This is a genomic window from Mesorhizobium maamorense (assembly GCF_044998965.1).
Taxonomy (GTDB): Bacteria; Pseudomonadota; Alphaproteobacteria; order Rhizobiales; family Rhizobiaceae; genus Mesorhizobium.
The window spans coordinates 4830001-5729066 of sequence record NZ_CP173356.1 but is presented as its reverse complement, the minus strand read 5'-3'; the positions used below and the strand labels follow the sequence as shown (position 1 = coordinate 5729066).

Here is an 899066-nt window from a genome sequence, read left to right as displayed (position 1 = left end):
AAGACGGCGATATGCCAGCGGAACGGTCTTTTCGGTCTGATATCTGCGGCCATGAGTTCGGTCCCCACCGATCAGGTCTGGGAAAATGCTTTCGACAACAGCGGTGCCCCTCATCCTTACCCTCTCCCGGTGAAGAACGGAGAGAGGAGGTCGCCAGCGTTGCGGCAACTCCCTTTCTCACCGTCACTGTACGGGGAGAAGGTGCCGGCAGGCGGATAAGGGGCGGCGCCGTCCTTCGCAGTCGATGCTATCGAAAAACGCTGGGCCGTCCACTTGGAACGGCCCAGTTCATTGCCCGAGCCTTACTTGGCGGGCTTGTACCAGCTGTCGAGGCCGTCCTGCAGCTTCTTGGCAGCGGCTTCCGGCGTATCGGTGCCGTTGATGACATTGGCCGATTCGACCCAGGTCTCGTTCTCGAGGTTCGGCGTGCCGCGCGACAGGATCTGGTAGGTCGAGCGGATCGTCGACTTGCACTTGCCGCGCCAGGAGACGAACTCCTGCGCCAGCGGGTCTTCCATCTTCACCGGCGAGGAGTTCAGGCTGAAGAAGCCCGGCAGCGCGTTGGCGTAGATGGTGGCGAAATCCGGCGAGGCCACCCAGGACAAGAAGGTCTTGGCCGCATCCGCATGCTTGGAGCCCGCATTCAGGCCCATGCCGATATCGGTATGGTCGGAGATGTAGCAGGTATCGCCGGCCTTCTCGACCGGCGGCGGGAAGGCACCCATCTTGAACTGGGCCTGGGTGTTGAACAGGCCGATTTCCCACGAGCCGGCCGGGTAGATGGCGGCGCGGCCGAGCGTGAACAGGTTCTGGCTGTCCGGATAGGTCTGCGCCTCGAAGCCGTCGCCGAGATAGGGCTTCCACTTGGCCAGTTCCTCATAGGGCGCGACCCAGTCCTTGTCGGTCAGCTTCTGCTCGCCCTTGATGAGGGCCGCGCGGCCTTCCTCGCCCTTCCAGTAGTTGGGGCCGATGTTCTGGTAGCCCATGGTCGCGGCTTCCCAGAGATCCTTGGTGCCCATCGCCATCGGGATGTAAGTGCCGTCGGCCTTGATCTTGTCGAGCGCGGCGAAGAACTCATCGCGGGTCGCCGGCACCTTGATGCCGAGCTTGTCGAAGGCGTCCTTGTTGTAGATGAAGCCATGGATGACGGACGCCATCGGCACGCAGAAGGTCGCCTTGCCGTCGTCGGTCTGCCAGGCGGACTTGGCCACCGGCGAGAAGTTGTCCATGCCGGGCAGCGAGGAGAGGTCGGCGAGATTGCCCTTCTTGAACAGCTCGAGCGACTTGTCGAACGGGCGGCAGGTGATCAGGTCGCCCGCCGAACCGGCGGCGAGCTTGGCGCCGAGAGCCGCGTCATATTCGGTCGGCGCCGAGGGCGCGAACACCACCTTGATGCCGGGGTTCTTGGCTTCGAAAGCCGGGATCAGCTTGTCCTTCCAGATGGCAAGGTCGTCGCCGCGCCAGCTTTCGATGTTGAGCGTTACGTCCTCGGCGTAAGCCACCCCGGCGGAGCCGAGAATGCTGGTGCCCAGAAGCAGTGCCGTCAGTAGTTTCGTTGTCATGCTCAGTCTCCCTGTTGACCTTTTTCAGGTTCGGTTTTGATGAGAACAGAGGCGTTGCGCCCCTTGCTCCCCTCGCAAGCCTGCTTCACCCCGATGGACACCGGGATGAAACAGGCTCTATTTCTTTGTTCGAGCATGATCTTTTCCGAGAAGCGGTCTCCACTTTTCGGGATCATGCCCCAGCGCGGAAAGGGCCGGCCGCAGCTTCTGGCCGGCCTCTTCCAGTATCTTCTGCGCCGTGTCGGCGCTGTCGGCGCCGGCGGCAAGCAGAATGGCGGTCTTGACCGCACCGCCGCTCTTTTCGAGCAAACGGGCCGCGTCGTCGCGGCTGCCGCCGCTGATGGCCGCGACGATCCGCGCCGCGCGGTCGCGCAGCTTGCTGTTGTCGGCCATGAGATTGACCATGTAGCCGTCATGGACATGGCCGAGATGGATAGCGGCGAGCGTCGACAGCATGTTGAGGGCGATCTTCTGGGCCGTGCCGGCGCCCATGCGCGTCGAGCCGGCGATCACTTCCGGCGGCGTTTCGAGCAGGATGGCGGTTCCAGACAGACGCAGCAGAGCCGAGTCCCGGTTGTTGGCGATGCCGATGGTGGCCGCACCGCGACGGGCGGCTTCCTCGATCGCCCGCAGCGCATAGGGCGTCGTGCCACTGGCCGAGATTGCGATCAGGCAGTCGCCCTTGCCGATGCCGGCGTTGGCGACCGCCGTCGCGGCCTCCCCGGTGTCGTCTTCGGGGCCGCCGGCCAGCGTTCTGAAGGCCTCATCGCCGCCGGCGATCAGGATGGCGATGCGGTCGCGCTGAATGCCGAAGGTGCCAGGCAGTTCCAGCGCATCGGCAAGCGCCATCAGGCCGGAGCTGCCGGCCGCGGCATAGGCGAGCTTGCCGCCGCCCTTCAGGCTGCCGGCGATGATCTCGGCCGCTTTGGCGATGAAGGGAATGGCGTTGCGCACGGTCTTCGCCGCCTCGACCTGCGCATCGGCCAGCGAAGCAAGGATGGCTTCGGGAGCCTGGATATCCAGCCCCTCGGCGTTCCTGTGCAGCGCTTCGGTGCGCGTTTCGGCCATCCCAATTCCTCCAATTCGGAAACAATACCAAAAAATACCACTTGTCCACACGCATTAACGAATTCGCGGTCTCGAAATCGCTGGCGCGGGTAAATGACCAAGTTTTTCAATAAAACGGCTCTAATCTTTTTGCAGCGGAAATTAACCCTTGGCTATTGGTATTTTATTGGTATTATCGGCCTGGAGGAGAAATCACGTGAAATTCGTGCTTGGCATCGATGGCGGCGGCACCAGCTGCAGGGCGGCCCTGGCAATGGCGGACGGCACGGTGCTCGGCCGCGCCAAAAGCGGCGCCGCCAACATCCGCACCGACCTGACCGGCGCCCGGTCGAACATCGTCGAGGCGGCGCGGCAAGCCTTTGTCGCGGCTGGCCAGGATCCGGACCTGATCCCGCAAACACCGGCCATTCTCGGCCTCGCCGGCGCCAATGTCGGCACCTACCGGCAGCAGCTCGAGGCGATCCTGCCGTTCAGCACCAGCCGCGTCGAAACCGATGCCGAAATCGCGCTGGAAGGCGCGGTCGGTTCCGGCGACGGCGCCATGGCGATCCTCGGCACCGGCACCGCCTACATGGCGCGCAAGAACGGCAAGTCGCGTGCCATCGGCGGCTGGGGCTTCCAGGTCGGCGACCAGGGCAGCGGCGCCCGCATCGGCCGCGACCTGCTCGAACAGACCCTGCTTGCCCATGATGGCGTGCGCGCGCGTTCGGCGCTGACCGATAGCATGATGGCCGTGTTCCGCGACAATCCGGAGGATGTGGTCGAATTCACCACCAATGCCAAGCCCGGCGATTTCGGCGGCTTCGCCCCCAAAGTGTTCGAACATGCCGAAAAAGGCGACGCGGTCGCCAACTGGATCCTCGACAAGGCAGTCGCCGATGTCGAGGCCTCGCTCGGCGCGCTGGAGTTGGCGGACGACGCGCCGCTCTGCCTGCTCGGCGGGCTGGCGCCGCTCTACGCGCCGCGCCTGTCGGCACGCTACCGGGCGCTGCTTCGGGAGCCGCTCGACGATGCGCTCGGCGGCGCCGTGCAGATGGCGGTCCGCCTGTTCGCGCCGAGGGGAGCGGCTCGATGAGCGACGCCGCCGACCAGATCTTCGCCGCGCTGAAACAGTCCTCGCAAAGCGGTGCGCCGCTCTACCTGCAACTGCGCAAAAGCATTGAGGATGCCGTCAATCGCGGCCTGATCGGGCCCGGCGACGCGCTGCCTTCCGAGCGCGACATCGCCATCAAGGCCGATATTTCGCGTGTCACCGTGCGTAAGGCGGTGCAGGACCTCGTCAAGGGCGGCATCCTGGTCCAGCGCCACGGCTCCGGCACCTTCGTGGCGCCGCGCATGGAGCGGGTCGAGCAGTCGCTGTCGCGGCTGACCTCCTTCACCGAGGACATGGCGCGGCGCGGCATGGTTGTGCGCTCGGCCTGGCTCGACCGCGGCCTTTACGCGCCCTCGCCCGACGAGATGATGGTGCTTGGCCTGTCGTCGAACGAATTGGTGGCGCGCGTGGCGCGCCTGCGCATAGCCAACGACACGCCGCTGGCGATCGAGCGCGCCTCGCTGTCGGCCAGCGTGCTGCCGGACCCCGCTGGAATTGGCTCCTCGCTCTACGCAGCCCTGGAATTGACCGGCAACAGGCCGGTGCGCGCGGTGCAGCGCATCTCGGCCGCCAATCTCGGCGACGGCGACGCGCGCCTGCTCGAAGTGCCGCCGGGCATTGCCGGCCTGCACATCGAGCGTATTTCCTATCTGGCGAGCGGCAAGGTGATCGAGTTCACCCGCTCCATCTACAGGGGCGACGCTTATGATTTCGTCGCCGAACTGCGGCTGACAGGGCCGAGCGAAGAGGGCCGACCATGACGACCGAGCCGAACAAATCGACGGAGCCGACCCATATGCGGCGCGAGATCGAGGAGATCCCGCAAGCCGTCGCCCGCCTGCTCGACGGTTCCGGTGCCGTACTTTCCGAAGCCGGCCGCGGCATTCGCGAGCGCGACCCGCATTTCGTCGTCACCGTGGCGCGCGGCTCGTCCGACCATGCCGCTACTTTTATGAAGTACGCGGTCGAACTCACCGCCGGTCTTGCGGTGGCTTCGGTCGGCCCTTCCATCGCTTCGATCTATGGCCGCAAGCTCAGGCTCGGCGGCTCCGCGTGCCTGGCCATCTCGCAGTCGGGCAAGAGCCCCGACATCGTCGCCATGGCCGAAACCGCACGGGCAGGTGGCGCGCTGACCATCGCCGTCACCAACACCGCCGATTCACCGCTGGCGCGCGCCTCGGACCATGCGATCGACATCCTGGCCGGGCCCGAGCGCAGCGTCGCGGCGACCAAGACCTTCGTCAATTCCGCCGTCGCCGGCCTTGCTCTGATGGCGCATTCCACCGGCGACGAAGCGCTTCTCAAGGCGCTTGCCCGCTTGCCCGAGCATTTCGGCAAGGCGATCGCCTGCGACTGGATGAGCGTGCTCGTCGAAACGATCGAAAAGCAGAAGTCGCTGTTCATCCTCGGCCGCGGCCCATCCGCGGCGATGGCTAACGAAGCGGCGCTGAAATTCAAGGAAACCTGCGGCATGCATGCCGAGGCCTACAGTGCTGCCGAAGTCATGCATGGCCCGCTGGCGCTGATCGGCCCCGATTTTCCGGTGCTGGCCCTGGCCGCGCGCGACGCATCCGAACCGTCCGTGGCCGAAGCCGCCGACAGCCTGGCGGCCAAGGGGGCGCCGGTCTTCGTCACCTCGATGCTGGCGAACAAGGCCACACGCCTGCTGCATGTCGCCACCGGCCATCCACTGACCGATCCGCTGACGCTGATCGTCTCCTTCTACGTGTTCGTCGAGGCCCTTGCGCGCCACCGCGGCCTCGATCCGGACACGCCGCGCAACCTTCGCAAGGTGACGGAGACCGTATGAGCGACCGTTTCGCCCTGACTGGCGCCCGTATCTTCGACGGCGACGACTGGCATGACGGTCATGCCCTCGTCGTGCGCGACGGTCTGGTCGAGGCCATCCTGCCCACCGGCGCGCTTGCCGCGGATATGCGCCGCGTCGACACCGGCGGCGGCATGCTGACGCCGGGCTTCGTCGATATCCAGGTCAATGGCGGCGGCGGCGTCATGCTCAACGATCATCCCGATGTCGCCTCGATCGAGACCATCTGCCGGGCGCATGCGCCGTTCGGCACCACGGCGCTGCTGCCGACGCTGATCACCGATACAGCTGATATCACCGCCGCGGCGATTGCCGCCGGCGAGGCGTCGGCACTGCGGAAAGTGCCGGGGTTCCTCGGACTGCATCTGGAAGGTCCACATCTCTCGATCGCCCGCAAGGGCGCGCATGACCCGGCGCTGATCCGGCCGATGACGGACAAGGACGAGGCGATGCTGATCGCGGCGAGAGCCAAGCTCCCGGTGCTGCTCACCACGATCGCGCCCGAATCCGTCGAGGCGACCCGCGTGACGGCCTTGGCCAAGGCCGGCATCATCGTCAGCCTCGGCCATTCCGACAGCGGCTACGCCACGGCCAAAGCATTCAGCGAGGCCGGCGCCAGCGTGGTCACGCATCTGTTCAACGCCATGAGCCAGATCGGCAACCGGGAGCCGGGACTGGCGGGCGCCGCCATCGACATCGGCGGCCTGTCCGCGGGACTGATCGCCGACGGCATCCATGTCGATCCCGCCACCATCGCAATAGCGCTGCGGGCCAAAGAGGGGCCGGGCAGGATCGTGCTGGTCACCGACGCCATGGCGACGATCGGCACCGACATGACCTCCTTCACGCTCAACGGCCGCACCATCTACCGCAAGAACGGCAGCCTGCGGCTTGCCGATGGAACGCTGGCCGGCGCGGATCTCGACATGATCTCGGCTGTGCGCTTCACTCACCGCAGTGTGGGCGTGGAGCTTTCCGAGGCCTTGCGCATGGCCTCTCTTTATCCGGCGCAGGCGGTCGGCCAGTCGCACCGGCTCGGCCGCTTCGCCAAGGGCACCGCCGCCGACATCGTTGCGCTTTCGGACGATCTCGACATCAAAAGGGTCTGGATCGGCGGCGACAAGGTTTTTTCGACCAGCGCCGGCGGGCAACGGTGAAAGCCGGCAATGCCTGACGTCGATTGCGTCGTCGCCGGAGCCGGCGTCGTCGGGCTCGCCATCGCCAGGGCGCTCGCCCTGTCGGGCCGCGAAGTGCTGGTGGTCGAAAAGGCCGCTTCGATCGGCACCGTCACCAGTTCGCGCAATTCGGAAGTCGTTCATGCCGGGCTCTATTACGCGCCCGGAAGCCTGAAGGCGCGTTTCTGCGTCGAAGGACGCGAACGGCTCTATACCTATTGCCGCGAGCGCGGCATCGGCCATCGACGCACCGGCAAGCTGATCGTCGCCGTCGAACCGGGCCAGCTGCCTCGGCTCAATGCAATCCGGGCCAATGCGGAACAATGCGGCGTCGACGACCTCGATTTGCTGACCGCCGCGCAAGCAGAAAGCCTCGAACCGGCGCTGAGCTGCGCCGGGGCGCTGCTGTCGCCGTCGACGGGCATCGTCGACAGCCGGGGGCTGATGCTGTCGCTGCGCGGCGACGCGGAGGCGGCCGGTGCGTCGTTCGCCTTCCTGACCGCCGTCGCAGCGGCGACGGTCGAGGCCGACGGGATTCGTATCACCACGCGCGATGGCGACGGCGAGACGTTCGCGTTGAAAGCCGGCGCTTTCGTAAATGCCGCAGGGCTCGACGCGCAGGCGCTGGCCGGTAGCATCGAAGGGTTCCCGCCAGAGCTCGTGCCGCCGCTCTGGCTGGCGCGCGGCAACTACTTTTCGCTTTCGGACCGCTCGCCATTCTCGCGGCTGATCTATCCAGTGCCGGTCAATGGCGGCCTGGGCGTGCACCTGACCCTCGACCTCGGCGGCAGCGCGCGCTTCGGCCCCGACGTCGAATGGATCGGCCAGGCGGACTATACGGTCGATCCCGGCCGCAGCACGGTCTTCTATGACGAGATCCGGCGCTATTGGCCGGATCTGAGGGACGGCGCCCTGCTGCCGGCCTATGCCGGGATCAGGCCGAAACTGTCGGGCCCGAACCAGCCGGCGGCCGACTTCATGATGCAGGGGCCGGCCGACCACGGCGCGGGCCGGATCGTCAACCTGTTCGGCATAGAGAGCCCGGGCCTGACGGCAAGCCTGGCGCTGGCCGAGCATGTCGTCGGTCTCTTGTTCCCCCGATAGTGCCCAGGCGACCGCACGAAACTGTCGCGATGCCTCCCGTCCAAACAAGCGGGATGAGGTATCCTTGCCTGGATCGACTTAGCTGGCGGGACTGCTTATGGAAAAAAGGTCCTTGTAGGTATCGCGCAGCAGGTTCTTCTGCACCTTGCCCATGGTGTTGCGCGGCAATTCGTCGACGAAGACCACGCGCTTGGGATGCTTGTATTTCGCTACGCGCGCGGCAATGGCATTGAGTATCTCAGCAGCGGTGACGGTCGAAGCCGGCAAGCGAACCACGACGGCCGTTACGCCTTCGCCGAAATCGGGATGGGCAACGCCGATGACGGCACTTTCCAGGACGCCGTCAAGCGCGTCGATCTCGCTCTCGAGCTCCTTGGGATAGATGTTGTAGCCGCCCGAGATGATCAGGTCCTTGCCGCGGCCGACGATGTGGACATAACCGTCGGGGTCGATCATGCCGAGATCGCCTGTGATGAAGAAGCCGTCGGCGCGGAATTCCGCTTTGGTCTTTTCCGGCATGCGCCAGTAGCCGGAGAAGACATTCGGCCCCTTGACCTCGATCATGCCGACCTCGCTTTGGGCAAGCGGCCTGCCAGTGTCAGGGTCGGCGATGCGCAACGACACGCCGGGCAAGGGAAAGCCGACGGTGCCGGCGCGGCGCTCGCCATCATAGGGGTTCGAGGTGTTCATGTTGGTCTCGGTCATGCCGTAGCGCTCGAGAATGGCGTGGCCTGTGCGCTCGCGCCAGGCCCTGTGCGTCTCGGCCAGCAGCGGCGCGGAGCCGGAAACGAACAGGCGGATGTTTCTTGCCGCCTCGCGGGTCAACCCGTCCTGCTGCAAGAGCCGGACATAGAAGGTCGGCACGCCCATCAGCGCCGTGGCGTCCGGCAAGAGCGCGACGATGCGCCCTGCGTCGAATTTCTGCTCGAACAGCATCGAGGCGCCGGCCATCAGGATGACGTTGGTGGCGACGAACAGCCCATGGGTGTGGAAGATGGGCAGTGCGTGGATCAGCACATCGTCCGATGTGAAGCGCCAATAGTCGACCAGCACGCGCGCATTCGAGGCGAGGTTCTCGTGGCTGAGCATGGCGCCTTTCGAGCGGCCGGTCGTTCCCGACGTGTAGAGGATCGCCGCAAGATCGTCGGGACCGCGCGCGACGTCGTGGAAGTCGGGCGATTGCCGCGACGCCTGGTCCGCCAGCGATCCTTCGCCCTTGCCGTCGAGGGTGACGGCAAGAGCTCCGCATTTTTGCGCCAGGGCGTCGATGTCGGCTACCCGTGCCGGATCGCAGACGACCAGCCGGGGCTCGGCGTCGCCGAAGAAATAGGCGAGTTCGGCCAGCGTATAGGCGGTGTTGAGCGGCAGGAAGACGGCGCCGGCGCGCAGGCAGGCGAGGTACAACAGCATAGCTTCCGGGCTCTTCTCGACCTGCACCGCGACCCGGTCGCCGGGCTCGACGCCAAGTTGCAAAAGCGCATGCGCCAGTTGCGCCGAGCGCGCCAGCATGTCGCCATAGGTCAGCACGCGGCCGTCATCCGTCCGCATCAACAGGCGTCCGGGCTTCGGCATCCGGGACCGGAAAATGTCGAACAGATGATTGCTCATGAGGTCTTCCTGCGTCTGGCGGCCAAAGGCATGCATCCGACGGAGCCGGGCCTGTCTTCCGGTTCGGCCGCTTGCACGGCGCCAGACTGTTGGTGGTTCTTGCCGACCCGTCAAGCCCGCAAGGGCTGCTCCACGCGGCCGCCATGATCATGTCGCCGGCGAAAAGCGGAAGGCCTCGGCGGTGGGGGGCAAAGGCTTGAGGCGCGATGCGGCGCTACCGTGGGGTGCGCTCGGCCCTGGCGCTGGCCGGCTCTGATGCTTCGACCTGCTTGAAGCGCTCCATGCACATGGCTGCCGTCAGGCGATAGTGATTGAGCAGGGCTTCGACCGCGGCGTCGGCATTACCGTCCAGCGCATTTTCCGCGATCAGGCGGTGCTCTGCAAAATCGTCGCGCTGGACGCCTTCGCCGTTACTGGCCATTCGCCGGTAGCGGTAGGCGTGATCGGAAAGCTGGTCGCAAAACCCCACCAGCCATCGCGACCGGCAGGCCGAGATCAGCGCACGGTGGAAAGTGCGGTGCAGTCTCTCCCAGTCCGGATTGAGCGACGACAGATCCGTTGGCATGAGACGTGAGGTGCGCCCCAACCGATGCAACGCCAGAACCAGCTGTTCTTCCCATTCGGCGGTGCGGTGGGCGATGGATTCGCGAAGCGCCCGTTCCTCGAGCCAGCAACGGGTACGTGTCAATTCCTCGAGCTCTGCCGCGCTGACCGGCATGATGAAGAAGCCTCGCTGGTCATGCCGACCGAGAAGCCCTTCCGAAGCCAGGCGATTGAGAGCCTCACGAACCGGGGAAGCGCCGGCGCCATATTTGGAAACAACCCACTCAACCCGCAGCTTGCTCTCGGTTTCAAAGGCGCCCCGCAGAAGATCGGCACGGAGTTGATGATAGACAGTGCTGGCGAGCGTACTCTTCGAGCCTGTGCCGTCGTCATTCAGATTGGCAGCTGCGTATGTCAAGATCGGCTCCTTGTCCCCAAATCTTGTCCTGGGCAATTCGAGTCCGAGAAACAGTTCCCTTTCCGTACACGTACCCTACCGCGCACGCTTCGACGCGCTCAAGCGGGAGATCGCGTCATTGTACTTTAGAACAAAGAAATATGCACGATCCTATATCCGGTCGAACGAAATCATGTTCGGCTACAATCGGCGGAAATTTAACGTGTTTTATATGCAGGATCACTTGTTCTTCCGTGCGCCCGCGCGAACCTCTTTTCCGTCGCGCGCAAAAGACACCGAACAGTGGGGACCGAATCGGGCCTTTTATCCTGCCCATCGCTTTTGTCGCGGGGCCAGCCGCAGCGAAGCGCGCAGTGCAGGTCCCCAGGATTGACCCGTGGGTATCGTGGCCTCCGGCCCATAGGCTCCCTGTGCGGTGCTTTTAGCCGGCTGCCTTGTCGGCCGCCGTCCTGATCGCCTCGATATTAGCCCGGTAGGCTTCCACGCTGCCGCCCTTGAAGATGGCGGCGCCGGCCACTAGCACATCGGCGCCGGCGGCGGTCACCAGCGGCGCGGTTTCGGGCGACACGCCGCCGTCGATCTCGATGCGGATCGGCCGGCCGCCGATCAGCGCCTTGACCCGCCTCACCTTATCGACGATTGCCGGAATGAAGGCCTGGCCCCCGAAACCCGGGTTGACGGTCATGATCAGGATCAGGTCGAGCCTGTCGAGCACGTATTCGATCGCACTTTCCGGCGTTGCCGGATTGAGCGAAACGCCGGCCTTCTTGCCGAGATTCCTGATCGTCTGCAACGAGCGGTCGAGATGCGGCCCGGCCTCGGCATGCACCGTCATGCCGTCGCAACCGGCCTCGGCGAAGGCTGCCAGGTAGGGATCGGCCGGCGCAATCATCAAGTGGCAGTCGAAGAAAGCCTTGGTGCGATCGCGGATCGCCTTGATCACCGGCGGACCGAAGGTGATGTTGGGGACGAAATGGCCGTCCATCACATCGAGATGGATCCAGTCGGCGCCGGCTGCCGCGACGGCCTCGACCTCGTCGCCCAGCTTCGAAAAGTCCGAAGCCAGCACCGAAGGTGCGATCAAGGTTTTTTTCGTCATGATGACGGGGCCTTTCCGAGCGCCTTTTTCATCTGATCACTGCCTAAAGCGCAGCCGCTGACTTGTCGAGGGTGCGAGCTTGGCGGTTCCACAGCTGGGGTAGTGCGGCGTCCTCTTCGTGTTGCAGCTTCAGCCTGCCCGGCCACGAAGAACCCCGCCGGATTGCTCCGGCGGGGTTTCCGATGTCCCTTCAGGCGATGGTTACTGCTGCTGGAGATTCAGGATTCTGTTTGGAGCCGTATCCTGCTGCTGTTCGGACTGCGGCCTGCGCCGTGGCAGAACCTGCTGCAGCAGCAGTCCCGGGTTGAGTTCCAGCGAGGGCTGCCCGCGCACCGGCCTGCAGTTTGGATAACGGCCGATCATGCCTTCCGGGCAACGCCGCCTGAAGATCGGCTGGCACTGGCCGTTGACCATTTGCGAGCCCGGCGCGCATTCGCTCTCTTGCCTGGACCGGCGGCATGCGCCGTCGATCACCTGGGTTCCACGCGGACAGACACACTCGCCGCGCTTGTTGTGGATCTGGCCGCGAATGTCGCACTGCTCCACATCGGGCTGCTTGCGCCGGCACACTCCATTGCGCAGCTCGGTCCCCCTCGGGCAGACGCAGTCGCCATTGGCGTCGTGGACCTGGCCGCGGATGGTGCATTGCTCAGGCTCCGGCTGGAGAGCCCGGCAGGCTCCCTTGCGCAGTTCGGTCCCTCGTGGGCAGACGCATTCGCCTTCCGCGCCGTGGACCTGGCCACGGATGGTGCATTGCTCGGGCTTCGGCCTGTCGCGCACGCAGGCGTTGGCATCCCGGTCGAGATGCGTGCCCCTGGGACAGGTGCAGCCATGGCCGTTCGATGTCGGCACCGAGCCCGGTATCGTGCAGCCCGGCCTGGATATCGTAACGCAGGCGCCATTCTCCAACTCGGTCCCGCGCGGACAGACGCAGCGTCCGTCCTCTGTGCGGAACTGGCCCTTGAGCAGCACGCAACGCTTTGGCTCCTTCGGCGGGATGATGACGCCGCCGGACGAGCACTGGCCGTTGCGATAGGTGGTGCCTTGCGGGCAGACGCACCGGCCGGCGTCGTTCATGACGAAGCCTGCCGAGCATTCCTTCTTCGTCTCATGCCTGATGGCGAAGGGATGGCAGGCATAGGCCTTGTCGCGATTGCCCTGGGTATTGGCCTGGTCGCGGGAAAGCACATCTCCGCCGCCCTGCACCCGCGTGTCGGGAGAGAGCACGCCGACGCAGTTCTGGCCGTTGACGCTGCCTTGCAGATTGGCCAGGCGGCCGTCGTCGGGGATGACCACGGTGACGTGGTGGACGCGGCTTTCGCCAGCGCCAAGCGTCAGGTCTGCGATGCAGGACGCAGGCAAGGCCGCCGGTTCCGGCGAGCAGCCGAAGGGCGGCTCGATCGAGGTGATCGCGACGCCTTCCAGCCGGCCGAGGCCTTCGACGCCGATCGCATCGCCGATGCGGACAGGGCCGGAAAATTCCGCCGGGCCGTCGTTGGTGATGGTGATCTCGAACGAGCAGGGTTCTCCGAGCCGGCACTCGCGGTCGCCGGTCTTCTCGACGCGGATGGACGAGACCCCGCCGCCCTTGGCGCAGGCCCGGCCGACCGGATGGACGACGTCCTCGCCCTGCGCCGGGTCGTAGGAGCCTCGCGCGCAATTCTCGAACTCGCCGTTGGCCGAAACCGTCACGTCGAAGTGCCTGCTGGTTCCGGGTGTCATGACGGCGCCTGGAATCTGGCACGCCAGCGTGTCGGCCGGAACCGGCCCGCATGCCCATTCCGCGCCGTCTGATGTGACGGTCTGGATCTGGACGGGCGCGCCGCCCGACACCAAAGTGGCGGCATCGTTGACCCGCACCGGACCGGTGGGGGCAGCCGTGCCGGCATTGCTGACGGTGATGCGGCAGGAGACGAAAGCGGCACCCGCCAGCGAACCGCCGCATGTCTTGGTGATACGCAGGACAGGCTGGCCGCCATTGGGACGAGGGATGCGTTGCTTGGCGCAGGCCCGGTTATTGGTGAGGTCGGTTTCGCCGGGGATCGGTTTCACCTCGGCGCAATTCTCGACCGTGTCCGACCGGTAGCCGGCCGGCACCACCGCCTTGACGACGATCGCCGTCAAAGCGCCCGGCGGCAGCGAGATGCCGGCATTGTCGCAACGGAACTGGCCGGGGCCGTTCGGACCGCATGTCCAGGGTGGGCTCGGGCCAAAGGTCGAGGAGGCCGGCGCGCCCCCGGGATAGGTGTCGATCACGGTCAGCGGCCCGTTATAGGTCGAGGTGCCGTTGTTGATGATGTCGATGACGAAGCTGCACACGCCATCGGCGGTGCAGGCTTCCGCGCGCGCACGCTTTTTCAGGATCAGGTCGGCCTTCTTCTCGACCGGCGGCCGGCAGTCGCGATCGCGATCGCCACGCCGGCAGATCGGGATCGAGGCGCAGCCACGGTCGTTGGCCTGGCTGCCGAACAGCGGCTTGCCGGCGGCGGCATAGTTATAGGCGGCACAGTTGCGCAAGCTGCTGCCTTGCCAGCCGCCAGCCGGCTTGAAGCCGAGCTCCAGGTCGATGAAAGCCCCCGGATTGAGCGTGGTCACCGGATGGGTGCACGTCATCGGGGTGGCGCCGGGCACACAGATCCAGGGCGGATTTGGCCCTGAATCGAGCGTCGAGCCGGCCGGCAACGTCACCTCGTCAAGCACGATCTTGCCGTTATAGGGCGCGTCGCCGACATTGGTGACCCGGATGCTGAAGTCGCAGCCGCCGCCCATCGTGCAGCGCGTGACATCGGCGCGTTTCTCGACCTTCAGGTCCGGTTCCCTGTCCTTGGGCGGACATCTCTGGTCGCGCGGGATGACGATGTCGATGGTTTGCGTGCAGCACAGCCCCCAACCCTCTTTCGGCCCGGCATAGGTCTCGATGCCGGTGACGACGAGGTGGATGACGTCGCCGGGCGAGGCGCCGACGATCTTCCAGTTCAGCACACCGCCGCCGGCCGGCACCTTCTGTGTGTCGGGGACGATGGTGATGCCTGGCGTGGCGGTCGAAAGCTGCACCCACCTGCCGCCCATCTCGGGACCGACAGGCATATGGTAGATGAACGCGCCGCCGCCGGGCACGCAGTCGACCGTGCTGCGCTCCACCTTGAAGCATTCCTTGCCCGGAGGCGGCGGTGGCGGCGGATTGCACTTGGTCAGGTCGATCCGGATCGAGGTCTTTTCGCCGGTGAGAAAATTGCCGTCGTCCGGCTTGCCCGGATCCTGTGAGGGAATGATGGTTCCCGTGCCGGTGCCGACGGTGACTTTGATCAGGCCCTGATTGTCGACCGTCGCCGGCGCGGGGAACGCCGCGTGGTCGATCCGGGCGGTGATGCGGAAAGTGATGACGCGTTCGCCCGGTGCGCCCGAGCCGTCGAGATCGGAAGCGGAAATCCGGAAATCCGAAACCGTTGCCGTGTCGTTGGGGCCGGCCGAATTGCTGATGACGGCGCCAGGCAGAGGTCCGCCCGACGCATCGGTGCCGTCACCGGAGACCTGCATGTCGACGATCTGCAAGCCATGCGGGAGCTGGTCCTTGAAGTCGAGCCGGGCCCTCTGCAGCGAAGCCGACAGCCCCGGACTGGAGAAGGCTTGCGGGGCGCCGCGCAGGCCGAAGCTCAACGTGTAGAAGACATAGTCGCAGCTTCGCTGGCCGCCGGTCTTGGTGAAGAACGGCACGGCCCGTCCGGCCTCCGGATTGATGATGTGCGGATTGTCGAGCTTGAATTCCATATCCGGGCCGGCGGCCTGGACGGTCCTGGCCGGAGCCGTGTCTTCGGCAAGTGCCGGCAGTGCAGGCACCATGGCGACCGCGATACCGGCCGCCATCAGCCAGCGCGCGCCGCGCCTAGCAAAAGACAGGGGCCTCGTGCTCATGACCGTTGCCTTGTCGGCGACGCCAAGCAGGGAGAGTGCGAGATTGTTCATCGTCCCCTCCTCAGCGTTCGCAGCTGACGGCTGGCGTTCTGAGCGGCAAGGTCATCTTGCAGCAAGGGTAGTAGCCGCCCTTGTCCTTGTCGGACTTCCTGTAGAAGCAGAGCTCGACATCGACCGTGTCGCCCGGATCGTGGCCGGTGATGCCGATCGTGTATGGCTTGCCAGGCACATGCGACATGGGCGAGGTCACCCCGACGCCTGGCGTCCTGGACTGGGCCTTGATCGAATCGCCGCCGAAGCCGGCATGGTCATGAAGGTAGAGGTCCGCCTCGAGCCCGCGCGGCGTGCAGAAATACCTGACATCGTCGACATCGAGACAGGAGGGCAGGTTGCCGGGCGGCGGGAAGTCCGGCGGATAGAAGGGTGGCAGATAGCCGCCCGGGATTTCCTCATAATAGCCGGCGCGGCCCTCGCAGGGATGCCAGACGGCGACGTCGCCGACATGGGCTTCCACTTCCGGGTCCTCGAAATAGCCGTCGAAGTCGACGAACCAGGAGCCGAAAGGCGGCACATTGGCCGGCTTGACCAGTTCCCTGGGCGTGATCTGCACGCCATGCACGGCGAGCGGCCCGCCAGCGGCGAGCCGCTCGGCAAGAGCCGGATTGTCGCGCAATTTGTCGCCGGTGTTGACCAGCGTCCGGGTGCAGGCCGACGTGTCGAGATCGCCCTCGGCGTCGTAGCCATATTGCAGGTCCAGCCCGCCGACCGACTGCCTGAAACCTTGCGGGAAGCCGACGGCATATTCCTGCGGCGCTTCCACCCAGACCGATTCCGTTGCCGGATCGTCCGGGTTTTCGCTGAAGTAGCGGATGACCTCGCCCTTGCCGGAATCGGCGAGCTGGCTGTAGTCGTAGCGGTTCTCGACCGGGCCGCGCTGGGCCAGGTACATGAAGCCGCTATCGTCGAAGGCGATGTCGGTGACGGCGTAGTCCTTGTCGGCCTTGACCGTCAGCTCCCAACGGGGATCGCCGGCGAAGCGGCCGTCGCGGGCAATGCCCACCGACCAGATCTCGGCCTTCTCGCCGACGGAATAATAGAGCCGGCCGCCATGATAGGCGACGGCCCAGACACGGCGCTCATCCTGGGTGTAGCCCCAGGTCTCGGGGTCTTCCGTGTCGAAGGCCGCGCCCTGTATGTCCATGACGGCGCCATCGTCGGCGACCGGAGCCAGGCCATGCGCCGGGCGCCCGGCGACGCCATGGTCGAACGTGTCGACCAGCGCGCCATTGGCGGCGATGCGATGGATCAGACCGGTATCGAGGTCGGAGGCGAAGACCTGGTGGTGGATGGGGTCGAAGGTGAGATTTCCGATGCCGGGCCCGCTGTTGGTGTCGATGTCGGCGAATTTGGCGACCTGGCCGGTGATGCCGTCGACCTTCCAGATGGTGCCCGGCCCGCCGCCGTTCTCGGTGCCGAACTGGCCCTCCATGAAGGCAGCGCCTGCCATGCCGCGGCGCTGCCGCTCCGGACGGCCGTCATCGTCGGCGTCAGGCGTGACGATGCGGATGCCGTGCAGCGAGGTGGCGCCGGCATAGAGATTGGGAATGCCTGACGGGACGCCATCGCGCATGCCGTCATCATAGGTGAGGCCGAACACCTGGCCGATCTGGCCTGATGTCACCTCGAAAGGCGGTGGCGTGTAGACGAGCTGGCCGGAGGCCGGCCTGCCCAGCCTTGAAACGTCGAAAACGCGCAAGGCGGGGCGCGCCGTGTCGATGAAGGTTTCGTCGACCGGATCGACGCCGGGCGGCAGGCCCCCTTTTCGGAATCTGAAGAGTCGAAATCGGGAATGACGGTGCCGGAAAATCCGGTGACCGCCATCGAGCCGGGATAGATGATCCGGGTTTCCTGCGCCCGCGCGGGGCCGCCAAGCCATAGGCCGGCGGTCAGCGCCAGGACAAGAAAGGCGCTGGCGGCCTTCGCCACGCCGCCCAAACCGCCGGCACGAGAGGGCGCGAACCGGCGGTGATCGCGAGACATGGAACTCCCCCGAAGTCTAAGGGAGAACCAACCAATCCTGCCGCGCAAACCAGCGCAAGGCGCGGCGTTCCGGCACGTTCGTCCCCGATCGAATTGTCTGCTTTCCTCATAATTACGATACGCCTGCTCCTGTGCAGGGTCAACGGAACCGGCGGAAAGCCAAGCGCATCGACCCTGTCGCGAAGATGATGGTCGCGCCGAGCTCCTGTTGGTCGGGGAGGCCATGGCGTCCCTGGGGTGCTGGTCATGGTGGCTCCCTTTCCCGTGGCCGCATCATGCGGCGCCTGAGCGTCAGTCGCACGCGGAGGCGGAAAGGTTCACCGTGGGGTCTGATTATTCTTTCCAGACCGCAGCGAGGCGGAACGGGCGCAAATGCCTCAGGCGCAGGCGTAATTGCGCCGTTTCGCCATCCGCTGGCGAGGATGGTGGAAGCCTTGCGCAGAATGCTTGCGCCCGATGCTGCCTGTTCTTATATACGCGCCAAGCCGTCCAGCGCCGCAACAGCGGTTGCCGAACGGGATTTCTTGTGAACAGGGGCTTTCGTCGGAACGCCTTACGGGTCCTGAGAGCCTGCTTAGCGGAGAGACTAGAAAAATGGCAAAAGTAATCGGTATCGATCTCGGCACCACCAACTCCTGCATCGCCATCATGGACGGCAAGGAGCCGAAGGTGATCGAGAATGCGGAAGGCGCGCGCACGACGCCTTCCATCGTCGCCATCTCGGGCGACGGCGAACGTCTCGTCGGCCAGCCGGCCAAGCGCCAGGCGGTCACCAATCCTGAAAACACCATCTTCGCGGTCAAGCGCCTGATCGGCCGCCGCTATGACGATCCGGTGACGGAAAAGGACAAGAAGCTTGTCCCCTACAAGATCGTCAAGGGCGACAATGGCGATGCCTGGGTCGAGGCCGGCGGCAAGAAGCAGTCGCCCAGCCAGATCTCGGCCATGATCCTGCAGAAGATGAAGGAAACGGCGGAAGCCTATCTCGGCGAGAAGGTCGAGAAGGCGGTCATCACCGTTCCGGCCTATTTCAATGACGCCCAGCGCCAGGCGACCAAGGACGCCGGCAAGATCGCCGGCCTCGAAGTGCTGCGCATCATCAACGAGCCGACCGCGGCTGCCCTCGCCTACGGCCTCGACAAGAAGGACGGCAAGACCATCGCCGTCTATGACCTTGGCGGCGGCACGTTCGACATTTCGGTGCTCGAGATCGGTGACGGCGTGTTCGAGGTGAAGTCGACCAATGGCGACACCTTCCTCGGCGGCGAGGATTTCGACATGCGCCTCGTCGAATATCTGGCGGCCGAGTTCAAGAAGGAACAGGGCATCGACCTGAAGAACGACAAGCTTGCCTTGCAGCGCCTCAAGGAGGCTGCCGAGAAGGCCAAGATCGAGCTGTCGTCGACGACGCAGACCGAGATCAACCTGCCGTTCATCACCGCCGACGCCACCGGGCCCAAGCACCTGACGCTGAAGCTGACGCGCGCCAAGTTCGAAAGCCTGGTCGAAGACCTCGTCCAGCGCACCATCGATCCGTGCAAGGCGGCGCTCAAGGATGCCGGCCTGAAGGCGGGCGAGATCGACGAAGTGGTGCTGGTCGGCGGCATGACCCGCATGCCCAAGATCCAGGAAATCGTGAAGCAGTTCTTCGGCAAGGAGCCGCACAAGGGCGTCAACCCCGATGAGGTCGTCGCACTCGGCGCCGCCATCCAGGCCGGCGTGCTGCAGGGCGATGTCAAGGACGTGCTGCTGCTCGACGTGACCCCGCTGTCGCTCGGCATCGAGACGCTGGGCGGCGTGTTCACCCGGCTGATCGAGCGCAACACGACGATCCCGACGAAGAAGAGCCAGGTGTTCTCGACGGCTGAGGATTCGCAGTCGGCCGTGACCATCCGGGTCTTCCAGGGCGAGCGCGAAATGGCCGCCGACAACAAGGCGCTCGGCCAGTTCGACCTGGTCGGCATTCCGCCGGCCCCGCGCGGCGTGCCGCAGATCGAGGTCACCTTCGACATCGACGCCAACGGCATCGTCAATGTTTCGGCCAAGGACAAGGGCACCGGCAAGGAGCACCAGATCCGCATCCAGGCCTCGGGTGGCCTTTCGGACGCCGACATCGAGAAGATGGTGAAGGATGCCGAAGCCAATGCCGACGCCGACAAGAAGCGGCGCGCGCTGGTCGAGGCCCGCAACCAGGCCGAGGCGCTGGTGCATTCCTCGGAGAAGTCGCTGAAGGAATATGGCGACAAGGTCTCGGAAGCCGACCGCACGGCGATATCGGACGCGATCGCGGCGCTGAAGACCGCTACCGAGGGTGACGACGCAGCGGAAATCGAAGCCAAGAGCCAAGCGCTCGCGGAGGCTTCGATGAAGCTCGGCCAGGCCATGTACGAGGCCTCGCAGAAGGAAGCGGCGGAAGCCGATGCCAAGGCGGACGCCGCCAAGGACTCGGATGTGGTCGATGCCGATTTCGAGGAAATCGACGAGGACGACGACAAGAAGAAGTCGGCCTGAACCGGCTGACGGCAAGATAAAGCGGAAAGCCCGGCGCAAAGCCGGGCTTTTTTGCAACCCTGGCAGAAAAAGTGCGGAAAAAATCGTCGAAAAACACGAACAGCTCCGCACCGGCCCTAGCATCCGGGCTGCGCCGATCCTAAATCGTGGCAACGTGCCGGCAAACGACGCAACACTGCATGAAGACGTTGAGCATCCGGACAGCGGGAAAAAATGAAAGCTGATTTCTACGAAACGCTGGGCGTGCACAAGGGTGCCGACGACAAGGAACTGAAGAGCGCTTTCCGCAAGCTCGCCATGCAGTTCCACCCCGACCGCAATCCGGGCGACCATGCCTGCGAGCACAAATTCAAGGAAATCAACGAAGCCTACGAGACGCTGAAGGATCCGCAGAAGCGCGCGGCCTATGACCGTTTCGGTCACGCGGCCTTCGAGCAGGGCGGCATGAACGGCGGCGCACACGGCTTCGGCGCCGGCGGCTTCGCCGACATTTTCGAGGACATTTTCGGCGACATGATGGGTGGCCGCCAGCGCCGCTCTTCCGGCGGCCGCGAGCGCGGCGCCGACCTGCGCTACAACATGGAAATCTCACTGGAAGAGGCCTTTGCCGGCAAGACCGCGCAGATCCGCGTGCCGGCCTCGATCTCCTGTTCGGAATGCTCGGGAACCGGCGCCAAGCCCGGAACCCAGCCGGTCACGTGCTCGATGTGCAACGGCCACGGCAAGGTGCGCGCCACGCAAGGCTTCTTCTCCATCGAGCGCACCTGCCCGCAATGCCAGGGCCGCGGCCAGACGATCAAGGATCCGTGCCCGAAATGCGCCGGCCAGGGCCGCGTCACCGAGGAGCGGTCGCTGTCGGTCAACATCCCAGCCGGCATCGAGGACGGCACCCGCATCCGGCTTGCCAATGAGGGCGAAGCCGGCTTGCGCGGCGGACCGTCGGGCGACCTCTACATTTTCCTGGCGGTCAAGCCGCACGAATTCTTCCAGCGCGACGGCGCCGACCTCTACTGCAAGGTGCCGATCTCGATGACGACGGCCGCCCTTGGCGGCTCGTTCGAGGTGACGACGCTGGACGGAACGCAGACCAAGGTGAAGGTGCCGGAGGGCACCCAGAACGGCCGCCAGTTCCGCCTCAAGGGCAAGGGCATGCCGGTGCTGCGCCAGCCCAATGTCGGCGACCTCTACATCCAGACGGCGGTCGAGACGCCGCAGAATCTGTCGCGCCGCCAACGCGAGTTGCTGGAGGAGTTCGAACAGCTCTCCTCACAGGACAATTCCCCCCAATCGAGCGGCTTTTTCGCCCGCATGAAGGACTTTTTCGAGTCGTTCGGCGAGCGTTGATCGACGGCCTGTGCGCATATGGCTTGCCTTGCCGATGTCGGCGCTGCCCCTCACCTGCCGGGCGGCCAACATGCGCCGTGAAAACCGCAGTAGGCGCGCATTTTTAGACGCGACGAAAACTATCTTATCCACGACATTGGCATAACCCTGCCTTGCCTTGGGCGGCTTAGGTGTTAAGTAGCTCTCAGGGGAGCGCTGAGGAGAGCTTGCATGACACGTGGTCCGGGACTGCGGAAGGCGCTTGCCGAAAAGTTCGATGACGAGCTGAAGTTCTTCAAGGGCTGGATCGACAAGCCGAAGACGGTCGGCTCGATCGTGCCGACCAGTTCCATCACCGCCCGCAAGATGGCCTCGATCGTCGACCCGAAGTCCGGCCTGCCGGTGCTCGAGGTCGGGCCCGGCACCGGCGTCATCACCCGAGCCATCCTGGCCCAGGGCGTGAAGCCTGAAAACCTCTACGCGGTCGAATATTCCACCGATTTCGTGCGCCATCTGCGCCGGCTCTACCCCGGCGTCAACGTCATTGAGGGCGACGCCTTCAATCTCAACGCCACGCTTGGCGCCAAGAGCGGGATGATGTTCGATTCGGTGGTCTCGGGCGTGCCGCTGCTCAACTTCCCGGTCGCCCAGCGCATCGCCTATATCGAAAGCCTGCTTGACCGCATTCCGGCCGGCCGGCCGATCGTGCAGCTGACCTACGGCCCGATGTCGCCGATCCCGCCCGGCCGCGGCGACTATACGGTCAAGCATTTCGACTTCATCATCCGCAACATCCCGCCGACGCAGCTGTGGATCTACCGGCGCGAGGCGCATTAGGGATTGCGAAGCCGACCGCGAATGTCTTCGAAAGTCGTCATCCTGCGGCTTGTCCCGAGGATCTGCCGCATAGCGGTATCAGATGCGGTGGGCATTGGGACGAAAATGTCTGACTTGGATGCGTTGGCAGATCCTCGGGGCAAGCCCGAGGATGACGCTTTGCCTGATCTGCATTGATTTGAGCGGGCTCTGGCTGTACCTGTCCGGGAACAAGGTTGGCCAATGGCAGTGATCCCAAAAATCCTCGTCTTTGCCGGCTCGGTCCGGGCCGGGGCCTTCAGTGGCAGGACCGCCGACGTGGCGCAGAAGGAACTTGCGGTGCAAGGCGCCGAGGTCACTCGCATCTCGCTTGGCGACTATCCCTTGCCGATCATGGATGAGGATCTGGAGAAGGAAAAAGGCGTCCCCGAAAACGCCCTGAAACTTGCCCGGATGATCATTGCCCATGACGGGCTGCTGATCGCCACGCCCGAATATAACGGCTCCATTCCGCCGCTGCTGAAGAACACGATCGACTGGGTGAGCCGGGTGCGCAAGGATGGCGGCCGTGCGGTGAGGCCGTTTGCCGGCAAGGTCGCCGGCCTCAGTTCGTCTTCCAGCGGACACTTCGCCGGGATACGCTGCATCAACCATCTGCGCGCCGTGCTGGTGCGTTGCCAGATGGAGGTGGTGACGCCGGAATGCTCGGTGCCGGAAGGCGGCAACGCCTTCGACGAGGACGGGCGTTTCAAGGACGAACGACTGCACCGAACCATGGAGCACCTATGCCGCACGCTGATCGAAACCTCGCGCATGCTGTCGACCCGGGTCGAGCCGTGATCGCCAACGCCATGCAGACCGACACAATGCGCGAAAGGCTGATCGTCGGCCTCGACGTGCCGAGCTTGAAAGAGGCCGAGAAGGCGGTCTGCGAACTCGACGGCGTCGTCTCCTTCTACAAGATCGGCTACCAGCTCGCCTTCGCCGGCGGGCTCGATTTCGCAAAGGAGCTCGCCAGCGGGGGCAAGAAGATCTTTCTCGACATGAAGCTGCTCGACATCGACAACACGGTGGCCAAGGGGGTCGAGAACATCGTCAAGATGGGCATGACTATGCTGACGCTGCATGCCTATCCAAAGACGATGCGGGCGGCGGTGGAGGCGGCGAGAGGCAGCGAGCTTTGCCTGCTTGCCGTCACCGTGCTGACCTCGATGGACGAACAGGACGTGATCGACGCGGGCTATGAATACGACCCGCACACGCTGGTGCTGCGGCGCGCGGAACAGGCGCTGCATGCAGGCATGGGCGGCATCGTCTGCTCGGCCGCGGAAACAGAGGCGGTGCGCCGCATCGTCGGGCCCGACATGGCGGTGGTGACGCCAGGCATACGCCCCGCCGGCAGCGACCATGGCGACCAGAAGCGCGTGATGACGCCGGCGGATGCCATCCGCAGCGGCTCCAGCCATCTGGTCGTCGGGCGCCCGATCGTCGCCGCGGCGGACAGACGCGCGGCGGCTGAAGCCATCCTCGACGAAATGCGCTCGGCATAATTTCCAACGAACGGCTTCGGAGAAGAAGGATGCCCAAGGGATACTGGATCGCCCGCGTCGATGTGCGCGACGCGGAAGGCTACAAGGATTATGTCGCCGCCGCCAAGCCGGCCTTCGAGCGCTTCGGCGCGAAGTTCCTGGCGCGCGGCGGCGCGCATGAAAAGACCGAGGGGGCCGGGCGCGCGCGCAACGTCGTCATCGAGTTCGAGACGCTTGCCGCCGCGCATGACTGCTACCACTCGCCGGAATACCAGCGCGCCGCCGCCATTCGCCAGAAGGTCGCCGACGGCGAGATCGTGCTGGTCGAAGGCGTCTGAAGTCTATCGCGGCCGGCATCAGTGCCGGCCGCGGCCTTTGCACGAGTTCCTGAGCTTCACATCCCGTAGCCTGGCCCAGCAGGCGGCGCCCCGACCGGCTATATCTGAGCGATAACCGGCGCAGTCGTTCGACAACGGCCGCGGCATGGCCGGCGCACAACGCATTCAGCAATCGACGCTCGAACAGCCCTTAGCGCGGGTAGTTGCGATGTCGCTGATCACCAGTTGACATGCAGGTATTTACCTGCATATTATGGCTTCATATCAGAGTGAACCCGATGGACGCGGACAAGGTTTTCAAGGCGCTGGGCGACCCGACACGCAGAAGGCTGCTTGACCTTCTGTGCGAGAAGAACGGGCAGACGCTGGGCCAGCTTTGCGAACATCTCGATATGGCCAGGCAATCCGCCACCCAGCACATCGACCTGCTGGAGGCGGCCAATCTGGTGAGCACGGTCAAACGCGGCCGCGAGAAGCTGCATTTCATCAATCCCGTGCCGCTGCACGAGGTCTACGAGCGCTGGGTGCGCAAATTCGAACGCCAGCGGCTCAGCCTGCTGCATGACCTGAAACAGGAACTCGAAGGAGAAGACAAATGACCGCAGAGACGACCAGCTTTGTCTACGTGACCTACATCCGCTCGACGCCGCAAAAAGTGTTCGAGGCCATAACCAGGCCCGACATCGCACGGCGTTACTGGGGCCACGAGAACGTCTCGGACTGGAAGGCGGGATCGAAATGGGAACATATCCGCGCCAATGACGAGCGCACCGTCGAACTGGTCGGCAAGGTCGTCGAGATCTCGCCGCCGACCCGTCTCGTGATGACCTGGGCAAACGCTTCGCAGGCCGACGATCCGTCGAAACACAGCCGGGTGACGTTCGCCATCGAGGAATACGACACGATGGTGCGGCTGACCGTCAGCCATGACGAACTCGAAGCCGGCAGCGGCATGGCGAAGGGCGTCAGCCAGGGATGGCCGGCGGTGCTGTCCAGCATGAAATCCTTCCTGGAGACCGGCAGCGGCATCGATATTTTCGCCAAGCCGAAATCGGCCTGACCAGCAAATCCGACTGCAGGAAAACGACAATGACCAAACGCTACACCGGCGGATGCGCATGCGGTGCGATCCGCTATGAAACGAGCAGCGAACCCATCTTTCAAAACCACTGCCAATGCCACGAGTGCCAGAAGCGAAGCGGCACGGGCCACAGCTCCTATCTGACCTTCCCCCGGCGAGCCGATGTGACGATCACGGGCGAAGCGAGCACCTGGCGGGTGGCGGGCGACAGCGGCAACGAAAAGATCCACGCCTTCTGCCCGACCTGTGGAACGCCGGTCTACCTGACGCAGGTCGCAAGGCCGGACCTGATAGCGGTTCACGCGACCAGCCTTGACGATCCCGGCCAGTTCAATCCGCAGGTGGTCACATATGCCATCCGCGGCCGTGCCTGGGACAGGATAGATCCTTCCTTGCAGACATTCGAGCGAATGCCTTTGGGATAGCGTACGGCAGGCAATCTTGCCGCGCGCTAACGGGTCATCCGGTTCGCGGCGGTTTCGGCCATGGCGTCGGCGAGCTCCAGGTTCCATTGCGACCGGCAATAGGCGCGGAAATCGAAGCAGGGCAGGCCGGGGCAGACTTCGAATTCTATGAGGTGAACGGTGTCGTCGGGCTCGATGCGGAGATCGATGGAGAACACGTCGCGCAGGCCGAGCCCGCTCATCAGCCGTTCGGCGATCGCGCGGACTTTTGCATCGGCGACCGGCTGGCTTTCGGCGACCGGAAGCAGAAGCGGCTCGGCGTATTTGCCCGCCGCCTTCGCCGCCTCGCCGGTCTCGCCGTAAAGCGCCAGGCTGTCTTCCATGGTCTGGAAATCGCCGCCGGACTCGACGAAGGCGACGCCGAGCGCTTCGACGCCGGTGTCCGGCCTCAGGCCGAGGAAACTGGCGCGCGCATTGCGGCCGCCGACATAGGGCTGGACGACGGCGTCGTCGCGATAGGCGGCGAAAACACGCCGGCTAAGCTCCAGCGCGTGGCCGAGATCGCCGCAGCGCGAATCCGGCCAGATGCCGATCTTGGCGCCGAGCCGGTTCGGCTTGACGAACCAGCCGGCGGCGGAAACCGGCGGCTCGACCAGCCATTGTCCGTTGCGCGCCAGGCCGGCCTGCGGCACAGGCAGGCCGAGCGCGCCGAGCACGGCGCCGGAGCGAAACTTGTCCTGGCAGAGCGCGAACAGCGAGTCCTCGGCGCCGATCGTCTTCAGGCCGTTCAGCCTGGCAAGCGCGGGCGCCGTGCCGCCCCGGAAATAGGCGATGCCGTCGGTCAGCGTCCAGACCAGCGTGGCCGCCGGATCGGCCTTGGCGAGCATATCGGCGGCATCGTCCAGCTCCACCGCTGCGAAGCCGAGATCGCGCCGTTTGAAGGCAGAAGCGAGCGCGTCGAACTCATGCGCGAGATCGGTCGATTGCGCCAGGTAAGAAGCGATTTCGGCGGCACGCTCCGGCGCGTGGCCTTCGGCGAGGAGCCGCTCGAGGCAGGCCTTTTCCGGCTCATGGACGAGGATCAGCCTGGGGCTGGACATGACATGATTCCCAATGGTGCAATTCCACACCATCGCATGGCGAAGACGCCAGGCTTTCGCGAAACCGACGCGGGCCGGACGCCTGCGTGACAGCCGGCCGAATGATCCCGTCAGACGCGGTGCATCGGGGTACCGAGACTCGCGTCAGGCCGAGCCGAAAAGGCCGGCATCACCTGAGGTGCCCTAGGCGATCAGCACGCGGGGCTCGAACCGGCCATTGACCTCGATGTCGAGGAGGAAGGTCATGCCGGCCTGAGGGTCGAGCTGACGCTGCTTGTCGTCCTTGCCGTGCCAGGCCGATGTAACCGCCAGCCGGCTGGCGTTCTTGCCGACAAAGGCCGGGCAGGAAGGCTGCGTCACCGGCATGGCGATCGTGCGCACCAGCTTGCCGTCCGGGGCGTAGCCCTTAACCACCTTGCCGCCCCAGACGGCATTCCACAGGATGCCGTCGCGGTCGAGCACGGAGCCGTCGACGAAGCCCTTGGCCGACCGGTGATCAACGAACACTTTCGGCTCGCCCGCCGGCAGGCCGGTCGCCGGATCGCAAGCGACGCGCATCAACAGGCCGGTCGAGGTGTCGGTGTAATAAGCGAGCGCGCCGTCCGCGGAAAAACAGATCGAGTTCGACACGGTGATGTCGGAGAACAGCTTGCGCAATTCGCCCTTGAAGAACCAGTAGATCGCGCCGGCGCCCTTCTCCTCGCCCTTGCCCATCGTGCCGGTCCAAAGGGCGCCGCAGGGATGGACGCGGGAATCGTTGGAACGGGTGACCGGATTGTCGGCCTCGACAGGTGTGTGCAGCGTCATCCTGCCGGTGGCGACGTCGCGGACAAAAAGCCCGGTTTCGGTGGCGATCAGCTGGCGCTTGTCGTCGATGATGGCGATAGCGCTGGCCATCCGGCCAAGCTCGTGCACCTGGGCCGCGCCGCCGGACAGGCGCTTTTCCAGGAGATGGCCCTTGACTATGTCGAACCAGTAGAGCGTGTCTGTGGCGGGGTCGTAGCTCGGCCCCTCGCCGAGCTGGCAGACATGGTCGGAAAAAACCGAAACGATCGCTTCGCTCATCCTGCGTCTCCGCCGAACACCGCGTCCCAGGCCGTCACCGCCGCCTGGGCCCGCGCGGCCACGTCTTCGACGCTCATGCCCGGCTTGAACAGGCTGGAACCAAGCCCGAAAACCGTGACGCCGGCCGCCTTGTAGCCGGCAAAGTCCTTCTCTGAGACGCCGCCGACCGCGCCGACCAATGTCGAAGCCGGCAGCACCGCGCGGATGGCGGAAATGCCCGACGCGCCGAGCACGCTGGCCGGGAAGAATTTCAGCGCCGAGGCGCCGAGCCGGATCGCCAGGAAGGCCTCCGTGGGCGTGAACACGCCGGGCATGGTGACCATGCCGTATTGCATGGCGCGTTCCATCACCTCGGCATCGATATTGGGACTGACCAGCAGCCGGCCGCCGGCTTCGTGCAAGCCATCGACATCGGCCGGCGTCAGCACCGTGCCGGCGCCGACCAGCGCGGCCGGCGGCAGCGCCTTGAGGATGGCGGCGATGGACGCGAACGGATCGGGTGAATTGAGCGGCACCTCGATCGCCTCGATGCCGGCATCGAAGACCGCCTGGCCGATCGCCACCGCCTCGGCAGGCTTGAGGCCGCGCAGGATGGCGACCAGCCCGCGCTTGAGCTTCGGGAACGCAGCGGTCTGGTTCATCAGGCAACTCCGGTTCTGGCGATCATGCCGTTTTCGCGCGCCGCCTCGACCAGGCCGGCACGCACCGCCTCATCCGCGTCGACGGTCCGCACGCCAAGCCCGGCAAGGCCGAGCGCCTGCCGATAAAGCGCCGCAAGCGCGCCGGAGGCAATCAGCACCACCGATGTGGCGCCCGCGGCCTGGCGGCGCCTCGCCGAGGCGATCTCGCCGCCGATCAGCAGGCCCGACAGGCAGGCCGCGGCATCGTCGGCCTTCATGTCCTGGAGCAGACCGGCGGCGCGGATCGAGAACAGTTTTGCGGTGACGTCGCCACCTTGGTTCAACGCCGCACCACACCAGCGGCGGAAGAAAGGGTTCTGCGGGTCGACCGGCTTGGGATGCTCGCCGAGCGAATGGCGCAGGATCGAATGCGCGGCCAGCACCGAGAACAGCTCGCCGGTCGGCCAGGTGCCGAAACCGGCAACGGCGCCGTCCTCGACCAGAACCCATTTCGAATGTGTGCCCGGCATGCAGACGATTTCACGTCCCTTTGCCGGCAACCCGGCGCCGGCAAGCTGCGTCTCCTCGCCGCGCATGACATCGGGCGCATCGGCCAGGCGCTGGGCAAGGCCGGGCACGATGCGAATGTCGCGGCTCTCCCCGGGATGCGGGCCGCGCCGGCCAGGATGGCGCCGATCGGCGCTGGGACGTCGACATAGGGCGCTTCGAGCCAGCCCTGGCGCGAGCCTGCCATGCCGCAGATGATGACGGGCAGCGTTTCGGGCGCGCCCATGGCGGCGAGATGACCCTCGAGAACCCGGGAAAAGCCCTTCTCGCGCGCGGTGATCAGTCCGTCGTCGCCGCGACGCTCGGCAAGCACCTTGCCGCCGCCGTCGATCAGCCAGGCACGGAGCCGGGTCGTGCCCCAATCGAGCGCCGCGACCGCCGGCACATTGCCGGCAAATCGAGGGCTGGCAAAGCCGGGGCTCACAGGAAACCTCCGTCGACGATCAGCATTTGCGCGGTCAGCATGCGCGAGGCATCCGAGGCCAGGAACAGCACGGTGCCGACCAAATCGTCCGGCCGCATGACGTCCTTGATGCACTGCTTGGCGACATGGGCGGCAAGCGCCTGCTCCGTGACCCAGCGTTCCTGCTGCCGTTCCGTGATGACCCAGCCGGGCGCGACGGCGTTGACGCGGATACGGTCGGGCCCGAGCTTGCCGGCCAAACCCTTGGTGAGGCCGAGTATGCCCGCCTTGGCGGCGGTGTAGGCCGGCATGTCGGGATGGTTGATCAGGTAGGACGTCGAGGTGAAATTGATGATCGAGCCACCGCCGGCCCGCTTCATGCCCGGCGCCACCGCCTGCGCGGTGAAGAAATGCGGTCTGAGGTTGATCGCCTGGTTGTTGTCCCAGAACTCCACCGTCACGTCTTCGACGGCGTGGCGTTCGTCCCAGGCGGCATTGTTGACCAGCACGGTGACGTCGCCATGCGCTTCGGCCGCCTTCGCGGCAGACGCCCGCAGCGCTTCGATGTCGCGCAGATCGGACTTGAGGTAGAGCGGCCGGCGGCCGAGCTCTTTCTCGATGCGGTCGGCAAGCGCGGTGCTGGGCTTGTCGGCGATGTCGACGAAGGCGACCTTGGCGCCCTGGCGCATGAAACCCTCGGTCAATGCCGCGCCGATGCCGGAGCCGCCGCCGGTGATCAGCACCGAAGCGCGTTCGAGGTCGGCAAAACGTGCCGATGGCATCATGGTTTTCGTCTCCCGGGTTGACCGGCGCGCATCCTAGCCAGACCGGTCCGGCGGGCAAGGGCGAAAAGACGGATTTTCCGGCTTATGTCTGACAAAAAGCCTGGAGGTCGCGCGCAGGCACGGCACGGCCTCGATCGAACGGGCCAATCGCCCGTTCAGATCGCCTTGGCGCGCAGGGCGCCGCGGAAGGAATCGCGGAGATAGCCGAGCGTGGCGTCGGCATCGGCCGGCTTGCCGAACAGATAGCCCTGCCCACCGGCGCAGCCGAACTGGACGAGCCGGTCGGCCTGCGCCTCTTCCTCGATGCCTTCGGCGACGACATCCATGCCGAGCCCTTCGCACATTGCGAGAATGGCGCGGATGATGTGCTCCGACGGGCGGTCATCGAGAATGGAGGAGACGAAGGCGCGGTCGATCTTGAGCTTGTCGAAATGGAACTCGCGCAGCCGCCCGAGCGAGGACTGGCCGGTGCCGAAATCGTCAAGCGAGACGCGGATGCCGACGCGGCGCAGGTCCTCGACGATCTGCGCGGCCGAGGCCGGATCGTTCATCAGGCCGGTCTCGGTAATCTCGATCTCCAGCCGGCGCGGATCGAAGCCGGTGCGATCGAGGATCGCCAATATGTGCAGGCCGGTGTTCTGGTCGACGAGCTGCGAGGGCGACAGGTTGAAGGACAGGAACAGGTCCTTCGGCCAACTCCTCGCCGCCTCGGTCGCCTTGCGCAGCACCAGTTGCGACAGCGGGCCGATGATGCCGCGCTCCTCGGCGATCGGAATGAAGACGGTCGGCGGCACCGAGCCGAGATCGCGGTCGGTCCAGCGCGCCAGCGTCTCGAAGCCGATGGTGCGGCGCGTGGTGAGGTCGACGATCGGCTGGAAGTGCGGCTCCACCTCGCCGGCCGAGACGGCGCGGCGCAGCGCCTGCTCGATGCGGGTGACGCGCTTGGCCGCCTCTTCCATTTCGCGGGTGTAAACGACGACCCGGCCGCGGCCGGACCGCTTGGCATGGTAAAGCGCCGTTTCGGCCTTGTTGATGAGGATCTCGGTGGTCTCGTCGCCGGAATAGAACAGCGAACAACCGACGGAGGCCGACAGCCTCGCGGTGCGTTCGCCGACATCGTAAGGGGCCGACAGGATTTCGATCAGCATGCGCGACTTTTCGGCCGCCGCCTCCTCGCTGAACACCAGGGGATAGAGGAAGGCGAATTCGTCGGCGCCGATGCGGCAGACGGTGGAATGACCGTCCATCGAGGCGCGCAGCCGCATCGCCACCTGGATCAGGATGTCGTCGCCGGCCTTGTGGCCGAACAGATCGTTGATCGGCTTGAAGCCATCAAGGTCGAGAATGCCGACGGTGAAGGGCGCGGGATCGTCGGCACGGTCGCTGATCAGGCGATCGACCTTGTCGAAGAAGCGGCGATGGTTGCCAAGCCCGGTCAACGGATCGGTGAATGCCAGATCCGTGCTCTCCCTGTTTGCCTGACCGGTGCCAAACGAAGTTTGCATCGGTGTCCCTGTTTCTCGAAGTCGGAATTTATTCCCGAGACTGGCAGCAAACCCTTTAGGAAACGTATCGGGAAAATCGATTTTTCACCGCTAAAGCGCGTTGCCCTCCGCAAAGCCGTCCGAGCTCAAGGGCGTCGTCGCTCACGCGGATTCTCAACCGGCGGGGCGAACGCGATAGAGCTCCAGCGGCGTGCCCCGGGTCTCCGCCACCGGTTCCAGCCAATCCGGCACGCTGCCATGCATCAGCCCGGCCAGAAAGCCGTCAGGCGCCTTGGTTGCGAGAAGCCTGGTTTCAGGATTGCCGCGGCAGAGCGCGACAATCCCGACGCGATGGTTTGCCACGACGGCTTTCGCGTCAGTGGCCGAGCCCAGCAAGGCATCGAATACGAGCAGGTTTCCGGCGACGTTGCGGTGGTAGGGCCCAGCGAGCGCGCGATGACCGGTAAAGGCCAGGATCGGCGAGCCGAGATTGGAGATGGCCAGCACCGTGGTGTCAGGCATGCGGGCGAGCGCGGCGAACGAGGCCTTGCTGTTGCAAGGTGCATCGATGCCGGCATCGGTGACGGCCGCACCGGTCTGGAAGGCGCTCGATGCCGCCTCGGCAGCGCTGGACCAAACCGCATTGACCGAGATCAGCCAGGCCGCGGCCATACGGAGCACGGAGCCGCCGGACGGACTGTTTTCGGCGCGCTGCCGCCATTTGGCGATCCAGCCGGATAGCGGGATCACCGCGAAGGCGATGGAGAAGGTCGAGCCGCGGACCTCCCAGGCACTGACCAGGAAAGCCACCACCAGCAGCGCGCCGACGAGACTGTCCTGCCGCCGCCAGCCGCCCTTGCCGAGGCGCAGCGCCATCAGGACGATCGCCACCAGCGGCGTCGCGAAGCGCGCCACCGCTCTGGCCGGATCAGCCGCGACGAGCTGGAATATCGACTGCGCTTCGTCGATATGACCGAGCCACATCTGCTGGAGGCGCGGGTCGAGGCCGGCATAGGGGGCAGCCAGGCATTGCGGGAACAGAAACATCACGACAACGACAAGCACGAACGCCAGCAGGCCGAGCGAGACCAGGCGACGGCCGTACGTCGCATTGGCGGCGCCCCATGAGGCAATGACCGCAAGGCCGGCGCCGGCAAGCGCGGCAACCACGAACTGCACGGTCGAGAAGGTGTCGCACTGGGTCTGTCCCCATGCCGACGCCGGTATGGTGGTGATGAAAACAAGGGCCGAGACGGCGGTGACGCCCAAGCCAAAATCCCTGGCGATCAGCCTTTCGCCGCCACCGCTGACGAGGAACAGCAGGGCGACGATGGCGCCCAGGGTTCCAGCATAGGGGGCGCTTTCCATGCCGATCGCCAATGCCAGCGTGGCGCACGCGCCGGCAAACAGGGCGGCGGGCCGGTGGCGAGGTGCTTCGAGCAGCAAAGCCAGGCCGGCCAAGGTCAGCATCAGCTGGACATTGTGGTGATCGAGTGCGCCGGGCGAGAAGATTCCGAGATAATACAAAGCCGCTCCGCCGACCACCGCAGCGGGCAGGACCGCGTGCTCGCCGGCGAAAGCGCGCGCGGCGCGCATGATGGAGAACAGCGCGAGCCAGAATTGCAGGAGAGGCCAAAGCACCTGCACGACCTGCTCGCCCAAAGCGGCACTGCCCGTCAGGGCCGACAGGGCAAGCATGCCGAGCGCCAGCGGCGCGTCGAGCAGCCGCGACCAGTGCATGACGAAGCCACCCTCCAGCCCCATCCTGTACTGGTGCAGGTCGAACCAGCCCTGGCCGGCCAGGAGGTCGCGAACCTCCACCAGTTGCAGCAGGCTGTCATTGTCGCCGGCCGGGTTGGCCAGTCGCGGGAATCCGGCATAGAGATCGAGCGCCAGCAGCAGCAAGGCGGCAAGCAACGCAAACGCTATGTCGGCCTTCCAGGTGGAAGCGCCGTTGCTGGCTGTGCTCATCCCCATCGCCTCTGGCAGGAATGCCGGGCTTTTTCGGCCAATCGACACTCGTAAAGTCGGCCTTAAACCTAGCCTTAACGGCTTCAATAAATAGTAAAACCGCCTGAATGCGCCTGACTTTCGGCGCGAACCGCGCGTGGCGGCGAGGCACCCGGAGAGGAAAATGCCGCAAGAGCTTCGCTACGAACCCGCCATCGCCGTGCTGCTGCCTTGCTACAACGAGGAATTGACGATCGCCGAGGTGGTGCGGCGCTTCCGCGAGACGCTGCCTTTGGCGACGATCTATGTCTACGACAACAATTCGCGCGACCTGACCGCGCTCAGGGCCCGCGCGGCCGGCGCCATAGTGGTGCGCGAACCGCGCCAGGGCAAGGGCAATGTGGTGCGGCGCATGTTCGCCGACATCGACGCCGACATTTACCTGATGGCCGACGGCGACGGCACCTATGCGCCGGAAGACGCGCCGCAATTGATCAACACGCTTCTGACCGAGCGCTCCGACATGGCGGTGGGCACCCGGCGCGGCGTCACCGACGATGCCGGCAGGACCGGCCATGCCTTCGGCAACCGCGTCTTCAACAGCCTCTATAAAGGGCTGTTCGGCAGCGATTTCACCGACATCTTCTCGGGCTACCGGGTCTTCACCCGGCGCTTCGTCAAGAGCTTCCCGGCCGTCTCCGGCGGCTTCGAGATCGAGACCGAAATGTCGGTGCACGCCTCGCAGCTCAAATTGCCCGTCAGCGAGATCGCGCTCGATTACGGCAAGCGGCCGGACGGCTCGTCATCGAAGCTTTCGACCTTTCGCGACGGCGCCAGGATCCTGTGGATGTTCGCCATGCTGATGAAGGAAACGCAACCGCTGCGTTTCTTCGGCGCCTTCGCCCTGGTCTTCCTGGTGTCGAGCTTGTTCCTGATGGCGCCGGTGCTGGTCGAATTCGCCGAGACCGGGCTGGTGCCGCGCATGCCGACATGGGTGCTGTCGGTCGGCCTGCTCTTGCTCTCGATGCTGGCTGGTGTGACTGGGGTGATCCTCGATTCGGTGTCGCGCGGCCGCGCCGAACAGAAGCGCATCTTCTACCTGTCGATGCCTTCGGGCCGCATAGAGCGGCGCGAGCGCGCCAGCGAGCCGACTGCCGCGAAGGCCGGCCCAGGCAAGACGCCTCGCGCCGCATGAAGCGGTGAGCCGTCTCGTCCGCTTCGTCTTTGCCGGCGGCATCGGCTTCGTCGCCGACGCGGCCGCCCTCTGGTTGCTGCTTGCGGTCACGCCGCTCGGCCCTTTCAGCGCCCGCATGCTGTCCATCGGCTTTGCACTCTGTGTCACCTGGCAGACAAACCGGCATCTGACCTTCTCGCCGTCGAGCCGCGGCTTGGTGCGGGAAGGCGCGTGCTATGGCAGCGTCGGCATCGCCACCAGCATCGCCAACTATCTGGTCTACTGCGCCATCCTTGTCGTCCTGCCGACAACCCCGCCATTGGCCGCCCTTGCTTTCGCTTCGCTGGCCGCCATGGGGCTGTCCTTTCTCGGCTATTCCAGGCTGGTCTTCGACCGCTAGCGGCGTGGCCCGATTGGCAGAAGGCGCCGGGACCCCTATATCGCTCTCTCATCGACCGTGCTGGGGACCTGCCATGAAGCTGAAAATCGCCGTCCAGATGGACCACATCTCCACCGTGTCGATCGCCGGAGACACTTCGTTCGCGCTGTCGCTGGAGGCGCAGCGGCGCGGCCATCAGCTCTACCACTACACGCCCGACCGGCTGTCGCTGCGCGACGGCAAGGTTTTCGCCCGCATCGAGGAGATGCAGGTACGCGACGAGAAGGGCAGCCACTATTCGCTGGGCGAGAAAATGCGCACCGACCTGTCGGAGATGGATGTGGTCCTGCTGAGACAGGATCCGCCCTTCGACATGAACTACATCACCACCACGCACATACTGGAGCGCATCCACCCCGGGACGCTGGTGGTCAACGACCCCGCCTGGGTGCGCAACAGCCCGGAAAAGATCTTCGTCACCGAGTTTTCCGACCTGATGCCGGAAACGCTGATCACCAAGGATCCCCAGGAGGTCGCCGCCTTCCGCAAGGAATTCGGCGACATCATCGTCAAGCCGCTCTACGGCAATGGCGGCGCGGGCATCTTCCACCTGCTGGAGGCCGACCGCAACCTCGCCTCGCTGCTCGAAATGTTCGGCCAGTTGTTCCGTGAGCCCTACATCGTGCAGCGCTACCTGAAGGACGTGCGCAAGGGCGACAAGCGCATCATCCTGATCGACGGCGAACCGGTCGGGGCCATCAACCGGGTGCCGGCCGAGCACGATTCCCGCTCCAACATGCATGTCGGCGGCCGCGCCGAGAAGACCAAGCTGACCGAGCGCGAGCGCGAGATCTGCGCCCGCATCGGGCCGGCACTGAGGGAACGCGGCTTCATCCTCGTCGGCATCGACGTCATCGGCGACTACATGACCGAGATCAACGTGACCTCGCCGACCGGCGTGCGCGAAGTCAAACGCTTCGGCGGCGCCGACATCGCCAGCCTGTTCTGGGACGCGGTGGAGGCCAAGCGGAAATAGCCGTTTTCATTTTGTATTTCCGTTTTTGCAACCGGAACAATCGCGCCGCAACTTAAGCGATTGCGTGTTCCTGTAATGTTCTTGATTTAGCCGAGGAACTGTGATTGTCTCCGGCCCAGGCCCTTCGCGGCCTGATTGCAAAAGGCTTGGGGCAAGCCCAGATCCGGGGGCAAGACATGGTGGCGCGGGTTCGCACGGTTGCTTTCCAGGGCATCGAGGCCGTGCCGGTCGACGTGCAGGTGATGATCGCGCCCGGCAAGGTCAACATGCACATCGTTGGCCTGGCCGACAAAGCGGTGGCCGAAAGCCGCGAACGGGTGCAGGCGGCACTGCATGCTTCCGGCCTGTCGATGCCGTCCAAGAAGGTCACTGTCAACCTGGCGCCCGCCGACCTGCCCAAGGAGGGCAGCCACTACGATTTGCCGATCGCGCTCGGCCTGATGGCGGCGCTTGGCGCCATTCCGGGCGACATGCTGGCCGGCTATGTCGTGCTTGGCGAACTATCGCTCGACGGCACTATCGCCGCCGTCGCCGGCGCCTTGCCGGCCGCGATTGGGGCCAATTCTGAAGGCAAGGGCCTGATCTGCCCCTTCGCCTGCGGCCCGGAAGCCGCCTGGGCCGGCAAGGACTTTGACATACTCGCGCCGCGCAGCCTGATCGCCATCGCCAATCATTTCCGCGGCACGCAGGTGCTGTCTCGCCCCGAGGCCGGTATCCACGCCGCGGCGCGCGACCTGCCCGATCTTGCCGATATCAAGGGCCAGGAAACCGCCAAACGAGCGCTGGAGGTGGCGGCGGCCGGTGGGCACAACCTGCTGATGGTCGGCCCGCCCGGATCGGGAAAATCGATGCTGGCGCAGCGGCTGCCGTCGATCCTGCCGCCGCTGGCGCCGAAGGAATTGCTCGAAGTGTCGATGATCGCCTCCGTCGCCGGCGAGCTCGGCGAAGGCAAGCTGACCGACCGGCGGCCGTTCCGCGCGCCGCACCATTCGGCCTCGATGGCGGCGATGGTCGGCGGCGGCATCCGGGCGCGGCCGGGCGAAGTGTCGCTTGCGCACCACGGCGTGCTGTTCCTCGACGAATTTCCCGAATTCACGCCGCAGACGCTCGACGCGTTGCGCCAGCCGCTGGAGACCGGCGACTGCATGATCGCGCGCGCCAATCACCGCGTCACCTATCCGGCGCGCATCCAGCTTGTGGCGGCGATGAACCCGTGCCGATGCGGCATGGCCGGCGAACCCGGCTATCGCTGCCTGCGCGGCGATCGCTGCCGCACCGACTACCAGGCGCGCATCTCGGGCCCGCTGCTCGACCGCATCGACCTCAGGATCGAGGTGCCGGCGGTCTCGGCCAGCGACCTGATCCGGCCCGACCGGGCGGAGAAGAGCGCCGACGTGGCGCTGCGCGTGGCGCGTGCCCGCGCCCTCCAGCGCGAGCGCTTCGAACGGCTCGGCGTCACCAGCGCCACCACAAACGCGCATTGCGCGCCCGCGGTCATCGAGGAGATCGCCATGCCCGACGCATCGGGCCTGTCGCTGCTCAAGGACGCCAGCGAGAAGCTCGGCTTCTCGGCGCGGGCCTATCACCGCGTGCTGAAGGTGGCGAGAACACTCGCCGATCTCGACGCCAGCGAAACCGTCGGCCGCATTCATCTCGCCGAAGCGATTTCCTACCGGATGAGTTCGGAGCGGGTGGCGCAGGCGGCGTAGCGCGCTCTCGCTCGATAGGAGGGGAACGGAACGCCGGCGGCTCCAAACCTCCGGTTCAGGCCGCTCCCTTCGCCTTCAGTTCCAGCCTCCGCGCGTGCAGCACCGGCTCGGTGTAGCCGTTGGGCTGGATGCGGCCCTTGAAGACGAGGTCGCAGGCGGCCTGGAAGGCGACGGAGCCGTCGAAATCGGCGGCCATCGGCCGGTAGAGCGGGTCGCCTTGGTTCTGCTGGTCGACGATATCAGCCATGCGCCTCATCGTTTCCATCACCTGGTCGGCCGTGCAGACGCCATGGTGCAGCCAGTTGGCGATGTGCTGCGAAGAGATGCGCAGCGTGGCGCGGTCCTCCATCAGGCCGACATCGTTGATGTCGGGCACTTTCGAGCAGCCGACGCCCTGGTCGATCCAGCGCACGACATAGCCCAGAATGCCTTGCGCGTTGTTGTCGAGCTCCGCCTGGATGTCGGCCGGCGACCAGTTGGGCCGCACCGCGACCGGCACCGACAGGATGTCGTCGAGCTTGGCCTTCGGCCGGCTCTTCAGCGCCGCCTGGACAGCGTGGACATCGACCTTGTGATAATGAGTGGCGTGCAGCGTCGCCGCGGTCGGCGAAGGCACCCAGGCGGTGTTGGCGCCGGCCCTGGGGTGGGCGATCTTCTCGGTGAGCATCGCCGCCATCAAATCCGGCATCGCCCACATGCCCTTGCCGATCTGGGCATGGCCGGCAAGCCCGCATTCCAGCCCGGTGTCGACATTCCAGGCCTCGTAGGCGGAAATCCACGCGGCCTGCTTCATGTCGCCCTTGCGGATCATCGGGCCGGCTTCCATCGAGGTGTGGATCTCGTCGCCGGTGCGGTCGAGGAAGCCTGTGTTGATGAACACGACGCGCTCCTTCGCCGCGCGGATCGCCTCCTTGAGGTTGACGGTGGTGCGCCGCTCCTCGTCCATGATGCCCATCTTGATGGTATTTTTGGCCATGCCGAGCAGGGCCTCGACGCGATCGAAGATCTCGACGGCGAAGGCGACTTCCTCGGGCCCGTGCATCTTGGGTTTCACGACATACATCGAGCCGGCGCGGGAATTGGCGCGGCGGCCGTTCGGCCCGATATCGTGCAGCGCGATCAGCGCGGTCAGCGCGGTGTCCATGATGCCTTCCGGCACCTCGTTGCCGTCTCGGTCCGTTATCGCCGGATTGGTCATGAGGTGGCCGACATTCCTGACCAGCATCAGCGAGCGGCCGGGCAGCGTCACCGTGCCGCCATTTGGCGAGGTGTAGGACCGATCGGGGTTGAGCTTGCGGACGAAGGTCCGGCCGCCCTTGGTGATCTCTTCGGCCAGGTCGCCCTTCATCAGGCCGAGCCAGTTGCGGTAGACGACGACCTTGTCCTGCGCATCCACCGCCGCGACCGAATCCTCGCAGTCCTGGATGGTGGTCAGCGCCGATTCCAGGATGATGTCGGCGATGCCGGCCGGATCGGTGCGGCCGATCTGGTTGTCGCGGTCGATCAATATCTCGATATGCAGGCCGTTGCTGACCAGCAGCACGGCTTGCGGGTTGGCGGCATCGCCGCGATAGGCGACGAACTGCCTGACATCGGCAAGGGTGGTCGAGCCGGCGCCGGCGCTGAGCCGCAGCGCGCCATTGGCCAGCGAAAGGCCGTTGACGCCGGCCCATTTGCCCGATGTGAGCGACACCGACTGGTCGAGGAAGTCCTTCGCCCAGGCGACGACTTTCCCACCACGCGCGGGGTTGAAGCCCTTGCCCTTCCCGGCGCCGTCTGTCTCGGGAATTGCGTCGGTGCCGTAAAGCGCATCATAGAGCGAGCCCCAGCGGGCATTGGCGGCGTTGAGCGCATAGCGCGCATTCATCACCGGCACCACAAGCTGCGGCCCGGCGACGACGGCGATCTCGGGATCGACCTTTTCGGTGGTCACCGAGAAGGCCGGGCCTTCGGCGACGAGATAGCCGATCTCCTTCAGGAAGGTTTTGTAGGCTTCCATGTCGACCGGCGCGCCATTGGCGCGATACCAGTCATCGAGCTTTTCCTGGATAGCGTCGCGCTTTGCCAACAGTGCCCGGTTCTTCGGAGCGAGGTCGTGGACGATGGCCGAAAAGCCGTTCCAGAATTTATCCGGATCGATGCCGGTGCCCGGAGCGGCCTCGTTGACAACGAAGTCATGAAGTTCGCGGGCGATCCGCAATCCGGCGATTTCGACGCGATCGGTCATCAGGCTGCTCCAGATGAAAGGCTTTCGCGGGCCTTTGGCATGTTGGGAGTGCAGGGTCAATTCAGCTTAGGGTGAAGGCAAGGCAGGTAGGCGCGGTTTTTAGGCTTGGTGCCGGCGGCGACGCTGCCAATCTCCCCCAAGTGGGGGAGATGCCCGGCAGGGCAGAGGGGGGCGCGAAGGAATGCCGACCTCGGCAAGTTTCGGTATTTCGTGCAGTCGGTCGACGTCGAGTATGAGCGGGCGCTGCTCCGAGACGCTGGCGGGACAGCGCCCCCCTCTGGCCTGCCGGCCATCTCCCCCACAAGGGGGAGATTACACCCTCCATCACACCGCGATCCGTGGCCTGCCCGAAGCCACCGCCACCACATGTGCCTCGATGAACATACGCTGGGCTTCGACGGTGGAGACGCGGAATTTGGTCGCGACATCGATCTCGGCGCTGTCAGTGCCGGCGTCCCTGGCGCGCTCCGCGACGATGGCGCGCACATCGGCCTCGGCCGCCGCGATCGCCGCCGCCTCGTCGAGGAAATCGCGTACGGTCTCGCCCGAGGCAAGACGGAACAGACCTTCCTTGGGCTGGCTGACGCGCGCCTCCGCCGATACCCGGACCTGGCCGACCACGGCGCCGAGCGCGTTGGCGACATCCGTATCATCAGGCACCACGCAGTCATTGCCGACCAATGGCGGCAGTCCGGCATAGTGCAGCGGCGCGGAGGCGCCGAGGCCGATCACCGGCCGGTCGAGCGCGACGCTCAGGCGCGCAATGCCGGGATGCGCGTCGACGGCGCGCTGCACCAGCGCATGCGCAACGGTGGCCGCGCCGTCGAGCCCGTCCTCGGCGAAGGCGGTTTGAAGGATATATTCGGCCGACCAGCGCGTCAGCGCGGCCAGCACGCGCTCCGAAATCGCCTCGGGAGAGGCCGCGATCGCCTGGCCGCGGCCGTCGCGCTTGCGGGCAAACAGCTCTGCGCCGAGGCGGGCGGCCGCGGCATCCCAGTTCGCCTGCTTGCCAAGCACATGCGCCGCATCCGACGGGGTGAAACCTGAAATGTGCACCAGCCCGCGCGACACCAGGCGGTTCAGGGTAGCGTTCTGGGCATTCGAGGTCAAAAGCCTGTCGAGGGGCAAGGGCATTGCGCCGATCGCTTCATAGAGCCTTGCTTCCGGAGCGGTCAGCCCGGCGGCAAGACGGTCGGGCACGCCGGTGCGCACCGCGAAACGGCCGTCCATGCGGCCGGTGTTCGGCGCGCGCAGCTGGCGCTCGAGTTCCGCCAGAACCGCCTCGCGATGCACCATGCCGGCCAGCGCCAGCGGCACCAGCCGGCGCGGTCCAAGCAGGAGCCTGGGGTTGAGAGCGCCGTCTTCCAACGCCACTTCGGAATCGCCGCCGAGGCCGAAGGTGCGCATGGCGACCGCTTCGACCATGGTGCGAAAGCCGCCAACGGTGGCGCCTTCCGGATCGAGCCGCGGCCGGCCCTTGTCGAGCACGGCAACGTCGGTGGTGGTGCCGCCGATGTCGGAAACCACCGCGTTTTCCAATCCGGTCATGTGGTGCGCGCCGACCAGGCTGGCGGCGGGGCCGGAGAGAATGGTCTCGATCGGCCGCTGGCGGGCGAACGCCGCCGACACCAGCGCACCGTCGCCGCGTACCACCATCAGGGGCGCCGCGATGCCGCGCGCCTCGAGAAAGCCTTCGGTCGCCGCCACCAGCCGGTCGATCATCGAGATCAGCCGGGCGTTGAGCAGCGTCGTCAGCGCTCGGCGCGGACCGCCTAGCTTGGCCGACAATTCATGGCTCGCGGTGACCGGCAGGCCGGTTTTCTCCCGGATCAGCTCGCGGGCGGCGATCTCGTGCGCCGGGTTGCGGGTGGCGAAATAGGCGCAGACGGCAAAGCCCGAGACCGAGCCGCCGAGTTCGGACAGCGCCGCCTCAAGGCCGGACAGGTCGAGCTTGGCGGTATTGCCGTGCACATCGTGGCCGCCGGGGCAGAACACGACCGGATCGGTGCCCAATGCCGCCTTCAGCCCATCGCGGGCAAGGTCCGCCTCGGAAAAGCCGATCATCACCAGCGCGACGCGGCCACCCTGGCCCTCGACCAGCGCGTTGGTGGCAAGCGTCGTCGACATGGAGACAAGCTTGATGGCGGCCGGATCGGTGACCGCTTTTTCCAGAACCGCGTCGACGGCGCCGGAAATGCCAACGGCGAGATCGTGCCTGGTGGTCAGAGCCTTGGCCTTGGCCAGCACCTTTCCCTTGTTCGGCCCGCTCTGCGGGCCTTCGGTTTCGGACCACAGCACGGCATCGGTGTAGGTGCCGCCGGTGTCGATGCCGAGGAAAAGAGGTTTTGGCTTGGTCTTGGTCATGTCTGATGATGGCCCGAGCAGATAGGAAAATGCTTCTCGCCCTTAACCTATAGCGGCCGGACGATAAAGCTGAGAGCGCTGGGCCACGGGAGGAGTTCGATCTCCCCCACGAGGGGGGAGATTGGCAGCTTCAATGGCAGGGTCAACCTACCCCACGAACCCAACCTTTTTATGCGACCCATCGCAATACGGCTTGTTCGCCGAATGGCCGCAGCGGCACAGGAAGGCGCGTTGCGTGCGGTCGACCGTGTGGCCGGTGCCGGTGACGATTTCGACATTGCCTTCGAGCTTGAGCGGCCCGTCTTTCGTCGGCGTAACCTTGAGTGGCCCGTCGCGCGCGTCCAGCGCCGGCGTGTCCTTCAGCGCCGGCTCGCCGGTGGCGGCAAACCCTGATTTGTTGTGGCTGCCGTCGCAGAACGGCTTGTTCTGCGACGCGCCGCAGCGGCAGAGCGTGGCGCGGTGTAACGTCTCGCCGTCGAGCATAATCTCGGCGTGGACGGCCAGCGGGCCGTTTTCCCTGATGCGCACGGTGTTGACCACCGGCGGCCTTTCCTGCGGCCCGCCATCCTTCCTGACATAGGTAATGGCGCCTGACGGGCAGCTTTCGGCAATGGCGACGATCTTCTCGACGGTGGCCGCGTCGGGATGGATCCACTCTCCCGGCGCGTTCGGCACGAAGACATGCGGATCGCCCAGCACGCAATTGCGCGAATGGATGCAGCGCCGGCCGGCAAAGCCGACGTTCATCTTCTCGCCCTCGACCGGACCTGCCATCGCCTTGCTCCTGTTGCCTGACGCACGCCGCCTGGATGCGGCGTGCTTTGGGTGCTGTTCTTGCAGGCTATGCCCCAGGCAGGAAAAGCGTCAAGCTGGCAAGCCGGTCAGGGAACCAGTTCGATCTCCTCGGTCTCGCCGCCGCTGCAGGTATAGCAGCAATCGTCGCATTTTTCCTTGTCGCCGGGGCCGACGCCCCAATAGGTGCCTTCGTCGCCGTCGACCCAGGCGCCGTAGCAGATCGATTCGCCCTCGTCGCAAGAGACCGGCAGTTGCCTGGTCTCGCCGTCATCGAGGTAGAAATCCTTGCCGTTGCCCGGCCACACATAGTCGCGGTCCTGGCTGTAGAGCTCGAGGCGCATGGCATTGGGATGGCTGTTCTTGATGGCGAAGGTGACGTCGCCGGCATGGGCCGACGGCACCAGCAGCATGGCAAGAGACAGCGCGGCCAGCGAGCGGCGCGCATAGGCGTAGAACATGATATCCCCCAAAAATAAACGGCCCACCCGGCCGCCTTGCGGGCATTGCACGGGGCGAGCGATCGCTAAAGGGGTCGACCGCGACAATCCCGGACTAATTTTGGGGAGATTGGCGCTACTCGACCAGGTCGACGGTCTCGGTCGAATGGTCCACGCAGATGAAACAGCAATCGTCGCAGGGCCGGTCGTTGTCCGGCCCGACGCCGGCCGAGATGGCGTCATTGCCGTTGACCCACGCGCCGTAGCAGATGCGTTCGCCCTCATTGCACGAAATCGGCACCGATTTGCGTGAGCCGGGATCGATCAGGAACACCTTGTCGTCGCCCGGCCAGACCGTTTCGCGGTCGCGGCTGAACAGTTCGACCGCAACGGCCTGCCCGCGCTGGTTCTTGACGAAGAAAGCCATGTCGGCAGCCCCGGCCGAGGTGGTGAAGACCAATGCCGCGAGTGTGGCCGTGCGAAAGAGCGTCACGATTGGACCTTTCGAATCATGCCGGCAGACTCGCATGGCCGCCGCGAACTAGGAAGCCGCCTCCGCCGCGATCTGGCGTCCCAGCCGCAGCGTTTCCCGCACCAGCAGGTGAAGATCGTCGCGCCGGGTCCGGTGGTTGGTGATCGCCACGCGCAGGCAATGCTGGCCTTGCACCGTCGTGTCCGACAGTGCCGCAATGCCTTGTTCCTGCAAACGCAGCATGATCTCCGTGTTGAACCGCTTAAGCTCCTCGCCGGACGCCCCGGCAAGCCGATGCCGGAAGCAGACGATGTTGATCGTGGTCGGCGCCATCAGCACCAGCGACGGCTCGGCCCCGATCAGTCCGGCGAGATAGGCCGCTTGCGCGATGTTCTGGTCGATCAGGCGGCCGAATTTGTCGACGCCATGCTCCTTCAGCGCCATCCATACTTTGAGCGCGCGAAAGCCGCGCGACGTCTGCAAACCATAGTCGTGCAGCCATTCGCCGGAGGCGAGACCACGCGGCGTCGATTCCAGATATTCGGGGGTCACGGCGAAGGTACGGCGATGCGCGAGGGCGTCCCTGACCAGGGCGCAGCCGGCCTCGAACGGCGCGTGCAGCCATTTGTGCGGATCGAGCGCGATCGAATCGGCCCATTCGATGCCGGCGACGCGATGGGCGTTCTGCGGAGCGATGGCGACCAGGGCGCCGATGCAGCCATCGACATGGAACCAGAGGTCTTCCTCATGCGCCAGCTTGGCAAGCGCCCGCAAGTCGTCGATCGCTCCGGTGTTGACGGTGCCGGCATTGCCGATGACGCAGGCCGGTTTGAAGCCCGCCTGGCGGTCCTCGGCAATTGCCGCCCGCAAGGCAGCGATGTCGATGCGCAGCCCGGCATCGGTCGGTATTCGCCGCAAGGCCCGGTTGCCGAGGCCGAGCGCCTCCATGGCCTTGCGGTGACAGGAATGGAGCTGGTCCGAGCCATAATAGCGCAGGGGCTTCTCGATGGCGGCAACGCCGTGCTCGCGCACGTCGATGCCGGCCTTGACGTTACGCGCCACCGTCAGCCCGATCATGTTGGCCATCGAACCGCCGCTGACCAGCGTGCCGCTGGCCGAGACGGGAAACCCCAGCATTTGCTTGCACCAGTTGACGACCTGGCAGTCCATCAGCCCGGCGGCATGGTTGCCGCCGCCGAGGTTGGAACCCTGGATCGCCGCCAGGAAATCGCCGAGCGCGCCGGTGAAGTTGCTCGAGCCCATGTACCAGGCCCAGAAGCGAGGATGGATGTTGCCCATCGGGTATGACATCACGGTGCGGGAGACCTCGCCATAGACGGCGGCCAGCCGCGCCGGCGTTCGCGGCAGGGGTGCGGCGAAGACCTCCCTCACGTCAGCCGGCACCTCCCGCCAGACCGGACGGTCGCGCACGTCGCGCAGATAGTCGACGGCATCGTCGATGACCCGGTGCGACAGGGCCTGCACATCGGCCCAGTCCAGGGGGTCAAGCGTCTCCTCGGCCACAGTGCCAGGGGTTTCCTGCGCGACGTCCATGACAGCCTCCCGTCAAGTCGCCGGGAACTGGCAGCCGGGCGTCGAGCGCGACAGCGCCGTCTCGTCGGCGTCCATCTCGGCATCGATGCCGTCGAACAGCGGCGTCGTCATGTAGCGTTCGCCGGTGTCGGGCAGCATGCACAGGATCACCGATCCGGCCGGCGCCTCCTCGGCGACCTGCCGCGCCACGGCGAAGGTGGCGCCGCCGGAAATGCCGGTGAAGATGCCTTCCTTCTGCGCCAGCGCCTTGGCCCATTTGATGCCCTCGGGCCCGGCGATCGGCATCACCTCGTCATAGAGGCCGGCATCGACCGCTTCCTGCAGCACGTTGGGGATGAAATCAGGCGTCCAGCCCTGGATCGGATGCGGCTCGAAGGCCGGGTGGCTGGCGGCGGGCGCCCCGTCGGCACCGCGCTGCTGCGCCTTGCCGCTGCCGATGAGCTGGGCGTTGGCCGGCTCGGACAGGATGATACGGACATCCGGCCGCTCACGGCGCAGCACGCGCGCCACGCCGACGACGGTGCCGCCAGTGCCGTAGCCGGTGACGAAGCAATCGAGCCGCGAGCCGGCGAAATCATTGATGATCTCGCGCGCCGTCGTCGTCTCGTGGATGGCGGCGTTGGCCCTGGTTTCGAACTGTCGCGCCAGGAACCAGCCATTGGCCTCGGCCAGCTCCACGGCCTTCTTGTACATGCCGAACCCCTTTTCGGCGCGCGGCGTCAGCACCACCTTGGCACCCAGCATGCGCATCAGCTTGCGGCGCTCGACGGAAAAACTGTCGGCCATGGTGACGACCAGCGGATAGGCTTTCTGCGCGCAGACCATGGCGAGCCCGATGCCGGTGTTGCCGCTGGTGGCCTCGACGATGGTCTGGCCCGGCTTCAACGCGCCGCTGCGCTCGCCCTCCTCGATGATGTTGAGCGCCAGCCGGTCCTTCACCGAGGCAGCCGGGTTGAAGAACTCGGCCTTGACGTAGATCGTCGCGTGGGCCGGGCCAAGATTGTTGATGCGGACGACCGGCGTGTCGCCGACCGTGTCCAAAATGCTGTCGAACAGGCGGCCGCGGCCGGCCGTGGTTCTGATTCTTGCTTGCTGCAACATATCTGTCTCCTCGTCTGTGTTGGTACCTTGCGGTCACGGGCCGGTTACAAACCGGCGGCTTGGGCGGCGAGGTTTCGAGACCTTGCCGCGCTAGGGTCGCTCGACGTGCCGGCAATGCGGCTGCCCGCATCCCGGCGCGCAACTCGCAACCGGGTGCGTTCATGCCGTGTTCGGTGATAAACGAGGGCCGACCGGCCAACGTGGGAGGAAGCGTGGGAGCAAGCGTGGAAATGCACGTGGAATCCGCTCGACCGAGCCTGGATCGCGGCAAGCCCGCTCTTGCCGTGCGCCTGCTCGGGCCGTTTGCGGTCGTGCGCGATGGCGTGCGGGCCGAATTGCCGGCATCGCGCAAGCTGCGCGCGCTGCTTGCCTATCTGGCGCTGGCGCCGCATCCGGTGGGACGCGCTCGGCTGTGCGAGCTCTTGTGGGATGTTCCGAACGATCCCAGGGGCGAGTTGCGTTGGTGCCTCAGCAAGCTTCGCGCCGTCCTCGACGAGCCGGGGCACCGTCGGGTCGAGACACAGGACGACACGGTCGCATTGCGCCTCGACGGCTGTTTCGTCGACGCGCTGGAGGTTAGCGCCGCCGCCGCGCAAGGGATCGCCTCCCTCGACGCGGAGCGCCTGCGATCGCTGTCGGAGCTGTTCGCCGGCGACTTTCTCGACGGTCTGGAGCTCGACCGCAGTCCGTTTTTCGAGAGTTGGCTGATCGCGCAGCGCCGCCGCTTCCAGTCGTCTCACGCCGCCGTGCTGGAGCACCTTGTCGCGGCGGTTCCGCCCGGTTCGGAGGCGGCAGCAGCCGGTCTTGACCGATGGGTGGAGCTGGCGCCGTTCGACGGCCGCGCGCATCTGGCGCTGCTCACGCATCTGGCCGGGCGCGGCGCCATCGGCGCGGCCGAGCAGCACCTGACGGCGACGGCGCAATTGTTCCAATCGGAAGGGCTCGACTTCGGACCGGTGCGCGCGGCCTGGCAGGCGCTGCGCGACAAGCCAGCGGAAGATCGGCCAGCGGAAGATCGGCCGTCGGATCGGCCGTCGGTAGATCGGCCGGCGGTAGATCGGCTTGCGGCGCAGCCCGCCGGCATCGCGGCATCGCCGCCGTCGCCCGCTCCGGCGGGCGTGGAGCCCAGCCACGCCTCGCTGGCGGTGATGCCGTTCGTCGAGACTGCCGGCCCTTGCGGCACGCGCGGCGGGATCGCCGACGGCCTGACCCATGACATCATCACGCGTCTGGCCAAGCTCAGGGATTTCTTCGTCATCGCGCGCGGCTCGGTCTTCGCGCTCGCCGAGAAAAACATCGCGCCGCAGGAAGCGGGGCGGCAGCTGAATGTGGACTATGTCGCCACCGGCACGGTGGGCACCGTGGCCGGCCGCGTCATCATCGCCGTCGAGCTCATCGAGGTTCGCACGGCCAGGATCGTCTGGGCCGAGAGCTTCGAGCGCCGGGCCGACGACCTCTTCGGCGTGCTCGACGATATCGGCAACGCAATCGTCTCGTCTATCTCGGCCGAGATCGAGACGGTCGAGCGCAACCGCGCCATGCTGAAGGCGCCCAACTCGCTCAACGCCTGGGAGGCCTATCACCGCGGCCTCTGGCACATGTATCGCTTCACCCAGCCGGAAAACGAGTTGGCGCAGCATTTCTTCGGCGTGGCGACGGCGCTCGACCCGACCTTCGCCCGCGCCCATGCCGGCCTGTCCTTCACCCATTGGCAAAGCGCTTTCCAGCGCTGGGGCGACCGCGACCACGAAAGCGCGCTCGCCTACGAGACAGCGGGGCACAGTCTCCTGGTTGACGAACAGAACCCTGCCGCGCACTGGGCGATGGGCCGGGCGCTGTGGCTGCGCGGCGAACAGGACGGATCGCTCTTCGAATTGGAACGGGCAGTGGAGCTCAGCCCCAATTTCGCGCTCGGCCACTATGCGCTGTCCTTCGTCCACTCGCAGTCAGGCGATCCGCAGTCGGCGATCGGCTCCTCCGACCATTCGCGCCATCTCAGCCCTTTCGACCCGCTGCTGTTCGGCATGCTGGGCGCGCGCGCCATGTCGCATGTGCGGCTCGGCCAGTTCGAGGAAGCGGCAGAATGGGCGCTAAAGGCGGCGGCGCGGCCCAATGCCCACGCCATCATCCTCGCGATCGCAGCACACTGCCTGGCGCTGGCCGGGCGGCTCGACGAGGCACGCAATTTCGCCGCCGCCCTCCGCAAGGCGCTGCCGGACTACCGCGCCGACGATTTCATCGGCACGTTCCGTTTCGAGGCGGACGCGGAGGCATTGTTCCGGCAAGGCGCAAAGCGGATCGGATTGAACTGAGCCAGCGCAATTCCCGCCGGTTAACGATTTCGGAAGTGGTTGTTTAACCGTTCGTCGCTATGTCAGCGCCCGGGAGGGGCATGACAGAGAGTGTATGATGAGCGACAGCCCTGACAAGCGCAATGAATGGCGCGCCATTCTTTACGTGCAAGCCCGCGTGGCGGTCCTGTTCGTCCCGGTCGTCGCCAGCCTGCTGATCATCGCCGCACTTGCCGGCAACGACCGCAAATCCGTTCCCGCCATCGACCGGACGGTGACAGGCTCCGTGCGATAAATGGCCTGAACCGGGTTTCTCCGACTCCCCGAAGCGCTCAATAAAACCGGGGACCGGTGAGATTTCAAACTTGCCTTCTGGCAGTCAGGCTCGCTTAGGCGCCGGCTTCTAGAAAACCTCGCGCCAACAGGGCGGGCCGCAACTCGGCAAGGCTGTTAATTGGCAGGCCGAGCAGAAAGAGGTTTCGCGCCCGGGTCAGCGCGACGTAGCCAATTCGACCGTCTTCCGTCGCAACGCCGGCCAGCATTTCCGCCGTATGAGGCTTGCTCGCCACATATAGGACCGCGTCAATACTCTCGCCTTTGACCTGGTGAACGGTTTCCGTTCGTAGAGCGACGACGTCCGGCGCTGCCAGATCAGGGGTTTGAAATAGGCCCGCATGAGGAAGAGCGGCTTTCTTGAGGCGCTGGCCGATGGTGTCGCAAGGCTCGAGCCCATACCGGCTCTTCAAATCCGCAAGCAGCGCCTTCACGTTCTTGACCAGTTTGGGATGCCACTCCGTATCGGCTAGAAGCGCCCCGTGTGGCAAGCCGTTTTCGGTATCCCGAACAAATGACCAGATTGTTCGCCGCAATCCGGCCACTTCCGCGCCGCCCCGTGTTATCTTGGAAGTAACATCCCCATGCGCGTCAGCCAGCAGGGCGACAATACAGCGAAGTACGATCTTGAACGCCTCTGGATGTTTTCCCAACTGGTCCCGAGCGATGGTAGCCTCGACCAGGCTGCGCACGACCCCTTGGCCGACAGCCTCATCCGCGCCGCCGAACCGCTTTACCAAGCTTGCCGACCTGCAAACGACCGCCGCATCGCTATCCTTCAGCCCGGCAGTGGCGATCATGTTGCGGAATGTCTCTATCAGCTTTGCCGGCTCGTTCTGCGCGTACCCTGCAAAGAAAGCACCGTTCAATTCCGCAGGGGCGGCGCGTGCCCACGTGTCGTTCCTTGCCGTCAGTGCGTTGGCGACCGCCACGATGCGCGGCACCGATCGAAAGTTGACTGTCAGACCGCGGGAAGTCACCCCCGCACGTTTTCCGTATCGCGCGAGGAACTCGCCCGTCGCGCCGACGAACTCGAAGATAGCCTGGTTCGCGTCACCAATCATCGACAGTTGCGAGCCAGCCTGAATCAATAGGTCGAAAATGGCTTCCTGGGTCGAGACTACATCCTGAGCCTCGTCAATCAGGATGAACGGATAGCGTCGCGACAATGCCTGCGTTAGCTCCGGAGTTTCCACGAGCGTCCGGTAGGCCCAGTAACGACCCAGATCATGGGTGTAAGCTCCGGTTTTGCCTAACCTGTTGACGGCCTTGATCGCCTCGGCGGTAGCAACATCCGTCATGGCATAGCCATTACGGAACCTAAACCGATCAAGGCCGCCCTCGCGGGCATGGGTCAGCAGTTTAACCGGCTGGTTCCGGGCGCCGTCGTAGAAGTTGAAACCGCCAAGAAACGGTTCAGTCCCCGTGACAAGAAAGGCGCAGCGCGGCGACTGCATCGTGCGATGGGCATGCGGCCGAAGAACAAGACTCGTGATGAACGAGTCGACTGTATCTATCTCCACGAGCGGCATAGCCGCTGCTGCGGGGTGCTCTTCCAGTAGCCGCTGATAATCTTCGCGAAAGGTGTCGACCGCAGCGTTGGAAAAAGACAAGAGGGCAAGCCGGGCGCGGCTCCCCACTTGGTTGATCCGCATGTCTGCCAGACGGCGAACGGTGGTGCGCGTCTTGCCACTGCCAGCGCAGGCCATCACACTGAGCGGACCGTGATCATCACATATGGAGATTTGCTCAGGCGAGAGCTCGACCATCAGTGCTCCGCGCACACGTGTTTGATCGCGTCGATCACGTATTGTGGTACCTGAAATGGCTTGGCCTCGTCGATGATTTGCGCGGCAAGGGCCTGTGCAAAGCGTCCCTTCTGAACATTGCTATGCTTGCGCTCGAACATGCCGCTGAACAGAGCACGCGCTTTGGCGCCGCCGCCTACCGCGGCGTTAACTGTCCCTTCGACCTCAGCGCCAATTCCCGGGTGGATATCCTTCAGCGCGCCGATCATAGTCGGCAGGTTCATTTCAATCAGCGCGAGATCGTATTCAAAGGTCTTCTGACCGTGAAACACCTTGATCCACGCATCTTCCTTAGCTTTCATCAATTTGGTGTTAGCTGAAACAATCATTGCGTCTTGTGCCGCGGGATATGGATCGGCTGGCGGATCAGCATCGGTAATTACGGCCACCGGAATCTTAATCGCGTCCTTACCAAAGAGGGGCAGGAAGGAATCGAAATTCAGGCCTTCGACGCTGATGACGCTTACCCCATGCTGGCGCAGATTGTAGCCTGTCTTTTCGGCAAGCGCGCTGACCAGCAGAAGTTCGGCGGCCCCTTCCACGAAGATCACCCGCCGGGCGAAAAACAGCTCGGCGCGGGTCGCGTCGAGGTAGCGTTCAAGTTTCTCTTTTTTCCCTTTTTCGAATTTGACCGTGCGGGGGAAGAAGCATTCAATCTTGCCGCCTGAATCCACAAGGCAGCCCACGCTATCCAGTCTGGCGATGCTCGCGAAGTTCGGTGAGTGGCTGGTGACAAACACCTGAACGGGCTTCTCGCCTTCCTTGGCGTGAAAACTTGCGAGGTAGCGGAGCAACACAGCCTGCAACTGAGGGTGAAGATGCGCCTCGGGCTCTTCAACTATCAGACTGCGATATGCAGCATCAGGATTCTTCGCCAGTTCGCTGAGCACCACCGCCATAAAAATCAGGTTGTTGAAGCCAAGGCCATTCTGCTCGATCTCATAGAGATCGACCTGCATCGAGAGCCGCGCCGCAAAACGCTGGAAATCCGTCGGACTTAGGCCGATCTGCAGCGCCTGGGCCAATTGGAGGCCGAGCATTTCCTGATGGCGACCCAGAATAGCGGTCTGAGTATCAGTTATGGGCGCGAGCTTCTTAAGGTCTTCGTCCAGAACCTTGAGGAGGGCCATGGTCCCTTCCCGGCCGGCATCATCCGAAAGAAGATTGAGAAGGCGCGACAGCTGGCTAGTACGGCTTGGTTTGAGGCTCTGCACCGCATCCCGTAGTGGCGGCAAATAGACGTTGCGCAGATTCTCCATGATATCGGAAGTGAGCGGAATATCATCATGCTCCCCGCACCAGCGCTTCGCGCGAAGGCGCCCCCCTTGTCAGGGTCCGCGTAGCGCACCCCAATGATCGCTGCGAATTTTCCACCTCCGATCGGCTTCAGGGCTGTGACGAAATCCGCCTCGTCGTCATGAGTCAGCCCATGAAACTCATATTCGAACGAAATCGCGCCTGCAGGCTTTCCGCCTTTCGGGCAGTGAATGTCGTCGGACGAAAATCGGGGATATGGATCATCCGCCCCGGCGAGGATGCCACGAAGCGCGTCCACGACTGCCGTCTTACCGACATTATTCGGACCCACGAGCACGTTGAGACCAGGCTGAAACGTTAGAATGGAATTTTCGAGTTTTCGGAAATTTTTGATCGTTAATCTTGCCAGATACATGATGATTCCCCGACCGAAGTATAGCAGAAGCCACCTTGAATTTGAAACGTACCGCAACATAGGCGTTGCAGCACAAAGAGCCGTGGCTTCGTGCCGCATTCGCAAGTATCCGCTTGAGTTCGCATATGATTGGGCTTTTGCTCAGCAAGCCTGGTGCACACGTCGCCGCGGCTGAGAAACGAGCAAAGAAAAGCCCGGACGAGCCGGGCTTTTCTTTGAGTCTCTGAACCGTCGGCCGGTTCGAAACGGGAATTTGGTGCCCAGAAGAGGACTCGAACCTCCACTCCTTGCGGAACACGGACCTGAACCGTGCGCGTCTACCAATTCCGCCATCTGGGCTGGTGCGGGCTCAATAAGCGGGCAAGCGGTGCGTGTCAACGCGGTTTTTGGACCATGATCCCGAAAGGTGGAACCGGCTTTCGCAAAAGGCCATGCCCGGCAAGAGCCGCAGCCTCCGACTGCCGGCTCCGGAGCGGTCAGCCCTCCAGCACTTCCTTCGACGCCACGGTGGAATCGGCGTTGAGCGTGTAGATAACCGGCACGCCGGTGCCGAGCTCCAGCTTGACGATCTCCTCGCCCGACTTGCCGTCCAGCGCCATGATCAGCGCGCGCAGCGAATTTCCGTGGGCGGCGACCAGGACCGTGCCGCCGCGCAGCACATGCGGCTGGAGGTCGTGCAGGTAATAAGGCCAGACGCGGGCGCCGGTGTCCTTCAGGCTTTCGCCACCGGGGGCGGCACGTCGTAGGAGCGGCGCCAGACATGCACCTGCTCCTCGCCCCATTTCTTGCGCGCGTCGTCCTTGTTGAGGCCGGAGAGGTCGCCATAGTCGCGCTCGTTCAGCGCCTGGTCGCGGATGGTTTCCAGGTCGCTCTGGCCGACGGCGTCGAGAATGTGCTGGCAGGTTTTTTGCGCCCGGATCAGCGCCGAGGTGAAGGCGATGTCGAACTTCAGGCCGCGTGACTTGAGCTTCCGGCCGGCTGCCTTGGCCTCGGCGTGGCCCTGTTCGGTCAGGTCGACGTCACGCCAGCCGGTGAACAGGTTCTTCAAATTCCATTCGCTCTGGCCGTGGCGCACGAGCACGAGGGTTCTCGACATTTTTGCTCCTCTGGGATCTGAGCAATTCCAGCAGAAGTGGGAAGCGGTTTTCTGTCCGGAATTGCATGGGATGAAAACGGTCCAGGATCGTTTCAGGCAAGCCCGAGCACGTCCCGCATCGAGTAAAGGCCGGGCTTCCTGCCATGCGCCCACAGGGCTGCCTTGACGGCGCCGCGGGCGAAGATGGTGCGGTCCTCGGCATGATGGGCCAGCGTGATGCGTTCGCCGGTGCCGGCCAGGATGACGCTGTGGTCGCCGACCACCGAGCCGCCGCGCAGGGTTGCGAAGCCTATCGAACCCGGCTTGCGCACGCCGGTGTGGCCGTCGCGGACGCGCACATCGTTGCCGGCAAGCGGCACGCCACGCCCCGCGGCGGCGGCTTCGCCCAGCAGCAGAGCGGTGCCGGACGGCGCGTCGACCTTGTGCCTGTGATGCATTTCGAGGATCTCGATGTCGAAATCCCCGGCGTCGAGGGCGCGCGCGGCCTGTTCGACCAGCACCGCCAGGAGATTGACGCCGAGGCTCATATTGCCCGACTTGACGATCGTGGCATGGCGCGCCGCGGCGGCGATTCTGGCATCATCGTCGGCCGAGCAGCCGGTCGTGCCGATGACATGGACGATGCGCGCCTGCGCCGCATAGCCGGCGAATTCGACGGTTGCAGCCGGCGCGGTGAAATCGAGCACGCCGTCCGCCCCGGCGAAGGCCGGCAGCGGATCGTCCGATATCGGCACATTGATGATGCCGATGCCGGCAAGCTCGCCTGCATCCTTGCCGAGATAGGGCGATCCCTGCCGCTCGATCGCGCCGGCGACGCGTGCGCCCGGCATTGTGTGGATGGCGCGGATCAGCGTCTGGCCCATGCGGCCGGCGGCGCCCACCACCACCAGGCCCATATCGCCCGCGGGTCTGTCGGCTGTCGGCGTTTCACTCATCTCGCGCTCCCGGCGATGCCCTGCGTCTCGATAGGTTGCGTCGGCCCTGGCGCCGGAGTTTGGGGTGGCGCGCCGTCATCGACAAGCCCCAGGCCCTTCCTGCCCTGCACCCGGTGGAAGCGGGAATAGACGCTGTGCGGGTCGGCCATCAGCGAGGCATGGGTGCCCTGTTCGACCAGATGACCCTGTTCCAGCACGATGATGTGGTCGGCATTGACCACCGTCGACAGCCGGTGGGCGATGACGATGGTGGTGCGCCCCTCCATGACGTGGGTCAGCGCTTCCTGGACCTTGGCTTCCGCCTCATTGTCGAGCGCCGAGGTCGCCTCGTCGAGCAGCAGGATCGGCGCCTGGCGGACGATGGCGCGGGCGATCGACACACGCTGGCGCTGGCCGCCCGACAGCGACGCGCCGTTTTCGCCGACGGGCGTGTCGTAGCCCAGCGGCTGCTGGCGGATGAAGCCGTCGGCCTGGGCCAGTCGCGCGGCCTGCTCGATCTCGGCGTCTGTGGCGGAGAGCCGGCCATAGCGGATGTTGTCGCGTATGGTGCCTTCGAACAGATAGGGCTGCTGCGAAACATAGGCGATGGAGCTGCGCAGCGACTGCTTGGTGATCTTCGAAATGTCCTGGCCGTCGATCTCGATCGTACCCGACTCGACGTCGTAGAAGCGCTGCAGCAGCGCCACCAGCGTCGTCTTGCCGGCGCCGGAGGCGCCGACGATGGCGGTCATCTTGCCGGCGGCGGCGACGAAGCTGAGGTCCTGCAGGACCGGTGCCTCCTCGACATAGCGGAAGCTCACATTGTTGAACCGCACTTCGCCCGTGGTGAAATTGGCCTCGGCGGCTCCCGGCGCATCGCCCTGCTGCGGCTCGAGATCGAGGATTTCGTAGATCATGCGCGCATTGACCAACGCGCGCTCCATGCCGACCTGCATGCGCGCCAGCCGCCTTGCCGGGTCGTAGGCCAGCATCAGCGCGGTGATGAAGGAGAAGACGGCGCCCGGCGGCTGCCCGAGGACGAGCGCACGATAGCCGGAGTAGGCGATGACGCCGGTGACGGCGAGACCGGCCAGCATGTCGGAAATCGGCGACAGCCGTTCCGAAACCCGGGCGATCTTGTTGCCGCGGTGCTCGGCGCTGTTGGCGAGTTGGCCGATGCGCCGCGACAGCTCGTCCTCCATGGTGAAGGCCTTGACGATGGCGATGCCTTGCGTGGCTTCCTGCATGGCGCCGATCAGCCGCGAGTTGATCTGCACCGATTCGCGGGTGATGCGGCGCACCCGGCGCATCAGGTAGACAACGGTGTAGATGAGCGGCGGCCCGATCACCAGCGAGCTGAGCGACAGGACCGGATCCTGGTAGATCATGACGCCGAGCAGCCCGAACAGCGTCACCCCGTCGCGCGCGATCGACGTCAGCGTCATCGACAGCAGGTCGCGAATGCCGTTGACGTTCTCGTTGACCTGCGCTGCCAGCCGGCCCGATCTCGTGTCGTTGAAGAAACCGACGCCGAGCTTCATCAGGTGATCGAAGATGCGGCGCTGGTAGCGCGCAACCAGATTGTTGCCGACGGTCGCCAGCGTCACCGCCTGGCCGTAGCCGGCGAAACCGCGCACGAGAAAGGCGCCCATGACGCCGGCGCAAATCCACACGATCAGATCGCCGCGCCGCTCGTAGAAGATCTGGTTGACGACAGGGCTCATGATCCAGGCGGTGAAAGCGGTCGTGGCGGATACCGCCAGCAGGCAGGCGCCGGCAAAGATGTAGGACCAAAGGTAGTCGCGGCCGTTCTCGGCGATGATACGGCGCAGCACCGCCCAGACCTCGCCGGGAGTGGCTTTCTGCTTATGTGGAGCTTGGAGTGTCAAATCGGGAGCGCTTCGTGGTTTCCGCTTGGCAAGACCGGGCTGCACACAGCATCCCTTCTGGCGCCCCTCTTAGCGCCAAGCGGCCGGCTTGCCTATGCCTGCGGCTGATTAACTTCGTCGCGGGGACCGGACGGACGCCTGGTCCGTCATGCGGCCCAGCCTAGGCCTGCCAGCGGCGGCCGGCGGTCTGCACACCGAACAGCGAAGGGTTCCTGGCGTAGGCGGCGAGGCCCAGAAGTGCCGCCAGCGGATGGGTGATGACATAGACGGGCATGGTGCGCATCAATTCGCTATGCGGGGCCTTGTCCTCGAAGGCGGCGCGGAAATTGCCCTGTTTCAGCGCCGGCACGATCTTCTGCGCGATGCCGCCGGTGAGAAAGACGCCGCCGCGGCTCATGAACACCAAGGCGAGATCGCCGGCGGTGCGCCCAAGGCAGGTGACGAAGATCTCCAGCGCTTCCTGCGCGACCGGATCGGTCCTGGCAAGTGCCGCTGCGGTGATCTCGGCCGGCGTGGTGAAGGGCGATGGTTTGCCGTCCGCCTTGGCCACCGCCCGGTAGACGTTGACCAGGCCGCGTCCGCACAGGATCTGCTCGCCCGAAATGCGGCCCTCGATCTTCTCGATATGCGGGAAGACCTCGAAATCCCTGCTAGAACGCGGGCCGATGTCCATGTGGCCGCCCTCGCCGGGCACCGGGATCCAGTGGCGCAGCGCGTGCACCAGCCCGGCGACGCCGAGCCCGGTTCCGGGACCGAGCACCACGCGGCCTGCATTGGGCTCCGGCGCGCCGCCGCCGATCTTTTCCATGTGCTCTTCGCCGAGCGCCACGACGGCCAGCGCCTGCGCCTCGAAATCGTTGAGCACGACGATGTCGCTGAGGCCGAGGCTGGCGAACATCTGCCGGGGCTTGACGATCCACGGGCAATTGGTGAGCTCGATCTCGTCGCCGTCGACCGGGCCGGCCACCGCCAGCACCGCCGAATTGGGGCGAACCGAGGAGCGGTCGAGCACCGCCGCCTGGATCGCCTCGTCGATGGTGTTGTAACTGGCGGTCTGGACGATCGCCGGCTCGCCGGCTTCCGAATTGGCGTCGAGCACGACCGAGAAGCGCGCATTGGTGCCGCCGATGTCGCCGATCAGGATCGGAAACCGCAGCGCCGTGTCGTCGTCGCCTGTGTTTGGCATGCTTTCTCGTCCGTCCCCGGCGCCCGACGGCCCATTGCCGTTCTCCCGTTGACTAGCGCATGAGTTTGAAAAGGGAAACGGTTTTCGAAACCGATGGTGCGCACGACCGATTTATGAGGTCGAATGGCCGCGACTAGGCTGCCGCCTTGTGCTCCTCGCGGGCAGCGGACCAGACCTCGCGGGCCGCATCGGCGTTCATGGCGGCAATTCCCAGGCCGACAATCAGGTCGGGCCACGCGGAATGCCAGATCACGGCGGTGAGAAGGCCCGCGGCGATTATAGCGACGTTGGCAAAGGCGTCGTTCCGCGCGGAGAGGAACGCGGCCTTTGTCAGGCTGCCGCTGTGATGGCGGAAGCGCGCCAGCATGAACGCGCAAGACAGGTTCACGGCCAAGGCCCCGGCGCCCGCAAGCGACAGCGGCAGCGGCGACGGCGCGACCGGCAGGTTGAACTTGACCCAAGCCGTCCAGAGCGTTGCCAAGGCAGGCACCAGAAGAATCGCCGCCAGAGCCATGCCGACCCTTGCGCGGCTGCGTGCGCCCCAGCCAAGGGCAACGAGAATAAGCAAATTGAGCGAGGCATCTTCCAGGAAATCGACGCTGTCCGCGAACAGCGACACGGAGCCGATCGCAGATGCCACGGCGAACTCGACGATGAAGTAGCCCAGGTTCAGAAGGGCCACCCACCAGACGACGCGGCGAAGGCCTATATCCTGCGTTCGCAATGCCGGCCCTCCTGCTCACGGGGTGACGAATGAACGGCGGCGAAGCGCCGGGGCGTCAAATCACGCGGTCAGTTTCCCGGCCGTGGCCGCGGCACCGGTACGCCGATCTCGGGCGTCGCGGTGAAGGCGTTCACCATGCCCGGCAGGCCGGCCGTGCCGCTGGCCGCGGTCGCGGGCAGCGACGGCGCCTCGGGTTCGGGCGCGGCGACCGCGACCGGCACGGCGCCGCCATGGTAGGTGGCTGCCTCGACCGAGGCCGGCCCGGGCGCGTCGAGCACGGCGCGGCATTCTCTCGGCAGGTTCGCCATGGTCATCAGGTCGCGCGCCTTGGGCGCATCCGGGTTCTTGTTGGGCCGCCACGGTTCCTGCGTGAACCACCAGGCCAGCGGCTTGCCGCAGCCGTCGTCGGCCGGGGTCGCTTCCTGCGCCTTGCAGTTGGGCGAGCCCGGCTGGCAGCCGATGCGCATGTGGAAATGATAGTCGTGGCCCCAGAACGGCCTGATCTTGCGCAGCCAGGAGCGGTCGCCCCTGACGGTGTCGCAGAGCTTCTTCTTGATGCCGGGATTGACCAGGATGCGCTCGACCTCGGGATAGCTCGCCGCGCGCTTCAAAAGCCGCGTATGCGCCGACGTCCACAGCGCGTCCTTCACCAGATGCGTCTTTTCGTCGACCATCAAGGTGGCGCTCATCGTCTCGCGCCGCGCCATCGACAACGGACGGCTGGGCATCGGCGTCAGCCAGATGTCGGCATCGAGCCCGATCTGGTGCGAGGCATGGCCGGTCAGCATCGGGCCGCCGCGCGGCTGCGCGATGTCGCCGATCAAAAGGCCCGGCCAGCCGTCGGCGACGGCATCGCGCGACAGTTTCTCGACCAGCGCGATCATCGCCGGATGGCCCCAGCGGCGATTGCGCGACGGCCGCATCACCTGCCAGGTCGGGCCGTCCATGGGGATGGCGACGCCGCCGGCAAAGCAGCCCTTGGAGTAGAAGCCGAAGGATTGCGGGGCGGTCGCCGCCGGCAGTTTCTCGGCGCCGAAGAGGTCCTTGGCGCGTTCCTCGGCCATTGCCGGCGGCGCGGCGAGACTTGTGAGGGCGAGCAGGCCAAAAGCCGCCGCCAGCTGTGAACGCTTGCCGAGCCGCATCGCTGTCTCCATGAACCCCCGCCACAAACCCAAGCCCGAATCATAGCACGCAATGGACGTTGCTTCGATCGCCGGAGCGGTTCCGTTTTTCACAAACCGGTCAACCGCCCTGTTTTCTTTTCCGAGGCATTCCGACCGAACCGTGTCACGTGCTTCCCGGCATGCGTCAGCGCTTCATCGGGCTGCGCGGCGCGCCGTCGCGCCAGTCGCCGCTTGCCCACATATGGTCGAAGGCGGCGCGGTAGTCCGGGAAGCGGAACCGGTAGCCCGCCGCCTTAAGCGCCGCGTTGGCGACGCGCTTGTTCTCGCCATAGAAGGACCGCGCCATGGGCGAAAGTTGGGCGGCCTCGAAGGGAATTTCGGGCGGCGGTGTGATGCCCATCAGCGCGGCGGCGTAGGCCACGACGTCCTGCGGCGGCGCCGGCTCATCGTCGGTGACGTTGAAGATGCCGCCCGTATCATCCCCGATGAGATGCCACAGCGCGCCGGCTATGTCGTCGCAGTGGATGCGGTTGAACACCTGACCGGGCTTGACCAGCCGCCGCGCGGTGCCGTTTTCCAGGTTGACCAGGGCGTTGCGGCCGGGGCCGTAGATGCCGGAGAGCCGCAGCACCGCCACCGGCCGGCCGATCTCGCGGCCAAGCCGCAGCCAATCCTGCTCGGCCGCCACCCGCATCGCCGAGCGTTTCGACACCGGCCGGCATTGCGCCGTCTCGTCGACCCAGGCGCCGCCATGGTCGCCATAGACGCCGACGGTGGAGAGATAGCCGATCCATTCGAGCGCAGGCATCCGCACGACCGCCTCGCGGGCGGCATTCAGCACGGGATCGCCGGCCTCCTCAGGCGCGATCGAGATCACCAGATGGGTTGTTGTTGCGAGCGCATCGCCGATTTCGCCGGTCAGCGCGCCATCGAACAGCAGCGGCGCGATGCCGGCCTGGCGGAGCGCCTCGAATTTTTCCGCGGAGCGCGTCGTGCCGCCGACCGTCCTGGCAGGCTCCCGGTTGGCGCGCGCAAAAGCCTTGCCCGAATAGCCGGCGCCGAAGATGAATATCCGCTTTTCGCTCATGCAGGCGCCCTGGCTGGAACCGGCCGCGCCCATTCCTCGCGCACGGCCGCGTCGCTCTCGGTTTTCAGGCCGGCTGCGGCGCGTTCGCAATATTCGGCCTCCGGCACCAGCCGCGCCAGCGCCCATATTGCCGCGCCCCGCACCAGCGGCGAGGCGTCTGCCAGCAAGGCGCGCACGGCGCCGGCAAGCCCGGCATCGCCGGAATTGCCGGCGGCGATCAGCACGTTGCGGACAAAGCGGTCGCGGCCGATGCGCTTGACCGGCGAACCGGAAAAGAAGGCGCGAAACGCCGTGTCGTCCAGCCGCAGGAGATCGGCCAGCGCCGGCTCGCGTAGATCGTCGCGCGCGGCGAGCTTGGCCTCGGACGCCACCTTGGCGAACTTGTTCCATGGGCAGGCGGCGAGACAGTCGTCGCAGCCATAGATGCGGTTGCCGATCGCCTCGCGGAATTCATGCGGGATCGGCTCCTTGTTCTCGATGGTGAGATAGGAGATGCAGCGCCGCGCATCGAGCCGATAGGGCGCCGGGAAGGCATCGGTCGGGCAGGCGTCGAGGCAGGCGCGGCAGGAGCCGCAATGGTCCTCCTCCGGCATGTCGGGGACCAGTTCGGCGGTCGTGAAAATGGTGCCGAGGAACAGCCAGGAACCGTGCTGCCGGCTGACCAGGTTGGTGTGCTTGCCTTGCCAGCCGAGCCCGGCGGCCTCGGCCAGCGGCTTTTCCATGACGGGCGCGGTATCGACGAAGACTTTGACGTCGCCTCCCGCCCGCGCCACGATCTTGCCGGCGATTTCCTTCAGCCGGCCCTTCATCACATCGTGATAGTCGCGGTTTTGCGCATAGACCGAGATCGCGCCCCGGTCGCGCCTGGCCAACAGGTCACGCGGATCGTGGTCCGGCCCGTAGTTCATCGCCAGCACGACGATCGAACGCACCTGCGGCCACAGGCTTGACGGCTCGCTGCGGCGTTGCAGCGTCTCGGCGATCCAGCCCATGGAGCCATGGAACCCGTCCGCGACGAAGGCGGCGAGCCGGGCCGGCGCCAGCGGGATCGCATCGGGCGTGGTGACGGCGACCGCCTCGAAACCGGCGCGTCGCGCCTGCGCGTCGATCAGCGCGCGCAGTTTTGCGGCGTCAGAAGTCGAGGTCCGCATAATGCGACACCGGCGACAGGCCGCGCACCCGGTCGGTCAACAGCGGCCGGAACGAAGGCCGCGACTTGACCCGCGTGTACCATTCGCGCGCGGCGGTGTGCTCGCGCCAGTCGATCTCGCCGAGATAGTCGAGCACAGAAAGGGTGGCGGCGGCGGCGAGGTCGGCATAGGTGACCCTCGAGCCGGCCAGCCAGTGGCGGGTGCCGGCGAGCCAGTTGGTGTATTTCATGTGCTGGCGGATGTTGGCCCGCGCCGCGCGGATGGCGGCCGAATCGGGCGAGCCGCCGCCGGCGGTTTCCGGCATGACCGGCTTCAGCACGCGCTCGCGCACCAGATGCCGGGTGACCTCGCTCTCGGCCTTGTGGAGATACCAGTCGGTCAGCCGGCGGATCTCGGCGCGCTGCATCGGGTCCTCGGCGAACAGGCGCTTGTCGCGCTTCAGGACGCCGCGCGTCTCGTCGAGATATTCCGAGATGACCGTGGCGCCGACGATCGGCACGTCGCCCTCGGCCAAAAGGATCGGCAGCGTGCCGGCCGGGTTCAGCGCCAAGAACTCCTTGCGCCGCGTCCACGGCTTCTCCTCGATCAGCGCCAGCTCCTCGCCATACTCGCCGAAAGCGAGGCGCACGAACCGGCAGGAGGCGAACATGGGATGATGGAAAAGCGTCAGCATGGTTCCGCGATGATAAAGCGTACTGGTGGTTTGGATTTGAAGTTCCTGTCCCCTCAACGGCATCCGCGTTCAGGAACTTCAAATTCAAACCACACCAGAACTTGAAGTTGGCAGTGTGGCTCAGAATCCGGAATTCGCGCATCGCGCTCCTCCCAGCTGTGGCGAATTCCGGATTGCCACACTGGCGAATCGACCGGCGCACCGGTAAGTCTTGGCCGCCCGATAAGCGGGCCGTCAGGGTGTTGCGACCTATAGGGGGAGTTCGGCGCCATGACAAGCAAGCCCTGTCAGCCCATCCAGCGAATGCCGAGGTAGCCAATGGAAAGCCAGACAATCGTCGAAGCCCTGCTGCTCGGTCTGCTGGAGGGATTGACCGAGTTCATTCCGGTGTCCTCGACCGGGCATATCCTGCTCGCCGGCCACTTTCTCGGCTTCCACTCGACGGGCAAGGCCTTCGAGATCCTGATCCAGCTCGGCGCCATCCTGGCCATTCTGAGCGTCTATTTCCGGCGCTTGTGGCAGATGCTGCTCGACCTGCCGCATGACCGGCTGACGCGGCATTTCGTCATAGGCATCCTCATCGCCTTCCTGCCGGCGGCCATCATCGGAGCGCTGGCGCATGATTTCATCAAGACCATCCTGTTCGAATCGCCGCGGCTGATCTGCATCATGCTGATCATCGGCGGCGTGGTGCTGCTCGCCGTAGACCGCATGAAGCTGAAGCCTATGTACCGCGACGTCGAACGCTTCCCGACCCGGCTCTATTTGCAGATCGGGCTGTTCCAGTGCCTGTCGCTGATCCCCGGCACCTCGCGCTCGGGATCGACCATCGTCGGCGCGCTGCTGCTTGGCGTCGACAAGCGGGCGGCGGCGGAATTTTCTTTCTTCCTCGCCATCCCCACCATGGTCGGCGCCTTCGCCTTCGACCTGTTCAAGAACCGCAACGTGCTGACGTCGGCCGACCTGCCGATCATCGCCGTCGGCTTCGTCGCCGCCTTCGTCACCGCGCTGCTGGTGGTACGCCTGCTGCTCGATTACGTCTCGCGCAAGGGCTATGCGCTGTTCGGCTGGTGGCGGCTGGTGGTCGGCATCGTCGGGCTCGCCGCGCTGATGATCTGGGGGTGACCTCGTCATCCACGGGCGAAGCAAGGAGCGCAGCGACGCCGCGCAGACCCGAGGATCCATGCCGTGACGTGAACCTAAGAGCGCTGCGGTCGAAAATGGCCATCGCCAAGCTCGCCATCGCCAGCGAAAAGTCTTCCACGTTCTGCACCGCAGAAGCGCCCAGAGGTCATGGCATGGATCCTCGGGTCTCCGCGACGTCGCTCCGCTCCTGCTCCGCCCGTGGATGACGAAGTGAAGGCCTTCGCGCGCCCCCTTCATGCGAACCTCCCTGCGGAGCAGCGCACAAGTCCTGCGGATTCCAGAACACTCCGCCGCGTAAGCTCGCCCTATCATCCCTCAGGCAATGGCGTCCGGCGAGCCGCATTCGCCCCCGCGCACGCGGTCGGCCGGGCGCCCAACAAGAGGGAACGACGATGAAATTCATGCTGACCGGCAGGAAATTGCACCCGAAAGCCAAACCCGTCGCCGAGGATTTCAGGAGCGGCGCCATCAACCGGCGCGAATATTTTGCGCTGATGGCCGGGCTCGGCGTCAGCGCCGCCGGCGCTTTTGCCCTGGGCGGGCTGGCGCCCACGCCCGCCCGCGCGGCGGAGCCCAAGAAGGGCGGCGTGCTGCGCGTCGCCATGAACGTCAAGGGTTTCAAGGATCCGCGCACCTTCGACGGCGTCGAAATGTCCAACGTCGCGCGCCACTGCAACGAATATCTGGTGCGCTGGAACACCGATTTCTCGTTCGAGCCCTGGCTGCTCGAAAAATGGGAGATGAGCGACGACGCCAAGACGCTCACGCTGCATGTGCGCAAGGGCATCACCTGGTCGAACGGCGATGCCTTCAACGCCGACGATGTCGTCCACAACCTCACTCGCTGGTGCGAGGCGGGCGTTGCCGGCAATTCGGTCGCCGCGCGCATGGGCGCGCTGGTCAATGCCGACACCAAGAAGGTGGTCGATGGCGGCATCGAGAAGGTCGACGACCACACCATCAAGCTCAACCTGCCCAAGCCCGACATTTCGCTGATCGCCGGCATGGCCGACTATCCCGCGCTGATCATGCACCGCTCTTATGAGGGCGACGGCGATCCGCTGAAGGCGCTTTCGATCACCACCGGCCCTTGCGAGCTGGTGAAGTGGGATGCCGAGACGGGAGCCGAGGTGAAGCGCAAGGACAAGCCCTGGTGGAAGGGCGAATTCCACCTGGATGGCATCCAGTGGATCGACTACGGCTCCGATCCCAACGCCATGCTGTCGGCGTTCGAATCCGGCGAGATCGACACCGACCACGAGACCGCCTCCGATGCCGTCTCGCAAACCGAGCAGATGGGCCTGAAGAATTCCGAGATCGCCACCGGCTCCACCATCGTCGCCCGCTTCAACGTCGCCAACGCGCCCTATGACGATGTGAAGGTGCGCCGCGCCGCCCAGCTCGCCGTCGACAACTCGGCCGTGCTGGCGCTCGGCCTCGGCGGCCGCGGCAAGCCCGCCGACAACCACCATGTCGGCCCCATGCACCCCGAATATGCCGATATCGGCCCGGCCAAGCGCGACGTCGAGGCGGCCAAGAAGCTGCTGGCCGAGTCCGGCAAGGCGGACCATGAATACGACCTCATCTCGGTCGACGTCGAATGGCAGAAGAGCACCGGGGACGCGATCGCCGCGCAGATGCGCGAGGCCGGCCTCAAGATCAAGCGCACCGTGCTGCCCGCCGCCACCTTCTGGAACGACTGGAGCAAATATCCCTTCTCCTGCACCGAATGGCTGGGCCGCCCGCTCGGCGTCCAGGTGCTGGCGCTGGCCTACAAATCGGGCGCCGCCTGGAACGAAAGCGCCTACGCCAACAAGGAGTTCGACGAGCTGCTCGACAAGGCGCTCGCCACCCCCGACGCCGCCCAGCGCAAGGAGATCATGGCCGGCATCGAAAAAAATCTGCGCGATTCCGGCATCATCATCCAACCCTACTGGCGCTCGGTCTACCGAACGTACCGCAAAGGGGTGGAAGGGTGCGAGCAGCACCAGGCGCTGGAGCAGCATTTCGAGAAGGTTTGGCTGGAGGGGTGAGGCGAGCGCTCACCTGATTTCCTCGCCCCCACGAAAGTGGGGAGAGGTGGCCCGGCGAAGCCGGCACGGAGAGGGGGACGCCCTCCGCGAAGCCAAAACCGGGTCAGGATTGAGAGCTGGCTGGCATGAAAGAAAATCCTCTCAGGAACCCCTGAAACAACCTCCCAGCGCCGCGCAGACCCCTCTCCGTCCCGGCTTCGCCGGGCCACCTCTCCCCACTGCGTAGGGCGAGGAACCAGCGCCATCCTGCCGCCCCATCAGCATCTCCAGCGCCAGCCGCTCGACCGTCAGGCAAGGCGGCGCCAACGCTGGTCCTTCCTTCTCCCCTTGTGGGGTCCGAAGGACGGGGCGAGACCCGTGGCTCGCCCCGAAGCGAGGTCGGATGAGGGGTGTTCCAGCTTGGGGCCACGTCAACAGCCACTGAACCAAACCAGAAAATCCCAACGCCTCACTCCGTCACGCACCCCTCAACCGTCTCGGCGCTGCGCGCCGATCCACCTTCTCCCACAAGGGGAGAAGGCAAGCTGGCCGCAACGCCGGCTTCATCCCTGCAACGCTGGCGATTGGCGAAAGCGGTGACAACAGCGTCCTTCTCCCCGTTTTACGGGGAGAAGATGGCGGCAGCCAGATGAGGGGCGGCGCCGACGCCTGAAATTAAAGCGCGCTCAAAGCGCGATGAGCCGCATCCAGAGCGCGAAGTGCTGGGCTCGCTGACCATGACGAGCTCCGCTGCCCAAGCGAGATGCCGCCGAGACAGGAGGGCACGCAGGCCCTCAGCCTCGCCGCATCGCCGGCCATGAGTAGGTCTCACCGGCAGAAGGTTAGAAACCCAGCCGCCCACTCAATCATTGTCAGCCGCGTATAATTTATCGCCAGCAGTGAGCCGCCATCAGGAGCCTAGCCCCGTCGATCAGCCAAAGCGTTTTCGCGCAGCGGGTTGCTGGCGACGAAGGTACCGACGATACCGAAAGCGCCGCCGATCGTAAGGCCGATCGCGGCGACGGTGTCCGAAGTGGGCCGCATTTGACGTCTCCCCAGGTGGGGAGACGATACTCCATGGCGAGACGTTCTGAAATGGCCAGCCACCGTTCTGGCTTTGCAGTTGCGATCGACCGCCAAACAGCAATTTACAGAAGACACGTGAATGAATGTCATGCAACCCGCCTTCCACATCAATTGCTCGGTAATCGCTTGACTTGCCCATCGCGATACAAATAGCGTCGGCAAAACTGAGGCTGTGTGCACGTGTCGGTATTTAACAAATTACGAAAAGTCGCAGCTGCACAGGCGATTGATAAAGCGGCACGAGCGGCAGAAGAATTCGACGTTTTCCTCGCAGGACCATATATCGTTACCGTTGATGCGGCCGATACTGCAATTAACGATGCAACCGATGCAAGTCGGCTGAGATATTTTCTCTTTCACTCGCTCGTAGCGAGGGGGCATACAATTTATTTAGGCGAAGACAATGAGCTGCGGGAAACTGGGAAAGCCGAGTATGGGCCGTTGAATAACGCGGTGTTATACGAGCGTCATTACATCTTAAATCATTCGGATGCACTAATCGCGCTACCATCAAGCCCCGGATCTTTCTGTGAAATTGGCGATTGGGTTTCACAGAGAGACCTATGTGAAGATATGCTCATAGTCGTGGATAAAAAATATGAGGGAGAGCTTAATTACATCAATGACGGCGTCATTAAGTTTGCACGAACAAATCACGCAACGGTGCACTATCATCCCTATGTGGATAAAGACGGCGTCCTAGAAATTTGTGACACATTTATGGAGACGATAGCCGCAAAGATTCGAATAGAGAAGCTCTATGGCCGAGCGTGAACTTTCTGCCTCCGAACTATATTTGGTGGCGCTGCGAATTATTCAACCTGCGCGAGTGCAGGACATTTTGAAAGCGTATACGGAAATCTGGGGTATTGAGGTGACGGATAGCGTCCGAACTATCGTTGCCACAGTCCATGAAAAAATGAGGAGAGATGGCCTCCTTGTTGACGTCAGGAAGGGCACTTTCGTGCTGGATGCGAAAGGTATGGGAATAGTTGCGCGACTTGTAAACGAAAGAACTTTGGACAACGCGAGATTATTCTTGATGAAGACGCAACGCAAACAATATCATCGATTCGCGGGGCGGCACTAGATAGGACACTGAATCAGTGTCCTGGCTTTCAGGTCTTGCGTGTAAAAAGGCGTGCTTTGTAAGAGCCGCTCGAGAATGGCTGCATTGCAGCCACGAGCGGAGTTCTCGAGCGCCTCTTACAAAGCACGCACTAAGCAATCTCAGGATTGGTGTTGTCGAATGCCGCCCCGTTCTTACTATAATTCGCCACGAATTGACGACTACCTAGCGTTTGCGCGAGCCTCTTTCCCTGAGGAAAGTGAGGCCGCAGGCGCGTTCGCGAACCGGACTGGTAGACCATACCTGGAGAACGAAATTCATCTAGCGTCTTATCTCGGAATTTCCCCTTCCATAATACGGCAAATACTGCATAGGCCTCGATTTCATTACCGAACGTTTATTTTAAAGAAAGCCGATGGAACCAACCGAATTATACGAACGCCAAAGACATATCTCAAGGTCATGCAGTGGTGGATTAATGACAATATCCTAATAACAAAAGAAATGGCGGAAGCAGTTCACGGCTTTCGCAAAGGCCGAAGCTACATTACCAACGCGGCGGCGCATGCCGGAGCTAAGCATTTGCTGAACCTCGACATATCGAGATTCTTTCCCAGTATTACGGCGCAGATGATAGTAGGTGTTTTCCGCAATCTTGGTTACAGCGCCGCTGGCTCAGACTTTCTTGCGAGGCTAACGTCTCTGGACGACGAAGCTCCGACCGGCGCGCCCACGAGTCCACTGATCGGAAATCTCATTCTTGATAATTTCGACCAAACTGTCTCAGAACTCTCCGCGGCGAGGAACATCACATACACTAGATATGCGGACGACCTTACTTTTTCGGCTCGGACCCGTATTGATAATGAATTTCTTAAAGAGGTAACTGCATTTGTCGAGAGCAGCGGTTTTGAGCTGAACCCTAAGAAAACGCGATTCTTGGGCAAAGGCGACAGAATGGATGTCACAGGGGTAGTGATCAATGAGGGTCTTAATCTTCCCGTCGAGTGGCGTAATTGGGCTCGCGGATACCTTCAGCGAGCGATCAGGAACCCTGTCGAGTTTGTGCAGCATCACCCGGCAATTGCTGGCATTTTCGGGGTCTTGAAGTCGATCGATCCCGATGAACAGCGGCACCTTACTCAGAAAGCGAAATCTGCGTTGACCGCGATTAGAAGTGCTGGCGCCTGAACTCCTCGGGATGAGGTATACCGCTGCACATAGATTTCCCCAGTCTAGCTTCCGTTAGAGACGTTGCGCATTAGGCAGGAAGCGAGATAAGGCCCCCCTCAATCCCCCATCTTCAGCGCCTGGATAAACGCCTCCTGCGGGATATCCACCTTCCCGAACTGGCGCATCCGCTTCTTGCCTTCTTTCTGCTTGTCCAAGAGCTTGCGCTTGCGGCTCACGTCGCCGCCGTAGCACTTTGCGGTCACGTCCTTGCGGAGGGCGGAGATGGTTTCGCGGGCGATGACCTTGCCGCCGATCGCGGCCTGGATCGGGATCTTGAACAGATGGTGCGGGATCAGCTCCTTGAGCTTCTCGCACATCTGGCGGCCGCGCTTTTCCGCCGCCGTGCGGTGCACCAGCATGGAGAGTGCGTCGACCGGTTCCTCATTGACCAGGATCGACATCTTCACCAGATCCCCCTCGCGGTAGTCGGTGAGATGATAATCGAACGAGGCGTAGCCCTTGGAGATCGACTTCAGCCGGTCATAGAAATCGAAGACGACTTCGTTGAGCGGCAGGTCGTAGGTCAGCATGGCGCGTTTTCCCACATAGGAGAGGTCGGCCTGGATGCCGCGCCGGTCCTGGCAGAGTTTCAGGATGCCGCCGAGATAATCGTCGGGGGTGAGAATCGTGGCGCGGATCCACGGCTCCTCGATGGCCGAGATCTTGACCACGTCGGGCATGTCGGCCGGGTTGTGCAATTCCTTCACCGAGCCGTCATTGAGGAGCAGCCGGTAGACGACCGATGGCGCGGTGGCGATCAGGTCGAGGTTGAACTCGCGCTCCAGCCGCTCCTGGATGATTTCCAGATGCAGCAGGCCAAGGAAGCCGCAGCGATAGCCGAAGCCGAGCGCGGCACTGGTTTCCATTTCATAGGAGAAGGAGGCGTCGTTGAGGCGCAATTTGCCGACCGCGGCGCGCAGGTCCTCGAAATCGGCGGCGTCGACCGGGAACAGGCCGCAGAACACCACCGGCTGCGCCGGCTTGAAGCCGGGGAGCGCATGTGCGGTCTGGCGCTTGTCCTCGGTGATGGTGTCGCCGACGCGGGTGTCGGCCACTTCCTTGATCGAGCCGGTGAAGAAGCCGAACTCGCCGGGGCCGAGCTCCTCGACATTGATGCGGGCGGGCGTGAACACGCCGGTGCGCTCGACCAGATATTTGGCGCCGGTGCCCATCATGCGGATGGTCTGGCCCTTTTTCAGCACGCCGTCGATGACGCGCACCAAAACGATGACGCCGAGATAGGCGTCGTACCAGCTGTCGACCAGCATCGCCTTCAAGGGCGCGGTCGCGTCGCCCTCGCGCGGCGGCGGCAATTGGTGGACGATGGCTTCGAGCACATCGGGAATGCCAAGGCCGGTCTTGGCCGAGATCAGCACGGCGTTGGAAGCGTCGATGCCGATCACCTCCTCGACCTGCTCGCGGATGCGCTCGGGCTCGGCGGCCGGCAGGTCGACCTTGTTCAGCACCACGACGATCTCATGGTTGTTGTCGATGGCCTGGTAGACGTTGGCCAGCGTCTGCGCCTCGACGCCCTGAGAGGCATCGACCACCAGCAGCGAGCCCTCGCAGGCGGCGAGCGAGCGCGACACTTCATAGGCGAAGTCGACATGGCCGGGCGTGTCGATGAGGTTGAGGATATAGTCCTCGCCGTTGTTGGCGCGGTACTTCAATCGCACCGTCTGCGCCTTGATGGTGATGCCGCGCTCGCGCTCGATGTCCATCGAGTCCAGCACCTGCTCCTTCATGTCGCGCAGCTCCAGGCCGCCGGTCAGCTGGATCAGGCGGTCGGCAAGGGTGGATTTGCCATGGTCGATATGGGCGACGATGGAGAAATTCCTGATGTGGTCGAGGGGCGTGCTCATGCCGCGCGCTTTAGCAGGGGCGGCTTGCTGCGGCAAGGCTTGCGGCGCAAGGCGCCCCCCGGTCATCACAAAGCGGTGAGCCGGGCGGAAAAGCCCGAAACGGCCGGCGGGCACGGCCGGATGCTTAAACTTTGAACGATCCTCTTAGACCCCGGTTTGCCGGCGCATGTTAGTTCCCCCGCAGGTAACCGTTTTTTGGGGTAAGAAAAATGCTGGGGCTTGCAGGAAAGTTCGCCCGCTCTCGCGGCGGCTCGATGATGCCGCTGTTCTTCATCAGCCTGGTGCCGCTGGTCACCGTCGTCGGCTTCTCGGTCGATTATACGTCGGCCGTCCAGACCCGGTCCAACATGCAGCAAGCGCTCGACGCGGCGACGCTGGCCATCACCACGCTGCCGAAGACGACGACGCTGGCGACCCGCCAACAGATGCTTCGGGACACCTTTGCCGCCAATGGCGGGCAAGGCACCGCCACGCTGGTGAGCTTCACCATCGCGGCCAACGGCACCGCCACGGCGCAGGCCTCGGCGAGCTTCGCCATGCCGACCGACTTCATGCAGATCGCCAGGATCGACACCGTGCCGGTCGGCGTCACCTCGGCGGTCAACAAGGCGGCGGCCCTGGTGCAGACCACCTTCAAGATCGAGAAGGCGTCGGGCTGGTGGGACAAGACGATGTATCTCTACGGCACGCGATTTGGATCGACCACGAAGCAGAAGCTGATGCAGATCAGCTATGTCTACAACAAGGGCGGCGATCCCAAGGGCTATGGCACCACCACCGTCTCCACCGTCAGCGGCACCACGCTTACCCAGGTGCAGCAGCAGGTGTGCAACACCACGACGGTCGCCAATTTCGACAACACGCCCTCCGGCGCCATCACCAGCACCGACGGCAACGGCGTCATGCGGCAGACCGTCTGCACCACCACGCCGGCCAACAGCGCCGGCGCGGTCATCGACGTCAGTCAGATGGACCAGCTCTATCTGGAGATGGACGTGCCTTCCGCCGCGACGGCCAAACCGGCCCAGCCGACCACGCTCAGGTCGAACGACCCGAACACCTCGAACCGGCTCTATATCGGCGCCAGCCCGACCGACATGCCCGAAATCGCCACGGGCCAGACCGTCGATATCTTCACCGCCGTGCCGTGCGGCCAGACAGGCTACCAGGCCTGGGAAGACGGCGGCTCGGCCGTGCCGGCGCCTGTCGTCAACGCCGACTTCTTCTACACCGTGATGGGCAAATGCGATTTCAACCAGCGCCCCTCGCAAACGGTGCTGACGCAATAGGGTCTGAAGTTACCGATCTCCCCCTTGTGGGGGAGATGGCCGGCAGGCCAGAGGGGGCGCTGCCCCGCCGGCCTTGCCAAGGTCCACGGAACTCGTCCTCCACTTTCCCGATCTGCCGCCTACTCTCTGCCGTCGCGACAATGACTGTCGAACCGCGTCCAGGTAGGTGCTCTACGACGCCCCCTCTGTCCTGCCGGACATCTCCCCCACGAGGGGGGAGATCGGCTGTCGCGACGGCCTTTGCCAATCTCCGGCCTCTTGGAGCCCGACCAACCTTCATCACAAACCGGTGAGCGCTGTAACGAAGCGATAGTTGGCAACGAAGTGGGGGCATGAGCGGCGCATCGCGGCGCCGTCGCCCACGGAGCAATCCCATGTCGCAAGCCAAACGCAGCAGGTTCCTCGCAGTGTCCAGCCTGGGCGCGCTTGCGCTCGCGGCGTCGCTCGGTGCGGCCGCGGCGCAGCCGCTTACCGTTGTCGAGCTGTTCACCAGCCAGGGCTGTTCGTCCTGCCCGCCGGCCAATGCCAATCTGATCAAGGTCAAGGACCAGCCTGGCGTGCTGGCGCTGTCCTTCAACGTCACCTACTGGGACTATCTCGGCTGGAAGGACATTTTCGGCCGGCAGGAGTTCACGCAACGCCAGGTGAGCTACGAGCCGCCGCTCGGCCGTGACGGGCCGTTCACGCCGCAGGTGGTGGTCAACGGCCATGCCGACGCGGTCGGCGCCGCGCCCGGCGAGATCGAGCGGCTGATTGCGGCGAGCGGCCGCATCAAGGGACCGTCGCTGTCGCTCGATAGCGGCAAGGCCAGCATCGGCGCGGGGAGCGTGCCGGGCGGCAAGGCCGACATCTGGTTGGTGCGCTATGCCAGGGGCGTCGTCGAGGTGCCCGTGGCGCGCGGCGAGAACACCGGCCGCACCTTGCCGCACGGCAATGTCGTGCATGCGCTGAAAAAGCTCGGCAGCTGGACCGGAGAGGCCACGACGCTCGACGTGCCGGCGGCCGCCGATGGCCTCAGCACCGCCGTGCTGGTGCAGTCGCCCGGCGGCGGGCCGATCCTGGCCGCCGCCGCCGATTAGCTTACCTCCGGGAACTTCCCGTTTGCGGGGAGAGACCATCAGAAATTGCGCAACGCCGCGCCTGCGGCGCCGCAACAGCCGGCCGCCGCGAGGGCGCGCCACCCAACCAAGGAGACCATCATGACCGTTCTTTCCCGCCTGACGCTGCCGGCGCTTGCGCTCGCTTTGTGCTCGACGGCATTGCTGGCCGGCGGCATCGCCCGTGCCGACGAGGCCACCAACGCCATGAAACCCGCCGCCGACGCGATGAAACCGGCAACCGATGCGATGAAGCCGGCCGACCCGATGGCCACCAATGCCATGAAGCCCGCCGCCGATGCTATGAAACCGGCGGACGCCATGAAGCCGGCGGTCGACGCGATGAAGCCGGCGACGGATGCGATGAAGCCTGCCAACTAGGTCAAGCCGCGGCGGAGAGTTAGGCACCCGCTGGGGCCGCACGAGAATGTGAGCCTCCGCCGCAACTCGCGCATCGCGCCGGCTCCGCTAATTCAATAGACTGGACCCTATGCAAGCCATGAGGAGTGCAACCATGACCGACATCAAGAACCGTTCGAGCGGCCTCGTCCGCGGCGCGCTCGCGGCCCTCGCGCTCGCCGTGGCGGGCGCCGCCTTCTGGCTCACCCCAGCGGTTTCGGCGGAAGATGCCGTGGTGATCCCGCCACCGGCGCTGGATGAAAAGGCCGCGGGCGGCAGCGAGACGGCAGTGTTCGCCGGCGGCTGCTTCTGGGGCGTGCAGGGCGTGTTCCAGCACGTCAAGGGCGTCACCAAGGCGGTCTCGGGCTATACCGGCGGCGCCAAGGACGACGCCGTCTACGAGACGGTCGGCACCGGCCGCACCGGCCATGCCGAATCCGTCGAGATCACCTACGACCCCTCCAAAGTCACCTATGGCCAGCTGCTGCAGGTGTATTTCTCGGTCGCCCACAATCCGACCCAGCTCAACTATCAGGGGCCCGACTCCGGCACGCAGTACCGCTCGACGATCTTCGCCGAGAACGACGCGCAGAAGAAGATCGCGCAGAGCTACATCGCCCAGCTCGACCAGGCCAAGCTGTTTTCCAAGCCCATCGTCACCACGATCGAAACCGGCAAGACCTTCTACCCGGCCGAGGAGTACCACCAGGACTTCCTGACGCTCAACCCGACCTATCCCTACATCGTCTACAACGACCTGCCCAAGGTGGCGAATTTGAAGACGCTGTTCCCGCAGCTTTACAGCGACAAGCCGGTGCTGGTGCTGTCGGCGAGCAATTGAGGTTCAGAACTGGAGGCGCCGGCGGGAAGCGCCTCTCCTGCTGCCCTGCCGGCCAGAGGGGGCGCGAGGGATCGCGGCCTCTCCTGCGAAGAAGGTTACACCCTCTTCCGCCACGGCAGGCTCCAGCGCGCCTTCTCCAGCGAGGCCTTGGCTTCGACCGTGGCCGGGGCGGCCTGGGCTTCGCGGTACTGCACCGAGCCCGGCGGCGGATAGGGCAGGCTGTCGTTGAGCTCCAGCCTGTCGAGCTGGCTGAAATCGGGGAAAGGCAGTTTTTCCTCCTCGCGCCAGGCGCTGACCCGCTTTTCCGCGGCGATGCGCTTTTCCTGGTCGAGCGGCAGGTCGGCGGCGCTGTATTCCAACTGCGCCGGGAAGGCGAACTGGGCGCCGGCCTCGTCCATCACCGCGATCATCGACAGCAATATGTCCTCGCGGATGGCGAGAAACTCCGAGCCATCCGCGGTCGTGATGTAGGTGAAGACCTCGATGTCGAGTGAATAGGGGCCGAAGCCGACGAAGCGCACGCGGCACGGGTCGTCGATGACGCGCGGATGAGCGATCAGGAGCTTGCGCAGCGCCGCCAGCGTGTAGCGCAGCTGGTCGGGCGTCGTCTCGTAGCGCAATTGCAGCGTGGTGGCGAAGCGGGTGCGGTCGCGATGGGCGTAGTTCTCGATCTGCATGCCGGCGAAGTCGGAATTGGGCACCGAGATCACCGTGCGGTCGACCGAGCGGATGCGGGTCGAGCGCATGCCGATATGCTCGATGGTGCCGGACTGGTTGCCGAACTTGCAGAAGTCACCGACGCTGACCGGCCGGTCGGCATAGAGCGTCAGGCCGGAAAGAAAATTCTGCAGCGTCGGCTGCGCCGCCAGCGCCACCGCCAGGCCGCCAATGCCGAGGCCGGCCAGCACGCCCTGATAGGGGATCGCCAGCACCTCCGCCAGGAGCAGGAAGGCGACCACCAGGGCGGCGATGCGCGCCACGCCGGTCAGCAGCGAGATCAGCGTCTCGTGGTAGCCGGGCACGTTGAAGGTGGCGCGGTAGCGCTCGGCGATCTTGCCGATCAGGTGCCAGACGACGGGAACCGCGCCGATCAGGATCAGGCTCCAGGCCGCCGCCTTGGCGGATGCCGCGATCACCTGCGGCAAGCCGAGCGGCCGCAGCGCAAACAGCAGGAATAGGCCGAGGAAGATCGAGCGCACCGCCCATTCGACGACCCGGAAGAAGCCGGCCCGCCCGGAACTCCTGCCGCGGCGGGCGAAGAACACGATCACCGCGTTGGCAAGGAAGCCGAAGGCGATGCCGGCAAGCCCGGCAATGCCGAGCCCCAGCCATTGCCAGCGTTCGATCGGCCCGGCGCGGGTCAAAAGGGCAGGGCTGATCTCACGGGCAAGGCCCCTGGTGGCGAAGAAGGGATCGTTGCTGGCGAAGGCGGTGAATTCCGGCGCCACCGGCGCATCCTCGATATCGGCATAGAGCGTGCGGATGTTGGCCAGCGTTTCCGGCGTGAATTTCCACAGCTTGCCGCCTTTCTCAGTCCCCACCGGAGCGACGACGATGTTGCCGGCCGGGTGCTCGAAATACACATAGGGCGTGTTGCTTTGGGGATCGTCGGGAATTTCCTGCCAGTAGACGTAGCCGATGCGGTCGATGACTTTCTTGAGATAGCTCTCGAGCAGAACCGCCTCGTCGGACCGCACCGCCGGATTGTAACCGCGCATGTCGAGCGCCGTTTGCGTCGAACCGCCATTCTGGTCGGCGATGCCGCCGAGCAGCATCTTGAACGTGTCGCGCGGCGAGGCGAGCTTGGCCGGATCGTCGACCATGTCGGGGGCTTCGCCACGCGCCGCCTGGAACTCGGCGAGCTTGGCCTGCAGCACGGCGAGCTGCGGCCCGACGATGAACCATTCGCCGGCCTTGCGGCGGAAGGTGACGTCGAAGAAAACCTTGCTGCCATATTGCAGCAGCCTGGCTGTCACCTCGTCGCCGGGGATCGCATCATGCGGCAGGTTCCACAGGCGCAAGGTGGCGTTGTCGATCACCGAAAACAGGAGCTTGGTGTAATCGGGCATGTTGAGGCCGCCGCGATCGGCCTCCGTGACGTCGACGAGGCCGGCCGCCAGCGCGGCAAGGCCCATGCCGCCGCCGGTGGCGCGCGGCACATTGTCGGCGCCGCTCTCGTTCATGGTCTGCAGGAATGAGCGCATCGTCGTCATCGGGCTGGTCTGGTCGACCTTGAGGGTCTCGGCGGCGTCGACGCGCACGCCCGTCCACCATTCGGCGGTGGCGGATTCGAAACGGCCCATGAAGCTCGCGCCGTCCGGCGCCATGACGAAGCTGAACTCGCCCTGGCGACTGCCCTCGAACCAACGGCCGAACAGCTTTTCGCCTTCGGCCTTGGCTTCGATGCGGCCGCCATACAGGGGATAGACGCCCTTCACCTCGGCGCCGTCCTGCTCGAAGGTGATCTGGGCGCCGCCGCCGCGCCATTTGGTGTCCCAGACACCGGCCCAGTTGGCCGTCTGCTGGGCATAAGCGGGCTGAATGACAGGCAGCAGGCCGGCCAGCACAAGCGCGGCGATCAGCGTGACCAGGCGGATCAGGACCAGAGCAACCCCAGGAAAGCGGCGTAGCGGTTTTCCCGGGAAAAGCGCGTAGCGCTGCCGCGCCTGCGGATCGTGTTCTATCGAGGCAACCGGGACACCGCGCATTGCATTGCCCTTCTTCTCGGACCGCTGCCATCAGGCCGCAGCATGTCGCGGAAGGTTATTCCGCGTGAAGATGAATATTGTCTTTCCGGCAGGCGACAGGCGGCAGGCGGAGGCGATGATTTCGCGCCGTCGCCTGGCCCTTCAATCGTAGGTCAGGTCCCTCGCCTTGCCGCCGAACACGCGGTAGGCATAGAAGGAATAGACGATGATGATCGGCAGCACGACCACGGTGCCGGCCAGGATGATGGCCAGGCTTTCGGGTGCGGAAGCCGCCTGCCAGATGGTCAGCCTGTCGGGCACCACGAACGGATAGAACGACCAGGCGAGCCCGGCGAAGCCCAGCGCGAATATGGCTGCCAAGGTCAGGAACGGCGTCAGCGAATGGCGGTCGTCGGGCCTGGGCAGATGAGAGGTCTGCCGCCACAGCCCCAGGAACAGCAGCGCCGACACGATCGGCAGCGGCGACAGATAGAGCATTTCGGGCAGGACGAACCATTTGGCGAAGATGCGCGGGCTGGCGAAGGGCGTGGCCAGCGACACGGCAGCCATGCCGAGCGCGGTCAGCACCAATGTGGTGCGCAGCCAGCGCACCGCCTTCTTCTGCAAGTCGCCTTCGGCCTTGTAGATGACCCAGGCCGCCCCCATCGCGGCGTAGGCCGCCGCCAGGCAGAACGCCACCAGCACGCCGAACGCCATGCCCCCCAGGCCGAAGTCGAGGCCAAGCACATAGACGCCCAGCATATAGCCTTGCGCCAGTGAGGCGATGAGCGAGCCGAGAAAGAAGATGCGGTTCCAGCGATGCTTGCGCTCCGTCGCCACCTTGGCGCGGAAGTCGAAGGCCACGCCGCGCAGGATGAGGCCGACCAGAAGCACGAACACCGGGATATAGAGCGCGCTGAGGATGACGCCATGCGCCATCGGAAAGGCGACCAGCAGAAGGCCGACGGCCAGCACCAGCCAGGTCTCGTTGGCATCCCAGAACGGGCCGATGGCGGCGATCATGGTGTCCTGCTCGGCGTCCTCGGCCGCCGCGAACAGGATGCCGATGCCGAGATCGAAGCCGTCGAGAATGACGTAGATCAGGATGGCGAGGCCCATCAGGCCGGCGAAGATGAGGGGGAGCAGGGTCGGCCAGTCATAGGTCATTTCTCTCTCTCCTACTCGCCAGCCGCGGGCTGCGACATCGGCTTGTTGAGCACGCCCGGCAGCGGCGAGGTGTCGCCGTCCTTGGCCGCCTTCAGCGCCAGGTGGACCAGAACGCCGAGATAGGCGATCAGCAACAGCACGTAGAGAGCGAGATAGACGGCCAGCGTCAGCGCCACATGGCTGCCGGTCACCGGGCCGACGGCGTCGGCGGTCCTCAGCACGCCCGTCACCAGCCAGGGCTGGCGGCCGATCTCCGTCGTATACCAGCCGGCGAGCGTCGCCACCCAACCGGAGATGGTCATCGGCACCATGAGCAGCGCCAGCGGCCTCGGCAAGCCATGACGGCGCTTGAGGAAGAAGGCGGCCGACCAGGAGACGGCGAGCATCAACAGGCCCGTGCCGACCATGACGCGAAAACCCCAGAACACCGGGAAGACGGGCGGATGATTGCCGGGATAGTCGTTGAGTCCCGGTACCACGCCCCTGGCACTGTGCCGCAGGATCCAGCTCGCCCCGTCGGGAATGGTCACCTCGAACCTGTTTTCCCTGGCCGCTTCATCCGGAATGGCAAACAGCACCAGCGGCACGTTGGGGCCGGTGTTCCAGTTGGCCTCCATGGCGGCGATCTTCTGCGGCTGGTGCTCGAGCGTGTTCAGGCCGTGCTGGTCGCCGGCAAGGATCTGGATGGGGATGAGGATGGCGGCGGTGAAGACGCCGGTGCGCAACGCCTTCCACATCGATTCCGAGCGGTCGCCCTTGAGGTAGCGCAGCGCCGACAGGCCGGCGATGAGGAACGATACCGTAAGCCCGGAGGCGAGCAGCATATGGACGAGACGGTAGGGCATGGAGGGGTTGAAGAGGATCGCCCACCAGTCGACGGCGTGGGCGACGCCGTCGCGCATCTCGAAGCCGACCGGCGTCTGCATCCACGAGTTCAGCGCGATGATCCAGAAGGCCGACACGGTGGTGCCGCCGGCGACCAGCACGGTCGCCAGCGTGTGGATGCGGTTGGAAACGCGGCGGAAGCCGAACAGCATGATGCCGAGGAAGGCCGCCTCGAGGAAGAAGGCGGTGAGGATTTCGTAGGCCAGCAGCGGCCCGGCGATGTTGCCGACCGTTTCCATGTAGCCCGGCCAGTTGGTGCCGAACTGGAAGCTCATGGTGACGCCGGAAACCACGCCCATGGCGAAGGACAGCGCGAACACCTTCACCCAGGTGAAATAGGCTCGCATCCAGGCCGAATCATTGGTCGCGTTGTAGCGCAGCTTGAAGAAAAGCAGCACCCAGCCGAGTGCGATGGTGATGGCTGGAAACAGAATATGAAACGAAATATTCGCACCGAACTGGATGCGCGAAAGGATGAGCGGGTCCATGGCGGGCTCCGGCTGCTTCTAATAAGCGGAGAATAGGCTTGTAGGGCCGGCCGGTCAAAGCGGCGTCCCGCCGCGAGGCGGAACGCCGCAGCGCCATGCGGCGGCAATGTCGAGAACTGTCAGCAACGGCATTGACTTGCGGTTGCATGCGGCGACATTCGTCCTATATCTGGGGTCCTCTTTCAAGCAGCCGTTTTCAGCCATGCAGCCTGTCATCTCCATTTCCGGGGTCACCAAGACCTACGCCACCGGCTTCAAGGCGCTGAAGGAAATCAATCTCGATATCGAGCGCGGCGAGATCTTCGCGCTGCTTGGCCCCAACGGCGCCGGCAAGACGACGCTGATTTCGATCGTCTGCGGCATCGTCAACCGTTCGTCGGGCAGCGTCACGGTGGACGGCCACGACATCACTAAGGACTATCGCGCCGCGCGCGGCCTGATCGGGCTAGTGCCGCAGGAGCTGACCATCGACGCCTTCGAGAGCGTCTGGGCGACGGTCAACTACAGCCGCGGCCTGTTCGGCAAGCCGGCAAACCATGCCTTTGTCGAGAAGGTGCTGCGCGACCTGTCGCTGTGGGACAAGAAGGACGCCAAGGCGATCACGCTTTCGGGCGGCATGAAGCGGCGGCTGATGATCGCCAAGGCGCTGTCGCATGAACCGCGCGTGCTGTTCCTCGACGAGCCGACGGCCGGCGTCGACGTCGAACTGCGCCAGGACATGTGGGCGATGGTGCGGCGGCTGCGCGAGGACGGCGTCACCATCATCCTCACCACCCACTATATCGAGGAAGCCGAGGCGATGGCCGACCGCGTCGGCGTCATCAACCGCGGCGAGATCATCCTGGTCGAGGGCAAGGCCGAACTGATGCGCAAGCTCGGCCGCAAGCGCCTGGTGATGGAACTGCGCAGCCCGCTCGGCGCCATTCCGGACGCCTTCTCGCACTACGCCCTGGAATTGTCGCCGGATGGCGGGCAGATCACCTACACCTATGACAACCAGAGCGACCGGCCCGGTGTGGCGTCGCTGATCCGCGATCTCGAGGCCGCCGACATCCAGTTCCGCGACCTGGACACGCAGAACAGTTCGCTGGAGGAGATCTTCGTCAATCTTCTGAGGCAAGAGCCATGAACCTGCGCGCGGTATGGGCGATCTACCGGGTGGAGATGGCGCGCGCGCTGCGCACCGTCTTGCAGAGCATCGTCTCGCCCGTGCTGTCGACGTCGCTGTATTTCGTCGTCTTCGGCTCGGCCATCGGCTCGCGCATCACCGAGATCGACGGCATCAGCTACGGCGCCTTCATCGTGCCCGGGCTGATCATGCTGTCGCTTTTGACGCAGTCGATCTCCAACGCCTCCTTCGCCATCTACTTCCCGAAATTCGTCGGCTCGATCTACGAGCTGTTGTCGGCTCCGGTCTCCTATCTCGAGATCGTCCTCGCCTATGTCGGGGGCGCCGCCACCAAGTCGATCATCCTCGGCCTGATCATTCTGGCGACGGCCTCGCTGTTCGTGCCGCTCTCGATCCAGCATCCGTTCTGGATGCTGGCCTTCCTGGTGCTGACGGCGGTGACCTTCAGCCTGTTCGGCTTCATCATCGGAATCTGGGCCAGGAGCTTCGAGCAGTTGCAACTGGTGCCGCTGCTGATCATCACGCCGCTGACCTTCCTCGGTGGCAGCTTCTATTCCATCAACATGCTGCCGGGCGCCTGGCGCACGGTGACGCTGTTCAATCCGGTCGTCTATCTGATCAGCGGCTTCCGCTGGAGCTTTTTCGGAAAATCGGACGTTTCGGTCGGCATCAGCCTCGGCATGACCGTGGTTTTTCTGCTGATCTGCGTGGCGACCGTCGCCTGGATATTCAGGACCGGCTACCGGCTGAGGAATTGAGGGGCGAAGCCACGCTGAGCCGCGGTCAGAGCTAGATCGCCTTCACCAGCCGCAGCAGGCCCAGCATCTCGACATAGGTTCCCTTGCGGAAGGCGACGTAGACCGGCTCCTCGATGCCGTGGAAACGGCGCTTGAACGCCGCCTGCCCCTGCAGGTTGAAGCGGCGGCGGTTGACCCAGGGCGAATCATAGGCGCGCTGGAAGGCGTTGCGCCAGAAATCGCTTTCGGCGAATCCGCTGGGGCCGACGTCGACCAGCGGCGACAGCCCGAGCGTGACGACCGAAATGCCTTCCTCGCGAAAGCGGTCGACGGCGAATTTGGTCAGGCCGACCTCGGCATGCGGCGAGGCGTCGATGTGCTTGCGCTTGAAGGCTGTGGTGTAGCCGATGACCTTGCCGCCGCGAAACAGCGGATCGAAGTCGAGCAGGGCGACCAGTTCGCCATCGGGGCCGTGCAGCACGAAGCGGCGCATGTCGAGGCCCACATGATCGGCGAAGTGCCGGTTGAGGAAGCCCATTTCCCAACGCTTGACGATGCGGTCGCCGCGCCAGTTCGCCGAAAGCCGGGAGATCTCGTCGAGAAAGATCGTCCGCTTGTCCTCGGCGAACGAAAAGCCCTTCTTCAACAGCCAGCGCTCGGAGTAGCGCACGGTTTCGTTGCGCTTGCCGGAAAAATCGTGTTCGGGCAGCGGCAGACGGGTGTCGATGCCCAGCCGGTTGACCTTGTAGCCGAGCCCGGCCAGCACCCGCGCCGACTGTTCGCCGATCTGCACGAACCAGGGGCTGCCGGCGGTCTCGACGAAGCGCCTGATGTAGTCGGCCCGATGGGCCGGATCGGCGACCGGGTCACCGAGCGCGAAATGATGCTTCATCTTGGTGCCGAAAGCGATGTAGCCGTCGGCGTCGCCGAAATAGGAGAGCCTGCCTTGCACGGCGGAGGAGTAGGCGAGCGAGAAGTCGCCGTGGCGGCGCACCAGCGCCAGCCGTTCGGCATGGGTGAACGCCTGGCGCTCGACCTTTGGCGAGGCACGCTCGAGGATTTTGTCGAGATAGATCCGCAAGGAGGGCATGGGTCGAGATTCCGCGTGCATCTGCGGCGCGCACCCGGGTACGCTATACGCCGTGGCGCCTTGATTTTGCACAGGAAGCCGAAAAAAGCGTTTCGAGGACTTCGGATTCCTGTACCGGTAACAGAGATCCGCCAGCCCCCGGATCTCGAATCAATCACATTGCCGCGACCTGATTATCGCCGATCTCGCGTATATGCCATATAGGACGCAACCGCGGTGCGGCGCATGGCCTCGAAATCCGGGGCCGATCTGCTGTATGGATCATGCGCGGGAGGGCGTTCTGCCGGTGTCGGCGGAAGCGCCACAAGGTGGAATGGGGTTCGTGAGCGAATGGCAGATACGACAATCAGACCGGCAGCGCACCAGACGGTAACCATCGAACCGGCGATCGTCATCGGCGCCGGCGCCGCCGGTCTCGCGGCAGCGCAGGCGCTGGTCAAGGCCGGCGTGGCGACGGCGATCCTGGAAAAGGAGAGCCGGTTGGCCGAGCCATGGCATCGGCGTCACCAGCAGCTGCGCCTCAATACTCACCGCGACCTTTCGGCACTTCCCGGCCTTGCCTATCCGAAGGGCACGCTCGCCTTCCCCCACAGAACCGCCGTCATCCGCTATCTGAACGATTTCAGCGAGGCGAACCGGCTGCCGGTGGAGCTCGGCGTCGCCGTCGAGGCGGTCCTGTTCAGGGGCGACCACTGGGCGATAGAGACCAGCGCCGGGATGCGCCTAGCGCGCCACGTCGTGATCGCCACCGGCCGCGACAGACAGCCGTTCATCCCCGACTGGAAAGGAATGCGGGATTTCGCCGGCCGCATCATCCATTCGGCGGATTTCGGCGACGCGAAGGACTATGCCGGCAAGAAGGTGCTGGTCGTCGGCGCCGGCAACTCGGGTATAGACGCGCTCAACCACCTGGCGCAGGCAAGCACCGCCTCGCTGTGGCTGTCGGCCCGCAACGGTCCGTCGGTCCTGCCCAAGCGCATCGGCAAGATTGCCGTGCACCGGCTGTCGCCGCTGATGGCGCGGTTGCCTTTGCGGGTCGCCGATGCGGTGATCGCCTTGACGCAGCGCCTGGTTTTCGGCGACCTGACGAAATTCGGCGTGCCGCCGGCACCGGTGGGCGGCGCCAGCCGCCTGACCACCGACTACACAGCGATCGCCGCCGACGAGGGCGCGATCGACGCCATCCGCTCGGGCAGGATCACCGTCGTGCCGGGGGTGCGAGAATTCACCCGCGACGGCGTCATCCTGGCCAACGGCAGCCTGATCGATCCCGACATCGTCATTGCCGCGACGGGCTACCGCACCGGGCTTGAGCAGATGGTCGGCAATCTCGGCGTGCTCGACGGCAAGGGCGTTCCGGTCTTCAACGGCGGCGATGCGGATCCGAAACTGCCTGGCCTCTGGTTCACCGGCATGCGGCCGAGCATCCGCGGCTGCTTCGCCAATGCCGCCATCCAGGCCAAGGCGATCGCCGAGCGGATTGCCCGGCGGATGGCCAATTCGGGCCCCTGAACCGGGCTGGAGGTTCGTTTTACGCGTCGGACGGAACCCCACTTTCCTGGAATTGCCCTCTAAATCGCGATCTTGCCGCCGCCTTGCCTGGTAATGGCGACGACCGCCGGCCGCACCGGCATGTCCGGCTTGAAATCGGGCCAGCGCGTCGACGGATCCTCATAATAGGACGGGCGGCCGAACGCCTCCCAATCCTCGCCGCCGTCGCCTGGATGCTGGACGGCGACGAAGGCGGTCTGATCGTCGGGCGCAAACAGCGGCCCGCACATTTCAGCGCCGATCGGCACGCGGAAAAACAGTTTTGACGTCGCGCGCGCCGGCCCTTCGGTGTCGACCGCCCACAGGCCGTCAGTGCGGCCGGTGGCCTTCGGCCCTTGGCCGTCGGTGGCGACCCACAGGCGCCCGGCCGAATCGACCGCGCAACTATCGGGCATGCCGAACCAGCCATTGGCCGTGGTGGCGGTGGAGAAGGTGGCGCCGACATCGGCAACCGCCGGATCGCCGCATTTCAGGAGCACTTCCCATTTGCCCCTGGTGCCGGCGAAATCGCCGCCATCTTCCGATATCTCGATGATGTGGCCGAAAGCGTTGTCGGCGCGCGGGTTGGCGGCGTCGACCTGGTCGGCCTTGCGCTTGGAATTGTTGGTCAGCATGACATAGACCTTGCCGTTGACACGATTGGGCTGGATGTCCTCGGGACGGTCCATCTTGGTGGCGCCGAGCAGGTCGGCCGCACGCCGCGTCTCGATCAACACGTCGGCCTGGCCGGCAAAGCCGTTCTCGGCCGTCAGCGGGCCCTGGCCGAAGACGATCGGCAGCCATTCCACCGTACCGTCCGCGGCGAATTTGGCGACATGCAGCGTGCCGTCGTCGAGCAGGTTCATGTTGGCGGCGCGGTCGTCCGGATCGAAACGGCCCGCGGTGACGAATTTGTAGACGTACTCGAAGCGCTCGTCGTCGCCGAGATAGAAGACGACGCGGCCATCCTTGGCGACGATCGATTCGGCGCCTTCATGCTTGAAGCGGCCCATTGCGGTGCGCTTCCTCGGCGTGGATGTCGGATCGTTGACGTCGACCTCGACGATCCAGCCGAAACGGTTGGGCTCGTTCGGCTCCTTGGCGAGGTCGAAACGATCGTAATGCGCGCCCCATTCATAGGCGCCTTCCGGAATGCCGAGGCGCTTGTAGTTGGCGGCTTCCTTATGGCCTGCCGGCAGTTCACCGGAGAAATAGCCGTGGATGTTCTCCTCGGCCATGACATAGGTGCCCCAAGGCGTGACGCCGCCGGCGCAGTTGTTGAATGTGCCGATGACCTTGGTGCCGGAGGGGTCGGCATTGGTCTTGGCGCGGCCATGGCCGGCGACCGGGCCCGACAGCGCCATTTCGGTGTTGGAGGTGATGCGGCGGTTCAACTTGCCGTCGCGCACCACCTGCCACTTGCCGCCTTCCTTGCGGATCTCGACGATGGTGCCGCCATGCGCCGCCATCTCGACATCGACCTGCTCCTTCGAGAGCGGCGCGAGTTCGGCCGCCTTCTTGCCATCCTTCTCGACGATCTTGACGATGCCCGGGAACATCAGATGCGGATTGGTGTATTCGTGGTTGACGACCAGCAGGCCATGATCGGCGGAGCCATCGATCCCGATATAGCCGACATAGTCATTGTTGTAGCCGAATTGTCTTGCCTGGGCATCAGCCGACTGCCTGACCGGGTCGAACTCCGGCGAATCGGCAAACAGCGGATCGCCCCAGCGCAACAGCACGTCGGCATCGTAGCCCGGCGCGACATGGTGCTTGTCGTCGATACCGGCTTCGAGTTCGTCGAACGAGAAAGCCGAACCCTCGGCGGCACGCGCATCGTCGGCGGCCACGAGCGCCAGCGGGCTGACGGTGGCGGCGATGGCCGAGACGGCCAGCGAGCCCTTGAGGAAGGCGCGGCGGGAGAACCGCTCGGCAATGATTTCGCCCATGGTGCTGTTTTCGGTGGGGTTGGTCGCCGGACCGTCGTTTTCCTCAAGCAGGCTGGTGCGGAATCGGGCGTCGGGCGAGCGATGGTCGGTCATGGTCTGCCTCTGGCTGGATGGCTGGAACGTGTCACGCGTTTCGACCCCTTATAGACGATCGGTCACACTTTCGTGACATTCGTGCACCCGCCAGCTTGACCGCGAACCTCGCGCCACATCCGGTTTGAAACTCGGACCAAGGTCCTAAACCGATCGGGGCGAAGGTCCGGATTGCCGCGGCATCGGTCGTGGGCCACTTACACGAACACGCCATGTCGCCGATGGTCGCGTACCTGCACGAGATGGCCTCTGAATTTTGCCGGTCCGATCAAGTGAGGGACTGATGCGCAGCTCGATCATGGCTCATTGTTGCTGGCTGGCCCTGAGAGCAGTGCCGGCACTGGCGCTGACCATAGCCCCCTATCACCTCGATTTTCACGGTTCCGCCGCAGGCATTGTCGCGTCCAGCGCCCAAGCCAAGCCTGGTGGGAACAGCGGCAATGGCGGTGGTGGCGGCAATGGCGGCAATGGCGGCAATGGAAATAACGGCGGCGGCAACAATGGCAACGCCGGAGGCAACAATGGCAACGCCGGAGGCAACAATGGCAACGCTGGCGGCAACGGGAACAATGGCGGCGGCAACAGTGGCAAGGGGAAGGGTGCCAACAGCTCCGGCAAGCATGTGAACGCAACAACCGGCGATCGTGTCGAAATAGACGACAACAAGATCGTGGTGCAGCACCCTAACGGCTTCGGGGAAGAGATCGAGAAGGGTCGCTTCAAAATGACCGACGCTCTGGGCCGCACGATCGTCGAGCGCCCTGCGACGGCGGCGGATATAAGCCGCCTCAAGGGGTTGTAGAGCGGGCAATAGGCATCGCCCGCTTTACGTGTCACCTCCGCCGCCCCCCGGCGGAGGTGACCTTGTCGCTCCGGCCCCGTATAGGGGCCGTCTTTTTTTGCCCTGGAGCGTCCGCTGCACCGCGCTTCAGGTTTTCATTTATGCGTGTCGTTATCCCAAACCGGGGATCCCTTGCGGGCGACCAGGATTAGCTGCCGGCCCGATCCCGCGCTTCGCGCATCAGCAGCGCCGCCTCGGTGCGATTGCGGACGTTGAGCTTGGACAGCACACCGGTCATGTGATGCTTGACCGTTTTTTCCTGCAGTGCCAGCCGCAGCGCCACTTCCTTGTTGCTCAGCCCTTCCGCCACCAGCTGCAGGATCTCGGCCTCGCGTCCGGTGAGCTGACGCAGGCGATCCGTCCTGCCGTTGGCCGGCTGCAGCGATTGCAGGTCCGAAAGCAGGCGGGCCGACAGGGTCGGCGACACATAGGTCTCGCCGGCCGCGACACCATGCAGGATTTCGGCCAGCATGCGCGAGCCGACCCCCTTCAGCACATAGCCGCGCACACCGGCGTTCAGCGCCCGCGCCACGTCGGCATTGGCCTCCGAGACCGTCAGCATGACGATCTTCTGTCCGGGATTGGCACCCAGTATGCCGGCCACCGACGCAAGGCCGTCACCCGGCATGCTGATGTCGAGCAGCAGTATGTCGGGCTGCAAAGTCGAGGCGATGCGTTCGGCATCCTGCGCAGTGGCGCCCTGGGCCACCATTTCGAAGCCGCCGATCTCCGACAGGCTGCGGGTAACGCCTTCGCGAAACAGCGGGTGGTCGTCGACAATGGCGACACGGATGGTACCGATCATGGTTGATCCTCGACGGCTAGCGTAATCATCAATCGTGTTCCCTGCGGCCCGGTCGTGGTCTCGAACTGGCCACCAATGCTTTCGATACGTTCCCTGATGCCGGCGAGCCCCAGGCCCTCGGCTCGCCTCGGGTCGAATCCGGGCCCGCCATCCGACACTTCAACGAAGAACTTGCCGCCTGTCATCCCGGCCTTCACCTCCTGATCCTTGCCCTGCCCATGACGATAGGCGTTGTTCAGCCCCTCCTGGACGAAGCGATAGATGCTGATCTTCTCCGAAGCGCCCAGTTCGGGCAACTGCCTGGATAGGGTCAGCGCCACGGAACTGCGGGTCCTGCGTTGATGCTCGTCGACGGCAAGACGCAGAATGTCGCCGGTCGCGGCCGTTTCTATCTGCGGCAGGACGAGGCCGTTGCAGATGCCGCGGATTTCACGCATCGCGTCGTCCAGCGCCATGCGGATCATGGCGATCTCGGCGTTGCGGCTGTCGCTGGAGGCACCCTCGCCGGAAATGGCGGGGCTGTCCACACGCAGCGCCGCCAGCGCGACGAGCTGAGCCGGCCCGTCATGAAGGTCGGCACCGATGCGACGCAGGTATCGTTCATTGAGCGCCGTGGCACGGCGCGACGCCTGCTGGACGCGCAGGCGCAGCGCCCGGTTTTGCGAGACCAGCGCCTGCAGCTCGGAGACCTGGCCCTGCAGAACGCCGCGCTGCTTGTCGATGGTGCGGCTGCCACGTATGACGATCCCCGACAACAGCAGCAGCGCCGTCAGCGTGGCGCCGGCCACGATCAGCCAGCTCGACAGCAAGGCGGAAGCCAGAGCCGCCTGGAAATCGTCGGCGATCTCGTAGAATTCGGTGACGGCGACCACCTCGCCCGACCAGGGTTCGCGGACTGGATTGTAGATTTCCAGCAGCGGCACGCCCGCGGCCCTCTCCTCCTTGTCGTCCTCGTCGCCTAGCTCGTTGAACTCGGCGACGACATTACCGGCGAAGGCGGCACGCAGGTTGGCGCTCGGGCCGAACTGCCGGCCGATCAAGGCCGTGTCCTTCGAATACAGCACCGTGCCGTCCCGACGCCACAACTTGAAGGAAAACAGCCGTTTGCCGAGCGCGCCTTGGCCGAGGGTCTCGTCAAGCGCCCGTTTGACGGCGTCATCGAGCTGATGGTTCGTGCGCAGATCGGGGAGCAGCGGAGCGATCACGCTGTCGACATAAAGGGCAGTCGTGGCCGCCGAATTGTGGAGCACGCTTTCGCGGATTTGCGCGGTGACCCAGAAGCCGACCACCAGCATCACCGCAAGCAGCCCGAAGCCGCCGGCAATGATGAACTGCAGCGCCAGCGTAAGCCCGTTCCAGCGCCGCGACAAGGTTTCGAGAAATCGCACGCCACGCTCCTCGCCCCCACCCGCAGGGGCAGGGTAGTGGCCGCGACTTTGGCGCTTCGGTCCTGCCGACACAAGAGCCTGGTCCCACGGCAGCTGCTTGACGTCCCGACGCGCTTGCGAAACAAGGCACGGACGACCGGCATCAATATCGAGGGCAGGGTGAGTTTTTCGGGGTTACTTCAGCTCGGTCTTTCGACCGTGATCTTTCTGCTGGCGGCGGCGGCCGCCAAGCAATGGGGGATGGCGCCCAGCCTGGGCAAGATCGTGCTGACGCTTGCGCTCTATTCGCTGGGCAACCTGATCATGCTGCGGCTGATTCGCGAGTTCGGCATGTCGGTGTCGTTCAGCCTGTCGGCCGTCATCCAGCTGGTATCGGTCAATCTGGTGGCGCTGATATTCTTCGGCGAGCGCATCAATACGCTCCAGGCGGCCGGCATCGTGCTGGCGATTGCCGCCGTGGCGCTGATCACGCTCGGGCCCTATGTGCAAGGGCGATGACCGGCAAACCATGGTTGCGAAACGAGGTTCGATGAAGACTGCGGCAAAGGCTCTGCTGAGCCGGGTCGAATTCCCGGTGCTGCTGGCCGGCCTTGTCGTCGCCGCCGGCCTGTGGGGCTTCGTGGAGTTGGTGGAGGTGGCACGGGCCACCACGCCGCACGCCTTCGACGCTGAAATCATGCTTGCCTTCCGCCAGGCCGGCCAACCCGGTATCCCGATCGGCCCGCCATGGATGGAAAGGGCGATGCGCGACATCACCAGCCTCGGCAGCACCAGCGTGCTGGTGCTGATCACGGCGGCGACGATCATCTATCTGCTGTTGATCCGCAGGCCCGGGACCGCGCTTCTCATCTTCGTCGCCGTGGCGGGCGGCCAGATGCTGTCGAGCCTGCTGAAGCTCGGCGTCGACCGGCCGCGGCCCGAGCTCGTCTCGCATCTGGTCAACGAGACCTCGCTTTCCTTCCCGAGCGGCCACGCGATGCTTTCGGCGGTGACCTATCTCACATTGGGCTCGCTTGCGGCGCGCTTCCTGCAGGGCCGGACGACGAAGATCTATGTTCTGGCGCTCGCCGTGCTGACGACGGTGCTGGTCGGCATCAGCCGCATCTATCTCGGCGTCCACTGGCCGTCGGACGTGCTGGCCGGCTGGTGCGCGGGCTTTGCCTGGGCCATGCTGTGCTGGTTGGCGGCAAGGGTCCTGCAACGGCGCAGGGTGGTGCGTGACGACGTCTGACGACGCTCGACCGGGAAGCGGTCAGATCAGCCGGTTGATCAAGTGTCCGCAGCCCGTTAGCAGAAGGACCGCCGATACCAGGCATGCCGATGTCGTCAATGTCTTGAAAATGGTCAACCACGTTATCCCCTGCCCCAGATGGAACACCATAGCTCTCAATGCTCGGGAAGTATCCGAAAAATGCTCGATAGCGATGATGATCAAGGCTCAAGCGTACATCCTGATGCTTGAAACATCATAATGATCGTATTATACATCATATCCGCAGACTCAGACGGGGATCCCGGCCGATGATCACTGCCGCGCAGATGCGCGCCGCGAGGGCGCTGGCCGGCATCGATCAGAAGACGCTCGCCGAGCGCGCCGGCGTTTCGCTTCCCACCATCCAGCGCATGGAAGCGAGCGACGGCGTGGTCAGGGGTGTGGTCGATACGCTGATGAAGGTCATCCAGGCCCTCGACGAGGCCGGGGTGGAGCTGATCGGCGAGAATCAACCCAGTGAGCGCGGCGGCCGGGGCGTGCGCCTCAAGCCTGCCGTGCCGCCCAATCCGAAAGCTGAGCCGGCATAAGTCGCGACGGCGACCGCCGACAGTCCTGCCGACGATCCCGCCGCCTTTCAGGTGCGGAAGCAGTCCATGGACGAGATCGGGCAGACACTCAACGAAACCGCGCGCAAACCGACCCATGGGCCGGCAAAGCCGACTTTTTCCGAACTGTTCACTCCGAAACTGGTGACGGTCTGGCGCGAAGGCTACAGGCTCGAACATCTCAGGGCCGATGCCATTGCCGGGCTGACCGTCGCCATCGTCGCCTTGCCGCTGTCGATGGCAATCGCCATCGCATCAGGGGTGACGCCGGGGCGCGGGCTCTACACATCGATCATCGGCGGCTTCATCATCTCGGCGTTCGGCGGCAGCCGTTTCCAGATCGGCGGCCCCGCGGGCGCCTTCATCGTGCTGGTGGCGGCGACGGTCGCGCGGGTCGGCGTGGACGGGCTGTTGCTGGCGACGATGATGGCCGGCATCTTTCTCATCGCCATCGGGTACCTGCGGCTCGGCACCTACATAAAGTTCATTCCCTATCCGGTGACGGTCGGCTTTACCGCCGGTATCGCCGTCATCATCTTCTCGGGCCAGATCGTCGAACTGTTCGGGCTGAAGCTCGCCGGCAAGGAGCCAGGCCCGCTGGTGCCGAAGCTGACGGCGATCGGCGAGGCGGCCGGCACGATCAATCTCGCGGCGACCTTCGTGGCGGTGCTGACAATCGCAACCATCGCTTTCCTGAAGCGCTGGCGGCCGAAATGGCCGGCGATGTTGATCGCCATCGGTCTGGCGTCGCTCGCGGTGGCGCTGTTTGCGCTGCCGGCCGAGACGATCGGCACGCGCTTTGGCGGGATCCCGCGCAGCCTGCAATGGCCGGCGCTTCCCCCGTCAGCCTCGACAGGATGATCGACGTGCTGCCGGACGCCATCGCCTTCGCGTTGCTGGGCGCCATCGAATCCTTGCTGTCGGCCGTCGTCGCCGACGGCATGACCGGCCGCCGGCACCGTTCCAACTGCGAACTGGTGGCGCAAGGCTTCGCCAACATCGCCTCGGCCCTGTTCGGCGGCATCTGCACCACCGGCACCATTGCCCGTACCGCCACCAATGTGCGGGCCGGCGCGCACGGGCCGGTGTCGGGCATGATCCACTCCATGATCCTGCTCGTCCTGATGCTGGCGGCAGCGCCGCTCGCCAGCTACATCCCGCTCTCCGCCCTCGCCGGCGTGCTGGCGGTGGTGTGCTGGAACATGTTCGAGAAGCAGGCTTTCGCCACGCTGCTGCGCGCCTCGCGCGGCGATGCGCTGGTGCTGATGGCCACCTTCCTGATCGTGGTCTTCCGCGACTTGACCGAAGGCATCGTTGTCGGCTTCGCGCTGGGCTCGATCCTGTTCATCGACCGCATGGCGAAATCCATCGCCGTCGAGGCCGACCAGACGCTGGTGCCTGAGGACGTCGCCGACCGCGAGAGCGTCTATGATTCCAGGGACGCGACCGACGCCGACACCGTCGTCTACCGCATCTCCGGCGCATTCTTCTTCGGCGCCGCTTCGACCGTCGGCGCGGTGCTCGACCGCATCGCCGACCAGCGCAAGAACTTCATCCTCGACTGCTCGGCGGTGCCGTTCTTCGATTCGACCGCGGCCAATGTCATCGAGGGTGCGGCGCACAAGGCCAGGCGCGCCGGCGTGCGCTTTGTCATATCTGGCGCTTCGCCGCAGACAAGGCGCACGCTGATCAACCACGGCCTCAAGCGCCCGCTGGTGACCTACGCCGCCTCGATCCGGGCAGCGCAGGCGCAGTTGGAGGGGAAGAGGGCAGCGCAGTAGCTTGCATTCTTCTTCCTTTCAACGCGCCGGGAAGCACCTCTCATGGGTTGAGCGATCGTGAACCGCTGACAAACGGACTTCCCCGGACGTAAAATCGCAGCAGGCGGTCGGCATCCTTCGAAATGCCGATCCGAACGCTCTGCCCGATTTCGCCGGGGTCGCGGCCATCGCTTGCAAGCCATAGAGGGCCTTCCCGGCAAAGATCGAGCCCGTCGAGCGAACGGTCGATCCGCAACGCCATGGCGAGCCTTCCCGGTCCTCGCGCCAGGTCACGCAGGCGCTCGATGCCGCGATTGAGCCGCATGATCGGAATGCCGTCGAGCGGCTCGAGTGCCCTGATCAGGACGCCGGTTCCGATGCCGGGCATCTCGCTCGAGACATTCAGCATGTATGAGATGCCGTAGGCGAGATAGACATAGGCATGCCCGCGCTCGAGGAACAGCGAGCGATTGCGCGGGGTCATTCCCCTGAAGCCGTGCCCGGCAGCATCGCCGGCGACATACGCCTCGGTCTCGACGATGCGACCGCTGGCAATGCCTTCGGGCAATTCCCGGACCACGATCTTGCCGATGAGATAGCGCGCGAGAGCGGCCGTATCGTGCGGCAGGTCCGAGCGGGCGAGCGGGCGGCGGACGACCATCCTCATGGCGGCTGGTTTTAGATCCGCCCGGCCCATGTGGCAAAGACTCTCGTGAGTCCGCTCGGGATATCTGGCTTCTCAATCGAGCTTCAGCGCCGCGACTTCGCCCTCGTTCATCAGGGGGGCATAGAGGATCGACTTGCCGTCGGTGCGGATGTCGGTGCGCGAATGGAGGGTCAGCCCCTCCCGGCGAGCCATACACGGCCAATGCCGGCATGACCGGCGATGAATGCCGTTGCGTCACCTCGCCGCCAATTCCTCCGCGGGCGGAGCGCCGGCAAGATCGTCGCGCGCCTTGCGGGCCAGCTTCTTCGTCGAGCGCCTGGGACTGTCGCCGAACAGTTCGGCCGCCTCGGCAAGGCAGGACTTCCTCAGGCTCTTTTCGGAATGCTTCAGGAGTTTGCCAAGGAGTTTCGTATCCCCGGGCGGCCCAAGCGGCTCGCCGCCGGCCTCCAGCATCGCGCGCATGACGAAGACGTCGTGCAGTTCGCCGAGTTGCTCTGCGAGCTTGTCGACCGCCTTGCGACGAGCCTTGATTGGCGTCGGCCACAGGCGGCCGAGCAGCGACAGATGCATGCTGTGGGTCTTGGCCGCCTTGCGCAGGTCGTGGAAATCCTCGGCCCCGGCGCTCGAGGCCGCCTTGTCCAGTGCTTTGCGCGCGCGCCGCAATGTGGCGCGGGCGCCCTCCGCCAGAATGTCGGCGGCCTGCTCCGGCTGGTCCGGCAAGGACAGCCTGTCGACGCGTTCGAGGCCCTCCTGGCAGGCGGCGATGGCAGCTTTTATGGCCGCATCGAGACCGGCGCCGGCATGAAGCGCGTGCTGGCGCATCACCAGGCGATCGCGGGCGGGGCCAAGGCCGTCACCGGCGCTTTGCCCCGGAAAGGCGCCGGCCAGACGGTCGATCGTCTCGATCAAGGCGGTCGCCTCGCGCGGTCCGGCGAGCAGTGCCGAAACCTGCCTGTAACACTCATTCTCCGTGCGGCAGAACGTTTCGTCACCGGAACGGACCAGACGCAACAACGCGCGCACGCTCTTCAGTCGTTTGCGGCATTTGTGCAGTCCCTGCTCCGGCCTGTCACGCGCCGTGTCGAGATGAGCAAGCGCCTTGCCGATTTCCTCGGCCAGGATACGCCTGACCTCGCCGGTCAGCGGCAGGCGCGGATCGATGCGAAAGCTCATGCGGCGATCTCCGGAATCCCCCGAGGGCGAGCGACGCGTTGTAGAATTTCTGTTCGCCAGTCACTTCGCGGCCGAGCCAGTCTGGCAGCAGTTCATCCGGAACATCGTCCGGCGTCTCGAGTTCGGCCATCACAAGCCCCGCCAGCGCGCCGCCGAAGACATCGACTTCATAGAGATAGCCGCCATGCCTAACATGATGACGTGTCTTCTCGATGACACGCCCGATGGCGAAGCCGAGCATCTCCACGGCGTCGGCCAGCGGAATGGGATATTCGAATTCGTCGCGCTCGCGCGCCTTGCTGCCGAATTTGAGCGTCAGCCTGGCCGAGGCGCCGTCACTGATGCGCACGCGCACCGTGCGTCCCGGCGCGGCGGCGAGATAGAACTGGAGAATGCGGATGTCCGCCTCGACCAGATCCCGCCATGCCGTGCCGGAGACCAGGAACTTGCGCTCGACTTCCTTGCCCATGGCCGCGCACTAAAGCCCGCGCGGGCCGGCATGGCAAGCCATGTCCGGGATCGGATTTGACTTTAATCAATCGATTGATTAAAGTGTGCCGCATGATCAAGCCGCCCGAAGCCCGAACTCCTCGCCGCGAGCCGCCCGCCGCGGAGATGACACGTGAAGCCCTGGTCCGCGCGGCGCTCAAGCTGTTCGGACGACAAGGCTTCGACGGCACCTCCACGCGCGAGATCGCGGCGGAGGCCAAGGCCAATATCGGTTCCATCGCCTATCACTTCGGCAGCAAGGAGGGGCTGCGCCTCGCCGCCGCCGACCATATCGTGGAGACTATACAGTCTGTCGCCGGCCAGGCACTCGGCGAGGCGCGGGCGCCGGCAATCGCGAACCCCGAGACGGCGCGGGCACAGCTGTTCGCGGCGCTGGAGCGGATGGTGGCATTCGTCGTGGCCCAGCCGCAAGCCGGTGAGATCGTGCAGTTCGTGCTGCGCGAGCTCTCGCATCCGACCGCGGCGCTCGACCGCATCTATGACGGCGTGTTCGAGCCGACGCATCGGCGCCTGTGCCTGCTCTGGGAACAGGCGACCGGCGAGGCGGCCGAGAGCGAGGCGACCCGGCTCACCGTGTTCACGCTGATCGGACAGGTCATCTATTTCCGCATCGGCCGCGAGGCGGTCATGCGCCGCATGGGCTGGCGCGAGATCGGCGCCGCCGAGGCCGCCAAGGTGGCGGCCGTCACATCGGACAACCTCAGCGCCATACTGGCCGCCCGGAAGGGATCGAGACGATGAGCTTTCTTTGTTCGCTGCCGCTTGCCGCTCAACTCTTCGGCGCCTGCGCACCGGCTTCTCCGCTGGCCGTCGGCTATGTCGAAGGCGACTATGTGCTGCTGGCGCCGATCGAGGTGGCGCAGGTCGAGACCGTCGCGGTCAAGCGCGGCGATCGCGTCACATCGGGCACCACGATCGTGACGCTGGAAAACGCCGACGCGAAAATCGCGGTCGCACAGGCCACGGCAAGTCTCGCCCAGGCGCGGGCGCAGCTTGCCGATCTGCAGGTGGGCAAGCGGCCGGAAGAAATCGCCGCCCTCAAGGCCCAGGTCGACATGGCCAAGGCGCAGGCTGACGATGCCAGACGCAAATACGACCGCGCTGCCGACCTCTTCAAGCGCGGCACCGGCACGCAGGCCGACTACGACACCGCCTCGGCCACGCTGGAGACGGCCAACGCGCAGGTCGGACAGGCGCAGGCCAATCTCGCCGCCGGCGGCCTGCCGGCGCGTCCCGAGACGATCAAGGCCGCCGAAAGTCAGGTCAAGCAGGCACAGGCCGCGCTCGACCAAGCGGCGTGGCGGCTATCCAAGCGCACCCTGGCGGCCCCTTCTCCGGGCCGCGTCAGCGACGTCATTCGCAATCCGGGCGACACGGCAGGGCCGACCGCGCCCGTCATCTCCGTGCTGCCCGACGGCGCGGTGAAGCTCAGCGTCTATATACCCGAAGCCGCCTTCTCCTCGGTCAAGGTCGGCACTTTGCTCCGCGTCCATTGCGACGGTTGCGGCCCGGATGTGAAGGCGCGCGTCAGCTATGTCTCGCCCGATCCGGAATTCACTCCGCCGGTGATCTATTCGCTGGAGAACCGGCAGAAGCTGGTCTACCTCGTCGAGGCGCGGCCGGAGGGCGGCGCCGGCGCCTTGCAGCCGGGCCAGATCGTCGACGTCGAGCTGGCGGTTTCAGGAAAATGAACGTCATCGACGTGCACGGCCTGGTCAAGCGCTTCGGCGACAAAACCGTCGTCGACCATGTCACGATGACGGTGGCGGAAGGCGAGATCGTCGGCTTCCTCGGCCCCAACGGCTCGGGCAAGACCACCACCATCCGCATCATGTGCGGCCTGCTGACCCCGGACGAGGGCGAAGGCACGGTGCTGGGTTTCGACATCCTCACCGACAGCCTGCGCATCAAGCGCGAGGTCGGCTACATGACGCAGAAATTCTCGTTCTACGAGGATCTGACGATCGGCGAGAACCTCGAATTCGTGGCGCGGCTCTACCGGCTGAAGCCGGTCGAGGAGCATGTCGCCAGGACCCTGGAGGAGCTCGGCCTGACGACACGCCGCAACCAGCTCGCCGGTACGCTATCGGGCGGCTGGAAGCAGCGGCTGGCGCTGGCCGCCTGCATCATGCACAAGCCCAAGCTGCTTCTGCTCGACGAGCCGACGGCCGGCGTCGACCCCAAGGCGCGGCGCGAGTTCTGGGACGAGATCCACCGGCTGGCGAGCGGCGGGCTGACCGTGCTGGTCTCCACCCACTACATGGACGAGGCCGAGCGCTGCCATCGCATCAGCTATATCTCCTACGGCAAGATGCTGGCGACGGGCACCGTCGCCGAGGTGGTCAGGAATGCCGGCCTGACCACTTTCGTCCTGCAGGGCCCGCGCCTCGACCAGGTGGCGCAAGCGCTCGAAGGCCGGCCGGGCGTCGACCAGGTGGCGCCGTTCGGCGCGACGCTGCATGTCGTGGGAGCCGACAGGAAGAAGCTGGAGACGGCGCTGGCCGATGTCGAGAAGGAACACAAGGGCGTGACGGTTGCGCCGGGCGAAACCAGCCTCGAGGACGTCTTCATTCAGTTCATGTCCGGCTCGAAGGACAACATGGCATGAACGCGGTCTTCTCCTTAGCCCGGCTCGGCGCGCTGCTGATCAAGGAGTTCATCCAGATGCGCCGCGACCGCATCACCTTCGCCATGATGCTGGGCGTGCCGCTGATCCAGCTGGTGCTGTTCGGCTACGCCATCAACAACGACCCGAAGAGCCTGCCGGCGGCACTCGTGGCGACGAGCAGCGATCCCTATACGCGCGCCATGGTCTCGGCGCTGCAGACCACCGGCTACTACCGTTTCGACCATGTGGCGCAAAGTGCCGAGGAGGCCGAATTCCTGATGGCGCGCGGCGACGTCGCCTTCGTCGTCACCATTCCGGCCGATTTCGCGCGGCGGGTGGAGCGCGGCGACAATCCGCAGATCCTGATCGAGGCCGACGCCACCGACCCGGCGGTTGCCAGCGGCGCCATCTCGACGCTCAGCACCGTCGCCGGCCAGGCGCTGCTCAGAGCGCAAGGCATGCAGGAGGCCGCCGCCGAGGCCGCCCGGGGCCAGCTCGATGTGGTCGTGCACCGGCGCTACAATCCGGAGGGCATCTCGCAATACAACATCGTCCCCGGCCTGCTCGGCGTCATCCTGCAGATGACGATGGTGATGATGACCTCGATCGCGCTGACGCGCGAGACAGAGCGCGGCACGATGGAGAACCTGCTCGCCATGCCGTCCAGCCCGCTCGAGATCATGCTGGGCAAGGTGCTGCCCTATCTGGCGGTCGGCGCGGTGCAGGTCGTGGTGGTGCTGGCGGCGTCGAAGCTTCTGTTCGCCATCCCCTTCACGGGGTCGATGACGCTGCTCTTGTCGGCGGTGCTGGTGTTCGTGCTGTCCCTGGTGCTGCTCGGCTACACGATCTCGACCGTCGCGCGCACGCAGATGCAGGCCTTGCAGCTCACCTTCTTCTTCTTCCTGCCGTCGATCATGCTTTCGGGTTTCATGTTTCCCTATCGCGGCATGCCGGGCTGGGCGCAGATCTTTGGCGAGATCTTTCCCCTGACGCATTTCCTGCGCATTACCCGTGCCGTCATGCTGAAGGGCGCGCAGCTGCCGGCGGTGGCCGTGGAGATCGGCTGGCTGATGGTGTTCGTGGCGCTGTTTGCCGGCGTCGCCCTGATCCGCTTCCGCCGCACGCTGGACTGAAAACAGCCGCTGGGGCGGTCCAGGGTTCCATCGAGCCCTGGACCCTCCCGTTGGAACCATGCTTCTGCCCCGGCGTTGTCGATCAGCCTCGCCGCTGCCACTTGCGGGCCAAGACGGCCCCCTCAGTGCAAGCGAAGCCTTTGGCATCTCGAGTCCGGCCGCATCATCTGGCGGGGTGCGGAATGCCACCAAAACAACGAGATAGAGCCGAGACTTGCAACTGTATTGCGCTCTATCGACCAGCAATGGAGGCAATGATGAGACTGTATCTTTCCGCCACCGCGGCCGGGCTTCTGCTAGCCGCCGGCATCGGTGCCGCCGCTGCTCAGGACGTGATCATCGAGCCGCAGCAGGAGACCGTCATCCGCGAATATGTGCACAAGAAGCCGATCGCCTCGGTCGACCTGCTGGGCGTCCAGCTGGCCATCGGCTCGACCTTGCCGGACACTGTTGAGCTGCATGCGATCGATGTTCCTGATGTGCAGTACCGCTATGTCGTCGTCAACGGTCAGACCGTCCTCGTCGATCCCGGAACCCGTCGCATCGTGAAAGTCATCGACTGACGTCACCGTCATCAGCTGACGGGCACTGGGCAATTCCAGGAAAAGTGCGCAGCGGTTTCCATCCGGAATTGCGAAACAAGGCTGCCCGCCCTGCCATGCAGGGCGGGCGTCAAGCGGCAGCAGCCATGATCTTGGCATAGGCGTCGAAATCGACATTGCCGCCAGACAGCACCACGGCCACGCATTTGTCGGCCAAGTCGATCCTGCCCGACGAGAGCGCGGCGAGCCCGACGCAGCCGCCGGGCTCCACGACGAGCTTGAGATGGGCCATGGCGTCGCGCATGGCCTGCTTCGTCGCCTCCTCCGAGACGGCAATCCCGCCGGCCAGCGTCCTGCGATTGATCTCGAAAGTGAGCGCGCCCGGCTCGGCGACGAGAAGTGAATCGCAGATCGAGGTGTGGCCGGGCTCATTCGCTACCCTGGTGCCCTTGGCCAGCGACCGGCTGGTGTCGTCGAAAAATTCCGGCTCTGCCGCCCAGACGGCGGTGGCGGGCGAACCGTCCTTGACCGCGATCGAAATCCCGCTGCTCAGCCCGCCGCCGCCACAGGGAACGATGACGGCGTCGAGGCTCACGCCAAGCGCCTTGGCCTGACGCAGCAGTTCGAGGCCGATCGTGCCCTGGCCGGCGATGATGGCGGGATCGTCATAGGGCGGCACCAGGACCATGCCCTTCTCCACGTAAGGCCGCACCACGGCCACGCGGTCTTCGCGGACGCGATCGAAGGCGACCACTTCGGCGCCCATCTTGCGGACATTGCCGATCTTCATGGCCGGTGCGTCCGACGGCATGGCGATGACCGCCCTGACGCCGAACATGGCGGCGGAAGCGGCAACGCCTTGCGCATGATTGCCCGAGGAAAAGGCGACCACGCCGCGGCCACGCTCCTCGGCCGATAGCGAGGACAGCTTGTTGTAGGCGCCGCGGAACTTGAACGAGCCGGTACGCTGCAGCGTTTCCGGCTTGAACAGGATGCGGCCGCCGAAGCGGCTGTTGAGCTCGGGCGATTCGATCAGCGGCGTCTCGACGATAAGGCCGGAGAGCCGGGCGGCGGCGGCGTGGATATCGGCGATGCCGGGAGGCGTGGTCATGGCGGGTCCTGTAAGATGTGGTCCGGCCATGGTGCACGCAAAGGGCCGCGCGAGGCCAACAAAAAAATGTAACCGTCACAAGGTTTGGGATCACGACGGCCGGCAGTGCTGGCAGTCACCTGCCTGCCGGTCCGTCCAGTTCAACCCTCACCCCAACAACGTCCGCTGCCGCTTGTTGCCGCCGGCCTTGCGCCAGGCGTTGAAGCGATGGGTGGCGGCGGCAAAGGAAATCTTCATCTGCTGGGAGACCGAATAGCGCGACTTGCCTTCGTCGAACATGCGGTAGCAGCACTCGACGCCTTCCTCGGTCAGCTTGCCGTCGAGGGTCTTGTTGTGCGGGTTGGCGGGATCGAACTTCTCGATCTGCTGCTCGACCAGACCTTTCAGGCGCTGCAGATCGGCCTCGATGCTGGCTATGAGGTCGAGGACGGGTTTCGGGTCGAAGTGATGGGCGTCCGGCTTTGCAGTCATCGGCGGCTTCCTCGGTTGTTGGCTTGAGTTTGGTCATATAAGTGAACATTTGCCGATAATGAAGAGGCGGCGCCGAATGGCGGCTTCAACAAATCTTGACCACTGCCCAGGCGCACGATTGACCGATGCGGCAGCAAACTTTAGTTTAGAACAATTCTAAACTAGGGTGATTTCCTCATGCTTTCCCGTGTTTTCGGCTTCGGCCGCCGCTCCTTCGATTCGCTCTCCGAACAGGAGATCCTGGCGCTTGCCATCTCGTCGGAAGAAGACGACGGGCGCATCTATCGCGCCTATGCGGATGGGCTGGCGGAGGATTTTCCGCAATCGGCCAAGATGTTCGAGGACATGGCCGAGGAGGAGGACGGTCATCGCGACGCGCTGATCGAGCTTTTCCGCAGGCGTTTCGGGGAGCGCATTCCGCTGATCCGGCGCGAGCATGTGAAGGGCTATTACGAGCGCAAGCCCGACTGGCTGGTCAAGCCGCTCGGCATCGAGCAGGTACGCCGCCAGGCCGAGGCGATGGAGCGGCAGGCCTATCTGTTCTATGTCGAGGCGGCCAGGCGCACCACCGATGCCTCGACCAGAAAGCTGCTCGACGAACTGGCGGCGGCGGAACAGAGCCATGAGAGCATGGCGCAGCGGCTGGAGCAGCAGCACGTGCCGGGCACCGTGAAGGTCGAGGAGGCGACGGCCGAGCAGCGCCAGTTCATCCTCACCTATGTGCAGCCGGGACTGGCCGGACTGATGGACGGTTCGGTATCGACGCTGGCGCCGATCTTCGCCGCCGCCTTTGCCACGCACGACACCTGGCAGACGCTTCTCGTCGGCCTCGCCGCCTCGATCGGCGCCGGCATCTCGATGGGCTTCACCGAGGTCGCCTCCGACGACGGCAAGCTGTCGGGCCGCGGTTCGCCGGTCAAGCGCGGCCTGACCGTGGGCATCATGACGACGCTCGGCGGCCTCGGCCATGCGCTGCCCTACCTAATCCCGCATTTCTGGACGGCGACCGCGGTTGCCGCCGTGGTGGTGTTCTTCGAACTCTGGGCGATCGCCTTCGTCCAGAACCGCTACATGCAGACACCCTTCCTGCGCGCCGCCTTCCAGGTGGTGCTCGGCGGCGCGCTGGTGTTCGCGGCAGGCGTGCTGATCGGGAACGCATAGGGTTCATCCCTTCTCCCCTTTTTGGGAGAAGGAAGGACCTGCCGATTACCCGTTCACCGCCCGGCTATCCACCGGCGCCTGTTGCCTTTCACTCAAGCCATAATCGCGCACGACGTGCGCGATGCGCAGGCGGTAACCGGCAAAGATGCCGCCGCGCCCGGCCTGCTGGGCCTGCCGGTGTTCTTGCGTGTTGCGCCAGGCCTTCACCGCTTCCTCGTCGCGCCAGAACGATAGTGACAGGATGCGGTCCGGATTGGCGAGGCTCTGGAAGCGCTCGACCGAGATGAAGCCATCGATGCTTTCAAGCAGCGGCCGCAACTGCGCGGCGATGTCCAGATAGGCATCGCGCCTGCCCGCGGCCGGCTCGACCTCGAAGATGACGGCGATCACGGCAGCACCAGCTTCGCGTGCGGGCCGGACGCCAGTTTCAGGAACATGCGGTCCTCCTTGAGGATGAATTTTTCCCGGCGGGCGAATTCGTAGTTTGCCTTGCCGGCCGGGTCGGCGGCAAGCCGGGCCCTATAGGCTTCATAGGCAGCCAGGCTTTCTATGTTGTAGGCCGCATAGGCGGTCGTGGCCGAGCCTTCATGCGGCGCGTAGTAGCCGATCAGGTCGGCGCCACAGCGCGGAATGGCCTGGCCCCAGTTACGGGCATATTCCTCGAACGCGGCCTTGCCGAACGGATCGATCTTGTAGCGGATGAAGCAGGTGATGGTCATTCCGGTCTCCCTGGATTTGTCGCATCGATAATTCGATCTCTGTCGAAACGGCGCCCACGCCGGTGTGCTAAGCAGTTTCCTGTCAGGAGCATCATCAGCGCTCCTTGAGCTCAGCGAAGGATAGTGATTATCTGGCGAGAATGCTTCGATAGGGATGAAACTATGCGCGAAGGACCCGACATTGCCCGCATCGCCAGCCTGATCGGCGACCCGGCCCGCGCCAACATGCTCAACGCACTGATGGGCGGCACGGCGCTGACGGCAAGCGAACTGGCGCTTGAGGCCGGCGTCTCGATGCCGACCGCCTCCTCGCATCTGTCGAAACTGATGGAAGGCGGGCTGCTGACCGTGGCAAGCCAGGGCCGGCATCGCTATTACGGGCTCGCCGGGCCGCAGGTGGCTGAAATGATCGAAGCCATCGCCGGCGTCGCCGAAACCATCGGCCCCAGGCGCGTGCGGCCGGGCCCGCGCGACGGGGCGATGCGCGTGGCGCGCGTCTGCTACGATCATCTTGCCGGCGAGCAGGCGGTGGCGATGCTCGACCGCCTCATCGACCGGAGACTGCTGCTGCGAGACCACGGCGAAATCCGCTTGGCGCCTTCGGCCGCCTCGCATTTCGCGGCGCTAGGGATCGATGTGGAGGCGAAGGCCCGGCGGCCGGTGTGCCGCGCCTGCCTCGACTGGAGCGTACGGCGCTCGCATCTCGCCGGCACGCTGGGCGCCGCCATCCTCGACAAGATCCTCACCGAGAAATGGGCGCGCCGGGAGAAGGACAGCCGCGCCGTGATTTTTTTCGCCGCCCGGCAAACAGGCGTTCGAGAAGGTGTTTTTGGCTTGAGCTATCGGCGCTGTTGCCAGCATCGATTCGTCGGCGGGACAGGCGCGAAGGATCGCCGCGCTGCAAATGCGGGCAGGATTACCCCCGCTTCAACACCTTCCCCTTCTTGAAGAAATCCTTCCACGGATCGGCTTCCGCGAGTTGCTTCAGCGTCGTCTTGTCGCCGATGGGGAATGCGTTCGGCGGCAGGCCGGCCTCGATCTCGGCCCAGGTCACCGGCATCGACACCGTGGCACCCTTCTTGGCCCGCGACGAGTACGGCGCGACCGTGGTCGCGCCGCTGCCATTGCGCAGATAGTCGACGAATATCTTGCCGGTGCGCGCCTTCTTCGACAGCGTCGCGGTGTAGCGGTCGGGCGCGCCCTGTTCCAGCGCGCGCGCGAAATCATGGGCGAAGCCTTTCACCTCCTCCCAGTTGGCCGACGGTTTCAGCGGCACGACGACATGAAAGCCCTTGCCACCCGACGTCTTGACGAAATTGGGCAGCGACAGCTCGTCTAGCTTGCCTCTTATGTCGAGTGCCGCCGCCCGCACCGCCTTCACATCGACGCCTTCATCGGGGTCGAGATCGAAGACGATCTGGTCGGGACGTTCGAGCTCGTCGATGGTGCAACCCCAGATGTGGATCTCGACCACGCCGAGCTGGACAAGTGCCGCGACGCCATCGAAGTCACGGATAAACAGGATTTCCTCGCCATCCGTGGGATCCCTCGTTTTCTCGATCTTGTCATGCATGCCTGGCGAGGCATGCTTCTGGAAGAAGCGCTGGCCGCCGACACCGTCGGGGGCCCTGACCAGGCTGAGCGGGCGGTTGACCACGAATTGTTTCATGCGCGGCCACACCAGCGCGTAATGATCGAGCAGCCCCTGCTTGGATATCTTTTCGTCGGGCCACAGCAGCTTTTCTGGGTGGGACAGCTTCACCGTGGTGGTTGCCGTCCTTGCCGGCGTTGCGCCGCTTGACGCCGGCTTGGCCCGGGCCGTGCTTTTGCCTGTCGGTGTCTTCGGCTTTTCCTGCACGACTTCCTCCGCCGGCTTGTCCTCGCGCAGCCCCTGGAACGAGGCGTGGCGTACTATATGGTCGGAGGTCCAACTGCGGAACTCCACTTCGCCGACAAGCTCCGGCTTCACCCAGACCAGGCCCTTGCCCCTCGGCACGGCCTTGTCGAAGGGCGACGACTTCGTTTGCAGCGCATCGAGCTTCTTCTTCAGGGCATTGGCGCCGCCGGTCGAGAAGCCGGTGCCGACGCGGCCGGCATAGTGCAGCTTGCCGGCCTCGAAATACCCGAGCAGCAGCGAACGCAGCCCGCGCCCGGTCTTGTCGGACGGCAGGTAGCCGGCGATGACGAACTCCTGTCGCAGCGTGCATTTCGACTTCACCCAGGACGGCCCGCGCCCGCTGCGGTAGACCGCGTCGGCGCGCTTGGATACGACGCCCTCCAGTCCCATGCGGCAGGCATGCTCGAGCATCACCTTGCCGGGCTCGGCGAAATGGTCGCTGAAGCGGACCGCCGAATCCTCCGGCTGGCCGGCCAGCAATTCCTGCAAGGCCTGCTTGCGCTCGACCAGCGGCTCGCGACGCAGGTCCCGCCCATTCAGCCGCATCAGGTCGAAGACGTAGTAGATGAAGCGGTCCGTGCGCTTCGCCGACAGGTCGGCCTGCAAAAGCGCGAAGGAAGAGACGCCGCTGTCGGCCAGCACCACGATCTCGCCGTCGATGATGGCGTCGCTGCATTTCAATCCGGCGAGCTCGGCGACGATCGCGTCGCCGAATTTCTTCGTCCAGTCGAGGCCGGTGCGGGTGAGCAGCCGCACGTCCGTGCCGGCGATCTGCGTCTGCATGCGATAGCCGTCGAACTTCACCTCATGCAGCCAGTCCTCGCCCGGCGGCGCTTCCCGCTCGAGCGTGGCCAGTTGCGGCTCGATGAAGTCGAGGCGCTTTGCGTGTCCGGCCTTGGCTTGGGCGGCGGCCGGTTTGTTGGAGTGCCAGACCTTCGCCTTCTCCCCTTTCGCGGCCTTGCCCGCCCCGACCTCCTCGATCGTCAGGCCCGACTTCACCGATTTCGGCGCTTCCTCCAGAATATCCTCGCCTGGCCGGGCCGCGCCATCATCCGACTTGATCAGCAGCCAGTTGTCGCGCTTCTCGCCGGGGCGCGGTCTCAACCGCACCAAGTGCCAGCGGCCGTGTAGCTTGTGGCCGTTGAGCTCGAAATTGATATGGCCCTTCTTCATCGCCTTGGCCGGATCGCCCTCGGGCACCCATGTGCCCTCGTCCCAGACGATGACCGAGCCGGCGCCATATTCGCCCTTGGGAATGGTGCCCTCGAACGGCGCATAGTCGATCGGATGGTCCTCGACATGCACGGCGAGCCGTTTCTCGTGCGGATCGAGGCTGGGCCCGCGCGTCACCGCCCAACTCCACAGCACACCGGCATGTTCGAGGCGCAGGTCGTAATGCAGCCTGGTCGCGGCGTGCTTGTGGATGACGAAGATGCCGCCTGCCTCGCTCTTCTTGCCGCGGGCGACCTTGCCGGGGGGTTCGGCGGTTTTCCTGAAATCGCGCTTGGCGTGATATTGTTCGAGGCTAGCCATCCCTTGATGTCCTCACGCCGATTTGCGCTTGGGCGCGGCTTCTTTCGGCTTGCCGCGTTTGACCGCCGGTTTGGCTTTCGCGGAGGCCTTGCCGCGGCGTTCGCCCGATCCGCCGTCCGACGAAAGGCTCTTCTTCAGAGCGTCGAAAAGATTGACGACGTTGGACGGCTTGGGCGCCGCCTTGGCCTTCGGCGCCTTGCGGCCCGCCTTCTTGGCGCGGATCAGTTCGAGCAGCGCATCCTCATACTTGTCCTCGAATTTCGAGGGATCGAACTTCGCCTTCTTCTTGTCGATGATGAGCTCGGCCAGATCGGTCATCTCCTGATCCATCTTCACCGATTCGATGTCGCCGAAGACGGTGTCCGGCTGGCGCACCGTGTTGTCGTAGCGCAACGTCGTCAGCACCATGCCCTTGCCAAGCGGTTCGATGACCACGGGACGTTCGCGCCGATAGAGCACGATGCGCGCCAGACCCGCCATCTTCTTGCCGGCCATCGCGTCGCGGATGACGGCGAAAGCGTCCTGCGAGACCTTGTCGGCCGGCGCGACGTAATAGGGCGTATCGAGATAGATCTGCTCGATGGAGGATTTGTCGACGAAGCCGTCGAGGCTCATCGTGTGCGAGGACTCGATCTGGATGGCCTCGATCTCGTCCTCTTCGATGTGGATGAACTTGCCATCGTCGTCCTCGTAGCCCTTTATCTCGTCGCCATCCTCAAGCGGCTTGCCGGTTTCGGCGTCGACATAGATCCGCTTCACCGTGTTGCCGGTCTCGCGGTTGAGGATGCGAAAAGAGACCTTCTCGGCATGGGTGACGACATTGGTCAGTTCGATGGCGCAGGTGACCAGCGAAAGCTTCAGATAGCCTCTCCAGGCGGGACGCGGCGCCATGATGATTTCCTGAGAAAGACCTGGCTGGAACGGACGACGACCCCAACGGTTCCAATCCGGTCGAGCCAAGGCCGGCGCGATTGCCACCGGCCCCGGCTCTTTCAGCCCCTATTCGGCGGCCTGCAGGTTGATCTTGCTTTCCGCTATTTCGGTCAGCTTGCGATCCGTCGCCTGCTCTTCCTTGAGGTTCTTGGCCAGCACGTTGGCGCAGTCGCTGCGGCCAAGCTGCTTGGCCCAGGCGATCAAGGTGCCATAGCGGGTCATCTCATAGTGCTCGACCGCTTGCGCCGAGGCGATCAGCGCCGCGTCCAGCACCTCCTTGTCGTCGACGTCGCCGCTGACGTCGTCGGCTTCCTCGAGGATGCCGTCTATGGCCGGGCAGTTGACCTCCTTGGCCTTGACGCCGTGCAGTTCGAACACCTGCTCGACGCGCTCGACATGGCCCCTGGTCTGCTCGAGATGTTTCTCGAAGCCGGCCTTCAGCTGAGGATCCGTCGCCTTGTCGATCATCTTCGGCAATGCCTTCTCGATCTGCTTTTCGGCATAATAGATGTCGCGCAGCGTGTGCACGAAGAGGTCGTCCAGGGTTTTGATGTCCTTCGAAAAGAAGCCCATGATTGCGGCCCTTCCTTTGCTCTTGCGGTTGCGGGTTAGCGTGGGGCCGCAGGTCGGCGGCCCCATGGGCCGGCCATGCCGGCTCGAAGAATCAACGTCTCGTCCCAGGCCGGGTTCCGGACTTGCGGCGGCGAGCAAGGAAAATTCTCCCGCCAGGGCGAAAGCTGAAACGCAACCGCACCCAGGCGACATCCAAACGAAACATATGTGATGCAAAAGTCACACACGCCGAAATGGCGACAAAAGGCGTGGAAAGACCCCGAATCAGCCGCATTCCGGCCATGAAGCGACGGGTTTTCGACCAGAAATTAACATCGCGTTCACCGACTATTCACGCCTCGACGCTATGATTTCCGCAATTCGGAAGGGACATCCGAAAGTCGGGACAGGGACAGGTAAAATGAACTTCCTCACGCACCTCATCGGCTATGCCGCAGCCATCCGCGAATTCGTCGCGCCGACCTATCGGCCCGAGCGCTATTACATGCGCGGACCAGGCCCGGCCTGCGCTCGTCGCGGCACCTCGCTGGGCGCGCACTGACCATGACTTTCGAGAGCCGACACAACAGCCGCATCTTGCAGGCCGGACGCCGAGTCGCGCGCCACCACCTATCGCGCCGAGCGCCCGACCTTCGCCGATCGGCGGCGTGCGACATCGCCGCGGCTTTGAGACCGCCTTCGCCGGCTTAATGTCTCAAGACACAGGCCGCCGAGGCCCGCGTGAGCGACCTTCTCCAGTCCAGTCGGGTCCAGTCCAAGCCGTCCTTCTGAATACCCTTCGATGCAAGCCATCCGCTGACCGTCTTCGACAGCGTTTGCTCCAGCCGGGATGATCGTGCGCTACCGCGGCAGGCTCGTGCCGTCCGGAGCACACGGCTCCAGCACAATCGTGCCGCCGGCCACCTTGCCGAGTTCTCGGCAACCCTGATCTGTGCACAGTGTCCAACCATCACCGGTCGCGCCGGAGGCGCCGAGCGCGAGGCTTCGCTGCGGCCCGACCTTCGGAGCATAGGCCCACCAGCCGTCTCGCAGCACCGCGCCCTCCGGTGGTTCCATGCCGGCGCCCGAGCCCTTTATGCGCGCCTCGGTGACTTGCAGGCCGGAAGGCATTACCTGCCAGTGCTCCTCCCAGCGCGTGCGCTCCACCGAATGCGTCCAGGACAGGGTGAAGGCGGCGGCCGCCAGCGTCACCGTCTTGCCGGCGGCAAGGATACACAGGCTCATGCTTTGGCCGTCACCCGCGCGCGCCAGAAATGCCAGCCGATCCAGGCGAACGACAGTGCCCAGCCCGTCTCGTCGGTGAGCGGGATCGCCGCGACCAGCAGCACGCCGGCACAGAAGGCGACGAGCCGTTCCCACCACGCCATGCGCCTGGCAAGGAAGCCGACGGCGGCGGCGCCCCACAGCACGATGCCCATGCACGCCTTGACGACGATGTAGGCGACTTCGACCGGATAGCCGAACTGGGCGGCGATCGGGCCGGGATCCTGCAGCATGAGCGCCGGCGTATAGACGGCCATGAACGGCACGACGAAGCCGGCGATAGCAAGCTTGGTCGCCTGGATGCCGATCTTGAGGCCGCTTTCCCTGGCCATCGGGGCGGCCGCGAAGGCGGCCAGAGCCACCGGCGGCGTGAGATCGGCCATGATGCCGAAGTAGAAGACGAACATATGGCTGACCACCAGCGGCACGCCGAGCGACAGCAGCGCCGGGCCGGCCAGCGAGGAGGTGATGATGTAGTTGGGAATGGTCGGGATGCCCATGCCGAGCACCAGGCAGGTGAGCATGGTCAGCACCAGCGACAGGAACAGATTGTCCTGGCCGATGGAGATGATCCAGCCGATGAAGGTGGAGGCGATGCCGGTGAGCGTCAGCGTGCCGATGACGATGCCGACGATGGCGCAGGCGATGCCGACCGGCAGCGCGTTCTTGGCCCCTTCGGCGAGTGAATCCACGCAGATCCGCAGCGTTTCGCGCCCGCCCTTGAAGGCGAAGCAGGCGACGACGAGCGCGGCGATGACGAGGCCGAGTATGTTGACGCCGAAGCGCATGAACGAGGCGGCGGCGAGCCCGAGCGCCAGCCAGAAGACGACGCGGAAGGCGAGCGGTCCGATCAGGGCCGCCAGTGGCGTGCCGAGGATGAGCACGATGGTCAGCGCCAGCCCCATCGTGCCGGCGAAGATCGGTGTGTAGCCGGCAAACAGGAGATAGATGAGGGCCGCCAGCGGCAGCACCAGCGGCCAGTGCTGGCGCACGGCATCCCAGGGATTGGGCAGTTCGGCCTTGGCCATGCCGTGCAGGCCGGCCTTGCCGGCTTCCAGATGCACCTGCCAGAAACAGGCGCCGAAATAGAGCAGCGCCGGGATGATCGCCGCCTTGACCACTTCGGCATAGGGGATGTTCAGCGTCTCGGCCATGATGAAGGCAACCGCGCCCATCACCGGCGGCATGATCTGGCCGCCCATCGAGGAGGTCGCCTCGACGGCGCCGGCGAAGGCCGAGCGGAAGCCGAAGCGCTTCATCAGCGGGATGGTGAACTGGCCGCTGGCCACGACATTGGCAACGCCGGAGCCGGAGATGGTGCCCATCAGCGCCGAGGACAAAACGCAGACCTGCGCCGGGCCGCCGCGCCACGAGCCGACCAGGCCGAGCGCGAAATCGTTGAACAGCGCGATCATGCCGGCGCGTTCGAGGAAGGCGGCGAAGACGACGAAGATGAAGATATAGGCGGCCGAGACATAGACCGGCGTGCCGTATATGCCTTCGGTGCCGTAGGCGAAAGTGTCGACGAGCTGGGCGAAATCGTAGCCGCGATGGATGAAGGGCGGCGGCAGATGGTTGCCGACGAAACAATAGGCGAGAAAGATGAAAGCGATGATCGCCAGCGGCAGTCCCATCAGCCGCCGGGCCGCCTCGAAGACCAGCACCACCAGCACCGCGCCGACGACAAGATCCGGCGTGGTGAGGAAACCGGAGCGGCGGATGAGGTCGGTGTAGAACACCCAATTGTAGAGACCGGTGCCGAAGCCGAGCACGCCGAACGCCCAGAACACGGCCTTGGCCGGCAGGCTTCGGGCGCGCAGGTTGCCGATCAGGCCAAAGCCGAGCAGCAGCAGGAAACCGACATGCATGGCCCGCACCACCTGGCTCGGGATGCTGCCATAGGCGGCGACGTAGATCTGGAACACGGAAAAGGCGACGGCGATGAGGAAGGCAGCCTTGCCGGCGATGCCGTCGCCAAAGCCCGGCGGCAAGCCTTCGACCTGCTCTTCGGCGACGGGGAGATGGAAGGTGGAGGATTTGCCGTCGGCTGCTTCGCTCATCCGACGCACTCCAAAATGAGCGAATGACAGTGCGAAGACATCTCAGATAGTCCTCGCCTACTTCAGCAGCCCCTTCTCCTTGTAGTACCGCTCAGCGCCCGGATGCAGCGGCACCGGCATGCCGTCGAGCGCCTTGGCAGGATCGATCGCCTTGGCGGCGGCGTGGGCGGCGGCTAGTTGGTCGAGATGCTCGAACATCAGCTTGGTCATCTGATAGGCCGTCTCGTCGGAAACATCGGCGCGGGTGACGAGGAAATTGCCGACGGCCGCGGTCGCGACGTCCTCGGCCTGGCCCTCATAGGTGCCCTTGGGGATAACCACCGACAGATAGGGGGCGCCGATCTTGGCGACATCCTCGGCCGGCACGGCGACGACGTTGATCGGCACCGAGGTGGCGAGATCGCGGATCGAGGCGACCCCGAGGCCGGCCGACTGCAGCGTGGCATCGAGCTGGCGGTTCTTGATCAGCTCGACCGATTCGGCGAAGGGCAGGTATTCGACCCGGCCGAGATCCTCGTATTTCAGGCCGGCGGCGGCAAAGATGGCACGCGCGTTGAGCTCGGTGCCGGAGGCCGGCGCGCCGACCGACAGGCTCTTGCCCTTGAGGTCGGCCAGCGTCTTGATGCCGGATTCCTGGCTGGCGACGATCTGGATGTAGTTGGGGTAGATGGCGGCGATGCCGCGCAATTTGTCGAGCTTGCCGGGGAAGCCGGCCTCGGCATTGCCTTCGGCGGCCATCTTGACGGAATCGCCGAGCGCGAAGGCGATCTCGCCCTTGCCCTGCTGCAGCAGATTGAGGTTCTCGACCGAAGCCTTGGTGGCCTGCACCTGGGTGCGGGCGCCTGCGATGCCCTTGCTGTAGATTTCCGACAGCGCCACGCCGAGCGGGTAGTAGACGCCCGACGTGCCCCCGGTCAGCACGTTGATGAATTCCTGTGCCCTGGCCGAGGCAATGCCGAGTCCAAGCGAAAGCGCCATTGCGACGGCTGCAACGAACTTCGTTCTGAAATGGAACATCCGGTTTCCTCCCTGAAATATTGGCTGCCGCACCACCTCCTCGATGCGAACCGGCCGAGTTTAGACGGCGGGCCGCAAATGCCAACCCGCAATTGCATTCATTAGACGAACGGTTGAATGGATGCGGAAACAGCTCCCGGCTTGCGCGGGACGCGACCGTGGCCGAAAGATTTTTTCCGGCACCTGTCGAAATCGGCCCTTGCCGCGCGACATATGTCCGGCTCGCAAGGACGCGGCCTACGAAACCACGGAAGAAGACCCATGCGATACATGCTTTTGATCAACAACGACGAAGCCGCACTGGCGAACACGCCGATCGAAAAGGCTCAACAGATGAGCGCGGCCTATGGCGCCTATACCGAAGCGTTGAAGAAATCCGGCGCGTGGCTGGCCGGAGAAAGGCTGCGCCCGACTCAGGCAACCACCTCGGTGCGGATCACCGACGGCAAGACCAACGTGATCGACGGCCCCTATGCCGACACCAAGGAGCAGCTTGCCGGCTTCTACATGATCGAAGCGGCCGACATCGATACCGCCATCGAATGGGCGGCGCGCTGCCCGGCGGCCAGCACAGGCACGGTCGAGTTGCGGCCGATTTGGGAAATGGCCGAATACATGCCCAAGAAATGACGATGTGATGGACAGCAGCTCGCAGATTGCCCGGGCAGCCGCCGAGGCCGCCGCCCGGCAAAGCTACGGCAAGCTGGTCGCCTGGCTCGCGGCGCGCACGCGCGATGTGGCCGCCGCCGAGGACGCGCTGGCCGACGCCTTTGCCGCGGCGCTCGAACGCTGGCCGGAGACCGGCGTGCCGGAAAAGCCGGAAGCCTGGCTGCTTGCCGTGGCAAGGCGGCGGCGTGTCGACGCGGTGCGGCGGCGGCTCACCAGCGAAGCCGGCCGCGACCATCTCAAGCTGATTGCCGAGGAGGCGGAGGCGTGCATGACCGACCAGGACCTGCCCGACGAGCGGCTGCGGCTGATGTTCGCCTGCGCGCATCCGGCGATCGAACCTGGCGTGCGCGCGCCGCTGATCCTGCAGGCCGTGCTTGGTTTCGACGCCGCGACGATCGCCTCCGCCTTCCTGGTCCCGCCGGCGACAATGGGCCAGCGCCTGGTGCGGGCCAAGGCCCGCATCCGTGAAGCCGGCATTCCGTTCCGCGTACCGAAGCGAGCCGAACTCGGCGAGCGCCTGGATACCGTGCTGGAGGCCATATACGCGACCTTCGCCGAGGGCTGGTCCGACCCGGCGGGCACAGAGACGCGGCGCCGGAACCTGGCCACAGAAGGGATCTGGCTCGGCAGGCTGGTGGCCTCGCTGCTGCCGGACGAACCGGAGGCGCTGGGCCTGCTTGCGCTGATGCTGTTCGCCGAGGCGCGCCGTACCGCGCGCCGCGATGGGTCCGGAGATTATGTGCCGCTCGCCGAGCAGGATCATGCGCTGTGGGATCATGCCTTGATCGACGAGGCGGAAACCCTGCTCGGCCGCGCCGCCTCCATGGGCGTGATCGGCCGCTACCAGCTCGAGGCGGCCGTGCAGTCCGTTCACGCGGCGCGGCGGCTGAGCGGCGAGACCGACTGGGTGGCGATCCGCGAATTCTACGACGCGTTGCTTTCGATCGCACGATCGCCCGTGGTGGCGATCAACCGCGCGGTGGCGATCGCCGAAGCCGAGGGCGCCGTGGCGGGGCTGGCGGCGCTGTACGTGCTTGGCGACGACAAGCGGCTCAATGATTACCAGCCCTATTGGGCAGCGCGCGCCGGCCTTCTGGCCAGGCTCGGCCAGGTGCCGCAGGCGGTCGAAGCCTATGACCGTGCGATCGGCCTCGAAAGCGATCCGGCGGTACGCCGCTTCCTGCAGGAAAACGCGCGACGCTCAGGCATTGAAATGCCTGAGCGCGGTGCTTTGCCGATGAATTGTTCAGCCCGGCCACATTTCGTGCGATGCGTTGAGCGTTTTCATCAGCGGGTGCTCGCGAAGCCTGGCCCACAGGCGTTCGATGTCGGGCCAGGCAGTGCGTGCCTTGCCGCTGTCGGGATGCCAGGCCACCAGCATGGCCAAATAGATATCGGCCACCGACATCGCCTCGCCTGCCAGCCAGTCGCGGCCGCGCAAGGCGGCATCGACGACGGCAAAGCCGCGGTCCATCTCGGCCACGGCCGCCTGCTTGACGGCCTTGGCGCCGTCGGCGTCGGCCGTGTAGCGCGGCGCGTAGTAGAAACGCAGCACCGCCGGATAGAGGGCGGACGACATGAACGCCATCCAGCGCAGGAAGTCGGCGCGGGCCGGTTCATCGGCCGCCGGCGCCAGCCCGGCCCGCGGATGGCGTTCGGCGAGCAGGATGCAGATGGCCGCCGATTCGGTCAGCGAGCGGCCGTCCGGCAAGGTCAGCACCGGCACCTGGTTCAGCGGGCTGATGTGGAGGAAAGCGGGATCGGGCCGATCGGATTTCGGTACGTCGATCTGCTCGAACGGCGCCTTGGCCAGCGCCAGGGCCGCCTCGACAACGAAGCCGCCGCTGCCGGGACGGGTGTAGAGCTTGTACATGAGGTCCTCCGCCGGCCCTGCGGGGGCCGGGGGCGATATGAACCGGAAGCAGGGCGCTGCTCAAGCCCGTGGCATCCGCCACGGCGGGTTTTTTCAGCGGGCCAGGCTAAGCACCTTTGTGTTAGGCGCTCGGCAGGGGGCGTGTCGAAACTTGACAGGCGACGCGTCGTATCGCTTCGCCCAACGAAGACCCTAAGCGCCCAGCCCTTCGAACAGGATCGTCGACAAATAGCGCTCGGCGAAGGACGGGATGATCACCACCAGGTTCTTGCCCTTGTTCTCCGGCCGCGAGCCGACGACGATCGCCGCCTGCAAAGCGGCGCCCGAGGAGATGCCGACCGGCACGCCTTCCAGCCGGGCGACGAGGCGGGCATTGGCGACCGAATCCTCGTTCGAGACCGTGACGATTTCGTCATAGATGGTGGTGTCGAGGATTTTTGGCGCGAAGCCGGCGCCGATGCCCTGGATCTTGTGCGGGCCAGGCTGGCCGCCCGACAGCACCGGCGAGGTTTCCGGTTCGACCGCGACGACATGCAGCGAAGGCTTGCGCTTCTTCAGCACCTGGCCGACGCCGGTGATGGTGCCGCCGGTGCCGATGCCGGAGACGATGATGTCGACCTCGCCATGGGTGTCGTTCCAGATCTCCTCGGCAGTCGTCGTGCGATGGATCTCGGGATTGGCCGGGTTCTCGAACTGCTGCGGGATGATGGCGTTGGGGATGGTGGCCGCCAGTTCGTCGGCCTTGGCGATGGCGCCCTTCATGCCTTTCGGCCCTTCGGTCAGCACCAGTTCGGCGCCGAGCAGCGCCAGCATCTTGCGGCGCTCGACCGACATGGTCTCGGGCATAGTGAGGATCAGCTTGTAGCCCTTGGCGGCGGCGGCGAAGGCAAGCGCTATGCCGGTATTGCCCGAAGTCGGCTCGATCAGCGTCGTCTTGCCGGGAGCGATCTTGCCCGATGCCTCGAGCGCCTCGATCATCGCCACGCCGATACGGTCCTTGACCGAGGCGATCGGGTTGAAGAATTCGAGCTTGGCAAGGAGATGGGCAACGATGCCCTTCTCCTTGGCGAATTTGTCGAGCCGCACCAGTGGCGTGTCGCCGATCGTATCGGTGATGGAATTGTAGATGCGGCCACGGCCGGGAACACGGGCGGAGGCGGCGGACTTGTTCATTGGTTTGGCTCCCAGAATGTCAGGCGGATGGAACTGATCTCAGACGGATGGCCGCCAAGATAGGCCTTCCACGGACGCAAGATAGACCGTCGCCCGAAAATATCCGAGTGGGGCCCGTGTCTAAAACGCCTCGGCCTCGGAAAAGCGTTCCCGCAAAAGCCAGTCCGGCGGAATGCCTTGGCAAAAATGGCCCTATTGGCGGGCGGCGATCGCCGCCGCCGCGCCGACCATGAAACCGGCCGCGGTGCGGTTCAGCGCCTTCAGGGCGCGCGGCGAGCGCAGGAACCAGCGCGCCTTGGCCGCCAGCGCCAGATAAGGCACCAGCACCACGAACAGGACGAGGACGGTGAGTGCGGCGAGGATGCCGTAGTCGGCCAGCGTGATGGTCTTGAGGTCGACGATGGTCGGCGTGATGGCGAGATAGAAGATCATCGTCTTCGGATTGCCGAGCGTCACCGTCAGGCCGGCGAGGAAGCTCGACGCCAGCCCGCCCTTGCCTTTCCTGGCCTCGACCGTCTCGGGCGTGATGCCGGCGGTCCAGAAGCGCCAGCCGAGGAAGGCGAGATAGGCGACGCCGGCCCATTTGACGGCGAGGAACACCAGGCCGAAGGTCTGCGCGACAAAGGCAAGCCCAAGCACCACGGCGGTGAGATAAAGGAGGTCGCCGAGCATCAGGCCGAAGGACATGGCCAGCGACGAGCGGAAGCCGGAACCGAGCGCGCGCGCCACAAGCGCGGTGACGCCGGGGCCGGGAATGGCCGCGGCCAAGCCGAGGGCGGCGCTGTAGGCGAGGAAGCCGGTGAGGGTCATGGATCGAGCCTTGCGTCCGCGAAACTGCTGGGACGGCGCCTTGTCGCACAGAGTTTCGCGGGCGGGAATTGCCTGGAGCCGGATTTGGTTGCACCAGGCATGCCCCGTGCCCGGGACCTCCCAAGCGGATCAGGACCGCCCGTCGCCGTAGGTCACGCGCCAGATGGTGCCGTTGCCGTCCTCGGTGACGATCAGCGCGCCGTCGCTCGCCACCGCCACGCCGACGGGCCGGCCCCAGACCTCGCCGCCGGAGGTGAGGAAGCCGGTCATGAAGTCCTCATATTCGCCGGTCGGCTTGCCGTCCTTGAACTTGAGCCGCACCACCTTGTAGCCGGTCCTGTTGCCGCGGTTCCACGAACCGTGCAGGGCGACGAAGGCGTCGCCCCTGTATTCGGCCGGAAAACCGGATCCCGCGCGGACATTCCTGCCGTCGTAGAAGGCGATGTTGAGCGGCGCCGAATGCGCCTGCATCAGAATGTCGGGGACGGTGACCTTGCCGGCAAGGTCGGGACGCGCGCCCTTGTGGCGCGGATCCTCATTGTCGCCGATATAGTACCAGGGCCAGCCGTAGAAGGCGCCTTCCTTCACTTCGGTCGCATATTCGAACGGCACGTTGTCGCCGAGCGCGTCGCGCTCGTTGACCACGCACCACAGCGCGCCCGCCGCCGGCTGCATGGCCATGCCCGAACAATTGCGCAAGCCGGTGGCAACGATGCGGCCATTCCTACCGTCCGGGTCGAAAGCCCTGACGTCGGCGCGGCCTTCCTCCGCGCCCCAGGTGGCGCCGAGCGGCTTCGACCTGGCCCAGGCGTCGAGCCCGCCCCGCGGTTTTTTTGCCATGTCCTGGGCGGCGTTCGAACCGGAGCCGACCGAGAGATACAGCGTCTTGCCGTCCGGCGAGAACGCGACGTCGCGGGTCCAGTGATGAGTGGCCGGAATATCGCGGACGACGGTTTCCGGCTCGCCGGAGGCCTTCAGGTCGCCATCGCGGTAGGGAAAGCGCACGATGCTGTCGCTGTTGGCGACATAGATCCACTGCGGGCTGTCCCCTGGCGGATAGAAGGCGATGCCGTAGGGCCGGTTGAGATTGCGGGCGAAGATGCCGTCCCTGACAGGTTTCGCGCTGCCCTCGCCGAGACGGTAGACGCGGATCTGGTTGGCCTCGCTGTCGGCGACGAACAGGTCGCCATTGGGCGCGACACGCACGACGCGCGGATTATCGATGCCCGACGCGATCAGTTCCGCCGAAAAACCCGCCGGCAGCCGCGGCTCGGCGCCTCGAGGCCTTTGCACCGGACCGGCGCTGTTCGAAGCGGATCTGGTGACATAGGGCCGGGGCTGGTCTTGCGGCCTGATCAGCCGGCGCACGCCCGGCTCGTCGGCACGCCAGTCACCGAATGCGGCCGCGCCCTTCAGCACCGGCTCTGCCTGCTGGGCCAATGCCGTCGCGGCGAAGAGCAAGGCAGCAGGGAGCGCCACCGCGCCGGCAAGTCGGATCATCCCAGTCTCCAGCTTCTCGCTTCTTCATGCATGTCGTTGTCCCAAGACCGAGGTCACATGCACCAAGGGAACGGGCGGGCTCGGCAGTCGTTCCGGACGACACGGGGAGTTGAAGGAATTCGGGTCAGGTATCCGCGTCGAGATCGGCGTCGAGGTTCCTTTCCAGTTCGACGAGGTCGGCCGGCAGCGGCATGCCCATGGCGCGGATTTCGCGCAGCTTCTCGCGCAATTGCTCCTGCACTTCGCGCACATCCTCAGGCTGGTTGACCATCTCCTCCAGCAGCAGGCTGATCTGGGCCTTGAACGATTCCAGCGCCATCTTTTCTCTCCTCGGCCGGCTGGATCGATCCCAGCTCTCAGCGCAGCATGCGCGATATCAGCTGCGCCGTATAGTCGACCATCGGGACAATGCGGGCATAGTTGAGCCGGGTCGGGCCGATGACTCCGAGCGCGCCGACGACGCGGGCGTCCTTGTCGCGGTAAGGCGCCACGACCAGCGACGAGCCGGAGAGCGAGAAAAGCTTGTTTTCCGAGCCGATGAAGATGCGCACGCCCGGTCCCGCCTCGGCGAGGTCGAGCAGCTGGATCAGCCCGTCCTGCGTCTCCATGTCCTCGAACAGGTGGCGCAGGAGTTCGATGTCGGCCTGGGCGGTGACGTTTTCGAGCAGATTGGCGCGGCCGCGCACGATCAGGCGCGCCGGCAGGCCGCTTTCCGCGCCGGCCCACACCGCCAGCCCTTTCTCCACCAGGTCCTGCGACAGCGTGTCGAGCGCTGCCCTTGTCTCTTCCTTGATACGCTCGACCTCCGCCCGCGCCTCGGCCAGCGTACGGCCGCGAATATGGGCGTTGAGGAAATTCGAGGCCTCGTGCAATTGCGAGACGGTGATGCCGGCCGGCAGATCGATGACCCGGTTCTCGACGTCGCCGTTCTGCGACACCATCACGGTCAGCGCCTTGGTCGGTTCGAGCTGGATGAACTCGATGTGCTTAAGGGCCACCTCGTTCTTGGCGGCCAGCACCAGGCCGGCGCCGCGCGACATGCCCGACAGCATCTGGCTGGCCTCGGTCAGCATGTGTTCCAGGGTAGCGCCCGAGCCGGAGGCTCGCACCTGCGCCTCGATGCTGCGCCGCTCCTCGTCGGAGAGGTCGCCCAGTTCCATAAAGGCGTCGACGAAGAAGCGCAGGCCGGCCTGCGTCGGCAGACGGCCGGCCGAGATGTGCGGCGCGTAGATCAGGCCGAGATGTTCGAGGTCGCTCATCACGTTGCGGATGGTGGCGGGCGACAGCGAGGACGGCAGGATGCGCGACAGGCTGCGCGATCCCACGGGCTCGCCGTCCCTCAGATAGGAATCGACGATGCGCCGGAAGATGTCGCGCGAACGCATGTCGAGCGCCTGAAGTGCCGGCGTGTGAAGAGCGAGCGACTGCGAAGCGGGATCGACTGCCTTGGTCATTGCGGCCATAACCTCCGGTTCAAGGATATAGACTTCGCGGCGCTGCGCGCAACCCGGTGTCGTGTTGCGCGATCACCCCGGTGTCGCCGCGTTTGCGGCCGCCGGTCCATTTTCCTTTACGCCGTGCCCCGCATGCGTCTAAAAGCCGGCCAAGATTCAAAAAAGCTGACAAGAAAGCAGGCCGAATGCGCCCCTCCAAACGCCAGTTCGACGAAATGCGCGCCATCTCCTTCGAGCGCGGCATCTCCAAACATGCCGAAGGCTCGTGCCTGGTGAAGTTCGGCGACACGCATGTCTTGTGCACGGCAAGCCTGGAAGAAAAGGTGCCGGGCTGGATGCGCAATTCCGGGAAAGGCTGGGTGACGGCCGAATATGGCATGCTGCCGCGCTCGACAGGCGAGCGCATGCGCCGCGAGGCCTCCGCCGGCAAGCAGGGCGGGCGCACGCTGGAGATCCAGAGGCTGATCGGCCGCTCGCTGCGCGCCGTGGTCGACCTGCAGGCGCTGGGCGAGCAGCAGATCACCGTCGACTGCGACGTCATCCAGGCCGATGGCGGCACCCGCACCGCCTCGATCACCGGCGGCTGGGTGGCGCTCTACGATTGCCTGCGCTGGATGGAGGCCCGGCAGATGGTGAGCGTCGCCAAGGTGCTGAAGGACCATGTCGCGGCGATTTCCTGCGGCATCCATGACGGCCAGCCGGTCATCGACCTCGACTATATCGAGGATTCCTCCGCCGGCACCGACGCCAATTTCGTGATGACCGGCAAGGGCGGCATCGTCGAGATCCAGGGCACGGCCGAGGGCGAGCCCTTTTCGGAAGGGCAGTTCGCCGAGCTGATGGGCCTGGCCAAGAAAGGCATCCAGAGGCTGGTGAGTTTGCAGCAGATGGCGGTGGCGTAGTTTATTCATGCGGAGCTTGGGCACCCCCCTCTGCCCTGCCGGGCATCTCCCCCGCAAAGGGGGAGATCGGCTGTTGTCTAGAACTTCGCCAATAATCAGCATAGAACATCATGAGCCGGCGCTCACGCCGCCCATCTCCCCCTTGCGGGGGAGATGGCCGGCAGGCCAGGGGGGTGCCTCGTGATCCCCTCTGCCATTCTTGAATCCGCTCTTTATGTCAAAGACCTCGCCGCTGCCGAAGCCTTCTACACCGACATCCTCGGCCTCACTCCTCTCGGCAAGATCGAGGGCCGCCATCTCTTCTTCCGTTGCGGAGCCGGCGTGCTGCTGATCTTCAACGCCGAGGCGACCAAGGTCCCGCCCGCGCCCGACGCGAGGCTGAAAGTGCCGCCGCACGGCACATCAGGCGAAGGCCATCTCTGCTTTGCGGCGACCGCCGATGAAATCAGCCGCTGGAAATCCCATCTGAAGGCGAAGAACATCGCCATCGAAAGCGAATTCGAATGGCCGCAAGGCGGCCGCTCGCTTTATATCCGCGATCCTTCCGGCAATTCGATCGAATTCGCCGAGCCGAGAATCTGGGGACTTTGATGCATTCTCTCGATGGAAAAAAGATCGTCGTCGCCAGCCACAATGAAGGCAAGCTGCGCGAATTCGCCGATCTGATGGCGCCATTCGGATTCGAGGCGAAATCGGCGAAGGACTATGGCTTGCCCGAACCCGAAGAGACCGGCACCACCTTCCAGGAGAATGCCTATATCAAGGCCTTCGCCGCGGCCAAGGCGACGGGCCTGCCGGCGCTGTCGGACGATTCGGGCCTGTGCGTCGACGCGCTTGACGGCGCGCCCGGCGTCTACACCGCCAACTGGGCCGAAACGCCTGATGGCAGCAGGGATTTCGGCATCGCCATGCAGCGCACCGAAGTGGCGCTGCAGGAAGTCGGCGCCGCCTCGGCCGAGCAGCGCAAGGGTCGCTTCGTCGCCGTCATCTGCCTCGCCTTTCCCGATGGCGAGGCCGAATATTACCGCGGCGAGGCCGAAGGCACGCTGGTCTGGCCGCCGCGCGGCGAGCTCGGATTCGGCTACGACCCGGTGTTCCTGCCCGACGGCTTCAAAAAGACCTTCGGCGAGATGAGTGCCGAGGAAAAACACGGCTGGAAACCCGGCCAGGCCACGGCGCTGTCGCACCGCGCCCGCGCCTTCCAGAAATTCGCCCAAGCCCGATTGGGTCTGGCCAGGTCAGGTTCGGCATGATCAGGCCCGGCGCCACCATGCCGCTCGACCGCAGCCCCGGTTTCGGCGTCTATGTGCATTGGCCGTTCTGCGCGGCCAAATGCCCCTATTGCGACTTCAACAGCCATGTCCGCCACCAGCCGGTCGACCAGGAGCGCTTTGCCGCCGCCTTCGAGGCGGAACTGGCGACGATGCGCCAGCGCACCGGCCCACGCGAGGTGACCAGCATCTTTCTCGGCGGCGGCACGCCGTCGTTGATGAAGCCGGAAACGGTGGCCAGGGTCCTGGACGCCGTGGCGAAGAACTGGACGGTGCCCGACGGCATCGAGGTGACGCTGGAGGCCAATCCCTCCTCGGTCGAAGCCGAACGCTTTCGCGGCTATCGCGCGGCGGGCGTCAACCGGGTCTCGCTCGGCGTGCAGGCGCTGAACGACAAGGATCTGCGCTTCCTTGGCCGGCTGCACAATGTGGACGAGGCGCTGCACGCGATCGGGCTCGCGCGGGAGATATTCCCAAGGCTCTCCTTCGACCTGATCTACGCACGGCCAGGCCAGACGCCGGAGGCCTGGGCATCGGAGCTCGAACAGGCGATCGGCCACGCCGCCGACCATCTGTCGCTCTATCAGCTGACCATCGAGGAAGGCACGCCGTTCCACGCGCTGCACGCGGCGAAGAAATTCATCATCCCCGACAACGACCACGCCGCCGACCTTTATGCGCTGACGCAAGAGGTGACATCAGCCCATAGTTTGCCGGCGTATGAGATCTCAAACCACGCCCGGCCGGGTGCCGAAAGCCGGCACAATCTGACCTACTGGCGCTATGGCGAATATGTCGGCGTCGGCCCCGGCGCGCATGGCCGCTTCGTCGAGAACGGCCACCGCGTCGTGACCATCGCGGAGAGGATGCCGGAAACCTGGGCCAATCTGGTCGAGGCCAAGGGCCATGGCGTCACCGGCGGCGAGACCCTGACGCGCTCCGAAGAGGCTGACGAGTTCCTGCTGATGGGACTGAGGCTGGCGGAAGGCATCGACCTGTCGCGTTACGAAGCGTTTTCCGGGCGCGGCCTGTCGAGCGCGCGGCTGTCGGTGCTGCAGGGCGAAGGGCTGGTGGCGCCGATCGGCAACGCCCGCCTGCGCGCCACGCCCGCCGGCATGATCGTGCTCGACGCCGTGGTGGCCGATCTGGCGCGGTAGGCGGGGATGCTGCTCCCAATCTCGAAGCCAAGATTACGCTTCTGGAGGCAGCTGTTTCGCGGTATCTGAGTTGAGACCCGACCGGTGAGGCTATCCGAATGAACCTGACGCTTTCCTGGCAATTCTGGGCGCTGTTGTCGGCGACTTTCGCGGCACTGACGGCGATCTTTGCCAAGGTCGGCATCGAGACCATCAATTCCGATTTCGCCACCCTCATCCGGACAGCCATCATCCTGGTCGTGCTTGCGGCGATCCTCGCCGCCAGCGGCCAATTCCAATCGTGGGCCTCGATCTCCGGGAAGACCTGGCTTTTCCTCGGCCTGTCGGGACTGGCGACCGGAGCCTCGTGGCTCTGCTATTTCCGCGCGCTGAAAATCGGCAATGCGGCGCAGGTGGCGCCCATCGACAAGCTAAGCGTCGTGCTTGTGGCGGTGTTTGGCACGGTCTTTCTCGGCGAGCGGCTCACCGGTGCGAACTGGCTTGGCGTCGCCCTTATCGCGGCGGGCGCGGTGCTGGTCGCTTATCGAGGGTAGTGCTGCGCCGTGGCGGGCGTTCTTGGTTTCGAGACGGGTGATGAAAATATCGAAGCGATTGGGCATCGTCCGGTCAGTGCTCCGTCGTGCTGTCGGGTTCGTTGTCGGGTAGCTTGATCTCTGGTGGCGGGCGGCGCGCGGGCCCCTGCTTGCCGTCCGTGGTGGCGGGCGGCTTCCCGTCTCCTTGCGCGGCAAAGCGCTTGCGGCCTGCATAGTAGGGCTCGAAAGCGTCCTGTATGGTCAGTCTGTCCATCCTGTCCTCCCGGGGGAATCAGGGGCTAAATCTGCGAAAGACGGTTTCGTTCCCTACTGTGGCGAAGGAATGGCGCTCGCCTTGCATTACAGCGGCTTTTGCAACCCGGCGCGGGCCGTGCCAAACAGGGCGGATGATTTCGGAACGTCCTTCGCGGCTCCATCTGGACGCGGGCGCGCCGCTGACGGAGAAGGCACCGGTGACTGGCGAGACGGGAAAGCGCAGCTATGTGATCGGGCAGACCGAGATCGCGGCCCGGCCGCTCGAACCCGCGCTCTATCTGGTGGCGACGCCGATCGGCAATCTCGCCGACATCACGCTGCGCGCGCTTGAGACGCTGGCCGCCGCCGACATGGTCGCCTGCGAGGACACGCGCGTGTCGCGCGTGCTGCTCGACCGCTACGGCATCCGCCGCCGCACCACGGCCTATCACGAGCACAATGCCGGCGAGGCCGGGCCAAAATTGATAGCGGCGCTCCAGTCGGGGCAGAGCGTGGCGCTGATCTCGGATGCCGGCACGCCGCTGGTTTCCGATCCCGGCTACCGGCTGGTCGGCGAGGCGCTCGACCAGGGCATTCGCGTCGTGCCCATCCCCGGTCCGTCCGCGCCGCTTGCCGCGCTCACCGCATCCGGCTTGCCTTCGGATGCCTTCCTGTTCTCCGGCTTCCTGCCGGTCAAGGCGGGGCAGCGGCTGGCGCGGCTGGACGCGCTTAAAGCGGTGCCGGCGACGCTGATCTTCTTCGAATCGCCGCGCCGGCTGGCCGAGTCTCTCGGCGCGATGGCCGAAGCGCTTGGCGGCGAGCGCAAGGCAGCGATCGGCAGGGAATTGACCAAGACCTTCGAGGAGATGCGCACCGGCACGCTGCGGGCGCTGGCCGACCACTATGCGGCGGCCGATACGCCGAAGGGCGAGATCGTGGTGTGCGTCGGTCCGGCCGAAGCCAGGGCGGACGAGCCGGCCGATATCGACCGGATGCTGTTGTCGCTCGCCGCCGAAATGCCGGCTTCGAAGGCGGCGGCGGAAGCGGCGAAGATGACCGGCGGCCAGAAGCAGGCGCTCTACCGGCGGCTGCTGGAACTCAGGGATGCCTCTGGAGAGGGCCGTGGCTAGGCTCCCGAGCGTCAGCCGTCAAAAGGCCTACCGGCGCGGCCATCGCGGCGAGTGGCTGGCGGCGGCGGCGCTGGTGCTGAAGGGCTACCGGATCCTGGCGCGCCGCCATCGCACCCGTTTCGGCGAGATCGACCTGATCGCAAGGCGCGGCGACCTGGTGCTGTTCGTCGAGGTCAAGGCCCGCCGCACGCTGATGGAGGCAATGGAGGCGATCGCCCATGAATCGGAGCGCCGCATCGAAGGCGCCGCCGACATCTGGCTGTCGCGCCAGCCGGATTACGGCAGGCTGTCGATACGGTTCGACATGATCGCCGTGCTGCCATGGCGCTGGCCGGTGCATGTCCCGAACGCGTTTTACGGGCGCAATTGAGGGCTGCGTCGCTCGGGTTCAGTGTTCGACGGGCCATTCGCCCGCGCCAAGTGCCGCGATCGCCGCGATCGCCGCGATTATGCGCCGGAACGCCTCGGCGGCAGCCGGCACGGTGGTGCGGGCGCGCAGGAAACTGTGCACGAGGCGCTTCTCCTCGTGCCAGCTCGCTTTGCCGCCGGCGGCCAGGATGCGGTCGCGATAGGCCTCGCCGTCCGACGACAGCGGGTCGCATTCGGCGGTAACGACAATGGTGGGCGGCAGGCCGGAGAAGTCGGCGGCGCGCAGCGGCGAGAAGGTCGGATCGTCCGGCGCCTGTCTCTTGGCCGAGCGGACGTGGCGGTAGAAAGCGACGTCGCCGGTCGACAGAAGCGGCGCCTCGGCATGCTCGATGTAGGAGCGGGCAGTCTCGTCGCCGCCGAGGCCGGGATAGATCAGCACCTGGCCGGTCGGCCTCTTCGCGCGAGCGCGCGTCGCGTGACTGACCGCCGCCGCCAGATTGCCGCCGGCGCTCTCGCCGGACAGCAGCAGTGGCCCGTTCGCTCTAGCCGCCGCCCATTCGAAGGCGGCCAGAGCGTCGTCGAAGGCGGCGGGGTGGAGATGTTCGGGCGCCAGCCGATAGTCGACCGAGAGCACGGCAAAGCCGGTGCCGGCGCAGATCTCGGCGCAGATGTCGTCATGGCTGTCGAGCCCGCCCAGGATGAAGCCGCCGCCATGGTAATAAAGCACCGTGGCCCGCGCGGCCGTGCCTGCCATCCCGTAGTGCCGCACCGCGATGTTCCGGCCGGGGGCGGCGATGAGGTCGTCGCTCGCCGTCACCCCCGGCGGATAGGGCTGGCGAAGCGCCCGGCACATCCTGTCATAGATCGCACGCTGCTTGGCGATCGGCAGGTCGATCGTCTCGGGCGGATACCAGGCGTTGATGCCGTCTATATAGGCCCACAGCGCAGGGTCGAGCCGCGTCGCGTATTTGCTGCGACCGGTCATTTCAGTGCTGCCCACGGTTTCGGAAGGCATTGCCTCAAAGCTCGCTGTAAAGCCTGGCCGCGTTTTCAAAGCTGAAGCGCAGCGGCACCGAGCCCTCGACCTGCCAGACGGCGACGCTCTCGCCAGCCAGCAGCAGGCAGGCGCCGTCGGTGTCGGTGACGGCGCCGCCATAGAGCCGGTTGGCGAGGTTTAGGATTGCGGTCTGGTGCATGGCGGCACTGCCGCTGCCGCAGGCGTCCTTGACCAGCAGCACGCGAAAGCCGCGCGCCACGGCGTCCTTCACGGTGGCATCGATGCAGGCCTCGGTCCACACGCCAGATATGACCAGCCATTCGACGCCGGAAGCCTTGAGCCGATCGGCGGCCGGTCCCGCGCGGAAGGCGCTGGCCTCGGCCTTGATCAGCAGCGCCTCGCCATCAGCAGGCGCCACCTCACGGCAGATCTCGGTCAGCGGATCGCTCTTGTCGGAGAAGGCCGACTTGCCGTCGGTTCCAACAGGGTGAAAGGGCCGCTCCTGCTTGTCGAGATCGACAATGTAGGCCCAGTGATAGAGCGGCACATTGTTCTGCCGCGCCGCCGCCTGCAGCCGCTGGACGTTGGCGAGAATCTTGTCAAAACCCTCGACCAGGTAGCGCGGGTCCTGCCGGTGCTCTTCCTGCAGGTCGATGAAGACAGCGGCCACGGTGCCGCGCTTGACGGAGATAGGGCTTTTCATGCGGATGCGCCTGGCCCCCAAGATACTTCCAAACGCTGGAGGGACAGAGGGGGGCGCCAAGGAATGAGGCGCTCGTTCTTCAGCTGCGGTACGTCAACTAAACCGGCCGCTGGCATCAAACCTGCTTCTCCAGAAACTCATCCTCATAGGGAAAGCGCGACAGGAGCTCGGTGCCGGTCTCGGTGATCAGGATTTCGTCCTCCAGCTTGACGCCCTCGCGGCCGCCCTTCTCGCCAATATAGCTTTCCACGCTCACCACCATGCCTGGCACGATATGGCCGTCGCGACCATAGGTTTCGTAGTCCATGGCGTGCGCGATGAAGGGCGTCTCGCCATGCATGCCGACGCCGTGCATGACCGAGGTGTAGCGCTGGTCGACGAAGCGGTCGGGGATCTTCCAAGCCTTTTCGGCGATCTCGCGGAAAGCCATGCCGGGCTTCACGATCGAGATATTGTGCTGAACCTGGTCGTGCGCCATGCGGTAGAGCGATTTCTGATAGGGGGTCGGCTTGCCGGGCCCGCAGCGGAAGGTGCGCGAGAAATCCGAATAATAGCCATAGCAGCCGATCGTGTCGGTATCGAGCGCCAGCAACTCGCCCGGCCGGATTTTTCGCCCGCTGGCCTCGTTGAACCAGGGATTGGTGCGCTGGCCCGACGTCAAGAGCCGCGTCTCGATGAACTCGCCGCCCTGGCGGATGACCTCGCCATACATGATGGCGAACAGCTCGTTCTCGGAAACGCCGGGCTTGATCGCCTCGCGCACGGCATAGACGGCGGCTTCCGCGCCGGCCATCGACACCTGCAGGCATTTCACTTCCTCCGGCGTCTTGACCGCGCGCACCGCCAGGATCTCGCCCTGGCAATCCCGGACCTCGCAACCGCGCTTTTCCAGCGCCAGCGCCTGCAGATGGCTGCAACGGTCGAGCCCGAGTTTCATCGAGCCGCCGCCATGCTGCTTCAGGAGTTCGGCGATCTCGTCGGCGAAGGGACCGGCGGTCTCGTCGTCGCGGCCCGATACCGACGACCAGACGAGCTTGGAAGGACGCGCCTCGTCGATCGTGTCGAGCACCATCGAGACATGGTAGCTCTGCGGATATTCGAACAGCACGATCGGCCCTTCGGTCGGAATGAAGAAATAACGGGTCGAGTTGCGCAGAAAATAGCCGAACATGTTGCGCGAGCCGGTGGCGTAGCGCTGGTTGTACGGGTCGAACAGCACCACGCCGCCATAGCCGGCCTCGCGCATCCAGCCGCGCAGCTTGGCCAGCCGGCCTTTTCGAAGGGCGTCGGCATCGATGAAGGACGGCTCGGTGTCGGACAGCCACATGCCGCCCGCCGAATCGGCCGCCGCGGGGTGGCGCATGCGGTCCTTGAAGTCGACGTCTTCAGTGCTGTCGGGGTCGAATACGACGATGCTCATGGGGGCTGACCTTGGGTGGTTTGCAAGATCAGACCATGGCGCAGGCGGTAACGAGGGATTGTGCGGAAAACCGCGCTTGTTGTGCGAGATGCCGCTAGGGTAATAAGAGATGCAGGTGCCAAGCGCCCCCCTCTGCCCTGCCGGGCATCTCCCCCTCAAGTGGGGAGATTGGCAGCTTTGACCTCGTCGCTTCTTCGGTGAAAATTGGCGAAAGCTGTTGTGACGTTCGATCTCCCCCTTGAGGGACCCTCGTATGGGAGATGGCCGGCAGGACAGAGGGGGGCGCTGTCCCGCCAACATCTCTCAGCGCCAGCAAGACCTCTAATGCCGTCGCGCCAGCTTCGGAGGATGGCCATGCTCCTCCCGAAAAGCCCGGGCGAAGCTCGACATCGAGGCAAAGCCGCAGGCGAGCGCCACGTCGCGCACGGCGAGGGTCGAGTGCGCCAGGAGATCGGCGGCGCGTTTCAGCCTGAGCCGCCGATAGTAGCCATTGGGCGAGATGGCGAGTTCGGAGCGGAAGGAGCGTTCGAGCTTATCGGACGACACGCCGAGCCGCGCAGTGAGCTCCGCCATGCCGAGCCGCTCCTCGACCGCGTCCTCCATGATGGCGATGGCCGACAGCACCAGCTCGTTCCGCACGCCGGTACGGAGGCGCAGCGGCATCAGCTTGCGGTCGACGCTGGAGCGCAGCTGGCTGTGCACGAACCATTCGGCGACGCCGGCCGCAAGCTCGGCGCCGTAGTCGCGGGTGATGATCTCCAGCATCATGTCGAGGCTGCCGACGCCGCCCGCCGAGGTGAAACGCTTGCGGTCGATGACGTAGAGGTCGCGCCTCAGCTCGACGTTGGGAAAGGCCTCGGTGAAGGCGGCCTGGCTGGTCCAGTGCAAGGTGCAGGCATGGCCGTCGAGCAGGCCGGCGCGGGCGAGGAAGAAGGCGGCATCCGCCACCGCGCCGATATGGGCGCCATTGCGCAAGCTGCGGCGGATCCAGCTTGCCGCGTCCTCGGCGACGAGATGATCGGCATCGCCGCCCGAGCAGACGACGATGCGGTCGACCTTCGGCGCATCCTCGGCGTAGAAGCGCGGCTGGATGACGACGCCGTTCGAGGCCTCGACCACGCCCTGGGTAGCGCCGACGATGATCCAGCGATAGCATTCCCGCTTCGCCAGCACATTGGTCGCGCGCAGCGGCTCGATGACCGAGCTGAACGCCATCATCGGAAAGCCGGGGAAGACCAGCACCGCGAAAGTGAGGGGAGCGTCTGGAGATGTGTCGCGCGTGGCCATAGGCGCTACATCTCGGGCAGATGGGGTTTGGGGTCAACGGGGTTGTGGCTGGCTTTCTGCGAAGTTGGCGCTGCCCCTCATCCGCCTGCCGGCACCTTCTCTCCGTATGGTGACGGGGAGAAGGGAGATACCGCAACCCCGGCTCCCTCTTGCCGCCGTTGATAATTGGCGCAAATCGAGACACAGCGCCCCTCTCCCCGTCACTATACGGGAGAGGATGCCGGCAGGCAGGTAAGGGGCAGCGCTGGCTTGGAGACTGGCTCGTCTCAGCGGGAGCGCCGCCGCTCAGCCCCCCAGCGCCTGCTCCAGATCGGCGATCAGATCGTCGCCATCCTCGATGCCCGCCGACAGCCGCACCAGCGAATCCGATATGCCGATCTCTTCGCGCTTTTCCGCCGGGATCGATCCATGCGTCATCAGCGCCGGATGCTCGATCAGGCTCTCCACGCCGCCGAGGCTTTCGGCCAGCGTGAACAATTGCGTGCGTTCGAGGAAGCGTTTCGTGCCGGCGAGGTCGCGGTCGAGCACGGCTGATATCATGCCGCCGAACGCATGCATCTGCTGGACGGCAACGGCATGCTGCGGATGGCTGGCCAGACCGGGATAGATGACCCGGCGCACATCCTTGCGGGCTTCCAGCCACTGCGCGATCTTGAGGCCGTTCGCCGAGTGCCGCTCCATCCTCAGCGCCAATGTCTTGAGGCCGCGCAGGGCGAGAAAACTGTCGAACGGGCCCGAAATGGCGCCGATGGCGTTCTGCAGGAATTTCAGGCGATCGGCCAGATCCTTGTTGTCGCCGACAACAGCCACGCCGCCGACCATGTCGGAATGGCCGTTGAGGTACTTCGTCGTCGAATGCACCACGACGTCGATGCCGAGCTCCAGCGGCCGCTGCAAATAGGGGCTGCAGAATGTGTTGTCGGCGACCGAGAGGATGCCCTTGCGCCTTGCAAGGGCTGCGACGCCTTCGAGATCGACGATGCGCAGCAGCGGGTTGGTCGGCGTCTCGACCCAGAGCATTTTCGTCTCCGGGCGGATTGCCGCCTCTATAACCGCAAGGTCGGTGCAGTCGACGAAGCTCACCTTGAGATCGGCGGAGCGCTTGCGCACACGCTCCATCAGGCGGAAGGAGCCGCCATAGATGTCGTCGGTGGCGACGATGTGGGCGCCGGAATCGAGCAGTTCCAGCACGGTGGCGATCGCCGCCAGCCCGGAGGCGAAGGCGAAGGCAGCCGAGCCGCTTTCGAGATCGGCCACCGCGCGCTCGAAGGCAAAGCGCGTCGGATTCTGGCTCCGGGCATATTCAAAGCCCTTGTGCACGCCGGGCGACTGCTGGCCATAGGTCGAGGTGGCGTAAATCGGCACCATCACCGCTCCGGTCAGGGGATCGTGGCTCTGGCCGCCATGGATGGTGCGGGTGGAGAAGGCCAGGCGGTTCTTTCCGGATGCGGTCATCGTGCACGGCGCCTCAAATGGTTGATCAGGTCGATGCGGGTTATCAGGCCGACGAACTCGTCGCCGTCGAAGATGATGGCGACCTCGTTGCGGTCGAATACCGGCAGCAGCGCGTCCAGCGTCTGGCTGGCCTGCAAAGTATGCAGATTGGAGGTCATCGCCGTGCGTACCGGCGCGTTGAAGCGCTCCCAGCGGCCCTCATAGGGGCCGTCGACCTTGGCCAGAATGTCGCTTTCGTCGACGATGCCGACCAGCTTGCCGTCGTCGAGCACCGGCAGCTGCGAGACATCGGAGCGGCGCATGCGGCCATAGGCGTTGAGCAGGCTTTCGTCCGGACCGACATAGACGGTGTCGCCGGTGCGGTGGGTGCGCATCACCAGGTCGCGCAGGTCGCCATGCTGCTCGTGCTCGGCCAGCCCCTGCTCGGCCAGCCAGAAATCATCGAAGACTTTCGACAGATATTTGTTGCCGCTGTCGCAGACGAAGGTGACGACGCGCTTGGGCGACGTCTGCTCGCGGCAATAGCGCAAGGCGGCCGACAGCAGCGTGCCCGAAGACGAGCCGGCCAGGATGCCTTCCCGGGACAGGAGATCGCGCACCGCCAGCATGCTCTGCTTGTCCGATATGGAATAGGCCTTCTTGACCAGCGACAGCTCGGCATTGGGCGGCACGAAGTCCTCGCCGATGCCTTCCACAGTCCAGCTGCCGGCCTCCACCATCTTGCCGGTCTTGATCAGCGGCGCCAGCACCGAGCCGACCGGATCGGCCAGCACCATTTCCGTCTTCGGCGATGCCTTGGCGAAGAACCGGCCAAGGCCGGTCAGCGTGCCGCCTGAGCCGACGCCGACCACCACCGCGTCGACATCGCCGTCGAGCTGCGAAAAGATTTCCGGACCCGTGGTGGTTTCATGCGCCTCAGGGTTGGCCGGATTGGCGAACTGGTTGGCGTAGAAGGCGCCGGGCAGCTCGGCCGCGATTTTTTCGGCCATGTCCTGATAATATTCGGGGTGGCCCTTGCCGACATCGGAGCGCGTCATGCGCACTTCCGCGCCCAGTGCGCGCAGGTGCTGGATCTTCTCGCGCGACATCTTGTCGGGCACGACCAGGATGATGCGGTAGCCCTTGGGGATGCCGACCTGGGCCAGCCCCAGGCCCGTATTGCCGGCCGTCGCCTCGACAATCGTGCCGCCTGGCTTCAGCCTGCCCTCCTTCTCGGCCGCCGCGATCATCGACAGCGCGATACGGTCCTTGATCGAGCCGCCGGGATTCTGGCTTTCGAGCTTGATGAACAGCCGGCACTTGCCGGTGTCGAATTGGGTCAGCTCGACCACGGGGGTCTGGCCGATCAGGTCGAGCACCGATCCGTAAGGCGGCCGCAGGCGCGACGTTGCGTTTTCCGAAGCGGCGCTTTCCAAAGGGGCGCTATCCGAGGGCGCGATCTTGTGCCTGCTCATATCGATGCTCCATGATCAAGCGGCCGCCTCGTGCAGGGGCGGCAGCGTACCCTCTTTTCCAGCCCTTTGCAGTGGGAAAGAAGATAGATCGTGCCAATCGACCGGCCAGATGGAGAATGAAATTCCGGGTTGCGACGCGCAATGGCTGCAGGACTGTGCGGCACGCCCCCTCTGGCCTGCCGTAGAGCGCCGACGTCAACACTTTACCCCAGCAGCTGCTTGCTCAGCCTCGCACACTGGACGCGAATATCCGGGATGGCGTCGATCTCGAAGAAGGTGCCTCTGGTCAGCGGGCCGACGGCGAGGATTTTCCTGGACACCGTGCCGTCGCCGGCGATGATCTCGCAATTGGCCGTCACGTCGAGGCCGATGCGCAGCGGATCCGGCCGCGCCAGCCCGCGGTCGACCAGCGAGCGCACGACGCTGTTCGACGAGGCCGAGATGTCCCTGACGATACCGGAGCAATCATAGATGCGGGCGACCTCGAACCTCTCCAGCCGCTTGGTGTGGCGCGACTGGACCTGGACCGTGAACTCGCCGCCCGCCGCGATGTCGACGACACGGCCGGCGACGAGGCGGATGCGGCCGGACTGCACGGCTTGCGTGACGCGGGCATGGACCTCGGGCGCCATGCGGTGGCGGTGGATGTCCCACCACGCCTTGGTGTGCTCGACGAAACGACGCTTGGCGGAGGCCGGCCAGTTCTGCCAGATCTTCTGGTTGAACGGGCGAAGGCCGTCGACGACGTCGCGCCAGTCGATGCCGGCCTTCTGGTTTTCCCGGATCAAATCGCGGAACCAGCCGACGAAATAGGAAAGCTGGGTGCCGAGCGGGATATCGGCGACGTCGAGCTTGATCGGATTGCCCTTGCGGTGCGGCGAGGGCAGCAGGCCGCGCCGCGACACCGCGACGATCTCGGCGCGGTGGCCGCGCTGTTCGAGGGCGAGGAACGCGTCGACCATGCTGAGGCCCGTTCCCAGCACCATGACGCTCCGGTCGGGATCGAGCGCGGTGTCGGCCTCAGACCCCATCCGAACCGCATGGCCTTGCCCCATGGCCGGCACCTCGTCATGGCCGGTGGCGAGCACCGCCAGATGGGCGACGACGCTGGTACCGTTGGCGAGCGCCACTTCGACCCCCGAGGCCGTGGGCGAGATCGACAGGCTCTCCTCATGGATCAGCCGAAGCCGTCCGGTCTCCCTCTCGCGCGCCTTGAGATCGTCCAGCAATTCGCCGAGATAACGGGCATAGATGCTGCGCGGCGCGTAGACCGGCGCCTGCTCGGGCGTTGCCAGGCCGCGTTCCACCAGCCAGCGCCAGAAATTGCCGGGATCGTCGGCATAGGCGCTCATGCCGGCGGCGCTGACGTTCAGCACATGCGCGGAGAGCAATGTGGAGTAGGCGATGCCCTGGCCGAAATGCGGGCGCTTCTCGATCAGCGTGACGCGAAGGTCGGGATTGGGCTGTCTCAGCAGATGCGCGGCGAGCACGACCCCGCTGGCGCCGCCGCCGACGATGATGATCGAGTTGCCGCGGCCGCTCATGCCAGCCCCGTGCGACGCGCCGGCGTCAGGCCTTCACCGCAACCGGCAGATCGTCGCTCGCGACCGAGAGGTCGTCGAGGCCCCTTGCGACCCCAAGGTCGTCGAGGCCGATGTCGCGCATCTCGGCGAGGCTGCGCTGGTCGAGCACCTCGGCGATCGCTTGCCGGACTTCCAGCATCAGATGTCGAACCTGGCATGTCGCCTCGTTACAGTCTTCGCAGCGCTGGTATTGGGTACGGCTGGCGCAAGGGATCGGCGCCAGCGGGCCGTCGAGCACACGCACGACATGGCCGACCCTGATTTCCTCCGGTGGCCGCGCCAGGCGATAGCCGCCATCCTTGCCTTTGCGGCTCTGCACGAAACCGGCATTGCGCAATTCGCCCAGGATGGCGTCGAGAAACTTCTTCGGGATGCTGTTGCCGGTCGCGATGTCGTTGACGAAGGCAAGCTGCCCGGCCGGCATCCGCGCCAGATGGACGAGCGCCTTGAGGCCGTACTTGCCTTTCTTGGTGAGCATGATCCGAACGTTTCTCTGTCATGCGATGGCTCGAGGCCATCCTTTGCGAAACGCCTGGCGTGCCTCCCGCCGCGCTCAAGCATCCATGACGCATAAATTCTACCAACATGATATACAAGCCAATCGCGATTGATCTTGCTTGATTTCAAGCCATTGCGGCCATTTTGGACCTGACTTGTGACTCCGGGGACACAAACCGTGGCCCGACGGCCTGAGACTGATGCCGCCGGCGATCGCCGCGATATGGGTGGGTATGACCTCTCATCGCCGCCTCCAGGTTCTATGTCGATAAGTTTACTATACTTAAACGCGAACAGGCGGAACATGTTTTTAAATTCCCATCCGTCTGAAGCATGGATTTGCCTTTCAAGCGGCTGCAGTGTGAATTCTCGTTCTCGATCGGTGGCCGGTAGCGGGGCCGAGCTTCCCGAACGTGATGACGTCGCCACTCTTGAAGCGCCATAGCCGCCAAATCCGCTTGGGGACCTCGGCACCGGCAGCTTTTTCCAACAAATCCAGCCCCGCTAGAAGAATTTAACTCTACAAGAACCATAGAATTAGCGAACTATCATGAAGCAATCCGGTTTTCCCCTGTTTCATGGAGCCCTTGATGTCCACCACCATTTCGCGACGCATCCTTCTCCTGTCTACGGCCGCACTTGCCGGCGCCGCCTTCCTCGGCCCGGCTTTTGCCGACGACCTCAAGATCACCATCGGCTACCAGACGGTGGTCGAACCCTCCAAGGTGCCGCAGGCCGATGGTGCCTATGAAAAGGCCACCAAGGCCGCCATCGACTGGCGCAAATTCGATTCCGGCGCCGATGTCATCGCCGCGGTCGCATCCGGCTCGGTCGACATCGGCTATGTCGGTTCGAGCCCGCTGGCGGCGGCGGCGAGCCGCGAATTGCCGGTCCAGACAATCTTCGTCGTCGGCCTGATCGGGCCATCCGAGGCCCTGGTCGCACGCAACGGCGCCGGCATCGAGAAGGTCACCGACCTCGCCGGCAAGAAGGTGGCCGTGCCCTTCGTCTCGACGACGCATTACAGCCTGCTTGCCGCGCTGAAACATGAGAATGTCGACCCGAAATCGGTCGAGATCCTCAATCTCAGGCCGCCGGAAATCGCCGCTGCCTTTTCGCGCGGCGATATCGATGCGGCTTATGTCTGGGATCCGGCGCTCGGCCAGATCAAGACATCAGGCAAGGTGGTGCTGGATTCCTCCCAGGTCGCCGCCTGGGGCGCGCCGACCTTCGACGCCTGGATCGTGCGCACCGACTTTGCCGAAAAGAACCCGGAAGCGGTGCGCGACTTCGTCAAGGTGACGGGTGCGGCCTATGCCGAGTACCTGGTCAAGCCCGATGCCTGGTCGGCAGCGTCGCCGCAGGCGGCCGAGATCGCCAAGCTGACCGGCGCCAAGGTCGAGGAAGTGCCTGAACTGCTCAAGGGCTATGTCTTCCCGACACTCGAAGAACAAGCCTCCGACAAGTTCCTCGGCGGCGGCACGGTCAAGGCGATCGCGGCCGCGTCCGCCTTCCTCAAGGAGCAGGGCAAGGTAGACGCCGTGCTGCCGGACTATTCGAAATATGTGACATCGAAATACGTCACCGAGGCGCTGGCCTCGAACTGACCCGAGCGTTGGAGCGCCCCATGCCACGACGGGCAGGTGGCGCCCCGATGAGACGCGCGCGGCTTTCCTGACGCCGCGTGTCGTCTATCCCGGAGCCGCTGACGAGGCTCTGCTTCGGGCAGGCGGACTTCAACGAACTCCTGCGAGGGCTCATGTCGCATCTCGTGCTCGACAGAATCTCGATCCACTATGACGGCCAGCCCGCACCCGCCGTCGAGCGGGTATCGATCGACGTCGCCAGCGATGACTTCGTCGTCCTTGTCGGCCGTTCCGGCTGCGGCAAGACCTCGCTGCTCAATGTAGCCGCCGGCTTTGTCGCGCCGGCACGCGGCACGGCCGCGATCGACGGCCGGCCGATCGCAGCACCCGGTTCGGACCGTGCGGTGGTGTTCCAGAACGACGCGCTGTTTCCTTGGCTGACGGCGCGCGAGAACGTCGCCTTCGCGCTCAGGCTGCGCGGTGTCGGGCCATCCGAGCGGGCGCGCCGCGCCGACGAATTGCTCGGCCTGGTCAAGCTCACCGATGCCGGCGACAAGCGCATCTGGGAGCTGTCCGGCGGCATGCGCCAGCGCGTCGGCCTTGCCCGGGCGCTGGCTGCCGAGCCGCAATTCCTGCTGCTCGACGAGCCGCTCGGCGCGCTCGATGCGCTGACGCGCGAGCGCATGCAGACGACGCTGCTCGACCTGTGGACAACAAGCAATGTCGGCGTGCTGATGGTCACGCACGGCATCGACGAGGCGCTCGTGCTCGCCACCCGCATCGTCGTCCTGGCGCCCGGGCCGGGCCGGGTGGTGCGGATCTTGGAGCCGGGCTTCTCCAGGCGCTACGCAGCGGGCGAGGCCATCCGCGCCATCAAGGCCGATCCTGGCTTCGCCGCGGCGCGCGGCGAACTGACCGACGCGATCTTCGAGGGAGAGGCGGCATGACCATTTTCTCCTCCTACACCGAACGCTCCGGCTCCAGGACCGAAGAGGCCGACGGCCTGTCGGTGCCATGGTCGCGCCCGGTCCCGAAGCGCAAGGGCGTTTCGGCGCGCATGGTCAGCGCGGCCACCATTCTTCTGGTGCTGGCGCTTTGGACGCTGTCGGCCCGCCTGCAACTGGTGTCGCCGGTATTCCTGCCCTCGCCTGTCGCGGTGTGGAACAAATTCATCATCGTCGCCCGCGATGGCTTTGTCGACGCAACGCTCGTCCAGCATATCGCCGCCAGCCTGGGGCGGGTGTTCGCCGCGCTCATCGCGGCGCTCCTCGTCGGCGTGCCGGTTGGCCTCGCCATCGGCATCAGCACCGTCGGCCGCGGCATTTTCGATCCGCTGCTGGAATTCCTGCGGCCGATCCCGCCGCTCGCCTATCTGCCGCTGGTCATCATCTGGTTCGGCATCGGCGAGCCGTCCAAGGTCCTGGTGATAGCCATCGCCATGCTGGCGCCGGTGGCCTTGTCGACCGCGTCCGGCGTCCGCGGCGTCTCGCAGGAGCGCATCAACGCCGCGCGTTCGCTTGGCGCGACGAGGCGCCAGGTGGTCCGCCACGTGATCCTGCCCAGCGCGCTGCCGTCGATCCTGACCGGACTGCGCATCGCGCTCGGCGCCGGGTGGTCCACGCTGGTCGCCGCCGAACTGGTGGCGGCGACGCGCGGGCTTGGCTTCATGATCCAGTCGGCGGCGCAGTTCCTGGTCACCGACGTGGTGGTCATGGGCATTTTGGTGATCGCGGCCATCGCCTTCGTGCTCGAATTCGCCATCCGCAGGATCGAGCGCGCGCTCGTGCCGTGGGCGGGACGCGAATGATCGGGAAACGGAGATGACGATGACCCATTCCACCGCCATGCTGTTCGCCCATTTCGGCACCTGGCTGCTGGGCCTGACATCCGATGGCAAGGCGATAGAGGAGGACAAGGCGACAAGGGAGGACGGTCCGCGCTCGCCGGCGCCCGTCCGACTCCCGGCCGGGCGTGACCGCCTGCCGCCGCGAGACGAAAGCTTCTACTGGGCCTGGCAGTACTGGTCGCAGTGAGAGCGGCTCAACCGCGCGAACGGTTCGCCCACACGAGCTCGGCGAGACCGACCAGCATGACGATGATGCCGATGGTGAGCCATTGCGACTGGCCGGTCATGAAGCTGCCGCCGATCGCGCCGATGCCTTGCAGCGACCACAGCGCGCCGACCGCCAGCACAATCAATGCCAGCAGATTTTTGATCAGTCTCATTGCCGGATTCTCCTTCCGAAGTTGATCGGTCGCGTCGTCGCCACCGCGATGAAAGAAGCAAAGGAATCGGTTCGGCAGCAGCATCTTCTACTTGGATGTTGCCGCTCGATCTTGTCAAACAAGACATGGATATCCGCTGGAACATCATCGTGAGTTGATCGCCGACCGTCGGGAAATCACTGACAGACTGTTACCGGGCGACTCTAAACGTGTGCCGATGCCATGGAACTGCCGGATGATTGCCGCATTTCGTGCCTTATTGTCTCCGTAACGGCTGGGGCCTGTCAAAAACGGAGCCTTCCCCCAAATATGAATAACAACAACCGGACCGCGCTTGCCGCGGTGACGATCGCTGCTGGCCTGATGGTCGGCGCCTCCGCCACTCCAGCCGCCTCCGCCGCCGGCCAATGCGGCCGCGCTTCCTGGTACGCCCTGCACTCCAGGACCGCGTCGGGTGAACGAATGAACCCTTCGGCCTTGACCGCCGCCCACCGCACGCTGCCTTTCGGCACCAAGCTGCGGGTCACCAACCAGAACAATGGCCGCAGCGTCGTGGTGCGCATCAACGATCGCGGACCGTTCATCCGGGGACGCGTGCTCGACCTGTCGAAGGGTGCCGCCGGCCAGCTCGGCTTCATCGGTTCGGGCCACACCGCGGTCTGCATGGCGCGCGTCTGACCACCACTGCCCGGCCCGAGGGCCGGGCCGCCTGGCCTTCGCACCTGCACAATGAGCCGGCTTGTACCGTCCAAGGCTGATTTCCAACGCTTTGGACCAAGAATGCGTATAGATCACGCCACGTGACGTATTGCATCGCAGCAATTAGTTGTTAACTTCCCCGCGAGACAGTTAGGGCCAGGCACTGCTCGCCGCCCCTTCGGTCGCAGGCCGCAGCGGGGTAAACGGATGTTCTACCAGCTCTATGAAATGAACCACGCCGCCCTGCAGCCGGCCCGTCTCTATGCCGATGCGGTGCGGCTGTTCTATTCCAACCCGCTCAATCCGTTCTCGCACACGTCCTGGGGCCGCTCGATCGCGGCGGGCGCCGAGTTGTTCGAGCGCACCACGCGCCGCTACGGCAAGCCGCAATTCGGCCTCGACAAGACGGTGGTCGACTGGAAGAGCGTGGCAGTGACCGAGAAGATCGTCTGGTCACGACCGTTCTGCAACCTGGTGCGTTTCGAGCGCGCCGTGCCCGCCGGGCGGCGGCGCGATCCGAAGCTTCTGATCGTGGCGCCGATGTCGGGCCACTATGCGACGCTGCTGCGCGGCACGGTCGAAGCCATGCTGCCCCATGCCGACGTGCACATCACCGACTGGATCGACGCCCGCATGGTGCCGACGGCCGACGGCCAATTCGATCTCGACGACTATATCGACTATGTCGTCGACATGCTGCATGTGCTGGGCCCCGACACGCATGTGATGGCTGTTTGCCAGCCTTCCGTGCCGGTGCTGGCGGCCGTGGCGCTGATGGAAACGCGCGGCGACCCCTTCGTTCCTGCGACGATGACCCTGATGGGCGGGCCGATCGACACGCGCCGCAACCCGACCGCGGTCAACCTTCTGGCCGAGGAGAAGGGCATAGACTGGTTCCGCGACAATGTCGTGATGCGCGCGCCCTGGCCGGTGCCGGGCTTCGGCCGCGAGGTCTATCCCGGCTTCCTGCAGCTTTCGGGCTTCATGAGCATGAACCTCGACCGCCACATCATCGCCCACAAGGACTTCTTCATGCACCTTGTGAAGCATGATGGCGACAGCGCCGAGAAGCACCGCGACTTCTACGACGAATATCTGGCGGTGATGGACCTGACGGCTGAGTTCTACCTGCAGACGGTCGACACGGTGTTTGTCCGGCATGCCTTGCCCAAGGGCGAGATGACGCATCGCGGCACGCCCATCGATCCCTCGGCCATCCGCAATGTCGCGCTGTTCACGGTGGAGGGCGAGAACGACGACATTTCCGGCCTTGGCCAGACGCGGGCGGCGCACGATCTGTGCGTCAACATTCCCGCCGACAGGAAGGCGCATTACATGCAGCCCGCGGTCGGGCACTACGGCGTCTTCAACGGGTCGCGCTTCCGCGCCGAGATCGTGCCGCGCATCGTCGACTTCATCACCAGCTATGGCCGCCAGAACCGGGTCGCCGTGAAACCGAAGCTGGTCCGCACCGCCAAAAGATAGGCAGCCTGCATTGCCGGCCCGATAGCGCCGGACAGGCCGGGCAGGCCTGTCGCACGGGTGCCGCTGCCATGCGTCTCGCGGGTAACCATGTCGCAAATCACCCAATCGTGGTAATTGACACGGACTGTAGATCGCCCTTAACCTTTCATTAATAACAAGGGCGAGCGGGGACAATGAATTCCTCACCAATGGCGCGAGCGCTTCGTGCGTGCGCAGTAGCCGGACTGGCGGCAATGATGGGAGGCTGGGTGGCACCGGCCCTGGCGGCCGGAGCGATGACGACCGGCGGCGTCGCGTCGCAACCGATCGGCCATTATGATTTCTGCAGGCTCAATGCCCGCGAATGCGCAATCCGTCCCAGCAATCTGGCGCCGGCCGCGATGACGGACAGGTTGTGGCGCAAGCTGGCCAAGGTCACCGCCAGGGTGAATGCCGCCGTCAAGCCGATGAGCGACATGGACATCTATGGCAAGGACGAGGTCTGGGCCTATCCCGCCAAGGGCGTCGGCGACTGCGAGGACTATGTGCTGGAGAAACGGCGCCTGCTGTCCCGAATGGGTATATCGCTTGCCGATCTTCTCATCACCGTGGTGCGCAAACCCGACGGCGAAGGGCACTCGGTGCTGACGGTGCGCACCGACAGGGGCGACTATGTGCTCGACAATCTGACCGACAAGGTCAAGGCCTGGGACGACACCGGCTACCATTTCCTCAAGCGCCAGGCGATCGACAACACCGGCCGCTGGGTCTCGATCCGCGGCGGCCAGCAGGTGCTGGTGGGGTCCGTGGAGTAGGGACTGCGGCGGGCGGCGCGCCCAACCGCCGGATGTCGGCCCCGCCCCTCATTGCCCTGCCGGGCATTTCTCCCCGTATAGTGACGGGGAGAAAGAGGCTGTCATCGACGATTTCCCCAATTGCCGACGTCGCAAGAAATACGCCAAGGGCGCGGCTGTCTCCCTTCTCCCCGTGCTATACGGGGAGAAGGTGCCGGCAGGCGGATCAGGGGCGGCGCCGACGTTGCAGTCACGCGCCTCGCGCACTCCCCAAAAAATTCCCACACCCTCCATGAACCATTTCGGCCCGGCCGGCGACACACAGCCGTGAACCGAAACCAACCATGGAGACTTCAAATGACTGCTTTCCTGCGTAACACCCTTCTCGCCGCCGTCGCGGTGTCGGGCATGGCCGGATCCGCTCTGGCCGATCAGACCATTCGAAGCTGCGCCAACACCAATCTCAACGACCTGTGGAGCGGCCGCTGTTGCGGCGCCGCCGGCGCATCGGACTGCCTTGGCGGCGGCAATGGTGGCCGCGGCCATGGTGATCACGGCCGCAGTGGCAATGGCGGCAGCACGGCCGGCAAGAACTGATCTCATCAAGGCGGCCCGCCGGCTGCTGCTGGCGGGCACCGTTTCGCGATCGGGAGCTCAGCCGCCGCGAGAGCCGGGCAAACCCGGCCTACCGCCGCCGCCCCAGCGCCGCGCGGATAGAGGCGGTTATGCGGCGCAGTTCCTCCTCGTCGAGCTTTTCGATGTTCTCAGCCAGGAGGTTGGCAAGCTCGGTCGCGGCCGGGCTCAGGCCCGACGTGTCGAGCCTGACGCGCGGATGCGAGCCTTCGGCCAGTCGCGCCAGTTCCTCGGCGTCGTCCCAGATGATGTTGAAATAGCCGATGATCTTCTGGATAAGCGTCCAGGTCGGCGCGCCGCGCCTTCCATGCTCGAGCGCCGACAGATAGGCGGCGCTGACGCCGATGGCGGCGGCCATGTCCTTCTGGGTGACGCCGCGCTCGGCCCTCAGCGCCCGCAGCCTCTCGCCGAACGGGGTCACGACCCCATCCTCACGACCGGACCCGCCGCAGCCTGACATAGAGCGCGCCCGAGCCGCCATGGTTGCGCGCGGCATGGTCGTGACTGGAGACCAGCGGCCGGAACGCCGGCGTCGACAGCCAGGCCGGCACCGCGCGGCGCAGCACGCCGTCGCCGCCCGACGACGAGCCCTTGCCGGTGATGACCAGGACGTAACGGATGCCGCCGGCATGCGCGCGGCGCAGGAAGGAGAACAGCAGCGAATAGGCTTCGTCCTGCGTCATGCCGTGCAGGTCGACGCGGCCTTCGATGGGCAGCCGGCCTTTCGACAGTTTGTCCAACGTCGGCTCGTCGAGCGCATGGGAGACATGCTGGGCCTTCGGCTTCGCCGCGCCTGCCGGACCGGCAACGGGCCGGGCTTGTTGCGCCGGCGCCGGTTTCGCCTCGATGCCGAAATCCGGGACAGGCACGGCGGCCTTGCCCTTCAGCGGCTTGGCCGTGCGCGCCACCAGGTTCCACAGCACCCGGTCGTCCTCGCTCAACCTGTCGCTGCGGCGGGTCATGGCTTCGACCCCGAGACGAGCGGGCGCGGCACCAGTGCGTAGAAATCGGCCGGATTGCGCACCACGCCGGCGATCTCGCCGGCGGCGTCGCCCGACCCGGCGAAGAGATCTCCGCGCGCCGGCCCAGTGATGGCGGAGCCGGTGTCCTGCGCGATCATCAGGCACCGGAACGGTTTTGCCTCGAAAGCCGTCAGCGATGGCGCGTCGATGTAGAAGGGCGTGCCGAATGTGTGCAGCAGCCGGTCGACGGCGATCGAGCGGCCCGGCGTCAACGGCACCTTGGCGGCGGCGATCGGCCCGAGCGTTGCGTCCTCGACCGCGGCCTCGCGGAAGAAGATATAGGAACGGTTCCGCCACAGGATCTCGTCGACGCGGCCGGGATGCGCCCTGAACCAGGCGCGGATCGACTGCATCGTCACGTTTTCCAGCGGGATCTCGCCGAGCTCGCTCAACACCTTGCCGGGTCCGGTGAAGCGCTGGCCGGACTTGGCCGCATAGGTGACGCGGCACAGCCTGCCGTCGGTCATGAGAAGCCGCGCCGCGCCCTGCACATGGATGAAGAATGCATCGACCCTGTCGGCCAGCCAGGCGATCTCCAGTCCCTTGCCGGCGAGCGCGCCGCGCTCGATCGCGCCACGGTCGAAATATTCGGCCGGCCCGTCCGGCGTCCGGCGCGCGAAAGCGAGATAGGGGTCCATTCCGTCGGGCCGGTTGGCGTCGTCGATGTCGACGAGATCGGCGGGACGCGACAGCAGCGGCACGGCAAAACGCTCCGTGCGCACCGGCGAGGCCTCGACCTCCGGTTCGTAGAAGCCGGTGACGAGGCCGGCGCCGGTCTCTGGACGCACCTGCATGGGGACGAAATGACGCTCGAAGAAGGCGCGGGCCTCCGACCGGCTGGCAGGAGGGGCCGCGCGCGCCTCGGCATAGGCACCGGCAAAGGCGTCAAAGTCGACGCCGAGCGCGCCGCTGCGATAGGGCTTGGCCAGGACATGGAAGGCGGAGCGGCGAAAGGCCTCGAAGGCCGCCAGATGGTCGTCGTCATCCCAGCCGGGCAGAGCGCCGAAGGATCTTTCGCTGAATGCCTGATGGAAGGACACGACAGGCCCGCCGCGGTCAGGGATTCAATCTTCTTCTTCGGTGGCGACGAGCTTCCAGTTCGGGTCGCGCGAGCGCGTGTCGCGGGCGAAGGTCCAGACGTCCTTGACCTCGGCGACGGTTTCGGGGTCGCCGTCGATGACCGCACCGGCCTTGTCGCGCGTCGCCGAAATCAGCTCGCTGATGATGCGCAGCGTGACATGCGCCTCGCCGCCCTTCATCTCGGCCGAGACGATGTCGGCCTTGTCGATGCCGACGAAGGAAGACTGGATCTTTTCCGACCGCGCCTCGCGCTCGCCGATCGCGGCGACGAAACCGTCATAGACATCGCGCGACAGAAGGTTCTTCAGCGTTTTGCGATCGCCGTCGGCATAGGCCATGACGATCATCTCGTAAGCCATCTTGGCGCCGTCGACGAAACCCTTCGGGTCGAAGGACGGATCGTTGTCCTTGATCGTGCGCAGGCCCTTGTTGAGGTCGGTTCCGGGCTTGGCAAAGGCGTCGATGGCCGCATAGACCTCGCCGGCCGGCTCGCCGGGCTGACGCTTGCGCGGCAGCGACACTACATTCTCGGATTTCTGCGCATCCTTGTCGCCGGTGCGGGCGGCGGTATAGGGATCGAAAGGCGGCCGTTCGCTGCCGGTACGACGGCCCAGCACATTGCGCAGCTGGAAAAAGATCACAACTGCCGCAATCAGAAAGAAAATCGTGCCGAAGTCGAAGAAACCCATATCTTCCGCCAATCAATCCTGCCCTCGGCCGGACCGCCCGGCCAACAGGGCAGCGGTCGCATAGCGTTCAACATGCAAACCATATAGAACGCAAGGCGCAATCATTCAAATCAAAGGCAGCCATACCTATCTAACAGCCTCGGCGCCAGCGGCCGGCGGCCGCTGGCGGGCAAAGCAGACCAACGCCAGAACGATCGGAAGGATCGGCAAGACTTGCGCATTTCGTTATTTCCCGTTTTTCTTCTGGCGCTTCCGCTGCTGGAGATCGCCGGCTTCGTCATAGTCGGGCGCCAGATCGGCGCGCTGGCGACGGTCGGCCTGGTGCTCGCGTCGAGCATCGCCGGGGCGCTGCTGCTCAGGCATCAGGGTTTTGGCGTCATGAGCCGCATCAGCACCGAGATGGGCGCCGGCCGCGATCCGAGCCGCCAGCTCGCGCACGGCGCCATGATCGTGCTCGCCGCGATCCTGCTGATCATCCCGGGCTTCATATCGGACATTTTCGGCATTCTCCTGTTCCTGCCGCCGGTGCGCGATCTTGCCTGGCGCAGGCTCAAGGGCCGCATCGTGGTGGCGACGAATTTCTCGGCCGGCGGCTTCCGCGGCCGGCCGCGCGACAAGGTCATCGACCTCGACGACGGCGATTATTCGCGCGAAGACGATTTCAAGCGCGGGCCGGACCACAATTCGCCATGGCGCCGCCTGAAGGACGACTGAGGCTATTGATCAGGTGATGCCGGCCTGACCTGAATCTCGACACAGACGAGGCCATTCCCGTCGCAGGGCGGCAAACCTTGTCTTGTCATGCCGGCCATGGTAGCGAACGCCCGATTTCAATTCGGTCAGCAATGCTGCCCAGGCAAAAGGACACAAGGCTCATGGCCAGCAAAGATGACGCGCCGGTCGGCGCCAACGGAAACGGCAATACGGCGCAGCCCTCGCTCAACGTCCTTGCCCAGTATGTGAAGGACCTTTCCTTCGAAAGCCCCGGCGCGCCGAACTCGCTGCGCGGCCGCGACAAGGCGCCCGGCATCGCCATCAACGTCAACGTCAACGCCAATCCGCTCTCCGACAAGCAGTTCGACGTCAACCTGACGCTGAACGCCAAGGCGTCCTTCGACCAGGAAGTGCTGTTCAATGTCGAGCTGGTCTATGGCGGCGTTTTCGCCATCAGCGGCTTCCCGCAGGAACACATGCTGCCGATCCTGTTCATCGAATGCCCGCGGCTGCTGTTCCCGTTCGCCCGGCAGATCATCGCCGAGGCGACGCGCAATGGCGGCTTCCCGCCGCTGATGCTCGACCCGATCGATTTCGCGCAGATGTTCCAGCAGAAGCTGGCGGAGGACCAGGCAGCGTCGAAGGTCCAGGTGAGCTGATTCCGGCTCGTACGAATATTGCAGAAAGACCCGGCCTCGCGCCGGGTTTTTCGTTTTAGAGGCTGGTGTGGCCGGTTTGGCCGCAGAGCCCCCGACCTCGTCATCCTAGGGTCTCCGCGACGTCGCTTCGCTCCTGCTCCGCCGTAGGATGACGAAGGCGAGGAGAACGACGCGTCTTAGGCGCCCATCACCTTCAGCCACAGCGCCTTCTCGCCAAGCGTGGCGACCATGCCGGCATGCGCCGCGCGCTCGGCTTCGCTCAGGCGCGGTGGCAGGGCGATCGGCCGCGCGCCGACCGAGATATCGATGTCTGCCACTTCGCCCGCGCCGTTCATCTGCACGGCAACGGTGTCCAGGATCAGAGCCGTCTGCTTGCCGCCAATCAGCTCGATATAGACTTCGGCCAACAGCTCCGAATCCAGCAAGGCGCCGTGCTTGGTGCGCCGCGCATTGTCGATGCCGTAGCGCCGGCAGAGCGCGTCGAGCGAATTGGGACCCATCGGATGCCTGCGCCGCGCCAGCGCCAGCGTGTCGACGACGCGCCCGATGTCGACGGCCGGATGGCCGAGCCGGCCGAACTCGACATTGAGGAAGCCGATGTCGAAGGTGGCATTGTGGGCGACCAGCTTGGCGCCGTCGGTGAAGGCGATCCACTCCTCGACGATCTCGGCGAAGGACGGCTTGCCTTGCAGGTCCGCCATGCTGATGCCGTGCACGGCCTGCGCCTCGGCGTGGATCGAGCGGCCCTGCGGGTTGATGTAGTGGTGGAAAGTCTTGCCGGTCGGAAAGCGGTTGACCAGCTCGACGCCGCCAAGCTCGATGATGCGGTCGTCGCGCATGTCGAGGCCGGTGGTTTCCGTATCGAAAATGATCTCACGCATCGAATCAGTCGCTCCTGGCAAGCAGAATCGTGAGAGCGGAACAAAATGGCAATGGGCAATGACTTTTTTCCTTCTCCCCTGTGGGAGAAGGAAAAGAGGCGCCGATCTAACCTCTCAAATCCGCGATGATAGCTTTGACCTCAGCCCGCGCGGCATCCAGGCCCTGGCTGGTATCGATGACGAAGTCGGCCTGGCGGCGCTTTTGCGCATCCGGCACCTGGCTGGCCAGGATGGAGGCGAGTTTCTCTTCGCTCATGCCGGGCCGCGCCAGCACGCGCTGGCGCTGGACTTCGGCCGGCGCGGTGACGACGACGACCTTGTCGACGCGGTCGCGGCCGCCGGTTTCGAACAGGAGCGGAATGTCGAGGACGGCAAGCGGCGCGCCGGCGGCGCGGTTGCGCGCCAGGAACGCGTCGGCGTCGGCGCGCACCAGCGGATGGATGATCGCTTCCAGCCTTTTCAGCGCGGCCGCATCGCCAAGCACCCGAGCGCCGAGCTTTGCCCGGTCGACGCCTCCGGCGCCGGCGGTTCCTGGAAACGCGGCCTCGACCAGGGGGGCTGCCTTGCCGGCATAGAGGCGATGCACCGTCTCGTCGGAATCGTGGACCGGGATGCCGGCCTCGGCAAACATTTTCGCGGTGGTCGACTTGCCCATGCCGATCGAACCGGTGAGGCCGAGCACGATCATGGTTTTGGCGCCAGATCGGCTTCGACGAGCGCGCGCAATTCGGGTGTGACCTGGGGCCGCACGCCGAACCAGCGCTCGAAACCCGGCGCCGCCTGGTTGAGCAGCATGCCGAGGCCGTCCACCGTCTTCAGCTTGCGCGCGCTTGCCGCCGCAAGCAGCGGCGTCTCGAGCGGCACATAGACGATATCGGTGACGATCGCGTGGTCCGGCAAAAGGGCCGGGTCGGCGGCCAGACCCTCATTGCCTTGCATGCCGAGCGCCGTGGTGTTGATGAGCAGGCCGGCATCGGCAAGCAGTTCACCGGTCGCCGCCATGCCATGCGCCGAGACACCGGCGCCGAACCGATCGCGCAATTCCACCGCCCGGGCAAGCGTGCGGTTGACGATGCGGATGTCGCTCATGCCGCGCTGCTTCAGCGCGTGGATGACGGCGCGCGAGGCCCCGCCGGCGCCGAGCACCACCGCCGGGCCATTGATTGCCCAACCCGGCGCATGATCGTCGAGATTGGCGGCGAAGCCATGGCTGTCGGTGTTGCCGCCCCACAATTGGCCGCCCTCCAGCCACAGCGTGTTGACGGCGCCGATCTGCTGGGCTGCCTCATCACGGCGCTCGACCAGGGCGAACGCCGCCTCCTTGTGCGGGATGGTGACGTTGCCGCCGAGATAGCCGTTCGCTTGAAATGTGCTCAGGAATTCGGCGAAATCCTGCGGCGCGACATCGATCGCCTGGTAGCTGCCGTCGATGCCGTATCTGGCCAGCCAGTGGCCGTGGATCTTCGGCGAGCGCGAATGCTTGATCGGGTGACCGGTGACGAAGGCCTTTTTGGTCGCCTCAGCCATCGATCGCTCCCAGCGTGCGCAGTTCGGCCAGCAGCGGCAGCAGCGGCAGGCCGACAATGGTAAAGTGGTCGCCCTCGATCTTCTCGAAGAGCTGGATGCCTTCGCCTTCGACCTGGTAGGCGCCGACGCTCGACAGCGCCCTTGAGCCGACGCGCGCCAGATGGCGGCCGATGAAGGCCGGATCGAGCTTGCGCATGGTGAGGCTGGCGATGCCGACATGGCGCCACAGCACCTCGCCGTCGCGGACCAGGACCGCGGCGCTGTTGAGCTGATGGGTCCTTCCCGACAGCGCCAGCAGATGGCGGCGCGCACCTTCCATGTCGCCCGGCTTGTGGAACACCTCGTCGCCGAGCGACAGCGTCTGGTCGCAGCCGAGCACCAACGCGCCGGGCCTGCGCTCGCTTACTTCGGTGGCCTTGGCTTCGGCCAGCACCAGCGCGACATCCTCGGGCGAGGCGCCGCTGCCTTGCAGGGGCGCCTCGAGCGCGCGCTCGTCGACATCAGGCGCAACCGCCTCGACGTCGATGCCGGCACCGAGGAGCATCGCCTTGCGGAACGCACTGCCGGAGGCGAGGATGATTTTTTCGGTCATGCTGGTTCACCCAGGGTTGGCGTTCCGTCGCGCACCCCTCACTTATCTCATCTGCACCTACCGCGTCTTCCCCCGCAGGGCAACGATTGCCGCCGCCGTCTCCTCGATCGAGCGGCGGCTGACGTCGATCATCGGCCAGCCATGGCGGGTACAGATCTGGCGGGCATAGGCGAGCTCCTCATTGATGGCGGCGCGGTCGACATAGTCGCCTGGCACATAGGCGCTGCTGTTGCCGAGGATGCGGTTCTGGCGGACATGCGAGATGCGTTCGGCGGTGGCGACAAGGCCGACGATCAGCGGCGTCCTGGCGTTGACCAGGCTTTCGGGCACCGGCACGCCGAGCACGATCGGAATGTTGGCGGTCTTGATGCCCCTGTTGGCGAGATAGATGCTGGTCGGCGTCTTGGACGTGCGCGAAATGCCGACCAGCACGATGTCGGCATCGTCCATATTGGCCGGCAACTGGCCGTCATCATGTTCCATGGTGAAGTTGAGTGCGTCGATGCGGCGGAAATATTCGGCATCGAGGACGTGCTGGGCGCCGACGCGGCGGCCGGCCGGCGTGCCCAGATAGGACTGGAAGACGGTGAGCACCGGCTCCAGCACGGAGACGCAGGGCAGGCCCATGGCGGCGCAGCGCTCGTCGATGCCGCGCGCCAGCTTCTGGTCGACGACGGTGTAGAGGATGATGCCCGGCTCCTCCTCGATGTCCTCGAACACTTTGGCCACCTGTTTTTCGGTCCGGATGAGCGGGTAGATGTGCTCGATGGCGCGCGCATCCTTGTATTGCGCCGAAGCCGCGCGGCCGGCCGCGAGCAGCGTTTCGCCGGTGGCGTCGGAGATCAGGTGCAGGTGGAAGAAGCTCTGGGGTTTGTTCACAGGGTTTTACCTAGGGCTGTGGGCGGATGTGGATAAAGCAGGGTTCGGAAAACCCGCCGGCCGGAGCGACTGTATCAGATGCCGGTTTGTCCACAATTCGATGCGCTGTAGGCTTCGTCGGGCGGCTGGGGACAAGTCCGTGGACGAAGATTTCTGCCTTTTGTCTGTCCACAGGACGTACCTGCAGGATCGCTGCTCTAGCGTGTTGAGTCCAATGGAAGATTCCGGCTCGTCCCCAGAACCATGCAAGGGGCGATTGGAAATGCGCGACAATATGCTTGCTGGTGTTTTGACGGCCAAAGCGGGACAGGTGACAACCACCACAACCAACAGACTCTTAGAATCAGAAGATTCTTTAAAATAAGATATTTGATTAAAGGGAAGCCGGGAGAGGCGAGCGCTCTATGCCTGCAAGACGGATCATGCTGGACGTGCTGAAGGGTGAGACGGTGTTTCCGCCGCCGCTCTGGATGATGCGCCAGGCCGGGCGCTATCTACCGGAATACCGCGAGACGCGCCGACGCGCAGGTTCATTCCTCGACCTCTGCTATGATCCCGACCTTGCCTTCGAGGTGACCATGCAGCCGATCGAGCGCTTCGGCTTCGACGCCTCGATCCTGTTCTCCGACATCCTTGTCGTTCCGCATGCGCTTGGCCGCGACGTGCGCTTCGAAGAGGGGCGAGGGCCGCTGCTGACGCCGATCACGGCGGCTGAAATCGCGCCCCTGGACAGCACGGTGTTTCACGTGAATCTCGAACCGGTCTACGAGACGGTTCGCCGGTTGCGGGCGAAACTGCCCGATGAAACCACCTTGATCGGCTTCTGCGGCGCGCCGTGGACGGTGGCGACCTACATGATCGCCGGGCACGGCACGCCGGACCAGGCGCCGGCGCGGCTGTTCGCCTATCGCGAGCCGGCGGCGTTTCGTCAGCTGCTCAAGGTGCTGGCCGATCATTCGGCCGCCTATCTCATCAGGCAGATCGAGGCTGGCGCCGATGTGGTGCAGATATTCGATTCCTGGTCCGGCGTGCTCGACGATGCTTGTTTCGAGCTGTTCTGCGTCGAGCCGGTGGCCGAGATCGTGAGGCAGGTTCGGGCGGTCCATCCCGATGTGCCGATCATCGGTTTTCCCAAAGGCGCCGGCGCGCGCTACCGGAGCTATCGCGAGAAGACCGGCGTCACGGGGCTGGGGATCGACTGGACGGTGCCGCTGGAGACAGCGAAGGCGTTGCAGCGGGAAGGGGCCGTCCAGGGCAATCTCGATCCGCTGCGGCTGGTCGCCGGCGGCAAGGCGCTGGCCGACGGCGTCAGCGCGATCCTGGAGAGCCTGGGAAGCGGACCGTTGATCTTCAATCTCGGCCACGGCATTACCCCGGAAACGCCGATTGCGCATGTCGAGGCCATGGTGAAACTGGTGAGGAGCGCGACACGCTGATGGCCGGGATGAGCAACACCAACAGCACGGGCCAGGCGATGATGCGCATGGTGATCGGCATCGCGGCCCTGGTCGTGCTCACCGCGCTGCTGTTTCTGGCGGCGCCAGACGGCTTCTATCTCTGGGCCAAGGCGATCCACGTTCTTGCCGTCATTTCGTGGATGGCGGGCATGCTCTATCTGCCGCGGCTGCTGGTCTATCACGCCGATGCCGAGAAGGGTTCGGTGCAGTCGGAGACTTTCAAGGTGATGGAGCGCCGGCTTCTGCGCGGCATCATCAACCCGGCGATGATCGTCACCTGGGTGTTCGGCCTGTGGCTGGCCTGGAAAGGTTTTGGTTTCCAGGGTGGCTGGTTGCATGGCAAGATGGCGCTGGTGCTGGTTCTGTCAGGCATCCACGGCTATCTGGCCGGCGCTGTGCGAAAATTCGCCGAGGACCGCAATGAAAAGCCCGCGAGGCACTGGCGAATCGTCAACGAGATCCCCACATTGCTGATGATCGCTATTGTGATCCTGGTCGTCGTCAAGCCGTTCTGAACGTTCGGACCTCTCTCACGACCTGCTAAAAGGCGGCTTGCTCTTTCAGCCGGCCGACGATAAAAGACGGGTCTTCCTTCCCGTCATGCGCCGCCCTTCATTGCTTTTGGCCGCGCCCGGCATTTATCGCATCCCGCCGATTTCCTCCCAAAAGCCTACCCAGAGTCTATCCTAATGCAAGAAATGAAACTCACCGAGTTCAAGAACAAGAAACCGCCAGAGCTGATCGCCTATGCCGAATCGCTCGAGGTGGAGAACGCCAGCGTCATGCGCAAGCAGGAGCTGATGTTCGCAATCCTCAAGAAGCTGGCCGCCCAGGACATCGAAATCATCGGCGACGGCGTGGTCGAAGTGCTCCAGGACGGTTTCGGTTTCCTGCGCTCGGCCAACGCCAATTATCTGCCGGGTCCCGACGACATCTATATCTCGCCCTCGCAGATCCGGCGCTTTTCGCTCAAGACCGGCGATACGGTCGAAGGGCCGATCCGCAGTCCGAAAGAGGGCGAGCGCTATTTCGCGCTGCTCAAGGTCAACACGATCAATTTCGACGATCCCGAAAAGATCCGCCACAAGATCCACTTCGACAATCTGACGCCGCTCTATCCGACCAAGCGGCTGAAGATGGAGATCGACAACCCGATCTCCAAAGATATCTCGCCGCGCGTGATCGACCTGGTGGCGCCGATCGGCAAGGGCCAACGCGCGTTGATCAACGCGCAGCCGCGTACCGGCAAGACGGTTCTCATGCAGAACATCGCCCACTCGATCACCGCCAACCATCCGGAATGCTACCTGATCGTGCTTCTGATCGACGAGCGGCCGGAGGAAGTGACCGACATGCAGCGCTCGGTGAAGGGCGAGGTGATCTCCTCGACTTTCGACGAGCCGGCTGTGCGCCACGTGCAGGTCGCCGAAATGGTCATCGAGAAAGCCAAGCGGCTGGTCGAGCATGGCCGTGACGTCGTCATCCTGCTCGATTCGATCACCCGCCTCGGGCGCGCCTACAACACCGTGGTGCCGTCTTCCGGCAAGGTGCTGACCGGCGGCGTCGACGCCAATGCGCTGCAAAGGCCGAAGCGTTTCTTCGGCGCCGCCCGCAACATCGAGGAAGGCGGTTCGCTGACCATCATTGCCACCGCGCTGATCGACACCGGCAGCCGCATGGACGAAGTCATCTTCGAAGAGTTCAAGGGCACCGGCAACTGCGAAATCCAGCTCGACCGCAAGGTCGCCGACAAGCGCATCTACCCGGCCATGGACATTCTGAAGTCGGGTACCCGCAAGGAAGACCTGCTCGTGCCGCGCGCTGACCTGCAGAAGATCTTCGTGCTGCGCCGCATCCTGGCGCCGATGGGAACAACCGACGCGATCGAGTTCCTCATCGACAAACTGAAGCAGACCAAGACCAATGCGGACTTCTTCGATTCAATGAATACGTAGTTCGCAGAGCGAGCTCCACTTCTTCGTCATCCTCGGGCTTGACCCGAGGATCCATGCCATGGCCTCTCCCAAAGAGCGCGGCGGACTGGATCTCCACCTGTTGCAGCGCTCGAAAGTCACGGCATGGATCCTAGGGTCTCCGCGACGGAGCTTCGCTCCTGCTTCGCCCTAGGATGACGAACTCTATGGTCTTCGTCGCAACAACCCTTCCAATTCATCCGGATCGCTCACCGCCGGCAAGCACACCCGCCCCGTGCACAGCCACGCGCCCGGCCTGTCGGCGGGAGGCAGAATCCCGCTTGGCAACAGCGGTCGATTCGCCTGCGTACCGACTGACACGACGATATCCACCCGACGCGGATCGGGATTGCGATTCGCTACCGGAACGAGCGTTGGATTTGTCAAATCGTCCACAAGCACCAGCTTTAGCGGCTCTATGGCGAGCGCCGAGGCGTTGACGATGCCGGCCTGGCCATAGGCCTGGTGCGCCGCGCGGCCGGCGGCATGTTCGGCGACTTTCGTCGCTTTCTCCTGCAGGTCGAGATCGCCGGTCAGCGCGGCGAGCCGGACCAGCGCCTCGATGACCTGACCGGTGGCCGACGCAATAGCCTCGTCGACATCGCCCCTGATGCGGATCGGCACGTCGGTGCTGTCGGATGCCGTGAGATAATAGCCGGTGCCGTCGGCATCGGCGTGCCAGCGGTCGAGCTGCTCGACGAATTGCCGGGCCCGATCGGCGTAGCTCCAGTCGCCGGTGGCTTCGAACAGGGCGATCGCCGCATTGGTCATCGACGCATAGTCGCTCGACAGCGCCGGGAACAGTTTCTTGGCGCCGAGCATGGAATGCGGCAGCCGTCCGCCCTCGGCGGAGGAGGCGATATGGTCGAATGCGGCCATGGCCGCGTCTATCCAGTCTTGCCGCGCCAGCGAGCGGCCGGCCTCGGCGAGTGCTGCGATCATCTGGCCGTTCCAGTCGGCGAGGACCTTGCCGTCGCGGCCGGGCCTGACGCGCCGTTCACGGACCGCCAGCAGCCTTGCCTTGAGAGCGGTCAGAAGCGGTTGCTCGGCAATGCCTTGCTCCTGCTGGGCCGGCGTCTGGTGGACAACGGGCTTGCCTTCCCAGCCGGGTGGGCTGGAGAGTGTGAAGTGATTGAAAAACAACGGTGAATCGTCGCCGAGCGCGGCCTCGATCTCTTCCCGGCTCCAGGTGTAGAAAAGGCCCTCCTCGCCCTCGCTGTCGGCATCCAGACTGGCGGCGAAGGCGCCGCCATCGACGCGCATCTCACGCAGCAGCCAGTCGACGGTCTCCTCGATTCGGACCCGGAACAAATCCTTTCCGCCCGCGGCATGGGCCCAGTTGCAAAAACGGATGAGTTGCGCGTTGTCGTAGAGCATCTTTTCGAAATGCGGCACCAGCCATTGCGCGTCCGTGGAATAGCGGCTGAGACCGCCGCCGACGTGATCGTAGATGCCGCCGGCCAGCATCCGTTCGAGGCTCAGGAGGACATCGTCGCGGTGACCGGCATTGCCGTCGCGCAGCCACGACAGCCACAGTGTCTGCATGAATGGCGCATTGGGGAATTTCGGTGCGCCGCGCAGGCCGCCGAGATCCTTGTCGATCATGCCGTCTATGCCTCTGGCGAGCGCGGCAAGCGTGTCGCGGTCGAGCGCGGTGCGGGCATGCGCGCCGGCGAGCCGGGTCTCGACATGCGAAGTCAGCCCGTCGGCGCTCTGGTTCAGGCTGCCTCTTTTCTCGCGCCAGGCTTTGTCGATCGCCTCCATCACCTGGATGAAGCCCGGGCGGCCATAGCGCGGCTCGCGCGGGAAATAGGTGCCGCCCCAGAACGGCTTGCCGTCCGGCGTCAGGAACATGGTCAGCGGCCAGCCGCCCTGCTCGCCCATCGAGGACAGCGCCGCCATGTAGATCTGGTCGATGTCGGGACGCTCCTCACGGTCGACCTTGATATTGACGAACAGACGGTTCATGACGGCGGCGACGTCATCGTTCTCGAAGCTTTCATGGGCCATGACGTGGCACCAGTGGCAGGCGGCATAGCCGATCGACAGCAGGATCGGCCGATCCAGCGCCCTCGCCTCGTCAAGCGACGCCGGCGACCAGGCCCGCCAATGCACCGGATTGCCGCTGTGCTGCTGCAAATAGGGGCTGGCTTCGTCGGCAAGCAGATTTTGCGCAGGCAGTGTCACGATGAGCGGTCCGGCGAACAGGGGTTGGATAGTGAAGCTAGGGCGGTCCAACAAGGCGGGCAAATGATTTCGGCCGACACCATCGTCGCGCTTTCCAGCGGGCGCCTGCCCGCCGGCGTCGCCGTCATTCGCATTTCGGGGCCAAAGACTCGATTCGTTATCGAAACGATTGCGGGCGGCATGGTTAAGAGCCGCGTGGCCAGCCTGCGCAGGCTGCGGGCGCCCGATGAAGGCGTGCTCGACAGCGGCCTGGTGATCTTTTTCCCGGGCCCCGGCAGCTTCACCGGCGAGGACGTGGCGGAATTCCAGGTGCATGGCGGCCGCGCCGTGGTGGCGAGGCTGTTGGAGACAATCGCCGGCTTCGAAGGCGTCAGGCACGCCGAAGCGGGCGAGTTCACGCGCCGGGCCTTCCTCAATGGCAAGGTCGATCTGGTGAGGACGGAAGCGCTGGCCGATCTGGTCAACGCCGAGACCGAGGCGCAGCGGCGCTTCGCGGTGCAGAATGCCGAGGGCGCGCAAGCCGAGCTTTATCTGAGCTGGCGGCGGCGGCTGATCCATGCGCGCGCCATGATCGAGGCCGAGATCGACTTTGCCGACGAAGACGACATTCCCGGTTCCGTTTCGGATACGGTCTGGTCTGATGTTTCGGCGATGATCGGGGAGATCGAGCGCCACATTGCCGGGTTTCGTGCCGGCGAAATCATCCGCGACGGGTTCGAGGTCGTTATCCTCGGCGCGCCGAACGCCGGCAAGTCGAGCCTGTTCAACGCTTTGGCGCGGCGCGATGCAGCTATTGTAACGGATGAACCGGGCACGACGCGGGACCTGCTCGAGATCGTGCTTGACCTCGAAGGCCTGCGGGTCAGGCTGACCGATACCGCAGGCCTGCGCGATGCCGCCGGCAAGGTGGAAGCGATCGGTATCGAGAAGGCGCGCGCCAAGGCGCATGGCGCCGACCTCTTGCTCATCCTCGAGGATATGGCCGACCCCCGTCCCGTTGCTCTTCAACGCGAGGGGATCGCGACTTTGCGCGTGGGCACCAAGCTCGATCTGGTGCAGGAAAGAGCCCCCGCCGGGCTTACAGGTGGTTATGATCGCGTCATTTCGACCAAGAACGGGACGGGCGTGACGGAACTGCTGGCCGAAATCGCCAGGCTCGCGGCCGCGCAGGTCGGCGAAGCGGGCGACATCCTGCCCTCACGGCTTCGCCATGTCGAGTTGCTAGGCGAAGCCAATCGCTTCCTGCTGCGCGCGGCCGAGAGCCCGGACGCCGGCCAGGAACTGCGCGCCGAGGATCTGCGGCTGGCCGCCGGCCGGCTTGGCCGGATCGTCGGCGCCGTCGATGTCGAGGACATGCTGGATGTGATTTTCTCGCAGTTCTGCGTCGGGAAATGATTCACGTGGAACATTGTCGGGGTGCGGACGCCGTCAAGCCTCCCTTCTCCCCGTCACTACGGGGAGAAGGTGCCGGCAGGCGGATGAGGGGCAGCGCTGACCTCGGCTTCTATCACGACGGGCCCGGCCGATGACTCACGTGAAACAGAAGGGCTCTCCGACCGACGTTGTTTCACGTGAAACGGCTGCGCCGGGGTCAATCGCCAGCGTCGGCGCTACCCCGCACTTGCCTGCCGGCATTCTCTTATCCGGCATTCTCTTATAAGGACGGGGAGAGGGCGCTGTTATTTCCAGTTTCGGCAATTATCAGCCTTGTAAATGAAGGTGCCGGCTTTGCGGTCAGCGCTGTCTCCCTGTGCCAGGAAGAAGTGCCGACACGGCGCCGGGGGGCGGCGCCGGCGGTCGATACACGTGACTCACGTGAAACACTACAATGAGGCTCGCCGTCCTGTTTCACGTGAAACTCCCGCGAAGTTTCTTGACACCGTCCCGCTGCGGGGACATCTCTCCACCAAACTTCGAATCCAGGGCGTTTTGAAATGACCGATCACTATGATGTGGTTGTGGTGGGTGGCGGCCATGCGGGCAGCGAGGCGGCCAGCGCGGCTGCGCGTGCGGGCGCCAGGGCAGCGCTGGTGACGCTGCGTTTCGACACGATCGGCGTGATGTCCTGCAATCCAGCCATTGGCGGGCTCGGCAAGGGCCATCTGGTGCGCGAGATCGACGCCATGGACGGGCTGATGGGCCGGGTGGCGGACGTCGCCGGCATCCAGTTTCGCCTGCTCAACCGACGCAAGGGGCCGGCCGTGCGCGGCCCGCGCACCCAGGCCGACCGGAAACTTTACCGGCTCGCCATGCAGGGAGCGGTCAGGCAGCAGGACGGTCTCGATGTGGTCGAGGGCGAGGTGCTCGACTTCGACATCGACGATTCGGGGCGCCTGCGTGCCGTTCTCCTGGCGGACGGCAGACGTCTTGCCTGCGGCGCGGCGGTCCTGACCACCGGAACCTTCCTGCGCGGGTTGATCCATATCGGCGAGAAGAAGATCGTCGCCGGCCGCATGAACGAACAGGCAAGCCTTGGACTGTCGGGGACTATGAGCCGCGCGGGCTTCAAGCTCGGCCGGCTGAAGACCGGCACGCCGCCGCGCCTCGACGGGCGCACCATTGGCTGGGCGTCGTTGGAGAGCCAGGCGGCGGATGACGAACCGGTGCCGTTCTCGCTGATGACCGACCGCATCGAGACGCCGCAGATCGAATGCGGCATCACGCGCACGACCGCGGCCACGCATGAACTGATCCGCGCCAATCTCGGGCGCTCGGCCATGTATTCGGGCTCGATCGAAGGCGTCGGGCCGCGCTACTGTCCGTCGATCGAAGACAAGATCGTCAAGTTCGGCGACCGCGAAGGTCACCAGATTTTTCTCGAGCCGGAAGGCCTGGACGACGACACGGTCTATCCCAACGGGATCTCGACCTCGCTGCCGGAGGACGTCCAGCTCGAAATCTTGAAGACTATCCCGGGGCTGGAGCGCGCGGTGATGCTGCAGCCCGGTTATGCCATCGAATACGACCATGTCGACCCGCGCGAGCTCCATCCGACCTTGGAGACGAAGCGCGTCGGGGGCCTGTTTCTAGCCGGGCAGATCAACGGCACGACCGGCTATGAGGAGGCCGCCGCGCAAGGTCTGCTGGCGGGCCTCAATGCCGCAAGGCGGGCGTCGGGCAGCGAGCAGGTCGTGCTCAGCCGCACCGAAGCCTATATCGGCGTGATGATCGATGATCTGACCAGCCGCGGCATCAGCGAGCCTTACCGCATGTTCACCTCGCGCGCCGAATTCCGGCTTTCGCTGCGCGCCGACAATGCCGACGAGCGGCTGACGCCGCTGGCTGCAAGGCTGGGTATAGCGTCAGCCCAGCGGATGCGGCGGTTTGGCGAGGTGGAGCAGCGCCTCGACGAAGCGCGCCGGCTGGCGCTCGGCGTCAAGCTGACACCCAACGAGGCGGCGCGCCACGGGCTGGAGGTCAATCGCGACGGCGTGCGCAGATCCGCCTATGAACTGCTCGCCTATCCCGGCGTCGACGTGGCCTGGCTGGCCCGAATCGATGGGAATTTCGGGACGATCGACGCCAGGATGGCGGAGCGCCTCGAAACGGAAGCGAAATATTCAGTCTATCTCGATCGCCAGAAGAGCGACGTCGCCCAGATCCGGCACGAGGAAAGCCGGCTCATCCCCGAGACGCTCGACTTCGCCGAGGTGCCGGGACTGTCGAACGAGCTGAAGCAGAAGATGCATGCGCGGCGGCCGCGTTCAATTGCCGACGCGCAGCGCATGGAGGGTATGACGCCGGCGGCGCTGGCTATCATCGTCGCTCATATCAGGCATTCCGAGAGCGCCGGCACGCAAAGGGACGTCGCGTGAGCGCTGCCTCCTGGGAGAGCCTGCGCAACGCCGCCGGTCCGGTTTCACGTGAAACATTCGATCGCCTCGTGGTATTCGAAGAGATGTTCCAGAAATGGAACCGCAGCATCAATCTCGTCGCGCAGTCGACGTCCGGCGATGTCTGGCATCGCCACATACTGGACAGCGCGCAGCTCTGGCGAATCGAGGACAAAGCGCGGCGATGGGTCGATATCGGCTCGGGCGGCGGATTTCCGGGACTGGTCCTGGCGTTCCTGCTTGCCGAGCGTGACGGCGCCAGCATCGACCTGGTCGAAAGCAATCGCAAGAAAGCGGGATTCCTGCAAGCCGTCGTCGGCCAGTTCGGCCTGCCGGCGCGTGTCGTGGCGCGCCGCATCGATGACAGCCATGCGCTTGTTTTGGCACCGGAAATCGTCACGGCGCGGGCGCTGGCGCCGCTTTCGAGTTTGCTTGAGCTGGCGGGGCCGTGGCTGACATCAGGCGCGCGTGGGCTGTTCCACAAAGGCCGGGATTACCGCGCCGAAGTGCAAGAAAGCGTTAACCGCTGGAGCTTCGATCTGGTAGAACATCCAAGCATGACCGACCCTGGCGGCGTCATCCTTGAACTGTCCAATGTGCGACCTGTCTGAACAAAGACCTGTCCGAATCCGTGTTGGCGACCCAAAATGAATTCCTGGCATAGACCCATGATGAAGAACGGCCCTCGAATCATCACCGTAGCCAACCAGAAGGGCGGTGTCGGCAAGACCACCACTGCCATCAACCTGGCCACCGCGCTGGCGGCGATCGGCGAGAAGGTGCTGATCGTCGACCTCGATCCGCAAGGCAATGCCAGCACCGGCCTCGGCATCGACCGCAAGGACCGCACGGTGTCGTCCTATGACGTGCTGACCGGCGAGCTGGAGCTTGAGGAGGCGGCGATCCCAACGGCGGTGCCCGGCCTGTCTATCGTGCCATCGACCCTCGATTTGCTCGGCATCGAGATGGAGATCGCCTCGGCGCCGGACCGGGTGCTGCGGCTGCGCAACGCCCTGCGCGCCGCGTCGGCGCGTTCGGCTGGTTTCGGTTATGTGCTGATCGACTGTCCGCCGTCGCTCAATCTCTTGACCTTGAATTCGATGGCGGCGGCCGATTCCGTTCTGGTGCCGCTGCAATGCGAGTTCTTCGCGCTGGAAGGTCTCAGCCAGCTGCTCGAAACCGTCGAGCAGGTGCGCCGCTCAATCAACCCGGATCTCACCATCCAGGGCATCGTGCTGACCATGTATGACGGCCGCAACAACCTCGCCAACCAGGTGGTGCAGGACGTGCGCGAGCATATGGGGGACAAGGTCTACGAGACCATCATTCCGCGCAATGTGCGGGTGTCGGAAGCGCCGTCCTACGGCAAGCCGGCGATCCTCTACGACCTCAAATGCTCCGGCAGCCAGGCTTATCTGCAGCTTGCGTCGGAAGTGATCCGCCGCGAGCGTAAATTGCGCGCCGCTTAACAACGGCCACGCATGGAGCAAAGCCGATTCGACACCGAAACAATCTGGAACCGAAATGAGCGAAGACCTTTCGAGAAAGAGACTGGGCCGCGGGCTGGCGGCGCTGATCGGCGAGATCGACCGTCCGAGCGCGCCGGAGAAGCCTGGGATGAGTGCCGACGGCAAGGTACCGATCGAGTTCCTGACGCCCAATCCGAAAAACCCGCGCCGGCATTTCGGCGACGCCGAGTTGACCGACCTGGCGCAATCGATCCGCGAGCATGGGGTGGTGCAGCCGGTGGTGGCGCGGCCTTCGCCGTCGCAGGCCGGGCGCTACGAGATCATCGCCGGCGAGCGGCGCTGGCGTGCCGCGCAACGCGCCGGATTGACCGAGATCCCGGTCATCGTGCGCGAGGTCAACGACCGCACGGCGCTGGAACTGGCAATCATCGAGAACGTCCAGCGCGCCGACCTCAACCCGGTCGAGGAAGCGCTCGGCTATCAGCAGCTCATCGACGATCACGGCTACACCCAGGCCGATCTCGGCCAGGTCATCGGCAAAAGCCGCAGCCATGTCGCCAACACGCTGCGGCTGCTGAAACTGCCCGACGTGATCCGCGACATGCTGGTCGACGGGGCCTTGTCGGCGGGCCATGCCCGCACGCTGGTGACGGCGGAGGACCCGGCAGGGCTTGCCAAGCGCATCGTCGAGGAAGGGCTCTCGGTGCGCCAGGCCGAAGCGCTGGCGCAGATGCCGGCCGGTCCGACCCCGGCGAAGCCGAAGCAGGCGAAAAGCGCGCCGGAAAAAGACGCCGACACGCTGGCGCTGGAAAAGCTGATGACCGGCACGCTCGGCATGATCGTGACCATCGACCACACGAACAAAGGCGGCGAGATTCGCGTGGCGTACCGGACGCTGGAGCAGCTTGACGAGCTGTGTCGGAGATTGAAACAAGAGCGGTAGTTAGCCGGCGAACTTCAACAAAGCGGACAACGCAGGGAAAACGAGGGCTGGCTGTCCGCCAGCCCTTTCGTTTGAAGCGCTGGCGATTGGCGAAAAAGCAGCGCCATCGGCATCCGTCGCCAGCCGCGCTCGCGGCTTGACAGTGCCCGGCAACGGCGTAACCTCTATTAGACAAGGCTTAAATTAATTGCCCTAGCGTGCCGGTCAGTCGCGGCGAGGGCTGTCTGCCATTCCTGCAACAGGCGTGAAATGGCACCGCCTCGCCAAAGCAATATGCCGACGCGCGCCTGACGCAAATGGGAGGTGCAAATGGCAGTCCGTTGGCAATTGTCCGGAAGTTACTTCGAAAACTGTAGCTGCGATGTCGTGTGTCCTTGCCTGCTGTCCACCAACGCACAGCTGACATCAAGGCCGACGAAAGGCTTTTGCGACGTCGGTCTGGTCTTTCATATCGATACGGGCAGTTACGGCGATGTTCGGTTGGATGGGCTCAGCGTCGCCATGGTTGCCCACACGCCGGGTCCGATGGCAGACGGCAATTGGACGGCCGCCGCCTATATCGACGAACGGGCTGATGACAGGCAGACAGAGGCGCTAGGCGCCATCTTCACTGGCGTCGCGGGCGGCCCCATGGCGGTGCTGGCACCCTTGATCGGCACGAATCTCGGCGCCAAGAAGGTGCCGATAAGCTACCGGATAGACGGCAAGAAGCGGTCGGCGGAGATTGCCGGCGTCATGCGGATGGCGGTCGAGCCGCTGCCGACGATGCGCGAGGACGGGCAGATGTGGGCGGCCACCGGCCATCCCGTCAATCCCGACTGGCTCGCCTTGGCGATGGGGGCGGAAGGCAGTACATTCAGCGACCATGGCATGAGCTGGGACAATTCCCGCCGAAACGGACACTACGCCCCGATCAACTGGTCTGGCCAGCAGTAGTCGTTGGCCGCATGGTACGGGACGTACTTCGTCCATGGTGCAGACGTTGCAGCGATACATCATTCTCGCGCTGCTGATCGCTATCGCGGCGGCGGCATGGACCTTGCTCATCCGGCAGCAGGCGGGCATGGGCGCGGACATGCGCATGGAAATGTACTCGCTCACCATGGGCATGAAGGCGCCGCTGTTTCTTGCCGTCTGGATGATCATGATGATTGCCATGATGTTTCCGACGGCCGCACCCATGATCCTGACATTTCACCGGGTCCAGGCGGGCAAACGGGGCCGGGGCGAGACCTTTGTCTCGAGCTGGGTGTTCGTGGCCGGGTACATGCTGGTCTGGGGCGTGATGGGCGTTATCGCCTTTGCCGGCGCGGCGGGTGCGGAGATGCTCGCCGGGCATGTGGGATTGTCCACGGCGACGGCCGCGCGTTTCGGCGGCGCGCTGCTGATGCTTGGGGGCGCCTACCAACTTTCCCCACTGAAGGATCTGTGTCTGGCCAAATGCCGCACGCCGATCGGCTTCATCCTGACCTCATGGCGCGATGGTTACTGGGGCGCGGTTCGCATGGGCCTGGAGCATGGACTTTTCTGCCTGGGCTGCTGCTGGCTTCTGTTTCTCGCCCTCTTTCCTCTCGGGATCATGAACGTTGCCGCAATGGCCGTGGTCACCTTGCTGATATTCGCGGAAAAGACCCTGCCGTCTGGAAATGGGATCGCGAAGCTGTCGGGGATCGCTCTGCTGCTCTATGGCGCGGCGGTGCTGGTCTTTCCACAGGCGCTGCCGACCTTTGAGCCGGTAGGCGCCATGACAATGAATTGACCAACGGAGGGAATTGACCAACGGAGGCAGGCGCCCGGTGCCGAAAGGGCCTAACGCTGTGCCAGCCTCGCGCTTTCCACCGCGATGCCGAGCAGCGCCTGCCTTGCCAGCGCCACCGACAGGTCCGGCCTTCGCCGCGTCTGCAGCACGGCGGTCTGCAGCCGGGTCAGCGCGCGGCCGAGCGCCTCGACGCTCCAGCGTTCCAGCGCCTTCTCCACCAGCTTGCGGCGCGAGAAGAAAACCGGCGGGCGCGCCGCCGCCACCACCGACGCGGCATTGCGGCCGCCGGCCTCCATCTGGCCGCGCATGGACTGCATCGCCTGAAACTGCCGCATCGCCGAGGACAGCACCAGGAAGGGTTGGCCGCCTGCCTGGCAATGGCGGGTGAAGGCGGTGTCGAACTCGCCGACCTTGCCTTCGAGAAGCGCGTCGACGGCATCGTCGAAGGACGCGCCGGAAACGTCGCCGGACATCGCCCTGACGTCGTCGAGGCCGATTTCCTTCTGGCCATGGACATAAAGCAGCAGCTTGTCGATCTCGCCGCGCGAGGCCAGCCGGTCGCCGCCGAGATTGCGGCGCAGCGCCTGTCTTGCCTCAAGCGTCATCGTCGCGCCGGTCTTGCGCAGCTCGTCGTCGATCACGGCATCGATGTCCCTGGCCTCGTCGGCATAGCAGGGCAGCGCCATGGCGTTGTCGGCCGCCTCGACGACGGCGCGCAGCCCGACGCCCTTCTTGAGATCGCCGGCCTCGATGAGGATGATCGCGTCCCGCACGGGCTCCGCCGTCAGCGCCTTGACGTCGTCGGCCAGCGCCTTCTGGCCGCCGGCATTGCGCACCCACAGCAGGCGGCGGTCGGAAAACATCGGCACGGTGCGCGCCTCGTCGAGCAGCCGGCCCTCGTCGCGCTCGACTTCGGAGCCGTCGAGCCTGACCACCGAGAAGGGGTCGTCGAGCGGCAGGCCGGTCGCGGCGGCAAAAGCCTTGGCGCGCTCCGAGACAAGGCCGCGATCGGGGCCATAAAGCAGGACGATCGCCATGCGCGGGTCCGGCTTCGCGAGCCAGGAATCCACCTCGTATGCTTTCTTCTGTGCCATCGAGGGTGGTTAGCATGATGTTGGGGCGGAGTGAACGTCTTCCAGTTCAACTCCGAAGGACTGCTTCGAGGGAAGATCGACCCCCACTCCGTCGAGCTGCGCTCGACACCTCTCCCCCGATCGACGGGGGAGAGGAAGGGCGCGAGTTCGCCAAGGTTGGCGCCTTTCCTCTCCCTCCGGAGGGGGAGAGGTGGCCCGGCGCAGCCGGGACGGAGTGGGGGAAGCCGTTTGCCAAACGCGCCGCCGCCGCAAGACACGCGCAACCCCGGCGAGGAAGAAAACCCAGGCAATCAGGCGGAGCATCGCTTCGATGAAAGGTCGACCCCCACTCCGTCGAGCTGCGCTCGACACCTCTCCCCGATCGACGGGGGAGAGGAAGGGCGCGGGTTCGCCAAGCTTGGCGCCTTTCCTCTCCCTCCGGAGGGGGAGAGGTGGCCCGGCGCAGCCGGGACGGAGTGGGGGAAGCCGTTTGCCAAACGCGCCGCCGCCGCAAAGATTGGTACAACCATGGCGAGGAAGAAAACTTGGGCACGGCTACCAGGTGGAAGCAATGCTTCGAGGGAAGGTCGACCCCCACTCCGTCGAGCTGCGCTCGACACCTCTCCCCCGATCGACGGGGAGAGAAAGGGCGCCACGTTTGGCGGACCCGCGATTCTCCTCTCCTTCCGCAGGCGTGAAAGTGGGCGCGGCAGCCAAGCTTGCCAAGCAATCACCTTATCTGGCGACAAACCTCACGCGACCTTGCGCCTAATTGCGCGGCGCCGCCCAACATCGACAAGAAATTACGCGGACATATCTTCATCTTGGTGTGCAGGAGGCTGGATCGGCCGGCGCGGCTGGCCCGTCGAGCGAAAGGGCCGGGGAATTCGCACTGGTCTGGCGGCGCGGATATGCAAATATCGGTGCCGGGCGACATGGAGGACGAAGGTCATGGCCGATGCTGGGATGTTGCGCTTCCATGTTCCGGAGCCCGAGGTGCGGCCGGGCGGCACGCCTGATTTCTCCAACGTGACCATTGCCGCGGCCGGCTCGGTGCCGCGCCCCGAAATCGATGTCGATCCGCGCATCATCCGCGACATGGCCTTCTCGATCATCCGCGTGCTGAACCGCAATGGCGAAGCCGTCGGGCCGTGGGCGGGGCTGCTCTCCGACGAGGAACTGCTCGAAGGCCTGCGCCACATGATGACGCTCAGGACCTTCGATGCGCGCATGCAGATGGCGCAGCGGCAGGGCAAGACCTCCTTCTACATGCAGCATCTGGGCGAAGAGGCGGTGAGCTGCGCCTTCCGCAAGGCGCTCGCCCCCGGCGACATGAATTTCCCGACCTATCGGCAGGCCGGGCTGCTCATCGCCGACGGCTACCCGATGGTCACGATGATGAACCAGATCTATTCCAACGAGGCCGACCCGCTGAAGGGCCGGCAATTGCCCATCATGTATTCGTCGAAGGAGCACGGCTTCTTCTCGATCTCGGGCAATCTGGCGACGCAGTATATCCAGGCGGTCGGCTGGGCGATGGCCTCGGCGATCTCGAACGACTCAAGGATCGCCGCGGCCTGGATCGGCGACGGCTCGACCGCGGAATCCGACTTCCATTCGGCGCTGGTATTCGCCTCCACCTACAAGGCGCCCGTGGTGCTCAATGTCGTCAACAACCAGTGGGCAATCTCGACGTTTCAAGGCATAGCGCGCGGCGGCGCGGGCACTTTCGCCGCGCGCGGGCTGGGTTTCGGCATCCCGGCGCTGCGCGTCGACGGCAATGACTATCTCGCCGTCCATGCGGTGGCGAAATGGGCGGCCGAGCGCGCGCGCAGCAACCTGGGGCCGACGCTGGTCGAATATGTCACCTACCGCGCCGGCGCCCATTCGAGCTCGGACGATCCCTCGGCCTACCGGCCGAAGACCGAATCCGATGCCTGGCCGCTTGGCGACCCGGTGGTGCGGCTGAAGAACCATCTCATCCGGCTCGGCGTCTGGTCGGAGGAGCGGCACAAGCAGGCCGAAGCGGAAATCCTCGATACGGTGATCGCGGCGCAGAAGGAGGCCGAAAGCCACGGCACGCTGCACGCCGGCGGCAAGCCGTCGACGCGCGACATGTTCGAGGGGCTCTATGCCGAGATGCCGTCGCATCTCAGGCGCCAGCGCCAGCAGGCGGGGGTCTGAGCCATGCCGAGGCGGACCATGATCGAGGCCATTCGCGACGCCATGGACGTGTCGATGGAGCGCGACGAGAAAGTGGTGGTGTTCGGCGAGGATGTCGGCTTTTTCGGCGGCGTGTTCCGCTGCACGCAAGGCCTGCAGGCGAAATACGGCAAGAGCCGCTGCTTCGACGCACCGATCAATGAATCCGGCATTGTCGGCTCGGCCATCGGCATGGCCGCCTATGGTCTGAAGCCGTGCGTGGAGATCCAGTTTGCCGACTACATGTACCCGGCCTACGACCAGCTGACCCAGGAAGCCGCGAGGCTGCGCTACCGTTCCAACGGCGACTTCACCTGCCCGATCGTGGTGCGCATGCCGACCGGCGGCGGCATATTCGGCGGCCAGACGCACAGCCAGAGCCCGGAAGCGTTGTTCACCCATGTGTCGGGGCTGAAGACCGTCGTGCCCTCGAACCCGCATGACGCCAAGGGACTGCTGATCGCGGCGATCGAGGATCCCGACCCGGTCATCTTCCTCGAGCCGAAGCGGCTCTACAACGGTCCGTTCGACGGCCATCACGACCGTCCGGTGACGCCGTGGTCGAAGCACGAGCTGGGCGAGGTCGCCGACGGCCACTACATCGTGCCGCTCGGCAAGGCCGCGATCCGCCGGGCCGGCTCCGCCGTCACGGTGCTGGCGTACGGCACAATGGTCTATGTCGCGCAGGCGGCGGCCGAGGAGACCGGCATCGATGCCGAGATCATCGATCTCAGGACGCTGTTGCCGCTCGACCTCGACACCATCGTGGCGTCGGTGAAGAAGACCGGACGCTGCGTCGTGGTGCACGAGGCGACGCTGACCTCCGGCTTCGGAGCGGAGCTGGTCGCGCTTGTGCAGGAAAACTGCTTCTACCATCTGGAGGCACCGGTGGCCCGCGTCGCCGGCTGGGACACGCCCTATCCGCATGCGCAGGAATGGGACTATTTCCCCGGTCCGGTCCGCGTCGGCCGGGCGCTTACGGAAACATTGGAAGCCTAGAACGGGGAGGCCCGACATGGGCGAACACATCATCAAGCTGCCCGATGTCGGCGAGGGCGTCGCCGAGGCGGAACTCGTCGAATGGCATGTCAAGGTCGGCGACATCGTGCGCGAGGACATGATGCTTGCCGCCGTGATGACCGACAAGGCCACGGTCGAAATCCCTTCCCCCGTCGATGGCGAGATCCTGTGGCTGGGTGCCGAGATCGGCGACACGGTGGCGATCGGCTCGCCCATCGTGCGGCTGAAGGTGGCCGGCGAGGGCAATGTCGTTGGCGGTGCGATGCCGGCGGAAGTGACGGCTGAAAGTACCTCCGATGATACGGGGGCTCGCCCGGTCTCGGGCCTGAATCCGTCATCACCCAATCTGGCGCCGTCGTCCTCGGGTTTGTCCCAAGGATCCGCCGTCCCACACGGATATGACGCGACCAGTTCCGGAAGGTCGGTAGATCGTCGGGACAAGCCCGAGGATGACGGCGCCAGGTCCAAGGTCAACAGCGCGCCGCGTGCGCAAGGTGAAAGGCCGCTGGCGTCGCCGGCCGTGCGGCTGCGTGCGAAGGAGTCGGGCATTGACCTCAGGCAGGTCCAGGGAAGCGGCCCGGCCGGTCGCATCGGCCATGAGGACATCGAGGCGTTCCTGGCGCGCGGGCCGCACATGGCCAAGGCATCCGGCCTCGCCCGCAACGATGCCGTCGAGGACATCAAGGTGGCGGGCCTGCGGCGCAAGATCGCCGAGAAGATGACGCTGGCGGCGTCGCGCATCCCGCACATCACCTATGTCGAGGAGGTCGACGTTACCGCGCTCGAGGATCTGCGCGCCGCGCTCAACAAGGAGAAGCGGGCGGCCAAGGGGGTAGAAAGGCCAAAGCTGACGCTGCTGCCGTTCCTGATGCGCGCGATGGTCAGGGCGATCGCGGACCAGCCCAACCTCAATGCGCTGTTCGACGACGAGGCCGGCATCATCCACCAGCATGGCGGCATTCATATCGGCATCGCCGCGCAGACGCCGTCGGGACTGGTCGTGCCCGTCGTCAAGCACGCCGAGGCGCTGGACATCTGGGAATGCGGCGCGGAGGTCGCCAGGCTGGCCGAGGCGGCCAAGTCGGGAACCGCGACGCGCGACGAGCTCTCCGGTTCGACCATAACCATCACCTCGCTCGGCGCCATGGGCGGCGTGGCGACGACTCCGGTCATCAACCACCCGGAAGTCGCGATCCTCGGCGTTAACAAGATGATGGTGCGGCCGGTATGGGACGGCACCCAGTTCATCCCGCGCAAGATGATGAACCTGTCGTCGAGCTTCGACCATCGCGTCATCGACGGCTGGGACGCGGCGGTGTTCATCCAGCGCATCAAGACGCTCCTGGAAACGCCGGCGCTGATTTTCGTGGATTGAGGGTGGATCATTCGAGATGATGGCGGGAGAGCGCCCCCTCTGCCTTGCCAGGCATCTCCCCCACAAGGGGGAGATCAGATGTCACGCCGGCTTTCGCCAATCACCAGCGCTGCGGGATTGAGCGAGGCGCCGAAGCCTCCAATCTCCCCCCTCGTGGGGGAGATGTCCGGCAGGACAGAGGGGGGCGCGAAGAATCTCGACGGAGCGTTTCCTCGGATCGAAGGGTCACGTCATGAAAGAAATCTCCTGCAAGCTGCTGGTCATCGGCGCGGGGCCGGGCGGCTATGTCTGCGCTATTCGTGCCGGGCAGCTCGGCGTCGATACCGTCATCGTCGAGGCCGGCAAGCCGGGCGGCACCTGTCTCAATGTTGGCTGCATTCCTTCCAAGGCACTGATCCATGCAGCGGAGGAGTTCGAGAAGGTCGCGCAGATGGCGGGCGGCAACAGCCCGCTCGGCATTTCGGTGGCCGCGCCGGCGCTGGATCTGGGCAAGACGGTCGCCTGGAAGGACGGCATCGTTAGTCGGCTTAACAGCGGTGTCGCCGGCCTGCTCAAGAAGGCCGGGGTGAAGACCGTGCACGGCTGGGCGACGTTTCGAGACGGCAAGACCGTCGCGGTCGAGACCGAGACGGGAAGCCAGGTGATCCGCGCCGAAGCGGTGGTGATCGCCACCGGCTCGGCGCCGGTCGAGTTGCCGTTCCTGCCGTTCGGCGGGCCGGTGATCTCGTCGACGGAAGCGCTGGCGCTGAAGGAGGTGCCGCGGCGGCTGGCGGTGGTCGGCGGCGGCTATATCGGCCTGGAGCTCGGCACTGTCTTCGCCAAGATGGGCGCGGCGGTGACCGTGGTCGAGGCCTTGCCGCGCGTGCTGGCGCAGTATGACGCCGAACTGACGCGGCCGGTGGTCAAGCGGCTGGCGGCACTCGGCGTCGAGGTTATCACGGGGGCCAAGGCCAAGGGCCTGTCGACGAAGGGCGACGCGCTGCTGGTCGAGACCCCGGACGGCAAGGATGCGAGGATCGCCGCCGACAAGATCCTGGTCACGGTCGGCCGCAAGCCGGTGACGGAAGGGTGGGGGCTCGACCAGATCGACCTCGACATGGCGGGGCGATTCATCCGCATCGACGAGCAGTGCCGCACCTCCATGCGCGGCATCTTCGCCATTGGCGACGTCACCGGCGAGCCGATGCTAGCGCACCGGGCGATGGCGCAAGGCGAGATGGTCGCCGAAATCGTCGCCGGCCATAAGCGGAGCTGGGACAAGCGGGCTATCCCCGCCGTCTGCTTCACCGATCCGGAGCTGGTCACCGTCGGCCTGTCGCCCGAAGAGGCCAAGGCGCTCGGTGGGGAAATCAAGGTCGGGATGTTTCCCTTCGCCGCCAATGGCCGCGCTATGACCAGGATTGGCGAGGACGGCTTTGTCCGCGTCGTCGCCCGCGCGGACAATCATCTGGTGCTGGGCATCCAGGCGGTCGGCCAAAGCGTGTCGGAACTGTCGACGGCCTTCGGCCTGGCGCTCGAAATGGACGCGCGGCTGGAGGACATCGCCGGCACCATCCACGCCCACCCGACGCAGGGCGAAGGCTTCCAGGAAGCGGCCCTGAAGGCGCTGGGACACGCGCTGCATATCTAATTCGGGACGGCGGAAAGCACCCCCCTCTGTCCTGCCGGACATCTCCCGCTCAAGGGGGGAGATTGGCAGCTTAGGCGCCCCGCACATCCCGCCTACGATGCGCAATTCGGAGTTAATTCGGCGCGCTCATCGCCTTGTCGAGCGCTGCCTTCACGTCCGCCGGCCAGGTCTTCACCGGGGGCTTGGCGTCCGGCTGGCCGTTCTCGCCGCGGCGGGCGAAATAGAGCTTGTGCTGGCCCGGGTCGACCGCCATGAAGCCGTCATTGCCGCCGCAATCGTGCGGCACGCAGCCGCTGGCGTAGAAGGCGCCGGACGCGGTCTTTTCTGTGCCGCCGCCGACCAGCAGGCTGGTCGCCATGTCGGGCATCTCCTTGCCGAGCAGCGCCTCGGCCGCCTTGTAGACGGCCTCATTGTGGAAGGCGTCGATGATGTTGTCGTATTTCGACGGATCGATGTCCTTCCAGTCGGTGCCGGGTTCGGAAATGTAGGTCAGATTGCCGGAGATCGTCAGCCCCGATGTCGGCGACCACTGCAATGCCGGTTTCGAATCGCCGGGCAGGAGATAGGGCACGAAATAGATGGCGCTGTCGGAGACGGCCGTAGGCGGCGCGCCGCACTCGTCCTGCTCGACGGTGGTGCTCTGGATCTCCGCGCCTTCCGGTTTCCAGACGATCACCGTCGCCGGCCCGCACTGATTGCCGCCGTCGCCGACGTCGAACAGCGCCACCTTGACGCCGCCGACCTCGACGATCTTGTCGAAGAAGACGTCGTAATTGCTGGCCAGTTGCTTGCCGTCATAGGCAAGCACCTTGTCGCCATACTGTTCCTGCTGGGTGATGGTGAACTGGCCGCCCTCGAACGGCACCGGCGCCTGTTTGTCGTCGTCGGAAACGTCGGCGGCTCCCTGATCCGTGGCCGGCGTCTCGCTTGCCGCCGGTGGCTGCGCCTCTGGCGTCTCGGCCTGCGCATGCGCGCCGGCCAGCGCCGCCACGGTCATGGCCAGGGCGCAGGCGCTGGCAAGAAGCGGGCGTGTCATGACTGTTCCTCCTTCAGCCGCCGCAAGACCGGCCAGCGACGGCCGGGCCGATATCGTCAGCCGCGCCGTTCAGGCCCAGGGGCGCAGCTCGGCGTTCTTCTTCTCGAACGAAGCGATGGCGCCGGCTTTTTCCATGGTCAGGCCGATATCGTCGAGGCCGTTCAGCAGGCAATGACGCTTGAAGTCATCGAGGTCGAACTTGACCACGCCGCCGTCGGGCCCGCGGATCTCCTTGGCCTCGAGGTCGATCGACAGAGTGGCGTTGGAGCCGCGCGAAGCGTCGTCCATCAGCTTGTCGAGATCCTCGGGGCTGACGGTTATGGGCAGCACGCCGTTCTTGAAGCAGTTGTTGTAGAAGATGTCGGCGAAGGAGGTCGAGATGACGCAGCGTATGCCGAAATCGAGCAGCGCCCACGGCGCGTGCTCGCGCGAGGAGCCGCAGCCGAAATTGTCGCCGGCGACGAGGATCTGCGCCTTGCGGTAGGCCGGCTTGTTGAGCACGAAATCCGGATTCTCCGAACCGTCGTCCTTGTAGCGCATCTCGGCGAACAGGCCGCTGCCGAGCCCGGTGCGCTTGATCGTCTTGAGATAATCCTTGGGGATGATCATGTCGGTGTCGACATTGACGATCGGCATGGGCGCGGCGACGCCGGTGAGCTTGGTGAATTTTTCCATGGTCTTTGCCCGTCTTCCTGGCATTGCGGGGGATTGCTGGCGCCCGGTTTACACAAAGCCGGCGACAAATAAAAGGCAGGTGTTCGCGCGCGTCGGCACGGGGTGCCCACAAACGGCTTCGAATTCGCGGCCCGATGGTGCAGTCTGGCTGTGATGGCTGAAAAAATCCTCTATGCCCGCGAACCCGCGCTCAACGTCGCCGAATTCCGCCGCGTGCTGGTGGACTCCGGCCTTGGCGAGATCCGTCCCGTCGATGATGCCGACAGGCTGCGGGCGATGCTGTCGGGCGCCAATCTGGTGCTGACCGCGCGGCTGGATACCGAAGGCAAGCCGCTGGTCGGCGTCATCAGGGCCGTGACGGACTTCTCCTGGGTCTGCTACATCTCCGATCTCGCCGTTTCCGGATCGGCGCAGGGGCTCGGCATCGGCAAGGGACTGATGGACGAGGCGCGGCGGCAGCTCGGCCCGTCCGTCGCCATCAGCCTGGTTTCCGTGCCCGACGCCGCCGGCTTCTACGAACGCATCGGCATGATGCGCATGGCCGACGCCTTCTGGTTCTCCCGCACGCGCTGACATTTTTCTCCTGTGGCCGGATCCAGCAGCCGTTGGCATGACATGTCGCCTTGACATGCAACCAAATGGTTGCATATTAGAGCCATGAGCATGGACGCCGTCTTTCGCGCTTTGGCCGACCCGACCCGCCGGCAATTGCTGGACAGCCTTCATGACAGGAACGGGCAGACGCTGAACGGGCTGTGCGCTGAGATGGATATGACGCGCCAGGCGGTGACCAAGCACCTGGCGATCCTCGAGGAGGCGAACCTTGTCACCACAATCCGCAAGGGGCGCGAGAAGGAGCACTACCTCAACCCGGTTCCGATCAACGAGATCGCCGAGCGCTGGATCGGCAAATTCGAGCGGGGGCGGCTCTCCGCCCTCGGCGACCTGAAGAGACGCCTCGAAAGGGAAGACTGATGAGCAACGCCTTCGTTTATGTGACCTACATCCGCACCACGCCCGACAAGCTTTGGCAGGCGCTGACCGAACCGGAATTCCACGAGCAATATTTTCTCGGCGCCCATATGCAGAGCGGCTGGAGAAAGGGCTCGGCGTGGAAGATGGTCTATGCCGACGGCCGGGTGACCGACAGCGGCGAGATCCTCGAAGTCGATCCGCCAAGGCGCCTGGTGATCAAATGGCGCAATGAGTTCATGCCGGACGTCAAGGCCGACGGCTACACCACCTGCACCTTCGTCATCGAGCAGGAGGGCGACATGATGAAGCTTGCCGTCACCCATGCGGCCGACGGCCCGCACAAGCTGCTGGAGCATGTCGGCAAGGGCTGGCCGCTCGTCCTGTCGAGCCTGAAAAGCCTGCTCGAAACCGGGCAGGGCCTGTCTCGGCCGGCGTCAAAAGGCTGAAAATCATTGCTTCTCAGCCGAAACAATCATTCGGAGGCATCGATGTTGCATGTGCCAGTGCCAACTTCAGCCGTGCAGAGCATGACCAATGGCGAGACCGTTATGGCCCAGGCCGAGATCGACGCGCCGGCAGAGCGCGTCTTCCGCGCGCTGATCTCCGACGAGGTCGAACAATGGTGGGGGTCCGCCGACACCTACCGGATGGTGAAATGGTCGGCAGACCCTCGCGCCGGCGGCCGATGGGCCGTCACGGTCCGTGGAGCCGACGGCAGCGAGCTGCCGGCCAACGGGGAATTCCTCGATATCGAGGTGCCGCGCCGGATCGTGCAGACAAGGGCCTATGCCTGGGACCATCCGACGCTTGGCCGCCGGCAAACGACGGTCGCCTGGCTGCTGGAACCAACCGCCGCGGGCACGCGCCTCACCATCTGCCATGGCGGCTTTGCCGGGCTGGCCGAAGCGGCGGCCGAACATGCCGAGGGCTGGGGACGCGTGCTGGGCTGGCTACAGGCGTATTTGGGTGCGGGAAGCCGAGTGGCGGCTTAGCCGACTGGTGGCGGTGCAGAGCCTTTTGATGTCAGCGTCAAAGAGGGACCTTGACTCGGCTCAAATCACATTCAACTCGCGGAACGCCCGCCCTTCGGCAACGCGTTCGTAGCCAAAGGGGGAGCAATCGATCGTGCGGTAGCCGCCATGGACGATCAGCTCGGCCAGCGCCTTGCCCACGGCGGGCGCCTGCTGCAGGCCGTGGCCGGAAAAGCCGTTGGCGAAGAGGAAATTGCCGACTTCGGGATGTGGGCCGATCACCGCGTTGTGGTCTAGCGTGTTGTAGTCGTAATGACCGGCCCAGGCGCGCGTCGGCTTGATCGCCTCGAAGGCCGGGATGCGGGTCGCCAGCACCGGCCAGATCACCTCTTCGAACAGCGGCCAGTCGACGTCGAAATCGGCGGGATCGGCCGGGCCGTCGCCCTCCTCCGGCTCGGCGCCGCCGGTGAGATAGACCGAGCCTTCCGGCCTGACATAGATGCCGGACGGGTCGACCAGCAGCGGCATGTCGGCATATTTCTCGCGCGCCTCGAAGACGAAGACGTTGCGCTTGCGCGGCTCGACCGGCAGCGCCAGCCCGGCGAGTGCGGCGACCTTGCCCGCATTCGGCCCTGCGGCATTGACAAGGATGCCGGCCTCGAGCCGTTCGCCATTGTCGAGGCTGACGCCGGTAACGCGGTCACCCTGCCGCTCGATGCCGGTGACCGAAGCATTGATGAAGTCGATCTTCTTCTCACGCAACGCCTTGCGGAACAGCATCAGCATCGCATGCGCGTCGAACCAGCCCTCGCCGCTGCGGCCATAGGCGCCGGCGGTGATGCCCTCGGCCGACAGCCAAGGGAAACGGCGCACGAGTTGTTCGGCGTCCTCCAGCAAAATGTCGGCGCCTTCGGCAACCTGCGCCTCGTGGTTGGCCCTGAGGATCGGCAGCCCGGCCTCGCCGGCGAGAATGAGATAGCCGCCCTCGCGAAAACCGATGTCGGCGTCGGCGCCGAATTCTTCCTTCAGCCGGCGGAACAGTTTCAGCGTGAATTGCGACAGGCGGATATTTTCCGGAATGGAGAATTGCTGACGGATCGAGGCCATGGATAGCGTCGTCGCCGCGTGGGAAAATTGCGGGTCGCGCTCGACCAGCGCGATCCTGCCGGAAAAGCCCTCCTCGCGCAGATAATAGGCGATCGAGGAGCCGACGATGGCTCCGCCGATGATGACGATGTCGTAGCGCACTTTTTTCTCCGATCCGCTGCCGGCGTCCTTACGCAACCGGCAAGACAATCTCGAAGCGCGTGCCGCGCTCGGAGTCAACCAGCCTGATCGTGCCATCCTGCGCTTTCAGGAGGGCCAGCACGATGCCGAGCCCCATGCCGGTGCCCCCGGTAGAGCACCGCGCGATGCCGCCTGCTCCCTTGCCTCGACCCGCGGCAGGCGGCATAGATCTGGCATGACGACCGATCCCTACCGCCCGCGCCGCTCGGTGCTCTATGTCCCGGCCTCGAACGACAAGGCGCTGGCCAAGATGGCGCAGCTTGCCTGCGACACCGTCATCATCGACCTGGAGGATGCCGTCGCCCCGGCCGACAAGGCCGCGGCGCGCGAAAGGCTGGCCGGCATCTTCAGCAATCGTCCTGATACCAACCATAGTGGCCGGCGCTGCGAGATGGTGGTGCGCATCAATGCGCTCTCGAGCGAATGGGGCGGCGCCGACCTGCTGGCGGCGGCCAAGGCGGAGCCGGACGGCATCCTGCTGGCCAAGGTCGACACGCCCCGCGACGTGCTCGAGGCGGGTGACGTGCTCGACGACAATTCCGCCCCCGACAGCGTGAAACTATGGGCGATGATCGAGACGCCGAAGGCCGTGCTCAATGTCGGCGCCATCGCCGAACTTGGCCGCGATCCTGCCTCGCGGCTTGATTGTTTCGTTGCCGGAACGAATGACCTGACCAAGGACACCGGCATTATGGCGACGTCGGACCGGCGTTATCTCCTGCCGTGGCTGATGCAGATGGTGCTGGCGGCGCGTGCCGGCGATCTCGATATCGTCGACGGCGTCTTCAACGATTTTCGCGCGCTCGATGCTTTCAGCCGCGAATGCACGGAAGCGGCCGCCATGGGCTTCGACGGCAAGACGCTCATCCATCCCGCCCAGATCGAGGCGGCGAACCGTGCCTTTGCGCCATCGGCGGAGGCGGTGGCCAAGGCCCGCGCGGTGAAGGAGGCCTTTGCGCTTCCGGAAAATGCCGGCAAGAACGTGATTGCGCTGGAGGGAAGGATGGTCGAACGGCTGCACCTTGCGCAGGCCGAAAAACTGCTGGCGAAGGCGGCGGCCGTCGGCGCATGATGTGCCGTGTTGGATTGCCGATCGCGGGCGATGGACTGACGACAGGAATTGAATGATGAAACTCTACCGCTTTCTCACCGCTCCGGACGACGCCAGCTTCTGTCACAAGGTGACGGCGGCGCTGAACAAGGGCTGGCACCTGTTCGGCTCCCCCACCTACGCCTACGACAAGAAGACCAAGACCATGCGCTGCGGCCAGGCCGTGGTGAAGGATGTCGAGGGCCAGGAATACGGGCCGGACACCAAGCTCAGCGACTGGTAGCCCCTCGCATCCACAGCCACGCCGCCAGCCAGGCGATCGATGCCGCAAGCATCGCCAAGCCCAGGTCAAGAGCCAGCTCCGGAACGAACGCACGAAGCGCGATCGGCACCGCGCCAATGAGATAAAGAGCGAGAGGAATGCGCGGCACGCCTCTTGCAACGGCGAGAGAGATTACAAACGCGAGCGTTCCAACCAGAAAAAGAACCGAACTGGCGACCAGAGCCAGACCGAGCGGTCCGGCTCGCAGCTCGACGATGGTTGTGAGCGGAAGCTTCGAAAATACCAGATTGATCACTGCTTCCACGCCTACCAAACTTGCCAACGCAACGAAGTTGATGACAAACGCGATAGTGCCGAACAGCCCCGCGCGCCGGCCAAACGCAAGAAACAGGCCCACGACGAGGCCAAGTGCCAATATCTCGGCGACTGGTGCGAGAAGTTGCGTCAGATCGGTGGTCGCGATGAGCGAGCTGCGTTTAGCCGCGTTGACCAGAAGAATAAGCGCGCTTCCCATCCCGGCGACGGCGGCAAGCCGAAAAAAGCGTGAGGCTGGGCACAGTCGCGCTCGACTGAACAATCGCGAAATTCTCCTGCTGAAGTTCTTCGGCTGGACTCTGACGCGAAATGACCGATTGCGAGCGGGGTGGGGCTGTTCTGGCGAGCATGTTCGTCTCCTCAGCTGGGAGTTCGGGAGCCGCGAAGACCGTAGGCCTGTTCCGATCCCATCAGTAATCACTGCTTACATCCTCTGGCCGGAATTGTAAACGGCGATTACATAAGTCGCGGAATCATGCTACAGAGGCGGGGAGTTGCTCCACGGAACGAAGGGAAAGAGATGGCAAAAGCCGAGGTGCCTCATCGCACTGGTTACCACCATGGCAATTTGCGGGAGGTCCTGATCGATGCCGCGGTTCAACTGGTCGAGGAAGGCGGCCCCGACAATGTGAGCGTGCGCGAAGCCGCAAAACGTGCCGGCGTTTCCCCTGGCGCGCCATTCCGTCACTTCAGCAATAAGACCGCGTTGATGACGGCTGTCGCGGAGCAGGCAATGAGCCGATTCCGCTCGGAGATCACGAATGCGGTCGAGAAGGTTGCGACGGACGATCCGATCGAACGCTTTGCCGCTGTTGGAATCGCCTATTTGCGCTGGGCAATTCGAAACCCCACCCACTTCCAGATCATCTCGACACGCAATCTTATTGATTGGGATGCTTCAGAGTCGCTGCGTCACGATAACGAAGCGGTGCGTTCGCTGATGGAAGCGTCAATGGCAGAAGCACAGCGACGAAACATGCTCCGGTCGGACGACATGGCAGAGACCCAGATAGCCGCGAGGGCGCTCGTCTACGGGCTCGCACGCATGTACATTGATGGACATTTTGCGCAATGGGCAGTGGCAGGACATACCGGGGAGCAGACTGTGCAGAACGTATTAAAACATTTCGTCACACTCATTGTGAAATGACGGCCTGACGTAGAACCGGTCACTCGGCTGCCTCTTCGATCTTCTCCATATCGTCGTCCGAGAGGCCGAAATGGTGGCCGATCTCGTGGATCAGCACATGGGTGACGATGTCGCCCAAAGTCTCCTCGTTCTCGGCCCAGTAGTCGAGGATGGCGCGGCGATAGAGCGTGATGCGGTTCGGGCCTTCGCCGGTCTGCGGGTTCCAGCGCTCGGCGATGCCGCGTCCCTCGAACAGGCCGAGCAGGTCGAAGGGCGTTTCCAGCGACAGGTCGTCCATGATCTCGTCGGTCGGGAATTCGGCGATCTGGATGACGATCTCGCCGGTCAGCTTGCGAAAATCCTCGGGCAGATGGGCGTATGCCTCCAGCGCCAGGAACTCGATCTCGTCCATCGACGGCGAAAGCTGGTCGTGCCAAATGCGGGTCTTGTAGATGCGGGCCATGCTTTGTCCTTTGATCCCGGCATATAGGCTTTTGGGCCACAATCGGCAAATGACGCGGCGGCCAACCCCAGGATTGCTTACGGCACCGGGAGCCGTTTCGCATGACTTGAGGGGCGGTCGGCTGTCCGACCCATGTTGGCCCTCTTATCGGAGAGGAATAAATTCCCCCATGAGTCTGCTTGACTCTTCGGGTCGCCTCTGGAATCTATAAGAACATAACAGGAACAATTGTGAGTGGACACTGACCGTCATGGCGATGAGCGCCGTGGCGCGGGAGACTGTTTTTGCCCTGCGCCGCCAGATCGCGAAGATCGAGGGAACGCTGCCCGAGCGCCTGCAGGCGCCGGCCGGCGCGGTTTCCGACGCCGGCATGGCCGCCGCGGACCGCACCGTGGTCCGGCGCGGCATCGCCGTAGCCAGGCCGGATGCTTTCCTGCGCACCGGCATCGGCCGGCTCGATGCCGCCCTCGGTGGCGATTGGGGCGGCGATTTGGGCGGCGGCCTGCCGAAAGCGGCCTTGAGCGAAATCCATGGCATCGAGACCCGCGATGCCGGAGCGGTCGCCGGCTTCGCCCTGTCGCTCGCCAGCCTGATTCTCAAGCCCAGCCTGATCCTCAAGCAAGGGCCGCAATTGCCGGTGCTGTGGATCGGCACCCAGGAGGTTTTTCGGGAGGCGGGTTTTCCCTATGCCCGGGGCCTTCACGCCGCCTTCGGCATCGAGCCGGAGCAATTGCTGTTTTCCGAGGCGCCAAGGCTCGCCGATGCGCTGTGGGTCGCCGAGGAGGCGGCCCGCATGACGGCGCTCGCCGCCGTCATCCTTGAAGTCCGCGGCAATCCGCAGCGGCTGGACCTGACCGCGACGCGCCGGCTGCACGCCCGCGCGCAGAGCGCCGGCCGGCCGGTCTTCCTGCTGCGGCAGGCGGCCGAACCCGAACCGACGGCGGCGCCCGTCCGCCTCATCGTCTCGCCGGCGCCGGCAGGGCCGCGCGACACGGTCGCCGGGCCGCTTGCCGGCTCGATCGGCCGCCCCGCCTTCACCATCAGCATCGGCAAGAGCCGCACGGCCCTGCCAGGACAATTCATATTGGAGTGGAACCCCGATGAACGCATATTCGATGAAAGACGGATTGGGGAAGAACGAGCAAAGAATCCTGTCCCTGTGGTTTCCCTATCTCGCGGCCGAACGGATCCTGCGGCAGCGCCTGGGGCGGTCCTGGCGTTCCCGACCGTCGGATCACCGGCCGCTGGTGATCAGCCATCGCGACAGCAACGCGCAGCGCATCTTAGCCCTCGACGAGCGGGCTGAGGCGCTGCATCTGAAGCCCGGCATGGGCATCGCCGATGCGCGCGCCATGCATCCGTCGATCGACATAATGGAGGCCGATGCCGAAGCCGACCGGCGCCTGCTCGAAGGCCTTGCGGACTGGTGCGACCGCTATACCCCGCTGGTGGCGCTCGACGGGACCGACGGCCTGTTCCTCGACGTCACCGGCTGCACCCATCTTTTCGGCGGTGAACGCGCCATGCTGGACGAGATCCTGTCGCGCTTCTTCCATCAGGGCTTCGACGTCCGTGCCGGCCTTGCCGCGACACCCGGCGCCGCCTGGGCGGCGGCGCGGTTCTGCGGCGACCGCATCGTTGCCGGCGGCGAGGAGGAAGCGCTCCTGGGGCCCTTGCCGCTGGCGGCGCTACGCATCGCGCCGGAAACCCGCGCCGGCCTGGAAAGTGTTGGCCTGCGCACGGCGGGCGCGGTGATGGCCGCGCCGCGCGCGCCGCTCGCCCGCCGCTTCGGTGCCTCCCTGCTCTTGCGCCTCGACCAGGCGCTCGGCCGTCTCGACGAGGCGGTGTCGCCGCGCCTGCCCGTCGCGCCGCTTTCGGTCGAACGCCATTTGGCCGAGCCCGTCACGCTGACAGAGGACATAGAACGGCTGGTGGGCATGCTGGCGACGACCCTGAAGATCGACCTTGAGCGGCGCGGCGAAGGCGCGAGAAGCCTGGCGCTGCTCTTGTTCCGCGTCGACGGCGCCGTCAGCCGCATCGCGCTCGGCACGTCGCGACCGATACGCGAACCCCGGCTGATTCAGAAATTGTTCCATGAGCGGCTGGCCGCCCTCGAGCAGCATATCGATGCCGGCTATGGCTTCGACCTGGTGCGGCTTTCGGTGCTGGCGGCGGCGGCCTTCGACATGCCGCAGGCCGACCTGACAGGCGAAACGACCGACGACGGCGCCGATATCGCGCTGTTCGCCGACCGCATCCGCGCCCGGCTCGGCGAGGGCGCGGTTCTCAAGCCGGTCGCCGTGGAAAGCCATCTGCCCGAGCGTGCCGTCGCCACCATCCCCTTCACGGAAACCCCGCGCCGCATCACGCCGCCGAAGAAACCGGACAGGATGCAGGCGCCGATGACCATCTTCCCGCCGGAGCGGCCGATCCGGCTTTTCCGCTCGCCCGAGCCGATTGAGGTGCCGGCCACCGAAATGCCCGAGGGACCGCCGCTGAATTTCCGCTGGCGGCGTGCGCTCTACAGGGTCGCCCGCGCCGAAGGCCCTGAACGCATCGCGCCGGAATGGTGGCGTGAATTTTCGAGCGACGAAGCGGCGTCGACACGCGACTATTTCCGCATCGAGGATGCCGACGGCCGCCGCTACTGGCTCTACCGGCAAGGTCTCTATGGCGGCTCTGAAATCCCGCCGCGCTGGTTCCTGCACGGGGTCTTCGCATGAACGCGCTGACCGCCATTCCCTATGCGGAATTCGGCATCCAGTCGAATTTCTCGTTCCTGCGCGGCGCCTCCAAGCCGGAGGAGCTGGTGGTCGCGGCCAAGCTCATGGGGTTCTCCGCGATCGGGCTCGCCGACCGCAACACGGTGGCGGGCGTGGTGCGCGCCTGGCAGCAGGCTAAGGTCGAGACGCTTGCCTACCACCCCGGCAGCCGGCTGGTTTTTTGCGACGACACGCCTGATATTCTCGCCTATCCGCAGAACCGCAAGGGCTGGGGGCATCTGTGCCGCATGCTCACGCAAGCCAATCTGCGCGAGGAGAACGAAAAGGGCGCGACCCTTCTGCGGCGCGACGACCTTCTCGAATGGGGGGATCTGATGTCGCTGTCGGTCCTGCCCGACCTGGCGGCGGGGGCCGAGGGCACACTAGCCCTGCTTGGCGAGCTCAAGGACCGTTTCGGTAAAAACCTGCGGCTTGGCGTTTCGCCCGATTATGCGGGAAACGACCGCTTCAGGATCGAGCAGGCGGCGGCGATGGCGGAGCTGGCCGGCCTGCCCTTGATGGCGACCAACGACGTCCTCTACCACACGGCCGAGCGGCGCCCGCTGCAGGACGTGCTGACCGCGATTCGCCTCAACATTCCCGTTTCGGAGGTCGGGCTGGAACTCACGGCGAATGCCGAGCGCCATCTGAAGCCGCCGCTGGAGATGGCGCGCCTGTTCCGCAGGCACCCGGAGGCACTGGCCGAAACCCTGCGCTTCGCGCAGGAGCTGACCTTCTCGCTCAGCGACCTTCAGTACAATTACCCCGACGAGCCGACGCAATCAGGGCTCGGCCCGCAGGCGGAGCTGGAAAGGTTGGCGCGGGAGGGGGCGGCCAGGCGCTATCCCTCGGGCGTGCCGCAATCGGTGACGAGGCGCATCGAGGAAGAGCTCGCCCTTATTGAGCGCCTGAACTATGCCCGTTATTTCCTGACCGTCCACGACATCGTCAAATTCGCCCGCAGCCAGGATATTCTCTGCCAGGGGCGCGGTTCGGCCGCCAATTCGGTCGTCTGCTTCTGCCTCGGCATCACCGAGGTCGGGCCGGAGCGAATCGACACGCTGTTCGAACGCTTCATTTCCGAGGAGAGGAACGAACCGCCCGACATCGACGTCGATTTCGAGCATGAGAAGCGCGAGACGGTCATCCAATATATCTACGAGAAATACAGTTCCAAGCGCACCGCGCTGGCCGCCGCCGTCATCAGCTATCGCGGCCGCTCGGCGCTGCGCGAAGTGTCGAAGGCGATGGGCCTGTCCGAGGATGTCAGGGCATCGCTCTCCGGCTCGATCTGGGGCTGGTCGACCTCGGAGCTCGGCGAGAAGGAAGCCCGGGCCGGCGGCCTCGATCGCGCCGACCCCATATCGCGGCACGTGATGGAGCGTGCCAACGAGATCATGGGCTTTCCCCGTCACCTCTCCCAGCATGTCGGCGGCTTCGTCATCACCAGGGACCGGCTCGACGAGATCGTGCCCATCGTCAAGACGGCGATGGAGGAACGCAAGATGGTCGAATGGGACAAGGATGATCTCGACGCGGTCAAGATCCTCAAGGTCGACGTGCTGGCGCTCGGCATGCTGACTTGTCTCAAACGCGCCTTCACTCTGCTGACGGACCATTATCCGCAGGCGCGAGACCCTTACGGGCAGCCCTATGTCCTTGCCACCCTGCCGGAAGAGGCGAAGCCGGTCTATAAGATGATCGGTCGCGCCGACACGATCGGCGTCTTCCAGATCGAATCGCGCGCGCAGATGTCGATGCTGCCGCGTCTCAAGCCAAAAGAATTCTATGACCTTGTCATCGAGGTGGCGATCGTGCGGCCCGGCCCGATCCAGGGCGACATGGTCCACCCCTATCTGCGCCGCCGGCAAGGCAAGGAGCAGCCCGAGTATCAGAAACCGGAGCTGGAGGCGATCCTCCACAAGACGCTGGGCGTTCCTCTGTTCCAGGAACAGGCGATGAACATCGCCATCGTGGCCGGTGGCTTCAAGCCTGGCGAGGCCGACGAGTTGCGCCGCGCCATGGCCACCTTCAAGCGCACCGGCACGATCGGCAATTACCGCCGGCGCATGATCGACGGCATGGTCGGCAAGGGCTACACCCGGGATTTCGCCGAACGCTGTTTCAAGCAGATCGAGGGTTTTGGCGAATACGGCTTTCCCGAAAGCCATGCCGCCTCCTTCGCGCTGCTGGTCTATGCCTCCTGCTGGTTCAAGACCTTCTATCCCGACGTGTTCTGCGCCGCGATCCTGAATTCACAGCCGATGGGATTTTACCAGCCGGCCCAGCTTGTTCGTGATGCGCGCGACCATGGCGTCGACATCCGCGAGGTCGACGTCAATTTCTCGGTCTGGGACTGCACGCTGGAACAGGCGGCTTTCGACCCGGCCCGCATCCTGCCGCGCCATACCGAAATGCGCGGCGTCATCGCGACGCAGCACGCGGTGCGGCTCGGCTTCAGGCAGATCAAGGGATTTTCCAAGGAGCGCATGGACGCCTTCGTCGAGCGGCGCGGTTCAGGCTACGCATCCGTGCGGGATGTCTGGCTGCGCTCCGGCCTCGATGTCGCCGAGATCGAAAGACTGGCGCAGGCCGATGCCTTCCGCTCGCTCGGCCTCGACCGCCGCGCCGCGCTTTGGGCGGTGCGCGCCCTCGACGGCAAGAGTGCCGCCGAAAAGCTGCCGCTTTTCGACCGGCCGGCGCTGCGGCTACGCGAGCTGGAGCCGGAGACGAAGCTGCCGAAAATGCCGCTCGGCGAGCATGTCATCCACGATTACCGCTCGCTTGGCCTGTCCTTGAAGGCGCACCCGGTCGCCTTCCTGCGCGAACGGCTCGACCGGGCCGGCGTGACGCCCAATGCCAGGCTGTGCTCGGTGCGGGACGGACGGCGCGTCTCGGTCGCCGGGCTCGTTCTGGTGCGGCAGCGCCCCGGCAAGGGCAATGCGGTCTTCCTGACGCTGGAGGATGACGAGGCCGTTGCCAACGTCATCTTCTGGCAGCGGACCTTCGACCGCTTCCGGCCCATCGTCATGGGCGCGCGCTTCGTCAAGGTCACCGGCAAATTGCAGTCGGAATCGGATGTCGTCCACATCGTCGCCGAGAAGATCGAGGATCTGACGCCCTGGCTGACGGTGCTGCTGGAAGAGGCAGCGCCAGCCGTGCCGGCCGGGCAGGACATCGCAAGGCTGTCGGACAAGGCGGAAAAGGTCATGCCCAGGGGGCGCAATTTTCAGTAGGCACATTCCAGTGCCTTCATCATCCACGGGCGGAGCAAGGAGCGAAGCGACGCGGCGCGAGGATTCATGCCGCGACGTCTCCGCACCGCAGCGGTGCGAAACTTGACGCTGGCGGGCGAGCCCCCTCTGGCCTGCCGGACCCGGCCCTTCGCTGTCGCTTCGGGCGCTCCTCGTTCGCAAAGCCAAGCAATTGGCTTTGCGTCCACTTCATGGACCACTCCTCGCCCCCACAAGGGGGAGATTGGCAGTTTCAACGCTCCGCCTGCAACAATGGAGATTGGCGAAGGCGGAGATGACATTCGATCTCCCCCCTTGAGGGGGAGATGCCCGGCAGGGCAGAGGGGGGCGCCGTAGAATGCCGACCTTGATAATTTTCACGTCGAGCCGGCCGGCCCGCCCAGCCGCGGCGGCAGCACGTCTTCCGCCGAGATGCTCCGTGCCTCCGAAGGCAGCATGATCGGGATGCCGTCGCGCACGGGATAGGCGAGCTTGGCGACCCGCGAGATCAGTTCGCCGCGCTCGGGATCCCAGGCCAGCGGCCCCTTGGTCAGCGGGCAAGCCAGCAGCTCCAGCATCCTGGGGTCGACATTCGCTCTCTTTCCGTCACGCCCATCCGCCGCCATCGTGTCCTCTCTCAACATTCTACTGCAGGCTCGAGCCAAAATCCTCGTTCTCGCGCGCCAGCGCCATTTCGGTGATGGCGATCAGCGTTTCGGCGCGGGTCTTGAGATCGGCCGCTTCGAGCAGCGCCTGCTTCTCGGCCGGTCCATAGGGCGCCATCATCGACAGCGCGTTGACCAGCATGGCGTTTTCGGCCCGGCTGACGCTTTCCCAGTCGGCCTCCAGGTCGTTGGCCTGCAGATAGGAGCGGAACGCCCGCAGCAGCGCCGGCCGGTCGACCTCGGCGGCTGCCTGGTCGTCGTCGAGATCGGCGAGAAAGGGGGCGATCTTGCCCTGGCGGAACGGCGTCTTGACCGTCAGTTCATGGGTGACACGGAACCGGCACACGCCCTGCAGCGAAATCAGGTAGCGGCCGTCGCCGGTCTCGGAAAGCGCTATGATGCGGCCGGCGCAGCCGACATTGCAGAGTTCCGGCTCGCCATCGTCGCGCAAGGCGCCGTCGAGGCTGGGCTGGATGACGCCGATCAGCCGGGAGCCGGCGATCGCCTCGTCGACCATCTGCAGGTAGCGCGGCTCGAAGATGTTGAGCGGCATGCGGCCGCCCGGCAGCAGAAGCGCGCCCTCGAGCGGAAAGACCGGGATGGTCGACGGCAGATCCCTGGCGAGCCGGTAGTGAGCGTTTCCCGCTTGCACCTCGTTCCTCCGATCGCTTCGCCTGGGAAGCGCCTCCATGCCGCGATCCGCCTGTCGCTGCCCGGGGTTGTTGGCTTCCCGAGGGAAAGGCGGGCCGGATTCGTCCTATCTGGCGCGGCCGGCGCCGGGTGCAAGCCCCGCGCGACCATTCGGCCGCGCAGGCTCAGGAAAACAGCAGCGACGACAATTTGCGCCGCGCGGCAAGCGTCGCCTCGTCGGTCATGCCCCAGGCCTCGAAGAAGCGCAGCAATTGCGCCTTGGCGCCGTCCTCGTTCCAGCCGCGGTCAGCCTTGATGATGGCCAGGAGATTGTCGGCGGCCGCATCGCGCTCGCCCCTGGCGTTCTGGACCATGGCCAGATCGAAGCGGGCCTGATGGTCGCCGGGATTCTCAGCCAGCCGGCGCTCGAACTCCGCCGGGTTGCCGAGTTCGGACGCTTGCGCGGCCAAGGTCATCCTGGCGCGCAGCGCGGCCAGCGGCGGCGCATCGGCCTTGGCCTGCGGCGCCCGCGCCAGCATCGCCTCGGCGCCTTCGGTATCACCGGCCTCGAACAGCAATTCGCCTAGCCCCGCTATCGCCTCGATCGTCTCCGGCGCCTGCTCGAGCACGGCGTCATAGATGTCGGCCGCCGTCTGCACGTCGCCGGCAGCGCGCGCCTCGGCCGCCGCCGCCAGCGCCTCGGTTACATCAGCCGCACCATTGCCCTTGCCGCCGACCTTGTCGATGAACTGGGCGATCTGGCTCTCGGGGATGGCGCCCATGAAGCCGTCGACCGGCTGGCCGTCCTTGAAGGCGATGACTGCGGGAATGGACTGGATGCCGAGCTGGCCGGCGATCGAGGGATGGTCGTCGATGTTCATCTTGACCAGCTTGACCTTGCCGCCGGCGGCGCGGACCGCCTTTTCCAGTTGCGGCGTCAGCTGCTTGCACGGCCCGCACCACGGCGCCCAGAAATCCACCAGCACCGGCTGGCGGCGCGATTCCTGGATGACATCGGCGGCAAAGGCCGCGGTGGTCGTATCCTTGATGACGTCGCCGGCGGGGGCGGCGCCGGCCGCAGGTTTCTGCGGTTCCGCGCCGCCGCCATACTGCACCGTCGTGGCATACTGGCCGCCGCTGTTGCCAAAGGAGCCGCCAAACGGATTGTTGTCACTCATGTCGTCGCCCTTTCGGTGGCGCCAGCGGATCGGCGCACTGTCCTTGGTTGGAAACCGGTTTCGCCATCCATGTGGCGATCATGCCGAGACTTTCAAGATAGCAGCATCGTGCCCGGTTGCCTCGACGAATCTGACGAGGTCGCCCGATGCGATCGACGTCGTCGCCTCATTGGTCAGCGGATGCGCGTTGATCACCGCATGCCGCATCAGCGCCTCGTCGAGCACGACCTTGACCCTGTGCTGCGTGTCGTTGATCAGGCCAAACACCGTGACTGCGCCCGGCGCGACCCCCAGAAGCTCCATCAGCATCTCCGGCTTGCCGAAGGAAACGCGGCCGGCGGCGCCGATCACATGATGGATCTGCTTCAGGTCGACGACAGCGTCCTCGCCGACCGTGACCAGGAAGAAGGCGTCCTTCTTGTCCTTCAGGAACAGGTTCTTGGTGTGGCCGCCGGCGATTTCGCCGCGCAGCGCCTGCGAATCGGCGACCGTATAGAGCGGCGGATGGCGTTTCGTCGAAACGGCGATGCCGAGTTCGGCAAGAAAGGCAAAGAGCTCGGCTTCGGTCCTGGGCATGGGGTTCTCGTCTTCGGCTGGTTCCAGCCATGCCGTTTAAGGCCAATGACATGGTCGAGACAAGACCGCCGCGCGACGCGGCGCCGAATCCTTCCGGCTGCCGCCGGCGGCCTTGCCGGTCTCGTCCGGCGCATTGAAAAAAGCCTGCGATTTCCCTGTTGCAATCGCCGCGCTCTTCAGCCATATAGGCCCGGCTTGCGGCCCAAAGCCGCGCGAGCGGGTGTAGCTCAGGGGTAGAGCACAACCTTGCCAAGGTTGGGGTCGAGCGTTCGAATCGCTTCACCCGCTCCAGTTTCCTCTTGGGGAATCAAGCAATTAGAAGAAAGCGCCGCCCAGTGCGGCGCTTCTTTTTTGCCCGTAGGTCATAGATATCCACGACTTGGCGAGCCAGGGCACGATCTTTGTCGGTTCGCCATAGCTCTGGCCTGTTAGCGAATCGGCAAGCTGACAAACGTCAACCGATCCATACCCGTGGTTGCTTTGCTGCGGATCGATGCAATCCGCCTGACTCGGACTGTCGCACCATCTCCGCTACGCACTGGCCAGAGCGATCGCGATACCCTGTCCGACACCGATGCACATCGTGGCCAGGGCCAGTCGTGCTTTTCGGGACCGCAACTCAAGCGCGGCAGTGCCGGTGATGCGAATGCCCGACATCCCAAGCGGGTGCCCGAGCGCGATCGCTCCGCCGTTCGGGTTCACATGCTCCGCGTCCTCGGGGATACCGAGTTCGCGGAGCACGGCGATGCTTTGGGAGGCAAATGCTTCATTCAGCTCGATGATGTCGAAGTCCGAAGGCGCGATGCCGAGCCGCGCGCAAAGCTTGCGTGTCGCCGGAGCCGGACCGATTCCCATGATCCGTGGGGCAACCCCGGCGGTCGCGACGCCCACAATCCGGGCGATCGGTGTGAGCCCGAATGCCTTGACGGAAGCTTCGGACGCGATGATCAGCGCTGCCGCGCCGTCGTTCACGCCAGAGGCGTTGCCCGCGGTGACGGTGCCGCCTTCCTTTTTGAACGGCGCTGCAAGCTTGGCGAGCGACTCGGTTGTCGTTCCGGCGCGTGGATGTTCGTCGCGATCGACCACGATCGCATCGCCTTTGCGCTGGGGCACAGTCACCGGCGTGATCTCCAGCGCGAGCCGGCCATTTTCCTGAGCGGCGGCGGTCCTGGCCTGGCTGCGTGCGGCGAAGCCATCCTGATCGGCGCGGCTGACCTTGAAGGCTTCCGCAACGTTTTCACCCGTCTCCGGCATCGAATCGACGCCGTACTGCTTCTTCATCAATGGATTGACGAAGCGCCAACCGATCGTGGTGTCGTAAATCTCGGCGTTGCGCGAGAACGCCTCGCCCGCCTTCGGAAGCACGAACGGCGCGCGGCTCATGGATTCGACGCCACCGGCGATGATCAGGTCGGCTTCGCCGGCCTTGATGGCCCGTGCAGCGATGCCCACGGCGTCCATTCCAGAACCGCACAGGCGGTTGACGGTGCTGCCGGGGACTTCGATCGGCAGTCCCGCCAACAGCGATGACATGCGCGCGACATTGCGATTGTCCTCGCCTGCCTGGTTGGCGCAGCCAAAGATGACCTCATCCACTGCGAACCAGTCCAGGCCTGGATTGCGTTGCTGCAGCGCTCGCAGCGGCACCGCGCCGAGATCGTCGGTCCGGACCGAGGACAGCGAACCGCCAAACCTGCCGATCGGGGTGCGGATGTAGTCGCAGATGAAGGCCTCGGTCATTCAGAGCTCCGGTGCAGTCAAGGATTTGATTTCGCCATCGACCTTAAGCTCTGCGCCGGTCAGCGCCTGCAATTCATCGAAGCTCATCGCAAACAGCTTCTCGCGCAGCACGAAACGACAATCGATGATGTCTATGACCGCAAGGCTCGTGTAGACCCTCGTCACGCAGCGCACGCCGGTCAGGGGAAGGCTGCAGGCCTTCACCAGTTTCGGACGACCGTCCTTGGTGACGTGATCGGTGATGACGGCCACGCGTTTTGCTCCGTGCACCAGATCCATGGCGCCACCGACCGCTGGTATGCCCTTGGGTCCTGTGCTCCAGTTCGCGAGGTCACCGGTCTCGGCCACCTCGTAGGCGCCGAGAATGGCAACGTCGAGGTGTTCGCCGCGCACCATCGCGAAGCTGTCGGCATGGTGGAAGAACGAAGCGCCCGGATTGAGCGTGACCGCCTTCTTCCCCGCATTGATGAGATCCCAGTCCTCGTCGCCTGCCGCCGGGGCTTCGCCAAAATTGAGGATGCCGTTTTCGGTGTGGAAGATCGCCCGACGCCCAGGCGGCTGAAAGCTCGCCACCATCTCGGGAAAGCCTATGCCGAGGTTCACATAAGCGCCGTCCTCAATGTCCTGCGCGGCGCGCCATGCAATCTGCGCGTTGGTCAGCTTGACTGTCATGCGTATGCGACCCCTTGGCGGATAAGCGCCTCTTCCTGCATCGGGTTCGAGACCTCGATCACCTGGTCCACGAAGATCCCGGGCGTCACGACCAGCTCGGGATCAATCGCACCCGGCTGGACGATCCGGCGCGCCTGAACGACGGTCGTGCGTGCGGCCATCGCCATCAGCGGCGAGAAGTTGCGTGCCGCCTTCCTGTAGGTGAGGTTACCATGAGGGTCGGCAAGTTCCGCCTTGATGAGGGCCACATCCGCCTTCAGCCAACGTTCCTGCACGTAGTGGCGCCCGTCGAACTCGGCCACAGGCTTGCCGGCCGCGAGATCGGTCCCGTAGCTCGTCGGCGTGTAGAAAGCCGGAATACCCGCGCCACCGGCGCGGATTCGTTCGGCCAAGGTCCCCTGTGGAACCAGTTCGAGCGCGATTTTCCCGGCAAGGTACCGCTCGGTGAATGCCCGCGGATCGGACGAGCGCGGGAACGAGCAGATCATCTTGGCAACCATGCCATTGTCGATCATGGCGGCGATGCCGATCCGTCCGTTCCCTGCATTGTTGTTGACGATCGTAAGGTTTTTCGGGGCGCCGGTAGCGCGAAAACGGTCAATCAGGGCGTGGATCAGCTCTATCGGAGCACCTGCGCCGCCGAAGCCGCCGATCATGACGGTCATGCCGTCTTCGACGATTGCCACTGCTTCCGCGAGGCTCGCGATTGTCTTGTCCACGTAACCAGCCTTTCCCGGCTCCAAGATCGATTTCGCCGCCACACGTATCGGCAGACGAGATCTTTCGGCAAGCTGGCTTGTGCGATATCATTCATTTGTTGACATATCGCACAAGGTGAATGGATGCCCATTTCCGAACGAGACACGATGGGTGGCTTGGCCAAGGGGTTGTCCGTCATAGAGACGTTCACGGTGGAACGGCCACGGCAGTCGATCACGGACGTCGCGAATGCGTCCGGTCTCGACAGGGCGACAGCCAGACGCTGTCTCCTTACGCTTTCCCATCTCGGCTATGCCGACTACGACGGAAAGTTCTTCACGCTCACTCCGCGCGTATTGAGGCTCGGGACAGCCTGTCTGGCAACCATGCCGCTGCCGCATCTGGTGCAGCCTTTGCTGGATGGGCTTTCGGAGCGGCTCGGCGAAAGCTCGTCCGTCTCGATTCTGGACGGTACCGACGTCGTCTATGTCGCGCGCGCGGCGCAGCGCAAGGTAATGTCGATCGCGCTGATGCCCGGCTCGCGGCTTCCGGCATACTGCACTTCCATGGGGCGCGTGCTCCTGGCAGCCATGCCTCCGGAACGCGCTGCACATCTTCTATCTTCCCATGCCCTGCCGGCGCGGACTGCTCACACCTTGACCGACCCCGACACCATCCTTGCGGAGTTGGGGCGGGTGCGGACGCAAGGGTTCGCGTTGATCGATCAGGAGGTCGAACTCGGATTGCGCTCGATCGCCGTGCCGTTGATGACCGTGCGCGGGACAGTGATCGCAGCCGTGAACGTCGGCGTTGCGGCGACACAGGTGGGTGTCAGCAATCTCGTTGCGCTCTACCTGGAGCCGTTGCGTGCACTTCAAGCTGAACTGCGGGCAGTGCTACGTTAGGGCGCTGGCACAGAGGGAATCAGCGTCCAAGTCGCTCGAGATAGGAGAGCATGTTCCCACCCATGATCTTCGACGGAAGATCAAGGTCGCGGATCGGAGGGGTGGCCGGACATTCGCCGCCGTCGAGGCGGAGATCGCGAAACTACATTCTCGGTTCAAAGCGCGACGTTTCTTCGCGCAAGTGACCGGCCGCTCACGCACCGCCCTGTCGCTGATCCGCTGCGGCATTCTTTGCGGCCATGGCCGATCCGTTGTAGGCGTGCATCTGCGCCAGCTTCGCCATGCGCTGGGCGGCCTCCGCGAGCGCTGCGCAATGCTGCTTGAAGTTTTGCTCTATGATCTGACCGTAGGGTCCCGTAAGTCCCACCGCGTATATCACCTCACCGCTCGTCGGCCTTATCGGAAATGCTATCGAGCCCAGGCCCGGAACATGCTCGGCCAGGTCCATGGCGTAACCCTGCTCCCGAACCTCGGCCAATTCCCTGGTCAACTCCGCGATCTTCGTTTTCGTCCGATCGGTATAGCTGCGCAGCTCCGTCGCCAGGATCCTCTTCACGGTCTCCTGCGGATGAAACGCAAGGATCGCCTTGGCCGAAGCGGTCGCATTTACAGGCATGGCCATGCCCGGCATGACATAGGTCCGGACCGGAGTGTCGGGCGCGACGCAGGTGACCGAGCGCACTTCGGTACCGTCGAACTTCGACAGGAACGCCGACTGGCCGGTGCGGTCGGCCAAATCCTGAAGCGGTCGCTGCGCGAGCGTCGTCAGCCAGCCGCTATCCGGAGACATCTGTAGCAGCTGCAGCAGGCGATCGCCGAGACGGTATGTCCGATTGCGAACGCTCTCGGCGGTGATCATCCCGCTTTCGATCAAGGCGTGCAGCAGTCTGTTGATCGTGGTTTTGGGCAGTCCAAGCGTCGTTTCGAGTTCGATCGCCGTCAGGCCATGCTCGAACGGCGCGACCGTCTCCATGATCGAGATGTAGCGCTCGAGGGGGCTGTCCTTGGCGCTCGGCTTCTTCAACTTCGTATTCAAGGGCACCTACGCCGATCTGACAATTGCAACTGCAAGAAGGTTATCGTTCAAAACAGACATGAGGGGCAAGGTCGGTCCCTTGTTATTCCGCCGCGCCTTGAGCCCGGGGCTCCGTGGAATAGCCGAACGGCCGCACGCCCCGATCGGTCGGGCTCGGTTAGCAATCCGAACCGGGAAATGTCCTCGCAAATTCCGAAATTCGGTATTATCCCCATTTTATGGTCCCCTCGATTGACTCGCAAGCCAAATCCTGATTATCGGACTAAATACCGATTTTCGGAGGAACTTGAAATGGCTGAACTCCCGCGTGTGACCTACTCGAACATCGGAGTGGATTTTTCCCCGGTTCACGCTCACCTCGACGCAATGATCCCGGATTTCGAGAAGAACACACTGGGCCGCGAGTGGTCGACGCCGTTTGCGACTGGCGCTCGGAAAGAAATCCTGAGCCCTATCGACAAGAAGATCTCTCTCGGCAAGTTCCCGGTTTCAACCCCGTCAGACGTCAAGTCGGCGATCCAGGCTGCCCGGGCCGGCGCGAAGGCCTGGAACCGTTCGACGCTGGACGATCGCCTTGCATTCGGCGCCCGCTGGCGAGAGGCGCTGGCGGAGCGGAAGTATGACCTTGGTTTGGCAGCGCTCTACGAGATCGGAAAGTCCCGCATCGAGGCATTCGGCGAAGCCGAGGAATGCCTCGACATGGTCGAATACTACGCATCGGAGATGAAGGCGAACAACGGGTTCGTCCGGCCGATGACCATGTTGGTGGAAAACGAGACCGCTACCAGCGTCATGAAGCCCTATGGCGTCTTCGCGGTGATCGCTCCTTTCAACTTTCCGCTCGCCTTGTCGATCGGCATGGTCTCGGGTGCGCTGTTGACAGGCAATGCGGTGGTCTACAAGCCGTCGCCGGGTTGCGCACTGACCGGACTGCTGATTGCCGAAACGCTTCGCAAGGCGGGATTGCCCGAAGGTGTTTTCAACATCGTGCTTGGCGATGGAGAGGTGGGGCGACTTCTTGCCACCGACAACGGCATCGATGGAGTTGCATTCACGGGCTCCCATAAGACCGGCATGAGCATCTTCCGTCACATGGCAACGCTGCCCCACATGAAGCCCGTCATCGCCGAAATGGGTGGCAAGAACCCCGCCTACGTGACCAGCAAGGCCGACCTCGACCGTGCGGCGCAGGGGGTGGCGCGCTCCGCTTTCGGCCTGCAAGGCCAGAAGTGCTCCGCATGCTCGGTCGTGTATGTCGACGAGAAGGTCAAGGCGGAATTCATCGAGAAGCTGGTAGCATTCGCCGCAAAGCTGGTGGTCGGAGATCCTCGCAAGGCCGAGACCTTTATGGGCCCTGTCTATGGCGACGCCACAGTCGCCCTTTTCCAGGCCGCACTGTCGGAAGTCGAGGGCAAAGGCAAGGTACACTTTGGGGGCGCCGCCCTGGGCCAGGGCTTTGCGGACAACTACGTCCTGCCGACGGTCGTCGAGCTTGATGGTCCGGGCCGGCTGACCCGCGACGAACTCTTCATGCCTTTCGTGGTCGTCCGCGGTTTCGATAGTCTCGATGCCGCGATCGAAGAGGGCAACGACATCGCCTACGGACTATCCGCCGGCATCTTTACCAACGACCAGGAAGAGTTGCGTCACTTCCTCGACACCGCCGAAGCGGGGGTTCTCTATGCCAACCGTGCGAGCGGCGCGACGACGGGTGCATGGCCAGGCGCGCAGCCATTCTGCGGCTGGAAGGGCACCGGGGTCAGCGGCAAGGGCGGTCTCGGCTCGTGGTTCCTGCCACAGTACCTGCGCGAGCAGAGCCACACGATCATGACCAGGTGATCGAAAGAGGTCGCGCCCTTCGTCGCTGCCATCCAAGGCTGTCTCCTTCATCGGTTTACAAGATTATGCGCCACTATCCAGGTTCAATGCCGAAATCCCGCGAGATGTTCGAACGGGCCCGCAAGGTCATGCCGGGAGGCAACACCCGGACAACGGTCTTCATCGACCCGTTTCCGATCTATGCCCAGCGCGGCGAGGGCTGCCGCGTCTGGGACGTCGATGGAAACGTCTACTACGACTGCATCAACAATTTCACGGCCATGATCCATGGCTACGGCCATCCTGCCGTCACGGCGGCGGTGGTGGACCAGATGCCCCGGGGATCGGCTTTCGGAGCGCCCACCGAGAGCGAACTTGATCTTGCTGAACTGCTGGTGGAGCGCCTCCCGTCGGTCGAGCAGGTTCGCTTCGCCAACTCCGGCACGGAAGGCGTCATGATGGCGATCAAGGCGGCTCGGGCGTTCACCGAGCGGCCGAAAATCGTCAAGATCGAAGGTGCCTACCATGGCTCCTACGACTTCGCGGAAGTCAGCCTGGACAGCTCGCCCGCCAACTGGGGCGACATGCCTGCCTCGACGGCATACGCGAAAGGCACGCCGAAGGGAGTTCTCGACGACGTCATCGCGGTGCCGTTCAACGATACGGAGGCGCTGCGTGCCGTCTTCGACGCGCATGGCGACACGATTGCGGGTGTTCTGATCGACCCGATGCCGAACCGCGCCGGACTTATTCCCGCGCGGAAGGACTATCTCGACGCGATGGTCGAGATCGCTCATGCCGCCGGCTCGCTGGTGATCTTCGACGAGGTGATCTCGCTCCGCCTTGGCTATTCGGGGGCGCAGGGCCTGTGGAGCATCACGCCCGATCTGACGGCTCTCGGCAAGATCATCGGCGGAGGGTTCCCGGTCGGTGCCGTCGGCGGCCGCGCCGACGTGATGGCGGTGTTCGATCCAACGCGAGGCAAGCCTGCATTGCCGCATGGCGGCACCTTCACCGCGAACCCGGTGACGATGCGAGCCGGTCTGGCGGCGATGCGCGCGTTGACCCCGGCCAGCTTCGCGCATCTGGACGCTATCGGCAGCCTGCTTCGCGACGGCATCACGGCCTCGCTTGCCCGCCATGGCCTCAACGGGCAGTGCGTCGGTCTCGGCTCGCTCTTCAAAGTCCATTTCACGGCGTTGCCGATCACGGACTATCGGTCGGTCTATCCGGGTGCGTCCGAACGCACGAAGCTCGACCTGTTCCACAAGGGTCTGCTCGACCGCGGCGTGCTTTCGGCGAGTTACGGACTCTTCGCGCTTTCCACCTCGATGACCGAGGAAGACGCACGCGAAATCCTTTCCGCAATCGACGGCGCCCTCGCGGCAATCGCGGCGAAGCAATGACGTAGCGCGTCCGGCGCCGGATCCATCCGGCACGGGACGACGCAGCAACAGATGGAAGTCACATGACAGCTTCTCCTCACGTCGTCGTCATCGGTGCAGGCACCCTCGGCATGTGCTCTGCGCACGCGCTCGCGGAACAGGGCGCTCGCGTCACGGTCATCGACGCACAATCCATTGCGTCAGGATCCAGCGGCCGCTCGGTCGGGGTCGTTGGCACACAGCTGACGGATCCGTTCGAGATCCAGCTGCGCATGCAATCCGTGCAGCGCATCCGCCGGTGGCAGGAGCGCCTCGGTCTCGGCTTCAACCCTATCGGCTATCTGCGTCTGGCGCGCACCTCCGAGCAGATGGAACTGTTCGCCCGCTCGGTGGAGATCCAGCGCGATGCCGGCTTCAGATCCAGGGTCTACCAGGCGAACGAGCTCCAGCAGCTCGTGCCGCACTTGAGTTCAGATGGGCTCGAAGGCGGCATCTTCGGGCCGGACGACGGCTTCCTCGATCCCCACGAAATGTGCACGTTGCTGGCGCAAGAGGTGAAGAAGCTCGGCTCCGAGGTTTTCCAGTTCCGCAAGCTGCTTGGTGTCGCGCGGACATCCGGTGGCTATCGGTTGGACACCAGCAAGGGTCCGATCGGCTGCGACTTCATCGTGAACGCGGCAGGCGCCTGGGCGCCACGCGTTGCCGAGATGCTTGGACAGACGCTTCACATCCACCCCGAGCGCCACGAGGCGCTGACAATCCACCTGGACGCGCCGCTTCCCTACACAATGCCGATGGTCATGGATCTGGTGAACGGGCAGGGCACCGGACTCAACTTTCGGCACGAGAAAGCGAGCGAGCTCATCGCCGAGATACACAAGGTAAGCTCGCCCTCGCCCGAGGATCCGGACAATTACAACGAGCAGTGCGAGGAAGGGTCCAAGGTCATGCTGGCCGAGATGCTGATCGAGCGCGTGCCTGATCTGCCGGGCGCCCGGCTCGGCCGGGGCTGGGCAGGCCTCTACCCTGTCACCGCCGACCACCGTCCCTATGTCGGACCAGTCGATCAGTCCGAGCCCGGTCTGATCACTGCGGCCGGTGCGGGCGGCTACGGGATACAGCTCGCGCCGGTGATAGGCCTGATCGTCGCGGACTGGGTGCTCAAGGGCTCTCCCGCATCGATCCCAGGCACCGAGAGTCTCGCTCCAACTCCGGAAAGAAACGTCCCCGCCGTACATACCGCGGCGGCTTGACCAGTAGGACACCGGCGTTAGCGCAAGGACAAAGAAGCCATGCCCGAGGCAGAAAACATCGTCCGCATCAAGAACATCAACGTGATCTATGGCGGCCATCACGCCGTGAAAAACGTCTCGCTCGACATTACGCGCGGCGAGGTCGTGGCGATCGTCGGACCCAGCGGCGCGGGGAAGAGCACGCTGCTGCGTGCGATCAACATGCTCGAACAGCCGTCATCCGGTACCCTCGAAGTGGGCGCCATCCGGTTTTCGGTCGACCGCAATCTGTCCGCCGGAGAGCTGTTGAAGCTCCGACGTTCCACCGGGATGGTTTTCCAGTCCTTCAACCTGTTTCCGCACATGACCGTGCAGCGCAACATTTCGCTGCCGCAGATGCGGGTTCTGGGGCGCACCAGGGAGCAGGCGGACGCGCGCACCGCCCAATTGCTCGAACGCGTACACCTTACGGACAAGGCGTACTCCTACCCGGCGCGCCTGTCGGGTGGCCAGCAGCAGCGTATCGCGATCGCACGCGCCCTGGCCCTTGACCCCAAGGTGATGCTCTTCGACGAACCCACGAGCGCCCTGGATCCCGAACTCGGGCTTGAGGTGTTGGCCGTGATGCGCGAGCTCGCCCAGGAAGGCATGACAATGATCATCGTCACGCACGAGATCGCCTTTGCCGCAGACGTCGCCGACCGCGTGATCGTCATGGCCAATGGCGAGATCATCGAGCAGGGTCCGCCTGATGCCGTGATCCGCAGCCCGTCGTCGCCGCGCACGCGGCAGTTCTTCCGTGCCGTGGTCGATCGCAGATGATCGACCTGCTGGTTTCACTGCTCAGAGGCGTTCCGGCCACGCTGCTGGTGACCTTCGGCGCTTTCGCAGTCGGGGCCATCGCAGCCGTGCCGCTGGTGCTGATGCGACGTTCCCGGTGGCTCCTTCTAAGCATGCCGGCGCGCATATACATCGACGTTGTCCGGGGAATCCCGCCGATCGTCTGGCTGTTCATTATCTTCTTCGGATTGGGCAGCGGAGTGATCGTTCTCAGTTCCTATCAGGCTGCCATCCTGGGTATGGGGCTGGTATCAACGGCCTATCTCGCTGAAATCTACAGGGGTGGCTTCCTGGCCCTCTCGAAGGGCCAGCGGGAGGCGTCCACGGCGCTCGGTATGACGCGCCTGGATACGCTGCGCTACATCCTGGCGCCGCAGGTCCTGCGCGTCTCGGTTCCGCCCATGGCGACCTTTCTTGTCAGCCTGCTCAAAGACACGACCGTGGCCTCCACGATCGGTGTCCGCGACGTGATGATGTACGCGTCGCAGCAGGCTCAAGGCGGAGGCGGCAGCTTCATGCCGTTCATTTTCGCGGCGCTTCTCTACATCGCGCTGTCGATACCCGTTGTCGTGCTGGCACGCGCCGTTGACGAGCGGCTGCGCTCAAGGGGGCAAGCGAAATGAGCGAGATGCTGGCCAACTGGCTGGACTGGTCCCCCCAGCTTTTCCAAGGAGTTCTTGTCAGTCTCCAGTTGGCGGGCCTGGCGCTGCTGTTCGGATTGCCTATCGGTCTCGTTCTTGCGCTTGCCTCCTCCTCTGGAAACAGGCTCGTCCGCTATTTCGCGGTGGTACTTGTCGAGATCGGGCGCGGCGCGCCCGCACTCGTCGTCCTGCAGATGGTCTACTATGGATTGCCTGCTTCGGGGATGACCGTAAGTGCCTTCACCTCCGGCGTGATTGCGTTGGCGCTAACGACAGGCGCCTACACCAGCGAGATCCTTCGGGCCGGTTTGAACGCGGTTCCGCATTGTGAGATCGAGGCGGGCCTGGCGCTCGGCATGACCCGCCGGGACATCCTGCGCTTCGTGGTGGTCCCCCAGGGAATCCTGTTCGCAATACCCGCGCTGATGGGCTTTGCCATTCTCATCTTCCAGGCGACGGCCCTTACATACACGATCGCCATCCCCGAACTTCTGGCGCGCGCCTATCGCGTGGGTGCGGCCACCTACCTCTACCTCGATGTCCTGATCCTGGCGGGCCTGTTCTACCTCGCCATCACCGTCCCGTTCGGGTGGCTGGTCTCGTACACCGAACGTAGGCTGGGCAGCCATCTCGGCTGACCTGCAATCAAAAACCATCAATGTCAGAGGAGAGCAAAGTGAAAAATTGGAGTAAGATCATCTCGGCCGCAGCCATTGCCACGGCCTTGGGTGCCAGCGTCGCGTCCGCACAGGATTGCAAGCCGCAGCATGCTTTCGAAACCGTGTCGGCGGGCAAACTCACCGTCGCGCTCACCAACACCGCTCCGTATTCGCTCGAAAAAGACGGCGGCATCGCGGGTATCGACGGCGATCTCGTGAAGCGTTTTGCCAAGGAGAACTGCCTGGAGATCGCTTATGAGATCTTCACATATCCAGGCGCGGTTTCCGCAGTTCAGTCGCGGCGCGCGGACATCGCGCTTGGCGGCTTCTATCGTACCGCCGCCCGCGCGAAGGTCGTCGCTCTGTCCACGCCGGTCTATCTCGACCAACTGTCCGTCACCTCGACCAACGGCATTGATACCGTCGACGGTCTGCTGGGCAAGAAGGTCGGCACCGTGGAAGGATATCTGTGGGTCCAGGACATGGAGAAGCTCTACGAAGGCTCCAAGACCTATCCGTCGTCGCTGAACCTCGCTCAGGACCTTCATGCCGGTCGTATTGAGGCGGCGCTCGACGGCTTCGGCTCCGCTGTCATTCAGAACGAAGGGCAGAACTACAAGGTGCATGTCCTGAAGCCGGATCCGCGCATCGATGCGACCATGAACCCGTCGCAGACCGCCTTCCTGCTGGACAAGAGCAATGAGGGCTTCGTTAAGGCGGTTGACGCTTCGCTCGATGTCTACCGCAAGAACGGCGCTATCGCCGAAGCGCTCAAGGCTTACGGGCTGGATCCGTCAGCCGCAGATGTCGGTGAAGCCCGCGTCATCGAGTAAGCCGCTGGTATGAAGGGCCGCCCTGCCTGCCCCGCTTCTAGGAAGAAAACCGGATGCGGCGGGCGGCCTGTACGTTTGCTGCGCGGCTGCAATTCGCGAGCAGAATTTCGTAGTGCACCCCGAGTCTGAGACACGAAAAGGGTAACAGTCCTTCATTAAGGAGAGCTGATGAGGAAAGAAGACCCGGGGTGCATTACAGCGCACCACAGATCCCTCCGGTCACATAAGGTTACAGCGAGGAACGGTACCGGTTCAGGCTCGTTAGCCCTGCATCCAATCCAATCATGGAGAAAAACGATGCAGGATATTTCCGGCAAGCGCGTCGCCATCCTTGCGACGAATGGGTTTGAACAGTCCGAGCTTGAGGTGCCGCTGAACAAGCTGCGCCAGGCCGGCGCCGAGGTCGAAATCGTGTCGCTCGAAAGCGGCAAGATCAAGGGCTGGGACCACAAGGATTGGGGCCGCGAAGTTCCGGTCGACAAGACCTTGGACGAGGCCCGCGCCGATGCCTACGATGCGATCGTTCTGCCCGGCGGCGTCATCAATCCCGACCTGTTGCGGGTCGAGCGCAAGGCGCTGGATTTCATCAGTTCGTTCTGGTCGGCCAACAAGGTCGTCGGCGCGATCTGCCATGCGCCCTGGCTTCTCGTCGAAACCGGAATCATCAAAGCCCGCCGCGTCACATCCTACAAGTCGATCAAGACCGACGTGATCAATGCTGGCGGCCTGTGGCAAGACAGCGAGGTCGTCACCGACCAGGGGCTGGTTACCAGTCGCAATCCCGGCGATCTCGACGCCTTCTGCGACAAGCTCACGGAAGAGATCAGGGAAGGGCGGCACGACAGGCGGGCCGCGGCTTAGCACCGAACCTTGTTCCCCAGCCGCGCCGCGAAGGATCTCGGCGTGGGTTGTTCAGGCGCTCTTCGCCCTCTCCGCCTTGCGCAGCGACGCCTGATGCACCAGCGATGTCCAGCTGTTGGTCGAGGCAAGGTGGCAGTAGAGCAGGCTGAGCGCGCCTGACTTTCTCAGGTCGAGGAAGGCCTCGTCGCTCAATCTGTTGAAGGCGGCCTCGTCTATCACCTGGAAATCGGTGAGGTTCAGCACCTCGCCTCCTTCAAGCGTCACCTTGCTCTGGCGCGGCGCGAACAGGGCATGCGCGTCGATCTTGTCGACCATCTCGCGGGTCGCCCTGAAGTCGATCTGGAACTGGTTGCAGAAGGCGAACGCCTGCTTCGTCGCCTCGGTCGCCTCGTTACCGCTGAAGAACGGCAGCACCTTGTCGTCGCGGAACGGCGCCAGCAGCTGGTCGATGACGCGCTCGCTCGCCCGGTCGACGCACAGCGTCAGCCGGCCGGGCTGCTTGGGATCGTCGGCGAGAATGAAGGGATAGCGGCGGACATAGGCGGGGATGTAGTGCGGCCCGGCCCAGTTGCCGTCGGCGTCCACGAACAGGTTCTCGTCCTGGCGCAGGCCGGTGATGATGACGGGCGCCTTGGCGGCGCCGATGAAAACGATCGGGTAGGAGCGCATCGCCGCCGGCATTTCCGAGGCCACCACCGGGATGGCATGCGCCGAGCGGGCGAAGGAGAAATCGCTGCGCGCCGTCAGGCCGAGTGAACCGTGCCGCGCCGGATTGAGCGCCTCGGGCCTGGAATAGAACAGCGGCAAGGCCTCGCCCGCCGTTTCCGTCTTCGCACCGCTGTCAGCCATGTGTCCGTTTTCCTCCTCGCACCGGCCAACCAGGCCGGCCCGTCCAGCATTGAATTCCCAAAGCGGGGTCTGTTCTTGTCGCGCCGGCCTTGCTTCGAAGCAATCCTGCGCAGGGACAAAGTACTACAGCGTCGCCGGCGCGCATAAAAGGACACGCGCTGCTGTATTTTGGCGTTTGCGCTCTAATCGCCTTGCGGGACGCCCGCAACCATGCCGGCCCTGGAGCGGTTCACCGTTTCGCGGAAACGGCGAGCCGCGCTATCTCTTTGTTTTTGCGCAATTCCCCAGGGAAAGCGCTGCGCGCTTTTCCCGGGAAGACCGTACACACTTTTCCTGGAATGGCTCTATGGACAGCTTGCCGCGAAGCGGCGACAGTGGCCTCGCATGGCAAAATCCGGGAGCCGTAGCGGTCTTGCGTCCGGAAATTGCGAGGATATGAGGAACCGGAGCGGGTCTGCCCTTGGCCGCCCGCTCAGCAAGCGCTTTGAGGCGGGGTGGCATGGCGTCGGCATCGGATTTCGAACAGGCGGTCGGACAGGCATTCACCGTCGAGGCCGGCGGCAGGCAGATCGCGCTCGAATTGAGCGCGGTCAACCGCATCGCCTCCAGCCCGCGCCCGGGCGGCGGTTTCTCGCTGCTGTTCAAGGGTCCGCGCGAAACCGCGCTGCCGCAGGCGACTTACCGCTTCGCCGACAGTGGCGCGACCCACGATATCTTCATCGTGCCCGTGGCCGCCGACGCTACGGGGCGGCTGTATGAGGCGGTGTTCAATTAGAGTTTGGAAGCAGGCGTGAGCGCAGCAGCGGTGCGATTTGTGAGACGCTGGCGCGAAGGATCGATACCGAACAAGCACCGCCGAATTGTGCGACGACCGGAACAGGATTCTCGGCCCGGGAATGACGAAGCGGATGGCGTCCCCGTTCACCCACTGTCTGCGCCACCCCGCGGCGGTGCGCATGCCATGAGATCGTAGACACCCTTGTCCTCGACCGCTGCGAAGCCGAGCTCGAGATAGAGCCGCCTGGCCGGATTGTTCTTCTCGACATGGATCGAGGCCGATTTGCCCGATGACCATGCCTCGTCGATGAGGTCGCGCAGCAGTGCGGCGCCGTGGCCCTTGCGGCGATGGGCCGGCAGCAAGGCGATGTCGATGATGCGGTGCTGGCTCGGCCAGCGCTCGATGTAGAGGCGGCCTATGGGCTGTCCGGCCCGCTCCACCACCAGCCAGTCGGCCTCGGGATAATGCTTGCGGTAATGCGCGTGCTGCGCCTGGAACTGCATGTCGAGGAAGGCGACCTTCTGCGCCTCGCTCCAGTCCGTCACGGCGAGCTCTTCCATGCGCGTCGAGGCGTAGAGCCGCGCTAGGAACGGCATGTCGGCCTCCGCGGCGGGGCGGAAAGCGAGGCCGGCCTGCCGCGACCGCGGCCAGGCCGGGAGCCGCTGCGCCTGTTTCGCTTCTGTCACGCTGCCTGACCTCACACCGGCGGCGTCAGGTCGCGCACCACGGTAATCTGCTTGAGGTTGCTGGTGGCCAGCGCCGTCCAGGTCCACTCCCATTCCGAACTGTCCATGGCCATCTGATTGATGGTCCACAGACCATTCGTGCCGTCGTTCTGGATCATCATCGAGAACAAGGCAAGACGGCCATCGGCATTGTAGTCGAGCGACAGGCGGGTGTTGGCGCCGGAGGCGTTGAAATCGCGCCATCCCGACCAGTTCTGGGTGGCGGCGTCGTATTGGGCGTTGAAGGAGTGAACATGCTGCTGGTCGGAGGCGACCAGCAGCATGTCGCCGTCGCCCTGGATGCCGGCGCAGAGCGTATATTTGGGAACCCTGCTGTAGCCGGGCGTCGCCCAGGCCGTCCAGGTGTCGGAGCCTGCCGGCAATTGCTTGGTGTGCAGGACCTGGCCCTGCTGCGTCATGGCAAACAGATTGGTGCCGCCCAGCGGACCGATGATAGGCGCCATTTCCGTGAAGGGGTAGCCGGCGTCTATCTGCACCCATGGCGTCCAGTCGGCGACCGTCAGCGCCTGGGCCTTGGCCTGCTGACAACGGTAGAGGTTGAGCCCGGAATTGATGCCGAACAGGGCGATGCGGCCGTCAGCCTGGCGCAATGCGGTGATCGCCACAAGCTGGCCTGTGAGCTGAATCCAGGCGCTCCAGGGCTGGGCAGGCGGCCTGAGCTCGTCGACGGTGACGGCGATCGGTGTCGTCGTGCCGGGCGGCGTGATGGTCTTCTGCACCTGCACGATCACATCCGGGTCTGGTAGATCCACCAGACGCGGCCCAGATTGTCGGTGAGGAAGATCTCGATGCGGCCATCGGCATCGCGCGCCATGGAAAGCTTCTGGTAGCTGAAGGCGCCGGGCGGCGCGCCGATGCCGACCGGCGCGGTCCACTTGTCGATCGGGCCGATCTGGTTGGCGTCCTCGGTGATGAAGGACAGGCTGGTGGTGCCCGAAGGCTGCGCGACCACGGCGACGCGACCATCCTTGGTGAGACCCGCGGTCATGATCACCCAGGCGCCGGGCGCGATGACAGACCAGGCCGACGGCCATGGTCCGTTCGGCGATGTCTGTGCCTTCTGGATCAATTGTCCCTTGGCCGAATCGATGCCGACGACCATCAGCCGCGACAATTCGAAAAACGACGCTCCGGCGGGCATGTGCTGGTAGGCCGGCGCAGTACCGGGTCGCCGCGAGCGAGCGCTCTCGCGGGCCTTGGAGGCGGTCCTTGGCACTGCTGCCGGCGTCTTGGCCGTGGGGGCCTTCGATTTTGGTTCTGCTGTCTTGGCCATGATATTGGTCCTGCCTGTTGGCGGGGAATTTAGCCTCTCGGCGGGAAGACGCCTTGCAGCGCGATGCAGAAGTAGCAGGTGAGATAAGGCATCAAATTGTTGTGCGGCTGGTCACCGCCGGCGGGGGCGAGTGCCTGATCCGCCATCTGCGCGTTGGGCGTACTCGAGATATAGGCAAAGCCCCCTTGCGAGCGGGCGAGGGAGCGCGCCGGCGTTGGCGCCTTCAAGTCTGCGTCGTCTGATGCCGCACGGGAAAAGTGAGAGTGACTTGGAATTTCCGATTCCAAGAGGCTTACCGTCTCTGATCCGCCCGTTTCCCCAAGATCGTGAAGCGAAAGGTCGGGTCCCTGTCCGGGGTGCATCGGTGCACTGCCTTGCAAGTCAGGTAGTGCGAAGTTGCTTTTGCCGTCGCCGCCATAGACGGTGCCAAGCAACGAAAACAGCGCCGTGTTTTGTGATAACGGCAGCAATTGTCCATCGCACCACGCCCAGCCCGTAGGCGCCAAATTGAACGGAAAGATACGAATTTCAGCGACGAACGGATCGGACATGACGGTCCCTTTTCAAGTCTGCGACGGAAAAACGCCGAACAGCGAGATGATAAAATTGACACAGAGATAGGGTTGGAAATTTTCGTGCGGTTGGTTGCCGCCGATCGGCGAAATAGCGGTGGCGCTGAGGTTTATTCCCGCAACGTCTTCTATATAGATCGAAATGTTGGGCGACTCCGCAATCGCGTTGCCTTGCGCGTTGACCGAACTGCCCGGGCTGCTCGACGCCATGAATTGATGGCTATGGACAGGCAGTTGCTGCGCCGTCAGTGTGACCGCCTCAACACCTCCGATTTCGGCGAGAATGAACCCGCTGCCTTGATGTAGGGGTACGCGCCCGCGCAGGTCGGGCAGTGCGAATGTGCTTTGGCCGTCGCCGCCATAGGTAGTGCCGATCAGCTGGAACAAAGTCTCGTTTTCAGAGATCGGCAGCAATTGTCCTTCGCAGAACATCCAGCCGGCTGGCGCGAAATTGCCGGCAAATATGCGGACCTCACCAACAAAGGGCTGTGGCATGGTATCTCCGTCAGGGGTGGGAGGGGAAGATGCCTTGCAGCGCGATGCAGAAATTGAGCGTCAGGAATGGCTGTATGTTTGTATGCGGTTGACTGCCGCCGATGTCGCCGACCGATGAAGGCGTGAGAGGCACCAAATTGGTCGGCGCGGCATAGAGATTATTGGTCGCCGCGAGCAGGTTGCCAGTCGCTATAGGCGTGCCGGCATTGGTCGAAGACGCCATGTATTGATGGGTATGAGTAGGCATCTCCACTATCGAGAGCGTATGGCCTTGCTCACCACCGCGCTCGCCAAGCGAATGGCCCGATCCAGCATGAATGGGAATGCGCCCGCGATAGTCGGGAAGTGCAAAGTTAACACGCCCATCGCCACCAAAGGTGGTGCCAAGCAATGCAAACAGCGGCTGGTTCTGGTTGATCGGCATAAGCTGCCCATTGCACAAGGCCCAGCCCTTGGGAGCGAAGCCAAATGACATGATCCGAATTTCAGACAGAAACGGTTCGGCCATAAGCACTTCCCCCTTGGCGCGCCTAGATTTGCATGATTTCCAATTAAAATCCAGGTCGAATAGATATGGCTTCCGAAAAAGGATAGAAAGAAAACAGCAGTATGGCAGTTTTCTAAGAATTTACGAAAATCCGTAAGGAAAATCTCTGCGCAGATTTCGTTCAATGTGCTCCAGAACTACATCGCGACGACCCAAGTTCATACGAAATCTTTGTTTGTGCACGTCACGAACAGAGCTCGGTTTTGAGCGATAAGCATTAGAACGGATTTGGCAACGGCACTGTCCCGCTGAAGAAGCCATCGGTCGTCACCGACGGTGAATCGTTGACCGTGGCACTTCCGCCGCCACTGCCGATATTGCGTCCCTGAATATAGCTGACGACCCCAGCCGGGTCGAACGGCGCACCGGCGTAACCCGGCATCTCGACCCGGGTGTCGAACCGTTGCCGTATGCGGAAATCGTCGACACTGCCGACGCCGTGGGCGAAGGTATTCTGCAAAGCGCCGGCGCCGCCGAGATTGAGGCGCACCGTATGGCTGTCGGTGACGCCAAAGACGTTCGCCGATGTTGACCCCGCGTTGAGGAAGAAAGCTTCTCGCGAGCCAGCCGGATCGGTTCCGACGGAGAATTGGTTGCTCTGCACAGTTAGATTGAGCACGCCATTGCCGTCGTTTGCCAACACATTCATCGCGCGGTCGAATGCTTCCACCACGACGTTTCCGGCTACAGATGCGGTATGGGTTCCGTTGCCATGAGCTTCGAGGTCGATGCCGAAGCCTTGCGCCGACCCGGAATTGGCAACGCCAACCGTGCCGATATCGTTGTTGCGGATGAAGCCGTTGAACAGTGCGGCGGAACCCGACGTGCCCAAGTTGACGGTGATTGCGCTCGAGATCGCGCCGCTGATCGTGTTGTTGTCAATGTCGTAGTTGACCGTGCCGGTATAGCCGCCGAACGCCAGGCCCGTTGCGGCGTTGATTGTGATGCCTTGGCCAAGAGCTGTCGAATGACCGCCTGTGAGCGTGTTACCGGAGAACACGATATTGAGGTTGCCAGAGTTTGCCGCAGCCGCCTGGAAATGATCCCCGCGATTGGCCGTGAATGTGCTGCTGGTGACTGTGGCCGAAATTGTCGCGGTACCGTCGGCCTCAACGAACAGGCCGTCATCGCTCTGCGTCTTGGACGAATTGTTGCTGAACTTGCTGTTGTTGACCGTCAGCGACAAGGTCCCGTTCGAATTGCGGATCGAGACGTTCTTTGCGAATGAGGTGGTGACAGTCGAATTGGTGATGCTTGCTGTGCCGAACAGACCGCTGGGCGTTACAGTGCTGACACCGCCGAAATCGATACCCGCATCCTCAACCGCGGTGCCATTGTTGGACAGCGTCGACCGGTTGAGCGAGAAATTGGTCACCGATGTGCCACCGATACCGTCATTGGTGCTGTTGATGATATTCATGTAGCTGAGGTTGACCGAACTGGTCGAATTCAGCAGGACACCGGTACCCGTCGAATTCTGGATGGTGCCGCCCGAGCCGTTGTTGGCGCCGCCGCTATCGCCGGTCACCGTCAACCCGCCAAGGGCACCGGTGTTGTTGAGCACGATGCCGTTGGCGGCGCCGTTAGCCGAAATGCTCCTGAATGTCAGATCGCTCGCGCCGATCGTCGTGTTGGCGACGTTGAGCACGGTGCCGGTACCGGATGTGATCGTGTTCGGATTGGCGCCGGTTGTCACCGTCACCGTGCCGCCGCCCGTGGCGCCGAAGCCGGTGCCGCTGGTGGTGTTGATGACCAGCCCGCCATTGGTGAAGTTGATCGTCGCGCCGGTGTTGTCGGTCAGGTTGACACCGGCCGAACTGCCCGACGTGATCGACTTGGAGGCACCGGAGAAAGTGATGGTACCGGCGGCGTTGTCGTCGAGGAGGACGCCGGTCTGGCCGGCCACATTGTGGCTGATGTTGCCCGACAGCGTGATGTTGCCGGCGCCGGCGGCGCGATCCTGGATATTGACCGCCTGGCCGGTTCCGCTGGTGATGGTGCCGGCATAGGTGAAAGCCGCCGTGCCGCCGGTGTTGGCGCTGCCGGCACCGTCGCCGATGCGGATTGTGGCACTGCCGCCGCCGACCAGCGCGCCACCGCCGAGGTTGACCGGTCCGCCGGTAACAGCGTCGAGGATCACGGCGCTGCCGCCGCCGGCGCTCGTGTTCGTGGAAGCGAAGGTCATGCCGCCGGCGCCGATAGCGACGGCGTCCATGTCGACCGCCGCGCCGCTGCCGGTCGAAATCGTGTTGCCGGAGCCGGTGATGCTCACCGTGCCACCGCCCGTGGCGCCGAAGCCGATGCCGCTCGTCGTGGTGATCGCCAGGCCACCATTGGTGAAGTTGATGGTCGCACCGGGGTTGCTGGTCAGTAACACCGCGGCGTTGGCGCCGGTCGAGAGCGTTTTCGACGCGCCGCCGAAATTGATCGTGCCGCCGGAATTGCTGAGCGCGACGATGCCCAGTCCGCCATCGTTTCGGGTGATGGAGCTGGCGTTGTCGAAATTGACCGAGCCACCAGCCATGCCGCGAATGTTGGCGACGTTGCCGCCAGGGTTGGTGATGTCGACATTGTTGAGATTGATCGTGGCGCTCACGTCGTCGTTGGTAAACGTGCCCTGGTCGCCGTCGACGGCGAACGCATGGTTCGTCAGCGCGCCGGCAACCGTGTCGATAGCGACGTTGTTGAACGTATAGGTACCGGTCGCGTTGTTCGCCACATCGCCAAGGATGGTGATGCCGGTCGTCCCGGTCAGGCTGGCGTTGTTCACGGTGACGTTGCCGGCGACACCGTCGACCACGATGCCGGTGCCGCTGGTGTCGTTGAGCCCATTCGCCAGGGCTGTGGTGAAGTTCACCGCGCCGCCGGTGGTGTCGGCGACGACGATCAGGCGCTGGCCGCCGGTACCTTGTGTGATCGTGCCGGCATAGGTAACGGTCGCGTTACCGCCATCGACGCTGAACGCGGTTCCGTTCGGGCTGGTGATCGAGGTGCCGACGCCGAAGCCGAACGTGCCGCCGGAATCGTTGAGGATGTCGACGCTGGCATTGCCGCCATTCAGTGTCGTCGTGCCGTTGAAATTGTAGATGCCGTCGGCATTGTCGAATTGCAGGCCGGTGCCGTTGGTTGCCGACAGCGTGCCCGTCTGGAAGGTGATCGTTCCCGCGGGGTGGCCGGCGATGGCGACCAGCGCGGCATTGCCGGCCTGGGTGATGTTGCCGCTATAGATGACGTTCGCCGCGCTTGCGTCGACGTTGAAGGCCGTGCTGTTCGGGTTGGTGATCGAGGTGCCGGTGCCGAAGTTGAACGTGCCGCCCGAGTTGTTGACGATATCGATGCCGGCGTCGCCGCCATTCAAGGTCGTGGTGCCGTTGAAATTGTAGATGCCGTCGGCATTGTCGAACTGCAGGCCGGTGCCGTTGGTTGCCGACAGCGTGCCCGAGAAGGTCAGCGTGCCCGTATGGCCTGCTGAAACCGACACCAGGGCCGCGTTGCCCGCCTGGGTGATGTTGCCGCCATAGGTGGTGCTTACGGTGCCGCCGCCGACGCTGAATGCCGTGCCACCGCCGCCGCTCAGCGTGCCGGTGCCGAGGCCGGCGGTGCCGGTGACATTGGTCAGGACGACACCGCCGCCGCCGGACGACGTCGAGTCGAGCGCGACGTCGAGGGCGGCATTGGTGAGATCGATCGCCTTGTAGCTGGTGGAATTCACCGTTTCGCTGCCGGCGGTGGCGATGATGTTGATCGTCCCGCCGGGGCCGGTAATGCCGGCGCCGGTGGTGGTGTCGATTGTCAGCCCGCCGTTGAAGCTGGTCGTGCCGCCGCCCTGGAACAGGCCGGCCCCGCTGGTCGTATCGATGTCGGCGAGCCCGCCGACGTTGAGCGTGCCGCTCTCCCAGCCGATGCCGCCGCCCGTCGAAGCCGTGTTGTTCACCGTCACCGTGTTGAAATTGAAGGTGCCGGTGGGATTGCTGGCGTTCGAACTGATGCCGGCACCCGTCGTGCCGGTGACGGTGGTCGCGCCCGTGACCGTGAACGTGCCGGCGACGCCGTCGAAGATGATGCCGCTGGCGCCGCCGCTGGCGTTGACGCTGTTTACGATCATGCTGGCGGTCAGCGGATCGAGATTGAACGCCACGCCGTTGATGGTGTCGACGGTGCCGCCGCTGCTGTTCAGCGCAAAGGTTGTGGCCGGGGGGCCCTTGGTGTCGACGAGGACGCCAGTGCCGCCATCATTGAACGTGGTGAACGTGCCGAGATCGAGCGTGCCGCTGGTGCTGGTAAAGGCAAGGCCGTTGCCCTGGACGCGCGCGCCTGATGTGCCGACGTCGAGCGTGCCCACGCTGACCGTGCCGCCGGCGCCAGTGGAGTCGAACGTGACATTGTCGAAGGCAATGCCGCCGCCGGTGCCGCCGAGCACCGTGTTGCCGGCGAAGGAGCGGATGGCGATCGAATTGTCCGTCGCGTTGATGTTCTGGCCGGCGAAGGACGCGGCTAGCGCGGATCCCGTCGATCGCAGCGTGTTGCCGTCGATCGAAAGCAGCAGCGTGTTGGCCGCCGCAGCGGTCGTGGAGAAGTCGAGCGCCCTGCCGCCGGCTGATATGTCATTGTTGCGGAGGAAGAAACTCGACGCGGCCGACGCATCGACGGCAACACCGGCGCCGGTGCCGGTGTTGCGGATGATGAGATTCTCGATGCCGCCGGTGATCGGGCTGGTACCACTGGTCGCCAGGGTGATCACCGAACCGGCAGTGTTGCTCTGCAGGATCGGCCGCAGCGTGTCGATGCCGGTCGGTGCGGCGATGATCGGCGAATTCTGCACCGTGGTGAAATGGAATGCCGCCGACGCGCCGCTGCTGGTGTCGACACCGAGCTGCGAGACGTCGATGGCCGTATCGTTTTGCCCGAAGGCGAGCAACACCTGCCCGTCATCGAGCTGGAACGACGTGCCGCTCAGGTCGATCGTTTCCTGGCTACCGGTGCCGTTCTTGTCGATCAGCACGATGACATTGGCCGTGGACGCCTGGGCGTTGGCATAGGTGCCTGGATTGACGAAGCTGCCGTCGCCGCCGCCGGTGGCGTCGGTGGTGACGTAGTAGACCTTGTAAGCGGACAGATTCGACGTGTCGCCGGTGAAGGTGACGTCGTTGAAATTGTAGTCGCCATTGGTCGGCAGGGTGTCGATGGCATGGATGGCCTGGCCGCCGGTGGTCGCGATCGCCGATTCGGCCAGGCCAGCGCCGTCGCCGAACACCAGCCTGGCGTTGGTGGCGCTGGAGAACTGGACGCCATAGCCGACATTTTCGATTTTCGAGGTCTGGCCCGCCGGATTGTTGTTGGCAGTGTCGCCGAGCTGGATCGTGCCGGTGCCGGTCGTGCCGGCCATGTCGATGCCGATAGTGCCGGCGAAGCTGCCGCCGTCGACGTCGAAATCGCCGGCCTTGATGTTGCTCGTGCCGAGCGCAGCGCCGTTGAGGTCGAAGCCGACCGCATTGGCTGCATTGAGCCCGATGTTCAGGCTGTCGAAGCCCAAGGTCGAGCCGAGCGTGCCGGATATGTCGACACCGCGCGAGGTGATGTTCTGCAGGTCGACCGCGCCGAGATCGATGGCGCCGCCGACTATATTGTTGAGCGAAACGCCGGTCGCCGCGCCATTGACCGAAACGGAATCGAAAATAACGCCGCCCGCGCCGACCGTTGCGCCGTCGAGATCGAGCGCGGTTCCAGTCGTTGTCGTGATGGTGTTGCCGGTCCCGGAGATGCTGATCGTGCCGCCGGAGCCCGCGCCAAAACCCGCTCCTGCCGTCGTCGTTATGTCAAGGCCGCCATTGCCGAAGCCGATCGTGGCGTTCGGGTTGCCGATCAGGCTGACGCCGTCCGTCGCGCCCGAGCTGATCTGCTTGGTCGCGCCCGAGAAGGTCACGGTCGCCGCCGTGCCGTTGTCGATGCCGGCAACGACGATATTGCCGCCGGCGCCCGCAAGGCCATCGGTCAGGTTGCCCGACAGCATCACAGAACCGCCGGTCAGTTCCTGGATCGAGACCGCCGCGCCGGTGCCGTTGCTGACGATGGCGCCCGCGTAGGATATGTTCGCGTTGCCGCCGCTCGCATTGGTGCCCGAGCCGACATTGAAGGCCGTGCCCAAACCGGTGTTGGTCAGCGTGCCGGTGCCGAAATTGAACGTGCCGCTGAGGTTCTGCAGGTCGATGCCGCTGCCGGAACCGAACGACGCGCTGGTCGAGGCGAAATCGATATTGCCGGCGATGCCGTCGAGGGCCACCGCCTGCGCGTTGGTGGCATTGACCGTACCCGTCAGGACATTGACCGTGCCGACGCCGCTGGCGCTGAACGCCGTCGCGCCGTTCGTGGAAATGTCCACATCCGTGAAGTTGACGGTGCCGGCGTTGTTGGTGAGCGAGACGCCGTTGCCGCCAACAGTCACCTTGTCGGTGAAATTGATCAGACCGCCGCCGTGATTGGCGATCGAGATGCCGCCGCCGGTCAGCGTGCCGGCCGGCCCGCTGTTGGGCAAGATGCCGCGCGTCACGGTGATGTTGCCGGCGCCGCCGTCGACGTCGAGCAGCGTGCCGGCGACGTTGACGTTGTTGTTGGTGATCGACAAATTGCTGTCGAGGCCGGCGACCTTGAACGCCGTCTGGCCGGCGCCGACATTGCCGACCGTGACGCCTTCGATGACGATGCCGCCGGCATTGTTGAAGCTGCCCGCGCTCTGGTCGATGGTGAAGACCGAGCCGCTGCCGCCGGTGAAGTCGAAGGCGGTGTTGCGCACTTGGTTGCTGCCGAGCAGATGCAGGGTATCGCTGCCCGTGCTCTTGACTACGCCCTCGTCGCCGGTGACGTCGCCGCCGGTGGCGCCGAGATTGCCCTGCACGTTCACCGGCTGGATGGTGCCGGTCGTGGTGATGGCGTTGCCGTTGCCGAAGCCGGTGATCGATTGGCCGGAATCGAGCGTGAACGGCGTGCCGCTGAGGTCGACCGTGCCGACGAAGGCGAAGGTCTGGGTGCCGGTCTTCAGATCGGCATCGGCAACCGAGATGGTATTGACTGACGTACTGAGCCCAAATGAGCCGGCGGCGATGACGCCGCCATTTTGCGACACCATGAACACCCCGCCGACGGCGCTGGCCAGATTCGCGCTGCCGGTGAAGAGCACGTCATCGAAATCATAATTGCCGAGCGCGGCGAGACCGACGGTGTTGACGGTGAAATTGCCCGCCGCCGCGGTGATCGTCGAATTGCGGCCGTTGGCGTCGGCGAATTCGCCGTCGCCGAAGGTGAAGCTGGCGTTGGCGCTGGTCGCCGCCGTCTGGCCGGACGACAGATCGACGCCGATGCCGGCGCCTGAGATCGACGATCCGGTCAGGAAGGTGATGGTGCGGTTGCCCGTGGTCGAGGTCAGGTCGATGCCGCGCGAGCTCGCGGCGTCGTTTCCGGTGATCGTCGTCAGCCCGAAATCGGCGGTCGTGGCCGAGCCGGAGAAGTCGATGGCGGTCTGGCTGGCGCCCGCGCCGAGGCCGCTGACGGTGGTCGTGCCGAAGCTGACGTCGTTGTTGGTGCCGGAGAAATCGATGCCGGTAGTGCTGGTCGCGCCCAGCGTCACATTGGTCGTGCCGAAGGTGGCGCTGCCGGCCGCATTCGAGATGGACAGCGCGGCGCCGGTCGTGCCGGTGATCGACAGCGTGCCGCTGACCTCGAATGTCGAGTCGGCGCCAAGGCTGGTGATCGACGCGCCGCCGCCGCCGGTCGCCGTGAGCGGACCCGTGAAGCGGATCGCGGTGTCGGTGGGAGCGGTTATCTCCCCGATATCGAAGAGGCCGCCGGTGCCGGTCGAAGTGATGGCGCCGCCGAATGTGATCAGGCCGCCGGTGGTGCCGTCGATCCTAACGGCTTTTGCCGCGCTACTCTGGCTAATCGTGCCGTCATAGGTGACGTCGGCCGACGAACTGCCGATAACGATCGCGCTGGCGCCGGTATTGGCGATGGAGCTGGCCGCCCCGAAGGTCAGGCTTCCGCTCGAGCCGTTGAGGATCACGATGCCGAGGCCGCTGCCGCCTGATATGTCGAGATCGGCGAAATTGGCGGTGCCGCCGAAATTATTGACCAGCAGCGCGATATTTCTGCCGCCGGCGATCGTCGTGGTGCCGGTGAAGTCGACCGTCGCGGATGTGTTGGCCAGCACGACGCCGGTCGGCACCGACCCCTGGATGGTCAGATCGTTGACAGTGATCGCGCCCGACGCGCTGCCGAGGTAAAGCCCGATGGTCCCGCCCAGGATCGTCACGCCAGTGCTGGTGAGGCCGTTGATCGACGCCGTGCCGTCCATCGCCAGGAACGAGCTGTTGACGCTGAGGTTGGAGACGGTGTTGCCGCTGGCGAGGTCGATGGTGTTGCCGCCGCCGTTGTTCAGCGTCGCGCCACCGAAGCCGAACGGATCGGCCTGTGTCGCGCCGGTGACGACCGCCGTGCCGGTGACATTGGCCGGCGGGCCGCCCAGGCTGATGGTGGCGCCGTTGGCGAAGGAGACCAGCGACTGGCCGCTGGCCAGCGTGAAGCCGTTGGCATCGGTGGCGGTGGTCTGCACGGCCGCGGTCTTGACCAGCACGAAGGTCGTGTTGGCATTGGTGGTCAGATCGTCGGCCGCGGCGGCATCGATCAGGTTAGCGACGCTTGAGCCGTCGCCCGTTCCGGTGCTGCTCGAACCGACGAAGACGACGTTGGCTGCATCGAACAGCTGCGGTCCAACCAGATGCGTGCCGTTGAAGGCATAGGTGCCGCTGCCGGGCAGCAGGCCGCGCATGTCGAGCGAGGCGATGACGCCGGTGATCGATGCGCCGCCGGCCGCACCGAACGAGAACGCCGTGCTGGCGGTGGTTCCGGCCAGGCCGTTGGTGCCCATCTGGACGCCGGTGTCGACACCGGTGATGACGCCGCTGCCGATGGTCACCGACCCGCCATTGGTGCCGGACAGGTCGACGCCGATCGAGGAGCCGCCGGAACTGCCGCTGATGTCGAGCGTGGCGGCGGTGAAGGTCGACGTGCTGCCCGAGAGGTCGAGCGCGGTGGAGCAATTGCACAGGCCGGTGATGTCGATGTCGTCGAAGCTGATGACGCCGTTGCTGCCGACGACGTCGATGCCGCTTCCGAGCGGCTGGTCGATGGTGACGGCGCCGCCGAACGAAACGGCGCCGGTGTTGTTTTCCAGCCAGACGCCCTCGCCGGGGCCGGTCATGCTCACCGGGCCACTGAAGGTGAGCGTGCCGGTGTTGTCGGTGGCGAGGATGCCCTCGCTGCCGATATGGGTCAGAATGACCGGCCCGCCGAAGGTGACCGCGCCGCCGGAATTCTGGACGTCGATGCCGATGCCGCCGGGGGCGGTGATGTCCGAAATATCGACGGCTCCGAACATGAAATCGGCGGTGCTGTCGAAGATCCCGAGGCCGCCGACGAAGGTGTTGCTGATCGTCGTTGCGCCGGAAACGGCGAAATTTCCCGATACGCCTGCCAACGTCGCGCCGAACAGGCCACCGTCCTGCGTCAGGCTGGCCAGCTTGACGTCGAGATTAGCGCCAAGCAAGGCGACGCCGGCCGCGCCATTGCCGGAGATCGTGCCGTCGGTGGTGCTGAACGTGCCGGTGGTGGAGAGGACGTTGACGCCGAAGCCGGAATTGTCGGAGGCGTTCAGCGTCTGGAATGCATATGTTCCGTCGCCGCCGACGAACAGGCCATTGCCGGCATTGTTCGACAGTGTCGTCGTGCCGGTGAAGGCATAACTGCCGTCGCCGTCGATATGCAGGCCCTCGCTGGCGTTGCTCGTCGAGGTCACATTGTTGGCCGCGACATTGCTGGCGCCTTCGAACAGCAGCCCGTCCAGGCCGGCGCCGCTGACATTCATGCCGCTTATCGTCACGCCGGTGACATTGTTGCCGTGGATGCCGTTGCCGCCGCCCGGATTGGCGTTCGAGACGTTGAAGTCGAGCAGCGCGCTGTTGTTGGCCAGCGTGACAGTGTCCGCGCCGGCCGAACTGGTGAGCGTCGCCGCGCCCGCGCCGTCCGAGATGGCGCTGGTGTGCGCGATGTTGTCGCCCGTTACGTTAACCGGGATGCCGCCGAGCGAGAATGTGCGGCCGTTGCCGAAGGAAGCCAGCGTCTGTCCGGCGCTCAGCGAGAACCCGTCGGTGTCGTCGATGGCGCCGCGGTTGACCAGCACGAAGATCGCGGTGCCGTCGATGTTGGCATCGGCGGTGGCAATCGAGGCAAGGTCGAGCAGCGAGGATCCGGTGCCCGAGCCGGTCGCCGCCGCGCCGACGAAGATGACATTCTGCTGGTCGAACAGTTGCGGGCCGCTGAAGGTGGTCGAACCGAAGGCGTAGTGGCCGAGCGTCTGGTTAAGGCCGCGCGCGTCGAGCGAGGCGGTGCTGCCGGCAATGGAACCGCCGCCGAAGGAGAATTCGGCATTGGCCGAGTTCAGCAGCGAGCCGGAAATGCCGAAGCGCACGCCGGTGTCGACGCCTGTGATCGCACCGCCATCGGTGATGACGATCGTTGCCCCGCCCGAGGTCGGCGAGGTGAGGTCGATGCCGATCGAGCCGGCCGCACCCGTGCCGGCGATGTTGAGCGACTGTGCGGTGAAGTTCGTATGGCTGCCGGAGAAGTCGAGGCCAGTGCCGACGCCGAGGCCCGAGATGACGATGTCGCCTGCCACCACCGCCGCGTTGACGCCGGTAAACGAGATGCCGTCGCCGGCGGGAGCGCTGATGTCGATATCGCCGAAGCGGATCGCCGCCGGTGAGTTAGAAATGGCGATCGCCGGTCCGGTGGTGTCCGAAATGGTCGTGGCGCCGATGACGGCGAAACTGCCCGCCACGTGATCGAGCACGACGCCCGACGGACCGCCGGTCTGGTCGATCGAATCCAGCACCACATGCGCCGTGATCGGATCGATGAAGACGCCGACGCCGCCATTGCCCGACACGGTGCCGCCGGTTGTGGCGAAGCTGCCTGATGTCGAGGTGCCCTGAACGGTTATGCCGCGGTCGGCACTGTCCTTCGCGCTAAGCGTCGCGAATGTATAGGTGCCATGGCCGGTGGCATCCAGCCCGTCGTCGCTATTGCCCTGGAGCAGCGTCGTGCCGGCGAAATTGTAGGTGCCGTCGCCTTCGATGTGCAGGCCGTCAAGGCCGTTGCCGGTCGAGGTGAAATTGGAACCAGTGATGCCGGTCGAGTTGCCGGTGAAGGCGGCGCCGTTGCCGCCGGCGCCTGTCACCGTGACATTGGTCAGCGTGGCGCCGGTGATGTTGTTGGCGAAGATGCCGTCGGCGCCGCCGGTGATGGTGATGCCGTTCAGCGTGTCGCCGTTGCCGAGCGTGATCACGTTGTTGGCCACGCTGGTGCCCTGGATGGTGCCGTTACTGCCGCCCAGATTGAAGGTGCCGGTGCCGCCGCCGAACAGCTTCGCGGTGACGCTTTGGCCGCCGCCGATGACGGTCTGGCCGTCTGCGAGCGTCGTGCCGGTGGTGGTGATGTTGCCGTTGCCGCCCAGCGCCACCACGAAACCCCCGGTGCCGGCCTTGGTCACTGCGTCGTCCAGCGTCGTCGGATCGGCCAGCGTGCCGGCGCCGGCCAGGCCGCCATCGGCGTAGTAGAACTTGCCGAAGGCGGCATTGGTGGCGGCGTTGATGGCGACGCGCGTCGTCGAGCCGCCGGGCAGTTCATGGCTCTGGATCCTGACGCCGATGTCGCCGCGCACCCGCTCGTTGACGCGCTTGCGCAGGCCTTCGCTGACCGGATAGACCGGCTCCGGCCCGCTGTCCGCGCCGCCTTGGCCTGGATTGAACGGGATGCTCAGCCGCACGCTGCCGGCGAACTGGGTGTCGTCGCGATTGTCGTTGCGCACCTCGCCGGTGAAGGTCAGCGCCGTTCCGGTGCCGAAGATATCGCCGATCTCATATTCGATGCCGGCCTTGACCCCGGTGACGCCGTTGTCGTCGCCATGCGGATCCTCGAAATGGTAACCGCCTATGTCGAGCCGCAGCGAATGCTTGTCGGGAAGGTTGAGCGGCACCCGCGCGCCGACCTCGCCCTCGATGCCCCAGGCCGCGTAGTCGCGATGGTCGAGCACCGAGATCTGTTCGATCAACTGGTTCGAGACCATCGACAGGGTCGAGGAGACCGAATGGTCCGTCGTGTCACCCTTGATCGGCACGAACACGTTCACATGCGCGTCGAAATGCGGGGTGATGGCCTCGGCGCCCAGCGTGGCTGACGTGAACTGGTTGGACTTGTAGTTCTCGACGTTGAGATAGGCGTAGCCGCCGAGCATCAGGTCGGGATTGACGATGCGGCGAATGCCCAGGCCGACATCCTGGCCGAACGCGTCCTTGAAATCGTGCTTAGCCCTGACATCCAGGAACAGCACCGATTCGGCGGTCTGCTTGATCGGGATGAAGCCTTCGAGCGCGGCGTTGCCGCCATTGTTGTCGGCGCCAATGATGGCGCGTATCTGCGGCTGCCAGAGGGCGTCGTCGCCATAGGCGGCCACGCCTGACAACGCCAGCGCCAGCGTCGAAAGCGCCGTCGTCTTCCAGAGATGCCTTGCAAAACGCGAGCGACCATAGGCCACGCGCGCGCGGAAATCCTCCCCGCGCGCCGCCATCTCCCCAACCTGCCGAGACGTCTCGGTAGTTCCCATCCCTGGCCGCCCTTTGGAGACTGCTCGCCCCCGCACCAATTCTTGCGCGAATTCCATTGTATAGCGAGTCCCCAACGTCGTGACTGCTGTTGTTGCGCCGTAAAGTTCTCACTTGTGGCAATGCCGCAACAGTAATTTTGCCGGCTTTCCTCGCCTGTGCGCGGCTTCCGGAACAGTCAAGAGTATTGTATCAAGCCGCCGGTGGGAAAATACCTGCCGTTTCGAGAAAAATGCGGGGCGTGAAGAACATGGCAGCCATTTTAGCGCGTGCTAATCTGTTAAATGTGACGGCAGCACTGGGCGCCCTGGGGCTGATCGCATCGGTCGCCGGGCCGGCGCTTGCCGAGGACGCCAAGCCGGCGCAGCCCCCGGCCGCTCAATCCAAGCCGGCCGACGCCAATCCATGGGCGGTGAACTGTTCAAGCGGCGCGGCCAACAGCGAGCTTCAATGCCAGGTGTCGCAGAACCTGACCGAAGCCAAGACCGGGCAGCGCGTGCTGACCGTGACCGTGCGCCGCGACAACGGCAACGGCTCCCTCGCCATGCTGCTCGCCCTGCCGCACGGGCTGTTCCTGCCCTCCGGCGCCAGCTACCAGATCGATCAAGGCCAGAAGACGACCATCGCCATCCAGACCAGCGACCAGAACGGCGCCTATGCCGCCACGCCGCTGCCGCCGGAACTGATCAAGGCGATGAAATCGGGAACCAATCTCAACATCGGCATGGAATCGGTGACCCGCAAGCCGGTCACCATCCCGGTCTCGCTGGCCGGCTTCACCGCGGCAATCGCCAAGCTGGAATCGATCAAGTAGCGGGCTCGCCGCGCTCCCCCGCCGCCGTCGCCGGGCAATGCTCCAGGCCACGACAGGTTCCATCTTGTGGCGGAGACTACCGGCATCGTGCCGCTTGATTGTCCGCTTCCGCAATGCTCCGATGTCGCTTCAGCCATCCGGAGAGAACCATGACCGGCTTTGTCGACCGCCAGCGCGCGATGCAACTGATGCAACGCGCCGGCCTGCAGGCGCTGGTGCTCTCAGCGCCCGAGGCCTTCCACTATGCGACCGGCGTGTCGATCGGACCGGCGGGGCTGTTCCGGCGTGCCGGCGCCGGCTTCGTTGTCATCCCGGCCCGGCAGGACCTGCCGATCGGCGTCGTCGTCGCGGATTTCAACGCGGCGCAGCTGCGGATCGCAGCGCCCGAAGCGGTGGTGCGTTCGCACCCGATCTGGATCGAATCCGCGCCGGTCGAGACGGAAACCCGCGGCCTTCTTCTGGCGGAGCGCATCGAGACCGGCCTTGTCTCGCTTGCCCGCGCGCCGGATTTCGCGCGCCCCGCCACCTTCGATCTCGCCGGCTCGGTGCGCCAGTTGCAAGCCTTGCTTGCCGAATTCGGACTGGAGCGCGCAACGCTCGGCGTCGACCTCGACTTTGTTCCGGCCGCCGATTTCGCGGCCATGCAGGCGCTGCTGCCGCATTGCCGGATGGTCGACGGCTCGTCGGTCTTGGATCGGCTGCGGGCGATCAAGTCGCAACGCGAGATCGAGCTCCTGCAGCAAGGCATTATCCTGTCTGAAGCAGGGCTGGAGCGGCTGCAGGTGGATGCGATGGCCGGCATGCGCCAGGCCGATCTCGTCGCGCTCTACCGGCAAGGCGTGGCCGCGGCGGCGGCGGGCCTCTCCCATCCGGTCGCGACGGCGGAATATGTGACGCTCGGCGCCCGGGCCAAAGGTGCCGATGCCAAGGCGATGCCCGGCGATCCGCTGAAATGCGACATGGTCTGCACGGTCGGCGGGTATGCCTCCGACATGTCGCGCAACTTCACTTTCGGCCCCGCTTCCGCCGACCAGGTCGAACTGCACGCGATCGCCGAGCGCGCCTTCGAGGACGGGCTGGCGGCACTCGTGCCGGGAAATTCGCTCGGCCATGTGCACCGCGTCGCCACCGACAGCCTGGCGCGGCAAGGCCTGCGCTCCTACCGCCGCGGCCATTTCGGCCACGGTGTCGGGCAGTCTGTATTCTCGGAGCAATGGCCGTTCATCGCGGCCGACAGCGATGTCCTGGTCGAAGCCGGCATGGTGCTGGCCTTCGAGATTCCGCTCTACATCGACGGCCTCGCCAGCTTCAACCTGGAGGACCAGTTCCTGATCACGCCGGATGGGCCAGCCGCGATGAACCGGCTGCCAAGGCGATTGGAGAGGATAGGATAGCGAGGGCGGGATCGTGACGGTGTCACTGTCAGCGCCCTACGGCGCCCCCTCTGCCCTGCCGGGCATCTCCCCCTCAAGGGGGAGATCGATTATCGCTCCCGCTTTCGCCAATTTTCAACGTTGCAAGAACAAGATGAGCCGGCGCCGAAACTTCCAATCTCCCCCTTGAGGGGGAGATGTCCGGCAGGACAGAGGGGGGGCGCCACAGAACTCAGCGATGGGTGCCCTGTCGCGAGCGATTAACCGCTCACCGGCGGCCGCCTGTCCCTCCACGGCATTTCCCGCTCGAGCTGCGCCGACGCGGCCAGCACCGTCGCCTCGTCGCCATAGCGGCCGACAAGCTGCACCCCGATCGGTACGCCGTCTTTCGACCAGCCGAGCGGCAGCGAGATCGCCGGCTGGCCCGAGATGTTGAAGAGGAAGGCGAACACCGCATCCGTCCATTTGGCGTTGTAGCGGTCGATGTCGGTCTCCGACATGTCGTAATAGCCGAACGGACGTGGCAGCTGCGTCAGCGTCGGGGTGATGAAGAGATCGTAGGGCGAAAGGTCGCCGACGATGTCGCGGCCGACCTGCCTGAGCTGCTCGACATCGGAAATGTGCCTGGTGCCGCTGGTCGCACGGCCGCGTTCGATGATCGCCCAGGTCACCGGTTCGACATCATCAGGCGTCACCGGCCGGCCGATCACCGTTTCATGATAGTCGAAGGTCGCCGCCGTCTGTACGCAGGTCATGTTGGTGTAGGTGGCCCACATGGCATCGGCATCGAGCGGCATGTCGTGTTCCTCGACGTCATGCCCCAGCCGCTCCAGCGCCGCCACGGTGGCCAGCACGGCCGCCTTCACGTCCGCATCGATGGCCGTGCCGTTGGGCGGGGTGACGGTGAAGCCGATGCGCAGCTTCTTCGGCGCCAGTGACGACAGGCTGAGCCAGGAGGCGTCGGGGACCGGCGGCGTATAGGGGTCGCCCGGCAAGGCGCCGGCCACCGCGTCGAGATAGGCCGCCGTGTCGCGCAGCGCTGCGCGAGCAGCACAGGAAATAGGCGCCGCCATACCAATAGTCGCCGAACGGTGCCAGGCTGACGCGGCCGCGCGACGGCTTCAGCCCGACGATGCCGCAGCAGGAGGCCGGAATGCGGATCGAGCCGGCGCCGTCGCTGGCCTCGGCGATCGGCACCATGCGCGAAGCGACGGCCGCCGCCGCGCCGCCGCTCGAGCCACCTGGCGTGATGCCTTCCTTCCACGGGTTCTTCGTCGTGCCGTAGAGCTTCGGTTCCGTCGTGATCGACCAGCCGTTTTCGGGCGCGTTCGACTTGCCGACCAGCACCAGCCCGGCCGCCTTCATACGGCGCACGACTTCGGTGTCGAAATCGGCGACGACATCTTTCAGGTAGAGGCAAGAGTTGGTGTTCGGGGCGCCGGTCCAGGACGAGGCCAGTTCCTTGAGCAGGAACGGCACGCCGGCGAAAGGTGCTGATCTGTCGACCGTCTGCGCCTGGGCACGCGCCATGTCGTAGAGGCGATGGATGACCGCGTTCAGCGCCGGGTTGAGCTGCTCGACCAGCGTGATCGCCGCCTCGACCAGTTCCGCAGGTGAAACCTCGCCCCGATGCACCAAGTCGGCAAGGTCCAGCGCATCGGAGTTCGCATAGGTTTTCAGCAGGCTGTCGGTGACCATGTCTCTCCTCCCAATCTTTGCCTCGCGCCGCGCCCGAGCTATCGCTTCGGGCCGACGTTTGCGCCGCCTCTCATCCGCCTGCCGGCACCTTCTCCCCGTGAGTGACGGGAGAATCTTCTCGGGGGCGCTGCGTGAGGGGCGGCGCCGATCTGAAGCTGTTGCCCCCGGCAGCGCGCTCTCACGCCAGCTCGACGGTGCGCCCCAATTCGATGCTCTGTTCGGCGGCGAGCACGATGCGCAGGCTGTTGACGGCGGCGTCCATCTGCTCGGTCAAATCGAGATCCTCGCGGATGGCGCGCAGGAAGAAGGCCTGCTCGCGGTCGCAGAGCTCCTGGTGGCCGGGCTCGTCTTCCATGCTGACGATCTCGTCGGGTTTCGCAAAGTTCTTGTCGGCGTCGACCGCCGCATAATGGATCTTCAGCGCGTCGGTCTTGGTGTGGCGGTCGATGTCGGCCGAGTTCGACACCTCCGCCGCTTCCGCTGCGCTGCTCGTCTGCTGGCCGGCGACGATCGACACCGCGCCCTTCGGCCCCACCACGTCCTTCACGAAATAGGCCGTCTCGCTCATCATCGGGCCCCAGCCTGCCTCGTACCAGCCGACCGAACCGTCATCGAAGGTGACGTGGAGATGGCCGTAATTCTGCTTGTCGGCTTCCGCCCAGAGCTTCGCGCCGATGCCGTGCACGCGCACGGGCCTGGCGCCGGTGAGCTGGCACATGACGTCGACATAGTGCACGCCGCAATCCACGATCGGGATCAGCGAGTCGATCAGGTTCTTGTGCCAGTGCCAGGCGCTGCCGCTGCTCTGCTGGTTGAGGTTGAGGCGCATCACCAGCGGCTTGCCCAGCGTCTTGCCGACCTCGATGAATTTTATCCAGGACGGGTGGACGCGCAGGATATAGCCAAGCACCAGCTTGCGGTTCTTCGCCCGCGCTGCCGCGACGACCTTCTCGGCATCCTCGATGTTGGTGGCGAGCGGCTTTTCCATGAACACGTGGCAGTTGGCCGCTATCGCCTTCAGCGCGTATTCGGCATGGGTGTTGGGCCAGCTGTTGATCGACACGGCGTCCGGCCTGGTCTCCGCAAGCGCCTGATCGAAATCCTCGTAAAGCGGATAGCCGGACAATTCGGCTGGAATCTTCTTGTTGCTCTTGATCGAGCGGCTCATGATGCCGACGATCTCGAAGCCGTCCGAGCGGTGATAGGCGCTGGCATGCGAGGCGCCCATATTGCCGAGACCCACAACCAGCACTTTTATTTTGTCGGCCAATTCAGCCTCCCAATTTTTGATAGGACCTGGCGAGCTGCTGCCGCGCCTGGGCATCCAGAACAATCACTTCAGGTTGGCGCCGCCCCTCATCCGCCTGCCCTTTCCTCTCCCCTGTCCGGAGGGAGAGGAAAGGAGCCAAGACAGGGCAATGAACGACATGACCTCTTTTGCAGCCCTTACTTCACCGCCGAATCGAACAGATGCGCCTTGATCTTCTCGACGTCGAGCGCGGCAAAGCCCTCCGTCAGCTTGACGCCGTCGGCATCGGCCTTGACCTTGGCCTTGTCGAAGTCGTTGGCGGCCGGAATCAGCTCGTTGGTGCAGACGTCCTCGGCCTTCACCGGATTGGTGATCTGGCCGATCTTGTGGATCTCGTCGAAGAAGCCTTGCCAGCTCGCCATGTCGTGCGAGCCCCAGCCGCCGCGCTTGTCCATGTCGCCGCGGAAGACGTTGATCTGCTGCAGGATCGAGGTGGTGCCGAGCTCGGGCCTAAGGTTCTTGGCAAGCGTGGGGAACTGCTCGAACACCGCTTCGACCGCCGCGCGCGGGTTCTGGTAGCCGAACTCCAGCCCCATCGCCCAGCCGCGCAGATATTTTTCCAGGAATGCCTTCTTGTCGGGATCTTCGAGATCGGCGGCGCGCACGACGAAGGTGTTGGCCGGCAGCTTGGAATTCTTCACGCCGAGCCAGTATTCGAAGTCGAGGCCCTTGGCGATCCATTCGGCGCGCAGCCCCTCCCACGACAAGGCAGCGTCGCCCTGGCCGCCGGCGAGCGCGGTGCCCCAGGTCGGCCAGCCGGCCTCGACATACTTGACCTTCTTGATGTCGACGCCTTGCGCGGCGAGCAGCGGATCGGTGATCGACTGCCAGGCGGCGGAGCCGAGCAGGATGGTCTTGCCTTCGAGCTTCTTCAGGTCGTTCGTGCCCTCGCCCTTGCGGAAGGCGATGGAGAACGTGTCGCGCGCGCCCATGTGGAACACCGACTTCAGCTTCATGCCGTTCTGGATGGCGAAGGAGAACACGCCGGGCGAGGGAAAGCCCATATCGGCCTGGCCGACATCGACGAACTTCACCGTCGCCGTGCCGTCCGACGGGCCTGGCTGCATGTCGGTGCTGAGCCCGTCGAAATAGCCTGCCTTCTTGGCTGCCCAATAAGGATAGTCGTCGAGCACTTCGAGCGTGCCGCGCGGCGAGATCCAGGTGAATTTTTCATAGGCCGCCGCCCTGGCCTTCAAGCCCGATGCACCGAGCGCGGTGGCGGTCACGACGCCGGCTGCCGTCACCTGCAGGAAGGTGCGGCGGCTGATGCCCGTTCTTGTCGCCGTCTGCAATGAGTTCTGGTCGGTCATGGCATTCCCCTTTTGTTGATTGACCTTCTTGTTGATCGATGGCCTTTCGCCCGCTCCTCGCCCGCTCCGGGGAGTTCATGATCTCGTGCTCAAGCCTCCCAGCTCGCCCATTTCTTGCCGATCAGGAAGAACAGCACGTAGATCAGGATGCCGAGCGTCGACAGGATCAGCACCACGGCGAAGAATTGCGGCATCTGGATCATCGACGAATAGGTGGTCAGCCGGTTGCCGAGGCCGAAGCCGCCGCCGACCATCTCGGCGCCGACGGCGGTCAGCAGGCCGAAGATGGCGCCGATCATCAGTCCGACCAGGATCATCGGCAGCGCCATCGGCGCGCGGATCTTCCAGAATATCTGCAAGGTGCTGGCGCCATAGGAGCGCGCCAGCGCGATCTTGGCGCTGTCGACGCGGCGAAAGCCGGTGGCTGCGTTGATCATCACCATCGGCCCGGCGGCCAGCGCCACCGCGATGATGCGCGGCGTGTAGCCGAAACCGAAGCGCAGGATCAAGAGCGGCACCAGCGCCAGCATCGGCGTGGTGACGAGAAGCAGGATGTAGGGCGCGACGATCTTTTCGGCGAAGGGGAACTGGGTGATGACGGCGGCCAGCACCAGGCCGACGACGGCGCCGATGGCGAAGCCGGAAACCAGCTCGACTAGCGTATAGCCGAGATGCGGCGCAATAAGCGGGAACTCGTCGAACAGCGCATAGGCGATCGAGCTTGGCGGCGGCATGATATAGAGCGGCACATGGAACAGGCGCAGCGCCAGTTCGATGCCGCCGATGATGATCACGGCGACAGCGATGATCGCCGCCACCTCCTTGCCCGACTTGATGCCGGGGCCGCTGGCGAAGGCCGAGAGATTGGTCAGGCTGACGTCCTGCCCATCGCCGGACTTGGCACCCGATTTCGATTTCGAGAATTCCGGGATGGCGTCGCTCACGGCCTGATCCTCACGATCTCGGCGCCGACGCGTTCCTGCTCCGGTGCCTTGGGCCTGACGCGCTCGCCGACGATGTCCATCTTGATACGGTTGGTGAGGTCGAAAACCTCTTTCGTCGCCATGATCTCCAGCGAGCGCGGCCGCGCGAACGGCACGCGGTATTCCCTGGCGACGCGGCCGGGGCGCGCGCTCAGCACCACCACGCGGTCGGAGAGGAAGATTGCTTCCTCGATGCTGTGGGTGATGAAGACGATGGTGGTCTTGGTGTCGAGCCAGATCTCCTCGACGAGACGGTTCATCTCCTCGCGGGTAAAACTGTCGAGCGCGCCGAACGGCTCGTCCATCAAAAGCACGGAGGGTTTTGGCGCCAGCGCCCGCACGATCGCGGCGCGCTGCTGCATGCCGCCCGAAAGCTCGCGCGGGAACTTGCCGCCGAAACCGTCGAGCCCGACGCGGTGGAGCAGATGCGCGATCCATGCGCGGTCTGGTTTCTCGCCCTTGATCTCGAAGGGAAAGCGGATGTTGGCATCGAGATTGCGCCAAGGCAGCAGGTTCGCTTCCTGGAACACGATGCCGATGTCGGGATGCGGCCCGGTGATCTTGACGCCGTCGAGCCGGATCTCGCCGCCGGTCAGGCTGTGCAAGCCCGACATCGACCACAAAAGCGTGGTCTTGCCGCAGCCGGACGGGCCGACGATCGAAACGATTTCATTGGCGTGGACGTCGAGGCTGCAGCGGTCCAGCGCCAGGAGGTCGCCGGATGCGGTGTGATAGATCTTGGTCGCTGCCTGCACACCAAGCTTCGGCGCTGTTGTTTCGCCCGCGTTCATCCGCCCCTCGGAGAGTGCGTCCAATCGACTGCCAAAGTCAGTGTGTAACTATCCTACTTTGGTGTCAAGCGAAGAGCGCGATCGTTCCGTCGTTGAGAGCCGCCTATTCCTCTCTATATACCTGCTTTCGCTGTCTTTTCTTTATCTTGAAATGCGTGTTGCTTTCCTACATACTCGGGAAAAGTGGCATAACAAGGCGGGCGTTGCAGATGGGCAAAGCCGGGTGCCATGCCGCAACGGCACGCAGCAGTTGCAGCGGGGCCGTGCACATGGAACGACAGCGTGCAAGCATGGTAAGAGGTCGACAAGGGACCAGGGAAGGCCACTTCATGACCGAAGCTGACAGCCGGGAAAACCTGATGACGGATGGCGAGGCGGACGGGGGTGAGCCTGTGCGGCGCATTCCCGACATCATCTCGCTGGTCAAGGATACCTATGCCGAGCTGCGTCCGGCCGAGCGCCGCGTCGCCGATGTCGTGCTCGACGACGTCAAATACGCGGTCGATGCCTCCAACGCCGCCCTTGCCCAGCGTGCCGGCGTCAGCGAACCGACGGTGACCCGCTTCTGCCGCGCCATCGGCTGCGAGGGCGTGCGTGATTTCAAGCTGAAGCTGGCGCAGAGCCTCGTCGTCGGCGCGCTCTATCTGGACACTTCGCCAGCCAGGGAGAACGACACCGGCATGCCGTTCTGGAACGCGGTGTTCGGCGAAGCGCGGCGGGCGCTGCAGGAGGCCGAGCGGCAGCTCGATCCGGTCCAGCTGCAGAAGGCCGCCGAGCTGATCGCCAAGGCGCGCCAGGTTACGGTGTTCGGACTGGGCGGCAGCTCCTCGGCGCTGGCGCAGGAAACGCAATACCGGTTGTTTCGCTACGGCATATCGATCAGCGCGCAATGCGACCCCTATCTCATGCGCATGACCGCCTCGACCTTGAAGCCCGGCGACCTGGTGATCGCCATTTCGGCGACGGGGCGCACGCGCGAGGTGATCGAGGCGGTCGAACTCGCCAAGCACTACCGCGCCAATGCCATCTGCGTGACGGCGCCCGATACCGAGCTCGCGCGCGTCGGCGATGTCAGGCTGACCGTGGCGGTGCCGGAATATCCCGATACGCTGAAGCCGACGGCATCGCGCTTCGCCTTCCTGGCCATGATCGACCTCATGGCGGTGGCTGCCGCCTACAAGCTTGACGGCTCGGCCCGCGAGACGGTCCGCCGCATCAAATACAATGCCCAGATCCACCGCACCGGCAAGGAGATGGAGCCGCTCGGGGATTAGGAGGCTTTTCCCTTCTCCCCCTGTGGGAGAAGGTGGATCGGCGCGCAGCGCCGTGACGGTTGAGGGGTGGGTGACGGAGTGCCGTCCGTGCCGAGCTGGAGCACCCCTCATCCGACCTCGCGCCGCGAGGCCACCTTCTTCCCACAAGGGGAGAAGGGAACACCGGACAGCGCCAACGCGAAAAAGAGGGAAACAAATGCTCGAAATAGCACCATCGCAACAGGCAGCCGCATGGCTCGGCGCTTTCGACAAGGCGCTCGAAGCCGGTGACATAGCGGCCGCGGCCAACCTGTTCGTCGACGATTGCTACTGGCGTGACCTCCTGACCTTCACCTGGAACGTCACCACGATGGAAGGGCGCGAGGCGATCGCCGACATGCTGAAGGCGACGCTGGCAGCGACGCGGCCGGCAAGATGGCAGCTCACCGGCGAAGCCACCTCGGACGAGGGGATAATCGAGGCCTGGTTCACCTTCGAGACCGCCGTGGCCTCGGGCCAGGGCATCATGCGCCTGCGCGACGGCCGCTGCCGGACATTGTTCACGGCAATGACCGACCTGAAAGGATTCGAGGAGCGCAAGGGCGCGACGCGGCCGCTGGGCGTGCGCCACAAGGCCGACCCGGAGCGCGAGACCTGGTCGGAGGCGCGCGCGCGCGAGACCCGCGAGCTCGGCGCTTCCGAGCAGCCCTATTGCCTGGTCATCGGCGGCGGCCAGGGCGGCATCATGCTGGGCGCGCGGCTCAGGCAGCTCGGCGTGCCCTCGATCGTCATCGAGAAGAATGCCCGGCCGGGCGATTCCTGGCGCAAGCGCTACCGCACGCTCGTGCTGCACGATCCGGTCTGGTACGACCATCTGCCTTACATTCCGTTTCCCGACAATTGGCCCGTCTTCACGCCCAAGGACAAGATGGGCGACTGGCTGGAAATGTACACGCGCGTCATGGAACTCAACTATTGGGTGGCCACCAGATGCGTCAGCGCCAGCTATGACGAGGCCGAGAAGGTCTGGACCGTGGTCGTGGACCGCGTCGGCCAGCACATCACGCTGAAGCCCAAGCACATCGTCTTCGCCACCGGCGCCTACGGTCCGGCGCGGCCGATCGACCTGCCGGGCGCCGGTGACTTTAAGGGCGAGCTGCTGCATTCCAGCCAGTATTCCAGCGGCGAGAAGTTCCGCGGCAAAAAGACCGCGGTCATCGGCGCGGCGAGCTCCGGGCACGATGTCTGCGTCGATCTCTGGGAAAGCGGCGCCGAGGTCACCATGATCCAGCGTTCGCCGACGACCGTGGTCAAATCGGACACGCTGATGGAAGTCGGTTTCGAGATCTTTTCGGAGAACGCGCTGGCGCGCGGCATCACCACCGAAAAGGCCGACATGATCGTCGCCTCGACGCCCTTCGCGCTGGTGCCCAAGGGCCAGCGGGCGCTCTACGACGTCATCCGCGCACGCGACGCGGCTTTTTACGAGCGGCTTCGCGCCGCCGGGTTCGCCCTCGACTTCGGCGACGACGAGACCGGCCTGCTGATGAAGGCCTACCGCACCGGCTCCGGCTACTACATCGATGTCGGCGCCTCGGACCTGATCATCGACGGCAAGATCGGCATCCGCAGCGGCGTGGCGATCAAGTCGCTGACCGTGAAAGGCATTCTCTTCGAGGACGGCAGCGAGCTTGAAGCCGACGCCATCATCGCCTGCACCGGCTATCAGTCGATGAACGAAACCGTGGCGCAAATCGTCTCGCGCGAGGTCGCCGACAGGGTCGGCCCGTGCTGGGGCCTCGGCTCCGGCGTCAAGGGCGACCCCGGGCCATGGCAGGGCGAACTGCGCAACATGTGGAAACCGACGGCACAGGAAGCGCTGTGGTTCCACGGCGGCAATCTGGCGCTCTCGCGCTTCTATTCGAAATATGTGGCGCTGCAGATCAAGGCGCGGATGGAGGGGATTGATACGCCGGTTTATGGGGCGGTCAGCAACGCGCGACGGTGAAGCGGAAGCGTTGCTTCAAGGGAAGGTCGACCCCACTCCGTCGAGCTTCGCTCGACACCTCTCCCCCGATCGACGGGGGAGAGGAAGGGCGCGAGCTTATGCCGGGAGGCTCCCTTCCTCCCCCTCCGGAGGGGGAGAGGTGGCGCTGCGGAGCAGCGACGGAGTGGGGGAAGCCATTCGCCAAACTCGCAGCCGCGGCAAGACAGGCGGCGCAGTGCTACCGAGATCAATCAATCATGCCGGTGCCCAAAATGCCTGGCCGCGACCTCGACATGCGTATGCCCCACATGCGCCTCGAAACGCTCGGTGTCGCCGACATCGTTCATCGTCTCGTTCGGCCACCAGGCGCCGCCGATGGCGATGCCTTCGCAGACCAGCCGCTGGTCGGCGACCAGCGAGGCGCCGACTGCGTCGATGAAGGTGAAGCGGCCGGAATGCTGCCGCAGCAGCGCGACATCGCCGGCGGTTCCGACCTTGAGCGTGCCCAGATCAGGCCGCGCGATCGCCTGCGCCGCCGCTTGGGTGGCGGCGCGCAACACCTCGACCAGCGGCATGCCGAGCGCCAGCAGCTTCGACATGCACACCAGTATGTCGAAGGCCGGACCGTCGACGCAGTAGAGATGCACGTCGCTCGAGATGACGTCGGGCGCCAGCCCTTCGGCCAGCATGGCGCGAGCGACCTCGAAGTCGAACGAGCCCATGCCGTGGCCGAGATCGAAGATGACGCCGCGCTCGCGCGCCAGCCGCATGTCGGGCCGCACGGCGCCGGAGGCGAAGACCGGCGCGTTGGGAAACGGCCGGAAGCAATGGGTGAGAATGTCGCCCCTGCGCAGGCGCGGCAGCACTTCCGAGCGCCCGGGCGGCGGCTCGTCTATGTGCGCCATCAGCGGCAGACCGGATTTGTCGGCCGCCTCCAGCGCCAGATCGACCGGCGCGATGCCGCTGGTGCCGCCGGCATGCTTGCCGGAGCGGACCTTGACGCCGACGACGACGTCCGCGTGCTCGCGCACCGCCGCCACCACTTCGCGCGGTTCGCAGAGCCTGAGATCGCTGCACTCGCCGACCGAGACGGTCTGCGAGAAGCCGAAAATGCCGGCGAAGGAGATGTTGACATAGGCCAGGATGCGCACCTTCGAGCGCTCCATGACATGACGGCGAAAGCCGAGGAAATTGCCGGCGCCGGCACTGCCGGCATCAATGAAGGTGGTGGTGCCGCTCTTAGCCGCCAGCCGGTCGGCATCGACGCCGAGCGAGGTGCCGCCCCAATAGACGTGGCTGTGCAGGTCGACGAGGCCGGGCGCGACGATGCAACCCTTGGCATCGATGACGCTGGCCGCGCGGTCGGCGGGAATGTCGGCGTCGATGGCGGCGACGCGGCCATTGGCGATGGCAAGATCGCGCGGCGCGTCGAGCCCGGCCGCCGGATCGATCAGCCGCCCACCCTTGAACAGAAGATCAAATTGCATCGGGCGCGCCTCCGCTTCGTCCCATCCTCGCCGACGGCCGTCAGAGCGGCCGGTAAGCGACGGCTTCCATTTCGATCTTGATGTCGATCATCAGCCGCGATTCGACCGTGGTGCGGGCCGGCGGGTTCTTCGGGAAATGCCTGGCATAGACGGCGTTGAAGGTGCCGAAGTCGCGCGCGTCCTCAAGCCAGACGGTGGTCTTGACCACATCGTCCATGGTGCAGCCGGCCAGCGCTAGCGCCGCCTTGACATTGGAAAGCACCTGCTCGGTCTGTTCCGATATGCCGCCCCTGACCACGATGCCGTCGCCGCCTACCGGCACCTGGCCAGAGATATAGACGAAGTCGCCGGCCCGCACTGCGGGTGACAGCGGGACATGCGACGTTCCAAAACATTGCTTGGGCAAGAGCGGACCTCCTCTGATGCTATGACGGGACACGATGGGAGCGCCCGCTTCGGCCGAGATTTACCCCGATCGAGGCGATCCCGATAGAGGTCTTGTTGGAAAGCAACATTCCTGGAAATCTATGTTGCTTTATTACAGAAGCGCTTGCATCGTGCGCGCTCGCCGGCCGGGCTTGAAACGGACGGGCGCATTTCCAGAGCGGAGAACCGAGAATGACCTTCGACAAGAACCCGTTTCCATCAGGTGATGCCGACCGCCACGCCCTCTGGGAGATGCTGGTGCGGCGCGACATCGATGCCTTTATCGGTCAGGACTGGTCCATGGTCGAGGACGATTTCGTCGCCGAAAGCTTCTTCGGCATGCACGCGCATTTTCTTGCCAACGCCGACGCCTGGCGGCTGCAGTTCCCGCGGCTGGAGATCTATCGCGACGAGTGGCTGCGCCAGGCCAAGGAAACGGCGGCGACCAAATTCGCGGAGCCGCTGCGCGAGGCGCTGTTCCGCGTCACCAACCTGCGCGACATCGATGTCGACGGCGACCGCGCCGTGCTGCACAAGAAGTTCGACGGCACCGTCGCCAAGGCGGATGGCGGCGTCGATCGGCTGAAATGGCAGACGCTGTATTTCTGCAGGAAGGTCGGCGGCAGCTGGAAGATCGCGGGCTTCGTCGGCTACATGCCCTACCCGCTGGGAGGCTGAGGCGGGCGCCTTCATCCAGATCGTCTGTGGGCCAAGTGCTCTAGCGATCGATGCGCGTCGACAGGATGATCGATGACGACGTCCGTTCGACGCCTTCGAGGGCGCCGATCTGGTCGAGCAGCGTGTCCAGGTCCTTGATCGACGGCGCGTCGGCGATGACGATCATGTCGAAATTGCCGCTCACCGAATGCAGCGTCCTGACCGGCGCCAGGGCGCGCAGGCTGCGCACCACCTTGTCGGCGAGCTTGGGCGTTACGGTGAGCAGCACATGCGCCCGCACCAGTCCCTGTTCATAATCGGGCGCAAGCTTGACGCCGTAGCCGGCTATGATGCCGCGCTGCTCCAGCCGTTCGATGCGGCTCTGCACCGTGGTGCGCGACACGCCGAGCCGGCGCGCCAGCGCGGCGGTCGAGGCGCGGGCGTTCTCGCGCAGCAGGGCAAGCAGGGCCTGGTCGGCATCACTCAGCATTTCAACGAACCTGGTCGGCATATTGATAGAAACTGTACTTCATTTCGCATAATTCCACGCTTCCTTTCGTCCGGCAAGCCGCAATTGTAGCGGGACAAATCAACTGTCGGGCGAGGGAACCGGGTCATGAAGAAAATTGTTGTCGTCGGCGCCGGCAAGATCGGCTCGACCATTGCCGAGATGCTGTTTTCAACCGGGGACTATCACGTCACCCTCGTCGACCGCTCGGCCGCGCAGCTTGCCGCGGCTGAATTGCCTGACGGAGTAGAGACGCTCGAACTCGACATCGCGGCCGCGGGCACGCTGGACGCTGCGCTCGCCGGAAAATTCGCGGTGCTCAGCGCCGCTCCCTTCCATCTGACCACGCGCATCGCCGAAGCTGCCGCAAGCGCCGACGTGCATTATCTCGATCTCACGGAGGACGTCGTCTCGACCCGGCGCGTGAAGGAACTGGCGCGTTCGGCCAACAGCGCCTTCATCCCGCAATGCGGGCTGGCGCCGGGCTTCATCTCGATCGTCGCCAACGATCTCGCCAGCCGTTTCGACACGCTGGAAAGCGTGCGCATGCGGGTCGGCGCGCTGCCGCAATATCCCTCGAACGCGCTGAACTACAATCTGACCTGGAGCACCGACGGCGTCATCAACGAATATTGCGAGCCCTGCGAGGCGATCGTCGAGGGCGAACTGGTCGAGGTGCCGCCGCTGGAGGAGCGCGAGGAATTCTCGCTCGACGGGGTAACCTACGAGGCCTTCAACACCTCGGGCGGGCTCGGCACTTTGGCCGAGACGCTGAAGGGCAAGGTGCGCACGCTCAACTATCGCACCATCCGCTATCCCGGCCACGCCGCCATCATGAAGGCGCTACTCAACGACCTCGGCCTGCGTCACCGCCGCGAGGTGTTGAAGGACATTTTCGAAAGCGCGCTGCCAGCGACGCTGCAGGACGTGGTCATCGTCTTCGTCACCGTCTCGGGGCGCAAGAACGGCCGCCTGCTGCAGGAGACCTACGCCAACAAGATCTATTCGAAGCGGGTCGGCCAGACGGTGCGCAGCGCCATCCAGATCACCACGGCATCCGGAATCTGCGCCGTGCTCGACATGCTGGCCGACGGTACCTTGCCGGCGACCGGCTTCGTCAAGCAGGAGGACATCGCGCTCGACGCCTTCCTCGCCAACCGCTTCGGCCGCGCCTACGCCCAGCACGAGATGGTCAGCCGGCTGGCGAGCTGAGGCCCAGCCGACGATCAAGGTCATCGGGACAACGGCCAGCTCCGTCTGGCCTATGGCCGCGCGAGCCTTTTGCCCGCAAAGTGGCTGCCAACACCCCTTTGCGAGGATGCCATGCGAAAGCTGATCTCCACCGGTTCGCCCTTCGAGAAGACCGCCGGCTATTCGCGCGCCGTGGTGCAGGGCGACTGGTGTTTCGTGTCCGGAACGACCGGCTATGACTATGCCTCGATGACGATGCCGGAAACAGTCGAGGCGCAGACGCGCAACTGCTTGGCAACCATCGCCAAGGCCTTGCGGGACGGCGGCTTCGACATGGAGGATGTGGTGCGCGCGCATTACTATATCACCGACCAGGCCTTCGTCGACGTGGTGTTCCCCATTCTCGGCGAAGCGTTCGGCGAGATCAGGCCGGCAGCAACGATGATCGTGTGCCAGCTCAACAGGCCGGAGATGAAGATCGAAATCGAGGTGACGGCGCTTCGGTGCACAGACTGAGGAGGCCAATGTCATGGCAGTGCGGCGTATCGTAGCCAATATCGAAACAAAGGATGCGGCATCGGCGAGGCGCTTCTACCATGACGTGCTCGGCCTCGATATGCTCATGGATCAAGGCTGGATCGTCACCTACGGGTCCGAGGAAAGGATGCAGGTGCAGGTCAGCTTCATGGCGCAAGGCGGGTCGGGCACGCCGGTGCCGGACCTGTCGATCGAGGTCGACGATGTTGATGCCGCACTCGACGCCATGAAGGCAGCCGGCTTCGCCATCGAATACGGGCCGGCCGACGAGCCCTGGGGCGTGCGGCGCTTCTATGTGCGCGATCCTTTCGGCCGGCTGGTCAACATTCTCTCGCATCGGTGAATATCTGCAAAGCGCCGAGGCGACTGCTGACCTGGACATGCTGGCGGGACAGCGCCCCCCTCTGGCCTGGCGGCCATCTCCCCCTCAAGGGGGAGATTACGCGCTTAGCCGCCTTCGCCAATTGTTCCTCCTTGCGTCGCAACCGCTTGGCGTTTAGCAAAGCGCCGGTTCAAATCTTTCTGGGACGGTTTTCATGGCAACGAAGCATCTTTTCCTGCTCCCCGGCGACGGCATCGGCCCCGAGGCCATGGCCGAGGTCAAGAAGCTGATAGCGGCCATGAACGAGAAGCTCGGCAGCGGCTTCGCCACCGACGAGGGGCGGGTCGGCGGCTGCGCCTACGATGCACATGGTGCCGCGATTTCCGATGCCGACATGGAAAAGGCTGTTGCCGCCGACGCCGTGCTGTTCGGGGCCGTCGGCGGTCCGAAATGGGATGCCGTGCCTTACGAGGTTCGCCCCGAGGCCGGCCTGCTGCGCCTGCGCAAGGACATGGAGCTGTTTGCCAATCTCAGGCCCGCGATCTGCTATCCGGCGCTGGCGGCGTCCTCCTCGCTGAAGCAAGAGGTGGTCGAAGGCCTCGACATATTGATCGTGCGCGAACTGACCGGCGGCGTCTATTTCGGCGAGCCCAAGCAGATCATCGATCTCGGCAACGGCCAGAAGCGCGGCATCGACACCCAGGTCTACGACACGTTCGAGATCGAGCGCATTTCGGGCGTCGCCTTCGAATTGGCGCGCACGCGCAAGAACCATGTCACCTCGATGGAAAAGCGCAACGTCATGAAGTCCGGCGTGTTGTGGAACGAGGTCGTCACCCAGACCCACAAGGCCCGATATTCCGACGTCAAGCTCGACCACATGCTGGCCGATGCCGGCGGCATGCAACTGGTGCGCTGGCCCAAGCAGTTCGACGTCATCGTTACCGATAACCTGTTCGGCGACATGCTGTCCGATATCGCCGCCATGCTGACCGGCTCGATCGGCATGCTGCCTTCCGCCTCGCTCGGCGCGCCTGATGCCAAGACCAAGAAGCGCAAGGCGCTTTACGAGCCGGTGCACGGTTCGGCGCCCGATATCGCCGGCAAGGGCATCGCCAACCCGATCGCCATGATCGCTTCCTTCGCCATGTGCCTGCGCTATTCCTTCGCCATGGTCGATGAAGCCGACAAGCTCGAAGCGGCAATCGCCGCCGTGCTCGACGACGGGCTGCGCACCAAGGACATCCTCTCGGCTGGCATGACCGAGGTCGGCACCGTCGAGATGGGCGACGCGATCATCGCCAAGTTCCTGGGCTGACCCCCATGACGGTCGACGTCCGCTGGGCGACGGCCGGCGACGCGACGGCGCTCGCCACAATGCTGTGCGACATGGCGGTGCATTACCGGCAGCCGCCGCTCGACCACGAGCGCGCCTTGTCGGCGGCACGCAAATGGCTGGGCGAGGAAAGCCCGGCCTATCCGCATTTCGCGCTGGCTTTCGTCGGGGCCGAGATCAGCGGCCTGGCATCTGTGGCGATCGCGCATCCCGGCATCGACCTCGAGCGGCTATTGTTCCTCAAGGATCTGTTCGTGCGCGACAAGGCTCGCAACGCCGGCGTCGGCCGGGCGCTGGTCGGCTTTCTCGCCGACCATTGCCGGCGCCACGGCATCGGCCGCATCGACCTGACCACCGAGGACTGGAACGAAGGCGCGCTGCGCTTCTACGACCGGCTTGGCGCCGAACGCCACGGCCAGAAGATCTTTCTCAGGCTTTCGGGCGAGGCGCTGGGGGCGGTCAGACCCTGACGCCCGCCGGCACCGGTCCCCAAGGATTTTCGCCCAGCTGAGGCGGCATAAGCCCGAAGACTAGCACGGCGATGCCGCCAATGAGCGGGATGAAGCAAAGCAGGGCAAACCAGCCGCTCAGGCCGGCGTCATGCGCACGCCGTACGAGGAGCGCAATGCAAGGCAGGATCAATCCCGAAAAGAACACCAGTAGGGGTATGAACCCTATGAACCCCATCGGCGTCCTGTCCGCGTTGGTTTCGAAGCCGTTGATCGCCAGTTCAACAAGTATCCCGAAGCCGAAAAGCGCGAGCACCCCGAGGGTGTAGAATAGCCAGAAGGCCCAGAATTCCTTGCGGCGGGAGCGTCCGGTGAAATTACCATAATCCGCGATCACCGCGCGCCAGAAATAAGCCCACAGCCCCGTGGAGTAGGCGGGCCGGCTTCGGGCAGAACGGCTGGTCTGCCGTGGCTGACTGGTGGTTGACGACGATGCGGCCGAGGCCGTGGCGACAATATCGTGCGCCGTGCCGTCGCCCGGCTGGAACTCGACAAGGGTACCCCTGCCGAGGGACAGTTCCAGGCTGAAATCGATACGGGAAAAGATGTAGCGTTTGCCGTCGGTTCCGTTGATGTAACCGTAGTCCTGGCCTTCGTCATAGTGGAACACTGTCCCGCGCATGCTCTGCCCCATTTCACATTGCGTCGCGAGACGCTACTTAAAGTTGCATGTAATTGCAATACGCACGCAGGGCTACGTTCTGGCGCCCGCCGGCACCGGTCCCCACTGGTTCTCCCGGGCCTGGGTCGGGATGAGCGCGAAGACCAGGATGATCAGGCTGCCGATGGTGGGGATCAGGATCACCAGGAAAAGCCAGCCGGTCAGGCCGATATCGTGCAGGCGACGCACGGTCATACCGAGGCCAGGCAGAAAGGTCGCAAGTAGGAAAAGGCCGAACAGGCCAATCGTCACCGCCGGCATTTCAGCGTCGTCGAGATTGCCCATCGCGGCATCGGCGAAAATGCCGATGCCGGTCACTGCCAGCAGCGCGACGAACCAGAACAGGCAATAGGCCCAGTATTCCTTGCGGCGGGCGCGGCCGGTGAAGTTGAAATAATTCTCGGTGATGCCGCGCCAGAAATAGCCCCACAGGCCGGGCTCGGCCGGCCCGGTGCTGGCGGCCCGGCCAAAATGCCGCGGCTGTGCGATTTGAGCAGCGGAAGAGACGGACGCACCGGTTCGCGCATCGGCGGCGGCGGCCACGCCGGTTGGAGGCGCGGATTGGGCGCCGGCCGGGAAGATGTCGCGCGCCTGGCCGCCGCCGGGCTGGAATTCAACGGCCGTGCCTCGGGCAATTGCGATTTCGCGGCGCAGATCCTCACGCGCGAACGTATAGCGCTCGCCATCCGCCCCGGTGATGAAGCCGAAACCCTGAGCCTCGTCATAGTGAAGAACTTCGCCGCGCATGCCCCGACCCCCCGAACGCCCGACCAGACTGTTCAAAGTTCCGGCGGATCGCAAGGGGCGGGCATGAAAATGCGACGGCTGGCGCGGCAGCCATCGTGACGATATGGCCGGGAGATATCAGCTCGGCCGCTTCTTCGCCTTCTTGTGTTTCGGCGGTCCGGCGTTGTCGAATTTCGGCTTGCCCGGCTTTTTCGCCCAGGGCTTCGCGTCCGATGCGGCGGGGCGCTGGTCGCCAGCCGGCGCGCGCTTCTCGAATTTGCGCTTCGGCGCGTTCGGGTCGAACGGCGCCTTGCCGCGATGCGGTTTCTTGTCCGGACCTGGCGGCTGGTAGCCGGCGCGCGACAGGTCCGGCATGCCGTCCAGCCGTTTCACCACGATGTTACCCTGCAATTTGCGGTCGGGACCAACGGCGGCGAGGAAACGGTCGGCCCAGTCGGCGGCGATCTGCACGAAGGTCTCTTCCGGCTGCATCTTGATGGCGCCGATCTCGCGCTTGGTGATGCTGCCGGTGCGGCACAGCATCGGGATCAGCCAGCGCGGCTCGGCATTCTGCCGGCGCCCGACCGACAGCGAAAACCAGACGCTGGCGCCGAAATCGTCGCGGCGGCTGGGCGCCTCGTCGCGGCGCGCGAAGTTTTCGCCCGCCGGTCTTTCACGCGACGGCGTGAACGGCGCGACGTCCATCAGATCCTCTGGCGCCGAGCGGCTGGAGCGGCACAGCCGCACGAAGGCGGCCGTCACCTGCTCGGCGCCGTGCTTGGCGAGAAGCGCGTCGATGAAGCCGCGTTCGTCGTCCTTCACCGGTTCGTCGAAGGCGGGATCGGCAAGGATGCGCTCGTCGTCGCGGCGGATCACGTCGTCGGCGGATGGCGGACTTGCCCATGTCGCGGTCAGCTTTGCGCTCGCCAGCAGGCGTTCAGTGCGCCTGCGGGCGCTGTTGGGCACGATCAGCGCGCTGACGCCCTTGCGACCCGCGCGTCCGGTGCGGCCGCTTCGGTGCAGCAGCGTTTCCGGGTTGGTCGGCAGGTCGGCGTGGATGACCAGCTCCAGATTGGGCAGGTCGATGCCGCGCGCCGCGACGTCGGTGGCGATGCAGACCTTGGCGCGGCCATCGCGCATCGCCTGCAGCGCGTGGCTGCGTTCGTTCTGGCTGAGCTCGCCCGAGAGCGCGACGACGGAAAAATTGCGGTTGTTGAAGCGTGCGGTGAGATGGTTGACGGCGGCACGGGTGTTGCAGAACACCAGCGCGTTTTTCGCCTCGTAGAAACGCAGCACATTGATGATGGCGTTCTCGCGATCGGCCTGGGCGACGCTGAGCGCCCGGTATTCGATGTCGAGATGCTGCTTCTCCTCGCCGGCGGCCGAGATGCGCACGGCGTCACGTTGATAGCCCTGGGCGAGGGTTGCGATGGAGCGCGGCACGGTGGCCGAAAACATCAGCGTGCGGCGCTCGGCGGGGGCGGCGTCGAGGATGAATTCCAGGTCCTCGCGAAAACCGAGATCGAGCATCTCGTCAGCTTCGTCCAGCACCACCGCCTTCAGCGCCGACATGTCGAGCGAGTTTCGCGTGATGTGGTCGCGCAGCCGCCCGGGGGTGCCGACGACGATATGGGCGCCGCGTTCCAGCGCGCGCCGTTCGGTACGCATGTCCATGCCGCCGACGCAGGAGGCGACCGTGGCGCCGGTCAGCTCGTAGAGCCATTCCAGTTCGCGCGTCACCTGCAGCGCCAGCTCGCGCGTCGGCGCCACCGCCAGCGCCAGCGGGGCTGCGGCATGGGCAAAGCGGTCGGCGCCGCCCAGGAGCGTCGGCGCCATGGCAAGACCGAAGGCCACCGTCTTGCCGGAACCGGTCTGCGCCGACACCAGCGCGTCGGCCTGGCCAAGTTCCAGGACCGCCTTCTGCACCGGCGTCAGTTCGGCATAGCCGCGTTTTTCCAGCGCCTTTGCCAGCGCAGGAACAAGTGCTTCGAAGTTGGACATCTCACTCTTTCGGAATTCAGGGCTTGCGCTCATCATGGAGCACATACAGGGCTGGCGCAGCGCCAGCCAGACGATCTCGCCCGTTCGTACTTGCTGGCGCCGCTCTTGTACAGGGCAGGCGGCACCGCCTTCCCTTCTCCTGCAAGGAGGGAAGGAAGAAACACCACTGATTGACTCCTGCCGCAAACCGCGTAAAAGCCCGCTTCGAACGGGATCGTTTTTCGATGCGCGGCCTTTTGATGGCTCTTCTTGCATTCGATGCCCCCAGCCGCAATGAGCATCATTGCGCCGGGCGTTTCGGCGCGTTCCCCCGTTCCAGCAAAGTAACGGCCAAAACCACCACCAAAACGGTGTGATTCCCTTGGCCTGACCACCCTCTCCCGGGTTCGGCCCGGGGGACGGAACCCGCACCTGGCCGGCGGGTTTTCTCCAACAACCAAGCGGAGAGGGATAGGAGATCTTTATGAGTTTCAAGGTTGCGGTAGTTGGCGCCACGGGCAATGTGGGCCGCGAAATGCTCAACATACTGGAAGAGCGCGGTTTTCCGGTCAGCGAAGTGGTGGCGCTTGCCTCGCGCCGCAGCCAGGGCACGGAAGTGTCGTTCGGCGACCGCACGCTGAAGGTCCGCGCACTCGACACCTACGACTTTTCCGACACCGACATCTGCATCATGTCGGCCGGCGGCAATGTCTCGAAGGAATGGTCACCCAAGATCGGCAAGCAGGGCTGCGTCGTCATCGACAATTCCTCGGCCTTCCGCTACGACGCCGACGTGCCGCTGATCGTCCCGGAAGTGAACCCGGATGCGATCTCGCTGTTCACCCGCAAGAACATCATCGCCAACCCGAACTGCTCGACGGCGCAGCTCGTCGTGGCGCTGAAGCCGCTGCATGACGCGGCCACCATCAAGCGCATCGTCGTGGCCACCTACCAGTCGGTGTCGGGCGCCGGCAAGGAAGGCATGGACGAGCTGTTCACGCAGACCCGCGCCGTGTTCGTCGCCGACCAGGTCGACGTCAAGAAGTTCACCAAGCGCATCGCCTTCAACGTGATCCCGCATATCGACGTTTTCCTCGATGACGGCTTCACCAAGGAAGAGTGGAAGATGGTCGCCGAGACCAAGAAGATGCTCGATCCCAAGATCAAGCTGACGGCGACCTGCGTGCGCGTGCCGGTGTTCATCGGCCATTCGGAAGCGGTCAACATCGAGTTCGAGAACCCGATCACCGCCGACGAGGCGCGCGACATCCTGCGCGAGGCGCCGGGCTGCCAGGTCTTGGACAAGCGCGAGGACGGCGGCTACATCACGCCGCTGGAATCGGCCGGCGAGGACGCCACCTTCATCTCGCGCATCCGCGAGGATTCGACCATCGACAACGGCCTGTCGATGTGGATCGTTTCCGACAATCTGCGCAAGGGCGCCGCCCTCAACGCGGTGCAGATCGCCGAACTGCTGGTCGAGCGCGGCCTGATCCAGCCGAAGAAGAAGGCAGCCTGACGGCTGTTTGGCTTTCGCTCGCGGGCCGCACCGCCGCTGCCGCGGCTGGCCCTCCGCGAGGGCGCCGGACGACCGGCGGCCCGCAGTCGCGGGCTCGGCCTTCGGCCGTTAGCTCACCTTCCCCCCGTCCTTATACGGGGAGAAGGTGCCGGCAGGCGGATGAGGGGGGCGCTGGCCTATGTCCGATTTTCCGCCGCCAGTTCCCGCAGCAACCTCATCGCTTCCTCGGCCCGGTCGACCGGCACGAACAGATGGTCATGATAGAAGGCGGAGACGGGATTGACGCCCATGCCGGCGGCGGCGAGGCGTGCAGTGATGGCGGCGAGGAAGCCGACGGCTTCCAGCGACGAATGGATGTTCAGCGTTATCATGCGGCAGCGGAAAACGGCTTCCAGCCCGGCTGCCTGCGCCTCGTCTTCGAGCAGGATCAATGTCGTGCCTTCGCGTTCGCGAAACAGCATGACCGCTTCGAGCCCTTCCGGAACCGATACACCCGCCGGCAGCGTGGCGAAGACATGGATGCCGGCAATCAATTGCGGCGTCATCGACGCCAGCAATGTCTTCAGATCTGTCTCTCCGGCCATCTCGCCTGCTCTTGTCTGACGGGCCACGCCCGCCGGCTCTTCATATACGCGACCGAAGCGGGCCGATAGCCACGCCGGCGCGCTGCACGGACAACCCGGCGAGAGAACTGCGCTGCGGCGTGAGAACATCAACGATTTCAAATGCTTGTCGGAGATCGGCATGGCCTTGGCAGGCGCGGCGAAGCACCGGCCTTCAATGTCTAGGGATCAAATCGGCCGCCTGGGAGTTAGGAACATGGCGGCGAGGACGGCGATCCCCGTGAGAGAGGAACGACAATGAAGAAAATCATGACCATTCTGGTGCTGACGGCAGCGCTTGGCGCCTGTTCGCAGACGGAAAAAGGCGCGGCCGTCGGCGGCCTGGGCGGAGCAGCGGTCGGCGCGGCGGTGGCGGGCGATCCCGTCCAGGGCGCCGTGGTTGGCGGCGCGGTCGGTGCCGTAGCCGGCGCGCTGATCGGGCGGGCCAGCGAACCGGGCCGCTGCCGTTATCGCGATAGCCGCGGCCACGTCTATGTCGATCGCTGCCCGAGCGGCTATTGAGCGGCAGCATCCGCACAATGAATTCGAAATAGAAAACGGCGGGCTAAGGGCCCGCCGTTTCGAAAAAGACGATCGGTGATCGATTACTCGGCCGTGGCAGGCTCCGCCTCGGCCGGCGCGGCCGCAGCCGCCGCGACGGCGGCAGCGGCGTCGTCCTGCGCCTTTTTCAGAAGCGCGGCGCGCTCCTGTGCCTTCTTGCCGGGCTCGGCCTTTTTCGGATTGGAGCGGGCGTCGCGCTTGGCGAGGCCGGCCTCATCGAGGAAGCGCAGCACGCGGTCGGTCGGCTGGGCGCCGTGCGACAGCCAGTGCTTGACGCGCTCGGCGTCAACCTTGACGCGCTCGCCGTCCTTCGGCAGCAGCGGGTTCCACGAGCCGAGCGACTCGATGAAACGGCCGTCGCGCGGCGAGCGCGCGTCGGCGACGACGACGTGGTAGTAGGGACGCTTCTTCGAGCCAGCGCGGGCCAGTCTGATCTTCAGTGCCATTTCTTATCTCCTAAAAGCTCTGATTTCGTTGGTGGGGTTGCGGCTAAACCTTTGTCTTCAGCCGGTTTTCGTCACGCCGTTGGCAGCGGCGATCTGTTCGTGGTGGCGGATCACTTCGCGGACGACGAAGTTGAGGAATTTCTCCGCGAAATCCGGATCGAGATGCGCATCGTCCGCCAGCTGGCGAAGACGGGCGATCTGCTGCTGTTCGCGCGCCGGATCGGCCGGCGGCAAGCCATGCTCGGCCTTGAGCAGGCCGACCGCCTTGGTGCAGCGAAAGCGCTCGGCCAGCATGTGGATGAGGGCGGCATCGATGTTGTCGATCGAAGCACGGTAGCCGGCCAGGATGGTGCGGGCGTCCGCCATGTCCTTTTCCTCGTTCATCGCGTCCTCACTTCTTCTTGCCGAGGCCAGGCAGGCCACCGCCGCCGAGACCGGGAAGCCCGGGAAGCTTCATGCCGCCGGGCAAGCCGGGCAGGCCACCGCCGCTGGGAAGGCCTTTCATGCCGGCGGCCTGCGCCTGCTTTTGCAAGGCTTCGAGCTGCTTGGGATCCATCTTGGAGAGGTCAGGCATGCCGCCCATGCCACCGGGCATCATGCCGCCGAGACCCATCTTGGAGGCGAGCCCGCCCATCATGCCGCGCATCAGGCCGCCGCCTTTGCCCTTGCCGCCCATCGCCTTCATCATGTCGGCCATGCCGCGATGCATCTTCAAGAGCTTGTTGATCTCGGCCGCGTCGGTGCCGGAGCCGGCGGCGATGCGCTTCTTACGCGAGTGCTTGAGAATGTCGGGGTTGGCGCGCTCGGCCTTGGTCATCGAGGAGATGATGGCGAGTTGGCGGCCGAACATCTTGTCGTCGAGACCGGCGGCGGCCATCTGGTCCTTCATCTTGCCCATGCCGGGCATCATGCCCATGATGCCGCCCATGCCGCCCATTTTCGACATCTGCTGAAGCTGCTGGGCGAGATCGTTCAGGTCGAACTTGCCCGACTGCATCTTTTTGGCCATCGCCGCCGCCTGCTCGGCGTCGATGTTCTCGGCGGCTTTTTCGACAAGCGAAACGATGTCGCCCATGCCGAGAATGCGGTCGGCGATACGCTTGGGGTGAAATTCCTCCAGCCCGTCCATCTTCTCGCCGGTGCCGATCAGCTTGATCGGCTTGCCGGTGACGGCGCGCATCGAGAGCGCGGCGCCGCCACGGCCGTCGCCGTCCATGCGGGTCAGCACCAGCCCGGTGATGCCGACGCGCTCGTCGAAGCTCTTGGCAAGGTTGATGGCGTCCTGGCCGGTCAAGGAGTCGGCGACCAGCAGGATCTCGTGCGGGCCCGACACCTTCTTGATGTCGGCCATCTCGACCATCAGCGGCTCGTCGATATGGGTGCGGCCGGCAGTGTCGAGGATGACCACATCGTGACCGCCGAGCCTGGCCGCCTGCACGGCGCGCTTGGCGATATCGACCGGGTTCTGGCCGGCGACGACAGGCAGCGTCGCCACCTTGACCTGCTCGCCGAGCTGGCGCAACTGCTCCTGCGCGGCGGGGCGCCGCGTGTCGAGCGAGGCCATCAGGACCTTCTTGTTCTGACGCTCGGTGAGCCGCTTGGCGATCTTGGCCGAGGTCGTCGTCTTGCCGGAACCCTGCAGGCCGACCATCATGACGACGACGGGCGCCGGTGCGTTGAGGTCGACGGCGACGCCTTCGGCGCCGAGCATGTCCACCAGCTCGTCATGCACGATCTTGACGACCATCTGGCCGGGCTTGATCGACTTCAGCACCGCCGCGCCGACCGCCTTCTCGCGCACCTTGTCGGTGAAGGAGCGCACCACTTCCAGCGCCACGTCGGCCTCGAGCAGCGCACGGCGCACCTCGCGGAGTGCCGCCGAGACATCCGCCTCCGACAGCGCGCCGCGGCCTGTCAGGCCGTTCAGGATGGAGCCAAGGCGCTCCTGAAGTGATTCAAACATTCTGTTTCCTTTTCCCTGGCAACCGGATGGTGCCCGAGAGGTAATGCGTTCGCGCCAGGTGTCCAAGTCTCGTGGCAAGCAAAAGCCAAAACCAAAAAGCACCCGGGGGCGCACAGCGCTGCCGGGTGTTGGCCTCCAGGATCTGTTTACAGCACTTGGCCTCAAAGAGGCTTCGGCGTCCTGGTCGGCTTGCTCGGAGGAATACTCGTCGCGGAATTCGGGGCTGTAGACAGGAAAACGGCCGCGGAGTCAAGACAAGGGACCGTTCCGCCGGTCTCCCTGCACAGCAATCAGGTCGCCTTCTTTCCGTCTGCAGGTTCGGCCGAGACGCTCAGCGGCGAGCGCGGGTGCAAAAGCAGCAGTATCGTCAGCAGGCTGCAGGCGATGCCGATCGTGGCGATGAGGACCGCGTCCGACGTCGCCCAGCCCGGCCCTTCGAGTGGTCTGGCGGCAAACAGGGCGAAGGAATTGTAGCTCTCCTGATGCGAGATCAGCAGGAAGCCGGTCAGATTGTTGCCGAGATGGGCGCCGAGGGCCGCGCCGAGATTGCCGGTGGCATAGACGACAAGTGTCAAAAGCAGTGCAAAAGCGGCGATCGAGACCAGCACGCAGGCATTGATGGCGGCCGAGGAGCTCGCGCTCCAGTGCAGCGAGGTGAACAGCAGGCCCGGCAGCAGCGCCCAGACGAACGGGCTCCTGAACCGGTAGGCAAGACCGCGCAGCAGGTAGCCTCGGAACAGTACCTCTTCCGATGATGTCTGCAGAAAAGTGAGCGCGAGGATCGGGATCAGGAACAGCAGCCAGGACGACAGGGCAATCGAGCCGCGCGCGATCTCGGGCTGCATCAGGTAGAGCAGGACCTCGGACACGAGCGAAGTGACCAACACCGCGACCAGTCCCTTGACGAAACCCGAGCGCGAAATGCGACGGCTGTTGCCGAGGAGCGCCGCCAGCTTCTCGCCATGCACCCAGCGCATGGCGATCCACAAGCCGATCCAGATGCCGGCGAAAGACGTCAGCGCGGTGAGAATGCCGATTGGCGACGCAAGGAAACCCTGCATGCCGCCGGCGGGCGCAGCCGCGCCTTGCGCTGTCCGCCAGGCGAAAAAGGCATAGGTGCCGCCCAGCAGCACGACCGCCGTCGACGCGGCCCAGAACAGGACGACGATCCCGGTCCCGAGAAGCAGGCGCGGCAGGGTCGTCTTTTCGTTGGCTGTGTTTCGATAGTGCTCGAAGACGGCAGGGTCCGATATCACGCTCTCTCGCAAGCTGGTGCTTCGCGTCGCATGATCTATGGGATCGGGCGGTTCTGCGCAATCATTCCTGTGCGATACGCCCCGCCAGCCTTCGGCGCATTCGCGCCGCCCTCGCCTGCCTGCCGGCAGGCGAAAGGCATGCTCCGATGATTAACCCCGTGTCCTATCCGCCTCAACGCACCACATACACGATGCGCCGCGTCTGCGGGTCGATCAGCGCCGGCTGGCCGTTCACATAGACGTAGCGGTAATCGTAATCGGGGATCTCGCGCAGTTCGACACTCTCGGGCAAAACGGCCCCGGTGACCACCTCGCCCTCAAGATAGACAGGGTCGACGCGATGCGTGTCGACATAGGTCCTGACTTCGGCGGGAGGCTGCGGGATGGCGTCCTCGACCGGCTCGCCGGCGATGATCGAGCCGGTGTAGTCGGTGGAATAGCCCTCGGGCGGCGACACGACGGCGACGCTGGAGCCGAGCGGACGTCGCGTCAACACGACCCGGTTGCCGCCGAAATCAGCCGTCACATAGTCCGAATAGACCCAGCCCTGGCCACCGGCTTCGGCGATGGTGCACCATTTGCTGTTTTCGATACAGCCATTCAGCGTCGCCGACTGGCCGGCGGCGAGCACGCCGATGACAGGATATTGCGGGCCTGGGCCAGCGCGGACGTTGAGATCGGTGATCGCGGAGACGGGGGTGTCGGCCATGGCGGCGCCCGAGAAGAGCGCGAGCATTCCGGCGACCGCGGGAAACAATACGGATTTCATGGTTTCTCTCCGTTTCATGGTCCCTCGGCAGCGAAAACGGGAGAGCGGCGCATGCGTTCCAGCTAAAATGTTGAAGCCAACTCACGATTTGTTCCCGTTTCTTGCGGCAGGCCGGTCAGAAGGTCGTGAACGAAGGCCAGTTTGCGCGCCGCGACATCCGAGATGACGAAGGGGTAGAGGTCGGGCAGACCCATGCAGCGATTGATGGAATTGGAGGCTTCCGACAGCACCAGCCAGCGCGACAGGATCTTTTCGAACGGTTCGGGAGCGGGTGTCGGTTCGGACGGCGCTGGTTGTAGCATGCCCCCGGTATCGGCCTGGGGCAATTCGTTGGCTTCCACCGTCTCCAGCCGGCCGAGCGGGAAGTTCAGCGCATGGACCATTTCCAGCGTGTCGGTGATGTGCAGGTGGTGGGCCCAGCTTTCGGCCCAGTCCTCCCAGGGATGGGAGGTGGCGTAGGACGAGATGTGGCGTTGCTGCCAGTCGGGTGGGGCACCATTGGCATAGTGGTTCTTCAATGCCTGCTCGTAGCCGGTGCGCTCGTCGCCGAACAGCGCGCGGAAGGCGTCAAGCCTTTGCGGATTGTCGCGGATCAGCCGGTCCCAGTAGTAGTGGCCGAGCTCGTGGCGGAAATGGCCGAGCAAGGTGCGATAGTTCTCGCCCATCTCAACGCGCCGCCTTTCGCGCTCGGCGGAGTCGGCTTCGGCGACGTTGAGGGTGATCAGGCCATTGTCGTGGCCGGTCAGGATGCGCTCGCCGCCCGGGCCGCCGCCGATCGGATCGGCAAGGAAGTCGAAGGCAAGGCCGGCCTCGTCGGCGGGGTTCTGCTTGGGCGTCACCGGCAGTCCGAAAGCCAGCAACGAATAGACCGCGCGCTTCTTCGCGGCCTCGACCCGTATCCAGCGGCGGCGGTTGCCGTCGACGGAGAGGTCCGGGATCAGCTGGTTGAGCGCGCAGGCGCGGCAGAAGGGCTGTCTCGGCTCGGCCATCCAGTTGCAGGCGCATTCGTCGGCGTTGGCGCATGGGGAGCCGCCGTCGGCACCGGACAGGGCAAAGCAGGCGCGCTGCGGATCATAGAGCACGGCACTGGAGCAGTTCAGGCACCGGGCGTTCTCGAAATAGAGACGATGGCCGCAATGAGGACAGTCGAAGAGTTTCATCTCGGTCTCGGACCAGGGAACAGGGGGAAGGCGCGTCGTGCAAAACGCCGGCCGACAGACGTCGTTCCCGACTGTGACGTCATTGAGCAACATGGCGCAAGGATCGTCAGGCCATGGGTGGTTCTTGCCACAATATTTGCTTGATCGTAGGCAAATTCCCTTCCATTGGCCAGCTTGCGCGCGCGACAGTGACAAGTGCGCGTTTCACTGGCAAATTCCGGCCGGGACGTGATTCAGGCAACCAGGAGAGAACAACATGGCATTTCTTGCCAAAGGTAAGATGTTTGCAGCGGCCACTGTGGTGGCGATGCTTGCGCTGGCGACGGGCGCACAGGCGGCGGCCAGCTGTGGCAAGACCGGAGCCGGCTTCGATGCCTGGAAGCAGGACTTCGCAGCGGAGGCCAGGGCCGAGGGCGTGGGTTCGAGAGGACTGGCCGCCCTGGCCGGCGCGACCTACGCGACCAGGACCATTTCCGCGGACCGCGCCATCCACAAGGCTTTCAGCGGCTCGGTGGAAGCCTTCATGAAGCGCCGCGGCGGGGCGGCGATCATTTCCAGGGGCCGGGCGCTGAAGAAATCGAATGCGGCGCTGTTCGACAAGATCGAACGGACCTACGGCGTCTCGCCGGGCGTGCTGCTTGCCATCTGGGGCATGGAGACGGGCTTCGGCGCCTCCATGGGCAACCAGAACACGGTGTCCGCCATTTTGACGCTTGCCTATGACTGCCGCCGTCCGGATTACTTTCAGCCGCATGCCATTGCGGCGCTGAAGCTGGTCGATCGCGGAACGTTGACCGCCTCGTCGGTCGGGGCCATGCATGGCGAGATCGGCCACACGCAGTTCCTGCCCGGAAATGTCCTGAAATATGGGGTGGGCAGCGGAAACCTGCGCGACAAGAGCACCGCGCTGGCATCCACGGCCAACTTCCTCAAGGCGCACGGTTGGCAGGCCGGCGCGAGCGCTCAGTCGAATATGGGTGCAATTGCCGGCTGGAACTCGGCGAGTGTCTATCAACAGGCCATCGCCCGTATCGCCACGGCGATCGATGGCGAGTGATCGTTAGGGCAGTTCACCGTTTCACGGAAACGGCGAACCGCTCATGTCTTTGTTTTTGCGCAATTCCCAAGGGAAAGCGCTGCGCGCTTTTCTCGGGAAAACCGTACACACTTTCCTGGAATTGCTTTTCAGCAGAAAGCCCGGCCGCGATGCCGGGTTTCCTGTTCGCTGACTGGTAGAGTGGTCAGTCCCGGCGGTTGCGTGCGGCCAGTGTGCGCAGCCTCAGCGCATTGAGGCGGATGAAGCCGGCGGCGTCCTTCTGGTCGTAGGCGCCGCGGTCGTCCTCGAAGGTCACCAGCGCGTCGGAATAGAGCGTCTTCTTCGACTTGCGGCCGGTAACGATGACATTGCCCTTGTAGAGCTTCAGACGCACCGTACCTTCGACATCCTCCTGGCTCTTGTCGATCATCGCCTGCAGCATCAGCCGCTCGGGCGCGAACCAGAAGCCGTTGTAGATGAGTTCGGCGTAGCGCGGCATGAACTCGTCCTTGAGGTGGGCAGCTCCCCTGTCGAGCGTGATCGATTCGATGGCGCGGTGGGCAGCGATAAGGATGGTGCCGCCGGGGGTCTCGTAGACGCCGCGCGACTTCATGCCGACGAAGCGGTTCTCGACGAGGTCGAGCCGGCCGATGCCGTTGTCGCGGCCGAGATCGTTGAGGGCGGCGAGCATGGTTGCCGGCGACAGCTTCTTGCCGTCGAGCGCGACCGGATCGCCCTTCAGGAACTCGATCTCGATCTCGGTGACCTTGTCCGGCGCGTCCATCGGCGAGACGGTGCGCTGATGGACGAATTCCGGCGGCTCGCTCCACGGGTCCTCAAGCACCTTGCCCTCGGAAGAGGAATGCAGGAGATTGGCGTCGACCGAGAACGGCGCGTCACCCTTCTTGTCCTTCGGCACCGGAATCTGGTGCTGCTCGGCGAAGTTGATGAGGTCGGTGCGCGACTTGAACGACCAGTCGCGCCAGGGCGCGATGACCTTGATGTCGGGGTTGAGCGCATACGCCGAAAGCTCGAAGCGCACCTGGTCATTGCCCTTGCCGGTGGCGCCGTGGGCGATCGCGTCAGCGCCGGTCTCCTTTGCGATCTCGACGAGGTGTTTCGAGATCAGCGGCCGGGCGATCGAGGTGCCGAGCAGATAGGTGCCTTCGTAGACGGCGTTGGCGCGGAACATCGGGAAGACGAAGTCGGCAACGAATTCCTCGCGCACGTCGACGACGCGGATGTCCTTGATGCCCATCAACTCGGCCTTGCGGCGCGCCGGCTCCAATTCGCCGCCCTGGCCGAGGTCGGCGGTGAAGGTCACGACCTCGGCGCCGAGCTCGGTCTGCAGCCATTTCAGGATGATGGATGTGTCGAGGCCGCCGGAATAGGCGAGCACGACCTTCTTGACGTCTTTTGTTTTCGACATTTGCTGTTTCCGCGACAAGAGTTCTCGGCCGGCGAGGTATCACGCCGTTTCCGGTCACTGCAAGAGATGAACGCGGCAAGGCGCGGAGAAACAGGCATCCGGGACAGCTGGATCATTCTTTCCGTCGCACAGCCGCTGGCAACGGCAGTAGCCATTCGTTATAGCAGCGTCTTTAGAGCCAACGGACCGCCCATGTCCTTCATTCCCGACACCGCAACGCTGATCCAGTTCGCCGTCGCCACGTTCATCCTGGCGATCACGCCCGGACCGGACATGACGCTGTTCGTCTCGCGCACGTTGAGCCAGGGCCGCGCCGCCGGCTTCGCCTCGATGGCGGGGGCGCTGTGCGGCACGCTGATCCACACCACCTTGGTGGTGGTCGGCGTCTCGGCGCTGATCGTCGCCTCGCCGATGGCCTTCTTCGTGCTGAAGATCTTCGGCGCCGGCTATCTCGTCTTCCTGGCCTGGCAGGCGATCACCAAGGGTTCGGCCTTCTCGCCGGAGAAGAAGACGGGCCCGCAAATCTCGCTGTTCCGGAGCTGGATGGTGGGGCTGGGCGTCAACCTGCTCAACCCGAAGATCATCCTGTTCTTCATGACCTTCCTGCCGCAATTCGTCTCCGCGCATGATCCGCACGCGCCGGGAAAGCTGTTCTTCCTCGGCGCCATGTTCGTGGTGCTGTCGACCCCGGTGACGACCCCGATGGTGCTGGCGGCGGAGAAATTCTCGGCGGCGATGAAGGCCAGCCCGCGCGTGACGCGGGTGGTCGACTATCTCTTCGCCGGCGTGTTTTCCGCGTTCGCGCTCAAAATCCTGACTGCCCAGGCGAAGTAGGATTTTGCTGTTCGCTGCTGATCTCTTCCGAACCGGAGGTCGGCAAAGCTCCCCGCTTACGCGGGCGCTCGGTTCGGGGTCACGGTTCGGCTTTCCACCAGCTTCCGGCCCAGCGCCCGGCGCTGAGCCAATAGAAGATGCCCCCGACCATGCCGCCGCCGATGACGGCGGCCATGGCGCGCGGCTCGGTGACGGCGAATGGCGTATCGCCCATCTGGTCGGCGAAGCCCAGGAAGACGGCGGCGACGATCGCACCGGCCAGCGCATAGAACAGCCAATCGCGCCGGCCGAGGATCTCGGCGATCAGAATCGCGAGGGCCGCCGGCATGAAGGCGAAATAGGCGGCAAACAGCGCGACGAAGGGGATCGAGAAATAGAGCGAGGCGGTCGCCGCCGGCTCCGCATGCGCCGGCGTGTAGCCGAGCGAGGCCAGGAACAGGACATTGAGGAACGCGCTGGCCGCCAGCGCGGCGACGGCATAGCCGAACAGGATGACGGCAAGGCGCACGATATAGGCGACGAGGCGGGTCATTGCGGATCCCGGCGCATGGGATGGCCGGACTTGCGCCCGGCCAGAAACCAGTAGACCGAACCGGCGGCAATGCCGGCGGTGGCCAGGAACCCGAGAAAGCCCGGGTTGAAAACAAACCCTCCGGCCGAGCCCGGGACAAGAACCCCGAATGCGATGGACGTGATCGCGCCCGTGGCCGCGAAGTAGAACCACCCCCGAAGCGAAAAGCGTTCGGCCATGAAGATCGCGGGGCCGACGATCAACAGCGCGCAGACCGCCACTGTCACTACCGCGAGCGGGAAGGAAACCAGCCAGTCGAACGCGAAAACGATGGACCAGTTGCCATATTCGAGCCCTTCCAGAAGAGCGATCAGCAGCACAGGCACCAGGATCGAGGTCAGCACGGCGGCGATATAGCCGACCGCTATGATGACGAAGCGCTTGAGCCCGGCGACGAGACGCCTCACGCCTCGCCGTGCCCCGCGATCATCATGGCTTCCAGCGCCAGCCGGTCGACTTTGCGCATGCGCTCCGATTCCGATTTGAGCTGGCCGCAGGCGGCGAGGATGTCGCGGCCGCGCGGCGTGCGGATCGGCGAGGCATAGCCGGCGTTATTTATGTAGTCGGCGAATTTCTCGATCGTCTCCCAGTCCGAGCACTGGTAGTTGGTGCCGGGCCAGGGGTTGAACGGGATCAGGTTGATCTTGGCCGGAATGCCCCTGAGCAGCTTGACCAGCGCCTTGGCATCGTCGAGGGAATCGTTGACGTCCTTCAGCATCACATATTCGAAGGTGATGCGCCTGGCGTTCGACAGGCCGGGATAGGCGCGGCAGGCGGCGATCAGCTCCTTGAGCGGATATTTCTTGTTGATCGGCACCAGAAGGTCGCGCAGATCGTCATTGGTGGCGTGCAGTGAGATGGCGAGCATGACGCCGATCTCCTCGCCGGTGCGGAAAATCTCCGGCACCACGCCTGAGGTCGACAGCGTGATGCGGCGCTTCGACAGCGAAAGGCCGTCGCCGTCGGAAGCAATCAGCAGCGCCTTCTTGACCGCCTCGAAATTGTAGAGCGGCTCGCCCATACCCATCATGACGATGTTGGACACTTTGCGGCCCTCGGCCGGCACGATGGCGCCGTCGGGCGTGTCGCGGTCGGGGAAATCGCCGAGCCGGTCGCGCGCGGTGAGCAACTGGGCGAGGATTTCCTCGGCAGTCAGGTTGCGCACCAGCTTCTGCGTGCCGGTGTGGCAGAAGGAGCAGGTCAGCGTGCAGCCGACCTGCGAGGAGATGCAGAGCGTGCCGCGGCCTTCCTCGGGGATGTAGACGGTCTCGATCTCGACCGGGCGGCCGGCGCCGCGCGGCGGGAAGCGGAACAGCCATTTGCGCGTGCCGTCGGCGGAGATCTGCTCTTCGACGATCTCGGGCCGCGCCACGGTGAAATGCTTGTCGAGTTCGGCGCGAAGATCCTTGGAGATGTTGAACATGCCGGCGAAATCGGAGACGCCGCGCACATACATCCAGTGCCAGAGCTGCTGTACACGCATTTTTGCCTGGCGCTCCGGCACGATGCCGGACGCGACGAGCGCCTCGCCCAGTTCGGCGCGCGTCAGGCCGATCAGCGACGGCTTTTCCGGCTGTGTCGCGCGGGCACGCAACGCGTCACGGGCGCCTTCGGCGGTCAGGTCGAATGAAAGGGTCATGGTTGCACTGATATAAGCGGTTTGCGGCCGATTTCATCCATCGGCCCGATATGAAGCGCGGCCCATAGCACAGCTTGGCGGCGGAGTCATGCGATGGCGAGGCGATCCGTGCGCCGACCGATTGACAGATGCGCCGGCCGGTCAGACCTGCGGTCCGTGCTTTTCGCCCGAAAACGGATCACTTGATCGTGTTGAAGTAACGGTTCTCACCGCGCGTTCGAACCCTGAATGGGGCAACCATGCCCCGACAAATGGGAGTATGCACGATGAACTCTATCAAGCTCGCCGTCATTGCCAGCTTCGTCGGCCTTTCCGCCTCGCAGGCATTTGCCGAAGACGCGATGGGCACAATGACAATGATGAAGGCAGGGCAAGTCACGGCAATCATGCCGGACGGGCATATGGGCACCATGACGCCGGACGCGAAAATGAGTGCCGAGATGATGAAGATGGCAAAGCCGATCAAGCACTGCATGATGATGATGACCGACGCCAAGGGCAAAGCCTTCATGATCGACACGTCGACCAAGAAGGCTCAGGCGGAATGCGAAAAAATGGCCATGTGAGGCCTGCCGTCGATCGATATTCCCGCCGGCTCGAAGGTCGGCGGGAGCCCATCCGAGCCTTGTTCCCGCAGACCACTCAGCACACGCAGGTCGAGATATCCACCTGTCGGTGTTGAGGGTGTCTCATGATCAATGCGGAAACGACGATCATTGCGCCGAACCGGCATAACTCATGGTTCCTTGTTCATGGTGCCAAACCGCAGCCATGGACTTTTGCTCCACGTCCGTCTTCCATTTCACGTCTGATGCGAACGCTTGATCGAGGCCATGCCTGTGTTAGGGCTGGGGCTCCGTCGAGAGGACAGACATGGCCGGTACAGTGCGAAAATACCCCTTGCTGCGGCGTTCGCGCGCGATGTGGGGCTCTCGCCGGGTGTGGCAGCCGCGGCTGGTGTTCTGGGCCGGCGCGATCTGCATTGGCGTGATCAGCGTGCTGTTCGCGGTGCTCGCCGACAAGGCGCAGGCGCTGTTCCATGCCATGACCGGCGATGACGGCGGCTGGCGTTTCTATCTGCCGCTGGCGATCACGCCGCTCGGCTTCGTGCTGTGTGCCTGGCTGGCGCAAGCCTTCTTCCCGGGCTCGCAAGGCAGCGGCATTCCGCAGGCGATCGCGGCGCGGCATCTGCGCGACGACGACGACCGTGGCCACATCCTGTCGCTGAAGCTGGTCGCGGGCAAGATCGCGCTGACCCTGGTCGGCCTGTTCTGCGGCGCTTCGATCGGCCGTGAGGGACCGACCGTGCAGGTCGGCGCGTCGTTGATGCTGCAGGCGGCACGCTGGGGCGGCATGGCGCAGGCGCGCGGCCTGATCCTGGCCGGCTCGGCCGCCGGCATCGCGGCCGCCTTCAACACGCCGCTGGCCGGCATCGTCTTCGCCATCGAGGAAATGGGCCGCACCTACGAAGCGCGGACCAACGGGCTGGTGCTGACGGCGGTGATCCTGGCCGGCATCGCCTCGCTCGGCCTGCTTGGCAACTACACCTATTTCGGTGTCTCGAAGGAGACGATCTCGTTTGCCGCCGAGTGGCCGCTTGTCATTGCCTGCGGCGTCATCGGCGGCGGCCTCGGCGCGCTGTTCTCGCTCCTGGCACTGAAGGCGACGCGCCGGATCCGACGCTGGAACACGGGGCAGCCCTTGCGGCGCGTCCTGCTGGTCGCCGCCATCTGCGGGCTCGGCGTCGCGGCGATCGGCATCGCCTCGGGCGGCTTGACCTTCGGCACCGGCTACGCGCAGGCGCGCGGCGCCGTTGAAGGCACGCCGCTGCCCTGGTTCTTCTTCGCCGAGAAGTTCCTTGCCGGGCTGCTGTCGATGGTCTCGGGCATTCCGGGCGGCATCTTTGCGCCTTCGCTTTCGGTCGGCGCCGGCATCGGCAGCTCGCTCGGCCTCGTCTTCGGCGCCAGCACGGGTGCGGCCGCGTTGCTCGGCATGGCCGGTTATTTCGCCGGCGTCGTGCAGGCGCCGATGACGGCCTTCGTCATCATCCTGGAGATGACCGGCAATCACGACAATGTCATCGCGCTAATGCTGGCCTCGATGCTGGGCTACGGCACGGCGCGCATGATCTCGCGCGAGCCACTCTATCACGCGCTGTCGCGCGTCTTCATCGCGGAAGCGATCCGCCGGCGCAGGGCGGAGGCGGCGCCGGAACCAGGTCCGGCGTGAAAAACAAAGGCCGGACTCAAGGGTCCGGCCTCTCTGTTCAAAGCGAAATTTCGACTATTTGCAGTTGGCGATCGACGACAGCGCCGCCGAGATGCCTTTCAGCGAGAAGACGTAGGAGGTGGTGTTGCCGCGGCCGGACTTGGCCTGCACCTTCATGTCGGTGCCGGATTTCATGGCGGCGATCAGCACCGGCTCCTCGGCGGCGTTCTCGACCCAGGCCGACTTGCCGCGCGTGAACATCGAAAACGTCTTCTTGTCGATGGTGACGGTGGCCTTGGAGTTTTCCTGGAAGGTGTAGCCGGCGATGAATTGCGGCTCGTAGGACACCTGCTGGCCGGGCCGCTGGCTGACGAAGAAGAACATGTCGCCATGGTCGAGCGTCGGCGGCTGCTTGTCGGTCGGCACGGTGAGGACATAGCAGACCTTGCCGCCCGATGCCTGGTAGCTGTAGGTGCCCCAGGCATTGTGCTGGCCGATCTTGGTCGCCTGCTGCGCCATCGCCGGCGCTGCGAAGGCCACCAGGACCAGGCTCGAAACTGTAGCAATCAATCCGCGCATCGTTTTTCCCGTATTCCAAATGGTGCGGAGGCGGGCCGCGTGGCGTCCTGCCGTCGCTTCATTTTGATTTAATCTGGGTTACCAAACGGTGAATTACCTCTGAGAAAAGGACGCTCACCCCAGGAAACCGCCGCCGTCTTCGCGCCGCCGCCTTTCAAGCGGCTGGCGCGATGTCCCTTCGGCGACTTGGAGGGCATGAAAGCGGCAAGAGTTTGACTTTTCCACAAGCCCTCTGAACGCTGGTGTCCAGCGCGCGCGAAGGCCGGTTCCAGGGCTCAGCCCTTGTCCGATATGGCGTCCTTGGCGGCCTGCCGGTGCGCCGGCGTGATATGGGCGCTGACGGCGGTGATCGCGGCGGTGAGCACGGCGATATCGTCGGTGAAGCCGAGGCCGAGGACGAAGTCGGGGACCATATCCACCGGCAGGACGAAATAACCGAGTGCCGCCACCAGGATGCTTTTTGCGCGCAGCGGCGTGTTCTTGTCCATGGCGCAGTAATAGGCCGCGACGACATCTTCCATGAACGGGATCTGCCGCGCGGCCTTCTTGGCCGTGCGCCAGAATTTCTCGCGCACCTCGCCCTCACCGCCCAGCCTGTCGCCAAAGCCGAAGAAATCAAAACCGGATTTTTGCGCCATCAATTTCTCCTTGCGGGCTCATGCGCTTGCCTGCGCATGGCCGCGGGGCAAAATGTGGTGAAACCCGACGCTTGCTGCAAGAGCTTGGGAGATCGCTGGCCTGAAAATCGGAATCAGTCTTTACCGTGCTGTCCTGCGGATCAGGTGATACCGGCCTGGCGGACACTCCGCTGGCAGTCGTCCTCCCTTGGAGTTCGGCGGCAAACGCCCCTCCCGTCGTCATTCTAGGGCGAAGCAAGGAGCGAAGCGACGCGGCGCAGACCCAAGAATCCATGCCGCGACTCAAGAGCGACGCAGCGGTGCTGAATTCTGCTCGACTGCACCCCTTGGTCAACGTCGCGGCATGGATCCTCGGGTTTGCGCGTCCGCTTCGCTCCCGCTCCGCCCGTGGATGACGAAGCCGGGGTTGCCGCACCTATGGATTACCCTAACCAACAAAGCGATTCATTTTCTTCGCCAACTCGATGTCAAGCGCCGTGACTCCGCCGGCATCGTGCGTGTTCAGCGTCACGTCGACGGTTTTGTAGACATTCGACCAGTCGGGATGATGGTCCATCTTCTCGGCAGCAAGCGCGACGCGGGTCATGAAGGCGAAGGCTTCGGAGAAATTCCTGAAGGTGAACGTCCGTTTGATGGAAGCGCCATCCGCAGCCAGCGACCAGCCTTCGAGGTCTGTCAGCGCCGCGACGAGGGCTTCCTTGCCAAGTTTCTCTCTCGTCATGTCCGGTTCCTGTGCTATTTCGAAGATGACTTTCACCATAGCGCCGGATCGATGAGCACGAAGCCCATAAAATCCATTCTGTTCGTCTGCCTGGGCAACATCTGCCGCTCGCCGCTGGCGGAAGGCGTGCTTCGTTCCGTGCTGACGGAACGTGGACTGGGCCGGGACATAGTGCTCGATTCGGCCGCGACCAGCGACTGGGAGGCGGGCTCCGCCCCTGATCGGCGTTCGATCGCCATCGCGTCGCGCCACGGCATCGACATATCGGAACTGCGGGCACGCAAGATCGCGCCCGAGGATTTCTCGCGTTTCGACCTGATCTTCGGCATGGACAGGTCGAACGTCGCCGACCTGAAGACGCTGGCGCCCGCCGGCGTGCGCGACCGCATCCACCTGTTCCTGGAATTTGCGCAGGGAAAGGCGCGCGACGTGCCGGATCCCTATCACGACGGCGAGGAAGCCTTCGCCGAGGTCTACCGCATGATCCGCGAAGCGTCGGAGGCGCTGGCGACGCGGCTTGCCGCGCGCGTATCGGCGCCCGACAGCGGCCAGGCTTCCTCGACGATGTAGGGGCCGCCGCCGACCGAATCGCGCGACGACATCAAGACGAACCGGCTGATGCGGAACGGCAAGGTCGAAAAATTGCCACGCGCCGAAAGATATCGGGCGACGTCCAGCGGGCTCGAATTGCGCAGGCGGGCCAGTGTGACATGCGGCATGAACTTGCGCGGATCGGCCGGAATGCCGAGCCGCTGGCAGATGCGCTCGATTTCAGCCTGAAGCGCCGCGAGGTCCGGCGAGGCAGAGACCCCGGCCCATACGGCATGCGGTTTCTTCTGGCCGAAAGCGCCGACGCCCGACAGCGTCAGCGGGAAGGAGGGGCGGTGGACGCGGTCGAGCGCGTTGGCGATCTCGTCGGCGACATGGCCTTCGACATCGCCGATGAAGCGCAGCGTCAGATGATAGTTCTCGACGTCGATCCAGCGGGCCCCGGGCAGGCCGCCCCTGAGCAGGGACAGCGAAAGGGCGGCGTCACGCGGAATTTCGAGGGCGGTGAAAAGACGCGGCATGAAGAGCCTCCCTTCCTCGAATCGAACTGTGCCCCCAGCGAATCATCGATAATCAAGCGGGGCAAGAGGTTTGTTGGTCACAGGTCTCGTCAAAAAGATTTCCCCAACGGAAAGGGCCTATCCCGTCTCACGATCCTCCCGGCGCCGCCGCGATGGCCTTCTCGACCGCAGGCAGGATGCGCTCGACCATCTGGGCGACCCCCTTGGCGTTCGGATGCAAGCCATCCTCAAGCTGCAGGGCGGACTGGCCGGCTACGCCGTCGAGAAAGAACGGGTACAAGGTAACGCCGTATTTTGCGGCCAGTTCCGGAAAGATGGCGTCGAAGGCGTTCTGATAATCGGCGCCGAGATTGGGCGCTGCGCGCATGCCGGCCAGCAGAACGGCGATCTTGCGCCCTTTCAACTTGGCCAGCATCGTATCCAGGTTCTTGCGGGTGATGTCGGGCGACACGCCGCGTAGCATGTCGTTGGCGCCGAGTTCGAGGATGACAAGCTGCGTGCCGTCCGGCACCGACCAGTCGAGCCGCGCCAGCCCGCCGCTGGAGGTGTCGCCGGAAACGCCGGCATTGGCGACGCTTACATCCCTGCCCCTGGCGCGCAGCGCCGCCTGCAGCCTGTCGGTAAAACCCTCGTCGGGTCCGAGGCCGAAGCCGGCCATAAGGCTGTCGCCGAAACCGACGATCTTGAAAGGCTCGGCGCGTGCCGACGAAATGGCGCCGCAAATGGCGAGGAAAACGATCAGGCCTGCGGCAATTCTGCGTTGGAAAGACATGCGGCAGGTCCCCATATGACAGAGAATTCTTCCGGCGACGGCCCGGCAGGCGGAGCCCTCATCTCCATATAGGACGCTTTCATTTTGACAGAAGCCGTCATCGAGCTGAAAGACGTATCGCTGACATTGGGCGAAGGCGCCTCGTCCGTCCATGTGCTGAAGGGCGTCAGCCTCGATGTGGCGCGCGGCGAGGCGACCGGCATCGTTGGACCGTCGGGGTCGGGCAAGTCGACGCTGCTCATGGTTCTCGCAGGTTTGGAAAGGGTCGATTCGGGCACGGTACGAATCGCCGGCGAGCTGCTCAACGGCAAGAGCGAGGATCAGATCGCATCGTTTCGGGGGCGAAACATCGGCATCGTGTTCCAGTCCTTCCATCTCATCCCCAATATGACGGCGCTCGAAAATGTCGCCGTGCCGCTGGAGCTGGCCGGCCATGCCGATCCGTTCTCGGTGGCGGAACGCGAGCTGGCGGCCGTCGGTCTGAGCGACCGCGTGACGCACTATCCCGGCGAACTTTCGGGCGGCGAGCAGCAGCGCGTCGCGATCGCCCGGGCGCTTGCGCCATCGCCGCGCATCCTCATCGCCGACGAGCCGACCGGCAATCTCGACCAGGCGACCGGTAGGCAGGTCGCCGACCTTTTGTTCGCCAAGGCGGCCGAGCGCGGCATGACGCTGGTGCTGGTCACGCATGACCAGGCGCTCGCGGCGCGCTGTTCGCGCCAGGTCTCTATGCGCTCCGGCAGGATCGAGGCGCCGGCGCCGACCAAGGCCATCGCCTGATGTCGCCGGCGCGGACGTTAAAACTCGCCGTCCGCTTCTCCTTGCGCGAGATGCGCGGCGGCCTGTCCGGTTTTCTGATCTTTCTTGCCTGCATCGCGCTCGGCGTCGCGGCGATCGGCGGCGTGAATTCCGTGGCCCGCTCGATCAGTGGCGGCGTCGCCAACCAGGGCCAGACGCTGCTTGGCGGCGATCTGCGCTTCCAGCTTAACCAGCGCGACGCAAGCGAAGCCGAACGCGGCTTCCTCGATGGGCTGGGCACGGTGTCGAGAACCGCCAGCATGCGTTCGATGGCGCGGCTTGCCGACGGCTCCGATCAGGCGCTGGTCGAGGCCAAGGCCGTCGACGAGGCCTATCCGCTTTACGGTGCGCTGGAAACCGAGCCGGCGCTGACGAAGCAGGAACTGTTTGGCGAACAGTTTGGTGTTTTCGGCGCGGCCGCGCCCGACCTGCTGTTCGAGCGGCTGCATGTGAAGCTCGGCGATCGGCTGAAGCTCGGAACCGCCACCTTCGAACTGCGCGCCAGGCTGGTCACCGAGCCCGATGCCGTGTCCGAAGGTTTCGGTTTCGCGCCGCGCCTGATGATCTCGACCGAGGGCCTGGTCGCGACAGGGCTGGTTCAGCCGGGCAGCCTCGTCGAGAATGCCTACAAGATCCGGCTGGCCGCCGACGCCGACGAGGCGCGGCTCAAGGCCACCCAGGACGAGGCTGCAAAGGATTTCCCGGAGTCCGGCTGGTCGATCCGCACGCGCAGCAATGCGGCCCCGGCGCTCTCTTCCAACATCGAACGCTTTTCGCAATTCCTGACTTTGGTCGGGCTGACGGCGCTGGTGGTCGGCGGCGTCGGCGTCGCCAACGCGGTGCGCGCCTATCTCGACGGCAAGCGCGGCGTCATCGCCACCTTCAAGAGCCTGGGCGCATCGGGCGGCTTCGTCTTTGCCGTCTACCTCGTGCAGATCCTGATGATCGCGGCCCTCGGCATCGCCGCCGGTCTGGTGCTCGGCGCACTGATGCCTTTTGCCGCGAGCGCCGCACTTCAGTCGGTCGTTCCGGTGCCGGCGCAAGGCGGCTTTTATCCCGGCGCTCTCGGCATGGCAGCGCTGTTCGGACTGCTGGTGACGCTGGCCTTCGCGCTGCTGCCGCTCGGTCGCGCCCGCGATGTGCCGGCGACCGCGCTGTTCCGCGAGATGGGACTGGAAGGCCGCGGTTTTCCACGCGCTATCTATGTCGTTTCGGCGCTCGGCATCGCAGTGCTTCTTGCAGCGCTCGCCATCCTGTTTTCGGGCGACCAGCGCATCGCTTCGATTTTCGTCGGAGCCACCATCTTCGCCTTTCTGGTGCTGCGCCTGGTCGGCGCGCTTGTGCAATGGGCGGCAAGGAAGTGCCCGCGCGTGCGCTTCGTGGCGCTCAGGCTCGCCGTCGGCAACATCCATCGGCCGGGCGCGCTGACGCCCTCGGTGGTGCTGTCGCTGGGGCTTGGGCTGACGCTGCTGGTGACGCTGGCGCTGATCGACGGCAATCTGCGGCGGCAGATCTCCGGCAGCCTGCCGGAGCGGGCGCCGAACTTCTTCTTCGTCGATATCCAGAGCAGCGATGTCGACGGCTTCTCCAGTCTGATCAGCAAGGAGGCCCCGCAGGGGACGCTTGCCAAGGTGCCAATGCTGCGCGGCCGGGTGATGGCGCTGAACGGCGTTGCCGTCGACAAGGTCAGGGTGCCGGCGGAGGGCGCCTGGGTGCTGCGCGGCGATCGCGGCCTGACCTATGAGGCCAAGCAGCCGGACAACGCGACGCTGACCGAGGGCAGCTGGTGGCCGGCCGATTATACCGGCGAGCCGCTCGTCTCGTTTTCCGACAAGGAAGGCAAGGAAATCGGGCTGAAGCTCGGCGATACCGTCACCGTCAACGTGCTCGGCCGCAATGTCACGGCCAGGATCGCCAATTTCCGCCAGGTCGAATGGGAGACGATGGGCATCAACTTCGTCATGGTGTTCTCGCCCAACACATTTGCCGGCGCGCCGCATGGCTGGGTGGCGACGCTGACCGAAAAGAGCGCCACCGCGGCTGATGACGCCCGCATCCTCAATGCCGTCACCCGCGCCTTCCCGGCAGTCACCACGGTGCGCGTCAAGGACGCGCTCGACATCGTCAACCGGCTGGTCGGACAGCTCGGCGCGGCGATCAGGGCGGCGGCCGGCGTGGCACTGATCGCGTCGGTGCTGGTGCTGGCCGGCGCGCTCGCCGCCGGCAACCGGGCGCGCATCCACGACGCGGTGGTGCTGAAGACGCTCGGTGCGACGCGGCTGATGCTGATATGGGCCTTCTCGCTCGAATACATGCTGATCGGCCTCGCCACGGCGGTCTTCGCGCTCGCCGCCGGCAGTGCCGCCGCATGGTTCGTCGTCGCCCGCATCATGACATTGCCGTCGCATTTCATGCCGGAAGTGGCGGTGGCGACCATTCTCTTTGCGCTGGTCATCACCGTCGGCATCGGTCTCGCCGGCACCTGGAGGGTGCTCGGCCACAAGGCAGCGCCCGTGCTGCGCAACCTCTGAGTCCGCATCGGTTCCACCCCGCCGACGGCCGTCATTTGGTTAAATCGGCGTAATGTTTCGCGGCCAAAGGGCTGGAAAACCGCGCCATGCGTGCCTCACGAAGCATTACACCCGGTTACGGTCTTGTTCTTGACGCGAATAACCATCATATTTCGCCGCAGGCATGCTGGAGTCCCGCCAGCGGCGCCTGGGTCCGGGTGGACCCGACACCGGACGGGGCAGAAGCAATAGAGGACCACAATGGCTGAACCCATTCGCAACTATCAGACGCGCGCCGTGCCCGGCGCAGCCGTCGACATCGATCAGGGCCTGCGCGCCTATATGATCAAGGTCTACAATTTGATGGGGCTTGGTCTCCTCATCACTGGTCTTGCCGCCGTCGGCACGATCATGCTGGCCACAACCACCGATCCGGCTTCGGCTGTCGCGACGCTGCCGAGCGGCGAGATGCTGACCTCGTTCGGCTACGCGATCTTCGGCTCGCCGCTGCGCTGGCTGGTGATGCTGGCGCCGCTGGCCGCCGTTCTGTTCCTGTCGTTCCGCGTCCAGTCGATGAGCGTGTCGGCGGCGCAGACGACGTTCTGGGTCTATGCGGGCCTGGTCGGCCTGTCGCTGTCGTCGATCTTCCTGGTCTACACCACCGCCAGCATCTCGCAGACCTTCTTCGCCACCGCCGCGGCCTTCGGCGCGCTGTCGCTGTTCGGCTACACGACCAAGCGCGACCTGACGGCGATGGGCTCGTTCCTGATCATGGGCGTGTTCGGCATCATCATCGCGATGGTGATCAACATCTTCCTGCAGTCGTCGGCGCTGTCCTTCGCCGTCTCGGCGATCGGCGTGCTGGTCTTCGCCGGCCTCACCGCCTACGACACGCAGAAGATCAAGGAGATGTATTTCGAGGGCGACGCTTCCGACGTCGCTGGCCGCAAGGCCATCATGGGCGCGCTGACGCTCTATCTCGACTTCATCAACCTGTTCATGTTCCTGCTCCAGTTCATGGGCGACCGCCGCTAAGGCCTGGTCCGTGTCATGGTCTGACTGGACCATCGGGTTTGGAAGGGGCGGCCAACGGCCGCCCTTTTCTTTTGCGCTGACCTTTGCTGTTATTGCAGGCAGACAAAGAGGCCTGCATAAAGAATGAGCACTATCGTTATACGGGCCGCGCGCGCGGCCGACCTCGACGCCATTACGCAAATCTATGCCGACGCTGTGACCCGCGGCACGGCGAGCTACGAGCTGGAGCCGCCAAGCCGCGTCGAAATGGGCATGCGATTCGACACGCTCCAGGCCGGCGGCTTCCCTTACCTTGTGGCGGAAAAGGATGGCGCCGTGCTCGGCTATGCCTATGCCGGTCCCTTCCGGCCGCGCCCGGCCTATCGCTTTGTCGTCGAGGACTCCGTCTATGTCGCGCCTGATGCCAAGGGCCAGGGTGTCGGCCTCAAACTGATGCAAAGCCTGATCGCGGCCGCCGAGACTGCGGGCTTTCGCCAGATCGTCGCGGTGATCGGCGATGGCCATCCCGACAGCGCTTCCGTCAAGCTGCACGAAAAGCTCGGCTTTCGTCATTCCGGCCGCCTCGAAGGCTCCGGCTACAAGCACGGACGCTGGCTGGACACGGTGTTCATGCAACTGGCGCTGAACGGCGGTGCATCCGCCCCGCCAGATCCGGAATCATTGCCGGAACGGAAATTCCACCAAGAAAAACAAGGGCTTAGATGAGCGCCAAGACTGAGGTCAACCGAGCAATTGCGCCGCGGTTCAGGCCTCGACCAGCTTCAGCTTGCTGTCGAAGACGCCGAGCACGCGGCCAAGCTCCTGCCCGCGCTTGAGGATACGGCCGCCCGCGGCGATGACGGCGAAGGCGCCTTGCTTGCGTGCCAGCTTCGGGTCCTTGACGATTTGGAACAGCGGCACCTCGCTGGCCCGGCGGAACACCGAAAACACGGCCCTGTCGGTGAGATGATCGATAGCGTAGTCGCGCCATTCATTGGCGGCGACCATGCGCCCGTAGAGTTTCAGGATCTGGTCCAGTTCGCGCCGCTCGAAGCGCACCGGCTGGTCGAGGCGCGCGCGGCGTGCCTCGTGGAGCGGGATCAGTATTGCGGATGCGTCGCCATCCTCCGTCCCGCCGCCATGATCGGTCATGCCTCGATCCTTCAAAAATGAATCTTTGCCAACCAAAGTTGGCGCTTTCGCCATCGAATTGCAAGTGCCGGCGAAGCGGTGCGGACCCGCGCCATTTCCGTCGCGTCCAGTCACGTTTGCAAACGACATGTTGGAATTGGTGATGCTCCGCCACATTCTCGCCATTTTTTATCCGCGCTCATGCCCCAATGTCCGACGAATTTACCGGCGTTGCCTGAGACGGTTCGGTCCGGCACCGGCTCGTAAACCCCAAGCCCCCCGCCCACGGGTCTGCGTCGGATCGAACCAACCTCGGTTTTTCCTCGGAAAGACCGGGTGCGACGATCCCAAAACCTAAATGACCGACGTCAGAAGCAAGCTGACGTCGGTTTTTTCATGTCTGGATCGCCGCTAAGGTGGATTTCCCGCCATAGGACGGTTTTCAGCCCGATCCGGTGCGGCCGGCAGGATCGATGCGCGCCGAAATCTTGGCATGCCGTCCGCGCTTGCCAACGCTATCGCCACTTAATAAGGTGTTAAGTGAAACGGGAGCGGCAATGCCACGCTTATCGGACTCCACGGTGAAAGAGGTGAATGGCACGGTCGCGGCCACCCTTGAGGCCGGCGGCGTCGGTCCCCGCATCAAGGCGCTGCGCATGGCAAGGCGCGTCTCGCTGCGCCGGTTGGCCGACATGACCGGCACGACGGCGAGCTTCATCAGCCAGCTCGAGCGCAATCTGTGCGGCGCCAACACAGGCACGCTGCTCAGGATCGCCGCCGCTCTCGATCTCGGCATCAACGACCTGTTCGAGGGCAGCAGCCGTCCGTTGCACAAGGTGCTGAGGCGCGCGGAACGACCTGTCGTTCCCGTCGGCGTGCGAGGCCGCAAGATGCTTTTGTCGCGGCGGCCGATCCATCAGTTCGAGGTTTATGCGGGGCATTTCGAGGTCGGCGGCTCGACCGGCGACGACGCCTATGTGCATGGCGGCGAGCATGAGATGTTCGTGGTGCTCAAGGGAACCGTCGAACTGACGCTTGCCGACGAGCGCCATCTGATGCGCGAAGGCGACAGCGTCGAATACGCGACCTCGGTGCCGCACCGCACGGTCAATGTCGGCGACACGCCGGCGGAGGTGCTCTGGATCATCGCGCCGCCGACCGCCGGCGCGCTCGAACTCGATCGGTACAGGCCCGGAAACCGCTCGCATCCGGGTGAATGAGAACAAATGCGAGCTCTGGAATGGGAGAGTTGAAGATGAGAGTGAAATTTGCACATGCGGCGTGCCTGGGCGTGCTTCTGGCGGCCACGGCCGCGCTCGCGCAATCGAAGCCAGTTGCCGGGGAGGTGGCCGAAGGCTCGCTGAAGGGCAAGACGCTGACCTTCGTGTCCTATGGCGGCATCTACCAGGACGGCCAGGCGGCGGCGCTCAAGGAGTTCGTCGACAAGTCGGGCGTCAAGCTGCTCAATGACGGCCCGACCGAGATCGCCAAGCTGCAGGCGCAGGTCGAGTCCGGCAATGTGACATGGGACGTTGTCGATACCGACGATCTGCCGCCTTATGTCTATTGCGGCAAACTGTTCCAGAAGCTGGACTTCACCAAACTCGACGTCTCGAAAATTCCCGAGGGCCAGGTCGGCGAGTGCTCGGTGCCGGCGATGAACTACGGCGTCGTGCTGATGTACAACACCGAAAAGTACAAGGACAATCCGCCCAAGAGCTGGGCCGACTTCTTCGACACGCAGAAATTCCCCGGCGTGCGCGGAATCGACGGCTCCGGCAGCCCGACCGGTGGCTTGCTGGAACAGGCGTTCAAGGTTGCCGGCGGGGACCCCAAGGCGATGACGGTGGCCGATATCGACAAGGCCATCGATGTGGTTCGCAAGCTGGGCCCCGATACCATCTTCTGGAAGACGGGTGCAGAATCGCAGCAACTCGCCGAATCCGGCGAGGCCGACATGCTGATGATGTGGACAGGCCGCGCCATGACCGCGGTCAAGAACGGCGCCAAATACGCACCGGCCTGGCAGGACTGGCTGGTGGTGATGGATCAGATGACGATCCCCGTCGGCGCCAAGGACACGGAGGCATCCTACGCGCTGCTCAACGCCTATCTTGGCAAGCACGCGCAGGAGGTGTTGACGGAGCAAACGTCTTACACGCCGATCAACAGTGAAGCGCAGCCCAAGGTCGACGCTTCCGTCTCCGCTTTCCTGACCAACACGCCCGAACGCCAGAAGCAGGGCTACAAGCAGAACTTCAAGTTCTGGGTCCCGAACTTCGCGGTGGCGCAGGAGAAGTGGTCCGCGCTGATGTCCGGCAACTGACCGGCTGAGGGAGACCAAGGCCGTGAGCGTGTCCAAGCCAGCCATTCCGGCCGCCGAAAGGCGCCGGGCATGGCGGCCGTTCGCGCTCGCGCTGCCGGCGCTGGTCCTGCTCTTCGCGGTGATTGGCTATCCGCTGCTCACCATCGTCGTGCGCAGCCTGTCGGAGCCGCAGTGGGGCCTGCAGAACTATATCTGGTTCTTCGGCGCGCCCGTCAACCTAGCCGTGCTCCGGCGGACCTTCCTCATTTCAGCATGGGTCACGCTGGTCTGCGTGGTTTGCGCCTATCCCTATGCCTATCTGATGACCGCGGTCCGACCACGCGTGCGCTTGGTGCTGCTGCTATGTGTGTTGATCCCGTTTTGGGTGAGCGGCGTGGTACGCACTTTGTCCTGGGTGATACTGCTGCAGGATTCGGGGGTCATCAACTCGATCCTGCGGGCGCTCGGGTTCGGTGGCATCAGGCTGATCCGCACTCAGACGGGCGTGGTCATCGGCATGGCGCAGGTGCTTTTGCCTTTCATGATCCTGCCGCTCTATTCGGTCATGAAAGGCATCGATCTCAGGCTGATGCAAGCCGCGCGGAGCCTCGGGGCGAGACCCTCGCGCGCGTTCCTCACGGTGTATCTGCCGCTGTCGCTGCCTGGCGTCTATGCCGGTGCGATCATCGTCTTCATCCTGGCGCTCGGCTTCTACATCACGCCGGCCCTGCTCGGCGGACCGCGCTCGACGATGCTGTCGACGCTGGTGCAGACACAGGTGCTCAGTCTCCTGCAATGGGGCAGGGGCGGCGCCATGGGCGTGGTGCTGCTCGTCACGACCTTCGTGCTGCTGGCGCTTGCCGCGCCCGTGATGCGGTCCAGCCATCGGCAAGCGGGGCGGCCCTGATGGAGATGAAGCCGCTTACCCGCCTCATGCTGGGCCTTGTCTGCCTGCTGGTAGCCATATGGTTGGTGGCACCGACGCTCGTCGTGGTGCCGATGTCATTCAACGAGAACAAATCGCTGGCATTTCCACCCCAGGGCTTCTCCTGGCAATGGTACGAAAATTTTGTCACCAATCCGGATTGGTCGACCAGCTTCCTCAACTCACTGAGGGTCGCATCGATCGTTGCGGTTCTGGCAACGGTGCTCGGCACCCTTGCCGCCTTCGGCCTCGACCGCATGCAGGCGCGGCCGGCAAACCTCCTGCGCATGCTGATGCTGACGCCGATGGTGGTGCCGGGCGTGGTCCTGGCCATCGGCATCTACGCCGTCTATCTCGACACGCGGCTTGTCGGCACGCTGCTCGGCTTCGTGCTGGCGCACACCATCCTTGCGCTGCCTTTCGTGCTGATCGCCGTTTCGGCCAATCTCGAAGTGTTCGACAAGCGGCTGGAGACAGCCGCGGCGAGCCTGGGCGCAGGTTCGCTCACCACGTTCCGCACGGTGACGCTGCCGCTGATTGCCCCTGGGGTACTGTCCGGCCTGCTGTTCGCCTTCGCCACCTCCTTCGACGAGATCGTCGTGTCGCTGTTCATCACCAATCCCTATCTCAAGACGTTGCCGGTGCAGATCTTCGCTTCCATCACGCGCGACGCCGATCCGACGGTCGCGGCCGTCGGCACGATCCTCTTATGCGCAACGACACTGCTGATCGGCGGCGGCATGCTGCTTCTTGGCCGTGAGCGGAAGGGAGGCTTATGAATCGGAAAGCGGAAAATCGTGGTGCGGCGATCGACCTGGAGTCGGTAAGCAAGGCCTATGGTTCCTTCAAGGCGCTCGACGGCGTGTCGCTGCGAATCGAGCCGGGTGAATTCATGACGCTGCTCGGCCCGAGCGGCTCAGGCAAGACGACGACGCTGAACGTGATCGCCGGCTTTACCGACCTGACCAGCGGCAAGCTGCTGGTCGGGGAAAAGAGCGTGGTCGGCGTGCCGGCGCACAAGCGCAACATCGGCGTGGTCTTCCAGCACTATGCACTGTTCCCGCACATGACGGTCGGCCGCAATGTCGCCTATCCGCTGAAGCTGCGCGGCGTCACCGGGGCAGAACGCGAACGCCGCGTCCGCCACGCGCTCGACATGGTCAAGATGGCCGATTTCGGCCATCGCTTTCCAAGCGAGCTTTCGGGCGGCCAGCAGCAGCGCGTGGCGCTGGCCCGCGCCATCGTCTTCGATCCGCCGCTGCTGCTGATGGACGAGCCGCTCGGCGCGCTGGACAAGAAACTGCGCGAATGGCTGCAGCTCGAGATCAAGCGCATCCACCGCGAACTCGGCACCACCTTCGTCTATGTGACGCACGACCAGGAGGAGGCGTTGGTGCTCTCCGACCGCATCGCCGTGTTCAACCGCGGCGGCATCGAGCAGATCGGCACCGGCCGCGAACTCTACGACGAGCCGGCGACGCTTTTCGTCGGCAAGTTCATCGGCGATTCCACCGTGCTGCGCGGCCCCGCCGCCACTTCCGGCAAGGAGACGGCGATCGAGATATCAGGCCAGAGAGTGGCGACCGCCAAGCGTCTCGCCAATGGCGGCAAGCCGGTGATGCTGCTGCGTCCCGAAAAGCTGGCGCTTGCGCGTCGCGGCGGCGGCGGGGATGGCCGCAACCGGCTCGCCGGGCGTATCGGCGAGGCCATCTATCTCGGCTCCGGCTCCAAATACGAGGTGGAGCTCGCCGACGGCTCGAAAGCCATCGTGCGATCGACGCTCGAGGCGGACACCTTTGCCATTGGAGACGAGGTCGACGTGCTCTTCGCCGGCGGCGACGTGAAGCTGCTCGCCGATGACGACAAGGCCGACCTGACGCTTACCTGAAACAGAGCGACCTCGCCGTTCCATGGAAAACGACGGGGCCGCCTCCTCTCTTGGTTTTGAACGCAGTTCCGGACGGGAAACCGCTCCACACTTTTCTGGAATCGCACGGAGAACGGATCACAAGATGCAAGCCCAGCGCAATGGCGACGTGTCGTTCTGGTATGCCGACATAGGCGGCCCGCCGGCCAGCCGCCCGCACCTGCCCGGCGACATCGAGGCCGATGTCTGCATCGTCGGCGCCGGCTATACCGGACTGTGGACGGCCTATTATCTGAAGAAGGCAGAGCCCGCGTTGCGCATCGCCATCGTCGAAAAGGAGTTCGCCGGCTTCGGTGCCTCGGGCCGCAATGGCGGATGGCTGTCCGGCGGCTTCAGCTGGTCGCGCGAGAAATATGCAAAAACCTCCTCGCGCGGGGCGGTGATCGACATGCAGCGCGCCATGTCCGGCACGGTCGACGAGGTGATCGCGATTGCCGCTGCCGAAGGGATCGACGCCGACATCCGCCGCGTCGACAACATCACCGTCGCCACCAACGCCGCGCAGCTTGAGCGCGCCAAAGCCGAGTACGAAGAGGCCCGGCACTGGGAAATGCCGCCGGAGCGGTTGGCCTTCCTCGGTGCGCAGGAAGCGCGCGAGCGCATCGCCATCGACAATGTATTGGGCGCCTTCGTCGTGCGCGACGTCGCGCGCGTGCAGCCGGCCAAGCTGGTGCAGGGTCTGGCGGCGGCGGTCGCGCGGCTCGGCGTCGCCATCTACGAACAGACGCAGGTGCTGGCGCTCGAGAAGGGCAAGGTCACCACCGACCGCGGCGTCGTGCGCGCCGAAAAGATCGTGCGCGCCACCGAGGGCTTCACCGCCGGCATTGCCGGCTACGAGCGTCTCTGGCTGCCGCTGAACAGCGCCATCGTGGTGACCGAGAAGCTGCCGCAGAAGCTCTGGGACGAAATCGGCTGGAGCGGCTACGAGGTGCTGGGCGATGCCGCGCATACCTACTGCTATGCGCAGCGCACGCGGGAAGGCCGGATCGCCATGGGCGGCCGGGGCGTGCCCTACCGCTTCGGATCGCGCACCGACACGCGCGGCAAGACACAACAGGCGACCATCGACCAGCTGCACGAGATCCTGACCAGGCTGCTGCCGCAGACCAAAGGCGTGCGGCTCGACCATGCCTGGTGCGGCACGCTCGGCGTGCCGCGCGACTGGTGCACGACGTGCGGCTTCGATCGCGAAAGCGGCATGGGCTGGGCCGGCGGCTATGTCGGGCTCGGCGTTTCCAGTTCGAACCTGTCCGGCCGCACCTTGCGCGACCTGGTGCTCGGACACGACACGGAGCTGACCCGGTTGCCCTGGGTCAACCGCACGGTGAAGAAATGGGAGCCGGAGCCGCTGCGCTGGCTCGGCGTCCACGCCATGTACCAGCTCTACCGCATCGCCGACCGGCGGGAGGCAAACGGCCTGGGGCGGACGTCGCGCCTCGCCGCTTTCGCTGATCGCCTGACCGGCCATTGAGGCAGGTCACTCAAACGCGATTCCGTTTGGTCGACAGGCAGGAATGGAGACCGACAGCGCGTCGCATCATTTCCGTTTTCGGCGGCGCGCTTCAGAGCCTTCGATCGAACGGCGCATCGGAACCGGGGCGGTGAATGAAGGCGGCGCCCAGGATGGGCCCTGGCAGGCCGTCCTTGCCGACGGACTGCAAAAGCACGGCGCAGCCGCCCTTCTTGGAAATCTCACTCATCGGCAATTCGTAGCGCTGCGCCTTGCCGTGCCAGATGCCCGCTGTCTGGATGCCGGTCACCGCGTTCCAATAGGTCATCTTGCGGCCCGTGTTCTCGCCCTGGCCGATCGTGACCGTCTGCGGCGGCTCGAAATAGACGATGACGACATGAGCATCGCTGGGACCGGTCCCGCCATCGCCGGCATCGATCATGACGCGGTCGCTGGTCCGGCTGACCTTGATGGCGACCCGCATGTCTTCGCCGATCCTTGCCATGCGGGCGAGTTGGCCATCGACCTCGCCGCGATTGGCGCCGTTCACATGGACCCGGCCGTTGATGACCGCCTGCGGCGTATAGACTGAGCGGTTGCCGAAGGCCCGCATATACTCATATTGCCGCTCGGTGTTTTCCTTGCTGCTCAGCGTGTCCCGCCAGCCGAGATAATCCCAATAACCGACGTGATAGGAGAGCGCGACAAGATCCTGCCTGGCGGCAAGTTCGGAGAAGAAGGCGTCGGCAGGCGGGCAGGAACTGCAGCCTTGGCTGGTGAACAGCTCGACCACGCCCACGGGCCTGTCGCCCTGGGGCTTGTCGGCCGGGAGCCTGCCGGACTCGCCGGCGTGCCCGGCACCGGCAAACGCCGAGAAGGCCAGCGCGAACGCTGCCAGCCACAATGATCTACGCGAGGCCATGACCATTCCAATTCCCGCCGGTGATGCCGGCTTTGTTTTGATTGGCTGAAATATGTGGCAGAACCGGAAGTCAACGGGAAGTCACGTTGCGGTGAAATTTTGCCATTGCAAGCCTGGGTAGGGCGGCAATAGGAGAAGCCCACTGCATTTCAACCGGCGGTTCGATTCGGGGGCGGGATCATCATCATGTGGCAAAGTTTCCTGGCTCCAGTCGATCTCTATTGCGAGCGAACGGGTCCTGAACTTTGGGCCGAGCCGGTGAATGCTTTGACCAACCTGGCTTTCATTGCCGCGGGACTATGGGGCGTCCGCGAAGTGCGGCGATGCAGGACCGGCATTTTCGCCGAGGTCCTGGCCTGGTGGGTGGTGGCGATCGGCGTCGGCTCGACGATCTTTCACATCTTCGCTACCAAGGGAACGGTCTGGGCAGACGTGGTGCCGATCGCCGGCTTCACGCTGGCCTACACGCTGTTCAACCTGCGCCGCTTCCTGCGCCTGGAATGGGGCAAGGCGATCGCGATCTTCGTCGTTTTCTATGCCGTTGTCGGAGCGATAACTCTGGCCGTACCGGATTGGCTGCGCCAGGCGTCGAACGGCACCACAGGCTACCTGCCGCCGTTCCTGGCGCTCGCCTTCTTCGGTGTCTGGGTGGCGGCCAGCGGCAATCGCGCCGGCTGGTATAATCTGGCCGGATCGGCGATCTTCGTGCTGTCGGTCATCTGCCGCATGGTCGATCCGCTGGTCTGCACCAGCTTCCCGCTCGGCACGCACTTCCTCTGGCACCTGCTCAACGGGCTGATGCTGGGCGTGCTGCTGGCCGCCGCGGCGCGCTACGGCGCGCCACAGCGAGGCAGTAGGCAGTAGGTCCTATTTCCTACTGCCTAAGCCCTACTCCCTTGCCGCTACGCGGCAAGATCGCGCAACACGTACTGCAAAATGCCGCCGTTCTTGAAGTAGTCGAGTTCGTCAAGCGTATCGATGCGGCAGATGATCGGCACCTTCTTCACCGTGCCGTCGCCATAGGTGATCCTGGCTTCCATCTTCTGGCGCGGCTTGAGGGCGTCCAGGCCGTCGATCTCGACCAGCTCATCCCCTTTCAGGTTGAGCGAAGCCCATGAGGTGCCTTCCTCGAAGACGAAGGGGATGACGCCCATGCCGACCAGGTTGGAGCGGTGGATGCGCTCGAAGGACTGGGCGATGACCGCGCGGACACCAAGGAGATTCGTTCCCTTGGCCGCCCAGTCGCGCGACGAGCCGTTGCCGTATTCGACGCCGGCGAAGATGACCAGCGGCACGCCTTCCTTCTTGTATTGCATCGCCGCGTCGTAGATCGATTCCTCTTCCTTCGACGGGTAATGGATGGTGTGGCCGCCTTCCCTGCCATTCTCGCCCAGCATGTGGTTGCGGATGCGGATGTTGGCGAAGGTGCCGCGCATCATCACCTCATGGTTGCCGCGGCGCGTGCCGTACTGGTTGAAGTCGGCAACGCCGACGCCATGCTCGGTAAGGTATTTGCCGGCCGGCGATGCGGCCTTGATCGAGCCCGCTGGCGAAATGTGGTCGGTGGTGATCTTGTCGCCGAACAAGCCCAGCACGCGGGCGCCCTTGATGTCGCCGATCTTGCCGAAGCCCGTGGTCATGCCGGCGAAATAGGGCGGGTTCTGCACATAGGTGGAATTGTCGTCCCAGGCATAGGTCTGGCCTTCCGGCGCCTTGACGTTCTGCCAGTTCTCATCGCCCTTGAAGACGTCGGCATATTTGCGGGCGAACAGCTCGCGCGTCACGTTCTTCTCGATGAATTCCTGGATTTCCGCCGAGCTCGGCCAGATATCCTTGAGGTAGACCGGCTTGCCGTTCCTGTCCTCGCCGAGCGGCTCGGTAGTCAAGTCTTTCGTCACCGTGCCGGCCAGCGCGTGCGCCACGACCAGCGGCGGCGAGGCGAGATAGTTGGCCTGCACGTCGGGCGAGACACGGCCCTCGAAGTTGCGGTTGCCGGAAAGCACCGCGGCGGCAATCAAACCCTTATCGTTGATGGTCTTGGAGATCGGCGCCGGCAGCGGGCCGGAATTGCCGATGCAGGTGGTGCAGCCGAAGCCGACCAGGTTGAAGCCGATCTGGTCGAGCTCCTTCTGCAGGCCGGATTTCTCGAGATATTCGGCGACCACCTGGCTGCCTGGCGCCAACGAGGTCTTCACCCAGGGCTTCTGCTTGAGGCCGAGGCGATTGGCGTTGCGGGCGAGCAGGCCGGCGCCGATCAGCACGCTCGGGTTCGAGGTGTTGGTGCAGGAGGTGATGGCGGCGATGACGACGTCGCCATGGCCGAGATCATGGCCGGTGCCTTCGACGGCGTAGCGCTTCGAGATTTCAGCCGCCTTCTTGTATTCGGTGTCCATAGCCTTGACGAAGCCGGCCGGGATGCCTTCCAGCGCGACGCGGCCCTCTGGGCGCTTCGGGCCGGCCATCGACGGCACGACGTCGCCGAGATCGAGCTCCAGCAAGTCGGTGAAGACCGGGTCGGCGGAGCCTGCGTCACGCCACATGCCTTGCGCCTTGGAGTAGGCTTCGACCAGCGCGATGCGGCTTTCCTCGCGGCCCGACATTGTGAGATAGCGGATGGTCTCGCTATCGACCGGGAAGAAGCCGCAGGTGGCGCCATATTCAGGCGCCATATTGCCGATGGTGGCGCGGTCGGCCAGCGTCATGTTGGAGAGACCGGGGCCGAAGAATTCGACGAACTTGCCGACGACGCCCTTCTTGCGCAGCATCTGGGTGACGGTGAGCACGAGGTCGGTGGCGGTGACGCCCTCCTTCAGCTTGCCGGTGAGGCGGAAGCCGATGACCTCGGGCAAAAGCATGGAGACGGGCTGGCCGAGCATGGCCGCCTCGGCTTCGATGCCGCCGACGCCCCAGCCGAGTACGCCGAGGCCGTTGATCATGGTGGTGTGCGAATCGGTACCGACGCAGGTGTCGGGATAGGCTGATGTTTCGCCGTCCTCGGTGTTGGTCCACACCACCTGGCCGAGATATTCGAGGTTGACCTGATGGCAGATGCCGGTACCGGGTGGCACGACGCGGAAATTGCGGAACGCCTGCTGGCCCCATTTCAGGAACTTGTAGCGTTCCTCGTTGCGCTCATATTCGAGCTCGACATTGCGCGCGAAGGCCATCGGCGAGCCGAACTCGTCGACAATGACGGAATGGTCGATGACGAGGTCGACCGGCACCAGCGGGTTGATCTTTTGCGGGTCGCCGCCGAGCGAGGCCATGGCGTCGCGCATCGCCGCCAGGTCGACCACCGCCGGAACGCCGGTGAAATCCTGCATCAGGACGCGGGCAGGGCGATAGGCAATCTCGACGCCGGCCGTCCCCTTGTCGGTCAGCCAGCCGGCGACGGCCTTGATCGAGTCCTTGGTGACGGAGCGGCCGTCCTCGTTGCGCAGAAGGTTCTCCAGCAGAACCTTCATCGAATAAGGCAATTGGGCGATGCCGGTGAGCCCGTTCTTCTCGGCCTCGACGAGGTCGAAATAGGTATATTCGGCGTCGCCCGCTTTCAGCGTGCGGCGGCAATTGAAACTGTCGAGGGATTTTGACACGTGCGATCCGTCCTTGTCTGTTCAGCCTGAAAGGGAACGGACGCCGATGGCATGCAATCACGCGCAAAGGTGCGGGTACGGCCATTTCCGCTGTCCGCTCCCAAGCAACCCGAGCCGTTCAAGGCGGCGCGTGCGCTGGTTCGGCGCTAGTTCTGTTCCCGCGCCGACCGCTGGCACGGATGCACCGCATATAGAGAATTTTCTGGAATAGTTCTAGACAGTTAAAAAGCAAATTTGTGCGATGCGGCAGGGGCCGAGGCGGATTGTTTCAGGGCGGGCGAGGGATGCGGCTTATCGCCGAAAATCTGGGCGGCGAACGCGGCGGCGAGACGGTGTTTTCGGGCATTGGCTTTGAGCTCGATCAAGGCCAGGCGCTTGTCGTCACCGGGCCGAACGGATCAGGCAAATCGACCTTGCTCAGGATCGTCGCCGGACTGCTGCCGAAGGCTGAAGGCAATTTGCTGATCGAGGGCGGCGGCGATGAATTTCCGTCGATCGCTTCGGCCTGCCACTATCTCGGCCATCAGAACGCAATGAAAACGGCGCTCAGCGTGACGGAAAACCTGCGCTTCTGGCGCGACTTCAACGGCGGTGGATCCTTCGGCGTCGAGGAGGCGCTGGAGACGGTCGGACTGGGCGGCATCGGCCATCTGCCGTTCGGCTATCTCTCGACCGGGCAAAGACGACGCGCGGCGATTGCGAAACTGCTGGTCAGCCACCGACCGATCTGGCTGCTCGACGAGCCGACGGCGGGTCTGGACAGGGATTCGGAGGCGCGATTCGCGGGATTGATGAGGGGGCATTGTGCGGATGGTGGGATGATCGTCGCGGCAACGCATCTGCCGCTCGGGATCGAGGGGGGCGCAGGCGTTGAGGATGGGGCAGGCCTTTTGATGACGGCACTCTACGGCGCCCCCTCTGTCCTGCCGGACATCTCCCCCTCGAGGGGGAGATTGGCAGCTTCGGCGCCTCGCCCGCTTTCCAACGTTGAAAATCGGCGAAGGCCGGGGTGACATCCGATCTCCCCCTTGCGGAGGAGGTGTCCGGCAGGACAGAGGGGGGCGCTCAAGCGCGAGTATCTCATATCATGCTAGCCCTCCTCCTCCGCGATATCCGCCTTTCGATTCGGGCCGGCGGCGGGGCGCTGACGGGCGTGATCTTCTTCCTCGCCGTGATCGCCACCATTCCCTTCGGCGTCGGGCCGGACCTGAGACTGCTAGCCCGCATCGGCCCGGCGATCCTGTGGATCGGAGCACTGCTCTCTTGCTTGCTCGGCCTCGACCGGTTGTTCCAGGCCGACCGCGAGGACGGCTCGCTCGATCTCCTGGTGCTTGGCAACGACCGCCACATGCTGGCGCTGACGGTGCTCACCAAATGCCTGGCCCATTGGGCGGGCAGCGTGCTGCCGCTGGTGGTCGCCGCGCCCCTGCTCGGCCTGTTCATGAACATGGAGCCGGTCGCCATCGGCGCCACGGCGCTTACGCTGCTGGTCGGCACGCCGGCGATCACTTTCATCGGCGCCGTCGGCGCGGCGGTGGCGGTGGCGCTGCCGCGCGGCGGACTCCTGATTTCGGTGCTGGTGCTGCCGCTGACCATCCCGGTGCTGATCTTCGGGGTTTCGGCGAGTTACGGCGCGACGGCCAATCCCGATCCGTTCCTGCAGCCTTTCCTCATTCTTGCCGCGCTGACGTTGTTTCTTGCCGTGCTCGGACCGCTGGCGGCGGCGCTGGCGCTGCGCCATGGCACGGATTGAGGCGGCCATGACCGGCAAGGGCTGCGGCGCGGCGGCCAATTGCGCGGTCACCGGCGCGGGGCTAAGGGAAGGCATGATCGAGCACGGCGGAAGGATCGAATTGGCGGGCGGCATGCCGACGAGGTGGACGGCATGAGCCCGCATGCGCTCTACGTCACCGCCGCCTATGCCGTCACGGCGATTGCGCTGGCCGGGCTGATCGGCTGGATCCTGCTCGATCAACGGGCCCGCAAGCGCGAACTGGCCGAACTCGAGGCGGCGGGCGTGCGCCGACGCTCCGACAAGGGCGGGGAGCGCGTGTCATGAGCACGGATATGCCAACGCCGGCGCCGGCCCGGCGCCGCCTGTTCGTGCTGTTGCCGCTGCTGGTCTTCCTCGGGCTGGCGGGGCTGTTCCTGGCGCAGCTCCTGTCGGGGCGCGACACTTCGGAGGTGCCGTCGGCGCTGATCGGCCTGCCGGCGCCGCCGACCAACCTGCCCCCGCTGGACGGCACGAACCTGCCGGGACTCGATTCGAAATCGTTTGCCGGCAAGGTGACGCTGGTCAACGTCTTCGCCTCATGGTGCGCGCCTTGCCGCGAAGAGCACCCGGTGCTTTTGGGGCTGGCGCAGGACAGGCGCTTCACCATGGCGGCGCTGAACTACAAGGACCGGCCGGAAAACGCCCGCCGATTCCTCGGCGATCTCGGCAATCCGTTCCAGGCGATCGGCGTCGACGAGGCCGGCCGCACGGCGATCGACTGGGGCGTCTATGGCGTGCCGGAAACCTTCGTCATCGGCAAGGACGGCAAAATAGCCTACAAGCATGTCGGCCCGCTGACGGCCGAGACGGCTCGGACGCTGCTGTTGCCGCAGATCGAGAAGGCGCTGGCCGCGCCGAACTGAGGCGACTGGCCGGCCTACTTGCTTGCCTTGGCCCGCTCGATCGCGTCGACGATCATCTTCTTGGCGTATTTGGAATCGTGCCAGCCCTCGATCTTGACCCATTTGCCGGGTTCGAGATCCTTGTAGTGCTCGAAGAAGTGCTGCACCTGATCGCGGGTGATCTCGGGCAGCTGCGTGTATTCGGTGACGTTCTCGTAACGCAACGTCAGCTTCGGCGACGGCACGGCGATGACCTTCTCGTCTTGGCCGGCATTGTCTTCCATGATCAGCACGCCGATCGGCCGCACATTGATGACGCAGCCGGGCACCAGCGCGCGCGTGTTGCAGACCAGCACGTCGATCGGATCGCCGTCGCCAGACAGCGTGTGCGGAACGAAGCCGTAATTGCCGGGATAGCGCATCGAGGTGTGCAGGAAACGGTCGACGAACAGCGTGCCGGCCTCCTTGTCCATCTCGTATTTGATCGGCTCGCCGCCGATCGGCACCTCGATGATGACGTTGACGTCCTCGGGCGGATTCTTTCCGGTGGCGATGGCTTCAATACGCATGACTTATCCCTCTCTCGATTGGCAGACCGATAGCGGGCGGCGCAAAATGGTGCAATGCGGCGAATGGTGCTCAAGAACGCCCAGCAAGACGCAATGGCATTCAATGCGTTCAATCATTAGCAGAAGATGTTTCAGTGTCGTGATTGCGTAGGTTGCGCTTCGCGCCGCTTACGCGATCGTTCCTCGCCGGTCATTCCCAGACGAAAGCAACCTTCTTCAGCGCCTTCTGCTCGAATATCTCGACGCCTTCGGCGATATCGCGGCCGCCGGCGCCGGAATAGAAGGCGAGCGCGTTCTGATTGTCTTCCAGCGCCCACACCACCGTGCCCTTCAATCCGTGGTCGGCAAGCCGCGCCCGTGCCGCCTTGAAAAGCCGGCTGCCGAGCCCGATGCCCTGATATTCCGGCCGCAGGTACAATTCATAGATCTCGCCCTGCTGCTTGAGTTCGCGGGCCCGGTTCTTGCCGATCGTGGCGTAGCCGGCAACCGTGCCGCCGATCTCGATCACCAGGACGGTAGCGGCGCGGCGGATGGCATTGGCCCACCAGTCGGCGCCGCGACGGTTGATCATCGATGTCAGGGTGCGGTGCGGGATGATGCCGCTATAGGCGCCGCGCCAAGCCTGCAAATGCACGTCGGCGATCGCCGCGGCGTCGCGCGATTCGGCTTTGCGGATATCGATGCTCAGCGTATTCATGATTTGTTAACCATAAACCCGCATCGCTCGAATGCAAGAGTCCGGGCAGTCCGGAGGACGCTTTCTCACAGGCCGTCATCGCCTGCGCAATGCGCGTTCGAGGCTGTCGGTGGAGCTCAAATCTCGACCAGATGATCGTCGAGCTCGTTGGTGTCGCCCGACGTCACCGGGAAGTGCTCGGCGAGCACCGCTCCAACCGATTGGATCGCCTTGACGAAGCCGTCGGCAAGCCGGTCGTCGCCGGCATGTGCGGTAAGCTCGCGCACCACATCATCCCAGACATGCTGGCCGACCTTGGCGTCAATGCCTGAATCGGCGACCACCTCGGCGTAGCGCTCGGTGACCGAGACGAACACCAGCACGCCGGTGCGCGCGGTCGTGCGGTGGACGTTGCGGGCCAGGAACTGCTTCAGTGCGTTGTCATGCGCGGTCTGATAGCGCAGCCGTCTCGGCACCATATGGATGCGCAGCCCCGGAAAGGCCCATAACAGCAAAAGAAAGCAGGCCAGCGCCAGAAGCTGGGCAATGACGAAGTGCGGCAGACGGATGGTGAGCCACCAGGCCTCGAGCCCATAGGCGACGGCGAGGCTGACCAGCAGCGTGGCGAGAGCCGCCACGAAGGCAGCCGGAAAGAAGTAGTTGCCGCTGGCATGCGCCACCACGCAGTAGATTTCGCCGTCGGTCCTTGATTCGGCGGCGCGGATCGCCCCGGCGATGCGCTCATGGTCCTGCGGGCTGATCGGTCGTATCGCCATGATCCCTCTCACCAGCTTCCAGAAGAGCCGCCGCCGCCGGAAGAGCCCCCACCGCCGGAGAAACCACCGCCGCTACCGCCGGAGGACCAGCCGCCGCCGCCCGACCAGCCGCCGCCACCTGACGACCAGCCGCCACCCGACGATCGCCGGCTCGGCTCGAACGTCATGCCGAGCCAGCGGTAACGGCCGGGACCGATCTTCTGGCCGAAGATCGGCGGCAACACCGAGGCCGCTATGCTGCCGAAGAAGATGAGCGCCCAGATGCCGATGAAGATGGCGAAGAACAAATCGTCGGAATTGAACGGCGCCTGCTGGTTGCGCTTGCCGCGTGCTTCCAGCTCCTCGGGATTGCCGTTGAGCACCATGATCATGTCGTCGACGGCCTTGGTGATGCCGCCGGAGAAATCGCCGGCACGGAAGGCCGGCACCATGTCGTTTTCGATGATCAGCTTGGTGTGCAGGTCGGTCAGCGTGCCTTCCAGCCCGTAGCCGACCTCGATGCGCATCTTGCGGTCGTTCGGCGCGACCAGAAGCAGCACGCCGTTGTTCTCCTTCGCCTGGCCGAGTTTCCAGAACCGGTACAGCCGGTTGGCATAGGGCTCGATCTCCTCGCCGCCGAGACTGGGGATGGTGGCGACGACGATTTGATCGGAGCCTTTCGTCTCGAAATCGGCAAGCTTCTGCGTCAGTGCCGCCCTGGTCGCCGCATCGATGATGCCTGCATTGTCGACGACACGGCCGGTCAGCGCCGGGAGCTCGGCGGCGAGGGCCGCAAATGGCACCACGAGAACGAGGAGCAGGACAGCGACGCGATACATGGCGCGTCGTCCCTCATTGGCGAGCAGGATCACCACGTCGGAATCCGGCAATCATCCGCCCTGTTTCGTGCCGAAATCGACCTTCGGCGTCTGCAATTTGTCCTCCTCGACCGTGAAATTGGCGAAGGGCTCGTTGCCGCGGAACCAGAACGTCGCCCACAGCACCGAGGGGAAGGTCCGTAGCGTCAGATTGTAGTCCCTGACCGCCTGGATGTAGTCACGCCGCGCCACCGCGATGCGGTTCTCGGTGCCTTCGAGCTGCGCCTGCAGCGCCAGGAAGTTCTGGTTGGCCTTCAGGTCCGGGTATGCCTCCGACACAGCGAGCAGCCGCGACAGCGCGCTGGTCAGCCCTGCCTGGACATCCTGGAACCTCTTGAGGGCTTCGGGATCCTTCAACGTCTCTGGCGTTACCGTGACCTGCGTCGCCTTGGCGCGCGCCTCGACCACGGCGTCGAGCGTGTCCTTTTCGTGCGAGGCGTAGCCCTTGACCGTCTCGACCAGGTTGGGGATGAGGTCGGCGCGGCGTTGATACTGGTTCAGCACCTCGCTCCACGCCGCCTTGGCGTTTTCCTCCGCCGTCGGGATGGTGTTGTAGCCGCAGCCGGCAAGCAGCGGCAGCATGACGGCCATCACCAGCAAGGCGGGCAGCGTGCGGAATGTCGGGAAAGCAAGGCGCTGGGCAAACATGATCGGTCCCCCTCGGTAGAAGTTGCATGCGAAGCATTACCACAATCGGCGCGCAAGAAAACGACCTCGGCGCAGACGGTTGCCGATGGCATTACGGTCGGTCGCAAGACGCTGTAATTGACGGGGCGAACGCGCTAAGGTCGCCACGAAACAGGACAGCATCATGGCGCAGCGCCAGGACAGCGACACCGAATCGCGCCGCATCCTCGAGCGCGTCGCGCGCGAGACCGATCCGGCCGCCACTTCGCTCGCGGCGCGGACCGCGAAGGCCGTGCGCGACCACGTTGCGGCGGCCGATGCCGACCGCGCCGACCCGATCGAAGTCTGGGGCACGCGCATTGGCCGGATACTTGGCCTGCTCCTGGCGCTGGGCCTGATGGCCTGGCTCGTGCTTTTCCTCGCCCGGGGCAGTTAGGAATCCAATGAGCACCGAGCAAGCCGACGCGCCGCGCGCGGTCATCGTCATTTCCAGCCATGTCGCACGCGGTTCGGTCGGCAATCGCGCCGCCGTCTTTGCGCTGGAATCGCTGGGTTTCCCGGTATGGGCGGTGCCGACAATCATCCTGCCCTGGCATCCCGGCCATGGGCGCGCGACCCGCATCGTGCCGCCGCTCGATCAGTTCATGGCATTGATGGCCGATCTGGAGCGCGCGCCGTGGCTGGGCGAGGTCGGGGCGGTGCTGTCGGGCTATCTCGGCGAAGCCGGCCAGGCCGAAGCCGTCGCCTCGCTGGTCGCCGCGATCAAAGCGAGGACGCCCGACGCCGTCTATATCTGCGATCCGGTGATGGGCGATTCGGGCGGGCTTTATGTGCCGGAGCCGACGGCGATCGCCATGCGCGACCGGCTGATGCCGATCGCCGACATTGCTACCCCTAACCGCTATGAGCTGGAATGGATGGCCGGCGTGCCGTTGCCCGACCTGAAGTCGGTGATGGCCGCGGCGCTCCATGCGGGGCCTTCAACCATGCTGGTCACCTCGGCGCCGTCCATGATTTCAGGCGGCACCGGGAATCTTCTGCTCGACGGCAGCCAGGCGCTGCTCGCCGAGCACCGCGTCATCGACAGGCCGCCGAACGGTTTGGGCGACCTGACAGCGGCGGTCTACCTGGCGCGCATCCTCTCCGGCCAGCCGGCGATCAAGGCGCTGCAATCGACGACGGCGGCGGTCTACGAGATCCTGGCGCGCACGGCCAAACGCGGCGGCGACGAATTGCAGCTCGAAACCGATGCGCAGAGCCTGTCGCACCCGATGGCGATGGTGCAGCTTCGCCATCTCACGCATCCGGGGCGGGACCGCCGCGCGTGACATCGGCCGAAGTCGTTGTTGCCGGCGTCGACGGCTGCAAGGCCGGCTGGATCGTCGTTCGACGTGCACCCGGCTCATTGCCCTCCGTCGAAATTTTCGCCAGCTTCGCCATGCTGCTCGCTGCGGTTCCCGACGACGCGATCGTCGCCGTCGACATGCCGATCGGCCTGCCTGAATTTTCGAGCAAGGGCGGGCGCGGACCGGAGGCGCAGGTCAGGTCGCTGCTCGGGCCACGCCAATCCAGCGTCTTCTCGATCCCCTCTCGTGCGGCACTCTACGCCGATACCGCCGAGTTCACTTCGATCGAAGCCTGGTACGCCGCGCATCGCCGGGCGAGCGACGTGGCCAGGACGACATCCGATCCGCCGCGCGGCGTTTCGATCCAGGCATTCGGCATCTTTGGCAAAATACGCGAGATCGATACGTTGCTGATCTCGCGGCCCGAACTGCGTGGCCGCGTCTTCGAATCGCATCCGGAAGTGGCTTTCTGTCGGCTCAACGGCGGGCAGGCCATGCTGCTGCCGAAGAAGCTCAAGGGCAGCATCAATCCGGCCGGCATGGCGGAACGCAAGGCGCTGCTTAGCCGGCACGGCTATGCCATAGACTTCCTCGATCAGGCGCCGCCGCGCGGTGCGGCCGCCGACGATTTCCTCGATGCGGCGGCGATGATGCTGATCGCCGGCCGCATCGCCGCCGGCACGGCACGGCCGTTTCCCGACCCGCCACTTACCGACGGCTTTGGCATACCGGTCGCCATCTGGGCGTGACAACATTGCCCAGCTTTGCGCCTGACGCAGGGCATTTCTCACCAACCCCACAATTCTGCATTGCTCGCGACGGGCTTTTACCGCTAGAGCGTTTTCTCGACCGCAACGAGCTGCCGCCTCCAACCCGGAAAGCCGCCCATGCCTCACCTTCCCGACCACCTTCTTGCCGGCTACCGCAATTTCATGAACGGTCGCTATCTCACCGAGAGCGGCCGCTATCGCGAGCTCGCCCGGGAGGGGCAAGCGCCGGAAACCATGATCGTCGCGTGCTGCGATTCCCGCTCGGCACCCGAGGCGATCTTCGACGCAGGGCCCGGCGAACTCTTCGTGCTGCGCAATGTCGGCAATCTGGTGCCGCCTTACGAGCCGGACGGCGAGTTCCACTCGACCTCGGCCGCGCTCGAATTCGCGGTGCAGAGCCTCAAGGTCAAGAACATCGTTGTCATGGGCCATGGCCGCTGCGGCGGTATCCGTGCCGCGCTCGACGCCAATTCCGCGCCGCTGTCGCCGGGCGACTTCATCGGCAAATGGATGAGCCTGATCGCGCCGGCCGCCGAGACCGTGTCGGCCAGCACCTTCATGACTGCGACGGAGCGCCAGACGGCGCTGGAGCGCATCTCGATCCGCTATTCCCTCGCCAATCTCAGGACCTTTCCCTGCGTCTCGATCCTTGAGGGCAAGGGGCGGCTGTCGCTGCACGGTGCCTGGTTCGACATTTCGACCGGCGAGCTCTGGGTGATGAACAAGGAGACCGGCGATTTCGAGCGCCCGGTGCTGGAGTGACCGAAACGGCACGCCAGGCAATGAACATCCGGCCGGTCATGTTCACCGCCGCCGCACTGCTGATGGCGATAATGGCCGCCCGCGCCGATGACGGCGCCATCATCAGCCGCTGGTATTCGGCCCTGCTGGTCGCCGACCGCACCGAACTTTCCGACCTGCTCGCCGACAATGTGCGCATCGAACTCGACGACCTCGGCATCGTGCAGGGAAAGCAGGAGTTCATCGCCTCGCTCGACGAATGGAAAGGTGCGGTTGCTGGTGCCGCTATCCGACACCGGATCGAGAAGAACGAAGGCGGCGTCACCACGGTGATCGCCTGCTACGACTTCCCCGACAACGACATGCTGATGCATGAGACCTTCGCCATAGCGGGCGACCGCATCACGGCCAGCACGCAGAAAGCGCTTGCGGAAAGCTGCGAAGCCTACTGACCGGCAGCGCTGTTGCGCGCGCCGGACGAGCGCCCTACATCGGTGCTTTCAGCCCCTCCCGACCTGCCAGCCCGAAAGACAATCCATGCCCGCCACGAAAGCCGTCGACCTCGCCGCCCATCCGCTGACCACGTGGCAAGGGCCACTCGGCCTGCCCGATTTCGCCCGATTTGGCGACGACGAGTTCGCACCCGTCTTCGACGCGGCGCTGAAGGCGCATGAGGCCGAGATCGAGGCCATCGCCGCGAACGAGGATACGCCGACCATCGAGAACACGCTTCAAGCCCTGGAGCTCGCCGGCGAAGCGCTCGACCATGTCTCGTCGATCTTCTGGTGCCGTGCCGGGGCCCACACCAACGAGGATATCCAGACGCTGGAGCGCGACATCTCGCCAAGGATGTCGAGGCATTTCTCGACGATCTCGATGAATGAAAGGCTCTTTGCCCGCATCGACGATCTTTACCAGCGCCGCGAGACGCTCAAGCTCGATGCCGAGACGCTGCGGGTGCTGGAAAAGACCTGGAAGGGTTTTGTCCGCTCGGGCGCGAAACTCGACGCCGAGGGCAAGAAGCGGCTGGCAGGGATCAACGAGGAACTGTCGTCGCTCGGCACCAGCTTCGGCCAGAACGTGCTTGCCGACGAGCGCGACTGGGCGCTGTTCCTGGACGAGGCCGACCTGGCCGGACTGCCGGATTTCGTGAAGAGCTCGATGGCCGAAGCCGCCGAGATGCGCGGCCAGAAAGGCCGCTACGCCGTCACCTTGTCGCGCTCGATCTACGAGCCGTTCTCGACCTTCTCGGAGCGCCGCGACTTGCGAGAGATCGCCTTCCGCGCCTTCACCATGCGCGGCCAGAATGGCGGCGCGACCGACAACACGGCCGTGGTGCGCGACATGCTGAAGCTGCGCGCCGAGAAGGCGAAGCTGCTCGGCTACGGCTCCTTCGCGGCGCTGAAGCTCGATGACACCATGGCCAAGACGCCCAAGGCGGTGCACGACCTGATCGATCCCGTCTGGGAAAAGGCGCTGGAAAAGGCCGCCGCCGACCAGAAGGAGTTGGAACGGCTGGCGGCGGAAGCCGGCAGCAACGAAGAATTCGTCGCCTGGGATTGGCGTTTCTACCAGGAAAAGCTGCGCGCGGAGAAATTCGCCTTCGACGAGGCGGAATTGAAGCCCTATCTCCAGCTCGACCGGATCATCGATGCCTGTTTCGACGTCGCGACAAGACTGTTCGGCATCACCTTCGAAGAGAGGAAAGGCATTGCCGCCTGGCATCCGGACGCGCGTGTGTTCGTGGTGAAGAATGCCGATGGCAGCGAGCGCGGCCTGTTCCTGGCCGACTATTTCGCGCGGCCGTCGAAACGCTCCGGGGCCTGGATGAGCGCACTGAAATCAGGCTACCGCCTGGGTCGCGGTGCAAGGCCGATCATCTACAACATCATGAATTTCGCCAAGCCGCCCGTGGGCGAGCCGGCGTTGCTGTCGGTGGACGAGGCGAAGACCTTGTTCCATGAATTCGGCCATGCCCTGCACGGCATGCTGACCGACGTCACCTGGCCTTCGGTGTCGGGCACTTCCGTCAGCCGCGATTTCGTCGAACTGCCGTCGCAGCTCTATGAGCATTGGCTGACCGTGCCGGCGGTGCTGGAAAAGCACGCTTTGCACGTCAAGACCGGCAAGCCGATGCCAAAGGCGCTGCTCGACAAGATGCTGGCGGCGCGCACCTTCGGGGCCGGCTTCGCCACTGTCGAATTCACCGCCTCGGCGCTGATCGACATGGCCTACCACGCGCGGCCGGATGCCCCGCAGGAGCCGCTTCGTTTCGAAGCCGAAACGCTTGAAAAACTCGACATGCCCGACACCATCGCCATGCGCCACCGCACCCCGCATTTCGGCCATGTCTTTGCCGGCGAGGGCTATTCGGCCGGCTACTATTCCTACATGTGGTCGGAAGTGCTCGACGCCGACGCCTTCGCCGCTTTCGAGGAGACGGGCGACCCCTTCAATCCCGCGCTGGCCGAGCGGCTGAGAAAGAACATCTATGCCGCCGGTGGCTCGAAGGATCCGGAAGAACTCTACACCGCGTTTCGCGGCAAGATGCCGTCGCCGGAAGCCATGATGGTGAAGCGGGGGCTGGTGTGATCAGCCAATTTCCCCCCTTGTGGGGGAGATCGGCTGCTTCCAGGGATCCGCCACCCTTGGCCAGATCGCCCGCTTCAGTCTCCTGTAATCCGTCACCGCCGGATTGCTGGGATACGCGCTCGGCGCCGAGAGATAGATGATCTCGGCGGCGATCGGTTCGAAGCCGGCGTAGAAATGGTTGGTCGATTTGATCAGCAGCATGTCCTTGGCCAGCGGATCGACGCCGATGTTGGAAAAAATGTCCGGCTCGAAGGTCTGCGTGCGGTTGGTGTTGAGGATGATGTCGACCTCGGTGCCCTCGATGCGGATCAACGCGGCGGGCCCGAGCGTCACCCGGCTCGGCCCGAAGCTCTGCCAACCTTCGGCGAGAACTTTCAGCACTGTGACGCGGGCGTCGATCGGCTCGCCGGCCTGAGGACCGGCCTTGCCGCCGAAACGCAGGTCGATGACGGCGCCCTCGCCCGCGGCCCGGCAGAAGGTCACGGCGACCGGATCCCAGATCGTCGCCACGCCGACATTGTCGATGCCGCGGGCCAAAAGCTCCCGCAGCACGATGGTGCCGTCACCCGGCACGCCGCCGCCCGGATTGTCCCAGATGTCGGCGATGACCACCGGCCTGCCGCGCTTTTCAGCGTGCACCGCCAGCGCCCGATCGATGCCATCGCCGGCGCTCAGCATCGTCATCGCCGTCTTTTCGCGCATCGCGTAGAGCTCGCGGCCCAGCGTTTCGGCCAGCGCGTCGCCCTTGGCCTTGTCATTGTCGGTGACGACGAGGATGCGCGTGCCCATTTCGGGCACATCCGCCGCCATGAAGCCATGGATGACCGAGACCGACAGCACGCCGTCCCTGCCGTGCAGCGCCTTGATGCGGTCGACGAAGGAGCGCATCGGTTCGCGGCTGGTCGGCAGCACCTGGATCATGCGGCAGTCGAAGGTCGAGATGACGGGCTTGATCTCCCCGCGCGCCGCGGCGAGGCCAAGCTCGATGACATGTTCGCCGCGTTCGTAGAAATCGGTGTGCGGGAATTCTAGGAAATAAGCCATGACGTCGCACGCTGCCACGCGCTTCGGCGTCAGGTGGCTGTGCGGGTCGAACTCGCAGGCGATCACCACGCCAGGCCCGACGATCTCGCGCACCCGTTCGAGCAGGTCGCCCTCGCAATCGTCATAGCCCTGCGCCACCATGGCGCCATGCAGGCCGAGAATGACGGCCTCGACCGGCAGCGCTGCTCGGAGCTGGCCCAGAATCTCGTCGCGCAGCGCCTCGTAGGTCTGCCGCTGCACCAGCCCGCCGGGCTCGGCCCAGGTGGCGGTGCCCTCGATGACGGTCAATCCCTTTGCGGCCGCGCGCCGGCGCAGCGCGACGATCGGCGAGGAGCACAGCGTCGGCGTCTCCGGATGCTTGCCCGGCCCGGCATAGAAGGCCATCTCGAACGATGCCCTGTCGGTCGGCACCGGCGAGAAGGTGTTGGTTTCCGTCGCCAGCGAGGCGGTGAAGATGCGCATGAAAGCTCCGTGGACAGGTTACTCTTCGCTCTCGCAATTCCGGACTGAAAAACCGCCATATACTTTCTCATGGAATTGCTATTTGACGGCTCCGAGCGCCAGCCCCCGCACGAGGTAGCGCTGCAGCCAGATGAACAGGATCGCCACCGGCAGCGTCGCCAGCAGCGTGGCGGCCATGACGTGGTGCCATTCGATGGTGTAGCGCCCGGCGACCAGCGAGAACACCTGGATCGGCAGCGTGTAGCTCTCCTGGCTGCGCAGCATGGTGAGCGCCACGACGAATTCGTTCCAGGCGTTGATGAAGGTGAAGATGGCGGTGACGGCAATGGCCGGCAGGCAGAGCGGCAGGAACACTTTGCGCAGCGTCAGCCAGCGGCCGGCGCCTTCCATCCAGGCCGCCTCCTCGAGATCGCGCGGGATGGTGTCGAAATAGCTCTGCAGCATCCACACGGTGAAGGCGACGTTGAAGGCCATGTAGATGAAGCCGAGCGCGGTCGTCGATTCGACCAGCCCCCAGGCGGCCATCAACCGGAACAGGCCCAGCACCAGCACGATCGGCGAGATCATCTGCGAGATCAGCAGGAACTGGCGGAAGGCGCCATAGCCGGCAAAACGAAAGCGCGACATAGCATAGGCCGCCGGCACCGAGATCAGGATGGCGCCGACGGTGGCGATCACCGAGACATAGAGCGAATTGGCGAGCGCCCGGCCGAAGCCGGTCGCCACCCACATGTCGGCAAAATTCGACCAGCGGAATTCGCTCGGCCACCAGGTCGGTGACAACACCTCCTGCCGCGGCTTGACCGCGGTCAGGAACATCACCGCGAAGGGGAAGACCGTCACCACGATCAAAGGCGCCAGCAGCAGCCAGGCGATGACGGTACGTTTCAGCTTGCTCCTCATACGCGCTGCTCCCGCATGGCGAGGCGCACATAGATCATGGTGAAGACCAGCAATATGGCGAACATCACCAGCGACACGGCGGAAGCCTCGCCCAGTTTGCCGATGCGGAAGGCGAGCTTGTAGAGGTGGGTGACCAGGATGTCGGTCGAATTGGCCGGCCCGCCCTGCGTCATTACCCAGATGATCGGGAAGGAATTGAAGACGTAGATGGTGTTGAGCACGATGGCGATGTTGATGAACGGTTTCAGGAGCGGAAAGGTGATTTCGCGGAACTGCTGTGCCGGCGTCGCTCCTTCGAGCGCAGCGGCCTCGTAGAGATCGTCCGGAATCGAAGACAGGCCGCCAAGGAAGATCGTCGTGGTGAACGGCACCGTCACCAATATGCCGATCAGCACCTGCATCGGGAACGCCGTCTCGGCGCTGGCCAGCCATTGGACATTGTGATCGATAAGGCCGAGCCCGAGCAGCGCCGAATTCAGCATGCCGCTTTCACCGCTCAGCGCCCAGCGCCAGACCACCGCCGTCATGGTCAGCGACACCGCCCAGGGCAGCATGATGATGACGCGGGCAAGGCCGCGGCCGTAAAAATCGGTGTTGAGGATGATCGCGACCGGGATCGACAGAAGCAGCGCGCCGCCAACCACCAGCACGGTCCATATCCCCGTGCGCCACAGTGCGGCGACGAAATCGGGATCGGCGGTGAGGGCGGCGAAATTGGCAAGACCGCTGAATTCGCGCAGCTGGCCGAAACGGTTGACGTCATGAGTTGCGATCTGGATCAGGTCCCAGACCGGCCAGAAGATCACGATTGCCGCCAGGAACAGGCTGGGCAAGGTCAGCAGATAAGGCAGGAAACGATTTTGCATCGGCTGGTTTGTACCGTGTTGCGGGTGGAGATTGGATTGCGCTGGCCTAACAGATTGACTTAATCCCGCCTCGTTCTTCTCAGGGGCACAGCTTCAGGACTCCTTGCAAGCGTCGCTGCGCGCCCTGCCTGCCCGTCCTCCGCAGCAGTTGCGGAAGGGGGCCCTTCCTCTCCCCCGTCGACCGGGGGAGAGGCGTCGAGCGAAGCTCGACGGAGTGGGGGTCGACTCTTGGGCGCAAGGCGAGGCGATGCTTGCGCTTCCTATGTCCGTCGCGGCTTTGCCAGGTGGTTCCCCCACTCCGTCTCGGCTTCGCCGAGCCACCTCTCCCCTCCGGAGGGAGAGGAAAGGAGCCTGGCTGGGGCGGCGCTGATATCGATGAACTATCTTTCTGCTCGAGTCTGCAAGATGTGGCGCGCCCCGCCTGAGTGGGGCGCGCCACGGGCGCAGGGAGATACGCCCTATTTCTTCAGCACGGCGTTGGCCTTCGCCGCCGCATCCTTCAAACCCGCCTCCGGGTCGCCGCCGAGGTATATCTTCTGGATCGCGTCCGAGGTGATCTGGGCGATCTCTTCCCAGCCCGGGATGACCGGCGCGAAGCGGGCATCGGGCAGAAGCGCGGTGAAGGCGGCGAGGTCGGCATTGTTGACGTAGTAGTCCATCTTGGCCTCTTCCTTGTTCACCGGCAGGAAGCCCTCGCCTTGCGTGAACTTGGCGCGCTGTTCCGTGGTGAACAGGAAGTCGAGCAGTTTCCAGGCCTCGTCCTTGTTCTTGGAGTTCTTGAACATGATGATGGAATCGGTGACGCCATAGGTGCCGCGCGCGCCGGTCGGGCCGGCGGGTATAGCCGCCACGCCGTATTTCAAGCTCGGCGCCTCTTCCTTGATCTGGTTGGACAGGAAGGGTGCGGTGATCATCATGCCGACCTTGCCCTGCTTGAACAGGTTCTGAACGTCCTCACGGTTGTTGGAGGTGACGCCGGGCTCCGTCAGGCCCTCGTCGATCATCGACTTGTAGAGCTTGGCGGCTTCGAGCGCGCCAGGCGTGCTCAAGCCCGATGTGCCGTCCTTGTTGAGGATCTCGGTGCCGTATGACCACATCGCATAGTAATAGTAGACGTCGGTCTCGATCTCCTTGCCCTGCAGGCCGAAGCCGAATGTGCCGGACCCCAGCGCCTTGATCTTGCGGGCGTCCTCCTGCAGCTCGGTCCAATTGGCCGGCGGCTTGGCGATGCCTGCCTTCTCGAACAGCTCCTTGTTGTAATACATGGCGCGCGCCGAAGCGGCGATCGGCAGGCCGTAGGTCTTGCCGTCCATGATCGAGGGCGACAAGAACGTGTCGATGAAGCGGCCCTTGAAGTCTGGCGTGATGTAGCTGTCGAGCGGTTCGGCGACGTCCTGCTGCACGAAATCGATCAGCCAGCGCGTGCCGATGATCGAGAGATCCGCATTGGTGCCGGCGGTGATGTCGGTGGTCAGCTTCTGCAAGAGCACATCCCACGGCACCACTTCGAACTTGACCGTGATGCCGGGGTTCTTTGCCTCGAACTCCTTCTTGACCTCCTCGAAGTAGGGGCCGGTCTTGGCGCTGTATTCGGCGACCGTGACGCGCACCTCGCCGGCTTGCGCCTGTGCCGCGAAGGCCAGCATGCTCATTCCGGCCATCAAGCCGACAGTCCATTTCGCAATGCTCATCCGATCTCTCCCATTTTGTTCCGCGCTTTTGCGCTCCTCACGCCGATGTTGGCGCAGGATTATGTGACTTTCCTACATTATCGAGGATCTGGCCGCACGCAAGCAGATTATCGTGTTGCTTAATTACATTCCATTCACTAGCCTGCCGACATCTGCCTAGAGCAGTTCACCGTTTCACGGAAACGGAGAACCATTCTAACTCTTTGTTTTGACGCAATTCCGGACGGAAAACCATATACACTTTCCTGGAATTGCTCGAACTGCCGGAGGAGCAAGCGCCGTGGTTTCGAAAGCCGAGTTCGAAGGCCGCACTGTCGTTGTCACGGGCGCCGGCGGTGGCCTCGGCTCGGCGATCGTCGCGTTGCTGGCCGGAAGAGGCGCGCGGGTGATCGGCTGCGATCAATCGGAGGAGGCGCTGGCAAGCCCGCACCTCGCCTCGCGTCATGTCTTCAACCTTCTCGACCGGGTTTCAGTCGAGGCAGCCATCGCGGCCGTGCTCGACAAGGACGGCGTGCCTGACATCCTGATCAACAATGCCGGCTGGACGCGCGCGGAGACGCTCGGCGCATTGACGACCGACAGGATAGGGCAGGAAGTCGACCTCAACCTGACCGGCGTGATGACTTTTGCCGACCCGCTGGTCAAGGCGATGGCGGCGCGCGGGTCGGGCAGCGTCGTCTTCATTTCTTCCGTCAACGCCATCGCCCATTTCGGCAACCCCGCCTATGCCGCCGCCAAAGCCGGTATCAACGCCTATGCCAAGGCGATCGCCGTCGAGCTCGGCCGCAGCGGCGTTCGCGCCAATGTCGTCTGTCCGGGATCGATCCGTACCGCCGCCTGGGACCATCGCCTGGCCAAGAACCCGGATATTCTCGGCAAGCTCCAGCGGCTCTATCCGCTCGGCCGCATCGTCAATGCCTCGGAGGTGGCGGAAGCCGTGGCGTTTCTTGCCTCCGACCGGGCGTCCGGCGTAACGGGCGTGGTGATGCCGGTGGATGCCGGCCTGACCGCCGGCTGCCTGCCGTTCATCGACGACATATTGGGAGCGTGACCATGACCGACGTCCAGTTCCGCGGCCTTTCGAAATCCTTCGGCCAGCACAGCATCCTCGAGAACATCGACCTCGACATCGAGAGCGGCGAATTCGTCGTGCTGGTCGGCCCGTCCGGCTGCGGCAAGTCGACCTTGCTGCGCATGCTGGCCGGACTGGAAACGATAAGCTCGGGCGATCTAGTCATTGGCGGCGTGCGCGCCAACGACCTGCCGCCACAGCAGCGCAACATCGCCATGGTCTTCCAGTCGTATGCGCTGTTTCCGCACCTCAAGGCCTCCGACAATATCGGCTTTGGGCCGAAAATCCGCGGCGAGAACCGCGCCGCGGTCGAGGACAAGGTCAAGAAGGCATCCGGCGTCCTCAATCTGTTCTCCTATCTCGACCGTTACCCCCGGCAATTGTCGGGCGGTCAGCGCCAGCGCGTCGCCATGGGCCGCGCCATCGTGCGCGAGCCCTCGGTCTTCCTGTTCGACGAACCGCTATCCAACCTCGACGCGCAATTGCGGGTGCAGATGCGCACCGAGATCAAGGCGCTGCACCAGAGACTGAGATCGACGGTCGTCTATGTCACCCACGATCAGATCGAGGCCATGACCATGGCCGACCGCATCGTGGTGATGGATCGCGGCCGGATCCAGCAGGTCGGGCCGCCACTGGAGCTCTATGACCGGCCGGCCAACAAGTTCGTTGCCGGCTTTCTCGGCTCGCCCTCGATGAGTTTCGTTTCCGGGTCCCTCAAGACGACGGCCACGAACAGCTGGTTCGAATCGACCGGCGGCGGAAAGCTTGCGCTTGCCGGCAAAGAGGTGCGGACAGGCGGCGCGGTGGAGGCCGGCATCCGGCCCGAACATTTTGTCATCGGCGAAGCTGCCGACGCCATGACCATCAAGGTGGACGTCGTCGAGCCGACGGGCTCCGAAACGCATGTCTACGGCGCCATTGGCAGCGATACGGTGCGCGTCGTCTTCCGCGACCGGATGCAGGTGAAGCCGGGCGACCGCCTGCCGGTCTCGGTCGAGCCGCGCAACGTCCATCTTTTCGACAAGGCGACGGGCCTGCCTCTATGAAAGCACAAGCGTGAAGACACCGGCATGAAGACACCGGCCGACATCATCACCCGGTTGCAGCTGATGTCGCAGGACGGCACCAAGTCGGATCGCCGGCTGGCGGGCTTGGTCCTGTCCGATCTCGATTTCGCCTCCAAGGCGGCGATCTCGGAGATCGCCGCGCGCGTCGGCGTCAGCGAGCCGACGGTGACCCGCTTCTGCCGCAACCTCGGCTGCGAAGGCCTGCGCGACTTCAAGTTCTATCTGGCGCAGGCGATCGCCATCGGCGGACAGTATCTGTCGCCTGAGCCGCTGAGCCGCGACGCCCGTGAGCAGCGCATCGCATCGGCCATCACCGAGGCGGCGATATCGGCCATCCAGCGCGCCAGCGAAAACCTCGACATGACGACGCTGGTCGATGTCGCCGCGCGCATTGCCACGTCAGGCAACGTGCTGTGTGTCGGCTCCGGCGGCATTTCCTCGATGATGGCGACCGAGATGCAGAACCGGCTGTTCAGGCTGGGCCTGCCGGTGCTGGCGCAGATCGACGGGCAATTGCAGCGCATGTACGCCGCCGTGGCCACGCCCGACACCACGCTGGTCGCCTTCTCGGTTTCCGGCTATGCACGGTCGGTCATCGAGGCGGTGCAGGTCGCGCAGCAATATGGCGCCACAACGGTCGCCGTCACCGCGCCGGACTCGGCATTGGCCAGGGCCGCCGACACCGTCATCCATTTGCAGCCGCTCGAGGACGGCAACATCTACAAGCCGACATCGTCGCGCTATGCGCTGCTGGCGATCGTCGACATGATCGTCACGTCGGTGGCCGAGACGCGCGGCCCGAAGGTGCTGGAGAATTTGCGCCGCATCAAGCAGAGCGTGAACACGCTGAAGGTCGACGATCCGCGTTTGCCGCTGGGCGATTGAACTTCAGGCCGAAGCACTGAGCGCCTCGATGCGCTGCATCAGCACCTGGGGTTCACCCGTCACGCGCAGCGTCTTGAGCCGTGCCGTGCCGCCGGCGACAACCGAAACGGCTGAGGCCGGCACTCCAAGAGTCTTGGCGGCCAGCTTCTCCAGCGCTTGATTGGCGGCGCCGTTTTCGGGCACGGCGCGGACCCGTGCCTTCAAATGGCTTCGCCCATCAGCCGATGTCTCGATGCCTTCGAACCTGTCCATGGAAGACTTCGGTGTCAGCCGGACGAACAATTCGATGCCGTTCTCGCGGATGCGGAACGGGGCACTCATGCGAGCATCGGGTTCACAGCACCAGCGGTGCCACGGTGGTGAGCAGGAATTGCCTGAGGAAGAACAGGATCAGCAGCAGGATGATCGGCGAGATGTCGATACCGCCAAGGTCCGGCATGAAACGTCGGATCGGCCTGAGCGCCGGTTCGGTCAGCCGGTAGAGCATATTGCCGATGCTGCCGACAAACTGGTTGCGCGAGTTGACGACGTTGAAGGCATAGAGCCAGGAAAAGATCGCCGAGATGATGATGACCCACCAATAGAGGTCGAGCGCCATGACGATTGTTTGAATGAGGGCGAGCATGCCGGTCTCCAATTGTTGCCGACATGTAGCCATTGCGCGCGAAACCGGCAAGGGCAGGCTTCGGCCGCCAGGATTTCGGCAAAACGTCGCCTTGACAGAAAACTGCCGTGCCCGATAAATGCGCCATCCGCTGGACGGGGCTGTAGCTCAGCTGGGAGAGCGCGTCGTTCGCAATGACGAGGTCAGGGGTTCGATCCCCCTCAGCTCCACCAGCGGATTTAATACCCAGAAACTCCGTAAGAAATCAACGCGTTAGCGGGATCGCTCCGGAGACGTTTCCCCACGCTGTTTCCCCGCGCCCAAATCAAATTGCAGTTGAACCTCGGCGTTTGTCCTCGACGTACCACTGCAGGGCCACCCACGGGTCATCCTCCAGTTCGACCGCCGCAGCGTATGCCTCTCCCTCTCCGAAGGTCTCGCGAACATGTTCGAGGTGGTCGCTGAGCCATGCAGCAACCGCCGCCTCAAGGCTGATGAAATCGATCTTCTTCGTCATCGGTCTGGTCAAAACCTTCCTGCTCTTTGTCCTCGGCCCGCCGGCCTGTGCGGAGGGATAGGGGTCAAAACCCAAGCCGGTCAAATCAGCTAAATTCAATGCGGCAGCGGGACTATTCCCTTAGCGGAGACGTCCCGCCAGTGGAGCGATTTCTGCTCACAAAGTCCTGCCCCCGGCACACCTCTTGGGGCGATGCGTCGGGGACAGGAAATGTGTCCATCTGTGGTTTAGTCGCTGTAGGCCGAACCGTTCTTACGGGCTGAAGCTATGGCCTGAGCATGTGCATGGAAGACGTGCCATTCACCCTTGGCCGCAGCCCTGCGAAGCGCCGGGTAGTCGGCCTCGTCAACATGCTCGAAGTAGGTCTGAAGGCTCAGCCCATGCTGGCGCAAAACGTTGCGGTCTAGGTGCTGGCTAAATGCAGTCTCGACCACAGCCGCCTCCACCGGGTCGATGCCGTAGGCTTCGCCGGTAAGGATTTCTCCGGTGTCCACATAGGCGTCCACGATGAACTCCTGCTGGGCCTCGCTGTGAGTGCCCCGGAAGCGGTCAAGGCTCTGGTCGGCCATCCGCACGAACTCGGCATGTTGCTTCTCTTCCTTCTGCTCGGCTGTCAGTTCCTCGTCGGTCTCATCGGTCTTCTCGTCCACGGTGGGCAACGGAGCGGCATCAACCGCCCCGTCACTCTCGGCCCCCGTGGTTACCTGAAAGAATAGCCGTAGGGGACCAGAGCCACGTTCACAGCCGCGACGTAATCGCCCTGGCTGATCTCCCCACGTGCCGCCATGTCCTTGGCTTGCTGGGGTGCCAACTGGATGCCTCCAACGGTCACCGCAAGCCGATCCACAAGAGCCTGCGGCGCTGAGCCGTTCATGGGCTTAGCCACTGCTGTCTGGGCCTTCTGGCCTTCGGTCAGCGCCTGCCCGGTGTTGATGCCAAGGCGCTTAGCCTGAAGCTGTTGATTGGCCCGCAAGCCTGCCTCCGTCTGGGCCGCGATCCGCTCTCGAAAGTCGGCTTCCTTACGGTCCTTCTCGGCCTGCTCATGGTCGCGCCGCATCTGATCCACCCGGTCTTCGAGAGACTGACGGTCCCTCGCTTCCTGTGCGCGAATGTCGGTCGTGCCCGTGGTGATGAGGCCGCTGGCCTTGTTGAAATCGTTCATGATGTTCGTTCCTTCAATTTGGTCATGGTTGATCGCCCCGGCGCGTCATTGCTCCGGGCGCGGATAAGTTTGGTTGTGATGGTGGCGGCTAATGTCCCGTGGAGTTCCCACGAGACTTGTGTCAGCGCCGTGGCGTGAACCCGTAAGACATCTTCTGCAGGCCTTCAGGACGCGCGTTAGGCATGGCTGGGGTAGATGGTCGGGAAAGCCCTTCGCTGCCTCCCCTCGCCCCCCCGACGCGGCGCTGAGCGGGTAGGCCTCGTCGTCACCTCAGCAACCCGTCTCGCGACTGCCCCAGCCTCTAGATGAGGGTAGCCATAGACCTCCCAGCACCGCTCGACAGCCACATGGAAACTCTGGGTCCACGCAATTCCGACATCCGCTAACCGCCTGTCGAGGTCTGACACCCGCTCCCAGTCGTTCGCCTCGATCCACTCGACCAAGGCAAGAGCCGCCTCCCGAGTGGGATAGGTCGCGACCCAATCCCGCCGTCTGATCTCGTCAAACGTCATGCCCGGTCACCCTTGGAGGTCATCCGGCCCATTCGGTACAGGTATGAGATAGGTGAACCTTCAGCATTCTCATGCTCATCGACCATGTGCGGGTCGAGGGTGCCCATGGCCACCAGCCTATCAAGGGTCGTGTGGTACTGCTTCACTTGCTCGGGGTTCATCGCCCGCCATTCCTCCTTCTTCATCTGGATCACGACACCTTCGGCAGTCTTCCGCCTCCGGTCTCTCCGCTCTTGTGCTGCTTTCAGTGACTTCGTTCTGCGCATCTTTGCGCGCTGTGAAAGGGCCTCATCGGGGATCACCCGCTGGCCGGGTAAGTAGTCGAGCTTCAGCCGCTCTCGGCCCCCTCTCTCCGCTCTGTCGTCATGGTCAAGTTTGCGCCGCTTGCCCCGCCTGTCGGCATCCTGGCGAACCTTCACCTCCAGCACCTTGCCTTCAACCATCGCGCTCCAATCGGCCTCGGTGAAGCTCTCGGCCTCGGTCGACGTCATGACCAAGAACAGCACTTCTCGGTCGGTCAGCGCCTTCGGGTCACAATGCGCCTGCATGATCTGGAACGCCGTGGGGCGATAGACGCAACTACCGGTCTCGCTGACCATCCCCTGCCAGCCCCGCACGGGGTCATGCTCGATGGTCGAGGCCCCGTCCGGGTGCTGGTCGAGGTATTGCGCCATGAACGCCGTGACGGCCTCATGGGTGACGTATCGGTCGACGTGGTCGTTCGGGTCCCATCCGGGTGACCTCAGCGTGACCAGCGCTTTCTCATCTGGTTTCATCGTTCTCCTTCTTCATGCGTGAATGTGGAAAGAGCGCCCCGATCCGGAACGCTCTGCCTCCCTAAATTAGGGACCGTAGTGATTAGGGAAGGTCGGCCTCAGAACTCGTCATTGTCGACCTCAATGGCCCTTCTATCGTCCTCGCCTAGATGCTCCCTAAGGAACCCGTAGACCTCCGGGAGCTTCCGCCCGAAGTAGCTCGCCAGTGCCATGGCGGCGATCTCGGGATTGAGTGCCAGCTTGGTTGAGAACTTCTTGGTCAACTCGTCGGCGTATCGGTCAGCAACCTGTTGCATCCATTGGTCCCTTTCGTCGTCATCTCCGCTGTTGACGTATTCCTTCCCGTTGGCCGCTAGGCGTGCCCTAAACCATGTCGAGAAGTCCGCAGCCTGTCCGCCTAAGGCCTTCCTAGCGCGTCTCATGATGGTCACCTGAGCCGCCGAGATGCCTGACGCTCTGGCCACCTTGGCGATGCTATGTCGGTCGATCAGCACCAGCCGCCAAGCGAAGTTCTGACGGTCGGTGTTGTCCATCGGCAGCTTGGCCTTTGAGTTGGCCTCTCCAGCAGCCACCAAGGCATCCTCGGGGCTTCCCTCGAAATACCTGACAGGCACCGGCTCGGTCCACTGAGCGGCTCCGTAGGCCTCAATGCGGTGGTGCCCGTCGATCAGAATTGGCCTCTTGCCAACCACCATCACAGTCACTGGGTCGAGGGCTCCGACTGTCTTGATTGCCTTGACCAGTTCCGAAACATGCCGCTCGCTGATCCCGCCCCTCGGCTGAAACAGTTCGGGCACCATCTCGATGTCCTGAAGGCGCAGCTCAGGCGGACCTTGGTCTGGCCTGGTGAGTTGCTGCTGACGGCTCACCTCATAGGCTAGCATCAATTCCTGGAGTTGCTCTCCAGCGCTCATTCTCGCTCCTTCTGTTGTGTTCGTTTGACCTGTCCACCGGGAAAGGCATCGATAAGCAGGCACACGCCTGAACATTCGTAGGGTCGCACCTCACCAAGACCGACCACCCCGGAAACACCTTCAAGCGCCGGCGGAAGGAGCAACGAGGGTACCTGTCAGGCCTTCAACAGGATGATCGATCTGGGTGAAATGCGTTGGGTAGTGCTAGTGGGTTGGCTATTCGCCGTGGAAGCTCAAATCGCCTCCGTAGTGCTAGTGGGGGCCTTATTCAGCGACCTCTAATGTTCGACCTTCATAGCTAGTGGTGCCGTTATTCGGTCGCCTGCCTTGCGAGGATGCGGCTGACAGTCTTCATGTCCATGCCTACCGCCGACCCAATTTTGTTGAAGCTCGCCCCGTCGTTACGCATAGCCATCATACGGGCAAGCACGGCCTGCTCCGCCTCGTTCGGCACCAGCCGCTTGTCACGTGCTTCCCCAACCACGTCAAAGCCGAATGGCCGCTTGCCACCGTTGTAGAGCCCACGGGAGGCCATGCTCCGCTTAACGTCCCTAATGCGTTCCCTGATACGGTCGCGCTCATTCTCTGCCACGGCTGACAGGATCGTGAACACCAGCTTGGAGATGCCGTTGCCACACACATCGCCGCCAAGGTCCAGCATGTGCAACTCCACCTTGGACCCCTTCAGCTCCTCTAAGGTCACCAAGGCGTCGGTCGCATTGCGAAACATGCGATCAAGCTTGGGTGTGATGATGATGTCTCCGGGCTCTATTCCCGCCACCATGCGCTGACCCTCAGGACGCTCGGCCAACGGGATGGACCCCGACACGCCAGCTTCGGTGAACGTCTCCGCAATCGTCCAGCCCTTCATCATGGCATAGCCTTGGATTGCCCTCTTCTGGGTCTCAAGGCTCTCGCCGGTGTTGGCCTGCTCGAAGGTGGAGACCCGGATGTAACCGACGACTTTCATGACCGTTCCTATGGCTGTGCAGTAGCAATGCCATAAGATGCACAATGCCATAGAAGAAATGAAGGGTTTTGTGCGCCGGGCAGTTCCGTAGTGCTAGTGGTCAGGGTATCCACCCCCACCTCCATGTTTTGAGTGTAGGTCCCTCGTGGCGTTGCCACGGCGAGGCCCCACGGGGGGGGTTGGTGCGCGTGCCTGTCATCCGATCACCCTCTCGGAAATTTGCCCCAAACATAGTGACCCCCTCGGCTTGCTACATCGTTCCGCCTCTGATTACTCTGGTCAGGCTTTTGCAGCTTGCGTCGGAGAGCCTACCAGCGGGAGGGGCACGGTGACTGAGCAAGACCAGCCAACTACGAAGCTATGTCTTATGTGCTGCACGCCTATTCCTGCGCGTGCGCGCAAATGTACTACCTGCGGAGAGTTTCAGGACTGGCGGAGGCTTATCCCATGGGGAAACTCTACGCTTGCCCTGCTCACCGCTCTGATTTCGGTGACGACTGTTGCCGTCGTTCCGCTTGGAAAAGTAGTTGCGGGATGGTCCGTCGATCGCGATGATGCAAGGGTCACCGGGGTGATGACCGAGATGACAACCAATAGTGCCACAGTCGCATTTCTGAATACAGGCACTGCCCGCTCATTTGTTGACACAGGGCTGACTTGCGCGATGCTCGTGCGTAAGCAACCCGGCCCGGGCTACGATCAGTTGATCTATCGCGATGAAGACATTTCCCATGTCGCGGTGATTAAATACATTCGTAGCATCGACCCCAACGGGGGTCTTGTGGAGCCGGGCAAACTGGCCCCCTACAACTACGTCAGGACAAGCGTAAAGCGTGTCGCTTACAATCCAGCCAATAAGGACTTTGCAAATAGCTGTACCTACCACAGCATCAGTGAGGGTGGTGGCTTACAGTCGACCCAGCGCGTCATTCCGCCTATCACCGGAGCGTTGGCTATCTACTACTCTGGCATAGACGAGACCACGCCACCCCCGCCAAAATGAGGGGTTCAGTCGTTACGGTCGTCAGCGGTCTGCACCAAACGCTAGAACGGTATCTCGTCATCCAGCTCCCGGTGCTTCCGTTCGGGAGCCAGGACAAAATCCGGCGCAGGAAGGGAGCGGGGCTTTGGAGGAAGAGATTTCGGCGCTGGCGGGGGGCCAAGCCTATCGGCCTCAGCGTCTTCTGCAATCTTGTCTTCACCAAGCAGTCTGGTGATCGTCACCACCGCGTTCGGAGCCTCGGCAAGAAAGGTTGTCGTCCCACCTAACGTCGCGCACACAACGGCCAAGACAGCCATGAACTTGCTATACTGGACGCGCGGTTGGGACAGCTCAACCGACAGATCGTTTAGCTTGTCCAGCAGGCCCTTTCGCTGCCACTCAGCCAACTCACTGTTGATGATGATGTCCCGCAACTTGGCGATCTGCTGTTCGATGCGCCCGCGCGTTTTGCTTGCGAGGCGTACCGAGTAAGTGTCGAGCTTACCCACTCCACGCAATCGGAACCGCGCGGCCACCCCCGCAGCCTTAAGAAGAAAGGTCTGAAAGGCCTCGTGGGGTTGGTCCAAGTGCCATGGGAAGTCAAACCCTTCAACGCCACACTCTTCGGCAGCCGCGCATACGAGGGTCATGTACTCCATTCGGATCATTTGATCGAAGTGTGCAGGAGTTTCGCGGGTGATGAACTCGTTCAAGTTGCGCCGACAGATTTCCTCGAACGCAACGAACCTCCCCGCAAGGTCACTTGGTAAGGAAGCGTAGTCCTCTGGAGAAACAAGTTCCAAATCAATCTCCTGCCCAAACTAACCCTAATGTATTCATGCCACAGGCGTTCTTCCAGACCTATTTGGGCAATACCACGCTTTCCACAACCGCCCGCCTCTGCGCCCCGCTCGGCCCTCCCCTGTTGTACGTCGAGAAGGTGAACCCCTTAGCGCGCTTCTCGGCGTGACCTACGATAACCGCAACGGTCGCCTCGGGGTGCCCCGCCCGCTCAGCTTCGGAGACAAACCAGCGCCGTGTCGAGTGGAAGTTGACCAAGCTCCTGCGCTTCCCGACCCGCTTGTCGTCAACGCCACGGGCCTTGCGATAGCGGTTGAAGCGCTTCCCGAAGGTGTCGGCTGGTCGGTCAACGTCGTCGAACTCATCAAATAGGAGCGCGTTAGGCTTCTTGCCTTTCATTCGCTCAGTAACGCTGTCCATAAGGTCGGGATGAACCGGCACCATGCGAACCCCCGCGTCGGTCTTGCTCGCTGCGATGTCGAAGGCTGATCCCATGTCGTCCGGTCCTTCGATTACGTTGTCCACCCGAAGGGAGACAATCTCGTCCTCGCGCATCCCCGATAGCAGCCCGAACCTCACTACCTCGCGCGTCAACTCATCGAACTTCGTCGCCGTGGTCGGCGTACCGTATAACAGCGCCTTGACTTCCTCGGTCGTGAACGGTCGTTCCCCAACTTCTTTGGTGCCCTTTCTGCCCCGCTGCGGCTCCAATTGGTCATGCCACGGCGACACCTCGAATTGCACATGCCCCCGCCGCTTAAGGTAATCCCAATACGTCTTAACCGCCGTGAGGTGCTTCTTGCCGGTGCTGCGGTCCCTCGGCGCGATCTTCTCTTGCACGTATCGCCCCGCAGCCTTGCGGTCGATTTCGAGCATTCCAAGTTCCTCGGCCTTGGCCCATTGCGCAAACTGCCTAACCAGCCCCCGTCGTTCGTTAGCCGTCTTCGCGGCAAGCTGCGCCTCAGTCAGAAATTGCTCAAGGAAGTGGTCAACAGGGTGTTGCCCTGACAGTCCCCGCTCGAAGGCCTTGGCCGCTTGGGTGGTCGACTGCCTGGCCCGCAGCCGCTCGGCTTCGTCCTGAGCAAGGCCAACGATGAAATCCCGATCATGCTCCTTAGGGTTCGCAATCGCCTCCCGCCACAGCGCGCCGCGCAACTCTGCAACCTCCTCCGCAGCCGCCTTCACAACGCCGCGCCGGATGTCCTTGAACAGTGCGAGAAATTCTCGCTCGGTCTGGTCCCGGCGTTCCATCGCAGTTCGAAGGTCTCCCGTCTGGAGGTTTGTCCGTCGCCTCTTCTGACCGTCAAAGGCGTGGCGAACGTCTGCCGGAATGCCGATGTCCATCCACCATACCCGGCGCTTCAATTCGAGATGCCGCATGGAGCGGCTACGGTGCTTCGGCATCGATCTAACCCAAGGTTTCCCTACGCTGTTTCCCCACGTTTGTGGGTCTGATAGCAGCACATTCCTTGGGTTTCAAGGGCCGGAGGAGGAGTTGCCGTCGCTCCTCCTCAGCTCCACCAGCGGGATAATCCATTTTCCGCCGTCGCTGCGTTGCAACAGCCGAACCCACGTCGGTGGCTACGGTGCGAAATGTCACGACACCGGCGCTCCTTTCGGCCCGCCACGGTCGATTGCGAGAGCCTTCCGGGGCAAACGCCTGTCAATTGGACTTATGGCGGTGATCGCTATGGAATCGCGCTATTTTTTTTGGAATCCACCCCATTAGAGTGACATTACCAAATCAGTTTTTTCTGTGTGTTGTAGCAAGGCGTTTCGGTGGGGGCGGCTGACGGCTCTATACGGATTTGGAAGTCGATATGAAGAACCCGCCCGCGGAAGCAAAACGTGTCAATTCGCGAGTATCTCGCTGCAAATCTCAGACGGCTCTGTAAGGAGCATGCCTCGGTAAGCGCGGTATGCCGGGAACTGGGCATCAATCGCACGCAGTTCGAACGCTACCTTCAGGGACAGACCGTTCCGAACAAAGCGACAGCCAAGCTGATCTGCGACTATTTCCGCATCGACGAAGCCGAATTGTACCGGGAACCGGGCGCGCCGAAGCCTGCGGTTCGCGGCCTGCCACCGATTTCCGAAAGCCTGTTCAACCAAATGATCCGGCCGCCCGCCCCGTCGATCGCGGGCGGCACCTACTTCACCTATTTTTCGATACCGGCCCGCCCCGACCTGTTGATGCGGTCGGTGACCTTCGTGCGGCGCGACGCCGAGCTGGTGACGTTCCGAAGGGTTACCGGGTGGTCGGAGCGCCGGGGAACGACATGGGCGCGGGCGCGCGGCAATCATTACGGCGTGGCGATCTCGCGCCTGAACTGGATCTACTTCAGCGGCGTCAATCGCCGCCAGACCGGTGAACCATCGCTGATCTCGGTGCAGTGGGCTCCCATCTCGGAACCGGTACTGATTGGCAAGGCCATGCTTCTGACGGAAGCCGGGCCGGCCTTCGTGTCGGTCATCATGCGGCAGGACGTATCCATCGGCCCGCGGCAGGCGATCCGCATGGCGCACGTCGTCAAGCTCGACGACCCGAGCCTCGACCAGCTCGTGGTCAGCCTCGCTCGGGAGGGGCTGGACTGATCGCGTCAGAATCTTCCCTTTTACGCTAAATAAGAATAACTCTATCCGGAAATAGCGTATGCCGGCAGTCATCTACTCCGTATGTGAGTAAAATCGATTTTTTGTACTTTACAGATAAGAAAGATAAATTAGATTAATGCAGTTTTACTACCATTTTAACAAACCATTAACTCTTTCGATCTTACCTTCCGCCCGTGGATCCCGTTTTGGGGATCTTTTCAACAGATCCCATTTGGGGTCAGGAAGGGATGAAAATGGCGAAGAAAGTGAACACTGCTCCGAAGCTGACGATTGCCGCAGGCACCCAGACCGTCTTCTTTTCGCAGGGCATGCACTACAACAAGCGCTGAGCTGCCCGAGGCGCCGGCGACGGTTTGTTCGTCGGCGCCTCGCCTTCGCAATGACATTTCTGCATTCGGCTTTCGGCATCATGAAAATGCGCTCCGCAAAAACGCTTGTCTTCTACCCCGGCGCCAACAAGGTCACGGCGTGCAATTTCCTGACCAGAAGCGTCTTCGAATGCAGTTCCGAGGTGATCGGTCTTCTCGCATCCTGGGACAAATGGGCATCCGCCGCGGAGATCGCGCGGGACCACGGATGGTCGCGATCAGAGCTGGATGCCGTCATCCCCCAATTGCTCGATTTTTCCGCACTGGTGACCGCCGGGTCGCAACTGGCCGAACAGGAGAGCCAATTCTCGGGACAATGGAACTGGGGCATTCCGACCGCGCTGATGCATTTCTGCGTCCAGGACAGCGAGTTCATGACCATCGAACTGGCGGAGGCGCGGCAGATCGAACGCGCCGGTCACACCGTGCAGCCCGACCTCGTGCTCAGGAATTCCGCGGCGGCCATCCGGCTGCCGGACGCGCTGGACGACAATGAACTCCTTGCTCTGATGGCCCAGCGTCGCACGAACCGAACAGCGGCGGCGGCCACCGTCACCGCGAAACAGCTTTCCGACTGCCTGTTCGCGGGCATGGGTATCACCGGCGAGACCAGCAACTGCGTTGGCGCCCTGCCGCTGGGCATGACCCCTTCCGGCGGCGCGAGAAATCCCTACGAAGCCTATGTGGTCGCGCCGGCGGTGGAAGGGCTGGAGCCCGGCGTCTAGCACTACTCGGCTGCCGGACACGATCTTGAGAGGATTTCGGCGAACCACCTGCCGAAAATCTCCGAGCTGGTCGGCGGACAGGAATGGGCCGACCCCATGCCCTGCCTGGTCCTGCTCTGCGCAAGGCTCGACCGCACCATGTGGAAGTATGAGGACGCCAACGCCTATCGTGTCGTGCTGATCGAAGCTGGCCATATCGGCCAGAACATGATGCTTGCAGCGACCAGGCACGGCCTGTCGGCCTGCCCGACCGCGGCGCTCAGCCACTCGGCGATCAAGCGCTTGCTCGGCCTCGACCGGCTCACCGACGAGCCCATCTACGCCTTGACCCTGTCTATCCCGGAAACCAATCCGCGCCTGGCAGCGCGGTCAATCAATTAGCCGATTGATTATGTTCAGAGTGCCCGGTGAGGGGGTCCCCTGAATTCCACCACATCACTGGAGCAGCACGTGGCCAACCAATCCCTACGCCAGTCCGAGATCGATATTCTCCAATATATCGCGTCGATGGCCAATGAGCTGGTGCAGATGGCCGAAGCAAGCCGTTTCCCCATGATCTCCTATCTGCTGGGCATGGCTTATGCCGAGGCTTTCGACGTCCTTCGCGGCGCCCGGTCGGCCAGGCATCCGCAGCTCAGCGGCAATTCGATGCACCCCAAGACGCAGGCGAAAGACAATCGCGTCCAGCCGAGGAGGGCATAGCCAGATGCAGCCTTCATCTCTGTGGCGTGCCCCGGGACGTGCGCGGCAAGGCCTGCTGCCGTCCTTGAGGAAGGCCGCCGTCGGCTTGACCGCATCGAGATGGCCGATTGGTTGGAACACGCGGGCGCAGAGGCAACATCATCCAAGGCCGGCCGGCCGATGCCGCCGCGATCCCTGCAATGATCGCCCGCAGCCCGCCGAACCGGCCTTTATACACGACGACCTGAGGGGAACCCACAAATGAACATGATCGCAGCCATCAAAAGCGCCGATGTCGGTGAAAATGTCTTCAGCCGCCTCCATGCCCTGATCGCCAGCCGGCCGGCATCGCCGGATGCGGCGCGCCTGCAAGCGCGCCAACTGGTTTCCACGGCGATAGCCGAGACCTGGCGGGCCGACAGTCTCTGGGGCGCGGTGGATGCCTTCCATGCCCATTTCGACTTCATGATGCAGACCATCGAGATCAACGGCGCCGACGATCCGAACCTCAGGATCCTGCGCATGAGATGCCGCTTCTACCTCGAGCAGGTCGAGGCTCTGTGTCTGTCGATGAGCTATCGGTAGGCCGACCCTTCGACCTTGCTTTGATCCGTGTATGTCGTTTCTCCCGAACCGGGCTCAGTTTTGGGCGGCATGCATCAGTTCCGAAGGCTGAATACGAATGGCGCCGTGCGGCTGACGCGCGAACCCAGCTCCGGCGGCGGCGGCGGCACGGTGGCGCCCTGCAGCACGGCGAGCGCGGCGCGGTCGAGGTCGGGATCGCCCGAGGAGCGGACGACGCGCGCCGACGTCACCCGGCCTGAGGCGTCCACCGTGAAGGTGACGTTCGCATTGCCTTGCGAGCGTCGCGATTTCGCGGCGCTCGGATAGCGCGTATGCCGTTTGATCCATGACAGCAGCCGCGATTCCCACTTGGCCGGGCTGACGCCGGACGCCCCGGACGCCGATTTCGGCGCCGCCGTCCTGGTGGCGGGCTTTGCCTCCGCGCTCGCGGCGGTTACCGTCTTCGGCGGCGGCGCCTTATCCTTCTTCGGCTTGGGTTTCTCGACGGGCTTTTTCACCTTGGCCTGGACGGGTTTCTTTTCCCTGGGCGTCTCGACCGGCTTCGGCTGCGGCAGCGGCACGACGACGTCAGGCGCGACCGTCTCGACCATGTCAGGGACGATCTCTTCAAGCGGTGGTTGGTCAACCGGCTCAGTCCGCATCGTCTCAGTCGGTTCGGTTGCATCAGGCTCGGCAACGGGCTCCGTTTGCTCCGCCCCTTTCTCGGGCTCGGCTTCGGGCGCCTTTTCGGTCTCCTCGACCGGCTCGGCTTGGTCGGGCACAGCGGCGGCCTGCTCGGGCACGGCCGGCGTCACCACCATCGGCGCCATCTCGACCGCCAGCGCCGGTGGCGGCCCGCCATCCGCCGGGTCGACCGGGCTGAAGCTCTGCACCGCATAGGCGACCGCAACATGCGCCCCAAGCACCAGCGCGGCCGCAACCGCCCACAGGCCGAGGTCGCGCCAGCCGAGGCGCGACAGCTCCACCGTGGGCGAGGCGGCCGCTTGCCCGGTCATGGACCAGCGGCTCCGCCTGGATCCGCTGCGGGAGCACCGCCGGCGGGCGCAGCCTCCAGGCCGACCAGGGCGATCTTCAGATAGCCGGCGCCGCGCAGCAGGTTCATTGCCTCCATAAGGTCGCCATAGGCAACCGCCTTGTCGGCGCGAAGGAAGATGCGCGTCTGCTTGTCGCCTTTGGTCCTGCCGTCCAGCGTGGCGGCGAAAACCTGGCGCGGCACGGTGTCATTGCCGATCGCCAGCGAGAGGTCATCCTTCAACGTCAGGAACAGCGGCGTCTCCGGCCGCGGCGCCGGCGTCGCGGTCGAGCCCGGAAGGTCGACATTGACATCCACCGTCGCCAGGGGTGCTGCGACCATGAAGATGATCAGCAGCACCAGGATGACGTCGATGAAGGGCGTGACATTGATCTCGTGGCTTTCCTCGAGGTCGTCGTCCATGGTCTGACGGATGCGGCTGCCCATGGTCTTGCCCCGCTACTGCGCCGCCAGCACCGTTGCCGGCGCCACCGTGCGGAAATCGAGGTCGCGGCTGACCAGCCGCTCGACGCCAGCCGAGGCGTCGGCGAGGATCTGCCGGTAGCCGGCTATCGAGCGCGCAAAGACGTTGTAGATGACGACGGCCGGTATCGCGGCGACGAGCCCCATGGCGGTGGCGAGAAGGGCTTCGGCAATGCCCGGCGCCACCACCGCCAGGTTGGTGGTCTGCGCCTGCGAAATGCCGATGAAGGCGTTCATGATGCCCCACACGGTGCCGAACAGACCGACGAAAGGCGCGGTCGAGCCGATCGTCGCCAGCAGGCCGGTGCCGCGCGACATGCGTCGCGCCGCCGCCGCCTCGATGCGTGTCAGGCGCGAGGCGACCCGTTCCTTCAGCCCGTCGCCGCCGGCATGGTCGAGCGCGCCGGCCGAAAGTGCCGCTTCTTTCTCCGCCGCCCGCACCAGCAGGGCGCCGGTGCCGCCGTTGCGGTCGAGCGCGCGGCTCGCCTGCTTCAGCGTCGCGGCATTGCCGATGGCCCGCGCAGCGCGACGAGCGCCAAGCTTGCCGGCAAGCACTTCCAGCGACTTGGCCAGCCATATCGTCCAGGTGACGAGCGAGGCGAAGGCCAGCCCGATCATCACCGCCTTGACGATGATGTCGGCAGCCATGAACATGCCCCATGGCGACAAATCGTGCGGCAAGCTCAGCGCCGGCGAGGGCTCGGCCGCCGTACCGGCCCCGGCTTGCGGCTGTGCAGGCGCTAGGGCTCCCACGGGAGCGGCGGGCGCGGCCGGCGATGGTGCTGGCGCCGTAATGGTGGCGGGCGTGCCGCTTGCCGGCTGCTCCTGCGCCGGCGCGCTGGCGGCCGCCAGCATGGCGGATGCAAACAGCGCTGCGACCAAACCGGTTCTCGACATCGTCTTCTTCCTCGTTCTCACAGCCGCCAGTCTTCCCCGCCGTGGCGCTGAAGCGTCACTGGACGTAGCCGACGGGCTGGCCTGTGACGGGGTGCGCGAACACCCCCATCTCGACCCCGAAAATGCCCTTGAGCACATCGCCTTGCATGATTTCGCCGGGCGTGCCGCGCGTCAGCAGCCTGCCGTCCTTCAGGGCAATCAGCTCGTCGCAATAGCGCGCCGCCATGTTGGGATCGTGCAGCACCACGACGACGCAAAGGTCGCGCTTGCGGCTGAGATACCTGACCAACCCAAGCACCTCGACCTGATGGGCGATGTCGAGCGCCGAGATAGGCTCATCGAGCAGCATGACGCCGGCATTCTGCGCCACCAGCATGGCGAGCCAGGCGCGCTGGCGCTCGCCGCCCGACAGCTCGTCGACCAGCCGGTCGGCAAAGCCGGCCATGTCGGTCAGGGCCAGCGCTTCCTCGACATGCCGTCTGTCGTCCTGGCCGAAGCGGCCGAGCGCGCCATGCCACGGATAACGTCCGAGCGCCGCCAGCTCGCGCACGGTCAAGCCGGTCGCCGCCGGCGTCGTCTGCGGCAGATAGGCAAGCGCCCGCGCCAGTTCGCGCGCACCCCACTGGGCCAAAGGCCGCCTGGCGAAGGTGATGGCGCCAGAGCTTGCCGGCTGCTGGCGCGCCAAAAGCTTGACCAGCGTCGACTTGCCGGACCCGTTGTGGCCGATCAGCCCGTAGACGCGCGCACACTGCAATTCGAGCGAAACCGGACCGAGCAGCGTCCGCTCGCCCACGGCAAAGCGCACCGCGTCGATGTGGAAAGCAGTCTGGGTGTCAATTCCGGTCAAGGTCCGTCTCCAGTACGGCTGCGGGCATGTCATCAATCCGGTTTTCGGCAGCCGTGCCCGGTTGACTATGAAACATGACTTTAATAGTCAACAATGAAGTTGGGTTTTAGCATCAACAAACATCGTGACGCCTGATGCCGCTTCGAATTTCAGGCAAGGAAGCGTTTCCGTGAAGCGATGAACCGCTCTAAGGTCTTCGCTGAAACAGGAAACCGCGCATGATCAAGGCGACACCCTTCGACTTTCCCTATGACGGCAGGCTGGTGGCCGAGAACACCGCGCTGGTCGTGATCGACCTGCAGCAGGATTTCCTGTCGACGACGGGTTACTTCGCCAGGAAGGGATATGATCCGTCGCCGTTGAGAGCGATCCTGCTCGCGGTGAGCCGGCTGATCGCCGCTGCCCGCGAGGCGGGCGTCAGCATCGTCCATACAAGGCAGGGCTACCGGGCCGACATGGCCGACATGACGCCTTACGAGAAATGGCGCCGCAGGCGGGCCGGCCTCGACGGCACCGAAATCCTGCTTCGTTCGGGTCCGGGTTTTCAGATCGTTCCGGAGATCGACGTCGCGCCGCGGGACATCATCGTCGACAAGACCTGCAACGGCGCCTTCACCTATACGGATTTCGAGCCCGTGCTGCGCGCGCGAGGCATCACGCATCTTCTGTTTTGCGGATGCAAGACGGATGTCTGCGTGCACACGACGCTGCGCGAAGCCTGCGACCGCAACTTCCAGTGCCTGACGATCTCCGACGCCTGCGCCAGCGGCGACAGACGGGCGCATGAGGCGGCCCTTCACATGGTAACGGTCGAGGACGGCGTCTTCGGCGTGCTGGCGGATTCTGGTGCAGTCATTGAAGGCCTGTCGCGGCTGGGTAGCAAGGCGCGTTAAAGGATTAGGTACCGCAGAGCAGCCTCGCACGTTATAGACACGGCAGGGATAGCACCCTCCGGCAGGCCAGAGCGGTTGGAAAGGAAATTTCTCCGCAGTTCAGCCCGTTGCCCGTGTTTCCAGTCCCGTGCGCTGCGCGAAAGCCCCATGCTGGAACTCGCCGCTTTCACGCCGCGCCAGCGAATTGCGCAGCAGCGCGATCGTCTCGCGGCCGACTGTCGCGATCTCGCGCGGCGTGTCGACGCCGACGATCATGAATTCATCGATGCCGAGAGCCGCGTAAGCAAGCAGCGACAGGGCGGCCTGGGCCGGCGGGCCTGAGACATCGACCGCCTTGTGCCCTGCCGAGGAAACTCCTCGGTGGATGCGGACCGGAAGGGCGAAGCGCAGTCTGGCGGCCCGGCCATGTTCGGCGGCGGCGCTGCGCACACGCTCCATCAACTGCCTGGCATCGTCGATCGAACCGGGCGCCAGTTCGAAGACGTCGGCATGCCGGCCGGCCACTTTCAGTGCCGTGCCGGACTGGCCGCCCATGCGGATGACGAGGTCGGCACCATGAGGCCCCTTGCGCGGAACATAGCCGCCCTTGATGCTGTAGAACGCGCCTTCATGGTCGAAAGGCTGCTCGTTCGACCATAGCCGCTTCAACAGAACCAGATATTCGTCGATGCGCTGCCAGAGGACACCGTGTCCGACCGGACGCGCTTCGGCATCGTCGTCGTTTAACGGCTCGCTGATCATCCTGAGCGCGAGGCGGCCGCCGCTGCGGGCGTCGATCGAGGCAAGCTGCCGCGCCGCCACGGTCGGTTCGACCACGCCGGCCCAATGGGTGAGGACCACTTCCAGCGACGAGCTGCGGTCCAGCACCTGGGCGGCAAGATCCATATTGGTCAGCAGGCCGGCCGGATCGTCGACCACGAGGTTGCGGAAACCGCCATCCTCTATCAGCGCCAGCCTGGTCGCCGTCTCGGCAAAGTCGTAGAAAAAGGAAACTGCGCTATCGGCAGGATGGGTCTTGCCGGGCACATGCGTGAATTCGATCGGCATTGCCATCTCCTCCATCTCTGGAATCACGGATGCGGTCAAATACGAATCAATGGCGCACGCGAAAGCGCACCGCGATCCGGTTCATTCAACTCCGATTGCCTGAAGGCGGTGGGTCGTCAGCCTGGCCGAACCATGGCTCAGGGAATGAGGCCCAGAACAACAGCCCCGGTGAACACGAACGCAAGGGCAAAGACGACATAGGCGAAAGCGCCGGCATAGGCCGGGCGGAAGCTCTGAGCATTGGCCAGCCTCTGGCCGCTGCTGCGGGTCTCGGTGTTCTGCAAATAGGACATGTCGACCTCCGTCTCGCCGGTTAATCTATAAAAGTTGTAGACTTTGTCGATTGCTATTTTTCGGCCATGCGCAGAATTTTTTTCTAATAGTGCCGCTAAAATTGGCGCCGAGTTGCTGAAGAGCGGCATCGACGTGATCGACGGACATGGCAGCGTCGGTTTCACTTCCGGCGCTGGACGGCGCTTCACTTGCCGATCCATTCGTGCATTGGCCGCCCGGCGCGGGCAGGATAGCATCGCGGCAGAGCGACAATGCGAGATCGTCCAAGGACATTTGGGAGGAGCAAGGAAATGGGAGCAAGACTGGCCGGAAAGGTCGCCATCGTTTCGGGCGGCGCGACGGGAATGGGCGGGGCGGCCTCGGAGTTGTTCGCGGCGGAAGGTGCAAAGGTGGCGATCATCGACCGCAATGGCGAAGCGGCGGCAGCCACCGCCGCGGCGATCCGGGCGCGCGGCCAAATCGCGGAGCATTTTGTCGCCGACGTTTCCGACGAGGCGCAGGTCGAGGCGGCCGTGAAGGGCGCAGCCGAGAAGTTCGGCGCGGTTACCGTCCTGTTCAATCATGCCGGCACCATTGTGATAAAGCCGTTCCTGGAGACCAGCGTGCAGGAATGGGATTGGCTGCATGCCGTCAACGTGCGCTCGATGTTCCTGATGACCCGCGCCGTGCTGCCCGGCATGATCGCGGCCTGCGGCGGTTCGATCGTCTGCACCTCGTCGATCTCGGCGGTGGCGGCGACGCCGAACGAAGTGCTTTACGACACCACCAAGGGCGCCTGTCACATGTTCGCGCGCGCCATTGCCGTGGAATTCCGCGACCGCAACATCCGCTGCAACGCCGTCTGCCCCGGCTTCATCCGCACACCGCATGGGCTGCGCGAGGTCGCCGATCTGGGCAAGCTCGGCGTCGATGTCTCCGACGCGGCGCTGGCTGCGCAGCAGGGGCGGATCGGCGAACCGGAAGAGGTGGCAAAGGCGGCGCTGTACCTCGCCAGCGACGAATCGAGCTTCGTCAACGGGGCCCATCTGTTCGTCGACAATGGTTTTACCGCGATGTGAGGTGTCCCAAAGGTCCAGGGTCTTCGTCCCAAGCCCTACTCGTCTATCGTTCTTCCCGTCGAAACGGCTTCAGCAGCGCCGACGGCGCCACCCGCGTTGCGCGACATCACCGCCATGGCGACGATGGTGAAGATGAAAGGCAGCATCAGGAACGCCTCGTAGGGAATATGCCCGAGACCACTCGCCTGCATGCGCAACTGCAAGGCATCGACAAAGGCGAATAGCAGCGCGGCGCCCGCCGAGCGCCACGGGTCCCAGCGGCCGAACACGACCAGGGCGATCGCCACCCAGCCGCGCCCCGAGACGACGCCGAAGGTGAAGGCGTTGAACTGCGCCATCGACAGGAAGGCGCCGGCCAGCCCCATCAGCGCCCCGCCGAGAATGACCGCCTGGAAGCGGGTGACAATGACGCTGACGCCGGCGGAGTCGGCGGCGCGCGGGTTTTCGCCGACCATGCGCACCGACAGCCCCCATGGCGTGCGGTAGAGCACGAAGGCGGCGATCGGGATGGCCAGGATCGCCATGTAGACCAGCGCGAACTGGTTGAACACCGCCGGCCCAAGCACGGGAATCTCGGAGAGGACCGGGATCGCCAGCGTCTGAAAACCCTTGATGCTCGGCGGCACCGATTGCTGGCCGAAGATCAGCCGGTAGAGGAAATAGGCCAGACCCGACGCAAGCAGCGTCACGCCGATGCCGCAGACATGCTGGCTTAAGCCCAGCGCCACCGTGAACAGCGCATGCAGCGCCCCCATCAGCATGCCGGTCAGCACCGCCGCCAGGACGCCCAGCCATAGGTTACCGCTGAGGCTGGCGGCGGTGAAGCCGGCCATTGCCGACAACAGCATGATGCCTTCGATGCCGAGATTGAGCACGCCGGCGCGCTCGGAGAACATTTCGCCAAGCGTGGCGAAAGCCAAGGGCGTGGCGATGCGGATGATGGCGGCCAAGAAGCCGACCTGGAAGATCTGTTCGAACACCGCGCTCATTGGGCGGCTCCGACGCGGCGGATGCGATAGGCGGTGAACAGCAGCGCCACCAGCATGGCAAGCAGTGCCGTGCCCTGGATGACATCGCTGAGGAAGGCCGGCACGCCGGTCGCGCGCGACATCGCCTCGGCGCCGGTCATCACGGCAGCCAGGAAGATTGCCGCCGGCACCACGCCGAGCGGGTTGAGCCGCGCCAGCATTGCAACGACGATGCCGGAATAACCGTAGCCCGGCGAGATGTCGCTCATCACCTGAAAATGCACGCCGCCAACCTCGCCGACGCCGGCGAGCCCGGCTAGCGCACCGGACAGCAACGCCGTCGAGAGCAGCACCCGCTGGACATTGATGCCGCCATATCTGGCCGCTTCCGGATTTTCGCCGGTGACCCGGATCCGGAAGCCGAGCGTGGTGCGCACGATCAGGAACCAGATCAGCGGTGCCGCGATAAGCGCCACGATGACGCCGAGATGCAGCCGCGTGCCCTCGATCAGCACCGGAAAATTGGCCGAATCCTCAATCGGAGGCGAGATCGGATAGCCACTGAAACTATCCTTCCATGGCCCTTCGATCAGCGCCATCAGCGCGTAATAGATGACCGAATTGAGCAGCAGCGAACTGACGACGTCGTCGACCTTGAATTTCACCCGCAGCGTTGCCGGCACGAGCGCGACGGCTGCACCGGCCGCGGCGCCTGCCACTGCCATCACAAGCATGGCGAGCGGTCCCGGCATCGGGATCGCGCCGACGAAGCAGCTCGCCACCGCGCCGGCAAGCAGTTGCCCTTCGGCGCCGATGTTCCAGAATTTGGCGCGGAAGGCGACAGCCACCGCCAGCCCGGTGAAGATCATGGGCGCGGCGCGCACCAGCGTTTCGGTGATCGCATAGCTGTCGCCGAGCGAAGCCGTGAACATAACGCCGTAGGATTCGAGCACGCCGGCGCCGGCCAGCGCGACCAGGCCGCTGCACAGCACCAGCGCGGCACCGATCGCCAGCAGCGGCAAAGCCAGGTTGAACCAGGCTGGCGTCGAGCTGCGGACTTCGAGGCGGAACATCAGCTATGGCCCTCCGCCCCGGTCATCAGCAGCCCCAGCCGTGCGATCGTCGCCTCGGCGCTGGGAAGCGTGCCGGCGATGCGGCCCTCATACATCACCGCGATGCGGTCGCAGAGCACGAGCAACTCTTCCAGGTCCTCGCCGATGACGATGATGCCGCAGCCCTTGGCGCGCATGTCGAGGAATTTTTCATGGATGAAGCGGGCGGCTCCGATGTCGAGGCCGCGCGTCGGCTGCGAGACGATAAGCACCTTCGGATCGAAGGCGAGCTCGCGCGCCAAAAGCGCCTTCTGCAGATTGCCGCCGGACAGGGCGCCGGCGCGCGTCATCGGCCCGGGGCATCTGATATCATAGGCCTTGATCTGCGCCTCGGCGAAGGCCCGGATCGCATCCGGCTTGAGCAGGCCCTTGCTGCTGAAAGCGGCGGTGCCGATGCGCGGCAGCACCATGGAATCGGCGAGCGGCAAATTGGTGACCAGTCCCGTCGTCATGCGGTCTTCCGGGATGCGGCCAAGGCCCAGCGCCTGCACCTCGCGCGGCGAGAAGCGAGACACTTTCTGTCCCGCAATCGTCATCCGACCGGCATCGGGGGCGCGCACGCCGGAGATCACCTCCGCCAGTGCCCGCTGGCCATTGCCGGAGACACCGGCAATGCCGAGGATCTCGCCGGCGCGCACGGATAGCGACACATCGCGCAGCGGCGTGCCCGAATGGCTCGAGGTGGAAATGCCGTCGAGAGTGAGCACCGCTGCCCCCGGCGTCGACGGCCCCTTGGCCGGCGGCACGATCTCGTGGCCGCACATCAGTCGCGCCATTTCCGCCGACGTGGTGTTGGCCGGATCGTCGACGCGGCCGGCGACGCGGCCATGCCGCAGCACCGTGCAGCGGTGGGTGAGTGCGCGCACCTCGTTGAGCTTGTGCGAGATGAAGATGATGCCCAGACCCTGCGCCGCCATCGACCGCAAGGCCGAAAACAGACCGTCGACTTCGCTCGGCGCCAGCACCGCGGTCGGCTCGTCGAGAATCAGCAGTTTTGCGCCGCGAAACAGCGCCTTGACGATCTCGAGACGTTGCTGCTCTCCGACAGACAGCGCCGAGACCGGCAGGCTGGGATCGAGTGTCAGCCCGTGCTGGCGGCTGATTTCGGCCAACCGCGCCAGTCCGCCGGACCGGTCGATCCGTCCGGACTTGCCTGGTATGCCGATAAGCAGGTTTTCCAGCACCGTAAGCCGTGGCGCCAGGTGGAAATGCTGGTGCACCATGCCGATGCCCGCGGCCAGTGCATCGGCCGAACTGGTGATCCGCACCTTCCGGCCCTGGATGAGGATCTCGCCGGCGTCGGGCGCATAGGCGCCGAACAGCACGTTCATCAGCGTCGTCTTGCCGGCGCCGTTCTCGCCCAGCAAGCCGAGGATCTCGCCGGGCGCCACGCTGAGGTCGACGGCTTCGTTCGCCTTGACGGCGCCGAAACTCTTGGTGATGCCGTGCATTTCGATGAGTGGGGCGGGCAAGGGCGCTCCTGCGGAGATGGCTCTGCTTCACCCTCCCCCTTGTGGGGAGGGTCGGTTTGCGATCGCAGCGAAGCGAAGATCGTAAGACGGGGGTGCGGCGCCGAAGACCCCACCCCGCTCCGCTTCGCGGATCGACCCTCCCCACTAGGGGAGGGTAAGGAACTCAATCCGAAACCGGTGTGTTCTCGTCCACGTCGACGCGGAAATTGCCTTCAAGGATTTCGGCCTTCTTCTTCTCGACCATGTCCTTGACCTCGGCCGGCAGCGTCTTGTCGAACTTATGGTAAGGCGCCAGGTGAGAACCGCCCTTGGCCATGCGCGAGAAATCGCCATAGTCCTGCGCCGTGAAGACGCCGGCCTTGACCAGTTTTATGGCTTGTTCGACGGTGGGATACATATCCCAGACCGGGCCGGTAATGACGGTGTCGGGGCCAAGGCTCGACTGGTCGGACATATTGGAGATGGCGTAGATCTTTTTCTCCACCGCCGCTTCGATGACACCGAAGCGCTCGGCATAGATGACGTCGACGCCGGCGTCGATCTGAGCGACGGCCGCCTCCTTGGCCTTGGGAGGATCAAAGAAGGAACCGATGAAGGCGACCTTCTTCTTGATGTTCGGATTAACCTCCTTGGCGCCGGCGAAGAAGGCGTTGACCAGCCGGTTCACTTCCGGAATGCCCATCGCCGCGACGGCGCCGATCGTGCCCGACTTCGACATCTTGCCGGCGATCATGCCGGAGAGATAGGCGGGCTCGTGGATCCAATTGTCGAAGACGCCGAAATTGGGCTCCGCCGGCCCGGCGCCGGAGCCGAACAGAAAAGCAGTCTTCGGGAACTGCTTGGCGGTACGGCGCGATTCACGCTCGGCGGCGAAGGCATCGCCCAGCACCAGTTCATAGCCGCCCTGTGCATATTCGCGCATGACGCGGCTGAAGTCGGCGGTCTGCACCTTCTCCGACCATTTATACTCGATGCCGAGTTCCTTCTCGGCCTTCTGCAAAGCGACATGGATCTGGTTGTCCCACGGCTCCTCGATGGGCGTGGCGAAGATCGCCGCTACTTTCAGCTTCTTGTCCTTGGCGAAGGCGGCGCCCGGCAGCATCGCCGCGGCCAGGCCAAGCGCGCCCAGTTCCAGCACGTTGCGCCGCGAAAGGCCTTCGCGCGTTGAATGAGATTTGTTCTTCCGGTTTTCCATTGCAGTCCCCTCTGTTCGACAGCCGTGTCGAGCCGGCCGTTCTAAAAATCAGACGAGGAACTATGGAACGGGTCCGGACTTTTGTCCACATGGTCAAATTTGGCAGATCGATCATATCCACTCTCCTGGACTAGCCGGGAGAGCGGTTGTTCAGACCCGTTCGAGCACGATGGCGATGCCTTGGCCGCCGCCGATGCACATGGTCGCCAGCGCATAGCGGCCGCCGCGTTCGCGCAGCTCCAGCGCCGCCGTGCCGGAGATGCGCGCGCCCGACATGCCCAAGGGGTGGCCGAGCGCTATGGCGCCGCCATTCGGGTTGACGTGCGGCGCATCCACCGCGATGCCGAGCTGGCGCAGCACTGCGATGCCTTGCGAGGCGAAGGCTTCGTTGAGCTCGATGACATCGAACTGTTTTGGCGTCAGGCCAAGCCGTGCGCACAGTTTTTGCGTCGCCGGCGCCGGGCCGATGCCCATGATGCGCGGCGCGACGCCGACGGCGGCCCCGCCGAGGATGCGGGCGATCGGCGTCAGGCCGTATTTCCTGGCCGCCGCTTCCGAAGCGACGATCAGCGCCGCCGCCCCGTCATTGACGCCCGAGGCATTGCCGGCGGTCACCGTGCCGCCTTGCCGGAACGGCGTCGGCAGCTTGGCCAAGGCCTCTATCGTGGTGCCAGCGCGGGGGTGCTCGTCCTTCGAGACGACAACCGGATCGCCCTTGCGCTGCGGAATGGTCACCGCGGTTATTTCCTTGGCCAGCCGGCCATTGGACTGCGCGGCGACGGCCTTGTCCTGGCTGCGCACCGCGAAAGCGTCCTGGTCCGCGCGGGAAACCGAAAAATCCTCGGCGACATTCTCGCCCGTCTCCGGCATGGAATCGACGCCATACTGACTCTTCATCAGCGGGTTGACGAAGCGCCAGCCGATCGTGGTGTCGTAGATCTCGGCATTGCGTGAAAACGCCGTCTCGGCCTTGGGCATGACGAAGGGCGCCCGGCTCATCGATTCGACGCCGCCCGCGATCATCAGCTCGGCCTCGCCGGCCTTGATTGCACGGGCGGCGATCATCAGCGCATCCATGCCCGAGCCGCACAGGCGGTTGACGGTCGAGCCGGGGATTTCCTTCGGCAGGCCGGCCAGCAGCAGCGCCATGCGCGCCACGTTGCGGTTGTCCTCGCCGGCCTGGTTGGCGCAGCCGTAGACAACGTCGTCGACCGCCTGCCAGTCGACGCCGGCATTGCGCTCGATCAGTGCCTTCAGCGGAATGGCGCCGAGGTCGTCGGCGCGTACCGAGGACAGCGAGCCGCCAAAGCGGCCGATCGGCGTGCGGATATAGTCGCAGATATAGGCTTCGGCCATGTCAGTCAGCTCTCCCGTTTCCCTCATGCGCCGCCTTGGTGCGACGCGTGCAGGTCGCGCAATGTCGTAGCTCGGTTCGCTTGGCGCCGGCATTTCGTCAAGCGCCTGCGCGAACTTAACCACCCAGCCACAGCTCTCCTGCCCCTGCTGGCGAATCACGCTTGGATGCAGCGCCACGATCAGCGGGTTGGCCGCGAGCTCAGTGCTTCATCCGATCTCTCATCGCATACCACAGCATTCCCAGCACATAGAGCGGCCCGCGCAGCGCCGTGCCTCCGGGGAAGGGCATCGGGGTCAGCGTCGAGAACAGGTCGAGCCGCGAGGCGTCGCCGGTGATGGCTTCGGCGAGCAGCTTGCCCGACAGCGTCGACAGGATGACGCCCTTGCCGGAATAGCCGTGCGCGTAATAGACCTCGCCATAGTGCCCGACATGCGGCAGTCGCGACGTCGTCACCGACACCAGCCCGCCCCAGGCATGGTCGATCCGGCAGCCCTTGAGCTGCGGGAAGGTGCCTTCCATGTGCGGCCGCACGAAACCGGCAATATCGGCCGGCGGCGACGGCGTGTAGCGCTCGCCGCCGCCGAACAGCAGGCGACCGTCGGCCGACATGCGGTAATAGTTGACGACGAAGCGCGTGTCGGACACCGCGACATTGGCAGGAATGACGTTGCGGGAGCCCTCCAGCGGCTCGGTGGCGACGATGTAGTTGCCGACCGGCATGATGCGGCTGTTGACGCGCGGCTCCAGCCCATTGAGCAGCGCGTCGCCAGCCAGCACGACATGCTTTGCGCGCACCGATCCTTTTGACGTCGAGACCCGGATCGAAGGCTCGCGCTCAAGCCGCACGGCCACCGAATTCTCGTGGATGACGACGCCGGCCGCGCTTGCAGCGCGGGCAAGCCCGAGCGTGTAATTCAAGGGATGCATGTGGCCGCCGAGCGGCTCGTACATCGCGCCGTGATAGGGCGTGTCGACCTTGGCCCGGGCCTGCGCCGCCGACAGGATCTCGAGGTCGCGGAATTTCATCACGCTCTCGAGGCATTTTGCCTCTTCCTCCAAATCCCTGAGATCGGAGCCGTTGACCGCGCCGACCAGATGGCCGGTCAGCCTGAGATCGCAGTCGATCGTATGGCGCTCGATAATGTCGAGCACCAGGCTGCGCGCCTCGAAGGCGAGATCGAACAGCGCCTTTGCCCGTTCAGGCCCATAAAGCTTGACCAGGCCCTTGGCGCCCTTGCGCAGGCCGGGGATCATCTGGCCGCCATTGCGGCCCGAAGCGCCCCAGCCAATCTTGCCGCCTTCCAGCAGCACCACCTTCAAGCCGCGTTCGGCGGCGTGAAGAGCGGCCGACAGACCGGTGCAGCCGCCGCCGACGACCACCAGGTCGGCCTCGACATCGCCGATAAGTGCCGGATGGTCCGGCGCCGGATTGGCGGTGGCGACATAGTAGGACTTGCCGATGTCGAGACCGGAATTGAAACCCGTTGAAGATGCCATGATCACACCTTCAAGAGCAGGTTGTCGCGTTCCCAGCTCGTCACCACGCTCTGGAACAGGTCGAGCTCGACGCTTTTCACGCGCAAATAGGTCTGGAAGAAGTCCTCGCCGAGCAGTTTGCGCACCGGTTCACAGGCCTCGAAACGATCCAGCGCCTCCTCCATCGTTTTCGGCAGCGTGCTCTTGATCTTGTAGGCATTTCCGGATGCTTCCGCCGAGCGCGCCAGCTTCTGTTCGACGCCCAGATAGCCGGCCAGAAGCGAGCCGGCGATCGCCAGATACGGATTGCAATCGGCACCCGGCAGCCGGTTCTCCACCCGCCGCGCGGCGCGCCCGCCGGCCGGCACGCGCAGGCCGCAGGAGCGGTTGTCATGCGACCATTCGATGTTGGCCGGCGCACTGTGGTTCGGTCTAACGCGCCGGAACGAGTTCACGTTGGGCGCGAACAGCGGCATGATTTCGGGAATGTATTTTTGCAGGCCGCCGATGAAATAACCGAACATCGCGGTATCGGCATCGTCACTGCCGGCAAACAACGTGTTGCCGGCCTCGTCGATGACGGACATGTGCAGGTGCATCGAGCTGCCGGCCTGTGCGGCGATCGGCTTGGCCATGAAGGTCGCATACATGCCGCCTTGCTGGGCGGCCTGGCGCGTCAGCCGCTTGAACAGCAGCACCTTGTCGGCCAGCGGCAGCGCGTCGCCATGCAGGAAGTTGATCTCCAACTGCCCCGGTCCCGATTCATGGATCAGCGTGTCGAGAGGCAGCCCGGCGATCGCAGCATAGTCATAGATGCGCCGAACCACCGGTTCGTATTCCTCGAGCGCCGCCATGTCATAGGGATGCTGCACGGCCTCGGCGCGGCCATTGCCGCCGGTCGGCGCGGTCAGCGGCTTGTCTGGATCGGGATTGGGCGCGGTCAGGTAGAATTCGAGCTCCGGCGCCACCACGGCCCGCCAGCCGCGCTGCCGGTAGAGATCGAGCACGGCGCGCAGAACATGGCGCGGCGAGGCCATCCATGGCCGGCCGTCCATGTGGAAGGCGTCGGCGAAGACGTAGGCCTTGCCAGCGCCGGCGCCCGGCGCCAGGCAAAGCGTCGAGACATCGGGCACCATGCGCATGTCGGGGTCCGAATACGCAAAACCCTCGTCGATGGAACCGGAATAGCGGCCGTCTATGCTGACCAGGAAGGCGCTGCTCGGCAGATAAAGCGCACGGTCTTCCAGCGCCTTGAGGAATTTTGCCGTCGGCAGCGCCTTGCCGCGCAGCACGCCGTTCATGTCGGGCACAAGGCATTCGACCTCGTTGATGCCGTGCTGCGCCAACCAGGCCTTGGGATCGGTGGAGGGCGCGGTATTCGTGTTCTTCTCAACCATTTCGTTCAAGTCCGTATCAGAGAGAGTATGGCTTGCGCGACCACGTCCGTTCCGGGGTTCAGCGCCATCTGGGCTGCATTTCCCTTGAGGCGGGCGCGCATGGCGTCGTCGGCCAGAAGGCCGGGAATGGCGCTCTCCAATACTCCTTCGGTCCAGCCGTCACGGCCGATATGATCGCCGGTGCCGGTCTCTTCGGCGCGGCGTGCATTGTCGTGGCCGTCCCGGCAATAGGGCATGATCAGCGACGCCACACGGAAGCGCAGCGCCTCAAAAAAGCAGTTGCTGCCGCCATGGTGGATGAAGAAATCCGACTTCGCTGCGGAAACCAGGGGTCGAGATAGATATTGTCGGGCACCGCTCGGTAGGCGTCGCGCAGGCCGCCGACATTGACGATGAAGCGCGCCGGCAGCTTGTCGGCAAAGACACCGGAAAGGCCGGGTTGGGAGATGAAGACGGGGCGGGCGCCCCGCACGGCCTGCGCGATGCCGACGCAATTCAACGCCGCGCCGAAGCCTGCTTCGGGAAACAGCGCGATGGTCGGGCTGGCTTTACGCGTCAATTATTTCCTCTTCATTCCGGCCGGCTGGTCATGCCGAACGGCGCGAGAGCGCCGTGGCCGGCCGCTTGCGGTCGCAGTTTGCGAGAGCCGCAGATGGACGCGAAGCAGATCGGCAGTAACCTAATACTGCCGGCTTTCGAGCTGGTCGAGTGCTTTCAGACGTTCGCGCAGCGATTGCCGCAGCCGAAAGACATTGGCGACCACCGGCATAGATGCCGGCAGCCGCCGCAGCTTAAGGTGATCGGACAAGGCATCGGCCACGAAGCGATTGGCCGCAAACGCGTGTGAGGCCGGCTGCCCCGTTGTCGCTGGCGATGCTACGGCGTCGGTTGCATGGCAGCGGCCGTCTCGTCGATCTTGCCGGCAAGGACGCCTTGGGCCCAAGCGGTGACCTCGGCGTCGACGGGCTTGTTGGCCATATCGGTCAACGCCGCATCGAGCGTGGCCGGGTCGGTACCGACCGCCGCCGCGTCGACCACTTCCTGCTGGGCGGCGATCTGGTCCTGCAGAGCCGATATCTGTCCAGGCAGGGCCGCCTGCTCCTCGGGGGTCATCGCGGCGATCTGGTCCGGCGTCAGCGATGTCAGTGCGTCCAGCTGTGAATTCAGGGCATCCAGCTGAGTTTGTGCGACCTTGGCTTTTGCCGACTGCGTCACGAAGGCCTGAAGCGCAGCGAATTTCCTGCTCTTGGAATTCATATAGGCGTTGACGTTGCGCTGGAGCGAGTTCAGCCGGCCGAGCTTGGCGTGGAGGTTCTTTTCCTTGGGCAGGGACGAGACCTTTGTCTTCTTATCGACCGTGGTCATTGCGTCCGTTGTCGCCTTGGCTACCTGCCCGCGGGCCGACGAGGACTTGCCGTGCGCAGCGCCGCTGTTGCCGTGGGCGCCACCATTGCCATTGCCGTTGCCGCCGCTGTGACCACCACCATTGCTATGCCCGTTGCCGCCGGCTTCGGCGAGCGCCGGAGAAGCCAGAAGCGCCAGTGCGGCTAACGCCGCGAAAACAGTTTTCCGGTTTGTCATGATGTCTCCTCGGGAAACGCCGCCCTGCGCCCGCTGCTATGGTAAGTTCGTATGAGAAGCCGCTAATTATGCGCAGTAAACTTTGGACAAAGACTGTCTCAATAAGAGAGCTGGGCAACCTGTCGGCACAGTAACTTGTTGATGTTCAAAGGAAACCTATGTCTTTGAACGGCTGCGGTACTGAAGTCCCATGCCGGTCGGACCATGGTCCGAACTGTCGGTCAGAGTTGATTTCGGCGCTGCCGGCCGGCGACGCGGCTCTGGCCCAGAACGCGCAGGCGACGGCGCTTTTCACCAATCGGCCGAAGGCCCAGACGGCTGATTCAGCCGATGCTTTCGCCACCGTCGATCACCAACGCCTGGCCGGTCATGAAGGATGACCGATCGGACACGAGGAAGAGGATCGCCTCGGCGATCTCCTCGGCGCTGGCCCAGCGCCCCATCGGGATCTTGGTGCGGACATAGGCTTCGATTGCCTCGCGTCCGCCCATCTGGGCGATGAACGGTCCATTGAACGGCGTGTCGACCCAGCCGGGGCAGAGCGCGTTGACGCGCACATTGTGGCGGGCATAGTCGAGCGACATCTGCCTGGTCATCGCCACCACGGCATGTTTCGAGGTCGCATAGGCAATCATCTCGCGGTCGTAGAACACGCCTGAATTCGAAGCCGTATTAAGGATGACGCCGCCGCCCTGTGCGACCATCGATGGCATGACGATCCTTGCCGCCAGGAACTGCGCCCGCACATTGACCCGCCAGGAAGCGTCCATGCCGCCGGTCTCGACCTCGGTCAGCGTGCCGCCGACCTGGATGCCGGCGTGATTGTGCAGGATGTCGATGCGCCCATGCCGGTCGAGCGTACCGGCAAGGAGCTGCTCGACCGCGTTGTCGTCCGAGACGTCGGTGGCGACCGCCTCCGCCCGGCCGCCCGCGGCGCGTATATCTGAAGCCGTCGCCTCGCCGCTGGTCCGATCCCTGTCCGCGATGACGACCACCGCGCCTTCCCTGGCCATGATCATGGCGCCGGCGCGCCCGATGCCGGAACCGGCGCCTGTCACCACGGCGATGCGGTCTTCGAGGATCATGATGCGACCTTCAGTTTGACAGCTTGCGCTGGCGCAGCTGCCATTGGGCAAGCACCACGAGCAGGACGGACGCGACGAGCACGATCGTCGCGATGGCATTGATCTCCGGCGTCACCCCGCGCCGGATCGACGCAAAGACATAGATCGGCAGCGTCGTCTGCGCGCCGGCGACGAAGAAGGCGACGATGAAATCGTCGAAGGAGAAGGTGAAGGCGAGCAGGAAGCCGGCGACCACCGCCGGCATGATCTGCGGCAGGACGATCGAGCGGAACGTCGTCAGCGGCGTGGCGTAGAGATCGCTGGATGCCTCGACCAAGTTGCGATCAAGGCTGCCCAGCCGCGTGCCGACGATCATCGTCACCAGCGCCATCGAAAACAGGCCGTGCGCGGCGATGATCGAACCATAGCCGAGCGACAGGCGCGGCGGCTGATCGTCCGGCCAGATCGAGGCGAGGAACGGGTTGACGACGGCGAACAGCTGGACGAGTGCGACCAGTGTCGAAATGCCGATGACGACGCCGGGAACGACGATTGCGGCTCCAAGCAAGGCGTCGAAGACGGCGCGGGTCCGCACCCCGACGCGTGCCAGGCCGAGCGCGGCCGCGGTGCCGAACACCGCCGCAAGCAAGGCGCTGGTGGTGGCGATGAACAGGCTGTTCTTCAGCGCCTCGACCAGGAACGGGTTCGCCAGCGCCTTGCCGTACCATTGCACCGAAAAACCGGTGAACTCGCTGGCATGATGACCGGCGTTGAAGGAGAACAGCACGACCAGTGCGATCGGCAGGTAGAGGAAGGTGAAGACGGCAATGACGAACGCGCGCATCAGATCAGATCCACCCGGCGAGCGCCCGAGACGCGGGTCGAGATGCGGTTGGCGGCAATCAGCACCACCACCGAAACCAGCACCAGCGTGATCGCGATGGCCGATCCGAACGGCCAGTTGCGCGACTGCAGGAACAGGTCGACCAGCGCATTGCCGATGAAGAACACCTTGCCACCGCCAAGCAGCGTCGGGATCAGGTATTCGCCGAGCAGCAGGATCATCACCAGCGAGAAGCCGGTCATCACGCCGGGCAGCGACAGTTTCAAGGTCACGCCCAGGAAAGTGGAGAGCGGCGTCGCGCCGAGATCGGCGGAGGCCTCCAGCAGGCCGCGATCGAGCCGCTCGAGGCTGACATAGATCGGCAGGATCATCAGCGGCAGATAGCCATAGACGATGCCGAGCAGGACGGCGCCCGGCGTGTTGATGAGCCTGACATCCTCGATCCCGACAAAGGCGAGCAGCGCCGGGATGCCGCGTCCGCCCAAAATGTACATCCAGGCATAGGTCCGCATCAAAAGGCTGGTCCAGAACGGTATGACGACCAGCGCGAGCAGGATCAACCGCCAGCGCTGCGGCGCCCGCAGGGCGAGGTAATAGGCGACGGGATAGGCGACGAGCAGACAGGCGAGCGCGCCCACCGGAGCCAGCACCATCGTGTTCCAGAACGCGGTCGCCCGCGCCGGAAGATTGGCATATTGCGCCAGCGTGAAGGCCGCCTGATAGCCGCCCTCCGGCGCCCGCTCGCCGACGCTGAAGACGGCGATGGCCATGAACGGCAGCACCAGGAACACGACGAGCCAGGCGGCCGCCGGCCCGAGCAGCATGGCTGTCAGCAGATTTTTGCGAATGCCGCGCATCGAAGGATTGCCCTGGTGCCGGCGGGTCTGGGCCCGCCGGTCAAGTTGTCTCGAATGGGATTTGTTGCCCGCCTGGCTCAAGCCGACTTGAAGCGCGCCATCAGCTCGGCGCGGCCCGGATCGGTCAGCGTTGCCGCCGCGCCGAATTCCAGCGGCGTCAACAGGTCGGCCGCCGGATAGAGGATCGGATTGTCCAGCACCTCCTTCGGCAGCAGCTTGTTGACGCGGGCGTCGGTGGAAGGCGCGCCGTTGGCGAGGTGCTCCTTGACCGCGACCTGCGGGTTCATCAGATAGTTGAGCAGGGCGTAGCCGGCCGGCTTGTTCGGCGCGTCCTTCGGGATGGCGTAGAAGTCGGTCCAGATCTCGCCGCCTTCCTTGCCCAGCACATAGGCGATCTCCGGAATGTCGCGATGGAGCTGCGCACCGTCATTGGTCCAGCACATGGTCATCCAGGCATCGCCCGCGCGCATGCCCGGCTGGTAGTCGGAAGACACCGCGAACAGATGCGGCTTGACCTTGAGCAGCAATTCCTCGGCCTTGGCGAGTTCGTCCTGCTTCAGCGAGTTGAAGGAGTAGCCGTAATATTTCAGCGCATTGCCGATGGTGGTCAGCTGATAGTCGTGCACCATAGTGCGGCCGTCGCCCTCGGTCATGGCGGTGTCCCAGAATTCCTTCCAGCTCGTCATCGGCTTGGTCAGCTTCTTGGTGTTGACGGCAAATCCTGTCGTGCCCCAATTCTTCGGCACGGCGTAGATCGTGCCGTCGATCGTGCCTTCCGAGGTGAAGCGCGGGTCTTCCTGCGTGCCGTCGAAATTCGGCAGCTTAGCCATGTCCAACGGCTCGATGATGCCGAGCTTCTTGTAGGTCGAGATGGTGTAATTGGTCGGCACGAACAGGCTCCAGCCCGACGCCCCGGCCTGCAATTTGGCCAGCATCTCCTCATTCGAGCCGAACACGTTGACCTCGACGGCCACGCCTGTGTCCTTCTTAAAATTCTCGAAGGTCTGCGGGTCGTGATAGTTGGGCCAGGTGGCAATCGACATGCGGTCGCCGAGGTTCTCGGCGGCAAAGGCCGGCGTCGGCATGATGCCGATCTCGCGCGCCATCACCGCCGTCGCGATGCCGAGGCCGGTGAGGCCAAGGAAGCCGCGGCGGCCGATCGAGCCGCGCTTGAGGCGCATTAGCTGGTCGACGAAATTCTCGGGGCTTATCGGTAGTCCGTCACGATATGATTTCGACATGTTTTTCTACCCTCTGGTTGGTCCCGTTGTTCTTTGGATCCGCGAACGCCAACGGCGTTCCGGCGGCAAAGCCGATGGCGACGGGTTCACCCGGCTTGAAGAGATTGCCCTGGCCGATCATGTGGTCGGCCTTGGCCAGCAGCGTTCCGATGCCCTGGACCTCGACTGCGTATTCCGCCGTGGAGCCCAGAAAGATCCGGTTGCGGACGATGCCCTTGAGCGGGCCGCTAGTCGGGCCACCGAGACTGAGCGATTCAGGACGCAGGCTGACCGAAACGGTTTCGCCCTGCCGCAAATCCACCCGCTTGCGCGCCGCGATGACGGTGCCATCGGCCAGCTTCACATCCACCAGATCGCCCGAATGCCCTGCGACGGCGCCGCTCAAGAGATTGGTCTTGCCGACGAAATCGGCGACGAACAGGTCGGCCGGTTCGTCATAAATCTCGCTCGGCTGCCCAAGCTGAACGATGCGGCCGCCATTCATTACGCAGACGAAATCGCTCATCGACAGCGCTTCCTCCTGGTCGTGGGTGACCAGCACGAAGGTGATGCCGATCTCGCGTTGCAGGTTCTGCAATTCGATCTGCATGTCGGTGCGCAGCTTCTTGTCGAGCGCCGCCAGCGGCTCGTCGAGCAGCAGCACCGCCGGTTTGTTGACCAGCGCGCGGGCGAGAGCGACACGCTGCTGCTGGCCGCCGGACAGTTCGTGGACCTTGCGGCCGCCATAACCGGCGAGCCGCACCATTTCCAGCGCTTTGCCTGCCCGCAGGCCGATCTCGCGCGACGACAGCCGCGGTCGTGCCTGGCGCAACCCGTAGGCGACATTGTCGTTCACGTCCAGATGCGGGAACAGTGCATATTGCTGGAACACCATGTTGACAGGCCGCCTGTAGGGCGGCGTGTCGGCCATGTCCTGGCCGCGGATGAGCACCTTGCCCTCGCTCGGCTGTTCGAAGCCGCCGATCATGCGCAGGCAGGTCGTCTTGCCGCAGCCGGATGGTCCGAGCAGGGCGACGAAGGCGGAGGGCGGCACGGCCAGATCGATGCCGCTGACCGCGGTCACCGCGCCATAGCGCTTGGTGACGCCGCGAAACTCGATGTCGGGCACTGCGGTCAAGGCTGCGGGCTCCAGCGACAGGACGATGCGATTTCGGGACGCTACCAGAGCCAATGGCAGCTAGTATATACCTCGCAGGTGGTATATCTGACCTATTTTCTTGTTTAAGGGGGTATTGGATGTCCCGCAGCGACGACTACGGCCAGCTCGCCGCGCTGGTCGCGGCGACGCGGGAGACGAGCGGCGACGTCTTCGGCAGGGCGATGGTCGCTTGGCTGCGGCAGCACGTCGACTTCGATCATTGCGTGATCTTCGGCTACCGCGGCGCTGCCCGTCCGCCGTTGCTGTTCGAGACCTTCTCGTCGGCCGAGAGCCATGTCTTCGTCGCGCTCTATCAGGAAGGCCCATACCTGCTCGACCCGTTCCATCACGCGGCGGTCGAACGCAAGGAAGGGTTCTGGCGCATGCGCGAGCTGGCGCCCGACCGCTTCTACGCCAGCGAATATTTTCGCTCCTACTACAGCCAGACCAGGCTGGCCGAGGAGGTCGGCTTCTTCGTTCCGCTGCCGGGCAAGGATGCGCTGGTGCTGTCGCTGATGCGGTTGCGCGCTTCAGGTCCGTTCGGGACCGCCGACGCCAGACTGCTGCGCGACATGGCGCCGGCGGTGGTCGCCTTCGCCCGATTGCGCTGGCCCGCCCTTCCCGCCGACGAGCCGGCCGAGGCCGGGCAAGACGATGCATTGGCGGCGGTCAACGAGTTCGATCGCGCCCATATCTGGAAGAGCCTGTCCCTGACGCCGCGCGAAAAGCATGTCGTCGATCTAGTGCTGCAAGGGCATTCCACCGAATCAATCGCCCGGGCCATGCGCATCGTGCCGGGGACGGTGAAGGTCCATCGCCGCAACATCTATCGCAAGCTCAAGATCAAGTCGCAGGCCGGTCTCTTCGCTCGCTTCGTCGAAATCATCGACGCGCGGATAAGATAAGTCCAACGGCCTTCGACCACCTTTCTATCAGGGTCTTGCGCCAGCCTCCCAGGAGCCGGTCTCGGCCATCCGTTTCAGCAGCCGCGCCGGCTTGAAAACATCCTTGCCTGTCCGCTGATGCCAATATTCCAGCCGCTCGACGATCCTGGTCGCGCCTTCCAGACCGGCCCAGAACATCGGACCGCCCTTGCCGATGGGAAAGCCATAGCCGTTGACCCAGATGACATCGATGTCGGAGGCGCGGGCGGCTATCTCTTCTTCGAGGATTTTCGCCCCTTCGTTGATCAGTGGATAGTGCGTGCGCTCGATGATTTCTTCCGCGCTGATTTCGCGCGGCGCGATGCCCTTCTCGGCTGCCTTATCGCGGATCAACGTCTCGACCTGCGGGTCCGGGACCGGCATACGTGACCCGTTCTCGTAGAGATAGAACCCACGGCCGGTTTTCTGGCCGAAACGCCCCTGTTCGCACAACATGTCGGCGATCACGGCCGTCTGGCCTCGCGCCTTGCGGTTGCGCCAGCCAATGTCGAGGCCGGCGAGATCGCCCATCTGGAACGGCCCCATCGGCCAGCCGAAATCGGTGAAGGCGTTATCGATCTGGCTGGGCGTCGCGCCTTCCAGCAGCAAGGCTTCCGATTCGGAGCCGCGCGCGGCCAGCATGCGGTTGCCGACGAACCCATGGCAGACGCCGACGACGACGGCCACCTTGCCGATCTTGCGCGCCATGTCGACAACTGTCGCCAGCGCGTCCGGCGCGGTCTTGTCGGCCCGCACGATTTCCAGCAGCTTCATGACATTGGCCGGCGAGAAGAAGTGCAGGCCGAGCACGTCCTGCGGGCGCGAGATCGAGGCGGCGATTTCGTCGATATCGAGATAAGAGGTGTTGGTGGCAAGGATGGCGCCCGGCTTGGCCGCGGCGTCGAGCTTGCCGAACACCTCCTTCTTGACCGCCATGTCCTCGAACACCGCCTCGATGATCAGGTCACAATCGGCGAGGTCGGAATAGTCGGTAGAGCCCTTGAATTGAGCGAGGCGTTGGCGCCTGGCATCTTCGGTCAAGGAGCCGCGCGAAACGGAGACGGCATAATTCTTGTCGATCATGCCGAGCCCGCGCTGCAAGGCTTCCTCGCTGGTCTCCAATAAGGTGACTGGAAAACCGCCATTGGCGAAGGCCATGGCGATGCCGCCGCCCATCGTGCCGGCGCCGATGACGCCGACGCGGGCGATCCTGCGCCGGACAAGGTCCTTGCCCGGGATCTTTGCGGCTTCACGCTCGGCGAAGAACAGATGCCGCTGCGCCCGCGACTGATCGCCGGCAACCAGCTTCATGAATAGCGCGCGTTCGGCAGCCAGAGCTTCCTCGAACGACATCGTGACGGTGTTGCGCACCGCTTGCGCGCAAGCGATCGGTGCGTCGAGGCCGCGCGCCTTCCTGGCGAGATCCGCCGCCTCGGCATCGAAAGCGGCCAGCTCGGTTTTCTTGATCTCGTCATCGCGATCGCGCACCGGCGTGAACGGCCCGCCCTTGCGAGCGATCTCCCTGGCGAAGTTCACGGCATGCGTGATCACGTTACTCTCGAACACAGCATTGACCAGTCCGGCTTCATGCGCCTCATCAGCACCGACCAGCGCACCGGAAACGATCATCCTGAGCGCTTTGATCGCGCCGACGAGGCGCGGCAGTCGCACCGTGCCGCCGCCGCCCGGCAGCAGTCCAAGCTTCACCTCGGGCAGGCCGAGCCTGGCGTCGGCATCGGCAACGCGGAAGTGACAGCCGAGCGCCAGCTCCAGCCCGCCGCCCAGCGCGGTGCCGTGGATGGCGGCGACCGTAGGTTTGGCGATGGTTTCCAGCGTCCCAATGATGGCACGCAGCTCGGGCTGTTGCACCGGCTTGCCGAATTCGATGATGTCGGCGCCGGCGACGAAGGTCCGGCCCGCGCACGCGACGACAATGGCTCCGACCGATGCGTCGTCACGCAAGGCAGCCAGCGCGTGCATCAGTGGTTCGCGGACATGAAAGCTCAGCGCGTTGACCGGCGGGTTGTCGATGGTGACGATGGCGACGTCGCTGTCCCTGGCGACGCTGACAAAATTGGACAAGTTGACCCTCCCGACACCGGCTGCGATCCGGAGGGTTTACTAGGCTGCGCCGCGAATGGGAACCGCGTGCCGCACTGGCACAGGACTTGTCAGGACAGGCTGTAAGACGGCACGCTGGCGAGTTGCGGTTGAAGAGAAGCGAATATCACCGCACCGCCTTCTCCCCGCCTGCCGCCGTGATGACGCCGACGATGATCAGCCCGGTCAAGAGCAGGCGCACGCCGGCGCTGACGCCGAATGTGTTGAGCATGGTCAAAAGCAGCACCAGGAACAGCGCTGCGCCCCAAACGCCGGGGACATTGGCCTTGCCGCCGGCCACCGAGGTGCCGCCGATGACCACCACGGCGATCGAAGCCAGCAAATACTCGTTGCCGATATCGACATTGGCGCCGCGGAAATAACCGGCGAGCAGCGCGCCGTCGATGCCGCCGAGCGCGCCCGACAGCGTGTAGGTGAGGAAACGGACGCGGCCGACATTGACGCCGGCGAGCCAGGCGGCGCGGATGTTCTGGCCTATCGCCAGCACCGAGCGACCATAGATCATGCGCTGCAAGGCGATGGCCGCACAGATGGTAAACAGCACGGTGAGAACCGCCAGCACCGGAATGCCAAGAACCTGCCGGTTGGCGAAATCGGCAAAGCCCGGCGGCGGCTTGATCTGCAATCCGCGCCCATAGCTGATGTCGACCGACTGGATGATGAAGCTCGCCGACAAAGTGGCGATGATCGGCGGTATTCGCAGTGCCCAGATCAGCAGATAGTTGACGGCGCCGATAGCCGCACCACAGGCAAGCGCAGCCAGCAGCCCGACCACGATCATGGCATCGCTGCCGCCCATCACCTTCATGGCCACCGCGCTGGCGAGCCCGATATTGGCCGGCAGCGACAGGTCGACATTGCCCGGCCCAAGCGTGATGACGAACATCTGGCCGACGCCGACGATGACGGTGAACACGGCCAGCGACAGCGCGGCGGTGACCATGCCGCCGGCGCCATAGCCGCCGGTGAAAGCGATGGTCGCCAGCCACACCACAAGCGCGCCGACGAACGACCAGATCCAGGGTTTGGCAACCAGCGATCTAACCAGCGCCATCGCTTACCTCTCCTTACGGCTGATCAGCACCCGCGCCGCCAGCACGATGATCAGGATGGCGCCGTTGGCCGCCACCTGCCAGTCGGGCGGGATGTGCATGAAGGTAAGCAGCGGCGATGCCGCCAGCGCCAGCGTCAGCGCGCCGATTACCGCTCCGATCGGCGACACGCGGCCGCCGACGAATTCGCCGCCGCCGAGGATGACGCCGGCGATCGAAAGCAGCGTGTAGCCATTGCCGATATTGGCATCGGCCGAAGTGGTGATGCCGATCAGCGCCATGCCGGACAGCACGCCGAACAGACCCGTCAGCGCGAACAACACGACCTTGGTCTTGAGCAGCGACCAGCCGGCGCGTTTGAGCGCAGCCGGGTTGCCGCCCGAGCCGCGCAGAATCACGCCATAGGAGGTGCGCATCAGGCCGAAATGGACGATGAGGCCAATCAGCAGCGCCGCGATGATCGGGAAGGGCACAAAGGGCGGCTTGAACGCCATGATCGCCAGCAGCCAGTCCGGCGCCTTGCCGCCGGGCTTGGGCAGCACCAGGATGGCCAGCCCCTGCCAGACGAAACTCATGCCCAGCGTCACCACGATCGATGGCAAATTGCGCAGATGGATCAGCGCGCCGAGCAGCGCATAGACGCCGATCGATCCGAGCAGGACGAGGACGCCGATGAGCGGTGCGTCCTTCAACCAGGTCGCGGTAACGCAGCCGACGAAACCGACAAAGGTGCCGATCGACAGGTCGAGCTCGTTGCCCGATATGACGAACATCTGCGCGATTGTCGCCAGAGCGATCGGGATCGCCAGGTTGAGCATCAGGCCGAAGCCGAAATAGCTGATGGCGCGCGGATTGAGCCACGCGATGGCGAGCAGCACCAGCACCAGCGACAGCGCCGGCAGCAGTCCGCGCAGCAGGCGCGCGCGCGCCGCTCCGCTCCCAAAGGTCTTCGAACCGTTTTGAACAGAGACGGCCGTCATCTCAGGCCGCGTCGCCGAAGGAGGACTGGATGATCTTTTCTTCCGTCAGCTCGTCGCGCGTCAGATTGGCGACGATGCGGCCGTTCTTGAAGACATAGACATGGTCGCAATTGTCGAGTTCTTCCGTTTCCGTGGTGTACCAGAGGAAGGTGCGGCCCTTGCCGGCCTCCTCGCGCACGAGATCGTAAACCTCGAGCTTGGTGCCGATGTCGACGCCGCGCATCGGGTCGTCCATGAGCACGATCCCGGCATCGGAGCCGAGAGCCCGGGCGAACAAGGCCTTCTGCTGGTTGCCGCCCGACAGCGAAAAGATGTTGTTGTTCATATCCGGCGTGCGGATGCCGATCTTCTTTTGCCAGAACCCGGCCAGTTCGGCCTCGCGCCGAGGCGAGATCAACAGCCCGTTGCGCAGCCGAGCCAGCGAGCGGATGCCGATATTTTCAGCGATCGACCACTGCGGGAAGATGCCGTCCGCCTGGCGGTCGCCGGCCACAAGCGCCACCGGTGCGGTGACCTCGACGCCGGCCTTGGCGCGCGATGCCGCGGCGAAGATCGCCAGCAGCAGGTCGGTCTGGCCATGGCCGGCCAGGCCGGCAAGTCCGATGATCTCGCCGGCGCGGGCCACCAGCTCCTTGCCGTCCTGCTGCCGCGCCGGCCGTGCGCGCACGCGCAACGGGCCGGCCTCGGCTTTCCGGATTTCGGTGGCGGTCCTCCGATGTCCTTCGGCGCCGCCCATGGTGGCGACCAGCCTATCGCGGTCGAAGGCGTTCGCCGCGTCGGCGGCGACAACCTTGCCGTCGCGCATCACGACGATGCGATCGGCGTTCTGCAGCACTTCGCCCAGCACATGCGAGATGAGAATGCAGCTGCCGCCCGACGCGACGAAGCGGCGCACGAAGGCAAGCAGCTGACCCGCCGTGTGCGCGTCGAGCGAGGACGTCGGCTCGTCGAGGATAACCAGGTGCAGCGGCTCGCGGGTCAGCGTGAACGCGCGCGCCACCTCCACCATCTGTCGCCGTCCGATGGAAAGGTCACCGGCGATGTCGGCCGCCGAGATGCCATGGTCGGGAAAGATTTCGTCCAGCTTGGCCGTGATCAGCTCGGCCGCCTTGCGCCGCCAGCCGAAGCCGGTGAGCGAGGCGTGGTTGATGCGCGTGTTCTCGGCGACGCTGAGATTGGGGCACAGCGACAATTCCTGGAACACGCAGCGTATGCCGAGCTGCTGTGCCCGCGACACCGAGTAGTTCTCCTCGGCCTCACCATGCACGCCGATCGTTCCGCTGTCGGGTGTCAGCGTGCCCGCTACCATGTGCATGAGCGTCGATTTGCCGGCGCCGTTGTGGCCGACGAGGCCGACGCACTCGCCGGGCCCGACAGTGAAGTCGACGCCGCCAAGCGCGCGAACGGCGCCGAAGTGTTTTTCGGCGCCGTTCAGTCTGATGATATCCGCGTTCCCTTCAGGCATGCTCAACGATATCCGGTCGGCGATGCGCACGGCAACGCGTGTGCGACATTCACTTGATATTGGCTTTGATGGCCGCGATGGCATCTTCCTGTGTGTATTCGTGCGTGGCGACACCGCCCTCCTTGATCTTCGGCAGAGCGGCCTCGAAATCGTCCTGAGTGAAGGCGAGATACGGCACCAGCAGGTCGTGCGGAATGTCCTTGCGGCCATCGAGCACTTGCTGCGCCACCCAGAAGGCGAGCGTCGAGACACCGGGCGCGATCGAGGCCGACCAGGTCTGGTAGCCGTCCTTTTCCTTCTGTTCCTTCCACCATTTCAGCTCGTCCTGGCGGTTGCCCATGATGATGGTCGGGCGCGGCTTGCCGGCGGCGGCGAAGGCTTGCGCGGCGCCATAGCCGTCACCGCCCTGGTCGACGATGCCGACGATTTCGGGCAGTGACGGCAGAATGGTCGCGACCGCCTTCTGCGCCGTGGTCTGGTCCCAGTCGCCGGTCACCGAGCCGACGATCTTGAATTCGGGGTGAGCGGCGACGCCCTCGAGGATGCCGGCATGGATGGCGTCGTCGATCGACGTGCCCGCGAGGCCACGGATTTCAAGCAGGTTGCCGCCCTTGGGCTGGAACTTGGCCATCTGCTCGACTTCCTGCTTGCCCATGTCCTTGAAGTCGACCACGACGCGGTAGGCGCAAGGCTCGGTGACGGTGCCGTCGAAGGAGACGACGACGATGCCGGCATCGCAGGCCTGCTTGATGGCGCCGTTCAGCGCATCCGGCGAGGCGGCGTTGATGACGATGGCGTCATAGCCCTGCAGGATCAGGTTCTGCACCTGGGCGGCCTGCGTCGGCACTTCCTTGTCGGCGGTGGTGAAAACATCGGCCGCTGCGACGATCTTGTCGTCCACCGCTTTCTTGGTGACGATGCCGTAGCTGTCGAGCATAGCCTGCCGCCACGAATTGCCGGCGTAATTGTTGGAGAAAGCGATTTTCTTGCCGCTGGTGTCGGCAAACGCCGTACCGGCTGCGAGCACCGCTGCAAGGGTGCCCAGGACGAACAGTTTCTTCATGTCATACTCCTCCCGAGTTGCTGGTCTTGATGGCTGCTGGTGACTATCGCGCTTGCGTACCTGTTTTTTATCTATTCTCAGACAAAAGTGCAGAAGGCCGGCGAGCTGTCAACTGCAATCCATAAGATGCCGCTGATCACATTGCGGTGCGACGATTGAAAAGGCTTCGGTGGATGGGCTAGGCATGCGGGCAGGAGGCCGCAGACGCATGGCAGTGACGCCGATCGTTCCCCCGGGGGCTCCGGGAATTCCGGCGCGCTGGACGTCAAGCGCCAAAAGTGGCGTCGGCGCGGCGCTTTCGCCGTCGAGCCGCGTCTGGTTCACGCTCAGCCATGGCATCCTGAACGAGATCTACTATCCCGGTGTCGACAGTGCCTGCACCCGCGACCTCGGCCTGATCGTCACCGGCCCGAACGGATATTTCTCGGAAGAAAAACGTGATGCCGCGCATGGCATCGAACCGTTCGAAGAAGGCGTGCCAGCCTACAGGCTGATCAACACCGCTGATGACGGCGCCTACCGGATCGAGAAGCGTATCCTGGCCGACCCTGCACGACCCACCTTGCTGCAGGAGATCACCTTCACGCCGCTCAAGGGCGCGCCGGGCGACTACCGCGTCCACGCCTTGCTGGCGCCGCATCTGGTCAATGCCGGCATGGGCAACACCGCCTGGGTCGGCGACCATGAGGGAGAGCCTGTGCTGTTCGCCTCGGGCTGCGGCACCTGCCTTGCGCTGGCCTCATCGCTGCCCTGGCGGAACGGCTCGGCCGGCTATGTCGGCGTCTCCGACGGCTGGCAGCAACTGCGCAACACCGGTCGGCTCGATCTAGCCTTTCAGCGAGCCGAGGACGGCAATGTCGCGCTGACCGGCGAAATCGGGTTTTCCGCCAACGACGCCAAAGCCGTGCTGGCGCTGGGCTTCGGAGCGACGCCCAAAGAGGCTGCTCGAAATGCCTTCGCCAGCCTCAGGCAGGGTTTCGCGGCGGCGGTAATGTCCTACGCCGAACAATGGCGCGAATGGCAGGCGGGCCTGCTGCGACTGGATCGCCATGACGCGTCCGGAGTGAACAGCTACAGGATCTCCACCGCCGTCCTGGCGACGCACCGGTCATCGCTCATGCCAGGCGCGGCGGTCGCCAGCCTGTCCATCCCATGGGGCTTCGACAAGGGCGACGACGATCTCGGCGGCTACCATCTGGTCTGGCCGCGCGATCTGGTCGAGACGGCGGGCGGCTTTCTCGCCGCCGGCGATGCCGCCTCGGCTCTGCAAACCCTCGACTATCTCTGCTCCATCCAGCAGCCGGACGGCCACTGGCCGCAGAACGCCTGGCTCGATGGGACAGCCTATTGGCCGGGCATCCAGATGGACGAATGCGCCTTTCCGCTGCTGCTGGCAGATGCGCTGCGGCGGCAGGGTCATTTGCCGCGCGCCATGCTCTCTGGCTTCCTGCCGATGATCGAGCGCGCCGCAGCCTATGTCGTGCGCAATGGACCCGTCACCGGCGAGGACCGCTGGGAGGAGGACGCCGGTTACAGCCCGTTCACGCTCGCCGTTGAGATCGCGGCGCTGCTTGCCGCCGCGGATATGCTGGAGGCCTGCGGCAAGCAGGACGCAGCAAGCTATCTGCGCGAGACCGCCGACGGCTGGAATGACCAGGTCGAGCGCTGGACCTATGTCACCGGCACGGCAAGTTGCGAGGCGGCCGGCGTCGCGGGTTACTATGTCCGCATCGCACCGCCCGACAGCGCCGAGGCCGGTTCGCCGAAGGACGGCTATGTGCCGATCAAGAACTGCCCGCCCGGCGAGGCCGACCGGCCGGCGCAGGAAATCGTCAGCCCGGACGCCTTGGCGCTGGTGCGCTTTGGCCTCAGGGCAGCCGACGATCCGCGCATCGTCGACACGGTCAAGGTCATCGACGCGCAGCTGCGCCGCCAACTGCCACAGGGGCCGCTCTGGTATCGCTACACCGGCGACGGCTATGGCGAGCACGAGGACGGCGCGCCATTCGACGGCACCGGCCGAGGCCGCCCCTGGCCGCTGCTCGCCGGCGAACGGGCCCATTACGAGTTGGCGGCTGGGCGCAAGGACAAGGCGACCTTGCTGCTTGCGGCAATGGAGGGCTCGGCCGGGCCGGGCGGCCTGTTGCCGGAGCAGGTCTGGGACGGCGCCGACCTGCCCCAGCGCGAACTGCTGCATGGCAAGCCCTCGGGCAGCGCCATGCCGCTGGTCTGGGCGCATTCCGAACATATCAAGCTGCTGCGCTCGCTGCGCGACGGCGCGGTGTTCGACATGCCGCCGCAAGGCGTCGAACGCTATATCGACAATAGGACCGTCTCGCCGTTCCGGACATGGCGCTTCAACAACAAGATCCGTTCCATGCCGGCCGGCAAGACAATGCGCGTCGAGCTTTTGGCGAAGGCGACCGTCCATTGGAGCGTCGACAATTGGGCGACCGTGCATGACAGCGCGACCAGCGAGAATGCCTTCGGCGTCCATGTTGCTGATCTGCCGGTGGCCGGCCTGCCCGAGGGAAGCACGCTGGTCTTCACTTTTTCTGGCCCGGCAGCGGTGATTGGGAGAATGTCGATTTCTCCGTCATCATTGGTGAACAGGACAGACTGTAGATCCTTCCCGACAGATCCTCTTCAAGACACAAGGACGAGACCATGCAGATCGGAATGATGGGACTGGGCCGAATGGGCGCCAACATGGTCCGGCGCCTGATGCGTGACGGCCACGAATGCGTCGTCTACGACATCAACCCGGCAAGCGTCGCGGCCCTGGTCGGCGACGGCGCCTCGGGGGCTGCATCGATGGCGGAATTCGTCGGCAAGCTCGCCAAGCCGCGCTGCGTGTGGCTGATGCTGCCTGCGGCCATCACCGGCAAGATCGTCGATCAGGTGGCGGCGCTGATGGAACCCGGCGACATCATCATCGACGGCGGCAATTCCTACTATCACGACGACGTCGACCGGGCCGCCAAGCTCGCCGCCAAAGGCCTCAACTATGTCGATGTCGGCACCAGCGGCGGCGTCTGGGGCCTGGATCGCGGCTACTGCCTGATGATCGGCGGGCCCGATGACGCGGTCCGGCATCTCGATTCGGTCTTCGCCACGCTGGCGCCCGGCGCGGATGCCAGTGCGCCCGCTCCCGACAAGACGGCCGGCACGGCGCCCTTCGGCTATCTGCATTGTGGCCCGAGCGGCGCCGGCCACTTCGTCAAGATGGTCCATAACGGCATCGAGTACGGCGTCATGGCCGCCTATGCCGAAGGCATGAATATTCTCAAGGCGGGCAATGCCGGCAAGGTCAAGCGCGAGGCCGATGCCGAGACCAGCCCGTTGCAGAACCCCGAATACTACCAGTTCGACATCGACCTTGCCGAAGTGGCCGAGGTCTGGCGGCATGGCAGCGTCATCGGCTCGTGGCTGCTTGATCTCACCGCCGGCGCGTTGAAGAGCGATCCCGGCCTGACCCAGTTCGGCGGCCGGGTATCCGATTCCGGCGAAGGCCGCTGGACCCTGAAAGCGGCCATCGACACCGGCGTGCCGGCGCCGGTGCTGTCCTCGGCCCTGTTCGACCGCTTCTCCTCGCAAGGCGAATCCGAATTCGCCGACAAGCTCTTGTCGGCCATGCGCTATGCATTCGGCGGCCATGTCGAAAAGCCCAAGGCCGGCAAGTGACGGCGGCACGGGAGACGCACTCATGAGCCAGGAACGGTCCGACACGCTGGTGCTCTTCGGGGCGACCGGCGACCTCGCCCACAAGAAGATATTTCCGTCCCTCTACGCCATGGTCGCCAAAGGGACGCTCAGCGAACCGGTAATCGGCGTCGCCTTCGACGCCTGGGATTTGAGGAAATTGCAGGACCGCGCGCGCGACGGCATCGTCAATACGCTCGGCAAGATCGACGAGAAGGTGTTCGCCAAGCTCGCTTCGCTGCTGCGCTATGTCAGCGGCGACTATCGCGATCCGGCCACGTTCGAGAAACTGAAGAGCGCGCTGGGCACCGCCCAGCGGCCGCTGCACTACATGGCGGTGCCGCCGACCATGTTCGAGACGGTGGTCCAGGGTCTGGAGCAATCGGGCACGGCGCGCGGCGCGCGGCTGATGGTGGAAAAGCCCTTCGGCCATGACCTGCAATCGGCGCGCTGGCTGAACCGAGTGCTGCATCTGGTGTTCGACGAACAGTCGATCTTCCGCATCGATCACTATCTCGGCAAGGAGGCGATCCAGAACCTGCTCTATTTCCGCTTCGCCAATTCCTTCCTGGAACCGATCTGGAACCGCAATTTCGTCGAGAGCGTGCAGATCACCATGGCCGAGGATTTCGGCATCGATGGGCGCGGCCGCTTCTATGACGAGGTCGGCTGCGTCAGGGACGTGATCGAGAACCATCTTCTCAACATCCTCCTGCTGCTGGCGATGGAACCGCCGGTCGGCCGTTCCGCCGACGACCTGATCGACGAGAAGGTGCAGGTGCTGCGCGCGATCCGCACCTTGACCAAGGACGATATCGTGCGTGGCCAATTCGACGGCTATCTCGCCGAGCCCGGCGTGGCGCCCAACTCGCCCGTCGAAACCTTCGCGGCGGTGCGCTTCCTCGTCGACACCTGGCGCTGGCGCGACGTGCCGTTCTTCATTCGCGCCGGCAAGAACATGCCGGTGCATGCCACGGAGGTGATCGTGCGGCTGAAGCGGCCGCCGCTCGATGTCTTCGACCCGATCAAGCCGAACGACGCCAACTATGTGCGCTTCCGCATCGACCCGCAGGTGGCGATCTCGATCGGCGCCCAGCGCAAGGCAGCGGGCGACGACATGGTCGGCGAACAGGTCGAACTGACGGCGCTCGACGACAGCAAGGGCGATATGCCGCCCTATGAACGGCTGATCGGCGATGCCATGAACGGCAATGGCCAGCTTTTTACCCGCCAGGACGCCAGCGAACTTGCCTGGCGCATCGTCGGGCCGGTCCTCGGCGACACCACGCCGCCGCATCTTTATGAACCGAAGACCTGGGGGCCGGCAGCCGCCATGAACGGCTTCGGGCCGCCGAACGGCTGGATCAATCCATCGAAATAGGCTGGGAGAGGGCAGCATGGCCAGGACGGCAAGGCCGAAAGCGGCGAGCGGCGATCCGATCGTGCTGTCGATCGACATAGGCGGCTCGCACGTCAAGATCCTCACCAGCTCAGGCGGTGCTGAGCGCCGCGCCGATTCCGGGCCGGATCTGAGGCCCCAGCGGATGATCGATGCGGTGAAGGCGCTGGCCGACGGACTGTCCTACGACGTCATCTCGATGGGCTATCCCGGCCCGGTGCATCACAACAGGCCCTTGTTCGATCCCGCCAATCTCGGCAAGGGCTGGGCCGGCTTCGACTTCGCCGCGCAGTTCGGCAAACCGGTCAAGGTGGTCAACGACGCGCTGATGCAGGCCATCGGCAGCTATGAAGGCGGTCGCATGCTGTTCCTGGGGCTGGGAACCGGCCTGGGTGCGGCGATGATCGTCGACAACGTCGCCCAACCGATGGAACTCGCCCATCTTCCCTACAAGAAGGGCAAGAGCTTCGAGGACTATGTCGGTGAGCGCGGCCTGGTAAAACGCGGCAAGAAGAAATGGCGAAAATCCGTTTTCGACGTCGTCGACCGGCTGCGCGCCGCCATGCAGCCCGATTATGTCGTCATCGGCGGCGGCAATGTCGACAAGCTCGGCGATTTGCCCGCCGACAGCAGGCGCGGCGACAACACACGCGCCTTCGAAGGCGGATTTCGTCTGTGGCGAGACAAGGCCCTGATCGTCTGATAGTATTACAGTTCAGTATAGTTATTCAAAATAATGTGTGACGCGGGGCCAAGTCGTTGCATTGCGCAGATTTGCCGACTAGGAATTCCGGCGCACTACATCGCGACGAACCGCGAGGGACGTGCAAAGACGCCGCCGCACTTTAACTTTGCGCATCATCCCATCCGAAACTGTGCCGATTTCGGGCCCCATACGCCATAGACGGAGGAAAATAGATTGACCGACGACAGCAACGACGCTCGCAAGGATATCGACCTTCTCGAGCTGACCGCCCATATCGTGTCGGCTTACGTCGAGAAGAACCGCCTGCCCGCCTCCGGTCTGGCCGACCTCATCGCCAGCGTCAGCGCTTCGATCAGCGGGCTCGGCCAGCCGGCCGTACCCGTGGCGGCGCCGCTCGTGCCGGCGGTCAATCCCAAGAAGTCGGTGACGCCGGATTTCATCATCTGCCTGGAGGACGGCAAGAAGTTCAAATCGCTGAAGCGTCATCTGGGCGTGCATTTCGGCCTGACGCCGGACGCCTACCGCGCCAAATGGGGCTTGCCGTCGGACTATCCGATGGTCGCTCCCAATTACGCGGCCTCGCGTTCGGAACTGGCTAAGTCGATCGGTCTCGGCCGCAAGGCCGTCGCCCCGAAAGCGCCGGCCAGGGGCAGGAAAGCCAAGGTCTCGGCCTGAGCGCGCATTCCGGCGCTGAGCCAATGGTTTGATTGAGGCCTGCCGGCGGTCCGTCTTGGCAGGCTGCCCGATCTTACGCTCTTCCATGGCGAGCGCGCAATTGCAGGGCGGGCTCGATGCCATCTCCGGCGCGCTGAGGGAATGATTTTCCACCCCGTCTGCAGACTGGCAGGAAACCTCAGTTCGCTGCCGGAACGGAACAGCTCAGATCGCCTTCCTTGCAATTCAGGTAACCTTCGAAATCCTTGACCCGGGATTGCGTCAGGCCATCCATGCACATCGAGAGGAGCATGGGGACCACGCTGCCTCCGGCCGCTCCCGCGATCTGGAAATTGCACTCGGCGTCGCGGAACTTGATCCAATCCTGCTGCGCTTGGACAAGAAGCTTCTTGGTATCCGCGTCGTCCTTCAGGCGGGTTTCGATCTGCTTGTAAAGTTCGTTGAGCTTCTTGTCGGATTTCCTGAACGAAGCATCGGCGCACTGGTTCATGGTGGCCTGATCCTTGGCGTCGGCGCATTTGTCCTTGGCAAAAGCGAAAGCCGGCATGGCCAGAACCACGGCGGCGGTCAGAATTGCGGTTTTCATTGGTTCTCCTCCTCTTTGCAGGTGAGGGGCATCGTCATTCCGTAACGGTTTCGGCGAAACACCTGGCCAGCTTTTCCGGCGCTCCGAGCTTCTTCGCCCAGGATACCAGTTCAGGCTTTTCCGATAGATCGGCATAGCCGCCCCATACGTCACGAAACTGCTTCTTTCCGTCGACCATCTGGAAGAACATCACGCCGTCATCGCTAACAGGCGTGGAGACATACGCGGCGCTCCAGTTGCCGCTTTCCAAGATGGTGATGAAATTGGCGCGGGCGGGCTTGAACTTATTGTCCATCGCCGAAGCGACGAGCGGTGCATATTCCTGTTTGCGCGCCTTCGTCACTTCGACCTTGACGCCGTTGCAGGCATCGTTCGCGAAAGCAGATGTCGGTAGCAACCCCGCCAGCCCGACCATGACGATTTTGGCGTGCCGTCGAACCAAGTCGCCGAATTCAGACATAGGTGGTTTTCCTCTTCCTTTGCGGAGTGTGGCTGTCAGTCGGAATCGTCGTCATCCGACGAATTGTCATCGTCAGGCGCATCGACCTGGCAGCCGATGCCATTGCACCCCTGATAGTTGCCCTGCGTATCGAAGTTTGGATTGCCTTGCCTGTCGTATTGCGGCCTGTCGTCGATGCTTTGATCCCCATCGCCGGGGTCATCGACTTTGCATCCGATCCCATGGCAGCCAACATATCTGCCTCGCGTATCGAAATTGGGATTGCCTTGCTTGTCGTATTGCGGCCTGGTGTCGATGGTCTGATCGTCGGTGGTGCAGCCGGCGACCGCCAGTAAAACACTGGCGATGACCGAATAAACTATACGTTTCATGATTTATTCTCCTCGCTCCCCGGCGGCAGCGATTCATCCGTCGATCGGGGGACGATCCGAAGAGGACAAAAGCTTCGCGGACCACGAAACGCCCGGGCTGTGGTCCAGGCATTCGACGACTTTGCTGCCGGCTGTCGCAATTCCTCAAGTCGAGGGGAACGCTCCCAGCGGGAGCCGCCTTGGCGAATGTCCATTTCCCTCTCCATGCCTAGCGCCCATCCGCCCAAGCATGCCAACGATCCGCCGGCGCGGTTGATGTATCCATAGGTTGTAGCCGATGTCGCCGGCTAGCAAGGGAAAATTGCCAGATCTTGAGTCCTGTTTTGAGAATGCTTAATAACCCAGTAAGCACCCTGCTTGATTTAGCAAGTACTTAAATACAATTGACAGAAAGGCTCCAGCAAAAAGATTGCTGGGTTACGCCTACGCTTTTCGACTATTCCAGCATAAAATGGTCTATTATTCCAATTCACAAGGGGACGACGATATATAAGGGTGAAGTTACGCTCGACATTATCGCCAGAACCCCAATGTATTGGTAGGTTTCGGCCAGGCCAGTGGGCAGGCCGAAAGAATGCTGCTCACGGATCGGCTTTCAAGGTTATCGCGTGCACGATGGGGGAGGCATGCGGTCTTCGAGACACCCGATAGGCTTTCCTGTCCCGCCGGGTCTTGGCGGGTGAGTTTCGTGTGCGTTCGATGGAACACGTCAGAAAATCCTTGATCCAGAACCTGTTTTTTGCGCGCGTCATACGTCGAACTGGGCTAAAGGGTTCCCCGGCCGGACCAGCGTCCATCGTGGAAGTGCCCCGCCGGCCTCCATCCTTCTAACGGGGCCTCGTTCCATGACCTCCGAACAAATATCACCGGACCAGCGCTATGCCGCGTTCCGCCATCGCTCCTTCCTGAGCTATTGGGCGGCGCGCTTCCTCACCACATTCGCCACCATGATCGTGTCCGTCGCGGTCGGCTGGCAGATGTACGATCTGACCCGCGACCCGCTCGATCTCGGGCTTGTCGGCATCGTCCAGTTCCTGCCTGCGCTGCTCCTGGTGCTGGTCACGGGGGTCGTTGCCGACCGTTTCGGCCGCCGGCTGATCATGGCGCTGGCGGTGCTGCTCGAGGCGATCTGCGCGCTCGCGCTGCTCATCCTGACCCTGCGCGGCATCAGCGGCCCGCTGCCAATCTTCATCGTGCTCGCCATGTTCGGCATTGCCCGCGCCTTCTTCGGACCGGCCTCGTCGTCGCTGTTCGCCAATCTGGTGCCGCCCCGGGATTTCGCCAACGCCATCGCCTGGAACTCGTCGGCCTGGCAGACGGCGACCATCGTCGGGCCGGTCGCCGGCGGCCTGCTCTACGGCGTATCGGCCGAGGTGGCCTATGGCACGGCCACGGCGCTGATGCTCGTCGCCGGGCTGCTGATCTTCACCATACCGAGGCCGGCGCAGCGCAGCGAGACCGACAAGCCGACCATGCAGACCCTGTTCGCCGGCTTCGGTTACATCTGGGGCGAGAAGATCGTGCTTGGCGCCATCTCGCTCGATCTCTTCGCCGTGCTCCTGTCCGGCGCCTCGGCGCTGCTGCCGATCTATGCCCGCGACATATTGCAACTCGGTCCCTGGGGACTTGGTTTGCTGCGCTCGGCGCCAGGGGTGGGTGCCATCTGTGTCGCCATCTGGCTCGCTGGTCATCCTATCCGAAACCACGCGGGCCTGATCATGCTCGGCTTCGTGGCCGCGTTCGGCGCCTTTACGGTGCTGTTCGGCCTGTCGACCTTCACCTGGCTGTCGATCCTGGCATTGGCCTTCCTCGGCGCCACCGACATGTTCAGCGTCTACATCAGGGAAACGTTGATCCAGCTCTGGACCCCCGATCATGTCCGCGGCCGCGTCAACGCCGTCAATCAGGTCTTCGTCGGCGCCTCCAACGAGCTCGGCGAATTCCGCGCCGGCACCATGGCGGCGCTGATCGGCACGGTGCCTGCCGTCGTCATCGGCGGCGTCGGCGCCATTGCCGTTGCCGGCCTGTGGGCCTATCTGTTCCCGGCGCTCCGAAGGGTGCGGCACCTCAGTGGACGAAACTGACGGGCATCGAATTCAGGTCCGCCGGTATCGGCGGGCTGCGAATCTGTGCTAAGCCGCCGCCCGACCAATCAAAGGACGATAACTGTGAGCGAACCGACCGTGGCTGAGGCAACCGAGAGTATCTATGTGTCGCTGCGGGCCGACAATGCCGATCTCGACGCCCATATCGCGACGCTTAAGGCAGCGCTGGCACGAGAGGGGATGAAGCAGGCGGTGTTCGATCCCACCAAACTGGCGCAGAACAACCGCTCGGGCCGCAAATTGATGCAGGCTTATTTTCGCCAGCGCGGCGTGAGCGTGACGTTTTCGAACTAGCAGGCGTTAAACGACCCGCCATCAGGGGATGGTTGTGCCGCGACCGCGCCGTCGGCCGCCGAAAATCAGCACCAGGAACTCGTCCAGCCAGCGCTTGAGGTGCATGTCCCAGATCAGCCTGCCGCCGAGATGGTCGCGGCCGGGCTGGGCGCCCGGCAATTCGAAGCGGTGCGCGCCGCGCACCACCCAGCGCTGCATCATCAGCCTGGTCAATTCGCCGTGGAACTGGATGCCCCAGGCATTGTCGCGGTAGCGGAAAGCCTGGTTGGGATAGGTCTCGGCGGTCGCCAGCAAGGTCGCGTTGCTCGGCAGCGAAAAACCTTCGCGGTGGAACTGATAGACCATTTCCGGCCAGCGCATCAGTTTCTGGCCCGCTTCCGTCGCCTTCAACGGATACCAGCCGATCTCGACAAGCCCTTCGCCATGCCCCTCGACCTTGCCGCCCAAATGATTGACCAGCATCTGCGCGCCAAGGCAGATGCCCAGCAGCGGCCGGTTCTCGCGCAGCGGAACCTCAAGCCACTCGGTCTCGCGGCGGACGAACTCGTCCTCGTCATTGGCGCTCATCGGCCCGCCGAACACCACGGCCCCGGCATGGCCGTCGAGCGTCTCTGGCAAGGGATCGCCAAGCGGCGGGCGGCGGATGTCGAGATCGAAGCCCTCTTCGAGAAGCATGTGGCCGACGCGCCCGGGGCTCGAATTCTCCTGATGCAGCACGATCAGGATACTCGGCTTCGAACGCGGCGGCATCGGCGGCATCGGCGGATGGATCCTATTCGTCGCTCGACGTTCCACGGGCCCCCGGCGCCGCGGCCGCCGCCTTGCGGCGCGCCTCGATGCGATCCTGGCGTTCGACGCCGATCAGCTCGGCAACGCGCCAGACCGTGTTGTCTTCCAACTCGTGCAGCTCGCCATCGGCATAGACGATCTCCCACATCAGGCCGATGAAAGCCTTGCGGCCTTCGGCATCGAGGTGGCGCTTCAGCACGCTGGTGAAGGCATAGAGGTCGATCGCCTCGTTGTCGGCGCGCTCGCCGGCGGCGGCCAGCGCGTCGAGCTCGTTGCCGCTGACCGAATAGGCCTGCGCCAGCACTGCCTTGAACCGTTCCCACTCGACGTCCTGGCGCACGCCGTCGGCGCTCATCACGTGGTAGAGCAGCGCCGAAGCCGCCACGCGCGGATCATCGGCGCTGGCGCGGGCGCCGGTACCGGTCGGCAAATCCCTCAGAAACGACAGGACGCGTTCGAACATCGATCCATTCCCAAACGGCCGGACCTTCCGGCCAACTCAAAACAACCGGAACCGGCGCGGCGACTTTTCCTCCGTATCGGCCGGGTCGACGCCGGGATCGTCCGGCAGGCGTGCAAATTCCTGCGCCGGTTCGACGGCCTCGGCATCGGCGGGCACCGCGGCGAAAGCCTGTGCCGTCACCGGCCTGACGTGGTCCTGATCGTTCTCGGCCTGCTTGCCCGCCGTCTCGCCGCCTGGGTCAGCGCGATCGATCACTTCGACCGACTCTTCCTGCGCCGGCCTGCCCGGCGCCTCGATAGCCACCGCCGGGGCGTCCGGCGCATCGTCACGGCTGTCGATCAGCTGGCCGAGACGCTCCATCGGGGCGCGCCACTCGAAGGCGTCAAGCCGGCCGGTGACCGGCGATACCGGCGCCCAGCGCTCCGAGACGACGCCGTCGGCGACCCAGGCCGGGTCGCGCGGCGCCCGCACCGCCTTGGACAAGAGCTGTCGCACCTTGCCCTGGTCGCTCGTCTCGGCTTCTTCGATGTCCGCCAAAAGCAGATAGGCGCCCTCGCGGCGGTCCATCCGGATCGCCGCCTCGGCTTCGCGGCGGGCAGTCGCAAAATCCTGTGCATCGAGCGCGGCGCGCGCCACCGTCATCGAGGATTCGGCGTGGTTCTTCCTCATCTCCTGCAATTTCCTCGCCCGGTTGAGGCGATCGAGCACGGCGTCACCCGGCCTGGCATGGGTATAGAGCTCCGCTATCTCCGGATGCGGTTCGGCCCTCCAGGCCGTCTCGAGGATCTTCGAGCCCTTGCGCACGTCGTTCTGGCGAAACAGCAGCGTCGCAGCCGCGACCGCGGCCGGGGCGAACTCCGGCTGCAGCCGATTGGCCTCTATCGCCGCCGTGCGGGCGGCTGCGGGATCGCTGTCGGCGAGTGACTGCGCCTTGGCGGTCAACAGCACGGCGCGTCGGCGGTTGGCGGCGTCACGTTCGATCTGGCGGGTCGCCTTCTGCGCCTCGACCAACTTCAGCGCGCCGTCCCAGTCGCCGCGCCCGGTCAGCTCTTCAAGCGTCGATTCGGCCGCCCAGGCCAGTTGCGGCGCCATGCCGGCGGCGCGCCCGGCATAGTGCCTGGCGGCATTGCGGTCCCCCAGGCGCTCGGCTTCGAGATAAAGCCCGCGCAGGCCGAGCAGCCGCATTTCGGGATCGTCGAGCATGCTCTCGAATTTCTGGCGCGCGCCTTCGTGGTCGCCTTCGAGCAGCGAAGCCTGGGCTTCGAGCAGATGGATCAATGGCTCCTGGTCGGAGCGGATCAGCTTGGCCGCTTCCTTGGTCTTCTTGCGGGCCAGCGCGCCGTCGCCGGCGCCGGCGGCGATCATGCCGGTCGACAGCGCCTGATAGCCGCGGTCGCGGCGCCGCACCCGGAAATAGCGCGAAATGGTGTAGGGGCTGTTCCAGACCGACTTGATCAGCCACCACAGGATCATCACCGCCGCGACGACAGCGACCACCGCCACCGCCGCCACCATCAGGCTGACCTGATACTGGTAGCCGTTGAAGGTGATGACCATGTCACCCGGCCGGTCCGCCAGCCAGGCAAAGCCTAGGCCCAGCGCGAAGACGACGGCGAGGAAGAGCAGGATTCGGATCATCGCCAGTTCCTCACGCCTTCATCGCGCCTGATATCAGCGCATCGATCAGCGTCTCGACCTCGATGCGTGCCTTCAGCTTGCCGGCAAAATCGGCGCCGGCCGCCTTTGCAGGCGCGGGCAGCGTCTCATATTCTGTGAGCGCCTTGGCATAGTCGCCCTGATTGACCGCCACCTCCATGCGCGCAATGGTTTCCGGCGCGCCGGCGCCCTGGACAGCGCCGATCGGCCGGACCTTGACCAGCGATTCGGCGCTCGACAGAAGGTTCTGCAGCAGCCCGGCATTTTCGTCGACCGGCGTGGCCGCCGCGACCATGGCGTTGGCGGCGGCATCCATCTGCGATGCGATCTCGGTGCGGGTCTGGACGCCCTTTTGCGCGTAGGCGCGCAGAGCCGCAAGCTGCGGCGCGTCCGGCGCGATCGCGGCGAAGGTCTCGAGTTCGGCACCGAACGGCGCGCCACGGTCGAGCGCCGCCTTCAGTGCCGAAGCGGCGATGGCGAGCGCGACCTTCGGCTGTCCGGCCTGCGCCTCGACCTTGCCGGAAAGCTGCGCCACCGACTGCTCCAGCGCGGTGAGCCGGCCGTCCTGCTTCGCCGCCGCCTCGCCGGCCGATTTGACCAGCGCATCGAGGCCAGCCAGCCTTTCATTGAGCGGGCCGAGATCGACTGGAGCCGGGTTGCCGGCCTTGCCTAGCGCCGCAACCGCCGTCTCGATCTGCCTGACCTTGTCGCCAAGCGCGGCCAGCCCGGCATTGTCGCCCGCTCCGCCTTGCTCGACCGCCGATTTGAGCGCTGCGACATCCGTCCTGACCTGATCCAACGCCGCGGACAACCCGTCGACCTTGGCCGACGCACCGCCGTCGCCGGCTTGCCTCAGATCCGCGATCTCGGTTCTGAGCGCGGCGATTTCGCCGTTGACGCCTTCGAGCGAGACGCTGGGAGCGGACCCCGGCGCGCCGAGCAGGCCGGCGAACTGCAATCCGCCGGCGCCGACCAGTGCGATGACACCGCCGATGATGCCGGCCGCGATGCCGTTGACCCGCTTCGGCGGTGGCGGTGCGGATGCGGTTTTCCCGTTCCCCGCCGAGGCGCCGGTCACCCGCCCGGCCGGTTCAGGTTCGGCGCGCTTCGCCGAAGCGTCCTCGAAACTGTAATCGAAGGCGCCGGCCTTGCCAGCGGCGTCCTCCGGGGAACCGGGGTAGGCTGCCGCCGGTTCGTCCGCCTTGGCGGCGCTTTCCGCGGATCGTTCCGATCGGGGCGCTGTCGCCTCGGCGTGCTCCCAGGGTTCTAGATCGGTCTGGTCGGCGTGCACAGGCTCTTCGGGCGCCTCCGGCTGCGAGGCGTTCGCGGCTTCCTCCGCCTTGGCCTCGTCGGTTTGCGCCCCGGCCCTGGCGGCATTCTCGTCGGCGATGCGGGAAACGGCGCCGGGCTCAAGTTCGATGGTCACCGGCTCGCGGCGGCTTTTCGAATGTCGCATCTTCGGCGTCTTCACCATGCTTGGGCTCCGCAAATTCGCTTGGGGATGGTTCAAAGAGGGTCTAGCACATCACCAAGCGGTGAAAAGGGGCGGTGTGATGACGCGGCTCAGGACCGGGGCCGCAAAAGCGAAAGCAGCGCACCCTCGTCGGGCCGCGCGGCTATGTGGATACGGTCGCCAGGGACGTCGCCAAGGACGGCGGCGATGCGATGCGACAGGGCAAAAACCCGCGTCTTGTCAAAGGCTTCGTGCAGCGCAGGCCGCCTGACCAGGGCCTGCAGCGCGGCAGCCGCCCTGGTGGAATAGAGCAGCACCGCATCCGCGGTTTGCCCCGACAGACGGGCAAGCACGGCCTCGTCCGAATAGGTCACGGCGAGCGTGTCGTATGTCTCGACGGGGCGGACCCCGACATCGGCAGCTTGCAGCCGCTGCTCGAATGCCGGGAAGCGCACGCGTCCGCAGAGATAGACAATGGTCTTGCCCTGGAATTCGCCGGCAAGACTGCCGGCAAGACCTTCGGCATTGCCGGGACCTTCGCTGACGGACAAAAATCCTGCTTCACGCGCGGCTTGCGCGGTCCTCTTGCCGACGGCATGGCAAGGCAAGTCCGAAAGCTGGGCGACGACCTCCTTAGGCGCAAAGCGCACGCCATTGGCGCTGGTCACCGCAACGGCCACGGCATTGCCGATGACGAGGTCCGTATCGATCGGCAAGGCCACCGTCTCGGTCAGCGGCAAAAGCACCGGTAGAAACCCCATGTCCTTGAGCAGTCGCGCGGTGCGGGAGGCGCCCGGTTGAGGCCGCGTCACCAGAACGCGCTGCACCGTCAGGCCCAGCCGTCGAAGAATGTCTCGCCGGCCCTGGCCCGCACCGTCCTTGCCGCCTCTTCACCGATGCGGGCGGCATCCAGCGCCGGGCCTTTCATCTCGACCATGTGCGACTGCGTGCCATCAGGCGAGATGATCAATCCCGCGAAAGAAAGGTCCGCGCCGTCTATCACGGCATGACCGGCAATCGGCGTGCGACAGGAGCCGTCGAGGGCCGCCAGGAAAGCGCGCTCGCAAGCCAGCGCCTGTCCGGTCGGCAGGTCGTGGATGGCCGCCAGCATCTGTTCGACGTCGCCATCGCCTATGCGGGTTTCGATGCCGATCGCGCCTTGGCCCGGCGCCGGCGGAAAGATGTCGAGCGGGATCAGATCGGTGACCACGTGGCCGAGCCCGAGCCGCTTCAGCCCGGCATGGGCGAGGATGGTGCCGGCGGCGACGCCTTCATCGAGCTTGCGCAGCCGCGTCTGCACATTGCCACGAAACATCACCACGTCGAGATCCGGCCGCATGCGGCGGATCAGCGCCTGCCGCCTGAGCGACGACGAGCCGACTTTGGCGCCACGCGGCAGGTCTGCAATCGTCTTAGCCGCCTTGCCGACGAAAGCATCGCGCGCGTCCTCGCGCGGCAGAAAAGCAGACAGCTCCAGCCCATCGGGCAACTGCGTCGGCATGTCCTTCGAGGAATGCACGGCAATGTCGACCGCGCGAGCGAGCAGCGCCTCCTCGATCTCCTTGGTGAACAGGCCCTTGCCGCCAGCTTCCGACAGCGGCCGGTCCTGGATGCGGTCGCCGCTGGTCGAGATGACGACGATTTCGAACGCTTCTTGCGGCAAACCATGCGCCGCCATAAGCCGCGCCTGGGTTTCCTGCGCCTGCGCCAGCGCCAGCGGGCTGCCGCGTGTTCCGATCTTCAAGATTGTTTGCATGGCGCGCGGTCCGTGATAACCCCCGGCAGGCGAAGTCGCCTTTTCCGGGCGTCTCCTACCGGGGAATGCCCCGATACACAATCCTTGGGGACAGCGACCAATTGATCCGCGTTCTGGGCATTGAAACGAGTTGTGACGAGACCGCCGCCAGCGTCGTGGCGTTGGAGGGCGATGCCGCGCCCAAAATCCTGTCCAATATCGTGCTGTCGCAGATCGAGGAGCATGCCGCCTTCGGCGGGGTTGTGCCGGAGATCGCCGCGCGCGCCCATGTCGAGGCCCTGGACGGCATTGTCGAGGCAGCCCTTGCCGATTCGGGCGTGGCGCTGGCCGACATCGACGCCATCGCCGCGACCGCAGGTCCGGGCCTCGTCGGGGGCCTCATCGTCGGGCTGATGACGGCCAAGGCGATCGCGGCCGCAACCGGCAAGCCGCTGATCGCCGTCAACCATCTCGAAGGCCATGCCTTGACGGCGCGGCTGACCGATGGGCTCGACTTTCCCTATCTCCTGCTGCTGGTCTCCGGCGGCCACACACAGATCCTGGCCGTGCGCGGCGTTGGCGACTACCAACGCTGGGCGACGACCATCGACGACGCGCTCGGCGAAGCATTCGACAAGACGGCCAAGATGCTTGGCCTACCCTATCCCGGCGGTCCCAATGTCGAGAAGGCGGCGGCATCGGGCGATGCGGGTCGTTTTGCCTTCCCGCGTCCGATGAAGGGATCGGCGCAGCCCGATTTTTCGTTCTCCGGCCTGAAGACCGCCGTGCGCCAGGCGGCGAGCGCGATCGAGCCCTTGAGCGACCGGGACGTCGCCGACATCTGCGCGTCCTTCCAGGCGGCGGTGGCCGACGCGCTGGGCGACCGTGTCTCGCGCGCGCTCGCCCGGTTCCGCCGGGAATTCCCCGACACGGCCGCGCCGGCGCTGGTCGTCGCCGGCGGCGTCGCCGCCAACCATACGATCAAGGCGACGCTGGAACGGCTGTGCGCCGAGGCGCGCTTCGCCTTCGTCGCGCCACCGCTGAAACTTTGCACCGACAATGCGGCAATGATCGCCTGGGCCGGCATCGAGCGGATGCGCGAAGGCCTGGCGCAAGAAAACGGCTTCGATTTCGTGCCGCGCTCGCGCTGGCCGCTGGACAGCATCTCCGCGCCGATGGTCGGCTCGGGCCGGCGCGGGGCCAAGGCATGAACAAGGAGGGCATGAGCAAGGAGGGCAGGAGCGGCATCGAGACCGCGCCAACCGGCTGGCGCGTTGCCGTGCTCGGTGGCGGGGCCTGGGGTACCGCTCTGGCGCTGGCCATGCTGCGCGCCGGCCATTTCGTCCGCCTTTATGCGCGCGACCCGGAGACCGTCGCCGCGATCGATCACGGCGAAAATCGACGCTATCTGCCTGGCATCGCGCTCCAGGCCGGCATCGTGGCGACGAGCAACATCCAAGCCGCGCTCGACGGTGCCGATTGCGTGCTGGCGGTGACGCCGGCGCAATCGTTGCGGGCGATGCTTGCTCACGCCAACGGCCATATGCCGGCCGGCGTCCCGCTGGTGCTATGCGCCAAGGGCATCGAGCGCGATACCGGCGCCTTGCTGTCGGCGATCGTCCGGGAAATCCTGCCGCGGAATCCGGTCGCCGCTCTGTCCGGTCCGAGCTTCGCCACGGACGTTGCCCGGGGCTTGCCGACCGCGGTGGTGGTTGCCGCCCGGGACGAGGCGCTGGCGGCCAAGCTTGCCGCGCGCTTCTCGGCGGAAAATCTGCGCTGCTATTCGAATGATGATTTGATCGGCGTCGAGATCGGCGGCGCCTTGAAGAACGTCTTCGCCATCGCCGCGGGTGCCGTCACTGGCGCCGGGCTTGGCGCCAGTGCCCAGGCCGCCATGGTGACGCGCGGCTTCGTCGAACTGCGCCGCATCGGTGCCGCCTTCGGCGCCAGACCCGAGACGTTGATGGGGCTTTCCGGCCTTGGCGACCTGCTGCTCACCTGCTCGTCCACGCAATCGCGCAACTTCGCCTACGGACTGGCGCTCGGCCAGGGCAAGCCGGTTGGCGGGCTGCCGCTGGCGGAAGGCGTGCCGACGGCGGCGATCGCCGCCCGCATCGCCACCGAGCGCGGCATCGACGCGCCTATCATCGCCGCCGTCGCCGCCATACTGGACGGCACCATCACCATCCGGCAGGCTGTGGCGGCCTTGATGACCCGGCCGCTGAAGACCGAAACCGACGATTGATTCCAGCATCAGGAGACAGAGACATGTTGTTCGCGTTGATTTGCAAGGACAAGCCCGGAAGCACGCAAGTGCGCATCGATACGCGGCCGGAGCACCTCGCTTTTCTCGAAGGGCTGAACAGCGACAAGAAGCTGGCCTTCGCCGGTCCGTTCCTCGACGCCGACGGCAAGTCCAACGGCAGCCTCGTCGTCGTCGAAGCGCCTGACATGGCAGGCGCGCAGGCGCTGTCGGCAGCCGATCCCTATGCCAAGGCGGGACTGTTCGAAAGCGTCGAGGTCCGCCAGTGGAACTGGACCTTCAACAAGCCGGCGGCTAATTAATCGGCACAAGGCTGGAGGAGCAATACGAATGAACTACTGGTTGTTCAAATCCGAACCCTCGGTCTTCTCGTTCGAGGCGTTGAAGGCCAAGGGCAAGGCAGGCACGCAATGGGACGGCGTGCGCAACTATGCGGCGCGCAACAACATGAAGGCCATGCAGATTGGTGATCTCGGCTTCTTCTACCACTCCAACGAGGGGCTGAACGTGGTCGGCATCGCCGAAGTGTGCGCACTGGCTCATCCCGACACCACATCGGACGATCCGCGCTGGGAATGCGTCGACATCCGCGCCTTCAAGGATGTGCCCAACCCGCCGACGCTGGAGCAGGTCAAGGCCAATCCCAAGCTCGCCGACATGGCGCTGGTGCGGCTCGGCCGGCTTTCCGTGCAGCCGGTGACTCCGGCCGAATGGAAGGAAGTCTGCCGCATGGGTGGTCTGACACCGGCTCCGTGACGGTTCTCACGAGCCATAGCGCGGAACGCTTCATCCTCGACAATACGGCGCTGATGGCGCCGCCGCATGTGCCGGAGATTGCGCTGTATCTTGCCGACGAGGCGCATGATCTGTGGCAGCGGACGGAGGACGAGCTGGTCGAGATCGGGCTGCCGCCGCCTTTCTGGGCCTTTGCCTGGGCCGGCGGCCAGGGGCTTGCCCGCCATATCATCGACAACCCGGCCATGGTGCGGGGCAAGCGCGTGCTCGACTTCGCCTCCGGCTCCGGTCTCGTCGCCATCGCCGCAGCCAAAGCCGGCGCGGCAGGGGTGACCGCCGCCGACATCGACCCGTTCTGCGCCACGGCGGTCCGCCTCAATGCGCAAGCCAATGGCGTCGCCGTCGAATTCGTCCAGGATGACTGCGTCGGAACGGATGCGGACTGGGACGTGGTTCTTGCCGGCGATGTCTTCTACGACAAGCCGTTCGCAGACCGGCTGACGCCCTGGTTCGCGGCTCTGAAGCGGCGCGGCGCCGATATCCTGATCGGCGATCCCGGCCGCTCCTATCTGCCGCGGTCGGGGCTGGAACCGCTTGGCGTCTGCCAGGTGCCGGTGACGCGGGCGCTCGAGGATGCCGAAATAAAACGCACCACCGTCTGGCGGTGGAGCACCGAGCGCCCGGCTTGACGCCGCCACTGAACAGGCGTTTCCATGAGCTCCGTATCAGAGGGGAATATCATGGATTTTTCAGCGGTTAACTGGCTGGCGGTGATCGTCGCCACAATCCTGGCGTGGCTGTTCGGCGCCGGCTGGTACACCGGTTTGAGCAAGCCATGGCTGAAGGCTGCAAAACTCGATCCGGCGACCATGAAGAAATCGTTGCTGCCATTCCTCATCTCTTTCATCGCCGAGTTGGTCATGGCGCTTGTGATGGCCCTGGTCGTCGGCGCGGTGACGGGCGGCGAGCCGACATTGCTGGCGGGACTGGTCTTCGGTTTCGTGCTTTGGCTCGGCTTCGTCGCAACCACGCTGTCGGTCAATCATCGCTACGAGAATTTCGGCTGGGACCTGACCGTCATCGACGGCGGCCACTGGCTTGGCGTGCTGTTGATCATCGGCGCCGTGGTCGGCTGGTTCGGTGCCGCGGCGAGTTGAACGCAGCGGCGCCTGCAGGGTGGCGGCCTCCGCTACACCCTGTCCGCGGTTTGGGATTTTGCCATTTCCTCCAGAATCCACGTGCGAAAGGCAACGATACGCGGATCGTTCACCAGTTCCTTGGGATAGACCAGGAAATAGGCGAATTCCGGCGCGACCTTGATGCCGAGTTCGAAAGGCCGCACCAACCTACCTTCGGAAAGGTCGTTGGCCACCATGGCGAAATCGGCGAGCGCCACGGCGCTGCCCTCCATCGCCGCCTGGACCGCGTCGGCCGAGGTGCCGAAAACGATGGTGCGGCTGTCGTCGAAATCGTCGACGCCGGCTGCCGCCATCCACATGCGCCAGTTCGGCCAGGTCACGCCCTGACGCGCCCATTCGATATGGGCAAGCGTGTGATGGAAGAGATCGCGCGGTTCGCGCAGCGGCGGACCTGACGCCAGCAGGCTCGGGCTGCATACCGGGATGATGACGTTGTCGAACAGCCGATGCGCGCAAAGTCCCGGATATCTGCCGGCGCCGAAGCGGATGCCGACATCGACATCGTCAAGGTCGAAATCCCGCAATCCGTAGGCGATGTCGAACCTGAGTTCGATGCCTTCATGTTTTTTTCGAAAATCCTCGACCCGCCGCATCAGCCATTTCGTCGCGAATTGGGCGTCGAGCGTCACTTTCAGCAGCGTCGTGCCGCGCGTCATCTTCTGTGCCCGCGAGACGGCCTTGCCAAGCAGGTCGAGCGCATCGGCAGAGGCCTCGAACAGCACCGTTCCGGCCTCCGTCAGCCGGATGCTGCGGCTGGAGCGCGTGAACAGGACGATGCCGAGCTGGTCTTCGATCTCCTTGATCTGGTGGCTGACGGCGGCTGGTGTCAGGCCGAGTTCGTCGGCGGCCCGGGTGAAATTGAGATGCCGGGCCGCTGCCTCCAGCGTCCTCAGCGCCCGGGTTCCCGGCACCAGGCGGGCTATCAGCGTGGCCCCAGAACAGACGCGGTCATGGCGTCCTGATCCTCAAAGAAAACTTGATAATCCGAAAAGAACTACTCGTTTCTCTCCAATCTTTCAATCGGGCATGATGCGACCATCGAACCAATATCAAACCGGATTTTATGTCCGGATGGAAGGAACCGTATCATGTCTCACATAGCTTTGAGAGCTCCCGCGAGCCGGCTGAACTGGCTGATCGCCGCGTTCGACTGGCTCCGCCAGGCCAAGGTCGCGGCAAGCCTGCCGCAGGACGACATCGAGGACCTGTCGGATCGCCAGTTGCGCGATGTTGGCGCCACGCGCAAAGACGTCTCCCGCGCCATGGACCGCGAACTCGGCCGGCTGGGCCTGCTCGACATCGGCTGGCAGGTAAGGAAAGGGAATAGGAATTAGGAGTAGGCAATAGAAAGAGAACCCTACTGCCTACTGCCTATTCCCTACACCATTCCCTACCTTACCACCCTCACCACCGTCCGGTCCGACAGCAGCGGCAAAAGGCGCGCCATCGTGCGTGCGGTCACCGCGACGCAGCCTTGCGTGGGCGTGAAGCCCGTGCGCGCCAGGTGGAAGAAGATGGCGCTGCCGCGTCCGCGGCGGCGCGGCGTTATATTCCAGTCGAGCACAAGGCAGGCATCATAGAGCCTGTCGTCGCGCCGCATGCGTTCGTGGCTGGCGCCGTAGGGGATCTTGACTGGCCTGTTATAGTTTCGGTCGTCGGGCACTTCGCACCAGCCGAGATCAGGCCCGATTGGCGTCATCGCCAGCCGGGTGATGCGGCCGCTGGAGAAGTGGTCTCCCCGGAAATAACCCGACAGGATCCGCATTTGGCCAAGCGGCGTGGCGCCGTCGCCTTCGCGCTTGCCCGCCGAGATGCCGCCACGCCCCAGCGCGCAGGCAAACACCGTTCTGCCCGCCTGCAGCAGCCCCTGGCTGGGACGGCCGGGCCTCGCCCGCACGGTCAGCACCCGCAGTCCTTTTCGCAAAATTGCGCCGGCTGCATTGCGATCGTGTTTTTTCTTGTATGATCGTGCCACGGAACAAATCACTGTGATCGGCTGTTGTGCCGGTCAGCTTCCGCATAAACAGGCAGCGGTCAACTGAATTTTCTTTTCAAAACAACGGATTGATCCATGACTTCACGAACCATCCTGATCGTCGACGACGATGACGACCTGCGCGGCACGTTGGTCGAGCAATTGTCCCTTTATGAGGAATTCGACGTGCTGCAGGAGTCCACTGCGGCAAAAGGCGTCGCCGCGGCGCGTGGCGGCCTCATCGACCTGCTGATCATGGATGTCGGCCTGCCCGACATGGACGGCCGCGAAGCGGTGAAGATCCTGCGCAAGGGCGGCTACAAGGCGCCCATCATCATGCTGACCGGCCACGACACCGATTCGGACACGATCCTCGGCCTCGAGGCCGGCGCCAACGACTACGTGACGAAGCCGTTCCGCTTCGCGGTGCTTTTGGCGCGCATCCGCGCGCAGCTGCGCCAGCACGAGCAAAGCGAGGACGCCACCTTCTCGGTCGGCCCCTACACCTTCAAGCCAAGCCAGAAGCTGCTGATCGACCCACGCGGCGCAAAGGTGCGGCTGACGGAGAAGGAGGCCTCGATCATCAAATATCTCTACCGCGCCGACCAGAAGGTGGTGACGCGCGACGTGCTGCTCGAGGAGGTGTGGGGCTACAATTCCGGCGTTACCACGCACACGCTGGAAACCCATGTGTATCGCCTCCGCCAGAAGATCGAGCGCGATCCTTCCAATGCGGAAATTCTTGTGACAGAAAGCGGTGGCTACAAGCTGGTTCCTTAAACTTTTTATTATCCAATAAGCGGTCTGGGCGGGGCTGCTTTTGGGTGCGATCCTGTTGGAGCGGGATTCTGGATCGCACCGCAGGGGAGGGATTGGACTGACCGTTCGGGGACACAGCTAGATGGCGCTGGATGATGACATCCGCATCCTGTCAGCCGTGAGGCTTTTCGAGGGCTTCACGCAGGAACAATTGCGCCTGCTCGCCTTCGGCGCCGAGACCATGCTGCTGCAGGCAGACCACAAGCTCTATCGCGAGGACGATATGGCTGATTCGGCCTATATCGTGGTCAGCGGAGAGATCGTGCTCTACCGCGAGCAGACAGGCGAACGCATCCCTATCGGCACGGCCGGCCCCGGCACCATGCTGAGCGAACTGGCGCTGATCGCCGACACCAACCGGCTGACCAGTGCATCGGCCGCGGTCGATTCGGAGGTGATCCGGCTCAGCCGAAAGATGTTCCGCCGCATCCTGGAGGAATATCCGGATTTGGCGGCACAGCTCCACCAGCGCATCCTGGAAGACTTTCAGGCAATGATCCACCGCATCGAGAAGCTGGCGCCGCGCTTTTTCGAGTGAACGGGAGAGACAGGTGGAGTTCCGGCTGGTTCGCGCCACCGAAAATGACCTGCCCTTCATCATGGCGACCGAGCGGCTTGACGCAATTGTCGCCGGAGTGGGAAAAGCGCCGGCCCGGCTGATCAGTCCAGGTTGAACCGCGCGATGACCGGAACATGGTCCGAGGGACGTTCCCAGCCACGCGCCGCCCGCAGGATTTCGTAGCCGGTGAAATCAGGCACCAGGTTCGGTGACGACCAGACATGGTCAAGCCGCCGGCCGCGGTTGGATGCCTCCCAGTCCTGCGCGCGGTAGCTCCACCAGGTGTAGAGCTTCTGTTCTGATGGCACGTTGAGCCGCATCAGGTCGACCCAGTCGCCGGCCAGCCGCATGGCCTCGAAACTCTCCGTCTCGACCGGCGTATGGCTGACCACGTTGAGCAGTTGCTTATGCGACCAGACATCGTGTTCGAGCGGCGCGATGTTGAGGTCGCCGACCAGGACCGAGGCGGACACTTCGCTGTGTTCGGCGCGGATTGCGTTCATCTCGGCGACGAAATCGAGCTTGTGCCTGAATTTGCGGTTGACTTCCGGGTCCGGTTCGTCACCGCCCGCCGGAACGTAGAAATTGTGCAGCAGGATCGTCTTGCCGCCGGCCCGCACGGTCACCGACAAATGCCGGCTGTCGTCGATGTCGCAGAAGCGGCGCTTCTCGACCACCGCGATCGGCCGGCGCGCGACCGTCGCCACGCCGTGATAGCCCTTCTGACCGTGAAAGGCGATGTGCCCGTAGCCGAGCCTGCGGAAGGCCTTTTCGGGGAACAGCTCGTCGGGAACTTTTGTTTCCTGCAGGCAAAGCACATCGGGTGCGTATTCATCGAGCAGGCGCTCGATGATCGGCATGCGCAGGCGAACGGAATTTATGTTCCAGGTGGCGATGGAAAAGGGCATTTGGCGGGTCCGGCGAAAGATCGCCGAACTACTGCCAGCCCCGCGCCATAAAGACAAGCATTGCAGCAGTTGCGGAGGTCGGCGCCGCGCCGCCGAAACTGCACGAAAGGCTTCGCCAGCGCGAGGAAAGCTATCTGGTTTTCGTATTCAGCTCGCGATTGGCCGTATAGTCGATGGCAAACGTGTCGGGAGCGAAGCTGACGCCTTCCTTGGTGTTGAAGATCATCACCGTGGTGTCCTTGCCCTGCGCATCGGTGATCGTCCACTGGCGCAGATCATAGGTCTTCGGATCGAACATCATGGTGATCCGCGCATTGCCGAACACCGACTTGTCCGAGAGCTGGATGGTGGTGAGGTCGTCCTCTTCCTTGACGCTCTTGACGCGGTTTCCGGAGAGATCGATCCGGTCGTCGAGCAACAGTTTCAGCGGCGTCTTCGACAAGGGATAAAGATCGGACGTGTTCAGTTTCTTGTTGAGGATGACCACCGACTTGCCGTCCGAAATCACCCGGAAATTCGAGGATCCGTCATAATTGAAGCGGATCTTGCCCGGTCTTTCCAGGAAGAACTTGCCGCCGGTCTGTTCGCCCTTGGGGCCGAACTGCACGAATTCGCCGCTCATCGACTTAACCGAGGAAAAATGATCGGCGATCTTCTGCGCGGCCGCCGGCACGGCCGCCTGCGCGGATGCCAGCAGCTCGAATCCGGGCACCACGTTGAGGGCGGCAGCGCCCGCGAGCACTAGGCCGAGGCCAAGCAACTGACGGCGCGTCGGGGCAAGATCGCCGAGCGCGGAAAGATCGTTTTTCATGTCGGTCACTCTCATCTTGAATCCTGATTTGTTGTTGTCCTGAACCCCCAGTTGGGCTGAAGTTTGACGGCGCGAACACTGCTTGACCGCTTGAACGCGCCAGAAGGTTCAAAGTTGCCGCCGGTATTTGTCGCGATCAGAATTTGTCCTCTTCGGTCGGCACCAGGATCTCGCGTTTTCCGGCATGGTTGGCGGGGCCGACAATGCCTTCTTTTTCCATCTTCTCGATGATCGAAGCGGCGCGGTTGTAGCCGATGCCCAGACGCCGCTGGATGTAGCTGGTCGAGGCCTTGCCGTCGCGCAACACCACGGACACCGCCTGGTCGTAAGGATCGTCGGAATCCTCGAAATTGCCGCCGCCGCCGCCCGAGCCGCCCTTGCCGGAGGGCTCGTCCTCGTCCTCATCATCGTCCTCGGTGATGGCGTCGAGATATTCCGGCACGCCCTGCAGCTTCAGATGCGCGACGATCTTCTCGACCTCGTCGTCGGAGACGAACGGGCCGTGCACGCGCTGGATGCGGCCGCCGCCGGCCATGTAGAGCATGTCGCCCATGCCGAGCAGCTGCTCGGCGCCTTGCTCGCCCAAGATGGTGCGGCTGTCGATCTTCGACGTCACCTGGAAGGAGATGCGGGTGGGGAAGTTGGCCTTGATGGTACCGGTGATCACGTCGACAGACGGACGTTGCGTCGCCATGATGACATGGATGCCGGCGGCGCGCGCCATCTGCGCCAGGCGCTGGACGGCACCCTCGATGTCCTTGCCGGCAACCATCATCAGATCGGCCATTTCGTCGATGATGACGACGATGTAGGGCATCGGCTCGAGGTCGAGATTCTCGGTCTCGTAAATCGCCTCGCCGGTCTGGCGGTCGAAGCCGGTCTGCACCGTGCGCGAGATCTTTTCGCCCTTCTTCTCCGCCTGTTGGACGCGTGCGTTGAAACCGTCGATATTGCGCACGCCGACCTTCGACATCTTGCGGTAGCGGTCTTCCATCTCCCGCACGGTCCATTTCAGCGCAACCACCGCCTTCTTCGGGTCGGTGACGACAGGCGTCAAAAGGTGCGGGATGCCGTCATAGACCGAGAGCTCCAGCATCTTGGGATCGATCATGATCAGCCGGCATTCCTGCGGCGTCAGCCGGTAGAGCAGCGACAGGATCATGGTGTTGATGGCGACCGACTTGCCCGAGCCGGTGGTGCCGGCGACCAAGACGTGCGGCATCTTGGCGATATCGACGATGACCGCCTCGCCGTTGATGGTCTTGCCCAGCGCCAGCGCCAGCTTGGCCTTGGTGGTCTCGAAATCGCGGCTGGCCATGATTTCCCTAAGATACACCGTCTCGCGCTTGGCGTTCGGCAATTCGATGCCGATGGCGTTGCGGCCCGGCACCACGGCGACGCGGCAGGCGATGGCGCTCATCGAGCGGGCGATGTCGTCGGAGAGGCCGATGACGCGCGATGATTTGATGCCTGGCGCAGGCTCCAGCTCATAGAGCGTGACGACGGGGCCGGGGCGGACATGGATGATCTCGCCCTTGACGCCGAAATCCTCCAGCACGCCTTCGAGCAGGCGGGCGTTCTGTTCCAGCGCGTCTTTCGAGAGGCTCGGGTCGCGCGCGACGTTCTTCGGTTCGGACAGGAAATGCAGCGACGGCATCTCGAATTTTTCCGAGCCGATCAACGAGGTCTGCGCCTCGCGCTGGACGCGCACACCCGGAGCCGGGCGCGGCGCCGGCGCTTCAACGCGCGTGGCGGCATCCGAGCGGAACGGCTGGACTTTGGCGGTGGAAGCCGCGCGACGCTGGACGAGGGGTTCATCGTCGAAATCGACATCGTCATCGCCGGTGTCGAAGCGATCGTCGAAGACGTCATCGTCCGGATCGACGGAAACGCTGCGGTCGTTGACCATGGCGGCGAAGAATTCCGGTTCGACGCGGGCACGGCCATCCGGGCTCATCCGCTGCTCGGCGAACTCGGCCGATTCGACCCGTTCGGCGGCACGCCGCCATGCGCTGGCGCGCGGCTCAATTCCCGGCTCGAATTCGTCCCGCCGCTGCCTGCGGCGCACGGCCCGGCGGTGCATCCAGGCGCGGAACGAAAGCCACCAATGGGTCATTGCGCCGAGCGCCAGCATGCCTTCGTCGCCTTCATCCTCGTCATTGTCGAACAGCAGCTCATCCTCACGCTGATCGGCGGCGGCCGGTTCCTCCATGACGGCGAAACCGTTCTTGCGCGCGATCAGCGCCGAACCGTAGGCGAACAGCCATAGCGCCGGACCGGCCATCAGAATGGCGAGTACGCTGGCCACCAGCCCGGTCGGATAGCCACCGATGACGACGCCCGGAATCTTCAGTACCATGTCGCCGAACACGCCGCCGAGCCCGGTCGGCAGCGGCCAGGTCTTGGGCGGCACCACGCAGCCGGCGATCGCAGCGGCCAGCAGGGCAAAGCCGAACCAGAACAGACCGCGCCTGGGCAGCCTGTCGACGCCACGCGCCGAAAACAGGAGATATCCCCAGATCACGGCCGGAACCAGCGCCGCCACGGCGGCAAGGCCGAAGAACTGCATGGCGATGTCGGAGAAGACAGCACCCGCATAGCCCATGGCGTTGGTGACGGTGTTGGCTGTGGCGTGCGAGAAGCTCGGGTCGGCGACATTCCAGGTGGCCAGGCTGGCGACGCCGAAAGCGGTGAACGCGAACATGCCGGCGCCGACCAGCCGGCCGACCTGGCGTCGCGCGAATGCCTGGATGCCGTGCCCCGTATCGGTCAGCGCGAGCGGTGCTGAAGCCCCTGAACGCATGCTCTTCCCCGTCAGTGATTGCCTGGCCCGAGCGCGTGACGCACTTCGGCAGATTTGGCTGCCAGACTATGCGTGGGAAGGTTAAGGCCGCATTAACCATGGCAAGGGCCCCAGCCGCCTGCCGCAAATAACAATGGCGAGCCTCACGGCCCGCCATTTCTGCATCGGCAACGGCAGGGTGACCAGGCTCGGTGGGCCTGATCCGCCGCGGTCTCAGTTGGCTCCGCCGAGCGCCTGGACGTTGGCGCAGAACTCGGCGTGCGGCTTGCTCATCGCCGCGTCCTGGCATTCCTTCTTCATCGCATCCTGCTTTTCCATTGGCATGGCCATGAAAGCGGTCTTGAATTCCGCCATCGGCTTCATGGTTTTCATGCTGGAATCGGTGAAGAACGGGGCCATATTGTCGGGTTCGTCGAGAGCCCCGGCAAATGCCATGCCGCTGACCATGGAAAGAGCGAGCGCGCCGAGACAGATATTCTTGACGTTCATTGGATAGTTTCCTTCCCTATTGTTTGCAACGACCGCCGAACAGTGGTCGTGCTCGGGAGTTCGATGCCAAAACGGCCGATGTTTCCTCGAAAATCTCAATCACGCAAACGTGATTGCGCTCGTCCAACCAAACGGGCTCCAAAAAAGAGGCCCGGAGCGATCCGGGCCTCAAGGCGTGAGCACCTTGCGGAGCGTCACGACGGGATTTCAAAACAGTTCCGGAAGACGTGCAGCGGTTTTCCGTACGTGATTACCGAAAGAGATGGGACCGGCGGGAGGAGGTCCGCCGGTCCCATGGCAAAGAGGCCTTACGGCACCACTTCGCCGTGCTGGCTGATGTCGAGACCCTCGACCTCCTCCTGGGTCGACGGACGCAGGCCGACGAGCGCCTTGACGATGTAGAGGATGACGAAGGTGGCGATTGCCGTCCACAGGATGGTGAAGACGATGCCGTAGAGCTGCTTGCCGATCGACGCGCCCGAGGAGAGGCTGTTGATTGCCGGGTCGGCGAGCACGCCGGTCAGCAATGCGCCGACCACGCCGCCGACGCCATGGACACCGAAGGCATCGAGCGAGTCGTCATAGCCGAACATGTGCTTTACCTTGACCGCCGAGATGTAGCAGACGACGCCGGCGACGATGCCGACGATGAAGGCGCCCGTCGGGTTGACGAAGCCGGAAGCCGGCGTCACCGCGACAAGGCCGGCGACGGCGCCGGAGATGATGCCGAGCACTGAGGGCTTCTTGGCGACGATCCATTCGGCGAACATCCAGGCCAGCGCCGCTGCTGCGGTGGCAACCTGGGTGTTGAGCATCGCGGCACCGGCGAGGCCGTCGGCGGCGAGTTCCGAACCGGCGTTGAAGCCGAACCAGCCGACCCACAGCAGCGAAGCGCCGATCACGGAATAGACCAGGTTATGCGGCGCCATGTTGGTGGTGCCGTAGCCTTCGCGCTTGCCCAGGACCAGGGCGCAGACGAGACCCGCGACACCGGCATTGATATGGACGACCGTGCCGCCGGCGAAGTCGAGCACGCCGGCAGCGCCGAGGAAGCCGCCGCCCCAGACCCAATGCGCGATCGGCGCATAGACGACCAGCAGCCACAGCGCCATGAAGATCAGCAGGGCCGAGAACTTCATGCGCTCGGCAAAGGCGCCGGCGATCAGGGCCGGGGTGATGATGGCGAAGGTCATCTGGAACATCGAGAAGACGAATTCAGGGATGTTGGCCACGCCCGGCGCCCACAGCGTCGAGGTGGTGATGCCGTGATGGAAGAATTTCGAGAAGCCGCCGAGATAGGCATTCATGCCGCCGCCGTCGGAAAAGGCCAGCGAATAGCCGAACATGAACCACAGCACCGTCACCAGGCAGGTGATGGCGAAGCTCTGCATGACGGTGGCAAGCACGTTCTTCTTGCGCACCATGCCGCCGTAGAACAGTGCCAGGCCGGGGATGGTCATCATCAGCACCAGCGCCGTCGAAGTCAGCATCCAGGCGGTGTTGCCGGTGTCGAGCACCGGGGTGGGAGCGGCCGGGGCAGCGGCAGCCGCGGCCGGAGCCGCTTCCTGCGCGAGGGCGGCGACGCTGCCCAACGCTGCGAGAGCGAGCGAGCCAAAAAGGGCGGCGCGTCCCGTCTTCTTCAAGGTGGAAGGAATATTCATTGAACTCTCCATTGGAATACGTGTTCGCCGCTTCAGAGCGCGTCGGTGTCTGTTTCGCCGGTGCGGATGCGCACCGCCTGGTCGATGCCGAAAACGAAGATCTTGCCGTCGCCGATCTGACCGGTCTTGGCGGCTGCGGTGATGGCCTCCACGGCCTTGTCGACCATGTCGGCGCTGACCGCGACCTCGATCTTGATCTTCGGCAGGAAACTGACCGCGTATTCCGCACCGCGATAGATTTCCGTGTGCCCCTTCTGACGCCCGTAGCCTTTGACTTCGGTGACGGTCAGGCCCTGGATGCCGACGGCGGTAAGCGCTTCGCGTACCTCGTCGAGCTTGAACGGCTTGATGATTGCCATCACGATTTTCATAAGGTTTCACCCTTTTGCTGTTGCGGTCCCCCGCGTTTGCACACCTTCACCGATCCCGAGGAGCCGGAGAGTGCCGACGAGGATTCAAGCTCCGTGCCAATTGCCGAAGCAGCGTGTTAACTGGTTGTAAACAAAGGAATTGACGCGCCCGCAATCGCACCGTGCCGATGGGCGCGGCACAGCTTCTGCTCAATAATTAAGCAATTTTCTGAAAACGCCTATTTGGCAGGCTTTGGTCGAAAGGACTGCTCAACGCTTGAGCCGGATCAAGCCTTCCTGGGCCATCGAGGCGATCAGCGTGCCGTCGCGGGCATAAAGCGTGCCGCGGCTGAATCCGCGCGATCCCGAGCTCGAGGGGCTGTCCTGCGCGTAGAGCAGCCAGCCGTCAAGCGAATGCGGGCGGTGGAACCACATCGAATGGTCGAGGCTGGCCGCCTGGATGTCGGGATCGAACAGCCCGCGCCCATGCGCGAAGGTCGAGGTGTCGAGCAGCGTCATGTCGGAAAGGTAGGCGAGCAACACCGATTGCAGCGCGCGGTCGTCTGGGACGGGACCGGCGAGGCGGATCCAGACATTCTGCCGGGGCGGCAGCTTGTCACGGCTTTCATAGTGCTGGAGATTGACCGGCCTGAGCTCCAGCGGCCGCTCGCGCGCCCAGAAGCGTCGCACCGCTTCCGGCACCCGGTCGGCCTTTTCGAGCAGTTGGCGCTGCGTCTTCAGCCCTTCCGGCGGCGGCACGTCGTCGGGCAAAGCGAACTGGTGCTCCAGCCCCTTCTCATCGACCTGGAACGAGGCCTCCAGCGAGAAGATCGCGTTCCCGTGCTGGATCGCCAGCACCCGGCGGGTGGTGAAGGAGCCGCCGTCGCGGATGCGGTCGACCTCGTAGATGATCGGCACCTTGATGTCGCCCGGCCGCATAAAATAGCCGTGCAGCGAATGCACGTAGCGGTCGGGCTCGACGGTCCGCTGCGCCGCCACCAGCGCCTGGGCGATGGTCTGGCCGCCGAACACGCGCTGCCACTCCACCTGGGGGCTGCGACCACGATACAGATTGTGTTCCAGCCTCTCGAGGTCGAGAATGCGCAGAAGCTCGTCCATGGCCGCCGTCATGTGTCGTGACCTCGCCTCAAGATTTCCTCGGCGGGTTTCCGACAGGAAGGACGGGCCGTCAAGGGCGGATGGCAGGCTGGCTTGCAAGGAGCGAAGACCATGGAAGGCAAGGCAGAGGCGAAAACCAGGTCCGGGCTCGATGTTCTGGTCGCCGGCGCCGGCTATGTCGGCCTGGCTGCCGCCGTGTCGCTGAAACAGGCGCAACCGGAGCTTGCCGTGGCCCTGGTCGATGCCGCACCCGCCGGCTCCTGGCAGAGGGACGGGCGTGCCTCGGCCATTGCGGCGGCCGCCTGCCGCATGCTCGAGCGGCTCGGCGTCTGGGCCGAGATCGCGCCGGAGGCGCAGGCAATCACCGAGATGATCATCACCGATTCGCGTGCCGCCGATCCTGTGCGCCCGGTCTTCCTCACTTTCGACGGCGAGGTGGCGCCGGGCGAGCCCTTCGCACATATGGTGGCCAACCGGGTGCTGAACGGCGCCTTGCGCCGCAGCGCCGAACAGCTCGGCGTCGACATCATCGAAGGCGTTGCCGTGCAAGGGTTCGAAACCAATGGTGCAGGCATCACCGTGCATTTGGCCGACGGCGCGACGCTGAAGGCGCGGCTGCTGGTCGCCGCCGACGGCGTCAATTCGAAGCTGCGTGACATGGCCGGCATCAAGACGGTGAAGTGGGAATACGGCCAGTCCGGCATCGTCTGCACCGTGGCACATGAACGGCCCCACAACGGCCGTGCCGAAGAGCATTTCCTGCCCGCCGGCCCCTTCGCCACGCTGCCGCTGAAGCCGGGCGAGGACGGCTCCAACCGCTCGTCGATCGTCTGGGTCGAGCGGTCGGAAGATGCTCAGACGCTGGTCGCCGGCGACGACCTCCTCTTCGAGCATGAGCTGGAACAGCGTTTCGGCCTCAAGCTTGGCGAGATCCGCGTCGCCGACAAGCCGCGCGCCTGGCCGCTGGGTCTTACCATCGCGCGCGCCTTCGTCGCGCCGCGCGTGGCGCTTGCCGGCGATGCCGCCCACGGCATCCATCCGATCGCCGGCCAGGGCCTCAATCTCGGCTTCAAGGATGTCGCCGCCCTGGCCGAGGTGATCGTCGAGGCCGACCGGCTGGGCCAGGATATTGGCGCGCTCGACGTGCTCGAGCGCTACCAGCAATGGCGTCGTTTCGACACGGTGCAGATGGGCGTCACGACAGATGTGCTGAACCGGCTGTTTTCCAACGACATCGGTCCGCTGCGCGCGGTGCGCGATATCGGCCTCGGCCTGGTCGAGCGCATGCCGCGGCTGAAGGAATTCTTCATCCGCCAGGCGTCGGGGCTTTCAGCCGGCACGCCGCGCCTTTTGAAGGGCGAGGCGATCTGACCCGCCGCGCCATCTATGACCCGGGCACGTCATAGATCGCCCGGACCTCGATCGTGCCGAGTTCGGCCAGCGGAATGCCGCCGGCGATGTCCAGTGCCTCCTGGAGGTCCTTCGCCTCGATCATGACGAAGCCGAGCAACTGCTCCTTGGTTTCGGCGAACGGGCCGTCGGTGACCAGCCGCTTGCCCTTGCGACGGCGCACGGTCTTCGAGGTCTTCACCGATTGCAGCGCCTGCGCGACGATGAGCTTGCCTTGTTGGTCCAAGGACCGGTCATAGGCCAGCGAATCGGCGTCGAGCTTGGCCGATCCTTCCGGGGTGAGCGCGTAGAGGTCTTTCTCCTCACCATAGACCAGGCAGACATATTTCATTTCGCGCTCCCTTGCTGCGATGAATCATAGGATGCGGTGACGAGCGTGTCAGCCTTGCTTTCGACCGCTGCCGCATGGTCGAGAAGGCATGCCGCGACCGCGATGATGGCGACAGCCGCCAGCAGCCTGCGGACACCGGACGGCGGTGGCTCCAGCCAGAAGTCTTGCCGTCGTTGAGCCTTGCGGCCCGGGGTCTTCCATATTGCGAAAAACAGATTGTCCATGTGAACCTCCATCCGGCCACAATCCCGTGGTCGCCCGCAGGACGGCCGGGCCGAATGGAAGCCGACATTTTTGCACGCGGTTTTTTTTCGAAAGGAATGAACCGTCATCACGCCGTGGTCCAAACAGCGCAGTGGTCTTCGCGCATGCCCGCGTTATAGTTGGCCGGACGCTGAGCTCACCTGGACAAGTTCACGACAACCAAGGAGGAATTCATGGACCGCACCGCAACCGCCGTCTGGAAGGGCAATCTGAAGGACGGCAAAGGCACGCTCGACAGCCAGAGCGGGACCCTGAACGGCACGCCCTATTCGTTCAAGGCACGCTTCGAGGACGAGAGCGGCAAATCCGGCACCAATCCGGAAGAGCTGATCGCGGCCGCGCACGCCGGCTGCTACGCCATGCAGCTGTCGCATTTCCTGGCCGAGAACGGCACCCCGGCAGCCGAGCTCGACGCCAAGGCCGTGGTGACGCTGGTTCCCGGCACCGGCATCACGGGCAGCGCGATCACCCTTGTCGGCAAGGTGCCCGGCATCGACGCCGCGAAGTTCAAGGAATTGGCCGAGAAGGCCAAGGCCGAATGCCCTGTTTCCAAAGCGCTGGGCGCCATCAACGTATCGCTCGACGCCAGGCTCGGCTGAGACCCCGGCATCCCGGCGCGCATGGTCGCGCCGGGCACCCTCGAGCGCTCAGGCGCCCAGCGCGTCGAGCCGGGCGCGAAGGGCTGCGACTTCCTGCTCCAGCGCCTCCACTCTCGCTTCGAGGTCGGAAGCGGGCACGGCCGATGCAGTGCGCTGCGCCGACAGGGCCGCAACGTCAACCGGCCCGGCGAGGAGATGCACATAGCGGTCCTCGCGTTGGCCTGGACCGCGCGGGATTTCCTGAACGAGCGGCGGTCGACGGCCGATCAGCATATCGAGTTCACCGCGCAAATCCTCGATCGATGAAAACCTTGCCATGCGCTCGCTGCGTGCCAACAATTCATGCGCCGTCTGCGGCCCGCGCAGCAAAAGCAGGCCGACCAAGGCGGTCTGCGGCGTGGTCAGCGAGAAGCGCTGCGCCATCTGGTGCTCGTAGCGCTCGACGCGGGAGCCGAACATCTGCCGCACCAGCCCCTTCTGCTCGAGCAGCTTTAGCGCCCGGTGCACCTCTGTCTGCTCCAGCGCCATGCCGGGCTCGCGCGCCGTCTTCTGGTTGGCGGCGGCAAGCGCTGCGTTGAGGGTCAACGGATAGACGTCCGGCGTCAGCTCCTTCTTCTCGATGAGGCAGCCGAGCACACGCGCTTCGGGAGGAGACAGGATGGGGAGGTCCGTCATTGGATTGCAATCCTTTTTGAAGCTGGCAAGACAGCGCCCCTTTTGTCCTGCCGGAGAAAGGGGGCGCGAAGGATCGCTGCGTTCAAGATTGCCGCGAGCGAGCGCCTAAACCCTTCTCTCCACCATCATCTTCTTGATTTCCGCGATCGCCTTGGCCGGATTCAAGCCCTTGGGGCAGGTCTGCGCGCAGTTCATGATGGTGTGGCAGCGATAGAGCCGGAAGGGGTCCTCGAGATTGTCGAGCCGCTCGCCCGTGGCCTCGTCGCGGCTGTCGATCAGCCAGCGATACGCCTGCAGCAAGGTTGCCGGGCCGAGATAACGGTCGCCGTTCCACCAATAGCTCGGGCAAGAGGTCGAGCAACAGGCGCATAATATGCATTCGTAGAGCCCGTCGAGCTTCTCGCGCTCCTCATGGCTCTGCAGCCATTCCTTGGCCGGCTGCGGTGAGACCGTCTTCAGCCACGGTTCGATCGAGGCGTGCTGGGCGTAGAAATTGGTGAGATCGGGCACCAGGTCCTTGATGACGGGCATATGCGGCAGCGGGTAGATCTTGACAGCACCCGATATGTCGTCGCAGCCCTTGGTGCAGGCGAGCGTGTTGGAGCCGTCGATATTCATGGCGCAGGAGCCGCAGATGCCTTCCCGGCAGGAGCGGCGCAAGGTCAGCGTCGGGTCGATCTTGTTCTTGATCCAGAGCAGCGCATCCAGCACCATCGGCCCGCAATCGTCCATGTCGACGAAATAGGTGTCCATGCGCGGGTTCTCGTCATCATCCGGCGACCAGCGGTAGATGCGGTATTCCCTGAGATTGGTCGCGCCTTCCGGCTTCGGCCAGGTCTTGCCCTGCTGGATCTTCGAGTTCTTGGGGAGCGTGAGTTCGACCATTACCTCAGGTCCTTTCGGATGACGCGGCGGGACGTCATTTCAATACACCCTGGCCTTGGGCGCGATCTTGGCGAGACTGATGCCGCCGTCCTTTTCGGCCAGCAGCGGTTCGGTGTGCACCGGACGGTAGGAGAGCGTCACCTCACCGGTCTCGCTCAGATGGGCGAGCGTGTGCTTGCGCCAGTTGGCGTCGTCGCGGGCCGAGAAATCCTCCCGCGCGTGCGCGCCACGGCTCTCCTTGCGCGCCTCGGCGCCGTAGACCGTGGTGATGGCGTTGGCCATCAGGTTTTCCAGCTCCAGCGTCTCCACCAGGTCGGAGTTCCAGATCATCGAGCGGTCGAAAACCTTTATGTCCTTGAGCTCGCCCCAGATCTGCGAAATGCGCTTGCAACCGTTCTCCAGCGATTCCTGCGTGCGGAACACCGCCGCGTCTTCCTGCATGGCGCGCTGCATCTTTTCGCGCAGAACCGCCGTCGGCGTCGAGCCGTTGGCGTGACGCAGCCGGTCGAAGCGGTCCATGATCTTCTCGACCGAGGCCTGGTTGGGCGACGGGATTGCCGACTTGCGGTCGATGACCTGGCCGGCACGGATCGCCGCCGCGCGGCCGAACACGACCAGGTCGATCAGCGAGTTCGATCCCAGCCGGTTGGCGCCGTGCACCGAGGCGCAGCCGGCCTCGCCTACCGCCATCAAGCCGGGCGAGACCCGATCGGGATTAAGGATCGTCGGGTTGAGCACCTCGCCCCAGTAATTGGTCGGCACGCCGCCCATATTGTAGTGCACCGTCGGCAGCACCGGAATCGGCTCCTTGGTGAGATCGACGCCGGCGAAGATCTTTGCCGATTCCGAGATGCCGGGCAGCCGCTCGTGCAGCACCGCCGGATCGAGATGATCGAGGTGCAGGAAGATATGGTCCTTGTTCTTGCCGACGCCGCGGCCTTCGCGGATTTCCAGCGTCATGCAGCGCGAGACGACATCGCGCGAGGCAAGGTCCTTGGCCGACGGCGCGTAGCGCTCCATGAACCGCTCGCCCTCGGAGTTGACGAGATAGCCGCCCTCGCCGCGCGCGCCTTCCGTGATCAGGCAGCCGGCGCCGTAGATGCCGGTCGGGTGGAACTGCACGAACTCCATGTCCTGTAAGGGGAACCCCGCCCGCGCGGCCATGCCGCCGCCGTCGCCGGTGCAGGTGTGGGCCGACGTCGCCGAGAAATAAGCGCGGCCATAGCCGCCTGTCGCCAGCACAACCATCTTGGCCGAGAAACGGTGGATGGTGCCGTCGTCGAGATTCCAGGCGACGACGCCTGTGCATGTGCCGTCCGGCTCCATGATCAGGTCGAGCGCGAAATACTCGATGAAGAACTGCGCGTTGTTCTTCAGCGACTGGCCGTAGAGCGTGTGCAGGATGGCGTGGCCGGTGCGGTCGGCGGCCGCACAGGTGCGCTGCACGGGCGGGCCATCGCCGTAATTCATCATGTGGCCGCCGAACGGCCGCTGGTAGATCTTGCCCTCTTCCGTGCGCGAGAACGGCACGCCGTAGTGCTCGAGTTCGTAGACGGCGGCCGGCGCTTCACGCACCAGATATTCCATGGCGTCGACATCGCCCAGCCAGTCCGAACCCTTGACGGTGTCGTACATGTGCCACTGCCAGGAGTCCGGGCCCATGTTGGAAAGCGAAGCGGCAATGCCGCCCTGCGCCGCCACCGTGTGCGAGCGGGTCGGGAAAACCTTGGTGATACAGGCGGTGCGCAGGCCCTGTTCGGCCATGCCCAGCGTAGCGCGCAGTCCCGCGCCCCCGGCACCGACGACCACGACGTCGAATTTGTGGTCGACATAGGTATAGCCTGCCGTATTGGCTTCTTTCGCGTCCTTGGCCAAAACGTCAGCCTCCGAATGCCAGTTTGAGCAGGGCGAAGAGCGAAGCCACGCCGACCGCTACGGTGAAGAAAGTGTTGAGGGCGATCAGCGCCAGCTTCATGCCTTCGCCATGCACGTAATCCTCGATGATCACCTGCATGCCGATCCGCATGTGATAAAGCGGCGAGATGAGCACAAGGGCCATCATCAGCGCCACGAGCGGGTTGGCGAGCGCTGCCCGCACCTCCGCATAACCGGCGCCGTTGAGCGCGACCAGGAACCCGGTGAAGAACAGGATCAGCGGGATGTTGGCGATTGCCGTGAGGCGCTGGCGCCAGAAATGCCCGGTGCCTTCGCGGGCGGACCCCAGGCCGCGGACTTTCGCCAGCGGCGTGCGCATGTCGGTCTTTCCAGTGCTCATGGTCAGGCTCCTCGCGCCATATAGCCGGCGATCCAGATCAGCAGCGTGAGCAGGACCGAGCCGGCCAGGGTCGCCCAGGCGATCTTGGAGGCGGTATGCTTTTCGAGACCGGCGCCGGTATCCCAGATCAGGTGGCGCACGCCGCCCAGCATGTGATGCATGAGCGCCCAGGTGTAGCCGAACAGGATCAGCCGTCCGAGCCAGGTTCCGAAGGCCCAGCTCACCCAATCGAAAGTGGCTTGCGAGCTCGCCGCCGCCATCAGCCATATCGCGACCAGGAGCGTGCCGAAATAGAGCGCGCCGCCGGTGATGCGATGGATGATCGACATCGTCATGGTGATCGGCGGCCGGTACACGCTGAGGTGCGGCGAAAGCGGCCGTTCACGTCTGGCGAATTCGCGGGTGGCTGGTGATTTGCTCATGGCTCCCCCAGTTCGGCGTTCCTGGAGCCTCAGGTGGAAATGCGGCATTGCCGCTTCCGGTTGCGACTTCGGACAGCCGGTTTCTAATGCTCTTTTTGCACCGCGTCAAAGCCAGAAAACCGTTTCGAAAACGTAATTTAGTCTGATTAAAAGGCAGGTCCGGGCTTCAATCGATTAGGCGTCGACGATGCCAAGCCGGCCCGTTCTCGCTGCGGTGCAGCATATATGTGGCGGGCGCGGGCTTCGGCTCAGCGGGTGCAGGTCAGCGGCGCGAGCCCGCTTTCATCACCAGCGCCTCGCGACCGTCGATCACGATCGCGTCATGTGCCTCGTTAACCATGTTTATCAAGACATGGGTGAGAACCGCGCCAGCCTCTTAACAAAGGTTAAGAAAAGGTTAATTTCCGATTCGAGGAGGCTTTGTCTCCAACATGGAGGACGCCATGCGTTCTAATTCGGGCAGATCGCGCCTTGCGGCGCTCACAGTGGCGGTATTGGCCGTCGGCTTCGCCGCGCCGGCGCTGGCGGACGGACGCCACCAGGATCGGGTCTACGCCGATTCCTTCGGCAATCTCGTCATCGACAGTGCCGCCGGCTACAAGCGCATCCTCGTCGGCGAAGGCAAGCTCGCCAAGCAGCTGTCCGACTATACCAGCGCCGGCCAGCCCAAGGTGATCTACGAGAACGGGGCTGACGAGATGTCGGGCTATGGCGACTGCTATCGGCCGCCGGTGTTCGTGAAGGGGCGCAGTTATATGTATGGCCTCTCCGACGGCGAAATGCCCGAGCTCAGCCCCTGCCGCTGAACAGCGCCACGGCCTCTGGCCTGGCTGGCCCGGCGGGAACGCGCACGCAGTCGCGCCCGGCATCCTTGGCCTGATAGAGCGCTTCATCGGCACGCCGCATCAGATCGGAAAAATGCTCGCCGGCATGAAGCTCGGCGACGCCGAAGCTTGCCGTGCAGCGATTGTCGGCGGGGAGCCCGTCGATGGGCAGCGTCCCGAAGGCGCTGCGCGCGCCTTCGGCGAACAGCCGCGCGGCGGCAAGGTTGGTGCCTGGCAGGATGATGGCGAACTCCTCGCCGCCTATACGACCGGCGACATGGTGGCCGGCCGCGGCCTCGCGCAGGAAGCGGGCAAAGGCCTCGATGACCCGGTCGCCCGAGGCATGGCCGTAATTGTCGTTGATGGACTTGAAGTGGTCGAGATCGGCGATGACCAGCGCGACTGGGACGCCCCGGCGCGCCGCTTCCCCCAGCGCCCTCTCGGCGTGACGCTCGAAGCCGCCGCGGTTGAGGAGCCGCGACAGCGTGTCCGTTTCCGATTTCGACGTCGCCTCGGCGAGCACGTCGCGCACCAGTATGGCCAGCGCCAGCAAGGCCAGCGCCACGCCGAACACGGTGCCGAGCGATTGCGATACCAGAGCATAGCTGGTCTGCAGATAGGATTGCGGGGCGGCGCCGCGGCCGCCAAGCGCATCGGCGATGAATGGCTTGCTGGCGAACTGCGCGGCGCTGGCCGCCAGCACCGCCATCAGCATCCGGTCGAGCCGGTCACGCCTTTGCCTGGACGACCAGACGATGCCGAACCCGGTTAGCTGCATGACGGCGTAGGGCAGTTGGTACGCCATCTTGCTGGCAAGGGACTGGCGCGGCAGATCCTGGGCGAAATAGACCGCGACAGAGGCAAAGGCCAGGACCAGGAGCATCGCCGACCAGGGCGGCGTCACGCCGTATCTATGCGCAAGCCCGCCGTTGAAGGCGATGGTGGCGCCAAGGAAAACGGCGAAGGCTGCGACGACCACCAGCCGCGCATTGTCGAAGGCGGGGATGCTGAATTCAACGACGAAATAGGCCATGCCCAGCACATAGCCGAACGCCAGCCAGCGTGCCGAGACGCGTCCGATGTCATAGACGGCGATCGCCATGAAGGCCGCCGCCAGCAGCCCGGCAACGAATAGATTGATGACAAGGATGAAGTCCGCGCCGCCCATGATTTCCCAAGCCCCTGACGGCAGCAAACCATCGACGGGCGAAAAAGAAGTTAACGTGAGGTCATACCGCGGGCTCGCGCACGCCTCGGAGATTGGCCGAACGATGTTTGCCATCGCCCTTCAGGGCGAAGTAAGGAACGAAGCGGTGCGGCGCGGGTCCTGGATGATGAAGGCGTCGGCCGATCGCCTTCAGCCGGCTTTGAGCGGCTCCGGCACAAACAGCGTTTCCGGCCGCTCATAGGACAGGCGCACGCTGTCGCGGCCGTTCTTCTTGGCCTTGTAGAGGGCCTCGTCGGCGCGGCGCATCAACGGCTCCAGAGCTTCGTCGCCGCTGCGCGCCGCCACGCCGAAACTGGCGGTGACCTTGGTGCCGGGCGGAAGTCCGTCGACGCCGCCGGCCGAGTAGGCCACGCGCACGGTCTCTGCGAGCAGCCGCGCGGCGGCAAGGTCGGTCAAGGGCAGGAGCACCGCGAATTCCTCGCCGCCGATACGTCCGGCCTCACCGCGCGCACCGGCGGCGGCGCGAAGCTTGGCGGCGAAGTCGGCGATCACCCGGTCGCCCGCGGCATGCCCATGCAGGTCGTTGAGCGCCTTGAAGTGGTCGAGATCGGCCAGCACAAGGGCCACCGGCAATTTCGCCGCCGCGCAGCGTTGCAAGAGCAGTGCCGCCCGTTGCTCGAAGCCGCGCCGGTTGAGGAGGCGAGACAGCGGATCTGTGTAGGTTTCGACCTTCAACGCCTTCATCACGTCGAGCGCGGCGGCGGAGAACAGGCAAAGCGCGATCAGCAGCGACAGCAGCGCGTGCGACAGCAACGCCGTCGTCCAATAGGAGGATGTATAGAGCTCGTCATAAGTCGCGAAAGGCCCGTGCGCGACGATGACGGCAAGCGTGCGCACGAAGAAATTCAGCCCCGCGAGCAACGCCAGGACGAACAGGATCTTTTCCGTCGGGCCATTGCCACGCACCTTGCGCAATTCGGCGGCCGCCACCAGGCTGATGCCGCCGAGCGCGAAATTGATGACGAGGACCCGCCATGTCAGGTCCGGCTGGACGAACAGGAACCAGCAAAAGGCGGCCATGCCGCCGCTCGCCAAGACGCAAAGCCCGGCATAGGGCACTCGCTGGCCATGCCGCGCCACGATCGCGCCGGCCAGGCAGGATCCGGCAACGCAGAAGCATAGGTTGGAGAGCAGCTTCGACGGTGCCAGGCCAACGGGCAGCGTGAAATGCTGGAACAGGAACCCGGCCGCCGCAAGCGAATAGCTTACCGCCAGCACGGCCAGATAGGGACGGTGGCGCTGATAGAACCAAAGCACGAGGAACGCCGCGCCAAGGGCCAGCGCGATCGTCGGGTTGAGCAACGCTATCAGCAGGCCGGTGTCCAAAGGACCGTGACTTCCCCTCGCTTGACGTCGGGGAAGACCTTAGGGGCAAGCCCAAACAAGCGGTTAAGCGAAAGCGAATATGTGTCACGCGGGTGCGGAGCGTGACGTGGAACCGGCGCGCCGGACCTGCGTTTGTCCAGCGCAGAAGAGGAACCGATAATGGCCGATACAATCACCCTGACCGATCACGAGGCAATCCGTTCATGGGCCGCGTCACGCGCCGGCTTTCCGGCCATTGTCGACGTGTCGCCCGAAGCCGGCACGCAGGCGATGCTGCGGCTGGTGTTCGGCCAGCACGCCTATGAGGACGAAGACCAGCCGGAGCGCCCGATCAATGCCGGAGGTTATGAGCTGGTCGAGTGGGACGAATGGCTCAAACTCTTCGATGAACGCGGACTGGCCCTGGTGGTCGCCGCCGAAGAACCGGGGCGCCGCGAGCAGTTCCACGAGATCATCCGCCGCGACGACCGGTGAAGCTCCAACATGCTCTGGACGCTCAAGCAGAAGGCCCGGATCGCATCGCGGTCCGGGCCCTTGCGTTTCGATCGAACCAGCCGCGATTTACTTCCAGTCGCGAATATCGACGAAGTGGCCGGCGATCGCCGCCGCCGCAGCCATGGCCGGCGACACCAGATGGGTGCGCCCCTTGAAGCCTTGCCGGCCCTCGAAATTGCGGTTCGAGGTCGAGGCGCAGCGCTCATGCGGCTTCAGCCGGTCGTCGTTCATGGCAAGGCACATCGAGCAACCCGGCTCGCGCCAGTCGAAGCCGGCGGCGAGGAAGATCTTGTCCAGCCCTTCGGCCTCGGCCTGTTCCTTGACTAGGCCGGAGCCCGGCACGATCATGGCGTTGACGCGCGGATTGACTTTTCGGCCCTCGACCACCTTGGCGGCGGCGCGCAGATCCTCGATGCGGCCGTTGGTGCAGGAGCCGATGAAGACACGGTCGAGGGCGATGTCGGTGATCTTCGTTCCCGGCGTCAGGCCCATATAGTCGAGCGCGCGCTGCTTTGAGGTGCGCTTGTTTTCGTCGGTGATGTCTTCCGGGTTCGGCACAATCCCTTGCACCGAGACAACATCCTCCGGGGAAGAGCCCCAGGAGACGATCGGCGGCAGTTTGGCCGCATCGAGCACGATCACCTTGTCGAAATGCGCGCCTTCGTCGGATTGCAGTGTCTTCCAGTAGGCGAGCGCGGCGTCCCAGGCGGCGCCCTTGGGCGCGCGCGGCTTGTCCTTGACATAGGCGAAGGTCGTCTCGTCAGGTGCGATCAGGCCGGCGCGCGCGCCGCCCTCGATCGACATGTTGCAGATCGTCATGCGGCCTTCCATCGACAGCGAGCGGATCGCCTCGCCGGCATATTCGATGACATAGCCGGTGCCGCCGGCGGTGCCGATCTCCCCGATGATGGCGAGGATAATGTCCTTGGCGGTGACGCCTTCCGGCAACTGGCCGTCGACGCGCACCAGCATGTTCTTGGCCTTACGCTGGATCAGCGTCTGCGTCGCCAGCACGTGCTCGACCTCCGACGTGCCGATGCCGTGCGCCAGCGCGCCGAAGGCGCCGTGGGTGGAGGTGTGGCTGTCGCCGCAGACGATGGTCATGCCGGGCAAGGTGAAACCCTGCTCCGGCCCGATGATGTGGACGATGCCCTGGCGGATGTCGTTCTCGGAATAATATTCGACGCCGAAATCCTTGGCGTTCTTGGCCAGAGCCTCGACCTGGATGCGGCTTTCCTCGTTCTTGATGCCGAACTTGCGCTCGGGCGAGGTCGAGACGTTGTGGTCGACCACGGCCAGCGTCTTTTCGGGATGACGGACTTTGCGGCCACTCATGCGCAGGCCCTCGAAGGCCTGCGGGCTGGTCACCTCATGGACGAGGTGGCGGTCGATATAGAGCAGGCAGGTGCCGTCGTCCTGGCGGTCGACGACGTGGTCGTCGAAAATCTTGTCATAAAGGGTGCGCGGTGCGCTCATGTGCGTAAATCCGTCGATATGAGAAAGGGAAGGGCAGACGCCGAGATGTCAGGCGAAACGAGTTGATCAGTCGGCCCGCGTAAGTCGGCTGGTCGGCGCGCCACAGACGCGCGCGGAGAAGCGCGACGGCAGGCGTTTTCTGTCCTGCAGCACGAACCCCTTGTAGGCCGGATCGCCAAAAAGCTCTTCCATGGCGGGGTAGATAGCAATGTTTTGGCTTTTCGGCAATTGGCGGTGGCTGCGCGGGACCTGGGTTCCTCGTCCTCGCGTCCACGCCTCCGGGGGATGCGCACCAAGCTTGGCGGACCCGCGGTTCAAAGCACCTCGAAGACAAACGTCTTCACCAGCGCATCCGGCTCGGCAATCGCATAGCAGCGGAACCACGGGCTTTGCTCCATCAGCCGCCATTTTCCCGTCCGTTCCAGCTCGTCGAAGACGGCCTGGAAACCACCGCTCTCGAACACCTGGTCGCGCACGGTGAAGATGGCGTGGCCGCCTTTCTTCGTGACGCGCACCAGTTCGTGCAGGCCGGAAGCCGGCGCATGGCTGATGGTGAACACGCCGGTCGAGAAGAAGGCGCGGAAATGGCCGTCGGGCCAGGGCAGCGGGCCGCCCAGCATTGCCTGCTTCAGCTCGCCATAGGCGTTGCGGCTGCCGGCGATCTTCAGCATGTCGTCCGACAGGTCGAGCCCGGCGATATCGCCGTAGCCCAGCGCCTTCAGCGACGGCCCGGACAGGCCGGTGCCGCAGCCGGCGTCGAGCAGCGGCCCTTCGCCCGCAGGCACATGGCGCGCCACCCAGGCGGCAATGAGGAACGGCAGGAGATAACCGAGCGAGGCGGTCTCGCTGTCATAGGTCGCGGCCCATGCGGCATAGGCCTGCGCCAGGGTTTCGGGCGTATCGGCCGTATAGACCGAATTCAGCGCAGCATTGGCCTTGTCGACGTTCATGGGCATGCTCCTCCTCCAGTGCGTAACCGGAGCGTAACGCCGTCCTTGCCGAAACACTATTCCTGATGTTGGCGGCGCAACCGCCGTTCCAGCGCCCGGAGCGCCAAAGACAAGCCGACGGTCAGGATGAGATAGATGTAGGCTGTTATCGAATAGGTCTCGAAGAAGCGGAAGGAACCGGCGGCATAGACCTTGCCCATCTGCGTGATGTCGGCGACACCGAGCACCGAGACCAGCGAGGAATCCTTGACCAGGGCGACGAAGTCATTGCCGAGCGGCGGCAGGATGGTACGGATCGCCTGCGGAAAGACGATGAGCCGGAAACGTTGCGCCCGCGTGAGCCCGAGCGCCTTGGCCGCTTCGATCTGGCCCTTCTCGACCGCCTGGATGCCGGCCCGGAACACTTCGGAGATGAAGGCGGAATAGCCGATGGTCAGCGCCATGACGGCGCGCCACAAGAGCGAGACGTCGCGCACCTGCAACTCGCCGAGATAGCCGGTGCTCTGCAGCGGCGCGGTCAGCGCGTTCCAGGCTGCGACGAAAGCCGGTGCGCCGGCAAACGCGATCCAGAACAAAAGCACCAGGATCGGTACGCCACGGATGATCTCGACATAGAAACGCGCGATCTGCCGCAGCCACTGCGAACCCGACAATCCCATCAGCGCGATGCCGAGGCCGATGATCGAGGCCAGCGCGAAGGCGACAATGGTGACGAAGACGGTGACGCCGATGCCCTTGGCAACAGTGGCGAAGACTTGGGCATAAAGATCGCTGGCGGCGATGGCGAGCGCGGCGGCCAGGGCAAGGACAAGGGCGGCGGCCAGCCACCAGGGGAATTCAGGTTTGGCGGAGGACTGTGGGGGTGCCATCAGGCGTGGCCGGCGAGGTGCATAGTGCGCAAGGCAGGCGCCAAGGCGCCCCCTCTGTCCTGCCGGACATCTCCCCCTCAAGGGGGAGATCAGATGTCTCATCGGCCTTCGCCAATCTTCATCGATGCTGCATGTGGAACGAAGGCCAAGCTGCCAATCTCCCCCCTTGAGGGGGAGATGCCCGGCAGGGCAGAGGGGGCGTTCAAGCGCAAACTCAGCGCGAGTTCCCGCACGCGCACCGCCCGCATCAAGACGAACTACTGCCCCATCTTGTAATCAAGAAACCATTTCTTGTTCAGCGCATCGAACGTGCCGTCGGTCTTGAGCGCGGCGATCGCGGCGTTGACAGGCTTCACCAGGTCGGAGCCCTTGGGAAAGATGAAGCCGAAATCCTCGGTGCCGAGCGGGCCGCCGATCAGCTTCAGCTTGCCCTCGGAAGCGTCGACATAGCCCTTGCCCGCAGTGCCGTCCGTGAGCACCACATCGACGTCGCCAGTCTTCAGCGCCTGCACGGTGGCACCGAACGTCTCGAACAGCTTTATGCGCGGGTTCTGCTCATTGCCGTCCAGCACGCTGTAGACAGCGGTGTAGAAGGGCGTCGTGCCGGCCTGCGCGCCGATCAGCCCGTCCTTGAAGGCGCCGAAGGTCTTGGCGTCGGTGAAGCGGCTCTCGTCGCCGCGCACCAACATGAACTGTTCCGAGCGCATATAGGGGTCAGAGAAATCCACCTTCTGCTTGCGGTCGTCCTTGATGGTGATGCCGGTCATGCCGATGTTGTACTGGTTGTCGGAAACCGCCTGGATCATCGCGTCCCAGGACGTGTTCTGGTACTCGACGGTGAAATTCAGCCGCTTGGCGATCTCGTTCATCGCGTCATATTCCCAGCCGATCTGTTTTCCGGTCTTGGCATCGATGAACTGTAGCGGCGGATAGGCGTTTTCCGTCACCACCACCACTTTCTTGCCGCCGAGATCGGGCAGCGCCTGGGCGAAGGCGGCAACGGGCGCAAGCATGACGGCAAGCAGGCCGGCCAGCAGCAGTTTCGATTTTGTCATGACACACTCCCCGGAAGTGAAAGCGCCCGGACACGGGCCGGGCTTGCAAAGGAAATCCGGCGCCGACTTTAGCTCTCCGCAAGCGCCATGCAAGACGCTCCGCTGCGCCACGGCCGGCGAAAAACGCAAATAGACACTTTCGGCCGGGATTTTGGGGAACGATCCTTGCCGTGGCCGATCAGCCGCGCTGCGGCGCTCCGGCATCGGCCTCGCGCAGCCCGGCGACGAAGCGGGTCAGCGTGCCATGCAGCGACTTCAACTCGGCTGGGTCGAGCGGCATGCTGCAGAGCATGGCGGCGGGGATGTCCCTGGCGCGCTCGCGCAAGGCTTGGCCCTTGGCTGTCGGCTCGACCAGCACGCGGCGCTCGTCGGCAGGATCGCGCCGGCGCGTAACCAGGCCGCCGGCCTCGAGCCGCTTGAGCAGCGGCGTCAGCGTCGCCGAATCGAGGCCCAGCGCCTCGCCGAGCTCGCCCACCGTGCTCGGCGCGCGCTCCCACAGCGCCAGCATGGCCAGATATTGCGGATAGGTCAGGCCAAGCGGATCGAGCAACGGCCGGTAGAGCTTCGTCATCAATCCGCTCGCCGAATAGAGCGCGAAGCAGAGCTGGTCGCTGAGCCTTGGGACCGCGCTTGTCCCGGCGTCACCCGCCGGGACCTGGTTGGCCGTGTCTTTGGTTTTCGCCGTCATGTCGCCTTTGCCGAAATCGCCACCTCGATATTGCCCCTGGTTGCGTTGGAGTAGGGGCAGATCTGGTGCGCTGCCGATACAAGCGCTTCGGCGGCCGCCTGATCAAGACCTTTCGTCTCGGCCGCCAGGGAAACGCCGAGCAGGAAACCGCCCTGACCGTTGGGATGGAGGCTGACAGTGGCCGTCACCGAGGCATCGCGCAGCGGCAGTTTCTGCTTGCCGGCGAGAAACCGCATGGCGCTTTCGAAGCAAGCGGCATAGCCGGCGGCGAAAAGCTGTTCGGGATTGGTGGCGCCACCCTTGCCGCCAAGCTCCTTCGGCATTGCGAGATCGAGGCTGAGCAGGCCGTCATCGGTCTGGACGTGGCCGGCGCGGCCGCCGACGGCACGAGCCTGGGTCGAATAGAGTGCGGTCATATCAAGTCTCCGAAAATTAGACTGTACACGATTATTTAGTCTACCGTATTATAGAAATCAATCCCGCTTTGGAAGCCCGCATTTGGCAAAAGGCGGGCTCCGAAACGAAAAAAGGCGGCCGAAGCCGCCTTTTTTAAGAATATCTGTCTAAACCTTATTCGGCGGCGGCGGCTTCCGCAGCCTTCGCGGCCTCGTCGGCGGCCTTCTTCTCGGCGGCTTCCTTGGCGGCTGTCTCGGCGGCCAGCGCCTGCGCGGCGGCAACCTTCTCGGCCTCGATGCGCGCCTTCTCGGCGTTCAGCGCATCGCGCTCCTCATCATTGAGCTTGCGGGCGCGCACGCCGGTGTTCTCCGAAATACGGGCCGACTTGCCGCGACGGTCGCGCAGGTAATAGAGCTTGGCACGACGCACCTTGCCGCGACGCACGATCTCGACGCCTTCGACCATTGGCGAAAACACCGGGAAGACGCGCTCGACGCCTTCGCCGTAGGAGATCTTGCGGACAGTGAAATTTTCCTGGAAGCCCGAACCGGCGCGGGCGATGACGACGCCTTCATAGGCCTGGACGCGGGTGCGGGTGCCTTCGGTCACGCGGACCTGGACGCGCACGGTGTCGCCGGGCTGGAATTCGGGAAGCTTGCGCTTGGCTTCGATCTTGGCGGCCTGTTCGGCCTCGAGCTGACGGATGAGATCCATCTCAATAATCCACTTCTTGTTCTTCCGACAGTCAGAGCGCCCGGCGCTCGCCTTGCAGTTCCAATGACCGCTCGGCTATGCCCTTTGTTCGAAAACATCGGGCAGGGGCGACTACACCGCCATTGTTGACGGGTCCGGCAGATTTCTCCCGGTTCGGCGGGCACATACAGCTATTTCGACGCTTTGTCACGTCTTGGCCGCGTCTTTTTTGCTCGCGTGCACCATCGTATCTGTCCACTGCCGGGTTGCAAGGGCCCTTCAAGCTGCCTAAGGCGAGGCAACCATAGTTCTCGGGCGGCATCCTCATGTCCTTTTTCGACGCGGTCCTGCTATTCATGGCGGGTTTTCTTTCCGGCGCCGCCAATGCGGTCGCGGGCGGCGGCACCTTCATCACGTTCGGTGCCATGACCTTGGTCGGCCTGCCGCCGATCGTCGCCAACGCCACCTCCTCGGTGACGCAATTTCCCGGCTACATCACCTCGACGCTGGCCTACCGGGACGACATCCGCCATTTCTGGCGTGGCGCCCTGCTGCTCTGCCTGATATCGGCGCTCGGCGCACTGGCCGGCGCGCTTATCCTGCTGGCGCTGGACAATCCGTCATTTCGCGTCCTGGTGCCGTGGCTGCTGCTGGCGGCGACGGCGCTGTTCGCCGCCGGGCCGTGGCTGAAGCCCGCACCCAAGCCGGGGCATGAGGCTTCCGTGGGCTCATTGGCCGGCTCGCTGGCGCAGTTCGTCACCGCCATCTATGGCGGCTTCTTCGGGGCCGGCATGGGCGTGATGATGCTGGCGACGCTCGGCCTGACCCAGGCCGGCGACTACCACCGCCTGAACGCGCTGAAAAACATGCTGGCCATGGTCATCGCAGCGGTCGCCATCGTCGTCTTCGTCTCGGGTGGCGTCGTCGCCTGGCCGCAAGCGATCATCATGATCCCCGGCGGCGCGTTGGGCGGCTATGCCGGCGTGTGGATCGCCAAGCGCGTGCCGCAGAACGTGGTGCGTGGCTTCGTCGTCGCGGTCGGGCTGTTCTTGGCGTTCTACTATTTCGCCAAGGGCTGAGGAGAGCCGAGCAAGTCCGGCCGCCGTTCTCGAGTCAGCTTCTCCGACTCTGCCCGCCGCCACGCTGCGATCTTGCCGTGGTTACCCGAGGTCAGCACCTCGGGAATAGGCCGGCCCTCGAAATCCTGCGGCCGCGTGTAGTGCGGGTGTTCGAGCAGGCCGTTTTCAAAGCTCTCTTCTTCACCCGACACGGCATTGCCCATGACGCCGGGCAGCAGCCGCACGACCGCGTCGAGCAGCACAAGCGCCGCCGGCTCGCCGCCGGAGAGGATGAAATCGCCGATGGAGACTTCCTCCAATTTCCGCGCGTCGATCACCCGCTGGTCGATGCCTTCGAAGCGGCCGCACAGGATGACGGCGCCCGTCCCGGCGGCCAGTTCGCGCACGCGCGCCTGCGTCAGCGGCTTTCCACGCGGGCTCATCAGCAGCCGTGGCCGCAAATCGCCTTCGGGCGAGGCATGGTCGATCGCCCTGGCCAAGACATCGGCGCGCATCACCATGCCGGCGCCGCCGCCGGCCGGCGTGTCGTCGACAGTGCGGTGGCGGTCGGTTGCGAAGTCGCGTATCTGGATTGCCCGCAGCGACCATGTACCGGCCTCCAGCGCCCGCCCGGCCAGTGACAGGCCAAGCGGACCCGGAAACATTTCCGGGTAGAGCGTAAGCACGGAGGCGGAGAAGCTCACCGGTTGCCCCCGGCGTCCCTCGGGCCGCGCGGCCTGCCCTTCGGGTCGAAGCCTTCCTCGCGCGGCGCTTCGCCGTCCTCGTCCTCGATCAGTCCGGCCGCCGCCTGGTTGACGCGCACAAAACCCTCGGCGATGGACACTTCGGGCACAGCGGCCTGCGTGAACGGGATCAACACGCCTTTGCGTCCGGCCAGCGTCACATCGAGGATGTCGCCGCCGCCGAAATTGTGCACGGCCACGACCTTGCCAAGGACAGTCCCCGTATCGTCCCAAACCTCCAGACCGATCAGGTCGGCGTGATAGAATTCGTCCTCCTCGCCGTCATCAGGCAGCATGGAGCGATCGACGAACAGCTCCGTGCCGGCCAGCGCCTCGGCCGCGTTGCGGTCGCTGACACCCTTGAAGCGCACCACGACCACGGTGTTGGCGGGCCTTATGTCGATGATCTGGAAGGCGCGGCCGTCCCTTGCGTAAAGCGGCCCGTAATCGGCGAGCGCCAGCGGATCGCCGGTAAAGGTTTTGACGCGCAATTCGCCCTTGATGCCGTGAGCGGCGCCGATCACGGCCATCTGGACGGGGTTCTGGGGCTTGCTCATGGCGCGCTTTTACCTTCGTCATCCACGGGCGGAGCAGGCGCGAAGCGACTGCGCAGACCCGAGGATCCATTCGTTACGGTGATCAAACCCACGGCAGTTCAGAAAGGCTCACGGGTTTCGTTCCTGCAACTCTCTATTTGCGGATACCCCGTTTGGCCAATCACCACGGTTTTGACTTGCCGCCGGTCGACTCCTAGCCCCACCGGATTGTCATTTCAATGACGCCTCTTCACCGCTTCCTAACCCGGCTGCCGGAAAATGACGGCGAACCGGAACGACGCCATGCAGGAATTCCTTATCCCGGCAAAGCCCGACCTCCAGGCGGCGCGCGAAAGCTGGCTCAAGATGCTCGCGCGAGAACGTCGGCTGTCGCCCGAGACGGTGGAAGCCTACGAGCGCGACACCAGGCAGTTCCTGCATTTCCTGACGGGTCATAATGGCGGCCCGCCCGGCATAGCCGACATCGCCGATCTGCGCCCGGCCGACCTGCGCGGCTTTCTCGCCGCCCGCCGCAATGAAGGCGCAGGCGCCCGCACGCTCGGCCGGGGGCTGGCCGGCATTCGCTCACTCTTGCGCTTTCTGGAACGGCGTGGTCTCGCCAACGCAGCGGGCGCGGCGGCCCTGCGTGCGCCTCGCCAACCAAAGTCACTGCCGAAACCGCTGACGGCCAGTGACGCAAAACATGTCGTTTCCGTCGAGGGTCAATTGGCGGAGGAACCCTGGGTCGCCGCCCGCAACGCCGCCGTGCTGACGCTGCTCTACGGCTCGGGCCTGCGCATTTCCGAGGCGCTCGGCCTTGCCGGCGCCGAACTGGCGTCGGAGGCCGACACGGTGCTGCGCGTCACCGGCAAGGGCGGCAAGACGCGGCTGGTGCCGGTGCTGCCGGTGGCGCTCAGGGCGGTTGCCGAATACCGCGGGCTGTGCCCCTACCATCTCGACCTCAAGGGCCTTTTGTTTCGCGGCGCGCGCGGCGGCCCGCTCAACCCGGCCATCGTCCAGCGGGAGATGGCCAAGCTGCGCTCCGCGCTCAACCTGCCGGACACCGCAACGCCGCACGCCCTGCGCCATTCCTTCGCCACGCATCTGCTCGGCCGTGGCGGTGACCTGCGCACCATCCAGGAACTGCTCGGCCACGCCAGCCTGTCGACCACGCAGATCTACACCGGCGTCGATACGGCGAGGCTGTTGGAGATCTATGAATCGGCTCACCCGAGGGCGTGAAGTATTGGGGTTGCGCGAGGCTTCCGGACTTCGCCACGGGATGATGAGGGGGTGGGCGGCTCAACCAACCGCAAGCCGTTCAGTAATTCGAGCGATAGTCAAAACTGATTGAACCGAAGACAATTTCGTTCTCCCGATTAACCGTTTTGCCGTTTTTCCAGCTTAGGAAAGGACCATGAAACGGGTCATCGTCATCGCCGACCGCGCTGCGCTCTTCTCGCTGAAGCTGCTCGTGGCGCTCCATGTGCTGTTTTTCCTGTCTCTGCTCGCCGTCCTGCTGTTCGCGGCGGGCAAGGCGCATGCCGAAATCCCGTCCTGCACCGGCGCCGACATGCTGTCGGCGTTGCAGAAAAGCGACCCGTCCACCTACCGCAAGATCGAGGCGGAAGCCGCCGCAACGCCGAACGGCAAGGGCCTGCTGTGGAAGCTGGAGAAGACGGGCGAACAGCCGTCCTTCCTGTTCGGCACCATGCATATGACCGACCCGCGTGTCACAGCGCTGCCGCCGGCGGCGCAGAAGGCCTATGACGGCGCCGGCACCATCGTCATCGAGACCACCGAAGTGCTCGACCAGCAGAAGATGATGGCGGCCCTGCTCAAGCAGCCGGAGCTGATGATGTTCACCGACAGCACCACGCTGTCGTCGCTGCTGTCGCCCGACGACGCCGCGGCGGTCGACAAGGCGCTCGACGAACGCGGCATCCCGCCGGCAACCGTCGCCAAGATGAAGCCGTGGATGCTGTCGGCCATGGTGGCGCTTCCAGCCTGCGAGCTCGCCCGCAAGGCCGGCGGCGTGCCGGTGCTCGACGTCAAGCTTGCCGAGGATGCCAAGGCCTCCGGAAAATCCGTCGAAGGGCTGGAGACCGTCGCCGACCAGCTGCGCGCCATGGCTTCGCTGCCGATGGCGTTCCACATGAAGGGACTGGTTGACACACTGAAGCTCGGCGACAGGATGAACGACGTCAACGAAACCATGATCGTGCTCTACCAGCGCGGCGAGACCGGCATGTTCTGGCCGCTGTTTCGCGCCGTGCTGCCCGGCGAGACGGGCGACGCGACAGGCTACGCGGCATTCGAGCAGACCATGATCACCAGCCGCAACAAGGCGATGGTCGATCATGCCGGACCATTCCTCGCCAAAGGCAGTGCCTTCATCGCCGTCGGCGCGCTGCATCTGCCCGGTCCCGAGGGCCTGGTCGAGGATTTCCGCAAAGCCGGCTATACTGTCACCGCTGTCGATTGAGTCGCGTGGGCAGCGGAGGACCCAGGCGCCGCGTTTTCGGCGCTTTCCTTCCCTAGCGTGAAACCCCTTCAACGGTTGCGCGTTGATGGCTGTTGATTGATCATTTTCATCCACGGAGGACACTTTTATGGCGAATCCATCAAACGACACGCCCAGATCAGGTGGCGGCGGCAGCCCTTGGCTGATTGCATTGGTCGTCGTTATTCTGGCGATTGTCGCGTATTATGTTTTCGGAAGAAGTGGTGAGCATCCGGCGACCGAACCGCCGGCCGCGAGCACACCGGCCCCGGCCCCAGCGCCCGCGGAACCGATGAAGCCCGCCGAACCGGCACCCGCGCCTGCCCCGGCACCCGCGCCTGCTCCTGCACCGGCGACACCGGCTCCTGCCCCGGCCCCAGCTCCCGCACCGGCCCAGTAATCCGGGCCACGGCTTTCAACGAAGAACGGCCCGCCTTCCGGTGGGCCGTTCTGTTTGGGCAGGCAAGGAGGCAATTCCCTCAGGGAAAGCGCTACGCGCTTTTCCCGGGAAAACCGTGTCACGGTTTTCCTGGATCGTTCTAAATATGGATCGGCTTGAAGAACGTCGCCAATGCCGCTTCCTTCACTGCTTCCGACATGGTCGGATGGGCATGACAGGTGCGGGCGAGATCTTCCGACGAGCCGCCGAATTCCATCAGCACCGCCGCCTCGTGGATCATCTCGCCGGCGCCGAAGCCGACGATGTGAACGCCGAGCACGCGGTCGGTGGCCTTGTCGGCCAGGATCTTGACGAAGCCGTCGGTGTGCAGCATGGCGCGTGCCCGGCCATTGGCGGTGAACGGAAACTTTCCGACCTTGTAGTCGATGCCGGCCTTCTTCAACTCCTCCTCGGTCTTGCCGACCGAAGCGATCTCCGGGCTGGTGTAGACGACGCTCGGAATGACGTCGTAGTTCACATGGCCGGCCTGGCCGGCAATCGTCTCGGCGACCGCTACGCCCTCATCCTCGGCCTTGTGCGCCAGCATCGGCCCGGCGATGACATCGCCGATGGCATAGATGCCTGGTACGTTGGTCCTCAGGTGCGCGTCCGTCTTGACCCGGCCGCGCTCATCGACCTCGACGCCCGCTTCCTTCAGGCCCAGGCTGTCGGCGAAAGCGCGGCGGCCGGTGGCGATCAGCACCATGTCGGCCTCGATCGTCTCGGCCGCGCCGCCTTTCACAGGCTCGAAAGTGACGCTGGCGCCCTTCTTAGCCTTGGCGACGCCGGTGACCTTGGCGCCGAGCCTGAATTCGAAGCCCTGCTTGGAGAGCAGCCGCTGGAATTGCTTGGAGACCTCACCGTCCATACCGCCGAGGATGGTGTCGAGGAATTCGACCACGGTGACCTTGGCGCCGAGCCGCGCCCAGACCGAGCCGAGCTCGAGCCCGATGACGCCGCCGCCGACCACGACGAGATGGCCGGGCACCTTGTCCAGCGACAGCGCGCCGGTCGAGGACACGATGACTTTTTCGTCGAAGTCGACCGTGACGCCAGGAATGCCGGCGACATCCGAGCCGGTGGCGATGACGATGTTCTTCGTCTCGATTTCCTCGACCTTGCCGTCCTCGCTCGTCACCGACACCTTGCCCGCCGCGACCACCGTGCCGATGCCGCGAAAACTATCGATCTTGTTCTTCTTGAACAGGAAGGCGACGCCGTTGACGTTCGCCGTCACCGTGGCGTCCTTGTGCGCCATCATCTTCTTCAAATTGAGCTTCGGTGTCACTTCGACACCCAGCGTGTCGAAGGAGTGGCCGGCCTCGGCGAACATCTCGGAGGCATGCAGCAACGCCTTGGACGGAATGCAGCCGATGTTGAGGCAGGTGCCGCCGAAGGTCGGGTTCTTCTCGACCACCGCGACCTTCAGCCCGAGTTGCGCCGCCTTGATGGCGCAGACATAGCCGCCCGGTCCCGAGCCGATGATTACGACGTCATAAGCCATGTTTGTTTCCCTTTTTCTTGGGGCGCTCAGCGGCCGCCGCTGACATTCAGGATCGCGCCGGTCGTATAGGACGCGGCATCGGACAACAGGTAGAGAACCGCGCCCGCGACTTCATCCGCGGTGCCGGCTCTTTTCATTGGCAGAATATCGCGGAACCGTTCTATCCGGTCCGGCTGTCCACCCGAGGCATGGATTTCGGTATCGATGATGCCCGGCCGCACCGCATTGACGCGGATGCCTTCCAGCGCCACCTCGCGGGCGAGCCCCATGGTGAAGGTGTCGATCGCGCCCTTGGACGCGGCGTAGTCGACATATTCGCCCGGCGAGCCCAGAACTGCCGCAGCCGACGAGATGTTGACGATGGATCCACCCGACCCACCGTGACGGCTCGACATCCGCTTCACCGCTTCGCGGGCGCAGAGGAACGACCCAACGACATTGATGCGCATCATGCGCTCCAGCCGTGAAACATCCATCTCATCGACCCGCGCCTTGACGTCGACGATGCCGGCATTGTTGACGAAAGCATCGAGCCGGCCATAGCCGCGGTCGACGGCTTCAAACATGGCAACGATATCGGATTCGACGCCGACATCGCCCCTGACCGCAAAGGCCTCGCCGCCTGCGGCCTTGATTTCGCCGACCAGTGCCTCGGCGGCGGTCTGGTTGGAGGTGTAGTTGACCGCTACGCGATAGCCAGCCTTCGACCCGAGCCGGCAGATCGCGGCGCCGATGCCGCGGCTGCCACCGGTGACCAGCAGCACCTTTTGCGTCCCGCTCATTCCTGGCATCCCTTCAAGGCAAACACGTCCGACGGCACTTTCGAAAACCCGGCGCCGCCATAGGCGGTGGATTGATGCAACACCGGACCGAGATCGGGCAGGATCAGCGTCTTCGGTGCTTCGACGCCTTCGGCCGGCAACAGGCCGATGCTGCCCTTTTCATCCGACGTATAGATGACGCCGTTCCACAAGGTGCAGGCGGCAAGCTCGGTGCCGGTAACGTCGCCTCCCGGGCATTTGTACATCAGCGCCCCGTTCGGCCGCGAAACACCTTCGTTCCATTGGACGATGCCGTTCAGCACCACATCGTTGTCGAGGATCAAGCGGAACGTGTTGGTGACGGTCGCCGACGTGCCGGTCGGCGTAAAATTGATCTCACTGCCGCTCTGGGCATCGCCGTAGACGGCGAGTTCGGCCGGGCATGCGGCATTAGCGTGGACAGCGGCGAATGCCATACCGGCCGCCAGCGCTATCGGTCTGGCAGGCCCAGGGAACAGGGCCATTATTGGCTACTCCGACCGCGAGCCGCCATCCGACCGCCTCACAGATCAAGCACCAGCCGTTCCGGATCCTCCAGGCTTTCCTTGACGCGCACCAGGAAGGTCACCGCTTCCTTGCCGTCGACGATGCGGTGATCGTAGCTCAGCGCCAGATACATCATCGGCCGGATCACGATCTGGCCGCCGACCACCACGGGCCGGTCCTGGATCTTGTGCATGCCCAGAATACCCGACTGCGGCGCGTTGAGGATCGGCGTGGACATCAGCGACCCGTAGACGCCGCCATTGGAAATCGTGAACGTGCCCCCCTGCATGTCGGCGACCGACAGCTTGCCGTCGCGCGCGGCGATGCCGAGCCGGCCGATCTCCTTCTCGATCTCGGCGATAGACATCTGGTCGGCATCGCGCACCACCGGAACGACCAGACCCTTCTCGGTGCCGACGGCGACGCCGATATGGGCGTAGTTCTTGAAGATGATATCGGTGGCATCGATCTCGGCGTTGACCGAGGGGATTTCCTTCAGCGCGTGCGTGACGGCCTTGGTGAAGAAACCCATGAAGCCGAGCTTCACGCCGTGCTTCTTCTCGAACACGTCCTTGTACTTGGTCCTGAGCGCCATCACCGCTGACATGTCCACCTCGTTAAAGGTGGTGAGCATGGCGGCGGTCGACTGCGCTTCCTTGAGCCGGCGCGCGATGGTCTGGCGCAGCTTGGTCATGCGCACGCGCTCCTCGCGCGCCGCGTCGTTGCCTGAGGACGGCGCACGGGCAGCAACCGGCGCTGCCGGGGTCGGGGCCGCCTTCGGCGTCTCGGCCGGCTGCGACGGCGCACCCTTGGAGATGGCGTCGAGCACGTCGCCCTTCAGCACCTGGCCGCGCTTGCCGGAGCCGGAAAGCTGGTCGACCGACAGATTGTTCTCGGCGATCAGTTTCGCCGCTGCCGGCGCCGGCGGCATGGTGCGCGGCTCGACCGGACCGGCGTCGCCGGCGACCTTGGCGGTCTCGGCGGCGGCCTGTTTGGTGGTCTGCGCGGCGTCGGGGCTCGATGCCTGCGCCACGGCTTGCGGCTTGGTGACCGGTGCGGCGGCGCCACCGGCCGAAATCGAGCCCAGAAGAGCGCCGACCCCGACCGTCTCGCCCTCCTTGGCGGCGATCTCGCCCAAGGTTCCGGCGCCCGGCGAGGGAACCTCGACCGTCACCTTGTCGGTTTCGAGCTCGACCAGCGGCTCGTCGGCGGCAATGGCATCGCCCACCTTCTTGAACCATTTGCCGATGGTTGCCTCGGTGACGGATTCGCCGAGAGTGGGAACGCGGATTTCGGTAGCCATTGTGCTTGTCCGTTTCTATCTGTCTGTTCTATTCGCCCAATTCTGCCTACTCGCCGAGCGCATCTTCGAGCAAGGCGGCGAGCTGGGCGAGGTGCTTGGACATAAGCCCGGTCGCCGGCGAGGCGGATGCCGGCCGGCCGGTGTAGCGCACCCGCTGGTGCTTGGCGTCGATATGCGCCAGCACCCATTCCAGATACGGGTCGATGAACGACCAGGCGCCCATGTTCTTGGGTTCCTCCTGGCACCACACCATTTCGGCATTGCGGAAGCGCGACAGTTCGGTGATCAGCGCCTTGGCCGGGAACGGGTAGAGCTGTTCGACGCGCAGCAGATAGATGTCGTTGATGCCACGCTTCTCGCGCTCCTCGTAGAGGTCGTAATAGACCTTGCCCGAGCACAGCACGACACGGCGGATCTTGGAATCCTTGGTCAGCTTGATGGCCTGGTTGGGCAAGAGCTGGGCATCGTCCCACAGCAGCCGGTGGAACGAGCTTTCGCCCGACATTTCCGGCAACGTCGACACAGCCCGCCTGTGGCGCAGCAGTGACTTCGGCGTCATCAGGATCAGCGGCTTGCGGAAGTCGCGCTTCAACTGCCGGCGCAATATGTGGAAGTAGTTGGCAGGCGTCGTGCAGTTGGCCACTTGCATATTGTCTTCGGCACAGAGCTGCAGGAAGCGCTCAAGCCGGGCAGACGAATGTTCCGGCCCCTGGCCCTCATAGCCATGCGGCAGCAGGCAGACGAGGCCCGACATTCTCAGCCACTTGCGCTCTCCGCTGGATATGAATTGGTCGAACACCACCTGGGCGCCATTGGCGAAGTCGCCGAACTGCGCTTCCCACAGCGTCAGCGCCTTCGGCTCGGCCAGGCTGTAACCATATTCGAAGCCGAGCACGGCTTCTTCGGACAGCATCGAGTTGATGACCTCATAGCCGGCCTGCGCCGCCGACAGGTTGTTGAGCGGGATGTAGCGGGTCTCGTCGCGCTGGTCGTAGAGCACGGAATGGCGCTGCGAGAAGGTGCCGCGCTCCGAATCCTGCCCGGAGAGGCGGATCGGGTTGCCGTCGAGCAGAATGGCGCCGAAAGCCAGCGCCTCGGCCGTCGACCAGTCGATGCCTTCGCCGGATTCGATGGCCTGGCGGCGGTTTTCGAGGAAGCGGATGATCGTCTTGTGCGCCTCGAAATCCTTCGGCACCTCGGTCAGCTTCTTGCCGATCTCCTTCAGCGTCTTGGCCGGCACCGCGGTCTTGCCGCGCCGCTGTTCGTCCTGGTTGTCGGCCGTGCGCAGGCCCGACCAGGCGCCGTCCAGCCAGTCGGCCTTGTTGGGCTTGTAGTGCTGGCCGACTTCCCACTCGGATTCCAGATGCTCCCGCCAGTCGGCCTTGAGCTTGTCGAACTCGGCCTGCGTCATGTGCCCTTCGGCGATCAGCCGGTCTGCATAGATCTGCACCGTCGTCTTGTGGGTGCGGATGTTGCGATACATGATCGGCTGCGTGAAGGCCGGCTCGTCGCCCTCATTGTGGCCGAAGCGGCGGTAGCAGAACATGTCGACCACGACAGGCTTGTGGAACTTCATGCGGAATTCGATCGCTACCTTGGCGGCGTGCACCACGGCCTCCGGATCGTCGCCGTTGACGTGGAAGATCGGCGCCTCGATCATCTTGGCGACGTCGGACGGGTAGGGCGACGAGCGCGAGAAGCGCGGATTGGTGGTGAAGCCGATCTGGTTGTTGATGATGAAATGCAGCGTGCCGGCAACGCGGTGGCCGCGCAGGCCCGACAGGCCGAGGATTTCGGCAATGACGCCCTGGCCGGCAAAGGCGGCGTCGCCATGCAGCAAAAGCGGCAGCACCTTGGCCCGCTCTTCCAGCGGCACGATCTCCTCGCGGCCACGGCCGAACAGATAATCCTGTTTGGCGCGCGCCTTGCCCATCACCACCGGGTCGACGATTTCCAGATGCGAGGGATTGGCGGTCAGCGACAGATGCACCTTGTTGCCGTCGAACTCGCGGTCCGACGAGGCGCCAAGATGGTATTTGACGTCGCCCGAGCCCTCGACCTCGTCGGGTGCGGCCGAGCCGCCCTTGAATTCATGGAAGATGGCGCGATGCGGCTTGGCCATCACCTGGGAGAGCACGTTGAGGCGGCCGCGGTGCGCCATGCCGAGCACGATCTCCTTCAGCCCGAGCTGACCGCCGCGCTTGACGATCTGCTCCAGCGCCGGGATCAGCGCTTCGCCGCCGTCGAGGCCGAAGCGCTTGGTGCCCTTGAACTTGACGTCGGCGAACTGCTCGAAGCCCTCGGCCTCGATCAGCTTCTGTAGGATCGCCTTCTTGCCGGTCGCGGTGAAGGAGATCTCCTTGTCGGCGCCCTCGATGCGCGCCTGGATCCACGCTTTCTCTTCCGGATCGGAGATATGCATGAACTCGACGCCCAGCGTCGAGCAATAGGTGCGGGTCAGGATGTCGAGCATCTGGCGGATGGTGCCGAATTCGAGCCCGAGCACATTGTCGAGGAAGATCGGCCGGTCGTAGTCGGCTTCGGTAAAGCCGTAATTCTCCGGCGACAGCTCGTTATAGTCCTCGAGCGTGGCGATGCCGAGCGGGTCGAGATTGGCGTGCAGATGGCCGCGCATGCGATAGGCGCGGATCATCATGATGGCGCGCACGGAATCGCGCGTCGCCTGGTGCACGTCGGCGTCGGAAGGGGCGGCACCGTTGGCGGCAGCCTTCTCCTTGACCTTCTTTTCGATGTGCTTTTCGACCAGGCCCCAATTGCCGTCGAGCGCCGATACCAGCTCGCCATTGGCCTGCAGAGGCCAGGAGGGCTTGGCCCACGAGGCGCCCTTGGCGTTCTTGCGGACATCCCCGGCATCGTCCTTCAGGCCGGCGAAGAACTCCTGCCATTCGGGATTGACCGAGGCTGGATCGTCCTCATACGCCGCATAGAGCGCGTCGATATAATCGGCATTGCCGCCATAGAGGAAAGAGGTGAGCGAAAATTGGTCGTTGGCCTGATCTTGTCGTGCCATTTTGTCTGCGGAGCCTGGCTCCGTCTCCTTTCGAGGGGAATAGTGAGTAGTCAGTAAGGAGTAGGAAAAATGAAGACTTTCCCGTTCAGCTGCTACTCACCCGTTCTTCCCTTTTCACTACTCACTATTGACTACTCACTAGCCCTTAATTGCCTCGACCAGCGTCGTGCCCAGCCGGGCCGGCGATGGCGAAACTTTTATCCCGGCCGATTCCATTGCCGCGATCTTGTCTTCGGCGCCGCCCTTGCCGCCCGAGATGACCGCGCCCGCATGGCCCATGGTGCGGCCGGCCGGCGCCGTGCGTCCGGCGATGAAGCCGGCCATCGGCTTGCGGCGGCCGCGTTTGGCCTCGTCCTTGAGAAACTGCGCGGCGTCTTCCTCGGCCGAGCCGCCGATCTCGCCGATCATGATGATCGACTTGGTCTCGTCGTCGGCGAGGAACATTTCGAGCACGTCGATGAATTCGGTGCCTTTGACGGGATCGCCACCGATGCCGACGGCGGTGGTCTGGCCGAGGCCGACATTGGTGGTCTGGAACACGGCTTCATAGGTAAGCGTTCCCGAGCGCGAAACAACACCGACCGAACCCTTGCGGAAGATGTTCCCGGGCATGATGCCGATCTTGCATTCGTCGGGGGTGAGCACGCCGGGACAGTTCGGGCCGATCAGCCGCGACGTCGAACGGTCGAGCCGCGCCTTGACCTTGATCATGTCCATGACGGGAATGCCTTCGGTGATGCAGACGATGAGCGGGATTTCGGCCTCGATGGCCTCGATGATGGCTTCGGCAGCACCCGCCGGCGGCACATAGACGACGGAAGCGTTGGCGCCGGTCTTGGCCTTGCCCTCGGCGACGGTGGCGAAGATCGGCAGGTTCTCGCCCTTGGCGCCGGTCCAGGTCTCGCCGCCCTTCTTGGGATGGATGCCGCCGACCATCTTGGTCCTGTGATAGGCCAGCGCCTGTTCGGTGTGGAAGGTGCCGGTCTTGCCGGTCAGGCCCTGCACGAGCACCTTGGTGTTCTTGTCGACGAGAATGGACATGGTGAGAACGCCTCTGAATTCAGCGATTACAAGAAAGGATTGACGGCTCGCACCGAGCCATAAACCTGGTTGTGGTTGAGATCTTCGGTGTAGAAAATCGGCGCGCCGAGATATCCGGCCGCGGCAAGAAGCGCGGCGTCGTAGTAGTGAATTCCGTAGCGGCGTGCGAGGTCCAGTCCTGCGCGAACATAGCTTTCGTCGACAGGCACCAGCGGACAAGTGCCGAGGAGGACCAGCCATTGGTCGAGCAGATCATCCCCCAGAAGGGATTTTCCTCGCGCCACCGCGGTGAATTCGGCCAAGGTTTGCCCCGACACGCCAAAGACAGTGCTCGATACCAGGTCTTCTGCGATTGGCGCGCGACGTGGGTCACGATTCTTCTCCGAAGCCGCGTAGATCAGGACGTTCGTGTCGAGAAAGCAGTCGATCTTCCCGGTCGGCATAGGCGTCCCTTCGATCCCACTTGTAGGGGGTGTCGGCGCTGTCGCTCCGTTTCGCGGCCTCGTCCATAAGCCGCTTCATTCCCGCCTTGGCCCAGGCAATCCGATCTTCCTGCTCGACTTCATGCGCAAGCAGTGAACGAATGAGGGCGTTGAGCGTCGTCTTGCGACGTCCGGCAAGGCCTCGCGCCTTCTCGAGCAGAGCCTCGTCCATGGCCAGGGTGACGTTCTTCATCGCTCGTCTCCACATAAACACACAGCCAATATATGTGTGATTATGTGTCTTTCTTCAACCGCTTTGCCCAGGATCTCCATCGCTCAGCCATCCCCCAAAATGGAAGGCGGGACGCGCCGGTAGAGGCCGCTCACCATGTCTTGCCAGCCGTCGCTGCCGACGGGCTGGAATTGCAGTCGCATGCGATAGCTGTCGCTGCCGTCGAAAGCGTAGGTCACGCGTGCGGCCCCGCGCGGCGACGAGCGCAACAGCGTCAGTGTGTTGCCCTCCCACGTGCCGGAGGCCGGCGAGGCCGGCACAAAGCCCATCGAATCGAACTGATGCATGGTGACAAGGCTGTTTTGCCGGTCGAAGCCGAACACGCTGTGCGCGCCGAACGAAATCGTCCCGTCGCGGCGCTGGCGATAGCGTTGCACTACGAACAGGCCGCCGAACTGTGCCTCTGCCAGTACTTCCGAAGTCGCTGAGCCGCCATCGGCCCATTGTGTGTCCGCGACCTCTTCCTCGCCACGCCACGCGCCGACCAGCGCCTGCAGGCGCTGGTGATCGGGCGAGAGCGAGGAGAAGGAGGCCGCGTTCATGGTTCAGAGCCGCTTCAGGTCGGTGACGGTGAGATCGCTCTTGGCGTTGCCGGTGTTGAGCGTCGTCGCCGGCTCGAACATCAGCACCACCGGTTCCGGTGTCAGCGAACGCGGCCGGTGCTCGACGCCGCGCGGCACGACGATGAAGTCGCCTTCGCCGAGCTCGACCGGACCGTCGCGGAAATCGATGGCGATGCGGCCGCGCAGCACGAGGAAGGCTTCGTCTTCGTTGTCATGGGCGTGCCAGTCGAAAACCGCGCCGAACTTGGCGACCTTCGCCTGGCTGTCATTGACATCGCCGGCGATATGCGGATCGAAGACATCCGCGATCTTCGCATCCGCAGCCTCGACGAGGTTTATCTTGCGTGGAGGCACTTGATCAGCCCTTCACCGCCGCCACGATCTTCTTGGCCGCGTCGTCAAGATCGTCGGCTGACACGACGTTGAGGCCGCTGTCGTTGATGATCTTCTTGCCGAGTTCGGCATTGGTGCCTTCCAGGCGCACGACCAGCGGCACTTTCAGGCCGACTTCCTTGACCGCGGCGATGACGCCCTCGGCGATGATGTCGCATTTCATGATGCCGCCGAAGATGTTGATCAGGATGCCCTTGACCGCCGGATCCCTGGTGATGATCTTGAAGGCCGCCGTCACCTTTTCTTTCGACGCGCCGCCGCCGACATCGAGAAAGTTGGCCGGCTCGGCGCCGTAGAGCTTGATGATGTCCATCGTCGCCATGGCGAGGCCGGCGCCATTGACCATGCAGCCGATATTGCCGTCGAGCGCGACATAGGCGAGGTCGTATTTCGACGCCTCGATCTCCTTCTCGTCCTCTTCGGTGGTGTCGCGCAGCTCGAGCACATCCGGATGGCGAAACAGCGCGTTGTTGTCGAACGACACCTTGGCGTCGAGGACGCGCAGCCGGCCGTTCTTCATGACGATCAGGGGATTGACCTCGAGCAGGCTCATGTCCTTCTCGACGAAGGCCTTGTAGAGGATCGGGAACAGCGTGCCGCCGTCCCTGGCAGCATCGCCGTCGAGCTTCAGCGCGCCATTGAGTTTCTTCACGTCATCCGCGGTAACGCCCTTTTCCGGATCGATGGCGACGGTGATGATCTTTTCCGGCGTGTCGTGGGCGACCGCCTCGATGTCCATGCCGCCTTCGGTCGAGACGACGAAGGCGATGCGGCCGACCGAACGGTCGACCAGAACAGACAGATAGAGCTCGCGCTCGATGTCGACGCCATCCTCGATATAGAGCCGGTTGACCTGCTTGCCGGCCGGGCCGGTCTGCTTGGTCACCAGCGTGTGGCCGAGCATCTCGTTGGCGTTGGCGACGACGTCGGCGACCGACTTGGCCAGCCGCACGCCGCCCTTGGCGTCAGGCCCGAGCTCCTTGAACTTGCCCTTGCCGCGGCCGCCGGCATGGATCTGGCTCTTCACCACATAGAGCGGGCCGGGCAGCGCCTTGGCGGCGGCTTCCGCCTCATCCGCCTTGAACACCGGCACGCCTTGGGCCACCGGCGCGCCAAAGCCCTTCAGCAGCGCCTTGCCCTGATATTCATGGATGTTCATCTGGATCGTCTCCGGATCAGCTACTGGGGTTCACTTCGAGGCGAGTTGCGGCGCGATCTTGACGCAGGCCTCGGTCAGGCCCTGCACCGCCGCTACCGAGCTATCGAACATCTTCTGCTCTGGCTTGGAAAGCTCGATCTCGATGACGCGCTCGACGCCACCGGCGCCGATCACCACGGGAACGCCGACATAGGTGTTCTTCACGCCATACTGGCCGGAAAGGTGGGCCGCGCAAGGCAGCACACGCTTCTTGTCCTTGAGATAGGCTTCGGCCATCGAGATCGCCGATGCGGCCGGCGCATAATAGGCCGAGCCGGTCTTCAACAGGCCGACGATTTCGGCGCCGCCATCGCGGGTGCGCTGCACGATCTGGTCGAGCTTCTCCTTCGAGGTCCAGCCCATCTTGACGAGATCGGGCAGAGGAATGCCTGCAACCGTCGAATAGCGGATCATCGGCACCATGGAATCGCCATGGCCGCCGAGCACGAAGGCGGTGACGTCCTCGACCGAGACCTTGAACTCCTCGGCCAGGAAATAGCGGAAGCGAGCGCTGTCAAGCACGCCGGCCATGCCCACGACATGGGTGTTGGGCAGGCCGGAAAACTTCTGCAGCGCCCAGACCATCGCATCCAGCGGATTGGTGATGCAGATGACGAAGGCCTTCGGCGCGTACTTCTTCAGGCCGGCGCCGACCTGTTCCATGACCTTGAGGTTGATGCCGAGCAGATCGTCGCGGCTCATGCCCGGCTTGCGCGGCACGCCGGCGGTGACGATGCAGACGTCCGCCCCTTCGATCCCGGCATAGTCGTTGACGCCGGTCAGCCTGGAATCGAACCCGTCGACCGGCGACGATTGCGCAATATCGAGCCCCTTGCCCTGCGGGATGCCTTCGGCAATATCGAACAGAACCACGTCGCCGAGGTCCTTGAGGCCGATCATGTGAGCGAGCGTGCCGCCGATCATGCCAGAGCCGATAAGCGCTATCTTCTTGCGTGCCATGTCAGGATAGTTTCCCTTTGTTCGTGATGTCGCTCAAATCGCTGACGATCTGATGACGGCGTCGAGGAAGAGACCGGAATGCTGCGGGGATCCCGCGAGATTTCGCCGCACCCAATAGCCCCGGCGCCGCGTAAATTCAAACGATTATTTTGGAGCGAGCGTTTTCAATCGGTTAGAGTGACTGGGAATTACGTAAACGTAAAAGTTTGAAAACTCGACTGGGCAAAATCTACACGATGAAGATGGAGATCGTAAGACTTGATGCCGGCAATGACGCCCTTGTGATGCGGGTCGCCCTCGATGTGTTCGACGAACCGGTCAGGCCAGATCGATTGGCAGTCTATCTCAGGGAACCCGGCCACTTCATGGTCGTGGCGCTCGCCGACGGCGTGACCGTCGGTCAATGCGCCGCCATCATTCACCGTCATCCCGACAAGGCGACGGAGCTCTACATCGACGAGGTCGGCGTATCGCCGGCCTTCCAGCGCCAGGGCATCGCGCGAAAGATGCTCGGCGCGATGTTTGCGATCGGCAGGGAGAATGGCTGCGAAGAAGCCTGGGTCGGCACCGAGCCGGACAACCGTGCCGCCCGCGCGCTTTACGAGTCGCGCAAGGAGACGCACGAGTCAGCAGAGAGCTTCCTCATGTATGTTTATCAACTGTAGCGAGGCTGACAGGAGTTCGGCCTATCTTCGTCCTAGGGTGCGCGCTTCGCTTTGCGTCGCTCCGCCCTGGGACGAAGGCGGCGTAGCCGGCGCCTGCCGCGCCTCCGGCGTCGTCTTCGCCTTCCGCCGCTCCGCCCAATCCTCCAGCCAGTCGCGGCTCTGCATCTCGATCAGCCGCGAAGCCGTGCGTTCGAACTCGAACACCTCGACGCCGCGCTTGGCCACATAGAGTTGCTGCGGCGGCGCTTCCGCGCTTACCACCAGCCTGATGTGATGGTCGTAGAGCGTGTCGACCAGCAGGATGAAGCGCTTGGCCTCGTTGCGCCGGCCTTCACCCAGCACCGGAATGTGGTCGACAAAGATGGTCGAGAAGCGGTCGGCAAGGGCCAAATAGTCGCGCGCGCCGAGCGGCTTCTCGCACAGATCGGCGAAGGAAAAACGCGCCGCGTCGCCGGCGGCGCGCGGAACGGCCAACTGCCGGCCTTTGACGGCAAGCGACGCCTCGGCCGTCGGCGCGCCGTGCGTCATCGTTTGCCAAGCCGCGTCCAGCGCCTCATCGGCCGCCGCATCGGCGGGCGTGACATAGACTGGCGTACGGGCAAGCTTTTCCAGCCGATAGTCCTTGTCGGCATCGAGCGAGAGCACCTGCGCGTGCCGTTCCAATATGCCGATGAAGGGCAGGAAAAGCTGACGGTTCAGCCCGTCGCGATAGAGGTTCTCCGGCGCTACGTTCGACGTCGCCACCAGCACCACGCCGCTGGCGAACAGCGCCGAAAACAGCCGGGACAGGATCATCGCATCGGCGATGTCGGTGACCGAGAACTCGTCGAAACACAGTACCCAGGCCTGTTCGGCAAGCGCCCGCGCCACCGGCGGAATCGGATCGTCTTCCCTCACCGTGCCGTCCTTGCGCTCCTGCCGGTGCTTCTGGATGCGGTCCTGCACCTCGGCCATGAAGTCGTTGAAATGCACGCGGCGCTTGCGCCGCACCGGCAGCAGCTCGAAGAACAAGTCCATCAACATGGTCTTGCCGCGGCCGACGCCGCCATGGATGTAGAGGCCCTTGACCGCCTCGTGCGTCTCGCGCCTTCGGGCGAAGAGCCAGCCAAGCGCGCTCGATTTGTGCGCCAGCCGCTTCACCGAAATCTCTGATACCAGCCGGTCGAGAGCGGTGACGATCCGCTCCTGCGCCGGATCGCGCTCGATGGCACCGGTGTCGACCAGATGATCGTAACGCTGCCTGACGGTCACATGGGTCTGGAGGCCGTCACGCAGATGCATAGGTCACGTCGTTGTCGAGGGGCTTGGCTTACCTTGTAAGCGAGATCGGCAGGCCATTGGAAGTCTGGCCGTCGAATTTCGAGCCGCCCGAGGAATAGAGCCGTGCCAGCGTGCCGCCATTCTCGTCGTAGAGCGTCAACTGCTTGCCGGCGACGTTCCAAGACTTGATGCCGTCGATCGGTGCCGGGCAATGCAGCGGTCCGGCGCGGAAACCGGCGCCGAATTTGGTCTGCGGCGTCGCCACCTTGCAGCTCTGACCGGAAACGCTGGCGTTCCATACGCCGGCGACACTGGCCGCGGTCAGGTCCGGCGCACCCGCCGGCGCCGAACCGTCCGGCGGCAAGGAGGCGACCTGGCTGTTCTGCGGCGCGGTCGGGAATTGCGAGGGATCGGTGGTGCCGGGAGAGGCCGGAGGCGGCAACTGGTTGGCCGTCACTTGCCCGGACGGTGCTGGCTGCAGCGGCGCCGGCTGCTGGTCGTCCATCGAGGAAAACCGTGACGTTGAGCAGCCGCTCGCAACGAGCGCCGCCAGCGATACGGCCACCAGGGCTGTTTTCGAAAAAGTCATTCCAACCTCCGTCGGATCCGGCGGGGCTGCCGTCCGCACAATGTCGCCCTCCACCAAGATGGAGAAGGTGGCGAAATTTCAACCCGATATGGTTAAAATAGGGTTTGCGCCAAGAATTGTTGCAAATTTGTCGCTATCATCCGGCCAGCGGAGCGCTCGGCACGAATATATAGCCGTCCGGTCCGACGACATAGCTCTCGCGCAGGCCGTGCGGCTTGTCGATCGCTCCGGCCAGCACGATGTGGCCGTGATCGCGCGCGGCGGCCTCGACCGCATCCGGATTGGCGCCGTAAAGGCGCAGTTCGATGCCGGCGCCGCGTGTCTCGGCGCCGGCGATCGTCCCTGTCATGGCATTGTCGAGATAGGAATGGTCGGCGTGCAGCATGAACACCGAGCCCAGCAGCTCGATCGCCGCGAAATCCTCGTCGGCATAGATGATATCGGCGCCGAGCACGTCGCGGCAGAAGGCTTCCATGGCCGCCATGTCGCTCACCAGCAGGTTGACGCCGATGCCGCGCGCCAGCGAGCGGCCGAAATCCCCGGCCTTCATCCATGGTGTCCTGGTCCGCTTCATCGCCATGGCATCGTCCTCCCCAATCCGATCCTACTCAAGCCGGCCGCCCGGGCCGTTGGCATTCGGCCGGCAAACGCTTGCGCCAGCCGGCACAAGGGCTATGTCTATCAAGACGAAATTCGCTGGAGCCGCAAATTGGCTGCGAGACCGAAAGCCGCCAATCGCTACTATAACGGCCCGCCCAGCGATCATTTCGACGGAACCTTGTTCTTCAATCCCGGCGGCCAGCCGCCGGCGCGTTTCGCCGATCTGCTGAAATGGCAGTTCAATGGCCAACGCTCGAAATGGCCGGCCACCAATCCGAGCCCCTTTCCGCAGGCAAAGCCGCCCGCACGTGTCGAGGGCGCCGGCCTGACCGTGACCATGGTCGGTCATTCCACGCTGCTGGTCCAGACCGCGGGCCTGAACATCCTCACCGATCCGGTATGGTCGCTGCGGGCCTCGCCGTTCTCCTTCGTCGGGCCGAAACGCGTCAACGCGCCGGGCATCGCCCTGGCCGACCTGCCGCCGATCGATCTCGTGCTGATCAGTCACAATCACTACGACCATCTCGACATCCCGACGCTGAAGCAGCTCAAGGCCAGGCACGACCCGCTGGTGGTGACCCCGTTCGGCAATGACGTCCTGATTGGCGGGGCGGTTCCCGGCATGCGGCTCTCGGCGCATGACTGGGGCGACAGGGTCGACATCGGCGATGGCGTGGCCGTCCATGTCGAGCCGGCGCATCACTGGTCGGCGCGCGGCACACGCGACCGGCGCATGGCGCTGTGGGCCGGCTTCGTCATCGAGACGCCGGCCGGCCGGATCTATTTCGCGGGCGATACCGGCTTCCATGATGGCATCAACTACCGGCTCATAGCTCACAAGCACGGCGGCTTCCGCTTCGCCATCCTGCCGATCGGCGCCTATGAGCCGCGCTGGTTCATGGCCTCGCAGCATCAGAACCCGGAGGAGGCGGTGCAAGGCATGAAATTGTGCAACGCCGCCTATGCGGCCGGTTGCCATTGGGGCACGTTCCAGCTCACCGACGAGCCGATCGACGAGCCCGCACGCAAGCTCGACGAGGCGCTGGAGGCCGAGGGCCTGCCGCCGGAGCGTTTTCGCGCCTTGCGGCCGGGCGAGGTCTGGGATGTGCCGCAGGAAGCGGCGCTCTGACCGGGGCCTGCCGCGGCAGGCGGAACCCGAGCGCCACCGGCGCGTTTGTTGAAAGGGCTTCGATTTCTATCGCTTTGCGAGGCATTTCCATGCTCAGATGGATCATCATTCTCCTGATTATCGCCGCCGCTGCGAGCCTGCTCGGCATGCCTGCATTAGCGGGTGCGGCGGCCACCGGCGCGCGCATCCTGATCGGTATCGTGCTGATCATATTCCTGCTGATCGTGCTCGGCGTCTTCGCCGTCACCTGAAGGCGCGATGCACTGGTAATTCCCGCCCTTTTCCGCCATATAGCGGCAAACAGTACGGAATGACCGGAAGAAATGGCAGGCACCGCCCCCTTCGCCAAGATGAACGGCATCGGCAACGAGATCATCGTTGCCGACATGCGCGGCCGTGCCGACCGGGTGACGCCGACAGCTGCGATCGCGCTCAACGCCGATGCCTCGACGCGGTTCGACCAGATCATGGCGATCCATGAGGCGCGGACGCCGGGTACGGCCTATTTCATCGACATATTGAATTCGGACGGCTCGGGCGCGCAGGCCTGCGGCAACGGCATGCGCTGCGTCGTCCAGGCGCTGGCGGCCGAGACCGGACAAAAGACATTCACCTTCGAGACCGTCGCCGGGATCCTCAACGCGCAGGAACATGCCGACGGCTCGATCTCGGTCGACATGGGCACGCCGCGCTTCGGCTGGCGGGAGATTCCGCTCGCCGAGGAATTCCGCGACACCCGCATGATCGAATTGCAGGTCGGGCCGATCGACGCCCCGGTGCTGCATTCGCCCTCGGTCGTCTCCATGGGCAATCCGCATGCCATCTTCTGGGTCGACCGCGACGTCTGGTCCTACGAACTCGACCGCTTCGGCCCACTGCTCGAAAACCATCCCATCTTCCCCGAGCGCGCCAACATCACCATCGCGCAGGTGACCTCGCCCGACAGCATGATCATCCGCACCTGGGAACGCGGCGCCGGCCTGACCAAGGCTTGCGGCACGGCATCCTGCGCCGCCGTCGTGGCAGCGGCCCGCACCCGGCGCACCGGACGCAGCGTCAACCTTCTGGCTCCTGGTGGCGGCTCGCTGCATGTGGAATGGCTCGAAAACGACCATGTCATCCTGACCGGCGCCGCCGAATGGGAGTTTTCCGGCAGCTTCGATCCCTCGAACGGCGCCTGGGCGCGCGACACCGAAAGCGCGGCCTGATGCCCGCTCCTTTCAAGGATGGCGATGTGGGGAAGGGCCCCAATCGCATCGAACTGGTGACCTTCGGCTGCCGGCTGAACACCTATGAATCCGAGGTGATGCGGCGCGAGGCCGAAACTGCGGGCCTCGGTGGGCTGGCTGGCGGCGCCGTCATCTTCAACACCTGCGCCGTCACCGGCGAAGCGGTCCGCCAGGCCAAACAGGCGATCCGCAAGGCGCGCCGCGACAACCCCGAAGCTCGCATCATCGTCACCGGCTGCGCGGCGCAGACCGAGCCGCAGAATTTCGCGGCCATGGACGAGGTCGATCTCGTCCTCGGCAATGAGGAGAAGCTGAAGGCCAATTCCTATCGCGCGCTGCCGGATTTCGGCGTCAACGACAGCGAGAAGGCGCGCGTCAACGACATCTTCTCCGTACGCGAGACCGCCGGCCATATGGTCGATGCCATCGAGGGCAGGGCACGCGCCTTCGTGCAGGTGCAGAATGGCTGCGACCACCGCTGCACCTTCTGCATCATCCCCTATGGCCGCGGCAATTCACGCTCGGTGCCGATGGGCGCCGTGGTCGAACAGGTCAAGCGGCTCACCGGCAACGGCTATGCCGAGATCGTGCTGACCGGCGTCGACATGACCAGTTTCGGCGCCGACCTGCCGGGTGCGCCGAAACTCGGCAGGCTGGTGAAGACGATCCTGCGCCAGGTGCCGGACGTGAAGCGCCTGCGCCTCTCCTCCATCGATTCCATCGAGGCCGACGACGATTTGCTCGACGCCATCGCCACCGAGCCGCGGCTGATGCCGCATCTGCATCTGTCGCTGCAATCCGGCGACGACATGATTTTGAAGCGCATGAAGCGTCGGCATCTGCGCGATCAGTCGATCCGCTTCTGCGAAGACGTGCGCAAGCTGCGCCCCGACGTCGTCTTCGGCGCCGACATCATCGCCGGCTTCCCGACCGAGACGGAGGCGATGTTCGAAAATTCGGCAAAGATCGTCGAGGAATGCGGGCTGACCCACCTGCACGTCTTTCCGTTTTCGCCGCGCGAAGGCACACCCGCCGCGCGCATGCCGCAGGTCCGCCGCGAAGTGATCAAGCAGCGGGCAGCCCGCCTGCGCGCCGCCGGCGAGACGGCATATCGCCGCCATCTGTCGTCGCTCTCCGGAACGCGCCAGTCGATCCTGATCGAGCGCGACGGGCTCGGCCGCACCGAAGGGTTTACGCTCGCCGCGCTCGCCACCGGCGCGCCGGGCGAGATCGTCGAAGCAACAGTCACCGGTCATGACGGCGCCCGGCTGATCGCGGCCCCGCTTGCCGCCCGCGCCGCCTGAGAAACGCAAGAGATGGCCGGGTTCTTCAAGAAGATATTTTCGTTCGGCAAGAAGGAGGTCGTCGAGGAGCGCGTCGACGAGACCGCCCCGCTGCCGCCGATCAAATGGGATCAGCTCGACACGCTGAAGCCGGCGGCCGAGCAGGCCGTTCCGGAATTCCTGAAGCGGGAGGAGACCCAGGCTCAGCCTCCCGTCGAGCCCGCGCCGCCCGAGGAGCCGACACCCGAGCCTGCCCCGGCCATTCCGCCGGTGCCGGAGCCGATCGTTCCGCCCGAGCCGGAACCCCTGCCGGAGCCGCGGCCGGAGGAGGAACCGGCACCGGCGCCAGAGCGCCCGGAGCCGCCGGCCCCTGAGAAAATTCCGACACCCCCGGCCATTCCGGAGCCTGCGCCCGAACCGCGGCCGCAGGAGGTACCGCAACCAGCGCCCGCCGAGCCGGAAATGGTCCCGTCGCGCCCGGAGCAGCTGCCGGAACCGGCACCCGCCGAAGTACCGACGCCCGCCGAAGTTCCGGTCGAGACGCCGGCGCCAATCGAGATTCCTGCGACACCGTCTTCCGCGCAGCCTTCACAGGCCGGCGCCGCCCCTCATCCGCCTGCCGGCACCTTCTCCCCGTATAGTGACGGGGAGAAGGAAGAAGCTGCAACGCCAACGCCTCCCTCTCCCCGTCCTTCACGGGAAGAGGGCGAGGGTGAGGGGCAGCGCCGACCTGTCGAGAACCTGGCACCCAGCGCCGAAACCGCCGCCGAAATCTCGCCGCCGATTCGCCAGCCTGCGCCGATCGAGCCGCAGCCTGTGCGCGCCGAGATCGCGCCGGAACCTGAGGCAGTTCCCGTCCCGCCGAAGGCTGCGCCCGCCCCCGGAAAGGTAACGGTCGCCAGAAAGGTGGAGCAGAAGGCCGAGCCGCAGAAGGCGCCGGAGCCGGCGCCGCGGCGCTCCTGGTTCCAGCGCATGCGGGACGGGCTTGCCCGCTCCTCGCGCGAATTGTCGGGCAACATTGCCGGCGTCTTCACCAAGCGCAAGCTCGACGACGACACGCTGCAGGATCTGGAGGACGTGCTGATCCGCGCCGATCTCGGGCTGGAGACGGCCTTGCGCGTCACCGATTCGCTGGCCGCCAGCCGCTACGGCAAGGATGTCTCCGACGCCGAGGTCCGCACCGTGATGGCGCAGGAGGTCGAGAAGGTGCTGACCCCCGTCGCCCTGCCGCTGGAACTCGACCTCAGCCACAAACCGCATGTCATCCTGGTGGTCGGCGTCAACGGCACCGGCAAGACCACGACCATCGGCAAGCTGGCGGCCAAACTGACCGATGGCGGCCTGTCGGTGATGCTGGCCGCCGGCGACACCTTCCGAGCCGCCGCCATCGAGCAGCTCAAGATCTGGGGCGAGCGGACGAAATCGCCGGTCATCGCCTCCAAGCTCGGCGCCGATGCCGCCGGCCTCGCCTACGATGCCTTCGAGAAGGCGAAGGAAGCGGGTTCCGACGTGCTGATCATCGACACCGCCGGCCGATTGCAAAACAAGGCCGAGCTGATGGCCGAGTTGGAAAAGATCGTGCGCGTGCTGGGCAAGCTTGATCCGGAAGCCCCGCACACCGTGCTGCAGACGGTCGACGCCACCACCGGCCAGAACGCGCTCAACCAGGTGGAGATCTTCCGCAACATCGCCGGCGTCAACGGCCTGGTGATGACCAAGCTGGACGGCACGGCGCGTGGCGGTATTCTGGTGGCGATCGCGGCAAAACACAGATTGCCGGTCTATTTCATCGGCGTCGGCGAACAGGTCGACGACCTCGAACCGTTCTCGGCAAGCGAATTCGCCAGGGCGATCGCTGGCGTTGCGTAACAGCATGATCCCGGGAAGATTGCTTCAACCGGATCGTGCGTAAGAAGGAAGATATGAACCCACCCATTCTCGAACGCGATCCGTCCGACCCGCAGAAAGAGAAGAAGGAAGGCGTCAACCCGCTGCTCAAGCTCGTTCTCGAGCTAGGGCCGCTGCTGGTGTTCTTTTTCGCCAATGCGCGCGGCGAATGGCTGACGCAGAAATTCCCGGCGCTGGCTGAATTCGGGGGCCCGATCTTCGTCGCCACCGGCCTGTTCATGGCCGCCACTGCGATCGCGCTGGTCGCGTCGTGGCTGCTCACCCGCACCCTGCCGATCATGCCAATGGTATCAGGCGTCGTCGTCTTCATCTTCGGCGCGTTGACGCTCTACCTGCAGGACGACATTTTCATCAAGATGAAGCCGACCATCGTTAACACGCTGTTCGGCGGCGTGCTGCTCGGCGGGCTGTTCTTCGGCAGATCTCTGCTTGGCTACGTCTTCGATTCCGCCTTCAGGCTCGATGCCGAGGGCTGGAGAAAACTCACCTTCCGCTGGGGTCTGTTCTTCCTGTTCCTGGCCCTCGTCAACGAGGTGGTGTGGCGGAATTTTTCGACCGATGCCTGGGTTACCTTCAAGGTCTGGGGCATCATGCCGATCACGCTTCTGTTCACCTTCAGCCAGATGCCGCTGATCCTGCGCCATTCGCTGGACGACAAGACCGGCGGCGAAGAGAAGGCCGGCAAGTAAGGCCTGCAAATTGGGGGGAGTGCCATGGAATTCGTCACCACGCGCGAAGAGCTGCGGACGATCTACAAGACGCCGCGTCCGACGGATGGCTCGATCCGCAAAGAATTGAAGGCGCTGGACGGCCATTGCCGCTCCTTCATCGGCAAGAGCCCCTTCGTGCTGATCGGCTCCTCCGACGGCGAAGGCAATGCCGATGTGACGCCCAAAGGCGACAAGCCAGGATTCGCCGCCGTGCTTGACGACAGGACCATCGCCATCCCCGACCGGCCCGGCAACAACCGGCTGGATACGCTGGAGAACATCCTGCTCAACCCGTCGGTCGGGCTGCTGTTCCTCATTCCCGGCATGAACGAGACGCTGCGTGTCAATGGCGATGCCGGCATCACCGTCGACGCCGCTTTGCGCGAACGGCTGGCCGTCGACGGCAAGGAGCCGCAGAGCGTCGTCGTGGTCGCCGTCAAGGCCGCCTACATGCATTGCGCCAAGGCCTTCATGCGCTCCGACCTTTGGAAGCCGGAGAGCTGGTACGACCGCGCCACGCTGCCGACGCTCGGCCAGATCCTGCGCGACCAACTGGCGCTCGCCGATTCGGCCGAGGCGACCGACCGCTGGCTGGACGACGGATACAAGCAGACGATGTGGTAGCGTGCGCGGAAGATTCGTCCGAGCGTCGCCTTGCTGAACCTCCTTGCCATTTCCGGCAGCCTGCGGGCGGCCTCCACCAATTCGGGCCTGGTCGCGGCACTGGCGTGGAACGCGCCAGAGGGCTGCCGCGTCGCCATCCATGAAGGACTCGGCCTGCTGCCGATCTTCAACCCCGACGACGAGGGTGAGCGGACGCCGTCCGAAGCGTCCAGGCTGATCGATGCCGTCACCGCCGCCGACGGCGTCATCATCTCATGCCCGGAATATGCGCATGGCGTGCCGGGCGGCCTGAAGAATGCGCTCGACTGGCTGGTGTCGCGCGATGCCGCCGTCGACAAGCCGGCCATGCTGGTGCACGCCTCGCCGCGCTCGCTCTATGCCCGCGCCGCATTGGCGGAGATCATGCGCACCATGTCCTTCGCGCTTTATGACGGCGGGCTGGAGATCGGGCTGCTCGGCAAGAAGCCAGCTGAGGTGGAGGCCGTCCTGGGGGAGCAGGCGAACGCGTTGGCAATGCGCGATGCGTTGTCCGCTTTCGCGGATTTCATTCGCGCGCGTTAGCGCCTACCCTTTTCTCAGCGTCTCGACATCGGTCTTGCCGACGTACCAGTCGCGGGCGTTGACCTCCTCGAAGACCACCCAGACATCGTCATTGCCGAGCCCGGTGGCGTCCATGATCGCCGCCGTGACTTTTTTGGCGATGTCGGCTTTCTTGCCGGCCGGATCGGCGGCGATCACTTCCTTGACGATGCGGATGTTGACGAATGGCATGACGTCCTCCCCTTTAATTCAGCTCAGTAGGTCTTGGCGCCGTTCACCATCAGCCGGACCATGTAGAGCGAGGTGGTGCCGGCAATGTAGAGACAGTTCAGCTTGGCGCCGCCGAACACGCAATTGGCCGTCACCTCGGGCCCCTTGACCTTGCCGATCAGCGTTCCGTCCGGATCGTAGCAATGGATGCCATCGGCGGCGCTGGTCCAGATGCGCCCGGCATCGTCGAGCCTGAAGCCGTCGAACAGGCCTGCGGTGCAGTCGGCGAAGACTTTTTCACCCGAGACCTTCTTGCCGCCCTCGCCGACATTGAATACCCGCATATGCGCCGGGTTCTGCGCGCCATGCGTGCGGCCGGTGTCGACGACATAGAGCTTGCTCTCGTCGAGCGAGAAAGCCAGCCCGTTCGGCCTGACCATGTCGGTGATGACAGCCTCGACATCGCCGGTACCGGGATCGACCCGGTAGACATGGCAGGCGCCGATCTCGCTCTCGGCCCTGTCGCCCTCGTAATCGGTGTCGATGCCGTAGGTTGGATCGGTGAACCAGATCGAGCCGTCCGACTTGACCACCACGTCATTGGGTGAATTCAGCCGCTTGCCCTTCCATTTGGCGGCAATGGTGGTGACCGAACCGTCGAACTCGGTGCGGCTGACGCGGCGCCCCGAATGCTCGCAGGTCACCAGCCGGCCCTGCCGGTCGACGGTGTTGCCGTTGGAATTGCCGCATGGCTGCCGAAACACGCTGACGCTGCCGTCGGTCTCGTCGTAACGCATCATGCGGTTGTTCGGGATGTCGGACCAGACGACATAGCGGCCGGCGGCGAACCAGGCCGGCCCTTCCGCCCATCGGCAGCCGGTGAAGAGCTTATCCACTTGCGCATTGCCGTTGAACAGCCGCGCAAAACGCGGATCGAGAATTTCGTAGTCGGCGGCGGCCATTCTTTCCTCCCGGTAACGTTGGCAATCCGGCGGCGATCAAGCCAGCAGGAGATCGATATGGCAAGGTCGGCGGCGATGACATTTCCGCAATTTGTAAGACAAAACGACAGGAACAGGCATTCCCATCATGGGAAGGGCAATGCGCCGGCGCCGGGGGTGGCGTTCAGGCGCCATTAACCGGCTATGCACGCAGCGCAATGGTGCATTGCAACATCTTCTTTTTGCGATGCACCATTCCTATGTCATGCTCCGTATCGATCAAGGGAGGAAGAAACCGGCCGCCAAATGCGGCCCAGAAGGAAACTCGCTATGATCCTCGACAGCCTCTTGACCCGCGCCCGCAGCAGCATCGCCAAGCGCAAGAACTACAACCGCCTCGTCGCTGAAATCGACAGCTTCTCCAGCCGCGATCTGGCCGACATGCGCGCCGACCGCTCGGAAATGCTTTATCAGGTCCACAAGCAGATCTACGGCTGAGCCCACAACAAGCAGATTCGCGCGCTCCGAGACATTGCTCTTCCTCAACGGTGATGACGAGGGCGCGTGAAAACAGAAGCATTTGACACGTCGGCGAGCGGCGAACGCTTGTCCTTCAATTGTCGACGCGCCCGAAAGCCGGCACCTCGCCGATGACGGTGCGCCGGTCCTTGCCGCAGGCGAAGGACCGTGCTTTCTCGTCGGCAAGCTTGCGCGCCTGATCGTTGGCGGCAGGATTTCCTGTAGCCAGCACCAGTGCGACCGTGCAGCCGTCGCGCGCATCCATTTGCGCGACCTTGGAGACGAGCAGCACGTCGGTGGGTTTCTTCTCGTCTTCCGGATTGCTGATCGAGCGGCGGTGAATGACCGCGAACGGCACCGCCTTGTCGCCGTCGGTCTCGATGCGCCACTCGATCCTGGCGCCTGAGGAATTGAAGCCGGAGAAACTTTCCCAGACCGATGTCATGTCGCCGCCGGGCGGGAAACCATAAAACAGCGATTCGCGCGCATCGTCATAGGCGATCAGCACCGGATATCCACGATAGCCCGAACAGGCGAGGTCGGCCCAGTCGCCATCGCCGTCCCCGGCTTGCGCATAGGTGACGCAGTCGTTCTTCCAGTCGAGATCGGTGTAGGCGCTCGATATCTCGCCGGCATGCGCTGCCTGGCAGACGCTGGCGAGAACGAGCGGAAGAACCAGGCTGCGCATCGCGGACATCTCCGTTGAAGGTCGCAGCAGCCTATCGCCAAACACTATTTCTTCAAGCTCGCCTCGATCAGCAGATCGGCGTTGATCGCCACCGACGCCGCCGGGCCACCGGCGCCGAACAACTGGCCGCTGATATAGGCGCCTTCGATCAGAAGCAGCAGACCGTCGCCCAGCGTGTCGGCGTCGGCGGCATTCATCGCGGCGGCCATGGCGCGCAGGCGGCGGCGCAGTTCCTGCTTGTTGTCCTCGCTCACCACGCGCGCCGGATGGCCGCGCTCGGGATATTCTACGGCCGCATTGGTCATGCCGCAGCCGCGATAGTCAGGCTTCTGCGTGCGCTTGCCGACGCGGGTCAGGAAGGCTCGGATTTGCGCGCGCGGATCGCCGGGATGGGCGTTCACCGCCTCGTCGAAGCGTTCCCAGAATTCGAGGTCGTATCGGCGCAGATAAGAGGCGGCCAATTCGTCCTTGGAGGGAAAGCTGCGATAGAGGCTGGGCTTGGTGACCCCTGCGCGCCTGACGATCTCATCGACGCCAATTGCCCTGATGCCTTGCCGGTAAAACAGATCGCGCGCCACGCCGAGTATCTTTTCCGCCGCCTTTGGCGGAGCCGACGCGTGAGCGCTGCTGATGGACGGTTCAATTTTATTGTCTGGTGGCATTCGCGGTCTCGGTTGACACTGTTACCGATCGGTACGTATACATGTTTCCATCCTGCAACGTACCGGTCAGTAACATGCTAGCTCAATCCCGTCCATTTGGCCAGCGCTACGCTTTCGTCGTGGTCGCCGTCATCTTTCTCTGCCTGCTGATCGCGGCCGGCCTGCGCTCCGCGCCAGCCGTCATGATGCTGCCGCTGGAGGAAAGTTTCGGCTGGCGGCGCGACGTGGTGTCGCTGGCTGCCGCGGTTGGCATCTTCCTCTACGGCCTGACCGGGCCGTTTGCCGCCGCGCTGATGGAGCGGATCGGGCTGCGGCGCACACTGCTTGCCGCGCTTGTGGTGATGTCGGCCTCCACCGCGCTCAGCCTGCTGATGACCAAGCCATGGCATCTGCTGATCACCTGGGGCGTGTTTTCCGGCGTCGGCTCCGGCGCGGTCGCCACCGTGCTCGGCGCCACCATCGTCAACCGCTGGTTCAAGACCAACCGCGGCCTCGTCATGGGCTTGATGTCGGCCTCCAGCGCCACCGGTCTGCTGGTCTTCCTGCCGCTGCTGGCCTCGCTGGCGCAGTCAGGCGGCTGGAAGCCGGTCGTCACCGCCATCTCCGTCGCAACGGCCTGTCTGGTGCCGCTGGTGCTGCTGCTGGTGCCGGAACGCCCGGCATCGATCGGCATGGTGCGCTATGGCGCGGAAGCCGACGACGTGCCGCCGGTACCGCCGGCGGCACAAGGCAATTTCCTGACCCACACGCTGACCACGCTGCGCCGCGCCGCCGGCACGCGCGTCTTCTGGTACCTGTTCGCCACCTTCTTCGTCTGCGGTTTCACCACCAACGGGCTGGTCGGCACGCATCTCATCGCATTTTGCGGCGATATGGGCATCAACGAGGTGCAGGCGGCTGGCCTGTTGTCGATGATGGGCATTTTCGACCTGATCGGCACCACGCTGTCGGGCTGGCTCACCGACCGTTTCGATCCGCGCAAGCTGCTCGGCGTCTATTATGCGATCCGCGGCCTTTCGCTGATCTATCTGCCCTATTCCGGCTTTTCGGCGACCAGTCTGATCATCTTCGCCGTGCTTTACGGTCTCGACTGGATCGCCACCGTGCCGCCGACGCTGCGGCTCGCCAATGAAGCCTTCGGCGACCGCAGCGGCCCGATCGTGTTCGGCTGGATCGTCGCGGGCCATCAGGTGGGCGCGGCAACCGCCGCCTTCTTCGGCGGCACCATGCGCGAACTGCAAGGCAATTACGAACTGGCCTTCCTGATCGCCGGCATGACCGCGATTGCCGCCGCCTGTATCTCGCTCCTGATCAACACCAGCCGGCCGGCGTTCGACCCGGAGCCGCAGGCGGCGTAGTGCGCCTTCGGACGAGGGGCCGTCGGTCAGATTGGCGATCTTTCAATAAGGGGAGATCGGCAGCTTCGCCAACGGCGCGCAGCCGATCAGTCGGGATAGCAGACTATCGGAACGTTGGGCCAAACCGCGCTATCGCAGTTGGCGCTTTGCTGCCTTTGCTTGAAGGCCGCGCTGACCGGCCCCGTCACCACCGGATCGACCCCATCGGGCGCATCCGCAAAGACCTGTTCGGCGCTCGGGATATCGCTCGGCAGAGCGGGCCGCGCTTCCTTGAGCGTCGCCGCGGATTGAGCGGCGCCGGCAGCCAGCAGCACGGCGAGAGCCGCAGTTGCGAGAATCGGCCGAAATTTGACGACTGCGTTGGTCATGGTGTTCGAACTGCCCGGGCCCGCAAAAGGTTCCCGCCTTGGTTAACAAAACCATTTCACATGGCGATGCTTAAGATTTGATGATTATTTGGTGTCGCGCTTCCTCTTTCGCAAATGCGAAAAACCCTGTATGAGCCGCGCAACACGAAAGAGGCGGCGCCTTTTGGCCTGCTGCCTGCAACGCTCCCGAGACCAGATCATGAACCTCCGCAATATCGCGATCATCGCGCACGTCGACCATGGAAAGACCACCCTTGTCGACCAGCTTCTGAAACAATCCGGCGCCTTCCGCGACAATCAGCGCGTCGCCGAACGCGCCATGGATTCCAACGACCTCGAAAAGGAACGCGGCATCACCATCCTGGCCAAGGCGACCTCGGTCGACTGGAAGGGCACCCGCGTCAACATCGTCGACACCCCCGGCCACGCCGATTTCGGCGGTGAGGTCGAGCGCATCCTGTCGATGGTGGATTCGGCGATCGTGCTGGTCGACGCCGCCGAAGGCCCGATGCCGCAGACCAAGTTCGTCGTCGGCAAGGCGCTAAAGGTCGGCTTGAAGCCCATCGTCGTCATCAACAAGATCGACCGGCCGGACGCCCGCCATGTCGAGGTGGTCAACGAGGTGTTCGACCTGTTTGCCGCGCTCGACGCCACCGACGAGCAGCTCGACTTCCCGATCCTTTATGGTTCGGGGCGCGACGGCTGGGTCTCGGAAAATCCGGAAGGTCCCAAGGACCAGGGCCTGTCGCCGCTGTTCGATCTCGTCCTCAAGCATGTGCCCGCGCCGACCGTGCATCCCGGCCCGTTCCGCATGATCGGCACTATCCTGGAAGCCAATCCGTTCCTCGGCCGTATCATCACCGGCCGCATCGAGAGCGGCACGCTGAAGGCCAACCAGGCGGTCAAGGTGCTGCATCATGACGGCACCCAGATCGAAACCGGCCGCATTTCCAAGATACTGGCCTTCCGCGGCCTCGAGCGCCAGCCGATCGAGGAAGCGCAGGCGGGCGACATCGTGGCCATTGCCGGCCTGTCCAAAGGCACCGTCGCCGACACGTTCTGCGACCTGAGCGTGAGCGAGCCGCTGCACGCGCAGCCGATCGATCCGCCGACCGTGACCATGTCTTTCCTCGTCAACGATTCGCCGTTGGCCGGCACGGAAGGCGACAAGGTGACCAGCCGCGTCATCCGCGACCGCCTGCTGCGCGAAGCCGAGGGCAATGTCGCGCTCAAGATCGAGGAATCGCCCGACAAGGATTCCTTCTTCGTGTCGGGCCGCGGCGAATTGCAGCTTGCCGTGCTGATCGAGACCATGCGCCGCGAGGGCTTTGAAATCGCCGTGTCGCGGCCGCGCGTGGTCATGCAGAAGGGCGAGAACGGCGAATTGCTGGAGCCGGTCGAGGAAGTCGTCATCGACGTCGACGAGGAGCATGCCGGCGTCGTCGTGCAGAAAATGTCCGAGCGCAAGGCCGAGATGGTCGAATTGCGCCCCTCCGGCGGCAACCGCCAGCGCCTCGTCTTCCACGCGCCGACGCGCGGCCTGATCGGCTACCAGTCGGAACTCTTGACCGACACGCGCGGCACCGCCGTGATGAACCGGCTGTTCCATGCCTATGAGCCCTATAAGGGCGAACTGCCCGGCCGCACCAACGGCGTGCTGATCTCCAACGAGCAGGGCGAGTCCGTCGCCTACGCCATGTGGAACCTGGAGGATCGTGGCCCGATGGTCATCGATCCGGGCGTCAAGGTCTATCAGGGCATGATCATCGGCATCCACTCCCGCGACAACGACCTGGAAGTGAACGTGCTGAAGGGCAAGAAGCTGACCAACATCCGCGCCGCCGGCAAGGACGAGGCGGTCAAGCTGACACCGCCGATCCGCATGACGTTGGAGCGCGCGCTGGCCTGGATCCAGGACGACGAGCTGGTCGAGGTGACACCGAAGACCATCCGCCTGCGCAAGCTTTACCTGGATCCCAACGAGCGCAAGCGCTTCGAGAAATCGTCCAAGGCCGTCGGCGCCGCGTAATTTCTGCTTTCTGATCGTATCCGGGAGGGGCGGAGCACCAGGTGCTTCGCCCTCTGCCGTTCATCCCCTGGCGGCAGATATGATGGCCTGCCGGTCGGGTTCGCCGGCCAGATCGACGCGGACCGTCGTCCCGTCGCGTGCCGGCTTGCGCAAAGCCTTGGCCCCGTCGCAATCGACAACCAACAGGCCTTTCTCCTCCAGGGCTTGAAGTCGCGACCGTGAGATGCCGAGTTCGTTGGCGAGCAAACGATCGAGCCGCAGCGATATCGGCATTTCGAGCCCGAGCCGGAGCTCCAGCACGCTTGCAGCTTCGCTTGTCCCGCCAAGCGCCGTCTTGTGCACGTCGACGTCGGGAAACTCCTCGACACGCCCCACCTGGCCGCGCAGTGCGGTCACATCGAATGCATGGCGCCGGGCAAGTGCTGCATCGTTGCTCTCCAGCGCCCGCAGCAGCGCCGGCTCGATGTCGCGGCGGTTGCGGCGCTCAAAAATGCCGAAATTCCAGGAATTGTCGCAGTTGATACAACGATAGATCAGCCAGACGTCAATGCGCTTGCCGTTGGCGTTGACGCGGAACTTTCCGTTGCTGCGATAGGCTTTGATGTCGCCGCAGCGATTGCAGGTGATCAGGGGACGTGGTGCGATTTGAGGCGCGACCGTCCAGCGGATACGCAGAATAGAAGACATGCCGATAAGCCCTTCCCGTCGGGAAGTTCATCAGGTCGGCAATGTCGAGATGCCCAAGCGGGCGCGGCGTGGCGGTAGGCTGCGGTTCTTGGGATCAGGCGTCGCGGCGCATGCGACAGCGGTTCAGCAGTGCCAAACCGGTCTCGAACCGCCGCCCAGAGGAACACATGAAATGGAAAAAGGCACCGTTGTGGCGGCGCCATGCATTGTGTCGGGGGAGTTGACGAGACCGGCGGTTACGTAGGCAAAGTGAAGCTCGAAATTGTTTCGCGGCGATCTATCTAGCCGCGAGATGCCGGGCCGGCAAGCATGTTGATGCTACCGAAACTCGATCGCTTGCGCTATTGTCTGGCATTGAAGGTTTTTCAAGCCGAGATCCTCACCATGCATCTCACCTCGCTCCTGATCTTCGCCGGCGCGCTCTTCGTGGCCGCCGGTTCGCCGGGTCCTTCGATCGCGGCACTCGTCGCCCGCGTCATCGCCAAGGGATTTCGCGACGTGTTCCCGTTCCTGCTCGCCATGTGGATCGGCGAGGGCATCTGGCTGTCGCTGGCGGTGTTCGGGCTGGCGGTGGTGGCGCAGACTTTCCATTTCGCTTTCGTCATCGTCAAATGGGTCGGCGTCGCCTATCTCGCTTACCTCGCCTGGAAGATGTGGACCGCGCCTGTCGAAGCGAAAGAAGGCGAGATGCCGCGCGAGGACTCGCCCGGCAAACTGTTCTTCGCCGGCATGGCCGTGACGCTCGGCAACCCCAAGATCATGATATTCTACCTGGCCTTGCTGCCGACCATCATCGACCTTGCTTCGGTGACGGTGGTTGGCTGGATCGAGCTGACGGCGACCATGGCGGTGGTGCTTGTTATCATCGACCTTGCCTGGGTGCTTGCCGCCGCCCAGGCGCGCAAGCTCCTGAAGAGCAAGCGCGCCATGAGAATTGCCAACCGCGTCAGCGCCACCACCATGGCCGGTGCAGCCGCGGCGATCGCGGCGCGCTCGTGACCGTCACATCATTTCGACGATCGGCGCGATCTCGACGCTGAAGGCCGGGTTCATCAGGATCGGGCAATCCCTGGCCTTGGCGACGGCATCGTCGATGTCCCTGGCTTCCACGATCGTGTAGCCGGCGGTCGGGTTGCTGCCGCCATTGTTCTCGACCTTGCCGTCGGGCAGCACCGTCTTCGACATGCCGACCGGATTGCCGCCGTCGACCACGGCCGAGCCGAGCTTGCCGTACCAGCCGTTCCAGGCATCCATCGCCGCTTTGCGTTCGGCCTCCTCGGTCGGCATCTTGCCGGAGCCGTGATAGACATAGAGAAATTTCGCCATGTTCTCCTCCCTTTTCGGCGGCATCGAACCGGCATGCGGTCATGCCGCCCGGCGATCATCGGACCAAACCGGCAAACAAGCAATGAGAATGAGAGATAGCTAATGTATGGCAAGGTCAGGCCCTGCTCGTCACCTTGCCATCGCGTGGTACTCGGGGTTCGGGCGCATATCGATTGCCGCCGCCACCCGGTTCGACATGTTGAAGAAGGCGGCCGTGGAGGCGATGTCCCAGATGTCGCGGTCGGTGAAGCCGGCCATACGCAGGGCCGCGCGGTCGGCTTCGACGATCTTGGCCGGCTCCTCTGTCAGCTTGACCGCGAATTCCAGCATCGCGACCTGCTTCGATGAAAGATCGGCGGCGCGGAAATTCATTACCATCATCTCGCCGAGCGAAGGGTCGCCCGACAGCTGCCGCACGGCGGCGCCATGCGCCGTCAAGCAGTAGTAGCAATGGTTGATGGAGGAGACAGCGACCGCGATCATCTCGCGCTCCAGCTTCGACAGGCCTGAATCACCCAGCATCAGATCATTGTACATGTCGGTGAAGGCACGCAGCTTCTTGTCGTCGAAGGCATAGGCGCGCAACACGTTGGGGACCAGGCCGAGCTTCTCCTCGCATTTGGCGAAATAGGTCCTAGTCGCATCGCTCAGCTCAGCGGCGGCGAGATCGAGCGCGGTGATCTTGTCGGTCATGGGCATTCCTCCTCGTTTGTCGCCGGCTGCCGCCGAATTGCGATAATTCTTGGCACGCCGTCAAACCTTTGTCGCCAAATAGCGGTCATCTGCTACAGATGTCCGCAAAAGCATACGACGGGAGGAAAGAAGCGTCATGGCCAGCGTGAAATCGGCAAGCAGGTCGAAGAAGAAAGCCACGGCGATGCCGAAGACGCAGGAAAGGCCAGCCAGGCTCGCCGACTACCTGCTCGCCCGCGCGCCGGCGGAAGACATTGCCGCCTATGAGGTGGCCGACCTCGAACGCGCCGCGGATCTCGCCGGCCGCGCGGTCGCCGGTCACAAGAAGGGCGCGTGCGCCGTCGCCGTCGACACCGATTCCGGCGTCGTTCGCGAGGGCCGACCCGTCACGATCGTCACCGTCGTCAACGACAATATGCCTTTCCTGTTCGATTCCATACTCGGCGAGATCACCGAGAGTGCCGGCGAGCCGACCCTGGTCACCCATCCCGTCATCACCGTCCGCCATGGCAAGGACGGCGTCGAGGAAATTCTCGGCGACGGCAATTTCGCCAGGGACGACGGCAGCCACGACCGGCTGAGCGTCATCCATGTCCATATTCCCCGGCTGACCCCGGAGCAGGCGAACGGCTTGGCAGAGCGGCTGCGCAAGATACTCGGCCAGGTCCATTCAGCCGTCAGCGACTGGAAGCCGATGCTGGCCCGCCTCGACCAGGCGATCTCGGAATTCCGCTATTCGGCGGTACCCCTGGACAAGAAGAGCGTGGCCGAGGCGATCGCCTTCCTGGAGTGGCTGCGCGACGACAATTTCACTTTCCTCGGCATGCGCGAATTCACATATGTCGGCGGCGAGGAAAGCGGCACGCTGGAGCGTGCCGACAAGCCTGGCCTGGGCATATTGTCCGACCTGGACGTGCTGGTGCTGCGGCGCGGCACCGAAGCGGTGACGACAACGCCGGAGATTCGAGCCTTCCTGCATGGGCCGGAGCCGCTGATCGTCACCAAGGCCAATGCCAAGTCTTCCGTGCACCGGCGCATCTATCTCGATTATATCGGCATCAAGACCTACACCGCCAAGGGCGCGCTGGCGGGCGAACTGCGCATTGTCGGCCTGTTCACGTCGACCGCCTACACGCGCTCGGTGATGAAGATCCCCTATCTCAGGTCGAAGGCCGAAACCGTCATCGCCAAATCCGGTTTCGACCGGCACGACCATTCCGGCAAGGCGCTGATCAACGTGCTGGAGAGCTATCCGCGCGACGAGCTGTTCCAGGTGCCGGTGCCCATCCTGAGGAAGCATGCCGCGGCCATTCTGGGCCTCGTCGAGAGGCCGCGCGTGCGGGCACTGGTGCGCGCCGACCAGTTCGACCGCTTCGTCTCCATTCTCGTCTTCGTGCCGCGCGACCGTTACGACAGCGTCGTGCGCGAGAAGGTCGGCACCTACCTCAAGACGGTGTTCGAAGGCCGGCTGTCGGCCTACTACCCGGCCTTCCCGGAAGGCGGGCTGGCGCGTGTGCATTTCATCATCGGCCGCTCCGGCGGCAAGACGCCGAAGGTCGAACAGGCGACGATCGAGGCGGCGATCCGCGACATCGTGCGCACCTGGGAGGATGCCCTTTCCGAGGCGGCGGAAACCAGCGGCAGCGACCCGGCGCTGAAGAGGATCGCGGCACGATTTCCGGAAAGCTACCGGGACTCCTTCAGCGCCGGTGTGGCGCTGGTCGATGCCGGGCGTATCGCCAAGATCAGCGCCAGCAATCCGATCGCCATCGATTACTATCGCCATGCCGAGCAGAAGCCGCATCAGGCGGCGCTGAAAATCTATCACCATGGCAGCCCGGTGGCGCTGTCGCGGCGCGTGCCGGTGCTGGAAAACATCGGTTTCCGCGTCATCAGCGAGCGCACCTTCGAGGTCGGCGACGACAAGGCCGGGAATAGCGGCCAGCCCGGCATGATCGATAGTGATCAGCCCGGCACCGTGTTCATCCACGACATGGAGCTGGAGAACGGCTACGGAAAGCCGATCGACCTCAGCAATGGCGGCGCGCTGTTCGAGGACGCATTCCTGTCGGTGTGGCGCGGCGACGTCGACAATGACGGCTACAACGGCCTTGCCCAGACCGCAGGCCTGTGGTCGGGCGAAATCACCATCCTGCGCGCCTATGGTCGCTATTTGCAGCAGGCCGGAATCCCGCAGAGCCAGGATTTCATCGCCGCGGCCCTCAACCGCTATCCCGAGATCGCACGCGGCCTGCACGCGCTGTTCATCGCCCGGCTCGGGCCGACGGCCGAGACGGAAGGCGTGGTGGCGGCAAAGCATCTCAAGGCCAAGATCAGGGACGCACTGGAAGACGTTCCCAACATCGATGACGACGCCATCATCCGCCGCTACCTCAATCTCATCGAAGCCTCGCTGCGCACCAATCATTTCGTTGCCGATACGAAAGCCAAGGGCCAGTCGCTGGCGATCAAACTCGATTCGCGTTCGGTCGACGGATTGCCCGAGCCGCGACCGTGGCGGGAAATCTTCGTCTACGGCTCTGAGGTCGAGGGCGTGCATCTGCGCTTCGGTCCGGTGGCGCGCGGCGGCCTGCGCTGGTCGGACCGCGCCCAGGATTACCGCACCGAGGTGCTCGGCCTGGTCAAGGCACAGCAGGTCAAGAACGCGGTCATCGTGCCGGTCGGCGCCAAGGGCGGGTTCTATCCGAAGAAGCTGCCGATGAGCGCCGGCCGCGACGCCATCTTCGAAGCCGGCACATCGGCCTACAAGAACTTCGTATCCAGCCTTTTGTCGATCACCGACAATATCGGCCTCGACGGCGTCATCCCGCCGGCCGGCGTTGTCAGGCGCGACCAGGACGATCCCTATTTCGTCGTTGCCGCCGACAAGGGCACGGCAACTTTCTCGGACACCGCCAACGCCATCAGTGAAAGCCATGGCTTCTGGCTTGACGATGCCTTCGCCAGCGGCGGTTCGGCCGGGTACGACCATAAGAAGATGGGCATCACCGCCAAGGGCGCGTGGGAGGCGGTCAAGCGGCATTTCCGCGAGATGAACCGCGACATCCAGACCACGCCCTTCTCCGTCGTCGGGGTGGGCGACATGTCGGGCGACGTGTTCGGCAACGGCATGCTGTTGTCACCGAAGACAAGGCTGATCGCAGCCTTCGACCATCGCGACATCTTCATCGATCCCGATCCCGACATGGCGGCATCGATGGCCGAGCGCCAGCGCATGTTCGCTCTTCCCCGTTCGAGCTGGCAGGACTACGACAAGAGCAAGCTCTCCGAGGGCGGCGTCATCGTCTCGCGCGGCCAGAAATCGATCACCTTGCCGGCCGCTGCTGCTGCTGCTATCGGCCTCAACAAGACGACCGCCACGCCGGTCGAGATCATGAGCGCCATCCTCAAGGCGCCCGTCGACCTCTTGTGGTTCGGCGGCATCGGCACGTATTTGCGGGCCTCGACCGAGACCAACGCCGAGGTCGGTGATCGCGCCAACGACGCCGTCCGCATCACCGCGCTCGACGTGCGCGCCAAGGTGATCGGCGAGGGCGCCAACCTCGGGGTGACGCAGCGCGCGCGCATCGAATTCGGCATGAATGGCGGGCGTTGCAATTCCGACGCCATCGACAATTCGGGCGGGGTCAACTGTTCCGACGTCGAGGTCAATATCAAGATCGCGCTGGCGTCCGCCATGCGCAAAGGGTCGTTGACCCGCCCGGCGCGCGACAAGCTTCTCGCCGAGATGACCGGCGAGGTCGGCGAGCTGGTCCTGTCCAACAACTACCAGCAGACGCTGGCGCTCTCCATCGCCCGCAAGCGCGGCCTCGCCGACATCGCCCACCAGGCCCGCTTCATGTCGGCGCTGGAAGCGCGCGGCCTGCTCGACCGCACGGTCGAGACGTTGCCTTCGCCGGCGGCCCTTGCCGAGCGCGAGGCGCGCGGCGAGCCGCTGACCAGGGCCGAGCTCGGCGTGCTGCTCGCCTATGCCAAGATCGTGCTGTTTTCCGACATCGTCGCAAGCGACGTGCCTGACGAGCCGCATTTCGACCGCGACCTGATGGGTTATTTCCCCGACCGGATGGCGAAGAAATATGCCGCCGAGATCCACGGCCATCGCCTGCGCCGCGAGATCATCGCCCGCGTCGTCGCCAATGAGCTGGTCAACCGCGGCGGTCCCTCCTTCGTCAACCGGTTGCGGGAAGCAACGGGGCGCACCGCCGCCGACGTGGTGCGCACCTTCGCCGTGGTGCGCGACGGCTTTGCCTTGCCGGCGCTTTACCGCGAGATCGACGCACTCGACAATCAGATCGACGGCCAGATGCAGCTCGATCTCTACCAGGCGGTCAGCCGGCTGATCTACGTGACCAGCGGCTGGTACTTGAAGAACGACGCCGGCACGGCGCCGCTTGCCCAGCGCATCGCCGAATTGCAGAAGGCTCGCAAGGCGCTGGAGCCGAAACTCGTTTCGCTGCTCCCCGATTATTCGCGCGAACGGATCGACGAGAAGCGGCATGGACTGGTCAAGGCCGGGGCGCCGGACAGGCTGGCAGCGCAACTGGCGCTGGCCGATGTGGCGGAGCTGATCCCCGACATCGCGCTGACGGCGCGAACGGCAGGCGCTGACATCGTCGCCGCGGCGAAGGCCTTCTTCGCGGTCAGCGACGCCTTCCGTATTCCGCGCGTCGAGGAGGCGGCCCGCTCCATCACACCGGCGGACTATTACGACCAGCTCGCCCTGTCGCGCGCCACCGACACGATCGGGACCGCGCGGCGCGGCATCGCGGTGGCGGCACTCGTGAACCACGCCGGGGCAGCCGACCCGGTGGCGGCGTGGCTGGAGGCCGGCGGGGAGAGGATCGGCCGCACCCGCGAACGGCTGCAGGCGCTGACCGAGGGCGGCGACATCACCGTGTCGCGGCTGTCGGTGGCATCGGGCCTGATGAGCGATCTGACGGGGATGTGAGCCATCGCCTGACGTACCCGTCCCAGGCGGGTGCCCTGCGAAGCAGCGGGGAGGGGCGGCGCCGGACGCCCACCCGGACCTTCGGTCCGACCTCCCACAAGGGGGAGCTAGGGTCGGCGCCCTTGCTCTCGTCGGAATGAAGGCGGGTAAGCCAAAGAACGGCCGCGCGACTCGTGTTCGTTTGCATGACCAGCGGAAAACATGCAGACATGGGGTGAACCGCCCAACGAAACGAAGGCGACCGGAGGGGACATGGCCGAAGTAGCAGTGCAGCGGGCGTCCGGGCGCGGCATCTGGGGGTGGATGTTGTTCGACTGGGCGGCGCAGCCCTTCTTCACGGTCGTCACCACCTTCATCTTCGGCCCCTATTTCGTTTCGCGCATGGCCAGCGATCCGACCACCGGCCAGGCCGTCTGGGGCTACGGCATCGCCGCGGCCGGACTGGTCATCGCCGTGCTGTCGCCGATCCTCGGTTCGATCGCCGACCAGACCGGGCCGCGCAAGCCGTGGATCGCCTTCTTCGCGGCGATCAAGATCGCCAGCCTGGCGCTGCTGTGGCTCGCCGCGCCCGGCTCGAACCTGTTCCTGATCGTGGCATTGTTCTCGCTGGCCTCGGTGGCGGCTGAATTCTCCACCGTCTTCAACGATTCCATGATGCCGCGCCTGGTGCCGAAGAGCGAGATCGGCCGCATCTCCAACATGGCCTGGGGGCTTGGCTATCTCGGCGGTATGATCGCGCTGATCTTCGTCGTGCTGTTCCTGGCCGGATCGCAGGAGACCGGCAAGACCATCATCGGCCTCGACCCGCTGTTCGGGCTGGACCCGAAGCTCGGCGAGGATGCCCGCGCCACCGGGCCGCTGTCGGCCGGCTGGTATTTCCTGTTCATCCTGCCGATGTTCCTCTTCACTCCCGATGCCATCAAAGGCATCCCGATCAAGCCTGCGGTGCGCGAAGGCCTGTCGGAGCTGAAGTCGACCTTGGTCGAGGTGCGCAGGCGCGGCGGCATCTTCCGCTTCCTCGTCGCCCGCATGATCTATCAGGACGGCGTCAATGCGCTGCTGGCGCTCGGCGGCACCTTCGCGGCCGGCATGTTCCAGTGGTCGATCACCGAGATCGGCATGTTCGGCATCATCCTCAACGTCGTCGCCATCTTCGGCTGCTGGATCGCTGCGCGGCTCGACACCGCGCTCGGCTCCAAGGCGGTGGTGATGATCGCGCTGGTCATGCTTTCGGTCGCCACCATCGGCGTCGTCTCGACCGGCCCCGGCTTCACGCTGCTCGGGCTTATCCAGCTCTCGACCACCGATTCCGGGGGCCTGTTCGGCACCGCCGCGGAAAAGGCCTACATCCTCTATGGATTGCTGATCGGGCTCGCCTTCGGGCCGGTGCAGGCGTCATCGCGGTCCTATATGGCGCGCAGCGTTACGGCGTCGGAATCCGGCCGCTATTTCGGCATCTATGCGCTGGCCGGGCGCGCGACCAGTTTCCTGGCGCCGTTCCTGGTGGCGACCATCACGGCGGTGAGCGATTCGGCGCGGCTCGGCATGGCGGTTATCATCCTGTTCCTGGCCATAGGCATGGCGATCCTGATCAGGACGCCGTATCCGGCGGACCGGGCGGCGGAGTGATTTACCCTCCCCCTTGTGGGGAGGGTCGATCCGCGAAGCGGAGCGGGGTGGGGGACGGCGCTGGCCCCACCCCGTCTCACGAGCTTTGCTTCGCAAACATCGCTCGCCGACCCTCCCCACAAGGGGGAGGGTGAGGCGCTCAATGTCTGAAGTGTCTCACGCCCGTGAACACCATGGCGATGCCATGCTCGTCGGCGGCGGCAACCACATCGTCGTCGCGCATCGAGCCGCCGGGCTGGATCACCGCCGTGGCGCCGGCCTCGATGGCCGACAGCAGGCCGTCGGCGAAGGGGAAGAAGGCGTCGGAGGCGACGACAGAGCCTTTGGTCAGCGGCTCGGCCCAGCCCGCCGCTTCCGCAGCGTCGAGTGCCTTGCGGGCAGCGATGCGCGAGGAATCGACGCGGCTCATCTGCCCGGCGCCGATGCCTACCGTGGCGCTGTCCCTTGCGTAGACGATGGCGTTCGACTTGACGTGCTTGGCGACGCGGAAGGCGAATTTCAGGTCGGCCAGTTCGGCCGGCGTCGGCGCCCGTTTCGTCACCACCTTCAGCTCGAGGTCGTCGACGACGGCGTTGTCCCTGCCCTGCACCAGCAGGCCGCCGGCGACGGATTTGACGGTTGTGCCGATCGCGCGCGGATCCGGCAGGCCGCCCGCGACCAGCAGGCGCAGGTTCTTCTTCGCGGCCACGATCGCTGCCGCCTCGTCGGTGGCGCCGGGCGCGATAATGACCTCGGTGAAGGTCTTCACGATCTCTTCGGCCGCCTCGGCGTCCAGGATGCGATTCACAGCGACAATGCCGCCATAGGCCGAGACCGGATCGCAGGCCAGTGCCCTGGCGTAGGCGGCCTTCAGCGTCGAACCCTCGGCGACGCCGCACGGGTTGGCATGCTTGATGATGGCGACGGCGGCCGAGCGCGCCGGGTCGAACTCGCCGGCCAGCTCGAAGGCGGCGTCGGTATCGTTGATGTTGTTGTAGGAAAGCTGTTTGCCCTGGAGCTGGCGCGCCGTGGCCACGCCCGGCCGCTTGTCGCCATTGACATAGAAGCCGGCGCCCTGGTGCGGGTTCTCGCCATAGCGCATCACGGTTTCCAGCCTGCCGCCGAAGGCGCGCCAGGTCGGGTGCTCGATCTCCAGCGCCTCGGCGAACCAGCCCGAGATTGCCGCGTCATAGCTGGCGGTGCGGGCAAAAGCCTTGGCCGCGAGCTTCTTGCGGAAATCCAGCGAAAGCGAGCCGATATTCATCTCCAGCGCATTGAGCACGGAGGCATAGTCGCCGGGGTCGGTGACGATGGCGACATAGGCGTGGTTCTTGGCCGAGGCGCGGATCATCGCCGGGCCGCCAATGTCGATGTTCTCGACGATCGCCGCGTAGTCGGCGCCGGAGCGGCGGACTTCCTCGAACGGATAGAGATTGCAGACGACCAGGTCGATCGGCTCGATGCCATATTTGTGCATCGCCGCGGCGTGATCGGGATCATCGCGAACGCCGAGCAGGGCGCCATGCACCGACGGGTGCAGGGTCTTGACGCGGCCATCCATGATCTCGGGAAAGCCGGTGAGCTCGGAGACGTCGCGAACCGCCAGGCCGGCATCGGCGATCGCTTTTGCCGTGCCGCCGGTCGACACCAGCTCGACGCCGGAAGCGGCGAGCGCCCTGGCGAGATCGATGAGGCCGGCCTTGTCGAAGACGGAGAGCAGCGCACGACGCACGGGAACGAGGTCGGGAGCGGGAATGTTCTTGGCGGCGACGGCCATGGGCGTGCTTTCACGGCTGGAGGGGCAGGCCCGCGCCGTATCATATGAGATCAGGAAATCAAGGCGCAAGCTCGGTCAGCGCCGGCGCGGTCAGTTGTTTTCGGGATAGCCGGCGATAGAGGTGCGGGTGAGCTGCCAGTGGACTTCGGCGATGTCGGACGGCTTGAAGGCAAGCACGATCTGCCGGCTGCGGCGCGGGCCGCCGAGACCGGCGAAGTAGATCGATTCCTCGACCTCCGGCACCATCTCGGTGCAGGTGAACACCCAGCTGTCGGCCTGCTCGGCGGTCAGCACCAGGCGGTCATGCTCGTCCTGCAAAAGGTTGATGTCGGGATGGACGTGGAAGCGCACGGTGACGAAATCGCGGCCATTGTTGCGGATCGCCGCACCTCCAGGACGCTGGAAGCGGTCCCTGCCGGTCAGCACATTGCCGTTCGAGGACAGTTTCAGCTCGCGCTCGTGCAGGAAACCGAAGCGCTGGATATAGCCGTCATGGCGGGCGATGAAGCCTTGAACGCCCTTCTGGTCGATACGCTTGCACTGCACATGCTGCGGGCCGCCGATCAAAGGCGACCCCAGAAGATCGTTGATGCGCAGCGAATGGCTGAACCGCGCCGACGAGGTGTCGTTGATGGTGGCGGTCGAATGCGCGGCGGTGGCGCGGGCCAGGGGCCGGAATTCGGCGGCGCCATAGGTGTCGATGCCGGCATTGACGATGTAATGCTGGCGGCCCGACGACAGCTCGAACGCAAGGCAGCTGGCATGGGCGGCATTGGAGACGTGGACGGGCGGCGGCAGGCCGGTGTCGGCGATGACGGTGACGCCACCCATGGACAGCCGCTCATAGCCCGAATGCGGTGCATGCAGCAGCGGCGAGCCGGCGGTGTCGTCGTGGCGCAGGATGCTGGCGATGCGGTCATGGATGGTGGCGCCCATGCCGTTGAAGCGGGCGAGGCTGCCGTCCTGGTGGCGAAAGAAGCGCAGCGCCGGCAGCATCCTGTCGATGGCGCCGATCAGGGCCTGTGGCGGCGCTTCCGCCTGGTTGGCGTAGGTCTGCCGCAGCGGCAAAAGGTCGGCGAGGATTTCCAGCACCGCCATTGGGTTGCGCGAGATGTGGCCGCCATCAGGAAGGATCTGGCGGTCCAGTTCCTCGGCGAGATTGCGGGTGGCGCCGCGCAGCGCCGATGCGGGCGCCGGCAGCGACAGGGCGGCGAAGGCGAGGGCGATGCGGGCGCGCAGCCTGTCCTTGCCGTCAGGCATTTCGCGTGCCATCGACCTGAGGTAGCGGATCTGGACGGCCAGCGATTTCAGGAAGGCGCGGTAGAACGGGAATTCAGCGCCTTGCAGCACGATCGAGGAATGCTGCAGCCAGGCGATAATGCGCTTGGCGGCCGTGCCGGGCTCCCAGGCAATGCCGGAAATGTTGTTTCCATGCGTGGCGATCCAGTCGGACACCAGCGCACGCGCATTGGCGGCGGCAAGCTCGGTGCCGGCGGCGCGCATGTGACGCAGCCAGCGAAAGCCATGCAGCGTCTTCTGCCAGCCGTAATTGGGAACGCTGATCTGGAAGGGCGACTTGCCGCCGGTCTCGACCATATGTCCCGACAAGGGATAGCGGCCATAGTAGATCTCAAGCGCGATCTGCGGGTCGGCCAGCCGCAGGTCCGGCGGCGCGATCAGCACCCGTTCGGGCGTGCGGCCGGAATAGCGCCAGCGATAAACCGGTCCGGCACGCAGGCGCCGGCGCGTTTTGCGCCAAAACTCCTTCGCGACAAGCGCCCACAGACGCGTCGTGTTGCCGGCAGCAAGTGCCAAAACCCCCTCCTGATCGTCCTCTATCCCAAGGGCAAGCTTATCTGATTCAACGATTCATGCGAAGGCGAATTCCCGCGAGCGGTGACGCTGCGCCTGGCTTGGCCGCGGATGCTCCCCAAAAAAGTCAGCAACTTCCTATGCTTAAACCCCTGAGCGGTTCAGCGCCCGATGGGCATCCATACTCCGCTCCAGATCCTTGTTCCACGCAATTCCGGACGGAGAATCGTCACGCAGCTTTCGTGGACTTGCCTTAGCTGGCGCGACGCATGCGCGCGGCGAAAAAGCCGTCGAGACCGGAACGTTGCGGCGAGCCGAGATCGAGGTCGGCAGGTGTGGTGCGCAGCGTGCCTTCCTGCGTCAGGAAGGGATCGATGCCGATGATCTCGCCGGCGCGAAGCGGGTCGGCAACGAGGCCAGGCGTCGCGGCGAGGAAGCCACGATAAAGCTCCTCGCCTTCGAGTGGGTCGAGCGAACAGTTCGAAAAGACGATCCTTCCGCCCGGCTTAACCAGGGTGACGGCGCGCGCGAGCAGCCGGCGCTGGAGATCGGCGAGCTTCTCGACATCAGCCACAGTCTTGGTCCATGGCACGTCGGGATGCCGCCGCACCGTGCCGGTCGAGGAGCAGGGCGCGTCGAGGAGGACGGCGTCGAACAGCTCGTCCGGCTCGTACTGGAGGAGGTCGGCCTGCACGATATCCGCCGACAGGCGGAGGCGTTCGAGATTCTGCGCCAGCCGCGCCAGCCGGTTCTTCGAGGTGTCGATCGCGGTGACGCGTGCGCCGGCCACGATCAATTGGGCGGTCTTGCCGCCGGGCGCGGCGCAGAGATCGGCGACGCGAAGCCCGCCGACATCACCGAGCAACCGGGCAGGCAGGCCGGCTGCGGCATCCTGGACCCACCAGGCGCCTTCGGCGAAGCCAGGCAGTTCGGTGACCGGGCCGGCAAGCTTCTCCACCCGAATCGTGCCGGTCGGCAGGGCAATGCCGCCGAGCCTTTCGGCCCAGTGCTCCGGATCGGCCTTGACCGAGAAATCGACCGGGGCCTCCTGGCGGTGGGCGGCGAGTATCCGTCCGGCCTCGTCCACGCCATAGGCGGCCTTCAAACGGTCGGAAAACCATTTCGGCGCTTCGTCGGTGGTAGCAAGGGCCTCTGGAAGTTCAGCCTCCTTGATCCGCGCGAGCGTGCGCAGCACACCGTTGACCAGGCCGGCAAAGCGCAATGTGCGGGGATCGGACTTGGCATGGGTGACGGCGAGGTCGACCGCGGCGCTGTCTGGAATGTCGAGGAACAGGATCTGCGCGGCCGCCACATGCAAAATATGCGACAGCGCGGTGGCATTGGCCGGCAGCGGTTTTTCCAGACGCCGCGCCAGCAGCCCGGCAATGGTCATGCGATAGCGCAGCGCGGTGACCAGAATGGCGCGCACAAGACCGCGATCGCGCAGATCTAGCGCCTTGTATTGCGGATGGCCGTTTTCATGGTCGGTCAGGCCGTCGAGCGGCGTTCTCGCATCGATGACAGCGGCCAGCAGGCGCGCCGCCGCCTTGCGGGCGGCAAGGCCGGCAACGAACTCGCCGTCCTTTTTGTCTTCCTGACCACCTGTGCGTCGAGGTGCTCTGCCCGCCACGCTCACGACCACGGGCCCTTGGGCCCGGTCGGATTGCGACCCCATGGATTGGATTTGGGCTCTGCCGAGGGTTCCGGCGCGGCCGGCTTGCCCCACGGTCCTGCCGATTGCGGCTCGTCGGCCTGCGGCGGCACTGGCGACTGGCGCTGCGGGGACCGCGATACACCACCGTCCATGCGCTGCGCCATCGCTTGCAGCGCGGCGATGCGGTTCTCGGTGCTCGGGTGGGTGGAGAACAGACTGTCCATGCGCTCGCCGTGCAGCGGGTTGATGATGAAGAGATGAGCCATCGCCGGGTTACGCTCGGCATCCGGATTGGGTATGCGTTCGGCGCCCCGGGCGATCTTGTCAAGCGCCGAGGCCAGCCACAGCGGGTGTCCACAGATTTCAGCGCCGCGCCGGTCGGCCTCGTATTCGCGGGTGCGGCTGACCGCCATCTGCACGATCATCGCCGCAAAGGGCGCCACGATCATCGCCGCCAGCACGCCGACAAAACCGAACGGGCTGTTGTTGTCGCGGTTGCCGCCGAGGAAGAAGGCGAAATTGCCAAGCATCGAGATGGCGCCGGCGAAGGTCGCGACGATCGTCATCGTCAAGGTGTCGCGGTGCTGGACGTGGGCGAGCTCGTGCGCCATCACCGCGGCCACTTCCTCATGCGTCAGCCGTTGCAAAAGGCCGGTGGAAGCGGCGACAGCCGCGTTCTGCGGGTTGCGGCCGGTGGCGAAGGCGTTGGGCTGCGGATTGTCGATCAGGTAGGTCCTGGGCATCGGCAGGCCTGCCTGCTCGGCCAGTGCCTGCACGATGGCGTAATATTCGGGCGCGTTCTTCTCGTCGACCTCGACGGCGCGGTTCATCGACAGCACCATCTTGTCGGCGTTCCAATAGCTGAACAGATTGGTGGCGGCGGCGATCAGGAAGGCGATCATCATGCCGCCCGTGCCGCCGATCAGGAAGCCGACGCCCATGAACAGCGCGGTCATCGCGGCAAGAAGCATGGCGGTGCGAAGTGTGTTCATCGTCTGCTCCCGTCCTGGTCGTGATGTAAGGGGGTCGATCCTCGTGGGCTCATCGCTATATGATGGGAAACGCCGGTACCCGTTTCAATCGGCCTGTTTCAATCCGCCGGAATATCGCATGAACGACGAGACCAGTAAAACACCTGCCACTGATGACGAAGCGCGGCTGAAGACGCTGACGCCCGCCGCCCGCCGCGCGCTTGAAGAGGCCGCGGCGCGGCGCGAGGACTACCGCCGCAAGGAAGCCGCGGTGCCGAAGGAAGTCGGCGGCCGCGGCGGCAAGGAGCCCGGCCGCTACGGCGACTGGGAGATCAAGGGCCTGACCAGCGATTTCTAATATGCCGGCCCAGCAAACAGCTCATTTGCCGGCAATCGGGTGTTTGATTGTCGCCAGAGCCTAGAAGGCCGCTGCCGCCGCTGGCTGCGGCTGGAGCGCGATCCAGCCGCGCTCGTCGACGGTGACGCCGATGGCGTCGTAGCCAGCGATCGCGGCATGCCGCGTCGCCAGGGGATGCCGGTGGGTGGCGTTTATGACCATGACCGCTGCGCCCGCCGCCTCGGCCGCCGTGATGCCCGCCGGGGCATCCTCGAACACGAGGCAATCGCGCGCATCGACACCGAGCCGCGTCGCGCCGAGCTGAAAGCAGTCGGGCGCCGGCTTGCCGCGTGAAACATCTTCCGCCGCGATCAGCACGGCAGGGACGGGGATGCCGGCGGCCTTCATGCGCAAGAGCGCCAGTTCGCGCGGTGCCGAGGTTACGATCGCCCAGCGCCCCGGCGGGAGCGCGTTGAGAAACGCGGCGGCGCTGGCGATCTGAACAATGCCCTCCAGATCGGCGGCTTCGGCCTTGAGCAAGAGGTCGGCCTCATGCGCCGGATCGACGCCCGGGAGCGCCAGACCGGCGATCGTCTCGATCGCCCGCACGCCATGGATCGTCGGCAGGAAGGCGGCGACGTCGAGCCCTTGCCGCCGCGCCCAGTCGCTCCACACCCGTTCGGCCGAGGCAATGGAATTGATGAGCGTGCCGTCCATGTCGAAGAGGAAGGCGGCGAATTTTCTGCCTGCGTACATGATTTTCCTTGATTTCGGGGAGGTCTTTCGAGGGAGCGCCGATGGTAACGTCCCGGCGCCGGCATTGGAAGCCGCGCGGCCACCTTTTCGGCCAGTCCCCTTTTCCGCAAGTCAGGGAACCGCGATCCGCCTCCGGCGTTTCAACTTCGCTGCTTTTCCACGACCATCGAAGGGGGACGCGATGCTGATTCGGCTCGGCTACGAAATGGCCATTGAATGCGCTGGAGCCACGCCGGTGATTTCAATGCTCGAGATCCACAGGGACAGGCAGGCCGACATCAAGCGGCAGACGCGCATGCTGACGTCGCCCGCGGTTCCGACCAGGCTCTACAGCGATTTGCATGGCAATTCGTGCCGCCGCTTTACCGCACCCGCCGGCACTTTTCGCATCCTCTACGATGCCGTGGTCGAGGACAGCGGCGAGACGGACGAGGTCAACACGCTGGCACGCGAGGTGCCGGTGGCAGAGCTGCCCGACGAGGTGCTGTTTTATCTGCTGGGCAGCCGCTATTGCGAGACCGATCACCTGAGCCAGCTCGCCTGGGAGCTTTTCGGCCGTTTGCCGTCCGGTTGGGCGAGGGTGCAGGCGATCGTCGATTACGTCCACAACCGGCTGTCCTTCGGCTATGGCTATGCCCGCTCGACCCGCACCGCGGCGCAGGCGCATGAGGAGCAGGTCGGCGTCTGCCGAGACTTCGCCCATCTGGCGATCACGCTCTGCCGCTGCATGAACATTCCGGCACGCTATGTGAATGGCTATCTCGGCGACATCGGCGTGCCGGCCGATCCGGCGCCGATGGATTTCTCGGCCTGGATGGAAGTGTTTCTCGACGGCAAGTGGTACACGTTCGACCCCCGCCACAATGTTCCGAGGATCGGCCGCATCGTCATCGCGCGCGGACGCGATGCCACCGACGTGCCGTTGCTGCACAGTTTCGGCCCGCACCGGCTCAGCCTGTTCAAGGTATGGACCTACGAACAGGAGAACAATCTGTTCAACCCGCCCTACCACGCCATCGACAGGACGGTCACCGCGCAGATGCTGGCCTGATCCGGGTTTCCATGCATCCCCTTACTGCCTCGCTCTGGCACAGGTGCGGCTGTGCCGCGGCGGGACACGGCCGCGCGCCCTGTGCCGCGACATGCAGGATCTTGGTAAGCGCTTCGTAAATGCCGCGCGAACGCAGCATTGGCGTTTACCGGCCATTCACCTTTCCATCCTTGAAAGCGAAGTAAAAACAAGAGTCTAGTCCCTGGTGCGCGGCCGCTGGCCGCGCCCGGCCGGAATCCTGCATCGATCCGCCCGGCGACGAGGCCGGGGCGAGCGGAGAGAGAACGATGCGGATTTTCGGGGGTCTTGTGGACGCGGCCGGCGACTTTGCCAGGCATCGCGGTGGGAATTTCGCCATCCTGTTCGGATTCGCCGCCTCGGTCTTGGTGCTGGGCGTCGGCTTCGCCGTCAACATCACCCAGCTCTACAACGCCAAATCGAGCCTGCAGAGCGTGGTCGACGCCGCGGTGACGTCGACGGCGCGGGACCTGACGACCGGCGTCATCAAGGAGGCCGATGCCAACAAATCGGTGCAGGCCTTCCTCGACGCCAACAGCACGGCCGGCATCCTGCAGGCCAACCAGATCGTGCTCGACAGGCTGACGGTCGACAGGACCGCCAGGACGGTGCAGGCGGAGGCCCATGCCGACGTCGCCTTCTATTTCCCGCTGTTCGGCACGCGCGACATGCAGCGCGTTCCCGCCTCGACGACAGCGCTCTATTCGGACAAGCAGATCGAGGTGGCCATGATGCTCGACATAACAGGCTCGATGGCGAAGCGGGGCAAGGTCGACAAGATCGGCGATCTGAAAGCAGCAGCGAAAAACGCCGTTCGGACGATGCTCCGGAACCAGGATCCGAAGAACCCCCGCATCCGCGTCGCGATTGTGCCTTACGCATCCGGCGTGAACGCCGGCAAGCTGGCCGAAAACGTCTATGCCGAGAAGCCAGGGAGCTCTGAGCTGCCACCCGTCGCCGGCAGTTCGCTTCTCGTCGCCAAGACGGGCAAAAATTTGCTGCCGTCCTTCAGCGACTACATCTCCATTGTCGGCGCGGCGATGCCACGCCCCGATAATTGCGCCACGGAGCGCAAGGACAAAAATGGCGACGCGGATTTAAGCGCCGACGGCCCAGATGCTGTTCGCATGGATAAGAACGGCAAGAAGTACTATGCCCTGGTCAACCGGGATGATCATCTCAATGGCGGCGGAATGAACAAGTGTCCCGATGCGGAAGTGATCCCGCTGACCGCCGATTCCGGCGCATTGCTTGGTTCGATCGACGACTTCCAGGCTGACGGTTATACCGCCGGCGCGATCGCCATTCAGTGGACCTACTATATGCTGTCGCCGCAATGGCGCGCAGCGATCAAGAATGCCGGCCTCGGCAACGGCGCCTCGGACGTCAACGCGAAGAAGATCGCCAAGGTCGCGATCCTGATGACCGATGGCCAGTTCAATACCGCCTTCGCCGGTGCCGGGGGCCGCTACAACAGCCAGGGCAATCTTGCGCGCGGCAACGCCGAAACGCTGTGCGGCAACATGAAAAATGACGGCATCGAAATTTTCACCATCGGCTTCGACCTGAACAACAAGGACATGTCGGCAACCGAGCGGGATCAGGCAAAGGCGGTGCTGAAGGACTGTTCGTCGAAAGATGCCTCCACCGCTCAAAAACACTATTTCGAGGTGTCGACCGGGGTGGAATTGGACGCCGCCTTTCAGGAAATCATCCGCAACACCGAAAAGGTCGCGCTGACGCAGTAAGCCGCACAAGGAAAAAGGCCGCCGCTTCTTTCGAAGCCGGCGGCCTTCCGTGTTTCCGTCCATGGCGCGGCTCCTGGCGGCAACCCGATGGGTCGCCCGCCGCGCATCTCGCGCCTTAACGGGAAGACTGCTTCCCGAAAGTGCAATCCGCTGAGGCCACGTTCTGGAAAACGAAATCACTCGACATCGGATCACCTCCTTTCAGTTTGTTGAACACGCACTGATGATGGGGTGCGTTGCAGCAAAAGACAAGACGCCAGATGGAAAAAGACGTTTTTCCGGCTTGGCCGCGTCCTTTCGTGCAATCGGGTTGCGGCCAGGGGTTCAAGCGGACAAGATCGGCCTACCGAATGTAGTGGGGGACGGCATGGACGCTACCGAAAGAGCAGCACGCATCGTTCGCACGGTCGTCCAGGCGCTGAAGCCGGGCTTTGCCGTCAGGCTTTGGACCGGCGAGCGCATCGGTCCGGCCGGCGGCCCGGTGCTTGCCATCAACGACCAGGACATCGTCTGGCAACTGGCCCGCCGGCCAAATTTCTCGACGCTGGTCGAGATGTGGATTTCCAAGGCGGTCGATGTGGAGGAGGGGTCGCTGTTTGACCTCTACGCGCTGCCTTCACGAGGCAAGCTGCGGTTCAAGGCGCTGCCGAAGCTCGCGATCATGCGCGACCTGCCGGCCGTGCTGTTCTCGCGAAGGCAGATGACGCAACGCGCCGACCTCGCCGGGCAAAATCCCTTTGTCAGCGGCTCCAACAAGCAGGCGATCCAGCATCATTACGACATATCGAACGCCTTCTACCGGCTCTTCCTCGACGAGCGCATGGTCTACAGCTGCGGGTATTTCAAGGATTTCGCCAATGACATCGACCAGGCCCAGGCCGACAAGCTCGAGCATATCTGCCGCAAGCTCCGGCTGAAGCCTGGCGACCGCCTGCTCGATATCGGCTGCGGCTGGGGCGCGATGCTGATCCATGCGGTGAAGCATCATGGCGTCGTCGGCCATGGCGTCTCGTTGTCGGAGGCCCAGACCGGACTCGCCCGCGAACGCATTCGGGCCGAGGGGCTGGAGGACCGGATCACAATCGAGATAAAATCCTATGCCGAGCTCACCGGAAGTTTCGACAAGATATCCTCGATCGGCATGTTCGAGCATCTGGGGCTGGCCAACCACGCCGCCTACTTCTCGACCGTCCATCGCCTGCTCAAGCCGGGCGGCATCTATCTGCATCATGCCATCACCAGGCGCAGCAAGGGCAGCATGAAGAAGACCTTGCGCAAGGGCTCGGAATACAAGGCGCTGATCAAATACATCTTCCCGGGTGGCGAGATCGACACGATCGGCATGACGTGCGGCAATCTGGAAGCACACGGCTTCCTCGTCCACGACGTCGAGAATCTACGCGAGCACTACGCCCGCACCTGCCGGCTGTGGGCAGAGCGCCTGCATGCGCGCTTCGACGAGGCCATCGCCGAAGTGGGAGAAGCCAAGGCGCGGCTGTGGCTGCTTTACCTGGCCGGCTGTTCGATCGCCTTCGATCGTGCCTCGGCGCAGATTTTCCAGACGGTCGCCACCAAGCGGACGCGGGGCCCGAGCGGCCTGCCGCCGACTCGGGCGGACCTCTGCCGGTAATTCAGGCGAATCGCATCCCGTCGCCGACCTTGACGCTGGCGGCGCGGTCGACGGTGCAGTAGACGCCGAGATTGTGCGCGTTATGACGCACCAGATTGCGCAGGATCGCCGGATCGTCGTCGAAACCGTCCTGGGCGATGATGGTGAAGCCGCAGCGGCGGCACGGCTCGGAGATGGTCAACAGCAGGTCGCCGACGGCGAGCTTCCTGCCGATCCATTCGGTTTCGGGGAAAGTGCCTTCGACCGACGCCATGTCGATGACGATGTTGGGACGAAAGCGGCGCGGGTCGGGAGTGCCTTGCGGATGCAGCGCCTTCAGGCGCGCCAGGGAGGCGGTGGTCAACAGATGGATCGGCGCCTTGCGGTAGCGCGCCTCGGTCAACGGGCCGGCATAGGCCGGCGGGGCGTTCTCCAGGCCGAACGGACGGATCGAGGCCGGAAAGCCTAGATAGTCGGAAACGGCACGGTCGCTTTCGGCGCCGGGCGCCGCCAGCCAATCTGCGCCGGGAATCGCGATCTCGAGCCTGCGGTCGCCAGTCAGCCGGGTGCGGATGCGCGGCACCTTGTGCCACTTCGGCTCGCGATCGGGACGGGCGATCTCATTGTCGGAGGCATCGACCAGGCCGAACATGCGGTCGCCCTCGATGCTCTCGGTGCCGACCGCGATCGTCTCCAGGCGTTCGCCGGCGAGCGAACTCGCCGGATAGCGCCAGAGTTCGGCAACGCTGCCTATCGCGGCCATGGCCGGTGTCAGCCTTTCTTGTTCTGGCGGTTGGCGACGAGGTCGTCGACGACGGCCGGATCGGCGAGCGTCGAGGTATCGCCAAGGGCGCCGAAATCGTCCTCGGCAATCTTGCGCAGGATGCGCCGCATGATCTTGCCCGAGCGGGTCTTGGGCAGGCCGGGTGCGAACTGGATCTTGTCGGGCGTGGCAATGGCGCCGATCTCCTTGCGGACATGGGCGAGGAGCTCCTTGCGCAAGTCCTCGCTCGGCGTCTCGCCGGCCATCAGCGTGACGTAGCAGTAGATGCCCTGGCCCTTGATGTCGTGGGGATAACCGACGACGGCGGCTTCCGAAACCTTGTCGTGGCTGACCAATGCGGATTCGACCTCGGCCGTGCCCATGCGGTGGCCGGAGACGTTGATGACGTCATCGACCCGGCCGGTGATCCAGTAATAGCCGTCGGCATCGCGGCGGCAGCCGTCGCCGGTGAAGTACTTGCCCTTGTAGGTCGAAAAATAGGTCTGCACGAAGCGGTCGTGATCGCCATAGACGGTGCGCATCTGGCCGGGCCATGACTCGGTGATGCATAGATTGCCGTCGGCGGCTCCTTCAAGCACCTTGCCCTCGCCGTCGACCAGTTGCGGCTTGACACCGAAGAAGGGCCGCGTGGCCGAGCCAGCCTTGAGGTCGGTGGCGCCCGGCAGCGGCGTGATCATGATGCCGCCGGTCTCGGTCTGCCACCAGGTGTCGACGATCGGCACCTTGGCGTTGCCGACGACGTTGAAATACCACTCCCAGGCCTCCGGATTGATCGGTTCGCCGACCGACCCCAGCACGCGCAGCGATTTGCGCGACGCCTTTTTCACATGATTGTCGCCGGCGCCCATCAGGGCGCGCAGCGCCGTCGGCGCGGTGTAGAAGATGTTGACCTGATGCTTGTCGATGACTTCCCAGAAGCGCGACTGCGAGGGGTAGTTGGGCACGCCCTCGAACATCAGCGTGGTGGCGCCGTTGGCGAGCGGCCCGTAGACGATGTAGCTGTGGCCGGTGACCCAGCCGACATCGGCGGTGCACCAGTAGATGTCGCCATCATGATAGTCGAAGACATATTGGTGCGTCATCGAGACGTAGACGAGATAACCCGCCGTGGTGTGCAGCACGCCTTTCGGCTTGCCGGTCGAACCCGACGTATAGAGGATGAACAGCGGATCCTCCGCCTTCATCTTCTCCGGCTTGCACTCAGCCTTAACGGTCGCGGCCTCTTCGTGGTACCAGACGTCGCGGCCCGGCGCCCAGCCGATCTTGCCGCCGGTGCGGCGGACCACCACTACCTTTTCGACCCTGGTACCGGCTTTTGCCGCGATCTCGATCGCCTTGTCGGTGTTCTCCTTCAACGGGATCGGCTTGCCGCCGCGCAGGCCCTCGTCAGCGGTGATGACGATGGTCGACTTGCAATCGTCGATGCGGCCGGCGAGCGCGTCGGGCGAAAAGCCGCCGAAGACGACCGAGTGGATGGCGCCGATACGCGTGCAGGCGAGCATCGCATAGGCCGCTTCCGGGATCATGGGCATATAGAGGGTGACGCGGTCGCCCTTCTTGACGCCGTGCTTCTTCAGCACGTTGGCGAAGCGGCAGACATGCGCATAGAGCTCATTGTAGGTGATCTTGCGGTCGTCGTAGGGGTTGTCGCCTTCCCAGATGATGGCGGTCTGGTCGCCGCGCTTCTTCAGGTGGCGGTCGATGCAGTTGTAGGAAACATTGGTCTGGCCGTCCTCGAACCATTTGATGGAGACCTTGCCGTCGAAGGAGGCGTTCCTGACCTTGGAGAAGGGTTTGAACCAGTCGATGCGCTTGCCGTGCTTGCTCCAGAACCTGTCCGGATTCTTCACGCTGTCGGCGTACCATTTGAGATAGGTGTCGTTGTCGATCAGCGCATTCTTCTTCCAGGCCGGCTGAACGCGGTGGACATGAACCTCGGACATTTCCTGCTTTTCCTCCCGAAACTAACGCCGGCTTGAACCGCCAGCGGGATCGCGGCGACGCGGCCGCGAATTCGCGCGCATTATTAACAGTTCCGCGATGACGGCAACATTAGACGTTGGGTTTGCGCGGCGGGATGCCGCACATGGGTCCGCGGCTGCTGTCAGCACTTGCACCGGACCGCTGCTAACTTCATGTTTTCGCGTGCTAAAGCCGGTTTCGATCAAGAAAAAATCAATAGACGGTTAAGCAACCGCGCGCACAATCCATTGTTGGGAGGAAGGAGAATCAACCCGGGGAGCAAAAATGCGCGACCAGCTTGAAATGGACCTGATGCTGCGTGGCTATGGCCTGACTACGGCCAATATCCTTTATCATTTCCCAGACCATCCGCATCTGTTGCAGAGCTTCATATGGCAGGACTACGACATCGCGCCGAAGTTTCCGGTGCTGATCCGCTTCATCGAGTTCTGGAAGACCAAGCTCGAGGGGCCGCTGCATTCGGTCAGCTACACGCACCAGAAGCTCATCGCGCCCAACGAGTGGCGCAAGGTCGACGGCGAATTCGTGCTGCATTAGGGGCCGCTGCTCCGAGGCCGTAAGGTCGGCACTCTACGGCGCCCCCCTCTGTCCTGCCGGACATCTCCCCCACGTGGGGGAGATCGGCAGCTTTGCTAACAGCGCCATCCCTTCACGTTGGAAATTGGCGAAAGCCGAGGTGACATCCAATCTCCCCCCGTGGGGGAGATGTCCGGCAGGACAGAGGCGGGCGCCGCCCCGCTAATCTTCGGCTCTAGCGGTCGGACACGCTCAAACCGCCGGCGGGCTCAGCCGGGCGAAGGCCTCTTGGCGGCGGTAGGGAAAATAAGGGTAGGGCGCGGTGACCTCGCTTGCCGCATCGAGCTTCCCGATCTGCTCCGGCGTCAACGTCCAGCCGACGGCGCCGAGGTTCTGGCGCAACTGCTCCTCGTTGCGGGCGCCGATGATGACGGACGACACGGTCGGGCGCTGCAACAGCCAGTTGATGGCGATCTGCGGCACGGTCCTGCCTGTCTCCTGCGCCACCGCATCGAGGGCCTCCATGACCCGGTAGAGATGCTCGTCCTCGACCGGCGGTCCGAAGCTCGCGGTGTCGTGCAGCCGGCTTTTGTCGGGCAATGGCTGGCCGCGACGGATCTTGCCGGTCAGGCGGCCCCAGCCGAGCGGGCTCCAGACCAGCGCGCCGACGCCCTGGTCGAGGCCAAGCGGCATCAGCTCCCATTCATAGTCGCGGCCGACCAGCGAATAGTAGACCTGATGCGCGACATAGCGCGGATAGCCGTGCCTGTCGGCCAGCCCGAGCGATTTCATCACCTGCCAGCCGGAGAAATTGGAGACCCCGACATAGCGCAATTTGCCGGCGCGCACGAGGCCGTCCAGCGTCGATAGCACTTCCTCGATCGGCGTGCCGGCATCGAAGGCGTGCAGTTGCAACAGGTCGATGTAATCGGTGCCGAGCCGCTTCAGCGCGGCGTCGACGGCCTTGATCAGCCGCGAACGCGAGGAACCATAGTCGGCCGGCCCGTCGCCCATAGGCAGCGAGGTCTTGGTCGAGATCAGCACGGCATCGCGCCGGCCCTTGATCGCCTCGCCGAGCACCTCTTCCGAGGCGCCGTTCGAATAGACATCGGCGGTGTCGAACAGATTGACGCCGGCCTCGAGGCAGATGTCGACCAGCCGCCGCGCTTCCCTGGCGTCGCTGTTGCCCCATGCGCCGAACAGCGGGCCGGAACCGCCGAAGGTTCCCGCTCCGAACGAGAGCACCGGCACCTTCGGGCCCGATGCGCCAAGATTTCGATAGTCCATTTTCTTACTCCTCGTGATTTTGAAAGAAGTCGAATCGATCCGGCTTTGCCGGCGAGCTTCACGACCGGACGCAGACAGGCGCGCCGAGCGCGGTGCCGCGATCGAGACGCAGGGCCAGTCCCGCCACGGCGAGTGCCGCGACCGGCAGCAGCGCGGCGACCCAGGTGAGCGAACCCAGGCCAAGACCTTGGGCAATGACCGCGCTGCCGAGCCAAGCGCCGGCGGCGTTGCCGAGGTTGAAGGCGGCGATGTTGAAGGACGAGGCGAGGCTCTGGCCAGCACCTTGGGCCTTTTCCAGCACCCACATCTGCAAAGGCGCCACGGTGGCGAAGGCGGCGGCGCCCAGCAGGCCGACATAGATCACGGCCAACACCTGGCTGTGGATAGCAAAGCTCATGGTCGCCAGAACCAGGGCGAGCACCACTAGGCTGCCGAGCACCGCCGGCACCAGCCAGCGGTCGGCGATCTTGCCGCCGGCGATATTGCCGGCGATGAGGCCGCCGCCGAAGACGAGCAGGATCGGCGAAACGGCCGCTTCCTGGAAGCCGCTGATCTCGGTCAGCAACGGGGCGATGTAGGTGAAGACGGCGAAGACGCCGGCATAGCCGAGAACGGTGGTGGCGAAGCCGAGCAGGACGGGCGTACGGCGCAGCACGGCGAGATCGGCGCGCAGGTCGCTCTTCTCGGGAGCTGTCCGATTGCGCGGCACCAGTGCCAGGATGACGGCAAAGGCCGCGAGACCGACCGCGGTCACCGCCCAGAAGGTGGCGCGCCAGCCGAAAGCCTGGCCGAGCCAGGTGCCGAAGGGAACGCCGAGAATGTTGGCGATGGTCAGGCCGGTGAACATGAGCGCGATCGCCGACGCCTTCTTGTTAGGCGCGACCAATCCGGTGGCGACCACCGAGCCGACGCCGAAGAAGGTGCCATGGGCAAAGGCGGTGATGACGCGCGCGCCCATCAACGTCCAATAATCAGGCGCCAGCGCACAGGCCAGATTGCCAATGGTGAAGATCGCCATCAGCGCCAGAAGCACCGTCTTGCGCGGCCAGTTGCCGGTGGCGATCGTCAGCAGAGGTGCTCCGATGACGACGCCCAGCGCATAGCCGGAAATCAGTTGGCCGGCGGCCGAGATCGAGACGCCGAGATCTTTGCTGACGTCGATGAGCAGGCCCATGATGACGAATTCGGTGACGCCGATGCCGAAGGCGCCGGCGGCGAGAGCATAGAGAGCGAGAGGCATGATGTTTCCACTTCGGCGGTGACGGGCGCCCTGTCCAGGCCGCGCCCCGACCGGGAAGATCGTGTGGCCATGCGATGTGAACCAGACTTGCTCCAGGCATACTTTCTGTGAAATAGATTCACAGATGGCGAGATCCGACATCAACCGTTCCGGCGAGATCGAAGTGTTTGTGCGCGTCGTCGAGGCGGGCAGCTTTTCGGCGGCGGCACGTGCCTTGCGCATGACCCCGTCCGCGGTGAGCAAATTGATCGCGCGGCTGGAGGCCAGGCTCGGCGCGCGGCTGGTCACCCGCTCGACGCGCAAGCTGCAACTGACGCCGGAAGGCACTGCTTTCTACGACAGCGGCATGCGCATCCTCGCCGACATGGACGCGGCCGAGCACGAGGCGGCCGCCGGGGCGGCGCCGCGCGGCCGGTTGAGGGTCAACAGCTACGTGCCGTTCGGCCACCACCGGCTGATGTCGCTGCTGCCTCGGTTTCTGGAGCGTTATCCCGAGATTTCCGTCGACGCCGTGCTGACAGACAGCGTGATCGACCTTTTGGAGGAGCGCGCCGATGTGGCGATACGCGCTGGACCCTTGCGCGAGTCACGGCTGGTAGCGCGCAAACTGGGGCAGAGCCGGATGGTGCTGGTCGCGGCACCCTCCTATGTCGAAGCGCGTGGGACGCCGCGCACGCTGGCCGATCTCGGGCGTCACAATATGCTGGCCTTCGGCTTTGCGCGGCATATAGACGGCTGGCCTTTTGTCGATGCGGCAGGTGCGCCGGTCATCGTCCCGGTTGTCGGAAACGCAACGCTGACCGACGGCGAGGCGATGCGGCGGATTGCGCTGGCGGGAGGCGGAATCGCTCGGCTGGCGCGCTGGCATGTCCAGCCGGACATCGACGCCGGGGCATTCGTCCCGTTGCTGGAGGAATTCAACCCAGGCGATGAGGAGGCCACCCATGCCGTCTATGTCGGCCAGGGCAAGCATCTGCCTGCGCGGGTGCGGGCTTTTCTCGATTTTCTCTCGGAGGCCGTTCGCCTCTAGAGCAGTTCACCGTTTCATGGAAACGGCGAACCGCTCTAACTCTTTGTTTTGACGCAATTCTGGACAGAAAACCGCACACACTTTTCTTGGAATTGCTCTAACTGAGAAGCCGCGTACCTAAGGCACGCGGCTTCGAAGCAGGCTAGAAAAGCGATCAGGCCTTCGGCACGAACGGCGCCGGACGCCGGCCGGCGGCCTGCCGCTCCAGCATCCAGCCGGGATATTCGGCCGGCAGCGCGCTCACCTCGTCCAGTCTGGCGAGATCATCGGTATCAAGTTTGAGGTTCGGGGCGGCAAGGTTCTGTTCGAGCTGATCCATGCGGCTGGCGCCGATGATCACGCTCATCACGAAGGGCTTGGCCAGGACATAGCCTAGTGCCACGGTAGCGACGCTGACGTCATGCTTTTTGGCGATCTCGCGCATGACCGCGACCGCCGCCCAGGCGCGGTCCTCGTTGACCGGTGGGAAGTTGAAGGAGGCGCGGCGGCCCTCGCCATTGCCGGGCGCACCAGGGCCGTATTTGCCGGACAGCAGTCCGCCGGCCATCGGCGACCAGACCATAAGACCGAGCTTCTCCTCGTTGATCAGCGGCACGATCTCGCGCTCGAGATCACGACCGGCGATCGAGTAATAGGACTGGATGGTCTCGAAGCGGGCAAAGCCCTTGCGGTCGGCTATGCCAAGCGCCTTGGCGATGCGCCAGGCCTGCCAGTTGGATACGCCGACATAGCGGACCTTGCCGCTGGCAACGAGATCGTCCAGTGCCCGCAACGTTTCGTCGATTGGCGTCACCGCGTCGGTTCCGTGCAACTGATAGAGATCGATATGATCGAGCTGCAGCCGTTCCAGGCTGGCATCGACCGAGTCCATGATGTGGCCGCGCGAGGAGCCGCGCTGGTTCGGGCCTTCGCCCATGGCGCCGTGAACCTTGGTGGCGACGACCACGCTCGACCTGGCAACACCGAGGTCCCTGAGCGACTGGCCGAGCAGGCGCTCGGATTCGCCGAAGGAATAGACATCGGCCGTGTCGAAGAAATTGACCCCGGCGGCGAGCGAGCGGCCGACGATCTCGTTGACGCCTTTCTGGTCGAGACTGGCGATCAGGCCCCATTGGGCATTCTGGCCGGCTGCACCGAAGGTCATAGTGCCGAGGCAGAGTTCGGAGACGAACATCCCCGTATTTCCAAGCTGGTTGTAACGCATGGCGAAGGCTCCAGAGATTGTGATGACACAGATCAAATAGGAACGGTACGTTTCGTTTCTAGCACTGGCATAATCAGCCAGTAGAACTGGACCATTCTTGCCGATGACAGAAACTTGTCAGAGATGGACCGCTCGGATCATTGTGTTCGGGCGGCGATTGACCTCCTCGACAAATTCGTCATCCCAGACGGGGCCGGAGAGAAGATATTGCGCAAGAGAGGGCTTTGCGCCAACCAACCGTTCGTAGTCCTCAACCGCTAGCACCACGGCAGATGGCTGCCCTCGCACCGTAATGGTTTGCGGCCCTTTTTCGCGCGACTGTCTTACCAGCTTCGAGAGGTTGTTTCTTGCGTCCCGCAGGCGCCAGTTCAAGAAGGCTACTCCTCGCTTAACTCGCAAGATGTGTTCAGTCCGTCTGTGTATCACAGGCTTAGAACTCGCAGATGACAGGGGCCACCCCAGGGCGGACGGTGTTTATCGGCTGCCGAAGATCGCCGAACCAACCCTGACACTGGTGGCGCCGAAGGCTATAGCCGTCTCGTAATCGCCGGACATGCCCATCGACAGTTTGGCGACGCCTGCCTCCCGCGCCAATTTTTCCAGCAGGGCGAAATGCGGGCCGGGGTTCTCGTCCGCCGGCGGAATGCACATCAGGCCTTCGATGGCGAGGCCGTGGACATCGCGGCAGCGGGCGACGAAGGTCATGGCGTCGCGCGGCTCGATGCCGGCCTTCTGCGGCTCGGAGCCGGTGTTGACCTGGACGTAGAGTTTCGGTGCCCGGCCTTGCCGGGCCATCTCCTTGGCGAGTTCGGCGGAAATCTTCTCACGATCGACCGTCTCGATGACGTCGAACAGCGCCACGGCTTCCCTGGCCTTGTTCGATTGCAGCGGGCCGATCAGATGCAGTTCGACATCGGGGAAAGCCTCTTTCAGCGCCGGCCACTTGCCCTGCGCTTCCTGCACCCGGTTCTCGCCGAAGACGCGCTGGCCTGCCTCGATGACGGGCCTGATGTCGGCGGCGTCAAAGGTCTTGGAAACCGCGACCAGCGTCACCGCGCCAGCGTCGCGCCGGGCTTCGCGCTCGGCGGCGGCGATCTTCGCCTTGACCGCTAAAAACTGCTGAACGGCGTCGCCCATGTCTAAATCCCGCTGTTTTGACCGCGTTTTTTCCAGACGCGATACCCATATGGTTGACGGGTTTGCCAAACCATGGTGAACACCCGGACCACATCCAATGGACTGCCGAGCTGCCGCCCGCAGTCCGCATGCTTTTTAAGTGAAAAACGTCCCATGGCAACCGAACGATACAATCCGCGCGCGTCAGAGCCCAAATGGCAGAAGGCCTGGGCCGACAGGAAGCTGTTCGAGGCGCACAACGATGATCCGCGCCCGAAATACTACGTGCTGGAGATGTTCCCCTATCCATCGGGACGCATCCATATCGGGCATACGCGCAACTACACGATGGGCGATGTGGTGGCGCGCTACAAGCGGGCCAAGGGTTTCAACGTGCTGCATCCGATGGGCTGGGACGCCTTCGGCATGCCGGCCGAGAACGCGGCGATGCAGAACAAGGTCCATCCCAAGGAATGGACCTACCAGAACATCGCCACCATGCGCGAACAGCTCAAGGTCATGGGCCTGTCGCTGGACTGGGCGCGCGAATTCGCGACCTGCGATGTCGACTACTACCACCGCCAGCAGATGCTGTTCCTCGACTTTGTCGAGAAAGGCCTGGTGACGCGCAAATCCTCGAAGGTCAATTGGGATCCGGAGGACATGACGGTGCTCGCCAACGAGCAGGTCATCGACGGGCGCGGCTGGCGCTCGGGCGCGCTGGTCGAACAACGCGAGCTGACGCAATGGTTCTTCAGGATAACCGATTTTGCGCAGGATCTCCTGGATTCGCTCGATCGCCTCGACGAATGGCCCGAGAAGGTCAAGCTGATGCAGCACAATTGGATCGGCCGTTCGGAAGGCCTGCTGATCCGCTGGCCGCTGGCGGCTCCCGTCGCCGGCGAGCAGGAGCTGGAAGTCTATACGACGAGGCCCGACACCATCTTCGGCGCCTCCTTCATGGCGGTCGCCGCCGACCATCCGCTGGCCAGGATGGCCGCCGAGACCAATCCGGCGCTGGCGAGCTTCATCGACGAAGTCCGCCATATGGGCACTTCGGTGGCGGCGCTGGAGACGGCCGAGAAGAAGGGCTTCGACACCGGCATCCGTGTCGTGCATCCGTTCGACGAGAACTGGACGCTGCCGGTCTACGTCGCCAATTTCGTGCTGATGGACTACGGCACCGGCGCCATCTTCGGCTGCCCGTCCGGCGACCAGCGCGACCTCGACTTCGCCAACAAATATGGCCTCCCGGTGATCCCGGTGGTGATGCCGGAAGGGGCTGATCCCAAGACCTTCCAGGTCATCGAGGAAGCCTATGTCGACGACGGCGTGATGATCAATTCGCGCTTCCTCGATGGCATGAAGCCGGAGCGGGCGTTCGACGAGGTGGCGAAGCTGCTGGAGCAGAAGACGATCGGCAACCGGCCGATGGCCGAGCGCAAGGTCAACTTCCGCCTGCGCGACTGGGGCATTTCGCGCCAGCGCTACTGGGGCTGCCCGATTCCGATGATCCATTGCGAGGATTGCGGCGTGGTGCCGGTGCCGAAGGCAGACCTGCCGGTGAAGCTGCCCGACGATGTCGAGTTCGACCGCCCAGGCAACCCGCTGGACCGCCACCCGACCTGGCGGCATGTCAAATGCCCGCAATGCGGCAAGGATGCGCGGCGCGAAACCGACACGATGGACACGTTCGTCGATTCGTCCTGGTATTTTGCCCGCTTCACCGCGCCCTGGGCGAACGAGCCGACCGACCCGAAGGCGGCGAACGAGTGGCTGGCCGTCGACCAGTATATTGGCGGCATCGAGCACGCGATCCTGCATCTGCTCTATTCGCGCTTCTTCACCCGGGCCATGCGCGAGACCGGCCATCTCGACCTGGCCGAGCCGTTCAAGGGCCTGTTCACGCAAGGCATGGTGGTGCACGAGACCTATCGCGTGGGATCGGCATCGAACGGCCGCTGGCTGGCGCCGACCGAGGTGCGGCTGGAGGACGTCGACGGCAAGCGCCGCGCCATCGAGATCGCCACGGGCGAGACGGCGGAGATCGGCTCCCTGGAAAAGATGTCGAAGTCGAAGAAGAACACGGTCAGCCCGGAAGACATCACCGACGGCTACGGCGCCGACACCGCGCGCTGGTTCATGCTGTCGGATTCGCCGCCGGAACGCGACGTCGAATGGACCGACGATGGCGCCGCCGGCGCGCACCGCTTCATGCAGCGCATCTGGCGCCTGGTCTCGACCGCGGCCGAATCGCTGGCCGGCATCGCACCCATAGCGGGCGGTGGCGGTGAAGCCGGGGCGGTTTCCAAGGCCACGCACAAGATCTTGAAAGCGGTCGGCGAAGACATCGAGAAACTCGCATTCAACCGCGCCATCGCCCGCATCTACGAACTCGCCAACGTGCTGACCACGCCGCTCAATGACGTGGCCGAAGGCAAGGCCGATACCGCGCTCAAAGGCGCCTGCCGGGAGGCCGTGGAGGTGCTCGTGCACCTGATCGCGCCGATCATGCCGCATCTGGCCGAGGAATGCTGGGAGGCGCTCGGCGGCGCCGATCTGGTCGCCGAACGGCCGTGGCCGATCTTCGACCCGGCGCTGGTCGTCGACAATGAGGTCACCTATCCGGTTCAGGTCAACGGCAAGAAGCGCGGGGATTTGACAATTGCCCGCGACGCGGACCAAGGTGCGGTCGAAAAAGCCGTGCTCGCTCTCGACTTCGTGCAGAAGGCGCTCGAAGGCAAGGCTCCGCGCAAGGTGATCATCGTGCCGCAGAGGATCGTCAATGTCGTTGCCTGATCGGGAAAAGACAGAGCTGAGCCGTTTGCTGCGCCGTGCCGCGCTTGCCGGCCTTGTCGGCTCGCTTGCGCTCGTTTCGGCCTGCCAGGTGCGGCCGCTCTACTCGAGCGCGCCGCTGTCGACCGGCTCGAGCGCGAATGCCGAACTGGCGTCGATCGCCATCAAACCGGTCAGGACGCGTTACGGCCAGCAGGTGCGCAACAACCTGATCTTCGGATTTGGGCGCGGCGCCGGCGAAACGGCCTCGCCGGCCTACTCGCTCGATCTCGGCGTGACCGAAGCCGTTGAATCCTCGGCGCTCGTGCAGGTCGGAACCGATCAGGACGAGCCGACCGCGGGTTCGGTGACGCTGACCGCCGGCTACACGCTGACCGATGCCAAAACCGGCGCGGTGATCGCGACCGGCAGGCGGGCGATCACTTCGTCCTTCGACAGGCCGCGCCAGGAATTCGCCGCGTACCGGGCACAGATCGATGCCGAGAACCGCGCCGCGCGCGAGCTTGCCAACGCGCTGCAACTGTCCATCGCCCAGGATCTGGCACGGCACGGCAAGACGACTGGTTAGCGCCGCTCTTCGTAACATCGCGATCTGGTGCCCTGGGCCGCCTTTGCCACGCCCCGGAGCCGAATCTCCGCTCGCCTTTAGCCGAGGCACGCGGGTGAGTGCACGATCGTGGGATGACGATCGGCCGCACCGATCCGATCGTCCGACACCGCTGCGAAGTCACGCTTCGCCGCTCCGGAGGGGCCGACGGGAAGCAACTGTTAACCACTCGCTCTCTATTGCTCAGCAGACATTTCAGCGTGAGTCTTGAGCATGGAATCCAAGCGTTTTCCTCGGGTCAGTTCATTGAAGGCAGCGTCGCCCGATGACCCCGGGGTGAAGCGTTTCACGGGTGTGGACAACAAGCCGGACAGCCAGCGGGCAAGAGCAGCAGGAGCCGGCCCTTCCCCATCCCCTGTCGATCTCGGCGGCAACGAAAGCCCTGCCTGGCAAGACTATTTCTTCCTGGCGCCCAATGTGCGGTTTACGCGCACGCCGGACTATGAAGCCAGCACGCGCCGTCCGCGGGGCGAGGCGAGTGCCGCCGAGCAAAGCGAATCAGCAGCACCGCAGGCACACGGCCAATCCACCGCGGCTGGGACGTCTTCATCGGCGCCGATACCAAGCCGAAACCTTTCTTCGGGCGCCGCCAGGCCGCCCGTCGGCAACAGAGCCGTGGTGCAACCGGCCCCGGCCCCCGTTCCGCCAGGGCATGCCGGCGAAAAGGCGCGGGCCGCCGCTACGCCTGCGGGCCACAGGATGACTGCGGCGGCGCGGGCATCCGCACCGGCAGCGTCCGCCCAAGCAGCGACAGCCCCGGTCAAGACGACAGGCCGCGAAAATGTGCGCTGGCCCTATCTGTCGGATCACGTCTTTTTCGAGGTCATGGCGCCCTATTTGGTCGAAGGCCCGTCACCCGCGCCCCGGGCCGTTCCGGTTGCACGCACGACCGCGCCCGTGGTCACCGAGCGGACCGACAACCGCCCCGCGCCAACGGCCGATCCGACCGCGTTGTTCCGTGTCATCGAATGCCTTCCCGGGTCGCCAGCTCCGTCCGCCGCGCCGGATGTCCGTCCGGCCAACTCCAATCAGGCCGCGGTTCAGACGGCGGCGAACCGTGTGCCGCAGCAAGCCCGGGCGAAGGCCGCAATTGCCGCCGTCGCGAGCAACGCCCTTCCGGCCCAGGTCACGCAAAGTCTGGAGCAAGCCGTCCCGGCTCCGGCTGCGCGCGCATCGTCGCGAGCGCCACTGGTCGGCAGGATCGTGCCGACCGCGACGGGCGAGACGTACGAACTCCCCTCAGAAGAATTGTTGCAGCAGCCGCCGGAGGGACAAGGCTTCTACATGTCGCAGGAGCGGCTCGAGCAGAATGCCGATCTTCTGGAAAGCGTGCTCGAGGATTTCGGCGTGCGCGGCGAGATCATCCATGTTCGCCCCGGCCCGGTGGTCACGCTCTATGAATTCGAACCGGCGCCGGGTGTGAAATCCTCTCGCGTCATCGGTCTCGCCGATGACATCGCCCGCTCCATGTCGGCGATCTCGGCGCGCGTCGCCGTCGTGCCGGGCCGCAACGTCATCGGCATCGAGCTTCCGAACGAGGCGCGCGAGACCGTCTATTTCCGCGAGCTGATCGAATCGGAGGGCTTCCGCAAGACCGGCTGCAAGCTGGCGCTCTGCCTCGGCAAGACGATCGGCGGTGAGCCTGTCATCGCCGAGCTGGCGAAGATGCCCCACTTGCTGGTTGCCGGCACCACCGGTTCCGGCAAGTCGGTTGCCATCAACACGATGATCCTGTCGCTGCTCTACCGGCTGAAGCCGGAGGAATGCCGGCTGATCATGGTCGATCCCAAGATGCTCGAACTCTCTGTCTATGACGGCATCCCGCATCTTCTGACGCCCGTCGTCACGGATCCAAAAAAGGCCGTGACCGCGCTCAAATGGGCCGTGCGGGAGATGGAGGACCGGTATCGCAAGATGGCGAGGCTCGGCGTGCGCAATATCGACGGCTACAATCAACGCGCCGCCCAAGCCCGCGAAAACGGCGAGACGGTCGTCATGACCGTGCAGGCGGGCTTCGAAAAAGGCACCGGCGAGCCGCTCTTCGAGCAGCAGGAAATCGACCTCGCGCCAATGCCTTACATCGTCGTCATCGTCGACGAGATGGCCGACCTGATGATGGTCGCCGGCAAGGAGATCGAAGGCGCCATCCAGCGCCTGGCGCAGATGGCGCGCGCGGCCGGCATTCACCTGATCATGGCGACGCAGCGCCCCTCGGTCGATGTCATCACGGGCACGATCAAGGCCAATTTTCCGACGCGGATTTCCTTCCAGGTCACCTCCAAGATCGACAGCCGCACCATCCTTGGCGAGCAGGGCGCCGAGCAGCTGCTCGGCCAGGGCGACATGCTGCACATGATGGGCGGCGGGCGCATCGCCCGCGTGCACGGCCCCTTCGTCTCCGACGTGGAGGTCGAGCACGTCGTGGCGCATCTGAAGGCGCAGGGTCGCCCCGAATACTTGGAAACCGTGACGGCCGACGAGGATGAAGAGGAAGACGAAGGCGATGAGAGCGCGGTCTTCGACAAGGGCGCCGTTGCGGCGGAGGACGGCGATTCCAGCTATGACGAGGCGGTCAAGGTGGTGTTGCGCGACAAGAAGTGTTCGACGTCCTACATTCAGCGCCGCCTCGGCATCGGCTATAACCGCGCCGCGTCCCTGGTCGAGCGCATGGAAAAGGAGGGTCTGGTCGGTGCACCAAACCATGTCGGCAAGCGCGAGATCATCATGGGCCGGCGCCCGCCGGTAACCGCAGCTGAGGATGACGGCACGGACTGACCGGCCTCTTGATCCGCAGCGCACGAAAAAAGGCCGGTTGCCCGGCCTTTTTTCGTGTCGGATGTAAGCTCGCTCAGCCGATTTTCTGGCCGGTCTTGGCCCAGTCGGCGAGGAAGGCGGCAAGGCCTTTGTCAGTCAGCGGGTGGTTGACCAGCGCCTTCAGTGTCGCGGGCGGCGCGGTGACGATATCGGCGCCGATGAGCGCCGCCTGCTTGACGTGGTTCACGGTGCGCACGGAAGCGGTCAGAATCTCGGTCTGGAAATCGTAATTGTCGTAGATCTGACGGATCTCCTGGATCACTTCCATGCCGTCCGAGCCGGTATCGTCGATGCGGCCGACGAAGGGCGAGATGAAGGAGGCGCCTGCCTTGGCGGCGAGCAGCGCCTGGTTGGCCGAGAAGCAGAGCGTGACATTGACCATGCGGTTCATCTGGGTACGGATCGTCTTGCAGGCCTTCAATCCATCCAGCGTCAACGGCACCTTGATGGCGACATTCGGCGCGATCTTGGCCAGCACCTCGGCCTCCGCCATCATCTGCTTGTATTCGGTGGCTACGACCTCGGCCGAAACCGGACCTTCGACGATGTCGCAGATTTGCTTGGTGACCTCGGAGATCTTGCCGCCCGATTTGAGAATCAGAGAAGGATTGGTGGTGACGCCATCGAGCAGCCCCAGATCGATCAGTTCGCGGATTTCCTTGATGTCGGCTGTGTCGGCAAAAAATTTCATGGCGGTCTCCTGACGATTTCGTCGTGCTTGGGAAGGCACGTTCAGCGTTGCCCTTTGATCTAGAGCAAAGTCGGGGCAAGGTCACGCCTCATGATCGAAGATTCGCCCTTTGTCGCAGCCGCACCGGTGCTGGTGCCGATGCCGGCCGAACGCCCCTACACCTATGCCGTGCCCGCCGGCATGCGGGTGGTGCCGGGCTCGATCGTGCGCGTGCCGCTCGGGCCTCGCCAGGTCGCCGGCATCGTCTGGGACGGCGCGGTCGAGACGGTAGACGCGAAAAAGCTGCGCCCGATCGAACTGGTCTTCGATTGCCCGCCGATCGATCGGGCGATGCGCCGTTTCGTCGACTGGGTGGCGCAGTATACGCTGTCGGCGCCGGGCATGGTGGCGCGCATGCTGCTGAGGGCGCCGGAGGCCTTCGATCCGGAACCGTGGATCGAGGGATTGCAGCGAACCGCGGCCGTTCCGGACCGGATGACGGATGCGCGGGCCCGCGTGCTGGAGACGGCCGAAGGCGGACTGGCCTGGACGCGATCCGGCCTTGCCCATGCGGCCGGCGTGTCGTCGACGGTAATCGAGGGGCTGAAGGCGCAAGGTGTGTTCGAAACGGTGATGATCCCGCCGCGGCCCGTGGTGGCGGAGCCTGACCCAGCCTACGCCGCGCCGGAATTGATGCCCGACCAGAACGAAGCCGCACGGCTGCTGCGAGCCAATGTCGCGGGCGGTGGCTTCAACGTCGCACTGCTCGACGGCGTCACCGGTTCGGGCAAGACGGAGGTTTATTTCGAGGCGGTGGCGGCGGCACTCGACCGGGGCAAGCAGGTGCTGATCCTGCTGCCCGAAATCGCGTTGACCCATGCTTTCCTCGAACGCTTCCAGCAGCGCTTTGGCGCCAAGCCCGCCGAATGGCACTCCGACCTGCCGCCGAGGATGCGCGAGCGGGTCTGGCGGCAGGTGGCGGAAGGCGGCGTGCGGGTCGTGGCCGGCGCGCGCTCGGCGCTGTTCCTGCCGTTCAAGGAGCTTGGCATGATCGTCGTCGACGAGGAGCACGACCCCGCCTACAAGCAGGAAGACCGCGTCTTCTACAATGCCCGCGACATGGCTGTCGTGCGCGGCCATATAGGTGGCTTCCCCGTGGTGCTGGCATCGGCGACGCCATCGGTCGAGAGCCGCGTCAATGCCAGCCAGGGCCGCTACGCCAGGGCGGTGCTGTCCGCCCGCTTCGCCGAGGCGGCACTTCCCGACCTGAAAGCGATCGACATGCGGCGCGCGCCGCCGGCGCGCGGCGGCTTCCTGTCGCCGGTGCTGCTCGACCATATGCGACGGACGCTGGAGAGGAAGGAACAATCGCTTTTGTTCCTCAACCGGCGCGGCTATGCGCCGCTGACGCTGTGCCGCGTCTGCGGCCACCGCTTCGGTTGCCCGGTCTGCTCGGCCTGGCTGGTCGAGCACCGCTTTCGCGGCCAGCTCGTCTGCCACCATTGCGGGCACAATGAGCGCCGTCCGGAAGCCTGTCCGGAATGCGGCACGCTCGATCATCTGGTCGCCTGCGGGCCGGGCGTCGAGCGCATCGCCGAGGAAGTCGTCACCCATTTCCCGGATGCGCGCACAATCGTTTTGTCGTCGGATCTGATGGGCGGCGTGCGGCGGCTGCGGCTGGAGCTGGAAGCCATCGCCAATGGCGAGGCCGATATCGTCATCGGCACGCAACTCGTCGCCAAGGGCCACAATTTCCCGAACATGACCTTGGTTGGTGTCGTCGATGCCGATCTCGGCCTTGCCAATGGCGATCCGCGCGCCGCCGAACGCACCTTCCAGCTGCTCAGCCAGGTGACCGGCCGCGCCGGGCGCACCGGCAAGAAGAGTCTCGGCCTGCTGCAGACCTTCCAGCCCGACCATCCGGTGATGCGGGCGATCGTCTCCGGCGATGCCGACGCGTTCTACGAGCGCGAGATTTCCGAGCGCGAGCGGGCGGCTCTGCCACCCTTCGGCCGGCTGGCCGGCGTCATCGTCAGCGCGGTGACGCGGGCGGAAGCCGAGGGCCATGCACGCGGCCTGCGCCGTGCCGCGCCCGAGGCATCCGACCTGTTCGTGCTCGGGCCGGCCGAAGCGCCGCTGTCGCTGCTTGGCGGCCGTCACCGTTTCCGCCTGCTGATCCAGGGCGAGCGCCGCGCCGACATGCAAAGGTTTATCCGGACCATGCTCGCCAACGGGCCGAAGCAGCGCGGCTCGGTCCGGGTGCAGGTCGACATCGATCCGCAGAGCTTTTTGTAAGGTCGCTCAGCGTTCGCGCGGATTGCTGGTCGTGTCCTTCAGTTCGGGACGTTGCCTAAACTCTTCAGGATAGAGTCGACGGGCGTCCTCGATCGATATCACTATGGCCACGGGGCGTCCCCGCTTGGTGATTGTTGTCGGGCTGCCTTTGCTGGCTTCAGCGACCACGGCGCACAGTTCGCTGCGTGCTTTGCTGCTGGATTTTGTTTTCATCGAGTAGCCCTCAACATCGCCTTGGACTGTATCATAAGTCGCTGCAAGGAAAGGAAACCGTTTTGAAAACCCTTGGCCTTCTGGGCGGCATGAGCTGGGAATCGACGGCGATCTATTATCGCCTGCTCAACGATCTCGTGAGGCAGCGTCTCGGCGGGCTGCATTCGGCGAAATTGCTGCTGTGGTCCTTCGACTTCGCCGAGATCGCCGAGCTGCAGCATCACGGGGACTGGGACGGCGCCGGCGCGCTTCTGGTCGATGCCGCGCGCAAGCTCGAGTCAGCTGGCGCGGAAGGCCTGCTTTTGTGCACCAACACCATGCACAAGCTCGCCGACCAGGTGCAGGCCTCGGTATCGATCCCGCTGATCCACATCGCCGACGCCACCGCGGCCGCGATCAAGGCGGCCGGCATGCGGCGCCCGGCGCTGCTGGCAACGCGGTTCACCATGGAGCAGGATTTCTACAAGGGCCGGCTTGCCGACACATATGGATTGCAGCCGATCGTGCCGGACCGGGCAGGGCGCGACATGGTCCATCGCATCATCTATGACGAGCTCTGTCAGGGCATCGTCGCCGAGCCATCGAAAACCGCCTATATCGCCGAGATCAACCGCCTGCGGCGCGATGAAAATGTCGACAGCGTGATCATGGGCTGCACCGAAATCACCATGCTGATCGGCCAGCAGGATTTCGACATTCCGGTCTTCGACACGACGCGCATCCATGCCGAGGCGGCGGTCGCCTTCGCGCTCTCTTGATGCGTTTCGCCTAAAGTGCCGGCCGCCATCTGGCGCGCGGCTTTTCCTCCGCTAGAATACCCGCGATTTCGGAGCGGGCATTTACGAGGGGACACTATGGATTTTGCGTTTCCGTGGCCGGTGAGCCAGGGCGAATGGCTGGCCTGGTCGAGCGCCGTCATCACCGTGCTGCTCGGCTTGGTGCTTTTCCTGGCGCCGGGGCTTGCCTTCCGCATCCTGCGCTTGCAGGTCAAGCCGGAGAAGGCGGCGGCGATCGCCGAAGGGCGCGGCCGCATGTCGGGCTTCTATCTCGGCGTCGGCCTGTGCTGCATCCTGCTGGCGCAGCCGCTGATCTACATGGCGCTCGGCTTCTCCTGGCTGTTCACCGCCTTCGGCCGGTTGCTGTCGATGATGTCGGATGGCGCCAACACGCCCTTCAACTGGGTTTCCATCGTCGTGGAACTGGCGCTGGCGGCGTTGCCGCTCGCCTTTGCCTTCGGCTTCCTGCCCTGAATCCGCAGGCAATCCAGGGACTTCGTCCCCGGATGCGACAATAGTGCCTGAAAACCATGCGGAACGACGCATTGCGGTCTTAAAAGGCCTGTGCTAGACGGCAATCGACTTTCGGCCGGGGATAGCGGGAGCCGCGCCTCCGTGCTTGAGAAAATGCAGTAAGGTCAAAGATTTAGCCAGAGTTTTCGCTCGCGCCAACAATCTGCGGCCTGTCAGACAAGAGAAAAGACGGTCCGTGGCCCAATCGTCATCGCCAATCTCAGGTGTCGCAGAACGCTATGCGGGTTCGCTGTTCGAACTGGCATCGCAGGCGAATTCCGTCGCCAAGGTCGAAGCCGACCTCAACAGTTTCGAGGCGATGCTCGCGGGCAGCGCCGACTTGACCCGGCTGATCAACAGCCCGGTGTTCTCCAGCGAGGACCAGGCCAAGGCCATCGCGGCGATCGCCGACAAGGCCGGGATCACCGGCCTGACCGGCAATTTCCTGCGCGTCGTCGCCAAGAACCGCCGGCTGTTCGCCGTGCCCGGCATGATCAGGGCATTCCGCCAGATCGCCGCCGAGCATCGTGGCGAGACGACCGCCGAGGTAACATCGGCTCACCAATTGAGCGCTGCCCAGCAGACTGAACTCAAGGCGGCGCTGAAGAGCGTTGCCGGCAAGGACGTTTCCATCTCCGTCACCGTCGATCCGTCGCTGCTCGGCGGGCTGGTGGTCAGGATGGGCTCGCGCCAGATCGATACGTCGCTCAAAACCAAACTCAATTCGCTCAAGCTTGCACTGAAAGAGGTCGGCTGATGGACATCCGCGCCGCGGAAATTTCCGCAATTCTGAAAGACCAGATCAAGAATTTCGGCAAGGAGGCCGAGGTCTCCGAAGTCGGACAGGTGCTGTCCGTCGGTGACGGTATCGCCCGCGTCTACGGCCTCGACAATGTCCAGGCCGGCGAGATGGTCGAATTCCCCGGCGGCATCCGCGGCATGGCGCTCAATCTCGAAGCCGACAATGTCGGCGTCGTCATCTTCGGCGCCGACCGCGACATCAAGGAAGGCGACACCGTCAAGCGCACCGGCGCGATCGTCGACGTTCCGGTCGGTCCGGGCCTGCTCGGCCGCGTCGTCGACGCGCTCGGCAACCCGATCGACGGCAAGGGCCCGATCAAGGCGACCGAACGCAAGCGCGTCGACGTCAAGGCGCCCGGCATCATTCCGCGCAAGTCGGTGCATGAGCCGATGTCGACGGGCCTCAAGGCCATCGACGCGCTGATCCCGGTCGGCCGCGGCCAGCGCGAGCTGGTCATCGGCGATCGCCAGACCGGCAAGACCGCCATCATCCTCGACACGATGCTCAACCAGAAGTCGGTGCACGACAACGGCCCCGAGAAGGAAAAGCTCTACTGCGTTTATGTCGCCGTCGGCCAGAAGCGCTCGACCGTGGCGCAGTTCGTCAAGGTGCTGGAAGAGCGCGGTGCGCTCGAATATTCGATCATCGTCGCCGCCACCGCTTCCGATCCGGCGCCGATGCAGTTCCTGGCGCCGTTCGCCGGCTGCACCATGGGCGAGTATTTCCGCGACAACGGCATGCATGCGCTGATCAGCTACGACGATCTGTCGAAGCAGGCCGTCGCCTATCGCCAGATGTCGCTGCTCTTGCGCCGCCCGCCGGGCCGCGAAGCCTATCCGGGCGACGTCTTCTACCTGCACTCGCGCCTGCTCGAGCGCGCCGCCAAGCTCAATGACGACATGGGCAACGGTTCGCTGACGGCGCTGCCGGTCATCGAAACCCAGGCCAACGACGTGTCGGCCTATATCCCGACCAACGTGATCTCGATCACCGACGGCCAGATCTTCCTCGAAACCAACCTGTTCTTCCAGGGCATCCGTCCAGCCGTCAATGTCGGCCTGTCGGTGTCGCGCGTCGGCTCCTCGGCGCAGATCAAGGCGATGAAGCAGGTTGCCGGCTCGATCAAGGGCGAGCTCGCGCAGTACCGCGAAATGGCGGCCTTCGCGCAGTTCGGCTCGGATCTCGATGCCGCCACGCAGCGCCTGCTCAACCGCGGTTCGCGCCTGACCGAGCTCCTGAAGCAGCCGCAGTTCTCGCCGCTGAAGACGGAAGAGCAGGTCGCGGTGATCTTCGCCGGCGTCAACGGCTATCTCGACAAGCTGCCGGTCAACCAGGTCGGCAAGTTCGAGCATGGTCTGCTCAGCCACATGCGTTCGGCTGGCAAGGACGTCCTCGACGCCATCCGCAAGGAAAAGGCGCTGTCGGACGATCTGCGCGGCAAGCTGAAGGCCGAGATCGACGCTTTCGCCAAAACCTTCGCCTGAGCGAAGCGCCAGTCCGGATGAGACAAGACGGGATCAGGTTTGAAGCATGCCTTCATTAAAAGACCTTCGTAACCGTATCGCCTCGGTCAAGGCGACGCAGAAGATCACCAAGGCGATGCAGATGGTCGCCGCGGCGAAGCTGCGCCGTGCACAGGAGGCCGCGGAAGCGGCGCGCCCCTATTCGGAGCGCATGGGTTCCGTGCTGGCCAACATCACCCAGGCGATCGGCGGCGGTGGCGATGCCCCGGCGCTGATGACCGGCACCGGCAAGGACGACGTGCACCTGCTTGTTGTCTGCACGGCCGAGCGCGGCCTGTGCGGCGGCTTCAATTCGCAGATCGCCCGTCTTGCCCGTGACCACATCCGCAGGCTCCTGGCCGACGGCAAGCAGGTCAAGATCATCTGCGTCGGCAAGAAGGGTTTCGATATCCTGCGCCGCGACTATGCGTCGATGATCCTCGACCGGATCGACCTGCGCGAGGTCAAGACGCTCGGCTTCGTCAATGCCGACACGATCGCCCGCAAGGTCATCCACCTGTTCAACGAGGGCGGCTTCGACATCTGCACGCTGTTCTATTCGCAGTTCAAGTCGGTGATCAGCCAGGTTCCGACCGCGCAGCAGATCATTCCGGCCGCTGCTTCGTCAGCTCCGGCCGAGGCTGCTGACGGCGCCAGCGCCGTCTACGAATACGAACCCGAGCCGGGTGAAATCCTGTCCGAGCTCATTCCGCGCAACATCGCGGTGCAGATTTTCCGCGCGCTGCTCGAAAACGCGGCTGGCGAAATGGGCGCCAAGATGAGCGCGATGGACAACGCCACGCGCAACGCCGGCGAGATGATCAACAAGCTGTCGATCACCTATAACCGCCAGCGCCAGGCGCAGATCACCAAGGAACTGATCGAAATCATTTCGGGCGCCGAGGCGCTCTAGGCGCGGTTTCCCGGGGTCAACGACCTCGATCCGACTGCGCGAGAAACAAAGGACGAAAAGGGTAAAGACGATGGCGAAAGCAGCGACCCCCAAGACGGCGGCTCCCAAGGCAGCAGCCCCGGCCAAGGCGGCACCGGCAAAGGCTCCGGCCGCAGCAGCTAAGGCGGCTCCGGCGAAGAAAGCGGCAGCGCCGACCAGGGCCGCCGCGGTAAAAACCCCGGCCGTGGCCAGCAAGGCCACCGGCATCGTCGGCAAGGTCCGGCAGGTCATCGGCGCCGTGGTCGACGTGCAGTTCGGCGATTACCTGCCGCCGATCCTGAATGCGCTCGAGACCACCAATGTCGGCAACCGCCTGGTTCTCGAAGTTGCGCAGCATCTGGGTGAAAACACCGTGCGCTGCATCGCCATGGATTCCACCGAAGGCCTGGTGCGCGGCCAGGAAGTACGCGACACCGGCGGCCCGATCGCCGTGCCGGTCGGTCCGGGCATGCTCGGCCGCATCATCAACGTCATCGGCGAGCCGGTCGACGAAGCAGGCCCGGTCGACGCGGTCGAGTTACGCTCGATCCACCAGCCGGCCCCGGCCTATATCGAACAGTCGACGGAAGCACAGATCCTGATCACCGGCATCAAGGTGCTCGACCTGCTCGCGCCCTACGCCAAGGGCGGCAAGATCGGCCTGTTCGGCGGCGCCGGCGTCGGCAAGACGGTGCTGATCCAGGAACTGATCAACAACATCGCCAAGGCGCATGGCGGCTATTCGGTGTTCGCCGGCGTCGGCGAGCGCACCCGCGAGGGCAACGACCTCTATCACGAGTTCATCGAATCCGGCGTCAACAAGAAGGGCGGCGGCGAAGGCTCCAAGGCGGCGTTGGTCTATGGCCAGATGAACGAGCCGCCGGGCGCGCGTGCCCGCGTCGGCCTGACCGGCCTGACGGTCGCCGAATATTTCCGCGACCAGGGCCAGGACGTGCTGTTCTTCGTCGACAACATCTTCCGCTTCACGCAGGCTGGTTCGGAAGTGTCGGCGCTGCTCGGCCGTATCCCGTCGGCCGTGGGCTACCAGCCGACGCTCGCCACGGACATGGGCGCCCTGCAGGAACGCATCACCACCACCACCAAGGGCTCGATCACCTCGGTGCAGGCCATCTACGTGCCGGCCGACGACTTGACCGACCCGGCGCCGGCGACCTCGTTCGCCCACCTCGACGCGACGACGACGCTCAACCGCTCGATCGCCGAAAAGGGCATCTATCCGGCCGTCGATCCGCTGGACTCGACCTCGCGCATGCTCGACCCGCTGGTGGTCGGCGAAGAGCATTATGCCGTCGCGCGCCAGGTGCAGTCGATCCTCCAACGCTACAAGTCGCTGCAGGACATCATCGCCATCCTGGGCATGGACGAGTTGTCGGAAGAGGACAAGCAGACGGTGGCTCGCGCCCGCAAGATCGAGCGCTTCCTGTCGCAACCCTTCTTCGTCGCCGAAGTGTTCACCGGCGCGCCGGGCAAGCTGGTCGACCTCGCCGACACCATCAAGGGCTTCAAGGGCCTCTGCAACGGTGACTACGACCACCTGCCGGAAGCCGCCTTCTACATGGTCGGCGGCATCGAGGAAGCGGTCGAGAAGGCACAGCGCCTCGCGGCTGAAGCGGCTTAATCAAGGGAAATAGGGAGTAGTCAGTAGTCAGTAGTGAATGGCAGGCAGGTGACCGGGGGCAATTGCCCTTTCTCCCTACTTCCCTACTCACTATTCCCTACTCGCTAAATCGACATGGCAGAAGCTTTCAAGTTCGAACTGGTCTCGCCGGAGCGCCTGCTGGTTTCCGCAGAGGTCGAGGCAGTCGTCATTCCGGGTGCGGAAGGCGAGATGACCGTGATGGCGCATCACGCACCGGTCATGACCACGATCAAGCCGGGCGTCGTCACGGTGAAGGCCGCATCGGGCGGTGAAGAGCGTTACGTCGTCTTCGGCGGTTTCGCCGACATCGTTCCGGCCGGCTGCACGCTGCTGGCGGAATCGGCTGTCGCGGTGAAGGATGTCGACCGCGCCGATCTCGCGCGCCGCATCCAGGAAGCCAGGGAAGACGCCGCCGACGCCAAGGACGACCAGTCGCGCACCAAAGCCGAACAATTCCTCAGCCAGCTCACCACGCTGGAAGGCGCCATCCTGCCGGCTTGAGGCTGGCACCAAAAGTCGACTGAAAAGTGGGGCCTTGCCTCGCTTTTTTGTTTTTAAATCCCCGATGCCGCGAAGGCGAGAGCCGGTCCGCCACGGCGCAACTGCTCGAGATGGACGGCCGCAAGGTCCATCAATCCTGGCCGCTCCGGCGCCCCGCTCGCGAAGCCGGCGAGATCGAACACTGCCGCGACGGTTTCGGCAGCGGGCAGATTCCGGTCAAGGGTCGCCGTCATCGGCATGTCGAGCGGATCGGTGAAATGGCCGTCGGGCAGGGATTTGCCGCGTGCTTCGCAGGCGGCGATCCAGGCGGCAACCGCCAGCATGAGATGCCTTGGTGCGGCGCCTGAATGGAGGCGCTCGATCGCGGAGGCGATGATGCGCTGCGGCAGTTTCTGGCTGCCGTCATTGGCGATCTGCGCGGTGCGGTGGGCAAGTGCTGTGTTGGAGAAACGCTCGGCAAGCTCTGACGTATAGCTCGCCGTGTCCAGCCCGGCATCGGTGGGCAACGTCGGGGTTGCCTCGGCCCAGAGCGCATCGACAAAGCGCCTGATCGCCGGATCGGCGAAGGCTCGGTCGACGGTGGCGTGTCCGCTGAGCAGGCCGAGATAGGCAATGGCCGAATGCGCGCCATTGAGCAGCCTCAGCTTCATGTCCTCGAAGGGTCTGACATCCTCGACCATGGTGACGCCGAACTTTTCCCAGGCTGGGCGGCCTGCCGGAAAATTGTCTTCGACCACCCACTGACGGAACGGCTCGGTCATGACCGGCCAGGCGTCCTCGACGCCGAGTTCGAGCGCGATCCGCGCCCGGTCGGCATCGGTCGTGGCCGGCACGATGCGGTCCACCATGCTGGAGGGAAACGCGACCTCGTCGGCGATATGGCCGGCAAGCCTGGTCGCGCCTTTCTCACCGAGGCTGGCATCGCGCAGCGTGGCGAATTCCACCAGCAGCCTGTGCAAGGTCGCGCCGTTGGCAGGCAGGTTGTCGCAGCAGAGCACGGTGAAGGGCTGCAAGCCGGCCGCTCGACGGCGTGCAAGCGCCTCGGCCAGAAAACCGTGCGCGGTCTTCGGCAGATGCGGGTTCGCCAGATCGTGGGCGATATCAGGGTGAGCGGCGTCGAGCCCGCCGCCGGCGACCCGCAGATAGGCTTTCTCGGTGATGGTCAGCGTCACGATGCGGGTGCGCGGATCGGTCAGCGCGGCCAGCACGGCGGCGGAATCTTCCGGCGCCACTAGCATCGCACCGATGGAGCCGATGATATGAAGCCTTTCCTCGCCCCCGCTGCGGATCGCCAGCGTGTAGAGCCCGTCCTGCGGCGCCAGCGCATCGCGCGTGTCGGCACTGCGCAGCGATACGCCGACGATGCCCCAATCCGTCTCTCCAGCACTCAGGCAATCGTCGACATAGGCTGCCTGGTGGGCGCGATGAAAGGCGCCGACCCCCAGATGCACGATGCCTTGCGTGACCGATGCGCGATCAAAACGCGGCACGGCGATCCTCGCCGGCAACGTCGCGATCGTATCCTTCGAAAGACGCCTGTTCATTGCTGTGCGAAGTCCCCGATTGGCTTTGGGAGCCGCCCCGTAAGAAACGGCAGCGGCGTAACATCCGCTGCCGTCCGGCACAATGGCCGGTTGCCGATCCAAAGTCATCATACAACAATCCATTTTTTGTATGTTGACATTATTTCCCTGCGATCCTACCGATAGCGCCTCTTGGGAGGATCACCTTGCACTGGCAGATGCGGATTTGCTGCTTAGCACCGACGCGCGTCCACGCTCGCTCGTCCGCACCGGATGCTGACCGAAATGGGCAAGTTGGGCAGGGATGACAGGCTGGTGATGCGCCGGCTCTAAGCCGGCGCCTTGATTTTTGAAAAAGGGAGGAAGTCATGTTGCATTTTTCGAAACTGACGGCGGCCACATTCGCCATTGGCTCGCTGTTGATCGGCATTGCCAACGCGCAAACCGTGCTGCGGTCGTCGGATACCCATCCGGACGGCTATCCGACGGTCGAGGCGGTTAAATACATGGGCGAGCTGATCAAGCAGCGCACCAATGGGCGCTATTCGGTCGAGGTCTATCATTCGGCCCAACTCGGCGAGGAGAAGGACACGATCGAGCAGACGCAGTCCGGCGTCATCGACCTCGACCGCGTCTCGATGGGGCCGTTCAACGGCATCGTGCCGGAGACCGCCGTGCCGTCTCTGCCCTATATGTTCCGCTCCGTCGAACACATGCGCCATGTCATGGACGGGCCGGTCGGCGACCAGATCCTGAAGGCTTTCGAGCCGCATCAACTCGTCGGCCTGGCCTTCTACGATTCCGGCGCGCGCTCCTTCTACAACACCAAGAAGGACATCGCCTCGATCGCCGACCTGAAGGGCATGAAGTTCCGCGTCATCCAGTCGGACGTGTTCGTCGACATGGTCAACGCACTTGGCGCCAACGCCACGCCGATGGCCTATGGCGAGGTCTATTCGGCGCTGCAGACCGGCGTCATCGACGGCGCCGAAAACAACTGGCCGAGCTTCGAATCCGCCAAGCACTACGAAGTTGCCAAGCACTACACGATGGACCAGCACCAGATCGTGCCCGAAGTGCTCGTTATGTCGAAAGCAAGCTGGGACAAGCTGTCGCCGGAAGACCAGGCGATCGTGCGCCAGGCGGCCAAGGACAGCGTCGTCAAGATGCGCGAACTGTGGGACGCGCAGGAGAAAAAATCCCGCGACATCGTCGAAAAGGCAGGCGTCAAGGTCAGCGAGATCGACAAGCAGCCGCTGATCGATGCGATGAAGCCGGTCTACGACAAATACCTGTCGACGCCCGAGCTGAAGGACCTGGCCGCGCGGATACAGGCCGAGAAATGACCAGGGCGGGCACCAAGCCAGGCAGCGCGGATATCCCCGCGCTGCCTTCGGGCGAGCCGGCCCTGAGAGGGTTCTGGTTGAGTGCGCAACGGTGGCTCTCCGGGCTCGCCCGGCTGGCGCTTTGGATCAGCGGCGTGGGCTTGACGCTGATGACGATCATCATCTTCTGGCAGGTCTTCTCGCGCTATATGCTGAACCGCTCGCCGAGCTGGACGGAATCCTTTTCGGTGCTGCTGATGGGCTGGTTCATCTTCCTGGGTGCGGCCGTGGGCGTGCGCGAACGCACGCATCTGGGGTTCGACGTGCTGCTCTATGTCCTGCCTGCCTCGGCCAAGGCGGTGCTGCGCAGCATCTCCGATCTCGTGGTGCTGGCTTTTGGCGCCGGCATGATCGTCTATGGCGTGCAGCTGACCAGGCTCACCTGGAACACGGTGATGCCATCGCTTGCGCTGCCGGGCGGGGTCAGCTTCCTGCCGGTCATTCTGGGCGGGTTCCTGGTCTGCCTGTTTTCGCTGGAGCGGCTGGCCGGACGTTTTGCCGGCCTGCCCGTCGATGCCGACGTTTATGCAACGGGCGAGGAGATCTGATCCATGGCGCTAGCCGTCCTCTTCGGCACGTTCGTCTTCCTTCTCCTCATCGGCACGCCGATCGCCTTCTGCCTCGGCGTCGCCAGCTTCGCGACGGTCCTCACCCTCGGCCTGCCGCCGGTGGTGGTCTTCCAGCGGCTCAATTCCGGCGTCAGCGTCTTTTCGCTGATGGCTATCCCGTTCTTCATCTTCGCCGGCGACCTGATGGTGCGCGGCGGGATCGCTGCCCGCCTGGTGGCGCTGGCCGGCTCCCTGGTCGGCCATCTGCGCGGCGGCCTCGGGCAGGTCAACATAGCCGCCTCGACCCTGTTCGGGGGCATTTCCGGCTCGGCGGTGGCCGATGCCTCGGCCGTCGGCGGGCTGATGATCCCGCAGATGAAGGCGCGCGGCTACGGCATCGACTACGCCGTCAACATCACCTCGGTCGGCGCCGTCATCGCTCTTCTCATTCCGCCGTCGCACAACATGATCATCTATTCGATCTCGGCCGGCGGCCGCATCTCGATCGCGGACCTGTTCACGGCCGGCGTGCTGCCCGGCCTGCTGCTGGCGCTGTCGCTGATGGTCACGGCCTATTGGGTGGCAAGTCGCCGAGGCTATCCGACCGAGCCCTTCGCCGGCTTCGGCCGGGCGCTGCAACTGCTTCTCGCCGCCATCCCAGGTCTCATCCTGATCGGCATCATCTTCGGCGGCGTACGGTCCGGCATCTTCACCGCGACCGAAAGCTCCTGCATCGCCATCGTCTACGCCTTCCTGGTGACCTTGCTGGTCTACCGCTCGATGAGCTGGGGCGACTTCGTTGCCGCTACGACCGCCGCGGTGCGCACCACGGCGATGGTGCTGATGATCATCGGCTGCGCCGCAGCCTTCGGCTGGCTGCTCGCCTATCTCAGGGTTCCGGCGGCGCTGGTCGCTTTCCTGCAGGCCGTGTCCGGCGACAAGCTGGTCATCCTGCTGTTGATCAACATCGTCCTGCTCATCCTCGGTACCTTCATGGACATGTCGCCGCTGATCATCATCACCACCCCGATCTTCCTGCCGGTTGTGATGGCCTACGGCGTCGATCCCGTGCATTTCGGCGTTATCCTCATCCTCAATCTCGGTATAGGCCTTTGCACGCCGCCGGTGGGCGCGGTGCTATTCGTCAGCTGCGCCATCGGCCGCATCCCGATCTGGACCGCGATGCGCTCGATCTGGCCATTCTACGGAGCAGCCTTCGCCGTGCTTATGCTTGTCACCTACGTGCCGGAAATCTCATTGTGGCTGCCGAGCCTGTTCCATTAGGAGATCGCCACGTGTCTGTCGCCGCAACCGACCTCAGGGTCGAGAGAAAACCCAAACTGTCGGAGACCGTCGTCGCGGCAATCCGCAGGCAGCTTCAGGCCGGCGAGATCCTGCCCGGCCACAAACTGCCGACCGAGGGCCAGCTGACCGAAACCTTCGGCGTCAGCCGCACCGTCATCCGCGAAGCCCTGGCCAAGCTCGCCGCCGACGGCCTGGTCGAGCCGCGGCAGGGCGCCGGCGTCTTCGTCACAGAGCACATCTCGACGATGTTCGGGGCGCTCGCGGCCGATATGGGCAGCAAGGATTCGATCGCACTCAACGTGCTCGAAGTGCGGCTCGCCATCGAGATCGAATCGGCCGGGCTTGCCGCCATCCGCCGCAACGCGGCCCAGGAGGCGGCGATCCAGGAAGCCTTCTTCGAGTTCGAGCGGCTGTTGCTCGCCAGCGAGCCGACCGGTCCGGCCGATCTCGCCTTCCATCGCGCCATCGCCAGCGCCACCAATAACCCGTTCTATGTCGAGATGCTCGACGTGCTCGGCCGGCGCGCCATTCCGTGCGATGTGACCTCGCCCTGGTCGACCGAGCTTGTGCAGTCCGACAGCTATCAGCGTGGGCTGCAGCGCGAGCATCTGGTGATCCTGAACGCGATCACATCGGGCGATGCCGAAGCCGCGCGCGAGGCGATGCGCACGCACCTCTCGGCCAGCCAGCAGCGCTATCGCGAGCGCCTGCATGCGCGGCAGGTCTATTATTCCGACTCGGTCAAGGCGGCCGGCGGCGAATGATCCATCTCAAGTCAGGACAGCAATGAGCCAGAACCATACCGACTATACATCGCGCTTTGCCATCGACCCCGCCGCCGCCGCGGCCATGGGGACCGACGAGTTGCGCCACAATTTCCACATCGAAGACCTGTTCCAGCCCGGCCGCGTCAGCCTGACCTACACACATTACGACCGCATGATCGTGGGCGGCGCGATGCCGGCCGGCGCGCCGCTTCGGCTGGAGGCAATCAAGCCGACTGGAACGAAAGGCTTTCTCGAGCGCCGCGAGTTGATCGCCGTCAATATCGGCGGCGCCGGCACGATCGAAGCCGGAGGCCAGCTCCATGAGCTGCAGGCGCGCGACATGCTCTATCTCGGCATGGGCACGCAGGATGTGTCATTCGCCTCAGTCGACAAGGCGGCGCCGGCAAAGTTTTATCTGCTCAGCGCGCCGGCGCATCAAACCTTTCCCAGTCGGCTGATCCGCATCGGTGACGCCAGGCGTCTCGATCTCGGCAGCAAGGAGGCCTGCAATGAACGCTCGATCTTCCAGTTCATCCATGCCGACGGGGCCAGGACCTGCCAGCTCGTCGTCGGGATGACGCAACTCGCGCCGGGCTCCATCTGGAACACCATGCCGTGCCATGTGCACGACCGGCGCATGGAGGCCTATCTCTATTTCGACCTGCCGGAGGCGGCGCGCGTCTTCCATTTCATGGGCGAGCCGGACGAGACCCGACACATCGTCATGCGCAACGAGGAGGCCGTGCTGTCGCCCGGCTGGTCTATCCATTCAGGCGCCGGCACCTCCAACTACGCCTTTGTCTGGGCGATGGCTGGCGACAACGTCGACTACACCGATGTCGATCCGGTTGCGATGGAAGACCTGCGGTGAGCGATTTCTCCGCCTTCAGCCTGACCGGTCGGCGCATCCTCGTCACCGGCGCCAACACCGGCATCGGCCAGGGCATTGCCGTCTCGATCGCGCGCGCCGGCGGCACGGTCGTCGGTGTCGGCCGTTCCTCGATGGATGAGACGGCCGCAAGGATCGCCGCGGCGGGCGGTCGGTTCGAGGCGGTCGCGGCCGACCTTGCCGACACATCCGCCGCAGGTCCGATGCTGGAGCGCGTCTGGGACGAAAGCGGGCCGCTCGACGGGCTGGTCAACAATGCCGGTATCATCCGGCGCGCCGACGCCGTCGATCTCTCGGAAGCCGATTGGGACGAGGTGCTCGACCTCAACCTGAAGACGGCTTTTCTGCTCTGCCAAGGCTTCGCCAGGCGCGTCCTTGCCGGCGGACGCAGGGGCAAGATCGTCAACATCGCCTCGGTGCTGAGTTTCCAGGGCGGCATCCGCGTCGCGTCCTACACCGCCTCGAAGCACGGCGTGCTCGGCATCACCCGGCTGCTCGCCTGCGAATGGGCAGCGAAAGGCATCAACGTCAACGGCATCGCGCCGGGCTATATCGAAACCAACAATACGCAGGCGCTGCGCGCCGATCCCGACCGCAGCGCCTCGATCCTGGCGCGCATCCCCGCTGGCCGCTGGGGCCGGCCGGAAGACATTGGCGACGCGGCGGCCTTCCTGCTGGCGCCGGCGTCGGACTACATGCATGGCGCGGTGGTGCCGGTGGACGGCGGCTGGCTGGCTCGGTGAGGATCTGTCTCGACGAGGATATTGGGATGAGCGAAACGAAAATCTTCTCGCAGGCCGGCGCGGGCGCCTGGACGGTGACGCCCGACGGCAACAGGCGGCGCGTTCTCCTGCACACGGATGAACTGATGATGGTCGAGTTCGGCTTCGACAAGGGCGGCGTCGGCGCCCTGCATTCGCATCCGCATGTACAGGCAAGCTACGTCGCCGAGGGCCGTTTCGAGGTGACCATCGACGGCCGGACCGAAACCATCGAGACAGGCGGCAGCTTCATAGTGCCGTCCGGCCTGGTGCATGGCGTCAAGGCGCTCGAAGCCGGCCGGCTCGTCGACAGCTTTACGCCGCACCGCGCCGATTTCCTCGCCTGAGGGCCGGCCATGCGATGAGCGATGGACGCTCGTTTCGGCGCGCTGTTTTCCAAACGAAAAAACCCGCGCCTCAGGAGAGGCGCGGGTCTGTTGCCTGGGCGCTTGCGCGCCGCGGTACTCGAAACGTGGCCGCAGGAGATGGAGCCTGCCGAATCATGGTGAAGATTGGCTTAACGCGCGGACCATGTGATTGCGCCGGCATGTGATCGCGTCGCCGGCGGCGGGCGGTGCACGGCGCTCAAGTCATGTGCCTGAGCAGGCCGAAAAGCCGTTCGAAGGTCTTGCCGTAGGGCGGACGCAGAAGGCTGCCCGCGCTCAAGCGCGACTGCAGGAAAACCGGCTTCTCCTTGCTGAAGGTGCGAAAGCCCCATTCGCCGTGATAGGCGCCCATGCCGCTGGCGCCGACGCCGCCGAAGGGTTGGTTCTCCTGCACCAGATGCAGCATGCAATCGTTGATGGTGACGCCGCCGGCGATGGTCTCGTGCAGGATGCGTTGCCGGTTGCCGCCGTCTCTCCCGAACCAGTAGAGCGCCAGCGGCCGGTCGGCCCGGTTGACATGGGCGATGGCGTCGTCGATCCCGGCATATTCGAGGATCGGCAGCACCGGCCCGAAAATCTCCTCGCGCATCAGCCGCAGGTTGGGATCGGCGTTCCTGACCAGGGTCGGCGGCAATTTGCGGCCTGTGGCGCCGAACGCCTCGCCGGCCGGGTTGATTTCGGTGACATCGGCGCCGGCGTCGCGGGCTTCCGCGATCATGGCCCGCAGGCGCTGATAATGCCGGTCGCTGACGATGGCGGTATAGTCCGGATTGTCGCGGAGGCTGGGGTAGAGCTTCGCCATAGCCGTTGCGAGCTTGGCGGCGACCGTTTCCGCCTGTCCCTTGGGCACCAGCAGGTAGTCCGGCGCGATGCAGGTCTGCCCGGCATTGAGGAGCTTGCCATAGGCGACGCTGGCCGCCGCCGCATCGAGGTCGCATGAGGGGTCGAAGATCGCCGGCGACTTGCCGCCGAGTTCCAACGTAACCGGGGTCAGGTTGGCCGCGGCGGCCAGTGCGACCTGGCGGCCGACTGCCGTCGAACCGGTGAACAGCAGGTGATCGAAAGGCATCGACACGAAAGCCTTGCCGACCTCCGCGTCGCCGGTGATGACGCCGAGTTCGTCCGGTGCGAAATGCTCGGCGGCCAAGCGCGCCAGCAGCGCTGAAAAGGCGGGCGTCAATTCGGATGGTTTGACCAGCACGCGATTGCCGGCGGCGAGCGCCGCGGTGACCGGCGCGACGGCGAGCTGGAAAGGATAATTCCAGGGCGATACGATGCCGACGACACCGAGCGGCTGCGGGACGAGGCGGTTCCTGCCCGGCAGGAACGGCAAGGTGGTGGCGACGCGCCGTTCCCGCATCCAGCCTTTCAGGTGGGACAGTGCGTGGCGTATGCCGGCCCGCACCACGAACAGCTCGGCAAGGCGGGTCTCATGAGCCGAGCGGCCGCCGAAGTCGGTATCGATCGCAGCGCAGATGTCGGCCTCATGCTTCTCCGTGAGCGCCAGCAGCCGGGCGAGGCGATCCTTGCGGACATCGAGGCCCGGAAAGGGCTGCGCCTCGAAGGCGGCGCGCTGCTGCTTGAAGCGTTCGCCGAGAGCATCCTGTCTGGTCTGCAGCATCGCTCTCTCCCTGGTCGTCCCGGGCAAGCTTACATCGCAGCACGTGAGAGAATCCAGCAGGGGTGCTGATGTCGCAAGGGAAGGCACGAATTGGGGCCGGTGGACATGCCACCCCGCGCATCCGCGGATAGCGTTCCGGCGATCTTCGCTTTAAGAACGTTGCCTCAGCCAAACGGGGACCATTGCGAGATGCCAATATCGACGGCGAGCGTTCCGCCGGATGCACCAGACCCCAAGCAACGCGTGCTGAAGGACGTGTTCGGCTTCGACGATTTTCGTCCCGGCCAGGCCGAAATCATGGACGCGCTGCTGGGCGGACGCCATGTGCTGGCCGTCATGCCGACGGGTGCGGGCAAATCGCTCTGCTACCAGGTTCCGGCGCTGGTCCTGGGCGGCCTTGCCATCGTTGTCTCGCCGCTGGTTGCGCTGATGCAGGATCAGGTCGCGGCGTTGCGCCTTGCCGGCGTGGCAGCCGATACGATCAACTCCTCGATCGAGCGCGAGGCCAATGTCGCGGCATGGCGCCGTGTCGCCTCCGGCCAGACGCGCCTGCTCTACCTCGCGCCGGAGCGGCTGATGACGGAGCGGATGCTCGACGCGCTGGCCAGGCTCGACGTCAGCCTGATCGCCATCGACGAGGCGCATTGCATCTCGCAATGGGGTCCGGCGTTCCGGCGCGAATATGAGGATCTGTCGCGGCTGCGCTCCATTTTCCCGCAAGTGCCGATCATCGCGCTGACGGCGACGGCGGACGAGGCTACCCGCATCGATATCGAAGCGCGTCTGTTCGCCGGGCGCGCCGAAACCGTGGTGCTGGGTTTCGACCGGCCGAACATCAAGCTTGCCCTTGAGGCCAAGCAGGACAGCAAGCGCCAGTTGCTGCGCTTCGTCGAGCGTCACGCGGGCAAAAGCGGCATCGTCTACTGCCTGTCGCGCAAGAAGACCGAGGAGATGGCGGCTTTTCTCGAGAAGAACGGCGTGACCGCGCTCGCCTATCACGCCGGGATGAGCAAGGAGGCGCGTGAGGCGAACCAAAACGCTTTCATGACGCTCTCCGGCGTCGTCATGGTGGCGACCATCGCCTTCGGCATGGGCATCGACAAGCCCGACGTCGCCTATGTCTTCCACACCGACCTGCCGGGCAGCCTCGAAGCCTACTATCAGGAGATCGGCCGCGCCGGCCGCGACGGGCGGGCAGCCGAGGCGCATATGCTCTACGGGCTCGGCGATATCCGCATGCGGCGCCTGTTCATCGACGACGAAGAATCATCACCTGAACACAAGAGGCGCGGGCATCGCCGGCTCGATACGTTGATCGGCTATTGCGAGGCGGTACAGTGCCGCCGGCAGATCCTGCTCGGCTATTTCGGCGAACAGGCAGCGCCCTGCGGCAATTGCGACAACTGCCTCGACCAGGCGCCGCGCGCCGATGGCGGAGCGGAAGCGCGGATCATCCTGACGGCAGTCGCGCAGACCGGCGAGCGCTTCGGCGCCGCCCATGTCATCGACATCCTGCTCGGCCACGAGACCGAGAAAGTACTGGCGAGAGGCCATCAAACGCTGACCAGTTTCCGGGCCGGCGCGGCGCATAGGAAAACGGTCTGGCTGTCGCTTATCCGGCAACTGGTCGCCGGCGGGTTCCTTGTGCCGGATCCGGACGGCCATGGCGGCCTCGCCATTTCCGAAAGCGGCCGCGCCCTCGGGCGCGGCGAGGTTGCGTTCCATTATCGCGTCGAGACGCGGGACCCTCTCGCGCGCGGCAGGAAGCGTTCCGGGGAAGGCTCCGCCGCCAGCGCCGAGGGCGTGGATGCATCGCTGCTGGCCGCGCTCAAGGCGCTGCGGCTGCGGCTGGCCAAGGAGCGGCAGGTGCCGGCCTATGTCGTGTTCTCCGACCGCACGCTGATCGACATGGCCGAACGCCGCCCGCGCGACCTCGACGCGTTCGCCGAGGTGAATGGCGTGGGAGCGGCAAAGCTTAGGGAATTCGGGGAAATTTTTCTGGGCGCAATCGCGGGACATCATCCGAATTGAGCTGAACCGGTTGGCGCGTCACGCCCAGGCTACAGCGGGCAAACTGTTACCCATGTCCGGGCTGTACAGGAAGCAGAAATGGCGGAGACGACGAGAGAAAATTCGAACCCGCCCGCTGACTGAACCGATCCTGCGAAGCTCGAAGAGCGAAGCAGGATGGCGGAGAGGGAGGGATTCGAACCCCCGATGGGCTTGCACCCATGCCGCATTTCGAGTGCGGTGCATTCGACCACTCTGCCACCTCTCCGCGGTCATGGTCGGCCGTTGCCGGCGCGGCGCACTAGATAACGGCTGAACGGGCAGGTTACAAGGCCAAATCCGCCGGAAAGTCAGCTTGCGTCAGAGGCTGGCCCGGAGCGACGCGGTCCCGACCGCGGTAGACGATGCCAGCCACTTCGCCGGCCAGCAATCCGGCCAAGATTTCGAACTCGGGTGAACGAGACCTGACGACGCCAGTCCGGCAGTGCCGGCGACCTCCTAATAGGAATTTTTTCTTGACGGGGTGAAGGCAACTATGGTAGATATCTGGTTATGGTGCTGAGTTGCGCCAGGGACCCGCCGCACAGGCGGGTTTTTCCGTTCAAGGCTCCATCACCAGCGCGCCGACGAAGCTCCGAAGGAACCCGTTAGCCCGGATTCGTTGCCCTGAGAATCTGGCCGTTTGCCTTGACTCGCAACAAACCTTCGGTTAGGGACAGCGCGCAATCGGCGTGGAGGGTTCTTCCGCGCCGCTTGTTTTTTGAACCCGCAGACTGACAAAAAGACGGCCGAACCGCCACAGGCGGTTCATCGAGGCCGACCGAACAGCGAAAGGCAAAAAATGTTCGCAGTCATCAAAACGGGCGGCAAGCAGTATCGCGTCGCCGCCAACGATCTCCTGAAGATCGAAAAAGTCGAAGCCAATGTCGGCGATATCGTCGAGATCGGCCACGTGCTCGCGCATGGCGAGGGCGAGAATGTCACGTTCGGCGCACCGTTCGTCGACGGCGCGGTTGTCACCGCCGAGGTCGTCGAACAGGGCAAGAACCGCACGGTCATCGCTTTCAAGAAGCGCCGCCGCCAGAATTCGCGCCGCAAGATCGGCCATCGCCAGTTGCTGACCACGGTCAGGATCTCCGAGATCCTGCTGGGCGGCGCCAAGCCGGCCAAGAAGGCCGCTGCCAAGGCGGAAGCCAAGGCCGAGGTAGCCGCCGACGCGGCGTCGAAGGAAGCCAAGGCCAAGAAGGACGCCCCGAAGGAAGAGGCAAAGGCCGAGACCGCGGCAGCGCCGCTGTTCAAGGCGCCGAAGGGCGAGCCGGACGATCTGACCGTGATCAAGGGCATCGGCCCGGTCGCCGCCAAGGATCTCAACGAACAGGGCATCATCACCTTCGCGCAGCTCGCCAAGCTGACCGAGAAGGATGTGGCCAAGATCGACGAGAACATGCCGTTCAGCGCCGACCAGATCAAGGACTGGCGCGAGCAGGCCAAGGAACTGGCGAAGAAGTAAGGCGAACCGGCGCGAAACGTCGCCGGATCGGACTTGAAACGGAACGCGAACGCGTTCATAAGACCATTCAAGCGCCCCTGGGCGCATCGGAGTTAGTTAGATGGCACACAAGAAAGCTGGCGGCTCGTCGCGCAACGGTCGCGACTCGCATTCCAAGCGTCTGGGCGTGAAGAAGTTCGGCGGCGAAGCCGTCATCCCGGGCAACATCATCATTCGTCAACGCGGCACCACCTGGCATCCCGGCGTCAACGTCGGCATGGGTACCGACCATACGCTTTTCGCGCTCGAAGCCGGCGCCGTGACGTTCAACAAAAAAGCCAACGGCCGAACCTACGTATCGGTCAACCCGATTACCAAAGCAGCGGAGTAGCCGGTTCCGCACCACAACACCGGCAGCCCATCTCGGGAACCGGTGTCTGGAAGCCAGAAGGTTTGGCAAAGCCAGGAAAAGGATCAAGGGAGATGGGTTTCCATCTCCCTTTTTTCTTGTGCCTGGAGGACTTTGACATGGTTGCCGAAGCGGAAGACTCAGAAGACGAAAGTTATGCGATCGATTGCCCGGTGCTGGTGACCGAGCGGCTGGTGATGCGGGCTCCGCGCGAAAGCGACATCGCGCAACTGGTCGAGCTCGCCGACAACCGTCATGTCGCCGAGATGCTGGCGCGCATGCCGCATCCCTATGGCGAGGCCGAGGCACGCGCTTTCCTGGCCATGACCAAGTCGCGCCGCGCCGGCATCGCCTATGCGCTGACGCTGGCCGGCACCGAAACCTTCGTCGGCTGCGCCGGATTGAACACCACCGACCGCGGACTGGAGCTCGGCTACTGGATCGGAGAACCCTACTGGAAGCGCGGCTTCGCCACCGAGGCATCGCACGCCCTGGTCGATCTCGCGTTCCAGCGGACAAACATCCAGGTGCTGCATGCCTCGACGCGGGTCATCAATCCGGCCTCGCGCCGGGTGATCCACAAATGCGGCTTCCAGTACGCCGGCCAGGGCATGCTGAACTCGATCGTCGCCGGCCAGGTGCCGGTCGAGCGTTACCGCCTTGACCGGAAGACATGGACCAGCCTGCGCAACTGGGTGCATTTTTGATGTGTGCCGAGATTCAGGTGAGGCCGGCCTGCAAACGCTGATTTTCTGCGCTTCCGGTGCTCGCGTACTTTAAGTACGCTCCGCTCCGGTTCTCGAAAACCAACGTTTTCGGCTCGGCCTGACCTGAATCTCAGCACACATCGGCGCTGGGCCTCTGGTCAAAGGTTCGGAAAGAATCGTGCATCGATTTGGGCTCAGCCCAGTTCGGCCCATACCGGCAGATGGTCCGAGCCAACAGCCTTTCGGTCGACCCACAGGCGCTTCAGCGACCGGGCAAGCGAGGCGCTGGTGAAGATATAGTCGATACGCTTGTGGCGGTCGGTATTGCCGGGGTCCTTGGGGTCGACCCAGCTGACGAGATCGTCGCCGGCGACATTGAGGCGCACGGCGGCGTCGACGGCGAAATCAGCGGTCAGCGGCATGCCGAATTCGTGGTCCGGCCGGCCGGCGAGTTCGACATATTCAGGCGATCCGGCCAGCATGTTGAAGTCGCCCATGCCGACGAAGGCCTCGGGATGCGGCAGTTCCGGCAGGCCGATCTCGGCGACGCCGGACAGCGCGCCGCCTTCGAGCGCATAGTTCAACAGGCGCCGGCGCAGGAACTGGATCTGGCTGGCGCGCTCGACCGGGCTGCGGTGATCGAGATGGATGGAATAGAAGCGGATGAAACCAAGCGGCGTCTCGATCAGCGCCTCCAGCGCGCCGCGCTGGAAGTTCATCATCTCGAAGCTGCGGCTTCGCGGCAGGAGCAGGTTGCGCGACAGATGAATGGGCGTCTTCGACAACACCATGTTGCCGAGTTGGAAGGTGGTGGTGATGGCGCGGCCGTTCTCGATGCGCGAGCCGATATTGGCCTCGAAATTGCTGCCATAGACGGCGAAATAGTCGGGCAGCGCTTCGCCGATCTCGGCGACCATGTCGCGTCCGCCGTTCCTGGGATTGTTGCGGGTGACCTCCTGCAGCGCGATGACATCGGCGCTGCGCACGACGTCGGCGATACGCCCGACATCGTACTGCCCATCGAGGCCGATGCCGTACTGGATGTTGTAGGTTACAAGCTTCATGCCGACATCTCCGGCCAACCCCACGCGGCCACTGTCACAAAACGGCCTCGCCCTTCGCCGCGCCTTGGTTTAGAGCAAGGCGCAAGGTTTAGAGCAATGCCGCAAGGCCAATAAAGAAACTGCTGTCCGATGAAATTTCTCGATCAAGCCAAGGTCTATGTCCGCTCCGGCGACGGGGGCGCGGGTTCCGTGTCGTTCCGGCGCGAGAAGTTCATCGAGTTCGGCGGACCGGACGGCGGCGATGGCGGCCGCGGCGGCGACGTCTGGCTGGAAGCGGTCGACGGGCTGAACACGCTGATCGACTACCGCTACCAGCAGCATTTCAAGGCCAAGACCGGCACCCATGGCATGGGCCGCAACATGACCGGCGCCAAAGGCGCCGACGTCACGCTGAAAGTGCCGGCTGGAACGCAGGTGTTCGAAGAGGACAACGAGACGCTGATCTGCGACCTGACCGTGGTCGGCCAGCGCTTCCTGTTGGCCAAGGGCGGCAATGGCGGTTTCGGCAACCAGCATTTCAAGACCTCGACCAACCAGGCGCCGCGCCGCGCCAATCCGGGTCAGCCCGGCGAGGAGCTCAACATCTGGCTCAGGCTGAAGCTGATCGCCGATGCCGGGCTGGTCGGGCTGCCCAACGCCGGCAAGTCGACCTTTCTCGCCGCCGTCACGGCGGCCAAGCCGAAGATCGCCGACTATCCCTTCACCACGCTGCATCCCGGCCTGGGGGTGGCACGCATCGATGCGCGCGAATTCGTCATCGCCGACATTCCCGGCCTCATCGAAGGCGCGCATGAGGGCGTCGGCATCGGCGATCGCTTCCTTGGCCATGTCGAGCGCACGCGCGTGCTGCTGCATCTGGTCTCGGCGCAGGAAGAAAATCCGGGCAAGGCCTACAAGACGGTGCGCGCCGAACTCGAAGCCTATGGCCACGGCCTGACCGACAAGGCCGAGATATTGGCCCTTTCGCAGGTCGACACGCTTGATGCGGATGAGCGCAAGAAGAAGGTCGCGTCGCTGAAGCGCGCCGCCGGCCGTGCGCCGATGCTTCTGTCGGCGGTCACCGGCGAAGGGGTCGAAGCGGTGCTGCGCGCGCTGATGGCGGTGGTAGCCGAAGCGCGCGACGCGATCGCGGCGCCGGTCGACACGCGCTGGGAAAAATAGCATGACCGTGCAGTCGCTGAAGAAATACCGGCGCATCACCGTCAAGATCGGCTCGGCGCTTCTGGTCGACCGCACCGCCGGGCTGAAGCGCGACTGGCTGGCCTCGCTGGCCGACGATATCGCCGTGCTGGCTCAAGGCGGCGCGGAAATCCTGGTCGTCTCGTCGGGCGCCATCGCGCTTGGCCGTACCATTCTTGACCTGGGAAAAAGGGCGCTGAAGCTCGAGGAGAGCCAGGCGGCCGCAGCCGTCGGCCAGATCGCGCTGGCCGGCGCCTGGTCGGATGCGCTCGGCAAGGGCGGGTTGAAATCGGGCCAGATCCTGCTCACGCTTGGCGACACCGAGGAGCGCCGCCGCTACCTCAACGCCCGGGCGACGATCTCGACGCTCTTGAAGATGAAGGCGGTGCCGGTCATCAACGAGAACGACACCGTGGCGACCTCCGAGATCCGCTATGGCGACAATGACCGACTGGCCGCGCGGGTGGCGACGATGATGGGCGCCGACCTTTTGGTGCTGCTCTCGGATATCGACGGTCTCTACACCGCGCCGCCGGCGCGTGACCCGGAGGCCAAATTCGTCGCGGTGGTCGATCGCATCACGCCTGAGATCGAAGCGATGGCGGGTGCCGCGGCTTCCGAACTGTCGCGCGGCGGCATGCGCACGAAGCTCGACGCCGGTAAGATCGCCACTGCGGCCGGCACGGCCATGATCATTACCGCCGGCACGCGGCTTTCGCCGCTGATGGCGATCGAGCGCGGCGAGCGCGCCACCTTCTTCCGGCCGAGCGCCAACCCGGTGAAAGGCTACAAGAGCTGGATCGCCGGCCAGCTCGAACCGGCGGGAAGGCTCACCGTCGATGCCGGCGCCGTCGGGGCGCTGACATCGGGCAAGTCGCTGCTGCCGGCCGGTGTGAAGCTGGTCAGCGGCAATTTCTCGCGCGGCGATACGGTGGCGATCCTGTCGCCCGAGGGTCGCGAGATCGCCCGCGGGCTGGTTGCCTATGATGCCGCGGATGCCGTAAGGATCGCAGGCCTGAAGACAACCGAAATCGAGACCGTGCTCGGCTACGAGGCGCGTTCGGCGATGATCCACCGCGACGACCTTGTGGTCAGCCTCGCGGGCGACCAAGTAACGAGCGGAGGATGAGCCATGCTGAAGCTGCATGAAAAATCCCGGAACGATACAGTGGCGACGATGGCCGACCTCGGCCGCCGTGCCCGCGCCGCCGCACGACCGCTGGCCATCGCCACGACAGCCGCCAAGAACGCGGCACTTGCCGCCATGGCGCAGGCGATCATCGCCCGCGAGCGAGCCATACTTGACGCCAATGCCATCGACATCGCGAACGGGCATGAAGCCGGCCTGTCGGCGTCCTCCATGGACCGGCTGAAGCTCAATCCAGCCCGCATCCGCGCCATGGCCGACGGCATTCGCGAAATTGCCGAACTCGGCGATCCCGTCGGCGACGTGATCGCCAGTTGGGAGCGGCCGAACGGCCTCAGGATCGAGCGCGTGCGCACGCCGCTCGGCGTCATCGGCGTCATCTATGAGAGCCGGCCGAACGTCACGGCGGATGCCGGCGCGCTCTGCCTCAAGGCCGGCAACCCGGTGATCCTGCGCGGCGGCTCGGATTCGCTGAACTCGTCTTCGATGATCCACGCTTGCCTGGTCGACGGCTTGAAGGCAGCCGGCCTGCCGCAGGACGCCATCCAGCTTGTGCCGACCACCGACCGCGTCGCCGTCGGCGAAATGCTGAAGGGCCTCGGCGGCAATCTCGACGTCATCATCCCGCGCGGCGGCAAGAGCCTGGTCGAGCGGGTGCAGACCGAGGCCCGGGTGCCGGTCTTCGCGCATCTCGAAGGCATCTGCCATCTCTATATCGACCGCTCGGCCAAGCTCGACATGGCGGTCGGCATCGCCGTCAACGCCAAGATGCGGCGCACCGGCGTCTGCGGCGCGGCCGAAACGCTGCTGGTCGACCGTGCGGTTGCCTCCACCCACCTGGTGCCGATCCTCGACGCCTTGCGCGCCGCCGGCTGCGAGATCCATGCCGATGCCGAGGTGCTGAAGCTGTTCTTCGACGCCAAGCCGGCGACCGATGCCGACTGGGTCACCGAATATCTCGACGCCGTCATCGCGGTGAAGCTGGTCGACGGTGTCGACGGCGCGATCGAGCATATCGAGACTTTCTCCTCGCATCACACCGAGGCGATCGTCGCCGAGGACGCGCAGGCGGTGGAACGGTTCTTCAACGAGATCGACTCGGCGATCCTGCTGCACAACGCCTCAACGCAGTTCGCCGATGGCGGCGAGTTCGGCATGGGCGCCGAGATCGGCATCGCCACCGGCAAGATGCACGCGCGCGGGCCCGTTGGCGTCGAGCAGCTGACCTCGTTCAAATACCGCGTGCGCGGCTCGGGACAGGTGAGGTCTTGACGCTTTTCGTCCAAAGGGCCTGAAGCTTGCGCCCAGCCACCCCCTCTGTCCTGCCGGACATCTCCCCCGCAAGGGGGGGAGATTGGCTGACATTTTTGGTTTCGCCGATCTTCAATGCCCCAAGATTTGTGCCTTCACCGAAACTGCCAATCTCCCCCTTGCGGGGGAGATGTCCGGCAGGACAGAGGGGGGTGCCTAGCGAATGCTTTCCCTGCTTGAGCAACCTATCCCGTCCAGCTACCTCAAAATGCCGCATGCCGGCAAAGGCCTTGCCGTCGGCCTGTTCGGCGGCTCGTTCAATCCGCCGCATGCCGGCCACGCGCTGGTCGCCGAGATCGCGCTCAGGCGGCTGGCGCTCGATCAGTTGTGGTGGATGGTCACACCAGGCAATCCGCTGAAGAACACGCACGAGCTGGCACCGCTGGCCGAGCGGCTGCGCCTGTCCGAAAAGATCGCCAAGAACCCGAAGATCAAGGTCACCGCCTTCGAAGCGGCGCATCATGTGCGCTACACCGCCGACGCGCTGGCGCTGGTCAAGGCACGCAATCCCGGCGTCGACTTCGTCTGGATCATGGGCGCCGACAGCTTGCGCGATTTCCATCGCTGGCAGCGCTGGCGCGAAATCGTCATGACCTTCCCGATCGCGGTCATCGACCGTCCGGGCGCGACGCTGTCGTTCCTGTCGTCGGTCGTGGCCAAGACCTTCGACTATGCCCGCGTCGACGAAGGCGATGCGCCGAGGCTCGCCCGCATGAAGGCGCCCGCGTGGACCTTCATCCACGGCCCGCGCTCGTCGCTGTCGTCGACGGCTATCCGCGAGCAGGCGAAGGGCTGATCGGTACGCACAGCGCCCTTTCTTCGCAAGGAGGAAGGCAAGTCCGGCAATGTCGCTTTTGCGGCGGCCTTTCGTCATCGAATGGATGATCTTGCGCTGATATGACCACTCTCGTGAAAAACCAAACCGAAACGGAACCGAGGCACGGCGACACGCCCACGCCGCTGATCGCGATTGCCAGCGTCGTGGTGTCGATGGCGCTGATCGCCATCGGCAACGGGCTGATGTTCGCCTACATCCCCGTCCGGCTCGGCGTGGAAGGCTTCGATCCGACCTGGGCCGGTCTGATCGTCACCGGTCTGTCGGCGGGTGGTCTCGCCGGCTGCATCCTGACCGGACCGCTGGTGCGCAGGGTTGGCCATGCCCGCGCCTTCATGGTGCTGTCGGCGCTGATCGCGCTGTCCAATGCCGCAATCGGCGCCGGGCCGCACCCCCTGTTGTGGATCGCGGCGCGCGCGCTCTACGGCTTTGCAATATGCGGGCTTTTCATCGTCGCGCAGAGCTGGCTCAACGATGCCGTGGCCAATGCCATACGCGGCAGGGTAATGGCCGTCTTCTACGTCGCCTATGTCGGCGGGCTCGGCATCGGCTATGCGACGCTGGCGCTGGTCGACATCAGGACGGCGGATGCATCGCTGATCGGCATAGCCTTCACCGCGCTATCCATCCTGCCCGTCGGGATGACCCGGCTGGCCCAGCCGCCGGCGCCACAGGCGGCATCGGTGGCGCTGCGCCGGGCCTGGCGGATTTCGCCGGTGGGCGTCGCCGGCATGCTGGCGGTCGGTGGCCTGTCCATGTCGATTTCCGGCTTCGCGCCGATCCACGCCACCGCGAAGGGGTACAGCCAGGCCGACGTGGCGCTGCTGCTTTCGGTGATGCCGCTCGGCACGCTGATCCTGCAGGTTCCGCTCGGCTGGATTTCCGACCGTACCGATCGCCGCTATGTGCTGGTCGCGGCATCCGCGATCGCTGCGGCGGCAGGGATGTTTGCGCTCGGCTTCGACGGCGGCACGCTGGCGGTGCTGCTGGTGATCTATGTGATGTGGGACGGCGCCTCGGAATCGATCTACTCGTTGGCCAGTGCCCACGCCGCCGACCGCGCCGGCAAGGACGACATGGTGGCGCTGTCGAGTTCGCTGTTGTTTGCCTGGTCGCTGTCCGGCTTCATCGTGCCGGGCATCGTGACCGCGCTGTCGGCCGTCTACGGCACGCAGGCCTTCATCTATGTGACTATTGTCATCGCCTGCGTCTTCTGCCTGTTCGTGCTTTTGCGCGTGTTCACCACGCGGCCGGTGCCGGCAACCGAAACCGGCAGCTTCGCGCCGATGACGGCGCAGGCGCCACTGCCGGTGGAACTGGCCTTCGCGCCGGACGAACAGCACCGGCACAGGAGCGAGTGACTATTGCCGGCGGGTTTCCGGCGCGGGGGCCTGCGGTGGCGGCAGCGGGATCGATATGCGTTCGCGGTCGAATTCCTGCTTGGCCCGCTTGGTGAGATCGGCCTGGGCGGCGAAGAAATCCGCCGATGATGTCCAGTAACGCAAGGTGATCGAGACGGTGCTTTCGCCCAATGCCGCGACAAAGGCGGTCGGCGCCGGCTCACGCTTGATGCGGCGCTCGGCGGCGGCGATCGCAAGCAGCGTCTTCTGGGCGCGGTCGATGTCGTTCCAGGAGCCGATCGAGAGGGTGATGTCGCCGCGCCGCACGCCGTTGCGCGAAAAATTGCGCACCGGCTGGTTCCACAGCGTCGAGTTGGGCGCCAGGATGTAGACGCCTTCGGCGCTCCGGAGCTTGGTGGCGAAAAGGCCGATTTCCTCGATCGAGCCGGCAATGGACCCGACTTCGACGGATTCGCCGATGCGGAACGGCCGCAATGCCAAAAGCATGATCCCGGCGGCAATGTTCTGCAGCGTGCCTTGCAGCGCCAGGCCGATGGCCAGGCCGATGGCGCCGATCGCGGCGATGATCGAGGCCGTCTGCACGCCGAACTGGCCGAGCACCATGATGACGACCAGGACGAGGATGGCATAGCGGACGATCTTGGAAAAGAAGTGCCGCAGCGTCTGGTCAAAGCCATGGATGTGGCCCAGGCCGGCAAAAATCGAACGCTCGGCAAAGCCGGCGACGATGTAGCCGACAACCAGAAGGATGACGGCGCCGACCGCCGAAAGGGAATAGGAGACAATGAGCGCGCTGAGCTGAGAGAGCCCCGCCTGCACGGTCAGGAGGGCATTTTGCGGGTCGATCGGCATAATGGGATTCCGGTTGATCAATCAGCCGATAACCCCTGCGGAACGCCTGGGTTCCGATCTTTTGCGTGTCGCGCGGAACAAGCGGAGCCTCAATGAGTTCGCATGGAAGCGGGGCTCCGTCTTGAAACTGCAACGGAACTCTGCCTATCTAAGCGGTGTCACCCGCTTTCAGGGGTGATTTGGTTGTTCTTGCTGCGAAAGGAAATACACTGAGAACAGCACTGCGGAAGAAGGCCGACATCGTGCCTTCGCCGGCCGGGATCAGCGTAAACGACGCCGTGTCCCGCGCCATCAAGACAGTCCTTGCCAGTCTGGAAGACTCCAAGGCCGAAAACATCGTCTCAATCGACATTCAGGGAAAATCGAGCCTCGGCGACTACATGGTCGTCGCGTCGGGTCGATCGCACCGTCATGTCTCGGCTGTTGCCGATCATCTCCTCAAGGCGTTGAAGGATGCCGGCCTCGGCACGGCGCGCGTCGAGGGGCTGTCCGGCGCCGACTGGGTCCTGATCGATTCAGGCGACATCATCGTCCATGTCTTCCGCCCCGAAGTCCGCGAATTCTACAATCTCGAAAAGATGTGGCAGGCGCCGGACCTCGAGGAAGAGACCTTGCACTGAGCCGGTTGGTTGGATGCGTGCCGTGGTTCCAGGCCCAATGACGATTTGCGGGCGACACGCATCGGCGGCCCTCTGAGGCGAGGATGAAGATTACCGTTCATGCCGTGGGCCGGATGAAAAGCGGCCCCGAGAGAGAACTCGCCGACCGCTATTTCGAGCGTTTCTCCAAGAGCGGCCCGGCTGTCGGCCTCGAATTCTCCGGCATCGCCGAGATCGCCGAAGGCCGCGCCCAGAACGCCGATGAACGCCGGCGGGATGAAGGCGCGAGGCTGCAGGCGCAGTTGCAGCCCGGCTCGGCGCTGATCCTGCTCGACGAGCGCGGCAAGAACCTGTCCTCGGAAGATTTCGCCGGCCGCATCGGCCAGTTGCGCGACGCTGGCCGCAAGGCGCTGGCGCTGGCCATAGGCGGCGCCGACGGCCACGATCCGTCGTTGCGCGCCCAGGCCGAGCTGGTGATGTCTTTCGGTGCGCTGACATGGCCGCACCAATTGGTGCGGGTGATGCTGGCAGAGCAGCTCTACAGGGTCTCGACGATCCTGTCCGGCCACCCCTATCACAGAACCTGAAGGTCGCATCGCACCGAATTCTGCCCCAATGCCGCGCAAGATCACGGCTTCGGGCCGGCTTTCCCTATTTTGCTCACCGGTGTGCGAAACCGCTGCACAGTTTTGGGCGATGCGCATTAATATGGTTGATGGTTCGTTAACGAAGCCGCAGATAGAGTCCATCCCGCATGGCTGAAGGCTGGAAATCGACGACGGGCTCATCGACAGCGGGCTCCTGGCGCGCGCGCTGCGGCATCGCGGCGGCGGTGGTCATCCTTTCGCTCAATGCCGCATGGGCCGAGAACACGCTCGACATGGCCCCCGATCCGGACCAGAGCCGCGCCGAATACGAACAGATCTCCAAGGAGATAAGCCTGTCGTCCGAGCGGCTGGCCAAGCTGGCCGCCGACATCGCCGCGGTCAAGAAGGACCACGCCTCGATCACCGCCGCGCTGATCCAGTCGGCGATGACCGAACAGAAGCTTGGGCAGGACATCGAGGACATCGGCGCCAAGCTGGAGGGGCTGAAGACCCAGCAGCAGAAGATCCGCGCCTCGCTGATGGCGCGGCGCGACGTGCTGGCGGAGGTGCTGGGCGCATTGCAGCGCATGGGGCTGAACCCGCCGCCGGCGATCCTGGTCAAGCCGGAGGACGCGCTGTCGTCGGTGCGCAGCGCCATCTTGCTTGGCGCCGTGGTGCCTGAATTGCGCCAGCAGACCGACAGGCTCCTGGCCGACCTCAAGGAGCAGACAAGAGTGACGGCCTCGATCGAGGCCGAGCGGGCACGGCTGACGGCGGCAGTCGGCGAGCAGACTGCGGAAAAGAAGCGGCTCGGCATGCTGCTGGAAGCCAAGCAGAAGCTCGAAGCCGACACGCAGGCGCAGTTGTCGGCCGAGCGACAGCATTCCGAGGCGCTCGCGGCCAAGGCCAGCAGCCTGAAGGAATTGATCGCCTCGCTCGAAGCCCAGGCCGAACGCAACCGCAAGGCCGCGGATGCCGCAAAGGCCGCGGAGGCCGGCCAAGCCGGCGGCGACAAGGCGGGCGGCGACAAGGCGGGCAGGGATAAGGCGGGCGGCGATATGACGGCGTCGCTGCCGGTTCCCGAGGCCAACCGGCTTGCCGCTGCGGCACCCTTCTCGGCGCTGCAAGGACAGATCGCGCTGCCGGTCATCGGCCGCATCAAACGCCGGTTCGGCGCCGAAGACGGTAACGGCGCGGTGATGCTTGGGGACATGGTTGCGACACAATCGGGCGCCATCGTCACCGCACCGGCGGATGGGAATGTGCTTTATGCGGGGCCGTTTCGCTCCTACGGTCAACTCTTGATCCTGAATGCCGGCGACGGTTATCATGTCGTCTTGGCGGGGATGAGCAGAATCAGCGTCGCAACCGGCCAATCAGTGCTCGCAGGAGAGCCGGTCGGTGCGATGGGAGAGGCCCGGGTGGCAAGCACCTCGGCTTCGAAGAATGGAAATGCCACGCCGGAGCTCTATGTCGAGTTCCGCAAGGATGGAAAACCCGTCGATCCGGCCCCATGGTGGGCGGACCGTTTTTCTGGAAGGACGTGAAATGATGCGGAAACTGTCGCTTCTGTTTGCCGGTGCGCTGATGGGCGCGTCCGCCATGAGCCTGGTCTATGGCGCGCCCGGCTCGGCAGCGAACGCTGCGGGGTCGGAGACCTACAAGCAACTGGCGATCTTCGGCGATATCTTCGAGCGCGTGCGGGCGCAGTATGTGACGCCCCCCGACGACAAATCGCTGGTCGAGAACGCCATCAACGGCATGCTTGCCTCGCTCGACCCGCACTCCTCGTACATGAACGCCGAGCAGGCGCAGGACATGCGCGTGCAGACCAAGGGTGAATTCGGCGGCCTCGGCATCGAGGTCACCATGGAGAACGATCTGGTCAAGGTGATTACGCCGATCGACGATACGCCGGCCGCCAAGGCGGGCGTGCTGGCAGGCGATTACATCGCCAAGATCGATGGCGAGGAGGTTCGCGGCCTGACCCTGAACGACGCGGTCGACAAGATGCGCGGCCTGGTCAACACGCCGATCAAGCTCACCATCCTGCGCCAGGGCGCCGACAAGCCGATCGAGCTGACGGTGGTGCGCGACATCATCAAGGTCAAGGCGGTCAAGTTCCGGGTCGAGAACGACATCGGCTACATGAAGATCACCTCCTTCACCGAAAAGACCTATGACGACCTCGAGAATGCCATCGACACCATCAAGAAGCAGGTGCCGAACGACAAGCTCAAGGGCTATGTGCTCGATCTGCGCCTCAATCCCGGCGGTCTGCTCGATCAGGCGGTAAGCGTATCGGACGCCTTCCTCAACCGTGGCGAGATCGTTTCGACGCGCGGCCGCGATCCCAAGGACGTTACCCGCTTCGACGCCAAGTCCAAGCAGGTCGACGATATCGGCGGCAAGCCGCTGATCGTGCTGGTCAATGGCGGATCGGCGAGCGCGTCCGAAATCGTCGCTGGCGCGCTGCAGGACCTACGCCGCGCCACGGTGGTCGGAACGCAGTCCTTCGGCAAGGGTTCGGTGCAGACCATCATCCCGCTTGGCGAGAACGGCGCGCTCAGGCTGACGACGGCGCTCTATTACACGCCGTCCGGCAAGTCGATCCAGGGCAAGGGCATCACGCCCGACATCAAGGTCGACCAGCCGCTGCCGCCGGAACTGCAGGGCAGGGACCTGACGCGCGGCGAATCCGACCTCAAGGGCCACATCAAGGGTGCCGACGAGAGCTCGACCGGTTCGGGCTCGGCAGCCTATGTGCCGCCGGATCCGAAGAACGACCTCCAGCTCATCTATGCCGAGCAGCTTCTGCGCGGCCAGAAGACCGATCCGTCCTTCCCGCCCAATCCGCAGAAGGCTGTCCTCAACCAGTAACAGGTGGCGGCCAACAACGGGTCTGGCCGCCCGATGGAAGCAATGCGATGCTGCCGGGACCGAAAGGTTCCGGCAGTTTGATCGGGGGTAACGCGAATCCCTCGATACAGGGCGCCAGGGGTGCGCCGGGGTTGAAGAATTCGCGCATGTCTCTTCGAAAGGTTCCATGTTCGAAGCCATGCGGACGGGGACAGGGCTTGGCTGATATCGGCAAGGACATCGAACGACCGCTCGGACTGACTGTCCGTCCGCCGCGCGCCGCCGGCAAGGTCAGCGTGGGTGCGCTCGTGGCTGCGTTCGTCGTGCTGGCCGTTGTCGGCGTCTCCGGCGCGATCGCGCTCAGGGACAAGCCGTTTCGCAAGCCGCAGGAAGTCGCGGTTTCGACGCCGAAAGTGGTGCCGGAGCCGACCGCTGCGCCGTCCGCTTTGGCGCCGGTCACGACGCCAAAGGCGGAAATGCCGGCCAAGGCTGGGGGCCCGCAGATCATCCATGTGCAGACAGAGGAAGGCGATGGTCCGCCCAGGGCGGCAATCGTCATCCGTGATCCGTCGACCATCGGCCAAAACCTGAAGATCGCGCATATTCCCGACAGGGCGCTGATCGAGGCCGGCGATGCCGGCCCCTTGCCGGTGCGCGCCGCAGACGGGCGGCGGCCCTTCGATGTCTACGCGCGGCCGTGGTCAGGCGCGCGCGGCGCCCGCGTGGCGATCGTCATCGGCGGGCTCGCGGTTTCACAGACCGGCACCCAGGCGGCCATCGCCAAGCTGCCGGCGGAAGTGACGCTGGCGTTCGCGCCGCAAGGCAACAGCATCGGCCGCTGGATGCAGGCCGCCCGGCAGAGCGGCCACGAGATCGTCATGCAGGTGCCGCTCGAACCGTTCGACTATCCCAATGTCAACCCCGGGCGCAACACGCTGACGGTGGCGGCGAGCGCGGAAGAGAACCTGAAGAACCTGCGCTGGGCACTGTCGCGGACGACGAACTATACCGGTGTCATGAACTATATGGGCGCGCGGTTTTCCGCCGACCCGGCGGCAATGGAACCCTTCATGGCCGAGCTCGGCAAACGCGGGCTCGCCTATATCGACGACGGCTCGTCGGCGCGTAGCCTAGCGCCGGATCTGGCGCTGAAGGACGGCGTGCCCTTCGTCTCCGGCGACACGGCGATCGACGCCGTGCAGGATCGCGGCGCCATCCTGAAGAAACTGGACAGCCTGGAGGCGACCGCCCGTGCCAAGGGCACCGCGGTCGGCATCGGCTCCGCTTTCGACCTGACGGTCGACACGGTGTCGTCATGGGCGGCCGAGGCCAAGAAACGCGGCATCGAGATCGTGCCGATTTCAGCGGTGGCGATCGATCCGCAAAAGGGCTAGCCACCGGGAAACAGCTTGAAAGACTGAATGATGCCGAAGACGAAGAAGGTCGACCGCGAGACGCTGCCCTACCGTCCCTGTGTCGGGCTGATGATCCTCAACCCCGAGGGCCTGGTCTGGGTCGGCCATCGCATAGCCGAGCCGGACAGCGAATTCGCCGGCACCACGCAGCTCTGGCAGATGCCGCAAGGCGGCATCGACAAAGGCGAGGAGCCCTGCAGGCGGCGGAGCGGGAGCTCTATGAGGAGACCGGCATGCGCAGCGTCTCGCTGCTCGCCGAGGCGCCGGACTGGATCAACTATGATCTGCCGGACAACCTGGTCGGCGTCGCCTTCAAGGGGCGCTATCGGGGTCAGACGCAGCGATGGTTCGCCTTCCGCTTCCATGGCGATACCAGCGAGATCCAGATCAATCCGCCGCCCGGCGGCCACACCGCCGAATTCGACAAATGGTCGTGGCGGCCGATGCAGGAGCTGCCCGACCTGATCGTGCCGTTCAAGCGCAAGGTCTATGAAGACGTGGTGACGGCGTTCCGTCACCTTGTGCCATAGCTGGAGGGGCCGAGGCCGCGGTTCAAACGCCAGCGGTTGCCGCGCCGGTTCGACCGTCTTATTGATGTCCATCCGCCACAAGAAGGGCCGCCATGCACGACGCCCCCAAAAGATCGCTGCCCGAGGAAGCCGACGCCACAAGCGAGGCTGCTGCCGGGGCCATCCTCACCATCGACCTTGGCGCGATCCGCGAAAATTACCGGCGGCTGAAGGCGCGGCTGGGCGGCGTGCGCTGCGCGGGCGTGGTCAAGGCCGACGGCTACGGTCTCGGCGCCGCGCAAGTGGCATCGGCGCTGATGAAGGAAGGCTGCGACATCTTCTTCGTCGCGCTGCTATCCGAAGGCATCGCGCTGCGCAAGGCGCTGGGGGCCGGACCGGACATCTACGTGCTGAACGGGCTGCCGCCGGGTTCCGAGCCGGAAGCGGTGGCGGCTGGCTTGTGCGCTGTCATCAACAGTGGCGCACAGTTGCAAGCCTGGCGCGCAGCGACACACCGCGCCGGGCGCCGGCTCCCGGCTGCCGTCCAGGTCGACAGCGGCATGTCGCGGCTTGGGATGGCGCCAGCCGAGGTCGAGGCGATGGTCGGGGATGTCGGCGCTTTCGATGGCATCGACGTCAGATATGTGATGAGCCACCTGGCCTGCGCCGATGAACCGCGCCACCCGGCCAATGAACAGCAGAGGCTGGCATTCGCGCGGTTGCGTGCCATGCTACCCGTGGCGCCGGCCTCGCTCGCCAACTCCTCCGGCATCTTTTTAGGCCCGCTTTATCATTGCGATCTCGCCCGGCCCGGTGCCGCCCTCTACGGCATCAACCCGACGCCTGGCGAAGCCAACCCGATGCTGCCCGTGGTCGGGCTGCAGGCCAAGGTGGCGCAGACGCGCAGTGTCCAAAAGGGCACTGGCGTCGGCTATGGCCACAGCTACCATGCGCAGGGCCCGCTCAGCCTGGCGACGATTTCATTCGGCTATGCGGACGGCTGGCTGCGCCGCTCCGCTTCGGCCGCATGGTTCGAGGCGGTGCGCCTGCCTTTCCTCGGGCGCGTGTCGATGGACTCGATCATTCTCGACATTTCCGCCTTGCCGCCCGGCCGGCTCGGAGAGGGCGACCTGGTGGAGTTGCTAGGGCCCTCACAGAGCGTCGACGATGCTGCCGACCATGCCGGCACCATCGGGTATGAAATCCTGGCCAGCCTCGGAACGCGTTTTCACCGGCGCTATCTGGGCGGTTGAGCGGTTTGGCCGCGCTTGACAAGCGGGCGCCATTCGGCAAGCTTTGGCACATGAGCAAGCTCGCTTATATCAAAACCTTCTTCAGGGTCTGCCCGATCGCGGGATCGTAGCCCCGGCGCGGCCGCCTTCCGGCGTCCGTCCGTACCGGGGCATCCACACATCCACAATCGCCATCAAGCCGAACAGCCCTTCGCGGCTGCCGGCCTTTCACCACGCCGCCGCCAGCGCGCCGGCAGGCGCGCATCCGCTCGATGCGCCGGTCCATGAGGTTTGCCATGCAACACGCGAAAGAACTGCGTCCAAACAGCCATCTTCTGATCAGCGACGCCGACCATGACAGGCTGACGGGCCTGGCCAGGGCTTTGCTCGATCGCGCGCCCGAGACGGCCGAGGAGCTGCTTTCGGAAATGGACAGGGCCGTCGTCACGAACGCGGCGGCGATGCCGGCCGGTGTGGTGCGAATGGGTTCGACGGTGATCGTGCGCGGCGAAAGCGGCGACGCCCAGCGCATCATGCTGGTCTACCCGGGTGAGGCCGACATAGCCGAGAACCGCATCTCGGTGCTGACGCCGATGGGAACCGCGCTCATTGGCGCGAGTGTTGGGCAGGCGGTTTGCTGGAACGGTCGTGGCGGTCGGGAACTGTCAGTGACCGTCGAGGCCGTCGATGCGCCGGCTTCCGGCCCGCAACGAGCTTGATGGCGAGGCGGTGATGACGAGCACGAATTGTTGCCTGACGACGAAGGACTTCGCCGTTCTCGAAGTCATGCTGGAGCGCCGACGGGCATTCGCGGATCCGATCGTGCGCATGCTCGAACACAAGCTTTCAGGCGCCGATGTCGTGCCGATCGATTCGGTCGGCCCCGACATCGTTACGCTGAACAGCAGGGTGGTGTTCGGCGTCGATGCCGGTCCCGCCGAGACGCGAACCCTGGTGCAGCACGAGGTGCGCGGGCCGGTCGGCTCGAGCCTGTCGGTCGCAACGAGGCGCGGGCTCTGCATGCTTGGCATGGCGCAAGGCCAGACGGCAACGGTCGAACACGCCGACGGCAGGCGGGAGTCGATCCTGATCAAGGCCGTGCTTTACCAGCCGGAAGCTGCCCGGCGCACGATCAGGCAGAAAGACCAGGCTGACGCGCGCCGACCGCACGGGCTCAGGCTCGTCTACAGTGCCGCAGCCGATTGGCGGCCTCTTGGCGAGACGGCCGGAATGCGGCAGACAGAAGAAGACGACCCCGGTCCCTCGGCGGCGTGAATGGGCAACGGCGCGTGGTCTCGAAGATCGACATCGATTTTCGCTCGGGATCATGCGCAAATCGAAAATACGGCCGCGTCCACGGGCGTCCTGAGGACGCTCGGCGCGGCAAGGAGTGAATGAATGAAAATCATGGTGCTGGGCAGTGGCGTGATCGGGGTGACCACGGCCTATTATCTCGCCGAGGCTGGCCACGAGGTGACCGTGATCGACCGCCAGAAAGGGCCGGGACTGGAAACCAGCTTCGCCAATGCCGGCGAGATTTCGCCCGGCTATGCCTCGCCTTGGGCCGGGCCCGGTATCCCCCTCAAGGCGATCAAATGGCTGCTGATGAAGCATGGTCCGCTGGTGGTGCGGCCGGCCTTCGATCCGCATATGTGGACGTGGCTGGTCAAGATGCTGCGCAACTGCACTGCCGAACGCTACGCGGTCAACAAATCGCGCATGGTGCCGCTGGCCGAATACAGCCGCGACACGCTGAAGGCGCTGCGCGAGGCGACCGGCATAGCCTATGACGAGCGGACGCAGGGCACGCTGCAGCTGTTTCGCACGCAAAAGCAGCTCGACGGCACATCAGGCGATGTCGAGGTGCTGAAGAGATATGGCGTGCCCTACGAAATTCTCGACCAGGACGGCTGCATCGCGGCGGAACCGGCGCTGGCCGCGGTGCGCGAAAAATTCGTCGGCGGCCTGAGACTGCCGGGCGACGAGACCGGCGACTGCAAGATGTTCACTGACAGGCTGGCCGAGCTTTGCGTGGCACGCGGGGTCAAGTTCGAATATGACACGACGATATGGCGCGTCATCCGCAGCCGCAACCGCGTCAACAATATGAGCACCAGCAAGGGCTGGCTGTCCGCCGATGCTTATGTGATGGCGCTGGGCAGCTATTCGGCGGACTTCATGCGCCGGATGAAGCGGCCGATCCCGGTCTATCCGGTCAAGGGCTATTCGATCACGGTGCCGATCAAGGATGCCGCCGCCGCGCCGGTGTCGACGGTGATGGACGAAACCTACAAGGTCGCGATCACGAGGCTCGGCGACCGCATCCGCGTCGGCGGCACGGCCGAGATTTCCGGGTTCGACCTCCGGCTGCACGAATCGCGACGGCGCACGCTCGAACACTCGGTCGGCGACCTGTTCCCGGGAGCCGGCGCCATGCGGGAGGCGACGTTCTGGTGCGGCCTGCGGCCGATGACGCCGGACGGGCCGCCGCTGATCGGGCGCACGGAGCTTTCCAACCTCTACCTCAACACCGGCCATGGAACGCTCGGCTGGACCATGGCCTGCGGCTCGGCCAAGGTGCTGGCCGACATCATCTCGAACAAAGTGCCCGATATCGACGCCCGCGCGCTGGCGCAGGAGCGCTATCTGAAATAGACGCCGCCCGCTCGCCATCGGCGGGCGCGGCCGGGGGATATCGCGTCAGAACGCCTGTTTCACCAACCCTCGTCGAACAGCAGCCGGTAGGCCCACGGGATCGTCACATCGGTGGCGACCGGGTTGGAGTGGGCGAGATACTCGTCATAAATCGGCTTCATCCTGGCGTAGAAGGCGGGGTCAAGCACCATCATGCCGTTCTCCGTGTCGTGGAGGAAGCTGCGATGGCCGACATGCGTCAGACGAAAAGATTTCTCTCCCGCTCCACCGCCTTTGTAATGAAGGAGGCAACGATCTGGACGCGGCGCAGCGGCCTGACCGATTCGTGATAGACCAGCCAGTAGGCACGGCGGATGGGAGCCACCACGTCGACGGCCACCAGTTCCGGCATCGAGCGGGCGACGAAAGTGTGCAGGATGCCGATGCCGGCGCCCGACCGCACCGCTTCGGCCTGCCCGAGCGCGGAGGAAATGGCGAAGCTGGTGCGCCAGTCCGCGCTGAATTCGGCGGCGTAGTCGAGCGATGGGCTGACGATGAGGTCCGGCACATAGCCGATCAATGTGTGCCGTCCCAGCTCGGCAGCGGTCTGGGGCAGGCCGTGGGCTTCAGCATAGGCACGCGAGGCAAACAGGCCGAGCGAGTAGTCGACCAGCTTGCCCGCTACCAGCCGGCCCTCGGTCGGCCGCTCGACGGTGATGGCAATGTCGGCCTCGCGGCGAGACAGGGAGAAGGAGCGCGGCACCGGTACGAGCTGAATCGTCAATTCACGGTGCAGCGCGGTCAGTGTGCCGAGGCGCCGGGCGAGGAACGCGACGCCAAATCCGTCCGGCGCGCCGATCCGCACCGTGCCCGAAACGTCGTCGCCTTCGCCCGATATTGTCGAGCGGGCGGCGATCATGTCGCCCTCCATGCGCTCGGCAATGTCGAGGAAGCGCTCGCCGGCGGGCGTCAGCTCGCTGCCGGTGGTCAGCCGGCGAAAGAGTTTCGTGCGCAGCGCGTCTTCAAGTGCGGCGATGCGGCGCGAGACGGTGGCGTGGTTGAGTTCGAGCCGCCTCGCCGCGCCAAGGATTTGCCCGGCGCGCGCCACGGCGAGAAAGATGCGGACGTCATCCCAGTTCATGAGGATGGTCCGGATGACAATTTTCAATGTCGCGTTCTGTGGTGAAGGAATTCAACCTGCCAATCCTTGGGCGTCGTCTTCGTGATCCTTCCCATTTGCGAGAATTGATGCTCTCCCGTCAACCGGTGTCTATTTTCTGCACAACGGTTGCGTTCTCCCTCGCGTTGCCATCGGCGTGCCAAAGGCGGACAATGCACCATCACAAACCCAGGGAGAGACATCATGATCGAATACGGTCATTTCATCGGCGGCAAGCGTGTCGCCGGCACCAGCGGTCGCAAGCAGGACGTGATGCAGCCGATGGACGGCTCTGTGCGCGGCACGGTGGCGCTGGCCTCGCAGGCGGAACTGCGCGCGGCGGTCGAGAACGCCAAGGCGGCGCAGCCGAAATGGGCCGCGACCAACCCGCAGCGCCGCGTGCGCGTCCTTATGAAGTTCCTTGAACTGGTCGCCCGCGACTATGACGAACTGGCCGACATCCTGGCGCGCGAGCACGGCAAGACCATCGCCGATGCCAGGGGCGACATCCAGCGCGGCCTCGAAGTGGTCGAGGTCTGCATCGGCGCGCCGCACATGATGAAGGGCGAATTCACCGATGGTGCCGGCCCCGGCATCGACGTCTATTCGATGCGCCAGCCGCTCGGCGTCGTCGCCGGCATCACGCCGTTCAACTTTCCGGCGATGATCCCGCTGTGGAAGATCGCGCCGGCGATCGCCTGCGGCAACGCCTTCATCCTGAAGCCCTCCGAACGCGACCCGGGCGTGCCGATCCGCATCGCCGAACTGTTCATCGAGGCGGGCCTGCCTGCCGGTATCCTCAATGTCGTCAACGGCGACAAGGAAGTCGTCGACGCCATCCTTGACGACCCCGATATCAAGGCTATCGGCTTCGTCGGCTCGACGCCGATCGCTCATTACATCTATTCGCGCGGCACTGCGTCAGGCAAGCGCGTGCAGTGCTTCGGCGGCGCCAAGAACCACATGATCATCATGCCCGACGCCGACATGGACCAGACCGTCGATGCACTGATCGGCGCCGGCTACGGCTCGGCCGGCGAGCGCTGCATGGCGATCTCGGTGGCGGTCCCGGTCGGCAACGACACCGCCAACCGGCTGATGGAAAAACTGGTGCCGCGCGTCGAAAGCCTGAAGGTCGGCCCCTCGACGGATTCCGCCGCCGATTTTGGCCCGCTGGTCACCGCTCAGGCGCTGGAGCGGGTGAAGGGCTATGTCGATATCGGCGTCAAGGAAGGCGCCAAGCTGGTCGTCGACGGTCGCGGCTTCAAGATGCAGGGCTACGAGAACGGCTACTATATGGGCGGCTGCCTGTTCGACAACGTCACGTCGGACATGCGCATCTACAAGGAAGAGATCTTCGGGCCGGTGCTGTCGGTGGTGCGCGCGCCGACCTACGAGAACGCCATCAAGCTCGCCAATGACCACGAGATGGGCAATGGCGTCGCCATCTACACGCGCGACGGCGACGCCGCGCGAGACTTTGCTTCCAGGGTGCAGGTCGGCATGGTCGGCGTCAACGTGCCGATCCCGGTGCCGATCGCCTACTACACGTTCGGTGGCTGGAAGGCGTCGTCCTTCGGCGATCTCAACCAGCACGGTCCGGACGCGTTCCGCTTCTACACCAAGACCAAGACGGTCACCTCGCGCTGGCCGTCCGGCATCAAGGACGGGGCCGAGTTCGTCATCCCGACGATGAACTAGCCGGACGCTTGTCTGCTTGCGCGTCCTCGCCTTCGGCTGCGGGGCGCGCGGGCCGGCATCAAGGACGGAGCCGATTTCGTCATCCGACGATGAACTAGCCGGACGCTTGTCCGATAGCGCGTCCTCGCCTTCGGCTGCGGCCGCGCGGGCCGGCAGGACCACCCAAAAATCTACGGCCCGAGTCCCCTGGCTCGGGCCGTTATTTTGCAAACGCTAATGTGATGGAACCGGCGAGGGCGCCAGGACTTAGAGCTACGATCCTGCCCTGGAGGAGGCATGGCAGGCAACCAGAGCGCCGACGGCTGACCGTTAGCATCGCATCGTCGGGCGCAAGGAGGTGTCCGATGGCACAACGTCTTATGTCCATGCTGCTATGCGCCGCGGCGGCGCTATCGATAGGGCCGGCGAATGCAGCCGGCCAATGTGCGGCACGCGCCGACATCGTCAAGGCGCTCGGCGAGAATTTCCACGAAAGCGAGGCCGGGCGTGGCCTGATCAATCCCAACGTGGTGCTTGAGGTGTTCGTTTCCGAACAGGGCAGTTGGACCGTCCTCGCCTCCGACACCAAGGGCCAGAGTTGCATCCTGTCCGTCGGCGAGGGCTGGGACAGCCCGACGATCAAGGCGGCCTTGCCAGGAGCCTGAGCCTCATCGCGTCGAAGCGGTTCAGGCGACGCGTAGTCTTGGGCATGCACTGTCCTGAACCGAGGTCGGTGTCGGGCGGTATGCTTCAACGTGTGGCGGCCGCCTCGGCATGGGCGCGCAGCAATGCCATCAGCCGCTTGGCATCCTTTTCGGCGGCTTCCTCGTCACCGTCGACAATCGAGCGGATCAGCGCGACGTGATGTTCGGCCGATTCCGCCAGGCCGGTATCGGCCTTGTAGCGGAACCAGAAGCGGCGGCTATGGGTCTGCAGCGGGGCAGCCAGCCTAGCCGCGAACGGGTTGTCGGCAGCCCGCGCCAGCGCCTCGTCCAGCGTCTTGTCGGCCTGGATGAAGGCAAGCACGTTGCCGGAGATGACAGCCTTCTGCATGGCAAGCGCGGCATCGTGGAAGAGGTCGGCTGCGTCGCGGGTGACGAAGCGCGCCGCGGAGCGGGCCAGCACCACCTCGACGCCGCGGCGCGCGTCGAGGACGCGCAGCCAGTCGCCGGGGTGCAGCGGCGCGATGGCGATGCCTGCGCGCGGCCGCACGTCGAGCAGTCCTTCCCAAGCCAGCCTCTGGATCGCCTCGCGCACCGGCGTACGGCCGAGCGCCAGCTTCTCGATCAGGCCGCCTTCAGTGACGAAACTCGCCGGCGCCAGTTCGAGCGTGACAATCATATGCTCGAGCATGCGGTAGGCCTTGGTCGCAGCCGGCTCGAACGCAGCGCTCATTTGCATGGATATCAAAGGCAGTCTCCTGATATATTTTGCATATATCATAGGAAAATCCGTGTTGACAGCGGCTTTCTTAATAGATATACGGCTGATATATCAGAGGAGCGATGACCATGTGGACCGGAGTTTTCCCAGCCGTCACGACTAAATTCACCACGGACGACCGCCTCGACCATGCCGAGATGGAGCGCTGCTTCGGCTTGCAAATCGAGGCCGGCTGCGACGGCATCATCGTCTGCGGATCGCTCGGCGAAGGGCCGATGCTGTCCCATGACGAAAAGATTGAAGTGCTGAAAACCGCGCAGAAGGTGGCTGGCAAGAAACCGGTGCTGCTGACGGTGAACGAGGCCGGGACACGCGAGGCCGCCAGCATCGCCCGCCGCGCCGCCAAGGAAGGCGCCAACGGCCTGATGGTGGTGCCCAGCCCGATCTACCATACCAATGCGGAAGAGACGGTGGCGGCGCTGCGCGCCGTCGCGGAGGCCGGCGACTTGCCGGTCATGATCTATTCCAACCGGCTCGCCTACCGCGTCGATGTCACCGTCGACCAGATGGAGGAACTAGCGTCGGACAAGCGCTTCGTCGCCATCAAGGAATCCTCCGACGACATCAGGCGCTCGACCGAGATCATCAATCGCCTGGGCAGCCGCTACGACCTGTTCACCGGCGTCGACAATCTTGCTTTCGAGGCGCTGTCGGTGGGCGCCATCGGCTGGGTGGCCGGTCTCGTCACCGCCTTCCCGCGCGAGACGGTGGCGATCTACCAGCTGATGAAGCAGGGCCGCCGCGAAGAGGCGCTCGCTATCTATCGCTGGTTCCGGCCGCTGCTCGACCTCGACGTCTCGACCTATCTGGTGCAGAACATCAAGCTTGCCGAGGTGTTCGCCATTCAAACCAACGACCGCGTCCGCATGCCGCGCCAGCCGCTGTCGGGCGAGCGACGCAAGGCGGTCGAGAAGATCGTCAAGGATGCACTGGCGGTGCGGCCGGCGCTGCCGGCGTTCTGAGGCTTTCTTTCGAGAGGCGGCGCCCAGGTGACAGGAAGTTCCAATTCGATGGAAGCGCGGCGGCGCCCCGCCCTGCGGGCGTCTTCTCCCCGTGAACAGGGGGAAGTAGTGGATATCGCCATCGTCGGCGGCGGCATCATCGGCATCTGCGCGGCGGCGTTTCTTGCCGAGGCGGAGCGAAACGTCACGGTCTACGACCGCACCGGCATCTGCGAGGAGACGAGCTCCGGCAATGCCGCCGCCTTCGCGTTTTCCGACGTGCTGCCACTGGCGCACAAGGGCATGCTCCGGCAATTGCCGAAATGGCTGGCCGACCCGCTAGGCCCGCTCGCCATCCCGCCCGCCTACCTGCCGAAGCTGCTGCCCTGGCTGATCCGCTTCTGGCGTGCCGGCTCGGCGAAACACTACGAGGCTGGCCTGGCGGCGCAGGCCGCAATGATGGCGCTCGCCGAGGCCGAATGGATGGGCCTGCTCGACCGCTCCGGCACGAGGCGGATGCTGCGCGAGGATGGCTCGCTCGAACTCTACGAAAGCGAGGCCGAATTCCAGGCCTCGCTGTCCGGCTGGGCGGCGCGCCAGCGCTTCGGTATCGGCTTCCGCCATGTCGGCGGCGAGGATCTGGCAGAGCTGCAGCCCGGCCTGTCGCCGCGTTTCGGCAAGGGCACGTTCGTGCCGGGCTGGAAGACGGTCGCCGATCCAAAACTGCTCGGCAAGGCGATCTGGGACTATGCGCAGTCCAAGGGCGCGCGGTTCGAGAAGGCCCGCATCGCCGGCGTCGCCGCGGACGGGAACGGCGCGACGTTGACGCTGGCCGACGGCACGACGCGGCAAGCCCGGCAACTGGTCGTCACCGCCGGCGCCTGGTCGCATCTGCTGGCGCGGCAGCTCGGCGACCGCATTCCGCTCGAAACCGAGCGCGGCTACAACACGACGTTGCCAAAGACCGCCTTCGAGGTGAAGCGGATGCTGATTTTCTCCGGCCAAGGCTTCGTCATCACGCCGCTCGACACGGGCCTGCGCATCGGCGGCGCAGTCGAGCTCGGCGGCATCGAGCGGCCGCCCAACTACGCGCGCTCGAAGGCGCTGCTGCGCAAGGCGCAAGACTTCCTGCCGGGCCTCGATCCTTCGGGCGGACGCGAATGGATGGGGTTTCGTCCCTCGCTGCCGGATTCATTGCCTGTCGTGGGCCGCGCATCGGGAAGCCGGCCGGTGGTCTACGCTTTCGGCCACGGCCATCTTGGCCTGACCCAGGCTGCTGCGACGGGACGGTTGATCCGCGAGCTTGTCCTGGGGCAGACTCCGCCGATGGACGTGGCCCCCTTCAGTCCACAACGGTTTTGATTTTTCGAGGAGCGTCATGGCCAGGAAATCCTTCTTCTGCATCGACGGCCACACCTGCGGCAACCCGGTGCGGCTGGTCGCCGGCGGCGGCCCGCTGCTCCAGGGTTCGACGATGATGGAGCGGCGCGCACATTTCCTGGCCGAATATGACTGGATCCGCACCGGCCTGATGTTCGAGCCGCGCGGCCACGATGTCATGTCCGGCTCGATCCTCTACCCGCCGACGCGTGAGGATTGCGACATCGCCATCCTGTTCATCGAGACCTCGGGCTGCCTGCCAATGTGCGGCCACGGCACCATCGGCACGGTGACGATGGCCATCGAGCACGGGCTGATCAAGCCGACGACGCCCGGCGTGCTCAGGCTCGACACACCGGCCGGCCTGGTCATCGCCGAATACAAACAGGTCGGCGAATATGTCGAAGAGGTGCGCATCACCAACGTGCCCTCCTTCCTCCATGCCGAGGGCCTGACGGTCGAATGCCCCGGGCTCGGCGAGATCGTCGTCGACGTCGCCTATGGCGGCAATTTCTACGCCATCGTCGAGCCGCAGAAAAACTATCGCGACATGGCAGACCATTCGGCGGGCGACCTCATCGCCTGGAGCCCGGTGGTGCGGCAGCGGCTCAACGAGAAATACTCTTTCGTGCATCCGGAGAATCCGGGCATCAACCGGCTGTCGCACATGCTGTGGACCGGCGAGCCGACGGTGTCGGGTGCGGACGCGCGCAATGCGGTCTTCTACGGCGACAAGGCGATCGACCGCTCACCGTGCGGCACGGGCACCTCGGCACGCATGGCGCAGCTCCATGCCAAGGGCAAGCTCAAGGCCGGCGATGCGTTCGTCCATGAATCGATCATCGGCTCGCTGTTCAAGGGCAAGGTTGAAAAAGACGTCACGGTCGCAGGCAAGCCGGCGATCATTCCCTCGATCGGCGGCTGGGCGCGCATGACCGGGCTCAACACGATCTTCATCGATGACCGCGATCCGTTCGCGCACGGCTTCGTCGTCAAATAGGCGATTCATCACGCTGCGGAAGGTCGGGAAGGACAAAAAGGATTGCTGTCACGAGCGCAACGAATCGTCTCATCAACTTATTTTGACGGCGATTTCTTCGAAATGGAGCGCATGATGACGCTTAATCGTCAAAGACATTGCGTTATGCCAATGATAGGGTCCGCGATAGTCCAGGGGGCGGGTGCGAAAAAACGGGCAATCGAACGGCGTGCAGTCGGAAACACGCATGACGATCAAAAAATGACGTTGCAATCCCGCCTCGAAACTTTACGACTAGGGGAAATACGAAAAGGAATGCGTCTGCATGGGCGACATTCCAGGGGAGCCATGTACACATGCAGTATTTTGTCCAGCAGCTTATCAATGGGCTGACGCTGGGATCGATCTATGGGCTGATCGCGATCGGCTACACGATGGTCTACGGCATTATCGGCATGATCAACTTTGCTCATGGCGATATCTTCATGGTGGGCGCTTTCACGGCGCTGATCGTTTTCCTCATCCTGGGTGCCCTGTTCTATTCGGTTCCCGTGGTCATCGCGCTGCTGGTGATGATGATCGTGGCGATGCTGCTGACCAGCCTCTACAACTGGACGATCGAGAAGGTGGCCTACCGGCCGCTGCGCGGCTCGTTCCGGTTGGCGCCGCTGATCACCGCCATCGGCATGTCGATCGCGCTGTCGAATTTCGTGCAGGTGACGCAAGGCCCGCGCAACAAGCCGATCCCGCCGATGGTGTCGAAGGTCTACAACATCGAAGGCATCAGCGTGTCGCTGAAGCAGATCATCATCGTCGTCGTCACCGCGTTGCTCTTGGTGTTGTTCTGGTACCTGGTCAACAAGACCTCGCTTGGCCGGGCGCAGCGCGCCTGCGAGCAGGACCGCAAGATGGCGGCGCTGCTCGGCATCGATGTCGACCGCACCATCTCGATCACCTTCATCATGGGCGCGGCACTTGCCGCCGTCGCCGGCACGCTGTTCCTGATGTATTACGGCGTCATCGCCTTCTCGGACGGCTTCGTGCCCGGCGTGAAGGCATTCACCGCAGCGGTGCTGGGCGGCATCGGTTCGTTGCCGGGCGCGGTGCTGGGCGGTCTTTTGATCGGCTTCATCGAGAGCATGTGGTCGGCCTATTTCTCGATCGACTACAAGGATGTCGCCGCCTTCTCGATCCTGGCTATCGTGCTGATCTTCCTGCCTTCCGGCATTCTCGGCCGGCCAGAAGTCGAAAAGGTCTGAGATCATGGCCGTCACCGTATCTCCCGAGCGCGACACCGTCGCAGCCACGCCCATGCAGCGCGCCTTGCGCGAGGCCTTCTATGCCGGTGCCATCGCGCTCGGCCTGTTCGTGCTGTTTATCGGGCTCAAGACCGACCAGAACATCTCAAACGAGCTGATCCTGGTGCAGCGCTGGGGCCTGCTCGCCGCAGTGGTCATCGCCACCGCCGTCGGCCGCTTCCTCTATGTCGCCTACGGCCAGCCCTTTTTGGCCAACCAGAAGATCGCCGACGTCGCCACCGGCTTGCTGCCGGCCAGCGTGGCGTCGCGCTTCTTCCTCTTTCCAGCCTTCATCGTGGCCGTCATCGTCGCGGCGCTGCTGTTCGTCTTCAGCAGGTCTCTCGCCGGCTGGGTAGGGGCGGAGCCGGCCGGCTATCTGCAATTCCTGCGCGCCCTTGCGGTCATCTACGCGCTGGCCTGCGTGATCTACTATTTCCGCGGCTTCATCCATGCCAACTTCACAAAACTCGGCATCGCCGCACTGGTGCTCTATCCGATCATTGTCGTGGGCATGCTGTCGCTGATGTCGTGGTCGCTCGTCGGCGGGCTGCAAGGGTCGCTGAAATGGGTCGATAATTTCGGTATCCAGATCCTGATCTATGTCATGCTGGCCTGGGGGCTGAACATCGTCGTCGGTCTGGCCGGCCTGCTCGACCTCGGCTATGTCGCCTTCTATGCGGTCGGCGCCTATGCCTATGCGCTGCTCGGCACGCATTACGGCCTCTCCTTCTGGATCCTCCTGCCGGCCGCAGGCGCCATGGCCGCCTTCTGGGGCGTGCTGCTCGGCTTTCCGGTGCTGCGCCTGCGCGGCGACTACCTAGCCATCGTGACGCTTGCCTTCGGCGAGATCATCCGGCTGGTGATCATCAACTGGCGCGAGGTGACCAATGGCTCGGCCGGCATTTCCGGCATCCCGAAGGTCACCTTCTTCGGCCTGATGAGCTTCAACGTCTCGGATCCGAACTACATCGGCAAGGTGCTGAACATCGCCACATCGAGCGCCTATTACAAGATCTTCCTCTATTACCTCATCCTGGGGCTGGCGCTGCTCACCGCCTTCGTCACGGTCAGGCTGAGGCGCATGCCGGTCGGCCGCGCCTGGGAAGCCTTGCGCGAGGACGAGATCGCCTGCCGCTCGCTCGGCATCAACACCACGACCACCAAGCTGACCGCCTTTGCCACCGGGGCCATGTTCGGCGGTTTTGCCGGCTCGTTCTTCGCCGCCCGGCAAGGCTTCGTCAGCCCCGAATCCTTCGTCTTCCTGGAATCGGCCATCATCCTGGCCATCGTCGTGCTTGGCGGCATGGGATCACTGGTCGGCATTGCCGTCGCGGCTCTGGTCATGATCGGCGGCACCGAGGTGCTGCGCGAACTCGACTTCCTCAAGCAGGTCTTCGGACCCGACTTCACGCCGGAACTCTACCGTATGCTGCTGTTCGGCATGGCCATGGTGATCGTCATGCTGTGGAAGCCGCGCGGCTTTGTCGGCAGCCGTGAGCCGACCGCCTTCCTCAAGGTGCGAAGGGCTGTCTCCAGTTCCTTCACCAAGGAGGGGCACGGCTGATGAACGCGAACCCCTCCATGAACGACGCCATCCTGAACGTCGAACACCTGTCGATGAAGTTCGGCGGCCTGGTCGCGATCGGCGACCTGTCCTTCACCGCCAGGCGCGGCGAGATCACCGCGCTGATCGGGCCCAACGGCGCCGGCAAGACCACCGTGTTCAACTGCATCACCGGCTTCTACAAGCCGTCGGAAGGCATGATCACTCTCACCCGGCAGGACGGCTCGATCTACCTGCTCGAACGGCTGCCCAACCATGAGATCCCGGCGCGCGCCAAGGTGGCGCGCACCTTCCAGAACATCCGCCTGTTCTCGGGCATGACGGTGCTCGAGAACCTGCTCGTTGCCCAGCACAACAAGCTGATGAAGGCTTCGGGCTATACGGTGCTCGGCCTGTTCGGCTTCAGCGGTTACCGCAAGGCCTCGGCCGAATCCGTCGAACTTGCCAAGCACTGGCTTGAGAAAGCCGATCTGGTCGACCGCGCCGACGATCCGGCCGGCGACCTGCCCTATGGCGCGCAGCGGCGCCTCGAGATCGCGCGCGCCATGTGCACCGGCCCGGAGCTTTTGTGCCTCGACGAGCCCGCCGCCGGTCTCAATCCAAAGGAATCGGCCGCGCTCAACGACCTGCTGATGGACATCAAGAACAACACCGGCACCTCGATCCTGCTGATCGAGCACGACATGTCGGTGGTCATGCAGATCTCCGACCACGTCGTGGTGCTGGAATACGGCCGCAAAATCTCCGACGGCAATCCGCAGTCGGTGCGCACCGATCCGCGCGTCATCGCCGCCTATCTCGGCGTCGACGACGAGGAGGTCGAGACCGTGCTGACCGAAGTCGGCGACGAGGACGTCATCGAGCAACTCGATACCGGTCCCGATGCCGCGCATGGTCCGGGAACATCGTCGTCCTATCTCGCCGGCCCGGTGAGCGACACGGTCGGCCACAGCGAAGGCGAGCGCATCACGGTGTCGAAGGGCGCCTCGAAAGCGGCGCAGGTCGATGCGCGGGCAGCGAGCGTTGCGGCCAAGGCTGTCGCGCCAGCACCTGCTTCGAGGGCCAAGCCGGCGGCGAAGCCGGCCACCAAGACGAGTATCAAGACAGGGGCCAAGACGACGCCGGCCGCGAAGGCCGCCGGCATCTCGAACCGCCTCACGGCGCCCCGCGGCGGCAAGGCCGACAATCTCACCCGCATCAAGGGGATCGGCGCGGTCAACGAGAAGAAGCTCAACGAACACGGCATCTTCCACTTCGACCAGATCGGCGCCTGGAAGAAGGCCGATGTCGAGGCCGTCGAAGCGTATCTCGCCTTTGACGGACGCATCGCCCGCGAAGAATGGGTCAAGCAGGCCAGGCTGCTTGGCCAGGGCAAGGACACGGAATTCTCGCGCCGCGTCGACGCCGGCAAGGTGGCGACGAGCCATGCTTCCGGTAAGCAGGCAGCAAAGCCTGCGACAGGAGCGGGCAAGCCCGTTCGGGCCAAGCGCGGAGGGGGCAAGTGATGGCCGGGAAGACGCTGCTCGATATCAAGGGCGTGCAGACCTATTACGGCAACATCCGTGCGCTGAACGGCGTCGACGTCACCGTCAACGAGGGCGAGATCGTGGCGCTGATCGGCGCCAACGGCGCCGGCAAATCGACGCTGATGATGACCATTTTTGGAGCGCCGCGCGCCCGCGCGGGCACCATCACCTTCGCCGGCGCCGACATCACCCAATTGCCGACGCACGAGATCGCGCGCTTGCGCATTGCCCAGTCGCCGGAAGGCCGCCGCATCTTCCCGCGCATGACGGTGATGGAAAATCTGCAGATGGGCGCCAGCCTAGACAACCTCAAGCACTATGATGAGGACGTCGAGAAGGTGTTCGCACTGTTCCCGCGCCTGAAGGAGCGCATCGGCCAGCGCGGCGGCACGCTGTCGGGCGGCGAGCAGCAGATGCTGTCGATCGGGCGCGCGCTGATGGCGCGGCCGAAGCTGCTTCTTCTCGACGAGCCGTCGCTCGGCCTTGCGCCGCTGATCGTCAAACAGATCTTCGATGCCATTCGCGAGCTGAACCGCACGCAGGGGCTGACCGTGTTCCTGGTCGAGCAGAACGCCTTCGGCGCGCTGAAGCTGGCGACGCGCGGCTATGTCATGGTCAACGGCAATGTGACCATGAGCGGCACCGGCAAGGAACTGCTCGCCAATCCGGAAGTGCGCGCCGCCTATCTCGAAGGCGGCCATCACTGAGTTCAGGAGTCCTTACCATGCAAGGCATTCTCTACGAGGAACCGTCCATCTGGCAGTTCTTCTTCGTCACCTGCCTGCTCGGCGGCTGGGCGGCATGGATGACCGGCAAGGCCAGCGCCCAGACCTGGCGCAGCTTCATCCAGCTGTTCGCCTATCTGCTGGGTCTCGGCATTGGCATCCGCTTCATCCATCACGCGCTGTTCAACGGCACAATGTTCTCGCTCCATTACTATGTCGTCGACACCATCGTGCTGATGATCCTCGGCTTCGTAGGCTATCAATACACACGAACCAACCAGATGGTGACACAGTATAATTGGCTCTACGAAAGAGCTTCAATCTTGAGCTGGAAACCGAAAGGTTGACGTTCATCATTAACGCCGTTTCGGGGATGAATCGGCGTGACAAGTGCCTGAAAATCGGCAAACTATGCTTTCTGCGATAAGGGTGGGCATCGCATGAAAGCTTCATCCACGCCCACTCCGTTAATGGGAGCGTTTAAATGAAAAAATCACTTTTGTCCGCCGTCGCCCTGACCGCGCTGATCGCGTTCAGCGGCAATGCGTGGGCTGATCTAATGGTCGGCGTTGCTGGCCCGATCACGGGTCCGAATGCCGCCTTCGGCGCACAGTTGCAGAAGGGCGCGGAGCAGGCGGTCGCCGACATCAATGCGGCGGGCGGCATCAACGGCGAGCAGATCAAGCTCGAAGTCGGCGACGACGTCTCCGATCCGAAGCAAGGCATCTCGGTCGCCAACAAGTTCGTCGGCGACGGCGTCAAGTTCGTGGTCGGCCACTTCAACTCGGGCGTCTCCATTCCGGCGTCGGAAGTCTACGCGGAAAACGGCATCGTCGAGATCACGCCTGCCGCGACCAACCCCCAGTTCACCGAGCGCGGCCTGTGGAACGTGTTCCGCACCTGCGGACGCGATGACCAGCAGGGCGGCATCGCCGGCGGTTATCTGGCGGCTAATTTCAAGGACGCCAAGATCGCCGTCGTGCACGACAAGACCACCTACGGCCAGGGCCTTGCCGACGAGACCAAGAAGGCTATGAACGCCAAGGGCGTGAAGGAAGTCATGTATGAAGGCGTCAATGTCGGCGACAAGGACTTCTCGGCGCTGATCGCCAAGATGAAGGAAGCCGGCGTCTCCATCATCTACTGGGGCGGCCTGCACACTGAAGCCGGCCTGATCATCCGCCAGGCGGCCGACCAGGGCCTCAAGGCGACGCTGGTTTCCGGCGACGGCATCGTGTCGAACGAACTGGCTTCGATCGCTGGCGACGCGGTCGCGGGCACACTCAACACGTTCGGCCCGGACCCTCGCCTGATTCCGGCCAACAAGGAACTGGTCGAGAAGTTCCGCGCGCAGGGCTTCGAGCCGGAGGCCTACACGCTCTACGCCTACGCGGCCATGCAGGCGATCGCCGAGGCAGCCACCTCTGCCAAGTCCAATGACCCGCAGGAAGTTGCCAAGGCGCTGCACGAGAAGGGTCCGTTCAAGACCGTGCTCGGCGACCTCTCCTACGACGCCAAGGGTGACCCGACGCTGCCCGGCTACGTCATGTACGAGTGGAAGAAGGGCGACGACGGCAAGTACACCTACGTCCAGAAGATGTAAGCCTGTCCGCATTGACTTCACGGAAATGCCCGGCGCCTCGCGCCGGGCATTTTCTTTTACGGAAGCAGCGATCGCGCGTTTATTATCTGGCAAAGATCCTCGTTTTGAGGACAGCGGCGGCTTTCCACTGATGTTCAGCCGTTTGGGGCCACGCTCAAGGCGAAGAATCGGGTTTAAATCGGTTTAAACGCGCGTCAAATTTTGTTTGCACTGCAGCATTTTCACGCTAATCATGGCGCTTCTGCTCTTCCTTCCGCTGCTGGAGCCCAATCCTTGGCCATCACGAAGATCCTCGTCGCCAACCGGTCCGAAATCGCCATCCGCGTGTTTCGCGCGGCCAATGAACTCGGCCTCAAAACGGTGGCGATCTGGGCCGAGGAGGACAAATATTCGTTGCATCGCTTCAAGGCCGACGAGAGCTACCAGGTCGGGCGCGGGCCGCATCTCAACAAGGACATGGGGCCGATCGAAAGCTATCTCTCGATCGAGGAGGTGATCCGCGTCGCCAGGCTGTCGGGCGCCGATGCGATCCACCCCGGTTACGGGCTGCTTTCGGAAAGCCCCGAATTCGCGGAGGCCTGCGCCGAAGCCGGGATCACCTTCATCGGGCCCAAGCCGGAGACGATGCGCCGGCTTGGCAACAAGGTCGCGGCGCGCAATCTGGCCATCGAGGTCGGCGTGCCTGTCATTCCCGCCACCGATCCGTTGCCGGACGACATGGAGGCGGTCAAGAAACTTGCCACGGAGATCGGCTATCCCCTGATGCTGAAGGCTTCGTGGGGCGGCGGCGGCCGCGGCATGCGCGCCATCCGTGCCGAGGCCGATCTCGCCCGCGAGGTCACCGAGGGCAAGCGCGAGGCGAAAGCCGCCTTCGGCAAGGACGAGGTCTATCTCGAAAAGCTGATCGAGCGCGCCCGCCATGTCGAAGTGCAGATCCTGGGCGATACCAGTGGCAATGCGGTGCATCTGTTCGAGCGCGACTGCTCGATCCAGCGCCGCAACCAGAAGGTCGTCGAGCGGGCGCCCGCGCCCTATCTCAGCGAGGAGCTGCGCCAGGAGCTGTGCGGCCATGCGCTGAAGATCGCGCGCGAAACCAGCTATATCGGCGCCGGCACGGTCGAGTTCCTGCAGGACGCCGACACCGGCAAGTTCTATTTCATCGAGGTCAATCCGCGCATCCAGGTCGAGCACACCGTCACCGAACAGGTGACGGGCATCGACATCGTCAAGGCGCAGATCCACATTCTCGACGGCTTCGCCATCGGCACGCCGGAATCGGGCGTTCCGGCACAAAAGGACATCAGGCTGAACGGCCACGCGCTGCAGTGCCGCATCACCACCGAGGATCCCGAGCACAATTTCATCCCGGACTATGGCCGCATCACTGCCTATCGCGGCGCCACCGGCTTCGGTATCCGCCTCGATGGCGGCACCGCCTATTCGGGCGCGGTCATTACCCGCTTCTATGACCCGTTGCTGGAAAAGGTGACCGCATGGGCGCCGACGCCGGCCGAGACAATCGCACGCATGAACCGGGCGCTGCGCGAATTCCGCATCCGCGGCGTGGCCACCAACCTGACCTTCCTCGAAGCGATCATCAACCACCCGAGCTTCGCCGACAATTCCTACACGACCAAGTTCATAGACACGACGCCGGAGCTGTTCGAGCAGGTCAAGCGCCAGGACCGCGCCACGAAGCTGCTCAACTATCTTGCCGACGTCAGCGTCAACGGCCATCCCGAGACGCGCGGCCGGCCGCAGCCGAAAGCCGATGCCGCCGCACCCGTGGTGCCCTACCTCAACGGCAATGTGCCCGGCGGCAGCAAGCAGAAGCTTGACGTGCTCGGTCCGGAAAAATTCGCCGCCTGGATGCGCACGCAAAAAGAGGTTCTGGTCACCGACACGACGATGCGCGACGGCCATCAATCCCTGCTGGCGACGCGTGTGCGCACGCACGACATCGCCGGCATAACGGGCACCTATGCGCGTGCCCTGCCGCAGTTGCTTTCGCTTGAATGCTGGGGCGGCGCCACTTTCGACGTCGCCATGCGCTTTCTCACCGAGGATCCCTGGGAGCGGCTCTCGCTGGTACGCGAGGCGGCGCCCAACCTCCTGCTGCAGATGCTTCTGCGGGGCGCCAACGGCGTCGGCTACACCAACTATCCCGACAATGTTGTGCAGCACTTCGTCAAACAGGCGGCATCAGGCGGCATCGACCTGTTCCGGGTGTTCGACTGCCTGAACTGGGTCGAGAACATGCGCGTCGCCATGGACGCGGTCGGCGCCGAGGGCAAGCTGATCGAGGCCGCGATCTGCTACACCGGCGATATTCTCGATCCCACGCGGGCGAAGTACGACCTGAAATATTATGTCGGGCTGGCGAAAGAGCTCGAGGCGGCCGGCGCCCATATCATAGCGGTCAAGGACATGGCCGGGCTGTTGAAGCCGAGCGCCGCGCGCGTGCTGTTCAAGGCGCTGCGCGAAGCGACAGACCTGCCCATCCATTTCCACACACAGATACATCGGGGCTCTCAGCGGCAACGGTTCTGGCGGCGGTAGAGAGCGGCGTCGACGCCATCGACGCGGCGATGGATGCGTTCTCCGGCAACACCTCGCAGCCCTGCCTCGGCTCTATCGTCGAGGCGCTGAAGGGCACCGAGCGCGATCCCGGGCTCGACCCGCAATGGATTCGGAGGATCTCCTTCTACTGGGAAGCGGTGCGCAACCAGTATGCCGCCTTCGAAAGCGACCTCAAGGGGCCGGCGTCCGAAGTCTACCTGCACGAGATGCCGGGCGGACAGTTCACGAACCTCAAGGAACAGGCGCGTTCGCTTGGGCTGGAGACGCGCTGGCACGAGGTGGCGCAGACCTATCATGACGTCAATCTGATGTTCGGCGACATCGTCAAGGTGACCCCGTCGTCCAAGGTGGTCGGCGACATGGCGCTTATGATGGTCAGCCAGGACCTCACCGTCGCCGACGTCGAGAACCCGGCGAGGGATATCGCCTTCCCGGACTCGGTCGTCTCGATGCTGCGCGGCGATCTCGGCCAGTCGCCTGGCGGCTGGCCGCAGGCGCTGCAGAAGAAAGTGCTGAAGGGCGACAGGCCGATCACGGCGCGGCCGGGCTCGCTGCTCAAGCCGGCAGACCTCAAGGCCAGCCGCAAGGAGATCGAACGGAAGCTCGAGCGCAAGCTCAGCGAATACGAGTTCGCTTCCTGGCTGATGTATCCGAAGGTCTTCTCGGACTTCGCGGCCGCGCAGGAAACCTACGGTCCCGTCAGCGTGCTGCCGACGCCGACCTATTTCTACGGCATGAAGCCCGAAGACGAGGTGTTCGTGGACATCGAGAAGGGCAAGACGCTGGTCGTGCGCTGCCAAGCGATCGGCGACGTGGACGACAAGGGCATGGTCACCGTGTTCTTCGAACTCAACGGCCAGCCGCGCCGCGTCAAGGTGCCCGACCGGGCGCATGGCGCGTCCGCCGCCAAGGCAAGGCGCAAGGCCGAACCCGGCAACGAGGCGCATGTCGGAGCGCCGATGCCGGGCGTCGTCTCGGCGCTCGCTGTGGCCGCCGGCCAGGCCGTCAAGGCCGGCGACGTGCTGCTTTCCATCGAAGCAATGAAGATGGAAACGGCGCTGCATGCCGAGCGTGACGGCACGGTCGCCGAGGTGCTGGTCAAGGCCGGCGACCAGATCGATGCCAAGGACCTGCTGATCGCCTTCAGTTGAGAGCTCGCAAGAGAGAGCCACAGACTGTCGGCTTCTGTCGGCAGCCCTGCCAGCCTGTTCGATAACCGCTTGACCCGCCGTCCCCGGTCGGGCATCGAACCGCAGAAATTTGCGGCGGCACGGTTGCCGAGTCGCGGCGAAGCATCGATTTTTTTGGAGAAAAACATGGCCGACGATATCACAGAGACCAGCCAGACTGTTGCCGCCGGCCAGTTGCGTGCCTTCATCGAGCGCATCGAGCGGCTCGAGGAGGAGAAGAAGACCATTTCCGACGACATCAAGGAAGTGTTCGCCGAGGCTAAGGGCACCGGCTTCGACACCAAGGCGATGCGCGCGATCATCCGGCTGCGCAAGAAGGACCAGGCCGAGCGCCAGGAGGAGGAGTCCATCCTGGACCTCTACAAGGCCGCCCTCGGCATGGTGTAAGGCGAGGCATCTCGTGACGTCCGGGGTCGGCGATGAGTGAGTTCGACTTCGGTGGCCGAAGGGCCTCGGAGTTCCGCCAACGCGGCTTCTGGACGCTGTTTGCCGAGCGTCACCCGGAAGAAAGAACCCGGCTGGCGAGGCGAGGGCCCTGGTTCTGGCAGCGCGGGCTGCCGGAATTCGCGCTGGTGCTCTCCATGTATGTGGCGCCCAGCGAGAATGTGGTCGGCGTCTTCTTCGGCCGTAACGAGAAGCTTGGCGCAACCGACGTCTGGGTGCGCCTCAAGCCGTTTCAGCCGGCGATCGAGGAACGGCTGAAGCTCAGGCCGGAGCAGAGCGCACAAAACCTCGGCATCAATTCACAGTGGCGGGTCAACTGCTTTGCCGAGGACAATTGGCCGGCCATGACGGACTGGCTGGTGACCGAATGCTCGCGGTTCGAGTGCGCCGTCACCGAAGTTCTGGGACAGGGATAGGCCGCCGATGCTCGCGGATTTCTTCCGCTCGCGTTGGGATGGCCAGGTGCGGCTCGACCGGCTGTTCTGGCGCGATATGGTGCTCCTCGGCACGGCGATCAACATCGCATCATCCGTGGCGGCGCTCATTCTGCTGGGGGTGAAGATGCCGCTCGGTCTTGTGCTGGCGGTGCATTTCGCGCCGGTGCCCTACAACATCTTCCTGACTTCGGCCGTCTGGCGGACGGCGGAGCGAACCGGTGGCGCCAAGGCCTCCTTTGCTATGCTGGGTTCGGCGCTCTGGCTGATCGCAACAGTTGTCGTCTGACAATGCTGCACGAAAAGGGCGGCCGAGGCCGCCCTTCGCAGGAACGTTGGCGAGGCCCCGCTCAGGCCGGCTCGAATCTCAGCGCCACGCCGTTGATGCAGTAGCGCAGCCCGGTCGGCGGCGGGCCGTCCTCGAAGACGTGGCCGAGATGGCTGCCGCAGCGAGCGCAATGGCATTCCGTGCGAACCATGCCGTAGCTGCGGTCGGTCGTGGTCTCGATGGAACCGGGAACGGGGTCGTTGAAGCTCGGCCAGCCGGTGCCGCTCTCGAACTTCAGCTTGGATTCGAACAGCGGCTGGTCGCAGCCGACGCAAAAGAAGGTGCCGGCGCGCTTTTCGTGAAGCAGCGCACAGCTGCCCGGGCGTTCGGTGCCATGGTTGCGCATGACGGCATATTGCTCAGGCGTCAGCCGGGCGCGCCATTCGGCGTCGGTGCGGGTGACAGGATAGGTGTGGGTGTCCATGCAGAAAACTCCTCGGCCTTGACGGCTCATTGTTGATCGCAATGTCTATTCGCAACAAGATAGGCGTTTGTTACGAGATTTGCCCGCATTTTCGAGCGTGCGGTCTGCAATCCTCACGCGATCGCCGTGAGATAGCGCGCAACGGAGGCCGCCAGCGCCTCTTTCGCGCCACCGATAACGTTCTGGTTCCACCACGCGCCGTAGATGTCATCGAATGTGAAGGGCTCCAGCGCGGCCGCGATGCGGCGCACGGCGGCCGCATCGAGCGGGATGTAGTTGGGATAGCTGTACATGAAGCTGACGTGGCGGCGGGTCGGCGTCACCTGCAAGATATCGCCGGCCAGGAGAGCATTGCCGCCTTCGCGCTTCCAGTGCAGCACCTGGCCGCCAGCAAAGTGGCCGCCGCAGCGGATGAGCGTCAACGCCGGGTTCAGGTCCAGTGTCTCGCCTTGCCAACTGACGATCGACGGGTGCGGCCGCATGATCCACTGCCGGTCGTCGTCATGGAGATAGATCGGCACGCCGCCAAACGCCTCGCTCCATTCGACCATCACCGAATAGTAGTGGCAGTGCGAGATGGCGATCGCGGCAAGGCCGCCGCGGCGCTTGATCTCGGCCACCGCCTCGTCGGTCACAAGCGAGATGCAGTCCCACAGAACGTTGCCGTGCCGCGTCTGCGCCAGCAGCGCCCGCTGACCGATGGCGAAGCGCGGCTCGATGCCGAAGGCGAGAACGCCGGCATCATCCTTCATCACGAGCCGATGCCCGGCGGCGAGCTCTTCCGGTGTGATCCAGGCCTGGCCTTCCCAGCGCACATATTGCCGCTCGTCCTCGCAGATAGGACAATGCCGAGGCGGCGCTTCGCTCTGCGCGAACTGGACGCCGCATTGCAGGCAGAGGAAACAGGTCATGGAACCTCCCGTCATTGTCCCGGCTTAGTGCTTGCGCGACAATTGCCTGGTGGCGCCTTCCAACCCGGCCAGCGTCAGCGGAAACATGCGGCCGCCGAACATGTCGCGGATCATAGCGATCGAATGGGTGAAACCCCAGTTCTTCTGGCTCTCGGGGTTCAGCCATACCGCGTTCGGCCACTGCCGCAGCAGACGGCCGAGCCAGACGGCGCCCGCCTCCGGATTCCAGTGCTCGACCGAGCCGCCGGGATGCGCGATCTCGTAAGGGCTCATCGAGGCATCGCCGACCACGATCACCTTGTAGTCAGGTCCATATTTGTGGAGGAGGTCGAAGGTCGGGATCGTCTCGGCATGACGGCGGCGATTGTCCTTCCACACGCCCTCGTAGAGGCAGTTGTGGAAATAAAAATATTCGAGCTGGCGGAATTCGGCGCGCGCGGCCGAGAACAATTCCTCGACGCTTCTGATGTGGTCGTCCATCGAGCCGCCGACATCGAAGAACATCAAAAGCTTCACCGCGTTGCGCCGCTCTGGCCGCGTCTTGACGTCGAGATAACCGTGCTCGGCGGTGGCGTGGATGGTGCCGGGCAGGTCGAACTCCTCCTCGGCGCCTTCACGCACCCAGCGGCGCAGCCGCTTGAGCGCGATCTTGATGTTGCGGGTGCCGAGCTCGACGGCGTCGTCGAAATTCCTGAACTCGCGCCTGTCCCAGACCTTCACGGCCCGGCGGTTGCGGCTCTCATGCTGGCCGATGCGCACGCCTTCGGGATTGTAGCCATAGGCGCCGAAAGGCGAGGTGCCGCCAGTGCCGATCCATTTCGAGCCGCCTTGGTGGCGGCCTTTCTGCTCCTCGAGCCGCTGCTTCAGCGTCTCCATCAGCTTCTCGAAACCGCCGAGCGCCGCGACCAGCTTTTTCTCTTCCTCGGTCAGGTGCTTTTCGGCCAGCCGGCGCAGCCATTCCTCGGGGATATCAGCGACGTTGACGGCATTCGGACCGCTGAGCGCCTCCACACCCTTGAAGACATGCGCGAACACCTGGTCGAAGCGGTCGATATGGCGCTCGTCCTTCACCAGCGCGGCGCGAGCGAGGTAGTAAAAACCTTCGACGTCGTAGTCGACCAGCCCGGCTTCCAACCCCTCCAGCAGCAACAGGTATTCCCTGAGCGAAACGGGAACGCGCGCTGCCTTCAGTTCGAGGAAGAAGGGGATGAACATTTTCTATCTATAGAAGATCATATTCGATGAAGCCGGTGCGGCGCGCGACATAGTCATAGAGCTTGCGCGCCGTGGTGTTGGTTTCGTGCGTCATCCAGTAGACATTCTTGACGCCGATCTTGCCGGCTTCCTGCTTCACGGCTTCGATCAGCGCAGCGCCAATCCCCTTGCCGCGCACTTCGGGGTCGGCGAACAGATCTTGCAAGTAGCAGTTGTTTTTCTCGGACCAGCAAGAGCGATGGTACAGGTAATGGGTGAGGCCGACAGCCTTGCCGTCGAGGACGGCGATAAAGCCCTTCGGTTCGAACTCGCCTTGCGTGAACAGGCGCTTCCAGGTGACCTCGTAGACCTCTTGGGGCAGCTTCGTCTCGTAGAAAGCAAGGTAAGCGGTCCAAAGCCTGCGCCAGTCGGCGTGGTCGGATTCTGCGAGCGGGCGGATAGTGATCTCGGCCATTTCGTTCCCTCTGAGGTCTGGAACCCAATCCATACCAACAGAATCGGGATCAGGAACACCCTTGCCTATCCCGCCGGCGAATTATACTCGCGAAAAGCGGTCGCGAGCATGTGCAGCGCCTCTCGTGCCCTTGGCGCCAAGCTGTGCGAATGCAAAACGATCTCGGAAGGGGGAATTGGCGGCAGGCCGAGTTTGCGGCCCACCTCGACCAGGCCGGGCGGCGCGACACGGTAGGCGAGCGCAGCGACGGCGAAGCCGGCCGACACCGCGATATTGACGGCTGCGCCGCCGCCGCCCACGAAAGCCTCGTTCCAGGCAATGCCTGCCTTATCCAGCGTCTCGACAGCTCTCACGCGGTCAGGGCAATTGCATACGGTGCTTAGCAGCGCCAGGCGCAATGGCGTTCCCGGCCGCCATTCGAAGGCCGGGGCGGCGAACCAGCCATAATGGGTGCGCGACAAGGCTTCGCCGCGGCGGCTGTCGTCTTCCTGATGGACAATCACCGCATCGAGCTCACCGCGATCGAAAGCCTCCTCCAGCATGGAGCTCGTATCGATCCTGATGTTGAGCGCGAGCGACGGATCATGGGCATGCAACTGGGCTATCAATATGGACAGCTCGGGCCCGGCGACGTGATCGACAAAGCCGAGAGCAAGCCGACACGGCGCGTCGGAAAATTCCGTGACGGCTCGTTCGTGGGCGGCAAGGAATTCACGCGCCGCCGGGAGAAAAGCCGCTCCCCTTGCCGAGAGGACCACGCGGCGCGGCGTTCGTTCGATCAGACGCGCGCCGAGCTTCTCTTCCAGCCGACGCAGCTTGACGCTGATCGTCGCCTGGGTGCTGCCCAGCGCGGCAGCCGCACGCGTGAAGCTCTGCAGGTCGGCCACCATGACGAAGGTCCGCACGGCATCGACGTCAAGACTGGGCATCTCTAATCATTCCGTTTTGTCATTTCTGAAATAGAAACGCATAGTCTTTTTTCATGATGGGGGGTCATTTAAGTCATGTCGACCGCTGTGTGAAGAGCGACGCTCGCAGCCACTTCCGAATGCTCCGACTGAAAGTGACCGACATGACGTTTCCAATCGACCGAAACACCGTTGCTCTTGCGGGGGTCTGCCTCGCCTCGCTGCTGTTCGGCCTCGAAATCTCCAGCGTCCCGGTGATCCTGCCGAAACTGGAAACCGTGCTTGGCGCTGATTTCAAGGATCTGCAATGGATCATGAATGCCTACACCATTGCCTGCACCACGGTGTTGATGGCGACGGGGACATTGGCCGACCGTCTCGGCCGCAAACGCGTGATGGTGGGCACCACCGTCGCCTTTGGCCTCGCCTCCCTGCTATGCGGTCTCGCAACGAGCGCTCCGCTGCTGATCATCGCCCGGTTTCTTCAGGGCCTGGCGGGCGGAGCGATGTTTACCTGCAGCGTGGCGGTGTTGTCCCACCAGTTTCAAGACGGCAGTGAACGCGGCAAGGCCTTCGTCGCCTGGAGCGTCGTCTCGGGCATCGGCCTTGGCTTCGGCCCCGCCATTGGCGGATTGATTGTGACGCTGTCGAGTTGGCAATGGGTGTTCCTCATCCATGTGCCGCTTGCCGTTCTTGCCTTGGCTTTCATCGGCGCCGGTGTCACCGAATCGCGCGATCGCAACGCGCAGAAGCTTGACCGGGCCGGCATACTGACACTGTCGTTCGCGGTGTTCGGCTTCTCCTATCTGATCACGCAAGGGGCCGATCTGGGCGCTGGCGCGCGCATCGGCGTGGCAAGCGCGGCCGTGCTGGCCTTCGTCGCGTTCCTCGTAGCCGAGAAGATCAATCCCTATCCGATGTTCGATTTCTCCGTTTTCCGCATCCGCCAATTCTCGGGAGCGATCATGGGCGGCATCGGCATGAATTTCAGCTACTGGCCGTTCATCATCTATCTGCCGATCTATTTTTCGGGGGTCCTCGGTTACGACAGCACCACGACCGGGCTGTTGCTGCTCGTCTACACGCTCCCTTTCATGCTGATGCCGTCGATCGCCGAGCGCCTGCGGGCACGCTATCAGGCGCGGGTGGCGATCCCGCTCGGCTTGTTGACATTGGGGGTCGGTTTCATCGCCATGTGGATAGGTTCCGGGCTCGAGGGCAACTGGCTGACCATGCTGCCCGGCACGCTGATCGCCGGCATCGGCATCGGCCTGACCAATTCGCCGACCACCAACACCACGACCGGCTCGGTGTCACCCGATCGTGCCGGCATGGCGTCCGGCATCGATATCAGTGCGCGGCTGATCACCCTTGCCATCAACATCGCGGTGCTGGGACTGCTGCTGACGCAAGGGATCGTTTCTTATCTGCGCAATGCCTTCGGCACGGCTATCGACCCGAACGAACTGCGCGCCCTGGCGGAGAAGATCGCAGCCGGCAATCTCGACGGCCTGGCGCAATACTCGCCCAAGCTTGCGACCCTCGACCCGACGGGCGCCATCGTTCATGCCTCCCTGGTCAACGGTTTTGGCTGGGTCATGCTCTATAGCGGGATCGGCGTTCTGGCTCTTGCCGTCATCAGCTTTGCTATCTTCGGCCCAAAATATGTCGCGCCGCAGCAGCGAAGCGGGCGTCCTGCGCAGGGTGCTGGCGAGATGCGCTCGTAGCATGCCTTGTGCGGCTCGGCCTCAGGGTGCCGATGCGCTCGTTCACCCTTGCCGCCTCGCCATGAAGGCCAGCCGCTCGAACAGATGCACGTCCTGCTCGTTCTTCAGCAACGCGCCGTGCAGCTTGGGCAGCGCGTTCTTCGGGTCGGCGCGCAGATCCTCGGGCGCGATGTCGTCGGCGACCAGCAGCCTTATCCAGTCGAGCGCCTCGGAGGTCGACGGCTTCTTCTTCAGCCCCGGCACGTCGCGGATCTCGTAGAACTGAGTGAGCGCCGCCCGCACCAGGTTCTGCTTGATGCCGGGATAATGCACATCGATGATCCTGTGCAGCGTCTCGATGTCGGGAAAGCGGATGTAGTGGAAGAAGCAGCGACGCAGGAAGGCGTCGGGCAGTTCCTTCTCGTTGTTGGAGGTGATGATGACGATCGGCCTCACTTCGGCGCGGATCGTCTCGCCGGTCTCGTAGACGAAGAACTCCATCCGGTCGAGTTCCTGCAAGAGGTCGTTGGGGAACTCGATATCGGCCTTGTCGATCTCGTCGATCAGAAGCACGACTTTCTTGCCGGCCGCGAAGGCCTCCCACAATTTGCCGCGCTTGATGTAGTTCTTGATATCGTTGAACCTGATGTCGCCAAGCTGGCTGTCGCGCAGCCGCGACACGGCATCGTACTCGTAGAGGCCCTGCTGCGCCCGCGTCGTCGATTTGACGTGCCATTCGATGAGCTCCAGCCCGAGTGCCGCCGCCACTTGCCTGGCAAGCTCCGTCTTGCCGGTGCCGGGCTCGCCCTTGACCAGCAGGGGTCGTTCCAGCGCGATCGCCGCGTTGACCGCCACCATCAGATCCTTGTCGGCGACGTAGGCCGCCGTGCCTTCGAAACGCATTTTTGCTCCTTGGTTCAGTACGGACGACCGTAAGGAGACGGCTTGGCCCATGCAAGGGTAGGTTGGCGGCGGCGAAGTGTGAAGCCGGCAGGGAAAGAGCCAACTCTCTGGCGCCGACTCTCTGGCGCTTGGGAGGGCATCGGCCTATATTGGGGCTGACGGTCTGCGCTTCCCGGCAGGAGACACTTTTCCCCGGGGCCTTAACGATCCTTAGGGAGCTGTCCCTGGGAAGACCCGTGGGTTTTCTCACACGGCGCCCACCTACTTTGTAGGCACCCGGGATCGACCTCTCCACCGGTTGTGTGGATCGTCACTTATTAGCCACATCCACGTATTTCGTGGATCATGCGATGGAAAACGTCGCTCCCAAAACGTCCATTCAGGTCTGGCTTTTTCTAGCGTCTGCGCATGGCATCCTCAAAAGACCTGAAAAAACAGCTGCGCAAGGAAGCACTTGGCCGCCGCGATGCGCTCGATGAATTCTGGCGGGTGGAAGTCGCGCTCGATATGGCCGAAACCGCGCGCGACCAGCTTGCCATCGAGCCAGGCCAAATCGTGTCCGGCTTCTGGCCATTGCGCTCGGAAGTCGATGTCCGGCCGCTGATGTTCGCCTTGCGCGAAAAGGGCGCACGGCTCTGCCTTCCGGCGATCCTCGACAAGACGACCATCGTCTTTCGCGAATTGATACGCGGCGCGCCGATGATCGATATGGGATTTGGGACCGTCGGGCCGCATGAGGAGGCCGAAGTTCTTGACCCCTCCGTCATGCTGGTGCCGCTCGCCGGCTTCGACGCGCGCGGCCACCGCATCGGTTACGGCGCGGGCTATTATGACCGTGCGATCGCCAAGCTTGTCGACAAGGGGCATGCGCCCCGGCTGATCGGCATTGCATTCGACTGCCAGGAAGTGGCGATGGTTCCCAATGAGGACCATGACGTCATCATCCCGGAAATACTCACCGAGAGCGGGTTGCGCCGGTTCGCGCCAGAATTGTAGATAGTTCTTTGGAATGCATGATCTTTGCCGAAAGTCATGCCACTTTTCGGGATCAGGCGTAGATGAGACTTCTCTTCCTCGGCGACATGGTCGGCAAGACAGGCCGCACGGCGGTGTGGGAGCAATTGCCGGGCCTGATCTCGGACTTCAAGCTCGATTTCGTCATCGTCAACGGCGAGAACGCGGCCGGCGGCTTCGGCATCACCGAAGAGATATTCCGCGAGACCATCGCGGCCGGCGCCGATGTCGTCACCACCGGCAACCATGTCTGGGATCAGCGCGATGCGCTGGCCTTCGCGCCGCGCGAAGAGCGCTTCCTGCGCCCGTCCAATTTTCCCAAGGGCACGCCCGGGCGCGGCTCGGGCGTCTACATCGCCAGGAGCGGCGCGCGTGTGCTGGTCGCCAACATCATGGGCCGGGTGTTCATGCATCCCGAGCTCGACGATCCCTTCCAGGCCGGCGAGCGCGAGCTTGCCGCCTGTCCGCTCGGCGAGCAGGCGGATGCCGTGGTCATCGACTTCCACGCCGAGGCGACCTCCGAAAAATGTGCTTCGCGCATTTCGTCGACGGTCGCGCCAGCCTCGTGGTCGGCACCCACACCCACCAGCCGACCGCCGATCACCATATCCTCAATGGCGGCACCGGTTACATTTCCGACGCCGGCATGTGCGGCGATTACGATTCCTCGCTGGGCATGGACAAGGAGGAGCCGCTCAACCGGTTCCTGTCGAAAGTGCCGAAGGGGCGTTTCGAGGCGGCGACCGGACCGGCGACCTTGTGCGGCGTCGGCGTCGATATTTCCGACCGCACGGGGCTGACCGAGAAGATCGCGCCGTTTCGCCGCGGACCGCGGCTCGAGGAAACGGCGCCGTCCTTCTGGACGTGACATTGATATAGGGGCTCTCAATACCTAATTGCCGGCGACACTGCTCTAGATCGTAGAGGGGACGACCTCCATGCAGCTTATCGAGTTCCTGGCGCCGCACTTCGCCTTCGTGGCCGATCCCACTGCCTGGGTCGCGCTGTTGACCCTGGTGGTGCTCGAGATCGTGCTCGGCATCGACAACCTGATCTTCATCTCGATCCTGACCAACAAGCTGCCGGAAGCACAGCGAGCCCGCGCCCGCCGGCTCGGCATCTCGGCGGCGCTGGTCATGCGGCTGGTGCTGCTCGCCACCATCTCGATCATCGTCCAACTGACGGCGCCGGTCTTCACCGCCCTTGGCCATGGCTTTTCCTGGCGGGACCTGATCCTGATCGCCGGTGGCCTGTTCCTGGTGTGGAAGGCGACCAAGGAAATCCATCACACGGTCGACCCCGACGACCACCAGGACACGATGCTGGGCGAGACCGTGCAGATGAGCCTTGCCGGCGCCATCTTCCAGATCCTGCTGCTCGACCTTGTCTTCTCCATCGATTCCATCATTACCGCCGTCGGGATGACCGACGAGATCGCCATCATGTACATCGCCGTCATCGTGGCGGTTACGGTGATGATGCTGGCGGCTACGCCGCTGGCGAACTTCATCGCCAAGAACCCGAGCATCGTCATGCTGGCGCTGGGCTTCCTGTTGATGATCGGCATGACGCTGATCGCCGACGGCATGGGCTACCATGTGCCCAAGGGTTATATCTACGCGGCTATGGGTTTTTCGGCGCTCGTCGAAGGCCTCAACATGCTGGCGCGGAACCGCAAGAAGGCGAAATCCAGCGGCGGGCATTGAGGCTGGCGGCATGGCCAATGCCGAGTTCGGGTTGGCTTTTACGAATTGTACGTACATTTTCATAATCGATGGTGCTGCTTTGCGATTCGAATGGGATGCTGAAAAGCCAGGCGCAACCTTGCCAAGCACGGCATCGGATTCGATCTCGCGCAGAAGGTGTTCGATGATCCGCTTTATCTCATCGTGCTCGACGGGTTTGAAGATGGTGAGCAGCGTTGGCACGCTATCGGGACGATCGACGCCGTAGTGGTCATGCTGGTTGTCCACACATATCCTGATCGCGAAGATGAAGGACGAGTTAGGATTGTTGGAGCCCGGAAAGCGACAGCGCATGAAAGGAGGCGCTATGAGCAAGAAGGACCTTGGTCAGGAGCAGCGCAATCAGCTCGCCAAGCTGGCTGGTTTGCCTGACAGCGAAATTAATACTTCCGACATCCCAGAAGTTCCGGCGGAGAATTGGATTCATGCTCGTCGTGGACATCTTTACAGACCACTCAAGCAGCCAATGACAATCAGACTCGATGCCGACGTGCTATCGTGGTTCAAGGAGCATGTCGGGGGTGGTGGTTACCAGACCGAAATCAATCGTGTGCTCCGCCATCACGTGATCGAGCAGGAAAAGCGTAGAACCTGAGCCGGTTCAACTCCCCGGCGCGCCCTTCGGGTGACGGTCGCCGATCAGGCCTAGTGTCAGGCCTTGTTCGAGCCAGGCCTTGGCGCCGGCCAGAACGAGCGTGAAGCCGCCGGTTGAATCGACCGCCTGTTTCGCCTGTTCGTCGCCGTTGCCGGCAAAGCCGAAATTGCGGACCTCCAGGAAGGTCGCGTCACCTGGCATTTCGGTGAAGGTCCAGATCACCGTGGTCGGCGGATCGCCCCATTGCATGGAGATCTTTTCGTTGGCGACGATCTCGCTGACGACCACGGTCGTCGAGACGCCATACATGCGCCACTCCCATTGAACCGGCTTGCGGCCGTCCAACCTGCCGCTGGAATGGGTGAACCAGAATTTCGTGGTGATCTCCGGGTTGACGATGGCCTCGAAAACGTCGGAGACCGGCCGCCGGATCATCATGGCGGCTTCGGCCGTCGGTGTCTCGCGGATTTCCATACCGTTCTCCTCTGCCGAATACGCCTTCACCAGGCGTCGGGCTCCCGCACCATGTGAACGATGTTGGCGGGGCTGGTGATCCAGAAACCGCGGAAGCCTTCTCCCAGCGGCTCGATGGCGTCGCATCGCTCGACGCCGACCTTGGCGAGATGATCGGCCGCGCCCGGGAAATCCCCGGTGAACAGTCCCAGATCTCGGCTTGGCCCGGTCCTGCTATGGCAGATTGATCTGCCAGGAAACGCCGAACCTGTCGTTCAGCCAGGCGAAACGGCGGCTGAAACCGTAATTGCCGGTCGGCATCAGAAACGTGCCGTCTTTGGACAAGGCCTCGACGATGCGCTCCAGCTCTTCTTCGGTGGAACAGTCGACGAAGAGCGAGACCGACGGCGTGAAGGTGAAGGCGTGCTGTACCGGGCTGTTGAAGATCACGACCTCCGTGCCGCCGATGGATGCGCGAGCCAGCTTGACTGCCCCTTCGGGTCCGTCCTCGCCTGCACCGTAGCGCGTGAGGTCGAGGACGCGGCTATCCGGAATGGTCTCGCAATAGAAGGCCATGGCTTGCTCGGCCTTGCCTTCGAACATCAGGAACGGGGTTACTTTCACGGCAGGCCTCCCTTCGCTCAAATGTTGGTCTCGTTGGCAGGCTCGCCCTTCATCTCGCTGCGGTAGTAGCCTTCGCGCAAATTGATGCCGTGTTCGACATAGGCCTTCATGCAGGCCAGCATCTGCGACCAGCCCTCGCAATTGAGATAGGACTTCTTCAGGCCGACCGCGTCCTCGTGCCAGCCGGCCTCGGCGATGGTGACGAAGGTGCCGCCGTCGTCGAGCGGCTCGAAATTCATCTCGATGCGGGTCTTGTAGGCCGGCTTTCCCTCTTCATCGGTGGCATCCCAGCGCAGCACGATGCGGCTGTCCCTGACGATTTCGTCTACTTCGACCGGCACCTTGCCCCACCACACGACATTGGCGCCCGGCACCAAGGGCGCGCTGGCACCGCCGATGGTGGTGAAATAGGAGCTGAGCTTCTTCGGATTGACGACCGCGTCGAAGACGTCGGCGACCGGTTTGCCGATGCGTCCTGAAACCCTGAAACCAAGAGACATATCCACAGTTCCTTCCTTGATTGATAGGAGCTTATGTTATAAAAAAATAACATGTCAAGCCGATCGCAAGACGATAATGTTTTCAAGGCGCTGGCGCATCCGCGTCGGCGCGAGATGCTGGATCTGCTGAAGGACGCGCCAAAGACGACCGGCATGCTGTGCGAGGCGTTTTCCGACATCGACCGCTGCACCGTCATGCTGCATCTCAAAGTGCTGGAAGAGGCCGATCTCATTGTGGCGCGGCGCGAGGGGCGCGAGCGCTGGAACCATCTCAATGCGCTGCCGATCAAGCAGATACACGACCGCTGGATCAGCCAGTACGCAGGCCATGCGCTTAGTATCATCGACCGGCTGAAGTCGGATCTGGAGGGGTGAACAGCCGTCACGGCTTTTGCCGTGCGTGGTAAAGCGCGGCGCGGCTGGACGAATTGAGCCGATTTATCTATAAGCCGGCCATTCCGACAAAGAGCGCCATACGTCCATTCGGACGCAGCAGGGACGTTCTGACATTTTGAATTCGAGCATTGCGGAAGGCGGGTCATGCATCTCGCCGCGCGATGCTCTAGCCGAACACGACAGGGGTGCCATGGCTGGCCATTCACAGTTCAAGAACATCATGCACCGCAAGGGCCGTCAGGACGCGGTGCGGTCGAAAATGTTTTCCAAGCTGGCGCGCGAAATCACCGTCGCGGCCAAGAGCGGGACCCCCGATCCGTCGATGAATCCGCGCCTGCGCCTTGCCGTGCAGAACGCCAAGGCGGTGTCGATGCCGAAGGACAACATCCAGCGCGCCATCAACAAGGCGTCGATGGGCGACGCCGAAAATTACGAAGCCGTGCGTTACGAGGGCTACGGTCCCGGCGGCGTCGCCGTGATCGTCGAGGCGCTGACCGACAATCGCAACCGCTCGGCTTCGAATGTGCGCGCCGCCTTCACCAAGGCCGGTGGGGCGATGGGCGAAACCGGCTCGGTGTCGTTCATGTGGGATCGGGTCGGCGAGATCTATTATCCGGCATCGGCCGGCAGCGCCGACAAGGTCATGGACGCGGCAATCGAAGCCGGCGCCGATGACGTGGAGTCGGATGAGGAAGGCCACACCATCTATTGCGCCTTCGAAAACCTCGGCGAGGTGTCGAAGGCACTGGAAGCCTCTCTCGGCGAGGCGGAATCGGTGAAGCCTATCTGGAAGCCGCAGAACAATGTTCCGGTCGACGAAGAACGCGCCCAGTCGCTGATGAAGCTGGTCGCCACGCTCGAGGACGACGACGACGTTCAAAGCGTCTACGCCAATTTCGAGGTCGACGAGGAGACCATGGCCAAGCTCAGCGCTGCGTGAGCAAAGCCTGACATGACCGAAAAACCGCTGCCCATCATCCGCATCACCTATTGCACGCAGTGCCAGTGGCTGCTGCGTGCCGGCTGGATGGCGCAGGAACTTCTATCGACATTCGGCACCGATCTTGGCGAGGTGACGCTGGTGCCCGGCACCGGCGGCGTCTTCACCATAAGCTGCAACGAGGTGCTGGTCTGGGACCGCAAGCGTGACGGCGGCTTTCCGGATGCGGCAAAACTCAAGCAACTGGTGCGCGACGTCATCGACCCGGACCGCGATCTCGGTCATGCCGACCGCAAGGCGAAGAGCTGAGACTTCCCGCAGAAGCCGGACGTCATTTTCCTCGCCTCTGCCCGAAAATCGCGCCGATCCCCGCGCCGATTGCTATGCCCATGCCGATGCCGACGGCAGGGTCATCCATCGCTGCGCCACAGACAGCGCCGAGGCCGATCCCCGCGGCAATGCCCAAGGCCATGGTGGAATACGGGTCGTTCACGGCGCTTCTCCCGATAAACACGCCTCGGTCGCCGCGATGCCGAACGCGGCAGACCGAGGCATGTCAACGCGCGGCGAACCAGAAGGATGCCAGCGCGGTGATGGCGGCGATCGCGCGCACGTGGTTCCACATCACCCAGTCCCTGAGATAGGTGGTCCATACAGCAGCGCCGTTGCTGCTCGCCGGATCGACGGCGGCCAGCGCGTCGTTGAGCGGCACGTTGAAAACCATCGTCACGATCGGGTTGCCGACGAGATAGATGACTGCGCCGGCCAGCAGCCAGAAGGAGCCTGGCTGCTGCCAGCCGATGATGGCGCCGGCGATCAAGACAAGGCAGATCAGGCCGGTGCCGAACAAGGCGGTCATGAACATCGGCGTGATGACGGTGATGTTGATCGAGTTCATGGCGGCGATACCGCCCGCGGCAGGCAGGCGAGCCATTGCCGGCATGACGAAGTTGGAAAAGGCGAAGAACACGCCGCCAACAACGCCCGAGCCGATAGCGGCGATGAAGATGAGGGTGGGAAGTAATTTCGGGATCATGTCAGTTGCTCCAGATGCCGGTTGCGGCGGTTTCAGTCGCAATGGGCAGAAAAGTTTTGGGGGGTGGCCGGGCACCTGTTCGACGCCTTCAAATCAATTATCCCGTCTGCTTCTTTCAAAACATGAGAAATCCTCATATTTGCAAAACGTGATAAACCCTCGTATTTTGCGAGTCAAGTCATTTCTGGGTGGCATTGCCGCCCGGCGTCTGTTGAAGAGCCATGGAAAAAACCGCCACGTCCCCACCGGAACAGGTCGCCACGCCACGCCGCGCGCCGAGCCAGCAGCGCAGCCGTGAACGGGTCGAGCGCATGCTCGCCGCCGCCTCGGCGCTGATTGCGGAGCAAGGCAGCGATGCCATGCGCATGGGCGAGGTGGCGGAGCGGGCTGGGGTGTCGATCGGCTCGCTCTACCAGTTCTTCCCCGACAAGCGGGCGATCGTCTGGGCGCTGGCCGAGCGCTACACTGCCGAAAGCCAGGCCTGCATTTCAGCCGCGCTCAAGGACGTCGGCGACGCCGAGGGCCTTCGGCGGGCGTTCTCGGAACTGGTGGACATTTATTACCACCTGTTCCTGGCGGAGCCGGTGATGCGCGATATCTGGTCGGGCACGCAGGCCGACAAAGCGCTGCGCGAACTGGAGCTCGCCGACAGCCGTGCGAACGCCGAATTTCTCACTGCGACGCTCAAACGCCTGCGGCCCGATGCCGATGCCGTCGCGCTGGAGACGACGGCGTTTCTCGTCTGGCAGATGGGCGAGGCCGCCATGCGGCTGGCGATCTCGGTCGAGCGGAAGGAGGGCGACAGGCTGGTCGCCGCCTACAAGCGCATGGCGCTCAGGGAATTGCTTGCGGAATAGGATGCTCTCACCCGCCCCCTCGTGGGGAGGGTCGCTGCGAAGCAGCGGGGTGGGGCAGCGCCGACCCCCACCCCGACCTTCGGTCCGACCTCCCACACGGGACCGACAAGGCGGAGGTGGGGGCAAGCGCCAGCGTGAAGGGACGTGCATTGGCCAACAAAAAACCCGCCACGGGGCGGGTTCTCTGGTCTGCGAAAAGCTGATGAGGCCTAGAGGCCGAAACCTTCGAAGCGCTTCTTGAACTTCGACAGGCGGCCGCCGCGGTCGAGCAGGGTCTGCTGGCCGCCGGTCCAGGCCGGGTGCGTGGTCGGGTCGATGTCGAGGTTCATCGTATCGCCTTCCTTGCCCCAGGTCGAACGGGTCATGTACTCGGTGCCGTCGGTCATGACGACCTTGATGGTGTGGTAGTCGGGATGGATATCGATCTTCATGGCTCGGTTCCTGGTTTGCCGGGCGGCTGACGGGCTGAAAGCCTGCGTCGATGCGCCCCTTTTTAAAACTCGAAGCCGCAGCTATTGAGGAGCCACGGCTTCTAAAACGGTCGGCGAGCCTATACATCAGCCGGAATTGAATCACAAGGCCGCGGCAAGCGCATATTGAGGCGCATAGCTGAAGGCGGCCAAGAGGAAAAGACCAGGATGGCGCAAACCAGCAGCGCAGACGAGCGCCGGCGCTCGCTCAAGCCGCTCAGGCGCCTGTTTCCCTACATCGGCCGCTACCGCACATTGGTGGCGGGCGCCGTCATCTCGCTGATCGTCGCGGCGGTGACGACGCTGGCGCTGCCGCTGGCGGTACGGCGCATGATCGATCATGGTTTCACGCCGTCCGGTTCCTCCTTCATCGCCGAATATTTCGCCGCGCTGGTGGCGATGGCCGCGCTGCTGGCGGCGGCATCGGCGGGCCGCTACTATTTCGTCATCACGCTCGGCGAGCGCGTCGTCGCCGATATCAGGCGCGATGTCTTTGCCCATGTGACGAAACTGTCGCCGGCCTTCTTCGACACTGCCCAGTCGGGCGAGATCGTGTCGCGGCTCGCCGCCGACACCACGCAGGTCAAATCGGCGGTCGGGGCGACCGCTTCGGTGGCGCTGCGCAATGTCATCCTTGGCCTCGGCGCGGTCGCGATGATGGTTTTCACCAGCCCGAAACTGTCCGGGCTGGTCATCGCAGCCATTCCAATCATCGTGCTGCCGCTGGTCGCCTTCGGCCGCTCGGTGCGGCGCAAGTCAAGGCAGGCGCAGGACACGCTGGCCGATGCCACCGCCTATGCCAGCGAGCAGATCGGCGCGGTGCGCACATTGCAGGCCTTCACCAATGAGACGCTGGTCACCGGGCGTTTTTCGGGTGCCGTCGAGGCCGCCTTCGAGGCCGCGCGCGCCTCGATCTTCGCGCGCTCGTTCCTCACCTTCTTCGCCATCTTCACGATTTTCTCCTCGGTCGTGGCGGTGCTGTGGTTCGGCTCGCGCGACGTGCTCGACGGCAATCTGTCGCCGGGCACGCTAGGCCAGTTCCTGCTCTATTCGGTATTCGCCGCCGGTGCGCTCGGCGCGCTATCGGAGGTCTGGGGCGAATTGGCCCAGGCAGCAGGTGCCGCCGAACGGCTGACCGAAATCCTCGCCGAGGAGCCGGCGATCGTGGCGCCTGCCAATCCCAGGCCGCTGCCGGTGGCGAGCAAGGGAGCGATCAGCTTCGAGGCCGTGTCCTTTTCCTACCCGGCCCGGCCCGACCGCGCCGCCGTCCACGGCCTGAGCTTCTCGGTCAAGCCTGGCGAGACGGTGGCGATCGTCGGTCCCTCGGGAGCGGGCAAGAGCACGGTGTTCTCGCTGATCCTGCGCTTCTACGATCCGGAGACCGGCAGGATCCTGATCGACGGCGTCGACATCCGCGAAGCCGACCCCCTTTCGATACGGCAGCGCATCGCCATCGTGCCGCAGGACGTCACCATCTTCGCGGCCAGCGCGCGCGACAATATCGGCTTCGGCCGGCCGGGCGCCAGCAAGTCAGAGATCGAAGCGGCGGCGAAGGACGCGCTTGCCGACGAATTCATCCTCAGGCTGGAAAAGGGCTATGACAGCCAGGTCGGCGAGCGCGGCGTGACGCTGTCGGGCGGGCAACGCCAGCGGGTGGCGATCGCGCGCGCCATCCTGCGCGACGCGCCGATCCTGTTGCTCGACGAGGCGACCTCGGCACTCGACGCCGAAAGCGAGACGCTGGTGCAAATGGCGCTGGAGCGGCTGATGCGGGGCCGCACCACGATCGTCATCGCGCACCGCCTGGCGACGGTGCTGAAGGCCGACCGCATCCTGGTGATGGATGGCGGCCGCATCGTCGAGGAAGGCACGCATCAGAGCCTGGTGACCAAGGGCGGCATCTATGCCCGGCTGGCCAAGCTGCAGTTCGAGACCGGCGCCAGCGCCTTCAGGGGCGCGGCTGAGTAGCGGCGACGCTGGGCGTGCTCACGCGGCTCCATACCGTTTGCGCAGGTGGTCGGTGAAATAGACGGCATTGAGCTTTTCACCGGTGGCGCGTTCGAGCAGGTCGGGCGTCGACCAGCGCGATCCGTGCGACCATATGTTCTTGCGGCGCCAATCGTTGATGGCACCGAAATTCCCCTTGGCAAGATCGTCATCGGCCGACGGATGCTCCCGCGTCAGCGTAGCCCATTGCTGCGCCGCCATCATCGCGCCCAGCGTGTAGGAGGGAAAGTAGCCAAAGGCGGCAGCAGACCAATGCACGTCCTGCATCGGCCCGTCCGCGGGATTGTCGATGGTTGAGAGGCCGAGGTAGTCGCGCATCCTGGCGTCCCAGGCCTCGAGCAGGTCGGCCACCTCGAGCCTGCCGGAGACGAGCTCCTGCTCCAGTTCATAGCGCAGGATGACATGCAGCGGATACGTCACCTCGTCGGCATCGACACGGATCAGGCCGCGCTCGACATGGTGGACATGCGGCAGGATGTCGTCGAGCGACCAGGCTTCGTCGAGATGCTTTTCCACGACAGGCAATGCCCAACGCCAGAAGGCGGGATTGCGCCCGATCTGCTTTTCAACGAACAGACTCTGGCTTTCATGCACGGCCATGCCGCGCGCCTTGCCGAGCGGCCAGTGCGACCACTCCTTCGGCAGGTTCTGCTCATAGAGTGCGTGGCCGGTCTCGTGCAGCACGCCCATCAGCGCCGACAGAAAATCGGACGTCTTGTAGCGGGTGGTGATGCGCACGTCGCTCGGCACACCGCCGCAGAACGGATGGTGCGACACCGACAGCGAGCCGTGCGTGAGGTCGAAGCCGACCGCCGCCATCATGGCGAGGCCGAGTTCACGCTGCCTGTCGATCGCGTAGGTTCCCGAAAGCGGCTTCAGCGGATGCTTGCGCAGCCGCGCTTCCTGCGCAGCCAGCGCTTCCGGCACGAACCCCTTGAGGAAAGCTTTCAAGTCGGCGAACACCGGGGTGATGTCGGCGGTGCGGTTGCCGGGGTCGTATTGCTCCATCAGCGCGTCGTAGGGGGCGAGGCCGAGGATATCGGCGCGCAGGGCCGCCTCTTCGCGCACCAGCGCCACCACGCCTTCAAGCGCCGGCAGGAAGCCCGCCCAGTCGTTCTTGGCCCGCAGGTCGCGCCACAACTGCTCGCAGCGCATGCGCGCGGTCGTCTGGCGTTCGACGAATTCGACCGGCAGGCAGGTCAGGTTGGTGTATTGCCGCCGCAGTTCGGCCAGCGCCGCCCGCTGTTCATCGTCAAGCGCCTCGCCTTCGGCGGCGGCGATCCAGTCCGATATTTCCGGCGCGGTCGCCCTGGTGTGGTACATGCCGGCAAGCGCCGCCATGGCCTCGGCGCGCTTCTCGCCGCCGCCGACGGCCATGTGGGTCGCTTCATCGGCGCCGAGGATGGCCAGCGCGTGCTCCAGGGCTTCGAGCTTGTGGCCGAGGTCATCGAGTTTTTGAAAGGACATGGCGGCTTCCGTGATTGGGGACGGGGCGAAAAGATACCAACGCCTGCGCGTTTGCAACCCTCACGCGCCGTCCGGCAGATGCGCCTTGCGCTGGCGAGCCGACGCGTGAAATGCTGCCCGACGATACATCACGAGGGAATACGATGATCGGCAACATCCTGGTCGGGCTGGTGGCTTTGATCCATGTCTATATCGTCTATCTGGAGATGGTGCTCTGGGATACGCCGCGCGGGCACAAGGCATTCCGGCTGACGCCGGAATTCGCCAGCGCCTCGAAGGTGCTTGCCGCCAATCAGGGTCTCTATAACGGCTTTCTCGCCGCCGGCCTGATCTGGGCCCTCTACCTCGGCACGGCCGGTTTCCAGGTCAAGGTTTTCTTCCTGCTCTGCGTGGCCATTGCCGGCCTGTACGGCGCCGCAACGGTCGGTCGCAAGATCCTGTTCGTGCAGGCCGTGCCGGCAGCGGCCGCCCTGGCCGCGGTCTGGCTCGGCTGGTGAGGAAAAGAGGCGCCTGCGGGATTGGGTCCCGTAGACGCCAGGTGGTCCCTTCCTTTTGAACTGCCGACAGAATGGCCTCAGCCGTTCGGATAGTTCCCGCCGTCGGCACCGTCGCCCATCAGGAAGCCGCTACCGATGTCGACCCTCAGCCGCTGGTCGACATTGTCGAGACGGCGCAGCAGGTCATGATATTGTGCGGCCGGTATCCTGCCGTGATCCGACGAGGCTATCTTCTCGGCCGCCTGACCTATGCGAGCGGTGCGCATCTCCAGGCGCTCCGCCGCGGCCGGGGTGATGTTGTTGGCCTGTCTGGCGGTGATTATGCCCTGATGCACGCCTTGAACCTGTTCAATGAGAGCCTCGACACGCGGGCCGGTCATGTCGGTTGGGTCGGTCGCGTCGAGCGCGCCCTTGTGGTGACCCGCGGCGTAGGCGCAGGCAAGCGGGGCGGCGACAAGAATCGCGGCAAGGGTTGCAGTCTTGAGAGATGCTGAAGAGCGCATGACGGCGCCTCCTTTTGCTGCGGAAAAGAACGGCTCTGCCGTTCCGCTTCCGGACGATGCGGGCCGTCCAGTTCCGTCGCGTCGCGATGGGAGGCATCGCCGGCGGTTCTCGGCCCTGCGCAGCACGCTAGGAGCGCTTTGCGGCGAAGTGTAATTAAAAAAAGATAATCTTTTTCAGGCCTTGCCGGTGCACAACTGCGCCCTAGAGTTGAGCCGGCGAACAAATTCGCGTGAGATCGCGTGATGATGGATCACCGTTCGGTGAGCTTCAGTTCGATCCGGCGGTTCTTGTTGCGCGCCTCTTCGGTGTCGGCGGGGTCGAGCGGCTGGAACTCGCCGAAGCCGGCGGCGACCAGCCGGTTGGCCGGCACGCCGTTCTCGATCAGGAACTTCACCACGGAAGTGGAGCGCGCCGTCGACAGCTCCCAATTGTCGCGATACCGACCGGTGCCGGACAACGGCTTGTTGTCGGTATGGCCATCGACGCGCAGCACCCAGTTGATCTCCGGCGGGATCTCCTTCTGCAACTCGATGATGGCGTCGGCAAGTTTCTTCATCTCGACCTTGCCGGCATCGTTGATCACCTCCGAGCCGGTCGGAAACAACACTTCCGACTGGAAGACGAATCGGTCGCCGACGATGCGGATGTTCTCGCGGTCGGCGAGGATCTCGCGCAGGCGGCCGAAGAAGTCGGAGCGGTAGCGGTTGAGTTCCTGCACGCGCTGCGCCAGCGCCACGTTGAGGCGACGGCCAAGGTCGGCGATCTTGGTGTTGGAATCCCGGTCGCGGGCCTCGGAGACGTTGAGCGCGTCCTCGAGCGCGCCGATCTGCTTGCGCAACGCCGCGATCTGCTGATTGAGGATCTCGACCTGGCTCAGCGCCTGCTGGCTGATCTGGCGCTGGCTGTCGAGTTCGCCCGTCAGCGCCGCCGCGCGCTGGTTGGCCGCATCACCGGCGCCCGCACCTTGCGCCAGCAGCTGCTGGAGCCGGCTCTTCTCCGCTTCGGCTGCCGACAGCGATGCCTGCAGATTGGCGAGCGAATCCTCCTTGTCCTGTGTCGTGGAACGCTCCAGCGCCAGAAGCTGCGTCAGTTCGTTGATCTGCGAATTGAGGCGCGACAGAACGGCGTCCTTGCCGGAGATTTCACGGCCGAGCAGGAACTGCGCCAGCACGAAGACGGTGAGCAGGAACATGATGGCCAGAAGCAGCGTCGACAACGCGTCGACGAAGCCCGGCCAATAGTCGATGCGGCGGTCGGCGCGCCGGCTCCTGGCGAGCGCCATGCTAGTGCACCCCGGTCTTCTTCAGGGCGTCGGCGATCTTTTCCAGCGTGTTGCGCATCGCCTTTTGTTCATCCGACTGTGCTTCGACCCAGTCGCGCATGATCTGCTGCTCGGAGCGCATGTTCTTGACCAGGCCGGAAATGCCGTCGGCGAGATTGGCCATGGCGGTGGCGACGCGCGGATTGGAGCCGCCGCCATTCTCCTGCATGCTGCGCAGCCGCTCCGACAGCAGGCGGATTTCATCGGAAGGCTCGGTCCGGACCGCGTCGGAGACGACGATGTCGGACGACAGGTCGGTGACCGAGGACAGCCAGTTCTCCAGTTCGGTGTAGAAGCGCGTCTGCGCGCGGCCGGCCTGCAGGTCGAGGAAACCGAGAACGAGCGAGCCGGACAGGCCGAACAGCGAGGACGAGAAGGCCGTGCCCATGCCGGCGAGCGGCGCCGACAGCCCTTGCTTCAGCGAATCCAGCACAGCGGCGGCATCGCCCGTGCCGGGATCGAGCGACTCGATGGTCTCGCGGATGGAGCCGATCGTGTTCAGCAGGCCCCAGAAGGTGCCGAGCAGGCCAAGGAACACCAGGAGGCCGACGAGGTAGCGCGAGGTGTCGCGGCTTTCATCGAGCCGCGTGGCGATGGAGTCGAGCATGGTGCGCATCGAGCTGGTCGAAAACGCCATGCTCGACGAGCGGCCGATCATCGCCTTCATCGGCGCCAGCAGCACCGGTTCGGTGATCTCGGAACCGGCGCGGAAGGAGTTGACCCAGCGCACTTCGCGAAACAGCCGCCCGACCTGGACGAAGGCCAAAAGGATGCCGACGGCAAGCACGCCGATGATCAGGCCGTTGAGCCCCGGATTGGTGACGAAGGCGGTCGAGATCTGCCGTGTCAGGATCGCTGCGATGAAGGCGACGATGGCCAGGAAGATGACCATGGTCAGGAGAAAGACCTGCGGGCTCGACAATTTGTGTGGATCGTAGATCAGCACGTCGGAGCGCCTGCCCATGCCGAAGGATCTGAGAAAAGCCATCCGTGCCCCGTTTCCGATGCCGCTGCCGCCGATCACGTCGTCGGCGACTCTAAACGGAATTGTGACCAAATTGAATGGTGCTTGGCAATATTGCCGCCAGCAGTTTCAGAGACGGTTGATGACCAGGCAATCGACCATCGCCGCCAGATGCAGGCCTGCGCCGGTGACCACGAAACCATGCCACAGCGCGTTGTGGAAGCGCAGCCCCTTCCAGGCGAAGAAGATCACGCCGCAGGAATAGACGACGCCGCCGGCGACGATGAGCACGATCGCCGTCGTCGGCAAGGTAGCGACGAGCGGCTCGACCAGGACGATGCCGCTCCAGCCGATGGCGAGATAGAAGACGATCGCCAGCCGGTCGAAGCGGCCGGGGAAAAACACCTTTATGGCGATGCCGATAATGGCCGCGGTCCAGACCAGGACGATCATCCAGCCGGCCAGCGCCGAGCCGTCGAGCTGCGCGAGAAAGGGCGTGTAGGTGGCGGCGATGAGCAGATAGATCGCAGCGTGGTCGAAACGCCGCAAAATCCATTTCACCGGCGAAGTCACCGGCCATAGATTGTAGGTCAGCGACACCGAGAGCACGGTGAGCAGCGACACGACATAGAAGGCGGCGGCGATGTATTCGCCCGGTCCGACCCGAAAGGCGGCCAGCGCCAGCAGCGCCGAACCGGCCGCGATCGCCAGCACGATGCCGACGGCATGGACGATGCCGTCGGCGATCATCTCGGCACGCGAATAGTGCCATCGTCCGACAAAGGGGATCTCGATCTGCGGCGGCGTCTTGATCATCATCGTCCTGCGTCAACCCTATCTGGGCAAGCGCCGGACAGTATTTCAAGCTTTGTTTGCGGTTTTGCGACTGCGGCGCTTCAGCGCGGCGGGGATTTGATATTACTCCGCGCTTATTCCTGCTTCAGCGGGCAGCGAGCGGCTTTTTCACGGCCTTCAGGAGGGCGCGCTGGATGATCTCGTTGCCGGCGACGACCGAACCGTTGTCGAGCATGTCCTGGCCGCCGTCCATGTCGGAGGCGAACCCTCCTGCTTCACGGATCAGCAACAGGCCGGCTGCGATGTCCCAGGGCGACAGGCCGACTTCCCAGAATCCGTCCATGCGGCCGGCGGCGACGTAAGCGAGATCGAGCGAGGCCGAACCCAGGCGCCGGACGCCGGAAACCTCGGCCATGACATTGCGTAATTCGATCAGGAAATTGCCATGCTGGCCACGCCCCAGATGCGGCACCCCGCAGCCGATGACGGTGTCGATGAGCTTGGTGCGGCCGGCGACACGCAGGCGGCGGTCGTTCATGAAGGCGCCGCCGCCGCGCTCGGTCGTATAGAGCTCGTCCATGGCCGGATTGTAGATCACGCCGGCCACGATCTGGCCCTGGCGCTCGAGCGCGATCGAGACAGCGAAAAGCGGAATGCCGTGCAGGAAATTGGTGGTGCCGTCGAGCGGATCGACGATCCAGCGGTGCTGGCTGTCATCGCCGGCGATCGTGCCGCGCTCTTCCATCAGGAAGCCGTAACCGGGCCGCGCCTTCGACAGTTCGGCAAAGACAATATCCTCGGCCTTGCGGTCGGCCTGGCTGACATAGTCGCCCGGTCCCTTCATCGAGACCTGCAGGTTCTGGACCTCGCCGAAATCGCGCGACAGCGAGCGGCCGGCCTTCATTGCGGCCTGGACCATGACGTTGAGAAGGGCTGAGCGTGCCATCGTAACTCTTCCTGCTGCCCGCGCTTTAACCTTTGTCCTGATGCATGTCGGTGACCCGAAACCTGGGCCACCTCTGGGCGACATGCATCAGTCGGCGCGGCGCATATAAGTGATTTCATTGGTGTCGACGACGATGCGTTCCCCCGCGCCGATGAAGGGCGGCACCAGCACGCGAATGCCGTTTTCCAGCACCGCGGGCTTGTAGGAAGAGGCCGCCGTCTGGCCCCTTACCACCGGGTCCGCTTCGGTGATGGTCAGCGTTACCTGGTCGGGGAGCGAAATGCCGATAGGCCTTTCCTCGTAGAGCTGGACCGTCACCATCATGCCGTCCTGCAGGAAAGCGGCGCGGTCTCCGACGAAGTCCTTCGCCAGCTCGAGTTGCTCGTAGCTCTCGGTGTCCATGAACACCAGGGCGTCGCCCTGCTCGTAGAGGAAGGAAAAATCCTTGAGATCGAGCCGGATCTGCTCGACCGTCTCTGCCGAACGGAAGCGCTCGTTCAGCTTTGTGCCGTTGATGAGGTTCTTCAATTCGACCTGGTTATAGGCGCCGCCCTTGCCCGGCTTGACGGTGTTGGTCTTGACGGCCACCCACAGGCCGCCATCGTGCTCGATGACGTAGCCGGGACGGATTTCGTTGCCGTTGATCTTGGCCATGATGATGTGATCCGGGAATGAGATGTTCGCAAGACAGCGATTTCGGGCCTCCAAGACCACAAATCGCCCGAAGAGGCAAGCTGGCGCTGATCGGGTGTCCCGTGGCGGCGGCTCAATCGAAGCGCACGATGGTGCCGCGTTGCGGCGTCTTGTCCTGCGAGAAATCGAGCATGACCTCGTCGACATAGCACCAGCCCCACGTCTCGGGCGGGTCGTAGGCCTCGATGACCGGATGGCCGGTCGCCCGGTAGTGGCCGGTGGCGTGACGGTTCGGAGAACTGTCGCAGCAGCCGACATGGCCACAGGTGCGGCACAGCCGCAGATGCACCCACCAGGAACCGGTCTTCAGGCACTCCTCGCAACCTTCGGCGCTTGGCGTTACCTCGAGGATGAAGCTGCCATGCGTGCATCGTTTGTCGGGCGAAGCCATTTCATTGCCTCCTTGGAGAAGCGATGCCGCGATATAAACCCTCAACCGCTCTCATCGAAACCGCGGCGACCGCTTCGGTAATGATATCGAAGACTTTTGCCAGCCGACGGATCTGCGACGACCGCATGATAGCCATCTGCATGGAAAGATCGAGGTCACTTGCCTCGACGAGCATCGCGCGATGACTTCCGCTGGATTTCCGCTGATCGCGTCAGGGCAGGCGGTTTGCCTTCTGCAGTGCCTGCTTGGTCTGGTCGTCGCTCAATCCTTGCAGGAAATCGTCCATCTCGGGGTCGATGAGGCCGGCGCGGCGGGCGACGATGTACCAGGCGCCGGCAAGCACGAGGTCCGGCTCGGTGCCGATGCCTTGCATATAGAGTTTCGCCAGGCGGTTCTGGGCGGCGACATTGCCGCCTTCGGCGGCCTGCTTCATCCAGCCGAAGGCGGATTTCAAATCACGCCCGCCGCCGCGGCCCTCGATCATCCAGGTGGCGAGGTCGAGTTGCGCGGTGTCATAGTTTTGCCGCGCGGCCTGAGCCAGCAGGCGCCGGGCCTGGGCGTCGTCGCGCGATTTGCCGCCGACGCCGTTGGCATAGATCTGTGACATCGCATACTGGGCGTCGGCGAGGCCGGTCGCCGCGGCGCGCTCGTAATAGGTCACGGCCTTGGCGATGCCGGCGTCGCCGGGGTCCTGCTGGACCAGCATCTGCGCGAAATTGAATTGTGCCAGCCGGTTGCCCGCTTCGGCGGCGGCCTGCATCAGCGCATAGGCTTCCTTTTCGTCCTTTTTGACGTAGCGGCCGTCGAGCAGCATCAGTGCATATTGGAACTGCGATTCCGGCACCCCTTGCTCGGCGGCGGCTGCGTACCATTTCGCCGCTTCGGCCGCATTGAGGGGCACGCCCAGTCCGCGCGACAGGATCTCGGCCACCAGCGTCTGCGCCGCCGGGTCGCCGTTTTGCGCCCGCACCAGCGCGAGGTTGTAGGCGGTCTTGTAGAGTCCGCGCTGGAAAGCCCCGTAGGCCGCATCCGCCGGCTTGGCGCCGAAGCGGTCGGGATTGATCGCGTCGGCCGAAGGCAATGGCGCTGGCTCGGCGGTGGTGGCGGGCTGCGGCAACTGCTTTTCGATCGGCTTGTCGGTATGCACGCCGGCATCCGGCTTAGGGTGCGGCGAAGGAATCGTTTCGGCGGCAGCGGCCTGGATGATGACCGCAGCAAGCAGGGCCTGAAGGGGAAGCCTTGCCGAAGACACGTCAGTCCTCGAAACGCGGTGCGGTTTCGTCGAGCAGCGCATTGGCCCGCGCGATCGCCGCCTTGGGATCGACGCCGTCGGCGAACACCGCACTCGACAGGGCGACGAACTCGGCGCCCGTATCTGCGACGGTTTCGATCGAAGCGAGCTCCGATCCGGCCATGACAATGCAGGGGATCTGAATCATCTGCGCCCACCATTGTCCCAGCGCCAGGTTGCGCGGATGCGGATCGGGCTTGTTGTCGTAGCCGAAGCGGCCGAAGAAAATATAGTCGGGCCTGACTTCGCCGAGTTCGAGCGCGTCATCACGTGTCTTGGCGCCGCCGGCGCCGACCATCATTTTTGCCTGGAAATGCTCGACCGTCTCGGCGAGCTCGGCCTTGGAGACCTCGACATGAATGCCGTCGGCCTGGACACGCCCGGCGATGCGCGTATCGCCGGCAATGACGACCGCGATGCCGGCCGCCTGTGCCGCCGGTACGATTTCGGCGGCGAAGGCCTGGAAGGAAGCTTCGTCCATGTCGTTCTGCGGCAGGATGAGCGAGGCGACGTCGCCGCCCTCGAAGGCCGAGACGATACGGGCGGCCGGCACGCCAGATGGCGCGATCAGCACGATGCGGCAGCGATTGGGGGGCGTTGCGTCGTTCATGGTCTTCGATCCCGGGTTTCGCCTATGCCGGGCGAAGATGGTTGGATTGCGGCATAGAGCAAAGTGCCCGCTTTGAACAGGCGGGCAGGCGGGATCGCTATTTTTGACCGCCGAAGCGCCGGCGATTGGCGTTACTCGATCGGTTGCGCACCTGCCGCGGCAGGCCTTGGCTTCCACAATGTCCAGCCGAGATTCATGCCGGCGGCCGCGATCAGGATGGCGGCGGCGCCGACGAGTTGGCTGAGATGCAGGCGATGGCCGAATGCCGTGACGTCGACCAGGATCGCAACGATCGGGTAGATGAAGGACAGCGACCCCTGCAGGTGCGTCGGCAGCTTCTGGATGGCGCCGTACATCAGGATGTACATCAGACCGGTGTGGACGATGCCGAGCGTCGCCAGCATGGCCCAGCTCCTTGCGTCGGTCGGAAGATGCGAGAGATTGACGAAGGGGGCCAGCATCAACACGCCGACGCAGACCTGGACGAGCGCGATGAGATGCGGCGGCGTGCCCTTGAGCTTCTTGGTGACGATGGCGGCGACGGCCCAGAAGAAGGCAGCGGCCAGCGCCATGACGATGCCGGCGAAATAGTTGGTGCCGATATCGCCGGCGTCAGGGGCGGCCTCGACGATCAGCACCATGCCGGCGAAGGCGATTGCCAGCCAGGTCAATTTCGTCAGGGTCAGCCGCTCGCCCAAGAAGAGCGCGCCGAAGCCGACCAGCATGAAAGGCTGGGTATTGTAGACAGCGGTGGCGATCGAGATCGACGCGCGCGAGAATGCACTAAACAGCAGCAGCCAGTTGACGACGATAGCTGCGCCGCCGAGGGCCGCGATGGCGAAAACGCGAAGCGACGGCCTGTTGCGCAGCAGGCCGAGGCCGGCGCAGATGAAGAGCAGCGTCACCGCGCCGAAAGCGCAGCGCCAGAACACCACATCCATGATAGGCTGGCCGGACAGGACGACGAACCATCCGATCGTTCCCAGAATCGCCATTGCGGCGGACATTTCGATCGTCCCACGTGCTGTATCGCTCACGACAAATCTCCAGATCGTTGCTTGTGCATAATCTCATGCTGATCCTGGGCTTTCCACCCAATGAGAAAGGTGACATGGTTGTTTCACCTATTTAAAAGTAGGCAAAAATCCAGAAATCCTGAGAATGTGAAATGCTTGACGATCTCGACCGACGTCTCCTCGAAATCCTGGTGAAGGATGCGCGGACTTCACTGAAGGAGCTGGCCGGCCAGGTCGGGCTGTCATCGCCGAGCGTTTCGGAGCGGCTGAGGCGGCTCGAGGAGCGCGGGGTTATCAGGGCTTTCACCGTCGAGATCGACCCGCTGGCGCTCGGCTATACATTGCAGGCGATCGTGCGCATCAAGCCGCTGCCGGGAAAGCTGCACATCGTCCAGAAGCTGATCGAGGAGATCCCTGAGTTCGGCGAATGCGACAAGGTCACGGGGGACGACTGCTTCGTCGCCAGGCTGTTCGTGCGCTCGATCGGCGACCTCGACGGTATCCTCGATCGCATCGCCGACAAGGCCGAGACCAGCACCGCCATCATCAAGGCGCAGCCGATCCGGCGGCGGCCGCCACCGCTCGGCGCATGACCGGTCGGCCTTTCTTGACTCTGCTTGGCGGTGGTGGAAATGCGTGGCGGCTCCGCCAGTCAGGCATATGAACAACGAGGAAAGAACATGGCGCAGAATGTCTACGATCAGCCGGATTTCTTCGCAGGCTACAGCCAGCTCGGCCGGTCCATCCAAGGGCTGGACGGCGCCGCCGAATGGCCGGCGCTGCGCGCGATGCTTCCCGACGCCAGCGGCTTGCGAATCGCCGATCTCGGTTGCGGCTTCGGGTGGTTCTGCCGCTGGGCTCTTGAACACGGGGCCAAGGAGGTTCTGGGTCTCGACCTGTCGGAAAAGATGCTCGCCCGGGCGCGTGCCGCCGGCCCGGACGCCGGCATCGTCTACGAACGCGCCGATCTCGATGAACTCAGCCTGCCGCCGACGGCTTTCGATCTCGCCTACAGCTCGCTTGCCCTGCACTATGTCAGCGATGCCGCGCGGCTGTTCCAGACCGTGCACCGGTGCCTGGTCCCCGGCGGGCATTTCGTCTTCTCGACGGAGCATCCGATCTATATGGCTCCGACCCATCCCGGCTGGTCTGTCGATGCCGAAGGCCGCAAGACATGGCCCGTCGACCGGTATCTGGTGGAGGGACCGCGCAAGACGGACTGGCTGGCCAAGGGAGTTGTGAAACATCACCGCACCATCGGCACCACGCTCAACACGCTGATCCGGTGCGGCTTCACCATCGAGCATGTCGAGGAATTCCGTCCGACCGACGCGCAGATCGCGGCCAAGCCCGAACTGGCGGAAGAGCTCGAGCGGCCGATGTTCCTGCTGGTCTCGGCCCGGCGATAGGCAGAGCAGAATGGGCCGGCCTTGCTGTGGCGACGCCCACATTTGCTGTCGCTCCGCTCGGGAATCTGGGCTATTCAGGCGTTGACTCGCTTTCCCTCCAGACCAGTCCCTCCTCCATGTCAGGCCTGCTTTCCGATCCGTGGTTCTATGCGGCCGCCGTCCCGGCGGTCATTCTGGTCGGCCTGTCCAAGGGCGGATTTGGCGGCGCGGTCGGTTTCGTCGGCGTGCCGCTGATGGCGCTGACCATGCCGCCGGTGCAAGCGGCGGCCATCCTGCTGCCCATCCTATGCCTGATGGACATCGTTTCGGTATGGACATGGTGGGGCGTCTATAACAGGAAGATGCTGGTCGACATGATGCCCGGCGCGATGATCGGTATCGGTCTCGGTTGGCTGACGGCCGCACTGGTCACCGAGGAGGCCGTGCGGCTGATCGTCGGCGCCGTCGCCATCATTTTCGTGCTGCGCTGGCTCTATCTGAAGTACCGCCACGGCGCCGACCATGCGGCGCAGCCCAACCGCGTCGCCGCGGCCCTCTGGGGCACAGTCGCCGGCTTCACCAGCTTCGTCGCCCATGTCGGCGGCCCGCCCTTTCAGGTCTACGCGCTGCCGATCCGGCTCGACCCGAAGGTGTTGTCCGGCACGGCGGCGATCTTCTTTGCCGCCACCAACGCGCTGAAGCTCGTTCCCTATTTCGCGCTCGGCCAGTTCGACAGCACCAATCTGACCGCGTCGGCGGTGCTGATGCCGCTGGCGCCGCTATCCACCATCGCCGGCGCCTGGCTGGTGCGCCGCATGCGTCCGGAGATCTTCTATCCCTTCACCTATGCGACGGTGGCCGTCGTCGCGGTGAAGCTTCTGTGGGACGGGATCGCCGGCCTGATGTAGCCGGGACCGTTTTCGCCTGCCTCAGGCGACGCTCGGCACCATGCGCCTTGGTCGGCCGAGCGCCAGGGTGGCGCCAGCCGCCAACACAAGCCCCATGGCGGCAAGGACCGTGAAGTCGTCGATGGTCGGCTTCAGCACCATGTCGGCGATGATGATCAGCATTACCGCATAGTCGAAGCGCGCCGCCCGCAAGATGCGCTGGCCAGAGGCAAGGGCGGCCGGCGTCACGCCATCCCTGGCGATCATCGCGCCCATGTGGTCGGCGCTCGGCTTGAAGACGAACATGCCGATTGAAAAGGTGGTGGCGTAGCCGGCAAGGCCGATCAGGATCCACAGTTGCGAGAAGCCGACCCAGAACCAGCACATGATTAGCCCGAAGGCCAATGTCAGCATCGACATCGGCGCGAAGAAGCGGTTTCCCAATTCGCCCGTAGCCCGCATTGCCTGCAGCGTTCCCTGGATGTTTCCCGACCGATCGGCGAGCGTCGCCAGCACCATCAGCGCGAAACCGCCGCCGACCCATAGGGTCGCCGAAAGAATGTGCAGCAATTTAACGATCGAATACCAGTCCATGCTTCTCCCCGGCGCCTGATGTAGCGGAAGGAGCGAATCCTCGCCTGCCGCTTCGATGGCCAAGCGTTTATCGCCGCGCCTGTTTCGGAACGATGTCGTGAAAAAACCAGTTCTGTTTCAAGTGCCGGCTAACGTAAGGAGCCACTGATATTGCGAGCGCGCCATTCGGTTTTCTGCTATTATGAGGGGCGTCCGGGGGCGCGACATCGTCCAGAAACAGTGCCGATGCTAGTGCGCCCGCGCCGGGAGCCCGGTGGCGAGAGCAATCGCCTGACGATCAACCCTTTCCCGAACACGGGAAAGGCAACTCGGGGGAAAGATATGCAAGGGGTAGCACGGAATTTCTTCACGCTGGCCGTTATCTATGCGCTGTGCGGCATGGCGCTCGGCCTGTACATGGCGATCAGCCAGGACCATGGCCAGATGCCGACCCACGCCCATACGATGGTCGCTGGCTGGCTGATGTCGGCGGTCTTCGCCTTCTTCTATCACCTGTTTCCGGCGGTCGGACAGAAGACGGTTGCCGTCGTTCACTTCTGGCTGACCGCAATCAGCGGCATCGGCCTTTTGATCGGGCTCTACTTCCTGCTTGGCGGCGATGCCGCGATCGAACCGCTGGTGGCGGCGTCTTCGATGGGTTTCTACGCGGCCTTGCTGCTGTTTGCCTTCATTGCCTTGCCGGCGGTTTGGAAAACGGCCTGAGCCGAGGCTCGGCACATCCTTCAGGAACTGTGCTGTTACGGCACAGTGGCGCGGGGTTCGCTCAAAAAACATCGGCGCCGTTAAGGGTTCATTAAGCTTTACAGGCGTTTACTATGCGCATCCAGTGATCTGGATTCTTACCGAGTGGTTGGAGCCACTTTGTTTGACGCCTCCCTGTTAAACTCCTGAGAGCCGCCTTATCCGCGGCTCTTTTTTTGTCCGCTTTCCAGCGACACGGTCCGCACCGGATCACGTTAACCTTCTGTTAAACATGTGCTTGCCTTCACCCCGGACGAGGCGCATTTTCAAGCTTCAGTTATGTAGGGTTCCGGGTGTATCGGCAGTAAGCCGAATCGGCCGGTTGCAAGTGCAGGGGCGTATCGATGAACGAGCCTTCGAAGGGCAGCGCGAAAACCGTCAAGCTGGCGGAACGTCGGGTCTTTTCGCACTCCTTCAAACCGCTCTACCAGGAAGGCATGGGGCTAGTCGAACAGGCGGCGGAGTATCTCGACGGCAAGGGCCGGGCCGAGGCCAAGAAGCTGTCGCGGCTGGCGGCCACGCTCTATGCGGCCGAATCGATGCGGCTGACCACCAGGCTGATGCAGGTCGCCTCGTGGCTGCTTCTGCAGCGCGCCGCGAATTCCGGCGAGATGACCCGCGACCAGGTCGCATCGGAAAAGTCCAAGGTGCGCCTCGACACCGCCTCCGCCCATGACGAGGCGGCCGGCTGGGCCGAACTCCCCAAGGATTTCCTCGACCTCGTCAACCGGTCGCTGCGCCTGCAGGCACTGGTGCGCCGCATGGACGAGGAGATCTACGGCGCCGGCGCGGTGGTCGACATGCAGCCCATGAGCCGCCGGCCCAATCCCGTCTCGGACCAGATCAGCCTGCTCAACACGGCTTTCGCCCGAAACTGAACTATTCTGGAACGTTCCCGGTCAGCGCGTTACTGTTTCCGGTTTGTTCACATTTCGCTGGCATCGCTGTCTCCGGGAGATAGAGTAACCGGATGAGGGACGCGATTCGCATCATCGGTATCGATCCGGGGCTCAGGCGCACCGGCTGGGGTATTGTCGAAAGCCTCGGCAATTCGCTGCGCTTCGTCGCGTCCGGCACGGTGCGTTCCGAAGACAAGGCGGCGCTGGCGACGCGGCTGTGCCAGCTGCATGACGGGTTGGCTGAAATCCTGCATACGGCCATGCCGCATGAGGCGGCCGTCGAACAGACCTTCGTCAACAAGGATGCGGTGGCGACGCTGAAGCTTGGCCAGGCGCGCGGCATCGCCATGCTGGTGCCGGCACGCGCCGGCCTGGTCGTTGCCGAATATGCACCCAATGCCGTCAAGAAGGCGGTGATCGGCGTCGGCCATGGCGACAAGAAGCAGATCCACATGATGGTGAAGGTGCTGCTGCCGAAAGCGACCTTCGACACCGAACATGCCGCCGACGCGCTCGCCATAGCCATTTGCCACGCGCATCACCGGCAAAGCGTCGCCTATCGGATGGCACTTGCCGGTTGACGATGTTCTTGACTTGTTCCCTTGTCTGTCGTAGGTAATACTTTGAGGTATTACCATGCGCGTCACCACCAAAGGCCAAGTCACGATCCCCAAACAGATAAGGGATCACCTGGGTATCCGCCCGGGCTCCGAGGTGGAATTCGTGGCCACCGATGAGGGTGCTCGGCTTGTGGCCGTCAACGAGAATCTCCCCGAGGAGGAGAAATTGCGCAGGTTCAGTAATGTCCTTGACCGGATGGAGGGGACGTTGGATCTGGGTGGCATGACGACCGACGAGTATATGGAGTGGCTGAGGGGGCCGCGTGAAGATCTCGACGTTGATTGACACAAATGTCCTGATCGACGTTTGGGGGCCGGCCGGACCGCTGACAAAATGGTCGGCGTCTGCAATCGCCTCATGCCGCCGCGACGGCGACTTGGTGGTCAATACGATCATCTGGTCTGAACTGGCGCCGCTGATCGCCTCGGAGGCAGCGCTTCGAAAAGCGGTCGACATGCTCGAGATCGATCGCGAGTTTCTGCCCTGGGATGCGGCCTTCCTTGCAGGTGTGACGCATTCCCGTTATCGCCGTGCTGGTGGAATCCGCGAACGAACCTTGCCGGACTTCTTTATTGGCGCTCATGCGACCGTTGCCGGACATCGTCTTTTGACGCGCGACGCCGCGCGTTATCGCAGTTATTTCCCGGACCTTGACATCATTTCTCCTGAAACGCACCCATGAGGGCCTATCTTCCATGAAAGATTTGGCATGATCGGCAAGCTCAAGGGTACGCTCGACGAGATCGACGAGGACCACTGCCTCGTCGACGTGCATGGCGTCGGCTACGTCGCCTACTGCTCGGCGCGGACGCTGGCCGCGCTGCCTTCGCCCGGCGAAGTGGTGGTGCTGTTCATCGAGACCTATGTGCGCGAGGACATGATCCGGCTCTACGGCTTCCAGTCGGTGCTGGAGCGCGAATGGTTCCGGCTGTTGATGAGCAATGTGCAGGGCGTCGGCGCCAAGGTGGCGCTGGCAATCCTGTCGACGCTGGCGCCGGCCGACCTTGCCAACGCGATCGCGTTGCGCGACATCGCCATGGTTTCCCGGGCGCCGGGCGTCGGCAAGAAGGTGGCCGAGCGCATCGTTACCGAATTGAAAAACAAGGCGCCGGCCTATGCCGGTGCCGCGTCGGGCACGATCGGCTTGAAGCAGGAGCTCGGCGAAGGCGTGGCAGCCGCGCCGATCACAGACGCGGTCTCGGCCCTAGTCAATCTCGGCTATTCCCGCGACACCGCCGCCAATGCGGTGGCGGCGGCACTGAAGACGGCGGGCGAGGAGGCGGACGCGTCGAAGCTGATTCGCTTCGGGCTCAAGGAACTGGCGCGGTGAGCGCACGCTTGTCCGGTTCCCGGCCATATGCAAGGAAGGCGGCATGAGCCTTTCCCCCCGTCTGATCGCTCCGGAAAAACGCGGCGAGGATGCCGACCAGAGTTTGCGGCCCCAGACGCTTGACGATTTCGTCGGCCAGGCGGCGGTGCGGGCCAACCTCAAAGTGTTCATCGAGGCCGCCAAGGGGCGCAAGGAAGCGCTCGATCATGTGCTGTTCGTCGGGCCGCCAGGTCTAGGCAAGACGACGCTGGCGCAGATCATGGCGCGCGAGCTCGGCGTCAACTTCCGCTCAACCTCCGGACCGGTCATCGCCAAAGCCGGCGATCTCGCCGCACTCTTGACCAATCTCGAAGAAGGCGACGTCCTGTTCATCGACGAGATCCACAGGCTGAATCCTGCGGTGGAAGAGATCCTCTATCCGGCGATGGAGGATTTCCAGCTCGACCTGATCATCGGCGAGGGGCCGGCGGCGCGCTCGGTCAAGATCGACCTTGCCCGTTTCACCCTGGTCGCCGCCACCACGCGGCTCGGCCTGCTCACCAATCCGCTGCGCGACCGCTTCGGCATCCCGGTGCGGCTCAACTTCTACACGGTCGAGGAACTGGAGCAGATCGTGCGGCGCGGCGCACGCATCCTGCAAATGCCGCTCGGCGATGACGGCGCGCTGGAGATCGCGCGGCGCGCGCGAGGCACGCCGCGCATCGCCGGCCGGCTGTTGCGGCGCGTGCGCGATTTCGCTTCGGTCGCCGGCGATGGTCATGTGAACCGCTTGATCGCCGACGAGGCCTTGACCCGGCTGGAGGTCGACGCGCTCGGCCTCGATGCGCTCGACCGCCGGTATCTTTCGATGATCGCGCGCAATTTCGGCGGCGGGCCGGTCGGCATCGAGACGATCGCCGCCGGCCTGTCCGAGCCGCGCGATGCCATCGAGGACATCATCGAGCCCTATCTCATCCAGCAGGGTTTCATCCAGCGCACGCCGCGCGGCCGTGTGCTGACGGCCAATGCCTGGCGCCATCTCGGCCTCGACGCGCCGAAGGACCTGGCGCAACAGCAGATCAATTTGTTCCAGGAAGAATAGCGGCCCCCGGCGGCGGCGTTCGGGCCGGCGATCAAGCGTCCGCAACCGCTTTGCGGCGTGCGACCGGAGATATTGCTGATCGATCCCGGCGGCGTGGAGCAACGGCGCTCAGTGAAGCGACCGGATTACGTCCAGCACATCGGGTTCGGCCTTTTCGCCGTTGAAAGCATCGACAATGCCGAAAGCGCCGCCGTAACTCCACACCGACCAGGAGAAGCCATGCGCCTCGGCGCGCGCGATCATGTCCCTGACATAGGCGGCACGATAGCCGGACGGCACCACATAGGGATTGCCGTATTCCTGGCGGATCATGCCGAACTCGCCCAGCGTGACGTTTTCCGGCCTGATGCCGTTGGCCTTCGCCCAGGCATCGACGGCCTTGAACGGGGCGTCCATGAGACCAAGCAGCTTGGCGTCGGTGTCCATGCTGGCTACCTGCTCGTCGAGATAGGCAAGCAGCCCGCCCTGCCGCGCCCAAGGTGCCTCGGTCTTGATCCTGGCGCGGATGGCGTCGAGCGTGACGTCGAGCTCAGCCGGCGGCACCGCGGTCAGCGGGTAGGGCAGGCCGGTCACATAGGGAATGAAATCGCCGGCCCAGGTCGCGCCCTGATGGGTAAGCAGGAACGGATCGTAGGAATGGAAGGTCCAGATGACGTTGTCGTCCGGGATCGCCATCGGATCGATTTTTTCCAGCGACGACGCCGCGGAATAGCAGGCCCCGGTCAGCACAAGCGTCAATCTCGTCGCCGAAGAACGCGCCGCGGCGAACAACCTCTGCTGGCGTTGCGGCCACAGGCTGGTGCCGTCGGCGTCGCAGTCGACGATCGGTTCGTTCATCGGTTCGAAGGCCACTTGCGCCGGATCTTCCCCGGCGAGCGTGTGCGCCATCTTGCGCACCACCTCGACATAGGCATCGAATGTCACCGGGTTGTTCATCACCTCGGCCATGCCGATCTTGCGCCCACTGCCGGCGGGGATCAGATGCATGTCGACGACAACCTTCAGGCCGGCGCGGTTGATCATGCGGACAGAGTCCAGCACGCTGGCATAGAGATCCTCGCGCAAGGCCATCGTGTTTTCGGAAAGGAAGGGCGAAGGATCGACCGGCATGCGCAGGAAATCGAAGCCTGCATGCTTCAAAGCCTCGAGATCGTCGTCCTTGAGAAATTTGCGCCATTCCGGGTAGGGCAGGATGGCCTTGGCGTTGCCCCATTGGTCTTCGCCCGGCCAGGTTACCCACTGGTCGAGATTGAGCCCGCGCTTCATGGAGAAGGTCGCGGCCTGGCTCGGCCCGGCCAGAGCCATCACGACGAACAGAGCCATCACCACGAACAGCGCCGCCGCCAAGGTCTTGATCATCGCCGTCAACAGTGCCATCCGATGCCATGTCACGCGCGGCACAGGTGCCTTGCCGCGACTGAAAAAGGAAGCGCAATGGACGATCATGGTGAATCCGCGACCTTGCTGGCGGGGATTTCCGGTGCGCTGACGGCGTTCGGCCATCGGCTGATGGCGCGGGTCTACTATGCCGACACCGATTTCTCCGGCGTCGTCTACCACGCCCGCTATCTCGAATTCCTCGAGCGCGGCCGCTCCGACTATCTGAGGCTGAGCGGCGTCCACCACACCGAACTTGCCGATGGCAAGCATGGCGAAAGAATAGTCTGGGTGGTGCGTCGCATGGAGATCGACTTCCGCATCCCGGCCCGCATGGACGACATCCTGACGATCGACACCCGGACCGAGGAAATCTCCGGCGCGCGCATCTTCATGGCCCAGCAGCTCAAGCGCGGCGACGAGGTGCTGGTCGAGGCCAGGGTGGAGGCGGCGATCATAGGCGAGAATGGCCGGCCACGCCGCTTCCCCAGGGAGTGGATAGCAGCGTTCATACCCAAGGCGGGCTAAAAGGCCGACGTCGTTGGTATCGCCGGCGCCGGCTTGAAGCGCGGCAATGCGCCGCGTCTGGTGGACTAACCCATCCTTAACCATAACGGTTCATGAAGAGATTGGTGAAGATTGGCGCTATCCAGCGCCTTCCTTTCACCAACATTTGCCCCGAAAAGGCCGCGAAAGGCACGTTTTGGGGTTGTTCCGGTAGCTTCGCGCGAACCGACCACAAGGGATGCCAGGGGCCAGCCGCCAGCTTCGCCCGGAAATCTTAAGGACGTTACGATGGAAAATATCGCACTCGCCGAACCGGGCGCGCAATTGTCGATTTGGGCGCTGTTCATGCAGGCCAGCTGGGTGGTCAAGCTGGTCATGATCGGGCTGCTCTGCGCCTCGGTCTGGACCTGGGCGATTATCGTCGACAAGCTCGTATCCTATGCCCGCATGCGGCTGGCGCTGAACCGGTTCGAGCAGGTGTTCTGGTCGGGGCAGTCGCTGGAGGAGCTTTACCGAACGTTGGCCGACCGCAAGACATCGGGCATGGGCGCCATCTTCGTCGCCGCCATGCGCGAGTGGAAGAAGAGTTTCGAAAAAGGCGCCAAGACGCCGCTCGGCTTGCAAACCCGCATCGATAAGGCGATGGACCTGGCGCTGACCCGCGAGATGGAGAAGCTCGAAGGCCGCCTCGGCTTCCTCGCAACCACGGGCTCGGCGGCCCCGTTCATCGGCCTGTTCGGCACCGTCATTGGCATCATGACGTCGTTCCAGGCGATCGCCGGCTCCAAGAACACCAGCCTGTCGGTGGTCGCGCCCGGCATCGCCGAGGCGCTGCTGGCGACCGCCATCGGCCTGCTCGCCGCCATTCCGGCCGTCATCGCCTACAACAAGCTGTCATCGGATGCGAGCAAGATCGCGGTGCGCATGGAAGGGTTCTCCGACGAGTTCTCCGCCATACTCTCGCGCCAAATCGATGAAAAAGTAGCGCCGAAGGCCTGAGGAGTAAGCCGATGGGAATGTCCGTAGGCATGGCTGGACGCGGCGGACGCGGCCATAGGCGGCGCGGCCGCCATCATGGCCTCATCGCCGAAATCAACGTTACGCCGATGGTCGACGTGATGCTGGTTCTGTTGATCATCTTCATGGTCGCCGCGCCGCTTTTGACGGTCGGCGTGCCGATCGATCTGCCGGATACCCAGGCCAAGGCGATGAATGCCGACACCCAGCCGATCACCGTTTCGATCAATGCCGCCGGCCAGATCTATCTCCAGGAAACCGAAATCCCGATCGAGGAATTGGTGGCGAAGCTGCAGGCGATCTCGAAGACCGGCTATGACGAGCGCATCTTCATCCGCGGCGACAAGTCCACCGACTACGGCACGGCGATGAAGGTGATGGCCCGCATTTCGGCCGCCGGCTACAAGAATATCGGCCTGGTTTCACTGCAGGAACAGGATCAATAGACCCACTATGAGGACCGGCCTCACCACATCGGTGATCATGCATGCGGCGCTGATTGGCTTCGGCCTGTTCACGCTGTCGGCGCCGGCCGCGCTTCCGTCGGCCGACGTCGAGTCGGTCGCTGTCGACATCGTGCCGATCGAAGCCACTGCCCAGGTGCTGCAGGGCGACAAGAAATCCGTGGTGCATGAAAAGCCGGCGCCCTTGCCCACGCAGCGTCCCGATATCGTGCCGGATGCGCAGAAGGTCGGCGAGAACAGCGTCGATACCGACAAGCCGATAACGCCCGAGGCCAAGCCGAAGCCGGTCGACATGACGTCGGCTCCGCCGCCGGCGCCAACGCCGATCGAAAAGCCGAAGACCGAGGACGTGCCGAAGCCGCAGGAAAAGCCCAAGCCGACGCCGGCCACGGAAGTGGCTCCCGCGCCGCAGCCCAAGGAAGAGGTCAAGCCCGAGCCGGTCAAGCAGACCGAGCCGAAGCCGGCGCCGGCCAAGGAGCCGACGCCCGCACCGCCACAGGACAAGACCGCGGCCATCGAGCCGACGCCCGAGGTGAAGCCGGACGCGGTCGCCCAGGCGATCGCCAAGGACCAGCCTGACGATGCCCAACTGCCGGACTCCGCGCCTGCGCCTCAGGCGCGGCCGAAGCCGCAGCCGGCACAGGCCGAAAGCGCCAAGGCGCCGGAGCGCAAGGACGCCGACAAACCGGTCAAGGAGGCTTCATCCAAGCCGAAATCGGAGGACAAGCAGTTCAATTCCGACGAGATCTCGGCCCTGCTGGACAAGCAGAAGCCCTCCGGCGGCGGCGCCAAGCGTTCGACACAGCAGGCTTCGCTCGGCGGCGAGAAGGACCAGGGCCAGAAGCTGTCGAGATCAGAACTGGGCGCCCTGTCGGATCAGCTTGGCGGTTGCTGGACATTGCCGGCGGGGCTGGAGGGCTCGGAGAATTTCGTCGCCGTGGTCATGTTCAACCTCGACCCCTCGGGCAAGCTGGATGGCCGGCCCACCGTCGAGAAATCGAGCGGGAATCGCCAATTCGATGAAAGCGCCGTGCGTGCGGTTCAGAAGTGCAACATGGCCGGCCTTCAGGTTCCGGCGGGCAAACAGGACATCTGGGCCCAGGTCCGTGTCACTTTCGATCCGAGGGAAATGCTTGGCCTTTGAGGCCTGCCCTGCAGAATCAGTGAAGAGAAGCGAGAAGACATGAAATTCATCCTCAAGCCGCTCCTGATGGTCGCGACAATAGCGCTGGGCTCGATGGCCGGCGCCGTCATGCCTGCGTGGGCGCTCGTCGAGATCAACGTCAACAAGGGCAATGTCGAGCCGCTGCCGATCGCCATCACCGATTTCCAGTCGGGCGATGGGCTTGGCGCGCAGATTTCCGGCATCGTCACCGCCGACCTGAAGCGCTCGGGCCTGTTCGCACCGATCGACAAAAGCGCCTTCATCGAGAAGATCGCCAATCCTGACGCAGCGCCTCGCTTCGACGACTGGAAGGTGATCAATGCCCAGGCTCTGGTCACCGGCAGCGTCAGCAAGGAGGCCGACGGGCGCATCCGCGCGCAGTATCGGCTGTGGGACACGTTCGCTGGACAGCAGATGTCGGGCGAACAATTCTTCGCCAACGACGCCAATCAACGACGCGTCGCTCACATCATCGCCGACGCCATCTACGAGCGGCTGACCGGCGAGAAGGGCTATTTCGACACGCGCGTCGTTTTCATCGACGAGTCCGGCGCCAAGAATGCGCGCAAGAAGCGCCTCGCCATCATGGACCAGGACGGCGCCAATGTGCGCTATCTCTCGGACGGCAGGGCGATCGTCTTGACGCCGCGCTTCTCGCCGAACCGGCAGGAAATCACCTACATGTCCTATGAGAGCGGCCAGCCGCGGGTGTATCTCCTGCAGATCGAGACCGGCCAGCGCGAACTGGTCGGCAATTTTCCGGGCATGACGTTTGCGCCGCGCTTTTCGCCGGATGGCCAGAAGGTGATCATGAGCCTGCTGCGCGACGACGGCAATTCCAACATCTTCGCCATGGACCTCAGGAGCCGCTCGACGACCCGGCTCACCAACTCGACCGCCATCGACACTTCGCCTTCCTATTCGCCCGACGGCAGCAAGGTGGTGTTCACCTCCGACCGCGGCGGACGCGCGCAGATCTATGTGATGGGCGCCGACGGTTCGGGCCAGACCCGCATCTCCTTCGGGGACGGGGTCTATTCGACGCCGGTGTGGTCGCCGCGCGGCGATCTCATCGCCTTCACCAAGCAGACCGGCGGCGAATTCCAGATCGGCGTTATGAAGACCGACGGTTCGGGCGAGCGCATCCTGTCATCCGGCTTCCAGCAGGAAGGACCGACCTGGGCGCCGAACGGCCGCGTGCTGATGTTCTTCCGCGATTCCGCCGGCGGCCCGAAACTGGTTTCTGTCGATCTCACCGGCCGCAACGAGCAGTCGATCCCGACCGCGAACTTTGCCTCCGATCCGGCCTGGTCGCCGCTGCTGGAGTGAGAGGAATTGGAGAAATGAAGAAATGAAGAATTGAGGGATGGAGAGAGAAGCGGGTTACATCAAGCGCGCGAAGGATTTGGATGTCTATAGGCACGCTTATGGGGTTTCCCTCGACGTCCACAAGGCCACGCTTGTTTTTCCGAAAATGGAACAATACGCGTTGGCTGACCAAATGTGGCGATCCAGCAAGGCGATCTGTGCCAATCTGGCTGAAGGATTTGCCAAACAGACCCATTCCAGGCCCGAATTTGCGCGTTTCATTTCGATGGCCATGGGATCATGCAGCGAAGTAGAGACGTGGATTTCGTATGCGTTCGACCTTGGCTACATCACCCACGCGCAGCACGATGAATGGCTGCAATCCTATGTCCATATCTATGGAATGCTGGTGAATCTCAGGAAGAAGTTGAAATGACCCTTTTCCTCATTTCTTCAATTCCTCAATTCTCCATTTCCACCTCTTTGTCGCGTTTTAGCCGCATTTCCGCCTAGGGTCCGCGCCAACTGTGGCCCGGATCAAAGGACTGCGGACGGGCGGCCTAAACCAAATTTTAACCGTGTTTCTTGAATGCCGGTTAACCCAAACGTGGTTACTGGGTGATCAACGAAATCACTCGAATGCGAAGGAGAGGCGGCATGAGCCGTATCGCAGCACTTACCAGAAATCCCGTCATGATCGCGCTGGTGGCGATGCTCGCCATTGCCGGTTGCGCTTCGAAGAAGACGCCCAACAGCGCCGCCGATCTCGGCCTCAACGGCGCCGGTGCCGCAACGCCCGGATCGGCGCAGGACTTCACCGTCAATATCGGCGACCGCATCTTCTTCGATACGGACTCCTCCTCGATCCGCGCCGACGCCCAGACGACGCTGTCGCGCCAGGCGCAGTGGCTGAACCAGTACAAGCAGTATGCGATCGTCGTTGAAGGCCATGCCGACGAACGCGGCACGCGCGAATACAATTTGGCGCTCGGTGCCCGCCGCGCCGCCGCCACGCGCGACTTCCTGGTCTCCAAGGGCGTCTCTGCCAACCGCCTGAAGACCATTTCCTACGGCAAGGAACGGCCGGTCGCGGTTTGCGACGACATCTCCTGCTGGTCACAGAACCGCCGCGCGGTCACCACGCTCAGCGGCGCCGGTTCCTGACATTTTTCGCGCGTCGAGCGACGCGCGAAAAACACGACGGCAAAAATGCAACACAGGCTTGCGAAAGGCGGCTGAAAGGCCGCCTTTTTCATGTTTGGTCCCTTCAAACAAAATTTGGCCGAAGTCTCGCGTCCTGCTATGAGCCGAGGGCGCTTGGCTGGTCCCATACCGATTGGAAGGCGCGAACAAGCTAACGACACGGCGAGAGGCATATGCATTTGAGATCAGTTCTGAGCGGCACGCTTGCGCTGCTGCTCCTTTCAGGCGTCACCGCGATGGCGGGTGGCTTAGGGACTGATGGCACGGGACAGCCAGCCGACAGCGGCTTCTCGTTCCATCTGCCCAGCATCGAGTTGCCTGGCGTTTTCAGCGAAAAGAAGAAGTCGGACCAGGTTCAGTTCGCGCAGCAGTCGACTGGCACAGGCGCCACCGGGCTCGAGGACCAACTGCGCCAGATGAACGGCAAGATCGAGGAACTGAACTTCCAGATCCTGCAAATGCAGGAGCAGATCCGCAAACAGCAGGAAGACAACGAGTTCCGCTTCCAGCAGCTCGAAGGCGGTACGCGGGGTGCGCAGCAGCCGGCCGGGCAGAAGAAGTCACAGGCCGCGCCCGCCGACAGCGATGACAGCGTGGCCGAGGCGCCGGCCACGCAACCGCCCGCGGAGGCCGACAATCGGGCAGCGGCCGGCCAGTCGGCTGGCGGCGGCCAGAGCGTCGAGGACGTCATCGTCGAATCCTCTGACGGTGATCCGGGCAAGGTGATCCCCGGAACGGGAGCGCCCGAAAAGACCTTCGGCAGCATCACCGTCGACAAGAACGGCAATGTGGTCGATGCCGGCGGCAGCACGCAGGCGACCGCACCGGCGCAGGATGTCGCTCCAGCCACCGGCGCTCCGGCCAAGAGCGGCAAGTCCGACGGCACGGTGGTTGCGGCGCTGCCTTCCACGAACGATCCCGAGGAGCTCTACCGCAACTCCTACCAGTTCATCCTTTCGGGCGACTACGGCACCGCCGAACAGGGTTTTCGCGACCACATCGCGCGTTTTCCCCGTGACGCGAAAACGGCGGATGCGCACTATTGGCTGGGCGAATCGCTGCTTGGCCAGCAGAAATACCGCGATGCCGCGGAGGTCTTCCTCGCCGCCAGCAAGGACTATCCCAAGGCCAAGAAGGCCCCCGACATGCTGCTGAAGCTCGGCGTGTCGCTGGTCGGCCTGAAGCAGCACGACGTGGCCTGCGCCACCTTCAGCGAGGTCGGCAAGCGCTACCCCGACATTTCCAACACGCTCAAGGAGCGCGTGAAGCAGGAAAAGGCCCTGGCGGCGTGCTAGCCCTTCTCCTGCCTGCCGTTGCCTTGCCCTCGGAGCCGTGTTCGGGCGACATGCATTGATGCTCGACACCGAGCCTGATCTTTCGAAAGACCTTTTTTCGCACATCGACTTTACCAGCGGCGCCGTTGCGGCCGTATCCGGCGGCAGCGACTCGACCGCCCTACTTCTCCTTCTCAAACGACATCTCGACCGAACCGCGCCGTCCGCGAAGCTGCTGGCGGTGACGATCGACCACGGTTTGCGGCAGGGCGCGGCGGCCGAAGCGGAAGCGGTGGCCAGGCTTTGCGCCGCGCACGCCATCGCGCACCGCATCGTCGCCTGGTCCGGACGCAAGCCGTCGACCGGGCTGCCGGCCGCCGCGCGGGAGGCTCGCTACCGGCTGCTGGCCGAGGCGGCGCGGGAGGAAGGCCTCGGTCTGATCGTGACCGGTCATACGGCGGACGACCAGGCCGAGACGGTGCTGATGCGGCTAGTCCGAGGCAAGGGCGCCCGCGGCCTTGCCGGCATGGCGCCGGTCACCTTGCACAACTGGCACGAATGGATCGTGCGGCCGCTCCTTGGCATTCGGCGCGCGGCTTTGCGCAACTTCCTGCGGCGCGAGCATGTCGGCTGGGCCGAGGATCCGACCAATGCCGACGCGGCCTTCGAGCGACCGCGCATGCGCGCGGCACTGGCCGGCGCTGACGGTGCGCAGCGCATCGATGACGCATTGACGCTGGCGGCGCGCGAGAGCGAGGCGCGCAGCCGGCTTGGCATCCGCGCCGCGGATTTAATCGCGCGCTTCGCCAGCCAGCCGGCGCCGGGTCTTGTCCGCCTCGATCCGACCCTGCTTTCGGCCGGCGACGATCCGGCGGCCGTCTATGCGCTGCGCATCCTCCTCGCCATAAGCGGGGGCGTTGCGTTTCTGCCGGACCAGGCGCGATGCGAGGCGCTGTTCGGTAGGCTGAAGGCTGGATTTCTTTGCGCCACATTGTCGCGGACGGTGGTCGATTCCAGGCGCGCCGGCATCTTTCTGCGCCGCGAGACGCGAGGCTTGCCGCCTGTAGTCGCGGCCACCGGCGGGCTGCTCTGGGACGGCCGCCGGAACATCACGTTGGACGACGGCGGCAGTGCATTGTTGATCGCGCCGTTCGGGGCAGCGGCGGCGAAGCGTCTGGCAGTCGCGGAAGGCGAGACGCCGCGCAGCCTCGTGCGCGCCGCCCTGGCCTGCGAGCCGGCATCGCGGCAAGCCGTTGAAAACCCTGGCCTGCCTCAGGGTGGGCAGGCGTCGCCGGGGTTCACGGCACAGGCCGTCGTCGCCCCCTTTGTCCGTTTCCTGCCGTCCTTCGACCTGGCGCCGGCGCGGGTCGTCGCCGAATTGATCGGCGCACCGTTGCCTCCCGCCCTGCCTTTCAAGCGGCCATAGCGCCGGTCGGTCATGGGCGAAAGCTTAACCCACACGTGCTGTTCTGCTTGGCAAGGGGGGGGCGCTCTCCCTATGTTAGGCTCAAGTTTCCTCTCACGACGCGTGTCCGCCCGCGGACGCCAACGGGACAATTGATGAATCCGAACTATCGCAACCTCGCGCTCTGGGCGATCATAGCGGTCCTGCTCATCGCCCTCTTCAATCTGTTCCAGACGCCGCAGACACGTGGGGCTTCGAGCGATGTACCTTATTCGCAGTTCCTGCAGGATGTCGCGGCGGGCCGGGTCAAGACGGTGACCATCGCCGGCGCCCGCATCTCCGGCACCTACACCGACAATTCGAGCGGCTTCCAGACCTATTCGCCCGGCGATCCGTCGCTGGTCTCGCGGCTTGCAGGACAAGAACGTCACCATCAATGCGCGGCCGGAGACCGACGGTTCAAACTCGCTGTTCGGGTACCTGATCTCGTGGCTGCCGATGATCCTGATCCTCGGCGTATGGATATTCTTCATGCGCCAGATGCAGTCCGGCTCCGGTCGTGCCATGGGCTTCGGCAAGTCGAAGGCCAAGCTTCTGACCGAGGCGCATGGCCGCGTCACCTTCCAGGACGTCGCCGGCGTCGACGAGGCCAAGGAAGACCTGGAGGAGATCGTCGAGTTCCTGCGCGATCCGCAGAAATTCCAGCGGCTCGGCGGCAAGATCCCGCGCGGCGTGCTCTTGGTCGGCCCTCCGGGAACCGGTAAGACGCTGCTCGCCCGCTCGGTCGCCGGCGAGGCAAACGTGCCGTTCTTCACCATTTCGGGTTCGGACTTCGTCGAGATGTTCGTCGGCGTCGGCGCCAGCCGCGTGCGCGACATGTTCGACCAGGCCAAGAAGAACGCGCCCTGCATCATCTTCATCGACGAAATCGACGCGGTCGGCCGTCACCGCGGCGCGGGTCTCGGCGGCGGTAATGATGAGCGCGAGCAGACGCTGAATCAGCTGCTGGTCGAGATGGACGGCTTCGAGTCCAACGAAAGCATCATCCTGATCGCCGCCACCAACCGGCCCGACGTGCTCGACCCGGCGCTGCTGAGGCCCGGCCGTTTCGACCGCCAGGTGGTGGTGCCGAACCCCGACATCGTCGGACGCGAGAAGATCCTGAAAGTGCATGTGCGCAACGTGCCGCTGGCGCCCAATGTCGACCTCAAGGTCGTCTCCCGCGGCACGCCGGGCTTCTCCGGCGCCGATCTGATGAACCTCGTCAACGAGGCCGCCCTGATGGCGGCGCGGCGTAACAAGCGCCTCGTGACCATGGCCGAGTTCGAGGACGCCAAGGACAAGATCATGATGGGCGCCGAGCGCCGCTCCTCGGCCATGACCCAGGCCGAGAAGGAGTTGACCGCCTATCACGAGGCCGGTCACGCCATACTGGCGCTCAACGTGCCGTCGGCCGATCCGCTGCACAAGGCGACAATCATTCCGCGCGGCCGCGCGCTCGGCATGGTCATGCAGTTGCCGGAAGGCGACCGCTATTCGATGAGCTACAAGTACATGATCTCACGGCTTGCCATCATGATGGGCGGCCGCGTCGCCGAGGAGTTCAAGTTCGGCAAGGAGAACATCACGTCGGGCGCTTCCTCCGATATCGAGCAGGCGACCAAGCTGGCGCGCGCCATGGTCACGCGCTGGGGCTTTTCCGACAAGCTCGGCCATGTCGCTTATGGCGACAACCAGGAGGAAGTGTTCCTCGGCCATTCGGTGGCGCGCACGCAGAACATCTCGGAAGAAACCGCGCAGATCATCGACGCCGAGGTGCGGCGCCTGATCGACGAGGCCTATTCGACCGCGAGGTCGGTGCTGACCAAGAAGAAGAAGGAATGGATCGCGCTGGCGCAGGGCCTGCTCGAATACGAGACGCTGTCGGGCGACGAGATCAAGCAGCTGATCGCCGGCGAGAAGCCCGCGCGCGATCTCGGCGACGACACGCCGCCGAGCCGTGGTTCGGCCGTGCCGAAGTCGGGCCGCCGCAAAAAGGGTCCCGAGCCCGAGGGCGGCATGGAACCGCAGCCGTCGAGCTGAACTCGGCCAAGAACAAATTGAGAAACGCCGCGGTTCGACCGCGGCGTTTTTGTTTGGGGCAGGCTGCTGAGTTTCTCCGTGGCCTGCGCCTGCAAGGTTGGTTAGGCGATTGGCGGAAGCCGGCGTGGCAGCAGCCAATCTTCCCACTTTGTGGAAGATGCCGGGCAGCTCAGCGGGGGCAGCGTCCGCCGACAAATCGAGTTAGGCCTTCCGGGCTGCGGGGAAGGATCTCTCTTGCCGTTCGACGATTCCTCGAGCCACCCTCGCCCAGCTTTTCGTGAATGCGAGGCAACCTGGCCGGGAGCAGGCAACGATCCTTCGTGCCCCCCCTCTGGCCTGCCGGCCATCTCCCCCACGAGGGGAGTTTGCAGCGTCGCCGGCAACGCGCCTCTCGTCAGCGGGGATTCCTGCTGAAGCTGCCGGCAAAAAAGCCCGCGAACCCTGCGGCTCGCGGGCCTTACTTTCCTCAAATAGTGCTGTCGCTCAGCTCTTCAGCTTGGCATTGCACAGGCTGTAGAAGCCGCCGCCCTTCTGGATCCACTTCAAGCCGCCAAGCGTGTTGGCGTCCTTGTTGGCATAGTACTGCTGGAGGCAGGTATGCATGCGGGCCTTGGCCGGGGTTTCGGTGGCGAATTTCGGCGAGATTGCGGTCGGGAAACTCACGCCCTTCGGCGCAGCGACAGTCGGCTTTGCCGGCTCCTTGGTGTAGGTCGCCTCTGTTGGAGCCGGGACGGTGTCATCGTCCGAGGCGCTGGCGCCGCATTCGGCCTTCCGGAAGTCGTTCCACTTCATGCCGTTGAGCGTATTGGCGGTCTTGGCAGCCTGGTACTTGCTGCTGCAGTCGGCCATGCTCAGGCCCTTGCCCGAGCTGTCGGTCGCCGCAGCCGTGGTCGCCGCCTTGGTGGTCGCCGGTTTGGTGGCGGCGGCAGCGGATGCGCCGGCGGCAGCGGACGCGCCGGTGGCGCATTCGCTCTTGCGGAAGTCGTTCCACTTCATGCCGTTGAGCGTGCCGGCGGCCTTGGCCGCCTGGTACTTGGTGCTGCATTCCTTTGCGGTCAGGCCTTTGGCTCCGTCGTCGGCGGCGGCCGCAGCCTTGGTCGCCTTGGCCGGCTTCGTATCGGCCGCCTTGGTGTCCGCTGCCTTGGCGTCGGGCTTGGCTGTCGCGGCGGCATCAGTGCCGCACTGCGCCTTGCGGAACTGGTTCCAGGTCTGGCCGGCAAGCGTCCCCGCGTCCTTGGCCGCGTTATACTTCGTGCTGCACTCGGCCATCGTCAGCGCGTTGGCTGGCGCGGCCAGGAATAACGTCGCGACCGCAAGGCCGGTCAAAGTGGCAAGTCGGTGGATGAGCATAGCGTTTCTCCGTTGCAGCAGCCCATTATACGTCCCAGCAAATCAATAACGCTCAACGGTCGGTTGCGCCAGATGCTAAGTGGCGTATACATCGCCGAAACCCGGCTTCGGCCGGCAAGGTGATGAAATCGTTGCCTGTTGCCGGGTGGAAGACAAGAATTTGTGGGTAAATCCATGTCGAATGGTCCACAGGCATGGTATATTGTGGCGAGGCAGGCAGCGCCATCACGCTAGGTTGCGCCAGTCTGTGTGCAATGCACAACAAGGGTTTTCTAAAGGATTGGTAACAGATAATCACGAAATGTGATCGTAGTGCGCCGGCCAATTATGGCATGACGTACCGGGCAAGAACCACCGGGGACACTGACTAGCATGGCAGGAAATTATTTCGGCACGGACGGTATTCGCGGGCGCGCCAACAAGTTTCCAATGACGGCGGAAATCGCGATGAGGGTCGGCATGGCGGCCGGCCTGTCCTTCCAGCGCGGCAGCCATCGTCACCGTGTGGTGCTCGGCAAGGATACCAGACTTTCCGGCTACATGATCGAGAACGCCATGGTGGCGGGCCTCTGCGCCGCCGGCATGGACGTGTTCCTGCTCGGCCCCATCCCGACGCCGGCGGTCGCCATGTTGGTGCGTTCGCTGCGCGCCGATATCGGCGTCATGATCTCGGCCTCGCACAATCCTTATTACGACAATGGCATCAAGCTATTCGGTCCCGACGGCTACAAGCTCTCCGACGAGATCGAAGAGCGCATCGAGAGCATGCTGGACAAGGATATCGAACTGGCACTCGCCGATTCCGACGGACTTGGTCGCGCCAAGCGCGTCGATGGCGTGCATGACCGCTACATCGAGTTTGCAAAGCGCACCTTGCCGCGTTCGATGTCGCTTTCAGGTTTGAGGATCGTCGTCGATTGCGCCAATGGCGCCGCCTACAAGGTTGCCCCCGAGGCGCTTTGGGAGCTGGGCGCCGAAGTGGTGGCCATCAATGTCGAGCCCAACGGCTTCAACATCAACAAGGAATGCGGCTCGACCCATCCGGCAGGCCTGCAGAAGAAAGTGCACGAGGTGCGCGCCGACATCGGCATCGCGCTCGACGGCGATGCCGACCGTGTCGTCATCGTTGACGAGAACGGCGCGATCGTCGACGGCGACCAGATCATGGCAATGATCGCCGAGTCCTGGCACCAGAGCGGACGGCTTGCCGGCGGTGGCGTCGTTTCGACGGTCATGTCCAATCTCGGCCTCGAACGCTTCCTCGGCGACATGAAGCTGCAATTGCACCGCACCAAGGTCGGCGACCGCTATGTCGTCGAGCATATGCGCGCGCACGGGCTCAATGTCGGCGGCGAGCAGTCGGGCCACATCGTGCTGTCGGACTTCTCGACCACGGGCGACGGCCTGGTTTCGGCGCTGCAGGTGCTGGCCTGCATCAAGCGGCAGGGCCGGCCGGTCAGCGAATTGTCGAAGAAGTTCGAGCCGGTGCCGCAACTCCTCAAGAACGTCCGCATCGCCGGCGGCAAGCCGCTCGAGGAAGCTCCGGTCAAGGCTGCGATCGAGGACGCCCGTCAACGCCTCGGCAAGGCGGGGCGGCTCGTCATCCGGCCGTCCGGCACCGAGCCGCTGATCCGTGTCATGGCCGAGGGCGACGACCCGCAGCTGGTCGAGGCCGTCGTCAACGACATCGTCGAGGTCATCTCGGAAACACGCAGCGCCGCCTGATCTCAGGTGCATTCGGAGGGCCGACGCCGCTCTGATTGCTTAGAAGCCCGCCCGTGCGGCGGGCTTTTGTTTGCCTGCGAAACTGGCTCGAGACACGTGGAACCATCCGAATTCCTCAAATGCTCGAGATTCGTGGTTAATAGACAGGGTTAAATGCCTTTTAACCTTTGCAATTCATTATCCACGCCTGAAAGCCAATCTCATTCGGACGCGACCGCTGTTCCGAGGGTTTCTAGGGGTGACAAGCATGTTCAATACAGCAAGAAAGGTCCTGTTCGCCGCGATGTTCGCGGGCCTGGCATGGCCGGTGTTCGCGGCCGACCTTCCGGAGCCGGTGGTCGAAGAGGCGCCGCCGCCGGTATACGAGCAGCCAGTCGATGTCGGCGGCTGGTACATTCGCGGCGATCTCGACTACCACAAGTCGAAAGTGCGCGGCATCGATTACACGACCTACACCATCGATCCCTGTAATTGTAACGTCATTCCCGGCGACAGGAGCTTCGATTTCGGCAAGCTCAAAGGCGGCTTCTCGCTCGGCGCCGGCGTCGGCTACAAGATCAACGATCATTTTCGTACGGATTTGACGGCCGATTACTGGTTCAAGTCGAACTTCGACGGCGGAACCTCGGACGCTTTCTCGACGTCGACTGAAGTGTCGAAAATGAGCGCCTTGCTGCTGCTGGCCAACGCCTATGTCGATCTCGGCACCTATCACGGCATCACGCCCTATGTCGGCGCCGGCATCGGCGGCGCGCATGTCAGATGGGACGATGTCAGGGACCCGAACACCACCGAGTTCAACCCCGGTGCGAAAAGCTGGCGCTTTGCATACGCGCTCATGGCCGGCGCTTCCTACTGTCTGACCGACAAGCTGATCCTGGACGCGGGCTATCGCTACAGCCACATCCAGGGCGGCCGCATGTTCGAGTGGGATATCAGCAGCGCCGGGCCGGGCTTCGACCGCGGCATCGACACGCATGAGGTGCGCGGCGGCCTGCGATACCAGTTCGGCGGCAACAACGGTTGCGCCGCGCCGACGGTGGCCTATCAGCCCGAACCCGAGCCGATCTACACCAAGTAACATCCGACCATCCAACGGTCCGAAACCGCCCGGCATCAGCCGGGCGGTTTTCGCTTGTCTGGCTGCCCGAAAATCATTCGCTAACGCTCTGTTAGCCTTAACCCCGACTTAACCACTATGGTTAACAATGCTTCCTGAAACGATGGCTGCCGTCTGGTGGCGCCGAAATCGGGAGCAGGGGATCATGAAACTCACATCGCGTATGGCGCCGGTGCTTGCCACATTCGCCATCATGCCGCTGACGCCTGCGCTGGCCGCCGACTATGATCCCCCGGTCTATGTCGACCAGGCGCCCGACTACGTGCCGGTCGAGGTCGGCTCGGGCTGGTATCTGCGCGGCGATGTCTCCTACCTGGTAGAGAAGAGCTTCAAGAATGAGGATTTCGCCTTCACGCCGGCGAGCTTCGACAACGAGGAAGACCCGGTCTTCGCCAGCATCGGCTTCGGCTACCACTTCAACGATTATCTGCGTGCCGATCTCAATCTGGGTTACCTGCCCGGCAACAAGATCGGCATTGGCTATGACGATTCAGCGACCGCGGCAGAGGCGACCCTGGCGTCGGCGTCCCTGAAGAATTATGCCTTTTCAGGCATGCTCAACGGCTATGTCGACCTTGGAACCTATGTCGGCATAACACCCTATCTCGGCGCCGGCATCGGCATCGTCAGGAGCACGCACAAGCTCTCGGCGAGCTATTTCACCGACAATGGCGATCCAACCGACGACTTCGGACTGAGTGACGACAAGACCAAGTATTCCTTCGCTTACACGCTGAATGCCGGCCTTGCCTATCAGGTGTCGAAGAATGTTTCCGTCGATCTCGGCTATCAGTATTTCTCGGCGCCCGACGCCGAATATGTGACGGCCGAGAGCCTGACCTCGTTTCCGGTCCACAAGGGAATCAGCAATCATCAGGTTAAGCTCGGGCTACGCTACGATCTCTGGTAGTAGGCTGGCATACATGAACCCTGGCGGCGGATCTCTTCGGTCCGCCGTTTGCGTTTGAAGCTCACGAGATCCTGATCGCGGATCGCCAGTGTCCTGCCCGCGACAAAAACTTTCCCCTTGACGCCCGAAGCCCGAGCGCATATCGCCGTCCGTGGGCCACCCCTCCCCAACGAGGGGCCACTATCTGGAAGGATAGACCACGATGACGACGCATACGAAGCCCGGATTCCGTCCGGCAAACCCCAATTTTTCCTCAGGTCCCTGCGCGAAACGTCCCGGCTGGTCGGTCGAGGCGCTGAAAGCTGCCGCGCTCGGCCGTTCCCATCGCGCCAAGATCGGCAAGACCAAGCTCGAACAGGCGATCGCGCTGACGCGCGAAATTCTCCAGGTTCCTGCCGACTACCGCATCGGCATCGTGCCGGCGTCCGACACAGGCGCCGTCGAGATGGCGCTTTGGTCGCTGCTGGGCGAGCGCGGCGTCGACATGGTCGCCTGGGAGAGTTTCGGCTCCGGCTGGATCACCGACGTGGTCAAGCAGTTGAAGCTTGCCGATGTGCGCAAGCTCGAGGCCGGTTACGGCGAACTGCCGGATCTCGGCAAGATCGATTTCGACCGCGACGTGGTCTTCACCTGGAACGGCACGACCTCGGGCGTGCGCGTGCCGAACGGCGATTTCATCCCGGCCGATCGCAAGGGTCTGACCATCTGCGACGCGACATCGGCCGCCTTCGCGCAGAAGCTCGACTTCGAGAAACTCGATGTCGTGACCTTCTCCTGGCAGAAGGTGCTGGGCGGCGAAGGCGCGCATGGCATGCTGATCCTGTCGCCCCGCGCCGTCGAGCGGCTGGAGAGCTATAAGCCTGCATGGCCGCTGCCGAAGATCTTCCGCCTGACCTCGGGCGGCAAATTGATCGAAGGCATCTTCAAGGGCGAAACCATCAACACGCCGTCGATGCTGTGCGTCGAGGACTATCTCGACGCGCTCAGCTGGGCGAAATCGATCGGGGGCCTCGATGCGCTGGTCGCCAGGGCCGACGCCAACGCGGCCGTGCTCGACCGTTTCGTCGCGAAATCCTCCTGGCTTGGCCATCTCGCCGTAGAGCCGGCGACGCGGTCGAACACGTCCGTCTGCCTGTCCTTCACCGACGGACAAGTCGCTGCACTCGACGCCGACGCACAGGCGGCCTTCGCCAAGGGTCTGGTTTCAGCGCTCGACAAGGAAGGTGTCGCCTATGACATCGGTTCCTATCGCGACGCGCCGCCTGGCCTGCGCATCTGGTGCGGCGCAACGGTCGAGACCTCCGATCTCGAAGCTCTGCTGCCCTGGCTCGACTGGGCCTTCGCCGGCCAGAAGGCGTCGCTGAAAGCGGCGGCCTGAAACTCAATAGTTATTTTCTGGAACAGCCCTCATCCGGCCGCTTCGCGGCCACCTTTTCCCACAAGGGGAGAAAGATCGGCGCCTGACCTTCTCCCCCGTGGAGAAGATGCCTGAGCGAAGCGAAGGCGGGTGGGGTAAGCAACAAGGACCAATCCCATGCCTCGCGTTCTCGTCTCGGATAAACTTTCCACCACCGCCGTTCAGATCTTTAGGGATCGCGGCATCGAGGTCGACTATCTTCCAGATCTCGGCAAGGACAAGGAGAAGCTGCTTGAAGTGATTGACCAGTATGACGGCCTCGCCATCCGCTCGGCGACCAAGGTTACCGAGAAGCTGATCAATGCCGCCACCAGGCTCAAGGTCGTCGGCCGGGCCGGTATCGGCGTCGACAATGTCGACATACCGGCGGCCAGCCGCAAGGGCATTATCGTGATGAACACGCCGTTCGGCAATTCGATCACGACAGCCGAGCATGCGGTAGCGATGATCTTCGCGCTCGCCCGCCAGATCCCGGAAGCCAACGCCTCGACGCATGCAGGCAAATGGGAAAAGAACCGCTTCATGGGCGTCGAGATCACCGGCAAGACGCTCGGCGTCATCGGCTGCGGCAATATCGGCTCGATCGTCGCCACGCGCGGCGTCGGCCTGAAGATGCATGTCGTCGCCTTCGATCCGTTCCTGTCGGACAAACGCGCCGAGGAACTCGGCGTCGACAAGGTTGAACTGGACGAGCTCTTCGCCCGCGCGGACTTCATCACGCTGCACACGCCGTTGACCGACAAGACGCGCAACATCATCGATGCCGCCGCGATCGCCAAAATGAAGGACGGCGTGCGCATCATCAACTGCGCCCGTGGCGGGCTGGTCGTCGAAGCCGACCTGGTGGCGGCGCTGAAGAGCGGCAAGGTGGCCGGCGCCGGCATCGACGTGTTCGAGGCCGAGCCGGCCGAACAGAACGCATTGTTCGGCATGGAGAATGTGGTGGCCACCCCCATCTCGGCGCCTCGACGGCGGAGGCGCAAGAGAACGTCGCGCTGCAGGTCGCCGAACAAATGGCCGACTACCTGATCAAGGGCGCCGTCTCCAACGCCATTAACATGCCGTCGATCACCGCGGAGGAAGCGCCGCGGCTCAAACCCTTCGTCAAGCTCGCCGAAGTGCTTGGCGCCTTTGTCGGCCAGGTCACCGAGGACCCGATCAAGGAGGTGGAAATCCTGTTCGACGGCTCGACCGCGACGATGAATACGCGCGCGCTGATCAGCGCGGCCCTTGCCGGGCTGATCAGGCCGCAGGTAGCCGACGTCAACATGGTGTCGGCGCCGATCATGGTGAAGGAGCGCGGCATCATCGTCGCCGAGGTCAAGCGCGACAAATCGGGCGTGTTCGACGGCTATATCAAGCTGACGGTCAAGACCGAGCATATGACGCGCTCGATCGCCGGCACCTGTTTTTCCGACGGCAAGCCGCGCTTCATACAGATCAAGGGCATCAATCTCGATGCCGAGGTCGGCCAGCACATGCTCTACACGACCAATGCCGACGCGCCGGGCATTATCGGCCTGCTCGGCACGGTGTGCGGCGAGAACGGCGTCAACATCGCCAACTTCCAGCTCGGCCGCAACCGGCCGGGGGGCGATGCCATCGCGCTGCTCTATCTCGACGCACCGTTCCCGGAAAAAGTGCTGGAGCAGGTGCGGGCGCACAAATCGATCGATTCGGCCAAGCGGCTGCAGTTCGACGTCGGCAGCGTGTAGGGCTTGTCTGCTGGGGCAACGCCGCCCCGGCAGTCTCGTCCGACGACGTGGCGGCGGTGCGCAAGGAATTACAGTAGTCCTGCGAATTGCCGGGCGAACCGACGCTCTCCTTGAAGCTGACGATCGGGGCGCGAAGCGAGTTTACTGGCGCCTCGGCATGGCTGCCTTGCGGCCGCTATATTCGGCAAGCGCGATGCCGCCCAGCACGAGGACGAGCGCCAACGCCTGGTAGAGCTGGAATGTCTCGCCGACGATCAGCACCGAAAGCAGAGTGCCGAAGATCGGCACCAGGTTGATGAACAGGCCGGCCCGGTTGGCGCCGATCAGCTCATTGCCCCTGATGTAGAATATCTGCGAGACGACCGAGGCGCCGATCGCAGTATAGACGATCACCGCCCAGCCGCGTGCGTCGGGAACGATGACCTTGCCGGCCGCGATTTCCCATAGGAAGAACGGCAGCGAGGTGACGAGCGCGGCGAGCGACATGGCCAGCATCAGGCTCTGCCATTGCATGGCCGGCTTCAGCCGCAACCCGACCGAATAGCCGCTGTAGAGGATGACCGCGACCAGCATGATGGCGTCGCCGAAATTGAGTTCCAATGTCAGCAGCCGGCGCGGATCGCCGTGGCAAGCGGTCAGGATGACGCCGAAGATCGTCAGCACCACGCCCGCGATCTGCGCCCAGTTCACGCGCAGGCGGAAGAAGATGAAATTGGCTACGATGATCAGGATAGGCATCGCCGCCTGCTCGATCGAAACGTTGATCGCGGTCGTGTAGTTAAGCGCCGTATAGAAGATGGTGTTGAACAAGGTGAAGCCGCTGGCGCCAAGTGCGGCGAGCACGAACCAGTGCCTGCGCACGACGGGCCAATCTCTTTTCAGCGCATTCCAGCCGATCGGCAGCAGGATCGCTACCGCCAGCACCCAGCGCAGGAAGACCAGCGTCATCGGTGAGACGTGATGGACCGCCAGCTTGCCGGCCACCGAGTTGCCGCCCCACAGCAAGGTGGTGAGCAGCAGGAACATGTAGGCGCTTCGGTGCATGGCGGGTCGCAGCGGGAAGAGGTGAATGGGGCGTGCCCGCCGGCCTATTGCCCGCGCCTGGACAAGTAAATGATGTCAAAGCTGAAAATTGTTGTGCCTCAGTCCATTTTCGGCGGCAAAGAAAGGTCGCATCGGCCTGCTCTTGACGTTATAGAGGCCTGTCGTTTCGAACCGTATCCAAGCCGCGCGGCGGCGCCTCGAAGGAAAAGAAACATGGCCAATGTGGTGGTCGTCGGCTCGCAATGGGGTGACGAAGGCAAGGGCAAGATCGTCGACTGGCTGTCGGAGCGCGCCGATGTCGTGGTGCGTTTCCAGGGCGGCCACAATGCCGGCCACACGCTGGTCGTCGACGGCAAGGTCTACAAGCTGTCGCTGTTGCCGTCGGGCGTCGTGCGGCAGGGCAAGCTGTCCATCATTGGCAATGGCGTCGTCTTCGATCCGCACGCATTCGTTGCCGAAGTGGCGAAGCTCAAGGGGCAAGGAGTCGAGGTAACGCCGGAGCGCCTGAAAATAGCCGAAAACACAGCGCTTATCCTGTCCCTGCACCGGGAACTGGACGGCTTCCGCGAGGACGCCGCCTCAAATTCCGGGACCAAGATTGGCACGACCCGCCGCGGTATCGGCCCCGCCTATGAGGACAAGGTGGGCCGGCGCGCGGTGCGGGTGATGGATCTGGCGGATTTGGAAACACTACCCTTGAAGGTCGACAGGCTGTTGACGCATCACAATGCACTGCGTCGCGGCCTTGGCCATGCCGAAGCCACGCATGACGCGGTCATGCAAGAGCTGACCTCGGTCGCCGGCGAAATCCTGCCCTACATGGACCGGGTCTGGAAGGTGCTCGACGACAAGCGCCGGGCCGGCGAGCGCATCCTGTTCGAGGGCGCGCAAGGCACGCTGCTCGACATCGATCATGGCACCTATCCGTTTGTCACCTCGTCCAACACCGTCGCCGGCCAGGCGGCAGCCGGTGCCGGCGTGGGCCCGGGCGCCATCGGCTATGTGCTTGGCATCACCAAGGCCTATACGACGCGCGTAGGCGAAGGTCCGTTCCCGACCGAGCAGCAGAACGAGATCGGTGAATTCCTCGGCACGCGCGGCCATGAATTCGGCGTCGTCACCGGCCGCAAGCGCCGCTGCGGCTGGTTCGACGCGGTGCTGGTGCGCCAGGCCGTCGCCGTCAACGGCATCAAGGGCATCGCCCTGACCAAGCTCGATGTGCTTGACGGGCTGGACGAGATCAAGGTCTGTACCGGCTACCGCCTCGACGGCGAGACGATCGACTATCTACCCGCCAGCCAGGGCGCGCAGGCCCGCGTCGAGCCAATCTACGAGACGCTGGAGGGGTGGAAAGGCACCACCGCCGGCGCGCGCAGCTGGAACGACCTTCCGGCCCAGGCCGTCAAATATGTCCGCCATATCGAGGAGTTGATCGGCGCGCCGGTCGCGCTCCTCTCCACCAGCCCGGAACGGGACGACACGATACTTGTGACCGATCCGTTTCAAGACTAGTTTCTCAAGCCTTTCCGGGCGTTGCGGCTGATTTGCGGAGGCCGGCCCGGAGCACAATACAGGTCGACTGACGCATGGCGAAAGATTTCGTTTCTGCTCTGAGGGATACGATAAACAATTTTGGCGATCCTACGCCGGAGCTGCGGGCCAAAGTCTACGACAAAGCGCGCTCGACGATTGCAAAGAAGATTGCCGAGCGCGAGCCGCCGCTTTCGCCGTCGGAAGCCGAAAGGCAGAAGCGCGGCCTGGAAGACGCCATATCGAGGCTCGAGCGCGAATATGCCAAAAGCGTGCCGGAGACCGATCCGCTTGCCGAACTGGAGCACATATTTTCCTCCATCGATCGCAACAAGAACCAGTCGAACCATACCAAACAGCCGGTAAAGGCGGAGCCGGCCTGGCCGGCAGCGCCTGCCTCGAAGACTGAACCCTACAAGCCGCCGCCCCCCGCTCCGGAGCCCGACATCTCCAGGCCTGCATCGCCCGCCGCCGAGGTCGAGCCGAACTGGCAAAAGCCCGTACCGGTGCAGCCGGCCCCGGAGTTCGACGACAGGGCTCAGCCTGGCATGGATGTGGGTCAGGACGACGAGCATGCCGATGTCTTTGCGAGCGACGAAGAGGCTGCGGCCGCCGACACTTTCCAGCGCTTGCGTCCGGCTGAACGCAAGCGCAGCTATGGCGGGCTGATTGCCGCTGCCGTTGCGTTGCTGGTCATTGCCGGCGGCGGCTATGGCATCTGGCTGAACAAGGATGCCTTCGGCAAGATGCTGGGTCTGGGCGGCGGCAGCAAGGTCGCGACGACCGAGCCGGTCAAATCGACACCCGCCAAGCCGGCGAGCGATGCGGCGGCAACGCCCCCGGCACCTTCGGCTAGCGGTGCCGAGCCCGAAGGGACACCGAAGTTCACTCAAAGACTGACACCGCAAGGAAGCGAGGTCGATCCTGGCCCGGCCGGCGGACAGAGCGGCGTGGGCGAGGGCGAGTCCGTCGCGGCGCTGACGACGCCGCCTTCAGCCACGACCACCCCGGCCTTGTCGGCTCCGGCAGGAGGCACGCCGGCCGCAGGCGCGCCCGCCGGGACCACGCCCCCTGCACCGGGCGCTGCAGCCGGCGGCGCCACCCGCCAATGGGACCGCACCCGCGGCGCCGGCTGACAACGCCGCCACGCCGCCCTCGCCTGCCGGTGCGCCGACGCAAACCTCTCTGCCGGTCGGCCAGAAGGCGATCTTCTATGAGGAGCGCACCAGCACCGCGCAGGGTTCGGCCGAGCCGGGCAACATCGTCTGGTCGCTGGTGCAGGAATCGCCCGGCGGCGACCTGCCGCCTGAGCCGGCGATCCGCGCCGAGGCGACCATTCCCGGCAAGGACATCCAGTTGCGCATGACCATCCGCCGCAACACTGACCAGACGCTGCCGGCCAGCCACATCATCGAGATGATCTTCCTGACACCCGACGGTTTCGAAGGCGGCGGCGTCGACAACATCCTGCGCGTGGCCATGAAGAGTTCCGAGCAGGATGCCGGCAGCCCGCTGATCGGCATTCCGGCCAAGATCGCCGACGGCTTCTTCCTCGTCGCGCTCAACGATACCAAGGCCGACGAGGACGCCAATCTGACCTTGCTTCGGGGACAGGACTGGATCGACGTGCCGGTCGTCTACAAGACCGGACGACGAGCGTTGCTGACGATGGAAAAAGGCATTCCCGGCGAGAAGGTGTTCGACGAGGCGATCAAGGCTTGGCAGGCGAAGACGGCGGGCTGAGCCGACGGCAACGGTCGGCTCCGGTCAGAAGCCTTGGAACAGCATGTCGAGCGCGGCGACGATGTCGTCGTGGTGCTTGGAGAGATTTCCCTCGGCATCCGGCAATTCAGTGGCCATCAAGGCAGAGCCGGCGGCCAGGAACGGGGGCTGTGTCGGGCGGCATCAACGGAATGACGACTCTCGTGTTCAGCCTCTCAAGAAGGTCGGACTGAACATCGACAAGGTAACCACTGCCTCCGGCATTCCGATAGAGATCGTAACGGGCCCATCAAAACAGCGGGCGTGTGGCCAATGGCAACCCGTTCCGCTCGACATAGGCGTTGGAGCTCACAATCGCCTCAAAGTTCTCCTCTTGCCACCGACGCGTTTTTTCCGACGCGATGGCCTTCGCAATACCCGCCTCGGCGGCGCGCGAGAGATTGATACCCGACGCTTTGGCGTCTTTGATCAGCTGAGCGTCAATGGATGTATTGATAGACTTTCGCTGAGGTTTTGTCGTCGATTGAAGCACGGAGACAGCCCTCTTTTAAGCGCATAACGTAGCGCATACCATCTTCACCCCTCCATCTCCTCGCGCAACATCTCCAGTTCGAGCCACTCTTCCTCCAGTGCCGCCAGCGTCGCGCGCTCCTTGTCGAGGGCGGCGATGGTCTTCTGGAACGAGGCCGGATCGCGCTCGTAATAGGCCGGATCGGCGATGTTGTTCTCCAGCCGCGAGATCGAGGCTGTCACCGCCTCGATCTTCTTGGGCAGCGATTCCAGCGCGAATTTCTGCTTGAACGAGAGTTTTTTTGCCGGGGCTTTGGCGGTGGGGCTGTCCGCCTTCGCCGTCGGCGCCTCGCTTGCATCCGCCTTCGCCCGCGCCTTGCGGTCGTCGAGCCTGGTGCCGCCGCGCTGCGCCAGCATGTCGGAATAGCCGCCGGCATATTCGACCCAGCGGCCGCCGCCGTCCGGCGCGATCACGCTGGTCACGGTGCGGTCGAGGAAATCGCGGTCGTGGCTGACCAGGATGACCGTACCGGCAAAACCGGCGACCAGTTCCTGCAGCAACTCCAGCGTTTCCATGTCGAGATCGTTGGTCGGCTCATCGAGCACCAGCAAGTTCGCCGGCCGGGCCAGCACGCGCGCAAGGATCAGCCGTGCCCGCTCGCCGCCCGACAGCTCGCGCACCGGCGTGCGTGCCTGCTCCGGCTTGAACAGGAAGTCCTTCATGTAGGAGACGACGTGGCGCTGCTCGCCATTGATGACAAGGTTCTCGCCGCGCCCGTCGGTGAGATACTGAGCCAGCGTCTCCTGCGGATCGACCGCCTCGCGCTTCTGGTCGAGCGTGGCGATCTCCAGATTGGTGCCGAGCCGCACCGAACCGGCATCCGGCTGCAATTCTCCGGTCAGCATCTTCAGAAGCGTCGTCTTGCCGGCGCCGTTCGGCCCGACGAGGCCGACGCGGTCGCCGCGTTGGATGCGGGTCGAGAACCCCTTGACCACGGTGAGGTCGCCAAAGCTCTTCTCGATGTTCCTGGCCTCGATCACCAGCTTGCCGGATTCGGCGGCGTCGCTGGCCACCATGGTCGCGGTGCCTTCGGCGCCGCGATGGCCGCGAAAACGCTGGCGCATGGTCTGCAATTCGCCCAGGCGGCGCATGTTGCGCTTGCGCCGCGCCGTCACGCCATAACGCAGCCAGTGTTCCTCGCGCACGATCTGGCGGCCGAGCTTGTGCTGTTCGCGCTCTTCTTCCTCAAGCACCTGGTCGCGCCATTCCTCGAAATGGCCGAAGCCCTTATCCAGCCGGCGCGTCTGGCCCCGGTCGAGCCACACGGTGGCGCGCGAGACGCGCTCAAGGAAACGGCGGTCGTGCGAGATGACGATGAGGGCCGAGGAGGTGCGGACGAGTTCCTCTTCCAGCCATTCGATCACCGAGAGATCGAGGTGGTTGGTCGGCTCATCGAGCAGCAGGATATCAGGCTCGGGCGCCATGACGCGGGCAAGGGCGGCGCGCCTGGCCTCGCCGCCGGAGAGGTCGCCCGGCTGCTCCTCGCCCGAGAGGCCGAGGTGCTCCATCAGGTAGCTGGCGCGATAAGGATCGTCGGCGGGACCGAGGCCGGCCTCGACATAGGCGCGCACGGTTGCGAAGCCGTCCATGTCGGGCATTTGCGGCAGATAGCGGACGGTCGCCGATGGCTGGCGGAACACCTCGCCGTCCTGCGGCTCGATCAGGCCGGCGGCGATCTTGAGCAGCGTCGACTTGCCGGACCCGTTGCGGCCGACCAGCGCGATCTTGTCGCCTGCCGACGCAGCCAAGTCGGCGCCGTCGAGCAGGGGCGTGCCGCCGAACGTCAGTTTTATTCCGTCGAGATTGAGAAGAGGCGGCGCCATGTCAGCTTTCTGGCAAGGGATAGGGATGGGCGAGCAGCAGCGCGCGCCCCGCTCCCAGCGCGATCTCGAGCCTGCCCTTGACCTCATTAGAGATGGTCAGCGACGAGCCGAACGCGACCTTGACGCGGTCAAGCGGCCATTTCGCGCCGGCGACGGTCAGCCCGGCAAGCTCGGAAAAACCCAGGATCGAGAACAGGGTGCCGTCTGTATAGTCGAAGCGGGCCGTGCCGTGCGCCAGGGGCACGGCTTCCTGCGCGCCGCTGGTCAACAGCACCTTTGTCCCGGCCCCGGTCAGCCGCAGGGCGAGCGCCATGTGCAGGAAGGCATGGTCGGCGCGCTTGCCGCCGAAGGCGCCGGCAAGCACGAGGCTGGTCGCGCCGCACTCCAGGGCGGCCGATATCGCGAGTTCGCCATCGGTGGCGTCCTTCTCTGCCGGGAAGGTTCGGCGCGGCACGGCGGCCAACGCATCCGGCAGGCCGGCGGGCACGGAATCGAAATCGCCGACCCACAGTTCCGGCACAAGGTCGAGCGTGCTTGCATGGCCGATGCCGGCATCGGCGGCGATGACGCGGGTTCCCTCGACCTGACGGTCGAGCCGTGGCGTGCGGATGAGGTCGCCGCCAAGCAGGATGGTGAATGTGCTCATATCGTGTGGCCCTTACCAGCCCGGCAGCGGAAACGGAAGGCCGGCAAACAGCCACTTGCGCGGTTCACCGGCCGGGCCTATGTGTCGAGGCGCTCTAACGGGGTGCCGGACGCGATATTTCGCGGACCGGCTGAGAGGCAGTCTCGCCAACCCGCTGAACCTGATCCGGTTTGTACCGGCGGAGGGATTAGACGTTTCGGACAGTCCGACGCCTCAATTCCTTTAACCCGAACGAAGGAGGCGCCGATGCGCACGCTTTTATACGCCCTTGTCTCTGCAGTAGTCGTGGTTCTGTCGGGGCCAGCCTTGGCCAGGGACAAACTCACCGTCTACACCTACGAGAGCTTCACCGCCGACTGGGGGCCCGGCCCGGTGGTGAAGAAGGAATTCGAGGCCGAATGCGGCTGCGATGTCGACTTCGTCTCGGTTGCCGACGGCGTCGCGCTGCTCAACCGCGTCAAGCTGGAAGGGGCCGCGACCAAGGCCGACATCGTGCTTGGCCTCGACACCAATCTCACCGCCGATGCCAAGGCCACTGGCCTGTTTGCACCGCATGGCGCCGTGACCGGGCTCAATGTGCCGGGCGGCTGGAACGACGACATCTTTGTCCCGTACGACTATGGTTATTTCGCCGTCATCTATGACACGCAGAAGCTGAAGACGCCGCCCAAGAGCCTGAAGGAATTGGTCGAGGGCAGTGCCGACGACAAGATCGTCATCCAGGATCCTCGCACCTCGACGCCGGGCCTCGGCCTGCTGTTGTGGGTGAAGTCGGTCTATGGCGACAAGGCGCCGGAGGCCTGGGCCAAGCTCAAGGCGAAGGTCTTGACCGTGACGCCGGGCTGGAGCGAGGCCTACGGCCTGTTCACCAAGGGCGAGGCGCCGATGGTGTTGTCCTACACGACCTCGCCCGCCTACCACATGGTTGCCGAGAACACCGAGCGCTACCAGGCCGCTTCCTTCGAGGAGGGCGAGTATCTGCAGATCGAGGTCGCCGGCATCACCACGACGGGAGCCAAAAATCCGCTGGCGGAAAAGTTCATCGCCTTCATGACCGGGCCGAAATTCCAGGATGCCATCCCCGAGACCAACTGGATGTTCCCGGCCGGCAAGACCGACAAGCCGCTCAATCCGGCCTTCGACAGACTGGTCAAACCGACCAAAACCTTGCTGTTCAGTCCCGAGGAGGTCGCTGCCAACCGCAAGGCATGGGTGGATGAATGGCTGGCGGTGATGAGCAAGTAGTTTGGTCGTATGATCGAATGATGAGTGCTCTACAGCGCCCCCCTCTGTCCTGCCGGACATCTCCCCCACGAGGGGGAGATTGGCCGTCACGACGGCTTTCGCCAATTGGCGACGTCACAGGAGAGGGTGGAGCGCTGAAGCAGCCAATCTCTCCCCAAGTGGGGGAGATGTCCGGCAGGACAGAGGGGGGCGCGAAGGAACGCGACGCTCGCTAAAGGTCCTTTGGGTGGCGCAGCGTGCAGCGCGCGTCTGACCCCCGCATCTCCGCCGGTATCCTCGCGCTTGCGGCGATCGGGCTGCTGATCGGCGGCGCGTTTGCGGGCCTTGTCTTCGAAGGCGCGAACGATTTCTCCGGCGCCTGGGCGGCCTTCGATCCTTATCTCCTGCGCGTCGTGCGCTTTACGTTGTGGCAGGCGGCGCTTTCGACGCTGTTGTCGGTGGCGCCGGCCCTGTTCGTGGCTCGCGCGCTGTCGCGGCATCCGCGCTTTCCCGGCCGCGGCTTCATCCTCCAGCTCTTCGCCCTGCCGTTGGCGCTGCCGGCGATCGTGGCGGCGCTCGGCATCCTGGCGCTCTATGGCCGCGCCGGCTATTTCGCCGGCTTTCTTGGTGCCGTCGGCGGTTACCATTGGCCGGGCATCTATGGCCTCTCCGGCATCCTCGTTGCTCATGTCTTCTTCAACCTGCCGCTGGCCACGCGGCTGTTCCTCGAAACGCTGCAAACCATCCAAGCCGACCAATGGCGGCTGGCGAGCCAGCTCGGCATGGGTGCCGCACCGGCTTTCCGGCTGATCGAGTGGCCGACACTGCGCGCCGCTCTGCCGGGCGTCGCCGGCCTGGTGTTCATGCTCTGCATCACATCCTTCACGATCGTGTTGACGCTGGGCGGTGGCCCCGGCGCGACGACGCTGGAGGTCGGCATCTACCAGGCGCTGCGTTTCGATTTCGATCCCGCGCGGGCGGTGGCGCTGACGCTGCTGCAGATCGCGCTGACCTTTGTCGTGGTGCTGGCGTTGACGCGGCTCGGCGCCAACACCACCGGTGACGCCAATCTGCCGGTGGCGCCGCGCCGCTACGTCTCGGCCGGCAGGACCGAGACCGCGCTGAATGCCGCGCTCGTCGTGCTGGCCCTTTTGTTCGTCGCCGGGCCGATGACGGCGACGGTGATGTCAGGCCTCGGCGCCGACCTCGGTCGTCTCGCCGGCGAAGCGGCGGTGCGGCAGGCGACGCTGACCAGCGCCGTGCTGGCTTTCCTGTCGGCGCTGCTGTCGGTTGCGCTGTCGCTTTCGCTCACCATGGCGCGCCGCGTGCTGGCCCTGAAGCGCCGCTCCGGTCCGCGGACCGTGCTCGAACACGCCACCGACACCGGTGCCGGCTTCGTCCTGGTCGTGCCGCCCATCGTCATCGGCGCCGGCTGGTTCCTTCTGCTGCGCCATGTCGGCGATGTCTTTGCCATAGCCCCGGTCATGGTCGTCACTGTCAATGCAGTCATGGCGATGCCTTTCGCCATCCGTGCCATCCGCCCCGCCTATGATGCGGCGAGCGAGCGCCATGAGCGGCTCTGCGCGCTTCTGGGAATAGCGGGCTGGGCCCGGTTGCGGCTGGTCGACTGGCCCTCGCTGCGACGGCCGCTGGCCACCGCCTTCGCGTTTGCCATGGCGCTGTCGCTTGGCGATCTCGGCGTCATTGCATTGTTCGGCAGTGATTCCGTGCAGACCTTGCCCTACCTTCTCCTGGCGCGCATGGGCAGCTACCGTACCGAGGACGCCGCCGGCCTGGCGCTGCTGCTCGGTCTGGTCTGCCTTGCGCTTGTGGTGGCGGCGAGCGGGCTGGGAAGGGGAGAACGAGACTGATGGCTGCGGGCGCCACCAATGGTGCGACAAGGGGAGCCGAGGTGCGGCTGGACACGGTCTCGTTCAGCTACGGCGACGCGCCGCTCGTTTTCGATGTCGATTTCGCCGCGTCGAAAATTACCGCCATCATGGGGCCGAGCGGCTCGGGCAAGTCGACGCTGCTCAATCTGGTGGCGGGCTTCGAGACGCCGCAGGCTGGCCGCGTGCTGATCGGCGGCGCCGATGTGGGCGCGGCGCCGCCTTCGGCGCGGCCGGTGTCGATGGTGTTCCAGGAAAACAATCTTTTTGCCCATCTTTCGGTCGAAGAGAATGTCGGGCTCGGCCGCTCGCCCTCGCTGCGGCTGACCGAGGCCGACCGCGCTGACATCGCGGAGGCGATCGCGCGCACCGGCCTCGCGGGCAAGGAAAGACGCCTGCCGCGCGAACTTTCGGGAGGCGAACGCCAGCGTGTCGCATTGACGCGCGTGCTGGTTCGCAACCGCCCGGTGCTTCTTCTGGACGAGCCTTTCGCTTCACTCGGACCGGCCTTGCGCGACGACATGCTCGATCTTGTCGCCGACGTGCATGCCGAGCGGGGCATGACGCTGCTGTTCGTCACGCATCAGCCACAGGACGCACGCCGTATTTGTGAGGAGGTGGTGTTCCTCGACAACGGCATGGTTGCCGCCAAGGGCAAGGCGGATGATTTCTTTGCCGGGGCTGGTCCTGAAGTTTTCCGGCGCTATGTTGGCACAAGCGCCTGGGAGGCTGGATCACGAGATATTGCCCGGAAGCGGACATAATTTACGCTCAAACCGGCTCCTGGCGACGGGGCGATTGCTTGCCATGACAGAGGTAGTGTGGCTAGGTCCGCCCTGTACCGGTCCGGTGCAGGCCGTGATTTGCCTGCAGCATCCGCCGCGCGTTGGTATGGCGTGGATGCTGTAATGCTTTGATTTGCGCATGAGCCCTTGCGAGGATCGCCCCGATTTTCGCGGGCATGCGCCAGACCTGAAAGGAAGCCGTTCTGCCGACCGGCACGGAAAGACCAAGAGGGAAAATGCTGGCGCGCTTTCTGGCGCTGGCCGGCTTTGTCGTGGCCCTGGCAAGCTGCCAGATGTTCACACCTCCGGAAGTCCAGGAATCCGGCTTCCAGCCTTCCGACAAACCGATCACGGTCGACAATGTCGCGGCCAATAACAAATTGGCCGAACTGGCCAAGGCGCAGCATCCACGCATACTGGCGACCTATGGCGGCGAATATTCCGATCCCAAGCTCGAGCGCATGGTCGCCAAGGTCGTAGGCAGCCTGACGGTGGTGTCGGCCAACCCGACCCAGACCTATCGTATCACCATCCTCAATTCGCCCAACGTCAATGCCTTCGCACTGCCGGGCGGCTACCTCTACGTCACGCGCGGCCTGCTGGCGCTGGCCAATGATTCGGCCGAGCTCGCTGCCGTCATCGCGCATGAGATGGGCCACGTCACCGCCAACCACGGCCTGCAGCGCCAGCAGCTCGAGGCCGAGGAGGGGCTCGCCACCAAGGTTGTTTCCGACGTGCTCGGCGACAGCCCGACCGCCAAGGCGGCGCTGATCCGCGGCAAGCTGAGACTGGCGCAGTTTTCGCGCAACCAGGAACTGGAGGCCGACGCGATCGGCATCAAGTCGATCGGCGAAGCCGGCTACGATCCTTACGCCGCCGGCCGCTTCTTGCAGTCCATGTCGGCCTACACCGATTTCCGCTCGATCAGCGGCGCCACCGACGCCAGCCTCGATTTCCTGGCAACGCATCCCAATACGCCGCAGCGTATCGACCTTGCGCAACGCCATGCCCGCCAGTTCGGCCCGCCGGGCGTCGGCACCCGCGATCGCGACGCCTTCCTCGCCGGGATAGACGGCCTGCTCTACGGCGACACGCCCGAAGAAGGCTATGTGCGCGGCGAGACCTTTCTGCATCCGGGCCTGGGCGTGTCCTTCTCGGTGCCGGAGGGCTTCATCATCGACAATTCGGCCGCCGCCGTGACGGCGACCGGGCCGGGCGACATCGCGATCCGCTTCGACGGCGTGTCGATCGACAAGAACCGTGCGCTGACCGACTATATCAGGAGCGGCTGGGTGGCCGGTCTCGACGATGCGAGCGTCAGGCAGGAAACGATCAACGGCAACGAGGCAGCGACGGCGCATGCCGGCGCCGAAGGCTGGCAGTTCGATATCGCGGTAATCCGCGCCGGCGGCCAAGTCTACCGGCTGCTGACGGCGGCACCGTCCGCCAGCACGTCGCTCGACACCGTGGCGCGTTCCGTCAGCGGCTCGTTCCGCATTCTGAGTGCCGCCGAAAAGGCGGCACTCAAGCCGCTGCATATCCGCGTGGTAACCGTCCAGCCGGGGCAGACGATGGGTTCGCTTTCGGCGCAGATGGTCGGCGTCGACCGCAAACTCGACCTGTTCCGGGTGCTCAACGCGCTGTCGCCGGGGGCTGCGGTTTCGGCCGGCGACAAGGTCAAGATCGTCACCGACAAATAGCCGATAGTCGGCGCTGACCCGCTCTCTCGTTTTTGGGACGAGAAACTTCTAGGTAGTTTTCCTGGAATGGATTTAGGCGGCGGTGGCGAGGAATTCCGGGTTCTGCTTCACCAGCGCCACTTTCAGCTTTTCCATGGCGCGGGCCTCGATCTGGCGCACGCGTTCCTTGGAAATGCCAAGCGTCTCGCCGAGCGCTTCGAGCGTCGCGCCCTCGTCGCTCAGCCGACGCTCCTCGATGATGCGCAGCTCACGCGCGTTGAGTGCGGCAAGCGCCGCCTTCAGCCATATCGAGCGGCGTTCGATATCGATGGTGTCGCTGACGACCTCGTCGGGCAAGGGATCGTCCGACACGAGGAAGTCCATCCGCTCGGTCGCGCCCCCATCGTCGGCAAGCGGGACATTGAGGGAGGAGTCGGGCGCCGAGAGCCGCGAATCCATCAGCGCGACATCGGCTTCGGAGACGCCGAGGGCCGCTGAAACCTCGCGGTACAGCGTCCTGTTCGACAGCGGCTCCGCGGCGCCGTTCGCCAGCCGGGCGCGCAGGCGCCGCAGGTTGAAGAACAGAGCCTTTTGCGCCGAGCTGGTGCCGCCGCGCACGATCGACCAGTTGCGCAGGATGTAGTCCTGCATCGAGGCCCGGATCCACCAGGTCGCATAGGTCGAAAACCGCACTTCGCGCTCCGGCTCGAAACGGGCCGCGGCCTCGAGCAGGCCGACATGGCCCTCCTGGACCAGATCGCCAAGCGGCAGGCCGTAATGACGGAATTTGGAGGCCATGGAAATGACCAGGCGCATATGCGCCACGGTGATGCTGTGCAGCGCGTTCTGGTCGTTGTCCTTTTTCCAGCGCAGCGCCAGCCGCAACTCCTCGTCACGTTCGAGATAGGGAGCCCTCATTGCCGCGCGGACCATGATCCGTCCTGCCGTGTCTTCCATCATGAGGCACTCCCTGGCTCTGGCGATACGGATGTCATTTCGAAACCCGGCAGCCGCTCGACTTGAAATGACGGCGTCCTGCCCTACAACGAACGCAAAACGTGCCATGCGCGGGAAAGGTTCCGCCGCCGGCGGCGCGGCGTGGAGGCTGCGCGAAAAAACTCCGGGCGGGGTCGAGGCACCGCCAGAAACGTCAGTGGTAGAATCCGATTCCGAATAATGGATGTTTTTGAAATCTCATTCCTTATTTTTTCAACTCACATCTGTCAATTTCCAGCGCTCACACACCATGCCGGATATCAGGCCAGGACGGGATCACAGAAAAATGAAATGGCTCAAGTCGCTCATCGTCGCCGGAACTTTGCAGGTTCTGGCTGTTACCGCAGGCTATGCCGGCGCCAATCTCGACCAGATCAAGCAGGCCGGCGTCATCAAGGTCGGCACGGAGGGCACCTACGCACCCTTTACCTATCATGATGCCGGCGGAGCGCTGGTCGGCTTCGATGTCGAAATCGCCAAGGCGATCGGCGACAAGCTCGGCGTGAAGGTAGAGTTCCTCGAGGGCAAATGGGACGGGCTGATCGCGGGCCTCGATGCCAACCGCTATGACGCGGTCATCAACGAAGTCGGCATCACCGACGCCCGCAAGGCGAAATACGATTTCTCCGACCCCTACATCGCCTCCAAGGCAGTGCTGATCGTGCGCGGCGACAACACCGACATCAAGAGTTTCGCCGATCTCAAGGGCAAGAAGTCGGCGCAGTCGCTGACTTCGAATTTCGGCAAACTGGCCGAGGCCAACGGCGCCGAACTGGTCGGCACCGACGGGTTCGACCAGTCGATCCAGCTGCTTCTGACCGGCCGCGCCGACGCAACCATCAATGACAGCCTGTCCTTCCTCGACTTCAAGAAGCACAAGCCGGATGCCAATGTGAAGATCGCGGCCCAGGAAGAGAACGCCGACTATTCCGGCGTCATCGTTCGCAAGGGCGATCCGGAACTGGTTGCCGCGATCAACAAGGCCCTGGCCGACATCAAGGCCGACGGTACCTATCAGAAGATCGCAGACAAGTATTTCGGCCAGGACGTTTCGAAGTAATTTACGGCCGGGCCGTTGGCGGCCCGCGCGACATCGCCCGGCGGCGGACCGTTTTGACGGCCCGCCGCCTTTCGCGTGATATACGGCAGTCGCAAGAAGGAGCCTTTCGTGCCGCACTGGCTGCAACTCATGCTGGAATCGCTGCCTTCGCTGCTATGGGCCGCGTTGATCTTCACCGTACCGCTGACGCTCCTGTCCTTTGTGCTTGGCTTGAGCGTCGGTCTCGGAACCGCGCTGATCCGGCTCTTCGGGCCAATGCCCCTGGTCGCGGTGGCGCGCTTCTACGTGTGGATATTCCGCGGCACGCCGCTCCTGGTGCAGCTGTTCCTGATCTTCTACGGCCTGCCCTCGGCCGGCATCCTGCTTGACGCGTTTCCCGCGGCGTTGATCGGCTTCACGCTCAATATCGGCGCCTATTCGTCGGAAATCGTTCGCGCGGCGATAGGCGCGGTGCCAAAGGGGCAATGGGAGGCGGCCTATTCGATCGGCATGACCTGGAGCCAGGCGATGCGCCGCACCATCTTGCCGCAGGCCGGGCGCGTGGCGGTGCCGCCGCTCTCCAACACCTTCATCTCGCTGGTCAAGGACACGTCGCTGGCCGCCGCCATCACCGTGCCGGAAATGTTCCAGGCCGCGCAGCGCATCGTCGCCACCACCTATGAGCCGCTGATCCTCTATGTCGAGGCGGCTATCCTCTATCTGGCGATGAGTTCGGTGCTGTCGGCCTTGCAGACGCGGCTGGAGGCGCGGCTCAATCGCTATGGCGGGTTCCTGGAGGCGCGCTCGTGATCGACCTTGCCAACATCGAAAAGCGCTTCGGCGACAATCTCGTGCTGAAGGGCGTGACGGTTGCCATCGCCGAAGGCAGCGTCACCGCGCTGGTCGGTCCTTCGGGGGGTGGCAAAAGTACGCTGCTGCGCTGCATCAACCTGCTTGAGATCCCAACCTCGGGCACAGTGCGTATCGGCGATCAGGCGCTGGAGTTCCATCCGGGAGCGAAGGTGGCGGCCCGGGACATTCAGCGGCTGCGGCTGCAGACCGGCATGGTGTTCCAGAACTTCCAACTGTTCCCGCATCGCACCGCGATCGAGAACGTCATGGAAGGGCTGGTGACGGTGCTTAAGTGGCCACAGGCGCGGGCGCGCGAACGGGCGCTCGCGCTGCTGGAAAAGGTCGGCATGGCGCACAAGGTCGATGCCTGGCCGGCAACGCTGTCGGGCGGCCAGCAGCAGCGGGTAGCGATCGCCCGGGCGCTGGCGCCGTCGCCAAAGGTGCTTTTGTGCGACGAACCGACCTCCGCGCTCGACCCGGAACTGGCGCAGGAAGTCGTCGACGTGCTCGGCCGGCTCGCCAGCGAGGGGACGACGATGGTGATGGCCACGCACGATCTGCGGCTTGCTTCAAAGATCGCTCGCGAGGTGGTGTTCCTCGAGGCCGGCATTGTCGTCGAAAAGGGCCCCGCGGCGGTGCTGTTCGGCAATCCGGAGCGCGAACGGACAAGACGGTTCATCGCGACGCTAAAGCAGGAAATGGCGGAGAAGGAGGGTGGGGGAGAAGGCGGCAATTTCTCGTCCTAGGCCTGCGCTGCGCTTGCTCCCTGCCGGGCATTTATCCTCGTGAGCCGCCGTCAGGCACGGTGTTTCTATTTCGATGGACGGGCGTGTCCATGCGCTGCAATAGTGGGGCCGATGGTTCGCAACGTTGCTCTTGTTCTCGGTGGTGGCGGGGCCGCCGGAAATGCCTGGCTGATCGGCATCATCGCGGGCCTCGCCGACACTGGTGTCGATCTGACCGAGGCCGCCGATCTGGTGATCGGAACCTCGGCAGGCGCCAATGCGGCAGTGCAGGTGCGCAGCGGCATATCGCCGGGCAAGCTGCTGGCCGCGGTGCTGTCCCCGCTGCCGGTTCAACCGGCCGGACCGAGCCGTCAACCGCCGTTGCCGCCGATGGATGGTGTATTCGAGCGGATGCGTTCCATTTCCGCCGCCGCTACCTCGGCAGCCGATCTGCAACGGGCGATGGGCGCATTCGGATTGGAGAGCGATGCCAAATTCGGACCTGAAGTGGCCAAACAGCGGCGCGCGCTGGTCGCCGCCAGATTGCCTCGCCATGAATGGCCGGAAAGGCCGATGATCTTGGTGGCCGTCGACGCGCTTACCGGTGAACTGGCTGCGTTCGACCGCGATTCCGGCGTCGATCTGGTTGACGCGGCCACCGCGAGCACCGCGCTGCCCGGTGCGGGGCCAACGCACAGCATCAATGGCGTCCGCTACATCTCCGGTGGCGTGCGCTCCGCCGACAATGCCGACCTTGCCTCGGGCTATGCGAACGTGATCGTGCTCTCGCCGTTCAGCGGACGGAGCGGGCCGCTACCGGAAGGCCAGTTCGAGGCCTGCGCAGACCGCCGGGCGCGGACCTTGCAAGCGAGGTCGAAGCCCTGCGCCAGCAGGGCAGCGAGGTGGTGGTGATCACGCCTGACGTCGATTCCCGCGCCGCAATGGGCACCAACCAGATGGATCTGGCGACCCGCATCCCCGCGGCCCGTGCCGGTTTCGCCCAAGGCAAGAAGGAAGCGACCCGCCTAACGTTCCTGTGACGATTGCACGCCGAGGGCGTGCACCAACTTTCCAAATATTGCCTGCAACAAAAAACCCGGCGCAAGACCGGGTTTTTCAAAAACTCAAAAGGCGCAAGGCCTCAGGCAGCTTCTTCCTGCTCGGCTTCCTCATTGTCGGCCTTGGCGCCGCGCTTAGGGCCCTTGTTGAGATTGACCTCGATCAAACGCACGGCTTCGGTTTCCGACATGCGGTTGACAGCGGCGATCTCGCGGGCCATGCGGTCGAGCGCGGCTTCGTAGAGCTGGCGTTCGGAATAGGACTGCTCCGGCTGGTTGTCGGCGCGGTAGAGGTCGCGAACAACTTCCGAGATCGAGATCAGGTCGCCGGAATTGATCTTGGCATCATATTCCTGCGCGCGACGCGACCACATGGTGCGCTTGACGCGGGCGCGGCCTTGCACGACCTTCAGTGCGCGTTCGACATAATCCTCTTCCGACAGCTTGCGCATGCCGATCGAGGTTGCCTTGGCGACCGGCACCTTGAGGCGCATCTTGTCCTTCTGGAAATCGATGACGAACAGTTCCAGCTTGTGCCCGGCCACTTCCTGCTCGTCGATCGAGACGATCTGGCCGACACCATGCGCCGGATAGACGATGTACTCGCCGGTCTTGAAACCGTGACGTGCAGCGGTGGACTTCTTCTGCGGGGTGATCGTTGCCATTACGCCCTGAACTCCTTGTTGTGGGCCGGCGGCGGTGCCGGCTGAACTCGCGCGATCGGGTTACCGATCATTAGCCGCACAACAGATGAACCCACCGGAAAAGCCGGGACCGGCAAACCGCACGATTGCGATCGCCTGGCCCAGATCGCTCTGGTCCGATATGGGATTTTCACCTTTCAGTGATTTGGGGCGTTAGCGCCATAAATCGACGTTGTGTCACCGGCATGTTTCGCTCATGTAACACAAAAAGTCGGAAGAATCAAGGTTTTGCTGCATAAGCGAAGGCCACAGGTTCACGCCGCCTGTCAAGGCGGTTAATAGGCCGTACCTCTTACGCCGCGTCATGCCGGTTGAAACGGCAGCGCTGTCAGTCGCCTTCTCCGGGTTCAGCCGAGAAATATTTCTCGAACTTGCCGGCCTCGCCATCGAAGGCCTTGGCGTCGGCCGGCGGCTCCTTCTTGGCGGTGATATTAGGCCATTTCTCAGCGTATTCGGTGTTTATCTGCAGCCATTTGTCGAGGCCCGACTCAGTATCGGGCTTGATCGCGTCGGCGGGGCATTCCGGTTCGCAGACACCGCAGTCAATGCACTCGTCGGGATGGATGACGAGCATGTTCTCGCCCTCGTAGAAACAGTCGACCGGACAGACCTCGATGCAGTCCATATATTTGCATTTGATGCAATTGTCGGTCACGACATAGGTCATCGATCTGCTCCGGGACGTCCCGTTTTTGTTGGCTTTTTCCGTGAGGTAACGCCTTTGGCGCTCGCTTGCAAGGGCGGCCATTCCGGCCATGTCCGCATTGCCGGAATGGAATTCCAACGGGTCGGCAATGGCGGGCATCGGTCATGTGCTCGGACCGTTGTGTCGGCGGTGTGGAAGAACATACATGCCTCCGTGCACCGGCGGTCAGTCGTCGCCAAGCAAGCGGTCGGTCTCGCGGCGCTCCTTCTTCGTCGGGCGGCCGCTTCCGGCCTCGCGCAGCCCTGGGATCGCGTCGGGAAGCGCCTCGCCCGTCGGTGCGGCAGGCGGCGACATGTCTTCGTAGAGCGTGCGTGCCTCCACGGCGGGGCCGCGCCGGCTTCCCGCATCGAGCACCTTCCAGATGAAGATGCGCCGCTCCAGCGTGATGGTCAGGACGTCGCCAGGCTTGACCAGGTCGGAGGCCTGCGCTGCTTTGTCGCGATTGATGCGCACCCGGCCGGCCACGACCAGTTTGGCGGCCAGCGAGCGCGATTTCACCGCGCGCGAGAAGAACAGCCATTTGTCGATACGCTGGCGGTCGGTGGCCATCGGGGCGACCATCGGATCCTGTGCGGCTATTTCTTCAGCTGGTCGCGCAAAGCGGCGAGCTTGGCGAAGGGAGAGTCGGGATCGAAGCGCACCGGGCGCTCCTCGCGCGGTTTTGCCTGAAACGAGGGTTTGCCGCCTTGCGGGCCGCCCTTGCCTTCCGGCCTGCCGCCCGGCCGGCCCTCACGGCGGTCAGAACGCTCGCCCTGCGGCTTTCCCTCCCGCCGTTCCCCGCCTTCGCCTTGCGGCCTGGGCTTGAACTTCGAGCGATCGAAACGCGGCTTGCCGGCGCCATCGCGGCGCCCTTCATGGGCGGGCCGGGTGCCGGGCTGGCCGACAGCGGCATCCGCCGGGGCATCGGAGCGCGCCGCCTGGCCGTTGCGCGGCCGGGCGCGGTTCTCGTGGTGACGGTGACGAGGCCGCTGGTCGAAGCGGCCCTGCCGCCACAACAGGATCGGCTTAGGCTCTTCGGCTTCCGCAGCGGGTCCCTGTTGGGGAGCGTCGGCGCTGTCCCCCTCCTCGCCTCGCTCCGCGATCTCCCCCGTCGAGGGGGAAGTGAGAGCGTCGGCGCTTTCGGCGGCAGGAGTCTCAGGCACGGCTTCTGCTACAGGCGCAACCTCTTCCGTAGCTTCGGCTGGAGCTTCGGGTTGTTCTTCCGCAACAGTTTCGGCCGCTTCCGCAATGGGTTCAGCAGGAATTTCGACGGCGGTCTGGGCAGTCGCAGTTTCCGGATCTTCCGCTGATGTCTCCTCAGGCGTGTCCGTCGCAGCCGCCTCCGCCGCCTTGGCCTGCTCGGCGCGCGTGGCCTCTTCCGCTGCCAGCTTGGCCGCCACGGCTTCCCGGGCGGCATTGTCCTGCGCTTCCAGCCGTGCCTTGATCTCGGCCGCCGGCTTCGGCTCGGCACGATAGCCAAGACCTTTCAGGATTTCTTCCATGTCATCGGCCGTGGCGCCGAGAATCGACATCATCGGCGGCGTCACCATGAAAGACTGGCCATCATAGGCGCCATCCGGACGCTGGCCGAGGCCGGGCTTCCAGTTGGTCGCCGGGCGGATCAGGTCGGCCAGCCGTTCCAGAATGTCGATGCGCACGGCGCGGCGGCCGAGATTTCGGTAGCCGGCAAGCTTGTAGAAGGCCTTGTCGAAAGCCGGATCGATGACCACCGAGGTGCGGCCCGATGCCAGCGCATGGACGACGTCGCCGAAGCCGAGCTTGTCCTTGCCATCGTTTTTCAGCGCCCACAGCAACGTCACCAATCCCGCGGGCGCCGGCTTGATCAGCGCCGGCACGAAGACATGATAGGCGCCGAAGCGCACGCCCAGCCGGCGCAATGCCGCGCGGCCTTCCTGGTCGAGCGACTTCATCTCCTCGGCGATGTCGCGACGATTGATAAGGCCGAAATTCTCGACCAGCTGGAAGGCAATGCCGCGGCCGATACCCGATATCTGCTCGGCATTCTTTAAATCGACCAGCGGCTTCAGCAGGGATTCGATCTGGAAATTGACGAAGCGCTCGGCGCGCGCGGCGACCTTGTCACGCGCCGGGCCGGTCAGCTGTTCGTCGGCCAAAAGCACCAGGCGCGGCTTCAGCGCGTCTTCACCGGCAACCAGAGTGCCGATCGGCGCGCCGATCCAGCGCAGCGTGCCGTCGGAACCGAGCGCGATGTCGCCATTGGCGCATGCGCCGAAGCGTTCGGCGCGTGCCTCGAACTCCGCCGCCAGCGCCTTCTGGGCGGCCGCGCGCACGGCCTTGGCGTCTTCGCCGCCAGCGCTCTGATCGGCGGTGAAACGGAACCCCTGCAACTCGCCGACATGGTGGCCTTCGACGAGGACGGTTCCGGTTGGGCTTATTTCGGCTTCAGGCATGGTATTTTCTCTAAGGCGCCGCATGAGGACGGAAGTCCTGCGGTCTACGAAGCGTTTCGTCAACCGCTCATGCAGCGCATCCGACAATCTGTCTTCGATTTCGCGCGTCTTTTCCTGCCAGTGTGCCTGATCGGCCAGCCAGCCGGGCCGGTTCGACACGAATGTCCAGGTGCGGATCTGGGCGATGCGATGCGACAGCGTATCGATGTCGCCCTCGGTGGTGTCGGCGCGGCGCACCTGCTCGGCCATGTAATTCTCGTCGACATGGCCATGCCTGGCGAGGTCCATGTAGATCGACGCAATGAGGTCGGCGTGCTGGGCCGGCGCTATCTTGCGGTAGTCGGGGAGCGCGCAGGCCTCCCACAGCAGCGCGACGCGCCTTGCGTCGGTGGCGAGCGCCCTTATATCCTCGTCACGCGACAGGTGCTCGAGCGCCTGCGCATCGACTGCCGGCAGCGCACGGGTCAGGCCCTCCACCGGGGCATTGGTCTCAATCGAGCGCTTCAGCGCGTCGAGGCTGGCGAAATTGAAACGCGCTGTGCGCCATTGCAGAACTTTCACCGGGTCGAAGTCGTGGCTTTCGATCTTCTTGACCAATTCCTCGTCCAGTGGGTCGACCTGGCCGGTGACGCCAAAGGTGCCGTCGCGCAGGTGCCGGCCGGCGCGCCCGGCGATCTGGCCAAGTTCGGCCGCCGTCAGGTTGCGATACTGGTAGCCGTCGAACTTGCGGTTCTGGGCGAAGGCGACATGGTCGAGATCGAGGTTAAGGCCCATGCCGATGGCATCGGTGGCGACGAGATAGTCGACGTCGCCCGACTGAAACAGCGCCACCTGGGCGTTGCGGGTGCGGGGCGAGAGCGCGCCAAGCACGACGGCCGCACCGCCCTGCTGGCGGCGGATCAGTTCGGCGATGGCATAAACCTCGTCGGCGGAGAAGGCGACGATCGCTGTGCGCCGGGGCAAGCGGGTCAGCTTCTTCGAACCGGCATAGGCCAGATGTGACAGCCGCGGCCGCGTCACCACCGAGACGCCTTTCAACAGGCGCTGCAAGATGCCGTGCATGGTGGCGGCGCCGAGCAGCAGCGTCTCCTGGCGGCCGCGCAGATGCAGGATGCGGTCGGTGAAGATATGGCCGCGCTCGAGATCACCGGCAAGCTGCACCTCGTCGATAGCGACGAAGGCGGCATCGGTCTCGCGCGGCATGGCTTCGACGGTACAGACCGAATATCTCGCGCCTGGCGGCTGAATCTTCTCCTCGCCGGTGATGAGCGCCACCTTGTGAGCACCGACCTTTTCGCAGACGCGGGTGTAGACCTCTCGCGCCAAGAGCCTGAGCGGCAGGCCGATGATGCCGCTTTCATGCGCCACCATGCGCTCGATGGCGAGATGGGTCTTGCCTGTGTTGGTCGGCCCAAGCACGGCAGTCACGTCGCGACCCGATAGGATCAGCGGCTCGGTGGGTTTCGGATGGATGTTCATCGCTCGGAAATAAGGCTTTCTGGCCTCTCATTGTCGGGAGCACGCCTCGGGTGGCGCGTATGACAGGCGACACATAGGGATTTCAGGCGCGAAGCGAAAGCGGAATGTTCCGCTGGCGGTTCGAAGTCACCTCCGTCGAGCTTCGGTTCGGCTGCTGATTAAGGGTTGGAACGAGTCTGGAACGAATCGGCGACGAATCGCTGACTCGCCCGGATTCAGGTTTTGTTCACGGCTAGATGTGGAGTTTTGGCTGATGATCCTTACCACATGCTGAATCACGGAATTGGCCCGTTTCATGCTAGGCGAGAGCCGCCGTTAACTTTCGCTGGCAAAGCCGTGTGGCAGCCCGCCTTGCTTCATCCAAGCTTATGAAATTGTTGAACTTTCTTAATAGAAATTAACAGTTTGATAGGCGATTGCAACTGCTCTCGTTAACATTGCGGCCAAACATGGAACGAAAGGGCGACGAATCGGCGATGTCGGGATTTTCCCTGTTTGTTCACGACAAGATATAGTGTTGCGCACAGGTTTTCCACCGACAATGCACAGCTTATCCAGGCACTTTTGCACAATACCCGCTGCCGCCATTAACCTTTGCGTGCCGGATTGGAACAGCAGGCCGACAGCCGTCATCGGACGGCGTCACGGACATCCGAAGCGGATGGCGAACGAGCCCTCCTTCAATCGGCACCGGGAAGCCGGCAGCCCGGCGAGACCTCAGGCGAAGTACTGGCCGCCATTGGCGGTGATGGTCGATCCCGTGATGAAGCCGGCGTCCTCGGAGGCGAGGAAGACGACGCAGCGCGCGATCTCCTCCGGCTGGCCGAGGCGCCCGACCGGGATTAGCGGGATGATGCGTTCGTTGAGCACCTTCTCATCGATCGCCCGGACCATTTCGGTGGCGATATAGCCTGGGCAGATGATGTTGACGGTGATGCCCGCGCGGGCTCCTTCCTGGGCCAGAGCCTTCGAGAAACCGATGTCGCCGGCCTTGGCCGCGGAGTAGTTGACCTGGCCGGCCTGGCCCTTCTGGCCATTGATGGAGGAGATGGTGATGACGCGGCCGAACTTGCGGTCGCGCATGCCGCTCCACAGCGGATGCGTCATGTTGAAAACGCCGGAGAGATTGGTGTCGATGACCTCCTTCCACTGCTCACGCGTCAGCTTGTGGAACATGGCGTCGCGCGTGATGCCGGCATTGTTGACCAGCACCGCGACCGGGCCCAGATCGGCCTCGACCTGCTTGATGCCGGCGGCGCAGGCGTCGTAGTCGGCGACCGACCATTTGTAGGTCTTGATGCCGGTTGTGGCCGTGAACTTGCTCGCCGCCTCATCATTGCCGGCGTAGTTGGCGGCAACCGAATAGCCGGCTTCCTTCAGCGCCATCGATATTGCCGCGCCGATGCCGCGCGATCCGCCCGTGACGATTGCAACCTTGGTCATGCGCTCCCTCCCTTTGGTTGGGAGAGTGAACAGGGAGTAGCGAATGACGAGTAGGGATCAGATATCCCATTGCGCCGACGCCGTTCTTCCCTATTCGCTACTCCCCATTCACTTCTCTTTTAGAGCGCTTCGACGCACATGGCGACGCCCATGCCGCCGCCGATGCACAGGGTGGAGAGACCCTTCTTGGCACCTCTTCGGCGCATCTCGTGGACCAGCGTGTTGAAAATGCGCGCGCCAGAGGCGCCGATCGGATGACCGATGGCGATGGCGCCACCATTGACGTTGACGATCGAGGGATCCCAGCCCATGTCCTTGTTGACCGCGCAGGCCTGCGCGGCGAAAGCCTCGTTGGCCTCGATCAGGTCGAGATCGCCGACCGACCAGCCGGCCTTTTCCAGCGCTTTTCGCGAGGCGGGAATCGGACCGGTGCCCATGATCGCCGGGTCAACGCCCGCGGTCGCCCAGGAGACGATGCGCGCCAGCGGGGTGATGCCCCGCCTGGCAGCTTCCGCTTCGCTCATCAAAAGCGCGCCGGCGGCGCCGTCGTTGATGCCGGAGGCATTGGCGGCGGTCACAGTGCCGTCCTTGTCGAAGGCCGGCTTCAGTTTGGTCATGGCATCCAGCGTCGCGCCATGGCGGATGTATTCGTCCTGGTCGACAATTGTATCGCCCTTCTTGCCCTTGATGGTGAAGGCGACGATCTCGTTCTTGAACCGGCCGGCCTTCTGCGCGGCCTCGGCCTTGTTCTGCGAGGCCAGCGCGAACTGGTCCTGGTCCTCGCGGGTGATCTGGAACTGGCGGGCGACGTTCTCGGCCGTGTTGCCCATGTGATAACCATTAAAGGCATCCCACAGTCCATCCTTGATCATGGTGTCGATCATCTTGTAGTCGCCCATCTTGACGCCAGCGCGCAGATGCTGGGCGTGCGGCGACATCGACATCGATTCCTGGCCGCCGGCGACAACCACCTTGGCATCGCCGGTGGCGATCTGCTGCATGCCGAGCGCGATGGCGCGCAGGCCCGAGCCGCACACCTGGTTGAGGCCCCAGGCGGTGGTCTCCCTGGGCAGCCCGGCGAGGATCGAAGCCTGGCGGGCAGGGTTCTGCCCTTGGGCCGCGGTCAGCACCTGGCCAAGAATGACCTCGTCGACCTCGGCCGCCTCGACGGCGGCGCGCGACAACAATTCCCTTACGACGACGGCGCCAAGCTCGTGAGCCGGGGTGGCGGCGAAAGCGCCGTTGAAGGAACCGACCGGTGTGCGTGCCGCGCTGGCGACGACGATGGCATTGGAAGCGGGCATTCTGTTCTCCAAACTTCAAGCTGATGTTCTGTCATTGAAGACTTTTCTTGCCCTTTCCCAACCCCGAGTCAAACCGGAAATCGGCAGGGCACCCATGCGTCGCAAGCAAGCTGCGCATGGCCGCGACATCAAGCTGTCCGCTGCTGCGCAGCATATTTCACCGGCCATGCAGCGATAATTAATCCCGCACTGCACAAACTGCTTGGAATTGTGACGCTTTTGCGCATATCCTTTGAACGGGCGCAATCGTTACCGGCGGCTTACTCAGGCGCGCCGGTGTCCGGGGAGGATGCAGATGGCTGCGAAAGACGATCCGATCGTCATCAAGAAATATGCCAATCGCCGGCTCTACAACACCGGCACCAGCACCTATGTGACGCTCGAGGACCTGGCCGAAATGGTCAAGAAGGGCGAAGAGTTCACGGTGCAGGACGCCAAGACCGGCGACGACATCACGCATCCGGTTCTGACCCAGATCATCTTCGAATTGGAGAACAAGGACGGGCAGAACATGCTGCCGATCCCGTTCCTGCGCCAGTTGATCGCCTTCTACGGCGACCAGATGCAGATGATCGTGCCGAGCTTCCTCGAACAGTCGATGATCGCCTTCTCCAAGGAACAGGAGCGCTTCCGCGAGCAGATGAAGGGCGCCATCGGCAAGTCACCACTCGACATGATGAAGATGGCCACGCCGATCAAGGCGCTGGAGGAGCAGACGCGCCGCAACATGGAAATGTTCCAGAATGCCATGCGGCTGTTCACGCCTTTCCCGCCGGCAGGCTCGGCACCTGCGGCGGCCCCCGCCGAACCGGCCAGGAAGGAAACGCCGGAAAAACCCGACGATCTGCAGCAGTTGAAGGACCAGATCGCGGCCATGCAGCGCAAGCTCGACACCATGTCGTGAGCGCGCAGCGCTTTTCTTCCGATCCTACGGCAATAATCCCTCATAGCGACCGCGCGGCCTGATGCTGCCGCCGCTCATTGCCTGTTCGACCATGTGGGCGGCCCAGCCAACGCTGCGCCCAAGCGCGAACAGCTGGAACGGCGCATCGCGCGGCAGGTCGAGGCTGCGCGTCAGAACGGCCAGGGCAAAGTCGACGTTCGGGCGGGCGCCGGTCGCGGCAATGGCGGCGATTTCCAGCGATCGCAATGTTCTGTCGGTGTTGTCGATGGCCGCCAAAAGCGCCGTGGCGCGGGGATCGCCTTCGGGATAGAGCGGATGGCCAAACGCTGGCAAAGGCCTGTCATGGCCGAGCCAGCGCCGGATCGCCGCATCGGCGCCGTGCCGCGCCGCATCGTCCGCGAGTTGCATCACCGCCTCGCCGGCGCCACCGTGCCGCGGACCGGAAAGTGTCGCCAGACCCGCGAGCAGGCAGGCGGCGGGCGAGGCTCCGGTCGAGGCCGCGACGCGCGCCGCGAAGGTCGATGCGTTGAGTTCGTGATCGGCAAGCAGCACAAGGGCGCGCCGGATAGCCTGCGCCCCGCCTTCATCCACCGACCAGCCTCGCGCCAACCGCATGTGCACCGGATCTGATCCCGCCGAGGCGCCAAGAGCGCCGGCCAGCACGCCGATCGCGCGCGCGGCGTCGGCGCACAGCGAGGCGGCGCCGCGCCCTAGTGAAGGCCGCGCCTGGCCGGCGAGCATGGCAAGTTGCATGAAGGCCGGGGCTCGGCCGAGTTGTTGGGATTGATCCGAGGCCGGAGCCTCGAAACCCACCGGCTCAGGCAGGGCCCACAGCACGGCGGCGGTCTCTTCGAGCGTGGCATGTTCGGACAGCGCAACGGCGTCGCGGCCCCGATAGACAAGGTGGCCGTGCGAAACGGTCGAGATCGAGGTGACGAGCGAGGGTTCGCCCCAGGCGATGGCGCTTTCGGCGATGGCCGATGGGCTGCGTCCGCGCTCTCTTCGCATCATCAGGGCCGCGATATCGTCGACGCGATATTGGCTGCGGCGTGGATCGGCACTGTCCGGGCGCATGCCGATGCGCCCGCGACTGACATAGGCGTAGAGCGTCTGCGGCCGCACCTTGAGCCGTTCCAGTGCCTCGTCCCGCGACAGCCATTCGGACATGTCGGTCCCATATTGATTATGTTGATCAAGATTGATGCGCGTGTTGCCCATCCTTATCCTTAGTGTCGGAAAAGCTCAAAGAGACAAAGCCATGGCGAACGGGCTCGATGATGTGGTGGCGGCGGAAACGGTGCTGTCCGACGTGGATGGGCTGGGCGGCCGCTTGACGATCCGGGGGTACTCCCTGCCGGAACTGGCCGGGCGATGGAACTATCCGCAGGTCGTTCGCCTGCTTCTCGACGGCTTCTTCTACGACCTTCCCGGAGACGCGGAACTGGCCGCGAGACTGGGCCAGGCGCGCGTCGAGGTGTTCGACCGGCTCTTGTCTTGCCTGCCCCTGCTGGCGCCGCTCGACGTCTATAGCGCCATGCGTGCCGGCATGGCGTTGCTGCCTGACGGCGAGACGCTGACGGACGCGCTTGGGCTGATCGCGGCGCCCGCCGTGCTGACGCCGGCGCTGTTGCGCCTGCGGCGCGGCGAGCAGCCGGTCGCGCCGGATGGGAGGGCCGATCATGCCGCCGATATGCTGAGCATGCTCGACGGTTCCGTGCCGACGCCGGCTCTGGCAAGGGCACTCGACACTTACCTCGTGACCGTCTGCGACCACGGCCTCAATGCCTCGACCTTCGCCACGCGCATCGTCGCCTCGACGCAGGCCGGGCTGACATCGTCGGTGCTGGCTGGCCTCGGCGCGCTTAAGGGGCCGCTGCATGGCGGCGCGCCCGGCCCTGTCATCGAGATGCTCGACGCCATCCAGGCGCATGGCGACGCCGCCGGCTGGCTGCGCGGCGAGATCGCGCGTGGTGAACGCATCATGGGCTTCGGCCACCGCATCTACCGCGTGCGCGATCCGCGCGCCGATGTGCTGAAGGCGGTGGTGCGGCAGCTCGGCGGCGAGGGCGAGACCGGTCGCCGGCTGGCCTTCGCCGAGACAGTCGAACAGACGGCGCTCCATGTGCTTCGGATTGCCAAGCCGCAGCGCTCGCTGCAGACCAATGTCGAGTTCTACACCGCGCTGGTGTTGGAAGCGGCGGGTTTTCCCAGCCAAGCCTTCAGCAATGTCTTCGCGGCCGGGCGCGTCGCCGGTTGGGTCGCGCATGCGCGCGAGCAGCAGACGACGGGACGGCTGATCCGGCCGCTGTCGCGCTATGTCGGACCGATGCCGGACCTCGTCGCCTGAGCATCAAACCTGTTTGGAAGATACACCGCGCCCTCCGCCACAAGGCGGAGGGTGTTTCCGCATGATCGAAATTTCATGCGATCACGCGACCGTGCTCGTGTTCTTGCCTTGGTGTGTCCTTATATGCTGCACTGCAACATAGGTCTGCCGTGACGGTGACGCCCCGATTCCCGGGCGCGCGCAATAAGTCAGGCACCGGATCGACAGGAACGCCATGACGAAGAACGGCGAGGCGGAGGAAAAGAAGAAGATCAACATCGCGCTTCAGGGCGGCGGTTCCCACGGGGCTTTTTCCTGGGGCGTGCTCGACCGGCTTCTGGAGGATGGCCGGCTGGAGATCGCAGCGGTGTCCGGCACAAGCGCGGGCGCGATGAACGCGGTGGCGCTGGCCGACGGCTTCGTTCGCGGCGGCGTCGAAGGCGCGCGCAAGAAGCTCGACGACTTCTGGCATGCGGTGGCGGCGAAGGGCCGGTTCAGCCCGGTGCAGCGCATGCCGTGGGACGTCGCCTGGGGCAATTGGTCGATCGAGAACACGCCGGGTTATGTCTTCTTCGACACCATGTCGCGCGTGTTCTCGCCCTATGTCGCCAACCCGCTCGGCCTCAATCCGCTGCGCGACGTGGTCGCGCAGGGGATCGATTTCGACAATGTACGCGCCTGCAAGTCGATGGAACTGTTCATCTCGGCCACCAATGTCGAGACAGGGCAGTTGCGGGTGTTTTCCGATGGCGAGATCGACCTCGACACAGTGATGGCCTCGGCCTGCCTGCCGCAACTGTTCCGCGCCGTCGAGATCAAGGGCGTGCCCTATTGGGATGGCGGTTATGGCGGCAATCCGGCGCTCTATCCGTTCTTCAAGACGGCTGCCACCGAGGACGTGCTTTTGGTGCAGATCAATCCGGTCGTGCGCGAGGGAACGCCCAAAAGCGCCAATGAGATCCAGAACCGCATCGACGAGATCACCTTCAACGCCGGGCTGCTGCGCGAATTCCGTTCGATCGCCTTCGTCAAGGAACTGATCGCCGCCGGCCGCCTGCCGCGGGGCGAGTACCGGGACATCCGCATGCACCGCATCGACGCCGATGAGGCCTTCAAGGACCTGTCGGCATCATCGAAGGTCAATGCCGAATGGGCATTCCTGGCCTATCTGCGCGATCTTGGCCGCACCGCCGCCAGCGACTGGCTGGAGGAGAACTACGATGCCGTCGGCAAGCGGCCGACGCTCGACCTCTCCGGCGAGCTCGACGACGGCTTCAAGCCGGTGCGGGGTCCGGCACCTGGCCGACGGGTGAAGGAATTCCTGGCCGCGCGCAAGAACCCCGAAGCGGAGCGTCGCCGGGCCTGAACCCGCATCCGTCACACGGGCGTGATCTGCCGCGCGGTGCCAGCAAGTTCCTTCCGGCGCCAGCAACAACCATCGCGTGTGAGGCGCGCATCATCATGCTGACGCCTGCTGCCAGTGTCGTGCGGGCGCCGCTGTTGGGCGCCATCCCTCGACCGTATCCGGAACGGTGACTGGCGGGCGAGGAATACTGCCACGAACAGCACCAGCAGGCGTTTTGTTCGAGGCTATATCATGTCTCAAGCCTAGACGGCGGAACGCGATGGAGCAGACGCATCGAGGCGACCCGTCCTCGCTCCTGGAGCATCCGGCTTGACCAGGGAACGACGATCTGGATCAGAGTTGAACGGTCCGTTCTTCAAGCAATTCCAGTGTGTTGCGTGAAATGTCGCACGCCGGGATGGTCCGTCAGGCCGAGGTTATCATCGTGCTCGAAACCCGCGTGGGGTTGAAAATCGCCTCGCGCCGGCGTCGTGCCTCCGAGAGCAGACGCAGGCCCGGCGGCACCGGGCCTTCAACGGCCGATCATCGGTCGCCAACGAGCCCCGCTAAAGCCGCACCCTAGTTGGGCAAAAAAATGCTTCGCGACGGCTATACTCTGTCCAGCTTCGCAATGCTGCTGCAACTTTCCGACTATATTGCGTTGCAAACTTGATGTAGAAGCGCGCTTCGCCGATCACGGCAATTTGAACACGGCCTGGCGCGCACCCATATCGGCGACGCGCTCCTCGAGGAGGACGCAGTCCCGGCCAAACCCCGCAGTGGAAAAAACGACGATGCCGAAAATCAGGTTTCACAAGCTTGCTGCCATTGTTGTGCTCATCGGTTTCGCCGCCTGGATGGCGACGGGCGAGTTTTCATCCGTTGGCAGTGCCGCCGCCGACGCCCAGAGGGCGGCAGAGGCCGAAAAAGGCCAAGACGCCGGAGGCCGGCAAGCCGAACACGGCGCAAGCCGAGCCGAAAGCCGCGCCGCGCACCGTCGCGGTGGTGACGCCGCCGCGCAAGACCTATGCGCGCGCTATCCGCATTTCGGGGTTGACCGAGGCCGACAAGCGGGCGGTGCTAGCAACGCGCGTCGCCGGTGTCATCGACAAACTGCCGGTCAGCCAAGGCCAGCACGTCAAGACGGGCGATCTGGTTCTGATGCTGGCGGCCGAAGAGAAAATCTCGAATGTCGACAACGCCAAGCAGTTGCTGGCGCAACGCAAGGCCGAGCTCGACGCCGCCGAACGGCTGGCCAAGACCGGCAATCTGCCGAAGCTGCAGCTCGACACGGCGCGCTCGAATTTGACCTCGGCGCAATCGATGCTGGAGACCGCGCAGGCTGAGCTCGACCGCAACGAGGTCAAGGCGCCGTTCGACGGCGTCATCGACAGGGTGCCGGTGGAACTCGGCAGCTCGGTCATGCAAGGCGGCGAGGTGGCGACCATCCTCAAGCTCGATCCGGTGATCGCCCGCGGCGAAATCAGCGAACGCGACCTGCGCTATATCAAGATCGGCGAAGAGGCCAATGTGCGCCTGGTCAACGACCAGAAGGTCACCGGCACCGTGCGGTATATCAGCCGCGACGCCTCCTCCCAGACCCGCACCTTCCGTGTCGAAGTGGCGATCCCAAATGCGGATGGCAGCATCCCCGCCGGCATGACGGCCGAGATCACGCTCAGCGCCGAGCCGACCGACGCGGTTCTGCTGCCGCGTTCGGTGGTGACGCTGGGTGACAAGGGTGATCTCGGCATCCGCGCCGTCGGCAGCGACGACAAGGTGGCCTTCTACCCGATCGACCTGGTGGACGACACGCCGAACGGTCTCGTGCTCGGCGGAATTCCGAAAGATGCGCGCATCATTGTCGCCGGCCAGGAACTGGTGAAGGAAGGCGATATCGTCAAGCCCGTCGAGGCCGACCAGGCGACCATCAACAAGCTGATCGGCGAAGCCACCGCCGGTACGCAGTAGCGCAAAGCCCGGCGTCGGGATCTCCGGCGCCTCCCGCCAGTTCGCCGCTTCCGAAGAAACAGCAGGCATCAAGTCATGGATATCGTCAGACTCGCAATCCACAACGCCCGCCTCACAATATCCGCCCTGCTGTTCCTGCTGGCGGCGGGCTGGGTCGCCTATCAGTCGACGCCCAAGGAAGCGGAACCCGACGTTCCGATCCCGATGATGTATATCAGCCTGATCTACCAGGGCATTTCGCCGGAGGATTCGGAACGCCTTCTCCTGCGGCCGATGGAAAGCAAGCTGAAGAGCCTGAAGGGCCTCAAGGAGATGCGCTCGGCCGCCTTCCAGGGCGGCGGCTACGTGCTTGTCGAGTTCCAGCCGCAAACCAATCTGGCCACGGCGCTCCAGGACACGCGCAGCAAGGTGCAGGACGCCAAGGCCGACCTGCCGCAGGCGGCCGAGGAGCCGACGGTCAACGAGGTCAACGTTTCCGAGTTTCCGGTCCTCGTCGTCACTCTGTCGGGCGACGTGCCGGAGCGCGTGCTGACGGCGGCTGCGCGCGAACTGCGCGACCGTATCGAAGAGGTACCGGGCGTGCTGGAAGGCTCGCTGCAGGGCGCGCGCGACGATCTGGTCGAAGTGGTCATCGATCCGGTGAAGCTGTCCTCCTACGGGCTGCAGCTCGACCAGCTGATGCAAGGCGTCGGCGCCTCCAACAGCCTGGTCGCCGCCGGCAATCTCGAAGGCTCGGAAGGCAAATACGCGGTCAAGGTGCCGTCGCTGATCGAGACGCCCGAGGACGTGGCCAACCTGCCGGTCGTCGCCACACCCAACGCCGTGGTGCAGGCCAAGGACATCGCCACCATACGCTCGACCTTCAAGGACGCCGAGACGGTCACTCGCCTCGACGGTAAGCCGGCCATCGCCATCGAGGTGAAGAAGCGCATCGGCGCCAACCTGATCGACACGCTGAACCATGTCAGGGAGGTGTCCGACACCTTCATCAAGACGATGCCCGAAGGCATGCATGTCACCTACACGCAGGACAAGTCGGTCTTCGTCAACCAGCTCTTGGGTGACCTCCAGAACCACGTCATGATCGCCGTGATCCTGGTGTTCATCGTCATTCTCTACGCGCTGTCGGGCCGCGCCTCGCTGCTCATCGGGCTGGCCATACCATCGTCCTTCCTGATCGGCATATTGCTGCTTGCCATGATGGGCTACACGATCAACATGATCGTGCTGTTCAGCCTCATCCTGGCTGTCGGCATGCTGGTCGACGACGCCATCATCGTCACCGAGTTCGCCGAGCGGCGCATGAGCGAAGGCATGCCGAAGGCGGATGCCTTCGCGCTCGCCGCCAAGCGCATGGCCGGCCCGGTCATCGCGGCGACGATGACGCGCATCGCCGCGTTCTCGCCGCTGCTGTTCTGGCCCGGCATCATCGGCGACTTCATGAAATACATGCCGATCACGCTGATCGTCACGCTGTCGGCCTCGATGCTCTATGCGCTGGTGTTCGCGCCGACGCTGGGCGCGATCTTCGCCAAGGCCCCGAAGCATCACGAGGACGACAACCGCGACGGCTGGTACATGGCCATCGTCAAGCAGGCGGTGCGCTTCCCGATCACCGTCCTGGTGCTCACCGTGGCGCTGCTGTTCGGCGTCGGATACGCCTATTCGAAATACGGCGCCGGCGTCGAGTTCTTCCCCAGCGTCGAGCCGGACTACGGCCTGCTCTACGTGCATGCGCGCGGCAATCTTTCGCTGGCCGAGATGGATGCCGCCACCAGGACGGCGGAGAACAGGCTGCTCGGCTGGCCGGGCGTGAAATCGGTCTATACACGCGTCGGCAAGACTCAAGGCGGCGGCCAGGACATTCCCGAGGACGTCGTCGGCGTGATCCAGTACGAATTCGTCGACTGGCGCGAGCGCAAGTCCGCCAACCAGATCCTCAGCGACCTGCGCGGCGTCATGGCCGGCATTCCCGGCGTCGATGTCGAGGTGCGCGTGCCGGAGGCCGGCCCGCCGACCGGCAAGCCGATCCAGATCAGGCTTTCGGCCGCCGATCCCAAGGGGCTCGACGACAAGGCGCGCGCGGTGGCGGCGCGGATCGCCAAGGTGCCCAACGTCATCGACATTTCGGACGGCCTGCCGCCGCCCGGCGTCGACTGGGCGCTCGAGGTCGACCGCGCCAAGGCCGCTCAATACGGCATCAGCCCGACCTCGGTCGGCACCGTGGTGCAACTGGTGACCAACGGCCTGAAGCTCTCGGAATACCGGCCGGCGGGCGCCGACGATGCCGTCGACATCCGCCTGCGCCTGCCGGAAGACCGGCGCACGCTGTCGACGCTCGACGAACTCAGGGTGCAGACGTCGCAAGGGTCGGTGCCGATCTCGAACTTCGTCGTGCGCAAGCCCGAGCCGACGGTCGGCATCCTCAACCGCATCGACGGCGCGCGCACCGTGGTGGTGCAGGCCAACGTCGCCGCCGGCGCGCAGGTCGCCGCTGTACAGGAGCAGGTGACCAAGGCGGTCTCGGACATGGATCTCGGCAGCGGGATACGCTGGAAGCTCGCCGGCTCCAACGAGGACAGCGCGGAAGCGAGCGCCTTCCTCAGCAAGGCCTTCGGCGCGGCGATCTTCCTGATCTTCCTGGTGCTGCTGGCGCAGTTCAACAAGTTCACCAGCGTCTGGCTGGTGCTGTCCTGCGTGGTCATGGCGACGATCGGCGTGTTCCTGGGCCTGCTTCTGACAGGCGAGGCGTTCGGCATCGTCATGTCGGGCATCGGCGTCATCGCGCTGGCCGGCGTGGTGGTCAACAACAACATCGTGCTGATCGACACCTATGACCGGCTGCGCGAGGAGGGCTGGGACAAGATGGAAGCGGTGCTGCAGACCTGCCGCGAGCGTGCTCGCCCCGTGGTGCTGACGGCGGTTTCGGCTATCCTCGGCGTGCTGCCGATCGCCTTCGGCCTCGGCCTCGAAATCTTCCATCATGAGACGACGATCAACGCGCCTTCGACGCAATGGTGGATTTCGCTGTCCTCGGCGATCGTGTTCGGCCTGTCCTTCGCCACCGTGCTGACGCTGGTGGTGACGCCGTCGATGCTGATGGTGTTCACCCGCGCCAAGGTCAAGCCCGGCTCGCGGCGAGGGTGGTTCAGCCGGCTGTTGCGACGCGGCAAGGGAGAGATCTCGCCGCAGGAGCCAGCGGCCGATGGCGACGCCGAGCCGGCAGTCGCCTTCCCGAAGGCCGCCGAATAGAGCGGTTTCGCAAGGCAGGTCAAAAGGCCGCCCGGGAACTACCGGGCGGCCTTTTGCATTGTTCCCTCGGATTCAACCAGACGGCGAGGGCTCTAAAATGACGATCAGCACGATTCTCATCATCATCCTGATCCTGATCCTGATCGGCGCAGTGCCGGCATGGCCGCATTCGCGCTCCTGGGGCTACGGGCCGTCGGGCATCGTCGGCGTCGTCCTCGTCGTGGTGCTTATCCTGCTTCTGATGGGCCGGATCTGACCGGCAACGATTTGCGGCCGGGCCCGCCGTTCTCATCTTTTCGGTACGCTCGGCAATCACGCTGCTTTTTGCCAGGCCGGCGCGACGGCGATACCGATATCCTGCAAGGCTTCGTGCACCGCCTGGTCGAGAGGGGTGTGCGGGATTTCACCAATGATCTCGTTCAGTCGCGTCGAGGCCAGCCGGTGCGCCTCGAAACGCAGATAGGACATCGAGACGATCTCGCGCCACATCGCCACGAACGGGCTTCCGGCGCGCAGCACCCACCACGGCATGAAGCTTAGTTTAAGCTTGCGTCCGAGTGCCTTTTCGGCGGCCGTCTTGATCTCGATGTCGGTGACGGCATGGCCCGGAAAATTCAGCGCCTCGTAAGAGCCGAGCTTGTCGAGATTGCGCGCCAGTGCGACGAAACCGACAGCGAAATCCGGCAGATAGGCCCATTCATGCACCAGATCGGCCGGGCCGGGCGCAGTGTAGATGCCCTTGCTCATCTTGGCGGCCACGACGAGGTCGAACCAGGAGCCGTTGCCGGTGCCGCCGAAGAAATCGCCGGCGCGCAGAATGATCGTGCGCACCCGACCCGCCTCAGCTTCACGGCGGAACAGCGCCTCCATGGCGCAGCGGATCCGCCCTTTCTCGGTTGTCGGGTGGAACGGCGTGTCTTCCGTGATCACCGCCGGCATCGGCGAGCCATAATTGTAGATGGTGCCGGGGAAGAGATGCAGCGTGCCGTTGGCGCGGCAGGCGGCCATGACATTCTCGGCCATCGGCAGGCACTTGCCCCAGTCGGTGTAGATCGGGTTCAGACCGTTGAAAATGATGTCGACGCCCTGCGTGGCGCGGATCAGAGACTCGCCGTCCAGCGCATCGCCGGCGACGGCCGTCGCGCCTGCAAGCTCAGCCGGCACCTTGCCGGTGCGGGTGATGGCGCGGACATCATAGCCCGCATCGATGAAGGCCTTGGCGACCACGCGGCCGAGCCGGCCGTTGGCGCCGAGGATTGCAATCTTGGTCATTCTTCGTCTCCTGTCTGCTTTGAAGCGACGGGACAAGCCCGCCGCCTTGGGGATATCTCGACGTCTGTTCAGCGCTTGCCGAAGAGGTCGCGGTTGCTGCCCTGGACGACCGGCTTCCGGATGATCGCATCCGACTTCTCGATCGATGTGGTGATCGTCTTGTCGGTGCTGGTGACAGGCGTCTGGCTGGCATTGTTCGAGCCGAACTTGTCGCTGCTTGCGAAAGCGGCGCCGGCGGCGATGAGGAGGGCAGCGGTGGTGAGTGCGATCCTGGTCATTTGAGTTAGTCCTGATTGGTTTGTTGCAGTGCGTATCGATGTTTGCAGGCCGAATATGATTTCCTCATCAATGAATTGAAATTGACCATGTGTGCAGTTCTGATATTCATTTTTGAATGGCTGATATCGACTGGAACCTTATCAAGAGCTTCGTCACGGTCGCTGAGACCGGCAGCCTGTCGGCCGCGGCGAGAAAGCTGTCGGCAAGCCAGCCGACGCTTGGCCGCCACATTTCGGAACTGGAACAGGCGCTCGGCGTCATCCTGTTCCGGCGCGGGCGAAGCGGCTACGCGCTGACCGAAGCCGGGGCCACTCTGTTCGAGCGCGGCAAGGCGGTGAGCGAGCAGGCGAGCGCTTTTTCACGGCTGGCGCTGGGTTCGGTCGAGGCTATCGAAGGCACTGTACGCATCGCCGCCAGCGAGGTGGTGGCGGCCTATGTGCTGCCGGACATGACGGCGCGGCTCGGCATCGAGGAGCCCGGCATCGAGGTCGAGATCGTCGCTTCAAACCAGGTCGAGAACCTGCTGCGCCGGGATGCCGACATCGCCATCCGCATGGTCAAGCCGGAGCAGAACGAGCTGGTGGCGCGCAAGGTCTGCGATATCGCGCTCTGCGCCTGTGCTTCCCTAGCCTATCTCGACCGGTGCGGCCGCCCGCGCGAGCCGGCCGACCTGCTCGACCACGCGCTGATCGGCTTCGACCGGAGCGACGAGATGGTCCGAGGCTTTACGCAATTCGGCATACCGGTCACCCGGAACAGTTTTCGTTTCCGGGCCGACAACCAGATCGTGCTTTGGGAGGCGGTGCGGGCGGGAAACGGCATCGGCCTCGGCCAGGAGCCGCTGGCCGAGCGGGACCCCTGGTGGAGAAGGTGCTGCCGGGCCTGCCGCTGCCCAAGCTGCCGGTGTGGCTGGCCATGCATCGCGACGTGCGCACCAGCGTGCGCATCCGACGCGTGGCGGATTTCCTTCACGAGGAACTGAAACGCTATTCGGCGGGCGCCGCTTCGGGAGCGAATTCGGCGCGGTGAGCCAATCCGGCCATCAGCAATACGACGATCAGCAGGCCCGACATGGCGATGAAGATCGGGCCGAAGCTGGAATGCTCGGCGACAAAGCCGATCGCGGAGGGCGCCACGAGGATGCCGGAATAGCCCATAGTGGTGACCACGCTCATGCCGGTGCCCGACGACATGCCTTCCTGGTTGCCGCCGGCCGAAAAGATGATCGGCACCATATTGGCGATGCCGAAGCCGCACAAAGCGAAGGCCGAGATGGCAAGCCAGGGCGAGGGCGACAGGCCTGCGATCAGCATGCCGGCGGCAGCGATGATCGCCGAACCGCGCAACGTCGTCACGGCCCCGAAACGATTGCGCACGCCATCGCCGAAGAAACGCATGATCGCCATGACACCGGAAAAGGCGGCGTAGGCGAGACCGGCAATGGCGAGATCGGCGCCGAGTTCCTGCCTGAGATAAAGTGCTGCCCAGTCGAGTACGGCGCCTTCGGAGACCATCGTCAGCAGCGCCATCAGGCCCACGAGGTAGACCAGCGGGTTTCCCGGCAAGGTGAATTTATGATGCTCCGCAGCCTGCGGCCTGCCCTCGGCGACGATATAGGGCACCGCCGCCGCGATCGCCGCTAAGGCAAGCGCCGTCACCACCGCGGCGTGGGCGAGGTGGCCGTAATTCTGGATGGCAAAGCCGCCAAGGGCACCGCCGGCGAAACCGCCGAGGCTCCAGAAGCCATGCGAGGAGGACATGATCGCGCGCGACAGCCGCCGCTCGACCACCACCGCATTGGCGTTCATGGCGACATCCATGCCGCCGATGGAGCCGCCAAAGATGAACATGGCGACGGCAGCCAGCGGCACGTTGGGCGCCAGCGCCACGACCAGCAGACCGAGGCTGCCGCAGAGGCCAAACCAGCGCAGCACGGTGCGCGAGCCGTGTTTCGAAATCAGGTGACCGCACCAGGTCATGGCGGTGACGGCGCCGGCGCCGAACAGCAGGATCAAAAGCCCCAGAGTGAACTTGGAAATGTCCAGGCGGGTCAGGAACACCGGGATCTGCGGCGCCCAGCTGCCGGTCAGGAAGCCGTTGGCGAGGAAGATGGCCGCCACGGCCCAGCGGCCGCGAATGGCGGTCTGCATTGCATTCGACGCGTTCATAGGCGAATCCGGTCAGAAAGTGGCTTTGCGCGGCAAATTAGATCGATTCAATTTTCAGTCAAGCGCTGCGCTCGGGAAGCATTTGGGCCAAACGAACGCCTAGGGTAATCGAGGACGTGAGAGACCACCTAGTGGTCTCTGGGTCGCCTGGCCTCGAATTCGGCCTTCTTGGCGTCGGAGGCTTCAGTCTGGTGCAGCGCCTGCCATTGCGCGTAAGGCATGCCGTAGACGATCTCGCGCGACTGGTCCTTGCTGAGATCGACGCCTTCGGCTTCCGCGGCCTCGCGATACCAGTTCGACAGGCAGTTGCGGCAGAAGCCGGCGAGGTTCATCAAATCGATGTTCTGCACGTCGCCACGCTCACGCAGATGCGCCACCAGCCGGCGAAAGGCGGCGGCCTCGAAGTCGCGTTTCTGTTCGTCGCTGAGTTCGGTCATCGAAACCTCCTCATAACGGCCCGGTGCGCGAGCCGAACATCTTCACTTGGTGTATATCGGGACGGCGATCGATCGCGTCAACGATCGGCGCCAGACGCTCAGCCCACGAAAGCGCATCCCCGCCGGTCGCGATCAGGTCCTGGCGGATTTCGATCAGCGCGTGGGCATAGCCGTTGACGATGGCGTGCCTGAACATGGTGTCGCCCCGCAGCGCGCCGTCATAGGGCTCGTTGTCGCCGACAACGAGGTTTTTGTCAGCGGCCAACATGTCGATCAGCGGCCGCGCCACGCGGTCGTCGCGGTCCCACAGCACGCCGACATGCCACGGCCGCTGCCTGCCCTGCATGACCGGCGTGAAGGAATGCACGGAGAAGATGAAGGGTGCCTTGCCGGAAGCCTGCGCGACCGAGGCGATCGTGGCGCCGACGGCGTCGTGATAGGGCCGGTAGAAGCGGTCAAGCCGCCTTTCGCGCTCCTCTGGGGCGAGTGGATAGTTTCCTGTCACGACGGTGCCGTCATAGAGCTGACGGATCAGCGTTGGATCATCCTCACCACGATTGGGATCGATCAGCAGCCGCGAAAAATTGGCGAGCACCGCTGGCACATCGAGCAAGGCAGCGAGTTCGCGCGTCACCGCCTCGACGCCGATGTCATAGGCGATGTGGCGGTCGAACGCCGCCGCCGGCAGGCCAAGGCTGCCATAGTCTTCAGGCAGGTCGCGGCGGGCATGGTCGGCCAACAGCACCATGCCCCGCTTGCGGTCGCCCTCGACGACATCGAAAGGCGCGAAAACTGTGGATCGGGTCATTGGCGGGAAATGGTCTGTTCGCTGGCTTCCGGGGAGGATGCTATCGTCTTTCCACGAAGACGACGCGGGCGCAATGCCGTTGTTTGGCCAAGGTTTCCGCTGAAATCTGGCAAGGGGCGACGGATCGCGCGCCGGGAGCCTTCTTAAATCGATTGGAATTGGACAAAACGGCGCGTTGACATGCGCCCGGACTTTTCCGAAAAGGGGCGCAGAGAGATGCTGATGTGGTTCTTGAGGGGTTTCAGGATGAGTTCCGCCGGCGGGCGGCGCGTGCGCTTCGCCTTCGCCATGCCGCTCCTGACGCTCGCCGTGGGCTTATCCGCAATGGTTGCGGCCTCGCCTGCACGCGCTGATTTCCGCGTCTGCAACGCGACGCAAAACCTAGTCGGCGTCGGCATCGGCTATCGTGCCAAGGCCGGCTGGATCACCGAGGGCTGGTGGCACATCGAAGGATCGAGCTGCAAGACGCTGATCGAAGGGCCGCTGTCATCAAGGTTTTACTATCTTTATGCAGAAGACGCCGAGCGCGGCGGACGCTGGGACGGCCCGATCAACATGTGCGTGGCTGAAAAAGAGTTCAAGATCGCCGGCGTCACCGATTGCGTCGCCCGGGGCTTCCAGCGCGCCGGATTCCAGGAATACGACACGGGCGAGCAGGCAAGCTGGATGGTCCAGCTAACCGACGACCCCGCAACGGGAGGCGCACCAGCCGCCCCGGGAACAAACAGTCAATGAGACGCAGCCGCAAGGTTAAGATCCTAGCCACCATCGGTCCGGCCTCCTCTTCCGAGGAAATGCTGAAGAAGCTGTTCGAAGCGGGCGCCGATGTGTTCCGCATCAACATGAGCCATACCGATCACGAGTTGATGCGCACGCTGGTCGGACGCATCCGCGCCGTCGAGGAGACGGTCGGAAGGCCGATCGGCATCCTTGCCGACCTGCAAGGACCCAAGCTGCGCGTCGGCAAGTTCGCCAACGGCAAGGAGGTGCTGACCGTCGGCCAGACCTTCACGCTCGACGACAATCCCGAGCCCGGCACCGCGGCCAGGGTCTATCTGCCGCATCCCGAAATCCTGAGTTCGGTCGAGGCCGGCCACCGGCTGCTGATCGACGACGGAAAGCTGGAGCTGAAAGCGGTGAAGGCCAATGGCAAGGCGATCGTCTGCACCGTCGTTGCCGGCACCACGATTTCCGACAGAAAGGGCGTCAGCCTGCCCGATACCGACCTGCCGGTCGGCGCGCTGACCGAGAAGGACCGCAGGGATCTCGACGCGGTGCTCGCCACCGGCGTCGACTGGATAGCGCTGTCCTTCGTGCAGCGGCCGGAGGACCTGGCCGAAGCGCGCAAGATCGCACGCGGCCGGGCGCTGATCATGGCCAAGATCGAGAAGCCGCAGGCGGTTGCCCGTCTGGCCGAAATCATTGAACTCTCAGACGCGCTGATGGTCGCGCGCGGCGATCTCGGCGTCGAGATGCCGCTGGAAGCCGTGCCCGGGATCCAGAAGCAGATCACGCGCGCAGCGCGCCGCGCCGGCAAGCCGGTGGTGGTCGCCACGCAGATGCTGGAATCGATGATCACCGCGCCCGTGCCGACCCGCGCGGAAGTCTCCGACGTTTCGATCGCCGTCTTCGAAGGCGCCGACGCCATCATGCTTTCGGCCGAATCGGCCGCGGGCGCCTATCCGGTGGAAGCGGTGGCGATGATGAACCGCATCGCCACCAAGGTGGAAACCGATCCGACCTATGCAGGCATCATCAACGCCCAGCGTTCCGAGCCTGAAGCAACCGGCGCCGATGCGATCTCGCTGGCGGCCCGCGAAATCGCCGAGACGCTGAAACTGTCGGCGATCATCACCTACACGGCTTCCGGCACCACGGGCCTGCGCGCCGCGCGCGAGCGCCCGCAGGTGCCGATCGTGGCCCTGTCGCCGATCGTCAACACGGCGCGGCGGCTGTCGCTGCTGTGGGGCACGCACTGCGTCGTCTCCCCCGATGCCACCGATCTCGACGACATGGTCGATCGCGCCTGCCGCATCGCGCTTGAAGAGGAATTCGGCAAGCCCGGCGACCGCGTCATCATCACCGCCGGCGTGCCGCTAAGGACGCCCGGTTCGACCAATATGCTGCGCATCGCCTATGTCGGTTCGGACTTAGGCACCCGATAAGCCCGCCCCAGGGCTTCACCGCGTTGCGATCTTGAGAGCTCTTGTTGCCGCTGCGGCGTGGTCAATGCGCTGAAGGAAGCGACGCGCGCGGGTATGGGATCTTGCAGATATTGATCCGGTCCCCGCATCTTTCGCCGATTAAGTTCGGCAGTGTCGAGCAGATCGAAATCGACCTTTTCCAGCGTGCAGTGCCAGTCGGCGCTGTGCGAAGCCCATCCTCGTTTGTGGTGTTCCAGAAGCCGTTCGCGGCTGGAATAGCCATGGTAGTCGAAGGCGATCACGCCGTTGGTCACATAGATATGGTTTCCGTAATGGTTCCCGCTTGGAATGATCCGCTCGCCGTAAAATCCGTCCAGGGGAGGATAACTAAGAAAGACGCCCGCAAGGATGGGGCAGGCGCCGTAACCGAAGAAGATGCGATCCGGCAGCGCCCAGAATTTTTCGGGATTTTTCTTTATGCCGTGTTTCAGGACGTACATGCCGCTCTGGCCCCGATACCGTTTTTTCGAAGACCGTTGTCGGAAGACGCACATCAGGTCGGCGCCAACTCCGCTTCGGGTTCCTTGAGGTCGGCGCATTTTCCGGCGCCATAGGCATCGCCGGCGATCCGCGCTTCCACCGCCCTTGCCATCGCCTCCAGATCCACGCTCCTGCCGGCGGCCTTCTCGATAGCGCCAACGACCAGATCAGACGCGATCCAGTCCGGCTTGTGGCCGAGATTGCGCACCCAGACCAGTTCGGCGCCGGCAATGTTGCGCTCGAGGCCGACCGAATGGATATGGGCGTAGACGACCTTGTCTCGATCGCCCGAGATGACCACGGTCGGCGCCTTGATCTCGGCGTAGCGCGGCGCGGCCGCAAGCGCATAGCGGTAGAGGCCGGCGACATCGCTGGCATTTGCGCGGAAGGCCGAGGGTCTCAGCACCAGCGGGATCGAGGCCTCGGCGACATAATTGTCCGGCACTTTGTTGGGCGAGAAGACGCAGGTCGTAGCGTCGGCGATCCGCAGCATTCCTGCCGGATAGCTCAGCGTTTCGGAGAACAGCCGGCCGATCACCGGAATGGTGGTCAGGTCGTAGTACCAGGCGGTTGCGCCGCCGGGCCACGGATGGGTTGCCGGTGCCAGGAATACCAGCCCGAGCGTCTTGTCGGCATGCTCGCGGCCGAAGGCGGTCGTCACCGCGCCACCGAAGGAATGGCCGACGATGATAGCCTGCTTCATGCCGAGATGGTCCATCAGCGCGGCGACGGTGTCGGCCTGCGACCACGGATCCTCGTTGTTGCCGGGCCCGCGTCCCGACCAACCGAATCCCGGCCGGTCGAAGAACAGCAATTCGGCGCGCCCTTCGAGCAACGGCCTGAGCGGCAGCATCTGATCCCTGAGATTGGCGCTGGCGCCGTGGATGAAGACAACAGGCGGCAGGTCGGCCTTGGCGGGGCCAGGAACGTGGACATAATGGATGCGCGCGCCATCGATGTCGACGAATTCGCCGACGGCCGGGTTGCGGCGCTCGATCAGCCAGGAGCCGACGCGCGTGATGCCGACAAAGCCAAAGACGAGCGCCAGAAGGAAGGCGAAGACGGCATAGAGCAGGTTCATGTGGGATATACGAGAGGGAGTAGGGGAGTAGGGGAGTAGGGCAAGTATTTCCGGGCGATCTCTTTCCTACTGCCTTACTGCCCTATTTCCCTACTGCCTTAAAATATCAAATGCCTTCGCCGGCGAGCTCTTCCGAAAGCGTGCCGACCTGGTCCTGGGCGCTGCGCAGCATCGGGTAGATGGCGAGCACCTTCTGCCAGGCCTCGAGCGCCGATTGCTTGCGTCCGGTCACGGTCATGATCTGCGCCAGGCCCGACAGCGCGCCGAAATGGCGGGGTTCGAGTTGCAGCGTATGGTCGATGTCGGACATCGACTTGCCGTAGTTCTTCATCATGAAATGCACCGTGGCGCGCCGGTTCCAGCCCTCGGCATAGGCCGGCTGCAAGGTGACCACCTGGTCGAGGAAATCGAGCGCGACGTCGAACTTCTGGTTCTCGATCGCCTTCTGCGACCATTGCATCATCAGGTCGATCGAGGCGCTGCCCGACTGGGACCATTCGCTCCAGATGATGCCGGCGATACGCTCTGCCGCCTTTTCGTTGCGCTCGCGCTTGAGATCGGCAAACAGCTTGTCGAGCCGGGCCTCCCTGTTCATTGCGGGAGGCGGGGCTTGCGGCACTGGCTGGGCATCCGGAGGCGCCGGCTCCGGGGCCGCTTGCACAGCGGCCCGGTCATCGGCCCGAGCCGGCAACGAGACGGCGCTGCAAAAAAGAAGGACCGTCAAAAATGCAAAAAGAATCCGCATCGCCCGAATCTAGTCCCGGGCGGCGGAACGTCAAACTGATTTTAGCGTGAACGGCCGGCGGACCGACGATAAACACCAACTGCGGAGGCAAAAGCCTCGCGACGAAGCTCAGCCCTGGCGCGCCTTATAGCGGGGGGCGGTCTTGTTGATGATGTAGACGCGGCCCTTGCGGCGAACCAGACGGTTGTCGCGATGACGCGCCTTCAGCGCCTTGAGCGAATTCTTGATCTTCATGGTCTTGCCTGTCGGTGTGGACCCGGTCCGGGTCGAAATTTTAAGGCGCGCCAGAAGACGCGCCTTTGAACTGTGGGTGGCTCATAAACGAGGAGCCTTGTCCGTGTCAACCGCAAGCATGCCCGGTAGCGGAGATGAATGCCCGGTGTCGTCAAATATCCGCAATCGGCCAATGGCTCGGCACCGGCTGGTATGATGTGGTGGTCGCCACGTGACTTGAGAACGCCATGCGCCGAGTTTTCCTGCCCGGTAGCTCGCGGCGTCGAGATTGCTGTCAGGCGCGGCGGCTGATCCGGGTGAAATGGCCCATCTTGCGGCCGGGCCGCGCTGCGGCCTTGCCGTAGAGATGCAGCATCAGGTCGGGCTCCGCCAGCAATTCCGGAACGCGCGAGATATTGTCGCCGATCAGGTTCTCCATCACGCAGTCGGAATGGTGTCGCGGGTCGCCGAGCGGCAGGCCGGCCACGGCGCGGATATGCTGCTCGAACTGCGAAACGGTGCAGGCGGCTTCCGTCCAGTGGCCTGAATTGTGGACGCGCGGCGCGATCTCGTTGGCCAGCAGCGAGCCATCGGCCAGCACGAAGAACTCGACGCCGATGACGCCGACATAGTCGAGCGCCGACAGGATCTTCACCGCCGCTGTCCGGGCCGCCTCGGCTGTCCGGGGCGCGATCGCGGCCGGCACGGTCGATGTGTGGAGAATGCCGTTGCGGTGGACGTTCTCGGCCGGATCGTAGGCGGCGACGACGCCATCGATGCCGCGCGCGGCGATGACGGAGACTTCGCGCTCAAAGGAAACGAAGGCCTCGAGGACCAGCGGCACGCTGCCCATGGCCTCGCAGGTGCCGGCGAAGCCGCCGGCTTGCATGTCACGGAAGACGCGCTGGCCCTTGCCGTCATAGCCCATGCGCCGCGTCTTCAATATGCCGCTGCCGCCAAAGGATTTCAGCGCTGCGGTCAGCTCCCCGTCATTGTCGACCGCGCGGAAATCCGCCGTGGCAATGCCGATGCCGTTGAGAAATGTCTTTTCGGTCACCCGGTCCTGCGCCACATCAAGCGCGCGCGCAGGCGGATAGACCGGCACCTTTGCGGCGAGCGCCTCGGCGGCGGCAACCGGAACGTTCTCGAATTCATAGGTGACGACGGCACTTGCCTCGGCCAATTCGGCAAGCGCGGCGGGGTCATCGTAGGCGGCCGTGACCTGACGGTTGGCGACCTGTGCCGCGGGGCAATCCGGCTGCGGCTCCAGCACCACGGTGCGGTAGCCGAGGCGAGCGGCCGCCATTGCCAGCATGCGGCCAAGCTGGCCGCCGCCGATGATGCCGATGGTCGATCCGGCGGGCAGGCTCATTGCGTGTCCGTGGGTTCGGCCGCGACCTTGGCGGTCTGTGAGGCGCGCCAGGCATCGAGCCGCCCGGCAAGCTTGTCGTCGTTGAGCGCCAGCACGGCGGCGGCCAACAGAGCCGCATTGGCCGCACCGGCCTTGCCGATGGCCAGCGTCCCCACCGGAATGCCGGCCGGCATCTGGACGATGGACAGCAGCGAATCCTGTCCCGACAGGGCCTTGGATTCCACCGGCACGCCGAACACCGGCAGCGGTGTCATCGCCGCCGTCATGCCGGGCAGGTGCGCCGCACCGCCGGCACCAGCGATGATGACCTTGTAGCCGGCGGCCTTGGCGCCCTTTGCGAAGGCGTAGAGCCGGTCGGGAGTGCGGTGCGCCGAGACGATCAGCCGTTTGTGCGGGATGCCAAGCGCCTCCAGTGTCTCGGCGGCATGGCGCATGGTCGCCCAGTCGGACTGGCTGCCCATGATAATGGCGACGTCGGCGCGTTGATCGTCCAAGCTTCTGCTCCCGGCGACAAAGGCGCGCCTTAGCGGAATTCGGCGGCGGCGGCAAGGATGCGGGGCATTGCCGGGGTCCGGCCGGGAAATCAGCCTATGCCGCAGCCTTGCGGAAGCGGGCAACGAAATCGTCGAGTTCGGGCCGCTCCATGTCGGAGATCGCCCAGTAGGAGAAGGCGCCGTCGCTCCACTGCACCAGCGAAAAGCCGCCCGAGGAAAGATCGTCAGGCTCGCTGGCCTTGCCGCCCTGCTGCGGTTCGGCGACCAGCGTGATCAGATGCTCGCGGTGGCGGTAGACAAGTGCCGGCACCGGTCGGCCGGAAATCACCTCGACCCGGCCGCCGATCAGCGCAAAACCGTCCTTGGCAAGATCCGGTGCCGGCGGCGACACGCCGATCCGGGCGTCGAGCCAGGGCTTTACCGTGTGGCGGTCCGACGAGACGATATCGATCGGGCTGGCGGCAAGCAGGCTGCGGCGATGGCCGCTGGCGACCGCCGCGGCGAAGCTGTCGGACGCGCCGTTGACCATCACCCATTGCGTTGCCCCGCTGGCCAGCACCGCGCTGATCATGATCGAGGCGGCAAGAGCGCGCCAGTCGAACGAACCGAAGCGGCGCGCTCGACTTGGCGACAGCCGCGTATCGGCGTTTCGCCTCTGGCCTCTCCCGCCCGGGGCAAGCACCCCCGGGAGCACCGGCGAGCCCTGCTGCGGCTTGGCCGTTTCGCCTGCCGGCTGCGCGGTGGCCGCAGTGCCAATGGCCGCGATGCGCGCGCGAAAGGCGTCGCCGACATCTGGGCGCGGCAGGCGGCTGACCGCGCCCCGCAAGGCCACGATGCGGGCATGCTCCGAGGCAAGCCGCGGATCGGCCGCAATGCGCCGCTCCACCGCAAGCGCGGCCGCTGCATCAAGTTCGCCATCGACGAGGGCGTGGATCATCAGCCTGATGCCTTCCGGATCATTGGGCAGTCCATCGTCATGCATGGTCATGGCGCTCTCCCCAGGTCAGACATAAGCAGGCTCCGCGCGCGGGCCAGCCTGGACATCACCGTGCCCATCGGCACGCCGAGCATGGCCGCTATCTCGCGATAGCTGAGGCCGCTGATGTCGCGCAGCACAAGCGTCTCGCGAAACGGCTGCGGCAGGGCTGCTATCGCCGTTTCAAGCGCCACCGTGTCGGCCTTGGCGATCAGGCTTGCCTCCGGACCATATTCGTCCGGCACGCTGATGCCGTGTGCCGCCGCCATCTCGTCGAGATCGCCGAGATCACCGACGGCCAACATGCCGCGCGGCCGGTTGCGCGACATCCAGGTATAGGCGGTGTTGCGCACGATGGTCAGCAGCCAGGCGCGGGCATTGCCGCCGGCATAGCCTGATATGCCCGCATGCGCCTTTATGCAGGCGTCCTGCACGACGTCCTCGGCATCGGCGCCATTGCCGGTCAACCAGCGGGCAAGCGCCAGCGCGTCACTGAGATGAGGCAGCACCACTTCGCTGAAGCGCTCGGCTCGGGCCTTCTCGCTCAAAGCAGCACCATCCGATACTCCACGAGGAACAGGCCGTGCGCTTTCAAGCAATACCGGCGGTCTCGCCCCGCCCGTGCGGGCGAAACCCTCGGCAACAGGCAAAGCCGCCTGCCGTGGCGAAAGTGAATTCATCTGCGTCACCAGTGTCAAGCGCAATGGGAAAGCCGGGAGAGAGGCCGGTTGAGGTCATGCGCTCCAGCACATGGCGGCCGACGCCGCGCCCATGTTCGCTGTCGTGTTCATGATGACGGACATGCGGATCTCCTCAACGCCTGTAGCGGCCTATGTCGAGGAGACCCGTTGCGGCCGAGATTTATTCCCGCCGCGTACGCATCCGGCTGTTCACAGTCACGTGATCAGCCGGTGCTTTGGGTTCGTTGGTCCGCTTGGCGCTCAATCCGGCCAGCGCAAGGCGCCGGAAGAGACCTTGCGAGCAATCTTCATGGCGTCGGCGGGCCGGTCCTTCGCGGTCAACAGGGCGCGCAGCCGTTCGGCGACGATTTCCGCCTCTCCGGGATGAAGATTGCAGGGGTCGAGGAAGAAATGGCCGCGTTCGACCTCGTGATTGCGCACGATGATGGGCGGCGATCCACCGGCAAGCGCCGAGGCAAGGCCGGCGGCGGTGAAGCGGCTTTCCGGCAGCACGAAGACCTGCAGGCGGTCGAGCGGGTTGGAGGTCGGGTCGGGAATGATCTCCGCGCCAATGCCCGGGATACCCTGCAGAGCATCCTTCCAAAGGTTGAGGGCGGCCTCTTCGCGCCGGCGGATGCCGGCGTGGTCGCGCTTCTCCCATGCCTCGAGCGCGGCCATGGTGCCGGCGATGCTTTCCTTGCCGACCTTCATGGCGCGGGCGACGCCGCGGTTCTGCAGATAGGCGGCGCGCACCAGATCCTTGCGTCCGGTGACGATGCCGCTGGTCGGGCCGCTCAGGAATTTGTGGCCGCTGTAGATGACGATGTCGGCGCCACGCGCCAGGAAGCCGCGCAGGTCATATTCGGAAGCCGCGTCGACGATCACCGGCACGCCCCTGGCGTGGCAGATCTCGCAGAATTCCTCCAGCGACAGCATGCCGTACTGCACGGTGTGATGCGCGACGACGTAGAGGCCTGCCGCCGTTCGCTCGTTGATCGCGTCGCGGACATGATAGTCCTGCGTGACGCTGACCGTGCCGGCGGGCACCACCCTGGCGCCGGCAACTCGGACCGACTGGTCGATCGAGGCGCCGTAGTTGACGATGTGGCCAAGCTGGATGATCACCTCCGACCTGAGGTCGCCGGTGTCGTCCGGCAGGCGTTCGATGGCGAGCAGGTTGGTTCCCGTCATCGCGCCGGCGATCGCCATGGTGATGCCGCTGGCGCAGCAGGCGGTGATGAAGCCGGCCTCGCCGCCGGTGAGGCGCGCGACGACGGCGCTTGCGGCGCGCTGCAGATCGTCCATCTCCACCCATTGCGATGCCATTTCAGACATCGCGCTGATCGCTTCAGGCACAATGATCGACGCACCGAGCGCCGTCATCGTGCCGGAGACGTTGATGATCGGACGAAGGCCGAGCCGTTCGCGGATCGTCGTGTTGGAGCCGGTGTCGGAATAGGTTTTCATGTGAGCAATCCCGTGGATGACAGATCAGGCAGCGATCTCGACGACCGCTTCGATTTCGACGGTGATGTTTCCGGGCAAGGAGCCGACGCCGATCGCCGAGCGGGCATGCCCGCCGATCGTGGTGAAAACGTCGGCGAAAAGATCGGAGCAGCCATTCACCACTTTGGGGTGGTCGCTGAAAGTCGGCGTGGCATTGACGAAGCCGAGCAGCTTGACGACACGCACGACGCGGCCGAGATCGCCGGCGGCAGCATGCATGACGGCAAGCAGGTTGAGGCCGGTAAGGCGGGCATGCTGATAAGCCTGCTCCACCGTCACATCCTCGCCCACCTTCCCGGTGCAGAGCGTGCCGTCGGCCCGCAGCGGTCCCTGGCCGGACAGGAAAATCAGCCGGCCGCTCTCGGCATGGGTAACGAAGTTGGCGATGGGCGTCGGTGGCTCGGGCAATGTGAGGCCGAGTTCGGCGAGCCTGGTGTAAGGCGTCATGGAAGAAAACTCCTTGGGATGGTGTCAACCATCCAATGTCAGAAATGCGAGGCGCGGAAGCGCGCCAGGAAATTGCGCAGACGCTCATTCTCGGCGTCTGCTGCGAGAATCTCCTTCGGCGGGCCGACCGCGCCGACGCCGCCATCGGCCATGAAGACGATGCGGCTCGAGGCGTCGCGGGCAAAGGCCATCTCATGCGTGACCATCACCATCGTCATGCCGTCCTCGGCGAGGCTGCGCACCACTTCAAGCACCTCGCCGACGAGTTCCGGATCGAGGGCGGAGGTTATCTCGTCGAGCAGCAGGATTTTCGGCCCCATGGCCACGGCGCGCGCAATTCCGACGCGCTGCTGCTGGCCGCCGGAGAGCTCCGCCGGCAGGCTGTCGGCCTTATGGGCAAGACCGACGCGGCCGAGCCAGTGTTCGGCAATCGTGCGCGCCTCCACGGTGCTTTTGCCGCGCACCTTGGTGAGGCCGAGCATGATGTTGCCGGCGGCGGTGAGATGCGGAAACAGGTTGAAGCTCTGGAACACCATGCCGGTCTCGGCGCGTATCGCGGCAAGGTCGCGTTCGCTGCGGCGCTGGCGGGCTCCGGTTTCTCGGAAGCCGACCTCCTTGCCGTCGATGCGGATGGACCCGCTGTCATAGCTCTCCAGGAAGTTAACGCAGCGCAGCAGCGTGGTCTTGCCGCTGCCCGAGGGCCCGATGACCGTCACCACCTCGCCGCGCGCCACGCGCAGGCTGACCGAGCGCAGGACCTGGACGGCGCCAAAGGATTTGGACACATCGCGGATGTCGAGAAGGGCCGGGGCATCGTTCGAGCTTGTGGACATTGCTATTCCCGGATGAAGGAGAAACGCCGCTCCAGCCGCCTGCTGGCAAGCGAAAGCGCATAGTTGACGGCGAAGTAGATGAGGGCGCCAAGGATGTAGAGCGGCATGGCCTCATAGGTGCGGCCGATGACCTGGTTGATGGCCTGCATGAGATCGGTGATGCCGAGCAGCGAGACCAGCGCGCTGCCCTTGACCGCGTCGGTGACGCCATTGATCCAGGGCGGCAGGAAACGCCTGAACGCTTGCGGAAAGATGACATGGGCCAGCCGCTGGCGGAAGGTCAGGCCGATCGCCATTGCCGCCTCCGATTGTCCCTTCGGGATGGAGCCGACGGCGCCCCGGAGATATTCGACGACCTGGGCTGTCTTGAACAAGGTCAGCGCCAGCACGGCAGCCCAGAAGGACGGCAGGTGAAGCCCGACGGCCGGCATCCCGTAGTAGACGAAGAAGATGAGCACCAGGATCGGTATGCCGCGAATAGTGTCGCTGAAGATGCGCACCGCCCAGCGCGCCGGCGCCGGGCCATAGACCAAGCCGACGCCAAGGACGACACCGGCGACGAGCGAGAACGTCACGACCAGCAGCGACACCCAAAGCGTCAGCGCAAAACCCTGAGCTAGGAAAGGCAAGGCGTAGGCGATCTGGCCAAGCATGCTAGTGCACCACCTTGAACCAGCGTTCGACGAGCCGGAGCGCGTAAAGCAGGGCGTAGCCGGTCAGCAGATACATCGCCGTCACGACGAGATAGACCTCGACGATGCGGAAGGTGTTGAAGTTGATCCATTGCGCGCCGAAGGTCAGTTCGGGCACCGAGATGACCGAAGCGACGGAGGTGTCCTTGAACAGCGATATGAAAGTGTTGGAAAGCGCCGGCAGCGTGATGCGCAGCATGGTCGGCAGGCGCACATGGAGCAGCCTTTGCCAGGGCGTCAGGCCGATCGCCTTGCCGGCGTCTAGCTGGCCGCGCGGCACCGCTTCGAGACCGGAGCGGAACACCTCGACCAGATAGGCGCCGCTGTAGAGCGCCAGCGTGGCGACGAACGAGGTTTGCGCGCTGTAGGCGATGTCGACCACGGTCGGCAGGCCGTAGAAGACGAGATAGACGAGCAGGATCAGCGGCACGTTGCGGATGAATTCGACGTAGGCGGCGATGATGCCGCGCACCATGCGTCCGGCCGACACGTACCAGACCGCCAGGACCAGGCCGATGACGATGCCGATGGCGATCGAGATGACGGCGAGCTCCAGGCTGAGCAGCAGGCCGCCCCACAGCTTGTCGAAATGCCGCCAGATCAGGTTGAAATTAAGCGCATAACCCATGCGTCGGCCTCAGTGCTCCCGATGTGACGCAAAGCTGGCCGCGTCGCCAGGAAAAAGGGCGGAAGGGCGCCGGCGGCGCCTTTCCGCCGATGACGTCAGATAACCGGGAAGCCGGGATGGCGCGCCGGCGGCTCCTGCCCGAAATAGTCCTTGAACGCCGCGTCGTAGAGCGCCGTTTCATGGCCGAACATGGCGATGGTGAAGGTCTGGTTGACGAAGGTCAGCCAGTCGAGATCGCCTTGCCGGAGCGCTGCGCCATAAAGCATCGAGTACCAGCTCTTGCCGGCATCGAAGTATTTGTCAGGATTGCGCGAGGCGAGCCAGCGCACGGTGGAGAGGTCGACGGCAGCGGCATCGGCACGCTTGGATTCCAGTGCCTGCAGCACGTTGGCCTGTGTATCGATCTGCATCACTTGCGCCTCCGGCAAGGCAAAATGCACCGAAGATTCGGCGTCGACATTCTGCAGGATGGAAACGCGCGTCGCCGAGCCCGCGGCAAGCAGCTTGTCGAAGGTCTTGTTCTCGGCGCCGGGCAAAGTCAGCAAGGCGACGCCCTCGACGTAGTAGGGCCTGGAGAAGTTGATCAGCTGCGAGCGCTGCGCGGTCATGGTCATGAACTGGATGGTGATGTCGACCTTGTTCGTCGTCACGTTCGGAATGCGCTGCGCCGGGTCCTGCATGACGAACTCGACCTTGGCCGGGTCATCGAACAAGCCCTTTGCCAGGATGCGCCCCATGGTGATGTCCATGCCGACGAGTTCGCCGGCATCGTTCTCGAAATGCCATGGCGCATTGGTGCTTCCGGTGCCGACAATCAATTTGCCGCGCTCCAGCACGGTGCGTAGCAGGCTATCGGGCGCAGCCTGCGCCGCCGCCTTCTGGACGTCGACCGTTGCCGCCGCGCTCATGACGCCGGCCGTTGCCAGTCCGGCCATGCCCAGTTTCAGAAAATCACGCCTTTTGGATGTGTCGTCCACAGCGACCTCCTTTCGTGTTGTGTTCCCCTACGCACAGGCAAACGCGCACCCGGATCGTTACAGAAATTGTCTCTTACAAGGGACGAGTGTATCCTGTACAAGACAGATACTAACATCAGGAACCGACAATGCAAGATGGCAGCGCCTTGGCGGTCTCAGCGGACGCAAAGATTTCGGTCTCTCGGGAGAAGGGCCTCAACCGGGTGCTCGAGATTCTGGAGTTCCTTCATTCGACGCAGCGCGCCATCGGTATCGGCGACCTCGCCAAGGGGGTCAACGCGCCGCGTTCGACCACCTACACACTGGTGCGATCGCTGGTCGATGCGGGCCTCCTGGAGATGGCCGGCGACGGCAACCGCGTCTATTTCGGTAAGAAGCTCTATCTCTATGGAATGGATTATGTGCGCGGCAACGACCTCTTGAGGCGAGGACGCCAGGAGGTCGACAACCTGTCGCGCGAGACCGGTGAGACCTCCGAACTGTGCATGCTGCAGAGCGGCCGCTACACGATCGTCCACTCGAGCCCGGGCACCCGGCCGTTCCGCATCAGCTCCGCCACCGGATTGCAGATTCCGCTGCCCTGGACCGCGTCAGGCAGGCTGCTGCTCGCCGGCCTCGAACAGGCCCGGATCGAAGCCATGATATCGGAAGACGACCTTATGCTGCCCGATGGCCGCAGATTGCGGCTGGACGATTTCATCGCCGACATAGCGACGGCGCGAGCCACCGGCTATTGCATCACTTCGGGGCTCGTCGACGCCTATACGAAATGCCTCGCCGCGCCGGTGTTTTCAGCACCCGGCACCGTCGAGGCGACGATGTGCCTGGTGGTGCCCATCGACACGTCGCAGGAGAAGACAGGCGAACTCCTGGCCCTGTTGCGCGAACGCGCGGCGCGGCTTTCGATCGCGGCCTGGACCTGAAGTCAGGCGATGATGTCCGGGATGATCTTGTCTTCCAGCTTCATCAGCCGATCCTTCAGCGCAAGCTTCTTCTTCTTCATGCGCTGGATCTGCAGCGGGTCGCAGTTCATGGCGATCATCGCATTGATCGCGGCGTCGAAATCGGCGTGTTCCTGCTTCAGCCGGGAAAATTCGAGGCGAATATCGGCCTGTTCCTGATCGGACATTCTCTACCGTCTGCACGTCTGCGGCGCCCAAAGCTGGGCCTGATTGGGCGGGGGGTGGCACTCTCTGCCACCGGCGCGCAGCCCATATCACATTTCACGTTGTCGTGGAATGCTACCACGGATCATTCGACATCGCTGCGCGAAGGTGGCACACTGTCATTGTGCCGTCACAGAGCGAGCCTGCGGTGGACGCGCCTTTGGCGGCTGCAATCGAGGAAATCATGAAAGGGAGAACCAATCATGTCTCTTGCATCCCATCTTGATGAGTTGCAGCGGAAACACGGCGACATCGAACGCGAGCTCGATGACGCGATGAATCACCCGTCGGTGGACGACCTCGAAATCGTGAATCTCAAGCGACGCAAGCTGGCAATCAAGGACGAGATTGAAAAACTGAGGGCCAAACCCACGACGCATTGATGCCCCACTGACATAACCGCTCACCATTCGGGTCTTTCCTGCCGGCGGCAATTGCCGCCGGACTGGTGGTTTTGATCTTCGGTTTCAGGTCGACCATCACAGATATTCGTACCAAACAGAGGCCTTCCGACTTCCTAGTCCCAGGACGAGCAGGGGCGAAGCTCGTCGCGGCTCCCCTTTACCGTAACTGACCGAAGAGTGCAGCGGAGCAGAATTCCGCCTTGCCGCGGCGCTCTGAGGTCAGGGCTTGGCTTCTGGGTCTGCGCCGCGTCGCTCTTCTCCTTGTTCCTCCCGGAATGACGGACTCGTTCCGGGAAAGACAAAGCGATGGGGCCTGCCAATCGCCAGGTAGCCGATTGGCCGACGCAAGCGAGCGATAAAAGTCGGGCGCCGAGCAACCGGCGGCGGCATCGATTGCGGCCAGTGGCGACCTGTCGCCATTGACAAGCCATCTTTGCTCCTCCACCTCATGCCCGGACTTCAGCGCATCGGCCCGGAGCGTGCTTTTGTGCGTCCAAGTGGACGCGCGGCGCTCCAGAGATTAAAGGCTGCCGGCATGACCGGATATTATTCCTTCCCCTTCCCGCGCCGCACCTCGGTTGGCGTCGATGTGGGCGGCGTGGTGGTTGGCGGCGGTGCTCCCGTCGTCGTGCAGTCGATGACCAATACGGATACCGCCGATGTCGACCGGACGGTCGCCCAGGTGGCGGCGCTGCATCGCGCCGGCTCCGAGATCGTGCGCATCACCGTAGACCGCGATGAAAGCGCCGCCGCCGTGCCGCGCATCCGGGAACGGCTGGCGCGGCTCGGTATCAACGTGCCGATTGTCGGCGACTTCCACTATATTGGCCACAAGCTCCTGGCCGATCATCCGGCCTGCGCCGAGGCGCTGGCCAAATACCGCATCAATCCCGGCAATGTCGGTTTCAAGGACAAGAAGGACCGGCAGTTCGCGGCAATCGTCGAAATGGCGATCAAACATGACAAGCCGGTGCGCATCGGCGTCAACTGGGGTTCGCTCGACCAGGAACTCCTGACCCGGCTGATGGACGACAACCAGGCCCGCGGCTTTCCGTTGACCGCACAGCAAGTGACGCGCGAGGCGATCGTGCAGTCGGCGATCCTCTCGGCCGAGATGGCCGAGGAGATCGGCCTTGGCCGCGACAAGATCATCCTCTCGGCCAAGGTCAGCGGCGTGCAGGACCTGATCGCCGTCTACACCGAGCTCGCCAGCCGTTCCGACCATGCGCTGCATCTCGGCCTCACTGAGGCCGGCATGGGCTCGAAAGGCATCGTCGCCTCATCCGCCGCCATGGGCATACTGTTGCAGCAAGGCATCGGCGACACCATCCGCATATCGCTGACGCCGGAGCCGAATGGCGATCGCACGCGCGAGGTACAGGTGTCGCAAGAATTGCTGCAGACCATGGGTTTCAGGCAATTCGTGCCGATCGTCGCCGCTTGCCCCGGCTGCGGCCGCACAACCTCGACCGTGTTCCAGGAACTGGCCCAGAACATCCAGGCCGATCTCAGGAAAAACATGCCGGCGTGGCGTGAGAAATACCCAGGGGTCGAGAACCTCAAGGTCGCCGTGATGGGCTGCATCGTCAACGGCCCGGGCGAGTCCAAACATGCCGATATCGGCATTTCGCTGCCCGGCACCGGCGAGACGCCGACAGCGCCCGTCTTTGTCGACGGCAAGAAGGCGGCGAGCGCTGCGCGGACCCTCGATCGCGCAGGATTTCGAAAAGATGGTCGCCGACTATATCGAACAACGATTTGGTCGCGGCAAGGCCGCGGCAGAGTAGGTCGAATGCTGCGCTTCCTCCCGGTGGCGCTGATCCTGCTGTGCGGGTGGCCTACCCTGGTCCAGGCCGATCCGCCGCAATCGGCCAAGCAGCGGCTGATCGACAAGGTCTGCAACCTGATCCAGGCCCATGCCGACCAGAACGGCCTGCCCAGGGATTTCTTCGCCCGGCTGATCTGGAAGGAAAGTCGGTTCGATCCCAACGCCGTCAGTCCGGTCGGCGCCGAAGGAATCGCCCAGTTCATGCCGGGGACCGCCAAGATGCGCGGGCTCGCCAATTCCTTCGACATCAACCAGGCGATCCCGGCCTCGGCGAAATACCTCGCCGAGATGAAGACCAGCTATGGCAATCTCGGCCTGGCGGCCGCCGCCTACAATGCCGGCGAAAACCGGGTCTCGCGCTGGCTGGGCTCGGGCGGCTTCCTGCCGATGGAAACCGAAAGCTATGTCTTCGACATCATGGGCGAGCCGGTCGATAAGTTCGCCGACCGCGCCTATGCCGGAAGCGTGCGACCGCTCGACGCGAAATCCGATTTCGTCGCGGCCTGCCGTAAGCTCCCGGTGATCATGTCGCGCACGGTGACGATGGCTTCCATCAACATAAAGCCGTGGGGAATCCAAGTGGCCGGCAATTTCCGCCGCAGCGCCGCGGTCAACCAGTGGCTCAGGGTGAGGGGCCGCTTCCCGGCCCTGCTAGCCGGGCATGATCCGGTGGTCAGCCGGGTGCGCACGCCGATCGGCCGGCGCGGCATCTACGCGGTCAGGATCGGGGTCGACGACCGTGCCGCCGCCGGCGCTATCTGCCAGAAATTGCAAAGTGTCGGCGGGGCATGCGTGGTGGTGCGCAACCGATAGCGGGTGTGTCGTTGCGGGTGAAGGGGCGATAAAAATGACGGCCGCGGCTATAGGCGACCCTGGATTGGCCGGCATTGCCCTGCCTTCAACGAGTAATGAGGGCCGCAGGATGGTCGACGCATATGTTATCTGCGGCACGCCCAGGACCGGAAGCACTTTGCTGTGCAAGCTCCTGGCCTCCACGAAGGCGGCGGGCGATCCTCATTCGTTCTATCGGCGGCAGGACGTGCCCGAATGGGCCGAAGAGTGGGGGCTGCCCGGCCGCGACACGATGGGCGAACTCGAATTCAATGCCGCCTATCTCAATGCGGCCATCGCCGCCGGCAAGGGTGGGACCGGCATTTTCGGCCTGCGCCTGATGCGAGAGAATCTGGATGAGCTTTCAGCGATACTCGACCGGATTTTCCCGGGGCTTGTCTCGGATAAAGCTCGTTTCGAGAGGGCTTTTGGCCGTGTTCTCTACATACATCTGTCACGCGAGGACAAGCTTGCGCAGGCCGTATCGCTGGTCAAGGCGCAGCAAACCGGCCTTTGGCATGTCGCTCCCGATGGCACCGAACTGGAAAGGGTGGGACCTCCCGGAGAACCTCGATATGATTTCGGGCGGATCAAGGATGAGGTTGCCGGGCTCGATGGTTATGACACTGCCTGGAACATGTGGTTCGCGGAGCAAGAGGTAATCCCGCTGCGGATCGGCTATGAGCGCCTGTCGAGCGATCCGGTTGCAACGTTGGCGTCCGTTTGCGACGCCTTGGGGGTTCAGGCACCGGATGCTGGGGATATAAGACCCGGCGTCGCAAGGCTTGCCGACGAGACAAGCCTCGACTGGATGCGCCGTTATCATCTGGATGCGGCGTCCGAGGCGTCGACGGTATAGCTATGCCGTCTTCGCCACCACCGTTTCGCTGAGCCAGGTGCCTATCTTGGCGCCGAGGCGGTCGGGTGAAACCGGCTTCGGCAGATAGTCGTCCATGCCGGCTTCGATGCACTTGTCGCGGTCGCCCTTCAGCGCATGCGCGGTGACGCCGATGATCGGAATGTGGCTGCCATCCGAGGCCTCCGTCGCCCGGATGGCGCGGGTCGCCTCGTAACCGTTCATCTCCGGCATGGAGACGTCCATCAGGATCAGCCTCGGGCGCAACGAGCGGTACATCTCGACCGCCGTGCGGCCGTTGCCGGCTATACGATAGCTCAAGCCCAACCCGTTGAGAATCTGGCCGAACACCAACTGGTTCACCTCGTTGTCCTCGGCGATGAGGATGTCGATCGGACCGTTGGGCGCGACCGTCGGTTCCGGCACGGGGACGGCCGGCATTGCCGGGCCGCGGATGACGGTAAAGGCGGGCGGCGCCGCCTGCGGCAGCGCCGGTACAGGTTCGCGAACGAACTGCGCCCTGCCGACCTGCGAGCGGGCTTTCTGGACGACCGAGATGACGGTGCCGAGCAGGACCGCGGAGCGCGCCGGCTTGGTCAGGTGCGCGGCAATGCCGAAATCAATGATCATCTTGCCGAAATCGACCTGGTCGACCGAGGTCAGGAGCACGACCGGTATGGCCGACAGCCGGCTGTCGGCGGCAATGGCTTTCGCGACATCGGCGCCGTTCATACCGGGCATCTGGTAGTCGAGGATGATGCAATCGACGGCGGCCCCCAGCTGGCAGGCGCGGTCGAGGAAAGCCAGGCCGACCGCACCGCTTTCGGCGGCGGCGCAGTCGAAGCTCCAGCTCCTGAGCTGTTCGAGCAGGATCTCGCGGTTGACCGGATTGTCGTCGATGACCAGAACGCGCGCGCCGGTGACGTCGACCGGCACGATCTCGTCGCGAGCCCCGGCACGATGCACGGGCAGGGGCAACGCGAACCAGAATACGGAGCCGCGGCCGATCTCGCTCTCGACGCCGATCTTGCCGGCCATCAGGTCGACGAGGCGGGCGGCGATGGCGAGACCGAGGCCGGTGCCCTCGTGACGGCGGGTCGAGGAGCCGTCGACCTGGGCGAATTTCTCGAACACGTTCTGCAACTTCTCGGCCGGGATGCCGATGCCGGTGTCCTCGACGCGCAGCTTGAGCTGGACGACATCATTGACGGTTTCGCCGCCGACGTCGATCAGCACATGGCCCTTCTCGGTGAACTTCACCGCGTTGCCGAGCAGGTTGGTGACGATCTGGCGGAACCGCCCGGCGTCGCCGACGACGTAGGCCGGCAGGCGCGGGTCGACGCGCACGATCAGTTCGAGGTTCTTTTCGGCGACATGGGCGGAGACGAGCGTGGCGACATCCTCGACCGCCTCGGCAAGGCGGAACGGCGCCGGGTCGAGCGTGAGCTGGCCGGCATTGATCTTGGAGAAATCGAGGATGTCGTTGATGATGGTGAGCAGCGCGTTGCCGGATTTGACGATGACGTCGGTGAAGGTCTTCTGGCGCGCGGTCAGCTCGGTCTTGGCCAGCAGCTCGGCCATGCCGAGCACGCCGTTCATCGGCGTGCGGATTTCGTGGCTCATATTGGCGAGGAATTCCGATTTGGCGCGGTCGGCCGCCTCGGCCTTGAACAGCGACTCGGCGGATTCGGCGAAGGCGCGGCGGATGGCTTGCTCCATCGGCCGGAAGATCCAGAAAGCGGCGATGGAGAGCACCGCGAACAGCAATCCGCTCGCCCACAGCAGCAGCCGGTCACTGGAGGCATCGGCCAAATGGCGCTCGTCGTCCATGGCGGTGCGGACGCGGACCAGCATCGGCTGGGCAAACAGGTCGTTCTGGTTGCGGATTTCGCGATAGCTCCACTCATCGACCTTCTGCGCCACCGACATCAGGTTGAAGTTTCGAATCATGTCGCGCGGAGACCAGAACAGGTCGCCATTGACCGAAGCGGATTCGAGCTCGTTGATCGTCTTTGTCGACAGGCGTGGACGCAATGCGGCGATCTGGGCCGCAAGCGTCCCAATCTCGCTGGTCAGGCGTTCCGAATGGCCACGCGCCGACGCGGTCAGCGCATCGCGCGTCTCCGCTCGCCAGGCGGTTCCCGTCGTCTCGGCGAAGCTGGTCGCGTTGCGCAGATCGCGGGTAAAGATGACAAGATTGCTGCTCAGGGCATCGATCTGGTGGCGGAAGGAATTGACGCGATCAAGTGCGAGCATGATCGCCAGCGAAGCCAACGCGAAGATCAGCAATCCTGAGAGATAACGGCTCCGGATGGACCGTATGAAGGAAGAATATTCCGGCATGCGCAACCCCAACACATACGCATTATTTTAACGGTCGGGATTACGCTTGATTTACATTAAGATTTCGTTCTGGCGACCGAGAATTTCGGATTCCCGCCGAGCCTCCCATGTAGCCTGCCGGCTGCGCCGAGATGAAGGGCCGCGGCCACTTCAAGGGACGGTCAAGCTTCGGATATTATTTCAATCCGCGGGCCGTTTGTGATGCCGGGATTCCTGGTTCGAGCCGCGAAGCATTTCACGGTCATCGGCATCGACCAGATCGACGTCGCCGCCCCTGAGCGACTGGCCCTGCTGGCGAGCCGTTCTTTCCTGGTTCGACCGCTTCAGTTCGTCCTCGGCGTTGAAATTCTTGTCCGCATTCTTGGTGTTCACCCGCTCCTCGATGATTTGCACCTGCTGTTCGTGGGTCTTCTTGCCGGTCATGGGATATCTCCCTCTATTTGTTCGTCCGGCCGGTCTGGTCGGGGTTCACACCGCCTTGCGGGGTGGTGTCGTTCTCGACATCGCCCCGAAAAGTATTTTCGCCATCGAGTTCCTCGTCGTCGTCAAGAATGTCGCCACCCTTGATGGTGCCTTTGGATGCGCCGATGCCGGGATCGTTGCGCAAGTCGCGATCGCTTGGCCTCGGCTGTTTGCGATGCTTGTTGTCGTTCATGGGTTGCCTCCTGCTTCTGGTCCCGAACGTCGCGACGGGTGCAATTGTTCCCGAAACGCAAGGTCCCCAAACGCTCTGGCCGGGAGTGAGGCCACCGCAGCCGCGTATCTTCGAACAGCGGAATGCTGCCACGAGTGATGTCAGCTCCGCGTCAACCGGTTATCGATCGGGCAGCATTTGGCGCGCCTGCCTGTTCGGCGCGGCGGATCAGATCGACGCTGTGATGCCGCCGTCCACATAGAGAATATGGCCGTTTACGAAAGAGGAGGCATCGCTGGCCAGGAAGACGCAGGCGCCGACCAGTTCCTCGACCTTTCCCCAGCGGCCGGCTGGCGTGCGCTTTTGCAGCCAGGTGCTGAACGCAGGGTCGGCGACAAGGGCAGCGTTGAGCGGCGTATCGAAATAGCCGGGTGCAACGGCATTGCATTGCAGGCCATGTTTGGCCCAATCCGTAGCCATGCCCTTGGTCAGGTTGCCGACCGCGCCTTTCGTCGCCGTGTAGGGCGCGATGCCCGGACGGGCGAGCGCGGTCTGCACGCTGGCGATGTTGATGATCTTGCCGCGACCGCGCCTGATCATATGGCGCGCCACGGCTTGGCCGACATGGAAGACGCTGGCGACGTTGGTCTGCAGCAGGCGCTCGAACGCATCGGCGGGAAACTCCTCGAGCGGCGCGCGGAATTGCATGCCGGCATTGTTCACCAAAATGTCGATCGCTCCGCCGTCCAGTTCGAAACCGTCGACCGCCGAGCGAACCGCTTCATGATCGGTAGCATCGAAGGCCAGCTTTTCCGCTCCGGGAATCTGCCTGATCGCGGTGGCGAGCCTTGCCTCGTCACGGCCGTTGAGGATCACCCTGGCGCCGGCTTCGGCCAAACCCTTGGCCAAGGCGAAGCCTATGCCTTGCGAGGAGCCGGTTACGAGGGCGGTGCGCCCGCTGAGATCGAACAATTTGGTCGACATCGAACCTGATCCTCCCGATTGGCCCGTTAAACAGAAACCTTCACGCCAAGCCTCGGGGTCTGCCCCGATCTCAATTGTTGCGCGTCGCCACGAAGGTCGCGGCTGCCTTCAGCAGGCCGGCCTGCTCGCCATAGGGTTCGAGCAGCGCATGCGCTTGATGGACAAGGCCATGCAACTGGGCGCGTGCCCATGCCTCCCCGTGCAGCGCCACCAGCGTTGCCTTGCCGGCGGCGGCGTCCTTGCCCGTCGCCTTGCCCATCTGTGCGGCATCCGCGGTCAAATCGAGAAGATCGTCGGCAAGCTGGAAGGCAAGCCCGATCGCCGAGCCGAACTCGGCCAGTCTTTCGCGATCCCCGGCAGGCACGCCGGCGACGACCGCGCCCGCCTCGCAGGCAAAGCGGATCAGCGCACCGGTCTTCATCGCCTGCAGCCGGATGATCCCGGCCTCGTCCGGCGCGATGCGCTCGGCCTCGAGGTCCAGCGTCTGGCCGCCGACCATGCCGCCGGCCCCGGCGGCGCGGGCGAGCGCCAGCACAAGGGCGGCCCGCCGCTCCGCCGGCAGCGCCGTAGTCTCGTCGGCGAGGATGTCGAAGGCAAGCGTCAGCAGGGCGTCGCCGGCGAGGATGGCAGTCGCCTCGTCGAAGGCCCTGTGCACGGTAGGCTGGCCGCGGCGCAGATCGTCGTCGTCCATCGCCGGCAGGTCGTCATGGATCAGCGAATAGCAGTGCACGCATTCCAGTGCGGCCGCCACGCGCAGTGCCGCTTCGCCGTCGGCGGAAAACAGGGCCGCGCTTTCCATCACCAGAAAGGGGCGCAGGCGCTTGCCGCCGTTGAGCACGCCGTGCCGCATCGCCGCCATAAGGCGCCCGGGCCGCGCGATCTCGCCCGTGAGCGCGCGGTCGTCGAGCAATCGCCGCAGCAACGTCTCGACGGCGGCGGCCCGTGCGACGAGCGCCGTTTCGAACGCCATTTCATCGTCATTCGTCATGGCCCGGACCGGTAGCCGACACTCAGACGTTGCGCAAGAAGACAAGCGCCATTATGCCGGGGGAGGGAGAGACACGGGTTGGGCGACTTGGCGGAACCGATCGTCGATCATGAAACCGAAAAGCTGGACATGGCGACGAGATCCCGTGGCGTGAACCGTCGTGCTCTCAAACGCTGGGTCCGGCGCGGTATCGTCGTGGCTGCCGTGCTGGCGCTTATCCCTACGGTGCTGACCTTTCTCTATCTGCCGTCTTTCGTGCATCCGGTGTCGACGCTGATGCTGAAGGATCTTGCCACCTTCTCCGGCTATGACCGCCGCTGGGTGTCGATCGACGACGTGGCACCGGTGCTGGCCAATTCGGTGATCATGTCGGAGGACGGACAGTTCTGTTTCCATCGCGGCGTCGACCTCGGCGAATTGCGGGGTGTCGTCGACGACGCGCTGGCCGGCGAGGGGACGCGCGGCGCCTCGACCATCACCATGCAGACGGTGAAGAACCTGTTCTTGTGGTCTCGTCCGCTGGGCACGGTTCGTAAAGTGGTCGAGTTGCCGCTGGCCGTGTATCTCGACGCGGTGATGTCGAAGCGGCGCATCATGGAAATCTACCTCAACATCGCCGAGTGGGGGCCGGGCATATACGGCATCGAGGCGGCGGCGCGGCACCATTTCGGTATTTCGGCAAAACAGCTGTCGCGCCGTCAGGCCGCGCTGCTTGCCGTCAGCTTGCCAAATCCGATCGCCCGCAACCCGGCCAAGCCCGGGCCGGGGCTGAGGAGGCTGGCCAACCTGATCGAGCGGCGCGCCGGCCGATCCGGCGCTTATGTCGGCTGCCTCCAGTAGCCGACATAAAAAAATTCGCGGGCAGCGCTGGCCAAAACGGCACCGGGCGTGTATAGGCACCCGACTTTCTCAGATTCCGGCCCCTGACACGGCCCTTTCACGAGGGCGGGCGGGGCTTTTGACCATGTAGTGGAGCATATCCATGGCCGTTCCAAAACGAAAAACCTCTCCGTCCAAGCGCGGCATGCGCCGCTCGGCAGACGCCCTCAAGGCCCCGACCTATGTCGAGGACAAGAACTCCGGCGAAATGCGCCGCCCGCACCATATCGACCTGAAGACCGGCATGTATCGCGGCCGCCAGGTGCTGACGCCCAAGGAAAGCTGAGACCAGCTTTCCTGATGTTTGAGCTAAAAAGACCGGCCGCTGGCCGGTCTTTTTGCGTCTGTCGGGACCGACGACCGACAGCGTAGCTGCGTCTCCAGGCCTTGATCTCCGATCGGCCCGGACGCCGCCTCATCGTGCATCCTCGAGGCATGGCCGATTGCATACCGCACATCGCCTTCGACTCGCTCGACACGACTTTTCCCAATGATCGAACCGTGAGCCCGATGCGCGGCAATCGCCGGAGGAAGCGTCGCTGGTGTTTTTCGCAATCTGTGGGATTGCCATAGACGGTTTCTTATGCGATTTTTGAATTTATAGTCGGAAATCGACACAGATTGGGAATTCGATGTGGGATTTCGTCAGCACAAGTGATCTCGACGATACCGAGCAGGCCGTGCTTTCCCAACTCAAGGTCGATGGGCGGATGTCGAGCGTGGATATCGCCAAGCGCATCGGCGTCACCGAAGCGACGGTGCGGCGGAAAATGGCCCGTGTGCTCGAGGATCCCGATATCTGCATCCAGGCGGTCGTGCGCCCTTTGCGCAGCGATGTCGGCATTGCGGCCATTGTCGGGCTCGACGTCGACCGCGAGCACATCATCAGTGTTGCTCGAAAACTATCGGAATACTCGTTCGTCGACAGCGTCTACGCCATGACCGGGCCGTTCGACATCATCATCCAGCTCACTTTGCCATCCACGACCAGCCTGCACGATTTCCTCGTCAGTGAACTGGCCAACGTTCCCGGGATCAAGGATTCCGAGAGCTACATGATCGGTCGCGTCTTCAAGCATAGCGGCCGGGCTTACCAGCACAGCAAAACCGAAGAAAAAAGAGGGTAACAATGGGTGAGTTTCTTTCCGCTTCGCGCCGCCGCGTCCTGACCCTTCTTGCCGCCGCGCCGCTCCTCCTGCCGTTCACTGCCACCGCCCATGCCGATGGGCTGGTCGACCAAATCAAGCAGCGCGGCACCATCCTTGTCGGAACCGAGGCCGCGTTCGAGCCGTTCGAATTCGTCCGCGACGGCCAGATCGTCGGCTATAACAAGGACATTCTCGACTATGTGGTCAGCCAGCTCGGCGTGAAGCTCGACCAGCTCAACCTGCCTTTCCAAGGCTTGCTGCCAGGGCTGCTGGCCAAGAAGTTCGACCTGATGGCGACCTCGACCGGCATCAACGCCGAGCGGGCGGCGAAATACGCCTACACGCGGCCAACCGGTTCGTTCGAGAACGTCGTCGTCGTGCGCGTCGACGAGGAGCGCATCAAGAAGCCGGAGGACATCAACGGCATGGTGGTGGCCACGCAACTCGCCTCCTCCGTGCAGCCCATCATCGAGGCCTATGACAAGGAGCTCAAGGATAAGGGCGGCAAGGGTGTCGGCGAGATGAAGCTGTTCACCTCCTTCCCCGAGACCCATGTCGCTCTGGCCTCCGGCCAGGTCGACGCCATCGTCATCGCCTCGCCTTCGGCGGCCGTTCTGATGAAGAACGTTCCCGATACCTACAAGGTCGTCGGCTCGATCGGCGAATTCTCCTATCTCTCCTGGGTGGTGCGGCCGGAGGACAAGGATCTGCGCGCCTTCATCAACGCCAAAATCGGCGACTTGAAGGACAGCGGCAAGCTGAAGGAGCTTCAGCTCAAATGGTTCGGGTTCGAGATGAAGACGCCAGACGAGGGTTATCTGCCGCCTGGCGCGCTCTAAGCCCCCAACCAGGCGCCCGGCGCTGCCGGACCGGTGGTTCCAGTCATTGGACGCGCCGGTCTCGGATGGCCCGGACGTCCAGGGATCATTCGAGCTGAAAAATGTTCCATTTTTCAAAGACGCTGACCTTCCTGCCGGAATTCCTGGCCGGCGCCGGCATCACGCTGAGCGTCTCGGCGCTGGGGTTTCTGGTGGGCACATTGATCGGCTTCGGCCTGCTCGCATGTGGCAGGTCGCGCTGGCGCGTGATCCGCTGGATCGGCGCGGTCTACACCAGCTTCATCCGAGGCACGCCGCTGATCGTGCAGATCTTCATGGTCTACTACGTGCTGCCGGGCCTCGTCGGTATCGACCTGCCGCCGCTCCTGGCCGGCGTGCTGGCGCTCAGCTTCAACAGCGCGGCCTTCGTCGCCGAAATCCTGCGCGCCGGGCTGACGCGCATTCCCGCCGGCCAGTACGAGGCGGCCAAGGCGCTCGGGCTGAAGCCTGCCGTGACCTGGTTCAAGGTCATCCTGCCGCAGCTCTTCCGCGCCATTATCCCACCGATGGTCAACGAGTTCACCATGCTGGTGAAGGCATCCTCGATCCTGTCGGTGATCGCGGTGGTGGAACTGACCCGCACCGCGCAGAACATCATGAACGTCACTTACCGGCCGGTCGAGGCCTTCTGCATCGCGGCGGTGCTGTATTTCGTCGTGCTGCTCTCATGCAGCGTGCTGACCAAGCGCCTGGAACGCAAGGCGCAAGGCGTACGCGCATGAGCTTCGATTTTTCCGTCATAGCGGACAACTGGCAGATCCTCGCCAACGGCTTCGGCAACACGGTGCTGATGTGCGCTGTCGCATTGCCGTTCGGCTTCGCGCTCGGCACCGTGCTGGCGCTTATCCGGCTGCGCGGCGGACGGGTGCCGACGGCGATCGTCTCAGCCTATGTCGAAATATTCCGCAATATCCCGTTCCTGATCCAGATATTCCTTTTGTTCTACGCCTTGCCGATGTTCGGTGTCAGGCTCTCGCCCGTGGTCGTTTCGATCGGCGCGCTGTCAGCCTATGCCAGCGCCTATTCGGCCGAGATCATCAGGGGCGCGATCCAGTCGATTTCGTACGGCCAGGTCGAGGCCGGCTACGCGCTGGGGCTGCGCTACCTGACTATCTTCCGCAAGATCCTGGTGCCGCAGGTGCTCGGCTACATCCTGCCCGCGGCCACCAATCTCACCATCACGCTGATCAAGGAATCGGCGATCCTGTCGGCGATCACCGTGCCGGAACTCACCTACATGGCCCAGAACATCATTGGCCGCACATTCTCGCCGGTGGAGATCTTCACCGCCATCGCATTGCTGTACTGGGGGCTGACGGCCTTCGTGGCAGCGATCTCGCGCAGCCTGGAGCACAGGCTGCAGCCTCATCTCGCAGCCCGCCGTGGCGCCTGATCCAAAAAAGCTTCAACGCAGAGGAGACCCCATGTCCAAACTCACCACCGCGCCGCGCGATGTCTTCCAGACATTCATGAACTTTCCGCTGGTCGAGGATCTCGACACGCTGAAGGCCGATGTCGCCATCATCGGCATGCCCTATGGCGATCCCTACACGATCGACGAGTTGATCAACGACCAGACCAATGCGCCGACCGCGGTGCGGCGCGCCTCGCAGCGGATCAGCCAGGCGCTCGACCGCTATGATTTCGACATCGGTGGGCCAGTCTTCGACGGCAAGGACATCAAGGTGGTAGACGTCGGCGACGTTCCCGGCGCGGCGGCCGATCATGTCGGGCACTACGGCAGAGCCGAAGCGGCGATTCGCAAGATCCGCGCCGCGGGCGCACTGCCGATCACAATCGGCGGCGACCACGGCATTCCGATCCCGATCTTCCGGGCGCTTGACGGCGAGGGTCCGATCACGCTGGTTCAGCTCGATGCCCATCTCGACTGGCGTGACAACGTCAACGGGGTCAAGGAGGGCTATTCCAGCACCATCCGCCGGGCCTCAGAAATGACGCATATCAAGGATATTTTCCAAGTCGGCGTTCGCGGCCAAGGCAGCGCGCGCACCGAGGAGGTCGAGGCCGCCCGCGCCTATGGCGCCAACATCATCACCACCAATGAATGGCAGGACATCGGCACCGCCGCGCTCCTGAAGCGAATTCCCGACGGCGGTCGCTACTATCTCACCATCGATGCCGACGGCCTCGATCCGGCGGTGATGCCGGCGGTCGAGGGGCCACAGCCGGGCGGCGTCAGCTACCGGCAGACGATTGAGCTCATCAAGGGGCTGGTCGGCAAAGGAAGGCTGGTCGGCATGGATATCGTCGAGATCGCGCCGGCGCGCGACGTCAACGAGATCACCTCGATGACGGCCGGCCATATCATCCTCAACGTCATCGGCGCGGCCGTGCGCGCCGGCTACTTCAAGCGCTGATCGCGAGCGGGGTGCGCGGTCACGCATCCCGCGGCTCGATTTCTAAGATGTCGGCCGGACAACCGGCTGACATCGTTGTTGCATTCGGTCTTCTAGCGTGTTTGGGGCGTGCTGCGAAAATTCTTGACGGCGTGCCGGTGGCGCACTCTACAAAGGGGTGCCCCCAAATGGAGACGCCAGATGTTCGGTGCCGTCCCGCTGCTGATCGTGCCCTTTGTCCTCTACAATCTCGGGCTGCTCGGAATATTCGGCAGCGGTGACGATCCCTGGGCAAGCGAGGTCTTTTCCGTCGGCATGATGTCCGGCGGGGTGTTCTCGATGACGCTCGGCGACCTTATGGTGCTGATCGGGCTCATCTTCCTCTTCGTCGAGATCGTGAAATCGGCGCGCACTACGAACGCCTCGATCATGGACCATCTGTTGTCGACGCTGGTCTTCGTGGCCTTCCTGGTCGAGTTCCTGCTGGTCAAGGGCGCCGCGCACTCGGTCTTCTTCACGCTGATGATCATCGCGCTGTTCGACGTGCTCGCCGGCTTCTCGGTGTCGATGCGGTCGGCGAGCAGGGATATCAACCTGAATTAACCTCAGCCCGGATCGGCGGTGAAGCCGGCGGCCTCGATGCCGGCGATGGCGGCGGCTTCGTCATTGTCCGAGCTGTCGCCCGAAATACCGACCGCGCCTATGATGCTGCCTGCCTTGTCGCGGATCAGCACGCCGCCCACGACTGGCAACACGCGTCCGCCCGAGACGTCGGAGATGCCGGTCATGAGATGCGGGCGCTCCTTGGCGAAGGCCTCGACGCGGCGCGAGCCCATGCCGATGGCGAGCGCGCCATAGGCCTTGCCGGCCGACATTTGCGGGCGCAGGAACGAGGCGCCGTCCTGGCGCTGGAAGGCGACGAGATGGCCGCCGGCGTCGAGCACCGAGACGCCGAGCGGCCTGAGCTTGAGCTCCGCGCCCTTGGTGAAGGCGGCATCGATGATCTCGAGGGCTTTGTCGAGCGGCAGTGCGGTCATGGCGATCTCCTGTTTGAACGGATAATCATCGGCAGCCAGCCGGACGAGGCAATCCAGGTTCCGGTTGAAATTGCTTCGTGGAAAGCGGGGTGAACGCGCCGATCCGGATCGCGCCTATGCCGCGATCCACCAAATGCGATCAACGGCCACCGGCTCAGGGCCGGCAACGAAGCAACCGGGAGCGGCGTGCTACTTCTTCTTGGCGCGGGCGGGCTTCTTGGCGGGCACTGCCGGCGCGTTGGCAAGGTCTTCGGCTTCCTTGGCCAGCCGCAGCGCCCGCAGCTTGTCGGTCTTGACCTTGCGGGCATCGCTCTCGGCGACATACTCGGCCATCGCCTTCTGTCGGACCGTGGCCGCTTCCTCCTGCTTCTTGAAGCGCAGATCGGCGCGCGCGCGGGCAGTATCCCTAGAGTTCTCAACCAAGAGTCTGTTCCAATCTCGTGACGTGATTTTCGGCCTCTTGTAGCAGAGCCGGCCATTCAACGGGGAAAATAGTTGGTCACGCGGCCGGGTTGGCGCCGAGAGCCTTGCTGGCGAGCACGGCCTCATAGGCGGCCTGCAGCGTCGCGCGTACAGAGGGGCCGGACGCTGCATCGAGAGCCGTGCCGAGATGCTCATGGCGCAACTCGTCCATGAATTTCTCCCATAGCGGCGGCCCGCCCTTTTCCAGAAGCTCGGCCCGGATCGACAATTCCTCGCTGACCGGCAGCCAGACGCGGCCCCAGGCGCCGAGATGGGCAAGGATCGGCACCAGGGTGATCGCCATTTCGGTCAGGCTGTAGATCGCCTTCTGCTTGTGCGAAGGATCGTCGGCCTTGGTCAGCATGCCCAGATCCATCAGCCGCTTCAGCCGGTCGGCCAGTATGTTGGAAGCAATGCCTTCCATCGACCCGTTGAGCAACTCGCGAAAATGGCGCCTGCCGCCAAAAATCATATCGCGAAGGATGATCAGGCTCCAGCGGTCGCCGAACACTTCCAGCGAAAGATTGATCGGGCAACCCGAGCGGCGATCGATGTTCATTCGATTTCTCCAAAACCGGTTGCATTATTGTATCGGTTTATTATGGTGCAACCGATTGCAAAATGCAAGCAGATGAGGAGGCCACGCGATGACGAAGACCGGACGCCCCACTATCATATCCGAAGCCTTTGGCGACCCCGCCGACCCCGCTCTGCTGCTGATCATGGGAGCGATGGCCTCAATGCTGTGGTGGCCGGAGGCGTTTTGCCGGAAACTCGCCGCCGCGGGACTGTTCGTAATCCGCTATGATAATCGAGATACCGGCCGCTCGACCAAATACCCGCCGGGAGAGCCGCCCTACACGTTCGACGACATGGCCGACGATGCGATCGGCGTTCTCGACAGCCATGGCCTCGACAAGGCGCATATCGCCGGCATGTCGATGGGCGGCATGATCGCGCAGCTCGTGGCGCTCAAGCATCCGTCCCGTGTCGCGTCGCTGACCGTGATCAGCAGCTCGCCGATGGGGGTGGACACCTCGTACCTGCCGCAGACCAGCGATGCCTATATCAAACATTCGGCTGAAGGCGCGCACATTGACTGGTCGGATCGCCGCCAGGTCATCGACTTCATGATCAAAGATGCCAAGGCGATCGCCAGCACAGCACATCCCTTCGACGAGGGCCGCATGAAAGCCTTCATCGAGCGGGACTATGATCGCTCCGCCGGCCTGCTCAGCGCGACCAATCATTTCCTGCTCAAGGGCGATAGTGACCGATGGAGGGGCCGACTGCACGAGATGAACGCGCCGCTGCTGGTCATCCATGGTACGGCCGATCCCATCTTTCCGGTCGAGCATGGCGAAGCGCTGGCCGGGGCGGTCGCCGGCGCGAAACTCCTCCGGGTTGAAGGCGGCGGCCACGAACTGCATCCGGACGATTGGGGTGTGATCGTCGCCGGCATCGTTGCTCATATCCGGGCCGATTGGCACTCAAAGCGCGGTCCTGACGCCACAAGTTTGGGCAATAGTTAAGTAAACATTTCGGTCTAGACGACGTGAACCCCGAGACAGGTGAGCAAAAATGTCCCTGACGCTTCACTATCATCCGCTGGCCTCGTTTTGCTGGAAGCCGCTGATCGCGCTCTACGAGAACGGCACGCCGTTCGCGTCCGTCATCGTCGATCTCGGCGACGAGCAGTCGCGAGCGGCCTTCCTGAAGATAGCGCCCTGGGGCAAGATGCCCGCTTTGCGTGACGATGCGCGCGACCGCACCGTGCTGGAGTCGACCCTCGTCATCGAGTATCTGGCCGCGCACTATCCCGGACCGGTCGACCTCGTCCCCGCCGATATCGACCTCGCAATCGCGGTTCGCCAGGCCGATCGCTTTTACGATCTCTATGTGCAGGAACCGATGCAGAAGATCGTCGGGGACCGGCTGCGCCCGGAACGTAGGACCGATCCGTTCGGCGTCGAACAGGCGCGCGACCAGTTGCGCAATTCCTACGCGATCATCGAGCAGGAGATGGCGTCGAGGAACTGGGCTGTGGGCGACGCCTTCACCATGGCCGATTGCGCGGCCTCGCCGGCCCTGTTCTACGCCAACAAGGTCGAGCCATTCGGCGACAGATATCCTGCCGTGAGTCGCTACCATGACCGGCTGTTGCAGCGGCCGGCCTTCGCCCAGGTGATTGAGGAGGCGCAGCCCTATTTCAAGCTCTTCCCCTATAATGATGGCTGATCGTGGTGCGTGACCGGTCGTTTGAACAGGAACGATCAAGTCTCCCAAAATTGGTCGAGCCAGATGTTGAGTTTCAGGAAGCCGGCATTGCTCACCGTATAGACGCGCCGCGTGCCTTCGGCCTTGGCGTGGACAAGGCCGGCATCGAGCAACACCTTCAGATGCTGCGATACGGCCGGACGTGAGACCGGCAGCCCGGCAGCCAGTTGATTAACGGTTTTGGGACCGCGTCGAAGTTCTTCCAGGAGATGGCGCCGGTTGGGATCGGCGATCGCCATGAAGGCGTCGGAAAGCATCATGCCTCATTTGTGGGGCAAAGTTCTTCGAATCTCAACCGTTTGCTTCTGCTTTTCTTCTTGGGTCAAGCCGCAATGCTTCCGGCGTCACCGAACGGTCGGCGGGCTGCGTCTTGAAGGCGTCGCGGTCCTCGATCGGCACCGGCGCGCGGCGGCTAATGCGCAGCAGCGTGTAGCCTGCCAGGGAAAGATGCGCGAAGGCGGTCGCCAGAAACAGGCCCTCCGGACGCATCCAGCCCATCAGGGCGGCCGCCAGCAAGGGTCCGATCATGGTGCCGAAGCCATAGAGCAGCAGCAGGCCGCCCGAAACCTTGACGAAGTCCTCGGCACTGGCGTGGTCGTTGGCATGCGCCACGGCGATCGAATAGAGCGTATAGGCGAAAGCACCGTAAGCGGCGGTGAAGACGATGACGAAGACGCCGGAGCGCGGCTCGAACAGGAAGATCAAGAGCGCGAACAGCGCAGCGCCGAAAGCGGCACCCGCCAGTACGAAGCGCCGGTCGGTCTTGTCGGAGAAACGCCCGGCCGGAAGCTGCATGGCGGCACCCGCCACCACCACCAGGCTCATCATCAAGGCGATCTCGGCGGTGGAGATGCCGATGCGGGCGCCATAGACGGCGCCAAGCGTGCCCCATGCGCCGTTGGCGATGCCGATGAGGACGCAAGCGATGGCCGAAACCGGCGAGTTGGCGTAGAGCCCCTTGACGTCGAGCTTGACGTCCTGGAGCGGCTTGGGGTGCGAGGCGGTCGATACCGCGGTCGGGATGAGTGACAGGCAGAACAGGATGCCGGTGATCATGAAGAGTGAGGCCGATTTCACGTCGCCGCCGGCGACGATCATCTGCCCGCCCATGATCGAGGCATAGGTAACCATCATATAGAGGCCGAAGACGGTGCCGCGATTCTCGTTGGTGGCCTTTTCGTTCAGCCAGCTTTCGATGACCATGAAGGCGCCGGCCATGGTGAAGCCGGTGAAGGCGCGCAACAGGATCCAGACATATTCGTCGATGACCAGTCCGGTGAGCAGCGCAACGATGGCGCCGGACGCGGCGAAGGCGCCGAAGGCGCGCACGTGGCCGGCACGGCGCACGATACGTGGTGCAAAGAAGCAGCCGGTGACGAAGCCGCCGGCCCAGGCTGTGCCCATCAGGCCAAGCGATGCGGTGGAGAAGCCTTCCACCTGGCCGCGCAGCGGCAACAGCAAGCCGTGCAATCCCGACGCTGCCAAAAGGAAGGCGGTGCCCCGAAGCAGCGAAAGGATCGGTCTGTAGGCTGCGAGCATTTTTTGATCCGGCTGAAATCGAGGAGAGACGCAGAGTCTGAAGACAGTCGCATTCGGGCTTTTCGGAGGCGGGTCTTTTCGGCCTTATCCGCGGCGGAACAGCGCCTCGGCCGCGGATTTGGTGCTGTCCTTCGACTTGAGTTCAGCCTCCAACCGGGCGATCTCGTCACGCAGGATGCCGATCCGTTCCGACAACTCGCCGACGGAGAGCAGCGACAGGTCCTGGCCGATCTCGTGCGGACGCGCCTTCTTCTTGGGTTCGTCGTCGAAGATCGCCATTTGTGCTCCTCCTCCGCCATACCGATTGGCCATTTGCCTGATTTGCCAATGAGCATACATAGGGCAGGGGCGTCGATGCAAACAGCCGGCAAGAATGCGGCGAGGAAAGACGGGAGATTTCATGGCGAGCGGATCTAAAATTCCGGCAAGGATGATGGCCATCGCGATCTCCGAGCCGGGTGGGCCCAGGGTGCTGAAACCGGAGACGCGCGATGTGCCTGTGCCCGGTCCCGGCGAGATATTGATCAAGGTGCGCGCCGCCGGCGTCAACAGGCCCGACGTGCAGCAGCGGAAGGGCGCCTATCCGCCGCCGCCCGGTGCGTCGGACCTGCCGGGCCTGGAGGCGTCGGGCGAAGTGGCCGCGCTCGGCGACGAAATCTCTCGCTGGCGCCTTGGCGAGCGCGTCTGCGCGCTCACCCCGGCGGCGGCTATGCCGAATATGTCAAGGTTCATGCCGGCAGCGTGCTGCCGCTGCCGGCCGGTTTCACCCACACGGAAGCGGCGGCCGTGCCGGAAAACTATTTCACCGTCTGGCACAATGTGTTCGAGCGCGGCGGCTTGAAGAAAGGCGAAACGCTGCTGGTTCATGGCGGCTCTTCGGGTATCGGCACAACGGCGATCCAGCTTGCATCGGCCTTCGGTGCCCATGTCATCACCACGGCCGGCAACAAGGAGAAATGCGATGCCTGCCTGAAGCTCGGAGCCGACCGGGCGATCAACTACCGCGAGGAGGATTTCGTCGCGGCGGTCAAGGAAGCGACGGGCGGCAAGGGTGCCGACGTCATCCTCGACATGGTCGGCGGCGACTATGTGGCGCGCAACTACGAGGCCGCGGCGGTCGAGGGCCGGATCGTCCAGATCGCCCTGCAAGGCGGCGCGGTGGCGAGCGCCGATTTCTCGAAAATCATGGCCAAGCGGCTTGTTCATACCGGTTCGACACTGAGGCCGCGCACCGTCGAGTTCAAGGCGGCGCTGGCAGCCGCGCTCGAAGCGCAGGTGTGGCCGTTGCTCGGCACGCGCCGGATCGCGCCCGTCATGGACATGATCTTCCCGCTTGCCGATGCCTGGCGGGCGCATGAGCGTATGGAGGAAGGCGAGCATATCGGCAAGATCGTGCTCGACGTCGGCTGACGGCAACATTGCCGATACCCGGCTGGCCGAGGCGGGCTCATACCCGCGACCCGGCCCCTGCCTGCAAGCTGAACAAAAGCTTAATGGTGCAATGCAGCATTTGCATCATTGCTATGCAAAATCAGCCATTCAAGTGCCGCTCGATGATGACTATTTGAGCATCATCGAAACGAACACCCCATTTGGAGGACTGACATGAACCCGATCCGCGCTTTCCGTAACTGGCGTATGTACAACGAGACCGTGCGCGAACTGAACCGCCTCAACGCGCGCCAGCTCAGCGATCTCGGCATCAACCGCGCCGACATCGAGAAGATCGCCCGCCAGGCGATCTGACTTCAGGAACCACCCCGCCGCAAGGCGGGGTCGCAAAGCAGAGCCGCCGCAGACGCTTGCTCGTCGCCGGTTCCGAACCCGCCGGACCTTGTCCGGCGGGTTTTGTCTTTCTGGATCCCAAACATATTCGCGGCACCATTTTCGTGCCGGTCCGTGATCGATCCGCCCCCGGTGTGGTTGCCAGATCGACGCGCGTTCCCAAAACGCATTCCCAAAAACATGTCGGTAGCTAATCAAGTTGTCCGGTTTGGTAGCACATGATCTGTCCGCTTCTGTTTTGGCGTCGAAGCGGTTCACGCGGCTTGCCTGATGGGGCAAGTGTCTTCGATTGCGGCGCCGTCAGAGCTGTAGCGAGCGATGCGGCGCGGCCCGTGAAAGATCGCCAGGGTTCCATCCGGGTAGTGCCTGACCTTGACGGTGGCTTTGACGAAGTGATGCCGGATCGGGCTCTGCGGCAGCTGCAATCGCAGCCGCGCGAAGGCGACCGTGTTGTCGCGGGCAACGACGCGCTCCTCCTCGATGCACAGGATCTGGGCCAGTTGTTGCGGGTCTGCGGCGACAAAGGCGCTGTCCTCGACCGCGGCCGGCCTGGCGAAGCGGGCATTGTGAGCTGGTAGGTAGGTCTGTGCGATGAACCGGTTGGCGGCCTCGATGTCGGCAATTCCGGCCAGCGCCAGCTCCCTCGGCAGCCGATCCTGCAAGGTGGAGAACATCCGCTCCGAGCGGCCTCGCGCTTCAGGGGAATAGGCTGGAATATGTTCGATACCCAGCCGCTCGAGCGCCCGGCCGACCTGGGTCAGCCGGCTTTTGTCGACCGCCTCGCCGGCCTTCAGCGTCACGAAATAGTGGCTGCCGCGATCGCTGTAGAGGCTCGATGGCAATCCCTTGGCGACGAATGTCTCCAGAAGGCCCTGAAAGCTCGACGCCGTGCCTTCCTCCTCGATCAGGAAGGCCGAATAGATCGTGCTCGTCGCATCGTCCATCGTCACGATCAGGTCCAGCATCGGCTCACCCGCCAGCCATCGATGACGGCTGCCATCCTGATGCAGCATCATCCCCTCGCAAGGCTTCCTCTCCCGCTTGCGCCGGTGAGCACCGCGCCGCTTGGCCCGTTCCACAAGGCCCGCCGCGTGGAGCTGCGTCTTGATGAAGGTGTAACCCCAGCTGAAATGGTGATCGCGCAGCAGGTGCTCGTGGAAATGCTTCACATTCCAGCCGAGGTAGCGATGACGGTAAAGCTCCAGCATCTCCTCAATCGCTTCCGCCGGCACCCGACGCGTCGAAAGCTTGCCCAAGCGCCGATCCAGCAACCCTGCTTCCCCAGCCTCTTCGTACCGGTCGCGGTAGCGTCGGAATTGCCGCTCCGACATGCCAAGCAACTCGCCTGCCTCCATCATCGAAAGATCGCCACCATTCCAGCGGCTCAATACGTCTCGAAACTTCTGCATTCTCCGGTCCTGTAGCCATGCCGTCCGCTTCATCCCCAGCCTCCATCCGCTGGCGATAAAACCGGACAACTCACGTGCTACCTAATCCGGACAACTCATCTGCTTACGACACGCATTCCCAAAAACATTGCGGAACCGCCGGAGAGCGGTTATATAACCTGCGAATTTCCCATTTTGGTGGCTCTAAACCACCGCCCGCGCGGGAACGCGGGCGAACGAGAAGGATTTTTAAAATGGCCAATACGCTGCTGATGCCAAAGGCGACCGCTGTCTGGCTGGTCGACAACACCGCGCTTTCCTTCGAGCAGATAGCACAGTTCTGCGGGCTGCATCCGCTCGAGGTCAAGGCGATCGCCGACGGCGAATCGGCGCAAGGCATCAAGGGCATGGATCCGATCATGACCGGCCAGTTGACCCGCGACGAGATCGCGCGTGCCGAGAAGGATCCGAACCAGCGGCTGAAGCTCTCGGACCCCAAGGTGCGGGTGCCGGAATCCAAGCGCAAGGGTCCGCGCTATACCCCGCTGTCGAAGCGTCAGGACCGACCTAACGCCATTCTCTGGTTGGTGCGCAACCATCCCGAATTGAAGGACGCGCAGATCTCGCGCCTCGTCGGCACCACCAAGTCCACGATCGAGCAGATCCGCGAGCGCAAGCACTGGAACTCTGCCAACCTGCAGCCGATGGACCCGGTGACGCTCGGTCTCGCCTCGCAGATCGATCTTGACATGGAAGTCAACCGCGCATCGCGCGGCCGCGAGCAGGCGCAGCCGGTCGGCGACACACTGCTGCCGGCGGCGCTGACCGAGCGCCTGGTTCCGGCTCCCGAAAAGCCGAAGGACGAGGATGCCGAACTCGACGCCAACGCCGTGTTCGCCAAGCTCTCGGCTCTGAAGTCGAAGGACAAGGATAACGACGAGGAGTAGAATTCTCGCGAACTCGACCGAAAAGCCCGCTTCGAGCGGGCTTTTTTACTTACGGGTTGGAGATCTCAGCTTCGCGCCGCACGGTCCGGCGCCATGCCGTAATCCTCGCTGCGTTCCACCGCCCGGTAAAAATCGGCGAGCTGCTTGCCGCGCTCCGGCTTGAAGACGCGGCCTGCGATGACCACCGAGGCGATGCGATCGATGCGGAAGGCGCGGAAATCGTCGCGCATCTCGCACCAGGCGACCAGTGTCCACACCTTGCCCCAGAACCAAAGGCCCAAGGGCCTGATGTCGCGGGCGGTGCCGCGGCCAGCTTCGTCCGAATAGTCGATGGTCAGCACCTGGCGCTTCTCTATGGCGCGCTCGATCAGGTCGATCGCTTCGCGCGCGGCGTCGCTCACCACCCACATCGGCGTGTGGATCTCAGTGCGGGCGATACGGTCCTTTTCGGCATCGGGCAGCACAGCGCCGATCTTGACCAAAGCCTCATCAGCGGCCCGGGCCATGGCCGCACCGCCAAAGGCACGCACCATGCGGGCGCCGGCGACCAACGCCACGATCTCGTCACGCGTGAACATCAGCGGTGGAAGGTCGAAACCCTCCCTCATCATGTAGCCGACGCCCGCTTCCCCGTCGATCGGCACTCCGGTCGACTGAAGGTCGGCTATGTCGCGATAGATGGTTCGCTCGGAAACCTCGAGCCATGTGCCAAGCTTCTGCGCGGTGACCAGACGGCCACCGCGCAGATGCTGCACGATCTGGAAGAGCCTGTCGGCGCGTCGCATCGTATGGTCCCTCGATGTTGTTCCTATGCATGTCGCCCAAAACCGGTTCCCACTTTTGGGCTGCATGCATCGTGTTCTTGCGCATGCCTTTATTCCGAAACCGCAGAACACTCGGCGGCATGCATCATGGTTTCAGGCCTTCGCACTCGCGCTGCGCGGCCACAAATTCCGCGCCGAAGGACAATTTCCTCCTTGTCGGCGTCATTGGCATCGAGCTCGCGCCAGAAGGGCGCGACATCGCTCAGCGTCATGCCGCGCCCGAGATCCTCAATGGCTGCTTCGGCAACGGTACGCCGATGATAGCCGATCGCGACCGGGCATGTCACTTCGGCGCCACGGTCAAAGGCAAGCGCCGTGCGCAGCACGCGAACGTCCATCTCGACGCCTTCGGGAATCGAGCGGATGAATTCGTCGACCTGTTGCGCCGTCGGCACCAGCATCGTCTGGTCTTCGACTCCATCTGCCACCGTGCGCGGGGCCGGTTTGATGCCGTTCACCCCCGGCGTGTTCAATCTGTCGGTCCAGCTCTTCATCGCTCGTCCTGTTCACCGCTCGCATCTATGGCATGGCGCTCCTGACACCATTCTGTCAGGAGGGTTCAGCATACTCCCTGGCGAATAGCGTCCGCATCTCGGCAAGTTCGCCGTTTCGTTCAGGATAGAGCGTCTTCAGGAAGGCCAGCGCGAAGGTGCCGGGCGCCGAACCTGGCGCGGAAACGATCTTGCCGTCGGACACGGCATGCGGCACGTCCTGATAATTGTGATCGCCAGCATAGCCAGCAATGTGGCGATTGATCCAGTCACGGCCATTGCTGGTGTGCCTCGCCTTCTCGAACATGCCGGCTCGGGCCAGCGCCAGTGTTCCGGCGCAGATACCGCCGACGACACCATCCCGCATCGCAACGTCCCTGAGCAATTCCGCCACCTCGGGCGGCGCCTCGCCCGCCCATCGGTCGGAGCCAATGACGACGATGGCATCGAGATCGGCATTTTCATCGGCGCCGGCCGAGCGGTCGGGCGTCAGCCGGAAACCGCTGATCCCGCTCACCGGCCTGCCATCGGGTGTCAGCGAAACCGCGCGGGCGCCGAACCATTCGACCGCCGAGGTCGCCAGCAGGCCATATTCCCAGTCGGCGAAGCCGTCTATGAAAAGAAGGCCGATTGTCTTCTGCTTGGGCATACGCTCGCTCCGTCCCTCGCGTGCCGGACTTATCATCTGGGCGTTGGGGCGCCTACATCCAACCGCTTTGCCGAAAAATTCGTCTCAATTGTCGCGAAGGCGACGTTCGGCATACATGTCCGGCCAGCCGATATCCTTGCGAATGTCCGCCGGCAGCGAGTTGATAAACCGCTGGGTGCGGATCTCGTTGCGCATCGTACGAATCTTGCCGACATAGTGCTGCATGCCGCGCAGAATGGTGGAACCGGTCATGGCTAGTCTCCTCTCTGTGAATGAAGACAGTATCGCACACCCCTCCTGACAGCAGTCTGTCAGGAGGATGGCAGGGCCTGGATAATAGTTGCGATCGGTGCGTTATCCCTGTGAAGGTATCGTTTTCACTGCATCAGACCGCGGCCCGAAGCAGGTTTAGAAGGCCGAGATCGTTCACTAATGCATGCCTGGTCATGATCCATTGTTCAGCCTTTGGCGACGGACTGTCAGGATACGTGGTCTCCAGCCAGGGATCCGAAGTTCTGATATGGAAGGAGAAAATTCTTCCCCAAAAACAGGGAGACGACCATGAGCCTTCAACTGACAGGAATTCACCATCTGACCGCCATCACCGCCAATGCGCGTGGAAATCTTCATTTCTATACAAGGGTGCTGGGCTTGCGGCTGGTCAAGAAGACGGTGAACCAGGACGATACCTCAGCCTACCACCTCTTCTATGCCGATGGCGAAGCGACGCCGGGCACCGACCCTACTTTCTTCGACTGGCCGGTCGGCCGCGAGCGACGCGGCACCCACAGCATTGTGCGGACCAGCCTCAGGGTTGGTGGCCAGGACAGCCTTGCCTGGTGGAAGCAACACTTGACTGACGAAAATATCGTCACGAGTGAGATTGCCGACATCGGTGGCTACGCCAGCCTGGATTTCGAGGACCCCGAGGGCCAGCGTCTGCGCCTCGTCAGCGATGACGGCAAGGGCGACAGCCGCCCCTGGGCGCAAAGCCGCGTGCCGGTCGAACACCAGATCCGCGGGCTCGGGCCGATCGTCATCAGCGTTCCCGACCTCACCAATACCGAAGCAGTGGTGACGCAAGTGATGAACATGCGCAAGGTCCGAGACTATGCCTCGCCGGAGGGCCAGGTTCAGGTCTTTGAAATGGGCGAGGGTGGGCCGGCGGCGGAATTGCACGTCCTGGTGCAGCCGGGACTGGCGCCGGCAAGGCAAGGTGCCGGTGCGGTTCATCACGTCGCCTTCAGGGCGCCGGACCAGGAGACGCTGCATCAATGGACGGCGCGGCTGGCCGAATTCCGTCTGCCGTCGAGCGGCGAGGTCGAGCGCTATTATTTCCGCTCGCTCTATTTCCGCGAGCCGAATGGCATCCTGTTCGAGATCGCCACTGACGGGCCGGGGTTCACCGCCGACGAACCGCTGGAGACGCTGGGCGAAAAGTTGGCCCTGCCGCCATTCCTGGAATCGAAGCGCGCTTCGATCGAGGCCGGCCTCAAGCCGCTGAAGTAGATCGTTCCCCGATCAAAGGCTGGCGCCGCGTTCCAGTCCGGATCGCGGCGCCTATTTTATTCGAGCGACGAACGACGCGCTTTGACAGCCGACCGCGATGCTGGTCAAAGGCGGCATGTCGAAACTCCTCGCCCTCGTCATCCTTGGCATCATGGTCATCCAGTTGATCAAGCCGCTCGGCTGGCCGGGGCTGAAACGGCGCAGCGACTTCTGGAAGCTGGCGCTCCTGGCCATGGCGGCCATTTCGATAACGGCCGTGCTTGGACATTGGACGTAGCGCAGTTCCAGGAAGCCTGGAATGCGCAGGATGGAATATCGGGCCGGCACGAGCCGGCGGCAATCACTCTTCGATCACGCAGCCGACGAGGTGCTCGGCCCAGGCCCGGTAACCGGCTTCCGATGCATGAAATCCGTCCGAGGCGAAGCCGGCTTCGGGATTGGTGATCGGCAAGCGCGGCGCCGGCACCGCACCGCGTTCGAGGCAAAGACGTTTGCCCATCCGGTTCATCTCACCGGCGCGAATTTCCAGGATCTTGCCGAGCAGCGGCGGCATGGCTGGCGCTTGCGTGAACTCCAGCACAGGAGACCACACCACGCGGGCCTCAGGCCATTTAGCGCGCAGGGCGTAGAGCAGACCGCCGAACGCCCTCTTGAAGCGGGGCACGGAGTGGAAATTCTTGGTGTCGTTGGTGCCAATGGCGAGCACGATATGCGTCCACGGATCGGCCGAGAGATTGGGCAGGACGTGGTCGCGGATCTGCCCCGACGTCGCCGAATTGAACCCGGCGGCGCGCCAGCGCACGGCGCGGCCGGTTCGCTGCGAGATCAGGACGGCCAGCTGCGCGGCCAGGCCATTCTCGGATTTTTCGATGCCGACCGAGGCGGCGGAGGAATCGCCCAGCACCAGCAGCCAGACCGCCGGCTGGCCGCCGGCGATCTCATGCATGACCGGGCCTTGCGCGGGCAGCATGCGCGAGGTGCGTCGGCGTACGCCAAGCCCTTGCCAGACATAGACAGGGAAGGCGAGCCAGGTGAGGAGAGCCGGAAAGCGTCGCATCGAGCAGCAATTAACGCATGTTGCGCCGGAGGTGAACGATCCTTGCACCGGTGGCGGACGCCTTCAAGCGTCCAATGTTCGATGGGATCTGAATGCCTAAGCCCTGTCCGCTTGCGACCTGTTTCCATACTGGTCATGCAGCCGCACCCAGTCCATCAAGGTTCTATAAGGCCCGGTCTCGTCGCGGCCTTTCGGCGCAAGGTCGAGATATTGATAGGCGCCGATCAGCTGTTCGCTGCCGCGGGCGCGCGACATGAAGGTCAGGAAGATGTCGCCGGTCTCGTCCCGGTAGAACACGGTGGTGCCCGGCAGGTCTTTCGATTTCAGAACGGGCGTCTCGAAATTGTAGATCGCTTCACCGGATGCGATCTGCTTGTCGGTGAACGACACCTGCATGTCGAAGTTGAAGTCCGAGGCATAGGACGAGACCCAGTCGAATTTCCAACCCATGCGCTCTCGGTAGGGCAGCAGCTCGGCGAGCGGCGCGCGTGACACCGCGACAAGTGACACGTCATGGTGTCTCAGATGCTGATTGGCACCGTCCATGTGGTCGGCGACGAACGCACAGCCTTCGCAATGATGGGTCGAGCCGGGCCCGAACACGAAATGATAGACGATCAGCTGGCTGCGGCCGGCGAACAGTTCGGCCAGGCATCTTGGACCCTGCTCGGTTTCGAAGACGTAGTCCTTTCTCACCTTCAGCCAGGGCAGTTCGCGCCGTTCCGCCGCGATGCGCTCGCGAAATCGCGTCAATTCCTTCTCGCGCGCCAGATGCGCTTTGTGTGCCCGGAACCAATCCTCGCGTGAAACGACCTTGTTGCGATGCATGAACCTCTCCCTGGCTTCATCCCAAGGACGTTCGGGACGGGCGTGAGCCGACATCGCGCCGGCTGCGCTGGAGAGAAATAGGGACGGAGGCGCTTCATCCCAAGTCCGGCGGAGCGCAGCAAAACCCGGGCGCATGGCCCGAGTCCGATAGAGACGGAAAACCGTGGTCAGGCAGCCTGCTCCAGGCTCGGCTTCCATTGTCCAAGCGCCGCCAGATGGTTCATGTGGGCACGGTGGGTGAAGGCGGCCTGACCCACGGCAACATTGGATGCCTTGCCGCTCCAGGCCTTCTGCGGGGCAGCCTGCAGGGCGCGGCCATAGGAGAAGGTCAGCTTCCACGGATGCGGGCCGATGGCGTTGATGGCGTTGAGGTTGGCGGTCGCTTCCTCGTCCTCCTGGCCGCCGGAGAGGAAGGCGATGCCCGGCACCGCCGCCGGCACGGCCTCACGGAACAGTTTTATGGTCTTTTCCGCGACCTCTTCAGGGCTGCTCACCGCGCCCGACTTCCTGCCCGCCAGCACCATGTTGGGCTTCAGGATCGTGCCCTCGAGCACCACCCGGGCCGCGTAGAGCTCGTCGTAGAGCTTCGTCAGCGTCGCCCTCGAGATTTCATAGCACGTGTCGATGTCGTGGGCGCCGTCCATCAGCACTTCCGGCTCGACGATCGGCACGATGCCGGCTTCCTGGCAAAGGGCCGCATAGCGGGCGAGCGCATGGGTGTTCGCGCTGATCGAGGTGACCGACGGCACGCCCTTTGCCTTGTCGATGTCGATCACGGCACGCCATTTGGCGAAGCGGGCGCCGAGCTTGTAATAGTCGGCGAGCCGCTCGCGCAGGCCGTCGAGGCCCTCGGTGACCGTGTCGCCGGGAAAGCCGGCCAGGGGCTTGGCGCCGGCATCGACCTTGATTCCGGGGATGGCGCCTGAAGCCTTGATGATATCGACCAGCGGCGTGCCATCGGCCGCTTTCTGCCGAATAGTCTCGTCGTAAAGGATGACGCCGGAAATATACCTGGTCATGGCGTCACTGGTGCGGAACATCATCTCGCGGTAGTCGCGCCGGCTGTCCGCGGTCGATTCGACGCCGATGACGTCGAAGCGCTTCTTGATGGTTCCCGAGCTTTCGTCGGCGGCCAGCAGGCCCTTGCCGTTGGCCACCATCGCGGCGGCAATGTCTTCGAGACGTTCGCTCATCGTGCTTCTCCTTGACGGTGTTGTTCTGCGCCTGACAGAACACTACCGCCAAAGGAATGACGCCGGAAAGCTCGAATCGATCGAAACTCCCGGCAACGCCGCGCGCTCGCCTCGAGTTGATCGTCTCAACGCTTGAGCACGTCGACGCCCGGCAGCGGCTTGCCTTCCATCCATTCGAGGAAGGCGCCGCCGGCAGTCGAGACATAGGTGAAATCGTCGGCAACCCCGGCCTGGTTGAGCGCCGCCACGGTATCGCCGCCACCGGCCACCGAAACCAGCTTGCCGGCCTTGGTGCGCGCCGCCGCATGCCTGGCTGCCGCCATCGTCGCGCGATCGAAGGGTTCGATCTCGAACGCGCCGAGCGGCCCGTTCCAGACCAAGGTTGCGGCGCGGTCGATCCAGTCGGCAACGGCCCTCACGGTCTTTTCGCCGACATCGAGGATCATGCCATCCGCAGGCACGTCGGCGATGGCCACGGTTTCGCTGGCCGCGCCCCCTTGAATTCCTTCGCCACGACGCCGTCGACGGGCAGGATGATGGCGCAGCCGGCCTCGGCCGCCTCGATCATGATCTGCTTGGCGGTAGCGGCGAGGTCGTGCTCGCACAGCGACTTGCCGACATCGGTGCCGCGTGCGGCGAGAAAGGTGTTGGCCATGCCGCCGCCGATGACCAGCGCGTCGACTTTCTTGACCAGGTTCATCAGCAGGTCGATCTTGGTCGAGACCTTGGCGCCGCCGACGATGGCGACCACCGGGCGAACAGGATTTCCAAGGCCCTTCTCCAGCGCTTCCAGTTCGGCTTGCATGGTGCGGCCGGCAAAGGCTGGCAACAGATGCGCCAGTCCCTCGGTCGAGGAATGCGCCCGGTGGGCAGCGGAGAAGGCGTCGTTGACGAAGATATCGCCATTGGCGGCGAGCCGTTCGGTGAAGGCCGGGTCGTTCTTCTCCTCGGCCTTGTAGAAGCGGGTGTTCTCGAGCAGCAGCACGTCGCCCTTGTTCATGGCGGCGACCGCACTTCCCGCCGTGTCGCCGACGCAGTCGCCGGCAAAGCCCACGGGACGGCCAAGCACCTCGGCCGTCGCCCTGGCGATCGGCTCCAGCGAGAATTCCGGCGAGGGACCGTCCTTGGGCCGGCCGAAATGGGCGAGCAGGATGACCTTGGCGCCCTTGCCTGACAATTCAGCGATGGTCGGCGCGATGCGTTCGATGCGGGTCGTGTCGGTGACCTTGCCGTCAGCGACGGGAACGTTGAGGTCGACGCGCACCAGCACGCGCTTGCCATTGATGTTGCCGATATCGTCCAGTGTCTTGAAGCTGGCCATGCTGGTTCCTTTCGCTGAGAAATCGCCGGGACCATACCCCGCACCGACGACGATGCAAGACTTGGCTGGGGAGGGCGCGAAATTTTCAAGGCGAAGGCGAAGGCGAAGGCGAAGGCGAAGGCGAAGGCGTCGACGTCGCGAAGCGTCACGGCAGGCGGATGGGTGCGGCGCAAAGGATCGCCGTGTCAGCTTTCGGTCGTTGCCTTTTCGACCGCCGGCTCGGTTTTCTCGTCTGCGCGTGCGGCGGTGATCGGTGTTTCCACCGGCTTGCGCCAGGTTTGGACGAAAGCTTTGATCCGGTCGGCGATCTCGCCGGCGCTGAGGAAGACCGGTACCCGCGCCACGGGCGCGGTCGGTTCGAAGGAGAGGCCCAGGCCTGTGATCCTGCCCTTGTCGTCGACGTCACGCACGATCAGCTCGATCGGGCCGATCAGCACGCGGTCGGCGTATTCGACGTGGCCGCCGAGCCGCGCCGTGACCAGAGCGCCGACGGTCAGGTTCTGTTCCGCCTCGCTCAGGCCCGGCGCGTATGCGGCTTCCAGTTCGGCAGCGGAACGCGCCGGATCGACGGCGAAGGCGCCGAAGAAATCGGCGTCCTCGGGGTCGACGACGGCGCGGCTGGCGAACAGCTTGTCGAGCAGGCGTGGATAGCGGTCCGGCACGAAGATGTAGACCTGGTCGCCGGCGGCAAGCCTGCCCATGTCCTGGAAACGCATCGAGCGTCCATCGCGCAACACCAGCGAGGGCCGCGCCCAGCGAGGGATGCGCTCGCCGCGCGCCACCGGGCTGCCCAGCGCGACGCGGTAGGCGAGGAGTTCGTGATGGGCCGAGCCCGGCAGTTCGAGCTCGACCTTGTCCAGAGGTCCGAGCCGCGCCGGCACGATCAGGCCGAGACGGCGCGCCAGCGGACCAACGGTCCAGCCCTGGATGACGAGTGACACCAGGACGATGATGAAGGCGGCGTTGAAGATGGTGCGGCCATTCTCCAGCCCGCCGAGCAAGGGAGTGATGGCAAGCAGGATCGAGACGGCGCCGCGCAGGCCGACCCAGGAAACAAACGCGACTTCGGGGCGCGGCAGACGAAACGGGACCAGGCAAAGCCAGACCGCGATCGGCCGGGCGACGAACATCAGGAACAGGCCAAGCAGCACCGCCGGCACCATGATCGCCGGGAATTGCGAGGGCGTCGCGAACAGGCCGAGGATCAGGAACATGATGATCTGCGCCAGCCAGGACATGCCGTCCTGGAAGCGCTTGAGGATGGTGACGGCGCGGATGTCGGAATTACCCGCGATGAGACCGGCAAGATAGACCGCCAGGAAACCGGAGCCGCCGATGGCGCCAGCGGCGGCGAAGACCATCAGCGATAGGGTCAGCACGAAGATCGGCAGCAGGCCATGGTCGAGATTGAGCCGGTCGACGAGGCGCACGATGGCGAGGCCCCCAGCACGCCGACAATGGCGCCCAGGCCCATGTTGATGAGGAAGCCGAGGACGAGGTTGGTGACCAGGACATTGGCCTCGGGGTCGGCATGGGCGGCTATGATCTCGACCAGGGTGATGGTCAGGAAGATGGCGATCGGATCGTTGGTGCCGGACTCCACCTCCAGCGTGGAGCGCACGCGCTCGCGCAGATTGATCTCGCCGGCGCGCAAAAGGAAGAACACGGCGGCCGCGTCGGTGGAGGCGACGGCGGCACCGAGCAGGAAGGATTCCAGCCAGGTGAGATCGAGCAGATAGTAGGCGGCGGCGCCGAACAGGCCGGTGGTGAGGATCACGCCGAATGTGGCCAGCGACAGCGCCGGCCCGGCTGCCTGCCGCAAGGCATTGAGCGGCGTGCCGAAGCCGGAATCGAACAGGATCACCGCCAGCGCCAGTGAGCCGGCAAAATAGGCGATGCGGGCGTTGTCGAACTCGATGCCGAGGCCATCGGTCCCGGTGGCGAGCCCGATGCAGAGAAACAGAAGCAGCAGCGGTGCGCCGAAGCGGAAGGCGATCAGGCTCGAAAACGCGGCGACGACGACAAGCGCGGTGCCCACCAGCGTGACGAGATAGATCGCATGCTCCATCCGTGACTTGTCCCCTGCCTCTTCTCTCGATTCAAGGAAGAGTGGGGCGAAGGCATGGCCGGCGCAAGGCGGGAGAGCGGTTTTTTGGCCGAAGCCCTACAAGTTCGTCGTCCTTCGGCTTAGCAGGAGCGAAGCGGCGCCTTGCCGAGCACTCCGACGAAAAACGCCCGGACCAAGCCGGGCGTTTCAAGTCTCTGGAAGATGGGCCCGCGATCAGGCGATGGTCTTGCCGAAGGCGACCGCGGTATCGCCCATGCGATTGGAGAAGCCCCATTCATTGTCGTACCACGACAGCACCGAAACGAAGTTGCCGTCCATCACCTTGGTCTGGTCGAGCGCCACGATCGAGGAGTGCGGGTCGTGGTTGAAGTCGATCGACACGTTCGGATGATGGGTAACCGACAGGATGCCCTTGAGCTTGCCATTGGAGGCGGCGATCACCGCCTCGTTGATCTCCTGCGCCGACGTCGAGCGCTTGGCGATGAACTTGAAGTCGACGAGCGAGACGTTCGGCGTCGGCACGCGGATCGAGATGCCGTCGAGCTTGCCCTTGAGCTCGGGCAGCACCAGGCCGATGGCCTTGGCGGCACCGGTCGAGGTCGGGATCTGCGAGAGTGCCGCGGCGCGGGCGCGGTAGAGATCCTTGTGCATGGTGTCCAGCGTCGGCTGGTCGCCGGTGTAGGAATGGATCGTCGTCATCATGCCCTTTTCGATGCCGACCGTCTCGTGCAGGACTGCGGCCAGCGGCGCCAGGCAATTGGTGGTGCAGGACGCGTTCGAGATGACGATGTGGTCCTTGTTCAGCTTGTCGTGATTGATGCCGTAGACGACGGTGAGGTCGGCGCCTTCACCGGGCGCCGAAACGAGGACGCGCTTGGCGCCGGCGGTCAGGTGTGCGGCTGCCTTGTCGCGGGCGGTGAAGATGCCGGTGCATTCGAGCGCGATGTCGACGCCGAGCTCCTTCCACGGCAGCTGGGTCGGATCCTTGATCGCGGTGACCTTGAACGTCTCCTTGCCGACGGTGATCTGGTCGCCGGAAACCGACACTTCGTGCGGGAAGCGGCCGTGTACGCTGTCGTAGCGCAGGAGGTGGGCGTTGGTTTCAACCGGGCCGAGGTCGTTGACGGCGACGACGTCGATGTCCTTGCGGCCGGATTCATGGATGGCGCGCAGGATGTTGCGGCCGATGCGGCCGAATCCGTTGATGGCAACTCTGACGGTCATTTTTCTCTCCTTGGGAGCTGGAGGGCAGACGATTGGTCCGCAGCTTCATAGCGGCGGAAGCGGAAAGAATCCAGCCGCGGCGACGTGGATTTAAATCGATTAGGTCAGGCCAGTCCGGCGGAACCGCTGTACGCGGTTTCGCCGAGCGTTCTTGTTTCATACATGTCGCTGTCCCAAAATCGAGATACACTTTTGGGCAACAAGCACGGCCTTACTTGCCATGCAGGCGGGCTTCCGCCGCCTTGGCGGCCGCCTCGGCGGTGATGCCGAAATGCGGATAGAGCTGCTCGATCGTTCCCGAGGCGCCGAAGCCGGTCATGCCGATGAAGATGCCATCGGAGCCGATGAGGTGATCCCAGCCCTGGCGGATGCCGGCTTCGATCGCCATCTTCACCTTCGCATTGCCGATCGTCTTGCGGCGGTAGTCCTCGCTCTGCTTATCGAACAGTTCGAAGCAAGGAACCGAGACGACGCGGGTCGGATGGCCGTGCTTCTCCAGGAGGTCGCGGGCGCCGAGCGCGATCTCGACTTCCGAACCCGTGGCGAAGATCGTCACCGCGGCTTCGCCGCTGGCGGCGGCGAGCTCATAGGCGCCCTGGCTGCTCAGGTTCTTCTCTGTGAATTCGGTGCGCACGGTCGGCAGGTTCTGTCGGGTCAGCGCCAGCGTTGACGGCGTCTTTTCCGATTCAAGGGCCAACTGCCAGCATTCGGCGGTCTCGACCGCGTCCGCCGGACGGAACACGTTGTGGTTGGGGATGGCGCGCAGTGCCGCCACATGCTCGACCGGTTGATGGGTCGGGCCGTCTTCGCCGAGACCGATGGAGTCATGGGTCATGACGAAGATCGAGCGGATGCCCATCAGCGAGGCCAGTCGCATCGAGGGGCGGGCATAGTCTGAGAAGCACAGGAAAGTGCCGCCATAGGCGATCAGGCCGCCATGCAGCGTCAGCCCGTTGATGGCGGCAGCCATGCCGTGTTCGCGGATGCCGTAGTGAACATATCGCTGGCCGTAATCGTCCGGCGTGATGTTCTTGGTCTGGCTGGTCTTGGTGTTGTTGGAGCCGGTGAGATCGGCCGAGCCGCCGATGGTTTCGGGCACGGCGCCGTTGATGACTTCCAGCGCCATTTCGGAAGATTTGCGAGTGGCGACCTTCGGCTTGTCGGCGGAGAGCTTCTTTTTGTAGTCGGCAATGACGGCGTCGAAGTTGGACGGCAGCTTGCCGGCAACGCGGCGCTCGAACTCTGCCCTAAGCTTGGCGTCGGCCTTGGCGAGGCGGCCTTCCCAGTCGGCGCGCGCCTCGGCGCCGCCCGTGCCGGCGGTGCGCCAGGCATCGAGGATGTCGGCTGGGACCTCGAAGGGGGTGACTCCCAGTTGAAGAACTTGCGCGCGCCGGCGATCTCGTCGGCGCCGAGGGGCGAGCCGTGCGCCTTGTTGGTGCCGGCCTTGGTCGGGGCGCCGAAGCCGATGGTCGTCTTGCAGGCGATCATCGTCGGCTTGTCGGAATGGCGGGCGGCTTCGATCGCATAGGCGATGGCTTCCGGATCCGTGCCGTCGATGTGGCTGGCGTTCCAACCGGAAGCCTGGAAGCGCGCGACCTGGTCGGTATTGTCAGCCAGCGACACCGGGCCGTCGATCGAGATGTTGTTGTTGTCCCAGAACACGATCAGCTTGTTGAGCTTGAGGTGCCCGGCAAGCGCGATTGCCTCCTGGGAGACACCTTCCATCAGGCAGCCGTCGCCGGCCAGCACATAGGTGTAGTGGCTGACGAGGTCGTTGCCGAAGGCGGCGTTCATGATGCGCTCGCCGAGCGCGAACCCGACAGAATTGGCAAGGCCCTGGCCGAGCGGGCCGGTGGTCGTTTCGATGCCGGCGGCGTGGCCATATTCGGGATGGCCGGCGGTTTTCGAGCCCAACTGGCGGAAGTGCTTGATCTGGTCGATCGTCATGTCTTCGTAGCCGGTCAGGTAGAGCAGCGAGTAGAGCAGCATCGAGCCATGGCCGGCCGACAGGATGAAGCGGTCGCGGTCGGCCCAATGCGGCGCCTTGGCGTCGAATTTCAGGAAACGGGTGAACAGCACCGTGGCAATGTCGGCGCAGCCCATGGGCAGGCCGGGATGGCCGGAGTTCGCCTTCTCGACCGCGTCCATGGAGAGAAAGCGGATCGCATTGGCCATCCGGTCATGTTGTTCACGCGACGTCATGGTTCCTCCGGGGTGGGGTTTGGGGCCTTGGGAGAGCCCTTGAAAAGCGTGCGCGACACATAGCAGGCGCGCACTTTTAGTCAACAAACCGGTGCGCATTTGCCGGCCTTGTGATGCCGCGGGCAGGCCTATATTAGCGTTAGCAGGGGACAGTCGCGAGAGCTTTGTTGACGTCGCCTTCACCCGGTGCCTAATGTTTCAGAGATAACGCGTTCTGAACGCGAGCGATTCGGTGATGGGCAGGGCACAGGACGAGGCCATGACCGGGGAAACGACACTCAAGGAAGTCATCGCAAGGCTGGGCAAGGCCATGGAAGGCCTGGAAAACGCCGTCGCGGCCAAGCTCGAGCATGAGCGCGATTATTCGGAAGCCGAGGCCGAGGTGCAGCGGATGAATGCCGACCGCTCGCGGCTGGCGCAGGAGCTCGACAGTTCCGAGGCGCGCGCCGAGCGGCTGGAGGATGCCAACAAGGAAGTGTCGCGACGACTGGTGACCGCCATGGAAACCATCCGCGCTGTGTTGGATAGGTAGGCTGATGGCACAGGTCACGGTTTCCATCGACGGCAAGCAGTATCGGATGGCCTGCGACGAAGGCCAGGAAGAGCATCTGATCGATCTCGCCGAGCGTTTCGACCGCTACGTCTCGCATCTGAAGGATTCATTCGGCGAGATCGGCGACCAGCGGCTGACGGTCATGGCCGGCATCATGGTCATGGATGAACTCTCGGAGCTGCAGAAGCGCGTCAAGGGCATGGAAAGCGAAGTGCTGACCTTGCGCAAGACCCGCGACGAGGCGCTGACCAAGGCCGACAAGAGCGACAGCGTGCTGACCAACGCGCTTGGCGCGCTGGCGCAGCGCATGGAAGATCTTGCGGCGACGCTGGCCGTCAACAAGGCATAAGCGGTCTCCTCGGAAATTCCTGCCGAACTTGGCGGCAAGAAGAGAAATTTTTTCGCGGGCGCGACGGGCGCCTGTGGCTTTAGGCATTTGTGGGTTGCCGCCGAGGTGTTAAAAAGATTTGAGCGCTCGCCAGCCGTTGCCGGCAATATTTCAAGGGTAGGGAAACAACATGAGCCTTCGCATCAACGATATCGCCCCGGATTTCACCGCCGAGACCACGCAAGGACCGATCAGCTTTCACCAGTGGATCGGTGACGGCTGGGCGGTGCTGTTCAGCCACCCGAAGAATTTCACTCCCGTCTGCACGACCGAGTTGGGCACGATGGCGGGACTCGAGGGCGAGTTCAAGAAGCGCAATGTCAAGATCATCGGCATTTCGGTCGATCCGGTCGAAAGCCACGGCAAATGGCAGGACGATATCAAAACGGCGACCGGCCATTCGGTGAACTATCCGCTGATCGGCGACAAGGATCTCAAGGTCGCCAAGCTTTACGACATGCTGCCTGCTGGTGCCGGCGAGACCTCGGAAGGCCGCACGCCCGCCGACAATGCCACCGTGCGTTCGGTCTATGTCATCGGGCCCGACAAGAAGATCAAGCTGGTGCTGACCTATCCGATGACCACGGGCCGCAACTTTGACGAGATCCTGCGCGCGGTCGATTCCATGCAGCTGACCGCCAAGCACCAGGTGGCGACGCCGGCGAACTGGAAACAGGGCGAGGACGTCATCATCACCGCGGCCGTTTCCAACGAGGACGCCATCAAGCGCTTCGGCGCCTACGAGACCATCCTGCCCTATCTCAGGAAGACCAAGCAGCCTTCCGCGTAGACCATCTCTTTGTTTTTGCGCAGTTCCCTGGGCGAAGCGCTATGCGCTTTTCCCGGGAAACCGCTTGGAATTGCTCCAGTTGCCTGGCCGGCATTTTTCGACTTCCGTCGCTTTTCTGGCAAGGCGTGCTTGACGGCAGGGCTCCGCTAGACAAGCATGCTCTTATGTTGCTCTGGCAGAGAAAATCATTCCTGTCTGGCTAACGGAGGGGACGTCGGATTGGACATAGGTTCGGCAAAGCCTAAGGTCACCGGTTTCCACGACAAGCCGACCGGCGCCATCCAGTATGTCGTCGCCGACCGGGTGACGAAGCGGTGTGCCATAATCGATCCGGTCCTCGACTTCGACGAGAAGTCCGGCGCAGTTTCGACAGCCAATGCCGATGCGCTGCTGGATTTCGTCAGGGCGGAGGGACTGAGCGTCGAATGGATTCTCGACACCCATCCGCATGCCGATCATTTCTCGGCCGCGCAGTACCTGAAGCAAAGGACCGCGGCGCCGACGGCGATCGGCGAGAGGATCGTCGAGGTCCAGAAATTGTGGAAGGCGATCTATAACTGGCCGGATTTCCCCGCCGACGGCTCGCAGTGGGACCGGCTGTTCGGCGACGGCGAGGTTTTTCGGGTGGGAACGCTTCCAGCAAGGGTGCTTTTCTCGCCCGGGCACACGCTGGCGTCGATCACCTATGTGATCGGGGATGCAGCCTTTGTTCACGACACGCTGTTCATGCCCGACAGCGGCACGGCAAGGACGGATTTTCCCGGCGGCAGCGCCGCGCGCCTGTGGCACTCGATCCAGGGCATTCTGGCCCTGCCGGAGGACACGCGCGTCTTTGTCGGCCATGATTATCAGCCCGGCGGGCGCCAGGCGTTATGGGAGAGCACGGTTGCCGCGCAGAAAGCCGAGAACATACATCTTGCCGCCGCGCGCGGCGAGGCCGAATTCGTTGCCCTGCGCGAGGCGCGCGACCGGACATTGCCGATGCCGAGGCTGATCCTGCATGCGCTGCAGGTCAACATGAATGGCGGACGCCTGCCGGAACCGGAAGCCAATGGCCGACGGTATCTGAAATTTCCGCTGGATGGGCTTTGAAGCAATCACGCCACCCGCTGCGGTATACGAAAAAGGCGGCGCCAGTCTCCTGACGCCGCCTTTTTATCTTGTTGCCGATGCCGGCTTTAAGCCGCCGGCTGCGCCTCGATGGTACGCAGCGCCTGGGTCTGGCGCTTGGCGGCGGCCTTGACCGCATCCTGTACCTTCTCGAAAGCGCGCACTTCGATCTGGCGCACGCGCTCGCGGCTGATGTCGAACTCAGCCGACAGTTCTTCCAGGGTCAGCGGCTCATCGGCGAGGCGGCGCGCCTCGAAGATGCGCCGTTCGCGTTCGTTGAGCACCGCAAGAGCACCCGACAGCATGCCGCGCCGGTTTTCCAGCTCGTCCTGCTCGATCAGCATCTCTTCCTGGCTTTCGTGGTCGTCGACCAGCCAGTCCTGCCATTCGCCGGACTCGCCTTCCGTCGCCCGGATCGGCGCGTTGAGTGAGGCGTCGCCCGACAGGCGGCGGTTCATCGACACGACTTCCGCTTCCGAGACGTTCAGCCTCGTGGCGATTTCGGCGATCTGGTCGGGCTTGAGGTCGCCGTCGTCAAGCGCCTGGATCTTGCCCTTCACCTTGCGCAGGTTGAAGAACAGACGCTTCTGGTTGGCGGTCGTGCCCATCTTGACCAGGCTCCACGAGCGCAGGATGTATTCCTGGATCGAGGCCTTGATCCACCACATGGCGTAGGTCGCGAGGCGGAAGCCACGCTCTGGCTCGAATTTCTTGACGGCCTGCATCAGGCCGACATTGCCTTCCGAGATCACTTCGCCAATCGGCAGGCCGTAGCCGCGATAGCCCATGGCGATCTTGGCGACGAGCCGCAAATGGCTGGTGACGAGCTTGTGCGCTGCGGAAGTGTCCTCATGCTCGGCATAACGCTTGGCGAGCATGTACTCTTCCTGCGGCTGAAGCATCGGAAAGCGGCGGATCTCTTCCAGGTAGCGGCTGAGGCCGCCTTCGCCGGAAACGATACTGGGTAGTGACTGGGCCATGATAGCGCCCCCTCTCTATTGGAGTGATGCCCCCGAAACGCGGCGGGCATGTGACGCGAGCACCAAAGGCTCGCTCGCGACATCAGATATATACAGGAACAAAACCAGAAAAGACAGGCATTTGTTCAACACGAAACAGTGTGTCACGCTGAAGTGAACAACGCCAGTCAGGTTTTTTGATGGTTGATTTGAAGCTTGCCGGGCGGCGGATTCAGAGACTGCGAAAGCCGCCGACGAGTTCCTCCATGTCCCTCGGTATCGGTGCCTCGAACCTCATCGATAGATGGGTAGTCGGATGGCGAAATTCAAGGAGCCAGGCGTGCAAAGCTTGCCGGGAGAAGGCCTTGACCTGGCTTCTCAGCGGTTCGGGCAACCGGTTGGCCTTGGTGCGAAAGGCTTGGCCGTAATCGGGATCACCGAGCACCGGATGACCGATATGGGCCATGTGGACGCGGATCTGATGGGTGCGGCCGGTCTCCAGCCGGCATTCAACCAGACTTGCGGTTGCGAATTCCTTTTGGTTTTCGCCGAAGCGCTCCTGCACCGCAAAATGGGTGACGGCGTGGCGGGCATCGTCGCGTCCTTCGGGTACTACGGCGCGACGTACACGGTCGGCGGCGCGGCCGAGTGGGGCATCCACCGTTCCGGCCGGCCGCTGCGGTATGCCCCAGACCAGCGCCAGGTAGGCGCGCTCGAGATCGCCTGTCAGGCCGTGATCGGCAAAGGCCTCCGAAAGCGCCTTGTGGGCGCGGTCGGTCTTGGCCACGACCATGACGCCGCTGGTTTGCTTGTCGAGGCGATGAACGATGCCCGGCCGGCGCACGCCGCCGATGCCGGACAGGCTGTCGCCGCAATGATGGATCAGCGCATTGACCAGCGTGCCGGTCCAATTGCCGGCGCCGGGATGGACGACAAGCCCGGCGGGTTTGTTGATGACGATCAGTTCGTCATCTTCATAGAGGATATCGAGGGCGATGTTTTCCCCCTGTGGCTCCGCCGGTTCCGGCTCCGGCATGGCGACCGAGACAGTTTCGCCCGGCGACATCTTGCGCTTGGTCTCGACAACGGCCTTGCCGTCGACCAAGACCGCGCCCTGCCTGATCAGCATCTGCACGCGGCTGCGCGACATGTCCGGGCCGAGCCTGCCTGCCAGCCACTGATCGAGGCGTTGGCCGGCATCATCGGCGCCGGCCACGAGCACGATCGGTTCTGCCTGCATGAATTGGTCCTCTATCAATCCGGGGGCCTCTTCGTTATGAGCGCTCATCGAGAATCGTTCCGGAATGTTTGCCATGGCCCGCCCCGCCGCCGACGAAGACGCCGTTGTTGAAGGCGGGGAAAAGCCGCTCAACCCCGAGATCGAAAAGGTGCGCGGCAGGCTCATCCGCTTCATGGCCATCAATCTCGGCCTGCTCTTGCTGGCCCTTATGGTGGTGATCGCGGCGATTGTCTACAAATCACGCAAGGCAGTGCCGGTGAGCCCGCCGCTGGCCGGCGACATCCAGGTGCCCGCCGGCGAACCGCTCAGCGGAGACATCGTGCTGCCGGTCGGCGCCAGGGTGGTCAGCCAGTCGCTATCCGGCAATCGCGTCTCGATCGACGCCGAACTTGTCGATGGCAGCCGCACGATCTTCGTCTACGATATGGGCGAGCGGCGCATAATCGGCCGCTTCGCAATCCGCAACAAATGAAGCCCGGCGCGCAATGACCGGCTTTGCCGAAAACCGTCATATCGCCACCGTTGCGCTGGTCGTCGACAGCTATGACGAAGCAATCGACTGGTATGTCGAGCGAATGGGCTTTGTGCTCCTGGAGAATGTGGACCTTGGCGGCGGCAAGCGCTGGGTGACGGTCGCGCCGGCCAGCGGGCGCGGCGCGCGGCTGCTTCTGGCCGAGGCCTCCGACGAGGCACAAAGGAAGAGCATCGGCAACCAGACCGGCGGGCGGGTTTTTCTCTTCCTGGAAACCGACAACTTTGCCCGCGATCATGCGGCGATGGTGGCGAAGGGCGTCGAATTTCGCGAGCCACCGCGCTTGGAGCCCTACGGCACGGTGGCGGTTTTCGCCGATCTCCACGGCAATCTATGGGACCTGATCGAGCCAAAACGCTAGCAGCAGCCAGCTTTTTCTTGATCCCAGGAAAGCCGGCGGACCCCAGTTGCTTTTTCTCCGCCGCCAGCCTATATCGCCGGTTCTTGAACGCGCCCATCGTCTAGCGGTCAGGACACCGCCCTCTCACGGCGGGAACAGGGGTTCGATTCCCCTTGGGCGTACCAAGAAGGCGACGGCTCAGCCGTTGATGATCCCTCCAGCATCAAACAATATTCAGGGCCTCCGCGGGAGCTTCGTCATATGCGCGCATATGACGGCGTGGAGCGCTGGCAAAAGCCAGGCTCGGAGCTATGGCATGGCGGGCTTCGATTAACGTTTCGTTTACCTATAATCTGTCTATTGGAGACAATTCACCCGCGACCACGGATGTACTGGCGCTGTGGTGAAAACAAAGGTCGGCCCACTGCCGGCCTTTTGTTTTTGGCCGGCCGCTGCGGGCGGGGCTGCCTCCAATGCTTTCGGCAAGAGCTTTCGCCAAAGCATATTGCCCTTGCCATCTCCAGCCCTACCATCAATCCTGACGATCGCACGCGGGCGGCCGGAAGGGTCGACGGTGGAGGAATTGCAATGAAAAGAACCGCTGGAATGCTCCTGATTAGCGGCGCATTGGCGATTGGCGCCACCTGCCCATCGGCTGCCGCCCAGCTCAACACGATGGAGGAAGTTGGCACGGCGATCCAGGCATGCTGGACGCCGCCGGTGGATGCCGGAAATTCCATCGTCACGCTGAGCTTCAGCTTCAAGCGCGACGGCACGCTGCTTGGTCCGCCACGGCCGACCGCCGCCAAGGTGGCCGGCGACGACAAGGCGCGAAAGTCGTTCATCGACGCCGCAATGACCGCGGTGAAGGATTGCACGCCGCTCAGCCTTTCGCCGCAACTGGCGCAAGGGATTGCCGGCAACGTGTTCACCTTGCAATTCGTATCTCCCAAGATCGGCCAATAGCTGTTTTCCGCAACTCTCCGCGCAGGGCGCGCCGCGGCTTAATGCTAGAGCCGTTCGGCGTTCGGATCGCCGATCCCGCTTCAATTTTTTACGCAATTCCTGACGGAAAACGTCTGCCAGCCAGCCGCTCAGGTAGCGACTACCACCAAACCAATCTCGCCCAGCACCGCCTTCACCGGTCAGTGACTGGTACGCCGCGCCTCAGCGTGCCGCGCCAGGTCGGGTGTCTCGAAGACGTAGTCGTTCCAGGCCGATTCCGGGATTTGCCCGGCCAGATAGCATTCCAGCAGCAGGTTTTGCTCGGCGCTCAGGGGCCTCGGGTCAAGTCCCAGGGAATGAAAAAGATTTCTTGTCAGTTCCGATACCGTGATCTGGATCGACATCTGCGTTCTCCTTCGCGCTTCAACGCGAAAGGCCGGGCAAAGGTTTCAGGACCGGATGCCGATAACGCCGGAGTGATCCGGCAGGCCTGCCAGCCGTCGGTCCGGCTGCATTGTTTTGCAGTTCGTCTCAATCTTGAAATAAAAATGCAATATTGAATTCACAGGGATTCTTCTATTAAACTAGAGGCAAGTCTCTCAATGCATGGGAGACTAGAAAGATTAGATGAAACTCATTTAGTGGAAGCTTATCGAAATCGAAAGAGTTGTCATTCCAGGTCTCAGCAACAATGACCGCGTCCTTCCGATGATCCGTTTCTGGTCCCCCATGATGATCGCGCTCGTCACCTTGACCGTGCTCGCGCTCGGCATGTCCAGTTCTTATGCCGACAGTTGCAGTGCAATAAAAAATCAGTTGTCTTCGGCCGGCCGTGGCGGCGGCACGAGCCCCGAGCTCGCCCAGTTGCACCGCCAGCTTGCCGCGATCCAAGGCATCGAGAGGCAGCGCAAGTGTACGGCGAAAAATTCCCTCGGTGGTTTCTTCAACGCATGCGCCGATCTTGCCAGGAACAGGAGCGAGGTGCAGCGCCAGATCGCTGCGGCCTCCAATTCAGGCCGGGACATGTCGGGGCTGCGGGCACGCTTTGTCGCGCTTGGCTGCGCGCCAGCGGCAAAGCGCGCGGCGGCGAAGACCCAATCGGTGTCTGCGGCGGCGCCAGCGGCGAGGGCAACGGGCGCCGGCAACGCGATGCTGTTCTGCGTGCGCCTTTCGGATGGATATTTCTTCCCAGCACCCAAGTCGCAGTTCGCCGGCAGCGACGATGTGAAGGATATGGCCGATCAATGCCGCTACATCTGCGACGAGCCGGGCGTCGACCTCTATACGCTCAGCGACGTCAGCCTCGAAACCGAAAAGATGGTCGCTCTCGACACGCGCAAGCCCTACACCGATCTGCCGACCGCATTCCGCTACCGCGACGACGTCAATTTCAAGGCATGTGACCTAAAACGCTACTACAGCAGGGTCGCCGAATTGAGGGCCCGAACGGTAACGCCCACAAACATGACCAATGCCATCATCCCCTTGCCGTCGGCCAAGCCGGACCTCGGCAGCGTCGCGGCAATTCCCGCGGCGGACGCCGAAGCCTCCGGGGCGGCCCAGCATCAGTCGATAGAGGCCGGCAAGCGGCCGGTGAGAATAGTCGGCCCGGCCTTCTTCCCAGCCGAATGATCATCCGCCCCCGGTTGTAGGCGCCGGTTTCTGAGCCAAGGTCAGTTTTGGGTGGCACCCATCAGTCGCAGACCATGCGAACCCTCTTTCCGGGTTCGCTGACATTCCTGCATGCCAGGGGCTTTTCCTCATCGGAGGACGGCGGAGGTGGCCTCGAAACTCTTGAAAGATGACGTCTCGGTGCGGCGCGCGGCGGGGGCCTGCGCTCGGAAAACCGGGTTGGCGGTTGTGGCGGCGCCGGAAAAGCGCCGTTTTCCATTCCGGACGGCCCGTATTCCACATTGGGCGGCGGCCGGTCCCAGAAACGCCGGGCATCGAGCGGGCGCGGAATGACGACGGTGCCGTCATAGCTGCGCGAACAGCCGCTGCCGAAAAGCAGCGCCGCGCTCAGCAAGCAAGGCACAATCCGTCCAAACATCAGCAACACCCCTGTTCGGGTTTATAGCGCGGCTTCGATCCAGCCGACAACCGGGCGCAATGGCGCAGGCCAGGGCCGGCCCGGTGCGCAACGGCTCGTTAAGGTTAGCGGATCGTTAATGCCTCTCGGGCACATTCCGCCGACGAACCGCGGAGGGAGGGTTCGGCCTTGGATTCGGGGTGGGGACGGCATGGCTGAAGCGAACGAGACAGCCGGCGTGCGCGGCGAGCGTGGGTCGGGCGAAATGGCGGTGAACGATGCGGCCTCGTTCGCCGCGGGCATGGATTTGGCCATGCTACGCCAGCTGGTCGAGACGGGCTCGGACTGGATCTGGGAGACCGATTCCGAGCTGCGCTTTTCCTGGCTCTCGCACAATTACCAGGCGGTCACGGGCATCGACCCGGCCGCCGTGCTCGGCCGGTTCCGTTTCGATTTCCTGAAGCAGGTCCTGAACGGCAACCGCAGCGCGGCAATGCATCTGGAAGATCTGCAGGCGCATCGGCCTTTTCGTGACTTCGTCTATGAACTGAAGGGAGGTCGCGCCGATTGCCGCTGGGTGCTGACCTCAGGCTTTCCACGCTTCGACGACGACGGGAAATTTGCGGGCTACCGTGGCATTGGACGCAATGTCACGGGATTGGCCGCCGCCTTCGAAGAACTGGAACAGAAGCAGCAAGAAGAGGCGTCTTCGGGAGGCCTTGCCGACCTTCGCACGATGGTCGATTCGATGCCGATCGGGATCATGGTCCTCGACGCCGACCTGCGTGTCGAAGTGATCAACCAGGCCTTCTATGAGTTGTGGAAAATCGATCCCCAGCGCGCCGGGATCGGCTCGGGCTTCCGCGAGTTGATGGAGGCCAGCCGCGCCGCCGATTCCTACGGCGCCGACGACGTTGCCTGGCAGCGTCATACCGCCGAGCGCGAGGCCGAGATCAGGGCCGGCGTCGCCGGCTCGAGACAATTGCCGCGCAATGACGGGCGTACCCTGGTTGCGTCGCTGGCCCCGCTGGCCGGCGGCAAGCGGCTCATCTCCTATGTCGATGTCACCGACATGAAGGATCGCGAGGCCGAGCTGGCCGACGCGCTGGAAAAGGCGCGACTGGCGGAAGCGGTGATCAACGGCGTCAAGGATCCGATCTTCGTCAAGGACGACGATCTGCGCTTCGTCTTCGTCAACGAAGCGTTTGCGGGCCTGTTCGGCCAGACGCCGCAAACCATGCTTGGCAAGCCCGGCGGCAATTTTCTCGCGCCCGCCGAGGTCGCGCTGTTCGAGGAAAGCGAGCGCGAGGTGCTGGCGACCGGGCGGCCTTACGAGGTGGAGGAAAGTTTCCAGGTCGACGGCGTCAACCGCTCGCGCGTCGTCAGGAAGAACCGCGTTAGAATGGCAAGCGGCCGCAACTACGTGGCCGGCTTCCTCTTCGACGTCTCGGACATGAAGGGCCGTGAGACCGAGGCGCAGGACGCCCGCAAACACCTGGCCAGCGTGCTGGAATCGCTGCCGGCCGCCGTGATCATCTACGACCGCGAGGACAATTTCGTTTTCGCCAACCGCAAGATGCAGGACACGCTGCCGGCGTTGAAGCCGGCGTGGCAGCCCGGCCGCACCTTCCGCGACGCGCTGGCACTCGGTCATTCGGCCGGCTATTTCCGCTCGAGCGGCGATCCGCAGGTCGATGCGCTCTATGATGGCGATCTCGATGGCTGGCTGGACAGCATCCTCGCCCGCTACCACCTGCCATACTCATCCTTCGAACGTCTCAATCCCGACGGTCGCTGGTACCAGGTCTACGACATGCGCACCGACGACGGCACGTTCATCGGCGTGCGTGTCGATATCTCCGAGATCAAGAGCCGCGAAAAGGCGCTGCACGATTCGATGCGGCAGATCGACCTGTTCCGGCACGTGCTGGACGAACTGCCCGTGGCCGCCTTCATCAAGGCGCAGGACCTCAGCATCGAGTTCGTCAACAAGGCCTGGTGCGCGATCACCGGGCTCGCCAAGGAAGACGTCATCGGCCGCACCGATCGGCAGCTGTTCGGCGACGGGGATGGAGAGAGCTACAGCCTGGACGACACCGAGGTCGCCCTCACGGGCAGTGTCAGGGAGGTCGAGGAGCCCGTCACCCATCGCAACGGCACGGTGCGGCAGTTGATGACGCGCAAGAGCCGGCTGGTGGCGCTGGACGGATCGGTGCATCTGGTCGGCTCCAGCACCGACATCACCGAGGTCAAGGCGCGCGAGCGGGCGCTGGAAGAAAGCATGCGCGAGAACGAGGTGTTCCGCAGCCTGATCGACAACGTGCCGGTGTCGATCTATGCCAAACGCTCCGATCTCAGGCAATTCTACGTCAACAAGGGCTGGTGCGATCTCACCGGCTTCAGCAAGCAGGACGCGATCGGCAAGACCGATATCGAAATTTTCGGGCCCGACGGCGAAGCCTTCGTCAATGGCGACCTCGCGGTGCTGCGCAGCGGCGAAACCCAGGAGGTCGAGGAGACGGTGATGCTCCCGGACGGCAGCGTGCGCCACCAGTTCGCCCGCAAGGGCGCGATGATCGCGTCCGACGGGTCGCTCTACCTGATCGGGTCGACCACCGACATCACCGAATTGAAGCTGCGCGAGGCGGAACTGCGCGAGGCGCGCCAGCGCGCCATACTTGCCGACCGCGCCAAGTCGGAATTCCTCGCCAATATGAGCCATGAGATTCGCACCCCGATGAACGGCGTGCTGGGCATGGCCGAACTCCTGGCCAAATCCGATCTCGATCCGAAGCAGAAGACCTTCACCGACATCATCGTCAAATCGGGCAACGCGCTGCTCACCATCATCAACGATATCCTGGATTTCTCCAAGATCGATGCCGGCCAGTTGGTGCTCGATCCCGCCCCTTCAATCTCGCCGAGGCGATCGAGGACGTGGCGACGCTGGTGTCGACGCGGGCCAAGGAAAAGGACCTCGAGCTCATCGTGCGCATCGAGCCTGGGCTCGAAAGCCTGTTCATCGGCGATGTCGGCCGCATCCGGCAGATCGTCACCAACCTGCTCGGCAATGCGGTGAAGTTCACCGAAGAAGGCCATGTGCTCGTCGACGTAACCGGCGAAAGTGTGCCGGACGGAACCAGGCTGACGATCTCGGTCACCGACACCGGGATCGGCATCCCTGAGGAAAAGCTGAAACAGGTGTTCGAGAAATTCAGCCAGGTCGACACCTCCTCGACGAGGCGGCATGAGGGCACTGGGCTCGGGCTCGCGATCACCTCGCGGCTGGTCGAATTGATGGGCGGCGACATCGGCGTGGAAAGCGCCGAAGGCAAGGGGTCGACCTTCTGGTTCACGGTCACGCTGCCCAGGGCCGGACAACAGAACGCGCAGCGCATCATGCCGGTGGACGTGACCGGCGCGCGGGTGCTGATCGTCGACGACAATGCCGTCAACCGCGCCATCCTGACCGAGCAGATGACGTCATGGACCTTCGATTCCTGCGCGGCCGAGAGCGGCGCCGAGGGACTGAAAGTGCTGATCGCGGCCGCCGCCTACGGCGTGCCGGTCGATTGCGTCGTGCTCGATTATCAGATGCCCGAGATGAGCGGCGCCGAGATGGCAGGTGTCGTGCGCAACACCGCCGGGCTTGCCGACACGCCGATCATCATGCTGACCTCCGTCGACCAGTCGCTGGCCAACACCAGTTACCGCGATCTCGGCATTGATGCCCAACTCATCAAGCCCGCACGCTCCTCGGTGCTCCTGGAAACGCTGGTCGCCACCATCCAGCGGCATCGCCACGCCACGGATATCGCCCGGCCGCTTGCTGTCGAGGGAGACGGGGGGAACGGTCCGCAACCATCGCCAGCGGCTGCGTCGGGGCAACGCGCGTTGCTGCAGCCGCCGCCGGTCAGGCCCCGGCTCGCCGCGATTGGCGGCGAGCAGCGGCTGGACATCCTCGTGGCCGAGGACAATGAGGTCAACCAGATGGTCTTCACCCAGATCCTCGGCGAGACCGGCTACGGTTTCGAGATCGTCGGCAATGGCCGCAAGGCGCTGGACGCATTCGGCAGGCTCAATCCCTGCATGATCCTGATGGACGTCTCGATGCCGGAGATGAACGGGCTCGAGGCAACCGCCGCCATCCGCCGGCTGGAAGAGGAAACCGGCACGCATGTGCCGATCGTCGGGGTCACCGCGCATGCGCTCAAGGGCGATCGCGAACGCTGCCTGGACGCCGGCATGGATGATTATCTGCCCAAGCCGATCAGCCCCAGGGCCCTGCTCGAAAAGGTCGAGCGCTGGGTCGGCGCTGGTCGCCAGGCCCGGCGCAACGCGGGATAGACTTTGCGCCTTCGGCCGGATTGCGGCGAGAATCAGTCGGGGTCGGCCGCTGCCCTTCGAGCAAGACTATGGTGCGATCGCACCATATCAAAGCCGGCGTCCAGCCGGGACAATGACGGCATCGAATTTCCGCTCTCTCTTGAGTTACGGGCGGGAGCAGCGACCGCCAGTATGAAGCAGCGTCAATCTACCCCAACGGACCTGTTTTTGGCGATGGCCCGGCCAAGACATCCTCTGGCCTCGAGCAACGCGCTCCCGTCCGGCTTTTCTTAGATCAGCGATCCATGCCGAATCCGATGGCTGTTTGGGTGGCCGGATAGCGCAAGTCCCTGATTCCCGAAGGCAAACCGGCGCCATGCCGCAGCCGCTAATCGCCATCGCCTTTCCAAGCGCCGGCGACGCGTTACCGGGCTGACACGAAACTGTCATGCGACTGTTATAATCGAACGCTATTGGCCTCAGCGGGCGCTGGCAAGGAATGGCGCCGAGAGACCATCTTCCGAACAGGAGCAGGCCATATGAGACATTTCATCCGCTCGGCGGCCGTTGCGATCGCAATGGCTGCGGCGTCCACCCTCACCCTTTCCGCGGCAATGGCAGCTGACATCTCCGGTGCCGGCGCCACCTTCCCTTACCCGATCTATGCGAAGTGGGCCGATGCCTACAAGAAGGAGACCGGCATCGGTCTCAACTACCAGTCGATCGGCTCGGGCGGCGGCATCAAGCAGATCAAAGCCAAGACCGTCACCTTCGGCGCTTCCGATGCGCCGCTGAAGGGCGAGGATCTCGAATCCACCGGACTTGCACAGTTCCCGATGGTGATGGGCGGCATCGTTCCGGTCGTCAATCTCGAAGGCATCAAGCCGGGCGAACTGGTGCTCGACGGCCCGACGCTGGCCGATATCTTCGTCGGCAAGATCACCAACTGGAACGACGCGGCGATCGCCAAGCTCAATCCCGACGTCAAGCTTCCCGACCAGGCGATCGCCGTCGTGCATCGCTCCGACGGTTCGGGCACCACGTTCAACTTCAGCTACTACCTGGCCGACGTCAGCGCCGACTGGAAGTCGAAGGTCGGCGTCAACACCGCGCTCGAATGGCCGGTTGGCATCGGCGCCAAGGGCAATGAAGGCGTCGCCAACAACGTCTCGCAGACCGGTGGCTCGATCGGCTATGTCGAATACGCCTACGCCAAGCAGAACAAGTTGACCTATGCCGACATGATCAACAAGGACGGCAAGAAGGTCGAGCCGACGGCGGCGGCGTTCTCGGCGGCGGCGGCCAATGCCGATTGGAGCTCGCAGCCTGGTTACGGCGTCATCCTGGCCAACCAGCCGGGCGCCGAATCCTGGCCGATGACGTCGGCGACCTGGATTCTGGTCTACAAGAAGCCCGGCGACGTGGCGGCGACCGGTGAAGCGCTCAAGTTCTTCGCCTGGTCCTACGCGAAGGGCGACGACATGGCCGGGGCGCTGGACTACGTTCCGATCCCCGACGCGGTCGTCAAGAGCGTCGAGGACATGTGGGCCAAGGACATCGTCGGCGAAGACGGCAAGCCGCTCTATTCCGCCATGTAATCCCTGCTGAACGAGGAGGGCGCTTCACGGCGCCCTCCCTGTCTTCCTTGAAACGCGAGGGCCAGATGACCGCCGTCTCCGAAGCCATGCCATCGTCGGCCGCCATGCGGGCCAGGGAAGCGACGGTCCGACGCTTCGCGCTCACCGATACGATTTTCCGGACGGCGACACGCTTTTCCGCCATCCTCGTCCTGCTCATCCTCGGCGGCGTGGCGATTTCGCTGTTTGCCGGCTCGTGGGAAGCGCTGTCGAAATTCGGGTTCTCCTTCCTGACGACCGAATCGTGGAACCCGGTCACCGAGAATTTCGGAGCGCTGGCCCCGATCTACGGAACCATCGTCACCGCCGCCATCGCCATCCTGATCGCCGTTCCCATCGGCATCGGCATCGCCATCTTCCTTACCGAACTCTGCCCGCGGCCACTCCGGCGCCCCATCGGCATCGCCGTCGAGCTGCTTGCCGGCATACCCTCCATCATCTACGGCATCTGGGGCCTGTTCGTGTTCGCGCCATTCCTGCAGACGACGGTGCAGCCCTTCATCATCAAGCTTTTCCACGACGTGCCGGGACTCTCCAGCCTGTTTGCCGGCCCGCCCTACGGCATCGGCCTTCTGACCTCGGCGCTGATCCTTGCCATCATGGTCCTGCCCTTCATCACCTCGATCACCAAGGATGTCTTCGACACGGTGCCGGCGGTGCTGAAGGAATCGGCCTACGGCATCGGCTGCACGACCTGGGAGGTCACGCGCCGCGTCGTCATCCCCTATACCCGCGTCGGCATCATGGGCGGCGTCATGCTCGGCCTCGGCCGCGCGCTCGGCGAAACCATGGCGGTAACCTTCGTCATCGGCAACGCCCACCGCATCAGCGCCTCGCTGTTCGCGCCCGGCACGACGATCTCGGCGACCATCGCCAACGAATTCACCGAAGCCGACGGCGATCTCTATACGTCTTCGCTGGTGGCGCTCGGCCTGATCCTGTTCGTCATCACTTTCCTGATCCTTGCCCTTGCGCGCTACATGCTGCTGCGCATGGACAGCCGCACGGGAGCCTGACCGATGTCGACGGCCACATCGCTTCACAATCGACGCAAGCGCAGGAATGCCGTGATGATGACGCTATGCGTCACGGCGGCGGGCATCGGCTTGGCCTGGCTGGCGCTGATCCTCGGCGCACTGCTCTATAAGGGCCTGTCGGGTGTTTCGCTCTCTGTGTTCACCGAAATGACACCGCCGCCCGGCGATGCCGGCGGCCTGCTCAATGCCATCTACGGCAGTATCATGATGACAGTTATCGCCGTCATCGTCGGCACGCCGATCGGTGTCCTCGCTGGGACCTACATGGCCGAATATGGCCGCTTCTCGCGCCTCACCACCGTCGTGCGCTTCATCAACGACATCCTGCTGTCGGCACCCTCGATCATCGTCGGCCTGTTCGTCTACGAGCTGCTGGTGCGGCCGATGGGACATTTCTCGGCAATCGCCGGTGCCGTCGCGCTGGCCATCCTGGTCATCCCGGTCGTCGTTCGCACCACGGAGGACATGCTCAACCTGGTGCCGAACGCCCTGCGCGAGGCCGGCGCCGCGATCGGCGCGCCGCGCTGGGTGGTCATCCACTCGGTCGCCTACCGTGCGGCGCTGTCGGGCATCGTCACCGGCATATTGCTGGCCATCGCCCGCATTTCCGGCGAGACGGCGCCGCTGCTCTTCACGGCACTCAACAACCAGTTCTGGTCGAGCAATCTCAACGCCCCAATGGCCAGCCTGCCCGTCACCATCTTCCAGTTCGCTCTCAGCCCCTACGAGGAATGGCAGCAGCTGGCGTGGACCGGCGCACTCATAATCACCCTTACGGTTCTCGGGCTGAGCATCTTCGCCCGCAGCCTTACCGGACGCAGAGAGGACAGATGAAACCGATGTTGTCCACCGAGTTGAATACGCCCGAAGTCGCGGTCGAGAAAGCCAAGATCGAGGTCAAGGGCCTCAATTTCTACTATGGCCAGTCGAAGGCGCTGAAGGATATCAGCCTGTCGCTGCCCGAGCGCAGCGTCACCGCCTTCATCGGGCCTTCGGGCTGCGGGAAGTCGACGCTGCTGCGCGTCTTCAACCGCATCTACGAGCTTTACCCGAGGCAGAGCGCCGAGGGCCAGGTGCTGCTCGACGGCCAGAATATCCTCGACCGTTCGCAGGATCTCAACCTGCTCAGGACCAAGATCGGCATGGTGTTCCAGAAGCCGACGCCGTTCCCGATGTCGATCTACGAGAACATCGCCTTCGGCGTCAGGCTCTATGAGAAGCTCAGCAAGGCGGAGATGGACGGCCGTGTCGAGCAGGCGCTGAAGCGCGCGGCACTGTGGAGCGAGGTCAAGGACAAGCTCAACGCCAGCGGCCTCAGCCTTTCGGGCGGCCAGCAGCAGCGCCTCTGCATCGCCCGCACGGTGGCGGTGAAGCCGGAGGTCATCCTGCTCGACGAGCCTGCCTCGGCGCTCGATCCGCTGTCGACCGCCAAGATCGAGGAGCTGATCGACGAGTTGCAGGCCGATTATACGATCGTCATCGTCACCCACAACATGCAGCAGGCGGCGCGCGTGTCGAAGCAGACCGCCTTCATGTATCTGGGCGAGCTGGTCGAGTTCGACCGCACCGAGAAGATCTTCACGTCGCCCCGCGAGAAGCGCACGCAGGACTATATCACCGGCCGCTTCGGCTGATCCCAGGCATACGAGGACCAAGATCATGGCCGAACACACAGTCGCAGCCTTTGACGAAGATCTCGGACAGATCAGCAGGCTGATCCGCGACATGGGCGATCTCGCCTCATCGATGGTCGGCGGCGCGACCAAGGCGCTCCTGAATTCCGACAACGCGCTCGCCCAGCGCGTCGTCTCCGACGACGCGATCATGGATGCGCGCCAGCGCGAACTCGACGACCGCGCCATCACCCTGATCGCCAAGCGGCAGCCCATGGCGGACGATCTGCGCCATGTCGTCGGCTCGATCCGCATGGGCGGCGATCTCGAACGCATCGGCGATCTCGCCAAGAACATCGCCAAGCGCGTCGGCACCGTCGGCCTTGCCGCCACGCCGCGCGACCTGTCGCACTCCATCGACGCCATGGCGCAGCTTGTGCTGATCCAGGTGCAAGGCGTGATCGAGGAGTATGCGGCGCGCGATGCCGCGGCACTTGCGAAGCTGCGCGCCGACGATGAACGCATCGACGTCAAATACACGTCGGTCTTCCGCGAGCTGCTGACCTACATGATGGAGGATCCGCGCAACATCACCGCCTGCACGCATCTTTTGTTCTGCGCCAAGAATCTCGAGCGCATCGGCGATCACGTGACCAACATTGCCGAAAATGCCTATTATGTGCTGACCGGCACGCAATTGCCCGCCAATCGCCCGAAGCAGGACGAGACGGCGATGTCGGCGCCAGCGGCTTGACGGCAGGGGTGACCAGTCGATGATCGCGCCACGCATCATGGTGGTGGAGGACGAGGAGCCGCTGGGTGTGCTGCTCCGTTACAATCTGGAATCGGAGGGTTATCAGGTAGAGGTGGTGACGCGCGGCGACGAAGCCGAGATCCGCTTGCAGGAGAATGTCCCTGACCTTCTTGTGCTCGACTGGATGGTGCCGGCGGTGTCCGGCATCGAGCTCTGCCGCCGTCTCCGGATGCGGCCCGAGACCGAGCGGCTGCCGATCATCATGCTGACGGCGCGCGGCGAGGAAAGCGACCGGGTGCGCGGTCTCTCCACCGGCGCCGACGACTATCTGGTCAAGCCGTTCTCAACGCCGGAATTCATGGCACGCGTCAAGGCGCTGCTGCGCCGCGCCAAGCCCGAAGTTCTGTCCAGCGTGCTCAAGGTTGGCGACATCGTGCTCGACCGTGAATCGCACCGGGTCTACCGCAAGAAAAGCGAGATCCGGCTCGGGCCGACCGAGTTCCGCCTGCTCGAATTCATGATGCGACATCCGGGCCGCGTGTTCTCGCGCAGTCAGCTGCTCGACAATGTCTGGGGCGAAACGATCTATATCGACGAGCGCACCGTGGACGTGCATGTCGGCCGGCTGCGCAAGGCGGTCAACAACGGCCGCATGCCTGACGTGATCCGCACCATTCGGGGCGCGGGGTACGCGATCCGCGAAGACTAGGGATATGTCACGCAACGTTCTCGCCTATGCCTGATTTCGCCTGTGCCCCCGGCGCGAAAATTTCCTGGTCGACGAAGGTTAGCGCGCGCATGGCGCAGCCCTCGCGGATCAGCGGCAGTTCGTTCGGCTCGGTGTCGAAGGAAATCGATTTCGAGTGCTGGCCGCCGGCGGTCTGGGCAATGGCCTCGCGCAGAGCCGGCTCGATCAGGTCGAAGGCGGCGGCGCTGACGCCGACCATGGCGACCGGCGCCGGATCGATCAGCGCAAACAGGCTGCCAAGGCCGTAACCCAGCGCCTCGCCGGCCTTGCGGTAGGCTTCGCGCTCCGGCCCGTCCTTTTCGCGCGCCGAGGCCGCCAGGGTGCGCATGTCGGCGTCGCTGACGTCGACGGGCTCGGTGTCCTCGCCAAGCTGCCTCGCGTTGCGCCAGATGGCATAGTTGCCGGCATAGGCCTCGACGCAGCCGCGCCGCCCGCAGCGGCAGAGCGCCCCGCCGGGGCGATGGATCATGTGGCCGAACTCGCCCCCGGATGAATGGGTGCCGGTGAACAGTTCACCCTTCAGCACCAGGCCCATGCCGATGCCGTGCGACAAAAGTATGGCGATGAAGTCGTCGCGGTAGCGCTGGGGATTGCGCCAGCGCAGCGCCACCGCCATCATGTTGCAATCGTTCTCCATGGTGGCGGGAATGCCGAACTCGGCCTCCAGTATGTCGGCGAAGGCGATGTCGGTCTGCGGCGTGATCGGCGACCACAGCATGGTGCGCGCATCCGTGTCGGTGATGCCCTGGATCGCCAGCGCGATACGGGCGATGCTGCCGACGTCGAGGTCGGGATCCTCGAACCGCCGCCTGACGATGGCCACGCATTCGCCGATCAGCGCCTCGCGCGACAGGGTCAGCGTGTCCAGCCGGCGCTGCTCCTCAGATATCACCTGGCCGGCATAGTCGATGACTGCGACGGAGAGGAAATTCAGCGACAGCACAACGGTCATCACCGCCGCGGCTTCAGGGTTGAGGCTGAGGCCGACCTGCGGCCGGCCGCGTTTCAGCGCACCGGCCTCGCTCGGCTTGCTCTGCGCCAGGATACCTTCGCCAATCAGGTCGGAGGAGATCGCCGATATGGTGGAATGGCTGAGCCCGGTGGTCGCGGCAATCTCGGTGCGCGAGGGCTGCCCGGCACGGCGCACGGCCGCGATCACCATCGCCCGGTTGCGTCGGCGCAAATCATCGTGGCGGATTCCGACCGACATGTTTCTCGCATCCTCCCCGTCGCCGCGTTCTCTCCCCAGGATCCCGACGACCGTCAAATACTGGCAGAACCGGCCTTGGCTGTCATTATTTATTCCGGAGCTCGAAAAAAATTCACGAGGACATCAAAATACCTCAGAATCGACGTTGACAGCGTTCCGACGATGGACCAGTGTTTTTTTCGAGGCTCGAAAAAATAGAGCCTTTGTGCCGGCCTACGGGCCTGTTTGGTCGCGCCATACGCGGCGCAGGGAGGATTAAGATGAAGAGATTCACAGCCGCCATCCTGGCGGGTGTCGCCATGTCGCTGACGCTCGCGTCGGTCGCGCAGGCGAAGGACAAGGTCATCGGCGTTTCCTGGTCGAACTTCCAGGAAGAGCGCTGGAAGACCGACGAGGCCGCCATGAAGAAGGCGATCGAAGCCGCCGGCGACAAGTATATTTCCGCCGACGCCCAGTCCAATCCCGGCAAGCAGCTCACCGACGTCGAGAGCCTGATCTCCCAGGGCGCCAATTCGCTGATCATCCTGGCGCAGGACGCCTCCGCCATCGGCCCGGCGGTGCAGAAGGCGCTCGACGAAGGCATTCCGGTCGTCGGCTATGACCGCCTGATCGAGAACAAGGATGTCTTCTATCTGACCTTCGACAACAAGGAAGTCGGCCGCATGCAGGCCCGCGAAGTGTTCAAGGTGAAGCCGGAAGGCAACTACGTCTTCATCAAGGGCTCGGGTGCCGATCCGAATGCCGATTTCCTGTTCTCGGGCTCCATGGAAGTGCTCAAGGACGCCATCGACAGCGGCAAGATCAAGAATGTCGGCGAAGCCTATACGGATGGCTGGCTGCCGGCCAACGCGCAGAAGAACATGGAGCAGTTCCTGACCGCCAACGACAACAAGGTCGACGCGGTGGTCGCGGCCAATGACGGCACTGCCGGCGGCGTCGTCGCGGCGCTGACGGCTCAAGGCCTGGCCGGTACCGTTCCGGTCTCGGGCCAGGACGGCGACCACGCGGCGCTGAACCGCATCGCGCTCGGCACGCAGACCGTGTCGGTGTGGAAGGACGCGCGTGAACTCGGCAAGAATGCCGCCGAGATCGCCTCGCAGCTGGCCGACGGCAAGAAGATGACCGATATCGCCGGCGTCAAGGACTTCACAACGCCCGGTGGGAACACCGTCAAATCGCTGTTCCTGACCCCGGTTGCGATCACCAAGGACAATCTCAACGTCGTCATCGACGCCGGCTGGATCAAGAAAGACGAGGTCTGTGCCGGCGTCGCGGCGGGCAGCGTAGCGGCCTGCAACTGATCTTCCATTTTATGCGATGAACGCCGCGGCTGCCAAGCCGCGGCGTTTTTTCAAGAAGATTTGTTTTTCCGCCCCGGGCGGGTAACTTCTAGGCTGGCTTCCGGCATCCCGCATCGGACGGGCAGGCCGGTGGGAGAAAATCATGACCGATACGACGTCCAACCCGCAGGCCGACACCGCGCGTGCGTCGGAACTCGGCGCCGTCGCCCGGTTCCTTAAGGCGACCGAGATCGACACGCGCATGCTCGGCATGATCGGCGCGCTGCTGCTGATCTGGATCGGGTTGCATGTCTTGTCCAGCCTGCGTCTCGGCGTCAATCCGCTCGATTTCGACAGCCGTACCTTTCTCACGCCGCGCAATCTGTGGAACCTGTCGGTGCAGACCTCGGCCGTCGCCATCATGGCCTGCGGCATGGTGCTGGTCATCGTCATGCGCAATATCGATCTGTCCGTCGGTTCCGCCGAAGGGTTGATCGGCATGGTCATGGGCTTCGCCCAGGTGCATTTCCTAGTGCGCTTCGTCGGGCTTGAGCTTGGCAACCCATGGATCTGGGTGCTGGCGCTGGTCATCGGCCTGGTGCTCGGTCTGTTGATCGGCGCCTTCCAGGGCTTTGTCATCGCCTATCTCGAAGTGCCGGCCTTTATCGTGACGCTGGGCGGGCTTCTGGTCTGGCGCGGTGCGGCATGGTGGGTTACCAGCGGCCAGACGGTGGCGCCGCTCAACGCGACGTTCCAGCTGATGGGCGGCGGCCCGGCCGGATCGATCGGCGCGACCTGGAGCTGGGTGGTCGGTATCGCCGCCTGCCTTGCGGTGGTGCTTGCGCTGTTCAACGGGCGGGTACAGCGCAAGCGCTTCCGTTTCCCGCTGCGTCCGATCTGGGCCGAGACGCTGATCGGCGTGGTGACCTGCGCCGTCATCATGGGCGCGGTTTGGCTGGCCAATTCCTATCCGTGGCCAGTCGGCATCGTGAACAGATATGCAGCCGCCAACAACATAACCGTGCCCGAGGGCGGCCTGTTCATCGCCCACGGCATCGCCATACCGGTGCTGATGGCCATCGCCGTCGGGCTGGTCATGACCTTCATCACCAAACGCACCCGTTTCGGCCGCTATGTCTTTGCCATCGGCGGCAATCCGGAAGCAGCCAACCTCGCCGGCATCAATACGCGCTGGATCACGATGAAAGTGTTCATGATCATGGGCGTGCTGGCCACGATCGCCGCCGCGATCTCGTCAGCCCGGCAGAACTCGGCCACCAACGTGCTCGGAACGCTCGATGAATTGCTGGTGATCGCGGCGGCCGTCATCGGCGGCACATCGCTCGCCGGCGGTTCGGGAACAATCATCGGCGCCATGCTGGGCGCGCTTTTGATGCAGTCGCTGCAATCCGGCATGGTGCTGCTTGGCGTCGACTCGCCGCTGCAGAGCATCGTCGTCGGCGCCGTGCTGGTCATCGCGGTGTGGCTCGACACCGTGTATCGCAAACGCGTTTGAGGGAGGAGGACAATCATGGCTGACAGGATCGCTCCCGCCGGCAACCCGCTGGTCGACATGCGCAACATCTCAATCGCGTTCGGCGGCATTCGCGCCGTCGACGATGCCTCGATCGATCTTTTCCCCGGCGAGGTCGTGGCCCTGCTCGGCCATAACGGCGCCGGCAAGTCGACACTGATCAAGATCCTGTCGGGCGCCTACAAGCGTGACGCGGGCCAAATCTTCGTCAACGGCGAAGAGGCTTCGATCTCCAACCCGCGCGATGCCAAGAAATACGGCATCGAGACGATCTACCAGACCCTGGCGCTCGCCGACAATGTCGACGCCGCCGCCAACCTGTTCCTCGGCCGCGAGCTGAGGACCGCCTGGGGCACGCTCGATGATGTCGCCATGGAGGCCGAGGCGCGCAAGGTGATGGGCAGGCTCAATCCCCGCTTCCAGCGCTTCAAGGAGCCGGTGATCAAGCTGTCGGGCGGACAGCGGCAGTCGGTGGCGATCGCACGCGCGATCCTGTTCAACGCCCGCATCTTGATCATGGACGAGCCGACGGCAGCACTTGGACCGCAGGAAACGGCCCAGGTCGGGGAACTGGTCAGGCAGCTCCAGTCCGACGGCATCGGCATCTTCCTGATCAGCCATGACATTCACGACGTATTCGAACTGGCCGACCGGGTGTGCGTCATGAAAAACGGCCAGGTCGTCGGCACTGCCCGCACCACCGATGTGACCCAGGACGAGGTGCTGGGCATGATCATCCTGGGCAAATGTCCGCCTGGCGCCATTCCCGGACCAGGCGCGTTGAAGATCGCCGCCTGAAGCCTGCTGGCCTGAGCCCGTTACCGATCTGCCGATCAGGTGATATGCCAGCCGGCGGGATGGCTTGGCCTTGCCATTGTGTTGACCGGGCGACTTGCCCATAAAGGGCTCACATGCTGATAGGCCGCATTATCCGTTGAAGAAGCTTTTTCCAATCGTCGCTTTCGTTGCCGTTGCGCTGATCAGCATGACAATGGCGGGGTTCGCCTATTTCGCGACGCAAGAGGCGGCTCGCATCAAGTTCGACGCGACCGCGGACGATGCGCTCAACCGTATCGAGAGCCGGATCGACCTGCAGCTGTCGCTGCTGCGCTCGTCGCAAGCCTTGTTCGACGCCCGCAATGGCGACATCTCGCAGAGCGAGTTCAAAGCGTTCTTCAATGCCCTCAATGTCGATACCAATTTCGCCGGCCTGCGCGGCATCGGCTTTCTCCGGCTGGTGAAAGCAGGCGACGAGGCGACGGTCGAGCGCGACATGCTGCATGACCAGGGCACCAGGCGTGCGATCTATCCGGACACCACGCAGCCATGGCGGACGCCCGTTGTGCTGTTCGAGCCGCTCGACCCGTCCAATAAGGCCAGCATCGGCTATGACATGTTCACCGAGCCCGTGCGGCGCGCGGCAATCGAGAAGGCAATGGCAGATGACCAGCAGCACGCGAGCGGGCTGGTGCAACTCGGCCAGGACACGGGTGCAGCACAGACCTTCACCGGCTTTCTCGTCTTCGTGCGGCTCAACGTCGAGACCGCACCTGATGCCATAAACGCATCGCGATCCTCGACGGTAGGCTTTCTCTACGCGGCCTTCCGGGCCAGGGAGTTGTTCCAGATCGCGCTCAGCCGCGCGCCGCTGCTGCCGGTCAACACCGAAATCTACGATGGCGGCGTCGATCCGGATCATCTGCTGTTCCGGTCGGAGACGCCGCCCGTGTCGGGCTTTGGCGACAGGCTGTTGGTCACCCGCAAGATCAGCGTGGCGGGCCGTCCGTGGACCGTGCAGTTCAGGCCGACAAGCGCCTTCTCGCAGCCATCGTCGCGGGCCATCCCAGTCATGCTCGGCCTGTTCGGGTTGCTGCTGGCCGGCGCCATCGCGCTTGTCGCGCGCTATCAGGAGCGAGCCTACGAGGCAGCATCGCTGCTGCATGAGACGACGGAAAAAGAGCCTGCTCGAAAAGGATTTGATGCTGCAGGAGATGAAGCATCGCATCAAGAATTCGATCACGCGAGTGCTGGCGATCGCGCGCCAGACCGCGTCACGTGCCAGCGACGTCAATGAGTTCTCGGCATCTTTCTCGGCCCGGCTACAGGCAATGGCCGCGTCCCAGGACATGCTGACGCGCTCGCGCTGGCAGAAGGCGGATCTCGGCGATCTCCTGCGCATCGAGCTTGGCCAAGTGTTCGGAAAGGAGCTGCCGGAAGAGCTTTTGTCCGGGCCGGAGGTGCTGCTTGACGAAACCACGACGCAGGCACTGGGCCTCACCTTCCACGAACTGGCAACGAATGCGCTGAAATATGGCGAGGCCGGCAATACGGTCGGCGCCCTCAGGATCGAATGGTCGGTCGAAGGGCGCGGGCGTGACCGGGTCTTGGCTCTGAGCTGGCAGGAAACCGGGCAGAAGAAGGTCGACGCCCCGGCCACGACCGGCTTCGGCACCAAATTGATCGACCTCAATGTCACGCGTGAGCTGCGTGGCACGATCCACCGCGATTATCGCGATGACGGATTGAATGTGGAAATCAGGATTCCGCTGCCGGCGTGAATGCCATCGGGCTTTGGCGGAATCGCTCCAGGCTTCACGCGGCGGCCAATAAATTGCCGCACCGCTGCCGGGTTCGCGAATGAGCCCGACAGCGCGCGATTCAAGTTGCTCGGAGCGGTTCAGCGTCGATAGATCGCCGATCCGCTCCTTGCTCGCAATTAGTTGCAGCGAGCCGTGTAGATGCGACCCCGATGATCGCGATACTGGCAGTATCCATTGCGCAGGTTGCGGACCAGCAGGCCGGAGCCGGCACCGACGGCCGCGCCGATCAGCGCGCCCTTGCCGCCGCCGACCAAGCCGCCCACGCCGGCGCCGATCAAGCCACCGCCGACGACATCCTGCTCGGTCGAGGTACAGCCGCTGACGGCGACCACGGCAGCCATGGCAATAAGAATTTTCCGCATAGGGTCACTCCTCACTTCGTGTCCTCACTTTAATAAGCTCCAGCCGTCACTTAGCATGAAAAAACGACCTTTGCTGCTCCAATTTATTGTTGGTGAAGAGAGTCTTTTTCTGGGCGCAGCTTTCCGATGCCTCGGCCGCCGAAAAACCGGAGCGATGTGCGCGCGCGAACGTGGGGGCGGGATCAGGCCAGCTGGGACAGGGCGATCAGGACAATTGCCGCGACCAACGCCGAAGCGACGATGGGCAGGATGCCATGAGCAACCGGCGATGCCGTGGATGTCTCGGGATCCTGGAATTCGCCCATCGAAATGCGGGCGGCCTGCTCCAGTCTGTTGATATCGGCGACCGTCAAGGCGCTCCTCCCCACTATGCTGCGGCAAAGCCCTCGAAAGCATGCTCGTCGGCTCGGCAGTTCCATCGGTATCTGGCAAAAACAGCATCTGCTTCTATGGTGAACAGCCGGTTAAAAAATGGCGGTCGCCTACTCCGTCTCGAAATTGCCGTGCGGAACAACGAGATAGTATTCGAGGCGACCATCCGCGATCTCGAGGCGCGCCGTTCCGTTCAGGGAAGAGGGCACTACGCGTTCCAGTGCGACGCTGCCGAAGCGCTTTTTGCCCTCTTGGTTGCTGTCGGTTCCTATGGTTTCGGCCCAGGTCAGCGACAGGGCAATGCCGCCATCGGCGGCGGTGTCGAGGACGGCGGTCACTTCGACGAAGCCCTCCGGCCGCGACAGGGCGCCATAGCTGACCGAGTTGACGGCCAGTTCATGCATCGCAAGGCCGATATGCAGCGCGGCGTTGGGGTTGAGGTAAGGATTTGCGCCGCGGAAGCGAAGGCTGTGCGACGCGTCCGTCCCGTAGCGGCCAACCTGACCGGCGACGAGTTCGCGAAGGGCAGCACCGCGCCAGTTGGAGGAGGTTACCAGATCCTGGGAGGAGGCCAGCGACTGGAGCCGGCCGCGAAAGCGGGTCAGGAAATCGCCGATGCTGTCGGAATAGCGCCCCGTCTGGGTGGCGATGCTCTGGATGATCGCCAGCAAATTCTTCGAGCGGTGCGTGACTTCGCGCAACAGCGTCGTCAGCGTCTGTTCGCGGCGTCGCTGCTCGGTCGTCTCGACCATGGTGGTGACGACACCTTGCACGTCGCCGGCCTCGCCATGGTCGGCGTCGATCCAGACCTGAAACCAGCGCATGCCGTCCTCCATCGGGACGCCGATCTCGAGGCGCTGCGGATCGCCGCTTGCGACGACGTTGCGCTTGGCAGCGCCAATGCGGTCGGCCTGTGCCGGCGGCAGGATGCCGTCGCCCTCGCTGCTGTCGGCCCAGGGCGCACGCATGTTGCGCGCCCAGACGGTTTTCATGTCGCGGTCCTGGTAGAGGACGGAAATGCCGGCATTGTGCAGTGCGTGGAGAAGCGCCCGGCCAAGCTGCATGCCGCTTTCGGCGGGATGCAAGGCGATGACCTCGTCGCCCCGCTCGTTCTTCTTGGTATCTCGAGCCCTGGAACGCATCCGACCTGTCCACCCAACTCAGGCTGAACGGCTCACTGTCCAATGGGTTCCAAGACAGGTTTTACGGCAACCAGACGCCTAAAAACGGTCCGCCGGGCGGCGTCCTTGTGGGACACCACCCGGCGGTGGCTGGAAACCGTTTGAGGGGTGCGGCTTCCAGTGTTCGCCTGATAACTCTCAGGCCCGTCTGAACAGGCCGGCGAGAAGCGAAATGATGAGGAAAGCGAGAAAGATGAAGAACAATATCTGCGCTATCCCGGCAGATGTACCGGCAATGCCGCCGAAACCAAGCGCGCCGGCGATGATTGCCACGACGAGAAATACGAGCGCCCAGTAAAGCATGGTTCCATCTCCTTCCAACTATGTGAGAAAAACGTGGGTGGATGCGGTTTGTTCCACTTTTTGCCGAAAAAGACGATCCCCCCGCGCACCATCGTGGCGCGGAAAAGCAAGGCGCGGCCAGCGGAACCTTCCGGCTGGTCGCGCCCTGCTTTTGCGCGCGTTTGCGACTTCAGTTGCGCATGGCTATGCGGCTGCTTTCGCCTGCCGGTCGAAGAACAGAGCCTGGCTGATCAACGCCTTGACCATGTCCGGGTTGAACGGCTTCGTCACCAGGAAAGCCGGTTCGGGCCGCTCGCCGGTCAGGAGACGCTCGGGAAAGGCGGTGATGAAGATCACCGGCACGGAAGTCGACGACAGAATCTCGTTCACCGCCTCGATGCCCGAGCTGCCGTCGGCGAGTTGGATGTCCGCGAGCACCATCTTCGGCCGCGTCTTGCCGAACATCGTCACCGCTTCGGCATGGGTGCGGGCGGTGCCGACGACCCGATGGCCCAGGCTCTCGACCATCTCCTCTATATCCATGGCGATGAGCGGTTCATCCTCGATGATCAGCACGTCGGTCGCCACCTGGCGGGAAATCTCGTTGCTCGCCTGGGCAAGCAGTTCTGAGAATTCCTGTTCGCCGACGCCAAGAATTTCGGCCGCCTCATCCTCGCTGAAACCCTCGACGGCCACCAGAAGGAAGGCCTGGCGGGGAAGCGGCGCGATCGCATTGAGATTGGCCGCAGCGCGCTGTTCCCATGCCGATTGCGCCTGTTCTTGTGGAACGCGGATGGCGACGGACGTGAACAGTTTGGCGAAGACCTTGTACAGCGCGATTCGGTCGCTGGATGCCTCGGGAAAAATGTCGACATCGGCGATGATGGCCTCGAGCATCGCGGCAACCAGCGCGTCGCCGCTCTCCTGCGATCCCGATACGGCACGCGAGAAGCGGCGCAGGAACGGCAGGTGCGGAGCGATGGTGGCGGATAAACTCATGACGGACGTCTCCCTCAGATGACGTGATTGACTAAAAATGCAGGTCAAGCCCCATTGCAAGCCCCAACGACACAAACGCGGGCTTTCGCAAAAAGTTCCGGCCCCGGGAACTAATACGCCTGAACGGCGTTTGAATTGGGGATGGGCAACCAGACGAGGATGCCGCTTGTGTTGTGTTGAGTTATGTTGAGCGGCTTATGGGGCTGGATTAAAGGGCGAAATGAAGGAAATGACGAAAGATGTCTTGACTGGCGCCTCAATCAGGCGCCGGAACGGCGTGGGCGACCCGCTCGGGCCGAATTCCGAAATCGGACGCAAACTCAAGCAGTATTACGACGAGCTGGTCTCCGACGATGTGCCGGATCGTTTCGCGCAGTTGCTCAGCCAACTGGAGCGGGCCGAGCCCGCACAGAAAAAGGACTGAGGCATGGCAACGGTCTCACAAGGCTTCAAGACCGATCTGCTTGGGGCAATACCGAGCTTGCGTGCCTTCGCAGTGTCACTGACGCAGAATGCCGACAAGGCCGACGACCTCGTGCAGGAAACGCTGGTCAAGGCCTGGGACAAGCATGAGAGCTTTCAGCCCGGTACCAACCTGAAGGCATGGCTCTTCACCATCCTGCGCAACGAGTTCTATTCGCAGATGCGCAAACGCGGCCGCGAGGTGCAGGACAGCGACGGCATCATGACAGCCAGGCTTGCGGTGCATCCCGCCCAGCACGGCCAGCTCGACCTCAAGGATTTCCGCGGTGCGCTCGAGCAACTGCCCGAAGACCAGCGCGAGGCCATCATCCTCATCGGCGCCTCGGGCTTCTCCTATGAGGAGGCGGCCGAGATTTGCGGTTGCGCGGTCGGGACGATCAAGAGCCGCGTCAGCCGAGCCCGCACGCGCCTGCAGGAGATACTGAAAATCTCCGGCGAAGACGAGTACGGTCCCGATGCGATCTCAGCACAGGTCACGGGCACGGCGGCGCACTAAAAAAGCGTCGCATCGAAACGGCTGGCAGGATCGCCATCGCGTCCGTTCTGGCTCTTACGCGACGCGACGTCAGGCGGGCGGGACTCGTCCGCAGGCCCGGGCCACCGCTTCCACAAGATCTTCGCCCGAATAAGGTTTGCTGACCAGCCTTATCCCTGGAAAGGCAACCTTGATCTCGTCCGCATCCGAATAACCGGAGGCAAAGACGAAGGGCACACCCGTTTCGCGCAGGCGCGATGCAAAGTCGAAGGTCGGAGTGCCGCCCAGCATGAGGTCGACGATCGCCGCATCGAATTGGGTGGCAACCTGTCGGCCATCGATCTCGGCGAGGTCGCGGACAAGCACCACGTCGCCGGCGCCGTGATCGCGGCAAAGCTGCTCGACATCCATGGCGATGAGAAATTCATCCTCCAGGACAAGAATGCGCAATCCGTCAAGCAAAGGCGACACAGGCAATGGCTCCTTGAAACGCAGCGAGTCATGATCGCTATTTGACGCGCTGTCATTTAAAAAAGACATGCAACCGCAGCGGCTGAGCCCGCGGTTCTCGAGGAGCGGTCGAAATGTCAATCCAGAACGGCCTTGCTTCCTCCAGCCGCCGGTATGATTGCGAGAATTGCCCACTGCGGCCGCTGCCGGGTTTCCGCAAATTCGAGAAATCGGAACTGGGCTTCATCGACAAATTGAAGAAAGGCGAGCTCGCGGTCGACAAGGGCGCAACGGTGCTGGTGGAAGGACGCCGCAGCACCCATCTCTACACGGTGCTGTCGGGCTGGGCTTTCCGCTACAAGCTGTTGTCGGATGGCCGCCGTCAAATCCTCAACTACGCCATCCCTGGAGATCTCATCGGGCTGCAAGGCAGCGTAATGGGCGAAATGCAGCATTCCGTCGAAGCCTTGTCGCCGATGCTGCTTTGCGTGTTCGAGCGGGAATCCCTGCATGAGCTTTTCCGTAACCATCCGGGCCTGGCCTATGACATCACCTGGATCGCGTCGCGCGAGGAGCGGATGCTGGATGAGAACCTGCTCAGCGTCGGCCGCCGCAGCGCGATCGAGCGCACCGCCTATCTCATCGCCTTCATCGGCAGCCGGGCCAAGGCCGTTGGTCTCAATGGCGGGCGGCTCACCCGGATCGCGTTCACGCAGCAGCACATCGCCGACACGCTCGGCCTGTCGTTGGTCCATACCAACAAGACGATTCGCAAGCTGATGGATCGCAAGCTGATCGCGTGGCGCGACGGCGGCTGCGAGATCATCGATCATGAAGGGTTGAAGCAGCTTGCCGGCTGGGAGGGGCTGGGCGAGGAACGACGGCCACTGATCTGACCGGATGCAGGAGGCCCCGTTTTGAGCTAGGGTCCAGATCGATGGAACCGGGACGGCCTCTATCCATTGGATTGAGCGTGATCTTTTCGGCAAACCGACACCCGCTTTGCGGGATCATGCCCGTTTATCCGAGGGGCTCGGAACCTTGAGACATGCAGCGCGTTGAAACCAAAGCAATCACAAGGAGTTAAGCGATGGCAGCTGCCGCAGGAAAGAACGCAAGCGAAGCGCGGGCGAACTCGGACCTCGAAGCCGATATCAGGCAGTTGAAGGCCGATATCGACAAGCTCACGAAGCAGTTGGCCAAGACAGGCGAGCATGGATACGGCACCGCCCGCCGTGCCGCCGCCGAAGGTGTCGAGCATCTGCGCGCCCAAGGCGAGGCGGCCTTTGACAGCCTGCGCAGCAACACCAGGGATATAGAGGCGCAGATAGCGGCAAGCGTGCGCGAGAAGCCGGTGACTTCATTGGCGATCGCCGCTGGCGTCGGCTTCCTGTTCGCGCTCCTGGCGCGCCGCTAGTCCCGCTCAAATGGGATTGCTGGCTTCCCTTGTCTCGGGCCTGGCTTCGGGCGAAACCGTTGCAGCCATGCGCCGCGCGCGCACGGCTGCAATCGTCTATGCGCTTGCTGCGCTCGCGGCGCTGTGCGGTCTCGGCTTCCTGATCGGGGCCGGCTATATCTGGGCTGCGGGCCGCTATGGTCCGCTCGCGGCGGCGTTGGGATTCGGCGTCGGCTTTCTGATCATCGCGGGCCTGATCCTGCTGATCTATCGCTTCTCGGCCGGCTCGCGCGCACGGCGCCGGGCAGAACGGCGCAAGGCCGACGTGACGGCAATCGGCGTCACCGCCGCACTGGCCGCGCTGCCGGCGCTGCTCAAGGGAAAGGGCGGCCTCGGAGCCATTCTCGGTCCCGCCGTGGCGTTGGCGGCCTATGCCATCTACCGCGAGAACGTGAAACCAGGTCCCGGCGAGCCGGCTGGCGGCGATCCTGATTGAGGCTGAGCTGGATTAAGGCTGGGCCCGGATTAAAGCTGGGCGGTCACTTGGAGAGATCCTCCAGCGGCATGGATATTTCGGCAAAGACGCCTTCCGGCCGGAACTCGTGCGCCACTTCGCTGGAGATGACCTTGGCCAGGCTGCGGCGGATCAGGATCGAGCCGAAACCATGCCGCTCGGGCGGGGCAACCGCAGGACCGCCGCTTTCGCGCCAGGTCAGGACAAGGCGCCGGTCGCTTTTTCTGCCTTGCGTCTTCCAGTTCAGATCGACCTTGCCGGACGTCGCCGACAGCGATCCATTGCAGGGCGTTGCTGGCCAGTTCGTGCAGGATCAGGCCCAGCCCCACGGCCTGGTCGGGCGACAGCAACAGATCGGGACCTGTGATCGTCATGCGCAGCTGCTCGGCGGTGTCGAAGGGCCTCACCTCGATCTGGACGAGTTCACGGATGCCGATGCCGCGCCATTCCCGGTCGGACAGGAGATTATGGGCGATGCCGAGTGCCTGGAGCCGGGCGCCGAAGGCCTCCAGGAACGCGCTCGGCTGGCGGGCGTGGCGCACGGTCTGCGTCGCCAGCGCCTGAACGGTCGCCAGCGTGTTCTTGACGCGATGATTGAGTTCGCGCAGCAGCAGCCGTTGTCGTTCCTCGCCAAGCCTGCGCTCCGATATGTCGTAATTGACCCCGAAGATGAGCGTCGGCCTGCCATCGCCATCGCGCTCGATGACGCGGCTGCGTGTCGCCAGCCAGCGCGGCGGATGGAGGCCTTTCACGCGGTACTCGCCGAAATAGTCGTCGCCGCCGGCCAAGGCGTCGCGGAAGCCGGTTTCGGTCTGATAGACGTCGCGTGGATCTATTGCCATCAGGATGTCGCGCGCCCGCAACCGGTTCGATCGCGGCAGATTGAACAATTCCGGCAGCAGAACGTCGCAATCGATCATGTCGGTGCGGATGTCCCAGGCCCAGCTGGCAAGCGATGCCGCGTCGAGCGCTATGGCGCGCCGTTTTTCTTCGCGAGCCAGCGCCGCCTCGGCGATGGCGCCGCTGCGCGTCGCGTCCTTCAGCGTGAACAGGCTGGCGGCGAGGCCGGCCAGCGCCTTCAACTGGTCGAGCCTGACGCGCGATGGATAGGGACGGGGCTTGCGGTCGAAAACGCACAGCGTTCCGATCCTGGCGCCGGCGACGGTCACCGGCGCGCCCGCAAAGAAGCGGATGTGATGCTTGCCCGTGACCAGTGAGTTGGCTTTGAAACGCGGATCCAAGGTAGCGTCGGGTACCACCATCGGTTCGCCGCCCGCGGCAATCGCATGGGCGGAGAAGGAGATGTCGGTTGCGGTCTCGATCTCGTCCAGGCCGACACGCGACTTGAACCATTGCCGCTCGACGTCGACGAGCGTAACCAGCGCGATTGGTGCGCGCATGGCGGCCGCGGCAAGGCGGCTGACGCCGTCGAAGTCGGCGTCAGCCATCGTATCCAGCGCCTGCAAGCCGTGCAGCACGGCCAGCCGGCCAGCGTCGTTGACGACGTGCAATACTTCGGCCGGCAGGCTCGACGCCGATTTCGCCGTCTTGTTCACCAGCGTCCCCAACGCCTCTTCGCGAGCCCTCCGACTTCGCCTTGCCGACTTGCCGGCAAGGGCTTGGCCAAACGCGGAACCTTCGTAGCAAGGAACCGTTACCCGAAGATGTTTTGCCAGAGACGCTCAACGCGTCCACATCGCATCGAGGCCGGCTATGCCCAAGACCATTCCTGAAAACAAAGCGCGTCAGGGACACTGGGGCTGGCACGGCTTGCGGATCCTGATTGCGGGACTTCTCCTGGCCTTTGTCGTCTGGGGCATCGTCGAGATTTACGGCGAGTACACGAAATCGCCGACCACCGAACAAGGCAGCGCTCCGAGCGGCTAGTCGTCTGTTTCTCGTCGGCCGCCCCTGCATTAGGCCGCCTTTGCCCGCACGGCGTGTCGCGGCACCAGCACGTTCAAGGCGCCCGGATGGATTTCGATAGTGATTTCGTCCTCGAGCTTGATAAGTTCACCGTCAAGGACGGCGCGGTATTTCCTGGCCGCCGACCGGATCTTCAGCACAGCCCGCTCCGTCTGATGGATCTCGACATGTTCATTGTCGCGCCATTTGCCACGCGCGACGTTGAAGAAGAACTTGATCAGTTCGGCGCGCTGCCGGGCGACCGTGACATAAATGCCGAGCACGCCGCCCGCCGGGTTGTCGGCGAAGGGCAGGTGACCCTCGCCAAACAGGTTATTGGTGACGCCGACGCCGGTGGTTCGGGCCGTGATCTCGGCCTCGCCAATGGTCAGGATGACCGTCATCGCCGGCGGATTCTTGATCGTCTGCCAAGCCGCCTTCGCGGATGCCCGCATCTTGCCCAGCCGGGAGCCGAACTCCATGTTCTGGCGTAGCTGCACCATCTTGGCGTGCATGCCGATCGAGAACTGATGCACGAAAGGCCGGCCATTGGCGGTGGCAATGTCCACCGCCATCACCTCGCCATCGGCGAAGGATCGCAAGGCTGCATCGAGCGTCTGCGGGATGCCGAGCCCGCGCGCGAAGAGGTTCATGGTGCCTGCGGGCAATATGGCCAGCGCCTTTTTCTTGCCCATCAGCCGCGCCGCCGCAGCCGATATCGTGCCATCGCCGCCGCCGGCGAGCACCACGTCGATGCCGCGACGCGAAGCCGCGTCTTCCAATGCCGGCACGATGTCCTTGCCGGCGACCACGTCGATATCGATGGAGTGGCCTGCCGCCTCCAACAGGTCGCGCATGCGATCGCGAAAGGCATTCAGGTCGGTGGTGCGCAAGGTGCCACCGTCCCGGTTCAGCACCGCCGCAAACCGCATGTCCCCTCCGTGTCTCAAAAAAGCTCCAAGCCGGAGAAGCTCCAGCCGTCGGCTGAACGGCGCAAGTGGCAAAAAGGTTCCGGGATGATGCGGCGAATTTCCCTTTGCAGCACGCAAGTTGCGAGCCACGTGTGCGGAAAATATGCGTCCTGGCTTTTGTCGGAACAATGGGCGCAGTCACGACGTTGTGATCAGGCGAATGCCGCGTTGGCCCGTCGCCGGTGACGGCGGAGGCCGGTGCGGCATGCATGAAATCAGGCACGAGGAGATACCATCATGATCCGCAATCTTTTAGCCACGACTGCTCTTGCCATGTTCGTGGCGACGGGCGCGCATGCGCAGACAACGCCGACACCGGCTGCGCCTGGCGCGGAGCAACCCGCCGCTCCTGTGATGCACGCCGAGGGCAGCATCGCCACCAACATCATCGGTGAATCGGTCTATAACGGCACCGGCGACAATGCCGAGAATATCGGCAAAGTAACCGACATCGTCTTCGACAACGACGGTCAGGCCAAATCCATAATCATCGGCGTCGGGGGCTTTCTGGGCGTCGGGACGAAGAATGTCGCCTTCGATTACGACAAGCTGCAATGGGCCGAGAAAAACGGCGACCGCTGGCTGGTCGCCCAGACGACCAAGGACCAGTTGACGGCGCAGGCGGAGTTCGACACCAAGCCCTATGCTCCGGCACCGGCCGCATCGACAGCCGCACAGGCGCCGTCCACCTCCGCGCCGAGCGATACCGCCCAGGCGCCAGCCGACATGAACGCGGCTCCGGCGGAACCGGTGAAGCGCGCCGATGGCAATCTCGCCACCAATATCATTGGTGAGAGCGTCTATAACGGGACCGGCGACGATGCGCAGAACATCGGCAACGTCAACGACATCGTCCTGACCAAGGAAGGCAAGGCGCAATCGCTGGTCATCGGCGTTGGCGGCTTCCTCGGCATCGGCGAGAAGAACGTCACCTATGATTTCGGCAAGGCCCAGTGGGCCGAGAAAAACGGCGACCGCTGGCTGGTGGCCCAAACCACCAAGGAAGAGCTGCAGGCATTGCCGGACTTCAACCGCAAGGCCTATGATCCGGCTCCGGTCACGACGGCATCCAACGCACCTGCCGCGTCCACCCCGGCCGTCGCGCCGACAACCAATACGGCTCCGATGGACAACACGGCGCAGGCCCCGTCCGCCTCGACGCCTGATGCGACCGCTCCCGACCAGACGAAGACCGCAGCGATCGACAAATCCAAACTGACCGAAATGCCTGTCGGCGAGGTCAGGGGCGACGATCTCAAGGGTACGACAGTCTATGGCGCCAACGACGTCAAGGTCGGCGAGATCGGCGATGTCGTGCTGACGCCCGACAACAAGACCGACGCGGTCATCGTGGATGTCGGCGGTTTCCTCGGCGTCGGCGAGAAGGAAGTCGCCGTCGGCATGGACAACCTGAAATTCATGACCGACAAGGACGGCAACAAATATCTCTACACGACCTTCACCAAGGAGCAGCTCGAGGCCCAGGCCGCCTACGACAAAGGCAGCTATGCGCAGAACCGCGAGCAGCAGCGGATGATCGTGAGATAGCAAGGGCAGTAGGGCAGTAGGGCAGTAGGGCAGTAGGGCGGTAGGGATTCCCTATTCCCCTACTGCCCTACTTACATAGCCCACAACGCCATCCCTGGTCAGCTCCGCCAGCGCCAGCGACTGGTCGAGATGTTCGGCCCGCCAGGCAAGCAGCCGTTCGGCGAACTCGAGCCTGATCGGGAGATAGGCAGGATCGGCGGCGAGATTGGCGAGCTCGGCGGGATCCTTCTCCAGGTCGAACAGCAATGGCGGCAGGCCGCCGCCGAAATGCACATATTTGAATTTTTCCGTGCGGATCACGGCGAGATTGCACTGGCGCGAGGCAAGGCCGAAATGCCGTTCGGCTTCGCCTTCCGCGATCGAACGAAAATCGAATTCCCAATGCGCGGCGTCGCGCCAGTCCGACGGCTCCTCGCCGGCGATGAACGGCCGCAGCGAGTGACCGTCGAGGTGCGGCGCCGGTTCGCCGCCCAGCAGGTCGAGCAAGGTCGGCAATATGTCCACCGCCTCGGTAAAGCGGTCGACGGCCACGCCTGCGGTGCGGCCGTGACGCGAGTCGCGGATGACCAGGGGGATATGATAGCTGGCGTCGAAGAAGCCGCCTTTGCCCAGCATGAAATGGTCGCCCATCATCTCGGCATGGTCGGAGGTAAGCACAATGACCGTGTCGTCCCACGCGCCCGCCGTCTTGACCGCCTGCCAGATACGGCCGAGCTGCGCATCGACTTCCGAGATCATGCCGTAATAGATCGCGCGGATGCGGCGGAAATCATCCTCGCTCCAGTCATGTACACTGCCGGCGGCGCCAGGTCGAAACTTGTGCTTTTTCTGCCTGCCGAAATCGTAGGCGAGATAGGGATGGCTGTCCGCCTCTTTCTGCCAGCCTGCCGCGCGGCGAAAGCCGGGGCCGGCGGCGGGGTCGTACATCGCGTCGTATGGTGCAGGCGCGATGAAGGGCGGATGTGGGCTGATGAAAGAGAGATGCGCGAACCAGGGCGCGGCATGCTCCTGTTCGCCCAGCCATCGGATGAATTCGCCGGCAAGAAAAGCCGTCGGCGTCTGCTCCTTCGAATAGACGGGCGGCGCAGTCGTCACGGAGCCGGCGTCGCCTGCCCCGTTCGCCGGTCGATGGATCGCGGGGGAGCCGGCGTCGGTATCGATGCCCTGCATTCCCAGCCATGACAGCCACTGCTTCTGATGCTCTGGCAGCAATTGGCGCACCGTGAAACCAGGAAGCACGCCTTCATAGCTTCGCAGCCGCGGATCAGCCGGAGCGAGCCGGCGCGGATCCAGCGATACGTCGGTGTAGCCGAACAGCGTCGGATCGTAGCCCAGCGCGCGCGCCGAAAGCGCTATATTGCCGTGACGGGCATCGAGCGGCGTGCCGTTGCGGCAAACCCGGTTATTCATCTGGTAGAGGCCGGTATAGAGGCAGGCACGGGCCGGCGAGCAGGGTGCCGCGCCGCCATAGTGCCGCTTGAACAATACGCCTTCCGCTGCCAAGGCGTCGGCATTCGGCGTCTTCACCAGGGGATGGCCGGCCGCCGAAAGGCAATCGCCGCGCCATTGGTCGCAGGTGATCAGGAGAACGTTCGGACGCCTGCTTTTTCCGGTCACTGGCGATAATCCTTGGCTAATGTGCGAGCGTCGCTCATGGAACCGAAATCCCGCCCCGGCGCAAGCCCGGGCTGCTCGTGGACCGGTGAACAAACTGCTTTCGATTGTTCACTTCCAGAGTACAGTCCATCCCGTCTTTGTGGCCTTTGACGGGAACAGGCCGATGCTCATATTGGCGAGGACAGCGGCAGGGGCCGCAACAGAACAAGGGAGCAGCACTCATGCTCGATCAGATCAAGGGTTTGCATCACGTCACCTCGATGGCCAGCGATGCCCGCCAGAACAATGAGTTCTTCACTGGGAAGCTTGGCCTGCGCCGGGTCAAGAAAACGGTCAATTTCGACGCGCCCGACGTCTACCACCTCTACTATGCCGACGAGCTCGGCACGCCGGGTTCGGTGATGACCTATTTTCCGTTTCCCAATATCGGGAAGGGCCGTCACGGCGTCGGCGAAGTCGGCACCACCGCCTATTCGGTGCCGGAAGGCACGCTCGCCTATTGGGAAAGGCGCTTCGCCGAGGAAGGTATCGCCGGCCTGTCGCGCGAAGAGACCTTTGGCGAGAAGCGTCTGGCCTTCGCCGGACCGGACGGCGACGGTTTCGCGCTCGTCGAGGACAGGGCCGACACGCGCGCGCCATGGGCGAAGGGCGGCATTCCCGCCGACGAGGCGATCCGGGGCTTTCACTCCGTGTCGCTGCGCCTGAAGGATGGCGGCGCCACCGAGGAACTCTTGAAGTTCATGGGCTATGAGGAGCTCGACAAATCCGGCAATGTCAGGCGGCTGGCGATCAGGAACGGCAATGGCGCCGACGTCGTCGACATCGAATCGCTACCCGGTGCCGCCTTTGCCGATCTCGGCGCGGGCTCGGTCCATCACGTCGCTTTCGCCGTCGAGGATCGCGCCAGGCAGCTCGAAGTGCGCAAGGCGCTGATGGATACCGGCTACCAGGTGACGCCAGTGATCGACCGCGATTACTTCTGGGCGATCTATTTCCGCACGCCGGGCGGCGTTCTGTTCGAAGTCGCCACCAACGAGCCGGGCTTCGACCGCGACGAGGACACCGCCCATCTCGGTGAAGCCTTGAAGCTGCCGGCGCAGCATCAACACCTGCGGCCCTATCTCGAACAGCATCTGCAGAAGCTGGAAGACTGAGGGGCGGGGTCATGAGCACAGACAGCTACATCCACAAGGTGCTGCCCGGTTCGCCGGGCGGTCCGCTGCTCTTCGTCTTCCATGGCACCGGAGGCGATGAGGGCCAGCTCGTCTCGCTGGGGCGCGATCTCGCGCCCCAGGCAACCATCATCTCGCCTCGCGGCGATGTGTCTGAACAAGGCGCTGCGCGCTTTTTCCGTCGCACCGGCGAGGGCGTCTATGACATGCAGGACCTGGCGCGCGCGACTCGGAAGATGGCGGGCTTCGTCAAGGCGCAGATAGCAGCGGCGAAGCCGTCGGCGATACACGCTCTCGGCTACTCCAACGGCGCCAACATCTTGGCGTCGCTGCTGTTCGAAGCCCCTGACCTGTTCGACGCGGCGGTGCTGATGCACCCGCTGATCCCGTTCGAACCGGAGGTGAACGGCAGTCTTGCCGGGCGCCGCATTCTGGTGACCGCCGGCAGGCGGGATCCGATCTGTCCGCCGAACCTGACTTCGCGGCTCGAAGCCTATTTGCGCGCCGATGGCGCCGATGTCACAGTGGAGTGGCATGAAGGCGGGCACGAAGTGCGGCCGAACGAAATCGAGGCGGCGCGGCAGCTCCTTGCCGGCGTGGCCCAAGGAGTAAGTGATGCCTGACCAACTGCCGGAGATCGAACTCGAAGATCGTGGTTCCAAGGGCCGCTACGTGCTGCGTGGTCCGGGCGGCGCCGAGGCGGAGATGACCTTCACCAGGATCGGCGAGCACCAGATCATCATCGACCACACCGAAGTGCCCGACGCGTTTCGCGGCCAGGGTGCCGGGCTTCGGCTCGTCACCCGCGCCGTCGAGGACGCGCGCGCGGCGGGCAAGAAGATCATCCCGCTCTGTCCCTTCGCCAACGCCCAGTTTCGCCGCCATCCGGAGTGGGCCGACGTGCTGAAGGGGTAGGATCAGCCGGCGCTTTACCATTCGGGACCCGCGGGAGTAAAACAGTCTGATAGGCCAGCACGGCTTTGGCATTTGCACGCTCGGCCCATCTTGCCTAAGTAGATATGGTATATCGCGGGCGGCGTGCGACACATCGAACCGAATGATCCCTTCATGACCGAAACCGATCTCGTTCCCGTCTTCGACGGCCATAACGACACGCTGCTCAGACTCTATCAGTCGAAAGACCCGGATGTCGAAAAGCTGTTCATGGAAGGGAAATCGGGCGGCCATATCGACCTGCCGCGCGCACGGGCCGGCGGGTTTGCCGGCGGCATGTTCGCGATCTTCCCGCCGCCTGTCGAGAGAGGCCGGCGCGGCGCTGTCCCGTCGACGCCCAGCGATGCCGAGCCTTTGCCGCCCGAACTCCCGCACAGCGATGCTCTGGCCTCGACGATCGCGATGGCTTCGATCCTGTTCAGACTGGAACGGGCCGGAGCGCTGAGCGTCTGCCGCAATGCCGCAGATGTGCGCGGCGCCATGGCGCGCGACGCGATCGCTGCGGTATTCCATATCGAAGGGGTCGAGGCGATCGATCCCGAACTCACCATGCTCGACGTGCTGCATGCCGCCGGCTTGCGCTCGCTCGGCATCGTCTGGAGCCGCCCGAACGCTTTCGGCCATGGCGTGCCGTTCCGCTTTCCGTCCTCGCCCGATACCGGTCCCGGCTTGACCGATGCCGGCAAGGCACTGGTCAAGGCCTGCAACCAACTCAGGATCATGATCGACCTGTCGCATCTCAACGAGAAGGGCTTTCGCGATGTCGCCGCGCTCAGCGATGCGCCGCTGGTCGCGACCCATTCCAACGTGCATGCGATCTGCGGCCACTCACGCAATCTCACCGACTGGCAGCTCGGCGCGATTCGCGAAACCGGCGGCATGGTCGGGCTGAACTTCGCCACCGGCTTCCTGCGCGAGGACGGAAAGATGAATGCCGATACCGGCCTCGACATCATGGTGCGCCACATCGATTCCCTGCTGCAGGCGCTGGGTGAGGATGGGGTTGGCCTCGGCTCCGATTTCGACGGAGCCATGATCCCGGCCGTCATTGGCGACGCCGCCGGCCTGCCGAAGCTCATCGATGCGCTCGCCGCACGCGGCTTCGGCCGCGCGCTGATCGAAAAGATCGCCTACCGAAACTGGCTGGCCATGCTGGAGAAAACCATAGGATAGGAAGTTCAGCCGAAACCCATGCGCTTCAGCCAGTCCTTGCCGACGCCGCGGTCGCGGATGATCGGCAGCGGGTTTTCCGAATCGAGCCGCGCGCAGATACGGTAGACCTCAAGCGTCTCGGCGCTCATCTCGCCGCGCTTGTAGAAGAACATGGCGGCGGCATAGCGTGTGCGGCCCGACCATTTTTCGCCGAGTGGCGTGTTGACCAGCTCCCACTGTTCGGCCGCCTCTTCTTGCTGCTTGTCGGCTTCCTCGCCCATGGTCAGAAATCCGCCGGCGGATTGGCGGTGCGGCGATCGAGCTTGATGAACGGCCGCGGCACCACCTTGGCCCGCTTCATCAGCTTTTGGTATTGCAGCTCGCGCATGGCGTAGATCTCGACCCAGAGGTCGTCGACGACAGTATCACCATATGGTCGCGCCAGCGAAGCGATGGCGATGTTGCGCTTGGCCATCGGCGACCACATGGCGGCGCTGACCAGCCCGACCTCCTGGCTCTTTTTGTGGTACACGATGGCGTGTTCGGCCGGGATGTTGCCTTCGATCTCCAACCCGACCAGCACATGCTGCAGCTTGCGCTTGGCGCGCGCCTCGAAGATGGCGCGACGGCCGTTGAAATAGGCCTTTTCCAGATCAATCATGAAGCCGAGCCCGATCTCGTCGGGCATGCGCAAGCGGTCGGCGCGGATGGCGTATTCGGCTGTCGTGAAGTCGGCATTGGCGACGATCAGCCCGGCTTCGAGCCGGGCGCGGTTGAGCGCGGTATAGCCGATGGCGCGGATGCCGCGCAGTTCGCCGGCCGCCATCAGCCGGTCCCACAGGGTCAGCGCCTTGTCGGCCGGCATGATCAGTTCATAGCCGAGATCGCCGGTGAAGCCGGTGCGCGAGATGGTGACGGTTTCGCCATCATGCGGGAATTCGGCGAGGTCGAATGCCTTCAGCTTTTCGACATCGGCAAAACCGGCATCACGCAGCACGGCGAAAGAGGTCGGACCTTGCAGTGCCAGGCCCGCGACGGCTTCGGTCTCTTCCTCCACCGTCACATCGAACCCGATGGCGCTGTCGAGCAGCCAAGGCAAATGCCGCTCCTGCGAGCACAGCCGGAACCGCGTTGGCGAGAGCCGGAACAGCGTGCCGTCATCGAGGACGAAGCCCTCGTCGTCGCACCACGCGGTATAATGGACGCGGCCCGGCTTCAGCCTGGTCACGTCGCGCAGCGTGACGCGGTCGAGGAAGGCCTCGGCGTCCGGTCCCTCGACGCGGTACTTGGTCATCGGCGAGATGTCGAAGAGCGCCGACTGGCTGCGAATGGCGAAATATTCGAGCTCCTCGTCCCACAGCGAATGGGGGGCGCGGTAGCCCGCCCAGTTGTACCAATCCTGGGTCTTGGCCAGAGCATCGATGCGCGGCTGGAACGGCGTGCCGAGACGCAACGTGCGGAAGTGGGATTGGGCGGCGATGCGGGCGGATGATGGTTGCTGATTCATGCTGGCGATCCTTCGCCGTAGAACGCGACTGCCGCCAACTGAAACATCGCCTTACCCCTTCATCGCAATAATGCGTCGAGCGGCGTTCAATCCAGGTGCGCCGGAGACGCCGCCGCCGGGATGTGAACCGGCACCGGCGAGAAACAGCCCGTCGAGCGGTGTGTCGTAGCCGGACCAGCCCGAGACCGGGCGCGAGATCAGCATCTGGTCGGCCTGCAACTCGCCGTGGTGCCAGTGGCCGCCCGGCATGCGGTAGCGCGTTTCGATGTCGGCGGGCGTCAAGAGCTCGGTGTGGCGCACCGTCTTGCCGATGCCTGGCGCGTAGGCTTCGAGCTGAGCCATGATTGCCTCCAGGAATTTCGCCTTGCCGGCGCCCCATCCCTCTTTCAGAGCATAGGGCGCGTATTGCACCACCGCCGACAGCACGCAGGCGCCGTCGGGCGCGAGCGATGGATCGGCGAGGCTTGCCAGCGTGATCTCCATCACCGGTTCGGGCGAGAACGCGCCGTATTTGGATGGATTGAAGGCGCGCTCGACATGATCGGGCGAGGGGGCGATAACCAGCCGCCCCCTGTGGCCGGCGGCATCGACACCTGTGAATTGCGGCGGCCTGTCGAGCGCCAGGTGAAGCTTGGCGACATCACCCTTCATGCGGATGTTGTTCACCTTGCGCACGAAGCCGGTGTCGAGTTCGCGTGGACCGACAAGGTCGAGCAAAGTCGTCGCCGGATTGATCGCGGAGACGGTCGTCCTGGCGCGCAGCACCTCGCCATTGTCCAATGCGACACCGACGGCGCGGCCTTTCTCGACAATGATCCTTGCGACAGGCGCCGATGTGCGGACGTTCACGCCGGCTTTTTCGGCCGAGGCGCGGATGGCGGCGATCACCGCGCCCATGCCGCCCTTCGGCACTATCTGCGCGCCGGCCGCACCGCCGGCCTCGCCGGCCAGCCGGTAATAGAGGCCGAGCAGCGAGGTGGGCGAGCGCGGACCGAGATGGCTGCCGAGCGTCGCGTCGAAGGACAGCAGCCCTTTCAGCCTGATGTCGGCAAGCTGCTCGTCGAGCAGGTCGGCGACGTTCATCAAGAGCACGCGCAGGAAATCGCGCATATCTTCCTTGCCGAGCCTTTTCAGCGTCAGAGCGGTCTGGCCGAACGCCGCCGCCTCCAGCAGCGACATGCCGGCCAGATCGGGCGGACGACGCGAGAGGAAGGGTTCCAGGATGCCGGCGTAGCGCAGCAGTTGCGCGCGCAACTGCTTCCACGCGGATTGCTCGGACAAATTAGCACCGGTCAGCATTTCGCCATAGGCGCCGTGCAGGACCAGCGAGGGGCCGTCCATCGACAGCGCAACCGACGGCGCGAAGTCGTCTGGGGTGATCCGCAAGCCATGCTTCTCCAGCTCCAGCGTCTTCACCACGTCGGGGTGCAGCCTGTTCAGCAGATGGGCGATCGACGAGACGTGAAAACCCGGCGCGAATTCCTCCGTGCGCGCGGCGCCGCCGAGATCGTTCCCAGCTTCCAGCAGCAGCACCTTGCGCCCGGCCTTCGCCAGCGTGGCAGCAGTGACGAGGCCATTATGGCCGCCGCCAATGACGATTGCATCATATGACGTCATGGGCCGGGCTCATATGTGAGATCGATTTGGCGAGATCGCACAGGATCTCGGCCGCGGCATTTCGGCCGGGCGCGCCCATGACGCCGCCGCCGGGATGGGTCGAGGAGCCGCACATATAAAGCCCGCCGATCGGTGAGCGGTATTGCGCGTAGCCCGGCACCGGGCGGTTGAACAGAAGCTGGTCGAAGGTCAGTTCGCCCTGGAAGATGTTGCCTTCGGTGAGCCCGACCTCGGCCTCGATTTCGCGCGGCGTGCGCACCTCCATGTGGACGATGCGGTCGCGAAAGCCGGGCGAGTAGTCGGCAATCTGCGCGATCACGCTTTCGGCGAATCCGTCGCGATCGGCGTCGGACCATTCATGGCCGTTTACCTTGGGCGGCGCGTATTGCACGAAGCAGCTCATGAAGTGTTTTCCCGGCGGCGCCATCGTCGGGTCGAGCGTCGTCGGGATGACCATGTCGAGGAAAGGATCGGCCGACCAGCGCCCGGCCTTCCAGTCGTCATAGGCGCGCTCCATGCGCTCCATCGAATCGGTGAAATGCATGTCGCCGCGATAGACCGGCGAATCCTTCGGCAGAGCCGGGAATTCGGGCATCGAGTCCAGCGCGATGTTGACCTTGCCGGACGAACCTCGGATCTTGAAGTTCCTGACCCGGCGCAGGAAAATCTCGGGCAGTTCCTTTTCCTCGACCAATTTCAGGAAGGTTCGCTTCACGTCGGCGTTGGAGACGACGAGCTTGCCACGGATCTCCTCACCGCCCGCCAGCACCACACCCTTGGCCTTGCCGCGGCTCACCAGAACATGGTCGACCTCGGCGCCGGTGCGAATGGTTCCACCCGACGCCTTGAAGGACGCCGCCAGCGCCTTGGTCACCGCGCCCATGCCGCCGCGCGCATAGCCCCAGGCACCGACCGAGCCGTCGACCTCGCCCATATAGTGGTGCAGCAACACATAAGCCGTGCCGGGCGACATCGGCCCGAGCGCCGTGCCGATGATGCCGGACAAAGCGAAATTGGCCTTGATGACATCGGTCTCGAAATATTCATCGAGGAAGTCTGAGATCGACATGGTCCAGAAGCGCAGCGTCAGCGCCATTTCCTCCGCCGACAGGCCCGCGAATTTCTTGCCCAGATAAAGGAGCTCGCCCAGATCCCGCGGCCGCAGACTGGTCGGGTCGGGCGCGGTGCGCATCAACAGCGGCTGGATGAAACGGCACTGGCGCGTCACGTCGCGCGCATAACGGTCGTAGGCTTCGGCATCGCGTTTCGAGAAGCGCGCAAATTCGCGCCGGTGTGCATCATGGTCCCGGTAATTGGCGAGATAGTCGCCATCCCTGGTGAACACCGCGCCGCCCTCATAGGAAATAACCTGCAGGCCGAAGCGCGGCAGTTCGAGGTCGCGCATGATTTCAGGGCGAAACAGCGAACAAACATAGGAACAGTTGGAATAGAGGAAGCCCGGCGTCAGTTCCCGGCTGGTGGCGGCGCCGCCGACCCAGGGATTCTTCTCCACCACCAGCACGTCGAGCCCGGCGCGCTGGAGATAGCAGGCATTGACCAGTCCGTTGTGTCCGCCGCCGATGACGATCGCATCCCAAGCTTTCATTTTGGCCCAGTCTTTCCATGCGATCCGCTGTTCATTTTGGCGTAATCCGTCCCCTCAATGCGCGAAACTTGGCATGGTAGTCGTCGTTTTGTCCAGCTATATTGAATGAATGTTCAACAAATGATGTTGCGTTTTCCCAGACATGGGCTAGGCTTTGCAGGCGTTCGAGACGGACATTCGTCGATTGGGGATCGAGGGTTGATGATCGAAACGGCCGAGGCCGAGCCGGAGTATGACGGAGCCGCCATCCGCTTCCTCGAGGCGCTGTGGGGCGACGGCTACCTGTCGCCGGGCGGGCCCGACGAAGTCGACCGCGTGCTCGAGGGGCTTTCGCTCGCAGGCAAGACCATCCTCGACATCGGCTGCGGGTCCGGAGGCATCACGCTGCATCTGGTCGAACGGCATGGCGCCGCGCACGTCACCGGCTTCGATGTTGAGCGGCCGGTGATCGAAACGGCCAGGCGGCGGGCAGCCTCCCGCGGGCTTGCCGACCGCGCCAGCTTCATCCAGGCGCCGCCTGGGCGGTTGCCTTTCGAGGATCAGTCCTTCGACGTCGTCTTCTCCAAGGATGCGCTGCTGCATGTCGCCGACAAGGATGCGCTGTTTGCGGAGATATTCCGCGTGCTCAAGGCCGGCGGCGCCTTTGCGGCATCAAACTGGATGATCTCGCATGACGGCGAACCATCACCGGAGATGAAGGCCTATGTCGCCGCCGAAGGGCTGTCCTTCGCGATGGCCTCGCCGGCGCGCTACGCACAGGCGATGCGCCAGGCGGGCTTTGCCGAGATCGCGGTTCGCGACCGCAATCCCTGGTACCGCGAGGTGGCGCGGGGCGAACTGGAAAGGCTGAAGGGGCCGCTCTATCCGACGGTCGCGGCGGCAGTGGGCGCCGCCTATGTCGACAAGAACATACGAACCTGGGAGGCCATGCAGAAGGTGCTTGACAGTGGCGAGCACCGCCCCACTCATCTTCGCGGGCAAAAACCGAAGATGGTCGGCTAGCCGGCGATGTGGAGCATGACCGCACCCATGAAAATTGCAGCACGCCAAGAGCAGTCCGCCGAGGCATCGAGCGAACCCGAGAAACGCGGGCGTAAGGCTTCCAAGGAGGTCAGGCAGCTTCAGTTGATCGAGGCGACGATCGATTCGTTGGCCAAGCGCGGCTATTCGGAGACGACGATGGCCGACGTCGCCGATGGCGCGGGCCTGTCGCGCGGCATCGTCAATTTCCATTTCGAGAGCAAGGAAAAACTGCTGATCGCGACCTTGCAGCATATGTATGACGAGTACTCGGCGCATTGGCGCAATGCCTTGGAGAAAGCGGGGAACGATCCCGCCGACCAGTTGCGGACCCTGGTCGCGGCCGATTTCGACCGTTCGATCTGCAACAAGCGCAAGCTGGCGGCTTGGTGCGCCTTCTGGGGCGAGGCCAAGTCGCGGCCGACCTATCAGGCGCTGAGCAGCGCCCGCGATGCCGTTTACCAGAACATCTTCATCGAGCTTTGCGCGACGCTCAAGCAAAGCGGCGGCTATGCCTATGAGCCGCAGGTCATGGCGCTGGCGCTCAGCGCGATGCTGGAGGGACTGTGGCTGCGCTTGATGATGGGCACCGAAGACACTACCCGCGAGAGCGCCTTGCAGGCAGCCAACGAATTCCTGTCGGCCGCATTCCCTAAACATTACCAGGGAGCAGCCGCCACCCGTCGCAAGGCATGAAGCAATCGATAAAATAAAAGAGGATGGAACAGCAATGAAGACATCAATCCAGCGGCTGACATTGGCCCGACGCCTGACATTGACCCTGGCATTGACCGGCGTGCTGGCGGCCTCGGCCGCAGCCCTGGCGGTTGCCGCCGACAAAGACCTGGTCGTGTTCGACTGGTCCGGCTATGAGGATCCGAGCTTCCATCCGAAATATGTCGAAAAGAACGGCGATTCGCCGACCTTCGCCTTCTTTGGCGACGAGGACGAGGCGTTCGAAAAGGTGCGCTCGGGTTTCAAGGCCGATCTCGGCCATCCCTGCTCGCAGAGCGTGGTGAAATGGCGCGAGGCCGGCCTGCTGCGGCCGCTCGACACATCGAAGATCACAGGCTGGAAAGATCTCAATCCCGGAATCATGGCGATGAAGGATCTCGCCACGACCGCGGACGGCAAGGCCTGGTTCATGCCCTGGGACTGGGGCAACACCCAGCTCACCTATAATTCCGAAAAGGTCGACGCAAAGGACGTGCAGTCGCTGAAGGCGTTCGCGGATCCGAAGTTCAAGGGCCGGGTGTCGATCGGCGACAATGTCGACGACGCCTATGCGCTGGCGAGCCTCGCCATCGGCGTCAAGGACTGGACCAAGATGACCGACGACCAGTTCAAACAGGCGTCGGATTTCCTGCGCCAGGTGCATAAGAACGTGCGCTCCTACTGGACCGACACAACGGACGTGGTGCAGCTTTTGAGCGGCGGCGAGGTCGATCTTGCCTGGGCATGGAACGACGCCACCGTGCAATCGGTCGCCGCCGGCGTGCCGATCAAGGCCAAGAAGGACACTAACGAAGGCATTTCGACCTGGGTCTGCGGCTATGTGCTGTTCAAGGACGCGCCCGGCAATGTCGACAAGGCATATGATTATCTGAACGCCGTCAACGATCCCGAAACCGCCAAGGTGCTGGTCAAGGACTGGGGCTATGGCCAGGCCAACGCCAAGGGCATGGCCGGCGTCGATCAGGCCGTGCTGAAGGAAAAAGGCTATGACGACGTGCAGAAATTCGTCGACAAGACGCTGTTCCAGTCGCCGGTGCCGTCGCAGCTCAAGCTCAAGATGATCGCCGAGTTCGAGAAGATCAAAGCTGGATATTGAGCCGGTTCGGCCGCCCGCCCGTCTGCGGAGATGGTGGGCGGGCGGGCTCGCCAAGAGAGGCGAATTCTCATAACCTCGCGGCAGCCTTTCGCGACGGGGGAATTCGCACCATGAAGCCAATGCTACGCCGCCTTGCCCTTGCCGTCGTCTGCGTGATCGGCGCCGGCACCGTCTATGCCTGGGCGGAAGGTGGCGGCGACCTCGTCGTGTTCGACTGGTCCGGCTATGAGGACCCGCTGCTGCACCCCGCCTATGCCGCCAAATACGGCGCCGAGCCGACCTTCGCCTTCTTCGGCGACGAGGACGAGGCCTTCGAAAAGATGCGAGCCGGCTTCAAGGCCGACATCGCGCATCCCTGTTCGCAAAGCGTGGTCAAGTGGCGCGAGGCGGGCATGCTGCAGCCGCTCGACACGTCGAGGATAGCAGGCTGGAAAGACCTCAATCCCGGCATCATGGCGATGAAGGATCTCGCCACCACCGACGACGGCAAAGCGTGGTTCATGCCATTCGACTGGGGCAACACCTCGCTTCTCTACCGCACCGACAAGGTGACGCCGGAGCAGGCGCAATCGCTCAGGATCTTCGCCGACCCGAAGTTCAAGGGCCGCGTCACCATCGGCGACAATGTCGACGACGCCTATGCGCTGGCGAGCCTGGTCATCGGGCTGAAAGACTGGACAGGGATGACCGATGCTCAGTTCCAGGAGGCGTCCGCCTTCCTTCGCGACGTGCACAAGAACATCCGTTTCTATTGGACCGACGACACCGATCTCAACCAGGCCTTCATCGGCAATGAGGTCGATCTCGTCTGGGGCTGGAACGAGACCTATGTGACGCTGAAGGGGCAAGGCCTGCCGATCGCCATGAACCGCGACAGCAAGGAAGGCATCTCGACCTGGGTGTGCGGCTATGTGCTGATGAAGGACGCGCCGGGCAAGCTCGACCAGGCCTATGATTTCCTCAGCGCGGTCAATGCGCCGGGGGTGTCGGACTATATGGTCAAGACCTTCGGCTACGGCCATGGCAACGGTGCCGGCATGGCCGCGGTCGATCACCAGGTGCTGGCCGACCGCGGCTTCGACAATCTCGACAAATTCCTCGACAAGACGCTGTTCCAGCAGCCGGTGCCGCCGGCACTGAAGCAGCGCATGGTCGCCGAGTTCGAGAAGATCAAGGCCGGCTATTGAACAGCGGATCCGCAAGAGCCGATGTCGTCATCATCGGCGCCGGCTTCACCGGGCTGTCGGCCGCGCTCGAGCTGAAAAAGGCCGGCGTCGATTTCGTGCTGCTCGAAGCGCGCGACCGTGTCGGCGGGCGCGTCGAGTCGATGGAGATCGGTTCCGGCGAGCGCATCGACAGTGGCGGGCAGTTCCTGTGCGAGGACATGCCGGAGCTGATGGCGCTTGTCGACGCGCGCGGCAAGACGCTTGTCGAAACCCATGTCGACGGCGCGTTTATCGCCCAGCCGCCAATCTCCGCCGCCGAGGCGAAGCGAACCTATTCTGGTTCGATGGCGATCCGCGATCGGATGAACGCGATCGCGCCGGACGATCCCTCGATTGCCGGGCTGACCGTTGCCGCCTGGCTCGACCGGCAAGACGATGCCGATGCCGCCAAGGCAGCCTTCCGCTCGATGATCGAAGGCCTGTGGTGCCTGACGCTGGAGAAACTGCCGCTCTGGCACCTGATCGACAACGATCGGCGCATCACCAATGAGGTGCCGGAGCTCCAGTATTTCCTGCGCGAGACGATGCAGTCGGTGGCCGAGGACCTGGCCAGCGATCTCGGCGACCGGCTGTGGCTCAACGCGGCCGTTTCATGCATCGAGCATGGACCGCAAGCCGTTCGCATCGTCTCGGCGGCGGGTGTCATTGAAGCGCGGGCGGCACTTGTCGCGGTGCCGCCGGTCATGGCGGCGAAACTGGGCTTCGCACCCGCCCTGCCCGAATCCCTGGCGAAGGCGCTCGGCGTTTGGGAAAGCGGCGCCGTGATCAAGGTGCTAGTGCGCTACCCCGCTGCCTTCTGGCGCCGCCGCGGCTTGAGCGGCATGGTGATGTGGCGCGACCCGCCGGGGCTGTTCGCTTACGATGCCAGTCCGGATGAAGGCCACGCGGCGCTGGTCGTCTTCGTCGGCGGCCCGCTCGCCTTGCGCTGGGGTGAGCTTGGCGAGACGGCACTGCGCGCCGAAGTGACCGGGAAACTGGTGGAAGCCCTCGGTCCCGACGCGGCCGAAATCGCGGGTTTCAGCCAGCGCGACTGGACGCATGACCGCTGGAGCGGCGGCGGCTACAGCGACCTCATCGTCGACGTCGCGGCGACCGATGCCGAACCTGTGCTCCTGGCCGGCGCGCCGCCTGTTCATTTCGCATCGTCGGAGCTGTCGCCGTCATTTCCCGGCTATGTCGAAGGGGCGATCGTTGCCGGTCGCATAGCGGCGCGAAAGATCATCGCGGACCGTCAATCCGCCATCGCCACCAGGGCTTCGGGATCGTAGGCGAGGCGAATCGAAGTGCCGACCGGAATATCGTCGGCGCCGAAATCGTTGGTCTCGGTTACCGACAGCGGCTTTTCCAGGCCGGGGATCTCGACGATCAAATGGGTGATCTCGCCAAAATAGTGGCGTTCGACCACCTTTCCGGCAACCTCGAACTTGGCCGTCGCATTGTCCCACAGGACGCGCAGGCGCTCCGGGCGGATGCCGAGCGTGGCGCCGCCGCCATTGCGCACGAAGGCCTTCGGCTTGTCGGTCTTCACACGGCCGAAGCCCAGCGTGTCGACGACCAGCGAGGCGCCGTTCTCCTCGACGATCTCGGCCTTGACGAAATTCATGCCGCCGAGGAAGTCGGCGACCTGGCGGTTGACCGGCCGCTGGTAGATCTCCTTGGGCGAGGCGACTTGCGCGATCCTGCCGCCGAACATCACGGCGATGCGGTCGGACATGGCCAGCGCCTCATACTGGTCGTGGGTGACCAGCACGAAGGTGATGCCGACGGCCTGCTGCAGGCGGCGCAGCTCGACCTGCATCTGCTCGCGCAGCTTCTTGTCGAGCGCCGACAGTGGCTCGTCGAGCAGCAGCACCTTGGGGCGCATCACCAGCGCGCGGGCAAGCGCGACGCGTTGCCGCTGGCCGCCGGACAGTTCGGTGGCGAGACGCTTGCCGAGACCGGTCAGCGACACCTGCGCCAAGGCTTCCACGACGCGGCGCTTCTCCTCGCCGCCCTGGAGCTTCAGCCGCTTCAGGCCATAGGCGACGTTCTGCTCGACATTGAGATGCGGGAAGATCGCATAGCTCTGGAACACCATGTTGGTCGGTCGGCGATTGGGCGCAATGCCTTCCATCGGCTGGCCGCCGACCGAAATCGAACCGCTCGTCGGGTTGTCGAAGCCGGCGATCATGCGCAACAGCGTGGTCTTGCCGCAGCCGGACGGGCCGAGCAGCGAGAAGAATTCGCCCTCGCGAATGGTCAAGGAGGCATCGTCGAGCGCCTTGAAGGCGCCGTAGCTGCGGGTGACGCGGTTGATCTCGATCATCGTCCGTTCGGACAGGGTTCGTGCCGATGGGGCCTGCTCAGGCATAAAGCCCTCCCTCGTTCTGGGTGCGTCTGGCGGCGCGGCGGCGCAGGATTTCGGCGACGGTCATCAGCAGGAAGGAGGCGACCAGCAGCAGCGTGCCGAGCGCGAGCACGCCCGGCAGTTTCGCCGCGAAGCGCAACTGGCCCCAGATATAGATCGGCAGCGTCGCCTCGGTACCGGTCAGGAAGAAGGCGATGATGAACTCGTCCAGCGAAATGGTGAAGCAGACCAGCAGGCTGGAGATGATTGCCGGCGCCACCATCGGCAGCGTCACCCGCCGGAAGGTGCCGAAGGCGCTCTCGCCGAGGTCGGCCGAGGCCTCCTCGAGGCTGCGATCGAAACCCTCGAAGCCGGAGGTCAGCACCGTCATCGAATAGGGGATGCAGACCAGGACATGGCCGAGCACGACGGTAAACAGAGAGAGGCTCAAGCCGAGCTGCAGCATCACCAGCAGCATCGAGATGGCGACGATGACTTCCGGCAGCACGAGCGGCGCCATGATCAGACCGTTGATGGCCCGCCGGCCGGGATAGCGGTAGCGAGTGATCGAGCGGGCGGCGAGGATGCCGAGAACCGTCGAAAGGACGGACGCCGAGACGCCAACGATCAGGCTGTTCCAGGTGGCGTCGAGCAGCGCCGGCGTGTTGGGCAGGTCCTCGTACCATTTGAGGGTGTAGCCGGTGAGCGGGAATTTCGGCGTGGCCGCCGTGTTGATCGAAAAGATCGGCAGGAAGATCACGGGCAGATAAAGGAAGCCGACATAGAGGAAGGCGTAGGCCGACAGCCAGCCGCCCGGCAGCAGACGTCGCGCCGCGCTCATCGCGCAAGCCTCTGGGCGGCACGGATGACCAGCACCGTGGCGCCGGCCATCAACGTCACGACCAGCATGGTGGTGACGGAAAGGGCGGCGCCCAGCGGCCAGTTCGAGGCCTTGCCGAACTGCGCCTGGATGGCGTTGGCGATCATGACGCCGTCCTTGCCGCCGACGAGCTTGGGGGTGACATAGTCGCCGACCGTCGGGATCATCACGATCAGCGCCGCCGAGATGATGCCTGGCGCCGACAGCGGCAAAGTCACGCGAAGGAACGAACGAAAGGGACCATCGCCGAGATCCGTAGCCGCCTCCACCAGGGTCCGGTCGATCTTCTCCAGCGAGACGAAGATCGGCAGGATGGCGAAGGCCGCCCAGGCGTGGGTCAGCGTGATGATGACGGCGCTCGAATTGTAGAGCAGCGCCGTCGACGGCTCGTTGATGATGCCGAGGCCGATCAGCCCGGAGTTCAAGACGCCGTTATAGCCGAGAATGACCTTCCACGACATCACGCGCAAGAGATAGCTGGTCCAGAACGGGATGGTGATGAGGAACAGCCACAGGCTCTTGTGGCGGCCGCCGTGGAAGGAAATGAAATAGGCGATCGGATAAGCCAGGACGACGGTGAAGAAGCTGACCGTCAGCGAGATATACAGCGAGCGCCACAACAGATCGCGATAGATCGGCTCGGTCAGGGCGACGCGGTAGTTTTCCAGCGTGAAGGTGCGGTCGATGGTCAGATAGTTCTGCGTCCAGAAGGAGTGGGCGATGACCACCAGGATCGGCAGGACCAGGAGGATGAGCGCGTAGAGAAAGGTTGGGCTGATCAGGGCAAAGCCCTGCACGGGTTCGGATTGCAGAAGGGCATTTCGTCTGGCCCGCGTCATGCGCAACGGGGGCGACCCTTCCACCGCCGCCGTCATTGCCAGACTCCGGGGGGCAGGGCTCCGGCTGTGATCTCGGTTGCTGGCCTGGAGCGTCCCGCCATGCGGTATCCCGTTGGACTGGCGCCGGGTGTTTGTTCCCAATTTTGTTTTGGAGCGCGATCGAACGCAAAACCGGTGACCAGTTTTGCTGATCGCGCTCCGAGCTTGCCGGCTTTCTTTCATCATGCCCGCATCCGCGGATTGAAATCAAGCGCTATTTCTGAGATATTGATTGAACGGACATTCAAAATAGTACGGATTATGCCCGAAATTTCCGGCACTGCCGGCCAAATTTCGAAATCCTGAATTCGACGAATGATGTGGAGATGACAATGGCGGCTGCGAGGGACCTGAAGGCGAGCGAAATGGCCGGAGCCGGAGCCGCCGATACCGTCGAGTTGGCCAGGCGCCATCTCGTCCAGCCCTGGCCGTATGCCGGTTCGGTCGGCGCAGAAGCGCGCGCGCTGATCGGCGAAGGCGACGGCATCTACATAACCGACGGCACCGGCAAGCGGTTGATCGACGGGCCGGCCGGCATGTGGTGCGTCAATGTCGGTCATCGGCGCGAGGAACTCGCCAGGGTGATGTACGACCAGGCGATGGCGCTGTCCTACAACACGCCGTGGTACACGATGAACGCGCCTTCGGCGGAACTTGCCGGTCGCATAGCCGGTCACGCGCCTGGCGATCTCAGCCACGTCTTCTACACTACGGGCGGCTCCTCGGCGGTGGAGACGGCGCTGCGCTTCATGCAGTTCTACAACAATGTGCGGGGCCGGCCGGAGAAGAAGCTGATCCTGTCGCGCGGCGGCGCCTATCACGGCTCGACCTATCTGTCGGCCTCGCTCAATGGCCGCCCGCGCGACCGTGACTGGATGGACGGCGCCGACGAGCTGGTGATCAAGCTGTCCTCGCCCGATCCGTTCCGTCGTCCGCAGGGCATGAGCATAGCTGATTTCACCGACTTCCTCGTCGGTCAGTTCCGCGACACCGTCGCGCGAGTCGGTGCTGACCGGATCGGCGCTTTCGTCGGCGAGCCGGTGCAGGCCTCCGGCGGCGTTATCGTGCCGCCGGACGGCTACCTCAAGCGCATCCGCGAGATCTGCCGCGACAACGACATCCTCTATGTCTCCGACGAGGTGGTGACGGGCTTTGGACGGCTGGGCCATGTCTTCGCCTCCGGCGATGTGTTCGGCATCGATCCCGACATGATCACCTTCGCCAAGGGTGTGACGTCAGGCTATTTCCCGCTCGGCGGCGTCATCATATCGGAACGGCTGCTGGAGGAACTGCGCCGGTCGAACCATCCCGACGCGATGTTCGGCCATGGCCTGACCTACACCTCCCATCCGGTCGGCTGCGCAGTGGCGCTCAGGAATCTCGACCTTCTGGAGCAGGGCGTACTTGCCCACACGCAAGCGGTCGCGCCCTACTTCCAGGCGCAGATGAAGACGCTGGAAGAATTGCCGTTGGTCGGCGAGGTGCGCGGGCTGGGATTGATGGGCTGCGTCGAATGTGTCGCCGACCGCGAAAGCAAGGACCCGCTGCAGCTCGACAAGGATGTCGGCAAACGCATCGACGCGCATTGCCACGAGCTCGGCCTGCTGGTGCGGCCGCTGATCAACATGTGCGTGATGTCGCCGCCGCTGGTCATCACGCGCGAGCAGATCGACGACATGGTCGGCATTTTGCGCGAGGGCATTTCGCGCACGATGGATGATCTCAGGAAAGAAGGGGTGTGGCGGGGATGACGTTCTTTCTTCGCCCCGCATAGGACGGGGAGAGGAGCGCTCTCACCGATGGTTTCGCCAATTATCGGCGTCGCCTATCCACGCGACCGCAGCGCGTCGTTCAAGTTCCACATGTCCTTCTCCTCCGGCGCCGTTTCGAGCCCAAGCACGGGGATCTGCCTGCGCAGATGGTCGTGGTGGGTGCGCACTCCGTATTCTAGGTCGGAGAGGTAAAAACCCTCGAAGGCTTCCGACAGCATGGATTCGTTCGACCACACCGAAAGCTGGACATCCTCCGACATGGTGTCGCGGTCGATGCGGAAGGAGAGATAGCGGGCCGCAGCCTGCTCGCGGCTTTCGTCGCGATTGCGGTAAATGGCGCCGCGCAGCAGGGTCTCACCCGTCGACAGCGGGAACTCCTGATAGAACTGCACCGATTCCGGCATCACCGAGAGGACGGCATTGGGGAAGATGCCATAATAGACCCAGGCCTTCTTCAGATAGTCCGGCAGATGCGCCGGCTCCGGCGCGATCTTGACGTAGTTCCTTACGCTCCAGCGACGGCCGGCATGCGGGTTGTAGCTGGCGAAGGAGCGCGACACGCCGTTGACGAAGGGTTCGTCGAAATAGGTCGCGCCATAGAGGTCCTGCAGAGCCGGGTGCGCCATGGCGACGTGATAGCCCTCATTGTCGACGTCGCGCACCGACTTCCAGTTGACCGGAGTTTTCTGGGTCCAGATGCCCCAGGAGGGCACCATGTCGGCGGCCTTGTAGTGCGAGAATTCGGGCTCGATCGGCTTCATCAGCTCGGCGACGGACGGCTGCGGGCCGCCAGCGCGGAAGCGGATGAAGATGAAGCCCATCCAGACCTCCAGATCGAGCGGCATCAGGCCGAACTCGGTCTTGTCGAGATCGGGAAAGGAACGCGGGCGGGCAGCGCCGCGCAACGTGCCATCGAGATTGTAGACCCAGCCGTGGAACGGGCACACAAGCGCGTTCTTGCAGTTGCCCTGGCTGTCGGCGACGACACGGCTGCCGCGATGGCGGCACATATTGTTGAAACCGCGCACGACGCCGTCCTTGCCGCGCACGATCAGAGCGCGTTCGCCGACGACGTCCATGGCCAGGTAGTCGCCTGCGTCAGGGATGTCGCTGACATGTCCGGCGATTTGCCAATGGTTGCGGAAAACGTGCTCCTTCTCGAGTTCGAGGAGGGCATCGGAATGGTAGCTCCAGCCAGGCAGTCCCCGCCGGTCCCAATCGTTGGGAATGGCCACGTCACGGAGATGCGGGTTCATAAAACGTCTCTTCTTTTTATTGAATATCCGTTCAATATAATCATATTTTTCATTGAAATGCAATGGCTTGTGGAAACAAGCATATTTTCGAAAGAAAATTGGCGCGCCGATTTCAATCCAATCCGATGTGACGGCTGGCCCCGAAAACCCCGGAGAATCCGGGCGTTAGCCCGGGTTTCAAAGCTTGGTTCCGGCAGGGTTTCGAAGCAAATCCTGCCACGGCGGAAGCCGAGGCAAAAGGCGTCGCCGCGCGTCTTGCCCGCTTGCCGATCCGCCGAGCCGAGATCGGCAAGCGGGCGCGTGATGCCCAGTTGGTGGGGGCTGCCGCGGGTGCCGTTTCAAGGCGGTTACAATATCAGATTCACGCCAGCTTTCCGCTGATACAGAGCGCGACTAAGTTCGTTTTATCAAAAAAGAAAGTCAGCGAAAGGGATGATGATGCATGCGAAAGTTCAGATTGCCAGCAACGACCGCCGGTCCCAGGCTCCGGAGCGCGTTGGCCGCCGCCCGAAGCTGGCGTTGCGCCAGCGCGCCAGCGACCACCCCATGGCGATGTTCATGGCGCTGGCTGCTTGCGCCTTCGCCGGCATGGCGTTCGCGCCGACGGTCGGCCCGGCCTTTGCTTCGCTCAATCCACCGGCCAACGTCGTCGGCGGCGCAATGACCACCACCAGAACCGCACGCCTGCCGATGTCGATGGTCGACTTTGCCTGCAAGGGTCAGGCCTGGGGCGCCGAGAGCGTCGATTGCCTGCGGGCCATAGCCGAGCAGTCCGGAGCCCACAAAGCCCGTGCGGTCCGGATGATCGCCAATGCCGCGCCGCTGACCAATACGCCGAATATTTTCTGAGTTCGACTGAAACATGGTTCCGAAGCGGCTCCGCTTTGGAACGTGCCGCGGCGCTCCCCGAGCGCGTCCAGCGCTCCCTTCGGCTCCCGCCGCATGTCGGCCGGGGGCTTTTTTTAACCGGTTGGTACGGTCTATCCCTTCGAAACCACCTGGTCGGCAATGGCGGAAAGCACGCTGCGCACATCCAGCGTGCTGAACGGTTTCTCCAGGATCTGCGGACGCTGCAAGGGCGGCAGCGCCTCGATTTCGGCCTTGGCGCCGATCAGGTCGCCAGTGACCAGCACGAAACGCCGCGCCAGTTCCGGTCTTTCGGCAAGCAACTCTCGATAGATGGTCATGCCGCTTGTTCCAGGCATGCGCAGGTCCGAAAAGACGATGTCGGGCGGCATGTGGCCAGCCAATATGGCTGTGGCCGTGTCCCAGAGGGGCGCGATCCGTGACTTGATGCCCATCAGTTCGAGTATGTCGGAGAGCGAACCGGCGACGTCGGGCTCGTCATCGATGATCAAGGCGTGGCGCAGCCCGCTCGATCGCGGCTGGCCCTCGCCGGCGATGGCGACGCCGGCTACAATGGCCGGCAGCTGGACGACGAAACGGGCGCCACTTGGCAGCACTTCCTCGAACCAGACATTGCCATTGTGCCGCTCGATGATCGATTTCGAGATCGACAGGCCGATGCCGGTTCCGACGCCGACCGGCTTGGTGGTGAAATAGGATTCGAAGATGCGGGACCGGATCGCTTCCGGTACGCCAGGCCCATTGTCCTCGACCGAGAAACCGGGATCGCCGCGCTCGCTGCGGAAGGTCCGCACCTTGATCAGCCGGTCGCCGCCTATGCCTGCCAGCGCATGCTGGCTGTTGATGAGGAAATTGGCGGCCACCTGGGTGACGTGATCGGCGTCGGCCATGGCCAGCAACGGGCCAGGCGCGAAATCGGTGTCGATGATGATCCCGCTCGAGCGCGCGCCGTAGGCGGTCACCTCGAGCGCCGCGCGGATCACCTGGTTAAGGTCCGTCTCGGCCCGCTCGGTCGGATGCAGCCGGACCATCGACAGGAAGCTCTTGACGATACGGCCGCAGCGCTCGGCGGCGGCGCGAACTTTCTCGGCGCGAACCTTGGTCTGCGGATCGGAGGCGAATTCGTGCAGCAGCGTCGACTGGGCGACAACCACGGCCAGCGGGTTGTTGAGCTCATGCGAGACGCCCGCAAGCAGCGAACCCATCGCCGCCATCTTCTCGTTCTGGTGCAACTTCTCGCGCTGCCGATTGATCTCCTCCTCGGCGCGCAGCTTGTCGCGCAGGTCGCGGATGGAGCCGAAGATCAGGCGGCGGTCGGCGACTCGCATCTCGGTCGCCGTCAGTTCGATGGGGAAAATCTCGCCGGCGGCGTTCTGGGTCACCGTCTCGAGCCGCTGTCCGACCATTGGCGCGCCGCGGCCGGACATGTATTCGGCCCCCGACGCATAGCCCTTACGGTAATAGATCGGCACGATGGTGTCGAGCAGGTCCTTGCCGAGGATATCGCTGCGCAGGAAGCCGAACATCTTCTCGGCGGCCGGATTGAATTCGACGATCGAGCCGGTCTCGTCGATGACGAGGATGGCATCGAGCGAGGCTTGCAGCATGGTGCGGCGGATGACCTCGCTGGCGTGGGCGTCGGAGGGCGAGCGTTCGATCGCGTCGCCGATGGCCAGCGCGATGATGTGCAGCGTCGCTTCTTCCTCGTCGGTCCATTCGCGCTCCTCGATGCAGTCATTGACCGCCAGCGTCCCCCATAGGTGGCCATGCGCGAACACGGACACCGACAGGAACGATTTAATGCTCTGTTTTTCGAAATCGGCTCTCAGGAAGCCGTCCAGGTCGCGCGTATGGCCGGCGAAAATCTTGCCCTGCCGTTCATCCTCCTGCAGCCGTTCCAGCAGCGGATCGGCGTTGATGATCGACTGCACGATCACCGTCGGCGAGGCCAACTCGCCACCGAGCACGGGATCGATCCAGTAGGCGGCCACCGACTGGGCAAATCCCTGACCGGGCAGTTCGCGCAGGCGGAACAGGATGCCGCGCTGGCAGTCCATTGCGCGGCAAAGCGTTTCCAGTATGGCTTCCATCTCGCGCTGCCAGTCGCCGGCCTCGCGCAGCCGCCGCACCACGCGCACGGCCGCCATCGCCGCGCCTTGCCGGCCGTCTTGCATGTCCGTGCCTGCTGCTTCAGCGGTCATTTTCAGCCATTGTTGCGGTGCCAAGCGGATTTCATGCGCCGCGTTTCAAATCCTTGCTTTTATGCCTTGTCCCAAATCCAAGAGCGTTTTTGGGGCGACAAGTATTGCGACGGGTCCGTCCACAGACCAGCACAGGCGCGGGAGCAATCCCCGCGCCCACTTAGTGGCCGTCGCCGGCCGGCAGCGAGAAGATATAGCCTTCGCCGCGCACCGTACGCAGGAATTTCGGGCTGGCCGGATCCGTTTCTATCTTCTTGCGCAGGCGCATGATGCGAATGTCGACCGCGCGCGAGGATTCCGGATCTTCGGTGAGGCCGATCGCTTCGGAAATGGCAGCACGTGTCAGCAGCCGGTTGGCGCGGGTCAGGAAAACCTCCAGCACGTCGAACTCGCTCTTGGCCATGTCGATCACCGCGCCGTTGGCGCCGGTGACCAGCCTGCCGTCGAGATCAGCCTGGAAGGAGCCGAAAGCGACAGAGCGGCGGGGATCGCTCGCCTTTTGGCCGTGCATCGGCGCGTGCTGCGGAACCCGGCGCAGCACGCTGCGGACCCTGGCCAGCACCTCGCGCAGCTCGTAGGGTTTGACGATGTAGTCGTCGGCGCCGAGCTCAAGTCCGACGATGCGATCAAGCGCGGTGCCGGCGGCGGTGGCATAGATGATGCCGATCGGCAGTCTCGAGCGCAACCAGCGGCCGAGCGATAGCCCATCCTCACCCGGCATGGCGATGTCGAGGATGGCGAGGTGGAATGATTGCGTTTCGACCAGGCTGCGCGCGGCGGCCGCGGTTTCGGCGGTCGCCACGTCATAGCCGGCGGCGCCGAGATATTCGGCGACCGCCTCTCTTAGATCGGGCTCATCCTCGACAATTAAAATTCTTGCCCGCACGATGCGCTCGCTCCCACTTTCGGTGGAAAGTAGATTGGGTATAAACATGATGTCCAGCACTCATATCGGGTTGCCAGGAAATGGTTGGAAAACATGGCTGCACGCGCCGTTATCGGGCTTATCTGCGTCGCCGACGTGGTGGCGACCGAACTCGCCGATCACCTTGAGCGGCGAGGCCACGACGTGCGTCAGGCGCGCCAGCCCTGGGAAGCGGAATCTATGCTGGCGGGAAAGGGCGTCGACGTCGTCGTCGTCGGTGACAGCCTCAGCCAGGCGGAGGGACGTGATCTGCTCAGGCGTTATGGCAGCCAAGGCGGGGGCGGTGAAGGCGGACCGGATTTCATCCTGATCTGCCGGCCGTGCGACCTCGTCGACAAGGTGCTGGCGCTCGAGCTCGGTGCGGCCGACGTCATCGAAAGTCCGCTCAATGTCAGGGAACTCGCCGCCCGCGTCGGCGGCCTGCTGACGCGGCGGGGCAGGGCCGCCCAGGAACTGATCGTGTTGGAGAACGCGACCGTCGATTTGAGGTCGGCCATCGTCATGCACCGCTCGGGCACGGAGGAGCAGCTTTCGCCCGGCCAGGTGGCGCTGCTTCGGCTGTTCCTGGCCAGTCCCCGCAAGGTGCTGACGCGCGACGACATAATCGCGGCGGCGCCGGCCGAGAATGTCGACGCTTTCGACCGCTCGATCGATTCGCGCATCGTGCGGCTGCGCCGCAAGCTCGATACGGAAGCCATCATCACCATACGCGGCGCCGGCTACCGTTTCGATCCGCCGGCGCAATTCGCCGATTGACGGCTGGGCGCTCACGCAATTCCTCTGGTTGAGCATCGGATTTCCAAACCGGTTTTCACCTCGGGCCCGATTGCCCTGCGCTCAGCGCACCACCAGTAGCGATGGCCCCGGCGGCATGTCGCTGCCTGCCGCGAACTCGCCTGCATGCGCGCGCTCTTTCAAGAGCACGGTGGCGAGCCCGGCAAAGCCGAGCAGGCCCTGTGCGTAGAGCAGTGCCGAAAGCACCGAAGCTGCAAGTTTCGTTTTCATTGCGTCAATCCCCAGTAAATCATGTTGCGGCAGCTTGTTTTCCGAAGACCAACGCCCGTCTTGGGTGGGCGCGTGACGCCTCGGCATACTTCAGGAACTCCCGAAGTGCCCGCGCCGTCTACGGAGCCCCCCGTCACGGCGCGGGCCTTCGGTCCTCTCAGCAGCAAGTTGCCGGAGGGGCCGCGCAATGCCAGCAGCCGAAGGCCAACCCGCCAGTGGGCCTTGAGCCGGACGATGCGCAGGCTGGAACAATCCAGACCGTGGCACAAAACAGGACGGTATAGAGGGTTGAGATCTCACTCGAACTCATCGCCGCGAGGCTGGCCATGGAACCGTCGGCAACCGTGCCGGCGCCGTTAATGGCTGCTGCTGCGATGCTGATCCCGAGAAACCAGGACCGCATGTTCGTTTTCGTTCCCGTGGTCGTTGCCGTCTGCTTTCGTTACGTCAACTCTGCCGGCGGCCTGTATCCGCTTCATGCCGCCGAAAATGCGCTTTGTTGCAGATTCTGTTTCGAAATAGGGCTCCAACCTTTCAAGTCTGGCCAATCCGAACTTTCGTTTCGGGCTGGATACCTATGTGCCTACTCCTGTCCAGGGTGACAGCGTCAATGTCCGCCATTTGGGAACTTTGGCCCGTTAACCAGAGGAAACATATTCGAAACACAAACGAGCATTTCACGAAATCTCTCCGAAACATGATGCATCGATAAGCCGCTCATCGAATTTGGGGCCGGCCAGCCCGGCAGAGAGAGGGACATCATGCATACTGCTATTTCCGCCAAGCTCATCAACATCACCGCCGCTGCCCTGACGGGTGCGGCGCTTCTGTTCGGCGCCGGCACGGGTACCGCGCATGCCGCCAACAAGATCGTGGCGCGCGTCTCGCTTTCGCAACAGGTCATGGAAGTCTCGGTCGACGGCCGCCCGGCCTTCGCCTGGAAGGTTTCCACCGGCGACAGGGCGCATGTGACGCCGACCGGCTCGTTCAAGCCGACGCGCATGCATGAAATGTGGTATTCGAAGAAGTACGACAACGCGCCGATGCCGCATTCGGTGTTCTTCAGCGGCGGCTATGCGGTGCACGCCACCTATGCCATCAAGCGGCTTGGCCGGCCGGCCTCGCATGGTTGCGTGCGGCTGCATCCCGACAATGCCGCCGATTTCTACCAGCTCGTCGAAACCTTCGGGCCGGCCAACACCAGCATCGTCATCGTCAAGTAGCTGGCTGGCAACGGATCGGCACAGCAGCCATATCCGTTCAGGGCTCCCGCCGGAACATTTTCCCGCGGTAATCGAGCACAGCCAAAAAAGAGGCCGGGACGTTTCCGGCCTCTTTTTTGTTAGTTTTTGTTAGTTCGGCAATGCCGTTTCCATCAGCTCGGCAATGCCGGCATCAATTTGGGATCCGGCTTCTCGGCCAGCTGGGGCAAGTCCTTGCTGGCAATGAAGGTATAGAACATGGGCACGACGAAGAGCGTGAACATGGTGCCTACCAGGATGCCGGTGAAGATGACCAGGCCCATCGAATAACGGGCCGCGGCGCCGGCGCCGCTGGACGTGATCAGCGGCACCACGCCAAGCGCCATCGCCGCCGTCGTCATCAGGATCGGCCGCAGCCGCACCTTGGCCGAAGCGATGATGGCGTCGCGCCGCCGCATACCGTGGATCTCGCGCTGCTGGTTGGCGAACTCGACCAGCAGGATGCCGTGCTTGGTGATCAGGCCGATCAGCGTGATCAGTCCGACCTGCGTGTAGATGTTGAGTGTGCCGAGGCCCAGATTGAGCGGCACGATGGCGCCGAAGATCGACAGCGGCACCGCCATCATGATGATCAGCGGATCACGGAAGCTTTCGAACTGCGCCGCCAGCACCAGATAGATGACGATGACGGCCGCACCGAAAGCGATCAGGATCGTATTGCCCTGTTCCTTCTCCTGCCTGGACTGGCCCGAATAGTCGATGAAGAAGGTGTCGGGCAGGTTCTCCCTGGCGATGTCCTCGAGGACTTTCAATCCATCGCCCGTGGTGACGCCGGGCAGCGGCAGCGCCGAGATCGTGGACGAATTCAGCTGGTTGAACTGCTCGATGGCGGCCGGCGACGCATTGGTCGAGATCTTCACCACCGCCGACAGCGGCACCATCTCGCCCGTTACGCTGCGCACGAAGTACTCGCCGAGTTTTTCGGGATTGTCGCGGAATTCTTTCCGCACCTGCGGGATGATGTCGTAGCTGTTGGAGTCGCGGTCGAACTGCGCCACTTCGGCGCCGCCGACCAGCAGCGTCAGCGTCCGGCCGATATCGGCGATCGGCAGGTTCAGCGCCGCGGCGCGGTCGCGATCGATGGTCACCGTCACCTGCGGCGCGTCATAGGCCATCGAATTCTGCACGACGATGAAGCGGCCGGAGGCCTGTGCCTTGTTCTTGATCTTCTCGGCCACGTCGTACACTTCCGAGGAGTCGCCGGTCGATCGCACCACCAGGGCGATGGGCAGGCCGCCGCCGGAGCCCGGCAGCGTCGGTGGCGCAAAGACGAAGGCCTGGACGCCCGCCACCTTGGCGAGACGGGCTGTGATGTCGGCCTGCAGCTCCTTCGAGTTGCGCTTGCGCTCCGCCCAGTCCTTGAAGGCGAAACCGACGAACGCACTGTTCGTCGTACCGCCGAACGCGACGGCCGAGAACTGCGCCCGCGTTTCGGGAATATCCTTCACCAGACCGAGCATCTGGTTGACGTAAGTCTCGGTGTAGTCGGATGTCGCGTAACGCGGCGCCGTTACAAGCGAGAGCAGGAAGCCCTGGTCCTCTTCCGGCGCCAGTTCGGTCGAGGTCTTGGTGAACATGAAGCCGGTCACCCCGACAAGCGCCAGCACGATGATCAGCGTCAGCGGGCGATAGTTGAGCGACCCGGTGACGGCCCGCTCATAGACGTGCTCGACCCGCGCGAAAGTGCCGTCGACAATGCGCTGGAAACGGCCTGGCGTGCCGGACTTCAGCAGGCGCGCCGACATCATTGGCGTGATGGTGATGGCGATCACGCCCGACAGCACCACCGAGCCCGCGAGCGTGACGGCGAATTCGCGGAACAGCGCGCCGGTCAGGCCGCCGGTGAAGGCCAATGGCGCGAACACCGCGGCCAGCGTCATGGTCATGGCAACGATGGCGGTGGCGATCTCGCGCATGCCGTTGAAGGCCGCCTGCATCGGCGACATGTGGTCCTCTTCCATGTGGCGGTGGATATTCTCCACCACCACGATGGCGTCGTCGACGACGAGGCCGATCGCCAGAACCATGGCGAGCAGCGACAGAAGGTTGATCGAATAGCCCACCGCGAACAACAGGAAACAGACGCCGATCAGCGACAGCGGGATGGTGACGATGGGCATCATCACCGAACGGAAAGAGCCAAGGAACAGAAGGATGACGACGACGACGATGGCAACAGCCTCGCCGATGGTCTTGAACACTTCGTCGATCGAGGCGCTGATCTGCCCGGTCGCGTCGTAGACGATCTCGATCGTCATGCCTTTCGGCAACGTCTCCTGAATTTGAGGCACCAGCTTGGTGAGCGCCGCCGCCGTGGTCAGAGGATTGGCAGCCGGGGTCGGGAAGATGGCGAGGAAGGTGCCTGGCTTGCCGTTGAAGGAAACCCTGGTGTCGGTGTTCTCGGCGCCCAGTTCGACGCGGGCGACATCGCGCAGCCGCACCACATTGCCGTCGGTCGAGCGCAGCGGCAGCTCGGCGAAGGCTTCCGGGGTCTGCAGCGTCGAGCGCACGGTGATCGAGGAGACGACATATTCGTTCTCGGTGCTGCCGGGCGCCGACAGGAAGTTGGAGTTGTTGATCGCCGTCAGCACTTCCGATGCCGTCACGCCGCGCGCGGCGAGCCTGACCGGATCGATCCAGACGCGCATCGAATATTCCTGGGCACCGAAGATCTGCACGTCGGCGACGCCTTCGACCGTCGACATGCGAGGCCTGATGACGCGTTCGATATACTCGGTCAGCTGCTCCTTGGTCATGTTCGGGTTCTGCATCGAGATGTACATCATCGCGAATTGCTGGCCCGTGCCCTTGACGATGACGGGATCCTTGGAGGCGTCCGGCAAGGTGCCGCGCACGCCCTGGACCTTGGACAGCACTTCGGTCAGCGCGACGTCCGGGTTGGAGCCGAGCCTCATCTGCACCGTCACGGTGCTGGAGGACGGTCGGCTCGACGACGTGACGTAATCGATGTTCTCGGTCGAGGCGACGGCCCGCGCGATCGGAGCGGAAATGAAGCCCTGGATCAGGTCGGCGCTGGCGCCCGGATAGGCCGTCGTGATGGTGATCGCGGTTTCGTCAACCTTCGGATACTGGCGGATCGACAGGCTGAATATGCCCTGGAAACCCAGGAGCAGGATCATGCATGCAAGGACCGTGGAGAGGACGGGCCGGCGAATGAAGAGATCGGAAACGCTCATTGCTGGTCGGCCTGCTTGTTCGCCGATTTGGTTGGGTCGATGGTGTTGTCGACGTTGACGGACATGCCGTTGAAGAGGCGATTCTGACCTGCCGTGACAACCTCATCGCCCGCCTTGAGGCCCTCGACGATCTCGACCATGCCCTCGATGCGGCGGCCGGGCTTAACGAATACCTGCGACAGAACCAGGGCAGGCTGCTCGCCCCCTGCGGTCGGCTTGGCCTGATCGGCGGCGGCCTTGTCCGCTGGTTTTGCCGCATCGGCGGCAGGCTTCGCGGCTTCGGCCGGTTTGGCATCGGCCGCGGACTTGGCGTCCGCCGGCTTGTCGGTCGCCGCCGCGGCGGGGTTTGTCTCCGGCTTGGTCGGCTGCGCCTCGGCGGGCTTTGCCGGGTGCACCACGAATATGTAGTCGCCATAGAGGCTGGTGGTCAGCGCCGTCTGCGGCAGCGCCAGCACATTCTGCTCCTCGGGCAGTTCGACACGCACTTGCACGAACTGGCCGGGGGTCAGCTTGCCTTCGGGATTGGCGACTTCCGCCCGGATGTTCACCAGCCGGCTGGACGGGTCGATCTTGGGATCGATACCGCGAATGGTCCCGGCAAAAGGCATGTCGCCGCCGCTGAGGCCCAGCCGAACCGTCTGCCCGATTTTGAGCAGCGGCAGTTGCTGTTCGGGAACCGTGAAGTCGACCCGCATCGTGTCGAGATCCTGCAGCGTCACCACGGCGGTGCCGGGCGCCAGATATTGGCCTAGATCGATCTTCGGGATGCCGACGGTTCCAGCAAAGGGCGCCGTCAGCTGCTTCTGGTCGAGCACTGCCTGAAGCCTGTTGACCTGGGATGCCGAGGCGGACGCGGCCGCACGTGCGGTGTCCAAGGTCGAGTCCGAGCCGACACCGCGCTTGGTCAGTTCGAGTGCACGGGTCAGCGATGTCTGATCGAGCGCCGCCTGCGCCTTCTGTGCCGCGAGATCGGCACGCTCTACGGCGTCGTCGAGCTGCAGCAGCACCGCATTGGCCGCCACTTTCTCGTTGGCATGGAAGGGGATCTCCTTGACGATGCCGGCGGTCTCAACCGTCAGGTCGACACCGCGCACGGCGCGGACCGTGCCGATCGCCTCGATGCCCGGCGTCCAGTTCGACGGCTTGACGATAGTTGTCGACACGGTTGCCGCTGGCGGCTTCATCGTGGCGAAATACTGCTTGATGCCGTTGTCACGCAGGAAATTGAACCCGACGATGCCGCCGACCACGATGACGAGCACGGCCAACACAACAATGATGATAACGAAACGGAGTATGCGCTTGAACAAGGAAGTCCCCTCAGTCGAAATCCGGCGCGAAGCGCGGATATCGGGACACATATCGACTGCGGGCCCCGATTTCAAATGACCGCGGTCTTACTGTACCGTCTGGACGGTCTTGTCAATTGGGCCTAAGCTTGCGATGGGAGGCGCCATGAAAGCCCAACGAACGAACTCGCGCGAGAGGATTCTCGCTGCGGCGGCGGACGTCGCACGGGAATCCGGCCCCGGTAGCCTGTCCCTGGATGCCGTCGCCAGCCGCGCCGGCGTATCGAAGGGCGGACTGCTCTACAATTTCCCGACCAAGGCCAAATTGATGCAGGGCCTGGTCGAAGGCTATCTGCGCGAGTTCGAGCAGGCGCTGGAGACCGCCAGCAGCAACGACAATGGCGCAAATCCGCTCGCCGTCTACATCAGGCTTTCGGCCAAGGATTGCGAGGACAAGCAGCCATCGGCGTCGTGGATATTTTCGGCGATCGCCGAGGATCCGGACTTCATGTCGCCGATAAAGACGTTCAAGCGACAACTCTTCCAACGACTGAAGAGCGAGACGCCGGATCTCAAGTCCCTGCTGGTCTGCTATCTCGCCATCGAGGGCCTGCGCAGCATGAATCTGTTCGACGCGGATGTGCTTTCCCCAGACGAGCGGCAATTGCTGGTGTCGTCGCTGCTGGAAATCGCCGGATCGCCCGATGTCGGTCCTGCCCGGGCCAAGCGACCCTGACGGACCATCAGGGCCATTTGACCTATGGCTAGGGCGCCGCGGCCGAACTCGTCGCCATGGTGACCATCGGCATGGCCGACAGGCTCGGCCTGCCGGTGTCGACGACCCATGTGCTGTCGTCCGGCATCGCCGGAACCATGGCCGCCAATGGCTCGGGCCTGCAATGGTCGACGGTGCGCAACCTGCTGCTGGCCTGGGTGCTGACGCTGCCGTGCTCGATCACGCTGGCCTTCGTGCTGTTCATCATCTTTCACCAGGTGTTCTGAGCCGGGGCAGGCACTTTCAGAAAAAAAGGCAGGCCGGTCGCCGGCGCTGCTTTTTCTCTTTGCGCGAGGCTCTGTCATTGTCATGCTGCGACGCACAATTATATCGTCATCTTCCCTCCCACTTCTCGCGAGATCGCCATGGCTTCCCTGTCTTCGAAAAACGCCCTCGTCACCGGCTCGACCAGCGGCATCGGCCTGGCTATCGCCCGCGCCTTCGCCGCCGAAGGCGCCAATCTCACCATCAACGGCCTGGGCGACGCCACGGCGATCGAGCAGGAGCGCGCCGGCATCGAGAAGGATTTCGGTGTCAAATGCCGCTACTCCGACGCCAACATGATGGACGGCGCGGCGGTCAGCGCCATGGTGCATGAGGCGGAAGAGGCGTTCGGCAGCCTCGACATCCTGGTCAACAATGCCGGGATCCAGCATGTCGCGCCGATCGAGGAATTCCCGGACGACAAATGGGAAGCGATCATCCGCATCAACCTGGTGTCGGCCTTCTACGCGATAAAAGCGGCGCTGCCCGGCATGAAGAGCCGCAAATGGGGCCGCATCATCAACACGGCTTCGGCGCATGCGCTCGTCGCCTCGCCGTTCAAATCCGCCTATGTCTCGGCCAAGCACGGCATATCAGGCCTGACCAAGACGGTGGCGCTGGAAGTCGCGCAGGACGGCATCACCGTCAACGCGATCGCGCCCGGCTATGTCTGGACGCCGCTGGTCGAGAAGCAGATCCCCGACACGATGCAGGCGCGCGGCATGACCGAGGAACAGGTCAAGCGCGATGTGCTTCTGGCCGCACAGCCGACAAAGGAATTCGTCACCGTCGAGGACCTTGCCGCCCTGGCGCTGTTCCTGTGCTCGGATTCAGCCAGGCAGATCACCGGCACGACCTTGCCGATGGACGGCGGCTGGACGGCACAATAGAGCCAGGCGAGGCGTTCTGTTCCTCGCTGATGCTGCAAGAGGCACAGCCCTTGGCGTCGGGACGCGCAAGCGCGTCTTGAGCCCGAACTTTTCCGGGCCCGAATGCGTCGAACCGTCGCGAGCCGTTTGGTTGTCGGATTTGCCGGTTTTCCCACCTTGCTCGTGATGCTGGAAAGGGTACAAAAGTGCTACGAATCTGGACATTAGTCTTGACAGAAATACAGATGTTCAATACCCGTCAGGTGATTGAATAGCAGCATTACGGGAGGAATGAGCGGTATGGCTTCCAATGTTTCGTTGACGGGCCTTGCCCGTGATCTCGAGGTGCGGGCCAAGTCGGGCAAGCCAATCCGCATCGGGCTGATCGGTTCGGGCGAGATGGGAACCGACATCGTCACCCGCGTCGCCCATATGTCCGGCATCGAGATCGGCGCCATTTCCGAGCTGAACCTGCCCGCCGCCAGCAAGGCCGTGGACATCGCCTTCCAGGAAACCGGGCATGCGCACGAAGTGTCGAACGCCTCGGCGATGACGGCCGCCATGGAGGCCGGCAAGGTGGCGGTCACCAACGACGCCAGCCTGGTCATCAACAATGACCTGATCGACGTCGTCATCGACGCCACCGGCGTTCCCGCCGTCGGCGCCGAGATCGGCTTGCGCGCCATGGAGCACGGCAAGCACCTGGTGATGATGAATGTCGAGGCCGACGTCACCATCGGCGCCTATCTCAAGAGCGAGGCCGACCGGCTCGGCGTCACCTATTCGCTGGGCGCCGGCGACGAGCCGTCTTCCTGCATGGAGCTTATCGAATTCGTCTCGGCGATGGGCCATCCGATCGTCGCCGCCGGCAAGGGCAAGAACAATCCGCTCAACATCGACGCCACGCCGCCCGACTATGAGGAAGAGGCCCAGCGCCGGCACATGAACGTACGCATGCTGGTCGAGTTCGTCGACGGCTCCAAGACCATGGTCGAGATGGCGGCGATCGCCAACGCCACCGGGCTGGTGCCCGACAAGGCCGGCATGCATGGTCCGGCCGCGACGCTCGGCGAGTTGTCCAAGGTGCTGGTGCCGCAGAAGGACGGCGGCGTGCTGTCGAAGGTCGGCGTCGTCGACTATTCGATCGGCAAGGGCGTCGCGCCCGGCGTGTTCGTCGTCGCCGACATGTCGCATCCGCGCATTTCGGAGCGCATGGAAGATTTGAAGATGGGCAAGGGGCCGTACTTCACCTTCCATCGGCCCTACCATTTGACCTCGCTCGAAGTGCCGCTGACCTGCGCCCGCGTCGTGCTCTACGGCAAGGCCGACATGGTGCCGCTGGCAAAGCCGGTGGCCGAAGTCGCAGCCGTGGCCAAGAAGGACATGAAGCCGGGCGAGAAGCTCGACGCGATCGGCGAATATTGCTACCGCGCCTGGATCATGACGGCGCCGGAAGCGCATGCCGCCAGGGCCATTCCTTGCGGCCTGCTGCAGGGCGGTTCGGTGACGGCGCCGATCAACAAGGGCGAGCTCATCACCTACGCCAATGCCGCCCCGGCCCCGGGTTCCAAGATCGCCGAACTGCGCGCACGCCAGGACAAGCTCGTCTACGGAACCGTGGAGGCGTGATCATGGCTGCAGCCAGCAAAGCCGTCGCGGACAGCCGCGCCAACCTGCCCTTCGTCTATCGCCAATACAGCGCCGAGCAGCTCAGAGAGGTGCTCTACAAGATGTACCTCATCCGCCGCTTCGAAGAGGGCGCGGAGGAGAGCTATACGCGCGGCCTCATCCACGGCACCATGCATCTGTCGATCGGGCAGGAAGCCAGCGCCATGGGCATCTGCATGCCGCTCGGCGAGGATGACCAGATCACCTCGACGCATCGCGGCCACGGCCACTGCATCGCCAAGGGCGCCGAGGTCAAGCGCATGTTCGCCGAGTTCTTCGGCAAGACCACGGGCTATTGCAAGGGTCGCGGCGGTTCGATGCATATCGCCGATGTCGCCAAGGGCAATCTGGGCGCCAACGGTATTGTCGGCGGTGGCATTCCGATCGCCGTCGGGGCGGCGCTCTCCTCCAAGATGATGAAGACCGGCAAGGTCGTGGTCTCCTTCTTCGGCGACGGCGCCAACAATGAGGGCGCCTTCCACGAGGCGCTGAACATGGCTGCGATCTGGAAGCTGCCGGTGATTTTCGTATGCGAGAACAATGGCTACGGCATGTCGACGTCGACGGCCCGCTCGACCGCGGTCAAGAACATCGCCGAGCGCGCCGCCGCCTATTCGATGCCCGGCGTCATCGTCAACGGCAACATTTTTTCGGAGGTGGCCGAGGCGTCCTACAGGGCCGTCGAGCGCGCCCGCGCGGGCGAGGGGCCGACGCTGATCGAGTCCAAGACCTACCGCCATCGCGGCCATTCCAAGAGCGACCGCAACCGCTATCGCACCAAGGAGGAGATCGAGGACTGGATGTCGAACCGCGATCCGATCACCCTGTTCGAAAGCGAACTGCGCGACTTCGGCTTCATCGACGAGAAGGGCATCGAGGCCATTCGCGACGCGGTGGCCAAGGAAATCGCCGACGGCATCGAGTTCGCCAAGGCAAGCCCCTCGCCTGATGTCAGCGAGACCGGAAATTACGTCTATACGGAGCAGGCGTGATGGACGCGATGGTGCGTGAACTGAGCTACGCCCAGGCGATCCAGGAAGCCATGGCGATCGCCATGGACATGGACGAACGCGTCTTCCTGATGGGCGAGGATATCGGCGTCTATGGCGGCGCCTTCCAGGTGACCGGCGATCTGGTCGAGCGCTACGGCGCGGACCGGGTGATGGATACGCCGATCTCGGAACTGGGCGGCGCGGGTGTCGCGGTGGGTGCGGCGCTTACCGGGATGCGGCCGATCTTCGAGTTCCAGTTCTCCGACTTTGCCACGCTCGCCATGGAGCAGATCGTCAACCAGGCGGCCAAGATGCGCTTCATGCTGGGCGGTGAGGTTTCCGTTCCCGTGGTGATGCGCTTTCCCGCCGGTTCCGGCACCGGTGCCGCCGCGCAGCACAGCCAGAGCCTCGAGGCCTGGCTCGGCCATGTGCCGGGCCTGAAGGTCATCCAGCCGGCGACGCCGCACGATGCCAAGGGCATGCTTTTGGCTGCCGTCGCCGATCCCGATCCGGTGATGATCTTCGAACACAAGCTGCTCTACAAGATGAAGGGCCCGGTTCCGGAAGGCTACTACACGGTGCCGATCGGCAAGGCCGATATCCGCCGCGAAGGGCGCGATCTCACCATCGTCGCCACCTCGATCATGGTGCAGAAGGCGCTCGACGCCGCGGCCGCGCTGGAAGCGGAAGGCATCGACGTCGAAGTCGTCGATCTCAGGACGATCCGGCCGATGGACAAGCAGACCGTCATCGACAGCGTCAAGAAGACGTCGCGGCTGATGTGCGTCTACGAGGCGGTCAAGACGCTGGGCATCGGCGCCGAAGTCAGCGCCATGATCGCCGAGAGCGAGGCGTTCGACTATCTCGACGCGCCGATCGTGCGGCTGGGCGGCGCGGAGACGCCGATCCCGTACAATCCGGAGCTGGAGAAAGCGACGGTGCCGCAGGTTCCCGGCATCATCACCGCCGCCCGCGACCTCGTGAAAGGGGTTCGCTGAGAATGCCGACCGAAGTCATTCTTCCCAAGGTCGACATGGACATGGCGACCGGACAGATCTCGCGCTGGTTCGCCGAGGAAGGCGCGCGGGTCAAGAAGGGCGACGTGCTGTTCGAGATCGAGACCGACAAGGCGGCGATGGAAATCGACGCGCCGGCCAGCGGCATCCTGCGCGATGTCTCCGGCAAGGAAGGCGTCGATATCCCCGTCGGCGCACCGGTCGCGTGGATCTATGCCGAGGGCGAGACTTATGCGCCAATCTCCCCCCTCGAGGGGGAGATGTCGGCGAAGCCGACAGAGGGGGTTGCCTCAGAAGGCACCGCCATCGCGCTGAGCCCGGTCGAACCGACCCCACCCGACCGGCCTTTGGCCGGCCACCCTCCCCTCGAGGGGGAGGGGAAAACCCGCGCTACACCCTTGGCGCGTCGATTGGCTCGTGAAGCAGGACTGAATCTCTCCGGCATACCAGGCACAGGCCCACATGGCCGCGTCGTGAAGGCGGATATCGATGCGGTACTCTCCTCCCACCTCGAGGGGGAGGTGTCCGCGACGCGGACGGAGGGGGTCGTCTCAGGAGGCACCGCTTTTGCGCCGAGCCCCGTCGAAGCAACCCCACCCGACCGGCCTGCGGCCGGCCACCCTCTCTTCAAGGGGGAGGGGGACGTGCTGCGCCTGTTCGAGGAAGGTTCCTACGAGCTGGTGCCGCACGACAATATGCGCAAAACCATCGCGCGCCGGCTGGTCGAGGCCAAGACCACCATCCCGCATTTCTACCTGACGCTCGACTGCGAGCTCGATGCGCTGCTTTCGCTGCGCACGCAGCTCAATGCGGCCGCACCGGTAAAGAAGACCGACAAGGGCGAGGCGCCCGCCTACAAGCTGTCGGTCAACGACATGGTGATCAAGGCGATGGCCATGGCCCTGAAAGCGGTGCCGGATGCCAATGCCTCGTGGACCGAAAGCGCCATGGTCAAGCACAGGCATGCCGATGTCGGCGTTGCCGTCTCGATCCCCGGCGGCCTGATCACGCCGATCATTCGGCATGCGGACGAAAAGACGCTGTCGGTGATCTCCAACGAGATGAAGGACCTGGCCAGCCGCGCGCGCAGCCGCAAGCTGAAGCCCGAGGAATATCAGGGCGGCACCACGGCGGTGTCGAACCTTGGCATGTTCGGCATCAAGGATTTCGCCGCCGTCATCAACCCGCCGCATGCGACGATCCTGGCAGTGGGCGCCGGCGAGGAGCGGGCGGTGGTCAAGAACGGCGAGATCAAAATCGCCACGGTGATGTCGGTGACGCTGTCGACCGACCATCGCGCCGTGGACGGAGCGCTGGGCGCCGAACTGCTGGTCGCCTTCAAGAAGCTGATCGAGAACCCGATGGGCATGCTGGTGTAGGTCACGTTGACGTGAGCCGGCGTCGAATGATGCGCCGGCTCACCACAGAATCGACTTGTCAGGCGCGAACCCTTCGCCCATGTTTCAGGTGGACTGTGATCAAGGGAGGTCCGCATGCCCGCATTCGATCCATCCGACGTCAAGACCCTGTTCGGCAAGGTGATGGGCGCGTCTCCGTCCGACATCAAGCTGGTGGCGCAGCGCCTGCACGATCACGCTTTCGAGCCGCGCATGTCGGCGGACGAAACCAAGCAACTCGTCGCCAGTCTCGGCTATGAGAGCCTGGATGCGTTCTGCGCCGACATCGGCTTGCCTGCGCATATCGCGGAGCGCTGGGGCCGCTTCGGCGTTTCCGGCGAGATGAAGCAGGTGTTCACGCTGCTGGCGGCCCAGCGCAGGCGGGTGGCCGAGGCGATCGCCGAATTCGAATCCATGACCCATGTCGGCGTCGAGGATTTCTTGCGCGAACGCGGCCTGATCTAAGCGGCACTGGAAGCAGCGTCAGCCAGCCTTTGCCAGCAGCGCCGTCGCCGTATCGCTGTCGGTGATCAGCACATTGGTGCTGACGGCCTTCAGCGCGGCGAGGATCGCGGCCACCTTGCGTTTTCCGCCGGCGGCCAGCACGACATTCGGCACCTGGCCGACGACATCGAGGTCGATGGCCATGACGCGGCCGTTGACTTCGTGGTCGACCAGCCTGCCTGAGGCATCGACGAAATAGCACAGCATGTTGGCGACCGCGCCCTTCGCTTTCAGCGACGCGATGAGCGACGACGGCACGATGCCGTGGCGGAAGATGGTCGCGTCCGGCGACATGTCGCCGACGGTAAGCAGCGCGATATCGGCGGCGGCAGCGCGCTGCCGCACGTCCTGCAGCGCCGGCTGCGCCCAGAGCAGGTCACGCAGCGAGGGGTCGTCGACCGTCACCGGCGCGGTGATCTGGTAGCTGTCGACCTCGAAGACATCGGCGACCTTGGCGGCGACGATCGACGGATTGATCCATTGCGAATGCGGCAGACTGCCGACGAGCGCCACGACCGAGGCGTGCTTCAGCTGCCGGCGGGCGAGAAAGCCCAAACTGGCATGCAGGGTCGCGCCGCCGCCGATTGCCAGCGTCATGCCGTCCTGCATCTGCTCGCCGAGATAGGCCGCCACGGCGTGGCCGATCGCCTTCTCCAGGTGGTCTTGCGCCGAAGGCGTCGGGATGACGACGGCGGCGTCGAGGCCCCAGCGCTTCTCGAGTGCACGTTCGAGCGCCACCTGTTCGGCGGTCGGCGCGTTGATCATGGTGACGACGATGCCCTCGGCCGTGCACGCGGCCAGCGTGCGCATGACCTTCACCCTGGAGACGTCGAGCTTCTCGGCGATCTGCTCCTGCGTGAAGCCCTCCACATAATAGAGCCACGCCGTCTTGACGTTGAGATCCGACGACACCATCGGCAATCCGGAGCGGGCCGGTCTCGGTTTTTCCACGGGCATCGCTTTTCGTCCTCATGAGCCTTGGCCTGGGCCCCGCATCGCCTCTTCGGAGAAAGGCCGGCCGCGTGTCAACTGGCACCGGATGTCCGGCGTGTCGATTGTTGCACAGTTTTGTTCATTTGTAATTGACATCGAACATATGAACATATTTTGTATATCTCACGCGCTGTGTCATCCACCAGTCATATGCGCCGTGCAGGGAGGAAGAGACAGGGAACCGGCCGGGGCCGGACCAGTCGTGCACAGACAGGACAGGAGGTCTTATGAAGACGCTATTCATCAAGCTGCTGGGAAGCCAGCTGGCGCTCGCGGCAACTTTGTTTGCCGGCATGGCAAGTGCCGAAACGTTGACGCTCTACACATCCCAGCCGGAAGCCGATGCGGCCAAGACTGTCGAGGCCTTCAAGAAGGCGCAGCCCGGCATCGACGTGGCAATCTATCGTTCCGGTACCAGCGACATTCTCACCAAGATGGCGGCCGAATTCGCCGCCGGCAGCCCGCAGGCCGACGTGCTGTTGATCGCCGATGCGGTCTCGATGGAGCTGCTGAAGAAGGACGGCCGGCTGCTGCCTTATCCCGAGGCAAAGCTCGACGGCATCGAGCCGGATGCTTACGACGCCGACAAGACCTATTTCGGTAGCAAGCTGATCACCACCGGCATCGTCTACAACACCGCGGCCGCCGAGAAGCCGGAACATTGGGCCGATCTCGCCAAGCCGGCCTATGCCGATGGTCTCGTCATGCCGAGCCCGCTCTATTCAGGTGCCGCCGCCTACCTGCTTTCGGGCTTCGTCGGCGATGCCGATTACGGCTGGGATTTCTTCCAGAAGCTGAAGGCCAACAACACCGTCAGCGTGCGCGGCAATGGCGCGGTGCTGAAGTCCGTGGCATCAGGCGAGAAGCCCTATGGCATCCTCGTCGACTTCATGGCGATGAACGCCAAGAAGAAGGGCTCGCCGGTGGAATTCGTGTTCCCCTCGGAAGGCGTGCCGGCCGTGACCGAACCGGTCGCGATCATGAAGACGGCCAAGAATGTCGACGGCGCCAAGAAGTTCGTCGACTTCATTCTTTCGGACGAAGGCCAGAAGCTGGCGCTTTCCATGGGCTACCTGCCGGCACGGTCCTCGGTCGGCCGGCCCGAATGGCTGCCGGAAGGCGTCAAGGTCAAGGTGATGTCGTTCGACACCAAGGCAATCGTCGCCAAGACCGACGCCGACAAGGCGAAGTTCTCGGAACTGTTCGGCGGCTGACAAGGCTCGGCGATCCGGCGGGATGCCGCTTCGGCGGCATCCTCACTGCGCGCTGGTCGAATTTCAGGAAAGCAACCATGCCATCAACGATCAGGGAAAGCCGGGGCCAGGAAATGGTCCTGACGGCGGCGGTAGCCGTCGTCATCGTGCTGCTGTCCCTGCTGCCGATGCTGCGCCTGATCAAGGAAATCGTGGCACCCGGCGGCATGGTGTCAACGATGGCCCTGGAGGCCGGACTGAGAAGTCCGGCGACCTGGATCGCCACTTGGCATACGCTTGTCGTCGGCATAGGCGGCACGGTGCTTGCCGTGCTGTCGGGAACGCTGGTGGCGGTGCTCATCACGCTGACCGACATACGTGGCCGAAGCGCGCTGGTGCTCTGCTACGTCATGCCGCTGATGATCGCGCCGCAGGTCACGGCGCTTGCCTGGCTGCAACTGTTCGGACCGGCCAGCCCGTTCCTCAAGCTGTTCGGCGCCGCACCGCCGCTGGGCACCAAAAACCCGCTCTATTCCACGTCGGGCATCATCCTGCTGCTCGGCGTGCAGTATGGCCCGCTGGTGTTCCTGCTGGTGCGCGCCGGCCTGCGCAAGCTGCCGCGCGAACTGGTCGAGGCGGCGCGAGCCGGCGGCGCGAGCTGGTTCACCGTGCTCGTCACCATCGTGCTACCCCTGATGACACCGTCGATCATGGCGGCAGCGGCACTGGCCTTCGTGTCCTGCGTCGGCAATTTCGGCATTCCCGCCTTTCTGGGCATTCCCGCCAATTATCTCGTGCTGCCGACCTTGATCTATCAAAAACTGGCCGGCGGCGGGCCGGCCGTGCTCGGCGAGACGGCGTTCCTGTCGGTGCTGATCGGCATCATCGCCATGGCCGGCATTGTCGCCCAGGAGGTCATGAGCCGGCGCCGCGACTACCGCATCAGCTCCACCTCGCTGCCCGCCGAGCCCTACGAGCTTGGCCGCTGGCGTCCGGTCGTCCAGGCCGGCATGTGGCTGCTGGTCGTACTGGTGTTGTTCCTGCCGCTGTTCGGGCTGGTGCTAACGTCGCTGGTTCCCGGCTACGGCATCGCGCTCAGCGCCAAGACGGCGACGCTCGACAATTACCGCTTCGTGCTGTTCGAGCACGCTGCCGCCAGCCGCGCCTTCTTCAACAGCTTCTGGCTGTCTATCGCCGCCGCCTTCTTCGCGGTCCTCGTCGCCGTGCCGATCGGCTATCTCATTGCCTGGGGCAAGCAGCGCTGGGTGCGGCTGCTCAATCTTTCGGTCGAACTGCCCTATGCCTTGCCCGGCGTGGTGCTGGCGATCGCATCGCTGCTGCTGTTCCTGCGGCCGATCCCGCTGACCGGCATACAGCTTTACAACACGGTCTGGATCATTCTCTACGCCTATCTCGCCCGCTTCCTGGTGCTGGCCTTGCGGCCGACGATCAGCGGCTATCACCAGATCGACCGGACGCTGGAGGAGGCTGCACAAGTGGCGGGCGCCGGCCTGTTCACGCGCATGCGCACCATCGTCTTTCCTTTGGTGGCGCCGGCGGCGATCGCCGGCGGCCTGCTGATCTTCATGACGGCGCTCAGCGAGCTCACGGTCTCGGCGCTGCTGTGGTCGTCGGGTTCCGAGACAATCGGCGTGGTGATGTTCTCGTTCGAACAGGGCGGCGATTCCAACTACGCGGCGGCGATGTCCGTCATCACGGTCGCGGTCACCTTCGTGCTGATGCTGGTGACCAACCTGCTTGCCCCTCATCTTCCGAGTGGAGTTCTGCCATGGCGCGATTGACCCTGGACCATGTGACCAAGAGCTTCGCCGAGTTCGATGCGGTCAAGGACGTTTCGATCGATGTCGGCGACGGCGAATTCCTTGCCGTGCTCGGGCCTTCCGGCTGCGGCAAGACGACGTTGCTGCGGCTTGTCGCCGGCTTCGAGAAGGTGACGTCGGGCGAAATCCGCGTCGGCAGCGAGGTCGTGTCGGGTGCAGGCGGCAGCGTTCCACCAGAGAAGCGGCGGGTCGGCATCGTCTTCCAGAACTACGCATTGTGGCCGCACATGACGGTCGCCGAGAACATCGGCTATTCGCTCAAGGTTGCAAAGCTGGACAAGGCGGTCGCCCGCCAGAAGGTTGCCGACGCGCTGGCCCTGGTCAATCTACAGGGGTTAGGAGACCGTAGGCCGGCCAACCTCTCCGGCGGCCAGCGCCAGCGCGTGGCCCTGGCGCGCTGCCTGGTCGCCGCGCCCTCGCTGGTATTGTTCGACGAGCCACTCGCCAATCTCGACGTGCATCTCAGGGCCTCGATGGAGGACGAGTTCGCCGCCTTTCACAAGCGCACCGGCACGACCATCGTCTACATCACCCACGATCAGGCCGAGGCCATGGCGCTGGCCGATCGCATCGCGGTGATGGATCACGGTCGCCTGGTCCAGCTCGCGACGCCGCGCGAGCTCTATCATGAGCCGGCGAATGAAATGGTGGCCTCCTTCATTTCACAGGGCATTCTGCTTCCGGCCGACGTGCTGAACGCCGAGGAAGCCGGTCATTGCAAGGTCCGGGTTCTCGGAACCGAGCTGGTCGTCCGCTGCCGGGCAGGCGAGCGGCCGCGCGCCGGCGCAAGGATCTGCTGCCGGTCGGCCGATCTCGACGTCTCGCCGGACGGCCCCGGCTTCGACGGCCTCGTCAAGCGGGTGATCTACCAGGGTGGCTCGGCGCGCATCGAATTTACGCCTTCCGCAGGACCTGATCTTACCTTGCATTTCGAGCAGCCCGACCCGGTCGTGCTGGAGAGCGGAGCCCAGGCGCGCCTGCGCATTAAGTCCGGCTGGGTAATCCCGGCGGAGGCGGCGTCGTGATGAAGCTGGACCTGGCCGGCGGCTTCGGCGAAAAGGGCCGCACCAGCGTTGCCGTCCGCAGCGGAAACGATCGCATCCTGCTCGATATCGGCATCAAGGTCGGGGCCACAGGGGCGGAGTACTATCCGGCACTTGACGGGTCGATCGCCGACATCGACGCGTTGTTTGTCTCGCATGCGCACGAGGATCACGTCGGTGCTCTGAGCTGGCTTTTGTCGCGCGGCTATGCCGGTCCGATTTTCATGACGGCCGAAACCCGCGCCGAGGCTCCGGCCACGCTCGCCGGCTATGCCGATCCCGGGGATCTCAAGCGATTTCCCTTTCCGGAAGATCGCATCGAGATTTTCGAACCCGGCGATTTGCTGAAGAGCGGCAATCTCACGGTCAGGACGGGGAGGTCGGGACATGTCGTCGGCGGCGTCTGGTTTGCCGTCGACGATGGCAAGAGCCGCGTCGTCTATTCGGCCGACGTGGTGCCGGACAGCAATGTCTTCGTGATGGATGCGATCCCCGAATGCGATCTTCTCGTTCTCGACGCTTCCTATGGCGCCGATCCCGTGTCGGGTGCGGCGCGCGCCGAGGCCATTTCGGGCTGGGTGGCGCGACATTCGAACGGATGCCTTCTGCCGACGCCGCTGTCGGGGCGGTCGCTGGAATTGATCGCGGCCTTGCCGGGGCCCTTCGCCATCCACGCCGGCATGCGTGCTTCGCTCGAAGCGCAGATCGCCGCCGCTTCAGCGCTGCTGCCTGGCGTATCCGAGATGCTGCGCTTGCGGCTGGGGAGTGCCGCAGACTGGACCGACGCCGACCCGCTGCCCTCGCTGCCCTTGCTGGCCGATGACGGCATGGGCGAGGCCGGGCCTTCGTCCCGCCTGCTGCCGCGCGCCGACCGGGCCGGCTTTCCGGTGTTGCTGACCGGGCATCTGCCCTCCGGCTCCCCCGGCGATCTGCTGCACAAAGCCGGCCGGGCGGACTGGGTGCGCATGCCCACCCACCCAACGCTGTCGGGCAATGTCGATATCTGGGAGAAGGCAGGGCGCCCGGAGGCGCTCGGTCATTCCTGCGCGAGCGAACTCCTCGACGATCTGAAAGCCCATATTCCGTCGCTGCGCCCGCAATGCCGCACCGGCCAGAGCATAACGGTGCGCCGAGGAAAAGAGACATGAGACTCCTGATCTGCAACGATGACGGCATCGAGGCGCCGGGCCTTGTCCGACTGGTCAAGGCGGCCGGCGGCCTGAGCGACGATTTGTGGGTGGTGGCACCCGACGGCAAGCGCACCGCCGCGGGCGCATCGCTGACGATCGCGCGGCCGTTGACCATGCGGCGCGTCAAGCCCGGCTGGTATTCGTGTTCCGGCACTCCGGCCGACTGCGTGGTGAGCGCGATGGCCTGGCTGTTCGCGGATGGCCAAAAGCCCGACCTGGTTCTAGCGGGCGTCAATGACGGGCGCAACGTCGCCGAGGACCTTGCCTATTCCGGGACGCTGGGTATTGCGCGCGAGGCGACATTCTGGGGTATTCCGGCGATCGGCTTTTCCCGGGTGAAGAATCCGGACTTCAGCGGTGTCGACGACGAGTGGCTCGGCGCGTTGATCGCCTCGCTCTGGCGGTCGCGTGAAGAGTGGGCGGCGGATGGCCATTGGCTCAGCATCAACCTGCCGGCTTCGCTGCCGGCCGGGATTCGGCAGCCGCGCATCGGCCGCGACAAGATCGGCCGCAAGGCTGAAATCCTGGAGAGTGACGGCGATCGCACTGTCATCGCAGTCCCGCGCGGGCGCGCTCACGCAAGTGAGCCGGGCGACGAGAACGAGGCGATCGATGCCGGCTTCGTCAGCATCAACCGGCTGAACTGGTTTGGCGAAACGCGGCTGGACGGACGGTTTCTGGACGGGATCCAGTCCCAGCGGCAAGGCTAGTCTTTGGCCACAGAACTGGGTTGCCGCGAATATTCAGGACGGCACGGCCGCTCGTCCAGTCGCGCCAACGCCTCGACGGCGGCGCAGCGACACGGTTTTCCAGATCACCGAGCTGTGCAGCGGTTAAATTGCGTCAATCCAAAGCCGATGCTTGAAGCCGCCGCTATTTCATTCCACATCGGTCAGCATGAAGGACGAGGCACGAGAGCGGCGTCGGGATCTGTTGTGGGCGCTGCCCGCATCGCTGATCCTGCATGCGCTCCTCGCAGCGCTGGTGTTCTACAACCTGCCGAGGCCAGCCCAAGAGCCGCAGCAGGACCAGCCGGTAAATGTCGCGCTCGTGCCTCCGCCCGATCAGCCAAAACCGAAACCTGCTCCCGCAACGCCAAGGGAACCCAAAGCCGAGAAGCTGCCGGAAACGAAGCCTAAAGAACCGCCTACGCCCGAAAAGCAGCCGCGCAAGACGCCGCCGATCGAGACCTTGAGACCTGTCTTTCAGTTCGGCGACAAGGACGCCGGCCCCAGGAAATCCTTGGACGGAGCCAGCGCTCAAGACAGTTCGCCAGCGCCTGCCAAGGAGGAGACGTCGAAGCCGCCCGTGACGCCTGAGCCTGCGGAGGCCAAATCTGACGCGCCGGCGGCTACCGAGAAGCCGGCAGAGTTGCCCGGGGCCGACAAGCAAACGGCCGCGGCACCGCCGTTGGCCGCCGATGACGGCGACACTGAGGTCGAGCTTCCCATATCGGCTGAAAAGCCGACGCCCAAACCCGCAAATGCGCCGAAGCCCGGCTCTTCAAAGGTCTCGAAGTCCCCCAAGGGGAGCGCGGGAGACCCAGCTTCCCCTGATGTCGCCAGTGCCGCGTCGCGTCGCTATTCCGGGCTTCCGGGCGTTCGCAAGCTCTATTCGCAAGACGCTACCGGCGATGCGCTGGCCACGACCTCGATGGGCGGCGTGCCGCGCGCCCAGCGTGGTGCCAAACTTTGCGCCAGCGCATTGCAGCAGCAATTGCTGGACGCCTCTTATTTCCCCGACTTGATCCCAAGCGTGCCGCTGAAGGCCGGCAATATTCTCAACGCCCCGGATGTCGCTTTCCGCGCGACGGGCACGTGGTACCATCTGGGCTTCCGCTGCGAGGTCGACAGCGATGTGACCAGGGTTTTGTCGTTCGGCCTACGTGTCGGATCTGTAATCCCGCCCGACGAATGGGTTCGGCTTGGACTACCCACTCGCTAGAACAAGCTCTTAGGCGGGGACACCGAGCCCGGACAATTGCCGGCTGATCTCTTGCCAGTCGGTGCAGACGAAATCGGCGCCGGCCGCCTTCAGTCGCGCGCCATGCTCGGGATAGGTGTGGCCGCCGCCGGTGTAGCCGATCGCCGTCATGCCGGCGGCAACCGCGCCCTGGATACCGAAGGGCGAATCCTCGATGACGATGCAGTCCGCCGGATTGGCGCCCATCTTTGCCGCGGCGAACAGGAAAATGTCCGGCGCGGGCTTGCCGTTCTTAACCATCGAGGAGCTGTAAATTGCGTCGCCGAAGAACCGTGCCAGCGCCGTCACTGCCAGGCTGTGGTTTATGCGCTCGACGGAGGACGAGGAGGCAACGCAGCGGTCGCCCTCAAGCGCCTCCAGAAACGCGGCGATTCCTGGTGTCGGCTTCAGTTCCTGCGAAAACAGGATCCTGGTCTCGGTCCAGATGTCGCCGTCCGCCGCCGCCGGAAACTGATGGCCGGTCAATTCCCTGATTTTGACGATGATGTCGGACTGCTTCATGCCGATGCACTGGGCGATGATGCCGCCGTGCACGCCCGGCATGCCGTGCTTTTCATAGACGCGCTCATAGGCCTTGGCGGCCAGCGGTTCGCTGTCGACGAGAACGCCGTCGCAATCGAAAATGATAGGCCTTGATCGCGCCACGCGCTTCTCCCCGGAGTTTTGCACTTTGCTACCGGCAAAAAGTCAAATGTTCAATAGCGTGGTGGTCGGGCGCCAAAATCTGTCAAAGCTGGCGTAGCGCATCGCTGGCCCGGGCCGACCCAAGCGCCCTTTGCATGGCCTGCCGCGATTGCGCGCGGTCCGGCGTGATCCAGTTCGGTTCGGCGCCAAGGAAGCGGTCGAGGAAAGCCACGGCATAGGCCGGCATCTCGGTCACGTTCTCGCGATAGGACCACCACGTGCGCAGGTCGTCGGCGCATTTGTCGATGCTGGGCGCTGAGCCGAATTCCTGCTCGTAGATCGCCGAAATCACCGAAACGCAATAATTGGTGTAGAGGAACCCCTCAGGCCAGAAGCGGACGATTTCCAGCGTGCCGGCATTCTGCTCGGTCTCGACGAGATGGCTGAGGTCGGAGACTTCCCTGGCCGGCGCCTGCCGTATCAGTTCGCGCAGCACGAGGCCGGCGGCAAAGACGATGAAGTCGGCGCGGTCGATCGCGGCGAAACGCTTCTGCGCCTCCATGATCTCGACCCAGTCGAGAAAAGCCCTTGTGAGCCTGGCTTCGTCGATTTCAAAACGCACGCCGAATGTGTCGGACACCACCTTGGCGCTGCCGCGAAACGTGGCGCGAAACCAGCGCAATTGCCGCAACCGATGGCGAAGGTCGGGCATAAGGGCCAGTTCATCCCTGAAGGGCAGTTCCATTTCACATATCCCGTTTGACGACAGGCTAGCACAACCGTGCCGTCGCCGAAATCGGCCGACGGCCTGTGGATGACCATGACCGAGGTCAATATCATACATATTGACATTCCCGGAAACAAATGTTCTCACTTTGCTGTTGTCGCGCATCCGTCCAAGATGCGGTTCAATGAAGGCCTCGGGAGGAGAACCGAATGGCGATTTGGCAGTGGGGACTGCTTCTGCTGGTTATCGTGTGGGCGCTGCAGTCGCTCGGCGTCTGGCTGCAGATGCGGCACTATTCGGACGTCTTCCGGGGCGTCACCGACCAGTACAAGGATGGCTTCGTCGGGGCCGGCAATTTTCGCGGCCGGCTGGCCAAGGGCACCATCGCGCTCGTCGTGGTGACGCCGGACCTGATCGTGCGCCGCATGATGGTCATGAGCGGGCGCTCGGTGTTCACCAAATTCAAACGACATCAACAATTCGAGGGTGTTCCCCTCGATCAACTCCGGTCCAACCCTGCGATCTTGGGGGAGGGGGAACCCGGTGTGGCCGAGGCCGTGAAACGGGCGATTGAACAGATCGACAAAGCACGGTCGGAGCCGGGGAAGAAGCCGGGCTTGTCCGGCTTGAACGTAGCAAGGGCCTAGAGGACGCCGCGCACCGGCCGGAATCAACCGGCGGGCGGCATAAGGAGGAGAAATGTCTGTATTTTCGTTATTGGCGCAGCATGCCGACATGGCCGTGCAAAACCTGCATGTTGCAGGCACCATGGTCTCGGATGCTGCCTGGCATGGCAGGCTCGGCGTCGAGCATGCCACCGATCATCTCGTGGTGTTGGCGCAGGCGCAGACCGACAGCGCGCCTGTCACCGCCGATCAGCTGAAGGAACAGCTGAAAAACGTGCAGCAGGAAGAGCAACTCGGCTGGCTGACCGCAATCGGCAAATACTTCATCGGCATCTTCCAGAAAGGCGGCGAAGTGTTCGCCGGCTTCGTCACCGGCATCATCCCGACACTGGTGGTGCTGATGACCGCCTTCTACGCCGTCACCGAACTGGTCGGCGAGGAGCGCGTCCACGGCCTGGCACGCGGCGCCGGCAGGATCGCGCTGACCCGCTATACACTGCTGCCTCTGCTGGCGGTGTTCTTCCTCACCAATCCGATGGCTTACACCTTCGGATCGTTCCTGGAAGAAAAGCACAAGCCCGCCTTCTATGACGCGGCTGTCTCCTACGTGCATCCGCCGCTCGGCCTGTTCCCGCATATCAACCCCGGCGAATACTTCGTCTGGGGCGGCATGCTGGTCGCGTTGCTTGACCTCGAGAAGCGGGGTGTCGTCGCCGGAGGTTATCACGTCAAGGTGGCGATCTGGTACGCCATCGTCGGCCTCGTCGTCATCCTGCTCAAGGGCATGCTGACCGAGCGCATCACCGCCATCATGGCACGCCGCCAGGGCATCGAGCTGTAAGGGCGGGGAGGACATCATGGCCAAGACATACAAAGCCGTAAGGATCTCCCGGGGCTCCACAGGCTGGGGCGGCCCGCTCGTCATCGAGCCGACCGCACAGCGCGACAAGATCGTCTCCGTCACCGGAGGCGGCATCCATCCCGTGGCACAGCTCATCGCCGACATGACCGGCGCCACGGCCGTCGACGGCTTCAAGGCGCCGCCGATCGAAAGCGAGATGGCGGTCGTCGTCGTCGACTGCGGCGGCACCGCACGCTGCGGCGTCTATCCGCGCAAGCGCATCCCGACCGTCAACCTGACGCCGGTCGGCCAGGCTGGGCCGCTCGCCCAGTTCATCACCGAGGACATCTACGTTTCGGGCGTGAAGCCGGCCAATGTCACGATGGCGGACGGATCCGAGGCGGTCACCACTGCGGGGGGAGCAGCATCGATGAGTCCAGGCAACAACACCGCGGCCGCGGCACCACAGCCGCTGCCGAGCGAAGGCGGGCTGATCGGCCTGATCAGCTCGATCGGCCGCGTCATGGGCCGCGTGGTCGGCATCTTCTTCAATGCCGGCCGCCGTACGATCGACCAGGTGGTGCGCAACGTGCTGCCGTTCATGGCCTTCGTGACCATGCTCATCGGCCTGATCCTGTACACCGGCATCGGCGACGTGCTGGCCCAGCCGATGGGACCGCTCGCCAACAACATCGTCGGCCTGCTGATCATCTCGGCTATCTGCGGCCTGCCGTTCCTGTCCCCCATCCTGGGACCGGGTGCGGTCATCGCGCAGGTCATCGGCGTCGCCATCATCGGTCCGCAGATCGCCAACGGCACGATTTCGCCGGCGATGGTGCTGCCGGCGCTGTTTGCCTACAACACCCAGGTGGGCTGCGACTTTGTCCCGGTCGGCCTGGCGCTCGGTGAAGCCAAGCCGAAGACGATCGAAATCGGCGTTCCGGCGGTTCTCATCAGCCGCCAGATCATGGGCCCGGTCTCGGTGCTGATCGCCTGGGTCGTCAGCCTGATCGTGTTCTAAGCAAATTCCGGGAAAGCCTAAAACGGCTTTCCCGGGAAAAGGCGCGTAGCGCTTTCCCTGGGAATTGCGCCAAAGCACGGAGATAGAGGGGTTCACGGGGTCCGTGACCCCCTCGAGAAAAGTAAGGAAATGAGGTTCGCCATATGACGGTTCTGCTGAGAACACGGGTCACTTCCATCGGGCCTGAAGTGGCGGACCTTGCCGAAGGGGGCGTGCTCATCCTGTTCGCGGATGGCTCGCCGCCGGAGCTTGCCGAGGTTTCCGTGCTCCACAAGACGGAACTCGGGCCCAGCGAAGGCGCGCCCCAGAAGGGCGCGTCGATCACCCTTGGACCTGTTTCCGCGACAATCACGGCAGTCGGCTCCAGCGCCTGGAGCAAGGTGCTCGAGATGGGGCATGTCGTCATCTCGTTCAATGGCGCCACCGAGGCCGAGCGGCCGGGCGAGATCTGCGCTTCGCAGGTCGACACCCAAGCGCTCGTGGCCGCCCTGAAGACAGACGCGATCATCACCATCGCCGCCTGAAGCATTCGCGCCGCGACCCATGTCGGCGCGGCGCCACAACAGAGTATTTGCCATGGAACGCTCGACCATCGTCAGAGTGCATGAAGGTTTGCACGCCCGTCCCGCCACGCGCTTCGTCAAGCTTGCCAAGGGTTTCGAATCCGATGTCGAGCTGGTCAAGGACGGCAAGGCGGTCAGCGCCAAGAGCTCGGTCAAGCTGATGCTGCTGGCGGTGAAGGAAAACCAGGAAGTCACCGTGCGGGCGAATGGCGCGGACGCCATCGAGGCGATCGAGGCGCTGATCGGCTATCTCGAGAATCCGAAGGCAGGTCTCGACGATGACGATCCGCAACCGGCCGCCAACACGGGCGAGGAAACTGTGCCGGCGTCCGAACCCGTACCGGCTGTTTCAGGCGTGGCCGGTTTGCGCGGCGTCGCGGCGAGCGAGGGCGTCGCCATCGGGCCTGCCTTCGCGCATTTTCCGCCTGACATCGCTGGACAGGGCCGCATGCTGCGGGCGGAGGAGATCGCCGGCGAGATCGACAGGTTCCGCGCCGCCGCCGCCGCCGTTCAGGCGCGCATGGACAAGGCGCTGGCGCAGGACACCCTGTCCGCCGGAGATCGCGGCATCATCGCGGCGCTGCGGGACATCGCCGCCGACGACAGCCTGACCGGCGAGGCCGAGAAGGCGATCAAAAGCGGAAACGATGCGGTTTCGGCCGTCATCACCGCCGCCTCCACCATTGCCGCCGATTTCAGCGCGGTCGACGATCACTATCTCAACGCGCGCGCCGACGACGTGCATGCGGTCGGACGACAGATCTGTCTGGCGTTGCTCGGCCAGGATGACGCCAGCCTCGAAAATATCCCCGAAGGCGCCATCCTGATCGCCGACGACATAGGCGCCTGGGACCTGGCGCGGGCGCCGCTGAAGCGCATCGGCGGGGTGGTGTGCGGCCATGGCGGGGCCACCTCGCACATTGCCATCATCGCCCGTTCGCACGGCATTCCGGCAGTGCTGGGCCTTGGCGACCAGGTCAATGCCCTGCGCAGCGCGCGGGAGGTGGCCGTGGACGGCAATGGCGGGCAGGTGATCGTCGACCCCGATGCGGCGACCCGCGCGGACTTCGCCGCCCGCGTCGAGACGGCGGTCAAGGAGCGCGCCGGACTGGCCGTCTTCAAGACCGTGACGCCAAAGCTCGCGGACGGCAGGATCATCGAGGTCGGCGCCAATATCGGCTCGCTGGAGGAAATCGAGGCAGCGCAGGAAGCCGGCGCCATGGGCGTCGGCCTGTTCCGCACCGAGCTTCTGTTCATGCGTCATATGCATCTGCCCTCCGAGGACATGCAGGCCGAGACCTATGCGGCGCTGGCCAAGGCATTCGCCCCCTATCCGGTCATCGTGCGCACGCTCGACATAGGCGGCGACAAGCCGATCGCCGGCATCGAATTTCCCGACGAGGAAAATCCCTTCCTCGGCTGGCGCGGCATCCGCATGTGCCTCGACCGGCCCGACATCTTCAAGCGCCAGCTACGGGCGCTGCTCAGGGCAGCCGTGCACGGCAACATCAAGGTGATGTTGCCGATGGTCTCCGACATATCGGAGGTGCGGCAGACGCGGGTCCTGGTTGCCGAATGCGCGGCGGAACTGAAGGCGCAAGGCGTGCCGCATGCGGCGTTCGATCTTGGTGTGATGATCGAAACGCCGGCCGCCGTTCTGATCGCGCCGGCGCTGGCGAAAGAGGTGTCGTTCTTCTCGATCGGCACCAACGACCTGACCCAGTACATCATGGCCGCCGACCGGCTCAACCCGACCGTGGCCAAGCTCAATGATGTCGCCAACCCGGCCGTCATGTCGGCGATCGAGTTGACGGCAAGAGCCGGCGTGGCCGCCGGCATCATGGTGGGCATGTGCGGTGAGGCGGCCGGACGCCCCGACCTCATCCCGGCCTTTCTCAAGATGGGGCTGACCGAGCTCTCGATGAGCCCGGCCTCGATCCAGCGCGCCAAGAAGACCATCGCGGACATGGCGCTCGGGCGATAGTCTCGGCCAGAACCGGCAGCTACGGCAAATGGGCAAGCAAGGTGGCGAAGACAGGTGTCAATTCATCGACCGGGCTCGCCTTGGCACAGGCCTTGACGATGCGGTCGTGACGGATGCCGGCCGCCAGAACAGCGGTCTCCAGCATGTCGGGCTCAGGCGCACCGTCGCTGGCCGTGGTGGCCAGGCCGCAGGCCAGGACGACGGGGGCCAGGCAAGCTATGTCGAGCGCCCGGTCGCCGATTGCATCCGGTTCGGCTTCGACAAAGCGGACAGGACGGTGGTTGAGGCACTCGACCAGCAGCGCCGCACAGGCAGCGGCGACGGCCGGCAGCGCGGCGGGGCCGGGTCTGGCGGGTATCGCGGCCAGCAGACCGGCGTGGCGTTTTTGCATGGCGGCGTGGACGGCGGCGAAATCCGCCTCGTGGATCCGGGCATTGTCGATCTTCAGGGCGGCGAGCACGGTCCTGGTCAGATAGTACATGTCGCGCCGGAAGACGCGCTCGGCGCTGGACCGGCGTTCCTCGTTGCCGGCCGGGAAATAGATGCCAAGGCCTTTCACAGTCGTTCCGTCGATCTTCGTCGGGCGGTCATGCGGGACAAGGGATTCGGCGATCGACAAGGCTTCGTCGACGGCACTGGCGGCATGGCCGAGCAGGCCTTCGATGCCTTTGCCCGGGAACGGCGGCAAATGGCTGGTTGCTTCCCGCACGAGATTGGCCTCGCTGTCGCTGTCGTGGCGGCTCTGGCGAATGATGTCGCGGACGTCGCGCAGCCGGTCCTTCAAATTGACGCGGACATCCTTGGAGATTTGTCGGAGCATCGCGAATCGCCTCGAAAACGTCTACCGGCCTCGGCCGCCGAGAGCCGGCCGCTGACCCTACATTGTTCCTATCGATTGGTAGATCAATAGGCGATATTAAACCAGCGTGGAGAATCGGCGAGTGACTCCTACATCGCCGAGCGGGGAGACAGACAGTTGGGCAGGCGACGGCAGGGCGATAGCGAAAACGGCGGGGCCGAGGCGCCCGAACAGGTCGTCAACGAGAGCCGTACGGACCGCCTCAGGATCCGCGCCGCCTGGATGTATTTCGTCGAGCAGATGACGCAGAACGAGATCGCCGACGTGCTCGGCGTCGGCCGCGTCACCATCGTGCGCATGCTGGCGGAGGCGAGGTCCCGCAACGAGGTGAAAATCACCATCGAAAGCGAGTTGTCAGAGATCGTGCGGCTGGAGCGCGCGCTGGAGCGCACGTTCGGCCTGAAGCAGGCGCTGGTGGCGCCGCTGACCGCGCCCAATGCCGATCCGATCCCGGCGATCAGCGCCAAGACCGGGATTTTCCTGTCCGATACGATGAAATCCGGCATGCGCGTCGGCGTCGGCTGGGGTCAGACGCTGTTCTCGAGCCTGCCCTTCATCAGCGCCAAATCGCTCACCGACTTCAAGGTGATTTCGCTGCTGGGCGGTGTGGGCGTCGTGCGCCGCTACAACCCGGCCGAGTTCGCCTGGCGCTTCGCCCAAATCTTCCAGGGCGACGGCTACCTGATCCCGACGCCGGCCGTCGTCGACAGCGTCGAGACCAAGATCGCGCTGGTCGAGCGTTGCGGCCTGCAGGAAGTTTTTGAGATGGCCAACGTGCTCGATGCCGTTCTGCTGAGCGTCGGCGGTATCGCTTCGGCCACCACCTTCTCTCGCGGCGGCTTTCTTAAGGAGGCGGACCGCGAGGCCTTGGTTGCGCGTGGCGCCGTTGGCGACCTTCTGTTCCATTTCTTCGACCGCAATGGCGATTTGGTCGACCATCCCGTCAACAGCCATGTGATGTCAGTGGAGGTCGATCGGCTGCGCAAGGCGCCGATCCGCATTCTCACGTCCGGCGGCGAAGAGAAGACAGCGGCGCTGCTCGGCGCCATGAACTTGATCGCCCCGACGATCCTGATCACCGACGAGGAGAGCGCAAGGCGCATGCTCGAGGCGGTCAACGGAAGCTGAAGGACCCCGTGACGTAGTCCGGCCAGGCCTGCTGCTCGTCGAAGACCGCGATAAGATCCGAAGCGTCCGCCAATATCCCGCTCAGGACCAGCGCCGTGGCGATGCCGGAGCCGTTTCCCCCGCTATGTCATGCTCGACACTGTCGCCGACGCAGACCACGCTGGCACGGTCGGGCTCGCCGGCCAGCGCCAGTGCGGCATCGAAGATCGCCGGGCCGGGCTTGCCGATGCGGGTGACGCTGCCGCCCAGGCTCTCGTAGAGATCGGCGATCTCGCCGGCGCCGAAGCGAGGCCCGACCGCCGTCAGCATGATCTTGTCGGGATTGGTGCAGAAGCATGGCACCTTTCGCGCCGCCGCCGGCGCCAGCAGGCGGCGATAATGGTCCAGGTCGTAGCGGTCGCCCTCGCTGGCCGCGATCAGTACCAGGTTGGCGGTATCGCCGGCTCCGGTCAACACAAAAGGCAGGCCCTCGATCGCTGTGCGGTCATTATCGCGGCTGATCAACAGGCAGTTCGTGCCGGGCCGCAACGCTCCGGTCCCCGCCATTTCGTGGAAGGATCGCCACGCCACCTCGCCGGAGGAAACGAAATGATCCCAGCTTCCGGCCTCGAAGCCGAGCCTCAGCAAACGGTCCTCGTTGGGCTTGGCGCGCCTGCCGGAGTTGGAGACCAGCACCACGGTCTTTCCGGCGCGCTTCAGTGCCGCCAAGGCCGCCACCGCGCCGGGATAGGGGGCCGAGCCGTCATGCAGCACGCCGAACTGGTCGACCAGGAAGACCTGGTAGCGCTCCGCCAGCGGTCCGATGCCGTCGAGGCGTTCAGCCAGTTTTCCGCTCATAGCAGCCCCGCCTCGTTCGCACCCTTCAACGCCAGCCGCGCCGTTCCGGCAGCGGCCTCGTCCGACAAAGCCGGCAAGAACGCAACGCCGAGCTTACGCTGCCGGATCGCGCTCCACGCCGGATTTGCCGCGCCGCCGCCGACGCTGCGCACCGAAGTCAGCGCCGGCGCGCCGAGCTCGCCAAGCCGGCGATAGCCGAGCGCTTCGATCGCGGCCATGCCTTCGAACATCGCCTTGAGATAGTCGGCATCATCCGCCGGGCGTGGGACGAGGCGCGAGGGGAGCGCCGGATCGGCGATCGGGAAGCGTTCGCCCGATGTGGCGAGCGGATAATAGTCGAGGCCGGTCTCGGTCGCAGGGTCGATCATGGCACTGAGCTCGATGATGCGCGCGAGCGGAAAATGCTGCGCCAGCACCTTGCCGCCGGAATTCGAGGCCCCGCCGGCCAGCCAGGCATTGCCCAGCCGATGGCTGTAGATGCCGTATCGCGGCGCCGAGATCGGCCGGTCGGACAGGATCTTGATGGTAAGCGACGATCCAAGCGCCGTGACCCCGTCGCCGACCCCTGCCGCACCCGTCGCCAGGAAAGAGGCGCAGCCATCGGTCGTGCCGGCAACGACGGTCACGTCGCGGGCCAAGCCAAACAGATCCGCCATGGCCGCGGTGAGCGTGCCGGTCACGTCGCCTGGCTCGACGACGTCAGGCAGCAAATCCATGCGCATTCCGGTCGCCGCGATCCAGTCCGGCCAACGGCGGGCCTCGACATCGTAGCCGGTTTTCAAGGCGTTGTTCTCGTCGCTGATGTCGAAGCGGCCCGAGAACTGTCCGGCGATCCAGTCCGCCTGATGCAGCACCGCCGCCACGCCCGGCAGATGCTGGAAGTGAAGCGCCTTGGCGAGGCCTGAGGTCGCGCCGTGCGCGGCGCTGCCCGCCGGCGCCTCGCGCGCGATCGCGGCCAGTATATCGTCGCCGGCGACCTTGTCATTGTACATCAGCGGTTCGGCGAGCGGCCGTCCGGCACCGTCGACCGGCAGCAACGTGCCCGAGGTGCCATCCACGGCGATGGCGCGGACTGCGGTTCGGTCGATGCCCGCAATCAACTCCGCCAGCGCTGCCCGGACCGCTTGCCACCAGGCCGCCGGACTGCGTGGATCCTGGCCAAATGCGTCGAGGCGGACGGCGGCTTGGCCGGCAATTGAAAAGTCCGGACGCATGGCTACGGCGCGGGCGCCCGAGGTGCCGATATCGACGCCGATGACGAGACGATCCGAGAGAGGCGAGCCGGCGACGGGCGACATGTCAACCACCGGAGGCGTTCAGTTTCTGGCGGTACTGCTCGGCGTCCCAGTTGACGAGTTCGTCGTTCTCCGCCTCGGTAAGGTAATTCAACGTCGCCGTGACATCGACCCGCGCCGTCACGTCGGCAAGGCAACGCTGCATGGCGTCGGCGCCGGCGCTGGCATTGGCGCGCATCAGGACGCCGAGGCCGGGGAACAGGATCGACGCGGGCTGGGCGCCGCGACGCCTGACGACAGCGGCGACGTCCTCGCCGGGCGCAGCCACCACCGAACCCTTGCCGAGGAAGATGACATGGTCGGGATAGAGGCTGCCGCCCGATGCCATGCGGCGGCTGTCGGGATCGATGGCGACCGCGTGCGCCTCGGTGTCGATGGGCAAGCGGTAGCCGGAATTTGCGGCAAGCGCGGTCAGTGCCGCGATGTCGGGCGCGGCCGCTTCGCGCGGCGCCCTTGCCAGAAGCCCGGTGACGCGGCGCAACAGCGCCTCCGCTCCGGTGACGGTCTCGGCCGCGACGACGAGACCGTGATTGCCCAGGATCAGGACATCGATGCCCGGCCGCAGCCTTTCGGAGATGCCCTGGGCCAGCGGCAGGCCCGGCCGCCGGTAGGGGACATAGGCCCATTGGATGCCTGCGAGCCGGCGCGCGGCCAGGACCTCGCAATCGGCTTGCACCGCAAGCGAAATGGTGTCGACGCAGTGGACATGCAGGACCACGCGCTGCGGCATCAAGGCATGCACCGTGGTCTCGATCGAGGGACGCAGCCCGCGCGGGTTGAGCGCGCCAATGGCGAAGGCCTGAGGCTGGTCGGCGGCGGGGTCGCGTCGTTCAACCGCCTCGAGCAATGGCGCCATCGCCACCGGCACCATGATGTCATCGGCGAGCGCGTCTTTCAGCCAGGTCCCGGAAGCCTTGATCCACAGCGTGTCTCCGGCTTTCAGCGAGGTGTTGCCGCCGGCGGCCTGGGTCAGATGCGGATCCTGTCCGATGGCGGCCGAAAGCGCCCGCAGCGCCGCCAATTCCTGCGCATCCGCCTGGGTCGCCATCACGCATCTCCTCCAACAATCCGACAACCGTCGAATGCGGTGGTCGGGCATTCGACGGGTTGATATCGCAGATAAGAGTGAGTTCCGTCAACCGTGATCGAATGCCGTCAGTTGCGGCTTGCAATCGAGCTAATGTTGAGTAAGTTACACCAACTGCCGTCACAGAACGGCGTTTTGGAGAAAACAGTTGAGCGACTCCGGCCGCCAGCGTCAGATCGTCGAACTGTTGCGTGATCGCCCCTTCGCCTCGGTGCGGGAGCTGCAGGAGCGGCTCGGCGTTTCGGCCGCGACGGTGCGGCGCGACATCGACCGGATCGACGAGGCGGGCGAGGCGCGCAAGGTCTATGGCGGTGTTTCGGCGCTGGACGGCACGTCGCAGGCCGGCGTCGCCTATGCCCGGCCCTATGACGAGAATCGCGACCTCGCGGTCGAGGCCAAGCGGCAGATCGCCAACCTAGCCGCGACCATGGTGCGCGACGGCGACGCGGTCATCGTGCATGGCGGCTCGACCTGTTTCCATCTCGGGGTCAAGCTCGCCGAGCGCAGCATCCGGCTCTACACCAACTCGATGCCGCTGGCGGCGTATCTGAGCGATCATGGCCATTGCAGCCTGACCGTTGCCGGCGGCGACCTGCATCGCGAGCCGGGCATCATTCACTCGCTCACCCATCCGGCACCTTTCTACGCTTCGAAGTTCTTTCTCGGCGCGCAAGGCATCGGCCAGGAAGGCTTGCTGGAATCGCACCCGCTGCTGGTGCGCTCGATCGTCGAGCTTAGCCAGTGCGCCGACCAGATCGTCGTGCTGGCCGACAGCCGCAAGCTTTCGATCCAGGCCCGTAACGTTGCGCTGCCCCTGTCGCGCATTGGCACGCTGGTCACCGACGACGGTCTTTCCGATGCCGACGCGCGCATGCTGGAGGATGCCGGCGTCATGGTGCGGTTTGCTTCGACCATGGGAGCCATCGCATGAAGGTCGCGGTGCTCGACTTCGGCAAGACCAATTCGAAGCTGTTCGTCTTCGGCCAGGACGGACGCATTCTCGACGAGCGCCGGACCCAGCCGAAATGGACGCGCCAAGGCGGCTTCAGCGTGCTCGATGAGGCCGACCTCCACGATTGGGCGCTCGGCGCCGTCACCGCTGTGATCGAAAACCATGGCGTGGAAGGGGTGATGGTGTCGGGCCATGGCTGCACCTTCGCCCTCGTGGACGACGCGGCGCTGACGCATCCGATCCTCGACTATGAGCAGGAGCCGCCGGCCGAAATCGCCGCGCGGATCGATCGCCGCATTCCGGACTACGCCGAGACGTTCTCGCCGCGGCTGCCGCTCGGTTTCAACTACGGCCGCCACATGCTGTGGCTGCAGGAGGCCGCACCCGACGCTTTCGCGACGGCGAAATGGATCCTCGGCTATCCGCAATATTGGAGCTGGCGCCTTGGCGGCAGGCCGGTTTGCGAAGTGTCCTATCTCGGCTGCCATTCGCATCTGTGGGCGCCGCGTCGTCACGATTTTTCCTCACTGGTCGACGCCGAGGGGTGGCGCCACCAGATGCCGGCCTTCGCGCGTGCGGGAACTGTCATCGGCGAGCAGGACTTCGGCAGCGCGGCACGGCCGCTCGCCATCCACAACGGCGTCCACGACTCGAATGCCGCGCTCCATGCCTATCGGCGGCAGGGGCTGGGCTCGGTGACAGTGGTTTCGACCGGCACCTGGGTCATCGTGCTCAATCCCGACTGTCCGCTCGAGGCGCTCGACCGCGATCGCGACATGCTGGTCAATGTCGATGTGGACGGCGGCCCGGTGCCGACCATCCGCTTCATGGGCGGGCGCGAATTCGCCGCCATCAGCGACGGCTGGCAAGGCCCGGTCGAAGGCGCGGCGGTGCAGCGGGCGATCGATGCCGGCATGATGGCATTACCGAGCTTCGCGCCGGGCGGGCCGATGCCAGGCCGTTCGGGCCGGCTGGTCGGACGCACGCCTGATGCCGGCGAGCGTGCGGCCGTGGCACTGCTCTATGTCGCGCTGATGCTCGACCTCTGCCTCGACCTCATCCATTCCAGCAACACCGTGATCGTCGACGGCGGTCTCAACACTGGCGGCCTGCTCGCCAGCCTGCTGGCGCAGCTGCGGCCGGAGCAGGCCTTCATGCAGGGCGCTTCGCTGCAAGGCAGCGCCACGGGCGCTGCGGCCCTGGCTTTCGAGAGCGTCGGGCGTGAATTCGCCGCCGAGCCGCCGGAGCCGGTGAAAGCAGTGCGCTTCACCAGCCTCGCCGGCTACCGCGACGGCTGGCGCGATCTGGTCGCCGGGACCGCCGGCAAGGTCGCAGCCCGATGAGCGCGCAGGCCAGGACGGAGACAGCCGGCATGGGGGCGGAACGCCACCCGGTGCTGGAAATGCGCCATATTTCGAAGACGTTCGGCGCGATCCGCGCCCTGCAGGATGTTTCGCTTACCGTCCAGGCCGGTGAGCTGCACGCGCTGATGGGCGAGAACGGTGCCGGCAAGTCGACGCTGATGAAGGTGCTTTCGGGCGCCTATCGTCCCGATCCCGGGGGCGAGATCCTGATCGATGGCATGCCCGCCGCGACCGGCGATCCGATCAAGGCGCGCGCCAGCGGCGTCGCGGTGATCTACCAGGAACTGTCGCTGGCGCCCAATCTGACCGTGGCGCAGAACATTTTCCTCGGCAACGAACCGCGCCGTTTCGGCATCGTCGACCGCGACCAGTGCAACCGGCGCGCGACCGAGATCATCGGCCGGCTCGGCGTTTCCTTTTCGGCGCGTGCCCTGGTTTCCGGCCTGTCACTCGGCGAGCGCCAGCTGGTCGAGATCGCCCGGGCGCTGTCGACCAATGCGCGCATCATCGTCATGGACGAGCCGACCACGTCGCTGACCTCGCGCGAGACCGAGCGGCTGTTCGAGGTGATCGCGACGCTGAAGGCGCAAGGCATCGCCATCATCTACATCAGCCATCGCATGGAAGAGGTCTACCAGCTCGCCGACCGCGTCAGCGTGCTGCGCGACAGCGGCTATGTCGGCACGCTGGAGCGCGCCGACCTCAGCGCCTCGCGGCTCGTTTCGATGATGGTCGGCCGCGATCTCTCGGCGTTCTACAAGAAGGATCACCGCCCGCCGGGCGAAAAGCGCGCCGTGGCGCTGTCGGTGCGCGGCATGTCCGACGGCAGGCTGCTGAAGGACTGCTCCTTCGACCTCTATCACGGCGAGGTGCTGGCGCTGGCGGGCCTCGTCGGCTCGGGCCGCACCGAACTTGCCAGGCTCATCTTCGGCGCCGACCGGCGCAGCGCCGGCACGCTGGAGCTCGACGGCAAGCCGATCGCCATCGGCTCGCCGCGCGAGGCGCTCGATGCCGGCATCGCCTATCTCACCGAGGACCGCAAGGAACTCGGCCTGTTCCTCGACATGTCTATTTCCGACAACATCAACATGGGCGTGCTGGCCAGGGATGCGCGCGCCGGCGGCTTGCGGGACTTCGCCGCCGCCGACAGGCGCGCTGCGAAAGCCGTCGCCGATCTCTCGATCCGCACCCGCTCGGCGCAGGCCAATGCCGGTTCGCTGTCGGGCGGCAACCAGCAGAAGGTGCTGCTGGCTCGCCTGCTGGAGACCGAGCCGAAGGTCGTCATCCTCGACGAGCCGACGCGCGGCGTCGATGTCGGCGCCAAATCGGAAATCTACCGGCTGATCGACGATCTCGCCAACCGGGGCATCGCCATACTGATGATCTCCAGCGAATTGCCGGAAGTAGTCGGCGTCGCCGACCGGGTTCTGGTGATGCGCGACGGCGCCATAGCAGGCGAGGTGACGGCATCCCGGGGCGAGCCGCTTCGCCAGGAAGCAATCATGGAACTTGCGACGGGAGCGGCCCAAGAAGGACCGAAGGAATGACCGACAGAACGACCACGACGACGACAGTGGACCAGGCGGCAGTCAGGAGCCGGCGGTTGCGCACGGCTTTGGCCGCGCTCGGCATGCTGCCGGTGCTGGTGTTGCTGGCGGCCGGCTTCCAGTTCATCAATCCGCGTTTTCTCACCGGCACCAACCTGTTGATCGTCACGCAGCAATCGTCGATCAACATCGTGCTCGCCGCCGGCATGACCTTCGTCATCCTCACCGGCGGCATCGACCTGTCGGTCGGCTCGATCCTTGCCGCTTCCGCAATGGTGGCGGTGCTGGTGTCGCTGGTGCCGGACTGGGGCCTGCTCGGCGTGCCGGCGGCCATTCTGGTCGGTCTCGGCTTCGGGGTCATCAACGGGCTGCTCATCGCCTATATCAGGCTGCCGCCCTTCATCGTCACGCTGGGATCGCTGACCGCCGTGCGCGGCGTCGCCCGCCTGCTCGGCGAAGACACGACCGTGTTCAACTCCGACCTGCCGTTCGACTTCATCGGCAACGGCTCGCTGTTCGGCGTTCCCTGGCTGGTCATCATCGCGCTGACGGTGGTGGTGGTGTCGTGGCTGGTGCTGAAACGCACCGTGCTCGGCACCTGGATCTATGCCGTGGGCGGCAATGCCGAGGCGGCGCGGCTGACCGGCATCAAGGTGCCGCTGGTGCTGCTCTTCGTCTATGGCGTGTCCGGCCTGCTGGCAGGTCTCGGCGGCGCCATGTCGGCGGCCAGGCTCTATGCCGCCAACGGCCTGCAGCTCGGCCAGTCCTACGAACTCGACGCCATCGCCGCGGTCATCCTGGGCGGCACAAGCTTCGTCGGCGGCGTCGGCTCGATCTGGGGCACGCTGATCGGCGGGCTGATCATCGCCGTGCTGTCCAACGGGCTCATCCTGGCCGGCGTCTCGGACATCTGGCAGTACATCATCAAGGGATTGGTCATCATCGTGGCGGTCGCCCTCGACCGCTACAGGCTCCAGGCAGGGGCAAGAACGTGAGTGACCTTGTCGCCGGCATCAAAGACCGGCTTGTGTAACGCACCGTGAGAGGCGCGGGGCATCAGGAGGAAGTAAGCGTAATGAAGACCATCGCCAAACTGCTCTGCGGCGCCGCGTTCGCGGCCGTCGCCATTGCGCCGGCATCGGCCAAGGACCTGAACAAGGTCGGCATCTCGGTCGGCCTGCTCGGCAACCCCTTCTTCGTCGCCACCATCAAGGGCATCGAGGACGCGGCCAAGAAGATCAATCCGAACGTCGAGGTGACGTCGGTGTCGGCCGACTATGACTTGAACAAGCAGGTCTCGCAGGTCGATTCCTTTATCGCCGCCGGCGTCGACGTCATCATGCTCAACGCCGTCGATGCCAAGGCGATCGCGCCCGCGGTGAAGAAGGCGCAGGCGGCGGGCATCGTGGTCGCGGCCTTCGACGTCTCCGCGCCAGGCGCCGACGTCACCGTGATGACCAACAATGTCAAGGCCGGCGAGGAGGCCTGCCAATATCTGGTCGACCAAACTGGCGGCAAGGGCAACTACGTCATCCTCAACGGTCCGGCGTCCTCGTCGATCCTGGAGCGCGTGAAGGGCTGCAAGAACGTGCTTGCCCAGCATCCCGACATCAAGATCCTGTCCGACGACCAGAACGCCGAAGGCTCGCGCGACGGCGGCCTGAAGGTGTTCCAGTCGCTGCTGACCCGTTTCGACAAGATCGACGCGGTGTTCGCCATCAACGATCCGACGGCGATCGGCGCCGAGCTCGCCGCCAAGCAGCTCAACCGCTCGGAGTTCATCTTCACCGCCGTCGACGGCGCGCCGGACATCGAGAAGGAACTGGCATCCGGCAAGTCCATGATCAAGGCTTCTGCCTCGCAGGATCCCTACGTGATGGCCGGCCAGTCGCTGACGATGGCCGCCGACGTGCTTGCCGGCAAGAAGCCGGCGGAGCCGGTGGTGCTGCTCGATCCGAAGCTGATCACCGCCGAGAATCTGAAGGACTACAAGGGCTGGACCGCGGCCCGCTGATCAGTCCAAGGCGGACGCGGCCGGGCTGACCTGCCGCGTCCTCCTCATTTCGTCGCAAAACCGGAGACGATCATGTCGCGCATCGGAATCCACTCTTTCGTCTGGTCGGCGAGCTCGACGCAGGTCGAGCTCGAACGCACGCTGGCCAACACCAAGGAGGCCGGCTTCGACCTGATCGAATTCTCCTATCTCGACCCCGCCAATGTCGATATTGGCGGGCTCGCCAAGCGCATCGCCGATCTCGACCTCGGCGTGGCGATCAGCATCGGCCTGCCGGTCGACGGCGACATTTCGAGCGCCGACAAGGCGGTCGCCGCGCGCGGCGTCGGGATCCTCAACGACACCATCGCCCTGACGCGCGACCTCGGCGGCCAGAAGGTCGCCGGTATCCTCTCGACCAGCCACGGATTGCAGACCGAGGCGCCGACGCGAGACCAGTGGAACCGCAGCGCCGGGACGCTGGCCAAGGTCGCCGAAACCGCGAAGGCGGCAGGCGTCACGCTCAACCTCGAGATCGTCAACCGCTTTGAGAGCAATCTGCTCAACACCGCCGCGCAAGGGCTGGCCTTCATCGAGGACACCGGCTCCGACAACATCTTTCTCCACCTCGACACCTTCCACATGAACATCGAGGAGGCCGATGTCGGGCTGGCCATCCGCCATGCCGCCGGCAAGATCGGCTATGTCCATATCGGCGAGAGCCATCGCGGCTTCCTCGGCACCGGCAATATCGACTTCGCCGCGATATTCGATGCGCTGACGGCGATCGGCTATGCCGACGATCTCAGCTTCGAATCCTTCTCCTCGGAGATCGTCGACGAGAACCTGTCGAAGAAGACCGCCATCTGGCGTAATCTGTGGACGGACAACATGGCGCTGGCCAAGCACGCGCGCGCCTTCATCGGGCTGGGAATGGAAACGGCAAGGCGCAAGGCGGAACTCGTCGCGGCGCGCCACAAGCCCTGAGGATTTCAGACTGAGGAGCAGCAGGAATTGCCAAATCGCCCACCCCAGGCGCGGACGCGCCTGGTTCCTGGTGCAAGGCCGCGAACTCAGCTTCATTGACTGTGAAGGCAGTTAATGCTACAAATTGCCTATGGTGCTGAGTCGCGCCAGGGACCCGCCGAGCAGGCGGTTTTTTTCGTTCAGAGCTCCGTCAAACAGTGCGAAGGCGCCGGTGAACCCGGATTGGTTGCCCTGGTCCCCCTGGCGGCATTGCCCACGCCACGCGTAACGGCTATCCGACGGTGCGACAGCGAAGCAAAACGGAGCCCCGGCATGACGAACAAGACGATCCTGAAATTCGGCACCGTCGAACACGCGGAAGCCGGCGACCTGCCTGGCTGGATCGCGGTCGAGGGCCGGCCGACCATGCAAACCGCAGTCCAGCACACGACCGCGGACGGCAAGGTGATCTCCGGAACCTGGCGCGCGTCGCCCGGTACGTATCACGCCACCTACACCGACTATGAGTTCGTGCACATGATCGCGGGCCGCATCATCATCACGCCCGACGGCGGCACGCCGGTCGAAGTCGGCCCCGGCGACGCCTTCGTGGTGGAAGCCGATTTCAAGGGAACCTGGAAGATCATCGAGCCGGTGACGAAGCATTTCGTGGTCAGGGTGGGCTGAGGCAGGCTGTCAGACAGACAAGCCAGCCGCTCGCTGGCCTTTGATACCTTTCGTCAATCCCGGCCATCCTCGCATGTCCACGCAACTGGCGGGGCCGTGACTGGCGCCCGGTTGGAGCGAACGGGACCAGAATGCCGGCAGGGCGAACGGTGTCCGCCTTGCTCATCGTGCCATCGCGTGAGACCCCACGGCGAGCAACCCCGCTGTTGGAGCACGCGGAACAACAGGATCCGTGGTCATTTCATTGTTTAGTGAGGAAGGCCTTGCAAGCCGGCGTGACTTCGCTGAGGTGCTGTTTAAGGCAGCCTTGCGCCTTAACTTCGTTGTCCATGTGGCACACCCGCTTGGCGTCCGCTCTACAGGGTGTCTTGTAGGCATCTTTCGCTAAAGCGGCGTCGGTGAGAAAAAGCGATATACAAGCCAAAAGCGCCAGTTGGAGTGACTTTCGATTCCGCATGGTTGTGTTCCCATCGTGAGTGCAGAAGCGCGGTCTTTATATGCGTTAATGCTAAAGAATGGGAATCCACCATAAGGAGGAGGGTGCGAGCACCCGCGCAAAATCGGATGAGCAATGTAGCGCAAAACACGGCTTACATAAGCGCAGTGCTGACCAACTGTCTCGCGCACGGCTCAATCAAAAGCGCTAATATAATCTCCGGTTTGTCGAGCTTGTTTCCAATTTTGTGTTGGAGTAACCCAATATCGCTTGGGAACACGAAATGGAGAGAGTCGTTAGGCTGCGTGCAGGGTAGGTTTTTTCCTGCCATTTTTCTGAAACACGGAATTGTTCCTTGGCAATGTCGGGGGGAAGACTCTCCGTCTTGAATAAAATAACGAAGCCGTGATTATGGGCGTTTTATTCCTGATTTGTCGATGACGCGAAGAATATTCGATCCGTAATCGAGCAGTTTTCATATACTTATAAATGAGGGGCGAGATGTCTACCGTGTTTAGACGCGCGTACATCAAACCAGGTTGGTGTTTTCTTCTCGTGGTCACGTCGGTTGCGTTCCTCATTTGCCTGGGGGGTGGGGAGCTCACTGCGGGTGAGTTCAAGAAAACCAGCTGTTGGTTCGAAATTCCCCGGGATCGGGCAATGACGTGTGGGACCGTGAATGTTCCAGAAAATCGAAAGAAGACGGGCGGTACCGAGGTCGTCCTGTCCGTGGTCGTATTCGAACCGGACCGCGAACGGCACGAACCGGTGGTGTTTCTCACAGGAGGACCGGGGCAGCCTACCGACATTGCCAATAGCGACGACATCGATGGATGGTGGGAATTCATCGGCGCCCAGAGTTGGATGATCGGACGCCGAGTAATCGTCGCTGATCAGCGGGGTATCGGAAAGTCCGCTCCCGCCTTGGACTGTTCTCAATATTTCAAGCCCGATCATTGGAACGCCATTCTCTCGAGCGTTGAGGTCGAAACCACCTTTAGCAAGCTCAAAAAAGATGAAGTTCTTGCATGCAGGACGGCGTTGATCGCAAAGGGCATTGATCTTGATGCCTACAACACTGAGGAGAATGCGGAGGATATTGATGACCTTCGGAAGGCTCTCGGGATAGAAAAGTGGGTTCTCTATGGCGTCTCGTATGGCACCAGGCTTGCACTCGAAGTGATGAACCAGCACCCCGAAGGGGTATCGGCGAGTATACTGGATTCAGTTGTTCCTCTGGACATCAATTACCTGAACGAAGATGGGCCGAATCTCGACCGATCGTTAAAATTGCTAGAGCGAGACTGTGAGGCAGCGAACAGATGCATGAATGGGATATCCAATGCTGTTCAGCTTGTTGCAAGACAGCTGGATCGGCAGCCTTTGCTCTTGCGCAGCACAGATAAAGAGGCGCGCTACACATATGTCTCCGGGGCAGATTTCCTCGAGCTTATATTCGGCATTTTATACGATCGCGATGCGCTCCTGACCCTGCCGGAGCTGATCGAGAGGACATACAAACAGGATTTCAGACCCCTGGCGGAGATACTTTTCGATGCTGACGACCTGGAGATCTCCCAAGGTATGGACTTCTCTGTAAGTTGTTCCGACAGCGATCTCCCCGATCTGAATGGCAAGCAGGACAAATACTGGTCGAAATGGGTTGAGCTGAACGACTACTCCTGGGCATGCCCTCTTTGGATGCTTGAGAACGGGCCAGCATCGCAGGTGCAGCCGCGCCGCACTGACATACCCACTCTTCTGTTGTCGGGAGAATATGATCCAGCAACGCCGACAGCATGGGCGGACCACGCGGCGAAGACCCTTCCTTTCGGCCAGGTGGTGGTCTTTCGGGGGATCGGACACGATGTCATTGATTCCGATCCGTGCGGGTCGAAAGTAGTTGCTGATTTCCTTGCAAACCCCAAGCTCAAGTTGAAGACTGAATGTATCGGTGAGATGGGGGCCCCGCAATTTCCAAGCCCGCCAAAGGAACTGTGGTCGGGAGCGGAGGCACTACACTCTATATCAGCAAATCGCTCAAGGCAGGACAGGTTGAGATTTCGATTTGGGCAATGAAATTCCTCTTAGCCAAAATTGTGAAATCCGATATTTTGCTGACGACGAAGTTAAGCTAAAGCGGAACTCGCAAATCAATTAAACACTACGGTAGCATCGCTTAAGGACCCCTCTCGTCTTGCGGGTGGAAGTCGCGTGCGTGTCGCATTTCGATTATCAAATTCCGAAGTTTCACAGAAATTGTAGGAGGATCGAACAGTGTTTACGTCTCGTCGTGTATTGCTTTCGGCCTTGGGTGCAAGCATCGCATACGCCGCCTTTGGTGGCATCGCGCGTGCGAAGGGCGGTGGCGGGGGAGGAGGAGGAGGAGGAGGAGGAGGTGGCGGCGGAGGAGGCGGAGGCGGGGGCGGAGGCGGCAAGGGTGGGAGCGGCGGCGGAGGCGGAGGCGGCAAGGGTGGGGGCGGCGGCAAGGGTGGGGGCAAGGGTGGAAGCAAGGGGTCAAGTCGTGACGGTGCGATGGAGATCGAAACCGGGCTGATACCCAGTTCAGTCAACGCAACAAACCCTACGCAGGTAAGATCTTTCAAAATTTTCGAAGGCAAGGGATGTCGCCGCGACTACGCACGGTTTTGCCCGACGAAACCGATGGGTAAATGCGACCTTGAAAGCCAGATCGAACGGCTTTCACCTGCGTGCAGAGATTTCGTCGAGAAGCATCGGTGAAGTTGCGTGGCTATTATGCTAATGTAGCTATCTCTCATTCGATGCGTCAGTCTGACGATAGGTCCTCAGCTGACCGTCTGTCGAGCATGGCCGCGGGAAATAAACATCCCTGGCCGGAGCCGGTTGCGGGGCCTGTAGCTGGAGGGCCGTCGACGGGCCATGAGGAGAAAAGGGCGAGAAACCGGGATCGCGACGCCAAATCCTATGTCCGACAATCGGAACATTGCCGCTGCGATCGAGGCTTGCTACGACGCCGCGTTCGAGTTTAGGCAGTGGCCCGCAGCGCTTCAAATGCTGGCCCACTCCCTAGGAGCCACAAGTTGCGTTATCCGCACCTGCGATCCAACTCACCCGTTTCGTAGCGATCAGCGATCGCCGACCGCGCTCAGACCCGATTCGACCGAACATGCCGAATTCGCCGCCCTTTGGATCGAAAGAATCGAAGGTGCTCCCGATCCGCATGAACGTAGACCGCGCAAGAGGTTGGCAAAACTGACAGACAGCTTCGTTGTCGAGGATGAGATCACCACTCGTGATGAGCGCGAGGTTCTCCCTTATTACCAAGAAATCGCGCGTCCAGGCGACCGGGAATGGTGGGCTGCAATAGACTTCATGGTGAAGGATCGAAGGTGGATGCTCTCGATGTTTCGTGACGCTCATAAGGGGCCATTCTACCGGAATGAAGCCGAGGATTTCTTGGCGATCGTTCCGTCGATGGTTCGCATCATCAGTGCTGCGGAAAAGGTTTGGGAAACGGCAGTCGAACCGAACCTGGCCATTCTGGATCGGATGGGAAGCGCAGCGCTGTTGCTGAATTGCCGAGGCCGCGTCACCCGCTACAATAAACACGCGGAAGCTCTGCTTGGTACTGGCCTCGTTATCCACGGTGGTCGTCTCCGGGCGGCAGATCGGCCCAGTGATTCACGCTTGCAGAAATTGATCGCAGGCGTGGTCAGCCAATGCGGCGACTTGAGCGACGGGGAGCCCGTTTTGATTGCTCGCGAGGGTTCGCCATGGCTTCTTGCTGAAGCCATTCCGATGACCTCGTTCGTCCATGACCTCTTTAACGGCGGAGACGCGCTCCTCTATTTTACCGATCTTGTGGCCGAACCGGCGCTACCCAAGCAACTGATAAGGCACGCCTTTCAACTAACAGCAGCCGAAACGCGGCTGGCCTGCCGCCTTGCCGATGGCCGAGGTATCGGCGCGGCAAGCTCTGCCCTGGGAATTGGCCGTGAAACCGCCAGAACCCAGCTCCGTGCAATATTCTCGAAAACAAGCACCGGAAGTCAGGCGGAACTCGCGAAGCTCTTGTCCCGATACCAAGGGTCCTCCACGCATTGAAGTCGCGGTGTCACCCGTTCGGGTGAAGCCCTGACGGTCCAAGGGTTGCACTCTGCGCTGAATCGGGGCCGTGGCACTTCACAACAACAGGCGCCGGTCTCGATCCGATACGTCTCAAGCGGGGCGGGCGGTCAGACGATATTTGGTTTTTGCAACGGCGCGTGCCTGAATCCCTCTGGTGTCCGACTAGTGCCTTCGGGCCGAAGAGGTGAGCAGAAAACATCGCGTCCGCTATTACATTAGCAGTAGGAAATATATTGCCAAACGGCGGCGCGAGGCGGATCATCAACGCCCGCACCTCCGATCGAGAATTGGAAAGACAGGGCTGATCGGAGCTTGCCGATCGTACCGAACGCCAGGAGGTTCAGATGAAACTGCGTGCTTGCCTGCCAAGTGCAGGATGGACAGCTATTGCCTTAGTGAGTTTCGGCACAGGTGCTGCCATTGCTTACGCCGCGGACAGTCCGTTGCAGTCGCAGCTTGCGGCGCCAAGAGTATCGTTGCCGGGGGAACTCGACATCACACACTGCGTCGCTCTGGCCGCTGCCGGCCAATCACTGGCCCCGCAAGACTTGAAGGCCTACGAGGAGGCCCAGCCGCCATTGTGGGATGACCTGGGCTCCCTGAGCTATCCGATCAGCACAAAGAGCGCCGATGCCCAAAAATACTTTGACCAGGGGCTGCGGTTCGCCACCAACTTCAATCACGCGGAGGCGCGACGCGCCTTCCGCAAGGCACAAAGCCTCGATCCCGACTGTGCGATGTGCTTCCTCGGCGAGGCACTGGTCCTGGGCCCGAACATCAACGTGCCGATGGATCCCACGGCAAATGCACCAGCGATCACTGCTCTTCGAAAGGCGCAGGCGCTTTCATCCGGTGCCACCGAGAAGGAGCGGGGACTGATCGAGGCGGTCGCCACGCGGTATTCCGAAGATCCCAAGGCCGATCGAAACACCCTGAACGCCGCCTTCGCCGATGCAACTGCGGCGCTTTCCGACAAATATCCTGACGATCTCGAGCTCGCTGTGCTGGCCGCAGAGGCCGGCATGGACACGCAGCCTTGGGACTATTGGCAGCCGGGCGGCAAGGAACCCAAGGGCCGCACCGCCGACATCCAGAGGCGGCTGGAAGGCGTTCTCGCCAGGAAGCCCGACAATCCGATGGCGATTCACCTCTACATTCATCTTGTTGAGGCCTCGGATCGTCCGGAGCGCGCCGAGCCCTACGCGGACCGGCTAGCAGCGCTGATGCCGGGGGCCGGACACATCGTCCATATGCCGAGCCACATCTACTATCGCGTCGGCCGCTACACGGATTCGCTGAAGTCCAACGAAGCTGCCTCGAAAGTGGACGAGACCTATCTCGCCGAAACCGGCGCTACCGGTGTCTATCCGCTCGGCTACTATTCCCACAACGTGCACTTCGTATTGGTTTCGGCCCAGCTCCTCGGTGACTCGAAGACGGTGCTTGCAGAGGCTGAGAAGCTGGACAAGTTTCTGACTAACGAGGTGGCCACGGCAATACCGATCGTGCAGCCGGTGAAGGCAGCTCCGTATTTCGCCTGGGCGCAATATGCCAAACCCGATGCGATCCTGGCTAAGGCCGAGCCGGCCGGCGCGCCGCCTTACATCACATCGATGTGGCACTATGCGCGCGGCGTCGCCCTGGCCGAGAAGAAGGACGCCTCGGGCGCGCGAGTCGAGGCGGACGCCATCCACAAGATCGCTCAGGAAACCGACTGGTCGGTGCACGATGCCTGGGGAATCCCGGCATTGTCGGTCCTGCAAGTGGCCGAAGATGTCGTACGTGCCCGCGCTGCGCAGGCCGAGAATGACGTCGGCGGCTCGATAGCCTTCTGGAAGAAAGCGGTCGAAACGGAGGACACGATCCCCTACATGGAGCCTCCGTACTGGTATTATCCCGTGCGGCAGTCCCTCGGTGCCGCCCTCCTCAAGAACGGTCAGCCGGCGGACGCGGCGAAGGAGTTTGTGGCGGCGCTCCACCGCGCACGCAGCAGCGCCTGGGCACTGTTCGGGCTGCAGCAGGCGGCGGAAGCCCAAGGCGATACTGCCGCCGCAACGAAAGCCGCGGACGAACTTTCCAAAGCCTGGAAGGGCGATCCGGGCATGCTGACGCTGGAACGGCTCTGAACCTCATCCCGGACGGGACCGCTGCGGTCCGTCGACCGGGCTCCAACCAATCAACCAATTTCCGATTTGTCGGAACGTCTGCAAGCGCTTTTCTGACGTTATTCGAACGGTAGAAATCCGCATGCAGGTTCCGTACAGATGACCGATGCGACCCCAGTGATCGGCTCTGGTTTCAGTCCGATTCAGGTCCGACAGTATCCGGCTTAAGCAGCAAAACGTGGTGATCCCGACAGGAATCGAACCTGTGACCTACAGATTAGGAATCTGCCGCTCTATCCTACTGAGCTACGGGACCACGCGGCCCGACACATAGCCGCTTCCGATCGTTTCGCCAAGGGGCGGGCCGAACACAATCGGCCGGCCCCTGCCGCCGCCAGGCCTCAGGCGGCGAGCGCGGTTTCGGCCAGCTTCACCCAGTAGCTCATGCCGTGCGGGATGGCTTCGTCGTTGAAGTCATAGGCCGGGTTGTGAAGGCCGGCGGTGTCGCCATTGCCAATGAAAATGAAGGCGCCGGGCCTGGCTTCAAGCATGTAGGAGAAGTCCTCGCCGCCCATCACCGGCTGGATGCCGCGGTGGACATGAGCGTCGCCGGCGACGTTTGCCGCGACGTCGCTGGCAAAAACCGTCTCTTCCGCATGGTTGAAGGTTACGGGGTAGTTCGCCTGGTAATCGACCTCGATCTTGGCGCCGAACGCCGTGGCCAATCCGTCGCAGATGGCACGAATGCGCTCTTCCGACTTCTTGGCGATTTCCTTGCGCAAGGTGCGCACCGTGCCTGCGATCTCCGCCGATTCCGGGATGATGTTGTAGGCGTCGCCGGCATGGAACTTGGTCACCGACACCACCACGGCTTCGACCGGGTCGGTGCTGCGCGAGGCGATCGTCTGCAGGGCGCCGACCAACTGGCTGGTGATGACGATCGGGTCGATCGTGCCGTGCGGCATCGCCGCATGGCCGCCGCGGCCCTTCACGGTGATGGTGAATTCCGCGGTCGCCGCCATGATCGGGCCCGGCCGGATGGCGAACTGGCCGACCGGCAGGCCCGGCATGTTGTGCATGCCGAACACTTTCGCGATGTCGAAACGCTCCATCATGCCGTCCTTGACCATCTCGTTGCCGCCACCGCCGCCTTCTTCGGCCGGCTGGAAGATGACCGCCACCGAACCGGCGAAATTGCGCGTCTCGGCGAGATATTTCGCCGCACCCAAAAGCATCGCCGTATGGCCGTCATGGCCGCAGGCATGCATCTTGCCGGGAACGGTCGAGGCATAGGGCTTGCCGGTGATCTCGTTAAGCGGCAGCGCGTCCATGTCGGCGCGCAGGCCGATGGTGGCGCCTTCGCCCTGACGGCCGCGAATGATGCCCACGACGCCGGTCTTGCCCAGCCCCGTCACCACATCGTCGCAGCCGAAGGCCTTCAGCTTCTCGGTGACGAAGGCGGCTGTCTTGAAGACGTCGAAATTCAGTTCCGGGGTCTGGTGCAGATGTCGTCGCCAGCCGGCAACCTCGTCCTGCATTTCGGCGGCACGGTTCAGGATTGGCATGATAGTTCCATCTCGCTGTTGGGGCAGGTCCGCTGCCTTGCAATTGTGATCGTCAGGCACTTTGCCATGTTGACGTCACATAGAGTAAATAGCACCGCAACAATGCGGTCCGTTTTTGAGGGCGGACTCATTTTGCTGGCGATCGCGTAAATCTTACGGAGCCAGGGGCGACTACGGCAAGAGGCGATTTCGGATTCGATCATGCGGCACAGGCATTTCCTCAAACTATTCTGCGCGGGCGCCGTGGCGTTCTCGGCGCTGGCCGGGCCGGCGCTGGCCAACCCGGTCGTGCTGTTCGACCTGAACAGCGGCAAGATCCTCGAACATCAGGACGCGTTCAAGCGCTGGTACCCGGCATCGCTGAGCAAGCTGATGACGGCCTATGTGACCTTCCGGGCGATAGCGGCCGGCGAGGTCCGGCTCGATTCGCCGATCAAGGTAACGAAACATTCCGCCGCCGAGCCGCCGAGCAAGATGGGCTTCAAGCCAGGCTCGGTGATGCGGCTCGACAATGCGCTGAAGATGATGCTGGTCAAGTCGGCAAACGACATCGCCATGGCCGTCGGCGAGAATGTCGGGGGATCGCAGGCAGCCTTTGCCGAGCGCATGAACGCCGAAGCGGTCCGGCTCGGCATGAACGGAACGCATTTCGTCAATCCGAACGGGCTTTATTCGCCGGACCAGTACACCACAGCGCGCGACCTGGCCGTGCTGGTGACGGCGATCCGCCGCGAGTTTCCGCAATATGCGCCGTGGTTCTCGATCGAGGGGCTTGCGGTCGGCAAGAAGGCGATCCCCAACTACAACCTGTTGATCGGTCGCTATCCCGGGGCCGACGGCATGAAGACGGGCTTCGTCTGCCCCTCCGGCTTCAACATGATCGGTTCGGCGACCCGCAACGGCCGCACGCTGGTGGCGGTGGTGCTCGGCGAGAAGTCGGCGATCACCCGTGCCGAGGCCGCGGCCAAACTGCTCGACCAGGGTTTCGATACGCCTGCCGCCGGCTCGGCCACCATTGCCACGCTGGCGCCCTACGGCGACACCATCTCGCCCAACGACATGCGTGACGAGATCTGCAAGAAGAAGGCGCCGGCTGAGCAGTCCGAGGCACCGCCCGTCGTCGCCAAGAACGTGCCGAAATCGCCCTACCAGGAAAAGCTCGACCACGTGCCGACACTGGTTGCCGTGGGGCTTGGCGGCGCGACCGGCCCGACGCCGATGGCCATGCTCGCCCAGGGCGGCGAGGAATATGCCGACGTGCCCATTCCGACCTGGCGTCCGGACAGACCGGCGCCCGGCGCCGGCCCGACGGTGGCGGGCTCGGCTGCGCAGGGCGACCAGCCGGTCAAGGTTGCGAACTAGGCAATGAGCGGTTTTCCCATCCCTGTTTCCGTGCTGACCGGTTTTCTCGGTGCCGGCAAGACGACGCTGCTCAACCGGCTCCTGAAGGACCCGGCGCTGGCCGACACGGCCGTGATCATCAACGAATATGGCGAAGTGGCGATCGATCATCTGCTGGTCGAACAGGCGTCCGACGGCATCATCCAGCTTTCGGACGGCTGCCTATGCTGCACGGTGCGCGGCGAACTGGTCGACACGCTGGCCGATCTGGTCGACCGGCTGCAGACCGGCCGCATCGCCCGCCTTGCCCGCGTCATCGTCGAGACCACCGGCCTTGCCGATCCGGCGCCGGTGCTGCAATCGATCATGGCGCATCCGGCCCTGGTCCAGGCTTTCCGGCTCGACGGCGTCATCACCTTGGTCGACGCGGCCAACGGCGATGCCACGCTCGATGCCCATGTCGAGGCGGTCAAGCAGGTCGCCGTCGCCGACCGCATCGTGCTCTCCAAAACCGACCTGGTCGCTGGTCCGGATGGACCGGAAGCGCTGCGGACGCGGCTGCGGCAGATCAATCCGGGCGCCGAACTGCTGGCTGTCGACGATGCGAAAAGGAGCGTCGCGGCGCTGTTCGACTGCGGCCTCTACAACCCGGCGACCAAATCCGCCGATGTGCGGCGCTGGCTCGGCGAGGAGGCGACGCATGACCATGATCATCATGATCATGACGGGCATGACCACGGGCATGACCAGGGGCACGGCCACGACCACGGGCACCGGCACGATCAGCGAATCCGCACCCACTCCCTGGTGCATGACGGCCCGGTGCCGTTCTCGGCCATCGAGATGTTCCTCGATCTTTTGCGCTCCACGCATGGCGAGCGCCTGTTGCGCATGAAGGGCGTCATCGAACTCGAGGAAGATCCGTCGCGGCCGCTGGTGGTGCATGGCGTGCAGAAAATCCTGCATCCGCCAGCTCGATTGCCGTCCTGGCCGGACGGCCAGCGCGGCACCCGGCTGGTGCTGATCACGCTCGACATGCCCGAAGACTATGTAAGGCGACTGTTTGCCGCCTTCACCAACCGGCCCTCGATCGACACGCCCGACCGCGCGGCGCTGGAGAACAATCCCCTGGCGATCGCGGGACGCTGACCTTTACGACAGCTATTCGCCGCGCTCGACCAGGAAGCGGTGACCGCCTGATATGGCGGATGTCTCTACGAGATGATGACCAGAGTCGGCGCAGAACGCCGGAATGTCGATAACCGCGAGCGGATCGGTCGTTTCCAGCCAGAGCCGGCTGCCGGGCCGCATCCCGGCCAGCCGCTTCTTCGCCTTCAGCACCGGCAAAGGGCAGTTCAGCCCCTTCAGATCGTAGACGGTGACGTCGGTCACGGCGAAAAATGTCAGCCGCCGAACATGCCGAGCAGCTTGTTCTTCAGCCTCGTCACGCGGCTCTCGTCGGCACTTGCGGCCTGCGTTTCGGCCGGCGGTGCGGGCTCGGCCGGCGCTTCGATCGTCGCGGTGGCGACAGGGGCTTCCTTGGCGGTCTTGGCCGCTTCCTTTTCGGCCAGCGCTTGCGCCTTGGCCTGCTTGGCAGCTTCTATCGCGGCCAGCCGCTGCTCCTCGGCTTTTTGCTTCGCGGCCTTTTCGGCATCGAGCGCGGCCATCTTGCGGCCGGCGGGCGAATCGATGCGGCCCATGCGCGCCGTCTCGGTGACCGAGCCGTCCGAGTTGAGCGATGGCGGGTCGATCGGCACGCGCTCGCCGCGCGCACGGCGCTTGGACCAGTCGGAGACGATGCTGGCTTCCTTGATGCCGGCGATGGTGGGCTTGGGCGCCGGCGTGCTTGCCTTGAGGGCGCCGTTGAACGCAGCCTCATACGTGCTCTGATAAGCACTGTAGGCGCTTTTCAGCGAATCCGGCTGCGTGGACGCAGGGCAGGGGCCGGTCGGATTGAATGTGGTGCCTTCGGGAGCCACCTGGTTGAAGACGTAGCGCTTCTCGCAAACGTCGACTTTCGGCGGTACCTTGGTGATCTCGAAATTGTCGTAGCCGACCTTCAGCATCTTCCAGAATTCGTAATTCGGGTCGTTGCGGTAGCGCGCCATGTTGGCGGCGGTCATGCGGAACGGGAAGGCCTGGATCTGGAACTCGGTCTGGCCGCCCTGGAAGGCATCGCGGCCGAACGCATAGATCTGCTCGATCTGGGCATCGGTCATCGAATAGCAGCCCGAAGACGAGCAGGCGCCGTGCACCATCAGGTTGGAGCCGGTGCGGCCGTTGGCGCGGTCATAGGCGTTGGGATAGCCGATGTTGAAGGACAGATGGTAGTTCGAGCGCGGGTTCATCTGCGCCGGACGCACGGTATAAAAACCTTCCGGCGCCTGGCGGTCGCCCTCGGTGTATTTCGGCCCGAGCTTGCCCGACCATTTGCAGATATCGTAGCTGGCGACCATGTCGTAGCGGCCGTTGGTCTTGGCCTTCCAGATTTCGAGCTTGCCCTCTTCCTTGAAGATGCGCGCCATCACTGAGGAGGTGCGCACCATGCCCTTGGCCCTCATGTCGGCCAGGATCTTGTCGGGCAGGGGCTTGTTGGCCTCCGGGGCAAAATCCTTCATCGACGAATCATTGCAGCCGGCGACGGCTATCGCGGTGATGAGAATTCCGGTGCGGGCAAGCTTGGCAAACATGGATAAGGCTACGTCTTCTCTTTCGGGCCAATGGCTTCGAAACGGCCGAGCCCGCATGCTGAACACAGACGGACCGTAAGCCCGTTAACCTTGAAAATTCCTTACCGCAAGCCTCGGCCACCCCTCACGGCAATTCCATTGAACCGAATCCGGCGGCATTTTTGTGGCGAAATTGCTCATCGCCGCCACATTGCCGTGGAGCGTTGCCGTGGAGGCGGCTTGCGGCGGCCCGGTTGAGCCGCCAAATCGTGGTCAGAGGCTGCGGCCCATTGCCAGATACTTCTCGCGGCGCTGCTCGCGAAAATCCATGTTGGCGCCGGCAAAATCCTTCATCGTCTTGGCGATGAGATCGCCCGTCGCGGCAATCACCGTTTCGGGTGCGCGCTGGGCGCCGCCGATCGGTTCGGGAATGATGGCGTCGATGATCTTCAGTTCCAGAAGGTCTTGGGCGGTGATCTTCATGTTGGTCGCCGCGTCCTTGGAGCGCGTCGTGTCGCGCCACAGGATGGAGGCCGCGCCCTCGGGCGAGATCACCGAATAGATGGCATGTTCCAGCATGTAGACGCGGTTGGCGGTGGCGATGGCAATGGCGCCGCCCGAACCGCCTTCACCGATGACAACCGAAATCGATGGCACCTTGAGCGCAAGGCAGGCCGAGGTCGAACGGGCAATGGCTTCGGCCTGGCCGCGCTCCTCGGCGCCGACGCCGGGATAGGCGCCGGCCGTGTCGACCAATGTCAGCAGCGGGATCTTGAAGCGGTCGGCAAGCTCCATCAGCCGCACGGCCTTGCGATAGCCTTCGGGGCGCACCGAGCCGAAATTGTGCTTCAGCCGGCTCGCCGTGTCGGAGCCCTTCTCCTGGCCGAGGATCGCTACCGGTTCGCCGCGGAACCGGGCAAAGCCGCCGACGATCGCCTGGTCCTCGCCGAAATTGCGGTCGCCGGCGAGCGGCGTGAAATCGCTGAACAGGCCCTTGATGTAGTCGACGCAGTGCGGCCTGTCGGAATGGCGCGCCACCTGCACCTTCTGCCATGGGGTCAATGCCTTGTAGAGATCGCGCAGGGCATCGCGCGACCGCTTCTCGAGCCTGCTGATCTCGTCGGCGACATCGACCGCCTCGCCGTTCTCGGCAAGCTTCTTCAGTTCCAGGATCTTGAGTTCCAGATCCTGCACCGGCTTTTCGAAATCGAGGTAGTTGTACATGCTTGGGCGGACCGATACGTCGGAAGCAAAGACTGGCGGGACCCTGAAATCCGGGGCTCCGGGCGATGGAACGTCGCCCTCACATAGCGATATGAGGTCTAGTCGGCAAGCGGGTGATGATCGTTGACCAGCCGCACCAATCGCTCCTCCAGCACATGGGTATAGATCTGTGTCGTCGATATGTCGGCATGGCCAAGCAGTTGCTGGACGGCCCTGAGATCAGCCCCGTTCTGCAAGAGATGGCTGGCGAAAGCATGGCGAAGCACATGTGGCGAGACCTTGGCCGAGGCGATGCCGGCCCGGGCCGCCAGCCCCTTGAGGTCGCGAGCGAAGACCTGGCGCGAGAGGTAGCCGCTGTCCGACGCGGCAGGAAACAGGAACGGGCTGTCAGCGAAAGCGGGCACCTTGGCCCGGGCGGCGAGCCAGGCTCGCATCGCCGCGCGCGCCTTGGCCGACAGCGGCACCATGCGCTCCTTGTCGCCCTTGCCGCGCACCATGAAGAAACGGTCGTCGCGTTGCGCCACCGTCACCGGCAAGCCGACCAGTTCCGAAACACGCAGGCCCGTCGCATAAAGCACTTCGACCAGCGCGTGCAGGCGCAGCGCCGCCAGCCTGTCGCTGTCGCCGAGCCCGGCATCGCCGGCCTCCTGCGCGGCGCGGTCGATCAGCCGGCCGGTGTCGGCCTCGCTCATGGTCTTCGGCAGCGGGCGGCCTTTTTTCGGGCTGTCCAGCGTGCCGGTCGGGTCGTCGCCGCGCAGGCCCTCGGCGTAGAGGAATTTGAAGAACTGGCGGATCGCCGACAATTTGCGTGCCTGCGATGTCGGGGCGAAGCCGCGTGCGGCGATGTCGTCGAGATAGGCGCGGATGTCTTCGGCGCCGGCGCCGGCAAGACCGCCGGGGATTTCCTGCGAAGCGTCATCGAGGTCGCGGCGATAGGAGGAAAGCGTGTTTTCGGCGGCACCCCGCTCGGCGCTCATCATCTCCAGAAAGGCTTCGATGCGGGCAGCGCTGTTCATTTCCTGAAGTTTTTCTTCGGGCTCAGTTTTTCTTTGGGTTCAGCTTTTCCGCAGGGATGCGCACGCTCATTTCCGCCTTTTTCGGCTCGACGAACATCACCAACGCGAACATCGTACCATAGGCGATGCCCGCCAGAATCGCTGTTATCACGACAAGGCGAAACAGTGTCGGCATCAATCTTCGCCCGTCTTCTTGTTCTGCGTTTCCAAACCCTGTGCCCTTATGGGACGCCAATCCGGCCAATTCAAGCAAGAAGCTGAAGCGCGCCGGCAACTTCCAATGCAGCCGGTTCCTCGCTCGCGGGAGGCCAGCCTGCCTCAGTGCGCTTGACGCAACCGGGCTTTTCATGTCGATACGCCGGCAAAGAGGGCTTCGAGGCTGATGAACGCGCTACCAGCAAATCCTCCGGGCGGGAGCCATGCCGCGCTGCTGGGCAGGCTCGGCGGCCGCTCCATCGTCTTTGTCGGCCTGATGGGCGCCGGCAAGACCGCGATCGGCCGCAAGGTCGCCACCGTGCTGGCGCTGCCTTTCATCGACAGCGACCAGGAGATCGAAAACGTCTCGCGCATGACCGTTCCGGAACTGTTCGAACGCTATGGCGAAACGGAGTTCCGGGCGCTGGAGCAGCGCGTCATCCTGCGCGTGCTGGAAAACGGCCCGCAGGTGCTGTCGACCGGCGGCGGCGCCTTCATGAACGCACAGACGCGCGAGGCGATAGCGGCACATGGCGTGTCGGTATGGCTGAAGGCCGAACTCGACCTTTTGATGGACCGGGTCTCCAAGAAACAGAACCGGCCGCTGCTGAAGAGCCCCGATCCGCGTGGCGTGCTCGAGCGGCTGATGAGTGAACGCTATCCGGTCTATGCGACATCGGACGTCACCGTGCCGACCCGCGACGAGCGCAAGGAAGTCATCGCGGCCGAGGTGGTGGAGGCGCTGTGCCGGCATTTCGATATAGCCCAGACCACTCCCGCGGGCGAGGTCGAACCATGAGCGCCGCTGCTGCCGTTGCCGTCGAGGTCGGACTTGGCGAGCGGGCTTACGACATCCTGATCGGGCCGGGGCTTTTGTCGCACGCCGGCGCCGAGATGTCGCGCCGCCTGCCGGGCCGACGCGTCGCAGTCGTGACCGACGAAAACGTCGCGGCGGCGCATCTCGATACGCTGAAGGCCGGCTTGCTCGAGAGCGGCATCGAGCCCGCCGTGATCACGCTGCCGCCCGGCGAGAAAACCAAGAGTTTCGCGCATCTCGAAGCGGTGGTGGACGGCGTCCTGGCCGCGAAGCTGGAACGCGGCGATGTCGTCATCGCCCTCGGCGGCGGCGTCATCGGCGACCTGGCCGGCTTTGCCGCCGGCATCGTGCGCCGCGGCATGAACTTCGTGCAGATCCCGACCTCGCTCCTGGCGCAGGTCGATTCCTCGGTCGGCGGCAAGACCGGCATCAACAGCGCGCGCGGCAAGAACCTGGTCGGCGTCTTCCACCAGCCGAAGCTGGTGCTGGCCGATACCGGAGTGCTCGATACGCTGCCGATCCGCGAATTTCGCGCCGGCTACGCCGAACTCGCCAAATACGGGCTGATCGACCGGCCCGAATTCTTTGCCTGGCTGGAGAAAAACTGGGCCAGCGTGTTCGCCGGCGGACCGGAGAGGGTAGAGGCCATCGCCGAGGCCTGCCGCGCCAAGGCCGATGTCGTTGCCCGCGACGAGTTCGAGACCGGCGACCGCGCGCTGCTCAATCTCGGCCACACTTTCGGCCATGCGCTGGAGGCCGCCACCCGATATGACGGCGCCCGCCTCGTGCATGGCGAGGGGGTCGCCATCGGCATGGCGCTGGCGCATCGCTTCTCGTCGCGGCTCAACCTGGCCAGTCCTGACGCCGCGGCGCGCGTCGAGGCGCATCTCAACACGGTGGGACTGCCGTGGCGGATGGCCGACATTCCGGGCGAACTGCCCGACGCCGATGCGCTGCTTGGCTTCATCACCCAGGACAAGAAAGTGTCGCGCGGCGCGCTGACCTTCATCCTGACGCGCGGCATCGGAGAGGCCTTCATCGCGAAGGACGTGCCGGCCTCGGAAGTGCTCTCGTTCCTCAGGGAGAACCACCCGAGCGCGACGGAAGGCCATCCGGGCCGGCAAGGCAGCCGTCCGGACAAGCAAAAGAGCCGTCTTGACAGGCAAGAGAGCCGTCCGAAATGAACGGGGCCGGCTGGATCGTCGTCGCTGCCCTTGCCGTCCTCATCGTGTTGGCCGTCGCCATGCGCACGCGCCTGCTTGCCGCTTTCGGCTATGAACTGTCGCGCATCGAGCCGCAGCGTTCGAGCGGGGACGAGCTGCGCGGCGCCGTCGACGATTTCCGCCGTGACGGCCAGGTGGTGCGCGAGGAGCGCGACCGCGTCGGCGGGTTGTTCGACCTCGAAGAGCTCGAAGTTTCCGACGTCATGGTCCACCGCACCAACATGCGCTCGGTCAATGCCGACAATGCGCCGGAAGCCGTGGTGCGCGAGATCCTCCAGAGCCCGCACACCCGCATGCCTTTGTGGAAGGGGTCGCTCGACAACATTGTCGGCGTGCTGCACGCCAAGGACCTGCTGCGCGCCCTCAACGATGTCGGCAACGACTTCTCCAGGATCGATGTGATGAAGATCGCGTCAAAGCCCTGGTTCGTGCCCGATACGACGACATTGCAGGAACAGCTCAACGCCTTCCTGCGCCGCAAGGCGCATTTCGCCGTCGTCGTCGACGAGTATGGCGAGGTCGAGGGGCTGGTGACGCTGGAGGACATCATCGAGGAGATTGTCGGCGAGATCGCCGACGAGCACGATGTCGACATACAGGGCGTCAAGCAGGAGGCGGACGGTTCCGTCGTCGTCGACGGAACCGTGCCGATCCGCGACCTGAACCGGGCGCTCGACTGGGACCTGCCGGACGAGGAGGCAACCACCATCGCCGGCCTGGTCATCCATGAGACGCAGTCGATCCCCGAGGAGAAGCAGGCCTTCACCTTCCACGGCAAGCGTTTCATCGTCATGAAACGCGACAAGAACCGCGTCGCCAGGCTCAGGATCAGGCCGGCAGGCGACAGCTGAACGGTCCATCGTGTCGCAGACACGCACAACCGCGTCATCCCTGATGCTCAACAGTCCTTGGTCGAGCGTTCGCCGACCATTGCGTCGGTGTCGGCGTCGACGGCCGCCAGGCTGACTTCATAGCCCCAGAGATGCCGGATGTGGCGAAGGGTCGCGTCGCGGCTGTCATTCTCCAGCACGACCCCATTCTTCACCTTGTGCTGTAGCCGCAAATGCCGGTCGCCGAGCAGGTCCACGTCCACAACCTGGATGTCGGGCCGGCTCGCGCCCACATCATAGCTGTGGGCCAGCGCGGCGCGTATGTTGTTGTAGCCCCGCTCGTTGTGGATCGATGCGACTTCGTAGTGCGGTTGGTCGGCTCCATCGGCCAGGACGAAGAGCCGCCATTTTCGTATCAAGGTCGGGCTGAGATACTGGCGAATGAAGGATTCGTCGCGGTGGTTGGCCCAGGCGTCGAGCAGCGTCTCAAGCCAGTCGCCACGGCCGGCTATGTCCGGGAACCAGTCGCGATCTTCGGCTGTCGGCTCGGTCGAGATGCGCTGAATGTCCTGCATCATGTCAAGCCCGAGCGCGTAGGGGTTGATGCCGGAAAACCGCTGGTCGTCGAAGGATGGCTGGAAGATCACGTTCGAGTGGTTGCGCAGGATTTCGAGCATCGCGCCTTCGGTGATCCGGCCACGGTCGAACAGCATGTTCATGAGCGTGTAGTGCACGAAAGTGGCGCAGCCTTCGTTCATCACCTGGGTTTGCCGCTGCGGGTAAAAATACTGCGCAATGACGCGGACGATCCTGAGGATCTCGCGCTGCCAGGGTTCGAGGACAAGGCTGTTCTTCTCAAGGAAATAGAGCAGGTTTTCCTCGGGCAGATTGAGCGATTTCTTCCGCTCCGACACGCCTTCATCGCCGGCTTCGGAGTTGTCGGCGTCCTGCGCGGGCGGCAGGGTGCGCCATAAGTCATTGTAGGAACGCTCCTCGTATTCGAGGCGCTCGCGAAGTCCCTCGCGCTGCTGCTCCGACGACAGTTTCGGCGGCCGGTGATACCGGAACACGCCTTGCTCCATCAGCGCGTGTGCGGAATCGAGAATGGCTTCCACGGCAGCCAGGCCGTGCCGCTCCTCGCACCGGGCGATGTAGCCCTTGGCAAAGTCCAGATAGCTCAGGATCCCTCCGGCATCCGTCCATTGGCGGAAAAGGTAATTGTTCTTGAAGAAGTGATTGTGTCCAAGTGCTGCATGGGCAGTCACCAAGGCCTGCAGCGCCATGGTGTTTTCCTCCATCAGGTAGACGATGCAGGGATTGGAATTGATGACCAATTCATAGGCCAGCCCGCGACCGCCTTTGCGATAGAGAAGCTCGTTGTAGAGGAAATGCTTGCCGAACGACCAATGCCGGTACATCAGCGGCATGCCGACCGACGAGTAGGCGTCGAGCATCTGCTCGGAAGAGATGACCTCCATCTGCACCGGATAGGTGTCGAGATGAAGCTGGTCGACCGCAATCGCCTCGATCTCCTCATAGACCCGCGACAGCTTTTTGAAATCCCAGTCGGATCCGGAGAAAAGCAACCCCGATTTGTTGGCCTGGCCAGCCATCCGGCACCCCTTACGCGCTCTTGGCCATAGCCGGCTGCCTGGCGAAAAGCTGGCGAAATACCGGGTAGATATCGGCCGGAGCGGCGATGCGCCTCATCTGGAAGTTCGGCCATTTTTGCTCGACGGCGCTATAGGCGCGCCAGAGCGAGGTGCCATTTTCGGTCGAGCCGAAAATATGACTTTCGCGTTCGTCGATGATCTCCACATAGGCGAAATACTGGCACAGGCGCATGAGCTTGCCATGGAGCAGTTCTATGCAGCGCTGCGAGTCAGTGGCGAAATTGTCACCGTCCGAAGCCTGGGCGGCATAGATGTTCCACTCCGTGGCCGGATAGCGTTGTTCTATGATGCGTTGCATTTCCTCCAGCGCGGTGGAAACGACCGTGCCTCCGCTTTGCGTGCAGTAGAAGAATGTCTCTTCGTCCACCTCCTGGGCCTCGTGCGTGTGGCGGATGAAGACGATCTCCGTGCGCTCATAGCGTCGGGTCAGGAACAGGTGCAGCAGAACGAAGAAGCGCTTGGCCAAATCCTTCTCGCGCTCGCCCATCGACCCGGAGACGTCCATCAGGCAGAACATGACGGCGCTGGCATTCGGCACCGGCTGCGGGTCGAAGCGATTGAAGCGGATGTCGACGGGATCGACAAAGGCAATACGCTTTCGGCGGCGCTCCAGCCGCTCGAGTTCCTCCCGCAAAGTCAAGATGCGTTCGCGGGTCGCGGCGTTTGGCGGCTTCGATTCCAGTTTGGCGAGCTGCCGGAGGATCGCATCCAGCTCCGGCTGCTTTGGGCGCCCAAGCGCGATACGGCGGGCGTGGCTGTTTCGCATCGTGCGCCCGACATTGATGTTGGTCGGTGATCCTGTTGCCGCAAAACCTGCCCGCCTTGGCTTGAATGCGAGTATCTGCTTGAGATTGAGCTTGACCAGATCCGGCAGTTCGAGATCCTCGAAAAAGAGGTCGAGAACTTCCTCGCGCGAAAGCACGAAGCGAAAGTCGTCCTCGGATGCCGTGTTTCCCGGCGACGAGGAACCTGCGCCGCCCTGCCCGGGTTTGGGCACCAGATCTCCGGGAATAAACGTTCTGTTTCCTGGCAGGATGTGCTGGCGCCGGCCGCTGTCCCTGGCATCGCTGAAGGTCGGTTCGCTGGTGCCTCTGTGGGGCATCGGCACGGCATGCCCGCTGTCCACATCGGCGATCCGGCCCGTCCTTATCTGGTCACGAATGCTCCGCTTGAGTTCTTCCCGCGCGCGCCTGAGAAAGCGCTGGCGATTGCCCAGGTTCTTGTCCTTCGGATTGAGGCGGCGGTCGATGAAGATCGGCATGGAACCATCCGGGCTTTTCTCAGCCCGCCTTGTTCACGCGCATGTACCAGTCGACCAGCCGCCGTACCTGCCGCTCGGTGTAGCCGCGTTGCACCATGCGCTGCACGAATTCATTGTGCCGCTTTTCCGTGACGCTGTCCTGCTTGGAGCCGAAACTGATCACCGGCAGAAGATCTTCGACCTGGCCGAACATGCGCTTCTCGATGACCTCGCGCAGCTTTTCGTAGCTTGTCCATGACGGGTTGCGGCCGTGGTTGCGTGCCCGGGCACGCAGCGTGAACTTGACCACTTCGTTGCGGAAATCCTTGGGGTTGGCGATGCCGGCCGGTTTTTCGACCTGCGACAACTCCTTGTCCAATATCTCGCGGTTGAGGATCTGGCCCGTATCGGGATCCTTGTAGTCCTGATCTTCGATCCAGGCATCGGCATAGGCGATGTAGCGGTCGAATAGGTTCTGGCCATACTCGCTGTACGATTCCAGATAGGCCTTCTGGATCTCGTGGCCGATGAACTCGGCATAGCGCGTTGCCAGTTCCGACTTGATGAACTCGAGATAGCTCGCTTCCGTCTCCTTTGGGAACTGCTCGCGCTTGATCGCCTCTTCCAGGATGTACATCAGGTGCACGGGATCCGCCGCGACCTCGTTGGTGTCGTAGTTGAATGTCTGCGACAGGATCTTGAAGGCGAAGCGCGTGCTTACGCCGGTCATGCCCTCGTCGACGCCGGCGGCGTCGCGATATTCCTGAACCGACTTGGCCCGGGGGTCGACCTCCTTGAGGTTTTCGCCGTCATAGGCGCGCATCTTGGTGTAGAGCGGCGAATTGTCGTGCTCGGCAAGACGGGTCGAGACCGTGAACCGGCTGAGAATATCCAGCACTTCAGGTGCGCAGGGGCTGCCGGCCAGCTCGCTCTCGCGCAACAGTTTCTCGTAGATATGCCTTTCTTCGGTGATCCGCAGGCAATACGGCACCTTGACCACGAGGATGCGGTCGAGAAAGGCCTCATTATTCTTGTTGTTCTTGAACTGTTGCCACTCCGATTCGTTGGAATGGGCAACGATGATGCCCTGATAGGGGAAGGCGCCGAAATTCTCGGTGCCGTTATAGCTGCCTTCCTGGGTCGCCGTCAGCAGCGGATGCAGGACCTTGATGGGCGCCTTAAACATCTCGACGAATTCGAGCAGGCCTTGCGTGGTCCGGTTCAGCCCGCCGCTGTAGGAATAAGCGTCCGGATCGGACTGGCTGAAATCCTCCAATTGCCTGATGTCGACCTTGCCAACCAGAGCCGAGACATCCTGATTGTTCTCGTCGCCAGGCTCCGTCTTGGCTATAGCGATCTGGCGCAGCCGCGAGGGCATCAATTTCACCACGCTGAATTTGGAAATGTCGCCAGACAATTCATCAAGCCGCTTGGCCGCCCAGGGCGAGATAATGCCGTTGAGGCGACGCCGGGCTATGCCGTATTTGTCCTCCAGCAGATCGCCCATGCGATCGGGATGGAACAGGCCGAGCGGCGACTCGAAAATCGGACTGATCTGATTGCCGGCCTTGAGCGTGTAGATCGGGCGTTCCTCCATCAGTTTCTTCAGCCGTTCGGCCAGGGAGGACTTGCCGCCGCCGACAGGGCCGAGGAGATAGAGGATCTGCTTACGCTCCTCGAGCCCCTGCGACGCATAGCGGAAATAGCCGGCGATGCGTTCGATCGTATCCTCCATTCCGTAGAAATCGGAGAAGGTGGGATACACCTTGACCGTGCGGTTGGAGAAAATGCGGCCGAGCCGCTCGTCCTTGCTGGTGTCGACCAAGTTCGGCTCGCCGATTGCCTCGACCATCCGTTCCGGCGCCGAGGCATACATTGACTTGTCTTCCCGGCAGGCAAGGAGATACTGCTGGAGGCTTATTTCCTCCTGGCCCGCGTTTGCATAAATCTCCGAAAACAGATCGAAGACGTCGGACTGGTTCTCACCCATGATGGTTGCCCTCAGAGCCATTCTGGCTGCCGCCCGGCTCATCTCATTCAACTACCGGGATGCATTGTGGTTCCCTCCACATTGGAGAGAGAGCGTGTATCTGCATCGAACTTGGACAGCACACAGTTACAATGCTCGTCTGATATCTCAGGTGGTGATGGCCAGAGGAGACCGTCAAGGGCAAATATCGATTTCGTGAACCGAACGGCAAAGCGAGTGCATTGATGCGGCTGGTACGGTGTTGAATCAGATCGTTGAGCACTCCCAAGTCTAACGGGATGCTCGTGGTGCGTGCGGGCATTCCTCGTCTACATATCGGGCCCAACGATCGGGAGATTGCGATGATCGATCGACGAAGCCTTATTCTGGTGTCCGCGGCGGCGATGTTGCCATTGGGCACATCGGTCGCATGGGGCCAGCGCCAACCCGTGCCGACAACCTTCGATTACGGGCCGGCCAAGCTCGATATCTATGCGCCGGATGGCGCACGCGGATTGCCGGTCGTCTTCTTCGTCCATGGCGGCGCCTGGCGCTCCGGCAAGCGCTCGCAGGTCAACGCGAAGCCGGCCTTCCTGCTCGCCAACGGGTTTTGCCTGGTCTCCATCGACTATCGCATGCTGCCCGAAGCGGAGGTCGCCACCCAGGCCGACGATGTCGAAAAGGCCTATGCCTATGTCCGCGCCAACATTGCCCGGCATGGCGGCGATGCCAGGCGGATCGTGGCCATGGGCCATTCGGCCGGTTGCCACCTCGTTGCGCTGACCGGCATGCGCGGCGGTCTACCGGGTGTCGCCGCGCTGCTTCTCGACGACACCAGGGCCTATGACCTCACCGCGCTTTCCAGGAATGGCGGCATGGCGGGGGCCTATGCGCGGGCCTTCCCCGATCCCGCGCAATGGGCGGCGTTGTCGCCGGCCAGTTATGTAGATGGCCGCAAGCACCCGCCGACCTTCATCGCCTACTCAGGCGCTTCGGGCCGGGACGGGGACTCCAAGGCGTTCGCCGAGCGCTTGCGCGCCACCGGCACCAAGGTGACGCTGTTCGACGGCAGCGCCTATACGCACATGTCGATCAACCGCGATTTCGGCGAGGATGGCGACGCCTTGACCGGGGCGGCACTGGCATTCCTGAAATCGGCGGTTGGGTGATTGCGGCATCGAAACGGAGCTCTGAACGTCACCGCGAGGAGCGAGGAGGACCGGCCTACCAGCGCGTCTTTTCGCCGGGAGCCGCCGGTTCGATCGCCAGCGCGTGCAGGCCAGCCTTCAATTCGTCGGCCAAAAGCGCGTTGACCGCGCGGTGGCGCTCGATGCGGCTCATGCCGGCAAAATCCTGCGAAACAATGCGGACGCGGAAATGCGTCTCGCCGGTGCCGTCGAACGTAGCCTGGTGGCCGGATTCCACATGATGATGGCCGGCGTGCAGATGGCTTTCGTTGATGACGACCAGCCGCTCCGGCGAAAATGCCTTGCTCAACTTGTCTTCCATGGTTGCCTGTATGGACATTGCCGTCTCCCTTCACCACATATCGCCAGCGGGATCGCGGAAGCCGAACCGACTTCGTTGCATGCCGCGCTTCAACAAAATCGGTCCTCCGCCTGCTTTATGCCGCGATTCAGCGGTTAGGGCGATCATCGCGAAAATGTCAATTCTTGTTTCGCATCTGCGAACGCCCCATAAATGGGTTAGATGAAGCCGTATCCCAAATATTTCGAGAAGATCCGCATCCGCCAGGAGAAGGACGCGGAGCTGAAGTCGCACGCGCCGATCTGCCAGTGGGATGGCTGCAAGGAGGCGGGCACCCATCGCGCTCCGGTCGGGCGCATGAAGGAGGGCGAGTATTTCCGCTTCTGCTTCGACCATGTGCGCGAGTACAACAAGGGTTTCAACTATTTTTCCGGCGTTCCGGACACCGAGGTCGCCCGTTTCCAGAAGGAGGCGATGACCGGCCATCGGCCGACCTGGAAGATGGGCGTCAACGGCGCCTCGACGCGCTCGTCTCCCGATATGGCGCAGATGCGCTCCGGCCGGGCCGGCTACTACAACCGGATGCGCGACCCGTTCGACCTGTTCAAGGGGCCGAAGGATCCCCGGGAGGTGCGCGAGCGCAAGGCCAAGCCGCTTGAGGCCAAGGCGCTGGAAACGCTTGGCCTTGATACAAAGGCGACTGGCAAGGAGATCAAGGCGCGCTATAAGGAACTGGTGAAGCGTCACCATCCGGATGCGAATGGCGGCGACAGAGGTTCGGAAGACCGGTTCCGCGATGTGCTCCAGGCCTATCGCGTGCTCAAGCAGGCGGGTTTGTGCTGAGCGACCCAACGGTTCGTGTCGTTTTCCAACTTTCATAAGGGTGGAAAAGGCTCTAAGACCGCCCCCGGAGAAAATCGATTGCCGGCGAAATCAGTCGTTTCGCCCGTGGAGACGTGGATAGAGATGAACAAGGTCGATCGCGACATCGCCAACCTGCCCGACACCACGGTGTCGGTGAAGGACAAATTCGGCTTCGACTCCAAGATGGTGGTGCCGGCTTATTCGGTCACCAGCGAACATGTGCCCGACATCGATCCCGACTATCTTTTCGACAAGGCGACGACGATGGCGATCCTCGCCGGCTTCGCCTACAACCGGCGCGTCATGGTCTCGGGCTATCACGGCACCGGCAAATCGACCCACATCGAGCAGGTCGCGGCCCGCCTCAACTGGCCTTGCGTGCGCGTCAATCTCGACAGCCATGTCAGCCGCATCGACCTCGTCGGCAAGGACGCGATCGTGGTCAAGGACGGCTTGCAGATCACCGAATTCCGCGACGGCATTCTGCCCTGGGCCTACCAGCACAATGTGGCGCTGTGCTTCGACGAATACGACGCCGGCCGTCCGGACGTGATGTTCGTCATCCAGCGCGTGCTGGAATCGTCTGGTCGGCTGACGCTGCTCGACCAGAGCCGCGTCATCCGTCCGCATCCGGCGTTCCGGCTGTTCTCGACCGCCAACACGGTCGGGTTGGGCGACACCACCGGCCTCTATCACGGCACCCAGCAGATCAACCAGGCGCAGATGGACCGCTGGTCGATCGTCACCACGCTGAACTACCTGCCGCACGACAATGAGGTGAATATCGTGCTGGCCAAGGCCAAGCACTATCGCGACGGCAAGGGCAAGGACATCGTCAACAAGATGGTGCGCGTCGCAGACATGACGCGCTCGGCCTTCATCAATGGCGATCTGTCGACCGTGATGAGCCCGCGTACCGTCATCACCTGGGCGGAGAATGCCGAGATCTTCGGCAATATCGGCATGGCGTTCCGGCTGACCTTCCTCAACAAATGCGACGAACTGGAGCGCTCGGTGGTGGCCGAGTTCTACCAGCGCGCCTTCGGCGAGGATCTGCCGGAGAGCGCCGCCAATGTGGTGCTGGGCTAAGCAGAGCCTCGATGGCGGGTCCGGGCGACAATACGCGCAACAAGTCGAAGACGGGCTCTGAAGCCGACAGCTTCAAGCGCGCCGTCACCGTCTGCATGCGCGCCATCGCCGGCGACAAGGAGCTGGAAGTCGGCTTCGCCAAGGACCGCCCGGCGCTCGCAGGCAGCCGCGCCCGGCTGCCGGAATTGCCCAAGAAGGCGTCCAAGACCGACATAGCCATCACCCGCGGCCTCGGCGATTCCATGGCGCTCAAGCGCGCCTGCCATGACGTGCGCATCCACAGCAGACTGGCGCCGGAAGGCAAGGCGGCCCGCGCCATCTACGACGCGGTCGAGCAGGCGCGCGTCGAGGCGATCGGCAGCCGCGCCATGCAAGGGGTCGCCGACAATATAGGCTCGATGCTGGAGGACAAATACGCCAAGGCCAATCTCGTCGACGTCAAGGACAAGGCCGACGCCCCGATCGAGGAGGCGCTGGCGCTGATGGTGCGCGAGAAGCTGACCGGCCGGCCGATCCCCAAGAGCGGCGAGCGGCTGGTCGAGCTCTGGCGCCCTTGGGTCGAGGAAAAGGCCAGCGCCGACCTCGACGGGCTGTCGTCCAAGCTCGACGACCAGCAGGCCTTCGCCCGCGTCGTGCGTGAAATGCTTGCCTCCATGGAAATGGCCGAGGAACTCGGCGACGATCAGGAGACCGAAGACTCAGAGGACAATGACGATAACCAGCCGCAAGGCGAGGAACAGAGCGAGGAAGGCGGCGAGGACGATTCCGGCTCCGAACAGTCGCAGTCCGAGGATGCCGAGGCTTCCGCTGACGACGAGCAGTCGGCCGAGACCGAAGCCTCCGACGCCACTGCCGACGATTTGTCCGACGATGACAATGCCGATGCCGAGACGCCCGGCGAGGCGCGCCGCAATGACAACCCTTTCACCAACCTGCCGAAGGAGATCGATTACAAGGTCTTCACGTCAGCTTTCGACGAGACGGTGGGGGCGGAGGAGCTTTGCGAGGAAGAAGAACTCGACCGGCTGCGCGCTTTCCTCGACAAGCAACTCGCCAACCTGTCCGGCGTCGTCGGCCGGCTGGCCAACCGTTTGCAGCGCCGCCTGATGGCGCAGCAGAACCGGTCGTGGGATTTCGACCTGGAAGAGGGCTATCTCGACCCGGCACGGTTGGTGCGCGTCGTCATCGATCCGATGCAGCCGCTGTCCTTCAAGCAGGAGCGCGACACCAAATTCCGCGACACGGTGGTGACGCTGGTGCTCGACAATTCGGGGTCCATGCGCGGCCGGCCGATCACCGTGGCCGCCACCTGCGCCGACATTCTGGCGCGCACGCTGGAACGCTGCGGCGTTTCGGTCGAGATTTTGGGCTTCACCACGCGCGCCTGGAAAGGCGGGCAGGCCCGCGAGAAGTGGCTGAAGGACGGCAAGCCGCCGAATCCGGGCCGGCTGAACGACCTGCGCCACATCATCTACAAGTCGGCCGACCATCCCTGGCGGCGGGCACGGCGCAATCTCGGACTGATGATGCGCGAGGGCCTGCTCAAGGAAAACATCGACGGCGAGGCGCTGCTGTGGGCGCATAACCGGCTGATCGCCCGGCCGGAGCAGCGCAAGATCCTGATGATGATCTCGGACGGCGCGCCGGTCGACGATTCGACGCTGTCGGTCAATCCAGGCAATTATCTCGAGCGCCATCTGCGCGCTGTCATCGAACTGATCGAGACGCGTTCGCCGGTCGAGCTGCTTGCCATCGGCATCGGCCATGACGTCACGCGCTACTACCGGCGCGCCGTCACCATCGTCGATGCCGAGGAACTGGCCGGCGCCATGACCGAGCAATTGGCTTCGCTGTTCGCCGAGGAAAGCGCACGCGATACGCGGCGCGGCGGCATGCGGCGCGCCGGATGATCTTTTCGCACGGCGGATTTCGACAAGCACTTTTCGCCGCCATCGCCCTGTTTGCCGGTGCAGCCCCGGTGCCATCCAGTTCGGCCGGCGCGACCTCGGTTGAACCGGTCGAGGTCTCGGCCCGCCCGATCACCGAATTCCGTATAGGCCGTGCCGACAAGCAATTCGGTCCGCTCGAATTCGTCGGCGGGCTGGAGATGACGTCGCCGTCGCGCGATTTCGGCGCGCTGTCGGCCTTCCGTTTCCTGAAAGGCGGTCGCGACTTCGTCGGCGTCGCCGATACCGGATTCTGGTTCTTCGGCACCGTGACCCATGATGCGGACAAGCGCCCGTCAGGCATCGGGGACTTCCGCATGGAACAGATGGTCGATGCATCGGGCCAGCCGATCGACGAGAAATCGGAAGTCGATGCCGAGGGGCTTTCCGTCAAGGACGGCATTGCCACCGTGGGTTTCGAGCGCAACCATCGCGTCGCCCAGTTCAAAATTGGCCCCGACGATATGAAGGCGCCGTTCAGGCAGATGGATTTCCTGGTTCCGGCATGGGAGCTGCGCCGGAACCGAGGCTTCGAGACCGTCACCCACGCCAATGCCAATGGCCGCCACCAAGGCGGCCTGGTCGTGGTGTCGGAAAAGAGCTTGGACAAGGCCGGCAACATCTATGCCGCCATCATCGAAGGTCCGCACAAGGGCGTCTTCACCGTCAAGCGCAACGGCGATTTCGACATCACCGATGGGGCTTTCCTGCCGGATGGCGACCTTCTGCTGCTAGAGCGCAGTTTCACGATGGCAGGAGGTCTCAAGATGCGGCTGCGGCGCATTGATGGCGAGACCGTGGAGAAGGGCGCGGTCGCCGACGGTCCGGTGCTGCTGGAAGCCGATATGGGCTACCAGATCGACAATATGGAAGGGCTCGACGTCTGGACGCGCGAAGACGGCGCGCTGATGGTGTCGCTGATCTCCGACGACAACCACTCGATCCTGCAGCGCAATCTCTACCTGGAATTCATTTTGCACCAGGACTGATTTGGCGCTCCAACTGCGAAGCTGAAGTTGAAGGTATTCAACGCCGGCTTCGATTTGGTCGGACGCCTTCCCCCACTCCGTCGAGCGCAACTCGACGGAGTGGGGGTCGACTATTCATCAAATGACGGCGTCCGCTCAGGGTCGCGAGCCGTTGGTGGCGATCCAGATGACATGGCGCGCGCCGCGCTTGCCGTTGGCGCGCGTGCTCACCTCCTCGACCGCGAAACCTGCCTGCTCCAGCCGCCGGGTGAAGCCGCTGTCCGGCCCTTGCGACCACACCGCAAGCACGCCGCCGGGCTTCAGTGCGATGCGCGCTGCCGCCAGGCCTTGCAGGCTGTAAAGCGCGTCGTTGGATTTGTGAACGATGCCGTCCGGGCCGTTGTCGACATCTAGCAGGATGGCGCCCCAGGCCGCGGGCCGGGGTCTTATCAACTGCCCGACATCGGCCTCCCGAACGATGACGCGCGGATCGTCGAGGCAGCCACCAAACAGCTCGGCCATCGGCCCTCGTGCCCACGCGACGACCGCCGGCACCAACTCCGCGACAGTGATTTCGGCATTCTCGCCCAACTCGGCGAGAGCGGCGCGCAGCGTAAAACCCATGCCAAGGCCGCCGATCAGCATTCTCGGCTGTCTGCGGCCGGCGATCCTCTGACAGGAGAGCCTGGCCAACGCTTCTTCCGAGCCGCTGAGGCGGCTGTTCATCAACTCGTTGGTGCCCAGCATGATCGAGAATTCGGAACCGCGCCGCTTGAGCCGAAGCTCCTGCGCGCCATCCGGGGTTTTCGCGGAGTCCAGCTGGATCCAGGGAATCACGGCCTAGACCGCAGCAACAGCCGGCTGGCTCCAGCGGGCGGCGAGCAGCCGATAGGGGATCAGTGCCACGACGGCGATGATCAGCTTCACGCTGAGGTCGCCAAGCGCCCAGGAGACCCAACGCATGGCCTCGACCGGCAGCACGCCCATCAGCGGCGCCGTTTCCAGCGCAAAACTGTCGCTTGGGCCAGCGAAGGCGAAAGCCGCGGAGAAAGCGACGCTGAAGAACACGACGGTGTCGAACACCGAGCCGACTAACGTGCCGACGATCGGCGCCCGCCACCAGCTCTGTCGGCGCAGACGGTTGAACACGGTCACGTCGAGCAATTGCGCGGTGAGGAAAGCCGCGCCGGACGCCGCCGCGATGCGCACCAGCCGGTCGGCGGCGGTCTCGAATTCGATGAAACCATGGCGGAACAGGAAGGGCGGCACGAGGATCGAGCAGACCACCGCCGTCATGAAGCCGACAAAGACGATCCGGCGCGCCACGGCAGGCCCGTAGCGGCGATTGGCAAGGTCGGTCACCAGAAAGGAGAACGGGTAGGTGAAGGCGCCCCAGGTGAGCAGGTCGGCCAGCGACAAGCCGCCGATCCGACCCTGCATCGGGAACTGCACGAGGATATTCGATGCCACGACGACAAGCGCCATGGCGGCCACGAAGGGCAGGTATCGCGAGAAGGAAGTCATTTTTTTATCCTGGGTAATGGAACCAGCGGAGCGTCATGCCGAAACCGGATCGCGCTCGCTTTGTTCGAGCATCGGATTGCCGAAACCGCCTTGCGGACGGCGATCCGATGCTCAAGGCCAACAAGAGGTTGGCCAGGGCGGTCGTCCCCCGCCTGAAAGACAGTTTACGCGGCAGCCTGCTCGGCGAGCTTCTTGGCGATCTGCTTCTTCAAGAGGCGCGCGCGCTGCGACAGCTCCTTGACGTCAGCCTTGGCCAGGAAGGCGTCGAGACCGCCGCGATGCTCGACCGAACGCAGCGCGTTGGCGGAAATGCGCAGGCGCACATTCTGGTTCAGCGCTTCCGAAATCAGCGTCACATTGACGAGGTTCGGCAGGAAGCGACGCTTGGTCTTGTTGTTGGCGTGGCTCACATTGTTGCCGGTCTGGACTGCCTTGGCAGTGAGTTCGCAGGTGCGGGACATGGTTCTAACCTTCAGTTCTCTCGGGGACCTGCCAAACCTTCGTGCCCACGCCGGGTGGCGCGCGGTTCTGGTCAAGCGGCCTTATGGAAAAAGTTGGCGTTCCATAGTTGCATTTCGCCCATGCGTCAAGCTCCAGCCTGGCCCAGCGGCATTTCATACTAAGGCCGGAATTCGTCGTATAAGCGGTTCCATAGGGACATGCCAGACCGGAGTTGTCCGCCTCCGGCTGAATCAAGGACCCGATCGCGCCATGCTTCGCTTGCCCCATGCCCTTGCCGCCGCGCTGGCCGTTGCCTCGCCGTCGCCTGCGACGGCCGCCTCGCCGCAGTCCTTCAGGGGCGAATACACAGTGTCGTTTCTGGGCCTTTCTATCGCGAAATCAAGCTTTTCAAGCCATTATGAGAACGGCGTCTACTCGATCGACGGCAGCGTTTCCGCGGCCGGTCTGGCCAAGCTGTTCGACGATACGCGCGGCACGATCTCGTCCAGGGGTACGATTTCGGGGCAGAAGATGGTACCGCAGGTGTTCCGCGCCGACTACACTTCCGGCAAGAAAGCCTCCGCGATCGATATCCGTTTTGCCAACGGCAACGTCACCTCGACGACGGTCGTTCCCGCGCCGGAAAAGCGCGATCCCGAGAGTTGGGTGCCGCTCGGCGCCGGCGACCTGGCATCGGTGCTCGATCCGATGGCAGCGACCGTCATCCATGCCGGCAGCCTCGACAAGGTCTGCGGCCGCACGGTGAGGCTCTATGACGGCGAGATGCGCGCCAACCTGACGCTGAGCTACGCTTCAAAAGGGTCGATCTCGGTGCCCGGCTACAAGGGCGACACGGTCACCTGCCGGATGGGTTTCGAGCCGGTGGCGGGCTACCGCAAGGGCCGCAAGGCGCTCAACTACCTCAAGAACAAAAGCCGCATCATGGTGACATTTGCGCCGCTTGGCCAAACCGGGGTATATGCGCCGATCCGCGCGACGGTCGGGACGCAGATCGGCACCTTGACCATCAGCGCCAGGCGTTTCGAAGCAATACAATAAGGCGCCACGCGCGCCACTGGAGACAGAATGGGGCGCGCGACACTGATCGGCTTTTCGGCCGTCGCCATGTGGGCGCTGCTCGCGTTGCTTACGGACGCATCCGGCAAGGTGCCGCCGTTCCTCTTGTCGGCGATCACCTTCTCGATCGGCACCGGGGTCGGGCTTGTCGCGCGTCTCTTCATGCCGGCCGCGGATAAAAGCCAGAGGATACCGCGCCAGGTCTGGGTGATCGGCATTGCCGGCCTTTTCGGCTACCACTTCTTCTACTTCACTGCGCTGCGCAACGCGCCGGCGGTGGAGGCGAGCCTGATCGCCTATCTGTGGCCGCTGCTGATCGTGCTCGGCTCGGCGCTGATGCCGGGCGAGCGGCTGGCCTGGAACCATATCGTGGGCGCGCTGCTCGGCCTAGCCGGCACCGTGCTCATCGTCACCAAGGGCGGCGGCCTCGCCTTCGACGCGCGCTATGCCTTCGGCTACGCCATGGCTGCCGTCTGCGCCGTGCTGTGGTCGTCCTATTCGCTCCTGTCGCGGCGTTTCCCCTCGGTGCCGACCAGCATCGTCACTTGGTTCTGCGCGGCGACCGCGCTGTTGTCGCTTGCCTGCCATCTGGCGCTGGAAGAGACGGTGCTGCCCGCGAGTGCCGGGCAATGGCTTGCCGTGCTCGGGCTCGGCCTGATGCCAGTGGGGGCAGCCTTCTATGCCTGGGATGTCGGCGTCAAGCGCGGCAACATCCAGGTGCTGGGCGCGGCAAGCTATGCCGCGCCGCTCCTGTCGACGCTGGTGTTGATCGCGGCCGGCGTCGCCGAGCCGTCGCTGCGCATTGTCGCGGCCTGCGTGCTCATCACCGGGGGGGCCGCACTTGCGGCAAAGTCGCTGTTCCTGCGCAAGCCCGCTGCTTCCGAAAGCGGAGCCGGTGCATCCGAAGGCGGAGCCCGGGCGTGACGATGCCGTTTCCAGGCGGCATCGACGCCAACGCCAATGCGACGCTGATCTTTTCGCTGGTGGCGGCGGTTGTCTACGCCTTCACATCAGGCATGGCGCCGACGCTCGCCCGTTCGGCGGCAAAAACGCTCGCCGTGGCCATGCTTGCCGTGCTGGCGGCGATGCAGGGCGGGCCGCTGCTACTGGTCGCCGCTCTTGCGCTGAGCGCCATCGGCGACGCCTTCCTGTCGCGGGATGGCGAAAAGATGTTTCTGGGCGGGCTGGGCAGCTTTCTCGCCGCGCATATCGTCTACGTCGTGCTGTTCCTGCGCAGCGGCGGGGGGATGGGAGTGCTGGGGGCCGAACCTTGGCGCGCGGCAATCGCACTTGCGATGGCGGTATTCGTTATTCTCATGCTGGCGGCGCTGTGGCGCCGCGTCGGCCCGGCCCTGCGAGCGCCGATCGCGGGCTATGTCGCGGCCATCCTCGCCATGGGCATTTCGGCGCTGACGACGAGCAGTGCCGCTGTTATCGGCGGTGCCGTGCTGTTCATGGCGTCCGACGCGCTGCTGGCCACGGAACGCTTCCTGGCGGCCACCATTTCGCCACATCGCGCCTGGATGCGTTTGGCGGTCTGGGTGCTTTACTACGCCGCGCAGCTCGTGATCACGCTTGGTTTCCTGCTGCGCTAAGGGTTTCCGGCTGCGTCAGAGCTGTTTAGGCCGCCAACCAGGCTCCGCCAGTTCAAACGCCGCAAAGTCGAAGCCCGGCGCCACGGTGCAGCCGACCAGGGTCCACTCGCCCAGGCTGCGCGCCGATTGCCACCAGCCCGCCGGCACGACGATTTGCGGCCGCTCGCCGGCCGCAAGCTCGATGCCGAGCACCTGCTCGATCACCCGGTTAGCCTTTGGGCCGCCTTCTTCCCATATCGACAGCGCCAGCGGCGCGCCGGCGTAGAAGTGCCAGGCCTCGGCTGCATCCCTGACGCGATGCCAGGCGGAAACCTGGCCCTGCTCCAGCAGAAAATAGATCGCCGTCGAGTGGCCTCGAGCTCCGCCGCCACCGTCGCGAAAGGTTTCCGTGTACCAGCCGCCTTCCGGATGCGGCTTCATGCCAAGGATGACGATGATTTCTGCGGAACTCGTCATGGTTTCGACCAGTGTCGCTTGGCCTAGAAATTATCCTTGCGCTTGCGGATCTCGGCAAAAACCTCGACATCCGACGCCTTCTCCATGCCGAGATGCCTGCGGATTGCCGGATCGTGCCAGCGCAGGAAAGGGTTGGTCGACAATTCCTCGCCGATCGTGGTCGGCAGCGTCGGCTTGTTATCGGCGCGCAGCGCTTCAATTTTTGCCGCGCGTTCCTTCAATGCCGAATTGGTCCGGTCGACGCTCAGCGCGAAACGGGCGTTGGCGAGCGTGTATTCGTGCCCGCAATAGATCACGGTCGCGGCAGGCAGTGCCGCGAGCTTCTTCAGGGATCCATACATCACCGGCGGCTTGCATTCGAACAGCCGCCCGCAGCCGAGCGCGAACAGCGTGTCGGCGGTGAACGCCACTTTCGATGCCGGCAGGTGATAGGAGACGTGGCCGGCGGTGTGGCCGGGGGTGGCGATCACTTCGATGCGCTCCTCGCCGAGATGCAGGATCGAACCGTCCTCGACAGTGTCGTCAATGCCGGGAATCTTGGCCTTTTCGGCTTCGGGGCCCACGATGCGCAGCTTGAAGCGCTGCTTCAGCGCCAGATTGGCCTCGACATGGTCGGCATGGTGATGCGTGGTCAGGATCATCGTCGGCGTCCAGCCGGTGCGCTTGACCGCAGCCAGGATCGCCGCTTCTTCCGGCGCATCGATAAGCGCGGTCTGACCGCTTTTGGGGTCATGCACCAGCACGCCGAAATTGTCGCTGCGGCACATGAACTGTTCGATTTCGACCGCCATCGCATCTCTCCATCTTTCGCCGCAGACATAGGACGCCGACGCGCGGATGTCATCCCGGAGATGACTAATGTCAGGATGTCATTCGACATCCGGGATCTCGGGACGTCGCGGCCTTTTGTTGAAACCCGCCGATATCGCGGCTACATCCCTGACATGCATTCCGACATCGTCGATCTCCGCTCCTTCTATTCGACAGCGCTCGGTCGCTTCGCCGAGCATTCGATCACCATGGCCTTGTCATCGATATGGGCCACCGTGCCCAATGAGCGGCTTGTCGGGCTCGGCTACACCTTGCCTTGGCTGGAACGGTTCGGCAGCGACGCCGAGCGGGTGTTCGCCTTCATGCCGGCGACGCAGGGCGCCGTGGTCTGGCCGGCGGCGGGACCGACGGCGACGGCTCTGGTTTTCGACGAGGAACTGCCGCTGGTCGATTCCTGCATCGACCGCATGCTGCTCGTGCATTCGCTCGAGCATGTCGAAAACCCGCGCGAAACGCTGAACGAGATCTGGCGCGTGCTGTCGCCGGCCGGCCGGGTGGTCATCGTCGTGCCCAACCGGCGCGGCGTCTGGGCGCGGTTCGAGCACACGCCGTTTGGCAATGGCAGGCCGTTCTCGCGCGGTCAGCTCACCGAGTTGCTGCGCGAGGCGAATTTCACGCCCGCCGCCTGGTCCGACGCCCTGTTCTTTCCGCCATCGCGGCGGCGTTTCATGATGCGCTTCCACAATATGGTGGAGCGCGCCGGCCGGCGGCTGTGGCCGATCTTTTCCGGCGTCATCGTGGTCGAGGCGCAGAAGCGGCTCTATCAGGGCGTGCCGGCCGCCCAGCGCGCTTCCCGACGGGTTTTCGTGCCGGTGCTTTCGCCGCATGCAGCAACGCGGCTCGGCCGGCGAATAGAGACCGGGGCCACGACATCGCCGGGTCCGCGAATGACACCTTCGTGATCATGCCAGAAACTTGCGCCGGACGGCATTTCGCGACCTATCTGTCGCTGACGGGCTCGCAGCCTGGCTGAGTGACCAGTGGCGTCACTACACTTCATCCGGTTTTCAGCACCGCTTTTGAACGCAAGGACTTCAGCTCATGGCCGATTATCCGGACAATGATGCCTCTGCCCGGCCTATCGCTGCGGTCGAAGCTTCGAGCCTGCGTGATCAGGTGGCAACCATCAAGCTGGCGCTTGCCGGGTCGCCGGTCCGCAAAGGGCTACGCTGGGCCTCCATCGGAATGGTTGCCGTCATTGTCGCGACCTCGATCGGCCAGGTTCTGCTCAACCGCTGGAACCAGCCTTTCTACGATGCGCTTGCACGCCGCGACATGCAGGCCTTCCTGCACCAGCTCGCCATTTTTGCCGCGATTGCCGGTGGGCTTCTTGTGCTCAATGTCGGCCAGACCTGGCTCAATCAGACGATCCGGCTGAAGCTGCGCGAGGCGCTGACGCTCGATCTGATCGATGGATGGATGCGGCCGGCGCGCGCTTTTCGCCTGGCGCATGCAGGCGCCATCGGGGTCAATCCCGACCAGCGCATGCAGCAGGACGCGAGCCATCTTTCCGACCTGTCGACGGATCTTGGCGTTGGCCTGCTGCAATCCCTAATCCTGCTCGCCTCCTTCGTCGGCGTGTTGTGGGAGCTGTCCTCGGGCTTCGTCTTCCATGTCGGCGGGACATCGCTCGCCATACCGGGCTACATGGTGTGGGCGGCCATCCTCTATGCCGGAACGGCTTCCTGGCTGAGCTGGCTGGTCGGACGGCCACTGATCCACCTCAACAGCGACCGCTACACACGCGAGGCGGAGCTGCGTTCCTCGATGGTGCGCGTCAACGAGAACATCGATGCCATCGCGCTCGCCCGAAGCGAGCCCGATGCCAGGCGGCGGCTGGAAACCGACCTGGGCACCGTGCTCGGCGCCATGCGACGCATCTATAACGCCCAGATCAATCTCGCCTGGGTGACGGACACCTATGGCTGGATCACCGTGGTGGCTCCCATCCTGGTCGCTTCGCCGGTCTATTTCGCGGGCGATATCAGCTTCGGCGGACTGATGATGGCGGTCGGCGCCTTCAATCAGGTCCATTCTTCATTGCGTTGGTTCATCAACAATATCGGCAGCATCGCCGATTGGCGCGCGACGCTGATGCGCGTCGCCGATTTCCGCATTGCGCTGGATGAGACCGATGTGCTGCACGGCCAGGAAAGGCGCATCGAATTCGGCGAGAATGCAAACGGCAAGCTGACCTTCGAGAAACTCGAAGTGGCCTCGCCGGAGGGCTGCACGAGGCTCGCCGACCAGCATGTCGAGATCCACGCCGGCGAACGCGTCATGCTCACCGGCGAGCCTGGCGCGGGCAAGACGCTGTTCTTTCGCGCCATTGCCGGCCTGTGGCCGTGGGGGAGCGGGCGCATCGGCATGCCGGCGGGAGAGACGCCCATCTTCGTGCCGCGCACGCCTTACTTCCCAACCGCCACGCTGCGCGAAGTGCTCGACCGCGTGGACGGGGTTGCGCCGGCAAGCGATGCCGATATCTCAGCCGTGCTGGCCGAGATCGGCCTGGAACACCTGTCGTCGTCGCTCGGCCGCAGCGCGCGCTGGGAGCATGAACTGGCCGACGACGAACTGCGCCTGCTGGCCTTTGCCCGCCTCGTGCTGCGCCAACCAAAATGGGTGATCATCGATGAGGCTCTCGATGCCTTCGACGGACCGACACTGCGGCGGGTGTTGTCGATGCTGGAGAAGCGGCTGGGCGGGGCGACGATCCTCAATATAGGCCGCGGCCAGCACAACAATCAATTCTTCCCGCGCGCACTGACCATCGTGAAGGCGTCCGGCGTGCCGGCTCTGAAGCCCGCGCGCATAAGGGCAGGCGCGATCGAGCCGCCGCCGGCCGCTCCTCGCCGCAAGAAATAGCACTTCCGGCATCTATTCGGACCAGCCCGCGCCACGTCACGCGGCAGCTTTATTTCGCCGTGATCGCGAGGGAAGATCGCACCGGAAACATAGCTTGAGCCGGCCATGCTTGATGCTCTCAGCCTGCTTGCCTGCCTGGCCTGCACCGAGGCCGCCGTGACTGCGCCTGCGCCGGATAGTCTGGCCGTTGATGTCCAACTGGTGCTGGCGGTCGATATCTCATTGTCGATGGACGAGAAGGAGTTCGCCCTGCAGCGCGCCGGCTATGTGGAGGCGCTGCGTCATCCCGACTTCATCAAGGCGGTCCGCGCCGGGAACGCCGGTCGCATCGCGCTCACCTATTTCGAATGGGCCGGCACTGTGCGCGACGACGCGCTCATCGGCTGGCAGGTCATCGACGGCGCTGAGAGCGCCAACGCTTTTGCCGACAAGATTGCAGCCCGCCCGTTCCGCAGCTTCCGCGGCACGTCGATCTCCGGCGCGCTCGCCTTCGGCGCAGGGCTTTTCGACCGCACTACTTTCGAAAGCGAACGCAGCGTCATCGATATTTCCGGTGACGGACCAAACAATATCGGGCTGCCCGTCACCGCCACGCGGGATGCGGCAAACGCCAGAGGCATCGTCATCAACGGCCTGCCGATCCTGATCAATCCATCGCCCACCTTCAGCCATCTCGACCGGTATTACGCCCAGTGCGTAACCGGCGGGCCGGGCTCCTTCGTGCTGCCGATTTATACAGCCGCCGAATTCTCGACGGCGATCCGGCGCAAGTTGATCCTCGAAGTGAGCGGCGTTCAGAACGAGACCAGGATCATTCCCGCCGAAGCCGAGGCTCCGATCGACTGCCTGCAAGGCGAACGCGACAGACGGTTCTTGTCGGATCCGTATTTCCCGGAGCTCGATCGGTGAGCCTTCGCCGGGCTATGCGTCCCAACCTGCTGATGACCTTCGTCGCAGAGACCAGCCTGCAGCTCGACTTCGCCCGAAAAGGGGGTGTCATAGCCACCTCCGGGATGGCCCTTATCGCTTCAACAAGAACACTGCCTGCTGGCCGAAGAAGTTCCAGAACCACCATGGCATCGACAGGCCGATCTTCTGGCCGTTGGCGTCGAGCGCGGTCGCCCTTTCCACGGTCGCGCCAAGCTCCTCGCACAGATTGACGAAGTCGCGGATGGTGCAGAAGTGGATGTTCGGCGTGTCGTACCAGGAATAGGGCAGGTCCTTGGTCACCGGCATGCGGCCCTTGACGAACAGCGACAGGCGCACCCGCCAGTGGCCGAAATTGGGGAAGGAAACGATGGCGTGTTCGCCGATCCTGAGCAGTTCGTCGAGAACGAGCTTCGGGTTGCGGGTCGCCTGCAAGGTCTGCGACAGGACGACGAAATCAAAACCCTTGTCGGGATAGAATTCGAGATCCTTGTCGGCGTCGCCCTGAACGACGGAAAGGCCGCGCGCCACGCATTCGTTGACACCGCGCTGCGACAGCTCCAGTCCGCGGCCGTCGATCTGCTTGGTTTCCTGCAAAAGCTCGAGCAGCGAGCCGTCGCCGGAGCCGACGTCCAGCACCCGCGATTGCGGCGGGATCAGACCGGCGATCACCTCGAGATCGACGCGCTGGGCGCGGTTGACGCTCATGGCTTGCCCCTTGTCGTGGTGCGTGACCCTTGATGGACAGGTCTGCAATTTTGCGGGGTCATGCGCCGAGCCCTCTCGCTCGCGCGGCCGAGCCGATGAAGCCATTGATGGCGGCGAACAGTTCCGGCTCGTCGAGCAGGAAGGCGTCGTGCCCGCGATCGGTCTCGATCTCGACGAAGGACACCGACGCGCCGGCGGCATTCAGCGCATGGACGATCGAGCGGCTCTCCTCGGTCGGGAACAGCCAATCCGAGGTGAACGACACCAGGCAGAAGCGGGTCTTGGTGCCGGCAAAAGCATCGGCCAGCCTGCCGCCGTGGTCGGCGGCGAGGTCGAAATAGTCCATGGACCGCGTCATATAGAGATAGGAATTGGCGTCGAAGCGGTCGACGAAAGTCATGCCCTGGTGACGCAGATAGCTCTCGATCTGGAAATCGGCGTCGAAGCCGAAGGTCAGCGCTTCGCGGTCCTGCAGGTTGCGGCCGAACTTCCGGTGCAAGGCTGCTTCCGACAGGTAGGTGATGTGGGCGGCCATGCGCGCCACGGCGAGCCCCTTTTCCGGGCGTTTGCCGTGGTCGAAATACTTGCCGCCATGCCACTCGGGGTCGGCCATCACGGCCTGCCGGCCGACCTCGTGGAAAGCGATGTTCTGCGAGGAATGCCGCGCGCCGGTGGCGATCGGCAGCGCCGAGAAAACACGCTCCGGATAGCTCGACGCCCATTGCAGCACCTGCATGCCGCCCATCGACCCGCCGAGCACGCAAAACAGTTTTTCGATGCCGAAATGATCGATCAGCATCTGCTGGGCACGCACCATGTCGCGGATGGTGATGACCGGAAGGTCGAGCCCATAAGGCTTGCCGGTGGCGGGATTGGTGGATGCCGGGCCGGTGGAACCGAGGCAGCCGCCGATGACGTTTGAGCAGATGACGAAGAAACGGTTGGTGTCGATGATCTTGCCGGGGCCGATCAGCACTTCCCACCAACCCGGCTTGCCGGTCACTGGATTGGTGCTGGCCACATGCTGGTCGCCGGTCAATGCGTGGCAGACGAGAATGGCGTTGGAACGGGCGTCATTCAGCGTGCCGTAGGTCTGGTAGGCGATCTGGAACGGCGACAGCAGCGTGCCGGCGTCGAGCTTGAGCGGCTTGTCGGCGCCGAAGCGCACGACCGGACTCGACGGTTGGTCTGCCTCGTTGTTGGTTCTGCCAGCGCGCTGAGCGGCCATCTCGTCTCTCTTGCTGCACCCTTGCCTTTTACGGAAATCGCTACCGATGTCAGCGCGGCCGATGCGTTCGTCCGGCCGGGCGCGGACAATAAAAAACCGGCAATGCCTTCGCAAAGCCGGTTACGTCGCGCAAACGGCCCTTTAGCGAATTGTTTAACGTGGCTGCAAGCCGACCGGCCAAATCACCACGGAACTGTCGCTGCCCTTCTAGAACTCACCTGCCTCGCCGTCAATGCCGCCTGCTGGCACCACTGCCACCTCTCGACATTGCCGGCCATGGCTTGTATTTCCGCAGCGGCTTCCAGGATGGAGGCGTTCTCGACGGATTTTGCGATATGAGCCAGACCTCGGACAAGGCACGTCCAACCCCGCGCGCGGGCATCATGGACATCCAGGCCTATGTGCCGGGCAAGAGCTCGGCCCCCGCCGGTGTGGACAAGGTCCACAAGCTGTCGTCGAACGAGAACCCGCTCGGCCCCTCGCCGAAGGCAATCGAGGCCGCGCGCGAAGTCGCCGCCAAGCTCGACGTCTATCCCGACGGCACCGCCCGGCGCCTGCGCGAAGCAATCGCCGAGGTGCATGGTCTGAACGCACAGAACATCATCTGTTCCAACGGCTCCGACGAGATCCTCGGCCTGCTGGCGCAGACTTATCTCGCGCCCGGCGACGAGGCCATATTCACCGAACACGCCTTCATGGTCTACAAGATCTACATCCAGTCGGCGGGTGCGACGCCTGTCGCGGTCAAGGAGACCCAGGAGCGCGCCGACATCGATGCGATCCTGGCGGCTGTCACGCCACGTACGAAGATCGTGTTCCTCGCCAATCCCAACAATCCAACCGGCACTTACGTGCCGTTCCAGGAGGTGCGCCGCCTGCATGCCGGCCTGCCGAAGAACGTGCTTCTGGTGCTCGATGCCGCCTATGCCGAATATGTCAGGCGCAACGACTATGAGGCCGGCATCGAGCTCGCGGGCAGCTCTCAGAACGTGGTCATGACCCGCACCTTCTCCAAGATCGGACTTGGCGGGGCGCGGATCGGATGGATGTATGGGCCGATGCACATCGTCGACGCGATCAACCGCATACGCGGTCCCTTCAACGTCAATGCGACCGCGATCGAGGCCGGCATCGCCGCCGTCCGCGACCGCGCCCATATCGAGCGTAGCGTCGCGCATAACGAGACCTGGCTGGCCTGGCTGAGCGAACAGATGACCGGGCTCGGGTTGCGGGTGACGCCGAGCGTCGGCAATTTCCTCCTCATTCATTTTCCCGACGACGGCAAGCATTCGGCCGCGGCGGCGGACGATTATCTCACCCAGCGCGGCTACATACTGCGGCGTGTTTCGGGCTATGGCTTTCCCAACGCACTGCGCATGACGGTCGGCACCGAGGAGGCCAATCGCGGCGTTGTCGCGGCACTCACGACATTCCTGAAAAGCTAGAACGCCATGGCATCACCGATGTTCGAAAAGATCGCGCTGGTCGGCATCGGCCTGATCGGCTCGTCGCTGGCCCGCGTCATCCGCCGCGAGGGCCTGGCCGGCCATGTCGCCATCTCGACGCGCAGCGCCGCGACGCTGGCGCGGGCGCAAGAGCTTGGGCTGGGCTCCTCCTACACCATAGATGCCAAGGAAGCGGTCCGCGATGCCGACCTGGTCATCGTCTCGGTGCCGGTCGGCTCGTCCGGCGCGGTGGCGCAAGAGATCGCGCCGGCGCTGAAGAGGGGCGCCATCGTCACCGATGTCGGCTCGACCAAGGCTTCCGTGATCGCGCAGATGCAGCCGCATATACCCGGTGGGGTGCATTTCATTCCCGGCCATCCGCTGGCCGGCACGGAGAAATCAGGCCCCGATGCCGGTTTCGCCGACCTCTTCGACAACCGCTGGTGCATTTTCACCCCGCTGCCGGGCACGGATCCGGACGCGCTGGAAAGGCTTTCCGAATTCTGGCGCCGTTGTGGCGCCAACATCGACACGATGGATCCACAGCATCACGACATGACGCTGGCCATCGTCTCGCATTTGCCGCACATCATCGCCTACAACATCGTCGGCACCGCCGATGACCTGGAATCGGTGACCAAGACGGAAGTCATCAAATATTCCGCTTCCGGTTTCCGCGACTTCACGCGTCTCGCCGCCTCCGATCCGACCATGTGGCGGGATGTGTGCCTGCACAACAAGGACGCGATCCTGGAAATGCTGGCGCGGTTCTCGGAGGACCTGGCTTTTCTGCAGCGGGCGATCCGCTGGGGCGACGGCGACAAGCTGTTCGACCTGTTCACCCGCACCCGCGCCGTGCGCCGCTCGATCATCGAGGCCGGCCAGGACATCGACGTGCCGGATTTCGGCCGCCAGGCGGTCGAGCATCCGGCGAAAAACTAGGCTCCTTCAGGCCAGGTCGCCGCCATCATCGCCAGTGTCTCGGCCCGGCCCGGCGCGCCCAGCCTGCCGCCGAAGCGCTGACATTTGAGCGCCGCGGCCGCGCTGGCAAAGCGCAGCGCCTGCTCGATCGGCATGGCTTGCGCCAATCCAGCTGCGAATGCGCCATGAAAGACGTCGCCGGCTGCCAGCGTATCCACCACCTTGACCTTTGGCGCAGCGACGTGACGTACGCAACCGGCCTGCCTGTCGTACCACCAGGTTCCGGCGCCGCCGGCGGTTACCGCGACGAAAGCGTCGGTGCACGAGGCAAGGTCGGCGCATGCGGCCTGCGGGTCCAGCGCCTGGCCGCAGACGATGCGCGCCGCCGGTTCGGAGGCGACGATGTGCGAGGCGAGCGGCAACAGCCGCTCCAGCACTGCCAATGGCGTGGTGTCGGCATCGAGGATCCCAGGGCGGCCGGCAGCGCGCGCGGCGCTGAGCGCCAGCGCTGCCGCACCCGGCCAGCGCACATCGGCCAGCACGGCATCGAAAGCGGTGAGATCGGCGACCGGCAAGCCGTCGGGATCGGCCTGGGCACGCTGATCGTAGAAAGGCACGATGATGCGCTCGCCATGGCCGTCGACGAGGATGGCGGCCAGCGCCGAGGACGCTCCGGCGACGCGACGGACGAGGCTGCAATCAACGCCCTCCGCCTCGATGCCCGATATCAGCTGGTCGCCGACCTGATCATCGCCGGCGCTCGCCCAAAGCCACACTTCGGCGCCCAGCCGGCGTGCGGCGCAGGCGGCACTCGTGGCCATGCCGGAAGCGATCTGGACGCCATCGGCGGCCATGAACTTGCCCTGATGGATGGGAAGCGCTTCGACGCGAAGAATGGTGTCGAGCGTCAGCGCGCCGACGCTCAGGAGTTTTGCCGGTCTGTCCATTGGGGATGCTTAGTCGACCGGCTTGATCTTGCCCAGCGGGATAAAGCCGAGCGAGGCCTTGCCCTTGACCACGTTGAGCGGCATCGACGGTTCGTTGCCGAGCAGCGCCAGGGCGGCAAAGCCTTGTTCGATCTGGTTCTTCTGTTCGGGTATGGCGGCCCCGAGAATGGCGGCCACGGCTTTCGGGTCTTTCAGTCTGATCATCAGATCGGCATCGACCAGGCCCTCGGCGTCGACCGCCAGCGGCCCGGAAACGGTGACGTGCGCCGTGCCCGACGACAAATCGAGCCTGCGGATCTCGACGGCCTGGCCGCGCAGGCTTTTCAGTTGCGTGCCGATCAGGGCCAGGCCGTTCTTCAGCGTCGCCTCGCCACTGGCGTCGAGCGGCGGCAGGACGCGGCCCCCGATCGCATCGGGGTCGATCTCCAGATCGCCGAAGCTGCCGATATAGTCGATATCCCTGCCGTTCGGCTGCAGCTGGCCCGCCGCCTTGCCGGCGCTGAACAGTTGCACCGGATCGGTGTCGTCGGCCGGATCGGTCTGGCCGGACAGGCCCTCGGCCGTGAGCGAAATGCGTCGCGGCAGCGGCCATGAGAGCTTGACGTTGGCCTTAAGATCATCCCAGTCGATCCACAGCGGCACCATGCCCGGAACCGAGGTCCTGAGCGGACCGCGCAGGTCCGCGACCGGCGACAGCGGCTGGATGATCTGGGCGACGGCGTTGAAGGAGCCGGCAGAGGCGGCAAGGTTCTTGGCGTCGTCCTCATAAGCAAGATTGTCGCAGGAGACGGCGAAGCTCAGGGGATAACCGCTGACCTGGAGATTGGCGCAGCCGGCCTCGATGCCACTCTTGTTGAGCGTGGCGATCGCCTTGTCGGCTTCGCTCCGGACCCTGTCGGCGAGATAGAACCAGCCGCCGCTGTACATGGCGAACAGCGCGATGACAAACGCTGCAAGCCAGAACAGGCGGCGGCGATGCTTCGGCTGGCGTTCGTCAGTGGACGTCATGCTGCGGTTCTCGTTCACGCATGGGGGCTGTGGGCGGGCTGTCGATTCTGGCAACGACAATAGGTAGACAGAGATGGACGGAAAAAACACCGATTCCGGTGTGGTGTTGCCATTCTTACGCAATCAGGCACGGCGATATGGGCGATTTTTGGGTGTTTGGCTATGGTTCGTTGATATGGCGGCCGGGGTTCGCGCATATCGAGACAAGGCGGGCGCGCCTGCATGGCTATCGTCGCGCGCTGTGCGTCTATTCCTTCGTGCATCGCGGCACGCGGGAACGTCCGGGGCTGGTGCTCGGCCTTGACCGCGGGGGTTCCTGCGTCGGGCTGGCTTTCCGGGTGCCGGGCGAGTTGCGGGACGAGGTCATCGCCTATCTGCGTGAGCGCGAGCTGGTCACCAATGTCTATCTCGAGCGCATGCTCAATGTCCGCCTTGACGGCGGCGGCACGGTCGAGGCCGTGGCCTATATCGTCGACCGCAATCATGAGCAGTATGCCGGTGCGCTCGATGCGGCCCACGCCGCTGATGTGGTGCGCGGCGCTGTCGGCCAATCCGGCAACAATGAGGACTATGTGTCGAGCACGCTGGACCATCTCCGGGCGCTCGGCATCCGCGATCACTGGTTGGAAGACGTGGCCAGGCGGATCGCGCCTTTGTGAAGCGCTGGCTTGCGGAAAAATCCGGCGAGGTCTTTGACCTCGATGCGGCGAGACCTAGGTTAGGCTCCGACTCTCAACGGGCGATAGCCGCCCAATCCCACCAACACGGAGATCAGCCTTGCAGAAACGCCGTCTCGGTCGCACCGACCTTTCCATCGCGCCGCTGGTTCTGGGCGGCAATGTCTTCGGCTGGACCGCCGACGAGAAGACGTCGTTCGACCTGCTCGACCGCTTCGTCGGCGCCGGCCTGAACGCGGTCGACACAGCGGACGCCTATTCGCGCTGGGTGCCCGGCCACGAGGGCGGTGAATCGGAAACCATCATCGGCAAATGGATGAAGGACCGCGGCAACCGCGACAAGGTCGTGGTGATCACCAAAGTGGGCTCAGACATGGGGCAGGGCCACAAGGACCTGTCCGCCGCTTACATCGAAAAGGCCGTCGATGCATCGCTGAAGCGGCTTCAGACCGAGTTCATCGATCTTTATCTGTCGCACTGGCCGGATCCAACCACGCCCTATGAGGAAACCCTCGGCGCCTATGAAAAGCTCCTCGCCAAGGGCAAGATCCGTTATGCCGGCTGCTCGAATCTCGACGCCGGCCAGTTGCGCGCCGCGCTCGACGTGGCAAGCCTGCGCAGCCTGCCGCGCTATGAAGTGCTGCAGCCGGAATACAATCTCTACGACCGCTCGTCGTTCGATGGCCCGCTGCGCGATCTCTGCATGGCGGAGGACATCGGCGTGATCACCTATTTCAGCCTGGCCAAGGGTTTCTTGAGCGGCAAATACCGCAGCGAGGCCGATCTCGGTCAAAGCCCGCGCGGCGGCGGCGTGAAAGATTACCTCAATGCGCGCGGTATGCGCATCCTCGCGGCACTCGACGCGGTGTCCGCCAGGCATTCGGCCAAACAGGCGGAAGTGGCGCTTGCCTGGGTCATTGCCCGGCCCGGCGTCACCGCGCCTATCGCCAGCGCCACCAAGCCTGAACAGATGGACAGCCTGATCAAGGCGGTGTCGCTGGAGCTGAGCGCCGACGACATGGCCGAGCTCGACAAGGCGAGCGGCTGAGCCGTCAGCAGCGCGCACGATCGTCCAAGACGGTCGCCCCGACCTTGCCATACCGTCATTGACGCTTGGCAAGACAGGAGGCGCGGATGGCAGGCCCGCTTTTTTTCGCAGCCGGATCTGTGGCGTCAGCTCGTTGCGCTGATGCTTGCCGCCACGGCCGTCATGGGCAGCCCGGGACCGGCGACGATAAGCGTCACCGCCGTCGGCGCGGCGTTCGGCCTGCGCCGTTCCCTGAGCTACGCCTTGGGAGTCATCCTGGGCACGATCGCCGTGCTTCTGCTCGTGACAAGCGGGGTGAGCGCCATGCTTGTCGCGATGCCGCGGCTCGCGCCGCTGCTTGTCGCGGCGTCGGCTGCCTATATCCTCTATCTCGCGTTCAAGATTGCCAGCGCGCCGCCCCTGGCGGCGGATGCCGGCGAGGCCGCGCGACCGACATTCACCGGCGGGTTCCTGCTGGCGGTGGCCAACCCGAAGGCTTATGTGGCCATCGCCGCGGTGTTCGCCGGCGCGTCCGCGGATTCGGGCGCCGGCGCCATCGGCACCGGGCCGAAGCTGACCGCTCTCGCATTCATGATCGTCGCCATCCATGCCGTGTGGCTGCTTGCGGGCGCTGCTTTCGCGCGCTTTCTTCGCAGGCCGGTGGCTTCGCGCATCATCAATCTGGTCTTTGCCGCGACGCTGGTGCTGACGACCGCACTGGCTGTGTTCGCTTGAACGTTGCGCGAGCCGCCATCGGCGCGCCGAAGGCCGCACTTCAGGCTTTGGCGCCGAGTTCCCGCAGCCGCTTGACCGCCGTCGGCGGCAAGGCGGGCGGATTGGGTGCACGGGACGCGTCGATGAGGAACTGGTCGCAGGCGGTTTCGGTTTCGCCGATCAGCCGCCGCATGAATTCCTCCTTGTCCAGGCCCGGCGGGATCGGCGGCAGGAAGCGCGCCTTGATGGTGCCGGGATAGCGCAGGAACTTGCGGCGCGGCCAATAGAGGCCGGCAACATGGGCGACCGGCACCACGGGAATGCCGAGCTGCGCATAGATTTCGACGATGCCGTATTTGTAGGCGGGTTCGTCGCCGGGCGCGCGGCGGGTGCCTTCGGGATAGATGATGAGCTGCCGCGGGTTGCGCGCGATTTCTTCCTTGGTCGCCGCAACCACCGCCTTCAGCGCCTTGGAGCGGCTGCCGCGGTCGACCGGGATCATGCGCATTTTCAGGATGTACCAGCCGAAGAACGGAATCCAGGTCAGCTCGCGCTTCAGAATGTAGAGTGGATCCTGGAGATAGGGGAAGAAGGCGATCGCGTCCCAGAAGGACTGGTGCTTGGGCGCCAGGATGAAGGAACCTTCGGGCAGATTTTCCACCCCGGTGATGTCGCTCTTGGTCCCGGCGATCTTGTCGTAGAGCCACATCGAGGTGCGCGACCAGAACTTCGGCACGAACCAGGCGCGATGGCGCGGCGACAGGAAATAATAGGGAGTCCAGAGGATCATCTGGACGATCAGATTGACGTAGAAGACGAAGTTGAACGCCAGCGATCGGACTTGGAGCATTGGGGGAGGCCCGGTAAGGAGGTGTGCGTTGGTTACACCAAGCGGGCGCAAAAAGGAAATGGCCGAAGATGCCCCCGAACGGCGCCGAAAGACATTTCGGCTTCGCCCACGGCCCAGCCGCGCTACATCAGCCGCGCCAGCCTTTCTTTCAGGCGCGGGGCGGCGAAGTCAAGAAATGCGCGCAGCTTGACCGGCAGCAAGCCGTGGCCTGCGTGCACCAGGCTTACCGGCCAGGGTTCCGGTTCGAACTCCCGCAGCAGCACGCGCAGCGCGCCTGACCGCACCGCCGCGTCGACCTGGTAGGACAGCACCCTCGTCAGCCCGACGCCGGCGAGCGCGGCATCGATCGCAGCTTCGGCGGTGTTGACCTGAAGCCGCGAGCGGACCCGAATCGGCATCTCGGCCTTCCCGACGGTGAAGCTCCATGTCGAGAGCGCGCCCGGCCCTTCGAAGGTAATGCAGCTGTGGGACCCGAGGTCCGCAAGCGCCGTCGGGGCGCCGCGTTCGGCCAGATAGCCGGGGCTCGCGCAAACGACACGGCGGATCGTACCGATCCGCATGGCGACAAAACTGGAGTCGGGAAGCCGGCCGATGCGGATGGCGAGGTCGAAATGGTCCTCGACCAACCGGGTTATGCGGTCGGCCAGCGTCAGGCGGATGTCTACGTCGGGATAGGCGGCGAGGAAGCCGGTCACGACCGGCAGCACATGCAGGCGGCCGAAGACGACCGGCGCGGTGATGGCCAGTTCGCCCGTCGGGGCGCTGTATTCGCCGGCCGCCATGCGCTCGGCCTCGCCGACCTCGCCCAAGATGCGGCGGCAGGCGGCAAGATAGGCCTGGCCCGCATCGGTCAGCGTCAGCCGGCGCGTCGAGCGGTTCAGAAGGCGGGTCTTGAGATGCCGTTCCAGGTCGGAAACCTTGCGGCTGACCGTCGCCAGCGGAATGCGAAAACGGCGCGCGGCGGCAGACAGGCTGCCGGCCTCCGCCGCGGCGACAAAAAGCGACATGGCTTCGAGCCGGTCCATCGATTCTTCCGGAAATTGGAAGGATAGATTACAAATATGGCATCTACATCTGTCTGATGGAAGCCTCCATATTGGCCGTGACGCAGACGACCCGGGTCAAGAAAGGAATTGTCATGTCGCAAGAGCGTCCGCCGCTGCCGCCATTCACCGCGGAAACCGCCGCGCAGAAGGCGCGCATGGCCGAGGATGCCTGGAACTCGCGCGATCCAGCCCGTGTCGCGCTTGCCTATACGGTAGACAGCCGCTGGCGCAATCGCGCCGAGTTCCTGCAAGGCCGCGATGCCATCCAGGCTTTCCTGACGCGCAAATGGAGCCGGGAACTCGACTACCGGCTGATCAAGGAGGTCTGGGCTTTCCATGGCAACCGTATCGCGGTGCGTTTCGCCTATGAGTGGCATGACGACAGCGGCTCGTGGTTCCGCAGCTATGGCAATGAGAACTGGGAATTCGACGAATATGGGCTGATGCGGCTGCGCATCGCCAGCATCAACGACCTGCCGATCGGCGCTGCCGACCGTAAATATCACTGGCCGCTCGGCCGACGGCCGGACGACCATCCGTCGCTGTCTGAACTCGGGCTTTAACCTCTCCGGGTAAGAAAGGCTACCGATGGACGCGCATGCTTTTACCAGCGACGTCGCTTTCACGCCGACCGTCAAGGCGATCCAGGCCCGCAAGGGCTCTCGCCAGGCCTATTCCCGGGCCGAGGAACGCGGTGGCTGGCAGTCGGTGATTACATCGGACCTTGCGGCCTTCATCGAGATGCAGACCAGCGTCTTCCTGTCGACGGCCAATGGTGTTGGCCAGCCCTATATCCAGCATCGCGGCGGGCCAGCCGGCTTCCTCAAGGTGCTCGATGAAAAGACGATCGGCTTCGCCGATTTCGCCGGCAACAGACAGTTCATCACCCAGGGCAATCTCGCCGACAATCCGCAGGCCTTCCTGTTCCTCATCGACTATGCCCATCGCCGGCGCGTCAAGATCTGGGGCAGCGCGCGCGTGGTGGAAGGCGACGCCGAGCTGATGGCGAGGCTGATGCCGCGCGATTATGCGGCACGGCCCGAACAGGTCATTCTGTTCACCGTGGCGACCTGGGATGCGAATTGTCCGCAGCACATTCCGCAGCGCTTCGAGGCCGCTGACGTGGCGGCGGCGCTGGCCGAACGCGACAGGCGGATCGAACGGCTCGAACAGGAAGTCGCTCGCCTGCGGCAGGCGCCGGGATCCGTCATCACCAAATGACGAGCAGGTTCAGCTGCCGGCGGCGATCTCGGCCAACGCGATGCCGTCCGGCGTCGGCTTCACCGGAACGATGCCGCGCGCCAATGCCAGCAGATATTTATTGTATTCGGTGAACAGCACGCGCAATGCCCGCGGCTTGGTCAGCCAGCCGCCATTGTCGAGATTGCTGTTGACCACCGGATAGGGTTCGAGCTTGGCCTTGTGCAGCAGCCGGCCCATTTCCAGCAGGCTGCGCGGCATGTGGTAATTGTTGGTGACGAGGATCACCGTGCCATAGGCATGGCTCTCGACCCATTTGGCGCTTTCCTCGGCATTGCCGATCGTGTCGAGCGCGGCGCGGTCGATGTCGACGCAGCAGGAAAACAGCCTGATGTCACCGCCGGTCGCGGCCTGAAGCTGACGCCGGCTGGCGGAGGGATGCACACCGCTGATCAAAAGCCGCGCGCCCTTGCCGGACGCCAGCAGTTCCATCGCCGCATCGAGGCGCGATTGGCCGCCGGTCAACACGATGATCGCGTCGGCCTTGGCCGGGTTGGCAGGGGTGGTCAGATGGCTGACGGTGTTGGCGAACCAGCCGAAGCCGCCGGCAAACAGGGCGACCAGGGCAAGCAGGGCGAAAGAAGAAACGCGCAGCACGGCCGAAACCCGGCCGCGTCCATGCGGACGCGCCGCCAACGCCGGCATCGGTCCAACGGTACTGGTCGAGTCCCGCACCTCCATCATGGCATGGTTAATCCCGAAATGCGGCCTTTGGTAGGTAAAAATCGCAATTTGCGTTACGGCGGTTCTTCATGCGTGATCGATCCTGGTCATTCGACGTCGTCATGCTTCAGGCTGGCGGACGTCGATGTCGCTGAGATAGGCGACGACGGTGGCGTGCGAGGTTGCAGCCGTCAGCGCGCCGATGACCAGCACCATCAGCACGACACCGAGATAGCCGGCCGAGCCGATGGCGAAATTGCCGAATAGCGCGGTCGCCTGGTCGGCCTGCGGGGTCGCCATGTTGCGCGAGGACCACCAGGAAAAGACGATGAAGACGGCGACCGCGGCGGCTCCGCCGGCGGCCGCGCCCTTCATGCCGGTGATCAGGAAATGGCGACGGAACTCGCGGGCGATGAAACGCGCTTCGGCGCCGACGAAATGCAGCACCTCGATTATGTGGCCGTTGCCGGCCATGGCGCCGCGCGTGGCGAACACCACGGTCAGCACCGTCGCCGAGAGCATCAGCGCCAGCACCGCGATACCGATGGTCACCGTGGTGCGGGCCATGGCCACCAGCCGGTCCACCCAGGTGCGGTGATCGTCAAGCGATGCGCTCGGCAGCTTCGGCGTGATCGCGGCGCGCATGGCGGCGAAATCGGGCGGGTTGCTCTCGTCGATGGTGACGATGATCAGCCGCGGCACCGGCAGTTCGTCGATGTTGAGGCCCGAACCCAGCCACGGCTCCAGCAATCTGGCGGTGGCGTCGCGGTCGATGATCCTGGTCGCCTTCACGCCGGGGAATTCGCCGGCGATCTGCGAGGCCTGGGCAAGGGCTGCCTCCATGTCGAGGCCGTCGACCGGCTTGATCTGAATCGTCGCCTCGCGCGAGATCTGGTTTTCCCAGACCGAGGCGGTGTCGCGCACCAGGGTAACCGCGCCGAAGGTCAGGCAGGACAGGAAGGTCATGATGGCGATGACCAGCACCAGGGCGCGGCCGGCGATGTTCTGCGCCGGCACGATGGGCGCCATCTTGCGCTGGACGCGCGGCCTTGGCGCGGCCGCTTCGTCGGCCTGTGCGTCGAGGTGTTCGGCGGAAAGCTCAGTCATAGATATCAAGCCTCCCGCCGGCCAGGATCATGCGGCGCGCATCGACCTGCTCCATCAGGCCGAGATCGTGGGTCGCGATCACCACGGCGGTGCCCAGGCGGTTGAGTTCGATGAAGAGCCTGAGCAGGCGTCGCGCCAGCGGCGGATCGACATTGCCGGTCGGCTCGTCGGCCAGCAGGATCTCCGGCTGCTCGATCAGGGCGCGCGCGATCGCGGCCCGCTGCTTCTCGCCGCCCGACAGGACCGGCGGCAGCACATGCATGCGTTCGCCGAGCCCGACCCATTTCAACAGCTCGGTGACGTCGGTGCGGTAGCTCGCTTCCTCGCGCCCGCGCACGCGCAAGGGCAACGCGACATTCTCATAGGTGGTCATGTGGTCGAGCAGGCGGAAATCCTGGAACACCACGCCGATGCGGCGCCTGAGATGCGGCAGTTCGGCGCGCGAAATGCGCGAGCGGTCCTTGCCGAAGATGGTGATCAGCCCACGCGTCGGCTTCAGCGACATGAAGAGAAGCCGCAGCAACGTCGTCTTGCCGGCGCCCGAAGGCCCGCTCAGGAACTGGAACGAGCGCTCCGGTATGTGCAGGGAAATGTCGCGGAGGATTTCCGGACCCATGCCATAGCGGAGGCCGACATTTTCGAAGCGAATCACTTTCGGCGACCTGAAATTCCTAGAGCGTGATGCCGAAAAGTGTGAGGCGGTTTTCGGGCGACATCATGCTCTATCACTCTAATTCGGAGGCGGATTCAGATTTCAGGTCGATTTGACCTGAAATCTGAATCCGTCGGCGGCAAGCCGGCCTGTTCTGGGAAAAGACCATCGGCCGGCATGGTTAACCGGCGGTTAATTGGTGGGCTGTTTCGGCTCGTCACAAGGGCTCCGGTGGGGAAGCGTTAACCATTTGCCTTTACGCAAAAGAAACGAAAAGCGAACGTGCTGCAATGCTGGGGCCATGATGGCTGAGGATCGAACCGCGCGCCCGGTTTCCGGCGAAATCATGACCGATCCGCCGGCAAATGCCGCGCCGGAGCGTATCCTGCGCGCTGGCGCGGCGGATATCGTCGATGCCGACTATGTGGTGGTGCCGCGGGCCGCGCCCCGTGCCGAAGCCATTTCACCGCGGCGCGTGATGTCCATGCCATCCCTCGAAGGCATGGACATGCTGCGCAAGCCCGAGCCGCCGCCAGTGCGGCCGCCGGCGCCGCGCGGCGGTCCGATCTTCTGGATCGCCGGTGTCGGCGCCGCCTTTGCCGCCTTCTGGGTTTCCGGCGGGCACGCACTGGTGCGCCAGGCGGCGCCCCTCGCGGGCGGACCGGGCTCGGCGTTGAGCATTTCAGGGGTGACGTCACGCGTGGACGCGTCCGGGGCGAACCCCGTGCTGTTCGTCGACGGCGAGGCCGCCAATGACGGTGCAAGTCCGGCGACGCTGCCGCCGCTCGAGATCCGCGTCACCGGCAATGATGGGCGCACAACGCGCTATACTTTGGGGACATCCAGCCGCTCATTGGCGCCAAGTGAAAGATTCGGCTTTGCCAGCCGGCTCGACGTCCCTAGAAACGGCGTAAGGACGGTGTCGGTCACCTTCGCGGAATAGCATGTGCGACAGGTGAGGCCGGCCCGCAAACGGCTGATGTCAGCGCTTCCGGTGCGCGAAGGCCTTTGAAAATCTTGAAGGGATGAAGAATGCCAGTTGTGCGCGGCAAGGACATCGAGGTCCTGTTTTCGGCGTCGGCCATCGCCCGACGCAATCTCGAACTCGCCAAGGAGATCGCCGGGCACGACTATCACGATCTTCTGGTGATCTCGGTGCTGAAGGGCTCGTTCATCTTCGCCGCAGACCTTATCCGCGCCATGCATGATGTCGGCCTGTCGCCGGAGGTCGAGTTCATCTTCATCTCCAGCTACGGCGCTGGCACCACAAGCGGCAAGGTGAGGGTGCTGCGCGACATCGACAACGAGGTCGCCGGCCGCGACGTGCTCCTGATCGACGACATTCTGGAATCGGGCAAGACGCTGAGCTTCACCCGCGACCTGATGCTGTCACGCGGCGCCAGAAGCTGCGCCATCGCGGTGCTGCTCGACAAGCGCATGCGCCGCCAGACCACCCTCAATGCCGATTATGTCGGATTCGACTGCCCCGACTATTTCGTCGTCGGCTACGGCATGGATGTCGCGCACGCCTTTCGCGAACTGCCGTTCGTCGGCGTCGTCAAAGGCGATGCGTGAGGCAGCGGCAAATACTGAAAAAGGCCTTAACGGCTTCAAGAAAATAACCCATGCCAGAGCGCCGGGCCCTTCAGAAAAAGTCAACGTTTGCTCGCCAAACATGCCGGCCATGGCAAAGCTTCTGATCGTTGAGGACGATGAGTCCGTCCGCACCCTCGCAGCCCGGGCGCTCGAACGCGCCGGACACGCAATCGACATCGCCGCCGACGGCGCGCAAGGACTGGCGCTGATACGCGCCGCGAAGGGCGCCTATGATCTCGTCGTCTCCGACATCCGCATGCCCGAGATGGACGGCATCGAGATGGCGATTGCAGCTTCGGCATTTTTCCCGTCGATGAAGATCCTGCTGATGACCGGCTATGCCGATCAGCGCGAGCGCGCCGAGGAGTTGAACGGCATCATCCTCGACGTCGTGCAGAAGCCGTTCACGCTGGCCGAAATCCGTTCACGCGTCGAACGGGCGCTGAGCGTTTTCGCCTGATCAGGCGGGATCGGCAGCGACGAGTACCGGGAGCTTGCGCCGTCCGGTGTTGAGCGCAAGCAGGCCGGCGCCGATGATAAGGGCAGCGCCGATCACGGTCGTCGACCGCGGCACTTCGGCGAAGAACAGAAAACCCCACAGCGGCGACCACAGGATGCCTGTGTATTCGAAGGTGGCGACGCGGTTGGCCGGCGCCATCCGGTAGGCCTGCGACAGCAAGATCATGCCGGCGGAGGCGACGAAGCCGCAGGCGGCCATCTTGAGGAAATCCGGCAGCGTCGGCCACAGCCAGGGCCGCACCAGGAATTCCAGGCTGGGATGGGCGGCATGATTGATGCCGGCAAGCCAGAACAGGCTTGCGACCAGTGCGGCGCCGGCGAGATAGGCACCGTTCTGGTAGAAAGCCATCACGGTCGAGGATTCGGTGTCGCCGATCTTACGCGCCATCAGTTGCGAGAAGCCGTAGAGCACCGCGGAGCCCAGCGACAGCAGCGCCGCCCAGTCGAACAGTCCCGCACCCGGGCGCAGCATCACGACGACGCCAAGCAGCCCGATCAACACGGTCGCCAGCGTCTGCCAGGAGACCCGTTCGCCAAGATAGGGCCCGGCCAGCACCATGATGCAGAGCGGGGCCATGAAATAGAGCGCCACGGCATCGGCCAGGGGCAAGGCGGCGATGGCGAGGTAGTACATGGTGTAGGAGGTGAACTGAATGAAAGCGCGCATGGTCAGCACGCCGAACCGCCGCGACAGGATCGCACGCAGCCCGACATCGGCATGGACGAGCACGATCAGGATCGGCAGGGCGACGACCGCGCGGATGGCCATCACCTCGGTCACGGGGTAGCCGCCCGACACCGCCTTGACCAGCGGGTCCTGCAACGAGAAGACCAACACGCCCAGGCACAGGCTCAGCATGCCGAGCACCATCCGATTGCGCATAAGGATCCCAAGCTCCCGTACCAGGACGCAAGCAAGCTTGCAGCAAGCTAAAAAGAACCCGCCACCGTTTCGGGCAGCGGGCATGAGTGAGGACTCTTGATTGGTCCGTGGCCGAATCCTCAGCCACATATCCAATGGATGAAGCAACTATCATCCCGTGTTTGACATGTTGCAAACGAATTGGAATGATACCAGCAATCAAAATTCCTTATGGCGGACGAGATGCGGCCCACCCTCGACAGCGATCTCCTGCGCACCTTCGTGGCCATTGTCGAAGCGGGCAATTTCACCAAGGCGGCCGAGCAGGCCGGTCGCACCCAGTCAGCCGTTTCGATGCAGATGAAGAAGCTCGAAAGCGTCATCGGCGATAGCCTGTTCGAGCGCGGGTCGCGCGGCGTGGCGCTGACGCGGCGCGGCGGCGAGCTGATCGTCAATGCCCGCCGCATCGTCTCTTTGCTCGACGAGACGGCAGCGTCGATGGCGGCGGCGCCGCTCGGCGGGCCGGTGCGGATCGGCATTCCGGAGGAATATGGCCATGCCATCCTGTCGCGCGCGCTCGGCGCATTCTCGAAGCGTCACACCAAGGTCGAGGTCACCGTGCGCTATGCCCATTCGGGGGCGCAGATAGCGGCGCTTGCCGCCGGCGAACTCGATCTTTGCGTGGTGTTCGAATGGCAGGATCCTTCAGGCGGCGAAGTGCTGATGAACGATCCGACGGTGTGGGTGACATCGATCCTGCATAACATGCATGAGGAGCGTCCGGTGCCGATCGCGCTCTATAACCGGGCCGGCTGGTGCAAGGATTTCGCCATCAAATCGCTCGAGCAGCGCGGGCTCGGCTATCGTGTCGCCTACACCAGCGACACGACCGGCGGCCTGAAGCTTGCCGTCACCTCGGGACTGGCGATCGCACCGATTTCGCGCAGCAACATTCCGGACGGCTGCCGCGAGTTGACGTCCGCCGACGGTTTCGGCGACATCGATTCCTCGAATGTGGTGATGCATCGCAACCCGAATGCGTCGGGCGAGGCGATCGACGGCATGCAAGAGGCGATCCGCGAGGCGTTCGTCAACAGGCAGACTCAGCCGGCCGCATCCTCGTAGAAATGCAGCCGGTTGCCGAACGGATCGGCAACCGACACCTCGCGGGTCTTCCACGGCGTCTCTTCCAGGCCCGGCCTGGCGAAACGGTATGCTTTGCCGATCAGTTCGCGATGCAGGGCGGCGATGTCCTCGACCTTGATGCGCATGGCGATGCCGGGCGCGCCGTCGCCATGGTGTTCGCTCAGATGCAGGATGCAGCCGTCACGGCCGACCGCCATGTAAAGCGGCGCGTTGTCGTCGAAGCGGTGCTCCCACAGCACCTGGAAGCCGAGGAAGCCGACGTAAAACTTGTGGGCCTTGGCAATGTCGAAGATGCGCAGGATGGGCGTCACCGTGCCGAGTTTGGGCACGATGTTGCAGCCGCTCCCAGCGGATGCCGCGGCGGCGATTCCTATTTCAGTTCCAGCAGCCGTTCCAGATAGCTGCGCTCGATATCGGGGCTGAGCGCATTGCCGAGCCGCTTGCGGATCGCTTCCAGGATCTGGCGGGCGCGCTGCACGTCGATCTCGTCCGGCACCTTCACCGAATCGCCGAAATCGGGACCCTGGCTGGCACGCGGCCGGCCGAGCGGATCGCGATCGGCGTTCTGCTGGCGACCGCCTTCCTGGCTGCCGCCTTCGTCGCCCTGCATGGCCTGCATCTGCTTCATCATGTCCTTGGCGCCCTTGCGCAGCGCCTCCAACGCGCGGCCCTGGTGGCCAACGGCCTGATCACCTTCACCATCACCCAGGGCCTGCTCGGCATTGCCCATGGATTTGCCGGCCTCGCCAAATCCTTCATTGGGCTCCATGCCCATCCCCTCGAGCCCCTTCTTCAACTGTTCGAGGTCGTTCTTCAGCTGGCCCTGGCCTTCCTGCAACTGCTTCAGCGCATCGGCGAATTCCTGCGGCGTCATCGGCTTTTGCCCGGCGAGCGGATCGCGGTTCTCGCCTGCGCCCGGCCTGTTCTGATCTTCGCCGCCTTCGCCGAGCTGTTCATCGCGGTTCTGGCCGCGCTGGCGCTCGCCGCGCTGCATCTGGTCCATGCGGAAGGTGTCGTTCATCATCTCCTGCTGGCGCCGCAGGATGTCGCCGAGCTTGTCCATCTGCTGGCGCATCTGGCTGTCCTGCTGGCCACCCTGCTGCTGGCGGCCTGCCTGGAGGTTGTTCATCATGTCCTGCAGCTGCGACAGCAATTGCTGCGCCTTGTCGCGATCGCCGGACTTCGCCAGGTTCTCGATCTGGTCCATCATGCGATCGATGTCGCTCTGGCGCAGTTCCTGGCCGTTCTGCTGCATCTGCGGGGCGTTGGGATTCTGCTTGGCGCGCTCGGCGAATTCCTGCAGGAACTGGTTCATCGCCTCGCGCAGTTCCTTCATCGCCTTTTCGATCTCCGCGTCGCTGGCGCCGTTCTTGATAGCGTCCTGCAAAGCCTGCTGCGCCTGGCGCAGCCGCTTCTCGGCAGCCGAGAGATTGCCCTCCTCGATGCCGAGTGCGATTTCCCAGAGATAGGAGACCTCGTTGCGCAACTGGTCGTCGCTGTCGGCCATCTTCAACCGGCTGCGCGCGCTCATGATTGCGAGGTAGTGGGACATGTTGTCGAACGTGTCCTCGGGCCGCAGCGTGATCGCATCCATCAGGTCGAGCACGCGCGGCTTGGCGTTGGCGTCGAGCGCCAGCAGGCGGCGCTGCTCGATAACGGCACGCGCCAGCGGATTGGAGAACGGCCGCTCCGGCATCACCAACGTCTTGGTTTCGCTGCTCGCCGTATGCCCGGCATCGTCGGTGGCGACCAGCGTCAGCTTGATCTCGGCGCCAGCCCAGACGTGTTCGGTCAGGTCCTTCGAGGTCCTGGCGGCATTCGCCTTGCCGCCGCGGCGCGGCAGCGTCAGCGGCATGTCAGGCGGACCGTAGAGCGGACGCGCATCGGGAGCCTGCGGATCGGCGAGCGCGAACACGGCCTTGGCGTTGGCGGCGCCATAATCGTCGTCGATCTGGTAATTGAGCTCGAAAGCGCCGTTGACAGCGCGCTTCGGCTCGCCGACGAAACGGATCTGCGGCGGCTTGTCCGGGATCACCGAGAAGGCCCAACGGCCGAGTTGGTCCTCGCCCGACTTCAGCGTCAGCGTGCCATCGCTCGTCAGCTTGCCGATGAACTGGCGCACTTTGGATTGCGCTGCCGGGCTTGCCGCCGGCTTGGCCGCGGCCGCCTGCGGGTCGGCGGGATCGATGGCGCGGGCATTGCCATCCTTGTCGGCATAGGCAAGCGTCTCCTCGCCCGAGCCGCCGGTGACGCGCAGCGAAACATCACTGCCTTCGGGAACGTGGAAAGCCGGCGCCGCCTGGTTGGCGTCTGCCGTAAGGAAGATCGGCGGCTTGCCGGTATAAGCGGGCGGCGTCACCCATGCATCGATCCGCGGCGGCACGGCGTCATGCGCGTCCTGGGCGCTGAACGCGTCGGCTATCCGGCCACCAGTCGGTCCGAAGGAAAAAGCGAAGGCGGTGACGAGCAGAAGCGCTGCCACGGCACGCAATCCCCAGGGATCGCGTTCCGGCACGCGCGTGCGCGGCACGTCGGCGCCGAGGCTGTCGAGCCTGTCGGCCATGCGCTTCTGGTGCTCGCGCCACAGCGCCTGCGAGAAGCTGCTTTCGCGGCCGCTCGGCCGGTCCGTCTGGGTCTGGACGGGGTGGTGCAGCAAGTGATTGGCCGCCTCGATGCGGCGGTCGATCTCGGCGCCGCCCGGCATGTGGAAAAAGCGTAGCGGATAGAGCGCGGCCAGTGTCGCGACGCCGAAGGCGGCGACCAACCCGATGCGCGCCGCATCGGGCAGGCGCGGGAAAAGCCCTAGCCAGGAAATGCTGAGAAACAGGCTGGCGACGACGAGAAGCGGCAGCAGGAGCGGCCAGCCCCGTTCGACCATCATCGAGACCCGCGTCGCCAGCCGGCTGAGCGCCAGGCGCCCGGCAAGACCGCGATCGCTGCTGAAGATCGGTCGTTCCGTCATCGGCCCTTCCACGGGAGCGGGCGGGATGGCCCGAACCTCACGACTCGAAGAATACCCAGCAAACGCGGCGAAGGCGAGGCAGTTCCTGAAAACGTGAAGGAGAGAAAGGCGCGGCGATCAGAATTTCGCCGGATTTGCGTTCGCGCCGCAGACCAGGACGGCGACCCGTTCGCCGGGTGCCGGCGCATAGCGGCCGGACAGGATGGCGCCGAAAGCCGCGGCGCCACCGGGTTCCGAGATGATCCGCACCCGGTCCCACAGCGCCTTCTGGGCGACGACGATCTCGTCGTCGCTGACCAGGATGGAGCGTTCCACGAAGGCCTCGGCGATCGGGAACATCATCTCGCCGACGCGTTTGGGCGCCAGGGAATCGGCGGCGATGCCCTCGGCCGGCGCATCGACCGGATGGCCGGCCTCGAGGGCGCGATAGAGTGTCGGCGCGCCCTCCGGTTCGACGGCGACGATGCGGATACGGCCGGCGAACCAGGCGGCGATGCCGCCGATCAGGCCGCCGCCGCCGACGGCGACCAGCAAAGTGTCGATCTGAGGCAGGTCGTTCTCGATTTCCAGCCCGAGCGTGCCTTGCCCGATAAGCGTTTCCTCCTGGTTGAAAGCGTGGATCTGCAAGGCGCCGGTTTGCTCGGCGAAACGTTCGCTGGCGGCCAGCGCCTCGGCATAGCGGGCGCCGCCGACGACCAGCTCGGCGCCGTAGCTGCGAATGCGCTCCAGCTTGGCCGGCGGGCTCACCTCCGGAACGAAGATGGTCGCCCTGTGGCCGAGACGCATGGCGGCATACGCCACCGCCGCTCCATGATTGCCGCCCGAGGCGGCGACGACACCGGCCCCGGGGACCTGCCGCTCGAGAAGATTGGTGAACGCGCCGCGCGCCTTGAACGAACCGGAATGCTGCAGGCATTCGAGTTTGAGATCGACCGCCAGCGGCGGCCGGTCGAAGTCGGCCATGTCGACGCGCAGCACCGGCGTGTGGCGCACATAGCGACGGATGCGCGGTTCCATCATCGCGATGCGTTCGCGCGTTATGGTGTTGCCGTTGGTCATGGCCATCTCCTTGGGATTGACAGCAATTAGTAACTTGGCAAAATGGCTAAATGCAAGAGGTTGATGTGTTCAAGGCGATCGCCAACGAACGAAGGCTGCGGATCCTCGACTGGCTGAAGGATCCGCGCGCGCATTTCCCGGCCCAGGCGGATGGCGATCTGGTCGAGGACGGCGTCTGTGCGCTACTGATCGCCGAAAAGCTCGGCATTACCCAGGCGACGCTCAGCGAGCACATGCGTGTGCTCACCCAGGCAGGGCTGTTACGGGCCAAGCGCATCAAGCAATGGACATTCTATCGCCGCGACGAGGACAGGATCGCTGAGACAAGAGCGCTCATCCAGAACCGGCTATAGCTAGGACCGCCTTCGGCGGCTTCTATGCAAGCCAGTCGGGGATCGAATCCAGCCCGATCAGTTCGTCATAGGTCTGGCGCGGGCGCACGACGTGGAAACGATCGCCGTCGACCAGCACTTCCGGCACCAGTAGGCGGGTGTTGTAGGTGCCCGCCTGTACCGCGCCATAGGCGCCGGCGGTGGCGATGGCGACCAGGTCGCCGGACTTGAGCCTTGGCAGGTCGCGGTCGAGGCCGAGATAGTCGCCGGTCTCGCAGACCGGGCCGACGATATCGACCGTCATGCGCGGCGCGTCGGCGGGCGGCAGCACCACCGGTCTTATGTCGTGGAAAGCGTCGTAGAGCGTCGGCCGGATCAGGTCGTTCATGGCGGCGTCGACGACGAGGAAATTCTTGGCATCGCCTTCTTTGGCGAAGATCACTTGCGAGACGAGGATACCGGCATTGCCAACGATCAGCCGGCCCGGCTCGAACATCACCTTCAAGCCAAGCTTGGTGACGTGCTTGCGGACGATCTGCGCGTAGGCGTCGGGGAGCGGTGGCGGGTTGTTGTCGACGCGGTAGGGAATGCCGAGACCGCCGCCGAGATCGACATGCTCGATGGCATGGCCGTCGGCGCGCAGCGCGCCGACCAGTTCCACCAAAAGCGCGAAGGCATCGTCGAAGGGTTGCAGCTCGGTGATCTGGCTGCCGATATGGGTGTCGATGCCGGTGACCTTGATGCCCGGCAATTCAGCCGCGCGCGCATAGACCTGACGCGCCTTCTGCCATGGGATGCCGAACTTGTTCTCGGCTTTGCCTGTCGAGATCTTCTTGTGCGTCCTGGCGTCGACATCCGGATTGATGCGCAGCGAGACCGGCGCCACCTTGCCCAGGGCAACGGCGCGCGACGAGAGCAGTTCGAGTTCGGGCTCGGATTCGACGTTGAAGCACAGGATGCCGGCTGCCAGCGCAAAGTCCATCTCACGCGCGGTCTTGCCGACGCCGGAGAACAGGATCTTGCTGGCCGGGATGCCGGCTGCCAGCGCGCGCCGCAACTCGCCTTCCGACACCACGTCGGCTCCGGCGCCGAGCCTGGCCAGGGTTTTGAGCACCGCCTGATTGGAATTCGCCTTCATGGCGTAGCAGACCAGTGCATCGAGCCCGGCAAATGCCTGGACGAAGACGTGGTAGTGCCTGGTCAGTGTGGCCGTCGAATAGCAGTAGAATGGCGTGCCGACGGTTGCGGCGATGTCCGATATCGCCACGTCCTCGGCATGAAGCACGCCGTCGCGGTAGTCGAAATGGTTCACGAGAGTGGTTCCGAAAAGTTGGAGCAGGGTAGGAGCGGGTTTAGCACTCTAAACCGCTCTGACCGGCTCTAGAGCAGCGGGTCGAGAATGAACTTCTTGTCCGCGACCGGTTTTTCCGGTTCCGGCGGCACGGGTTGGTGTGCCTTCTCGGCGTCCTTGCGCGCCTGCACGGCCGCCTCGTAAGGCGTGTCGAGACCGGACCTTCTGCCGCAAGCCGTAACGGCGGCAACCGCCGCAAGCAGCGTCAGTGTCACCAAAATCCTGCTTCCGGTCATCGATCCATCCGTCCGAAACTTTTTTCCGCCGCTGCTTTTAGCCGAGTTCTCGGCGCATTGCACCCTGGATATTGCCGTTGCAATATCGTGGATATTGGCGGTTGCAATATCCGGGATATGGCTGGCCGCAATGTCCGGCATCACGCCTTGGCCAACCGCTTTTTCCAGTAGCGGATCTGCTTCCTGACTTCCGACGGTGCGGTGCCGCCGAAGGAGGTGCGGCTCTTCACAGAGTTCTGCACGGCCAGCACCGAAAAAATGTCCTTCGTGATGCCGGGGTGGATCGACTGCAAGTCTTCCAGCGCAAGCTTCTCCAGGCTCAGCTTCTTCTCTTCGGCCAGCGCCACCGCCCGTCCCGTGACATGATGCGCTTCCCGGAACGGCAGGCCGAGCGTGCGCACCAGCCAGTCGGCAAGGTCGGTCGCGGTTGCGTGGCCGGAGCCGGCAGCCTTCTTCATCGCCGCCGCGTTCACCGTCATATCGGAGACCATGCCGGTCATCGCCGCCAGCATCAGGTCGAGCGTCTCGGCGGCATCGAACACCGATTCCTTGTCTTCCTGCATGTCCTTGCCATAGGTCAAAGGCATGCCCTTCATCACCGTCAGCAGGCCGACCAGATGGCCGGTGACGCGCCCGGTCTTGCCGCGCACCAGTTCGGCGGCGTCGGGGTTCTTCTTCTGCGGCATGATCGAGGAGCCGGTGGAGAAGCTGTCCGACAGCCTGATGAAGCCGAATTGCGGCGTTGACCAGATGATGATTTCTTCCGCCAGCCGCGACAGATGCGTGGCGCATATGGCCGCCAGTCCCAGGAATTCCAGCGCGAAATCGCGGTCCGAGACGCTGTCCAGCGAATTGCGCATGGGCTCGCGGAAGCCGAGCGCACTGGCGGTCTGGTGGCGGTCGATCGGAAAGCTGGTGCCGGCAAGGGCTGCTGCACCGAGCGGGCTCTCGTCCATGCGTTCGATGGCGTCGCGCACCCGCGACAGGTCGCGCGAAAACATCTCGACATAGGCCATGCAGTGGTGGCCGAATGTCACCGGCTGCGCCGCCTGCATATGGGTGAAGCCCGGCATCACCGTCGCGGCGTGCTGCTCGGCCCGCTCCAGCAACGCACTGATGAGACCCTTCAAGGCCTCGGCGACGCGAAAGCACTCGTCCTTGACCCAGAGCCGGAGGTCCACTGCAACCTGGTCGTTGCGAGAGCGGGCCGTGTGCAGCCGGCCGGCGGCCGGACCGATCAGCTCGGCGAGGCGGGCCTCGACGTTCATGTGGATGTCTTCCAGCCTTGTCGAGAATTCAAACGTGCCCGCCTCGATCTCTTTCAGGATCGTGTTCAGGCCGTGAGCGATTTTTGCTTGATCGGCCACCGAAATAATGCCCGTTTGCGCCAGCATCGCGCTATGGGCGATCGAACCTCTGATGTCCTGCGCATAGAGTTTGCGGTCGAACGAGATCGATGCGTTGATTGCTTCCATGATCGCGGCCGGACCCGAGGCAAATCGTCCGCCCCACATCTGGTTGCTGGTCTTCTTGTCGCTCATGGCTATAAAACCCGTGCTCGGAGCAGTTTTGAGAACATGGCAGACGGAAACAGATTTTTCCCGGCCCCGCGCCTGATCCTCGCCGCCCTGGTGGCGGGAGCGCTGGCCGGCGCGGTCGCGGTATATGTCAGCGAGAGCCGGTCTGGCAACAACGCCGCGTCGCAAGTCGCCGTCGGAGACAGCAAGGACGATGTCGCCTGCGCCGCCAAGAGCGAACGCGCCAAGAAGATCGCCGCAGCCGCCACCGGCGAGGTCGCGGCGCTCTTGCCAGCCGATCCGCCGCAATCGATGAAGAGCCTCGCCTTCAACGGCCCGGACGGCAAGCCGATGACCATCGCCGACCATGCCGGCAAGACGGTGCTGCTCAATCTGTGGGCGACATGGTGCGCGCCATGCCGCGCCGAAATGCCGGCGCTGGACGCCTTGCAGAAGGAGAAAGGCAGCGATGCGTTCCAGGTCGTCGCCGTCAACGTCGATGCCGGCGACGACGTGAAGCCGAAGAAGTTCCTCAAGGACACCGGCGTCGAGGCGCTCGGCTATTACAGGGATTCGACGATGGCGCTGTTCAACGAGCTCAAGACGCGCGGCCTGGCGCTCGGCCTGCCCGTCGCCATGCTGATCGACGGCGAAGGCTGCCTGATCGCCCATATGAACGGCCCGGCCGAGTGGTCGGGGCCGGACGCCAAGCGGCTTGTCGAGGCCGCGCTCAACCCGTCGGGCTGAGCGCGGGACGGGAATTTTCCACGCATCGACCGAGCTTTAAACCGACGCCTTTTTCAGCGTTGTCATGTCAGTGTTGTCATGTGCTGTTAGACACCGTCCGTCGGTGAGGTCGCTGACCGTCTCGAGACAGATCCCTGGTTCATCAATTCAAAAGCAAGCCGCTATGCAATCCTTTCCGGGTCACTTCCATCCGGAAGTGAACGCTACTTTAGCCGGAAATGAAGTGCGCCCGCCCGCAACAAAACCGTTGTCCGCTGCGCGCGAACGACACATAGTGCCATTGCGGGAGTGCCCCTTTCGCCAATGACAAGCAATGATAACGGGAGACGAAACATGAAGTTCTTTGGCTTCGCGGCCGGTGTCGCCGTGACCCTGCTTTCCACAACCTCCGCCTTCGCCGTCACGCAGATCAGCTGGTGGCACGCCATGACCGGAGCCAACGCAGAGGTCGTCGACAAGATTTCCAAGGATTTCAACGCCAGCCAGGGCGACTACCAGATTGTTCCGGTCTTCAAGGGCACCTATCCCGAAACGCTGAATGCCGGCATCGCCGCCTATCGCGCCGGCCAGTCGCCTGACATCATCCAGGTGTTCGATGTCGGCACCGGCGTCATGATGGCGGCCCGGGACGCGATCAAGCCAGTGGCCGAGGTGCTGACCGGCGCCGGGATGGACTTTGACAAGAGCCAGTATCTGCCAGGCATCGTCGGTTATTATTCGACGCCGGACGGCACCATGCTGTCCTTCCCCTACAACTCCTCGTCGCCGATCCTCTACTACAACAAGGACATCTTCCAGAAGGCGGGGCTCGACGTGAATAACCCACCCAAGACCTGGAACGAGGTGTGGGAGGATGCCAAAAAGATCAAGGCGAGCGGCGCCGCCGCTTGCGGCTACACCTCGACCTGGCTGACCTGGATACACCTGGAGAACTTCGCGGCGTGGAACGATGTGCCGTGGGCCACGCAGCAGAATGGCCTGGCCGGCGGTGATGTCGAACTCAAGATCAACTCGCCGATCTTCGTCAAACATTTCCAGGCGCTCGCCGATCTGGCCAAGGACGGCACCTTCAAATATGGCGGGCGCACCTCCGAAGCCAAGCAGATATTCCTCGCCGGCGAATGCGGCATCTTCACCGAATCCTCGGGCGGCCTAGGCGACATCGTCAAGTCGGGCATGAACTACGGCATTGGCCAGTTGCCCTATGACAGCGACGCCAAGGGCGCGCCGCAGAACACGACGCCGGGCGGCGCCAGCCTTTGGGTCTTCGGCGGCAAGTCCGACGAGGAGTACAAAGGCGTCGCGGCTTTCTTCGCCTATCTGTCCAAAACCGATGTGCAGGAATATCTGCACCAGAAATCGGGATACCTGCCGGTGACGCTCGCCGCCTATGAGGCGACGAAAAAGTCCGGCTTCTACGACAAGAATCCCGGTCGCGAGACGCCGATCCTGCAGATGACGGGCAAGGCGCCGACCGACAATTCGAAGGGCGTGCGGTTGCCGAACTTGCCGCAGGTGCGCGACATCCAGAACGAGGAGTTCGAAAAGATGCTTGCCGGCCAGGAAAGCGCCCAGCAGGCGCTCGACAATGCGGTCACGCGTGGCAACGCGGCGATCAAGGAAGCGCTGGGGAATTAGGGCGCGTCGAACCTATCGAGTTATAGTCCTTGCTCTACGAAGCCCCCTCTGCCCTGCCGGGCATCTCCCCCTGAAGGGGGGAGACTGGCTGTCGCGACCGTTTTCGGCGATTGTCAAAGCTGGAGAATGGCAGCCGCCGCAGGAACTGCCAATCTTCCTCCAAGAGGGGGAGATGCCCGGCAGGGCAGCGGCGAGCGCCGTAGAGTGCCGCTCGGCTTTCCACGCCGGAGCGGCGCATTGACCCCGCGCGTCGTCTTTCCCAACAAAGTCTTGCCATACCTCCTGGTGGCGCCGCAACTGGCCATCACGCTGGTGTTCTTTTATTGGCCGGCCGGGCAGGCGCTCTACCAGTCGATGCTGAGGCAGGACCCGTTCGGGCTGAGGAGCAGGTTCGTCTGGTTTGCCAATTTCCGCAAGGTGCTTGCCGACCCGGCCTATCTCAACTCGATCAAGGTCACAGTGGTGTTTTCGCTCGCGACCGTGATCGTTGCCATGGGCGTGGCGCTGCTCCTTGCCGTGATGGCGGAAAAGGTGGTGCGCGGCAAAGGCCTCTACCGCACGCTGATGATCTGGCCCTACGCAGTGGCGCCGGCGATCGCCGGCATGCTGTGGCTGTTCCTGTTCAATCCATCGATCGGCTCGCTGTCTTATCTGCTGAGACGTTTAGGCGTCGCCTGGGATCCGCTGCTCAACGGCACCGACGCCATGATCCTTCTGGTGGCGGCGGCCGCCTGGAAGCAGATCAGCTATAATTTCCTGTTCTTCGTCGCCGGGCTGCAGGCGGTGCCGAAAACGCTGATCGAGGCGGCGGCGATCGACGGCGCCGGCGAAACCAAGCGCTTCTGGACCATCGTCTTCCCGCTTTTGGCGCCGACGACGTTTTTCCTTTTGGTCGTCAATACCGTCTATGCGCTGTTCGACACGTTCGGCATCGTCCACGCCGTCACCGGCGGCGGGCCGGGCAAGGCCACCGAGACACTGGTCTACAAGGTCTACAATGACGGCTTCGTCAATCTGATCCTCGGCGATTCGGCGGCGCAGTCGGTCATCCTGATGGTCATCGTCATCGCGCTCACCGCCATCCAGTTCCGCTACGTGGAACGGAAGGTTCATTACGGCTGAGGAGCGCGATGATCGGTCAATCCCCGTTTCGCATTTTCCTTGCACATGCCGTGCTCATCCTCGGCATACTGATCGTGGCCTTTCCGATCTACTACACTTTCGTTGCCTCGACGCAGACGCTGCAAACCATCCTTAGGCCGCCACTGCCTTTCCGGCCGGGCAGCGAGTTCTGGAACAATTACGGCGAGGCGCTGTTGGGCGGCGTCGGCCGCATCGGCGGGCTCGGCGTCGGCAGGCTGCTCCTCAACTCCACGATCATGGCGCTCGGCGTTGCGGTCGGAAAGATATTCATCTCGATCCTGTCGGCCTATGCGATCGTCTTCTTCCGTTTTCCGCTGCGCATGACTTTCTTCTGGCTGATCTTCATCACCCTGATGCTTCCCGTCGAGGTGCGCATCCTGCCGACCTACAAGGTAATGGTCGACCTCGGTATGATCGACACTTATGCCGGACTGATCATCCCGCTGATCGCCTCGGCCACCGCAACGTTGTTGTTCCGCCAGTTCTTCATGACCATCCCGGGCGAGTTGGTCGAGGCAGCGCGCGTCGACGGCGCCGGTCCATGGCGGTTCTTTTTCGATATCCTGTTGCCATTGTCGCGCACCAATATCGCGGCGCTGTTCGTCATTCTTTTCATCTACGGCTGGACGCAGTATCTGTGGCCACTGCTGGTCACCAACAGCAACGATATGAACACCATCGTCATCGCACTGAAGAAGATGGTCTCCTTCGCCGATGCCGACACCCAATGGCATTTGGTCATGGTCACGGCGATCCTGGCAATCTTGCCGCCAATCCTGGTTGTGGTGCTGATGCAGCGCTGGTTCGTGCGCGGACTGGTCGACACCGAAAAGTGAGAAGCCGATGGCGACGGTCGATCTGAGGGACGTGAAGAAAGTATATGCCGGCGGCGTCGAAGCCGTGAAGGGCGTCTCCATTGCCATTCCCGACAAGGAACTCTGTGTGCTGGTCGGGCCGTCCGGCTGCGGCAAGTCCACGCTTTTGAGGATGATCGCCGGGCTGGAGACCATTTCTTCCGGCACGGTCGCTATCGACGGCAAGATCGTCAACACGATCGGCCCGACCGAGCGCGACATCGCCATGGTGTTCCAAAACTATGCGCTCTATCCGCATATGAAAGTCTACGACAACATGGCTTACGGGCTACGCAATCGCGGTACGCCCAAGGACGAGATCGACAGCAGGGTTCGTTCGACCGCCAAGGTGCTGGAGCTTTCAGCGCTGCTTGACCGGCGCCCGCGCGAGCTTTCAGGCGGTCAACGCCAGCGCGTCGCCATGGGCCGCGCCATCGTGCGCAATCCGAAAGTCTTCCTGTTCGACGAGCCACTCTCCAATCTCGATGCCAAGCTGCGCGGCCAGATGCGGGTCGAAATCAAGAACTTGCAGCGCTCGCTCGGTGTCACCTCGGTCTACGTCACCCATGACCAGTTGGAAGCGATGACGTTGGCCGACATCCTTGTCGTCATGAATGGCGGATTGGTCGAGCAGGCGGGCGCGCCACTCGACATTTACGAAAAGCCGGCCTCGACGTTCGTCGCCTCTTTCATCGGCGCACCGCCGATGAATCTTCTGTCCCTTTCGGGTCCGGCGCTGACCGGCAGCAAGACGAGCGACTTTGCGCCTGCGAATGCCGTCACGCTTGGCTTCCGCCCCGAGGATGCCGATGTCACTTTCGCGGCCGAGGCACCGTCCGGCGCGCTCGTGCTGCCGACAATGGTGGAGGCGGTCGAGCCGGTGGGAGCGGACAGCTTTCTTCACTGTGCGGCAGGAGGCGACCGCATCGTCGTGCGTGTGGCCGCGCGCGCAACAGCCAAGCCCGGCGACCAGTTGCGCGTCGTGGCCAAGGCCGAGAAACTTCACTGGTTCGATCAGGCTGCAAAGAGGGTCGACTGACGCAATCTTGCATGCCGATTAGCGAGCCGCGAACCGTCGGCCGGTCAGGCGAATACATGCGCCTGTCCCGACACGGTGAGCCGGACGATCTCACCGACCGCCGGCGCGTCCATGCCGGACTTGCGCAGGATCAGCGGCGTACTGCCGATGGCGGCGGCGTCCGGCGGGTCGGGGCTGTTGAGCAACCGCACCGCGACCGTGCAGGTCGAGCCGGCGAATTCGGATTCCGTTACCTCGCCAAACAGCATGTCCGGCGTGCCGGACATGCCCTCGCGCGATGTCCGCTTCAGTCCGATCTGCTCCGGCCGCAACATGATGCGGGCGACATCGCGGCTGTCCGATGTATCCACGGCGATGCGGCCAAGCGGCGACGTGGCGAAACCACCCGCTATCTTCGCCGGCAGGATGATGGCGTCGCCAAGGAACTCGGCAATCATCCTGTCCTTCGGCTTGAGATAAAGTTCGCGCGGCGTGCCGACCTGCGAGAATTGGCCCTCGCGCATCACAGCGACCTGGCTGGCGAAGGACAGCGCCTCGGCCTGATCGTGCGTCACCAGGATGGTGGTGATGCCGGCGGCTTCGAGCAGTTCCGCCACGGCTTTGCGCATGGAGGCGCGCAGGCCGGTGTCGAGCGCCGAGAACGGTTCGTCGAGCAGCATCAGCCGCGGCTTCATCGCCATGGCGCGGGCGAGCGCCACGCGTTGCTGCTGACCGCCGGAGAGTTCGTGCGGGCGGCGCTTCAGGATCGCCTTGTCCAGCCCCACTATATAGGCGAGCTCGACGATGCGCACGGATCGCTTGTCCAGCCGGCGGTCCATCCCGAAACCGATATTGTCGCCAATCGTCAGGTGCGGAAACAGGGCGCCGTCCTGTGCAACCAGGCCGATACCGCGGCGGTGCGCCGGAACGGCGCCGCCGCTGTCGGCCAGCATCTTTCCGTCAAGCACGATGCTGCCCTGGTCGGGCGCCTCGAAACCGGCGATCAGCCGCAGCAAGGTGGTCTTGCCGCAGCCGGACGGCCCGACGATGGCCGTGCGGCTGCCGCTGGCGACGTCGAGATCGATGCCGGCAAGCGCCGCGACCGGGCCGTAATGCTTGTGCAAGCCCCTGAGTTCGAGAAAGCTCATCGTCCTGCCATCCGTTTTGACTGGACATAGAGCAGCCAGGTCAGGGGCAGCGACATCGCCACCATGATGAAGGCGTAAGGTGCTGCCGAAGCGTAGTCGATCTCGCCGCTGTAGGACCAGAACGCCATCGCCAGTGTGCGGGTGCCGTTCGGCGCCAGCATCTGGGTCGCGGTCAGTTCGTTCATGATGCCGAGCGCCACCAGCGCCATGCCGGCGGCGGCACCCGGCGCCGACAGGCGGATCGTCGTCGACCACAATGCATGGAGCGGCGACCGCCCGAGGCTGGACGCGGCGCGCTCGAGCTCGACCGGCGCCTGCGCGATCGACGCCCGCAGGCTGATCAGGGCGCGGGGCAGGAACATCAAGGCATAGGCAACCAGGATGGTGAACAGGGTCTGATAGAGCGGCAGGGCGATGCGCACGGTGATGGTGACCAGCGCCAGTGCGATCACGACCCCGGGCAGCGATCCGACGATGTAGTTGCAGCCCTCCAGCAAGCGCTGCAGAGGCCCCGGCGCGCGGATCGAGATCCAGGCCATCGGCATGGCGGCGACGGTGGCGAGCAGCGCGCCGGCGAGCGCCAGGAACAACGTCTGGCCGAGCGCCAGGCCGATCTCGTCGAGCCGCCAGACCTCGGCGCCGCCGGCGGCAAGCCAGCGTCCGATGGTGACGAACGGTACGCCGAGCGCCAGAAGCGTGGTGGCGGCAAGCAGCAGCAGACAAGGCACGGTCGCCCGGCCGAGCGGCGCGCGCTGCTGGTGGCGCGCGGCGCCCGAACCGACGCGGGCATAGCGCTCTTCCCCGCGCACCAGCACCTCCAGCCCGAGCAGCACGAAGCAGCAGCTCACCAGCACGCCGGCCAGCATATTCGCGGCCGGCCCGTTGAAGGTCGACTGGAACTGGTCGACGATCGCCGTGGTGAAGGTGTCGAAGCGGATGAAGACGTAAAGGCCGTATTCGGCCAACAGGTGCAGGCCGACCAGCAATGCGCCGCCACAGATGGCAAGCCTGAGCTGCGGCAGCACGACGCGCCAGAACACACGCCAGGGACCAAGGCCGAGTGCGGCCGCGGCGTCTTCGAGCGCCGGATCGAGCCGGCGCAGGGCCGCCGATACCGGCAGATAAAGGAACGGGAAATACGCTATGACAGAGACAAGCACGCCGGCCCACAAGCCATGCAGCCCGGGCACCATGGTGATCCAGGCATAGCTGTGCACGAAGGCGGGAATGGCGAGCGGCGCCACGCATAGCCAGGCCCACAGCCGGGCGCCGGGCAGGTCGCTGCGTTCGGTCAGCCAGGCCAGCGCCACCGACAGGATGATGGCGATCGGCACGGCGAGCGCGACAAGCAGGACGGTGTTGGCCAGAAGCTCGCCGACACGCGGCCGGAAAACCAGCGCCGAGACGGTTTCCCAACCGGTCTGCACGGCGACCCAGACGATGAAGGCAAGCGGCAGCAGGGCCAGCAGCGAAACGAAGATAGCGGCGGCAACGATCCATGACGCAGCGCGCCGGCGCGCCCTGCGGCGCGTCCTCGGCGGCAGGCCCGGAGTTGCAATGTCGGCCGCGAACTGCATCGGCTCAGACTTCGCGCCCTTGCCGCCCGGCGGCGGCAATCGAAAGACCACGATCATGGTCGGGAATACAGCGTGTCGTCATCGACGAATGCCATCTCGAAAAAACAAAACGCTCCCGCGGAATTCCCGCGGGAGCACGGCCGGTGTCCTTATTAGGACGAACGGCAACTAAAGCAAGCCGGCCGTCGTCATCAGGTCGGTGGCCTTCTTGGAGTTCAGCGTCGCGGCATCGATCTTCGGCGCCTGCAGGTCGGCCAGCGGCACCAGCTTCGGATTGGACTCTGCGCCCTTGCCGACCGCGTATTCGAAGGACGTTCCGTTCTTCAGCACGTCCTGGCCGCCCTTGCCGGTCACCCACTTCAGGAAAGCCTGGGCTTCCTTGGGATGCTTGCTCGAAGCCAGCACGCCACCGCCGGAGGTCGAGACGAAGGCGCCCGGATCCTGGTTCTTGAAATAATGCAGCGCTACGTTCTTGCTGTTCTCGCCGGTCTTGGCCTGATCGCCGAAGTAGTAGTAGTGATAGATCACGCCGCCTTCGATCTCGCCGGCGTTGACCGCCTTCATCACGGTGCTGTTGCCCTTATAGGCGGTGAAATTCTGCTTCATCGCCTTCAGCCAGTCCGCCGTCGCGGCTTCGCCCTTGAGCTGCAGCAGCGCGCTGACGATAGCCTGGAAATCGGCGCCCGACGGCGAGGCGGCCCAGCGGCCTTTCCAGCTCGGATCGGCAAGGTCGAGCAGCGACTTGGGCAACTGGTCTGCCTTGAGCTTGGTGGTATTGTAGGCAAAGACGGTGCTGCGGGCGGCAACGCCGACCCATTTGCCGCTCGCTGCCTGATAATCCTGCGGAACCTGCGCCAGCGTGTCGGCGTCGACCGGCGCGAACAGGCCGGCATTCTCGACAAGCACCATGGCCGGCGAATTCTCGGTCAGGAACACGTCGGCGGGCGAGGCGGCGCCCTCCGCGACGATCTGGTTGGAGAAATCGCTGTCGCCGCCATTGCGCAGCGTGACCTTGATGCCGGTTTCCTTGGTGAAGCCGTCGGCCCATTCCTTGGCGAGGCTCTCGTGCTGGGCATTGTAGACGATGATGCCTGTGTCCTCAGCCATCGCCTGGCCAGCGATCAGGCTGACCGCCACCGCCGCGGCGCCGGCAAGGGTGGAAAGAGCGTATTTCATGGGCGTCGTCCTCGATCTCGTTGAACTGGCACGCAGCACCTATCGATACATGACAGGTGTAGTCAACATTTTTGGCCTGCTTCAATCGGCCGCTGGCGGCATAGACCCATGCCAGGCGGACAATTCCGCGTGATGGCCGCGCGCGACCGACGGTCCAGGACACAGTCGCCGTCGACGAGCCCAAGTTCGCGTTCGCCCGCAATCTTTCGTGACTTGCCGGTAGTTTGCCTTGGACATTATTTCGCCGGCCACGTAACAAATCAGCGCCGAGGCGCGAAGATCGGGGAGTGAACTCTTGTGAGCGGCAAGGACGAGGCCGAGCTTTCCCGGCTGATGCGAGCCGCGATCGCGGGAGATGAAAGGGCCTATGCCGACTTTCTGCACCGGACGGCCGCTCTGGTTCGCGGTTTTGCCAGGCGCAAGATCGTCAAAGGCGGGGTCGATCCCGAGGATGTCGTGCAGGAAACCTTGCTGGCCATTCATGTGAAACGGCACACCTGGCGCCAGGACGCACCTGTGCTGCCCTGGATCTATGCCATCGCGCGCTTCAAGTTGATCGACGCGTTCCGGCGGCGCGGACGGCGCATCGAGATCGATGTCGACGATATCGCCGAAACCTTCGCCGAGCCGGAAACGGAAACCGTCAGCGAACGCGACATCAACCGGGCGCTCGACGGCCTGCCGCCGGCACAGCGCTCCGTGGTGTCGTCCGTGTCGGTGGAGGGGCGCTCGATCGGCGACACGGCAGCCAAGTTCGGCATCAGCGAAACAGCGGTGCGGGTTTCCTTGCATCGCGGACTTGCAGCCATTGCCAAGCGGTTCGGGCAGGGGCGGTTTGGGCGGGAATGACATGAGGACCGAGGATCTCATCAAGGCGCTTGATGCCGACGCTCGCAGCAAGGCGATGCCGCTGCGCTCGGCCTGGTGGTTGGCTGCCGGCGGGGCCGCCGTGATCGCGGGCGCGGTTTTCATGATGACGATCGGTCCGCGCCCCGACTTCATGGCTGCCGCACATACGATGCGCTTTCTTTCGAAGTTCCTGTTCACCATCGTGCTCGCCGCCAGCGCCTTCGCCTTCGTCAGGGCATTGTCGACACCGGGAGCATCGACAGGCAAGGCGGCGGCCTGGATGGCGGCTGCGCCCGTGCTCGTGGCAGTGGCCGTGGTGCTGGAGCTTTACGCCGTGCCCGAGGCCGACTGGGGCAGGCGTCTCGTCGGTTCCAACATGATGGTCTGCATGGGGCTCATCCCGCTGATCGGCATCGGCCCGCTTGCCATCTTCCTGTGGATGCTGCGCTATGGCGCGCCGACACGGCCGGTGCTGGCCGGCACGGCCGCGGGCCTGCTCGCCGGCGGGCTGGCGGCAACCTTCTATGCCGCGCATTGCTTTGATGATTCGCCGCTTTTCGTCGCCACCTGGTATACGATCGCGATCGCCGCGCTGGCGCTGCTCGGCGCGCTCGGCGGCCGGTTTTTCGTGCGCTGGTAGCGCGACGCCCGCTGCTGCATCCCGCGCATACCGATCCTTAATCATGCCGGCAAATGTTTGCCGGCCGGCGGTATCGCCGATACCCGACGCAACCTTTCCTTAAAATCGATCCGTCAGGATTTTCACGGGAAATGCGATTGCCCACGGGGTGGTACAAATCGTGGCAATGCGAAGGATCATCGGGCCGGCGCCGCACAGACATGCGGGGTTGGCTTTGCTCGTGGGCGGGACAGCGGCGATGACGGCATCGATCCTGCTGTCGCGGCTGGATCCCGGCGCCGAGACGCTCGAATTATGTGTGCAGGCGTCGGTCGGTGTGGCAGGCGGCGCACTTCTCCTGGCCGGCATGTTCGCGCGCGTCATCCGCAAGGACCGTCGTCAGATCGCCGAGAGCGAGCAGCGCTTCCGCCGTGCCATGGAGGATTCCTCCATCGGCGTCGCCATCGTTGGCCTCGACGGGCGCATTCTCGAGGCCAACCCGGCTTTCGCTGCCATGCTCGACTACCGCCGCGACGAGATCGAGGCGCTGACCTTCTTCCAGCTTACGCATGCCGACGATCTGGAGATCGGGCGGGAGACGATGGAAGACCTGAAGGCCGGCAAGATCGATTCCTTTCATTTCGAGAAGCGCTATCTCAAGAAGGACGGCACGCCCGTCTGGACCCGGCTGGCCGGCTCCGTCATTCGCGACGGGAATAGCGGCCGGCCGCTGTATCTCGTCTCGCAGATAGAGGACATCGATGCGCGCAAGCAGGCCGAGGCGCGGATCGCCGAGGCCGAAACGCGCTGGAACTTTGCATTGGCCGGCGCCGGCCAAGGCGTCTGGGACTTCGACAAGCGCAGGGGCGGCACTAACTATTCCTCGACCTGGGTCAAGATGCTGGGTTACGCCGACGGGGAACTCGACGGTGACCCCGATCACTGGCTGGCGATGATACATCCCGACGACCGCGAAGCAGTGGCCGAGGCGGACCGCGCCCATCTCGAAGGCCGCACGCCGTTCTTCGAGGCCGAATTCAGGATGCGCCACAAGGATGGCCGCTGGCTCTGGTTCCTCGACCGCGGCAAGGCGATCGAGCGCGACGAAGAGGGGCGGCTGATCAGGGCGATAGGCAGCCTGACCGACATCACCCGGCGCAAGCAGGCGGAGGAGCGCCTCGCCGTGTCGGCGGCCATGCTGGCGGACGAAAAGGAGCGCCTCAAAGTGACGCTCCAGTCGATCGGCGATGCCGTCATCTGCACCGATGCCGCCAACCGCGTCACCTTCATGAATCCTGTCGCCGAAAAGCTGACCGGTGTCTCCTGCAATGATGCCCTCGGCAAGACGCTCGGCCATGTCTATTGGGCGGTCGACGAGGAGACCGGCCACAGGATCGGCGTGGCGCGGCCTGCGATCGGCGGCCAGGGAGCCGATGACCAGAACAGCCGCGCCGTCCTCATCCGGCGCGACGAGACGCGCTGCAGCATCCGGCAGGTCGTGTCGCCGATCATGAACGAACGCAACGAATTCTGCGGACTGGTCATCGTCTTTCAGGACTTCACCGACGCGCGGGCGCTGCAGCGCCAGCTTGCCCACGCCGCCGCGCATGATGCGCTGACCGGCCTTGCCAACCGCGCGAGTTTCATCCGCGCGATGGAAGAACTGGTCGATCAGGCCCGCAAGGAGGGGATCGGACATCAGTTCATGTTCATCGACCTCGATCATTTCAAACTGGTCAACGACACAGGCGGCCACGCGGCGGGAGACGCATTGCTCAAGCGCGTTGCCGAGGCCGTGCGTGGCGTGCTTGGTCCGCAGGACATGGTCGCGCGTCTGGGCGGCGACGAATTCGCGGTCATTCTGAAGTCGGGCTCGGCTGCCGGGGCCAGAATCGCGGCGCGATCCATCATCGATGCGATACAGGGCCTCGACTTCACCTGGGAAGGCCGTCCTCATTCGATCGGCGCCAGCATCGGACTGGCTCCTATCAACGCAGATTGCGGCGCGGTCGACGAGATCATCGCCAGGGCAGACGCCGCCTGCTACGTGGCCAAGGCTGCCGGTCGCGGATGCGTGTCCATGGCGCCGGAGACCGATGCGAAGGACGACAGGGTCGAAATCGAGACGCCCAAGCCCCTGGCCGCCGCGTCGTAAACCCGTGCGGCCAGGCCGTGATCAGTCTGGCGGGTCAGCGTGTCGGAACCGGATGCTCGCCGCGATAATCGTAGAAGCCGCGGCCGGTCTTGCGGCCGAGCCAGCCGGCCTCGACATATTTGACCAGCAACGGGCAGGGGCGGTACTTCGAATCCGACAGGCCGTCATGCAGCACCTGCATGATTGACAGGCAGGTGTCCAGGCCGATGAAATCGGCCAGCTGCAGCGGCCCCATCGGATGGTTGGCGCCGAGCCGCATGGCGGTGTCGATCGCATCGACCGTGCCGACGCCCTCATAGAGCGTGTAGATCGCCTCGTTGATCATCGGCAAAAGGATGCGGTTGACGATGAAGGCCGGAAAATCCTCCGAGACCGTGATCGTCTTGTCGAGCTGCTTCACATAGGTCTTTGCCGCCTCGAAGGTCTGGTCCTCGGTGGCGATGCCGCGCACCAGTTCGACCAGCTTCATCAGGGGAACCGGGTTCATGAAATGGATGCCGATGAAGCGCTCGGGGCGGTCGGTCTGCGCGGCTAGCCGCGTGATCGAGATCGACGAGGTATTGGTCGCCAGTATGGCCTCGGGATTGAGCTGCGGACAAAGCTGGGCGTAGATCTTGCGCTTGACCGTCTCGTCCTCGGTCGCTGCCTCGATGACCAGGTCGGCACCGGCGAGATCGGCCATGGATGGCGCCGCCGCGATGCGCGCCATCGCCTGGTTGCGGAGCTTCTCGTCGAGCTTGCCGGACCCCACCTGGCGGGCCATGTTGCCGCTGACAGTGGCGATGCCCTTCTCGATACGGTCGGGCGATATATCGTAGATCAGCACCTTGTAGCCCGAAAGTGCGGAGACATGGGCGATGCCGCCGCCCATCTGGCCCGCGCCGATGATGCCGATCGTTTCGATCTTGCTCATTACACCGATCCCGTCGAAAAAGGCCTTTGCGGCCTGCTTTTTGTGCGGTGCAAACTAAAAGGGTGGGGCGACTTCGTCTACCCCACCCCTCACAATTTAATACGCTTTGCGGCAGGGCGTCAAAGCGCCTTCTGCAACTCCGGCAGGACAACGAACAGATCGCCGACGAGGCCATAGTCGGCAACCTGGAAGATCGGCGCTTCCTCGTCCTTGTTGATGGCGACGATGACCTTCGAATCCTTCATGCCGGCGAGGTGCTGGATGGCGCCGGAGATGCCGACGGCGATGTAGAGGTCGGGGGCGACGACCTTGCCGGTCTGGCCGACCTGCCAGTCATTCGGCGCATAACCGGCATCGACGGCGGCGCGGGATGCGCCGACGGCAGCGCCGAGCTTGTCGGCGACCGGCAGGATGACCTCCTGGAACTTCTCCGAGGAGCCGAGCGCGCGGCCGCCCGAGATGATGATCTTGGCCGAGGTCAGTTCCGGACGATCGGTCTCCGATAGCTTGTTCTCGACGAAGGAGGAGAGGCCAGGATTGGCCGCAGCGCTGACGGTTTCGACAGCGGCCGAACCGCCCTCGGGCGCCGCCTGGAAGGAGGCGGTGCGCACGGTAATGACCTTCTTGGCATCGGTCGACTGTACCGTCTGGATGGCGTTGCCGGCATAGATCGGCCGCTTGAAGGTGTCCGGCGAGACCACTTCGATGATCTCGGAGACCTGCGCCACGTCGAGCAAAGCGGCAACGCGCGGCGCGACGTTCTTGCCCGACGAGGTTGCCGGCGCGACGATGGTGTCATAGGAGCCGGCCAGCGACACGACGAGCGCCGCGGTCGGCTCGGCGAGACGCTCGGCAAGCTCGTCGGCTTCGGCCAGCAGCACCTTGCTCACGCCCTTCAGCTTGGCGGCGGCGTCGGCTGCGCCCTTGGCGTTCTTGCCGGCCACCAGCACATGCACGTCCAAGCCGATCTGCAGCGCGGCCGACAGGGCCTTGGCGGTCTGGTCGGAAAGGGTTGCGTTGTCGTGTTCGGCGATGAGGAGAATGGTCATTTATCTGTTCCTTCCGATCTCAGAGCACGCCGGCTTCGTTCTTCAGCTTGTCGATGAGCTCGGCGACGCTCTTGACCTTGACGCCCGCCTTGCGGCCGCCCGGCTCTTCGGTCTTGATGACCTTCAGCCGCGGCTTGACGTCAGCGCCGTAGTCGGCCGGGCTCTTCTCGTCGAGCGGCTTCTTCTTGGCCTTCATGATGTTGGGCAGCGATGCATAGCGCGGCTGGTTGAGGCGAAGGTCGGCAGTGACGATCGCCGGCATCTTCAGCTCAACCGTCTGCAGGCCGCCGTCGACCTCGCGCGTCACCCTGGCCTTGTCGCCCTCCAGCACCACCTTGGAAGCAAACGTGCCCTGCGCCCAGCCGAGAAGGGCTGCGAGCATCTGGCCGGTCTGGTTGGAATCATCGTCGATCGCCTGCTTGCCGAGGATGACAAGGCCGGGCTGCTCGGCCTCGACCACGCCCTTCAGTACCTTGGCGACGCCCAGTGGCTCTGTCTGCTCGTCGGTCTTGACCAGGATGGCGCGGTCGGCGCCCATGGCGAGCGCGGTGCGAAGCGTCTCCTGCGCCTGCTGCGGGCCGATCGACACGACGATGATCTCTTCGGCCTTGCCGGCTTCCTTGAGCCGGATCGCCTCTTCCACCGCGATCTCGTCGAATGGGTTCATCGCCATCTTGACGTTGGCCAATTCCACCGCCGAACCGTCAGCCTTGACGCGAACCTTCACATTCGCATCCACAACCCGCTTCACGGGCACAAGGATCTTCATTTTCCTGTCACCTCTCTTGAGATAGTTGGGGCGCGCTATACCAGCGTGAACCCTGTCAGAGTTGTCGAAAGCCGACATTCCGGATGGAAATTCTGCTCTTCAACCGCCAAAGGCGGGCGGAAACGCTTCCGTAGTTGCGGCGAACCCGCACGTCAATATGCCACGGCGTCGGGCAATTCACTCAATCGGTTCAGTCGGGGCCGGGGGCACTTCCCCGACCCCAGCGTGGCACGGGCTGCGCGGCAATCGGCTCGTTTACGGCCGGATCTACGGCGATGGCGGGCTGGTCGGCGGGTGCGGCCTCTTCGTCCGCGCCCGCAAAAAGCGGCACGCCGCGGCTGCGCAGCACGAGCACCAGCACGGCGCCGGCGATGATGCCGCCTATGTGGCAGGCCCAGGAAATCTGGTCCTCGCCACCGGCGGCGAACATGACGATCTGGAACAGCACCCACAGGAGGAGCGGGATGAAGGCCGGGATGCGCAGCGGAATGCGGGCAAAGGCCAGCACCCAGACCTTCACCCTGGGATAGAGGATCAGGTAGGCGACGACCACGCCGGCGATGGCGCCGGAGGCGCCGATCAGCGGCACCTGCGAGTCCCACGCGATGAGGCCCTGGAAGGCGGCTCCGGCGATGGCGCACAGGAGGTAGAAGATGAGATAGCGGATATGGCCGAGCGCGTCCTCGACATTGTCGCCGAACACCCACAGAAACAGCATGTTGCCGCCAAGGTGGAAAATGTCGGCATGCAGGAATGAGTAAGTGAGATAGCTCAGGCTTTCGGGAATGACGATAAAGCGCGGGTCGAGCTCTGCCGTGTCATGCACCACGGAGGGGATGAAGCCGAGGCCGAGCACGGCGGCATTGGTGAAATTCTCGCCCCCGAGCGCGGTGGCGCAATAGACCAGCGCGTTGGCCAGGATCAGGGCGATCGTCACATATTGCAGCCTGATGTGCCGCAGCCTGTTGGTGTCGTAGAGCGGGATGAACATAGGTGCCTGGCCTCTCCCGCCTTGGCATAGTTCAGCGGTTCTTGCCAGGAACCCATAACACGTCGGCATTTCCATTGTCATTGACCGCCCTGGCGGCGACGAACAGGAAATCGGAGACGCGGTTGATGTATTTCAGCCCGTCGCGGTTGACGTGCTCACCAGGATGCTGTGCGAGCGCCACCATCAGCCGCTCGGCCCGCCGCGCCACCGTGCGGGCGAGATGGAGCGCAGCGGCGGCCGGCGTGCCGCCGTTCAGCACGAAGGATTTGAGCGGCTGGAGGTCGTTGTTGAGGAGGTCGATGTCGTGTTCGACGCGCTCGGTCTGCGCGGCAATGATGCGCAGCGGTTCGTAGCCGAGCGGCTTGCCGTCGTCGGGCACAGCCAGATCGGCGCCGAGGTCGAAGAGATCGTTCTGGATGCGGGCAAGCATGGCGTCAATCGCCGGGTGGCTTGGGGCGGTGTGAACACGAGCCATGCCAATGCAGGCGTTGGCTTCGTCGACAGTGCCGTAGGCGTCCACCCTGAGATCGGACTTCAGCCGCCGCTCACCCGTGCCGAGCCCGGTGGTGCCGTTGTCGCCGGTGCGGGTGTAGATCTTGTTGAGCTTGACCACGTCGCCTCCCGAACGGCCGGTGTCCTCATTTGCGGGTGAAATACACGGCCAGCAGGATCAGCGCCAGCGCCACGGCCTGCAGCACGACGCGCGTCTGCATCAGCTTGTTGGAGGTCATGCCGGAACCGCCGCGCATCATGTTGATCAGGCCCCGGACCAGCACGATCACCACGGCGACCATGACCAGGATGGCAAGGATGTTGAAGACGGATGCCATTTTGCGTTTCCAGTCCTTTTCTTGTTCAGGCGCGTTTGGCGAGCAGGCGGTAAAGCATCGATGCCGGCAGGATGCGTTTGAGCGTGGCGCCGACCTTGGCCGGCACTGTTACCACATAGTGCGGGCGCGGGCGCCGCGACAGAAGTGCATGGCGAAGCGCCTTGTGGACCACTTCCGGCCCGGGCTTCAGCGCCGATTGGCTGCCGCCGGTGCGCATCCGTTCCAACTGCGCCTCATAGTCCGCGCGGTGCACCGAATTCTCATGGTCGATATTCCTGAGAAACCAGGCGAGGCCATTGCTGGCGATCTTCGATTTCACCGGCCCCGGCTCGATCAGCGAGACATGCACGCCGCTGCCGGCCAATTCCTGGCGTTGACAGAGCATCAGCGCCTCCAAAGCGTGTTTGGATGCCGAATAGGCGCCGCGAAAACGTACCGGCACCAGGCCAAGGATCGACGAGCAATGAACGATCCGGCCACCGCCCTGGCGGCGCATCACCGGCACGAGCCGGCGGGTCAGGTCGTGCCAGCCGAAGAAATTGGCCTCGAACTGCTCGCGCAAGGCGGCCACCGGCAGATCCTCGACCGCGCCCGCTTGCGCATAGGCGCCATTGTTGAACAGAGCATCGATCCTGCCGCCGGTCCGCTCCAGCACTGAAGCCGCAGCCGCCTCGATGGAGGCAGGTTCGCGATAGTCCAGATAGAACGCCTCGATGCCCTCCTTTTCCAGGGCCGCGATGTCTTCGGGCTTGCGCGCCGTGGCGAACACCCGCCAGCCTTCCGCCTTGAGCGCCCGCGCGCAATAAGCGCCTATGCCGGACGACGCGCCGGTGACGATGATGACGCGCAACGCGCGTGCCGACGGATTCGTCTTATGACCAAGGGTTGCCATTTGCCGCATTCCCTTCCCATATTCGCGGCGTCGAGACAATCGAAGGGGAGCGCGGTTCTTGTTGCGGAATATCGTCGCCCTGCGCCGCGTGCTCTACGACGCGATCGGTCATTTCAACACCGATGACGGCTGGGCGATGGCCAGCCATCTGGCAATCACCTCGCTGATGGCGCTGTTTCCGTTCCTGATCTTCGCCACCACGCTGGCGAGCTTCCTCGGCGCGCAAGCCTTCGCCGACACGGCCGTGCACCTGGTCTTCGACACCTGGCCGGAACAAATCGCCAAACCGATCGCGCGAGAGGTGCTGAACGTGCTCACCGTGCGACGATCGGATCTGCTCACCTACGGCGTGCTGCTGGCCGCCTATTTCGCCTCGAACGGCATCGAGGCGCTGCGCACCTCGCTCAACCGGGCCTATCGCGTCACCGAGACGCGCGGCATCATCTATCGCCGCGTGCAGAGCATCTTCTTCGTGCTGATCGCCACGGCAGGCTTCCTGGCGATCAGCGTGCTCCTGGTCTTCGCGCCATTGCTGGCGCGGCTGGCCGAGGCGCATTTCGAGTGGATAAAACCCTATACGGGCACCATCACGCTGTGGCGCTACGTCATCGCCTCGACCGTCATCGTCGGCGGTCTGTTTTCAGTGCATTACTGGCTGCCGGCCGGCAAGCGCCGTTTCGTCTCGCTGATCCCCGGCATCGTCTTCACGCTCGCCGCATGGCTGATAGGCTCGACCATTTTCGCCACCTATCTCGACCATTTCTCGTCCTATGTGACGACCTATGCCGGGCTTGCCTCGATCATGATCGCGGTGGTCTTTCTCTACATCGTGTCCGCGATCTTCATTCTCGGCGGCGAACTCAACGCAGCAATCAGCCGCTATCTCGAGGCACGCGCGCGGGTGGGATGACCGGCTGAATTGAAGAACTGGAGAATTGGAGAATTGGAGAATTGAAGAAGAAGCCCCCAGCGCCAGATGGCACCATTTTCCTCAATTCCTCAATTCCTCATTTCTACAATTCTTCCCTTGGTCTGCCGCGCCGTTGCCAGACCGACACCGAAGGTCGTGATCGCCATGCCGGCAATCTGAAGCGCGTTGAGCTGCTCGTCGAACAAGGCCCAGGCGATGACGGCCGTCACCGCCGGCACCAGATAGAACAGCGAAGCGACCTTCGACATCTCGCCGTCGCGGATCATCACCATCAGAAGGAAGATGGCGCCGATCGACAGCACCAGCACCAGCCAGACCATGGCGAAGATCAATTCGCCGTTGATGACGACCGTGTGGGTCTCGAAGGCCAGTGAAGCCAGGATCATCACCGAAGCGCCGCCGACATATTGCCACATGGTCGCGGCGACGAGGTCGCCGCCGGAAGCAAAACGCTTCTGCCATATCGTGCCGGCGCTCATGCCGAGCACCGAGACCAGCGAGGCGGTCAGCGTGGCTGACGTCACGCCGCCGCCGAGCGCGCCGAGCTTTGGCCAGAGCACGATGACGACGCCGGCCAGGCCGACCGCGAGGCCGGCCCAATGGCGCGGCAGGATCGCCTCGCCGAGAAACTTGCCGGCGAGCACCGCCGTGATCAGCGGCTGCAGGCCGACAATCAGCGCCGACAGCCCGGCGGGCATGCCCCTGTGGATAGCCCAGAAGACCGCGCCGAGATAGACGCCATGCATCAGAATGCCGGCCCCGGTGGCGTGCAATGCCTCTTCGCGGGAGGCTCTCTTGGAGCCAAGCACGACCACCAGGCCGGCGAACAACGCCGCCGCCAGGACGAAGCGCGCAGCCAGGAACGTAAACGGTTCGGCCCACGGCATGGCATAGCGGGCGCCGATGAAGCCGGTCGCCCACAGGACGACGAAAGTGGCGGGGATGAGCCGCTTGACGCTGTGCATTTTCCGGGAACCGCGCTTGATGAGAATTGAGCCGTGGCGAAGCTCTAGTCCGGTTCAAGCCGGCGCGCAAAACGAAACGATTGATCCATGCATCACCGGAATTCAACCGGCCGCCTTTTCCGCAAACTGCCTCTTCGGCCTTCGCCTGCGTCAGAGACCGACCATCCGCCTGACATCGTGAGTCGACACGCCCGCTTCGCGCAAGACGGCAAGGCCGGTGTCCTTCCGGCTTTTCGACAGCTTGCGCCCGTCGGGTCCCAGGATCAGCCGGTGATGGAAATAGGCTGGCTGCGGCAGGCCAAGCAGTTCCTGAAGCAGCCGCTGTACCCCGGTGGCGGAATAAAGATCCTGGCCGCGCACGACATGGCTGACGCCCTGCAGCGCATCGTCGACGACGACGGCGAGATGATAGCTGGTCGGGGTTTCGCGGCGCGCCACGATCACGTCGCCCCAATCGCGCGGGCGGGCCTCGACGACGCGCGTCGCGGAAAGCGATTCGTCTGAAAATTCGTTCCATGACAAATCCTTGCCGACGCGTGCCATCGCCGCATCGACATCCAGCCGCCAGGCGAAGGGAGCGCCCTCGGCAATGCGGCGCCGGCGTTCCTTCGCCGGCCGCGCCTTGTCGACGGCGGGATAGACCGGCACGCCATCGGGATCGCGCGGCCAGTCGCGCTTTTCGCTGTCGGCGATGAAAGCCCGGATTTCGCTTCTGCTCATGAAGGCGGGATAGACGAGGTCCTCCCGGATCAGCCGGTCAAGCACCGTCTCATAACAGGCGAAGTGCTCGGATTGCCGTCGTACAGGCTGTTCCCAGGCAAGACCGAGCCATTTCAGGTCGGCAAAGATGCCCGCCTCGAATTCCGGCGAGCAGCGCGTGGTATCGATATCCTCGATGCGCAGCAGCAGGCGGCCGCCGACCGCTCGCGCCAGTTTCTGGTTGAGCAGCGCCGAAAAGGCATGGCCGAGATGCAGTTCGCCATTGGGACTGGGCGCGAAACGGAATGTCAGGAGTGTCATCTCTTGAGCGGCAATCGGGTTGTGCGGCGGTTTTGCCAATTGCTACCGTGCGGCCGGTTCAGGGACAAGAAAGCATGCAACGTATCGCCACATTGGACGACATCGCCCGGGGACTCGACGCGCTTTGCGCGATCGACCCAAGGCTGGAAAAAGATCCGCGGCATGGCGGGCGAGGTGCCGCTACGGCTGTCCCAACCAGGATTCTCGAGCCTTGCCTCGATTATCGTCTCGCAGCAGGTGTCGCGCGCCAGCGCCGATGCGATCTTCGGCCGGCTGACGAAACTGGTCGACCCGTTGACGCCGCTGGCGATCCTTGCCGCCGGCGAGGACATGTTTCGCGAGGCGGGCCTGTCGCGACCCAAGCAACGCGGCCTCCTCGCCGCCGCCCAGGCGGTGGCGGACGGCCTCGATCTTCGTCATTTGTGTTCGCTTGACGCCGGCGAGGCAATCACGACCATGACGGCCGTGCCCGGTATCGGTCCGTGGACGGCGCAGGTGTATCTGCTGTTCGCCGCAGGCCATCCCGACATCTTCCCGGCGCGCGATGTCGCGCTCCAGACCGCCGTCGGTCATGCGCTCGGCATCGACCCGCGTCCGCAGGAGAAAACACTGATCCAACTCGCCGAATCATGGAGCCCATGGAGAGGTGTCGCATCGCGGCTTTTCTGGTCCTATTATCGCGAATTGAAGGGCAGGGATGCCGCACCCCCGGCCTGAAAGCGCGAAAAAGCATCAAAATCTCGTTTTTTTGTGCCTTCGGACGCGTGACAATCCGCTTCACATCCCTGTCATGTCGGGCTTACAGTATCCGCGCCATTCAGGTTAGAGAACCAAGGAGGCCAACGACGTGACGGTTGCCGTATCTCCGGATGGGCTTCCAGCGCTGGTGCTGAATGCGGATTACCGTCCGCTCAGCTATTACCCCCTGTCGCTCTGGTCGTGGCAGGACGCCATCAAGGCGGTGTTCCTCGAACGGGTGAACATCGTCGCCGAATACGAGCACGCGGTGTCCTCGCCGACCTTCTCGATGAAGCTGCCGAGCGTCGTCAGCCTGAAGGCCTATGTGAAGCCGTCGCGGCATCCCGCCTTCACACGCTTCAATGTCTTCCTGCGTGACCGCTTCCAGTGCCAATATTGCGGCACGCCCGACGATCTGACCTTCGATCACGTCATCCCCGCCACCGCGGGGGTGCTACGACGTGGGAGAATGTCGTCGCCGCCTGTTCCCCCTGCAATCTCAGGAAAGGCGGCATGATGCCGGCGCATGCCAAGATGTGGCCGTTGCAGAAGCCCTACCAGCCGACGGTGCACGACCTGCACAATAATGGCCGTCTGTTCCCGCCCAACCATCTGCATGAAAGCTGGATGGATTATCTGTACTGGGATGTCGAACTCGAACCCTGAGAGCGTCCGACAATTCGGAACGCCGGCCGTCTGAAGCGATTGTCTGCGCTTCCGATGCTCACGGACCAATGTCCGCTCCGCTTCGGTTCTCGACAATCACTCCATGCGACTCAGCCTGCCGAATTCTTGAACGATCTCGCGTCGGCTCTTTCGCGCTACTCAGTCGCGCGAAAGAGCGCTGCGGAAGGCGACGGCCGCGAGGACAAGGCTGGCGATGGCGTTCCAGCCGGCGAGCGACAGGCCGAGAATGCGAAGCGCGGCCTTGTCGCAGGAGGGGGGCACGAATTTGTCGAGCGCGTCGAGCACGCCTTTGCCGCCGGTGTCGACCGGGCCTCCGCCCGCGGTGCAATCGGCCGGGCCCTGCCACCAGGCCCACTCCACGCCGGCGTGATAGATGCCGAGATACAGCCCATAGAGCATCAGCAGGCCGCCGATGGCCAGCAAGCCGCGCACCACCCATGCCGGCGCGTGCAGCGCCGATGCAAGCAGCGCCAGCAGCATCAGCGGCACGCCGATATAGTAGGGCGTGCGCTGTTCCAGGCAGAGATGGCAAGGGATGTAGCCGCCAATGTACTGGAAGGCGAGCGCGGAGCCGACAGTGGCGGCCATGGCTACGGCAAGGAACAGGGCCGTCATGGTCCGCTGGCGTCCGGTGTTGGCAGTCATGGTCGCAGTCATGGGGTCTTTCGTCCGTTATGTTCGCCGCTCGCCCGGTCTTGTGGTCCATGTCGCCACGCCGCCGCGCGGTTTGGGCGACATGAATCAGAAGGCGTATTTGACCAGGATATAGAGCAAAATCAGGGCGGCTGCCGCCGCACCCGCGATCAGGCCGAGGCGCTTTTCGATGAACTCGCGGATCGGCTCGCCATAGCGGCGCAGCAGCCAGGCCAGAAGCAGGAAGCGCCCGCCGCGCGCCACGATTGCCAGCGCGATGAACAGCAAAAGATTGACGCCGATGACCCCCGAAAGGATCGTCACCACCTTGATCGGCGGCAGATGGGCGGCGCCCGAGGTGATCAGCATCAAGATGATGAAGCCGATGCCCGAAGAGACGCGCAGCGCCTCGAACTCGTCATACTTGCCGTAGAATTCGAGGATGGGCCGCGCCAGCGCGTCGTAGGCGTAGTGGCCGATGAACCAGCCGGCGATGCCGCCCAGCACGGAGGCGACGGTGGCGATCAGCGCATAGCGATAGGCGCGATCAGGCCGCGACAGTGCCATCGGCAGATAGAGCACGTCGGCCGGCACCAGGAACACGGAACTCTCGACGAAGGCGATGAAGGCCAGCCACCATTCGGCGGATTTGCGCGCCGCCAGCGACAAGGTCCAGTCGTACAGTCCGCGAAGCATCGGCTCTCCTAATGTCGTAAATGCCTACCGCACGGCGCCCACATGCACGGCGTGGCCGGCATAAGGGCAGGCAGAAAGCCAGGGGCATGGATGAAACAGGGGCATGGATGAAACAGGGGCATGGATGAAACAGGTGCATGCGTGAAACCAAGACCCGAAGCGCGCCGCGTTCCTTCTTCCGGACGCCAGGCGCTTCGACACGACGCCTGTCTAGAAAGATTTTCCGCGCCGCACAATGGCAGTGCCCGCAGGAAACCGAAAGGGGCGGTTTGGTCGCGGCTCCGCAGGCTATCGGCAACAGGCCAGTTGACGAACAGGCCTCCAACCGTATAGTCCGCGCCATCCAGGCCGCCCGGCCTGAGCCCCTATGGCGGAATTGGTAGACGCGCTCGACTCAAAATCGAGTTCCGCAAGGAGTGCTGGTTCGATCCCGGCTAGGGGCACCATTTCAGTCGCCGCTTCGATGCGTCTGCCGCTAATTTCCCGATCGGCGTTTCGGCACTGCGGATATGGTGCTCGAGTTTGTCGTGCGCCGCTTAAAGCCGATATCGCAAGAGCGACATCCGGGAGCGGCTCGGCAGGGTGCAGGACGGCCTGTCCAATGCGGTAGCCGCTTTCACGCTTCAGGACCTATGTTGGCCGCCTGACCGTTCCTCGGTGTGGATATATCAGGCCTTGAGATTGCCCCTTGCATCAGTTGTTGCTTATTTATCTGAAAGGGAGGAACTCATGCCGATTCGTCAGAAAGCTCAGGAGGCTGGCGTCTTCGATTCCTCCGAAGTGGCCCTGCTTGGCCGCGTGTTCGACAGGCTGAAGCTCGACGCCCGATCGGCCCAGCAACGCGAAGCGATTTCATCCCGCATAATCGCGAATTACATGGCCGGGATCAGGGACGAAGACGAATTGGTTTCGGCATCCAGACAGCCGCTGGGACGCTAGCGCAATTCTGGTGCAAGTCGGGTCAAAACGGTTTCGTCGACGAGCTTCGGAATCCACGTGAAAACAAACGGTTAGGGTGAGCCGGCGGTTCCATCAACGCCGAACCGCGCCAATGGGTCGGCGTAGACACCGGCCATAGTCGCAAGAAACGCCACTCGTGCCGTCCCATCCGACGACATCCGGGTTCAACAAGGAAATCCCGCGAAGCTGAATTCGGCGACCGTGCCGTCCTCCGATCTGGTGACCCGAACGAACAGCGCACCTGGAATGCGGGGTTGCATCGGATGACCGGTTGCCCGTCTGGCAGCCCCTGCGGGACTTGAAGCCGCCACCTCGTGCGTGCCGATAATTCTCTCGCCCAGGATTTCCTCCACCTTGTAGCTGGTCATTTTCCCCGTTGGGCGACGATCTTGACTATCGACAGAAGGAGCCCGGCCTGCTTTTGGCGGTAGGTTCGGCACTTGGCGAGCAGGCCGGGCTGTGCTCCCGGCTGTCAGGTACCTTGGTGGAGGGCTTAGCCGGTGCGAAAGGCAGACTGTCTCCTTCTCCTCGGACCCGCAATTGGGACTGAAGTCCGAAGCATCGACGCATTGGTCCTAAACCCTGAACATAAGCCGCCGTTCCTCATTGGCGTGGAAGCCGTCGAGTAAAGTCCCTTCATCGACGGTCCCTGGACGCCCGCCGTTGCTGCAAGCGGCGGGTGTCCGACTTCGGGGAGAAAGACATGCAGCTTGGCGAGATCATCGCGAACACCTTCGCCGTCCTGCTGCTGATTTGTTTTCTCGCGATCGTGTTCTTCCTGTTTGGAAAGCCGCTGTGGCCGGACCACTATGCTCGCATGTCGATTATTCTCCCGGTCGACGCGATGACCACGGCTTCGGTGAGACGGACCGGCGCGCATCCTCACCTGCCGGACACTTTCGACATGGCGCTCGCTCGCCCAAGACCGTCCCCGTAGGGCTCCGTGGCGGGGTTCTACGCGTCCAGGATTCTGGCGCCGGCAGCTTTCCCATGGCGGCTCACCCGCTGGTTCCGGCAGGTGGATTTCTCGCGTTCAGCGCCTGTTCCTCGCAATCCGCGCGCCACCGCCGAAAGCGCCGTGGAAGAAAGAGGACGAGTGGCTCAAGTTAGATCTGGTCGGCCGTTTCAAGTTCCTGAAGAGCAATGAAGATTAGCCTCATGCTCGCTGCCGGATTTCGTGAAGGCGGACCAAAGTCCCAGGGTTTGGTCCCAAAGGTCTTATGTTACCACTTAAGTTCCGTGAATGTCCTTTATATGTTCGAATGAATTAGCTAATTCTGATGTCCGCCACGAGGAAAAGCGCTCAAGAAAAACGGATGCGCCGCCGGCAAGCGACATGAATTATACCCAAAATCGTATCACCTTTGTCGCGCTTTGTTGAAAGATTGTGACTGTTGCTCAAGCAGGCGCTGGCGAATAAACGCTATCAATACAGTGACTGTTTATCCCATGAAGCAACCAAATGCTCAGGCTTGAAGCAAGCATCCACGCGCTCCAGAAGATGCGAGCGCGTCTATCGTCTCTTGAGCAGGCTCTTCATCCGGTTGCGCAGCAGGCGGGCCATGTTGCGGGTCTCCCGGTAGAGATGCAGTTGCGAGGCCGCCTGGCGGGCGAGACGGTCGGCGTCCGGCGTCAGGCCGATCACCAGCGTGCCCATCGGCTTGCGCTCGGTCCACAGCCTGCTCATCACCGGATGGTCGGGCACGGCACAGGAATCGGTCATCATGATGTTGGGGTCGTCGAGATGCTGCCTGGTCACCTCGATCATCAGCAGCGTGCCTGGCGAATAGCCGGCCAGAGTTTCGTCGTAGGCCGTCTTCCAGGTGTAGGCAACGCCGGCTTCGACGAAGACGATCAGGCACGCAATGGTGCGGCCGTCGAGCGTCAGCGAATGGATGCGGCACAGGTCCTGCTCGGCCAGCCTGTGCACGGCCTCGCGGGCGAAGGCGGCGCGGTAGCGGTCGATCGCCATGGCCGTGCGCTCGCGGCCCTTCCAGCCGGCCGCCTCCAGCGTCAGGAAGCTCTCGATGGCGTGACGGATCTCGTCGGGGCCGCGCGCCACGACATGTCCAAGCTTGCCGAGGTCGCCCAGCCGCCGCTTGAGGCGGCGGAACTCGCGGTAATGGTGCGCGCGCAGCGAAGCCTTCAGATAGTCCTCGGCGTCGCGTTCGCTCTCGAGCAGCGGACGCTGGGCGTGACCGGTGGTGACCAACATCAGGCCACGCGTTTCGGCCACAGTGGCAACCAGGCTCGCCACCGCGCCGTCGAGCCTGATGTCGGGCAGGACGAACACTTTCGGCAGCTTCAGATGCGGGCGCGACAGCATGGAGAAGAAATCCTCGAGGACACCGACCGGATCGTCGCGGTCGACCAGCGGGGTGCCGAGCGGGCCGAACGGGCTCGACCATGTGCGCATGACCGGAACCCCGAGCGGCACCACCGGCCGCTCCACCGAGAACGGCACCAGAAGGCGTAGCCGGTTGCGGTATTCATCGCCGTCACGGATGACGGCCAGACGCACCTCGCGGTCTTCCAGCCGGGGCATTGCGGGCGCGAGGAAACGCGGGTTGAAGAAGACGTTGGGCTCGATGGTGCGGGCGCACAGATAATCCAGCTCCTCGACGAGGTCGAACCCGGCCGACGCCGGATAGATGGCCAGTTTCCGCTCGGGCCGGTTGTTGGCGAGGATCTCGATATGGGCCGGGTCGGTGTCGCGCCCCAGTCCGGCAAGGCCGGACACCATGGCGCCGGCGGGGCCGCCGCTGGTTTCCTCGAGCAAGGGGATGGCGGCCATCACGCGGCTCCTTTGGCTGGCACGAAGATCGCCATGACGATGCCGAGCTTGCGCCAGACCGTGAAGGACAGCGCGCCGGCCTCGAAGATCATGGCGAAGGCGGTGGCCATTGCGGCGCCCCACAGGCCGAAGAGCGGGATCAACACCACGTTCAGGCCAATGTTGAAGGCCAGCGTCATGGCATAGACGGCGGCGCAGACATTCTGGTTGCCGCTCATGGTGAGCAGGCTTTCGCACGGGCCCACGGCGGCGCGCGCCACGACGCCGAAGACGAGCAGGAACAGAAGCGGATAACCCGATGTGAATTCGGGACCGAACAGCATCAGCATCGGTTTGCCAAGCGCCAGCACCAGCAGCGCCATGGCGAGCGATGGCCAGAAGGTCCACGACACCGTCTCGCGGGCGAAGGCGGCGAGCTTTTCCGGCTCGCCATGGGTGAACTGGGCATAGCGCTGAGCGACGCCTGCCTTGACGGCGAAGTAGACGAAATGCACCAGCGCCAGTGTCTTGACCGTGGCGAAATAGACGGCGACGTCGTTGGGGTCCATATAGGCGCCGACCATCAGCACGTCGGCATTGGTGAGCAGGAAAAAGAAGCTTTCGACCAGGAAGATCGGCAGCGAGACAATGAACCATTGTGCGAAATGCACCTTCATCGGCCCGGCCGGAATCTGCTTTTCCATGCGCCGGGTGACGCCGATAAGCTGGGCGAGCGTGGTGACGTAAGTGGCGGCGATCGAGGCGAAGATCGCGGTCTTCGCGTCGGGCGCGTAGCCGGCGAAAAGCATCAGCGCCATGAACAGCAGGATCAGCACGGGCCGTATCAGATAGGTCGGCGCCAGGGCGAACAGCGCCCAGCTGTTCGCCCTGGCCTGGCCTTGCAGCAGATCCGACAGCGCTATCATCGGCAGGCAGATGACGCCGAGGATGAACGGCAGGACATAGTAGTTTTCAGTCCATGACGAAGCGAGCCACACGCCGAGCGCGCCGAGCCCGGCGATGACCGTCGAAGCGATCAGGACGAACAGGCGGCTGGCCACGACGATACCGCGCAACTCGTCGATGAGGCCGCGCTCGCGGTATTCGGGAATGAAGCGGATAACCGAGGTGTGGAAGCCGAGGCAGGCGAGATTGCCGACGATGACCATGGTCACCCAGACAAGGACGAAGATGCCGTATTCGAACGAGCCCATCCAGCGTGCCATCAACACCTGGCTGACGAAGGCGATGACGGCGCTGACGATGCGGATGGAAAAGGCAATGACCGACATGCGGCCGGCCTCGCCGCGCTCGTCGGCGGTGAACAGCACGGCGTCGACGCGGCCAAGCAACGGCTCCACGCGCAGCGCCAAACGCTGCGGCAAGAACCGCCCGGCTGTCGTGGCCGCGGAAAAGCGCACCCCGATTGTTCTCCGTTTTCCGCTTCTTTTCAGGCTTTGGTGTAGCGGAGACACCTTAAGAAAGGGTGGGTGGGAGAGGCATGCACAATGGCAGAGGGGCGAGCGAGGACGACCGGTGTGGGTTCCATGCCGCAAGTGGGAGACAGGCGCTCTGTCGTTCCAACTCCCAGCCAAGCCTAAGAGCGGCGCGCTTCGCCGTGAGTTGCGACATAGTCGATCTCGGAACGGCTGATGCCGATGTCTTTCAGCATGAAATCGGGCATCGCCTCCAGGTGACGCCGCTCATGTCGGAGGCGCCGTCCGCGCGCCAGCCAAGCGAGGATGGCCATCAGCCGCCATGGTGGGGCGCGCAGCCTTGCCAGGAAGATAGCTATCTCGGGCATGGTTTCTCCTCGCGACGCGTAAAAGGCCTGCCGGCACTGTTCCGGCAGGCGGTGCCGTCAGTCGGCCTTTTTCATGGCGTCGCATGAGACATTCGGGTTCATGTCGGCGAAGGCGCCGGTCGGGTTCGGCTTCCAGGCCCAGACATGAAGTTCGTAGAAGGGGCCGAGGCCGTAGCGGTTGGGAGCGCTGTCGAAGTTGAACAGCTGGCCTTCGAGCGACGCGGGACCCTTCGCGGTGATATATTCGACGGCCACCAGCTTCAGCTTGCCATCGGCCATCGGCTCGTACATCACGGCCTCCGGCTTGGCGAGGTCGACGGCATCATCCTTAAGATAGGCGCCGTTGACGTAGTGAATGCCCATCGCGCCGCCGGTGATGCCGCTGGCGCAGGGAATCGGCGCATAGCCCTCGGCGGTGGCCGCCGCGACATTCACGAAGCGGCCGTTGGCCGCCCGCACCTCGGCGGCCAGCCGATTGCCACTCTCCGCAGATGCGGCAGTGGCGGTGATCGCCATGATGGACAGCGCGGCAAGGCGCCAGAAATTGACGTTCATTTTATTCTCCATTGGTTGTTGGTGACGCGCAGGCGGCAGGACCGGCCTGTAAGGCCCTGCTGCCCTGCCTGCGCGTTGGATCGTCAGTTGCGGGACGGGTCCGATCCGTTCCTCTCTAGCCGGGCGGCGGTCTCATTGATGCCACCACCAATATTCCCAGTAGTCCCGCCGCATCTCGTGCTCCGGCAGGCCGACGTCCCGCCTTAAATAATCGTCTTGCGGTGGCAGGCGCCTGCGCCGGCTTCGCAACGGCGCGAGCAGCGCGGAGACAATCCGCGATGCGAGACCACGCCGGGAGGGTGCATGGTCGAACGCCACGACGGCGGCTGCCGTTTCGGGAGGAAACAGCACGGAAAGCCGACACCCATCGCTGCCCAGGACGATCTCACGCTCATTGTTCCATCCTTGGTCCATAGGGTCAGCGATAAAAGTAAGGGTCCAGGACCCTCACCTCCGTGATCTTGTCCACCGGTAGCGAATTCTTCTGCGCCGTGCTGCGGATCGCCTCCGGCGAGGGGGCGTCGTAGATGCAGAAACTCTTGTTCCTGTCGGGCGACACGAAGGAGTGCAGCCAGGTGACCCCCTTCTCGGCGTTGCGCATGATGATGCCGCCGAGCGCCGTCGCGCCGACGTCGTTCGTCGGCACGTTGAGCCCGTCGGGGAATGTCCGTTCGATCAGATAGCGAGGCATGGAGTGGCTTCCTTTTGTGACTGATTCACGCTCGAAATGAGCGCGGTTGGAGAAAAAATCACGATCGTCGAAAGCGCACATCGGAGCCTTTCCCCATATTGCGCGGGACGATTCCCTATGTTTTCGACGTTTGGTCTGGGAGCCACACTGCGGATACCGAAGCGGGGGTATTTTGGAGAAGGGTCGAGGGACGACGATACTTATGGGCCAGTGACGATGCTTCTGGAACGGCAGGCACAACTCGATCAGTTGGAGGAACTGCTCGCGGAGGCCGCGCGCGGTCGCGGCCGCGTGGCGGCATTGCTGGGCGAGGCCGGCGCCGGCAAGACGGCACTCGTCGAGGCGTTCATAACCCGTGCCGGGCAGCACGTTTCCATATTCCGCAGCGCTTGCGAGGACCTGTCGATTCCCGATCCGCTGGGACCGCTCTATGATCTGGCCCGGGACGCGCAGTGGGCACTGCCCCGGGCAATCGACGACCGCCAAGGTCAGCGGCTGCCCCTGTTTTCAGACGCTCTCGAGGTTTTCGAGGCGAGGTCTCGGCCGGGTTTGCTGGTCATCGAGGATATGCACTGGGCCGACGACGCGACCCTGGATTTCGTCCGTTTCCTGGGCCGGCGCATCACCAACACGCATATGCTGGTGCTGTTCACGGCACGCACCGACCGCAGCGAAGGGCAGATGCGTGCGCGCCGGGTGCTCGGCGAAATTCCAGCCGGCAACGTCCAGCGCATCGAAGTGCCACTGCTCAGCGAGGCGGCGGTGTTGTCGCTTGCCGAAGCAGCCAACCGCGACGGCAGCGCAATCTATCGCGCCACCGCGGGCAACGCCTTCTTCGTCACCGAATTGCTGGCTGCCGAAAGCGAGATGATCCCGCCGGCCAGCGTCCGCGACGCCGTGCTGGCGCGTGCCGAGCGCCTGTCGCAGGGAGCGCGCTCGATGCTCGACGCGGTGTCTGTGTTTCCACGCCGCGCCGATGCCTGGGCGCTGCGCGGCCTCTGTGGCGTCGCCAGCGCCGGCCAGCTGGCGGAATGTGTCTCGAATGGCTTGCTCGACGATCTCGGCGATGGCTACGCCTTCCGGCACGAGATCGCCCGTCGCGCCATCGAGATGGCGCTGACCTCGAGCCGTCGGCGCGAATTCAACCAACGCGCGCTTTCCGCACTGCAGGAAAACGCCGAGGTGGCTACCGCAAGGCTTGTGCACCACGCGGTGGAGGCCCAGAATCTGGAGGCGGTGCGCGAGCTTGCCCCGCTCGCAGCGCGCGAGGCTTCCCGCGTCGGCGCGCATCGCGATGCCGCCGGCTACTACGAGGTCGCCTTGCGGCATACCGACAGCCTGCCGATGAGCGACCGGGCGAGGCTTTACGAAGGATATGCGTTTGAATGCCATCTGATCGGCCGCATCGATGCGGCCATCGAGGCGCAGAGCCAGGCGCGCCGGCTACAGCAGGCGCTGGGCGACACGCTCAGGGAGGGCGACAGCCTCAGATGCCTGTCGCGCTTCGCCTATTTGGTGGGTGACCGCGAACAGGCGGACCTGTTCGGGGCCCAGGCAGTGGAACTGCTGGAACAGGCGCCTGCCAGTCCGGAGCTTGCCATGGCCTATTCCAATCTCTCACAGCTGGCGATGCTGGCCGAGAAGCTCGATGAGACGCTGCTGCTTGGCGGCAAGGCAGTCGCTCTGGCCGAACGGTTGAACAAGCCGGAGATAATCTGCCACGCGCTCAACAATCTTGGCTCGGCCGAGCAGTGGCTTGACCTGGCCAAAGGCCGGCTTCACCTCGCCCGCAGCCTTGAAATCGCGCTCGTGCAGAATTTCCAGGAGCACGCGGCACGCGGCTTCACCAATTGCGCCTGCGCCGAAATGAACCAGCTCGATCTTGTGCGCGCGCAATCCTTTCTCGACCGCGGCATTGCCTATTGCGTTGAGAACGACCTCGCGACCTGGCGCGACTATATGCGGGGCGTGCAGGCGCAGCTGCTTTTGCGACGCGGCCTTTGGGACGATGCGGCGGCCATGGCTCTCGACGTCATCGACGATGCTGCAACGACAGCCCTGGTGCGTTACCCATCCCTAGTCGCGCTGGCGAAACTGCGCATAAGGCGAGGCGATCCGGCTGGGCCGGTGCTGGAGGAAATGAAGCGGTTCCTGGACAGGGGAATGGAGCTGCAGCGGCTGGTGCCTTACACGGCGTCGATGGCCGAACTGGCATGGCTTGGGCAAGGCGACGCCAGTGAGGCGCTTCGCCTGATCGAGCTGGCAGAAAGCCTGTCGCCGACGAGGGCGATGTTCGCCGAACTGGCCGTCTGGCGGCTGCTCTTGTCGCCTGAAAGCGACCCTGGCGATACGACCGGCATGGCGGAGCCCTATCGCCTGCTGCTCGCCGGCGATTGGCACGGTGCCGCGACGCTGTGGGCCCGGCTGGGTGCTCCGTTCGAGCAGGCGCTCGCCCTGCTGCGCGGCGACGAGCCGGCCCTGCGCCTGGCCTTGGATATATTCGAGGGGCTCGGTGCCCGGCCGGTCGCCCAGCACGTCCGCGCCGTCATGCGGCAGAATGGCGTCAATAACATTGCAAGGGGACCGCGGCAGAGCACGCGCGCCAATCAAGCTGGCCTGACGCTGCGCCAGATGCAGGTCCTGCAACTGATCGAACGCGGTTTTTCCAACAAGAGAATAGCCGAGCACCTGACCATCTCACCGAAGACCGTCGATCATCATGTCTCGGCGGTGCTGGGCAAGCTGGAGGCCATTTCGCGCGGCGAGGCGACCGCCGCCGCGCGCGATTCCGGGCTGATCTGAGCACGTAGGAATCGCGCCCGGATCAGAAATCCGGGAATGTGAGCCCTGCAGGTTTTCCTTACGCGAAAGCGCCGTGGCAGTGCTTGTATTTCTTGCCGGAGCCGCAGGGGCACGCTTCGTTGCGGCCGACCTTGCCCCAGGTGGCGGGGTTGTTGGGGTCGCGGTCTTCGGGGGCGACGATGGCGTTGCTTTCCTGGCGCACCAGAAGGGCGGTTTCGCCGCCTTCGAAATCGTTCTCGCCGGTGGTACCGTCAATATGCGTGCCGAACATGTCGGGGGCTTCCGGCGGCGGGGCCTCGGCAGCCTGGCGGACCAGTTCGACGCGCATCAGCTGCGCGGTGACGGCCTGGCGCAGATTGCCCAGCATCGCCTGGAACAGCTCGAACGCCTCGCTCTTGTATTCCTGCAAAGGATCGCGCTGGGCGTAGCCGCGGAAGCCGACAACCGAACGCAGATGGTCGAGATTGACGATGTGCTCGCGCCACAGATGGTCGAGCGTCTGCAGCACCACGGAGCGCTCGACATAGGTCATCACCTCGGGCCCGAAGCGCTCGGCGCGCTCCTTGGCGGCGGCGTCGGCGGCTTGCGTGATGCGCTCGCGAATGTCGTCCTCGGCGATGCCTTCTTCCTTGGCCCATTCCTCGATCGGCAGGTCGAGATTGAGGAACTCGGCGACCTCGGCCTTCAACCCGGCGACATCCCACTGCTCGGCATAGGCGTTCTCGGGAATGGCCTTGGCGACGATCTCGTCTATAACGCCTTCGCGCATCTCGGCAATGGTCTCCGACAGGCCTTCGCCGTCCATCAGCTCGATGCGCTGTTCGAACACGACCTTGCGCTGGTCGTTGGAAACATCGTCATATTTCAGAAGATTCTTGCGGATGTCGAAGTTGCGCGCCTCGACCTTCTTCTGCGCCTTTTCCAGCGCCTTGTTGATCCAGGGATGGATGATGGCCTCGTCTTCCTTGAGGCCGAGCTTCTGCAACATGCCGTCCATGCGCTCGGAGCCGAAGATGCGCATCAGATCGTCCTGCAGCGACAGGAAGAATTTCGAGCGGCCGGGGTCGCCCTGGCGGCCGGAGCGGCCACGAAGCTGATTGTCGATGCGGCGTGACTCGTGGCGTTCGGTGGCGAGCACGTAGAGGCCGCCGGCAGCCAGCGCCTTTTCCTTCAGGCGCTCGACGTCGGCATAGATTTCCTTTTCCCGCGCCTCGCGCTCGGGCCCTTCGGGCATGTCGCCCAGTTCCTCGGCGATGCGCATCTCGGCATTGCCGCCGAGCTTGATGTCGGTGCCGCGGCCGGCCATGTTGGTGGCGATGGTGATGGCGCCGGGCTTGCCCGCCTGGGCGACGATCGCCGCCTCGCGCTCGTGATGGCGGGCGTTCAGCACCTCGAAATCCTTAAAACCTTCCTTGCGCAGCCGCTCGGCCAGTTGCTCGGACTTCTCGATCGAGGTGGTGCCGACCAGCGTCGGCTGGCCCTTGGCGCTGGCTTCGCGGATCTCCTTGACGATCGCCTTGTATTTCTCCTCGACCGTCCGGTAGACCTCGTCGTCCTCATCCTTGCGGATGACCGGCAGGTTGGTCGGGATCTCGGTGACTTCGAGGCCGTAGATGTTGCCGAATTCCTCGGCCTCGGTCAGCGCGGTGCCGGTCATGCCGGAAAGCTTCTTATAGAGGCGGAAATAGTTCTGGAAGGTAACGGAGGCGAGCGTCTGGTTCTCCGGCTGGATTGCCACATGCTCCTTGGCTTCAAGCGCCTGGTGCAGGCCTTCCGAATAGCGGCGGCCGGGCATCATGCGGCCGGTGAACTCGTCGATGATGACGATCTCGCCGTTGCGCACGATATAGTCCTTGTCGCGCTGGAACAGGCGGTGCGCCTTCAGCGCATTGTTGACGTGATGGACGATGGCGACGTTCTCGACGTCATAGAGCGACTCGCCCTTGAGCAGGCCGGCGTCGCGCAGCAGGTTCTCGAGCTTCTCGGTGCCTTCCTCGGTGAAGATGGAGGTCTTCTGCTTCTCGTCGATCTCATAATCCTGCGGCTGCAGCTGGATGATGAAAGTGTCGATGGTGTTGTACATTTCCGAACGGTCCTCGAGCGGACCGGAAATGATCAGCGGCGTGCGCGCTTCATCGACCAGGATGGAATCGACTTCGTCGACGATCGCGTAGTTGTGACCACGCTGCACCATCTGGGCGCGCTCGTACTTCATGTTGTCGCGCAGATAGTCGAAGCCGAGTTCGTTGTTGGTGGCATAGGTGACGTCGGCGGCGTAGGCGACGCGGCGCTCCTCGTCGGACAGGCCATGGACGATGACGCCGACCGAGAGGCCGAGGAACTTGTAGACGCGGCCCATCCATTCGGAGTCGCGGGTGGCGAGATAGTCGTTGACGGTGACGACGTGGACGCCATTGCCGGCCAGTGCATTGAGATAAACGGGCAAGGTCGCGACCAGCGTCTTGCCCTCACCGGTGCGCATCTCGGCGATGCCGCCATTGTGCAGCACCATGCCGCCGATCAGCTGGACGTCGAAGGGGCGCATGCCGAGCACGCGGCGCGCCGCCTCGCGGGCGGTGGCGAAGGCCGGGATCAGCAGGTCCTCGAGGCTGGCGCCGTTGGCGATGTCCTGGCGGAACTTTTCCGTGCGGCCGGCGAGCTCTGCATCGGAGAGCGCCCGCATCTCGTTTTCCATGGCATTGATCGCCTCGACACGGGGCCGGGTCGACTTGACCCTGCGGTCGTTGGAGGAGCCGAAAACCTTACGGGCGAGACCGCCGAGACTGACCATCCAATGGTCCTTTCGATAGAATTCTCAAACTGAGACGAGCGCCGGCCGGCCCCATCAAATCCACGTGAATGCGCCGCCTGTATGCGGGCAACGCAAAAAGCGCCCGGAAAACGGTTCTGGACGCAAAGTCGTTGGACAGATAAGAGGGGGCTCAACTGATGTCAACGCCGCGCTGGCCCTGCCGGTCGCGCCAAATTCGGCCACAATCTGGCTGATCTGGAAGCCTCCTGTCCTTCACATCCTCATCGGAGTCATCTTAATGTCCCTGTTGTTCCGCCGTGCGTCGCTCGCCAGCCTCGGCCTGGCCGTCGGCCTGTCGGCTCTTTGCCTGTCGCCGCTGATGGCGCAGGAAACCGCACCAGCCCAGCCGGCACCACCAGCGGCACCGGCCGCACCGGCGGCACCGGTCGATCCGAATACAGTGGTTGCCACCGTCAACGGCCAACCCCTCACCGAAGCAGATCTCGTGCTTGCCGAAGGCGAGCTGTCGCAGCAGTTCGCGCAACTCCCGGCCGAGCAACGCCGCGCCGCGGCGCTTTCGGCCGCAATCGAGATCCGCGTCATGGCCGCCCAGGCCGTCTCGACCGGTCTCGACAAGGATCCCGATTTCCAGCGCCGCATGGCCTTCCTGCAGCAGCGCGCGCTGCATGGCGAGATGGTCGAGAAAGGCGTCGTCGACAAGGTCACCGACGCCGAGATCCGCGCCCGCTACGACCAGGAGATCGCCAACACGCCGCCGGTCAACGAGGTGCATGCCCGTCACATCCTCGTGAAGACGAAGGAAGAGGCCGAAGCGATCATCAAGCAACTCGACGGCGGCGCCGATTTCCAGAAGCTCGCCAACGAGCACACCTCGGATCCGAGCGGCAAGACCAGTGGCGGCGATCTCGGCTGGTTCGGACCTGGCCAGATGGTGCCGGAATTCGACAAGGCCGCTTTCGCGCTCGAGGTCGGCAAATACACCGAGCAGCCGGTGCAGTCGCAGTTCGGCTGGCATGTGATCAAGCTCGAGGACAAGCGCACCAAGCAGCCGCCGGCCTTCGACGACGTCAAGGACCAGGCCAAGCAGGCGGTCATCCGCGACAAGTATTTCGCGCTGGTCAAGTCGCTGCGCGCCGATGCCAAGGTCGAAATTCCCGACGCCAATTTGAAGAAGGCCGTCGATACGCTGGAAAGCGCCAAGTAAACCAGAACGGTTTCGAAAAAGGGGCGCGGCGGCCAAAGGGCGCCGCGCCCTTTTTGCGTCAGTTCAGCCGTCGGGCCCTTCTATGCCTCGCAGGAGGTAGCGGACCACCTTGCGGATCGTCGCCTCGTCTTCGTCGAGCCGGTTGGTCAGGAGCTGCCGCCACGCATAGGAAGCCACCAGGTCAGCCGCCACAGCCGGATCGACATCGGCCGCGACCTCGCCCCTTGCCCTGGCGCGCTCGATGATCTGGCCGGTGTGGGCCCGGCGCCCGCCGGTATAGCCGGCAAGGGCCGTGGCCGCCGTTTCGTCCGACTGCGCCTCGGCGATCAGCGACCTGAACACGCTGCCCGACGACGTCTCGCGCCAGTGCGCGAACAGGTTCTTGAGGAAGCCGACGAGATCCTCTTCCAGTCTTCCCGTATCGGGAACATCGACGCGTTTCTGGCGCTGGTAGACCTCCAGCAGCAGCGAGGCCTTGCTCGGCCACCAGCGATAGATGGTCGGCTTGCCGGCACGCGCCCGCCGCGCCACGGCCTCGATCGAGAAGCCGGCATAGCCGGCCTCGACCAACACCGCCTCGGCGGCATCGAGAATGGCTTCCGCGCTGTCGGGATTGCGCCGCGCACCGATGGATTTACGCGCCGTATCCGCCACTTCGGCCATCCTGTCGCCCTCGCCGTCGGTTTAGGCCGGCAATATAAGTGATCCGGCGATGAAACGAAACGGCCCGTTCTTGGCGGCTGAGGCAAGAGACATTTTGCCTGCCATGTCCCCCGCACGATGTGCAGGCGGTCATCGGTGCTGACCAACTCCGCCCGCGCGCCGGCGCCGAGTCACAACGGCGTCCAGAAATACCAAGGTCAGTGTCACAAGCTGCCTTGGGAGAGATCGCAACCTGGGCAGGGCGGCGCCAACGAACTGCGACGGAGCCGGCTGCGAACCGGTCAGGGCCAATTCCGGTTCTCACGCGGCCACCAAAACGCCTTGCGCGGGCGCTCCGTATCGGGCAAACCGGCGTTTCTCCGCCGATTTTTCCCGTCCGAGGTCCCATGTCCACGACGATTTCGCCGCTCGCGCCGAAGAAATACCCCAAGATGCCTGAGATCGAGGGGGTGCGCATCGCCACTGCCGAAGCGGGGATAAAATACAAGAACCGCACCGATCTCCTGGCCATGGTCTTCGAGCCCGGCACGGCAGTCGCCGGCGTGTTCACAAAGTCGAAATGCCCCTCGGCGCCAGTCGATTTCTGCCGGCAGAACCTTGCCGCGGGCAAGGCCCGGGTGCTCGTCGTCAATTCCGGCAACGCCAACGCCTTCACCGGCAAGAAGGGCCGGGACTCCACCGCGCTGACGGGCGAAGCGGCAGCCAAGGCTGCCGGCTGCACGCCAGGCGAGGTGTTCCTGGCCTCGACCGGTGTCATCGGCGAGCCGCTTGAAACAACCAAGTTCAGCCATCTGCTGGCTGGTCTGGTCAGCAACGGCAAGCCCGACCTGTGGACCGAGGCGGCCAAGGCCATCATGACCACGGACACTTATCCGAAGGTGGCGACGCAGACCGTCAAGCTCGGCGAGACCGATGTCACCATCAACGGCATTTCCAAGGGCGCCGGCATGATCGCACCCGACATGGCCACGATGCTGTCCTTTGTCGCCACCGATGCGCCGATCGCCGCCCCCGTGCTGCAGGATCTGCTGTCGCGCGGCACGGCCAAGACCTTCAACGCGGTGACCGTCGATAGCGACACCTCCACCAGCGACACGCTGCTGCTCTTCGCCACCGGAAAGGCCGCCAAACGCGGCGCGCCGGAGGTAACCGATCCCAAGGATGCCCGTCTGGGGGCGTTCCGCCGTGCGCTCGGCAAAGTGCTGAAGTCGCTGGCGCTGCAAGTGGTGCGCGATGGTGAGGGCGCCCGCAAGCAGGTCGAAGTCACCGTTACCGGCGCGAAATCGGCGCGCTCGGCCAAGCGCATCGCGCTCTCGATCGCCAATTCGCCGCTGGTCAAGACGGCGGTCGCCGGCGAGGACGCCAATTGGGGCCGCGTCGTCATGGCCGTCGGCAAGGCCGGCGAGCCGGCTGACCGCGACCGCCTGTCGATCTGGTTCGGCGACAACAGGCTGGCGCATGAGGGCGAGCGCGATCCGGCCTATTCGGAGGAAGCGACCTCGGCGTATATGAAGCGCGACGACATCCGCATCCGCGCCGATATCGGCATCGGCCGCGGCAAGGCGACGGTGTGGACCTGTGACCTCACCAAGGAATACGTCGCCATCAATGGCGACTACCGGAGCTGACGGACTTGGTTTCCAAACATCCGGCCAGCATGCTGGCGACAGTGCGCCGCTATGAGGCGGCCGGGTTCCGCGCCTGGCCCGCGGCGGCAGTCCATTATGACGGCACCTGGGTGGTGCGGCTGACGGCCGGGCATCCGGCCAAGCGGCTGAATTCTGTCAATCCGCTCGACCCCGGCGACACCCAGCACATTGCCGACCGCATCGGTCGCGCCAGCCGTCGTTTCGATGCCTATGGCAGGCCGCTGACCTTCCGCATGTCGCCGCTATCGGGTCCGGATCTCGCCAGCCATCTCGACCGCGAGGGTTGGAGCCGGTTCGACGAATCGCTGGTGATGCGGCTGCCGCTGGCCGATGCCCAGCTCGATGCCGCCATGGACCAGATCCCGTTGAAGGACATCAGCCGCTTCATCGGCGCGTCGCTCAAGGTCAGCGGCTCGGACGCGTCGCTGCGGCCAGGCCTGTCGGAGATCATCGGCGCCATCCAGCCCGAGGCCGGGCTGTTCGCGCTCGAGGCTGGAGCGGAACCACTGGCCACGCTGATCTGCGTCCATGACGGCGATCTCGCCGGCCTGTTCGAGGTCGCCACCGACAAGTCGGCACGCAACAAGGGCCACGGCCGCAACCTGATCCTGTCGGCGCTGAAATGGGCGCGGCTGCGCGGCGCGCGGGAAGCCTGGCTGCAGGTCGAGGCCGGCAATGTGCCGGCGCTGGCGCTCTATCATTCGCTCGGCTTCGACGAGGTCTATCGCTACCACTACCGCCGGCCGCCTGTTCATGGGTGAAATCGGGCATGAATGATGTGACGATCGCCGGCAAGCGCCTGCTCCTGGTCGCCGCCTGCGCCCTGGTCGACGCCGACGGGCGCGTGCTCCTGGCGCAGCGGCCCGAGGGCAAGCAGCTTGCCGGGCTCTGGGAGTTTCCCGGCGGCAAGGTCGAGCCCGGCGAGACGCCGGAGCAATGCCTTATCCGCGAACTCTATGAGGAGATCGCGATCGAGACCGACATCCCGTGCCTGGCACCGCTCACCTTCGCCAGCCATAGCTACGACGATTTCCATCTTTTGATGCCGCTCTTCATCTGCCGCCGCTTTCGCGGCATCGCCCAGCCGAAGGAGGGGCAGGCGCTGAAATGGGTGCGGCCCAAGCAGATGCGCGACTACCCGATGCCGCCGGCCGACGCTCCGCTGATCCCGTTCCTGATCGACCTTCTGTAGGCGAAACAGAACCCCCTGCCTGCGGCCGAGCGGAGCTGCGGGGCCGCAACAGCCAGCATTGCCGCATGACCCAGCATTAATGGAAGATTTATCTCATCATGAAAAATTGATGCAAGGCTGCCTCGTCGCGGCCGTGCCGGCGATTTTCTGGGGAGCGACAGCATGAGCCTTGAAAGGGAATGGGACTCTATCCGGCCCGACCGCAGTTTTCGCGCCGCGGATGCGGGCATGGGCGTGCTGCGCGTCACGCTGCTGTTCGGTTCGGCCGCGGTGGCGCTGGCCCTGATCGCAACGCCCTTCCTCGACAGCCAGGCGCGCTCGCAATCGGCTCGGAATTTTGCCAGCGGTCTCGACATGACTGCCACTGGTTCGATCGCTCGTCGCGATACCTATACGGTGCGCCGCAGCGTGCTTCAGCCGCAGCCCGATTCGGTCTGCATCATCCGATCCGACGGCCGGACCAGCGGCGACTGCTGATCGGGTCCAAGACATTTTCAGAGGCGGCGGTTTCATCGCCTATTAAGCCTGTGCCGTTAACCTTTCTTAACAGGTCGGCGGTATGGTTCCGGCAAGAGGGATCGACGTGATGAAAACAGTGCTGCTGCGTTTCCTGAACGATGAAAAGGGCGCCACGGCCGTCGAATACGGCTTGATCGTCGCCGTACTGTCGCTGACGATCGTCGGCGGCATCAGCCAGGTCTTCAACGCGATCACCTGGCTGTTCAGCGACAATGGCAGCAGGCTTGCCAACGCTTTCGCACCCTGATCTGGCTGTCCGCGTCCGCGGACACTGTCATTGCCCCTTGGGCTGCTCCAACACAGTCTTCAGCGAGATCTTGGCCGAACCCGGCTTGAGCGGCTTTTGCTGCGATGCATGGGGCGCCCAGCCGGACATCCAGACCATCGAAAAGCTTGCGCGGATGCGGCCGTCGGGATCCGAAAACCGCTCGGCGTAGATTTGCGCGGCGCGGGCGAACAGCTGGCGTGTGCCCGGCCGCCGGCTGCGATCGGCAAGCGCGCTGGTTTCGCCCATGGCGCGCAAATCGGCCATCAGGTTGAAAAGACTGTCATAGCGCACCGTCACCGTCTCGACATCGGCGACCGGCAGAGCGAGGCCGGCGCGCTGCAGCAGCGCTCCCGCGTCGCGAACGTCGGTGAACGGAATGACGCGCGGGCTGGCGCCGCCGTGAAGCTCGGTCTCGGCCGCCAGCAGGCTTTCACGCAATTCGCCGAGCGTGCCGGCGCCGGCGAAGGCGCCGAGGAAAAGCCCGTCCGGACGCAGCGCACGGCGGATCTGCACCAGCATACCGGGAATGTCGTTCATGGCCTGCAGCGACAGGAGCGACACCGCCAGGTCGAGGCTTTGCGGCTCGAAGGGCACGGTTTCCAGCGGCGCGACCATGCCGGCGGAATCGCCCAGGAAAGCCGCATCCGCCTCGACACGGACGATGTTCGCCACCTTGCCGCTCGCGGCGAGGATGTCGGCCGCGGCCGACGTCTGGCAAAACAGCACCGCTGCCCTGCTAAACCTGCGCTCCACGGCACCCAGCCGGTCGGCAAGATCGTCGGCACTGCGCCGCATCAGGAAGTCCGCGCCGCCGACCGGATGATCGAGCGCGCGCCGCTTGTGCGCCAGCCACAGTGAGGTGTCCATTATCGGCAGCAAACGGGCAGATCCTTTGTTTGTCCATTCCCCGATGGAGTTGATATAGTGGCGCACAGCACCCACCACGTGGCCGATCCCATGCCCAAGATCAAGCCTCTGGACATCAGGAACCTTGCACGGTCGGCGGCGAACTGGCCGGCGCGCATCCTGTTCCCGCCTGTCTGCGCCGGCTGCCGCAGGCATGTCTCGCAGCCCGGCGTTCTGTGCGGCGCCTGCTGGCCGAAGCTGCGCCTCCTGGAGCGGCCCTGGTGCCCGGTGATGGGCACGCCGTTTACCCACCATATGGGCGAGGGCTTTCTGTCGGCCGAGGCGATCGCCGATCCGCCGCCATTCGAGCGGGCGCGGGCGGCCGCCGCCTATTCGGGCGTCGCCCGCCAGATGGTGCAAGGACTGAAATACCAGGATCGCACCGACCTGGCGCCGTGGATGGCGCGCTGGATGCTGCGCGCGGGCGCCGACCTCATTGCCGAGGCGGATGTGGTGGTGCCGGTGCCGCTGCACTGGCGCCGCTTCTTCAGGCGGCGGTTCAACCAGTCGGCGGAATTGGCGAGGGCGGTCTGCGAGCTCAGCGGCCTGTCTTTCGCACCCTCGGCCATGCGGCGTGTCAAGCTCACGCGCCAGCAGGTCGGGCTGGAGCGCAAGGACCGCGAGGAGAACGTGCGGGCCGCCTTTCGCGTGCCTGCCGAAGCGGAAATCGAGATCGCCGGCCGCCGCGTGCTTTTGATCGACGACGTCTACACCACGGGCGCCACGGTTCGCGCCGCCAGCAAGGCGCTGAAAAAAGCAGGGGCCGGCGCCGTCGACGTGCTGACCTTCGCACGCGTGCTGCCGGGGGACTTTCGGGCCGACGAGTCCACGACTATATAAGTCGGCAACAAACAGTGGAAATTCGTCATGGTCGACGTCGCCATCTATACACGCATGATGTGCGGCTACTGCACGGCCGCCAAGCGGCTGCTCGAGCGCAAGGGCATCGCCTATACGGAGCATGACGCGTCGTTTTCGCCGGAATTGCGCCAGGAGATGATTTCCCGCGCCCAAGGCCGCACGACCTTCCCGCAGATTTTCGTCGGCGACACGCATGTCGGCGGCTGCGACGACCTCCACGAGCTGGAGGCGCAAGGCCGGCTGGACAAGTTGCTCGCCAATGGCTCGACGAATTGAGGATATGACGATGGGTGTTTTCAAGGCGGCCGCGATCCAGATGCGTTCGGGCGAGAGGCCAGAGCGCAACGCAATCGAGCTCGAGCGGCTGGTGCGCGAGGCAGCCGGCCAGGGGGCCAGCTACATCCAGACACCGGAAATGACCGGAGCGCTGGTGCGTGACAAGAAGGCCGCGTCTTTCACCTCAGAGGACAAGGACATCATCGTCGCGACCGCCCGCCGACTGGCCCGCGAACTTGGCGTCCACCTGCATATCGGCTCGACCGCCATCCTGCGCGCCGACGGCAAGCTCGCCAACCGCGCGCTGCTGTTCGGCCCGGACGGCGCCACGCTCGCCTCCTATGACAAGATCCACATGTTCGACGTCGATCTCGACAATGGCGAGAGCTGGCGCGAATCCGCGACCTACGAGCCCGGCACGGAGGCGGTCGTCACGGCCATCGAAGGCGCCAAGCTGGGCTTTGCCGTCTGTTATGACCTGCGGTTTCCGCAACTGTTCCGCGCCGAGGCGCTGGCCGGCGCCGACCTGCTTTCCGTGCCCGCCGCCTTCACCCGCCAAACCGGCGAGGCGCATTGGCACGTGCTGCTCAGGGCCCGCGCCATCGAGAACGGCGCCTATGTCGTGGCCGCTGCGCAAGGCGGCCTTCACGAGGACGGCCGCGAAACCTATGGCCATTCGCTGATCGTCGATCCATGGGGCCGCGTCATCGCGGAGGCGGCGCACGATGAGCCGGCGGTGATCGTCGCCGAGATCGACCCGGCGCAGTCGCTGGCGGCTCGCAAGAAGATCCCCAATCTGAAAAATGCGCGGGATTTCGCTATCAATGCCGGTTTGTCCGAGGCATCGCGTCTCAGGGGAGCGGCCTCTTGATCCGCTTCTCCCTGATCTGCGAAAACGATCACGAGTTCGAGGGCTGGTTCCGCAGCAATGACGATTTCGACACGCAGAAGAAGCGTGGCTTCGTCGATTGCCCGACCTGCGGCTCGCACAAGGTGGAGAAAGCCCTGATGGCGCCGGCCGTGTCGACGGCGCGCAAGCAGGAAACGATAGCGCTCGCCATGGGCGAGGCGCAGAAGCAGGCGCTGGCGCAGCTGAAGGCAATGGCCGAGAAGGTTCGCGAGAATGCCGATTACGTCGGCGACAAATTCGCCGAGGAAGCGCGCAAGATCCATTTCGGCGAGACCGACCCGCGCGGCATCTATGGCGAGGCGACGCTGGAGGAGGCCAAGAGTCTGGCCGAGGACGGCGTCGAGTTCATGCCGATCCCGGTGTTTCCGGAGGATCGGAACTGAGCGGTCAGCTTACGCTGCCGATCAATTTTTCAAGCAGGCGCGAAAGCGTTTCCCGTTCGGCTTGCGTCAGGCCGGAAAGAATCTCGTGCTCGTTGGCGACGTGGGCCGTAACGGCCTCGTCGATCAAAGCGAGACCTTTTTCAGTCAACCGCACGACGATGCCGCGCCGGTCATTGGGGTGCGGACCGCGCACGATCAACCCTGAGGTTTCGAGCCGGTCGAGCCGGTTGGTCATGGCGCCCGAGGTCACCATCGTCGCCTCGTAAAGGGCGGTCGGGGTCAGCGCGTAGGGCGCGCCCGAGCGGCGCAACGTCGCCAGCACGTCGAATTCGCCGGCCTGCAATCCATAGCGCGCAAACAACGGCGCGAGGCGCTCGCGGGCAATCAGCGAGGATGCTTCATTCAACCGCCCGATCACGCCCATCGGCGAGACGTCAAGGTCCGGCCGCTCCCTGTTCCATTGTTCGATCGCCTTTGCCGCCCTGTCCATCTATTCTGCCATGTATCTTGACGTTAAGAATCTTTTCGTTATCTTATCGGAAAATGAAGTGGCGGCCAAGTGCCGGCGACGATGACGAGGACCATCAGATGAAATTTCTCTGGGATTCGGCGCTTGGCCTGTTGGTCGTGACGGGCGGCCTGCTTGGCCTCACGCTGCCGTTCGGCAAGCTTGCGACCGCCGCCGGCGTTCCGGCCATGGTCTGGGCCTTCGTCATTTCGCTCGGCGCCGGCGGCGTGCTGTTGCTGGCTCTCCTGCTGCGTGGCGAGCGCATCAAGCTGACGGCGCGCAAGCTGCGCTATTTCTTCGTCACGGCGGCGGTGTCCTATGCCTTTCCAAACCTCTTGATGTTTTCGGCCATCCCGCATCTCGGCGCAGGATACACGGGCATCATGTTCACGCTGTCGCCGGTGATCACGCTTGTGTTCTCGATCTTGCTCGGCGTGCGGCGCCCCAACCTGCTCGGCGTGATCGGCATCGCCGTCGGCTTCGTCGGTGCGGTCATGGTCGCGCTCACACGCGGCGAAGCTGGCCAACCGGCCGATTATTTCTGGGTAATGATCGGATTGCTGATCCCGGTCAGCCTTGCCGCGGGCAACATCTACCGCACCGTCGACTGGCCCGAAGGAACCGGCCCGATCGAGCTTGCCGTGGGCAGCCATCTGGCGTCGGCGACCTTGCTTCTCCTCGGCATCCTGACGCTTTTCGGCTGGCAAGCGTTTGTTCCGCTGGGCGCGGTACCGCTTGTGGGCGTCGCGCAGATGGCGTCGGCTTCGGCAATGTTTGCCTTCTTCTTCCGGCTGCAGGCGGTGGGCGGCCCGGTCTATCTCAGCCAGATCGGCTATGTGGCGGCGGCCGTCGGGCTGTTCGCGGGCACGATCTTCCTCGGCGAACACTATCAGCTGCTGACCTGGGCAGGCGCTGTCATCATCACGGCAGGCGTGTTCATCACCACCAAGGCGCAAAGCCGGACCAGCGTGAGGGCGCAGAGTCAGGCGGCGTGAGCCGGTTCAGACCGTGCCCTTTTCCGCCAGCACCATGTAGTTGACGTCCATGTCTTTCGACCGCTGCCAGCGGTCGGCGAGCGGGTGGTAGACGACGCCGGTGCGGTCGATGACGGTCAGACCGGCGCCGCCGAGCGCCTTTTCCAGCTCTTCCGGGCGCACCAGCTTGCCAAACTGATGAGTGCCGCGCGGCAGCCAGCGCAGCACATATTCGGCGCCTATGATGGCCAGCCCTAACGCCTTCAGCGTGCGGTTGATCGTGGCCACGAACATGATGCCGCCGGGCTTGACCATCTCGCCGCATTTGCCGACGAACAGGTCGATGTCGGCGACATGCTCGACCACTTCCATATTGAGGATAACGTCGAATTTTTCGCCGGCGTCGGCCAGGTCCTCGGCCGTGGTGGCGCGGTAGTCGATCGTCACGCCGACTTCGGCGGCGTGCAATTTGGCCACTTCGATATTGGTGGCGGAAGCATCGGCGCCGACCACTTCGGCGCCAAGCCGCGCCATCGGCTCGCACAGCAGGCCGCCGCCGCAACCGATGTCGAGAAAGCGCAGGCCCTCGAATGGCCGTGCCGCGCGCGGATCGCGGCCGAAGCGCGTTGCCACCTGGTCGCGTATATAGGCAAGCCGGATGGGGTTGAACTTGTGCAGCGGCCGGAACTTGCCGTTTGGATTCCACCATTCGGCGGCAAGGGCGGAAAAGCGCTCCACTTCTCCGGCATCGATCGTCGATCGTCGGGGCTCTGGCATAGATTGGTCTCCTCGGAGGCTAGCAAGTCGGGCGTGGGGGAGGGAAAGTCAAGGCTGCATTTTCGCCTGCTGACAGTGCGCGGGCCGGCACTGCCGACAAGCGCCCTCTATTGCCGGCGGCGCCCTGTCAGGACGTGTCAGCTCAAGGAGTACCTCGGCCGAAACAAAAAAGCGGCGGCGTACGAAAAAAGGAAAATCGTTTTGAGAAAAGGAGATGGCCGTGATTCAGACCGCATCGATCCTTTGGCGCAGGCTCGACCTTGAAGGTCACGATTCCTGCATGCTCTCGCAGCGGCCCGATGGGCACGGCCTGAAGGGACAGGCCGTCTTCCTGCAAGACGACAAGCCGTGTTGCATCGCCTACGAGGTGGATTGCGATGCCGGCTGGCACACGCGCTCGGCACGGGTCGAGGGCTTTCTCGGCCCGCAAGAGCTTTCCCTGGGGATCGAACGCCGCGCCGACGGCTCCTGGGCGCTGGATGGCGAGCCGCAGCTGGAGGTGGCCGGCCTGATGAACGTCGACCTCGGCTTCACGCCGGCTTCGAACCTCCTGGCGATCCGCCGGTTCGCGCTCGCCGTCGGCGAAGCGACGCCCGCGCCGGCCGCCTATCTGGCCTTTCCCGAGCTCAGAATGACGCGGCTCGACCAGGCCTACCGGCGCCTCGACGCGGCCCGCTACGCCTATGCCGCGCCGGCTTTCGGCTATGAGGCGGTTCTGGAGGTCTCTCCACTCGGCTTCGTGCTCGACTATCCAAATTTGTGGAAAAGCATCGTGCGCCTGGGCTGACGCCCGTCGCCGTGTGGGCCTTGCCGGTTGGGCCCTGCGCAAAATGAAGTTACCGTTCAGTCCGCGCCCGGCGCTCTTCTTATGAGCCGTCGCTTGCGAAGCCTGGATGTTTTGGCTAAGGAGGCCGCGCATTCAGCGGCCGGCGCCAGCCGGGCGCTTTCCTCGGTTTTTCGGCCCAGAGCCGGCTTCAGTCAAAGGCATTTCGCTTCCATGGCGCGCATCGTGATGAAATTCGGCGGAACCTCCGTCGCCGACATCGCCCGCATCCGCAATGTGGCGCGTCACGTCAAACGCGAGGTCGATGCCGGTCACGAGGTGGCGGTTGTGGTCTCGGCGATGGCCGGCAAGACCAACGAACTGGTCGGCTGGACGCGCGAGGCCTCGCCGATGCACGACGCGCGCGAATATGATGCCGTGGTTGCGTCCGGCGAGCAGGTGACGGCAGGCCTCCTGGCGATCACCTTGCAGAACATGGGCGTGCACGCCCGCTCCTGGCAGGGCTGGCAGATCCCTATCAAGACCGACAACGCGCATGGCGCGGCACGCATCCTCGACATCGACGGCGCTTTCCTGGTCAAGCGCTTCGGCGAGGGCCAGGTGGCCGTCATCGCAGGTTTCCAGGGCATCGGACCGGACAACCGCATCGCAACGCTTGGTCGTGGCGGCTCCGACACCAGCGCGGTGGCGATCGCGGCCGCCGTCAAAGCCGACCGCTGCGACATCTATACCGACGTCGACGGCGTCTACACCACCGATCCGCGCATCGAGCCCAAGGCGCGGCGGCTGGCCAAGATATCGTTCGAGGAAATGCTTGAAATGGCCTCACTCGGCGCCAAGGTTCTGCAGGTGCGATCGGTCGAGCTTGCCATGGTGCACAGGGTGCGTACCTTCGTGCGGTCGTCCTTCGACGATCCCGACGCGCCCGGAATGGGGGATTTGCTCAATCCGCCCGGAACGCTTATTTGCGACGAGGAAGAGATCGTGGAACAGCAGGTCGTCACCGGAATTGCCTATGCCAAGGACGAGGCGCAGATTTCGCTGCGCCGTGTCGGCGACCGGCCGGGCGTTGCCGCCGGCATCTTCGGGCCGCTGGCCGAGGCCAACATCAACGTAGACATGATCGTCCAGAACATTTCCGAGGACGGCAAGCTTACCGACATGACCTTCACGGTGCCCTCCGGAGACGTCGACAAAGCGCTGGCCGTGCTCGACCGGCTGAAGGCCGATGTCGGCTACGACGTCGTGCAGTCGGAAGCCGGCATGTCGAAGGTCTCGGTGATCGGCATCGGCATGAGAAGCCATGCCGGCGTTGCCGCCACCGCCTTCAAGGCGCTGGCCGACAAGGCGATCAACATCCGCGCCATCACCACCTCCGAGATCAAGATTTCGATACTGATCGACGGTCCTTACACGGAACTCGCGGTTCGCACTTTGCATTCCGTCTACGGTCTGGATAAGCAGTAGCAGACTGAATCAGTTGTTGCGTGCGTGCCGGCGGCGGCCGAAACTGCGCCGGCAGGAAGCCTATTGGAGAAGAAGCCGCGATGCGTGACCCGGCCAGTGGCCCGCGCGTTCTGCTGAAGCGGCTCCGCGAGCTCATGCAGGAGCCGCTGGAGCCGCAGGAGCGGCTCGACCGCATCGTGCGCGACATCGCCTCCAACATGGTCGCCGAAGTGTGCTCGCTCTATGTGCTGCGCGCCGATTCCGTGCTCGAACTCTACGCCACCGAAGGCCTGAACCCCAACGCAGTGCACCTGGCGCAGCTCAGGCTGGGGCAAGGCCTGGTCGGCACGATCGCCGCCAGCGCGCGGCCGCTCAACCTGTCCAATGCGCAGGAACATCCGGCCTTCGCCTACCTGCCGGAAACCGGGGAAGAGATCTACAATTCCTTCCTCGGCGTGCCGGTGCTCAGGGCAGGGCGCACGCTGGGCGTGCTGGTGGTACAGAACAAAACCATGCGCCATTACCGCGACGATGAGGTCGAGGCGCTGGAAACCACCGCGATGGTCATCGCCGAGATGATCGCCACCGGCGATCTGGCGCGGCTGACGCGGCCCGGCCTCGAGCTCGACCTGCGCCGCCCGGTCAGCTTCACCGGCCTGTCCTTCAACGAGGGCGTTGGGCTCGGCCATGTCGTGCTGCATGAGCCGCGCATCGTCGTCACCAACCTGTTCAACGAGGACAGCGAAGAGGAAGTCCGCCGGCTCGAGGCATCGCTCGGCTCGCTCAGGCTTTCCATCGACGACATGCTCGAGCGCCGCGACGTCGCCTTCGAGGGCGAGCATCGCCAGGTGCTGGAAGCCTACCGCATGTTCGCCAACGACCGCGGCTGGGTCCGGCGGCTGGAAGAGGCGATCCGCAACGGCCTTACGGCGGAAGCTGCGGTCGAAAAGGTACAGAGCGACATGCGCGCCCGTATGCTGCATATGACCGATCCTTATCTGCGCGAGCGGATGAGCGATTTCGATGATCTCGCCAACCGGCTTCTGCGCCAGCTGATGGGACGCGGGCCTGATGATGTCGCGGCCTCGCTGCCGAAGGATGCCATCATCGTCGCCCGCTCGATGGGCGCCGCCGAACTGCTCGACTACCCCCGGGACAAATTGCGCGGACTGGTGCTCGAGGATGGCGCCGCCACCAGCCACGTCGTCATCGTCGCGCGCGCCATGGGTATTCCCGTCGCCGGGCAGATGAAGGGCGCCGTTTCCATGGCGGAAAACGGCGATGCCATCATCGTCGACGGCGAGGAAGGCGCGATCCATCTTCGTCCGCAGTCGGATCTCGAAGCCGCCTATGCCGAAAAGGTGCGGTTCCGTGCGCGCCGGCAGGAAGTCTACCGCGAACTGCGCAAGAAGCCGTCGGTGACCAAGGATGGCGTTGCGGTCGACCTTTTGATGAATGCCGGGCTTGCCGTCGACCTGCCGCAACTGGCCGAGTCGGGTGCCGCCGGGATCGGCCTGTTCCGCACCGAATTGCAGTTCATGGTCGCCTCGACCTTTCCCCGTGCCGAGGCGCAGGAGCGGCTCTACCGCGACGTGCTCGATGCCGCGCGCGGCAAGCCGGTGACCTTCCGCACCATCGACATCGGCGGCGACAAGGTGCTGCCCTATTTCAAAGGCGCCATCCAGGAAGAGAACCCGGCGCTCGGCTGGCGGGCGATCCGCCTGACGCTGGACCGTCCGGGATTGCTGCGCACCCAGATCCGCGCCCTGCTGAAAGCCTGCGGCGGGCGGGAGCTCAAGCTGATGCTGCCGATGGTCACCGAGCTCGGCGAGATCGCCCAGGCGCGCGAAATCATCGACCGCGAGGTGCGGCATCTGTCGCGCTTCGCCCATCATTTGCCGACCAGCCTCAAGCTCGGGGCAATGCTGGAGGTGCCATCCCTCCTGTTCCAGCTTGACGAGTTGATGAAGGCGGTCGACTTCGTCTCGGTCGGCTCGAACGACCTGTTCCAGTTCGTGATGGCGGTCGACCGCGGCAATACGCAGCTTTCCGACCGCTTCGACACGTTGTCGACGCCGTTCCTGCGGGTGCTCAAGACCATCGCCGATGCCGGCGCCCGCAACCACACGCCCGTCACACTCTGCGGCGAACTCGCCGGCAAGCCGATCTCGGCAATGGCGCTGGTCGGCCTCGGTTTCCGTTCTATCTCGATGTCGCCCGCTTCGATCGGTCCGGTCAAGGCGATGCTGACCGAATTGCCGCTGGAGGCGTTGAAAGCGTTCTTTGACGACAATCTGATGGCGCCGGTCCAGGGGCTGCCGATGCGGGCGCTGCTGCAGGCCTTTGCCGACGACCGCTCAATTCCGTTATAGCACCTTTACAATGATCTCCCTTCCCCGCGACCGCATGGATCAAGTCGTCAAGCGTTTCGAGATGCTCGAAGCGCAGATGTCGGCCGGCCCGGCGCCGGATGCCTATGTGAAGATGGCATCGGAATATGCCGAGCTCCAGGAGATGGTGGCCAAAGTCAGAGCCTTGCGTGCGGCCGAGCAGGAGCAGGCCGATCTCGAGGCGATGCTCGCCGACAAGGGCACCGATGCCGAGATGCGAGCGCTCGCCGAGGCCGACCTGCCAGGCGTCGATGAGCGCATTGAGGCGTTGCAGAAGGACATCCAGATCCTGCTCTTGCCCAGGGATGCGGCCGATGACAAGAACGCCATCCTGGAAATCCGCGCCGGCACCGGCGGCGACGAGGCAGCATTGTTCGCCGGCGACCTGTTTCGCATGTATGAGCGCTATGCCGCTTCGCGTGGCTGGCGGTTCGAGACGGTATCGGCCAGCGAGGGCGATGCCGGCGGCTATAAGGAAATCATCGCCACGGTTTCCGGCAAGGGGGTTTTCGCGCATCTGAAATTCGAGTCCGGCGTCCACCGGGTGCAGCGCGTGCCCGCGACCGAGGCCAGCGGACGCATTCACACCTCGGCGGCCACGGTGGCCGTGCTGCCGGAGGCGGAGGAAGTCGACATCGACATCCGGGCCGAAGACATCCGCATCGACACGATGCGCGCGTCGGGCTCGGGCGGCCAGCACGTCAACACCACCGATTCGGCGGTGCGCATCACCCATTTGCCGACCGGCATCATGGTGGTGCAGGCGGAGAAATCGCAGCACCAGAACCGGGCCAAGGCCATGCAGATCCTGCGGGCCCGGCTCTACGACCTGGAACGCAGCAAGGCCGACGAGGAGCGCTCGGAATCGCGCAAGTCTCAGGTCGGCTCCGGCGACCGCTCAGAGCGCATCCGCACCTACAATTTTCCGCAAGGCCGCGTCACCGATCATCGCATCAACCTGACGCTCTACAAGCTCGACCGGGTGATGATGGGCGAACTCGACGAAGTCATCGACGCGCTGATCGCCGACCACCAGTCGAAGCTGCTCGCCGATATCGGCCTCGATGGCTGATCCTTTGCCCCAGGCGCTGGGGCCGCTGCTGCGGGAAGCGAGAGCGCGCTTGGCGGCGGTCGATAATCCGGCGCTCGATGCAAGACTGATCGTGGAGCACTTTTCAGGTACGACTCGCACGCAGGCCATTGCCGATCCCGAACATGCGGTCGATGCCGCCGCTCTTGTCCAGATCGACCGCGCCTTGAGGCGCCGCGCGGGCGGCGAGCCCGTGCACCGCATCCTGGGCTATCGGGAGTTCTACGGGTTGCGGCTGTCGCTGTCGCCGGAAACGCTGGAGCCGCGGCCCGACACCGAAACGCTGGTCGAGGCCATACTGCCCTTTGTCAGGGCAACCGTCATGCGCGAGGGCGAGTGCCGCATCCTCGATCTGGGAACCGGCAGCGGAGCCATCGCGCTGGCGCTGCTCAGCGCCGTGCCGGCAGCGATTGCCACCGGGGTCGACTTCTCGGAAGGGGCGTTGAGGACGGCAACGCGCAATGCCGCGCAATTGGGGCTTGGCGACCGGTTCACGGCGCTGCTGTCCGACTGGTTCGAAAAAGTTTCTGGTCGATACCATGTAATTGTCGCAAACCCTCCCTATATACGATCGGAGGACATCGGAAATCTGCAGGATGAAGTCCGGGATTTCGACCCGCGCCTGGCCCTGGATGGCGGCGCGGATGGGTTGGCCCCTTACAGGGTCATCGCCGCTGAGGCGGCTAAGTTTCTAGAAGCCGGAAGCAGGATTGCGGTCGAGATCGGCTACACACAGCACATCGAGGTCACCGCTATATTTCGCTCGTCCGGCTATGCGGTCGCTGGTGCGTTCGGCGACCTCGGCGGAAACGACAGGGTTCTTGTCTTTCAACGGGGAAAGCCTTGACGCAGTGCGAAAAAAACCGCTTGGCAATGCCGGGGAATGCGGCTAGGGTCGCGTTAACCGGATGAGACGAAGCAGGCAGTGCTCTTAGCGATTCGGTTTTCCTTGGAAATAGCTGCCTTCTTGCGCAAACCACGCCCAAGCTTCGTGCGGGAATCGTCCGGCAAGTGATGTAACCGGAACAGGATGGCACGTGGCGCCAACGCAATTGATGCGGGCGAACGCCGGTGAAGAAACGAAACGGCTGGCTGCATGAGCGCCACCGTTCGTGAAGAGTTTTCGAAAATTTCAATATGAAGAGAGTCGAATGAGGCCACAACAGCAGAACAGGCGCATGCGCGGTCGCAACAACAATGGCGGCGGCGGCAACAACAACAATAACAACAACCGCAAGGGGCCAAATCCCCTGACGCGCAACTACGAGAGCAACGGCCCGGACGTGAAGATCCGTGGGTCTGCTCAGCAGATCGCTGAAAAGTACGCCACCCTTGCCCGTGATGCGCAAAGCTCCGGCGACCGGGTGATGGCGGAGAACTATCTCCAGCACGCCGAGCACTATAATCGCATCATTGCCGCCGCGCAGGCGCAGATGCCGATCCAGAACGTCCAGCAGAATCGCGACGAATTCGACGATGATGGCGATGAGGATCGCGACGAGTTCGACAATGTCGGCAACGCCGGCAACAACGTTGCGGATGCGCCGGTTCCGGTGATCAACCACGGCGCGGGTCCGCAGCCGGTTATCGAAGGCATGCCGGCCGAAGTCGCGCTGAACCGGGAAAACGGCCGCGATCGTGATAATCGCGATCGTGATAATAATGGCGGGCGCAACAGTGGCGGCCGCGACAACAATGGCGGACGCCATCGCGACCGCCGCCCCAATGGCGGCTATGGCCAGAACAGCCAGCGCGGCGATTATGGTTCGTCCGCCGAGCAGGGTGCCCAGCAGCAGCGCAACGAGACGGCCGAACAGGCCGAGGCCGTCACGTCAGCCGAATCCGCCGCGCCGGTCGAGCAGGCGGCGCCGCTGTTCGAGAACCTGTCGCCGGCCGGGCTCGCAGCCCAGGCCGAACTCAATGAGACGGCCGCGGAGACTAGTCCCAGCCGTCGTCCGAGGCGTCCGCGCCGCCCGCGCGGCAATGCCGACCAGATCACCAGCGGCAACGACAATGCCGACGCTGGCGAGGTGGTCGCGGCGCCGACGGACAATGGCAACGCCGACACCGCGGTCGCCGACATCGACAACTGAGCGGCGACGCTTCCATGCATTGAACGGCGGAGAGAAATCTCCGCCGTTTTCGTTTTGCGCGGCCGTGGAATATTATGCTTTCGCAGCCATCGAGACGTCTTGAGGGTTCGCGGGTTGCGCACCATATCAGCCTCAACTGGATCCGGCTCTCACGGGCGGGTCCGTCACCGCAAACTGATCCGGTGCCGCAAAGCGGGCCGGTGATGGAAGGAGACAGGTATGAATCTCGAGAAATACTCGGAGCGCGTGCGCGGCTTCATCCAATCCGCGCAAACCATGGCGCTCTCGCGCAACCACCAGCAATTCACCCCCGAACATATCCTGAAAGTGCTCGTCGATGACGACGAGGGTCTGGCTGCGTCGCTCATCGAGCGCGCCGGCGGCAGCGTCCGCGACGTCAAGCTCGGCATCGAGACGGCACTCGAAGCGATGCCCAAGGTGGAGGGCGGCAACGGCCAGCTCTATCTGGCACAGCCGTTGGCCAAGGTGTTTTCGACGGCCGAGGAACTGGCCAAGAAGGCCGGCGACAGCTTCGTCACGGTCGAAAGGCTGCTGACCGCGCTGGCGGTCGAGAAATCGGCCAAGACATCAGACATACTGGCCAAGGCCGGCGTTACCGCGCAGGCGCTCAACCAGGTGATCAACGATGTCCGCAAGGGCCGCACCGCCGATTCGGCGAATGCCGAACAGGGCTATGACGCGCTGAAGAAATACGCGCGCGATCTCACCGCCGATGCCCGCGCCGGCAAGCTCGATCCGGTCATCGGCCGCGACGACGAGATCCGCCGCACCATCCAGGTGCTGTCGCGCCGCACCAAGAATAATCCGGTGCTGATCGGCGAGCCGGGCGTCGGCAAGACGGCGATCGCCGAAGGCCTGGCGCTGCGCATCGTCAATGGCGACGTGCCGGAATCGCTGAAGGACAAGCAGCTGATGGCGCTCGACATGGGCGCGCTGATCGCCGGCGCCAAATATCGCGGTGAGTTCGAGGAGCGGCTGAAGGCCGTGCTTTCCGAGGTCACTGCCGCTGCTGGTGGCATCATCCTGTTCATCGACGAAATGCACACCCTGGTCGGCGCCGGCAAGGCGGACGGCGCCATGGATGCGTCCAACCTTCTGAAGCCGGCGCTGGCGCGCGGCGAACTGCACTGCGTCGGCGCCACCACGCTCGACGAATACCGCAAGCATGTGGAGAAGGATGCCGCACTCGCCCGCCGCTTCCAGCCGGTCTTCGTCGAGGAGCCGACGGTGGAGGACACGGTCTCGATCCTGCGCGGCCTGAAGGAGAAATACGAACAGCACCACAAGGTGCGCATTTCCGATTCGGCGCTGGTCGCGGCGGCGACGCTGTCCAACCGCTACATCGCCGACCGGTTCTTGCCGGACAAGGCGATCGACCTCGTCGACGAAGCCGCTTCGAGGCTTCGCATGCAGGTCGATTCCAAGCCCGAAGCGCTGGACGAGATCGACCGCCGCATCATGCAACTCAAGATCGAGCGCGAAGCGCTGAAGGTCGAGAAGGACGAGGCTTCGAAGGACAGGCTTGCCCGGCTCGAGAAGGACCTCGCCAGCCTTGAGGAGGAATCGACCGAGATGACCTCGAAATGGCAGGCAGAGAAGCAGAAGCTCGGGCTCGCCGCCGATCTCAAGAAGCAGCTTGACGAGGCGCGCAACGAACTGGCCATCGCCCAGCGCAAGGGCGAGTTCCAGCGCGCCGGCGAGCTTGCCTATGGCAAGATCCCGGAACTGGAAAAGAAGCTGAAGGAAGCCGAGGCCCAGGACGGCAAGGCTGGCATGGTCGAGGAAGTGGTCACGCCCGATCATGTCGCCCACATCGTCTCGCGCTGGACCGGAATTCCGGTCGACAAGATGCTGGAAGGCGAGCGCGACAAGCTGTTGCGCATGGAAGACGAGATCGGCAAGCGCGTCGTCGGCCAGGGCGAGGCGGTGCAAGCTGTTTCCAAGGCAGTGCGGCGCGCTCGCGCCGGCCTGCAGGATCCGAACCGGCCGATCGGCTCGTTCATGTTCCTCGGCCCGACCGGCGTTGGCAAGACCGAACTGACCAAGGCGCTGGCGAACTTCCTGTTCGACGACGAGAGCGCGATGGTGCGCATCGACATGTCGGAGTTCATGGAGAAGCATTCGGTTGCCCGATTGATCGGCGCGCCTCCCGGCTATGTCGGTTATGAGGAAGGCGGCGCGCTAACGGAAGCGGTGCGGCGCCGGCCCTATCAGGTCGTGCTGTTCGACGAGATCGAGAAAGCGCATCCCGACGTGTTCAACGTGCTCCTGCAGGTGCTCGACGACGGCCGGCTCACCGATGGGCAGGGCCGCACGGTCGACTTCCGCAACACGCTGATCATCATGACGTCGAACCTCGGCGCCGAATACCTGGTCAATCTCCGCGAGGACCAGGATGTCGACCAGGTTCGCGACGAAGTGATGAACGTCGTCAAGGCGTCGTTCCGGCCGGAGTTCCTCAACCGCGTCGACGAGGTGATCCTGTTCCATCGGCTGCGCCGGCAGGATATGGGCCGCATCGTCGAAATCCAGCTCAAGCGGCTGGAAAACCTGCTGGTCGACCGCAAGATCACGCTGTCGCTGGACCAGGAGGCGATCGACTGGCTGGCATCCAAGGGTTACGACCCTGCCTATGGCGCGCGGCCGTTAAAGCGGGTGATGCAGAAAGACTTGCAGGATCCGCTGGCTGAGAAGATCCTGCTCGGCGAGATTCTCGACGGCTCGACGGTCAAGGTGACTGCCGGCTCCGACCGGCTGAATTTCCGTTCGAAGCCGACGGTCGTCGCGACCGAAGCGGCAGCCTGATTGAACGCCGCGCGCCCAGGCCGGGCGCGCGGCTTTTCCGCGTCTTTCGGCAGGAGCACGCATGACGCTGGACGACTATAACGGCTTCTGCGCCTCGCTGCCCGCCACATCGCATGTCGTCCAGTGGGGCGGCGCCCATGTCTGGAAGGTCGGCGCCAAGGTCTTTGCCATCGGCGGCTGGAGCGAGGGTCGCGATCCTTTCATCACCTTCAAATGCTCCGACATTGCCTATGATGTGCTGAAGGAGCAGCCGGGCTTGCGGCCCGCACCCTATCTTGCCTCGCGCGGCATGAAATGGATCCAGCGCCAGACAAGCCAGAGCATGGATGATGGCGCGCTGAAGGATTACCTGCGCGAGAGCCATCGTCTTGTCGCCCTGAAGTTGACGAAGCAGGCGCGAAAGGAACTGGGACTTGCCTGAGGCTAAAGCGCGTCACGTTCGACGGATTCAGGCGACGCGCTTTAGCTCTTGGTTCTATGCATGTCGTTCGCCCCAAACCGGGCCGCTTTTGGACGATATGCATTTAGCTGATATTCGTCGAGGCGCCGGAAAACCGCCATCTTCATGCCCGGTTCATATTGGAACCTTATGGTCGGGCGGTGGTTCGCTGGCGAAGGATTCGCTACGCGCGAAAGCCGCCTGCGACGACAATTACGGACCGGAGAGTTTGCCCACCATGTTGCGGACGATCTTCACCCTTTCGGCACTTGCGGCCGGACTGGCGTTTTCAAGCGCGTTCGCCGCGCCGACTGAGGACGCTTCGCCGCGGGTCGTCCGCCCCGCTGACGGCGGCATCCTGCTGGCCCAGGACGGCAATCTCGACATCTATTACGACGCCAGGGGGAACCGCGTCATCGTCGATGCGGACACGGGCAAGGTCGTCGCCATCCAACCGCCGCAGACCAGGCTCGACCGACGCGCGCTGCGCCGCGAGACACGGCTGCGCGAACTCGGCCGCGTTCCCGCCGACGACGACCGCTACTATCTCGACGATCCGGAAGACATGGCACGCTTCCGCCGCAGGCAGATGGAAGACGAAGGCCGGGTCATCGCGCCGCCCGTCCAGGAATATGATCCCTATGGCGACAATTCCGTCGAGGCCTACCCGCCGGCCCCCGGCGGCGACGGCGTCTACGACGACAACTATCCGGGAGCGCCCCAGCCGGCAACGCCGCCCTCCATCAAGCGCCAGCCGCTGAACGAGGCCTCGATAGAGCCGGTTCAGCCCACGGCTCCCGCCGCGCAGCCGGCGCCTGCAGACGAGGCGGGATTACCGCCGAAAGCAGGCGGTAAGACTGTGGTCGACCCGTCGCTTTCGCTCGGAGCACGCCAGGATGTCGCGGCTCTGCAGGTGCTGCTTGATCGCGGCGGCGCTTCGCCTGGCGTCATCGACGGGCGCTTCGGTTCGAATGTCGACAAGGCGCTGGCTGCCTACAACCAGATCACCGGCAGCAATCTGCGATCGACCGACGCCGTCGGCATCCAGGCGGCCCTTGCACAATCGGGCGGCGATGCCTTGGCCAACTACACGATCACGCCGGAGGATGCGGCCGGTCCCTATGTTGCGTCGATCCCGGAAGATTACAGCCAGAAGGCGCAGCTCGACCGCATGGGCTATACGTCCGTCACGGAAGCGCTTGCCGAGCGCTTCCACATGGACGAGAACTATCTCAAGGCGCTCAACCCGGAGGCCAATTTCAACCGTCCCGGAACGATCATCAAGGTTGCCAATTTCGGCAGACTGGTGTCGTCGCCGGTGGCTCGCATCGTCGCCGACAAGGGCAAGAAAGAGGTCTTTGCCTATGATACGGCGGGCAAGCTGATCGCGGCCTATCCCGCCACCATCGGCTCGTCCGACACGCCGTCGCCGTCCGGTATTCATGCCGTGTCCCGTGTCGCGCTCGATCCGAACTACACTTACAACCCCAACATCAATTTCAAACAGGGCGAGAACAATAAGGTCCTGACCATTCCGCCCGGCCCGAATGGCCCTGTCGGCTCGGTGTGGATCGCGTTGGACAAGCCGACCTACGGCATCCATGGCACGCCGGATCCCTCGAAGATCGGCAAGACCGAAAGCCATGGTTGCGTGCGACTAACCAATTGGGATGCCCGCGAACTGGCCAAGCTGGTTTCGCCCGGCGTGACGGTGGAATTCGTCGACTGAGACGATGCGGCGTTCGTCGCTGGTTAGAGCGGTTCAGTGTTCGATGGACTTCCGAGCCGCTCCAGCGCTGCGCGCTTTTCCCGGGAAACCGCCACGTTTTTCGTGGAATTGCTCTACCCGATTATCCTGCGCAACAATTTCGCACTCGGTGTCGCGGCATAAATCAGCTGCACCATGAGAATGAAGCCGACGCTGAGCAGCGGGGTGACCAGACAGAGCAGGGCGCCGACCGCCCACAGAAGCTGCGCCTTGACGATGCGAAGGTAGACCGTGCGTTTCGTTTCGAGGTCGACGTCATCCGCCAGAAAGCCATTTTTCTCCGCATAGCGCCAGCTGGCGATCAGGGTGACGCCGAGCATCAGCAGATTGAGCCAATAGATGGCGACCGCGGTTCTGAATTCGAGGAAGTCGGCCAGAAGATCGGTCGAGAACGGCAGCAGGGCGATAAAGGCGAGAAAACACAAATTGAGCGTTGCCAGCCGCCTGTCGGATCTGGTGATCAACCCATGCTGCGCCTGCTGGCCGAACCAGAAGATGGTCAGCGTCAGGAAGGAAAGCGCATAGGTCAGGAAGCGCGGCGCCAAGGCCAGAACAGCGTCGATGAGATCGCCTTCGGAATGGATCGCCTCGTGCGTCGGCACACGAATCTCCAGAACGATCAGGGTCAGCGCGATGGCGAAGACGCCGTCGGTCAGGCCAACAACGCGGTGGAGCCCGGACTGGGATGGTTCGAGCGGTCGCTTCATCGATTTTCTCCCCAGTCTGATCGGCTCCCGTCCGATGCCGCGTGAAAGCTTAGCATGCCGGCGCTTGTTTGCACCTTCGTGGGCCGGCACCTGCCCATGCGGCCAGGTGGCTGCGCAGCTGGTTTCAACGACCGGGACCGCTGGCTGGTTGTTGTAGGCGCGCCGCGGGTTTATGCAGGTTGCATGCATTCACCGAGCAAAGCCGCTGCCGTCCCGCCGCCGACCGCCAACGGTACATTCTGCCCGCAGTCGCAGCGGCGCTATGTGCTGATCGCCGCGATCCTGGCTTCAGCGCTTGGTTTCATCGACGGTTCGATCCTTGCCATCGCCACGCCGGCAATCCGCGTCGATCTCGGCGCCAGCCTGGCGCAAGCGCAGTGGATATCCAATGCCTATGCGCTGACGCTTTCGGCGCTCATCCTTGCCGGCGGTGCTGCGGGCGACCGCTTCGGCCTGCGCCGCGCCTTCGTCGCCGGCATCGCGCTGTTCATCGCCGCTTCATTGGCCTGCGCGCTGGCGCCCAATCCGGCGGTGCTGATCGCGTTTCGCGCAATCCAGGGCGTCGGCGCGGCGATCATGGTGCCGGGCAGCCTTGCCATCATTGCCAAGGCCTATCCGAAAAAGGAGCGCGGCCGCGCAATCGGCATCTGGGCCGCCGCTTCGGCGCTGACCACGGCACTCGGTCCGGTGCTGGGCGGTTTCGTGCTGTCGACCCTCGGCAATGGAATCTGGCGTGCGATATTTGCCATCAACCTGCCGCTTGGGCTGGTTTCGATCTACCTGCTGCTCGCCAAGATCCCGGCGGATCGGCCGACCGAAAAGCGCAGCCTCGATCTTGGCGGCGCGGCGCTGGCGACACTGGCCTTCGGGTTGCTGGCCTACGGGCTGACGGCGATGAACGCGGAGGCTGCCGGATTCATGTCGGGTTCGGCAATCGTTGCCGGCGTGGTCCTGCTTTTCGTCTTCATTTTCTACGAGCGCCGGCAGCGCGAGCCGATGATCGATCTCAATCTGTTTCGCATCGGCGCCTTCGCCGGCGCCAATCTCGCGACCTTCTTCCTCTATTTCGCGCTGTCGGCCAATCTTTTCTACCTGCCCATGCTTTTGATCGCCGGCTGGGGGCTGAGCACGGCCGAGGTCGGCTTCATCTTCCTGCCGCTGTCTGCATTGATCGCACTGCTGTCTGGGCCTGTCGGCCAGTGGTCCGACCGGATCGGACCGCGTTTTCCGATCGCCAGCGGCAGTCTGGTGGTTGCCTTCGCCTTCGCCGGGCTTGGCTTGTTGACGCATGCCGGTATCCACAATTTCTGGACCGGAACATTTCCGCTGATGGCGCTGATGGGGTTCGGCATGGCGCTGGTGGTGTCGCCGCTGTCGACCGCGATCATGACGGCGGTGGAAGACAAGGATACGGGCGCGGCCTCCGGTATCAACAATGCCGTCTCGCGCATAGGCGGCCTGATTGCGGTTGCGGCTATGGGGTCGCTTGCCGCCTGGGTCTACGCGAAGGCCCTGGATGGCAGCGCCTTGCCCGGCGTGCCGGGGTTCGGTGAACCGGCGACGACCGGACTGGCCCCGGCTGTCGACGCCGCACGGCTTGCCGCCAGCGACGCCGCATTCTCGGCTGTTTCCTTTGTAACGGCGCTGCTTTGCCTGCTTTCGGCTGTCATCGCCTGGATGACGATTTCAGGCGAATCATTGCCATGGCGCCGGCCCGCCGAAAACCCTCGCGACTGACGGGTGGATCGAAGGAACTATCCTTCGATCTTGGCGCTCGCGACCTTCAGCGAATCACTGTCTTCCTGCTTCAGCAGGTCGTCGATGCGCTCGCGTTCACGCTTGAAGGCAACAAGGTCCTCGCCCTTCAACACCTTGCCGACCGGCAGGCGGACGCGCATCGGATCGACCTTGGTGCCATTGACGATCAGCTCGTAGTGAAGATGCGGGCCGGTGGCGAGGCCGGTCTGGCCGAGATAGCCGATGGTCTGGCCTTGGCGGACGTGAACGCCCGGTTCGATGCCTTTGGCAAAAGCGCTCTGGTGATTGTAGGAGGTCTCATAGCCGTTGGCATGGCGAATGATGATCTGCTTGCCATAGCCGCCGGCCCAGCCGACCTTCTCGATGACGCCATTGCCCGCGGCGATGATCGGCGTGCCGATGGGGGCTGCCCAGTCGACGCCGGTATGCATGCGGACATAGCCGAGGATCGGGTGCCTGCGCGCGCCAAAGCCGGAGCGGAACTTTCCGGCCGGCAACGGATTGCGCAGCAGGAACTGCTGGGCGCTCGAGCCGTCCTCGTCGAAATAATCCGTGCTGCCGTCCTGCATCTGGAAGCGGTAGAAATTGCGCGTCTGCCCGCCGAAGGTCGCCGAGACGTAAAGCAGTTCGGAATTGTCCGAGGTCTGGTCGTCGCCGTCGGGCTGCGAGAACAGCACTTCGAGACGGTCGGCCGGATTGAGGCGGGACTGGAAGTCGACATCGGAAGCCAACAGCTTGATGAGCCGCTGCGTCATGGCCTTGGACATGCCGTAGGAATAGGCGGCGCGGTAGATGCCGTCATAGACGTTGGGCAGGTTGCCGCGCACCACCACTGGCGCCGACGAATCATCGAACGCCGTGAGCAACTCCGGATTGGGCTCCGGTTCCTGCGCCGGCACATACTGGCCGCGATCGTCGAGCGCGATGGTGACGATATGCTGGGTCCGATCGTAGACGCTGGTGCGCACGACCTTGGCGGCGTCGCCACGGACCTCGAGACCAACACGCAGCACGGTTCCAGCCTTGAGCGCCGGGGCGTTCAAGAGCTTGGTGATCGCCTCGGCCATGCCGGCGGCGTCCTCGCCCGTATAGCCCGAATCTGCGAAGGCTTCCGTGATGGCGAGATCCTTGGTGAAAGGGATGATTTCCTCGGCGAAGGCCGGTGCCTGGTCATCGGCGTTGGCACGTGGCGCGACCGAAACGTTCTCCGGCACGATCCTGACGTCGTAGGAGCCGGCCATGCTCTCGGCAAAGGCCTCGCCAAATCGCTGCGGGTCGACATAGTGGAGCGAAGCGACCTGGACGGCGCCGTCGCTGAGATCGGTGCCGGCCTCGCGCACTACCTTTTCCACCTCATCGGCGGAAAGGTCGCTCTTTTCATCGAAGGAAGCTGTTTCAATGGGGAAGTCGACGGTCTTCAGGCTCATTTCGCTTTCGACCTTGGTGCCGTAGATCTGGCCCGGCGTAGCGGCGGCCGTCGCCGGTTGCGCCGATGCGTCGTCACCGTCGTCGCCGAACACCTGCATCGGATCGAAGGGCGGGTAGGGCCGGTTGGTGGTATGGCCGGCCGCCAGCGCCATCTTGATCTGCACGAAAGGCATGGTGTGGATGACATCGCGGTCGCCGACCTTGGTGACCATCGACACTTCCATGCGTCGACGGTCCTTGGCCTTGGCGATCTGGCGCGGCGCCACCAGCCTGGTGGTCTTGGCCATCTCGCCCGAATCGCCATTGCCGGCAAGGCCGATCAGTTCGGCGATCTCGGGTGGCGTCGCCAGTTGCTGGCGCCCGTCGAGGGCGGCGAACAGCGCCACGCCCATCAGCACGCTTGAGGTCACGCCGGTCAAGAATGTCCCCGACAGCCAGCGCGCGGAAACCTCGCGCCGGTCGGGTGGGCCACTGCGGCCGTCCGCGATAAGCGGCG

General features: G+C 64.2%; 857 protein-coding genes, 7 tRNA genes, 1 other RNA gene, 36 pseudogenes and 2 riboswitches (2 of these 903 only partly in view). Of the genes and pseudogenes, 462 read left to right on the top strand and 439 right to left on the bottom strand.

Going from position 1 to position 899066, the window contains the following annotated elements; genetic code table 11:
* The 3 genes from ACIU1A_RS28640 to ACIU1A_RS28630 all read right to left on the bottom strand — a co-directional run.
* Window positions 1-53, bottom strand: partial view of a carbohydrate ABC transporter permease gene (locus tag ACIU1A_RS28640; protein WP_404925846.1) — the beginning only. 877 nt of this gene lie to the left of the window's left edge; the window shows 53 of its 930 coding nt (coding positions 1-53); it begins with the start codon at window positions 51-53; its stop codon lies beyond the left edge, outside the window.
* A gap of 249 nt (window positions 54-302) precedes the next feature.
* On the bottom strand, window positions 303-1562 hold the full coding sequence (locus tag ACIU1A_RS28635; protein WP_404925845.1) for an ABC transporter substrate-binding protein: 1260 nt from the start codon (window positions 1560-1562) through the stop codon (window positions 303-305).
* 117 nt (window positions 1563-1679) lie between these two features.
* Complete coding sequence (locus ACIU1A_RS28630; RefSeq protein WP_404925844.1) at window positions 1680-2630, bottom strand: N-acetylmuramic acid 6-phosphate etherase; 951 nt, start codon at window positions 2628-2630, stop codon at window positions 1680-1682.
* A gap of 196 nt (window positions 2631-2826) precedes the next feature.
* Here ACIU1A_RS28630 and ACIU1A_RS28625 point away from each other — a divergent pair, with 196 nt between their 5' ends.
* From ACIU1A_RS28625 to ACIU1A_RS28605, 5 genes are read left to right on the top strand one after another with little or no spacing between them, the layout of a single operon-like run.
* Complete coding sequence (locus ACIU1A_RS28625; RefSeq protein WP_140625256.1) at window positions 2827-3705, top strand: N-acetylglucosamine kinase; 879 nt, start codon at window positions 2827-2829, stop codon at window positions 3703-3705.
* A complete protein-coding gene (locus ACIU1A_RS28620) occupies window positions 3702-4484 on the top strand; it encodes a GntR family transcriptional regulator (RefSeq protein WP_140491609.1) in 783 nt (260 codons plus the stop codon). Before ACIU1A_RS28625 ends, ACIU1A_RS28620 begins: the two co-directional genes overlap by 4 nt.
* A complete protein-coding gene (locus tag ACIU1A_RS28615; protein WP_404925843.1) occupies window positions 4481-5533 on the top strand; it encodes an SIS domain-containing protein in 1053 nt (350 codons plus the stop codon). Before ACIU1A_RS28620 ends, ACIU1A_RS28615 begins: the two co-directional genes overlap by 4 nt.
* On the top strand, window positions 5530-6708 hold the full coding sequence (gene nagA / locus ACIU1A_RS28610; RefSeq protein ID WP_404925842.1) for an N-acetylglucosamine-6-phosphate deacetylase: 1179 nt from the start codon (window positions 5530-5532) through the stop codon (window positions 6706-6708). The genes ACIU1A_RS28615 and nagA overlap by 4 nt, the downstream gene beginning before the upstream one ends.
* Window positions 6709-6717: 9 nt before the next feature.
* Window positions 6718-7830 carry an NAD(P)/FAD-dependent oxidoreductase gene (locus tag ACIU1A_RS28605; protein WP_404925841.1) on the top strand — a complete coding sequence of 371 codons (1113 nt, stop codon included), beginning with the start codon at window positions 6718-6720 and terminating at the stop codon, window positions 7828-7830.
* A gap of 78 nt (window positions 7831-7908) precedes the next feature.
* On the opposite strand, the gene ACIU1A_RS28600 is transcribed toward ACIU1A_RS28605, so the two are convergent.
* The 5 genes and pseudogenes from ACIU1A_RS28600 to ACIU1A_RS28580 form a co-directional block, all read right to left on the bottom strand.
* Entirely contained in the window at window positions 7909-9438 is a 1530-nt protein-coding gene (locus ACIU1A_RS28600; protein ID WP_404925840.1) for a malonate--CoA ligase, read from the bottom strand.
* A 214-nt stretch (window positions 9439-9652) separates the two neighbouring features.
* A complete protein-coding gene (locus tag ACIU1A_RS28595) occupies window positions 9653-10399 on the bottom strand; it encodes a GntR family transcriptional regulator (RefSeq protein ID WP_140493447.1) in 747 nt (248 codons plus the stop codon).
* A gap of 421 nt (window positions 10400-10820) precedes the next feature.
* The gene (rpe, locus tag ACIU1A_RS28590) at window positions 10821-11498 is read right to left on the bottom strand and encodes a ribulose-phosphate 3-epimerase (RefSeq protein ID WP_404925839.1); all 678 of its coding nucleotides are present in this window, start codon (window positions 11496-11498) and stop codon (window positions 10821-10823) included.
* A gap of 201 nt (window positions 11499-11699) precedes the next feature.
* Window positions 11700-15461 carry a hypothetical protein gene (locus ACIU1A_RS28585; RefSeq protein WP_404925838.1) on the bottom strand — a complete coding sequence of 1254 codons (3762 nt, stop codon included), beginning with the start codon at window positions 15459-15461 and terminating at the stop codon, window positions 11700-11702.
* A gap of 10 nt (window positions 15462-15471) precedes the next feature.
* A pseudogene (locus ACIU1A_RS28580) lies at window positions 15472-17698 on the bottom strand (hypothetical protein).
* Window positions 17699-18044: 346 nt separating this feature from the next.
* Here ACIU1A_RS28580 and dnaK point away from each other — a divergent pair.
* The 9 genes from dnaK to ACIU1A_RS28535 all read left to right on the top strand — a co-directional run bounded on the left by dnaK (window position 18045) and on the right by ACIU1A_RS28535 (window position 25473).
* The gene (gene dnaK / locus ACIU1A_RS28575; RefSeq protein ID WP_140514198.1) at window positions 18045-19961 is read left to right on the top strand and encodes a molecular chaperone DnaK; all 1917 of its coding nucleotides are present in this window, start codon (window positions 18045-18047) and stop codon (window positions 19959-19961) included.
* A gap of 213 nt (window positions 19962-20174) precedes the next feature.
* Window positions 20175-21305 (top strand): molecular chaperone DnaJ, encoded by a 1131-nt coding sequence (gene dnaJ / locus ACIU1A_RS28570; RefSeq protein WP_140491627.1) that lies wholly within the window; start codon window positions 20175-20177, stop codon window positions 21303-21305.
* 210 nt (window positions 21306-21515) lie between these two features.
* Window positions 21516-22121 carry a phospholipid N-methyltransferase PmtA gene (pmtA, locus tag ACIU1A_RS28565; protein ID WP_404925837.1) on the top strand — a complete coding sequence of 202 codons (606 nt, stop codon included), beginning with the start codon at window positions 21516-21518 and terminating at the stop codon, window positions 22119-22121.
* A gap of 222 nt (window positions 22122-22343) precedes the next feature.
* Window positions 22344-22940: an NADPH-dependent FMN reductase gene (locus ACIU1A_RS28560; RefSeq protein ID WP_140491631.1), complete on the top strand. Its 597-nt coding sequence runs from the start codon at window positions 22344-22346 to the stop codon at window positions 22938-22940.
* A gap of 11 nt (window positions 22941-22951) precedes the next feature.
* Window positions 22952-23650 carry an orotidine-5'-phosphate decarboxylase gene (gene pyrF, locus ACIU1A_RS28555; RefSeq protein ID WP_140563966.1) on the top strand — a complete coding sequence of 233 codons (699 nt, stop codon included), beginning with the start codon at window positions 22952-22954 and terminating at the stop codon, window positions 23648-23650.
* 29 nt (window positions 23651-23679) lie between these two features.
* On the top strand, window positions 23680-23967 hold the full coding sequence (locus ACIU1A_RS28550) for a DUF1330 domain-containing protein (protein ID WP_404925836.1): 288 nt from the start codon (window positions 23680-23682) through the stop codon (window positions 23965-23967).
* 278 nt (window positions 23968-24245) lie between these two features.
* The gene (locus ACIU1A_RS28545) at window positions 24246-24566 is read left to right on the top strand and encodes a helix-turn-helix transcriptional regulator (protein ID WP_140491640.1); all 321 of its coding nucleotides are present in this window, start codon (window positions 24246-24248) and stop codon (window positions 24564-24566) included.
* Window positions 24563-25027, top strand: coding sequence for an SRPBCC family protein (locus ACIU1A_RS28540; RefSeq protein WP_140491642.1), 465 nt, complete (start codon window positions 24563-24565; stop codon window positions 25025-25027). Before ACIU1A_RS28545 ends, ACIU1A_RS28540 begins: the two co-directional genes overlap by 4 nt.
* Window positions 25028-25056: 29 nt before the next feature.
* Window positions 25057-25473 carry a GFA family protein gene (locus ACIU1A_RS28535; protein ID WP_404925835.1) on the top strand — a complete coding sequence of 139 codons (417 nt, stop codon included), beginning with the start codon at window positions 25057-25059 and terminating at the stop codon, window positions 25471-25473.
* 26 nt (window positions 25474-25499) lie between these two features.
* On the opposite strand, the gene ACIU1A_RS28530 is transcribed toward ACIU1A_RS28535, so the two are convergent.
* From ACIU1A_RS28530 to ACIU1A_RS28500, 7 genes and pseudogenes are all read right to left on the bottom strand, one after another.
* Window positions 25500-26552 carry a D-alanine:D-lactate ligase-like protein gene (locus ACIU1A_RS28530; RefSeq protein ID WP_140514190.1) on the bottom strand — a complete coding sequence of 351 codons (1053 nt, stop codon included), beginning with the start codon at window positions 26550-26552 and terminating at the stop codon, window positions 25500-25502.
* A gap of 183 nt (window positions 26553-26735) precedes the next feature.
* A complete protein-coding gene (locus ACIU1A_RS28525; protein WP_140491648.1) occupies window positions 26736-27617 on the bottom strand; it encodes an SMP-30/gluconolactonase/LRE family protein in 882 nt (293 codons plus the stop codon).
* The gene (locus tag ACIU1A_RS28520; protein WP_140491649.1) at window positions 27614-28258 is read right to left on the bottom strand and encodes a 2-dehydro-3-deoxy-6-phosphogalactonate aldolase; all 645 of its coding nucleotides are present in this window, start codon (window positions 28256-28258) and stop codon (window positions 27614-27616) included. Before ACIU1A_RS28520 ends, ACIU1A_RS28525 begins: the two co-directional genes overlap by 4 nt.
* Window positions 28258-29189: pseudogene (locus ACIU1A_RS28515) on the bottom strand (2-dehydro-3-deoxygalactonokinase). Before ACIU1A_RS28515 ends, ACIU1A_RS28520 begins: the two are co-directional and overlap by 1 nt.
* Before the next feature lie 35 nt (window positions 29190-29224).
* Window positions 29225-29992: an SDR family NAD(P)-dependent oxidoreductase gene (locus tag ACIU1A_RS28510; RefSeq protein ID WP_404925834.1), complete on the bottom strand. Its 768-nt coding sequence runs from the start codon at window positions 29990-29992 to the stop codon at window positions 29225-29227.
* Window positions 29993-30147: 155 nt separating this feature from the next.
* Window positions 30148-31497 carry a bifunctional diguanylate cyclase/phosphodiesterase gene (locus ACIU1A_RS28505; protein ID WP_140491655.1) on the bottom strand — a complete coding sequence of 450 codons (1350 nt, stop codon included), beginning with the start codon at window positions 31495-31497 and terminating at the stop codon, window positions 30148-30150.
* A gap of 153 nt (window positions 31498-31650) precedes the next feature.
* Complete coding sequence (locus ACIU1A_RS28500; RefSeq protein ID WP_404925833.1) at window positions 31651-33447, bottom strand: GtrA family protein; 1797 nt, start codon at window positions 33445-33447, stop codon at window positions 31651-31653.
* Between the two features lie 163 nt (window positions 33448-33610).
* On the opposite strand from ACIU1A_RS28500, the gene ACIU1A_RS28495 reads away from it, so the two are divergent.
* The 4 genes from ACIU1A_RS28495 to ACIU1A_RS28480 all read left to right on the top strand — a co-directional run bounded on the left by ACIU1A_RS28495 (window position 33611) and on the right by ACIU1A_RS28480 (window position 37724).
* Window positions 33611-34621 (top strand): glycosyltransferase, encoded by a 1011-nt coding sequence (locus ACIU1A_RS28495; protein WP_404925832.1) that lies wholly within the window; start codon window positions 33611-33613, stop codon window positions 34619-34621.
* Window positions 34622-34625: 4 nt separating this feature from the next.
* Window positions 34626-35000: a GtrA family protein gene (locus ACIU1A_RS28490; protein ID WP_404925831.1), complete on the top strand. Its 375-nt coding sequence runs from the start codon at window positions 34626-34628 to the stop codon at window positions 34998-35000.
* 73 nt (window positions 35001-35073) lie between these two features.
* Window positions 35074-36015: a glutathione synthase gene (gshB, locus tag ACIU1A_RS28485; RefSeq protein ID WP_404925830.1), complete on the top strand. Its 942-nt coding sequence runs from the start codon at window positions 35074-35076 to the stop codon at window positions 36013-36015.
* 176 nt (window positions 36016-36191) lie between these two features.
* On the top strand, window positions 36192-37724 hold the full coding sequence (locus ACIU1A_RS28480; protein ID WP_140738977.1) for a YifB family Mg chelatase-like AAA ATPase: 1533 nt from the start codon (window positions 36192-36194) through the stop codon (window positions 37722-37724).
* A 55-nt stretch (window positions 37725-37779) separates the two neighbouring features.
* Here the strand turns inward: ACIU1A_RS28480 and ACIU1A_RS28475 are convergent, their stop codons facing one another.
* The 7 genes from ACIU1A_RS28475 to ACIU1A_RS28445 all read right to left on the bottom strand — a co-directional run bounded on the left by ACIU1A_RS28475 (window position 37780) and on the right by ACIU1A_RS28445 (window position 46674).
* On the bottom strand, window positions 37780-39951 hold the full coding sequence (locus tag ACIU1A_RS28475; protein WP_404925829.1) for a malate synthase G: 2172 nt from the start codon (window positions 39949-39951) through the stop codon (window positions 37780-37782).
* A 324-nt stretch (window positions 39952-40275) separates the two neighbouring features.
* Window positions 40276-42315 (bottom strand): hydantoinase/oxoprolinase N-terminal domain-containing protein, encoded by a 2040-nt coding sequence (locus tag ACIU1A_RS28470; protein WP_404925828.1) that lies wholly within the window; start codon window positions 42313-42315, stop codon window positions 40276-40278.
* A 147-nt stretch (window positions 42316-42462) separates the two neighbouring features.
* Window positions 42463-43089, bottom strand: a complete 627-nt coding sequence (locus ACIU1A_RS28465) for a CDGSH iron-sulfur domain-containing protein (protein ID WP_404925827.1) — start codon at window positions 43087-43089, stop codon at window positions 42463-42465.
* 107 nt (window positions 43090-43196) lie between these two features.
* Entirely contained in the window at window positions 43197-43568 is a 372-nt protein-coding gene (locus tag ACIU1A_RS28460; protein ID WP_140491675.1) for a hypothetical protein, read from the bottom strand.
* Window positions 43569-43683: 115 nt separating this feature from the next.
* Window positions 43684-44040: a hypothetical protein gene (locus ACIU1A_RS28455; RefSeq protein ID WP_140639399.1), complete on the bottom strand. Its 357-nt coding sequence runs from the start codon at window positions 44038-44040 to the stop codon at window positions 43684-43686.
* 48 nt (window positions 44041-44088) lie between these two features.
* Window positions 44089-45573 (bottom strand): pyridoxal phosphate-dependent decarboxylase family protein, encoded by a 1485-nt coding sequence (locus ACIU1A_RS28450; protein ID WP_404925826.1) that lies wholly within the window; start codon window positions 45571-45573, stop codon window positions 44089-44091.
* A gap of 12 nt (window positions 45574-45585) precedes the next feature.
* A complete protein-coding gene (locus ACIU1A_RS28445; protein ID WP_404925825.1) occupies window positions 45586-46674 on the bottom strand; it encodes a PLP-dependent cysteine synthase family protein in 1089 nt (362 codons plus the stop codon).
* 230 nt (window positions 46675-46904) lie between these two features.
* Here ACIU1A_RS28445 and ACIU1A_RS28440 point away from each other — a divergent pair, with 230 nt between their 5' ends.
* Together ACIU1A_RS28440 and ACIU1A_RS28435 are read left to right on the top strand one after the other, a co-directional pair.
* A complete protein-coding gene (locus tag ACIU1A_RS28440) occupies window positions 46905-48986 on the top strand; it encodes a transcriptional regulator (RefSeq protein ID WP_404925824.1) in 2082 nt (693 codons plus the stop codon).
* A gap of 94 nt (window positions 48987-49080) precedes the next feature.
* Window positions 49081-49260 (top strand): hypothetical protein, encoded by a 180-nt coding sequence (locus ACIU1A_RS28435; RefSeq protein ID WP_140491685.1) that lies wholly within the window; start codon window positions 49081-49083, stop codon window positions 49258-49260.
* Between the two features lie 94 nt (window positions 49261-49354).
* Here the strand turns inward: ACIU1A_RS28435 and ACIU1A_RS28430 are convergent, their stop codons facing one another.
* The 13 genes and pseudogenes from ACIU1A_RS28430 to ACIU1A_RS28370 all read right to left on the bottom strand — a co-directional run bounded on the left by ACIU1A_RS28430 (window position 49355) and on the right by ACIU1A_RS28370 (window position 62622).
* Window positions 49355-51067, bottom strand: a complete 1713-nt coding sequence (locus ACIU1A_RS28430) for a UvrD-helicase domain-containing protein (RefSeq protein WP_404925823.1) — start codon at window positions 51065-51067, stop codon at window positions 49355-49357.
* Window positions 51067-52365, bottom strand: a complete 1299-nt coding sequence (locus ACIU1A_RS28425) for an ATP-dependent nuclease (protein ID WP_404925822.1) — start codon at window positions 52363-52365, stop codon at window positions 51067-51069. Before ACIU1A_RS28425 ends, ACIU1A_RS28430 begins: the two co-directional genes overlap by 1 nt.
* 236 nt (window positions 52366-52601) lie before the next feature.
* Window positions 52602-52778: pseudogene (locus tag ACIU1A_RS28420) on the bottom strand (AAA family ATPase); the annotation flags it as partial.
* A gap of 254 nt (window positions 52779-53032) precedes the next feature.
* Window positions 53033-53117, bottom strand: a tRNA-Leu gene (locus ACIU1A_RS28415).
* A 137-nt stretch (window positions 53118-53254) separates the two neighbouring features.
* Window positions 53255-53874 (bottom strand): annotated as a pseudogene (locus ACIU1A_RS28410) (2,3-bisphosphoglycerate-dependent phosphoglycerate mutase).
* A 92-nt stretch (window positions 53875-53966) separates the two neighbouring features.
* The gene (dapB, locus tag ACIU1A_RS28405) at window positions 53967-54809 is read right to left on the bottom strand and encodes a 4-hydroxy-tetrahydrodipicolinate reductase (protein ID WP_140514168.1); all 843 of its coding nucleotides are present in this window, start codon (window positions 54807-54809) and stop codon (window positions 53967-53969) included.
* A complete protein-coding gene (locus ACIU1A_RS28400; RefSeq protein ID WP_140514167.1) occupies window positions 54806-56677 on the bottom strand; it encodes an ABC transporter ATP-binding protein in 1872 nt (623 codons plus the stop codon). Before ACIU1A_RS28400 ends, dapB begins: the two co-directional genes overlap by 4 nt.
* Window positions 56678-56837: 160 nt before the next feature.
* Window positions 56838-57863 carry a glucokinase gene (locus tag ACIU1A_RS28395; RefSeq protein ID WP_140524358.1) on the bottom strand — a complete coding sequence of 342 codons (1026 nt, stop codon included), beginning with the start codon at window positions 57861-57863 and terminating at the stop codon, window positions 56838-56840.
* Between the two features lie 133 nt (window positions 57864-57996).
* Window positions 57997-58545 carry a cation transporter gene (locus ACIU1A_RS28390; protein ID WP_404925821.1) on the bottom strand — a complete coding sequence of 183 codons (549 nt, stop codon included), beginning with the start codon at window positions 58543-58545 and terminating at the stop codon, window positions 57997-57999.
* A gap of 110 nt (window positions 58546-58655) precedes the next feature.
* The gene (gene mepA, locus ACIU1A_RS28385; RefSeq protein ID WP_404925820.1) at window positions 58656-59741 is read right to left on the bottom strand and encodes a penicillin-insensitive murein endopeptidase; all 1086 of its coding nucleotides are present in this window, start codon (window positions 59739-59741) and stop codon (window positions 58656-58658) included.
* 154 nt (window positions 59742-59895) lie between these two features.
* Window positions 59896-60798 (bottom strand): SDR family oxidoreductase, encoded by a 903-nt coding sequence (locus ACIU1A_RS28380; protein ID WP_404925819.1) that lies wholly within the window; start codon window positions 60796-60798, stop codon window positions 59896-59898.
* Window positions 60795-61949: a tRNA epoxyqueuosine(34) reductase QueG gene (queG, locus tag ACIU1A_RS28375; protein ID WP_404925818.1), complete on the bottom strand. Its 1155-nt coding sequence runs from the start codon at window positions 61947-61949 to the stop codon at window positions 60795-60797. The genes ACIU1A_RS28380 and queG overlap by 4 nt, the downstream gene beginning before the upstream one ends.
* A complete protein-coding gene (locus tag ACIU1A_RS28370; RefSeq protein ID WP_140491712.1) occupies window positions 61930-62622 on the bottom strand; it encodes a glutathione S-transferase family protein in 693 nt (230 codons plus the stop codon). Before ACIU1A_RS28370 ends, queG begins: the two co-directional genes overlap by 20 nt.
* A gap of 318 nt (window positions 62623-62940) precedes the next feature.
* On the opposite strand from ACIU1A_RS28370, the gene ACIU1A_RS28365 reads away from it, so the two are divergent.
* Together ACIU1A_RS28365 and ACIU1A_RS28360 are read left to right on the top strand one after the other, a co-directional pair.
* Window positions 62941-63747, top strand: coding sequence for an undecaprenyl-diphosphate phosphatase (locus ACIU1A_RS28365; protein WP_140524368.1), 807 nt, complete (start codon window positions 62941-62943; stop codon window positions 63745-63747).
* 413 nt (window positions 63748-64160) lie between these two features.
* On the top strand, window positions 64161-65801 hold the full coding sequence (locus tag ACIU1A_RS28360) for an ABC transporter substrate-binding protein (RefSeq protein ID WP_404925817.1): 1641 nt from the start codon (window positions 64161-64163) through the stop codon (window positions 65799-65801).
* A gap of 897 nt (window positions 65802-66698) precedes the next feature.
* Here the strand turns inward: ACIU1A_RS28360 and ACIU1A_RS28355 are convergent.
* Window positions 66699-66824, bottom strand: a complete 126-nt coding sequence (locus tag ACIU1A_RS28355; protein WP_263486335.1) for a hypothetical protein — start codon at window positions 66822-66824, stop codon at window positions 66699-66701.
* 222 nt (window positions 66825-67046) lie between these two features.
* On the opposite strand from ACIU1A_RS28355, the gene ACIU1A_RS28350 reads away from it, so the two are divergent.
* Both ACIU1A_RS28350 and ACIU1A_RS28345 read left to right on the top strand, forming a co-directional pair.
* Entirely contained in the window at window positions 67047-67640 is a 594-nt protein-coding gene (locus ACIU1A_RS28350; protein WP_140816544.1) for a hypothetical protein, read from the top strand.
* 391 nt (window positions 67641-68031) lie between these two features.
* Entirely contained in the window at window positions 68032-69126 is a 1095-nt protein-coding gene (locus ACIU1A_RS28345) for a reverse transcriptase domain-containing protein (protein WP_404925816.1), read from the top strand.
* A 98-nt stretch (window positions 69127-69224) separates the two neighbouring features.
* Here ACIU1A_RS28345 and lepA read toward each other — a convergent pair whose 3' ends face one another.
* Window positions 69225-71030: a translation elongation factor 4 gene (gene lepA / locus ACIU1A_RS28340; RefSeq protein ID WP_140514160.1), complete on the bottom strand. Its 1806-nt coding sequence runs from the start codon at window positions 71028-71030 to the stop codon at window positions 69225-69227.
* A 209-nt stretch (window positions 71031-71239) separates the two neighbouring features.
* Between lepA and ACIU1A_RS28335 the strand changes: the two genes are divergently transcribed.
* The 4 genes from ACIU1A_RS28335 to msrA all read left to right on the top strand — a co-directional run bounded on the left by ACIU1A_RS28335 (window position 71240) and on the right by msrA (window position 74656).
* Window positions 71240-72319, top strand: a complete 1080-nt coding sequence (locus ACIU1A_RS28335) for a TadE/TadG family type IV pilus assembly protein (protein ID WP_404925815.1) — start codon at window positions 71240-71242, stop codon at window positions 72317-72319.
* A gap of 374 nt (window positions 72320-72693) precedes the next feature.
* Complete coding sequence (locus tag ACIU1A_RS28330; protein ID WP_404925814.1) at window positions 72694-73398, top strand: DUF1223 domain-containing protein; 705 nt, start codon at window positions 72694-72696, stop codon at window positions 73396-73398.
* A 120-nt stretch (window positions 73399-73518) separates the two neighbouring features.
* Window positions 73519-73797 (top strand): hypothetical protein, encoded by a 279-nt coding sequence (locus tag ACIU1A_RS28325; RefSeq protein ID WP_140628472.1) that lies wholly within the window; start codon window positions 73519-73521, stop codon window positions 73795-73797.
* A gap of 133 nt (window positions 73798-73930) precedes the next feature.
* Window positions 73931-74656: a peptide-methionine (S)-S-oxide reductase MsrA gene (msrA, locus tag ACIU1A_RS28320; RefSeq protein WP_404925813.1), complete on the top strand. Its 726-nt coding sequence runs from the start codon at window positions 73931-73933 to the stop codon at window positions 74654-74656.
* Window positions 74657-74751: 95 nt separating this feature from the next.
* Here the strand turns inward: msrA and ACIU1A_RS28315 are convergent, their stop codons facing one another.
* From ACIU1A_RS28315 to ACIU1A_RS28305, 3 genes are all read right to left on the bottom strand, one after another.
* Window positions 74752-77364, bottom strand: coding sequence for a mechanosensitive ion channel family protein (locus ACIU1A_RS28315; protein ID WP_404925812.1), 2613 nt, complete (start codon window positions 77362-77364; stop codon window positions 74752-74754).
* A gap of 141 nt (window positions 77365-77505) precedes the next feature.
* Window positions 77506-78510: a cytochrome d ubiquinol oxidase subunit II gene (locus ACIU1A_RS28310; protein ID WP_404925811.1), complete on the bottom strand. Its 1005-nt coding sequence runs from the start codon at window positions 78508-78510 to the stop codon at window positions 77506-77508.
* A gap of 11 nt (window positions 78511-78521) precedes the next feature.
* Window positions 78522-79883 (bottom strand): cytochrome ubiquinol oxidase subunit I, encoded by a 1362-nt coding sequence (locus ACIU1A_RS28305; RefSeq protein ID WP_140625287.1) that lies wholly within the window; start codon window positions 79881-79883, stop codon window positions 78522-78524.
* A 202-nt stretch (window positions 79884-80085) separates the two neighbouring features.
* Here ACIU1A_RS28305 and ACIU1A_RS28300 point away from each other — a divergent pair, with 202 nt between their 5' ends.
* A complete protein-coding gene (locus ACIU1A_RS28300; RefSeq protein ID WP_140563799.1) occupies window positions 80086-81012 on the top strand; it encodes an ABC transporter ATP-binding protein in 927 nt (308 codons plus the stop codon).
* Window positions 81009-81770, top strand: a complete 762-nt coding sequence (locus ACIU1A_RS28295; RefSeq protein WP_140491741.1) for an ABC transporter permease — start codon at window positions 81009-81011, stop codon at window positions 81768-81770. Before ACIU1A_RS28300 ends, ACIU1A_RS28295 begins: the two co-directional genes overlap by 4 nt.
* 31 nt (window positions 81771-81801) lie before the next feature.
* On the opposite strand, the gene ACIU1A_RS28290 is transcribed toward ACIU1A_RS28295, so the two are convergent.
* Complete coding sequence (locus ACIU1A_RS28290) at window positions 81802-82839, bottom strand: phosphatidylglycerol lysyltransferase domain-containing protein (RefSeq protein ID WP_140739025.1); 1038 nt, start codon at window positions 82837-82839, stop codon at window positions 81802-81804.
* Window positions 82840-83169: 330 nt separating this feature from the next.
* Between ACIU1A_RS28290 and ACIU1A_RS28285 the strand changes: the two genes are divergently transcribed.
* Window positions 83170-84351, top strand: a complete 1182-nt coding sequence (locus ACIU1A_RS28285) for a flavin-containing monooxygenase (protein ID WP_404925810.1) — start codon at window positions 83170-83172, stop codon at window positions 84349-84351.
* 59 nt (window positions 84352-84410) lie between these two features.
* Here ACIU1A_RS28285 and ACIU1A_RS28280 read toward each other — a convergent pair whose 3' ends face one another.
* Entirely contained in the window at window positions 84411-86414 is a 2004-nt protein-coding gene (locus ACIU1A_RS28280) for a PhoX family protein (RefSeq protein WP_404925809.1), read from the bottom strand.
* Between the two features lie 331 nt (window positions 86415-86745).
* On the opposite strand from ACIU1A_RS28280, the gene ACIU1A_RS28275 reads away from it, so the two are divergent.
* Window positions 86746-87216 (top strand): hypothetical protein, encoded by a 471-nt coding sequence (locus tag ACIU1A_RS28275; RefSeq protein ID WP_404925808.1) that lies wholly within the window; start codon window positions 86746-86748, stop codon window positions 87214-87216.
* A 187-nt stretch (window positions 87217-87403) separates the two neighbouring features.
* Here ACIU1A_RS28275 and ACIU1A_RS28270 read toward each other — a convergent pair whose 3' ends face one another.
* Window positions 87404-88060: a response regulator transcription factor gene (locus tag ACIU1A_RS28270; protein ID WP_140491751.1), complete on the bottom strand. Its 657-nt coding sequence runs from the start codon at window positions 88058-88060 to the stop codon at window positions 87404-87406.
* A complete protein-coding gene (locus tag ACIU1A_RS28265) occupies window positions 88057-89448 on the bottom strand; it encodes a sensor histidine kinase (RefSeq protein WP_140491753.1) in 1392 nt (463 codons plus the stop codon). The genes ACIU1A_RS28270 and ACIU1A_RS28265 overlap by 4 nt, the downstream gene beginning before the upstream one ends.
* 159 nt (window positions 89449-89607) lie before the next feature.
* Between ACIU1A_RS28265 and ACIU1A_RS28260 the strand changes: the two genes are divergently transcribed.
* The 4 genes and pseudogenes from ACIU1A_RS28260 (at window position 89608) to ACIU1A_RS28245 (ending at window position 93047) form a co-directional block, all read left to right on the top strand.
* Window positions 89608-89946: a hypothetical protein gene (locus ACIU1A_RS28260; RefSeq protein ID WP_140493450.1), complete on the top strand. Its 339-nt coding sequence runs from the start codon at window positions 89608-89610 to the stop codon at window positions 89944-89946.
* A 31-nt stretch (window positions 89947-89977) separates the two neighbouring features.
* Window positions 89978-90679 carry a phosphatase PAP2 family protein gene (locus ACIU1A_RS28255; RefSeq protein WP_404925807.1) on the top strand — a complete coding sequence of 234 codons (702 nt, stop codon included), beginning with the start codon at window positions 89978-89980 and terminating at the stop codon, window positions 90677-90679.
* Window positions 90680-90969: 290 nt separating this feature from the next.
* Window positions 90970-91248, top strand: a complete 279-nt coding sequence (locus ACIU1A_RS28250; RefSeq protein ID WP_140491757.1) for a helix-turn-helix domain-containing protein — start codon at window positions 90970-90972, stop codon at window positions 91246-91248.
* A gap of 66 nt (window positions 91249-91314) precedes the next feature.
* Window positions 91315-93047 (top strand): annotated as a pseudogene (locus ACIU1A_RS28245) (SulP family inorganic anion transporter).
* Between the two features lie 40 nt (window positions 93048-93087).
* On the opposite strand, the gene ACIU1A_RS28240 reads toward ACIU1A_RS28245, so the two are convergent.
* The 3 genes and pseudogenes from ACIU1A_RS28240 to ACIU1A_RS28230 all read right to left on the bottom strand — a co-directional run bounded on the left by ACIU1A_RS28240 (window position 93088) and on the right by ACIU1A_RS28230 (window position 95335).
* Window positions 93088-93693, bottom strand: a complete 606-nt coding sequence (locus tag ACIU1A_RS28240; RefSeq protein ID WP_404925806.1) for a DNA-3-methyladenine glycosylase — start codon at window positions 93691-93693, stop codon at window positions 93088-93090.
* Window positions 93694-93927: 234 nt separating this feature from the next.
* Window positions 93928-94866, bottom strand: coding sequence for a CHAD domain-containing protein (locus ACIU1A_RS28235; protein WP_404925805.1), 939 nt, complete (start codon window positions 94864-94866; stop codon window positions 93928-93930).
* Window positions 94863-95335: pseudogene (locus tag ACIU1A_RS28230) on the bottom strand (CYTH domain-containing protein). Before ACIU1A_RS28230 ends, ACIU1A_RS28235 begins: the two are co-directional and overlap by 4 nt.
* A 92-nt stretch (window positions 95336-95427) precedes the next feature.
* Between ACIU1A_RS28230 and ACIU1A_RS28225 the strand changes: the two are divergent.
* From ACIU1A_RS28225 to ACIU1A_RS28205, 5 genes are all read left to right on the top strand, one after another.
* On the top strand, window positions 95428-96117 hold the full coding sequence (locus ACIU1A_RS28225; RefSeq protein WP_140563811.1) for a CerR family C-terminal domain-containing protein: 690 nt from the start codon (window positions 95428-95430) through the stop codon (window positions 96115-96117).
* Window positions 96114-97067 (top strand): HlyD family secretion protein, encoded by a 954-nt coding sequence (locus ACIU1A_RS28220; protein WP_140524405.1) that lies wholly within the window; start codon window positions 96114-96116, stop codon window positions 97065-97067. Before ACIU1A_RS28225 ends, ACIU1A_RS28220 begins: the two co-directional genes overlap by 4 nt.
* Window positions 97064-97984, top strand: a complete 921-nt coding sequence (locus ACIU1A_RS28215; RefSeq protein ID WP_140491769.1) for an ABC transporter ATP-binding protein — start codon at window positions 97064-97066, stop codon at window positions 97982-97984. The genes ACIU1A_RS28220 and ACIU1A_RS28215 overlap by 4 nt, the downstream gene beginning before the upstream one ends.
* Window positions 97981-99117 (top strand): ABC transporter permease, encoded by a 1137-nt coding sequence (locus ACIU1A_RS28210; RefSeq protein ID WP_404925804.1) that lies wholly within the window; start codon window positions 97981-97983, stop codon window positions 99115-99117. The genes ACIU1A_RS28215 and ACIU1A_RS28210 overlap by 4 nt, the downstream gene beginning before the upstream one ends.
* Window positions 99118-99374: 257 nt before the next feature.
* Window positions 99375-99680, top strand: coding sequence for a DUF1236 domain-containing protein (locus ACIU1A_RS28205; protein WP_140491773.1), 306 nt, complete (start codon window positions 99375-99377; stop codon window positions 99678-99680).
* 109 nt (window positions 99681-99789) lie between these two features.
* Here the strand turns inward: ACIU1A_RS28205 and ACIU1A_RS28200 are convergent, their stop codons facing one another.
* The gene (locus tag ACIU1A_RS28200; protein ID WP_404925803.1) at window positions 99790-100770 is read right to left on the bottom strand and encodes a threonine/serine dehydratase; all 981 of its coding nucleotides are present in this window, start codon (window positions 100768-100770) and stop codon (window positions 99790-99792) included.
* A 147-nt stretch (window positions 100771-100917) separates the two neighbouring features.
* The gene (locus ACIU1A_RS28195; protein ID WP_140514141.1) at window positions 100918-101241 is read right to left on the bottom strand and encodes a hypothetical protein; all 324 of its coding nucleotides are present in this window, start codon (window positions 101239-101241) and stop codon (window positions 100918-100920) included.
* A gap of 177 nt (window positions 101242-101418) precedes the next feature.
* Here ACIU1A_RS28195 and mbfA point away from each other — a divergent pair, with 177 nt between their 5' ends.
* Entirely contained in the window at window positions 101419-102402 is a 984-nt protein-coding gene (gene mbfA / locus ACIU1A_RS28190; protein ID WP_140491779.1) for an iron exporter MbfA, read from the top strand.
* A 45-nt stretch (window positions 102403-102447) separates the two neighbouring features.
* On the opposite strand, the gene ACIU1A_RS28185 is transcribed toward mbfA, so the two are convergent.
* Both ACIU1A_RS28185 and ACIU1A_RS28180 read right to left on the bottom strand, forming a co-directional pair.
* Window positions 102448-102792 (bottom strand): antibiotic biosynthesis monooxygenase, encoded by a 345-nt coding sequence (locus ACIU1A_RS28185; RefSeq protein ID WP_140554710.1) that lies wholly within the window; start codon window positions 102790-102792, stop codon window positions 102448-102450.
* The gene (locus ACIU1A_RS28180) at window positions 102789-103121 is read right to left on the bottom strand and encodes an NIPSNAP family protein (RefSeq protein WP_404925802.1); all 333 of its coding nucleotides are present in this window, start codon (window positions 103119-103121) and stop codon (window positions 102789-102791) included. Before ACIU1A_RS28180 ends, ACIU1A_RS28185 begins: the two co-directional genes overlap by 4 nt.
* 162 nt (window positions 103122-103283) lie before the next feature.
* On the opposite strand from ACIU1A_RS28180, the pseudogene ACIU1A_RS28175 reads away from it, so the two are divergent.
* A pseudogene (locus ACIU1A_RS28175) lies at window positions 103284-103959 on the top strand (ArsR/SmtB family transcription factor).
* A gap of 78 nt (window positions 103960-104037) precedes the next feature.
* Here ACIU1A_RS28175 and ligD read toward each other — a convergent pair.
* From ligD to ACIU1A_RS28160, 3 genes are all read right to left on the bottom strand, one after another.
* Complete coding sequence (gene ligD, locus ACIU1A_RS28170) at window positions 104038-106551, bottom strand: DNA ligase D (RefSeq protein ID WP_404925801.1); 2514 nt, start codon at window positions 106549-106551, stop codon at window positions 104038-104040.
* Window positions 106552-106563: 12 nt separating this feature from the next.
* Window positions 106564-107442 carry a Ku protein gene (locus ACIU1A_RS28165; protein ID WP_404925800.1) on the bottom strand — a complete coding sequence of 293 codons (879 nt, stop codon included), beginning with the start codon at window positions 107440-107442 and terminating at the stop codon, window positions 106564-106566.
* Between the two features lie 108 nt (window positions 107443-107550).
* The gene (locus ACIU1A_RS28160) at window positions 107551-108057 is read right to left on the bottom strand and encodes a ferritin-like domain-containing protein (RefSeq protein ID WP_140491790.1); all 507 of its coding nucleotides are present in this window, start codon (window positions 108055-108057) and stop codon (window positions 107551-107553) included.
* A gap of 400 nt (window positions 108058-108457) precedes the next feature.
* On the opposite strand from ACIU1A_RS28160, the gene ACIU1A_RS28155 reads away from it, so the two are divergent.
* Window positions 108458-108598 carry a hypothetical protein gene (locus ACIU1A_RS28155; RefSeq protein ID WP_013892047.1) on the top strand — a complete coding sequence of 47 codons (141 nt, stop codon included), beginning with the start codon at window positions 108458-108460 and terminating at the stop codon, window positions 108596-108598.
* A 299-nt stretch (window positions 108599-108897) separates the two neighbouring features.
* Here ACIU1A_RS28155 and ACIU1A_RS28150 read toward each other — a convergent pair whose 3' ends face one another.
* From ACIU1A_RS28150 to ACIU1A_RS28140, 3 genes are read right to left on the bottom strand one after another with little or no spacing between them, the layout of a single operon-like run.
* Window positions 108898-109281 (bottom strand): DUF1850 domain-containing protein, encoded by a 384-nt coding sequence (locus tag ACIU1A_RS28150; protein ID WP_404925799.1) that lies wholly within the window; start codon window positions 109279-109281, stop codon window positions 108898-108900.
* Window positions 109278-111380 (bottom strand): TRAP transporter permease, encoded by a 2103-nt coding sequence (locus tag ACIU1A_RS28145; protein WP_404925798.1) that lies wholly within the window; start codon window positions 111378-111380, stop codon window positions 109278-109280. The genes ACIU1A_RS28150 and ACIU1A_RS28145 overlap by 4 nt, the downstream gene beginning before the upstream one ends.
* A 57-nt stretch (window positions 111381-111437) precedes the next feature.
* Window positions 111438-112397, bottom strand: a complete 960-nt coding sequence (locus ACIU1A_RS28140) for a TAXI family TRAP transporter solute-binding subunit (RefSeq protein WP_404925797.1) — start codon at window positions 112395-112397, stop codon at window positions 111438-111440.
* Window positions 112398-112658: 261 nt separating this feature from the next.
* On the opposite strand from ACIU1A_RS28140, the gene ACIU1A_RS28135 reads away from it, so the two are divergent.
* Together ACIU1A_RS28135 and ACIU1A_RS28130 are read left to right on the top strand one after the other, a co-directional pair.
* The gene (locus tag ACIU1A_RS28135; protein WP_140491798.1) at window positions 112659-113027 is read left to right on the top strand and encodes a YciI family protein; all 369 of its coding nucleotides are present in this window, start codon (window positions 112659-112661) and stop codon (window positions 113025-113027) included.
* Window positions 113028-113034: 7 nt separating this feature from the next.
* Window positions 113035-113826, top strand: a pseudogene (locus tag ACIU1A_RS28130) (RNA polymerase sigma factor); the annotation flags it as partial.
* 486 nt (window positions 113827-114312) lie between these two features.
* Here ACIU1A_RS28130 and ACIU1A_RS28125 read toward each other — a convergent pair.
* The 6 genes from ACIU1A_RS28125 to hrcA all read right to left on the bottom strand — a co-directional run bounded on the left by ACIU1A_RS28125 (window position 114313) and on the right by hrcA (window position 119876).
* Entirely contained in the window at window positions 114313-114939 is a 627-nt protein-coding gene (locus tag ACIU1A_RS28125; protein WP_140514133.1) for a glutathione S-transferase family protein, read from the bottom strand.
* A 192-nt stretch (window positions 114940-115131) separates the two neighbouring features.
* Entirely contained in the window at window positions 115132-116112 is a 981-nt protein-coding gene (gene cysK, locus ACIU1A_RS28120; RefSeq protein ID WP_140491804.1) for a cysteine synthase A, read from the bottom strand.
* Between the two features lie 192 nt (window positions 116113-116304).
* The gene (locus ACIU1A_RS28115; protein WP_140673815.1) at window positions 116305-116922 is read right to left on the bottom strand and encodes a LysE family translocator; all 618 of its coding nucleotides are present in this window, start codon (window positions 116920-116922) and stop codon (window positions 116305-116307) included.
* Window positions 116923-117051: 129 nt separating this feature from the next.
* The gene (locus ACIU1A_RS28110; protein WP_140563835.1) at window positions 117052-118422 is read right to left on the bottom strand and encodes a sorbosone dehydrogenase family protein; all 1371 of its coding nucleotides are present in this window, start codon (window positions 118420-118422) and stop codon (window positions 117052-117054) included.
* 124 nt (window positions 118423-118546) lie between these two features.
* The gene (locus ACIU1A_RS28105; protein ID WP_404925796.1) at window positions 118547-118741 is read right to left on the bottom strand and encodes a hypothetical protein; all 195 of its coding nucleotides are present in this window, start codon (window positions 118739-118741) and stop codon (window positions 118547-118549) included.
* Window positions 118742-118778: 37 nt separating this feature from the next.
* Window positions 118779-119876, bottom strand: coding sequence for a heat-inducible transcriptional repressor HrcA (hrcA, locus tag ACIU1A_RS28100; RefSeq protein ID WP_224681574.1), 1098 nt, complete (start codon window positions 119874-119876; stop codon window positions 118779-118781).
* Window positions 119877-120061: 185 nt separating this feature from the next.
* Here hrcA and rph point away from each other — a divergent pair, with 185 nt between their 5' ends.
* The 5 genes from rph to ACIU1A_RS28075 all read left to right on the top strand — a co-directional run bounded on the left by rph (window position 120062) and on the right by ACIU1A_RS28075 (window position 123739).
* A complete protein-coding gene (gene rph, locus ACIU1A_RS28095; protein ID WP_140563837.1) occupies window positions 120062-120778 on the top strand; it encodes a ribonuclease PH in 717 nt (238 codons plus the stop codon).
* 180 nt (window positions 120779-120958) lie between these two features.
* Window positions 120959-121369: a VOC family protein gene (locus ACIU1A_RS28090; RefSeq protein WP_140514125.1), complete on the top strand. Its 411-nt coding sequence runs from the start codon at window positions 120959-120961 to the stop codon at window positions 121367-121369.
* Window positions 121369-122031, top strand: coding sequence for an RdgB/HAM1 family non-canonical purine NTP pyrophosphatase (gene rdgB, locus ACIU1A_RS28085; protein ID WP_140514124.1), 663 nt, complete (start codon window positions 121369-121371; stop codon window positions 122029-122031). Before ACIU1A_RS28090 ends, rdgB begins: the two co-directional genes overlap by 1 nt.
* Window positions 122028-123206: a radical SAM family heme chaperone HemW gene (gene hemW / locus ACIU1A_RS28080; protein ID WP_140824725.1), complete on the top strand. Its 1179-nt coding sequence runs from the start codon at window positions 122028-122030 to the stop codon at window positions 123204-123206. The genes rdgB and hemW overlap by 4 nt, the downstream gene beginning before the upstream one ends.
* Before the next feature lie 98 nt (window positions 123207-123304).
* Window positions 123305-123739: an EamA family transporter gene (locus ACIU1A_RS28075; protein ID WP_140580265.1), complete on the top strand. Its 435-nt coding sequence runs from the start codon at window positions 123305-123307 to the stop codon at window positions 123737-123739.
* Between the two features lie 73 nt (window positions 123740-123812).
* Here ACIU1A_RS28075 and ACIU1A_RS28070 read toward each other — a convergent pair whose 3' ends face one another.
* Window positions 123813-123992 (bottom strand): hypothetical protein, encoded by a 180-nt coding sequence (locus ACIU1A_RS28070; protein ID WP_140491829.1) that lies wholly within the window; start codon window positions 123990-123992, stop codon window positions 123813-123815.
* A 199-nt stretch (window positions 123993-124191) separates the two neighbouring features.
* On the opposite strand from ACIU1A_RS28070, the gene rsmI reads away from it, so the two are divergent.
* Together rsmI and ACIU1A_RS28060 are read left to right on the top strand one after the other, a co-directional pair.
* Window positions 124192-125103 (top strand): 16S rRNA (cytidine(1402)-2'-O)-methyltransferase, encoded by a 912-nt coding sequence (gene rsmI, locus ACIU1A_RS28065; RefSeq protein ID WP_404928028.1) that lies wholly within the window; start codon window positions 124192-124194, stop codon window positions 125101-125103.
* Window positions 125096-125473: a YraN family protein gene (locus ACIU1A_RS28060; protein WP_181168549.1), complete on the top strand. Its 378-nt coding sequence runs from the start codon at window positions 125096-125098 to the stop codon at window positions 125471-125473. Before rsmI ends, ACIU1A_RS28060 begins: the two co-directional genes overlap by 8 nt.
* An 18-nt stretch (window positions 125474-125491) precedes the next feature.
* Here the strand turns inward: ACIU1A_RS28060 and ACIU1A_RS28055 are convergent, their stop codons facing one another.
* The 8 genes from ACIU1A_RS28055 to ACIU1A_RS28020 all read right to left on the bottom strand — a co-directional run bounded on the left by ACIU1A_RS28055 (window position 125492) and on the right by ACIU1A_RS28020 (window position 134849).
* Window positions 125492-126457 carry an alpha/beta hydrolase gene (locus ACIU1A_RS28055; RefSeq protein ID WP_140655110.1) on the bottom strand — a complete coding sequence of 322 codons (966 nt, stop codon included), beginning with the start codon at window positions 126455-126457 and terminating at the stop codon, window positions 125492-125494.
* A gap of 34 nt (window positions 126458-126491) precedes the next feature.
* Window positions 126492-127172, bottom strand: a complete 681-nt coding sequence (locus ACIU1A_RS28050; RefSeq protein ID WP_140491835.1) for an isochorismatase family protein — start codon at window positions 127170-127172, stop codon at window positions 126492-126494.
* Window positions 127173-127287: 115 nt separating this feature from the next.
* A complete protein-coding gene (locus ACIU1A_RS28045) occupies window positions 127288-128592 on the bottom strand; it encodes a Xaa-Pro peptidase family protein (protein WP_140649495.1) in 1305 nt (434 codons plus the stop codon).
* Between the two features lie 321 nt (window positions 128593-128913).
* Window positions 128914-129879, bottom strand: coding sequence for a GlxA family transcriptional regulator (locus tag ACIU1A_RS28040; RefSeq protein ID WP_140491839.1), 966 nt, complete (start codon window positions 129877-129879; stop codon window positions 128914-128916).
* Window positions 129880-130164: 285 nt separating this feature from the next.
* Complete coding sequence (locus tag ACIU1A_RS28035; protein ID WP_404925795.1) at window positions 130165-131334, bottom strand: trans-sulfuration enzyme family protein; 1170 nt, start codon at window positions 131332-131334, stop codon at window positions 130165-130167.
* Window positions 131331-132788: a pyridoxal-phosphate dependent enzyme gene (locus tag ACIU1A_RS28030; RefSeq protein ID WP_140524460.1), complete on the bottom strand. Its 1458-nt coding sequence runs from the start codon at window positions 132786-132788 to the stop codon at window positions 131331-131333. The genes ACIU1A_RS28035 and ACIU1A_RS28030 overlap by 4 nt, the downstream gene beginning before the upstream one ends.
* Before the next feature lie 203 nt (window positions 132789-132991).
* The gene (locus ACIU1A_RS28025) at window positions 132992-134332 is read right to left on the bottom strand and encodes an FAD/NAD(P)-binding protein (RefSeq protein ID WP_404925794.1); all 1341 of its coding nucleotides are present in this window, start codon (window positions 134330-134332) and stop codon (window positions 132992-132994) included.
* A 25-nt stretch (window positions 134333-134357) separates the two neighbouring features.
* Window positions 134358-134849, bottom strand: a complete 492-nt coding sequence (locus tag ACIU1A_RS28020; protein ID WP_140563855.1) for an Rrf2 family transcriptional regulator — start codon at window positions 134847-134849, stop codon at window positions 134358-134360.
* A 610-nt stretch (window positions 134850-135459) separates the two neighbouring features.
* Between ACIU1A_RS28020 and tauA the strand changes: the two genes are divergently transcribed.
* The 4 genes from tauA (at window position 135460) to ACIU1A_RS28000 (ending at window position 138488) form a co-directional block, all read left to right on the top strand.
* The gene (tauA, locus tag ACIU1A_RS28015) at window positions 135460-136476 is read left to right on the top strand and encodes a taurine ABC transporter substrate-binding protein (RefSeq protein WP_404925793.1); all 1017 of its coding nucleotides are present in this window, start codon (window positions 135460-135462) and stop codon (window positions 136474-136476) included.
* A 152-nt stretch (window positions 136477-136628) separates the two neighbouring features.
* Complete coding sequence (locus ACIU1A_RS28010) at window positions 136629-137402, top strand: taurine ABC transporter ATP-binding protein (protein WP_404925792.1); 774 nt, start codon at window positions 136629-136631, stop codon at window positions 137400-137402.
* Window positions 137399-138262 carry an ABC transporter permease subunit gene (locus tag ACIU1A_RS28005; RefSeq protein ID WP_140559162.1) on the top strand — a complete coding sequence of 288 codons (864 nt, stop codon included), beginning with the start codon at window positions 137399-137401 and terminating at the stop codon, window positions 138260-138262. The genes ACIU1A_RS28010 and ACIU1A_RS28005 overlap by 4 nt, the downstream gene beginning before the upstream one ends.
* 19 nt (window positions 138263-138281) lie before the next feature.
* Complete coding sequence (locus ACIU1A_RS28000) at window positions 138282-138488, top strand: hypothetical protein (RefSeq protein WP_140491853.1); 207 nt, start codon at window positions 138282-138284, stop codon at window positions 138486-138488.
* Window positions 138489-138495: 7 nt separating this feature from the next.
* Here the strand turns inward: ACIU1A_RS28000 and ACIU1A_RS27995 are convergent, their stop codons facing one another.
* On the bottom strand, window positions 138496-138765 hold the full coding sequence (locus ACIU1A_RS27995) for a hypothetical protein (protein WP_404925791.1): 270 nt from the start codon (window positions 138763-138765) through the stop codon (window positions 138496-138498).
* Window positions 138766-138990: 225 nt separating this feature from the next.
* Here ACIU1A_RS27995 and ACIU1A_RS27990 point away from each other — a divergent pair, with 225 nt between their 5' ends.
* The 4 genes from ACIU1A_RS27990 to ACIU1A_RS27975 all read left to right on the top strand — a co-directional run bounded on the left by ACIU1A_RS27990 (window position 138991) and on the right by ACIU1A_RS27975 (window position 142235).
* A complete protein-coding gene (locus ACIU1A_RS27990; protein WP_140491856.1) occupies window positions 138991-139359 on the top strand; it encodes a septal ring lytic transglycosylase RlpA family protein in 369 nt (122 codons plus the stop codon).
* A gap of 228 nt (window positions 139360-139587) precedes the next feature.
* Window positions 139588-140865: a polyhydroxyalkanoate depolymerase gene (locus tag ACIU1A_RS27985; protein WP_140662595.1), complete on the top strand. Its 1278-nt coding sequence runs from the start codon at window positions 139588-139590 to the stop codon at window positions 140863-140865.
* Between the two features lie 173 nt (window positions 140866-141038).
* Complete coding sequence (locus ACIU1A_RS27980; protein WP_404925790.1) at window positions 141039-141659, top strand: transglutaminase-like cysteine peptidase; 621 nt, start codon at window positions 141039-141041, stop codon at window positions 141657-141659.
* A gap of 336 nt (window positions 141660-141995) precedes the next feature.
* Window positions 141996-142235, top strand: coding sequence for a hypothetical protein (locus ACIU1A_RS27975; protein WP_404925789.1), 240 nt, complete (start codon window positions 141996-141998; stop codon window positions 142233-142235).
* Between the two features lie 88 nt (window positions 142236-142323).
* On the opposite strand, the gene ACIU1A_RS27970 is transcribed toward ACIU1A_RS27975, so the two are convergent.
* The 4 genes from ACIU1A_RS27970 to ACIU1A_RS27955 are packed head-to-tail and all read right to left on the bottom strand — an operon-like array spanning window position 142324 to window position 145062.
* Entirely contained in the window at window positions 142324-142692 is a 369-nt protein-coding gene (locus ACIU1A_RS27970) for a helix-turn-helix domain-containing protein (RefSeq protein WP_140514107.1), read from the bottom strand.
* A gap of 10 nt (window positions 142693-142702) precedes the next feature.
* On the bottom strand, window positions 142703-143233 hold the full coding sequence (locus ACIU1A_RS27965; protein WP_404925788.1) for a Smr/MutS family protein: 531 nt from the start codon (window positions 143231-143233) through the stop codon (window positions 142703-142705).
* Window positions 143230-144333 carry a murein transglycosylase A gene (locus tag ACIU1A_RS27960; RefSeq protein WP_404925787.1) on the bottom strand — a complete coding sequence of 368 codons (1104 nt, stop codon included), beginning with the start codon at window positions 144331-144333 and terminating at the stop codon, window positions 143230-143232. The genes ACIU1A_RS27965 and ACIU1A_RS27960 overlap by 4 nt, the downstream gene beginning before the upstream one ends.
* A 24-nt stretch (window positions 144334-144357) precedes the next feature.
* The gene (locus tag ACIU1A_RS27955; RefSeq protein ID WP_140514105.1) at window positions 144358-145062 is read right to left on the bottom strand and encodes a Tim44/TimA family putative adaptor protein; all 705 of its coding nucleotides are present in this window, start codon (window positions 145060-145062) and stop codon (window positions 144358-144360) included.
* 213 nt (window positions 145063-145275) lie between these two features.
* Here ACIU1A_RS27955 and ACIU1A_RS27950 point away from each other — a divergent pair, with 213 nt between their 5' ends.
* Both ACIU1A_RS27950 and secB read left to right on the top strand, forming a co-directional pair.
* Window positions 145276-145776 carry an FxsA family protein gene (locus tag ACIU1A_RS27950; RefSeq protein WP_140625318.1) on the top strand — a complete coding sequence of 167 codons (501 nt, stop codon included), beginning with the start codon at window positions 145276-145278 and terminating at the stop codon, window positions 145774-145776.
* Between the two features lie 161 nt (window positions 145777-145937).
* Window positions 145938-146435 carry a protein-export chaperone SecB gene (gene secB / locus ACIU1A_RS27945; protein WP_140491875.1) on the top strand — a complete coding sequence of 166 codons (498 nt, stop codon included), beginning with the start codon at window positions 145938-145940 and terminating at the stop codon, window positions 146433-146435.
* A gap of 176 nt (window positions 146436-146611) precedes the next feature.
* Here the strand turns inward: secB and dnaQ are convergent, their stop codons facing one another.
* From dnaQ to ACIU1A_RS27920, 5 genes are all read right to left on the bottom strand, one after another.
* Window positions 146612-147316: a DNA polymerase III subunit epsilon gene (gene dnaQ, locus ACIU1A_RS27940; protein ID WP_404925786.1), complete on the bottom strand. Its 705-nt coding sequence runs from the start codon at window positions 147314-147316 to the stop codon at window positions 146612-146614.
* Window positions 147317-147422: 106 nt separating this feature from the next.
* Window positions 147423-148004: a dephospho-CoA kinase gene (gene coaE / locus ACIU1A_RS27935; protein ID WP_404925785.1), complete on the bottom strand. Its 582-nt coding sequence runs from the start codon at window positions 148002-148004 to the stop codon at window positions 147423-147425.
* Window positions 148001-148843, bottom strand: a complete 843-nt coding sequence (locus ACIU1A_RS27930; protein WP_404925784.1) for a shikimate dehydrogenase — start codon at window positions 148841-148843, stop codon at window positions 148001-148003. The genes coaE and ACIU1A_RS27930 overlap by 4 nt, the downstream gene beginning before the upstream one ends.
* Complete coding sequence (locus ACIU1A_RS27925; RefSeq protein WP_404925783.1) at window positions 148836-149435, bottom strand: Maf-like protein; 600 nt, start codon at window positions 149433-149435, stop codon at window positions 148836-148838. Before ACIU1A_RS27925 ends, ACIU1A_RS27930 begins: the two co-directional genes overlap by 8 nt.
* Window positions 149436-149492: 57 nt before the next feature.
* Window positions 149493-150314, bottom strand: coding sequence for a pyruvate, water dikinase regulatory protein (locus tag ACIU1A_RS27920; protein WP_140491905.1), 822 nt, complete (start codon window positions 150312-150314; stop codon window positions 149493-149495).
* 404 nt (window positions 150315-150718) lie between these two features.
* Between ACIU1A_RS27920 and hemE the strand changes: the two genes are divergently transcribed.
* From hemE to rho, 3 genes are all read left to right on the top strand, one after another.
* A complete protein-coding gene (gene hemE, locus ACIU1A_RS27915; protein ID WP_404925782.1) occupies window positions 150719-151750 on the top strand; it encodes a uroporphyrinogen decarboxylase in 1032 nt (343 codons plus the stop codon).
* Window positions 151750-152286, top strand: coding sequence for a protoporphyrinogen oxidase HemJ (hemJ, locus tag ACIU1A_RS27910; RefSeq protein WP_404925781.1), 537 nt, complete (start codon window positions 151750-151752; stop codon window positions 152284-152286). The genes hemE and hemJ overlap by 1 nt, the downstream gene beginning before the upstream one ends.
* 174 nt (window positions 152287-152460) lie before the next feature.
* Window positions 152461-153726, top strand: a complete 1266-nt coding sequence (rho, locus tag ACIU1A_RS27905) for a transcription termination factor Rho (RefSeq protein WP_404925780.1) — start codon at window positions 152461-152463, stop codon at window positions 153724-153726.
* Between the two features lie 183 nt (window positions 153727-153909).
* Here rho and ACIU1A_RS27900 read toward each other — a convergent pair whose 3' ends face one another.
* On the bottom strand, window positions 153910-155931 hold the full coding sequence (locus ACIU1A_RS27900) for a thioredoxin domain-containing protein (protein ID WP_404925779.1): 2022 nt from the start codon (window positions 155929-155931) through the stop codon (window positions 153910-153912).
* 63 nt (window positions 155932-155994) lie between these two features.
* Between ACIU1A_RS27900 and mnmE the strand changes: the two genes are divergently transcribed.
* The 7 genes from mnmE (at window position 155995) to ACIU1A_RS27865 (ending at window position 163935) form a co-directional block, all read left to right on the top strand.
* Complete coding sequence (gene mnmE / locus ACIU1A_RS27895) at window positions 155995-157326, top strand: tRNA uridine-5-carboxymethylaminomethyl(34) synthesis GTPase MnmE (protein WP_404925778.1); 1332 nt, start codon at window positions 155995-155997, stop codon at window positions 157324-157326.
* A gap of 539 nt (window positions 157327-157865) precedes the next feature.
* Window positions 157866-159746, top strand: a complete 1881-nt coding sequence (gene mnmG / locus ACIU1A_RS27890) for a tRNA uridine-5-carboxymethylaminomethyl(34) synthesis enzyme MnmG (RefSeq protein ID WP_404925777.1) — start codon at window positions 157866-157868, stop codon at window positions 159744-159746.
* Window positions 159743-160375 (top strand): 16S rRNA (guanine(527)-N(7))-methyltransferase RsmG, encoded by a 633-nt coding sequence (gene rsmG, locus ACIU1A_RS27885; RefSeq protein WP_404925776.1) that lies wholly within the window; start codon window positions 159743-159745, stop codon window positions 160373-160375. The genes mnmG and rsmG overlap by 4 nt, the downstream gene beginning before the upstream one ends.
* Window positions 160376-160432: 57 nt before the next feature.
* A complete protein-coding gene (locus tag ACIU1A_RS27880) occupies window positions 160433-161233 on the top strand; it encodes a ParA family protein (protein ID WP_140491929.1) in 801 nt (266 codons plus the stop codon).
* Between the two features lie 55 nt (window positions 161234-161288).
* Window positions 161289-162176: a ParB/RepB/Spo0J family partition protein gene (locus tag ACIU1A_RS27875; RefSeq protein WP_140491933.1), complete on the top strand. Its 888-nt coding sequence runs from the start codon at window positions 161289-161291 to the stop codon at window positions 162174-162176.
* A 309-nt stretch (window positions 162177-162485) separates the two neighbouring features.
* Window positions 162486-163112: a DUF1326 domain-containing protein gene (locus ACIU1A_RS27870; RefSeq protein WP_140491936.1), complete on the top strand. Its 627-nt coding sequence runs from the start codon at window positions 162486-162488 to the stop codon at window positions 163110-163112.
* A gap of 34 nt (window positions 163113-163146) precedes the next feature.
* Entirely contained in the window at window positions 163147-163935 is a 789-nt protein-coding gene (locus tag ACIU1A_RS27865; protein ID WP_140524490.1) for a DUF2182 domain-containing protein, read from the top strand.
* 50 nt (window positions 163936-163985) lie between these two features.
* Here the strand turns inward: ACIU1A_RS27865 and holA are convergent, their stop codons facing one another.
* Window positions 163986-165029, bottom strand: a complete 1044-nt coding sequence (gene holA, locus ACIU1A_RS27860; RefSeq protein ID WP_140524492.1) for a DNA polymerase III subunit delta — start codon at window positions 165027-165029, stop codon at window positions 163986-163988.
* Between the two features lie 930 nt (window positions 165030-165959).
* Here holA and ACIU1A_RS27855 point away from each other — a divergent pair.
* The 4 genes from ACIU1A_RS27855 to lpdA (ACIU1A_RS27840) all read left to right on the top strand — a co-directional run bounded on the left by ACIU1A_RS27855 (window position 165960) and on the right by lpdA (ACIU1A_RS27840) (window position 171235).
* Window positions 165960-167192, top strand: a complete 1233-nt coding sequence (locus ACIU1A_RS27855; protein ID WP_404925775.1) for a 3-methyl-2-oxobutanoate dehydrogenase (2-methylpropanoyl-transferring) subunit alpha — start codon at window positions 165960-165962, stop codon at window positions 167190-167192.
* Window positions 167193-167195: 3 nt separating this feature from the next.
* Complete coding sequence (locus ACIU1A_RS27850) at window positions 167196-168209, top strand: alpha-ketoacid dehydrogenase subunit beta (protein ID WP_404925774.1); 1014 nt, start codon at window positions 167196-167198, stop codon at window positions 168207-168209.
* Between the two features lie 16 nt (window positions 168210-168225).
* Window positions 168226-169605, top strand: coding sequence for a dihydrolipoamide acetyltransferase family protein (locus tag ACIU1A_RS27845; protein ID WP_404925773.1), 1380 nt, complete (start codon window positions 168226-168228; stop codon window positions 169603-169605).
* Window positions 169606-169837: 232 nt separating this feature from the next.
* On the top strand, window positions 169838-171235 hold the full coding sequence (lpdA, locus tag ACIU1A_RS27840; RefSeq protein ID WP_404925772.1) for a dihydrolipoyl dehydrogenase: 1398 nt from the start codon (window positions 169838-169840) through the stop codon (window positions 171233-171235).
* A gap of 112 nt (window positions 171236-171347) precedes the next feature.
* On the opposite strand, the gene ACIU1A_RS27835 is transcribed toward lpdA (ACIU1A_RS27840), so the two are convergent.
* Together ACIU1A_RS27835 and leuD are read right to left on the bottom strand one after the other, a co-directional pair.
* Window positions 171348-172271: a hypothetical protein gene (locus tag ACIU1A_RS27835; RefSeq protein ID WP_404925771.1), complete on the bottom strand. Its 924-nt coding sequence runs from the start codon at window positions 172269-172271 to the stop codon at window positions 171348-171350.
* Between the two features lie 69 nt (window positions 172272-172340).
* Window positions 172341-172946: a 3-isopropylmalate dehydratase small subunit gene (gene leuD / locus ACIU1A_RS27830; RefSeq protein WP_140491959.1), complete on the bottom strand. Its 606-nt coding sequence runs from the start codon at window positions 172944-172946 to the stop codon at window positions 172341-172343.
* Between the two features lie 153 nt (window positions 172947-173099).
* Here leuD and ACIU1A_RS27825 point away from each other — a divergent pair, with 153 nt between their 5' ends.
* The 4 genes from ACIU1A_RS27825 (at window position 173100) to ACIU1A_RS27810 (ending at window position 174913) form a co-directional block, all read left to right on the top strand.
* On the top strand, window positions 173100-173519 hold the full coding sequence (locus ACIU1A_RS27825; RefSeq protein ID WP_140524498.1) for a GNAT family N-acetyltransferase: 420 nt from the start codon (window positions 173100-173102) through the stop codon (window positions 173517-173519).
* 90 nt (window positions 173520-173609) lie between these two features.
* Entirely contained in the window at window positions 173610-173921 is a 312-nt protein-coding gene (locus ACIU1A_RS27820; RefSeq protein WP_140514430.1) for a helix-turn-helix transcriptional regulator, read from the top strand.
* Window positions 173921-174367 (top strand): SRPBCC family protein, encoded by a 447-nt coding sequence (locus ACIU1A_RS27815; protein WP_404925770.1) that lies wholly within the window; start codon window positions 173921-173923, stop codon window positions 174365-174367. The genes ACIU1A_RS27820 and ACIU1A_RS27815 overlap by 1 nt, the downstream gene beginning before the upstream one ends.
* 42 nt (window positions 174368-174409) lie before the next feature.
* Entirely contained in the window at window positions 174410-174913 is a 504-nt protein-coding gene (locus ACIU1A_RS27810; protein ID WP_404925769.1) for an SRPBCC domain-containing protein, read from the top strand.
* A 60-nt stretch (window positions 174914-174973) separates the two neighbouring features.
* On the opposite strand, the gene ACIU1A_RS27805 is transcribed toward ACIU1A_RS27810, so the two are convergent.
* Both ACIU1A_RS27805 and ACIU1A_RS27800 read right to left on the bottom strand, forming a co-directional pair.
* Window positions 174974-176140 carry an NAD(P)/FAD-dependent oxidoreductase gene (locus ACIU1A_RS27805; protein ID WP_404925768.1) on the bottom strand — a complete coding sequence of 389 codons (1167 nt, stop codon included), beginning with the start codon at window positions 176138-176140 and terminating at the stop codon, window positions 174974-174976.
* A gap of 28 nt (window positions 176141-176168) precedes the next feature.
* Window positions 176169-176300: pseudogene (locus ACIU1A_RS27800) on the bottom strand (two-component sensor histidine kinase); the annotation flags it as partial.
* A gap of 54 nt (window positions 176301-176354) precedes the next feature.
* Here ACIU1A_RS27800 and ACIU1A_RS27795 point away from each other — a divergent pair.
* Together ACIU1A_RS27795 and ACIU1A_RS27790 are read left to right on the top strand one after the other, a co-directional pair.
* Complete coding sequence (locus tag ACIU1A_RS27795; protein WP_404925767.1) at window positions 176355-177251, top strand: HpcH/HpaI aldolase/citrate lyase family protein; 897 nt, start codon at window positions 176355-176357, stop codon at window positions 177249-177251.
* Between the two features lie 55 nt (window positions 177252-177306).
* On the top strand, window positions 177307-177513 hold the full coding sequence (locus tag ACIU1A_RS27790; RefSeq protein ID WP_140493464.1) for a DUF1737 domain-containing protein: 207 nt from the start codon (window positions 177307-177309) through the stop codon (window positions 177511-177513).
* On the opposite strand, the gene ACIU1A_RS27785 is transcribed toward ACIU1A_RS27790, so the two are convergent.
* Window positions 177500-178090: a hypothetical protein gene (locus ACIU1A_RS27785; RefSeq protein ID WP_404925766.1), complete on the bottom strand. Its 591-nt coding sequence runs from the start codon at window positions 178088-178090 to the stop codon at window positions 177500-177502. The genes ACIU1A_RS27790 and ACIU1A_RS27785 overlap by 14 nt on opposite strands.
* A 258-nt stretch (window positions 178091-178348) precedes the next feature.
* Here ACIU1A_RS27785 and ACIU1A_RS27780 point away from each other — a divergent pair, with 258 nt between their 5' ends.
* Window positions 178349-178978, top strand: coding sequence for a TetR/AcrR family transcriptional regulator (locus tag ACIU1A_RS27780; RefSeq protein WP_404925765.1), 630 nt, complete (start codon window positions 178349-178351; stop codon window positions 178976-178978).
* Window positions 178979-178997: 19 nt separating this feature from the next.
* Here ACIU1A_RS27780 and ACIU1A_RS27775 read toward each other — a convergent pair whose 3' ends face one another.
* On the bottom strand, window positions 178998-179420 hold the full coding sequence (locus ACIU1A_RS27775) for a metallopeptidase family protein (RefSeq protein WP_140491980.1): 423 nt from the start codon (window positions 179418-179420) through the stop codon (window positions 178998-179000).
* Between the two features lie 250 nt (window positions 179421-179670).
* On the opposite strand from ACIU1A_RS27775, the gene ACIU1A_RS27770 reads away from it, so the two are divergent.
* Genes ACIU1A_RS27770 through ACIU1A_RS27760 form a run of 3 tightly spaced genes read left to right on the top strand, consistent with a single transcriptional unit; the run spans window position 179671 to window position 185418 of the window.
* A complete protein-coding gene (locus tag ACIU1A_RS27770; protein ID WP_404925764.1) occupies window positions 179671-180726 on the top strand; it encodes an ImuA family protein in 1056 nt (351 codons plus the stop codon).
* Window positions 180668-182143, top strand: a complete 1476-nt coding sequence (locus ACIU1A_RS27765; protein WP_404925763.1) for a DUF6504 family protein — start codon at window positions 180668-180670, stop codon at window positions 182141-182143. Before ACIU1A_RS27770 ends, ACIU1A_RS27765 begins: the two co-directional genes overlap by 59 nt.
* Window positions 182140-185418: an error-prone DNA polymerase gene (locus tag ACIU1A_RS27760; RefSeq protein ID WP_404925762.1), complete on the top strand. Its 3279-nt coding sequence runs from the start codon at window positions 182140-182142 to the stop codon at window positions 185416-185418. Before ACIU1A_RS27765 ends, ACIU1A_RS27760 begins: the two co-directional genes overlap by 4 nt.
* A gap of 374 nt (window positions 185419-185792) precedes the next feature.
* Here ACIU1A_RS27760 and ACIU1A_RS27755 read toward each other — a convergent pair whose 3' ends face one another.
* The 4 genes from ACIU1A_RS27755 to ACIU1A_RS27740 all read right to left on the bottom strand — a co-directional run bounded on the left by ACIU1A_RS27755 (window position 185793) and on the right by ACIU1A_RS27740 (window position 188464).
* Window positions 185793-186041 (bottom strand): Trm112 family protein, encoded by a 249-nt coding sequence (locus tag ACIU1A_RS27755; RefSeq protein WP_140514079.1) that lies wholly within the window; start codon window positions 186039-186041, stop codon window positions 185793-185795.
* Between the two features lie 19 nt (window positions 186042-186060).
* Window positions 186061-186732 (bottom strand): LON peptidase substrate-binding domain-containing protein, encoded by a 672-nt coding sequence (locus ACIU1A_RS27750; protein WP_140514078.1) that lies wholly within the window; start codon window positions 186730-186732, stop codon window positions 186061-186063.
* A 163-nt stretch (window positions 186733-186895) separates the two neighbouring features.
* On the bottom strand, window positions 186896-187888 hold the full coding sequence (gene trxA / locus ACIU1A_RS27745; protein ID WP_140563882.1) for a thioredoxin: 993 nt from the start codon (window positions 187886-187888) through the stop codon (window positions 186896-186898).
* A gap of 78 nt (window positions 187889-187966) precedes the next feature.
* On the bottom strand, window positions 187967-188464 hold the full coding sequence (locus ACIU1A_RS27740) for a prolyl-tRNA synthetase associated domain-containing protein (RefSeq protein ID WP_140639513.1): 498 nt from the start codon (window positions 188462-188464) through the stop codon (window positions 187967-187969).
* A 216-nt stretch (window positions 188465-188680) separates the two neighbouring features.
* Between ACIU1A_RS27740 and ACIU1A_RS27735 the strand changes: the two genes are divergently transcribed.
* A tRNA-Gly gene (locus ACIU1A_RS27735) sits at window positions 188681-188755 on the top strand.
* A 240-nt stretch (window positions 188756-188995) separates the two neighbouring features.
* Here ACIU1A_RS27735 and pcaF (ACIU1A_RS27730) read toward each other — a convergent pair.
* The 3 genes from pcaF (ACIU1A_RS27730) to ACIU1A_RS27720 are packed head-to-tail and all read right to left on the bottom strand — an operon-like array spanning window position 188996 to window position 191595.
* Window positions 188996-190204, bottom strand: a complete 1209-nt coding sequence (gene pcaF / locus ACIU1A_RS27730; RefSeq protein WP_404925761.1) for a 3-oxoadipyl-CoA thiolase — start codon at window positions 190202-190204, stop codon at window positions 188996-188998.
* On the bottom strand, window positions 190205-190876 hold the full coding sequence (locus tag ACIU1A_RS27725; RefSeq protein WP_224618154.1) for a 3-oxoacid CoA-transferase subunit B: 672 nt from the start codon (window positions 190874-190876) through the stop codon (window positions 190205-190207).
* A complete protein-coding gene (locus tag ACIU1A_RS27720) occupies window positions 190873-191595 on the bottom strand; it encodes a 3-oxoacid CoA-transferase subunit A (protein WP_140514073.1) in 723 nt (240 codons plus the stop codon). The genes ACIU1A_RS27725 and ACIU1A_RS27720 overlap by 4 nt, the downstream gene beginning before the upstream one ends.
* A gap of 123 nt (window positions 191596-191718) precedes the next feature.
* Here ACIU1A_RS27720 and ACIU1A_RS27715 point away from each other — a divergent pair, with 123 nt between their 5' ends.
* Window positions 191719-192480: an IclR family transcriptional regulator C-terminal domain-containing protein gene (locus tag ACIU1A_RS27715; RefSeq protein WP_404925760.1), complete on the top strand. Its 762-nt coding sequence runs from the start codon at window positions 191719-191721 to the stop codon at window positions 192478-192480.
* A 193-nt stretch (window positions 192481-192673) separates the two neighbouring features.
* Here the strand turns inward: ACIU1A_RS27715 and ACIU1A_RS27710 are convergent, their stop codons facing one another.
* Window positions 192674-193516, bottom strand: a complete 843-nt coding sequence (locus ACIU1A_RS27710; RefSeq protein ID WP_404925759.1) for an IclR family transcriptional regulator — start codon at window positions 193514-193516, stop codon at window positions 192674-192676.
* A 291-nt stretch (window positions 193517-193807) separates the two neighbouring features.
* Between ACIU1A_RS27710 and ACIU1A_RS27705 the strand changes: the two genes are divergently transcribed.
* The 8 genes from ACIU1A_RS27705 (at window position 193808) to ACIU1A_RS27670 (ending at window position 201785) form a co-directional block, all read left to right on the top strand.
* Window positions 193808-195355, top strand: a complete 1548-nt coding sequence (locus ACIU1A_RS27705) for an aldehyde dehydrogenase family protein (protein ID WP_404925758.1) — start codon at window positions 193808-193810, stop codon at window positions 195353-195355.
* Window positions 195356-195459: 104 nt separating this feature from the next.
* On the top strand, window positions 195460-196740 hold the full coding sequence (locus ACIU1A_RS27700; RefSeq protein ID WP_404925757.1) for an aspartate aminotransferase family protein: 1281 nt from the start codon (window positions 195460-195462) through the stop codon (window positions 196738-196740).
* Between the two features lie 62 nt (window positions 196741-196802).
* Window positions 196803-197972: an NAD(P)/FAD-dependent oxidoreductase gene (locus ACIU1A_RS27695; protein WP_404925756.1), complete on the top strand. Its 1170-nt coding sequence runs from the start codon at window positions 196803-196805 to the stop codon at window positions 197970-197972.
* Window positions 197973-198011: 39 nt separating this feature from the next.
* Window positions 198012-198773 (top strand): amino acid ABC transporter ATP-binding protein, encoded by a 762-nt coding sequence (locus ACIU1A_RS27690; protein ID WP_404925755.1) that lies wholly within the window; start codon window positions 198012-198014, stop codon window positions 198771-198773.
* Window positions 198770-199414 (top strand): amino acid ABC transporter permease, encoded by a 645-nt coding sequence (locus tag ACIU1A_RS27685; RefSeq protein ID WP_140492029.1) that lies wholly within the window; start codon window positions 198770-198772, stop codon window positions 199412-199414. The genes ACIU1A_RS27690 and ACIU1A_RS27685 overlap by 4 nt, the downstream gene beginning before the upstream one ends.
* Window positions 199411-200070, top strand: a complete 660-nt coding sequence (locus ACIU1A_RS27680; protein ID WP_140492032.1) for an amino acid ABC transporter permease — start codon at window positions 199411-199413, stop codon at window positions 200068-200070. The genes ACIU1A_RS27685 and ACIU1A_RS27680 overlap by 4 nt, the downstream gene beginning before the upstream one ends.
* A gap of 20 nt (window positions 200071-200090) precedes the next feature.
* Window positions 200091-200924: an ABC transporter substrate-binding protein gene (locus ACIU1A_RS27675; RefSeq protein ID WP_140514068.1), complete on the top strand. Its 834-nt coding sequence runs from the start codon at window positions 200091-200093 to the stop codon at window positions 200922-200924.
* A 297-nt stretch (window positions 200925-201221) separates the two neighbouring features.
* Window positions 201222-201785: a type 1 glutamine amidotransferase domain-containing protein gene (locus ACIU1A_RS27670; RefSeq protein ID WP_404925754.1), complete on the top strand. Its 564-nt coding sequence runs from the start codon at window positions 201222-201224 to the stop codon at window positions 201783-201785.
* Between the two features lie 51 nt (window positions 201786-201836).
* Here the strand turns inward: ACIU1A_RS27670 and ACIU1A_RS27665 are convergent, their stop codons facing one another.
* A complete protein-coding gene (locus ACIU1A_RS27665; protein WP_404925753.1) occupies window positions 201837-202634 on the bottom strand; it encodes a SapC family protein in 798 nt (265 codons plus the stop codon).
* A gap of 499 nt (window positions 202635-203133) precedes the next feature.
* Between ACIU1A_RS27665 and ACIU1A_RS27660 the strand changes: the two genes are divergently transcribed.
* Window positions 203134-203409 carry a DUF6916 family protein gene (locus ACIU1A_RS27660; RefSeq protein WP_404925752.1) on the top strand — a complete coding sequence of 92 codons (276 nt, stop codon included), beginning with the start codon at window positions 203134-203136 and terminating at the stop codon, window positions 203407-203409.
* A 146-nt stretch (window positions 203410-203555) separates the two neighbouring features.
* On the opposite strand, the gene ACIU1A_RS27655 is transcribed toward ACIU1A_RS27660, so the two are convergent.
* The 7 genes from ACIU1A_RS27655 to ACIU1A_RS27625 form a co-directional block, all read right to left on the bottom strand.
* Window positions 203556-204098, bottom strand: a complete 543-nt coding sequence (locus tag ACIU1A_RS27655) for a GNAT family N-acetyltransferase (protein ID WP_246679768.1) — start codon at window positions 204096-204098, stop codon at window positions 203556-203558.
* Between the two features lie 11 nt (window positions 204099-204109).
* Complete coding sequence (locus ACIU1A_RS27650; protein WP_404925751.1) at window positions 204110-204910, bottom strand: hypothetical protein; 801 nt, start codon at window positions 204908-204910, stop codon at window positions 204110-204112.
* A complete protein-coding gene (locus tag ACIU1A_RS27645; protein ID WP_404925750.1) occupies window positions 204886-205431 on the bottom strand; it encodes a hypothetical protein in 546 nt (181 codons plus the stop codon). Before ACIU1A_RS27645 ends, ACIU1A_RS27650 begins: the two co-directional genes overlap by 25 nt.
* A gap of 29 nt (window positions 205432-205460) precedes the next feature.
* Window positions 205461-205982, bottom strand: a complete 522-nt coding sequence (locus ACIU1A_RS27640; RefSeq protein ID WP_404925749.1) for a phage tail protein — start codon at window positions 205980-205982, stop codon at window positions 205461-205463.
* A 12-nt stretch (window positions 205983-205994) separates the two neighbouring features.
* Complete coding sequence (locus tag ACIU1A_RS27635) at window positions 205995-206498, bottom strand: phage tail protein (protein ID WP_140492055.1); 504 nt, start codon at window positions 206496-206498, stop codon at window positions 205995-205997.
* Between the two features lie 10 nt (window positions 206499-206508).
* The gene (locus tag ACIU1A_RS27630) at window positions 206509-207006 is read right to left on the bottom strand and encodes a phage tail protein (protein ID WP_404925748.1); all 498 of its coding nucleotides are present in this window, start codon (window positions 207004-207006) and stop codon (window positions 206509-206511) included.
* A 256-nt stretch (window positions 207007-207262) separates the two neighbouring features.
* Complete coding sequence (locus tag ACIU1A_RS27625) at window positions 207263-219718, bottom strand: hypothetical protein (RefSeq protein WP_404925747.1); 12456 nt, start codon at window positions 219716-219718, stop codon at window positions 207263-207265.
* Window positions 219719-220002: 284 nt separating this feature from the next.
* Between ACIU1A_RS27625 and ACIU1A_RS27620 the strand changes: the two genes are divergently transcribed.
* A complete protein-coding gene (locus ACIU1A_RS27620) occupies window positions 220003-220566 on the top strand; it encodes an invasion associated locus B family protein (protein ID WP_224618147.1) in 564 nt (187 codons plus the stop codon).
* 149 nt (window positions 220567-220715) lie between these two features.
* Window positions 220716-221960, top strand: a complete 1245-nt coding sequence (locus ACIU1A_RS27615; protein ID WP_404925746.1) for a M24 family metallopeptidase — start codon at window positions 220716-220718, stop codon at window positions 221958-221960.
* Between the two features lie 239 nt (window positions 221961-222199).
* Here the strand turns inward: ACIU1A_RS27615 and ACIU1A_RS27610 are convergent, their stop codons facing one another.
* The 6 genes and pseudogenes from ACIU1A_RS27610 to ACIU1A_RS27585 form a co-directional block, all read right to left on the bottom strand.
* Window positions 222200-223012, bottom strand: a complete 813-nt coding sequence (locus ACIU1A_RS27610) for an amidase family protein (RefSeq protein ID WP_404925745.1) — start codon at window positions 223010-223012, stop codon at window positions 222200-222202.
* Window positions 223013-223082: 70 nt separating this feature from the next.
* Window positions 223083-223637 (bottom strand): annotated as a pseudogene (locus ACIU1A_RS27605) (amidase family protein); the annotation flags it as partial.
* A gap of 178 nt (window positions 223638-223815) precedes the next feature.
* Window positions 223816-224907 carry a Gfo/Idh/MocA family protein gene (locus ACIU1A_RS27600; protein ID WP_140554765.1) on the bottom strand — a complete coding sequence of 364 codons (1092 nt, stop codon included), beginning with the start codon at window positions 224905-224907 and terminating at the stop codon, window positions 223816-223818.
* Between the two features lie 176 nt (window positions 224908-225083).
* On the bottom strand, window positions 225084-226256 hold the full coding sequence (locus tag ACIU1A_RS27595; RefSeq protein WP_404925744.1) for an ABC transporter substrate-binding protein: 1173 nt from the start codon (window positions 226254-226256) through the stop codon (window positions 225084-225086).
* Between the two features lie 89 nt (window positions 226257-226345).
* A complete protein-coding gene (locus ACIU1A_RS27590) occupies window positions 226346-227200 on the bottom strand; it encodes an ABC transporter permease (RefSeq protein WP_140492076.1) in 855 nt (284 codons plus the stop codon).
* Window positions 227197-228030 carry an ABC transporter ATP-binding protein gene (locus ACIU1A_RS27585; protein WP_140685361.1) on the bottom strand — a complete coding sequence of 278 codons (834 nt, stop codon included), beginning with the start codon at window positions 228028-228030 and terminating at the stop codon, window positions 227197-227199. The genes ACIU1A_RS27590 and ACIU1A_RS27585 overlap by 4 nt, the downstream gene beginning before the upstream one ends.
* Before the next feature lie 329 nt (window positions 228031-228359).
* Between ACIU1A_RS27585 and ACIU1A_RS27580 the strand changes: the two genes are divergently transcribed.
* The gene (locus tag ACIU1A_RS27580) at window positions 228360-229304 is read left to right on the top strand and encodes a MurR/RpiR family transcriptional regulator (RefSeq protein WP_140492084.1); all 945 of its coding nucleotides are present in this window, start codon (window positions 228360-228362) and stop codon (window positions 229302-229304) included.
* A 196-nt stretch (window positions 229305-229500) separates the two neighbouring features.
* Window positions 229501-231291 carry an NAD(P)-binding domain-containing protein gene (locus tag ACIU1A_RS27575; RefSeq protein WP_404925743.1) on the top strand — a complete coding sequence of 597 codons (1791 nt, stop codon included), beginning with the start codon at window positions 229501-229503 and terminating at the stop codon, window positions 231289-231291.
* A 230-nt stretch (window positions 231292-231521) separates the two neighbouring features.
* Here the strand turns inward: ACIU1A_RS27575 and ACIU1A_RS27570 are convergent, their stop codons facing one another.
* Both ACIU1A_RS27570 and ACIU1A_RS27565 read right to left on the bottom strand, forming a co-directional pair.
* On the bottom strand, window positions 231522-232757 hold the full coding sequence (locus tag ACIU1A_RS27570; RefSeq protein WP_140554769.1) for an amidohydrolase/deacetylase family metallohydrolase: 1236 nt from the start codon (window positions 232755-232757) through the stop codon (window positions 231522-231524).
* 40 nt (window positions 232758-232797) lie between these two features.
* Complete coding sequence (locus tag ACIU1A_RS27565) at window positions 232798-233163, bottom strand: RidA family protein (RefSeq protein ID WP_404925742.1); 366 nt, start codon at window positions 233161-233163, stop codon at window positions 232798-232800.
* Window positions 233164-233375: 212 nt separating this feature from the next.
* Here ACIU1A_RS27565 and ACIU1A_RS27560 point away from each other — a divergent pair, with 212 nt between their 5' ends.
* Entirely contained in the window at window positions 233376-233861 is a 486-nt protein-coding gene (locus ACIU1A_RS27560; protein ID WP_140492097.1) for a hypothetical protein, read from the top strand.
* 40 nt (window positions 233862-233901) lie between these two features.
* On the opposite strand, the gene ACIU1A_RS27555 is transcribed toward ACIU1A_RS27560, so the two are convergent.
* Window positions 233902-234330 carry an Lrp/AsnC family transcriptional regulator gene (locus ACIU1A_RS27555; RefSeq protein WP_140492118.1) on the bottom strand — a complete coding sequence of 143 codons (429 nt, stop codon included), beginning with the start codon at window positions 234328-234330 and terminating at the stop codon, window positions 233902-233904.
* 126 nt (window positions 234331-234456) lie between these two features.
* Between ACIU1A_RS27555 and ACIU1A_RS27550 the strand changes: the two genes are divergently transcribed.
* The 5 genes from ACIU1A_RS27550 (at window position 234457) to ACIU1A_RS27530 (ending at window position 238204) form a co-directional block, all read left to right on the top strand.
* Window positions 234457-235560, top strand: coding sequence for a saccharopine dehydrogenase C-terminal domain-containing protein (locus tag ACIU1A_RS27550; protein ID WP_404925741.1), 1104 nt, complete (start codon window positions 234457-234459; stop codon window positions 235558-235560).
* 111 nt (window positions 235561-235671) lie between these two features.
* Window positions 235672-236055 carry a RidA family protein gene (locus ACIU1A_RS27545; RefSeq protein ID WP_404925740.1) on the top strand — a complete coding sequence of 128 codons (384 nt, stop codon included), beginning with the start codon at window positions 235672-235674 and terminating at the stop codon, window positions 236053-236055.
* 13 nt (window positions 236056-236068) lie between these two features.
* Window positions 236069-236419, top strand: a complete 351-nt coding sequence (locus tag ACIU1A_RS27540) for a VOC family protein (protein ID WP_140492127.1) — start codon at window positions 236069-236071, stop codon at window positions 236417-236419.
* Window positions 236420-236612: 193 nt separating this feature from the next.
* Window positions 236613-237716: a 3-isopropylmalate dehydrogenase gene (gene leuB, locus ACIU1A_RS27535; RefSeq protein ID WP_404925739.1), complete on the top strand. Its 1104-nt coding sequence runs from the start codon at window positions 236613-236615 to the stop codon at window positions 237714-237716.
* A 5-nt stretch (window positions 237717-237721) separates the two neighbouring features.
* Complete coding sequence (locus tag ACIU1A_RS27530; RefSeq protein WP_140492132.1) at window positions 237722-238204, top strand: GNAT family N-acetyltransferase; 483 nt, start codon at window positions 237722-237724, stop codon at window positions 238202-238204.
* On the opposite strand, the gene ACIU1A_RS27525 is transcribed toward ACIU1A_RS27530, so the two are convergent.
* The 3 genes from ACIU1A_RS27525 to ACIU1A_RS27515 form a co-directional block, all read right to left on the bottom strand.
* Window positions 238194-238877 carry a DUF805 domain-containing protein gene (locus tag ACIU1A_RS27525; RefSeq protein ID WP_404925738.1) on the bottom strand — a complete coding sequence of 228 codons (684 nt, stop codon included), beginning with the start codon at window positions 238875-238877 and terminating at the stop codon, window positions 238194-238196. The genes ACIU1A_RS27530 and ACIU1A_RS27525 overlap by 11 nt on opposite strands.
* 60 nt (window positions 238878-238937) lie before the next feature.
* The gene (locus tag ACIU1A_RS27520) at window positions 238938-239651 is read right to left on the bottom strand and encodes a DUF805 domain-containing protein (protein WP_404925737.1); all 714 of its coding nucleotides are present in this window, start codon (window positions 239649-239651) and stop codon (window positions 238938-238940) included.
* 117 nt (window positions 239652-239768) lie between these two features.
* Complete coding sequence (locus tag ACIU1A_RS27515; RefSeq protein ID WP_404925736.1) at window positions 239769-241631, bottom strand: DEAD/DEAH box helicase; 1863 nt, start codon at window positions 241629-241631, stop codon at window positions 239769-239771.
* Window positions 241632-241801: 170 nt separating this feature from the next.
* On the opposite strand from ACIU1A_RS27515, the gene ACIU1A_RS27510 reads away from it, so the two are divergent.
* Window positions 241802-241987 (top strand): hypothetical protein, encoded by a 186-nt coding sequence (locus tag ACIU1A_RS27510; RefSeq protein WP_224618143.1) that lies wholly within the window; start codon window positions 241802-241804, stop codon window positions 241985-241987.
* Window positions 241988-242094: 107 nt separating this feature from the next.
* Window positions 242095-243129: an aspartate-semialdehyde dehydrogenase gene (locus ACIU1A_RS27505; protein WP_140492147.1), complete on the top strand. Its 1035-nt coding sequence runs from the start codon at window positions 242095-242097 to the stop codon at window positions 243127-243129.
* Between the two features lie 176 nt (window positions 243130-243305).
* On the opposite strand, the gene ACIU1A_RS27500 is transcribed toward ACIU1A_RS27505, so the two are convergent.
* Window positions 243306-243713 carry an ACT domain-containing protein gene (locus ACIU1A_RS27500; protein WP_140514037.1) on the bottom strand — a complete coding sequence of 136 codons (408 nt, stop codon included), beginning with the start codon at window positions 243711-243713 and terminating at the stop codon, window positions 243306-243308.
* A 276-nt stretch (window positions 243714-243989) separates the two neighbouring features.
* Between ACIU1A_RS27500 and ACIU1A_RS27495 the strand changes: the two genes are divergently transcribed.
* Complete coding sequence (locus tag ACIU1A_RS27495; protein WP_140492153.1) at window positions 243990-244253, top strand: YMGG-like glycine zipper-containing protein; 264 nt, start codon at window positions 243990-243992, stop codon at window positions 244251-244253.
* Window positions 244254-244336: 83 nt separating this feature from the next.
* On the opposite strand, the gene rpsP is transcribed toward ACIU1A_RS27495, so the two are convergent.
* From rpsP to ACIU1A_RS27465, 6 genes are all read right to left on the bottom strand, one after another.
* Entirely contained in the window at window positions 244337-244738 is a 402-nt protein-coding gene (rpsP, locus tag ACIU1A_RS27490) for a 30S ribosomal protein S16 (RefSeq protein WP_140492156.1), read from the bottom strand.
* 57 nt (window positions 244739-244795) lie between these two features.
* Window positions 244796-245122, bottom strand: a complete 327-nt coding sequence (locus tag ACIU1A_RS27485; protein WP_140492160.1) for a chorismate mutase — start codon at window positions 245120-245122, stop codon at window positions 244796-244798.
* Between the two features lie 7 nt (window positions 245123-245129).
* Window positions 245130-246701: a signal recognition particle protein gene (ffh, locus tag ACIU1A_RS27480; RefSeq protein ID WP_404925735.1), complete on the bottom strand. Its 1572-nt coding sequence runs from the start codon at window positions 246699-246701 to the stop codon at window positions 245130-245132.
* A gap of 290 nt (window positions 246702-246991) precedes the next feature.
* On the bottom strand, window positions 246992-247957 hold the full coding sequence (locus tag ACIU1A_RS27475; RefSeq protein ID WP_404925734.1) for a CPBP family intramembrane glutamic endopeptidase: 966 nt from the start codon (window positions 247955-247957) through the stop codon (window positions 246992-246994).
* Between the two features lie 172 nt (window positions 247958-248129).
* A complete protein-coding gene (locus ACIU1A_RS27470; RefSeq protein WP_140492169.1) occupies window positions 248130-248726 on the bottom strand; it encodes a DUF1236 domain-containing protein in 597 nt (198 codons plus the stop codon).
* A gap of 62 nt (window positions 248727-248788) precedes the next feature.
* Window positions 248789-249886, bottom strand: a complete 1098-nt coding sequence (locus tag ACIU1A_RS27465; protein ID WP_404925733.1) for a putative zinc-binding metallopeptidase — start codon at window positions 249884-249886, stop codon at window positions 248789-248791.
* Window positions 249887-250142: 256 nt separating this feature from the next.
* Between ACIU1A_RS27465 and ACIU1A_RS27460 the strand changes: the two genes are divergently transcribed.
* On the top strand, window positions 250143-250943 hold the full coding sequence (locus tag ACIU1A_RS27460) for a lytic transglycosylase domain-containing protein (RefSeq protein WP_140514033.1): 801 nt from the start codon (window positions 250143-250145) through the stop codon (window positions 250941-250943).
* 184 nt (window positions 250944-251127) lie between these two features.
* On the opposite strand, the gene ACIU1A_RS27455 is transcribed toward ACIU1A_RS27460, so the two are convergent.
* Window positions 251128-252351 carry an argininosuccinate synthase gene (locus tag ACIU1A_RS27455; RefSeq protein ID WP_404925732.1) on the bottom strand — a complete coding sequence of 408 codons (1224 nt, stop codon included), beginning with the start codon at window positions 252349-252351 and terminating at the stop codon, window positions 251128-251130.
* Between the two features lie 192 nt (window positions 252352-252543).
* Between ACIU1A_RS27455 and ACIU1A_RS27450 the strand changes: the two genes are divergently transcribed.
* Window positions 252544-253185, top strand: a complete 642-nt coding sequence (locus ACIU1A_RS27450) for a LysE family translocator (protein ID WP_404925731.1) — start codon at window positions 252544-252546, stop codon at window positions 253183-253185.
* A 79-nt stretch (window positions 253186-253264) separates the two neighbouring features.
* Here the strand turns inward: ACIU1A_RS27450 and ACIU1A_RS27445 are convergent, their stop codons facing one another.
* Genes ACIU1A_RS27445 through rlmN form a run of 3 tightly spaced genes read right to left on the bottom strand, consistent with a single transcriptional unit; the run spans window position 253265 to window position 255395 of the window.
* Window positions 253265-253717, bottom strand: a complete 453-nt coding sequence (locus ACIU1A_RS27445; protein WP_140550603.1) for a hypothetical protein — start codon at window positions 253715-253717, stop codon at window positions 253265-253267.
* The gene (locus ACIU1A_RS27440) at window positions 253714-254163 is read right to left on the bottom strand and encodes a hypothetical protein (protein WP_404925730.1); all 450 of its coding nucleotides are present in this window, start codon (window positions 254161-254163) and stop codon (window positions 253714-253716) included. Before ACIU1A_RS27440 ends, ACIU1A_RS27445 begins: the two co-directional genes overlap by 4 nt.
* Window positions 254160-255395, bottom strand: a complete 1236-nt coding sequence (rlmN, locus tag ACIU1A_RS27435) for a 23S rRNA (adenine(2503)-C(2))-methyltransferase RlmN (protein ID WP_404925729.1) — start codon at window positions 255393-255395, stop codon at window positions 254160-254162. Before rlmN ends, ACIU1A_RS27440 begins: the two co-directional genes overlap by 4 nt.
* A 266-nt stretch (window positions 255396-255661) precedes the next feature.
* Between rlmN and ACIU1A_RS27430 the strand changes: the two genes are divergently transcribed.
* Together ACIU1A_RS27430 and ACIU1A_RS27425 are read left to right on the top strand one after the other, a co-directional pair.
* The gene (locus tag ACIU1A_RS27430; protein WP_140554786.1) at window positions 255662-255961 is read left to right on the top strand and encodes a hypothetical protein; all 300 of its coding nucleotides are present in this window, start codon (window positions 255662-255664) and stop codon (window positions 255959-255961) included.
* Window positions 255962-256268: 307 nt separating this feature from the next.
* On the top strand, window positions 256269-257624 hold the full coding sequence (locus ACIU1A_RS27425; protein ID WP_140563906.1) for a chloride channel protein: 1356 nt from the start codon (window positions 256269-256271) through the stop codon (window positions 257622-257624).
* A gap of 54 nt (window positions 257625-257678) precedes the next feature.
* Here ACIU1A_RS27425 and ACIU1A_RS27420 read toward each other — a convergent pair whose 3' ends face one another.
* The 3 genes from ACIU1A_RS27420 to ACIU1A_RS27410 form a co-directional block, all read right to left on the bottom strand.
* Window positions 257679-258182, bottom strand: a complete 504-nt coding sequence (locus tag ACIU1A_RS27420) for an invasion associated locus B family protein (protein WP_140492199.1) — start codon at window positions 258180-258182, stop codon at window positions 257679-257681.
* Window positions 258183-258457: 275 nt separating this feature from the next.
* Window positions 258458-258820, bottom strand: a complete 363-nt coding sequence (locus ACIU1A_RS27415; protein ID WP_404925728.1) for a YkvA family protein — start codon at window positions 258818-258820, stop codon at window positions 258458-258460.
* A gap of 427 nt (window positions 258821-259247) precedes the next feature.
* The gene (locus ACIU1A_RS27410) at window positions 259248-259541 is read right to left on the bottom strand and encodes a 4a-hydroxytetrahydrobiopterin dehydratase (RefSeq protein WP_404925727.1); all 294 of its coding nucleotides are present in this window, start codon (window positions 259539-259541) and stop codon (window positions 259248-259250) included.
* A gap of 51 nt (window positions 259542-259592) precedes the next feature.
* Between ACIU1A_RS27410 and ACIU1A_RS27405 the strand changes: the two genes are divergently transcribed.
* Window positions 259593-260111: a low molecular weight protein-tyrosine-phosphatase gene (locus ACIU1A_RS27405; protein WP_140492208.1), complete on the top strand. Its 519-nt coding sequence runs from the start codon at window positions 259593-259595 to the stop codon at window positions 260109-260111.
* On the opposite strand, the gene thpR is transcribed toward ACIU1A_RS27405, so the two are convergent.
* Window positions 260015-260611: an RNA 2',3'-cyclic phosphodiesterase gene (gene thpR, locus ACIU1A_RS27400; RefSeq protein WP_404925726.1), complete on the bottom strand. Its 597-nt coding sequence runs from the start codon at window positions 260609-260611 to the stop codon at window positions 260015-260017. The two genes, ACIU1A_RS27405 and thpR, sit on opposite strands and share 97 nt — an antisense overlap.
* Before the next feature lie 127 nt (window positions 260612-260738).
* Window positions 260739-261383 carry an arylesterase gene (locus ACIU1A_RS27395; protein WP_404925725.1) on the bottom strand — a complete coding sequence of 215 codons (645 nt, stop codon included), beginning with the start codon at window positions 261381-261383 and terminating at the stop codon, window positions 260739-260741.
* Between the two features lie 84 nt (window positions 261384-261467).
* Here ACIU1A_RS27395 and ACIU1A_RS27390 point away from each other — a divergent pair, with 84 nt between their 5' ends.
* The 4 genes from ACIU1A_RS27390 to ACIU1A_RS27375 all read left to right on the top strand — a co-directional run bounded on the left by ACIU1A_RS27390 (window position 261468) and on the right by ACIU1A_RS27375 (window position 266431).
* A complete protein-coding gene (locus tag ACIU1A_RS27390) occupies window positions 261468-262163 on the top strand; it encodes an ABC transporter ATP-binding protein (RefSeq protein ID WP_404925724.1) in 696 nt (231 codons plus the stop codon).
* Window positions 262163-264712, top strand: coding sequence for an ABC transporter permease (locus tag ACIU1A_RS27385; RefSeq protein ID WP_404925723.1), 2550 nt, complete (start codon window positions 262163-262165; stop codon window positions 264710-264712). Before ACIU1A_RS27390 ends, ACIU1A_RS27385 begins: the two co-directional genes overlap by 1 nt.
* A gap of 240 nt (window positions 264713-264952) precedes the next feature.
* Window positions 264953-265726 (top strand): Bax inhibitor-1/YccA family protein, encoded by a 774-nt coding sequence (locus ACIU1A_RS27380; RefSeq protein WP_140492223.1) that lies wholly within the window; start codon window positions 264953-264955, stop codon window positions 265724-265726.
* A gap of 123 nt (window positions 265727-265849) precedes the next feature.
* Entirely contained in the window at window positions 265850-266431 is a 582-nt protein-coding gene (locus ACIU1A_RS27375; protein ID WP_404925722.1) for a GNAT family N-acetyltransferase, read from the top strand.
* A gap of 39 nt (window positions 266432-266470) precedes the next feature.
* Here the strand turns inward: ACIU1A_RS27375 and ACIU1A_RS27370 are convergent, their stop codons facing one another.
* Entirely contained in the window at window positions 266471-266857 is a 387-nt protein-coding gene (locus ACIU1A_RS27370; protein WP_140514020.1) for a DUF2794 domain-containing protein, read from the bottom strand.
* Between the two features lie 536 nt (window positions 266858-267393).
* Between ACIU1A_RS27370 and ACIU1A_RS27365 the strand changes: the two genes are divergently transcribed.
* From ACIU1A_RS27365 to ACIU1A_RS27340, 6 genes are all read left to right on the top strand, one after another.
* Window positions 267394-268056, top strand: coding sequence for a helix-turn-helix domain-containing protein (locus tag ACIU1A_RS27365; RefSeq protein WP_404925721.1), 663 nt, complete (start codon window positions 267394-267396; stop codon window positions 268054-268056).
* 35 nt (window positions 268057-268091) lie between these two features.
* Entirely contained in the window at window positions 268092-269162 is a 1071-nt protein-coding gene (locus ACIU1A_RS27360) for an extracellular solute-binding protein (RefSeq protein ID WP_181165196.1), read from the top strand.
* 22 nt (window positions 269163-269184) lie between these two features.
* On the top strand, window positions 269185-270048 hold the full coding sequence (locus tag ACIU1A_RS27355; RefSeq protein WP_140879440.1) for an ABC transporter permease: 864 nt from the start codon (window positions 269185-269187) through the stop codon (window positions 270046-270048).
* Window positions 270048-270845 (top strand): ABC transporter permease, encoded by a 798-nt coding sequence (locus ACIU1A_RS27350; RefSeq protein WP_140514017.1) that lies wholly within the window; start codon window positions 270048-270050, stop codon window positions 270843-270845. Before ACIU1A_RS27355 ends, ACIU1A_RS27350 begins: the two co-directional genes overlap by 1 nt.
* Entirely contained in the window at window positions 270842-271954 is a 1113-nt protein-coding gene (locus ACIU1A_RS27345) for an ABC transporter ATP-binding protein (RefSeq protein WP_140662687.1), read from the top strand. The genes ACIU1A_RS27350 and ACIU1A_RS27345 overlap by 4 nt, the downstream gene beginning before the upstream one ends.
* A 124-nt stretch (window positions 271955-272078) precedes the next feature.
* Complete coding sequence (locus tag ACIU1A_RS27340) at window positions 272079-273464, top strand: NAD(P)/FAD-dependent oxidoreductase (protein ID WP_404925720.1); 1386 nt, start codon at window positions 272079-272081, stop codon at window positions 273462-273464.
* A gap of 91 nt (window positions 273465-273555) precedes the next feature.
* On the opposite strand, the gene ACIU1A_RS27335 is transcribed toward ACIU1A_RS27340, so the two are convergent.
* A complete protein-coding gene (locus tag ACIU1A_RS27335) occupies window positions 273556-274371 on the bottom strand; it encodes a thioredoxin family protein (protein ID WP_140580207.1) in 816 nt (271 codons plus the stop codon).
* A gap of 180 nt (window positions 274372-274551) precedes the next feature.
* Here ACIU1A_RS27335 and ACIU1A_RS27330 point away from each other — a divergent pair, with 180 nt between their 5' ends.
* On the top strand, window positions 274552-275229 hold the full coding sequence (locus ACIU1A_RS27330) for a ceramidase domain-containing protein (RefSeq protein WP_140580206.1): 678 nt from the start codon (window positions 274552-274554) through the stop codon (window positions 275227-275229).
* Window positions 275230-275267: 38 nt separating this feature from the next.
* Here the strand turns inward: ACIU1A_RS27330 and acnA are convergent, their stop codons facing one another.
* Complete coding sequence (acnA, locus tag ACIU1A_RS27325; protein ID WP_404925719.1) at window positions 275268-277958, bottom strand: aconitate hydratase AcnA; 2691 nt, start codon at window positions 277956-277958, stop codon at window positions 275268-275270.
* 284 nt (window positions 277959-278242) lie between these two features.
* On the opposite strand from acnA, the pseudogene ccmA reads away from it, so the two are divergent.
* The 5 genes and pseudogenes from ccmA to ACIU1A_RS27300 form a co-directional block, all read left to right on the top strand.
* Window positions 278243-278818: pseudogene (gene ccmA / locus ACIU1A_RS27320) on the top strand (heme ABC exporter ATP-binding protein CcmA); the annotation flags it as partial.
* A gap of 227 nt (window positions 278819-279045) precedes the next feature.
* Window positions 279046-279711, top strand: coding sequence for a heme exporter protein CcmB (ccmB, locus tag ACIU1A_RS27315; protein ID WP_140492261.1), 666 nt, complete (start codon window positions 279046-279048; stop codon window positions 279709-279711).
* Entirely contained in the window at window positions 279698-279847 is a 150-nt protein-coding gene (locus ACIU1A_RS27310; RefSeq protein ID WP_181170857.1) for a hypothetical protein, read from the top strand. Before ccmB ends, ACIU1A_RS27310 begins: the two co-directional genes overlap by 14 nt.
* Window positions 279844-280017 carry a heme exporter protein CcmD gene (ccmD, locus tag ACIU1A_RS27305; RefSeq protein ID WP_140492264.1) on the top strand — a complete coding sequence of 58 codons (174 nt, stop codon included), beginning with the start codon at window positions 279844-279846 and terminating at the stop codon, window positions 280015-280017. Before ACIU1A_RS27310 ends, ccmD begins: the two co-directional genes overlap by 4 nt.
* Window positions 280014-280595, top strand: a complete 582-nt coding sequence (locus ACIU1A_RS27300) for a DsbE family thiol:disulfide interchange protein (RefSeq protein ID WP_140492460.1) — start codon at window positions 280014-280016, stop codon at window positions 280593-280595. Before ccmD ends, ACIU1A_RS27300 begins: the two co-directional genes overlap by 4 nt.
* Before the next feature lie 14 nt (window positions 280596-280609).
* Here the strand turns inward: ACIU1A_RS27300 and ppa are convergent, their stop codons facing one another.
* The 5 genes from ppa to ACIU1A_RS27275 form a co-directional block, all read right to left on the bottom strand.
* Entirely contained in the window at window positions 280610-281143 is a 534-nt protein-coding gene (gene ppa, locus ACIU1A_RS27295; protein ID WP_140492463.1) for an inorganic diphosphatase, read from the bottom strand.
* 190 nt (window positions 281144-281333) lie between these two features.
* Window positions 281334-281840 carry a GNAT family N-acetyltransferase gene (locus ACIU1A_RS27290; protein ID WP_140492466.1) on the bottom strand — a complete coding sequence of 169 codons (507 nt, stop codon included), beginning with the start codon at window positions 281838-281840 and terminating at the stop codon, window positions 281334-281336.
* A 116-nt stretch (window positions 281841-281956) separates the two neighbouring features.
* A complete protein-coding gene (locus tag ACIU1A_RS27285; protein ID WP_140524615.1) occupies window positions 281957-282595 on the bottom strand; it encodes a TPM domain-containing protein in 639 nt (212 codons plus the stop codon).
* Between the two features lie 8 nt (window positions 282596-282603).
* Complete coding sequence (locus ACIU1A_RS27280) at window positions 282604-283413, bottom strand: YgcG family protein (protein WP_181165206.1); 810 nt, start codon at window positions 283411-283413, stop codon at window positions 282604-282606.
* Window positions 283414-283464: 51 nt separating this feature from the next.
* Complete coding sequence (locus ACIU1A_RS27275; protein ID WP_404925718.1) at window positions 283465-284100, bottom strand: LemA family protein; 636 nt, start codon at window positions 284098-284100, stop codon at window positions 283465-283467.
* A gap of 163 nt (window positions 284101-284263) precedes the next feature.
* Between ACIU1A_RS27275 and ACIU1A_RS27270 the strand changes: the two genes are divergently transcribed.
* The 6 genes from ACIU1A_RS27270 (at window position 284264) to ACIU1A_RS27245 (ending at window position 289528) form a co-directional block, all read left to right on the top strand.
* On the top strand, window positions 284264-284515 hold the full coding sequence (locus tag ACIU1A_RS27270) for a hypothetical protein (RefSeq protein WP_404925717.1): 252 nt from the start codon (window positions 284264-284266) through the stop codon (window positions 284513-284515).
* 7 nt (window positions 284516-284522) lie between these two features.
* Entirely contained in the window at window positions 284523-285407 is an 885-nt protein-coding gene (gene pdxY / locus ACIU1A_RS27265; RefSeq protein ID WP_404925716.1) for a pyridoxal kinase PdxY, read from the top strand.
* Window positions 285404-286174 (top strand): DUF429 domain-containing protein, encoded by a 771-nt coding sequence (locus ACIU1A_RS27260; protein WP_404925715.1) that lies wholly within the window; start codon window positions 285404-285406, stop codon window positions 286172-286174. The genes pdxY and ACIU1A_RS27260 overlap by 4 nt, the downstream gene beginning before the upstream one ends.
* A 138-nt stretch (window positions 286175-286312) precedes the next feature.
* Entirely contained in the window at window positions 286313-286957 is a 645-nt protein-coding gene (locus ACIU1A_RS27255) for a carbonic anhydrase (RefSeq protein ID WP_140492485.1), read from the top strand.
* Window positions 286954-287388: a nuclear transport factor 2 family protein gene (locus ACIU1A_RS27250; RefSeq protein ID WP_140492488.1), complete on the top strand. Its 435-nt coding sequence runs from the start codon at window positions 286954-286956 to the stop codon at window positions 287386-287388. Before ACIU1A_RS27255 ends, ACIU1A_RS27250 begins: the two co-directional genes overlap by 4 nt.
* Window positions 287389-287473: 85 nt before the next feature.
* Window positions 287474-289528, top strand: a complete 2055-nt coding sequence (locus ACIU1A_RS27245; protein ID WP_404925714.1) for a M3 family metallopeptidase — start codon at window positions 287474-287476, stop codon at window positions 289526-289528.
* Here ACIU1A_RS27245 and ACIU1A_RS27240 read toward each other — a convergent pair whose 3' ends face one another.
* The 4 genes from ACIU1A_RS27240 to ACIU1A_RS27225 all read right to left on the bottom strand — a co-directional run bounded on the left by ACIU1A_RS27240 (window position 289529) and on the right by ACIU1A_RS27225 (window position 294494).
* A complete protein-coding gene (locus tag ACIU1A_RS27240; RefSeq protein WP_404925713.1) occupies window positions 289529-291034 on the bottom strand; it encodes a M81 family metallopeptidase in 1506 nt (501 codons plus the stop codon).
* 78 nt (window positions 291035-291112) lie between these two features.
* Window positions 291113-291937, bottom strand: coding sequence for a carbohydrate ABC transporter permease (locus ACIU1A_RS27235; protein WP_140554800.1), 825 nt, complete (start codon window positions 291935-291937; stop codon window positions 291113-291115).
* Window positions 291934-292803: a carbohydrate ABC transporter permease gene (locus ACIU1A_RS27230; protein WP_140554801.1), complete on the bottom strand. Its 870-nt coding sequence runs from the start codon at window positions 292801-292803 to the stop codon at window positions 291934-291936. The genes ACIU1A_RS27235 and ACIU1A_RS27230 overlap by 4 nt, the downstream gene beginning before the upstream one ends.
* 458 nt (window positions 292804-293261) lie before the next feature.
* On the bottom strand, window positions 293262-294494 hold the full coding sequence (locus ACIU1A_RS27225; RefSeq protein ID WP_140492503.1) for a sugar ABC transporter substrate-binding protein: 1233 nt from the start codon (window positions 294492-294494) through the stop codon (window positions 293262-293264).
* A 280-nt stretch (window positions 294495-294774) separates the two neighbouring features.
* Here ACIU1A_RS27225 and ACIU1A_RS27220 point away from each other — a divergent pair, with 280 nt between their 5' ends.
* The 3 genes from ACIU1A_RS27220 to ACIU1A_RS27210 are packed head-to-tail and all read left to right on the top strand — an operon-like array spanning window position 294775 to window position 297521.
* Window positions 294775-295545, top strand: coding sequence for an SDR family NAD(P)-dependent oxidoreductase (locus tag ACIU1A_RS27220; protein WP_140492506.1), 771 nt, complete (start codon window positions 294775-294777; stop codon window positions 295543-295545).
* Between the two features lie 2 nt (window positions 295546-295547).
* Complete coding sequence (locus ACIU1A_RS27215; RefSeq protein WP_140759160.1) at window positions 295548-296615, top strand: ABC transporter ATP-binding protein; 1068 nt, start codon at window positions 295548-295550, stop codon at window positions 296613-296615.
* Between the two features lie 24 nt (window positions 296616-296639).
* A complete protein-coding gene (locus ACIU1A_RS27210) occupies window positions 296640-297521 on the top strand; it encodes a MurR/RpiR family transcriptional regulator (RefSeq protein WP_140492512.1) in 882 nt (293 codons plus the stop codon).
* A gap of 3 nt (window positions 297522-297524) precedes the next feature.
* Here ACIU1A_RS27210 and ACIU1A_RS27205 read toward each other — a convergent pair whose 3' ends face one another.
* Both ACIU1A_RS27205 and ACIU1A_RS27200 read right to left on the bottom strand, forming a co-directional pair.
* Window positions 297525-297842 carry a DUF167 domain-containing protein gene (locus ACIU1A_RS27205; protein ID WP_140513996.1) on the bottom strand — a complete coding sequence of 106 codons (318 nt, stop codon included), beginning with the start codon at window positions 297840-297842 and terminating at the stop codon, window positions 297525-297527.
* Between the two features lie 13 nt (window positions 297843-297855).
* A complete protein-coding gene (locus ACIU1A_RS27200) occupies window positions 297856-298146 on the bottom strand; it encodes a YggT family protein (RefSeq protein WP_140492518.1) in 291 nt (96 codons plus the stop codon).
* A gap of 136 nt (window positions 298147-298282) precedes the next feature.
* Between ACIU1A_RS27200 and ACIU1A_RS27195 the strand changes: the two genes are divergently transcribed.
* Window positions 298283-298358 (top strand) — tRNA-Ala (locus ACIU1A_RS27195).
* Window positions 298359-298450: 92 nt separating this feature from the next.
* Here ACIU1A_RS27195 and ACIU1A_RS27190 read toward each other — a convergent pair.
* From ACIU1A_RS27190 to ACIU1A_RS27165, 6 genes are all read right to left on the bottom strand, one after another.
* Complete coding sequence (locus ACIU1A_RS27190; protein ID WP_404925712.1) at window positions 298451-298642, bottom strand: hypothetical protein; 192 nt, start codon at window positions 298640-298642, stop codon at window positions 298451-298453.
* Between the two features lie 227 nt (window positions 298643-298869).
* Window positions 298870-299292 (bottom strand): hypothetical protein, encoded by a 423-nt coding sequence (locus tag ACIU1A_RS27185; protein WP_404925711.1) that lies wholly within the window; start codon window positions 299290-299292, stop codon window positions 298870-298872.
* A 50-nt stretch (window positions 299293-299342) separates the two neighbouring features.
* Window positions 299343-299804 carry a hypothetical protein gene (locus ACIU1A_RS27180; RefSeq protein ID WP_404925710.1) on the bottom strand — a complete coding sequence of 154 codons (462 nt, stop codon included), beginning with the start codon at window positions 299802-299804 and terminating at the stop codon, window positions 299343-299345.
* Between the two features lie 508 nt (window positions 299805-300312).
* Entirely contained in the window at window positions 300313-301092 is a 780-nt protein-coding gene (locus ACIU1A_RS27175) for a hypothetical protein (RefSeq protein ID WP_404925709.1), read from the bottom strand.
* 98 nt (window positions 301093-301190) lie between these two features.
* Complete coding sequence (locus tag ACIU1A_RS27170) at window positions 301191-302006, bottom strand: ParB/RepB/Spo0J family partition protein (protein ID WP_404925708.1); 816 nt, start codon at window positions 302004-302006, stop codon at window positions 301191-301193.
* Window positions 302007-302316: 310 nt separating this feature from the next.
* A complete protein-coding gene (locus ACIU1A_RS27165) occupies window positions 302317-302976 on the bottom strand; it encodes a recombinase family protein (RefSeq protein ID WP_404925707.1) in 660 nt (219 codons plus the stop codon).
* 328 nt (window positions 302977-303304) lie between these two features.
* Between ACIU1A_RS27165 and ACIU1A_RS27160 the strand changes: the two genes are divergently transcribed.
* Window positions 303305-303979, top strand: a complete 675-nt coding sequence (locus ACIU1A_RS27160) for a hypothetical protein (protein ID WP_404925706.1) — start codon at window positions 303305-303307, stop codon at window positions 303977-303979.
* Window positions 303980-304020: 41 nt separating this feature from the next.
* Here ACIU1A_RS27160 and ACIU1A_RS27155 read toward each other — a convergent pair whose 3' ends face one another.
* The gene (locus ACIU1A_RS27155; protein ID WP_404925705.1) at window positions 304021-304761 is read right to left on the bottom strand and encodes a hypothetical protein; all 741 of its coding nucleotides are present in this window, start codon (window positions 304759-304761) and stop codon (window positions 304021-304023) included.
* Window positions 304762-304819: 58 nt separating this feature from the next.
* Complete coding sequence (locus ACIU1A_RS27150) at window positions 304820-306139, bottom strand: tyrosine-type recombinase/integrase (protein WP_404928027.1); 1320 nt, start codon at window positions 306137-306139, stop codon at window positions 304820-304822.
* Window positions 306140-306607: 468 nt separating this feature from the next.
* Here ACIU1A_RS27150 and ACIU1A_RS27145 point away from each other — a divergent pair, with 468 nt between their 5' ends.
* The 5 genes from ACIU1A_RS27145 to ACIU1A_RS27125 all read left to right on the top strand — a co-directional run bounded on the left by ACIU1A_RS27145 (window position 306608) and on the right by ACIU1A_RS27125 (window position 309734).
* A complete protein-coding gene (locus ACIU1A_RS27145; RefSeq protein WP_140524635.1) occupies window positions 306608-307354 on the top strand; it encodes a helix-turn-helix domain-containing protein in 747 nt (248 codons plus the stop codon).
* Between the two features lie 436 nt (window positions 307355-307790).
* A complete protein-coding gene (locus ACIU1A_RS27140; protein ID WP_404925704.1) occupies window positions 307791-308468 on the top strand; it encodes a hypothetical protein in 678 nt (225 codons plus the stop codon).
* A gap of 33 nt (window positions 308469-308501) precedes the next feature.
* On the top strand, window positions 308502-308849 hold the full coding sequence (locus ACIU1A_RS27135; RefSeq protein WP_404928026.1) for a SagB/ThcOx family dehydrogenase: 348 nt from the start codon (window positions 308502-308504) through the stop codon (window positions 308847-308849).
* A gap of 69 nt (window positions 308850-308918) precedes the next feature.
* Window positions 308919-309170, top strand: a complete 252-nt coding sequence (locus ACIU1A_RS27130; protein WP_404925703.1) for a hypothetical protein — start codon at window positions 308919-308921, stop codon at window positions 309168-309170.
* 240 nt (window positions 309171-309410) lie between these two features.
* On the top strand, window positions 309411-309734 hold the full coding sequence (locus ACIU1A_RS27125; RefSeq protein ID WP_404925702.1) for a hypothetical protein: 324 nt from the start codon (window positions 309411-309413) through the stop codon (window positions 309732-309734).
* A 74-nt stretch (window positions 309735-309808) separates the two neighbouring features.
* Here ACIU1A_RS27125 and ACIU1A_RS27120 read toward each other — a convergent pair whose 3' ends face one another.
* Genes ACIU1A_RS27120 through ACIU1A_RS27105 form a run of 4 tightly spaced genes read right to left on the bottom strand, consistent with a single transcriptional unit; the run spans window position 309809 to window position 312973 of the window.
* Window positions 309809-310729, bottom strand: a complete 921-nt coding sequence (locus tag ACIU1A_RS27120) for a TonB family protein (RefSeq protein WP_404925701.1) — start codon at window positions 310727-310729, stop codon at window positions 309809-309811.
* Window positions 310726-311193, bottom strand: a complete 468-nt coding sequence (exbD, locus tag ACIU1A_RS27115; RefSeq protein ID WP_404925700.1) for a TonB system transport protein ExbD — start codon at window positions 311191-311193, stop codon at window positions 310726-310728. Before exbD ends, ACIU1A_RS27120 begins: the two co-directional genes overlap by 4 nt.
* 12 nt (window positions 311194-311205) lie before the next feature.
* Window positions 311206-312126 carry a tonB-system energizer ExbB gene (gene exbB / locus ACIU1A_RS27110; protein WP_404925699.1) on the bottom strand — a complete coding sequence of 307 codons (921 nt, stop codon included), beginning with the start codon at window positions 312124-312126 and terminating at the stop codon, window positions 311206-311208.
* Window positions 312127-312181: 55 nt separating this feature from the next.
* The gene (locus ACIU1A_RS27105) at window positions 312182-312973 is read right to left on the bottom strand and encodes an ATP-binding cassette domain-containing protein (protein WP_404925698.1); all 792 of its coding nucleotides are present in this window, start codon (window positions 312971-312973) and stop codon (window positions 312182-312184) included.
* Window positions 312974-313191: 218 nt separating this feature from the next.
* On the opposite strand from ACIU1A_RS27105, the gene ACIU1A_RS27100 reads away from it, so the two are divergent.
* Complete coding sequence (locus ACIU1A_RS27100) at window positions 313192-313866, top strand: cysteine hydrolase family protein (RefSeq protein WP_404925697.1); 675 nt, start codon at window positions 313192-313194, stop codon at window positions 313864-313866.
* 99 nt (window positions 313867-313965) lie between these two features.
* On the opposite strand, the gene ACIU1A_RS27095 is transcribed toward ACIU1A_RS27100, so the two are convergent.
* The 3 genes from ACIU1A_RS27095 to ACIU1A_RS27085 form a co-directional block, all read right to left on the bottom strand.
* A complete protein-coding gene (locus ACIU1A_RS27095; RefSeq protein ID WP_404925696.1) occupies window positions 313966-314913 on the bottom strand; it encodes an LLM class flavin-dependent oxidoreductase in 948 nt (315 codons plus the stop codon).
* 137 nt (window positions 314914-315050) lie between these two features.
* A complete protein-coding gene (locus tag ACIU1A_RS27090) occupies window positions 315051-315206 on the bottom strand; it encodes a hypothetical protein (RefSeq protein ID WP_404925695.1) in 156 nt (51 codons plus the stop codon).
* A gap of 25 nt (window positions 315207-315231) precedes the next feature.
* Window positions 315232-315474 (bottom strand): hypothetical protein, encoded by a 243-nt coding sequence (locus tag ACIU1A_RS27085; protein WP_404925694.1) that lies wholly within the window; start codon window positions 315472-315474, stop codon window positions 315232-315234.
* A 23-nt stretch (window positions 315475-315497) separates the two neighbouring features.
* On the opposite strand from ACIU1A_RS27085, the gene ACIU1A_RS27080 reads away from it, so the two are divergent.
* Window positions 315498-316265, top strand: coding sequence for an SDR family NAD(P)-dependent oxidoreductase (locus ACIU1A_RS27080; RefSeq protein WP_404925693.1), 768 nt, complete (start codon window positions 315498-315500; stop codon window positions 316263-316265).
* A 43-nt stretch (window positions 316266-316308) separates the two neighbouring features.
* On the opposite strand, the pseudogene ACIU1A_RS27075 reads toward ACIU1A_RS27080, so the two are convergent.
* The 9 genes and pseudogenes from ACIU1A_RS27075 to ACIU1A_RS27035 form a co-directional block, all read right to left on the bottom strand.
* A pseudogene (locus ACIU1A_RS27075) lies at window positions 316309-317254 on the bottom strand (ABC transporter permease).
* Window positions 317251-318306 carry an ABC transporter permease gene (locus tag ACIU1A_RS27070; protein WP_404925692.1) on the bottom strand — a complete coding sequence of 352 codons (1056 nt, stop codon included), beginning with the start codon at window positions 318304-318306 and terminating at the stop codon, window positions 317251-317253. Before ACIU1A_RS27070 ends, ACIU1A_RS27075 begins: the two are co-directional and overlap by 4 nt.
* A 239-nt stretch (window positions 318307-318545) precedes the next feature.
* Window positions 318546-319796: pseudogene (locus ACIU1A_RS27065) on the bottom strand (ABC transporter ATP-binding protein); the annotation flags it as partial.
* Between the two features lie 184 nt (window positions 319797-319980).
* A complete protein-coding gene (locus ACIU1A_RS27060; protein ID WP_404925691.1) occupies window positions 319981-321012 on the bottom strand; it encodes a BMP family protein in 1032 nt (343 codons plus the stop codon).
* Between the two features lie 150 nt (window positions 321013-321162).
* Window positions 321163-322368 carry a 3-oxoadipyl-CoA thiolase gene (gene pcaF / locus ACIU1A_RS27055; protein WP_404928025.1) on the bottom strand — a complete coding sequence of 402 codons (1206 nt, stop codon included), beginning with the start codon at window positions 322366-322368 and terminating at the stop codon, window positions 321163-321165.
* Between the two features lie 199 nt (window positions 322369-322567).
* Window positions 322568-323866 (bottom strand): FAD-binding oxidoreductase, encoded by a 1299-nt coding sequence (locus ACIU1A_RS27050; RefSeq protein WP_181165198.1) that lies wholly within the window; start codon window positions 323864-323866, stop codon window positions 322568-322570.
* A gap of 2 nt (window positions 323867-323868) precedes the next feature.
* On the bottom strand, window positions 323869-325242 hold the full coding sequence (locus tag ACIU1A_RS27045; protein ID WP_404928024.1) for a glutamine synthetase family protein: 1374 nt from the start codon (window positions 325240-325242) through the stop codon (window positions 323869-323871).
* Window positions 325243-325247: 5 nt separating this feature from the next.
* Window positions 325248-325571, bottom strand: coding sequence for a glycosyltransferase (locus tag ACIU1A_RS27040; protein ID WP_404928023.1), 324 nt, complete (start codon window positions 325569-325571; stop codon window positions 325248-325250).
* Window positions 325481-325801 carry a hypothetical protein gene (locus tag ACIU1A_RS27035; protein ID WP_224655810.1) on the bottom strand — a complete coding sequence of 107 codons (321 nt, stop codon included), beginning with the start codon at window positions 325799-325801 and terminating at the stop codon, window positions 325481-325483. Before ACIU1A_RS27035 ends, ACIU1A_RS27040 begins: the two co-directional genes overlap by 91 nt.
* Window positions 325802-325894: 93 nt before the next feature.
* On the opposite strand from ACIU1A_RS27035, the gene ACIU1A_RS27030 reads away from it, so the two are divergent.
* Window positions 325895-326089 (top strand): hypothetical protein, encoded by a 195-nt coding sequence (locus tag ACIU1A_RS27030; RefSeq protein ID WP_404925690.1) that lies wholly within the window; start codon window positions 325895-325897, stop codon window positions 326087-326089.
* A gap of 29 nt (window positions 326090-326118) precedes the next feature.
* On the opposite strand, the gene ACIU1A_RS27025 is transcribed toward ACIU1A_RS27030, so the two are convergent.
* The 6 genes from ACIU1A_RS27025 to ACIU1A_RS27000 all read right to left on the bottom strand — a co-directional run bounded on the left by ACIU1A_RS27025 (window position 326119) and on the right by ACIU1A_RS27000 (window position 331946).
* Window positions 326119-326823 (bottom strand): hypothetical protein, encoded by a 705-nt coding sequence (locus ACIU1A_RS27025; RefSeq protein WP_404925689.1) that lies wholly within the window; start codon window positions 326821-326823, stop codon window positions 326119-326121.
* Window positions 326824-327146: 323 nt separating this feature from the next.
* Window positions 327147-327908: an SDR family NAD(P)-dependent oxidoreductase gene (locus ACIU1A_RS27020; RefSeq protein WP_140492572.1), complete on the bottom strand. Its 762-nt coding sequence runs from the start codon at window positions 327906-327908 to the stop codon at window positions 327147-327149.
* A 10-nt stretch (window positions 327909-327918) separates the two neighbouring features.
* Window positions 327919-328731, bottom strand: coding sequence for an ABC transporter permease (locus ACIU1A_RS27015; RefSeq protein ID WP_404925688.1), 813 nt, complete (start codon window positions 328729-328731; stop codon window positions 327919-327921).
* On the bottom strand, window positions 328731-329588 hold the full coding sequence (locus tag ACIU1A_RS27010; protein ID WP_404925687.1) for an ABC transporter permease: 858 nt from the start codon (window positions 329586-329588) through the stop codon (window positions 328731-328733). The genes ACIU1A_RS27015 and ACIU1A_RS27010 overlap by 1 nt, the downstream gene beginning before the upstream one ends.
* A gap of 77 nt (window positions 329589-329665) precedes the next feature.
* A complete protein-coding gene (locus tag ACIU1A_RS27005) occupies window positions 329666-330829 on the bottom strand; it encodes a PotD/PotF family extracellular solute-binding protein (protein WP_404925686.1) in 1164 nt (387 codons plus the stop codon).
* The gene (locus tag ACIU1A_RS27000; RefSeq protein ID WP_140513973.1) at window positions 330810-331946 is read right to left on the bottom strand and encodes an ABC transporter ATP-binding protein; all 1137 of its coding nucleotides are present in this window, start codon (window positions 331944-331946) and stop codon (window positions 330810-330812) included. Before ACIU1A_RS27000 ends, ACIU1A_RS27005 begins: the two co-directional genes overlap by 20 nt.
* Before the next feature lie 119 nt (window positions 331947-332065).
* On the opposite strand from ACIU1A_RS27000, the gene ACIU1A_RS26995 reads away from it, so the two are divergent.
* Window positions 332066-332872 carry a LuxR C-terminal-related transcriptional regulator gene (locus ACIU1A_RS26995; protein ID WP_404925685.1) on the top strand — a complete coding sequence of 269 codons (807 nt, stop codon included), beginning with the start codon at window positions 332066-332068 and terminating at the stop codon, window positions 332870-332872.
* Window positions 332873-332899: 27 nt separating this feature from the next.
* Here the strand turns inward: ACIU1A_RS26995 and ACIU1A_RS26990 are convergent, their stop codons facing one another.
* From ACIU1A_RS26990 to ACIU1A_RS26970, 5 genes are all read right to left on the bottom strand, one after another.
* Entirely contained in the window at window positions 332900-334972 is a 2073-nt protein-coding gene (locus tag ACIU1A_RS26990; protein WP_404925684.1) for a 3-hydroxyacyl-CoA dehydrogenase NAD-binding domain-containing protein, read from the bottom strand.
* Between the two features lie 145 nt (window positions 334973-335117).
* Complete coding sequence (locus ACIU1A_RS26985; protein ID WP_404925683.1) at window positions 335118-336065, bottom strand: ABC transporter permease; 948 nt, start codon at window positions 336063-336065, stop codon at window positions 335118-335120.
* 3 nt (window positions 336066-336068) lie between these two features.
* Window positions 336069-337043, bottom strand: coding sequence for an ABC transporter permease (locus tag ACIU1A_RS26980; RefSeq protein ID WP_140559250.1), 975 nt, complete (start codon window positions 337041-337043; stop codon window positions 336069-336071).
* A gap of 1 nt (window position 337044) precedes the next feature.
* On the bottom strand, window positions 337045-338508 hold the full coding sequence (locus tag ACIU1A_RS26975; protein WP_404925682.1) for a sugar ABC transporter ATP-binding protein: 1464 nt from the start codon (window positions 338506-338508) through the stop codon (window positions 337045-337047).
* 49 nt (window positions 338509-338557) lie between these two features.
* Entirely contained in the window at window positions 338558-339571 is a 1014-nt protein-coding gene (locus ACIU1A_RS26970) for an ABC transporter substrate-binding protein (protein WP_140662722.1), read from the bottom strand.
* A gap of 208 nt (window positions 339572-339779) precedes the next feature.
* Between ACIU1A_RS26970 and ACIU1A_RS26965 the strand changes: the two are divergent.
* The 5 genes and pseudogenes from ACIU1A_RS26965 (at window position 339780) to ACIU1A_RS26945 (ending at window position 346053) form a co-directional block, all read left to right on the top strand.
* A pseudogene (locus ACIU1A_RS26965) lies at window positions 339780-342196 on the top strand (glucan 1,4-alpha-glucosidase).
* Between the two features lie 42 nt (window positions 342197-342238).
* Window positions 342239-343255, top strand: coding sequence for a phosphogluconate dehydrogenase (NAD(+)-dependent, decarboxylating) (gnd, locus tag ACIU1A_RS26960; protein ID WP_404925681.1), 1017 nt, complete (start codon window positions 342239-342241; stop codon window positions 343253-343255).
* 22 nt (window positions 343256-343277) lie between these two features.
* Window positions 343278-344654: a glucose-6-phosphate dehydrogenase gene (gene zwf / locus ACIU1A_RS26955; RefSeq protein WP_404925680.1), complete on the top strand. Its 1377-nt coding sequence runs from the start codon at window positions 343278-343280 to the stop codon at window positions 344652-344654.
* Window positions 344655-344670: 16 nt separating this feature from the next.
* Window positions 344671-345375, top strand: coding sequence for an ROK family protein (locus ACIU1A_RS26950; RefSeq protein WP_404925679.1), 705 nt, complete (start codon window positions 344671-344673; stop codon window positions 345373-345375).
* 216 nt (window positions 345376-345591) lie between these two features.
* On the top strand, window positions 345592-346053 hold the full coding sequence (locus ACIU1A_RS26945) for a MucR family transcriptional regulator (RefSeq protein ID WP_140492615.1): 462 nt from the start codon (window positions 345592-345594) through the stop codon (window positions 346051-346053).
* A 178-nt stretch (window positions 346054-346231) separates the two neighbouring features.
* Here the strand turns inward: ACIU1A_RS26945 and ACIU1A_RS26940 are convergent, their stop codons facing one another.
* Genes ACIU1A_RS26940 through ACIU1A_RS26930 form a run of 3 tightly spaced genes read right to left on the bottom strand, consistent with a single transcriptional unit; the run spans window position 346232 to window position 347470 of the window.
* Window positions 346232-346639 carry a lysozyme inhibitor LprI family protein gene (locus ACIU1A_RS26940; protein ID WP_404925678.1) on the bottom strand — a complete coding sequence of 136 codons (408 nt, stop codon included), beginning with the start codon at window positions 346637-346639 and terminating at the stop codon, window positions 346232-346234.
* Window positions 346640-346673: 34 nt separating this feature from the next.
* Window positions 346674-347099 (bottom strand): hypothetical protein, encoded by a 426-nt coding sequence (locus tag ACIU1A_RS26935; protein WP_404925677.1) that lies wholly within the window; start codon window positions 347097-347099, stop codon window positions 346674-346676.
* 35 nt (window positions 347100-347134) lie between these two features.
* Window positions 347135-347470 carry a hypothetical protein gene (locus tag ACIU1A_RS26930; protein WP_404925676.1) on the bottom strand — a complete coding sequence of 112 codons (336 nt, stop codon included), beginning with the start codon at window positions 347468-347470 and terminating at the stop codon, window positions 347135-347137.
* Between the two features lie 845 nt (window positions 347471-348315).
* Here ACIU1A_RS26930 and ACIU1A_RS26925 point away from each other — a divergent pair.
* Window positions 348316-349554, top strand: coding sequence for an MFS transporter (locus ACIU1A_RS26925; protein ID WP_140628191.1), 1239 nt, complete (start codon window positions 348316-348318; stop codon window positions 349552-349554).
* Between the two features lie 84 nt (window positions 349555-349638).
* Window positions 349639-349869 carry a hypothetical protein gene (locus tag ACIU1A_RS26920; protein WP_140492627.1) on the top strand — a complete coding sequence of 77 codons (231 nt, stop codon included), beginning with the start codon at window positions 349639-349641 and terminating at the stop codon, window positions 349867-349869.
* 21 nt (window positions 349870-349890) lie between these two features.
* Here ACIU1A_RS26920 and ACIU1A_RS26915 read toward each other — a convergent pair whose 3' ends face one another.
* The 6 genes from ACIU1A_RS26915 to hemC all read right to left on the bottom strand — a co-directional run bounded on the left by ACIU1A_RS26915 (window position 349891) and on the right by hemC (window position 355986).
* The gene (locus ACIU1A_RS26915) at window positions 349891-350628 is read right to left on the bottom strand and encodes a glutamine amidotransferase (RefSeq protein ID WP_404925675.1); all 738 of its coding nucleotides are present in this window, start codon (window positions 350626-350628) and stop codon (window positions 349891-349893) included.
* Between the two features lie 13 nt (window positions 350629-350641).
* Window positions 350642-351121: a TerB family tellurite resistance protein gene (locus ACIU1A_RS26910; protein ID WP_140492633.1), complete on the bottom strand. Its 480-nt coding sequence runs from the start codon at window positions 351119-351121 to the stop codon at window positions 350642-350644.
* Window positions 351122-351157: 36 nt separating this feature from the next.
* Complete coding sequence (locus tag ACIU1A_RS26905) at window positions 351158-352759, bottom strand: heme biosynthesis protein HemY (protein WP_404925674.1); 1602 nt, start codon at window positions 352757-352759, stop codon at window positions 351158-351160.
* 10 nt (window positions 352760-352769) lie between these two features.
* Window positions 352770-354251 (bottom strand): COG4223 family protein, encoded by a 1482-nt coding sequence (locus ACIU1A_RS26900; RefSeq protein ID WP_404925673.1) that lies wholly within the window; start codon window positions 354249-354251, stop codon window positions 352770-352772.
* 89 nt (window positions 354252-354340) lie between these two features.
* The gene (locus ACIU1A_RS26895; RefSeq protein WP_404925672.1) at window positions 354341-355057 is read right to left on the bottom strand and encodes a uroporphyrinogen-III synthase; all 717 of its coding nucleotides are present in this window, start codon (window positions 355055-355057) and stop codon (window positions 354341-354343) included.
* A gap of 2 nt (window positions 355058-355059) precedes the next feature.
* Window positions 355060-355986: a hydroxymethylbilane synthase gene (gene hemC, locus ACIU1A_RS26890; RefSeq protein ID WP_404925671.1), complete on the bottom strand. Its 927-nt coding sequence runs from the start codon at window positions 355984-355986 to the stop codon at window positions 355060-355062.
* Between the two features lie 104 nt (window positions 355987-356090).
* Between hemC and tsaD the strand changes: the two genes are divergently transcribed.
* The 6 genes from tsaD to ACIU1A_RS26860 are packed head-to-tail and all read left to right on the top strand — an operon-like array spanning window position 356091 to window position 360120.
* A complete protein-coding gene (gene tsaD, locus ACIU1A_RS26885) occupies window positions 356091-357176 on the top strand; it encodes a tRNA (adenosine(37)-N6)-threonylcarbamoyltransferase complex transferase subunit TsaD (RefSeq protein WP_404928022.1) in 1086 nt (361 codons plus the stop codon).
* Window positions 357177-357187: 11 nt separating this feature from the next.
* Window positions 357188-358210, top strand: coding sequence for an NAD(P)H-dependent glycerol-3-phosphate dehydrogenase (locus ACIU1A_RS26880; protein WP_404925670.1), 1023 nt, complete (start codon window positions 357188-357190; stop codon window positions 358208-358210).
* Window positions 358211-358233: 23 nt separating this feature from the next.
* Entirely contained in the window at window positions 358234-358530 is a 297-nt protein-coding gene (locus tag ACIU1A_RS26875) for a YciI-like protein (protein WP_140492651.1), read from the top strand.
* Between the two features lie 28 nt (window positions 358531-358558).
* Window positions 358559-358984, top strand: coding sequence for an EVE domain-containing protein (locus ACIU1A_RS26870; RefSeq protein ID WP_140492656.1), 426 nt, complete (start codon window positions 358559-358561; stop codon window positions 358982-358984).
* Window positions 358939-359652: a class I SAM-dependent methyltransferase gene (locus ACIU1A_RS26865; protein ID WP_404925669.1), complete on the top strand. Its 714-nt coding sequence runs from the start codon at window positions 358939-358941 to the stop codon at window positions 359650-359652. Before ACIU1A_RS26870 ends, ACIU1A_RS26865 begins: the two co-directional genes overlap by 46 nt.
* Before the next feature lie 51 nt (window positions 359653-359703).
* Window positions 359704-360120 (top strand): DUF1761 domain-containing protein, encoded by a 417-nt coding sequence (locus tag ACIU1A_RS26860; RefSeq protein WP_404925668.1) that lies wholly within the window; start codon window positions 359704-359706, stop codon window positions 360118-360120.
* Between the two features lie 32 nt (window positions 360121-360152).
* Here the strand turns inward: ACIU1A_RS26860 and gcvA are convergent, their stop codons facing one another.
* Window positions 360153-361085 (bottom strand): transcriptional regulator GcvA, encoded by a 933-nt coding sequence (gcvA, locus tag ACIU1A_RS26855; RefSeq protein ID WP_140492662.1) that lies wholly within the window; start codon window positions 361083-361085, stop codon window positions 360153-360155.
* Window positions 361086-361250: 165 nt separating this feature from the next.
* Between gcvA and ACIU1A_RS26850 the strand changes: the two genes are divergently transcribed.
* Window positions 361251-361496, top strand: a complete 246-nt coding sequence (locus ACIU1A_RS26850) for a hypothetical protein (protein WP_404925667.1) — start codon at window positions 361251-361253, stop codon at window positions 361494-361496.
* A 56-nt stretch (window positions 361497-361552) separates the two neighbouring features.
* Here the strand turns inward: ACIU1A_RS26850 and ACIU1A_RS26845 are convergent, their stop codons facing one another.
* Window positions 361553-362089, bottom strand: coding sequence for a L,D-transpeptidase (locus tag ACIU1A_RS26845; protein WP_404928021.1), 537 nt, complete (start codon window positions 362087-362089; stop codon window positions 361553-361555).
* Between the two features lie 144 nt (window positions 362090-362233).
* Between ACIU1A_RS26845 and ACIU1A_RS26840 the strand changes: the two genes are divergently transcribed.
* Window positions 362234-362917: a response regulator transcription factor gene (locus ACIU1A_RS26840; RefSeq protein WP_091576052.1), complete on the top strand. Its 684-nt coding sequence runs from the start codon at window positions 362234-362236 to the stop codon at window positions 362915-362917.
* Window positions 362918-363038: 121 nt separating this feature from the next.
* Entirely contained in the window at window positions 363039-363494 is a 456-nt protein-coding gene (locus ACIU1A_RS26835; RefSeq protein WP_404925665.1) for a cyclic nucleotide-binding domain-containing protein, read from the top strand.
* Window positions 363495-363616: 122 nt separating this feature from the next.
* On the opposite strand, the gene ACIU1A_RS26830 is transcribed toward ACIU1A_RS26835, so the two are convergent.
* The 7 genes from ACIU1A_RS26830 to tesB form a co-directional block, all read right to left on the bottom strand.
* Window positions 363617-364423, bottom strand: coding sequence for an exodeoxyribonuclease III (locus tag ACIU1A_RS26830; protein WP_140492674.1), 807 nt, complete (start codon window positions 364421-364423; stop codon window positions 363617-363619).
* A gap of 130 nt (window positions 364424-364553) precedes the next feature.
* Window positions 364554-365234 (bottom strand): outer membrane lipoprotein carrier protein LolA, encoded by a 681-nt coding sequence (locus tag ACIU1A_RS26825; protein ID WP_140513951.1) that lies wholly within the window; start codon window positions 365232-365234, stop codon window positions 364554-364556.
* Between the two features lie 136 nt (window positions 365235-365370).
* Window positions 365371-368037 carry a DNA translocase FtsK gene (locus ACIU1A_RS26820; protein WP_404925664.1) on the bottom strand — a complete coding sequence of 889 codons (2667 nt, stop codon included), beginning with the start codon at window positions 368035-368037 and terminating at the stop codon, window positions 365371-365373.
* Window positions 368038-368250: 213 nt separating this feature from the next.
* Window positions 368251-368526, bottom strand: a complete 276-nt coding sequence (locus ACIU1A_RS26815; RefSeq protein ID WP_140513949.1) for a hypothetical protein — start codon at window positions 368524-368526, stop codon at window positions 368251-368253.
* 308 nt (window positions 368527-368834) lie between these two features.
* Entirely contained in the window at window positions 368835-370187 is a 1353-nt protein-coding gene (locus tag ACIU1A_RS26810; RefSeq protein ID WP_140492683.1) for an ammonium transporter, read from the bottom strand.
* 32 nt (window positions 370188-370219) lie between these two features.
* Window positions 370220-370558 (bottom strand): P-II family nitrogen regulator, encoded by a 339-nt coding sequence (locus tag ACIU1A_RS26805; protein WP_013528889.1) that lies wholly within the window; start codon window positions 370556-370558, stop codon window positions 370220-370222.
* A gap of 249 nt (window positions 370559-370807) precedes the next feature.
* Window positions 370808-371668: an acyl-CoA thioesterase II gene (tesB, locus tag ACIU1A_RS26800; protein ID WP_140524665.1), complete on the bottom strand. Its 861-nt coding sequence runs from the start codon at window positions 371666-371668 to the stop codon at window positions 370808-370810.
* 99 nt (window positions 371669-371767) lie between these two features.
* Here tesB and ACIU1A_RS26795 point away from each other — a divergent pair, with 99 nt between their 5' ends.
* Complete coding sequence (locus ACIU1A_RS26795; RefSeq protein ID WP_404925663.1) at window positions 371768-373027, top strand: ubiquinone biosynthesis hydroxylase; 1260 nt, start codon at window positions 371768-371770, stop codon at window positions 373025-373027.
* A gap of 13 nt (window positions 373028-373040) precedes the next feature.
* Here ACIU1A_RS26795 and ACIU1A_RS26790 read toward each other — a convergent pair whose 3' ends face one another.
* Together ACIU1A_RS26790 and ACIU1A_RS26785 are read right to left on the bottom strand one after the other, a co-directional pair.
* Window positions 373041-373397 carry a YciI family protein gene (locus ACIU1A_RS26790; protein WP_140492691.1) on the bottom strand — a complete coding sequence of 119 codons (357 nt, stop codon included), beginning with the start codon at window positions 373395-373397 and terminating at the stop codon, window positions 373041-373043.
* On the bottom strand, window positions 373394-373621 hold the full coding sequence (locus ACIU1A_RS26785) for a hypothetical protein (RefSeq protein ID WP_404925662.1): 228 nt from the start codon (window positions 373619-373621) through the stop codon (window positions 373394-373396). Before ACIU1A_RS26785 ends, ACIU1A_RS26790 begins: the two co-directional genes overlap by 4 nt.
* Window positions 373622-373834: 213 nt before the next feature.
* On the opposite strand from ACIU1A_RS26785, the gene ACIU1A_RS26780 reads away from it, so the two are divergent.
* A complete protein-coding gene (locus ACIU1A_RS26780) occupies window positions 373835-374260 on the top strand; it encodes an OsmC family protein (protein WP_140492697.1) in 426 nt (141 codons plus the stop codon).
* 48 nt (window positions 374261-374308) lie between these two features.
* On the opposite strand, the gene ACIU1A_RS26775 is transcribed toward ACIU1A_RS26780, so the two are convergent.
* The 5 genes from ACIU1A_RS26775 to sdhC all read right to left on the bottom strand — a co-directional run bounded on the left by ACIU1A_RS26775 (window position 374309) and on the right by sdhC (window position 378517).
* Window positions 374309-374935, bottom strand: a complete 627-nt coding sequence (locus tag ACIU1A_RS26775) for a YceH family protein (RefSeq protein ID WP_140554840.1) — start codon at window positions 374933-374935, stop codon at window positions 374309-374311.
* A 105-nt stretch (window positions 374936-375040) separates the two neighbouring features.
* Window positions 375041-375820: a succinate dehydrogenase iron-sulfur subunit gene (locus tag ACIU1A_RS26770; protein ID WP_140518103.1), complete on the bottom strand. Its 780-nt coding sequence runs from the start codon at window positions 375818-375820 to the stop codon at window positions 375041-375043.
* Between the two features lie 39 nt (window positions 375821-375859).
* Window positions 375860-377695 (bottom strand): succinate dehydrogenase flavoprotein subunit, encoded by a 1836-nt coding sequence (gene sdhA, locus ACIU1A_RS26765; RefSeq protein WP_404925661.1) that lies wholly within the window; start codon window positions 377693-377695, stop codon window positions 375860-375862.
* Between the two features lie 4 nt (window positions 377696-377699).
* Window positions 377700-378095 (bottom strand): succinate dehydrogenase, hydrophobic membrane anchor protein, encoded by a 396-nt coding sequence (gene sdhD / locus ACIU1A_RS26760; RefSeq protein WP_140518101.1) that lies wholly within the window; start codon window positions 378093-378095, stop codon window positions 377700-377702.
* 2 nt (window positions 378096-378097) lie between these two features.
* A complete protein-coding gene (gene sdhC / locus ACIU1A_RS26755) occupies window positions 378098-378517 on the bottom strand; it encodes a succinate dehydrogenase, cytochrome b556 subunit (RefSeq protein WP_140518100.1) in 420 nt (139 codons plus the stop codon).
* A 443-nt stretch (window positions 378518-378960) separates the two neighbouring features.
* On the opposite strand from sdhC, the gene ACIU1A_RS26750 reads away from it, so the two are divergent.
* Window positions 378961-379323 (top strand): hypothetical protein, encoded by a 363-nt coding sequence (locus ACIU1A_RS26750; protein WP_140580167.1) that lies wholly within the window; start codon window positions 378961-378963, stop codon window positions 379321-379323.
* On the opposite strand, the gene ACIU1A_RS26745 is transcribed toward ACIU1A_RS26750, so the two are convergent.
* Together ACIU1A_RS26745 and ACIU1A_RS26740 are read right to left on the bottom strand one after the other, a co-directional pair.
* Window positions 379307-380509, bottom strand: a complete 1203-nt coding sequence (locus ACIU1A_RS26745; RefSeq protein ID WP_404925660.1) for a diguanylate cyclase — start codon at window positions 380507-380509, stop codon at window positions 379307-379309. The two genes, ACIU1A_RS26750 and ACIU1A_RS26745, sit on opposite strands and share 17 nt — an antisense overlap.
* Before the next feature lie 189 nt (window positions 380510-380698).
* Window positions 380699-381895, bottom strand: a complete 1197-nt coding sequence (locus tag ACIU1A_RS26740; RefSeq protein WP_404925659.1) for a GGDEF domain-containing protein — start codon at window positions 381893-381895, stop codon at window positions 380699-380701.
* Between the two features lie 159 nt (window positions 381896-382054).
* Here ACIU1A_RS26740 and ACIU1A_RS26735 point away from each other — a divergent pair, with 159 nt between their 5' ends.
* On the top strand, window positions 382055-382369 hold the full coding sequence (locus ACIU1A_RS26735; protein ID WP_404925658.1) for a hypothetical protein: 315 nt from the start codon (window positions 382055-382057) through the stop codon (window positions 382367-382369).
* An 87-nt stretch (window positions 382370-382456) separates the two neighbouring features.
* Here the strand turns inward: ACIU1A_RS26735 and leuC are convergent, their stop codons facing one another.
* The 7 genes from leuC to rplS form a co-directional block, all read right to left on the bottom strand.
* On the bottom strand, window positions 382457-383866 hold the full coding sequence (gene leuC / locus ACIU1A_RS26730) for a 3-isopropylmalate dehydratase large subunit (protein ID WP_140518096.1): 1410 nt from the start codon (window positions 383864-383866) through the stop codon (window positions 382457-382459).
* A 314-nt stretch (window positions 383867-384180) separates the two neighbouring features.
* Entirely contained in the window at window positions 384181-384816 is a 636-nt protein-coding gene (locus ACIU1A_RS26725) for a class I SAM-dependent DNA methyltransferase (protein WP_404925657.1), read from the bottom strand.
* 56 nt (window positions 384817-384872) lie between these two features.
* Window positions 384873-385685, bottom strand: a complete 813-nt coding sequence (locus ACIU1A_RS26720) for an amino acid ABC transporter permease (RefSeq protein ID WP_404925656.1) — start codon at window positions 385683-385685, stop codon at window positions 384873-384875.
* Between the two features lie 257 nt (window positions 385686-385942).
* Window positions 385943-386740, bottom strand: coding sequence for a transporter substrate-binding domain-containing protein (locus ACIU1A_RS26715; protein ID WP_140524675.1), 798 nt, complete (start codon window positions 386738-386740; stop codon window positions 385943-385945).
* Window positions 386741-386918: 178 nt separating this feature from the next.
* On the bottom strand, window positions 386919-387428 hold the full coding sequence (locus ACIU1A_RS26710; RefSeq protein WP_140518092.1) for a MarR family winged helix-turn-helix transcriptional regulator: 510 nt from the start codon (window positions 387426-387428) through the stop codon (window positions 386919-386921).
* Window positions 387425-387844, bottom strand: coding sequence for an organic hydroperoxide resistance protein (locus tag ACIU1A_RS26705; RefSeq protein WP_140492746.1), 420 nt, complete (start codon window positions 387842-387844; stop codon window positions 387425-387427). The genes ACIU1A_RS26710 and ACIU1A_RS26705 overlap by 4 nt, the downstream gene beginning before the upstream one ends.
* A 154-nt stretch (window positions 387845-387998) precedes the next feature.
* Window positions 387999-388538 (bottom strand): 50S ribosomal protein L19, encoded by a 540-nt coding sequence (rplS, locus tag ACIU1A_RS26700; RefSeq protein WP_140492749.1) that lies wholly within the window; start codon window positions 388536-388538, stop codon window positions 387999-388001.
* Window positions 388539-388843: 305 nt separating this feature from the next.
* On the opposite strand from rplS, the gene ACIU1A_RS26695 reads away from it, so the two are divergent.
* Window positions 388844-389596 (top strand): sulfite exporter TauE/SafE family protein, encoded by a 753-nt coding sequence (locus ACIU1A_RS26695; protein ID WP_140518089.1) that lies wholly within the window; start codon window positions 388844-388846, stop codon window positions 389594-389596.
* Here ACIU1A_RS26695 and trmD read toward each other — a convergent pair.
* Both trmD and rimM read right to left on the bottom strand, forming a co-directional pair.
* Window positions 389578-390279: a tRNA (guanosine(37)-N1)-methyltransferase TrmD gene (gene trmD, locus ACIU1A_RS26690; RefSeq protein ID WP_404925655.1), complete on the bottom strand. Its 702-nt coding sequence runs from the start codon at window positions 390277-390279 to the stop codon at window positions 389578-389580. The genes ACIU1A_RS26695 and trmD overlap by 19 nt on opposite strands.
* Window positions 390276-390875: a ribosome maturation factor RimM gene (rimM, locus tag ACIU1A_RS26685; RefSeq protein WP_404925654.1), complete on the bottom strand. Its 600-nt coding sequence runs from the start codon at window positions 390873-390875 to the stop codon at window positions 390276-390278. The genes trmD and rimM overlap by 4 nt, the downstream gene beginning before the upstream one ends.
* A 282-nt stretch (window positions 390876-391157) precedes the next feature.
* Between rimM and ACIU1A_RS26680 the strand changes: the two genes are divergently transcribed.
* Together ACIU1A_RS26680 and ACIU1A_RS26675 are read left to right on the top strand one after the other, a co-directional pair.
* A complete protein-coding gene (locus tag ACIU1A_RS26680) occupies window positions 391158-392096 on the top strand; it encodes a tyrosine recombinase XerC (protein WP_404928020.1) in 939 nt (312 codons plus the stop codon).
* A gap of 175 nt (window positions 392097-392271) precedes the next feature.
* The gene (locus ACIU1A_RS26675; protein WP_404925653.1) at window positions 392272-393339 is read left to right on the top strand and encodes a TraB/GumN family protein; all 1068 of its coding nucleotides are present in this window, start codon (window positions 392272-392274) and stop codon (window positions 393337-393339) included.
* A 557-nt stretch (window positions 393340-393896) separates the two neighbouring features.
* Here ACIU1A_RS26675 and lpdA (ACIU1A_RS26670) read toward each other — a convergent pair.
* The 12 genes from lpdA (ACIU1A_RS26670) to mdh form a co-directional block, all read right to left on the bottom strand.
* Entirely contained in the window at window positions 393897-395300 is a 1404-nt protein-coding gene (lpdA, locus tag ACIU1A_RS26670; protein ID WP_140566666.1) for a dihydrolipoyl dehydrogenase, read from the bottom strand.
* A gap of 26 nt (window positions 395301-395326) precedes the next feature.
* On the bottom strand, window positions 395327-396082 hold the full coding sequence (locus tag ACIU1A_RS26665; RefSeq protein ID WP_404925652.1) for an SDR family oxidoreductase: 756 nt from the start codon (window positions 396080-396082) through the stop codon (window positions 395327-395329).
* Complete coding sequence (locus ACIU1A_RS26660; protein WP_181165200.1) at window positions 396079-396537, bottom strand: hypothetical protein; 459 nt, start codon at window positions 396535-396537, stop codon at window positions 396079-396081. The genes ACIU1A_RS26665 and ACIU1A_RS26660 overlap by 4 nt, the downstream gene beginning before the upstream one ends.
* Window positions 396538-396623: 86 nt before the next feature.
* Window positions 396624-397910, bottom strand: coding sequence for a 2-oxoglutarate dehydrogenase complex dihydrolipoyllysine-residue succinyltransferase (gene odhB / locus ACIU1A_RS26655; RefSeq protein ID WP_404925651.1), 1287 nt, complete (start codon window positions 397908-397910; stop codon window positions 396624-396626).
* 46 nt (window positions 397911-397956) lie between these two features.
* Window positions 397957-400941 carry a 2-oxoglutarate dehydrogenase E1 component gene (locus tag ACIU1A_RS26650; protein WP_404925650.1) on the bottom strand — a complete coding sequence of 995 codons (2985 nt, stop codon included), beginning with the start codon at window positions 400939-400941 and terminating at the stop codon, window positions 397957-397959.
* A 138-nt stretch (window positions 400942-401079) separates the two neighbouring features.
* Entirely contained in the window at window positions 401080-401982 is a 903-nt protein-coding gene (sucD, locus tag ACIU1A_RS26645) for a succinate--CoA ligase subunit alpha (protein WP_140676144.1), read from the bottom strand.
* A gap of 26 nt (window positions 401983-402008) precedes the next feature.
* Window positions 402009-402425, bottom strand: coding sequence for a PIN domain-containing protein (locus ACIU1A_RS26640; protein ID WP_033838548.1), 417 nt, complete (start codon window positions 402423-402425; stop codon window positions 402009-402011).
* Window positions 402352-402657: a hypothetical protein gene (locus ACIU1A_RS26635; protein WP_140492797.1), complete on the bottom strand. Its 306-nt coding sequence runs from the start codon at window positions 402655-402657 to the stop codon at window positions 402352-402354. Before ACIU1A_RS26635 ends, ACIU1A_RS26640 begins: the two co-directional genes overlap by 74 nt.
* Window positions 402658-402740: 83 nt before the next feature.
* On the bottom strand, window positions 402741-403238 hold the full coding sequence (locus ACIU1A_RS26630) for a DUF1579 family protein (protein ID WP_404925649.1): 498 nt from the start codon (window positions 403236-403238) through the stop codon (window positions 402741-402743).
* Window positions 403239-403241: 3 nt separating this feature from the next.
* Window positions 403242-403613 carry a cupin domain-containing protein gene (locus tag ACIU1A_RS26625; protein ID WP_140492802.1) on the bottom strand — a complete coding sequence of 124 codons (372 nt, stop codon included), beginning with the start codon at window positions 403611-403613 and terminating at the stop codon, window positions 403242-403244.
* Between the two features lie 4 nt (window positions 403614-403617).
* The gene (gene sucC / locus ACIU1A_RS26620) at window positions 403618-404811 is read right to left on the bottom strand and encodes an ADP-forming succinate--CoA ligase subunit beta (RefSeq protein WP_404925648.1); all 1194 of its coding nucleotides are present in this window, start codon (window positions 404809-404811) and stop codon (window positions 403618-403620) included.
* Between the two features lie 30 nt (window positions 404812-404841).
* Window positions 404842-405810, bottom strand: coding sequence for a malate dehydrogenase (gene mdh / locus ACIU1A_RS26615; RefSeq protein ID WP_404925647.1), 969 nt, complete (start codon window positions 405808-405810; stop codon window positions 404842-404844).
* A gap of 236 nt (window positions 405811-406046) precedes the next feature.
* On the opposite strand from mdh, the gene ACIU1A_RS26610 reads away from it, so the two are divergent.
* Window positions 406047-406475 carry a GNAT family N-acetyltransferase gene (locus tag ACIU1A_RS26610; RefSeq protein WP_404925646.1) on the top strand — a complete coding sequence of 143 codons (429 nt, stop codon included), beginning with the start codon at window positions 406047-406049 and terminating at the stop codon, window positions 406473-406475.
* Between the two features lie 21 nt (window positions 406476-406496).
* Here ACIU1A_RS26610 and zapE read toward each other — a convergent pair whose 3' ends face one another.
* The 3 genes from zapE to ACIU1A_RS26595 form a co-directional block, all read right to left on the bottom strand.
* Window positions 406497-407756, bottom strand: a complete 1260-nt coding sequence (gene zapE / locus ACIU1A_RS26605; RefSeq protein WP_404925645.1) for a cell division protein ZapE — start codon at window positions 407754-407756, stop codon at window positions 406497-406499.
* A 28-nt stretch (window positions 407757-407784) separates the two neighbouring features.
* Window positions 407785-408324: a protease inhibitor Inh/omp19 family protein gene (locus ACIU1A_RS26600; RefSeq protein ID WP_140492818.1), complete on the bottom strand. Its 540-nt coding sequence runs from the start codon at window positions 408322-408324 to the stop codon at window positions 407785-407787.
* 136 nt (window positions 408325-408460) lie between these two features.
* Window positions 408461-408904 (bottom strand): glyoxalase/bleomycin resistance/extradiol dioxygenase family protein, encoded by a 444-nt coding sequence (locus ACIU1A_RS26595; RefSeq protein ID WP_140492821.1) that lies wholly within the window; start codon window positions 408902-408904, stop codon window positions 408461-408463.
* A 129-nt stretch (window positions 408905-409033) separates the two neighbouring features.
* Here ACIU1A_RS26595 and ACIU1A_RS26590 point away from each other — a divergent pair, with 129 nt between their 5' ends.
* The 8 genes from ACIU1A_RS26590 to ACIU1A_RS26555 all read left to right on the top strand — a co-directional run bounded on the left by ACIU1A_RS26590 (window position 409034) and on the right by ACIU1A_RS26555 (window position 416368).
* A complete protein-coding gene (locus tag ACIU1A_RS26590) occupies window positions 409034-410053 on the top strand; it encodes an MBL fold metallo-hydrolase (RefSeq protein WP_404925644.1) in 1020 nt (339 codons plus the stop codon).
* 89 nt (window positions 410054-410142) lie between these two features.
* On the top strand, window positions 410143-410304 hold the full coding sequence (locus ACIU1A_RS26585; protein ID WP_140492827.1) for a DUF1328 family protein: 162 nt from the start codon (window positions 410143-410145) through the stop codon (window positions 410302-410304).
* A 72-nt stretch (window positions 410305-410376) separates the two neighbouring features.
* Window positions 410377-411261, top strand: a complete 885-nt coding sequence (gene dapF / locus ACIU1A_RS26580; RefSeq protein ID WP_404925643.1) for a diaminopimelate epimerase — start codon at window positions 410377-410379, stop codon at window positions 411259-411261.
* The gene (gene mtaB, locus ACIU1A_RS26575) at window positions 411261-412586 is read left to right on the top strand and encodes a tRNA (N(6)-L-threonylcarbamoyladenosine(37)-C(2))-methylthiotransferase MtaB (protein WP_140524972.1); all 1326 of its coding nucleotides are present in this window, start codon (window positions 411261-411263) and stop codon (window positions 412584-412586) included. The genes dapF and mtaB overlap by 1 nt, the downstream gene beginning before the upstream one ends.
* Window positions 412587-412598: 12 nt before the next feature.
* Window positions 412599-414434, top strand: a complete 1836-nt coding sequence (gene ftsY / locus ACIU1A_RS26570; protein WP_404925642.1) for a signal recognition particle-docking protein FtsY — start codon at window positions 412599-412601, stop codon at window positions 414432-414434.
* A 53-nt stretch (window positions 414435-414487) separates the two neighbouring features.
* The gene (locus ACIU1A_RS26565; RefSeq protein ID WP_140492839.1) at window positions 414488-415162 is read left to right on the top strand and encodes a septation protein A; all 675 of its coding nucleotides are present in this window, start codon (window positions 414488-414490) and stop codon (window positions 415160-415162) included.
* Between the two features lie 24 nt (window positions 415163-415186).
* On the top strand, window positions 415187-415807 hold the full coding sequence (locus ACIU1A_RS26560; protein WP_404925641.1) for a pyridoxamine 5'-phosphate oxidase family protein: 621 nt from the start codon (window positions 415187-415189) through the stop codon (window positions 415805-415807).
* Window positions 415808-415837: 30 nt separating this feature from the next.
* A complete protein-coding gene (locus ACIU1A_RS26555) occupies window positions 415838-416368 on the top strand; it encodes an NADPH-dependent FMN reductase (RefSeq protein WP_404925640.1) in 531 nt (176 codons plus the stop codon).
* A 3-nt stretch (window positions 416369-416371) separates the two neighbouring features.
* Here ACIU1A_RS26555 and ACIU1A_RS26550 read toward each other — a convergent pair whose 3' ends face one another.
* Window positions 416372-416578 (bottom strand): 4-oxalocrotonate tautomerase family protein, encoded by a 207-nt coding sequence (locus ACIU1A_RS26550; RefSeq protein WP_013892236.1) that lies wholly within the window; start codon window positions 416576-416578, stop codon window positions 416372-416374.
* Between the two features lie 23 nt (window positions 416579-416601).
* Window positions 416602-417519 carry an SMP-30/gluconolactonase/LRE family protein gene (locus ACIU1A_RS26545; RefSeq protein ID WP_404925639.1) on the bottom strand — a complete coding sequence of 306 codons (918 nt, stop codon included), beginning with the start codon at window positions 417517-417519 and terminating at the stop codon, window positions 416602-416604.
* A gap of 309 nt (window positions 417520-417828) precedes the next feature.
* Between ACIU1A_RS26545 and ACIU1A_RS26540 the strand changes: the two genes are divergently transcribed.
* Window positions 417829-417996, top strand: coding sequence for a hypothetical protein (locus tag ACIU1A_RS26540; protein WP_140492852.1), 168 nt, complete (start codon window positions 417829-417831; stop codon window positions 417994-417996).
* A gap of 115 nt (window positions 417997-418111) precedes the next feature.
* Here ACIU1A_RS26540 and ACIU1A_RS26535 read toward each other — a convergent pair whose 3' ends face one another.
* Both ACIU1A_RS26535 and ACIU1A_RS26530 read right to left on the bottom strand, forming a co-directional pair.
* Window positions 418112-418705 carry a hypothetical protein gene (locus tag ACIU1A_RS26535; RefSeq protein ID WP_140554860.1) on the bottom strand — a complete coding sequence of 198 codons (594 nt, stop codon included), beginning with the start codon at window positions 418703-418705 and terminating at the stop codon, window positions 418112-418114.
* Between the two features lie 44 nt (window positions 418706-418749).
* On the bottom strand, window positions 418750-419367 hold the full coding sequence (locus ACIU1A_RS26530) for a TetR/AcrR family transcriptional regulator (RefSeq protein ID WP_140524978.1): 618 nt from the start codon (window positions 419365-419367) through the stop codon (window positions 418750-418752).
* A gap of 74 nt (window positions 419368-419441) precedes the next feature.
* On the opposite strand from ACIU1A_RS26530, the gene ACIU1A_RS26525 reads away from it, so the two are divergent.
* A complete protein-coding gene (locus tag ACIU1A_RS26525) occupies window positions 419442-420725 on the top strand; it encodes an MFS transporter (protein WP_140880322.1) in 1284 nt (427 codons plus the stop codon).
* A gap of 86 nt (window positions 420726-420811) precedes the next feature.
* Here ACIU1A_RS26525 and ACIU1A_RS26520 read toward each other — a convergent pair whose 3' ends face one another.
* A complete protein-coding gene (locus tag ACIU1A_RS26520) occupies window positions 420812-421039 on the bottom strand; it encodes a hypothetical protein (RefSeq protein ID WP_224518939.1) in 228 nt (75 codons plus the stop codon).
* A gap of 253 nt (window positions 421040-421292) precedes the next feature.
* Here ACIU1A_RS26520 and typA point away from each other — a divergent pair, with 253 nt between their 5' ends.
* Window positions 421293-423122, top strand: coding sequence for a translational GTPase TypA (gene typA, locus ACIU1A_RS26515; RefSeq protein ID WP_140492867.1), 1830 nt, complete (start codon window positions 421293-421295; stop codon window positions 423120-423122).
* A gap of 60 nt (window positions 423123-423182) precedes the next feature.
* On the opposite strand, the gene ACIU1A_RS26510 is transcribed toward typA, so the two are convergent.
* Window positions 423183-423809, bottom strand: a complete 627-nt coding sequence (locus ACIU1A_RS26510) for a DUF1062 domain-containing protein (protein ID WP_224704323.1) — start codon at window positions 423807-423809, stop codon at window positions 423183-423185.
* Window positions 423810-424193: 384 nt separating this feature from the next.
* Here ACIU1A_RS26510 and ACIU1A_RS26505 point away from each other — a divergent pair, with 384 nt between their 5' ends.
* Complete coding sequence (locus tag ACIU1A_RS26505; protein ID WP_404928018.1) at window positions 424194-424808, top strand: LysE family translocator; 615 nt, start codon at window positions 424194-424196, stop codon at window positions 424806-424808.
* A 3-nt stretch (window positions 424809-424811) separates the two neighbouring features.
* On the opposite strand, the gene ACIU1A_RS26500 is transcribed toward ACIU1A_RS26505, so the two are convergent.
* Both ACIU1A_RS26500 and ACIU1A_RS26495 read right to left on the bottom strand, forming a co-directional pair.
* Window positions 424812-425135: a YciI family protein gene (locus tag ACIU1A_RS26500; protein WP_140492873.1), complete on the bottom strand. Its 324-nt coding sequence runs from the start codon at window positions 425133-425135 to the stop codon at window positions 424812-424814.
* A gap of 129 nt (window positions 425136-425264) precedes the next feature.
* A complete protein-coding gene (locus ACIU1A_RS26495; RefSeq protein WP_140518063.1) occupies window positions 425265-425828 on the bottom strand; it encodes a peroxidase-related enzyme in 564 nt (187 codons plus the stop codon).
* A gap of 136 nt (window positions 425829-425964) precedes the next feature.
* On the opposite strand from ACIU1A_RS26495, the gene ACIU1A_RS26490 reads away from it, so the two are divergent.
* Both ACIU1A_RS26490 and ACIU1A_RS26485 read left to right on the top strand, forming a co-directional pair.
* Window positions 425965-430797, top strand: coding sequence for an NAD-glutamate dehydrogenase (locus ACIU1A_RS26490; protein WP_404925638.1), 4833 nt, complete (start codon window positions 425965-425967; stop codon window positions 430795-430797).
* A gap of 252 nt (window positions 430798-431049) precedes the next feature.
* On the top strand, window positions 431050-432426 hold the full coding sequence (locus ACIU1A_RS26485) for an MFS transporter (protein ID WP_140518061.1): 1377 nt from the start codon (window positions 431050-431052) through the stop codon (window positions 432424-432426).
* A gap of 139 nt (window positions 432427-432565) precedes the next feature.
* On the opposite strand, the gene purH is transcribed toward ACIU1A_RS26485, so the two are convergent.
* The 4 genes from purH to htpX all read right to left on the bottom strand — a co-directional run bounded on the left by purH (window position 432566) and on the right by htpX (window position 438640).
* Window positions 432566-434182: a bifunctional phosphoribosylaminoimidazolecarboxamide formyltransferase/IMP cyclohydrolase gene (gene purH / locus ACIU1A_RS26480; RefSeq protein WP_404925637.1), complete on the bottom strand. Its 1617-nt coding sequence runs from the start codon at window positions 434180-434182 to the stop codon at window positions 432566-432568.
* Window positions 434183-434272: 90 nt separating this feature from the next.
* Window positions 434273-435997: a heparinase II/III family protein gene (locus tag ACIU1A_RS26475; protein WP_140518222.1), complete on the bottom strand. Its 1725-nt coding sequence runs from the start codon at window positions 435995-435997 to the stop codon at window positions 434273-434275.
* A gap of 250 nt (window positions 435998-436247) precedes the next feature.
* The gene (locus tag ACIU1A_RS26470) at window positions 436248-437630 is read right to left on the bottom strand and encodes an RsmB/NOP family class I SAM-dependent RNA methyltransferase (protein ID WP_404925636.1); all 1383 of its coding nucleotides are present in this window, start codon (window positions 437628-437630) and stop codon (window positions 436248-436250) included.
* Complete coding sequence (gene htpX, locus ACIU1A_RS26465) at window positions 437627-438640, bottom strand: zinc metalloprotease HtpX (protein WP_404925635.1); 1014 nt, start codon at window positions 438638-438640, stop codon at window positions 437627-437629. The genes ACIU1A_RS26470 and htpX overlap by 4 nt, the downstream gene beginning before the upstream one ends.
* Before the next feature lie 118 nt (window positions 438641-438758).
* Here htpX and ACIU1A_RS26460 point away from each other — a divergent pair, with 118 nt between their 5' ends.
* Complete coding sequence (locus tag ACIU1A_RS26460; RefSeq protein WP_140518225.1) at window positions 438759-438977, top strand: DUF1674 domain-containing protein; 219 nt, start codon at window positions 438759-438761, stop codon at window positions 438975-438977.
* A gap of 60 nt (window positions 438978-439037) precedes the next feature.
* Here the strand turns inward: ACIU1A_RS26460 and ACIU1A_RS26455 are convergent, their stop codons facing one another.
* Window positions 439038-439712 (bottom strand): HAD-IA family hydrolase, encoded by a 675-nt coding sequence (locus tag ACIU1A_RS26455; RefSeq protein WP_140662791.1) that lies wholly within the window; start codon window positions 439710-439712, stop codon window positions 439038-439040.
* 181 nt (window positions 439713-439893) lie between these two features.
* Here ACIU1A_RS26455 and ACIU1A_RS26450 point away from each other — a divergent pair, with 181 nt between their 5' ends.
* The 3 genes from ACIU1A_RS26450 to ACIU1A_RS26440 all read left to right on the top strand — a co-directional run bounded on the left by ACIU1A_RS26450 (window position 439894) and on the right by ACIU1A_RS26440 (window position 444159).
* Window positions 439894-440763, top strand: coding sequence for a transglutaminase family protein (locus ACIU1A_RS26450; protein ID WP_140524987.1), 870 nt, complete (start codon window positions 439894-439896; stop codon window positions 440761-440763).
* Window positions 440764-441050: 287 nt separating this feature from the next.
* Window positions 441051-442529, top strand: a complete 1479-nt coding sequence (locus ACIU1A_RS26445) for a pilus assembly protein TadG-related protein (protein ID WP_404925634.1) — start codon at window positions 441051-441053, stop codon at window positions 442527-442529.
* Between the two features lie 367 nt (window positions 442530-442896).
* Window positions 442897-444159 carry a class I SAM-dependent methyltransferase gene (locus ACIU1A_RS26440; RefSeq protein WP_404925633.1) on the top strand — a complete coding sequence of 421 codons (1263 nt, stop codon included), beginning with the start codon at window positions 442897-442899 and terminating at the stop codon, window positions 444157-444159.
* A 1-nt stretch (window position 444160) separates the two neighbouring features.
* Here ACIU1A_RS26440 and ACIU1A_RS26435 read toward each other — a convergent pair whose 3' ends face one another.
* The gene (locus ACIU1A_RS26435) at window positions 444161-444901 is read right to left on the bottom strand and encodes an MOSC domain-containing protein (RefSeq protein ID WP_140624946.1); all 741 of its coding nucleotides are present in this window, start codon (window positions 444899-444901) and stop codon (window positions 444161-444163) included.
* Between the two features lie 8 nt (window positions 444902-444909).
* Window positions 444910-446865, bottom strand: a complete 1956-nt coding sequence (acs, locus tag ACIU1A_RS26430; protein WP_140518231.1) for an acetate--CoA ligase — start codon at window positions 446863-446865, stop codon at window positions 444910-444912.
* Between the two features lie 304 nt (window positions 446866-447169).
* Here acs and ACIU1A_RS26425 point away from each other — a divergent pair, with 304 nt between their 5' ends.
* A complete protein-coding gene (locus ACIU1A_RS26425; RefSeq protein WP_140492921.1) occupies window positions 447170-447442 on the top strand; it encodes an usg protein in 273 nt (90 codons plus the stop codon).
* Window positions 447443-447673: 231 nt separating this feature from the next.
* On the opposite strand, the gene ACIU1A_RS26420 is transcribed toward ACIU1A_RS26425, so the two are convergent.
* On the bottom strand, window positions 447674-448708 hold the full coding sequence (locus ACIU1A_RS26420) for an aldo/keto reductase (RefSeq protein WP_404925632.1): 1035 nt from the start codon (window positions 448706-448708) through the stop codon (window positions 447674-447676).
* A 58-nt stretch (window positions 448709-448766) separates the two neighbouring features.
* Window positions 448767-449948, bottom strand: coding sequence for an MFS transporter (locus ACIU1A_RS26415; RefSeq protein ID WP_404925631.1), 1182 nt, complete (start codon window positions 449946-449948; stop codon window positions 448767-448769).
* Window positions 449949-450072: 124 nt separating this feature from the next.
* Between ACIU1A_RS26415 and ACIU1A_RS26410 the strand changes: the two genes are divergently transcribed.
* The gene (locus ACIU1A_RS26410) at window positions 450073-450978 is read left to right on the top strand and encodes a LysR family transcriptional regulator (RefSeq protein WP_404925630.1); all 906 of its coding nucleotides are present in this window, start codon (window positions 450073-450075) and stop codon (window positions 450976-450978) included.
* 154 nt (window positions 450979-451132) lie between these two features.
* Here ACIU1A_RS26410 and ACIU1A_RS26405 read toward each other — a convergent pair whose 3' ends face one another.
* The 3 genes from ACIU1A_RS26405 to ACIU1A_RS26395 all read right to left on the bottom strand — a co-directional run bounded on the left by ACIU1A_RS26405 (window position 451133) and on the right by ACIU1A_RS26395 (window position 453319).
* A complete protein-coding gene (locus tag ACIU1A_RS26405) occupies window positions 451133-452182 on the bottom strand; it encodes an aldo/keto reductase (protein WP_404925629.1) in 1050 nt (349 codons plus the stop codon).
* A gap of 117 nt (window positions 452183-452299) precedes the next feature.
* Entirely contained in the window at window positions 452300-452554 is a 255-nt protein-coding gene (locus tag ACIU1A_RS26400) for a type II toxin-antitoxin system Phd/YefM family antitoxin (protein WP_404925628.1), read from the bottom strand.
* Window positions 452555-452656: 102 nt separating this feature from the next.
* Complete coding sequence (locus ACIU1A_RS26395; protein WP_404925627.1) at window positions 452657-453319, bottom strand: YggS family pyridoxal phosphate-dependent enzyme; 663 nt, start codon at window positions 453317-453319, stop codon at window positions 452657-452659.
* 153 nt (window positions 453320-453472) lie between these two features.
* On the opposite strand from ACIU1A_RS26395, the gene leuS reads away from it, so the two are divergent.
* From leuS to ACIU1A_RS26380, 3 genes are all read left to right on the top strand, one after another.
* Window positions 453473-456097 (top strand): leucine--tRNA ligase, encoded by a 2625-nt coding sequence (leuS, locus tag ACIU1A_RS26390; protein ID WP_404925626.1) that lies wholly within the window; start codon window positions 453473-453475, stop codon window positions 456095-456097.
* On the top strand, window positions 456084-456662 hold the full coding sequence (gene lptE, locus ACIU1A_RS26385) for an LPS assembly lipoprotein LptE (protein WP_404925625.1): 579 nt from the start codon (window positions 456084-456086) through the stop codon (window positions 456660-456662). Before leuS ends, lptE begins: the two co-directional genes overlap by 14 nt.
* Window positions 456663-456914: 252 nt before the next feature.
* Window positions 456915-459476: a DNA translocase FtsK gene (locus tag ACIU1A_RS26380; RefSeq protein WP_404925624.1), complete on the top strand. Its 2562-nt coding sequence runs from the start codon at window positions 456915-456917 to the stop codon at window positions 459474-459476.
* A gap of 73 nt (window positions 459477-459549) precedes the next feature.
* Here ACIU1A_RS26380 and fsa read toward each other — a convergent pair whose 3' ends face one another.
* On the bottom strand, window positions 459550-460206 hold the full coding sequence (fsa, locus tag ACIU1A_RS26375) for a fructose-6-phosphate aldolase (protein ID WP_140518241.1): 657 nt from the start codon (window positions 460204-460206) through the stop codon (window positions 459550-459552).
* A gap of 90 nt (window positions 460207-460296) precedes the next feature.
* Between fsa and ACIU1A_RS26370 the strand changes: the two genes are divergently transcribed.
* On the top strand, window positions 460297-462480 hold the full coding sequence (locus ACIU1A_RS26370) for a primosomal protein N' (protein ID WP_140685997.1): 2184 nt from the start codon (window positions 460297-460299) through the stop codon (window positions 462478-462480).
* Between the two features lie 6 nt (window positions 462481-462486).
* On the opposite strand, the gene ACIU1A_RS26365 is transcribed toward ACIU1A_RS26370, so the two are convergent.
* Window positions 462487-462693 carry a type II toxin-antitoxin system Phd/YefM family antitoxin gene (locus ACIU1A_RS26365; RefSeq protein ID WP_140492958.1) on the bottom strand — a complete coding sequence of 69 codons (207 nt, stop codon included), beginning with the start codon at window positions 462691-462693 and terminating at the stop codon, window positions 462487-462489.
* 62 nt (window positions 462694-462755) lie between these two features.
* Between ACIU1A_RS26365 and ACIU1A_RS26360 the strand changes: the two genes are divergently transcribed.
* The 7 genes from ACIU1A_RS26360 to ACIU1A_RS26330 all read left to right on the top strand — a co-directional run bounded on the left by ACIU1A_RS26360 (window position 462756) and on the right by ACIU1A_RS26330 (window position 469378).
* Window positions 462756-463451 carry an aspartate/glutamate racemase family protein gene (locus tag ACIU1A_RS26360; protein WP_404925623.1) on the top strand — a complete coding sequence of 232 codons (696 nt, stop codon included), beginning with the start codon at window positions 462756-462758 and terminating at the stop codon, window positions 463449-463451.
* Between the two features lie 96 nt (window positions 463452-463547).
* The gene (locus ACIU1A_RS26355) at window positions 463548-463943 is read left to right on the top strand and encodes a DUF4345 family protein (RefSeq protein WP_404925622.1); all 396 of its coding nucleotides are present in this window, start codon (window positions 463548-463550) and stop codon (window positions 463941-463943) included.
* Window positions 463944-464178: 235 nt separating this feature from the next.
* Entirely contained in the window at window positions 464179-464739 is a 561-nt protein-coding gene (locus ACIU1A_RS26350) for a F0F1 ATP synthase subunit delta (RefSeq protein WP_140492968.1), read from the top strand.
* Entirely contained in the window at window positions 464739-466268 is a 1530-nt protein-coding gene (atpA, locus tag ACIU1A_RS26345; protein WP_140492971.1) for a F0F1 ATP synthase subunit alpha, read from the top strand. The genes ACIU1A_RS26350 and atpA overlap by 1 nt, the downstream gene beginning before the upstream one ends.
* Before the next feature lie 46 nt (window positions 466269-466314).
* Window positions 466315-467199: a F0F1 ATP synthase subunit gamma gene (locus ACIU1A_RS26340; RefSeq protein ID WP_140492974.1), complete on the top strand. Its 885-nt coding sequence runs from the start codon at window positions 466315-466317 to the stop codon at window positions 467197-467199.
* 70 nt (window positions 467200-467269) lie between these two features.
* Complete coding sequence (gene atpD / locus ACIU1A_RS26335; protein WP_404925621.1) at window positions 467270-468856, top strand: F0F1 ATP synthase subunit beta; 1587 nt, start codon at window positions 467270-467272, stop codon at window positions 468854-468856.
* A gap of 114 nt (window positions 468857-468970) precedes the next feature.
* Complete coding sequence (locus tag ACIU1A_RS26330) at window positions 468971-469378, top strand: F0F1 ATP synthase subunit epsilon (RefSeq protein ID WP_140641182.1); 408 nt, start codon at window positions 468971-468973, stop codon at window positions 469376-469378.
* A gap of 53 nt (window positions 469379-469431) precedes the next feature.
* Here ACIU1A_RS26330 and ACIU1A_RS26325 read toward each other — a convergent pair whose 3' ends face one another.
* Window positions 469432-470922, bottom strand: a complete 1491-nt coding sequence (locus ACIU1A_RS26325; protein WP_404925620.1) for a mannitol dehydrogenase family protein — start codon at window positions 470920-470922, stop codon at window positions 469432-469434.
* A gap of 347 nt (window positions 470923-471269) precedes the next feature.
* Between ACIU1A_RS26325 and ACIU1A_RS26320 the strand changes: the two genes are divergently transcribed.
* Genes ACIU1A_RS26320 through ACIU1A_RS26290 form a run of 7 tightly spaced genes read left to right on the top strand, consistent with a single transcriptional unit; the run spans window position 471270 to window position 476903 of the window.
* Window positions 471270-472247: a TRAP transporter substrate-binding protein gene (locus ACIU1A_RS26320; protein WP_224681113.1), complete on the top strand. Its 978-nt coding sequence runs from the start codon at window positions 471270-471272 to the stop codon at window positions 472245-472247.
* Window positions 472244-472834 (top strand): TRAP transporter small permease, encoded by a 591-nt coding sequence (locus ACIU1A_RS26315; protein WP_224681114.1) that lies wholly within the window; start codon window positions 472244-472246, stop codon window positions 472832-472834. Before ACIU1A_RS26320 ends, ACIU1A_RS26315 begins: the two co-directional genes overlap by 4 nt.
* A 3-nt stretch (window positions 472835-472837) precedes the next feature.
* On the top strand, window positions 472838-474118 hold the full coding sequence (locus tag ACIU1A_RS26310) for a TRAP transporter large permease (protein ID WP_224681115.1): 1281 nt from the start codon (window positions 472838-472840) through the stop codon (window positions 474116-474118).
* Between the two features lie 11 nt (window positions 474119-474129).
* Window positions 474130-474903: a FadR/GntR family transcriptional regulator gene (locus tag ACIU1A_RS26305; protein WP_404925619.1), complete on the top strand. Its 774-nt coding sequence runs from the start codon at window positions 474130-474132 to the stop codon at window positions 474901-474903.
* 22 nt (window positions 474904-474925) lie between these two features.
* Window positions 474926-475777 (top strand): 5-dehydro-4-deoxy-D-glucuronate isomerase, encoded by an 852-nt coding sequence (gene kduI, locus ACIU1A_RS26300; protein ID WP_404925618.1) that lies wholly within the window; start codon window positions 474926-474928, stop codon window positions 475775-475777.
* Window positions 475774-476538, top strand: a complete 765-nt coding sequence (gene kduD, locus ACIU1A_RS26295) for a 2-dehydro-3-deoxy-D-gluconate 5-dehydrogenase KduD (protein WP_404925617.1) — start codon at window positions 475774-475776, stop codon at window positions 476536-476538. Before kduI ends, kduD begins: the two co-directional genes overlap by 4 nt.
* A 26-nt stretch (window positions 476539-476564) precedes the next feature.
* Window positions 476565-476903 carry a cupin domain-containing protein gene (locus tag ACIU1A_RS26290; protein ID WP_404925616.1) on the top strand — a complete coding sequence of 113 codons (339 nt, stop codon included), beginning with the start codon at window positions 476565-476567 and terminating at the stop codon, window positions 476901-476903.
* A 238-nt stretch (window positions 476904-477141) separates the two neighbouring features.
* Here ACIU1A_RS26290 and ACIU1A_RS26285 read toward each other — a convergent pair whose 3' ends face one another.
* Window positions 477142-478563, bottom strand: coding sequence for a coniferyl aldehyde dehydrogenase (locus ACIU1A_RS26285; RefSeq protein ID WP_404925615.1), 1422 nt, complete (start codon window positions 478561-478563; stop codon window positions 477142-477144).
* Between the two features lie 189 nt (window positions 478564-478752).
* Here ACIU1A_RS26285 and recQ point away from each other — a divergent pair, with 189 nt between their 5' ends.
* Entirely contained in the window at window positions 478753-480594 is a 1842-nt protein-coding gene (gene recQ / locus ACIU1A_RS26280; protein ID WP_404925614.1) for a DNA helicase RecQ, read from the top strand.
* A 157-nt stretch (window positions 480595-480751) separates the two neighbouring features.
* Here recQ and ACIU1A_RS26275 read toward each other — a convergent pair.
* Window positions 480752-480841, bottom strand: a tRNA-Ser gene (locus ACIU1A_RS26275).
* 573 nt (window positions 480842-481414) lie between these two features.
* Here ACIU1A_RS26275 and ACIU1A_RS26270 point away from each other — a divergent pair.
* From ACIU1A_RS26270 to ACIU1A_RS26260, 3 genes are all read left to right on the top strand, one after another.
* Window positions 481415-482083: a 50S ribosomal protein L21 gene (locus tag ACIU1A_RS26270; protein WP_404925613.1), complete on the top strand. Its 669-nt coding sequence runs from the start codon at window positions 481415-481417 to the stop codon at window positions 482081-482083.
* A gap of 100 nt (window positions 482084-482183) precedes the next feature.
* Window positions 482184-482453 carry a 50S ribosomal protein L27 gene (rpmA, locus tag ACIU1A_RS26265; RefSeq protein ID WP_140493012.1) on the top strand — a complete coding sequence of 90 codons (270 nt, stop codon included), beginning with the start codon at window positions 482184-482186 and terminating at the stop codon, window positions 482451-482453.
* A gap of 137 nt (window positions 482454-482590) precedes the next feature.
* Window positions 482591-483178: a GNAT family N-acetyltransferase gene (locus tag ACIU1A_RS26260; RefSeq protein WP_140729415.1), complete on the top strand. Its 588-nt coding sequence runs from the start codon at window positions 482591-482593 to the stop codon at window positions 483176-483178.
* A 194-nt stretch (window positions 483179-483372) separates the two neighbouring features.
* On the opposite strand, the gene ACIU1A_RS26255 is transcribed toward ACIU1A_RS26260, so the two are convergent.
* On the bottom strand, window positions 483373-484242 hold the full coding sequence (locus ACIU1A_RS26255; protein WP_404925612.1) for an endonuclease/exonuclease/phosphatase family protein: 870 nt from the start codon (window positions 484240-484242) through the stop codon (window positions 483373-483375).
* 129 nt (window positions 484243-484371) lie between these two features.
* Between ACIU1A_RS26255 and obgE the strand changes: the two genes are divergently transcribed.
* The 5 genes from obgE to ACIU1A_RS26230 all read left to right on the top strand — a co-directional run bounded on the left by obgE (window position 484372) and on the right by ACIU1A_RS26230 (window position 490075).
* Window positions 484372-485403: a GTPase ObgE gene (obgE, locus tag ACIU1A_RS26250; protein WP_140580121.1), complete on the top strand. Its 1032-nt coding sequence runs from the start codon at window positions 484372-484374 to the stop codon at window positions 485401-485403.
* Window positions 485404-485410: 7 nt separating this feature from the next.
* The gene (proB, locus tag ACIU1A_RS26245; protein WP_140517608.1) at window positions 485411-486550 is read left to right on the top strand and encodes a glutamate 5-kinase; all 1140 of its coding nucleotides are present in this window, start codon (window positions 485411-485413) and stop codon (window positions 486548-486550) included.
* Between the two features lie 3 nt (window positions 486551-486553).
* Entirely contained in the window at window positions 486554-487840 is a 1287-nt protein-coding gene (locus tag ACIU1A_RS26240; RefSeq protein WP_404925611.1) for a glutamate-5-semialdehyde dehydrogenase, read from the top strand.
* 247 nt (window positions 487841-488087) lie between these two features.
* A complete protein-coding gene (locus tag ACIU1A_RS26235) occupies window positions 488088-488675 on the top strand; it encodes a nicotinate-nucleotide adenylyltransferase (RefSeq protein ID WP_140670736.1) in 588 nt (195 codons plus the stop codon).
* Window positions 488676-488776: 101 nt separating this feature from the next.
* Window positions 488777-490075 carry an MFS transporter gene (locus tag ACIU1A_RS26230; protein ID WP_404925610.1) on the top strand — a complete coding sequence of 433 codons (1299 nt, stop codon included), beginning with the start codon at window positions 488777-488779 and terminating at the stop codon, window positions 490073-490075.
* Here the strand turns inward: ACIU1A_RS26230 and ACIU1A_RS26225 are convergent, their stop codons facing one another.
* Window positions 490076-490927: a mechanosensitive ion channel family protein gene (locus ACIU1A_RS26225; RefSeq protein WP_140580118.1), complete on the bottom strand. Its 852-nt coding sequence runs from the start codon at window positions 490925-490927 to the stop codon at window positions 490076-490078. It lies immediately after the preceding gene.
* A gap of 242 nt (window positions 490928-491169) precedes the next feature.
* Between ACIU1A_RS26225 and rsfS the strand changes: the two genes are divergently transcribed.
* The 10 genes and pseudogenes from rsfS (at window position 491170) to ACIU1A_RS26175 (ending at window position 500783) form a co-directional block, all read left to right on the top strand.
* The gene (gene rsfS / locus ACIU1A_RS26220; RefSeq protein ID WP_135902362.1) at window positions 491170-491547 is read left to right on the top strand and encodes a ribosome silencing factor; all 378 of its coding nucleotides are present in this window, start codon (window positions 491170-491172) and stop codon (window positions 491545-491547) included.
* An 83-nt stretch (window positions 491548-491630) separates the two neighbouring features.
* The gene (rlmH, locus tag ACIU1A_RS26215) at window positions 491631-492113 is read left to right on the top strand and encodes a 23S rRNA (pseudouridine(1915)-N(3))-methyltransferase RlmH (RefSeq protein WP_140517517.1); all 483 of its coding nucleotides are present in this window, start codon (window positions 491631-491633) and stop codon (window positions 492111-492113) included.
* Window positions 492114-492280: 167 nt separating this feature from the next.
* On the top strand, window positions 492281-493660 hold the full coding sequence (locus tag ACIU1A_RS26210) for a murein hydrolase activator EnvC (RefSeq protein WP_140662830.1): 1380 nt from the start codon (window positions 492281-492283) through the stop codon (window positions 493658-493660).
* Between the two features lies 1 nt (window position 493661).
* The gene (locus ACIU1A_RS26205) at window positions 493662-494993 is read left to right on the top strand and encodes a S41 family peptidase (protein WP_181165202.1); all 1332 of its coding nucleotides are present in this window, start codon (window positions 493662-493664) and stop codon (window positions 494991-494993) included.
* 197 nt (window positions 494994-495190) lie between these two features.
* Window positions 495191-496366, top strand: coding sequence for a divergent polysaccharide deacetylase family protein (locus ACIU1A_RS26200; protein ID WP_404925609.1), 1176 nt, complete (start codon window positions 495191-495193; stop codon window positions 496364-496366).
* Window positions 496367-496396: 30 nt separating this feature from the next.
* Window positions 496397-496917 (top strand): annotated as a pseudogene (locus ACIU1A_RS26195) (RNA pyrophosphohydrolase).
* A 92-nt stretch (window positions 496918-497009) separates the two neighbouring features.
* The gene (alr, locus tag ACIU1A_RS26190; RefSeq protein WP_404925608.1) at window positions 497010-498149 is read left to right on the top strand and encodes an alanine racemase; all 1140 of its coding nucleotides are present in this window, start codon (window positions 497010-497012) and stop codon (window positions 498147-498149) included.
* A 275-nt stretch (window positions 498150-498424) separates the two neighbouring features.
* A complete protein-coding gene (rnk, locus tag ACIU1A_RS26185; protein WP_140493045.1) occupies window positions 498425-498847 on the top strand; it encodes a nucleoside diphosphate kinase regulator in 423 nt (140 codons plus the stop codon).
* A complete protein-coding gene (locus ACIU1A_RS26180) occupies window positions 498816-499403 on the top strand; it encodes a nucleoside-diphosphate kinase (protein WP_404925607.1) in 588 nt (195 codons plus the stop codon). The genes rnk and ACIU1A_RS26180 overlap by 32 nt, the downstream gene beginning before the upstream one ends.
* A gap of 123 nt (window positions 499404-499526) precedes the next feature.
* Window positions 499527-500783 carry a D-amino acid dehydrogenase gene (locus ACIU1A_RS26175; RefSeq protein ID WP_140525021.1) on the top strand — a complete coding sequence of 419 codons (1257 nt, stop codon included), beginning with the start codon at window positions 499527-499529 and terminating at the stop codon, window positions 500781-500783.
* Between the two features lie 59 nt (window positions 500784-500842).
* On the opposite strand, the gene ACIU1A_RS26170 is transcribed toward ACIU1A_RS26175, so the two are convergent.
* Window positions 500843-500977, bottom strand: a complete 135-nt coding sequence (locus ACIU1A_RS26170) for a hypothetical protein (RefSeq protein WP_263483336.1) — start codon at window positions 500975-500977, stop codon at window positions 500843-500845.
* A 44-nt stretch (window positions 500978-501021) separates the two neighbouring features.
* Window positions 501022-501903: a LysR family transcriptional regulator gene (locus ACIU1A_RS26165; protein ID WP_404925606.1), complete on the bottom strand. Its 882-nt coding sequence runs from the start codon at window positions 501901-501903 to the stop codon at window positions 501022-501024.
* Between the two features lie 222 nt (window positions 501904-502125).
* On the opposite strand from ACIU1A_RS26165, the gene ACIU1A_RS26160 reads away from it, so the two are divergent.
* Window positions 502126-503622, top strand: coding sequence for a CoA-acylating methylmalonate-semialdehyde dehydrogenase (locus tag ACIU1A_RS26160; protein WP_140517525.1), 1497 nt, complete (start codon window positions 502126-502128; stop codon window positions 503620-503622).
* Between the two features lie 344 nt (window positions 503623-503966).
* Entirely contained in the window at window positions 503967-504266 is a 300-nt protein-coding gene (locus ACIU1A_RS26155; protein ID WP_140517526.1) for a hypothetical protein, read from the top strand.
* An 85-nt stretch (window positions 504267-504351) separates the two neighbouring features.
* On the opposite strand, the gene ACIU1A_RS26150 is transcribed toward ACIU1A_RS26155, so the two are convergent.
* Window positions 504352-504996: a GntR family transcriptional regulator gene (locus ACIU1A_RS26150; protein WP_404925605.1), complete on the bottom strand. Its 645-nt coding sequence runs from the start codon at window positions 504994-504996 to the stop codon at window positions 504352-504354.
* A gap of 116 nt (window positions 504997-505112) precedes the next feature.
* Here ACIU1A_RS26150 and ACIU1A_RS26145 point away from each other — a divergent pair, with 116 nt between their 5' ends.
* From ACIU1A_RS26145 to ACIU1A_RS26085, 13 genes and pseudogenes are all read left to right on the top strand, one after another.
* Window positions 505113-506006: a dihydrodipicolinate synthase family protein gene (locus ACIU1A_RS26145; RefSeq protein WP_404925604.1), complete on the top strand. Its 894-nt coding sequence runs from the start codon at window positions 505113-505115 to the stop codon at window positions 506004-506006.
* A gap of 48 nt (window positions 506007-506054) precedes the next feature.
* A complete protein-coding gene (locus ACIU1A_RS26140; RefSeq protein ID WP_404928017.1) occupies window positions 506055-507347 on the top strand; it encodes an NAD(P)/FAD-dependent oxidoreductase in 1293 nt (430 codons plus the stop codon).
* 16 nt (window positions 507348-507363) lie between these two features.
* Window positions 507364-508365: a 4-hydroxyproline epimerase gene (locus tag ACIU1A_RS26135; RefSeq protein WP_140554899.1), complete on the top strand. Its 1002-nt coding sequence runs from the start codon at window positions 507364-507366 to the stop codon at window positions 508363-508365.
* A gap of 335 nt (window positions 508366-508700) precedes the next feature.
* The gene (locus ACIU1A_RS26130; RefSeq protein WP_140493067.1) at window positions 508701-509603 is read left to right on the top strand and encodes a branched-chain amino acid ABC transporter permease; all 903 of its coding nucleotides are present in this window, start codon (window positions 508701-508703) and stop codon (window positions 509601-509603) included.
* Between the two features lie 52 nt (window positions 509604-509655).
* Window positions 509656-511206: a high-affinity branched-chain amino acid ABC transporter permease LivM gene (gene livM / locus ACIU1A_RS26125; RefSeq protein WP_404928016.1), complete on the top strand. Its 1551-nt coding sequence runs from the start codon at window positions 509656-509658 to the stop codon at window positions 511204-511206.
* Window positions 511206-512711, top strand: a complete 1506-nt coding sequence (locus ACIU1A_RS26120) for an ATP-binding cassette domain-containing protein (protein ID WP_404925603.1) — start codon at window positions 511206-511208, stop codon at window positions 512709-512711. The genes livM and ACIU1A_RS26120 overlap by 1 nt, the downstream gene beginning before the upstream one ends.
* On the top strand, window positions 512711-513439 hold the full coding sequence (locus ACIU1A_RS26115; RefSeq protein WP_404925602.1) for an ABC transporter ATP-binding protein: 729 nt from the start codon (window positions 512711-512713) through the stop codon (window positions 513437-513439). Before ACIU1A_RS26120 ends, ACIU1A_RS26115 begins: the two co-directional genes overlap by 1 nt.
* 17 nt (window positions 513440-513456) lie before the next feature.
* On the top strand, window positions 513457-513804 hold the full coding sequence (locus tag ACIU1A_RS26110; protein WP_140649965.1) for a DUF6867 family protein: 348 nt from the start codon (window positions 513457-513459) through the stop codon (window positions 513802-513804).
* Between the two features lie 137 nt (window positions 513805-513941).
* On the top strand, window positions 513942-515060 hold the full coding sequence (locus ACIU1A_RS26105; RefSeq protein ID WP_140493083.1) for a branched-chain amino acid ABC transporter substrate-binding protein: 1119 nt from the start codon (window positions 513942-513944) through the stop codon (window positions 515058-515060).
* Window positions 515061-515333: 273 nt separating this feature from the next.
* Window positions 515334-518791: pseudogene (gene pyc, locus ACIU1A_RS26100) on the top strand (pyruvate carboxylase).
* Between the two features lie 165 nt (window positions 518792-518956).
* Window positions 518957-519217 (top strand): DUF2312 domain-containing protein, encoded by a 261-nt coding sequence (locus ACIU1A_RS26095; protein ID WP_140493089.1) that lies wholly within the window; start codon window positions 518957-518959, stop codon window positions 519215-519217.
* Between the two features lie 32 nt (window positions 519218-519249).
* Window positions 519250-519690 carry a hypothetical protein gene (locus tag ACIU1A_RS26090; protein ID WP_140517533.1) on the top strand — a complete coding sequence of 147 codons (441 nt, stop codon included), beginning with the start codon at window positions 519250-519252 and terminating at the stop codon, window positions 519688-519690.
* A gap of 7 nt (window positions 519691-519697) precedes the next feature.
* Complete coding sequence (locus tag ACIU1A_RS26085) at window positions 519698-519997, top strand: hypothetical protein (protein WP_404925601.1); 300 nt, start codon at window positions 519698-519700, stop codon at window positions 519995-519997.
* Between the two features lie 61 nt (window positions 519998-520058).
* Here the strand turns inward: ACIU1A_RS26085 and msrB are convergent, their stop codons facing one another.
* From msrB to ACIU1A_RS26060, 5 genes are all read right to left on the bottom strand, one after another.
* Complete coding sequence (gene msrB, locus ACIU1A_RS26080; protein WP_140525027.1) at window positions 520059-520460, bottom strand: peptide-methionine (R)-S-oxide reductase MsrB; 402 nt, start codon at window positions 520458-520460, stop codon at window positions 520059-520061.
* A 113-nt stretch (window positions 520461-520573) separates the two neighbouring features.
* Window positions 520574-521371 carry an MBL fold metallo-hydrolase gene (locus tag ACIU1A_RS26075; protein WP_404925600.1) on the bottom strand — a complete coding sequence of 266 codons (798 nt, stop codon included), beginning with the start codon at window positions 521369-521371 and terminating at the stop codon, window positions 520574-520576.
* 24 nt (window positions 521372-521395) lie between these two features.
* On the bottom strand, window positions 521396-522586 hold the full coding sequence (locus ACIU1A_RS26070) for a VWA domain-containing protein (RefSeq protein ID WP_140566802.1): 1191 nt from the start codon (window positions 522584-522586) through the stop codon (window positions 521396-521398).
* 7 nt (window positions 522587-522593) lie between these two features.
* Window positions 522594-523040 (bottom strand): GNAT family N-acetyltransferase, encoded by a 447-nt coding sequence (locus ACIU1A_RS26065; protein WP_404925599.1) that lies wholly within the window; start codon window positions 523038-523040, stop codon window positions 522594-522596.
* Window positions 523041-523105: 65 nt separating this feature from the next.
* The gene (locus ACIU1A_RS26060) at window positions 523106-523969 is read right to left on the bottom strand and encodes a LysR family transcriptional regulator (RefSeq protein WP_404925598.1); all 864 of its coding nucleotides are present in this window, start codon (window positions 523967-523969) and stop codon (window positions 523106-523108) included.
* 143 nt (window positions 523970-524112) lie between these two features.
* Here ACIU1A_RS26060 and ACIU1A_RS26055 point away from each other — a divergent pair, with 143 nt between their 5' ends.
* On the top strand, window positions 524113-525675 hold the full coding sequence (locus ACIU1A_RS26055; RefSeq protein ID WP_404925597.1) for an MFS transporter: 1563 nt from the start codon (window positions 524113-524115) through the stop codon (window positions 525673-525675).
* 42 nt (window positions 525676-525717) lie between these two features.
* Here the strand turns inward: ACIU1A_RS26055 and ACIU1A_RS26050 are convergent, their stop codons facing one another.
* Window positions 525718-526557, bottom strand: coding sequence for an AAA family ATPase (locus tag ACIU1A_RS26050; RefSeq protein ID WP_404925596.1), 840 nt, complete (start codon window positions 526555-526557; stop codon window positions 525718-525720).
* Window positions 526558-526714: 157 nt separating this feature from the next.
* Between ACIU1A_RS26050 and ssrS the strand changes: the two genes are divergently transcribed.
* The 6 genes and pseudogenes from ssrS (at window position 526715) to ACIU1A_RS26020 (ending at window position 529911) form a co-directional block, all read left to right on the top strand.
* A non-coding RNA gene (gene ssrS / locus ACIU1A_RS26045) (6S RNA) lies at window positions 526715-526870 on the top strand.
* A 95-nt stretch (window positions 526871-526965) separates the two neighbouring features.
* On the top strand, window positions 526966-527553 hold the full coding sequence (locus tag ACIU1A_RS26040; RefSeq protein WP_404925595.1) for a 5-formyltetrahydrofolate cyclo-ligase: 588 nt from the start codon (window positions 526966-526968) through the stop codon (window positions 527551-527553).
* Window positions 527554-527615: 62 nt separating this feature from the next.
* Window positions 527616-528439 (top strand): annotated as a pseudogene (locus tag ACIU1A_RS26035) (YmdB family metallophosphoesterase).
* Between the two features lie 70 nt (window positions 528440-528509).
* Window positions 528510-529277 (top strand): TerC family protein, encoded by a 768-nt coding sequence (locus tag ACIU1A_RS26030; RefSeq protein WP_404925594.1) that lies wholly within the window; start codon window positions 528510-528512, stop codon window positions 529275-529277.
* A gap of 156 nt (window positions 529278-529433) precedes the next feature.
* Window positions 529434-529688 carry a BrnT family toxin gene (locus ACIU1A_RS26025; protein WP_246679896.1) on the top strand — a complete coding sequence of 85 codons (255 nt, stop codon included), beginning with the start codon at window positions 529434-529436 and terminating at the stop codon, window positions 529686-529688.
* A complete protein-coding gene (locus ACIU1A_RS26020) occupies window positions 529624-529911 on the top strand; it encodes a BrnA antitoxin family protein (protein ID WP_404925593.1) in 288 nt (95 codons plus the stop codon). Before ACIU1A_RS26025 ends, ACIU1A_RS26020 begins: the two co-directional genes overlap by 65 nt.
* A gap of 6 nt (window positions 529912-529917) precedes the next feature.
* On the opposite strand, the gene ACIU1A_RS26015 is transcribed toward ACIU1A_RS26020, so the two are convergent.
* From ACIU1A_RS26015 to ACIU1A_RS26005, 3 genes are all read right to left on the bottom strand, one after another.
* The gene (locus ACIU1A_RS26015) at window positions 529918-530385 is read right to left on the bottom strand and encodes an SRPBCC family protein (protein ID WP_404925592.1); all 468 of its coding nucleotides are present in this window, start codon (window positions 530383-530385) and stop codon (window positions 529918-529920) included.
* A 213-nt stretch (window positions 530386-530598) separates the two neighbouring features.
* Window positions 530599-530988, bottom strand: a complete 390-nt coding sequence (locus ACIU1A_RS26010) for a VOC family protein (protein ID WP_404925591.1) — start codon at window positions 530986-530988, stop codon at window positions 530599-530601.
* 17 nt (window positions 530989-531005) lie between these two features.
* Complete coding sequence (locus tag ACIU1A_RS26005) at window positions 531006-531488, bottom strand: SRPBCC domain-containing protein (protein ID WP_140493137.1); 483 nt, start codon at window positions 531486-531488, stop codon at window positions 531006-531008.
* A 51-nt stretch (window positions 531489-531539) separates the two neighbouring features.
* Between ACIU1A_RS26005 and ACIU1A_RS26000 the strand changes: the two genes are divergently transcribed.
* The 3 genes from ACIU1A_RS26000 to ACIU1A_RS25990 all read left to right on the top strand — a co-directional run bounded on the left by ACIU1A_RS26000 (window position 531540) and on the right by ACIU1A_RS25990 (window position 533133).
* Window positions 531540-531863 carry a helix-turn-helix transcriptional regulator gene (locus ACIU1A_RS26000; protein WP_140566820.1) on the top strand — a complete coding sequence of 108 codons (324 nt, stop codon included), beginning with the start codon at window positions 531540-531542 and terminating at the stop codon, window positions 531861-531863.
* A 211-nt stretch (window positions 531864-532074) separates the two neighbouring features.
* Window positions 532075-532824 (top strand): YebC/PmpR family DNA-binding transcriptional regulator, encoded by a 750-nt coding sequence (locus ACIU1A_RS25995; protein WP_140493143.1) that lies wholly within the window; start codon window positions 532075-532077, stop codon window positions 532822-532824.
* 12 nt (window positions 532825-532836) lie between these two features.
* The gene (locus ACIU1A_RS25990; RefSeq protein WP_404925590.1) at window positions 532837-533133 is read left to right on the top strand and encodes a SelT/SelW/SelH family protein; all 297 of its coding nucleotides are present in this window, start codon (window positions 532837-532839) and stop codon (window positions 533131-533133) included.
* Between the two features lie 22 nt (window positions 533134-533155).
* Here the strand turns inward: ACIU1A_RS25990 and ACIU1A_RS25985 are convergent, their stop codons facing one another.
* Both ACIU1A_RS25985 and ACIU1A_RS25980 read right to left on the bottom strand, forming a co-directional pair.
* Complete coding sequence (locus tag ACIU1A_RS25985; RefSeq protein WP_181165385.1) at window positions 533156-533317, bottom strand: hypothetical protein; 162 nt, start codon at window positions 533315-533317, stop codon at window positions 533156-533158.
* A 63-nt stretch (window positions 533318-533380) separates the two neighbouring features.
* On the bottom strand, window positions 533381-533860 hold the full coding sequence (locus ACIU1A_RS25980; RefSeq protein WP_404925589.1) for a DUF1772 domain-containing protein: 480 nt from the start codon (window positions 533858-533860) through the stop codon (window positions 533381-533383).
* A 221-nt stretch (window positions 533861-534081) separates the two neighbouring features.
* Between ACIU1A_RS25980 and ACIU1A_RS25975 the strand changes: the two genes are divergently transcribed.
* A complete protein-coding gene (locus tag ACIU1A_RS25975; protein ID WP_140554909.1) occupies window positions 534082-534717 on the top strand; it encodes a TetR/AcrR family transcriptional regulator in 636 nt (211 codons plus the stop codon).
* Window positions 534718-534926: 209 nt separating this feature from the next.
* Here the strand turns inward: ACIU1A_RS25975 and rpmE are convergent, their stop codons facing one another.
* The gene (gene rpmE, locus ACIU1A_RS25970; protein WP_404925588.1) at window positions 534927-535148 is read right to left on the bottom strand and encodes a 50S ribosomal protein L31; all 222 of its coding nucleotides are present in this window, start codon (window positions 535146-535148) and stop codon (window positions 534927-534929) included.
* Between the two features lie 207 nt (window positions 535149-535355).
* Between rpmE and ACIU1A_RS25965 the strand changes: the two genes are divergently transcribed.
* The gene (locus tag ACIU1A_RS25965; RefSeq protein WP_404925587.1) at window positions 535356-537155 is read left to right on the top strand and encodes an ABC transporter transmembrane domain-containing protein; all 1800 of its coding nucleotides are present in this window, start codon (window positions 535356-535358) and stop codon (window positions 537153-537155) included.
* An 18-nt stretch (window positions 537156-537173) separates the two neighbouring features.
* Here ACIU1A_RS25965 and ACIU1A_RS25960 read toward each other — a convergent pair whose 3' ends face one another.
* A complete protein-coding gene (locus ACIU1A_RS25960) occupies window positions 537174-538661 on the bottom strand; it encodes a carboxypeptidase M32 (RefSeq protein WP_404925586.1) in 1488 nt (495 codons plus the stop codon).
* 143 nt (window positions 538662-538804) lie between these two features.
* On the opposite strand from ACIU1A_RS25960, the gene ACIU1A_RS25955 reads away from it, so the two are divergent.
* A complete protein-coding gene (locus tag ACIU1A_RS25955; RefSeq protein WP_140624974.1) occupies window positions 538805-539158 on the top strand; it encodes a DUF1304 domain-containing protein in 354 nt (117 codons plus the stop codon).
* A gap of 77 nt (window positions 539159-539235) precedes the next feature.
* Here the strand turns inward: ACIU1A_RS25955 and ACIU1A_RS25950 are convergent, their stop codons facing one another.
* The 11 genes from ACIU1A_RS25950 to ACIU1A_RS25900 all read right to left on the bottom strand — a co-directional run bounded on the left by ACIU1A_RS25950 (window position 539236) and on the right by ACIU1A_RS25900 (window position 547710).
* A complete protein-coding gene (locus ACIU1A_RS25950; RefSeq protein ID WP_404925585.1) occupies window positions 539236-539661 on the bottom strand; it encodes a hypothetical protein in 426 nt (141 codons plus the stop codon).
* A 251-nt stretch (window positions 539662-539912) separates the two neighbouring features.
* Window positions 539913-540944 carry a peptidoglycan -binding protein gene (locus ACIU1A_RS25945; RefSeq protein ID WP_140493164.1) on the bottom strand — a complete coding sequence of 344 codons (1032 nt, stop codon included), beginning with the start codon at window positions 540942-540944 and terminating at the stop codon, window positions 539913-539915.
* Between the two features lies 1 nt (window position 540945).
* Entirely contained in the window at window positions 540946-541971 is a 1026-nt protein-coding gene (locus ACIU1A_RS25940) for a MotA/TolQ/ExbB proton channel family protein (protein WP_140493167.1), read from the bottom strand.
* Window positions 541972-542076: 105 nt separating this feature from the next.
* Entirely contained in the window at window positions 542077-542763 is a 687-nt protein-coding gene (locus ACIU1A_RS25935) for a hemolysin III family protein (protein WP_140493526.1), read from the bottom strand.
* A gap of 124 nt (window positions 542764-542887) precedes the next feature.
* Window positions 542888-543688, bottom strand: coding sequence for an inositol monophosphatase family protein (locus ACIU1A_RS25930; protein ID WP_140493170.1), 801 nt, complete (start codon window positions 543686-543688; stop codon window positions 542888-542890).
* An 87-nt stretch (window positions 543689-543775) separates the two neighbouring features.
* Complete coding sequence (gene efp, locus ACIU1A_RS25925; RefSeq protein WP_140493174.1) at window positions 543776-544342, bottom strand: elongation factor P; 567 nt, start codon at window positions 544340-544342, stop codon at window positions 543776-543778.
* Window positions 544343-544454: 112 nt separating this feature from the next.
* Window positions 544455-544772, bottom strand: a complete 318-nt coding sequence (locus tag ACIU1A_RS25920) for a UBP-type zinc finger domain-containing protein (protein ID WP_140525042.1) — start codon at window positions 544770-544772, stop codon at window positions 544455-544457.
* Window position 544773: 1 nt separating this feature from the next.
* On the bottom strand, window positions 544774-544947 hold the full coding sequence (locus ACIU1A_RS25915; RefSeq protein ID WP_181165380.1) for a hypothetical protein: 174 nt from the start codon (window positions 544945-544947) through the stop codon (window positions 544774-544776).
* A 36-nt stretch (window positions 544948-544983) separates the two neighbouring features.
* Complete coding sequence (locus ACIU1A_RS25910) at window positions 544984-546024, bottom strand: tetratricopeptide repeat protein (RefSeq protein ID WP_404925584.1); 1041 nt, start codon at window positions 546022-546024, stop codon at window positions 544984-544986.
* Window position 546025: 1 nt separating this feature from the next.
* Window positions 546026-546673, bottom strand: coding sequence for a thiamine phosphate synthase (locus ACIU1A_RS25905; protein WP_140566831.1), 648 nt, complete (start codon window positions 546671-546673; stop codon window positions 546026-546028).
* A gap of 131 nt (window positions 546674-546804) precedes the next feature.
* The gene (locus tag ACIU1A_RS25900; RefSeq protein ID WP_404925583.1) at window positions 546805-547710 is read right to left on the bottom strand and encodes a DMT family transporter; all 906 of its coding nucleotides are present in this window, start codon (window positions 547708-547710) and stop codon (window positions 546805-546807) included.
* A 131-nt stretch (window positions 547711-547841) separates the two neighbouring features.
* Here ACIU1A_RS25900 and ACIU1A_RS25895 point away from each other — a divergent pair, with 131 nt between their 5' ends.
* From ACIU1A_RS25895 to ACIU1A_RS25885, 3 genes are all read left to right on the top strand, one after another.
* Entirely contained in the window at window positions 547842-548282 is a 441-nt protein-coding gene (locus ACIU1A_RS25895; RefSeq protein WP_140685970.1) for an Lrp/AsnC family transcriptional regulator, read from the top strand.
* Between the two features lie 87 nt (window positions 548283-548369).
* On the top strand, window positions 548370-549098 hold the full coding sequence (locus ACIU1A_RS25890; RefSeq protein ID WP_404925582.1) for a class I SAM-dependent methyltransferase: 729 nt from the start codon (window positions 548370-548372) through the stop codon (window positions 549096-549098).
* Window positions 549099-549214: 116 nt separating this feature from the next.
* Window positions 549215-549985 carry a sulfite exporter TauE/SafE family protein gene (locus ACIU1A_RS25885; protein ID WP_404925581.1) on the top strand — a complete coding sequence of 257 codons (771 nt, stop codon included), beginning with the start codon at window positions 549215-549217 and terminating at the stop codon, window positions 549983-549985.
* Between the two features lie 21 nt (window positions 549986-550006).
* Here ACIU1A_RS25885 and ACIU1A_RS25880 read toward each other — a convergent pair whose 3' ends face one another.
* Window positions 550007-550558: a DUF2269 family protein gene (locus ACIU1A_RS25880; RefSeq protein WP_140525046.1), complete on the bottom strand. Its 552-nt coding sequence runs from the start codon at window positions 550556-550558 to the stop codon at window positions 550007-550009.
* Window positions 550559-550879: 321 nt separating this feature from the next.
* Here ACIU1A_RS25880 and ACIU1A_RS25875 point away from each other — a divergent pair, with 321 nt between their 5' ends.
* The 7 genes from ACIU1A_RS25875 to ruvB all read left to right on the top strand — a co-directional run bounded on the left by ACIU1A_RS25875 (window position 550880) and on the right by ruvB (window position 555230).
* Window positions 550880-551260 carry a cbb3-type cytochrome c oxidase subunit I gene (locus ACIU1A_RS25875; RefSeq protein ID WP_140493202.1) on the top strand — a complete coding sequence of 127 codons (381 nt, stop codon included), beginning with the start codon at window positions 550880-550882 and terminating at the stop codon, window positions 551258-551260.
* Window positions 551261-551643: 383 nt separating this feature from the next.
* Window positions 551644-552177 (top strand): DUF1465 family protein, encoded by a 534-nt coding sequence (locus tag ACIU1A_RS25870; protein WP_140493205.1) that lies wholly within the window; start codon window positions 551644-551646, stop codon window positions 552175-552177.
* A gap of 92 nt (window positions 552178-552269) precedes the next feature.
* Window positions 552270-552779, top strand: coding sequence for a crossover junction endodeoxyribonuclease RuvC (ruvC, locus tag ACIU1A_RS25865; RefSeq protein ID WP_140560793.1), 510 nt, complete (start codon window positions 552270-552272; stop codon window positions 552777-552779).
* A 55-nt stretch (window positions 552780-552834) separates the two neighbouring features.
* Entirely contained in the window at window positions 552835-553104 is a 270-nt protein-coding gene (locus ACIU1A_RS25860) for an AbrB/MazE/SpoVT family DNA-binding domain-containing protein (protein ID WP_140493211.1), read from the top strand.
* Window positions 553082-553501, top strand: coding sequence for a type II toxin-antitoxin system VapC family toxin (locus tag ACIU1A_RS25855; protein ID WP_140493214.1), 420 nt, complete (start codon window positions 553082-553084; stop codon window positions 553499-553501). Before ACIU1A_RS25860 ends, ACIU1A_RS25855 begins: the two co-directional genes overlap by 23 nt.
* Before the next feature lie 27 nt (window positions 553502-553528).
* Window positions 553529-554149, top strand: a complete 621-nt coding sequence (gene ruvA, locus ACIU1A_RS25850; RefSeq protein WP_140517555.1) for a Holliday junction branch migration protein RuvA — start codon at window positions 553529-553531, stop codon at window positions 554147-554149.
* A 43-nt stretch (window positions 554150-554192) separates the two neighbouring features.
* Window positions 554193-555230: a Holliday junction branch migration DNA helicase RuvB gene (gene ruvB / locus ACIU1A_RS25845; protein WP_140493220.1), complete on the top strand. Its 1038-nt coding sequence runs from the start codon at window positions 554193-554195 to the stop codon at window positions 555228-555230.
* A 108-nt stretch (window positions 555231-555338) separates the two neighbouring features.
* On the opposite strand, the gene ACIU1A_RS25840 is transcribed toward ruvB, so the two are convergent.
* The gene (locus ACIU1A_RS25840; RefSeq protein ID WP_404925580.1) at window positions 555339-556607 is read right to left on the bottom strand and encodes a glycoside hydrolase family 5 protein; all 1269 of its coding nucleotides are present in this window, start codon (window positions 556605-556607) and stop codon (window positions 555339-555341) included.
* Between the two features lie 57 nt (window positions 556608-556664).
* On the opposite strand from ACIU1A_RS25840, the gene ybgC reads away from it, so the two are divergent.
* The 10 genes and pseudogenes from ybgC to ftsH all read left to right on the top strand — a co-directional run bounded on the left by ybgC (window position 556665) and on the right by ftsH (window position 567032).
* Window positions 556665-557135 (top strand): tol-pal system-associated acyl-CoA thioesterase, encoded by a 471-nt coding sequence (gene ybgC, locus ACIU1A_RS25835; protein ID WP_140493226.1) that lies wholly within the window; start codon window positions 556665-556667, stop codon window positions 557133-557135.
* A 267-nt stretch (window positions 557136-557402) separates the two neighbouring features.
* Window positions 557403-558113 (top strand): protein TolQ, encoded by a 711-nt coding sequence (tolQ, locus tag ACIU1A_RS25830; RefSeq protein WP_140493236.1) that lies wholly within the window; start codon window positions 557403-557405, stop codon window positions 558111-558113.
* 11 nt (window positions 558114-558124) lie between these two features.
* On the top strand, window positions 558125-558577 hold the full coding sequence (tolR, locus tag ACIU1A_RS25825) for a protein TolR (protein ID WP_140493239.1): 453 nt from the start codon (window positions 558125-558127) through the stop codon (window positions 558575-558577).
* A gap of 7 nt (window positions 558578-558584) precedes the next feature.
* Window positions 558585-559739 (top strand): energy transducer TonB, encoded by a 1155-nt coding sequence (locus tag ACIU1A_RS25820; RefSeq protein ID WP_140554920.1) that lies wholly within the window; start codon window positions 558585-558587, stop codon window positions 559737-559739.
* A gap of 39 nt (window positions 559740-559778) precedes the next feature.
* Window positions 559779-561089, top strand: coding sequence for a Tol-Pal system beta propeller repeat protein TolB (tolB, locus tag ACIU1A_RS25815; RefSeq protein ID WP_140566857.1), 1311 nt, complete (start codon window positions 559779-559781; stop codon window positions 561087-561089).
* Between the two features lie 37 nt (window positions 561090-561126).
* A complete protein-coding gene (locus tag ACIU1A_RS25810; RefSeq protein ID WP_404925579.1) occupies window positions 561127-561504 on the top strand; it encodes a four helix bundle protein in 378 nt (125 codons plus the stop codon).
* Window positions 561505-561725: 221 nt separating this feature from the next.
* The gene (pal, locus tag ACIU1A_RS25805; RefSeq protein WP_140493251.1) at window positions 561726-562232 is read left to right on the top strand and encodes a peptidoglycan-associated lipoprotein Pal; all 507 of its coding nucleotides are present in this window, start codon (window positions 561726-561728) and stop codon (window positions 562230-562232) included.
* Window positions 562233-562444: 212 nt separating this feature from the next.
* Entirely contained in the window at window positions 562445-563566 is a 1122-nt protein-coding gene (gene ybgF / locus ACIU1A_RS25800; RefSeq protein ID WP_404925578.1) for a tol-pal system protein YbgF, read from the top strand.
* Between the two features lie 58 nt (window positions 563567-563624).
* Window positions 563625-564971: a tRNA lysidine(34) synthetase TilS gene (gene tilS / locus ACIU1A_RS25795; protein ID WP_404925577.1), complete on the top strand. Its 1347-nt coding sequence runs from the start codon at window positions 563625-563627 to the stop codon at window positions 564969-564971.
* A 134-nt stretch (window positions 564972-565105) separates the two neighbouring features.
* Window positions 565106-567032: pseudogene (gene ftsH / locus ACIU1A_RS25790) on the top strand (ATP-dependent zinc metalloprotease FtsH).
* Between the two features lie 483 nt (window positions 567033-567515).
* Here ftsH and ACIU1A_RS25785 read toward each other — a convergent pair.
* On the bottom strand, window positions 567516-568382 hold the full coding sequence (locus tag ACIU1A_RS25785) for a hypothetical protein (RefSeq protein ID WP_140493263.1): 867 nt from the start codon (window positions 568380-568382) through the stop codon (window positions 567516-567518).
* A 372-nt stretch (window positions 568383-568754) separates the two neighbouring features.
* Between ACIU1A_RS25785 and glmM the strand changes: the two genes are divergently transcribed.
* The 5 genes and pseudogenes from glmM to serA all read left to right on the top strand — a co-directional run bounded on the left by glmM (window position 568755) and on the right by serA (window position 575269).
* On the top strand, window positions 568755-570107 hold the full coding sequence (gene glmM / locus ACIU1A_RS25780; protein ID WP_140493266.1) for a phosphoglucosamine mutase: 1353 nt from the start codon (window positions 568755-568757) through the stop codon (window positions 570105-570107).
* Window positions 570108-570354: 247 nt separating this feature from the next.
* Entirely contained in the window at window positions 570355-571188 is an 834-nt protein-coding gene (locus tag ACIU1A_RS25775) for an outer membrane protein (protein ID WP_404925576.1), read from the top strand.
* A gap of 184 nt (window positions 571189-571372) precedes the next feature.
* Window positions 571373-572137: an outer membrane protein gene (locus ACIU1A_RS25770; protein WP_140493272.1), complete on the top strand. Its 765-nt coding sequence runs from the start codon at window positions 571373-571375 to the stop codon at window positions 572135-572137.
* Window positions 572138-572339: 202 nt separating this feature from the next.
* Window positions 572340-573515 carry a phosphoserine transaminase gene (locus ACIU1A_RS25765; protein WP_140525054.1) on the top strand — a complete coding sequence of 392 codons (1176 nt, stop codon included), beginning with the start codon at window positions 572340-572342 and terminating at the stop codon, window positions 573513-573515.
* A 156-nt stretch (window positions 573516-573671) separates the two neighbouring features.
* Window positions 573672-575269: pseudogene (gene serA, locus ACIU1A_RS25760) on the top strand (phosphoglycerate dehydrogenase).
* Between the two features lie 141 nt (window positions 575270-575410).
* Here the strand turns inward: serA and ACIU1A_RS25755 are convergent.
* A complete protein-coding gene (locus ACIU1A_RS25755; RefSeq protein WP_140554926.1) occupies window positions 575411-576313 on the bottom strand; it encodes a DMT family transporter in 903 nt (300 codons plus the stop codon).
* A 213-nt stretch (window positions 576314-576526) separates the two neighbouring features.
* On the opposite strand from ACIU1A_RS25755, the gene ACIU1A_RS25750 reads away from it, so the two are divergent.
* Together ACIU1A_RS25750 and ACIU1A_RS25745 are read left to right on the top strand one after the other, a co-directional pair.
* On the top strand, window positions 576527-577825 hold the full coding sequence (locus ACIU1A_RS25750) for an adenylosuccinate synthase (RefSeq protein ID WP_140493285.1): 1299 nt from the start codon (window positions 576527-576529) through the stop codon (window positions 577823-577825).
* A gap of 74 nt (window positions 577826-577899) precedes the next feature.
* Window positions 577900-579586 (top strand): annotated as a pseudogene (locus ACIU1A_RS25745) (hypothetical protein).
* A 106-nt stretch (window positions 579587-579692) separates the two neighbouring features.
* On the opposite strand, the pseudogene ACIU1A_RS25740 reads toward ACIU1A_RS25745, so the two are convergent.
* The 4 genes and pseudogenes from ACIU1A_RS25740 to ACIU1A_RS25725 form a co-directional block, all read right to left on the bottom strand.
* A pseudogene (locus ACIU1A_RS25740) lies at window positions 579693-579788 on the bottom strand (hypothetical protein); the annotation flags it as partial.
* A gap of 66 nt (window positions 579789-579854) precedes the next feature.
* The gene (locus ACIU1A_RS25735) at window positions 579855-580097 is read right to left on the bottom strand and encodes a type II toxin-antitoxin system CcdA family antitoxin (protein WP_404925575.1); all 243 of its coding nucleotides are present in this window, start codon (window positions 580095-580097) and stop codon (window positions 579855-579857) included.
* 44 nt (window positions 580098-580141) lie between these two features.
* The gene (locus ACIU1A_RS25730) at window positions 580142-581959 is read right to left on the bottom strand and encodes an ABC-F family ATP-binding cassette domain-containing protein (protein ID WP_140566884.1); all 1818 of its coding nucleotides are present in this window, start codon (window positions 581957-581959) and stop codon (window positions 580142-580144) included.
* Between the two features lies 1 nt (window position 581960).
* On the bottom strand, window positions 581961-582605 hold the full coding sequence (locus ACIU1A_RS25725) for a thiamine diphosphokinase (RefSeq protein ID WP_404925574.1): 645 nt from the start codon (window positions 582603-582605) through the stop codon (window positions 581961-581963).
* A gap of 88 nt (window positions 582606-582693) precedes the next feature.
* Window positions 582694-582809: riboswitch (TPP riboswitch) on the top strand.
* Between the two features lie 42 nt (window positions 582810-582851).
* Here ACIU1A_RS25725 and thiB point away from each other — a divergent pair.
* The 4 genes from thiB (at window position 582852) to ACIU1A_RS25705 (ending at window position 588203) form a co-directional block, all read left to right on the top strand.
* Window positions 582852-583850: a thiamine ABC transporter substrate binding subunit gene (gene thiB / locus ACIU1A_RS25720; RefSeq protein WP_404925573.1), complete on the top strand. Its 999-nt coding sequence runs from the start codon at window positions 582852-582854 to the stop codon at window positions 583848-583850.
* A gap of 236 nt (window positions 583851-584086) precedes the next feature.
* Window positions 584087-585700, top strand: a complete 1614-nt coding sequence (gene thiP / locus ACIU1A_RS25715) for a thiamine/thiamine pyrophosphate ABC transporter permease (RefSeq protein WP_404925572.1) — start codon at window positions 584087-584089, stop codon at window positions 585698-585700.
* Window positions 585700-586482, top strand: a complete 783-nt coding sequence (gene thiQ / locus ACIU1A_RS25710; protein ID WP_140493309.1) for a thiamine ABC transporter ATP-binding protein — start codon at window positions 585700-585702, stop codon at window positions 586480-586482. Before thiP ends, thiQ begins: the two co-directional genes overlap by 1 nt.
* A 257-nt stretch (window positions 586483-586739) precedes the next feature.
* Window positions 586740-588203 (top strand): M48 family metalloprotease, encoded by a 1464-nt coding sequence (locus ACIU1A_RS25705; protein ID WP_140493312.1) that lies wholly within the window; start codon window positions 586740-586742, stop codon window positions 588201-588203.
* 72 nt (window positions 588204-588275) lie between these two features.
* Here the strand turns inward: ACIU1A_RS25705 and ACIU1A_RS25700 are convergent, their stop codons facing one another.
* Entirely contained in the window at window positions 588276-589142 is an 867-nt protein-coding gene (locus ACIU1A_RS25700; protein ID WP_140493315.1) for an RNA polymerase factor sigma-32, read from the bottom strand.
* 322 nt (window positions 589143-589464) lie between these two features.
* Here ACIU1A_RS25700 and ACIU1A_RS25695 point away from each other — a divergent pair, with 322 nt between their 5' ends.
* From ACIU1A_RS25695 to ACIU1A_RS25675, 5 genes are all read left to right on the top strand, one after another.
* Complete coding sequence (locus ACIU1A_RS25695) at window positions 589465-590238, top strand: amino acid ABC transporter substrate-binding protein (protein WP_140493318.1); 774 nt, start codon at window positions 589465-589467, stop codon at window positions 590236-590238.
* 108 nt (window positions 590239-590346) lie between these two features.
* Window positions 590347-591027 carry an amino acid ABC transporter permease gene (locus tag ACIU1A_RS25690; RefSeq protein ID WP_140493321.1) on the top strand — a complete coding sequence of 227 codons (681 nt, stop codon included), beginning with the start codon at window positions 590347-590349 and terminating at the stop codon, window positions 591025-591027.
* Window positions 591024-591815 (top strand): amino acid ABC transporter ATP-binding protein, encoded by a 792-nt coding sequence (locus ACIU1A_RS25685; protein ID WP_140517572.1) that lies wholly within the window; start codon window positions 591024-591026, stop codon window positions 591813-591815. The genes ACIU1A_RS25690 and ACIU1A_RS25685 overlap by 4 nt, the downstream gene beginning before the upstream one ends.
* Before the next feature lie 111 nt (window positions 591816-591926).
* The gene (locus ACIU1A_RS25680) at window positions 591927-592706 is read left to right on the top strand and encodes a patatin-like phospholipase family protein (protein ID WP_404925571.1); all 780 of its coding nucleotides are present in this window, start codon (window positions 591927-591929) and stop codon (window positions 592704-592706) included.
* Window positions 592703-592834 (top strand): hypothetical protein, encoded by a 132-nt coding sequence (locus ACIU1A_RS25675; protein WP_404925570.1) that lies wholly within the window; start codon window positions 592703-592705, stop codon window positions 592832-592834. Before ACIU1A_RS25680 ends, ACIU1A_RS25675 begins: the two co-directional genes overlap by 4 nt.
* Before the next feature lie 101 nt (window positions 592835-592935).
* Here ACIU1A_RS25675 and ACIU1A_RS25670 read toward each other — a convergent pair whose 3' ends face one another.
* The 6 genes from ACIU1A_RS25670 to ACIU1A_RS25645 form a co-directional block, all read right to left on the bottom strand.
* Complete coding sequence (locus ACIU1A_RS25670) at window positions 592936-593517, bottom strand: CarD family transcriptional regulator (RefSeq protein WP_006327799.1); 582 nt, start codon at window positions 593515-593517, stop codon at window positions 592936-592938.
* 367 nt (window positions 593518-593884) lie between these two features.
* A complete protein-coding gene (fdxA, locus tag ACIU1A_RS25665) occupies window positions 593885-594223 on the bottom strand; it encodes a ferredoxin FdxA (protein ID WP_140493333.1) in 339 nt (112 codons plus the stop codon).
* A gap of 204 nt (window positions 594224-594427) precedes the next feature.
* Entirely contained in the window at window positions 594428-594823 is a 396-nt protein-coding gene (locus tag ACIU1A_RS25660; protein WP_404925569.1) for an RNA-binding S4 domain-containing protein, read from the bottom strand.
* A 14-nt stretch (window positions 594824-594837) separates the two neighbouring features.
* On the bottom strand, window positions 594838-598152 hold the full coding sequence (locus ACIU1A_RS25655) for a helicase-related protein (RefSeq protein ID WP_404925568.1): 3315 nt from the start codon (window positions 598150-598152) through the stop codon (window positions 594838-594840).
* Between the two features lie 717 nt (window positions 598153-598869).
* Entirely contained in the window at window positions 598870-599595 is a 726-nt protein-coding gene (gene phbB / locus ACIU1A_RS25650) for an acetoacetyl-CoA reductase (RefSeq protein ID WP_404925567.1), read from the bottom strand.
* A gap of 119 nt (window positions 599596-599714) precedes the next feature.
* A complete protein-coding gene (locus ACIU1A_RS25645) occupies window positions 599715-600899 on the bottom strand; it encodes an acetyl-CoA C-acetyltransferase (RefSeq protein ID WP_404925566.1) in 1185 nt (394 codons plus the stop codon).
* Between ACIU1A_RS25645 and ACIU1A_RS25640 the strand changes: the two genes are divergently transcribed.
* A complete protein-coding gene (locus tag ACIU1A_RS25640; RefSeq protein WP_140493345.1) occupies window positions 600880-601077 on the top strand; it encodes a hypothetical protein in 198 nt (65 codons plus the stop codon). The two genes, ACIU1A_RS25645 and ACIU1A_RS25640, sit on opposite strands and share 20 nt — an antisense overlap.
* A gap of 117 nt (window positions 601078-601194) precedes the next feature.
* The gene (gene phaR / locus ACIU1A_RS25635; RefSeq protein WP_140493348.1) at window positions 601195-601803 is read left to right on the top strand and encodes a polyhydroxyalkanoate synthesis repressor PhaR; all 609 of its coding nucleotides are present in this window, start codon (window positions 601195-601197) and stop codon (window positions 601801-601803) included.
* A 24-nt stretch (window positions 601804-601827) separates the two neighbouring features.
* On the opposite strand, the gene ACIU1A_RS25630 is transcribed toward phaR, so the two are convergent.
* Window positions 601828-602970, bottom strand: coding sequence for a citrate/2-methylcitrate synthase (locus ACIU1A_RS25630; protein ID WP_404925565.1), 1143 nt, complete (start codon window positions 602968-602970; stop codon window positions 601828-601830).
* 91 nt (window positions 602971-603061) lie between these two features.
* On the opposite strand from ACIU1A_RS25630, the gene ACIU1A_RS25625 reads away from it, so the two are divergent.
* From ACIU1A_RS25625 to ACIU1A_RS25605, 5 genes and pseudogenes are all read left to right on the top strand, one after another.
* Window positions 603062-604150, top strand: coding sequence for a citrate synthase/methylcitrate synthase (locus tag ACIU1A_RS25625; protein ID WP_404925564.1), 1089 nt, complete (start codon window positions 603062-603064; stop codon window positions 604148-604150).
* Between the two features lie 214 nt (window positions 604151-604364).
* Window positions 604365-605495, top strand: a complete 1131-nt coding sequence (locus ACIU1A_RS25620; RefSeq protein WP_140676708.1) for a patatin-like phospholipase family protein — start codon at window positions 604365-604367, stop codon at window positions 605493-605495.
* 773 nt (window positions 605496-606268) lie between these two features.
* Window positions 606269-607445: pseudogene (locus tag ACIU1A_RS25615) on the top strand (efflux RND transporter periplasmic adaptor subunit).
* A gap of 75 nt (window positions 607446-607520) precedes the next feature.
* Window positions 607521-610697 (top strand): efflux RND transporter permease subunit, encoded by a 3177-nt coding sequence (locus tag ACIU1A_RS25610; protein ID WP_404925563.1) that lies wholly within the window; start codon window positions 607521-607523, stop codon window positions 610695-610697.
* Between the two features lie 97 nt (window positions 610698-610794).
* The gene (locus ACIU1A_RS25605; protein ID WP_140493366.1) at window positions 610795-610953 is read left to right on the top strand and encodes a DUF3309 family protein; all 159 of its coding nucleotides are present in this window, start codon (window positions 610795-610797) and stop codon (window positions 610951-610953) included.
* A gap of 56 nt (window positions 610954-611009) precedes the next feature.
* Here ACIU1A_RS25605 and ACIU1A_RS25600 read toward each other — a convergent pair whose 3' ends face one another.
* Window positions 611010-611969 carry an SDR family oxidoreductase gene (locus ACIU1A_RS25600; RefSeq protein ID WP_404925562.1) on the bottom strand — a complete coding sequence of 320 codons (960 nt, stop codon included), beginning with the start codon at window positions 611967-611969 and terminating at the stop codon, window positions 611010-611012.
* 68 nt (window positions 611970-612037) lie between these two features.
* Complete coding sequence (locus ACIU1A_RS25595) at window positions 612038-612247, bottom strand: DUF680 domain-containing protein (RefSeq protein ID WP_404925561.1); 210 nt, start codon at window positions 612245-612247, stop codon at window positions 612038-612040.
* A gap of 116 nt (window positions 612248-612363) precedes the next feature.
* On the opposite strand from ACIU1A_RS25595, the pseudogene ACIU1A_RS25590 reads away from it, so the two are divergent.
* Window positions 612364-613277: pseudogene (locus tag ACIU1A_RS25590) on the top strand (LysR family transcriptional regulator).
* Here ACIU1A_RS25590 and ACIU1A_RS25585 read toward each other — a convergent pair.
* The 3 genes from ACIU1A_RS25585 to ACIU1A_RS25575 form a co-directional block, all read right to left on the bottom strand.
* Window positions 613235-614416 carry an MFS transporter gene (locus ACIU1A_RS25585; protein ID WP_404925560.1) on the bottom strand — a complete coding sequence of 394 codons (1182 nt, stop codon included), beginning with the start codon at window positions 614414-614416 and terminating at the stop codon, window positions 613235-613237. The pseudogene ACIU1A_RS25590 and the gene ACIU1A_RS25585 overlap by 43 nt on opposite strands.
* A gap of 128 nt (window positions 614417-614544) precedes the next feature.
* A complete protein-coding gene (locus tag ACIU1A_RS25580; protein ID WP_140517585.1) occupies window positions 614545-614853 on the bottom strand; it encodes a DUF1244 domain-containing protein in 309 nt (102 codons plus the stop codon).
* A 10-nt stretch (window positions 614854-614863) separates the two neighbouring features.
* Window positions 614864-615661 carry an N-formylglutamate amidohydrolase gene (locus tag ACIU1A_RS25575; protein WP_140654745.1) on the bottom strand — a complete coding sequence of 266 codons (798 nt, stop codon included), beginning with the start codon at window positions 615659-615661 and terminating at the stop codon, window positions 614864-614866.
* Between the two features lie 270 nt (window positions 615662-615931).
* Here ACIU1A_RS25575 and ACIU1A_RS25570 point away from each other — a divergent pair, with 270 nt between their 5' ends.
* Entirely contained in the window at window positions 615932-616396 is a 465-nt protein-coding gene (locus tag ACIU1A_RS25570) for a DUF1036 domain-containing protein (protein ID WP_404928014.1), read from the top strand.
* A complete protein-coding gene (gene pyk, locus ACIU1A_RS25565) occupies window positions 616393-617826 on the top strand; it encodes a pyruvate kinase (protein WP_140493391.1) in 1434 nt (477 codons plus the stop codon). Before ACIU1A_RS25570 ends, pyk begins: the two co-directional genes overlap by 4 nt.
* 15 nt (window positions 617827-617841) lie before the next feature.
* Here pyk and ACIU1A_RS25560 read toward each other — a convergent pair.
* From ACIU1A_RS25560 to ACIU1A_RS25495, 14 genes and pseudogenes are all read right to left on the bottom strand, one after another.
* Window positions 617842-618305, bottom strand: a pseudogene (locus ACIU1A_RS25560) (hypothetical protein).
* Between the two features lie 53 nt (window positions 618306-618358).
* Entirely contained in the window at window positions 618359-619426 is a 1068-nt protein-coding gene (locus tag ACIU1A_RS25555) for an alpha/beta fold hydrolase (RefSeq protein ID WP_404925559.1), read from the bottom strand.
* A gap of 106 nt (window positions 619427-619532) precedes the next feature.
* The gene (locus ACIU1A_RS25550; RefSeq protein WP_140658583.1) at window positions 619533-620171 is read right to left on the bottom strand and encodes a tetratricopeptide repeat protein; all 639 of its coding nucleotides are present in this window, start codon (window positions 620169-620171) and stop codon (window positions 619533-619535) included.
* Between the two features lie 108 nt (window positions 620172-620279).
* The gene (ykgO, locus tag ACIU1A_RS25545) at window positions 620280-620405 is read right to left on the bottom strand and encodes a type B 50S ribosomal protein L36 (RefSeq protein ID WP_125004464.1); all 126 of its coding nucleotides are present in this window, start codon (window positions 620403-620405) and stop codon (window positions 620280-620282) included.
* 274 nt (window positions 620406-620679) lie between these two features.
* On the bottom strand, window positions 620680-621756 hold the full coding sequence (locus ACIU1A_RS25540) for a 5-(carboxyamino)imidazole ribonucleotide synthase (protein WP_140500470.1): 1077 nt from the start codon (window positions 621754-621756) through the stop codon (window positions 620680-620682).
* On the bottom strand, window positions 621753-622250 hold the full coding sequence (gene purE / locus ACIU1A_RS25535; RefSeq protein WP_140517590.1) for a 5-(carboxyamino)imidazole ribonucleotide mutase: 498 nt from the start codon (window positions 622248-622250) through the stop codon (window positions 621753-621755). Before purE ends, ACIU1A_RS25540 begins: the two co-directional genes overlap by 4 nt.
* Window positions 622251-622344: 94 nt before the next feature.
* Window positions 622345-623238 carry an anti-sigma factor family protein gene (locus ACIU1A_RS25530; protein ID WP_404925558.1) on the bottom strand — a complete coding sequence of 298 codons (894 nt, stop codon included), beginning with the start codon at window positions 623236-623238 and terminating at the stop codon, window positions 622345-622347.
* Window positions 623235-623774, bottom strand: a complete 540-nt coding sequence (locus tag ACIU1A_RS25525) for a sigma-70 family RNA polymerase sigma factor (RefSeq protein WP_404925557.1) — start codon at window positions 623772-623774, stop codon at window positions 623235-623237. Before ACIU1A_RS25525 ends, ACIU1A_RS25530 begins: the two co-directional genes overlap by 4 nt.
* A gap of 393 nt (window positions 623775-624167) precedes the next feature.
* Window positions 624168-625373, bottom strand: a complete 1206-nt coding sequence (locus ACIU1A_RS25520) for an aminotransferase class V-fold PLP-dependent enzyme (RefSeq protein WP_404925556.1) — start codon at window positions 625371-625373, stop codon at window positions 624168-624170.
* Between the two features lie 24 nt (window positions 625374-625397).
* On the bottom strand, window positions 625398-625859 hold the full coding sequence (locus tag ACIU1A_RS25515; RefSeq protein ID WP_140649989.1) for a RidA family protein: 462 nt from the start codon (window positions 625857-625859) through the stop codon (window positions 625398-625400).
* 38 nt (window positions 625860-625897) lie between these two features.
* Window positions 625898-626692 carry an amino acid ABC transporter ATP-binding protein gene (locus ACIU1A_RS25510; protein ID WP_404925555.1) on the bottom strand — a complete coding sequence of 265 codons (795 nt, stop codon included), beginning with the start codon at window positions 626690-626692 and terminating at the stop codon, window positions 625898-625900.
* A 2-nt stretch (window positions 626693-626694) separates the two neighbouring features.
* On the bottom strand, window positions 626695-627345 hold the full coding sequence (locus ACIU1A_RS25505) for an amino acid ABC transporter permease (protein ID WP_140500483.1): 651 nt from the start codon (window positions 627343-627345) through the stop codon (window positions 626695-626697).
* A gap of 1 nt (window position 627346) precedes the next feature.
* The gene (locus ACIU1A_RS25500) at window positions 627347-628012 is read right to left on the bottom strand and encodes an amino acid ABC transporter permease (RefSeq protein ID WP_140500485.1); all 666 of its coding nucleotides are present in this window, start codon (window positions 628010-628012) and stop codon (window positions 627347-627349) included.
* A gap of 95 nt (window positions 628013-628107) precedes the next feature.
* Window positions 628108-628989: a transporter substrate-binding domain-containing protein gene (locus ACIU1A_RS25495; RefSeq protein ID WP_140500486.1), complete on the bottom strand. Its 882-nt coding sequence runs from the start codon at window positions 628987-628989 to the stop codon at window positions 628108-628110.
* Between the two features lie 128 nt (window positions 628990-629117).
* On the opposite strand from ACIU1A_RS25495, the gene ACIU1A_RS25490 reads away from it, so the two are divergent.
* Window positions 629118-629912 (top strand): IclR family transcriptional regulator, encoded by a 795-nt coding sequence (locus ACIU1A_RS25490; protein ID WP_140500488.1) that lies wholly within the window; start codon window positions 629118-629120, stop codon window positions 629910-629912.
* A 2-nt stretch (window positions 629913-629914) separates the two neighbouring features.
* On the opposite strand, the gene ACIU1A_RS25485 is transcribed toward ACIU1A_RS25490, so the two are convergent.
* Complete coding sequence (locus tag ACIU1A_RS25485; RefSeq protein ID WP_140550905.1) at window positions 629915-630118, bottom strand: YdcH family protein; 204 nt, start codon at window positions 630116-630118, stop codon at window positions 629915-629917.
* Between the two features lie 240 nt (window positions 630119-630358).
* Here ACIU1A_RS25485 and ACIU1A_RS25480 point away from each other — a divergent pair, with 240 nt between their 5' ends.
* The 4 genes and pseudogenes from ACIU1A_RS25480 (at window position 630359) to ACIU1A_RS25465 (ending at window position 634077) form a co-directional block, all read left to right on the top strand.
* Window positions 630359-630538 carry a YdcH family protein gene (locus ACIU1A_RS25480; RefSeq protein ID WP_097571999.1) on the top strand — a complete coding sequence of 60 codons (180 nt, stop codon included), beginning with the start codon at window positions 630359-630361 and terminating at the stop codon, window positions 630536-630538.
* A 556-nt stretch (window positions 630539-631094) separates the two neighbouring features.
* Window positions 631095-632346, top strand: a pseudogene (gene ispG, locus ACIU1A_RS25475) (flavodoxin-dependent (E)-4-hydroxy-3-methylbut-2-enyl-diphosphate synthase).
* 5 nt (window positions 632347-632351) lie between these two features.
* Window positions 632352-633200, top strand: a complete 849-nt coding sequence (locus tag ACIU1A_RS25470; RefSeq protein WP_404925554.1) for a transglycosylase SLT domain-containing protein — start codon at window positions 632352-632354, stop codon at window positions 633198-633200.
* Window positions 633201-633264: 64 nt separating this feature from the next.
* Window positions 633265-634077: a Stf0 family sulfotransferase gene (locus tag ACIU1A_RS25465; RefSeq protein WP_224619784.1), complete on the top strand. Its 813-nt coding sequence runs from the start codon at window positions 633265-633267 to the stop codon at window positions 634075-634077.
* On the opposite strand, the gene ACIU1A_RS25460 is transcribed toward ACIU1A_RS25465, so the two are convergent.
* From ACIU1A_RS25460 to ACIU1A_RS25440, 5 genes are all read right to left on the bottom strand, one after another.
* Window positions 634078-636417, bottom strand: a complete 2340-nt coding sequence (locus ACIU1A_RS25460) for a response regulator (protein WP_404925553.1) — start codon at window positions 636415-636417, stop codon at window positions 634078-634080. It abuts the gene before it with no gap.
* Window positions 636418-636597: 180 nt separating this feature from the next.
* Window positions 636598-636840: a hypothetical protein gene (locus tag ACIU1A_RS25455; RefSeq protein ID WP_404925552.1), complete on the bottom strand. Its 243-nt coding sequence runs from the start codon at window positions 636838-636840 to the stop codon at window positions 636598-636600.
* A 13-nt stretch (window positions 636841-636853) separates the two neighbouring features.
* Window positions 636854-637072: a hypothetical protein gene (locus ACIU1A_RS25450; protein WP_140517598.1), complete on the bottom strand. Its 219-nt coding sequence runs from the start codon at window positions 637070-637072 to the stop codon at window positions 636854-636856.
* 207 nt (window positions 637073-637279) lie between these two features.
* Window positions 637280-638035 (bottom strand): SDR family oxidoreductase, encoded by a 756-nt coding sequence (locus tag ACIU1A_RS25445; RefSeq protein WP_140899325.1) that lies wholly within the window; start codon window positions 638033-638035, stop codon window positions 637280-637282.
* 70 nt (window positions 638036-638105) lie between these two features.
* Window positions 638106-639023 carry a polyprenyl synthetase family protein gene (locus tag ACIU1A_RS25440; protein WP_140625011.1) on the bottom strand — a complete coding sequence of 306 codons (918 nt, stop codon included), beginning with the start codon at window positions 639021-639023 and terminating at the stop codon, window positions 638106-638108.
* 78 nt (window positions 639024-639101) lie between these two features.
* On the opposite strand from ACIU1A_RS25440, the gene ACIU1A_RS25435 reads away from it, so the two are divergent.
* From ACIU1A_RS25435 to ACIU1A_RS25400, 8 genes are all read left to right on the top strand, one after another.
* The gene (locus ACIU1A_RS25435; protein WP_140500502.1) at window positions 639102-639863 is read left to right on the top strand and encodes a transglycosylase domain-containing protein; all 762 of its coding nucleotides are present in this window, start codon (window positions 639102-639104) and stop codon (window positions 639861-639863) included.
* Between the two features lie 142 nt (window positions 639864-640005).
* A complete protein-coding gene (rpmF, locus tag ACIU1A_RS25430) occupies window positions 640006-640188 on the top strand; it encodes a 50S ribosomal protein L32 (protein WP_008834724.1) in 183 nt (60 codons plus the stop codon).
* A gap of 346 nt (window positions 640189-640534) precedes the next feature.
* A complete protein-coding gene (locus tag ACIU1A_RS25425; RefSeq protein WP_140500504.1) occupies window positions 640535-641029 on the top strand; it encodes an Lrp/AsnC family transcriptional regulator in 495 nt (164 codons plus the stop codon).
* A 2-nt stretch (window positions 641030-641031) separates the two neighbouring features.
* On the top strand, window positions 641032-641889 hold the full coding sequence (locus ACIU1A_RS25420; RefSeq protein WP_404925551.1) for a transporter substrate-binding domain-containing protein: 858 nt from the start codon (window positions 641032-641034) through the stop codon (window positions 641887-641889).
* A gap of 101 nt (window positions 641890-641990) precedes the next feature.
* Complete coding sequence (locus ACIU1A_RS25415) at window positions 641991-642650, top strand: amino acid ABC transporter permease (RefSeq protein ID WP_140568180.1); 660 nt, start codon at window positions 641991-641993, stop codon at window positions 642648-642650.
* Window positions 642647-643321, top strand: a complete 675-nt coding sequence (locus ACIU1A_RS25410; RefSeq protein WP_404925550.1) for an amino acid ABC transporter permease — start codon at window positions 642647-642649, stop codon at window positions 643319-643321. Before ACIU1A_RS25415 ends, ACIU1A_RS25410 begins: the two co-directional genes overlap by 4 nt.
* Before the next feature lie 31 nt (window positions 643322-643352).
* Window positions 643353-644306, top strand: coding sequence for an agmatinase (locus tag ACIU1A_RS25405; RefSeq protein WP_140558870.1), 954 nt, complete (start codon window positions 643353-643355; stop codon window positions 644304-644306).
* A gap of 180 nt (window positions 644307-644486) precedes the next feature.
* The gene (locus tag ACIU1A_RS25400) at window positions 644487-644888 is read left to right on the top strand and encodes a hypothetical protein (RefSeq protein ID WP_140500511.1); all 402 of its coding nucleotides are present in this window, start codon (window positions 644487-644489) and stop codon (window positions 644886-644888) included.
* 2 nt (window positions 644889-644890) lie between these two features.
* On the opposite strand, the gene ACIU1A_RS25395 is transcribed toward ACIU1A_RS25400, so the two are convergent.
* The 3 genes from ACIU1A_RS25395 to ACIU1A_RS25385 form a co-directional block, all read right to left on the bottom strand.
* Window positions 644891-645322, bottom strand: a complete 432-nt coding sequence (locus tag ACIU1A_RS25395; protein ID WP_140562417.1) for a heme-binding protein — start codon at window positions 645320-645322, stop codon at window positions 644891-644893.
* A 189-nt stretch (window positions 645323-645511) separates the two neighbouring features.
* The gene (locus ACIU1A_RS25390) at window positions 645512-645745 is read right to left on the bottom strand and encodes a hypothetical protein (protein ID WP_140500515.1); all 234 of its coding nucleotides are present in this window, start codon (window positions 645743-645745) and stop codon (window positions 645512-645514) included.
* Window positions 645746-645821: 76 nt separating this feature from the next.
* On the bottom strand, window positions 645822-646343 hold the full coding sequence (locus tag ACIU1A_RS25385; RefSeq protein ID WP_404925549.1) for a winged helix-turn-helix transcriptional regulator: 522 nt from the start codon (window positions 646341-646343) through the stop codon (window positions 645822-645824).
* Window positions 646344-646431: 88 nt separating this feature from the next.
* Here ACIU1A_RS25385 and ACIU1A_RS25380 point away from each other — a divergent pair, with 88 nt between their 5' ends.
* Together ACIU1A_RS25380 and ACIU1A_RS25375 are read left to right on the top strand one after the other, a co-directional pair.
* Window positions 646432-647316, top strand: coding sequence for an alpha/beta fold hydrolase (locus ACIU1A_RS25380; protein WP_404925548.1), 885 nt, complete (start codon window positions 646432-646434; stop codon window positions 647314-647316).
* Between the two features lie 49 nt (window positions 647317-647365).
* Window positions 647366-648022, top strand: coding sequence for a glutathione S-transferase family protein (locus ACIU1A_RS25375; RefSeq protein ID WP_140517605.1), 657 nt, complete (start codon window positions 647366-647368; stop codon window positions 648020-648022).
* A 35-nt stretch (window positions 648023-648057) separates the two neighbouring features.
* On the opposite strand, the gene ACIU1A_RS25370 is transcribed toward ACIU1A_RS25375, so the two are convergent.
* From ACIU1A_RS25370 to ACIU1A_RS25360, 3 genes are all read right to left on the bottom strand, one after another.
* Window positions 648058-648321 carry a helix-turn-helix transcriptional regulator gene (locus tag ACIU1A_RS25370; protein ID WP_140500522.1) on the bottom strand — a complete coding sequence of 88 codons (264 nt, stop codon included), beginning with the start codon at window positions 648319-648321 and terminating at the stop codon, window positions 648058-648060.
* A gap of 31 nt (window positions 648322-648352) precedes the next feature.
* Complete coding sequence (locus tag ACIU1A_RS25365) at window positions 648353-649600, bottom strand: MFS transporter (protein WP_140500523.1); 1248 nt, start codon at window positions 649598-649600, stop codon at window positions 648353-648355.
* An 84-nt stretch (window positions 649601-649684) separates the two neighbouring features.
* Complete coding sequence (locus ACIU1A_RS25360; protein ID WP_140500525.1) at window positions 649685-649879, bottom strand: DUF1192 domain-containing protein; 195 nt, start codon at window positions 649877-649879, stop codon at window positions 649685-649687.
* Window positions 649880-650000: 121 nt separating this feature from the next.
* Between ACIU1A_RS25360 and ACIU1A_RS25355 the strand changes: the two are divergent.
* A pseudogene (locus tag ACIU1A_RS25355) lies at window positions 650001-651010 on the top strand (NAD(P)H-quinone oxidoreductase).
* Window positions 651011-651205: 195 nt separating this feature from the next.
* A complete protein-coding gene (locus ACIU1A_RS25350) occupies window positions 651206-651346 on the top strand; it encodes a DUF1127 domain-containing protein (RefSeq protein ID WP_140500528.1) in 141 nt (46 codons plus the stop codon).
* Between the two features lie 293 nt (window positions 651347-651639).
* Here the strand turns inward: ACIU1A_RS25350 and ACIU1A_RS25345 are convergent, their stop codons facing one another.
* Window positions 651640-652794, bottom strand: a complete 1155-nt coding sequence (locus ACIU1A_RS25345; RefSeq protein WP_140898061.1) for an ISNCY family transposase — start codon at window positions 652792-652794, stop codon at window positions 651640-651642.
* Window positions 652795-653027: 233 nt separating this feature from the next.
* Here ACIU1A_RS25345 and ACIU1A_RS25340 point away from each other — a divergent pair, with 233 nt between their 5' ends.
* Window positions 653028-653720, top strand: a complete 693-nt coding sequence (locus tag ACIU1A_RS25340) for a DUF1013 domain-containing protein (RefSeq protein ID WP_140500530.1) — start codon at window positions 653028-653030, stop codon at window positions 653718-653720.
* 65 nt (window positions 653721-653785) lie between these two features.
* Here ACIU1A_RS25340 and ACIU1A_RS25335 read toward each other — a convergent pair whose 3' ends face one another.
* The 4 genes from ACIU1A_RS25335 to ACIU1A_RS25320 all read right to left on the bottom strand — a co-directional run bounded on the left by ACIU1A_RS25335 (window position 653786) and on the right by ACIU1A_RS25320 (window position 655936).
* Window positions 653786-654505 (bottom strand): YafY family protein, encoded by a 720-nt coding sequence (locus ACIU1A_RS25335; protein ID WP_140500532.1) that lies wholly within the window; start codon window positions 654503-654505, stop codon window positions 653786-653788.
* Between the two features lie 89 nt (window positions 654506-654594).
* Window positions 654595-655038 carry a hypothetical protein gene (locus ACIU1A_RS25330; RefSeq protein WP_404925547.1) on the bottom strand — a complete coding sequence of 148 codons (444 nt, stop codon included), beginning with the start codon at window positions 655036-655038 and terminating at the stop codon, window positions 654595-654597.
* A gap of 55 nt (window positions 655039-655093) precedes the next feature.
* On the bottom strand, window positions 655094-655684 hold the full coding sequence (locus tag ACIU1A_RS25325; RefSeq protein ID WP_404925546.1) for a DJ-1/PfpI family protein: 591 nt from the start codon (window positions 655682-655684) through the stop codon (window positions 655094-655096).
* A gap of 84 nt (window positions 655685-655768) precedes the next feature.
* Window positions 655769-655936, bottom strand: a complete 168-nt coding sequence (locus tag ACIU1A_RS25320; RefSeq protein ID WP_140500534.1) for a hypothetical protein — start codon at window positions 655934-655936, stop codon at window positions 655769-655771.
* 309 nt (window positions 655937-656245) lie between these two features.
* On the opposite strand from ACIU1A_RS25320, the gene ACIU1A_RS25315 reads away from it, so the two are divergent.
* Window positions 656246-657193 carry a ring-cleaving dioxygenase gene (locus ACIU1A_RS25315; RefSeq protein WP_404925545.1) on the top strand — a complete coding sequence of 316 codons (948 nt, stop codon included), beginning with the start codon at window positions 656246-656248 and terminating at the stop codon, window positions 657191-657193.
* A gap of 97 nt (window positions 657194-657290) precedes the next feature.
* Window positions 657291-657470: a hypothetical protein gene (locus tag ACIU1A_RS25310; protein WP_181165425.1), complete on the top strand. Its 180-nt coding sequence runs from the start codon at window positions 657291-657293 to the stop codon at window positions 657468-657470.
* A 63-nt stretch (window positions 657471-657533) separates the two neighbouring features.
* Here ACIU1A_RS25310 and ACIU1A_RS25305 read toward each other — a convergent pair whose 3' ends face one another.
* From ACIU1A_RS25305 to tkt, 7 genes and pseudogenes are all read right to left on the bottom strand, one after another.
* Window positions 657534-658250 (bottom strand): SGNH/GDSL hydrolase family protein, encoded by a 717-nt coding sequence (locus ACIU1A_RS25305; protein WP_140500537.1) that lies wholly within the window; start codon window positions 658248-658250, stop codon window positions 657534-657536.
* A 96-nt stretch (window positions 658251-658346) separates the two neighbouring features.
* Window positions 658347-659078 carry a thioredoxin family protein gene (locus tag ACIU1A_RS25300; protein ID WP_140561549.1) on the bottom strand — a complete coding sequence of 244 codons (732 nt, stop codon included), beginning with the start codon at window positions 659076-659078 and terminating at the stop codon, window positions 658347-658349.
* A 167-nt stretch (window positions 659079-659245) separates the two neighbouring features.
* Window positions 659246-660271 (bottom strand): class I fructose-bisphosphate aldolase, encoded by a 1026-nt coding sequence (locus tag ACIU1A_RS25295; protein ID WP_404925544.1) that lies wholly within the window; start codon window positions 660269-660271, stop codon window positions 659246-659248.
* 125 nt (window positions 660272-660396) lie between these two features.
* Window positions 660397-661592: pseudogene (locus ACIU1A_RS25290) on the bottom strand (phosphoglycerate kinase).
* A gap of 185 nt (window positions 661593-661777) precedes the next feature.
* Window positions 661778-663660, bottom strand: a pseudogene (locus ACIU1A_RS25285) (potassium/proton antiporter).
* Between the two features lie 213 nt (window positions 663661-663873).
* Entirely contained in the window at window positions 663874-664884 is a 1011-nt protein-coding gene (gene gap / locus ACIU1A_RS25280) for a type I glyceraldehyde-3-phosphate dehydrogenase (protein ID WP_140500546.1), read from the bottom strand.
* A 211-nt stretch (window positions 664885-665095) separates the two neighbouring features.
* Window positions 665096-667086: pseudogene (gene tkt / locus ACIU1A_RS25275) on the bottom strand (transketolase).
* A gap of 259 nt (window positions 667087-667345) precedes the next feature.
* On the opposite strand from tkt, the gene ACIU1A_RS25270 reads away from it, so the two are divergent.
* The 4 genes from ACIU1A_RS25270 (at window position 667346) to ACIU1A_RS25255 (ending at window position 669909) form a co-directional block, all read left to right on the top strand.
* On the top strand, window positions 667346-667618 hold the full coding sequence (locus ACIU1A_RS25270) for a DUF4164 domain-containing protein (protein WP_140500550.1): 273 nt from the start codon (window positions 667346-667348) through the stop codon (window positions 667616-667618).
* A gap of 4 nt (window positions 667619-667622) precedes the next feature.
* Window positions 667623-667988: a cell division protein ZapA gene (locus ACIU1A_RS25265; protein ID WP_140500552.1), complete on the top strand. Its 366-nt coding sequence runs from the start codon at window positions 667623-667625 to the stop codon at window positions 667986-667988.
* 169 nt (window positions 667989-668157) lie between these two features.
* Window positions 668158-668817, top strand: a complete 660-nt coding sequence (locus ACIU1A_RS25260; protein WP_140500553.1) for a peroxiredoxin — start codon at window positions 668158-668160, stop codon at window positions 668815-668817.
* Between the two features lie 219 nt (window positions 668818-669036).
* Window positions 669037-669909, top strand: a complete 873-nt coding sequence (locus tag ACIU1A_RS25255; protein WP_140525466.1) for an MBL fold metallo-hydrolase — start codon at window positions 669037-669039, stop codon at window positions 669907-669909.
* A gap of 86 nt (window positions 669910-669995) precedes the next feature.
* On the opposite strand, the gene rpoH is transcribed toward ACIU1A_RS25255, so the two are convergent.
* Window positions 669996-670907 (bottom strand): RNA polymerase sigma factor RpoH, encoded by a 912-nt coding sequence (gene rpoH, locus ACIU1A_RS25250; protein WP_027023478.1) that lies wholly within the window; start codon window positions 670905-670907, stop codon window positions 669996-669998.
* Between the two features lie 211 nt (window positions 670908-671118).
* Window positions 671119-672174, bottom strand: a complete 1056-nt coding sequence (locus ACIU1A_RS25245; protein ID WP_140650612.1) for an RluA family pseudouridine synthase — start codon at window positions 672172-672174, stop codon at window positions 671119-671121.
* 25 nt (window positions 672175-672199) lie between these two features.
* Here ACIU1A_RS25245 and ACIU1A_RS25240 point away from each other — a divergent pair, with 25 nt between their 5' ends.
* The 4 genes from ACIU1A_RS25240 to ACIU1A_RS25225 all read left to right on the top strand — a co-directional run bounded on the left by ACIU1A_RS25240 (window position 672200) and on the right by ACIU1A_RS25225 (window position 673964).
* The gene (locus tag ACIU1A_RS25240) at window positions 672200-672598 is read left to right on the top strand and encodes a fimbrial protein (protein ID WP_404925543.1); all 399 of its coding nucleotides are present in this window, start codon (window positions 672200-672202) and stop codon (window positions 672596-672598) included.
* Between the two features lie 13 nt (window positions 672599-672611).
* A complete protein-coding gene (locus ACIU1A_RS25235) occupies window positions 672612-673019 on the top strand; it encodes a VOC family protein (protein WP_140525467.1) in 408 nt (135 codons plus the stop codon).
* Window positions 673020-673108: 89 nt separating this feature from the next.
* Window positions 673109-673183 (top strand) — tRNA-Glu (locus ACIU1A_RS25230).
* Window positions 673184-673586: 403 nt separating this feature from the next.
* Window positions 673587-673964, top strand: coding sequence for a hypothetical protein (locus tag ACIU1A_RS25225; RefSeq protein WP_140558424.1), 378 nt, complete (start codon window positions 673587-673589; stop codon window positions 673962-673964).
* Between the two features lie 179 nt (window positions 673965-674143).
* On the opposite strand, the gene ACIU1A_RS25220 is transcribed toward ACIU1A_RS25225, so the two are convergent.
* Window positions 674144-674347 (bottom strand): hypothetical protein, encoded by a 204-nt coding sequence (locus ACIU1A_RS25220; RefSeq protein ID WP_140517882.1) that lies wholly within the window; start codon window positions 674345-674347, stop codon window positions 674144-674146.
* Between the two features lie 304 nt (window positions 674348-674651).
* On the opposite strand from ACIU1A_RS25220, the gene ACIU1A_RS25215 reads away from it, so the two are divergent.
* From ACIU1A_RS25215 to phoB, 8 genes and pseudogenes are all read left to right on the top strand, one after another.
* Complete coding sequence (locus tag ACIU1A_RS25215; RefSeq protein ID WP_140816235.1) at window positions 674652-675575, top strand: DUF2865 domain-containing protein; 924 nt, start codon at window positions 674652-674654, stop codon at window positions 675573-675575.
* A gap of 608 nt (window positions 675576-676183) precedes the next feature.
* A pseudogene (locus ACIU1A_RS25210) lies at window positions 676184-680319 on the top strand (PAS domain-containing protein).
* Window positions 680320-680837: 518 nt separating this feature from the next.
* A complete protein-coding gene (gene pstS, locus ACIU1A_RS25205; protein ID WP_140517885.1) occupies window positions 680838-681896 on the top strand; it encodes a phosphate ABC transporter substrate-binding protein PstS in 1059 nt (352 codons plus the stop codon).
* A 65-nt stretch (window positions 681897-681961) separates the two neighbouring features.
* Entirely contained in the window at window positions 681962-682951 is a 990-nt protein-coding gene (pstC, locus tag ACIU1A_RS25200) for a phosphate ABC transporter permease subunit PstC (protein WP_140517886.1), read from the top strand.
* 3 nt (window positions 682952-682954) lie between these two features.
* Window positions 682955-683806: a phosphate ABC transporter permease PstA gene (gene pstA / locus ACIU1A_RS25195; protein WP_404925542.1), complete on the top strand. Its 852-nt coding sequence runs from the start codon at window positions 682955-682957 to the stop codon at window positions 683804-683806.
* On the top strand, window positions 683803-684606 hold the full coding sequence (gene pstB, locus ACIU1A_RS25190; protein WP_140500574.1) for a phosphate ABC transporter ATP-binding protein PstB: 804 nt from the start codon (window positions 683803-683805) through the stop codon (window positions 684604-684606). The genes pstA and pstB overlap by 4 nt, the downstream gene beginning before the upstream one ends.
* Window positions 684607-684631: 25 nt before the next feature.
* Window positions 684632-685339, top strand: a complete 708-nt coding sequence (gene phoU, locus ACIU1A_RS25185; RefSeq protein WP_404925541.1) for a phosphate signaling complex protein PhoU — start codon at window positions 684632-684634, stop codon at window positions 685337-685339.
* A gap of 19 nt (window positions 685340-685358) precedes the next feature.
* On the top strand, window positions 685359-686048 hold the full coding sequence (phoB, locus tag ACIU1A_RS25180; protein WP_010911896.1) for a phosphate regulon transcriptional regulator PhoB: 690 nt from the start codon (window positions 685359-685361) through the stop codon (window positions 686046-686048).
* Window positions 686049-686055: 7 nt separating this feature from the next.
* Here the strand turns inward: phoB and ACIU1A_RS25175 are convergent, their stop codons facing one another.
* Entirely contained in the window at window positions 686056-687297 is a 1242-nt protein-coding gene (locus tag ACIU1A_RS25175; protein ID WP_404925540.1) for an ROK family protein, read from the bottom strand.
* A 260-nt stretch (window positions 687298-687557) separates the two neighbouring features.
* Here ACIU1A_RS25175 and xylF point away from each other — a divergent pair, with 260 nt between their 5' ends.
* The 4 genes and pseudogenes from xylF (at window position 687558) to ACIU1A_RS25155 (ending at window position 692669) form a co-directional block, all read left to right on the top strand.
* The gene (gene xylF / locus ACIU1A_RS25170; protein WP_140500579.1) at window positions 687558-688598 is read left to right on the top strand and encodes a D-xylose ABC transporter substrate-binding protein; all 1041 of its coding nucleotides are present in this window, start codon (window positions 687558-687560) and stop codon (window positions 688596-688598) included.
* Between the two features lie 142 nt (window positions 688599-688740).
* Window positions 688741-690093 carry a sugar ABC transporter permease gene (locus tag ACIU1A_RS25165; RefSeq protein ID WP_140561572.1) on the top strand — a complete coding sequence of 451 codons (1353 nt, stop codon included), beginning with the start codon at window positions 688741-688743 and terminating at the stop codon, window positions 690091-690093.
* A 15-nt stretch (window positions 690094-690108) separates the two neighbouring features.
* The gene (locus ACIU1A_RS25160; protein WP_404925539.1) at window positions 690109-690909 is read left to right on the top strand and encodes an ATP-binding cassette domain-containing protein; all 801 of its coding nucleotides are present in this window, start codon (window positions 690109-690111) and stop codon (window positions 690907-690909) included.
* A gap of 136 nt (window positions 690910-691045) precedes the next feature.
* Window positions 691046-692669, top strand: a pseudogene (locus ACIU1A_RS25155) (CHASE domain-containing protein).
* Between the two features lie 158 nt (window positions 692670-692827).
* On the opposite strand, the gene ACIU1A_RS25150 reads toward ACIU1A_RS25155, so the two are convergent.
* The 5 genes from ACIU1A_RS25150 to ACIU1A_RS25130 all read right to left on the bottom strand — a co-directional run bounded on the left by ACIU1A_RS25150 (window position 692828) and on the right by ACIU1A_RS25130 (window position 695907).
* Window positions 692828-693073, bottom strand: coding sequence for a YMGG-like glycine zipper-containing protein (locus ACIU1A_RS25150; protein ID WP_140500585.1), 246 nt, complete (start codon window positions 693071-693073; stop codon window positions 692828-692830).
* A gap of 182 nt (window positions 693074-693255) precedes the next feature.
* The gene (locus ACIU1A_RS25145) at window positions 693256-693426 is read right to left on the bottom strand and encodes a hypothetical protein (RefSeq protein WP_404925538.1); all 171 of its coding nucleotides are present in this window, start codon (window positions 693424-693426) and stop codon (window positions 693256-693258) included.
* A gap of 129 nt (window positions 693427-693555) precedes the next feature.
* Complete coding sequence (locus tag ACIU1A_RS25140) at window positions 693556-694587, bottom strand: sensor histidine kinase (protein WP_404925537.1); 1032 nt, start codon at window positions 694585-694587, stop codon at window positions 693556-693558.
* 177 nt (window positions 694588-694764) lie between these two features.
* A complete protein-coding gene (locus tag ACIU1A_RS25135) occupies window positions 694765-694929 on the bottom strand; it encodes a DUF1328 domain-containing protein (RefSeq protein ID WP_006203859.1) in 165 nt (54 codons plus the stop codon).
* Window positions 694930-695112: 183 nt separating this feature from the next.
* On the bottom strand, window positions 695113-695907 hold the full coding sequence (locus ACIU1A_RS25130; RefSeq protein ID WP_140500589.1) for a response regulator: 795 nt from the start codon (window positions 695905-695907) through the stop codon (window positions 695113-695115).
* Between the two features lie 220 nt (window positions 695908-696127).
* Here ACIU1A_RS25130 and ACIU1A_RS25125 point away from each other — a divergent pair, with 220 nt between their 5' ends.
* Window positions 696128-696331 carry a NepR family anti-sigma factor gene (locus ACIU1A_RS25125; RefSeq protein ID WP_181165418.1) on the top strand — a complete coding sequence of 68 codons (204 nt, stop codon included), beginning with the start codon at window positions 696128-696130 and terminating at the stop codon, window positions 696329-696331.
* A 3-nt stretch (window positions 696332-696334) separates the two neighbouring features.
* Window positions 696335-696886, top strand: coding sequence for an RNA polymerase sigma factor (locus ACIU1A_RS25120; RefSeq protein ID WP_140500591.1), 552 nt, complete (start codon window positions 696335-696337; stop codon window positions 696884-696886).
* A gap of 69 nt (window positions 696887-696955) precedes the next feature.
* Here ACIU1A_RS25120 and ACIU1A_RS25115 read toward each other — a convergent pair whose 3' ends face one another.
* A complete protein-coding gene (locus tag ACIU1A_RS25115; RefSeq protein ID WP_404925536.1) occupies window positions 696956-697336 on the bottom strand; it encodes a response regulator in 381 nt (126 codons plus the stop codon).
* Window positions 697337-697449: 113 nt separating this feature from the next.
* Here ACIU1A_RS25115 and ACIU1A_RS25110 point away from each other — a divergent pair, with 113 nt between their 5' ends.
* From ACIU1A_RS25110 to ACIU1A_RS25100, 3 genes are all read left to right on the top strand, one after another.
* Entirely contained in the window at window positions 697450-698211 is a 762-nt protein-coding gene (locus ACIU1A_RS25110; RefSeq protein ID WP_404925535.1) for a Crp/Fnr family transcriptional regulator, read from the top strand.
* A gap of 194 nt (window positions 698212-698405) precedes the next feature.
* Window positions 698406-698732, top strand: coding sequence for a YqjD family protein (locus ACIU1A_RS25105; protein ID WP_140517891.1), 327 nt, complete (start codon window positions 698406-698408; stop codon window positions 698730-698732).
* A 10-nt stretch (window positions 698733-698742) separates the two neighbouring features.
* Window positions 698743-699207, top strand: coding sequence for a hypothetical protein (locus ACIU1A_RS25100; protein WP_404925534.1), 465 nt, complete (start codon window positions 698743-698745; stop codon window positions 699205-699207).
* A 43-nt stretch (window positions 699208-699250) separates the two neighbouring features.
* On the opposite strand, the pseudogene ACIU1A_RS25095 reads toward ACIU1A_RS25100, so the two are convergent.
* A pseudogene (locus tag ACIU1A_RS25095) lies at window positions 699251-700781 on the bottom strand (sensor histidine kinase).
* Window positions 700782-700938: 157 nt separating this feature from the next.
* Here ACIU1A_RS25095 and ACIU1A_RS25090 point away from each other — a divergent pair.
* Window positions 700939-701112 carry a hypothetical protein gene (locus tag ACIU1A_RS25090; protein WP_181165417.1) on the top strand — a complete coding sequence of 58 codons (174 nt, stop codon included), beginning with the start codon at window positions 700939-700941 and terminating at the stop codon, window positions 701110-701112.
* Window positions 701113-701141: 29 nt separating this feature from the next.
* On the opposite strand, the gene ACIU1A_RS25085 is transcribed toward ACIU1A_RS25090, so the two are convergent.
* Window positions 701142-702062 (bottom strand): diacylglycerol/lipid kinase family protein, encoded by a 921-nt coding sequence (locus ACIU1A_RS25085; RefSeq protein WP_404925533.1) that lies wholly within the window; start codon window positions 702060-702062, stop codon window positions 701142-701144.
* Window positions 702063-702338: 276 nt separating this feature from the next.
* On the opposite strand from ACIU1A_RS25085, the gene ACIU1A_RS25080 reads away from it, so the two are divergent.
* Entirely contained in the window at window positions 702339-703649 is a 1311-nt protein-coding gene (locus ACIU1A_RS25080; protein ID WP_404925532.1) for a PRC-barrel domain-containing protein, read from the top strand.
* A 51-nt stretch (window positions 703650-703700) separates the two neighbouring features.
* Here ACIU1A_RS25080 and ACIU1A_RS25075 read toward each other — a convergent pair whose 3' ends face one another.
* A complete protein-coding gene (locus ACIU1A_RS25075) occupies window positions 703701-705266 on the bottom strand; it encodes an alkaline phosphatase family protein (RefSeq protein ID WP_404925531.1) in 1566 nt (521 codons plus the stop codon).
* Between the two features lie 221 nt (window positions 705267-705487).
* On the opposite strand from ACIU1A_RS25075, the gene ACIU1A_RS25070 reads away from it, so the two are divergent.
* From ACIU1A_RS25070 to ACIU1A_RS25055, 4 genes are all read left to right on the top strand, one after another.
* On the top strand, window positions 705488-706420 hold the full coding sequence (locus tag ACIU1A_RS25070) for a VOC family protein (protein WP_140558435.1): 933 nt from the start codon (window positions 705488-705490) through the stop codon (window positions 706418-706420).
* Between the two features lie 11 nt (window positions 706421-706431).
* Window positions 706432-707061, top strand: coding sequence for an alpha/beta hydrolase (locus tag ACIU1A_RS25065; RefSeq protein ID WP_140525475.1), 630 nt, complete (start codon window positions 706432-706434; stop codon window positions 707059-707061).
* Window positions 707054-707353, top strand: coding sequence for a GNAT family N-acetyltransferase (locus ACIU1A_RS25060; RefSeq protein WP_140500600.1), 300 nt, complete (start codon window positions 707054-707056; stop codon window positions 707351-707353). Before ACIU1A_RS25065 ends, ACIU1A_RS25060 begins: the two co-directional genes overlap by 8 nt.
* A gap of 153 nt (window positions 707354-707506) precedes the next feature.
* The gene (locus tag ACIU1A_RS25055) at window positions 707507-708565 is read left to right on the top strand and encodes a dipeptidase (RefSeq protein ID WP_404925530.1); all 1059 of its coding nucleotides are present in this window, start codon (window positions 707507-707509) and stop codon (window positions 708563-708565) included.
* A gap of 5 nt (window positions 708566-708570) precedes the next feature.
* Here the strand turns inward: ACIU1A_RS25055 and ACIU1A_RS25050 are convergent, their stop codons facing one another.
* Genes ACIU1A_RS25050 through ACIU1A_RS25035 form a run of 4 tightly spaced genes read right to left on the bottom strand, consistent with a single transcriptional unit; the run spans window position 708571 to window position 713274 of the window.
* Entirely contained in the window at window positions 708571-708825 is a 255-nt protein-coding gene (locus ACIU1A_RS25050; protein WP_140517897.1) for a hypothetical protein, read from the bottom strand.
* A 2-nt stretch (window positions 708826-708827) separates the two neighbouring features.
* Window positions 708828-710051 carry an aminomethyltransferase family protein gene (locus tag ACIU1A_RS25045; protein WP_404925529.1) on the bottom strand — a complete coding sequence of 408 codons (1224 nt, stop codon included), beginning with the start codon at window positions 710049-710051 and terminating at the stop codon, window positions 708828-708830.
* A 51-nt stretch (window positions 710052-710102) separates the two neighbouring features.
* Window positions 710103-711668: a phytoene desaturase family protein gene (locus ACIU1A_RS25040; protein WP_404925528.1), complete on the bottom strand. Its 1566-nt coding sequence runs from the start codon at window positions 711666-711668 to the stop codon at window positions 710103-710105.
* A complete protein-coding gene (locus ACIU1A_RS25035; protein ID WP_404925527.1) occupies window positions 711655-713274 on the bottom strand; it encodes a phytoene desaturase family protein in 1620 nt (539 codons plus the stop codon). Before ACIU1A_RS25035 ends, ACIU1A_RS25040 begins: the two co-directional genes overlap by 14 nt.
* 201 nt (window positions 713275-713475) lie before the next feature.
* Here ACIU1A_RS25035 and ACIU1A_RS25030 point away from each other — a divergent pair, with 201 nt between their 5' ends.
* The 5 genes from ACIU1A_RS25030 (at window position 713476) to ACIU1A_RS25010 (ending at window position 718619) form a co-directional block, all read left to right on the top strand.
* Window positions 713476-714276, top strand: a complete 801-nt coding sequence (locus ACIU1A_RS25030) for a class I SAM-dependent methyltransferase (RefSeq protein ID WP_140558445.1) — start codon at window positions 713476-713478, stop codon at window positions 714274-714276.
* Between the two features lie 27 nt (window positions 714277-714303).
* Window positions 714304-714990, top strand: coding sequence for a transcriptional regulator BetI (gene betI, locus ACIU1A_RS25025; RefSeq protein WP_140525480.1), 687 nt, complete (start codon window positions 714304-714306; stop codon window positions 714988-714990).
* A 34-nt stretch (window positions 714991-715024) separates the two neighbouring features.
* Window positions 715025-716125, top strand: coding sequence for an ABC transporter substrate-binding protein (locus ACIU1A_RS25020; protein ID WP_140558448.1), 1101 nt, complete (start codon window positions 715025-715027; stop codon window positions 716123-716125).
* A gap of 110 nt (window positions 716126-716235) precedes the next feature.
* The gene (locus tag ACIU1A_RS25015; RefSeq protein WP_404925526.1) at window positions 716236-717312 is read left to right on the top strand and encodes an extracellular solute-binding protein; all 1077 of its coding nucleotides are present in this window, start codon (window positions 716236-716238) and stop codon (window positions 717310-717312) included.
* Window positions 717309-718619, top strand: a complete 1311-nt coding sequence (locus tag ACIU1A_RS25010; protein ID WP_404925525.1) for a flavin monoamine oxidase family protein — start codon at window positions 717309-717311, stop codon at window positions 718617-718619. The genes ACIU1A_RS25015 and ACIU1A_RS25010 overlap by 4 nt, the downstream gene beginning before the upstream one ends.
* Here ACIU1A_RS25010 and ACIU1A_RS25005 read toward each other — a convergent pair.
* The 3 genes from ACIU1A_RS25005 to ACIU1A_RS24995 are packed head-to-tail and all read right to left on the bottom strand — an operon-like array spanning window position 718583 to window position 721432.
* Window positions 718583-719656, bottom strand: a complete 1074-nt coding sequence (locus ACIU1A_RS25005) for an ABC transporter ATP-binding protein (protein ID WP_404928013.1) — start codon at window positions 719654-719656, stop codon at window positions 718583-718585. The genes ACIU1A_RS25010 and ACIU1A_RS25005 overlap by 37 nt on opposite strands.
* 37 nt (window positions 719657-719693) lie before the next feature.
* The gene (locus tag ACIU1A_RS25000; RefSeq protein WP_140525484.1) at window positions 719694-720518 is read right to left on the bottom strand and encodes an ABC transporter permease; all 825 of its coding nucleotides are present in this window, start codon (window positions 720516-720518) and stop codon (window positions 719694-719696) included.
* Window positions 720515-721432 (bottom strand): ABC transporter permease, encoded by a 918-nt coding sequence (locus ACIU1A_RS24995; RefSeq protein ID WP_140517906.1) that lies wholly within the window; start codon window positions 721430-721432, stop codon window positions 720515-720517. Before ACIU1A_RS24995 ends, ACIU1A_RS25000 begins: the two co-directional genes overlap by 4 nt.
* Before the next feature lie 335 nt (window positions 721433-721767).
* Between ACIU1A_RS24995 and ACIU1A_RS24990 the strand changes: the two genes are divergently transcribed.
* Complete coding sequence (locus ACIU1A_RS24990; protein ID WP_404925524.1) at window positions 721768-723186, top strand: aminotransferase; 1419 nt, start codon at window positions 721768-721770, stop codon at window positions 723184-723186.
* A gap of 74 nt (window positions 723187-723260) precedes the next feature.
* Here the strand turns inward: ACIU1A_RS24990 and ACIU1A_RS24985 are convergent, their stop codons facing one another.
* On the bottom strand, window positions 723261-724463 hold the full coding sequence (locus tag ACIU1A_RS24985; protein WP_404925523.1) for an aromatic ring-hydroxylating dioxygenase subunit alpha: 1203 nt from the start codon (window positions 724461-724463) through the stop codon (window positions 723261-723263).
* A 438-nt stretch (window positions 724464-724901) separates the two neighbouring features.
* Here ACIU1A_RS24985 and ACIU1A_RS24980 point away from each other — a divergent pair, with 438 nt between their 5' ends.
* On the top strand, window positions 724902-725312 hold the full coding sequence (locus ACIU1A_RS24980; RefSeq protein ID WP_140500616.1) for a hypothetical protein: 411 nt from the start codon (window positions 724902-724904) through the stop codon (window positions 725310-725312).
* Between the two features lie 131 nt (window positions 725313-725443).
* On the opposite strand, the gene ACIU1A_RS24975 is transcribed toward ACIU1A_RS24980, so the two are convergent.
* Together ACIU1A_RS24975 and ACIU1A_RS24970 are read right to left on the bottom strand one after the other, a co-directional pair.
* Entirely contained in the window at window positions 725444-727531 is a 2088-nt protein-coding gene (locus tag ACIU1A_RS24975) for an ATP-binding protein (protein ID WP_404925522.1), read from the bottom strand.
* A gap of 160 nt (window positions 727532-727691) precedes the next feature.
* Window positions 727692-728465 (bottom strand): response regulator, encoded by a 774-nt coding sequence (locus tag ACIU1A_RS24970; RefSeq protein WP_181167426.1) that lies wholly within the window; start codon window positions 728463-728465, stop codon window positions 727692-727694.
* 45 nt (window positions 728466-728510) lie between these two features.
* On the opposite strand from ACIU1A_RS24970, the gene ACIU1A_RS24965 reads away from it, so the two are divergent.
* Window positions 728511-729212 (top strand): response regulator transcription factor, encoded by a 702-nt coding sequence (locus tag ACIU1A_RS24965; RefSeq protein ID WP_140500617.1) that lies wholly within the window; start codon window positions 728511-728513, stop codon window positions 729210-729212.
* Between the two features lie 81 nt (window positions 729213-729293).
* Here the strand turns inward: ACIU1A_RS24965 and ACIU1A_RS24960 are convergent, their stop codons facing one another.
* The gene (locus ACIU1A_RS24960) at window positions 729294-729461 is read right to left on the bottom strand and encodes a hypothetical protein (RefSeq protein ID WP_140558462.1); all 168 of its coding nucleotides are present in this window, start codon (window positions 729459-729461) and stop codon (window positions 729294-729296) included.
* Between the two features lie 761 nt (window positions 729462-730222).
* Here ACIU1A_RS24960 and ACIU1A_RS24955 point away from each other — a divergent pair.
* Window positions 730223-730684 (top strand): L,D-transpeptidase, encoded by a 462-nt coding sequence (locus tag ACIU1A_RS24955; protein ID WP_404925521.1) that lies wholly within the window; start codon window positions 730223-730225, stop codon window positions 730682-730684.
* A 152-nt stretch (window positions 730685-730836) separates the two neighbouring features.
* On the opposite strand, the gene ACIU1A_RS24950 is transcribed toward ACIU1A_RS24955, so the two are convergent.
* Window positions 730837-733920, bottom strand: coding sequence for an efflux RND transporter permease subunit (locus ACIU1A_RS24950; protein ID WP_404925520.1), 3084 nt, complete (start codon window positions 733918-733920; stop codon window positions 730837-730839).
* Window positions 733917-735230 (bottom strand): efflux RND transporter periplasmic adaptor subunit, encoded by a 1314-nt coding sequence (locus tag ACIU1A_RS24945; protein WP_404925519.1) that lies wholly within the window; start codon window positions 735228-735230, stop codon window positions 733917-733919. Before ACIU1A_RS24945 ends, ACIU1A_RS24950 begins: the two co-directional genes overlap by 4 nt.
* Before the next feature lie 145 nt (window positions 735231-735375).
* On the opposite strand from ACIU1A_RS24945, the gene ACIU1A_RS24940 reads away from it, so the two are divergent.
* The 8 genes and pseudogenes from ACIU1A_RS24940 to ACIU1A_RS24905 all read left to right on the top strand — a co-directional run bounded on the left by ACIU1A_RS24940 (window position 735376) and on the right by ACIU1A_RS24905 (window position 742655).
* On the top strand, window positions 735376-735945 hold the full coding sequence (locus ACIU1A_RS24940) for a TetR/AcrR family transcriptional regulator (RefSeq protein WP_140517913.1): 570 nt from the start codon (window positions 735376-735378) through the stop codon (window positions 735943-735945).
* A gap of 14 nt (window positions 735946-735959) precedes the next feature.
* Window positions 735960-736211: pseudogene (locus ACIU1A_RS24935) on the top strand (inorganic phosphate transporter); the annotation flags it as partial.
* Between the two features lie 138 nt (window positions 736212-736349).
* Window positions 736350-737138, top strand: coding sequence for a 3-hydroxybutyrate dehydrogenase (locus ACIU1A_RS24930; RefSeq protein WP_404925518.1), 789 nt, complete (start codon window positions 736350-736352; stop codon window positions 737136-737138).
* Between the two features lie 279 nt (window positions 737139-737417).
* On the top strand, window positions 737418-738746 hold the full coding sequence (locus ACIU1A_RS24925) for an NAD(P)H-dependent oxidoreductase (protein ID WP_404925517.1): 1329 nt from the start codon (window positions 737418-737420) through the stop codon (window positions 738744-738746).
* Between the two features lie 2 nt (window positions 738747-738748).
* The gene (locus tag ACIU1A_RS24920; protein ID WP_404925516.1) at window positions 738749-739777 is read left to right on the top strand and encodes a thiamine pyrophosphate-dependent dehydrogenase E1 component subunit alpha; all 1029 of its coding nucleotides are present in this window, start codon (window positions 738749-738751) and stop codon (window positions 739775-739777) included.
* Window positions 739777-740775, top strand: coding sequence for an alpha-ketoacid dehydrogenase subunit beta (locus tag ACIU1A_RS24915; protein ID WP_404925515.1), 999 nt, complete (start codon window positions 739777-739779; stop codon window positions 740773-740775). Before ACIU1A_RS24920 ends, ACIU1A_RS24915 begins: the two co-directional genes overlap by 1 nt.
* A 2-nt stretch (window positions 740776-740777) precedes the next feature.
* A complete protein-coding gene (locus tag ACIU1A_RS24910) occupies window positions 740778-742172 on the top strand; it encodes a pyruvate dehydrogenase complex dihydrolipoamide acetyltransferase (RefSeq protein WP_404925514.1) in 1395 nt (464 codons plus the stop codon).
* A 114-nt stretch (window positions 742173-742286) separates the two neighbouring features.
* On the top strand, window positions 742287-742655 hold the full coding sequence (locus ACIU1A_RS24905) for a hypothetical protein (protein WP_140500628.1): 369 nt from the start codon (window positions 742287-742289) through the stop codon (window positions 742653-742655).
* An 18-nt stretch (window positions 742656-742673) separates the two neighbouring features.
* On the opposite strand, the gene ACIU1A_RS24900 is transcribed toward ACIU1A_RS24905, so the two are convergent.
* On the bottom strand, window positions 742674-743651 hold the full coding sequence (locus tag ACIU1A_RS24900; protein ID WP_404925513.1) for a sugar-binding transcriptional regulator: 978 nt from the start codon (window positions 743649-743651) through the stop codon (window positions 742674-742676).
* Window positions 743652-743914: 263 nt separating this feature from the next.
* Between ACIU1A_RS24900 and ACIU1A_RS24895 the strand changes: the two genes are divergently transcribed.
* The 6 genes from ACIU1A_RS24895 to ACIU1A_RS24870 all read left to right on the top strand — a co-directional run bounded on the left by ACIU1A_RS24895 (window position 743915) and on the right by ACIU1A_RS24870 (window position 750898).
* The gene (locus ACIU1A_RS24895) at window positions 743915-744901 is read left to right on the top strand and encodes an ABC transporter substrate-binding protein (RefSeq protein WP_404925512.1); all 987 of its coding nucleotides are present in this window, start codon (window positions 743915-743917) and stop codon (window positions 744899-744901) included.
* Between the two features lie 77 nt (window positions 744902-744978).
* Complete coding sequence (locus ACIU1A_RS24890; RefSeq protein WP_404925511.1) at window positions 744979-746682, top strand: ABC transporter permease; 1704 nt, start codon at window positions 744979-744981, stop codon at window positions 746680-746682.
* Window positions 746670-747746: an ABC transporter ATP-binding protein gene (locus ACIU1A_RS24885; protein WP_140666472.1), complete on the top strand. Its 1077-nt coding sequence runs from the start codon at window positions 746670-746672 to the stop codon at window positions 747744-747746. The genes ACIU1A_RS24890 and ACIU1A_RS24885 overlap by 13 nt, the downstream gene beginning before the upstream one ends.
* Window positions 747746-748912 carry an MBL fold metallo-hydrolase gene (locus ACIU1A_RS24880; RefSeq protein ID WP_404928012.1) on the top strand — a complete coding sequence of 389 codons (1167 nt, stop codon included), beginning with the start codon at window positions 747746-747748 and terminating at the stop codon, window positions 748910-748912. Before ACIU1A_RS24885 ends, ACIU1A_RS24880 begins: the two co-directional genes overlap by 1 nt.
* Entirely contained in the window at window positions 748909-749664 is a 756-nt protein-coding gene (locus ACIU1A_RS24875) for a 5'/3'-nucleotidase SurE (protein ID WP_404925510.1), read from the top strand. Before ACIU1A_RS24880 ends, ACIU1A_RS24875 begins: the two co-directional genes overlap by 4 nt.
* 187 nt (window positions 749665-749851) lie before the next feature.
* Entirely contained in the window at window positions 749852-750898 is a 1047-nt protein-coding gene (locus tag ACIU1A_RS24870) for a DUF930 domain-containing protein (RefSeq protein WP_404925509.1), read from the top strand.
* A gap of 9 nt (window positions 750899-750907) precedes the next feature.
* Here ACIU1A_RS24870 and ACIU1A_RS24865 read toward each other — a convergent pair whose 3' ends face one another.
* Both ACIU1A_RS24865 and ACIU1A_RS24860 read right to left on the bottom strand, forming a co-directional pair.
* On the bottom strand, window positions 750908-751582 hold the full coding sequence (locus ACIU1A_RS24865; protein WP_140897029.1) for an HAD family phosphatase: 675 nt from the start codon (window positions 751580-751582) through the stop codon (window positions 750908-750910).
* An 82-nt stretch (window positions 751583-751664) separates the two neighbouring features.
* A complete protein-coding gene (locus ACIU1A_RS24860; protein ID WP_404925508.1) occupies window positions 751665-752306 on the bottom strand; it encodes a hypothetical protein in 642 nt (213 codons plus the stop codon).
* A gap of 191 nt (window positions 752307-752497) precedes the next feature.
* Here ACIU1A_RS24860 and ACIU1A_RS24855 point away from each other — a divergent pair, with 191 nt between their 5' ends.
* The 5 genes from ACIU1A_RS24855 to ptsP (ACIU1A_RS24835) all read left to right on the top strand — a co-directional run bounded on the left by ACIU1A_RS24855 (window position 752498) and on the right by ptsP (ACIU1A_RS24835) (window position 757323).
* Window positions 752498-752935: a transcriptional regulator GutM gene (locus ACIU1A_RS24855; protein ID WP_140517924.1), complete on the top strand. Its 438-nt coding sequence runs from the start codon at window positions 752498-752500 to the stop codon at window positions 752933-752935.
* A 52-nt stretch (window positions 752936-752987) separates the two neighbouring features.
* A complete protein-coding gene (locus ACIU1A_RS24850) occupies window positions 752988-753755 on the top strand; it encodes a PTS glucitol/sorbitol transporter subunit IIC (protein ID WP_404925507.1) in 768 nt (255 codons plus the stop codon).
* A gap of 16 nt (window positions 753756-753771) precedes the next feature.
* Window positions 753772-754776, top strand: a complete 1005-nt coding sequence (locus ACIU1A_RS24845; protein ID WP_404925506.1) for a PTS glucitol/sorbitol transporter subunit IIB — start codon at window positions 753772-753774, stop codon at window positions 754774-754776.
* A 143-nt stretch (window positions 754777-754919) separates the two neighbouring features.
* Window positions 754920-755300 carry a PTS glucitol/sorbitol transporter subunit IIA gene (locus tag ACIU1A_RS24840; protein ID WP_140501604.1) on the top strand — a complete coding sequence of 127 codons (381 nt, stop codon included), beginning with the start codon at window positions 754920-754922 and terminating at the stop codon, window positions 755298-755300.
* Window positions 755301-755352: 52 nt separating this feature from the next.
* Complete coding sequence (gene ptsP, locus ACIU1A_RS24835) at window positions 755353-757323, top strand: phosphoenolpyruvate--protein phosphotransferase (protein WP_404925505.1); 1971 nt, start codon at window positions 755353-755355, stop codon at window positions 757321-757323.
* Window positions 757324-757342: 19 nt separating this feature from the next.
* Here ptsP (ACIU1A_RS24835) and ACIU1A_RS24830 read toward each other — a convergent pair whose 3' ends face one another.
* A complete protein-coding gene (locus ACIU1A_RS24830; protein WP_404925504.1) occupies window positions 757343-758143 on the bottom strand; it encodes a hypothetical protein in 801 nt (266 codons plus the stop codon).
* A gap of 156 nt (window positions 758144-758299) precedes the next feature.
* Between ACIU1A_RS24830 and ACIU1A_RS24825 the strand changes: the two genes are divergently transcribed.
* Window positions 758300-759310, top strand: a complete 1011-nt coding sequence (locus ACIU1A_RS24825) for a sugar-binding transcriptional regulator (RefSeq protein WP_140554317.1) — start codon at window positions 758300-758302, stop codon at window positions 759308-759310.
* Here the strand turns inward: ACIU1A_RS24825 and ACIU1A_RS24820 are convergent.
* The 3 genes and pseudogenes from ACIU1A_RS24820 to ACIU1A_RS24810 form a co-directional block, all read right to left on the bottom strand.
* A pseudogene (locus ACIU1A_RS24820) lies at window positions 759297-760147 on the bottom strand (TIGR01459 family HAD-type hydrolase). The gene ACIU1A_RS24825 and the pseudogene ACIU1A_RS24820 overlap by 14 nt on opposite strands.
* Window positions 760144-761445 carry an FGGY-family carbohydrate kinase gene (locus tag ACIU1A_RS24815; RefSeq protein ID WP_404925503.1) on the bottom strand — a complete coding sequence of 434 codons (1302 nt, stop codon included), beginning with the start codon at window positions 761443-761445 and terminating at the stop codon, window positions 760144-760146. The pseudogene ACIU1A_RS24820 and the gene ACIU1A_RS24815 overlap by 4 nt, the downstream one beginning before the upstream one ends.
* A 1-nt stretch (window position 761446) precedes the next feature.
* Window positions 761447-762490: a class II aldolase/adducin family protein gene (locus ACIU1A_RS24810; protein ID WP_404925502.1), complete on the bottom strand. Its 1044-nt coding sequence runs from the start codon at window positions 762488-762490 to the stop codon at window positions 761447-761449.
* 187 nt (window positions 762491-762677) lie between these two features.
* Here ACIU1A_RS24810 and ACIU1A_RS24805 point away from each other — a divergent pair, with 187 nt between their 5' ends.
* The 10 genes from ACIU1A_RS24805 (at window position 762678) to ACIU1A_RS24760 (ending at window position 776710) form a co-directional block, all read left to right on the top strand.
* Window positions 762678-763460 (top strand): DeoR/GlpR family DNA-binding transcription regulator, encoded by a 783-nt coding sequence (locus ACIU1A_RS24805; protein WP_404925501.1) that lies wholly within the window; start codon window positions 762678-762680, stop codon window positions 763458-763460.
* Entirely contained in the window at window positions 763457-764824 is a 1368-nt protein-coding gene (locus ACIU1A_RS24800; protein WP_140627864.1) for an FGGY-family carbohydrate kinase, read from the top strand. Before ACIU1A_RS24805 ends, ACIU1A_RS24800 begins: the two co-directional genes overlap by 4 nt.
* A complete protein-coding gene (locus tag ACIU1A_RS24795) occupies window positions 764821-766392 on the top strand; it encodes a sugar ABC transporter ATP-binding protein (RefSeq protein ID WP_140525813.1) in 1572 nt (523 codons plus the stop codon). Before ACIU1A_RS24800 ends, ACIU1A_RS24795 begins: the two co-directional genes overlap by 4 nt.
* Window positions 766389-767387 (top strand): ABC transporter permease subunit, encoded by a 999-nt coding sequence (locus ACIU1A_RS24790; RefSeq protein ID WP_140501584.1) that lies wholly within the window; start codon window positions 766389-766391, stop codon window positions 767385-767387. Before ACIU1A_RS24795 ends, ACIU1A_RS24790 begins: the two co-directional genes overlap by 4 nt.
* An 80-nt stretch (window positions 767388-767467) precedes the next feature.
* Window positions 767468-768406 carry an ABC transporter substrate-binding protein gene (locus tag ACIU1A_RS24785; RefSeq protein ID WP_140517934.1) on the top strand — a complete coding sequence of 313 codons (939 nt, stop codon included), beginning with the start codon at window positions 767468-767470 and terminating at the stop codon, window positions 768404-768406.
* Window positions 768407-768478: 72 nt separating this feature from the next.
* Entirely contained in the window at window positions 768479-769372 is an 894-nt protein-coding gene (locus ACIU1A_RS24780) for a sugar phosphate isomerase/epimerase (RefSeq protein ID WP_140525814.1), read from the top strand.
* A 312-nt stretch (window positions 769373-769684) separates the two neighbouring features.
* The gene (locus tag ACIU1A_RS24775; protein WP_140501578.1) at window positions 769685-770038 is read left to right on the top strand and encodes a cupin domain-containing protein; all 354 of its coding nucleotides are present in this window, start codon (window positions 769685-769687) and stop codon (window positions 770036-770038) included.
* Window positions 770039-770975: 937 nt separating this feature from the next.
* Window positions 770976-772553 carry an alpha/beta hydrolase gene (locus ACIU1A_RS24770; protein ID WP_404925500.1) on the top strand — a complete coding sequence of 526 codons (1578 nt, stop codon included), beginning with the start codon at window positions 770976-770978 and terminating at the stop codon, window positions 772551-772553.
* Window positions 772554-773420: 867 nt separating this feature from the next.
* Window positions 773421-774560 (top strand): helix-turn-helix transcriptional regulator, encoded by a 1140-nt coding sequence (locus ACIU1A_RS24765; protein ID WP_140625667.1) that lies wholly within the window; start codon window positions 773421-773423, stop codon window positions 774558-774560.
* Between the two features lie 368 nt (window positions 774561-774928).
* On the top strand, window positions 774929-776710 hold the full coding sequence (locus ACIU1A_RS24760; RefSeq protein ID WP_404925499.1) for a hypothetical protein: 1782 nt from the start codon (window positions 774929-774931) through the stop codon (window positions 776708-776710).
* A 218-nt stretch (window positions 776711-776928) separates the two neighbouring features.
* Here ACIU1A_RS24760 and ACIU1A_RS24755 read toward each other — a convergent pair.
* Both ACIU1A_RS24755 and ACIU1A_RS24750 read right to left on the bottom strand, forming a co-directional pair.
* Window positions 776929-777005: transfer RNA gene (locus ACIU1A_RS24755), tRNA-Arg, on the bottom strand.
* A gap of 85 nt (window positions 777006-777090) precedes the next feature.
* Window positions 777091-778254, bottom strand: coding sequence for a M20 aminoacylase family protein (locus ACIU1A_RS24750; RefSeq protein ID WP_140513917.1), 1164 nt, complete (start codon window positions 778252-778254; stop codon window positions 777091-777093).
* Window positions 778255-778455: 201 nt separating this feature from the next.
* Here ACIU1A_RS24750 and ACIU1A_RS24745 point away from each other — a divergent pair, with 201 nt between their 5' ends.
* Window positions 778456-779616, top strand: a complete 1161-nt coding sequence (locus tag ACIU1A_RS24745) for a D-alanyl-D-alanine carboxypeptidase family protein (protein ID WP_404925498.1) — start codon at window positions 778456-778458, stop codon at window positions 779614-779616.
* Window positions 779617-779619: 3 nt separating this feature from the next.
* Entirely contained in the window at window positions 779620-780744 is a 1125-nt protein-coding gene (locus ACIU1A_RS24740) for a CobW family GTP-binding protein (RefSeq protein ID WP_404925497.1), read from the top strand.
* A 12-nt stretch (window positions 780745-780756) separates the two neighbouring features.
* Here ACIU1A_RS24740 and ACIU1A_RS24735 read toward each other — a convergent pair whose 3' ends face one another.
* The 5 genes from ACIU1A_RS24735 to ACIU1A_RS24715 all read right to left on the bottom strand — a co-directional run bounded on the left by ACIU1A_RS24735 (window position 780757) and on the right by ACIU1A_RS24715 (window position 784679).
* Complete coding sequence (locus ACIU1A_RS24735) at window positions 780757-780987, bottom strand: sulfurtransferase TusA family protein (RefSeq protein WP_181168327.1); 231 nt, start codon at window positions 780985-780987, stop codon at window positions 780757-780759.
* 11 nt (window positions 780988-780998) lie between these two features.
* The gene (locus ACIU1A_RS24730) at window positions 780999-782285 is read right to left on the bottom strand and encodes a L,D-transpeptidase family protein (protein WP_404925496.1); all 1287 of its coding nucleotides are present in this window, start codon (window positions 782283-782285) and stop codon (window positions 780999-781001) included.
* A gap of 252 nt (window positions 782286-782537) precedes the next feature.
* On the bottom strand, window positions 782538-783488 hold the full coding sequence (locus ACIU1A_RS24725) for an acetyl-CoA carboxylase carboxyltransferase subunit alpha (RefSeq protein WP_140525771.1): 951 nt from the start codon (window positions 783486-783488) through the stop codon (window positions 782538-782540).
* Window positions 783489-783586: 98 nt separating this feature from the next.
* Window positions 783587-784504, bottom strand: coding sequence for a site-specific tyrosine recombinase XerD (locus tag ACIU1A_RS24720; protein ID WP_140525770.1), 918 nt, complete (start codon window positions 784502-784504; stop codon window positions 783587-783589).
* A gap of 22 nt (window positions 784505-784526) precedes the next feature.
* Window positions 784527-784679 (bottom strand): histidine kinase, encoded by a 153-nt coding sequence (locus ACIU1A_RS24715; RefSeq protein ID WP_140513945.1) that lies wholly within the window; start codon window positions 784677-784679, stop codon window positions 784527-784529.
* A 207-nt stretch (window positions 784680-784886) separates the two neighbouring features.
* Here ACIU1A_RS24715 and ACIU1A_RS24710 point away from each other — a divergent pair, with 207 nt between their 5' ends.
* From ACIU1A_RS24710 to ACIU1A_RS24700, 3 genes are read left to right on the top strand one after another with little or no spacing between them, the layout of a single operon-like run.
* On the top strand, window positions 784887-785498 hold the full coding sequence (locus ACIU1A_RS24710; protein ID WP_404925495.1) for a shikimate kinase: 612 nt from the start codon (window positions 784887-784889) through the stop codon (window positions 785496-785498).
* Window positions 785495-786700 carry a 3-dehydroquinate synthase gene (gene aroB / locus ACIU1A_RS24705; protein ID WP_404925494.1) on the top strand — a complete coding sequence of 402 codons (1206 nt, stop codon included), beginning with the start codon at window positions 785495-785497 and terminating at the stop codon, window positions 786698-786700. Before ACIU1A_RS24710 ends, aroB begins: the two co-directional genes overlap by 4 nt.
* Window positions 786697-787590: an HlyC/CorC family transporter gene (locus tag ACIU1A_RS24700; RefSeq protein WP_404925493.1), complete on the top strand. Its 894-nt coding sequence runs from the start codon at window positions 786697-786699 to the stop codon at window positions 787588-787590. Before aroB ends, ACIU1A_RS24700 begins: the two co-directional genes overlap by 4 nt.
* Before the next feature lie 47 nt (window positions 787591-787637).
* On the opposite strand, the gene ACIU1A_RS24695 is transcribed toward ACIU1A_RS24700, so the two are convergent.
* From ACIU1A_RS24695 to ACIU1A_RS24685, 3 genes are read right to left on the bottom strand one after another with little or no spacing between them, the layout of a single operon-like run.
* Entirely contained in the window at window positions 787638-789182 is a 1545-nt protein-coding gene (locus tag ACIU1A_RS24695) for a SpoVR family protein (RefSeq protein ID WP_140500756.1), read from the bottom strand.
* Window positions 789183-789192: 10 nt separating this feature from the next.
* On the bottom strand, window positions 789193-790503 hold the full coding sequence (locus ACIU1A_RS24690) for a YeaH/YhbH family protein (RefSeq protein ID WP_140525767.1): 1311 nt from the start codon (window positions 790501-790503) through the stop codon (window positions 789193-789195).
* Between the two features lie 19 nt (window positions 790504-790522).
* Window positions 790523-792472: a PrkA family serine protein kinase gene (locus ACIU1A_RS24685; protein WP_140500854.1), complete on the bottom strand. Its 1950-nt coding sequence runs from the start codon at window positions 792470-792472 to the stop codon at window positions 790523-790525.
* 341 nt (window positions 792473-792813) lie between these two features.
* On the opposite strand from ACIU1A_RS24685, the gene ACIU1A_RS24680 reads away from it, so the two are divergent.
* Window positions 792814-793620 carry an alpha/beta hydrolase gene (locus ACIU1A_RS24680; protein ID WP_140525766.1) on the top strand — a complete coding sequence of 269 codons (807 nt, stop codon included), beginning with the start codon at window positions 792814-792816 and terminating at the stop codon, window positions 793618-793620.
* Window positions 793621-793675: 55 nt separating this feature from the next.
* Here the strand turns inward: ACIU1A_RS24680 and ACIU1A_RS24675 are convergent, their stop codons facing one another.
* Window positions 793676-793978 (bottom strand): BolA family transcriptional regulator, encoded by a 303-nt coding sequence (locus tag ACIU1A_RS24675; RefSeq protein ID WP_140560160.1) that lies wholly within the window; start codon window positions 793976-793978, stop codon window positions 793676-793678.
* 183 nt (window positions 793979-794161) lie between these two features.
* On the opposite strand from ACIU1A_RS24675, the gene ACIU1A_RS24670 reads away from it, so the two are divergent.
* The 4 genes from ACIU1A_RS24670 to ACIU1A_RS24655 all read left to right on the top strand — a co-directional run bounded on the left by ACIU1A_RS24670 (window position 794162) and on the right by ACIU1A_RS24655 (window position 798827).
* Window positions 794162-794782 (top strand): J domain-containing protein, encoded by a 621-nt coding sequence (locus ACIU1A_RS24670; RefSeq protein WP_140500760.1) that lies wholly within the window; start codon window positions 794162-794164, stop codon window positions 794780-794782.
* Window positions 794783-794905: 123 nt separating this feature from the next.
* Window positions 794906-795892 carry a cobaltochelatase subunit CobS gene (gene cobS / locus ACIU1A_RS24665; RefSeq protein ID WP_140500761.1) on the top strand — a complete coding sequence of 329 codons (987 nt, stop codon included), beginning with the start codon at window positions 794906-794908 and terminating at the stop codon, window positions 795890-795892.
* 11 nt (window positions 795893-795903) lie between these two features.
* Window positions 795904-797802, top strand: a complete 1899-nt coding sequence (gene cobT, locus ACIU1A_RS24660) for a cobaltochelatase subunit CobT (protein ID WP_404925492.1) — start codon at window positions 795904-795906, stop codon at window positions 797800-797802.
* Window positions 797799-798827: an esterase-like activity of phytase family protein gene (locus tag ACIU1A_RS24655; protein ID WP_404925491.1), complete on the top strand. Its 1029-nt coding sequence runs from the start codon at window positions 797799-797801 to the stop codon at window positions 798825-798827. Before cobT ends, ACIU1A_RS24655 begins: the two co-directional genes overlap by 4 nt.
* A gap of 135 nt (window positions 798828-798962) precedes the next feature.
* Here ACIU1A_RS24655 and ACIU1A_RS24650 read toward each other — a convergent pair whose 3' ends face one another.
* The 3 genes from ACIU1A_RS24650 to rpmB form a co-directional block, all read right to left on the bottom strand.
* Entirely contained in the window at window positions 798963-799643 is a 681-nt protein-coding gene (locus tag ACIU1A_RS24650) for a spermidine synthase (RefSeq protein ID WP_404925490.1), read from the bottom strand.
* Between the two features lie 3 nt (window positions 799644-799646).
* Window positions 799647-800330, bottom strand: a complete 684-nt coding sequence (locus ACIU1A_RS24645; RefSeq protein ID WP_140565855.1) for a queuosine precursor transporter — start codon at window positions 800328-800330, stop codon at window positions 799647-799649.
* Between the two features lie 164 nt (window positions 800331-800494).
* Window positions 800495-800791: a 50S ribosomal protein L28 gene (rpmB, locus tag ACIU1A_RS24640; protein WP_140500766.1), complete on the bottom strand. Its 297-nt coding sequence runs from the start codon at window positions 800789-800791 to the stop codon at window positions 800495-800497.
* Window positions 800792-801041: 250 nt separating this feature from the next.
* Between rpmB and ACIU1A_RS24635 the strand changes: the two genes are divergently transcribed.
* Genes ACIU1A_RS24635 through ACIU1A_RS24625 form a run of 3 tightly spaced genes read left to right on the top strand, consistent with a single transcriptional unit; the run spans window position 801042 to window position 803443 of the window.
* On the top strand, window positions 801042-801830 hold the full coding sequence (locus ACIU1A_RS24635; protein WP_404925489.1) for a DUF3108 domain-containing protein: 789 nt from the start codon (window positions 801042-801044) through the stop codon (window positions 801828-801830).
* A 27-nt stretch (window positions 801831-801857) separates the two neighbouring features.
* Window positions 801858-802772: a DMT family transporter gene (locus ACIU1A_RS24630; RefSeq protein WP_140633313.1), complete on the top strand. Its 915-nt coding sequence runs from the start codon at window positions 801858-801860 to the stop codon at window positions 802770-802772.
* A complete protein-coding gene (locus ACIU1A_RS24625) occupies window positions 802769-803443 on the top strand; it encodes a lysoplasmalogenase family protein (protein ID WP_404925488.1) in 675 nt (224 codons plus the stop codon). Before ACIU1A_RS24630 ends, ACIU1A_RS24625 begins: the two co-directional genes overlap by 4 nt.
* Before the next feature lie 15 nt (window positions 803444-803458).
* On the opposite strand, the gene ACIU1A_RS24620 is transcribed toward ACIU1A_RS24625, so the two are convergent.
* Window positions 803459-803899, bottom strand: a complete 441-nt coding sequence (locus ACIU1A_RS24620; RefSeq protein ID WP_140500770.1) for a cupin domain-containing protein — start codon at window positions 803897-803899, stop codon at window positions 803459-803461.
* 23 nt (window positions 803900-803922) lie between these two features.
* Window positions 803923-804690: a hydroxyacylglutathione hydrolase gene (gene gloB, locus ACIU1A_RS24615; RefSeq protein WP_140560165.1), complete on the bottom strand. Its 768-nt coding sequence runs from the start codon at window positions 804688-804690 to the stop codon at window positions 803923-803925.
* A gap of 153 nt (window positions 804691-804843) precedes the next feature.
* On the opposite strand from gloB, the gene ACIU1A_RS24610 reads away from it, so the two are divergent.
* From ACIU1A_RS24610 to ACIU1A_RS24600, 3 genes are all read left to right on the top strand, one after another.
* A complete protein-coding gene (locus tag ACIU1A_RS24610) occupies window positions 804844-805632 on the top strand; it encodes a class I SAM-dependent methyltransferase (RefSeq protein ID WP_140565863.1) in 789 nt (262 codons plus the stop codon).
* A gap of 139 nt (window positions 805633-805771) precedes the next feature.
* Window positions 805772-807595, top strand: a complete 1824-nt coding sequence (locus ACIU1A_RS24605) for an ABC transporter ATP-binding protein/permease (RefSeq protein WP_404925487.1) — start codon at window positions 805772-805774, stop codon at window positions 807593-807595.
* A gap of 105 nt (window positions 807596-807700) precedes the next feature.
* Window positions 807701-808504 (top strand): DUF1194 domain-containing protein, encoded by an 804-nt coding sequence (locus ACIU1A_RS24600; protein ID WP_140513896.1) that lies wholly within the window; start codon window positions 807701-807703, stop codon window positions 808502-808504.
* Window positions 808505-808615: 111 nt separating this feature from the next.
* Here the strand turns inward: ACIU1A_RS24600 and metW are convergent, their stop codons facing one another.
* Together metW and ACIU1A_RS24590 are read right to left on the bottom strand one after the other, a co-directional pair.
* Window positions 808616-809230: a methionine biosynthesis protein MetW gene (gene metW / locus ACIU1A_RS24595; RefSeq protein ID WP_140500775.1), complete on the bottom strand. Its 615-nt coding sequence runs from the start codon at window positions 809228-809230 to the stop codon at window positions 808616-808618.
* A gap of 58 nt (window positions 809231-809288) precedes the next feature.
* A complete protein-coding gene (locus ACIU1A_RS24590; protein ID WP_140513895.1) occupies window positions 809289-810458 on the bottom strand; it encodes a homoserine O-acetyltransferase in 1170 nt (389 codons plus the stop codon).
* Between the two features lie 121 nt (window positions 810459-810579).
* Window positions 810580-810657: riboswitch (SAM riboswitch) on the bottom strand.
* A 136-nt stretch (window positions 810658-810793) separates the two neighbouring features.
* Between ACIU1A_RS24590 and hisC the strand changes: the two genes are divergently transcribed.
* Both hisC and ACIU1A_RS24580 read left to right on the top strand, forming a co-directional pair.
* Complete coding sequence (gene hisC / locus ACIU1A_RS24585) at window positions 810794-811903, top strand: histidinol-phosphate transaminase (RefSeq protein WP_404925486.1); 1110 nt, start codon at window positions 810794-810796, stop codon at window positions 811901-811903.
* Between the two features lie 6 nt (window positions 811904-811909).
* Window positions 811910-812845 (top strand): prephenate/arogenate dehydrogenase family protein, encoded by a 936-nt coding sequence (locus ACIU1A_RS24580; RefSeq protein ID WP_404925485.1) that lies wholly within the window; start codon window positions 811910-811912, stop codon window positions 812843-812845.
* On the opposite strand, the gene ACIU1A_RS24575 is transcribed toward ACIU1A_RS24580, so the two are convergent.
* Entirely contained in the window at window positions 812842-813771 is a 930-nt protein-coding gene (locus ACIU1A_RS24575; protein ID WP_404925484.1) for a sugar kinase, read from the bottom strand. The genes ACIU1A_RS24580 and ACIU1A_RS24575 overlap by 4 nt on opposite strands.
* 9 nt (window positions 813772-813780) lie before the next feature.
* Window positions 813781-814779 (bottom strand): DUF2125 domain-containing protein, encoded by a 999-nt coding sequence (locus ACIU1A_RS24570; protein ID WP_404925483.1) that lies wholly within the window; start codon window positions 814777-814779, stop codon window positions 813781-813783.
* A gap of 137 nt (window positions 814780-814916) precedes the next feature.
* Here ACIU1A_RS24570 and ACIU1A_RS24565 point away from each other — a divergent pair, with 137 nt between their 5' ends.
* The 3 genes from ACIU1A_RS24565 (at window position 814917) to ACIU1A_RS24555 (ending at window position 817218) form a co-directional block, all read left to right on the top strand.
* The gene (locus tag ACIU1A_RS24565; protein WP_404925482.1) at window positions 814917-815438 is read left to right on the top strand and encodes a gamma-glutamylcyclotransferase; all 522 of its coding nucleotides are present in this window, start codon (window positions 814917-814919) and stop codon (window positions 815436-815438) included.
* A 118-nt stretch (window positions 815439-815556) separates the two neighbouring features.
* Entirely contained in the window at window positions 815557-816504 is a 948-nt protein-coding gene (locus tag ACIU1A_RS24560; protein ID WP_140558105.1) for an aldo/keto reductase, read from the top strand.
* 141 nt (window positions 816505-816645) lie between these two features.
* On the top strand, window positions 816646-817218 hold the full coding sequence (locus tag ACIU1A_RS24555) for a LysE family translocator (protein ID WP_404925481.1): 573 nt from the start codon (window positions 816646-816648) through the stop codon (window positions 817216-817218).
* A gap of 40 nt (window positions 817219-817258) precedes the next feature.
* Here the strand turns inward: ACIU1A_RS24555 and ACIU1A_RS24550 are convergent, their stop codons facing one another.
* Window positions 817259-818047: a 1-acyl-sn-glycerol-3-phosphate acyltransferase gene (locus ACIU1A_RS24550; protein WP_140633304.1), complete on the bottom strand. Its 789-nt coding sequence runs from the start codon at window positions 818045-818047 to the stop codon at window positions 817259-817261.
* A 122-nt stretch (window positions 818048-818169) separates the two neighbouring features.
* The gene (locus ACIU1A_RS24545; RefSeq protein WP_404925480.1) at window positions 818170-819072 is read right to left on the bottom strand and encodes a LysR family transcriptional regulator; all 903 of its coding nucleotides are present in this window, start codon (window positions 819070-819072) and stop codon (window positions 818170-818172) included.
* Window positions 819073-819185: 113 nt separating this feature from the next.
* On the opposite strand from ACIU1A_RS24545, the gene ACIU1A_RS24540 reads away from it, so the two are divergent.
* Complete coding sequence (locus ACIU1A_RS24540; protein ID WP_140565877.1) at window positions 819186-819656, top strand: DUF1348 family protein; 471 nt, start codon at window positions 819186-819188, stop codon at window positions 819654-819656.
* A gap of 25 nt (window positions 819657-819681) precedes the next feature.
* Window positions 819682-820314, top strand: a complete 633-nt coding sequence (locus ACIU1A_RS24535; protein WP_404925479.1) for a pyridoxamine 5'-phosphate oxidase family protein — start codon at window positions 819682-819684, stop codon at window positions 820312-820314.
* Window positions 820315-820323: 9 nt separating this feature from the next.
* Here ACIU1A_RS24535 and ACIU1A_RS24530 read toward each other — a convergent pair whose 3' ends face one another.
* The 3 genes from ACIU1A_RS24530 to ftsE form a co-directional block, all read right to left on the bottom strand.
* Complete coding sequence (locus tag ACIU1A_RS24530; protein WP_140500788.1) at window positions 820324-821037, bottom strand: YdcF family protein; 714 nt, start codon at window positions 821035-821037, stop codon at window positions 820324-820326.
* A gap of 99 nt (window positions 821038-821136) precedes the next feature.
* A complete protein-coding gene (locus ACIU1A_RS24525; protein WP_140500789.1) occupies window positions 821137-822123 on the bottom strand; it encodes an ABC transporter permease in 987 nt (328 codons plus the stop codon).
* Window positions 822116-822775, bottom strand: coding sequence for a cell division ATP-binding protein FtsE (gene ftsE, locus ACIU1A_RS24520; protein ID WP_027023302.1), 660 nt, complete (start codon window positions 822773-822775; stop codon window positions 822116-822118). Before ftsE ends, ACIU1A_RS24525 begins: the two co-directional genes overlap by 8 nt.
* 301 nt (window positions 822776-823076) lie before the next feature.
* Here ftsE and ACIU1A_RS24515 point away from each other — a divergent pair, with 301 nt between their 5' ends.
* From ACIU1A_RS24515 to ACIU1A_RS24505, 3 genes are all read left to right on the top strand, one after another.
* Window positions 823077-823718, top strand: coding sequence for a hypothetical protein (locus tag ACIU1A_RS24515; protein ID WP_404925478.1), 642 nt, complete (start codon window positions 823077-823079; stop codon window positions 823716-823718).
* 89 nt (window positions 823719-823807) lie between these two features.
* Window positions 823808-824350 carry a hypoxanthine phosphoribosyltransferase gene (hpt, locus tag ACIU1A_RS24510; protein WP_404925477.1) on the top strand — a complete coding sequence of 181 codons (543 nt, stop codon included), beginning with the start codon at window positions 823808-823810 and terminating at the stop codon, window positions 824348-824350.
* Between the two features lie 109 nt (window positions 824351-824459).
* Window positions 824460-824831 carry a response regulator gene (locus ACIU1A_RS24505; protein WP_404925476.1) on the top strand — a complete coding sequence of 124 codons (372 nt, stop codon included), beginning with the start codon at window positions 824460-824462 and terminating at the stop codon, window positions 824829-824831.
* On the opposite strand, the gene ACIU1A_RS24500 is transcribed toward ACIU1A_RS24505, so the two are convergent.
* Window positions 824832-825773 (bottom strand): DMT family transporter, encoded by a 942-nt coding sequence (locus ACIU1A_RS24500; protein WP_181168586.1) that lies wholly within the window; start codon window positions 825771-825773, stop codon window positions 824832-824834.
* A gap of 222 nt (window positions 825774-825995) precedes the next feature.
* Between ACIU1A_RS24500 and ACIU1A_RS24495 the strand changes: the two genes are divergently transcribed.
* On the top strand, window positions 825996-826877 hold the full coding sequence (locus ACIU1A_RS24495; RefSeq protein ID WP_140558119.1) for a LysR family transcriptional regulator: 882 nt from the start codon (window positions 825996-825998) through the stop codon (window positions 826875-826877).
* On the opposite strand, the gene ACIU1A_RS24490 is transcribed toward ACIU1A_RS24495, so the two are convergent.
* The 3 genes from ACIU1A_RS24490 to ACIU1A_RS24480 form a co-directional block, all read right to left on the bottom strand.
* Complete coding sequence (locus ACIU1A_RS24490) at window positions 826856-827227, bottom strand: glyoxalase superfamily protein (RefSeq protein ID WP_404925475.1); 372 nt, start codon at window positions 827225-827227, stop codon at window positions 826856-826858. The genes ACIU1A_RS24495 and ACIU1A_RS24490 overlap by 22 nt on opposite strands.
* Before the next feature lie 41 nt (window positions 827228-827268).
* The gene (locus ACIU1A_RS24485; protein ID WP_404925474.1) at window positions 827269-829860 is read right to left on the bottom strand and encodes a TIGR02302 family protein; all 2592 of its coding nucleotides are present in this window, start codon (window positions 829858-829860) and stop codon (window positions 827269-827271) included.
* Between the two features lie 117 nt (window positions 829861-829977).
* Window positions 829978-830919, bottom strand: a complete 942-nt coding sequence (locus tag ACIU1A_RS24480; RefSeq protein ID WP_404925473.1) for a threonine/serine dehydratase — start codon at window positions 830917-830919, stop codon at window positions 829978-829980.
* Window positions 830920-830969: 50 nt separating this feature from the next.
* On the opposite strand from ACIU1A_RS24480, the gene ACIU1A_RS24475 reads away from it, so the two are divergent.
* Complete coding sequence (locus ACIU1A_RS24475) at window positions 830970-831272, top strand: helix-turn-helix transcriptional regulator (RefSeq protein ID WP_140513877.1); 303 nt, start codon at window positions 830970-830972, stop codon at window positions 831270-831272.
* A gap of 22 nt (window positions 831273-831294) precedes the next feature.
* Here ACIU1A_RS24475 and lysA read toward each other — a convergent pair whose 3' ends face one another.
* From lysA to argH, 3 genes are all read right to left on the bottom strand, one after another.
* Window positions 831295-832563, bottom strand: a complete 1269-nt coding sequence (gene lysA / locus ACIU1A_RS24470; protein WP_140513876.1) for a diaminopimelate decarboxylase — start codon at window positions 832561-832563, stop codon at window positions 831295-831297.
* 68 nt (window positions 832564-832631) lie between these two features.
* Window positions 832632-832838 carry a lipoprotein gene (locus tag ACIU1A_RS24465; protein WP_140500798.1) on the bottom strand — a complete coding sequence of 69 codons (207 nt, stop codon included), beginning with the start codon at window positions 832836-832838 and terminating at the stop codon, window positions 832632-832634.
* 140 nt (window positions 832839-832978) lie between these two features.
* Entirely contained in the window at window positions 832979-834379 is a 1401-nt protein-coding gene (gene argH / locus ACIU1A_RS24460; RefSeq protein ID WP_404925472.1) for an argininosuccinate lyase, read from the bottom strand.
* 36 nt (window positions 834380-834415) lie between these two features.
* On the opposite strand from argH, the gene tlpA reads away from it, so the two are divergent.
* The 5 genes from tlpA (at window position 834416) to ACIU1A_RS24435 (ending at window position 839776) form a co-directional block, all read left to right on the top strand.
* Entirely contained in the window at window positions 834416-835102 is a 687-nt protein-coding gene (gene tlpA, locus ACIU1A_RS24455) for a thiol:disulfide interchange protein TlpA (RefSeq protein ID WP_404925471.1), read from the top strand.
* Window positions 835103-835435: 333 nt separating this feature from the next.
* Window positions 835436-836740 (top strand): sn-glycerol-3-phosphate ABC transporter substrate-binding protein UgpB, encoded by a 1305-nt coding sequence (gene ugpB / locus ACIU1A_RS24450; protein ID WP_404925470.1) that lies wholly within the window; start codon window positions 835436-835438, stop codon window positions 836738-836740.
* A 237-nt stretch (window positions 836741-836977) separates the two neighbouring features.
* Window positions 836978-837862 carry a sn-glycerol-3-phosphate ABC transporter permease UgpA gene (ugpA, locus tag ACIU1A_RS24445; RefSeq protein ID WP_140513871.1) on the top strand — a complete coding sequence of 295 codons (885 nt, stop codon included), beginning with the start codon at window positions 836978-836980 and terminating at the stop codon, window positions 837860-837862.
* A gap of 8 nt (window positions 837863-837870) precedes the next feature.
* Window positions 837871-838719 (top strand): sn-glycerol-3-phosphate ABC transporter permease UgpE, encoded by an 849-nt coding sequence (gene ugpE / locus ACIU1A_RS24440; protein ID WP_404925469.1) that lies wholly within the window; start codon window positions 837871-837873, stop codon window positions 838717-838719.
* Between the two features lie 7 nt (window positions 838720-838726).
* Window positions 838727-839776: a sn-glycerol-3-phosphate import ATP-binding protein UgpC gene (locus ACIU1A_RS24435; protein WP_140500808.1), complete on the top strand. Its 1050-nt coding sequence runs from the start codon at window positions 838727-838729 to the stop codon at window positions 839774-839776.
* 44 nt (window positions 839777-839820) lie between these two features.
* On the opposite strand, the gene ACIU1A_RS24430 is transcribed toward ACIU1A_RS24435, so the two are convergent.
* From ACIU1A_RS24430 to ACIU1A_RS24420, 3 genes are all read right to left on the bottom strand, one after another.
* Complete coding sequence (locus ACIU1A_RS24430) at window positions 839821-840903, bottom strand: ABC transporter ATP-binding protein (protein WP_404925468.1); 1083 nt, start codon at window positions 840901-840903, stop codon at window positions 839821-839823.
* The gene (locus ACIU1A_RS24425; RefSeq protein ID WP_404925467.1) at window positions 840900-842480 is read right to left on the bottom strand and encodes an ABC transporter permease; all 1581 of its coding nucleotides are present in this window, start codon (window positions 842478-842480) and stop codon (window positions 840900-840902) included. The genes ACIU1A_RS24430 and ACIU1A_RS24425 overlap by 4 nt, the downstream gene beginning before the upstream one ends.
* Before the next feature lie 168 nt (window positions 842481-842648).
* Complete coding sequence (locus tag ACIU1A_RS24420; protein WP_404925466.1) at window positions 842649-843656, bottom strand: iron ABC transporter substrate-binding protein; 1008 nt, start codon at window positions 843654-843656, stop codon at window positions 842649-842651.
* Here ACIU1A_RS24420 and ACIU1A_RS24415 point away from each other — a divergent pair.
* From ACIU1A_RS24415 to ACIU1A_RS24400, 4 genes are all read left to right on the top strand, one after another.
* Window positions 843655-843789 carry a hypothetical protein gene (locus tag ACIU1A_RS24415; protein WP_263490082.1) on the top strand — a complete coding sequence of 45 codons (135 nt, stop codon included), beginning with the start codon at window positions 843655-843657 and terminating at the stop codon, window positions 843787-843789. The genes ACIU1A_RS24420 and ACIU1A_RS24415 overlap by 2 nt on opposite strands.
* Window positions 843790-843953: 164 nt before the next feature.
* Window positions 843954-844505: a sigma-70 family RNA polymerase sigma factor gene (locus tag ACIU1A_RS24410; protein WP_404925465.1), complete on the top strand. Its 552-nt coding sequence runs from the start codon at window positions 843954-843956 to the stop codon at window positions 844503-844505.
* A 1-nt stretch (window position 844506) separates the two neighbouring features.
* On the top strand, window positions 844507-845145 hold the full coding sequence (locus ACIU1A_RS24405) for an NrsF family protein (protein ID WP_404925464.1): 639 nt from the start codon (window positions 844507-844509) through the stop codon (window positions 845143-845145).
* A gap of 238 nt (window positions 845146-845383) precedes the next feature.
* Entirely contained in the window at window positions 845384-847279 is a 1896-nt protein-coding gene (locus ACIU1A_RS24400; protein ID WP_404925463.1) for a PAS domain S-box protein, read from the top strand.
* A 34-nt stretch (window positions 847280-847313) separates the two neighbouring features.
* Here ACIU1A_RS24400 and ACIU1A_RS24395 read toward each other — a convergent pair whose 3' ends face one another.
* From ACIU1A_RS24395 to ACIU1A_RS24365, 7 genes are all read right to left on the bottom strand, one after another.
* Window positions 847314-848192, bottom strand: a complete 879-nt coding sequence (locus ACIU1A_RS24395) for a 3-hydroxybutyryl-CoA dehydrogenase (RefSeq protein ID WP_140500869.1) — start codon at window positions 848190-848192, stop codon at window positions 847314-847316.
* 119 nt (window positions 848193-848311) lie between these two features.
* The gene (locus ACIU1A_RS24390; RefSeq protein WP_140513865.1) at window positions 848312-849241 is read right to left on the bottom strand and encodes an electron transfer flavoprotein subunit alpha/FixB family protein; all 930 of its coding nucleotides are present in this window, start codon (window positions 849239-849241) and stop codon (window positions 848312-848314) included.
* A 19-nt stretch (window positions 849242-849260) separates the two neighbouring features.
* A complete protein-coding gene (locus ACIU1A_RS24385) occupies window positions 849261-850010 on the bottom strand; it encodes an electron transfer flavoprotein subunit beta/FixA family protein (protein WP_140525441.1) in 750 nt (249 codons plus the stop codon).
* 190 nt (window positions 850011-850200) lie between these two features.
* Window positions 850201-851001, bottom strand: a complete 801-nt coding sequence (locus ACIU1A_RS24380) for a rhomboid family intramembrane serine protease (protein WP_140500872.1) — start codon at window positions 850999-851001, stop codon at window positions 850201-850203.
* 31 nt (window positions 851002-851032) lie between these two features.
* Complete coding sequence (locus ACIU1A_RS24375) at window positions 851033-851614, bottom strand: cob(I)yrinic acid a,c-diamide adenosyltransferase (protein ID WP_140500873.1); 582 nt, start codon at window positions 851612-851614, stop codon at window positions 851033-851035.
* 25 nt (window positions 851615-851639) lie between these two features.
* Window positions 851640-851831: a twin transmembrane helix small protein gene (locus tag ACIU1A_RS24370; RefSeq protein WP_140500874.1), complete on the bottom strand. Its 192-nt coding sequence runs from the start codon at window positions 851829-851831 to the stop codon at window positions 851640-851642.
* Window positions 851832-851856: 25 nt separating this feature from the next.
* Entirely contained in the window at window positions 851857-852723 is an 867-nt protein-coding gene (locus tag ACIU1A_RS24365; protein WP_140584051.1) for an SDR family oxidoreductase, read from the bottom strand.
* Between the two features lie 58 nt (window positions 852724-852781).
* Here ACIU1A_RS24365 and ACIU1A_RS24360 point away from each other — a divergent pair, with 58 nt between their 5' ends.
* Entirely contained in the window at window positions 852782-853633 is an 852-nt protein-coding gene (locus ACIU1A_RS24360) for a YihY/virulence factor BrkB family protein (protein WP_140500876.1), read from the top strand.
* A gap of 89 nt (window positions 853634-853722) precedes the next feature.
* Here the strand turns inward: ACIU1A_RS24360 and ACIU1A_RS24355 are convergent, their stop codons facing one another.
* Together ACIU1A_RS24355 and gluQRS are read right to left on the bottom strand one after the other, a co-directional pair.
* Window positions 853723-854619, bottom strand: a complete 897-nt coding sequence (locus tag ACIU1A_RS24355; protein ID WP_140560188.1) for a DMT family transporter — start codon at window positions 854617-854619, stop codon at window positions 853723-853725.
* 150 nt (window positions 854620-854769) lie between these two features.
* On the bottom strand, window positions 854770-855639 hold the full coding sequence (gluQRS, locus tag ACIU1A_RS24350; RefSeq protein WP_404925462.1) for a tRNA glutamyl-Q(34) synthetase GluQRS: 870 nt from the start codon (window positions 855637-855639) through the stop codon (window positions 854770-854772).
* 74 nt (window positions 855640-855713) lie between these two features.
* On the opposite strand from gluQRS, the pseudogene ACIU1A_RS24345 reads away from it, so the two are divergent.
* Both ACIU1A_RS24345 and ACIU1A_RS24340 read left to right on the top strand, forming a co-directional pair.
* A pseudogene (locus ACIU1A_RS24345) lies at window positions 855714-856356 on the top strand (DNA-3-methyladenine glycosylase family protein).
* A 130-nt stretch (window positions 856357-856486) separates the two neighbouring features.
* Window positions 856487-857043, top strand: a pseudogene (locus ACIU1A_RS24340) (HNH endonuclease).
* Between the two features lie 159 nt (window positions 857044-857202).
* On the opposite strand, the gene ACIU1A_RS24335 reads toward ACIU1A_RS24340, so the two are convergent.
* Together ACIU1A_RS24335 and ACIU1A_RS24330 are read right to left on the bottom strand one after the other, a co-directional pair.
* Window positions 857203-857721: a disulfide bond formation protein B gene (locus ACIU1A_RS24335; protein WP_140513858.1), complete on the bottom strand. Its 519-nt coding sequence runs from the start codon at window positions 857719-857721 to the stop codon at window positions 857203-857205.
* 84 nt (window positions 857722-857805) lie between these two features.
* Window positions 857806-858393 (bottom strand): YqaA family protein, encoded by a 588-nt coding sequence (locus ACIU1A_RS24330; protein ID WP_140500881.1) that lies wholly within the window; start codon window positions 858391-858393, stop codon window positions 857806-857808.
* Window positions 858394-858754: 361 nt separating this feature from the next.
* On the opposite strand from ACIU1A_RS24330, the gene ACIU1A_RS24325 reads away from it, so the two are divergent.
* Window positions 858755-858839 (top strand) — tRNA-Leu (locus ACIU1A_RS24325).
* A 283-nt stretch (window positions 858840-859122) separates the two neighbouring features.
* A complete protein-coding gene (locus ACIU1A_RS24320) occupies window positions 859123-859332 on the top strand; it encodes a hypothetical protein (RefSeq protein ID WP_140500898.1) in 210 nt (69 codons plus the stop codon).
* A 185-nt stretch (window positions 859333-859517) separates the two neighbouring features.
* Here the strand turns inward: ACIU1A_RS24320 and ACIU1A_RS24315 are convergent, their stop codons facing one another.
* Window positions 859518-859721 carry a hypothetical protein gene (locus tag ACIU1A_RS24315; protein ID WP_140500899.1) on the bottom strand — a complete coding sequence of 68 codons (204 nt, stop codon included), beginning with the start codon at window positions 859719-859721 and terminating at the stop codon, window positions 859518-859520.
* 335 nt (window positions 859722-860056) lie between these two features.
* Here ACIU1A_RS24315 and ACIU1A_RS24310 point away from each other — a divergent pair, with 335 nt between their 5' ends.
* A complete protein-coding gene (locus ACIU1A_RS24310; RefSeq protein ID WP_140500900.1) occupies window positions 860057-860290 on the top strand; it encodes a polymerase in 234 nt (77 codons plus the stop codon).
* Window positions 860291-860866: 576 nt separating this feature from the next.
* On the opposite strand, the gene ACIU1A_RS24305 is transcribed toward ACIU1A_RS24310, so the two are convergent.
* The 5 genes from ACIU1A_RS24305 to ACIU1A_RS24285 all read right to left on the bottom strand — a co-directional run bounded on the left by ACIU1A_RS24305 (window position 860867) and on the right by ACIU1A_RS24285 (window position 865176).
* Window positions 860867-862147, bottom strand: coding sequence for a GNAT family N-acetyltransferase (locus ACIU1A_RS24305; protein ID WP_404925461.1), 1281 nt, complete (start codon window positions 862145-862147; stop codon window positions 860867-860869).
* Window positions 862147-863547 carry a lipopolysaccharide biosynthesis protein gene (locus ACIU1A_RS24300; RefSeq protein ID WP_140513849.1) on the bottom strand — a complete coding sequence of 467 codons (1401 nt, stop codon included), beginning with the start codon at window positions 863545-863547 and terminating at the stop codon, window positions 862147-862149. Before ACIU1A_RS24300 ends, ACIU1A_RS24305 begins: the two co-directional genes overlap by 1 nt.
* Window positions 863548-863723: 176 nt before the next feature.
* Window positions 863724-863930 (bottom strand): DUF1127 domain-containing protein, encoded by a 207-nt coding sequence (locus ACIU1A_RS24295; protein WP_140525446.1) that lies wholly within the window; start codon window positions 863928-863930, stop codon window positions 863724-863726.
* Window positions 863931-863987: 57 nt separating this feature from the next.
* On the bottom strand, window positions 863988-864485 hold the full coding sequence (locus ACIU1A_RS24290) for a hypothetical protein (protein ID WP_140525447.1): 498 nt from the start codon (window positions 864483-864485) through the stop codon (window positions 863988-863990).
* Between the two features lie 418 nt (window positions 864486-864903).
* Window positions 864904-865176, bottom strand: coding sequence for a DUF4242 domain-containing protein (locus tag ACIU1A_RS24285; protein ID WP_140500909.1), 273 nt, complete (start codon window positions 865174-865176; stop codon window positions 864904-864906).
* A gap of 216 nt (window positions 865177-865392) precedes the next feature.
* Between ACIU1A_RS24285 and ACIU1A_RS24280 the strand changes: the two genes are divergently transcribed.
* Window positions 865393-867978, top strand: coding sequence for an AAA family ATPase (locus ACIU1A_RS24280; RefSeq protein WP_404928011.1), 2586 nt, complete (start codon window positions 865393-865395; stop codon window positions 867976-867978).
* 58 nt (window positions 867979-868036) lie between these two features.
* On the opposite strand, the gene secA is transcribed toward ACIU1A_RS24280, so the two are convergent.
* Window positions 868037-870769 carry a preprotein translocase subunit SecA gene (gene secA, locus ACIU1A_RS24275; protein ID WP_140525448.1) on the bottom strand — a complete coding sequence of 911 codons (2733 nt, stop codon included), beginning with the start codon at window positions 870767-870769 and terminating at the stop codon, window positions 868037-868039.
* Between the two features lie 259 nt (window positions 870770-871028).
* On the opposite strand from secA, the gene ACIU1A_RS24270 reads away from it, so the two are divergent.
* Entirely contained in the window at window positions 871029-871955 is a 927-nt protein-coding gene (locus ACIU1A_RS24270; protein ID WP_140558156.1) for a peptidylprolyl isomerase, read from the top strand.
* A 63-nt stretch (window positions 871956-872018) separates the two neighbouring features.
* Here the strand turns inward: ACIU1A_RS24270 and ACIU1A_RS24265 are convergent, their stop codons facing one another.
* Complete coding sequence (locus tag ACIU1A_RS24265) at window positions 872019-872618, bottom strand: TetR/AcrR family transcriptional regulator (RefSeq protein ID WP_404925460.1); 600 nt, start codon at window positions 872616-872618, stop codon at window positions 872019-872021.
* A gap of 386 nt (window positions 872619-873004) precedes the next feature.
* Between ACIU1A_RS24265 and argJ the strand changes: the two genes are divergently transcribed.
* The 5 genes from argJ to ACIU1A_RS24240 all read left to right on the top strand — a co-directional run bounded on the left by argJ (window position 873005) and on the right by ACIU1A_RS24240 (window position 876225).
* Window positions 873005-874246, top strand: coding sequence for a bifunctional glutamate N-acetyltransferase/amino-acid acetyltransferase ArgJ (gene argJ / locus ACIU1A_RS24260; protein WP_404925459.1), 1242 nt, complete (start codon window positions 873005-873007; stop codon window positions 874244-874246).
* 29 nt (window positions 874247-874275) lie between these two features.
* Window positions 874276-875028, top strand: a complete 753-nt coding sequence (locus ACIU1A_RS24255) for an N-acetyltransferase (protein WP_140500961.1) — start codon at window positions 874276-874278, stop codon at window positions 875026-875028.
* An 8-nt stretch (window positions 875029-875036) separates the two neighbouring features.
* On the top strand, window positions 875037-875459 hold the full coding sequence (locus ACIU1A_RS24250) for a (deoxy)nucleoside triphosphate pyrophosphohydrolase (RefSeq protein WP_404925458.1): 423 nt from the start codon (window positions 875037-875039) through the stop codon (window positions 875457-875459).
* A gap of 162 nt (window positions 875460-875621) precedes the next feature.
* Window positions 875622-875936: a hypothetical protein gene (locus tag ACIU1A_RS24245; protein WP_404925457.1), complete on the top strand. Its 315-nt coding sequence runs from the start codon at window positions 875622-875624 to the stop codon at window positions 875934-875936.
* A 109-nt stretch (window positions 875937-876045) separates the two neighbouring features.
* Entirely contained in the window at window positions 876046-876225 is a 180-nt protein-coding gene (locus tag ACIU1A_RS24240) for a Flp family type IVb pilin (RefSeq protein WP_140500916.1), read from the top strand.
* Between the two features lie 27 nt (window positions 876226-876252).
* Here the strand turns inward: ACIU1A_RS24240 and ACIU1A_RS24235 are convergent, their stop codons facing one another.
* The gene (locus ACIU1A_RS24235; protein ID WP_404925456.1) at window positions 876253-877125 is read right to left on the bottom strand and encodes a class I SAM-dependent methyltransferase; all 873 of its coding nucleotides are present in this window, start codon (window positions 877123-877125) and stop codon (window positions 876253-876255) included.
* Window positions 877126-877191: 66 nt separating this feature from the next.
* Here ACIU1A_RS24235 and ACIU1A_RS24230 point away from each other — a divergent pair, with 66 nt between their 5' ends.
* The 4 genes from ACIU1A_RS24230 to ACIU1A_RS24215 are packed head-to-tail and all read left to right on the top strand — an operon-like array spanning window position 877192 to window position 879582.
* A complete protein-coding gene (locus ACIU1A_RS24230; RefSeq protein WP_404928010.1) occupies window positions 877192-877992 on the top strand; it encodes a ComF family protein in 801 nt (266 codons plus the stop codon).
* 27 nt (window positions 877993-878019) lie between these two features.
* Window positions 878020-878289, top strand: coding sequence for a glutaredoxin 3 (gene grxC / locus ACIU1A_RS24225; RefSeq protein WP_404925455.1), 270 nt, complete (start codon window positions 878020-878022; stop codon window positions 878287-878289).
* 10 nt (window positions 878290-878299) lie between these two features.
* Window positions 878300-879160, top strand: a complete 861-nt coding sequence (locus ACIU1A_RS24220; protein WP_404925454.1) for a carbon-nitrogen hydrolase family protein — start codon at window positions 878300-878302, stop codon at window positions 879158-879160.
* Window positions 879157-879582 carry a DUF1178 family protein gene (locus ACIU1A_RS24215; RefSeq protein WP_140558163.1) on the top strand — a complete coding sequence of 142 codons (426 nt, stop codon included), beginning with the start codon at window positions 879157-879159 and terminating at the stop codon, window positions 879580-879582. Before ACIU1A_RS24220 ends, ACIU1A_RS24215 begins: the two co-directional genes overlap by 4 nt.
* Window positions 879583-879586: 4 nt before the next feature.
* Here ACIU1A_RS24215 and ACIU1A_RS24210 read toward each other — a convergent pair whose 3' ends face one another.
* A complete protein-coding gene (locus ACIU1A_RS24210) occupies window positions 879587-880072 on the bottom strand; it encodes a MarR family winged helix-turn-helix transcriptional regulator (RefSeq protein WP_140558165.1) in 486 nt (161 codons plus the stop codon).
* A 98-nt stretch (window positions 880073-880170) separates the two neighbouring features.
* On the opposite strand from ACIU1A_RS24210, the gene ACIU1A_RS24205 reads away from it, so the two are divergent.
* Window positions 880171-881085, top strand: a complete 915-nt coding sequence (locus ACIU1A_RS24205) for a DMT family transporter (protein ID WP_404925453.1) — start codon at window positions 880171-880173, stop codon at window positions 881083-881085.
* A 6-nt stretch (window positions 881086-881091) separates the two neighbouring features.
* Here ACIU1A_RS24205 and ubiG read toward each other — a convergent pair whose 3' ends face one another.
* Window positions 881092-881841, bottom strand: a complete 750-nt coding sequence (gene ubiG, locus ACIU1A_RS24200; RefSeq protein WP_404925452.1) for a bifunctional 2-polyprenyl-6-hydroxyphenol methylase/3-demethylubiquinol 3-O-methyltransferase UbiG — start codon at window positions 881839-881841, stop codon at window positions 881092-881094.
* Between the two features lie 220 nt (window positions 881842-882061).
* Here ubiG and ACIU1A_RS24195 point away from each other — a divergent pair, with 220 nt between their 5' ends.
* The 9 genes from ACIU1A_RS24195 to ACIU1A_RS24155 all read left to right on the top strand — a co-directional run bounded on the left by ACIU1A_RS24195 (window position 882062) and on the right by ACIU1A_RS24155 (window position 894638).
* A complete protein-coding gene (locus tag ACIU1A_RS24195) occupies window positions 882062-882628 on the top strand; it encodes a putative glycolipid-binding domain-containing protein (protein WP_404925451.1) in 567 nt (188 codons plus the stop codon).
* Window positions 882629-882838: 210 nt separating this feature from the next.
* Window positions 882839-884092 carry an aspartate kinase gene (locus ACIU1A_RS24190; protein ID WP_140640348.1) on the top strand — a complete coding sequence of 418 codons (1254 nt, stop codon included), beginning with the start codon at window positions 882839-882841 and terminating at the stop codon, window positions 884090-884092.
* Window positions 884093-884172: 80 nt separating this feature from the next.
* Window positions 884173-886443, top strand: a complete 2271-nt coding sequence (gene ptsP, locus ACIU1A_RS24185) for a phosphoenolpyruvate--protein phosphotransferase (protein WP_140558171.1) — start codon at window positions 884173-884175, stop codon at window positions 886441-886443.
* A gap of 10 nt (window positions 886444-886453) precedes the next feature.
* Window positions 886454-887533, top strand: a complete 1080-nt coding sequence (gene prfA, locus ACIU1A_RS24180) for a peptide chain release factor 1 (RefSeq protein WP_140558173.1) — start codon at window positions 886454-886456, stop codon at window positions 887531-887533.
* A complete protein-coding gene (gene prmC / locus ACIU1A_RS24175; protein WP_140685843.1) occupies window positions 887526-888398 on the top strand; it encodes a peptide chain release factor N(5)-glutamine methyltransferase in 873 nt (290 codons plus the stop codon). The genes prfA and prmC overlap by 8 nt, the downstream gene beginning before the upstream one ends.
* 304 nt (window positions 888399-888702) lie before the next feature.
* On the top strand, window positions 888703-889644 hold the full coding sequence (locus tag ACIU1A_RS24170) for a DUF4167 domain-containing protein (protein WP_404925450.1): 942 nt from the start codon (window positions 888703-888705) through the stop codon (window positions 889642-889644).
* Window positions 889645-889863: 219 nt separating this feature from the next.
* Window positions 889864-892470, top strand: a complete 2607-nt coding sequence (gene clpB / locus ACIU1A_RS24165) for an ATP-dependent chaperone ClpB (RefSeq protein WP_140560201.1) — start codon at window positions 889864-889866, stop codon at window positions 892468-892470.
* Window positions 892471-892531: 61 nt separating this feature from the next.
* Window positions 892532-892891, top strand: a complete 360-nt coding sequence (locus ACIU1A_RS24160; protein WP_140500941.1) for an MmcQ/YjbR family DNA-binding protein — start codon at window positions 892532-892534, stop codon at window positions 892889-892891.
* Between the two features lie 256 nt (window positions 892892-893147).
* Window positions 893148-894638 (top strand): L,D-transpeptidase family protein, encoded by a 1491-nt coding sequence (locus tag ACIU1A_RS24155; protein WP_404925449.1) that lies wholly within the window; start codon window positions 893148-893150, stop codon window positions 894636-894638.
* A 113-nt stretch (window positions 894639-894751) separates the two neighbouring features.
* On the opposite strand, the gene ACIU1A_RS24150 is transcribed toward ACIU1A_RS24155, so the two are convergent.
* On the bottom strand, window positions 894752-895384 hold the full coding sequence (locus ACIU1A_RS24150) for a TMEM175 family protein (protein WP_404925448.1): 633 nt from the start codon (window positions 895382-895384) through the stop codon (window positions 894752-894754).
* Between the two features lie 183 nt (window positions 895385-895567).
* Between ACIU1A_RS24150 and ACIU1A_RS24145 the strand changes: the two genes are divergently transcribed.
* A complete protein-coding gene (locus ACIU1A_RS24145; RefSeq protein ID WP_140513831.1) occupies window positions 895568-897121 on the top strand; it encodes an MFS transporter in 1554 nt (517 codons plus the stop codon).
* A gap of 17 nt (window positions 897122-897138) precedes the next feature.
* On the opposite strand, the gene ACIU1A_RS24140 is transcribed toward ACIU1A_RS24145, so the two are convergent.
* A protein-coding gene (locus tag ACIU1A_RS24140; protein ID WP_404925447.1) for a M23 family metallopeptidase crosses the window boundary here: on the bottom strand, window positions 897139-899066 show its 3' portion. The gene runs 43 nt beyond the window's last position; 1928 of the gene's 1971 nt are visible here — the last part of the coding sequence; its start codon lies beyond the right edge, outside the window — the gene reads right to left on this strand; it ends in the stop codon at window positions 897139-897141.

Bases quoted from the DNA above. Each gene is read 5' to 3' on its own strand.
- ACIU1A_RS28635 (WP_404925845.1), bottom strand. From the start codon at position 1,562: ATGACAACGAAACTACTGACGGCACTGCTTCTGGGCACCAGCATTCTC.
- ACIU1A_RS28630 (WP_404925844.1), bottom strand. From the start codon at position 2,630: ATGGCCGAAACGCGCACCGAAGCGCTGCACAGGAACGCCGAGGGGCTG.
- ACIU1A_RS28620 (WP_140491609.1), top strand. From the start codon at position 3,702: ATGAGCGACGCCGCCGACCAGATCTTCGCCGCGCTGAAACAGTCCTCG.
- ACIU1A_RS28615 (WP_404925843.1), top strand. From the start codon at position 4,481: ATGACGACCGAGCCGAACAAATCGACGGAGCCGACCCATATGCGGCGC.
- nagA (WP_404925842.1), top strand. From the start codon at position 5,530: ATGAGCGACCGTTTCGCCCTGACTGGCGCCCGTATCTTCGACGGCGAC.
- ACIU1A_RS28605 (WP_404925841.1), top strand. From the start codon at position 6,718: ATGCCTGACGTCGATTGCGTCGTCGCCGGAGCCGGCGTCGTCGGGCTC.
- ACIU1A_RS28600 (WP_404925840.1), bottom strand. From the start codon at position 9,438: ATGAGCAATCATCTGTTCGACATTTTCCGGTCCCGGATGCCGAAGCCC.
- rpe (WP_404925839.1), bottom strand. From the start codon at position 11,498: ATGACGAAAAAAACCTTGATCGCACCTTCGGTGCTGGCTTCGGACTTT.
- ACIU1A_RS28585 (WP_404925838.1), bottom strand. From the start codon at position 15,461: ATGAACAATCTCGCACTCTCCCTGCTTGGCGTCGCCGACAAGGCAACG.
- dnaK (WP_140514198.1), top strand. From the start codon at position 18,045: ATGGCAAAAGTAATCGGTATCGATCTCGGCACCACCAACTCCTGCATC.
- dnaJ (WP_140491627.1), top strand. From the start codon at position 20,175: ATGAAAGCTGATTTCTACGAAACGCTGGGCGTGCACAAGGGTGCCGAC.
- pmtA (WP_404925837.1), top strand. From the start codon at position 21,516: ATGACACGTGGTCCGGGACTGCGGAAGGCGCTTGCCGAAAAGTTCGAT.
- ACIU1A_RS28560 (WP_140491631.1), top strand. From the start codon at position 22,344: ATGGCAGTGATCCCAAAAATCCTCGTCTTTGCCGGCTCGGTCCGGGCC.
- pyrF (WP_140563966.1), top strand. From the start codon at position 22,952: ATGCAGACCGACACAATGCGCGAAAGGCTGATCGTCGGCCTCGACGTG.
- ACIU1A_RS28550 (WP_404925836.1), top strand. From the start codon at position 23,680: ATGCCCAAGGGATACTGGATCGCCCGCGTCGATGTGCGCGACGCGGAA.
- ACIU1A_RS28545 (WP_140491640.1), top strand. From the start codon at position 24,246: ATGGACGCGGACAAGGTTTTCAAGGCGCTGGGCGACCCGACACGCAGA.
- ACIU1A_RS28540 (WP_140491642.1), top strand. From the start codon at position 24,563: ATGACCGCAGAGACGACCAGCTTTGTCTACGTGACCTACATCCGCTCG.
- ACIU1A_RS28535 (WP_404925835.1), top strand. From the start codon at position 25,057: ATGACCAAACGCTACACCGGCGGATGCGCATGCGGTGCGATCCGCTAT.
- ACIU1A_RS28530 (WP_140514190.1), bottom strand. From the start codon at position 26,552: ATGTCCAGCCCCAGGCTGATCCTCGTCCATGAGCCGGAAAAGGCCTGC.
- ACIU1A_RS28525 (WP_140491648.1), bottom strand. From the start codon at position 27,617: ATGAGCGAAGCGATCGTTTCGGTTTTTTCCGACCATGTCTGCCAGCTC.
- ACIU1A_RS28520 (WP_140491649.1), bottom strand. From the start codon at position 28,258: ATGAACCAGACCGCTGCGTTCCCGAAGCTCAAGCGCGGGCTGGTCGCC.
- ACIU1A_RS28510 (WP_404925834.1), bottom strand. From the start codon at position 29,992: ATGATGCCATCGGCACGTTTTGCCGACCTCGAACGCGCTTCGGTGCTG.
- ACIU1A_RS28505 (WP_140491655.1), bottom strand. From the start codon at position 31,497: ATGCAAACTTCGTTTGGCACCGGTCAGGCAAACAGGGAGAGCACGGAT.
- ACIU1A_RS28500 (WP_404925833.1), bottom strand. From the start codon at position 33,447: ATGAGCACAGCCAGCAACGGCGCTTCCACCTGGAAGGCCGACATAGCG.
- ACIU1A_RS28495 (WP_404925832.1), top strand. From the start codon at position 33,611: ATGCCGCAAGAGCTTCGCTACGAACCCGCCATCGCCGTGCTGCTGCCT.
- gshB (WP_404925830.1), top strand. From the start codon at position 35,074: ATGAAGCTGAAAATCGCCGTCCAGATGGACCACATCTCCACCGTGTCG.
- ACIU1A_RS28480 (WP_140738977.1), top strand. From the start codon at position 36,192: ATGGTGGCGCGGGTTCGCACGGTTGCTTTCCAGGGCATCGAGGCCGTG.
- ACIU1A_RS28475 (WP_404925829.1), bottom strand. From the start codon at position 39,951: ATGACCGATCGCGTCGAAATCGCCGGATTGCGGATCGCCCGCGAACTT.
- ACIU1A_RS28470 (WP_404925828.1), bottom strand. From the start codon at position 42,315: ATGACCAAGACCAAGCCAAAACCTCTTTTCCTCGGCATCGACACCGGC.
- ACIU1A_RS28465 (WP_404925827.1), bottom strand. From the start codon at position 43,089: ATGGCAGGTCCGGTCGAGGGCGAGAAGATGAACGTCGGCTTTGCCGGC.
- ACIU1A_RS28460 (WP_140491675.1), bottom strand. From the start codon at position 43,568: ATGTTCTACGCCTATGCGCGCCGCTCGCTGGCCGCGCTGTCTCTTGCC.
- ACIU1A_RS28450 (WP_404925826.1), bottom strand. From the start codon at position 45,573: ATGGACGTCGCGCAGGAAACCCCTGGCACTGTGGCCGAGGAGACGCTT.
- ACIU1A_RS28445 (WP_404925825.1), bottom strand. From the start codon at position 46,674: ATGTTGCAGCAAGCAAGAATCAGAACCACGGCCGGCCGCGGCCGCCTG.
- ACIU1A_RS28440 (WP_404925824.1), top strand. From the start codon at position 46,905: ATGCACGTGGAATCCGCTCGACCGAGCCTGGATCGCGGCAAGCCCGCT.
- ACIU1A_RS28435 (WP_140491685.1), top strand. From the start codon at position 49,081: ATGATGAGCGACAGCCCTGACAAGCGCAATGAATGGCGCGCCATTCTT.
- ACIU1A_RS28430 (WP_404925823.1), bottom strand. From the start codon at position 51,067: ATGGTCGAGCTCTCGCCTGAGCAAATCTCCATATGTGATGATCACGGT.
- ACIU1A_RS28425 (WP_404925822.1), bottom strand. From the start codon at position 52,365: ATGGAGAATCTGCGCAACGTCTATTTGCCGCCACTACGGGATGCGGTG.
- dapB (WP_140514168.1), bottom strand. From the start codon at position 54,809: ATGAGTGAAACGCCGACAGCCGACAGACCCGCGGGCGATATGGGCCTG.
- ACIU1A_RS28395 (WP_140524358.1), bottom strand. From the start codon at position 57,863: ATGCCAAACACAGGCGACGACGACACGGCGCTGCGGTTTCCGATCCTG.
- mepA (WP_404925820.1), bottom strand. From the start codon at position 59,741: ATGGAGACAGCGATGCGGCTCGGCAAGCGTTCACAGCTGGCGGCGGCT.
- ACIU1A_RS28380 (WP_404925819.1), bottom strand. From the start codon at position 60,798: ATGAGCGAAAAGCGGATATTCATCTTCGGCGCCGGCTATTCGGGCAAG.
- queG (WP_404925818.1), bottom strand. From the start codon at position 61,949: ATGCGGACCTCGACTTCTGACGCCGCAAAACTGCGCGCGCTGATCGAC.
- ACIU1A_RS28370 (WP_140491712.1), bottom strand. From the start codon at position 62,622: ATGCTGACGCTTTTCCATCATCCCATGTTCGCCTCCTGCCGGTTCGTG.
- ACIU1A_RS28365 (WP_140524368.1), top strand. From the start codon at position 62,941: ATGGAAAGCCAGACAATCGTCGAAGCCCTGCTGCTCGGTCTGCTGGAG.
- ACIU1A_RS28360 (WP_404925817.1), top strand. From the start codon at position 64,161: ATGAAATTCATGCTGACCGGCAGGAAATTGCACCCGAAAGCCAAACCC.
- ACIU1A_RS28355 (WP_263486335.1), bottom strand. From the start codon at position 66,824: ATGCGGCCCACTTCGGACACCGTCGCCGCGATCGGCCTTACGATCGGC.
- ACIU1A_RS28345 (WP_404925816.1), top strand. From the start codon at position 68,032: ATGGCTGCATTGCAGCCACGAGCGGAGTTCTCGAGCGCCTCTTACAAA.
- lepA (WP_140514160.1), bottom strand. From the start codon at position 71,030: ATGAGCACGCCCCTCGACCACATCAGGAATTTCTCCATCGTCGCCCAT.
- ACIU1A_RS28335 (WP_404925815.1), top strand. From the start codon at position 71,240: ATGCTGGGGCTTGCAGGAAAGTTCGCCCGCTCTCGCGGCGGCTCGATG.
- ACIU1A_RS28330 (WP_404925814.1), top strand. From the start codon at position 72,694: ATGTCGCAAGCCAAACGCAGCAGGTTCCTCGCAGTGTCCAGCCTGGGC.
- ACIU1A_RS28325 (WP_140628472.1), top strand. From the start codon at position 73,519: ATGACCGTTCTTTCCCGCCTGACGCTGCCGGCGCTTGCGCTCGCTTTG.
- msrA (WP_404925813.1), top strand. From the start codon at position 73,931: ATGACCGACATCAAGAACCGTTCGAGCGGCCTCGTCCGCGGCGCGCTC.
- ACIU1A_RS28315 (WP_404925812.1), bottom strand. From the start codon at position 77,364: ATGCGCGGTGTCCCGGTTGCCTCGATAGAACACGATCCGCAGGCGCGG.
- ACIU1A_RS28310 (WP_404925811.1), bottom strand. From the start codon at position 78,510: ATGACCTATGACTGGCCGACCCTGCTCCCCCTCATCTTCGCCGGCCTG.
- ACIU1A_RS28305 (WP_140625287.1), bottom strand. From the start codon at position 79,883: ATGGACCCGCTCATCCTTTCGCGCATCCAGTTCGGTGCGAATATTTCG.
- ACIU1A_RS28300 (WP_140563799.1), top strand. From the start codon at position 80,086: ATGCAGCCTGTCATCTCCATTTCCGGGGTCACCAAGACCTACGCCACC.
- ACIU1A_RS28295 (WP_140491741.1), top strand. From the start codon at position 81,009: ATGAACCTGCGCGCGGTATGGGCGATCTACCGGGTGGAGATGGCGCGC.
- ACIU1A_RS28290 (WP_140739025.1), bottom strand. From the start codon at position 82,839: ATGCCCTCCTTGCGGATCTATCTCGACAAAATCCTCGAGCGTGCCTCG.
- ACIU1A_RS28285 (WP_404925810.1), top strand. From the start codon at position 83,170: ATGGCAGATACGACAATCAGACCGGCAGCGCACCAGACGGTAACCATC.
- ACIU1A_RS28280 (WP_404925809.1), bottom strand. From the start codon at position 86,414: ATGACCGACCATCGCTCGCCCGACGCCCGATTCCGCACCAGCCTGCTT.
- ACIU1A_RS28270 (WP_140491751.1), bottom strand. From the start codon at position 88,060: ATGATCGGTACCATCCGTGTCGCCATTGTCGACGACCACCCGCTGTTT.
- ACIU1A_RS28255 (WP_404925807.1), top strand. From the start codon at position 89,978: ATGAAGACTGCGGCAAAGGCTCTGCTGAGCCGGGTCGAATTCCCGGTG.
- ACIU1A_RS28250 (WP_140491757.1), top strand. From the start codon at position 90,970: ATGATCACTGCCGCGCAGATGCGCGCCGCGAGGGCGCTGGCCGGCATC.
- ACIU1A_RS28240 (WP_404925806.1), bottom strand. From the start codon at position 93,693: ATGAGGATGGTCGTCCGCCGCCCGCTCGCCCGCTCGGACCTGCCGCAC.
- ACIU1A_RS28235 (WP_404925805.1), bottom strand. From the start codon at position 94,866: ATGAGCTTTCGCATCGATCCGCGCCTGCCGCTGACCGGCGAGGTCAGG.
- ACIU1A_RS28225 (WP_140563811.1), top strand. From the start codon at position 95,428: ATGATCAAGCCGCCCGAAGCCCGAACTCCTCGCCGCGAGCCGCCCGCC.
- ACIU1A_RS28220 (WP_140524405.1), top strand. From the start codon at position 96,114: ATGAGCTTTCTTTGTTCGCTGCCGCTTGCCGCTCAACTCTTCGGCGCC.
- ACIU1A_RS28215 (WP_140491769.1), top strand. From the start codon at position 97,064: ATGAACGTCATCGACGTGCACGGCCTGGTCAAGCGCTTCGGCGACAAA.
- ACIU1A_RS28210 (WP_404925804.1), top strand. From the start codon at position 97,981: ATGAACGCGGTCTTCTCCTTAGCCCGGCTCGGCGCGCTGCTGATCAAG.
- ACIU1A_RS28205 (WP_140491773.1), top strand. From the start codon at position 99,375: ATGAGACTGTATCTTTCCGCCACCGCGGCCGGGCTTCTGCTAGCCGCC.
- ACIU1A_RS28200 (WP_404925803.1), bottom strand. From the start codon at position 100,770: ATGACCACGCCTCCCGGCATCGCCGATATCCACGCCGCCGCCGCCCGG.
- ACIU1A_RS28195 (WP_140514141.1), bottom strand. From the start codon at position 101,241: ATGACTGCAAAGCCGGACGCCCATCACTTCGACCCGAAACCCGTCCTC.
- mbfA (WP_140491779.1), top strand. From the start codon at position 101,419: ATGCTTTCCCGTGTTTTCGGCTTCGGCCGCCGCTCCTTCGATTCGCTC.
- ACIU1A_RS28180 (WP_404925802.1), bottom strand. From the start codon at position 103,121: ATGACCATCACCTGCTTCATCCGCTACAAGATCGATCCGTTCGGCAAG.
- ligD (WP_404925801.1), bottom strand. From the start codon at position 106,551: ATGGCTAGCCTCGAACAATATCACGCCAAGCGCGATTTCAGGAAAACC.
- ACIU1A_RS28165 (WP_404925800.1), bottom strand. From the start codon at position 107,442: ATGGCGCCGCGTCCCGCCTGGAGAGGCTATCTGAAGCTTTCGCTGGTC.
- ACIU1A_RS28160 (WP_140491790.1), bottom strand. From the start codon at position 108,057: ATGGGCTTCTTTTCGAAGGACATCAAAACCCTGGACGACCTCTTCGTG.
- ACIU1A_RS28155 (WP_013892047.1), top strand. From the start codon at position 108,458: ATGAACTTCCTCACGCACCTCATCGGCTATGCCGCAGCCATCCGCGAA.
- ACIU1A_RS28150 (WP_404925799.1), bottom strand. From the start codon at position 109,281: ATGAGCCTGTGTATCCTTGCCGCCGGCAAGACGGTGACGCTGGCGGCC.
- ACIU1A_RS28145 (WP_404925798.1), bottom strand. From the start codon at position 111,380: ATGAGCGAAGCAGCCGACGGCAAATCCTCCACCTTCCATCTCCCCGTC.
- ACIU1A_RS28140 (WP_404925797.1), bottom strand. From the start codon at position 112,397: ATGTTCCATTTCAGAACGAAGTTCGTTGCAGCCGTCGCAATGGCGCTT.
- ACIU1A_RS28135 (WP_140491798.1), top strand. From the start codon at position 112,659: ATGCGATACATGCTTTTGATCAACAACGACGAAGCCGCACTGGCGAAC.
- ACIU1A_RS28125 (WP_140514133.1), bottom strand. From the start codon at position 114,939: ATGTACAAGCTCTACACCCGTCCCGGCAGCGGCGGCTTCGTTGTCGAG.
- cysK (WP_140491804.1), bottom strand. From the start codon at position 116,112: ATGAACAAGTCCGCCGCCTCCGCCCGTGTTCCCGGCCGTGGCCGCATC.
- ACIU1A_RS28115 (WP_140673815.1), bottom strand. From the start codon at position 116,922: ATGACCCTCACCGGCTTCCTCGCCTACAGCGCCGCCCTCGGCTTGGCC.
- ACIU1A_RS28110 (WP_140563835.1), bottom strand. From the start codon at position 118,422: ATGATCCGACTTGCCGGCGCGGTGGCGCTCCCTGCTGCCTTGCTCTTC.
- ACIU1A_RS28105 (WP_404925796.1), bottom strand. From the start codon at position 118,741: ATGGCGCTGGAATCGTTCAAGGCCCAGATCAGCCTGCTGCTGGAGGAG.
- hrcA (WP_224681574.1), bottom strand. From the start codon at position 119,876: ATGACCAAGGCAGTCGATCCCGCTTCGCAGTCGCTCGCTCTTCACACG.
- rph (WP_140563837.1), top strand. From the start codon at position 120,062: ATGCGCCCCTCCAAACGCCAGTTCGACGAAATGCGCGCCATCTCCTTC.
- rdgB (WP_140514124.1), top strand. From the start codon at position 121,369: ATGCATTCTCTCGATGGAAAAAAGATCGTCGTCGCCAGCCACAATGAA.
- hemW (WP_140824725.1), top strand. From the start codon at position 122,028: ATGATCAGGCCCGGCGCCACCATGCCGCTCGACCGCAGCCCCGGTTTC.
- ACIU1A_RS28075 (WP_140580265.1), top strand. From the start codon at position 123,305: ATGAACCTGACGCTTTCCTGGCAATTCTGGGCGCTGTTGTCGGCGACT.
- ACIU1A_RS28070 (WP_140491829.1), bottom strand. From the start codon at position 123,992: ATGGACAGACTGACCATACAGGACGCTTTCGAGCCCTACTATGCAGGC.
- ACIU1A_RS28055 (WP_140655110.1), bottom strand. From the start codon at position 126,457: ATGACCGGTCGCAGCAAATACGCGACGCGGCTCGACCCTGCGCTGTGG.
- ACIU1A_RS28050 (WP_140491835.1), bottom strand. From the start codon at position 127,172: ATGAAAAGCCCTATCTCCGTCAAGCGCGGCACCGTGGCCGCTGTCTTC.
- ACIU1A_RS28045 (WP_140649495.1), bottom strand. From the start codon at position 128,592: ATGAGCATCGTCGTATTCGACCCCGACAGCACTGAAGACGTCGACTTC.
- ACIU1A_RS28040 (WP_140491839.1), bottom strand. From the start codon at position 129,879: ATGGCCACGCGCGACACATCTCCAGACGCTCCCCTCACTTTCGCGGTG.
- ACIU1A_RS28035 (WP_404925795.1), bottom strand. From the start codon at position 131,334: ATGACCGCATCCGGAAAGAACCGCCTGGCCTTCTCCACCCGCACCATC.
- ACIU1A_RS28030 (WP_140524460.1), bottom strand. From the start codon at position 132,788: ATGAGCAGGCACAAGATCGCGCCCTCGGATAGCGCCCCTTTGGAAAGC.
- ACIU1A_RS28025 (WP_404925794.1), bottom strand. From the start codon at position 134,332: ATGAGCGGCCGCGGCAACTCGATCATCATCGTCGGCGGCGGCGCCAGC.
- ACIU1A_RS28020 (WP_140563855.1), bottom strand. From the start codon at position 134,849: ATGCTCACCAAGAAAGGCAAGTACGGCCTCAAGGCGCTCGTCCATCTG.
- tauA (WP_404925793.1), top strand. From the start codon at position 135,460: ATGTCCACCACCATTTCGCGACGCATCCTTCTCCTGTCTACGGCCGCA.
- ACIU1A_RS28010 (WP_404925792.1), top strand. From the start codon at position 136,629: ATGTCGCATCTCGTGCTCGACAGAATCTCGATCCACTATGACGGCCAG.
- ACIU1A_RS28005 (WP_140559162.1), top strand. From the start codon at position 137,399: ATGACCATTTTCTCCTCCTACACCGAACGCTCCGGCTCCAGGACCGAA.
- ACIU1A_RS28000 (WP_140491853.1), top strand. From the start codon at position 138,282: ATGACCCATTCCACCGCCATGCTGTTCGCCCATTTCGGCACCTGGCTG.
- ACIU1A_RS27995 (WP_404925791.1), bottom strand. From the start codon at position 138,765: ATGCTGCTGCCGAACCGATTCCTTTGCTTCTTTCATCGCGGTGGCGAC.
- ACIU1A_RS27990 (WP_140491856.1), top strand. From the start codon at position 138,991: ATGAATAACAACAACCGGACCGCGCTTGCCGCGGTGACGATCGCTGCT.
- ACIU1A_RS27985 (WP_140662595.1), top strand. From the start codon at position 139,588: ATGTTCTACCAGCTCTATGAAATGAACCACGCCGCCCTGCAGCCGGCC.
- ACIU1A_RS27980 (WP_404925790.1), top strand. From the start codon at position 141,039: ATGAATTCCTCACCAATGGCGCGAGCGCTTCGTGCGTGCGCAGTAGCC.
- ACIU1A_RS27975 (WP_404925789.1), top strand. From the start codon at position 141,996: ATGACTGCTTTCCTGCGTAACACCCTTCTCGCCGCCGTCGCGGTGTCG.
- ACIU1A_RS27965 (WP_404925788.1), bottom strand. From the start codon at position 143,233: ATGACCCGCCGCAGCGACAGGTTGAGCGAGGACGACCGGGTGCTGTGG.
- ACIU1A_RS27955 (WP_140514105.1), bottom strand. From the start codon at position 145,062: ATGGGTTTCTTCGACTTCGGCACGATTTTCTTTCTGATTGCGGCAGTT.
- secB (WP_140491875.1), top strand. From the start codon at position 145,938: ATGGCCAGCAAAGATGACGCGCCGGTCGGCGCCAACGGAAACGGCAAT.
- dnaQ (WP_404925786.1), bottom strand. From the start codon at position 147,316: ATGCGTGAGATCATTTTCGATACGGAAACCACCGGCCTCGACATGCGC.
- coaE (WP_404925785.1), bottom strand. From the start codon at position 148,004: ATGATCGTGCTCGGCCTCACCGGTTCGATCGGCATGGGCAAGTCGACC.
- ACIU1A_RS27930 (WP_404925784.1), bottom strand. From the start codon at position 148,843: ATGGCTGAGGCGACCAAAAAGGCCTTCGTCACCGGTCACCCGATCAAG.
- ACIU1A_RS27925 (WP_404925783.1), bottom strand. From the start codon at position 149,435: ATGACCGAAAAAATCATCCTCGCCTCCGGCAGTGCGTTCCGCAAGGCG.
- hemE (WP_404925782.1), top strand. From the start codon at position 150,719: ATGCCTGCAAGACGGATCATGCTGGACGTGCTGAAGGGTGAGACGGTG.
- hemJ (WP_404925781.1), top strand. From the start codon at position 151,750: ATGGCCGGGATGAGCAACACCAACAGCACGGGCCAGGCGATGATGCGC.
- rho (WP_404925780.1), top strand. From the start codon at position 152,461: ATGCAAGAAATGAAACTCACCGAGTTCAAGAACAAGAAACCGCCAGAG.
- mnmE (WP_404925778.1), top strand. From the start codon at position 155,995: ATGATTTCGGCCGACACCATCGTCGCGCTTTCCAGCGGGCGCCTGCCC.
- mnmG (WP_404925777.1), top strand. From the start codon at position 157,866: ATGACCGATCACTATGATGTGGTTGTGGTGGGTGGCGGCCATGCGGGC.
- ACIU1A_RS27880 (WP_140491929.1), top strand. From the start codon at position 160,433: ATGATGAAGAACGGCCCTCGAATCATCACCGTAGCCAACCAGAAGGGC.
- ACIU1A_RS27875 (WP_140491933.1), top strand. From the start codon at position 161,289: ATGAGCGAAGACCTTTCGAGAAAGAGACTGGGCCGCGGGCTGGCGGCG.
- ACIU1A_RS27870 (WP_140491936.1), top strand. From the start codon at position 162,486: ATGGCAGTCCGTTGGCAATTGTCCGGAAGTTACTTCGAAAACTGTAGC.
- ACIU1A_RS27865 (WP_140524490.1), top strand. From the start codon at position 163,147: ATGGTGCAGACGTTGCAGCGATACATCATTCTCGCGCTGCTGATCGCT.
- holA (WP_140524492.1), bottom strand. From the start codon at position 165,029: ATGGCACAGAAGAAAGCATACGAGGTGGATTCCTGGCTCGCGAAGCCG.
- ACIU1A_RS27855 (WP_404925775.1), top strand. From the start codon at position 165,960: ATGGCCGATGCTGGGATGTTGCGCTTCCATGTTCCGGAGCCCGAGGTG.
- ACIU1A_RS27850 (WP_404925774.1), top strand. From the start codon at position 167,196: ATGCCGAGGCGGACCATGATCGAGGCCATTCGCGACGCCATGGACGTG.
- ACIU1A_RS27845 (WP_404925773.1), top strand. From the start codon at position 168,226: ATGGGCGAACACATCATCAAGCTGCCCGATGTCGGCGAGGGCGTCGCC.
- lpdA (WP_404925772.1), top strand. From the start codon at position 169,838: ATGAAAGAAATCTCCTGCAAGCTGCTGGTCATCGGCGCGGGGCCGGGC.
- ACIU1A_RS27835 (WP_404925771.1), bottom strand. From the start codon at position 172,271: ATGACACGCCCGCTTCTTGCCAGCGCCTGCGCCCTGGCCATGACCGTG.
- leuD (WP_140491959.1), bottom strand. From the start codon at position 172,946: ATGGAAAAATTCACCAAGCTCACCGGCGTCGCCGCGCCCATGCCGATC.
- ACIU1A_RS27825 (WP_140524498.1), top strand. From the start codon at position 173,100: ATGGCTGAAAAAATCCTCTATGCCCGCGAACCCGCGCTCAACGTCGCC.
- ACIU1A_RS27820 (WP_140514430.1), top strand. From the start codon at position 173,610: ATGGACGCCGTCTTTCGCGCTTTGGCCGACCCGACCCGCCGGCAATTG.
- ACIU1A_RS27815 (WP_404925770.1), top strand. From the start codon at position 173,921: ATGAGCAACGCCTTCGTTTATGTGACCTACATCCGCACCACGCCCGAC.
- ACIU1A_RS27810 (WP_404925769.1), top strand. From the start codon at position 174,410: ATGTTGCATGTGCCAGTGCCAACTTCAGCCGTGCAGAGCATGACCAAT.
- ACIU1A_RS27795 (WP_404925767.1), top strand. From the start codon at position 176,355: ATGACGACCGATCCCTACCGCCCGCGCCGCTCGGTGCTCTATGTCCCG.
- ACIU1A_RS27790 (WP_140493464.1), top strand. From the start codon at position 177,307: ATGAAACTCTACCGCTTTCTCACCGCTCCGGACGACGCCAGCTTCTGT.
- ACIU1A_RS27780 (WP_404925765.1), top strand. From the start codon at position 178,349: ATGGCAAAAGCCGAGGTGCCTCATCGCACTGGTTACCACCATGGCAAT.
- ACIU1A_RS27775 (WP_140491980.1), bottom strand. From the start codon at position 179,420: ATGGCCCGCATCTACAAGACCCGCATTTGGCACGACCAGCTTTCGCCG.
- ACIU1A_RS27770 (WP_404925764.1), top strand. From the start codon at position 179,671: ATGGCGATGAGCGCCGTGGCGCGGGAGACTGTTTTTGCCCTGCGCCGC.
- ACIU1A_RS27760 (WP_404925762.1), top strand. From the start codon at position 182,140: ATGAACGCGCTGACCGCCATTCCCTATGCGGAATTCGGCATCCAGTCG.
- ACIU1A_RS27755 (WP_140514079.1), bottom strand. From the start codon at position 186,041: ATGGCGGCGGATGGGCGTGACGGAAAGAGAGCGAATGTCGACCCCAGG.
- trxA (WP_140563882.1), bottom strand. From the start codon at position 187,888: ATGAGTGACAACAATCCGTTTGGCGGCTCCTTTGGCAACAGCGGCGGC.
- ACIU1A_RS27740 (WP_140639513.1), bottom strand. From the start codon at position 188,464: ATGCCCAGGACCGAAGCCGAGCTCTTTGCCTTTCTTGCCGAACTCGGC.
- pcaF (WP_404925761.1), bottom strand. From the start codon at position 190,204: ATGACCGAGGCCTTCATCTGCGACTACATCCGCACCCCGATCGGCAGG.
- ACIU1A_RS27725 (WP_224618154.1), bottom strand. From the start codon at position 190,876: ATGACAGTCAAGCTGACCAACGCGCAGATTGCATGGCGCGCCGCGCAG.
- ACIU1A_RS27715 (WP_404925760.1), top strand. From the start codon at position 191,719: ATGCCCATTTCCGAACGAGACACGATGGGTGGCTTGGCCAAGGGGTTG.
- ACIU1A_RS27705 (WP_404925758.1), top strand. From the start codon at position 193,808: ATGGCTGAACTCCCGCGTGTGACCTACTCGAACATCGGAGTGGATTTT.
- ACIU1A_RS27700 (WP_404925757.1), top strand. From the start codon at position 195,460: ATGTTCGAACGGGCCCGCAAGGTCATGCCGGGAGGCAACACCCGGACA.
- ACIU1A_RS27695 (WP_404925756.1), top strand. From the start codon at position 196,803: ATGACAGCTTCTCCTCACGTCGTCGTCATCGGTGCAGGCACCCTCGGC.
- ACIU1A_RS27690 (WP_404925755.1), top strand. From the start codon at position 198,012: ATGCCCGAGGCAGAAAACATCGTCCGCATCAAGAACATCAACGTGATC.
- ACIU1A_RS27685 (WP_140492029.1), top strand. From the start codon at position 198,770: ATGATCGACCTGCTGGTTTCACTGCTCAGAGGCGTTCCGGCCACGCTG.
- ACIU1A_RS27680 (WP_140492032.1), top strand. From the start codon at position 199,411: ATGAGCGAGATGCTGGCCAACTGGCTGGACTGGTCCCCCCAGCTTTTC.
- ACIU1A_RS27675 (WP_140514068.1), top strand. From the start codon at position 200,091: ATGTCAGAGGAGAGCAAAGTGAAAAATTGGAGTAAGATCATCTCGGCC.
- ACIU1A_RS27670 (WP_404925754.1), top strand. From the start codon at position 201,222: ATGCAGGATATTTCCGGCAAGCGCGTCGCCATCCTTGCGACGAATGGG.
- ACIU1A_RS27665 (WP_404925753.1), bottom strand. From the start codon at position 202,634: ATGGCTGACAGCGGTGCGAAGACGGAAACGGCGGGCGAGGCCTTGCCG.
- ACIU1A_RS27660 (WP_404925752.1), top strand. From the start codon at position 203,134: ATGGCGTCGGCATCGGATTTCGAACAGGCGGTCGGACAGGCATTCACC.
- ACIU1A_RS27645 (WP_404925750.1), bottom strand. From the start codon at position 205,431: ATGGCCAAGACAGCAGAACCAAAATCGAAGGCCCCCACGGCCAAGACG.
- ACIU1A_RS27640 (WP_404925749.1), bottom strand. From the start codon at position 205,982: ATGTCCGATCCGTTCGTCGCTGAAATTCGTATCTTTCCGTTCAATTTG.
- ACIU1A_RS27635 (WP_140492055.1), bottom strand. From the start codon at position 206,498: ATGCCACAGCCCTTTGTTGGTGAGGTCCGCATATTTGCCGGCAATTTC.
- ACIU1A_RS27630 (WP_404925748.1), bottom strand. From the start codon at position 207,006: ATGGCCGAACCGTTTCTGTCTGAAATTCGGATCATGTCATTTGGCTTC.
- ACIU1A_RS27625 (WP_404925747.1), bottom strand. From the start codon at position 219,718: ATGGCGGCGCGCGGGGAGGATTTCCGCGCGCGCGTGGCCTATGGTCGC.
- ACIU1A_RS27620 (WP_224618147.1), top strand. From the start codon at position 220,003: ATGGCAGCCATTTTAGCGCGTGCTAATCTGTTAAATGTGACGGCAGCA.
- ACIU1A_RS27615 (WP_404925746.1), top strand. From the start codon at position 220,716: ATGACCGGCTTTGTCGACCGCCAGCGCGCGATGCAACTGATGCAACGC.
- ACIU1A_RS27610 (WP_404925745.1), bottom strand. From the start codon at position 223,012: ATGGCGGCGCCTATTTCCTGTGCTGCTCGCGCAGCGCTGCGCGACACG.
- ACIU1A_RS27595 (WP_404925744.1), bottom strand. From the start codon at position 226,256: ATGACCGACCAGAACTCATTGCAGACGGCGACAAGAACGGGCATCAGC.
- ACIU1A_RS27585 (WP_140685361.1), bottom strand. From the start codon at position 228,030: ATGAACGCGGGCGAAACAACAGCGCCGAAGCTTGGTGTGCAGGCAGCG.
- ACIU1A_RS27580 (WP_140492084.1), top strand. From the start codon at position 228,360: ATGACCGAAGCTGACAGCCGGGAAAACCTGATGACGGATGGCGAGGCG.
- ACIU1A_RS27575 (WP_404925743.1), top strand. From the start codon at position 229,501: ATGCTCGAAATAGCACCATCGCAACAGGCAGCCGCATGGCTCGGCGCT.
- ACIU1A_RS27570 (WP_140554769.1), bottom strand. From the start codon at position 232,757: ATGCAATTTGATCTTCTGTTCAAGGGTGGGCGGCTGATCGATCCGGCG.
- ACIU1A_RS27560 (WP_140492097.1), top strand. From the start codon at position 233,376: ATGACCTTCGACAAGAACCCGTTTCCATCAGGTGATGCCGACCGCCAC.
- ACIU1A_RS27555 (WP_140492118.1), bottom strand. From the start codon at position 234,330: ATGCTGAGTGATGCCGACCAGGCCCTGCTTGCCCTGCTGCGCGAGAAC.
- ACIU1A_RS27550 (WP_404925741.1), top strand. From the start codon at position 234,457: ATGAAGAAAATTGTTGTCGTCGGCGCCGGCAAGATCGGCTCGACCATT.
- ACIU1A_RS27545 (WP_404925740.1), top strand. From the start codon at position 235,672: ATGCGAAAGCTGATCTCCACCGGTTCGCCCTTCGAGAAGACCGCCGGC.
- ACIU1A_RS27540 (WP_140492127.1), top strand. From the start codon at position 236,069: ATGGCAGTGCGGCGTATCGTAGCCAATATCGAAACAAAGGATGCGGCA.
- leuB (WP_404925739.1), top strand. From the start codon at position 236,613: ATGGCAACGAAGCATCTTTTCCTGCTCCCCGGCGACGGCATCGGCCCC.
- ACIU1A_RS27530 (WP_140492132.1), top strand. From the start codon at position 237,722: ATGACGGTCGACGTCCGCTGGGCGACGGCCGGCGACGCGACGGCGCTC.
- ACIU1A_RS27525 (WP_404925738.1), bottom strand. From the start codon at position 238,877: ATGGGGCAGAGCATGCGCGGGACAGTGTTCCACTATGACGAAGGCCAG.
- ACIU1A_RS27520 (WP_404925737.1), bottom strand. From the start codon at position 239,651: ATGCGCGGCGAAGTTCTTCACTATGACGAGGCTCAGGGTTTCGGCTTC.
- ACIU1A_RS27515 (WP_404925736.1), bottom strand. From the start codon at position 241,631: ATGTCCAACTTCGAAGCACTTGTTCCTGCGCTGGCAAAGGCGCTGGAA.
- ACIU1A_RS27505 (WP_140492147.1), top strand. From the start codon at position 242,095: ATGAGTTTCAAGGTTGCGGTAGTTGGCGCCACGGGCAATGTGGGCCGC.
- ACIU1A_RS27500 (WP_140514037.1), bottom strand. From the start codon at position 243,713: ATGGCCGGAGAGACAGATCTGAAGACATTGCTGGCGTCGATGACGCCG.
- ACIU1A_RS27495 (WP_140492153.1), top strand. From the start codon at position 243,990: ATGAAGAAAATCATGACCATTCTGGTGCTGACGGCAGCGCTTGGCGCC.
- rpsP (WP_140492156.1), bottom strand. From the start codon at position 244,738: ATGGCACTGAAGATCAGACTGGCCCGCGCTGGCTCGAAGAAGCGTCCC.
- ACIU1A_RS27485 (WP_140492160.1), bottom strand. From the start codon at position 245,122: ATGAACGAGGAAAAGGACATGGCGGACGCCCGCACCATCCTGGCCGGC.
- ffh (WP_404925735.1), bottom strand. From the start codon at position 246,701: ATGTTTGAATCACTTCAGGAGCGCCTTGGCTCCATCCTGAACGGCCTG.
- ACIU1A_RS27470 (WP_140492169.1), bottom strand. From the start codon at position 248,726: ATGAAATCCGTATTGTTTCCCGCGGTCGCCGGAATGCTCGCGCTCTTC.
- ACIU1A_RS27465 (WP_404925733.1), bottom strand. From the start codon at position 249,886: ATGAAACTCTTCGACTGTCCTCATTGCGGCCATCGTCTCTATTTCGAG.
- ACIU1A_RS27460 (WP_140514033.1), top strand. From the start codon at position 250,143: ATGGCATTTCTTGCCAAAGGTAAGATGTTTGCAGCGGCCACTGTGGTG.
- ACIU1A_RS27455 (WP_404925732.1), bottom strand. From the start codon at position 252,351: ATGTCGAAAACAAAAGACGTCAAGAAGGTCGTGCTCGCCTATTCCGGC.
- ACIU1A_RS27450 (WP_404925731.1), top strand. From the start codon at position 252,544: ATGTCCTTCATTCCCGACACCGCAACGCTGATCCAGTTCGCCGTCGCC.
- ACIU1A_RS27445 (WP_140550603.1), bottom strand. From the start codon at position 253,717: ATGACCCGCCTCGTCGCCTATATCGTGCGCCTTGCCGTCATCCTGTTC.
- rlmN (WP_404925729.1), bottom strand. From the start codon at position 255,395: ATGACCCTTTCATTCGACCTGACCGCCGAAGGCGCCCGTGACGCGTTG.
- ACIU1A_RS27430 (WP_140554786.1), top strand. From the start codon at position 255,662: ATGAACTCTATCAAGCTCGCCGTCATTGCCAGCTTCGTCGGCCTTTCC.
- ACIU1A_RS27425 (WP_140563906.1), top strand. From the start codon at position 256,269: ATGGCCGGTACAGTGCGAAAATACCCCTTGCTGCGGCGTTCGCGCGCG.
- ACIU1A_RS27420 (WP_140492199.1), bottom strand. From the start codon at position 258,182: ATGCGCGGATTGATTGCTACAGTTTCGAGCCTGGTCCTGGTGGCCTTC.
- ACIU1A_RS27415 (WP_404925728.1), bottom strand. From the start codon at position 258,820: ATGGCGCAAAAATCCGGTTTTGATTTCTTCGGCTTTGGCGACAGGCTG.
- ACIU1A_RS27410 (WP_404925727.1), bottom strand. From the start codon at position 259,541: ATGACGAGAGAGAAACTTGGCAAGGAAGCCCTCGTCGCGGCGCTGACA.
- ACIU1A_RS27405 (WP_140492208.1), top strand. From the start codon at position 259,593: ATGAGCACGAAGCCCATAAAATCCATTCTGTTCGTCTGCCTGGGCAAC.
- thpR (WP_404925726.1), bottom strand. From the start codon at position 260,611: ATGCCGCGTCTTTTCACCGCCCTCGAAATTCCGCGTGACGCCGCCCTT.
- ACIU1A_RS27395 (WP_404925725.1), bottom strand. From the start codon at position 261,383: ATGTCTTTCCAACGCAGAATTGCCGCAGGCCTGATCGTTTTCCTCGCC.
- ACIU1A_RS27385 (WP_404925723.1), top strand. From the start codon at position 262,163: ATGTCGCCGGCGCGGACGTTAAAACTCGCCGTCCGCTTCTCCTTGCGC.
- ACIU1A_RS27380 (WP_140492223.1), top strand. From the start codon at position 264,953: ATGGCTGAACCCATTCGCAACTATCAGACGCGCGCCGTGCCCGGCGCA.
- ACIU1A_RS27375 (WP_404925722.1), top strand. From the start codon at position 265,850: ATGAGCACTATCGTTATACGGGCCGCGCGCGCGGCCGACCTCGACGCC.
- ACIU1A_RS27370 (WP_140514020.1), bottom strand. From the start codon at position 266,857: ATGACCGATCATGGCGGCGGGACGGAGGATGGCGACGCATCCGCAATA.
- ACIU1A_RS27365 (WP_404925721.1), top strand. From the start codon at position 267,394: ATGCCACGCTTATCGGACTCCACGGTGAAAGAGGTGAATGGCACGGTC.
- ACIU1A_RS27360 (WP_181165196.1), top strand. From the start codon at position 268,092: ATGAGAGTGAAATTTGCACATGCGGCGTGCCTGGGCGTGCTTCTGGCG.
- ACIU1A_RS27350 (WP_140514017.1), top strand. From the start codon at position 270,048: ATGGAGATGAAGCCGCTTACCCGCCTCATGCTGGGCCTTGTCTGCCTG.
- ACIU1A_RS27345 (WP_140662687.1), top strand. From the start codon at position 270,842: ATGAATCGGAAAGCGGAAAATCGTGGTGCGGCGATCGACCTGGAGTCG.
- ACIU1A_RS27340 (WP_404925720.1), top strand. From the start codon at position 272,079: ATGCAAGCCCAGCGCAATGGCGACGTGTCGTTCTGGTATGCCGACATA.
- ACIU1A_RS27335 (WP_140580207.1), bottom strand. From the start codon at position 274,371: ATGGTCATGGCCTCGCGTAGATCATTGTGGCTGGCAGCGTTCGCGCTG.
- ACIU1A_RS27330 (WP_140580206.1), top strand. From the start codon at position 274,552: ATGTGGCAAAGTTTCCTGGCTCCAGTCGATCTCTATTGCGAGCGAACG.
- ccmB (WP_140492261.1), top strand. From the start codon at position 279,046: ATGCTAGCCCTCCTCCTCCGCGATATCCGCCTTTCGATTCGGGCCGGC.
- ACIU1A_RS27310 (WP_181170857.1), top strand. From the start codon at position 279,698: ATGGCACGGATTGAGGCGGCCATGACCGGCAAGGGCTGCGGCGCGGCG.
- ccmD (WP_140492264.1), top strand. From the start codon at position 279,844: ATGAGCCCGCATGCGCTCTACGTCACCGCCGCCTATGCCGTCACGGCG.
- ACIU1A_RS27300 (WP_140492460.1), top strand. From the start codon at position 280,014: ATGAGCACGGATATGCCAACGCCGGCGCCGGCCCGGCGCCGCCTGTTC.
- ppa (WP_140492463.1), bottom strand. From the start codon at position 281,143: ATGCGTATTGAAGCCATCGCCACCGGAAAGAATCCGCCCGAGGACGTC.
- ACIU1A_RS27290 (WP_140492466.1), bottom strand. From the start codon at position 281,840: ATGAATACGCTGAGCATCGATATCCGCAAAGCCGAATCGCGCGACGCC.
- ACIU1A_RS27285 (WP_140524615.1), bottom strand. From the start codon at position 282,595: ATGGCGATACGACCGATCAGCCCGCAGGACCATGAGCGCATCGCCGGG.
- ACIU1A_RS27280 (WP_181165206.1), bottom strand. From the start codon at position 283,413: ATGTATCGCGTCGCTGTCCTGCTCCTCGTTCTCGTGGTGCCATTTGCG.
- ACIU1A_RS27275 (WP_404925718.1), bottom strand. From the start codon at position 284,100: ATGTTTGCCCAGCGCCTTGCTTTCCCGACATTCCGCACGCTGCCCGCC.
- ACIU1A_RS27270 (WP_404925717.1), top strand. From the start codon at position 284,264: ATGGCGCAGCGCCAGGACAGCGACACCGAATCGCGCCGCATCCTCGAG.
- pdxY (WP_404925716.1), top strand. From the start codon at position 284,523: ATGAGCACCGAGCAAGCCGACGCGCCGCGCGCGGTCATCGTCATTTCC.
- ACIU1A_RS27255 (WP_140492485.1), top strand. From the start codon at position 286,313: ATGCCTCACCTTCCCGACCACCTTCTTGCCGGCTACCGCAATTTCATG.
- ACIU1A_RS27245 (WP_404925714.1), top strand. From the start codon at position 287,474: ATGCCCGCCACGAAAGCCGTCGACCTCGCCGCCCATCCGCTGACCACG.
- ACIU1A_RS27240 (WP_404925713.1), bottom strand. From the start codon at position 291,034: ATGCGCATCTTCACCGCCTCGCTGGCGACGGAAACCAACACCTTCTCG.
- ACIU1A_RS27235 (WP_140554800.1), bottom strand. From the start codon at position 291,937: ATGAGGAGCAAGCTGAAACGTACCGTCATCGCCTGGCTGCTGCTGGCG.
- ACIU1A_RS27230 (WP_140554801.1), bottom strand. From the start codon at position 292,803: ATGCAAAATCGTTTCCTGCCTTATCTGCTGACCTTGCCCAGCCTGTTC.
- ACIU1A_RS27225 (WP_140492503.1), bottom strand. From the start codon at position 294,494: ATGAGCATTGCGAAATGGACTGTCGGCTTGATGGCCGGAATGAGCATG.
- ACIU1A_RS27215 (WP_140759160.1), top strand. From the start codon at position 295,548: ATGACCGACGTCCAGTTCCGCGGCCTTTCGAAATCCTTCGGCCAGCAC.
- ACIU1A_RS27210 (WP_140492512.1), top strand. From the start codon at position 296,640: ATGAAGACACCGGCCGACATCATCACCCGGTTGCAGCTGATGTCGCAG.
- ACIU1A_RS27205 (WP_140513996.1), bottom strand. From the start codon at position 297,842: ATGAGTGCCCCGTTCCGCATCCGCGAGAACGGCATCGAATTGTTCGTC.
- ACIU1A_RS27200 (WP_140492518.1), bottom strand. From the start codon at position 298,146: ATGCTCGCCCTCATTCAAACAATCGTCATGGCGCTCGACCTCTATTGG.
- ACIU1A_RS27190 (WP_404925712.1), bottom strand. From the start codon at position 298,642: ATGACGAAGAAGATCGATTTCATCAGCCTTGAGGCGGCGGTTGCTGCA.
- ACIU1A_RS27180 (WP_404925710.1), bottom strand. From the start codon at position 299,804: ATGAACGATTTCAACAAGGCCAGCGGCCTCATCACCACGGGCACGACC.
- ACIU1A_RS27175 (WP_404925709.1), bottom strand. From the start codon at position 301,092: ATGAAACCAGATGAGAAAGCGCTGGTCACGCTGAGGTCACCCGGATGG.
- ACIU1A_RS27170 (WP_404925708.1), bottom strand. From the start codon at position 302,006: ATGAGCGCTGGAGAGCAACTCCAGGAATTGATGCTAGCCTATGAGGTG.
- ACIU1A_RS27165 (WP_404925707.1), bottom strand. From the start codon at position 302,976: ATGAAAGTCGTCGGTTACATCCGGGTCTCCACCTTCGAGCAGGCCAAC.
- ACIU1A_RS27150 (WP_404928027.1), bottom strand. From the start codon at position 306,139: ATGCGGCATCTCGAATTGAAGCGCCGGGTATGGTGGATGGACATCGGC.
- ACIU1A_RS27140 (WP_404925704.1), top strand. From the start codon at position 307,791: ATGCGCTCCGCAAAAACGCTTGTCTTCTACCCCGGCGCCAACAAGGTC.
- ACIU1A_RS27125 (WP_404925702.1), top strand. From the start codon at position 309,411: ATGAACATGATCGCAGCCATCAAAAGCGCCGATGTCGGTGAAAATGTC.
- ACIU1A_RS27120 (WP_404925701.1), bottom strand. From the start codon at position 310,729: ATGACCGGGCAAGCGGCCGCCTCGCCCACGGTGGAGCTGTCGCGCCTC.
- exbD (WP_404925700.1), bottom strand. From the start codon at position 311,193: ATGGGCAGCCGCATCCGTCAGACCATGGACGACGACCTCGAGGAAAGC.
- exbB (WP_404925699.1), bottom strand. From the start codon at position 312,126: ATGTCGAGAACCGGTTTGGTCGCAGCGCTGTTTGCATCCGCCATGCTG.
- ACIU1A_RS27100 (WP_404925697.1), top strand. From the start codon at position 313,192: ATGATCAAGGCGACACCCTTCGACTTTCCCTATGACGGCAGGCTGGTG.
- ACIU1A_RS27095 (WP_404925696.1), bottom strand. From the start codon at position 314,913: ATGCCGATCGAATTCACGCATGTGCCCGGCAAGACCCATCCTGCCGAT.
- ACIU1A_RS27090 (WP_404925695.1), bottom strand. From the start codon at position 315,206: ATGTCCTATTTGCAGAACACCGAGACCCGCAGCAGCGGCCAGAGGCTG.
- ACIU1A_RS27080 (WP_404925693.1), top strand. From the start codon at position 315,498: ATGGGAGCAAGACTGGCCGGAAAGGTCGCCATCGTTTCGGGCGGCGCG.
- ACIU1A_RS27070 (WP_404925692.1), bottom strand. From the start codon at position 318,306: ATGTTCCGCCTCGAAGTCCGCAGCTCGACGCCAGCCTGGTTCAACCTG.
- ACIU1A_RS27060 (WP_404925691.1), bottom strand. From the start codon at position 321,012: ATGGAAAACCGGAAGAACAAATCTCATTCAACGCGCGAAGGCCTTTCG.
- pcaF (WP_404928025.1), bottom strand. From the start codon at position 322,368: ATGGCCGAAGCCTATATCTGCGACTATATCCGCACGCCGATCGGCCGC.
- ACIU1A_RS27050 (WP_181165198.1), bottom strand. From the start codon at position 323,866: ATGGCATCTTCAACGGGTTTCAATTCCGGTCTCGACATCGGCAAGTCC.
- ACIU1A_RS27045 (WP_404928024.1), bottom strand. From the start codon at position 325,242: ATGGTTGAGAAGAACACGAATACCGCGCCCTCCACCGATCCCAAGGCC.
- ACIU1A_RS27030 (WP_404925690.1), top strand. From the start codon at position 325,895: ATGGACGCGAAGCAGATCGGCAGTAACCTAATACTGCCGGCTTTCGAG.
- ACIU1A_RS27025 (WP_404925689.1), bottom strand. From the start codon at position 326,823: ATGACAAACCGGAAAACTGTTTTCGCGGCGTTAGCCGCACTGGCGCTT.
- ACIU1A_RS27020 (WP_140492572.1), bottom strand. From the start codon at position 327,908: ATGATCCTCGAAGACCGCATCGCCGTGGTGACAGGCGCCGGTTCCGGC.
- ACIU1A_RS27015 (WP_404925688.1), bottom strand. From the start codon at position 328,731: ATGCGCGCGTTCGTCATTGCCGTCTTCACCTTCCTCTACCTGCCGATC.
- ACIU1A_RS27010 (WP_404925687.1), bottom strand. From the start codon at position 329,588: ATGCGCGGCATTCGCAAAAATCTGCTGACAGCCATGCTGCTCGGGCCG.
- ACIU1A_RS27005 (WP_404925686.1), bottom strand. From the start codon at position 330,829: ATGTCGAAATCATATCGTGACGGACTACCGATAAGCCCCGAGAATTTC.
- ACIU1A_RS26995 (WP_404925685.1), top strand. From the start codon at position 332,066: ATGTCCCGCAGCGACGACTACGGCCAGCTCGCCGCGCTGGTCGCGGCG.
- ACIU1A_RS26985 (WP_404925683.1), bottom strand. From the start codon at position 336,065: ATGGCGCTGGTTAGATCGCTGGTTGCCAAACCCTGGATCTGGTCGTTC.
- ACIU1A_RS26980 (WP_140559250.1), bottom strand. From the start codon at position 337,043: ATGACGGCCGTCTCTGTTCAAAACGGTTCGAAGACCTTTGGGAGCGGA.
- ACIU1A_RS26975 (WP_404925682.1), bottom strand. From the start codon at position 338,508: ATGCCTGAAGGGAACGCGGATATCATCAGACTGAACGGCGCCGAAAAA.
- ACIU1A_RS26970 (WP_140662722.1), bottom strand. From the start codon at position 339,571: ATGAAGAAACTGTTCGTCCTGGGCACCCTTGCAGCGGTGCTCGCAGCC.
- gnd (WP_404925681.1), top strand. From the start codon at position 342,239: ATGCAGATCGGAATGATGGGACTGGGCCGAATGGGCGCCAACATGGTC.
- zwf (WP_404925680.1), top strand. From the start codon at position 343,278: ATGAGCCAGGAACGGTCCGACACGCTGGTGCTCTTCGGGGCGACCGGC.
- ACIU1A_RS26950 (WP_404925679.1), top strand. From the start codon at position 344,671: ATGGCCAGGACGGCAAGGCCGAAAGCGGCGAGCGGCGATCCGATCGTG.
- ACIU1A_RS26940 (WP_404925678.1), bottom strand. From the start codon at position 346,639: ATGAAAACCGCAATTCTGACCGCCGCCGTGGTTCTGGCCATGCCGGCT.
- ACIU1A_RS26935 (WP_404925677.1), bottom strand. From the start codon at position 347,099: ATGTCTGAATTCGGCGACTTGGTTCGACGGCACGCCAAAATCGTCATG.
- ACIU1A_RS26930 (WP_404925676.1), bottom strand. From the start codon at position 347,470: ATGAAACGTATAGTTTATTCGGTCATCGCCAGTGTTTTACTGGCGGTC.
- ACIU1A_RS26925 (WP_140628191.1), top strand. From the start codon at position 348,316: ATGACCTCCGAACAAATATCACCGGACCAGCGCTATGCCGCGTTCCGC.
- ACIU1A_RS26915 (WP_404925675.1), bottom strand. From the start codon at position 350,628: ATGCCGCCGATGCCGCCGCGTTCGAAGCCGAGTATCCTGATCGTGCTG.
- ACIU1A_RS26910 (WP_140492633.1), bottom strand. From the start codon at position 351,121: ATGTTCGAACGCGTCCTGTCGTTTCTGAGGGATTTGCCGACCGGTACC.
- ACIU1A_RS26905 (WP_404925674.1), bottom strand. From the start codon at position 352,759: ATGATCCGAATCCTGCTCTTCCTCGCCGTCGTCTTCGCGCTGGGCCTA.
- ACIU1A_RS26900 (WP_404925673.1), bottom strand. From the start codon at position 354,251: ATGGTGAAGACGCCGAAGATGCGACATTCGAAAAGCCGCCGCGAGCCG.
- hemC (WP_404925671.1), bottom strand. From the start codon at position 355,986: ATGCAAACAATCTTGAAGATCGGAACACGCGGCAGCCCGCTGGCGCTG.
- ACIU1A_RS26880 (WP_404925670.1), top strand. From the start codon at position 357,188: ATGAGCAAGGAGGGCAGGAGCGGCATCGAGACCGCGCCAACCGGCTGG.
- ACIU1A_RS26875 (WP_140492651.1), top strand. From the start codon at position 358,234: ATGTTGTTCGCGTTGATTTGCAAGGACAAGCCCGGAAGCACGCAAGTG.
- ACIU1A_RS26870 (WP_140492656.1), top strand. From the start codon at position 358,559: ATGAACTACTGGTTGTTCAAATCCGAACCCTCGGTCTTCTCGTTCGAG.
- ACIU1A_RS26865 (WP_404925669.1), top strand. From the start codon at position 358,939: ATGGAAGGAAGTCTGCCGCATGGGTGGTCTGACACCGGCTCCGTGACG.
- ACIU1A_RS26860 (WP_404925668.1), top strand. From the start codon at position 359,704: ATGGATTTTTCAGCGGTTAACTGGCTGGCGGTGATCGTCGCCACAATC.
- ACIU1A_RS26850 (WP_404925667.1), top strand. From the start codon at position 361,251: ATGTCTCACATAGCTTTGAGAGCTCCCGCGAGCCGGCTGAACTGGCTG.
- ACIU1A_RS26840 (WP_091576052.1), top strand. From the start codon at position 362,234: ATGACTTCACGAACCATCCTGATCGTCGACGACGATGACGACCTGCGC.
- ACIU1A_RS26835 (WP_404925665.1), top strand. From the start codon at position 363,039: ATGGCGCTGGATGATGACATCCGCATCCTGTCAGCCGTGAGGCTTTTC.
- ACIU1A_RS26830 (WP_140492674.1), bottom strand. From the start codon at position 364,423: ATGCCCTTTTCCATCGCCACCTGGAACATAAATTCCGTTCGCCTGCGC.
- ACIU1A_RS26825 (WP_140513951.1), bottom strand. From the start codon at position 365,234: ATGAAAAACGATCTTTCCGCGCTCGGCGATCTTGCCCCGACGCGCCGT.
- ACIU1A_RS26820 (WP_404925664.1), bottom strand. From the start codon at position 368,037: ATGCGTTCAGGGGCTTCAGCACCGCTCGCGCTGACCGATACGGGGCAC.
- ACIU1A_RS26815 (WP_140513949.1), bottom strand. From the start codon at position 368,526: ATGAACGTCAAGAATATCTGTCTCGGCGCGCTCGCTCTTTCCATGGTC.
- ACIU1A_RS26810 (WP_140492683.1), bottom strand. From the start codon at position 370,187: ATGAATATTCCTTCCACCTTGAAGAAGACGGGACGCGCCGCCCTTTTT.
- ACIU1A_RS26805 (WP_013528889.1), bottom strand. From the start codon at position 370,558: ATGAAAATCGTGATGGCAATCATCAAGCCGTTCAAGCTCGACGAGGTA.
- tesB (WP_140524665.1), bottom strand. From the start codon at position 371,668: ATGACGGCGGCCATGGACGAGCTTCTGCGCATTCTCGACCTCGAGAGG.
- ACIU1A_RS26795 (WP_404925663.1), top strand. From the start codon at position 371,768: ATGGAAGGCAAGGCAGAGGCGAAAACCAGGTCCGGGCTCGATGTTCTG.
- ACIU1A_RS26790 (WP_140492691.1), bottom strand. From the start codon at position 373,397: ATGAAATATGTCTGCCTGGTCTATGGTGAGGAGAAAGACCTCTACGCG.
- ACIU1A_RS26785 (WP_404925662.1), bottom strand. From the start codon at position 373,621: ATGGACAATCTGTTTTTCGCAATATGGAAGACCCCGGGCCGCAAGGCT.
- ACIU1A_RS26780 (WP_140492697.1), top strand. From the start codon at position 373,835: ATGGACCGCACCGCAACCGCCGTCTGGAAGGGCAATCTGAAGGACGGC.
- ACIU1A_RS26775 (WP_140554840.1), bottom strand. From the start codon at position 374,935: ATGACGGACCTCCCCATCCTGTCTCCTCCCGAAGCGCGTGTGCTCGGC.
- ACIU1A_RS26770 (WP_140518103.1), bottom strand. From the start codon at position 375,820: ATGGTCGAACTCACGCTCCCCAAGAACTCGAAGATCCAGCAGGGCAAG.
- sdhD (WP_140518101.1), bottom strand. From the start codon at position 378,095: ATGAGCACTGGAAAGACCGACATGCGCACGCCGCTGGCGAAAGTCCGC.
- sdhC (WP_140518100.1), bottom strand. From the start codon at position 378,517: ATGAGCAAATCACCAGCCACCCGCGAATTCGCCAGACGTGAACGGCCG.
- ACIU1A_RS26750 (WP_140580167.1), top strand. From the start codon at position 378,961: ATGCGTTCTAATTCGGGCAGATCGCGCCTTGCGGCGCTCACAGTGGCG.
- ACIU1A_RS26745 (WP_404925660.1), bottom strand. From the start codon at position 380,509: ATGGGCGGCGCGGACTTCATCCTTGTCATCAATCTATTCGTTGCCGGG.
- ACIU1A_RS26735 (WP_404925658.1), top strand. From the start codon at position 382,055: ATGGCCGATACAATCACCCTGACCGATCACGAGGCAATCCGTTCATGG.
- leuC (WP_140518096.1), bottom strand. From the start codon at position 383,866: ATGAGCGCACCGCGCACCCTTTATGACAAGATTTTCGACGACCACGTC.
- ACIU1A_RS26725 (WP_404925657.1), bottom strand. From the start codon at position 384,816: ATGAACGTCGACAAGGCCAATGCTGCGCTGAATTCGGTCTATACGGCC.
- ACIU1A_RS26720 (WP_404925656.1), bottom strand. From the start codon at position 385,685: ATGGCACCCCCACAGTCCTCCGCCAAACCTGAATTCCCCTGGTGGCTG.
- ACIU1A_RS26715 (WP_140524675.1), bottom strand. From the start codon at position 386,740: ATGACAAAATCGAAACTGCTGCTGGCCGGCCTGCTTGCCGTCATGCTT.
- ACIU1A_RS26710 (WP_140518092.1), bottom strand. From the start codon at position 387,428: ATGACGGCGAAAACCAAAGACACGGCCAACCAGGTCCCGGCGGGTGAC.
- ACIU1A_RS26705 (WP_140492746.1), bottom strand. From the start codon at position 387,844: ATGACCGCACTCTATTCGACCCAGGCTCGTGCCGTCGGCGGCCGCGCC.
- rplS (WP_140492749.1), bottom strand. From the start codon at position 388,538: ATGGATCTCATCCGTCAGCTCGAGGCCGAACAGGCCGCCAAGATCGAA.
- ACIU1A_RS26695 (WP_140518089.1), top strand. From the start codon at position 388,844: ATGTCCTTTTTCGACGCGGTCCTGCTATTCATGGCGGGTTTTCTTTCC.
- rimM (WP_404925654.1), bottom strand. From the start codon at position 390,875: ATGAGCAAGCCCCAGAACCCCGTCCAGATGGCCGTGATCGGCGCCGCT.
- ACIU1A_RS26680 (WP_404928020.1), top strand. From the start codon at position 391,158: ATGCAGGAATTCCTTATCCCGGCAAAGCCCGACCTCCAGGCGGCGCGC.
- ACIU1A_RS26675 (WP_404925653.1), top strand. From the start codon at position 392,272: ATGAAACGGGTCATCGTCATCGCCGACCGCGCTGCGCTCTTCTCGCTG.
- lpdA (WP_140566666.1), bottom strand. From the start codon at position 395,300: ATGGCTTATGACGTCGTAATCATCGGCTCGGGACCGGGCGGCTATGTC.
- ACIU1A_RS26665 (WP_404925652.1), bottom strand. From the start codon at position 396,082: ATGAGCGGGACGCAAAAGGTGCTGCTGGTCACCGGTGGCAGCCGCGGC.
- ACIU1A_RS26660 (WP_181165200.1), bottom strand. From the start codon at position 396,537: ATGGCATTCGCCGCTGTCCACGCTAATGCCGCATGCCCGGCCGAACTC.
- odhB (WP_404925651.1), bottom strand. From the start codon at position 397,910: ATGGCTACCGAAATCCGCGTTCCCACTCTCGGCGAATCCGTCACCGAG.
- ACIU1A_RS26650 (WP_404925650.1), bottom strand. From the start codon at position 400,941: ATGGCACGACAAGATCAGGCCAACGACCAATTTTCGCTCACCTCTTTC.
- sucD (WP_140676144.1), bottom strand. From the start codon at position 401,982: ATGTCCATTCTCGTCGACAAGAACACCAAGGTGCTCGTGCAGGGCCTG.
- ACIU1A_RS26640 (WP_033838548.1), bottom strand. From the start codon at position 402,425: ATGCCGACCGGGAAGATCGACTGCTTTCTCGACACGAACGTCCTGATC.
- ACIU1A_RS26635 (WP_140492797.1), bottom strand. From the start codon at position 402,657: ATGAAGAACGTCACCCTGGCCATGGACGAGGCTCTGCTCGAGAAGGCG.
- ACIU1A_RS26630 (WP_404925649.1), bottom strand. From the start codon at position 403,238: ATGAACGCGGCCTCCTTCTCCTCGCTCTCGCCCGATCACCAGCGCCTG.
- sucC (WP_404925648.1), bottom strand. From the start codon at position 404,811: ATGAACATCCATGAATATCAGGGCAAGGCGCTGCTGAAGGGCTTTGGC.
- mdh (WP_404925647.1), bottom strand. From the start codon at position 405,810: ATGGCACGCAAGAAGATAGCGCTTATCGGCTCTGGCATGATCGGCGGC.
- ACIU1A_RS26610 (WP_404925646.1), top strand. From the start codon at position 406,047: ATGAAGATGGAGATCGTAAGACTTGATGCCGGCAATGACGCCCTTGTG.
- zapE (WP_404925645.1), bottom strand. From the start codon at position 407,756: ATGCATCTGCGTGACGGCCTCCAGACCCATGTGACCGTCAGGCAGCGT.
- ACIU1A_RS26600 (WP_140492818.1), bottom strand. From the start codon at position 408,324: ATGACTTTTTCGAAAACAGCCCTGGTGGCCGTATCGCTGGCGGCGCTC.
- ACIU1A_RS26595 (WP_140492821.1), bottom strand. From the start codon at position 408,904: ATGGCGATGAAGCGGACCAGGACACCATGGATGAAGGCCGGGGATTTC.
- ACIU1A_RS26585 (WP_140492827.1), top strand. From the start codon at position 410,143: ATGCTCAGATGGATCATCATTCTCCTGATTATCGCCGCCGCTGCGAGC.
- dapF (WP_404925643.1), top strand. From the start codon at position 410,377: ATGGCAGGCACCGCCCCCTTCGCCAAGATGAACGGCATCGGCAACGAG.
- mtaB (WP_140524972.1), top strand. From the start codon at position 411,261: ATGCCCGCTCCTTTCAAGGATGGCGATGTGGGGAAGGGCCCCAATCGC.
- ftsY (WP_404925642.1), top strand. From the start codon at position 412,599: ATGGCCGGGTTCTTCAAGAAGATATTTTCGTTCGGCAAGAAGGAGGTC.
- ACIU1A_RS26565 (WP_140492839.1), top strand. From the start codon at position 414,488: ATGAACCCACCCATTCTCGAACGCGATCCGTCCGACCCGCAGAAAGAG.
- ACIU1A_RS26560 (WP_404925641.1), top strand. From the start codon at position 415,187: ATGGAATTCGTCACCACGCGCGAAGAGCTGCGGACGATCTACAAGACG.
- ACIU1A_RS26550 (WP_013892236.1), bottom strand. From the start codon at position 416,578: ATGCCATTCGTCAACATCCGCATCGTCAAGGAAGTGATCGCCGCCGAT.
- ACIU1A_RS26545 (WP_404925639.1), bottom strand. From the start codon at position 417,519: ATGGCCGCCGCCGACTACGAAATTCTCGATCCGCGTTTTGCGCGGCTG.
- ACIU1A_RS26540 (WP_140492852.1), top strand. From the start codon at position 417,829: ATGATCCTCGACAGCCTCTTGACCCGCGCCCGCAGCAGCATCGCCAAG.
- ACIU1A_RS26535 (WP_140554860.1), bottom strand. From the start codon at position 418,705: ATGCGCAGCCTGGTTCTTCCGCTCGTTCTCGCCAGCGTCTGCCAGGCA.
- ACIU1A_RS26530 (WP_140524978.1), bottom strand. From the start codon at position 419,367: ATGCCACCAGACAATAAAATTGAACCGTCCATCAGCAGCGCTCACGCG.
- ACIU1A_RS26525 (WP_140880322.1), top strand. From the start codon at position 419,442: ATGCTAGCTCAATCCCGTCCATTTGGCCAGCGCTACGCTTTCGTCGTG.
- typA (WP_140492867.1), top strand. From the start codon at position 421,293: ATGAACCTCCGCAATATCGCGATCATCGCGCACGTCGACCATGGAAAG.
- ACIU1A_RS26510 (WP_224704323.1), bottom strand. From the start codon at position 423,809: ATGTCTTCTATTCTGCGTATCCGCTGGACGGTCGCGCCTCAAATCGCA.
- ACIU1A_RS26505 (WP_404928018.1), top strand. From the start codon at position 424,194: ATGCATCTCACCTCGCTCCTGATCTTCGCCGGCGCGCTCTTCGTGGCC.
- ACIU1A_RS26500 (WP_140492873.1), bottom strand. From the start codon at position 425,135: ATGGCGAAATTTCTCTATGTCTATCACGGCTCCGGCAAGATGCCGACC.
- ACIU1A_RS26495 (WP_140518063.1), bottom strand. From the start codon at position 425,828: ATGACCGACAAGATCACCGCGCTCGATCTCGCCGCCGCTGAGCTGAGC.
- ACIU1A_RS26490 (WP_404925638.1), top strand. From the start codon at position 425,965: ATGGCCAGCGTGAAATCGGCAAGCAGGTCGAAGAAGAAAGCCACGGCG.
- ACIU1A_RS26485 (WP_140518061.1), top strand. From the start codon at position 431,050: ATGGCCGAAGTAGCAGTGCAGCGGGCGTCCGGGCGCGGCATCTGGGGG.
- purH (WP_404925637.1), bottom strand. From the start codon at position 434,182: ATGGCCGTCGCCGCCAAGAACATTCCCGCTCCCGACCTCGTTCCCGTG.
- htpX (WP_404925635.1), bottom strand. From the start codon at position 438,640: ATGAACACACTTCGCACCGCCATGCTTCTTGCCGCGATGACCGCGCTG.
- ACIU1A_RS26460 (WP_140518225.1), top strand. From the start codon at position 438,759: ATGAACGACGAGACCAGTAAAACACCTGCCACTGATGACGAAGCGCGG.
- ACIU1A_RS26455 (WP_140662791.1), bottom strand. From the start codon at position 439,712: ATGTACGCAGGCAGAAAATTCGCCGCCTTCCTCTTCGACATGGACGGC.
- ACIU1A_RS26450 (WP_140524987.1), top strand. From the start codon at position 439,894: ATGCTGATTCGGCTCGGCTACGAAATGGCCATTGAATGCGCTGGAGCC.
- ACIU1A_RS26445 (WP_404925634.1), top strand. From the start codon at position 441,051: ATGCGGATTTTCGGGGGTCTTGTGGACGCGGCCGGCGACTTTGCCAGG.
- ACIU1A_RS26440 (WP_404925633.1), top strand. From the start codon at position 442,897: ATGGACGCTACCGAAAGAGCAGCACGCATCGTTCGCACGGTCGTCCAG.
- ACIU1A_RS26435 (WP_140624946.1), bottom strand. From the start codon at position 444,901: ATGGCCGCGATAGGCAGCGTTGCCGAACTCTGGCGCTATCCGGCGAGT.
- acs (WP_140518231.1), bottom strand. From the start codon at position 446,865: ATGTCCGAGGTTCATGTCCACCGCGTTCAGCCGGCCTGGAAGAAGAAT.
- ACIU1A_RS26425 (WP_140492921.1), top strand. From the start codon at position 447,170: ATGCGCGACCAGCTTGAAATGGACCTGATGCTGCGTGGCTATGGCCTG.
- ACIU1A_RS26420 (WP_404925632.1), bottom strand. From the start codon at position 448,708: ATGGACTATCGAAATCTTGGCGCATCGGGCCCGAAGGTGCCGGTGCTC.
- ACIU1A_RS26415 (WP_404925631.1), bottom strand. From the start codon at position 449,948: ATGCCTCTCGCTCTCTATGCTCTCGCCGCCGGCGCCTTCGGCATCGGC.
- ACIU1A_RS26410 (WP_404925630.1), top strand. From the start codon at position 450,073: ATGGCGAGATCCGACATCAACCGTTCCGGCGAGATCGAAGTGTTTGTG.
- ACIU1A_RS26405 (WP_404925629.1), bottom strand. From the start codon at position 452,182: ATGCGTTACAACCAGCTTGGAAATACGGGGATGTTCGTCTCCGAACTC.
- ACIU1A_RS26395 (WP_404925627.1), bottom strand. From the start codon at position 453,319: ATGGGCGACGCCGTTCAGCAGTTTTTAGCGGTCAAGGCGAAGATCGCC.
- leuS (WP_404925626.1), top strand. From the start codon at position 453,473: ATGGCAACCGAACGATACAATCCGCGCGCGTCAGAGCCCAAATGGCAG.
- lptE (WP_404925625.1), top strand. From the start codon at position 456,084: ATGTCGTTGCCTGATCGGGAAAAGACAGAGCTGAGCCGTTTGCTGCGC.
- ACIU1A_RS26380 (WP_404925624.1), top strand. From the start codon at position 456,915: ATGGAATCCAAGCGTTTTCCTCGGGTCAGTTCATTGAAGGCAGCGTCG.
- fsa (WP_140518241.1), bottom strand. From the start codon at position 460,206: ATGAAATTTTTTGCCGACACAGCCGACATCAAGGAAATCCGCGAACTG.
- ACIU1A_RS26370 (WP_140685997.1), top strand. From the start codon at position 460,297: ATGATCGAAGATTCGCCCTTTGTCGCAGCCGCACCGGTGCTGGTGCCG.
- ACIU1A_RS26365 (WP_140492958.1), bottom strand. From the start codon at position 462,693: ATGAAAACAAAATCCAGCAGCAAAGCACGCAGCGAACTGTGCGCCGTG.
- ACIU1A_RS26355 (WP_404925622.1), top strand. From the start codon at position 463,548: ATGGATTTTGCGTTTCCGTGGCCGGTGAGCCAGGGCGAATGGCTGGCC.
- atpA (WP_140492971.1), top strand. From the start codon at position 464,739: ATGGACATCCGCGCCGCGGAAATTTCCGCAATTCTGAAAGACCAGATC.
- ACIU1A_RS26340 (WP_140492974.1), top strand. From the start codon at position 466,315: ATGCCTTCATTAAAAGACCTTCGTAACCGTATCGCCTCGGTCAAGGCG.
- atpD (WP_404925621.1), top strand. From the start codon at position 467,270: ATGGCGAAAGCAGCGACCCCCAAGACGGCGGCTCCCAAGGCAGCAGCC.
- ACIU1A_RS26330 (WP_140641182.1), top strand. From the start codon at position 468,971: ATGGCAGAAGCTTTCAAGTTCGAACTGGTCTCGCCGGAGCGCCTGCTG.
- ACIU1A_RS26325 (WP_404925620.1), bottom strand. From the start codon at position 470,922: ATGAACAGGCGTCTTTCGAAGGATACGATCGCGACGTTGCCGGCGAGG.
- ACIU1A_RS26320 (WP_224681113.1), top strand. From the start codon at position 471,270: ATGTTGCATTTTTCGAAACTGACGGCGGCCACATTCGCCATTGGCTCG.
- ACIU1A_RS26315 (WP_224681114.1), top strand. From the start codon at position 472,244: ATGACCAGGGCGGGCACCAAGCCAGGCAGCGCGGATATCCCCGCGCTG.
- ACIU1A_RS26310 (WP_224681115.1), top strand. From the start codon at position 472,838: ATGGCGCTAGCCGTCCTCTTCGGCACGTTCGTCTTCCTTCTCCTCATC.
- kduI (WP_404925618.1), top strand. From the start codon at position 474,926: ATGAGCCAGAACCATACCGACTATACATCGCGCTTTGCCATCGACCCC.
- ACIU1A_RS26290 (WP_404925616.1), top strand. From the start codon at position 476,565: ATGAGCGAAACGAAAATCTTCTCGCAGGCCGGCGCGGGCGCCTGGACG.
- ACIU1A_RS26285 (WP_404925615.1), bottom strand. From the start codon at position 478,563: ATGCTGCAGACCAGACAGGATGCTCTCGGCGAACGCTTCAAGCAGCAG.
- recQ (WP_404925614.1), top strand. From the start codon at position 478,753: ATGCCAATATCGACGGCGAGCGTTCCGCCGGATGCACCAGACCCCAAG.
- ACIU1A_RS26270 (WP_404925613.1), top strand. From the start codon at position 481,415: ATGTTCGCAGTCATCAAAACGGGCGGCAAGCAGTATCGCGTCGCCGCC.
- rpmA (WP_140493012.1), top strand. From the start codon at position 482,184: ATGGCACACAAGAAAGCTGGCGGCTCGTCGCGCAACGGTCGCGACTCG.
- ACIU1A_RS26260 (WP_140729415.1), top strand. From the start codon at position 482,591: ATGGTTGCCGAAGCGGAAGACTCAGAAGACGAAAGTTATGCGATCGAT.
- ACIU1A_RS26255 (WP_404925612.1), bottom strand. From the start codon at position 484,242: ATGAAGCTTGTAACCTACAACATCCAGTACGGCATCGGCCTCGATGGG.
- obgE (WP_140580121.1), top strand. From the start codon at position 484,372: ATGAAATTTCTCGATCAAGCCAAGGTCTATGTCCGCTCCGGCGACGGG.
- ACIU1A_RS26240 (WP_404925611.1), top strand. From the start codon at position 486,554: ATGCTGAAGCTGCATGAAAAATCCCGGAACGATACAGTGGCGACGATG.
- ACIU1A_RS26235 (WP_140670736.1), top strand. From the start codon at position 488,088: ATGCCGCATGCCGGCAAAGGCCTTGCCGTCGGCCTGTTCGGCGGCTCG.
- ACIU1A_RS26230 (WP_404925610.1), top strand. From the start codon at position 488,777: ATGACCACTCTCGTGAAAAACCAAACCGAAACGGAACCGAGGCACGGC.
- ACIU1A_RS26225 (WP_140580118.1), bottom strand. From the start codon at position 490,927: ATGCCGATCGACCCGCAAAATGCCCTCCTGACCGTGCAGGCGGGGCTC.
- rlmH (WP_140517517.1), top strand. From the start codon at position 491,631: ATGAAGATTACCGTTCATGCCGTGGGCCGGATGAAAAGCGGCCCCGAG.
- ACIU1A_RS26210 (WP_140662830.1), top strand. From the start codon at position 492,281: ATGGCTGAAGGCTGGAAATCGACGACGGGCTCATCGACAGCGGGCTCC.
- ACIU1A_RS26205 (WP_181165202.1), top strand. From the start codon at position 493,662: ATGATGCGGAAACTGTCGCTTCTGTTTGCCGGTGCGCTGATGGGCGCG.
- alr (WP_404925608.1), top strand. From the start codon at position 497,010: ATGCACGACGCCCCCAAAAGATCGCTGCCCGAGGAAGCCGACGCCACA.
- rnk (WP_140493045.1), top strand. From the start codon at position 498,425: ATGCAACACGCGAAAGAACTGCGTCCAAACAGCCATCTTCTGATCAGC.
- ACIU1A_RS26180 (WP_404925607.1), top strand. From the start codon at position 498,816: ATGCGCCGGCTTCCGGCCCGCAACGAGCTTGATGGCGAGGCGGTGATG.
- ACIU1A_RS26175 (WP_140525021.1), top strand. From the start codon at position 499,527: ATGAAAATCATGGTGCTGGGCAGTGGCGTGATCGGGGTGACCACGGCC.
- ACIU1A_RS26170 (WP_263483336.1), bottom strand. From the start codon at position 500,977: ATGATGGTGCTTGACCCCGCCTTCTACGCCAGGATGAAGCCGATTTAT.
- ACIU1A_RS26165 (WP_404925606.1), bottom strand. From the start codon at position 501,903: ATGAACTGGGATGACGTCCGCATCTTTCTCGCCGTGGCGCGCGCCGGG.
- ACIU1A_RS26160 (WP_140517525.1), top strand. From the start codon at position 502,126: ATGATCGAATACGGTCATTTCATCGGCGGCAAGCGTGTCGCCGGCACC.
- ACIU1A_RS26155 (WP_140517526.1), top strand. From the start codon at position 503,967: ATGGCACAACGTCTTATGTCCATGCTGCTATGCGCCGCGGCGGCGCTA.
- ACIU1A_RS26150 (WP_404925605.1), bottom strand. From the start codon at position 504,996: ATGAGCGCTGCGTTCGAGCCGGCTGCGACCAAGGCCTACCGCATGCTC.
- ACIU1A_RS26145 (WP_404925604.1), top strand. From the start codon at position 505,113: ATGTGGACCGGAGTTTTCCCAGCCGTCACGACTAAATTCACCACGGAC.
- ACIU1A_RS26140 (WP_404928017.1), top strand. From the start codon at position 506,055: ATGGAAGCGCGGCGGCGCCCCGCCCTGCGGGCGTCTTCTCCCCGTGAA.
- ACIU1A_RS26135 (WP_140554899.1), top strand. From the start codon at position 507,364: ATGGCCAGGAAATCCTTCTTCTGCATCGACGGCCACACCTGCGGCAAC.
- ACIU1A_RS26130 (WP_140493067.1), top strand. From the start codon at position 508,701: ATGCAGTATTTTGTCCAGCAGCTTATCAATGGGCTGACGCTGGGATCG.
- livM (WP_404928016.1), top strand. From the start codon at position 509,656: ATGCAGCGCGCCTTGCGCGAGGCCTTCTATGCCGGTGCCATCGCGCTC.
- ACIU1A_RS26120 (WP_404925603.1), top strand. From the start codon at position 511,206: ATGAACGCGAACCCCTCCATGAACGACGCCATCCTGAACGTCGAACAC.
- ACIU1A_RS26115 (WP_404925602.1), top strand. From the start codon at position 512,711: ATGGCCGGGAAGACGCTGCTCGATATCAAGGGCGTGCAGACCTATTAC.
- ACIU1A_RS26110 (WP_140649965.1), top strand. From the start codon at position 513,457: ATGCAAGGCATTCTCTACGAGGAACCGTCCATCTGGCAGTTCTTCTTC.
- ACIU1A_RS26105 (WP_140493083.1), top strand. From the start codon at position 513,942: ATGAAAAAATCACTTTTGTCCGCCGTCGCCCTGACCGCGCTGATCGCG.
- ACIU1A_RS26095 (WP_140493089.1), top strand. From the start codon at position 518,957: ATGGCCGACGATATCACAGAGACCAGCCAGACTGTTGCCGCCGGCCAG.
- ACIU1A_RS26090 (WP_140517533.1), top strand. From the start codon at position 519,250: ATGAGTGAGTTCGACTTCGGTGGCCGAAGGGCCTCGGAGTTCCGCCAA.
- ACIU1A_RS26085 (WP_404925601.1), top strand. From the start codon at position 519,698: ATGCTCGCGGATTTCTTCCGCTCGCGTTGGGATGGCCAGGTGCGGCTC.
- msrB (WP_140525027.1), bottom strand. From the start codon at position 520,460: ATGGACACCCACACCTATCCTGTCACCCGCACCGACGCCGAATGGCGC.
- ACIU1A_RS26075 (WP_404925600.1), bottom strand. From the start codon at position 521,371: ATGACCTGTTTCCTCTGCCTGCAATGCGGCGTCCAGTTCGCGCAGAGC.
- ACIU1A_RS26070 (WP_140566802.1), bottom strand. From the start codon at position 522,586: ATGTTCATCCCCTTCTTCCTCGAACTGAAGGCAGCGCGCGTTCCCGTT.
- ACIU1A_RS26065 (WP_404925599.1), bottom strand. From the start codon at position 523,040: ATGGCCGAGATCACTATCCGCCCGCTCGCAGAATCCGACCACGCCGAC.
- ACIU1A_RS26060 (WP_404925598.1), bottom strand. From the start codon at position 523,969: ATGCCCAGTCTTGACGTCGATGCCGTGCGGACCTTCGTCATGGTGGCC.
- ACIU1A_RS26055 (WP_404925597.1), top strand. From the start codon at position 524,113: ATGACGTTTCCAATCGACCGAAACACCGTTGCTCTTGCGGGGGTCTGC.
- ACIU1A_RS26050 (WP_404925596.1), bottom strand. From the start codon at position 526,557: ATGCGTTTCGAAGGCACGGCGGCCTACGTCGCCGACAAGGATCTGATG.
- ACIU1A_RS26040 (WP_404925595.1), top strand. From the start codon at position 526,966: ATGGCATCCTCAAAAGACCTGAAAAAACAGCTGCGCAAGGAAGCACTT.
- ACIU1A_RS26030 (WP_404925594.1), top strand. From the start codon at position 528,510: ATGCAGCTTATCGAGTTCCTGGCGCCGCACTTCGCCTTCGTGGCCGAT.
- ACIU1A_RS26020 (WP_404925593.1), top strand. From the start codon at position 529,624: ATGAGCAAGAAGGACCTTGGTCAGGAGCAGCGCAATCAGCTCGCCAAG.
- ACIU1A_RS26015 (WP_404925592.1), bottom strand. From the start codon at position 530,385: ATGGAAATCCGCGAGACACCGACGGCCGAAGCCGCCATGATGATCCGG.
- ACIU1A_RS26005 (WP_140493137.1), bottom strand. From the start codon at position 531,488: ATGTCTCTTGGTTTCAGGGTTTCAGGACGCATCGGCAAACCGGTCGCC.
- ACIU1A_RS26000 (WP_140566820.1), top strand. From the start codon at position 531,540: ATGTCAAGCCGATCGCAAGACGATAATGTTTTCAAGGCGCTGGCGCAT.
- ACIU1A_RS25995 (WP_140493143.1), top strand. From the start codon at position 532,075: ATGGCTGGCCATTCACAGTTCAAGAACATCATGCACCGCAAGGGCCGT.
- ACIU1A_RS25990 (WP_404925590.1), top strand. From the start codon at position 532,837: ATGACCGAAAAACCGCTGCCCATCATCCGCATCACCTATTGCACGCAG.
- ACIU1A_RS25980 (WP_404925589.1), bottom strand. From the start codon at position 533,860: ATGATCCCGAAATTACTTCCCACCCTCATCTTCATCGCCGCTATCGGC.
- ACIU1A_RS25975 (WP_140554909.1), top strand. From the start codon at position 534,082: ATGGAAAAAACCGCCACGTCCCCACCGGAACAGGTCGCCACGCCACGC.
- rpmE (WP_404925588.1), bottom strand. From the start codon at position 535,148: ATGAAGATCGATATCCATCCCGACTACCACACCATCAAGGTCGTCATG.
- ACIU1A_RS25965 (WP_404925587.1), top strand. From the start codon at position 535,356: ATGGCGCAAACCAGCAGCGCAGACGAGCGCCGGCGCTCGCTCAAGCCG.
- ACIU1A_RS25960 (WP_404925586.1), bottom strand. From the start codon at position 538,661: ATGTCCTTTCAAAAACTCGATGACCTCGGCCACAAGCTCGAAGCCCTG.
- ACIU1A_RS25955 (WP_140624974.1), top strand. From the start codon at position 538,805: ATGATCGGCAACATCCTGGTCGGGCTGGTGGCTTTGATCCATGTCTAT.
- ACIU1A_RS25950 (WP_404925585.1), bottom strand. From the start codon at position 539,661: ATGCGCTCTTCAGCATCTCTCAAGACTGCAACCCTTGCCGCGATTCTT.
- ACIU1A_RS25945 (WP_140493164.1), bottom strand. From the start codon at position 540,944: ATGGCGCTCGCCAGGAGCCGGCGCGCCGACCGCCGCATCGACTATTGG.
- ACIU1A_RS25940 (WP_140493167.1), bottom strand. From the start codon at position 541,971: ATGGCTTTTCTCAGATCCTTCGGCATGGGCAGGCGCTCCGACGTGCTG.
- ACIU1A_RS25935 (WP_140493526.1), bottom strand. From the start codon at position 542,763: ATGATCAAGACGCCGCCGCAGATCGAGATCCCCTTTGTCGGACGATGG.
- ACIU1A_RS25930 (WP_140493170.1), bottom strand. From the start codon at position 543,688: ATGGCACGCTCAGCCCTTCTCAACGTCATGGTCCAGGCCGCAATGAAG.
- efp (WP_140493174.1), bottom strand. From the start codon at position 544,342: ATGGCCAAGATCAACGGCAACGAAATCCGTCCCGGCTACGTCATCGAG.
- ACIU1A_RS25920 (WP_140525042.1), bottom strand. From the start codon at position 544,772: ATGGCTTCGCCCGACAAACGATGCACGCATGGCAGCTTCATCCTCGAG.
- ACIU1A_RS25915 (WP_181165380.1), bottom strand. From the start codon at position 544,947: ATGCTCGTCGAGGCAAGTGACCTCGATCTTTCCATGCAGATGGCTATC.
- ACIU1A_RS25905 (WP_140566831.1), bottom strand. From the start codon at position 546,673: ATGAACGACGCAACGCCCCCCAATCGCTGCCGCATCGTGCTGATCGCG.
- ACIU1A_RS25895 (WP_140685970.1), top strand. From the start codon at position 547,842: ATGCTTGACGATCTCGACCGACGTCTCCTCGAAATCCTGGTGAAGGAT.
- ACIU1A_RS25890 (WP_404925582.1), top strand. From the start codon at position 548,370: ATGGCGCAGAATGTCTACGATCAGCCGGATTTCTTCGCAGGCTACAGC.
- ACIU1A_RS25885 (WP_404925581.1), top strand. From the start codon at position 549,215: ATGTCAGGCCTGCTTTCCGATCCGTGGTTCTATGCGGCCGCCGTCCCG.
- ACIU1A_RS25880 (WP_140525046.1), bottom strand. From the start codon at position 550,558: ATGGACTGGTATTCGATCGTTAAATTGCTGCACATTCTTTCGGCGACC.
- ACIU1A_RS25875 (WP_140493202.1), top strand. From the start codon at position 550,880: ATGCAAGGGGTAGCACGGAATTTCTTCACGCTGGCCGTTATCTATGCG.
- ACIU1A_RS25870 (WP_140493205.1), top strand. From the start codon at position 551,644: ATGAACGAGCCTTCGAAGGGCAGCGCGAAAACCGTCAAGCTGGCGGAA.
- ruvC (WP_140560793.1), top strand. From the start codon at position 552,270: ATGAGGGACGCGATTCGCATCATCGGTATCGATCCGGGGCTCAGGCGC.
- ACIU1A_RS25860 (WP_140493211.1), top strand. From the start codon at position 552,835: ATGCGCGTCACCACCAAAGGCCAAGTCACGATCCCCAAACAGATAAGG.
- ruvA (WP_140517555.1), top strand. From the start codon at position 553,529: ATGATCGGCAAGCTCAAGGGTACGCTCGACGAGATCGACGAGGACCAC.
- ruvB (WP_140493220.1), top strand. From the start codon at position 554,193: ATGAGCCTTTCCCCCCGTCTGATCGCTCCGGAAAAACGCGGCGAGGAT.
- ACIU1A_RS25840 (WP_404925580.1), bottom strand. From the start codon at position 556,607: ATGGCACTGTTGACGGCGATGATCAAGACCTTGGCGGCGGCGCTGTTC.
- ybgC (WP_140493226.1), top strand. From the start codon at position 556,665: ATGGACGATCATGGTGAATCCGCGACCTTGCTGGCGGGGATTTCCGGT.
- tolQ (WP_140493236.1), top strand. From the start codon at position 557,403: ATGGAAAATATCGCACTCGCCGAACCGGGCGCGCAATTGTCGATTTGG.
- tolR (WP_140493239.1), top strand. From the start codon at position 558,125: ATGGGAATGTCCGTAGGCATGGCTGGACGCGGCGGACGCGGCCATAGG.
- ACIU1A_RS25820 (WP_140554920.1), top strand. From the start codon at position 558,585: ATGAGGACCGGCCTCACCACATCGGTGATCATGCATGCGGCGCTGATT.
- tolB (WP_140566857.1), top strand. From the start codon at position 559,779: ATGAAATTCATCCTCAAGCCGCTCCTGATGGTCGCGACAATAGCGCTG.
- ACIU1A_RS25810 (WP_404925579.1), top strand. From the start codon at position 561,127: ATGGAGAGAGAAGCGGGTTACATCAAGCGCGCGAAGGATTTGGATGTC.
- pal (WP_140493251.1), top strand. From the start codon at position 561,726: ATGAGCCGTATCGCAGCACTTACCAGAAATCCCGTCATGATCGCGCTG.
- ybgF (WP_404925578.1), top strand. From the start codon at position 562,445: ATGCATTTGAGATCAGTTCTGAGCGGCACGCTTGCGCTGCTGCTCCTT.
- tilS (WP_404925577.1), top strand. From the start codon at position 563,625: ATGCTCGACACCGAGCCTGATCTTTCGAAAGACCTTTTTTCGCACATC.
- ACIU1A_RS25785 (WP_140493263.1), bottom strand. From the start codon at position 568,382: ATGCTCATCCACCGACTTGCCACTTTGACCGGCCTTGCGGTCGCGACG.
- glmM (WP_140493266.1), top strand. From the start codon at position 568,755: ATGGCAGGAAATTATTTCGGCACGGACGGTATTCGCGGGCGCGCCAAC.
- ACIU1A_RS25775 (WP_404925576.1), top strand. From the start codon at position 570,355: ATGTTCAATACAGCAAGAAAGGTCCTGTTCGCCGCGATGTTCGCGGGC.
- ACIU1A_RS25770 (WP_140493272.1), top strand. From the start codon at position 571,373: ATGAAACTCACATCGCGTATGGCGCCGGTGCTTGCCACATTCGCCATC.
- ACIU1A_RS25765 (WP_140525054.1), top strand. From the start codon at position 572,340: ATGACGACGCATACGAAGCCCGGATTCCGTCCGGCAAACCCCAATTTT.
- ACIU1A_RS25755 (WP_140554926.1), bottom strand. From the start codon at position 576,313: ATGCACCGAAGCGCCTACATGTTCCTGCTGCTCACCACCTTGCTGTGG.
- ACIU1A_RS25750 (WP_140493285.1), top strand. From the start codon at position 576,527: ATGGCCAATGTGGTGGTCGTCGGCTCGCAATGGGGTGACGAAGGCAAG.
- ACIU1A_RS25730 (WP_140566884.1), bottom strand. From the start codon at position 581,959: ATGGCGCCGCCTCTTCTCAATCTCGACGGAATAAAACTGACGTTCGGC.
- ACIU1A_RS25725 (WP_404925574.1), bottom strand. From the start codon at position 582,605: ATGAGCACATTCACCATCCTGCTTGGCGGCGACCTCATCCGCACGCCA.
- thiB (WP_404925573.1), top strand. From the start codon at position 582,852: ATGCGCACGCTTTTATACGCCCTTGTCTCTGCAGTAGTCGTGGTTCTG.
- thiQ (WP_140493309.1), top strand. From the start codon at position 585,700: ATGGCTGCGGGCGCCACCAATGGTGCGACAAGGGGAGCCGAGGTGCGG.
- ACIU1A_RS25705 (WP_140493312.1), top strand. From the start codon at position 586,740: ATGCTGGCGCGCTTTCTGGCGCTGGCCGGCTTTGTCGTGGCCCTGGCA.
- ACIU1A_RS25700 (WP_140493315.1), bottom strand. From the start codon at position 589,142: ATGATGGAAGACACGGCAGGACGGATCATGGTCCGCGCGGCAATGAGG.
- ACIU1A_RS25695 (WP_140493318.1), top strand. From the start codon at position 589,465: ATGAAATGGCTCAAGTCGCTCATCGTCGCCGGAACTTTGCAGGTTCTG.
- ACIU1A_RS25680 (WP_404925571.1), top strand. From the start codon at position 591,927: ATGGTTCGCAACGTTGCTCTTGTTCTCGGTGGTGGCGGGGCCGCCGGA.
- ACIU1A_RS25670 (WP_006327799.1), bottom strand. From the start codon at position 593,517: ATGGCAACGATCACCCCGCAGAAGAAGTCCACCGCTGCACGTCACGGT.
- fdxA (WP_140493333.1), bottom strand. From the start codon at position 594,223: ATGACCTATGTCGTGACCGACAATTGCATCAAATGCAAATATATGGAC.
- ACIU1A_RS25660 (WP_404925569.1), bottom strand. From the start codon at position 594,823: ATGGTCGCCCCGATGGCCACCGACCGCCAGCGTATCGACAAATGGCTG.
- ACIU1A_RS25655 (WP_404925568.1), bottom strand. From the start codon at position 598,152: ATGAACATCCATCCGAAACCCACCGAGCCGCTGATCCTATCGGGTCGC.
- phbB (WP_404925567.1), bottom strand. From the start codon at position 599,595: ATGACCAAGGTTGCAATCGTCACGGGCGGATCGCGCGGCATCGGCGCG.
- ACIU1A_RS25640 (WP_140493345.1), top strand. From the start codon at position 600,880: ATGGCATTGGAAGCGGGCATTCTGTTCTCCAAACTTCAAGCTGATGTT.
- ACIU1A_RS25645 (WP_404925566.1), bottom strand. From the start codon at position 600,899: ATGCCCGCTTCCAATGCCATCGTCGTCGCCAGCGCGGCACGCACACCG.
- phaR (WP_140493348.1), top strand. From the start codon at position 601,195: ATGGCTGCGAAAGACGATCCGATCGTCATCAAGAAATATGCCAATCGC.
- ACIU1A_RS25630 (WP_404925565.1), bottom strand. From the start codon at position 602,970: ATGTCCGAATGGCTGTCGCGGGACGAGGCACTGGAACGGCTCAAGGTG.
- ACIU1A_RS25625 (WP_404925564.1), top strand. From the start codon at position 603,062: ATGGCGAACGGGCTCGATGATGTGGTGGCGGCGGAAACGGTGCTGTCC.
- ACIU1A_RS25620 (WP_140676708.1), top strand. From the start codon at position 604,365: ATGACGAAGAACGGCGAGGCGGAGGAAAAGAAGAAGATCAACATCGCG.
- ACIU1A_RS25610 (WP_404925563.1), top strand. From the start codon at position 607,521: ATGGATATCGTCAGACTCGCAATCCACAACGCCCGCCTCACAATATCC.
- ACIU1A_RS25605 (WP_140493366.1), top strand. From the start codon at position 610,795: ATGACGATCAGCACGATTCTCATCATCATCCTGATCCTGATCCTGATC.
- ACIU1A_RS25600 (WP_404925562.1), bottom strand. From the start codon at position 611,969: ATGACCAAGATTGCAATCCTCGGCGCCAACGGCCGGCTCGGCCGCGTG.
- ACIU1A_RS25595 (WP_404925561.1), bottom strand. From the start codon at position 612,247: ATGACCAGGATCGCACTCACCACCGCTGCCCTCCTCATCGCCGCCGGC.
- ACIU1A_RS25585 (WP_404925560.1), bottom strand. From the start codon at position 614,416: ATGAACGCGTCGAATGCAATGCAGACCGCCATTCGCGGCCGCTGGGCC.
- ACIU1A_RS25580 (WP_140517585.1), bottom strand. From the start codon at position 614,853: ATGACCGAACTCAGCGACGAACAGAAACGCGACTTCGAGGCCGCCGCC.
- ACIU1A_RS25575 (WP_140654745.1), bottom strand. From the start codon at position 615,661: ATGACCCGATCCACAGTTTTCGCGCCTTTCGATGTCGTCGAGGGCGAC.
- pyk (WP_140493391.1), top strand. From the start codon at position 616,393: ATGAGACGCAGCCGCAAGGTTAAGATCCTAGCCACCATCGGTCCGGCC.
- ACIU1A_RS25555 (WP_404925559.1), bottom strand. From the start codon at position 619,426: ATGAACCTGCTCTATGCCGTCTTCGCCTTCCTTCTGGCGCTCGTCTTT.
- ACIU1A_RS25550 (WP_140658583.1), bottom strand. From the start codon at position 620,171: ATGCGGATTCTTTTTGCATTTTTGACGGTCCTTCTTTTTTGCAGCGCC.
- ykgO (WP_125004464.1), bottom strand. From the start codon at position 620,405: ATGAAGATCAAGAATTCGCTCAAGGCGCTGAAGGCGCGTCATCGCGAC.
- ACIU1A_RS25540 (WP_140500470.1), bottom strand. From the start codon at position 621,756: ATGAGCCTGCCCGCCGGATCGACCATCGGCATCATCGGCGGCGGCCAG.
- ACIU1A_RS25530 (WP_404925558.1), bottom strand. From the start codon at position 623,238: ATGACCATGCATGACGATGGACTGCCCAATGATCCGGAAGGCATCAGG.
- ACIU1A_RS25520 (WP_404925556.1), bottom strand. From the start codon at position 625,373: ATGAAAACCTATTCCGACACCGGCTCCAACACGACGATCCGCGAACGG.
- ACIU1A_RS25515 (WP_140649989.1), bottom strand. From the start codon at position 625,859: ATGACGCCTTACACCAGGCTCGCCGAACTCGGCCTCACATTGCCCGAG.
- ACIU1A_RS25510 (WP_404925555.1), bottom strand. From the start codon at position 626,692: ATGTCCACAAGCTCGAACGATGCCCCGGCCCTTCTCGACATCCGCGAT.
- ACIU1A_RS25505 (WP_140500483.1), bottom strand. From the start codon at position 627,345: ATGCTTGGCCAGATCGCCTACGCCTTGCCTTTCCTAGCTCAGGGTTTT.
- ACIU1A_RS25500 (WP_140500485.1), bottom strand. From the start codon at position 628,012: ATGGGTTATGCGCTTAATTTCAACCTGATCTGGCGGCATTTCGACAAG.
- ACIU1A_RS25490 (WP_140500488.1), top strand. From the start codon at position 629,118: ATGCAAGATGGCAGCGCCTTGGCGGTCTCAGCGGACGCAAAGATTTCG.
- ACIU1A_RS25485 (WP_140550905.1), bottom strand. From the start codon at position 630,118: ATGTCCGATCAGGAACAGGCCGATATTCGCCTCGAATTTTCCCGGCTG.
- ACIU1A_RS25480 (WP_097571999.1), top strand. From the start codon at position 630,359: ATGTCTCTTGCATCCCATCTTGATGAGTTGCAGCGGAAACACGGCGAC.
- ACIU1A_RS25470 (WP_404925554.1), top strand. From the start codon at position 632,352: ATGCTGCGCTTCCTCCCGGTGGCGCTGATCCTGCTGTGCGGGTGGCCT.
- ACIU1A_RS25460 (WP_404925553.1), bottom strand. From the start codon at position 636,417: ATGCCGGAATATTCTTCCTTCATACGGTCCATCCGGAGCCGTTATCTC.
- ACIU1A_RS25455 (WP_404925552.1), bottom strand. From the start codon at position 636,840: ATGACCGGCAAGAAGACCCACGAACAGCAGGTGCAAATCATCGAGGAG.
- ACIU1A_RS25450 (WP_140517598.1), bottom strand. From the start codon at position 637,072: ATGAACGACAACAAGCATCGCAAACAGCCGAGGCCAAGCGATCGCGAC.
- ACIU1A_RS25445 (WP_140899325.1), bottom strand. From the start codon at position 638,035: ATGTCGACCAAATTGTTCGATCTCAGCGGGCGCACCGCCCTCGTAACC.
- ACIU1A_RS25440 (WP_140625011.1), bottom strand. From the start codon at position 639,023: ATGACGAATGACGATGAAATGGCGTTCGAAACGGCGCTCGTCGCACGG.
- rpmF (WP_008834724.1), top strand. From the start codon at position 640,006: ATGGCCGTTCCAAAACGAAAAACCTCTCCGTCCAAGCGCGGCATGCGC.
- ACIU1A_RS25425 (WP_140500504.1), top strand. From the start codon at position 640,535: ATGTGGGATTTCGTCAGCACAAGTGATCTCGACGATACCGAGCAGGCC.
- ACIU1A_RS25420 (WP_404925551.1), top strand. From the start codon at position 641,032: ATGGGTGAGTTTCTTTCCGCTTCGCGCCGCCGCGTCCTGACCCTTCTT.
- ACIU1A_RS25415 (WP_140568180.1), top strand. From the start codon at position 641,991: ATGTTCCATTTTTCAAAGACGCTGACCTTCCTGCCGGAATTCCTGGCC.
- ACIU1A_RS25410 (WP_404925550.1), top strand. From the start codon at position 642,647: ATGAGCTTCGATTTTTCCGTCATAGCGGACAACTGGCAGATCCTCGCC.
- ACIU1A_RS25405 (WP_140558870.1), top strand. From the start codon at position 643,353: ATGTCCAAACTCACCACCGCGCCGCGCGATGTCTTCCAGACATTCATG.
- ACIU1A_RS25400 (WP_140500511.1), top strand. From the start codon at position 644,487: ATGTTCGGTGCCGTCCCGCTGCTGATCGTGCCCTTTGTCCTCTACAAT.
- ACIU1A_RS25395 (WP_140562417.1), bottom strand. From the start codon at position 645,322: ATGACCGCACTGCCGCTCGACAAAGCCCTCGAGATCATCGATGCCGCC.
- ACIU1A_RS25385 (WP_404925549.1), bottom strand. From the start codon at position 646,343: ATGAACATCGATCGCCGCTCGGGTTGCCCGATCAATCTTTCGCTGGAA.
- ACIU1A_RS25380 (WP_404925548.1), top strand. From the start codon at position 646,432: ATGACGAAGACCGGACGCCCCACTATCATATCCGAAGCCTTTGGCGAC.
- ACIU1A_RS25375 (WP_140517605.1), top strand. From the start codon at position 647,366: ATGTCCCTGACGCTTCACTATCATCCGCTGGCCTCGTTTTGCTGGAAG.
- ACIU1A_RS25370 (WP_140500522.1), bottom strand. From the start codon at position 648,321: ATGATGCTTTCCGACGCCTTCATGGCGATCGCCGATCCCAACCGGCGC.
- ACIU1A_RS25365 (WP_140500523.1), bottom strand. From the start codon at position 649,600: ATGCTCGCAGCCTACAGACCGATCCTTTCGCTGCTTCGGGGCACCGCC.
- ACIU1A_RS25360 (WP_140500525.1), bottom strand. From the start codon at position 649,879: ATGGCGATCTTCGACGACGAACCCAAGAAGAAGGCGCGTCCGCACGAG.
- ACIU1A_RS25350 (WP_140500528.1), top strand. From the start codon at position 651,206: ATGAACCCGATCCGCGCTTTCCGTAACTGGCGTATGTACAACGAGACC.
- ACIU1A_RS25345 (WP_140898061.1), bottom strand. From the start codon at position 652,794: ATGCAGAAGTTTCGAGACGTATTGAGCCGCTGGAATGGTGGCGATCTT.
- ACIU1A_RS25340 (WP_140500530.1), top strand. From the start codon at position 653,028: ATGGCCAATACGCTGCTGATGCCAAAGGCGACCGCTGTCTGGCTGGTC.
- ACIU1A_RS25335 (WP_140500532.1), bottom strand. From the start codon at position 654,505: ATGCGACGCGCCGACAGGCTCTTCCAGATCGTGCAGCATCTGCGCGGT.
- ACIU1A_RS25330 (WP_404925547.1), bottom strand. From the start codon at position 655,038: ATGAAGAGCTGGACCGACAGATTGAACACGCCGGGGGTGAACGGCATC.
- ACIU1A_RS25325 (WP_404925546.1), bottom strand. From the start codon at position 655,684: ATGCCCAAGCAGAAGACAATCGGCCTTCTTTTCATAGACGGCTTCGCC.
- ACIU1A_RS25320 (WP_140500534.1), bottom strand. From the start codon at position 655,936: ATGACCGGTTCCACCATTCTGCGCGGCATGCAGCACTATGTCGGCAAG.
- ACIU1A_RS25315 (WP_404925545.1), top strand. From the start codon at position 656,246: ATGAGCCTTCAACTGACAGGAATTCACCATCTGACCGCCATCACCGCC.
- ACIU1A_RS25310 (WP_181165425.1), top strand. From the start codon at position 657,291: ATGCTGGTCAAAGGCGGCATGTCGAAACTCCTCGCCCTCGTCATCCTT.
- ACIU1A_RS25305 (WP_140500537.1), bottom strand. From the start codon at position 658,250: ATGCGACGCTTTCCGGCTCTCCTCACCTGGCTCGCCTTCCCTGTCTAT.
- ACIU1A_RS25300 (WP_140561549.1), bottom strand. From the start codon at position 659,078: ATGCATCGCAACAAGGTCGTTTCACGCGAGGATTGGTTCCGGGCACAC.
- ACIU1A_RS25295 (WP_404925544.1), bottom strand. From the start codon at position 660,271: ATGAGCGAACGTCTCGAAGACATTGCCGCCGCGATGGTGGCCAACGGC.
- gap (WP_140500546.1), bottom strand. From the start codon at position 664,884: ATGACCGTCAGAGTTGCCATCAACGGATTCGGCCGCATCGGCCGCAAC.
- ACIU1A_RS25270 (WP_140500550.1), top strand. From the start codon at position 667,346: ATGACCGGGGAAACGACACTCAAGGAAGTCATCGCAAGGCTGGGCAAG.
- ACIU1A_RS25265 (WP_140500552.1), top strand. From the start codon at position 667,623: ATGGCACAGGTCACGGTTTCCATCGACGGCAAGCAGTATCGGATGGCC.
- ACIU1A_RS25260 (WP_140500553.1), top strand. From the start codon at position 668,158: ATGAGCCTTCGCATCAACGATATCGCCCCGGATTTCACCGCCGAGACC.
- rpoH (WP_027023478.1), bottom strand. From the start codon at position 670,907: ATGGCCCAGTCACTACCCAGTATCGTTTCCGGCGAAGGCGGCCTCAGC.
- ACIU1A_RS25245 (WP_140650612.1), bottom strand. From the start codon at position 672,174: ATGAGCGCTCATAACGAAGAGGCCCCCGGATTGATAGAGGACCAATTC.
- ACIU1A_RS25240 (WP_404925543.1), top strand. From the start codon at position 672,200: ATGGCCCGCCCCGCCGCCGACGAAGACGCCGTTGTTGAAGGCGGGGAA.
- ACIU1A_RS25235 (WP_140525467.1), top strand. From the start codon at position 672,612: ATGACCGGCTTTGCCGAAAACCGTCATATCGCCACCGTTGCGCTGGTC.
- ACIU1A_RS25225 (WP_140558424.1), top strand. From the start codon at position 673,587: ATGAAAAGAACCGCTGGAATGCTCCTGATTAGCGGCGCATTGGCGATT.
- ACIU1A_RS25220 (WP_140517882.1), bottom strand. From the start codon at position 674,347: ATGTCGATCCAGATCACGGTATCGGAACTGACAAGAAATCTTTTTCAT.
- ACIU1A_RS25215 (WP_140816235.1), top strand. From the start codon at position 674,652: ATGATCCGTTTCTGGTCCCCCATGATGATCGCGCTCGTCACCTTGACC.
- pstS (WP_140517885.1), top strand. From the start codon at position 680,838: ATGAGACATTTCATCCGCTCGGCGGCCGTTGCGATCGCAATGGCTGCG.
- pstC (WP_140517886.1), top strand. From the start codon at position 681,962: ATGACCGCCGTCTCCGAAGCCATGCCATCGTCGGCCGCCATGCGGGCC.
- pstA (WP_404925542.1), top strand. From the start codon at position 682,955: ATGTCGACGGCCACATCGCTTCACAATCGACGCAAGCGCAGGAATGCC.
- pstB (WP_140500574.1), top strand. From the start codon at position 683,803: ATGAAACCGATGTTGTCCACCGAGTTGAATACGCCCGAAGTCGCGGTC.
- phoU (WP_404925541.1), top strand. From the start codon at position 684,632: ATGGCCGAACACACAGTCGCAGCCTTTGACGAAGATCTCGGACAGATC.
- phoB (WP_010911896.1), top strand. From the start codon at position 685,359: ATGATCGCGCCACGCATCATGGTGGTGGAGGACGAGGAGCCGCTGGGT.
- ACIU1A_RS25175 (WP_404925540.1), bottom strand. From the start codon at position 687,297: ATGTCGGTCGGAATCCGCCACGATGATTTGCGCCGACGCAACCGGGCG.
- xylF (WP_140500579.1), top strand. From the start codon at position 687,558: ATGAAGAGATTCACAGCCGCCATCCTGGCGGGTGTCGCCATGTCGCTG.
- ACIU1A_RS25165 (WP_140561572.1), top strand. From the start codon at position 688,741: ATGACCGATACGACGTCCAACCCGCAGGCCGACACCGCGCGTGCGTCG.
- ACIU1A_RS25160 (WP_404925539.1), top strand. From the start codon at position 690,109: ATGGCTGACAGGATCGCTCCCGCCGGCAACCCGCTGGTCGACATGCGC.
- ACIU1A_RS25150 (WP_140500585.1), bottom strand. From the start codon at position 693,073: ATGCGGAAAATTCTTATTGCCATGGCTGCCGTGGTCGCCGTCAGCGGC.
- ACIU1A_RS25140 (WP_404925537.1), bottom strand. From the start codon at position 694,587: ATGCGTTCCAGGGCTCGAGATACCAAGAAGAACGAGCGGGGCGACGAG.
- ACIU1A_RS25135 (WP_006203859.1), bottom strand. From the start codon at position 694,929: ATGCTTTACTGGGCGCTCGTATTTCTCGTCGTGGCAATCATCGCCGGC.
- ACIU1A_RS25130 (WP_140500589.1), bottom strand. From the start codon at position 695,907: ATGAGTTTATCCGCCACCATCGCTCCGCACCTGCCGTTCCTGCGCCGC.
- ACIU1A_RS25125 (WP_181165418.1), top strand. From the start codon at position 696,128: ATGAAGGAAATGACGAAAGATGTCTTGACTGGCGCCTCAATCAGGCGC.
- ACIU1A_RS25120 (WP_140500591.1), top strand. From the start codon at position 696,335: ATGGCAACGGTCTCACAAGGCTTCAAGACCGATCTGCTTGGGGCAATA.
- ACIU1A_RS25110 (WP_404925535.1), top strand. From the start codon at position 697,450: ATGTCAATCCAGAACGGCCTTGCTTCCTCCAGCCGCCGGTATGATTGC.
- ACIU1A_RS25105 (WP_140517891.1), top strand. From the start codon at position 698,406: ATGGCAGCTGCCGCAGGAAAGAACGCAAGCGAAGCGCGGGCGAACTCG.
- ACIU1A_RS25100 (WP_404925534.1), top strand. From the start codon at position 698,743: ATGGGATTGCTGGCTTCCCTTGTCTCGGGCCTGGCTTCGGGCGAAACC.
- ACIU1A_RS25090 (WP_181165417.1), top strand. From the start codon at position 700,939: ATGCCCAAGACCATTCCTGAAAACAAAGCGCGTCAGGGACACTGGGGC.
- ACIU1A_RS25085 (WP_404925533.1), bottom strand. From the start codon at position 702,062: ATGCGGTTTGCGGCGGTGCTGAACCGGGACGGTGGCACCTTGCGCACC.
- ACIU1A_RS25080 (WP_404925532.1), top strand. From the start codon at position 702,339: ATGATCCGCAATCTTTTAGCCACGACTGCTCTTGCCATGTTCGTGGCG.
- ACIU1A_RS25070 (WP_140558435.1), top strand. From the start codon at position 705,488: ATGCTCGATCAGATCAAGGGTTTGCATCACGTCACCTCGATGGCCAGC.
- ACIU1A_RS25065 (WP_140525475.1), top strand. From the start codon at position 706,432: ATGAGCACAGACAGCTACATCCACAAGGTGCTGCCCGGTTCGCCGGGC.
- ACIU1A_RS25060 (WP_140500600.1), top strand. From the start codon at position 707,054: ATGCCTGACCAACTGCCGGAGATCGAACTCGAAGATCGTGGTTCCAAG.
- ACIU1A_RS25055 (WP_404925530.1), top strand. From the start codon at position 707,507: ATGACCGAAACCGATCTCGTTCCCGTCTTCGACGGCCATAACGACACG.
- ACIU1A_RS25050 (WP_140517897.1), bottom strand. From the start codon at position 708,825: ATGGGCGAGGAAGCCGACAAGCAGCAAGAAGAGGCGGCCGAACAGTGG.
- ACIU1A_RS25045 (WP_404925529.1), bottom strand. From the start codon at position 710,051: ATGAATCAGCAACCATCATCCGCCCGCATCGCCGCCCAATCCCACTTC.
- ACIU1A_RS25040 (WP_404925528.1), bottom strand. From the start codon at position 711,668: ATGACGTCATATGATGCAATCGTCATTGGCGGCGGCCATAATGGCCTC.
- ACIU1A_RS25035 (WP_404925527.1), bottom strand. From the start codon at position 713,274: ATGAAAGCTTGGGATGCGATCGTCATCGGCGGCGGACACAACGGACTG.
- ACIU1A_RS25030 (WP_140558445.1), top strand. From the start codon at position 713,476: ATGATCGAAACGGCCGAGGCCGAGCCGGAGTATGACGGAGCCGCCATC.
- betI (WP_140525480.1), top strand. From the start codon at position 714,304: ATGAAAATTGCAGCACGCCAAGAGCAGTCCGCCGAGGCATCGAGCGAA.
- ACIU1A_RS25020 (WP_140558448.1), top strand. From the start codon at position 715,025: ATGAAGACATCAATCCAGCGGCTGACATTGGCCCGACGCCTGACATTG.
- ACIU1A_RS25015 (WP_404925526.1), top strand. From the start codon at position 716,236: ATGAAGCCAATGCTACGCCGCCTTGCCCTTGCCGTCGTCTGCGTGATC.
- ACIU1A_RS25005 (WP_404928013.1), bottom strand. From the start codon at position 719,656: ATGATCGAGATCAACCGCGTCACCCGCAGCTACGGCGCCTTCAAGGCG.
- ACIU1A_RS25000 (WP_140525484.1), bottom strand. From the start codon at position 720,518: ATGAGCGCGGCGCGACGTCTGCTGCCGGGCGGCTGGCTGTCGGCCTAC.
- ACIU1A_RS24995 (WP_140517906.1), bottom strand. From the start codon at position 721,432: ATGACGGCGGCGGTGGAAGGGTCGCCCCCGTTGCGCATGACGCGGGCC.
- ACIU1A_RS24990 (WP_404925524.1), top strand. From the start codon at position 721,768: ATGGCGGCTGCGAGGGACCTGAAGGCGAGCGAAATGGCCGGAGCCGGA.
- ACIU1A_RS24985 (WP_404925523.1), bottom strand. From the start codon at position 724,463: ATGAACCCGCATCTCCGTGACGTGGCCATTCCCAACGATTGGGACCGG.
- ACIU1A_RS24980 (WP_140500616.1), top strand. From the start codon at position 724,902: ATGCATGCGAAAGTTCAGATTGCCAGCAACGACCGCCGGTCCCAGGCT.
- ACIU1A_RS24975 (WP_404925522.1), bottom strand. From the start codon at position 727,531: ATGACCGCTGAAGCAGCAGGCACGGACATGCAAGACGGCCGGCAAGGC.
- ACIU1A_RS24970 (WP_181167426.1), bottom strand. From the start codon at position 728,465: ATGTTTATACCCAATCTACTTTCCACCGAAAGTGGGAGCGAGCGCATC.
- ACIU1A_RS24965 (WP_140500617.1), top strand. From the start codon at position 728,511: ATGGCTGCACGCGCCGTTATCGGGCTTATCTGCGTCGCCGACGTGGTG.
- ACIU1A_RS24960 (WP_140558462.1), bottom strand. From the start codon at position 729,461: ATGAAAACGAAACTTGCAGCTTCGGTGCTTTCGGCACTGCTCTACGCA.
- ACIU1A_RS24955 (WP_404925521.1), top strand. From the start codon at position 730,223: ATGCATACTGCTATTTCCGCCAAGCTCATCAACATCACCGCCGCTGCC.
- ACIU1A_RS24950 (WP_404925520.1), bottom strand. From the start codon at position 733,920: ATGAGCGTTTCCGATCTCTTCATTCGCCGGCCCGTCCTCTCCACGGTC.
- ACIU1A_RS24940 (WP_140517913.1), top strand. From the start codon at position 735,376: ATGAAAGCCCAACGAACGAACTCGCGCGAGAGGATTCTCGCTGCGGCG.
- ACIU1A_RS24930 (WP_404925518.1), top strand. From the start codon at position 736,350: ATGGCTTCCCTGTCTTCGAAAAACGCCCTCGTCACCGGCTCGACCAGC.
- ACIU1A_RS24925 (WP_404925517.1), top strand. From the start codon at position 737,418: ATGGCTTCCAATGTTTCGTTGACGGGCCTTGCCCGTGATCTCGAGGTG.
- ACIU1A_RS24920 (WP_404925516.1), top strand. From the start codon at position 738,749: ATGGCTGCAGCCAGCAAAGCCGTCGCGGACAGCCGCGCCAACCTGCCC.
- ACIU1A_RS24915 (WP_404925515.1), top strand. From the start codon at position 739,777: ATGGACGCGATGGTGCGTGAACTGAGCTACGCCCAGGCGATCCAGGAA.
- ACIU1A_RS24910 (WP_404925514.1), top strand. From the start codon at position 740,778: ATGCCGACCGAAGTCATTCTTCCCAAGGTCGACATGGACATGGCGACC.
- ACIU1A_RS24905 (WP_140500628.1), top strand. From the start codon at position 742,287: ATGCCCGCATTCGATCCATCCGACGTCAAGACCCTGTTCGGCAAGGTG.
- ACIU1A_RS24900 (WP_404925513.1), bottom strand. From the start codon at position 743,651: ATGCCCGTGGAAAAACCGAGACCGGCCCGCTCCGGATTGCCGATGGTG.
- ACIU1A_RS24895 (WP_404925512.1), top strand. From the start codon at position 743,915: ATGAAGACGCTATTCATCAAGCTGCTGGGAAGCCAGCTGGCGCTCGCG.
- ACIU1A_RS24890 (WP_404925511.1), top strand. From the start codon at position 744,979: ATGCCATCAACGATCAGGGAAAGCCGGGGCCAGGAAATGGTCCTGACG.
- ACIU1A_RS24885 (WP_140666472.1), top strand. From the start codon at position 746,670: ATGGCGCGATTGACCCTGGACCATGTGACCAAGAGCTTCGCCGAGTTC.
- ACIU1A_RS24880 (WP_404928012.1), top strand. From the start codon at position 747,746: ATGAAGCTGGACCTGGCCGGCGGCTTCGGCGAAAAGGGCCGCACCAGC.
- ACIU1A_RS24875 (WP_404925510.1), top strand. From the start codon at position 748,909: ATGAGACTCCTGATCTGCAACGATGACGGCATCGAGGCGCCGGGCCTT.
- ACIU1A_RS24870 (WP_404925509.1), top strand. From the start codon at position 749,852: ATGAAGGACGAGGCACGAGAGCGGCGTCGGGATCTGTTGTGGGCGCTG.
- ACIU1A_RS24860 (WP_404925508.1), bottom strand. From the start codon at position 752,306: ATGGAACTGCCCTTCAGGGATGAACTGGCCCTTATGCCCGACCTTCGC.
- ACIU1A_RS24855 (WP_140517924.1), top strand. From the start codon at position 752,498: ATGGCGATTTGGCAGTGGGGACTGCTTCTGCTGGTTATCGTGTGGGCG.
- ACIU1A_RS24850 (WP_404925507.1), top strand. From the start codon at position 752,988: ATGTCTGTATTTTCGTTATTGGCGCAGCATGCCGACATGGCCGTGCAA.
- ACIU1A_RS24845 (WP_404925506.1), top strand. From the start codon at position 753,772: ATGGCCAAGACATACAAAGCCGTAAGGATCTCCCGGGGCTCCACAGGC.
- ACIU1A_RS24840 (WP_140501604.1), top strand. From the start codon at position 754,920: ATGACGGTTCTGCTGAGAACACGGGTCACTTCCATCGGGCCTGAAGTG.
- ptsP (WP_404925505.1), top strand. From the start codon at position 755,353: ATGGAACGCTCGACCATCGTCAGAGTGCATGAAGGTTTGCACGCCCGT.
- ACIU1A_RS24830 (WP_404925504.1), bottom strand. From the start codon at position 758,143: ATGCTCCGACAAATCTCCAAGGATGTCCGCGTCAATTTGAAGGACCGG.
- ACIU1A_RS24815 (WP_404925503.1), bottom strand. From the start codon at position 761,445: ATGTCGCCCGTCGCCGGCTCGCCTCTCTCGGATCGTCTCGTCATCGGC.
- ACIU1A_RS24810 (WP_404925502.1), bottom strand. From the start codon at position 762,490: ATGGCGACCCAGGCGGATGCGCAGGAATTGGCGGCGCTGCGGGCGCTT.
- ACIU1A_RS24800 (WP_140627864.1), top strand. From the start codon at position 763,457: ATGAAGGTCGCGGTGCTCGACTTCGGCAAGACCAATTCGAAGCTGTTC.
- ACIU1A_RS24795 (WP_140525813.1), top strand. From the start codon at position 764,821: ATGAGCGCGCAGGCCAGGACGGAGACAGCCGGCATGGGGGCGGAACGC.
- ACIU1A_RS24790 (WP_140501584.1), top strand. From the start codon at position 766,389: ATGACCGACAGAACGACCACGACGACGACAGTGGACCAGGCGGCAGTC.
- ACIU1A_RS24785 (WP_140517934.1), top strand. From the start codon at position 767,468: ATGAAGACCATCGCCAAACTGCTCTGCGGCGCCGCGTTCGCGGCCGTC.
- ACIU1A_RS24780 (WP_140525814.1), top strand. From the start codon at position 768,479: ATGTCGCGCATCGGAATCCACTCTTTCGTCTGGTCGGCGAGCTCGACG.
- ACIU1A_RS24775 (WP_140501578.1), top strand. From the start codon at position 769,685: ATGACGAACAAGACGATCCTGAAATTCGGCACCGTCGAACACGCGGAA.
- ACIU1A_RS24770 (WP_404925500.1), top strand. From the start codon at position 770,976: ATGTCTACCGTGTTTAGACGCGCGTACATCAAACCAGGTTGGTGTTTT.
- ACIU1A_RS24765 (WP_140625667.1), top strand. From the start codon at position 773,421: ATGTCCGACAATCGGAACATTGCCGCTGCGATCGAGGCTTGCTACGAC.
- ACIU1A_RS24760 (WP_404925499.1), top strand. From the start codon at position 774,929: ATGAAACTGCGTGCTTGCCTGCCAAGTGCAGGATGGACAGCTATTGCC.
- ACIU1A_RS24750 (WP_140513917.1), bottom strand. From the start codon at position 778,254: ATGCCAATCCTGAACCGTGCCGCCGAAATGCAGGACGAGGTTGCCGGC.
- ACIU1A_RS24745 (WP_404925498.1), top strand. From the start codon at position 778,456: ATGCGGCACAGGCATTTCCTCAAACTATTCTGCGCGGGCGCCGTGGCG.
- ACIU1A_RS24740 (WP_404925497.1), top strand. From the start codon at position 779,620: ATGAGCGGTTTTCCCATCCCTGTTTCCGTGCTGACCGGTTTTCTCGGT.
- ACIU1A_RS24730 (WP_404925496.1), bottom strand. From the start codon at position 782,285: ATGTTTGCCAAGCTTGCCCGCACCGGAATTCTCATCACCGCGATAGCC.
- ACIU1A_RS24725 (WP_140525771.1), bottom strand. From the start codon at position 783,488: ATGTACAACTACCTCGATTTCGAAAAGCCGGTGCAGGATCTGGAACTC.
- ACIU1A_RS24720 (WP_140525770.1), bottom strand. From the start codon at position 784,504: ATGAACAGCGCTGCCCGCATCGAAGCCTTTCTGGAGATGATGAGCGCC.
- ACIU1A_RS24715 (WP_140513945.1), bottom strand. From the start codon at position 784,679: ATGCCGACACTGTTTCGCCTTGTCGTGATAACAGCGATTCTGGCGGGC.
- ACIU1A_RS24710 (WP_404925495.1), top strand. From the start codon at position 784,887: ATGAACGCGCTACCAGCAAATCCTCCGGGCGGGAGCCATGCCGCGCTG.
- aroB (WP_404925494.1), top strand. From the start codon at position 785,495: ATGAGCGCCGCTGCTGCCGTTGCCGTCGAGGTCGGACTTGGCGAGCGG.
- ACIU1A_RS24700 (WP_404925493.1), top strand. From the start codon at position 786,697: ATGAACGGGGCCGGCTGGATCGTCGTCGCTGCCCTTGCCGTCCTCATC.
- ACIU1A_RS24695 (WP_140500756.1), bottom strand. From the start codon at position 789,182: ATGGCTGGCCAGGCCAACAAATCGGGGTTGCTTTTCTCCGGATCCGAC.
- ACIU1A_RS24690 (WP_140525767.1), bottom strand. From the start codon at position 790,503: ATGCCGATCTTCATCGACCGCCGCCTCAATCCGAAGGACAAGAACCTG.
- ACIU1A_RS24685 (WP_140500854.1), bottom strand. From the start codon at position 792,472: ATGGGTGAGAACCAGTCCGACGTCTTCGATCTGTTTTCGGAGATTTAT.
- ACIU1A_RS24680 (WP_140525766.1), top strand. From the start codon at position 792,814: ATGATCGATCGACGAAGCCTTATTCTGGTGTCCGCGGCGGCGATGTTG.
- ACIU1A_RS24675 (WP_140560160.1), bottom strand. From the start codon at position 793,978: ATGTCCATACAGGCAACCATGGAAGACAAGTTGAGCAAGGCATTTTCG.
- ACIU1A_RS24670 (WP_140500760.1), top strand. From the start codon at position 794,162: ATGAAGCCGTATCCCAAATATTTCGAGAAGATCCGCATCCGCCAGGAG.
- cobS (WP_140500761.1), top strand. From the start codon at position 794,906: ATGAACAAGGTCGATCGCGACATCGCCAACCTGCCCGACACCACGGTG.
- cobT (WP_404925492.1), top strand. From the start codon at position 795,904: ATGGCGGGTCCGGGCGACAATACGCGCAACAAGTCGAAGACGGGCTCT.
- ACIU1A_RS24655 (WP_404925491.1), top strand. From the start codon at position 797,799: ATGATCTTTTCGCACGGCGGATTTCGACAAGCACTTTTCGCCGCCATC.
- ACIU1A_RS24645 (WP_140565855.1), bottom strand. From the start codon at position 800,330: ATGACTTCCTTCTCGCGATACCTGCCCTTCGTGGCCGCCATGGCGCTT.
- rpmB (WP_140500766.1), bottom strand. From the start codon at position 800,791: ATGTCCCGCACCTGCGAACTCACTGCCAAGGCAGTCCAGACCGGCAAC.
- ACIU1A_RS24635 (WP_404925489.1), top strand. From the start codon at position 801,042: ATGCTTCGCTTGCCCCATGCCCTTGCCGCCGCGCTGGCCGTTGCCTCG.
- ACIU1A_RS24630 (WP_140633313.1), top strand. From the start codon at position 801,858: ATGGGGCGCGCGACACTGATCGGCTTTTCGGCCGTCGCCATGTGGGCG.
- ACIU1A_RS24620 (WP_140500770.1), bottom strand. From the start codon at position 803,899: ATGACGAGTTCCGCAGAAATCATCGTCATCCTTGGCATGAAGCCGCAT.
- gloB (WP_140560165.1), bottom strand. From the start codon at position 804,690: ATGGCGGTCGAAATCGAACAGTTCATGTGCCGCAGCGACAATTTCGGC.
- ACIU1A_RS24610 (WP_140565863.1), top strand. From the start codon at position 804,844: ATGCATTCCGACATCGTCGATCTCCGCTCCTTCTATTCGACAGCGCTC.
- ACIU1A_RS24605 (WP_404925487.1), top strand. From the start codon at position 805,772: ATGGCCGATTATCCGGACAATGATGCCTCTGCCCGGCCTATCGCTGCG.
- ACIU1A_RS24600 (WP_140513896.1), top strand. From the start codon at position 807,701: ATGCTTGATGCTCTCAGCCTGCTTGCCTGCCTGGCCTGCACCGAGGCC.
- metW (WP_140500775.1), bottom strand. From the start codon at position 809,230: ATGAGCGTCAACCGCGCCCAGCGCGTCGATCTCGAGGTGATCGCCGGT.
- ACIU1A_RS24590 (WP_140513895.1), bottom strand. From the start codon at position 810,458: ATGGCCGCTCAGCGCGCTGGCAGAACCAACAACGAGGCAGACCAACCG.
- hisC (WP_404925486.1), top strand. From the start codon at position 810,794: ATGAGCCAGACCTCGGACAAGGCACGTCCAACCCCGCGCGCGGGCATC.
- ACIU1A_RS24580 (WP_404925485.1), top strand. From the start codon at position 811,910: ATGGCATCACCGATGTTCGAAAAGATCGCGCTGGTCGGCATCGGCCTG.
- ACIU1A_RS24575 (WP_404925484.1), bottom strand. From the start codon at position 813,771: ATGGACAGACCGGCAAAACTCCTGAGCGTCGGCGCGCTGACGCTCGAC.
- ACIU1A_RS24570 (WP_404925483.1), bottom strand. From the start codon at position 814,779: ATGACGTCCACTGACGAACGCCAGCCGAAGCATCGCCGCCGCCTGTTC.
- ACIU1A_RS24565 (WP_404925482.1), top strand. From the start codon at position 814,917: ATGGGCGATTTTTGGGTGTTTGGCTATGGTTCGTTGATATGGCGGCCG.
- ACIU1A_RS24555 (WP_404925481.1), top strand. From the start codon at position 816,646: ATGCTTGCCGCCACGGCCGTCATGGGCAGCCCGGGACCGGCGACGATA.
- ACIU1A_RS24550 (WP_140633304.1), bottom strand. From the start codon at position 818,047: ATGCTCCAAGTCCGATCGCTGGCGTTCAACTTCGTCTTCTACGTCAAT.
- ACIU1A_RS24545 (WP_404925480.1), bottom strand. From the start codon at position 819,072: ATGGACCGGCTCGAAGCCATGTCGCTTTTTGTCGCCGCGGCGGAGGCC.
- ACIU1A_RS24540 (WP_140565877.1), top strand. From the start codon at position 819,186: ATGTCGCAAGAGCGTCCGCCGCTGCCGCCATTCACCGCGGAAACCGCC.
- ACIU1A_RS24535 (WP_404925479.1), top strand. From the start codon at position 819,682: ATGGACGCGCATGCTTTTACCAGCGACGTCGCTTTCACGCCGACCGTC.
- ACIU1A_RS24530 (WP_140500788.1), bottom strand. From the start codon at position 821,037: ATGATGGAGGTGCGGGACTCGACCAGTACCGTTGGACCGATGCCGGCG.
- ACIU1A_RS24525 (WP_140500789.1), bottom strand. From the start codon at position 822,123: ATGACTGAGCTTTCCGCCGAACACCTCGACGCACAGGCCGACGAAGCG.
- ACIU1A_RS24515 (WP_404925478.1), top strand. From the start codon at position 823,077: ATGATGGCTGAGGATCGAACCGCGCGCCCGGTTTCCGGCGAAATCATG.
- hpt (WP_404925477.1), top strand. From the start codon at position 823,808: ATGCCAGTTGTGCGCGGCAAGGACATCGAGGTCCTGTTTTCGGCGTCG.
- ACIU1A_RS24505 (WP_404925476.1), top strand. From the start codon at position 824,460: ATGGCAAAGCTTCTGATCGTTGAGGACGATGAGTCCGTCCGCACCCTC.
- ACIU1A_RS24500 (WP_181168586.1), bottom strand. From the start codon at position 825,773: ATGCGCAATCGGATGGTGCTCGGCATGCTGAGCCTGTGCCTGGGCGTG.
- ACIU1A_RS24495 (WP_140558119.1), top strand. From the start codon at position 825,996: ATGCGGCCCACCCTCGACAGCGATCTCCTGCGCACCTTCGTGGCCATT.
- ACIU1A_RS24485 (WP_404925474.1), bottom strand. From the start codon at position 829,860: ATGACGGAACGACCGATCTTCAGCAGCGATCGCGGTCTTGCCGGGCGC.
- ACIU1A_RS24480 (WP_404925473.1), bottom strand. From the start codon at position 830,919: ATGACCAACGGCAACACCATAACGCGCGAACGCATCGCGATGATGGAA.
- ACIU1A_RS24475 (WP_140513877.1), top strand. From the start codon at position 830,970: ATGCAAGAGGTTGATGTGTTCAAGGCGATCGCCAACGAACGAAGGCTG.
- ACIU1A_RS24465 (WP_140500798.1), bottom strand. From the start codon at position 832,838: ATGACCGGAAGCAGGATTTTGGTGACACTGACGCTGCTTGCGGCGGTT.
- argH (WP_404925472.1), bottom strand. From the start codon at position 834,379: ATGAGCGACAAGAAGACCAGCAACCAGATGTGGGGCGGACGATTTGCC.
- tlpA (WP_404925471.1), top strand. From the start codon at position 834,416: ATGGCAGACGGAAACAGATTTTTCCCGGCCCCGCGCCTGATCCTCGCC.
- ugpB (WP_404925470.1), top strand. From the start codon at position 835,436: ATGAAGTTCTTTGGCTTCGCGGCCGGTGTCGCCGTGACCCTGCTTTCC.
- ugpE (WP_404925469.1), top strand. From the start codon at position 837,871: ATGATCGGTCAATCCCCGTTTCGCATTTTCCTTGCACATGCCGTGCTC.
- ACIU1A_RS24435 (WP_140500808.1), top strand. From the start codon at position 838,727: ATGGCGACGGTCGATCTGAGGGACGTGAAGAAAGTATATGCCGGCGGC.
- ACIU1A_RS24430 (WP_404925468.1), bottom strand. From the start codon at position 840,903: ATGAGCTTTCTCGAACTCAGGGGCTTGCACAAGCATTACGGCCCGGTC.
- ACIU1A_RS24425 (WP_404925467.1), bottom strand. From the start codon at position 842,480: ATGCAGTTCGCGGCCGACATTGCAACTCCGGGCCTGCCGCCGAGGACG.
- ACIU1A_RS24415 (WP_263490082.1), top strand. From the start codon at position 843,655: ATGGGCGTCGTCCTCGATCTCGTTGAACTGGCACGCAGCACCTATCGA.
- ACIU1A_RS24420 (WP_404925466.1), bottom strand. From the start codon at position 843,656: ATGAAATACGCTCTTTCCACCCTTGCCGGCGCCGCGGCGGTGGCGGTC.
- ACIU1A_RS24405 (WP_404925464.1), top strand. From the start codon at position 844,507: ATGAGGACCGAGGATCTCATCAAGGCGCTTGATGCCGACGCTCGCAGC.
- ACIU1A_RS24400 (WP_404925463.1), top strand. From the start codon at position 845,384: ATGACGGCATCGATCCTGCTGTCGCGGCTGGATCCCGGCGCCGAGACG.
- ACIU1A_RS24395 (WP_140500869.1), bottom strand. From the start codon at position 848,192: ATGAGCAAGATCGAAACGATCGGCATCATCGGCGCGGGCCAGATGGGC.
- ACIU1A_RS24390 (WP_140513865.1), bottom strand. From the start codon at position 849,241: ATGACCATTCTCCTCATCGCCGAACACGACAACGCAACCCTTTCCGAC.
- ACIU1A_RS24385 (WP_140525441.1), bottom strand. From the start codon at position 850,010: ATGAAGATCCTTGTGCCCGTGAAGCGGGTTGTGGATGCGAATGTGAAG.
- ACIU1A_RS24380 (WP_140500872.1), bottom strand. From the start codon at position 851,001: ATGTTCATCCCGCTCTACGACACCAACAGGCTGCGGCACATCAGGCTG.
- ACIU1A_RS24370 (WP_140500874.1), bottom strand. From the start codon at position 851,831: ATGGCATCCGTCTTCAACATCCTTGCCATCCTGGTCATGGTCGCCGTG.
- ACIU1A_RS24365 (WP_140584051.1), bottom strand. From the start codon at position 852,723: ATGGCAACCCTTGGTCATAAGACGAATCCGTCGGCACGCGCGTTGCGC.
- ACIU1A_RS24355 (WP_140560188.1), bottom strand. From the start codon at position 854,619: ATGCACAGCGTCAAGCGGCTCATCCCCGCCACTTTCGTCGTCCTGTGG.
- gluQRS (WP_404925462.1), bottom strand. From the start codon at position 855,639: ATGACACTCCTGACATTCCGTTTCGCGCCCAGTCCCAATGGCGAACTG.
- ACIU1A_RS24335 (WP_140513858.1), bottom strand. From the start codon at position 857,721: ATGACTGCGACCATGACTGCCAACACCGGACGCCAGCGGACCATGACG.
- ACIU1A_RS24330 (WP_140500881.1), bottom strand. From the start codon at position 858,393: ATGCTTCGCGGACTGTACGACTGGACCTTGTCGCTGGCGGCGCGCAAA.
- ACIU1A_RS24320 (WP_140500898.1), top strand. From the start codon at position 859,123: ATGCCGATTCGTCAGAAAGCTCAGGAGGCTGGCGTCTTCGATTCCTCC.
- ACIU1A_RS24315 (WP_140500899.1), bottom strand. From the start codon at position 859,721: ATGACCAGCTACAAGGTGGAGGAAATCCTGGGCGAGAGAATTATCGGC.
- ACIU1A_RS24310 (WP_140500900.1), top strand. From the start codon at position 860,057: ATGCAGCTTGGCGAGATCATCGCGAACACCTTCGCCGTCCTGCTGCTG.
- ACIU1A_RS24305 (WP_404925461.1), bottom strand. From the start codon at position 862,147: ATGGCCGCCATCCCCTTGCTCGAGGAAACCAGCGGCGGCCCCGCCGGC.
- ACIU1A_RS24295 (WP_140525446.1), bottom strand. From the start codon at position 863,930: ATGCCCGAGATAGCTATCTTCCTGGCAAGGCTGCGCGCCCCACCATGG.
- ACIU1A_RS24290 (WP_140525447.1), bottom strand. From the start codon at position 864,485: ATGAACGTCAATTTCTGGCGCCTTGCCGCGCTGTCCATCATGGCGATC.
- ACIU1A_RS24285 (WP_140500909.1), bottom strand. From the start codon at position 865,176: ATGCCTCGCTATCTGATCGAACGGACATTCCCCGACGGGCTCAACGTG.
- ACIU1A_RS24280 (WP_404928011.1), top strand. From the start codon at position 865,393: ATGCTTCTGGAACGGCAGGCACAACTCGATCAGTTGGAGGAACTGCTC.
- secA (WP_140525448.1), bottom strand. From the start codon at position 870,769: ATGGTCAGTCTCGGCGGTCTCGCCCGTAAGGTTTTCGGCTCCTCCAAC.
- ACIU1A_RS24270 (WP_140558156.1), top strand. From the start codon at position 871,029: ATGTCCCTGTTGTTCCGCCGTGCGTCGCTCGCCAGCCTCGGCCTGGCC.
- ACIU1A_RS24265 (WP_404925460.1), bottom strand. From the start codon at position 872,618: ATGGCCGAAGTGGCGGATACGGCGCGTAAATCCATCGGTGCGCGGCGC.
- argJ (WP_404925459.1), top strand. From the start codon at position 873,005: ATGTCCACGACGATTTCGCCGCTCGCGCCGAAGAAATACCCCAAGATG.
- ACIU1A_RS24255 (WP_140500961.1), top strand. From the start codon at position 874,276: ATGCTGGCGACAGTGCGCCGCTATGAGGCGGCCGGGTTCCGCGCCTGG.
- ACIU1A_RS24250 (WP_404925458.1), top strand. From the start codon at position 875,037: ATGAATGATGTGACGATCGCCGGCAAGCGCCTGCTCCTGGTCGCCGCC.
- ACIU1A_RS24245 (WP_404925457.1), top strand. From the start codon at position 875,622: ATGAGCCTTGAAAGGGAATGGGACTCTATCCGGCCCGACCGCAGTTTT.
- ACIU1A_RS24240 (WP_140500916.1), top strand. From the start codon at position 876,046: ATGAAAACAGTGCTGCTGCGTTTCCTGAACGATGAAAAGGGCGCCACG.
- grxC (WP_404925455.1), top strand. From the start codon at position 878,020: ATGGTCGACGTCGCCATCTATACACGCATGATGTGCGGCTACTGCACG.
- ACIU1A_RS24220 (WP_404925454.1), top strand. From the start codon at position 878,300: ATGGGTGTTTTCAAGGCGGCCGCGATCCAGATGCGTTCGGGCGAGAGG.
- ACIU1A_RS24210 (WP_140558165.1), bottom strand. From the start codon at position 880,072: ATGGACAGGGCGGCAAAGGCGATCGAACAATGGAACAGGGAGCGGCCG.
- ACIU1A_RS24205 (WP_404925453.1), top strand. From the start codon at position 880,171: ATGAAATTTCTCTGGGATTCGGCGCTTGGCCTGTTGGTCGTGACGGGC.
- ubiG (WP_404925452.1), bottom strand. From the start codon at position 881,841: ATGCCAGAGCCCCGACGATCGACGATCGATGCCGGAGAAGTGGAGCGC.
- ACIU1A_RS24190 (WP_140640348.1), top strand. From the start codon at position 882,839: ATGGCGCGCATCGTGATGAAATTCGGCGGAACCTCCGTCGCCGACATC.
- ptsP (WP_140558171.1), top strand. From the start codon at position 884,173: ATGCGTGACCCGGCCAGTGGCCCGCGCGTTCTGCTGAAGCGGCTCCGC.
- prfA (WP_140558173.1), top strand. From the start codon at position 886,454: ATGATCTCCCTTCCCCGCGACCGCATGGATCAAGTCGTCAAGCGTTTC.
- prmC (WP_140685843.1), top strand. From the start codon at position 887,526: ATGGCTGATCCTTTGCCCCAGGCGCTGGGGCCGCTGCTGCGGGAAGCG.
- ACIU1A_RS24170 (WP_404925450.1), top strand. From the start codon at position 888,703: ATGAGGCCACAACAGCAGAACAGGCGCATGCGCGGTCGCAACAACAAT.
- clpB (WP_140560201.1), top strand. From the start codon at position 889,864: ATGAATCTCGAGAAATACTCGGAGCGCGTGCGCGGCTTCATCCAATCC.
- ACIU1A_RS24160 (WP_140500941.1), top strand. From the start codon at position 892,532: ATGACGCTGGACGACTATAACGGCTTCTGCGCCTCGCTGCCCGCCACA.
- ACIU1A_RS24155 (WP_404925449.1), top strand. From the start codon at position 893,148: ATGTTGCGGACGATCTTCACCCTTTCGGCACTTGCGGCCGGACTGGCG.
- ACIU1A_RS24150 (WP_404925448.1), bottom strand. From the start codon at position 895,384: ATGAAGCGACCGCTCGAACCATCCCAGTCCGGGCTCCACCGCGTTGTT.
- ACIU1A_RS24145 (WP_140513831.1), top strand. From the start codon at position 895,568: ATGCATTCACCGAGCAAAGCCGCTGCCGTCCCGCCGCCGACCGCCAAC.